The sequence below is a fragment of the Pedobacter sp. genome (assembly GCF_965249885.1).
GTDB lineage: Bacteria > Bacteroidota > Bacteroidia > Sphingobacteriales > Sphingobacteriaceae > Pedobacter.
The window spans coordinates 3,171,929-4,094,674 of record NZ_OZ252254.1 but is presented as its reverse complement, the minus strand read 5'-3'; the positions used below and the strand labels follow the sequence as shown (position 1 = coordinate 4,094,674).

Below are 922,746 nucleotides of genomic sequence, written 5' to 3'. Positions count from 1 at the left end.
ACTTTTCTATCCTAAACCAATCGAAATCAGCATAACCGCTATCGTTGGTTTGTTGATCACGAATGGCGAACAAACCTAGTTTTGCTCCTATCCACTTACCTGGCGCAGCGTCAAAAATTTCATTTACCGAAGTAAAGTCTATTCCGTTTGTGCTGTAAGCAAATTGACATTTTGCCCCAAGCTTTACACTAACACGTAAGTAAACTGTAGTGCTTGTCAATTTGGTCAGTACTTGTTCTTTCTCTTCGTTCCCTTTGTCGGCATTTTTACACGTAGCATAAATCAAGTGAAGACCATCTCTTTTAGATCTAACAGCTAAATAGGCATAACTTAAGCCATAAATCGTTAAGCCAATTTTTTCGTTTTCCAACTTTGGATTACCTGCAAAAGTCAATTTGGTAGTTGCAGTAAATTGCTCTGTTGGGAACTTCTGAAGCAATATGTTAGGTACGTCCCATAAGTTATTTGAACTATCTGGAACTTTGACGGTGTATAATCTTAAACTTCCTTTACTCGGATTCATAAAATACCAAGTAGCTACAGGGTTAGCTTGCCATTGCCATTGCAAACCTAATGTCATTCCGTTAAACTCATCACTTTCAGCAGGCGTGGCAATTTGGCTTGATTTTGTATGTGGCTTTTGATAAATTAACACCGGTTCTCCTATACCATCACCATCTTTATCAATGCCGATAACTGGCCAATTATCACGCCACACCATGGGTTGTAAATGTACCACTCGACCATAAGCATCTTTATCCTGAAAATGTAAAAACCAGTCTTCTCCTGACGTTGTAGTTATCCAAGCACCTTGATGCGGACCATTAATTGGCGACTTGCCTTGATCCATCACTATTTTTCGCTCGTAAGGACCGTAGATATTTTTAGAACGAAGCACTAACTGCCAACCTGTTGCAACACCACCAGCTGGAGCAAAAATGTAGTAATAACCGTTCCTCTTGTACAATTTAGGTCCTTCTAGTGTTGGATCTTGTTCGTGACCGTCAAATACAATCTTGCCTTCGTCAATAGTTTTATCTCCTGCAGCATTCAGTTGTTTAATTACTAGAATACTTTTAATACCAGCTCTACTCCCAGCGTACGCATGTACCAAATACACTTTTCCATCCTCATCCCAAAGCGGGCAAGGATCAATTAATCCTTTGCCGGCCTCTACTAAAACTGGGGCAGTCCAAGGACCGTGAATATTTTTAGCTTTAATCACGTAAATCCCAAAATCCGGATCGGGATAGTAAATATAAAAGTGCTGATTGTGGTACCTTATTGCAGGCGCCCAAACACCATTACCGTGCTGTGTTTTAGAAAAATGTGCTACAGGAACCTGTCTATGTAGTGCATGACCTATTAATTGCCAGTTTACTAAATCTGTAGATTCTAAAATAGGAATGCCGGGCACAGCATCAAAGCTCGACGCAATCATGTAGAACCTATCTCCTACTCTAATTGCATCTGGGTCGGAGTAGTCCGCATCAATTACTGGATTTTTATACTTCCCATTACCCAGATCAGCAACCCAAACTTTTGAAACATAAGGTAATACTTGCTGTGCAATAGCTGTACTACCTAATGCAATGAACACAAGTACACACCGAACGAAGCAAAAAAGTGGATTTATCTTCCTACAAAACATACCGTTTAAAGTTTGTATTGCGCTTCGGTAATTGATTTAATCAAACTGTTGATATAAACTTCGATGTTATCGTAAGCCGAGCTTAGGTCCCTCCCGTTTGCATTTGCTTTGTTTGGATCAAGCTTATTAGCTATTTCCCAATCATCAGGCATTCCATCGCCATCCGTATCTTTTAAAACTGCAGTTTGACTAAGCAATGGCCAGCCTCCAACATTTTTTTGCGTATCAATGATCCCCCACAAACCAGAGATAGACCCTTTGTAAGTAGCCGTTCCTGTTCGCACTTCGTTAGCTATTCTTGTATCTACCGCATCTCTTTTATAGGAAGCACCTGCATAATTTAATACTGCTTCATAAGCCTGGACCGCTGTATGTACGGTAAGTTCTGAATTTGCAAATGGCACTGTTTTACGCACCATTGTTTCCGTAATTCCAGAGTCGTAGTCTACGCCGCCATTCCAGTTGTTAGCAGTAACTGTAGGGTTACCATCCACATAATTACCATCAATGTAAAAAGTGCCGTAGCCAACACCATAAGTAGCGGGATTAGAAGCTCCTGTAGTCACATCTTTTGTAACCTGCATTATTCTTTTGTTTTTACTTGAAGGAGTTGAAGGCCCAGCTTTGTAGTAGTTGTTAACCATGTTATATTCGCCGTTTTCACCACCGTAAGCACTGTTACTGCTCCAATTATAAATCACATTGTTGCGGTAATCTACTTTATCAGGACCAAAAGGACCCACACCTGTACCACTGCCGTTGCTGTATCTTAAACCACCGTCGAACCTTGGGTTACGACTGGTATGGTGTGCCAATAAATTATGATGAAAAGTTGCAGGAGAACCACCCCAAATGCCACCGTAACCATGCGCTCCTTTAGAGTGACCTGAGTTATTCATGCTTTCAGTGATCATGCACCACTGCATCGTGAAGTTCTTGTTGTGATAAAAAGAAGCACATTCGTCAATAGACCAACTCATAGAGCAATGATCAATCATGATATTTTCCATTCCACGTCCCCAAAACGAGTCGCTTTCAATAGTAGCAACGTTTACATCACCTAACCTAAAGCGCATGTAGCGTACAATTACATTACTAGCGTTGATGTTCAACTCATAGTTTTGAATGCAGATGCCGTCACCAGGCGCAGTTTGTCCCGCTATGGTTACATTTCCATTATTGATGACTAATCTGCTATTAAGCACAATATTCCCAGAAACTTCAAAAACGATGATCCTAGCGCCAGTTGCGCTAAGTGCCTCTCTTAGACTTCCAGTTCCAGAATCGTTCAAATTAGTAACTTTAATTACCCTGCCACCACGACCGCCAGTGGTATTTTTGCCAAATCCCTCTGCACCAGGAAAAGCATATGCTGTTTCCTGAACTTGAACAGGTTTATCAACATTAGTACTTCCACCGTTATCGGTACTGGTTGGCGTAGTACTTTTTTTAGAGCACGCCAACAATGCGAAGGCTGCAAGAAGCAAATATTTCTGATTTATTTTCATCTGTATATTATAGATTAGTTGGGAAGCCATTGGCCTTTTCCCGAAAAAATGTTCTTTACGTTGTATTTTTTTAGCTCTTTTTTAGTGAGCTGATGAGACCACTCAATACGCTGTTCTTTGACAAAGCCAGGTCCAAAAGAACCATATTCGGCATAGTAGGTTTGTTTATGGTTTTCTGTTTTATTCCACGGGCTCCAACCTTGCGGCAAAATATGATCGCCCATTTCCGTATTGATGAAAACCGTTTTAGCGAAAGGTCTCCACGGTCTTCCGAGATATACTTTTTTAAATGCGGTATCGGCAGTGAGTTTACAGTTGAAGAATACAAAACCAAATGCCTGATATGGCGTAGTTGATGCAGCAGTGATATACGAGTTCTTTTTGCTGTGAATGTGACACGTTTCGAAAACTACTGTAGCTGCGCCAAATATAAAGTCTGTAGTGCCTTCAATATAACAGTTGACATAGTATTGTCGGCTGGTGTCTGCTGAAAGAAATAAGGTGTCTTGATTTCCAATAATATTACAGTTACGGATGACCACACGATCAGCTTCAACATGCAAAGCCACAGCTTGTCCAACTGGTCCTGCCGAGTTTTGAAAGGTTAAATTTTCTGCCACAAAGTCATTTCCTTGAACTAAAACTGAATGTGAAGTGTAGGTATTTATAGCTCCTTTTCCAGAATAATCATCGTAGGTAATGATCGTATTTTCCTTGTCTTCTCCAAGCAATTTTATCCTTATCTTTTGGGCTGGGATGATTAGCTTCTCTTTATAAATCCCTTTTTTGATATGGATGATCACCTGTTCCTCGCTATAATCTCTTACGGCCATTACCGCTTCCTGTATCGTTTTATAGTTGCCTGAACCGTCTTGCGCTACGGTCAGTTCTTTTGGATATTCCTGAGCGAAACAGAACCCGAAAACCGACAAAAAGTATATCAATAAGGTTATCTTTTTCATTTTAAACGAGATTCTCAATTCAAATAATTAATCGATAGGTTTCCAGCCATTAAATATTTTCTCTAATGTAAACTGATCTTTTACTTCCTTTTCAGTAAGTTGGTGCGACCATTTCACACGAGCTTTATCATTTGCACCGATGCCTCTACTTCTATATTCAGCATAAAATGACGTTTTTTCGGCATCTGGCTTGTTCCAATTGTGCCATCCTTCTGGCTTTACTTGCTTACCAAGGTCACAGTTGATCAACACCGTTTTAGCGAATGGCCTCCAAGGTCTGCCTAAGTAAAAAGAATCTTGTGGCGCACTTCCCGAAAACTTAGTATTGATAAAAACGTAACCATATTTGATGCTATCAGGTGTAGATGCAGCAGTGAAATAACCCGCTGTTTTTCCAAAAATTTCGCATTGATCGAATACTGCTGTAGATGAGCCGAATATGAAATCGACAGTACCCTCAACATAGCATTTGTAGTAATACTGCCTGCTGCCATAACCATAGGTATAAAGTGTGTCTTGAAATCCTAACATTCTACAGTTGATGAAGCGAGCTTTATCTCCAGCAACAAAAAGAGCTACAGCCTGTCCAACCGGTCCCGCTGAATTTTGGAAAGTAATATTTTGAGCTGTGAATTGTGGGCCGTACACGTAAAAGCTAGATGAGCCAGAAGTCCCTTTTTCTTCGCCGAAAATGTTCTTCTTTTGCGCCCAATCGTCATACGTTAGAATCGTTTTTTCGACGCTCTCTCCAATAAGCGTAACCATTTGTTTGGAATTTGAAAGATTCAACTTTTCCTTATAAACTCCATTTTTAATAAAGATAGTTGTGGTTACTTTTCTGAAATCAGGCACAGCATTTAAAGCTTCCTGAACCGTATTAAAATTTCCGGAACCGTCTTTCGCTACTACAAAATCATAAGTACCAGCCGTTTGTGCCTTTTGCTGTTCTTGAGCAATAGCAAAGTTCCACAGCACTGAAATCAAACAAATGAGCAACTTGGTTCGCATTACTTTTTCACAATTGGTTTTATGATATTTTGAGCCAAGGGCAAGTTTAGGTTTTTAATCTCTTGAAGCACAATTTGTGCTATTTTTCGGGCACCAAATTCACTAAAATGAGTATTATCTACTTTGCCGTCTGGATAATTTGGGTGTTCATTAGCTTGAAGTTGTAGAAACAACAATTTCGAATTTTCCTCACCAAACTGCTGATATAACGCTCGGCTTTTTTCATCCAAATCAATCAAAGGCACATTAAGTTTAGCAGCTATCTCCTTAACCAATGGTGTATACTCCTTGTGTGTTTCTAAAGCATTTGCATCCTTATCAAATTTCCTTCTAGAAACTGGCGTAATTAAAATTGGCGTTGCTTGTTTTGCCCTGGTCTCGTTTACGAACTTAACTAGGTTTTCCTTGTATTGTTCTGGTGTAGTATAACGATCTGTTTTCTCTTTGCTTTCATCGTTATGCCCAAATTGAATCAATACGTAATCTCCATTTTTCATTGTGGACAAAGCTGTAGTCCACAAGCCTTCACTCAGAAAAGTACGCGTACTACGACCGTTTTTAGCTAAGTTGTTTACTGCAACGGTTTGATCAAAGAAATAAGAAAATGGCATTCCCCAACCAGTTTCCGGATAAGCAGTAGTAAGCTTATTGGCAGCAGTGGAATCGCCTATAATAAATACCGTTGTTTTATTTTGGGAAACTTGAAAAAATGTAGCTGCTAAAATGAAAGAAAATAATAGAAAATGACGTATCATAAAAAAGCTTTAAAAAAAGATGGGGCTTTATCGGCCCCATCTCATTATGTTAAACTATAACCTCCACCTTGGATCTCCTGCGCTAGATTTCCCTGCGAAAGTATCATCTTTAATTTTAAAATTACCAGTAGCAGGAGCAGTAAATAACGTAGTCGAGGTACCTGTATATGCATTGATACCTGGAATAGCGTTGCTTGAAAATATCACATCGGAAGCTTGATAATTATTTTCTAATGTGGCTGTAGTACCACCACGCAAGCCTCGAGACGTGTTAGCTGGAGAATAACTTTTAGCAATAATATTATTCTTAAAAGTATATGATGAAGATACTATTTGAGCATTATAATCGATAAGGTATCTCGCATCGCCTACAATATTATAAAACGTATTATTTTCAACGGCAACAGTAACAGAAGGCGCTAAATTATGCAAGATTAGGCCATAACCGATATTTGAAAATGTATTATTTGTTAAAGTAATATTATTGATTTTTCCCGTCGCAACGTTAGTATTAATGAATGCGTAAGCTCCATTACTTCCGTTATTGCTAATATCTTCTATAGTACACTTGTTAACAATCACTTTATTTATTGTAATTGGATTAGTGCCTTGCAAGCGCAAAGCGGTATTAACTAAATTCCTTATCGTACAATTTTCAAAAGACACCTGTTCCATTGTTGAAGTAGTACTTTGATTAATTAGATATTGACGCTTGCTTGTAGTTGCGTCTCCATTTGCGTATCCGGTTATATCTACATTTTCGAAATGAAGTTTACCACCAGTTGTAGGTAACGTGATCAAAGAAAAAGAAATAATAGGTTTTACAGGTCCCGCTTCTCCAATAATACTAATGTCCAAACCTGCTGGTAAAACAACCGTTAAATCAGAGTTATACTTAGTTCCTTGCAATACTACAAATCTTGTACTTGCTGTAGCGGCTTGTATTTTTGCTGCCAAGTCATCCGTTGCCGTCACATAAACTACATCAGCACCTGTCGGCAGGTTAGGCAAAGTGGTAAAATTCTTGGTTCCTCTTACAGCAGTATTATTTAAAATAGTTGCGGTGTATGTAGTTAATGGAGACAAACCTGTAATGGTAGTCTGCCCTGCGCTAATTTCCGTCGCAGTTAAAGTTTTGGTTATATCACCTGGCATTACTTTAACTGTGGTGACACTAGATGCAGCAGGCCAGTTTAAAGTTACCGAATTAGGAGTCAACTTGTCTGAAGTGATATCTTGAAAAATCTGCTCCGGCTCCGTTTTAAATGAAATATTTACCCATTGAGAATCTGCAGCGCCATTTGTACCAACAGACTTCATTCTAGCATAGTATTGGGTATCGCCATTTAAGCCAGTAACTGTATAACTCAATAAAGTGTTTGAAATATCAGTAATTACCCTGGACGGAGTACCGCTATAATCAGCTGTTTGAAATATTTCAATAGTGTAAGATTTCGTATTTTTAATTTTTTCCCAACTAAAAATTGCGTTGACTTTACCTGATATTACTACTTTAAGCCCACTAACAGCGAACGATCGGGCAAAGCTTGCCTCTATTTCCTTAAGTTCAGTTTCTTTACAACCTAAAAATAAAGTTGAAAAAGTTAAGATCGTTAAAATAATCTTATTAAAATTTAATTTCATCGCAGTTCGATTAAAGTCCCAAATAACTATTATTAAGCTTACCATCAGAAGCGTCCAAGAACACCTGCCAAATAGGCCAGTGAGGTTGTTTGCTCGGCTGTTTTACGTAAATTGCATTCCAAGTCTCTACAGATGTACCAGAAACTGTAGATGAAAGTCTCCAGTCTACTGCCGTATAGCCGGTTTTAGCAGCACCAATCGCGTCAGTATCACCTTTCTCCAATCCATAAATATCCAAAGTTTCGTTATCAGCATTTAACTTCCAATACACTTTAGTGGGTAGTTGTGCATAATCATTCGCTCTATTATGTAAGTCTTGCAACTTGGCACGATTTAATGACAAAACATCATCTAGCTTATTCCAACGGATTAAATCTTGTTTTCTAATCATTTCTCCTACAAACTCTAAAGCTCTCTGTTTCATGATTACATTTTCTAAAAACTGTTGCTTATCTGAGAAACTAGAAGCATAAGTCATGTAAGCAGCTGCCTTTGCTGTATTTGTGCCGTAAGCTCTATCAACTATTTTCTTAACTTGAGGAAGTGCAGCTGCAGGCCCATCCAATTCATTAATCGCCTCAGCGGCCATCAATATTACATCAGAAAATCGCATTACCATCCAATTGATACCATCATCATTAGTTGATGTAACTCGCCTAGTCATCCATTCGTAGCGATATTTACCTAGGTACATTGTGCTTAGTGTGGAGATTCTTTGAACTGCGGTTGTCGCAGTTGCCGGTCCCCATCCGTAAGGTGTTACACTTACATTTCTACGAGTATCCTCTTTATCAAATTCATACCAAACTGTAGGATTTGCTAAAACAGAACCGCCTCTAGCTTGACCAGTATATTTATCGATTGTAGCATGCGCTACACCCAAATCAAATATTACTCTTCCTCTGCCTTCTGCAAAAGGAATTTCCCACATAGACTCCTGCCCAGCAGTTGTAATTTCTTTACATAAATTTTGAAATACAGTTTGGAAACTTGGCATCAAGACTCCTCTGTTCTCATTAATTAAGGCTAAACATTCATCTTTTACAATCTGATACATTTTTGACTTAGAAAGATCAGGATCATTACTCAAGCGAGTTACACCGTCCAGGTGCATATTATAGCCACCTGCCATCAACGCAATACGTGCCCTCAAACCTTTAGCGAAAGCTTTGTTTATGTTCTCAACTGTAGAAGTTCTTGCGGTTGCATTTGGCCAAGCTAGGTAATTTTGAGCTTCTGCTAAATCTGCAAGAATTTTTTTATAGATGACATCCATATCTGATCTCGGCAAATTTAGCGTAGCATTTGTTACAGGTTCAAATCTAGCAGGCACATTCCCCCATCCCTTAATTAAATCCATGTACATAAATGCCCTTAACGTAAGTACTTCACCATACAACTGGGCTAATTGGGCATTATTGTCAATATTTCCGTATTCTTTAAATCCCCTAATAGCCAAATTTGCACGTTCAATACCAGAATACAACATCGCAAACACATTTGTACTTGCGTTCATCTGAGTATTATTAACGTTGGTATTATAGTTACCCATGCGAGACTTTTCGGTAGTGAACGACGTAATACCTGATAAAATTTCGGTATCATTATTAGTTCCATAAAGTGCGATATACCTACCTCTATATGAGTTAGTTTCAGCAAATGTTTGCAAAATACCTGTTATTACACCCTCTGCTAACCTAACAGTCGAATACAATTCTTTATCTTCTATTGCAGACTTAAGTGGAGCATCTAGTACGTTTTTACAGCCGCCTAACAGTATTAAAACTGCGGTAAAAAACGATATATAGTTAATTTTTTTCATCACTTTTTGTATTAAAAGTTAACGTTTAAACCGAATATAATTGATCTACTTCTTGGATAGGCAGAATAATCCACACCAGGCGTTAATCCAGTACCTCTTCTGGTAGAAACTTCAGGATCGTAACCTGAATAATTGGTTAAAACAAATACATTATTCCCAGAAACATACAATCTCATTTTTTTAACTTTCATCTTGGCTGATAAATCTTGAGGTAATGTATAACCTAAAGTCACTGTCGAAAGCCTTAAAAAAGAGCCATCTTCAACTGCCCAATCTGATAAAACATAGTTAGTATAAGGAGACCACAACGTTGTATTAGCATTCAGTGCAGTTAATTCAGCTGGGTTGTTACTAATTGTACCATCTGCACGAAGATTTGTCCACCTTTTGCCTGTGGCCATCTCACTAATTAGGTTCCTGTAACTTGTGTTTCCCGTTGAAGTGTACTCGATTTTATTTGCATTATACACATCATTACCATAACTCCAATTAAAATAAGCTCCAAAGTCAAAATCAAATACACGGCCGTTTAGCGCAAAACCACCAGTATGTTTGGGAAGTGCATTACCAATAACGGTTCTATCGCTATTATTAACAACACCATCACCGTTAATATCAACTAGCTTGTGTTGTCCTGGTCTGATGTTACCGACTACGCTACTTGCACTAGGCACCCCTGTAGCAAGTGTCCATGTTGAGCCGTTTACACCCGAGAAATCTGAAACCTCATATCGCCCAGCACTTCTATAGCCATAAATTTGACCCAACGAACTACCCACTAAAACCTTATAATCCTCGCCTATAGCAGTAGATGCCCATCCTGATGTTCCGTTGATGTTTTCTATCGCACCTAACGAAACTACTTTGTTTCTGTTAAAAGAGATATTAGCATTAAAACCAAGATCGAAGTTCTTTTTCTGAATTGCTTTGTAGTTTAAACTAAATTCCAATCCTTTATTTTGAGTTTCACCAATATTTCTGTATTGGTTTTCGTAGCCAATACCAGTAATCGGATATAGAATCAATAAATCTTTTGTATTATTAAGATACGCATCAGCAGTAGCAGACAATTTAGAATTAAAGAAACTGAAATCTAAACCAATATTACGAGAAACTGTAGTTTCCCATTTCAAGTCAGGGTTGAATAATATTTTACCAGTAGACCAAAAATTGGTTGCTCCATTAATCCAACTTGTGGTACCATTAGTGTAAGCCTGTTGAATCTGACCAGGTAGAATGTTGTTATTTCCCGACTCGCCATAACTAGCCCTCAGTTTTAAATCTGACAACCAAGATTTAGTCCTTGACATGAAGTCTTCCTGAATGATTCGCCATGCACCAGATACTGATGGGAAATAACCCCATTTGTTTCCATCGCCAAACTTAGATGAACCGTCCGCTCTAAAAGCAACGCTCAATAAATACTTACCTTTGTAGTCATAATTTGCTCTACCAAAAAAAGAAAGAAGTTTATCATCTGGAGAAAAAGCATTATCTATTGAAAAAGGGACACCTTGAGTGGTAAATAAACGAGTTTGGTTAAAATTGAAATTTACAGGATAGCCATGAATAACATTATTCAAAACGGAATTTTCAACTTTTAAATATTCTTGACCGAGTAGCGCTGTAAGATTATGATTTTTTGACAACACCTTTCTGAAGTTGTAATTAATTGTATTTGTGTTTCTTAACGAAATACGATTAGAATTTGCAATAGTTAAAGCAGGCATATTTTGATTCAATACACCCGGTACATTTCTGACATAGTATGTAGTTAATCCGTAAAACCTATCATTTGTATTATTTCCAACTTCGTAGCCTAAATCTGATCTGAACTTAAGATCATCTATAATGTCGTAGGTAGCTGCAGCAGTAAATGTATATTGTTTACGTGTAATCAGCTGATCATTGTCTGTTACAGCAGTGGTTGGGTTATATAAATTAAAATCATCTTCGATGTTGTCATTGGTAGTTAAACCAGGCACAGAAAATGGCGGATATAACACGGCATATTTCAACCGAGAATCTGCAGATGAAATCTCTTTTGTTTCGTTTGCACCACCACCGTTTGTTCTGGTATCCGAGTAACGCAAACCAACATCAATAGATAACGATTTATAAAGCTTATGATTTAATTTGAAGTTGATATTTTGACGTTGAAATCCTGACAATAACATAATCGCCCTGTCTTTCACAAAATTGTGACTTAAGCTATATTTGGTTTTATCACTTCCCCCCATAATGCTTAAGTTACTATTTATCGTATTTCCTCTGCGACCGAAGACAATGTTTTGCCAATCATTAGTGGCGATGTTGTTATACAAGTCCATATCACCAAATGCACCAAAATAATCAGTATATCCAGGTAGCGAACTTGCTCCAGGAGCTAATAGTCTTTCGTGTTCGTATTGCCATAGAACATAGTCAGATGGAGTTAAAACGTCTAAAGTATTGGCTATCTTTCTAAAACCGCCAAATAAATTGTACGAAATACTAGTTTTACTATCTTTTGAACTTTTGGTGGTAACTAGAATAACCCCATTTGCTCCACGAGAACCATAAATTGCGGTAGAGGAAGCATCTTTAAGAATGTCAATGCTTTCGATATCCTGAGGTGCAATATCAGCTATAGTATTTACTGGAAATCCGTCAACAATATACAGCGGCTCATTGCTTTGTGTAATCGACGACCCGCCCCTCACTCGAACGTTTATTTCAGCATCGGGAGATCCTTCTGTTGTAGCAATATTAACACCTGCCACCCTACCCTGTATAGCTTCTAAAGCAGAAGAAACAGGAGCAGCAGCAATGGTAGCTGCACTAACAGAAGAAACAGCACCAGTTATTGCTTCACGTTTAACAGTGCCGTAGCCTATGTTTACGATTTTAACTTCGTTAAGTGTTGTTGAACTTTCTTCCATTGAAGCGTTAACCTGAGATTTTGCGCCTACGGCAATCTCCTGGTTATCAAATCCTATGGAATTAAAAACTAAAATAGTGTTGCCGGAACTTGGCACACTGATTTTATAAATACCGTTGGCATCGGTAGATACCGCATTTTTTGTTCCTTTAATGGTAACGGCTACACCAGGAATCGGAGATCCGGTAGCTTTTTCAGTTACCTTTCCTGTTACTGGCCTTGTTTGTGCCTGCACTAGCTGAACGCCAATAGCCAAAACACAAAAAAACAGCAAGAATTTTTTCATACAATATGGTTAAAAATTTGGTTATACGCAGATAGGCCCTAGAGCCTTCCTAAAACAATTCTACAACGTTTTTTTAAGATATACCGTGAAACACTAGTTATAAATTTATGCAATCGTTCCCGACAACGTTGCCAAATACAAGTAAAAATTATATCTTTAATAGTATAGATAAATAGTGCTATTTTTGAAACACACTTTCAAGCTAGCCACTTACGTAAAAACACACTGCAAACATGTTTGAGCCCGTTACCATAAAAGATATTGCTAAAGCACTTGGACTATCCACTTCTACGGTTTCCAGAGCCCTGAGGGACACCTATGAAATTAGTCCGGCCACAAAAAAATTAGTGACCGATTATGCCAAGCAAATAGGTTACAAACCCAATCCTATTGCTTTAAGTTTAAAAGAGCGCAGGAGCAAATCTATTGGTGTAGTAGTAAGCGAGGTGGCAAATAGCTATTTTTCTCAAGCTATCGACGGTATTGAATCTATTGCTTACGATAAAGGCTATCACGTTATCATTTCTCAGACACATGAATCATATGACAGAGAAGTTATTAACGTTAACCATTTGGCATCAAGGTCGGTAGATGGACTACTAGTTTCATTGTCCTCTCAAACTTCAGACATTTCCCATTTAAAGAATTTGCATGATAAGGGTTTGCCAATCGTGTTTTTCGATAGAGTTGCCGATGAAATCATCACTCACAAAGTGATAGCCGACAATGAGAAGGGAGCCTATGAAGCTACAAAATATCTAATCAAATCTGGATACAAAAAAATAGCGCATCTAACCAGTTCTAGCTACCTTTCTATTAGTATTGAACGGTTAAGCGGCTATAAAAAAGCGCTGGCCGATAGTGGCATTTCATTCAATGAAAGTTATGTAAAATACTGTCCGCATGGTGGAATGCTTTATGACGAAACGGAAAATGCAATTAAAGAATTGCTGGCTTTAAAAGATAAGCCAGATGCAATATTTGTTGCCGGCGATAGGCTGAGTACAGGTTGCCTAAGTGTTTTCAAGAACTTGAAAGTAGATGTACCAAAAGATATGGCAATTGCCGGTTTTAGCAATTCTGATGCCTTGGACTTATTCAATCCTTCACTTACTTCAGTTAGGCAGCCAGCCTACGAAATTGGACGATTAGCCACCGAAATGTTGCTTAAAATAATAGAATCGAAGTATCCAATTGAAGACTTTGAAAAGAAAGTATTGGACACTTCGCTATTTATTAGATAGTTAGGGTAATTTATAAGCTTGTCTAGCTAATAATTTCCATTCTTTACCGTCTTTAATCCAAACGAGCATTATTCCTAGGCTAACTTCGCCGGGCTTGCCTCCGTCGTTTGTTTTAGCAAACAGTTGATGTCTAACAATAGCGGTTTTACCCGTTATTTTATAGGTCTGATTTTTTAATTCAATACTTACAAAATCAGATCTGCCACTGGCTATACTTTCTACAAATGCCGCCTTATCCTCTACTTTACCACTTGAATGTCCATAGTTCAAATCAGCAGCGGCAATGGATTCTAAAGCATTTCGATCACCACTAACCATTGCTTCCTTTAGCTTTTCTACAGCGTTTAAAAGTGCTAGATCTTTTTTACCTTGACCGTACGTGCCAAAAGCAACTAAAGAAAGTACTACAAATAATAATTTTCTCATTAATTAACGTTTGTTCTATGAAATAAAAAAACCGACGCATTGTAATCCGTCGGCCAAAGAGTTCATGTTATTGTTTATTTTTCAATAAATCTCTAATTTCTGTAAGCAACACTTGTTCTTTTGAAGGTGCTGGAGGTGCGGATGGTGCAGCTTCTTCTTTACGTTTCAATGAGTTTATACCTTTAACCATTATAAAAATCACTAACGCTAGTAAGAAAAAGTTGATAGCAACGGTGATAAAATTTCCGTAGGCGAAAATAGCTGTTTCCGGTAATTTTCTAGCTTCCTCTAAAGGCATGTTCGCCGGCACATCTCCTTTTATTACCAAATAAAGTTGACTGAAATCTGGTTGACCTATTATCGCAGAAACAATGGGCATCACTAAATCTTTTACCACACTGTCTATTATTTTACCAAATGCACCTCCAATAATTACCCCTACCGCGAGGTCCATTACGTTGCCTTTTACGGCGAATTCTTTAAATTCTTTAACAAATCCCATAAATATTTGCTTATTCTACAAAAAATATAACTATGTAAACTTAGCGAAAAGAACATTAATTAATCAAATAAACCAACAAAATTATAAAGCATTTGTTTATTTTTGAAAACTCTTTTATTCCCATTTATGCTAAAACAACATCTTCAGCAAAAGTTATTACAGAAATTATCACCACAGCAAATCCAATTTATCAAGTTGTTGCAGGTACCTACCGTAGCACTAGATACTCGTATAAAGGAAGAATTGGAGGAAAATCCTGCTTTGGAAGATTCAAGTTTGATTTCTTTGGATGAACCTAAAGGTGAGTATGACGATTTAAATGACGAAAAAGAAGATTTTGACAGTGATGCCGGAGAGGATAATAGTCTAGATGAATTCAATGTAGACGATTATTTACAAGAAGACAACACTAACGATTACAGTACTTCCTACAACAATGGTGATGATGACGAAGAGAAAAAAGAAACACCTATTGCGATAGAAACCACTTTTTTTGAAAGTTTACAACAACAATTAGATTTAATTCCGCTCTCTGATCAAGATTTCGTGATTGGAAAGCAAATTATTGGTAGCCTTGATGATGACGGTTACCTGCGTAGGCCTATCACCTCTATGATCGACGATTTGGCCTTTTCCCAAAATGTAATTGTTGAAGAGGAAGATGTGCTTGAAATGTTAAAGCTTATACAAAGTTTTGATCCTCCAGGTATTGCCGCTAGAGATTTGCAGGAATGTTTAACGTTGCAACTTAAGAGAAAAGATGTAAGCAATCCGTTAATCAAAAAAGCAATTGACATCGTTGAGCACCACTTGGATGAATTCACTAGAAAACACTACGATAAATTAGAGCGTGCTGTAGGCTTAAATAGTGAAGAACTCAAAGAAGTAGTAGCTGAAATCTTACGCTTAAATCCAAAACCAGGAGACTCTAATCAAGTTACTACCAAGCAAATGCAAATCATTCCTGATTTTCATATTAGCAATAATGATGGCGTATTGATATTGACGTTGAATGCTAGAAATGCTCCTGAATTACGTGTGAGCCGTTCATACATGGATATGTTTGAGCACTATGAAAAAGCTTCCCAAAAAGATAAAAAAATGAAAGAAGCAGTGCAGTTTGTTAAACAAAAATTGGATTCGGCAAAGTGGTTTATTGATGCAATTAGACAGCGCCAGCAAACTTTGTTGAAAACAATGAATGCCATTATGCACTATCAATACGATTATTTTTTAACTGGCGATGAGCGCAAGCTGCGTCCTATGATTTTAAAGGATATCGCAGATAAAATAGATATGGACATATCAACCGTATCCAGGGTAGCAAATTCTAAATATGTACAAACAGAGTTCGGTACGTTCCTGTTAAAATCTTTTTTCTCTGAGGCCATACAAACTGAAAGTGGCGAAGAGGTATCCAATAAAGAAGTTAAAAAAATATTGGAAGATTGCATTGGCAAAGAAGATAAACGTAAACCACTTGCTGACGAGCGTTTAACAGAGATTTTGAAAGAACATGGTTACAACATTGCAAGAAGAACGGTCGCTAAATATCGCGAGCAAATGAATATACCGGTGGCAAGGCTTAGAAAAGAACTGTAGCAATCCTTTTCAATTATTGAATTCGAAAGGCAGCTACCGCCATGTCCTACCCCCGCTAAACACTTGGTAAGCACCATCTATTTGGATACCTAGCACTATTTCATGCGTGCCGTTTGATACTCTGTTAAGAGTGGACGTTGTTTGATCGTAGGCGTAAGTGAGGTTAGCAAATCGTTTTAAATTGAAACCAACCATCCCCGAAAATGAGTCTGATTTACGGTAGCTACCACCTATCCATATTTGGTCTTTATAAGAAAGCTTAACATTTAAATCTACTGAAAGCGGAAGATTGGAAACTCCTTTCAGCATGAACGACGGAATGAGAGAAATTTCCTCATCTAAGAATAATTTATATCCGGAAGTTGCAAAAAAATGTGGTACCGTTTTACCTTGCTTATAATTTGAACTCTTCGTAAAAGCAAGCACCTGTGGTATAACCTGTTGCACTGAAAGCCCAGCAAAAAACCTAGCTCCATATAACCAGACGCCAATAGATGCATCAGGCTTAAATTGTGTTGCTAGTACATCTGAAAGTGCTGGATCTCCATCAGTTTCTAAATCTAATGCATTCTCATCTAGCGAGATTCTACTTAATCCTATATAAGTACCGACAGATAAATTGTTAGTGCCGCTGAGTTGCAGGTGATAAGCATAACTCATACCCGCATCAATCCTTGATATGGGCCCTGTCCTATCCGACACTGCCATTACTCCGACACCATAGTGAGCGGGCGAGGATGTATAATGCCGCATATAACTCTTGCTCATCGGGTTGTCGCTTTCTCTTGGTAAGGATAATGGATTTTGCCATAGGTAATCTGATCCTAAGCTCCAATGTGCAGATACAAATGAGGTCTGCGGCGCATCCTTCAAACCGCTCCATTGCATTCGGTGACCTAATTTAACATCTACACTATTTTCTGTACCACTTAATGCAGGATTCAGTAAATAATTATTGAAAACATACTGAGTGTATTGAGGGCGCTGTTGCCCATTCGATTCGTTGGCACCAACAATAATCAAACTTAACAGACAATACGTATGACGTAGATACTTCATTTGATTATAGTTAAAGTGCCTGTTATGGGCTTATCATAGCCAGATAAAATAATAACATAGTAATACACTCCTACAGGCAGCGGCTTCCCGTTATAAGTACCATCAAACGGAACTTTATAGCCACTACTCTCGAAAATACGTTCGCCAGCTCTGTCGTAAATGCTGACTTTTACAAAAGTGTATTTTTCTAGCTGTTTGATGTTCCAAACATCATTTATAGCATCTCCATTGGGACTAATTGCAGATGGAATAGACGGATGGCCCAACACTTTTACATAAACATCATCAGATTTGAGACAACCTTTATCGCTCTGCACGGTGAGCGTATAAATCATATCTTCGGTAGCTTTTACCAGGGGATTTAGCACATCGTCTCTATCCAAACCGGTAGACGGCGACCATTTGTAAATCAAATTTTGTGCTCCGCTAGCAGTTGCATTAAACCTGAATTGCTCTCCCTCAAAAATGACTTTATCTTGGCCAGCATTAACGACTGGTGTTGGCTGCACCGTGACTTGGATTGTTTTTTGCGCTACACAACCAGCTTGTGAAGTGAAAGTGTAGGTAAGATCATGTAATCCTGGACCAGCCACTGATGGGCTGAACATACCGCTAGAACTTAAACCTGGCCCTGTAAAAACTCCAAAACCAGGAATTTCGTTTATTTCTTGTGCAAATAACTGTACATCTGGCGCTTCGGAGCATATTTCGTTAATTGACGGAAATTCTATTACTGGTGTGGCATTAATGGTGATGCTTTTTTCGACCGATGAAACGCAAGTGTTGCCCACATAAGCCACCATTTTAATAACAAATATTTTAGTGGACGGAAAACTAAAGCTAGGGTACTGATGGGTGTAGCGCTTACGATTAATTCCACTACCCGGCGAGTAATCTACCTCCACTACGCTCGGATCATTATCAAAATCATAATATAACTCTAACTTCGTTACCTCGCCAAAAGCTAAAGTTGTTTTATCTAATATCGTTACAGCAGATTGAGCACACAACGCACTTGGATTTAAAATTTCAAAATCAGCAATTGGTTGTGCGCCATCTATGGTAATTTCTTTGTTCAGTACTAATTGGCAGCCCGCAGGGTTAGTAACGACTAACTTTACATTGTACTTGCCTGCAACAGTATATCTATGGTCGGGATCCTTTAAATTTGAGACGTTTGGATTTTGTTCAGTGGCATTTAAATCGCCAAAATCCCACAAATAGGCCAAATTAGCATCAGGTAGCGCATAAGTAGAAAACTTGGCCACTCCATCCGTTAAACAAGACGATTGCAATGAAAAGTCGGCGACCGGAGTTCCGTAGACTGTGATGGTCTTTACTTGCTCATCGGCACATGATTGTCCAGAATAAACCTTCATTTTAACGATATAGGTTTTACTTTCTACATCATTAAATGTTGGATATTTAAAACTGTAAATCTTCGGTAGTCCATCCCTACTTGTTGGGTTTACATCAACAACATCTGGCGTATTTTTGTTAGCAAAATCGAAATACCATTCAATTTTTGTTACTTCCCCGAAATCTACCGTCGCCTCATCTTTAAATTCAACCATGTTATAACTACACAGTTTATTCTGATCCAAGACCTCAAAGCCGGCTTTAGGCAAATCTCCATTTACCCTAAACTGCTTTTTTAAAGTAACAACAGATCCATCGTCAGACGTAACTGTTAATGTTACTTCATAAACACCAATAAAATGGTATACGTGCTTGCCATCTATCTCCGTTGAAGTATTTGGATCTTGTGATCCAGCTAAGTTATCACCAAAATTCCATAGATAAGTTAAGTTACCGCCCCCGCTATTTATCGTTTTATTCGAAAAAACAGCAATACCATCTGAAACGCAGTAATCTGGTGTTTCAAAATCAACATTTATTAAAGCTGCCGCTGCTGAGGGTGCTTTGTCATGGTTAGATCGACTGGGACCAACATGACTATCCCCTCCATTTAAACTAAAAAAAACAGTTCTATTATCAACTGAATAGCAGCTGTTTACGCGTAAATAATTTTGCGTATTAGCTGTAAAAAATACGTCCAAAGGCAGAGAACTACACAATGGAAATTGCAACCTCGAATTGTTTGCACTATATTTTAGCCAAAAATTTGTGCCCCTAGTAGATGCAGGTAAGGCACTAATTTGAGTTAAAAAGCTAAAATACAATAGTGCAGAAAACAGGTATATTTTCATAGGCACTAATGGTAAGTACTACAACAAAACTCTCAGTGTCAATTCATGTGATCCAGTTGAAACTGTGTTTAAGTTCGAAGTAGTATAATCATAAGTGTAGCCCAATACAACGATATTAGCTACACTAAAACCAAAAGTACCAAAAAAAGCATCGTCTTTCCTATAGCCACCGCCAATCCACAACTTGTTGTTGTACGAAAATTTCAAATTCAAGTCAAATGCCTTTGGCAGGGGGTTAACTACCTTAAGCATAACGGATGGCGTAACCGAAAAATTATTATTTATCCAAAACTGATTACCTACGGTTACAAAGTAGTGTGCCACCTCTTTACCAACGTTGAAGTTGCCATCAAAAGCTACGCTATTTTTAATGATTTGCTGCATAGAAGCCCCAACATAAAATGTGGGACCATAAAAATAGATCCCTGCATTTAAGTCGGGAAGATATTTATTGATTTCACCTCCACCACCAACGGTAGGATCACCTTCTTCTTCAAATAACAAAGCAGATGAATTTAGTCCTAGCCTACTTGCTCCTAAACCAACACCGATAGATAGATTTGCCCTTTCTCCTACTGCCAGATGGTAGGCGTAAGTTAAATTACCGGTAACCCTATTTAAAGGGCCTGTTTTATCGTTTAAAAATAGAACTCCAAAAGCATGGTGAGGCATAGATGCGGTGTAGTCGTACATGTCATCTTTGGTAACTGGCTCGGAAACACCTAAGTCACTTGATCGATAATTTGCCATATCGCCACCAAAGGAAATCGGCGTACTAAACGTAACATAGCCAGTTTTAGGAGCGTCTTTTAACCCTTGCCATTGGCTTCGGACACCCAATCTCAAATCCATTCCCTTATTCAATCCAGTTACTGCCGGATTTAAAACAGACATGTTTTGTAGATATTGAGAATAATGAGGGCGCTGCTGTGCCTGGGTAGTTGTGCACCATAAAAGCAGTCCAATGATAAAACCTATTCGTATCATCTTAAAATTGTAAGCGAACCTGTGTATTTCTTCTTTCCATTATTGGGTTCGATAATGTAATAATAAACGCCAATAGGTAAATCTGAACCGTTATAACGCCCGTCCCATGGCTTTAAATAAGGCGATGCACTAAATACATTTTGCCCATAACGGTTAAAAATGGTAATACTTCCGTTAGGTAAAGTTTCGAAGTACTTGACATTCCAAGTATCGTTTTTCCCATCTGCGTTAGGGCTAAATACATTTGGAATGATCGGTTCTTCATGAACTGTAACTACATAATCGTATACTAAATCGCAACTATTAGACGTAACAGTTAAGGTATACTTCGTTGTTTTAGTGGGCTTAGCGATTGGATTAAAAACATCGTCGGCGCTCAGTCCATCCGCTGGCAACCATTTAAATTTTAAATTATCGCCAGTGGCAACCACATTTATTTGTTTTTCGCCACCTACCAAAATATCTGCATTTGGCGGCATAGTTACCACAGGTAGTTTATCAACGGTAATGTTTATATTTTTTTCGGCGGTACAACCATTAGCATTATAAACGCATTTGATGTTGAAATTTCCAGGTCCGGCGATGCGTGGACTAAATACGCCAGATGGTGTAACTGCAGTTCCTGAAAACACAAAACTACCGGCTAAACTGTTCTCATCTACCGCTACCAACTGCACTGGATTGTCATTTTCACAAAGTGATGTGATGGCATTAAATTTTAAAATTGGTGCTGGATAAATTGTCACATTTACCGGAGCTGATTCACTAACACATAGCTGACCAGAATAAGCTCTAAGTACCACTTTATAGGTTACTATACTGGTGGCGTTCGGGTATTTGTGCGTGTATATTTTTCCGAATGTAGGGGCATTATCTACTACAGGGACATTCGGCCCGCCTACTTTATAGTCAAATATCCATTCTAACTTTGTGATGTTACCAAAGCCTATTGTACTTTTATTTTCAAAACTGACATCAATATCTGCGCAGAATTTAGTATTTGCATTTTTTACTTCGAAGATCGGATTCGGATTACTTCCACTAATTGAAATCTGTCGCGTAAAAACCACCGGACAGCCCTTATCAGAGCTAGCGGTTAATTTTACCAAATATGTTCCAGGGGCGGTGTATTTATGCTTAGGATTTTGTAATGTCTTTTGCGACACGTCATTGGATCCATCACCAAAATCCCACAACCAAGTTGTAATGGTGCCTTTAACGGCCACCCCTTCATACGCCACCAAATCGTTCACGCAAGAACCTGGATCATTAAATGTCACTTCTGGCGTTTCATAAATAGTTATCGTTTTAATAATAGTATCAGCGCATCCGCTAGATGAAGTAGAGATCAGTTTTACATTATAATTTCCAGCCAAGGGATAAACTGCTGTAGGCGAAACTGCAGTTGACGTAGGTGCTCCATTTCCAAAATCCCAAACTCTGCTTACAATATTGGAGTTAACAAAGGTACTTTCATTATTAAATTGAATTGTAGCATTTGGGCAAAAAGGTCCTATGGCAGTGAAAGCCGACTTTGGCGCCGCTAATATATTTATGGTTTTGGTTACGGTTAGATTACAGCCCAAATCCGTAGTAACAGTTAACCTCACTGTCTTTGTACCAGTGGTTAGAAATTTATGTTTAGGATTTTGGTTGCTACTAATTACCCCATCGCCAAAATCCCAAGCCCATGTTTTAATATTACCTCCAGTACGTGGCGAAGTATCCGTAAATTGAACATCTGTATTTACACAAGCTTCAGCAGGATTGGTGAAATTTGGAGAAAACACATCGAAGGTGGTGAAAATCTCCTCATCGTTAGCACAAATGGCGGCCGCTGGTTTCTGAATTAATGCCTTTAGCACATAATTTCCAGAGTTCGAAAAAAACGCCGAAGACAATGAGTAATTGTAGAGATAATAAGTTTGGCCATCTTCTACTTTAGTGGTGTAAGGCGGAGTATTGACTACTTCAACCTTGGCTCCGTTATTCAGTGTCCAAGTTATTTTATCCGTTATATACGGAAGTTTTAATATAAAATCAAAGTTAGTTCCAAGGCAAAAATTAGTTGAAGCAACGGTACTTCCGCTGTTGAAAGCCTGGATATTACTCTTTAGATTCTTCAAATCTGTTCCCGCCAAATAGGCATAGGACTCTACCTGTCCATAGCCGTAAGCAATAGCTACAAATCCTCCGCTTGCAATTAAACGGTGTTGATCGCCAGAGTTAGTAACGTCCACTACAGCATAACTGTATTCGCCATCTGCAATAGGTTTAAACTGACTTGAAATAGCAGCACCGTCAAGTGTAAATCCTGGGATATCGACTGTCTTGATAATAATGTTCAGGAAATATTTTGAAATATTGGTATTCACACCAGGAACACTATTCAACTTCGAATAAACCGCTATATCTTTTAATGTCTGCTCAATAGGATTTAAAATTGTCATCTCCGGATCGCCGAGATAAGGGCCTCCTTGACCCGACGACGCTGCATTATTTAAGTTACAGTTCTGGGAAGTCTGAAATTGTGCCACTGCTATTGGCAAAGTAGCTTTAATTACATTAGGTGTATTACTGTAAAAGGTAATAACGCTTCCTTTACGGTATGGATTAGTTAAAGGTATACCGTTTGCCAGTGTAGTGCTCCCATTTACCGAAACGGTAGTATTATCTTCGGAAACAATAATCTTAATGATGTCAGTGTTGCCGTTAAGCGTGTTATAGAAAGGTGCAGAAACAAAATTACGGCCCCAAGCAGTGACTGGAAATAACTGTTGAAATAAGTTATCCCCACCATTTGGGCTAAAGTTGGTAGTTCCTACCCGAGAATTACCCAGTTCACAATATGCAGACCAAGTGGTACCGGAAAAAACGGCTATTGGGGCGCATCCACTTACTGATTTGACTTGTGAACCGGTCAAATCATTTATAGCCTGGTATTGGTAGATATCACCTTTATTTAAGGTAATGGTAAACGTCACATTGGCTAATCTTGTACCGTTTCTATTACTTTGCGTAGGCGTTATTTCTACTTTGGTACCGTCTTTAGTACCCACAATAGTGAACTCAGAGTTAGCTGAACCATTGGTTGCGCCGGTATTCTGTTGAGAAAAAACGTAATATTCTTGCTCCAGTGCCGATGTTGGTAGCACTAGCGTTGACCCTGTGCGTGCATTATTGGAAATAACACAATATAATGAAATTGCATTTGCTGCAGTAACGTTAATTCCTTTGTTAATTTCCAACACGTCCGAACTTCCAATGTAAACATTATAGGTGTTGGGATCAATGAACACAGGCTTTACCACATTCGCCGTTATTGTACCACTTGAAATTACTACGTTGCCAAATTTAACCTGATAGGTAGTATTCACTTCTGACGACAAAAAAAGCGTCATCCGCGATCCCAATCCATCAATATGCCCAGCATAAGCAACCCAAAAATCGGTTCCCTTATTAGAAGTTGTTTGCGCAAAAAGAAGCACATTAAACCCAAAAAACAAGCTCAAAAAGATAAGCAGAAATCTGTTTTTCATTTCAAATTGAAAACATATTAAGGTGGAAACCTACGAACAGTGTGAATCTAACAAGATATTAAGCTTAAATTATTGAAGTATCGGTAAAATAATAAAATGTATCGGCAAAGTTAAGCACATCTAAACAAAGCTAAGATAACAGGTTTTGACGAGCGATAAACTCAAGTTGTTGGTTAGCAACTAAGAGCTTTTCTGTTAGTTCCCTATTTTCTTTTCGTAGCGTGTAAATTTCTATGGCCTTATCAATATTAATACGAAGGTCTTCCTCCATCCACGGCTTTTGAATGTATCTGTAAACTTGTCCTTTATTGATTGCATCAATTACTGCGTCAATATCTGTATAGCCTGTCAGAATCATCCTAATTGGATCAGGGTGGTTTTCTAAAATAGAAGCCAAAAATTCAACACCTGTAGTTTTAGGCATGCGTTGGTCGGTAATCACAACCTGGATATTTTCATTATCCAGAATCTTTCGCCCCTCATCAGCGGACTCAGCAGTAAAAACTTTGTACAATCTGCGGAAAGTTGCCGCAAATGCACTTAAATTATGTGGTTCATCATCAACGTAAAGGATATTAGCTGTCATTTTTCAAGTAATAAAAAGTTAAAAATACTTTTTTAATGTAATTCTAAAAAACTAATTTAGTGTTTTAACTATGGAAAACCACTTTTTATGCCGAAAATTCATCTTTAAAATACGACAATGTATATTAATGACGCTGTTCCCTCTGTTTTAAAAATGCTTGTAGAACAAGCAAAAGAAAACAAAGATTTATACAAGCCACTGATACTAAGACTTTCCAAAAACGAAGACAAAGCTAAGTTTTATCAAATTCTTTCCGAGAGTAACGGGTTACAAGTTTTCAACACTATCGAAGCGCAAGTAATTGAGCTTTTAAAGTGCATCAATCCGTTAAATGGTATGCTCCCTAAAAGCGAGCTCGAAAAAATGGCGATTGAAAGGCTTGGAAATAGTGACGAGTATGGAGTGTGGGTACATTATCCTTGGTCTAACAAACTTGTGCACATTTTAGACGAACAAGAATTTGTTACCGTTAGGACTAACCGGAACAAGCACAAAATCACAGAAAAAGAGCAGCAAATATTATCCACTAAAAAGATTGGAGTTATTGGCCTGTCGGTAGGGCAATCTGTCTCGTTAACACTGGCAATGGAAAGAGGTTTCGGTGAACTGCGCATTGCGGATTTTGATGAGCTGGATTTAAGTAACATCAACAGAATCAGAACAGGTGTACAAAACATAGGCATCAAGAAAACGGTAATTGTTGCGAGAGAAATAGCAGAAATTGACCCCTATTTAAATGTAGTTTGTTTTGATAGCGGTATTACCGATGAAAACATCTTAAATTTTTTAACCGACAATGGACAACTTGATCTCCTCATAGATGAATGTGACAGCTTCGATATTAAAATTAGTGTTAGAGAAGTAGCTAAACAACTACAAATACCGGTTTTGATGGAGGGCAGCGACAGGGGAACTATCGACATTGAGCGTTTTGACTTGGAGCCTGATCGAGCGATTTTACATGGAATGGTTGATCACTTGGACATGAAGAAGTTCAGGCACTTGAAAACCTTCGATGAAAAAGTTCCTTACATTGCTGCAGTAACAGGTTTCGAAACACTGTCGCCGAGGATGAAGGCCTCAGCTGTGGAACTAATGAGCTCCATATCTACCTGGCCTCAGCTAGCAAGTGCGGTGACTTTTGGTGGTGGGGTTAGCGCCGATCTTTCTCGCAAAATATTACTGAATTCACTTCGCGTATCTGGAAGGTATTTTTTGGATTTAGATGAGATGATTGTTAATCCGACAGAGAAAGAAAGTACTGTAAAAGAAAACGTTAATAACAAACCACTTACTACCGAAGACCTTGTTGACTTTATAAATGAAAATCAACTGGATCGCTTTGCGAAAGATGGTGCAAAGGAACTAAGTGATGAGGAAATAATTTATTTAATAGAAGCTGTAAAAAAGGCGCCTTCAGGCGGCAATAGTCAACCGTGGCGCTGGCACTACCAAAATAAAAAATTACATTTATTTATGGACGTAGGTACTGCCGCCGCGTACTTGGATCCTCAGTTCGTATCATCTTACACCTCTATCGGTTCGGCCATTGAAAATTTGCTATTAGCAGCAAGTGCTAAAAAGCTGACTGTAAATTGGAGCTTAACTCCAGAACTTGCTCCTAAACACTTGGCTATTTTCAGTTTCGCCAACGGCGCTGAGGCTACAGAAGAGCAACAAATTTTAGAACAACAAATTCCGTTTAGACATACGAATAGAAAAAGTCCCGAACGCACACCGCTTTCTAATGACCACAAGAAGTACCTAAGCAGTTTAGTGCAACAAACTAATGGTGCTTCGTTAACTTTTATAGAGGATGCAACGAAAATCAAAAGACTTTCGGAAATAGCAACCACAACTGATTTGTTTAGAATGTTTATCCCTGAAGCACATGAAGATTTCATTGTTAAAGAGATGCGTTGGACCCCTGAAGAAGTAAAACAAACCGAAGATGGTATAGGTATACATACGCTAGATTTGGGAATAAATGACCAATACGGTATCAGATTGTTAAGAGACCGCCGGATGATTAACTTCCTAGAGGAAATAAACGGCGGCGGAGCTTTCGGAAGGCTACTTACACAGCAGTTTATGAGTTCTTCTGCTATAGGATTAATTTCAATGCCTAACAACGCGGTTGAATCTTGGATAAATTGCGGCATAGCAGCCGAAAAGATGTGGCTAGGTGCAACTGCACTTGGTTTGCAAATACATCCCGTTAATGTACCCCTATTGTTTTTCTATAAAAATTCAGTGGAGAAAAGTATAACTTTATCAGATGAAAGAAAGTTGTATTTAACGCAGGCAGAAAAGGAGTTTAATACTATCTTTGAAAAGTCTCAAGATTCAACTTCAATGTTTATGTTTAGAATTTTTAAGACTAGCGCATCTCCAGAAAAAACCATCAGAAAGTCAAACGAAAAAATTTTCTCCATTGGAAGGGCATAACTCAGAAATAAAGCGCATCAATTTTACAGCCTTTAGAGCTATTGATGATAGAGAAGCTTGTATTAATTTTATGGATGGCCACCGAAGGGTACTGGAAATTTTTGGGATTACCCAAATTACCTCAGCAAAAGCCGACTGGATATTAAACCCCGATGTTTATGTGATGTTAGTAACCGATGGCGATACTGGCAAAGCTGTTGGAGGAGGAAGAATACATAGAGCAAACCGAATAAATAAACTTCCTGTTGAGGATGCAGTTGGCTATATGGATGATAAAATTTACAAAATGGTTGATGACTACACCGATGTAGGTACCGGCGAAGTAGCAGGTGTTTGGAACTCGTTTGAAGTTGCAGGCTTAGGCGTAGGAAGTAATCACCTGAGTACCGCTTGTGTGGCATGCGCCGAGTTTATTAACCTTAAAACATTATTTGGATTAGCTGCACCAGCAACCTATAGAAACGTGGTTCGCGGAGGGTTTGAGCCCGTAAAAGAGTTAGGAAACAATGGAAAATTCTATTATCCTAAAGACGATATGACAGCAACAGTAATGTTTAACCACGATATCGTAAATTTACCGTTGGCCCTGGAACCAGAAAAAACAAACATTCTTACCATGAGAAAAGATATTGTACATACCAAACAGGTAATGTCAAAAATTGGTACTGAGGTTACATTAGTGTTTGATTTGTCAAGAGTATGAAACAGCTGAAAGTCATCTTCTTTTTTTTCAGCATAGTAACGTTATGGTACAACACATGCTATGCCGAACAAGGTACTGGAGAGTTGTTCAAAACGTATTATCTGGAAGACAAAACTAACTCGAAAACCTTGGATCAAGTAGAGAAAATGACCTTTACTGAAACCAATGCCAATATTTTAAACTTTGGAACTAGCGACCACACTTTTTGGATCAAACTAGTTTCTAAAGATGCAACCCGTTTTAAAAATGAGCTACTAAGTATAGATCAAGCTCGTTTTCAGCTAGCAAACCTTTTTTTGAAACGAACTGCGCAGCGTGATTCCTTAATCAAGTCATTTGATTTATATAATAAAGGCAAAGCTAAAAATAGCCAAGGCTTTTCTTTCATGTTGCCTACAACGCTGAAGAAAGGTGATATTTTATATCTCAAACTGAGACCGCATGAGGTTTTCATCACCAAAATTTCCGTAAAAAAAGAATACGAACTCCTTGAAAAACACGCACTGAGAGACATTATTTTTGGTATTTATACCGGTATAATGCTCATTATGTTCGTATACAACTTATTCTTATTCGTTGTTGTACGTGATAGAAGTTATATATTTTATGTTTTTTATATCCTCTTTACGTGGTTGGCACAAATATCAATACAAGGCTATGGACTTCGATATATTTGGGATGCAGATTCTTTTATGAATCAAAACTCCGTAGTGCTATATTCTCTCTTAGGACTCGCTTCTGCATGTTTATTTACGATATCTTTCCTCAACACTAAGTTATTTTCCCCTTTATCACATAAGCTATTCAAAATTTATCTTTGCTTGGTGATGATGTGCTTGGGAACTCTTTTGATAATTGGAAGTTCATCAACCTTTATTTTAATGCAGATTTTAACGTTGTTAGGGGCAGCTATCGCTATGTATGCTTCTTACTACGTTTATTTTAAAAAACATTTTAAACCTGCTGGTTTTTATCTTTTAGCTTGGTCGATATTACTGGTTGGAGCGATACTTTTTGTTTTGAAAGACTACGGTGTGCTTCCTTACAATACGTTAACTACTTATTTATTACAGTTATCATCTGCCATAGAGGTAATGTTGCTGTCATTTGCCCTTGCCGATAAAATCAACTATTTCAAGAAAGAAAACGAGACCGCACAAGTACAGGCTTTAAACGCTTCTTTAGAAAACCAAAAACTGATTAAGGAACAAAACATCATTTTGGAGAAAAAAGTAAGGGAACGTACAGAAGAACTTGAAAGTGCAAATACAATCCTAAATGAAACGCTAAACAACCTAAAATCTACTCAATCTCAATTGGTTGATGCCGAGAAGATGGCAGCATTAGGACAACTTACCGCTGGTATTGCCCACGAAATCAACAATCCGATCAACTTCGTGACCTCAAATGTGAAGCCGTTACAATTGGATATTGATGATTTGAAAGACATCATTAATAGGTACGAAAAAATTGATTTTGAAAAAGATATTAAACCTCAGTTTGAAGAAATTGAAGCTTATAAAAAACAAATTGACCTAGGTTTTATCAATAACGAGATCACATCCTTACTGTCTGGAATTAGTGAGGGAGCTAAGCGAACCGCCGAAATTATTAGAAGCTTAAGAAATTTTAGTCGCGTGGATGAAACAGATATGAAAGCCATTGATATTAACGAGGGCCTTTTATCCACATTGGTTTTAATTAGAAACACTTTGCCTGACAATCTTGTTGTAATTAAAGAATTGGGCAACTTACCTAAAGTAGAGTGCATGCCGGGCAAAATAAACCAAGTATTTATGAACTTGGTGTCCAATGCAGTGCAGGCTATCAAAAGTAAAGATGTACAAGCTAACGAAGAATTTTTAACTATCAAGAGTTGGTATGATAGTCAGCAAGTATTTGTGAGCATAAAAGATAGCGGCACCGGCATGAGTGAAGAGGTGAAGCATCGTATTTTTGAACCATTTTTTACTACGAAAGATATTGGCGAAGGAACTGGATTAGGATTGTCTATTGTGTTCAGTATCATTGAAAAACACAAAGGGCATATAGAAGTTGTTTCAGAAGTTGGAAAAGGTACTGAATTTATTATTACATTGCATGTAAATATACCATAACTTACATTATGATGAGCACTCCTACCGTACGCGTTTTATATATCGATGACGAGGAAAATAATCTCCAGGCTTTCCGTGCCAGTTTTAGGCGCATGTACGAAATCTACACGGCAATATCTGCTGCAGAAGGTTTGCTCATACTTCAGAACATTGATGTACATGTCATCATAGCCGACCAAAAAATGCCGAATACCACGGGAGTTGAATTTTTTAGGAGCATTGTAAACACTCACCCCGATCCTATTCGTATTTTATTAACTGGTTATACTGATATAGAAGCTTTAGCTGATGCTATTAATCACGGCGATATTTATAGGTACATCACTAAGCCTTGGAACGACTTAGAACTTCACAATTCAATTAAAAATGCCTATGATGCCTACAAGGCAAAAATTGATTTGAGAAATAAAATGATTGAGCTTCAAAAAACTAACGATGAACTCAACCGATTTATATATAGCATATCCCATGAGTTAAGAGCCCCTTTAGTTTCGGTAATTGGAATTATCAATTTAGTTAAAATGGAAGGCCTGTACGATTCCAGTGGCGAATATTGGGGATTGATTGAAACCTGTTCCAACAAACTTGACTACTACATTCAAAAACGCTACAGTACTATAAAAATGCTAAAGACGTACCTGACCACAGCGAAATAGACTTTAAAACTATCGTGAATGAATTGGTTGAATTACATGGGTTTTCGGATAGAGATATGCATTTCAATGTAAGTGTCAACCAAAATACGACGTTTATTGGCGATGCTTTTAGGATTGAAGTCATACTAAGCAACTTAATTTCGAACGCGATAAAGTATCAAAAAACTAACGAATCCAATAAAACCGTTAATATCAATATTGAAGTTGACGACCTTGAAGCTCAAATTGAAATCAACGATAACGGAATGGGTATCCTTAAAGAACATCTTGAAAAAATATTCACTCAATTTTTCAAAAGCAAAATGCATCATGGAAGCGGTTTAGGCCTATTCATTGTGAAAGAAGCATTAAATAAAATTAACGGTAATATTAACGTAAGCTCAAACATAGAAAATGGTACAACCTTTAAAATAACCATACCAAATGCCAAATAGAACAGGAAAAGTGCTGCTGATTGACGACAATGAGATCGATTTAAAAATACATTATCGAATCATCAATTTGTCTGGTTTTTTCGATGAGATTATCTCTTGCCAATCTGGCGAAGAAGGATTGAACTACATCAACAAAAATCTTAACAATCCCGAACAATGGCCTGATTTTATCCTTTTAGACATTCAGATGCCGGAGATGGACGGATTTGAATTTTTAGAGATTTACAAGACGTTCCCAAAACCGTTTCTTGATCGTTGTAAATTAGCGATTCTTTCGTCGACACTTGACTTTGGAGATATCAAAAAAGCAGAAGCTAATCCATTGGTGATCAAACTGCTTAAAAAACCGCTATACCCTAACGAATTGAAAGAGCTGCTCAATAAATATGCTGTTTCTTTCGGAACAAAAAATTAGCTAGCAATTGGCCGGTAGATGCTACTCACGACCACCAGAATTAGTTTTCTGACAAATTGAAATTTTGGAAGACACATTCTTTGTCCAACATCTCAAATTCCATCGTAGTAATCAAATCGTTGTCTTTTGTTTTCAATTCAATTTTGTGTTCGCCTTTTGCTATATTTTTAACAACATATACATTGGTGAGCGCCTCTGGATTTTTTAGGTCGCTACATTCAGTAGTCGAGCTAGGGATAACATTAGGCACTGGAAAGAAAGAACCAGATAACTCGCCGTCAACGTAAACCAGTAATTCTAAATGTTGGCTACCTGCGTAATTAAAGGTAATTGCGTATTGCCCGTGCTCTTTGTTAATGTTTTCTTTATCACAAGAAGACAACATTACAAAAGTGAACAACAGTGAGAGTATAAATTTATTTTTACGAAACATATGAGCAAATATGCTAAATATGTACTAAAAGAAAAATACCTACTAAGTGGTATTAATACTAAAATAAATACTTAAAAATTAGTTGCAGTTCATGGTATTTCCGTAAACTGTATGTGTTTGCGGAGATAAAAATGGAACGTTTAAATTAGCTGCACGTAAAATAAAGAGCGCTCCTAAAAACGCTGCAAACCAAGGGATCAATCGCTGACTATTGAACTTAAAATACCTTTTTAAGTAAATACCACCTAAGGAAATTGTTAACATTAATGGCGTAGTTCCCAATCCAAACAATAGCATAAAATAAGCTCCGCCCTGCGAACTTGAAGAGTTAAGTGCTGTAACTAATGCTAAATACACCATGCCACAGGGAATTAATCCGTTAAGCATACCTGCGAAAAACCCCCACAGTGGTAAATTGAAAATTTTCCCCATCAATTTACTTATTGGCAATAGCATTTTTGCTTGCATTTTTTGTAGATGGCTATTTTTGGTCCCTTTCCACTGCAACAAGGTGATGGAAATAAGTAATATACCAATGAGCAAACTTATCGCTTCCTGTTTAATAAAAACATGAAATACGTTCCCCACCAAACCCACTATCAATCCAAGCAAAGTATATACTGTAATTCGGCCTAGTTGATAAAGCAGTACCTGGAAAATGCCGTGCCAATTACTTCTTTTATTTAACGGTAAAGCTAACACTATTGGGCCACACATTACAGCGCAGTGCAAACTACCCAAAAACCCCATTAAAAAAGCAAGCGGCGTAAAGCTCATAATGTAATTTCCTTGGTAAACAAGTAGTCTTTACCGTTGTTAGTCCATGATAATTTTAACTGCCAAAGCCCTTTTCCCATCCCAGTTAAATCAATTAATATCAAATTTGATTCTCCGATGGTATGACCTTTACTTTTAACATCTGCTGATTTTGATGATGGTCTAATCAAAGCTAAATCATAATTTACGCTATCTTTTAGCTTGATAATTAATTGACTTTTAGTAATATCTAACGTAGGCGTTGCTTCATCATTAAGCATATTGGTTTTAGCATTAAACTCCTTGTTATAGTTGATGCCTTTTTCGTAATAGTCATCTTCCACAAGCGCATCTTTACCATAATTATTGAACATATAAATGGCCATACCCACAATGAACGACATGAAAGCCGCCATCCCCAAAACTATTTTTGTTCCCCAGTTCATGTTTTTACTTTTTATGCCGAAGCTATTTGAGTTATTAAGGTTGTGAAAAAAATGTGGTACCTGCCTTACTGATGGTGATGTTATTTTCTTGCACTTCAAATGCTACCTTACTTTTAAACTCCTTGATATTTTTTGGTTTTTTGATCAGAAAAAATGTCAATCTCGCCGTCCCCTCTTTCGGCAGCAAAGTATCAGCTTGAATCAATTCAATACGATCATTTTTATCCGCCGATTTAAGTGTAAACTTGATGTCTTTGTTAGTTTTGTTAATCAATTCGGCATTATACAAGTTAGCGATGCTACCATCGTTACGTTTCTGAAAAAGTGTTCCACTAGCTCGCAGTACGGTAGTTTGTACCTCTTCCCTTCTGTATACTAATGAAGAAAAAACCATCAGAACTACAAACAGTACCGCAGCGTATCCAATCCCTCTAGCTCCAATTTTAAAGCGTGTTCTGTGGGTGATAAAATCGTGCGTATAAAATCCGATTAATTTTTTAGGCTTATTGATTTTGAGCATTACTTCATCGCAGGCATCGATACACGCCGTACAGTTTACGCACTCCAGCTGTGTACCTTTTCTAATATCTATGCCAGTAGGGCAAACTTGCACGCAAAGACCACAGTCAATACAGTCGCCTTTTAAAGGTTGAGTTGCATTTTTTTGAAGATGCCCTCTTGGTTCGCCACGAACTTCATCATAAGCAACAATCAAGCTCTTATTATCTAACAGCACCCCTTGTAAGCGGCCATAAGGACAAATTACCGTACAAACTACTTCTCGCAAATAAGAGAACACGCCATAAAAAACCAAGGTAAAAATCCAAATGGATACAAAACCACTTGCATGCTTACCGATAGGCTCTGTAATAATGAGATACAGCTTGTCTGAACCAATAATATAGGCCAAAAAAGTATTCGCTATTAAAAATGAGATCAGTAGGAACAATGCATGCTTCAGCCCTTTTTTCCAAATCTTTTCCGCATTCCATGGTTGCGCATCCAACTTACGCTGCTGATTGGCGTCGCCTTCAATCCAGTATTCAATCCGGCGGAAAATCATCTCCATAAAAATGGTTTGAGGGCAGGCCCAACCGCACCACAACCTGCCCAAAACCACCGTAAAACATACTATGAAGAGCATAAAAATAAGCATTGCCAGAGCGAAGAGATAAAAATCCTGGGGCGTGAAAATTAACCCAAAAAAAACGAACTTTCTTTCTAACAGGTTGAGTAATATCAGTTGCTCGCCATTTAGTTTTACAAACGGACTAGCAAATAGCAACAGCAACAAACTATAACTGAACCACTTTCTTTTATTATACAAGTTACCTTGCGGTTTCTTTGGATACAGAAATGTTCTACCTAAAATCTTCCGACTTTCGTTACTGTTATGTTGAGCTTTTGCCATCACCTTGTTTATTACTCGATTTCAATCAGTTAGCTAATTATTTAGCAGGAGTTTCGGCTGCCGCAGGATCATATTTTTCACCTTGTGGCGCCTTAGCATTAGCCGGCTTTGAGCCCTGTAAAGACAAAATGTAATTTGCTACTGCACTAATATTGGATGAACTCATATTTTTCTCCCAACTTACCATACCTTTAGCCGGAACGCCATACTTAATGGTTTTAAAAACATCTTTCACACTTCCACCGTGTAACCAAAATTCGTCCGTTAAGTTAGGTCCAACCAGTCCTTCGCCATGTTGCCCGTGACAAGCGACACAATTGGCATCAAAAACGCCTTTACCGGTAGCAATCTGCGATGGGTCAACTTTAACTGAATTTTCATCAACTGACGACGCGGATTTTGCCAAAAACTGTTGCTTTTCAATATCAGCTTTTGCCATTTCAGTTTGATATTCATCATCTTGGCGCTGCCCACGATCGCTAAAATGATAGTAGTATAAATAAATCGCTCCAAATATAATTGTACCATAAAAAAGTACATTAAACCACGTAGGAACTGGGTTATTAAGTTCTTTGATGCCATCGTAAGTATGAGGAATTTCTAAATCTTTTTCAGCCGACAATGGTTTTAAGCTTAACAACTTGGTCCATAAATTAGGGCGACTAACGTCTTGTTTTTTCCAATCTTCATATTCCAACAATTTTTGCTCTGCTGTTTTGAAAGGCGTTGGATTAAGTCGCTCCTGATAAATCACTTTAAAACTATTGTAAAGCGTGATGGCAACAAATAGCAGGATAATAGAGAACACCAACAAAGTGATGATCAATAATTCTGTAGTGCTTACACCTAAAGATGGTTCTGGGATCACCGGCCTGGCCTCGGCTGTTGTAGCAACCGCTGTATTTCCTTGAGCAAAACCAATTAAAGTTAGCAGCCCGAAAAATATGATTAAACTAAACTTCTTCATAACCATTACTTTGAGGTTCGCTAATAGGGAGATTACTCATTTCAATTAAATGTTGTTTGTTCATTTTCAATAGATATACCGTTACCAAAATGAAGAAAGCCATGAATAAGAGTAGAGATAAGATGAGATAAAACTCACCTCCGGCTAGGTCTTTTATTTGCTTGAACATAATTTTACTGATTAGAAGGAATAGTTGTTTTATTTGCTTTGATATCGGTACCCATACGTTGCAGATAGGCAATTAGCGCAATGATTTCTCTGTCGCTTTTTACCTCAATATTGTTCTGCTTTAGGTCTGCCGCAATAGTTTCAGCCTGAGCGTTTAACTTAGCTACTGCCACTGCGTCGAAATTTTCTCTGTAAGGAACACCCAAGGTTTGCATAGCTCTTATTTTAGCAGGCGTTTGACTGACATCTAATTTTTGGGTAATTAACCAAGGATAAGGTGGCATGATACTACCTGGAGACATTGAAGTTGGATCCATCATGTGATTGTAGTGCCAAGCGTTAGAGTATTTACCACCAATACGATGCAAATCGGGTCCGGTACGTTTACTTCCCCATAAAAATGGATGGTCGTATACAAACTCACCTGCTTTGCTGTATTCGCCGTAACGCTCCGTTTCTGATCTGAACGGACGAATGGTTTGTGAGTGACAGTTCACACAGCCTTCTCTGATGTATAAATCTCTGCCTTCCAGTTCCAATGGCGTGTAAGGTTTAATACTAGCAATAGTTGGCACATTACTTTCAATGGTGAAAGTTGGCATCATTTCGACCATACCACCAATTAAGATTACAATTAATGATAACACCATAAATTGCATTGGTTTGCGCTCCAAAATTCGGTGCCATTTTTTATCAGTTGCGTCTTCATTGCTTACCACTTTTTCCAAAGCCATAGCCTCTGCTTCCTCGTTGGCAACTAATTTTCCTTGTAACATTGTTTTCGCAAGGTTGTAAGTCATTGCAATTGCGCCAATTAAATAAAGCGCTCCGCCAATAGAGCGTAAAATATGCATCGGGATAATTTGCAATGTCGTAGTTAAGAAGTTAGCATATTTCAGCAAACCTTCTGAAGTGAACTCCTTCCACATTAAGCCTTGCGTAAAACCTGCCCAATACATTGGAATAGCGTAAAATAAAATTCCAAGCGTGCCGATCCAGAAGTGGAATCCCGCTAATTTTTTGGAGTAAAGTTCTGTTTTGTAAATACGTGGAATCAACCAATACAAAATCCCGAAGGTTAAAAATCCGTTCCAACCAAGCGCACCAACGTGTACGTGTGCAACAATCCAATCGGTAAAGTGTGCAATACCATTAATTTGTTTAAGCGATAGCATTGGACCCTCGAAAGTAGCCATACCGTAGGCAGTAAGCGCCACTACCATAAATTTCAAGGTAACATCTTCACGCACTTTATCCCAAGCTCCACGTAAGGTCAGCAAGCCGTTGATCATCCCGCCCCAACTTGGTGCAATTAACATAATGGAGAAAACTACACCTAATGATTGCGCCCATCCTGGTAAGGAAGTGTATAGCAAGTGGTGTGGCCCTGCCCAGATGTAGATAAAAATTAACGACCAGAAGTGAAGGATACTCAATTTGTAAGAATATACCGGACGGTTTGCCATTTTAGGAAGGAAATAGTACATCATCCCCAAATACGGTGTCGTTAAAAAGAAGGCCACAGCGTTGTGACCGTACCACCATTGTACCAACGCATCTTGTACACCTGCAAATACATAGTAGCTTTTTAAAAAAGATATTGGCAGCTGGAAAGAATTTACGATATGCAGCACCGCGATGGTTACAAACGTGGCAATGTAAAACCAAATAGCAACGTACAAATGTCTCTCGCGACGTTTGATGATGGTACCAAACATGTTAATGCCAAATACCACCCAAATTAGTGTAATTGCGATATCGATAGGCCATTCCAACTCTGCATACTCGTGTGACGAAGTGATGCCTAAAGGCAAAGTAATTACTGCAGAAACGATGATCAATTGCCATCCCCAAAAATGGATATTGCTAAGAACGTTGCTGAACATCCTTGCCTTCAGTAAACGCTGTAAAGAGTAGTAAACTCCCATAAAAATAGCATTACCCACAAAAGCAAAAATTACTGCGTTAGTGTGTAGCGGCCTGATACGGCCAAAGGTAGTGTACTGGTTACCCATGTTAAGTTCGGGCTTGTACAACTGCATGGCAACAATTAATCCCACTAACATCCCGATAATGCCCCATACTACGGAAGCAATACCGAAATTTCGTACAATCTTGTTGTCGTAAGTAAATTTTTCTAGCTGCATAATGATTAGAAATAGATTTGTAATGTTGGCAACAAAGTTATCCTAGCGCTATAGCAAAGCTGATGATAAGCGTTAGTCGGAAATATGATCTTTATCACTTTCTGGAGTAACTGTTTCGTCATCAAAAAGTATGCGTACGCTTGGTGTATACACATCATCATGTTGGCCACTTTTTAATGCCCAAAAAAATGCTCCTAAGAATATAAGTGCTACTGTAACACTACATCCAATTAAAAAATAAAGTATGTTCATGTTTTTTGGTTGTATTGTGATTGGTTTGTTAGTTTTTTAGTTTGGCGGTTGGAAAGTCGATAAGTTTGAGGTTAGATGGACGGAGCGGGGTCAGTTTTTCGGATGGTGTTTGTAGTTCATTAGTTCATTTGGTTCGTTTGGTTCATTAGTTCATTAGTTCATTTGGTAACTAACTACTAATTCCTGATCTCTGACCACTGATACCTGATCCCTAATCCCTAACCCCTAGTCCCTAGTCCCTAACCCCTAACAACTACCTCAACCCATTCTTTCTTGCAAAATATCGTGTAGCAATACTTGTGAAACTAATAATGGTAATGGTGCTTACAGGCATTAATACCGCAGCAACTAAAGGATAAAGCGTACCCTGCACCGCATAGTAAACCCCAATCAAATTATAAGCTGTGGCTATAGCAAAGCTGATTTTTATCGTTTTCAAACCATCTTTACTTAACTTAATGAACCTTGGCAGTAAACCAATGTTAGCGCCGCTTAGAATGGCATCGCAACCTGGTGTGAAATTGTTGATATTATCTGTAATCGCTACGCCAAAATTCGCTTGTTTTAATGCTCCCGCATCATTCAATCCGTCTCCCAACATCATTACTTTTGAACCTTGCTCTTGCAATAGCTTGATGGCTTCCAATTTCTGATGAGGACTTTGATTAAATACAATTTCTGCATTAGCACTAAAAACTGATTTGAGCATCTGCTCATCTTTATTAGTATCTCCGGAAAGCACCTTTAGCTGATAATGATTTCCTAAGTTATTAATGAGTACATCAATGCCATCTCGCCATTGTTGCTCTAAAGAAAAACAGCCTTTATAGCATCCATTAATTGAGATATGAACGCCAGCTTCCTCTTTACTTTCTATTTCATGTGATAAACCTCGGGCACTACCAGCGTAAACTACGCAGCCATCAATAACTCCAGTAATGCCTCTACCAACTAGCTCGTTGTACCTAGCAATAGGATAGATTTTATCGGGATTTAAACTTTTGAATACTTGCCTACTCAATGGATGCGAAGAATTGTACAATAGCGAAGCAACCATCAATTGTTCTTTCTCTGTTAAATCTCCACTAAAAACGATAGCGGATTGATGCGTACTTGTCAATGTACCAGTCTTATCAAAAACAATGGTATCCAAATCGGCCAACTGCTCAACGGCATCGGTGTTTTTAACGTAAAAGCCTTTTTTATCAAAAACAGATAGAATTGCCGACAAAGTAAAAGGTGTACTTAACGCCAAAACACAGGGACAAGCTACTATTATTACAGCTGTAAATGCCGACCATGCTTTGGTGCTATCAGCTTGCCAAAGCCAATAAGCAGTAGATGCAAAGGCTATGATAAAAACACCTATACTAAAATATTTCGCTATGCGATCATTGAAACTCTTTTTCTTGAAACCCGATTTGTAGAAATCTTTGTTCCATAATCCAGTTAAGTAACTTTGCGAAGCCGGCTTCACTACTTCCAACTCAATGGCCTCTCCCATCTGCCTACCGCCAGCATATACCATCTCACCCAAAACTTTCTGCTGAGGTGCGGCTTCGCCAGTTACAAAACTCATGTCCAACCATGCATCACCCTTCATCAATATGGCATCAGCTGGAACTAATTCGCCATTGCGTATCAATAGCCGATCCCCTACGGCTATATCGCCAATGGCTACCGGTTTTTCCCGGTTATCTTTCAATGTAGTAATGGCTATAGGAAAATAGGAACGATAGTCTCTATCGAAAGAAATGTGCTGATAGGTGCGCTGTTTTACCCATTTTCCCATTAGCAGCAAAAACACCAATCCTGTTAAGGTATCAGCAAAACCCGGCCCCGTATGAAACACTGTTGAAATAGCAGTACGGATAAAAAGTACTGCTATGATGAAAGCGAGCGGTGTATCTAAATTAACATAGCGTTGCTTCAAGCTGGCAAAAGCCGATATGAAGTAGTCTTTAGCACAATAAAATGTCACTGGGATACAAAACGCTAAATTAAGCCACGCAAAAAGTTGCTGAAATTCTTTTTCGATGCTTGACAAGCCGAAATATTCAGGAAAACTAAATAGCATGACATTACCCATGCTAAATCCAGCAATGGCAATTTTCCATATCAACTGTTTATTTACCGAATTACTTTTCTCTTTGACTACATCTTGCAAACTTATTAAGGGCTCGTAGCCAATCCTACTTAATATCTGTACTAATTCACGTAAAGAAACTTGATGATGCTTGTAGCTGATCGTTACTTCTCTTTTCAAGAAATCGATACGGGAGCTAAAAATGGCAGCATTGATTTTGTAAAGATGCTCTAACAACCAAATACAGGAGCTGCAATGGATGGCTGGAATGTAAAACGTTACAATGGTATTGTCTTCATCCTTATAATTAACCAACTGTGTAATGATATTCGGTTCGTCTAGATATTCGAAATGTCCTTCATCTGCTATTCGCTGACCTGGATTATCATTATATGCGTAGTAGTTACACATGTTATTTTCCGAAAGCAGCTGATAAACGCTTCGACAGCCTACGCAACAAAAGTCCTTATCGTCGTAGCTCAATTTAATGCTAGGCAACTGATCTCCGCAATGATAACAAACTGAACTTTGGTGGGTAATAATTGAATTGTTCATGTGATTAACTCCTTTCTGTAACTTGGAAGTGCATAATTGCGAATTGATGATCTGATAGCGATAGTTAAATTGCAGCGCTAAATAGTTGCGTTTGTGGTTGCCTTTGCCAAAGCCGAGCGTCAAAAGCCATACAAACATTTCTGAGATAGGACTTCCCAAGTGCTTTGATAGTGACGTTTCCAGCGTTAACACTTACCAAACCATCATCAATCATCGGCTGTAGGCGACTAAGTACTGGTGTATCAACGACTGCTCCAAAATCCGTCTGATTTCGACACATTAAATTGGAGATATGCCTGCGTATTTGAATATCTTCTAAATTTAGCAAATGTCCTTTCTGTACTGCCAATTCATCTGATGCGATAACCTGCTTGTATTCCTCTACTGTTTTAGCATTTTGTGCAAAAGCAGTTCCGCAATCGCTGATAGAAGAAACGCCCAAACCTAATAATATGGGTGTATGCTGATCCGTATAACCCATAAAATTGCGGTGTAGCTTACCTTCTTTACTGGCAATGTATAAGCTATCGGTTTTTAAAGCGAAGTGATCCATTCCTATTTCCTCATAGCCTGCATTAACCAACATTTGCCTACCGGTTTCATATAATGCAAATTTTTCATCGCCTTGCGGGATATCATTTTCGGTAAAATGGCGCTGACCAGCTTTTATCCAAGGCACATGGGCATAGCTATAAAATGCAATTCTGTCGGGTCTAAGTGCAATCACTTCCTCAACAGTATTTTTCAAACCTTCCTTATACTGGCCGGGAAGGCCATATATTAAATCGTAATTAACAGACTGGTAACCTATTGATCTAGCTAAATCAGTAATTGCTTTAACTTGTTGAGGCGTTTGATAGCGGTTAATCATGAATTGCACTTTCGGATCAAAATCTTGAATTCCCAAACTCAACCTTTTAAAACCTAGCTCGTATAAAACCTGCAAGTGCTCAGCAGTAGTGTTATCTGGGTGCCCTTCAAAGGAACAAGTGGCTTGCTCATCAAATCGGTTACCGCCTGCAATGGTTGCTAATAAATGCTTTAAATTTTCAGCACTAAAAAACGTAGGTGTACCCCCTCCCAAATGTATTTCTTTAATTTTCGGCTGTTCACCTAATAATTCGCAATACATTTTCCATTCCTTCAATAGTGCTGAAATATAGGGGGTTTCAACACCGTGATTTTTAGTAATTCGAGTATTACAACCACAATACGTACATAAACTTTCGCAAAACGGCAAGTGAATATAAACACTAATTCCCTCCAACTTGTGTAAGCTATAGGCAGTAATTAATCGTTGTTTCCATTGTGCTGCATTGAACTGATCGTTATCCCAATAAGGCACAGTTGGATAGCTAGTATAGCGTGGAGCGGCTACATTATACTTCCTTAACAATTCATTGATTGCCATCTTCCTCTCCTTTCCTCATTGCTACGCCGCAGTCATTTGGACAACAACAAGCCTTTCCAACACATTTACCAGCTGCCCAGTTATCCAAGTTTTTAATTACCTGTTGCATCCTGTCAATAGCCAAATTTGCACCATCTCTAACTAACGGTACATTGGCAATCTTAAAACCAGCCAAGCCAGCTGCATTTAAATCAATATGCTTGGTTTCAAAGGACGATGTAGCGATATATTTTATTCCTAAAGTTCTTAAGCCTAAAATCAAATCAGCGTCTAGCACATCATCATTAAAAACAATTAAAACTTCCTTACCTTGTGCAAAAGGTAAAGTTTCTTTACTTAAGCTATTGGCTATGATAGTGATATCATGTTTCTTGTGGTTAGCCAACACCAAGCATTCTTTTTCTTCAGGTTTAATATTATATGCAATAGCCTTCATGAAATCCTTTTATGTTTCACAAAACTACCTAGGCTTTTAACTTTAGCTCTTGAGCGTAATTATCCTAAAAAATGATTTTCGTCACGAATTATCAGCGTTGCTTATGGAAAAGTTCAGAAGCTATTTGATTTTTTACGGGTCAAATCTTTGAAAATATTAGATTTGAGGAGCTGAATTATCGCATGAATTTTATAATGAAAAAAATATTACTGTGCCTTTTAAGTGTATTTGCATTTGCACCAATGAGTGAAGCGCAAAATGCCATTAGCAATTATACCGTTTGCATTGGGAAGGCATCATATGCCAATACCGATTTTATTTTGTTGAGGAAATTTAAGCAGCGAAACAAAACTAAATTCTTAGCAGTAGCTGTTTATTCGCTTAATACATCAATTTTAGATTCGGCTGAGGTTAAATTCAATTTAAGTTACTGGCAGCAATTGAAATCTACCTATTCAAATACACCTTTCATAAAAGCATTGATTGATGTTGAGGCAAAATCATTTTTGATACAAGATGCGGGCGTTACACACGGTTATCCATCTGAAAAAGGCATTACGTTAACTGTAGATTTATGTCCATCGCATAAACCTTTGGACAGAAGCATTTTCAATTCGGTGATTAACGCATTTGCGGGCATTGAAAAACCAGTTCCCTTAGGGCTATCAATTTCCGGCAGGTTTTTACTCAACCACGAAGACGACATCCAGTGGATCAATAAACTACAGCGAGACAATCTCATTAAGGTAACGTGGATTAACCATACTTACAGCCACTACTACGATCCTAAAGTTCCATTGACGGAAAATTTCCTGCTGAAGCCCGGCACAAACATCCATAGCGAAGTTTTGAAACTGGAGCAATTGATGTTGGAGAAAGACATGCTGCCTTCTGTATTTTTTAGATTTCCCGGCTTAGTTTCAGACAGTGCTATCGTAAAACAAATCATCACCTTAGGCTTAATACCGATTGGAAGCGATGCATGGTTGGCCAAAGGTAATCAGGCCAAAAATGGGAGTATTGTGCTAATACATGGTAACGGGAACGAGCCTGTTGGCGTTAAAGACTTTATCAGCTTAATCAAAAACAAAAGCCAGCTTGTAAAAAGCCGGCAGTGGTTAATGTTCGATTTAAGTAATAGTGTGAAAGGCGATTTTTAAACTTGCCTTATTCTTCGCCCGACGTGATGTACTTACTTACTACCAATAAAAGTGAAGTGCGATTGGCCTTTGCCTCTTCGTAATTTTCTTTCAACAAAGTAACTACTTGCCTATTCTTAAGCTTTATCGCGGCCATCTGTAGTGTTTGAAAAGTAGCCATCTCTAAACTTTCCAAATTCTGTAAGTAAAAGAGAATGGATAAGTCCCGCAACTCATTGTCTTGTCCTTGCTCCGCAATTGTTGCAAATGTATCTGCGATGTAGCCTTTCACTCCTTTAGCATTGGCCTCGGTATAGGAAGAATCCAATAACGCATAAATCACTTCCATTTTAGACATCTCTGTTTGTACGTTGTCTAATGTCTGTAAAATAGACGTCTTAAGTTCGTGGTAATGTGCTTTTTCTAATAACTCTGGTAAATGTACTATTAAGTGAGATTTTGTACAGTAAATCATATCTAGATGCGTTATAAAAAAACGCTCTATTTTTTCATAATCCACGTTCATATTTAAATGATATTCTAATTTAAATGGTATTGTAAATTTTTAAGTTGATGGCTAATACTTAACACCGCTACTAATTTTTAACTAACTGCTTTGCTGTAAGTAGCAACTGCTCTATATCAAATGGTTTATTCACCATGGCATCAGCATGAGCTTCTTCCGCAAGTCTGTGCAAGTCTCTTTCGGCAGATAGTAACACTACGGGCATGTCTTTTGTTTGAGGCAAAGATTTTAGCTCCCAACAAAGTTGAGCACCGGTCATCTGAAAACCGCTGATCCTAACATCGAGTAAAATTAAATCGGGATTTATTACGGCTATTTCATCTGCCAGCATGCCAGTAGCATTGGTAATTACTTCGTAACCGTCTTCTACAAAGATAATATCCAAAATATCTAATATATCTGGATCATCTTCAATAATCAATATTCGCTTCTGCTTCATAAGTATCTGGCACTACAACATTTAAGTTGCAGCATTGTTTTAGAAATTCTCTTCCAAAACTTCATTGAGCAATGTACGATATATAAATTGAATTTCAATCGAGGGTTTTTCAACATCATTCGCTATTGTCATTTTTAGGCAACAATTCAAAAGTATATACTCAAAAAAAGAGTATCTGACTTACCTTTGTAAGGTAAAATCAAATCCCCTTAGCCTATAGCCAAACTTATTACCTAATCATTATAAAGGAACAACGTGAAAAAATCACTTTCAAGATTAGGCTTATTAGGCATTACAATTTTCTTTTTTTTATCAGCAACTAGCAAACCTGAAACTGCACCTTACGCAAAAGTGGTAAGCAAAGTTATTTCGGTAGATAGCGTTTACAACTCGCACATAACTAGCTTATACAGCGATCTTCATTTGCAGGAAAAAGGATTGGCATTGCCGGTTTTCGAGAAAGCGTTAACTGGTTTTTACAACCTGAGGCAGTTGGGCTTAGTACCGCACAAGTCAATTTTAACGATTGCAGATTTTGACCAGTTAAGCACAAAAAAACGATTGTATATTATTGATTTACAACAAAAAGCATTGTTACTAAATACTTGGGTGGCTCACGGACAAAATAGTGGTGGTGATGAAGCCAATATGTTTTCTAACATTAACAACTCTTTTTCCAGTAGCTTAGGATTTTACTTAACAGGAGAGGTTTACCATGGTGTACATGGCAAATCATTAAAATTAGATGGTTTAGATGAAGGCTTTAACTCCAACGCTCGTAGCCGTTCAATTGTGGTACATGGTGCAGCGTACGTAAGCGAGGGAACGATTAAAGCTTTAGGCAGATTAGGTCGTAGCCAGGGCTGCCCCGCCGTAGCTCCAGAAGTAGCTGACAAAGTGATTCAAACCATTGAAGATAAAACGGTACTTTTCATCAACAAATCGGATGAAAAATACCATTCTAAATATTTAAATGAAACTTTGGCCGCTAGTTTCGCCAGCGATCAAATGCAGGTTAATCATTTTGATTGATTGGATAAACATTTTAACCCAATCGCTGTAAATGTGTGTATAACACAATATCTAAACCGTAAACATCTTTGCGATATTGTAGTTTTCCACTTTCATCCAGCCAACAAGTATTGTAAGTTAAATAAACGGGAACCTTACTCGGAAGCCCCATGTCTTTAGCTTGTGGCTGACCAGTTTGCATCGCATTTTGGATAGTTTGATACTGATTTCCGTTGCCGAAAAGTGCTTGTGCTAATTTCATTGGCTCTTCCACACGAACGCAACCGTGACTAACTGCCCGTACCTGCAAATCGAAAGCTTTTTTAGCTGGGGTATCATGCAAATAAACGCTACTTTGGTTATTGAAAAGGAATTTAATTTTTCCCAATGAATTATCATCGCCAGGGCGTTGTTTGAAACTGTATTTCTTTGCGGCACCATCTTCTGACCAATCAATAGTTTCCGGATCCTCAACTATTTTTCCATTTTGATAAACATCGATGTTATTATTGGAAAGGTAATATGGATCTGCCGCGGCATACTTAGATATCTCATTAGATGCAATACTTTGAGGAATATTCCACACTGGATTTACCTGAACGCTGTGAATCAAACTATTCAATTGGGGTGTCTCTCGGTTAAACGGTCTGTCTTTTTTTACACCGCTTTCATCATACTCTACCAATTTATCTGCGTAATCTTTATTTCTTCCCTCTCCTACGCAAACTTTCATCTTTAAGGCCGATTTTCCGTTTTCAATCACATCAAGTGTAAAATCAGGGATGTTAACCAATACGTATTTATCGCCGTTTGGCTTATTTTGCCAGCGCATACGCTCCAGATTTACCATTAAAATCCTTATTGCTTCCTCGTTATTTGTTCCGCCAAATGCCGATAATCGTTTTAATTCACGCTGCATTGTCAAATACGCTTTATCCTTAGGTTGAATACTATCCAAATATTCCTTAGGATTTTCAGCATTCAATGAAGTAGTGAAACTTTTCTCATCAGGACGTTTCGTTTCGGTGTAATACTGTGCATAAATTCTTCTCGGACTTACAGCGCCAAATTGCATAACATCACCGTAGTCGGTTATTGCTGCCGCTAGCAAAAGTTCCAGTTCTGTTAGCGAATCATAAGCCTGCTCTACCGAATTCAACTTTTTTTGGTCTTTCATATCGGTATATAAGGTGCGAATTTTAGCTGCGTTGAACATATTGGCCGACAAGCCGTGGTTACCAACACTATCCAGTATCGCCATTACACTATCCATCTGCTTTTCAGAAAATATTTTTTGCAGCACTACGGGTTGATATTCCTGCTGCTCGTAATAGGCCGCCATAAACTTAGGATTGCGAAAGCGTTTAGTCATAGCTTGCTGTTTCGCTTTAAGCTTTTCCGCAAGGACCTCAGGATCCATTTGCTTGAATACCTTATTGCCGGTAGACTTAGCAGCTAACTTTGAAAACTCAGCGTTTTTGTTTCCGCAAGAACTAATAAAAGATAATAGCACTACACATAAAAGTGATAATACCAAAGCGTGGTGATGTTTTTTCATGTTTATAATAATGAAAACCATCAATTTTTGTTTTAAAATTTTGCTTTTTGGGATTTTCTAAATAAAAGTTCAGTTTTTCTCAACTAAAAGCGATTTAATTGGTTATAAGCATAAGTAATAAATGATAGCGGTTATGAAATATTTTAGCAGATTTACAGTAATGGCACTTACAGGTTGCCTTACAATAGCTTCCTGCACTCCTGCAGAGAGATCATATGACCATTCTTCAACAGAAGCATCAGACTCTGTTATTGATGCTAGTACGAAAGCAAAAGTAAACACAGCAGAAGTTGACATGGATGGGCGAGAAAAGTCTTTCATCTTATCAAGCTATTCGCATAGTTTATATATGGTTGATTTAGCTGCTATCACCGCCCAAAGTAAAAATAGCGAACTAAGAAAATTTGGAAACCAGTTAGGAACAACTTATCAGGAGATTGTTGTTAGCGTGGAGAAATTGGCCAAAAACGATGGTTTATTAATGCAACGACAACTATCAGCAGCGCAGCAAAAAGAATTAAGCGCTTTGAAAGAGCTTTCCTCACCTACTTTAGACCAGCAATCTCTTCAGAAAATCAATCAGATGTTGGCAACGTTTACTACCGTGTTTAAAGAAGGCTCGCATCTACAGAAGGCGGAATTAAAGAATTTTGCAGACACTAAATTGCCATTAGTGCAGCAACAACAAGCAATGGCAGCCAAACTTATTGCAGCTTCGACAGATAGCGGCACGCAAAGTACTCGCCCTGGTGAAGTATCGACAGGAAATTAATTAGCCAGCGCTCTTATTTGTTAACAATAAATTGGAGCGCTTCTTATTTTAAACAGCATGAAAATCTCAATGATATCGGTACAAAGGAAGACTGAACTTCCGGACTTTTAACCCTTAATCCTGTCTTAAAAACTCACAACTTACAAATCGCTTTAAGATTGCTTCGTCGTTCCTCCTCGCAATGACGGGATGTTTAACCCTCTCTGCCTTCGGACTTCCGGACTAAACTAACAACTACTGCTTCACTTTACTAAGCTTATCAATTGATACGATATGAATAGCGTTACCATGCTTTTCTATCAACTTTTCCTCTTTAAAATCAGCGAGCATTCTACTCACCGTTTCGCTTGCAGTACCTACAAATGCTGCTAAATCATCCCTCGAAATCCTCAATGTACAGCTGTCCTCTCCATTTTTTGCGAACTTCATTGCCAACTGAACCAAAGCCTCCGCTACTCTTTTACGTACCGAAAAGTAGGCCAACTTCAGCATCTGATCCTCTTTGAACCTAATATTTCCAGATAGTAATTCGATGAATGCAGTAGCCATTTCCTGATGGTTAAATAATGCATCCATAAAATCTGCCTTTGGAATGAGCAACAAGTCTGTATCCGACAAAGTCGCTGCATTATCTGCATAAGCTACCCCACAACACAAACTCTCATAACCAAAAAAGTCACCATCTTTAAAAATATTGGAAGACAGCTCCCTACCATCTTTAAACCTACGGTAAGTTTTCACCTGACCGCTCTTAATGAAATACAGGTAGTTAGGTTCATCATTTTCAACGTAAATGACCTGTTTGTTAGCAAATTGTCGTTGTTTGCCTTTCTGTTTTAGTTCTGCAAAAATGCTTTGTATATCTTTGGGAGTTGCTTTAAAGCCTACGGTCTGATTTTTCTTTTTAAGTCTACTTTCTATCGCATTGAAGAGTTCTAAGTCATCGAAAGGTTTTGTCAAATAATCATCAGCACCCATTTCCATTCCCTTACGCATATCGGCCCGTTCAGCCTTAGCTGTCATAAATATAAACGGAATGCTAGCCAGTTTTGGATTTTTACTCAATAGGTAAAGTACACCATAACCGTCCAATTCGGGCATCATAATATCGCACAAAATGATATCTGGAGACGAGCTGAGTGCAAGCTCAACGCCAATTTTTCCATTTTTTGCGGCTACAGCCTCATAGCCAGCCAATTCGAGGACTTCAACAGTCCCTTCTCTGATATCGTCATTATCTTCGATGACTAAAACCTTTTTCATGCGTTAACTGCTAATGATTAAAACTAAAATTCAAGGTAAATGTAGTTCCTTTATTTTGCTCAGTTTCACAACTTACCGTGCCATTCATCAACCCTACATAACGCTTTACAATATTCAAACCAAGTCCAGTACCGGGAATGTCGCCAGTATTATGTGCCCTAAAAAAGGGTTCAAATAAGTTCGCTTTATCTATTTCAGGTATGCCAATCCCATTGTCCTTAACTTCGATAGTGAGGTCATGAGCCGTTAAAATGCTATTAAACTGAATCATGGTATTTTCCCCAGAATATTTAATGGCATTAGAGATGAGATTGATAATACAGTTTTTCAACAGATTGTGGTCCAAAAATACTTGTGCACTTGTACCTTTATGCTCGTACACGATCAACTGATTTTGCTTGCTGATCAACTGCATTTCCTCTACAATTTCTTCTGCGAAGGAAATCATATCAAACCAGTTTGCCGCAGGTTCAACCTTACCCGCTTCCAATTTTTCCAAAGAAAGGAAATCGTTGAGAATTGTAGTGAGGTTATTAATTGCATTTTTGATTTTTGAGGTATGTTTAATTACTCCCGCTTCATCGTTTTTTGAACTATACTTATCGATAAGCGAGGCAGAAAGTTGTATAGAACTCAAAGGTGTCCTAAACTCATGCGAAGCCATAGATACGAACCTCGTTTTCAACTGATTAAGCTCCTTTTCTTTTTCGAATAAAGCACTCACATGCTCTTTAGCAGTTTCCAGCTCATTAATTGATCTGATCAGGTCCTGTGTACGTTCTTTGATCTTTTGCTCCAGTTCTTCAGTATAACTTTTGATCTTCAGTTCGTCTTCTTTCTGCCTACTCAAATCATGAATAAATCCGGTAAATATCCGCCTGTCAGAAAATTTAACTTCGCTTACGCCCAATCTAAATGGGAAAATAGAGCCGTCCTTTCTTTGCCCTTGCACTTCTCTGCCTATGCCGATAATGTGCGCATTTCCACTTTGCCTATAGTTCGCAATGTACTGATCATGCCTTTGCTGATCAGGTTGTGGCATTAGCATCGACACATTTTTACCTGTTAACTCCTCCCTATCATATCCGAACAATGCCAATGCTGATGGATTGATATGCTCAATGACACCAAACTCATCAATAGTGATAATTCCGTCTATTGCGTTTTCGATAATAGCATTTAGTAGCTTGGCTCTTTCCATCAATCAGAATAAATTTAATCGGCAAGTTTTTTCAATTTGGTAATTGAATTCCAGTTAAAACTTAACGGTGTACAAATACAGAGGCAAGTTAAGTAATTTAAAAAAGCCCGTGCAAAAAAACCTTAAATCTTTATACTTAAAAGTCGTTGTTCAGCGCCAAATAACTGCGTTAAAAAATCAGCGTTTGGCCAGTCGTTAAACAAATTTTTGTAATAACTCACACCTTGTTCTAACTGTAATTTAAAAGAATTCAAATATTTAATTTTCTTATCGTTAACTTCTTTTAAATAAAGTTTAACTTGAGTATTTAAATAGTCGATATATAAATTAAGTTCATTGATAAAAACGTGAGGACGATCAATTTGCGCCAACAAATCAGCATTACCGTAAATATGGTTGACCATCTCATCCAATGAATACACACTATTGAAGAACGCCAAGTTTGGCCCTGGACAAATAGCTACCGCGGTACTTTCTTTTGGTTTAAGCTGCTGAGTTTTGATGTAGGTAGAAGTACATAAACCTTCACATAAGCAAACTTTCTCGGTAATTTGCGCAAACCTTTCGTTATATGCTGTAGGCGTTAGGCTTGCTGCATTTAACTCCTTAATTTTTAACTGCTGATACTTTTTGGATGCAGTGCAAATAGGTTCTGCGGTGAATTCTGTATTATTACATAGATACTTTTTGGTACACGGACTGCCCGGCTTACCATCAGCTATGCGTTTTAGTCTCAATTTTTCGATACTGGCATGCCTAAAATTATTGAAAAGTACACCCAGAGGAGAGGAATTACTCAAATAGTAGTCGTCTTGATTTGCACCAGCAAGTTGATTTAAAGTTTGCTCATCCACATTGGTAACTTCAGGCACCAATAAAAACGGACTTCCCCATCCAGTGGCATCCAATTGATAATGCTTAAGTAAAAATTGATTTTCATCCGCTGTACCTATCCCACCTTGCACTGTGATTTTCTGTTGAGGGAGCTTGTTTACTGCCAGCTGTTTTTGTTGTAATGCATTCTCATATAAACTAAAAAGTTCTGCCTGCATTGCCGAACGATTAAATTTGAAATCCTCCAATATTGGCCCAAGTAAAAAACCATCGGTGGCAAACGCATGGCCGCCGCAGTTTAAACCTGATTCTATACGAAATTCGGACACCCAAAGTCCTTTTTTAGCAAGAAATTTAGATTGAATCAATGCAGATCTAAAATCACTGACTTTAAGAATGATACGCTTATTAAATTCACCTTTTTCATTAGGAAAAAACTCCTTAAATCTTTCGATGAAACTATATAATTTTGGATTCATTCCTGCGGATAACACTACGGCGCCTTCGAGCTTACTTTCCGCAAATCCCTTTAACGCTGCAAGTGCATCTGTTTGATCGTCGCCAAGATATTTCCCTTTAACAAAATTTAGTTTATCAACCTTCGCCATGATATTAACATCAATACTTCCCTTAATCATCTTTGACCGTAACAATTGCCGAAATATCTTTTTGCTTTCACCTTCGGGATACTCCATCATCAATTCATAACCTTGCCTTAACTGTGATGTGTGTGGTAAAAGTTCGAAATACCTACATAAATCACTGCCTGGAACAAAATCTTGCCGTTTCAAATTTTCGAACTGCTGATCAACCAAATCATGTAAAAGGTTTAGATATGCCGTAATTCGCTTAGTCCTAAAGCGTTCCTCTGTTTTAGCGATTGGATGAAAGGAAATTCCATTTAGTTGTGAGTGATACTTACGCATCCTTTCAGTCAGGTCGTCATCAACAATAGAAACAACAGATGAAATACCGTAACGTGCAACTTTTAATGGCGTATCTATTGAAAAGCCTAAGCCTAAAACTGGAATGTGAAATTTGTGCGGCATAAATGAATGATAGTTTTTGCCAAAATTATCTAAACAACCTACCTTTCTTCTTTGATGTAGTCACATTAAAAAGTGATTTAAGTCATTATTTGTAGGATTGCTAAGCAGTGGGTAATTGGAATTTAGCTATGATCATTGGCTACATCAATTTTATGTTAATAGTATAAGTTAACGTTAACAAAATGATAATATACACTTAACGCAATAATGCCCTAGTTTTGCTGCAAAAGTAATTTTCATGAAGAAAAATAAACAAAAAGCACAGCTTAAAGCTAATCGTAAACAATCACTTAAAGCTGTAAAAACCACACTAGTTAACGATTTAACCAACTTAATTTCAACTTATGCTGAACCTAACAAAAAGCTTAAAAAATTAGTTGAAAAAGCAGCGGCTACCTTTGCTAAAGAAATTGAGAAAACTGCTAAACCTGTAAATGAAGTTCAAATTGCGGCAAATAATGTGGAAGCAAAAGAACAGGATGCGAAAACAACTAAGCCACGCATCGCTAAAAAATCAGTGAAATCCGAGCAAAAGTAAGGTTTTCCAAAGTCGCAATTTAAAGAATAGCAACTGCGTTTTATACACCTGTCGATTGACCGATATTACTTCTCCCCTAATTTCAAATAGCGTTGATAAAGCTGTTGATATACCCCAACTTTATCAGCCTGCGGCGAATAGACTTGATCAAAACCCGAGCCCATGGCATCTTGCGCTTCGTTGATATTGCTATAGCTTCCACCCACTACTGCTGCATACATTGCAGCACCAAGTGCACAGGCTTGCTCACTTGCAGCAACTTTAATTGGCACATTTAGCACGTTAGCCAATGTTTGCATCACATAAGCTGATTTTTTCGAGATTCCGCCGAGGGCAATTACCTGCTTTATCTCCACTCCCTGATCAATAAACCTATCCATAATCGCTTTGGAACCGAAAGCTGTAGCTTCTACCAAAGCTTTAAAAATGTGCGCTGCACTGGTGCCTAGGGTTAAACCAAACAACGCTCCTTTTTTGTTAAGGTCTACATCTGGAGTTCTGCGACCATTGATCCAATCTAACGCCACCAAGTCATCTTTTGTAACTGGAATCTCAGCTGCTTTGGCAGATAGTTGCGGCAAAATAGCGTCGTTAACCTGACTTATTTGCTCTTCTGTAAGTACATCGGTTAAAATTTCCTTTATAGGAAACGCCAAGATTTGCCTGAACCAGCTGTATACATCACCAAAAGCGGATTGGCCAGCCTCCATTCCTAACATATCGGGAATGATAGAACCGTCAACCTGTCCACAGATACCATTCACCAAACCATCAAATTCTTGGGTTGGCACCACAACCATATCGCAGGTTGAAGTACCCATTACCTTAACAAGACTATAAGCCACTATACCGGTACCCACAGCGCCTAAATGCGCATCTAAAGCACCAACACCTACTTTAACCGTAATAGGCAAACCCAGTTTCGTTGCCCATTCTTGAGATAAATTCCCAACGGATTGGTCAGCAGTGTAAGTTTCTTCATACAACCTATCCCTAAGTTGAGCTAATGCTGGATGCAGTTTCAAAAGAAATTCCTTACTTGGCAAACCATTAAAATCAGCATGCCACATGGCTTTATGTCCCGCAGCACAACGGCTTCTTTTTACATTGAGCACATGCTTGTTTCCGGTCAGTAAAGCCGGCATCCAATCGCAGTGCTCCATCCAAGAAAACGCCTTTGCAGCTACCTTTGCATTTTTTTTGGTGATGTGCAGTATTTTAGACCAAAACCATTCTGAAGAATACATACCTCCAGAATATTTGGTGTAATCTACTTCCCAGTGTTTAGCTAAAGCATTGATTTCATCGGCCTCCTTTAGTGCAGTATGATCTTTCCAAAGGACAAACATTGCGTCTGGATCAGTTTCGAAATCAGGTAACAACGCCAAAGGTGTACCGGATTCATCTACCGCACATGGTGTTGAACCTGTAGTATCGATAGTTATAGCTATAATTTTGTTTACCAAAGATTTATCCACTCGAGAAATTACTCCAGTTACAGCTTCTTGCATTGCCTCTATATAATCTAAAGGGTGCTGCCTAAATTGGGATTGCTGAGCGATACAAAATTGGCCACGAGCCCATCTTGGATACATGCTAACGGCGCAAGCTATTTCAGCACCATTAGCTGTATCTACCAATAAAGCCCTTACAGAATCAGTACCAAAATCAAGCCCGATTACATATTTTTCAGCACTCATTTAATTAAATTTTGATCCATCAACATCTACGGTGCCACAGAAGTGGGTTGTAATTCCGAGTTCTTCCATCGCGGCAGCCTTAATTCTACAAGCTTGGTGTGCGCTTGCCTCATCGTTTGCGTACACCACTTGTATGTGATTCGCTTTGTGTCTTGCCATCATTTGGTCGCGAGATACGCCGTCTAACGTAGCATGCATTATGGGCCATTGATAGTTTGTTTCGTTCCATCTTCTCTGCGTTTCTTCCTCAGGTAACGCTACTGCTTTGCCTACCCCTAAATCGCAATGCAACTGATTGTTGATTACGTACACCCTACTCCAAACCAAATTGCCTTGCTTTGCAATACCTCGTAGTGAACCGCCGCCGCGTTTAAAAAACATTGCCGGCTGTCGGATACTGTCAGAACCTGCATATCCACCAATATGATGTGCGGGCGGAGCTGCGCCAGAAATTTCAAAAACCCACACGAAATCATCAATTTGATCATTTTTGAAATTTTCGCCCCAACGCAAATCGTGTAAAGTATTTTCTGCTGCCATACCTAGCTGGCGCCACAATTTGTAAGTAAGCAAACCATCTATTCCAGCACATTCGTCTACTTCGTTAAAATGCGGGAGCGCTTCGCCGGCATAAAGTTCATTTCCATTATCATCAAAAACCGGTGGTCTATCTTGGTTATTGAGCAAGCCCTCCACTAAGTCGCTGGCAGGCACCAAATCTTTCAAACCTTGCTGATACTGAATTCCAATGGTGTCACAGCCAAATTCAGCGGCCAAACGTAGGGCAGCAATGTACATTTTACACTGCGTTAAAGTTTGCTCCCTAGTTAGTTCCGTAGCCTCATCTGTTCCCCAATCAAACTTCATCCCCTTCTCCAATAGCCAATTCAGTACTTTTTGAGCGTCAGCATCAGTTACAGTAAGCATTTTAGCATACAGTGTAGATTGACTTAAGCGTTCCTTGAAAATTCCAGTGCTGTGTAATAGATCATCAGGTACGATGGCATTAAACATCCCCATACAGCCTTCATCAAAAACACCCATAATTGCCTTCTCATTCTTCAGTTTTGCCGCAAAATCACGACCTAACTGTTCATCTGCTGAAGGGATTTTTACTGACGAAAAAGAAACGACATGGCTTTCCGGATGTTTAATTTCTCCGGTGTTTAGCCAGTTTTGTAAATTATTCAAGAAGAATTCGTCCTTAAAATCAACACTCCAAAGACTACTATACTTTACGTTAGCTTTAGTTAAAGAGCCATTTAAATTCAGCATGCCAACCAAGCCAGGCCATTGTCCACTAAAATTGGCTAATGTTAAAATTGGTCCACGGTGCGTAGTTAAGCCCGCTAAAACATGGTGGCTGTATTGCCAAACACTCTCTGCAACTATAAGTGGGGCATCTTTGTCTATACCTTTAAACACTTCAATCCCCATGCGCTGAGAATCGATAAAACCGTGTTTTTTTATAGGATCATACGCATGTGCCCTTTTAACGATATAACCGAAGTTAGCAAGTACATCTGTTAGCGTAAGTTCCATTTGGTGCTGGGTTTCCCAACAATTTTGATTAGCGGCAATTCTTAAGTCGCCACTGGCCACCAGAAAAATTTCTTTATTCATTTGTTTATTGTTAATAGTTATCGGCTGCTAATGAGCTTTTATGCCTACTTAAAGCTGAAACTTTATTTAAACCAAAGCGAGATATGGCTTAGATTTTTGGTTGAAACCATCACGAAATATATTTGGCTTTAATAAGTTTACTTTACAAATATGCTGCTTGAGCTAAGACGTTTGTTCTGTGTTATTGCCAATTTATTATAGGATGTTACCATGATAAACATTGTTTTTGGCATTATCCGAAAATATTTAGCTATAATTAAGGAATATTTAACCAAATATCTTGAACAGTTATGAAACCTCATTTTCATAAAGTACCTGTAGGCTTACAAAATTCTTTCAGTATCAGACATGATATTCAAGAAAATTTCGGGAAAATTTGGCACTACCATCCAGAGTTGGAACTACATTACGTAATCCGTGGAGAAGGCGTTAGGTTTATTGGAAATAATATCAGCAATTTCGCTTCGGGAGAGATCATTCTGCTAGGAGAAAATCTACCGCATACTTGGCGTTGCAGCGATGAATATTTTCAAAACAACCCTAATCAAGAGGTAGAAGCGATAGTGATCCATTTTTTGCCCGACTGTTTAGGGAAAGATATCTTAAACCTACCTGAAGCTTACTTGATCCCTAAGCTTTTTGATAAAGCAAAAAAAGGAATGCTTTTAAAGGGTGAAAATCGGGATAAATTGGCGAAACTAATGCTTCAAGCTAAAGATACAGAGAACTTAGATAGGTTAATTGTCCTACTCTCTATCTTAAAACTTTTGGCAGAAGCAGATGATTATACGGTTTTGAATCCCGGGCACGTGCAATACCAATCAGACGAATCGGATGTGATTAGACTGAATAAGGTTTACAACTACACACTTACCAATTTTAAAAAGGAAATTAATTTACATGAGGTAGCTTCGATAAGCAACCTAAGTGTAACATCATTTTGTAGGTATTTTAAACAGATGACCAAGAAAACCTACTATGATTTTTTAATCGAAATTAGGGTAAGTCATGCTTGCCGTTTACTAGTTGAGGATAAGCATCCTACAAATATGATCTGCTATCAATGCGGATTTAACAATGTCTCTAACTTTTACAGGCATTTTAAAAAGGTGACCGGGATTACACCGCTGGAATATAAACGTAAGTATTTAGCTGAATGATATAGCTAACAACAACACATTATATGGCAGGGAAAGAAACAAAAAAAGTAGTGCCTTTACCTAGTTCACTTTCAAACCATATTTTGCCATTTTGTAAAGCGATAAAATCGGCACACAACACCAGTCCTAAACCAACGCCCAATTCGTTGGCAGTACCTGGAATGCTCTGTGCCTGATGCTTGAAAATAAAAGCCTGTTTATCTTTGGCTATCCCCACTCCGAAATCCTGCACAGATAAAATAAAATTTTTCTTGTCCTGCCAACTCTTAATCGTTACCTCGCTATCCGTTTTACTGTACTTGATGGCGTTAGTGAGCAAATTACGTAACACAATTCTCGTCATCTCCAAATCTGCAAAAAGTTGATCAGTTAAAATCTCCTTTTTAATTTGGACTTGCTTTTTCGTAGCAAGCGGACAAACAGAGGAAAGTACGCCATCTAAAAGTGTGTTAAAATCGATAGTTACCAAATTGACTTTTGTGCCTTCCAGCTGCGATTTTGACCAAGCCAACAAATTTCCCAAAAATTCCGACGTACCATTAGTCAATTCCAGCAACTGCCCTTCCAACATGGACTTATCCATTTCTTTAAGTGAATGATTTCTGAGCAGTTCCAAATAACCTTGTATACTGTTAAGAGGTGTTCGCAAATCATGAGAAATGATGGAAAACAGCCTATTATTTTCTTGGTGCAACAGTTGAAGCGCCTCAGCACGTTCGCGGGCCAATCGTCGTTCTTTATTATAGCTTCTTATTACGCCACCAACTAATATGTAGGTGAGAGAAAGCATGATTGCAATAATGCAGGCGATATCTAAAAAGCGTTCAGATTTATTACCATAAACTTTTGGAACTCCGTATCTATACTCAAAGTACAACAAACTACAAATGACTAAGATGTGAAGCAGCAAGTAGATATATCGATGCTTATGATGGATGAAAATGATTACAATTAAGCTCAAGAAAAAGCTGAAAAGTAACGGTCCGTCGATGCCAGCTCCGTAATAATAGTTAACGACCAAAAAAATGTAACTTAAAAAAGTGAAGCCATAACGAGCAATAGCAAAGTTTCTTTTAAAGCGTGATTGATAGTAAAGAAAAAGCTGTAGTAAAAAAGCAATAAATGAAACTATGGCTAGTTCGGGAATTACCACTACATACGAATCATACAGCACAAAAATCAGCAAGGTGCACATAGAAAACAGGCCACCTGAGTTCAATATCCTTTTTTCCAAGGGAAATTCAGCACTAGGTCCTCTTAGGCGTTCCCAAAATTTTAACAACAACAAACTGATTTATTTTAATATTGAGGCCTATAATCACCTGCTCCAATTTGGATGACAATTATTTACTCGACGATAAAGATAGGCAAATCGCAGGCTTTTTTAAACAAATAAGTTGTAAATAGAGCGTCCTGTCATCAGCTGTATCACTGATTGTTAGCTTTTTCTATTGGTTAACATTACTACAGCCATGCCAAGCAACAAGCCAAATCCCAGCGCCTTTTTTGTTGTCCTAGAGGGTGTGGAAATCATGGCATCACCATAAATGCGGTGCGGATATCTAGAGGGCTGAAGTACATTGCCTCCATTTGGATCCGCATTTTTGAGCTTCATCATCAACCGCATTCCTGCCGAAGCAGTATTAACAACTATTTTAGGGAACAAATCATGTATTGTTTTAATTGCCCACGAACTGAAATCAGGAAACTTATCTTTTTTAGGAAATACCGCCAATTTTAGTAATTGATGTGCGGTATCTTTTGGATCTGCAGCCAATGGAGGAACTTTAAAATCAAGTCCCGAATATTTGGCAGAGTGCATGTTACCAGTGGAGCGCTGTATTTGGGGATAAAGGTTACAGATATGGATATTTTCTTCAGCAGAAATTTCGCCTTGCAGACATTCCATCATTCCTTTAATACCAAATTTAGTGGCAGAGTAAACAGCGCTATACGGCGCAGGCATAAATCCGCCGATAGAAACATTATTTACCAATACACCAAATTTTTGCTGCTTAAAAACTGGAAGCACCGCGTGAGCGCAGTTTAAGTAGCCAATCAAGTTAGTTTTTACAACCTGATGGCTCACCTCTATAGGAATTTCTTCAAAACGGCCGCTAGCCATTACTCCGGCATTATTTATCCAATAATCCACCTTACCTCCAAAAGCTATAGCCTGGGCAAGCAACTGCTGCACAGCCGCATATTCAGAAACATCCGTTGAAACTTGCAAAACCGAAGCCCCTAAAGCAGCACATCGTTGCGCAGCGATTTTTAAACCTTCCTCTCCCCTTGCAGCTAACACTACTTTACATCCGTAGGTTGAGAATGCCTCTGCCGTAGCCAAGCCTACACCACTAGAAGCGCCAGTTATTACTACTGTTTTTCCCTTTAATGCCAATAATAAATTTGTTTCTTCCATCACACTATTTTATTGTTGAACATCCATCACTTAGAAAAGTTTGATTATAGAAATGAGATTAAGGTTTATCAAACCAAAACCAATTACGGGTGTTAACAAATAAAAAGAATTGATATGGGAATTATAAGAACAGCACTCATTGGTGCCGCGGTATACGGCGCAGTGAAATATCTAACAAAGAAAGATATGTTTGGAAGAACAAAGTTGGATGAGATCAAAGAAAAAGCTCCGGAGTGGATGGAAAAAGCGAGATCAGCAGCTAACGATTTCAAAACCAGAACGGTTTAACAAACGACATTAAACATTAAGGAGATGGGTTGACCGTCTCCTTATTTACACGCAAAACTACTTCCTAGTCATCGATATATCTCCGCAACGCATATCCTCTCAACATTGAGCAACCAAAACGCATTAAACTATTTCTTTCTCATTGATCGAAAACACACTGCATTAAAACCGTTACAACTACAACCTATAGCTCTATTTAGGGAAATTAAGTCTATATTTACCTCTTTAGGAAAAAGATGAATTTACTTGCAGCCGAATCGACCGAACAGTTCCTCTCTGGCGGGGGGGAAATGGGGAAATTGATCCGAACGATGGACTGGTCGAAAACTCCACTGGGACCTATAGAAAGCTGGCCCCAGAGTTTAAGAACTTCGGTGAGCCTCTGTCTTTCCTCTACCTTCCCTATTTTAATTGCTTGGGGACCAGAAACCATCCAAATTTACAACGATAGTTACAGACCGATATGCGGAGCAATGCATCCCGCGTCAATGGGAATGAACTTTCGTGTTTGTTGGGAATCAGCATTAGAAGTAGTTGGCGATAAATTTACCCGCGGCCAGCAAGGTGAGGGAACTTACATTCACGATCAGCGGATGTTTTTACAGCGCTATGGCTATTTGGAAGAAGCATTTATGACTTTTTCTTTTGCTCCTATTAGAGATGAAAGCGGCGGCGTTGGCGGCATATTTCATCCAATTACGGAAACAACTGATAAGATGCTCAGTGCCCGTCGCACTCAAGTGCTTAGGGAACTTGGAGCAGCAATTGGTAAGGCAAAAAGCATCGAAGACATTGCTTCGGAAACTCAAGATAAATATCAAGAGTTTTTGATTGACTTACCTTTTATTCTTCTCTATAAATATGAAGCAACTGAAGAGAGCGCCAGATTAATTGGCAGCGCCGGTACGGAACAGGCTTGTCAATTAGCAGTATCATCAATAGATTTATCTCAAAACAATAATGGCGATTGGCCGCTTAAGCAACTAATCGGTAAGAAGGAGGCGCTTGTTGTTACCGACTTAGAGGATAGATTTGGGGAGTTTTCTTGCGAACCCTATCCAGAAACACCACACTCAGCCGTACTTGTTCCTATCCATATTCCGGGCCAAGAAACACCTTTTGGTTTTTTGGTAGCCGGAGTTAGCGCAAGACGTGCACTTGATCAAGCTTATTTAGGTTTTTACGATTTGCTTGGCAACACCTACAATACAGCAGTTTCCAATGTGTATGCCTACGAACAAGAACAAAAGCGAGCGGAAGCGCTAGCAGCAATAGATCGATCTAAAACAGCATTTTTCAGTAATGTAAGTCATGAATTCCGCACTCCTTTAACGCTAATGTTGGGACCTTTGGAAGATTTGCAAGCTGCACAATCTTTGCCCGATTCCATGCGTGATTCAGTTGATTCTGCTCACCGAAATGCTATTCGCCTGCTAAAATTGGTAAATAACTTATTGGATTATAGCAGAGTTGAAGCGGGACGCATCCAAGCCAGTTATCAGCCTTTAAATTTAACGGAGCTTACCACAGATTTAGCTAGTAGTTTCAGATCGATCATTGAAAAAGCAGAGATGAAGCTGGTGGTTGATTGCCAGTGTATTGACGGCCAAGCTTATGTTGACAGACAAATGTGGGAAAAGATTGTACTGAATCTTTTGTCTAACGCTTTTAAATATACTTTGCAAGGTAGTATCGAAGTCAAATTGTTCCAAAGGGACCAAAAATTGATCTTACAAATAGCCGACACAGGTGTAGGTATTCCAGAAAAAGAGCTCCCGCACATGTTCGAACGATTTCATAGGGTACAAAACTCTGCCGGACGTACACACGAGGGTACCGGCATTGGACTATCACTGGTTAACGAGTTAGTGCAATTACACGGTGGTAAAATCAGTGTAGAGAGCACAAAAGATATCGGAAGCACCTTTACCGTTGAAATACCTCTGGGTAAGGCACATCTTCCACAAGAACAAGTTTTAGAAACAATTGATATCGCTGGTTCTGCCGACCTAAGAGGTGCGTTTTTAAATGAGGCGACAAGTTTATTACACAATAGCTCAAGTGAACAGCACGAAAGCATATCCAAAATTGAGCACGAAAAAACTGAAGATTCCGAAGAACTTAAATTATTAGTAGTTGATGACAACCGTGACATGCGGGAATATCTGGTACGTTTGCTATCTCCTCATTTCACTGTGTTTACTGCAGAAAACGGTGAGCAAGCCCTTGAACGGGTAACTGAGCTAAAACCACATTTGGTATTGAGCGATGTGATGATGCCGGTAATGGATGGCAAGCAGTTCTTACGCGAGCTTAGGTCAAGAGAAGAAATTTTTAGCACACCGGTAATATTGCTATCAGCCAGAGCTGGTGAAGAATCCAAAATTGATGGATTTGAATCAGGTGCCGACGACTATTTAGTAAAACCTTTCTCTGCCGTTGAGCTAATCACTAAAATTAAAGCTCAGTTAAAAATTAGCGCTACGAGGGGCAAAACCGAAGCACATTTACGTAGTGTATTTATCGAAGCTCCGGTAGCCATTGCTATCTATCGCGGTCCCGAACATATCATTGAACTAGCTAATGCTAGGATGCTTGAATATTGGGGTCGTACTGCTGTAGAAGTGACCAATAAAAGTCTTTTTAAAGCCTTGCCAGAACTTGATCGGCAGGGCTTTAGAGAAATCATGGACAAGGTATATTCCACTGGAGAACGTTTCATATCTGGAGAATTAGCAGTTCAGCTGCTGCGCTACGGCCAGATGGAAACCATTTACATTAATTTAACGGTAGAACCCCTTAGAGATGAACAAGGCAGAATCAACGGAATGATGGCTGTTGCTTCCGACATTAGTTCGCAAGTGAATGCCCGTAAGACGCTAGAGAAAGTCACTGGCACCTTGCAACTCGCAGTAGATACCGCTGGAATGGGTATTTGGAGGGCAAAAATCGATACTAACGAGCTTCATATATCCGATAACGCAAAACGTATACACGGCATACCTGATGATTTAGAGTTTAGCTACTACGAGGCCGCTGAGTTAATTGTGCCGGAAGATAAAGAACGTGTATTGGAAGCAATTGAAAAGGCAAATCAAACTAAAGGTTTTTTTAACGAAGATTACCGAATAAAAGTTTGGGGTACAGACCAATACAAGTGGTTGAACACTACCGGCAAGGTAGAGCTGGATGAAGCCGGCGAAGTTACTGGAACTATCGGAACCATACTTGATATCTCCGAACAGAAAGAGGATGACCAACGTAAAAACGACTTTATTGCGATGGTTAGCCACGAATTGAAAACCCCGCTTACTTCTATGAAAGGCTATGCGCAGCTCATGAAGCTTAAAGCGGATAAAAATGAAGACGATTTTACCGCAACAACTTCAACTAAGCTACTTGACCAAGTTGGTAAAATGAGTACACTTATCAATGGCTTCCTAAATGTATCGCGATTAGATTCAGGTAAAATACATTTGCAGCAAAGTACTTTTGACGCTAATGATTTAATGAGCGAAATTATTAGAGAAGTGAGTGCCTACGGACAACAGGGACATCAATTTGTATTTGAGCCTACTGATAAAGTTTTTCTAATTGCCGATCGTGATAAAATTGGAACAGTGTTGACCAATTTATTAGGAAATGCAGTGAAGTATTCTCCTGCTGGCTCAACAATAACCATGAGTTGTTTTCAAGCTGATGGAAATGTTTATTTCGGCGTTGCCGATCAAGGAAAAGGAATTGCAAAGGACGAATTAGCGAAGTTATTTGACAGATTTTTCAGGGTAGACAACAAAGACAACAAGCAGATCTCTGGTTTCGGAATTGGCCTTTATCTTTCTGCTGAAATTATCAAAAGACATGATGGAAAAATATGGGCCGAAAGCGAATTGGGCATTGGTTCAACCTTTCACGTATCTCTTCCATTAGCTAAGGAAGTTGAATTAAACTTACAGGTTTAATAAGCGACTTAAAACTATCTCAATTAGCCAATTCAAACTAAAAAAGCGCATCTAGTATAAAAACTTGATGCGCTTTAACTATCAAAATTGAAACGGTGTCGAATGGAAACTTAGATGTTGAACTTCAACCAGTCAGTGAAAAAGCAATACTGTAACACTCCTACGTAAAGTCAATTCATTTTCAATAATTTATCGTAACACTCGCGATAACCTGACAACTCCTTAGTCGTACTTTCATACATAAAAGGTCCTTGGTACTGAATAGCTTTTAAAGCATTAAAAATAGCTTTCCAATCGTTCTGTCCTTTACCATCGCATGGAAAGTAATGTCTTTCCGCCTGACCATCACCATCGGCTACGTGAAGTGTTTTAACTCTTTTACCTAATGCTAGCAACAGTGTTTCGGGCTCGGCAATATGATTTAAATCCACCGCAGCATAAACATCATCGGGTAATAACTTGAAAATAGCTAGACACTCTTCTACCGATCTCATTAGAGGTCGTTCTTGATTTCCCTTAGCTACCAAAAGCGCTGGACCCAACATATTTTCAACTACCATGGTGGATTTTATAGCTTTCACATCTTTATTCAATTCCCCCACAGATTTTATCAGCTGTTGGATATGTGCATCTCTTTGATTCAATGACAAATAGTAGCTAGGATGAAACAAGATAATTTTCGGTTTTAATACCGCCACGTACTTTAGCACCTGCTGATGAAAAGCAACAACTTTTTGTCTGCGAGCTTCATCTACAAACGAAATATCTATTTCTTTCCCGTAAGGCATATGAATCGACCATATTTCCACTCCAGTTTCAGTAGCAGCCTGCTTTAATTCACGCATTTTCTTCATCATTTCGGCATCATCCAAAGTGAAGGTCAACGAGTCTTTGTTGATGTATGGTGTAAGTCCAGTTTCAACACAATCAATGCCAGCATCGCTAAGCTGCTGTAATTTCTTTTTAGTTAATGAATTAGCGCCAATTGAAATACCAACTTTATACTTTTGCGCATACGCTGTAGTCACAAATAAAAGAACCGTAAATGGTATTAAAATTAACTTTCGAAGTTTGAACATGTGTTTTTGCTTAGCTATAATCATTTAATAAATAAAGCAGTTTCCACTTTACGCTGCCCATAGTGATCAAATTTCTTGTTATCCGTTGGATAGTTAACAATTCCGTTAGGCACCTGACCATTGATCCACATCATGGTAGAACCTCCACCATCTATATTCATGGCAGATTTTGGATTGAAGTAGCGCACCAAAAAGCTCGTTAATTCCTTTGCAGACATTCCCTTAGCCGAAGCATTTCTGCCGTCGACGGTAATGAGAAGTAATTTTCCATCTTTAGTGACCGCAACGGCTGTACGTGGATGGCGTACACCTTGGTGCTTCAGGTAATGTTCGTAATGCAGTTTTTTAAGATCCAATTTTAAGCCAGTAGTATCTGCAAATGTTAAACCAACAGGTTGATAATTATCAATTAGCATAGGCGCTCCAGTAATGATATTTTCCGACTTTACTTTGGCAAAATCTGTTGGGGAAAATTGTATATCGAATTGCGTTCCTTCGTTATTAAAAGTCATCATACCTTGGTGTTTCCACCAGTAAATGCTGGTTCTGGGCACTTTCACCTGCTGGATATCCACTCCTTTTAAACGCAAATGCATGTAGTCGGCTGAATCCTTCTTTTCAATAAAATAAGTGGCATTTATACCTGCAACTGCACCAGAAATCTTGTTAGCAAAATCAGAAAGCGAATCCTTTTCTTTGTTATAAACCAGTACCGCTTTGCCTAATTTGGCTTTGGGATCGAAGCTTACTACATTTACGTTTTGGTTGGCAAATTCCGAATCAGTTGCGGAATTGAAATGGTACCAGATCACATCCCTTCTAAGCGTATCAATTTTCCAATCCTTCCGATCCAAAAGTTCAGCAGTATTTGAACTCGCTTGCCTTTTTTGAGCTGTACAACCGAGAGCCAATGCACTTAAACAAATCAACAGCCCACTTTTAATATTCCTCATTTTATTATTTATTTATCTAATGGTAATTAACTCATTACTTTAAAACTGTCCGTAAAATAAAAGAGCTACCCTTCGTGTAAGGGTAGTCTTCTGCCTGAGAACGTGTTAACATCGTTAACCAATTATTTCCACTTTTAATTCCGAACTAGCAATTTAACGGCTTCTTTTGAAACGCCAGTGTTCATCATTAAAACATATATTCCATTTTGTAAATTAACAGGGATTGAAATGCTATTGCTACCATTTACTAAAGTGTGCTGTAGAGTAACCATTTTCTTTCCACCAATATCGTACAAAGCAAGATTTGCATTTCCTTTGGTTGCAGCTTGAACACTTATCGTCAATAATGATGAGCTATAGTTTGCCGAGAGCTTTGTAAATTCATCTACTTTAAAATCAACTACTTTCATCTCCGAAGATGAGCTACCTCCATCAAAATCAACTTGTTTAAGCTGGTAATAATTAATTCCGGCATAAGGCATTTTATCTACTGCATTATAGTGATTTAACTGATTGCTATTTCCTGCCCCATTCACACTAGCCACAGCTTTCCAATTTTTTCCATCGGCAGATTTTATCACTTCGAAATGTGAATTGTCTTTTTCAGTGGCCGTTGACCAATTGATTAGCACCGAATTAAAGCTTTTTTTCGCTTCAAATTTTGTGAGTACCACAGGTAATGGAGCAACGTAAGTTGAAGTTCCAGTAATAAACAAGGCGTCATCATAACCATTTTTAGACCTGCCAATGGCAAAAGTGCCCGTTCCCACCCCAGCGGTAAAACCCCAAACGTATAGTCTGAAAGTAACTTCTTGATTGCTTTGCAACTGCTGTAATGCGGTAACGCCCGACAAGCTCACGCTTGGCTGATCCAATCCTTCGGTGTAATTATTCACGAATTCATCGTCAGCACTGCCTAGTGGAGTAAAATTAGTTCCATCTAAACTGTACATCCATCTGAATGAAGATTTCGCTCCACCGTTAGAACTTCTTCTCATTTTAGCATATAAGTTAGTTAAGGCCAAAGTGTAATTTGCTTTGGGTTTCACTTTAAATTCGAGGTAGCTGTTGCCGTCAATAGCTGCCTGTTTGTCTGGCGTTAATACTTGTGGAATTGAAGAAAAACCTCTTACTAATTCGTATTCTTTTAAACCTGCTCCCCTCGCTATGGATGTACTTTCCATGCCAATAGTGGTAGTAGCATCATAGCTTAGCTCGTTACCGGCTGCATTGCCGCCGCTGTTAGAAGTTGCAAACTGCCAGCCCAACAATACTTTCTCATTACTTAGTTCGTCTTCTAATACATCGCCATTTAGTACAACACTATTGCTATTATTCACACCGTAAGGCCCTAAGCCAAAAGTTGATGTTACTGTGGTTGCTCCCCAGAAATACAGACGTAAATACACTTTCTTACTAAATCCTATATTTTGTAGTGCTGCAATCTGCGACAAATCAATTGGTGCTTGTTGAAATCCATTACTTAATGTTGGTCCGTTGGTAAAAGTAATATCTGTTGTAGTGATTGCCACTGGCGCACCTTTAACTCCATTTTCTTCCACTACATACATCCATGCTCCTGTTTTTGGCGCCGCAGTTGATGATCTTCTAACTACATATTCTAGACTGTTTAATGCCACCTTTTTGCCAGGCTTAGTGTTTACCTCAAATTCGAAATAATCTTCGTTTGAAATAGCCATAGCTTTAGTAGTGCTCATAGTGGGATTTTTAACTTGGTCTTTCACAGCGCCCAAGCCTTTTGATAAACCATTGGCTTTAAATCCTGTTCCTCTCAGTAAAGTAGCATTAAATAAACCACCAGTGGTAGTTGTAGATAGGAAACTTGCCTCGGATCCCGTAGTGTTTAAGGTATTGAAATTCCAAGCAAGCAATTGCAGCGTTGGCGTAACGGTATTGAAAGCACTGAAGTAAGTATCATACGCACTAAACAGCGGTGAATTAATCAAGGTTACTAAAACTTCATTGTTGGTTTTTAATGCACCATCGGTATAGTTATGTGTTCCAGTTATGATAACCTTCGCATTCGATTGCCCATTCCAAGTACCTTCAATTAGCATCATTTTAGCGTGGATGTTAAACACCGCCTGACCATCGATAGAAAGATTAAAAATACGAACTGTAGCTCCTAAAGCTTTCAGTTGGTTGAGCTTGGCTTTTGTTTGTGTACCAGCAGCATCTTTAGCAAAAACTTCGATAGTTGCACCTTGGTTACGCAGAGCGATTAATTTATCAACGATAGCTGGGCGGGAATCTGTCCAATCCGACATGGCTACTCTAATTTTTGCATTGGCAACATCCGTAATAGCATTCAAGCTTTCCAAAATATTGTCATTGCCATCATGTACGCCAGCAACTATCCGAGGAAAAAATGCCAATTTGGTATTGATACTAGGAAAATCATGTGCAGTGTAGGTAAAATTTAGACGCATTCCCGAGGCTGCATACTGTTTCATCACATTCCAATTACTTAAAAAAGCTTGGTAAATATCAGCTTCATTAAAGATAAGCGCATCTTGAATTTTACCCATATCTGAAGTAGTGAAATTATGGGAAGTTTGAAAAGTAACATTAGCAACCAATCCAGTTGTTGTAGTTATCCCCGAAAATAACACATGTTTATGGTGATTGATTGCATTTGAACTTACGTCGTTGGTTGTGACTACGATCTCTGAGTTGGTGAGATTAGCTTGGAGCCAAGGCAAAGAAGTAGCATTGGTTGTCTGCGGATCTGATCTACTCATATCTACGATGATATGTAGATTAACACCCCTAGTTTCAGCATTTTTTAAAGCATCCATTAGAGGCTGATAGGTAATCATATAAATAGACATGTGAATACTTTGACCGGCAGGCGTATTATCTACCAAGGCAATCAACCTATTCATAATTGTTGGCGATGATCCACCTTTGGCAATGGTTGGCACATCGGTAAATACTGCTTCCGGGAAAGAGATGCTCACCTGTGCCGTACTTTCTATACCAAAGAGTATAAGTACCGCTAAGAGCAAAAACCCGTTAATTCTTAGTAAAAGTTTTTTCATATAACGTTTGTTTAACTATGCATGACCTTTGCACTTACGAAGCGGCAAAAAGCCATGCAATTGGTTTTAGTTTTGTTTTTTTAAAAGTTTTTTAGGCAAAGCAGTCCCAGTTTTCCGAGTAGGGAAACATCAACTTACGTGAATTAGCGGTGTTAATTCCCTTTAACGACCTCGAAATAAATTAAATGTGTTACGGGCGGTTCGTCATGCTGATTCATTTCAACATCAGTTTGTAGGTCGCTTTTTTAAAATCATATCTTACGACAAATTTTCTAACTCACTTTAATTCACTTATAATTCAGTAGTGGATTGATTACTGGGAGTCTACTTCATCAGCTCCCAGTAATTTGGTAGCATTAAGGTTTCTTCACTTTTACAATTTTCCTAATGCGATTGTTGCTCATGTCAGCAATGAAGATATTGCCATCGTCATCTACCGTAACATCTGTTGGATTGTTGAATTGTGAAACTCCCGGTTTACCTTCCGCAAAGCCAACAACACCATTACCGGCAATAGTAATTACACTTCCTTGTGGTGTGATCATTCTCACAGAACTATTGTTCAACTCGGTAACATAAATATTGTTATGCTTATCTGCATGTATGCCAAACGGATGGTTAAATGTCGCTTTTAATGCCTCATCATCTTTAAATCCAGCGGCACCTGTACCTGCAATAGTGGTGGTTTTACCTGTATTTGGATTTATTTTTCGAATAGCATTGTTATACCTATCGGCCACTAACAACATCCCATCTCTGTCTAAACAGATGCCCGAAGGTCTATTTAACCTTACATTTGGCCAAAAACCATCGATTAGCGCATTTTGGGAAGGACCAGCGCCTACTAACGTAGTTACGGTACCGTCAGGCTTGATTTTTCTGATGGCACTGTTATTGGCATCTGCCACGTACACGTTACCGCTGTTATCCACTACTGCATCAATTGGCACGTTAAATCTGGCAGCAGTACTGGCTCCGTCAAGAAATCCGGTAGTTACCGTAGCGCCTGTTGGGCCTGCAAACGTAGAAACCAAGTTTGCTGCTACGTCAATTTTTCTAATTCTTGCCCCACCGTTATCTACCGCGTAAATGATGCCTACTTTATCAACCGCAACTTTGTACGGATTGTTAAACTTAGCGACGTCCAAGGTCCCATTTACGGTACCAGCTCCCTTAATTCCAGAAACCAACTCTACCTGCGTGCCGTTTTTCTTAATTCTTTTGATGATTTGATTTCCCCTATCCGCCAGAATTAAATCTCCAGTACTTTCATCAAGGGCTACTCCTTCCAAGGTACTAAACTGTGCATCTAACAATGGTCCTAAGGTATTACCAGAAATACCCGAACCTGCGTAAGTTGAGGTGACGTATTCGAAATCAGCGGCGGCATCTGCTGCTCCGTAGGTAAATATTGGCCCTTTAGAGGTTTTACCATTCACGGTAATAGTTACATTTCCAGTACTGCCATTTGCTGGCACTACTACCGTCAGTTCACTGTCGGTTGCCGAAACTATTTCAGCGGTAACGCCAGAAAACTTAATAATGTTTTCCGCTGGTGTTGTTGAAAAACGTTTACCCTTGATCGTTACATTTTGATTGGCCATTGCCACCGCAGGCACAATACTTGAAATAGAAGGATTAGTAGGTGCGCTATCCGATTCGCTTTTTTTACAGGCAGCAATTACCAAGGCAAAGGCCAGCAAAATATATAATATCTTTTTCATGTGTAAAGAATTAATAGTGTTAATCGACATTTTGATAAACTTTAAAATCATCTATGTTTAGTAAACCATTTTTCACCACTGCGCCATTAGGTCCTAAGCCTAGCTTATTAATTCTAAACCTAACTGCTCCGCGAAGATTTAATGCAAACGATGCTTCCTTTGCAAGCACTGCATCGCTAGTAAGGGTTTCGCCAGTTTGCAACCAAGTGAGACCACCATCCTGAGAATACTCTAGTTTAAAACTACTTGCTACTGCAGTTCCAGATTGAGGTGTGGCCGCGGCATAAGAAAATGTCAATTGCGACGCACCGTTAGGTAAATCAAAATCCATTTCTAAATAAGCAGCCTCGGTTAGTTGCTCTTGCAGCCTAATTGCCTGTTTACCTAAAGGATTGAATTTATCGAGATTAACCCGATCGCCAATTACAGCTTGATAAAGTCGCCAAGTTCCAGTTTTAAACGTTACTTTGTTATTTATTGCCGGCATCAAAAATTGTGATTTAGCACTTGCTGGTGCCAATTCAAAATCTTCTGGAAAATTTAAATACACCGATCCAGTTTGATTAAATACTGCTTTTTCATTAGGCATTTTAAAAAGCAATTTTGCCGTATTGTAATAATTGGAGGTAGCGTTGTAATACGTGGGAATCCCGATAAAAGAAGCTACCATTGGCACAAAACTTTGAGCAAAATTGGCATTGGCGCTTGTACTTAAGAACAAAGAGATGCTAAGATTTTCACTTAACCTGTATTCACCTCCAAAAACCTCGCCTCCAACTAAGTCAGGAATGGTAACATTATTTAACTGAATTAACGTACTTTCTCTTGTATAAAACTGCGAAAACAATTGTGTTGGCGTTAACACGATAGGCTTAAGCGTATGATTTGAAGAAACCTTGGTTACTTTTGATAGATTTAAATTGCCTCCTTTAATCTTCATCACACCACTTTCCCTTGTTAATACGCAGTTTTCAATTTCAACTTTTACAGAATCTCCATAGTTGATTGTGGTGTTTGCATCGTTAAGTTTAATTACTAAACCAGCTGTAACGCCCTTGTTAGTGTTTTGTAAGACAAACTCTTTGGGATCGAAATTACCACTGTTTCTATCCGAAATTACTATACCCGCTATTTGGGTAGCATTCATGAGTTTTTCTTTAACAAGGTTGATGTCATCGCCATTGTGCAATGCCTTAACGAAACCAATACCCACTACTGGACTTACCGTACCAACAGCTTCGTTTTCGTTCTTTTTACACGATGCCATAAACAGCGTTGCTAAGGCTATTGCTAAATATATTTTTATGTTATTTTTCATTTTCAATTTAACCTATTTGTTCCACCACACTTTAGTTTTCATATCGTCGGCACCCATATTTGCTACCGCCGCCAGATAATTTTGCTGGTTTACCCTTTGTACATTTACTGGATATTTTAAGCGAGTTGGCATGATACGATCATTTTGTAATCCAAAACCTTGCGGTAATTTCGGGAAGCCAGTTCTGCGATGTTCTATCCAAGATTGGAAATCAGTAAAGAATAGCGTATAGTACTTCTGCAGCATGATCTTTTGCAGTTTCAAATCATTATCATCGTTGCTATACCATTGAGCGCTGGAATCGGTTAAGTAACCAGTAGGCACCGTAAGCCCCCACATAGTTATGGCAGCGGTTACACCTGCTTCGTAATACGCTTTGGGGTCGCCAGCAGGAATGTAACCTTTTAAAGCACATTCGGCCAAAATGAACTGCAGCTCTGGGTAATTAATGATGTTACCCAAAAGTGGCTCTGTCATCAAACTCTTATTATACTGCGATTGCGGTGCAGGAATTTGTCCCACTGGATAGCCGCTTTGTATACCCACAAATGCATTGTCTTTTTTAGTGGCCCATTTGTCGCGGCGTGGATCGTTCCACTCGTTAAGGTTATCAATAAAAAATTCGCCCAAACTATTGTTCACCCAAAAATCTAAATCGCGGTACTCCGCAAATTCCGATAAGTAAGGCGCCGTAGTTTGAAATTTTAAAATGGCAGAGTCGCTATTGCTTGTGAAAATCGGATAATTAGTTTTTTTAGTATCCACTACTTCCGCAATTTTGTTAGCAATATTAAGTTCGCCAGTGCCTGAAGCCCTTAATAACAATCTTAAATAAAGACTATTACCGAACTTTCTCCATTTTGCTAAATCGCCGGCGTAAATCGGATCTAATTTAGCTTCGGTTTCTGTCAGTGACGCTACTTTGAACAATTCATTAGCTTGCTCCAACTTTTTAAACAAGTCTTCGTAAATGTCCCTCTGCTTATCAAAACGAGGTTGTAAAATGCCTTCTCTTCCTTTGGTGGCGTCAAAATAAGGTACATCGCCATACACATCGGTAATTAAAGAAGATACCCAGGCATCTAACACCAAAGAAATACCCATAAAAGCATTGCTATTGATGGCATCTCCGCCTTTATAAATATCTCTGATGTTGGTTAGTTGCAAGTACCAGTTGTTCCACATGTAATCAGATTCCAGTGGTCTTATCACGTAACGATGGATCTCGTCGCCGTCGTTTAGGGTAACATGCACCTGCATCAATTCGTGTGTTAACCTTAAACATCGGTTGAGATTCCTCTTCAGTACATCGTGTACTGCCGGTCCCAATAAAGTTTCTGGAGTGGTAAATTTTGCGCCATCTTTGCTTGTATTTAGTTCACTAAAATCTTTGGTACAAGAAACTAAACTTGCGGTAATGGCTAATGCTGCTATAATTTTTTTCATCACTAATGCTCGTTAAAAGGTAAATGAAAGGTTTACGCCAAAATTTCTGGTAGAAGGAAACTGCCCTACCTCAAAGCCCCTTTGGATATCACTATTGCCCAAGGTTCCAAACTCTGGATCATAAGCTGGCCAATCGCTCCAAACGAAAAGATCCCGACCGTAAACACCGACTACAGCCTTTTGAAATTTGATTTTCTTCAAGAATTTGGGATTGAAGGTATAATCCAACCTCAGCTCTCTCAATTTGATAAAATCGGTACTGAAGGTATTAGCTTCTACGTTATCCGCCTTAAAATGCTCGTTATAATAAGTCCCTATCTCTTCTGCTACTACATCGTTTGGTCTAAAAGTTCCATCGGCATTACGTTGTACGCCTTTACCAATAATACCCGTGTATCTTCCGGGTAAGCTGTTGGTTAATTTACCCGCCACCGAGGCCGCCGCATGGGTGTGCGAATAGGCAACAGCACCGTATTGACCATCAACCAAAACTTTTAAGCGCCACTGCTTGTAGCGGAAATTATTCACCACACCCCAGTTAAAATCTGGCGTAGCTCTACCTAAATAAAATGCTTCTTCGGTTAACACCGGATAACCTTGGGAGTTGTAGATGATTTGTCCGTCGGGACTACGAGAATAGCCTAAGCCGTACAAATCGCCCATGCGGCCACCAACCCTAGCTTCCATTGAACCTCGTGGTCCAGTTTGCATCACGTAATTGTCAACGCTGTCTGCAAGGGAAACAATTTTATTTCTGTTGGCAGCAAAGGTTACCGACACGTCCCAATTCAAACCTTTTACTGATTTAAGCGGCACGCCGTTTAAGGCAACCTCTACTCCTTTATTTTGCACCAAACCAGAATTCATTACACTATAATTGTAACCTGTAGCTCTATCTAGTGGCACATTTAAAATCTGATTTTTGATGTTACTTCTGTAATAAGTTACATCTAAGCCTAACCTACTTTTAAACAAGCGAATGTCCGTACCAAACTCCAAGGTGCTTGATAATTCATTTTGCAAATCTTCGTTAGCAATAAAAGTTGGGTTAGCCATACCTGATGAGTAAGCTGCCTTTGAGATATAATTATATCCTGTTAAGTAAGGGGTTACTCCACCACCGCCAACCTGCGACCAAGATGCTCTTAATTTAAAGAACGAAATCGCTTTTGGCAGGCTAAACATTTCCGACACCAAACCACTTAAATTAACTGAAGGATAAAAAAACGAAACGTTTTCTGTAGAAAATTCTGAGGCTAGTACCGATGCCCAGTCATTACGGCCCGTGATATCTAAAAAGAGATAGTTTTTATAGGCAAACTGCGCTAAACCATATAAACTATTTACGGCATACTCGGTAGTTTTCGAATTGGCTTCTACCCTATCTTGTACGTTGGCAAAAGTATAGATACCTGGATACCTTAGCCTGTCGGCACTTAACGATACCATTTTGTATTTATTGATCATCAAAGATCCGCCTCCCGAATAAGAAGCTTCAATATCTCTTCCGATCTTATGTTTGTAGTTCAGCAAGAAATCTGTATTGGTCTCCTTTTGATCGATATCTTGTGTGCGGAACATGCCTTCTGGAAATCTGGCGGCATCTTTCGGCTTTTGTTGGGCTCTACTGTCTGCTGCCCAATCTATCGAACTTCTAACCATCAGGTTGAGGTTTTTCGTAAACTCATAATTAGCGCTAATGGTACCAATCAGTTGGTTTCTGTTGCTTTTGTTCAACATTTCGTAAACAGCCAAATACACATTATCTAAGCCATTAGCAAAAGGTCTGATTTGCTTTAGTCCTTCGCTACCAGGAATCCAATATTGTTTGTACCAATTGATGTCTGCATTTGGCACTAAACCAATCATACTGTACATTACTGTCTGATTATTGTAACCGGTAGAAGGTAAATTATCGCTGTATTTGTTATTGTAGCTCAACTTTGTTGATATCATCAACTTATCGTTTACTTTTTGCGATACATTTAAAGCAATGGTGTTTCTATTGTAACCTGTGTTAGGCACAATCCACTTGTTATTTAAGTTGGTGAAACTTAAGCGTGCTGTTGTTTTGGCATTGCCGCCACTTACCGACAAACTATTGGTATAAGTTTGAGACACTTCGAAATAATCTTTCCTGTTGTTTTTGTAAGGCACCCAAGGCGTTCTTTCCGTACCCCTATTTAACAAATTTGGATCCCACTGATAATACTCTTGACCATCGAACTTTGGCCCCCAAGCGCCACCGGTGTTTTTAGTATTTGCACCGTCTTCTGTAGCTCCCCATGAATAATATGCATCGCTACCAATGGCGCCTTGACCGTATTCGTACTGAAAATCTGGCCAACGGTTTATTGTACCAAAAACTGCGTTTGAATTAAAGGAAATACCTAGCCCCTTTTGACTTTCTTTTCCCGACTTGGTAGTGATGATGATAGCCCCGTTTGATCCTCTTGAACCATATAACGCAGCTGCGCCCGGTCCCTTTAGTACTGATACACTTTCAATATCTTCCGGGTTCAGATCACTTATTCCATTACCATGATCCACTGGATTTTCACTCCCTAAATAAGCGCCGTTACCTTCCGAAATTTTAGAACTCACCACCACACCATCAACAACAATAAGTGCAGAGTTATCGCCACTTAGCGAACTTTCTCCCCTTAAAATAATTTTGTTGGAACCAGCTGGGCCACCTCCAGATTTGATCATATTCAAACCTGCTACTTTTCCAATTAGGGCATCTGTCCAGTTGTTTGACAAAGCATCTGTCAGCTCCTCTCCTTTAACCTGCGTAACCGAATAACCTAAGGATTTTTCCTCTCTTTTAATACCTAATGCGGTCACCACCACCTCATTCAAAGCCTCTACATTTTCCTTTAGCTGCACTTTTAGGGTAGTTTGATTACCCACAGTTACTTCCGTGGTTTGAAAACCTAAGAAAGTAAATACCAAAACTGCATTTCCATTTGGCACATTAATGCTAAATTTTCCATCCATATTGGTGAGCTCTACTACCTTTGTACCTTTTATAGTGACAGAAACATTCGGAATACCTAAATTATCCTTATCAACTACGGTTCCTGTTATGCGTATTTGCTTTTGATTTTGTTTTCTTTCTACGATAACTACCGTATTTCCGTTTAATGTAAAGCTTAACGGCTGGTTCTCTAAAGCTTTATTTAAAGCCTCAATCAAACTGACATTTTTTACCGATACATTAATGTTATTAATCTTGGAGATCATACCAGAATTATAAATGAAATTATAACCTGTTTGCTTTTCTAACTCGGCGAGTATTACTTCTAGTTTAGTGTTGGTTTTGTTTAGGGTTATTTGTGCAAATGAATTTGCACTGGCCAATTGTAAGCCAATGGCAGTCAATAAAACAAGTAGGAGTTTCATTACGAGCAATATTTTTTTGGGCACGTAGAAAACTCTACGTAGTAAAGAAGTATAATTTTTATACATTTGAAATACGGGTTTAATTAATCTGTCTCTTCTCGTTTCAGTTTAGTTACCTCGAAGCATTTGCTTCACAATCGGGAGAGGGTCCAAGCTCTCTCGATTTTTTTTGTAACCGTTTTTAATGATTATTGCATTACGGTTACCCTCCTTCCTTCCATTTTAAATTTCACCGTTCCCGTTAATTCTAAGCTGCTCAACAATTCTTTAAGCGAGCTACTTTTCAGATATTTCCCACCAAATTCTTCTTTGGTTAAGTCCCCTTGATAATCCACTTCTATGTGGTACCAACGGCTTATTTCTTTCATAATTTCTTGAATAGGTTCATTCCTAAAGATAAAATAGCCGCTTCTCCAAGCCATCACATCGTCTTCGTTAAAGCCATTTTGGCTCAATTTACTTTCACTTAACACAGCCTGCTGCCCAGGTAGAAGTAATAAACTTTTAGCTTGATGATTTGCTTTGATCGACCCTTCTAGCAAACTAGCTTTAACTAACTGGTCATCGTTATAAGCGGAAACGTTAAAGTGCGTACCTAACACTTGCACGGTCATGCCTTTCGCCGTTAACAGAAATGGTTGTTTCTCGTTATGTGCAACTTCAAAATAAGCTTCGCCGGAAAGTTCAACCTGCCTATTTGCGCCCTTAAAAACCGCTGGAAATTTCAGTGTAGTTTTAGCATTAAGCCAAACCTTTGTACCATCGGATAACACGACTTGATAATTACTACCAACAGGAGTTGAAATGGTGTTATAGGCCAATGCGCCATCATCAATAGCTTTGCTGAGGTCATAAACTAATTGTCCTTCTTTATTTTTAGTTATGATGATGTTGTCGTCTGTACCAACTTTCCCCAACGCAACTTCCTCTAAAGCAACCTTCTTACCGCTGGAAAGCGTTAATGTAACGTGATTATCTATTTGTGCAGTTGGAGCAACTTGATTTGCAAGCTGAATTTGAGGCTTATTAGCATTTGAAAACAGATAAATGGCCAAGCCAATACCACAGCTTAACAATACTGTAGCGGCAACGTAATACCATTTATTATGTAAACGAATATTTCTTGTATTTACCGAACCATCGGCTATTGATTTTTTAAAACGCGGATGATTAGTAATGTTATGATATGAAGTATCGTCTATTTTTGCCGACGAACTAACATTTTCCCAAGTATTCTTTAACTCGGCATCAATTATTTCGTCATTGTCAGGTTGCTGCATTAAACTTGCGAGTTCTTCAAGTTCTCGTTCGTTAATTTTATTATCAACCAGCAATTGTAAAAGAAATTGCAGTCTATTATTTTTCAAGTTTGATTTGGTTTTTACGTTGCAAATTGCAGCGTCATACAAGGAATACGTTTATAGGGAAGCTTAGGACTAGTCTAATTTCTATTTTTTTAATAAAAAATCGCAAAACACTGATAAACAGATAAATAATTTAATAAAAAAACATACTGAAGATATATAGCAAAAAAATAATCTCTTGATTATCAAAACAAGTCTTTAATTTTTTAACTGCTACAATAAGATGATTTTTTACTGTATTTCTGGACAGGCCCAGACGTTCTGCGATTTCATCGTATGAAAGACCTTCGACACGACTTAATTTAAAAACGAGTTGTTGCTGCTTGGGCAATTCGCTGATTGCTTTATCCGCAAATGATAACATATCGGCAAAAATGACCTCATTTTCTGTATCATTATGTTGAGCTGCTATGCTGGTCAACAAGTTTTCTCTAAGTTTTTTCGAACTTACAACTTTCCTTAATTGATCTACAATTTGACGTTTCGCAATTGTAAAAAGATAGGGTTCTAAAGCTCTGTCGCCATCAAATTTTCGTCGATTTTCCCAGAGCGAAAGAAACGTTTCCTGAACAATCTCCTCGCACTGCATGTGATCCTTCAAAAAACTATATGCAAAAGCGTAAATCTTTGAACTGTATAGCACATAAATTTCTTTAAAAGCAGCTTCATTTCCTTCACGAAATTCGCTTAGCTGTGCTGCACTTAATTTAAGAAATGGATGCATCTGATGACAACAACATTATTTACTCGGTATTTCGTTTGCTTTCATTAAAACACAAAACCGACTTAGTAAAAGTAACAAAAAGAAACAAGGTTACAAATCAATCATCGTCTAAAATAATATGATTACGAAAAATTTGAATTCCTGATCGCAAAAGAGCAAATGAGATATTAAGAAAACGTTAAATACATATTATGGTACAAAGTTCTTTACAGCATTGTAGGCAAAACGCACAGGCAACCTTCCATAAAGATGCGTATGAATTTAGATAGACATACCTATCAAATGAAACGCGATCCAATTTCTAACAGCAGCGTGTTGTTTGTTTACAATTAAGGCTCGAAAGAGAAAAGGTAGTGAAGTTATGCAAAATGACTTGGTTGCGGTTTAGCAGCAAAGACAGCATGCTAATGCGCACGTGGAATATTGAATAAGCTAGGTTCTGGTGATTGACCCTTGGCTCACACTGCAAGATATTTAATCGGCGTTATCAATATCCCAAAATAAAAAAACCCTTCTGAAAAAATTCCGAAGGGTTCTTACTTTATTAGTCGGGGTGGCAGGATTCGAACCTACGACCTCCACATCCCAAATGTGGCGCGATACCGGGCTACGCTACACCCCGATGGTGGTATCACCTTTGTTTTGCGGAGAGGGCGGGATTCGAACCCGCGGTACCGTTACCAGTACGACAGTTTAGCAAACTGTTCCTTTCGGCCTCTCAGGCACCTCTCCTTTCGATCAGCATTGCTGCGTTTCGAGGTTGCAAATATAGCAATTCATTGATGTTTGCAAAAAAAAATTACACTGTTTTTGGATAATCTATTCGAACGTGATAAATACTCATCAGCATCGTCTTGAATATCAACTTGATAGTTTCTAAATCTTTTAGCGTTAAATCGCAATTATCTAACTGATTTTGTTCTAATTTATAATCAATGATGCGTTCAACAAGGTCATTTATGCTTTGAGCATCCGGATTTTTTAAGCTTCTTGATGCCGCTTCAACGGAATCCGCCAACATTAAAACGCCAGTTTCTTTAGAAAAAGGTATAGGCCCAGGATAACGAAAAATATTTTCATCAATGAACTTTTCGGGAGAATTCTTAAGGAAAGATTGATAGAAATAATCTACCCTGGTGTTACCGTGGTGCGTTCTTATAAAATCGATCACCGACTCTGGAAGCTTGTTTTTTCTTGTGATTTCAATGCCTTTATGTACATGGCGGATAATGACCTGTGCACTTTGTTCGTAAGGCATTTTATCGTGGGGACTAACCCCAGTTTGATTTTCGATGAAGTACTGCGGGTTTTCCATCTTCCCAATATCATGATACAAAGCACCCGCCCTTACCAATAATGCATTTCCACCTATCTTGAAAATTGCAGCCTCAGCCAAATTAGCCACCTGAAGGGAATGCTGAAAAGTACCTGGCGCTTTAAATGCCAACTCTCTAAGCAATTTGTTGTTCGTATTCGTTAGCTCTATAAGTGCAACATCTGAAGTAATGCCAAATACTCTCTCAAAAGCATAAATTAAAGGATAAGCCAACAACGAAAGCAACACGCTGAAAACAAAAGGTAAAAAGTTGATCCATTCTATATCCGTTAAGGATCCTTCCCTTAATAAGGTGATACCTAAGAAAGAAATAAAATAAGCGCTTAAAATAAACGCTGCAGAGATCAACAGCTGCTCTCGCTTAACCAAATTTTTAATGCTATAAATGGCAACCATACCCGCTGTGGTTTGATAAAACACAAATTCGAAACTATTAGGCACAAAAAAGCCAGCAATTAAAATCACCAACAAATGTAGATTCAGCGCCAAGCGGGTGTCAAATAAAATGCGGATAATAATTGGAACGATACAAAACGGAATGAGATATAAGTTTGAAAGATTGAACTTAATTGCCCAAGTAAGCACCAGCAACATGGAAGTAATCACCAAAATAAGTAGCGACAGCTGTCGGTTATCTGCGTAAATATCCTTCCTAAAAAGAAATAAGAATACCATTAATAACGTAACAATAAACCCAACCAACAAAACTTGACCAAAAAACACCAGCTTATCATCTCCCACGGTTTTGGTTTGCGCATCATACGTTTCCCTAAATGACACTAACTTTTGGTACACTTCCTCGTCAATCACCGTTTCGTTAGCCACAATAAGCTCTCCTTTTTGCACCATACCTTTCGTTGTTGAGATACTTTTTAAGGCATTGGTTTGCACAGTGGCAGTTAGCGCTTCATCAAATTTGATATTGGGCTTAATGTGGCTCTCAGCTAGGTCGAACACTGTTTTCTTTATTCCTTCGTTATCGGATTTAAAATTCTCCTTCAGAAAAGTCAGCGCACTTTGCACCGTAAAAACATCTTGCGAATTTACTTTGGTAGAAACGTTATTCTTTAACAGAGAAAAATCATAATATCTTTCTTTCTTTTGATGCTTAGGATTTACATCAATGATACCTTTACTATAAACTATTTTAAGGATGTCTAACGAACGTTGACGGTTGGCTTCCTTTTCGGCATCATTTAACGTATTCGACTTCCATTTTACATCAAATTCACTTAAATACGCCTCGCTCTGATCTTTAAAAACATCCTCATTATATTGATAGATCGGAAGAATATTGTCTATGACTAGCTTTTTATCAGCAGCAATTTGTTGTGGTGTTTTTAAAATGGCAAAACTAAAAGGAGAAACCAAATCTTTATTTAACCAAGTTTTGCCTTTTTCAAATTCGTAGCGGAACCGCGGCTGCTTTGGTAAATAAAGTGTAATGACTAGTACGCAAACTACCATCATCACATATTTAAAGTTCGATGAATATTTGCGATACAGTATCTTGTGTGAGTTCTTTTTAATCTTTGCCAATTGTAATCTACATTAGTTTCTTTCAAAATTAACATTTATTTCGGCAATAGCCTAGAAGCTGAAATTTGCCAGTTAAAATTTATCCTACAAACTATTGGATATCTAAAAATTTCTTCTTAAAATTGATATCAAAATAATATCATTATGCAAACAGAAAAAATTATCAAACCGCCTTCAGGCTATCTAACATTAGCCATTACCATTGTATTGCTTATCGCAGGCATATATCTTTTGGCAATCAAACAATTTGCTATTGGTTCCATCCTACTAACACTTGATTTTGTACTCGTTTTGCCGGGGTTGATTATCGTAAATCCAAATGAATCGAAAGTATTGACCTTGTTTGGAAAATACGTTGGAACAGTTAAATCAGATGGTTTCTTTTGGGTGAACCCGCTTACTACAAAGAAAAAATTATCGCTACGAGCAAGAAACTTGAACGGCCAGCAGCTTAAAGTGAACGATAAGATGGGCAACCCGATAGAAATTGCTGCTGTTATTGTTTGGCAGGTTAACGAAACTGCAAAGGCCAGCTTTGCTGTAGAAGATTACTTACAATACGTGAATGTACAAAGTGAAGCTGCCGTTAGGCATTTAGCCAACAGCTTTGCCTATGATAGTTTGGAGGATGAAAATGCCCAAATTACATTAAAAGATGGTGCTGAAAAAGTAAATTCACTATTGGAGGAAGAACTTAACGAACGTCTTTCGAGAGCTGGAATTGATGTGATAGAAGCGAGAATTTCTCATTTGGCTTATGCGCAGGAAATTGCCAGCGCAATGCTTCAACGTCAGCAAGCAGCAGCGGTTATTGCAGCTAGAAAGCTAATTGTAGAAGGTGCAGTTGGCATGGTAGAAATGGCATTGGAGCGTTTATCGGAAAAGGAAATTGTACAGCTTGACGAAGAAAGAAAGGCCGCTATGGTAAGTAACTTGTTGGTAGTTCTATGTGGCGATAGAAATGCGCAGCCAGTGGTTAACGCCGGAACTTTATACAACTAATGATATTCGAAGAGAAACAAAAACTCAACTTGTGGTGGCTGTATATCCTATTTGGTATACAGGCCATCATTATTTTAAGTACTAGTTTTTTGGGCGATACTGGCATGAGCTTATCGGAACTCCAACAAATCTATTATCTACCTATTATTGTAGTTGTTTTTATATTCCTTTTGGTTTATTTCATTAACCAGAATTACTTGCTGCTCTACATCGATAACAACGGTATTATTTACAAATATTGGCCTTTCTCTAGAACTAAAAAAATTGCTTGGGATGATATTGAAAAGGCCTATTTAAGAAGTTATGATGCTTTGGGAGAATATGGCGGATGGGGATTCCGTTATCGCCTTTGGTTTAAATGGAACGACAAGGCCTTCCTATTTGATGGAGACTCAGGCCTTCAAATTGTGCTTACCAATGGAAAAAAATTGCTTTTTAGCACGGCAAAAAAAGAACAACTTCACCAATCTTTAGAAACGCTAAAGCAAAAACATCAACTATTAATGATTGAGACTGATGTCAGATAAAGATAAAAAAGCATTTGCACTTAGAATTAATCCAGTTTTACTGAAAGAAATTGAACAGTGGGCGGCAGATGAATTCAGGAGTACCAATGGTCAAATTGAATATTTACTTAACGAAGCTTTAAAAGCCAGAAAAAGAAAAGCAGGCAAAAAAGAAGCTTAATGCTTTGCTTATTCAATTGCAATAATCACTCAAGAAAGTGGTTTAATTTGCACAAATATCCTAAATTGCGGCCAACCAAATATATTTTAAACATTACAAATGAGAGAAGTAGTTATCGTATCGGCGGTTAGGACGCCTATTGGCAGCTTTGGCGGCTCGTTATCAGGATTTTCGGCCACACAACTAGGTGGTATCGCTATCAAAGGCGCTTTAGAGAAAGCAGGCGTTGAGCCAAATCAGGTTCAGGAAGTTTACATGGGCAATGTTTTATCGGCAAACCTAGGACAAGCGCCGGCAACACAGGCTGCTAAATTTGCTGGATTGCCAGATTTACCTGCAACAACCATCAATAAAGTTTGTGCTTCGGGAACAAAGGCGATCATGTTAGCAGCTCAAAGTATTGCTTTGGGGCAAAATGATATCGCAGTTGCTGGTGGTATGGAAAGCATGAGCAATGTGCCTTATTATCTTGATAAAGCCAGAAATGGTTACCGACTTGGGCACGGACAAATTACAGATGGCTTAGTAAAAGATGGACTTTGGGACGTTTACAACGACTATCATATGGGATCGGCAGCAGAATTATGTGCAGAAACATGCCATATTACCCGTGAAGACCAAGATAATTTCGCAATTGAATCCTACAAAAGAGCGCAAAATGCACAAAGTAATGGGAAATTTAAAGCGGAGATTGTTCCAGTAGAAATTAAAGATAGAAAAGGCAACGTCACTTTATTGGATACCGACGAAGAGCCTGCGGCTGTAAAGTTCGACAAGATACCGACATTAAAACCTGTATTTAAAAAAGACGGTACAGTTACTGCCGCCAATGCTTCAACTTTAAATGATGGCGCAGCGGCACTGGTACTAATGAGCGCTGAAAAAGCTGCGGAACTGGGCTTAACTCCACTAGCAAAAATATTGGCCTACGCCGATGCGCAACAGGCACCAGAATGGTTTACAACTGCGCCATCAAAGGCAATTCCTTTGGCTTTACAAAGAGCTAACATCAGCAAGGAACAGGTAGATTACTTTGAAATTAATGAGGCATTCTCGGTAGTATCTTTAGCCAATAACCAAGCACTTGGCTTAGATGGAGAAAAAGTGAATGTTAATGGCGGCGCTGTAGCCATTGGTCACCCGCTAGGTGCTTCTGGAGCTAGAATTGTAGTTACACTACTTGCAGTACTACAACAAAACAACGGTAAAATAGGTGTTGCTGGCATTTGCAACGGCGGTGGCGGCGCAAGCGCAATAGTAATCGAAAATCTTCGTTAACGATTTTAAATGCGTACAATCTTTTCGAAATTTATTTTTTTACTGATTATCTCTTTAAATGCTCCGTTGCTTGGTTTACGGGCGCAAACTACCCTTACTGCGGCTAATATTGAGAAACTGAACTTACTGCAAGACAGTTTGTCTGCATATAGCGATTCGACAATGAGCGTAAAGGACGACATAGACCGAACGGCCTATAATACCATGTTTGTGAAAAAACTGATTGGAGGTTTGAAAACACCACATTCTTTCCAGTACAAATTTGATTCGCTTGTAAACAACGTTTCTATCTTAACCGCACCCAATCAATCTTTCAGGATCATTACATGGTCGGTACCTTTTACCGATGGCACTTATAAGTTTTATGGCACGATACAAATGGCCACTAAAGATGGTTCGTTGAAGCTGATTCCGTTAAATGATGATGGAAAGAATTTTAGTGACGATAATTTAGTTACGAATCAAAAAAAATGGTTTGGCGCACGTTATTACGAAATGATTCCTGTTACTTATCCGGGAAAAAATCCTTACTACATTTTACTGGGCTGGAAAGGAAACGATGAAAAAACCACGAAGAAAGTGATTGAGGTGCTATCCTTTGAGAAAGAGGACGCTGTATTCGGCAAAAACATATTTGAGGTAAAGAAAAAAGCGGCTAACAAGAACAGAATTGTATTCGAATACAACAGGCAAAATTCGATGACACTCACTTTCGACAAGCAGGTCAACATGATAGTTTTCGATCATCTTGCTCCTTATGAAGCAAACATGGAAGGCAACGCTGCTTATTATGTATCGGATTCGAGTTTCGACGGTTATACCATCAGTTACCAACGATTATATTTCAAAGAGAACGTAGAACTGCGAAACGATGCATCAAGTTTAGACGAATTGTATAGCACACCACGAAAAGCAACTACCTTAATTCAAAAAAGCCGACATTAATTTTTTAAGGAAATATGAATGTATTAGGCTATATTGCACTCAATTTTTTTTTATAAAAAACTAAGACTAACTTATTAAATAACTTTATGCAAACAACTACTGCAGAAAATCGTAATGATTTTTTCAAAAGTAAAGTACTTGGGCATCCATCGGGGCTTTTTGTACTATTTTTCACAGAAATGTGGGAACGCTTTTCCTATTATGGTATGCGGGCCTTATTGGTTTTGTTCTTTAGTGCCTCAGTATTAGATAGCGGTTGGGGATGGCCCAAAGAGCACGCTTTAGCTATTTTCGGTACCTATACTGCCCTGGTTTACCTTTCAACTATGTTGGGTGGCTATTTTGCCGATAAAGTAATTGGAATTAGATGGGCGGTAGTTGTTGGCGCATTGCTTATGACTATGGGACACGCCTGTATGGCTTTGGAAACCTCCTTTTTCATTTACTTAGGTCTTGTACTTTTAGTTTTCGGAAGTGGTTTTTTCAAGCCTAACATGACCTCTATTGTATCTGAAATGTACAAAGATTTTCCAGAGAAAAAAGATGGAGCTTATACTATATTTTACATGGGTGTAAATGCTGGTGCGTTTTTCGGCATCATGCTTTGCGGTTATTTAGGAGAAAAAATTGGTTGGAGTTGGGGTTTTGGTGTGGCTGGTATTTTCATGCTATTTGGACTATTACAATTTTGGTTTGCACAAGGCATATTTGGAAACATCGGTCTTAAGCCAGTAAAAGCAACCGCGGAAGAAAAAGCTGCCGCTGCTGCTGATACCAATTTAGAAGGCGGAAAACTAAACCCATTCACTAGTTTCCACATGGTACTTATTGTACTGTGTATTGGTTTAGGTTTAGCTTGGATATTGAACGATCCTGTGAATAAAATATCAGAAGGAACTACAAATTTATTTGATTTTAAAGTAGCTGGAATTGATGGAAGCAATTTGGTTATTTTAACTGGACTTGTCTTGTTTTTGATTTTACTGATAGTAAGGATCGCTAGATATGACAAAATATTAAAAGATAGAATGATTGCAATTGTTTTCTTTGCTATCATCACGATGATATTTTGGTCAATTTTTGAGCAAGCACCAGGTTCTCTGACTTTATTCGCTAAAGATTATACACAACGTATTTTAGAGGGTACATCTGGCACTATTTTTAAGATCGTCAACTCTTTGATTACTGTTGGTCCGCTAGCGATTATTACTTGGGTACTATTCAAGCTTTTCGGGCAAACTTTTGACAAATACAAACTTTCTAATTTAATATTAGGTACTAGTTTCCTTATTATCTGGGGAATAGCGATCTGGATGGTAGTAAACGAATACAAATCTACTTCGTATAACGTTCAATACAAAAATGCTAATGGCGTTGTAAATAACGGCAAAGTAGTGTCGTCAGAATCATACAAGAACAACGAGGAAGTAGCAATTATCGACGTAGAAAGTACATCGTTTTATACGGCTAAAGAAAACGCAACCATTGCAAATAATGCTTTAGTTGATAAAGAAAACAACTACATTGGAGATGTTTTCAGTGGTAAAATCATCAATATTGTTGACAAAGAAAAGCCAGGAGCGTTTGGCACTATGGTAAGTTACGCAGAGGTAGAATTTACTACTACAGCGGGAGCAACTATTAAAAGAGAAATCAGACTGGCTAAAGGTGAAAAAGCTGGACTGAAAGTAGGTGATGCCAAAGATATTTTGGTGACGCACAACATCAAATATGATAATAATCAAACCTCCCCTACTAAAGCCATCATTACTTCAAAAGAAGCTGCTACAGAAATTAATGCCAGCTGGTTTAACATATTGAATTCATTATTCATCATCACATTAGCCCCACTGTTCTCTAAATGGTGGAGCAGCAGATACAATCCTTCAGCTAACAACAAGTATGCTATCGGTATGTTATTTTTAGGGATAGGAATGGCATTTGTTGCAGTTGGTGCAGCATCAATTCCAGCGGGTTCAAAATCAGCTTCGGTGAGCATGATGTGGCTAGTATTTGTTTATTTGTTCCATACCATGGCAGAGCTTTGCGTATCGCCGGTTGCGTTATCCTATGTAAGTAAACTTGTACCAGGAAGAATGATTGCGGTGATGTTTGGCGTTTGGTATCTGGCTGTTGCCATCGGTAATAAATTAGCTGGTATATTCGGCGAGGTTTCTGAAAGTGTTGCAGGAGAGAAAGGCTATAGCTATTTCTTCTGGATGTTAACAGGAGTTTCTCTTGCTGCGTCGCTATTGGCATTTGTACTGGGACCAATTGTTAAAAAACTAATGCACGGAGTGAGATAAGTTTAAACAATCCACAAAAAAGCCGATTGAAATATCTTCAATCGGCTTTTTTATTGGTGAAGACTACAACGTCTTAAATCAACTCTTTGAAAACAACAGTACTGTTATGACCGCCGAAACCGAAAGCGTTGCTCATAGCCGTTTTGACTTCTTTGCGCAGTGCTTGATTGAAAACCAATTGCATACCAGCTGGAATTTCAGGATCAGGATTGCTTACGTTAATTGTTGGCGGAACGATGTTATCATTGATACTTTTGATGGCAATAATAGCCTCAATTGCCGCTGCTGCACCCAACAGGTGGCCAGTCATCGACTTTGTTGAGCTGATATGCAAGTTTTCAGCTGCTCCAAAGACCAAATAAGCTGCGTTAAGCTCAGCCAAATCTCCCACAGGGGTCGATGTTGCGTGTAGATTTAAATAATCTAGTTCTTCAGGTTTGATACCTGCTTCTTCTAAAGCTAAATTCATCGCTTTAGCGGCACCAATACCTTCAGGATGTGGTGAGGTAATGTGATAAGCATCGGCGGTCATTGCAGCACCTACTACTTCAGCATAGATTTTTGCACCTCTTGCTTTCGCATGTTCGTATTCTTCCAATATCAACGCTCCCGCTCCTTCGCCCATTACAAAACCGTCTCTATCTTGGTCAAACGGTCTGCTTGCAGTTTGTGGATCATCGTTTCTGTGCGACATCGCTTTTAGCGCCGCAAAACCACCAAACGAAGCAGGTGTAATTCCGGCCTCTGAACCGCCAGTAACAAACATTTTAGCCTTACCCATACGGATGTAATTGAAAGCGTCCATAATGGCGTTGTTTCCGGTGGCGCAAGCAGAAACTGGTGTATAGTTAATTCCTTGCAAGCCAAACTTCATCGATATCAATCCTGAAGCCATATTAACCAATAACTTTGGTATAAAAAATGGATTGAACCTCGGGTTATAATCGCCAGTGACGTAATTTTCCACTTCCGTTTCGAAGGTTTGCATACCACCCTGACCACTGCCCCAAATCACTCCAAAATCGAATGGATCTATGGTGGTTAAATCAATGCCACAATCTTCAATTGCCTGTGCGGCTGCGTATAATGCGTATTGCGTAAACAAATCTGTACGCTTAATTTCATTTCTATCTAGGTGATCCGCTGGATTAAAGTCTTTTACTTCACAAGCCATTTGCGAACGAAAACGCGAAGCATCAAATCTTGTCACTGTAGTGCAAGCACTTTTGCCGTTAACAATGTTCTCCCAAAAATCGGCAATGTTATGCCCTAGTGGATTGATAGTTCCCAAACCTGTAACTACAACTCTTTTCATTTTGTGTTATGTTTTATTAAGGGCGCAAAGTTCGCATTTAGCTGCAATTAAATGCTCGAATTTTGTAATTATTTCGTGTGTATCTGTTTTTGCTTTGTGGCATACACCCTCTCTGCCCTATGGGCATCTCTCCCTTAGAGGGAGGGAATAGCAAAGATGGATATCAATAGAAAACTTGATTTTTTTTTAATGTAAAGCCAATTACAAGGGATTTTGTTATTGCTAGGCACCGCTACAAAATGACGGCCATTTTCAATCGAGCTGATTACCATAAACTGATGATCAATTAAAAACAACCGTAGCTCAGTTATTCATCAACTAAATGTAACTAAACTCTTTTAGGAGAGAATAGCAATCGACGATAGAAATGCTTTTATGATGCGCCGACTAATGAGCACCTAAAAGCCGATGCTGAAATAAATTCAGCATGACGGAGTGTGAATTAACCGACATTCTTAATTCAAGGAGTCACATCAAAAATTGGTGTATTATCTATCTGGCGACGAAAAATTGTAACGATTAAACTTAGGTTTTGAAGGGCTGTTTATGGAAAAGCGATTTGATAAGATCTTTACGTGCTTTTGTGATAAAAGCTTCACTAAATTCCTTTCTAACGTTCAACCTTCGGACATTTCTTACTTCAACCAATCGCTGGTAAGCAAATCCCTAATGAACAAGTGAACAAATGAACTGATCCCTAATGAACAAGTCAGTCAGTGAACAAATGACCTATTTAAAATTGAACTTACCGTTGTATCTTAAAAGCGCTTCCAAATAATAGTAATCAGCATAATTAATTGGCACGTCAATTTCCGAGTTATTTGGCCTGTGTCCGGTGCTGTGCTCCAAAATAAAACCGTAGTTATCACCAATTTTACTGGTGTAAGCCGTACTTAGCGAGTAAAGGATTTTATCAGCCGCTGCTTTGTAAGTTTTAGCATTTTTGCTGTACTTCATTAGTTCGTAAAGTGCTGACGCTGTGATGGCTGCTGCCGAAGCATCTCTAGAAACGTTAGGAATTTGAGGATCATTATAGTCCCAGTAAGGAATGCCATCAGCTGGTGTGCTTTTATTGTTCAAGATGTACTTAGCAATTGCATCAGCTTGCGCCAAATAAACCGGGTTTTTAGTATATCTGTAACATAGCGTGAAACCATAAAGTCCCCAAGCTTGTCCCCTAGCCCACGAAGATTCATTGGCATAGCCCTGAGCGGTGGTTTTCTGCAACACGCCGCCGTTCTCCGTATCGTAATCAACGACGTGATAAGAACTGAAATCTGGGCGGTAATGGTTTTTAATTGTATTGTTGGCATGGGTTACTGCAATTTTATAGAAAGATGAATCGCCGGTAAATTTGCTCGCTTCAAAAAGCAATTCCAAATTCATCATGTTATCGATGATCACAGGATATTTCCATTTAGCGCCACTGTGGTCCCAAGAGCGAATTACGCCAGCTTTTTTATTAAATCTGGTAGATAAAGATTTTGCCGCTTGTATGATCACTGAACGATAGGCAGTATCCTTAGTTAAACGGTAACCCGCACCAAAAGGACAGTAAATCATAAAACCTAAATCGTGCGTGGTAGTGGTAAATTGCTCCTTTTTAATATCTTCCGTATATTTTTTTGCTAGCTCAAGCCACTTTGAGTCTTTATTGTATTCGTAGAAATACCAAAGCTCCCCTGGAAAAAAACCACTTGTCCAATCTCTAGAAACTACCATTTTCAACTTGCCATTTTCAACAGTTCGTGGAGACACTAAGTTCGGCTTCTCTTTTCTTGCAGAGTCTACATTCTTTACCAAAACATCAGTTTGTATTGCTGCATTTTTAAAAGATTTAGATACATCAACTTTTTGTGCTTGAGCAGCTAAAACGGTTAAAAGTAATGCGGTAGTGATTTTAAATTTCATGATTAAATTCTATTTGGTTAACTCTAGCTTTTATTAGTTCGTTAATTAAGGTTGTATTTTTTTACCCGCCTCAGTCATTTGTTTTTCAAAAAGCGATTTGGGTGTTATTGTTCCACTTTGATTTAGACCTTCCCAAACGCCGTCAGGTCGACCAGTTAAGCGGCCATTTGTTTTTTGTGCTGTAACGCCAATAGCGTAATTTTTACCACTTACATACGGGCTTTGTACAGTTACTTTTGCGGCGACACAGTTCCAAAGCACTTGATTTACACCAGCCCAACCGTGGCCGGTACCCCAATTACCGCGATCTTGAATGTTAATTTCACCGTCAGTCGTAATATTGTCGTAGAGTGTGCCTGCAGCCCAGCGATGATGTGGGCCAATATCTGCTTTTGCCCGAGTTGATTTGCAATTGTAAAACACGTTGGGACCCATTACTTTTGCACCGGTAACATAATCGTGCCTACCTTCATCGGCAGTGCAATTCATTACTAAATTTAGCTGCCCATCATTATTAAAGGAATATCTCCTACCACCCTCAATTTTTGATTTTGGAGATAAAGAAGTACAATGCTTAACGGTAACCTGCTTACTCAAACTTCCCAAATTAACACAGGAGTATCCAAAATATTTGCTGCTGACATTGCTAACCCAAGCGTTTTCCACTCTATTCATCGAAATCGCGTCCCAACCATGGTCTTCATCAGTGTCGCTTTGATATTCAGATTCTATCATCATATCTTCAATTCCAACCTCACTAATCCTTCCATCAAACGTAAATTTATAAACTTCGCCGCCGCCGTACTGCGTTTCCATCGCCATTACTACAGGATTATCTAAAAATACCTCATTCCCTTTAATAGCAGTAATTTTTCGTTCAAAAAACAGATTGTAATCAGCAGCCTTCCATTGTACCGTACCTTCTCTAAGATCAATTTGATCCATTTTCAAATCTTTAATCCATTGATCGGTTCCAGGCCTGTAAATCATTAGTGCATCACCTACTTTAAAGTTGCTTGGTTTTTCGACATGAAAAGATTTAGCTCCTACAGGAACGTAATTATCCGTTATTTTTGTTCGTGTATTGGGTATTTCTTTTGATTTTCCAGCGCCATTTACATTAATCAACTTACGCTGACCTGCACCTATGGCTATTAATTTCGTGGATGAGCCCTCGCCCCTTAAAATGATACCCGAAGCAGTTATATTAATAGTTCCCGGAATTTGATAAGTTCCTTTTTTCACAAGAATTGCACCTCTTACACCATTTTGATCTAGGGGATACTTCGCTACGCGATCAATTGCATCTTGTATTTGCTGTTGATGATTATTTCCCGACGGACTAACTTCCATTACTACTTTCACCACAGGGATTGGTTTTGCGCCTTGATGGTAACCCACTGCACTAAAATCAGGAATGATATCGCCTTTACTGTCAGCAACGTAAGTAAGCTTACCATTTGCATCAAGCTTTACCAAACTCGATTGCCACTGTTGCGCAGCAAGTTGGCCATGTATAAGCATGGACAAGTAAGCGATAAAAACAGATTTTAACTTCATCTTATAGCCAAATTATGGGATGTCTAATTGGTAGGTTTCTTACTACCTCTTCATTGGTAGGTTTTAAATCGAGGCTTTTCCAAGTATTGAACCAAGATTGATGCCCAAAATAGTTAGCTCCAAAAAATAAAAATGGTTGTGCTACCGGCCAATATCCCCAATACATTACATCAGGTTTTAATGGCCATTTCGATTTATCTGCAATATACGGATATAGGTAATCGATCCCTTTTTTAATTGATTTTCCATCAGCTGTTTGGTAAGTCCACAGGTTATCGCTTGGCGTAGATAATAATTGACATAACATCACCATGGCATCAAGGTTGAAGATGGCATAACCATAAGGCTTTGTTCTTGCCAACTCCAGCGGGAAACTACCATCTGCAGCCATCTGATTGGGCAAATAAACTGTTTTGTAACGCATCCTTAATGAATCGAGCATGGGTTGGTCATTCACCAACTTTGCAAACGAAGCAACTTGCATTCCCCAGGTAGTACCATGATTATTTTTTGCATTTTTTTCTGCCATTCCATTTTTACTGGTGTTGAGCCAAAGAATATAGTCGGCAAACCATTTTTTAATTACTTGAAGGTCATTTTTATCAAAAGATTTCGCTTTTTGCATGACCACTACGCCCTGTGCTACTTCCATTAAATGGATGGAATCAATAATTCCCCAGCTTCTGCCTGTATATAAATTTCGCACAGCTTGAGCGTATGCCAGATTTGGGTTCATCAGTGTTTCTTGGTTTACGAACCAAGCTTTTAAATGCGCTAATGCGTGCTTCACATATTTTTCGTCGCCAGTAATTTGATAAGCAGAAGCTAAAGCACCTATAATTTCACTAAAGCGGATCATCGCCTTGCGGTGTGCAACGAAGTTACTTGGGTTGGTCTCACCATCTCTAGTGACGTAAGGTCCGTTTGGATTTTGAGGATTTGGCCACCAATAATCACCTTCCGAAAAAAAATCATGCTTACCACCACTGCTGTAGGGCGAGGTACTTGCGGTAACTGTAATTGGTTCCTGTTTCAAAGCCCAGTTGGCCTCTGTCAATATTTGGCCCTTAAGTGCCGTAACTGCCTGCGCTTTGAAGTATTGCTGCGCAAAAGCATTACAAACTGTTGTCAGCAAAATTCCTAATAGTAAACATTGTTTTTTCATGCCATTTATCTTCTTTGTCTCGACTTATTTTTCTACTACTAAAAACTGAGTATTTAAACCTACAGCGCTAACTGAAACTACGTTCTTTGCAGCATTAGTTTTCAACTTAATTATAGCTCTACCATTATAAAGCTGCACTTTAGCTGAAGCAGTTGATGTACCTTGATTTTTAATTAATTCACCATCGCCAACTGAATCAAATTTTACCTCATTAGCCGCGTCTAAACATAGCACTCCGTTGGCATCATAAGCTTTTACTTCGATGGTTGCCAATCCGTTTTCATCAGCTATTTTTTGCAGCACTAATTTTGATGGTTTCCCCCATTTTTCAGTTTGATATTCCTGTGTAATTTCATCGGTAACCACTACCTTGCCTTTTTTCGCCACCACTTTGATTTGATAGGTACCTTTTTGCATAGGCACCGCCCAACGTAGACCCGCAGCGGGGAAATCTTGGCTATTTCGCTTCTTCACTCCGTAGCTTTTACCGTTCACAAATAGTTCAGCTTCATCACAATTAGAATATACCTTTACCATTTTTTCTTCGCCATCAGCTCCCCAACGCACTGGCCAACTATGACCGTAAATATGTGCCATAGGCTGAGTGGTCCAATACGATTGAAAAATATAGTAAGACTCCTTTTTGGTGAAATCACGTTCCACCACGCCTTTTTGATTTACATAAGGCACTGGATTTTCTGGACGAATTGGCGTACTAAAATCTTTAAATGGCCAATAAGCTGTGCCACTTAGCCAAGGCATGGTTTCTTGCTCTTTGAGGTGCCAATCAATCAAATTAGCGATGTAACTTTCACTCCAGTCGCCATCCTTACTCACCCTTGCACCGCCACCATAAAGCGAGGCATCCCCTGCTCTTTCATCGGCGCCGCCACCGGCTTTTACTTTCATCAAAGCATTATCCGGATTTTCAGAATGTCTACGGGCGTGACTGTCTCCTCCCCACTCCACATGTAAAAACCTATCCGATTTATCAAATTCGGCTTTCGAAACATCTTTATATTCTGTATAAACTCCACGATACCAGCCTGCCCAAATGGATGGAGAATACACGTCGACAATATCTCTACAAAAATCACAACGTCTTATTGCTGTACTTCTTGATGGATCTAACTGATGTGAAAGATTGTTCAATTCCTTCATGTAAGTTCTAATTTTTTCCTTATCGAACTCACTAAAATCTCCAGGCCAATCATTTTCGTTCCCTAAACCCCAAATAATTATGGATGGATGATTGTAATGCTGTTCAATCATATTTGTCAGCATTCTTTTGCCCTGTTCCTGATAAATTTCCCCACCTAATCCGCCCCTGCACCAAGGAATTTCTTCCCATACTAAAATCCCTAGACTATCGCATAAATCAAGTATAATTCGAGATTGTTGGTAATGGCCCAAGCGAATAAAGTTGACGCCCATTTCCTTCATCATTTTCATTTCAGTCACCATCATTTCTTCGGTCATCGCCGCGGCCACTCCAGCATGATCTTCATGGCGATGTGTGCCACGCAATAAAAGTCGCTTCCCATTAAGCATAAAAGGCCCTTTTTTAACAAACTCAAAGTTTCGGAAACCGATTTTTTGAGTAGCATTAAAGGTTTGGCCATTAGCATTAACGCTTAAATGTAATTCGTACTGCTGAGGTAAATCTGTAGACCAAAGTTTCGGAGATTTGATTGCGATTTCGTCTAAATTGATATCGCCACTAAAGTTGTTGATGGTTTTGTTAGCACTAAAAACAGATTTTCCCTGAGGATCTACTAAGCTAATTTTAACCGCAGCATTCCCAGTAATATCAGTTGGAAAAAAACGAGCTTTTAAACTCACTTTACCTTGCTTTCCCTGAGCATCAACGGTGGCGTGAGCAAATATTTTGTCAATAGCCAACTGAGGGTTGTAAACCAAATTCAAGTAACGATAAATACCGCCATACACGTTAAAATCAGAAAGACTAGACGGCATCATTTCCAAATCACGAGAGTTATCGCAGCGGATAATTACTGGGATTTTACCTTTAAATTGAGTTTTAAACAGTGGTGATTTTTTGAACGCTGCTACCGCATCGGTAATGTCGGCAGTCCATTCATCGTAGCCGCCTACATGGGTAGCTATCTTGGTGGTATAAATGTACACTTCTGTTTTTTGTCCAGCACCCTCAAAATGGAGTAAAGTACGACCATTAGCATAAGGGTTATCAATATCGATAGTAGTGCGGTACCACCCTGGCCCTTGATAATAGTTCACATCAGGATCAACTGCATCAATTGCATTAAAACAGTGCGGTAAATTCACCGCTTGCCAAAATGGAAGTTCCTCCGGATTACCTTTCCCAACAGGCCTAACCGCCTCCCAAATTCCTCCTAAATCTTGCCTTACAAATTCCCAACCAGTGTTTATGCGTTTGGTTGTTTGTGCCGATAAACTAAAAGTTATAGCAAACAAGAATAGCAATACTACTTTGACCCCTCTGAACATAAAAATATATTTGGTTAACCAATTAAAACTATGAAGCTACAAAACTCAGTTGGCTTAGCAAACAGTTGCATTTTAAATAATCACGGAAACGTTTGCGCAAGCTATCTCAACTAACATTCTTCCTCATCTCAATCTTCTATTAACTAAGTAGTTAAAAACTTTACAATTGACATTTCCTTATCTAATGCGGAAATATTCTTCATCAGAGTTTTCTCACTTGCAAGGCATTCAGCACAGGCTGACCCGCAATAGCTTTGAAAGTCAGTCTTAAACCTTTATCATCACTAACAATACACTCAAATTTCATTTTTACACTGCGAGCCACACCATATTTCGCAGCTAAATTTAAACCTTTAATAATGGGCTTATCATTTAAGTAAACATCGAAAATGCGTTGCGGCGGTACTTCTTTTCCTTCAGCAACTAAGCTATCTAAATTGTAAGGCAATACGGTTTGTATGCCATTGCCCATCAGTTCTGCAAAATGCAAGGTTACTTCGTACTTACCTTTAGGCGCACTGATTTGATACGCGTTTATGCCAACTAATTGTGTCTGATAAATGGGATCATTCTGAGTGCCTCTAATGTCTTTATCTGATCCGTATTGTTGCCTTCCACTGTTTTTTATTTTAAATACTTCGCCGCCAATACTGCCCCATCCGGCTTTTTCATAAATCTCGTTCGGTAGCCAAACCAGATTTTTATCATCAATAAACTGACGTTGAGAACCCATTAGGAGGTTGAGCGAACTTAATCCTTTATAGAAACTTTGTGGCTGCAAGATGAAATTGATTTCCGACTGATCATTAAAAATTCGACCGTTTTGATTGGCGATAGCTTCAATCTTATTTTTTCCGGTATTTAATTCCACTTGCCAATTAGCTATGTGATCAACAACGGGATTTTTAGACAACCTTTTTCCGTTTACCACTAATGTGACACTATCTAGGTTACTGAATACAGCTATATTTTGTATACTGGTTGTCGCACTTCTAATTTTCCATGAGCCATCACCAATTTTTAAGTAGGGATTTTTACTGAAATTAGCCACATAAAGAAAGTAAGTGTTCTTTGGCTTTCTGTCTAAGGTCAAAAGTCCTTTGTTATTGATGCTAGGCATCGTTTCTGCTCGAGTTTCCGAATTAAAATCGGATAAATTCCAAGCAGCGGCACCAGCAACGAAAGGTCTTTTTAAAATATCTTTAATGTAACCTTGATGATACTTGATGCCATAAGCTAAACTTTTATCAAAACGGATGGGATTATCGGCATGTATTCTAGGGTCTACGTCAGCACCATATTCCGTAACAATCATCGGCTTATTTGGCATCGCCGCATGTATTTTATCTAAACCTAGGCCAAAATCTTCAATTTTACCGCCATACCAACCTTGATACAAATTCCAACCAACGATCATCGGTATTTTGGTTAAACCTGCATTGGTGTAACCGGCAACATCACCATGGTTAGCAATCATGGTGTAACGAGTAGGATCAGCCTCTCTAGTTAAATCCTCCAGTTGCTGCGCTAAGTTTTCGATATTTTTCAGGTAGATTTTTTTCCTTTCAGGCTCTTTGCCAAAGTGCATTTTTAAAAGTACCTCGTTCATATACGCCCAAATGATCACACTTGGATGATTAAAATTTTGCTTGATCATTTCCAACTGCATGTGTTTACAGTTGTCGTAAAAAGCTTGATTTTCCGTAATTTCATTTACAACTGGGATTTCTACAGAAGTCAATATTCCCAATTTATCGCAGGCATTTAGCACCGCTTGATCTTGCGGATAGTGTGCAACACGTAGAAAGTTCCCTCCCATTTGCTTCAGCAATTCTACATCTTTAACCTGAAGTTCAGCTGGCACAGCGTTACCCATTTTTGCAAAATCCTGATGTCTACTTGCTCCAATTAACTTCACAGATTTTCCGTTTAGAAAAAAACCTTTTTCAGCATCAAAATTGAAGTAACGGAAGCCAATATTGGTCTTTACTTCATCTAAGAGCTCTCCTGTTTGCGCATCCGTTACTTTTGTAATTACTTGATACAGATAAGGATTTTCTGGCGACCACAAATTTGGCCTTTTTACAGTGATTGGAGGAAGCTCAAAATCAATTTGTTGACTTGTATTTGCATTATTAGTCCATTTGCTATGAGCAATATGCTTTCCTCTTGCATCCAAGATATCGGAAGTGACTGTCAGTAATTTTTTATATGCCAAGTTTTTGATTCGTCCTTTGACATTTACTGTAGCTTCGGCATCATTCACATTAGTTGTAGCTATGTAAACGCCATTGCTACCATATTGCTCATCTACAAAATGAGTTTTGTTTACTGCTATCAGATTCACATTCCGGTAAATTCCTCCAAAAAACGTGAAATCGCCAGTTAGCGGCGGAATATTTTCATCGTGGCTGTTATCCACCTTTACTATCAATTCATCGTTACCATCGAACTTTAAATTGTTTAATGGCACTAAAAAACCTGTATATCCGCCTTTATGGCCTCCCGCTACCTTTCCATTTATTAATACCGTTGTTTCTTGATTAGCTGCGCCAAAGTCCAAATAAATTTGTTTGTTTTTCCAGCTGGCCGCCAGTGTTAATTTCTTTTTATAATAACCAACGCCACGATAGTAACCAGGTACATCGTCAAGTACATCGAAAGCATTCCAGGTGTGAGGAATATTTACCGTAGCATATTTCAATTGTGCACTGCCTTTTGCAATTGGATCTTTTGCGAACTGCCATTCTTTATTGACTGATATTAAGATACGTGGTTCTTTCTCAACTTTTTGCTGAGAAAATAATGGAGTAAAACTAACGAAGAAAAGAAAGACGAAGAGATTTGTTTTCAAGAATTTGGCTTTATCGTATTAAAAAATTGTTTTAAGGATGATGTATGTTTAAAAAGGAGCATCCTTACGGATGCCCCATAAAACAACTAACCGAGGTATGAAATCAATTAATTGCTCTGTTTAACCAAACAATCGTGATGTGTTTTTTGCAGACGTTAATTTAAACAACCCGTCTCAAAATCTTGCTAATGAAACGGGATAAATGTGCTATCTAACCTCAAGAAAACGTTTGAATGCTTGCGAAAAAGTGCCAACCTTATACTGGCTATTTTCGTTTTGCACTAAATTAATTTCTATTCTCCTCGTGCCTGGAACAGTGCTATTTAACATTTTAAGATATATCGTATCTATTTTTGCCTTTGCTTGTGGAAAATTGATGCTATACACGCCATTTGATGCCTGTAACACGTTACCACTTTTATCTACAACTGCAAAATCTTGACCTACAATGGCCGGATTGGTGATACCAGTAGTTACCAATGTGAAATTTGCAACTGCATCATAATCACGTACAAATGCTGAATGAAACTGTACTGGAAACTTAACCAAATCAGTTTGTGTCCTATTTACTGTTGCTGTTGCTGTGTTGTTCCAAGGTAAAAACCCTGCGTAATAAAAATTTTCGTAACCTTCAGCGCCAACTGGTCCATCTGGATCATCCTTTTCGCATGCAAAAAACGTTGTTAAACAAGCAAGAGACAATATCAAAATTTTATATTTTTTCATTTTATTTTCAATTAAAGTTATTACTGCCAGCCTTTATTTTGAGTTACATTATTATCGCTCAATGCAATTTCATTTAATGGTACTGGATACAAATAATCTCGAAGCGGGTTCCATTTACGTTTAGTTGCATCCTCTACAACCAGCACGCCATCGGCATTAAGCACCAAGGATGATGCATTGGTACCAACCCATTCAGCCGCAACATATTTGCCACCTAAAATTGGTTTTGCCATTACGGTTTCCGCAGTTTTCCAACGTATCAAATCACCATATCTAAAACCTTCTAAAGCTAGCTCCACAGTTCTCTCTCTTCTAATCTCTTCTCTCATGCTTAGGTTATTGGCAGTTACAAAAGCGTTAGTAAGCCTTGGTGCAAAACCTGCTCTTGTACGCAGTGCATTCACTGTTAAATTCAAATCAGCGTCGGAAATACTTTCGTTTAGTTCATATTTAGCTTCGGCGTAAATCAACAACACTTCGGCATAACGGATTAAGTTTTTTTGCACTGTAGCATTATTATTAGTTGCCCAATCCGCAGCATCAAATCCTTTTTTTCCTGCATAAGCCGTTCTAGACCCTAAAGCTGTTTGCGGAACCCAAGGACGTTGGTACGATTGTTCCCCTGAACGATACAACAAAGTATTTATCCGAGGATCTCTGTTATCTAAAATCGTGTTATAACTTGTTTCATTTGCTTCTTGAACAAATAAAGGAGATCTGGTAGCTGTTGGTGTTTGATCTGAATTCCAAGCTGGCAAACCGTCAGTGTACAAATACTGACGAATTAAGTTTCTGGTTGGCGCAATCCTACCGTTTTCTAAATCCCGAGAAGTATTGTGCGTTAAAATCGTCAACGCATATTGCTTCATCAAGATGTTTTCGGTATTATTCATACCATCTCCATTATGGGTAAATTCACCTAAATAACTATTAAATAAAGTATGGCCTTGTCCCATTACTGATGTTGCAGCAGCTACTGCAATATTCAAATGATCTTGCCATCCAGCTACATTGTTGAATTTTGCGGTTGTTCCTTCCATTAAGCCTACTCTAGCTTTTAGCGCCCATGCACTACTTTTTGTGATACGACCATACTGTGCCGCAGGTAACGCCGCCCTAGTAGGCAGCCAAGCCGCTGCGAAATCAAGGTCATCGTAAATCGCTTTTGCTACGGTAGCTCTTGCAGTACGTGGCATTTTTAAATCTGGATCGTTTATACCCAGAGTTTTAAGCACCAACGGAACATCTCCGTACTTTTCTATCAGCATAGCATAGGCAAATGCTCTAAAAAACCTCGCTTCTGCGAAATAACGATTTTTTATGGCATCCGTAACTTTTGCGCTACCTCCTTTTTCTAGGATATTATTGGCAGTGAAAATCATTTGATAAGGGTTGCTCCAATCTCCTGAAGTTGCCGGCACACCTCTGTTTCCTGTACTTACAGCATCGATATTTTGTCCTGTGTTGTCATCAGCTCTATTATCAATAGCGTGGCCAGGCATTTGCTGATATAACCTATTTGCCGCATTTTGCAAATCTGTTTCAGTATTCCAGTAACCCGTATCAGCAAAGTTGGTTTCCGGAACTCTATCTAATTTAGCGCAGCTTGCTAATACCGCAACTGCTAGTAGTATTGTGAATATTTTATTTCTGTTCATGATTGGCTGAATTAAAAAGTAACATTTAAACCAAATGCATAAGCTCTGTAAAACGGATAAGCCTGCGAGTTTACTCCGTTGGGAACTTCTGGATCAAATACACTCAACACCTTTGTGCTTTCCCATAAATCTTGTCCCGAAAAATACACCCGTACATTTTGAACATATTTTCTGTTTAACGGAATTTTGTAACCTAACTGCAGGTTTTTTAATCGGATGTAACTTCCATTTTGCACCCATCTGTCAGATGGTCTATAGTTATGATCGCTGGTTTGATACATTCTTGGAAAAAAAGCATCTGGATTATCTGGCGTCCACCTGTCCATGTGGATTGACCAAGGCATATTAGCTGTTCCATTCAATGGCGAAAGCGTTTCCGTAGCAATCAGGAATGATCTTTTTAGAGTACCTTGAAAAGCAACAGAGAAATCAAACCCTTTCCAATTCATACCCAAATCGAAGCCATAAGAATATCTTGCACTCGTATTTCCAAGGTAAACCAAATCACCAGGATCTTCAGGGGTACCTTTGCCCGAGTTAATTACACCATCGCCATTCACATCAAGATATTTGATATCTCCTGCTTTTGGAGTTGGAAAAAACGGAATATTTACTTTTGACGCATAACTTGCCGCTTCTGCATCTGTTTGGAAAATACCTCCCGTTCTATAGCCCCACACAGAATTTAAAGGATAGCCCTCAATACCCTGTTGTACGCCACCATTACCTGGGATAATTTTGACACCATTAAAACTAATTAGCTTATTTTGATTGTCTGAAAAGTTTAAGCCTACATTGTAACCAAACGCTCCAACCTTATCTCTCCACCTTAAGTTAGTTTCCCAACCCCAGCTTTTTAAGGTGCCACCATTTACTTGTGGTACGCCAACGCCGATAATTGAAGGACGGTTAACGTTAATAAACATATTGATGTTACGATTTTCGTAAACTTCAAAAGCACCACTAAGCTTTTCCTTAAAGAATCCGAAATCTAAACCTAAATTGGCAGATTGTACAGTTTCCCAAGTTTTACCAATAGATGGCACTTGCGATTGATAGAAGTAGTTAGCTCTAGCTCCGTTCAACACCAAGGCGTTGCCACTAAGAAGAACTGGTATATAATCATAGTTTCCATTACCGCCTCCTACTGCATTACCCATGCGTCCCCATGAAGCTCTGATTTTCAAATTTGAAATGGCTTTGATATTATTTTTGATGAAGTTTTCCTCACTCACTCTCCATCCAGCGGATACCGATGGAAAGAAAGTCCACCTAACTGTTGGATCTAACCTTGAGCTACCATCGTAACGAAACGTTGCTTCTACTAAATATTTCTCTAAATAATTGTAATTAAATCTTCCAAAAAGCGAAGCAAATGCATATGTTTCAACATTGTCACTCGCAGTTTTATTTAAAGGATCAGCAAAGTTTAAGCTAAAAGTGTCGTTACTATACAGAGCTGTTGCGCCCGCAGTTGCCTCGTCTTTACGGTATTGCTCATAAGAAGCACCGCCCATCACTTTAAAATTATGATTTTTTGCTATTTGAAGATCATAATCAACCGTGGTTTGCAAGTTATCGTAGTAACCTCTGTTTTTAGTAATGGTAATTCCATTAGGAACATTTGCCGTAAAACGTGGTGCTTCAGCATTGCTCCTACCATACCAGTATAAGCTCCTTCTATCTTGCTCGTAGTTGTAAGCATCCTGATTGCGCCAAGCTATGGTATTAATTTGTAAGCCTTTGATAAAATTCCTAAACTTTAAATCTACCTTACCAGTGAAGCTCTCGTACATCTCTCTGGTGAAGCCTGCATTTTTTTCAATATCTACGGGATTAATCTGCAAATCGCCATTATACGGTTGACCGGTAGTATCTTCCGCAGGCGTATATAACGATTGGCGTGTCCTTACACGGTAAAGTGCATTCACAATCTGCCCGGTTGAAAATGAATTTGAGTTGGTAATTTGACCTATATAGCCAACAATAAAGCTAGCGTCAATGTATTTATTGATGGAACTATTTAGATTCAACTTAATATTATACCTAGAGTTATCATCAGGTCCATATCGTAATACACCATCGCTATTTTGAAAACCTGTAGACAATAGGTAATTCAACTCTTTGGTGCCACCGCCCACTGAAATAGAATGGTTTTGAGAATGATTCACTGTGCTCATCCCTGCTTTAATCCAATCTGTGTTATCAAAATATTCCCAACGATTGGAAGTTAAATTAGGTCGGTAGTTAAAATTTGGATTTTTTAACCATTCAATTTGCTCAGGTGTAAATTCCCTTGCACCAGTAGCATTAAAACGGGCTTCATCTATCAAAGTCTGTTCATCCCAAGAGTTTAGGCGCTCTGGTTGGCGTGCCGTAATGTTAAAGCTATAAAAGGAATTGACATTAATTTTCGTTTTGCCGCTCGTACTAGATTTTGTAGTTACCAAAACCACTCCACCTGCGGCTCTAGCACCATAAATAGCAGCAGCTGCAGCATCTTTTAAAAATGAAATGCTTTCGATATCATCCGGATTGATCAAGTTCAGATCCATCTGTATACCATCAACCAAAACTAATGCTCCAGTTCCATTGATTGAATTTGTACCTCTGATCCTTAAATTGTAGCCCTCTTTACCTGGCTGCCCACTGCCTCTAGTAATCACAACGCCCGGTACTTGCCCTTGTAGTGCAGCTGTGGCATTAGGCACTGGCCGATTTCGTAAATCATCTCCACTAATGGCGGTTACGGCACCAGTTAAATTTACTTTCTTTTGCGTTCCATAACCTACAACCACTACCTCATTCAGCCCCTTCGCATCTTCTTCTAGACTTACATTTAAAACGGTTTTACCATCAAGATTGATCTCTCTTTCTTTAAAACCAATACTTGTAAATACGATGACTGCATTTGCAGGTACATTTTTTAAAACAAATCGTCCGTCCGCATCTGTGCTAGTTGCTTGTTGAGTGCCCTTAACTCTTACACCCACACCTGGTAGTGGAATCCCTTTATCATCTTTAACTACCCCTGAAACATCCGCTCTGGATGCAAATACCTTGCTTGAATTTGTTGATAATTCTTTGCCGTTAGTAAAGGCTAAAACATCTAATTGCAGAATGATACACCAGAACAGTGTAAACATTATCTTCTGCAAAATCCTTTTTGATAGAATTTTACTCATACAGTTAATTTGGCTTTTATTGGTTATATGTCAATTTGTTTGACATTGTAAATATAGAGGAGTTATCTCGTTATTTGCAAGAAATAAAAACACGTAAATAACTGATAATTAAGTAATTATTTAAATTTTAATACGCTTTAATCACAAAAGTAAAAATGGATAACTAACTGATTTTATGCAATATATAACCGCATTGAAATTTATATTCAATACGCTTTAAACACATTAAAATTTTGATTAAAAAATTTACGAAAACGTTTGCGAAAAGTGGAGTTTTAAGGCTTATTTACACATTTTTCTCAAGCACCAACTTACTCCAACCTGATTTTCCGGAACCTTTAAGGCTTTTTTTCCTTTCGTCCATCACTTTTTTAACCTTAACTGCGTAGGCCCAACATGTACTTTGTCGAATTCCTAGTTTTTCGGATAGTTTATGGGAAGAAATAGCTCCTTTTGAATTGTACATTAAGTACACCAAATAAAAGGCCTTATTAATTGGAATACGGTTATTTTCGAAAATGGTAGCGTGTAACACTGATTCCTCGTAGGCGCATTTGGTGCAACGTCTGTTATAAGGTGCTTTACCATTACAATAGTTGGTATTTCCGCATTTTAGGCACGAATAACCTAACTCCCACTTCATCTCTGCTAGGAATTTATAACAAGATTCCTTATCCGGATATTTCTGACTGAACTCATCAAAATCCAACTCTGTGGCGTTCACGCGGTCGTTGGTAACTTTCTCAATATTGGTTTTGAGGTTGATATTATCCTTTTCCAACAACAGGTTCATTCTAGATATTTCTTCCGCTTGTTGTTGTAAAAGCTCATTTTTGTGTAACAGTTCATCGTTTTGCTGCTCAATGGTTACGTTCTGCTCCATTAAAGCCACCGCTTGCTGCTTAACTTCTCTGGTGCGCTGTTCCACCTTCGCTTCTAACTGCCGATTTAAATTGTCCTTCATTTCGGCATTTAGCTGCATTTGTTTGATAATTTGTTTTTGGGCATTTTCCTTTTTCCTTTTTAAAATGCGCACCTGATCGCCGATGGCAAATGAGAGGAAGATCATCTCCAAAAGAAAACCAAAACTTAAACTATAATAACCTAAAGCACCCGGAATATGCCGGGCATACCCTAAAATGTGTATAATCTTTATAATGAATCCTAAAAACAGAAATGAATAGCCCACCACAAAAAAACGAGCGGGTCTGTATTTCTTCTTCCATAAAATGTGAATACCTGTAATAAACCCAACAGAAAGTGGAATAAACTCTATAAACTTATATTTAAACCAATCAGGATTGTAAAATAAGCATACTAAAAAATACAATAGCCTCAATATCAAAATGAGGTTAATCAACTTGAAAAAAGTTGGTGCCTTTTGTTTTACATGTAGTAGTTCTTTCGTGAAAATCATCGCAAACGAACTGATACAAAACAAAGCTATACCATAGGCATATTCATTCCATACAGGATGTTGCGGCCACAAATATTGGTAGGCTATACCATCGATAGATACCTCGTAAAGTCCAACGCTCAAAATATAAAGGATGTAGTAAAGATACTGTCGGCGCCGAACTGCCAAATACATTAGTAAGTTGTGAAAACTAAAGATGAAGATCATCCCATAAAAAAGACCATAAGTAAGGTACTCCGTTAATCCATACTGGATAAATCGTTCTACGGTTCTAAATACGATGATGACGTTAACTTTGTCTTTAGATTTGACCTTAAAATAGTAATAGTACTCTCCCTTTTGAGTATTCTTAATTAAAAACTCGAAGTTTTTATGCTGAAACAAACGCTCCTTAAATGGTAGATCAGCTCCTGATTTGGCATGTACATAATTGCCATTGGTATCAGGAAAATAAGCGTCAATGTAATCGGTAACCTGATCAAAAAACTCAATAATGCTTGATTTATCTACATCATCTTCAAACTTTACCTTAATCCTGTACCAGTAGGTGGCATTTCTATTATAATTCTTCGGATAGTAATCGATGTTTGGAATAAATTTGTTTTGGTATGCCTTACTGGAAATGACATCAAAACTCAACTTGCCAGTGCTGTCCTCTAAAGCAACTACTTCTTTCGACTTAAAAATATGCTCATAACTATTTTTATTGAGCACAACTGTAGTTTGGCTATGTGCTGAAAAAAAACATAGTACGCAAACTAAGCTAGCTATATATCGGAACTGCATGAGTAAATTTCAATTGGTGAAGCAAGCACAAGCCTGCGTTTATTTGGCAAGGTTAAATATAAAAAAAATAGCCGATAGAAATCTATCAGCTATATCTTCGTATTTGAAAGTTTCTTTTAATTCTGGAAATGATAGAGAAACAGTACGTCGCCAGTAAATGCGGGTTTTGCTTCACCATCAATTTCAAGTACCATTGCAATACAAGCTTTGGTAACGCCCCTTAAGTTCAATATTGTTTTTAGGGTAGCCTTTAAACGTATTTGGCTATCTACCGTAACTGCTTGTCCAAACTTAAGTCCGTCGATGCCATAATTAATTTCCATCTTCAGATTACTGATCTGAGCAATTTGTTGCCACAAGTAAGGCACCAATGATAAAGTAAGGTAACCGTGGGCAATTGTTTTTTTAAACGGACTATCAACTGCGGCTTTTTCAGGGTTGGTATGAATCCATTGATGATCCAAGGTGGCATCAGCAAATTTATTGATTTGGTCTTGCCCAATTTTATACCATGGCGATATGCCTAGTTCCTTACCCAAGTAAGCGGCAAACTCATCATGACTACTAATCTTAATCATATATATTTGGTTATAATGTTACAATAAGCTCTTTATATCTGCAGGCGAGTAATTAATTGATTTAAGGGTTTTATCATCACCCTTGCGATAAACTAAAAACAGACCTTCAATTTCTTTATAATAAGCGTCAACATTATCTTTTTGTTTATAAAAGGCAATAGTTTCTTCTGCCTCCGCAACGGTTTTACAAGCTTTGCTCATATTCGAACGGTGTACCTCGTCAAATAGCGCCTTAAACTTACCGCCTAATCCAAATTCCAACACAGCTCCAGCTAAAACATACTGCAGATCGCAAAGTGCGTCCGCTACCTCTACCAAGTCATCATTATCTACAGCCTCTTGCAATTCCTTCAACTCTTCTGCAATTAAATCTATCCTTAATTTACTTCTTAGTTTAGATGGAATAGCTGCATCAGCTACTATGGGATGCTTAAAAGTTTGATGAAATTCCGCTACTTGACTTAGTGCATTTAAATCTTCCATAATTTGTAATATGATGCGAAGTTTTAACAAATTATGCTGATTTACAAATTTTATTATCAACACCAAACATCTGCTAAAATCTACTACTAACCAATAAGCGTTGAAGTGGTTTATTTTTTATCTTACCCACAACAAAACAGATTAATCAACTGATGTACAAGTATCTAAATTTCAATTTTTTAACCGAAATAAATTAATAAATCTAGAATTTTATTAAACAAAAGATTCGTAATTTTATATCCATAACTAAACCAAACTATACCATTGAAACACCATCTCAAACCTCAAGTCGTTAAACTCCTAAAATTTACTCGTCAAAAAACTTTATTTCTACTTACTATCACGTTTATTTTAACATTTTTTTGTTGTAAATCCCAAAAAGATGGAGAAGAAAGTGAACCATTAAATCCAAAGTTTCAGTCTTTGGATAGCCTAAATTTTCTAGGAAAATGGAAAGAAATAAATAAAATTTTAGATACGATTAAACCTACGCTCAAAAAGGGAGACATCAGAAATCTTACCTACTACTATTATTACAGAGGGTTAACTATAGACGATGATAGAGGCCGAAATCTTTATGCTGATTCTGCTTTAAATTTTTTCAAGCACATTGAGACACAAAAAAAATATCCAAACGCCTACATCAAAATCTTACTAATTAAAGGGTACGTATTCAAAAACATAAAACGTTACGATGAAGCCTTGGATTACTATCTCAAAATAAAATCCATTGTAGAAGCAATAGATCATAAGAACGAAATACGCAGCAAAGCCGAATATGGTGAATACATTCAAAATATTGCTAATATTTATTTTTATCAACGCCATTATAATGAGGCTGCAAGGTATTACAAAATGGCTTTTGAGATTTATAGCGCAGTAAAAGATTATAAGGTGCTTAATATTTTTTACCTCAAACAAGGCTCATTAAATAACGTGGGATATGCCTACGAAAAGGTAAATAGACTTGATGATGCCGAAGCTATTTATAGAAAAGGTTTGGCTTTATTGGAAGAAGAAAAAAAATTAGGTTTAGCAAAAATTTCGCAGATAAGCCAATCGCAAATAATGTATTTAGATAATCTTGGAGGTATACTTACCAAAAAGGGACAATTAACTACTGCACGCAAGTTATTAGAAAATGCATTACAAATTAATGCCTATAAACATGAACGAAGCAAAGTTACTGTGCATGAAAAATTGGCTATCGTTTATACTAAACTAAAGCTATACGATAAAGCTGAAAAGGCATTAAAAAATACAGAAAAGTTGATCATTGAATACCCTGTTAACAACTATTTTGTGAAGCCAAGGCTGGAAATGGCCAAAAGCAATTTTTTTCTGGCCAAAAAGGATTATCTGAATTCAAATAAACATCTCAACCGCTATGTTAAGTTGATTGATAGTATAAATAATGAAGAGGATGAAATGGCGAGAATAGATTTAGATTCCAAATACCAGATTATACAGGTAAAACAAGATATGGAATTTCTTGAGCAGTCCAATGAGCATAAAAGCATGTATTTGATTTTTGCGAGTATTTTTATTGTGATGCTTATACCTATCATATTACTAGCTCAAAAAAGTGCCAAACAGGCAAAAAAAGCAAAGCTTGAGGCTGACAAGCATAGTAAAGAACTGGAAAAAGTAATCGCAAAACTCGAAGACAAAAACAAGGATTATGCTAAAATGATGAAAGTGATGGCGCATGACCTAAAAAACCCACTTAGTGGTATGGTAGTTATTGCGCATCTATTATTGACAGAGGATCATTTCAACGATGAAGAAAGAGAAATGCTAGAATTAATTGTCACCTCAGGAGAAAACATGGTTGAGATGATTGACCAACTACTTAAATCTGGACTTGCAATTGAAAATGAAGTAATAACTAAAGAAAAAATCGATATCAGACAACTTCTTAGGCAATGTACCGAGCTGCTACATTACAAGGCCAACGATAAAGATCAACGACTGTCTTTCGTAAGTCACGGTAATGCAGAAATTATGGCAAGCAGGGAAAAAATATGGAGAGTATTCAATAACCTCATTGTGAACTCAATTAAGTTTAGTCCCGAAGGAACACAAATTAAAGTGGTATTAGAGAAACTTGGCAGCGCTATAAGGGTATCCGTAGCCGACCAAGGCATCGGTGTTGATGAAAAAGACCGTGAAAAAATATTTGAAATGTTTACCGAAGCTAAAAGACCAGGCACTGCTGGTGAGCAGCCATTTGGCATTGGCCTGTCAATTTCAAAGCAAATTATCGAAAGCCATAATGGCAAAATATGGCTTAAAGATAATCCCGGCGGCGGAACAATTTTTTACGTAGAATTGCCTATTTAGCTTAAATAGTCAGCTTGTTGGTTTAATAAATCACGATACTTATTGAATATCGCAGTTTTAGACACCATGCCAACGTAGGAACCGTAGGCATCAACCACGGGCAGTAGCCAAACATTTTCCCGTTCCATTTGCTGCAAAACCGATTTCAAATCAGCACTCACCACTATTGGGCTTACCTGCTGAATCAAATCTTTCAGCTGTAGCTCTTCTCGTTGCCGTTGTAACAAATGTTCAAGCACCATTTCGATGTAAATGATGCCTTTTAATTTACCATCACTAGCCACAACGGGTATCACATTACGTTTGGATTTTAGCACAGCCGATAAGCTATCCTGCAATAATTCATCTTCACTTAAAACTAAGTAGTTTCGTTCTACCAAGTGCTTTAGCTTCATCATGTTAAGCACGGTAGTATCTTTATCCGAATGATGCGAAAGTTCCCCCCTCTCAGCCAAAGCTTTGGTGTATATCGAATACTTACTCACACTTCTGTTGATCAAATAGGCAATTGCCGTAGTGATCATCAAGGGTACCATCAGCACATATCCACCGGTAATTTCGGCAATTAGGAATATTCCCGTTAGCGGCGCATGCATCAGCGACCCTAAAGCGGCAGCCATTCCAGCTACAATAAAATTGGAAGTATTTACCTGAGCTAAGCCAGATACATTGATGCAATAAGCCACAATAAAGCCTAACAATCCACCAATAATCAAACTCGGCGCAAATGTACCTCCATTGCCCCCGGCCGAAAGTGTGATCAATGTTGCTACCGATTTAAGCATAACTGTAGCAATGGTAAAACCAATAACCACCAACGGAATATGACTAAATTCCGAAAAAATACTATTGTTAATTACCGAATTGTAATCGCCTTTAAGCAAATTGTTAATTGTAATGTAGCCCTCGCCGTACAACGTAGGAAATAGGAAAATCAATAACCCCAGCAACAAACCCCCAACAGCAATTTTATGATAAGGATTTTTGATTTTATAGAATGCTCCTTTGATGCCATTATTTACCTTCCCAAAGTAAATAGAGTACAATCCTACCAATATTGCAAGTATGATATAAAAACCTAAAGCCTTAATTTGCCAGCCTTCCGTTACTAAAAAGAAAAGCTGCTCATTGTAAAACAAACGGGCCACCACAGCAGCTGTAGCGGTTGATAACAATAATGGAATAAAAGCTGGAATAGTGAACTCTGGCAAAAGAATTTCAATGGCAAATACGATGCCCGCTATTGGACTATTAAACGCTCCAGCAATACCCGATGCCGCTCCGCAGGCCAACAACAAGGTGGTCTCTCTGTAATTTAACCCCAAAAACCGCCCTAAGGTTGATCCAATTGACGCACCGCTTGTTGCAATTGGTGCTTCTAAGCCGGTTGAACCGCCGAAACCCACTGTAATGGCGGCAGTAATAATTTGCGAATAACTGTTATGAGGCTCTACTTTACTGGATTTTTTGGAGATAGTATAAAGTAAAGGCGTTAAACCTGTTTCGAATTTGCCTTTTTTAATGAAACGACGTACATAAATTACAGAGAGTAAAATACCAATAGCAGGAAAAAGCAAATACAGATAATACTTGTATTGCCACTGTAAATCGGTTTGTAAAAAATGTTCAATTTTGTGGGTGATACCTTTTAATAACGAGGCTGCCAAACCGGCTAACACACCAACAATAATCGCCGCAATGATCAGGAAATTCTTGTTCGAAATTTTGCTTTGCCTGTACTGATTAATCTGGTCAACAAAATTTACGAACTTGATATACATAAGGCTTAAAGAATTTTTAAAGATTACTTATCGAATTTCTCCAACAACTTAAGCAGCGTTGCGAAATCTTTGGGATAAGGCGCTTCAACTAAGATCTCATTTCCATCAACCCCTTTAAACGTAATTTGTTTGGCGTGCAGTGCAAAACGTTTCATTATAGGCTGTTCTTCTTCGTCAGTTAAACGATAACCACGCTTAATTTTCGATAGAAACACCGGTTTTCCCCTATACATGGTATCGCCACAAATAGCGGCACGTTGTGTAGCCAAGTGTATCCTAATTTGGTGCATTCTGCCAGTAACCGGCTTGCATTCCACTAAAGTATAATGCTTAAAGTAGCTAATAGAATTGAAATAAGTTTCTGCTCTTTTACCTTCCTGCCTATCAATAGTCACGTTTTTATTGCCATCATTCAAAATTGGCAAGTCCACAAATAAATCGTCAAACTGAAACTGCCCATCAACAATTGCATGGTAAATCTTACTCACTTTTCTTTTTTCAAATTGAATGGACAGGTTCCTGTACGCTTCTGGATTTTTAGCAATTACGATAGCTCCGGACGTTTCCTTATCCAACCTGTGACAAATTTGCGCATCATCAGTATATTGCCTCGCTAAGCGCAAAATATTAATTTCTCCAGCGCCCGCTGCACCACGTTCATCCAACGAAGCCACAAATGGCGGTTTGTTAACTACAATATAATCGTCGTTTTCAAAAAGTATGAGGTCTTTAAAATTAGGATATTTCAACTGCGGTAAGAATTTAAAGCTGCAAAAATACAAATACATTTACAAAATCGACTGTATAATTGCCAATTGATAAGTCTTTGTAGCGCAATATTTGCTTCACTTCGCAAAATGCAGTCCTGCTATCCGCCTTTACTCCCCTAGTCCAACCGCCAATTCCAACGCTCGGGGCGGTACCGGCTACTATCAGGGCTATTTAACGAAGCGCTGTTTCTTATCGCTTTCAAATTAGCGATACCTACAATAATGCTAATTCTCTTCCAGCAGTGCTTGTTTAGTAGCTTTTAGCTTGCCCTTTTCATCATCGCTCAACACTGGAAACTTCAAGTTCATCTGCTCTAGTGTCTCTGCAATCACCTGGCTCACAGCCAATCTAGCGTACCACTTTTTATCAGCAGGAATCACATACCAAGGCGCATAATCGGTTGAAGTTTCATTAATCGCATCTTCATAAGCGTTCATGTACTTGTCCCAAAAAGCTCGCTCATTAACATCGTTAGACGAAAATTTCCAATTCTTAGCCGGGTTTTCTATCCTTTTTAAAAATCTCTTCTTTTGCTCATCTTTAGAAACATGCAAAAAAAACTTCAATATTGTAATACCATTTTCGGACAAATGTTGCTCAAAATTGCGGATACTTTCATATCTACGCTTCCAAAACTGCTTGTCAATTTTATCTATCTGATCGTAATTCGGCAAACGTTCGTTTAACACATATTCTGGATGCACTTTGCACACCAATACACTTTCGTAATGCGAACGATTATGTATTCCTATTCTACCTCTTTCGGGTAAAGCTTTGTAATGTCGCCATAAAAAGTCGTGGTCATACTCTTCGGTAGTTGGTGTTTTAAAACTAAAAACTTGGCACCCCTGCGGATTCAGCCCCGACATTACATGCTCAATGGTGCTATCCTTTCCAGCAGCATCCATCGCTTGAAAAATAATCAACAAAGCATTAGAATTTGCTGCATAAAAAACTTCCTGAAATTGATCTAAGTTCTCTTTTACTATGGCAAGTTCCACCTTACCAGTCTGTTTTTCCAAATGTCCTTTATAAGCGGTATCGAAATTTTTGAGCTTAATTTTTTCACCAGTTTTAACGCGGTATTTAATAGTATTTGTTTTCATTTAAGATGTATTTAAAGCATAAGGCTATAGTTTCGCCAACTTTTAGCATCAAAGGTGAGGCACCAACTACAGATGAAAATGAAAACACCAGTGTCACCACTTTGTTTCGTCCACCATTTAAACACCTTTATGATGTAGCGTAGCTTGAAATAAACCAATAACAACTTACTCCTGCTTGGCATTATCGCCTTATGGCTAATTTGACTTATAAGTTTAACCACACCTTGTAATAAAATACCCAATTGGCTAAAATTTTAAAGTTATCACTAAAATTAAGTAAATTAAATACGTTAATTTGTAGTGTTTGTTTTAACACAATTTAACAGATATTTTTTTATCGTTTTTTACATCTTTATACCATGTTTAAAGAAATCAAGAATAAGTACCTGCGATTTACCATTATCTTCATATATTTCATTATCATCTTCTTTTGCGCACTTCAAATTAACTTTTTGTGGTTATTTGGCTACTCCCCCTCTTACTCTGATATCAAGAAGCCTTCGCAACGGGTAGGATCTGAGTTATACACCGCCGATGGCAAGCTCATTGGAAGATACTTCAAGGAAAACAGAACTCCTGTAAGTTTTAACGACATCTCAAAAAATGTAGTTAATGCGTTGGTAGCCACCGAAGATGTTCGTTTTTACAAACATACGGGTATTGACGTTCAAGCCGTGGGACGTGCCGTTGTAGGAATGGGAAAGGAAGGTGGAGCGAGTACAATTACCCAACAGTTGGCAAAAAATCTTTACCGTACACGCTACAACAAGTCGTTTGGTTTAGCTGGCCGAGTTCCTGTAGTACGAACCGTAGTAGCCAAATTAAAGGAATGGATGACTGCATTAAAGTTGGAATCCAACTATTCTAAAAACGACATTATCACCATGTACCTTAACACGGTCTCATTTGGCAATAATACTTACGGCATTAAAACGGCATCTAGGATCTACTTCAACAAAGAAGCGAGTCAATTGAGCGTTCCTCAAGCAGCCTTACTTGTGGGCATGTTAAAGGCAACTACCTCCTACAACCCTATCAAAAATCCTGAGAAATCTCTAGATCGCCGTAATGTGGTCTTATCGCAAATGAACAAATACAATTATTTGTCAAAAGCAGATTTGGCAAACTACAAAACGGCGCCAATCGGAATTGAGGTTGGAGCTGAAGATGAAGGAAGCGAAAATGATTCTTATTTGAGAACTGCTGTTGACAAGTACCTCGAAAAATGGTGCGAAGACAATAATTACAACTTATATGAAGATGGGTTAAAAATTTACACCACCATTGATTCTAAACTACAAGGTTATGCAGAAGAAGCCGTAAAAGATCAAATGCGAATCCTTCAACGTAGATTCTATAGTGTATGGGGAAATGAAGATCCGTGGGAAGATAGCGAAAGAAAAAAAGTGGACTATCCAGACAGGGCAAAAAAATCGTTACCTATCTATGCTTTGCTACAAAAAAAATTCCCTAACCAACCCGATTCTGTTGAAGCTTATTTCAACAAAAAAAAGAAGATGAAGATCTTCACTTACAAAGGTGATAGGGATACCTTGTTTTCAACCATGGACTCTATTCGTTATTACGGCAAAATTTTAAACACCGGGATGATGACTTTGGAGCCTCGTACCGGAAAAATTAAGGTTTGGATTGGCGGTATAGACCATAAGTTTTTCAAATACGACCACGTTAATCAGTCGAAAAGACAAGCTGGCTCAACTTTTAAACCATTTGCTTACTTGGCTGCGTTAGAAAGCGGCATGAGCCCTTGCGATAAATTTACAGATAAGCCAGTTAGGATTGCTTATCAAGATAAAGGAGAAACCAAATATTGGGAACCTAAAAATGCTGACTGGAGCTATTCTTACCAAGATATGTCTTTACGTTGGGCAATGGGCCGCTCGGTAAATACGGTAACTGCGCAAGTAACAGAAAAAGTGGGCTGGGACAACGTAGTGAAATGGGCACACGAATGTGGTATTGATAGTAAACTGGAATCTGTGCCTTCAGTAAGTTTGGGTTCAAATGACGTTACCGTTTACGAGATGGTGAAAGCTTATGGCACTTTTTTAAACGAAGGAAATAAAGTAGAACCAATATTAGTTGAAAAAATCACCGATCAAAATGACAATATCATCGAAGAATTTGCACCTAAATTTAAACGTGCATTAACGGAAGAAATTGCTTGGTTGATGCTTTACATGTTCAGAGGTAGTATTGAAGAGCCAAGAGGAACGTCTCAAGCTTTATGGGAATGGAATGATTTGTTCAAAAAGAACAACCAAATTGGCGGTAAAACAGGTACTTCATCAGATTATGTAGATGCTTGGTACATGGGAATTACTAAAGATTTGGTTACCGGCGTTTGGGTAGGTTGCGACGAAAGAACGGCGCACTTCAAAAATGGCGAACAAGGAGAAGGATCAAGAACGGCACTACCAATTTTTGCTAAGTTCATGGTAAAGGTGTACGATGACCCTAACAGCGGCTATACTTATGGACAGTTCGCAAAACCAAAAACTGAGATTACACGTACCTATAACTGCCCTACCCCACGCCAGCAGGTAGATACGGTTTCAACTGATTCTACGTTAGTTGATTCGCTTGATATAGGCGATCCAACCATTGAGCCAGAACCAATAAAAATAGAACAACAGCCGGCAACTAAAGTAGAAGAAAAAAAACCTACGGAAAATGCTCCTAAACAAGAACCCGTAGCAGCTGTTCCATTAACAAAAAAGGAAGAACGCGAACTGAAAAGAAAACAACGTAAAGAGGAAAAAGAAAAAGAGAAGGAAAAGAAAAAAAACGATAATTAAAGCTTTCAGCAAATTTACACGACTAGTCTCAATCATCATCAGATATGAATAGAATCCTAAAACAGTCTATCTTAATCGCCATTGTTACATTAGTGGGTTTAGCTAATGCCAAAGCTCAATATTTCGGACAAAACAAAGTTCGCTATAAAAACGAGAAGTTTAAGGTATTGCAAACTCCGCATTTTGAGATCTACTACTATCTAAAAAACGAGAAGCTTTTAAATAAATTTGCTCAGGATGCCGAGACTTGGTACAAAATGCACCAAGAGGTTTTCAGAGATACTTTTTTTAAGAAGAATCCTATTATTCTGTACAACAATCACCCTGATTTCCAGCAAACCACCGCACTACAAGGTGAAATTGGTATAGGAACAGGCGGTGTTACCGAAGCTTTCAAAAACAGGGTAATTATGCCGATAATGGAACTCGGAAGCCAAACAAGACACGTATTAGGACACGAGTTGGTACACGCTTTTCAGTACCATTTATTGTTAGAGAAGGATTCTATCCCTTTGGAAGCGGTTGGACAAACACCACTCTGGATGGTGGAAGGTATGGCCGAATACCTTTCTGTTGGAAAAAAGGATGCCTTTACCTCGATGTGGATGAGAGATGCGTTGTTAAATAGAGACATTCCATCTTTAAAAGACCTCACCAATTCCAATAAATACTTTCCGTATCGTTATGGTCAGGCTTTCTGGACGTTCATCGGCTCAGTTTACGGAGATACTACGATTGTACCTTTATTTAAGGCTACTGCAAGATTTGGTTACGAAAACGGTTTAAGGTACACATTCGGTTACGATGATAAAACTATCTCGGGCTTATGGAAAAATGCCATAGAAAAGCACTATCGACCGATGCTAAGAGCGGATAGTTCCCAAATTAAAATTTCCGGAGCCAAAATCGTTGATAATAAAAATGCAGGAAACATGAACGTGGCACCGGCAATAAGTCCAGATGGTAAATATCTTGCATTTCTATCTGAAAAGGATTTATTTGGGATTGATCTGTTCCTAGCTGATGCTAAAACGGGAAAAATCATTCGTAAATTGAGTAGTCAAATTTCCAACTCCCATATCGATGATTTTAATTTCCTCGAATCCGCTGGAGCTTGGTCACCTGATGGAAAGCAATTTGCCTTTAGTATTTTCAGCAAGGGACGTAATCAACTTTTGATTATCAACGTGGAAAATGGAAGTACTGTATTACGTACAGGAATGGAACAAGTAGAACAATTTGGCAACTTAACATGGTCGTCTAATGGTAAAGATCTTGCCTTTTCCGGGATGGTTGAAGGACAAAGTGATATCTTTTCGTACAATTTAGAAACGAAAAAAGTAACACAAATTACTAACGATGAGTATTCCGACTACGCTCCTAGTTATTCTCCAGATGGAAAGAAAATTGTTTTCTCTTCTGATAGAGCAGCTATTCAATCTGGGAATTTCAATGCGGTAAACCCAATCAATTTAACCATTTACGATATCGAAAGTAAATCGTTAACCAACGTACCTGTTTTCCCTGGTGCAAATAACCTGAATGCACAGTTCTCAGGTGACAGCAAGCGTCTATTCTTCTTATCTAACAGAGATGGCTTTAGAAACTTATATGAGTACAACTTAGAGAACAGCAAGTTAAAGCAACTTACTGACTATTTCACTGGCATAAGTGGAATCACAGAATTCTCTCCTGCCATTACCGTATCAAGAAACGATGAAATCATTTATAGTTACTACCGCTATCAACGTTATACCCTTTACAACTCAGCCTACAGTAATTTTAGAGCTAAAGATGTAGAAGCAAATGATGTAAACTTCAATGCTGCAATTTTACCTCCACAAGAAACCTTGGGTGTAAATATCGTTAATTCCAACCTTAACAATTTTAGCAGGTTTGAGCGTACATCCACTGATTCGCTTAAAATTATACCTTATAAGCCTAAATTCCGTTTAGATTACTTAGCTAATAGCGGTGGTGTAGGCGTAAGCACAAGCCGTTTTGGCACTGGTTTGCAAGGCGGTGTAATGGGAATGTTTAGTGATATCCTTGGCCAAAACCAAATTGTGGCTAATTTAGCTATCAACGGCGAAATTCAAGATTTTGGTGGCATGGCCGCCTACATCAACCAAGCAAGCCGCATTAACTGGGGAGGAGCGATATCTCATATCCCTTACGTAACTGGTTTTTTAACCAGAGATGTTATTAAGCAAAACGGCGATGATTATTTGGTAGATAGAACCAATATACTTAGAACCTTCGAAGATCAAATACAAGGTTTTGCAGCCTACCCATTTAACAAAGTTCATCGTTTTGAACTAGGTGGGGCTGTTTCAAGATACAGTTACCGTGTTGATCGTTTCAACAACTATTATTTGCTAAATGGATCTACCGTAGTAGGATTTGCTGGTTCAGACAGAGAAAAAGTAAGTACCGAAGAAATAGAAAGTGCGTTAGGCACTCCGCTGAGACCTTTTAGCATATTTCAAACTAATGCCTATTTTGTAGGTGATAATTCGATATTTGGAGTTACTGCGCCTTTAGATGGGTTCAGGTACCGTGTGGGCGCAGAAAAATATTTTGGCGATTTTAATTTTACGGCGCTTGCTGTAGATTTAAGAAAATACTTTAGGTTTAAGCCAGTTACTTTAGCCTTGCGTTCTTATAACTACTTGCGCTTGGGCCGAGATGGCGAAAACTTATACCCACTCTTTGCCGGTTACAATTATTTAATTAGAGGATACGAGCCTAATTCATTCTATAACAATCAAACCGTAAATAATGGCAGCTTCGACATCAACCAACTTTCGGGAAGCAAATTAGCTATCTTCAATTTCGAACTTCGCTTGCCTTTTACCGGACCTAAAAAATTAGCTCAAATCCCATCCAACCTCTTATTTACGGATTTGAACCTCTTCTTTGATGCAGGTGTAGCTTGGACGGAAGATACAGAAGTGAAATTCAAAAGTTCCCCGTCTTCTACTAGGATTGGCTATTATCCAAATGGAGAACCATATTTGATTGAGCGTGTACCTGCTTTAAGTGCTGGTGTATCAGTTAGAATAAATGTATTCGGCGCAATGATTTTGGAACCTTATTATGCATTTCCATTTACCAGAAAAGATGTGAAAGGTGGTGTATTTGGGTTAACGTTTGCTCCTGGTTGGTAACCGTTAGTCGAAAGCAAAAAGTTGCAAGTAGAAAGTTTAAGCTAAAAAAAGTTGATAGCTAAGTTCTTTAAGAAGCTAATGAAAAGCTGAAACTTGAAGCATAAACAATAAATACTTAAACTTCAATGTTAAAAAGGAGCGCTGATGATGATCAGCGCTCCTTTTTGCTTTATACTGCCAAAGGCAACAAGGATTGGTTATTTACCTTTCTCATGTACATATTTTCGTAATCGAGGCCAGCAGTCAGATCAATCCAATCTGGGTTGCAAGAGCGCACTAAGCGTTCTTTTTGAGCTCTAGTAAATCTACTTACTATCTTAAACCTAGACAAAGCCTGAGCTTCAGTTTTAAATTCTTCGAAATAAACCAAACGAGTAAGTTGCTGTGCACTATCAAAAAATAAGTTTGGCATCTTCTTGTAGAAATCCAAAGTCTTGATCAAATCGGCACTCATACCAACATGCAAAGTTGTACGATTTCTGTCTGTTACGATATAAACTATTTTTCTCATGACTACAACATTTAATGGTTAAAAACTAATTATATTAGATATTATTTTGCGATTCAAATTATAATTACTAATTTTATTGGCACAATAATACTAACAATTTTAGTAAAAACAAATTTATTTTAAATTATTTTGTATGTCTAATATCTCTAGCAATCTAAAATACCTTCGCAAAAAGAAAGGTTTAACGCAGCAGCAGTTCGCTGATAATATGGAAATTAAGCGATCTTTAATTGGCGCTTACGAAGAAGACAGAGCAGAACCCAAATATGATTTACTAAAAAAAATAGCAGAATACTTTGAACTAACTATCGACGAGTTTATCAACGAAAAAATTAACGATAACTGGAAGCCTAAGCCAAAAAGTCAAGGCTCTAATTTGAGGGTGCTTAGCATTTCTGTAGATAAAGATGACAACGAAAATATTGAATTGGTTCCCGTAAAGGCAAGCGCAGGTTACCTCAATGGATTCTCAGACCCACAATATATTCAAGACCTACCTAAATTCCAATTACCCATCCCCTCTCTAAAGCAAGGCACCTATAGAGCATTCGAAATTAAAGGAGATTCGATGTTACCTATACAACCGGGAAGCATCATTATTGGAGAATATCTGGATAACTGGAATGATGTTAAGGTTGGAGACACTTATGTAATTATTAGCAAAAACGAAGGTGTAGTTTATAAGAGAGCAGGCAATAAATTTAAGGAAGACAGGGAATTGAAACTCGTCTCTGACAATAAAATCTACGACGCTTATTCGGTTCCTGCAGATGATATTCTAGAGATCTGGAAAGCAAAGGCCTATTTATCGACTTCCCTTCCTGAACCTACACCTGAGCCAACGATAGAAACCTTATCAAACATGATGGCGCAAATGCAGAAGTCTATCTCTCAGTTAAATAAAAACTAAAAGCTTTTTAAACCTATATACCAATTAAGACTAGCGAAGTTCCAAAAACTTCGCTAGTCTAGCCCTAATCATTTTATTTTTTTGAGGAGCCTTGTTTATCAGTTTTCATTAAAATAAACCGAACTGTTGAAATGCGAATATTAAAGTACTTTATTGCAGTTGCTATAGTATTTGCGATAGCGTGCACCCCTTTTCAAGGCAAGAAAAAAATTTTTGGTAAATCATATGCTGAAGAACAACTTAAATTGACCCTTAGCGACACACTCAGCCAAAATCTAGTTAACAATGGTTCATTAATAATCAAAGACAGTACAACTGCAATAAAAGTTAGTGAACCAATCTTATTTGATATTTACGGGAGAAAAAACATCATCAAACAACGGCCATACGAAGTTTATTTAATTGGAAATTATTGGGTATTGTCAGGCACCTCACTCGAAGGCTATGACGGCGGGACTTTTCTCATGATTATCGACGCTCGTAACAGCAAAATCATAAAAATTTCTCACGGAAAATAAATTACTGTCGGCATCAACGGAATTAAATTTGAGGTTTTCCAACATTAAGCACATTAACATTTTTTAACACGCTCCTTTTTAAACCTCTTCCAAGTTTCTACATCTCATCAATATAAACAATGAAACCTTCGAGAGCATGTCTTTCGTTAAATTAAATTTTTAAAAGATGAGAAAATTATTGTTCACTTTAGCTTTTGCTGTATTAGGAATCACAGCTAGCTATGCACAGAAAAATGACAGAGCAAAACTTAGTCCGGAAGAAAAAGCTGAAAAAATAGCTACAGCGATGCAAACTAAGTTAAGTTTAAATGATGATCAAAAATCAAAGATTAAACAAATTGAACTAGATCGAATTAAGCAGCAAGGCGAATTACGTAAAACTGATGCTACAGCGATGAAAGGTAAATTTGAGGAAAGAAAAGCAGCAATGAAAGCTCATGATGAAAAAATCAACGCTGTTTTAACTGCCGACCAACAAAAAACCTACGCTGCATCGAAAGAGGAAATGAAAGGCAAGCTTAAAGAAAGAATGAGAGATCGTAAGGGCAGAGCTAACAAAGCTCCTAAAGCGGAAGAAAACAACAACTAGTATATTTTCTATTTAGGTTTATAACTAAAAAATCCCACAAATTGTGGGATTTTTTAGTTTACAATAGGGTTACTTCAGGTAACCACCTTTAATCAAAACATCTTTCCAAACTTCATAACCAGCAGGTATCAAATGCAGACCATCTTTAGTAAGTTCCGCTTTTAGCTTTTTATCAGCATCTAAAAAGTGAGGATATAAATCTATTACAGTTACATTTTTAGCGGTAAACTTCCTAATCTCATCATTCAAGTAGAGAATGTGCTCATCTTTACCATAGTGATTTTTAAATTTCTCGAATGATGCGTTTACTGGAAGCAAGGTATAAAAATAGATCTGAGTTTTTTTAGATCCTTCTCTAATACGCTTGATGATTGTTTTATAGTTTCTTAAAATCAAGCTGTCCGGGATGTTCCTAGAAACATCATTGATACCAATTAAAACAAAAACTTTAGCAGGCTTGCGGTCAATAACTTCTTGCAATCGCTCCAACACACCAAAAGTGATATCACCAGAAATACCCCTATTTTTCGCTTGTGGTAAATTAAGCAGCTTAGACCAATCGGTTCCAGCAGTGATACTGTTTCCTAAAAAGATATAGTCCTTTTTGCTTTTTGGATCAGCATTAAATTTTTCGACCAACTCCTTGTACTTCGCTGGGCGGTAGGTAGTATCATAAGGTTTTGTTTGAGCATAAACTCCGAAGCTTAATGTTAGGAAGCTAAGGCAAAGAATTAAATTCTTGATCGTTACTTTCATCATTTTTCAAATTATCTATTTGCTAAATTTCGTTTCTCTCTATTCCAGGTGAAGGCAGTAAAAATAATAGCCAATACACAAGCCAGCAACAACACAATAAATGAGGCATCCCATCCAAAATTGGTGATGAGCTTACCTACGCCTACGTTTGCAAAAAGCGCTGTACCTAAAAAGTATCCAAATAAGCCCGTGAAACCTGCAGAAGTTCCTGCAGCTTTTTTTGGAGCTAAATCCAACGCCTGCACACCAATTAGCATTACTGGACCATAAATTAAAAATCCGATAGCTATCAAAGCGCCATTGATCAACAGGTGACTGTCATTTGGTGCCTTCCAGTATAATAGCAACGCTACGCCGATTATCAGCATAAATAAAATGGTTGCTGGAGCTCTGCGGCCTTTAAAAACTTTATCACTCAACCAACCACACAACAAAGTCCCCGGAATACCGGCCAACTCGAAGTAAGAAACCCCAAAACTCGCCTCCGACTCAGAGAAACCCCTTACATTTTTTAGGTAAGTAGGTGCCCAATCGCCAACACCGTATCTTACTAAATACACAAAAGCATTGGCAATAGCGATGTACCAAAGCATTTTGTTATTAAGTACGTACTTCACAAAAATCTCTTTAGCAGACAACTCCTTTTCATGCTCTTTGCTGTAATTAGCAGGATAATCATCTTTGTATTCCTCAATAGATGGCAAGCCAACTGACTGTGGCGTATCTCTAATAAAGATAAAAGCTACTACTGCGATTAAAAGTGAAGCCACACCCGGTAAAAACAATTTACTTTGCCAAGTACCGAATAAAAACACCGCTAGCAATGTAATTTGCGGTGCCAAAGCGCCACCTACGTTATGTGCTAAATTCCAGATAGACATCCATCTGCCTCGTTCTTTGATAGAGAACCAATGCACCATTACTCGGCCCGAAGGCGGCCAGCCCATGCCCTGAAACCATCCGTTTAAGAATAGCAGAATAAACATTACTGCGATGGACGAAGTTGCGATAGGAAGCGTTCCCATAGCAATCATGGTAAGTGCAGAAAGCACCAAACCCGCCACCATAAAATATCTGGCATTGCTCCTATCGGATAAATTACCCATTAAAAACTTACTTAAACCGTAAGCAATGGACACACCCGAAAGCGCCAAACCCAAATCAGACTCATCAAAACCCTGCTCCTTCAAATTAGGCATGGCTAGGGAAAAATTTTTACGTACGAAGTAATATCCAGCGTAGCCTAAAAAAATCCCCATAAAAACCTGCAAACGCATTTTCTTGTACACAGGATCAATTTTATCCTTCTCAATTAGCGGTTGATGCGCTGGAGGTTGAAATAATTTAAAACTCATTATTTTGGTTAGTTGACAGCTCTTATTTTCTCACAAGAACTGGTATAAGTAAAGTTAGTTATAGTAAGTTAGTATAATCGGTTATGATGCCATCAACACCGAATGATTTCAAGCGGGCAACTTCTTCAGGTGTATTCGCCGTCCAAGGCACAACCTTTACACCATCAGCATGTGCTTTTTTAACTAAACTGGCATCTACCATATTGTAAGCCGGACTTAAAATAAATGGTTTGAAACCTAGATCAGCCATATTTTCTTCGTAAGATTTTTTATTGCTCACTAAAAACGAAGTTTTGATATGCGGATACTCTTTATGCAAAATTTGTATGGTACGCTTATCAAATGATTGGATTACCACATAGTTTTCTATCTTCTTCGATTTAATTACTTCCATTAACAACTTTACAAAAACTTCAGGTGTTGGATTGGTTACGCCATCACCTTTTGCGCTACATTTAGTTTCGATATTGTAAAAGTATTGCTTTTTGCCTTTAGTTTTAACTTCTGTTTGTACACTATCGATGAGTTCTGCAAGCAATGGAATGTATGTTTTCACTTTGCGCTGCTGAGGAAATTCTTTATGTGGCTTGGTTCCGATATCAAATTTCCTTAGCTCACTATAGTCCATCTTAAAAACGTTATACTTTTTAGCATCTGACGCAGGTATTTCCTTACCATCAGGTGTTAACATAAAGCCAGGACTAAGGTAATCATCATGGGTAACTACCACTTTGCCATCTTTAGTGATGTGCGTATCCATTTCCAAAGTGGTAACCGCTGGATAACTCATGGCATCTTTCATTGCGATAATGGTATTTTCGGGAACTAAGCCTCTGCCCCCTCTATGTGCTTCAGCACTGAAACTTGGAAATTTTACCTCATCCATTTTAACGGTTTTATTAACAGAACAGGCACTTAACCCTATGATCAATATCCCTAAAGGATAGAAAAGTCTTTTCATTTTATGTTTTTAAATATTTATAATGTTCAGCAAACTAATTTACCTTTTTCTCGGCTGTAAATTTTTCACCGAACCTATCTGTTGCTACTACTTTTACCACTTTAACCGAAGAACTACAATGCGCCATAAACAAATGTTCAGTTCTAGTAGGTTCGGCAAAAGTTCTACCTTGTGGCAATTTATCCCCCTTGTAAAGCCTAACTGACTCAGGATCGTAACCTTTCATCATTTCCATAGCTATTGGCTGCCCGTCTAAAAAGCATTCTACTTTCCATTCAGGATCGTAGTTCCACACGTTTGCAATGATACGGTTATTACCAGTTAGAGGTTCAATATCGATGGTTAGCTGATACTTCCTATCCATATCAGTTCCCTTGTAGTACCATTTCAACTGATTGCCTGTTACTTCGTAAACTCCATAGCCGCGAGGTGTACCGTCGCTACAAATTGGCCCAGTCCACCATGCGCCGCAAACAGCTCCATGATTATGCTCAAACACGCCTTCCTTAATCACATTCACATTGTAATGCGTGTGACCAGACATCACGTGAACATTTTTAAATTCTTTCAACAAGGCATAAAACGCACTGTTATTTTTAACACCATTGTGGATAGGAATATGCGCATTGATAATAACTAGGGCATCTTTTGAAATATACTGAAGATCCTTTTCCATCCAAGCCAGCTGCTCCTCAGTAATGTAACCATCATATTTTCTATCCTCACCTAAATATCTCACATCATCCAACACAATGTAATGCGCCTTTCCTCTGTTAAAAGAGTAATAAGTTGGTCCATAATATTTCTTAAAGGTCCTGTCAGAAGTTTCATCTCCGCCTTGGCGATAATCCATATCGTGATTTCCTAAGCATTGGAAAAACGGAATTCCCATTTGCTCCACCGCTTTGTTATAATCATCAAACAAAGGCAAGGCATCCCAAACTAAATCTCCTACGCCAATACCGTGTACCAGCGCTTTGCTACCTAAGTCTTTTAACAACCGCTTGACATCAGGTACCGAAGTTTCCATCATTTGGGCAACATCTTTTTTATTTTTTACCTGAGGATCGGCCCAAATAATAAAATGGTGTTTATTATCGTCCTGTTTTAATTTTTTGAGCGTAAAATTTAGTTCGTTTCGAGCGCCCAAAGTTTCATACTGACGGTTGATGCTTCCCGTATCAGTCTTAAAATCGTAACCCGACGGAGTGCTTAAAAAAACAAACTCAGATTTTTCGCCTAAAGTGATTGAATAGCGACCGCTAGCATCAGTTTTTACTACGGCGAAACCATCAGATATCACAGCATTTGCAATTGGATTTTTACCGTCGGTTACTTGTCCGGTGATAACATTACCGTGTTTAAGTTGGTTAAAGGCATTAGATTTAAGACTAACCACCATACCTGTGGCTAAAAGTCCAAATCGTTCAAGGAAAATTCTACGGTTCATGAGTTTTAACGTACTAATTTTTTACGAATTTATTAACGATGATATCGGCTTGAGTTGTTAATTTAAGAAGATAAACCCCTGTAGGGATATTCACAGGAATGGAAAAAGCGTTAACACCTTCGTGGAGCTTTACGCTGGTATTATTTATTTTCTGACCACTCACATTGTACAATGCAAGTTCACCATTAGCTTGTTGGTTGAAGTTTACTTTCACTTCAAGGGTGTTTAATGAAGCATAAGTGGTAACGGCATTTTTTGTAGCCAGTCCAACTTTTGCTGTAACTGGACCATAAACTTGCTGTTTTCCATCCAAATCAGTTTGTATTAACTTGTAATAATTTGTTCCGTTTAACGGATTTAAATCATCGAATTGGTAAGTTGTAGCTGTTGATTTGGTATCTTGACCTGATGTCAAATAAATTTGATTATAGTTCTTAGTAGGTTCATCCGACCTCAGCAAAGTAAAACTAGCATTATGTTTTTCGGATAAGGTTTGCCATTCCACTTTTACCTTACTATTCTGTGCTTTAGCAGTAAATGTATAAAGTTGAACCGGAAGGATATTATAGCTCACTCCGCTTACGTCTAACGTGGCTTCGGTACTTGTAGCTGAACGACCGAACGCAAAAGAGCCGCCAGATGTGGTTGCTCCCCAGCCGTACAATCTGAAATAAACTTTTGTGCCGCCAGCAAGCGCTTGTAGAGCTGCAATGCTACGCAAATCTACCGTTGGCCTGAAAATTCCGGCGTCATCGCTATCAGTAAAGGTTGTTGCAGAGGATGGTATATCTGTATAAACATTCCCATCCAAGCTGTACGCCCAAAGCAAATTGTTATTGCCATTGCCGCTTCTTCTTAAGCGTGCATCAATCGCATATAAAGACAATACGTTATCGCCTGTTAAATTCACGCTCAGTGCAAATTGGAAAAACTCATTATTGGTTTTGGCTTTTGCTAATGATGAGGTAGAAAACGATGTAACTGCGGAACTGAAACCATTAGCTAGCGTATTACTGGTGTTATAGCCACTCCCCCTCGTAACCGGATCGGTAGTAATACCACTTGCGGTTGCCGCAGCAGCAACACTTGCCTCATTTCCTACCAAGCCCCTGAAATTCCAACGTGCTACAGAAACGGGAGGATCAATGTACTTGATATTATCAAAGTAAGTAGCATAAGCACTAAATAATGGCGAGTTGGTGAGTACCATTAAAATTTCATTGTTGTAGCGTAATGCATTTGTAGTGAAATTATGAGAGCCCGTTACAACCATTTGCGTATTGGCCGCTCCATTTATTGTTCCTTCAATTACCATAAATTTTGCATGTATGTTTACTGTCGGATCATCGTCATTCACTAAGTTGTACATTTTTAAATAACCACCAGTATTGTTGAGCTTCGCCAGCTCAGTTTGAATTTCTGGATCTATTTTGTTTTTAACTACTACTTCAACACGTGCGCCAGCTGCACTCAATTGAGTTAATTTCTGAGCAACGTTTAATCTACTCACCACCCAATCAGACATGCCCACTCTTATTTTTGCTGTAGACACGTTGCTAATGCTATTTAAAATGTCAATAATATTATCTGGCTGACTTGTTCCTCTTCGAGGCAAGAAGCAGGCTTTAATTCCAGCGGCGGCATCGGTATATTCGGTATAAGTGTAACCCGCCATTCCGCTTGGTGTACGTGTTTTTATCTCATTAAAGTATTTCCAAAAGGAATTGTATAAACCAACATGGTTAAATATAATGGCGTCTTGAAGTTTTTTTGAATCGGAGCTGGTAAAGTTGTGGGAACTTTGCACCAAGATCTTCGATTGTAAACCACTTGTGGTATTTACCCTTGAAAAAAGTACAAATTTAGTGTGATTGATGGAGCTGGTACTCGCATCGCTATTAAAAGAAACGACTTCAGCATTTGATGATAATGTAGAGAGCTTAGTAAAAGTACTTGCATTTACATCCTGACTATCAGTTCTGCTATTATCAATAATTAAACGCAAAATTACGCCTCTTGTATCCGCATTCTTAATTGCAGTAATTAAGGGATCGTAATTAAACATGTATATCGACATCGAAATGGTATCATTAGCGGGTGTATTATCAACCAATTCGATAATCTTGTTTAAAATAATTGGCGATGAATTACCTTTGGCTACCGCCCCTGGAGCAGTAAATAATACCTGTGGTAAACTTTGTAAACTAGCTTGACTGAATGCAGTTAAGCTGGTAAATACGAGCAACAAACTATATAAAAATCTTCTCATTACATTTTTAAACAAACAAGGGAGATGTGTGATCTCCCTTGCAAACGGATAAATGTTACCTTTTAAAACTTAACAGAAATGCTCTCTGTTCCTTGTGTTACTTTTAATATGTGCAAAGAATTGCCTAATGCTACCGGCAAAGTAATTTGATTGCTTCCAGCAGTAACAGGCTGTTCAACACTTGTTACTTTAGCACCTGCAACCGTATACACAGCGAAAGTTGCCTTTCCGTTAACGGAAGCATTATAATTTGCCGTTAACGAAGTTCTATTCGATGACATACCTACCGTTAAATCGTTAGTTCCCAAGCCAACTTTCGCAAAAGTAACTTTAGAAACAGCTGAGGTTCCATCAAAATCTACTTGTTTAAGTTGATAGTAGTTTACGCCTGCAATTGGATTTGCATCGGTATAGCTATAGTTTTTACCTGTTGCAGTGTTATTTGAGCCAGCAACCTGACCAATTTTATTAAATGTTTTACCGTCAGCTGAACGAGTAATCTCGAAATGAGAGTTATTTTGCTCTGAAGCTGTTGACCAAGCTAAGTTAATGGTACCTTGCTTGTTGGCTTTGGCAGTGAAGTTAGTTAAGGAAACAGGAAGAGTGGTGATACCGGTTTCAATTGCGGCTACCGTAAAAGCATCAGCATCTGCCTGAGTACCGTTAGGAAACAAAACCAAAGTAGTTGAACTTCTTGGCACATTCCAAGTATTAGAATTTGTATCATAATCTCCACCTAACTTGAGAAAGCCACCGTTATTTACCGCACTACCTGTACCCATTGGATAAACGAAAGTTTTTGTATTTGAACCCTTTCCAAAAAAGGTATCGGTTGTGCTGTAAAAATCATTGTTAGGCACAAGATAGCCCCACTGACTGGTACTGTTATAAACCGAAGTTACAGAAGTTATAGGATTGGCGCTAGAGAAAAAAGCAACATCTAAAGGAACGGTTGTACTAGTAACAGTAGTTCCCACAAATACAGCTACGCCTCCAGGATTTCCGCTATTGGGCAATAATGCTGTTGTTGCAGTTCCGATTCCACCATCTCCAGAATTAGTGGCATAATCAACTGCTTTTATCCATTTCGAGGTACTCATGTCTGCAGTCAAATAAGTTACTCCGCTTATGGTTACATAGCCAGCAAGTCTTTTATCTAAGCCGCCTACATAAAAAACGTCTCCTTTTTGTACAACACCGCTTGTTAAGTCCATCTTGTACGTACGATCTCCACCAGCTGCCCAACCATTTTGCAAACTAGTAGTAGTTGCCGCGGGGTTCCTACAAAAGACTACTGAATATGGAGTTACAGAAAAATCAATATTTTGAGTAGCCCTAAACTGAGCGTATTCAAAACCACCTTTCGACGTGTAGTCGCCAATTGCCGTTCCTGCGGTAAATGCATCTGTGCCCCTAGGGTCGTACATAATACCGGTAATCACAATTTGTGCTTTAGCAGACAACAACATTGCAGCTAAAGAAAAAGTAAGTAAAAGTTTTTTCATATATTTTAATTTTTGGTTTGTTTAATGATGTAGTACTTAAAAGAATAGCCAACGAGTATTTCTCGTTGGCTATTCTTTTTATTAATTCTCTAGCGTCGTAGCACCTCCAGTTTCTATATCAGCTAATTGAGATGTAAGTTTCATTGTAACATTGAACAATGCTCTTCCTGTTTTCCATCTTCCGCTAGTGGCATCATAAATCCCACCCAATCTGATGAAACTGCCTCCAGTAGGATTAGCTTGCGTAATTTGAAATCCTAACCTGTTGGTGTTGGTTCCAGCTGCGAAGAAATTTTGAACTCTTCTGGTTGATGGGTTAATAGTAGTATAATAATCTGTGTTAGTTATTCTGTAACCAACTTCAGGAGGACCTGCCGAATATACGTTACCGGAATTGGCATTGCTACCTCCATACATGATCACATCCAAAGGTACTGTAGAAGCATTTACCGTAGTTCCACTAAACACAGCCATTCCAGCTACGTTTCCACTATTTGCTAGCAAGTTGGTGGTAACAGCCCCGAAATCAGCGCCTGCTACAGCTGTATAATCAACTGAACTTATCCATTTTGCTGAAGAAATATTGGTTGAGTTTGCTCCCCAAATTAATTTAGTAGTACCGCCAACATAAAAGAACTGTCCTTTAGACACCGTACCACTAGTAAGGTTAAATTTGTAACTACGTGCACCACCAATAGCCCATCCATTCACTGGAAAAGGATTAGTTGATCCTGCGTTATTAGTAGTTACAACCGAATAAGGTGTTTGGCTAAAATCAATATCCTTAGTGGCTAACAGCTGAATGTATTCGTAATTAGCATCGCTACCTTGTGGGTCAGGTAAATATCCAGTAATAATTACCGCAGATGGTTTTATTAAAGGAAGTTCAAATGCATCGTCGAGTTTGCGGATCCACAACTGAGGTGTTGACACGCTACCTTGTTGCTTAAAATACACCACTCCTGTAAAGTTAGCACTTGGAGGTAGTTTCTCATTGGCAAATACAGCTGTAGCTTCGGTATGTAAGCTTGCCCTTCCAAATCCATCGTTGATTACTTTATCACCTGCAAAGGTTTCACTTGGACCCGGTTCAGGCTCAACCACCGTGTTACTAATAGTTATCAAAGTACTTTCGTAAGTTTTTGGAGAAGCTAATAATTGCCCCGCATTTACCACTGGGATTTTCACCGCTTTTCCTGAGGATACTTTGGTAATAGATGATGTTGGAACTCCGATAATTTGTAGAACTCCATCCATGCGTTTCATGGTAGCTCCTTCAATTTTAATATGCACTGAATCTCCAAAGGCATATTTCGTCGCATCAGCGCCGATGTTAATCGCTACGCCCCTCACAGAGTCAATACCGTTACCCACCATGCGTGAATTTTGTACAACAAGCAGTCCGGAAGGCGAGTTTCCACCTGTGAAATCTGAAACTACTACTCCCTTAATTGAATTTGCACCTTTTAATATATCTCCTGTTAAAGATAAATCTGTTTCTTTAAAAGATTTCTTCAGGTCGAAGTTAGAGATAAACGGACTTGGTGTACTTTGAACGTAATCCGTATCTCTCTTACAACCTACTACCGCCGCAACCGTGGTAGCGATAAAACAAATGTTAATTAATGTCTTTTTCATCATCATTAAATATTATGGTTTTTGCCACCAAACTAAAGTATTGATGTCATCTGCACCTTGCGCTGCTACGGCATCTTTATAACTACTTGGGTTAGTTGATTGTGTAACTAATGGATAATTTAAACGAGCTGGCATGCGGCCACCATTGACTAATCCCGCTCCTTTAGGTATAATTGGATACGAAGTTCTTCTGTATTCGAACCACTGTTGAAAGTCGACTAAAAACAAAGCGTAGTACTTTTGCAAATGAATTAACGACATTTTACTAACCGAACCAGGAGTTTGATTAGATAATGGCAAGGCATTATTCCATTCAATATCCGCAGCATCAACGTAATTTAATACCATTGGATCTGTTGCGCCACCGTTCATGATGGTTGGAATCCAGTAGTTGATGGCATCGGCAATACCTTTATAATAGTAGTTTTGAGCCGAACCGCTAATCCAACCTTTTGCAGCAGCTTCCGCTAAAATAAAGTCAACTTCAGCGCAGTTCATAATAATACCTGTATTTGGATCTGTTTGAAGCGTTAATGGGTTATTAGTTTCTCCTTCAGAGTAGAACCTAGATTCAACGTTTATCGGAGTACCAGCAGCATAACCACTTGGAATACCAACAAAGCCGCTAGTTCCTGCACGAATACCAAAACGGTTAACACCACTACGACCATAAGCCGCCTGGATACGTGGATCATTCCACACCACCAAGTTATTTATAAAAAACTCTGCAATACCTGGGCTTCTAAAATCCACTGGTCTAACTCCTGACATTAACGGCGAAGAAAAAGCAGCTGTTGTACTATTGGTACCATTCCAGAGTATTCTTGCTGTATGGGTGTTATTCTCCATTATTGGATAGTTTGCTGGATTAGTATCCACCATCTCCTTAATTTTAGCAATTGCTGTGCTTGCTACTTCCGCTTTACCAGAAACACGAAGCAATAAGCGTAGATAAAGAGAGTTTCCTAACCTTCTCCACTTAGCTACATCTCCTTTAAACACAGGATCACTTGTTGGAAGAATAACTGTACCATCTTTAAGCAAGTTGTTTGCAGCTTCCAATTTCTGGAAGATATCTAAATAAATATCCCTCTGTCTATCGAATTTTGGTTGATAGTTTCCTCCCTTCCCATCATTCGCCTCAATGTAAGGTACATCACCGTATGTATCTGTCAATAACGAATAAACCCAACTTTGAGTAATCAACGAAATTCCTTGATATGATTTGTTTAACAACGGCACTCCTTGATATGATTTATTCGCCTTTGCTGGATCGCTGGCAACGTTGTACATATCTTTTAAATCTGTTAAGTTCACATACCAGGCGTTCCAAGTCAAGTCAGCCCAAGTTCGTCTTACATCATATCTAAAAACCCTTCCCTCCGCATCATTCCTATCTACAGTAACCTGCATCAACTCATTATTGAAGTTACGGTTACGAATCAAATTTGCATTTAATACATTCACCAGTGGAAATGTCATCAATTGATAGGCTTCCACCTGTGATTTACCTATTGGATCGGTATTTACTTCATTAAAATCTTTAGTACATGAAGTATTAAAACCAATGATCGCTAATAAGGCATATATCGTTATTTTATTATTCTTTTTCATATCCTTAATATTAGATACCTACAACTAAACGAACTCCCATTGTCCTTGTGGAAGGCAATTGACCTGTTTCAAAACCTTGCTGAATATCAGAACCTGCTAAGGTACCGAACTCAGGATCGAAAGCTGGCCAAGGTGACCAGATGAACAAGTCACGACCGAAGGCCCCTAATGTTAATTTAGTGAAACCAATTCTTTTCAAAAACTTCTTATTGAAGGTGTAAGTAATATTTGCTTCTCTAAACTTTAAATAATCTGTTCTGAAAATACTTCCTTCCGCTTGGTCAGACCCATAAAGTGCAGTGTAGTAACTTTCCAAGTTAGTAGCTACAACATCGTTAGGACGATAGCTACCATCAGCATTTTGTATTACACCCTGACCAATTACGCCATTGTATCGCCCTGGCAAGGTCAACTTAAGTTTACCCAATGATGCCATACGCGAGAATGTAAGCGAATGACCAACCGCACCAAATTGCGCATCGAACAACACATTCATACTAACTTGTTTGTAGCTCATACCAGTACCAAAACTGAATCTAAATTGAGGAATAGTATTACCCAAATAGATAAGGTCAGCAGTTGGCCTTGCGTAGCCGGTAGTTGCATCAAAAACGATTTGTCCGTCTGGAGATCTTAAGAAACCTCTACCATACATATCGCCCATGCTACCTCCAACAGTGGCAACTACTTGTCCACCGCCCAATGCTCCTGTTCTTAATACTACAGAAGTATCTGCGAGCTCTTTAATCTTATTTCTGTTTGCAGTGAACGTACCATTTAACGTCCAAGAGAAGTTTTTGCTTTTGATTGGAGTTCCGTTTACCGCTAACTCTATACCCTTGTTATCAACCCTACCAACGTTAAACACACCTACGTTATAACCAGTAGAACGATCAATGATTCGATTTAAAATTTGGTTTTTTGTGTTACCAGCATACATCGCAAAATCGAAATTCAACCTGTTTTTAAATAACTTCAAATCTAAACCTACTTCTACGGTTGTTGTAATCAAAGGTTTTAAATTTGGATTAGGCAGAACGGTAGGATTCGTCATTGCACCATCAGGATAAACACCATCGGCAGCAATCAAATAATTGTATACTGTACGATAAGGAGTTGAACTTCCGCTTCCAACCTGAGCCCATGAAGCTCTCAGCTTAGCAAAGCTGATACTTTTTGGAAGTTTCCAATAATCAGAAGCTACAAATGCCAAACTTGCCGAAGGATAGAAGAAGCCTACATTATCAGTTCTGGTTAAAGTAGCTAGCGTACTATTCCAATCCTGACGTGCAGTTAAGTCTAAAAATAGGTAGTTTTTAAATGCTATCGATGCGAGGGCATAGAAGCTATTCAAGCGATATCTAGAAGTATCGGGTACATTTATTAACGGATTTTGGTTGTTGTTTAGCATATAAACTCCAGGCTCAACCAATCCATCAGCCCTCACTTCTAACCTATCATATTCATTGCGCATTTGACTTCCGCCAACGCTTGCTGTCACATTAAAATCCTTTGAAACTTTCTTTTCATATCTCAACATGAAATCGGCATTGATTTCGTAAGAACGAATGTTGTTTACACGATATGAACCTTGGGCAAATCTGTTACCCGAAGCATCCCAAGGACGTCTGGTTTCACGAACGTCTTTATTGAAGTCGCCGGAAGCCCTCACCATTAAACTCAACTCTTTGGTGAATTTATAGTTTGCTTGGATGCTACCTAACCAGCCATTTCTACGTTGGCCATTTAAGTAAAGCTCAGAGATCGCATAAGGACTTTCAGGGTTAGTAGTGGTAATATTCACTAACCTTCTTAATTCTTGGCCTCTCACCCAGTAATCTCTATACCAATCAGTATTTACGTTTGGTTGAGCAAACATGAACCAGTACATTAATGATTGGTTACCATAACCCGTTGCTGGTAAGTTATCACTATTTCTATTATTGTACTGTACTTTAATATTGATATTTAATTTCTTAGTTATGTCAGTATTAGCATTAAAAGCTACGGTAGTTCTCTCTAAACCAGTATTAGGTACAATCCACTCGTTGCTTCCGTGACTTGCCGATAACCTCATGGCCACTTTTTTATAGGTACCATCTAAACTCACTGAATTACTTGATTGAAATCCAGTAACAAAGAAAGCATCAATAGGATCTCCGTAAGCTACCCAAGGGGTTCTTTCCAAACCTCTAGCTTGTGTAGCTGGATCATATTGGTAAAACATTGCACCTGGCGTAAAAGGCGCTCCCCACGATGCACTTGTAGCATTTGTACTAGCACCGTCGGCCGTTGCACCATACGAAAAGTAAGATACACCAAACTGACCTTGTCCATATTCGCTCTGTCTATCTGGTCTACGGTTAATATCTTCCCAAGTACTGTTAGAAGTAAAAGTTATCCCTAAAACTTTTTTGTTCTTACTAGCTGATTTTGTAGTGATAATGATAGCTCCATTTGCACCACGTTGGCCATAAAGCGCTGACGCAGCAGGGCCTTTCAAAACGCTAACGCTCTCAATATCATCCGGATTTAAATCGTTTAAACCACTACCAAAATCCGCAGGCATAATATCACCAGAGGTACCATAAACACCACCACCTGTTGCAGCTGTACGTTTAGAACTGCTACTAGCCACTACACCATCTATAACAACCAGCGCCTCATTATCAGCTCCAGTCAAGTTATTCTCACCACGTAATATGATTTTGTTAGAGCCTGCAGGACCTCCGTTACGTACTAAGTTCAAACCAGCAACCTTACCAGAAAGCGCATCTGTCCAGTTACTTGCTACCGCATTGGTAATTTGAGTACTATCAACCGTTGTTACTGCGTATCCAAGGGCTTTTTGCTCCCTTTTAATACCTAATGCTGTAACTACAACCGTGTTTAATTCGTTAGTTGAGGATTTGAACCTGATGCTTACATCGCTTTGGGCAGTAGCAAATGTTCTGCTAACCACGGTATAACCAATCATAGTAAAGTTAACAGTAGTTCCTTTAGCAATAGTAATCGTAAAACCACCGTTCACATCGGTAAGGCCTAATACCTTTTTGTTGTTATCGGCAATACTTACCCCTGGCACACCGCTGTTATCACTATCATCTACTACCTTACCTTTAACTGTAATGTTTTGTGATTGCGTTTGAGCAACTACATCTTGCAATGGCAAAAACTGCAGGAACAACGCTAATAGAAATGCAATACTTCCTACATTTCTCAGCGCTAGCCTTTTCAGATTACTCATTACAGAAAGTTGCGGTTTCGGAATGCTGGCACACTCCGTAGCGTATTGAAACACGCCTGCCCTTTTAGTAATTGTTTTGTTCATAATTAATTTATATCGGGTTATTTACTAGTTTCTGATTATAATTTTCCCGAATTGTCGCAAAAGTACCCTGCTCGTGTTAAATAAATATTAACTAAGCATTAACTATATGAAACAATTCGCAATTACAATTCATTTAATTTTGCATCATTAAATGAATTACAAGTATAATACAAAACAAAGTGAAACTAAAAATAATTTCACATTTATCAAAATAAACCTTTAATTATTTGCACTAAAAGGGTATTTAACACGGTTTGAGGCGTTAAAAATAAAATACATTACTGGAAAAATATTGTAACACAAAACGAAACGAAACAAAAAAGGCACGAAAACTCGTGCCTTATATTTCTTTATTGCAAAAAAGCTATACTACAGTAACCGTAATACCAAGACCCTCCAAGTGGTTAATCATTTGTTGCGATATACCTTTATCTGTAATGATTTGATCTACATCTTCAAAACCGCAGATTTTGCCGAAACCCCGTTTACCAAACTTAGTTGAATCTGCAAGCACCACCACTTTCTGCGAAACTTTAATCATGTGGCGATTCAGATGTGCCTCCATTGCATTAGTGGTCGTAAAACCATGTTCTAAGTCTATGCCATCAACCCCTAAAAATAGTGTATTAAAGTAAAAATCCGAAAGCACCTGTTCTGCGTAAGAACCCATCACAGACGAAGAACTTTTTCTTAACAACCCACCCAACTGAATCACTTCTACCTCTGGCGCCCTTAAAAATTCCATCGATATAATAAGAGATGAAGTCACCACAGTGAGGTTCAAACCCGAAGGAACATTCTTTGCAAAATATAACAAGGTAGTACCTGATGCCACTACAATAGAATCATTGGCTTTCAATAATTTAGCAGCAGCCATACCAATCTTATTCTTTTCTGTGGATTGGATTTTTTCCTTCTCATTAACAGGACGATCTACAGTATACGGATTATTCAATGTAGCTCCACCGTGAGTCCTAAAAAGCAAATGTTTATCTTCCAGAAGCTTTAAGTCCTTCCTAATGGTTACGGAAGACACCTTCAGCTCTTTACATAGTTCAACAACGTTGATATATTGATCTTGCTGTATGCGATTAAGAATAAATTGATGCCTCTCGGCAAGTGTCATACTCATAGCCTTCATATTTAATCGCAAGTTAACAATTAATACAAAAACGCAATCCATATTTATCTAATTAAAATATTTCTAATAAATTTTAACTATTTCGAATTGTATTACGTATAATTGCTTATTGTTTCGTTTTATTACATTTAATTATGCAGAGAATTCATAATCATAACTTAATAGATAGGTCCGAGTGGGATATGATAATTATTGGAGGTGGGGCGACTGGATTGGGCACCGCTTTAGATGCAGCAAGCAGAGGACTGAAAACTTTATTAATAGAACAAGCTGATTTTGCTAAGGGAACTTCTAGCAGAAGTACAAAACTAGTTCATGGCGGCGTAAGGTATTTAGCTCAGGGTGATATTGCCCTAGTAAAGCACGCCTTGAAAGAACGTGGATTGATGCAAAAAAACGCAGCACATTTAGTACACAAAGAGGAATTTATTATTCCTTGCTACGATTGGTTTTCAGTAGCGAAATACCTTATTGGCTTAAAACTTTACGACTGGCTAGCTGGACGTTTCAGCTTCGGAACATCGAAATATTTCTCTAAAAAAGAAACGTTGAATATCATGCCCGGAATTAAAGAGAAAGGCTTAAAAGGCGCTATTAGATATTTCGACGGCCGATTTGATGATGCACGCTTAGCCATCAATATTGCCCAAACAGCAGCAGAACAAGGTGCCAAGTTGGTGAACTACATGAAAGTAACCAACCTAATTAAAGATGGCAATACAGTTAAGGGCATTAGCGCAACCGATTGCATCACCAATGAAAGTTATAGCTTTTATGGAAAGGTAATCATTAATGCTACCGGCGTTTTTGTTGACGACATTTTAAAAATGAACGATTCGAAAGCGAAGACAACCGTACGTCCTAGTCAGGGTGTTCACATTGTGCTTAAAAAGGAGTTCCTAAACAGCAACTCGGCACTGATGATCCCAAAAACATCGGATGGCAGGGTACTTTTTGCAGTGCAATGGCATGATCATCTATTAGTTGGAACTACTGACACCCCTTTAAACGAACACAGCCTGGAACCAAGAGCTTTAAAAGAAGAAACCAATTTTATCTTAAATACTGCTGGTACCTACTTCAAAACAAAACCAACAGAGACGGATATCCTAAGCGTTTTCTCAGGATTAAGGCCTTTAGCAGCACCGAGCGATAGCAATCCAAACAGTACAAAGGAAATTAGTAGAGATCATAAATTAATGGTATCAGCCAAAGGTTTAATTACCATTACTGGCGGAAAGTGGACAACGTATCGCCGCATGGCCGAAGAAACAGTTGACTTAGCCATTAAAGAAGGTGGATTGAACTTTACGGCCTGCCCTACCGAGAAATTACCGATACATGGCTGTCAAAATAATACTGGCGATAGTTATCTTAACATTTACGGATCAGATAGAAATGCAATTGAAAAGCTAATGCTGGAAAATCCGCAATTGAAAGAAAAACTACATCCTAATTTCCCTCATACACAGGCAGAAGTGGTTTGGAGTGTTAGAAATGAAATGGCCGAAACAGTAGAGGATATTTTGAGCAGACGCATGAGGATACTAATTATTGATGCAGTAGCCGCCATTGAAATGAGCAGCACCGTAGCTGCAATTATGGCGAAAGAAACAGGCGCTACCAAACAGTGGGAAGAAGAACAAGTGAAATCTTTTACTAAATTAGCGGAAGGTTACACTTACAAAACGAAAAGCAAAGTAGAAGAACAAGCTGCACTTGCAGTTTAGTAGCTTCGGCCAAATATAAACAGCTATGAGCAAGTACATTTTATCTCTGGATCAAGGGACTACAAGTTCGCGAGCTATTATTTTCGACCACTCGGGGGAAATAGTAGCAATAGCGCAGAAAGAGTTTACGCAGATTTATCCGCAAGCTGGCTGGGTTGAGCACAATCCGAACGAAATTTGGTCGACACAACTGGCCGTAGCTACAGAGGTAATTGCAAAGGCAGGCTTAAACGCTAAAGATATTGATGCGATAGGAATTACCAACCAACGCGAAACTACCGTGGTTTGGGATCGTAATACTGGAAAACCTATCTACAATGCGATAGTTTGGCAAGATAGAAGAACATCAGTTTATTGCAACGAAATTAAAAAGCAAGGCTTATCGGATAAAATCCAAAAGAAAACCGGACTGATCATCGACTCCTATTTTTCTGCAACCAAAGTAAAATGGATTCTGGAAAATGTAGACGGAGCAAAGGAAAAAGCCGATAACGGCGAGCTTGCTTTTGGAACCATAGATAGCTGGTTAATTTGGAATTTAACCGCTGGAAAAGTTCACATAACTGATGTCACTAACGCATCCAGAACCATGATCTACAATATTCATGATTTGACGTGGGACCAGGAGCTTTTAAATTTGTTCGGCATTCCAAGTTCGATGTTACCTGAAGTGAAATCGTCAAGTGAAGTTTATGGGCACACAGCAGGTAACATTCTTGCGGCGCAGCTTCCAATTGCAGGTATAGCTGGAGATCAGCAGTCGGCATTGTTTGGACAAATGTGTACCGAACCCGGCATGGTAAAAAATACCTACGGCACTGGCTGCTTCATGCTAATGAATATTGGAGAAGAAGCTAAAACATCATCGAATAATTTGTTGACCACCATCGCATGGCAAATCGATGGAAAGGTGAACTATGCTTTGGAAGGCAGCATCTTTATAGCTGGTGCAATTGTGCAATGGCTTAGAGATGAGCTTGGCATTATTCAAAAATCAGCCGATGTGGAGAAATTAGCTACACAGGTAGAAGATACGCAAGGTGTTTACATTGTACCTGCATTCGCGGGATTGGGCGCTCCCTACTGGAATCAGGAGGCGAGAGGAACCATAACCGGCATAACCAGAGGAACTAATAAAGCGCATATTGCCCGGGCAGCTATAGAAAGTATCGCTTACCAAACCATGGATGTGTTAAATGCCATGCAAGCTGATGCCGATACAGAAATCGCTGAACTGAGGGTTGATGGCGGCGCAACTGCCAATAACTTGTTAATGCAGTTTCAAGCTGATTTATTGAAAAGTAAAGTGATTAGGCCAGTTGTAACCGAAGTGACGGCTATTGGCGCAGCATATTTGGCTGGTTTGGCTACTGGTTTTTGGAAAGATATCGAGGAAATCAAATCTCAATGGAAGATTGACCAAACCTTTGTGGCCGATCAAGGTATAGACAATAGTAAACGCATAGATGGCTGGAAAAAAGCTGTTAAAGCAGCTATCGCAAATGCGGAATAATTAGGTATCTAATCGTTAAATTAGCTGACGATACGCTACAATATTGCAAATCAACCAAAAAACAACCAAACTAAAATGAACAGTTATATTGCAGAATTTATAGCCACCGCTATCATGATCTTTTTAGGTAATGGCGTTGTGGCCAATGTAGTTTTAACAGGCACTAAAGGCCAAAACAGTGGCTGGATCGTAATTACAACGGCCTGGGCTTTAGCAGTTTTCGTTGCGGTGGTAGTAGCTGGACCGCATAGTGGTGCCCACCTTAACCCAGCGGTAACCTTAGCATTGGCAATAGCAAATATGTTTGAATGGGCAAAAGTCCCTTTTTACATTTTGGCGCAATTAGGTGGTGCAATGACTGGATCGTTCCTAGTGTGGATTTTCTACAAAGATCACTTTGATGCAACACCAGATGCCGGATTGAAGGCTGCTCCATTTGCTACTGCACCTGCAATTTTGAATAAAAAATCGAACCTATTTTCAGAAATCCTGGGAACTTTTGTACTGATCTTCGTAATTTTTTACATCACAGGTGCTGAATTTGGAACCGAAAAAACACCAATTGGATTAGGATCGGTGGGTGCGCTTCCAGTAACATTTTTAGTTTGGGTAATTGGATTAAGTTTGGGCGGTACCACAGGATATGCAATCAATCCTGCTAGAGATTTAGGACCACGCATAGTGCACAGCATCATCCCAATGAAAGGTAAAGGCAGTAGCAATTGGCCTTACGCTTGGATTCCAGTTATAGGACCAATTATCGGCGCATCAATCGCGGCCTTGCTTCATCTTTATCTAAAAATTGGATAACTAATTTGCCACATACTTTTTTATTTCGGCAAACAAATCGTCTGGATGAAAAGGTTTAGAAAGATAGGCGTTCATACCGGCTTTCATCACTTCGTCAATTACTTGATTATTTACAGTGGCAGTTAAGGCAATTATCGGTGTGCTTGCCTTTGTCAGATTTGTCATACCTCTAATCATTTTAGCGGTTTCATATCCATCTAAAACAGGCATATAAAGATCCATCAAAATCAAATCATAACTATTTTTCTCTATCAATTTGATTGCTTCACTTCCATTGTCTGCCACCTCCGGATTGATATGCAAACGACTTAGTATCTTTCTCACCACCATAACATTTACCGAGTTGTCCTCCACTACCAATACATTAAATTCTGATAGATTCGGCAAAGCCAGCTTATCAGAAGCAATATCACTTTCATGTAAAACGGTTGTGTAAGAAAAAGTAATGCAGAAGCTAAAATTGGCCCCTCCTCCTACGGTACTATCAACAAAAATTTCTGACTGATGAAGCTTCAGCACTTTCTTAACAATTGGTAAGCCTAAGCCTGTTCCGCCGTAATTTCTTGTAATGCTTTTGGAAGCTTGCACAAATTCATTAAAAATTCCTTCCTGACTTTCTTTATCTATGCCAATGCCTGTATCAGCCACTATAAATTTAACTTTTACAGTATCACCGTTAAACATTAAACTGTCACAGGTTAAGCTTACGCTACCTTTTTCGGTAAACTTGATGGCGTTGTTTATCAAATTCAACAACACCTGGGTTAAACGTGTAGGATCGCCGATCAAAGAGATATGCTTGAGTTCTTCTGCGATGTCAACTTTAAAATTCAACTGTTTTTCTGCAGCTTTCAGTTTGGTGGCAGCATAAATATTAGCTACCAAACCAGAGAGGCTAAACGGAATGCGTTCCAACTCTACTACATCCGAATCCAATTTGTTGAAATCTAAAATGTCATTCACTAAGGTCAATAAGTTTTCGGCGGAGAATTTCAATACAGCGAGTGTTTCTTCTTGATCTGCTCTTGGATGCTGATGAATCAATACATTAGTAAGGCCCACCACACCGTTTAACGGCGTACGCAATTCGTGCGACATTGTAGACAAAAAATTCATTCGCACATTAGAAAGCTCCTTAATTTCGTCAACTGTAATTTTTAGCTTCTCATTAATCGCATTTAACTGATCTTTAGTTTCCATTAACTGCACAATATTGCCATTAAAAGACTTGAAAAAATAGTAGTGCAAAAACGAAATTACTACAAAATCAAAGGTTAAAACCAGTACATAAATAGGTTTTGCCACAACCTGAGGTCCTTGGCTGAAAAAGAAATAATCCAGTTGATTAAAAGATGCATCAATCAAAATTGGAATAATATTTAAACCAGCATAGAATAAACCCCAACGCGATCCGTGCATATAAAACCCCAACGCTGATGCCAACCAAACATATTGTAAAGTTGCTGCGTTGACACCATGAACATAAATAAACAAATTTGCCCATACGCCCAACAATGTAATTAGCATTAGAATGAAATGCGATACAATACGCCAAGAATTGGAAAAATACAAGACAATTAAGAGCGTTACTGTTGAAACACAGACTAAACAAGCTCTGATAAATTGCGGCATTTGGTTGGTATACAAATAACATACCGCTAACAAAATGCCAAGTAAAAAATAACCCAAAAGAAAATAAGGAAGTACTAAAGCTCTTGCTTGATTAATTGGGTCGGTTTCTCTTTCCTTGATTTTAGAAGTAAAGTTGCTTATTATAAACATAGTGCGTGTGGCACTAATTTAAGCATAGCTTTTATTAATGACACAATTATATTGTAAAAAACGAGGTGTCCGACGTTAGAAGGAGATAGCAAATATTGCTGAAGATGAGATGGATCTAAACTAAAATCCAATCAAATTTTATTTACAAACTTAACGATTGATCTTTTCTACCCGTCTAATTCAGTCTCATTTAGAAGCTTTGGATCACAAATTTCAACTTGTCCCCAGCTATTTCTTACAACTAACCAAATCATCCAAAAAACCAATAAGGCAGTGGTATAAAGCGAACCTTCCAAACCAAAACTGCCGCCAGAAAGATAGCTCAATCCTTGAGGACTTGCTTGTAAAACTCCTGGAACTACTATCCCACTTACGTGGTAACCAAAAATTAACCCTTGCGTTAAATTCCATCCAAAGTGAATGCCTACTGCCCAAAATATACTTTGTTGCTGTAACGTATAAATGCTGAGTAATATGCCCACTAAAAAGATGTTGGTTACCCCAACTGCACTCAAATCTGGATTAGCACCGTGAACCAAAACAAACAAGAAGCCATTAACTAAACAAGCAATCCATAATGCATACCGTTCGGCGAATGCCAACAACACAAAACTTCTAAATAGAAATTCTTCAGCAAGGGCGATGAGCAAATAATAAAAAACGTACAGTGCAAACGTAGAAAGCAAAATATGGGAAGGCTTAAATACGACAAAACCACTAAAATAAAGTACTGCCGAACATGCGGCTATCGCCAAAAAACCGATTACTGACCCTTTCAAAACATTTTGCAACGCCGCTTCTTTCCTTATAAATACCGAATAAAAATCAAGAAATGGAAACAATTTGAACATCATCAGCAGGCCACCTAATGTCGCTAGAAAGATGCTTAACTCTGATGACATATCGGCCAACAAGTCGTTCGGAGCCAACGGCAGCACATGCATATCCGCCAGCCAAACAAAAGGCACAAGACACAACACACAAAGGAAAAAAAACAGCAAAACTCTGAATATAGGTGTAAAGTGCTCCATGAGATTAGTGATTACTAAATGTTGCTTTCAATAAATCAACTACGGTTTTTTCGGTTCTAAAAGTAACATGATCAGCAGTTAGTTCATCAATTTTAATCCACCTGAAACTTTGCTCCTTACCTTCGTCAAAATCGAACGCTGTCGTTTTAAAGCTGAGGTTTAAAGGACTTACGGCTTTTACTAAGTAGTATATGCTGAGCACTTGACTATCGTTAAAAGATGATTTTTCAAAAAAATCCGTAGTGTAAAAATGGCTTAACACTTCTATTTCCGCTTCACATTCCTCCATAAACTCTCGCTTCAAACCGTCAATCAACCCCTCTCCAAGCTCTAAGCCGCCGCCAGGAAATTTGGTAAAACTAATCCCAGCAGCAAATTCATCGCTAAGTAGCAATTCATTTTTGTCGTTAATTAACAATCCGTATACTCTGACATTAAAATAACTCACTGGCTAAAATGTTTTTGGTTCTTGGTGACGTTTTCCATATCCCATTTAATTTCACCGTTAAATGCTTCGGCACGCACTGGACAATTGGCCATTTTGCAATAGTGACAACAAGCTGGCAAACAAGGGTCAGCATGAATAAACAATTCCGTTCGGTGTTCCAAAGATTGGTTGATCAATCGATCGATATCCGAAATTTCTTTATGCACAGCGTTCAAATCAAAGTAATAAGGCAGTGTAACATGGCAATCAATGTGCAAATCTGCGCCATATTGCTGCGCTCTCAAGTTGTGTATGTCTATCCAGCTCGGCTGGCGATTTTCCTGCAGCACTTCAACCACCCCTTTCACCAATTCCAGGTTGCTCTCGTCCATCAATCCGCCCACCGAGCGCCTGGTAAGTTTATACCCGTTAAAAATGATATAGATGCCAAGCCCGATAGAGATCACACTGTCTAACCATAAAATCTGGGTAAGCTGAATGATGATAATACCTGCAACTAAACCAGCACTACTCACCGCATCAGTTAGTAAATGCTTACCATCGGCTTCCAATGTTAAAGATTTGTTAGCTTTACCCGTTTTAATGAGGTACATGCCTACAATCATATTAACCAGCCCGGTGGCACCAATAATCAAAGCTCCATTATATAAATCAGATACTTCGTTGCCATAAAACAAACTGTAAATGGATTTCGCTAAAATTACAAAGCCAGCAATTCCAATGAGCACACCCTCCACAAATGCGGAAAAAAACTCAACTTTGCCGTGTCCATACGGGTGATTTTCATCTTTAGGCAGCGTAGCTAAATAAATACTGTAAAACGCAAAGCCACTCGCTAATACATTTACAATACTTTCGGCGGCATCCGTTAAAATCGCATTTGAGTTGGTGATGAAATACGCTACAAACTTTGCAAGCATCAGTAAAATGCTCACGCAAAGCGACAATAAAATGGCCTTTTTATTACTTGTCAAAACGATAGAATTTAAACCGCAAAGCTACGCTTTAATGCCTGATTTTTGCGAATTGTTTAAAAAACGATAGGATGAGAAAAAGATTGTAAAAATTCCAACAAAAGCTATTTAAACTTGCACAATTAATATAAAAAGACATCTTTTATTAGGGCTTTATAAATAAGGTTTTTATATTTGCTATCTCACAAAAAAATCATGAGCATTTTATCAGACAGAATAAACAACCTATCGGAATCAGCTACGCTAAAAATGACCAAATTGGGTCGCGAGCTAGCTGCAAAAGGCGTAAATGTAATCAGTTTAAGTGTTGGCGAGCCAGACTTTAACACACCAGACCATGTTAAAGAAGCTGCAAAAAAGGCTTTGGACGATAACTTTACACGCTACTCGCCAGTACCGGGATACCCAGAACTGCGCCAAGCGATTGTAAACAAGCTTAAAACTGAAAACAATTTGGATTATGATGCTTCGCAAATTGTGGTTTCAACAGGCGCTAAGCAATCACTTTCTAACGTGATACTAACCTTAATTAATCCCGGCGATGAAGTAATTATTCCTACGCCATACTGGGTTTCGTATTCAGAAATGGTGACCTTGGCCGAAGGTAAATCTGTTTTTATCAATACTTCTATTGAGAGTGATTTTAAAATTACCCCTGAACAGTTAGAGGCGGCAATTACGCCAAAAAGTAAGTTGTTCATGTTCTCTTCGCCAAATAACCCAACAGGTACGGTTTACAGCAAAGATGAACTAGCTGCTTTGGCAAAAGTTTTCGAAAAGCACCCTAATATCTTCATCCTATCAGATGAAATTTACGAGCACATCAATTTTGTGGATAAACACGAATCTATTGCTCAGTTCCCTAGCGTTAAGGATCGCGTAATCATTGTAAATGGTTTCTCTAAAGCCTTCGCTATGACTGGATGGCGCTTGGGTTACATCGCTGCAAGTAAAGAAATTGCCGCTGCTAACGATAAGCTACAAGGTCAAACTACCTCTGGTACTTGTTCTATTGCACAACGTGCTGGTATCGTAGCTTATGAGCAGGGCTTAGATTCGGTAAATGAAATGAAAAAAGCATTTGCCCGCCGCAGACAACTGGTTTACGACTTATTGAAAGATATTCCAGGTGTAAAAACCAACTTACCGGAAGGTGCCTTTTATTTCTTTCCAGAGATCAGTTCTTTCTTTGGTAAAAAAGACGCTGACGGTAATGTAATCAAAAACTCTAGCGATTTAGCGTTGTATCTTTTAAACGTTGGACACGTAGCTACTGTAGGAGGCGACAGCTTTGGTAACGACAACTACATCCGCTTATCTTACGCCGCTTCTGACGAAAGTTTAGTAGAGGCTTTAAGAAGAATTAAAGAAGCTTTGGGTAAGTTGAGCTAAACAACACCCAATAAAAATAGCAAAGCGCTCTGATTTATTATCAGGGCGCTTTTTTATTTGAAAAGCATATCTAATGCTTCTATTTACAGCCAGCCGGGCTATTCGTTTTTAGTCCTCATTACGCTACGCTGCACTGCGGGCTAACCACTTCTATCCCGTTTAAATACTTAGGCTTAGTTACCAATGGGTAAAACGCTAACTTCTAATGGCTTCTACGGGATCTAACCTTGACGCTGAAAAGGCGGGCCAAAAGCCAGAAATAATGCCAATAGCAACTGACACGCCAACACCCAACATTACATTACTGAAATATAGTGCGGCTTTAAAATCGGTAGTATTAGAAACCAAAAGCACGCCTAGATAAACCAGCAACAAGCCACATAAACCACCCATTAAGCATAAGGCAATAGCCTCAAAAATAAATTGGAACAAAATGAAATAGTTTTTAGCCCCTAGAGACTTTTGTATACCGATGATATTAGTCCTTTCTTTAACTGATACAAACATGATATTGGCAATACCGAAACCACCTACCAATATGGAAAATAAACCAATCACCCATCCGCCTACGTTAATTGCTGAAAACATGATATCTAATTGATTGGAGAGCATGGTGGTTTTGTTTAATGAAAAATCATCTTCCTGCCCTGGACTAATCCTTCTAATGGCCCGCATCTGTCCTTGCAATTCGCCTTCTACTTCTTCAAAACTTACGTTTTCTTTGCCTCTAACCGTTACCTGAGGGTTATATCTTTCGCTGCTTACGTCAAAAATCCCTCTAGCTAATACCATCGGAATCAGTACGTTCTTATCCTGCGACATGCCCAGCATATCCTCACCTTCTTTTTTGAAAACGCCAATGACCGTTACTCTTCGGCCCATCAATTTGATCTGCTTTCCAACTGGATCAGCCTCACCAAATAATCCTTCTGCTACTTCCGCCCCCATAATACATACGGGACTTCCAGATTGACTTTCGTTTTCGGTAAAATACCTACCCGAGGCAAATTCTAAATTCCAAGTTTTATCGTACTCGAAGGTGGCGGCATTTAAATTCACACCTTCTACAGAACTGCTGCCGTACTTTATCGTACGATTGCTAGCTGAAATTTCAAAACAAACACCTTGTGCAGTTTCCATCCTTTCTTTCAAAGCCAAGTAATCGCGGTAAGAAGGCTCAGGACGATTAATGTATTTCCACCAAGGGTAGCTATCGCCGAAAATCCAAGGCCATTTTTGCACAAATAAAGTATTTGATCCCAATTTATCTACGCTAGACTGTATTTGATTTCTCATGGTATCAACCGCTGTAAACACAGCGATGATAATGAAAATACCAATAGTAATTCCAAGTAAAGAAAGCGATGTACGCAATTTATTTTGGCGAAGCGCATCCCAGGCAAATCTGAAACTCTCTCCAATAAGTCTAAAAACTAGCAGCATAACGGTTAGACCAAATGTAATGAAAAAGGTTACAGCATAGTTCAGTTAAAGTAAAAATTATAGAATGTCCGTAATTTCTAATAAGCCTTTTTTTAAGCGCTATGTCATTCCAACTTTAGAAAGAATCTATACTTTGGCAATTACAGGAATAGATTTTTGAAATTCTCAGGAATGATAAATGCGAGATTAGCCTGACAACTACAATCCAAAATTATAACCATTGCATGTAAGGATGCTAAGCTAAGCGCAAAGCATTTTTTCCTTATTTATAACTACTATGAAACAATGCACAACTAAATGTGGTTGAGCTTATATATTCTTACATCTATTTGACTGATATTTAATTACCAAAACCAAATATTATTTCCTAAATTTGCGCCCTAATTTAGTATATCCGAAAATATGAAGTTATCTCAATTCAAATTCAATTTACCTGATTCGCTATTAGCAAACGATCCTGCTGAAGAAAGAGACGAAGCTCGTTTAATGGTGGTTCACAAGGACACCGGCAAGATTGAACACAAAATCTTTAAAGACGTGTTAGGTTATTTTGATGATAAAGACGTAATGATACTTAATAACACCAAAGTTTTTCCAGCACGCTTGTACGGCAACAAAGAAAAAACTGGTGCTACCATTGAGGTGTTTTTATTACGCGAATTGAATAAAGAATTACGTTTATGGGATGTATTGGTTGATCCAGCTCGTAAAATTCGTGTTGGCAACAAGCTTTATTTCGGAGACAATGATTTATTAGTTGCTGAAGTTGTAGATAACACTACTTCTCGTGGTCGTACCATTCGTTTCTTATTTGATGGAACTGACGAAGAATTCAGAAGAAACGTGGAAATTTTAGGTGAAACTCCACTCCCTAAGTATATCAAGCGCAAAGCTACTGAAAAGGATAAAGAGCGTTACCAAACCATTTTCGCAAAACACGAAGGTGCTGTAGCGGCTCCTACTGCTGGTTTACACTTCAGTAGAGAGTTAATGAAACGCTTAGAACTAAAAGGTGTAGAATTTGCTGAAGTAACCTTACACGTTGGTTTAGGTACGTTCCGCCCGGTTGAAGTAGAAGATTTAACTAAGCACAAAATGGATTCTGAGCAATTCATTATTGAACAAAAAGATGCTGATATCGTAAACAAAGGCATTGAAGATAAAAGAAAAATTTGCGCTGTTGGAACTACTTCAATGCGTGCCATCGAATCTGCAGTATCTGCAAATAAAACGTTAAAGGCTGCTAATGATTGGACAAGCAAGTTCATCTTCCCTCCTTACGATTTTAGTATTGCAAATTCAATGATCACCAACTTCCACACACCTGAATCTACTTTATTGATGATGGTATCAGCGTTTGGTGGTTACGAAAACATCATGAACGCTTACGAAGTAGCTGTAAAAGAGAAATATCGTTTCTACAGCTACGGAGATGCGATGTTGATTATATAGTTTAGTAAACAAGTATTTAGTAGTTAGTATTTAGAACGCTTTCTTATACTAAAAACCATAGAAACAAGTTATCATTACAACTGTTCTAATTACTGAATACTAATAGCTAAATACCAATAAATATGAAATTTTACGCAATAATTGTCGCTGGTGGATCGGGTAAAAGGATGCAAACTGCGGTAGCCAAACAATTTTTATTGCTTAACGAGAAGCCTGTGATGATGCATACATTACAGGCTTTTCATTTTTCAGAAGTTCAGCCAGAAATTATCGTAGTACTTTCAAAAGACGATCACGACTACTGGAGAGAACTTTGTCAAAAATACAATTTCAATATTCCGCATACTTTAGTTGAAGGAGGAAAAGAACGCTTTCATTCAGTAAGAAACGGCTTGATGTCCATCAAAGAAGATGGCGTGGTTGCCATACATGATGCTGTGAGGCCAGTAGTAAATACTAGCTTAATTACTTCAACCTTCAAACACGCGTTAGAAGTTGGCAATGCCATTCCTGTGGTAAGGCCAAGCGACTCTGTTCGGGAAATTGAATCTACTGGAAGTAAAATTTTAAATCGCGACAAGCTGGTGCTTATTCAAACACCGCAGACTTTCGATTTAGGACAGCTTCGTATTGCGTACCAACAATCCTTCTCTCCTATTTTCACTGATGATGCCTCCGTAGTTGAGGCGGCTGGTTTTCCTATCAACCTAGTGGAAGGAAACAGAAACAACATCAAAATCACTTATCCTGAAGATTTGGAATTGGCGAGTTTTTTAATGAAGAATAATATTCCTGGATAAGTAATTTACAAGATATTTGTAAGTATATTTCTTTGAAGCCGTAGAACCTAGGCTGCAGCACCTCCGCTACGAAAAATACATAAACTTTCAAAAGTACTTCGCTACTTACCCTCTCTGCCCTTTGGGCATCTCTCCCTAAAAGGGAGAGAACAGTGCATGGGAAAGTAATAGGAAAAGGTACGGCGAGGCTGCAAGAGTCTGGATCGCAGTGCCTCTGCCAAAAAAGCACAAACTTTCAAAAGTACTTCTTTCGTCCCTACGGGGAGAGATGCCGATAGGCAGAGAGGGGCTGGAAACATACAGACACTGTTTAAGCTACTTACCCTCTCTGCCCTTTGGGCATCTCTCCCTAAAAGGGAGAGAGCAGCATATGGGAAAGTAATAGGAAAAGGTACGGCGGAGCTGCAAGAGTCTGGATCGCAGCACCTCTGCCAAAAAAGCACAAACTTTCAAAAGTACTTCTCTCGCCCCTACGGGGAGAGATGCCGATAGGCAGAGAGGGGCTGGAAACATACAGACACTGTTTACGCTACTTACCCTCTCTACCCTTTGGGCATCTCTCCCTAAAAGGGAGAGAACAGCATATGGGAAAGTAACAGGAAAAGCTACTTTAGGGCTGCACGAGTCTGCATTGCAGCGCCTCTGCCAAAAAAAGCACAAACTTTTAAAAGTACTTCTTTCGTCCCTACGGGGAGAGAACAGCATATGGGAAAGCAATAGGAAAAGGTACGGCGGAGCTGCAAGAGTCTGGATCGCAGCACCTCTGCCAAAAAAGCACAAACTTTCAAAAGTACTTCTCTCGCCCCTACGGGGAGAGATGCCGATAGGCAGAGAGGGGCTGGAAACATACAGACACTGTTTACGCTACTTACCCTCTCTGCCCTTTGGGCATCTCTTCCTAAAAGGGAGAGAACAGCATATGGGAAAGTAACAGGAAAAGCTACTTTGGGGCTGCACGAGTCTGCATTGCAGCGCCTCTGCCAAAAAAAGCACAAACTTTTAAAAGTACTTCTTTCGTCCCTACGGGGAGAGAACAGCATATGGGAAAGCAATAGGAAAAAGGTACGGCGGAGCTGCAAGAGTCTGGATTGCAGCGCCTCTGCCAAAAAAGCACAAACTTTCAAAAGTACTTCTCTCGCCCCCACGGGGAGAGATGCCGATAGGCAGAGCGGGGAATAATTAATTAAAAAAAGGCCCAAACGAAATTCGCCTGGACCTTGGTTTGTAAAAGTATAAAAGCAAATTCTTTAGGCGTACGCTACGGCATCTTTGGAAGGCAACTTGCTAAAACCCATCAAGTATTCGTCTACCTTTCTAGCAGTTTCTCTACCTTCGGATATAGCCCATACTACCAATGATTGTCCTCTACGCATATCGCCAGCGGCAAAAATTTTAGGTATGTTGGTTTGATACTGACCTTCGATAGCTTTAACATTACCTCTTTCATCTAAATCAACGCCTAACTTTTCGACTAAGCCTTGTTTTTGAGGATGCAAGAAACCCATAGCCAATAGCACTAGCTCGCAAGGATATTCCTTTTCAGTTCCTTCAACTTCTTTGAAACCTAAGGGACGACCAGTAGCAGCATCAATATCCCACTCCACGTCAATCACTTTCAATGCTTTTAAATTGCCATTTTCATCCTTTATAAACTCTTTGGTATTTACCGACCAAGCTCTTTGCGCACCTTCCTCATGCGAGGTAGTTACTTTCAACAACATTGGATAGCTTGGCCAAGGCATGTGCGCAGTACGCATTTGAGGCGGCATAGGCATAATTTCAAACTGCGTAACCGATTTCGCACCATGGCGATTGGAAGTACCGATACAATCAGAACCTGTATCACCACCACCAATTACAATCACGTTTTTACCTGTGGCTAAAATCTCTTCAACTTCCACTTTACGACCACCAACACGTTTATTTTGCTGTTTTAGGAAATCCATTGCAAAATGAACACCCTTAGCTTCACGACCCGGCAAAGGCAAGTCACGAGGAATGGTAGAACCACCCGCCAGCACAATAGCTTGGTAATCGCGTAGCAACGTACTTATTTCTACATTTTCACCCACATTGGCATTACACTGAAACGTAACTCCCTCTTCTTCCATTAATTTGATCCTTCTTTCCACTACATCTTTCTGCAACTTAAAATCTGGAATACCATAACGCAGTAAGCCTCCAGGAACATCATCACGCTCAAAAACGACCACTTCGTGGCCAGCTTTGTTCAATTGTGCAGCTGCTGCTAATCCGGCCGGACCAGAACCTACCACAGCGACTTTTTTTCCGGTACGAATCAATGGCGCATCGGCTTTGATATAGCCCTTTTCAAAAGCAATTTCAATGATATGCTTTTCAATTTCTTCAATAGAAACTGGAGATTTATTGATACCCAATACACAAGCACTTTCACAAGGAGCCGGACAAATCCGTCCTGTAAACTCTGGAAAATTATTTGTGCTTAGCAAAATCTCCGCTGCTTGCAACCATTTCCCTTGGTAAACGGCGTCATTAAATTCTGGAATTACATTACCCAACGGGCAACCCGACTGGCAAAAAGGCACTCCACAATCCATACAACGTCCTGATTGCTTATTCAACTCATCAGATGGCAACAAGGAAACAAATTCATCGTAATGTTTTAAACGCTCTTGAGGCGCTTGTTTTGAAGGCGAAACTCTTTCGTATTCAAAAAATCCTGTCACTTTTCCCATCTTAGTTAATTTTTACTTGTTGACGTTGTAATAAAACCGCTTTATATTCTCTAGGGAAAACCTTCACAAAATGTCTAGATTGATTTTCCCAATCACTTAGGATAAATTCCGCCACTTTACTGTTGGTTAACCTCAAATGGTTCTTCAACAAAGTGGTGATTCTTGCTTCATCTTCTGCTTGCAGCGGATCTAAGTCCACCATTTCAGGATTACATTTGTTAGCGAAGGTCTTACTTGTATCGTAGATCCATGCAATACCACCGCTCATTCCAGCAGCGAAATTACTTCCAGTATCTCCCAACACCAATACCTCGCCTCCAGTCATGTACTCGCAGCCGTGGTCGCCCACACCTTCAACTACTGCTGTTGCTCCCGAATTACGTACCGCAAAACGCTCACCAGCCTTACCTCTCACATACAATTCGCCAGATGTCGCACCGTAAAGCGCTACGTTCCCAATCAATATATTTTGCTCTGGCACGTAAGTAATCTTAGCGAATGGATAAACCACCAGTTTTGCTCCGGACAGTCCCTTACCAACATAGTCGTTACCTTCGCCCTCCAAAGTAAGTGTTAAACCTTTGGTAGAAAATGCACCGAAACTTTGGCCTGCAGACCCTAAACATTTGAAGTTGATGGTATCTGGTGGCAATCCGGCACTTTTGTGCACTTTAGAAATTTCGTTAGACAGCATTGTACCAATAGACCTGTCCGTATTTTTAACGTTGAAGTTAGCAAAAACAGGTTCATTGTTCTGAATTGCAGGTTGTGCAGCGGCAATCAACTGATGATCCAGCACTTTATCTAAACCATGATCTTGCGATTCAGTATTATATAATGGAAGTCCATTTGCAGGCTCTTTATATAAAATTGGCGATAAATCCACATATTTCAATTTCCAATCCTCTTCTGCAAAATCTCTCACCTTTAGCAAATCAGACTGTCCAATCATCTCATTTACAGTTCTGAAACCTAATTCAGCCATTAATTCTCTTACTTCTTGAGCCAAGAAATAAAATAAATTAACTACGTGGTCGGCTTCGCCAGTAAATAGTTTTCTCAAGTTAGGATCTTGAGTAGCTACACCTACAGGACAAGTATTCAAATGACACTTACGCATCATAATACATCCCGTGGTTACCAATGCAGCAGTAGCTACACCCCATTCTTCTGCGCCTAATAATGCTGCAATAACAATGTCTCTTCCTGTTTTTAACTGACCATCGGCTTGCAGTACTACCCTGCTTCTCAAACGATTTTTCACTAATGTTTGATGCGCTTCTGCCAAGCCTAGTTCCCAAGGCAAGCCGGCGTGCTGTATAGAGGTAAGTGGCGAAGCGCCCGTACCGCCATCATAACCCGATACTAAAATGACATCCGCATGCGCTTTAGCAACACCAGCTGCAATAGTTCCAACACCAGCTTTAGAGACCAACTTCACGTTAATTCTAGCAGCACGATTGGCATTTTTCAAATCGTAAATCAGCTGTGCTAAATCTTCGATAGAATAAATATCATGATGTGGTGGCGGCGAAATTAAACCAACACCTGGCGTAGAGTGACGAACTTTTGCAATCCAATCATCCACTTTGTGACCAGGCAGCTGACCGCCTTCCCCAGGTTTTGCACCTTGAGCCATCTTGATTTGCAGCTCGTCCGCATTGGTTAAATAATAACTGGTTACGCCAAAACGAGCAGAAGCAATTTGTTTAATTGCCGAACGCATTGAGTCGCCATTGGCTAAAGTTTGGTAACGAATTTCATCCTCACCACCTTCGCCAGTGTTACTTTTACCACCAATCCTATTCATCGCGATAGCTAACGTAGAGTGCGCCTCGTGAGATATTGATCCAAAAGACATTGCTCCTGTAGCGAATCTTTTGAAGATATTCTCGATTGGTTCCACCTCATCAATGCTAATGGATGGGCGACTGTAATTGAAATCAAACAACCCTCTAATGGTATAAGCTTGCGTAGTTTGTTCGTTTACTAGCTTAGAATATTTTTTAAATGTAGCAAAGTCTTTTCTACGGGTAGCATTCTGTAATAAGTGGATGGTTTCTGGGTTAAACAAATGTTTTTCCCCGCGTCTTCTCCATTTATAAGTACCACCAGCAGTTAAAATATGCTCTGTTTGCGTATGCTTTCCGAAAATGCGGTTATGCTTAATTAAAGCCTCTTGCGCAATTTCATCTAGGCCTAAGCCACCAATACGCGATACTGCTCCTGTAAAGTAAGTATTAACTACTTGTTGGTTCAATCCAAGAATTTCGAAAATCTGCGCACCGTGGTACGACTGTAACGTAGAAATCCCCATTTTAGAGAAGATCTTCAGCAATCCATCTTTAACAGATTTGATATAGTTATAGTTCAACTTGTCTTGTGTTAAACCACTCTCCTTCTGGAACGTATTAATGGTTTCAAGCGCCAAATACGGATTTACCGCCGTTGCGCCAAAACCAATTAGCGTAGCAAAATGATGAACTTCCCAAACATCTCCAGCTTCTACTACAATTCCTACCGCACCTCTGTAACCTTTTCTAATTAAGTGGTGATGAACTGCAGAAACTGCTAATAAAGAAGGAATTGCAGCATGGGTGGAATCTAGAGCTCTATCACTCAAAATGATCACTTGAAAGCCATCCTCTACAGCATCCACTGCATAACGGCACAAACGATCTAAAGCTTTTTGTAGTGAACCCGCCTTACCATCAGCTCTAAAATACATCTGCAAAGTTTTCGATTGGAAAAGTCCAGTATCGATACTTCTCAGCTTTTCCAGCTCTGGATTGGTTAAAATTGGATGCGGTATACCTACACAATGGCATTGCATCTGATTTTCTTCCAATAGGTTTCCGTTGTTTCCCATAAATCCAGCCAAGCTCATTACCACCCTTTCACGAATAGGATCAATTGGCGGATTGGTTACCTGAGCAAACAACTGCTTGAAATAGGACGACAAATGTTGAGGTTGTTTAGATAGCACCGCCAAAGGCGTATCGGTTCCCATTGAGCCAATAGCCTCTTTACCTTCAATGGCCATTGGTTTGATTAACAAGTCGATATCTTCTCTGGTATAACCGAAAACTTGCTGATAATTAAATATCGATTCTTCTGATAAATTGGTAAACATTACCCTTGGTTCAGGCAATTCTTCCAATTTAATTTGATATTGATTGATCCAATCTGCATATGGTCGGCGACCGCAAATTTGTTTTTTAATCTCTTCATCACTAATGATGCGCCCCTGTTCCATGTCAACTACAAACATTTTACCAGGGGTTAGCCTACCCTTTTCAATAACCGTGCTTTGGTCAATCTCAACCGCTCCCGATTCAGATGCCATAATTACACGATCATCGCTAGTTAACGCATAACGCGAAGGACGTAAGCCGTTTCTATCCAAGGTTGCTCCAATTAAGTTGCCATCGGTAAATGCAATGGCAGCAGGACCATCCCAAGGTTCCATTAACGAAGCGTGGAACTGATAGAATGCCCGTTTTAAAGGATCCATATCTTTGTTTCCATCCCAAGCTTCAGGAATCAACATCATCAACACATGTGGCAACGAGCGGCCAGCATGCAATAATAATTCAACTACATTATCTAAACATCCCGAATCTGACTGGGTTTCATCAATCACCGGCAAAATCATGTTCAACTCCTCCGGAGTAAAATATGGTGATGCAAATGATTTCACACTAGAGCGAAACCAGTTCAAATTTCCTTGTAACGTATTGATTTCACCATTATGGGCAATATGCCTGAAAGGTTGCGCCAAACGCCAAGAAGGGAAGGTATTAGTGGCAAAACGAGAATGCACCAAACCGAAAGCCGAAACCATGCGCTTATCGCTAAGCTCGGTGTAATAGGTGCGCACCTGCAAAGAAGTAAGCTGTCCTTTATACACAATGGTTCGCGACGAGAATGACGCTATGTAAAAATCTTGCTTGCTATCCTTTACAGCACTGTAAATAGTTTTCGTAACGTAAGTTTTTAGCACAAACAACTTACGTTCAAAATCAGCACCAGCAGCAACATGATAAGGCCTTGAAACAAATACTTGTTCAATTTCAGGCTCTACAGATAAAGCCATCTGACCAATATCAGTAGTATCTACCTGAACTTTTCTGAAACCAAGCACTTCAAAGCCCAATTTTTCAGCTGTGCGATAAATAATTTCTCGACATTCCTCTCTAGCCCTAATTTCTTTAGGCATAAAAAGCATGCCTACGCCGTAGTCGCCATATGCCGGCAAACTAAAACCCGTACGTAAACATTCGTCAAATAAAAATTCGTGGGGAACCTGTATCATGATACCGGCACCATCTCCGGTATTAGGCTCAGCACCACATGCGCCACGGTGATCCAAATTCTCCAAAATGGTCAGCGCATCTGAAATGTTCTGATGTGATTTTCTCCCTTTCACATGGGCAACAAAACCTATACCGCAAGCGTCGTGCTCAAAACTACTGCGGTACAAACCTTGCTGTACATTTAAATTTTCCATTTATTAGTTGGTTGTAGTTAGTGTGTATTGAACACTAAGATACAAAAAAATAACCACTAATTACATAAATGATAAAATTTTTATTAAAAAAGTATATTATAAGCAAAAATTAATTTTAAAATTATCAATATGATAAAAGAAAACGATACCAATTAAAATATTAGCAATTCATTAATAGCATACATGATGCGTTTAAGTGATTTAAAACAACATTTCACAACAAATAGCAAACATCGTACAAAATGTAACTAACTGACTTTAAATTGCTTGCAAAAACTTTAAATTTTAGCTAATTTATATTTTGTAAAACCACTCCTTTTACTACCTTTGTGCCGGGCAAGTCTTTTACGACCAGCTCCCTTTGAACTCCCCCAGGTTGGGAACAAAGCAAGGGTAGAAGGTTGTAGCGGTGCGATAAAAGTTGCTTGCCCTTTTTTTTCATTTCCTTTCAGGTTAGCATAATTATGGAAATGGATAATTCTCAAATTCCCTCGAAACCTTTAACCAATTATAGCATTATATAGCATGAAATTTTTTATTGATACTGCCAACTTAGATCAAATTAAGGAAGCACAGGATTTAGGCGTTTTAGACGGCGTTACTACCAACCCTAGTTTAATGGCTAAGGAAGGCATTACGGGTGATGAAAACGTAATCAATCATTACAAAGCAATTTGCGATATTGTTGACGACAACGTAAGCGCAGAAGTAATTTCTACGGATTACGAAGGCATAGTTAAAGAAGGTGAAGCTTTAGCAGCACTCAATCCAAAAATCGTTGTTAAAGTACCAATGATCAAAGAAGGGCTTAAAGCAATCAAATATTTCAGCAGCAAAGGAATTAGAACCAACTGTACATTAATCTTCTCCCCTGCGCAAGCATTGTTGGCAGCAAAAGCTGGAGCTACTTATGTTTCTCCATTCTTGGGAAGACTAGACGACATCTCTACTGATGGACTAACGTTAATTGAAGATATCAGGTTGATATTTGATAACTACGGTTTTGAAACTCAAATTTTAGCAGCTTCTATCCGTGGACCATTACATATTGTTAGCTGTGCTAAAATCGGTGCCGATGTAATTACAGCTCCTTTAGCTGCTATCACAGGCTTATTGAAGCATCCACTTACAGATAGTGGACTAGCAACATTCTTAGCGGATCACGCTAAGGCGGCAGGAAAATAACGAAAGCAGTATCTAGCAAAAAGCCCTTAATTTATCAAATTAAGGGCTTTATATTTATAAGTATATTTTGTTATCTAGCTTCGAAACCTGCTGCGAGTTCCTCTAATTGATCAGATGAAATTTGGCTAGGATCTCGATATTGCTTCTCCAACCACTCTTGCGCCACGGCAATTTTGCCGCTAGTGGTATCAATAAAACAAATACCATTCTCTATGGTGCTAGAAATATACCTACCAACTTTACGGTTGATATACGAAACGCGTAGCACTAACTCATGAAAAATAAATACTGGATAGTTCATAGGTTAAAGCTAGCAACCCAATGTTAATTTAATGTTAAGCAAACATCAATAAAAAGTTACGCATTACAGCTCTTGCCAACGTTGCTCTATTGTCAAAATAAAACTCAACTTTTTCTAAACAACTCGTAGATGGTACATTTGCCCTAAATTCAAATTAAATTCTATGTCTTCACTACATCTTTTCAGAAAAGTTGCCATGGCCGAGGGTATCTCCTACATCGTATTACTTTTAATAGCTATGCCGCTTAAATATTTGGCCAATTTTCCTTTAGCAGTAAAATATGTGGGATGGGCCCACGGACTTTTATTTGTACTTTATATTGCTTGTTTGATAATGGCATGGCAGGAAAGAAAATGGAGCTTCTGGAAAGTAGTCGCATTATTTGTTGCGTCTTTATTACCTTTTGTACCGTTTTACATAGAAAAGAAATTGAAACATGAAGAGAACCTAAAAAATTAATTGGCTGACTGTCTGCAACAAACAGCTAACAAGAGAAAAAAATTCAGAATAGTTCAAATAAAACTTGCGTAATCTGAAGTCTTTTTATAGATTTGCGCTCCCGCTGACAAGCAAATGCCCAGGTGGCGGAATTGGTAGACGCGCTAGTCTCAAACACTAGTGGGAGACCGTGCCGGTTCGATCCCGGCCCTGGGTACTAAAAAGGACAGATCTTAAACGATACTGTCCTTTTTCTTTTATGAGGAAAAATCATTTTCCATTTAACATCCATACATAGTGCATATACCTACCTGTAGTTTCATTTCTTGAATTAAAACTTCCGGTTGTAAATCAAGCTGATAGGAAATATCATAAGTTTTTTAAAGAAATTCTTTGGAACTAACTTCAACTATTTCTATATTTGCACCTCCTTAGAACAAAGGAAGATTCCGTAGCTCAGCTGGTAGAGCATTACACTTTTAATGTAGTGGTCCTGGGTTCGAATCCCAGCGGGATCACAAAAGGCGCAAGAGATTGCGCCTTTTCTGTTTAAATAGCAGTTTAAACGGCCATCGGTAAAGAATAACAGGTTATTTCGGATCAAGTCAAAAAGTTGTGGACTCGGGAATAAATTTTAGATATTCGTGCGTTAAAATTTCGAATAATGCACGACTCGTTTAAAGCTCTACTTCCAATGATCATACCTGACGGTGTGTCTGATTACTTTGCACTTTCTGACCATAAAAAAGACACCACCGGTATCCATATCTATCTTGAGGAGCTGAACTCAATTCCCTCTGAATATCAGAACAATAAGCTGCTTTCCAAAGGTTTCTTTGACGAGGTGATCCTGCAGGACTTCCCCATCCGTGGCCAGGAGGTCTATCTTCATGTTAGACGGCGCAGGTGGTTGAACCAGGATACGGGTCTTGTCGTTTTTCGGGATTGGAGCCTTGTAGCAAAGGGAACGCGTATCACCAAGGATTTTGCGGCTTTTTTAAAAGCAATCAGCCGATACCCAAGCCCATAGCCTCCAGACCATCGGTTCATTTTACGGTGTAAACCCCAGAAAGCTAAGGAGATATTATAGGGACAAGCTAAGTGGCTTCCAAGATTGGGAACACAACAAAAGTGCGCGTGAGGGTTTGGTTTTTGCCCAGAATGTGCATACCCATCTTTCCATTGATGAAACCAGTCTTTCCCATGGAGAACTCTATACAGTGGTCACCAACAAGCAGGCACGCGGTAAAAAAGGCACTATTGTGGCCATCTTGAACGGTACCAAATCTGAAGAGATTATCCCCGTACTGCTGAAAATACCCGCACGCATACGTAACAGGGTACTGGAAATTACATTGGACCTAGCGGGTAACATGGCACTGATTGCCAAAAGATGTTTTCCAAACGCTGTGCAGGTCATCGACCGTTTCCACGTACAGCAATTGGCCACCGAAGCCCTGCAAGAGATCAGGATCAAGCATCGATGGCAGGCCATAGACGATGAGAATCTAGCCCTGGAACAAGCCAGGACAGAGAAATCGACCTACCTTCCCGAAGTATTATCCAATGGAGATACGGTTAAAAAATTATTGGCAAGAAGCCGTTATCTGCTCTACTCCAAGCAGGAGAACTGGACTAAAGACCAGCAACTTAGGGCAGCATTGTTGTTTGATAGATACCCCGATATTGAAAAAGCATACGGGCTAAACCAACAACTCTCTTGGATATTCACCAACACGGCAGATAAACTCTATGCATTTGCCAGATTGGCAAAATGGAACGAAAAGGTAGAACAATCGGGTTTCAAATCATTCAACACCGTGTCTAGAACAATTATCCTGCACCACAAGAAAATACTCAATTACTTTGACAACAAAAGTACCAATGCTTCCGCAGAATCTTTCAATGCCAAAATCAAAGCTTTCAGATCACAGTTCAGAGGTGTGGGAGACATCAACTTTTTCCTGTTCAGGCTAACCAAATTATTTGCTTAGTCCACAGGTTTTGGTTCTGATCCGTTATTTCTAGCCATAATCATTCAGCCACTACCAATATCCATTCTGGCGTATGAAATCGGTCGGTAAATTTGGTGATTGATACCAAACAGATATAATAAGATAATCAGCCATGGATCTCCTCAGAAGTAAACTCTTCTGCTAACTGGCCACCCAACCCTCAGGATATACGACTTCATAAATCCATAGAATTTCGAACAGCTGATCTTCCCAAATTTTGATACGCAAAAGTCCGCATCTACTCAATTCAAACATACAATCTTTCCCAAAAATACCATGATATCAGATCATACAATGCTGTTCCGATTTTACGTAAGCTTGCGAAGTTAAAAAGCATGTTAAAACAAACAGCTATAAATAGCAAAACGACAATTCGCTATCTAAACCTAGTAAAATCAGCCATTTGGCGCTCCATCTCTCCTACTTTTTACACTAAGCGCCGTATCTATCGATGGCATGCTAAAATTTCGCCCGTTATTGCGCAAAGAGCAAAATTTAAATCATGACGGTCAAGTGCGGTTTTTTACGTTATTCGTTAATGTAAAACCGCATTAACTTGCAGTTTTAATTTATTATTCTTACACTTACACTATCAGACAGTTATCTATGAAATCAAGTGTTCTCTTTTGTGCATTCATTTTCCATTAAAATTCTTCATTAAAACATATTCAATATGAGACGAAAAATACCTTTTATTTTAAAAACTGTTGTTTTAATTTTCGCAGTGTCATGTAGCGCCATGGCACAAGTCAAAAGAACCAACGAAGACTTGATCAAATTGGTGGACAAAAATTTAAGCTCGCCGATAAAAAAAAGTGTCTATAAAAACGGTGATGTGTTTTTGCAAAGACAAATGAACGACTTTCTTTCAAATACCGAGCGCAACCGACAAGCCGCAATACAAAAACAAAATCAATCAACCGCGCTACAAGGAGTTGTTATTGAATATGATCATGGCAGCGAAGACCATGAACACCTTGCCGATGTTTTAAATCGTCCGCATCCATCTGTAGCAACAACAGAAAAATATATCAATGACGCTGCTGCTGAATTTCGTGTACCTGCAATCATATTGAAAGCTGCCGCTCAAGTACAAAGTAATTGGGCGCAAACAGGCCCCTCTTTTTATGGCTCTTACGGAATGATGGGTTTGATCGAATCGGATAATATTAAACAAATTACACTTGCCGAAAGTTTGACGGGTTTAAATGCTGACGATATAAAAAATCAGGCCAAGGCAAATATCAGAGCGGCAGCCGCACTGTTAGCCTATTATCAAAAAGGCAAACCTAAATCAGCTGATTTAGCGGATTGGTTTGAGGCAACAAGAGATTTGACGGGTTTAAGTAATGAAGAAATGAAGACTTCACTGGCAACAAGTTTTTACAATGTAATCAAAAACGGAAGTAAAACGGTATCACTTTGGAGAGAAATTATTCAAATTGATGCTCAACCAGTTACTATTCCGGAATATAAAACCCGATCTGAAAGAAAAAATGAGAGTGTTGGAAATGTTACTCAAGCAGGCACCGACTACCCAAATGCAATAAATAGAATGACCACGTGTAATTTTGCTACAGGGCGAAACGGTTACGGGATAGATTACTATTTTGTGCATTATATGGCAACCGGAACTTATGCTGGTGCGATCTCTTGGTTTAGTGATTGCACACGTACTTCACCATCAAGCGCTAACTATTGCATTCGAAATTCTGATGGCGAAATATCGCAGGTAGTGAGAGAAAAAGACAGAGCTTACGCACAGGGTGTAACTGGTTTTCCACAATGGAACGGCGCAGGCGTAAGTACAGAACATGAAGTTTTAGCTACTAACTTGGCCATGTGGGACAGCGAACCCATGCTTGTTGCTGCAGCGAACTTAGCTATTGACGTATGCAATAGAAATAATATTCCAAGGATAAGAAGAGGGGTTAATGGCGACCGTGGCATATACGGTCACAGTGATGTTAAATCTACCGACTGCCCTAATCTGACTGCCGGACGTTGGACAAATTTATTGAACAGAATTGCTGGCGGCGTTGTAATTCCATCAGTTTCATTACCGACGCTGTATTACATAACCGGCACTGGCGGTTCGAACGTAGTAAATGCTGCGTGGCGAGCTAATACCGAGCCTACATTGAAAGGATATCGATTATATTACGCCCTAGACGACGATTTTAGTGGCTGGGCGTTAGCTGCTGATGAATCTACGTTGACCGCCGCTACAACAAGTATCAGCTTAAACCCAAGTCAGTTTTTAGTAGTACCAACAACAAGCGCAGTTCATTTTAAACTTACTGCGGTGGTAACAAACGGCGTTAATCCCGATGTTGAAAGCGCACCAAGTGATGTTTATAGTAGAACTGTAAATACGACAACAGGGCCAAGAGTGCTTATTGTTGACGGATTTGATCGAATTAAAGATTACAAATCAGGATCGCACAATTTTTCGGCAATTTATTTTGAAACGCTGAAAGATAACGCTACCATGCGGATTAATTGTGCTGCCGACGAGATGATAGACGCAGGAACCATTTTATTAAGTGATTATGATATTGTGTTATGGTTTAGCGGTGATGAATCTAGCGCTGATAGAATTTTTAACGGAACAAATAAAACAAAAGTTAAAGCTTTCTTGGATAATGGCGGAAAACTGTTAATTACAGGATCGGAAATTGCGTACAACTTAGGACGGTCTGGCGCAACTGAGTACGATTTAAGTTTTATGAACAACTATTTAAAGGCAAATTATGTTAGTGATGGCGTGATCACGGACACGCCAGTTTCAGGCGTAGTAGGGAGTCCATTTGAGGGCGTGTTACTAAATCTTGGAGAAAATTATCTAGCAAGTTATCCTGATAATATTAGCCCATTTGGCACTGCAAGAACAATTTTAAATTACAATACCGCAGGACGTTTTGCAGGAACTGCCTATAAAGGCACATTTGGATCGGGAACAACCCCGGGTGGAGTTATTTATCTTGGCTTTCCGCTAGAAACTGCGCCTCAGGAACAGATTACTACTTTTATGGCAAAAGCTTTGGCCTATTTTGACGTAACTTTACCAGTTACGCTAATTAATTATAATGCGACACTGCAAAGCACAGGCACTGTTAAATTACAGTGGCAAACTACGTCAGAAACTGACAACAAAGAATTTATCATCTCCAGATCAACGGATGGACAGCAATTTGATGTTGTTGGTAAAGTTGTAAGCTTTGGAAACACAACAACCGGAAATAATTACGTGTTTTATGATAAAAAGCCATTTAATGGTGTTAATCATTACCGATTAGAGCAACAAGATTTAAATGGTAAAATAACAGATTTAGGAGTAAAAGCGGTTAATGTGTCCTTAACTGATAATAAAGTGGAAATTTATCCAAACCCAACGCATGACATCGTTAACGTAGCGTTTGCTGCAGGCGTTTATAATCAAATACAGTTGATAGATAACAACGGTAAAATATTAAAACAAATTTCATTAGACAGCTCAATGACGAAGACCGCTATCAGTTTAGATAATGTAGCTTCGGGCATTTACTTACTAAAATTGAACGGTAATATACCTCTAGTAAAGAAGATCGTAAAAAACTAGAATCAATGATTTTCAAAAATACCGTAGGATAACTCCTACGGTATTTTGTTTAATTGCGGCATTAACTTTAAAACATCGCCGGCGTAAAACAAACCGGTGAGTGATTCAGTAAGTAGGCAGTTAAAACCTTCGCAGATAGTCATCAAGTGCTTGAAACAGAACTTGGCTTCCATGCCATCGTGATTACAATTTAAGATAGAAATACATCAAAAGGTGCGCTTTTTTTCGTTTATCAAATTCATCCTCGGTGTAGGTATTCCTTAAAAATTACTCCGATTCAATTAGTGCACAAGTCGTCTGTCTACGAATTTAGTTCTTCTATCTACTAAACAGCGGATACAACTCGTATAAACAATTAAAATTAAATCAGTTCATTATCTTTATCGTTTACGCAACAAATTTTGATTTATTCGCATAAGCTATCATGTCAATTAAAAACTGGTTCGGTCAAATCAACATTCTTCGGCATTTGTTGTTTTGGGGCATCTGTACCACACTACTGACCTTTCTTTTTGCGGTTGGGCTTCCTAGCTACCTCTTGGCATTTCAACTGGTACTGATGTTGCTTCCTGTACACATCGCCTATTATTACATGGTCAGCTTGATCCTTATCCCGAAATTCCTTTACAAAAGAAACTTTGCCGCACTAGCCTTATCATTTATCTTAGTTTGTAGCTTTTTTACCTGTTGCTACCGCCTAATTGAGATCCTATTTGCCGACCCCTACCTTTTCAACCAGCTGAAGCCGCTTAACCCATCCTTCAAGTGGAAAAAAATTGAAGGAAGTATATCTCAACAGTTCTTCAATCCACAATACATGGTGCATGCGCTGGAGCAGAGCAACGCTATTGTTTGGGGAGGATTACTAATAAAGTTTGTTGGGATGTGGTACGACCGAAAGCAGATGGCGCTGAACTCTGAGCTTAATTTCCTGAAAGCACAGATCCATCCCCATTTTTTGTTCAACACGCTAAATAACCTCTACTCGCTCACGCTCAATAATTCGCCTGCCGCTTCAGAGGTAGTTATGGACCTGTCGCAAATACTACGTTACATGCTTTATGAATGCAACACCGATTACGTCCCCCTAAAAAAGGATATCGAAATTATTCGTCATTACATTGGTTTGGAAAGGCTGCGACACGGCGACAGGCTCGATCTTAACCTCAGAATTAAGGGCGAAATCCAAAACCAACAGATTGCTCCTTTGCTGATGATTCCGTTGATTGAAAATGCCTTTAAGCACGGTGCAAGTGAAATGATAGCAGATGCTTGGATTAATATCGTTATTGAAATAGCGTCCCATTCGATTAAACTAAAGGTCTCGAACAGCAAACCCTTGGAAGCGCAATCAGACAGTCGGGCGCATTTCGGCAAAATTGGGCTTGAAAATGTGAGCAAACGACTGAAGCTAATTTATCCAGAAAAGCACAGTTTCTCCATACACGATGAAGAGGATATGTTCGTTGTGATCCTTTATATCGAGCTTATGCCAAGTAAACTACCACATGAAATAAAAATAAACAATCCAAGTTTTAAACCAACTACGGTAATGAAGGTAGAAAAATAAAGGTTATGAAGATAAAAATCCTTATTGTAGATGATGAGCCGCATGCGTTAGATGTCATTAAAAAGTACATTAGCGAGTTCCCCCAAATAGAATTTGTAGGAACTTGTAGCAATGCTGTACACGCTTTCCAAATTTTGCAGGAGCAGGAGATAGACTTGATTTTTCTGGATATCAAAATGCCAGGCCTGTTGGGCACAGATTTGGTTAGGACCTTAAAAAATCCACCGAGGGTGATTTTTACCACCGCTTATCAGGATTATGCCCTAGACGGTTTTGATCTCAACGCAGTGGATTACCTACTAAAGCCCATTCCATTTGAACGCTTCTTAAAAGCAATGCACAAGGTATTTGATATCTTTAAGCTGCAACATCAGAAGCGTGAATTTCTAGCACCAAGCGTAGAACAAAAGGCTGACGATTTTCTCTACCTGCGCATTGACCGAAAGAGGGTAAAAATCAATGTTAACGATATTTATTGGATGGAAAGCTTGAAAGACTACATTAGGATTACGCTGAAGGATAGGGTTTTAGTGACAAAGCAAAAAATTGGCGTACTAGAGGATTTGCTCCCACAGGAGAAGTTTATCAGAATACATCGCTCTTTTATGGTTTCGATCGAAAAGATTGAGAGTTATCATTCCTACGCTATCGAAATACTCGGCAAAGAGTTGCCGATTGGAAGAAACTACAAGGCAGAGTGCAAAAGACGTTTGGTGACTGGCAGTTGAAGTATTAGTTATCCATGTGTACAAACCGGCTTCTCATCTAATTATATGCAATTGAACGTTATTTTTTAAACTTCCATCTACCTACACAGGCTATCTGTCGACAAAATATGTCCTTTATAAAGACAATGCGGATTTTAGCAGTTTAAATAAATTATAGATGAAGATATTGAAAATTTTAGGCTTTGTTTTAGCCATTGTACTGTTCGTTATTTTAGGTGCTGGACTTTACGTAAATTTTACTCAACCGAGTGTGGGGCCGGCTCCTACCCTAACTGTCGCCAAAGACAGTCTTACAATAGCTCGGGGCAAGTATTTGGCCAATCACGTTTCTGTATGTATTGACTGCCATAGCACGCGTGATTGGAGCTTATTTAGCGGCCCGGTTGTGAGTGGAACTGAAGGTGGCGGCGGCGAGGTATTTGACCATAATGCTGGATTTCCGGGAAAGATTTATTCCTCCAATCTAACTCCTGCGGCGCTGTCTGAATGGTCGGATGGGGAACTGTACAGGGCTATCACTGCAGGAGTTAACAAGAATGGAGATGCCCTATTTCCACTGATGGCATACAACCGTTTTGGAAAGATGAGCAGAGATGATATTTCTAGTATTATTGCTTACCTGCGCAGCCTGAAGCCTATTCAACGCAGCATACCGAAAACGACACTTGACTTCCCAGTTAGCATTATAAACAAGCTATCTCCAAAATTAGCTGATCATCAACCACTCCCAAAAGCAAGTGATACCATTAAATATGGCGCCTACCTAGTCAATGCAGCAGGATGTGTTGACTGCCATAGTAAGCAGGACAAAGGTAAAATTGTTGCCGGTACAGAATTTGGCGGTGGCATGGAATTTCGGCAGCCAAGTGGAATTATCAGGGCGCCAAACATCACCAAGCACCAGACTGCCGGTATTGGAAGTTGGACCAAGGAACTGTTCGTCGCAAGATTTAAGTCCTATGAAATAGCTGAGCTAACTAAGGTTGGGAAGAATGAGTTGAACAGTCCAATGCCATGGAAAATGTATAGCGGGATGACAGCACAAGATCTTTCTGCTATCTATACTTATTTGCGCACGCTTCCGCCTCAATCCAACCAAGTGGAGTTAAAAAGCTACAATAAATAAGAGCCCAATAAAGTGTCTGACTTTTTGGGACACTGCAATCATTTTTTTTGGCCTATCCGTGGCAATCGCCAGGTTCGTCGGATTTTACGGTAGATTTTTGCTTCACTCATCGACGAAAACACGCTGTCGGTCGCTAATTGTAGCGACCTCGTTGGTATTGCCGTAATAACCGTATCTGTTGAAATCTACAGACAATTGACCACCAAAAAAATTAAAATGAAAAAACAACTTTTTTATGGCGCCACCTGTATGATGGGCCTATTTTTCGGATGTCAGGAAGATATCCAAAATCCCGCTGCTAGCCTTACCACTGTACCACAGCTAAAACGTATGGAATGGCCGACACTGGGACAGACTGCTACGTTCGGTTACGCTACCGACGGGACATTGCGTACAGCCAAATACCAACATGCTGCTGGAACTATTGACAGGGACTACACTTACGGCGCAAACGGAGTTATCGGAATCTCCTCCTCCCAATCCCTAGCAGGCAACTCCTTTGAGTACATTGGCGGCCGACTGTCAAAAATGAATCGCTACGTTAAGGATGGTAGCGCCTATAGGACATACCAAACCTTGACATACACCTTCAACGCCCATATGCAGTTGACAGCGTTGAAATTCTACAAAAATAATACCTCAGGTACCGAGCTGGTCTACACGTCAACCTATGACTACATTTCGGGATTGCCCGCGGAGATTGAAACAACCAGCCAAACTGGGCGCAGAATGCTGATCAGAATCAAGCAATATTCAGACGAGGTGATTTATAACCCACTCCATTTTTTGGATCCGGAAATCACCCAGCTTTATCCACTTTACAACTTGCCTTTACTGCAGCACATGGCGAACTGGAATAAACTACCGGCAGTATTCAAGCTCTATAGATATGAACAAAACCAGCCAGTATTGGAAAAGACTTATGAATTCGATTATACCATAGTTAACAGGAAACTGCTCAAGCAACGCTGCAAGATCACCGATATCGAGATTTCCGCCGTTACAGTGCTAGAGACTACTTTCCATTATTAGATTCAGTTTCCGATGCCTGAGCTCGATCAGTTCGGGCATCATATTTTTAAGACTACTTTATCTTGCGGAAGCAACTTCTATCTACGAAACTAGGCATTACGACTACTATATTTCGCAATCCTACTTGCATCGGTTAGATTGCGGGCTACTATCAAAATTAACTTCAAATGATCAACGACGACAACATTTATCAGCAAGCGTCCCAAAGAGGAACGGGTAATCGAAAACTCGCGACTGCGGCCAACAACTACCAAATCATCACCGAACTAGATGACAGCCTCAAGAAGATGGTTGCAGAATGGTACAACGAAGAGTGGCAAATCCCGTTAGTAAACACATTGGCACTACTAGACAAGATAACAGGTGATGCCTCACAGGTACACGTTGTACTTATGGTGGACGATAGGCCGGTAGCTACCGCTGGATTACATAACAGCATTGGCATCATGGCGCATTATCCAGAACTGAGCGAACTAAAAAACTGGCTAGCATTGGTTTACACTGTACCCTGCGAAAGGAAAAAAGGTTACGCCACATTGTTGTGTGAATATTTAGAGGCAGTTGCCCGACAAAAAAGATTGCCCAGCCTTCATTTGTTTACACATACCGCAGAAGACCTCTACCGCTCATTGCAATGGACAACCACACGCCATTTGCACCACGGAACAAAAAAGATTGCATTAATGCAAAAGCGGTTGGATCAAGCAAGCTCATCGTGAGTTGGTAAAAAACGATGAACTAACTCAACTGACTATCTGATCAAATCTCTTTTCAATGTTTTTGGCATCTCCTGTGGTTTAAAATCCGGCAGGTAGTGTTTCAATATATGGCCGGCAATATATGGATACATATCCGCAAAATTACTAAGCACGATGACCGTAAGCTTTTCAGACGGAACCCTTAACACATCGGCTAAGCCTGGTCCACCACTATGACCTACGACATGATAGCCATTATTCATCTGGGTGGTCCATCCAAGTTGGGTAAAGCCACTTTTCAGCGGTGTCTGTTTAACAAGCTCCTGTTGCATGGCCGTGCCAATTAGTTTGGCCGAATCTAATGAAGCAGCCCATTTAATGGCGTCCGATATCGACAAAAACATCCCTCCGGCATTATAACTTGTTGGCGCATAAAAGCCTTTAAAAATTAAGGGACCGTTTTTACCAGCAGTAAAATTTTGTGATTTATACTTTAAAGGAAACATCGTTAGCACCCTTGGATCCCGCTGTTCAAGGTCGTAGCCACTATTGACCATCCCAATCTCATCTAAAACTTCTCTCTTGAGTACCCGCTCATAGGTATCGGCACCAATCTTTTCGATGATGTACTGTAGTAGGAAATAATCGCCGTTTACGTATGCGCTTTTTGACCCAGTTTCAAACTTAAGCGGTCGTGATTTAAGCTTTTCTATTAGCAGATCCATACTATCCACCTTAAAAGGTTCGGGCGCTTCAATCCCGATGGATCCTCCCAGTGAAGCTGGCCAGGGCACACCACTTTCATGGGCAAGCAAATGTCCAACTGTTATTTTATTCCATGCTTCAGGCGCATTTGAAATATATTTGGCCACTTTATCCTCCATTGATATCTTTTGCTGTTGAAACCATTTCATGATGAGGGTAGAATTAAATAGCTTGGACACCGAAGCAATTTGAAATGCGGTGTTCAATGATACTGGAATATCATATTCGATATTGGCTACTCCATAAGTATTGCAATGCAACACCTTTCCATCTTTGACTACAGCGACAGCTATCCCCGGTATGCCGATCGCCTTCATTTCACTATTGATATAGGAATCGATAAAGGGTTCGCTAGCCAATGGCTTTTGGCTCCATGCCGTCATCGCTGTGCCACAGGTAAAAAAAAGCAACAGCATCAAGTTTCTTTTCATCATACGTTTATCTAATTAATTTAAAACCGCTATTGTACGGAATGATGTAATTCTTGTATAAAAAAAGAAAATCAAGAGCGTGACTGCAAAAAAGGTCGACAAACGGCATGCAATTATCGATAGACTACAAAAATAACCTTAGCCCATGTTTATCGTAAAAGTAAAAAACGGAGGGGCCATCCAACCTTCCTCCGTTTAGCTTATTAACTACCTAAACATTAATTTCTATTTGCTTTTTGGGGCCGAAACTTCTTCCATTAGATATTTGGCGAAATAGGCCCTCAAACGTTTTTGAAAATAGGATTTGGCGGCACCCTCATAACTGTGACTTTCCCCCGGCAGCACCATCAGGTCAAAATCTTTATCAGCTTTGATGAGTGCATCCACCATCCTATAAGTATTTGCTGGGTTAACATTTTCATCTACCTCGCCTGTAACTAACATTAAATGCCCCTTTAAACCGCTTGCTAAATCCTGATTAACAGGCATCTTTTGCGCTAAGCCTTGGTAGGTTTCACCCCAGGTACGATTGTAAATTCGGTTATCGTGATTACCTGATGAAGCCACGCCAACTTTATAGAAATCAGGATATTTACACATGGCAGCAACGGTCATCATCCCTCCTCCTGAATGTCCAAATATGCCCACTTTGGTAAGATCGATGAATGAATAGCGTTGCGCTAATTGTTCCAAAGCATATTTGTCATCGTCAATGGCGTAATCGCGAAGGTTGCCGTAACCGTATTTATAGTATGCAGCGTTGCGAATAGGCGAATTGCCCCTATGCCCAACAGCTACCACAATGAAACCTAACTGCGCCAAAGCAGCATTATTATACTTATCTAATACAGTAAAATCGTTCCAAACGGTTTCTATTTGCGGACCTGGATAAACTTGCGATATGACGGGATATTTCTTATTTGGATCGAAATCGAAAGGCTTCCAAATCAACCCGTATAAATCAGTTACACCATCCTTAGCTTTTACCGTAAACGATTCTGCATTTTTCCAACCATAAGCATATAATTGACTAACATTTGGCTTTAGCACTTCGACAATTTGTTTGCCGTCAATTTTACCTAGCACGGAAACTGGCGCCATATCAATACGAGAGTAGTTATCTACGAAATATTTTCTATCGGGTGATATAAAAACCTGATGCGTTGCATTTTCTGGAGTTAACAGTTGTTCACTTTTACCATCCAATGTAACCTTATAAACCATGGAATAATAAGGATTAATACCAGCTTTTTTACCGAAAGCATACAGGTACATTTCTCCTCGTTGAACATCCATTGAAATGATTTTTCCCGCTGTAAAATCGCCGTTGGTGATTCTGTTCAGTAATTTCCCATTAGCATCGTAACGGTAATACTGCCCCCATCCACTTCTATCGCTCCACCAAATGATTTCGTTTCCAGCTTTAATGATAGCAACATTGAAAAAATCTTCGTTAATGAATGGTTTGCTGATTTCGTGAATGATAGAACGGACGTTTCCAGTAGCAAGATCAACGGCACAAAGTTCCATCTCGTCCCTTGTGCGTTTACGACGGATCACGTAAACATCCTTTGTATTGCCTTCTGTTGTTACCACCTCCAATTGCTGATCTGGCCAACGTGTTAAGTCTACTTTTTTGAATGTGTTATCATCAGCATTGCCAATATAAAGCTCATATTGGGCTACATCTTTATCGCCCGGCAACTCATATTTATAAGTTGACACTCGAGGCCTTGGAGTTATAGCGGAAGCGATTACTGACATGGTAGCAACTTTTCTAGTATCTCGCCTAACCACGTAAAAGTACTTTGAACCTATCCATTTTGTATTGGACGGGTAGGCTTTATCTTTCGTATAGTCCCCTTTTTCATCTACGCAAAACGAAAAATAAGGTTCGGCATCAAAACTCAGCTGGCGCTCCTCTTTTTTATTTGCAGTTGGAGCGATATACAAATTATGCGCCTTGCTATACACCTCCCATTTGCCATCAGAAGAAACATTGAAACTAGCAATCTTTTTAAGCGGCGCTCTATTAAGTTGTACAGTCAGCTTTTTGGTTTCGAAATTATAGTCGTAAGTTTTCGTACCATATTTTACTTGAACGCATTTTTCATCTTCTGAGAAAGTTGCCCAATACATCACTTGTTTTTCCTTAACTTCTTCCCCAGTTAACACCTTTAACTCACTCACTATTTGTTGCTTATCAAACAATGGCTGCTTTTTACCTGTAGCAAGGTTAACGATGTAATGTGTACTAATTTTATTGCCTATAGAATCAGCAGTTGAATTCGATTGCGATGTGTTATTATTCGGCTCATCAGCTACGAACCAAAAATATTTACCGTTTTTGAGAAAGAAAGGAATCACCTTGGTAGTACCGATGAGCTTGCTCAAATTTGGCGCATCGAATTTTTGCGCAGCCTTGTAATTAGGAGCCTGCGCAAAAATCGAAACTGAGACGAAAAGGGATAAAACCGCACTAATTATCTTTTTTCGCATATCTTTCTTTCATGCTTTTAAACTGTCTGATCAAAAATGGATTGGAAGATGTTCTAGTGATCTCATCCGAAAGGGCGGCAATTTTTGGATAATCGTAACCTTTGATTTTAGAGCAGTAGCTTACATAGTCGAACAAAATATGTCGATTATCTTCCGAAAAAGAACCTAAGTGATCTAGAAATAGCTGAGTTACTTTTGGTTCATTGTTCTCCGCAGCTGCGATAGCAATATCCATCATTACCAACAACTGATTTTTATCGGGCATTTCTGTATTTTGAATTTGCTTTTTATACATTTCAAACGTAGCCCTGTCGTAAGGTTTTGCCTTTACATAAAATCCATTTAATGTCCACGATGCGATTTGTCTGTATACCGAAGACAATTTTTTATCGACCGTATCTTTGGTGTTTTTAGCAACAAAATCTCTCCAATGTTCAGCTAAATATTTAAAATTAGGGCTCGACAAATCCGACAAATACATGGTATATCGGTTTTGCCCAAATAAAAACCAATTTTCCGGACTGGCTTTTTGCTGTGGTGTAAGCAGGCTCATCAATTCTACATTTAATTGTTTGGCTTTGCTGATCTCCATCACTTTCACTTTATGTTTGATGTAAGCCCTCATCAATTCAGGCGAACGATCACCACTTTCATATCGAGCATTTAAGTTAGCTTCGTCATTGTTAGCATTGATGCTTTTTCTTGCATTGGCAATAAAAGCTCCCGCAGACATCCCACCAACAAACTTGTTTCTGGTTTTGCCTTCAGCATCTAATACTAAATAAGATGGATAAGCTTCAACGGTGTAAGTTTTTTTTACCGCCGGTCCCTCACCCTTTTCCATATCAACTTTGATATTGATAAAGTTTTTATTGTAAAAATCGGCTACGCTATCTACAGTAAACACATCAGCTTCCATGCGTTTACAAGGGACACACCAAGTGGTAAAACAATCTACAAACACCGATTTATTTTCAATTTTAGCTTTAGCTAACGCTTCTTTTAAGCTCAACTTTTCAAAGTGAATTTCTCTATTCTGGGCATTCAGCGACAAGCTTATGAAAAGCAATGACGCTGCAATAAGGATTTTTCTCATATTATTTAGCATTAGGTTCGTTATTCATTAACATCTTCATTAATTGAAAATGCGCTTTGGTTGTAGGATCTTTATGGGTATTTGCAACTTGGCTAATTTTGTTGCTCAACGAAGTATTGTAGGTATTTAAAACAATGCTGATATCACTTAAACCCGATCCGAGTTTGTTTTTTGAAGTTAGCGTGAGTATGTTTTTAATGTAGTTGTACTGAATGTTTCGTTTGTAAGCGCTTAACGCAACATTTGGGTTAAAATCTAAAAATATGCAGCGATCTACTTGATTGAACAATTCTTTCGTTCCAAAAACATCTTTTTCACCAGAGTTTTCAGCATCGATTAAGTTTTTGATCAACTCTGGTGTAGTTAAGTAATTTACTACTTTGATGGCTGTTTTAGACACTAAGGTTTCGGTATTCGAACCATCGGTTGATTGCGCTCTGTCGTTTCTTGTCCATGCTGGCACTCCTTTTAATACGTTGTTGTATAAAAAGTCGAACGTGGCCAGCTGCCTTGCTTTTGAAATATATACCGAAGGAACACTGTTGTAGCCTTTCATTGTAGCAAAACGTTGTTTACCGCCGATGTTTGGCAATACGCTAGTGGCATACTGATCATAAGACATGATAAAGTTGGCTGCTAGTAACATGTAAGTATCCCAAGTATCATCATCCATTTTTGCTGCAATACCATCCAGTTTTGGATAAAAAGCAATTAATCGGTTGATGCCTATTTGCGCCGCTTCGATATTTTGTGAGGATAGATCCTTAGCTTGCGCATTTGGGTCATTTTTATCTTCGGCGGCATAATACAATTCAGGATTTATCTTCCCATCTTTCAAAAACGCAGCGCTTTTCACCGAATCGCTAAATTGACGATATGCCCAATTGATTGCAAAATGGTCGTATGCACCAATGCTTGGTAAAAACAATTTGTTATTGAAGCCTTTAGCACCAGGTGTCATTAAATAGTTGAACTCCAAGTTATCAGTGATTGATGAGGTAAAACCATGTTGCGCTACCCATTTTGGATCACTTACCTGTTGTACGTTGTAAGCAGCACTTCCCGCATAGTTTGGCAACATGCCAAATACTTCAGCCATTGCCTGACTTACTTTGAACTTTAAGATATCTTGACGAACAGCTGGCGAACCTGCATCTTTTTGTATGCGTGAATCATAAGGACCGCACTGGATAAAATACTTCTGCATTAAGTCATCGATCACAAAATCGCAAATTGTTACTTTAGCGGTCTTTATTTCGGCTGTACGCGGATCGTCGATCATTTCAACCGCAGGTTTTGAAGCTACACCACCCCAAGCAATTAAAATACTACCTTCTTCCATCAGCGACTGCTGGCCATTTTCTGGTAATATTACTTTCAATGCGTTTTTGAAACCAGCAGTTTTAAAGCACTTGTTCCAAGCCAAAACACCTTCTTTTACTGATCCCATAAAAAACTGGGGAATTGACGGATGTAGATAAACTAATATTTGCTTTTGCGGTTCAACCAAACTACCTGCTTTGTATTTAGCAACATCTTGAGGTTTTACTGCTAAATTCCATTTTTTGATCACATTCACCTTTTTTGCGGCGTAGCCCTGCACTCCAAAATCAGTAAATTGACGAGTATCAAATCCAATTCGTTTGTCGCTCAACTTAATTGGCATTGAAACTTCTGCAAGCTGTTGTAGCACTAACCCTAGTTGCTGCGTGTTAGGCTGCTCAATAGGTTTGCCGTTGTAGTCTCTACCCGCCCCGGTTTGTGTCCTAAATACAGTAAAGAACACGCCATTGCTGATGGCTTCCACTTTTTCTACACCTGACCTACCTGCATCAGGATTAGCTAAAGGAGTATAGTTTTTGAAGGAAAAGAGTTCGCCCCCGTCAATCAGCTGTTTGGTAATATCGATGATATAACTGCCTGTATCTTTACCTAAAGCTTCAATTTTAAATGTAAAACTGATGGGTTCTAACGTAGAACCGTCAAGCAAAGCAGCCATGGCATTATTGTTTACTGCTTGTTCGCTATAATTATTTCTGGTGACATATAAACTTTCCCCAATACCTTTAACAAATCTTAAAATGCCTGATGATTTAGAGATCGCCGAAGCTCCAAATCGGATATCTCCAGCTACTAAAATATCTTTGTTGAGTTGGTTAGGCCCAATCTGTAAATAGTATTTTTCCTCTGTTTGGTAAATAGGAAATGTACCAGAAACTACTTGTTTTTTATCTTTAATAAATTTCTCGAAACTAGATAATCCGCCCTGCTTTGGTTGCTGACTATTTACTTGATAAGCGGCAGTGATACAGATTAGTACTACGAATAATATTTTCTTCATTATTTATGTATTTTTTGATGAAATTGTTGGTGGTTGATTCTTAAAGAGTCATCACCCAAAATCATTCATTTTTCAATTCATTCAACTTAACTCGTTGGTTTGTTTTCTCGCCATTGTTTAATCAATTCAGACATTGCTTTCAGGTGATCTTTTGATGATTGATCAATTTTTTTCAGCATTGCGATATCACAATCTGCCTTGATTTTTTCCAACTGTTGCATTATCAAAACGGCTTCACCACCGCCAAAACTTGCTGGATTGTATACTGAGGTGAGTAGCTTATTGACATAATTTCGCTGTAACATTCTGCGATAATCGGAGATAGGCGATATTGAATTTACATCACCAAAAATACCTTGATACATATCGTCAAAAAATTCGCTGACTGTATACGGAGTTTGCCCTACCATCCGTTCATTTTTTGAGATAGATGAGAATTTGAAGAAAACTTTCGCTAAAAACGTCTCATAGTCTGCTTGCACTTCACCAGCAAATAGGAACTTTGTTTTATCGGTGATATGCTTAGGGAATAACCAAGTTGGCTCTTGAAAATAGTAAGTGTTGATAAACGCCATCGCTTCTTTTTGCGTAGCCCTGCTTACTGATACAAAATTGGGTTTATCTTCCTCTTTCAGCGCTTGATCAGCATATCTGCCGCCTACATTTTTTAATACGTGAGCTAAATATTCATTGTATCTGCTGGCTATTGAAGCATGCATTCTTCTCATCATGCTGTAATTTTCATCATCATCTGCTTCTAACCAGTCTTCTAAATGTTTCATATTAAATTGAAGATTTTTAATCCCCAAAGCACCAGCCTGCATGGCATTGCTACCCATGTCTTCTGATTGCACTCTGGGATCGGAAAAATCGCCTTCAGGAAAATAAAATAACCTTACATCCTTACGTTTTTCGGTCACCCATTTTTTCAAAAAATCGGCCTCTTTGTACGCATCATTTAGTTCAGGAAAATATCTGTATCCCCACTCAATGGCAAAATCATCATATATGCCAATTTTTGGAGAAAGTTCTTCAGCAGTAAAGCCATCCTCAGGTTGAGCAACATAATTGAAACGCAAGTAATCCATAATAGATGCTCCAAAACCATTTTTGGCCACATAATCACGTTTGCGCACACTGTCTACGTTGTAACTATGGCTGCCAGCAAAATCATGGCGAAGACCAAGGGTATGCCCAACTTCGTGAGTGATCACTGTTTGCGCCAAGCGTCCCATGATATCTTTATCCAAAGGCAGTTTCCTAGCTCTTGGATCGTTAGCGGCGCACATCACAAAATACCAGCGCTGCAATAAATCCGTGATGTTATGAAACACTGCGACGTGTGAACTCAAGATTTGTCCTGAACGCGGATCAACTACCATGGGCCCATAAGCATTTGCCGTAGTTGATGGTTTATAAGAAATCACCGAATAGTTGATGTTGTCCATCGCAAAATCAGGATTTTCTGCTGCTGTGGGTTCCATTTTCGCTGCAATGGCATTTTTGAATCCGATTTTTTCGAAAACTTTTTGCCAAGCGTTAACACCTGCTATAAAGTAAGGTTGTAGGTATTGTGGTGTATTTTTATCTACATAAAACACGATGGGTTGTGCAGGTTCAACCAGCTCCCCTCTTTTATACCTCTCCAGATCTTGTGGTTTCGGTTCAATTTTCCAACGGGTTGCTAATCCTCTATCTTCCATTTTAAGTGGATTGCTTGCATAATCTTTTAAGCCTCTTGCAAAATAGCCAACCCGCTTATCGGCAAAGCGTTGGCGCATTGGCGTTGCTGGCAGTAAATACCAACTTGCACCAACTTCCCAAACTGTTGGTCCATTTAGTACTGCGCCTTGGTTTTCTTGAGGCTGTTGCGGCTCGGTAGGTGTACCTGCAGAATTTGGCTTTTGTGCTAATGTCCCTGGTGAGTAATTGCGCAACGAACGGAAAACGAGGTTGTTTTTGTAAACAGCAACATTTAGCAATTTGGATAGATTTGCCTGATAGGTACCTAATCCCAGTTCCTCTTTTGCGCCACTTAAAGATAAAACTGGCATATCGGCATTAATGGCAGCGGTGATATCAATCAATACTGCATCAGCATCTTTGGCAACTGGCGTAAACGACATGATTATTTGTGCCGGTTTGTTCACAATTCCCGCGTAAAAGATGCTATTAGTTTTTGGAGCATTATAGAACTGCGACTGTTCCATATTTACTGCTCCTTTAGTGCTTTTATTAAATTTAAAAACTGCTTCGTGTACCACGTCACCAGCAAAGCCGAAACGCTTTCTCGAGTCCCTGGCTAGTTGTGCTGAACCTTTGTTAATTACAATCATCGCTAAAACGTCACGGTTTAACAATGAATCTTGTAGTTCGAGGAAGTATTTATCATCTTGTTGATAGATATTAAATACACCCTTGTAGGCTACAGCATTAGGTTTTATAAATGTTTTGATAGATGGAATTGACTGAGTAGCTGTTTGCGCCATGAGGCCCGTGCTTAAGCAAAGGTTAGCCCATAGCAACAACTTTTTAAGTAGTTTCATTCAAGTTTAGTAAAAGTATTTGCCTGCTGTGTGTTACAGGCAAATACTTAGTGAAAAGATAATTTAACTTGTTTCTAAAGTCCTCTGGCTTTATTTCCAATAGCCTGAAGATCAACTTGGAAATTGTTAATGAAATAGTTGCGAACGATAGCATATCGCTTTTTGATGATGCCATTGCTGTCTTTAGTTACGTTTAAAATACCCACAGCACTTTTATCAGTATTTATCACAGAACGGTTAAGGTCTGCTTCAGACAACGTAACCATCGCCATCACATAAGCATTCCAATCTGCAGTTGGTGTGATGGTATTGTTAGTATTAGCAATTAAACCTTTGCTGTACGCTACCGCCTGTGTTGAATTGGTTGAAGCGTAATCAGCGGAGTTGATAAATTCCATAGAAGGCAATATCATCGCTCTTTCGTTAATGCTCTGGAAAAACACCTGATTTAATCGAGCTAAAAAAGCTAACTTCTCAGCCGCTGTTAATTGTCCAACTGTACTATTTCCGTAATTGATATAGATGTTATCGTAACTATAAAATGCGGGAATCTTTTTGATATTTTTAGTCGTAACGTACGTTGGTGTAAAAACGCCAGTGGTGTAGATAGAATCTACCTTATTGCACAGCAACAATTTCGCAGGTAAATACTTCTTTAAGAAGGCTGCCGGATAAAGCGTAAACAAGCTTTTATTGATAAGATCAATCTGAGCTTCAACAGCACTAGTTTCAGCAGGAGCTACATCAATTCCAGACCAATTTCCTGCGACATCATTCAAAATTGGTCGTTTCCAACCGGTTGGCGTCCAGTATGCATCACGCTCAGTGAACTGATACAACATATAACTACCGTAAGTTTTGTAGTAATTTACAATAGTTTGGTCAAAGGCATTATTTCCTTGAGGCAACTTGTAAGTTAAATTGATGTTAGAAGGGGTAAGCGTTTCTTCCTTTTTAGCACATGAACTAATGATAGCCATAGCTGCTGATAGTATGATGAGTTTAGAATAAATTTTCATGATTTTAATGTTTTAATAAGAATAATTTATCTAGGATTTTGAATAAGTCCAGTGTTGGCCAACATCACATCATAAGGGATGGGTAAGGCAAATAGTGGACTATTTGGTGGCAGAGTAAACGTACTGGTTACATTATCTGGTCCGGTGTAAATGTGAGTAACACCCATACCCCATCTTTTTAAATCAATAAAACGATGGCAGTCTTCTAAAGCCAACTCTCTTCTGCGCTCCTCTTTACAAAAGGTATAAAGTGCTTGTGCATCGGTGATATTTACAGGCGTATAAGCTGTATTTCTAGTATCGTACCTACTTTGTCTTAAGGTGTTCAAATCAGCTAATGCCGCTGTTCTGTCGGCAGTGTTTCCGCTTGCGATAAATTTGCGAGCATAGGCTTCGGCACGGTTTAAATACACTTCAGCCACCCTAAATCCTTTAGTTCCGTAAGTAACGTTTAAAGTATTTTTCGCAGTGCGATACGGAAATTTAGTCCCAGTAGCTGTGGTGAAAAATTGGAAATAATACTGATAACGCAAGTCACCGTAATTAGAAGTTCCCGTTCCTTTATCGTATTGGTTACTCAAATCTGCCGATACCGTAAACGGCGGTAATGACCTACTATCGAAGTTAACCGTATTGGCATCAGAATAAGTGCCCGCATAAACCCAAAGTATCTCCGGACTAGCTGCATTATAAATCCCATTAGGAGAGATTGTGTTATTGCTTCCTACTAAGCTAGCTAAAGAAGTAAGGATAAATTTATTTTGTAAGGTCGCAGTGGCATACTGGATGGTTTTGTCCATATCTTCATTTCTACCTTTATATAGATAAAAACGAGATAGCAAAGCATTACATAAATCAGCGCTAACCCTAAACACGGTGGTTGGTGTAAAGTTAGCCCTCAGTAGTGGCTCTGCTTGTAGCAGATCTTTTTCAATCTGATCATAAACTTCTTTGAGGGAGTTACGAGGTAAGCCACCATCTTTTACCTGACTACTCAGCACCAGTGGTACACCTAATGCAGTTTCAGGATTTACACCTGCACCATTGTACATTTGACCGTAAAGAGTTACCAACCTTAAATAGTAGTAAGCCCTTAAAAATAGACATTGACCTAGAATGGCATTTTTTTCCTTTGCAGTGCCCGATACGTTATTCAAATAATCAATTATTACATTACATCCTTTAATTTTAGTATAAAGTCTGGTGTACACATTAGCTGATGTACTCACAGTGTTATTTTGATCAAACATAGTCGGATTAAAAGTGAACATAGGCGTACCTGCTTGCAAGCTTGCTAAGTAAGTAGGTATAGGCGCACCGTTAACTTGTACCAAGGCATTATTTTGGATATCATCCGTTAATACATCAAAAGTTTCTATAGATATGCCGTTAGGATAAGCGTCACCGTTCATCAATGAAGTTAAGTCACCCGTAGATCCCGGTCGCATTTCGTCCTGACTATATTCTTCCAAAAACTTTTTGCAGGAAATGGAGAGTGTCATGATCAGCACTAGGCTGCATAAAAATATTTTTTTCATCACTTAAAAGCTTAGGTTTAGGTTTAAAGTATAGGTTCTGGTACGTGGTTGTCCACCGTAGGCCACTTCAGGATCAACTCCATTAAAATCATGGCTATTGATTACAAAAGGGTTGGATACACCGCCGCCTAAAAACACATTTTTACACTTTATTTTTTTAACTACAGACTCTGGCAGAGCATAACTTACGTTGATGTTATTACAGCGAAAACTGGTGGCACTAACCACCCTATCAGTACTATAGTTATAGAACATGTAGAGGTTTTTATAAGTCTGATCGTTATTAGGTAAAGCCACACTAGGCAAACTACCGTTAGGCAAAGCTGGAACTGATGCGCCAGTATTAGATGGTGTCCATCTATCTAATATTAGTCTCGATAGATTTTCATATTCAGTAGGCAATCCGCTATTGTTAGACGCATAATTGTACAAAGGCGCTAAAAATCTCTTTCCACCCACCTGTAAATAAAATGAACTACTGAAGCTCAACATTTTGTACCTAAAATTCATTCCTAAGCCAGAGGTAAAATCAGGATCAAGCTTACCCATGTATTGCATAAATGAAGTAGGACTCTTAGGATCGGCACCTGGTGCAACACTTAAGTCAAAAGTCGGCTCGCCATTAGCGGGATTAATACCCGTGAACTTAAAAGCGTAAAATGCTGAAACTGGTTGACCTTCTACGTTGAGCTGACCGGAAGCAGCTGTACGCCAGCTTACCACTTGTGCCCCAGTTTTAGTAATGAGGTTACGATTTTTAGAGGTATTTAAACTCACCGACCAAGTAAAATTTCTAGTGCGTACTGGTACGAAATTAGCACTTACTTCATAGCCCTCATTTTTCATTGAACCGCCATTTACGTACATGTTAGGTACGCCGTATTCTAAAGGCACCGGTAATGTAGTGATCAAATCTCTACCTCTTTTTGTATAATATTCGATGGATCCGTTTACTTTATTTTGAAATAGATTCCAATCTAATCCTAAGTTTAAACTGGTTGTTTGCTCCCATCTTAAATCGCCGTAAGGTAAGTTACCTACGGTAAGTAGTGCCTCGCCAGTTAATGCATCGGTTGAATTAGCTGCTGCGCCTGTAGGAAGTTTGATAATTAAATCAGGGCTTATATTGGAAGCAATGTTACGTTGGAAACCGAACGAACTACGTAATGCTAAACCACTTAACCAGTTAGTACCTTCAAACCATTTTTCGTTAGCGATATTCCAACGGAAACCACCGGCCCAAACAGGATTAAATCTCTCATTGGTAAATTGCCCGAAACGGTTAGATCTATCATTTCTTACACTAATGTTAAACACATACCTACTAGCGTAAGAATAAGAAGAAGTTAAGTAAAGGCCCATGGTATTAACTCTCCTATCCGTAATACGAGGGATTGATACTAACAAAGAGTTTACTGTTTTTGCAGACGTTACAGTTAAGGGAAGTGTTGCAAACGACTTTCCTCTATCATGCAAATAACCATAAGCAGTAGCTTGATAGCCTTCGTAATTTGTGCTGTTGGTTTCTACACCAAGCATTGCACCTACTGTATGTTTTTGACCAAAAGTTTTATTAAACGACAAATTGTTACGCCAGCCAAAAGTTCTATTGGTACTAGTTACCTCGTTAAACTCGCCACCAACAGGCAATTTAGAGTTAATGTAGGCTGGATCTGCAGGGGTAATGCCATATTCTGCAAATCTTAACGTCTTAGATACGTACTCTGTTTTTTCAGTGGCATATGTTGATCCGTTAGTAGCAGATGAGTTGTAACTAAAAAGCGTTTGGAAACGAAAGTTATTGGAAATTTGATAGTTTAAATCCATACTTCCATTGGCAGTTAAAACATTGTTAACGTTTCCGGTTTCATTTATCTCATTGATGATATTGAACATGTAACCAGATACGTTTCTGTAAAAACTCAGTTCGCCATTAGGGTTGTAAGCTGCAATTGCTCTGTTTACTTTCGTAGCATAATCGTAAGGACTTACTTGGTAAAAGCCATTGGTAGTGTTTTTAGACGCTGCCAAACGAATACTTAGCGACAGATTTTTAAAAACCTGCGAAGTCATAGCCAAACTACCAGTAATGCCTTTGGTGTCGTTACCTGTAGCTGTACCATTAGTTGTGTTATAGCCAAATGACGAATAATATCTGGTATTAGAATTACCGCCCGAAATACCTAAGTTATGATTGTTACTAACAGGCGCCCGGAACAAAATGTCAAACCAGTTGGTATTCACCGTTTCCATGGCTGCCACCCTTGCGTTAAATTCGTCTTCGGTAATTGTTTTTAAGTAAAGATATTCATTTAAAGCACCTGCGTAACCAATGTTATTATTCACAAATGGCGAGGTTAAGCCTCTTTCAAAAATCTCCCTTGAAACGGCAACACGCTCTTTAGAGTTCATCAGGTTGAGCTTCTCATAGGTTACTTTATCAGTAATACTGAAATTGGTAGAGTAGTTAATAGATGGAGGACCAACTTGCCCTTTTTTAGTAGTGATTACAATTACACCATTAGCGGCCCTAACACCATAAATTGCTGTGGCTGAGGCATCCTTTAATACGGTAATATCTTGAATATCGTTTGGATTTAACCATCGGATTGAGTTACCAACAAAAGTTCTCAAATAGTCGAAGTTATCCGAATTGATATTACCTGCGGTGTTTAACTCTTGTGCTTTAAAAGGCAGTGGATCTTCCTGGATGATACCATCTACTACCCAAATAGGCTCCTGCGAACCTACCAAAGTAGAGGTACCCCTTACTCTCACGTTTTGTTTAGTGCCCAACATACCACTGGTATTGGTTACCACTACCCCTGCAAGTTTACCTTGCAAAGCTTGTTCTAACGTATTGATACCATTTAGGTTTAGGTCTTTGGCCTGTATCGTAGCCACCGAACCTACAACATCAGCTTTCTTAAGGATTTGGTAACCTGTTACTACCATTTCTTCCATTTCTTTAACGGCAGCATTAAGCGTAACGTCAACTGTAGCACGGTTACCAACGCCAACTTCTTTGGTCTCCATGCCTATGTAGGAAAAAATCAAGGTCGCATTATCTTGATCAATCACGTCAATTTTATATCTGCCATCCTTATCGGTAGCCGTGCGTACATTAAGCTCTTTTGATAGCACATTTACTCCGGGTATCGGCTTGCTATCCGTACTTACAACCCTACCAAGTACGGTACGGTACTTTATTGGAGCTGAACTTGACGAGCGATTTTCAACTGAAGTTTTTTCTTTAACTACAATAGTTTTGTTTTTAATAGTATAATTTAAAGGTTGATTTTTAAAACAAGCAGCCAAGGCATCGTCTAAAGAAACCTTCTGAACGTTGATACTTACTGGTTTTGCTTCGCTAATTTGCGACGAAGTATAAACGAAATCAAAACCTGTTTGCTTCCTGATTTCCTTAAAAATATCTACAATTTTTGCGTTGGTTTTAACAATAGAAACTGTTTGAGCATAGCTTGCCCTAACTTGAAAGGCGAAAACAGTAAGTAAGACTAAAGCTAGTCGTATGATTCGCCCCATAGATTGACCGGAGAAACAGGCGCAAAGCCCTCCCTCCAATGAAATGGTTTTTTTCATATATTTGAAGTGAATACCAAATGTTGCTGCATCGGGTATCCTAGTTTGTTTGGTTATAAGGTTAGTTGATTAAGTCAATTTTATCCGAACCGTTCCGAACTTTTAGCCGGGAGTGCTTCGAACCACTTCCGGTTTATTTTTTTATGAACGGTGTGATATTATACTACGGCATAACGATCACCCTCCTTCCTTCGATTTTGAAATGTACCGCACCAGTTTCTTCTAATGATGCCAACACTTCGGTGATTGGTTTATTTCGAGAGATTGTACCTCCAAAGCTCTCCTTTGTAATTGGCGACTGGTACACAACTTCCACATTGTACCAACGTCCAATCTCTTGCATTATGGTTTGAATTTTCTCATCAGCAAACTGAAAATTACCATTTTTCCAAGCTACTACCTCTTCAATATCTACATTGGCAGTAGCAATGTTTTGATCAGTAGCAAACGCCTGTTGACCCGGTACTATTACTTTTTGCTGCTTACCCGCAACCATTTTAACGCTTCCTTCTAACAAAGTGGTTTTAACACCAGGTTCATCTTCATAGTATTTTACGTTAAAGTGTGTACCTAAAACCTCCACAGTTTTATCGCCAACGGCAACAATAAAAGGTCTACGTTTTTTCTTGCCATCAACAACAGTTTCTGATTTCGCGATTTCAAAATAGGCCTCTCCCTTTAATTGTACATGTCTATCAACCGAGTTTGCAAAGTTGCTTGGCAAGGTTAAACTGCTCAATGCATTTAACCATACTTTTGAACCATCTGGTAATACCACTTGATAAGTACCACCTTTTGGTGTGCTTAATACCATGGCTTCGGCAGTTGAAATTTGATTTTTCGACAAAGCGATATCTGTGCCATCAGTGTAGGTTAAACTTTCAGCATCAATTACAATTCCTTCTTCATTTTCCTTTAACTGAATTACCTTGCCATTAGCAAGTTTCAAGGTTGCAGTACGCTTACCGGGAACAATTGGCTGATGCTTTGCAGCGTAATTGCCCATTATGGCATCGCTCCAACCTAAATTATAGGCTAAATAACCTAGTGTTACCAACAATACTGCCGCCGCTGAAGCAACCCAGCGTACATTAAGTTTAAGCCAAGAAGGTTTGCGGTTCTCTCTGTCTATTTTGGTCATCAGCTTAGCGTAAAGCTGTGCACCTAATAAATCTTGCTGAGCGATATTTGTATTTTCAAGCTCAATTTCACTATCGTCAAAAGAGGCGTACCATTTGTCGTAAATCGCTATCTCTTGTGGCGTAGCTGTTCCATTAAGCCTTTTATAGGCAATTTCTATAATAAAGTCAGGTTGAGTTTTCTTATTCAATTTTGATGCGTTTTAACATATAGTCGCATAACCAAAACCAAACCCTACATGTAATCGAAAAAAAAAATTATTTATTTAATAGATATAGCATTAGAGGAAGTCCGATATGCAGTTTATTCCTCAAAATTTTTAATGCCCTGGTGATATGAGCTTCCACCGTTTTTTCAGAAACGCCTAGTTCGGCAGCAATCTCAGCATAGGATTTAAATTCTTCCCTACTCATTTTAAAAACGATACGACATTTTTCTGGAAGCTGCTCTACATGATAGTCAAGTTGTTGCTTTAGCTCCCGTTCCGAAAACCATAACTGCGTGCTATCTACTCCATTATCACTAATGTGAATTTGGCTATCTGTCGTTTGTTGCTTCAAATACTGCTTCCTTTGTATGCTGATAATTTGATATTTGGCAGCCATGCTTAGATAAGTATTTAAACTGTATTGGATTTCTAAGCTTTCTCGTCTTTTCCATAAACTGAAAAATACATCCTGCACTACTTCTTCTGCTTCGAGTTGATTGTTTAAGCGATGAAAAGCTACCGCAAACACTTTATCCCAGAATCGCCTGTATATTTCCGTAAAAGCAGCCTGATCATCATAGCGTAAACGAGCAATTAATTCTGCATCGGTACAAGATTCAAGAGTAGACATTCTAGAGATAAACAATTTGTTAACACAATATTAAAAAATATTAACGAATTAAAAATCGTACTTAAGGTGCCTTTTTTAAAAAAGTTACCATAAATGGCGTTAACGATTGATCATATTCGTAGAAGCGTCAATTAAATCTAACTAAAATGCTTGATAAAATCAATTCCTTATAGTTTTAAAAATAAAAAGAGTGCAATAATGATTCGCCTGGACCTAAATTTGGCAGTCTAACTCGGAAAAGTTCACTGTAATGAGGTGATTAAGTTAACGTTTTTGGTTTTGCCGCTATATAAACTATTGTATTTGGGAGGCAACGAAGCAATCTTAATTCGTAAACCAGTCGCCCGGCAATAGTAGAAGGATTGCTTTGTGCCTAGCAACGACGGGGCGCTGTATCCAAAAGTTAATTAAATAGATACGATTATTAAAACTGATGCAAAAATCTATATATCAATCATTTAAATCAAATTCACCAAAAATTTATTTATATGGATATAGTACATTTACCACTGATGCGCCACGTTAAGATAGCATTCCAAATCCTCCACAAAATGACGAACTTTTTTAAAATCAGCCTGCAAAATACCTGAAGGAAAATTTGGTTTCAGCCGTACTTCAGAGCGATGAAAGCGAATATCGATCGTAAAATCGGTACCATTTAAAAGCTTAACTTCCAATTCAATTATCCCATTTTGCTCCTTAACATCTCCCGGTACATAATCAACAGCATCTGAAAACAAATCAATAAGATAGTTCGCTGCTGCTGTAGCCTTTTGATGGTAACTTTTAGATTTGTCTTTTGCGGAAGTACCGCCTCCTGATAAACGGCTTAATTGTAATTGCTGCATTTAAATGATATTGTTGCTTTGTAACAAGCCTACACATAAAATGTTTTGGATGCATTCAGATAATTATTAAAAATATTCGCTAAAGAACAAATTTCAAACCTAAGTAAGATAAATTCAGCAATAGTTTACGGTGAGCTTGTGGTATCGGGTCGATTAACCAAGGTAGAAAAGGCACTTTTTTTTTTGAAGATCAGGACAATTTTATTGCTCACATTGCCTGTGTCCGTAATCCGCATATCAAGCGCCTAGAGAGGGCTACCCTTGATGTTATGAAATATTTCAGTTGATAACTTGCTGACATAACTTCAATTCAAATTCTAAAAAGTGAACTGATCTGATTTTCAAACAAGAGGTAGATACATGCACAGCGTAATCAATTCTAAAGCGGTTACACTTCACTAATCATTAAAACTATGCAGGAATCTAACTCATTATTTATATGTCTGCCTCTATTGAAAAATCAATTTACAACCTATAGCAGGTTTACCAAAAATAGGCATAAAGTGCTGTTAAAATTGCCACAACAATACCCGCACCAAGTGCAAATGCATTATCTACCTTAAACATGTTACTATCAACCTCCAGTCCACGTTTTTGTTTATTGCGCTCAGCGTTACTGATAAACACCATACCCACCACGGCTATCAAGAATACAAAACCCATTCTGTCTAAAAAAGGAATTTCATACAGTACATTTCCATCATCCTGTTTAATAGGGTAAGAAAATCCTGACGCCGCCAAAAACTGCAAATCAACAAAGCGAGGTAAAAACTTGAACAAAACAGATAAGGCAAAACCTCCTACCGTTGCGAACATAGCGGCGTTTGAACTGGTTCTTTTCCAAAAGAAACCTAAAATAAACATCGCAAATATACCTGGACTAACGAAGCCAGTGTATTCTTGTATAAATTCGAATCCGCCTTTTTTATCGATACCCAAAAACGGAGCTAGTAATACGGCAACTAACATTGCTACCACTACAACTACCCTACCAACCATTACTAATTTAACTTCATTGGCATCAACATCAATTTTCTTTTTAAAGATATCTAGGGTAAAAATGGTAGCAATACTGTTCACCTTACCTGCCAAAGAAGCCACTACCGCAGCCGTTAAAGCGGCAAAAGCTAGGCCCTTAAGACCAACAGGTAGCAAATTTAACAACACTGGGTAAGCTTTATCAGGATTTAAGGTGCCATTTTGAAGCATCTCTGTTTGCAAACCTCCTTTCTGGTAAATTACATAGGCAGCGATTCCGGGTAAAACAACAATTACTGGCATTAACAATTTTAAAAAAGCGGCAAATAAAATCCCCTTGCGAGCTGTTTTCAAATCTGCACCTAAAGCACGTTGTGTGATATACTGATTGCATCCCCAATAATTTAAGTTCACTATCCACATCCCTCCTATAAGTACGGTGAGTCCCGGTAGGCTGGGATAATTGGTATTTTCTTTAGTGAAGATCATATGGAAATGGCTATCGGCATGTGTAGTCATATATTTAAAACCACTAACTATGCCCTGCTGTCCGTTAAGTTCAGCTACTCGATCAAGCGCCAAATAAGTAGTGACTAAACCCCCAAGTATGAGGAAAAACACTTGGATTACATCAGTATATCCAATAACTTTCATCCCTCCGAGCGCAATTACTATTGCAAAAGCGGCCAAGGCGTACATACAAAGTTTTGTATCTATTCCCGAAATACCGTTAATTGCTAGCGCACCCAAATACAAAATGGACGTTAAATTTACTACCACGTACAAGGCTAACCAGAACACCGCCATAATCATAGCTACTGTACCATTATAGCGTTCCTGTAAAAACTGCGGCATGGTGTAAATTTTGTTCTTCAGATATACAGGAATGAAAAAGATGGCTACGATGAGCAATGTTCCAGCGGCCATCCACTCGTATGTAGCAATGGCCAAGCCCATTTTAAATCCATTTCCGCTCATGGCGATAAATTGCTCTGAGGAAATATTGGAAGCTATTAACGATGTTCCAATAGCCCACCAAGTGAGTGAGCCTTCTGCTAAGAAATAATCATGAGATGCAGATACGGCTTTTTTCTTTTTACGGTAAATCCACCAGCCGTAGGTAGCAACTATTAAAAAATACACGAGAAAGACAATGTAGTCTTTCAAATCTAAACTGTTCATTTGGTTTGGTTTTATGGTTAGTTTTATAGCATTAGATGTATCTATTGATAATGTTTTCTAGGTATTCTTGTTTACCACTGATTGTTTTAGGTTCGCCGTTAGCCAACGCAAAATTGCGTAGATCATTTAATGTCAATTTACCGTTTTCAAAATCGGCACCCGCACCTTGATCAAAGGAAGCATATCTATTTTTTCTTACATCCAAATAATCAGATTTTTGAAGAATTAGATCAGCGGTTAATAAGGCCCTTGCAAACATATCCATACCTCCAATGTGTGCATAAAAAAGATCAGCCTGATCAGTAGAATTACGTCTAATTTTCGCATCGAAATTAATGCCTCCACCCTGTAAACCACCACTTTCCAAGATGATCAGCATGGCTTCGGTGAGTTCGTTGATGTCGTTAGGAAACTGATCAGTATCCCAACCATTTTGGTAATCACCTCGATTTGCATCAATAGAACCTAATAAATTGTGATTTGCCGCCACCTGCAGTTCATGTTGAAAGGTATGTCCGGCCAAAGTAGCGTGATTAACTTCAATATTCAGCTTAAAATCGTCCAACAAACCAAATTCCTGCAAAAATCCTTTTACAGTAGCCGCATCGTAATCGTATTGATGTTTTGAGGGCTCGCAGGGTTTAGGCTCGATGAAAAAAGTGCCAGTAAAGCCCTGCTGGCGAGCATAATCTTTGGCCATGTGTAAAAATTTTGCCAAATGTTCCTGTTCACGCTTCATATTCGTATTCAGTAAGCTCATGTAACCTTCTCTGCCGCCCCAGAAAACATAATTTTCACCGTTGAGCGCAATAGTTGCATCTAAAGCGGCCTTTACTTGTGCGCCGGCATGTGCCAATACGTGAAAATCGGGGTTGGTAGCCGCTCCGTTCATATAACGGGAATGACTAAATAAATTTGCCGTTCCCCAAAGTAGTTTCACGCCGCTCTCTTGTTGCTTTTGCTTGGCATATTCTACCATGGCCTGCAGCCTACGATCGTTCTCTGCAATATCATTCGTATAATCCACCACGTCCACATCGTGGAAACAATAGTAGGGCATTTGCATTTTGGTTATAAACTCGAAAGCGGCATCCATTTTGTCTTTTGCTCGTGCTATGGGATCCGTTTTTTTATCCCATTCAAAAACATGAGTTGACCCACCGAAGGGATCTGCACCGGTTCCGTTGAATGAATGCCAATAAGCACAGGCAAATCGCAAATGATCTTTCATGGTTTTCCCAGCGACCATTTTCCCTTCATCGTACCATCTAAATGCCAAGGGATTGTCGCTCTCCAACCCTTCATATTTAATTTGATCTATTCCTTTAAAAAATGTGGTTTCACCGGTGATAACTTTTCTCATGTTGTATTAATTAAATTCGTTTAGTTTATTGGTTAAAATATTTTTCCATTCCTGATATACTGGCTCGTAATCCCTGCTATTTCTCGGCTCAATGGTTTTTATCGGTTTCAGATTTTCGAAAGCTTCCTGCTCATTTTTATAAATACCCGCTCCAATACCGGCTCCCAAAGCAGCGCCCACACTGCCATCATTATCGAATAACTCCACCGGCGTTGCGGTAACGTCAACAAAAGTTTGAGCAAAAACCTCGCTTAGAAATAAGTTGGCTAAGCCCGCTCTAATAATACTGGGATCGAGCCCGTTTGAACGCATGATATCCAAACCATACCTAAAAGCAAAAGCAATTCCTTCCTGTACTGCCCTAAAAACATCAGCATTGGTATGTGTATTCAAGGAGATATTAAGCATTTGAGCACCAGTATATTTATTAGTAAGCATCCGCTCAGCACCATTTCCAAACGGTAAAACTTTTAACCCTTTGCTACCTATAGGTGATGTTTGAGATAGTTGATTAAGCTGTTGATAGCTCAACTGAGGCGCCCATTGCTGCTTTGCCCAACGGTACATGCTCCCTACACCATTGATGCAGAGTAGCACACCTGTATATGATTTGTTTTCGGAGTAATTGACGTGTGCAAAAGTATTTACTCTCGATTGGCTGTCGGCTTTCAACTGATCGCTAACGCCATATATTACCCCAGAAGTTCCTGCTGTTGCGGCCACCTCCCCAGGACGCATTACATTTAGCGAAAGCGCATTGTTCAACTGATCGCCGGCTTTATAGGTTACTGGAATGCCCGTTGATAGTCCAAGCAAAGTTGCTACATCCTTAGTTAGCTCTCCATGTACCGAAAAAAGAGGTTGTAGCTCCGGAATATGCTTCAGATCCAATTGATAATGCGCTAATACCTCATCTGCCAGCTGCTGTTTTTGAAAGTCCCAAAGTATGGCTTCGGAAAGCGCAGATACCGTGGTAGTAACTGCTCCGGTGAGCTTCATTGCTATAAAATCACCAGGAAGCATTGCCTTATCAATTAGGCTGTAAATTTCAGGTTCATGCTGTTTTACCCAAGCTAGTTTTGAAGCGGTGAAGTTTCCGGGAGAGTTGAGTAGACTAGCCAAACACTTGTCTTTTCCAATTTGCTCAAATGCATCTTCTCCTAATTCTACAGCCCTGCTATCGCACCAAATGATACTGTTACGCAATGTTTTCTGATGCTGATCTACCACCACTAAGCCATGCATTTGATAAGCAATGCCTATCGCCTTTACATTTGCTGCTTCTTCTTTATATCGTGAAGTTATTTTAAGGATGGCTTGCTGTACGCAATACCACCAATCATTGGGATCCTGCTCGGCCCATCCTGGTTTTACGGAAATGATATCAGCCTCCTTTTCCGGATACTGTGCCGTTGCAATGATTCGTTGATCGCCAGCGGCGACTAAGGCAACTTTTACTGATGATGTTCCAACATCAATCCCTAATAAATACATTTTATAATTTGGTTATAAAGAGGAAAGTTAAGATAGCTATTTTTTTGATACTTTGACAGTTAACGGAGCAGCCAAATCTCTTTTATAGTTTTTAAGGTAATTGAACCACTGCTCTTTATTGGTGATTTCGCCCGCCTTGTTCCAGGCTGCACCTGCATAGTAAATAAAAGGCTGATTGTTTTTAGCTGTGCTTATTGCCAACAGTTGTTTCTTTTGTTTAACATAACTGGTGGGTTTGGAAGGCAATATAGCACCTACTCCTGTGATACCATCTTCCCCATGTGCGGGTTCCCAGTAACCAACAACTCCATCGGGATCTGTCAATGTAAGTTTATCTGGTTCATTTCGAAAAATAAAACCAACGGCAACCGGGATTTCGGTGCGATTGTTAAAGGTGTAAACATGTGCTATTTTGTTCATTTGGCTGCCAGCATCAATGGTAATTGTTTTGACTGCGCTGATGGCCAATCCGTTTGCATTTGCTGCGGGATAAACCAACTGGAAGGTAGAACGCAGTGGTCCATTATCCAATACTTTGTAAGCGGTAAAATTTCCCAAATACCACACACTATCTGCGACATAAGGTGCGATATTTCCGGCTCCCAGCGTCTTTCCTACGTGATAATAATCCAAACCATCACCGTGGTCGATGTGATACTTATCTAATTTGTACCTATCGTTAATTACCATTTTGGCAGTTCGTTTTGCCCAAACATCAATGCCATGCGCATTTTCTTTGGTATTTTCCAGCGCTTTACCATACATCCTAAAAGCGATTTTATTGTTCTCCCAGGCAAAATCGTCTTTGCGCTCAGGTACGAAACGAGCATAGGTTTTTGTATCGTAAGGCGATGGTTTGCCTTTTTTTACTTGCAACATTACCTGCTCATCTGCTCCTACAGTTAACTGCACTAATAAATTCTGAACAGTCCTTAAGCCTTTATATTCCAGCTGATGCGCCACTTCCTGCCCATTTAATTGCTGAACTACAATGAAGTTAGCGGTGTCAATTGTAGGTGCAAGCTTAACAATTTCACTCCAAGGTACTTCTACTACTGCGTCCTTTCGCAGCGATGTACTTTTATTGTTTATTACTATTTTGGCAAGAATTTGAGCAAAAGCATGCAAATTACCTACAAACAACAATGCGAAAGTCAGGGTTAAAATTCTTTTCATGATTGGTTATTAAACGCCACTATTTACAAAAAAACCACCATCAACATTGATGATACTGCCGGTAACAAATGCCGAAGCATCACTTAAGAGCCACTGCAAAGCACCAATAAGTTCATCAGTATGCCCGAATCTTTTGAAAGGGGTTTGTTGAATCACCAAATTTCCCCGCTCTGTGTAGCTACCATCTGTATTGGTAAGTAAAGTTCTATTTTGTTCAGTAAGGAAAAATCCTGGTGCAATAGCATTGATCCGCAATTGATCGCCGTACCTATTAGCTAACTCCACCGCAAACCATTGGGTGTAGCAATCGATGGCAGCTTTACCCATACTGTAACCTAAAACTCTAGTAATTACACGTTTGGCACTCATGGAGGAAATATTTACTATACTGCCCCCATTTTGCACCATTGCGCTTCCAAAAACTTGTGAAGGCAGCAAGGTGCCCCATAAATTTAAATCGAGCGCTTTTTTCATGCCATCCATGTTCATCCCAAAAATATCATCTTCTTTTTGAAGAATTGCTTCAGGCATGTTACCACCTGCGGCATTTACCAAGCCATCAATCCTACCAAATTCATTAAGTATCTGTTCTTTTGCTTTTTGTAGGGAGTTTTCGTCGAGCACATCAGCTACTAGCGCCAATGCGCTACCTCCATTATGGATCACTTCGTTGGCCCGCTGGTGGGCCACATCTTTATTTCGGCCTAAAATACATACGGCTCCACCCGCATCTACTATTCCTTTGATAAACGATTTTCCTATAATTCCTGTGCCTCCGGTAAGCACAATCACTTTACCGGTTAACGAAAAGTTTTTATTCATTCCTTTATTTATTCATCTAAAAAAACACATTTAGCCATTGCCATTGCAACACCATAAAATAACGCCATGTCAAAAAGTATCATACAGGACTAAAGTTGCAATACTACATGGCAAATGAAAAATATCGTTCAAAACTATCTCCGAGGCAAAAGGCATCGGATAAATTATTATATATTTAACTAACCAAATCAATAATTTCCATGTATAAACTGAGAGGGCTTTTTGTAGGCTTAATTGTGTTGTTTTTAAACTGTTTAACCCTTGTGGTGGCGCAAGGACAAAAACAACTCAATTTTAAACGAATTACCATTAACGACGGACTCTCTCAAAATACTGTTTTTTGTATTGCACAAGATAAAACTGGCTTTATTTGGATTGGCACAGAAGATGGATTGAATAAGTATGATGGTTATGAATTTACGGTATACAAACATCAAAACAACAATCCTAAAAGTTTAAGCCATAGTCAGATTAATGCGCTTTTGGAAGACAAAAAAGGAAACTTTTGGATAGGAACTTCAGATGGTTTAAACTTATTTAATAAACATACTGAAACCTTTTCAAAAATTGGCTACCACACTCCAACAGAGGGAAATGCTGGCGATTTCATTAGCGCTATATATCAGGATAGCAATGGAAATCTTTGGATTGGAACTTATAACGGATTAAAGTACTACGATTATACATCAAAAAAGCTTCGCTCCTATAACGTTGGCTTTTTAAGCGAAAACCCAGCGGCAAGCAACCGCGTACAAACCATTTTCGAAGATAGCAACCATCACATTTGGGTGAGCATTGGAAAAAGTTTAAAGTGCATTGATGCTAAAACCAAGAAACTAGTTGAACTTCCATCGAAAATCGCCAACGATAATATCTTGAACGCGGCAAATATCAGAGCGATCAACCAAACGCCTAATGGCGACATGTGGTTTGCTACAGAGGGTTTAGGTTTGGTGAAATTTACAGTAGCCAGCAATGAAATTACACGATATAGTCATCAGATTGGAAACTCATTTAGTATTCCAACGAATATTATCCGTACGCTGTTTAACAACAATGAACATGAACTTTGGATAGGCACCCGCGACGGTTTAAGCGTTTTAAATACGCAAAGCAATCAATTTTTGAATTACAGGTATATCACTTATGATCCGCAATCCTTAAGCCATAATTCCATCAGATGTATCCTAAAAGATAGAGCCGGAAATATTTGGCTTGGCACTTACGCTGGCGGCATTAACTTTTACGGTGCCGGCGGCAATAACTTTGGCTATATCGGACAAAAAAGTAACGGCAGCATAGGCTTAACACATCGTGTGGTGAGCTCTGTTCTTGCTGATGGAAACGGGCTTTGGATTGGTACCGAGGGAGGTGGACTTAATTATATCGACAGGAAAAATAACATCACCAAAAGTTATGTGATTAACAGCACACAACAGAATATTGTTAAATCATTAGCTAAACAAGGGAACAAGCTTTGGATAGGAACTTACGACGGATTGAGCTGCCTCAATACCGAAACCAACCAACTTACCAATTATGAAATCACTAAAAACGATGGAAAGCCCGAAAACAAACAGGTTTATACCATAGCACTGGCCAGCAATGGAGTTTGGTTAGGTACAGATGGACGTGGCCTAAAGTTCAGAAATGCTAATGGAGAAATCACTAATTATTTGAACGACAAAAGAAACCCCAACACTTTAAGTGGCAACGTCGTATTATCATTATTAAAAAATACTGATGATAAAATTTGGGTAGGCACCGAGCATGGTCTTAATTACTTTGATGCGAACACTGGAAAATTTAAACGCTATCAGCATCAAAACAACAACCCATTTAGTTTACAGCACAATACGATATTAACATTATTTTACGATAGCAGGCATAGGCTTTGGGTTGGAACCGAGGGCGGCGGGTTGAGTTTCTTTGATAGCAGCAATCAAAAATTTTATACCATTAATGAAACCTTTGGGCTGGCCAATGCAGTGATTCATGCTGTTCGGGAAGATAAACAAGGAAATCTGTGGGTAAGTACCAATAAAGGCTTGTCGAAAATTACGTTTAAAAAATTTATTTTACCATTTAACGCAAAGGATATTGATGTATTAAATTATACGGTACAAGATGGATTACAGAGCAATCAATTTACTTCTGGAGCGGCGGAAACGAATGAACAAGGCGAGGTCTTTTTTGGTGGCATCAACGGTGTAACTTACTTCTATCCAGAAAAAATCGTTTACAACAAGATCAAACCTAAAGTGGTCATCACGGATTTTTTGATCAAGAACAATCCAGTTAAAATCGAAGAAGATTCGCCTCTTAAAAAGAGTATCAATGAAACTGAAGTAATTACGTTAAACTATGATCAAGCATTTATTACGTTTAAATTCGCCGCACTTAACTACATCAATCCTGAGAAAAACAAATACGCCTATAAGCTCAAAGGTTTTAATGATGATGATTGGCATTTTATCGGCAATCAAAGGCAAGCTACTTACACTAATTTAGATGCTGGAACTTACAATTTCGAGGTTAAAGCAGCTAACAATGACGGTTTGTGGACCGATAAAATCAAAAGCGTAAAGATTGTAGTTTTACCTCCGTGGTGGAAAACGTGGTGGGCTTATCTGTTATACGCAGCAATAATTGGAGCGCTGCTTTATGCTTTCAACAGTTATTCGGTAAAAACCACTAAGCTCAAGCACGAATTAGAGCTACAGCACGTAAGCCATGAAAAAGATCAGGAATTAGCTAAACGCAAACTCAGTTTTTTCACTAACATCTCTCACGAAATTAAGACCCCACTTACGTTGATCCTCGGTCCTATTGATAAACTTATCAACCAAAATGAGGGAAATAACAAAACGCTAAATCAGCTCCGTTTGATACAGCGTAACGGTGAAAGACTAGTCAGATTGATCAACCAGCTATTGGATTTTAGAAAGTTTGAAGAAGATAGCATGGTGTTACAAACTGCAGAAGGTAACATTGTCAGGTTTGTACGTGAAATTGTTATAGCATTTGAACCTTACGCACAACATCGCCATATTAAATTAAAATTCGTTAGCGAACAACAAAGCCTCCGTTTATGGTTTGACAGAGACAAATTGGAAAAAGTAATTTATAATTTGATTTCTAATGCACTGAAATTCACCAATGAGGGTGGTCAAGTTTTGGTATCCGTTAACCAATTACAGGTTGATGGTAAAATAATGGCATCCATTGCGGTGGAAGATAACGGAATAGGCATTCCACCCGATCAAATTGGCAGAATCTTCGAAAAATTCAAGCATTTTGACAACGAGGGTGTAAATAGCTCTGGCACGGGAATAGGCTTGGCATTTTCAAAAGGCTTGGTACAGTTGCATAAGGGCAATATCAATGTGGAGAGTATATTGGCTAGTCCGAGCACCAATGGAAAAACCATATTTACCATACTTCTACCAACCGGTAAGGAACATCTTTCAGACAGCGAAATGATTCAGAACTACAAAAGTACTGAAGACATTTCCAGCTATAAAGGAACAGAATTATCTAGCACTTCAAAGTTGGCGTTAGAAAAACGTAAGCAACAGGTATTAACCGCTGCTGGAAAAGAGAAATTGATTATGTTGGTTGTAGAAGATAATAGCGAAGTAAGAGAATTTGTGTCCAGTCATTTCGAAAGTAATTTTGAAATACACGAAGCTGAAAACGGCAAAGAAGGAATGGAACAAGCTTTGAAATTGATTCCTGATATTATCATTAGTGATGTAATGATGCCCATTACAGATGGAATTACGCTATGCAAAAACTTGAAAACCGACACCAAAACAAGTCATATACCTGTGGTATTGCTTACCGCCCGCACGCCAATTATTTTCAATATAGAAGGTTTAGAGACTGGCGCAGATGATTATATCACCAAACCTTTCAATTTAAATATGCTGGAAGCTAGGGTTTGGAATTTATTGGATAATCGCCAAAAACTGAGGGAAAGGTATAGTAAAGAAGTGACGCTACAACCTACCAATGTGGCTATTACATCACCAGATGAGAAGTTTTTGGAGAAGATAATGGCATTTATTGAAAAAAATATTGCTGAACCTGAATTAAGTGTAGAAGAACTTGGAAATGTGGCAGGTATGAGCCGAGTGACTTTATACAGAAAGATCAAAGCTTTGACTAACCAAACGGCGATTGAGTTTATACGTAGCGTAAGACTTAAAAGAGCCGCCCAGCTTTTGCAGCAAAATAAATTTAACGTTAATGAGGTTGCTTATATGGTGGGATTTTCTGACGTAGATTATTTTAGGCGTTGTTTCAAAGAAGAATTTAAGTTAACGCCAAAGGAATATGCGAATAGTTCGCTTTGAGGTTAAATAGATGTCTCGTAGCCTCGACATGATAAGAGGGTGTTGTTCCCCTCTCTGCCTGCGGCATCTCTCCCCGGAGGGGAGAGAATAGCGATTCGGAAAGGGTTGTGAGTTATGGAAATTTCGCCATAATCGCACTTAGTTATGGTAAGAACGCTAAATAAAAAAGTTTAATTGATAGCAGCTAATCGCACTTAGGTGAATAAATGCCTGCTTCAAGTCCGTGGGACTGATATGATTAAAGCCACAAGGTTTCATTCCCATCAACCACGTAGTGGTGAAATTATTTAGAAGTTAAGGTTTTAACAGATGTCTCGTAGCCTCGACATGATAAGGGGCGTTGTTCCCCTCTCTGCCTGCGGCATCTCTTCCCAAAAGGGAGAGAATAGCGATTGGGAAAAGCGCTGCTCTGTGGGAATGTTGCTCGTCTTAAACTCCATTATCTTTAAAGTCCGTAGGACGGATATGATTAAAGCCACAAGGTTTCATTCTCATCAACCAAGTAGTGATGAAATTATTTAGAAGTTAAGGTTTTAACAGATGTCTCGTAGCCTCGACATGACAAGGCGATGTTGTTCCCCTCTCTGCCTGCGGTATCTCTCCCCAAAAGGGAGAGAATAGCGATTGGGAAAGGGTTGTGAGTTATTGTCGTTTTAAATTTGAAGCATTATTCAAAAAACATTCTGCGGATACCCATTTCCAAACCGCGGAGCTCGGCTAAACCTTTTAAGCGCCCTATTATCGAGTAACCTGGATAAGTATTGCGATTAAAATCATCGAGTATTTTATGTCCATGGTCTGGCCGCATTGGAATAGCTACATCGTTACGGCCAGCCTTTAATCGTTTGTATTGTTCCCTGATTACCGCTTTCATCACTGCAAACATATCGGTACTGCCGCCCAAATGCTCTCCCTCATGAAAGCTCCCATCTGCTTCATGCTGCACATTTCTTAAATGTAAAAAATGAATGTGCTCGCCTAAGCGCTCGATCATTCCTGGTAAATCATTACTTAAATTGGCACCTAAAGAGCCAGTACAAAACGTAATGCCGTTACTTGGCGACGGAACCGCATTGACAAGTTCCAATAAATCAGCTTCTGTTGAAACTACTCTTGGCAAGCCCAATATCGGAAACGGTGGATCATCAGGATGAATACACATCTTTATACCGGCCTTTTCAGCTTCTGGAATAATTGCACCTAAAAAATAATACAGATTCTGCTTTAATTTATTGGCATCAACATCGGCATATCTTTCTAAATAACCTCTAAATTCTGTTACGGTGAATACTTCATCAGTACCCGGCAAACCTGCCATAATGGTATTACATAACAGGTTTTTCTCTTCAAGAGAAATACTTTCCAAATAAGCTAGTGCCTTTTGTTGCATAGCCGATGAAAAATCGGCTTTTGCCCCTTCCCTTTCCAAGATAAACAGATCAAAAGCAGCAAGTGCGATAGCGTCGTAACGTAAAGAGCTGGCACCATTTGGCAAACGATAATCTAAGTGTGTTCTTGTCCAATCCAATACGGGCATAAAGTTATAACAAACCGTTTTTATACCGGTGGCAGCAAGGTTTTTTAATGAATTGATGTATCGTTCGATATATTCATCGCGGTTGGCTTCACCAATTTTGATACTTTCATGAATATTGACGCTTTCTACTACGCTCCATTTCAAACCTGCGTTTTCAATTAGCGTTTTCCTTGCTTTAATTTCTTCATCCGTCCAAACGTCGCCGCATGGAATATGATATAGTGCGGTAACGATACCAGTGGCGCCAGTTTGTTTGATATCGTTGAGCGTAACTTCATCGTTAGGCCCAAACCATCTAAATGTTTGTTCTAAATTCTCAATCATCATAGCTATCTATTAAAGACTTGGGTTAAGGATTGAGCACAATTAATGCTACCGAATTTCCTTCCAAGCTTAAAGGCACAGATAATGAAGCAGAATAATTATAAGCCTGCTCCGTAGTGGATTTTAAAGATGTTTGCGAAGGGTTATTGTAAACGTTATTATTTTTAGAATCTACATAATAGATTTTCGCATTTATTTTATCGTTAAACAGGGCCTTTGGAATGTTATTAATTTTTACTTCGATATTTTGATCGGCAACATAGTTTGTATAGTTGTAGTTCCAAACCAATATTGCTATTCCTTTTCCATTTCCTGCTGAAGCTAAAGCATTGATCCCCAGACCAGCGTTACTAAGTTTTGTAGAAGTCACTTTTACCCTTGTTCCCCTGTCAGATACTTCTTTAGCAAACATCAAAGCATAACCATACGGATTAGGATAAGCATTATTAGTGACATCAGTTAACTCGCTTTTATGTAAAATTTCCCCGTGACTAATTGACCAGTTAAACACCCTATCAACTCCGCCTTCATATAGGTAAAATGCTTTTGCCAATTGCCCTGGAGCCCAAGCCGTCATGGTTTGTGCTTGTGTCCAAGCTGCAGGGATAAATGTACCGCCAACCAAACCATATTCAGTTGCAAAAACTTGTCGTGCACCCAAACCTTTACTACTTAAAGCCGCAGTAATTTGTGCTTTAGCAGTTTCAAACAATTTCGGGTTAGTTTGCTCTGTATAACAGTTCATGCTAAAAAAATCCAGTCGCTTTGCGGGATCAGTATCTGCCGCGTAAAGTGCAAAAAACTGCGATGAATAACTCACCAATGCCGAAAAATTTGTGGTGCTAGTGAAAGCTCCGTTACTCAACATGATGCGATTATTGCCTGCCAATCCCATCTCGGCGTTAGCGGCATTTACAGCCTTGTAGTAATCTTTATAAACTTCGTAATATTCAACCGCTGTTTCTCCGTTATAATCAGGTTCGTTACCTGCTTGTATGTATTTAATTTTAGGATATTTGGTTTTATAGTAAATCAACGTTTGTTTGATGAAATTTTGAAAGAGTACGCCTTTGCCGTCACCCGGTAGTGGACTGGCAGCGGAAGGTTTGTAGGCCGTTAAAGCTACCAGCAAAGAATCTGCGCAAGTTGAATAAAAATCTAAAGAGGGCTCCACACGAACACTACCTTGATAATTATAGTTGTACCCTTGATTGTAAATGGTGCGCAAAGCAAGCCAAGTACGTATTGTTTTATGGTTCATGGATTGTAACCAGGTTCTAGCTTTTTCTCCTGGCATGGCCGATGTTGAGGAATGCACATTAGATTGCTCCAAACGCATCACATTACCCTGCTGTTGCGAACAGTCGACGGTAATAGCTGAAGTAGTAGTAATTGGTGGTAAAGTAGGCATTGCTGGCACTAAAGGCTGAGCTGATTTTTTAGTGCATGCTGAAAGGCCAAAAAAGGCGGCACCAAGTAGGGCAATTTCAAAATATCTTTTCATCATTCTTTATTAAATGGAAGTACTTTAACTATTTTTTAATTTCGAAAAGCGCTTTTTGCACCCCGTAATAGGCGGGTTTACGCTTGTAATTTTCATCGTACAGCAACGGACTTTGACCAAATTTCCAAGAGGCATCATTGTTATCTCTTGCGCCCCAAATAGAAATTAAGCGAATGCCCGCATCATAAGCTGTCTTTATCAAATTATAATAATCGTTCTTTTGTTGATCAGCTAGTGCGGCAGTCCACGGCGTTATGACATTGTTAACTTTTGGCAGCGCAATATCCAATTCGGTGATATAAACTTTCACACCTAAATCAGTAAATTTTTTAACTGTTTGCTTGAACAAATCGTTCCCGCCAGCAAAACCTACTCCGATAGTATAATGCGCTTGTATACCTACCGCATCTATCGGATATCCCTTCACTTTCATGTGTTTAACCAGCTGATAAAATGCCTTATGCTTGTGATAATAAGGAGAAGCGCTAGTATTGAACTCGAAATTATAATCACGTAATTCGAGCATCGCATTGGTATATTGTCTTGCATACTGAAACAACTTACCGATAAATACGGGATGTTTTGTGTTAACCTTATCGGCTCCAGTTAAACCAGAAGCGTCATCTTCCCAACCCATATCATTCCACTTCATCGTTTCATAAAGTCCGTTAGTATCAAATAACTCATTAGCTACGTTCCAATAATCTACTTTGGTTTTATTGTCGTTTGTAGTCATCACCTCCGTCACTAAGTTCTTCAACATCACATCCATTTCGGTGGGCGTAAAAGTACCGGTGGTAAACCAAGTTGGCATATAAGCGTCCCTTCCAGCAATTAAGTGCAAAAACACTTTCCCATAATTGGTTTTACTCCAATTAATTACGGCATTAGCATCATTAAAATCGGAACCACCTTCGCGTTTCCAACGTGATGGCCCCCACGCTGCCTGACCAAAATTGAACATGTTTTGGCAAATATTTTTGTAGATGCCATTGGGCGAAGGGTCGTTAATCACACCGTGAGTTGCGGCAAAATTGCCATAGCTAATTAAGCTACCGAATGACAAATCTTTAGCAGAAGCCAATGCTTTTAAGCTTCCAGTAATTACGGTCTGCTCCTTAGGTGCGGCATAAAAAGTATCGATACAGTTAGTTGGCAGATAAGCCGTTTTATAACTGATGTTTACCGATAGCTCACCCGGCTTAAGTTTCACCAACTGAGTGGTATCTGCTGTTGATGGCCTTACCACCTTGCGCAACACATCTGATTGGTCGGTATAGTTCAGCTGCATCTCCAGTGCCTGCCCTGCGGCTTCCCAGCTGATTACCGCTGTACCGTTCTCATCGTAGTACAAATCTTTAATGCCCCTGTTGGACAATGTTGCCTCGAAGCTGGCTCCAAGAGCTGCTCCAGAAAGTTTGTACGGAACCGAAGCATTGCCAGCGGCATCGTAGCCAATCAGTTCAAAGTTGTAACTGCCCTCGGTCAACGGAGAAATAATGGTACTTAAATTACCCGTTCCTGTAACCTGTACCTCTTTAACATTCTGGCGGTTGTTCCAGTAAATCTTCACCAATTTGACAGCACTATTCGGAACAGCAAAATTGATCTTCACCCTATTGCGGCCAGATAGCACTGAACTGCTAGCGCTCCCTTGGATATACTCACGCTTGCCGTCCAGTTCAAAAAGATCATGCTCTTTACAAGCAGATAAAAATGTCATCACCAGCAATAAGGCGCAACTAATTTGAGTCAAATGCTTATTCATCAGTACTTATTTCTTAAATTCAAACAATGCTTTTTGAACCCCGTAATATGCGGGCTTACGTTTAAAATCGGCATCAAACAATAAAGGAAACTGCCCAACCTTCCAAGTAGGATCGTTATCATCCCTAACTCCCCAAAGCGAGATATGAGTTACTCCTGCATCCAAAGCAGACTTAATAATGTTATAGTAATCTGTTCTTTGCTGACTAGCGAGGTTATTGTTCCATGGTTGCAGTACGTTATTCACTTTAGCTGCCGCCACATCCAATTCGGTAATCATTACCTGCACCCCTAATGCTTTAAACTTGGCTACAGCTTCCTTAAATTTATCATATCCGCCAGGTATACCTTCGCCTAAGGTGTAATGCGCTTGTATGCCTACTGCATCAATTGGATAACCTCTCGCCTTTAAATGCTTCACTAGTTGAAATAATGCTTTTTGTTTATGATAGTAAGGTTGCGTAGGTAGGATTTGTTCAAAGTTGTAGTCACGCAACTCGAGTATGGCTTTCGTTTTTTCTCTGCAATACTGAAAGGCTTTTCCTACAAATGCTGGATGTTTGAGGTTGATTTTATCAGTGCCGCTCAAGGCAGATGCATCATCTTCCCAACCCATATCATTCCAACGCATATTTGTACGATAAGTACCATCGTTGTTGAACAACTCATTAGCGACGTTGATAATGTCTATTTTGTTCTTATTGTCGTTGCTTTCCATCATCTCATTTACGAGGTTACGCAACATCACATCCATTTCAGATGGCGTAAAAGAGCCGTTTACAAACCAATCTGGCATGTAGTTATCGGGACCGGTTAGCAATGTCACCCAAGCTTTACCGTTATTGGCTTTAAACCAATTGATGCAGGTATTGAGCTGACTAAAATCTGAACCACCAGCTCTAACCCAACGTGTAGCACCCCAGTAAGCTTGCCCCATATTGTATTCCTTTTTACTTAAGGCAGTATAAATTCCATTGGGTGAACCATCTACAGCAATACCGTAATTAGTGCCTCCATAACCGTAAAAGATGCGATTACCCAAGTCAATTCCTTTTGCCGTGGCCAATGCTTTTAAGCTTCCGGTAATTACGGTCTGCTCCTTAGGTGCGGCATAAAAAGTATCAATGCAGTTTACTGGCAGATACGCCGTTTTGTAACTGATGTTGACCGATAGCTCACCCGGCTTAAGTTTCACCAACTGAGTGGTATCTGCTGTTGATGGCCTTACCACCTTGCGCAATACATCCGATTGGTCGGTATAGTTCAGCTGCATCTCCAGTGCTTGCCCAGCTGCTTCCCAGCTGATTACCGCTGTACCATTTTCATCGTAGTACAAATCTTTAATGACCCTGTTGGACAATGTTGCCTCAAAGCTGGCTCCAAGAGCTGCTCCAGAAAGTTTGTACGGAACCGAAGCATTGCCAGCAGCATCGTAGCCGATCAGTTCAAAGTTGTAACTGCCCTCGGTCAACGGAGAAATAATAGTGCTTAAGTTACCCGTTCCTGTTACCTGCACCTCTTTAACATTCTGGCGATTGTTCCAGTAGATCTTCACCAATTTGACAGCACTATTCGGAACAGCAAAATTGATCTTCACCCTATTGCGGCCAGAAAGCACTGAACTGCTAGCACTTCCCTGTATATAATCACGCTTGCCCTCCAGTTCAAAAAGATCATGTTCTTTACAGGCAGATAATAGTGCCAGCAGGACAACCGTGATATGTAAAACCTTCTTCAATGTCTTCATTAGTTAGTTAATCCTAAAACACCTTTCCAAGTGGTGGCTATTCTTATTCCGTCAACGGTACCTGAAAGTTCGCCGTCAGCCTGACGGATGATAATATCGTTTAAGCTGGTTGGAGAAGTACCCGTTGCAGCCGAAGCGACTGTTGCTGTACTTGGTTCTGTAGCTGGAATTGTGCCGTCTAAAATGTACATACTTGATATTTTGGTGGCAAAATCATGCTTAATCACGAGTAGGTAGCTGGTATTGTACTTGTAATTAGCTGCGCCGTAAACCGCCGTCGAATTTTTACCCATGCCTAAAATCAAATTGCCTTTTCCATCATCTTTAGCATATAGCCTATTAAAAAAAGCGCCGGCACCATCTCTCAAAGCACAATAGAAATCTCCCGCTCCTGCGGTTTTTAAGTTGATCATCATAGCGGTATAAACGGTGCCACTAGTTTGCGGCGTAAAGGCCGACATGACATCTTCCCTAGAGAAATCACCGTGTTGGAAAGTTAATGCTCCTCCAATGCCTGAATTGACATAACCAGCAAATGACAGGCCTTGCGGCACATAATAAACTGGTATAGAACCCGCCGCAGAATAGGCAGTCCAAGTGTTGGTCACACGAGCGAGGAAATCTTCAGCATTACCATAGGAGAAATTTTCATTCATCAATGGAACCTCAGCCACTGGGGCAACGTTGCCTATCTCGGTACCGCTTACATTTACCGTGATATTTTGCAAACCAGCAATACTATGGGTAATGGTGCCTGATAAATCTTTATTTTGCTTAGATGATGGTGCAAATTTGACGTAAATGGTAGCTGTTTTGTTGTTCGCATCAACAGATAGTGAAGAACTAAACGATGTGTTGTTTGTAGAAATCTTGAAATAGTCAGAAGCTGTGATGGTTACGTTCCCACTCAAATTGGCACCAGTAATAGTGTACGACTGTGAGGGTGTTTCGGTACTAGTTGTGGTATTTCCGAAAGTTGGAAGTGCAGCTAACGAGGCAACTAAACTAGGTTCAATCCAATTTCTACCTCTTAAAGTTAAGCTAGTAGCCAAAACACTTTCACCCAAAACAGCGCCGCCACTGGCACTCACAATCTTTAAGCTAACCGTTTTATTGTCATCAAAATTTTTACCTGAGGTAATGTTAAAAGACGCCGTGGTTGCTCCTTTAGGCAAGTCTAACGTAAATTTATCTCCCGAAAGCTGAGGATTGATACTATACTCAGTGTTTAAAGCTGTAGTTCCACTACTCTGCACTTGGATGGTCACTTTTCCATCTTTTTCTAAAGGGCGGGCTAGTTTCAATTGTACTGGAAAAGATGTAGCATCTTTTGGAATGTTGTAAGTAGTTGCATTGAAACTTACTTTAGTTGGAATTACCATTTCTGGCCATTCCTTATCTTTTTTACAAGCACTGCACACCAAGGTCAATAGCAAAATGATGTACCCCAATGCGTTGTAATTAATTTGTTTATTTAAGTTCTTCATCATTAACTAAAATCAAAAAATAACTATAAGCCTACGGCCTCTTTCCACGAAGTAGCCACTCTTAATCCATCAAATGTGCCCAATAACGGTGTTTCAGTGTTTTGCCTTAAGCCGATGCCCAATAAAGTGGTAGCACCTGTCCCTGCAGAATTAGTGATATCAGCTGTGGCTGGCTCTACAGCCGAAACTGCCCCTGGAGATAAGATGTACATGTAAGATGCACCAGAGAAATCATATCTGGTAATTACCAAATAAGTAGTACCAAAACTATAATTTGTAGGAGCATAAATGGTACTGGTACTTGTTCTACCTAAGCCAAAATTTAGCGAACCGCCATTATCTTTCATGAACACCCTGTTATAAAATGTGGGCGATGCTGTTGCGTTTACCAAAGAGAGGAAAAAGCCTCCACCTGTAGGCGCAGAAGCCATATTAACTAATTGTGCAACATATACACTACCAGAGTTTTGCGAGGTAAAAGTACGTACCATGTCTTCTCTAGAGCCCGAGCCATTCTCTACAACTATAGACCCGCCTACTGCAGAGCCAGCGTAGCCAGAAAATGATAGTCCAGAAACTGCATATTTAATAGGATTCACCGTACCAGAATAGACTGACCAGTTTGTAGTTACCGATTTCAAATCGCCGGCAGTACTTCCATAACTAAAATCATCTTTCATCAACAATACTCCGGATGCCGCATTACCATACTCTACACCGCTTACTGCTAAGTTTACGTCACTAGCCCCGGCAGAAGTATGCGTAATGTTTCCAGTGATAGTTTGGTTGGCTCCCGTATTGGCTAAGAATCTCACATAAACCGTTACTCCACCAGCATTTGCATCAGCAAAAGGAACAGTTAAACTATTACCAAAACTTACATTATCTAAAGAAATTTGAAAGTTTGCGCTCACAGTTAGATTAATGTTTGATGTTAACTTAGTTCCAGTTACCGAATAAGAAGTAGCCGAAGTGGTTGTTCCAGCGATAACATTGCCAAATGCAATTCCTGTTTCAGAAAGCCTGATTTCTGGCAGAATAATAGGATTTCCTTTGATAGTAACTACCGTAGATGCATTTGTATTTGATACTGTTAAGCCGCCGGTAGCACTTGTTATTTTAAGCACCAATGTTCGCTCTCCTTCAAAATTATTGAGTGAACTTAAATCAAAGGATGCTTCAGTGGCACCTTTAGCCAATTTCACCACTAAACCCGTATTTGGAATCCCAGGGTTAGCTGTGTACTCCGTAGATTGGATGGTACTTTGGCCGTCAACCATGATTACCGCCGTTGCATCTTCCTCCAAAGGCAAAGACAATGGCAGCACAATTTTCAAGGGATCTTGTGTGTTATTTTCTATCGTATAGTTATTAGCGGCAAAACGTATAGTACCTACATTATTAGGCTTAAACAAATCACCTTTTTTACATGAAACAAATAATATCCCGATGGCGAAAAACAGCCATACAAAACATTTAAGTACTCGGGAAAAATCAATAGTCAAATTCTTCATATTGGATCTATTTTTATTACCAACCTGGATTTTGTTGTAAGTCAAGCGATTTATTTACTTCGCCCTGCGGGATAGGCCACAAATACCATTTTGGTGCAGTGAACACCGGTGTACGCACCGTTACTAGTTCGTAAGTGTACGTATTTCCAACCTTAGTAATCTTCATACCATGCAACGGTTTATTAGAGATATTTTCAGCGATTTTCCATCGTCTAACGTCCCAATACCTGTGTTCTTCAATGGCAAGTTCTACCCTACGCTCGTTTTGGATTACAATCCTCATTTGGTCTTTGCTCATATTATCTGCCAAGCCATAGTTACCATCGTTTCCAGCAACTATTCCTGCTCGTTTCCTTATGGCTTTAAGCTGTTCGTACGCAGTAGCTATGTCGCCAGCCTCATTACTTGCTTCGGCATAGTTCAATAATATTTCCGCATAGCGAATTAATGGGAAACAGCGCTCAGTTGCCGATGAAGTTGTACTGGCGATTGTATTATCATCGCACATTTTACGCAAATAGTAGCCTGTACGTGTTCCAGCGTTTGGCGCATAACCATCTTGTGGCGCTCCTACGTAGGTAAACACCTGACTCACCGTTCTGCTCACATTTAGCCTTGTACCCTCGTTAAATAATACAGTATAAGCTAGGCGTGGATCGCGGTTAACGTATGGATTTGCTGCATCATAACCTGTTGGATTGCTACCCGACTTTACATCCTCACTAATTGGCTTGCCGTTCACGGTCCCAAAAGCATCTACCAATTCTTGATAAGGCAAGGAGTTACCAGAACCTGTGCGACTAGGTGGATCCCACATTGATTCTAATGTTCGATTATTTCCAGCCATGGAAGCTAAAATATATTCGTTGTTCTTTCTGGTAACAAACACTTTTTGAAACCCATAACCCGGTTGCGTTGGAAGGTCAAACAGCGTATATAAATTCAGGTCAATCACATCTTTAGCGGCTTTTGCTGCCTTAGTCCATCTTGTAGCATCAAAGCTCGGGTAACCTAATACACCATCCATATTATCGGCCCTGCCATTAAACAATGGGCTAGCTGCATATAACAACAACCTCGCTTTTAAAGCTAAAGCTGCACCTCTAGTTACCCTACCATAATCTAAACCACTATAGCTAGGAGGCAAAAGTGTAGCTACGGCGTTGCATTCATTTTCAATGTAGGTTACACATTCAGCATAGGTATTTCTTTTTCCCGAGATTTCATCTGTTGGCCCGTAAACTACGTCGCCGATCAAGGGTACGCCAGCGTAGTGTTTAATTAAAATGAAATAGTACCAAGCTCTTAAAAACCTAGCTTCTCCTTCCATTCTGCTGCGTAATTTTGCAGAAAGCGGCGTAGTTGGAAGATGTTTGAGCAGCACATTTACTCTTCGAATGTTAGCGTAGGTTTTTACCCAAGCATCATCTGGAATGTTAAGTGCGCTTACTGCACCCGATTGGAAAATAATGTTGTATGCCGATGCACTTTGTAAGGTACTTTCTACTTCGTCACCGATGGAATATATTCCTATACTACTTCCGTCACCGAAACGCTTAGGCTCCGCACTAAAGCCTATATCAGTATAAATACGAGTTAAAAATTGTAAAGTGCGGGCACTGTCGGCAAAAGTGGTTTCTTCATTCAAATCAGTAGTTTTAACCTGATCTAAAACTCCACCCTTTTTACAGGCAGCCGTTGCTAATATTGCCACGCCAATTATTAAAAATATTATTCTTTTCATCATGGTCTTCCTCTTAAAATCCTATTTGTAAACCTAGATTATAAACTCTTTGAACTGGGTAAACTCCACCGCTACCGCCGCTGGCAATCTCTGGATCTTGCGGATACAAATCGAAGTTTGCCCAGGTGTGCAAATCGTAGCCGCTTAGATAAATACGAGCTGTACTAACTTTTACCCTACTTAACCATTTCTTTGGCAACGTGTACCCCATTTCAACCGATTTCAATCGGATATAATAGGCATTTAACATCCAAAAACTTGATAAATTAGAGGGGCTACTTGGCCCAGAAAGTACGCTGCTCAACCTCGGGAAAGTTGCGGTTGAAGCAGTTTCTGGCGTCCATCTTCCCAAAGCAGATTGTTGAAGGTTACCCCAGAAAGGTACTACACTTTGATCGGCAAGGCGATAGCTATAATCGAAACTTCCTTGAAAAAGCACACCCAAACTAAAACCTTTGTAAGCAAATGTAAAGTTTGATCCCAAAACGGTTTGTGGCAAATTAGGCTTTCCAATCGCCCTGTAATCTTGCTGGTCAATCACCCCATCACCGTTCATATCTTCATATTTTAAATCGCCAGCTTGTGCATTTGCCAAGTGCGGATAATTATCCACTTCTTCCTGCGTTTGGAAAAAGCCCAACACATTGTAACCGAAACCTTGGCCAATTGGCTGTCCGGTCCTCGCTAAGTACGGATAACGCGGTGCAGCCTCTCCTTGGTAAATCACCTTGTTTTTTGCTTTGGAGAATGTAAATGCAACAGAATAAGAAAAATCCTTTATCGTATTGCGATGACTAATTTGTCCGTCGAATCCTTTGTTTTCAGTAATGGCCGAGTTGGTGAAAGGTAAATCAACACCTAATATCTTTAATACGTCGTTCTTTACAAAAAGCTGGTCGTAGCGGTAATCGTAAAAATAGTCGACCGTAAAATTCAATTTGCTTTTGAAAAATTGCGCATCAACACCAATATTGGTTTTCTTTGATTTTTCCCAGGTAATATCTAGGTTTCCTAAAGTGCCCTCTTGGATACTACTGAATGTGTTAGTGGTTTCCCCAAAATTGTAAGTAGGCCCTACTGTATAAAGCTGTTCCGTTTTATAGGTATTGCCTCTGGTTACATCTGAACCGGTAATACCCCACGAACCTCTAAGCTTAAATAGATCTACAAATTTAAACCTGTTCTTTACGAATGGTTCCTCACCAATGTTCCAACCGGCAGAAACAGCAGGGAAAAATCCTTTAGTTTTATTACCCACAAATTGACTCGTACCATTGTATGCGCCACTAAAATCAATTAAATAACGCTGCTTGAAGTTGTACTCTAACCTGAAAGTATAACCTTGCGATTTAACCGGCGCATATTCCTGTACCGCAGTTACGCCAGTTGCAGAATTGTAACTACCCAAAGTAGCATCGTTTAAATTATAAAGTACAAAGCCACTTACGCTATGATTTCCAAATTGCCTTGAGTAACCCAGTTTAGCTAAAGTATTTACGGTTTTTCTGGAGATTGTATTAGCCGAACTACTGGCCAAGGTTAGCGGCTCTAATCGGTATAAACCATTGCTGTGAACGGTATAACTGCCATCCGCTGGGTTATAATAAAATGCAGGAATGTTGTTTCTGTACAATCCTCTGTCGTAACTTAAATCGCCGGCGTAGGCAACCCTAGCCATTACCGATAATCCTTTAGTAATGAAATCTAGTTTTTGATCACCACTGAATAGTACATTAAACTCGTTTCTAAAGGTTTTATCGTAACCCAACAACGCTAACCTGCCTATCAAACTGGTTTCTAAATAGATATCTCTTGAACGCTTTGCCCACGGATAACTTCCGTCCGGATTGAGTACCGGAGAAGCAAATGGCGGAAGACGCTGATAACTATACACGTTACCCAATGGTGCATTATAACCGCTAGGCACGTGAGGCTCGGTAATTGTACCAATCCTACCTGTCATATCTAAACGCAAGCTAAGCGTTTTAGTAGCCTGCATATCCAAGTTGGAGCGGAAAGTATAACGTTGATAATCGTAATTGTTTTCAGGTGCTTCGTAATTTCCTTTTGAAAAATCTCGTAGCATACCATTTTGATAAACTTGCCCTGCAGATACGAAATACCTGATTTTTTCACTTCCTCCAGAAATATCTACATTGTTACGCACTTGATAAGCGTAATCCTTAAATACTTCTTTATACCAATCAACATCAGGGTGACCATAAGGATCGTCCTTTTTACGCCAGTGCTCCAAGTCGTCATCCGTAAATTCTAACGGTAGCCCGTCATTTCTCAAGGCTTCGTTACGCAGTGAAGCTACGGTGTAGGCATCCAGAAAGTTTGGTTTATTTACTGGAGTTTGCAAACCTGATTCCGTATTGAAATTCACCATCGGTTTGCCAATTTTCCCCCTGCGTGTTGTAATTACAAGTACACCGTTGGCACCTTTGATACCGTAAACAGCTGTAGTTGAAGCATCTTTAAGTATAGAAAAACTTTCAATTTCATTGGCATCTATCTGTGCTACCTGATCGTAGGTGTATTCTACATCATCCACAATAATTAATGGCTTTTGTGATTCCGCAGATAAGGAGTTTACCCCGCGAATGTAGAAATCTGAGCCTGTACGTCCAGGTTGTCCTGAGCGTTGTTGAGAGATAAAACCTGGTGCCCTGCCAGCCAAAGTATTTTGAATGTTTGGCGTTGGGGTAGCTCTAATTTCACTTGCCGAAATTGCGGTAACCGCACCCGTGTTGGTGATTTTTTTCGTAGTTCCAAAGCCCACAATCATTACTTCATCAAGTCCCTTAGCATCTTCTTTTAAATTAACATTTACGTTAGTCTGTGCCGCCACGTTAATTTCCTGTTTTACATAGCCAATAGAACCAACAATAATTGTGTTAGATGTTCCCTTCAACACCAATTGAAACTCTCCTTTTTCGTTAGTTGTGGATCCATTTCCCGGCATGCCTTTCTCTTGCACACTTACACCTGGCAGCGGGCCTGAGGCATCCTTTACTGTACCACGAATTATTTTTTGTGCGAAGGCGATAGACGGTATTAACCATCCTATAAGTAACAGAAGCTGTATTAATTTCTTCATCATTAGTTTCTTTTGTTTAGTATCCTTCGTTCTGTTTTAAATTGGTGTTCTTCACGATTTCGCTGTTTGGAATGGCATATCTGTACATTCGAGGTGCAACAAACTGGAACGGCACACCCAGCGTTTCAACTTGATAAGTCAAATTATTACCCGTTTTAGTGATTCTTATGCCATGCAATGGTTTGTTGTATACGTTTTCGGCAATTTTCCAACGGCGCAAGTCCCAAAAGCGTTGCTCTTCAAATGCCATTTCAACCCGGCGTTCGTTTCTAATGAGTTCTCTCATCTGTGTTTGCGATAAGCCATCGGTGACGCCATAAGTGTTTGGTGCTGTACCAGCAGCAATTCCAGCACGTTGTCTAATTGCTCTCAGGTAAGTATAAACCGAGTCGGTATTTGCTCCAGGGCCGTCCACTTCATTTTTAGCTTCCGCAAACATGAGCAGCACATCGGCATATCTAAATATTGGAAAGTTGTGTGTTTGATTAGAATAAGCGGTACTTGCTGCAAAATTGCCCAAGAATTTGTTCATATAATAGCCAGTTTTAGTTTGTACGGCAACACCGCCCGGCCTGTCTCTACCGCCTGTAAAAGTTTCTACGCCTCTACTTAACCAAGCTACACCATTATAAAACACGGTATATCCTAAACGTGGGTCACGGTTGGCATAAGGATTATTAGCATCATAGCCAGTTGGATTAGTAGCCGATTTCACATCTGTACTGATTGGCAAACCTTTGCTCGTAGGGAAGGCGTCAACCAATTCCTGTGTAGGACTTGTGCGTCCCCTACTTGCCGTACTGCCACTTAAATACCCAATAGGCGCATTATTGGTTTCCAAATCGGTAGTTACCGGGCGCTGATAAGCTAGAATAATTTCGCTGTTTCTACGCGTTAAAAACACATCTGTAAAGGATGGATTAAGGGAAAATTGGCCTACCGCAGCTTGAGCAATAGCATCAGCTAATGCATTTTTAGCTTGCAACCATTTGTTTCTGTCGTTGGTTGGATTATTTAATGCACTGGCAGCATAAATTAAGGCTTTAGCCTTTAAAGTTAACGCTACCATTTTAGTGATACGACCAAAGTCTGCGGGTAAGGCAAGTGGATCTGGTCTTAGTTGATCTTTTACCGCATCACACTCACTTGCGATATAATTAATCGTTTCATCATAGGTGTTTCTTGGCAACCGTAAGTCATCTTGTAAGGTAAGCACCCTATCGCCTATAATAGGCACGCCTCCGTAGCGTTTAGCTAATTCAAAGTAGAACATTGCCCTTAAAAAGCGAGCTTCAGCCATCCAGTATTTGCCTTCCTGCTTTAAGCTTTGCTTCATATTTACTTTCGGGAAATTCTGTAGAAAAAGATTACACTGCCTGATACTGGCGTAATTGTCTACCCATGAATTATCGGCATTGCTAAAAGCCGAGTAGCCGCCATTGGTGAAGGTAGAAATCAAAGTATTATCCGCCGAGGCCACAGCATCATCAGTAGCGGCATCCAACAAATTCCCATCGATACGGTTAAAACCTGTAGGTAAATTACCATAAATATTGTTCAAAAAATATCCGGCATTGGTTCCTAGCGAATCCTTGCTATCCCAAAGATATTCTTCGGTAATTTTCTCCATTGGACGATCCTCCAACTTTTGGCATGCTGCTAACAAACTGCCTGCTGCAAGTATCCCCAACATGTATTTCATTGCTTTAGTCTTCATGGATTACAGTTTTATATTTACGCCTAGGTTAAATGTTCTTCTCAAAGGATATATCGAGTTGTAACCCTCTGGATCGAGATATCTTAAAGTATCAAATGAATACAGATTAAAGCCGTTTACAAAAACCCTTAATCCGTTCAGTTTAATGCGACTTACCCATTTTTGCGGTAGCGAATAGCCAAGGTCAACATTTTGAATACGCAGATAGTCTGCTCGGCGAACCCAAAAACTAGAAGCTCGTTGGTTATTTACGTTAGCACCTATCGAAAGACGTGGGTAAGTAGCGTTGGCGGCATTGGCTGGTGTCCACCGATTAAGATGTTGCTCAAACGCCTGCCCATTTACCCCTTGAAATTCAGTTTCCAACGTACTGCTAACCGAATTATAAGCTGATGAAGTAACAATATCTCTATTAGCAACACCTTGTATAGCAATACTCAAATCGAAACCTTTGAAACTAAAACCTGTGGTTAGGCCGTAGTAAATCAATGGTTTCTGTGTGCCAATCGCTGTTTCGTCTAATTGGTTAATTACGCCGTCATCATTCAAATCTCGGTACTTAATATCACCTGGCTTAGGCAAGTAACCATCTACCTTAGGACTTACATTAATTTCGTTTTGAGATTGATAAAATCCCTCAGCGATGTATCCGAAAGGCTGCCCTACTGGCAAACCTGTACGTTTTTGATAAGCGTTTTCTCTAAATACCTCATCTTGATAAAGTACTTTAGAATTCATTAATGATACATTGCCCGAAATTCGATACTGCGCTTTTCCTAGTTTAGCGGTCCAACTCAAATTGTTCTCTACACCAAAATATCTGTTGCGGCCAATATTTTCAGCTGGGTAACTTTGACCCAACAATGCGATGGAATTACCACGCACCTGCATTAAATCAAAATAAGTTTCGTTGAAATATTCGGTGGTGATTTTCAATCTATTAGCGAATAATACTGCATCAACCCCAACATTTAACTTTTTTGCTTTCTCCCAGGTGGCGTTTGGATTAGCCAAAGCCTGTTCGGCAAAGTAACGGGCACTTGTAGGTGTTGCACCGAAGTAATATGCAGCGGTGGTACCTCCGTAGGTATAGTATTGATCGTAAATGTAATAACCTACGTTTGCGTTCCCAGTAAGTCCGTAGCTTACACGCGGTTTAAGTTGGTTAATCCACTTCGCATCTTTCAGAAAATTTTCTTTTGACAAATCCCAGCCTAGGGCGCCAGCATAAAACCATCCAAATCTGTCGCCTGGCTTGTAGCGATTATAACCACCATAACTTAAAGCGGCTTCCGCAAAATATTTACTGTTGTAATTATAGGTTACATTTCCAGCGATATTGGTATACGTAGCGGGTAAATTCAAATTAATCGTGGTCGACTGGTTATCTGCCAGTAACAGCACATTTAAATTATTACCACCGAAACTTCTATCGTAACCTAAACTCAATTTACCATAAGTATAAGTGCGCCTAGCAGATAATGACAAGGTGTTTGGTTGATTTGTATTAGTACCAAACTGAGCATATACTGGTGCACCGCTGTTGATATTCAAGCTGTATACTGCAAAGTTTTTTGAGCGGTTTACTGATTGATCGACCGTGTTATTGTAAGACACATTTGCCTTTGCCCAAAGACCATCTATCCAGTTGTCCAATTTTTTGGTTAGCGCAATATCAGCAGCTAAATCCCTAGAGGTCGATTTGTAATAACCGGCATTGTTTAGCATACCGTAAATATTGCTGGTAAAAGAAGTATTTCCTCCTAACGAACCATTTGGATTAAAAATGGTATAAGCGTTGCTTGGTGTGAAGGTGATGGCGTTAAATATTGATGAAGTGGTACCACCTGGTTGATTTGCATTCTGAATACGTCCGAAAATATTCAAACCTACATTTAAAGTAGGGTTTAGATCAACGCTTACGTTTGAACGTACAATGTAACGATTTACCCCAGAGTTGGTACTGTAAGAATTTAAATCTGCGGTATTGAAAAATCCACCTTCATTTTGGTAATCTACCGCGGTGTAAAACTTAGCATTTTTAGTTCCACTTTGAATATTGAGATTGAAACGATCGATGCTAGCCTGCTTGTTTAAAAAATAAGCACTGTAGTCGTTATTTGGATGGAATACAGGATCACTTCCGTTGCGGTACGCCAAGATATCTGCCGCAGTATAAACAGGATCTAAACCATCATTATTACGAGCCTCATTATACAATATGGCGTAATCTGCCGCCGAAACAGGTTTTGTTCTATTCAGCAGTTGTTGAGCACCGTGCTGTGCAGTAAATGATAACTGGAATGGTCCCTCTTTTGGTCGTTTGGTAGTCACTAAAATCAAATTTCCCGATGAGCGTTGGCCGAACATAACCGTAGCCATTGCATCTTTTAATACCGTAACACTTTCAATAGATTCAGGTTCGATAGACGAAAAATCACGTGGTACACCATCTATGAGTATCAAAGGTATTTGTCCTCTAATTTTAAAATCTACCACCGAAATTGGATCATCAGTATCTTGTACACCGCTGCGTTGCCTAGTGTACAAACCTGCTAATCGACCAGGCAATGCCTGCAGAAATGATGGTGCAGGTGTAGTAACCATCTGATTGTTATATATAGTAGCGGTTGATTGCAGCAGGCCAACTTTTGCTTGTGTTTTGTGCAACAGTACCAAGGTGTTTTCATTGCCAGCACTATCGGGCATTTTAAGTTTTTTTACCTCCTGACTACGAACTAAAGTAGCGCAAGAAACAATACTCAACAGCACCAATCCACCAACTACCTGTCTTTTGAAGTAACAATTAAACATAAATATCTTTTAAAAATGATGATATAGCTATCTCGTGAATGACACGATAATTTTAACTCCTCCAATTTGGAGCGGAATTAATTAAAAGAAATGGGTAAACAGGATGCCGTTTTTGATTTCATAGCTCATACAGTTTATTTGGTTATAATTAGTTTTTATTTGGTTGTTCAATTTTTGATGCTGGCTTGGTTAGTTTCATTCTTCAACCTTATCAGTTCCAAAAACATGATTCAATATTACTTGATATTTAAAGTTTTATAACATGATTAATCGTTCAGATATACATGTTACACGATAAAAAAACAGGGTTTTTGAGGTAAAAAACGCAATTATCTATTTTTTTTGAGCATCACGAATACAATTTCGTTTTCGTTTAATTGCACTTCATATTTAAACTTACCATTAATCACTTTTACCGTTTGTTTTACAGTGGCTTTACCTGCTGCCGCTTGTTTCAATTTTGCCTCTTGAGCCTTAGTAATTTGGTTAGGTTTACCCATTTCAAGATATAGCGTATACGGATCGTTTTGCTGGCAACCTACTTTGTAAATTTCCAAGGTATATGCCCCATTTTGCACGTTACTTGCATTCAGCTGTACTAAGTTTTTAGCCACTGATGGGTGTGCGGTATTGAAATAGTCTTGGTTATAGCTGTAGTTTTTGTAAGGATGAGTGTAATCCCACACTAAGAATTGTAATCCATCTTTTGATTTACAAGCATAAGAAGATTCATCAGTATTGTTAAGCTCCGTGCTACCTAGCTGATTTAAAAATTGATAAGCGTAGTAGCTAGGTTTTTTGATATCCTGCAGATTAATCAACCCGAAACCACCATGAAATGGCGTTTGCCCAGGACCAGCTTCTTCAAAAATATCTGTGAATGTCCAGTACGACATAGAATTGGCATTAGATGAAGCCTTCTTTAACACATGCAAAATATAAGCTGCGTTTTGGTAAGTGTCATGAATAGGATCTCTGGATGAAGGCGACGTATTCCATTCTGTAAAATGAAGTTCGGCGGCTTTAAATGCAGATTGATTAATTAAACTCCTCACAGTTTTAACATCCTTCGCAATAGTGTCTCTAATGGATTTCAACTGCTGTTTTTTGGTACCAAATTCGTCTAACACCGATGTTGTACCATAATCGTGTGTACTTACGAAATCTACAGGTACTTTATTCTTGTCGCAATAGCTTAAAAAATCCGCAACCCATTTGGTGGCAGAAGTAGCCGGACCGCCCACTCGATAAGCAGCAGATACACTTTTTACTGATTTAACGGTATTGGCGTAAAGTTCAAAGTAATCGTCCTGAGTACCATCAAAGAAACCTTTCAAATCTGGTTCATTCCAAACTTCAAAGTACCATTTACTTACTTCTTCTTCGCCATAACGTTCTTTCCAGTGCTGCACCAAATTGGTGATTAAAGCATTCCATTTCTCATAGCTTTTTGGTTTACTCACGTTGCCTTTCCACCAAAAAATAGTTTTCGTACCCGCTGCCAAATCAGAAGGCATAAAGCCAAATTCTACAAATGGTCTAATTTTAACGCTCAATAGAAAATCATACAGCCTATCAATATATTGCCAGTTGTAAATAGGTTCGCCAGTTTTTTTATCTTCCGTATATACCCTCATGTCATCATGTAGCAAACCATGAAAGCGGATATACTTGAAATTCACATCCTTCTGCAGCGTCGTAAGCTGCTGTTGCCAATCGGCACGCAAGCCTTCATTTGCCCTACCTGCGCCAATGCATTCATTAAAAACAGTACTTTTTTTGCCTTTTACACTATTTACATTGATGCTAATGGTGCGCTTTTGTAGCTGCTGTGCGTACGAAGTTCCTGAGAAAAGCAGGCAGAGCAAAGCAATGCCAACTTTAGCTAGTTGATTGCTTGTTACCATTTTTTACCCAGTCTTTTATATCTCAACATTGCTTCCACATAATAATAATCGGCATAGGTTAAAGGCACATCAATCATTGCACCTTTAGGCAAGTGAGCCACACTATGTTCCAACACAAAACCACCATTTCCGCCATATTTTGCGGTGTATTTATCGCTTGATAGCGCTTTTAAAATTGTCTCTGCAGCAGTTACATATTTTGCAGCTAAGGTATTATCTACATATCCCGCTAACTCTAGCAAAGCCGATGCATAAATCGCCCCAGCCGATGCATCTCTAAATGCATTGGGGATGCCCGGCGAGTTGAAGTCCCAATATGGCACTTTATCTGCTGGCAAGTTTGGATGACTTAGAATAAATTGAGCTATTTTTTTAGCTTGTGCTAAATATTTTTGGTCTTTCGTTTCCCTGTACATCATGGTAAAACCGTATAAGCCCCAACCTTGTCCCCTAGCCCAAGCAGATTGGTCTGCATAACCTTGAACCGTTTGTTTCACATTGATACCTCCGGTAGATGGATTGTAGTTGACCAAATGATAAGAGCTGCCATCAGGACGGAAGTGATTTTTCAACGTAGTGTTGGCATGCGTAATAGCTACTTTAGCATAGGTTGAATCACCGGTAACCTTTGTGGCCCACATTAGCAACTCTAAGTTCATCATGTTATCGATAATTACCCTGAACTCGCCAGCTTTTGAGCCCCACGACATGGTACAACCTACTGTTGGATTAAAGCGTTTGATCAAGCTTTGTGCACTTGTGATTAGGATATCTTTATATTCCGGCTTCGGCTCCAATCTGTTGATATTACCAAAGCTGCAATACATCATAAAACCGATGTCATGAGAATCAATGGTTTTCATTGGCTCCATTACAGGAAGTTTATTGATCCCTGCATCGTGTATTGCTTTGTCGCCAGTAGCCTCATAGAGATAAAAAAGTGTGCCAGGGTAAAAACCACTCACCCAGTTTTTTGCCGGGATACTGCGTGACTTACCATTTTCGAAAGTTTCGGGCAAACTGTCGCCAGGTACTTTTTTAACCAACACTTTATATTGTGCCGCAGCAAAATCCAGCTGTTTATCTATTAATTTTACCAATTCGGCTTTAGGTGCCAATATCTTTTTTGCCTGTTGGGCGAAGGTATTTGTGCCTGCTAGTAACAGCGTTGCAGTAAATAATGTGCTTAGTTTCATACGAATAGTTTATGGTTCAAAATGTTAGTTTTCTTCTTTAAGTGCGTGGTCTATTGGAAAATCCTCTCCTTTCCAAGCTCGCTTTGCAGTCCAGTCGGCATAAGGAGCCTGCCAAAAATCGTCAGTAGCCGGTAAGCCAAGCATTAAAAAGGCCTGCGAACATAGGTACAGACTACCAGTGGAAATATAAGTTTCGCCTATTTCAGGTTGGTGACCAGCAAAGCCAATCTTCAGCCATCCTTTATCATCAAAAGTATTTGGCATTTCTACCTGACGTTTGATGACAGCATACAAAGCCGAGCGAACTTGAGCTGGTTTAATATGCGCCGGCAGTTGTTTTAATAAGGCCACTTGAGACAGCAGCTGGAATGCACCAAAACGGTAAGCAATGGAGCGTCCTACTGGCGGAAAAGTACCTTCCGGAGAAATTAGACGTTCTTGGATATCAGCGTATCTTTTTGCTCTTTCCAACACTGTTTCATAATACTTTTTAGGATCCAATTTTTCGTCCTTAAGTACTTTAGTTACGCCCAGCAACATTGGCTGAATTACAAAGCTATTGTAGTAATCAAAGTGAAAATCAGGCCCATCGCCGTACATCCCATCACCTTTATACCATTGCATGTGCTGCTTTAGCGCATAATCCAAACGCATTTTATCGCCAGATTTATCGAACTTTTGCAAAGCCGCCTCTACGGTGGCACTAAACATCAACCAATTAGAAAATGAAGGCAAAATATCCCTACTCGACTTTAAAGCGGCAATGGTATTTTTTTTGGTTTGATCATCCAAATTGCCCCAAAGCTGTTGGGGAGCACGCAATAGCGCATCCGCAAAAAAGGCCGCATCAACCAAGGGCTGTCTTCCTTTGTTAAAGTTTAAAAAATCGGCAGCGTTAGGATTAGTGGCGTTTTTAATGCACTGCACTGAAAGATCGATATATTTTTTTCTGAGCTTACCTTCAGGTGTTTCATCCGGACCAAGCTCTAGCCAAGGCGCCATTCCACCAAGTAATCTTCCAAAAGCTTCCAGATGCGAACTATACACCCTATCTTTTGTTACTTTAGCCTCAATTGGCATCGTCTCCTTCAATTTATTTTGGCTTAATGCAACCAATACAGGATCCGCAATGCGCACTAAGGTTTTCACCAAATACTCTCGTTCAGCTAATCCATTTGCCTGATTTACCTTTTGCGCCGCCAATAAATTGGGCAATAGGCAAAATAACACGAGTGCTATTTGTATCGTTTTTTTTGTCTTCATCAGTTCTATTTTTTACTAAAAGAAGTTTCTAATATGACCAAACGCCTATCTCCGGTATAATTTACCCCTACGGTAGTGGCGTCCACTTTAGCATCAACTATTTGGCGCATACCAGGCGCAATGGAAAAAGTAGTTTCAGGTTGATCATTGATTTTAATTTTGATGGTTAGTGGCTCGGCAGAAGGGTTCCAAACCAGTGAGGACATGTTATTTTGCCCAGCTGGAATGCGGCACCAAAACTTGGCTGTTCCTTCGGTACCTTTAGGTGTTCGTGGTTGGCCGCCAAATGTTTGTACAAAAGTACCCCAAGGCCTACGTCCGTTGGTTACATACTGCAATCCCGGACGGGTATTGAAAAGCCCCCTGTTACCGCCTGCAAGTTGGTATCCTTCCTTTGTAACTACAATGCCGCCTTTGGCATAAGCTGGTGTGATACGCGGTGTTGAATTGGAGATGAACCCGCTAGAATTATCGTTTAAGATACCTCTCTCTGTTTCATATTCGCCCCAAATAATTGGCGCTGTAATTAATTGGTATGCTAAATGATCGCTGGTACTTGAATAACTCAACATATTCAACAACAAGCGACTAGCGATAGGGTCAATTCCGGCTCTGTTAGCCAAATCAAGTCCCGATAATAAAATGCTTCCACTCCCAACAAACTGCTCAGCAAGGGCTATACTTTGCAAACCAGAACTATAGTTTGCCAGCACTGCAGTGTTAGCAATGCCATCCCAATTTTCCAGTTGAAAACCATCCGTTACTGGATAAATCATCGGAAAACCGCTTTTAGTTGGGTTCCAGTTGGTGTAGTCAGACCAAACTTTCAAGTTTTCTCTTTTAATCCCTGAAAAAATCGGATGTTCGGGGCGTTCTGGATTGAGGTAAAAACCATTTCGTGGTGGCGTTGCTGGTAAAGGATAAGCGGGATTATCAATGTCGGCAGCGGTGTTGGTCAATTTGAAATCTAGGATGCTGTTCAAATCTTTTCGATGTAAACTATCTTGTCGCAAAGCGATAATTCTACCGCCTTTCTTCATAAAATCCTTCAACATCGTTGCGGCGCTGGCTAGCGTAGGATCCGCTGCATTTTCCCCGATGATGAGCACAGCATTTGATGGTATTGAAGTAAACGAAGAAATTTCTTTAAAAGGAACATTAAGCTTACTTAGTGCTTTTTTGCTATCGCCCTTATTGTCATAAACTATAACCTGAGAGCTAATATTGGGGATGGCTTGTGTAAAAGTATTTGCAGCAATAAATAGGTTGAAGAAATTCTTTGACACTTCCTTTCCATTTGCAAATACTTTTCCAAAAAGTGTATAATCACCGGTTGATAAATTAGCAGGGATTGGAATACTCAATTTGGTTTGCTGTGTTGCGTAATATGGAATGTCTTTCAATTGCAGGCTATCCGAGTAAACTGCTGTTTTAGCTCTGTCTAATATTTGATAAACAATTTTCACGTTTTTCAAATCTGCAAAGCCATTATCATCGTTAATTACATGTGCTACGGGGTTGATGGTTGAACCAGCGAATACGTTACTAGTCCAACATTCCCAACTTAACAGTACTGGTTGGTAAGAAAGTTTTGTTTGTTCAGTTACCGGTTTTGGCTTCATGTCAGCAAACTTCTCAATGGTATCCCAGTTGTAGAACAGAATGGTAAATGGAAATAAACCACTTAAATCGGGGTTTATGCTTCGCATCTGCCTAAAAGTTTCCGTCGCCTGTCTAAAAGTGAAGCTCTGATGAACATCAGCTAGTTGCGCCTGCATGTCTTGTTTTTCGTGGCCTGTCCAAGCTAATTGCGAACTTGGATTTTTGTGTGCTGGGGTTTGGTTATATCTGCCATCAGGACCTGTATAATTACCCACGCATTCCGTAAAGGTGATAGGTTGCCCGGATTTCGGAAATGGGATAATGTTAGCATTGGAGCGAATATTCAAAAATGTAAAAGGAGAACTATAATACCAGCCCCAGTAACGGTGCAAGTCGCAGATATCTCCTGTAAGGCCGTAACCATAGCCAGCATTGGCAATGTAAACACGAGTTTCATCCCACTTCTTTAAATTATTATAGGCATAGCTTAAAAATGCATTCCATTCTTCGAAACGTTTACCGGTAAAGGGCGTTTCATTAGTCATGGCATATACCATTAAACTAGGATGATGGGCAATTAATCCCAATTTTTCATGTTCGTACCAAGCTAAACCAACGTTATGGTCTTTCGGAAATCCACCATCACCTTCATCGCCAACCTGTTCTTGTTTTTCTACCTTAGCACCTTTGGCAACTTTCCCATCATAGTTTCCGCCAAAAACCATCATTCCAAGCTCATCACACGCGTCATACCATGTTTCTACATCCTGTACCCTAATGATGTTTACGTTAATGCTTTTCATGAATTTAACGTACTCCAAGGCAAACTCCCGACTACGCTCTAACTTAGTTGGAATGCCCCTACCCGGTGGGTTAATTGCTATTCCTCTTAGAAAAATAGGTTTGCCGTTGAGGAATAAATTTCCGCCCTTGCGTTCAAAAAAACGGAAACCGCTACGTTCGGTAATGGTACTCACTACTTTGCCTGCAACCAATTGCTGTAAGGTGAAATTGTACAGGTAAGGATTATTTGGCTCCCATAAAATCGGTTTCAAGTTTTTAATGGTGAAAGTCAATTGTTTTACGCCGGCATTGTCCACCTCGGTGGCATTTACCTTGCCTTGATAAAGGACTTTGTTATCTGTTACGGACTTAATTACAACATTAAACGAGGCATTATCTTTCTTCGAGTTAGCATCTATTACTAATCGCACATAATCCGTCCCAGTAAAAGGTGTTAATGTAGGTTTGTAAGTTTTTTCTTGTTCGTCTTGGGCAAGTAATGTACCAGCGGCACATATACTAAGCATCAAACTTAGCAGTAACTTTCTCATCATGTCAAGTCTCTTGGTTTATAATTGGTTAGTTTAAATTTAATACTTTAAAGAATAATTTCACCACCATATCAATAGCGGTTTTTGTTGTTCATTTGGCTTCACAAGTTCCACTCGTCTGCCTTTGTCTTCGTCGTCGCCCATTTGTCGCGTTTCCCGCACCAACACAAATGCTAGCTTTGCATTAGAGTGCTTTTTAACGATATCAGATACATCCAAATAGTGATAGCTTTTATTAAGGTTAAATGCTATTTCTCCTGCTACAAAAACTGATTGCCCTACCTCCTTGATCAGCGCTTCTTTATCATCTAAAAAGGGCGCATTTTTCCAATTAAGGCTTTGTAACGATAACATTTTTTCGTGAGGAAAGGCATACACATGTAAGCGATATGGTCTGTCTCCTTCGTTTACCTTTCCAGCAATAGCCAGTACCGCTTTTTTAACCTGACCTGATCGAAGTGCACTAATATCAAAATCTACATAAGCCACTTCATTGTTGTTAGGATTTCCGGCATCCAATTGTACGCCAAAATCGCTAAAAGAATTACTCGCATTTTCGCCACCTTTAACGGCAGTTACACTGTTACTAATGATACTTTTTGAAGCAGCACCAGTTGGAGTTACCGTGATTAATACCACGCTTTGAGGTGAAAGTTCATAGTTGATTTGGCCATCAGTTGGCAGCTGGATCAATTGCGTTAACTCGCCATAATAAGCATGATCAACCTTTTCTACTCCCAACACGGTATTTTTTGGCAAGTTCAGTGCGGCTAAATTTATGGTAGTCTTACAGCTTTCCGTGTATCGATTAACCATCCAGATATAGTAATTGCCGCTTTGTTTGTCGAAACTGGTGTAACAGTCTAAATCATGATCTACATTGCTCATTTCCGTTTTTAACAGTGGTCTTTCGTCTTTAAACCCCTTGGCAAATAACCTCACCACTTCTCCAGTACGCTGTATGCCTGAAACATTGAAATCTAAACTTGGTGCGGGAACATCGCCTTTGGCAAAAAGCTTTATTTCACGAACCTTTACCATAGCATCTGTACTTACGAACCGTATCTTATTGGTTTTAATTGACTGCTGAAATTCAATAAATACTTGTGCGTACTTATTATTTTTTTCTTCCGTTGAGGCAATATCCAACCACTTACCACCATTTTGGTATTGCAGCTTAAAATGACGTACCCGATCAGGAGCCGTATAAACACCACCAGAAGAACCAGTGTAAATGAAAGCTCCGCCCAAATCGGTAATCACACCTAAATCTATCTCTAGCCATTTTTCAATTTCTTCTCCTGATACCCAAGCGGCATCGGAAGATTTATCACCATCGGTAACCAAAGAAGCTTTGTCGGTATTTGAACTTGCAGTAACTTTTTTAAGCAAGGCGATATTAGGATAAGCATCTTCAACAATACGTTTGCCTTGCCAAATAAAATGATGCCCAGATTTAATGCCACGAGGATAGGTATTGCTTGCCGTGTTGGCGAATTTGAAAGCCCACATACCGTAGGCGCCGTTTTTCATATTGTTAGAATAAATTCCAGCCCATTCCGTAAATAACGATGGAGAGTCCATGGTTTCTTCTTTATCGATAAGATAGGCATTCATCCACTGACCAATTTCCGTATATATGATAGGGATACTTTTTCCATTTGGATGATTTGCAGTCCATACCTTTCCTATGTTAGCTATTCGAGTTTCATAGCCTGCAGCTGGCGAATTATAGGAATGGGTGGAAAATAGGTCTACCACCTCGGCGCCATTATTTCCATGATAATCAATTTGGTTGGATTTGGCTATTGCAGCCCACCATTCAGTATTATTACCAGCTGTAACTGGCCCCACAAATTTCGGCTGTAAATTTTTGGCATAAAGCTTATTTACGTCGTTAACGGCACAATGCACTGCATCAGAAACTATTTTAGCCCCATCTATCCATTGGTTTAACAACATAGGGCCCGAGTTGCGGTGGTTAGGTTCGTTTTGCATGGCAAACATCGATACATCGCCAACTTTAGCAGAATAAAATGCAATGGCATAATAACGTTGCCATTGTTTCCATTTGTTTTGCCACGTATCATTAAAATCAGTGCTACCAAGCTGTAGCAAAACAGCAATTTTAAGTGTCTTTAATTCACTCAGTGCGTAATTATAAACCATCGCATTGGTTGATGACGAATCAGGTTTGCTGTATAAGGGTAGCAAATTGTTCCATTTGATGAATGCATTACGTTCGGGGCTTTTCCTTAACTCAGCTTTAAGTCGATCAAATTCTTCGACGTTGTTTACCACTGCGTTTGATTGAACAAATTTTTCGGGTACGAACGCGTTTAAGCTAGTCCAAACCCTTAAGCTATTGATATTGGAATATGCTAACCAGCCAGACACGTTACTTCCAGGAAAATAATAGCCTTGGTTGTAACCAACAAATTTCATGGTTTTGCCGATTACCTCTTTCCCTATGTTGATGGTCGCTTTAAATGGCTTCTGTTTCACGGCATTGCTTTGAGAAGTATTGCTAAAGCTTGGCGGCGCTGGCATATTTGGTGTCACCGAACCAAACACCTCAATTTCCATAATATTCACGGCCTCCCCATCATCACAAACTAAGCGGATGCGGTAGGTGCTCACAACGGGCTCGAAATTAAAACGTACCGCAACAAGTCTATTTTCATGTACCTCAGCTTTTGGTAAATCGCTCCAATTGGAATCGTCCCAGTATTGTAACTTAAAATTTTTAAGCGACCAAAATCCAGCGGCCTGCTGCATCTCTTCGGGCTTTTTCTCATTATCTGGAATGCCACTGTAAACTATGATAGACGAAATAGAGCAATACTTTTGCAGGTCAATTTCGACCGTATGCGGCGGCTTATTGTTAGCTGCTTCCCATTTACTATTTCGGCTTACCTTACCGTCAGTGATATTAGTTGCAGGAAAAGCCGCCAACTGCGACGAAACCTTTACAGGCTTATGGAGTGCCAAGTTTTGTTGCGCTTTGAGGCTAACGGTAAAGCAAATCAAAAGAGAGATATAGCAAGTAATTCTAGTAGCGTTCATTAGTTCAGCTTTTTAAGTTTTATGCCGTTTAAGATGCTTTGACCTTTTAATGTCTCAAAATCTACTACAATTCCAGTTTCCTTGTCGGCTTTTACGATGAATCGTTTTTTAACAGCAACGGCACAGCCGTAATCCACCGCAAGATTTAAATTAGAGAGAAGCATTTCACCATTGCAACGTACGTTGAAAACACGCTCATTTTTACTGATTTTTTCCGGTTCCATAAAGTTCAATTCCAACTCATAGCTGCCGTTAGGCACGTCAAAGCGATACTGTTTCAAACCTTCCAAAAAATAGTAGTAAAGCGGTTTATCCTCTGTATTCTTTTTTACTGTTTTAATGCTTAAGGTGCAAGCATTACCGCCGACAAAGCCGAAACTATCTTTCTGATAAGGACGATCTTCTACCCACACCATATTGGTACCATCGAGATATTGAGTTTGCGCACCACAGTTTACCGCAATTTCTTCAAACCCTCCGCTATTGAGTTGTGTGTAATAATTTCTTGCATTGATAGAAAAATGGTCGCTGATTCGCTCATCTCCTGCAACAACCTCATTATCACCTTCTGCCAATAGCACTTTCCAAACACATTTATTGATGTCGTTTGGTTGTTTAGCACCATAGGATTTACCATTAACTGTGAGCGTAACGTTAGGCACATTAGCATAAACTTCAATGGTGGAGCTATCGCCTTTTGCTACTGCACGCTGTGTCCAATCACGTGAAGCAATGTAAACCATTGGCGTCTTATTCCAGTTAGCCTTATATAAATAGTAAGCATCCTTAGGTTTTCTATCCCATGTTACCAAACCTTTTTGGTTAATATGGTTGCTCACTCCTCCAACATTTGGCTGCGAAAAATCAAATTGGTTCCAAATTGCGGTACCCGATAAATAAGGCATCTGGCGGATCTGTCGCAGATACATTTCGTGGTAGTAGCGTTGATATTGCCCAGTAAAGTCCAGTCGTTGGGGGTTTTCTGTATTAACCCTATTATCTGCCTCAGCACCGTACTCACTTATAAACAAAGGCTGCTTCGGATTTTGAAGATGAATGGTATCAATAGTAGTTTTAAATGCGTTTACCGAACCACTATACCACCCTTCGTAAATATTGAATCCAGAAAGCTGTGCGATGTCAAGCAATCCATATTTTGCATAATCATTGCTAATATGCATGGCCATTGTACTGGTACGACTTGCATCTTCTGTGCGGAGGAGTTGATCCAGCTGTTTGGCATAATCTCTTACTTTTTCTAAATAGGGCGAGTTTTCTTGAATCTGAATGCGCTCTGCCCTATCGCTCCATAAAAGTACTTCGTTCATTGAGCCCCAAATTATAATCGAAGGATGGTTATAGTGTTGTCTAACCATTTCACGAATCATGTTTTTGCTGTTGTCCAAAAACTCTGGAACTGGATTCATGTAATTGACCAAGGGAATTTCTTCCCACACCAACAGTCCCATTTTATCAGCTAAATCCAAAACCTCCCTAGCTTGCGGATAATGTGCTAGGCGTAAAAAATTACAGCCCATGTCTTTAATCAGCTTTAAATCACGGTAGTGATCAGCCGCAGTTAACGCATCTCCTTTATCTTTAAAATCTTGATGTCTATTAGTGCCTTTTAATAGATATTTTTCGCCATTTAGTGAAAATCCTTTGTCTGCATCAAACGAAAACCATCTAAAACCAACATTATTTATTTGTTCATCTATCAAATCACCATTTACAACCAATTGACTTTTTAGTTGGTATAAATAAGGATCTTCTGGAGACCATAGGTGTGGATGATTTATTTTAAGATCTTTTGACTTCACCATAGCAGTTGAACCTGCCGCAAGCGATACTTTTGTTAAATCCCTCGCCACTTCGTTACCTTGCTTATCATAAAGAATTTGAAGCAATTGCGCTTGCTGATTTGTATTGCCTTTGTTGGTTAAATTCGCTTTAATGGATACCGTAGCTTTTTCTTTAGCTACCTGTGGAGTGCTAACATATACGCCGCTGCTACCGTAGTCGCTCAAATCGAAATGCAAATTCGAAGTAGCCACCAACCAAACGTCGCGGTAAATACCGCCGTAATAGGCATAGCCGATGGAAAGTGGCGGCAAAAAATCGTTTTGTGCATTGCTCACCTGTACTGCTATTACATTTTCAGTTGCTGCGCCTTCAATTTTAACCAATTTGGTGATATCCAAAGTGAAGGCGGTATACGCCCCCTTATGCTGACCTGCGAAAATACCGTTTACATATACATCCGCTACTTGGCCTACTCCTTCAAAATGAAGATAAATGCGTTTGTTTTTAAAGCCTTGATCCAGAATGAGTTTTTTACGGTACCAGCTTACACCGCGGCGGGAAGTTTCGTCATCATCAAATGGATCTTTAGCATTCCACGTATGCGGAATATTAACTGTAGTCCACTTGCTATCATCAATTTTATTCTTTTGTGCAAAGTCAGTTCCCCGAGATAAAAACTTCCAATGATCATTAATAGACAAAACCATCTTCGACTGCCCCAACAGTAGCGAGGGAAAGAAAAATAAGATTAAAAAAATACAAACCTGTAACTTACTCGTCATTGAAAAAGGATTATAAATGGTTTTGTTTCGAAGCTCAAGGTAGGCAGCTCACACTAAAAACATGCCCGACAGATGAAGCATAATTACGTTGTGAATTGATCGAAAACACGGTTTTTTGGGGTTTGAAGTTATTTTTATGGAGACAGATTAAAATTTAGCCAAACTTTTTTAACGTCCATCAAGTGGATCCGAAATGAACTTTACAGCAACTATATTTTCCAACTAAAAAATGAGGCGCTTTTAAACGTTTTAATGTTTGACCTGAACTTGAAAAAAGTGCTAAAACTTCATAAAACGTTGTTGTAAAGTTTCTCCAACATTACTTCTTTGTACTTTTAAAATGTACAGACCAGTTTTTAAATTAGTTACATCAATTGGTTCAGTTTGGTAATTTCTTACTTGCTTATCCAGTACTTTTTTCCCTTGCATATCATATATCGATAAGTTAAAATCACCTTCAAAATCTACCTTTAAGTAATTCCCTACCGGATTTGGAAAAACCACAAGTCGTTTTTCATTTTCCAATTTAAAGTTAATGACTTCAATGTCGCTGTAGGTATACTTGCCATCAACATCAATTTGCTTTAAACGGTAATAATATGTACCCGAAACCACGGTTTTATCTTCATAGCGATAAGTAGTAACACTGCTTGAATTGCCTTTTCCATCGAATGAAGCTATTTTACTAAAAAGCAATCCATCGGTAGCTCGTTCCAGCTCAAAGTATTTGTTGTTCCTTTCTGCTGCAGTTGCCCAAGTGATAATGCCAGCAGCCACAGTTTTACCTACTTTAAAGTACATTAAATCAATTGGTAAAACGTTAGTGCCTAGTCCGCTATAAGCGCCAATATTAGTCGCTCCACTAGCGGCTACAGCATTTCCATAGTAATCTCTCCCGCCGTTTGAAGCGATGTTCATGCCTGTATTTAATGCTGGTGAACCGGGTTTTAGTTTAAAACCTTCTACACCATTTACTGGTCCAAGTAAAAGCGGATCGGCGGTACGCTTATTGGGATCGGAAGGTTCCGAAGCTGAGCCTAACGTGTAAAAGATATTGTTATTAAAGCTATAAGTTGAACCGCTAGCAAAACTATAAGTTGTGTTACTGCCTCTTAAATAAAAAATATTGTTTTTAAAGCTGATATTTTTTGGGGCTACAGACCATATTGCCAAACGCACCGCAAGTACATTATTTACTGTAGCATCAGTATAAATGGTGTTGTTATAAACTTCCGCACTTTTCATTCCTCCGGAAAACGATATGGCCTGCCGTTCGTTATTTTCCAAAATATTATATCGGATTACCGTGTTGACGTTAAATCTTTCAGGAATACTAGGCGGACTCACATTATGATCTCCGCCTGTAGCTACTACCCCACCTAAACCATTGTGATGTAGATAATTGTATTGGATATAGGTATCTTTCGTTCTAAAGTCGCTATCAATTCCCCTGGCATCAGTATCTCCATCATTGTAAACTGTTCTAGTCGCCTCATTGAACTGAAAAATGGCACCATCAGTATTGAAATTGAATGCGGCGTTGCCTGATATAGTTTCTCCACAATATTCAAAATAATTATACTCGATAAGAGGATTTACTGCCACCCGAACCACCAAACCATTACCTGCGATATGGCTGAAGGTGTTGCCTCTAAGTACAACATTAGTGCTTGGAACCCAATTATCGGTGCGCCCGTCGCCTAAGTTATCTCCAAAAGAAGTGGTGGAGTTTCTGAGTTCCCAGGTAGATTCGAAATTGATTCCTGTACGACTTAAATTTTCAAAAGTACAGTTAGTGACACGTAGATCGTCCCACTTACTTACCACGCTAGTACCTAAAATATCAAAAAACACACCTCCATGATTTTTAGTGCCAGGCGCATCAGCAACGTCAGAACTGTTGACATTAAATATCCGTAGACCATCTAGATAAATATGGCTCAGTGTGCCTGCATTTTCGTTAATCAAAAGCATAGCGTGAAACAAATCTTCATCGGTAATCGTGCCGTTTCTATAATTGGTAAAAGCCAGATTTTTAATTTCTATATAGGATTTGTTGTAAGCATAAGCAGCCGTTTTGGTTCCCTGAGCATCTATAATTGCCGGAGTTGTACCGCCATATGTTTCGTAACTGGTAATATTACTAGCATTTCCACTTCCATTAATCAAGAGCGTTCCGTAAAAAGTTTGCCCAGACTTGAACAAAATTTTACTTCCCGGTTGGAACGTTTTGGAATTTACCATATTTAAAGTTTTCCAAGGAGCTAAAGCTGAAGTACCCGCATTCAAATCATTACCGTCAACAGCATCTACATAAAAAGTACCGCTAGCTAGAGGAGAGCTATATGCTTCGTAAATAACTAATTGAGGCTTATTAGAAGTTGCATCCTTCGAGTTAAAAGTAAGCAGGGCTTCAGAACCCGCTGCATCTTGCAATGCTAGTGATACCAAAGTGCTATTTCCAGCGGTCAGATTTAAGCTTCGTAGGTATTCGCTCACGTCCCATTCGTAATACATCCCAACAGCATTCAATTGTGCTGTAGCTATGCTACCTGCTGGTATTGGCTTATTGTTCCAATTTAATCCCGTTTCAGTCCAAGTATTGTCGTTTACATTCATCGCTTCCACAATCACCGGAATTTGGAAATTTTCATGCTTATTGAGATATACCCTTAGCACTGCTTTACCAGTTTGAGCAAGTGAGTAAGCTGATAAATCAAACTTTAAATAGCTGATACGAGAATTGGGACTCTCAGGAATTTTTTTCAGTTGTAGATTGATACTGGTACCGTAATTATTGGTTTTACTGCCTTCGTAAACTTGTGCATCTGCAATGGCGGTAAAGGTTTGACTTTGAGCTTTAGCAAAAAAAGGAATAATAAGCAAAAGACTATAAAAAGCTACTCTCATAAATATAAAGGATAAAGGGCGAAGTGCGGACTGCAACAAATTGGAAGTTGAGATTTAAAAAATGCCCCCTGCAGTATATCCATACCACAAAAGGGGCACCAAACCAAAAATAGTATCAAATACTAACGAATGAATTTAATGGCGTGCTTGCTCCCATCGATTACTACAGTAGCAATGTAAACACCCGCATTAAATTTTGATATATCAATCGACTTTTGAGTATAACCGGCGCTCAACTGTATCGAAGTATCAAATATCTTTTGACCCGAAACATTACTGATATAAAACTGCGCTTTAGCAGCATCATAAGCGTGTATGTTTACTTCAAGTTGCTCAGCATTTTGTCGGATACTTAGTGTCTTATCTTTTATGTCCGTTTTTACCACAACTACTTCAGATTTTTCCGAGTTTCCATTGAAATCTACCTGCTGTAATTGGTAATAGTTGTTACCAGCAAAAGGGTTGGCGTCAACAAATGCATATTTTTGTAGCGTATTGGAGTTACCATTTCCTTCTACTTTTCCAATAGCTTGAAATTGCTTGCTATCATTAGCTCGCAGCACATTAAAGTGCGAATTATTGCTTTCAGAGGCAGTTGCCCAATCTAATCTAACACTTTGTGACTGCTGGCGACCATCGAAAGATTTAAGGTCTACAGGTAACACCGTTTGGGTTGTTCCTGGTGTAAAGGTTACGCCTTTAAACGCCGCTCCAGCAGGTGCAGTCAACAAATCCGTTCTTGTAGCCGAAATTGAAGATGTAAATCCGCCGTTGTCAACTATTGAAACCAATTTATTTCCAACATTTGCACCAATGATACCAAATATGGTCACATTGGTTTGGCCAGTTACGATGAATCCTGTAATTCCTTTTAATACACTACCCGCACCTGTCGAAAACAAGCCATCATCAACCCATGTGCCAGCATTTAAATGATATTTTTGTAGACCATCATCTGTACCTAAGTATAGCAAATCAGGACCTGCAATATTATCAGTGTCAAACAAAACAAAAGCATGGGGTACAATAGTAGTTGTAGGTAAGCCCGGCAAAGAAATGTAAGTAGTTGCAGCAGTTGGTAAGGCTCCAGATACTTTCCCCATACGAACATCAGGATTTGGGCTACCACTATTAGTGGTAGAGAAATATAGCTCATTATTAAATATCCCTACCGATCTGTAGCCTGAAGGAGCTGAAAAAAGCGAGGTAGTCGTGCTTAAATCAGCTGTGGTTCCGTATCTCATACCGTTACTTCCTCCACCCATCCAAAAATCGGTACCATTATTTGTAACAACTGTACGTGGAGATTGGCCGCTAAAGACACTGAATTTTGCTAGCGTGTAGGTTCCATCAGCTTTAAATGTGACAACGGTACGTTTAACTGTAGTGGTAGAACTTCCCGACAAGCCGCTAGTTCCTGCCGTGGCATTGTAACCCATAAAGGTTAGAAATTGTCTATCTGCCGACAGTGTAGGTAAACCCTCGGTTGTTGCACCTGGTGTACCAAACACAACAGCATCGGCACCCGTACTTGCAACACTAATTTTTTGTACAAAGTTGCCCGCCTTTGTCAATTCCTTCAGGTGTATGGTCATGCCATTGGTTTCTGTGGTAGCATCGTCTCCAGCCTGCAACACCAATAAATTACCTGGTGTAAATTGTGCGAAACTTGTAAAGCCAAAAGCCAACAAGCCAAAAGTGAGTAAATGTTTTTTCATACTTAATACGTTTAAATTGGTTATTTATTTAAGTCCTGATTATTAGATCAGCTTTCGTAAAATTAAACTTAGCGCCTAAACGTATCGGCAGACAAATGGTACAGATCAACAGGACATATGTTGCATCGCTATTATTCCATTTTGTTTTAAAATAAATTACCACCTTTCCTTAAAATACCTATATTGAGCATCATTTATAAAACTAACTTAACGTGGCTAAAGCCACATGATACCGCAAAATGAAGGATATAAAAAGACGCTACACTTCTTACCGAAAACGTGTAGATACTATCCTCGAAAGTTTTACCGATGGTTTTTTTGAAGTTTACGACAATTGGACTGTGACCTACTGGAACCGTACAGCAGAAAAACTACTACAAATCCCGAAGGATGAAATTATAGGCAAAAATCTTTGGGATGTTTTTCCGGAAGCTGTTGAACTAAAATTTCATACGGAATACCAGAAAGCAATGTCGTTACAAATTGCGGTTAGATTTGAAGAATATTTTCAACCAAAACAAATGTGGTTTGAGGTGTCAGTATTCCCTAATGGCGAGGGATTGTCGATATATTTCAAAGATATCACCGAAAGAAAAAATACTGCTCAGGAACTTGAAAATGAACGCAAGAAATATCGGGATATATTCGATCATAACCCGCTTCCACAGTGGGTTTATGATACAGAAACTTTCATGTTTTTAGATGTAAACGAGGCCGCAATAATGCACTACGGCTATTCAAGGGAGGAGTTTCTGAACACCTCCATCCTGTCAATTAGACCCGAGGAAGACATTTCAGAAATGAAACGAATTTTGAGCGACATCAGTGCTTGTAAAACACCTAGAACCAGTTCGGTGAAACACTGTAAAAAAAATGGCGATATTATTTACGCCGATGTAAAAGGAACAGCAATTAGTTTCAATGGTAGAGCGGCACGGATGGTGGTAGTTGTAGACAAAACCGCTGAAATAAGTGCTGAAATGGCCAAGCAACAAAGTTTGGCTAAATTACACGAAATCACTTGGATACAAGCTCATGAAGTTAGAAGGCCGCTTTCCAATATCTTAGGTTTGGTTTCGTTACTAGAAGCCGACCACGACGCTACACAGCATACAGTTTTAATCCAAAAATTAATGGATCAAGCAAAAGAATTGGATCAGGTTATTATAAAAACCGCAAAGGACAACAATTTAAAATAACCTACTACTAGGATAGCAAAGTTTGAAATCTCAAAATTCATTACTTAAAGCATCCCAAAATATCACTTTCACAAAGTAAAACTTACATTCCGCAAGGTAAATGAAACCATACACCAAAATTTTGCTATGCCTGAAATTTTAATTATTTAAGGCGTAGTACTTTGAAATTTTTATCGCAAACTATCTTTGAGAATTTAGCAAGAAATCATTAATTTAAGCGATAGTGTTTCATTTAAAACAAATTTCGTGTGAATATAAGCTGTGTAATTGTAGACGATGACCAAGATGCCGTAAATGGATTGGTTACCTATCTCGAAACTTTTCCGCAAATTATCGTAGAGAATACCTTTACTGATCCAGTAGCAGCTATGGCTTATCTACTCAATAATAAAGTAGAGCTATTGCTATTAGATGTGGACATGCCTAAAATAAACGGTATAGAGTTAACTGCTGCCGTTAGAGCACAGGTAGGTAAATTAGTTTTTACTACTGGCCACACCAAATATGCATTTGACGCTTTCGAGCACCAAGCTGATGCGTATCTGTTGAAGCCGTTTTCGTTAGCAAAATTTGTCGCTACACTACATCGTCTTTATCCTCAAACTAAAGAAAAAGAAGTTGAAAGGGTAACGCCGGAAATTATCGCCGATGAGGATTTCATATTCGTAAAAGCCAAACAAGACTCGAAGTTGGTTAAAGTAAAACTTAAAGAGCTGATAGTCATCGAAAGCAAGAACAACTATGTAGAGCTACAAGCATTAGACAGGCAGGTAATTACCTACATGACGTTGAGCGAATTAGCTAAAAAGCTTAACGGACAACCAGATTTTATACAGGTCCAAAGGAGCTTTATCATTAACAAACATTATATAGAATATGTGGATGGAAACACCCTAGTTATGGCCAGCGGCGCTAAAATCACTGTTGGAGAGATGTACCGACCTACTTTTCAGTCGTTTTTAGATGAACGCATTATAAAAATGGGAAAGAAGCGCTAACCTCTTTCCCATGAGAGCTGTTTAACGAACTCTAGGGAAACCTGATGTTCCCATGGTCGTTTGGGTGGTGGTTAATTCAGACGTGGGTTCGCCGGTAAACAGTACGGCACTTGTGGCCTGAGACTTTTTGAAAGTTCCAACTTTCCTAATCTCTAATTTGATCTTTTTATTTTCCATAATCGTACGGTTAACAATTTGAAATTAGCATTAGCAATTGCCGCTAAAAAATCTGTTATTTGGAAACCTTATTTTTCGATGTAGAATGGCAAAAAATCTAGACAAGAAAGTTTTAAGACTACATATTTTGATATGGGCGCTTTTTATCACTTGGGAAACGATCATCATCAATATCCTTTATGATATGGACGTTGCTCCTATTATTTACATTGTACATTATATAATTAATATCGCTTTATTCTACTTCCAATCGGATGTAGTACTTCCGCGGTTGAGCAAAAACCGATGGCGATGGCTTTGGATACCGCTTTTCTGTATCATTTTTTTATTACTTTACATATTAGCTCACTGGCTTGGCGAGATTTTTTTAATCCATTTATTGAAAAAACCAATAAAGCCTTGGTACGGAATGAACTTGCAAAGTTTTCTGAAGAATGGGTACAGGGCACTTTTTTTTATTGGTTTTTCTGCTGGATATTATTATTTGCGCAGTTATTTAATTCAACGAGATCATTCGCAACGCTTAGAAACAGAGCGCTTAAAGGCCATAATTGAACAACAGAATACACAACGAGACTTAGATTTGATGCAAAATGCTTTCCTTAAAGCGCAGATCAATCCGCACTTTTTATTTAACATACTTAATTATATCCATTTACAAACTATAAAATCTGCGCCGCAAATAAGCGAAGCGGTAACGACATTGGCTAATGTGATGAGATTCGCATTTGACATTGAAAATACTGGCGATAGCATAAGAATAGGCGACGAATTAGAACAAGTAGCGGATATCAGTTATTTATACGGACTGAAAAAGGGACAACATACTCTTAAACTGAATTATGAACTTGCCGTATGCGATCTACAGTTAATCCCACTGGTGCTGTTAACTTTAGCCGAAAATTGTTATAAGCACGGCGATCTATCAGAACATGACGCATTGATGTCACTCTCTCTGGAAAATGATCAACTTTATATTTCAACTTGGAACAAAGCATCGAACCAAAAGCCAATCACTTCAACAAAAACGGGATTAACCAACCTTAAAAAAAGATTAGCGACTGCATACGGCGAGGCGCATTCTTTCACCTATGGCTTGGATGAAGAAAGTGGATTTAACGTGCAAATATTCGTTCGTTTGAATCAAATCGTGAAGCCTTCCGAAAATAAAGCAGCTGATACTGATATAGCTGAGCTTCCCTAAGTCTGGCGTGGTTAAAAAAGCGGCGATTTACATGCATGTGGATAAGATCAGCAAACAACTGCTGTAGCTTATCAACAGGAACAATAGCAGAAATACAGTTCCACAAAGCTATTGCACGGTCGCTAATCACAACTTCAATTTCAGGTAGTGTTTTCCAAGCTTGATTAATTACCTTAAATTGGGATTGATCCCATCTCATCTCCGCAGCGAAAGCGGAAGCCATTCTTTCTAAAAAATACTTACGATCCTCGACTTCGGGGAAAGCTAAACCAATCATGTTTTTCATCCAAAAGAAACAACTTTGCAATCTTTCCTCCTCGTTACATGCAATCTCGGCTAATGCTTCTTCACTATCTAGGCAAAAAAAATCCTCTACCAGCGTAATACTTGAAATGCCGTAGCGCTGTATTTCAGGCAGGTAAGGAAGAACGGCCATATCTCGAATACCGTTACTACCTAACCAAGCACCAATTTCGCGGCAAACCATCCACCGTTCTGATGGCGTTACACTTGCTTTCCATTTCAGGCGCAATCGGATATGTTGCTCTGGATCTCGATAAAGCACATAAAACCAAGCCTCCAACAAAGCTTCATGACGTTCAATTAACGGCCTGATAAGTTCGAAAAGTACCAAATCCTGCATTGCAGAAGTTACATACAGCGATACGAAAAACCACTCCTCCCCTAAATGCCACGCCTGTGCAGGTAACGGCTTTTCAAAACTGGTAACTGGCTGATAAACCACATCTCGATGTGTTAAATTCAATTGTAGCTGATATGCATAGCATTTACCAGCTTCATCCAACATTCCAACATCATTACCAGATAGCCACGTTGCCACATATTTTAAAGATGGATCGCGTTGCAGTGCATTCAACAGTAAGCTACGATCTGTATCGGACCACGTATCCAAACACAAATACTGATCGGCATGACCCACTTTTATAAATCTAGCAACCTTTGATTGAAGCAGCCAAGTCGACAAAGTTTCGGCAGACTGCGTAGCTTCGCCAGGTACACGCCACATGGCAGCTTGAATCACCAATTTCCCAAATCGAACTTCTGGATAGTAGTTCATATTAGGAAAGCGTTGTACAAGTTCTGGTAAAAACTGACAATGTAATTCCTGATATTGTAAATCGGCGAGCATACGGAGCAAAGGATGACTAGAACGTAAGGTATTATATGCGGAGGCTATTCTTGGAACTACTCTACAGCGATGCCTCCAGCTATACAGAACAACCTGTCCATTAATCACGTTTATAAATATATCAGCAAGCTGTAGTTGACAAGGATGTGTAGACCAGCCGCCTAACGCCAGTTCCAATTCGTAAAGCTGTGGTCGGCGGTTGATATTATCTGTACGTTGGCCGGTTTGGTAAGCGACATCAAAAAAAAGTACATTCGGATTGGCATCCTGTTCTATTTTAGCGAGTGATTTAGCAACCTCCCCAATGTTTTCATCCAAAGCAAATCTACCCAATAACCCATTAGCGGTAGCGCCACCCATGTGGTCCAACAGCCAGCAATCACCATCAACCTTTTGAACAAGTACACTCATTGTGTTGGGCAATAGAGCTGGAGCATCAGATTTTTCACTAAATTTTTTCAGATCTATCGTGTTTCCACTAGTAATTTCTGCCAATAGGAAGCTGTTAAAGCTATCCATTTCTAACACGGGAAAGCGTTTTTGTGATTTCGACAACAGCTTTTCTACCGCTGTATCATCAGCATTAGCTAATCCACCATAACCTATACCTTTTATTGGATCCAATACTGACGCCAGCGCTTGCCATTGATTCTCGTAGCGCTGAGAAAAGTTATTTTTGAACTCTGTTAAATCGCTAAGTTGTGGATTAGGCAGATATTCTATAGCAAATTTTGCATAGTTGAGCAGTTCTTTTTGTAATAACTGGTCTAGCTCTATTCCGTTCCCATGACGAAAACAAATCTCATAACGATCTGCAAAAGGCATTGTATCTGCCGAATTAATTCTGTCGAAATAATCTTGACCAGTAACATTAGGCATCCCGCTATGAACTAATACCTGTAGCTCAGCAAGTTGACCAAGCATACCATTATAAAAGTCCCAATCCTGTTTAGCAAATGTTTTTATTTCGGCTGTTGTCCGCCCCAGTTCGCAAAACTCCAACAGGTTGTTTAACTCGGTAAAACCCTCTAAGCAAAATAGTTCAGTTTGCCCTTCGGTAGATTGAAAAAAGTAATGGCTTCCTTTTTCGGTATAAAGCGTTGACTGTACACGCCACAACCAATCTTCCGCTAACGATTTACTAGTATCAATCAATTTCTCAGATTTAGACCAATCAGGAAAGGAACTGATGGTTATCCTTTCACTAAGCATAAAATGTTCGTTTGATTTATTGGGCAAAAGCATACCTACACTTGCAAATTTCCCGTAAGGTATCGGTCTAAACTTGGCCCTATTAAAGTACCTAAGCACACTAAATTGCGTACGCAGATCAAGTTTGTCTAAATCTGAAGGCGACACACCTTTTAATTTCTCCCAAAGCATTGGAGATGAACTAGATATCATATCTAGCAATGAACCCCAATAATCAGCCAATTCTGCTACCCTTGGCAGCAAACAGGCCCTACAAATGATTTGTTTAGCGATTTCCATGCCGACAAATCTATCGTCGCAATAGGTTGATGAAGAAAGCCAAAAAAACAGCAAATTGCCTTCGAAATTTAATGGCAATTATTGCTTTTGACACAACATATAATGCACTACATCAAGTAAAACTATAAGTTGTCAAAAAAACAAAACACTTTATATTGGAAAAAGATATTGCTTAGTACGACGGTGGCTTTGTGGAAACCACCAACTGCATGGCATAAAGTTGCTATAAAAGAAGAGTGGGAACATCCCGAAGGACATCCCCACATCTAAATTAACGCTCTCACCACAAATGTATAAAAATATGCTTATAACTGAAAAGAAAAATCAGGCAGTAAAATAAACTTAAAAATTGATCGAAACTTTTGATTCCCCCAACTTGTTAGGCAGCGGTACACTTATCAATAAACTAATGAAAATTGCATTTCACGGCGCTGCCAGAGCGGTAACAGGTAGCAAACACTTAATTAAGCTCGACGACGGCACACAAATACTTTTAGATTGCGGAATGTTCCAAGGCATGGGAAACGTCACAGAAAAACTCAATGGCTACTTCGGATTTAAACCATCTGAGGTAACTATGATGATACTTTCCCACGCACATATTGATCACTGCGGTTTATTGCCCAGACTGGTTGCGGAAGGTTTTTCGGGCACCATATATGCTACCCCGGGCACCATGGATTTAGCTCGAATTTTATTACTCGACTCGGCAAAAATACATGAGCAAGATGCAGAATTTAGCAATGCAAATCGAAATATTGACCAGCCAGAAGAGCTTCCTTTATACACCGAAGAGGATGTGATTAAAACAATGGGACAGTTTAAAATTGTTGAATATGGGCAACCATACCAAATCAACGAACAAATCAGTTTGCTACTCACTGATGCCGGACATGTGGTGGGTAGCGCAGCGGTGCATTTAACCATTGAAGAACATGGCGAAAAAACTCAGCTAACATTTAGCGGAGATATTGGAAGGTATTCTGACTTACTTTTACGAAGTCCGCAAACATTTCCGCAGGCCGACTACATCATCATGGAGTCAACCTATGGCAATTCGCTTCATAAAGATCAAGAGCCAATAGACCAACTTTTGTTGGAAATTATTCGTGATACTTGCGTTAGAAAAAAGGGAAAAGTAATCATTCCGGCATTTAGCGTTGGCCGTACCCAAGAAATATTATTTGCCTTAAACTCTCTAGAACTTGAAGGCAAACTGCCCGATTTGAATTACTACGTAGATAGTCCGTTGGCTATGCAAGCTACACAAGTATTGAAGAACCACCCCGAGGTATACAACAACGGCACTAAACAGCTTTTAAAAATTGATGACGATATTTTTGCGTTTAAGGGACTTCGTTTCATCGAAAGTGCTACGGAATCAATGGCTTTAAATCAAGATAACCGACCATGTGTAATAATTTCATCATCTGGCATGGCCGAGGGCGGAAGGGTGAGACATCACATCAAAAACAACATTGAAAACGACAAAAATACCATTTTGCTGGTTGGCTACTGTGATCCACACTCTTTAGGAGGTCAATTAATGGCGGGTAATAAATCAGTGGATATTTTTAGGGAGCGATTACAGGTACTAGCGGAAGTTAAAATGATAAAATCGATGAGTGCCCACGGTGATTACGAAGATTTACTCCACTTTTTATCGTGTCAAGATCCCAAGGCCAATAAACAAATATTTTTAGTTCACGGCGAGTACGAGGTGCAGCAACACTTTGCAGATCATTTGCGAGATAAAGGCTTTAAGCACATTGCAATACCGAGCTATCATCAAGAGTATGAACTTTAGCTTTTAGCAATTAGCCGCAGTACATCGAGGTATACTGTGGCTAAATTGCTTTTTAATTCGTTACAGTTCGTCAATTCTCCCACCTCCTGCCCTACTGTCGGTGTTATCTGGTGCATCTCCTCCGAATTGCTCATCAGCACCTTCGTCATTGTTTCGCTCATCATGAGCATCAATAATTTCTTTGCTAGTATCTTCTTCAGCGGGCTTTTTCGTAGTTCCGTCAGCATAAGTGTTATGCATACGATCTGAATCTTCCCTATCGTTGCCTGTCTTTAATCGCTTATTTTTGTCAGTCATGATGATGAAATCTTTAAACTATAAATGTGAATTGGCAGCAAATAGTTTTAAATAAAATATTGGCATTAGACTTATCGGATGGTGCCCAGCAAACTAACGCGTATTTCTCTCCCAAAATCAGGTATTTACATCAAAATCAAAATTCATTTTAAAAGGTTTTTAGTGGAGACTTTATTATGGATCCAAAAGAATCATCTCCACTTCTAGCGCTGTCTTGTTTAATTGAAGATTTACGCATAACCGCAATATTGTGCAAAAAAACATATGACACCATACGCAAATATGCCGATGCTCCGGAATTGGCTAAAGCTGTACACCCAGAGCAAACCAATATCACATTGCACGTTAAACGACTAAAGTTAATCCAGATGGAGATTAACGAAGTTGCGGAGAAAAGGAATGCCTCAGCTGTTCCATTTGGTTTACCAAGAAAACTCAAAAAAGGTAGTGAGCGAGATTTATGGTTAATTGCAAAAGCTCAACAAGTTATTTACCAAAAGTTACCGATGTACAAAGTAGCTCTTGAAATTGCCACGCATTTAAACTTAACGCAATCAACCTCACTCATTTCTCAAACAATAGAAGAAAACGAAGCAACTTGTACATGGCTTCGAAGAATTCTATCCAGAATTTTAAATGGGGAAACAATTATTCCCATTGACAACAATGTTTAAAACACAGCTCAATAAATAGTAACAAACATGGAAAATAACAAGAAAAATCAAAACGAAAAAAATAGCGAAACAAGTGAGCAAGCTATGGGAAAATCAACTAGCGACAAACAAAATAAAACGAAGAAAAATGAGTATACCGCTCAAGAAAACAAGTTTGCTGACGGTAAAGGTTCGAATTTAGCAGAAGCATTTAATAAAGATAGCGGAACAGATCAATAAACGTACTTTCACAATGAGTTGGTAAAACTTTTGAGCCATATTATAAACTTAAAAGCTGTAATTACTTAAGTGCATTGGAACGTATTTTTTTGCATACAACCCAAATTAGACATGAAAAATAAGGTAATCAAGCAGTATTCATTTTTTAGAAGAAATGGACTTTCACTCGTATTTCTAGCTTTTTTTATTTTATCAATTGGTGCGCAAGCTATTGCCGGCTGGAAAGAGCATAATAAAGAGCTAAATGAAGACCACGCTCCAGCGCTCGATTTGCCTAACTATTTAAGTAGTGGGCATTTTATGTCGGCAACATTCGAAAACTTCGAGAGTGAGTTTCTACAGATGTCTTTATACGTAATGCTAACTATCGGCTTGCGGCAAATTGGATCGGCCGAATCAAAATCTTTAGATGAAAAGGAGGACGTAGATCGGATGCCTCAACCCTTACCAAATGCGCCTTGGCCAGTACGTAGAGGTGGAATATGGTTAAAACTTTATGCCAACTCATTATCTATTGCATTTGTTTCTTTGTTTATTTTAAGTTGGTTGTTTCATTTTTATGGGAGCTTTAGAGACGAAAATGCCGCATTACTGATTAAACAGAAACCTTCAATTTCAGTGATGGAATTTTTAAGTGAGCCCAGATTTTGGTTTGAAACTTTTCAAAACTGGCAAAGCGAATTTTTATCCGTGCTAGCTATCGTTGTACTTTCCATCTATCTCAGACAAAAAGGTTCTCCCGAATCAAAGCCTGTGGATGCTCCTCACATGGAAACTGGCAAGTAACGTTCGAAACATTCGGCTTCAAAATGATTGATGTTCTTTAGCTATTAGCAATCCAACATGCGCCTATGGTAATTCACTTGCCCCAAATGGTAACTTAAATGCATAGCTAAGTGCACTAAGAAAAACTCGGTCGACATCTTACCCGTTAACACTTCCAATGGATATTCACTTTCGACACGATCCGCTGTAAGCCCAGCAAGTGTGTTTTCAATTATCGTTATCGTCTGTTCAATTTGCTCTACAAGTTGGCTTCTTGGCACGTCTTTTTTCGAAAACTCTTCGGGCCTATTTCTAGTATAGTTAATACCGCCTAATTCTGCACCAATATAAGTTTTAAGATTTCCGATCAAGTGTAGGCACAGGTTTCCTGCAGAGTTGAGGATATTCTTATCAATTCTCCAGATGTTTTCTTCATTTTGATAGGATTCCAACTCCTCCCGAAGTTTATTTAAATCTCTACTGAAAAGTGTTTTTAAGGTTTCGCTAAGCATTCGACGGTCGTTTTCTGTAAATTAATAATTTTATGTAGCAAACACGCCAGGAGATTGAATTTTCTTAAACCAAATCGCCTACAAAATTCATTAACAAAATATAACTACGTAGCTGTTATCAGAGAGGATAAAATACCGGCATAAGGTCAATTGAAAAGACCTATGATTAAGAAGAGAAGAAGGACTGTCCCTAAAGCGTTGCGCTGTAAGTTCTTTATTAATGAGGCTTTTAGATAAGAAATACGCTCATATAAAAGGCATTAAATACTTTAGAGACAGTCGTTTGTAATTGTTCAGTTGCAAGTACTAGGCGTGGGCATCCCTTAGTGCTTTGATTGCATCGTGGCTAGCGTTGATACCTTCTTGTTGCGCTAAAAGCACGCTCCTTACTTGCTCACCCAAATCATTCTCTTGCAATGCATCTTTGTAAGCCTTTTTGATTGCATCTTCACCTCGCTCACATTCTGCTAAAATACTGTGTCTGCTGTCGCCGCCAAACGTTGCTTTAATATCAATCCAAGCCCGGTGCAAAGTTCCCAACACAGTATTTCCTGTATCTGGATTTTCATGATGTCTTCCTACTAAACCAGCAAGTTCGGTAACGTTAGTTCTGCTACCAGAAGATAACTTTTCGAAAGTCGCTTTTAAGTCTATATTTTCGTCCGAAAGATCAGCAGCTGCTCGCTCAAAGCCGTCTGCTCTATCATTATTAATTTGGATAAGATCGTTTAAAATCTCTACTGTTTTTTCTGAATTTTCCATTTTTCTAAAATTTTAAATGTCCAATGTAAACATCACAAAACGAGAATATGTTTGCAGAAATTCGCTACTGTTGTGATTGCCAACTTTATTTAGCTAGCATAATCACATGGTGAAAACGATGAATAAACTGTTTATTTTTCATTTGTCGTCATATGTTAGATTATCTAATGAAAATGCATCGACTAATTGTTACAACACTTAGGAAAGCACCAGATCACAACTGTATTTGCAGCAAAAGAAAATTTAAAACAGTTCTTAAAAATGATATCAAAACTATTTTAAAGATTTTGGGTTTGATAAGATGCAAACGGTACAATTCCGTCCCGAGCGCACTAATTTCCATATGCAACCAAAATTACGTATTGCCATTATCGGCGGAGGCCCAACCGGACTATTAATGTTTAGGAGGCTTACCGAAACGGGCCATACCAACTTCACCGTAGATATTTTTGAACGCAAACAACAACTGGGTGCCGGCATGCCTTACAGCTCCGAAGGTGCCCTTGAGGAACACGTAACCAATGTTTCGGGAAATGAAATTCCAGAGATGGTTTCCTCAGTTGACGATTGGATAGTTGGGCAGCGAAGTTTTGCAGCAGAACAGTTCGATGTTGATGTCGATCATTTCAATCAATACAAGGTACTTCCACGTTTACTTTTCGGAAAATACTTATCTGATCAATTCGGCATATTGTTATCTATTGCTCAGCAGAAAGGATTGGAAGTTAATGTGCATTATGGACAGGAGGTAACAAACATCATTGACGACGCAGACATGCGGAAAACGATGGTAAGCACAGCTAATCGAACGGATTTCTTCGACAAAGTGATTATCTGTACTGGTCACCTGTGGCCAAAAAAACTGGAGGGTAAATTCAAAAACTGTTTTGACTCTCCCTACCCGCCCAGCAAAATCGCACATCGAACCAATCATCCTGTCGCATTGCGGGGCTCTTCGCTTACGGCAATAGATGCCATAAGAACTTTGGCAAGGCATAACGGCATTTTTGTGAAAGATGAGGCGGGAAACCTGAGATATCAACTTGATGATGAAAGTGTGCAATTTAGGATCATTATGCATTCCAGAAACGGGCTGCTACCAGCAGTAAGGTTTCATTTAGAAGATTCGCATCTTTCAAAGGACACGATACTGCCTGCAGAAGAAATAGCGCACGTAAGAGCGCAAAACCAAGGTTTCCTACCGCTGGATTATGTGTACCAACGAAATTTTTTGGATGGCATAAAATCCAGACATCCGATGTTTTACGAACTGATTAAGGAGCTGTCGATGGAAAGATTCGTGGAAATGATGATGTTTCAGCGTGAACGCACCTCAGCATTTGAACTTTTGGAAGAGGAAATGGAACAGGCATCACAATCGATAGCCAATCGCGAACCAATCCATTGGAAGGAGATGCTGGCCGTACTTAGCTTTGCCATGAACTATCCTGCTAAGTACTTTTCTGCTGAAGATATGGAACGCCTAAAGAAAACGTTAATGCCGTTGATATCGGTAATTATTGCTTTTGCCCCGCAAAGTTCGGTTAGGGAAATGCTGGCACTGTACCGTTCAGGCATTTTACGTATCGTGTCAGTTGGCGAAGACAGCTACATCAGCCCTTTAGAGGAGGGTGGAATCGAATACCATTTCAAAAATACGGATGGTAAATGGGAGAAACAAAAGTACGAAACCTTTATAGATTGCATAGGCCAGCCGCATTTGAAGTTTGAGGACTTGCCCTATCCGGGCCTCTTGAATGGCAAGACGCTAACCCGTGCAACATTAAACTTTAGCGACAGTGCAATTGCAAAAAGCAGGGTAGCACAGGGCGACGAGCAAATCATTAAGGTAAATGAAGATGAATATCGATTGATTGTACCAGGCGTAGCAATTAACGATCACTTTCAGGTTATTGGCACCAATGGCTTTGCCAACGACAGAATTTACATGCTTGCAGTTCCGTTTATAGGCGGTTACAATCCAGATTTCTCAGGGCTCGACTTTGGAGAAGAAGCCTCTAAAAGAGTTGCTGAAAAACTATTTGATTGAGATTGTTGCCAACCACCTCGTTCGTCGTGTGAAATCAAATTGAGATATCGTAATTCACCTTAACTTGTTATTCCCTCTAACGGACACTGAACTTATAAACTGCAGATTCTGATGAATTTCCTTTCCAATCAATGGTAACCACTTTCCAATAATAAACGGTATTGCTATTGACAGGGATATCTTTGGAAATATTGTCTGTAAAATTATCCTTGTACAATGCCGGATCTGGTTGCGTGCCAAAGTAAAGGCGATAACTTTTAATATCATTATCAAGATCCAAGGCAGTCCATTGTAGCGTTACAAGATTATTGGTTGGCGTTACAGTCTCGCCCATTTTTGGCGCAACCGCTTCTGCCGGATACGGGATATAATTGCTTTCCCCAGGACCTGAATTATAGAACTTCCAAGTGTCACTAACTGCTTTTATATCACTCTTTGTATTTTTAGAAACCACATACCAAGCGTAAGGCGTACTTTTTTCAAGTGTGGCTGTTTTGGCGTTGTCAAGCACGTCGAAACTCACCGTTTTATTGGTTAGTAAATTTTTAACAACAAGTTCATATGAATCAGTATGATCGGCCTTCTCCCAAGAAAAATCAATCGTATTTTGGCGGTCAGATACAGACTTACCAGACAAGCAGGCTTCATCTTTTGCAGGAAAAACCAACTTTGCCTTTGCCGGCGGGAGCAATTCAGGTTCCGTTTTACTTTTACCGCAACCAACTAGGCCGAGTATAGATAGGAATATGATTATTTTTCTCATTGCTTGATAATTTTTTGAACGTTTTCCGATGTTGCTGAAACTACCTTCAACAAATATACTCCAGCATTTAGCCCGCTTAGTTGTAAATCAATTAGCTCCACTCCTGTTTGAACTTCATCCTTGTAAACAATTTTTCCCTGTGTGTCGGTAATTGAAATGATCACCTTGCCGGTGTAAGATCTAGGAAGCTGTACACTCAATTTATCTCGGAAAGGATTAGGATAGACTAATACAGTAGAATTATAAAAAATGGTTTTATCAAAAGTACCTTGACAAGACTGGTCCGTAGTTACCTTAAGCGTATTTGCCCCAGCTCTCAATGGCAATTCTATCTCGGTCTGGTCAGTGCGTACTACATTACCATTAAGTTCGATAATGTAACTAGTTGCACCGGCAAGCTGCAACCTCAATTTATCGGCACCTGCCGTAACCGATGCGTATACCGCTAACTTTTCAGGTTCAGGAATTACGATAGTGAAGCACTGCCTAAAATCTGCCTGTCCTTCCACTGTTACACAGGCACTATAAGTTCCAGCAGGAAGCTGCTTCACATCCAGTAGATTCGTAAAGTTCAGCTTTCTACTTACACCATTTCCCTCAACTGCAACACTGTAGCGCTGAGAGCTTACCGTGGTTATCGTAAAATATCCGTCATTAACACCTATACAACTTGTACCAAAGCGCTGTATCTTAAAATTATTAACAGGTAACATAAAATAGGCATCAACGAATACAGCTTCGGATGTGGTGGTGTAATTCCCGTTGACGATACTCACCGTATAACTTCCTTTTTGACTGATCTCTATTTCATCTCCTACACTGCCATTGAGGGTTTGCCCGTCCCTCTTCCATACATAACTAAAAGCTTTACCGGTATTTGCCCGCAATATCGCCTTGGCATCATTAATTAACGGCGTAGTGCCTACTATGGTGATGGTTGGCTTAGGAACGAAGATAAATCCGTTGTAAAAAGCGCTCTCCCCTTTGGCGTTGGCCACCATAATTTGCCCGGAAGCCCCCTGAGCAACTACAGCTATTATTTTTGTAGGTGATTCTATCGTAAAGGAAGCTGCCGCCGTGCCACCGAAAGTAACCGCGGTAACAGCTGATAAGTTGGTTCCACTGATGATAATTTGAGATCCACTGCCGCCCACTAGTTCGTTTACTGCACTAATTGATGGTTGTGTAGAAAAAATAAAGCCTAATTTGGTCGCCACACCCGCACTGGTTGTTATTTTGACTGCTCCAGAGGCACCGCTGGCCACTATTGCTTCAATAGTAGTTGCTGAGGTAACCTTGAACGATGCAGCGGCAACATCACCGAAACTTACGCCAGTTACATTCACAAAGTTACTTCCAGTAATTGTTACCAATTGACCTGCAATAGCTGTAGTTGGAGAAAAAGAATTAACTATTGGTGATGGAAGATAGCTGAAACCATTTAACTTGGCGGTTCCACCCGTAGAAACTACCTCAACCTGCCCACTAGCACCATTAGCTACTACTGCTGTGATGGTTGTTGGCGATACCACTGTAAATGAAGTGGCAGCTACGTTACCAAATTTAACAGCGGATACGGCGTTGAAATTATTGCCGCTGATGGTCACCATCTGATTTGTGGCTGCCGAAGTAGGCGAAAAAGTTGTTATTACTGGAGGCGGAAGATAGGTGAAGCCTGATATTTTAGCCGAGCCGATAGAAGTGTTTACCACAACATCGCCACTAGCCCCATTACCTACTACAGCCGTTATTTTAGTAGCATTATTGCGTGTGTACGACTGCGCCGCTACGCCGCCAAAAGTGACGCCGGCTACATTGTCAAAGTTCGTACCTGTAATCTCTACAATACCTCCTGTGGCAGCACTATAGGTGCTTAACGCTGATATGGTTGGTAAAACATCTGCCAATTTAAATATTGTTGTCCCGCCAGGCGTAGTTACCGATAGGTCGCCAGTAACAGGTACTTGCGACGTCGCTGTTAGCTTATTGGAAGACGTTATCACAAATGACGTTACTGCAACACCTCCAAAGCTCACCGCCGTTGCGCCAGCCAAATCAAAACCATTGATAACAATGCTAAAATTTGGTGCTTCCCCAGTTATCGAATATGAAGTGATTGTTGGTTTGCGCACATAAGTAAAACCATCTATAACCGTAACTCCATTTGGGGTAGTTACTCTGATCTCTTGCGGATTGACTGGCCCCAAATTTTGGGCTACCACTGCCTCTATGGTGTTAGTTGACAGCACGGTAAAGCTTTTAGCTTCGATACCGCCGAAGCTTACTGATGTAGCATTTTCAAAAAAATTACCTGTGAGGGTCACTTTCGTATTTTCGCCACCGAGAGCAGGGCTAAATTTGGTGATCTCCGGTGTAGACAAACCCGTTTGATTGAGCAGGATGGACAACCACTGTCCGCTCTTAACCGCCAAATCTGGTTTACCGTCTAGGTTCCAATCTCCCACAACGACATCCCTTGCTATTTGCCCCATGATTATTGGCTTTGCGGAAGGTCCGCTCAAACTCAAGATGGTCGAAGTACTCTTATTTGAATAAATCACTATATTTTCACTAGTTTGATCAACGGCAACCAAATCAGCTTTTCCATCGCCGTCCAAATCAGCTAGCTTGGCATTTAAATGCTGTTCCCTACTATCTTGGAAATAACTTATCCGTGAACTGAACGAAATTGTACCGTTTGAACTTTGATTTTTAAAAATGGAACCATCGCGGGCGCCAGAAAAATATTGAAAGCTAGTAGTAGCCAGTTCTGGCTTACCATCTTCATCAAGATCACCTGCTACAATACTGGTCGTGGCATCGTTAGTTGAGTAATCTTGCTTATTCGCAAAACTAACTACCCCCTTTACACTGGTATTTTTAAGCACTGAAATATTATAAGTAACGAAATTAGCTGTTGCGATATCAAATTTCCCATCGCCATCAAAATCAGCTACGCAGAGGCTCCAAGGTGCCGAGCCTGTAGCATAGTCCTGTTGAGGTGCGAAGTTAAGTTGATCATTAAAGCTAATATTTCTAAGTACAGATATCGTATTTGACTGATTATTTGATGTAATCAGATCGACCTTTCCGTCGCCATCGATATCAGCTGCCACAATATCGGAAGGTGATTGTCCTACGGTAAACAGCTTACCTGTCACAAAAGAGAAATTACCTACGGTACTGGTATTACGGCACACACGAACTCCCCCTGCCTCAATGTTCGCTAGGTCCAATTTTCCGTCGCCATCAAGATCTACAAAAATTACACGGCCTCTGAAAGGAAGATTAATGTAACCAGTCGATGTAAAAGGACGCTTAGGATCTCCGGTATTAAGAAATAACTTATTTGCAGTTAGGAGATCTGGTTTACCATCGCCATCAAGGTCTGCAAAATTCAAATAAGAATCGATATATAATCCGTCTGAGGTGGCAATGTCCTCTTTCGGCGTAAACGAATTTCGTTTTGTAAATACAGTTGCGCCATTATCGTAGGTAACCACAAAAGGTGAACTTGAATAGGCAACAAGCCCGCCGGTTGCTACCGAAATTGGCAGATAGCTTGCTCCTGCAGGAACTTTTACAGACAAGGCTGTAGTGCTTGCACTAAGTACCTCTGCCCTAACCGCTCCAAAGAAAACAATGTTATTTTCTTTTACAGCATCAAAGTTTGCTCCCGACAAAGTTACAACTGTGCCGATTGGGCCCTTCATGGGCGAAAAAGATTGGATAGATGGAATGGGATTCGAAGAAAAACCGTAAAGGCTGCCTGTACCATAAGCTGTTGTGACAGAGACGGTGCCAGAAATACGAGCCGGAAATTGCGCTAATATTTCGGTGTCCGAAGTTACAGAAAAAGTACTTATCTGCAGGCCATCAACAGTGAGCTTCGTTGCTCCTAGTAAGTTAGTACCGGTCAATTTCACTGTATTGTTCACATCAGTAACGGTAACCTCTGCAGCAGTTAGCGTAGGCTGCCGAACTATATTTAGTAATAGATTCGTTTTACTAGGCTGGCCAATCGTTTGGGTGCGATCTACAACTGCCAAGTCCATTTTGCCATCACCGTTGATATCAGCCATAGCTATAGAAGCTATATTATCCCCAACAGCTAACTCCAATATATTACCGAAGGATATTCCGTTATCTGCACCATTGTTTTTAACCAGCGCTAACCTGTTACCAGCGATGGGCATCACCATATCTACTTTTCCATCACCATCCATATCACCAAAAACCGGTAACGAGCCGGAAGATCCGATGGTGTAACTGTTGCCCGCTAAGTAAGAAATTGTACCGTTACTGCTTCTGTTCTCCAAAATTTTTACGTTAGCCGAACTGGCAGTCATGGTAAGAACGATATCTGGAAGGCCATCGTTGTTCAAGTCGGCAATCCTAAAATTGAAATTCGGCAAATTGGTATACTCATATTGTTTAACAAGATTAAAAGTTCCGTTTTCGCTATCATTCTTGAACAACATCAGTCCGTAAGTGCTACCTTTTGATCTGTAAGAGGCTACCAGATCCTCTTTGTGGTCTCCGTCAAGATCAATTAACTGAACACGATCAAAGCTCGCTATATTTAAATCTTCAGGATAAATAGTATGGATGACGTCTCGAAAGGAAGGTTCTCCAGTTGCGCCTATATTCCTAAAAATCGTAATCGGCGAGCTATAACCATACGCCACTAAATCTTCCCTTCCATCGCCATCTATATCACCGCTAAGCATGGTCAAACCTATATTGAACTCTGGCCCAATAATTTCTTTCTTTTCAAATGCCAATGCACCTAGCTTACTTATATTTCTATAAAAGCTTATCGTCGACTTAAAGGCTTGGTTGCCGGTGGTTCTGCTTATAATATCCAATTTTCCATCACCATCTAGATCAGCTAGATAATGACCATCTAAATCTTCCAATTGCAGGCTGTAGCTAGGCCTTGACTTAAATGGTGCGGCAGGGTCCCCAGTATTGTTATACATCTCTAGGTAATCCTGCTTGCCTACCACAAGATCTGTCTTTCCGTCACCGTCCAGATCAGAAAGTGCAACAACTGAAAGTGCGACAGCATTTTTCGAAGTCAGCAGCGTAGTATTTGATTTTGCAAAAGAATTAACGGAGGGAAAAACAGCCGTACCATCGCCGAAACTAACGCTGAAAAATTGACTTGAAACTGTTTTTAGTCCATTTACTACTACCGTCAATCTCGAATAGCTTGCTCCAGCTGGCACAACAGCAGTTAACGAGGTGGAGGTTGCCTCCGTTACTGTACCAACAACACTACCAAAATATACTTTATTTTCTCCCACCACTGAACTAAAGTTCTTTCCAGTAATTGTAACGGTGCTTCCAACGCCACCCAATAGTGGAGAAAATGAAGTAACAGTAGGTGCTTTGTAATTGGAAAATCCACTAAAATTAGCAGTCCCCTTATTACCAACAACCGAAATTACACCTTGCATCTGATTAGGCGAAACCGCAGTAATTTCATTTTCAGATACCACCGTAAAATTTACTGCTGAAGAAACACCAAACTTAACAGCTGTTATCTCCTTAAAATTTTTCCCTTTGATACTCACAAGATCAGTGGAAGGATTGATTTGATACCCCGTAATTGCTGGAGCATTTAGCTGGTTGACCAGGATTGAGGCGGTGGCGCTGGCATGGTTAATTCCCAAATCCAGCCTGCCATCATTGTTCCAATCTGCTATTACTAACCTACCAAGATATGAATTGGAATAACAGATCTCACCAGCAACAAAAGCTATCGTACCACTGGTTGAATTGTTGTCAAACACCTGAAATTTCTTAAGTTCGCTAGAAACTACTAGGTCTGGCTTACCATCTCCATTTAAATCGCCAACCGTAATTTTTCCACTTACAGCTGAAGCTATAGTTTGGGGATCAGCCAGAATAAAGTTCCCTGCGGTGCTTAAATTTTTATAAATGGCCACTCGATCCTGCTCTGAAACCACTACATCAAGTTTATCGTCGCCATCCACATCTGCCAAATTAAAATAAGCAGACTCACTCTTATCAAATGTTACTTCTGTACCGAAGGCAAAAGTGCCAATACTGCTATTGTTTTTAAGAATTCCTAATTTCTTTTGATAAGCGTAAACAATATCTGGTTTTAAATCACCATCCATATCCTGCACCCATACATTGTTATTGGCATAAATAGATAACTTGGTTACTTGAGGAGCTGCGAATGACATTGCGGTAGCTGTACTTGTATTTCTGATCAAGGACAAACCACCATCTACACTCACGCTAATATCCAACTTACCATCTCCATCGATATCAACTAAATTGAGCGCTCCACCGTCTTTACCAATGCTAACAAACACCGCTGAAGACGCAAAATTGAACGAACCCGCATTACTCGTGTTAAGGTAGACACCAACTGAAGAACCGGAAACAAAGACAATATCCAACTTACCATCTCCATTAACATCTCCAGTAGCCATATCAGAAAAAATAACAGGTGGCGTCATTTTAATCGTCGGGCTTGAAAGAAAAGGCTGAATGGCATTACCCGTATTCTTGAACACCAGCGCATTAACTCCATAGGCATTTGATGATACAAGATCTACGTTACCGTCACCGTCAAAATCACCAGTGGCCATAACAGAGCCTTGCAGATAGGCATCGGTACTAGCAGTTACTTCAGACCTAAGCGCAAACGAGTTATTAGTAAATGTCCTGTTATCTGAAGGATAAGTTACACGAAAAGGCTTATTTGAGGTAGCAATCAAGCGATTGACAGTTACACTTATCGGCTTATTGGATGCTCCGCTAGGTACTGTAGCCGTAATCATTGTAGCACTAGCCGCAGTTACAGCGGCCTTTACATCTCCAAAAAAAACAACATTATTAGCAGGCACTGTACTGAAGCGAAGTCCAGTTATGATAACCGAAGTGCCTTCTACACCACTTTGTGGGCTAAAAGAGCTGATTACGGGTTGCGTCTGTCCAAACACATTTGCTATTGCAAGTAGCAGCAACAGCAAAAAGAAAAAGCGTTTATTCATATGTTTGCAAATATAAGTATTTGAAAACAATACGTTTAAAACAAAAATCAAGAAAATCACGTAAAACCCCGTAGGTTGTATAGCTGTTTCGATCTGTTATCGTCGGATCTTATCTAGGAATTGGCTTATAAATGGATAAATCGTCGCGTTTTGTATAAATAGCTTGGAGAGAGCAACTACTTAAATTCTTAACTCCCAACCACGAAATGGATTGAAAGAGCCAAGTGATGGGTTTGGTGACCAATGTTGTGGTTATTTCGGCGAAGTCTAAATGCACTTGACATCGTAACTACAACAAACGAGCTTATTCTACAGATTTGCCGAAAACGGCGATTAGAACAGGCGCATAAGGCGATAGAAGCAGTATGGAATGAATAAATTAAATACTTTACACAAAAAAGAACGAAAGAATGAACTTTACTTTTCATCATTCCGTGTAGTTAACCGACAAGGCTCGAACCAAAACAGTTCTTTATTTGCTTTAATCAAGGCAGAAAAACAAGTTGAATAAAAAACCTCCTTCAATATACCATGAAGGAGCTTTGTGGGCGATACAAGAGAAAACTTGAACCGATTTATGGATGATTTAAGGGTTTGATTGATTTAAGGAGGAATCAGAACGAGGATACTGGGTAGAACTTGAACCAAATTTTAAATCATGCTTAGCGCTACTAATAACTGATAGAAGATTGATAGACTCCGATTTTCAATTATAATGATTTATTTCAATGATGATTCAACTTTCCTACTTTTTTCAACATAAAGATTAAAATAGCGAGACCACCTGCAAAACAGAATACAGGAAAAACCATTTCCAAAACAATGGTTGATGGTTTGAGTTCAACAAAGACTAGCAAACTGCAGGCCACCAGTACTAAGATGATCCATTTGCCAAGCCGCTCTTGTTTACGATATTGCTTACTATAACTGAATTTGCAGCTAGCTACCACAGCATTCATCAATCTCAAAGAGAATCCTTCAGAAGGCACAATTGCCCCATGTTCCTTAAGCAGTTCTTTGAGAATATCTATCTCTTTGTGTTTTGATTTCATAATTCTTTAATTTCACTTTTCAATAATTTCTTCAATTCCCAGTACATCTGTTTACGACTTCTGAGTAAACGCATCTTAATCGCTGATGATTTCATGTCCATGATCTCAGTTATCTCAGCAATGCTTTTGTCTGCAATGTAATGCAGGGTAATGATTAGTTGATCCTCTTTTTTGAGCTTTTCTATAGCCATGCCAAGATATTTCTTTCGGTCGGAGTTAGTTAAACGCTGCAAGGCACTTTCTCCATCACTTACATATTCATTGTCGTCCTCTAATTCAAAAGTCACATTGTTTTTATTTCCTATTTTAGTTAGTGCAGTGTTATAGATGATCCGATATAGCCAAGTTGAAAATTTAGAAGCCCTTTTGAATTGGTCGAGGTATTTAAAAGCTTTCAAGAAACTATCCTGTACTACCTCTTCAGCATCTTCATGGCTACCTACTATCCTAACGGCGATGGTGTATGCCATATCCCGATAGGCGTTAACCAGATATTCAAGCCCTTTTCGCTCTCCACGAAGGGCACTGTCAAGATAATGATCGTCTAGAGTTCTGTTCTTTTTAAATAACATCTGTATGTTAGACTAAGATACAGATGATTTGGTCACAAGTCTTTTAATTGGGTATTTTAAATAAATGTGACCGATGGCTTTGATCGATAGTCTTATGGACAAATAAAAAGTAAGACATGGAAATCACATCAGCAGCATTACTCATTTCAATATCGCTAGTAGTATTCGGAATCACATATTATTTTTTTACAACGCGTCACAAAGAAAGGATGGCTATAATTGAAACTGGGCAATCGCCAGATTTGTTTAAAAGGCAGGGACAATGGCTATATTTTATTTTGACCTCGGGCATGGTGAGCATTGGTATTGCTATAGGAATACTTGTAGGGTCGCTTATACAGACGCTCGTCAATCTAAATGGCTTTTGGGTTATATCCAGTAGCATACTTTTCTTTTTAGGTATCAGTCTAATTCTTTGCTACTTTATCTTAAAGTCAATATTCGAAAAACGTAAAGACTAAATACCATTTTTAATTAATTCAGATTTTTAAATTCCAACAATTGAACAATGAAAACATTATTCAGGCTATTACTATGCCTTTTTTTTAGCGCAGCATTTCAAATTCCATCATATGGACAACCCGAATTAAAAACCTATGATTCGCTACTCAGTACCATTTTTCCAAAAGACGGGCCAGGTGGAACGGTATTGATATCAAAGGCTGGAAAAGTTCTTTTCAACAAGGCCTATGGTAAGGCAAATCTGGAGCTGAATGTACCGATGCGTACAGAACATGTATTCCGACTAGGTTCTATTACCAAACAATTTACTGCGGTATGCATCCTGAAGCTTCTTGAAGAAGGTAAACTTTCTCTAGAAGATGAGTTAATTAAGTTTATCCCTGATTATCCTCTTAATGGCAAAAAAATTACCATTGCAAATCTGCTCACACATACTTCTGGCATAAAAAATTATACCGCTCTATCTACGTTCAATGAAAATCTGAAGCGTCAGGACCGCTCTCCAAAAGAGCTAATCGACTTGTTCAAAGATCAACCGTTGGATTTTGAACCTGGCAGTGATTACAAATACAGCAACTCAGGGTACATTCTCTTAGGTTACATCATTGAAAAGCTGAGTGGGAAAAGCTATGGCGAATATGTGCAAAAAAATATATTCGAGCCACTGCAAATGAGCAATTCTTACTACGACGAGCGTTCGAAGGTAATTTCTGAAAGAATTTCAGGCTATCGGAAAAGAAATGGCAGCTATGAGAATTCAGATTTTTTAAGCATGACTTTGCCTTATGCTGCAGGATCTTTATTATCAACAACTGGTGATCTGTTAAAATGGTACAATGGTCTGGAAGATGGAAAAGTGATCAGCAGAGCTAGTCTTGAATTAGCACATACTTCAGGTCGTTTGGCAAATGGTAAAGAAACTGGTTATGGCTTTGGTTGGGAAATTGGAAATATCCAAGGTAGCAAAGCGATAAAGCACAACGGTATTGTGAATGGCTTTTTTACAGATGTGATTTATCTACCTACTGAGGAAATTTTTGTTTCAATACTAGCTAACTATGAGAATATTGGTGATCTGGATATTGCGGTAGCTAAACTTGCAGCAATTGCTTTAGATAGGCCATACATATTTAATACGAAAGTTATAGAATCCACTGGTTTGCAACAATATCAAGCGGTATACAGTAATCCCTATGAAGGGGAGCGTTTTATCACTAATCAAGATGGCATATTAATGTATTATCATAAAGGTGGCGGCAAGACACGCTTAATCCCATACGGTACAGATATTTTCTTATTAGAGAATAGCCTTAATTCTCTAATGTTTCAAAGAGATGATAAAGGGACAATAAACGGATATCAAATTAAAGGCACTGGTGCTACTTCAATATGGAAAAAAAGCAAGGAAATACCTCTAATCAATCGAATCAACATTTCAAGCCAAGTTCTGAATCGTTATACTGGCAAATATCTTTTTGAACCCAATATGCTTTTTGAAGTTGTTTTAGAAAACGGCAAGCTGTTTGGCCGCGTAGGGAATGATCAAAAAGAGCTCACGCCTTTCGAGGAAAATAAGTTTTATGCCAATGACATTGATGCGACAGTTATCTTTAACCTAGATAAATCTGGTCAAACTATTTCTGTTACAAAAATACAGAATAGTGAAATGAGGGCAAAAAAGCTATAGTGGAGAAAGAATATCAAAACAGTTCGTTTTATTATGGCACTTTTGTGTTCACTAGCTATAATACTTGAGTTCCGATTTTAGGCATTCATATAAAGAACCCGTATTGAGTTCGGATCAAAATCTCCCTGTTAAACGGGCTTTATCCCTATCAAAATTTAGTTATAGCGCAAAATTTTAAAAAATACAAATAATGGTATCTTACGACAAGTAGCAGATATAAAAATCTAAAGAACTTGACCTCGAACCATCAACTTGGATAAATTAACGCTCTTTAATGAAAACCAACTAGGTAAAACGATAAAGTAAGCAATAAACTTTAAGTTCACTTTTGTATAGCTACCCCGACAAGGCTCGAACCAAAGTAGGCCTCCATTTTCCTTTAATCGAACCCTAAGAAACAGGCTAAAAATAAAAACGTCCTTCACAATATGGTGAAGGACGTTTGTGGGCCCAGCTGGTCTAAAATTGCCATTATACTGCGTTATTAATCAAATAGTTATAAAAAGTTTTGCAGCAGCAACCGCAAAAAACATAAAATTTAGTCTAATGTGTATCCATATTTGATACATAAAAACTTAAGGTCTGAGAAAAAATCATTGATGCTGGCAGTAGATTGTTCATCTACATTCACGGATAATCCAACTTTAATCATTGGCTTCCTCATCTCATAGGCTGCCGGCTTCTCATTCTCTTGGTTAGGATCACTGCTCCTGCCATTAGCACTCTTCCATCTATCTAACAAATCAATCTTAAGCTCATCGCCTAACTTGGTGACGGTGTTGAAGTCAGGTGATGACTTTCCGTTACTGATGTTATCTAAAGTTTTGCGGGTAACGTTCAACTTCTGGGCCAACTCCTCCTTTTGCTTAGTGCTTAACCCACTCAAACATTGAGCGATCAACTGATTAATTACATTCATGGAAAAATTTTTCTCTTTGATAATCAAATACTTAATAAATAAATAGAGGTATTTAATGGAAAATAATTTCCATTTGGAAAACTTTTTCCAATCTTTGGAAAGTATTTTCCAAGCCTCATTGAGGTTTGCGCTAAGTCTGACACAAGCACAAAGTAAGGATAAAAATTAATAATAAACAATCACATATAACTGTAATGGTATCATACGAAAATCGTCAGAAACTAAAAGGCAAATTGCCTAAGTCGGTCAGTCACGGATATGATCTGATCAAAGCAAAGCTTCCAAGTTTAACCCGGAAGCAAATCGAACGCGCTTTTAACACAAAAACCGATATGTATTATAACGAAGATGTTATAACTGCAGCTCTACAAGTAGTTAAGGAAGCAAAAGAAAAATCTAATGGACTAGAAGCTGAAATCGAAAAAATCTAAAAACTCATGCAAGCTCTTCCCCCTGGTCTACTTGATGTAAACGGTGAAATATTCGGTGAAAATTTTAAAGTATGGTGCCTATCAAATGGTGAGCGTCTGTGCTTCGATGACTTTCCTCCACAGCTTTTGAGAGCCTTGGAAAAGAAAATGTCTCAAGATATTCAAGCTACCGCTTGCTTAATTGAGTGGAAGGTTCCTGAGGGGGAACGGTTGGAAAGGTTTACTTTCTGTATGTATGCTGGGTTCGACCTAGTTGCAGATTTTAACCATACACATGAGCTGCACGAGCCAGAATACCATAATCAATGCGGCATCAAAGATACATGCCCGTACAAAGGAAAGCTTTGCACAATTCATTTAAAGGTGAAGTTTGGTAAGCTAAGTCCGAGGGAAATAGAAGTAACCAGGTTAATTGGTAAGGAGTACACAGACAGACAAATAGCGATTGAACTTGGTATATCTGTAGATTTCGTCAAAAGTAACCACCATCTTTCGTTCCAAACTGGCCACCAAACCGATTGTTCAGCCTTTGCGAACCTATCCCATCGGTAATACGATATTCATAATCTGGGATCCAGGGAATTTCCAGTAGCTACTCTTTCCAAACCTCTTTTGCTACGCAAAAGGCCACATCTACTCCGTTTATCAACAGAATATAGAACAAGAATTCAACTACATCGGAACAGGCAACAATCTTTCGATTTTAGATAAGTTTAAGAAGCTCTAAAGCATGTAAAACATAGTGACTACACATCAATCCAGAACAACAATCTCAATGCTTAAAACCCTTTAAAATCAGTCAAGTGGTCACTTTTAAGCGAAATCAGGTGGCTACTTTAGAGCGTAATAGGTGGCCACTTTGGAGAAAAAAAAGGTGGCCACTTTTGGAATATCCCCCACTTTAACCACTCATGCACATTTTCTCTGCTTGTGTAGTTGCTGAATTCCCACCTGAACTGTTTCAATGTGAGAACTTTGTTGGTTAATCGGTAACGTGTGAGTATATCATTTACCCTCGCCTTCTCCTTCCCTACAATTAGATTAAGATCTCTAACAATGTCTGGGTGCTCATCGTTGAACTTAAAAGTCTCGGTTCTAGAATCGAAATCGCGGGCGTACCAAATTATATTTATCGGCAACATTCGTGCGTCTCCATTGATCACTATCTGCAAGCCAAAAGGGTGCTTCCCTGTTTTTTTTTGCATTCTGGGATAAGGCTTTATCTGATATGTAATTCTTTGCTGTGGTGAATTCATCGTGCGCATTCTTTTGCAGTACAACAGGCTGTATTAGCCATTCTGTTAAATTTTGCAGCACTTTTGAAGTAGAAAATCCGCCCAGAAATATCATTCAGGGCGGATTTATCTAAAAATTGTGGGCCCAGCTGGGCTCGAACCAGCGACCAAAAGATTATGAGTCTTCTACTCTAACCAACTGAGCTATAGGCCCGGCGAAAACCGATTAGGTTTTGCGAGTGCAATGTTACATATTTGCAGCGAATTTTCGAACACAAAAATGGAAAAAATTAAAAATATTATTTTCGATTACGGCAACGTAATATTCGCTATTGATTTTATTAGAACACAAAATGCTCTTTCACAATTAGGTATACCCAACGTTAACGAATTCTTTGCTCATAAAGGCCACAACCAGTTATTCGACGATTTTGAAACTGGAAGCATCTCCCCGGCTCAATTTAGAGATGGAATCAGAGAGGCCGCCAACCAAATGCAGCTCACCGATCAGCAAATTGATGATGCTTGGAATAGCCTCCTTCTTGGTGTATCTGGTAATAACCACGATGTTTTATTGGAAGTAAAACAAAAATACCGCACATTTTTGCTGAGCAACAACAACAAAATACACTTCGATTGGATCATCGCGTATTTACAAAAAGACTTTGGTTTCAATAACTACGATGATTTTTTTGAACGTGCTTACTTTTCACAAGATACATCCATGCGAAAGCCAAATGTAGAGATATTTGAAATGGTAATTAGAGAGAATAACTTAAATCCTGAAGAGACGCTATTCATCGACGACAGTCCGCAGCATATTGAAGGTGCTAAAAAAGCCGGCCTACATACTTTACTTATGAACGTTCATCCCGAAAAATTGCGTGATTTCTTAGTGCATCACCAATTATTATAGTATATTTAAGGGTAAAACGACAGAAGTATGAGCGTTAAAAAATATCAATCCTTACAGGAGTTCTACCCTTTTTATTTAAGTGAACATCAAAACACCACCAGTCGTGTACTGCACTTCATTGGTACTGCCTTAGTCGTGCTATCTGTTATAGGTGGTGTTTTATTTCATGATTGGCGTTTTCTACTTGCCGTACCTTTTCTAGGTTATGGTTTCGCCTGGATTGGACATTTCTTTTTCGAAAAAAACAAACCAGCCACATTTCAATACCCTGCTTACAGTTTAGCCAGCGACTTCATCCTTTTTTGGGAATTGCTAAATGGCAAACAACCATTCAAGGTCAAATAGTTTTTGCCTATCACCTCATAGATAAAAGCACTTTGATACTTTAGTGCATACCACCTACCTTTATGTTCAATTGAAAATTAACTCAATGCTAACTCAATAATTTTAAAAATGGAAGAAAAAGGTTCAGACATCAGCAAATGCCCATTTCACAATGGCACGATGCATAGCAATGTAGCCGGAAGCGGTACCCGAAATAGAGATTGGTGGCCTAAACAACTTAAGCTGAATATATTACGTCAATATTCTTCTTTATCTAACCCAATGGATAAAGATTTCAACTACGCCGAAGCTTTCAAAAGTTTAGATTATGAGGCGTTGAAAACTGATTTGACGCAGTTAATGACAGATTCGCAAGATTGGTGGCCTGCAGACTTCGGACATTACGGAGGTTTGTTCATCCGTATGGCGTGGCACAGTGCAGGCACTTATCGAGTAAGCGATGGACGTGGCGGCGGCGGACAAGGCCAACAGCGTTTTGCACCACTAAATAGCTGGCCTGATAACGTGAGTTTAGATAAAGCACGCAGGTTACTTTGGCCTATCAAACAGAAATATGGCAACAAAATCTCTTGGGCCGATTTAATGATATTGGCTGGAAACGTTGCATTAGAATCGATGGGTTTTAAAACTTTTGGTTTTGCCGGAGGTAGAGAAGATGTCTTTGAAGCAGCGGAGGATGTATATTGGGGAGCAGAAACTACTTGGTTAGGTAATGATGAACGTTATTCTAGCGGTGCCGAAGGCGTAGCTGCCCGTGGTGTTTTAGTTTCTGATGATGATGCTAATGGCGAAACACATTCTCATGATTTGGAAAAACCTTTGGCGGCTGCTCACATGGGCTTAATTTATGTTAATCCTGAAGGTCCAAATGGTAACCCTGATCCTATTGCAGCAGCGAGGGATATTAGAGAAACCTTTGCCCGTATGGCCATGGATGATGAAGAAACTGTTGCTCTAATTGCAGGTGGTCACACTTTCGGCAAAACACACGGAGCAGCGTCGTCTGATCATGTGGGTAAAGAACCTGAAGCTGGAGGTTTAGAAGACCAAGGTTTTGGCTGGAACAATAGCTTTGGAACTGGAAAAGGTGCCGACACCATCACCAGTGGTTTGGAAGTAACCTGGACCAAAACTCCTACACAGTGGAGCAATAACTTTTTCGAAAACTTATTCGGTTTCGAATGGGAACTTACTAAAAGTCCGGGTGGTGCGCACCAGTGGGTTGCTAAAACTGACGAAGAAATTATTCCAGACGCCTTTGACGCGAATAAAAAGCATAAACCAACCATGCTTACTACTGATCTCTCGTTACGTTTTGACCCTGCTTATGAAAAAATATCAAGGCATTTCCTTGAAAATCCTGATGCTTTTGCTGATGCTTTTGCCCGTGCTTGGTTCAAATTAACACACAGAGACATGGGACCTGTAGCACGTTATCTCGGTCCTGAGGTTCCTAAGGAAGTATTAATTTGGCAAGATCCTGTTCCAGCAGTTGAACATCCATTAGTTGACACTAACGACTTAGCAGCATTAAAATCTAAAATATTAGCTAGTGGCTTAAGTGTTGGGCAATTAGTAAGTACAGCTTGGGCTTCTGCATCTACTTTCCGCGGTGGCGATAAAAGAGGTGGTGCAAATGGAGCCCGTATCAGATTGGCTCCTCAAAGATACTGGCAAGTTAACAATCCATCTCAGCTGGGCACAGTATTAAGTACCTTAGAAAAAATTCAACAGGAATTTAACGCAGCGCAAAGCGATGGCAGGAAAATTTCTCTTGCTGATTTAATTGTATTTGCTGGCGGTGTAGCTATTGAAAGTGCTGCCGAAAAAGCTGGACACACAATCAAAGTGCCTTTTACGCCCGGTCGTACTGATGCAAGCCAGGAGCAAACAGATGTAGCTTCATTTAGCTATATGGAACCAGTGGCCGATGGCTTCCGTAACTATAAAAAAGGAAGAACCAAGGCGTCTACAGAGGAACTTTTAATTGACAAAGCGCAGTTGCTTACCCTAAGCGCTCCAGAATTAACAGTGTTAGTTGGGGGGCTGCGTACGTTAAATGCCAACTATGACGGTTCTTCTTACGGTGTATTAACTCACCGTCCTGAACAACTAAGTAATGATTTTTTCGTTAACTTATTGGATATGAGCACTGCTTGGAAAGCTTCAAGCGACGATAAGGAATTTTACGAAGGTTATGACCGTAAAACTGGCGAAACTAAATGGAAAGCTACCCGTGCCGACTTAGTTTTCGGATCAAACGCAGAGTTGCGTGCCATTGCCGAAGTATACGCCGAAACCGGTGCCGAAACTAAGTTTTTAAATGATTTTGTTACAGCTTGGAACAAAGTGATGAACTTAGATCGGTTTGATTTAGCAAAGTAGTTTCATAATTTTGATTTGTAGGAAGGCTGCACCCTAGGTGCGGTCTTTCTTTGTTTACAACCTTTCATCTACTTTGTAACAAAGTAAGCTATATTTTTGCTTTTCTTATATAAAGTGCCATATTTGCTAAAATGCAACAAACCCAAAATAGCTCAAACTCAGTTTTACCTTCTACACAGGTTATGAAGGCAAGCGCTATTTTGCCGTACGCTTCATCTTTCTCACTAGCTATCAATCCTATTGCTTTAAAACAAAGCAAAGACTTTATTAGCTAAACCCCGATATCCATTCTATCATACTGATTTCGGGGAATAACCAAACCGGATCAATAATTAATGCCTATTGCACTAAAGCAATGAGGTTATCTATTCATTTAATTTCATTATATACATGGAAACTAAGTCAATTTTATTATCTACCAGCGATCACAAATTCTTAAGCGAGCATCTTGATAAAGCCATCATGAGCGATTATAATAGGAAGCGACTGAAGGAAGAAGTGAAAAACGCAAAAGTTTACAACGATATGGAACTACCGGAGGATGTAGTTTCGCTTTATACGGAAGCCAAAATAGAAAGCACAGATAACAATCAACAGTTTGTATTTAAGCTAGTTTTACCGAAAGACGCCAATATAAAACAACAAAAAGTGTCTATCTTTGCACCAATAAGTATTGCGTTGCTAGGCTATCAAACTGGAGATTTAATCCAATGGGAAATGCCCGACGGAATTAAAGCATTTAAGATAATTTCGGTAAGAAAACTACGCGAAGACGAACACTAAAATAAATCAATTGATGCAACCAGAAAGAACAGAAAAATTAAAACGATGGATTATAAAACTTGGTTTTTGGGGTTTTCTGTTCTTTTTAGTTAAAGGTTTGCTGTGGTTAGCATTAGGTTATTTCATTGTAAAGTAACTTAATATGTTAGTAAGTATTAAGTTACTTTACAACCTTAAAACTTTACAACTTTACAACCTCAAAACTTTACAACTTTACAACCTGAAAACATCAAACGCCTTAAATCCCTCTTCTTTTTTTCTCTCTACTGATTAAAGATAGTTCTCGTCCGGTTTGTCCCGCCACTGATGTATTTTCTTGAGCCCGGCGAAACAAGTAAGGCATAACGGCTTTAATTGGCCCATAAGGCACGTACTTAGCAACATTATAACCTGAATTAGAAAGGTTGAAACTTAAATTATCACTCATACCCAACAGTTGGGCAAAATAAACATGAGGATGGCTATGGGCGATACCAGCTTTGTCAATTAACTCGGTCAATAGTTTACTGCTTTCTTCATTATGCGTACCGCAAACAAAGCCAATTCGGTCGATATGATCTACGCAAAAACTTAAAGATTCATTATAATCTCTATCCGTAGCGGCTTTGTCAGGCTGTATCGGCGAAGCGTAACCAAGCTCTTCAGCACGCTTACGTTCCTTTTCCATGTAAGCACCACGAACCAACTTAGCACCTAAAATAAAATCGGCTTCCTTAGCAATTAGGTGATCTGCTTGCAAACTAGCTAATTTATCATGTCGGTAAATCTGGTAAGTATTAAACACGATCAATCTTTCCTTATTGAATTTCATCATCATCTCTATCGCTAACAAATCAATCGTATCTTGTATCCAAGTTTCTTCAGCGTCAATCATCACAGGCACACCTCTTTCAAAGGCTGTGCGACAAATTTTCTCACAGCGCTGCTTTACGCGTTCAAATTCAGCCTGTTCAAGCGCCGTTAGCTCTTGCTTAGCATCTATTTTTTCTAACAATGCAAATCTACCAATACCAGTTACTTTAAAAACGGTGATAGGAATTCGTGGATCGCCGTCAGCACGTACCACTGTCCTGATAATTTCTTCGCAGGTAAAGTCAAAAACATGCTCTTCCTCTTCTCCCTCTACCGAATAATCTAAAATAGTTCCAACTTTACCTTGGTGTAGCTGTTCAATGGTATGCTCACATTCGGCAATGGTTTCACCACCGCAAAACTGTTTAAAGATGGTTGCTTTAATGGCTCCCTGGATAGGAACACCTATATTAAGCATGAAATTGGTAATCGGAGGACCTACTTTTGTTAGGAAGTTACTCCCTATCATTTTGAAAAGCCAGTAAGCTTGTTTTAATTCAGCATTAGATTTTTGCTTAAAAGCAACTTCAGTGTTATTGAAGTCAATTTTTTGCTTTGGAAAAGCATCCATTTTTATATTTTATTTAGTCAGAACGCTGCAAAAATATAAATTACTAGCCATCTTAACACGAAAGACTTTCAAATAATCGTAAATTTGCATCGTCATGATACAATTTAAACTAGAAGGTGAATTCATTCCCCTTATTGCTCTCTTAAAAGCTACTGCGTTGGTTCAAAGCGGCGGCGAAGCTCAATCTATCGTTGAAGAAGGTTTGGTAAAGGTTAACGGTGTAACTGAAGAGCGCAAGCGCTTAAAGGTACGCGTTGGAGATAAAGTGGAGTTCTTAAGTAAAACTATAGAAGTAATTTAATGGAAGCGCTAAAAAACAACAATCATTTGATCCATTTTGAGAGTGGCTTAGCACCGTTGAATGATTTACTTTCTACAAATAAGTACAGCAAGGTATTTGTATTCGCCGATAACAATACTGCAGAAATTTGCATGCCTGTTTTTAGAGATTTCCTTCCAGATTTAGATGATTTTGACATTATAGAAACTGATGCCGGCGAAGAGAATAAAAACATCGATTTTTGTATTGGCATTTGGAAAACGTTACTTGATTTCGAAGCGGATAGGAAATGCTTAATGATCAATTTGGGCGGCGGCGTAATTACCGACATGGGCGGATTTGTAGCTTCGACCTATAAACGCGGTATTGATTTCGTGAATATCCCTACAACTTTACTTTCACAAGTTGACGCATCTGTCGGAGGCAAAACAGGCATCGATATTGACAACGTTAAAAATATGGTAGGCACCTTTAGCCTGCCGCAAGCTGTTTTTATCGAAACTACATTTTTGCAAACGCTTCCTCAAAGAGAATTGCTTTCAGGCTTTGCGGAAATGATTAAGCATGGCCTTATTGCTGATGCGGTTTATTATCAAGAGTTAAAGGATAGTGATTACGAACACATTGGGGCCGAAGCCATCTATCGTTCTGTGGAAATTAAAAATGAAGTAGTGCTGGCCGATCCTTTCGAAAAAGGACTACGTAAAATCTTGAATTACGGGCATACCATTGGCCATGCCGTAGAAGGTTACGCATTAGTTAACGACAAATCTCCACTTACCCACGGTGAAGCCATTGCCATCGGGATGATTTGCGAGGCTTATTTATCTGCCAAGTACTGCAATTTATCGCAAGATGAACTTACCGAAATAGCAAGTTATCTACTCTCCTTATATCCAAAATACGAAATCAAGCCAAAGAGCTTTGATGATTTGATGGCGTTAATGCAGAGTGATAAGAAGAATGAAGATGGATTTATCCTATTCTCTCTTTTAGAGCAAATTGGCAAATGCACCTATAACTGTAAGGTAACCAGAGAAGACATCATCAATAGTTTGTTGTATTACAATAGCTTATAAATCATATGACGTTTACGGGAAGTGATATTTCGGTAGGCACACTTTTTAGTTTCGTAATTGTACTTACCATAGTTGAAATGTATTTCAGCTATTCGCATGATAAAAAACTGTACACGAAAAAGGATACTTGGACTAACGTCTATCTCATGCTTTGTGCGGTGCTGGTAAACTTGACCATGAAGTTTGCAACATTTTATTTGTTAGATTACTGCTACCAATTCAGATGGTTCCAAATACGCAATGCGTGGTTATACTGGGTGGCACTTGTATTAATGCAAGATTTCCTGTATTGGCTTTTGCATACTACTGGCCACTATGTTCGATTTTTTTGGGCTATGCACGTTACCCACCATTCTTCGGAGCATTTCAATTTAACAACTGGTTTCCGTTCTACGGTTTTTGAGCCTTTGTATAGGGTATTTTTTTATCTTCCTTTAGCCTTTATGGGCTTTCACGCAATGGATATCCTTTTTGCTTATCTCATTACGCAAATTTATGGTAATTTAGTACATACCAGAGCCATCGGAAAGCTTCATCCCATCTTCGAATATATCTTCGTTACGCCTTCGCATCATCGTGTTCACCACGCTTGTAATATCCGTTATTTAGATAAAAATATGGGCATGGTATTGATTCTTTGGGACAGAATGTTTGGTACTTTTCAAGAAGAGCTGCCCGAAGACGAGATAAAATACGGGCTGACTACACCACCAACGGATACCGGAGCAATCAATATCATTTTCCATGAATTTATTGCTTTAAGTAAGGATGTGAAAAATGCACCTACATTTTGGAATAAGTTGGGCTATATTTTTAATCCACCGGGTTGGAGCCACGATGGAAGTTCGAAAATTGCCAAACAAATGCAAAAAGAATTGCTGGAAACAGAAAAAGCCACCAGTACGATAGGTAACAGTATTAAGAATTTTGGTTAAAATACCATTTCGTTTTTCGGTTCAAAACCCACAAAATAAAATTATTTTCATTTAGGTATTGACAAATTAAATTTGTTGGTGTACATTTGACACCATAAAGCAAGAAATGAATTTTAATACTACATATTGGTTCGGTTACTTTTACTACTTTAGTAAGAGCCAGGACTAATATGCTTAAAGTATAACAACATATTTTAAAACATACAAAAAGGTCCTGGCTAAAAAGTCAGGACCTTTCTTGTTTACAGCAATTATGAAAACAAAAACAAGGGTAGCCATACAAGGTATCAAAGCATCATTTCACGAAGAAGCAGCCTACAAATTTTTCGGCAGAGACATAGAAACAGTAGAGTGCAATTCGTTTAAACAAACTTGTGATGTATTGGATGATGACAAAGCTGACTATGTGGTAATGGCCATAGAAAACTCTATTGCAGGTAGTCTATTGCCTAACTATACGCTAATTCGCGAATACAATTTTGCTGTAGTTGGCGAAGTTTACCTACCTATCCAGCTGCACTTGCTTGCGTTGCCCGGTGTAAAATTTGAAGATATCAAAATAGCTACCTCCCATCCTATCGCCATCAGGCAATGCGTTGATTTTTTTGAAGAATTTCCACAGATACAAGTTATAGAGGGAAATGACACTGCCGCTTGTGCAAAAAAAATCAGAGATGGCCAACTTAAAGACACCGTAGCCATTGCTAACGCTTTAGCTGCAGAAACTTATGGGCTAGATATCATTGAAAGAAGAATAGAATCGAACAAAAAGAATTTTACCCGTTTTTTAATCCTTCGAAAAGATAAAGCAGAAGTGGAAAAAGGAATCAATAAAGCATCAATCTGCTTTCAGGTTGGTCACCATGTAGGCGCATTGGCCCAAGTATTGCAAATCTTTGCTGAACTAAATGTCAACCTAACAAAAATCCAATCGATGCCGGTCCTTGGCCGTAGAAATGAATACTATTTCTACGTAGATATCGAATGGAAAAATATTGAAAACTATGATACTGCCATCAGAAAAGTACTAAAATACACCGTCAACTTTAACATCATGGGCGAATACGTTAAGAATGATAAGGTGTAAACAGTGGCTAAGTACCAATAAAACAAAATCGTAAATCGTAAATCGTAAATCGTAAATCGTAAATAAAATAATATCCTAAAAAATGAAACTAAATTTGAACATCGAGCCTTTAGAAAATTGGCTAACGGCAAACAACCAACCTTTATTAATTTCAGGCCCTTGCAGTGCAGAAACTGAAGATCAATTATTGACTACCGCACACTTACTAGCAGCAACTGGAAAAGTAAGTGTATTAAGAGCTGGGATTTGGAAACCACGTACCCGTCCGGGAGAATTTGAAGGTATTGGCAGCATTGGTTTAGAATGGTTAAAACGTGCCAAGGCAGAAACCGGACTACCTACTGCAGTTGAAGTAGCTAATGCGAAACACGTAGAAGAAGCTTTAGCTGCTGGTGTTGATATCCTTTGGATTGGCGCACGTTCTACAGTGAATCCTTTCACAGTTCAAGAAATTGCGGACGCTTTGCAAGGACACGATATTCCAGTATTGATCAAAAACCCAGTTAACCCAGATTTACAATTGTGGATAGGTGCAATTGAGCGTATCAACAAAGCTGGTATTACAAAAATTGGCGCTATTCACCGCGGTTTCTCTTCATTTGAAAAATCATCATTCCGTAATGAACCAATGTGGGAAATGGCTATTCAATTGAAAACCCTTTGCCCTGAATTGCCAATTATTAACGACCCTAGCCACATTTGCGGTAACCGTGAATTGATTCCTTACATTTCACAAAAAGCATTAGATTTAGATATGCAAGGGCTGATGATTGAATCGCACTTAGATCCTTCAGTTGCCTGGACTGATGCAAAACAACAGTTAACTCCGGCAGCAGTAAGCGAATTGATGGATCGTTTAACTGTACGTGAGCCGGAATCTAAAAACGAAGCTTTTGTTGACAAATTGGCTGAACTACGTAAACAAATTGATAAAATTGATGATTTGTTATTGCAGAAATTGGGCGAGCGTATGTCGATTGTGGAGAAAATTGGCGAATACAAACGTGACAACCAAGTAACTGTATTGCAAGTTAACCGTTGGGATGAAATCCTTAAAAAAGGAACCGCTTTTGCTAAAGCTTTGAAATTAGATGAGCATTTTACCGAAAAGTTCTTGGAATTGGTACACGGCGAATCTATTCGTAAGCAAACCGAGATTTTAAATGCTGGCAAAGTTACACAAGAAGGAATTGCAGCCGAACAACATGCAGAAGTAAAAGCTTAAAGCGCATTAAGTTTCACTTCATTTTTTAGGATAAATCTGTCAAGGAGATTGCTTCGTCATTCCTCGTCGCGATGCCGACAAAAAATTGCTTCGTTGCGAGGCACGAAGCAATCTCTAAGCAGAATACCTTAAATACCAACCGAATCACAAACCAATCCTATGCATAAAAATGCACTAGTTTCTTTTAAAGGAACACAAAACATACAAGCGGAAATACAATTAACAGGCTCTAAAAGTGAATGTAATAGGGCACTAATTATTAAGTCGCTAAGCAATAACCTGGTAAAAGTAGAAAACTTATCAAATGCTGCCGACACCGTTACTTTAAACGCTATCTTATCTGATTTAGACACTCATGAAAGCGATAGCAATACCGAAAAGACCGTTGACGTTGGCCCAGCGGGCACCGCAATGCGATTTCTTTCCGCCTACCTTTCTGCCAAAAACGGAAATTTCCTACTAACAGGTACAGAGCGTATGAAACAACGCCCTATTGGCATTTTAGCCGAAGCGTTAAAAGACATCGGCGCAGATATCAATTATACTGAAAAAGAAGGATTTCCACCACTTTCTATCAACGGACCGCTAACGCAAACAAGCTCACATATCCAAATTAAAGGTGATGTCAGTAGCCAGTATATCTCAGCTTTGCTGATGTTAGCTCCAACCCTACCACAAGGTTTAACTTTGGAAATTATTGGTGAATTGACTTCAAAACCTTATGTGGAAATGACCTTGGCAATGCTAGCCGAGTGCGGTATTTCTCACGAATGGAATGGAAATTTAATTACCATCAAACATCAAAATTATAAATCGTCAACTCTAATTGTAGAACCAGATTGGAGTGCAGCATCTTATTGGTACAGCATTGTGGCTTTGGCAAAAGACGCCCAAATTAGCTTACCATATTTACGGGATAAAAGCTTACAGGGCGATAGTCAGATCCAAAAAATTATGGAAATTTTTGGTGTGAGCACAACAAAAACGAATAATGGTATTGCTTTCAAAAAAGACCAAGCTATTAAGGGAATCGAAGAAGTTTTAGATTTAAAAACTTGTCCGGACTTAGCGCAAACCATAGTGGTTATTGCAGCTGCTTTGGGATTAAACATGAAATTTACAGGCCTAGAAACCTTAAAAATAAAAGAAACTAATCGCGTTGCCGCATTGCAAAATGAGTTGGCGAAAATTGGCGTCAAGTTAAATGAAGACAATTTAATTTACACTTTGGACTGTTCTGGACTTAATTTCCCGAAGAAAGTGAGCATTGCCACTTACGAAGACCACCGTATGGGGATGGCATTCGCCCCTTTAGCTCTATTAATTGAAGAATTAGAAATTGAGGACTTTAACGTGGTTGAGAAATCTTATCCTTACTTTTGGGAAGACTTGAAGAAAGTGGGATTTCAAGTAGAACCCCTCTCTGCCTTGTAGGCATCTCTCCCCAAAAGGGATAGAAATTAACTAGGAAAGGTCTGAGCAACGTTACAACTTTCAACCTTACAACAATTAAACAATAAAGCAACCTGTATTGTACAAGAGTAACTCAATAGTCAATACAATACTCAATACTATAAAAAATGGCAGGCAACTCATTCGGACAACTTTTTCGCATCACCACCTTTGGCGAATCTCATGGCGTGGCAATTGGTGTAATTTTAGACGGCTGTCCTGCGGGACTAAACATCGATTTAGATTTTATACAGTCGGAACTAGATAAAAGAAAGCCGGGACAATCGAAAATTACCACGCAACGAAAAGAGAGCGATACTGTTCAAATACTTTCCGGAACTTTTGAAGGAAAAAGTACGGGTACACCTATCGCCATGCTGATTCCCAACGAAGACCAGCGTAGTAAAGATTATGGGCACAATGTGGATGTTTATCGTCCTAGCCATGCGGATTATGTTTACGATGCGAAATATGGGATTCGTGACCACCGCGGTGGAGGTCGTTCTTCGGCAAGAGAAACCGCTGCAAGAGTTGCTGCAGGTGCAGTGGCCAAACTGCTATTAAAACATCATGGCATCGATATTTTTGCACATGTTACTGCCGTGGGAAAAATTAACGCTCCTAACTTAGAAAGTGATAATATTGCAGAACTACTAGAACTAAGAGAAGCCAACATTGTACGTTGTGCAGATCCTGCTTCTGCAAACGAAATGATCGAGTTTATCGATAGCATCCGTAAAGATGGAGATACCGTCGGTGGAAAAATTGCTTGTATTGTTAAAGGCTGCCCAGCTGGCTTAGGCGAACCAGTTTTTGACAAACTACATGCAGATTTGGGCAAAGCGATGTTAAGCATTAATGCGGTGCATGGCTTTGAATACGGCTCAGGTTTCGAGGGTACTGAATTGAGAGGATCAGAGCATAATGATATTCCATTACCGAAATCTCAGCAAGAAAATCATTTTAAAACCATTACCAACCATGCTGGTGGTATTTTAGGAGGCATTTCCAACGGAATGGACATTACTTTTAAAGTTGGATTTAAACCTGTGGCAACCATCATGCACAATCAACAAACCATTAACGCCGCTGGCGAAGCTTCAGAAATTAAAGGGAAAGGCCGTCACGATCCATGTGTTGTGCCAAGAGCGGTAGTAATTGTAGAAGCAATGGCTGCTCTGGTTTTAGCCGACCATTTACTGCGAAACAAAATAAGCAGGCTTTAAACATTGCTGAAATTGCAACATAAAAAGAATGGGCGATAATTTATCGCCCATTCTTTTTTATACTCGTTTTGTTTATTAATATATTTTCGGATAACGATCTGGATTAGTTTCGCTCATCATCGCATAGGCAGCCTCTACGATATCATCAACCGAAGGTTTTGAAAAATAATCACCATCTGATCCATAAGGTGGTCGGTGTGCCTTTGCTGATAAAGTTTGTGGTTTGCTATCCAATAAATAGTAGCCTTGTTGCACTTCCAACAGCTGTTGCAGGATAAAAGCACTTGCTCCACCCGGCACGTCTTCGTCAACAACTAGCAATTTATTTGTCTTTTGTAACGATTGTTTACAAAGGTGCGATAAATCAAAAGGCAATAGTGTTTGTATGTCAATCACTTCGATATCAATCCCTAACATTGCTAATTCTTCCGCAGCCTCTTCTACCAAACGTAAAGTAGAGCCATAACTTACCACGGTAATATCACTGCCTTTCTTAACAATTTCTGCTTGCCCAAGCGGAACCGTGAATTCGCCAACATTATCAGGCAATTTTTCCTTTAGTCGGTAGCCATTTAAACACTCAATGACCAACGCCGGTTCGTCAGATCTAAATAGCGTATTATACATCCCAGCGGCTTGAGTCATATTACGAGGTACACAAATATGTATTCCTCTTAAACTTCCTAAAAGCATTCCCATTGGTGATCCAGAATGCCAAATCCCTTCCAAACGATGTCCTCTACTCCTTATAATCAATGGTGCTTTTTGTCCAGCTTTGGTACGATAAGATAAGGTAGCCAAATCATCACTTATTACCGTAATACCATACAGCAAATAATCTAGGTACTGAATTTCAGCTATAGGACGCAATCCTCTCATCGCCAATCCAATCCCTTGACCAATGATAGTTGCTTCTCTAATTCCTGTATCTATAACACGTAATTCGCCATATTTATTTTGTAATCCGGCAAATCCTTGGTTTACGTCACCAATGTAACCTAGGTCCTCGCCAAATGCTACTAAACGAGCATCTCTTGAGAAATTCGCATCGAAACAAGCATTCAACAACTCTCTTCCATCGAGCATTTTGCTTGTCTCACTATATTCAACGGGCACTTGTGTTAACTTAAATGGGCTTTCAACACCATCCGTAAACAATTTTGAATTGTATAACTCGGCATAATATTTCGTTTTATTTTCATACCATTTCACCAATTCTTCACGTTCCGCTGAAGGTTTACCTACACTTAGCCTTATCGCTTTACGAGCAGATGAAACCACCTCACGCCTTAAAGCATCATGTGTAGAGGCTAATTGTGCGGCAATCTTACTTAATTGATGATCACCATTGGCCGAGTTATTGATCATACGAACTACATCAGCCTGTTCTTGCTTAATGGTATCTAAAAATTCATTCCACGCTTCTTTTTGTACCTCTTTAACAAATTTCTTAGCAGTTTCTTCCAACTCAACAAGTTCTTCTTCAGTAGCAATTGCAGATTCTAACATCCATTCTCTCATCTTTTGGATGCAGTCATGCTCCTTTTCCCATTGCAAACGTTCCTTGCTTTTGTAACGCTCATGTGAGCCCGAAGTAGAATGACCTTGAGGCTGCGTAACCTCTGTAACATGAATTAAAACAGGCACATGTTCTGTTCTGCAAATTTCTATCGCCTTAAGGTAGGTTTCACATAAGCCTGGATAATCCCAACCTTTTACCTTAAAAATTTCGTAACCATTGGTTCCTTCACCACGTTGAAAACCTTTTAGCACTTCGGAAATATCTTCTTTAGTGGTTTGATATTTGGCTGGAACAGAAATTCCATAACCATCGTCCCATACGGAAATCGCCATAGGTACTTGCAAAACACCTGCGGCGTTAAAGGCTTCAAAAAACACCCCTTCAGAGGTTGAAGCGTTACCTATAGTACCAAAAGCTACCTCATTGCCATTTACTGAAAAATGTTTAAGGTAGTCAAGTTCTTTATTTTCTTTATATAATTTAGAAGCGTAAGCCAAGCCTAACAATCGAGCCATTTGACCACCTGTTGTCGAAATATCAGAAGAGGTATTTTTAACGGTCGTTTGATCTCTCCAAGTACCGTCATCATTTAGTAGCCTAGTGGAGAAATGGCTATTCATTTGGCGACCAGCTGAAGCTGGATCAGCTTCTACATCGGGATTTGCATAAAGTTGAGCAAAAAATTCCTTAACTGTGGCTATCCCAGTTGCAAAGGCAAAAGTTTGATCTCTGTAATATCCAGCACGCCAATCTCCCTTCTTGAATACCTTAGCCATCGCCAACTGAGGTAGCTCTTTGCCGTCACCAAAAATCCCAAACTTGGCTTTACCTGTAAGTACTTCTTTTCGGCCCAATAAACTTGCTTGACGACTTTCAACGGCAATCCTATAATCGTTGATAACGATAGCTTTAAAATCTTCAAAAGTGAGTTCTGAAGCATCAATTTCATTGGCGATAATTTTCCCTGATGATACCATAAGCTATAAAATTGGTCAAGTGTCAAAGATACGATTCTTTCTAATTCAGCATTAAGGATATGGGCAAATAATATTTGGAATACTTTTTGTTTTAACTTATAAACAGTACATTTGTTATATACTAAACACAAATTAACAGCAATGAAAAAGCTACTTATTTTACTAGTTACCGTAGTTGGTTTAGGCCTTACTGCTAACGCTCAATCAAAACCCGCAGAATTTAAGTTTGATACTGAAACTCACGACTTTGGCAAAATAAAATTAGACCAAGCAGTGAGTTATACTTTCAACTTCACTAATGAAGGAGACGCTCCTTTGATCATTTCCAAAGTGGAGCCAACATGTGGTTGTACAGTTGGTGAGTATACCCAAACTCCGGTTAAAAAAGGAGAAAAAGGTTACATAAAAGTTACAGTAAAAAAATCTGGATCACCTCTTCCATTCAATATGGCTGTTACTGTTACTTCAAATGCTAGAACCAGCACTAAAGTACTTTATCTAAAAGGAGAAACAGTAGCTGGAGCTACTAAATAACAGAAAGCAATACAACATTTTTAATTGAAAACCTCGTTATTACAACGGGGTTTTTATATTTTTGTGCCATGCCAAAAATATCTGAAAAAGGGCTACAGATGCCCGCCTCACCCATTAGAAAACTAACTCCATTTGCTGATAAAGCTAAAGCTGATGGAAAAAAAGTACACCACCTCAATATTGGACAGCCAGATATTGAAACTCCAGAAGGTATGCTAAACGCCATTAAAAACATTGATTTTAATGTTTGGGCCTATACTCCGTCTGAAGGAACGTTGGCTTACAGAAAAAAACTTACAGAATATTATAATAAGCTGGGCTACAATATCGCTCCAGAAAACATATTGGTAACTGTTGGCGGTTCAGAAGCTATCACTATTGCCATGCAAACTTGTGTTAACGAAGGTGACGAAATTATTATTCCCGAGCCTTTTTATGCAAATTATAACGGTTTTGCCTGCATGAGCAACGTGGTGGTTAAGCCTATCTTATCATATATTGAAAATGGTTTTGCCTTACCTCCTATTGCCGAGTTTGAAAAGCTAATTACGGAGAAAACAAAAGCAATTATTATCTGCAACCCAAATAACCCAACCGGTTATTTGTATTCAAAAGAGGAATTAGATGCCTTGAAAGCGCTTTGTTTAAAGTACGATCTTTTCCTATTCTCAGATGAAGCTTATCGTGAGTTTTGTTACGACGGTCGTGAGTTTATTTCTCCAATGCATTTGGACGGATTAGATCAAAACGTAGTGGTAATGGACACCGTCTCTAAACGTTACAGTGCCTGCGGCGCACGTTTAGGCTGCCTAATCACTAAAAATAAAGATATTATTGCTGCTGGGTTAAAATTTGCGCAAGCACGTTTAAGTCCTGGTATGGTTGAGCAGATTGCTGGGGCGGCTGCAGTAGACACTCCGGATAGCTATTTCGAGGCAGTGAATAAAGAATATACGTTACGCCGAGATACCTTAGTAAACAGACTGAACAATATTGAAGGCGTTTATTGCCCTAATCCGGGAGGCGCTTTTTATGTAGTTGCCAAATTTCCTATTGATGATGCGGATAAATTTTGTCAGTGGATTTTAGAAAGTTTTGCGCATAACAATGCTACGGTGATGATGGCTCCGGCAACGGGTTTTTATTCTTCAGCTGGTTCTGGCAAAAACGAAGTTCGCATGGCTTACGTGCTTAATGTTGATGATTTGAATGCAGCCATGGATTGTTTAGAGCTGGCATTACGCCAGTATCCGGGACGTACACTTTAGTAGTTAATCTTCATAAAAAATTAGCCACGCTTGATAAGGTGTGGCTTTTTTTTTGGAGCGCAGTTGCAAGCTATCATCGGCAACGAAAGTCCCGCTTTTTGCTGCTGCCGATAAAAATCGGCATTCGCGTCAATCGGGGCTAATAGGCAATCGCAATGCTACTAAGCTACATGAGGGGCTGCCCAGCCAAAAGCTACTGCACGTTGTAAACTAAACCCGGCTTAGCGAGAAAGCCCGCATTGCGGAGGCCGGAGATGGGGAGCGGACTTGAAGCGATGGCGGGACTGCAGTTTAATAAGGCCCACATCAATTGCTTTTCTCGAAAATCATCTTTAAGCGGACAAACTGGCATTTTTTTTGTACTTTTGCACTTAGTTTGGCAAGTTGAACTGATTACAGTGGAACTTCCAACTTAATTGGGCCCGTTCCTGGATTTGACAGGGTGGCGCTGAATATGTAAGCATGTAGTGCGTTGTACGGAGAGCACTTTAAAGAGAACGTTCAAAACAATAATTGGCGAAAATAACTACGCCTTAGCTGCCTAATTTAGAATTACGCAAGCTTTTGTCTCGTTAGGCTCTGTTTTGCGGCTTAACATCAGAGGCATCGAACTGCAGAACTAGCCTTTACTACGTTGCTAACTAAAGGCGAAATTTAGCAAATACGGAGAACGGTACAGGTACGCGACCCACCTTCCCTCTCCCGACAATTAAAGGGAAGCTACACATGTAGAAAGCATACTTTATCACACAACTGGACAAGGGTTCGACTCCCTTCGGGTCCACTTAAATCGCCTTAACTATTTAATAGTTAAGGCTTTTTCATTTTTATTTCTTTTATAAATTATCTCTCTTAGGTTTTTTACAGAGTTTAAAGCTACTGATTTTCAACTGTTTGTGTTTTTGTTGCGGTTCGATGTTCATTATACCTCTTTTTTTATTGTGTTCACCTTTTCTTCACGGGATGTTTTGCTCTTAAAATTGGAAAGGGATATTTTTACAATCAACTCAGCTATTGTTTCCAGCGCATAGAGTTCCTGTTGGTTGTCGACTGCTAGTGAACGCATCGATATTCTTTTTGCTTTTCTCATGTCTAAAATTTTAAATATCTATACTTTGTTTTCGAGTCATAGAAAATAACTTCATCCTGAGCAATTGTTTTAGGTCGTGGTTGAATGATGCGTCAAAAAAAGAACTGGAAAAGCCTTCTTTGTCCCAGGTAAGTTTGTCCCGAAACAGACAATGCACTAAAACCTGCTTCTGTTCGGTATTACAGCTGGAATATATTCGGTAGAGGCTAGACTTGTCCGAAAGAAGACTGTTGATTTCCAATTGTAGCGAATTTTTTCTGTGCTTGCTTTCCCATAGTTTCTCCTCAAGTTCTGATAATTCTGATCTCAATTTTATATTCCATCTATCATAAACAGGCTTTTCTATGAGATTATCTATAAATTTTTCCTCAAGCTGTAAGATCTTTCTCTCGATCAATCTTCTTTTTCTGCTCCTTTCCATGTCGATTCTCTGTTCTGCAATCCTTGAAGCTTTCAATAATGGTTTGGCAAGTTGGTTGATCAGATGGACCTGATGGGGCAGAAAGTGTATATTCTTGAGTATCGCCTCGAACTTTCGATGTATGATATCGCCCGAAATATTTAGATTATGATGTCCCGTACATTTATAATACAAATAATATTTGGACCTGCCTTTTGACCATGCGGCCGTTAGATGCCTTCCACAATGACAATTGAGCACACCACGTAAAGGAAAATCTGCCGCTAACCTACTTTTTCTTGGCTGCTTTTTTGAAAGCTTCTGTTGGACGTTCAAAAAATCCTCTTCAGATATTATAGGGCTATGGATGGCTTTCACATACCTTTCAGGTATATCTTTATACGAGGGGATTTTGACCAGTCCCGCATAGGTGCAATTTTTTAACACATTATATATTGCATTTTTCCCATGGTTATGGAAGCCGATATCCCTTGCATTTGTATGTATGATAGGTAAGGGAATGTTAAGGAGGTAATCCCTGAATATTTTTCGTACCACTTTTGCTTGTGCGTGATCTATTTTGATATAACTTTCCTTATCGGATTTTATGTTGCGATAACCATAAGGAGCCTTCCCGAGATATCTCCCATGTTCCTTGGCATTTAGGATTCCTTGTCGAACCCTTGTTCTGATGTTAAGAAGTTCATGGTTTGCCATGAGGTAATCAAAAGCTCTTTTCATGAAAACATCAGGATCGGCCGTGTTCATCCCAATTCTTTCGTTAGTTGAAATAACAACTACACCATATTTTTTCTCGAGTTCGGCAATCTTGATCAGCGCTTCTGGTAGATTCCTGCTGAACCTGTCATGATCCAGTACAACCAAGTACTGACATTCCCCCTTGTGCGTCCTGATGAATTCTTCAAGGGCGAGATAATCTGGTCTATCGAAAGTGTAACTATCCTGTCCATTATCGCTAAAAATTTCTAAAATATTAAGACCATTGTTTTCACAATAGTTCCTTATAATATTTTCCTGGTATTCCAAAGATTTGGACTGATCCCTTGTACTCAGTCTCAAATAACCTACAACATTCATATCTTTTTGATTTAATTGGTTAATTTAAAACGAACGTTACTTTGCTGTAATAGTTATCGAACAGACCGTTAAACGGCTCCATATCAACCTACGAACGGGCAATCCGACAGCCAGTGCCTTAAAGGGTGCAAACCAAATCTAAGTTCAAATATTATCAATCAGTTGAGCGGAGAAATAGAGCAGGTTTTCAATCAATGGTCAAAGCTCAAGATTCCCGATAAGCAGGTTAAAAAATTGTTACGGATGGCAATGGCACCGAACAGGGAAATATTAGAGAACAGATTTGGTATGGGTTGATAGTTTATGTTTGTGAACAAGTTGAGATAATGAAAATATTAATCATAATTTTATACAAATTAAATAATGAGCAATCAAGACTTAACTGATTTTCTTTTTGGCGCTTCAAGGGAAATCGAAAATGAATATCATAGGATACAAAAAAGAGCAAAAGAAGACCCTGGTACGGCCGGTGATCAGGGTGAGGAAAACTGGGCTAGCCTTTTAAAGAACTGGTTGCCACCCATTTTTCAGATTGTTACTAAAGGCAGAATCATAGACAGTAAGGGTAAGGCTAGTCCGCAGGTTGATATTATTGTACTGAAGCCTGAGTATCCGAAAGCGTTGATGGATAAAAAACTATACCTTGCTGGTGGTGTTTTAGCTGTATTTGAATGTAAAATAACTTTAAAATCTGCCCATCTTTCCAAATTTTTCCAAACAGTTGCTTCCATTAAGAACATGGAGCCACTTAGGAGCTACCGAAATATATATGAAGAAACCAATAGTCCAATTTTCGTTGGCTTGCTTGCTCATTCCAGCAATTGGAAAAACGAAGAGCTTATTGAGAGTATTGGTCTGTCAATTTATACCAATGATTTAAAACATGTTACCAAGCCTATCGAAATGCCCGATTTGTTTTGTATAGCTGACGCTTGCTGTTGGATTGCGCAGAAGTCATTAACACCCCATGTCAACCATGAGGATTTGGAATCAGGCGAATGCATAATGACCTCATACTGGTCTGATCAGAGAAAAAGTCATTTTAAAGTTGCGGATAGAGATATTGCGATCCCGATCGCAACAGCGTTAAAAACCATGTTGCATCGTCTGAGCAAAGAACATGAGGGATTAAGGAGTTTGGCCTTATATTTTAAAAATGCCATAAGCTCAGGCGGTGGTGGCATTGGACGGTATTGGCCTATAAAAGAGATTTTTTCAGAACATAATGTCACAGAATTCAAAAAGATTGGAAGGCATCCAAACTATTTTTATCCTGAAGATTTCAAATATCTATAAGAATTTATTATTCCAACCAACTTAAACAAGCCCCAGCCAAATTCAGATACATTAAATAATTACAGATTATGAGTTCCAATGTATTTTATGATAATATCCAGAAATACCTGTTTCAATATGTTGACTTGGTAGAACATTCAAATTCGGTGGGTCTTACTGACAGAGCTGTTCATGCTGAGAACTTATTTTCAGTTCTTCTCAATCTGGTATTCGGTTGGAAACTTAAAAATGCAAATGAGGTAAAAGTGAACCAGAAAAGTTTTGACCTCATTTTTGAATCGGAAGGTATATTCGTTCAGGTCACTACAACCAAATCACATCAAACAAAATTCAACAGTACCGTTAAATCATTTAAGACCCGAAGTTCTGGAGACGGTCAATTTATTGTTCTTTTCATCAGTAAAAAAGTAGATGATCAGTTACTTGCCGCAAAAGTAATAGACGGAGTAACTTATGAAGGCTATGATATCCCTAAACTATTAAATAAGATCCTATACAACTGTCCTGCACCCGAGAAATTAGAAGCAATTAACAGTTTATTGCAAAAGTCTGTAAGCCCTGTTTTGCTAAAGGAGCAGTCGACGGGTCTGTCAAACTTGCCTGCTGTCATTCCAAAACAAGCAATAAAAATCTATTCTGAAGGTATTTATGTTAAAAGAACGGGTTTAGTTGAAGATCTGTTTGGTTTTGTGCAAACAGAAAGCGGTCTTTTAATCGGAGGCCCAGGTTTTGGTAAAAGTTATATCATAGAAGAGCTTCAAAGGTATTGTACTGCACGGGAGATTCCATGTTATATTATTAGAATAAATGATCTTACGGAAGGTACGAATGAAGAAATTGGTGACGAATTGAAAATGGGAGACAAATGGCTCGAAATGCTGCTGCAATTAAGTCATGAGACTAATAAGTCAATCCTCATATTTGATGCTTTTGATACGGCAAAGGATGAAAGACTGAAGGCAAATATTCTCAAGTACATCAAAAAATCTTTAGATACGCTAAGCAGCAGTTGGAATCTTTTAGTCAGTGTACGTACCTATGATGCTACAAAATCCAGAAAACTGCTTGAACTTTTTCCTAATAAGGACATTCGCAATTCGGTTTCCTGTCGGAATTTCCAAATACCAGAACTTACGGAATTGGAAATTGATGCTGTTTTTGAGACAGCAGAACGTTTTAGAATTTTGTATAAGAAGTTTAATCCACCATTAAAAAAACTTTTGAGAACACCGTATTTCCTAAAGCTATTCGAAAAATTGCTTGATGATGCGAATATTAAAGGCCTTAAATTTAATAGTATTGAGACTGAAGAGCAGTTATTGGAAATTTTTTGGCTTAATAATATTGAAGATACAGTCGATAAAGAGTTATTCCTGTTCAAATTAACATCACAATTGGCACATAGCGCAAGCTTGGTTTGTGACAGGTTATCTATGCTTACAGAGACAAATTCTAAAACCTACGAAGAGTTGACGAGTTTGGGGGTAATAGAAGCTGTTTCAGTAACTAGGCAAAAAATCTCTTTCTCCCATAATATCCTACTGGACTTTGCGATCTCAAAATATCTGCTGAAACAGGATGTAAAGGATCAAATCGCCTACATCCAGTCGAATGAAAAAATGCCATTTATTTTCAGACAAAGCTTCATTTATTTTTACACCAAGTTATACAAATCTAATAATTCTATCTTCTGGCAACACTACCACATCACAGCGGCAAAAGATGAACCTCTATTCAGGTTGCTACACCAAACGACCCTGAATTATGTACTGATTAGTTTTTATTCCACTCCAGAAGACCTAAACCCAATTTTCTCGGGAAAGGATATAGAACAAAAAGCGCAGATGCTACGCAAAGTTTTAGAAGGGATTAGATTTATAACGAAAGGACATTTACGGAAAAAAGACATTGATCTCATATTGAAAATCTCGATGGATTTACACTGGCTGCCTTTGTGGGAAATTGGATTTTTAATTGAGAAGGGAATCAACCTGTATACAGACAATGTAAATAAATCTTATCTCAGGAAATTATCAGATGCAAGCTGCAACTGTTTGGAATTCGTGTTGAACAACAGGATGGATATGAGGTATAAGGCTCTTTTGGATCGAAACGGAGGTATAAGAGGAATTGGGAATATCACAAAAACTTTCCCTTTGAACTTAAGAAAAGGTAAACAGTTGTTTCTTCAGATTTTACCCATACTGAATGAAGACGACTTTCCAATAGATTATTTTTACCACCTCGGTAATCACATCACCGAAATTTATAAGCATGATAAAAAATTAGCCTCCAGGATATATCAGACTTTATATTTCCATTCCGAGACTAGTGATAAGGAAACTAATATGGGTAATGGTGTTATATTGGCACTTCGGAGCAATAGAAAACAGGACTATGGAATGGTATATTATGTGCTGGAAAAATCTTATAAAGATTTATTGAAAATAGATTTTTATCAGGCGATGAAAATGGGGGTTGAGATCGTAAACAAGGTCAATAGCTTTAGGAGGACAACAAAGAGGGAATCAACTTCATTGAAAATTGGAGAAATTGATGCCAGCATCTATTCTGATTATTCCTTTTACGATACTGACCAGGATGACGGTCCATCTTCCCACATAGTTAGGATATTTGAAGTATTGGAATTAAATCTAGCCAGTGCCAATTATGAAACTGGTTTGGCTCAGCTGAGTATGATGATTCCTGAAATAAAGGCAGCGATGGTATGGAGGAAGCTTATAAAGCTTATGGTGACGCAACCAAAAATTACAAAAGATATAGCTTTTGATCTGCTAGTAAACCCCGAATTCTACATTTTTGATGAAACGGTATATGAGGCAGGAGAACTGATTAAAGTAGTATGGCCATATTTTACTACGGGTAAACGTAAAAAAGTAGAGGAGACTATCCTTGGCTTAAAATCTGCCATTGATGAATTTGGCAGGGATGGATTAGCTGAGAGACGTATTAACAAGTTACTGAATTGTATTCCAATCGGCCAAATTATCCTTCAAGCTTCAAAGGATGTCGTTGAGAGAGAAATAGCCCTTGAAAATACTCCCTTAGTTCATGAGGGAGGACTACTAGCTGCAGACGTACGGTATTCGTCGAGAGATGAATTGATCAAACGTGCAGGCTTCAATAAAGCTGATGATTTAGATATGCTAAATTATTCCCGAATAGAGGAAATTGAAGCTTTCAACGATAAGTTTGAGAACAAAGACAATAAATTAACAAAAAAGGATTTCAAATCTGTAATAAGATTTGTTGAATTAATGTTCATCGATGCCGCAAGTTGGACGGAACGTAAAAAGCGACATGCCGAATATGAAATCGGTCGTTTTGCTAAAGTGATATCGAGTCTAGGAAAAAAGTTAAACATCTATGAGCAGAAATTAGTTAAAGCGATAGCAGTTAAATATACCAGCGATAAGGATTATGATGCAGGAGAATATGAAACGGGTGATTTAAAACGTAGCTGGGGTGGATTCAGTCCATCAGCGAAAACGGCTTCTGTGCAAACAATATTAAACCTTGTATATACTTTCAATGATAAGAGCCTACAAAGCTTACTCATAAAACTAATGGAGGATAATGTTCAAATCGTCCGGTTCAAGGCACTTCATGGGCTTGACTATTTTTGGGAGCAGGATAAGGCAATATATTGGGACAAAATCTGTGAGAGAAGTATTTCAGAGACAGATGCCATGTGTTTACATAAGATTCTGATCGCGGTTTGTTATGATAGGATAATGGAACAGGACAGGGATAAAGTCGAAGAATTGGCTAATACTATCATGCTAAAAATGCGAGATGCCGATGATGAGATTGCCAGAGAGGTTTGGCAGGTGCTAATAGTTGTCATTCTGAAACTCGTTCTTCATCATGAAAGTTCCAGAGCACTGGAGCTCATAACCGCTAATCTGGATATCAAAGAATTTTCAAGAAGTATGATTTTTGAAATCATGAACGTTATCGATCCTCATTCGTTGGAGAACGACTATGTCAGTGAACCCCACAAATACGATGTACTCATCAAAATTATCTTAGAAATATTAAATTACAGGTTCGACCGCATTACTACCAATGGGCTTGCCGCAAAAGGCATTGTTGATGAATTTGAGATTATCGATCATGTAATTCAACATCTTTATTTCACAATTGAGAAGGGACGAAAGGGCAACAAAGGAAATGTGGTCGAAGACGCTAATATGAAGGAATTTTATCTAAAAATAAAACCAATACTTGATTTTATAGTGGAACAATCTACTCACATAGAGTCCGGGTTTATGATCGCTCATACTGGATACTATTTCATGCAAATGCTTAACTTTTTGCTGGACTTAGATCCTGAACATATTTTGTATTTGTCAAATACTATTGTAATCTGTGCTGCAAAAAACGGATTCACATATGATAGTTCTACGCTCAGGGAAATTGTTGAACTTACGGAAAATATTATCGCTGACCACAAGGAAATATTATATAAAGATCAAAATTTTAAAAATCTTTTAGTCGTCTTAGATCAATTTTCAAACTCTGGCTGGCAGGAAGCAATGGAGATGACTTGGCGATTAAAGGAAGCTTTTTAAACGTAATTATTTTCTGCTTTCTCGCATGATATTTTTTACAAATATTTCTATAACATGTTGTTGATGTATAAACTTTTTGTTGCAAAAAAAGATATTGGCAAAGCTTATTAAACAAGTTATAAGCCGGATAGTTGAATACTATCCGGTTTATAACTTGTTATGCTATGGTTTAGGCAAACTAAGAAATTGTTCGAATAGAATTTTAGCATAATTATTTCCATATACTTTGAGTATTACACGACTCAATAATATAGGTATGCTATAAATTATTACAAGGGTAATGCCAATATTGCGCAAAACTACATCCGGAAAAAAGTATGAATACGCTACAATTAGAATTGAGAACAAGATTGCCATCACGCAACCTCCCAAAAAATTTCTAAAGAAGCCATATTCAACATTGTGGTTAAATAGCAATGCGTTATCTCTGAGGTTATTCCTAATTTGAGATACTGCAAATACAATTCTTTTCCTTGACGAAATTTCTTCATTCACCTCATCTATTTCATTATGTAGCTCTATACCATAATGATCTCTTATCTTCATTCGCAATTTTTCCTTGATCGAATGCTCAAACTTGTTGTTGCTCCAAAGCAACAAATTTGTGGTTGGCATATATTCTTCTTCTTTAAAATACCACCTTTGAAAGATTTCTTTTGAAAGAACACGATTGAGCTGCGTAAGTACAAACGTTAATGCCGCAGATAACCCAAACGAAGTAAGCAATGGCAAAATGCTTAATATAGGTGTAAGAGTATTTCCATAATTCTTAAGAATTATGGAATGGACCAAGATGTATAATGGAATACAGGTAAGCCCTGTCGGTAATAAACGTGCACGTATAAAATATGAATTCATAAAATGTCGTCTTAAACTTGAACAATATATTGAAATGGTGCTGGCGTTACTATATTATCCCATCCCGGTCTTGGAGGTGCATTGTGGGAGTAGCGCAAACTGACGCCTTTGGTACGATAAGGAACGATGCTTCTTCTAATTAGGGAATTTATAACAATAGGAGAAGGATGATCCGGTTCCCCATTTGCTGCACAGGAAATAATTCCTAAAGGGGCATAAATTTCGGAAAGGATGCCTTGAGAGAGATTATGCCTACTCCCGTGATGTGGAATTTGCAATAAATCTAACTGTTTTAAATCAATTCCTTGCTGTTTAGCGTAATAGATAGCTTTATATAATGCGTCGCAACCGCTGTCACCAGTTAACAGTATCTTTTTTCCAGCAATAGTGATATACAAAACCAAACTCATATTGTTCTCGGCAGAAGTAGATTCTGATACAGCTGCCAAGTTCTCTGTGCTATAGTCCATCGTTTCATGTTTGGTTACCTTAGTACTAGAAAAGGTTTTAGTAGAAGTGCCTTCCAACATTCTAGGGGTTTTATCAGATTCCTGTATTAGACTTAAGTAAAAATCTTTACCAGGGCCTAACACCTTAATCAAGCTGTTTTGGTCGCCATTATGATAATACGATCCTTGGTGAGGCGGGAAAATTTTTATACCCTTTTCAAGGGCAATATTTTCAATCTGATCGGCGTAATCGTACGCTCTTCTGAGACGTTCGACAAAGCTATTGGTAGTTATTCTGCCATCGTGACAAAAACGTTGTAACTCTTTCCAGTGATTCCACGGTCTGTGCATCCAGATTTTTCCAACTTTAAGCTCCTCAACTACCGTTCTCAGTCCTGATGCGTGGTCTCCATCTGGATGGGTTAGGATCACGCGATCAACCTTGTCTGATTTGTAAATTTGTTGAACATGATTCACCATTGCTTCTCCTGCAGGTTTATCACCCCCATCGATTACAACGATTGTCTGTTCATTCCATCTGTTATTGCTGCAGTTTCCAAACCGCATCGCAATTGCATCGCCGCTTTTTGAGTTTGCTCCAACGGCTAAAAAGTCAATTTCTATAGCATTTATCTCCATAGTTTATTATGTTGTTAATTTTAATCTGCCACGGGATAAGCAGACTTTAATCAACCAATAAGCTGAGGAGTTAAGTGCTATATGTTTTTGCTCTGAAGCATGGTCAAAAGAAATTTGTTAAATTAAAAACTTTTATATCTTTGCGCCGTTATTTACGTAAACAATGCAGGTGGTTCCTCATCTCATTGGTTTTACAAATCTTTGCCTGGTCAGATTTCCGACGTCTGAACAGGCTTTTTTGTAAATCCCAAGTTATCTGTTTCAGATACTGTGCCAATCGAAACTTATTATCTAATAAACTTTGCTTTTAGCTGAAAACCATCTGTTTAGCGTATAAAAAGTGGTTTTGTTGTTTTTAAGAGATTTTGGCAGAATATTGCTTTGTGTCATATTTGTTACCTTTAAAATGGATATAATATGACAAATTGGCTTAAATATGATTATCACATTATTTATCATAATTGTTAAGAATATTGAGGGTTGATATAATTTGAAATTTTTAATTTATATCAAGTCTTAAATTATTCTAAAGGATCGTCCGTTAATTTTTCGACTCTGGACAAATCATAAAGTAGGCTTTTTAAGTAAAATAGAACTTTGGAGGAGGGATATTGAAATATCGGAGGGTTCAATTTCTATAACGTATCGTTACTTTGATTCCCCCTTAAATCAATCAAAACCTTTAAATCGTCAATAAATCGGTTCAAGTTTTCCCTCGTATCGCCCACGAAATCCATTAAAAATCCGCGAAATTTGAAATTTTGCGGATTTCTTTTTTGCCTTAAAAATCTTACAACTCTAATAATATAAAACGTGGCAAAGTTACTTCACTTGAAACTTTTCGAAACCTCATTGTAACCAGACATTACTGAATTGCAATAAAATACCTTAAAATTCAATTCAAATACCTGATTTATATGGTTTAATAAATTTTGGACGGCATTTTGATTACCGTCATCCATATTATGGCACGAAAAGAAATCACAATTTTGGAAGACGACAGGGATATCAGGGAAATTTGCACGTACTTTTTTGCAAGTGAAGGATTTTCTGTAAACGGTTATGGCAGCGCTAAAGAATTTGAAGCTGCCCCTCTAAGTACCAAGATCTTTTTGCTCGACATCAGCTTGCCCGACGGAAACGGGCTCGACATCTGTCAAATGATTAAAAAAGATCAGCGTTTTAAAGAAATACCCGTTATCATTATGTCAGCGCACATGACCGAAGCGGCAATAAAGGCTCAACCATGCCCGGCGGAACATTTTATCTCCAAACCATTTAATCTCGACAACCTATTGGCCGTTGTTGATCGTTTAATGGGATAAACGTTGTTACGCATAAGTTTAGCCTATGGCGCATGCTTAAGGAAAACCTTAAATTCAGCACCCTCTCCTTTTTCACTACTTAGAGAGATATCTCCACCAGAGCCATGAAGTAGCTCCCGTACTAAATAAAGTCCTATGCCGTTGCCTTCTATAGAACTTTTAACTCGTTGGAATTTATTGAAGATGCGTTGTTGATTTTCTTGACTAATTCCAATGCCATTATCTTTAACGCTGATTACGGTAAAATTCTCTTTAACGTAAGTTTTAATGGTAACAACTAATGGCCGATGCGGAGAACGGTACTTTAAAGAATTATTAATTAGGTTATATAGTATGCTCCGCAAGTTACGCCTTGCGAAAAAGACTTCGGATACATCCAATTGATACTTGATGGAGGCACCCGCTTCAGAAATCTGTTGCGCCAGAGTTAACTTTACATCTTCCAAAATATTTTGAAAATCTATCAATTCTGAAACGGCACTGTGAGGATGCTCCGCCCATCTGGACTGCATCAACTCCTGCACCATATTCCTCATTTTTTTCACGCTATTATCTAGGTATCCCATCAACTCTGGGAATTTTCCAAAACGCTCTAAACCAGGAATTTTTTTGAGCATCTGTATCGTTAATTCCATAGCCGTAAGAGGCGTCTTGATATCGTGCGCTAGGGTGTCTATCAGCAGTTCATTTTCTGATATCAAACGTTCAAGCTCTCTTAAATCCCGAACCCTAGGCGTAATATCAACAAAAGTGATAATGACCCCGTTGGTTCTTTTTTCCCTTCTGACGATATACGGTAAGATATTCATTTGGTACCACCGTCTATCGATAGTTTGGATTTCTTTTTCCAGTATCTCTCCGCTTGAAATCACCTCCTTAATATTTTCCACTATCGTTGGGAATCGGAAGTTCTCTTTAACTTGTTCAATCGGTTTACCTATATCATCAGACCTTAGGCTAAATTGTTTCATCGCTGGAGGAGTAAATTTCCTCAGCACTAAATCTGCATCGATGAAGAGCTGGGGAATGATCGTATTATTGAAGTAATTCTCCAGTTCTTCATTGAGATTTGTTAGCTCGCTGATCTGTTCTTTTTTGCTCTGCATAGCTATGTTAATTGGACTAGCTATTTAACACCTAACCAGTAGAAAAAGTTTAGCCATCATTTAAGCAACTTACTACAAATACATTAACTGTTTTAAACAATTTAAAGAATGATTAAATTTTAAGCAAAACTAAAAAGAATAGTACTCGCTAATGTGGCGGAATAAATGATTACAAAAATCCAAATTATTGATATTTTACGTATTTTGAAGATAAATATCAACCGATTTGATACATGTAAGAGAATTTTGGAATTATCGTACTTATATTAAAGGCAGGTTCCGTTAGTTAGTTTTAAAAAAAACAAAATTATTATATCTTTCCAGTCATATTGCATACTAAAAATCAGTAAATATATATTGCTTATTCCGTTATGAAAGAAAATTTTCCCATTCCACAAAACGAGTCCGAGCGACTATTCCACCTTTCTTCCCTCGATGTAGATTATACTAGTCTTAACGACAGCCTGAAAGACCTTAACCGGCTGGCGGCAAAGGTTGCAGGTACAGAAATATCTTTAGTTAATCTCATAGATGCATATACACAATGGACCGTAGGTTCACACGGACTTGATCTACAACAAATGAGTAGAGAAGAATCAGTTTGTCAATATACCATTATGGGTGATCAGGGTTTCGAAGTGCCTGATCTTTCTACAGACGAAAGGTTCAACAAAAACTTTTACGTTGATGATCCGCTAGCGTTGCGTTACTATTTTGGCCTTCCACTACAGGATAACGGTGTTAATATTGGTGCACTTTGCGTAATGGACACCAGCCTTAAAACCTTAAGCCCTGAAAAGGTAGAACTGTTAAAAATTATTGGCGACGAAATTGTAAATCGCATTAAGTTTTACCATCGGCTGGAAAATATGCAGCATCGTTTAAATGATGCCAATCAAAATAGCAAGAAAGTAGCACATGATATTAGAGGACCCCTTGCCGGAATTATTGGGCTATCAGAAATGATTAGCCAGCAAGGCAATTCTGCTAACGTTGCTGAGGTGATGGAGTTTATTAAAATGATCCATAGTGGCAGCAAATCACTGTTGGATTTGGCTGATGAAATCCTTAGTCAAAGCGACCTCGAAAAGCCCATTGGCGAAAATGAGCTAAACTTAATAGCTTTAAAAAACAAGTTACTGCAACTTTACCAGCCGCAAGCTACACATAAGAAAATTTTATTAAGTGTGGTGATTAATGAACAGCAGAAAAATGTCATTTTCTCAAAACACAAAGTGCTTCAGGTGATTGGAAATCTCGTTTCCAATGCCATTAAATTTACTCCAGAAAAAGGTAAGGTTAGCGTGGTTTTAGATCTGATATCGACAACTGACCAAACACTATTAGATATCAGCGTTACCGATACCGGAATAGGCATAGCACCCTACCGAATTGAACAAATACTTTCTGGAAGCGCAGAAAGCACCATTGGAACAGGAGACGAAAAAGGTTACGGATTCGGCTTGCCGCTGGTTAAGCACTTGTGCGAAAGCCTAGGAGGAAAATTGACCATTGAGTCAACGGCTGGAGCTGGAACCACATTTCATGCGCAGCTCATACAGCAACCTATTTAAATATAATTTGTACTGTGGCTAGTTGATGTTATTTCTAAATAAACTAGCCCATCAAACGTATTTTGTTGTGGATGATGCGTTTAAGCAAATTCTACCTCCAAATCATGGCTAGTAGCAAAGTAAAGCCAATGCTCTAACCTCAATAAAGTGAGATATTCAATCATTTCAAATATCTGCTTACTCCTATGCGGTGACGATAATTGACAACTGAGGTTTCCGATTGTAAATACAGGTATTTACCCGACAAAAATGGGTATTTACCAAAAAAGCAAAACCGATATCACGCTGTTATAACCTTACAACAAAAATAGAATGTTATGGAACAAACAGCATTAATTACCGGGGGAACAAGTGGAATCGGTTTGGAGTTAGCAAAGCTATTTGCGGCAGATGGCTACCAATTAATTTTAGTAGCTCGGGATCAGGAAAAACTGGATCAAACGGCAGCAACCTTAAGGAATGAGTATCAAGTAAATGTTATTACAATAGCGAAAGATTTATTTAAACCTGAAAGCGCTTTTGAGCTTTACGAAGAGGTAAAAAGCAACGGAGTTGAAGTTGATGTATTGGTAAACGATGCTGGTCAGGGCGTTTATGGATTATTTACTGAAACAGATTTGCAGAGGCAACTCGATATTATCCAGTTAAATGTAAATAGCGTTGTGGTACTCACCTACCATTGGTTAAAAGATATGGTTGATCGTGGGCATGGCAAGATACTGAACCTATCTTCTATAGCAGGTAAAATACCTGGTCCTTGGCAGGCAGTATATCATGGCACCAAAGCCTTTGTACAATCATTTACCGAAGCAATTAGAAGTGAAGTAAAAGACAAAGGCATTACCGTAACCGCACTGTTACCAGGGGTTACAGCTACCGACTTTTTCAACAAAGCTGACATGACGAGTTCAAAAGCAGTACAGGATAAGGATGACATGGCCGATCCGGCAGATGTAGCTAAGGATGGATACGAAGCACTTGCTCGAGGTGAACACATGGTGATTTCGGGATTGAAGAACAAATTTCAAGTTGCAATGAACGCCGTGGCCTCTGATGAAACTGCAGCAGACAGAATGGGCGAGTTTCAGGGCCCTGTAGAATAAATTTATCAAGCGCTTTACATGAAAAATGCAATTTCCAAATAAGGAAACTGCATTTTTTTTAAATGATGCTTGATGACGGCTTTACATGTATTTCTTTATTGCATCCCACAAAATCGGGTCGTAATCGTAAACGTCAGGTCTAAACTGCACTGTTCCATTACCATCTGCCCAAGCGGTGTAATATGCAATGTAAACGCCAATATTTTTCCTTGGCGAGTACCAAGTAGGTTTTAACTGAAAAACTTTAAGGGTATCAGTTTTCATTGCTAATTTCTTCTTGAAAACCTCATTTTTAGTCGTATCAATTGGCGGCAAATCCACATCCATACGAAGCTTATCATACTGATATTTGTCTTTCACCATTAATTCCGCGAACTTTAGAGGATCCTCTATCCTCACACAACCGTGACTGATAGCCCTATTGGCCAACTTAAAACCGTATTTATTGTTTGTATCGTGTAAGTAAATACTGGAACTGTTATCAAACACGAACTTAAATTTTCCCAGCGCATTACCTTCACCAGAGCCTTGCTTAAACTGAAAAGGTAATTTTTCTCTTGGATATTTGTTCCAATTGATCGTATCGGGATCATTGACCAACTTGCCTTTATAATAAACTTTGATGTTGTTATTGGAAAGATAATAAGGATCTTTTCTTGCCATCCAATAAATTTCGCTTTTGGCTATGCTTACTGGGATATTCCAGATTGGATTGACCTGTATGGCGTTGAAAATGCTAAAAAGCTGTGGGGTTTCGTGGTTTTTAGGCTTATCATCCAGTTTGCCCGATTTCAAAAAAGCCTTCATTTTTTCGGCGTAGGTTGCCTCACGTTTACCGCCAACACATACGTTCATGTGCGCCAGCGTATCCTCGTTTCTAAACCATGTTAAGGTAAAATCAGGAATATTAACCACAACTAACTCATCGGTTTGTTGTGGCAAACGCCAACGCATGCGTTCTAAATTAATTTTTATTGTTTTAATCGCTGGATCTACATCATTCCCTAAACTATCACGATAGTGTGCCAATGCCGTTTTTAACGATAAGTATGCTTTACTTTTAAGCTGAACGTCGTTTAAAACAGCAGTGAGGTTATTTGTATTGAGCACCGAATCCATCAACAAACTATCTGGGCGCTTTATTTTCGCATAAAACCGATTGAAAAAATTACGAGGATTTATACTGCCATAACCCATAAAATTAGTGTATTTATTCAATGAATTAGCGGCGTTAAGCTCTAAATCTGCAATTAGCTCGTAAACCTCTTCAATCTTACCGAACTTGTTCCTATTTAATGTTTGCAACTGTTTTTCAAACACACTTAAATTGAATATCTCGGGATTAAAGCCATCAGCTTTACTTTGCAAAAGATAATTTTTAAGTGTATCTAATTGCCCATTTACATAAAATTGAGTGACCAATTTAGGAAGGTATTCATTCTTTTTGTAGTAGGCTTCAATTACTTTAGGATTTAAGAACGATTGACTTTGTTCCTTTAGTTTAGCTTTAAAAATGGGGATAAATACGGCCGTATCAAACTTATCATACAACTTATTGTCAAAGTGTTTAGTAAGTACTTGTGCAATTTCAGGCTTGTCTTTAAACCAACTACAAGCACTCAACGTAACACCAAATAGCGTTATCAGTAATACTTTTTTAAAATTTCCCGAAATGAGTTTCAACATTAAACTTTAATTAGACAAGCGTTTTAGACAAATTAAATGCCATTTATTTTTGGATTGTATACTAAACTAGTATATATTTGCTTTATATTCCTACAAAATTAAGGAAAAGATATCAGTATAATGATCAAATTTTTAAACCATCACTTGCATTTCCATCATCGCCATTGCGGCGATATGTAATGTTATGTTCTGTACTTCAGAATGGTTTTTAAATAGATTCTATATTTCTTATTCTTAATTCAACAAAGTGAAAACACTTAAAATAGCTATCCAAAAATCGGGTAGATTAAACGAAAAATCAGTCGAAATCCTTAAAAATTGTGGTTTATCTTTCGAAAACTACAAAAGCTCTCTCATCTCAACCGTTACTAACTTTCCTTTGGAAATTCTCTTTTTAAGGGATGACGATATTCCTGAATACGTACAAGATGGCATCGCCGATTTAGGTATAGTTGGGGAAAATGTTATCGTTGAAACGGGGGCAAATGTTTCATACCTACAAAAATTAGGATTTGGCAAGTGCTCGCTCAAAATAGCGGTAAAAAATGATAGCGACATAGATACCGTTGCTAAATTAGACGGTAAAGTAATTGCCACTTCTTACCCAGTAATTCTACAAAAATTCCTTAAAGCAAACCAAGTTAATGCTCAAATAAGAAACATCTCCGGTTCAGTTGAAATTGGCCCAGGCTTAGGTTTAAGTGATGCCATTTTTGACATCGTTTCTACGGGCGGCACATTGAAAAATAACGGACTTAAGCCTTTTACCAGTGTCATGCATTCGGAAGCTGCGCTAATCTCAACGCCGGGTTTAGAACTGAATACCGAAGTGATGGAATTGGTTCAGCGCATCCAATCAGTGTTAAAAGCCAGAAGCACAAAATACGTTGTGTTAAATGTAGCGAAGGAAAACTTACAAGCTGTGGTAGACTTACTGCCTGGAGTGAAAAGTCCTACCGTTGTTCCACTTTTTGAGGAAGGTTGGGTAGCCGTTCACTCTGTAATTGACGAGCAAGATTTCTGGGTTAAGATTAACAGCTTAAAGGCAGCGGGTGCGCAAGGAATAGTAGTAATGCCAATAGAAAAAATCATTGCCTAACTGAATGGTTTGACATCAAATATTGGAGATAATTTATCAACGCGTATCATCCGTTTTTATGTACGTTTTCCATGATTGGTGAGACTGAAAACTACGCTGCTAATTGCTTAAAATATCAACAAAAATCACTAAAATACAAATTAAAGCTATTAACTATTAGTTAATTAAAATTATTAAAACATTGAAAATCTATAATTTAAAAGATTTAACTAAACAAAATATAAAAGAGCTATGTTCTCGCAGCATAGCAGACGATAATTTAGTTAAATCTCGCACCGAAGAGATCATCAGCAATGTTAAAAGCAATGGCGACAACGCCCTACTGAGTTACGCAAAACAGTTTGATGGTATTGAACTTTCGTCATTATACATAGGCGGAGATGAACTTATAGAAATCGCGAAACAAATTCCAGCTGAGGCAAAAGCTGCGATCGATACAGCCTATCAAAACATCCATCGATTTCACTCAGCCCAACTTAAAAATGAGGAAAAGGTGGAAACGATGCCCGGTGTGGTTTGCTGGAGGGAAACCAGAGCTATTGAACGTGTGGGTTTATATATCCCGGGCGGCACTGCAGTACTGCCAAGTACATTCTTAATGCTTGGCATTCCAGCTAAAATTGCTGGCTGTAAAGATATCGTGGTTTGCTCCCCGCCACAAAAAGATGGTAAAGTTAACTGCTACATTGCCTACGTGGCTTCATTATTAGAAATTGAAAAAGTGTACCTTGTTGGTGGTGCACAAGCGATAGCCGCTATGGCATATGGCACCGAGAGCATCCCACAAGTATACAAAATATTTGGACCGGGCAACCGCTACGTAACAGAAGCAAAAAAACAGCTACAACACGTTGCAGCAATAGATATGCCGGCGGGCCCTTCGGAGGTTTTAGTACTTGCTGATGAGACTGCCATTCCGTCATATGTTGCCGCCGACTTACTTGCACAAGCAGAACATGGTATTGATAGTCAGTCTATTTTAGTGATTACTTCAAATAAAGCTGCAGCAAAAGTGTTAAGCGAAGTTGAAAGGCAATTAACTGCATTGCCAAGGAAAGAGATTGCCGCAGCAGCCATGACAAACTCCTACATTATGATGGTAGAGAACCTAGAACAGGGAATGGCATTTAGTAATGAATACGCTCCCGAACATTTGATTTTAGCGACCGAAAAATACCAATCTTTAATCCCATTGATTAGCAATGCGGGCTCCGTGTTTTTAGGGAACCTCACACCCGAAAGCGCTGGTGATTATGCCTCGGGCACCAACCATACCTTACCTACAAGTGGCTTTGCTAAAGCTTATTCCGGAGTGTCAATTGATACGTTTATTAAGAAGATTACGTTTCAATATTTGAACGAAGAAGGATTAAGAAACATTGGAAGCACCGTGGAAACACTTGCAGAAGCGGAAGGATTGCAAGCGCATAAAAATGCAGTAACTATTAGATTACAGGGATTAGCAAAAAACTAACAACTAGTACCCACAAACAACACAAACAAATGGATGTAAGAGAATTACAACGAGAAAATATAAAAAATTTAAAGCCCTACTCTACCGCTAGGGACGAATTTAAAGGCCAGGCAAGTGTTTATTTAGATGCCAACGAAAACAGTTTTGGCTCGCCATTACCTGCCGACTACAACCGCTATCCAGATCCACTACAATTGGATTTGAAGGACGCAATTAGTCAAATTAAAGGTGTGCCTATCGAAAATATGTTTTTAGGCAATGGCAGCGATGAAGCGATAGACCTGCTTTTCAGGGCATTTTGTAACCCGGGCAAGGACAATGTGATCATACTACCTCCAACTTACGGAATGTATGAAGTGTCTGCTAACATCAACGATGTAGAAGTGCGTAAAGTGAACCTCACCGCTGACTTTCAACTGGATTTGGAAAAAATCGCAGAAACGATTGACGGTAATACTAAAATGATTTTCATTTGTTCACCTAACAATCCCACAGGCAATTCTTTAAACAGAAACGATATAGAGACGATTTTAGCCAACTTTAAAGGTCTGGTAGTGATTGATGAAGCTTACATCAATTTCGCTCGGCAGAAGACGTTTATTCAAGAATTAACAGAATATGCAAACTTAGTAGTGCTACAAACATTCTCAAAAGCATGGGGACTTGCTGCATTAAGATTGGGAATGGCTTTCTCTTCCACACATGTAATTGATATCCTCAATAAGGTAAAACCCCCATATAACATCAACCAAGCAACGCAAGATTTGGCATTGGCCGCCTTACAAAACATAGAACAAGTAAACGAGTGGATTAAGGTTACAGTTAGCGAACGAGACAGGTTAGGCAATGCTTTGGGCAGAATGGAAGCCGTAAGAAAGGTTTACCCGTCTGATGCGAACTTTATTTTAGCCCAGATTGACAATGCTCACGACCTCTACAATCAATTGGTTGATCAAGGCATCATTGTAAGGGATAGATCTAAGGTAGTACTTTGCGACGATTGTTTACGAATTACCGTTGGAACAATTGATGAAAACAACCACCTTTTAACTGCGATAGAACAATTAACAACTACGAACGCCTAAACCCATGAACGACCAAAATTTAAAAGTGACAGTGGAAGATCAAAAGATAAAAGTGCTATTTATTGACCGAGATGGCACACTAAATATTGAACCTGAAGACGAACAGGTAGATAGCTTTGCTAAACTTAAGTTTTACCCAAGAGCATTATACTATCTGTCTAAAATTGCCAATGAGTTAGACTACAAATTGGTAATGGTAACTAACCAAGATGGATTAGGAACCGAATCACATCCAGAAGAGAATTTTTGGCCGATACAGAACTTTATTGTAGATACTTATGCTGCAGAAGGTGTAGTATTTGATGAGATTGTAATTGACAAAACTTTTGCTAAAGATAATGCCCCGACTAGAAAACCCGGGACTGCCCTACTTACCAAATATTTTGGCAGCGAGTATGATTTAGCAAATTCATTTGTGATTGGAGATAGACTAAACGACATCGTTTTAGCAAAGAATTTAGGCGCCAAAGGAATTTATATTCGCAACAACGACAGCCTAGGTTCGTTAGAAAACTTGGACAAATATGAAACGTTAAGCGAAATCATTGCTTTAGAAACCAAAAACTGGGAAGACATCTATACTTTCTTACGTGGCGGCGCTAGAACTGTTAAACATCAGCGAAACACTAATGAAACGCAAATTAGCATTCAGTTAGATTTAGATGGAACGGGTAAAGCTCTGATTAAAACCGGCTTGAACTTCTTTGATCACATGTTAGATCAAATTGCAAGACATGGCGGCATGGACTTGGAGATTGTTGCCAATGGCGATTTACATATTGATGAACACCACACCGTTGAAGATACTGGCATTGCTTTAGGCGAAGCTTTTGCAAAAGCTATTGGCAATAAACTGGGCATTGAGCGTTACGGCTTTTGCTTACCAATGGATGATTGCTTAGCGCAGGTAGCAATAGATTTTGGTGGCAGAAATTGGATTGTTTGGGATGCAGATTTTAAACGCGAACGTGTGGGCGATGTGCCTACTGAAATGTTTTTCCACTTTTTTAAGTCGTTTAGTGATGCCGCAAAATGCAACTTAAACATTAAAGCTGAAGGAGAAAACGAGCACCATAAAATTGAAGCTATTTTTAAAGCATTTGCGAAAGCGATTAAAATGGCCGTTAAACGCGACGCAGAAAAAATGGTACTGCCGAGCACAAAGGGAGTGTTGTAGTTAGGGGTTAGGGGTTAGGATTAGGTTTTAGGTTTTAGTGGACAGGAATCAGGGGTCAGAGTTAATGATTAATGGATAATGGATAGGGATTAGTGGACAGGAGTTAATGGATAATGATTAATGGATAATGGTTAATGATTAATGGTTAGGGATTAGAGATAATGGCGGTAGGTTGGAGCGAAAGGAAGAATTAAGAACATCCTTACCTAAGCGCTTCTCTCTCCTCTTTGAGGAGAGATGCCGAATGCAGAGAGGAGCTTACGTTAACAGAAAGCATTAAACCAACAATACAACCTCCTAACCTAACGACTACGAATTTAACTACGAAGCGCAAAACAAAGTAACTAAAACCTACGGAGCGAAAGGAAGAATTAAGAATACCCTGTGCTAAGCGCTTCTCTCTCCTCTTTGAGGAGAGATGCCGAAGGCAGAGAGGAGCTTACGTTAACAGAAAGCATTAAACCAACAATACAACCTCCTAACCTAACGATAACGAACTAAAAACTTGACTACGAAGCGCAAAACAAAGTAACTAAACCCGATAGTAGCGAGCACGAAGTAAAGCGGATAGCGGGACTACAGATCCGATGGAATACTAACATTGGTTTCAAATAAAATAAATGAAATGAGTAATAAACCCACAGAAAAGGCAATAGGCATTGTAAATTATGGTGCTGGCAATATTTTCTCTTTAACTGCGGCTTTGGAACGCCAACAGATCCCTTATGGCATGGTAAACACCGAGGAAGATCTGCAAATGTACAGTCACATTATTATTCCTGGCGTTGGCCATGCAGGTGCTGCAATGGAAAAATTGAAGCAAACGGGCTTGGTTGAGGCCATTAAACAACTTGAAAAACCTGTACTGGGCATTTGTGTAGGCATGCAATTACTTACCGCCCACTCCGAAGAGGGAGATGCAGACTTACTCAACATTGCGCCACTTCAAACTAAACTATTTGATAAAGAGCTGGGTATCAAAATTCCACACATGGGTTGGAACAATGTTAATTTTACAAACAATCCTCTGTTTAAGCATGTTAAAGCTGATACGCAGTTTTATTTTGTACATTCTTATTTTATTGAATATAACCCTATTTTTGATATCGCATCGGTAAATTATGGAAACAAATTTTCGGCTGCAATACAGAAAGATAATTTTTATGGCGTTCAGTTTCATCCAGAAAAATCAGGACAGGCTGGAGAGCAGCTGTTGAAAAACTTTTCGTTAATGTGATGATGTATTAATTGATGATTTGATAACAACACAGTGCAAAACAATATTTTATTTTAAACTTTTGACTTTAAACTTTAAACCTTAATTACGATGTATATTATTCCAGCGATAGATATTTTAGACGGCAAGGTGGTACGCCTACGCGAAGGCGATTACAACCAAAAAACGGAATATAATGTTTCTATCGAAGACATGATTGACCAGTACCAATCTAACGGTACGGACTTTATCCATATCATAGATTTAAATGGTGCCAAAGGTGATTTCAGCAATCAAAAGACGCTTTTCGACATTATTAAAAAAACGGAAATGAAGGTACAATATGGCGGTGGAATCCGTACGATTGAGCAAGTAACCAACCTTCTTGATGCGGGCATCCATCGTGTAATTGTAGGAACGCAAGCCATCAGCAATCCCGATTTTTTACCTCAGCTGAGCGAAGCTTTTGCTAAAAAAGATGATTATGCTAACAGAATTGTAATTGCAATTGATGTACTGGACGAAGTAATCAAGTATTCAGGCTGGATGGAAAGTTCACCAATTAAATTAATGGATTACGTGGATAAGTGCTTGGCCCTAGGGTTCTTCCGCTTTTTATGTACAGATATTAATAAGGATGGGAAATTGGGTGGAACGGCGATTGAGCTTTATCAAAAACTGATGGACCACTCCCCTATGATTAAACTGATTGCATCCGGTGGCGTAAGTTCTATGGCTGATATTGAAGAATTAGCACAACTGCCAATTAGAAGCGTGGTGGTAGGCAAAGCAATTTACGAAAACCGTATTTCCATTGAAGAAGTGAAGAATTGGAATTTGAAACAGTTGAGTAGTATATAAGCAATTGAAATTCAAAATAATCTTTATTATAGGGCTGACAATAATTTTGATAAGCATAGCTATGTTCTTTTGGGGCATACACATGTTTAGCTATCGTGGAGATTTTACCAAACTTATGACGGTAACTGGAGAATATTCCTTTATATTATGTGTTCCTACATTTCTATTAGGAATAATCTTAACGGTTACTGGAGCTGTAAACAAATTAAAAAAATAGACATCATCGTCATTGCGAGGCACGAAGCAATGACGGAACCAGAGAATATGCTGAGTAAAAGAATTATCCCCTGCCTGGATGTAAAAGACGGCAGAACGGTTAAAGGTGTAAATTTTGTTGATTTACGTGATGCTGGAGATCCAGTGGAACTAGCGGCGCAATATGCCCAACAAGGTGCTGATGAATTAGTTTTCCTAGATATTACCGCTACACATGAACGCCGTAAAACGATGATTGAAATGGTGAAAGCAGTGGCCAGACAATTGAATATCCCTTTCACTATTGGCGGTGGAATTACTGAAATTGCAGATGCCGAGGCTTTACTCAATGCCGGTGCCGACAAAATCAGTATCAACTCGGCAGCGGTACGCAACCCTCAGTTAATTGAACAATTGGCTAAGGCGTTTGGCGTTCAATTTGTTGTGGTAGCAGTTGACACCAAGCTTGTAGACGGTAAAAACTGGGTACATCTAAATGGTGGCAGATTAATTACGGAGCTGGAAACCGAAAAATGGATTAAGCAGGCAGAAGAAATGGGTGCAGGAGAGATATTGTTAACCTCAATGGATCATGATGGTACCAAAGCTGGTTTCGACTGTGGTTTGTTAAAGCAAATTAACGATAGCATCAATATCCCAATCATTGCGTCAGGTGGCGCAGGAAGTGTGGACCATTTCACTGAAGTTTTCCAAAAAGCTAATGTTGACGCCGCTTTGGCTGCTTCAGTTTTTCACTACGGAGAAATACTGATTCCAGATTTAAAAAATGAATTGAGCAGGAATGGTATTCCAGTAAGATTATAACGAGATCGTCATTGCAAAATACTAAGCAATCCTAAAGCGATAAAAAGATAAAGTTATTGCTGCGTAAAGTTCAAAAATGACCGCAACTATAAAAACAAACAAATGAGCAACATCAATACCAAACAAATAGATTTTACCAAAACAGATGGTTTAGTACCAGTAGTAGTTCAAGATAACCAAACTTTAGAAGTGTTGATGTTGGGCTACATGAATGCCGAAGCTTTTGAAAAAACACAACAAGAAGGCAAAGTAACCTTCTTTTCGAGGTCTAAAAATCGTTTGTGGACCAAAGGCGAAGAGAGCGGAAACTTCCTTTTTGTGCATTCTATCGATATCGATTGTGATAACGACACTATTTTAATTAAAGCCGATCCAGTAGGCCCCACTTGTCACACTGGATCAAGAAGCTGTTTTAAAACTGCGTACAACCAGAACTTTATTTTTGAGTTGGAGAATATCATCAACGACAGATATGCAAATCCTGTAGAAGGCTCTTACATTAATAAAATGCGTACAAAAGGCCTCAATAAAATTGCGCAAAAAGTTGGAGAAGAAGGTGTAGAAACTGTGATTGCAGCTTTAGCAGAAACTAGAGAGGATTTAATAAATGAAGCATCAGATTTGCTTTTCCATTTGATGTTTTTATTAAGAGAAAAAGAATTGAGCTTAAAGGATATTGCCGAAAACCTAGAAAAACGGCACAAGTAGTAGCTTAGCTTCAATTTGCTAAACGACCGCTGAGATATGCTCAGTCATCATTGCAGCAATACTTATGGCGTCCGCATAAAACACGGCGTCATTGCGAGCGTAGCGAAGCAATCTCAAACAATAAGTTAAGTCAGCTAAAATCGAAAAAGTAACAAAACCGGAGTTTACGGAGCTCATCAGCCTTGCTGATAAACTCTCGGTTGCTTATTTATTCAGCATCATTTTGTTTTCAATTGTTTTCATGCTTGCTTCGCAGGTTTCTTTCAAAGAAAATGCTTTGCTTATTGGTGAAACTCGAAAACTAAGAGACCGAAAATTAGCTGAACGAAGATTTGAAGCGCTATCGCTAGCAAATAGCATAATTCTATTATCCCGAACTCACTTTAGATTACACCAATTTCAGCGAATAAGCGCTTTTTTTCGCCAGCAATCCTTCGTACAGCAATAGGTTAAAGCCTATCAATCCCATACCGTAAAATACATCCTCTACAGGAATGGTTTTAATTCTGAGGCCGATAATCTGTTCGCTGTTATACCACACAATTGGTGCATCCAACCCGGTGCCAGTCAATATTCCATTCACAATTAAAAATGGAATGATCATGATGAGGTAAGTGAAATAAAACTGGCCCAACCATTTAGGCTTAAGCACAAAAGCTAAATAAGCTACTAAAACAGCAAACAAGCTAAAACTTACCATTGGATACATCCTATCGTAGAAAAAACCAGCTAGCGAAACACTTAACAGAATAAGTACTACCGAAATCAGATCAGTTTTATAATTACGTAGATTTTTCTCTTTCCAAACGCCAAAACAGTGGTAAGAAAACAGACAAGAGTAAGGAATGCAAATAAAGAAAAGCACTTCCTCTATTGGCAAATTAAAAAGGTACACGCCAATTAAGTAATCTGGATTGAAACCCCACACTCCCCTATCTGTAAACCATACATCCCATAAAATATAGGCTAATGAAATTACAATATTGGCCGGAAAAAATGCTTTAAAATTTTTCCAAAACATAAGCTTTGGATGGAAAGAAGCGATAAACGGAACAACAACCGTAAAAAAATCTATTAAAAGATACGTGTACTGCTTCATTGCTTCTGTTGTTGCATTTTTTGGTAACGATAAGCTTCCCTGAAGTATTTAAATGGCACCCACAACATGCCGAAACATTCGCCGTCATGTTTGCCTAGATGTTTATGATGCATTTTATGAGCACGTCTTATCGCTTTTAGATACAGGTTATTTGTATTACGGAACCATTTAAAACGCTGGTGGATAAAAATATCATGCACTAAAAAGTAACAGAATCCATAAAGGGTAATGCCGCCAGCTATAGACATCATCACGATGTTGCCATAAACTGTTCCAATTAAAAACAAGATGATAGCCGGAGTGGCAAATAGCAAAAAGAAAAAATCGTTTTTTTCCAATACCTGCCCGTCATCTTTCTTATGGTGATCTTTATGTAAATACCATAAAAATCCATGCATCAAGTATTTATGGGCTAACCAAGCTACAGATTCCATAGCTACGAAAGTGAGTATTATTATCGCAATTGCTGTCCACACCATTACTATTTCTCCTTAAACAATTCGAGTATTTTTGTTGTCCTATAGTTAAATATATGTTCTAATTTGTTACGCACAATAAGTGTATTGGCTATCCTTCCCAAAATTCCAAGTGGAACAGCGTAAATCACCTTGTCTTTCATCAAAACCTTTCCCTCAAACTCTTCGAAGGTATGTTCGTGGTGCCAATAGGCATAAGGTCCCTTTAGTTGTTCGTCGACAAACATATACGGCGCATTCACCGCACTAATTTGGCTTACCCATTTTAAAGGAATACCCGCAAGAGGCTTTACGATGTACTGAATCATTAAGCCATTATGGATTTGCTTTGGCAAATTTTTACTTACCACTTTAAAACCCATATCATTAGGTGTAATTTTAGCCAAATTAAATGGATTACTAAAAAAGTCCCACGCTTCTAGTAAGGATATTGGCAACACTGTTTCTCTGTATAACTCGTAAGTTTTCATTAAACTAGTTCTAAAATTCCTTTGTTGGTTACCTCATTAAAAATGATTTTAAACCAAGGTGTATATTTTTCTGGATCATCGGCCATATCTGCTTTCAGCTCATCAACCGACATGTATTTCCAATCCGCTACTTCTTCTGTATTAGGTTGTGGTTGCTCATTAAATCGACCTAAAAAAACGTGATCCAACTCATGCTCTACCAATCCGTTACCTACATCAGCTTTGTAGATGAAGCTATAAGACCAATCTGTTTTACAACTGATTCCCATTTCTTCCAACAGTCGCCTGTCTACTGCTTTTTGTAATGTTTCGCCTTCCCGAGGATGGCTGCAACAGGTGTTGGTCCACATGCCAGCACAATGATATTTGCTTAATGCCCGCTGCTGCAACAACACCTCATTATTATCATTCAACAAAAACACCGAAAAAGCCCTGTGGAGTTGTGCCTGCTCATGCGCCTGCATTTTTTCCATTAGTCCAATGGCTATGTCGTTGCTGTCAACTAATATTACTTTTTCAGTCATTGAGCGAGATTAGTTAATTGTTGTTTTTCACTAGTAGTTAACTGCTGCTGTTGCAGAAAAGAGATTACAGTTTTAGCAAGTTGATCATCTATTTGTTTATTCGCCAAACTTTTGAAAAGCTGTTGTTTATCGGCCTCTATATGATCATCATATCCCAAAAATGATGGTGCTGAAACCTGATTAGCATACCTCAAAAAAATCAGCTCCGTATTCCCTCTATCTTTCCCTATGGCTGCATTTAGCATTTTCTTCCCAGTATTAAAGTTGCTGATTTTGGTAAATGGATTGAAAGCATGCTTCGCCATCATCATTTTTGCGGCGCCAGTATAGCCAAGTGTAAATGCGTTTTGCTCCTGAACAGCTAACAACTTCAGTAATTGCTGCGTAGTTTGTTTACAGCTATAAGACTTGGCGTACATTTCTCTAATTTGTTGCTTTGTTGATGTTGAAGGTGAGCTTGCGCTCAATGTAAACAATAACAATAGCAGTACTAAATTTTTAGCTAACATCTGTTGACAAAGTTCCGGAACCCTGCGGCACAAAAAAGGTATTTAGCATTAGCAATGCTTTCTGGAAATCGGGCACCCTCACCCTTCTCTCCATAATGTGCTGTGCAGGTATCTCCTTAATTTTTCTAAAAAGTGACCGATAATAAATATAGGCCAAATATACGCCCTTTTTAGCAGTTTTAGGCAATTTCAGTATTCCTTCAAGCGCATCATCAAATTCCGCTTCAATCTCGTCTTCAATATTCAATTTATCTTGTTCAGTGAAATGATTAAAGTTCATATTAGGGAAGTACATCCTTCCTAACTCCACGTGATCTGCTTTGATATCCCTTAAAAAGTTCACCTTTTGGAAAGCAGAACCCAATTTCATTGCAGCTGGACGAAGTTTGTTGTACTCGTTCACATCGCCATTACAAAAAACTTTTAAGCACATCAAACCAACAACTTCTGCCGAACCAAATATATATTTATCATAAAGCTGTTTGGTGTACACCTGCTTATCCAAATCCATCTCCATACTGTCTAAAAATGCATCGATTAACTCTACATCTATACTATATTGGTGTACCGCTTGTTGAAAACTGTTGATGATTGGATTTAAGCTGATCTTATCTTCCAAAGCTGCTGTAGTTTCTTTGCGCAATTGCTCCAAAAGTCCTTTCTGATTGTAGCCGTGGAAAGAATCTACCACTTCGTCGGCAAGCCTAACAAAGCCATAAATTGCAAAAATTGCAGGGCGAATGCTTGGCGATAAAAACTTGATTCCCAACGAAAAAGACGTACTGTACTTCTTCGTAGTGATTTGGCTGCATTTTGCTGAAACTTGATCGAAAAGTGCTTTCATAAATTTATTTTTGATGGTGATGTGCAATGTAATTGGCTACTACCTGGCCTGAAATGATGGCTGGTGGAACGCCAGGGCCCGGTACTGTGAGCTGGCCTGTGTAATACAAGTTTTTTATCTTTTTATTTCTTATAGATGGCTTTAAAACGGCTGTTTGACCCAATGTATTGGCCAAACCGTAGGCGTTTCCTTTAAATGCGTTATAATCATCTACAAAATTTGAGTAAGCATAGGTAGTTTTAGAAACGATATTATCGGCAAATTTTTCTCCGCAAAAATCTTCTAATCTTTTTATTAAATGATTGAAGTATTTCTCCCTAATTTCTTCAGTATCCTGCAACCCTGGCGCAACTGGGATAAGCAAAAACAGATTTTCCATCCCATCCGGAGCAACGGTATCATCAGTTTTTGATGGACAGCACACGTAGTATAACGGATTTTCTGGCCATTCTGGCGATTCGTAAATAGCTTTGGCATGTTGCTCAAAGTTATTCTCGAAAAACAAATTATGGTGCTGCAGTTTTGGTAGTTTCTTATTTACGCCTACATAATACAATAGGCACGAGGGCGCCATTACACGTTTATCCCAATATTTTTCAGTATAATTTCTATAATTTTTAGGTAGAATTTTTTGATCTATGTGATGATAATCGCCTGCTCCCACCACATAATCAGCGTTAAAAACAGCTACATCATTACCCACTTGGTTTACCTTTCCATTTGCTATCTGCATTTGCGTCACCTCAAAGCCGAGCACAAACTCCACTCCTTTTTCTTCCGCTAACTGATGCATTGCCTCTGCCAGCTTTCCAAAACCACCCATTGGGTACCATGTTCCCAGTTTGATATCAGCATAATTCATCATGCTATACAAAGCAGGTATATTTTTGGGAATGGCGCCTAAAAACAATACAGGGAACTCCATTAACTGAAGTAACTTCGGAGATTTAAAGAAACGACGTACGTGTTTGGCAAATGACTGGAGCAAATCTAACTTGGTAGCCGCCTTAAGCACTTTCAAATCCATAAACTCCATCAAACTTAAACCAGGTTTATGAACAAATTCATTGATTCCAACTTCGTACTTATACTGCGCCTCCTTTAAAAATTGATCTAGCTTTTCGGCGCTGCCTTTTTCTATCGCTTCGAAAGCGTTGCGTAACGCTTCGTAATTTGCTGGAACTTCGAATATATCTTGTTTACCGTAAATTACTTGATAGGACGGATCGAGACGCGTAAGATTAAAGTAATCTGCGGTAGACTTGCCAAACTGATTGAAGAAGCCCTCCATTACATCGGGCATCCAGTACCAACTTGGCCCCATATCAAAGGTAAAACCATCTTTTTGGAAAACCCTAGCTCTACCGCCTACGGTATTATTTTTTTCAATTACAGTTACCTTATGCCCTAGCTCAGCTAAAGTAATTGCAGCACTTAAACCTGCAAAACCAGCACCTATTACTATTGTATTTGGAGATATAGCACTCATAATTTTATAACCTAACAAACATAAGCTAAATTTTGTTTAAGTTTTTAAAAAAAAGATTAAACAAAACAAAATGTTACAAAATTATTTCAATTGACATTTTATTAGTGATATAAAAAATGTTGATTAAAATTCTGAAGCTAACGTTTTAAGGTTATTAAATATAAAAAAATTAGGCGGTAAATTCAAATTATATTCCATTAAAGATGCACTAGCGAAATAAAATTTTGCTAAACTGGATACAATTTTCATTCTAGAGATGAACACCGCTGCGTCCGCTTCAGACATGGCGTTAGAAATGTTACAAATGAGGATATCAGGATTACTTACCTGCAAAATTTTAGGCAAATCAGCTATTGGAACTGCTTGTCCTAAATAAATAACCGAGTAGCCCTTGTTCTTCAATAGGTAGTTTAAAAAAAGCATACCTAGTTCATGCAGCTCATTTTCAGGCAAAAACATGGTTACCTTTTTTGCTGTTGGACTCACGACTACGGGCAGATTATCTATAGCCGAAATTAGTTTCTGACGCACCATATTACTCATAAAGTGCTCTTGGGCAGGATTGATAGCATCAATTTGCCACATCACTCCTATCCTACTAAAAAATGGGAAAATAATATTGTGAATTGTAGCCTCGAAGCCTAAACGAGCAACAGCTTTATAAAATACTTGATGAAACAAAGCTTCGTCTAAATCGATCATGCTCAACATTAGTCCATCGAAAATATCCTCATCACCACTTTTCACAAAGCTAAAATCTTTCACTTTTTCGACAATTTCAGCATTGCTCATTTTGGCAATGTGAGAAATCTTAATTCCATTCCGGTTAAGCACATTGATATTGAGCAGTGCCTTTAGATGTACATTATCGTAATATCTGATATTGGTTTGTGTACGAAGAGGCTTAATGACTTGATAGCGTTTTTCCCACATCCTTAATGTAGCTGCCCTGATGCCCGTAAGCACTTCGAGATCTTTGATGGAATATTGGGCCAGCACTGACATACAAACCTTAATTTTGTTGAATATTTATCATACAAATTTAAACAAAAAAAGTTTTCGAATTTCTAAATCATCTCTAATAAGGTATTATTTGACCAGATTAACCGTATTTTTGCCTTATGCTAAAACACCTTCACACCTTCAGTGGGCATCAAAATCCAATCTATGCGTTAACTAAATCGGCTAAAGACGGTATTTTTTTTACCGCCGGAAATGATAAGGGCGTAGTGGAGTGGTCGTTAAACCAAATGGCATTTGTGATGGTTAAAATGCCTGTTCAAAGCTCTGTTTATTACCTTCACAATTTTGAAGATAGGCTGTTTGTTGCCGAAAGAAGTGGCGCTTTTTCTGTTTACGATTTTTTGGCGCAGGAAATAACTTACCGAATAAACGCTCACCCCAAACCCATCTTCGGGATGCAAACCATTAGTTATAAAAATGAATTGTTAACTAGCAGTGAAGATGGAAGCGTTGCAATTTGGTCGTTATCAGATTTTAAGGAGTTATATCGACTTGAAATCTCGACGGATACTGTGCGGTGCATAGCTATTTCTCCAACAGAAAAGGAGATTGCCTTTGGTTGTAAAGATGGGAGCATACACATTTATTACTCAGAAGATTATAGCCTGAAGCAAATTTTGAAAGAGCACAGCATGGGTGTTACCTCTTTGGCTTACCATCCAAATGGAGATTACTTGATATCAGGAAGTAGAGATGCGCAACTGAAAATTTGGAATCCAGAAGATTACACCATGACCAATAACATTCCGGCTCACTTATTTGGGATTTACGATATTGCTTTTCATCCTACACTTCCATTTTTTGCTACTGCCAGTCAGGATAAAAGCATTAAGTTATGGGATGCCAATAATTTTAAGCTGTATAAAATTGCTAGCATTGATAAGATGGGGATAGGCCATAGCCATTCGGTTAACAAATTATGTTGGAGCCACGATGGAAGTAAACTTATTTCTACTGGTGACGATAAAAAAGTGATGGTTTGGGAGCTTGTTATATAATGATCTACGGTATTTTACCAACGGTCGGTTTAACCGAAGCCTTAAACTGATGCAACTTCATTATCCAAAATCCCTATCCAAAAAGGTTTGATGTTAATCGCTAGATAGCTTAAACTTACGATTGCTTTAAGATTCCGAAATGAATTCGGAATGAATAAACGACGAGCAGATACAAACTGCGAAGAACGATGGATTAACCGTTTCTTGCTTAGGAGAAACCGTAAAGCATTAAGTTTTTAAGAAACATGGCTTAAGTCCGCCAAATAAGTCCGGAACAATAGTTACAACAAGCCCCCAAATCCTTTGCCGAAACGGTAGGTTAGACTAAATTCATAAGTGCTGGTACTGAAGACTGGATTTTGCACACTACTGCTGGTTGCAAACTGATATCCGAAGCCAATATTTAGGTTTTTCACAAACAAACTTGCTAATGCGGCCATCTCCCCTTGAGTTCTTAAATCAGCGCCAACGCCAAAGGTTTTTTTCAGATAAATCATGGCTGATAAGTTCGCTTGAAAATCGAGATTTTTAGCATAGCTAAGTAAAGTCGCCGGCTTCAAATCGAAATCACTTCCCAAAGCAAAAATTGCGCCTGCTGTAAAATGGTATAGATTATTCACATCGTAGTTTTGAGCTTTGCTACTTAGTCCCAACTTGGCAAACGTTAAACGAGGCACAGAAACACCTGCATAAAATTTCTCCGGACGGTAATACATTAAACTAGCCGAAAGCATGCCATCGGTTTCCTTTAAATCATTTGCAAAAGAAGGATCTGAAACGGCAAGCCTAGAAAAGTTGCCATTATAATAACTCACACCAGCACCTAAGGAAACTGCCAAATAGTCTTCTGCGGCTAAACGTATCGATTTACCAAAAAAAACAGAGGCCTCTCCGACGTTTTCCACCGCAGCACTTTCATGTTTAAGGTTGATGCCCACACGCAAATCGGACTTGGCTAAAGGTAAACTTGCTGCTAAGCGATAACTTGTTGGCGCACCTTCCAAATTAACCCACTGGTAGCGACCAACCACGTTAACCTGCGGTTGATTAGTTAAAAAACTACCCGCTGTATTTATTGGCATCACTATATTATTGTACTGCGTATAGTTGGTTGTTTGCTGTGCTGCAGCATATAAACAACTTAAACTGAATGATATTATTAGGACAAATTTGAGTTTCATCTCGTTGAGTTTAGGAATACTGATATTTGTATTAAAGCAAAATATTATTTGATGAATGGAACGCTAGAATTTGAGCACGAAATAGCCTTTCTTCTGCAACCATTGTCCATTTTGCTTATAGGCTAAGGCATAATAATAGGTTCCGTTGGGCAACTGATCGCCGTTATTGGTTTTCCCAGTAAACACTACCTTTTCATTATCATAGCCTTTTTGTTCATATACTAAATTCCCACTTCGGCTTACTATCCGTAACTCATTTTCAGGATAAGCATTTATGCCTTCAATTAAAAAAACGTCATTTACACCATCGCCATTTGGAGAAAGTGCCGCAGACACTAAGAGCTGAGCACTGCCTGCAGTATGGATAAGAATATCTCGATCCACATTAGTGGCTGGCAAATAGAATTCGTTACCTGCTTGTGAAGCTGTAATTTTCAACGTACCAAGTGCTTTAACTTGCAACTTATTATCTGCCGTAATTACACCGATAGTGGGATTATTAGCTGTAAAAGTGATAGGTAAACCTGAGGAGCTAGAAGCATTTAATGTTACCGTTCCTGCATAACGACTAAAAGGTCCTTGCTGATTAAATGTGATTGTTTGAGGTGCTTTGTTAATGGTAAAACTAATTTCTATGGGAGGTGCTGCTGTATAACTGGCATTACCCGCTTGTGTTGCTCTTATGGTAGCCAAACCAGTATTTATGATGGTTACTGTTGAGCCATTAATGGTAATATTGCTGGTTAAAGCGGTATAGGTTACTGGCAGTCCGGAACTGGCTGTGGCACTAAGCGCAAATGGCGCTTCTCCGTACACTTTATCGGCAATAGCTGGAAACGTAATGCTCTGACGAGGATCATTCCATTTGGCGTACAAGGTAGTGCTTCCCAAAATGACATCAGTGGCGAAATTCCAAACGGTGGTGAGTGCCGCATCTTTATACCAACCGCCAAAAATCAAATCAGTTTTAGTAGGCGGCGTTGGCGCAGCGAAAGTACTGTTGTAAGCTACCTGAACAGGAGTTACTGCTGTACCACCATCGGTATTAAAGCTTACGGTATAAAGTATAGGATTCCATTTGGCGTACAAAGTGGTAGCGGCGGTTACTACATCAGTAGCGAAATTCCACGGAGTGGTTAAATTGGCATCTTTAAACCAGCCTCCAAAAGTATACCCAGTGCGAGTAGGTGCCGTTGGCGACGCAATAGTTTGATTTTGAGCAACATAAATTTGAGGCACAGCAGAACCGCCGTTAGTGTTGAAAGTTACGAAGAGTGGTAAAGATGACTCATCGTAAATATTAAAATCATCAAAATAGAGCTGTAATATGTTAGTAGTGGTAATATTAGAATGAAAACCTACCCTGAATTGGTTTAACGGAACGGCAGGACCAAAAGCCGCCATATCACTATAGATTTTGGTGCTTCCTATCCACAGGTCCCACTTGTCGTTAGCAAGACTTGCAAAACTACCATCAGGAGCACTATATACGATAGGATTATCTGAATTATTTACGGCAAAGGTAATTTGTTGCTCTCCTGCAAAGAACTGCGTAGAAGATTCGGCCGCCTTATTTTGGGCATTTAAGTTTGAGATAATATTTACTGCAAATGTGTTTCCAGCGATAGAAAAACCAAACTTACTGTGAGCATTACCACCAGCAGCAACATTGTCTGGTAAATTTGCCGAGTTATCGAAACCGTTACCGATAAAAAAATATCCGTGATTAGTTATGGCCGTGGACGGATTATTTGCATTAGTAACTTCAAATTTAAACTTAACGATGGCTACTTTCGGAGTGGTAGCAAAATTCACATTCCTCACCGCTTGTGCCGATCCAGTACCATTTTTATTGATTTTTAATCTACCGTTATCTACCACAAAAGGCGAAGAGCCAAAAGCGCTGAAAAAGGTAAATTGTCCGTTGCTAGGCGTCGTTGCATTGACATAATCTGCCAAATTATTTGAGCTATTGAAGTTTTGCGAAAAGATTTGAGCGTACCCTTGCGCCAAACAAAGCAACATCAATATTGGAAATATGAGTATTTTTTTCATCTAAAGGCTATTAAGGTTCAACAGTAATATCTATTTGTTTTACGGTTTCTTTTCTACCATACACACTGCTATTGGCAATTACAAAAGTGGCTTTATAAGTCCCTGGCTGCGTGTAAACATAGTTGTATGAAGAAGATTCAGGATCGGCTACAGATTTGACAACAATAGGCTTATCAATACCGAGGTTAACGGAATTTCTTCTAAAAATAGGCACTGAAACTGCATAGCCCTGTTTTGCTAAGATATTGACGAATACTCCAGTCCATAAAATCCTAGTGGCGTTAACATTGGGTAAACTTGTACCGCTATCGGTGAATTGCGTGGCGTCGTACACCACTTTAAAGCCCATATCCCCAAAAGTGTAGATATCTCCAGACAAACTCTGATCAGAAATTACATTTCCAAATATCTTGAAACCTTCTACGTAAGCCTGTGTTCGCTGAACACCAGCGGGAGTGTTGAAAAACCAACAAAAAGTTATAGGCGTGCTATCATTTACGAAAAGGCTATTGATGTTGAAGTTACCTGAATTTACACCGTCGGCAGTTGAGGTTCCAATGCTAGTTGGAAAAGTGAAATTAGAAGAGATATCAGTCCAAGTGGCGCTTTCTACAGCTGCAATGGTACCTGCGCCATTGTAATTTGTAGAATATTTCAACTGCGCCACATTAGCGTTCACTCCCGAATATTTTGCAAATCTGAACGAAAGCAGCATCTCGGCATCATAAATCCGCTCCTTTTCAGCAAATTGGTAATCATTCAATTTGTTGCCCGAATAAAAAGTGATGAAATCTGCATCGCCATCGAATTTGAAATTGATGGTGTCACCTACCTTGTAATTTTGTTTAGTTACACTTACCGTAACCGACGGCACTTTTACGTCATATTCTTTTTCGCAGCCAAGCAACGAAATCAATGCTATTGAGCCTAATAAAAACTTTATTTTTTTCATTCTAAGCATATCTTACCATCCAACATTTTGCGTTAACAACCTATTTACCGTCATTTCATAAGTAGGAATTGGCCATATCACATCCCGCGGCTGGGCATTCCCATAATATATTCTTGCAGAAGTGATGTATGACGCTGTGCCAATAGGGATTTGGTTATTGATATTTTGCATGGCACTGTTGAAAATACCCCATCTTATTAGATCATTTTTTCGCAAGCCCTCAAAGCAGAGTTCCCTTGCTCTTTCTTCGATAATCGCATCTTTCAAACCAGTATAGTCGGTGACCGTCAACTCCCTATCTGAGCTTCCCACCGGAATTGCTCTGCGCCGTACGATATTGATTTGTTCCAAGGCAAGCGCTTTATCGCCGCCAGGCATTTCATTTAAAGCCTCAGCATACATTAAAAGCACATCCGAGTAGCGCATTAACGGATAATTTTGTGGCGTGGATGCCGAACTTTTTGGCAAAAGCACTTCACTTTCTCTCCTAAACTTGCCACAATATCTGGCAAAAAAAGTTTGCTGCACCGTCCAATTAGTTTTTACTCTCGGCGTACCTGTGTAATAATAAGGTGCTATGGCCCAATCTTTTCTGGTATCGCCAGAAGTATATAAGTTGTACAGATAAGAAGTGGCCCTTATTGCTCCAATGCTGTAGCCTACATTACTGCTATCCAAAGGATAGGCAATACCATTGTTCCTGCCTACATTACCTCCTGTGCTGGCATAAATCCCGGTTCCGTTTCCATAAAAATCAACCTCAAAAATACTTTCCTTCGGATCCATTACATCTGTTGCATAATTGACGAATACTTTCTCATAAGAAGGATTTAAAAAGTGATAATTTTCATCCTTTACTTTCTTAGCCCATTCTGCCGCTTCCGCATACTTACTTGCATCATTCAGTGGCTGCCCCGCCATATACAAGGAGACCCTGGCCAACATTGCCCAAGCAGCAGATTTAGAAGCTTGTGTTCCTGCATTTACTTCCGACATCGGCTTTAATAAATCAGCAGCAGACTTTAAGTCCTTCAGTACTGCGGCATAAACGTCTTTCAGTGCAGTTCTCGGTTTTTGCAAGTCTTCCGTTTTAACTGCATCGGAACGAGTTGCTTTGAGCATCAGCGGCACCCCACCAAACTTATTAGCCAACATAAAATGGAAATAACCCCTTAAAAATAGCGCCTGTCCTTTGATGTGGTTACGCTCTTTTGCGGTGATGGAAATCGAAGGGTCATCTACACTTTCCAGCAATAAATTTGCCCTATTAATCCCTCGGTAACACACCCTGTAATATCCTAAAATCTTAGCGTCTGCAGCATATACATTGTAGTCGCCAACTGTATTCAAATCAGATGAATAGGACTCATAACCTTCATCGGCCTCTAATCCCATACGACCTAATAAATTGTTACCGAATAGGGAGCCATCAGCTAAGGTAGCATACGCACCACGAAGTGCCGCATTTAACTGTTCCTCGGTTTTATAGTAATCTTCCTCTAAGATGATATATTTCCCCGCATCTATATCAAGTACTTTGCTACAGGCAAAGCAAAACGCAACTGTAGCTAATAGTAAGTATATTTTTATGTGTTTCATTTATCGTCCTCCTATTAAAATGCAATTTTCAATCCCATGGTGAATATTCTATTTCGGGCATAGGCCGAGTAATCAAAACCAGGAGTTAAAATGGAATTTTTGGTAGAAACTTCAGGATCAAGTCCTGTATAGTTGCTCCACGTGATTAAGTTTTGAGCCGAAGCGTAAATTTGTAAACTAGAAAAGTTTTTGATCAGTTTTTTAGGTAACGTATAGGCAAGTTGTACCGTCTTTAAACGAAGAAAAGAACCGTCTTCCATAGTTCTGGTAGAATACACCCCGCCAGGCCCAGATCCATTGATGCGGTGATAGACATTGTTTTGATTTTCGGGTGTCCATCTGTTAGTATATGAAGCAAATTGGTTTAAATTGGGTCTGTTGGCATAATTTCCTTCTAGTACAATCCTATTTGCATTCATGATGTCGTTGCCGTAACTCCACTGCATAAATACACTTAGACTGAAGTTTTTGTAACTAAAGTTATTGTTGAAACCACCGGTATGTATCGGCAAAGCCCTGCCCATCACTACCATGTCCAGATCGTTAACCACGCCATCACCGTTTTGGTCTACATATTTGATATCTCCAGGCTGAATGACATTACGGGCGTTACCATTGGTGGGCACATCTCCTCGTAAAAGATAAGTACCATCGGCACGCTTGATAAAATCTTCGTACTGATAGTTGCCCGCCCAAACTACACCATAGAATGATGCCACTGGCTGACCTACCTTGGCGATGTATAAACTAGTACCGTTAAAAGTTCCGGTAAAGCTCACCGAACTTAGTAAACTAGACTGACCATCGGTTAATTCTAGCACCTTATTTCTGTTAAAGGAGATGTTAAAATCGGTGGTCCACGAAAACTTTTTGTTTCTAACGTTTACGGTAGTCAATGTAAACTCCAATCCCCTATTTTGTATTTTACCAATGTTCTTGTAAAGGGTGTTGTAACCATTGTGCGTTCCAATGTTGGCATTTAATAACAAATCATCTGTCACTTTATGATAAGCATCAATGGTTAAGTTGATTCTATCTTTAAATAAACCAAGCTCTAAGCCAGCATCAAACTGTGAGGTTTTTTCCCAAGTGATATCGGCATTACCTAAATTATCTGGCAAAATTGCATACAAGGGCGCACCGCCGTTGGTGGCGTAGTAATCTAAAATATCCAAGCTTTGCAGCCTCGAAAAATCGTTGATTCGGTTATTTCCCGTAACGCCATAGCTTAATCTTAATTTAGTATTGCTGATGAATTTCAAGTTTTTCATGAACTTCTCCTTGTTCAAGTTCCAGGCAAATGCACCTGAAGGAAAGTAAGCCCAACGGTTGTTTTCACTGAATTTTGAAGAACCATCAGCCCGGAAAGACACCGTAAAAAGATACTTAGATTTGTAGTTGTAATTTGCTCTGCCTAAAAATGAAAGCAGCGTATTTGCCCTTGCGGATGAACTTACTGTTTTCGGAATACCGTACTGCAAAGCCCTAAGCCCTAGTTCTTCTCTCGGTACATTTGTTGAAAAGAAGCCATTTTCGTCAAAATTGTTGCCTTGAACAGTAGCACCAACTAGGATATCAAATGAGTGATCTCTGTTGATCTTCTTTTTGTAGGTTAGCGTGTTCTCATTTACCCAATCGTTTAAGGTTTGGTTGTTAATTGAACCGTTTACTCCATTTAAGTTATTGGCAGTTAATACGCCTCGGTAAGTTTTTGAGTTGTTAAAATTTTCATTGCGTGTTAAGCGAGAGTTGAAACCACCCCTAATATTTAACCTAAAATCCTTCAAAAAATCATAGGTAATGCCACCATTAAAATTGAGCGTATTTCTAGTTTGCTGGCGGATTTCATTTTTAGTAGATACAATTGGATTAATCACCAAGATTGATTCGTTTGAAATATCTTCATCAAAAAGATCTTCAAATAAATCAACCCCTCCCGTATTTAATGGGCGATAGCCCCAAACACGGTACATCAAATAGGTTGCGTAAGCATTAGCGCTATTAGCCTGACTTGCTACTGTTTGCCCATAATTTTTATCTCGGGCGTAGCTTGCGTTGAGTGAAAATTTAAGATTTTTATTGATAGCCTGATCTAAAACTACCCTAAATTGCTGGCGACTTAAACCTGAGTTGATGATCACCCCGTTTTGATCGACAAAATTACCTGAAACCGCATATTTGGTTTGGGCAGTGCCGCCTCTCAGCGAAAGACTGTGGTTTTGTACCCATCCGTTGGTAAATAAATTGTCCTGCCAGTCAATGGGATCGGCATTTTTGTAATCTTCCAAAGTAAGGTTTGGTTTGGTGAGATAAGTAATGCTCATTTCCGTAAAATCCCTTTCTAATTGATATTTTACGAACTCATAAGGATTCATCAAATCCATTTTTTTAGTAGCCTGATGCAGACCTACAAAACCATTGTAAGAAACCTGCGGCTTTCCGATTTTTCCTTTTTTGGTTTCCAAAATGATCACCCCGTTAGCGCCACGAGTACCGTAAATAGCTGTTGCAGAGGCATCTTTCAACACACTGATGGATTCAATTTCATCTGGATTAATGGAATTGGCGTTGAAATCTTCGATTGGAAAACCATCAACCACATAAAGGGGCGCATTACTTTGGGTAATAGAATTACCGCCTCTTATGGTAATGTTGATATCATCGCCGGGTTGGCCCGAATTAGAAGTAACTTGCACACCAGCTACCCTGCCAGCTAACGCCTCCTCAAAGGAAGTAACGGGAGCTTTGGTAATTTCTTCAACCTTCACCTGCCCTACTGAACCAGTAAGGTCTTGTTTGTTAACTTGACCATATCCTATAATCACTACCTCGTTAAGCGATGTTGGATCGGGCTTAAGTTTAACCGGGGCTTTACCTAAGTTTTTTACTAAGATTTGTCGTTGCTGATAGCCAACTAGCGTAAAAATAAGTGTTTCAGTATCTTTTGCTCTGATGGAAAACTTACCATCTTTATCGCTAGCTACACCTCGCTTGTTATCTTCTTTTATGCGTACATACACGCCTACTAATGTTTCTCCCTCTTCATCGGTAACGGTGCCGTTAATTAATGTCAGGCCCTGTTGCGCATGCAATTTGTTTATAGCAAATCCGCATAACAGCAACAAAAGCACAATAGATCGTAACAAATTTCGCATTATTGCTTTAGTTTTAGGTTCATACGTGTATAGTGCTAGGCTTAGCTATTGGCAAAAAAATATACCGCAAAGCCTAACTTTGGTCATGGTTTAAGTAGTTAAATTGAGATAGCGCTTAAGGTTGCTATTTTAAATTTTTAGCGCAACGAAAGAAGTTCTGTTCCTATTCATCATCAATATTGGTTGTTGTACATTAAAGATCTGGAATCTTTAAGTTTGGTTTTTATTTGGTTATTTACTTCAAGTAAAGTTAACGGGTAAAGCAACTTGATAAATTGTGATTATTAGCTAATTATTATAGCATCTTATCATATCACTTATTTACCGCTATTGAGCTTTAGTTGGTTTGTTATTGGTATTGCAACAATAAAACAAAAGTTTGTAAATTACAATCTCACTGTGTAACAAAACCAGTTTGATAACATATTCGATTAATGGCAAATGTTACCAAGACAAGTCTTTTCTATCATAAAACATAAACGTACCGTATTCCGTCCCCACAACTAGGTTCAAGCTTTTTCCATCGCCACCTATGTAACCTGTAGTTGGCGCACACTCGTGAACACCAAGTAAAATGTCCTTTCCTTTAAACTTCATCATTTTTGGAAATTCGAATATCGGATTTGCATCAGTGCCCGCATTACGCATGAAGAGTACAGCTGCGCCCTCATTTTTCTTTTTACGGTTGTACGGCAATCCGTTAATTGGATTGGGAATTGAAGCTCCGCGACCTGTACCCACTAACATGTCTTTCACTCCGTCACCGTCCCAATCTACCAAATGGATTTTGGCCCTACCCACTTGCCCCCCTTTTCTGCGATTCCCGTTGATAAAGGACCCGTCTGTTAATTTAAGCTTACCGCCGTCCGTTATATTATAGGCGTCAATTTTATAATATAGATGAAACTGATTATCTCGATCCAAAATCACGTACGCATCTTTACCTCCCAAATTGCTTACACCAGGCGTGGAACGCCAGCCTCCATGCACATTTAAACCATTAATGAACAATGGTTTCTCTACCGCTAATTCGGGTTTAGTTTTACTGCCTTGATTAATATACACCATAAATTTGCCCCTGCTGTCACCAGTAAGCACATCGGGTAAACCATCAGCATTCCAATCGTAAACCACAGGACAAACGTAACCCCAACGAGCCTCTTGCGGGCCTTGTATATCTTCTCGGTAACCTGGCTGTACATGAATCATCTCGTTACCCGCCTTAATAAATGATGGATCCTGGTAAGCAGGCTTTTGGTTAGTTCCTGCATTTTTAAAGAAAAGCAGGTTACCTGCAGAGTTACCTACAATCATATCTGTTATTCCGTCACCATCCCAATCAGCTAAACTGGGCACTACCAACGAGCCACCATACAACAGTGGATCTTGTTGTTTTACAGGCTTAGGATCGGCGAAGATGAGATTTCCTCTCTGGTCTTTTTGTAAGGTATTTTGGTAGAATGCTATACTGCCCTCTCCGGAAAGTAGTAATCCTTCAACATTTCCCGCTCCTTTAAAGTATCCTGGATATCCATTGACTGAGGGACTGCGTTGGAGCACCTTACGTTGATCAACAATATACTTTACCGGAAGTAACTTCTCACCATCTACTTTATAGGCATGGATATTGCCGAAACGAGTGCCGCAAATTATGTATTGTTCTCCATTGGTTTCGTAACTGGTGTAACCACTAATGCCAAAATAAGTTTGGTCTAGCGAAGTTAGTTGCCTCGCTTCTAACTTACTTAACTCTTCTAAACTATTGGTTACAGCACCATAAATTCCCACTTCATTAAGCTCATTTGGCCAGTATCCCTCTGGTGTATAGTAAGCACTATCGGTAGCTATTTTAACTAATGCTTTATGTTCCTTTTGCACAGTGAACAAAAACAAGTACTTATTTTGTAGGGTTTTAATTACACCATAGGTGGATATACTACCAGGCAAACCGCTAATAGTTATGTCTATAGTAGCGCCAAAGGCGTTGTTCTTTTTATCGAAAATTGCCATTTTAAGCAGCTTACCGCCAAAACGCCAAAATCCATAAATGTCTTGGTTAGCGGTTTGAATTATTGAAGCTTTGTTTTCACCCGTATCTTCAAAGGGCAATTTCAGCCGAATGCGTTGTGAAAAAACAGGCTCACCTGCAATAGTAAACTCCTTGAAATAATACAAGAATGTACCGGGCTGCCTAATATCAGCCTGCATAAACAAATCAGGATAACCGTCATCATTTACTTTAGCCGTACCCATAACAGCCCCTGTTAATGATGGCAACGCTAAGTTTCCAATTCCATTTGGCGCTCCGTTTCTGATGGGCTCACCACTTTTCAAAAATAAAGTTTGCGCATTAACGACAAACATTTTAGCACAAAGTAGTGCTGTTAAAAAAACAATTTTTCTCATTTAATGAACTTATGCACTAATATTGTTTGCCCCTCCACCCATAAACTTCCCAAATATAATCCTCTAGAGAGCACCAATGGAAATGTGAACTGATTGTTGCCGGGTTGAAGCGTAAGTTTTTGTTTGAATATTTTTCTTCCGCCGATATCATGAATTTCCAAAATTGCTGGTCCCTGCAAAGCTTTGGTAAAAACATTTAGTACCTCTGCTTCCTTTGATGTACTTAGTCCAAATTCGGACTGGATTAAACCAACTGTAACTGCAATAACATCAGAATTGGTGGCATTTCCATTAAAATCAACCTGCTTTAAGCGATAATAACTTACTCCGTTCAAAGGCTGTTCATCAATTAAACTGTAGCTACTTTTGGTTTCAGCATTTCCGTTTCCTTTTACCAGACCTATCTGATGAAAAGCAGTGGCGTCCGAACTTCTAGTCAACTCAAAATGTGAATTATTCGTTTCGGAAGCGGTTGTCCAACGTAAACGCACCCTCGTTTTATCCAGCTGAGCGACAAATTTTAAGTCTTTCACTGGAAGCGACTGGACTTCATCTGTCACTGTTCCAGTAATGCTCAGCACTGCTCTTCCAGCGATATTATCTTCTCCTTTTCCAAAACCAAAACCTCGTTCACTGGTGGTAGCAGTTAAATCGGCACCCCAAGCGTACAATCTAAAATATACGGTGGCATTAGCACTTAAACTTTTCAAATTTGCAAGGTGTTTTAAGCTCACTTCTGGCTGATCTTCGCCCTGGGTATTAGTGAAACCAATGCTTGCATTTCCCGAGTTAACCTCATAGTAATTTACATTGTCTAGGCTGTAATACCATTTATAATTTTTAACAGAACCTGCATTTGAAGTTCTCAACCTCGCCTTAATAGTACTTAAGTTCACATTTTTGGAAGTATTTAGGGTTAACGCCGCTTGGAAATAGGCTCCAGAACTTTGTGCTGTGCTAAAATTCGATCCTGCAGCAAAGGTACCTACATAAGACAGCGTTGAATTATTTGCGTACACCACGCCTGGACCTCTACTCAAGGTAGCCTGTTGTACATTGGCGTTCAAGGCATTGGCATTAATTGGCGAGTCGTTCCCTGCCAAGTTGTAATTCCATTTGGCCAGTTCTACACTATTATCAATCACATTTCCACTTAACGCTAAGCTAGGCGTGGCATCTCCAGCGGGATACCTACCTATCCCAAAACCTCCAGAACTGGTAGTTGCACCCCAAGCGTACAGTCGGAAAGTTACCGTCTTAGTTTCATCGATATTTTGCAGTGCTGGAATGGTAGATAAATCCACCGTCGGCTGAATGTCTCCTTCGGCATCTCCAACCATTACATTAGCACTCTTTTGAATTTCGGTGAAGTTAAGTCCATCTAAACTATAGTACCAACTGATCATGGCCGGACCAGCACTATTTTTTCTCAATTTAGCATTTATTGCACTTAGTGATAGCAGCACATCAGTCTTCGGTTTTACCGAAAATGTGTAATAGTTATCGTTTGCCATTGCGGCAGATTTTGAATTGGAACCTGATCCAACGCTACCATAATTGCTTACTACCGAATAATATCCCCTCGATAAGCTTAGTGCCGTAAAGCCAGCGCCTCTGTTCAGGGTAGAGATTTCCAATTTGTTATGATTAACATCGGCATTTACCCCTCCGGAAACCACGCCGCTAACATTACTGAACTGCCACGAAAGCAAATTTGGCGCCACAGTTGGTATAGCGCTTACTTGACCGCCCACAGTCAGACTTGGCGTATCATCAGCGGAAGCATATCTTCCAATAGCAAAACCGCCCGACGAGCTGCTTGCACCCCAAAAAACTAACCTAAAAGTGGCTTTTTGCGGAAATGGAAGGTTTTGTAGCGGCGCCAATCCACCAACATGGATGGTCGATTGTAACACGCCATCCGTATTACTGTCAGAAAAAGGAATGTTGTAATCTCCGATTTCCGAAAAGTTAGTCCCATCTGTACTATATGCCCATTTGTAATAAATTGCTCCGGCCGAATTGCGACGTAGTTTCACATCGACGCTTTGTATAGAAGCCATAAAACCAGATTTGGCCGCTACATCGAACTGTAGAAACTGACCGCTTGACATCGCGGTAGCAAAAGAATTTGCGGGAGATGGGGCCGTAGAATTAAATGAACGCTGTAAACTTGCTGTATTTGTCAAGCCTGCTCCCCTAGTTAATGTAGAAATGTTAAGATTAGCATGGGTAAATGTTGAATTTTGGCTGCTTTCGCTTCCGGTTGCGTCGGGATTACTAAATTTCCAAGATAACATTGCCGGCGATTGCGTAAGTGGCAACAGATCGGCTGGCGAATCACTAAGTTGTTTACTTCTAAAATTTGTAATGCGATGAAATGTAATCAGGTTTGCATTGTGGTATCGCTCACCGTACCATGACGTCCGACTTACGGCCACGATGTCATTACCTTCAAACTGCCAATCGGCATATTGAAAACCGAAGACATCCCATGTTTTTGCTGGATAACCTTCATTCCATTTGATGATGTCGTATTGGTGCTCCCAGTGAATCAAATCTGTAGAGGAATATAGCGCAAGCACATTACGTTGATGAGATGGCAAATTGTAAGTTTCCCAAGTGGAGGTAAAAACGCTGATTTTACTTACAATAGTCCAGTATTTTCCTGAGGTGGCATCGTATCTGATGGTAAATTTCGACTCAGCTCCTGGAAAATGAGCGTATTCCGAGGCGCTGTTGTTGAAGGCAACCGTAGTTCCATCACTACTTACCGAAATTTTTGCTGCCACTTCATAACGTTGCAATCCCGCGGCACCACCCATGGTTATTGGCATTGCCCCTCCTACTTCCTGCCATGTTTCCAAGCGCATAAAATCGATGATATCACCGCTGGGTGTGACCACGATATTGCCCTCAAACCAGTTAGGACGTTTGGCATTCAACCAATTTTCGTTAAAGCGCAAGGTATTAGATTTAGTCCAACTGGAAGCATCGAGTAAATCAGCATTTACAGGAGCCGAAAGTACAAAAGCATGAAAGTCCCTTTCGTTAGCCGGGTCAGGACTTTCTTCATAAGCCCTCCAAATCCTACCGTTATGCACTACTACAGGCACCGGACCAGTATGATATCTCCCAGCAAACAACAAACCCGAAGAAGCATCAACAGCTGAAGTCCAACTGTAACCGCCATCCGTAGATTTGTAGATAACGATATCTCCAAAAGATTTTGAGGTACCCATTAAGTAAAGTGCACCGTTATGCACAAACAAGCCCGCCCAGTGGCAATTAGCTACCTGTGTAGTAAAGCTCCATGTAGCACCTTGGTCGGTTGAGCGATAAATTGAAGCTACGGTACCGCTATAATCATGGGAAACCACGTAGGAGCCGTCAGGCAAGATTACAATACTTGGAGAAGCATAATTTCGGGTTAATGGTGTTGCACTTTGGGCAATCACTGTACCCGGAAAACTGGTTTGCGCCAATGATTTTTGGGCAATATTTGATAAAAACAGAAAAAAGCAAATGACAAAGCATTTGATAACGCCAACGTTGTTCATGCAATAAGGCCTAATATTTGGAAACTATACATCCAAAATTAAGTCAGCCACTATCAGCTATCGTACAACTTGTTAGCCAATTGTTATAGCATATTAGCTTTCAGTTTGATTTTCACCAATGCAAAATTTGGTTACCTTTAACCTCATGAATCCCGAACTACTGAGAGAGCTTGTAACCATGAGAATGCCTTTTGGCAAATACCAAGGCAAGTTACTGTGCGATTTGCCCGAACATTATCTGGTTTGGTACCACAGCAAGGGATTTCCAGCAGGTAAATTAGGGATGTTGCTCCACACGCTTTACGAAATTAAACTAAACGGATTGGAGTATTTATTGCAACCGCTAAAACAGGGAAGGTAAAATTTGATGTCAGGTTGAACTTGCCGAAACCTTTTAAAGATTCCGACAAGACCAATGTGACAATTTAGAATTAGAACTTTAAGTTTAAGCTCAACAAAAAGTTACGTGTTGCCTGCGGATAATAGTAGTTGTAACGATCAACTACGCCACTGTTCATATCAGGGAATGTGTATCCGTTACTTTCATATTTAAGATTAAATATGTTGTTAACGAAGAAATTCAACCCTACATTTTTAATACCCAACAAAGGCGTATTGTAAGTGAATCTCAAATCATTAACAAAAAAAGCATCCAATGATCTGCTATCTGTGTTTGTGTTATCCAGAAACTGCTTGCCCACATATTTGCTGATGAAGCCAAAGCCAACACCATGAATCGTATAACTTAAATCACTTGATAAAATGATATTTGGTGAATAAGCAATGTTGGTGTTGTTGTAATCAAAAGTTTTGGCAGGGAAACCAGACACATTATCATACACATATTCCGTAAATTTTTTAATCTTGCTTTCACTTAATGTAGCAGTAGCTCCCCAAGCGAAATTTTTCAAAATCTGCCAACGAGCGTCCAACTCCACGCCTAATCTATAACTGTTAGGCACATTCTGACGTGTAAAACCACCAACATCATTAATTTGTCCAGTATTAATTAACTGGTTTTTATATAGCATAGCGAAACCGTTAGCACCTATGTTGAAATTAGATTGCTGAGAGCGATAGCCAAACTCAATATCTGTTAACGTTTCATGTTTTGGACGAGTGTTTAAGTTAGAATCAGTAAAATCTCTACGATTTGGCTCTTTGTTGCCCACAGCAACCGAAGCGTATACATTGCTCCTATCTGTAAGGTTATAAGTTAAGCCAAACTTTGGATTAAAAAATTCCAGCCTAGCACTTTGCTGCCCAGGATTACCATTGGCATCAAGCCCATAATAGGAATAAAAAACATTGCGATACTGCAAATCAGCAAAAATGTTCAGCTGATTTAACTGGTAGCTGGCACGTCCAAAAATATTGAAGTCACTTTTAAACGCATCATTATCGTTGTACCTGTGGCGCATAGAAGCTGATCCATTGTAGTTAGCATACTGTGCCCAAATTACCTCGTCAAAATGTTCGCCTTCGTACCTATTGTATGCACCACCTAAAGTAAAGTTCAAATTGCTTTGCGGTGTGTAAGCTAATGAGTACGTACCGCCGTAAAAATCGTTATCCAACCATAACCTGCGCACTAGATCTGTTTTAGTAATGGTGGTAGATCCAACTACAACGTTGCTCAAACCATAATCCGCCAAGGTTCTATTTGCTTTAAACTCTTCGTAATAACCTCTGCCATAAGTGTAATGAAGTGCTGCATTAGCCACCAACTGTCTACCTAAATTACGGGTGTAAAATAATTGATAATGGTCTTGCTGATAGTTATCTGTTTGGTTATCGTAAGTAAACTCGTTAAATGTTCTATCAGTCAACAGCTTTTCTTCCGGAACGCCATTCCAAGCTTGGTAAGTTTTTTCAGTGCCGCTAAATACATTGGCACGCAAAATATCATTCTTACCATAATAGGCTCCAGTCACAAAAAATGATTTTAAGTTAGACGAAGCCCTATCCATGTAGCCATCAGATTTGATTCTTGACAAGCGAGCATCGAAACTAAACTTATTATTGATCAAACCTGTACCGGCGCTAACGGTGTTTCTCCAAGTATCGTAAGAACCGTAAGTATTGTTAAGTTCCGCATAAGCAGAGTCTCTCCTTGTGGTAGTTTGAATATTTAAACTAGCGCCAAAAGCACCTGCGCCGTTGGTTGACGTACCCACACCACGCTGAATTTGAATGTTATCAACTGACGAAGCTAAATCAGGTAAGTTGATAAAAAAACTACCTTGGCTTTCAGCATCGTTCAACGGAATTCCATTTAGTGTAACGTTGATCCTTGTCGCATCACTGCCTCTAATCCTAATTCCGGTGTAGCCAACTCCAGCTCCTGCATCGGAGGTTACTACTACCGAAGGCGTTTGATTGAGCAAGTAAGGCAAATCCTGTCCTTGATTGACCTTATCCAAATCAGCCTTTGTTAAATTCTTGAAAGTAAATGCATCCTTCTTTCCCGCTCTGGTGGCACTAACCACTACTTCATCAGCTACAAAAGATAGTTGTTGCAAACTGAAATTTAGTGTTTGGTTAGCAGTAAGGTTAATCGATTTTTCCTGCGAACCAAAGCCAACGTAGCTTACCACCACGGTGTAATTTCCAGCGGGCAAATTTGCAAACTCATAGGCTCCATCAGCATTAGTAGCCGCAGCGTAATTTTTACCCTTCACTCTCACATTTGCACCAGAAAGTGCGTTTGTACCATTTCCAGAAACTATTCCTGAAATTTTAAACTGAGCTAATGCCCAAAACGGACACAGCAATGCAGCCAATACTGCAAACTTTAATGTTTTCAACTTTTTGTTGTTTTTTAGTTAAACCCATCGGTAAGTAGGGGTTACTCCCGACTTTAGTTAAACTTCATAAACCATCCCTACGCCAGCATTACCTGGATCAGGTGCATTTAGGGCTTAAGTGATTAGGAATTGGGAATTAGGTTTAAAACCTTTCACCTCGTACCTTTTAACTTTCACCTTAAAATGGGTATGATCTCAGCCTTTATTTGTGTTTTATGCAAAACAAGGCACCCCTTATTGATGCTGCAAAGTTATTATTCTTTTTATAAATGCAAAATTTCAGTTTAAAAACGACCAATAAAAGCCGACTTAGGTTAGACAAATAGGCCTTAACAACATCAACGATTTAAAAATATAACCGCAAAGTACACAAAGCACGCAAAGCAAAACTAACTTACTAAAACGCCTTTGCGCTCTCCAAAAGGCTCCTTTTTCCTTTGTGTTAAAATAACCACAAAGCAAAATGACCAACACGATATAAAGAATAATCAGTTTAACTTTTTTTGGCCTTTGTAATTCCGACGCTAGGAGGAATCTATTTTCTAGATTAAACGCCTTTGCGTTCTTAGAGAAACTCCTTTTTCCTCTGCGTTAAAAATATAACCGCAAAGTACACAAAGCACGCAAAGCAAAACTAACTTGCTAAAACGTCTTTGAGTCCTCCAAGAAACTCCTTTTACTCTGCGTAAAAAAAATAACCGCAAAGTAAACAAAGCACGCAAAGCAAAATCTTTTTCGCAAAATCCTAAAACAAGATTTTAAAAACCAAAATCCTCCTATCTTTAGGTAACAAAAACACCGAATCATGAACCTTGATTATCTCGAAAGCACCAAAAAGCAATTTCAATACTATAAAATGCTGGGCGACAAAACCTTTGCACAGCTCAATGAAGACGCATTTTTTTGGCAATTTAATGAGGATAGCAACAGTATTGCGATTATCGTTAACCACCTTTCAGGCAATATGCTATCGCGGTTTACAGATTTTCTTACCTCTGATGGCGAAAAAGAATGGCGCAACCGAGATGCAGAATTTGAGCTGAATGCAACTACCAAACAAGAGGTGCTAGAACAATGGGAGAAAGGTTGGAATTGCTTTCTAGAAGCCATCAATGCCTTAACCGATGAGGATTTGGAAAAAATAGTGTATATCAGAAATCAAGGCCATACCGTTATTGAAGCCTTAAACCGTCAATTAGCGCACTACCCATACCACGTTGGACAAATTGTGATGCTAGGAAAAATGCTTGCACAACAGCAATGGCAATCTTTATCTATACCGAAAGGAGCATCACAAAGCTTTAATAACGAAAAGTTTGCGCAAGCGCAACATAAAGCACATTTTACGGATGAATTTCTAAATCAAAATCCTAATGAACAACGAAATTGAAGCCTACAACAATAAACAGCAAGCAAGCGACAAGGCAATTAGTGATGCATTGGCATCTGCAATTGATATCAATTTGGGCAATGCAGAAAGTAAAATTTGGCATGCCCATCCAGTTTGGTTTTTGGATGGCAACCCAATTGTTGGCTACAGCAAACTAAAGGACAGCGTTCGATTGCTATTTTGGAGCGGGCAATCTTTTGACGAGCCTACCCTTAAAAACGAAGGATCTTTTAAAGCCGCCGAGATTAGGTATACCAGCGCAGCCCAAATAAACATACCCCATTTAAAGCGATGGCTAGAAAAAGCAGTTGCTATCCAATGGGATTACAAAAACTTAGTAAAGCGAAAAGGGCAGCTGGAACGCTTAAAATAACTTAAGGCTTTGCGGCGATAGGTGTAATTTTAGTTAAGGAAAACAGGTATTTACCTAAATCATAACCTTTAAAATCTGCTACGCTGATCAGTTTCACATCTTTTCTGCTGCCTTGTTTGTACAATATGCCTTCCAAATTGTATTTACCATCAACTTTAACCTGCGATAGTTGTTCAGGAGAAAGCACACCATCAATTCTCACTTGAATATAATTTAATATCGAGCCGCTAGGACGCATATTGTCGTTGTAACCAGTAAAGGTACCTATTTTAAATGCAGTGCCATTTAGCGTGGTATCTCTTAATTCTCTCAATTGCAGTGGCATGTCTTTCAAAAAATCTTCTTCATTGCTCCAACGTTTAACTTCATGCTGGAATTTATCGGTTATTTCTTCATTGGTATTGTCGCCGCTAGTCCATTCTGGATGTTGAGCCACGAACTCAGAAACATTTCTTTCAATGAAGATATTGGAAGCAACTGGCGCCTCTTTAGTTTCATTATTGGAACAAGAAACAAGCGCTGCAGCGGCAAAAAGCCAGAAAATTCTTTTCATATGGAGGTATTTTATTTAAAGTTTAAAGAAAAGAAGTTTTAGGCTAAAATTAATGTTTTAGATGTAAAAGCCTTGATACAGGCATAGTTTACTTTACAATGTAATCACCCTCTCTGGCTTCGCCATCTCTCCCTGAGAGGGAGAGAATAGCACAGTTTGATAATGAAACTCTTATATCCTAGTAATTCAAATCAATAATGATTTCATCTCACTTAAAATATAAAACACTTAAACGGCAATTAGGCAATACGCTACTCTCTCCCTCTCAGGGAGAGATGCCCAAAGGGCAGAGAGGGTTTATTGACTTAACAAGAAACAGTCCGTCAATTATAACCTTTAGTACGTAATTACAAAGCCGCTAAACTATCCTGAATAATTGCAATCTTCGATTCTGCATCCGCTTTTTTATTACGTTCATTGGCAATAATCTCAGGTTTTGCATTTTGTACAAAACGCTCATTAGCCAACTTCGCATCTACCGATTTCAAGAAACCTTGCAAATATTCTAGTTCTTTCGTTAAACGTTCGCGTTCCGCATCCACATCCACATTTTGGCTCAAAGGAATAAAAAATTCATCCTTACCTACCATAAATGCAGCAGCACCAATCAATTTATCACTAACAAAATCAGCTTTGCTTACATTAGCCAGCTTATATACATTAGCCAACCAATTGGTATAATTGGTTTCTGAATTCAACTTAATACTCAACTCTAAACTCTCTTTTGGAGAAATTTGTCTGCTGTTCCTCACATTCCTTATTTCCGAAATCAAACCTTTCACCAATTCCGCCTCCTTCAAAAGCATTTCATCAATTGCACCGATTACTGGGTAATCAGCAACAATACAGCAATCCATTGCAGTACGCTCGCCAAAAATCTCATCATGATAAAGTTCTTCAGTAATGAAAGGCATGAATGGATGCAACAACTTCAAAATTTGCTCGAAAAATTTCACGGTAGCAGCTTTAGTTGCAGCGTCAATTGGTTGCTGATATGCAGGTTTCACCATTTCAAGGTACCAAGCACAGAAATCGTCCCAAACCAACTTATAAGTAGCCATCAACGCCTCAGATAAACGGTACTGCTTGAAATTATGTTCTATTTCGGTAAGTGCTTCATTGAAACGGCTTTCGAACCAAGCAATAGCCTGCTCGTTAGGATTAGCCAAACTTGCATCAGCCTCCCACCCTTTCACCAAACGGAACGCATTCCAAATTTTAGAGGCAAAATTTCTGCCCTGCTCACAGTAAGCTTCATCAAACATTAAATCGTTACCTGCAGGCGACGACATTAACATACCGACTCTAACGCCATCAGCACCGTACTGCTCAATCAAACCAATTGGATCAGGCGAATTGCCTAATGATTTTGACATTTTACGGCCCAACTTATCACGAACGATACCGGTTAAGTAAACATTAGTAAAGGGTTTTTTGCCGGTAAACTCACGACCAGCCATGATCATACGAGCTACCCAGAAAAACAAAATTTCAGGAGCTGTAACCAAATCATTGGTTGGATAGTAGTAATTAAAATCTTTATTATCAGGATTTTTAAAGCCATCAAAAACAGAAATTGGCCACAACCACGAGGAGAACCAAGTGTCCATCACGTCTTCATCTTGTTTGATAAACGGCGCCAGCTGCGCTAAAAATCCAGCTTTATCTGTATTGGCATCTTCCAAATGTTTCTTCTTCCAAAACTCTTCCAACGCTTCTTCCTTGGTCTTAGCTACTACCCAATCCCCTTTATCATCGTACCAAGCAGGAATTTGCTGTCCCCACCACAACTGACGAGAAATATTCCAGTCGCGTACATTTTCCATCCAATGGCGGTACGTATTTTCAAACTTATTAGGAATTAAGTTTACCTCACCATTCAACACATCTTCCAAGGCAGGTTGTGCCAATTCTTTCATCTTTACAAACCATTGCATAGAAAGCTTTGGCTCGATGGCAGCATCAGTACGTTCCGAAAATCCAACCTGCGATTTATAGTCTTCCACCTTCTCCAAATGATCAGCTTCCTCTAACATCTTCGCAATTTTCTTACGAGCTACAAACCTGTCCTCTCCTACTAAAATCACTGCCAATTCGTTCAAGGTGCCATCGTCATTCAAAATATCAGTAGCAGGCAATTTATGCTTTACACCAAGTTCGTAATCGTTTAAATCATGAGCTGGTGTCACTTTCAAACAACCTGTACCAAACTCCATATCCACGTACTCATCCTCAATTACCGGAATTTCGTGGTTTACCAAAGGTACATACACCTTTTTCCCTTTCAAGTGCGCAAAACGTTCATCATTAGGGTTGATACAAATCGCCGCATCGGCCATAATCGTTTCAGGACGTGTAGTTGCTACTACAAGGTGGTCAGACTTTCCTGCTTCTGCATTAACGATTTTATATTTAATGTAATATAACTTCTGGTTTACTTCCTTACGAATTACCTCTTCATCGGAAACCGCAGTTTTACCCGCTGGATCCCAGTTTACCATCCTTATACCACGATAAATCCACCCTTTTTTATATAAATGGATGAAGCTATCAATCACCGCTTCCGACAAATCTTCTTCCATGGTGAAACGGGTACGATCCCAGTCGCAACTTGCACCAAGTTTTTTCAACTGCTCTAAAATGATACCGCCATATTTTTCTTTCCACTCCCAAGCGTACTTCAAAAACTCCTCACGGCCGATATCCTTTTTGTTGATGCCCTTTTCTTTCAACATGGCTACCACTTTTGCTTCAGTAGCAATAGAAGCATGGTCGGTGCCGGGGACCCAACACGCATTTTTACCCTGCATACGAGCTTTACGGATCAATACATCCTGAATGGTATTGTTAAGCATGTGTCCCATGTGCAGCACACCAGTTACGTTAGGCGGCGGAATCACGATGGTGTAAGGTTCACGCTCGTCGGGCTCTGAGTGGAAAAATCGCTTTTCCATCCAGTAGCTGTACCATTTGTTTTCTGTTTCTTGCGGATTGTATTTCGTTGATAAACTCATCAGTGTCGGTAAAAAATTATTTGCAAAAATAGAAATTTGCTTGGTTGATTAGTTGGTTTTTTGATTTTTAGTTTGTTGGTTTATTAGTTCATTGGTTCAGTAGCTCATTAGTTAATTAGTTTACTCAACATTGAAGATTATTTATTGTTCCGTTGCCGACGACTACTAGCTTTGGGTATATTTAGGTCTTCATATAAACATCCATCTTTCCAGATGAACATTTGCCACTAAATCGGTGTTGCTAAAAAGTATAAATTGTTATGAAAATGACGAATCAAACCAACATAAAAAATCTAATCACAATTTTACTGATAACCTTAGCTACCACGGCTGCTGCACAGATTAAGCAACGTAATGCTTCGGACTTTTTACCGAAAGGGTTTGTTGTAGTTAACACCATAAAAGGCGACTTAAATAAAGATGGGGCTGAAGATTGCGTACTCATCATAAAAAGCACTGACAAAAGTCAAATTATTACTAATGAAAGTGGGGAAAAGTCAGACCGCAACAGACGAGGTATAATTGTGTTATTCAAGAAAGGCAATCAATTTGAATTGGCGACTAAAAATTACAAGTGCTTTTCTTCTGAAAATGAGGACGGCGGAGTTTATTTTGCACCGGAACTGTCAGTCAACATAAAGAAAGGAAATTTGATAGTTCATTACTCACATGGTCGATACGGATATTGGAGCTATACATTCAGATTTCAAAATTCGGATTTTCAGTTGATAGGTTACGACAGTGCCTACCGGAGTAATTTCGTCTCTGATTGGGTAACCTTTGACGAAGAAAGCATTAACTTTTTGAATAAAAAGAAACTGATACGTGAGGTCATTAAAACAACTAAGGATGGTAAAGAGATATTTAAAGAAACATGGAAATCTGTGGTTGTAAGTAAACTTATCAAACTGTCATCAATAAAAGATTTCGACGAACTTGACATGAGCATCTTTTAACCGATTATTTCCGTAAAATCTTAAAATTGTCGCTATAGAAAGTTCAATTTTAGCACTAACTTTATCCGAAAAACTGACGATGCAAAAAATATTAATAGCTATACTTCTCTTTTCACTAAGCAAATCTTTCGGACAAACTACTCCGCCGAAACTTAAAATCGCTCATCTTACCGACAATTTTTATATCTATACTACGTATAGCAATTATGAAAATAGTCAAGTGCCAGCAAATGGCATGTATTTAGTTACCGACGAGGGAGTGGTTTTATTTGATACGCCCTGGGACACTACACAATTTCAGCCTTTATTGGATAGCATTCAATTTAAGCACCATAAAACGGTTAACATTTGTATTGCTACGCACTGGCACGATGACCGAACTGCAGGATTGGAATACTACAGACAAAAAGGTATTAAAACCTACACCACCAAACTCACAGATGACCTGAGTAAAAAGAACAACAACAAAAGAGCGGAACACATCATCAATAGAGACACAACGTTTCGGGTTGGAAAATATAGTTTCGAAACCTATTATCCAGGACCAGGACACACCATTGATAATATTGTAATTGGCTTTAATAAAGAAAAGATTTTATACGGCGGTTGTTTGATCAAAGGTGTTGACGCTAAAAATTTAGGATTTTTGGGCGATGCTGATACAAAAGCATACTACAACACCTTGAAAAACGTAGAGAAAAAATATCCTGATCCCAAATACATCATTGTTTCGCATAGCGATTGGGATAACGTTAATTCATTAAAACATTCCATCAGTTTAGCGAAAAAATTAAAGGGAAAAAATTAGGCGCAATATTAACGGATAACTTTGCAATATCATGGGATTAGAAATAGAGAGAAAATATCTGGTAAATGAATTGAAGTGGCAGGCATTGCAAAAACCTGAAGGTGAATACTACCGATAAGGTTATTTACTGACTGAGCCAAACAAAACAATCAGAGTGAGACAAACTACCTCTCAAGGCTTTTTAACCATAAAAGGCATTTCCGTTGGTGCCGTACGTACTGAATTTGAATATGAAATCCCTTTTAAAGAAGCAGGTGAATTATTAGATCAGTTTTCAACTGCCGAACTTTCAAAAATTAGATACAAGATAACTTTTGATGGCAAAGTTTGGGAAGTTGACGAATTTTTAGGCGATAATACAGGGTTAATTGTAGCGGAAATAGAACTGCTTACCGAAGATGAAAACTTTAGCATTCCAGAATGGGTTGGAGTTGAAGTAACTGGCGACCGAAAATATTATAATTCAAGTTTGACGAGCCATCCGTATCAAAATTGGAATCATAACGAAAAATGAAAATCAATTTGCAACATATTGGAAAATGCTTGTTCCAATTTTCGATCTTCGTATCTGTCATGTTTTTCTCCATTACAGCTTTTTCACAAGTGGAAAAAGAAAAGCTTTTTTGGAGTGCGACGAGAAAACTCAAAGCAGAAGATTTCGAAATTAAACTTTCTAGCAATGCAACTGGACCCGGTTTTGCCCAATTTTCAATTGATTACAGCGTAAATGGCTTCGATTTTTTAACGAAAAACTTCAATAAAAGAGTTCAAAACTATATGATTCCCGCAGCCTCAACTATTGATACAACGCAAAACAACGATGCTTTTCTTAACTATCAACAGTCATTATTTGATATCAGTGAAATTTATGTCAGAAGGTTTAGAAAAGCGCTGCGAGAAAATCGGAAACAAGCGCTAAAAGGAACCGACTATGCCAAACAATTGAATGCTACGATACTATCGGATTTTTCGAAAAGAAGAGCTGAGTACAGCAACGCAACTAACTTCGGTACAAACTTGGTAGAGCAACAAAATTGGCAAAGGTTAATACACCAAGAATTAGCAGCGTTGGAAAATTACGCTTATGAAAAATAATTTGAGCTGTCAAGTTGTAAGCATCGCATTTAAACTTCGAGAAGAGACTTTTTAACATCTTATTTTTTCTTAAATTAGATTTAAATTATCACCATTAATATAATCTCAACTACCTATATCAGGTAGCTCAAATAAAAAAAGTGAAAGCACCTGGACTTACGATAGAAGAAATATTAGCTAATGTTCCTGAAGATAGATCAGCAGCATTTAATCAGCTACATCAAACCATTGTACAAAATTTACCTGAAGGTTTCGAAGCTGGCATCAGCTATGGAAACTTAGGTTATGTTGTTCCGCATAGCTTGTATCCTGCTGGCTATCATTGCAAGCCTATAGAACCGCTGCCTTTCGCAAGTTTAGCATCACAAAAGAATTCGATTAACTTCTACCACATGGGTATTTATATGGATGATACTCTCTTGAATTGGTTTGTTGCGGAGTTCCCAAATCATAGCAAACAAAAGCTTGATATGGGAAAAAGCTGTATCCGATTTAAAAAATGGGATGACATCCCCTACCAATTGATTGGCGAATTAATGCAGAAAATGAGTATGAAACAATGGGTTGAACTTTACGAAAGCAAGCTTAAAAAGTAGTTGTTCGCAAAACGGATTTTAGATAGCAAAACCCGGTCATAATGAAATTCGATAAATATCTTCCGACGTTGCAATTACGCGATTACATAAAGTATTATGCCATATCGGAAAATGATCTAGCAGGCGAGTACAAAATTTTCCCTTCGTCGGGTTTAGTTATCGGGTTTCAGTACAGTGGAAAGCTAGCGACAATCAGTAATAACACAGAAAAAAAGTTGTCTTCGGCAGGTATTACAGGTGTTAGTGATAGCTATAAAATCTTCAAAAACTCCAATCATATTGGTACGGTTCTCGTTTTTTTCACTGAAATTGGCTTTACTCATTTTGCCTCCCACCCCGCTCACGAGTTGTTTAATTTAAGCATTTCTTTGGAAGATATCTTCGATAAAAATCAAGTAAAAAGCGTTGAAGAGCGCTTACTTTCCGCTACTACTGATGCAAATCGAATTAAGACAGTGGAAAGTTTTTTACTGTCGCAGCTGAAGCAAATTTCAACCGACGAACTAGTAACCGCAGCTGTAAAAATGATTTACGAAAGTAGTGGTGCTATCAGAATTAAAGAGCTTAACCAAAAGCTGTGCATTAGTCAAAGTCCATTTGAAAAACGATTTAGAAAAGTGGTAGGTACATCAGCGAAAAAGTTCGCTTCTATCGTTCGTTTTAATGCTGTATTAGCACAGCTCAACCAGAGTAAAAGTTTGGCGGAAATTTGCTATGAAAACAACTTTTTTGATCAGGCACACTTCACTAAGGATTTCAAACAGTTTACGGGCGATACTCCAGAGAACTTCAAGCGGCTACTGTAAACGTCGAAGGACATTCACTTCATCATGCATCAAAATTAAAAAAACGATTTTTTACAATGGATAATCACTCCCGTGAGGCAATTTTGTGACTACAAATAATAAGTAAAGGATAACAAAAAATGTTTACAGTAGAACAAATCAAAGCTGCACACAGCAAAGTAAAATCAGGAGCTGACTTTCCATCATACATCCGGGAAATCAAACAACTGGGCGTTACACATTACGAAGCCTACGTTAGCGATGGTCACATTGATTACCATGGAGCTGATAACCGCACAGCCAAAGTACCTGAAAAATACGAAACATTGGCTATTGCCGATGAAACAAACATTGATGAATTTAAAGCTGAGTTACTAGCGCATCAACAGGGCAAAACAGATTATTTGACCTTCATTAAAATGTGTGCTTCAACCGGCATTGAAAAATGGATCATCAGCATAAATCAAATGACCTGCACTTATTACGACAAGGCTGGTAAAGAAATCTTAGTAGAAAAAATCCCAGAGTAACGTTCGAAGATTCAGTCTTATATTTTTTGAATGTGCGTAATTTCTAATAAGCCTATTTCTTAAGCATTTTGTCATTCCGACGCTAGGAGGAATCTATACTTGGCAATTAGGGAATAGATTCTTGAAATTTTCAAGAATGACAAAATGCGGATTATGCCTAATAACAGACAATCAAAAATATCTTATTCATTATGTTTTCTTCGGCTATAAAAGCAGAAAAAAGCAAGCGGAATAGCAATTCCGCTTTTAGAAAATGAGTTAGCATCTGTTGGATCAATCATTAATGATGTTTCAACAGATGCTACGTTAGATGACTACCGTCTTTTTATAAATCAAACTTGATATTAGTACCCAAAGCAAACCACCTTTTTGGCAGCGGCACTGCAGCGACTTCAATGTAACTGGCATTGCCAATATTGGTAACATCAGTATATACGTTCCAATTTCTTTTACCATAGGTCAAGCGTAAATCACCAACAAAATATGGATTTTTCAAAGCTCGCTCGATCCACCTTCCACCTGCCATCAGCTGCCAGTTACCATTTTTGTAGGTTAGCCTACCCAAAGCCTGATTTTTTAAATTCTCTACTACATACTTTGAGGTAACGTTATTAGTGTAGCTGATTTCTCCCGCATGTAAATAGTTATAGCTTAGCTGATAAGTTATGGCACTTCTTGTACCAACATTAAACGACTGACCTAGCATTACATTAAAACCTTGAATTTTGTTATTACCAAAGTTTTGTGGTTGATAAGGCACACTGCTTGAACTGCGCACCCAATCAATAAAATCATTAATGTTGCGATAAAAATAGCCAGTTTGAATTTGGAAACTTGACACCTTGTATTGTAAGGAAAACTCATATTGCCAAGCATTTTCGGACGTCAAGTTAGGATTACCAATATTTCCTGGGCGTTGGTTCAAGTACAAATCGGTAAAGGATGGAATGCGTTGACTTGAGCCCACATTAAATGCAAACTTCCATTTCGGCGCAAAAAGATAAGCAACATCCAACCCTGGAAAAGCTTGCCATCCGTACTGCGTGTTGTAGTTAACATAAGTACCTAAATTCAGAAGTAAGTTCTTTATCGCCTCGGTTTTATATTCTAGGTAAGCGCCGTGGTTATATCTTTCTCTATCTCCAATGTTGGTGCTTTCAATATCTTCGGAACGAGATTCCAAACCGAAGCCAAAATCACCAATTGAAGTAGTTAAGCTACTATTCAATTCGGCCGACCACACTTTAGTTTGGTGCAGTGATCTAGCCCGGGTTAAATCGTTACGGAAATAACGGTAATCATCCCAGTTATAGCGGGTGCTTAACCTTGGTCGCAAACTGAATTTTTTGCTCAGTTGATGTGCAGATCCCAAAGCAATCAATCCAGTTTTCACTATTTCAAACGCTTCCTTATCTCCTGGAGCTGCATAATACCCACTTGCGCCAAAGGCATTATTGATATAGCCAGCCATGAAGTTGAACTTGTTTTTATCATCAAGCGCTACATCACCCTGATAAAAAAACCTATAATCATAAGTACTACTGTTGTAACGCTGTCCGTTGTAATCATTGAGGCCAAAAGCTACTAAATGACCGCTATTTTTTCCGGCCATCCTAATTGCAGCTTGTGCCGAGGCACCGCCGTAAATACCGCTACCGTCGCCCATAGCTTTGTCTTCAAAAGAACTTCCGGCTTGCAAATTAATAGCTATGCTTTGGCTTTCAGAAGTTTTTGTAATGATGTTGATAGCGCCTGTTAATGCGTTGATACCGTAAATACGGGCTGCCGGACCTTTTATTATTTCAATACGCTCCACTGCAGATAAGGGCACAGGGATATTCATCGAATGGTGTGCGGTTTGCACATCGGATATTTTAACACCATTGAGTAAAATGAGTGTTTGCTCAAACGTACCGCCGTCAATACTGATATCGGCTTGCGCACCGAAAGGCCCCCTTTGTCTAACGTCAACTCCTGCAATAAAACTCAATGCTTCGTTGATAGATTTTACCGGCATTTCAGCAATTTGCTCTTTAGTGATCAACTGAATGTTTCTAGCTTGCTTGCTAAATGGCATTTGTAACCTATTTTCAGAAATCACAATTTCGTTAAGCTTAGTAGTGTCTTGTTTTACTTGCTGCGCAAATGCGATAGTCGAACTGAGCGTTAATAATGGTAGTAATATCTTGTTCACCTTTAAAAATTTATGTTTGTTGATTCACCGGCTCATTAGTCTTGCAAATCCTAAACTAACAGGTAAGGACTTTCAGACTAACCATTTTCACCTTCCAGACTTCGCCGCAAAACTCGTATCTTTCCGGAACATTACAATAGTCCAGTTTTAATAAAATGAGTAGTCCGGTTAATATTCCTTTTTTAAGTTTCATATCCTTAGATAGAGCAGCAAAAACTCCAATTTATTTGCAGTTGGCGCAACAACTCATCAATGCGATACAAAGGGGTTATTTAGTTGCTGGCGCTAAAATGCCGGGAAGTAGAACGCTAAGCGAATTGTTATCACTACACCGAAAGACGGTGATTGCCGCTTACGAAGACTTGCATTACCAAGGCTGGATTGCCATTGAACCTAACAAAGGTGCTTTTGTAATGGACAACAAAACCAAATTAGTGGAAAGGCCTTATGATGCTTTGGTTTCTTTGGCAAATTATCCTACTAAAACTAGCTACAGCTTTAAACAATCCAATATTTTGGATAACCCTTTCGAAGAAAGTAACTGTACTTACCAATTGAACGATGGTTTGCCGGATGTTAGGTTAACGCAGTTCAACCAACTTTCTAGCTTATACAGCGCTTCTTTAAAAAGAAAAAGTACCGTAAAAAAAATGACCAGCAAGCAAGCTTCTATTTATTTTAAGGAGCAGCTGAGCAATTACCTTAATAGTTCGAGAGGCCTACATATTTCGAAGGATAATTTACTGATTACCAGAAGTACGGAGATGAGCCTTTACATTATCTCCCAGCTAATTATTTCGCCGGGAGATGTGGTGATAGTAGGCGAACTTGGCTTATTTACTGCCAACATGATTTTTCAATCGGCAAAGGCAAACTTACAAACTATACCCGTAGATGGGCATGGGATTGATATGGATGCACTGGAGCTAAAGTTGGCATCGACCAAAATTAGGGCAGTTTATATCACACCGCACCACCACTACCCTACCACGGTTACTTTAAGTGCAAAACGAAGGGTAAAACTTTTACAGTTAGCCCAAGAGCACGGCTTTGTAATTATTGAAGATGATTATGATTACGATTTTCAGTATGAAAAAAGTACCATTATGCCATTAGCTAGTGCAGATTTAAATGGCATGGTGATTTATACCGGCACTTTCGGCAAATCGCTTGCTCCGTCATTTAGCACTGGTTTTGTTGTTGCGCCCCAAAATTTGATCCGTGAAATGCAGAAATATCTTGGCTTGTTAGATAGACATGGCGACGTGAACATGGAACAGGTTTTAGGAGAAATGATTGCCGAGGGAGATATCCACAGACACTTGAAAAAATCCCTGAAAGTTTATATGGGACGAAGAGATAATTGCTGTGAATTGATCACGAAATACTTTAGCGATAATGTAAATTTCAATAAACCTAGCGGTGGTTTAGCGCTTTGGCTCAACTGGCAAAAACCAATCTCCTTGTTGCAATTGGCAAAAAACTGCGAACAAAAAGGTTTATTTATTCCTAAAAACATCTTGTATCAAAACAGGAAAACTACCGCTATGCGAATTGGATTTGGCCATTTAACTATAGAAGAAATGGAAAAGAGTTTGGAGATAGTGGCTGGTTGTTTGAATGGTTAGTTTTTTGGCTGTTTAGACAAGTTTCAGAGCATCAAACGCCGTTATACCCTCTCTGCCTTCGGCATCTCTCCCAAAGTGAAAGAATAGCAGCTAGGTAAGTGTATAACCAAAGGGAGAGAATAGCAGAAATGGCAAGATATAGCTTGCTAGTCTAGACAATACCCAACTTCCGTACAAAACACCACAATTCCACAAATCAACGCTGCTCTCTCCCTCCCAGGGAGAGATGTCCACAGGACAGAGAGTGTAAAAAACATAGTAATAATCAAAACTTTATAAAAGGATAGGAAGGATAAAGCCCTCTCTGCCTTCGGCATCTCTCCCAAAGGGAGAGAATAGCAGCTAGGTAAGTGTATAGCGAAATGGAGAGAAAGAGCAGGATGGCGAAATATAGCTTACTAGCCTAGACAACAGTACCCAACTTCCGTACAAAACACCACAAGTCCACAAATCAACGCTGCTCTCTCCCTCCCAGGGAGAGATGTCCACGGGACAGAGAGGGTAAAAAAACATAGCAGTAATCAAAGCTGTCATAAGAGGACAGAGAGGGTCAACTAAACAACGTTTCCGACTATACCACTCCAATCAAACGAAGTTGTCGCTCCAAATCTGTAATTACCACTTCACTGTAATTCAGTACGGCATCATTTTCGATGCGTATGACAACATATCCCATCTGTTTAAGATTTAGTTCTCGTTGTTCATCATATAGAGATTGTCCTAAATTATCATGAACGGAACCGTCCAACTCTATAATTAAATTAATTTTTGAACAGTAAAAATCAATAGTGTATCTTCCAATGGTGTGTTGACGCCTAAATTTTAAATTTAAAAATTTGTTTGCTCTAACCATTTGCCAAAAAGCATTCTCAGCTAAAGTTTGATTTTTACGAAGTTGTTTTCTGAATAGCTTAGAATCCATAGGGAATATATTGATAGTTTAAAGATAAAATTATTTTAAACCTCTTTAATCAAAACCCTCTCTGCCTTCGGCATCTCTCCCAAAGGGAGAGAATAGCAGCTATGTAAGTGTATAGCCAAAGGGAAAGAATAGCATAATGGCGAGATATAGCTTACTGGCCTAGACAACAGTACCCAACTTCCATACAACACCAAAAGCCCACCAATCAACGCTACTCTCTCCCTCCCAGGGAGAGATGTCCACAGGACAGAGAGGGTAAAAAAACGTAGTAGTAATCAAAACTTTATAAACGGATAGGAAGGATAAAACCCTCTCTGCCTTCGGCATCTCTCGCAAAGGGAGACAAAAGCAGCTAGGTAAGTGTATAGCAAAAAGGAATAGCAAGTACCAAGATGGTTGCAAAGGCTTGGCAGTACCCAACTTCCGTACAAAACACCACAATTCCACAAATCAACGCTGCTCTCTCCCTCCCAGGGAGAGATGTCCACAGGACAGAGAGGGTAAAACAAACCATTGTAGTAATCAAAACTTTATAAACGGATAGGAAGGATTAAACCCTCTCTGCCTTCGGCATCTCTCCCTGGGAGGGAGAGAAAAGCAGCTAGGTAAGTGTATAGCCAAAAGGAATAGCAAGTACCAAGATGGTTGCAAAGGCTTGGCAGTACCCAACTTCCGTACAAAACACCACAAGCCCACAAATCAACGCTCCTCTCTCCCTCCCAGGGAGAGATGTCCACAGGACAGAGAGGGTAAAACAAACCATTGTAGTAATCAAAACTTTATAAACTGATAGGAAGGATGAAACCCTCTCTGCCTTCGGCATCTCTCCCAAAGGGAGAGAAAAGCAGAATGGCAAGATATAGCTTACTAAGCTAGACAATACCCAACTTCCTTGTAAACACCACGTGTCCACAAATCAACGCTGCTCTCTCCCTCCCAGGGAGAGATGTCCAAGGGACAGAGAGGGTAGCAAATTACTTCTTTAAAAGATCTAAAAATTTTAATATGCTCTATCTTCAGACGTAGCCCTTATATCTTTCGGACTTTTCCAAAATAAATGGCATCTTTGCACAAACTAAATTTTAACATGTCAGACGAAAAAATAATCTTTTCAATGGCAGGTGTAAGCAAGATTTACCCGCCACAAAAACAGGTTTTAAAAAATATTTATCTTTCTTTCTTTTACGGTGCCAAAATTGGCGTTGTAGGTTTAAATGGATCCGGTAAATCATCACTATTAAAAATTATCGCTGGTTTAGATAAATCTATCCAAGGTGAAGTGGTGTTTTCCCCAGGTTACTCGGTAGGTTATTTAGCTCAGGAACCAGAACTTGACCCAGAAAAAACGGTTAGAGAAGTAGTTGAAGAAGGAGTTGCGGAAATCACTGCAATTTTGAAAGAGTACGAAGAAATTAATGAAGCGTTTGGATTAGAAGAAAACTACTCTGACGCCGATAAAATGGACAAACTAATGCAGCGCCAAGGCGAACTGCAGGATAAAATAGATGCCTCAAACGCTTGGGAATTGGACAACAAGCTAGAGCGTGCTATGGATGCATTGCGTTGCCCTGATCCTGAAACGAAAATAGCTGTATTATCAGGTGGTGAGCGCCGCCGCGTAGCTTTGTGCCGCTTGTTGCTTCAATCGCCAGATGTATTACTACTAGATGAGCCTACCAACCACTTGGATGCGGAGAGTATCGATTGGTTAGAGCAATTCTTGCAAAACTACGAGGGTACTGTTATTGCGGTAACCCACGATAGGTATTTCTTGGATAATGTAGCAGGCTGGATTTTAGAATTGGATCGTGGTGAAGGTATTCCGTGGAAGGGTAACTACTCTTCGTGGTTGGATCAAAAAGCGAAACGATTAGCACAAGAAGAAAAAACCGAAAGCAAACGTCAGAAAGCGTTAGAGCGTGAGTTGGAATGGGTGCGTATGGCGCCAAAAGCTCGTCACGCGAAATCTAAAGCTCGTTTAAGTAACTACGACAAATTAGCTAGCGAAGACGGTAAGGAACGCGAAGAAAAATTGGAGCTTTTTATTCCTGCTGGACCTCGTTTGGGTAATGTAGTCATTGAAGCTAATCACATTTCCAAAGCTTACGATGGTAAGTTGTTATTTGAAGATCTAAGCTTTTCTTTACCACCAGCGGGTATCGTAGGTATTATTGGACCAAACGGTGCCGGTAAAACCACCTTATTTAGACTAATCACTGGTCAGGAACAACCAGATAGCGGAGATTTTAAAGTTGGCGAAACGGTGAAATTAGGCTATGTCGACCAGATGCACAACGATTTAAACCCCGACAAAACGGTTTATGAAAACATCACCGATGGGTTAGACAACATGTTGTTGGGTAACAAACAAGTAAATTCTAGAGCTTACGTTTCCAAATTTAACTTCAATGGTGCTGATCAGCAGAAGAAAGTTGGCGTATTATCCGGTGGTGAGCGTAATCGTGTTCACTTGGCAATTACTTTAAAAGAGGGTGCTAACGTGTTATTACTGGATGAGCCTACCAACGATATTGACGTAAACACCTTGCGTGCTTTGGAGGAAGCTTTGGAAAACTTTGGAGGCTGTGCAGTAGTGATTAGTCACGACAGATGGTTCTTAGACCGTATTTGTACACACATTTTAGCTTTCGAAGGCGATTCGCAAGTGTACTTCTTTGAAGGCAACTATTCTGATTACGAAGAAAACCGTAAAAAACGTTTAGGCGACGTTACTCCGAAACGAATCAGATATAAAAAATTAGGATAAGGAGAGTTTAAAATTTAGAATTACGATTTTAGATTTCTTCACCATCTTAGGCCCTTCGCACAATTAAGACTACGGTCCCGCAGGTGTCTAAGGTGGTTAACAACGAAAATATAAGCGATTTACATTTTGTGGTCGCTTTTTTTATGCTTGAAAATCAATATGGTTTAATTCACAACTTTAATATTTAAAGCTGTACTTTTGCGTAAATTCAAACGTTATGGAACCACTATTATTCGACTTCAACCAAATTCTATCTACCACAATGATCTTATTTGCGATAATAGATATTTTAGGTTCCATTCCTATTATCATCTCATTACGCAAAAAAGCAGGTCATATCCAATCAGAAAAGGCGACTCTGGTAGCTACAGTAATTATGATTTTGTTCCTTTTTGGTGGAAAGGGAATTTTAAATATCATTGGAGTTGATGTACAGTCTTTTGCAATTGCGGGTTCATTAGTGATATTTTTTATTGCTATGGAAATGGTATTGGGCATCAACTTCTTTAGGGAAGAAGCGCCTGAAACCGTATCAATTGTACCGCTTGCATTTCCGTTAATTGCTGGTGCAGGCTCCTTAACTACGCTTTTATCCTTAAAAACAGAATATCGTACCGAAAACATCTTGATCGGTATTATCTTGAATATGGTGTTCGTTTATTTCGTACTCAAAAACACTTCTAGATTAGAGAAACTGCTGGGCAAAACGGGCTTAAATGTGCTGCGCAAAAGCTTTGGAGTTATCTTACTTGCAATCGCCATTAAATTATTTAGAACAAATACTGGATTGTAACATTAATTGCTTAAATTCATCTAAATAAAAAACCAATTAGATGAACCTATTTGAGCAATTCACTTTGTACATTGGTGCGCTAGCCATACTCCTTGAAGCTATTGCTTATTTGCGTGGGAAAATAAAGGACATAACCAAAAAGCCTGTCGACCCTGAAATAAATTGAGGCTGATAAAAAATGGGCATTTCTTATGCCTAATTCATCTTGAAAGTTAGAAATCTATTGCTTGATTAATCTAGCGACAAACATACTATCTGCTTTATCATTATATCCCTTGATCAATTCCATTTTTTCCAATTTTAATGGAAGTTTTTCGAGCAAATAATCAACCACGTCTTCGTTTTCAGCTTTAAATACAGAGCAGGTCATATAAATCAAAGGCTTGCCCGACTTTAGATATTTCACTACATTCTCGGCGATGGTTTGCTGCAGTTTGGTATAATTGGCAACCTTATACTCTTCGAAAAAATGCAACATTTCTGGTGTACGACCCCAAGTTCCCGAGCCAGAACAAGGTGCATCTAACAAAATCCCATCAAATTCGTAGTGATGCAAGATTTGATCATTATTTTGCAGTAAATCAATCGCTTTTTTCTGGTAATCTTTAATGCCTGCTAATTGAAACCGCTCCTGCAAATTGCCCAAGCTTGTCTCTCTTACATCGCTAACCAGCAATTTCACTTTCGGCTCCAAACTATGTATAAGCAAAGATTTTCCGCCAGATGCAGCACAGCAATCCCACCAATTATCATAAGGTTGCGGTTTAAAATAAGCTCCAGTTTTTTGAGAAGAAAAATCTTGAACCTGATACAGTCTCTGATCGTCTATGACTTGTTCTAATTTAGTTCCATTAGGCAATGCCAAAGTGGTATCTGAACGTGTAGTAACAGCTATACCTGCTGCCTCAATTTTGGCTTTGATAGTGGACTGATGTGTTTCTCTAACCCTAATAAAAAGATCTGGCTGGACAAATAAAGACAATAAAAATTGCGTTTTATCAATACCCGATGATAAGTTATGCTGAAATGGAAAAACATCTTCCAAATTAAACGCTGGATACTGAGACTTTACAAAATCCACCTTTTCAGTAACCGATTTTTCGACATGCGGCACAGCCGATGGAAAGGTATGCTCCGTGATTAAGCTAACGTCGGTATTACAAAGGAAATCAGCAACGGCGAGGCGTTCTAATGCGCTCAATTGTTTCAAAGCCTTACCTAACCTAAAGTAGCTATAAATATACCTGCTTGCCCACCTCCTATCCGACGAACCCATCTGCTTGTTTTGCTTGAAATAAACAACCAAATGCCTATGCAACGGCAACTTTCCATCGTAACTTGCTAAAACCTGCTCAAATGCCCTGATATGGTGATGTACCTTCATTAAGTTAAAAGTAAAAAATCAAAAGTAAAATTACGTTAATTATAGTGGCCTTCGCAAAATCCAACTTCTATTCTTTACGAGAAATGCCGTAGAGAGCGTGCTTTAATCTACTTTCAACAAGGCCGTATCTTTATACTGCAATACAGTCAAATGTCTATTGAAATAACCATATTCGGCATTGTAATCAAACTCGAAATCGTTGTGTAAACCCTTATATTTTTCTTTGAGTAAAAAATCGGCATAATTTGGACCGTATTTAGCTAAAATCTTTCCAAAATAGTAACCAGTATCAAATCCTCTAAAAGCATATTCCGTAGGTTCAATATCGTATTTCGCTCTATATATCCTTACAAAATCAATGATCCTTTTACTTTTATAATCGACATGGTAGGACGAAGTTATGGCCGCTTGCAAATTTTGTAACTGTTCAATATTGTAAGTTTGCTTTGTCCAATTAGGATGGCCAAATACTTGGATTGGATAACCTGCAATGGTTTTAAGACGATACAATTTAGTTAAACTTGGCGCTACAAATGGCGCATCGTCCGAACAAACTATAACCGCATATTTTTTGCTTTTAACCATCTTCGTTTCAAATACATATGTTGATGAAAATTCCTGTACAACCACAGTTGGGTATTTAGCAGCAAACCTGCGTTTAATAGGACTCGCAAATGCTTCATCGCTAGCTTTTTTCGTGTTAATCAACACTACAATCGACTGATCTGCTTTATAGTTTGCAGCAATGTAATCTGCCATTTTAAAACCATGCATATCAATATCTGGCACAACCGAAACCAAAAAGGGATTGTTGAATTCAGCAGGTCTAGAAGCCGCTAAGGGCGATATCATAGGCAATTTATTGGTTTCCGAAAATGCCGACATGTACTTAATTCCATCGGGAAAAACTGGACCTATCAATAAATTGCTCAGCTTAACCGCTTCCTTTTTGCTCAAAGCCGCCAACTGACTGGTATTATCTCTGCTATCAAATACATTCACCTTAAAATTCAGTCCATCGTTAGCAGCAGAATCAATGCCCAACATCAGCCCTTGATAAAAATCTAAAGGCATATCGGCTTTGCCAATTTGCGATTTATTAATGGTTTTTAAGTTGTACTGATTGAGCTGAAAGGGTATAAAAACACTGATATTACCCTGTGTAAACTTCGGTTCTACTTTTTGCTCAACAGGGTTTACAGGTACATTTACTACCGGTTTGGTCACTTTAGGAGAACAACTGTAAACCACAGTAACAACCGCTAACATAACAACACCTACATAAGTTCGGAAAAACCTGTTTTTACTGTACAAATTGATTTTATCGATCCACATTGGCATATCTTTTTTTTGAAAACACATCAAGAAACCTGAAGACACATAAATGCCTACAAATTTCCCGCAACAATTACTTAAAGATAACAGCCCTGCGGCTATGTGGTTTGAACTTTTAAATACTTGCTTCAAGAATTTGTAGGCATCAGTTTTATTCACCTATTCCCACTCGATAGTTGCTGGTGGTTTCGAGCTAATATCGTAAACTACGCGGTTAATTCCTTTTACTTTATTAATGATTTCGTTTGATATTTTCGCTAATACCGGGTAAGGCAAATGGCACCAATCTGCCGTCATTCCATCTAAAGACTCTACCGCTCTCAACGCAATTACGTTTTCGTAAGTACGCTCATCACCCATTACACCTACCGAACGTACCGGTAAGAAAATCGCTCCTGCTTGCCAAATTTGATCATACAAACCAGCATCCTTCAAATTTTGAATATAGATATGATCTGCTTCCTGCAAAATAGCGATTTTTTCTGCCGTAACTTCTCCAATGATACGGATTCCTAAACCAGGTCCCGGGAAAGGGTGTCTGCCTAAAATAAATGATTCTAAGCCTAAAGTGTTTCCAACTCTACGCACCTCATCCTTAAATAAAGTTTTAAGCGGTTCAACTACTTTCAACTTCATAAAATCTGGCAGTCCGCCCACATTATGGTGCGATTTAATAGTTGCCGAAGGACCTTTTACTGAAACTGACTCGATTACATCAGGATAGATAGTGCCTTGCGCTAACCACTTCACATCTTGTATTTGGTGCGCCTCATCATCAAAAACTTCGATAAACACACGACCAATAATTTTACGTTTTTTCTCCGGATCTTCAACGCCAGCAAGCTCGCTCAAGAAACGATCTTTTGCATCCACTCCTTTGATATTCAATCCAAAATCTTTGTATTGCTCTAGCACACTTTCGTACTCATTTTTACGAAGCAAGCCATTATCTACAAAAATACAGTGCAAATTTTTACCGATAGCTTTGTGCAATAAAACCGCAGCCACACTGCTATCTACACCGCCCGAAAGTGCTAAAACTACTTTATCATCACCCAATTGCGCTTTCAAATCTGCAATGGTAGTTTCTGCAAATGCATCCGAAGTCCAATCTTGGCTGCAACCGCAAATACCCACCAAAAAGTTCTGCAATAAGATTTTGCCATCAGTACTGTGTGTTACTTCTGGGTGAAACTGGATTGCGTAAGTATCTTCGCCTTTCACCTGATAGCCAGCAACTCTTACTTCAGAAGTGCTTGCAATAATTTCAAAATGATCAGGAACTTTAGTAATCGAATCCCCGTGGCTCATCCACACTTGCGAATCAACCAAAATGCCTTTAAACAACGGATTTTCGTTATTTACAAAGCTTAAATTAGCTCTGCCGTACTCTCTAGTTGCCGATGCCTCAACATTACCTCCACTTTGTTGCGCTATAAACTGCGCACCGTAACAAACTGCTAATAATGGCTGTCCTTTAAACAAATTCAAATCTACAAACGGAGCATCTTCCTGACGAACAGAAAACGGACTTCCCGAAAGGATTACACCTTTTACAGTGTCATCAAGCGTTGGAATGTTGTTAAATGGATGAATTTCGCAGTATACATTCAGTTCGCGAACACGGCGGGCAATAAGCTGTGTAAATTGCGAACCAAAATCGAGGATAATGATTTTTTCTAGCATCCGCAAAAGTAAGAATTTGAGATGATATTTGTTTAATTGTTTAAAGCTTATTTGATTTTTTTTGAAGAGCAAATGCAGTGCTTATCAATCCCGAAAGTCCTGCTATCCGCTTTATCCCGATATCCTTCGACAAGCTCAGGATGACATCGGGATGCTCGCTTCTATCAGGTCTATTTAAGGTATATAGAATGGTCAAAACACTGTTATCATCAAAACACCACCTAAGACACTTTAAAAACCTAAGAATGTTTATTAGGAAAATCCACTAACGTGTCTAAGGTGGTTAGAAAATAATGATTGTTAAGTTGACAACTACCGCTTTAAGATTGCTTCGTTCCTCGCAATGACGAAGCAACTCTTCACTTTTAAGCAGAAGATTTTAAACAAATACTGCAATCTACTAAGGTGTCTTAGGTGGCTAAAAATAATGATTGTTAAGTTGACAACTGCCGCTTTAAGATTGCTTCGTTCCTCGCAATGACGAAGCAACTCTTCACTTTTAGGAAGAAGATCTTAAACAAATACTGCGATTACTAAGGTGTCTTAGGTGGTTTAAAAATAATGATTGTTAAGTTGACAACTGCCGCTTTAAGATTGCTTCGTTCCTCGCAATGACGAAACAAATCTTCACTTTTAAGAAGAAGATTTTAAACAAATACTGCAATCTACTAAGGTGTCTTAGGTGGCTAAAAATAATGATTGTTAAGTTGACAACTACCGCTTTAAGATTGCTTCGTTCCTCGCAATGACGAAACTACTCTTCACTTTTAGGAAGAAGATTTTAAACAAATACTGCGATTACTAAGGTGTCTTAGGTGGTTAAAAAATAATATCACTTCCTACTCAACAAAGTCGTTCTTACACCAAACCTATTCAAAAAATCCACGCCTTCGTCACTAGCCAAACCTTTGTAAGCCGCATAAGAATCTCTATAAAACACTTCTCTAATACCAGAAGAAAGGATTAACCTAGCACAGGCAATACAAGGCGACAAAGTAGTATACAAGGTAGCTCCTTCTATCTTCGAACCATTTTTTACGGCATATAAAATTGCATTTTCTTCTGCATGCAAAGCCAATGAGCAACTTCCCTTACTGTCTCTGTCACAGCCTGTCTCCGGCCATTCTTCATCGCAGTTATGGGTACCAGGAGGCGGACCATTATAACCAATGGAGATGATCCGTGTGTCTTTGGTAAGCACCGCACCCACCTGAGCCCTCACACAGTGTGAACGCCCAGCCAAATCCGACGCCAGATTCATATAAATTTCGTTGAAACTTGGTTTATCTATTTTTTGCACCTGCTTTATGTCCTTTTGTTGCAAAGTAAACAATATAAAGGTAAGCTGGCAACATTGCGTATAAAAATGCGTGTTGGAAATCTACTTTTAGTTCATCTTTCATGAAACCGTAAACCAAAGGCCAAATGGCACCACCGGCAATACCCATAATCATGATAGCAGAACCTGTTTTAGTATGTTGACCTAAGCCCTTAATACCCAACGGAAATATAGCAGGCCACATTAAAGAATTAGCCAATCCTAACATCGCTACGAACCAGAAAGAAACCACACCCGTGGTAAATACCGACAGTACAGTAAACAATATGCCAACCGTAGTACAAACTCTTAAAGCAGCCTGTTGGCTAATGAACTTCGGGATTGCAACAATGCCGATCAAATATCCTAACAACATAAAACCTAAGGTGAATGCGGTGGCATTATCCCTAAAAATTTGCGGCACTGTACCCAACTGTCTGGCGTAAGTACCGATGATATCACCCGCCATTACCTCTACCGCCACACAAAAGAAGATAGCCAAAGCACCTAAAAACAAATGCGGGTAAGCAAAAATAGAACTGTTTGTTGAATTTTCTTTTTCGGTATCTTCTTCCGCATTCACTTCTGGAAGTTTCACGAATTTGAGCACCAATGCAAAAATTGCCAAAACCACCGCTAATGAAATATAAGGCGCATGAAGTTGGTTCAATAATTCATCCAAAATGGCTTGCTTTTCCACCGCCGAACTAGCCTGAGCCAATTTAGCTTCAGCAGCATTAGCTCCTTTCAATAGTAATGTACTTAACACCAACGGCGCCACCATTCCGGCAGTTTTATTACAAAAGCCTGCAATAGAAATTCGTTGCGCTGCACTTTCAATAGGCCCAATGATACTCAAATAAGGATTTACTGCCGTTTGCAATAATGCCATACCCGAACCTTGCACAAATATGGCAGCTAAGAACAATACATAACTACTTTTCTCGGCCGCTGGAATAAAAAGTAAAGATCCCAGTCCCAAAACCAATAAACTTGCAACCAAGCCATTATGAAACCCTATTTTTTTCAATATCCAAGAACTTGGAATAGCTAAAAAGAAATAAGCAATGTAAGATGCGAAAGTCACCAGGTAAGCTTGCAAATCGGTTTCTAAACTGAATGCTTTCTTAGCAAATGGAATTAGTGAACCATTGGCCCAAGTAACAAAGCCTAAAATAAAGAAAAGGGCACAGCAAATTAGCATTGGCATTAAAGCCGTACGGTTTTTAGCGGAATTGGATATCATTAGTTTGGTTTGTGTTGAAATTTTCACCTAACATAGCCAAAAGCTCTGAATTTTTAAATAAAATTAAAAACTAAAAATTCCGCAAACGTTTGATTGAAACAAAAAACCCCGACATTTCCAAGTCGGGGTTTAAAAAGATTTTCAAGAAGAAGCTTAATGTCCTCCAGATAGCTTTTGATCGAAGTTGATTCCCTGAGCTTTTAAAATGCTACTGGCTCTTAAAGCATAGAACACCAAATAACAGAAGCATAAAATTCCAACGACATAACTGTATTGTATACCGATTACGCCTGCCACTAAACCTTGCAAAGGACTAATGATGGCACCGCCCATAATCATCATAATTAAGAAATTACTACCCTGACTGGTGTTTTTACCCAATCCGCTTACTGCTAAGGTGAAAATACAAGGCCAAAGTGTACTACAGAACAAACCTACACTAGTGAAAGCATAAACGCTTACCATTCCGTCGGTGAACATACCGGTAAGTAATGCCAGGATACCAATTAACGAGAAGATCAATAACATTCTAGCAGGATTTCCTTTGCTTAAAATATCGGCAGCAATTAATACTAAAATGATTAAACCATAAACATAAAACGGTGCTAAATCGTGATTAAATAAAGCGTTTACACCCAAGAAAACACCAAACGCTAAATACGGCGCAACAAATCTTAACACTTGTCTCAAGCTAGGGCTATCTGTAAAAGCTTCCACTGCACCTGTCCATCTACCAATCATCATACTGGCCCAATACAAAGAAATATAAGGAGCAACTTGTGCAGTAGTAAAGCCCAAGTTTTTAATCATGTACTCTGGTAAATTACTCGCGGTTGATACCTCAACACCTACATACACAAAAATGGCGATCATCCCTAAAACCAATTGCGGATATTTTAGCGCCGAGCTTCTACCACTCGCTTCTTCTTTATCAGCTTCTACAATAGCCGGTCTATCAGGTAGCGGAGAGAATTTCAAGAAAATAGCTACCAATAGGAAAGCGGCACCTAAAACCAAATAAGGAATTTTAACACTCTGTATATCTAAGTTATTTGAAGCATGTACTGCTGAACCAAAAATGGCAATATTCACGATTAGCGGTCCAATTGTAGTACCCAAGTTATTGATACCCCCTGCCATTGTTAAACGTTGCGAACCGGTTTTAATAGGACCAAGCGCAATAGCTAATGGATTAGCTACCGTTTGCTGTAATGAAAAACCAAGTGCTACTATAAATAATCCCGAAAGCATTAAAGGAAACGACCCCAAATTTGCTGCCGGATAGAACAATAACGTACCTACTGCAGATATCCCTAAGCCTAATGCTAAACTGTTTTTATAGCCCAGTTTATTAATTAAATCTGTTTTCATAGCTGCTGAAACGCCGATATAGATCAGTGAACCAACCGTGTAAGCGATGTAGAACGCAAATGATACTAGCTGACTTTCGAATTGTGAAAGTGTAAAGGCTTCTTTAAAAACTGGGATGAGAATGTCGTTACTTGCTGCAACGAAGCCCCAAAAGAAAAACACAGTTGCTAACGGGATAAACTGCGCCCAATTGGTTTTAACGTTTTGTTCCATATTTGGTTTATAATTTAAGGTTTGAAAAATTTGCACTAAACATAGTTATTTTTTTCCAAATCAATAGTGTACTTTCTACACTTTAACATGTCGGATATTTAAGAAGCTAATAGTCATGCATATTGCTTCAAATGCACTTGCTTTAAATAGCGCTTTGCCTGTTCACTTTGCTGAGATGATTTGTAAAAACTGAATAAAAATTAAGGTTTTAAAGCTTAAAATTGCATATTAGCAGAAATTACCAAAGTAATACATGTTCGAAGCAATCATTTTAGGTATTGGGGCGGGGCTTATTTCTTCTTTCGTGACGGGGCCTGTATTCTTTGCCATGATTAAAACTAGTATAGAAAAAGGTTTTAAGGCAGGCTTTTCCTTGGCTTCTGGGGTAATCGTTAGCGATTTAATCCTCATCAGCATCATTCTATTTGGCTCTCAGTTTGTCGAATATCAAGAGGAGTTTGATAAATATGTTGGGATAATTGGCGGTATTTTTATTGTCGGGATTGGACTTTATTATTTGTTATCTAACGTTAAAATCAATTATTCGGAAGCCGATAGCATTAAAGTGAGCAAACGTGGCTATGTCATCAAAGGTTTTCTGATGTGTATCCTCACTCCTTCCACGCTAATGTTTTGGGTAATTGTGAGCGGTATTATTTCGGTAAAGCTGCCAACCATGGCCGAGAGGATACTTTGTTTTTTAATTGCGATGGCCACTCAGCTATCTATAGATGCTCTTAAAACATTCTATGCGAGTAAATTAAGGTATCGAATTAAAGAAAATACGCTAAAAAAACTGAACAAAATTGCCGGTCTCGTAATCATCGGCTTTGCCATATGGTTAATTATAAAGACTTATTTCAGGTTTTACGCTTGATAGTAAAGTTAGATTAACTTGGTAAGAAAACTTACTTCAATCGCTTCTTTACCTTAAACTTAAAATTCGGCGATTTGATTACCTCGCCCTGGTCGGTGATCAGCAAATAAGCATATGTGGGAAATTTCTTAATCAAATCTATTCCAGCATCTTTACCCAACACCATGATTGAAGTACTGAATCCATTGGCTTGCTCTGCGCTGGGACCTATCACCGTGGCACTAATTAGCCCCGAAGCTGGATAACCCGTAGTTGGATTGATAATATGCGCATACCTTTTGCCTCCAAACATCACAAACTTTTCGTAGCTTCCAGAAGTCACTACGGCCTCCGTATTTAGTTTCAGCAAACTGATATTTTCCTCTTCAGCAAAGGGATTGGTTAAGCCAACAAGCCAAGGTTTTCCGTTGAGCTGACTTCCCCAAGTCGACATATCTCCAGACGCATTTACAATACCAGCTTTAACCCCTTTAGCCTGCATCAAAGCCCTTCCTTTATCCGCAGCGTATCCTTTACCTGTAGCACCAAATCCAATCTTCATCCCAACTTTGCGGAGAAAAACAGTACAATTGGCACTATCCAACACCACATTTTGATAACCTACATTCGCTACCGATTTTTTAATTTCCTGATCGCTCGGCATCTGTTTCATGCTACCATCAAAGCGCCAAATTTTATCCATGGCAGCGTAGCTGATGTCAAATGCGCCTTTTGTTAATCTAGAGAAGTGAAGCGACCGTTGCGTGAGTTCAAACACTTCTCGATCTACCTTAACCGGCTTCACACCTGCGTTTTTATTTACTTCGGAAATTTGAGAATCAGGCTTCCAATCGGAAATTAAGCGCTCAATTCTGTCGATTTCTGCTATCACTTCATTGATACTTTGGTTGGCATTTGCAGAATCCGTAGCAACAATTGTGATGTCAAAGCGGCTTCCCATCAAAGTAACAGCACGATGCAATTGTACCTGCGCCTGCACGCTAACGCAACAAGTCAGCATCAACAATGATAACAGTGACAGTTTAATTTTCATCAATAACAATCCGTTAGTAATTGTCCTTTTGCCTTGTATTCAGCTAAATTCACACCGTTATTTTCCAAGCAGATTTCATCAAGCACTTTCTCAACATCCTGTTGCATTTGTAGCGAACCACAAATCATAATTACACCGCCCTGCTTTAATAAATCAGCCAAACCTGATGCATCTTTTCTAATCAAATCCATCACATAACATTGGTTTTGCTCACGTGAAAACGCAATTTGAAAATCATTCAATTTTTGCTGTTTCAAATGATGAGCTAAAAATTCGAGGTGCTTTTTAATTAGTGATGTTTCATTACGGAAACCTGCATACAGTTTCATTTCTGCATGTTTGGTGTTTTGACTAATCATCCCTAAAAAAGGCGCAATACCTGTTCCGTTGGCAATTAAAGCAACTCTTTTTGATTTCGGAAAATGAAAAGACGTATTATTGACCAACCGAGCTTTGAACGTTTGGCCTATCTTTAAATCGTTTAAATAAGTAGAGCCCAAACCGTTTGGATGCAGCTTGACTACCAACTGTATATTCCCATTGATTTTGGCGATAGAATACAAACGTTCCTTTGCATCATCCGAAGGATAAATGGCTAGTAAATCTCCCGAAGTAAATCTTAAACCAGTTGGAACTTGTAGGGTTAGCAAAAAGGTATGTTCCTGATCGGTAACCTCCGACTTATCTAGCACCATCATTTTACGCAAGCCTCTTGGTTTTTTAGCGTATAGCGCAGGTGTAGTAGCTAAATCGATTTCAGTTGCGTCATTCCAATTTTTTATCCAATCCACAAACTGTATGGCAGATTTATCATCAACGGTGTGTAGTTGGAGTAAGCGATTTGCCCAAGATTGGCTAGCTAATTTATCGTCAACCTCAATAGCGAATTTGCAAAAATCAGGATAGGCATGTGAACCAAAACCAAGCACCGAAAAATCAACTTTTTGTTGCTGAGGATACTTTTCAAGTAGTGACAAGAATTTATCACCGTTTGAAGGCGCATCTCCTAAACCGTAGGTAGAAGTAAATATCAATAAATGTTTCGCCTTTGGAAAAACTTGATATTGGTTCAGCTGGAGCAGATAAGAGGCTTGTCCCTTTGCCAATAATTGTTGATGAACTGCATTAGCGAAACGCAGGGTGTTACCGTTTTCAGAACCTACTAGCAAAATAATTTCAGCGTCGTTAAGGCCATGCTTATTCTTGATTTTGGTAGACCTGCGCTTGAGTGTAATGGCAAAACCCGAATAAACGAAGAACAAAATATTCAGCGAAGCGATGGCCAAGACAACCGCCCAAACTAGATTTCCCCTACCGGTGTGTAAATCAAGGCTTAAATCCTCCAAAATTACCGTACTCGGATAACGGACTTCGCTTAGCACTTGGCCGCTAAACTGATCCACTACCAGCTCTCGCTCTTCTAATTTAATGGCATAGTGTTCCTCGGGATCTTCAGCAAATGGGAACTCTATTTTCTTAACGTCCCCCAACTTTACCGACTTGAATAATTCAGAATTAACCGCAGAACCTTCTGCATTTGTATTGGAAATGGCCTCTACTTGATGATTTACTTTGAACTCGGGCAACAAATGCAAGTGTACCATTGAAAGATAAGTACCGCTAATGGCGATGAGCAGTACAGGAATTAGCATGATCCTACCCGTGATAACGTGGTAGTACTGCGCAAAATATTCCTTCACTACTTTTTTGAAAAACTTAGCGACACTACGTTGCCGCTGTATCACTAAAGCCATTCCCGATAAAGCGATGAAAATCAGCAGAAACGACACTACTCCAATAATCCACCTGCCTGTTTCCTTTAAAAATAAGGAACGGTGAAACGCTGTTATCCATTGGATGAAGCTACTTTTTTCGATTGGTTTGCCTAAAATTTGTGCTGTTTTAGGATTAACGTAAGCATCTATTTCATTGCCTTCATCATCAAAACCTTTTAAAGTAACGAAGCCATTATGGTCTACGTTGATTTCGGTTATTTCAGGAAATTTCTGTTTTAAAACCGGGATAGACTGCGACAAAGTAACCTCATCAAACCCAGCAGTTTTGAAAGGCAGGGTGTTTTCTTGAGCAGCATCAACAGCCAGTATGACACCAGTAACTGATGCCATAACTATAAAAAGTGACGAAATTAATGCCAGGGCCAAATGGGCATAACGCCAAATGGATAAGGTCATTATAAATTAAGGTTGTACTTTGCTAAAACGAATATATTTAATGTAGCCGCTGCCATCTGCTTTTCCGGCTAGCGCTTCCGTAGTTGCGGGAACTTCAACATCCGTAGCATAATATTTTTGATCTTCTACAGCTGTTTCAAAACGAATCTTATAGCCTTTATCTAAAATAGCATCATTGATTTCGATGTTGACCATCGCCCGATCACCACCAGCTACCGAAGCTCCAGTTTTGGCATTTACATTCTTGGTTTTATTAAAAAACTTGAACCACTCTTTTAAACTATTGTACCATTTTTTGTCTTTTCCCATCACATAAAGCGTTTTTTCGTAATCGCCTTTAGGATTGATCAAAGACACTGAAACGTAAGCTGGTTCGCCGGTATAACCGTTCATTTGCAGCATACATTTATATTTTGAAGTTTGCGCTAGCGCTTGATTAGCCGCACTTAATAGGATACCTAAAATAAAAATTTTAAGAAGTGATTTCATGTTAGTTCTTTAAAAAGTCCAAAGATATATTCTTTTTAGCTAGAAATTCGTTTTCCTTAGCCAAATCATAAGCAGTTTCACCAAACTCAGTTTTTATCGTTTTATCTGCACCTAAACTTAGGAGGTATTTCAACATTTCATCGTTTTTAGCAAGTAGCGCTGCTCGATGCGAAACGGTTAAACCTTCCTTATTTTTTGCGTTGATGTCAATTTTCAAATCGCTCAGCTTTTTGATCAAATTGATATCCAACTTTGCAATGGCAGCATGATACAATGTGCTACCGTCTTTTTGAGGAGCTGTTAAATTTAAGCCCTTATTTTTCAGTAACTCTAATTTTTCGGTCAGTTCATCTTTGCCATTAGGTAAATTGTTGGGACGATAATTTGCTACCGCTAAATAAGCCAAGTTGTGCCCATCTTTATCTAATAAATTAACGTCAGCACCTTTTCCCAATAATAAAGCTACCACTTCAGGACTGCCAGTCGATACCGCGAAGCTTAACGCACTCTCCCCTTTTTCATTAACAGTATTGATATTCTTCACTTTAGGTAACAACAGTTCAATCACTTGAACATTTCTTCCAGCCGCAGCATTCATTAGTGGACTTGCTCCATCGGTATTGATTTTATTAACGTCGACTCCCTTTTCCAGAAAATATTTGATGATTTCGTCTTGGTTTGGCTTACGTACAATGGCATGTAAAACATTATTGCCACTTTTGTTAATGTAAGCAGGTTTAAGTTTCAATTCCTCAACCAAGTATTTATAAGCGTCAATCGTCGCAGCGGTTCCACGTCCACCCTGCGAGGCAAAAATCAAAGCGTTATTAGTTGGTTTTACACCTTTTTCCAACAGCTTCTTTAACAAATCTATGTTACCACTCTTCGCAGCGTAATCAAAGGCTGTACTTCCCTCAGCATCCGCATCATTTAACGACAATCCCTTAGAAACAAAATAGTTGGTAAGACTTAAATCAGCATCATTAGCAACCGCTAAAAGTAATAAGTTTGCACCGCCTTTATATTTTTTCTTCACATCCACACCGGCTTTAAAGAAAGCATCATAAACAGCCAAATTCTTTTGTCCGCCGTTTACCGCAAAAACAATTGGCACATTACCGCCGCTGTCTTCAGTATTTGCATCAGCTCCTTTCGAAAGGAGATACTGTACCACTTCTACATTACCTCTCATGGCCGCCCAGTGCAAATAAATGCGGCTATCGTGTGTTACTTTAGCAACATTATTGCCTTTTTGCTCAACCAAATAAGTTATTACATCAGTAGATGCAGCATTGTTGATGGCCAAAGTAGTGGGATCAAAAGACCTGGCATCCATCTCGGCTGGGTTATTGCCGTTGGCTACTTCAGCCTGAACAGCTTCTAGATTAGGTTTTTGTTTCCAGAAGTCGGCTTGAAGTAAAGTATTTTTATTTTGTGCTTTTGTTATAATAAAAGCGAACATTAGTGCGGTAAAGAAAATTACTCGTTTCATTATGTTGGATAACTAAATCATTAAATTGACTGGTGCAAACTTACTTATTTAGACTAAATCTACATAATAATTTTTTTAATTTTTAAATTTTGCGTTTCACTCTTATAAGCTATTGATTGATAAATATTTGCTTAAAAATCACGCAGAAATTAAAAAAATATTTGCAAGAAGATTTAAAAACCGTACTTTTGTAGCTCTCAAAAACACGGTGGTTTTAGCTCAGTCGGTTAGAGCGCCTGATTGTGGTTCAGGAGGTCGTGGGTTCGAGCCCCATATTCCACCCTTTATGGGGCAAAGACTTTTCAAAAGGTTTTTGCCCCATTTTTTTTGCCCGTAACTCTTTGTTTTCCATATAGATTAACTCAGCAGCCTTGTTGAGTCGACCGGTTCGACAGGCACCATCTGAATAGGTCATTTTTTCTGGAAACAAGAGCCCTACTAGATATCTTTTTGCAGGTGTAGAGGCAATATCATATAGTTTATCAACTTCCAAAAGTGCATTTACAGCTTCCTGAGCAAGTTTTCTGATACTATTCTGGTTCGACCTGTGTACGTTTATCTCATTTAAGCTAATCTCCAAACGTGTTATTTTCGAACCGTTGTCTTCTTTTATCCTTCTGTATTCACTGGATTCAAGTTCTCCTAAGAGCATTAGCTCTCTTGCTACATCCATCTTTCTATTGGCTTCATTGATCTGATTGACCAATAAATCTCTTTCTTCCTTTATGGCTCTATGCTGGTTATCATAAGCCTCCGTAATACCCTCTACAAAAAGTTTTGCATAGCCTGCACGAGGAACAAATTTTGTTAGTTCGTCCATAAATGCACCATTAACGTCCTCGGCACGATAGCGAACCCCACAAGATGATCGACAGTGATAATAGACGCGATAAGTATTCCTACCCTTTGATGCACTTCCCGTAAGCATTCTAGTACATCTATTACACTGGATAAAATTACGCAATGGCAAATCTTTCGGTGTAGCGATCGGAATACCAGTTAGATGCTTAGAGCGTCCGTCAAGTATGTCCTGAACTTTGTAGAAAAGATTTTCTGTTATTAGGGCAGTATGCAATCCCGCCACAAGATGTGCTGGTTCATCTCCATAGGCAGGGACCCTGATCTTCCCACAATAAACTGGATTTCTAATTGTAATTAAGAAAGTATTCTTGTCTATGTTGAGCCCTTTGCTGTTTGCCATCTTCATAACTGATTCAGAAGAATAGACACCTTCGCTCAATTCCTCGAATACCCATTTCATAATACCAGCATCTGGTTCATTAATATCAATATATCTCCTTCCATTTTCGTAAGTCTTATTAATATAACCTCTAGGAGCTTTACCCATATAACGTCCCTCTTTTTTAGCCTGTCTAATTCCAGCCTTGGTATTAAGGCCTCTCCTATCATTTTCGATTTCTGGAGCAGTGAGATAAATGGCTAGCATCATCTTGTTTTCGGGGACAGATAAATCTAATGGTTGTTCGACCGCCTGAGGTTCAACCCCTAAGTTTTTCAGGGTGTTAATCATCTGATAAGCGTCTGAAGTATTACGGCTAAAGCGGTCCCATTTGGTAAATAACAATAAATTTGTATTACCTTTTTGTTTCCGCAGAATTACCATAATCTTCCGCCACTCAGGGCGGTTAAAATGTTTAGCGGTGTAGTCTTCATAGAAGACATTCCGTACGCTGATGTTTCTCAGCTCGCAGTATTGCCTCAATACTGCTTCTTGACTTCTGGGCGAATAGCCTTTAGTCTGCTCGTCAGTACTGACGCGCACATACAAATCTGCTACCTGCATTGTAATAAATTAAAGATTAAACTTTTCCCTTGATTGGGACTTGATTGAGTGGAACGGAAGTATTGTTAAATATTTCGTTCACAGACAATTTACACAATTTCCGTAACAATTCCAACATTTTTTCGGCATCTTCAAGACTTAGTTCCGTACCATGCTGTGCTAATATTCTTTGTGCTTTGACTGGAGTGAGCGTAAACTTCTCGTTTCTGTATTTTGGCAACATTCTCTTAAGTTTTTTCACAAACTTCGAGCATTTAAACAGTTTCGTATCTCTAGTAGAGTACTTTTAAAATATGACTTCTTAGATAAACAGTTGAAACATGGTACCCAATGATATAGTAGACCCGAACCTGCTATTGGCCAGTCTTATAAAGATTTCAAAGCTCGATGAACCCGTTTTCCATAGACACTTAGAGCATCAAAAAATCACTTTAAAGGGCAGAAAGCTCAATTCTAAAAAATAAATCTATGTGAGGTCGGGATGTAAAATCCCGACCATCATGCACACTTCATTTTGCTAAACTAGCAAGAAAAATCAGAAAAATATGCAAAACTTCGCCGCTTGCCATTTTACATCGAACCAACTTAAAATTTTGTCCGGAAAAGTGGTCTTTACTGAACAATTTTCGAAATATTTTATCCCGATTTAGGGAAATTGGCGAATAGCACATAATAATACCCTACTAAGGAAAAATCTAATTTATAATTCTCTAGTAGGATATCTTGCTAAGTTAACCTAATTACCGGCTTCTGTAAAATCTCGACTTACTGGCTTTAGAAAATATAATTGCACTGCGAGTGCCACAAAAACAATTGCCGCCAGCATGGCGAAGTCGCTGCCCAAAGCGCCTTGGTCTGTAGATTTACCCAAGAGGTCGGTAATAAAAGCACCTGCAAATACGCCAACCATATTCATTATTCCGTAGGCAGTGCCTCTAAACCTAGAATCGATAAACTGGGAAAGAATAGGCATAAAATTAGCATCGGCCATGCCGTAGCCAAAACCAAAGCAAAATGCTGCGCCAACAATATGCAAGGTTGAAGTACCAAAACCAATCAACAGAATTGCAGGTATGGTAAGCCCCATGCCAATAGCACTGGTAAATACCCTGCCTTTCACATTCTTCTGCACCCATCTATCCGACAACATTCCCCCGAAAATAACACCGATAAATGAAGATACAGCAATAGTAATGGTGGATAGCGGTCCAGCTTTAGACATATCCAAGCCTAATTTATCTGAGAACATGGTTGGCAGCCAATTTTTTACGGCCCAACCTGGCAAACTCGGTACAGCAAAATAGAACAGTATTACCCAAAAAGCAATATTGGAGAACAAACGAGATAAGATTTTAAAAACTGGTAGCTTAGTATCGGCTCTATTTGCTTGAGATGTTTCTTTTTTAGTATCTCTCAATAGCAAAATTAAAACCACAGCGTACAACATACCAAACATACCGAAACTATGGAATGCTGTTTTCCATGAAAAACTTGCGGCAATAGTTGCCCCAAAACCACCCAAGGCTTGCCCCACGTATAACCCTGTCATGTGTATACCAATAGCTAAAGACCTCGATTTTGAAGAGTGTAAATCTGCAATTAAGGATAAAGCGGCAGGAATATACAGTGCTTCGCTAATGCCCATTACCGCCCTAAGCGCATAAAGCTGACTAAATGTAGTGCAATAGCCCATTGCAAAGGTTACCAAAGACCAAATGAAGAGGCTGCCTACAATCAAGTTTTTTCGGTTAAATTTATCGGCGATGATACCAGAAAGCGGGCTCATTAATCCATAGATCCAAAGAAATACGGCCATCAATCGTCCGAAATTGGTTGCTGTTTGCAGTTCTATGATATCTATCTGCATAGAGGGTCTCATGGTAGACAGCATTTGCCTGTCCATATAATTAAGTAATGCCACTACCCATAATAGCCCCACAGCAATCCATGGGTAGTATTTAGAATTCTTCATGTTTATTTTTCTATTTGTAGTTGATTTCGGCTTTCAAAATTTTTGGTGTTCTTACTCCCGCTCTAACTTCTCCAGTAGGCAGATAAATGAAATTTCCCCATGAAATGGCCTGTGTAGTTACTGGTGGTCTAAATTTTATGGAGCCCATTGTAGTCCAAGTATCTTCGATAAGATGATAACATAGCACCTCGTCGCTGAAACCGGGATGTGTACTTTGAATATCTACTTTAATTTGGTTGAGCACTTCCTTTTTCAAACTATCAGGCTCTAAAGCCATGGCATTGATGATGGTTTCTGCCTTGTGAAAAGTATGTCCTTTATCGCCACCAAAAAGAAAAATATGATCTCCTACCAAAGCTGTAGTACCTGCCGAGAGCGCATAAGGCAATTCGTGTTTTTTCTGCCATTTATCTTCATCAATATCATAAACAAAAGCTGCAGAAGAAAACACACTTAACTGGCCCAGATTGCGCTTTCTTCCTCCCATTACATAAAGATGATTGGCGTTTCCAGTCAGCATAAGGTGCGACAAAGGCTTAGGTAAACGGGCAGCTTGATACCATCCTTTATCAAGTTGGTTTAGATCTAACACGAGCAGCTGATCAGACACCTGTAGCTCTGCAGTTTCGCCGCCAGCCAAATACACTTTATTTTTTATAACTACAGCAGCGGCATTGGCTACAGCAAAAGGTAAGGTGGGCATGTTCTTGAACAGCAATGCGCTTTGGTCTCTATCGAATTGTACTAAAACCACTTTATTCGACAAGCCTTCTTCTGTTTCGCCGCCAATCATAAGCAGCCCCTTATCTGTTGTAACAGATGTACAGTAAGCTACCTTGAAAGGCAACTGCTGTTCACAAGGCAATGACGTTAAAGTACCCCTACTATCTTTTTCGAACAGATAAATATCATTATAAATATGCTTTGCACCACCCAACCAAGGCATTTTGTCGGGAAAATTTGCACCACCAGCAATGAGCAGTCTGTCATTTAAAACTCCAGCAAGTGGTCCCGCTAAACCCAATTGTTCTTTGAGAGGATTGGTACTAGGCAGCTCTCCAGCTATGCGCCAATCTATTTTGTCTATTACATTCTGCTGTGCAGATACAAAGTCTAAACTCATCATAGTTGTTATTTGGCTTAAACAAAAGCAGATAAAAAAAATCCGTCTATAAAAACCTGAAAAAAAAGTTAAAAATCTCATTATTTATCTCCTGGTATCTCTATTTTAAAGGGAGAAGCCGGAATTCCAGCCTCGTTAACCAAGTTGCAATCTGGATAAGGCGCCCAAGCATAGCTGATACGAAAAGGCATGATCTGTTTTGGAAGAACGGCAATGAGTTTATTTCCTACAAGTTTGATATTTTCCAAATCGAATATCTTTTCTTTGCTTCCATTTTGATAGCCGTGTACTACAAATCCCTTCACCGTTTTTTCATCGTTGGTGCGCAGCTGTTTGGCATGCTCAAAATAAATCTCCAAACTATCACCTTTTAGCTCATACGTTTTCATTACCGGGCCCGAACTAATGATAGGCAAGCTATATTTCTTTTCGAGTGCAATAAGTGCCAATCTCTCGCCAACAGTTTTCTTTTCTCGAGGATGTACATCTGTCGAATCGCCCATATCTATAGTTACGGCCATGCCTACATTTGTTAACGACTCACTTAATCTGCGTTGGCTTTCTCTAAAATCTGGCCATCTTCTGCGGTCGGCAATTTTAGGTAACTGCACAAAGTAGAAAGGGAAATCACCTTGTGCCCATTTGTTTCTCCAACTTTCTACCAAGGCCGTAAATAACTCGTCATGTACCTCGGCAAAGGTGGTATTTGATTCTCCCTGATACCAAATTACGCCTGCAATTGCATAAGGGATTAAGGGCTTTACACCTGTTTCATATAGATAAGAAGGTGCAAATGGATGAGGGTAAATCTCTACGCCATCATCTTTAAAATTTTTAAGGTTTTCAGTAATGCGCTCCAACAACCAGGGATGTATTTCTTTAGCTGTGCTAAGCCAAGGTTTGCCATTACTCTGTTTTGTAAACTGAACCAATTGAGGGTGCGACTTTAGGGCTTCATTACTGATAAAGGCCTGCGTAGAGGTACCTCCAATTGCATTACAGATTAACCCAACGGGAACTTTTAGCTGGTTTCTAAGTTGTTTTCCAAAATAATAGGCTACCGCGGAGAAATTACTTGCAGTGGCTGTTTTGGCTTCTACCCACCGTGTTTTCTGGTAAAATTGTTTGGCTTTCATCTGCTCGAGCATTTGAGTCGTGTATGATTTACCACCTACTGGCCTTAATTCTTTTATTGCAGCCATATTAAACAGTCTCATTTCGCTATCGTTTGCAGCAGCTGCAGCTTCCTTACCTCCTGTAGCTTGTCTGAGCATCCACTCCATGTTAGACTGACCAGAACATAGCCAAACTTCGCCAATGAGCACATCTTTTAGCTCTAGCGAACTAAGTTTGTCTTTTATTTTGAGTTTGTATGGCCCTCCTGCTTCCATTGCCGGAAGACGAACCATCCATTCTCCCTTAGCATTGGTTTTGGCTTTAACTTTTGTCTGTGCCAATACTACCTCGAGCTCGCAATTTTTACAATTACTTTGTCCCCATACGGGTATTGGCATTTTACGTTGTAATACCAAGCTGTCGGTAAAAATGGCTGGAAGTGTAAGTTGTGCAAAACCTTTATAGGCCGATAAAAAATAGACTACGCCGATCAGTAATATGTACTTGATCTTTCTCATTTTTTCTTCCAATCTACTACGGTAAACAAAATCTTCGAGTAATAATCTTTTTCGTAAAGCACGCCTATTTTGCTTTTACCCATTTTAACCATGTCTGAATAGGCGGCATTGTCTCTTTTTCCTTCTGCCAACTTATTATCTATGGTTTTAGAGATGGCCCAAGTTTTGCCATGGTCGTAGCTTATTCTTAGGGTAAGATTATCTCTTTTCATGGTATCTGCCGCATTACAGAAAGCTAATATGGCCTTGCCCCTTTTAAATCCTATGTTTAAAATACTAGCCTGACAAACTGGATCAGGCAGGTTTTTATCAATGTAGGCGGTGTCCCAAACTTGACCACCATCAGCACTGTAAGCTACAATTCGGGCCTTTACATCTCTGCGTTGGTTACGGGCATTAAAAATCAGGTGTCCATCGGTCAATTCGGCCGCAGTAGCTTCATTGCTTCCGGGTAATGGAATGTTATCGCTTAGCTTGAAGGTTTTGCCATGGTCATCACTATAAAAACCATGTGCCGCGTACTCTTCGGCATTTGCTTTTGGTGCGCCTTCTGAGTGGTAACCAGCAACGTACAGGCGTCCTTTGAATTTGCCTTGGCTAAACTGCATGGCGTGTCCTGGTGTATTTGCAGATACACGCCAATCTTCTGGTGCTACGTAAGCCGGATTAAACTCAGGTTCGTTGGGCTTATGTACACTGCTGGTAATATTTACCGCTTCGCTCCAAGTTTGCCCGCCATCTACCGAAGTTTTGTACCATGTCTCCCTAACGCCTTTGCCCTCTCTTAGGTCTTTTTCATTACTGGTACCTGTATTATAGAACAAAAAGACACGTCCTTTTGGGAACTGCGGATCAAGTAGGTCTACTACAGGAGCTGCATTACCTGCCTGTTTTTTACCATAATCTACAATGATACTTACTGGTGTCCAAGTTCTGCCACCATCTGTACTTGTTTTAAGCACGATATTTACATCACCATAATCTTTTCCGCTATCTACTCGTCCCTCTGCAAAAGCCAATAGTTTACCATCGGGCAAAGCCACAATTGCGGGTATCCTATAAAAGGTATGGCCTTCGGTTCCAGAGGTAAATACTGTGCTGGTTTGCGCAAAGACTGCATTACTGGTTATAAATAATAAAAGTAAAAAAAGGTTTTTGTTGAATTTTTTCCTGAGTTGCATGGTGATTTTAATAATGGTAATAGCTATGTTATTTGGTAAACCAGTGGTCTTCTAACACTACTTCTTTAGGTAGAATAAGGACATCCAAACGGATCCATCCAGCGGGGCGTGTAGCAGCTTTAGGAAAGGTTGGTGTATCAGCCGATTCGAAAACGATGGCTAGTCTTCCATCCTTTAGTTGTGTGATACAGCTGTAGCTGGCTGCTTTATCATACAATAAAAACTGTTTGGTCCAAGTATCACCTCCGTTGAAGCTGCGATAAATCATCAAGTTACCGCGGTTATCCATGGTTTCGCTCTCGGGGCCACCTACCGGACCAGTATAGAAAAGGACTTTATCAATGCCCAAAATACTACCTTGACACCCACCAGATACGGTTCTTAACTGCGAATCTTCTGTAAATGCAGCCCAAGAAAGTCCTCCATTGGTGCTCTTTGCTTTATAGCGTTTACCATCTCCCCTACGGTTATTGATAAGGGTATTCAATGGAGATTCTGCTATTTGCCATTCGCCACCATCCAAAGCTTCGTTACCTATTTTCCAAGTAGCACCATGGTCATCGCTATATACTGCTCTATTACGGGTTCTGGTAGCATCCGATTGTCTAACAGGCAGGATCAATCTATCTTTATAAGTAGTGCCCTTCATTTGTAGGCCAGAACCAGGAGCAAAACCCGAGTTGTAAAATCCGGGGGCAATAATTTCTGAAGTAACGTTTCTTGGAGCACTCCAAGTGAGTCCATCATCATCTGAAGTAATTACCCAAGCGGTATTACTTGGACCAGTTTGATCAGTTGATGGCACTAGCGTACAGAAAAGGAAAATACGACCAGTAGTATGATCTACCAAAGCTGTTGGATCCATGTAGGCATTGTTTCCTCCAGAAGTTAACAAGGTCATTGCCGACCAATTTTGCCCATTATCTGCACTTCTTTTCACTACAATATCTGTAGGGCTTTTGTCTCTCCACGTTGTTTTTCTGGCTTCGGCAAATAAAAGCAATGAGCCATTTTTAGTGGTTACTAACGTAGGTATTCTATAAGAATGGATACCATTGTCACCAGCGTTAAAAACCATTTTCTTGGTAATTGATGATGAGGGTATGATGGTCGTGATGACATCTTTATCCGTTTCAGTTTTCTTGATGGGATCGTCGCTTCCTTTGCAGGCCTGAAATACCAAACAGGCAAAAAGGAGGAAGAATAGGTTTTTGGTCGAATACATTGCTCTCATTTTATTTATTTGCATTATGTCATACATTAAAGTTATATTTTTATTGCAATTCTTTTCTATCTATGGTAGATTTTTTTACTATTTGATGAACTTACCATTTCGCATTACTGCAGTTACCTTTAAATCATCTAAGGTTAATGCTACAATATCAGCACGCCTTCCTTTTTCTAGCTTCCCGATATTTAGGTTATCCATTGTTAGCGCAGGTACTTGCGACGCCATTTTTAATGCCTTTGGCAATGGTATATCGGCTTTTATTACTGCATTACGAACTGCATCGGCCATGGTGATATTGGACCCTGCCAAATTACCGTTTGCATTTACATACCTTCCGGGTTCATGTATAAATGTGATGCCATCCATTTCTAGGTTTTTTTCTCCTATGAAGGTAGCATCAGATACCAAAAACAGCTTCTCGCCAACTAAACGATGTGCTAACCTTACCGCAGCGTAGTTGCAATGATGTCCATCTACAATGATCCCGGCATAAACACCGTAATTAAATGCTGCACCCAATAACCCGGGCTGTCTGCCAGTAAGCCCAGACATGGCATTGTAAAGATGGGTGACGCCAATAATCCCCTTCTCAAAACTGGCGACGGCAGTCTCGTAAGTGCTATTTGAATGCCCCGCAAAAATCTTCACATCGTAAGAAAGTATCATTTCGATTTGTTGGTCGGTCAAAATTTCTGGAGCAACGGTTAATAGTTTAAGCACACCTCTACCCGCTTCCAATATTTCCTTTAATTGTTCATCGGTTGGGATTTTGATATGCTTAGAATTATGAGCTCCCTTTTTCTCAGGGTTGATGAAAGGGCCTTCCAAGTGCATCCCTAAAATTCCAGTTGCTGGATCAGCCATACATTTTCGAACAACTTTTAGCGCATGGAGTATGTTCTCTTGAGAAGTACTTACTAAAGTGGGCAACAGTGAAGTAGTTCCTCGCGATAAGTGATCTTTGGCCATCTGCAATACTGTTTCTTCAGTAATCGCATTTGTAAAAAATACTTCACTGCCTCCATTTACTTGTAGGTCTACAAATCCGGGTGTAATTAAATTTCCTCCCATATCAACAGTAGGTATGTTTTCTGGTCTGGCTTTAGAAATATCTTGGATAATAGCATCCTTTATTAAAAGACAATGGTTATCAATTAACTTATCTTCATTATTGTAATACTTAAAATTCTCTAACAAAAGCTCCATCATCTTCTTTTTATTGGGCTACATAACCTCCATCTATTACTACCGCTTGCCCCGTTACACCTTTTGCATTTTCTGAGGCAAGAAACATAACATAGTCAGTAATCTCTGCTACTTCTAGTAATCTTTTTTGTGGTACGAGTAAGTAAATTACCTCATTAAGTACTTCTTCTAATGCTACACTTCTTTCCCTTGCCAAATCGGCCAATTGGTTCCTCACTAAAGGTGTATCTACATAACCCGGGCAAAGTGCATTAACGGTGATACCAAAACTGGCTCCTTCTAAAGCAGCAACTTTGGTTAAGCCTATTACGCCATGTTTTGCACTATTATATGCAGCCTTACCAGCAAAACCTACCAAACCATTGATGGAAGCAATATTGATGATCCTACCCCATTTTTGTTGTTTCATTACAGGAAATACATTTTTAGTAATGATAAATGGCGCCACTAACATGATCTTGATTAATTTCTCAAACTTATCGGTGGGGAAAATTTCAATTGGTGCTACATATTGTATCCCTGCACCGTTAATAACAACATCAATTCTTCCAAAGAGCGCTAAGGTTTTTTCAATGGCGTCAATAATATCTGCCTCGCTTGAAACATCGCATCGAAAGCCCGTTACCTTAAGGTTCATTTTTTCCAAACTAGAACATACCTCCTCAATTTTTCCCAAATCTATGTCTGTCAATACCACCTTATGGCCATTTGTGGCAAAGGCTCTTGCTATTTCAAGGCCAATGCCACTGGCCGCCCCGGTGATAAACACAATTTTTTCTCTATCCATACGATGCTCCCCTACGCTATTTCCATTTCTTTAACCTTATCATCAACAACAAGTCTGCCTTGCGTTGCCTTTTTAATCTCTGCAATGCTTACCCCCGGCGCATACTCTAATAATCTAAATCCGCCTTCGCTGTCAATATCCATTACGGCAAGCTCGGTTACAATTCTCTTTACGCAATTTTTTCCTGTAAGTGGTAGCGTGCACTTTTTTAGCAGCTTAGAATCGCCATCTTTATTGACATGCTGCATGGCTACAATAATATTTTTGGCAGAAGCCACTAAATCCATAGCGCCTCCCATGCCTTTTACCCGTTTATTCGGTATTTTCCAATTGGCGATATCTCCATTCTCTGAAACCTCCATGGCACCAAGAATGGTAAGGTCGATGTGCCCTCCTCTGATCATGGCAAAACTGTCGGCAGAATTGAAAAGTGAAGCACCTACCGTCATACTGATGGTTTGTTTGCCGGCATTGATCAGATCTGCATCTACATCACTTTCTTTTGGAAAGGGGCCGATACCCAACAAGCCATTTTCAGACTGAAGCACGACATTAAAACTATCGGGTATATAATTTGCCACCAATGTGGGGATGCCTATACCTAGATTGACATAGCTGCCATCTTTAATTTCTTTGGCAATGCGCTTCGCTATTTGATGTTTATCTAGCATATTAGTTTCCTGATGTGGTTCTTTGTTCTATGAGTTTTTGATAGTTTTTACCCTGAAAAATACGATCTACATAAATACCCGATGTATGTATTTCATTGGGGTCCAAACTTCCAATTGGCAGTAGCTCCTCTACCTCTGCAATAGTTACAGTAGCCGCTGTAGCCATCATTGGGTTAAAGTTTCTTGCTGTACCTTTATAAACTAAGTTTCCAGCGGCGTCACCTTTCCAAGCTTTTATAATCGCAAAATCGGCCTTTAACCAATGTTCTAGTAAATAGTTCTTTCCAAAGAAAGTACGGTCTTCTTTTCCTTCGGCAACTTCGGTACCTACGCCAGCAGGGGTAAAAAACGCAGGAATACCAGCACCTCCTGCCCTGATTCTTTCGGCAAGCGTACCTTGTGGAATGAGTTCAACATCCAGCTCTCCACTGAGCAGCTGACGTTCAAATTCCGCGTTTTCACCAACATAAGAGGAAATCATTTTCACTACTTGTTTGTTCTTGAGCATTTGTCCAATACCGTGTTCATCAGTTCCTGCATTGTTAGAAATACAGATTAGGTTGTTCACATTACTTTTGGCCAATGCAGTGATGCTGTTTTCGGGAATACCACATAATCCAAATCCACCAAGCATGAGTGTTGCTCCGTTTGGAATATCGGCAATCGCCTCGGTAGCATCTTTAACTATTTTGTTTATCATTTAAATTCTTTCTATGATGATGGCGCTTGCGCCACCGCCTCCATTACAGATAGCCGCTAGGCCATATCTGCCTTGTTTAGTTTGTAGCACGTTAATTAATGTGCACAATATCCTAGCTCCCGAGTTTCCAAGTGGGTGCCCTAAGGAAACTGCACCGCCGAAAATGTTAACCTTCTCCGCATCAATATCCATTTCATTAATAAAGAGCAATGGTACCAGTGCAAATGCTTCGTTAATTTCGAAGAAATCAATATCGTTTACCTGTAATCCAGCTTTTTTCATTGCTTTTTCAGCTGCCAGGATCGGGCTAGTGATGAACAGTTCTGGTGATTGCTCTGCTTCGGCATACGCCACTATTCTTGCTAAAGGAGCAATACCATTGCGCTTAAGATAACGTTCTCCGGCCATTGTTAATGCCGTTGCACCATCGCTAAGAGGACTGCTATTTGCGGCAGTTGTTGTACCAGTAGTGGTAAACGCAGGCTTTAAACGAGCTATTTTTTCAAAGTCTACCTTAGAAAATTCTTCATCTACATTAAAAACCTTGTACTCACCTTTGCGTTGCGGCACTGATAAAGGCACAACCTCATTTCCAAAATATCCCATTTGCCAAGCATTGGTACTTCGTTGGTACGAACGTGTTGCAAGTTGGTCTAACGCTGCTCTATTTATCTCGTACTTTGTAGCAATTTGATCTGCCAAAACCCCCATGGTACCAGCACCGTACGCATCTGTAAGTCCATCTAATGCTAATCCGTCTCTCAACACTTTGTCTCCGTATCCCATCCCAAATCTGGCATTTTCGACATAATATGGAACTTGCGACATGCTTTCCATTCCTCCAGCTATTCCTGCAGAAATATCTCCCATTCGTATATCCTGATAGACCATCGCAACTGCTTTTAAACCAGAAGCGCAAACTTTGTTGACTGTTGTAGCACACGTATTTTCTGATAAGCCCGCAAGTTTAGCTACCTGTCTTGCAGGGGCCTGTCCAGAACCTGCCGACAATACCTGGCCCATGACCAAAGTCTGGAAATCGTTTTTCTGCACTATCGACTTATCCAAAGCACCCTTTACTACCGCCGCACCCAATTGCACTGCTGAGAGCGTAGCTATTGCCCCTCCATAACTTCCTATAGCCGTACGAGCCGATGCAACAATGTATACCTGTTCCATTTTTTCGGTTACTTCACTTGGAATTTATGCACTACCGAATTAGACTTGGTGCTACCGTTACGCAGGAAATACAGTCCCGATTTTAGCTTAGAAACATCGACGAATAAACCATCGTCATTAAGCTTAAATGTTACCGTTTGCTTTATACCATTAAGGTCGAAAACATTGAATACTGTTGGATCTGTGCCTACATTCTTTACTAAAATATAGTTGGTTGCAGGATTAGGATAGAGTGATGGCGCATTGTTGCCAAGCACCCGAACCGATACGGGCAAATAAACCGTCGACTTTCCATCGGTATCATATTGTTTTAAACGGTAATAACTGGTGCCTGTTAATGGGCGTTCGTCTATTGCAGTATATGCTCTCTTCTCTTGGCTATTGCCTGCACCATTGATTTTTACGACAGATGAAAACACTTTCCCATCAGTAGAGCGTTCTACTTCGAAAAAGCCATTGTTGGTTTCAGATGCTGTTTCCCATTGTAGCTTTACTTGATTACCTACAACATTGGCATTAAAAGATAGCAGCTCAACAGGTAATGTTACCGGACCAACAATAGTGCCCGTCCTGCCCTTTCCAGATACGTCTGGTACCGAAGTGCCCACTACATTTTCAAAATCCCAAGCTGCTAATAGATTCGCCGTTGCGCTATTCACCACCGTGGTGGTCATATCTGATATGAGTTCTGCTGGCGTAAAAGCCTTGTTCCATACTCTAATATCATCCATCTGTCCCACAAAGTATCTGTTCTGGTCTACGCTACGACCTATGGTCAGATCTACGGCATTCTCAAAGGTCAACGTTCCAATACCCGCATTGTAGGTTGTTCCCTGCAGCACCCCATTGACGTAGGTTTTTGTATTCTGCTCTACGACATCTACTACCATGGCCAAATGGTACCATTGATTTAGGTTCATGTTATAACTTGCTACCGTAGATCCGGTATTGACATTGGTAGTAGACCTCATGTTAATGGCATATGCACCGCCACTTCCTACTGTCATTTCATAGCCTACGCCAGATGGGTCTCGTTTTCTGAAAACAGGCATATTCTTCCATTGACTTGTTCTTATCCAACAGGTAACGGTATAGTTTTCTCCCGCAGCGATATCCAAATCATTATGATCTGAAACCGTAATGTAGTTTGAAGTTCCGTTGAATACCATATTATATCCTGATTGCGATTTCACTTGCGATACATAGCCCAATACAAGACCTAATGCTAATAGTAGTTTTGTTTTCATAATTTTAGTTTTGGTTAATATCTTTTACTCCCTATTACAACGATTTTAAATATTCGCCTAACAATGACCTGCAATACCATTCTTGTCGAGGTAAATGAAATGGTCCTTTGTAGAGATTACCTTTGGCGGTTTGCGCTACCCTACCATCGCGGTGCAAGTAGCCAAACCATTCTCCATTTTTACTGTCGTGGAAATTTTTATAGGCATAATCGTGCACCAGCTTGTGCCATTCTGCGTATTTTTCGTTGCCTGTGATAGTATAGGCCAACAGTGTAGCTACAATGGTTTCATTTTGAGGCCACCAGAACTTCATATCCTGCCAATATTCTTGCACTGGTTTATTGTAAACATCTCTGAAATAGATGATACCACCATATTCCTTGTCCCAGCCTCTCTCCCACATATAATCTATCATTTTACAGCCAAGCACTATTAAGCGGGCATCATTGTTACGCTGTTTAGCTTCGTGGAGGATGAACCAACCACATTCAATGGCGTGTCCGGGATTGAGTGTTCTTCCATCAATATGGTCGATGATCTGTCCATCTGGCGCAACCTGTTCCATCACACAGCGAATATCATCTTTTACAAAATCACGTTCCACTTCTGCAATCCAACCATCAATTAATTCGGTACAGTTAATGTTCCCTATCTCGTTTCCAAAACATGCTCGCATTTGTTGGGTGATATACATCATGATCATCGGAAGCCCGAGTCCTTTTGCTGGTCGCACATCGGTAAACTTTGGCACTACAAGATCAGGAGTTGTAGCGTAGTACACTGTTTTTTGAAAAAGTTCGATGGCATGCTTTTTAGCCTCTTCATCTCCACTTGCCTTAGCATATGCAGAGAAAGCCAATACAGCGAATGTTTCCGAGTAATAGTATCTCCTCATACGTATCGGGCTTCCATCTCTCGCCACATGGAAATACATCTTGCCATTTCCATCAAAACAATGCTTTAATAAAAAGTCGTAGCCTAACTTGGCTCCAGCCAACCATTCGCTACGCTGCTCTACGGTATCATATAATGTAGATAATGTCCAAGTTGCCCTGCCTTGTATCCAAACTGCTTTATCATCGTCTATCAATGTTCCATCTTCATCACGCATCAACAGGAAACCACCATGTTCATGGTCAAATGATCTCGGAAACCAAAAAGGAATAGTGTCTTCTAACAACTGTTTATCGTAGAACCTGTAAAGCTCTTCAAAATACGCTCTGTTCATTTGTAATCTGTGGGTAGGTTTATGCTATTATTTTTTTAGTTGACGACACTTCAGCGGGCATTAGCGATCTAAAACTTTCAAATCCTAGTGCTTCTACATCATTTCTGAATTGTTTGAAACTATCTCCATCCATATTCTTAATTGGTGCACGGAATGTGCCGCAGTCTAAGCCGAGCAGTTTCATATAGGCCTTGCCTACCGATATACCACCGTATTTACCCAATAGGCGAATCATATCTATAGATTTTTGTTGTAATGTGGCAGCGAGTTCGTTGTCTCCCTTTACATAGGCCTCTATTAGTTGATGATAAAGGGGAGCTGCGTAGTTAAAGGTACTTCCAACAGCCCCCTTCGCACCCAACACTAATGCCGAAATCATATTCTCGTCTCTACCCCAAAGCATATCGAAATGTCCGCCTGCAAAGTTCATACAGCTTTGAAAGTCCATAAAATCTTCGTGGGTATACTTTACACCTGCAAAATTTGGGATAGTGTGTTTCACTTCGGCAAGCAAGCTTAGCATCGAAAAATTTGCTCCTGTAAGTACCGGGATGTGGTAGTAATAAAAAGGCATATCTGGTACCGAAGCGGCAATTTCCCTACAAGCATCAGCTAAAGTTTGTACCGAATTGGGCTTGAAATAAAATGGAGCTGTAAACGACACCGCATAAAGTCCTATTTCTCGGGCGTAAACGGCAAGTTCTATGCAATCCCTTAGACATACTCCTCCCAAAAATACCATCACTTTAAAATCGGTATCTGCAACTGTACAATCTGCCCAAGCTTTGTATACTTGTTTCTTTTCTTCTAAAGTCATTGAAACACCTTCGCCTGTTGAACCACAGATGAAAGCGCCCCTTACGCCATTCTTCTTTAATAAAAGATAGTAATCGCTAACGGAATCTGTATTCAAATTGCCATCATTATCCATCGGTGTAAAAGGTGCTGCAATCAGTCCTTCTAGCTTTTCTATATTCATTGTATCTTGATTTTAATATTATTTATATCACTTTACCTCTACCTATAAGTTTCTCAAAAGACAATAGCTATCCCATTAGGCTATTTTTGAGCCTTTCAGATTTTGAAAAATCAAAACCTATTTAACTGATATGGTTAATTTTAATTTGTTTTATTGATTGACATAGGCTTTTAAGATTAAGGCCCAATGCTTATATCCATCAGGGGTTAAATGCAAACCATCATTTGTGTAAGCTTTGTTTAATTGTCCATCTACATCTTTAAAATGATTGTAAGAGTCTATGAGGACTATATTTTCTTCCGCCGCAATTGCACTGATTGCACTATTCAATGGAGGAATACGGCCCGCTCTGCTTAAATGAGTTGGAAAATTGGTAAATGTATTATTTAAAGGTAAAAGCGTATTAAAATAAATTTTAGTTGATGGAGAACATGATTTAATTGTCTTGATGATAAGCTTGTAGTTATTTAGGATTGAATGATCGGGAACATTCCCTGCTAAATCATTGATCCCGATTAATACAAATACCTTCGCTGGCTTTTCTCTTAGTACTTCGTCTAAACGTGCCAAAACACCAAATGTAATATCTCCAGATATACCTCTATTTTTCGCATTGGGGTTAGCTAACAGCTCGCTCCAATCTGTACCAGCTGTAATGCTGTTTCCAACAAATACGATATCTTTTGCAGAACGCATCTCACTCTTAAATAGATTAAGCCTGGCCTGATAGCCAGAGGGTCTATATAAGCTGTCTACAGTAGCCCCAGGAATTTGAGCTAATGATCTGTCGCCTGTAGTCACAGTACCTATGATTGTACCAGTATGTCCATTACCTGAAACATCAGGTACAGTGTTGCCTGTTACTTTTTCGAAATCCCATGCCGCAATTAAGTTAGGTGTTGTATTATTTACAGCAGTTACTTTCATATCTGCTAGAAGTTCATCCTTTGTTAATGCCTTGTTCCAAACCCGTATATCGTCCATAAACCCTAAAAAAAACCTGTTTTGCGCAATGCTGTGACCTATAGTCACATCCACTGCATTTTCAAAACTAAGTGAACCGATTTGTGCATTTTCCGTAGTACCTTGAAGCTCGCCATTGATATAAGTTTTTGTGGTATGACTCTCCTTATCTAAAACCATTGCCAAGTGGTACCAACCATTTAAAACCATTAATATGTCGCTAGTTACAGTGGAACCTGCATTTACACCAGTAGTACTACGCATATTTATGATATATGACCCATTGGAACCCACTGTCATTTCGTAACCCAAGTTGCTGGCATCACGCTTCCTGAAAACGGGCATATTTTTCCAGCTGCTAGACCTTATCCAACAAGTGACCGTAAAACTTTCGTCCTTATCTATGTTTAGCGCATCGTGATTAGCAACATTAATATAATTTGATGAACCATTGAATACCAGGTATTTTGAGTTCTTCGCAACCGAAGGCAGAGAAGGGTATACACAATCGGTACAACAAGGCTTTGTATCAATAATATCTTTTTCTGGCTCTACGCTTGCCTTACTTTTTTTACACGCAATTGCAAGGCATAAAACTATTAGAACATTGCTGACCAATAAGATTATCTTGTATTTCATTTTTTAAATATGATTTTGCAATTGAAACCTATTTTCTTTCTCTTTCTCCAGTTACTACCGTACCCGTAATAGTTCCCGTGTGGCCATTTTCAGAAACATCAGGGACACTGTTGCCAGAAATCTGCTCAAAATCCCAAGCTGCAAGTAGATTAACCGTAGCATTTCCTACAGATTTGGTCGTCATGTCGGTAGTAAGCTCGGTTGTTGAAAGTGCTTTGTTCCAAATTCTAATATCATCTAACTGACCCAGAAGAAACCTACTCTGTGTTGCGCTGTAGCCTATACTAAGGTCAACCGCATTCTCAAAACTAAGCGTACCCATATCTGCGTGTGTAGTAGTATATTGTAAGATACCATTCACATATGTTTTGTGTGTACGGTCGGCAATATTATAAACCATCGCAAAATGATACCATTCATTTACTGCAAGATTGGTTACCGCATTAAGTGTACCTGTATTTACCCCATTGGCACTTCTCATGTTAACGAAAAAGATAGGCGTGGTATTTACCGCTAATTCATAGCCTGTATTTGATGCATCTCTTTTTCTAATCACTGGCATGTTCTTCCATTGACTGGTTCTAATCCAGCAGGTAATGGTGAAGTTCTCACCGGGAACGATATCGAAATCGTTATGATCAGCTACGGTAATGTAATTGGTTGTACCATCAAACACCATTGTCTTGGACGCATTCGCTGCAGGAGGTGGTGGCGGTGGCGGATCTGCGGTAACAGCAACTGCTCCCGTGGTATCTAATACCGGCGGTGGACCACTCACATAAGCTGTTTTCTTACAGGCCGAGATAGCCAAAAAAGTAAGAAGTATTAAAGCAAAAGATTTTGAGATATGACAAACATTCATTGTTCTTATATTTTAGTTGCTAAAAAATCTATCTAATATATCCAGGTGTCTGCGTAAGTTTTGGATCAGACTCCAATTGGGCACGCGTAATTGGCAAAAGGAATTTGTATTTGGTTGCCTCTGTTAAAAACCTAGGTTCAATATATTTAAATACCCATTTATCGCCAGCCCGTCTTAAAGCCCACCAACGTTTTCCCTCACCTATAAACTCTCGTAGTTGTTCTTCTAAAATGGCTTCTATGTTTTGATCTTGTGTGCCATTAACATAAGGTGTATAGCCTGCCCCGTAAGCTCTTTGGCGAATTTTATTAATTTCGGTAGCTGGACTTTGCAACAGTTTAGCCTTGGCCTCGGCCAACATTAAAAGTACATCTGCATAACGATAGATAGGAAAATCGTTATCATAGACTCTTAAACCACTTACTTCCCTACCAATGTATTTAAGTAAAATTACGCCCTTATGAGAAGATGCACCACTAAGGAAAAATGGCCTAAAACTAGCTGCAATTCTTCTATCGGAAGTATTACTACGTAGTTTTTGTAACATGGCAACGCTCATACCTATACGGTTTTGACCCACAGCCAACGGATAGGTACTAGCCACTGTAGGTCCGGTACCATTGTCTAACCTGTCTGATGTCATAGCCACATTGATCAAGAAATGACCATTGAAAACATTGTTTACTACTTGATTCTGCTCATAATTGATTGCAAAAATGATTTCCTTGTTGTTTTCCTTTTTGGTAGCGTCGAAACTATCCGCATAACTGGCGTTTAGCCCAAAATTAGTCCCTTCTAATGCAACCAGTTGCTCCAAAGCCTGTTTGGCCGTATTTAAATCTGCATCTCCACCATTCATTAAAGTTGCAGACCAGAGATAAACATCTCCCTTAAGCGCCAAAGTAGCCAACCTGTTCCACATTACCCTTTTTGTTGGTAATGCATTACTACCACTAAATAAAGAAAGAGACTGCTCTATATCTGCCTTGATCTGCTGCATGATTACTTCAGGAGCCGAGCGTTCTTTATAAAGACTTCCCAAATCGTCAAGACCAGAAACTACTTCTGTGGTAAGTGGCACACCGCCCCAAGTTTTCAAAAGCGTGTAGTAAACAAAAGCCCTTAATCCGTAAGCTTCTGCCATAAATTTGTTTCTTTCTGTTTCTGGAAGATTGGATTGCGAAATGAGGCGTAACTCGTTATTCAATACATAAATTGAACCGTAGAATGCTCCAAAATTACCTACCGGAACATTGTCTACATCAATATTATGGGTATACAAATTGGCCATGGTTGCATCTGCAGTTTCAGGAAAAACACCGTCTGCCCATATCTCTGACCTTATTTCCCCCAATTGCATAAGTGTATTGGTATATCTTCTGAAATGAGAATAGGTACCATAATGCAAAGCTCTTGCAGCATTAGGATCTTCTTTGATCAGCTTTTCGTTGAGTGCAGTTTGTGGTACAACTTCTTCTAGCTTCCCTTCGCAGCCCATTGTCAACAACAAAAAAGCGGCTGCCGTAATTCTCAAAATATTTTTAAAATCTTTCATGATCATTTTGCTTGGTATTAAAGGCTAAGGTTAAGTCCAAAAGTTATCCTTCTTGGCAATGGGAAACGCCCGCTATCATTTCCTCCCATTTCGGGAAAAGTACCGTTGTAACTTGTAAAATAATGTAGGTTAGAACCCGAAACATAAGCTCGTACGCCCTTGATCTTATTTTTGAAAAAAGTTTCGATGATCTTTGATGGGGTGTCATAACTCAAGGTTACTTCCCTTACCGCCAAATAATCGCCTTTTTGGTAATAATTAGCTGCCGCGATGTAATTAGCGCCATAATTACCCAAATAGAAACGAGGTAGCGTACCTTGCTTACTATATTCTGAATAGGTGTACTTTACATCTTCTGGACTGTTTGCCGAACCTTGTGCTTGGGCCATTCCCCTTAGCCAAGTTTGGTCTATGATGACGTGTCCGGCGGCAAAATCAAATTGCGCATACAGGTTAAAGCCTTTATAGCCAATTGAGGTATGAAAACCTCCCATAATGTTAGGAGTGGTTCGTCCCACGTATACCCTATCTAAGGCATTAATGATATTATCTCCGTTCAAATCTCTCCATCTGGCATCACCCAAAAACTTCAAGGTTTTATTTAAGTAAGGCAGATTGGTGTTGGTCAATAACGCATCACGATCTAGCTGTTCTTGAGTAGTGTAAATTCCATCATAAACGAAAGCCCAAACTTCATCTAAACCTACACGTTGACCTTGATAAAGCCCCCCAACATAGCGCTCTGTACCTGTAGCGGGATCCCAAACATAAGAACCATCTCTACGATTGCCATCCAGCCCATTGTCTACCAATTTTTTAGCGTAATTGGTCACCTTTGAAAAATTACCGCCAAAATCTAAAGACAGTCCGCCGGGCACCTTAGGCCTTATGGCGCTGATTTTCAACTCCAGCTCTATACCTTTATTTTGTAATTGTCCCAAGTTTGTAGTATAAGTGCTAAAGCCTGTCCAAGATGGAATAGTTAAGCTGGTAATTTTATCATATACATCACGTATAAAGTAATCTGCCATTAGAGAGATTCTATTCTTAGCAAAGCCTAGATCCACACCTAGATTTAGCGAAGCTACTTTTTCCCATTTCAAGCCAGTATTGATAAATGCTCCTGGCAGAAATCCGGTTACTCCGTTATAAATACCATTGTCGTTATAAGGTGCATCTAGCTGAAATTCGGAAAGTGAAGTTACCCTACCATTTTGACCATAGCTTACACGAGGCTTAACGGTGCTGAGGTATTTATTTGCAAAACTTCCTTTAAAGAAGTTCTCGTTATGCAAGTTCCATCCGGCAGAAAACCCCGGGAATAAATCGAACTTTTCATCTTCTAAACGAGATGAACCATCGTATCTTAAGTTAACATTGAATAGATAGCGCTGATCAAAATTATAATTCACCCTACCAATGATAGACGACAGCCTTTCCCAAGCAGCAAATGAAGATGAAGGCACTCCTACGGTAGTTGTTGCCGCAGAAAGCCATGGAATAAAATCTGAAGGTGCTCCACTAGCTGCAGCTCCAGAAGTATAATACTTACGCTCAAAATATTCGCCACCAGCTAAAGTATTAATGGCATGCTTACCAAACTTTTTATCGTATTGAAGAAAGGCGTTATACGTGTATTGTTGTTCTTTATTTCTAGAAAAACTCGACTCTCTGGTTGAAATCAATGCCCCTGCATTTCCATTTCGATATTCCTTTCTAAATACATCTGCTTCCGAAAATTGCATTAGGCCATTTCCAGACACTAGAAATTTAAGCGCTGGTACGATGGTGTATTCTAAGTTTATCCCTCCGGCAAAACGATAAGAACGTTGATTATTAAAAAACCGATCTTTAAAATACAAGGGATTACCCATAGCCGAAGCATCTCCTCCCGGCAGTACTTCTCCCGTAATTTCATCATTTAGCCTCAATGTTGGCGCCGCAGCCACAAAACGTTGGAACGGTCCTCCGGAAGCCGCAGTTGTCCAGGCTGTAACATAAGTAGGTCTTTCTGTAATATTATAACCAGAGAGATTTAAGCCTACTTTAAGATTCTTATTGACATTTAACCCGCCGTTAAAATTTAGGTTTAAGCGTTTAAATCCTGAAGTTACCACCATTCCTTTGTCATCAATAGCGCCAAGACCTAGCGAAAAGTTACCTTGGTCGTTTGCACCAGAAACATTAAGATAATGATCCTGCAGGGTACTTTCTTGTAGCAAAAGATCTTCAAAATACTCGAAAGAATGTGCTTTATATAAAATAGAATCTTTAACCAAAGGATTGAATGGATTACGATCCACGACTAAACTCCAGCCCGGCTGTCCCAACAAATGACGGTTGGCATTCTGCACCAATTGGGTACTGTAAAGCGAGTTAGAGGAATTAACGTTGTTTGGGTTAGCGGCCCAGCCCCAATTAGCCGTCAAATGGCCAATTGTTGTTGCCAAGCCATTGTTATTATCGGCAATATTTGCAGCATATCTACTTGCCAGCCCTTGTCTGTTCCATCTGATGTAATCCTCTCCGTTAAGATATGGTATGGGATTTCTCCTCACCATGTTGTTCGCCATTTTGAGCTGATAACTGATCAGTGCAGTACCTTTCTTACCTCTCTTTGTAGTAATTAGCACCACACCATTAGATGCCCTTGCACCATAAATTGCGGCAGACGCTGCATCTTTCAACAAATCAACCGATTCTATATCATTAAGATTTACACCGTTAATATTAGGCAACACCACTCCATCTACTACAAAAAGAGGTGTGCCGCTACCGTCCCAATCGGTACCACCTCTAAAAGATATTTCTGGCGCCGACCCGGGAGCCCCAGTGGCTTGCTGCACACGCAAACCGGTAACAGTACCTTGAAGCACCGTAGCCAAATTGGTATTAGGCAAAGATTTAAGTGCTTTTTGATCCAAACTAGAAACAGCACCACTCAAGTTTGCTCTCGACTGTGTTCCGTATCCAACTACCACAACTTCATTTAAACCCGAAACATCTTCTTTAAGCACAATTTTAAGTGTAGTGCTTTTTACTACTGCAATCTCTTGAGGTTCGAAACCTAAATAAAAAAACCTTAGCACATCTTTAGCGGCGGCTCTAATATTAAACCTACCTTGTCGATCTGTTTGCACCGCAACAGCAGACTTGTCTTTTACCTGTACGCTCACTCCTACCATTGGCAACCCATCTTCCCCCACAACCACACCAGAGACGTCTAAGCTCTGTGCCAACACCATGGTAGAGGCAATCAGTATAAAGACCGTACTTGTTAAAAATAATTTACCCAGAAACTTCATAAATTTGATTTGGTTATAATTGTATTATGTATGACATTATAAAGGTATGAATATTATTTACATACCTGCAAATTATTTAACATCTTTTTTTAATTTATTTAACAAACGTATTAAAAGGTTATCGATTTAATTATATTTGTATTAAATCATACATAAAATTGAATAATAGAGAACTAATAGAACAAATCGATACCAGATCTTTGGTAGAGAAGGTAGAAGGTAACCTTGTAAAGTTACTACAGGAGAAAAAGCTTAAAGTTGGCGACCCTATACCAAAGGAATTGGAACTAGCTGACATTTTAGGTGTAAGTAGAACTGTGATTAGGGAGGCATTGGTACGCTTAAGGGTGATGGGCTTAATAGAGACCAAGAAGAAAAAAGGTACTGTGATCACCAGCCCTGATGTTTTGAGTATTCTCGAGAAAAGCTTAAATCCACATATACTTAATGAAGAAACGCTTAGAGAGATGTTTGAATTGAGGCTGGCCTTGGAAATTGGTATGGCCGATTTTATTTTTAGTAAAGTAACTGCCGAAGACATTGCAGAGCTTAGAAAAATTATTGAAAGCGAACCTGAACATACTGACGATTTCGCTTTCCATGCGGAGCAGGAAATAGCATTTCATGGTAAGTTATATGAGATTACTGGAAACTCTACCATGAAGAAGTTTCAAAAGATGTTACTTCCTATCTTCGAATATGTACATAATAGCGGCCTGCTTAATAAAACCAGCCCAGTTAAAAAATTTGTATCTCATAAGGGAATTGTAGATGTGATAGAAAATGGTTCGCCCGAGCTTTTAAGAAATGCGATGCGAAATCATTTGGAAAACCATTTTCAACGGTTGTCTGGCACAGTTTAGTTCTAAAGAAAGATATCTTTTTAGTCCTTTTATAAAAAAATCAATCTCTAGTAGAGATTGATTTTTTTAATTTTCTGATGTGAGAATACCGGATGTCTTCTCCCGATACCTGCGGTCCGCCTTTTCGGAATGGTGTCCCACAAGTATAGGCTGGCCCATCGGGATTTGGCGAGCCATTTCCATCGCCGAACCGTACAGCGAATCTGCTTCCTGCCCATTTTTCTGGGCCCTTTTCCTTGCACTGTCTATGCGCTTTTGCCTGCGCTCTTCAAAATCATGTTTCATCATTAAATGCGCCCTTTGTACGGTTGCGCCTCCGCTCTAGCTTTAAAATCTTCCCCTATCGGGACATGGGTTCACCCCGACCATCTGTCTGCTCTCACGGTGTATCACCATCCCGCAACGTTCACATCGGCAGAATTCAGCGCCAAGCGGACTGATCAGATCGCCCTTTGGGCTACAGGCCATAAAACCTTCGGCCTTCTCAAAATTGCCGAAGGCACATACCCAATAGTCGAAATGTTCGTGATACTTCATCTCCTACGGCTCCTGTGGCACAAAACTGCTGTTTTCCATCACCGTCAAATTAACCTTTGCAAATAACCCTGTTCCCTGATGTTCTTCAACCAGATACCGGCAAACTCCACCTGTCCATGCTGCAGCTCATCATCACACCTTTTCATCACCCCATGATCGAACACGATGCTCTGCTCATAGAAAACAAGGTTTGCCTGTGCAAAATAATAGGGCGTCACCTGTACCTGTTCATAGCCAGGTTTTTCGGATGTCCTGGCATCCACTACCACAAAGCACATCTCGGGATCCTGCATCAGGTCACCGTTCAATTCATAATAATGGCACAGGCTGTATAGGGAGGCTTCCTCACCATAGGCATCATCCATCCTTTCAATGGTCAGGGCCATATAAGGTTCGTTCTCTATTTTCAGATGCTGTTCACCTTTCATCGAGGCCATCAGCAGGCAGAATATTTCTGTACTTTTTAGATCCAATGTTTTCATATCGTTGCGCCCTTTGGACGGTTGCACCTCCGCTTTAGATTAACATTTAACGGGATAGCCAGGGGCGTGCACGTTTTCCACCGATAACCTCGCTCCCATACTTTGCCCTTATCTCATCCAATGATTTTTTGCCACCCCGCGACACCTTGTAATCGGCGGTACGGAAGTACCAGGCCAGTTTCCTGCCGGCAAAGAAATAGCCCGCCGCCTTCAGCTCTGCCCTCAACGGCTTGGTGTTGCCCCTCACCCAGATCCACCAACCAACTACCTCGATGGTAATCCCATCCAGATGCACGATTGCCTCTAGGGCACTTCGGTACACTTCCGAAGACAAAATCTGGTGTTCAGTCTCCTCTTCACTTAGGCCTTCACCCCGGATCACCCTGGCACTTGCAAAGGCATACTCCCTGTTGATCTCCTGCATGGTCAGCGTATCGCCCCCAAGGTCGGGATGATGCTGTTTTGCCAACTTTTTATACAAAGCCTTGACCTGGTCAAGGCTTGTACACTCATTGAACCACTTCATACCGGCATCACCTTTGGGAAACTGTACATTTCAGCGAACTCATTCAGCTGCCTGTAAAAGGCATCGGGATTGTCGTCCCTAAACTCGGCACCATAACCAGGTGTATATAAACCATCCAAAAACTCGATAAATACCTCTTCCATCTCGATAAAATTTTAAATTGAAAAATCGCCTCCCGACCGCTCGGGAGGCATTAAAGATTAAAGGTTCAGTGAAATCTGTGCTTCCACTTCTGCCAGCTTCTCGATGCAGAGGCTTTTGATATTGCCCGCCACCACATTGATGATAAAGGGATTTTTCGTACTGAAATCATTGCCCACATCATCCCTGATGGTCAGCTCACAGCGCTGGAAATGGTTCAGGTTGGTCTCCTCGGCCTCATCCAGCTGTTTGACCTCAAAGCTGTCCAGGTTATCAATGGTCAAGATCAGCTTGTCGCGCTGGTGGGAAAGCCTGCCCAGTTCCTTGATCTTTTTGAGCGTCTGCTCCAGGTTTGCCGCAGGCTGGTTGCCTGCCAACTGTGACCTGAGCTCCTTTTTGGTGGCCTCGGTAGCTGTAGGACCAGCAGGTGCTGGTGTCTTTCCCTCTTCCGACTTTTTGGAATCCACATTTACGGGATTTCCCGCCACATACTTTGGCGCCTTGTCCGTCCCAGCTGCATTCACATTTGGTTTTCCGTTCTCTTTAACTTCGTTTCCCATGACTAAAAAAAATTAAGTGAAAACCGCCGTACTACATTTCTGGCGGAAGCCCTTTCCTGCTTTTTGATAGTCACCCCCAACTGAAGGAAGCGGCAACGGACAAGACTTTGCCAAAAAAAAATACGACCCGAGCAAAGCGAGGCGTGGAGATTTTTTTTGAGCAAACCGCAAGGAAAGTCTTGTCCCGGCAGACGGTTACTTCAGATTTTTGTGCGCAAAAAGTTTGGAAAATCTCCCTATCCACGCCCAGAAACCTTCGAAGGAGAAAAAAGAAAAAGTTAAAAAATCAGCTATAGACAAAGGGCCGATCGTCATCGGGATTACGGATGATATACCGTCTTCAGCTCCGGGCGGGGGCAGTCGTAGATACGGCGTGCCAGTTTCATTGCCGCAAGGAATAAGTCCCTAAATTTGAAATGGAATTTATTTTTTGTAGATTTAGGTATGGAAAAGCAACATATCCTCTTAAAAAATGTAGACTTTCGCAAGGTTAGAGATTTTGTCATCCCTTCTGGCTTCAATTACCGTGTCGAGCTTGGAGCCTGGACCGATACTTCAAACGGTAATCTGCTTTTCGAACACCCGGAATTTAGCGGAGTGGCATCCAAGAAAAAGGATATAGAGATCGGCGAAGACCAAAAATAATGGAACATATTCTGCTCAGAGGTTCAAGTAACCGAAAAATCATTTTCCCTGTCCCCTCCATCTCGTTTTATTATGATGAAATAAATGGTTATTGGCTTTCTAGGGAAAATGGTAATCTACTAGTTTTCGATGCAACATTTCCTGGAATTGGAAGCAAAAAAAGAGATTTAGAAACTGGTGAAGATCAAAAATAAGAATGAAACATATATTATTAACTTCAGCCTCAAGCCTTGAACAAAGGGCACTTATCAATCCTCCAGAGCAATTCAGCTATTGCGACCTTGAAGGATATTGGAAAAATGGTAATGGAGAACTACTGGTCGAAGGCAAAGAGTTTGCTGGTGTAGGTTCAAAGAAATTTGATGTTGAAACAGGAGAAGACAAAAAATATAAATAGATGCGCTCCACTCCAAAGATCCTGATCATATCCAACAAATACGACTTTTCTACCGACCTGATCACCGCCAGACTACATTCGCAGAATGAAAGCTACCTCAGGCTTAATCGTGACCAGCTTGGAGAATACAAAATAAATTTCGATCCAGTTGCTCCAAGCCTAAGGGTACAAATTGGCAATAAAGAGTTTCTTTTCACCGAAGAGAGCCTTAAAAGTATCTATTTCCGTGCACCAACATTCCTGCGCGAAATATTTAAAGACAGCTATACCGAACAGGAGCAGCTTTTCATCACGCAATGGGCCGCCTTTATCCGTGCACTGATCGTATTTGAAAATGTAAAATGGGTCAATCATCCTGCCGACACCTACAAAGCTGAAATTAAGGCTTTCCAGCTAAAATATGCTTTCAAACATGGATTTAAAGTTCCGAATTCCAACATCACAAATTACACTTCAAAAAGCACTGGGCTTTTAGCAATCAAGTCCATCGATGCGGCCATCATAAGCAAGGGGGATAGCGAGGCATTTGTCTACACAAACATCGTGGAAGGGGCAGAACTAGAAGATTGTACTTATGACTCTCCGTTTTTTATCCAACAGGCCTTAACGCCAAAAACAGATCTCCGGATCACCGTTATTGGCAAGAAACTGGTTGCCATAGCTATAAAAAGCGAAAATCCCATCGCCGATGACTGGCGGAAACATGACGGCAAGATTATTTATGAAATCGTCCAACTTCCCTTAGAAATCGAGAATAAATGTTTTGATTTCTGTCGTAGCCTAAATCTTGTTTTCGGAGCGATCGATCTGGTCATACATGATTCCGATTATTACTTTATCGAAGTAAATCCAACGGGCGAATGGTCTTGGCTCCAGAAAAATACAGGTATCGAATTTGATAAAATGATAGTTAAAGTTTTAGTCGATGAAAATCTGGGGCAATAATTTCTTAAGCCAACAGGTACTGCCTGGGCTATACTCAAACTGGGTAGCTAAAAAGTTTATTACCCCAAGGATAGCAGCACTAAAAAAAGTTTCGGATTTTGACCACCCCAAAAAGGAAATTGAAAACTTTACCACTCAGTTGCTTAACGACCTACAGAACCAATTGGACAGGAAAAAAGGGCTGGAAGACAAAATCAAATCGATATTATTTGTCGTTTCGGTTTCCATCACTGCCGTCACCTTCTGCCTAAAAGATGTGAATTCATCTTCGGGTAGCTTGATCGACATCTGTGTATTGGCCTGCCTAGGATTAAGCATCTGTTACTTCGTAGGTGCGGCTGTTCTAGCACTGAAGGCATTGGTTCCTATCGAATTTCACGATTCCACCTCTGAAATTACATTTGATGATGAAACCAATAAAATAAAACTATCAGTTCCAAAGCCACAAAACGACATCAAAGAACTTTTAAGGGCAAAACTGTTGAACGACGCCATCAACCTAAAGGTCCAGAACAGGACCAATGCTGTGCTGGTACTTGTACGCAACGGAATAATCCTTTTTGCAGCTTTCTTTCTGACCGCACTTATCGAAAAACAGATGACGCAAGACCCGATCAAAAAGGACAAAAATTCGGTCGGAAAAGAGATCAAATTAAACAGAAGTCAAGGCCAAAACATCAAACTTGACACTTCGGTTAACAAAAAATCCAAGTCCGAGCAATCAGCCAAGAGAGACTCGATCACAATCCAGCACAAAGATTCAACTGGCCTAGTAAAGAAATAAAAAAGGCGGACAACATGACCGCTTTTTTACCTTAGTTCCTTTGGCACATTAAAGACATCCAACAACAGGCCCGATACGCTCGGAAAGATCTTTTCGAACATCTCCCGGTTATGCTCGGGAATATCCTCCATATCTGTGGCCAACAGATAGATGACCAGTTCGGGTACCCCGAAATAATCACAGATCTTCTTCAGACTACCACTGTTAGGTTTCTTCGCACCCGATTCGATCTGCGATAGCGAAGTCTGGGTCATCCCCACCCTTTCGGCCAGCTCAGATTGGTTCAGCGACTGTTGTTTTCTTAGTTTCTTAATGGCTCTGCCTATATTCATTTTTTAACCTCCGTGCCAACGCAGCAACTGCAACACCAGCGTTGCCCCCTGTACCACCATATCGGCGATTGTCTTCCAATCTGTATTGTTTTTATACTGCTGCTCGGCATCCGAAAGGATTTCCTGTGCCTCCACAATCAGCGCTTTTTGTTGTTTACTTAGTTTTTTAGGTTTATGCTGCAATTCCTCCAACTTGGAGCGCAACTCTACGATATACTTGATGTTCATGATATTGTTTTAATGGTAAATAACCTGCTCGAGCGTTGTCTTGAAAGTTATTTACAGTATCATGTTCATCATCCAAATTCTTAAAGAGCATCCTTACGATCGCACGGAAACATGCCCTTTTGTCCCTGACCAGGCCTTCAAGCTTGCGCTCTTCTTGGCCAATCTGCCTTGAGATAGATCTTAACCTTTTACTGAGATGGGAATAAAGTGCTGCCACTAAGCCCAGAACATCCAGGAAGGTCAGTCTTTGTATCTCCAAAACAGTGCGTTGTTCTGATAACGGAATGTCAACAATGCTGTAGAAACCCTTATCCCAATCCCAAACTACCTTTTTCGTAACAGGCCCTGTGTACCTATTCAGATACTCCCATAGCTTACCAGTAAGCGCTGTAGCATCTATCCATTCCGTGCCTTCGCTGTAAGTTATTTTTTGTCCGGACTTAAAGCTATCCACAAAGATGTTTTCCCACTCCAACAGCGTTGACTCTTGGAACTTTTTCAGTCCATCGATCTTAGATTTAGAGAAAAGAGAATTGCTCATCGACACACAATTATTACCCAAAGTTAATAAAAACAAAAATTAACTACAAATTTATTTCTTTAAACAAATACCAGAAACCAACAAGCAGCCGCCTGATGCTATCAAAGATAGTTGGCAGCAATAGGCTTCAGCGTTGTGACACTAACATGACGGCCATTCAAGACATTCTACATAACTTTATATTGAGAGCGTTAATTTAGATGATGGGGATATGGCTTCGGCTGTATCTCCATTTCTTTTTTTCATCACCCAAACATTTTCCGATATCGCACAAAAAAAGGCCACCGAAAAATCGGTGGCCCCTATAGTTCCCAAATTACTTTTAAAATTATTTGCTTTCCTTATTCTTCAGCTCGGTAACCTCGTTACGTCCAGCAGAAGCCAAGTACTTGATTTCCATGTACGCTTTTCTCAAACGTGTACCGGCAGCCTTGTTGCCCTTGGCATAAAAAGCAGTTGCATCCGCTTCGGTAGCAGCAACCAATTCTTTCAATTTTTCAAATGAGTTCATATAATCCTAATTTTAAGGTTCGAAAATAAAAATCTATCTACAAAAACACAAACAGAAAACTACACGGACATGCCCTGCGACTGTCCCTTGCCCGCCTTTTTCTCCTGTCCCTGTGATTTACCCTTTCCCGTAGCTAAGATCGGCTGTTTTTGGAACTGCTCGCGCTTTTCCATCTTGCCGTCGGCCCTATAGAAATTAAAGTTGCCATACCTCGGCATCGCCTCGATGCGCAGCTGCTGCTCGGTCCCTTCGGCATCCTTCACCGTCACCAATGGCCTATGGCCATCCTTCAGCTGGGCAATGATCTCCGCCTCCTTTTTCGGATCGGCCAGTTCCTTGATGTTGTAACTTCCCAGTTCCTTGATCACATCCACACCATAGTTCTCCCCATATTGCTTGATCTTAAAGTTGCCATACTTATCCTTGGCCTCGTTGAACTCAAAGGTGTTCCAGGCCTTGTAGACCTCATTCGTACCACGGTTCACCAGGTCATCACGATAGATCGCACGCCCCTGCATCAAATTGATGCCCTGCTGTACGTTGATCCCCTTGCCCCTGTCCACATAAAAGGTATTGGTCCTGATCGTGCCATAATAGGCCAGCTTAAAATCCTTGTCCACATAATCCACCTTTACCGCATCACGCGTAGCGAGCGTAAACTTGTCGCCCGGCGTCTTGCCCACGGCAAGCTCCTTCACGCCCGGGGTCGCCTTGAAATACTCCATGGCCTCTGCCGCATTCACAAAGGACTTGTAAACCTGCTCCCCCTTTTCGTTCTTCTCGTTGGAGATCGCAAAATATTGCCTACCCGCCTCTAGTGGCTTGGCACTGGTCATCGAGATCTCATAGCGGTTCATGTAATAGAACTCACTGGAGCCCGACTGCTTGAAATGCAGCGTCAGGTCCATCTGCCCCCTATCGATCAGCACCGCTGCACGCAGCTCGAACAGCGGTCTTCCCCTGCCCATTTCCTTTTCCATGGCAGTAATCAGCTGCTCATCTACCTTCAGCGCACGCATCTCGGCCTGCAGGTTCTCCAAATTCATCTTGTTGATATTCATATTGCTTATTTTAGAAACCGGCCACTCGCCCAGTTTCGGTTCATAAATCTTTCTGATGGCATATTCCAACGGCACCTCCGACCAATAAAAATGTGGCTGGTACAGCAGGTCACGGTAAGCTGGTGTAGCAGAGAGTACCACCGCTTCGGCGGGCCTACCGCCCAGATACCTGCAAAGTAGCCCCTCGGCCACTGCCAAAATCATCCGCTGGTATTCCTCATTTCGCCCGGCATAACCGGCCCCGAAAGCGTCGATGCCAGCAATCGCCGACCAGTGCTTCTCTTCCATCCCCCCAGACCAGTCCAGCTTGGCAAATCGCTGTTCCAATTCGGCACTATCGATGTTATTGTTCACAAAATGCTCAAAGCCGCCCGCCTCCCTAGGCGAGCGCAAATAATAATGGTGCCAGAGCAGGTACTTCCCGTCCTCCTGATAGATATCCAGTTCCACGTTCAGCCGCTGCTCCTGCGTTCCCACGGGAACATCAAAGGTCAGCACGCCATGGTCCTGGCCATTGGCCAAAAGCCCGCCCAGTTTTTCCTCCAGGCCATCGATCTCTAGGCCAGCAGCACCGATCCGCTGCACCATTTCCCCCAGGCTATGCCACATCCCATTAGTGCTTTTCAAGCCTCAACAGTACCTGATAACCATTCTTCAACGGCTGGCGAATGCGCTTCAGCTTTTTGGAAAGCAGCCCCCTTGCCGCATCGATACCGGCCCCGGCCAATTGGGTGGTCAAATCCATCCCCATCATCCCAAAGCTGCCCATCGCGTCAACCCCGCCACCACGGACGGCATCGGACAGCAGCGCCTCGGGAGCATTGATTCCCACCATCGCATCTTTCCTATCAAATACCGTCAGGCGAACGGGAATGATCGAATTGCCCACGCGGATATTGCGTATCTCCAAATTCAGCCGCTGGTTGGAAAAACTCCCCAACCCGTACAAGTTATAGCCCCTTGGAATCAGGTAGCCCCCGATCATCACCGTGTCCAAAAGCTTCAGTTTCACCACCGAGCCCTGCACGGCCTTCTGGTTGCCATCGATGACCGCGGGAATAGCACCGAACACACTATCGATACTGGCCCCATCACCCACAGCAGACTTATACTTCAACCTGGCCAGCTCAGGGTCCCCAATCTCCTGGATACGCTCCAGTATTGAAGACAACTGCTTCATCTCGGCATCTTCACCACTGCTTCCATTCTGCATACCCTGCATCAGCCGCTCCAGTTTTTCCACTTCGGCACCACTTCCATCCCTGAGCGCACGACGACCACTAGCAGGTGGGTTCTGCTCACCCCTGGCCATCTCTGCATTTAGCATGGACAGCCGCTCATTGATTGCAGCTACCTTTGGATCTTCCTCTAGTGCCGAAAAGCCCAGCCTCTCTGCCACCACATCCATACCCGAGAGCGAGCTGTCGGCACCCGATTTTTGCGCCCGGTCATAGACCGACATCTTGCCCTCGAGCGTATCGGCGTTAAACCTGGCCTCTGGCAGAGAGACCTTCAGTCCCGAACCCATCACTATCTTTTCCACTGCCACCTTTCTACCACCACCCAGGGCATAGAATGCCCCTGCCAGCATCGGCAGCACCAGTAGAGGCAATAGCAGCAATACCTGCCTTGTTTCCATTCTCTTTCTTTTCATCCTTTTTGTTTTTTATGGTTCAACCTTCAATTAATTAAATGCGTTCCAAACCAGATAGGCGCAATAGCTCCCAAATCCCGTGCAGCCCAGCACCAGTAAAAAAATCCAAGTACTGCGGCCAAAACCAGCCGTCAGCCTGTTCAGCCTGTCAGAAACCCTGCGCTGCAGGGTACATATCCGATCAGCCATGCGCACAGCAAAAGCCTCCTGTCCCCTGCTCAACTCTTCCTTTTTAGCCTTTCCGAACAACCTCATGGCAGTTCCCCCTTCTCTGTAACATCCTCATTGGAGACCGTCTCCCATTTCTGTATCAATAGTCCATGGGGATTATTGTCCGAGCTGCCCACCTGGCGCAGTTCCCCCTGGGTCACCAGCTTTCGCGTGGCAGAGGAACTGGACCTGATCAGCTTCTGGGTGGCATAGCACCTAAAGCGGTAGGGATGCTCGGAGATATCCAGTTGAATACTGTCCACCTCGATCTTTTGGGAGACATTGGCCGAGATCAGGTTATTATAGAAACCCTGTTCCTTCAAACTCTCATAGTTCCGCCTTGCCGTTTCATCTGCCAGATTCAAGGCCCTAGCGACATTAGCCCTAATTACCTTGTCATCCGGGTCAAGGGTAAAGAACCAATGATGAAAGGTTTTGATATGGTCACGGGCCTCCACGGCCACATTGTCCCTGCGCAGTCCGGCCACCGCCTCCAATACCTTTCCACTGGAAAGGATATAGATCGTCCCCTGTACCTTGCGTACCATGCGATAGCTCATGTAGACCGAAAATCCAGAGACCAGAACGCAGGCCGTGATCAGAAAAAGGCTAAAGCGCTTGATGTGCTGGAAGGCCGTATCGATATTCTTCAATTGTGATAGCATCTTATTTCCCTCCCTGAATTTTATCCTTGAAATAATCATTGCCCGAGGCCTCTGCCATGCCGTGCCCAGTCATGCGCTTGGCATCGCCAAAACGGTCGTAGGCCATGCCCATCCCCGATTTGAGCGCACCCATACCAGAACTGCCACCGGCAGCCACCAGCGTGTTCACCTTCTGCAGGATCGCATTGCCGCCCCCGGCATGGACGATATAATTGGCCACGTTCGGCACGGTAAAATAGCCCACGATACCAATGCACAGAAACACGAGGTACGCAAAATCCGAGGGCGAAAAGAAGGTATCCCCCGCCTGGCCGATCTGGGAGATATCGATGCGCAACATCTGTTCCTGTATCTTGCCCAGGATGCTACCGAAGATATTGGCCACCGGCAGCCACATGAAAATGTTCACGTAGCGGGCTAGCCAGACCGTCAGCGTATGCTGGAAACCATCATAGACCGCAAAACCGAACACCAGCGGTCCCAAAATAGCTAGTACGATCAGATAGAAGGTCCTAATGGTATTGATGCAGAGCGTTGCCGCGGCAAACAGCACCTGTAAGATCTCCGACATCCATTGCTTGATCGAGTTCTTGAAATTATAGAAATTCCTATCCATCCAGAACCTCATGCTATTGCCGATGCCCTCGAACATGCCCTCCTTTTCCCTTCCCGGGTCCTCGGGATGGGTATATTTATACCACTTGTCCTCATTTCCGGAGCCCGTCTCCCCCACGTACATCTGCCAGTGGGCCGAGCGCTTGATCGCCGCCTCCTTCTGCTTGAGCAATGCCTCGATTGCCCTATTGCTATTTTTCACCATCCCTCCGGTAGCCGATGAAACCGGCTCTAGTATCCCGTTCATCACGCTGATCACCATCGGAAAGAGCAGGATGGCCAGCCCCAATCCAAAGGGCCGCAACAACGGATAGAAATCCACCGGCTCGGCAGCAGCAAGGTGCTTCCACACCCGACTGGCAATATACCATAGCGCCCCAAAGCCCGCTAGCCCACGGGCCGCCCCGATCAGTCCCGAGCACAGCGGCATCATCTCCGCATACACCCGTTCCAAAACGGGCTGCAACCCAGCAATACTGCCCGAAAGCCAGCTCTGGGCGTATAACAATTGGGGCAAAAGCAGCCCTGCGGCCACCAGTACGGCGGCCAAAAAAATCCTCTTCATAAAAATCTTACCTTTCTTTTTTATTGCTCCCTGAACATCTCCCGGACAGATCTCATCTCCGCCCCGGCTTTAGACCGCTGCAGTTCGAGCAGCCCCACGTCCCGGTTAAAGGCACGCAGGAATAACAGCTTATCGGACATATCGGCATGGATACGGTCGATGGCCGAAAGCCGCTCACTATCATCCATGCGCAGCTTGGAGGAGGTCACCACCATCAACAGCCTGTCCAAATTCTGCAAACTCCCTTTGTTCAGCCTGCCATAGACCCTTTTCAGATAGTCCCTGTCCGAAGACGAAAATACCTCGGCCACCGAAAACCTTTTTAGGGCAGATTTATAGCCCGAAAGGATATCCACCTGAAAGCGCAGGATCTCTGCCACCTTATGGTATTTCCGCACCTCGGGAGAGACCACCATCAGCCCGTCCAAAAACACCTCGTGTAGGCTGAAATTGCCCTGGGCAATGTTCTTCACCGTATTATATCCGCCGCTTAATATGGTATAGCCACGCTTCATATCCGATAGGATATTTTTCAATTGGCTCAATTTTTCAACATTGAGCATCAGCTGTTGTACCTCGGCACTCTGCGCACTAGCTACAATACTCAAAGCACAGCTAAAAAGTACAGCCAATACACTTACATATAATCTAATCCTTGCCATAAAAACCTCCCAAAGCTTTTAAAGATTTCCCTTCCATTTCCATTTGCTTCAACAGTCCAACAACCTGCCCCGAAAAGCGCTGGGCAAATCCGTGACGCTCGAGCGTCCTCTCGTAGATCCCGTTCAACCTTGCGATCCGCTGGTCATCGGTCATTTCCACCCTGCCAGAAGTAACCACTAGCAGCAGTTCCTCTAGGTCAGCAAGACCATTGGATACCACAGCGGATTTCACTTCCAGCAGGTAGTCCAGATGGTCCACCGAAAGCCCCTCCATCTCCAACAGCCCCTTAAAGGAGCGTAGCACAGACAATTCCAACACCATGATCTCTGCCAACCTAACGTCACCACCAATAACAGGTGACACCTTTTTTAGTCCAGAAATGAACAGTTCGTGCAGTTTGAACTCACCATCGGTGATGTCGCGCACCAGTCCCAAACCGTCCCTAGCAATCCCGTAGCCCTTTTTCACATAGCCCGTATAGACCTTTAGCGCAGCAATCTGCTCGAGCAGGTATTTCTTCTGCGTATGTTTTTGTCGGAACCACTCGCTGAACGTTTGGGCCTGAACTGTAATAGTGGCACAACCAAACACCAAACCAACCAAAAAACCAATAGCCCTCTTACTTGATCTCATACACCTGTTTTAAAGTCTTCACCTCCAGTTCCGATTTGGCCCTTTCGATAGAAAGTCCAATATTCTGCTGGCCAAATTGGCGCAGCTCGTTATAGTTCTGCTCCATCGCCCCTGCGGCAGCATCGATCAGCTCCAAACGGGCCGCATCGCTCATTTGCGTTTTAAACGAATTCACCACCACAAAGAGCTGGTCCAGGTTCTTGATGCTCTGCTCCAACATCCCGCCATAGACCTCTTCGATCTGCGAGAGCTCCGACGCAGAGAAATGGCTGTCCCTGCGGAATTTCCCAATGGCCCATTTATATTCCGATAGGATATCACCCTGCACGCTGGCCATCTCACGGATACGCTGGTAGCTTGCAATTACCGACTTTACCTTGCGCAGTTCCTCATAATAGCCCGCATACAGCTTGCGCTGACGTTCTGTCCAATCGGAAATCTCCCCCAGCTTGAACTTTGAGAGCTGGTTCTCCACCACCTTCTGGGCATTCTGCAGCCATATAGTCTTGTTCTGCAGCCGCTGCACCTTCAGGTCCACCGCTCTGATCACCTTTTTGACCCCGGCCTTGATGACCTCCGCCACGGCCAACTGGGCGCTGGCCCCATCGGGCATCGAAAATAGGATCAGTGCCGCGCTCAGCGGCAGCACGACCCTGTATGTTCTCAATATACTCATACCTCCCTTTCTTAATTATTTATCCATACCCTAGGGCAAACGTTTATACATGGCATTTTCCAGGCGCAGCCCATCTCTCTCCAACCACAACTGACGCCCCTTGCTACGCTCCAACAGCAACCCTTTCTCTACATCCAGCTCCATGTTCCAGATTTCCCTGTCGATAATGGGCTGAGCTTTTTTGCCCTGTCCATCGATCAGGATAATTCCCGTACTGCGGCGCAGCACATACCTCCCCTCATCCGTCTTTTCTATACGCAGCGTATCACAGGCCTCGCTGAACTCCGAACTTGCCGAATGCACAAAAACCCCCTCAAAGCTGGGCTGGAGCTCAGCTCGACAGCCCGTAAAAAACAACACCATTAAAAGCAACATTCCAATACAAAGCCCCACACTATCCATCCAAATAGGCTTCTTCAACATCATTGATCTTTCCATTTTCCTAACATTTAAAAAGTTTACAATACTTCCTCACCACGGACGATCTTAGCCGCAAGTGCGGCGACCCCAAGGGCGTAGTCGCCGTACTTAGCGGCATAAGCCGCTACCTTCAGCTTCTCCCGCTCCTCGGTAGTATAGGTCAAATACTCGGTCAGACTGAGCTCCGTACGGTACACCTTGCTCACCTGTCCGCTCAGAGAGATAAACACCTCCTTATACTTCAGCCCGGGGTCATTGTTCCGGTTCATCGACAGCACCTGCGCCCGCTCCCTATCGGTCAGTCCCAGAAGCTCCTGCACCTGATCAAATTTGTTCTGGTATTTCGACTGGTCCAATAATATCTTACAATCGGCATTGTTGATGATCGCCTGCTTGACGATTGGCGAGGAAATGATATCCTCGATCTCCTGGGTCACCACCACCGCCTCTCCAAAGAACTTGCGCACCGTCTTGAACAGAAACCTCAGGTAATCTGCCATTCCAGCCCCAGAAATCGCCTTCCAGGCCTCCTCGATGCAGATCAGCTTGCGCACGCCCTTTAATTTCCGCATCTTGGAGATGAACAGTTCCATGATGATCAGCGTGACCACCGGAAACAATATCGGATGCGATTTGATGGTATCGATCTCAAAGACAATAAAGCGCTCATGCAACAGGTCCAAATTCTCCGAGGCGTTCAACAGATAATCGAATTCCCCGCCCTTATAATAGGGATTGAGCACATACAGGAAACTCTGCACATTAAAATCCCGCTCCTGCACCTTACCATCCTTTAGTACCTCCAGATAATCCTCCACCAAAAACTCATAAAAGGAATTAAAGCACGGAAATACCGAAGGGTTTTTCTCCAGATAGCCATAGTACAGTGTCAGCGCATTGGAGATGGCCACATATTCCGCCCTGGAATAACTTTCGTCATCCTTCTTCCACAGTGCCAACAGCAAAGTCTTGATACTTTCCTTCTTTTCTGTATCCAGCACGTCCCCAGCCGAAAGGTAAAAGGGATTGAAGCGGATCGGACTTTCCTCCGAGTAGGTGAAATAATAGCCACCCACCAATTCGCAGAGCCCCTTATAGCTATGGCCCACATCGACCACTACCACGTGGGTACCCTGCTCATAATAACTGCGCAGCATATGGTTGGTAAAAAAGCTCTTGCCCGAGCCCGAAGGCCCAATGATGAACTTGTTCCTATTGGTCGTCCAGCCCCTGGCCATCGGCTCGTCCGACAAATCCACGTGTACCGGATAGCCCGCCCCCCTTTCGGCCAGCCGCATTCCAAAGGGCGATAGCGAAGACCTATACGCTGTCTCCACGTTCAGGAAACAGCAGGCCTGCTCTGCAAAGGTGTCAAAGGTATCGTTCATCGGAAAGTCGCCAGCATTGCCCGGAATGCCCGCCCACCAGACCTGCGCTGCTCCATCGGTCTCCTGCTTGCAGACCGCATCCATCGCCGACATGCTAGATGCCACCTTGTTCCTAATCTCCGATACCTCCAGTTCACTATCCCCCCAGCACAGCACGTTAAAGTGCGCCTTTACCGGCAGCTTCTGCGTAGCCACCGCCTCGTTGAGAAAGTCGTTCACCGCATCGCGCGAAATCGCATTCTCCCTGGAATAGGCCGATAGGGACTGAAGGCGCAGTTTCCTGGCCTCCATTTTTTTCATCACCGTCCCGGTATCCTCTACAAAAAGAAACTGCGAGTAGATATGGTTACAGTCCAAAAGACCACTCAGGGGCGATGCAAACCCGATAGAATACTTGCTCTTATCAGTCGAATAGACCGCATGGTCTATCCTAGGCCCGCAATAGGCCGGAAGGTGCTCCACGTCCGAAAGCGTATACAGCTCCACTGCTTTGTCACCTACCCTAAGCCCGCCCGAAACGTGCACGTCACGGATCACCGGCTGCTGCCCTTTGCCCAACAGGAACAGATAACGCTCGATGATACCAGCCGAATTCGCCGTTCCACAGAGCTCGTCATCCGACAACCTGGACAGTCCCACCAACCCACTGTCCACTAGGATACGCTCGAACTGCCCACAAGCAGAGAGGAACGTGGCAAACAATCGCTGATCGGAACTCCTGACAGGCGCAATAGATCTGCGCAGTACACCCGAATACGAAGAGCTGGAGGCCCTGCGTCCGGCAGGCTTCTGCGTCAGAAAAATATAGCACTCATGGGCAAGGAACGGCCTTTCGTTAAAATGCCTTTCCGAGGCCCTGGACAGAACGCCGCGATAGCCATGGCCATCGCCTTCGAGTCCCAAATTAAAATCCGCCTTCACCCTATCGCGCACAAACCAGTCCATCTTATGCAGGATACTTCCAGCCGGCAATACCCTGACCGCCCGCACCAGTGTCTGGTGTAGCGCGTCGAACTGCCCGGCGTCCAGCGTCCCCGTCTCGGGCAATAAAACCCTGAAACCGATGGAAAGATCGCCCATCATCGACACCATTGCCCTGTCCTCGACCTTCCAGATCGGCATGATCTTTTCGATATCAATCATTTCCCCCCTTATATAACCCTTGATGCAAAACAGCACGACTCAATCCGGTAAATACCCGCCTGGAGCGGAAGCATACGTAACTGGGCAATCCCCGTCTGGCCAGGAACTTTTCCATCCCATGTGCCCCGAACCTTTTGGACAGCTGGCCCACCGACCAAAATAATCCACCTCCCAGTGCGAATACCGACGGCAACAAAGCATACACCGATAGTCCGGACACATAGCCCAGCGCAAACCCCACCAACAGCAGTACCAGCCCAATGGCCAGCCAGGCAATATATTGCCCCTGAAGCCCCTGAAATACCATTGGCTTATTGACACCTTTGTTAATCTGAAATACCAAACTCATACCTATAAAATTTAATTTGCAGAAAGCTTAAAGCCTAAAGCCCAAAGCAAGCCACACCTGAACACCATTGTTATATCCCGAAAAAGGACTTCAGCACCGTGGCCACGATCACCAAGAACACACAACTGCCAAACCATGCCGCTGCTACCTTATTGGTATCGGGCTCCCCCGAATTCCATTTTGAAAAGACTTTTACCGCACCGATCAGGCCCAGCACTGCACCGATAGCATACATCAGATTACATCCCGCATCAAAATAACTCCTGACCTGACTGGTCGCCTGATTGATCCCCGAGGCCCCGTCCTGCGCCATCGCCAATACCACCCCAAACTGAAGCATTCCTGCCACCAGCAGCATCTTTTTCCAATATTCCCTACAAATTCCCTTGTTATACAACATCATCCTTGTTTTGATCTTTCCCTTAATTGCGGCATCGGCCGCATTACCATTCGCAAGAAACCCGCCCAAGAAATCAATGCCATAGCCGAGAAGAACTAGCCCCAGAGCCCATCCATTTCATCCTCCGTCACAAAGAACGGCAGGTGTTCACGGATAAATTCCTCCAGCGGCAGCCTGGAGGACAGCGGTACTGGATAGCACTTGAGCACGCTGGAAATCACCGAAAGGAACTCTTCCTTTGCTGCAAGCCTGCTCTCCAGTTCCCTACAGGTCACCCTGAGCTGCTCCTGCACATCGGCCACCACTCCCAGCTGCTCCAACTGATCAGCTCCTGCAAAACCAAAATCATCGGCTCCGACCACCTTTTCCCCTTCGGCCATCACCGGTCTGCCCAGCAGGTTCTCTTCTATCCCATCAAAAACATCAGCACCGCGAGCTCCGCCATTGGCAGGCGCTCCCAAGACACTGGGCCTACCCCTAAAAAGGAATAGCCACAACAGCACATACCACAGCACAGAAAGCAGCGCCGCTGCCAGCAGGAAATCCTGCCAAGAAAAATTCTGAAACAACATATCTAAAGATTTACAATCCCACCGGCTCCATTGCCGGCGGAAGACAGAGACAAAACTGATAAGTAAAAAAAAAAGGATTACTCTAGTAGAGATAAATAAAAATATCACCAACGAAAGTCGATCGTAGCAAGGCGCTGGAAAAACCGTAATCAAAACGAACTCATTCGACAGATTTTTGGTTTCTTTCGATATTTACCTAACTTTGATGTTTTATTTTTTTAATTTGATACAATCACATGATATATCTGACCACGACCTAGTCCTCCTGCTTCGCCAGGGCAACGAAGGGGCATATACCGAGATATACAATCGTTACAAATGGTTATTGCATGCCCATGCGTACAAAAAGCTCGGTGACAGAGATGCTACGAACGATGTGATACAGGAACTTTTTACGAATCTTTGGATCAAGCGCGAAGATATCGTGTTAATGTCTACCCTTTCCGCCTATCTATATACCGCAATTCGCAACCGGGTGCTCAACATTATCGAGCATAGGGAGGTCGAGTCCAAATATATAGACTCCTTGTCCGACTTCGCTACCCAATATACCGGCGGCACCGACCATTTGGTCCGCAAAAACCAACTATCAGCTATTATCGAAAAAGAAATAGCCGCCCTTCCTCCAAAAATGAGAGAAGTATTCGAATTAAGCCGAAAATCCCACCTATCACACAAGGAAATTGCGAAAAAACTACAAATTTCAGAGGAGACGGTAAAAAAACAAATGAAAAATGCCCTAAAAGAACTCAGAAATCGATTAGGACCATTACTTTATCTGATTTTACTATCTAAACTTTAATATTTTTTATTGCAACTATATTTTTTTTGAGAAATATTTTTGTTTCTCCTAACCCCTGCACCCCTGGCTTCCTGTCTTGGTTATATTAGATATGAAAAGATTCATACTTTATGCCGAAACAAGATATAACCAATTTACTGAAGCGATACAACGCCGGAGAATGTACCGATGAGGAAAGAGACCTCATCGAGAGCTGGTATCTTCAGTACCAACCTTTCGAAGGCAGAGACTTGTCGGCGAAGGAACGTGAAAAAGATCTGGAAAACATATGGGCTGTCCTACCGATTAACCGGCGACCGGCAATGCGCCTAAAACTTATTTACCGCATAGCAGCAGCGATTGCTTTTATCTGTCTTTCCGTAGGCATCTACTATTCCGTACATCGACCTGAGGATCAATTGGAAGTGATAGAAATGCTAGGTAATCGCTTGCAGCCGGGCAGTGATAAGGCAGTGCTTACCTTGAGTAATGGAAAGCAGATTGTGCTCACCGGGGCAACTAATGGTAAACTGGCAGATGAGCAACAGTCGGCAGTAGTTAAAACAACCGATGGTACAGTGAGCTATGCGGCCCGAACGGCGGCGATAAAGGCGATGCCCGTATACAATATGCTTTCTACGCCCGCTGGCGGCACCTATCGTATAATCTTATCGGACGGCACGATTGCATGGCTTGATGCGGCATCGTCCATACGCTACCCCGTTGTCTTCCAGGGAGATGAACGAAGGGTAGAAATTACTGGGCAAGTATATTTCGAAGTATCGCACATGGCATCTAAACCATTTAGGGTAAATAGCAAAAACCAAGTAGTTGAGGTATTGGGTACGCACTTCAACATCAATTCATATGAAGACGAAAATACCGTCACAACCACTTTATTACAAGGTAGCGTCAAAGTCTCCAAGGGTGCAAATGCCGCACTACTTAAACCCGGCCAAGAGGCCGCAACAGAAAACGGCAGCAAAACCATTAAGGTAAATCCGGGGGACACGGAAACCGCAGTAGCATGGCAAAAGGGACTTTTTAGGTTCAAAAGGGCTGATCTCCCGACGGTAATGAGGCAGTTTGCACGCTGGTATGACGTCGAAGTTGTCTATGAAGAGGGTATACCACCGGTAGCTATTACCGGCAAATTAGAACGGAGAGCCAATGCGTCCCAAGTACTCAAGATCATCAATGGACTAGGTATAAAGTTTAAAACCGAGGGACGGAAGATCATCATCATAAAGCAATAAAGACAAACAACCGATAAACCATTCACTAAACAAACAAGAAAATGACCTACTATTTACGACAACGATCTTAGCAGCAAGTCGGGTTACCATAAAAAACCGCAACTGTGTTGGAGCACAGCTACGGCAAGTTTTTGGATTAACCCTTCCCGGTAAACGGGATAAACAAATTGGAACTGAGTTTAATGTATTAATCCAAACATCACAAATGTAATGAAATTTCAAGCTAATTTGACAGCCAAGCCATTGGCTGGCTCAAATCTCAAACAATTCTTCAGAATTATGAAGCTGTCAACATTATTCCTTCTCGTTGGGCTGCTGCAGGTCAGTGCAAAAAGTTTCAGCCAGGTGACGCTTTCCGAGAAAAATTCCCCATTGGAAAACGTTTTGCTTAAAATAGAAAAGCAAACAGGATATAATTTTATATACGATGAAGACAAGCTAAAAATCCCCAGTATTACCGTAAAGGTTACCAATGTATCGATTGAAAAAGCGCTTGACGCGTGCTTTGCGGACCTTCCTGCCACCTACTCCATTGTCGGTAACAATATTATTTTGAAACCGGTGCCCCCGTCTGTCCTTCGGGTTATCAAAAGATTTTTCGTATCGACCGTTCAGGTTAGGGGCCTGGTAACAGACACGTTAGGCAACCCACTTAGCCGGGCGACGATATTTTTTGCCAAAAGAGCTGGTGGACGTCCCAATGCGGCAACTTCTGTTACAAACGAGAAGGGACTTTTTAATCTGGATGCTGAGGTCGGTGATGAGATCGGCGTGTCTTTTATAGGATTTAAAACCGTAACATTTACAGTTACAGCCGACATGCCCTTTCAAACAATCGTATTACACAGTGATGTGGCACAATTAGTCGAGGTCAAGATCCAGACAGGCTATCAAACCCTTTCAAAGGAACGCGCCACTGGCTCGTTCTCAAAACCCGACATGAGAGTCATCACCAACAGGTCTAGCACGCTCGACCTAATCAACCGGCTAGAGGGACAGGTGCCAGAGCTTCTGCTCAAGCCAATGGGCATTGGCAATTATACCAATGATAGGACTACAGGAGCTAGAACACGAAGCGCTGTCATACGTGGGGAAAGCAGCATCAATTTAAATACACAGCCACTATATGTGGTTAACGGCGTCATCGTGTCCGATTTCAGTGCGATTAACCTGGACGATATTACTGACATTACGGTATTGAAAGATGCCGCTGCGGCGGCCATCTGGGGGGCGCAGGCATCCAACGGGGTTATAGTTGTTGTAACCAAATCGGGAAGCCGCAATCAGGCGCTAAATATATCATATAATGGCTTTATTAACCTGGACGGTAAACCTGACTTTGATTACGCACGCGGGAGGTATTTGACCAGCGGACAGTATATCGACGTCTCCAAGCAATTGTTCGACCCATTGAACTATCCCTACAGTTCGATCAATAGCCCCTATAATTATACGCCAATTTCTCCGAGTCAGCAGGTGCTATATGACCAGGAACAGGGAACCATATCCCCTGCAATGGCCAAGGCCAAGCTGGACAGCATTGCCTCCATGGACAACACGAACCAGGTAAAAGATTTATGGTTCCGTAACGCCTATACCACCAATCACACCATCTCACTATCAGGGGGAGCCCGTACATACTCCGTATATGGCTCCTTGGGGTACGCTAACGCTATAGCTTCGACGATAGGCGAAAATAGTACATCCTACAAAATCAACCTAACCCAAACATTTAATCCAAATGAACGGTTTTTGTTTTCTTTGAACACGCAGTTGGCAAACAACATCAGATCTTCGAGGGGCAATTTCTCACCAGGAGCGGACGTTCTTCCATATCAGTTGTTCAGGGACCAAAACGGCAACAATATCAACATGCCGTTTCTTTCTGGCTGGACGGCCGATGTGATCAAGAACTATTCTGACCTAAGCCAGATCGACATGGGTACCTACCAGCTGTTTGACGAGTTGAATTACACCAACAGTAAAACAAATTCCTATGCGATAAACCTGGTCGGGAATGCAACGGTTAATATCTGGAAAGGGCTCCAATACTTGGGTACCTATGGGTATGCTGTATCCCCTACCAATATGTTGTTTACACAGGACAATAGATCCTACGCTTACCGCAGACAGCTGCTCAACAATACATTTGCAGGAGATCCACCCAGCTATCTGATACCTGTAGAGGGTGAATTTTACAACTCATCAGACAACAACCAGCGTCGTTGGACTGTCCGCAACCAACTTGCTTATAACTTTTCGGGGCGTGGTGGCAATGACCTGCTCTCTTTACAGATCGGACAGGAGGCGAATGAAAATTTCAGCAAAATAAGTCAGCGTTCCATTTACGGTTATGACCCCCAGTTACAAACCTATCCGTTAATTGATTACCAGACCTTAAACAACGGCGTATTTGGTACCATAGGCGGATACGGTGGATATCTGCAGAGGCCTTTCTCTGAGGAAGAGAACATGTATCGCTACAGTTCCTATTTTGCATTGGCAAGCTACACGCTTAATCAGAAATATAGCATCGATGCAAGTTGGAGAACTGATCATAGCAACCTATTTGGGAGCGATATATCCGCCCAAAACAAACCGGCGTTCAGTGCAGGTATCAAGTGGAACCTTAAAAATGAGGGGTTCATTTCGACTATAAAATGGCTCGATGCATTGGCACTGCGTGCAACATATGGCGTAACCGGCAATTCACCTTATGTTGGTGCGGCAACGTTTTACGATGTTCTATATGCAGAAAGATTGAGCAATTACAGCTACCCGGTCATTGGAGGTCCCGCCTATCAACTGGCGACCGCAAAGAACGCCAAGCTCAGCTGGGAAGCGACCCGTACGACTAACCTTGGCGTTGATTTTGCGATACTTCAATCACGCCTCAATGGCTCTATCGAATACTATCACAAAAACACTACCGACCTGTTGGGCAACTCTCCGGTCAATTATTTCACCGGGGCGACCTCCTCTACGGCCAATATCGGCAAGCTGGTCAACAATGGCATCAGTTTGACCCTCAATAGTGTCAACTTAAAGACCAACGATTTCAGTTGGCAAAGCAGCTTTTTACTGGGCCATAACAAGAATAAAATCGTAGAATACCAAATTCCCTCAAGTTACGAGAATGCTCCTTTTTTCAAATTGAGTGGTTCCAATGTAATAGGATACCCCCGTAATTCGCTTTTTGCATTTAAGTATGCCGGATTGGATAACAGAGGATATCCTCAGGTCTATCTGAAAGATGGCACAATCACCTCAGCGCCAGACAAGCCAACCGGGGACGACCTTGTATACATGGGCACTACCGTTCCAAAAGTAAATGGCGGCATAGTTAATAATTTCAGATACAAACAGTTCCAGCTTTCGGTCAATATGTACTATAGCCTGGGGGCGGTAATGCGTAGAGACGTGAATCAGTTCTATTCTGGCATGATTACGGCAAACAACAATCTTGGAGGGAATCTAAATGTTGAATTTTTGCAAAGATGGCAAACGCCCGGAGATGAAAAAAACACCAATATTCCGGGCTACCTATCCGTAGACGATTATACCAACCGCAGTATACCATTTTATACTTCTGCAGACATCAATGTGGTGAGCGCCTCCTACCTCAAGTTGAACGAAGTTGCCTTAAGTTATGAACTTGCACCCAAATTACTACGATGGCTGAAAATACAAAGCGCTTCCTTGAGGTTACAGGTAAACAATATTATGCTATGGAAGGCAAACAAATATGGTATCAATCCAGAATTTCAGGAGGTAGCCGCTGGTATTCGCTCAATACCTGTTAACCAACGTACCCTTACCATGGGTACTAGCATTAATTTCTAAACATAATATAAAAGACGATGAAATTACATAAATATGTAACAGTAGCTACCATTACATTTCTGTCGGTTGTTTTGTGCGGATGCAAAAAAAGCTTTCTTGAAATAGTTCCAAAAGGAAATATTGTAGCAGTAACGTATGACGACTATGACAAATTAATGAATGGGTCAAACTTTTATGTACTCGGTACTGGCGGTGCAGGTATCTACCAGCCTGCAGCGCTAATGGGTGCAGAAGTTTCGGCCGAACAATACGCCTATAATTTTCTGGGTACAGGCTACCCAGGCGCTCGTGCCTTGTTTCAATGGGAAGCAAATATCTTTCCCGAAACCGATCCGCCAACTGATGCGGATGCCAGCAAACCCCAGTTTATGTCGGTATTGCTGAAAAACATCTATATCCTCAATAAAATCATAAACGATGTTTCGGGTTCAGCGGGGGGAACTGAACAACAAAAATTACGCCTCCGTTCTGAAGCCATGGCCCAGCGGGCATTTACCAATTTTCAGCTGGTAAACTACTTTACAAAACCATATAATCCGGCCTCTGCCAGCACCGACCCTGGCTTCCCTGTAATCAAAACTTCGGATATAACAGTTAAAACGTTCGACCGGGGTACTGTGCAGCAATCTTATGATTTTATGATCAGTGATCTTACCCAGGCCATCGCCAATCTGCCTGTTGACCCTGTAATGAAAACGCGTGTGTCCAGAGGAGCTGCCGAGGCAATCCTTGGAAAGATCTACCTTTTTATGGGCAGATATAACGACGCAATCACCATGCTGAACAGGGCATTTGCCGACATGGCCTCTATGAAGACTCCTCCAAAGTTATATGATTACAATATCGAGTTGGCTCCGGGGGGATCATTTTTACCTATAGATCCACTATATGGGCCTAACTCTCCATTCACCAACGCCAGCGATGTCAAGGAATCAATGTGGGCTGTATTTACCTATGCCGGAACCTATAACGGTTTTCAGTTTCCTACTAATTTTTTAACAATCCCATCGAAAACAATTGCCTTGTTCTCGCCAAACGACTGGCGCTTGAAATTTTACACTGATATCCAGCCTGATATGACCACTCCAATACCAGGTGGCAGATTACAACGTAATAACCTAAAGTACATAAGGATAGGCGTTGAGTTGCCAGATCTGATCCTTTTAAAGGCGGAAGCGGAAGCCCGTAACGGGAACATAAGTGCCGCACTAGCTGATCTTAATATACTTAGGTCTAACAGGATAGTACCTGCTGAGGCTACAGTTCCCGCCAGTGCCCAAGTGGACAATGCCTCACTTGTGAGGTTTATCATTGAAGAAAGGATCCGAGAGTTTGCCGCAGAGGGACATCATTGGTTCGATATGAGGCGACTGTCAACCGATCCAATTTTTTCGGGCCAGCCCGCGGCGCAGCATTTCCTATACACAGATGACACAAATGCAACTACTTACACACTTACTCCCAACAGGCTTACCTTGCGCCTGCCGCCGAGCTACGTAAACCAGAATCCAGGCATGGTAAATAACCCATAGCTTAATTTGACCTTTAATATCCACCGGAATGGCCAGAAAACCATTCCGGATGGAACAACTATACACTAAAATTACAAAAACTTGAAACAGAGCATCGTAAAAATAGAAAACCTTTCGCATCGGTATAGCCGCGACTGGGCCATTCGCGATATTAACTTCGAAATAGACAAAACGGGTATTGTGGGCTTACTGGGATCAAACGGTGCAGGAAAATCAACCACTATGAATATTTTATGCGGCGTGCTTAACCAAACCGAGGGCAGTGTCCATATCGATGGCATCGATATGAGGCAACAGCCCGAAGCCGCTAAAAAATTATTAGGATTTCTGCCGCAAAACGCACCCCTTCATCTGGAGCTAACTGTCCAAGAATACCTCACTTATTGCGCCGAATTACGCGATATAGATAAGTACGCGATAAAGCAGGCTGTCGCCGATGTGATGGCCAAATGCGGAGTTAACCATTTTGCCAACAGGTTGTTGCGTAACCTTTCTGGTGGTTATAGACAACGGGTGGGAATTGCCCAGGCTATCATACACCAACCTAAACTGGTGGTACTAGATGAGCCGACCAACGGACTTGACCCCAACCAGATATTGGAGGTCCGAAAGCTGATCAGGGAGATTGCCGAGGAACGGGCCGTCATATTTTCATCGCACATCCTCTCTGAAGTCCAGGCCATATGCCAGGAAATCAAGATGATCGAGAACGGGCGCATGGTCTTTGCGGACACAATGGACGCCTTTAACAATTACCTCATGCCCGATACGCTGTTGACAGTTATGGACAACCCGCCATCAATGGAGGAACTAAATGCCATACCGGGGATAACCAGTGTAGATGTACTGAACAATGGACGCATGAGGTTCAGATTCAATGCATCAACAGACATTTCAAAAAAAATAGTGGAAATGAGCGTTAAACAGGGATGGGAGTTAAAAGAGATCATGCTGGAGAAAAGCTCCCTCGATGAAGTATTTGCACAATTATCTAACAAACACCAAGAACATAGCAGATGAGAAAAATATTCAAAATAGCAAGGTTAGAACTCAGCATCATGTTTTATTCGCCTGTGGCGTGGCTGGTACTGACCATCTTCATGATTCAATGTGGCATCACATTTTTAGATACCCTGCAGGGTACGCGTACACTAATATCCCTGGGCTATCAGGCCCAACCGATAACCTCCGCACTTTTCATCGGCCAATCGGGTCTGTTTACGACAATGCAGGGTTATCTATACTTGTACCTGCCTATTTTAACAATGGGTCTGATGAGCCGTGAGACCAGTAGCGGATCCATTAAACTTCTGTTGTCGTCGCCGGTGAAGCTCAACGAAATAATCCTGGGAAAGTACCTGGCCATCATAATATATGGTCTTCTCCTTATCGGAGTGTTAACACTATACGCGATAACAGGTAGCATCTTTGTATCACATGCTGATGTAGGGATAATCTGTTCGGGCTTGATTGGTCTATATCTGCTCATCTGTACTTATGCCGCCATAGGACTGTTTATGTCTTGCCTTACCACTTATCAGGTAGTAGCAGCCATCAGCACATTGGCATTGTTCACCATAATGCGCTATGTGGGCACCCTTGGACAGGAGTATGACTTCATACGAGATATTACTTACTTTCTTTCTATATCAGGCCGTACTGAAAACATGCTATCTGGACTGATCACTACCAAGGATGTATTCTATTATCTCATCATCATTTCTTCTTTCCTAATGCTTTGCCTATTGCGCTTAAAAGCAGAACGTGAGCTAAGGTCTGCAACAGTCAAAGCTGGCCGTTACGCCGTACTTGTATTAGTTGCCCTCATGCTGGGATACATTACATCGCGCCCTTCAATTACTGGATACCTAGACGTTACCAGTGGCAAATCCCTTACCATCGCAAAGACAAGCCAGGAAATCGCTAAAAAAATAAAAGGTCCCTTAAAGGTAACCACCTACGCAAATTTGCTTGCACCGAACCTGTGGCACGTATTGCCCCAATCCAGAAACACCGATTTGGCGCGGATGGAAAGCTACAGACGCTTTATACCAGGCATGCAGATGGATTACGTCTATTATTATCAGAAACCTATTGACACGAATTACCATCAATTTAAATATAGTCCTGACCTAAAAGGGGTTAATGATATTGATAAGATTGCAGACCAAGTAGCCAGTTCGCTGGGCGTTCGCCGAGAACTATTTATATCTCCCACAGAATTAAAGAAACGAATCGATCTGACCGACGAGGGCTTTCTGCTGTTGAGAAAACTCGAATACAACGGCAAAAGTACTTATCTACGTTTTTTTGTGCGTGAGCTGGACCCCTATGCAAGCGAGGCTGAAACGAACGCCGCTTTAAAAAGACTTATCTCCCCAGCACCCCGTGTGGTTTTTGTTACCGGGAACGGTGAAAGGGAAACCGATAGCCAGGCAGACGGTAGTTATCAGAATATAAGCACCCTGAAGATACGTCGCAAAGCTTTGGTAAATCAGGGCTTTGATGTCGATACGCTGAACCTGCATAAACAGGCCATTCCCGCTAATACCGATATTTTGGTCATCGGTGATCCCACCGTGCCGTTCAACGAAGACCAGATGAAAAAGATCTTAGCCTACATTAGCAGAGGTGGAAATATGTTGATTACCACCGAACCGGGAAGACAGCAAATTATCAATCCAGTACTGCTTCAGCTTGGTATACAGTTGAAGCAAGGTATCATAGTTGAACCTGGCAAAGCGGTAACACCAGGTTATATCGATGCGCAATTAAGTGAGCAAGCTGCTGCAATAGATCCGAACCTAGCCCGTATGCAAAAAGACAAGCTACCGGTAAGCATACAAAATGCCGCGCCGATTACTCTTATCCCATCGAGTGGATTTCGGGCAACACCACTTTTGATGAGTGCAGCTGGCAGCTGGAACAAGGTGTCTGCTTCAGGTATTAATGAGAAGGGGGTCGGACAGTCCAACCTAGGCCCACTTGACCTTTCGACCGCGAATCTTAGCTTCAATGCAGAGCAGGGGGATGAAAAGGGAGTTTTTCCGATCAGTGTAGCGCTCACCAGGACATTAAAAGGCAAACAGCAGCGCATCGTCGTATCGGGGGATGCCGACTTCATTAGTAATGGCGAATTTTCACGCGAAAGAAGTGTATTTAATGAACTTTATCTGCATGGTATTTTTCGATGGTTCAGCGACGGCACCTATCCGAGCTACGTTAATCGTCCGCCTGCTAAAGACATAGAAATCACTATAACCAAGGAGCAGATAACAGGCCTGATGTGGCTTTATCGGGGCATCATTCCCTCCATTATCATCACCATAGGCGCTACTGTATTGATCAGGAGAAGGAGGAAATGATTCTTTAGATCATAAAAGTGGGCACTTCGAAAACAAAACTGAGAACCAAACAACCAAGACATTATAATCCAAAATTCATGAACATTAAAAAAATTATCGCAACAGCTCTACTGCTGATTGCATTTTACCAAGGCTGGGCTCAGCTGATACCCTTGGACCCAAATGTACGTACTGGGAAGCTGTCCAATGGCTTTACGTATTACATTCGGCATAATGAGGAGCCCAAAAACCGGGTAGTATTTTATCTGGTTAACAAAGTGGGGTCGGTATTAGAGGACGACGACCAGCAGGGCCTCGCCCACTTTATGGAACACATGAGCTTTAACGGGACCAAAAATTTCCCAAAAAACCAATTGGTAGACTATCTTCAAAAAGCGGGAGTTCGTTTTGGTGCCGATCTGAATGCCTCTACCAGTTTTGACGAAACCATTTATCAACTGCCCGTGCCCTCCGATAAGCCGGAGATTGTTCAGCTTGGCTTGCAGATTATGCGCGACTGGGCCCAGGATGCTATCCTCGACTCTACCGAGATTGAAAAGGAACGAGGCATAGTAATGGAAGAAATGCGACTTGGAAAAGGCGCAGCCGATAGGCTTCGAACCAAGTATTTTCCTATTATCGTAAACAAATCGATATATGCTAGCCGGTTACCCATCGGTATACCAAACGTAATAACCAAATTCAAGCCCAGTGCGATACAGCGTTTCTACCATGACTGGTACCGTCCCAACCTTCAGGCCCTAATCGTTGTGGGCGATATCGATGTAGATGCGATCGAAAGGAATATTAAGGATAAGTTCTCTGATCTGAAAAATCCAGATAAGGAAAAACCAAGACCGGCATACGAAATACCGCTTACTGGCATGAATCAATTTATTGCCATGACAGACCCTGAAGTGACCGCAACTTCTGCAGAACTGATCATAAAGCAACCAAAATTGGATCTGCATACCGTTGAAAATTACCGACAATCTATAGCAAGGGAATTAATCAACATCATGATAGGCGACAGGTACTCTGAGGTGCAACGACAGCCCAACCCTCCGTATCTAAACGCAGGTGCTGCAATAGGTGGCTTTATAGCTAACTTAGACAACTATTCTCTAACGGTAACAGCAAAACCAGGCGAGTTGGAAAATGGATTTAAAGCAGCGTGGAGGATAAATGAACAGGCTAGGCGCTATGGCTTTACCGCCACCGAACTTGAACGTGCAAAAACGGTGTACTTTAGCCAGATAAACGCTTCATGGAAAGAGAAAAGCAAAACAAGTTCCGAAGGTTATGTAAATGAATATGTACAGCATTTTCTGAAGGGTACAGCGGCACCAGGCATAGACTTTGAATACGCATTGGTCAAGGACCTGCTCCCAACACTAAGCGTTGATGAGTTAAACACCTCTTTTAAAAAAATGATTAAAACTGGTGACAGGGACATACTAATCACCGCTCCAGAAAAAGACAAAACACTATTGCCGACCCAAAAGGCTTTTATGAGCTGGATAGCAGCTGTTGAAAAAGAGAAATTAACGGCCTACCATGAAGAAGTGTCAACAAAAAACTTACTTGATAAAGCCCCTGTTGCCGGAAAAATCAGTAAAACAGAATATAATAAAGCACTGAATATAACTACTATGATCTTAAGTAATGGCGTTAAAGTATTGCTCAAACCAACTGATTTCAGAAATGACGAGATTATATTTACTGGGGTATCAGAAGGGGGAACCTCGCTTTACAGCGACGCAGATTTCAGGTCGGCCGAAGCGGCCAACCTTATCCCCTCCTTTGGCGCAGGTAATTATGATGATGCAGCCATATCGAAATACCTTGCAGGTAAACAGTTCAGCGTCCGTCCAGTGGTAAACGAGCGGCAGCAGGGCATCAATGGCAGCAGCACCGTGGAAGACCTGGAACAGGCACTGCAACTGATGTATGCCTATTTTACCCAGCCCCGTAAAGACACGGTTCTTTTCAACAATTTTATGGCCCGCTCAAAGGCAGCACTGGCCAATGCGCAGCGCGATCCTACGAAGGCCTTCAATGATACCGTTAGTGCAGTCTTGAGCAACTACAACGTGCGCCGAGCCCCGCAAACTATCGCCACAATTGACCAGATAGACCTGGACAAGGCATTCAAGATCTATCAAGAACGCTTCTCCGATGCCTCCGGTTTTACCTTTGTCTTTACCGGCAGCATCGACACCAATGCCATCAAGCCACTCTTGGAGCGTTATATCGCCAGCCTGCCCGCACTTGATAAAAAAGAACAGGCTAGAGACCTGAACCTAGAAATCCCAGCTGGGAAGATCACCAAGGCCGTTCACAGGGGAACTGAGGATAAGGCTTCCGTCCTATTGGTGCTTTCGGGCCCGTTCGACTATTCCTTCGAGAACGAACTGAAAATGGATGCCCTAAAGGAAAATATCCAGATCCGTCTGTTAGAACGCCTGAGGGAGGACGAAGGCGGAGTTTATTCTCCCAGGGTCGGGGTCGCTACGACCAAACTGCCACACGGACGGTTCAGCCTGACCATCTCGTTCGGCTGCGCCCCGCAGAATGTAGAAAACCTGATCGCATCAGCAATGGACGAAATCAGCAAAATCAGGACATCGGGGCCCTCACAGGTCAACCTGGAAAAGTTCAAGGCGGAGACACAGCGATCCATCGAACTTCAGCTAAAATCGAATAACTTCTGGCACAATTATGTTGTCGAACAGCTTCTGAACAGCGAACCACTTGAAGCTATCGGCCAGTACAACTATATTTTGGGTAAGATGACCGTCGCTGATGTACAAGAAACAGCAAATAAATATTTGAGCGATAAAAACTTTATAAGAATAGTGCTATTGCCTAATGGAAAGGCTCAAAAAGGATCAAAAAAATAACCTTCAAATTTTGGGAGGTCTATAAGTATTACAACAAAAATCTAAATACTGAAAAGGCAAGATATCCAAAAGAGTCTTGCCTTTTTTTAAATTGTTCCAATGAACCTCCCTATCATAATCCACGTAAGGTTTAATTGCTGCATAAAATCCCCAACTTCCTATTACTTTCATACCGCAGCAAATTAAGGCTCACAACAGCAAACGGGAGGATGGTCAACAGCTGCGATATTATTCTTTATTAGTGATATGGCTTTTGTGCTTGGCTCCCCAGTCGGATAAAGCCGTAATGATATCCCTTAAAGATCTGCTATAGTCGGTAGGCATATATTCTATGATCACTGGAATACTTTCGGCAAATACAGTACGTTTTACCAAAAGGTTCTCTTCCAATTTTTTCAGCTCATTGGACAGCACTTTGGCTGAAATCCCTTTGATAGAACGTTGGATATCATTGAAGCGAGTATGTCCGCCCAAAGTAGCAATCATTACACGTATTGTCCACCTGCCCCCAAGAACATATATTGCATCTTCGGTGGCTGACAACCGCTGTGCGCATTGTTGCATTGAAAATTCTAATTTACTTGATGTCATTTTTTGCTTCACTTCCAATTGGTACTTACCCAAAGGTTACTACTTACATTCAGGTAACTACTTACATTTAGAAAGCTAATATAGTTAGTTTTGCACTATAAATTTTAAACTTTTAAAAATGAAACAGAAAAATCAGGAACAAGAAAAAAACAACATCATGAAAGCGGGTAATGCCACAAAAATCATCTATTACGCCACTACCGGAATTATTTCTATGATGATGGTATTTATCGGTTTTCGAACACTGTCAAATCCGGAAGTAAAGGTGGGAATGCAGCAATTAGGTTTTTCGGCAGATTTTTTTAGGGTAGAACTGGGCATTACCAAACTTATCGGTGCGTTATTGCTATGGCTGCCTATCCGTTTGTTGAAAGAATTTGCCTACTTTGGCTTTGCCATCACGTTCGGTTCTGCAGCGTTGGCCCACCTCTGTGCCGGCGACCCTGCAAGCAAAACTATGGTTGCAATCGTTTTCCTGATCATCCTAATTGTATCATACATTAGCAGCTATAAACTTCAAGCCAAAAAGTAATGTAAAACATGGCACAGAAACGATTGCCACTAGTTTCGTCACCCACCAAGCAGCGCATTAGCCAACAGACCATTAGAAACAAACTATTGGCAGGAATACATCTCTACTCCACGGAAGCCCCCAATCAGGGAAGGCTTCCGTGATGGTCAACCCTAAAGAAGGATACAGCCTATCGCTCACTTTTCAAAAAACTGATGGCGACAACAGCAATCGTTTCAGTACGTTTGACCATCCGTTTAAAAAAATCAACCTGCCCGCGCATCTCGTAAATAAGAAAAAACTGGTTTTCAGCTAATTACCTTAAATTAAGAATGCAAATTATTTGGAATCATCAGGAATAAACTCCTATTTTTACTAAACGTTCAAATCAGCTCTCATGAAATTTACAAAAAATACGCTTCACTATCTACTTGTCCTGATCTTAGCGAATGTTCACGGACAAAGAGTTTTCGCACAGCAAACCTACAATATCTATTTCGGTAATGTCCATGCCCACACATCCTATTCAGATGGCACAAAGGACAGTCTGAAAAGCGGCGTCAAGACACCCGCAGATGCCTACAGGTATGCAAAACAAACCAAACATCTGGACTTCTTGGGCATTTCCGAACACAACCATCGCCAGGCAGGAATGAAACTGCCTACCAACTACGCCATGGGGATCCAACAGGCGAGGGAAGCCACCGAAGATGGAAAATTCGTAGCCCTTTACGGCATGGAGTACGGGGTCATCAAAAATGGAGGACACGTGCTGATCTATGGCATCGATAAGCTGATCGGTTGGGAAAAAGGCAACTATGAAATCTACAATCCCCAAACTGATTATAGCTCCCTATTCCAACTCGTCGCATCCAGTCCAAATACATTCGCGACCCTGGCCCATCCAGAACCTACACATTTCAATGACCTTAAAAACAGACCTTATCAGCTTATAGCAGATAAGGCAGTAACAGGGGTTTCCATTGCGACTGGGCAATTTGATTCCAAACTAACGGACTATTCGGTAAGACGCCCACTAACCTTTTACAACTACTACACCACCCTACTTTCCAAAGGCTATATAGTGGGACCGACAATGGATCATGACAACCATAATACTACCTTTGGTAGGCATACATCCTCAAGAACTGCAGTACTTGCGAAGTCATTGACCAAAGAGGACATCATCGACGCCTATAGGGCCAACCGCTTTTATGCCACACAGGATTGGAACACCAAGGTATACTTTACCATCAACGATCAGCCCATGGGCAGTTATCTAAAAGGGGCTTCAAGTCTTAAGATCAGCGTGGCCGTGTCCGATGAAGATCCCAATGACCATATTAAAAGCATAGAAGTTTTCTATGGCGAGGCGGGACAAGGAGTATCTCCAAAAAAACTGGCCGTTTCACAATCGGACACCCTCGAGTATAACTTCACCGTTGCGCCAGGAAAAGCCTACTATTTATTCGTCAAAATCACCCAACAGGACGGCGACCAGATCATCACTTCACCCATTTGGGCAAAAAACTAATTTTAAATGCAAACTATCCCTGCCCTGGACAACTTTGCCATTGGTAAGGTTCCCGAAAACCCACTTGAAAAAATCGCTATCAGCCTCTCTGGTGGAGGCTATCGTGCAGCCAGCTTCCACTTAGGGGGACTGGCCTACCTCCAATATTTACACTACCAGGGAAAGCCGCTGTTGGAAAACGTAGAAATGATCTCTACAGTCTCCGGAGGTACAATCACCGGAGTAGTATATGCACTAATGAAACAGAACGGCAGTTCGTTCGAAACCTGCTATCATTTTCTGATGGACAAACTGGAAACGATTGACCTGGTTGCTACCGGCATTGAAAAACTTAACCCAGACAACCACCTGAAAAACAAATACAAAGCCAAAAACCTGATCAACGCATTTGCCGAGCAGTACGACGAGCACTTCACCCTAGGCGCAACCTTGGCAGACTTTTCCACGATGAAAAGCAATCTGAAGACTGTAGTGTTCAACGCCACCGAATTTACCAACGCCATCAATTTTAGGTTCAGGAACCCCGACCGCTATCTACGTACTGGCAACGACGCCTTCAGAGTAGCCACGGCGGTAGCCAAAGAGATCAAACTGTCGGACATCATTGCCTCTTCCTCCTGTTTTCCCGGAGGATTTGAACCCCTCCTTTGGCCAGACGACTATATCCATGACGATTCACCGTTACTGAAGGCGCTCAAAGATAAAAATGACCAAAAAAATATCCATGTCACAGGTATCATGGATGGAGGCATCTATGACAATCAGGGAGTAGAAAGCATCTTGATGTACAAAAATGGTATGGAACGTCCCTATTTTGATCTGATCATCGTATCTGACGTAGCCTCGCCCGACATGAACGCCTACAGACCACTTGAAGAGCGGCCCAAGAAGAACAACTGGAAATCCCTCACACTTAACCAAATGGCGGACAGAACAAGAAACTTTTTGAGAAAGGTCGACAACATCCTATTAACTACATTTTTTCTTTCTGCGCTGATTCCATCATTCTGGTGCTACGGCAACAACATCTTCACTGGATTTTCCGTGACCCTTTCGATATTAACGGGCCTACTTTTTCTGACTAAAAAGGCTCTGTTCAAAAAAAGCCTACAACAATATGAAAAAATGAAGTCGAATGCCTTTGCCCTTATAGATCCTTTCTATTTCAAGAAACTGTCGAAATTAAAGATAGGAGAACTTTCCTACCACCGGCTTGAACCCCTTGTTGCCAACAGGGCAATGTCACTGCTGACCCTATTATCGGTAGTTTTCCTGAAGGTCGTCCGAAGACTGAATTACAAAAGGCTCTATGAACATCCCAATTATAGCTTCAGACGTTCTACCTCACTAATCGGCGAACTCACCGAAAAGACATGGATATCCCGACATAAAGATGGAGACTACGCCTTTGAGATCGGCGACAAGATTAAAAAAATCGTAGAAACGGCCGCCGGATTTGGTACAACCCTCTGGTTCACCGACGAGGAAAAACTGGAAAAAATGCTCGAAATGCTAGTCATCACCGGACAGGTGACCATGTGTTACAATATCAAAGCCTATCTGGAAGAACTGACCGCCCCAAAAAAACAGGGAAGGGAGCCAAATGGCTTCCAAGATCTTCCCCCTGCCACACAACATGCACTTTTGACAACACTTGCCACTTGCCAACAGCACTGGAATGAATTCAGGGCAAACCCCGACTTCCTATCAACACAATTGAAGTCCAACAAAACGTAGGTGATCTGATCCTATTTAGGCATCCGTACCAAACTAGGTACGGATGCCTTCTATTCTTGAAATACACTACATCCCTTCACTCCTGTCAATATAATCTGAGAGCATTTCCTGCATCAATAAGATAAAATGCAGTTTCTCCATCCGTTTACGTCGTTTGATCTCCCGTAGCCTATTGGCAGGAATGCCAATCTCCAGCCCAAAAGAACTTTCCAACCAGCGAAAAATATCTGCCAGGGAAGCCTTTCCACCTCCGATCTGTCCTGAAACCCATAGCGCATAACCAAGCTCCACCATATTGATCACCTCCCCTGTCCAGTCCAATACCTTGGTAGCACCCGAACTAACAACAGCTCCAGCACCGTCAACAACCGAGGGATTTCTGCTGCCCATATCCAGCTTATCCATTTCCGAAATGATCAAATCCTGCAGACGCTCATACGCTAAAAACTTTGCAAAAAGGTAATCTCCAGAGGTACAGAAATTCCCGTCAAGCTCCGGCACCTCCATCACAAACACCGGGGACACCTCCGCCCCACGCACAAACAGCAGCTCATCCAGTTCGGTCATCCCAGAACGGAAATATTGGTAATGGAAGGCATGCTGCCCAAAGAAGCGGCAGATAAAACGCAGCTCCTCACTATAATACGAGCGAAGCTGCTCAGCGGTCCCCTTCGGCCTCCCATTCATCAGCGTAAACCAGCCCGCCAGATAAATCTTCATCGCATAATACTCCGGCTTTTCGAACTTAAAAAAATAGATCTCCTCCATCCTATCGCCAAAGCCCAACAACAACCTTTCAGACCTGGCAAACTCCAGAAACTCCACCACCAGGGGCATCGCCCCATTAAAACGTTCCACCAGAGACAAACCCTCATTGCCCAACAAACCATCCACTTCATTGCGCAGCTCACGGAAAGCCACCTTTACCGTCTTTCTTCTCATAAAAAAAATTAAAGTAACGCCCGCATGGCACCAGTTGACTGGTCAAGAACTCACACACCAAAGCGGGACACAGGTAAAGCTATCTACATAAGCGATCAGATCTAAGCCCGCAAAATAGAATCAACCGCCCACAAAAAACATGGCGTAAACACGCCATTCTCACAAATGGCGAGCAATCACTACTCTCATATATACATATGTTCTAGAAAAATACAATGATAATTATTACCAGAAAAACGTTCCAAATTATTGAAATGCTTAACTTTGATCACAAGCAAACAATCTAAATGAACCATATCTTTCTCACCATCCTACTTTCCCTACTTTTTGTCATCCTATTATTTATGATTACAAAACTGGAACAGCTAAACAAAAAGCTTGAAGGAAAACTTAATAAAGAAACAGAGCACGCCACGCTCAACAAAATCTCAAACTGGCATATCTATCTGCTGCTTGCACTTGCAGCCATTGCCATAGGATTCGCATTTTATTCGCCTTATTTCTTCACAGATAAAGTTGAAGCCAAAGAATTTGACACAACCACAGGACAGATAGGTGACACTATCGGTGGACTAATGAACCCATATATTGCCCTTGCAGGTGTTATCGTCACCGGCCTCGCCTTCCTCATGCAGTATGAAGCCAACAAGCAACAACGAAAACTTTTCCTGATCGAACAAGAAGAAAACACCAAACAACTCCAACAACAAATCAATAGGCAGGACAAGGAACGCAGAATCCAGCAGTTTGAGTCTCAGTTCTATGAAATGATCCGCCTACACCGTGAAAATGTTTCTGAAATGGAAATATCCGGCTACGACTTTGAAGAACAACCCGGTGGCAAACAACCTATGACAAAATTTTACACAGTTACTAAAGGGAGAAAAGTGTTTGTTACCATGAAAACCGAACTAGAAGCTATCATCACAGGTTATAAAGTGCTACATACTCTAGATTCAACCGGTTATGAGCGTTGCTACGATCTTTTTTTTTCAGGATGGGATCAATACCAGAAAAAATATAGTAAATCTGCTGAATTTGAAAGACATATCAGACTGGCTAGCCTCACACACCAGTCACCACACACATTTAAAATCTATAAGAACTATGAAAGGAAAGATAGGATGGTGGGATTAAAGCTTAACTTCAACTACAAACCATTCTCCGGCCACGCTTCAAGGCTTGGGCACTACTTCCGCCATCTCTATTTAACCGTAAAACTAGTAGTCAATAGTGAAGCACTTAAGAATGATAATCAAAAAATCCATTATTTACGTATCCTACGAGCCCAACTTTCTAACCACGAACAGATTCTACTGTTCTATAACTGGCTATCCGGCCACGGAAAAACTTGGGAGAATGGCTCCCAACACTTCTTTACCAAGTACAACATGATCCATAATCTGTGGTACAACGAACTAATAAAAGATCCTTTTATCGACGCTAAAGTTGACGAAATACGTAAGATTGCCAAATCATTTGGCAACAATGATGTATATGAAATAGATTAATTATCTATCTTTTAGAATAAACGAAAGTCCTCTTCTTTGTAGGATGCGGCTCAATTTTAATCTTACCTTCTTGTCTTTTTAAAGCATTTGATATAGAAGTACCCAAATACTCCCAACCATGTTTCTCGAAAAATAATTTGATTTCATTAATTTCCTTTGGCTTTTCGATGAAATCTGCAACTAACAAAATGTTATTTATAGCATAAGTTAGGTTTGGTCGTTTATTCAATATAATTAGATAGGATGTTTTATTTTTGTGAACTTCCCTAATAATTTCGCTAAAGTTGTGCGGTACTATTAGTTTAGAATCAGCCAAATTATCAATCGAGATATTAAAGAATGATGATATTACTGATAATAAATCAATACTTATATTTGTTGCTCCCGCTTCGATGCTAGCGAGTGTTCTTTTAGAAATGTCTATTAGAGATGAAAAATCATGTTGTGATATTCCTAAAGCCTCTCTCAAACTCTTAACATTTCTTCCAAAAACTGTTCTGTCAAATCGATTCATGAATCAAATTGACGGCAACAAATTATTTACTTTAGTGCAATAACTTTCTTTTTAATAAACAATTATTCTTATATTCGTTTTATAATTAAGGTATTAGTAAGAGTCTCGGCTACCAAATTCTGACAAATAAACAGCCAACGAGACAATAGATTAATGCCTGTGGCAATATTTTGCGTATTTTCGTACGCACTATAGAGTCACGGGCTCTATTGTAAATCCGTTGGCAAGGTCGTCAGAAGCCTGGTAGAGCGGTGTATAGAGCCCGCTATAGTGTACCATATAGTCGTAGACTCGTATCACCAAATACGAGCATGGAACGAACCAAAACATCGGTTTTTACACAACAACATTGCCACCAAGGCACTGCACTACCCGCTGTCTGCAAATTCCATGGCCAAAAACCAAACCAATCCTATCCCTTTGACCGGCTCTATGCCCTAAAACCCAAAAACCCCGTCTAGTTTTCCGATGCCCGCCTGCTGCCCAAAACATTTAGGTAGTTAATTAATTAAGTAACGGCAGCAGGCTATTTCTATTCATACCAAAACTAACTCAAAACAGACATGAAAAAAATAACGATAACCATCGCAATGGCCGTGCTATGCCTCAACTTTTCCTTGTACGCACAAGAAAAAGCCCCGACAAAAACCTACCAGATCGGCGACAAGGTTCCAGACATCCAACTGGAGAACATCCTTAACCATACTACCCACCAAGCCAAGATCAGCGACTTTAAGAACAAAGCTATCCTACTGGACTTCTGGGCTACCTGGTGCGGCAGCTGCATCAAAAGCTTCCCCAAGATCGATAGCCTTCAAAAGCAATTCCCCAAAAACCTGCAAGTGCTGCTCATTGACAACTCCAGTCGGGACAACCTTGAAAAGATAAAAACCTTCCTGGCAAAATTCAAAACTGAATATCCCAGCTTCTCGCTACCGTTAGTCACCGGTAACGCAGCCACCAACACCCTATACCATTCCGGCAGCCTGCCCCACTACATCTGGATCGGCTACGACCGAAAAATCAAGGCGATCACCGGTCCTGGCGAAATCACCCATACCAACATCGAAAGACTGGTAGCCGGACTGCCCCTTGATCTACCATTAAAGGAGGGCTACCATGAGCAATAAACATCTCATCTGCCTATTGGCATTCATACTGGCCACCAACATCTGCCCAGCACAAACTCTACAGCCCGGTTCCAATGAACAGCGCCAAAACAAAGTTGCGGCGCAACAGAGGCTCACAGGCAAAATCACCGGCATAGACGGCGAGGCCGTAAGGGCCACCATCCGTTCCATACGCAACGGAATGAGCCTTTCCCAGCCCGATGGACAGTACAGCCTTGATCTCAAGGCACTGCCAGATACCCTCACCTTTAGCGCCGTTGGCTATATTACACTGAAAAAGATCGTCACCAAGATGGGTAACCTCGACCTTAAAATGACCCCCAACGTGCAGGCACTGAACGAAGTGGTCGTCCAAACGGGCTACCAGACCCTAAAGCCCAATGAGATCAACGGAACGGTGTCGGTCATTTCCGAGCAGGCGCTCCAAAGTACCACCGGCACCAATATCCTAGACCGCATACTCAACCAGAGCAGCGGACTGCTCCTTAACACGGGAAAGACACCAGGAAACCCACAGAACAGGACCAACATCTCGATCCGTGGCCTGGGCACCATCGATGGACCGCTCGACCCGCTGATCGTACTCGACGGCTTCATCTATGAGGGAGACATCAACAACATCAATCCCAATGACATCGAAAACGTCAGCATATTAAAAGATGCCTCCGCTTCCTCCATCTGGGGGGCACGTGCTGGCAATGGCGTTATCGTCATCACTTCCAAAAAAGGCAGGCTCAACCAGCCCCCACAGATCGGTTTCAATGCCAACGCACTGGTAGAAACACTGCCCGACCTTTTTGCCGTCAGCCAGATGGACACCAGGGACTACATCGGTATCGAAAGGATGCTCTTTGACCAAGGTTATTTCAGCGACCAGGCTAGCCGTTTCCCATTCCGTGCGCTTCCGCCAGCGGTAGAGCTTATGCTGCAAAACAGGCTTGGCAACATAACGAATGAACAGCTAACGGCCAAACTCGACTACCTGTTCACCCAGGACAGCAGACAGAACTACCTCGATGCATTTTATACCCACGCCATCACCGAACAGTATGGCCTGAACCTTAAGGGGGGCGGCGGCAACAACAGCTATTATATCTCCGCAGGCTACGATCGGAGCTTGAGCGAGACCTTTGCCAAAAACAACCGACTCAACCTCAAACTCGCCAACGACTTCAGGTTTGGGAATAAACTTGTCCTCAGTACCCTGGCCTCCTATACGGCCAACAACAGCCGTTCGGGCAGGCCCGCATATAATAGCATTACCACCGCTAGCAGAAACCCGATATACCTCAGCTTTCGGGACGAAAATGGCAATGCCATTCCCCTGGACAGGTTCTATAGGGGGGCCTACACCGATACCGCAGCAAGGGGAAAGCTTCTGGACTGGAAATACTATCCACTGGAAAACCACAATTACGAATACCAGACCACCAACAGACAGGAGTTCTTTGCCAGTGGCACGCTGAAATACAAACTCACCAATTTCCTGCAACTTGACCTCGGCTTCCAGCACCAACAGCAACGCCTGGAGAACCTCGCACATGCCGAGCCCGAAAGCTATGCCGCAAGGAACCTGACCAACACCTACAGCCAGTTCAACTACACCACCCAGATCGTGCGCTATATCGTGCCCGTTGGCGGCACCCTATCCACCAGGTTCAGTGATGTTGCCTCATCTACGGCCAGGACACAGCTCAACCTTGATAAAAAACTGGGCGTACATGCCATCAATGCTATCCTAGGCGCAGAGGGCAGGAACGTCAACAATAGCGGCGATGGCAACAACCGTTTCGGTTATTACGAAGACCCTTTGAGTTTTACCGACGTGGATATCGTCACCCGCTATCCCGAATTCCTGACCAAAAGTACCAGCGCTATCGGCGGCAGCGCATCGATGAGCAGTACCCGCCAACGCTTCCTTTCCTTCTATGGGAATCTCAGCTATAGCTACATGGGCAGGTACCACCTTTCGGCAAGTGCCAGAAAGGACGGCTCGAACATCTTTGGCGCCAACACCAACGACCGTTGGAAGCCCCTCTGGTCGGCGGGCCTAGGGTGGAGCGTTTCCAACGAAAGCTTCTACAATCTCGGTTTCCTACCGACACTGAACCTCAAGGCCACCTATGGGTACAGTGGCAATGTCGACCTCTCCCGCACCGCCCTGCCCATTGCCGCCTATGGCAGCAACGCCACTTCGGGCCTCCGCTACACCCGTATCGTGACGATCAACAATCCAGAGCTCAAATGGGAACAACTGTCACAGCTCGACCTTAAACTGGATTTCGCCACCAAGAAAAACCGCATCAGCGGCACGCTTTCCTATTACATCAAAAAAGGGACAGATCTCTATGGTACAGCTCCCTATGACTATACCACCTGGGGACGGAGCGCCGTACTGACCAGAAATGTAGCAGCGATGAAAGGCAGCGGCGTGGACATCGACCTGCGTGGTAAGATCCTCGAGGGCAAGCTCCAATGGAACGCCGAACTCTTTGTCAGCCGAAACGAAAGCAAGACTACCGACTATTACCGCAGCTCCGGAGCGGACCTGCACGGCCTATTGAACGGCGGAAACCGTATCTCTCCCATCATCGGCATGCCGCTATACGGCATCGCTGCCTACCGGTGGGCGGGGCTGGACCCGGGCGGCAACCCGCAGGGGTATGTCAACGGCCAGCCCAGCATCAACTATACCGCCATTACCGCCGAGGCCTCGGCCACTGGCAACAACCTCGTCTTTATCGGCAGGTCTACGCCACTCTATTTCGGAGCACTGATCAACACCTTTAGCTATAAGCAGGTCAGCCTATCGGTCAACATCAATTTCAAGCTCGCCTACTATTTCATGAAAAACTCCATCAACTACAATAACATGATTAGCTCGGGAACGACCCACGCCGATTTTGCCAAACGATGGCAACAGCCTGGAGATGAAACCCGTACCCATGTCCCCTCATTCCTCTACCCTGCCAATGCCGTTCGTGACGGCATCTACAATGCTTCTGAAATCCATGCCGCCCGTGCCGACCACGCCCGATTGAGCTACATTCGATTGGCCTATACCCCCAACATTGCGCCTTGGGGCATTGGGCTTCGAAGACTGGAAATTTTCAGTGGCCTACAGGAGGGGGGAATCCTTTGGCGCAAGAATAGGGACAACCTAGATCCGGACTACAACAACCAAATCCCGCCGGCCAAACAGTTCACCTTCGGCCTACGCGGCTCTTTCTAAAAAACTTATCAGTCCAAAGAAAATCATCAAACAACATCTGAAAAATAAAACAGATCAACATGAACAAACATAAGAACACCATCTCGAAATTCTGTCTCCTGCTCGGTCTGATGGCCAGCAGCTGCCAAAAATTCCTAGCGGTAAAATCCGACCAGAAACTGGTAGTTCCCCAGAACATCACCGATATCCAAGGCCTATTGGACGATGCGGCCACGATGAACCTTCGCACTACCCCGTCCTATGGCGAGACCGCCTCTGACGACTATTTCCTGACCCCAGCAGCCATCGCCCCGCTGGCCGTCTATTCCAATGCCTACATCTGGCAACCAATGGACTATCGATTCCAGAATGATTGGTCTGCAGGCTACCTGGCCATCTATAACGCCAACCTTGCCCTTGAACTGCTGGAAAAGGTCGACAGAACCACCGGCAACGCCCAGGGCTGGGACAATGCCAAAGGCTCCGCCCTATTCTTCCGGGCCTTCTACGAGCTTGCCCTCACCACACAGTTCGGCCTGGCCTACGATATGCAAAGTAGCCAGAACGATCTTGGCATCGTACTGAGGAGGTCTTCGGATTTTAACGTCCGCTCCAAACGTTCCACGGTGGCCGAATGCTACAGCGCCATACTAAAGGACCTCCAGGAAGCAGTCCTGCTACTACCAGACCATCCGCAGCACGTCTTGCGTCCCTCCAAGGCAGCGGCACACGCCCTGCTCGCACGGACGCACCTGTACATGCGGGACTATCCGTCCGCCCTATCTGCGACGGAGAAAGCGCTCCACATCAAATCAGCCCTTATGGACTACAACAGTGATACTGATATCTATTCACTGACCGTGGCCGTCCCGTTTAAACCATTCAACAGGGAAATTATTTTCTACACCGAAATGTTCAGCGGCTTTGGACTGCACATCTCCAACCGTGCCACCATCGTTCCAGAACTCTACAACAGTTACCAAAGCGATGACCTGAGAAGGACTGCCTACTTTCTGGCCACTGGCACCAACCAACGCTTCAAGGGAAGCTATGCCTCCCATGCAACCGCCCTTTTTACGGGACTTGCCACAGACGAGCTCCACCTCAACAAAGCAGAATGCCTCGCCCACGCTGGCCAAGTCAGCGAAGCCATGGAAGTACTCAACACCCTCCTAAAGAAACGGTGGAGAAACACGGTCAGCTATCCCAGTCTTGCGGCCACCGACCGAAACGATGCCCTCCAAAAGGTCAGGGATGAGAGAAGAAAGACCCTAATCATGCGAGGCCTTCGCTGGATGGATCTGAAACGATGGAACAGGGAAGGTGCCGACATCACGCTCAGCCGGACCTATGATGGCACTACCTATACCCTTGCCCCAAACTCTCCAAGATATGCCCTACCCATTCCGGCAGATGTGATTGAACAGTCCGGCATTTCCCAGAACTAAGTTCGAAGTCCTGTACAGAAATTAAACACGAAAGCTCAGGGGCCAAGACAAAAAAATGGAATACAAGAAAGGCAGGGACGCCAACATCCCTGCCTTTTCAACTGGTTTACGACCAATAGGTCTGCATTTCCAATTACTCTAACCTGTTCACGATGGTCGCAGTTCCATCGGCCGAACCCGTTACATAGGCTGCATTTGTTCCGAAAGGGGAAGCTTGAAGTGCTGCCGAACTTTCCAATTTGGGTTGCGAAGGATTGGAGTCGTCCACATACGACTCGTCGATGGTGATCGAGCAGGCCATCTGTAATTCACCACCACATTCTTGCTGACCAGCATCATGCGTCCAATTGTCCTCCTGCTCTACATCGGCTACGGTAGCAGGGTATGGCCCATCGTAATAGAAAGTATACGTATCACGCTTCCCATTTTCAGCCGAGGTAAAGGCGCTCATGCCCAATACCAGTCCAAAAGCCACAACCAGGGCAATCACGCCCAACAAATTTGTTTTCAATGTTTTTAAAGTTTCCATCTTCTTATTTTTTAAGTTTAGTGCTCCAAAGGAGCGGTCGGCGCCAGTACTTCCCGGAGACCTAAAGAACCGGCAAGGTCAATTTTTCATCTATATTTTAATCTGGGCAGGTCTTCTCCCAAAAACGTTACGTTCTATTTTCCAGACCTCCCTTCCCCAAATGAATACCCCTATGAATTAAAGTTCCTTTTCCAGATATCAATAGTCCCCGGAGCCCCAGGGATACAAAAAACAGATTGAACAACAGATGGATCCGATAGTCCATCCTGCCCAAAATGCCGCCACAGCCACAGGGCACTTTTCCAAGTATGCCCAAATTGGCCGCCAGCATGTAGGCGCTAAAAGAAGACATCAATAGGGTCGCCAAAAACAGCCCTAACCATCTTGTACGGACAGACAATAAAAGCCCGGCCACCAATAATTCCGTTACTGGCACCAGCCAGGCCATGACCAGGGCGACCTCATGGGGAAAGACCTGTAACAACATCGCCCTACGGGCCGCCCCATAGTCCATCAGCTTGCTGAAGGCCGCATAGGAAAACAACAGTACAAAAGCTGCCGCGATCCACTGCAGCCCCCGCTCCCTTTTTTTGTCCAAACGCTTATAGTAAAACATACCCATCTCAAACACCGGCACATCGCCGTTTCCGAGACAATAGTATCATCCAAAAAAACCAGAAAAAATAGTGGAAGTACGTCATTTCGCCAAATAGTGGGCATACGCCATGTGTCGACGGACCGGAAAGCCCAGCCATCATTGGAGACCGGACGGTCAACCATTGTGCCCTGGACGCAACTTCGCATACAGATCCATTTTCCGGTTCACCCCCGTCTTGGTAAAAATATGCCTTACGTGGTTGTCTACCGTATGCAGGGAAATGTACAACTGCTCGCCAATCTCCCTGTAGGTCAAGCCTGCGCACAACAACTCGGCTACCTCGGTTTCCCTTTTACTTAGACCATGAGCGGCACACCTGTCCTGAAAAGTCAACTGGTCCTCTGCCGTAGCATGCCTCGACAGGCGCAACTCCACCAATTTTCGCCGGACGTCTCTTGCCACCGTCAGTATCCACGCCAATACGAAGCCCACATTCATCAACAAGACCCTGCACCCGACTTCCACCTCCAGGAAAATGCAGCAGGTCGCCAACACCCATGGCCCTACCGAGATGCAGGACAAGGCCATTTCATCCAGACTTTCCGCCAGATGCATGTGCGACCGTTTTAGCCATTGACGGTACAGCGCCAAGGCCAAGACTACAAAGGAGGACAGTGCACACAAAAACGGCAGTATCATCCCCCAGAAGAGTACGAGTTCCAAGTCCCCGCCCAGTGGCAGTACCGCACAGAAGAAGACCAGAAAAGAAAGTCCATAACAGATAGGCACGCCAAACCTCAAATGAAAAGTGAATTCGGCCATTCCATGTGCCTTATAGAAATACAGCGGTAGACAGCCCCATAAGGCAAACCCGATACCATAGCGGACGATATACTGCAATGGGAGGGAAACCGACAGTTCCTCGTTGGGGATGATGGCTACTACAGTATCATACAACAACAATATGCCCAGCAGCAACAGGCGCCAGATGCGCCAGCCTTGGCCTGCGCTGCACAGGAAAACGGCCAACTGGTAACAGAAGCTGGCGAGCAGGCAGACCAAGATAGCGAGTTGGGCCAATGGAATAACAAACGAAAATAACTGCATGGAGAAGGCGTCAAGGCCACAAAATACGTGGCAGTTGCAATATATCCGCTAATACAATAGCCCAGGGCAAATAGTTTGTCGAACGGGCATATTAACAACGCCAGTGGCAAATGCTACAAGTTTCCTCCAAAATCCGACAAAGCTGCCCTAAATCCCAGCATACGGCTCCTGCTTACCACCAAAGAAACCTCTGGGGACAGTACCACCCCCTCTACCAGAAGTACCAAGGCCTGCGCCCGCCCATATTTCTCAAAACCCGACACCACCGATAGGGAGATCAGCACCGAGCGGTTGATCTGGAAAAACCCCTCCCCGGAAAGCTGTTCCAAAAGCGAAGGCATGGTCATGTCCACATAATAGGTCTTCCCGCTTTTCAGGTGCACGTGTCCAATGTTCTCATGCCTTTCAAAACAGGCTATCTCCGAAAGTGACACCTGCATAACCTTGTTGCCCAAGCGAGCATCGATGCGAATGGGCGATGCGCCCTGACGCGACAACAACCTATCCAGATCCGCTTTTAACTGCCTGTTCCTCTGCAATCCGTGAAAAAAATTTACGTAGAAGAACCAGGCCGTATACAGGGAGTTCATGAAAAGTACCATCCATAGGATGATGAGCAGTTCATGGCTCATGTAGCCACTGTCCCAAAAATCATTATCAAAGACCCAAAAATACAACCTGACTACCGATACATCTGCCAAGATGACCAGCAGCACACAGCACGCCAACTGTAACGAAAGCCTTTTACACCAAGATGCCTGCCATGGCACCAGCCGGTCCAATCGCCAAATGCAGAAATGGATCCACCACATCAGCAGATAGGTAAAGGGCCAACTGAAGGCCATCGCCACATAATAGTTCAACTGCCTTAAAATTATCAAAGTGGGCTTATTCTGCGTTCCGGCCACGATATGGTGGGAAACCACTAGAGCCAAAATCAATAATACCCACCTCGGGAAATAATCCACATTCCTAACCATCGAAAAACGTTAAAATCAAACAAAAAATCATCGCATTCCCGTCCAAGCATGCCAGATATCCAGTCAACAACCAAAACTTGCCCAACACATCATCAATCCCTAACCTTGCCCCGTTAAACAATTAAATTCGATACACATATGGAAAAATTCCCATTCACTGGCCAAGGTGCTAAAGCACTGATGACCGAGCTCTACCAATTGTCCGACCCCGCCCTACAGCTGGAGGCAAATGCCGCGGGAGCAGACTTCCGCCTATGGATCGGCAGCCATTTTGAACTTGACCAGAGCCAGCTCGAGTACTTAGACGGCATCGACGAAACCTGGATCGCAGTGGCCGCCCAGGATACCAAAGCATTCCTAGCAGCGCGCAAGCCGATCAGGCTCCAAAAGATACCCACACCCGCCAGCCGTAACCATAGTGACGACAGGGGCAAACTGCTCGATCTGGACAAGAAAAAGACTGCCAGCTATTCCGAGCACGAAGGCTACCAGCAGAGCGAAGAACTGCTCTACACCATCAGCCATAGCGGACAGCAATAATTTTAGTAACAACTATAGGGATAGTCGGGGACTATCCCTAACAAATTCATCTCCGCACACGAGCATATAGCTAATATGTAAACATCGTAATTTTGACCGGCCCTTTCAGCCCCGAAGCTTCCAAGGGGCTATTGGGTTGATATGGATTGTCGTTGGTCCAGGTCTTCCGCTGTGCCGGCGGCAATACGCTATCCCCTATCAACCGGTTCACCCAAGTGTTGGCCACGCTGATCTCCACCACGTTATTCCCAGGCCTCAAGGCTCGGGTGATTTCCGTTCGCCAGGGAGCCGTCCAGGCCCCTCCCACATCAATACCATTTACTTTTACTTTTGCGATCACATTCACCTCGCCTAAATCCAGATAAATATGCTGTCCGCTGGCGGGCTTGCCGATATCGAAGTTATTGGCATAGACCGCAGTTCCTGCGTAGTATTTGATCTTTTCGTTTGGATGAAGTGTCCAATCGATAAGTTGGTCAAATATTACCGGCTGGGCGGGACCGCCCATCGCTGGATCGAAAGTTACCTTCCAGGGCTTTTCAATCTGGGCCAAGGTCAGTCCGCTTGGGGTATTCGATGATCGGTTGTCCCTATCGTCAACTGCCTGTTTTCTAAAAACGACAAAGGTACTCTGGAATTTGTCCAGTCCCAGCGGAACGGAGGTCATCCCGTTTTTTTGGTCAAACCTTGGCAAAGCTCTGGTGGAGCCATCGATTGGATCCCAAATTTCTGGCTGCTTGCCGCCGACCCTGAATTCGGCAACGAAATCCACCGGCCTATCCTGCTGATTGCTTACGAAATAGATTTCGGCCTCCGGCGATGTACGGTGGATAAAAAGTGTGGCGCCATTATCGGCTGTATAGTCTGGCCCGATGCCCAGCATGCCAAGAGCGGTCGAAATGTCCAGTCCCTGCAACACCATGCCTTTGCCAAATCTACGGGATCTAGTCGTCGTGCCATCGATATCGCCCCAAAGTTCGGTTGCCATCTGCCGTATCTTCTGATCGGCATACGGATAATTTTCCAAACTCGGGGACCTGTTTGGTGGTGGCCCCAGAACGGTCGCCCCTTCCCTAACCAAGTCCCTTATCTTCTCCAATAGTTCCGGCCTCATGGTTTCCAGTTTAGGCAACACCAACAGGCCATAGTTCATTCCGTCGGGCAGAAACAGGCGCCCATTTTTAACCTTCAGCCTATCTCTGATCACCTCTGCGTTAATGTAGTCGAACGCATATCCCTTTGGAACCGGCGGATCGGTGATCCCTGTCATCTTAGGTGCATCTTCACCAATAAAATAGGCGACATCGGCGACGTACCTGCCTTGCTGGAGCATGAAATTGCAGCGTTTCAAATAGGCAGTAAAAAGATCCAGATAGTCGAACCAGGTATTATGCCGATTAAACTCTGTACCGAAGTTTGCGTTCACCCCCGGCAGCCGCTCGTCCGGCTGGTGGATATATACGTGCAATAGCGAGCTGTTGATCCCCTCGGTAAAGAACCGATCGCCCCTTTGCTTGATGTCGGCGGGATATTTTGAATAGGCCTTGCCTCCAGAGGTAAATGACTCTGCCGAAACCCTGTTCTTTCCGTAGATATGTGCCGCCGAAGATGCCGCCCTATTTTCAATATCCCCCAATGCGCCCTTTGCCCAAAATTCACCGGCCACTTCGTCAGACTGGCCACCATACTGTAAAAACTCACCTGGAAAACCCCAATGTCCATAGTTTTCCAGCCAAGTCTTAAGACCATTCTGGTTACTGACCTCCCTTAGGCCGCCCACGTAATCGTAGGCAATCCTATCTGCAATGAAACGCCTTAGATCCCACAAAAAGCGATCGGAAACCGCTGGCGAACCAATCACCTTACCGTGTAACGTGGGCAGGTAGGGCAATGGATCATAACCATACCTCGACTTGAACTTCCCTATCAGTCCATCTGTCCAATTCTGCCCTCCCGTTTCATAACTGTCCTGCACTGCCACCTTCCAGGTCCGCCGATCTGCTGCAGGTATTCGTCTCAAAATCTCGCCAAGGAAGGCATCGAAGTGTGCCCTTACATGTTCCTTGCTCATCTTATCTACCTCCAATCCCGTTCCCTCTTTAGATGCCGGACTGTTGTTCACTCCCGTGGGCACCATGCCCAACCTCATTATTACCCAGTCACCTGCAGGGGCATGCCACTTTAATTTCCCATCGGGAGCCATGTAAGCAGATAGATCCAATACTTCCCGCGGATCAATCAGTAGACTTCCATCGTCCACAATGGGCTGTTGCGGCCACTGGTATTCGTTCCAATACGGAAGTGGCGTTTGGTGCATCTTGGCGAGCGTCTTTTCCACATATCGTTCCACTTTGGGCATGGGAGAAAGAACGAATTCCCTGATCCCGTATTTGGGAAAAGACTGTTTATCAAGTATGCTCTTCTGTAAAACGAGACGGAAATGTTTTGAAGAGATGGCCGGGAATGAAACGATTACCGGTGCATAGGGGTCAAAACCGACATTCAATGCGCTTTTCCGCCTGTCGATCTCAAAAGAAGATATGGTGCGATAACCATCTGCCTCCCTAACCTGGAGCAGCACAGAGGCTGTCATCTGATATCTGGCTGGATAAATGCTAAGGCTGCGAGCGGTAAATTCATTTTCCGTACCGAAATCTATCACTACCTTGCCCGTATCGGTTATGGTAATGCCCGTCAACGTATCCTGATCTACAAGGTCCCTTAAATTGGCGATCTTGGCCGTTGATGTTACGTTCGGCTTTAGATCTCCTAATGTTTTGTTATATTCTTTTGGCGCCCTAAAGGCCAACACACGAACGTCCTGAAATTGTGGGTTTGGTTTGGGCAGTAAAATCCCCACTTCACTTCCGCCCCTGACCAATGTCTCCGAAGAGGCCAGGTATCTCATGGACTGCTCCGGCCTGACCCAAGGGCCGCCGGATTGGCTCCAGCCCGGGCTATTGAAAATACCGATCTCGATATTTAGCTCGCTAGCCGTTTTAAGCGCCGTATGAAGAACTTCCCACCATTGCTCGGAAAACAGCTTGACTTTTCCGTAGACAGTGGAACTGTAACCTATATTGCCGATAAAAGCTCTGTTGATCCCCACCCGCTTCATTGCCTGAAGGTCTTTGACCACCCCCTCCCTTGAAATGTTATCCGACATCCAATACCAATATGTACTGGTCTGAATACTATCCGGAGGTGATTTGAAACCTGCCTCGATATCGGGAGAGCCTTTGTCTGAAACTACATTTATTGGCGGCAGGTTTCTTTTCACTACACATGCTGTCAGCATGGCCAGGGCAAAAAGAGCGCAGCGAAAAGATAGCTTGGGGGTCATTTCCATACGATTTCCTTTCTATTGATAATTGATTCTCAGCTGGTGATCTCCAGCCTGCAGTCCCTTTACAACTATTAGATCATTGACCTTTCCGGCCTTGAGCGGATGCCCGTTCAACAGCACTTTATTCTTTTTTCCACGTTTTAATGGAAGATAAACTTCCGCCGAGGTATTGCCCGGTATAGCAATACTGACTTCGAAATCATTTTCGGATTGTCTATAGTTGGCTTTGATGGCACCTTTTATCGTAGGCACGGTAATAGACGCATAGGCCAGCCCGGCAATCTGTGGCCTGACCACAAAACTCTCCCAGCCCGGACCGATGGGCTCGATGCCCATCAGCTTGCGTGAAATGATATTTGCCGGGGCTGCTCCCCAGGCATGGTTCCAATCCTGGTTAGGTTTGAACCTGTTGTCCCAGGCCTCCATGGTAATGGTACTGCCCGCCCTGATCATGTTGGACCAGCTCCTGTCGGTTTGGGAAGTAAGCAGTGAAAGGCCATACGCCCCGTCGCCGGCCCTGTAGATACCGTCCAATAGAAACTGGCTGCCATAGACACTGCAGGCCATACCCCGCGATCTGATATGGGCCATCACCGCAGGCTGATCCACTTCGTCCACCAGGCCCATCGCCAAGGCAAATGCATTGGCGTGCAAAGAAGCGTGATCCGTACCGACACCGTCCATAAATATTCGTCTTTTGTGATCAAAAAACATTTTATAGAAAGCGCCTTTTGTCCGCTCAGCCGCCTTCTGATATCCCTGTGCATCGGCGGTTTTACCCAGCGCCTTTGCAATCTGCTGCATGACAACAAGCGCCCTGTAGTGGAAGGCATTGACCACGGAATTGTATTTGGTGAATACAAAACCGTCTGTTTCCGTATTCCGTGGCCAGTCGACAATATCCTTGAGGTTGTCATTTTCCAGATGGATCTTCTTTTTAAAATCTGGAGTGACCTTTCCAGTCAAAGTACTGATCAAACCTGTAGAATCGGTCAATCCTATCAGCGTTTTTTCTTGCAGATCTTGGTAGTGACGTGCAATGGAACGGCTGTCACCAGTGTACAGATAATCGTTCCATGCCATCAGCACCGACTGGAGGTGCCATTCGGTGGGCCATGTCGGATGGGTGATCAGGTATTCGTGGGAGTTTCTAGCCATACTGAACTCCCTATCTACCGCATAATGGCTCAACTGATTGATATAGGCATCAGCCTCGTAGGGGATACGTTCGCGGTCGCCATCTACATAGATGCCCAGGAAAGAGGTTGCCTTGATGGAATATTTGCACAGATCCCATACGGCATTCAAAGTACTGTCTGAACTACGAAAAAAAGAAGCCTCATCGTCAAACTTGTAATGGACAAATAGCCTTGTTACCGCCTCACCGGACAATGGATGCCCATAGTTCTCCACTTCCAGATACCGGAACGGTAAAACTTCCCCTATATAGTCGGGCATTTTTATGGCCACCGGTCTTGTGTTATAGGCATCTTTATGGATATTGAGCTGATAGGTATGCCTTCCTTTTTCCAATACCAGGGCGTATTGTGCATAACGTACCTTACCGGGAGGCCTGCGGTTGATATTTCCATTCCCATCCAACATTTCGCCCAAGCGAACCGTCACGGTATCACCGCCTGTTTTCGAGAAAAGCTGAAGTTTCAGCCGAGAGAAGGCATCCCTGCCAAAATCGACCTGATGCACACCTTTTTTTTCCCTGATCGATATAGGGCGCTGCTCTGTAATCTGGAGTGGATAGGATGGGTTTTTGTAATCGACCAACTCATCTGCCGTGATAAACGACGCCACTGATGAGAAGGGACTGAACTGGTTCTGATCGTTCCAGACCTTCACTTTCCAATAATAAACCGTGTTTGGTTTGAGTGCTATCCCTTTAAATAGGATACCTGTGGATTGCTCATCGGTCACCTTACCGGAGTTCCAAACATTACCGATGTCGCCGTCCAGCTGTCTGATGTTATCGGAAACCAGCAATTGATAGGCACTTTGCTTTCGGGAATTAACCGCCGAGGTAAGTTCCCAGCTAAACGCTGGCTGTTTGTTATAAATCAGTACAGATCGGATATTTTTATTGGATGTAGGGATCGGTGGAACATTAGTTAAATATCCATTTACCGAATAAAAGCGATCGGCAGCAACCAAATCGCACATCAGTTCGGCAGGCCGCTGCACCGGACCGGCTACTCCCTGTGACCAACAGTTGGAAGCGGCTAAAACAGTTAATATTAAAATCGACAGTAATCTGTTCTTCATTTCTTGTAATGCTCCTTCTTTATCCATTCGATGCAATCATCTATCCATTGCACTTTAGCCTGATTGTTGTTCACCCCATAACCATGGCGGCCCTTCTCGTAAAGAAACAGTTCCACAGGAACATATTTCTGTCTCAATGCCGTTGCAAAATAAAGACTGTTCTTCACATCTACGGTCTTATCGTCCATCCCGGAGGTGAGATAGGTAGGCGGCGTCTGCTCGGTGACCTGCAACTCGTTGGAATACTTAAAGATATTGTCGTTTGTCAGTTCGGGACCGATCAGGTTCATTCTGGAAGTTTTATGCGTCAGCGAATCTGCAAAACTGATCACCGGATATACCAGGACCATAAAATCTGGACGTAGCGAAGTACCTTTTGGGTTGTCAAGTTCCGATTTTTCAAAATGGGTCCCTACGGTAGATGCCAAGTGACCTCCAGCTGAAAAACCCATGATCCCCAATCTTGAAGCATCTACCTTATATTTTTTTGCATTTTCTCTCACATATTGAATGGCCCGCTGGGCATCAGTTAAAGGAACGATTTCCTTGCGGTCCATCAATTCTGCCTTTGGCAGGCGATAATCTAAAAGAAAGGCCGTTATTCCCGCTTCCATCAGTTTTTTACAGGCGGGAATTCCCTCTACACGGTTGGCACGGCCGCCATACGAGCCGCCCGAGCATACAATCACCGCCGTACCCCTTGCCAGATTTTTCTCCGGCTTAAACACCGTCAACTTGGGCGGCTCTGCACTATTTTTAGCAAAAGGCACCTGTCCTTCTGGATACAGCGCTATGATTTCCTGCCCGAACAGGCGAAACGTAGCAAATAGAAAGAGAGCCAATACATAAAGTAACCTGCGCATCTTATTTTTCATCGTCAATCGTTATTTAAAAGAAATTTGTTGTCTGCCCGCTATCAACAGAACTTTTTTACCGCCGGCAATAAACTCGCCTTTCATCCGCGAGGGCAGATCTACGTTTGCCGTATATGAACCATCCCTTAATTTTTTGTAGCTTACCTTAATCGGACCCAACGGATGTGGCATTTCGCCCGAAGCCTCCTTTAGCTCACCTAGATTTGGTTGTATACTTACCGTTCTGAAGCCCATTTCCCCGGGTGCTATCCCACATACGGTGGCCAAAAAATCATAACATGGACTAGCACTCCAGGCATGGCAGTCTGATCGTACCGTTGGCGATAAGGTCTCAGGAAAGGTACTTAATCCCAGGGACAACATTTCCTTCCAGGGACCTAAGGTCGAAAGGTACTGATTACCCATGCCCGCCTTCTTTAGAGCGGCAGTATAATAGAACCTAAAATAAAGCGTACTTGAGGTAAGAGTGGTATCGTTCATGACCTTTTCCATCACCTGCTTTTGCTGTCCGGATGGAATACAGTCACTCAGTATCCCCCAAATGTTGGCATGTTGACTAAAGGCGGTCTTATCCGGCGAATCTGCCAGAAGACCCTTCTGTCCATCATAACAACTTTTAAAGACGGCCTCTTTTATCTTTTTGGAAAGCGCCGAATAGTAATCGGCCTTTTGTGTCTGTCCCGAATAATTGAAAAGCGTTGCCGCCTGATCCAAGGTATAGGCGTAGTGCAGCGATAGAATGGAAGAATTGCCATCGATACCGCCCGGGGGAATACCACTTGGTGAAAAGGTCCAATCAACGAAGTTCCAATAATCCGTTTTACCCAATAGCCCCAATTTCGGATCCAGGCGATATTCGAACCATTTTAATATGGATTCCATGGGGATCAAATATCGATCGACAAAAACCTTATCGTCACGGTACCAGGCGTAATCATAGATCATCGAGATCCAGAATAGCGAAAATGGGGGTATAAACTTGCCCCCCCCTGCCGGATAGGCATCCCTGGTCAATCCATCTGGCACCCTTGACTGGTGAAACTGCTCAATGGCATTCCTTACCAGCCTATCATCGCCCGAAACATACAGGGAAATCAATGCCTGTATCCTGGTATCTCCGACGTACTGCAGTTGTTCGTAATAGGGACAGTCCATATAGGTTTCGTTGGCGCATAATCGTGCGGTACGCCAACCTACGTTCCAAATTTGCTCCAAACTGGCATCATTGGTACTGAAACGTCCATTCTCCTTTAATGGATAAGCGGTGAACATGGACTGTAGTTTATCGAAGGTCAATGGTTCATCTTTGGTCTCTACATCAAACTGGATGTATCGGAAAGTGCGCATCCATAGTGGCCTGAACAAGCGACTGCTGCCCCCATCGGCCAAAAACACATCGTAATAGCCTTTGATCTGTTTGCCCTCCACCTGGTTACGGTTGCCCTTGAGGTTGTTTTGATCAAATAGCGACTCGGCATAGGTAATTTGGACCTTTGCATTTTCGCCGCGGCTAAAAGTAACCTCTGGATACGCAGTGGTCAGGTTTTTGATATCGAACAGAATGGTGGCCTTGGTATTGGCCGGAATGGTAATGGAACCGTTTTTTTCGAAAGTCCCTATTATTTTCCGAGCATCAAGATTCAGCACACGCACGATGCCATGTATGGGTTCCAGTTTTTCCTCCATCATTGGGATACTCCTGGGAATGAGATTGCGTTTTACGTTAAAATACCTGGGTTTGGGCTCCAGCGCGGGAACAGACCAGGTGCCATCATTATAGGCCGGCTGCTCCCACCCGAATGGATACTTTTTGAAGGCGACACTATCGCAACTGCCAACAATATAAGAGGCCAGCCTCGATGCTGGAAATGGTTCTGGAAAATAGGCTTCATTTTTTATCACTCTCCAACTTTTATCGGTATTTACGAGTTTTTCCCGTTCACCGTTACCCTGGAGTATAAACCCCGTTTGGAAGGACACCTGCGCAGCAGGCGCACCACTGCCCATGTTCCATAACAATACGGCCAGCACATTTTTACCTGCTTTAAGGTTCGGTGCAATGTCAATAGTTTCATAATACCAATTTCTTAAATCTCCCCTTGCCGAACCCAATACAACAGGCACACCATTCACATACAGCCTATAGCGCTGGTCACCGGTAAGATGCACGACAAAGGTTTCGGGCTTGGTGTCCAGCTCGAATGTTTTCCTCAAATGGTACACGCCGTAATCTTTAGGAGCGGCCCCGGGAAAGGAAATCCACTCGGCATTTAGCGATACGGTAGGATAGACGATGGATGGCGATGTGACCTGGGCCTTGGAAAAATCCGCCAAAAGCACCAAAAACACCATCGGCAGCAGTTTCTTAGCCGTATAAAAAATAGTGGAATCGAACATCGTCCGCACCAACTCTTTGAAACTGAAATCTGATCTAATCATTACCACTGTTTTTTTTTAATAGTTTTCTATAATGGGCCAGCGTAGTTGCTATGCCGACTTCCTGTTCGTCCTCGTAATAGGTAGTGAGGTAAACCGAAGCACTTTCTGGATTGTCGGTCACAAATTTTTGCCATTGCGCAAGGGTCTCATCAAAGTATTTCAGATTCGCCCTCAATTCAACCAGGTCAACCTTCCCCTGCTTCTCTTGGGCATAGGCATTTAGCATTACTTTCCATGCCGCATCAAACAATTGAAATTTTAACCTTCCGTAGACTGATGAAATGTAAACAAATCTTTGAGTTTCTTTATCCTTAAAGTGAAGCTCCCCAGCAAGTTTTTCAATTCTTTTCCATATGGACAATGCTTCGGTCTTCTCATCCAGATAAGCCTTGATGCGTTTATCGGCTATAATCTTATCAAAATATGGCCTCAGGAAGTATAGTCCGGAAATGGTATTGTCCCTGGTCCAGTTCATGTACACCCCTCCCATCATGCTATAATGTCCCTTCATGACCCCATCAGCCGAAAGCAGGCATATTTCCCTGAATTTAGGGATATCTTTTTCATCCAAACCATTATTTCTCGCAAAGTCGTTAAAAATCTCTTCTTCGGTCTTATTCGGATGCTTTGCCCATTGCGCCACGACGATGGCGTTCAGTTCGTTCCAAAATTCATTGGTGATATAGGGACCATACCATCCCCCGCCCCTAGACCAAGTCCATACGCCCTTGATCAGCGGGCTATCCTTTATCTGATTTAATGAATAGGGCATTTTTGTTCCAGAAGCCTTTAGCTCCTCAAAACCATCGATGACCCCTTTTCCGATATAATTTGGGTGCGCCCCCTTACCTTCATACTCACGTTGGGCCTGAACTTCCACGATCTGCTGATGTTTTCCGATGCCGATACAGGGATTAAATGGAATCCCGTACTTGGCCGCTTCATCCTGCCAGTAGACATTGAATTTTGAATAATCAGGATCCCCTTGGGTAACAGCAGAACGCCAAAAGTCAACGATGGTGTGTTTTATGGAGAAATACAGGTTTTTATGCGGTTCAACCTGCTCGGTCACTTCCAGATAGTACTTCGGCAGCGAATGGAACCGCCCAAAATCCCACGTACGGTAGAACAACTGTTTATTTCTTTTCTCACACACCTCGTCCCTCAATATATTGATCAGGATGACATGGTCGCTATAACCATTGACCAGTGGGCTGCCCCCTTTGTGATATGGGGCATCATGCAGATAGGTCTCGCCGGTCCGGATGATCAGGCCATCCATCTGCGGATATCTATCAAATATCTGATTTATCAACGAGCGTATCGCCTTTTGCGTGAAAGGTTTACCGATATCAACACGTCCGCTGCCGTTGCACATCTCCGTTTTGTATTTTTGGATCAGTTCCTGGGGAAAAACCAACATATCCAGCATGCAGTAAACATTCAGTCCAGCCTGTTTCGCTTCGGTATATTTCTGCTGCAGCACTACATTCTTATCCTCTACCCACTTGCGCTGATCCGTATTTTCGGGAAAGATATCTTTATCAAAGCTTTGCCAATCGAGCCCAAACTGTGCAGCTTCAAAGAGAAAAAAAACCTTGGCATCGTAACCTGAGGCTTTTAAAAAAGAGGGGTCCAAAAATTTCGATTTTGTCTGGGGCTCTCCGGGATTATGGTGCACCATATCCATCGTCATTAATTGCTGACCAAACAGTGGCTCGAAAAGATAGGTAAGCGTTACGCTCAACGAAAGGATTCGGCTAATTAATCGCATTGGTATCATTGTTACTGGCTATCTGCCAATGTATATTGTTTACTTGTAAAGTTTATAAAGTTCTGATCCGGCGAGCAGGAAAGCGCCCACACCGTACACATCCGTACTGTCATATCCGGCCTTAACGGGCTTGTCGCCTATGGGCTGAACATAGCCCAGCTTACCGTTGGGATGGACCGAGGACAACAATGCTTCCCAGGCCCTTTCTACCACGGGCCGATATTTTCTTTTCGAAAGTAGCCCCTTATTGATGCCCCAGGCCAAACCATAACAGAAAAAAGCGGTACCGCTGGATTCTTTTAGATTGAAGGTTACCGGATCATACAAAGAGGAGTGCCAGCTGCCATCAGGCTGCTGGAGTTTCGCTATTTTCTTGGCCATTTGCTTGAATTGCTCCTGGTATCTGCCCCTACTTTGAAAATCTTTGGGCATATTGTCCATCATCCTCGCCAAACCAGCTAACACCCAGCCGTTGCCCCTAGACCAAAAGACCTTTTTGCCATTAGCCTCCCTACGTTCAAAGAACCTAGAGTCCCGATAGTAGAGCTTTTCCTTTTGATCATATAGGTAGGCGGAGGTTTTCCACCATAAGGTATCCGCCTTCTTAAGGTATTTCAAATCACCTGTTGCCTTGGAAAGCATCGCCATGGACGGGGGGCCCATAAAAAGTGCGTCGCACCATGCCCACTCCCTATGGTTGATTTTTGGTACCACCTTGAGCGGCTCGCTGAACTGTCTCTTCACAATGGTATCGGCCAGTTGTTGCCATTTGGCGATCATCTTCCGCTCCCTGTGTTCCATATACATGGCCACATACATCTGTGCAACAACATAATCATCCGCAAATAGTCTGCTCGGGCCGGTGTTCCAGTCCAGTTCTTCTCCGATATTGTATAGGAACCTGTCATAGGCGGGCTGGTTGTCGATCTGTTTTAGCGCAATAAATCCCGTATACATTGCACCATTTTCCCACTCTGTTTTAGGAAGTTTGATGATACGCCCTTCCTTCCACTCCTTCATCTGCCAATGAGCTACCCTATTCATCACCTTCAATACAGAATCTGGATTACGATTTCCGTCACCGTAGGCTATGGTGTTTGCAAATAGAAAACAGATAAATATCGCTCCTAAAACTTTTTTGATCATATGCTTATTTAATATTTTTTTTGCTTTACGTTTATTTAAAGGCTTATTTACTTTTATAGTAATTGCCCGCACTATTACCCAAACCACCTCCTTTGGGAAACTTGAAAGCGATCGTTGTGCTTCCGTTTTCCTGGACAGCATCGGGACCGTTGAGCAGCTTATTGATAGTGATGTTCGAGCCTTCTTGCTGTTGAATCGGATCTGACAGTAAAAATTGATAGCCGTTATCCTTCTCCTCCAGCATCAGAATTACCGGACCATCGCAGGACAGTTTAAGCCCATTGCCCAAATCAACCCTGCCTTGTTTATACATTACAACAAAATATTTCTCCCCACATTTTACCGCCTGTACATTTTTATCGTTATGGATCACCATGAATTTTTGGTGTAGGGCCTTTTCCCTAAAACCCTCTAAGCTATGCTCCGGACTAACTATATAATAATAACTATCATCCCGAGGTGAAGTACCATGGTTCAACCATAGGCTAAAAACGGGTCTGCTGATCAACTCTTTGCTACCGGATGCATTAATCGAGTTCCAACTACCTGTCTGCACTGCAGTTTTCAGGGTAATGTTTCCGCCATTGGGAAAGCTATAACCTACGCCATCATGATAAATCCACTGTAGCTTGTTGCCCGTAATCGTCTTCAGACTGTCGTTAAGTTTTACTCCCGTTAGATCTGCTTCGCTGCCGTATGTTGTCTCGCCGACCAGGTAACACTGATTGACAGAAGTGGCCACTTGCTGCGTTCTGATAGCGTTAATTGCCGCACCTAGGCACAACATCTTTCCATCGGCAAAAAAATACGCTTTTTTTGCCTGCACACCGTTATAGGAATGTTGATAGGCAATTGCGCCAACCTTACCGTCGCTTATTCCACCGGCAAATTCATTGCTTCCAAAAAGATACCAAGGCAAAACGGCCGCCGACTGGTTCATCACCGCCGTAGACCCTGGAACCCGTGTCCAGTCCCATATCGGAAAGATATCTTTGTACTCCTGCCCTGTTCTTAGTATATTGGTGGTACCAAGTGGAAGATTATACCCTTTTAGGTTCTCCCCGTTGAGCATTTCGGTCCCGTTGGTACGCGTTGAAATGACTTTGGCGGACAAATAATAATCTGGTCCATGATAGGTCATGATATCCGATTTCCAGAAATACCTATTGCCCTGAAACGACGGCGGAAAATCGGCTCCTTCCAGGTGGCCCTTCCATGCTGTGAAGTCATTGGACCGGCTCCTATCATTAATGGCCATCTTTTCCAGAACAACTGGATCTATGGAACGTATAGCCCCCGGACGGGAGATATTACGACCGATCGTACCAAAATCGACAGCATCTTTGTAAGACAACAGCTGGTGGCCGTAAAGCAGCATATCAGAAAAAATCTTCTTGTTTTCGACAGAAAAAGCTTTATTGAATGAGGTATTTGAAGAAAGGGCCATGATTGATGCTATACTTTCGGCAAAACCCATTCCGTACCCTCCGGAATATAGTTGCGGTCGGTGCTGATGAAAACTATTGTCGATTTTGATGCCCTCTATGCCCTGTTCCTCTGCAATAATCAAAGTCGAGGCGACGCTACGGAAACCCTTATCGACTAATTTTTCATTGTTTTCGACACAGCCTTTGGTGATGGTAATTGCAGATACCCAAACCCTATTCATTCCACGATGCGCCGGATTATCCGTAAGGTCATTAACATAGGAAGAATAATAGCGAAGATCCCTTTCGGGGATCTCCGCTTTCATGAGTAATAAACCGACCAGATAATCCTGTGGTGCACCAATTTCGTTGAACCACCAATTTCGGGATTTGGGCTTTTTGCCGAGATAGTAATCGTACGCCAACAAAATCTTTTGTTTCAGCCGATCATTCCTGTAAAAGGCACTGCCACTTTTGGCATAGGCTATGGCGAGCAGTCTCAGCTTTTTCAGGTGTTCGCCTGCCGGAAAATCATTAGACACCGAAGTATAATCCGTGCCTGCCCAGCTACCATCTGCCCTTAGGCTTTCCATTGTCTCTTTGATCCTTATCTCATCCACTCGTTCTCTCAGGTAATCTTCTGCCAGACGTTGGGAAATAATCCCTACATCGTCCCGCACGGTCTGTATTTTTTTCTGTTGTCCAACAACCGTGATACAACTTGTGGTAACCGATTGCCAAATTGAGATAATGATAAAAAGTCTTCTGACCATTCTTTATTTATTAATATTCAATGCATTATGCATATGAAGTTTAAATCAACATCGTATATTTCTATAGTTTAAAGCTTGAGCAATTTTTTAGCTTTGGTTTCCGAATCCCCTTTTAATTTGATGAAATATACTCCCGCCGGGTAGTTCGCCACCGAAAAGGAGGCCTGACCTTCTGTTGCTACCTGCTTAGTTTCCAACACCTTGCCCTGCAGATCAACCAATTCTATCGTGCGGTAAATACCGATGCCAAAGGTTACGTTTACTACCTGTGATGCAGGGTTCGGAAATAGCTTAACCTCTAATTCATCAAGCGTAAAAGAAACGGACCTTAAGCCTGCATCGTTGGTCTTTCCATCCCTGTCAATCTGTTGCAACTTATAGTAGTTTACGCCGTTTGCAGGCTGTCTATCATAAAATGTATAGTTATTCTGGGTAGCACTGTTTCCGGCACCTTTCTTTTCGCCAATTTTAATGTATTCCCCACCATTTGCCGATCTGAAGATATCAAATCTATCGTTATCACTTTCCGACATCGTTGTCCAAGCGAGCTTAGCTGAATTTCCCTGGCGAACGGCGGTATAGTCTGCAAGTGCTACGGGAAGTGTTGAGTCTACATAGGTATTGACAATGCTGCTTCCCCTGTATTCTGCCAATGGCAACGCCACGATAATATCGGTATTGCCCGCAGCATAGCTGGCGTTGGGCCCAGAAAGGTTTTTATTGACAGTCACCCTTATTGTTGTTTCCAGATGCGTAGGGTCAGCTACAGCTACCTTATAGCCTGTCACTTCTTTTTCTAGCAGTACGATAGCTTTCTTATCCGAAGAAATAATGGTGCCATCTCCCATGTCGGCCGTTCCCGGGGCATAGAAAATTACTGCATATTTATTAACCCTATCATTCCTTACGGCCTGTAGGCTACTGTTATTTTGTACGACAACGAAACCGTGATTGTTTACCGAAGCCTCGAAATCGACCAAATTTTTATCGGGAACCACGATATAGCTGTAGCTTGCGTTACTAGGATTGTTTCCATGATCCAGCCACAGACTGAACACATCTTTTTGTTGGGTAGCTGTCGAACCTAAAGAATGGATATCCCTCCATCTGCCGCTCTGCTGTTCGTTCTGTACCGTCACGTTTCCGCCCGAAGGAAAAATATAGCCCACATTTCGGTGATGCACCCATTGTATATTATTTGAGGTAGTGCTATTTCCACTTAATACCTGTGTATTTCCATCGTTCAGGGTAATATTGCCAGAAAGCAGGGCCTGATTTACAGACGTATTGACCGGATTAGAAAAATTGCCATTGATGCCGGTACCGAGGCAAAGCATGGCATCGCCCATCATAAAATAAGCTTTCTTAGCCTGCAAGTTCCTATAGTCGCTTTCAAAAGCAATCGCACCGGACTGACCGCTGCTTACCGCCCCCCCGAACTGGTTAGTTCCAATGAGATAGTCGCTCAGTGCAGTGGCGGATTGGTTTCTTTCTGCAGTCGTTCCCGGCACCCTGGTCCAGTCCCAAACGGCGTAGATGCGGTCATACTCAAATCCATCGGCAAGGATATTGGTTGCGCCCAATGGGAGGTTATAGCCTTTCACATTCTCACCATTGATTGATTCGGTACCATAAGTGCGTTTTGAAATGATCTTTGCCGAAAGATAGTAGTTGGCCCCGCGTTGGGTCATGATATCCGAATTCCAGAAATATTTATTGCCTCGGAAGGCCGTAGGATAGGGTGCTCCAGCAGTATGGGAAATCCATGCATCGTAGTCTGCAGCCTTAGTTGGATCGATAGCTTTCATCCTTTCCAGTACGTTTACCGGAACAGTCGCATAATTTGTCGGCGCCTCAAAAGTTATCCCCCTACCGGATACGCCAAAGTCCATGGTGTGGCGATAAGCGAGCAGCTGATGTCCCTGAAGTAGCAGATCCGACAATACCTGCCTGTTTTGCGAGGTAATGGAATTGATGAAAATCGTGCCTTCTGACAGTTCTATGGCATTTGCAAAATCCGTAAGGATCGACATCCCATAACCTCCAGATTGTATCTGGGCATGGTGTTGATGGAAGCTGTAGTCTCTTTTTACCCCTTCATCTCCCTGCACCGGAACGATGACGAGCACCGAATAAATGGCCTTAAATGCCTGATCTATAAAATTGTAATTATCCTCTATACATCCCTTGTAGATACTGATATTGGCCACCCAAGCGAGGTTTTTGGCATCTCCCAAAAACGAGTTGACCTGATCCCGAAGATAACGTTCGGAATAATTCACCAGTTCACTTTGGGGCATCTTTCCCTTCAGCAGAAGCAGGGGAACCATATAGTTCTGCGGCCCCCCGATATCATTGTACCACCAGTTGCTTGATTTGGGATTCTTGGTCAAGAATCCATCGTAGCCCAACTTGATCTTGGCCAACATATCAGCAGAATCATAGAATGGGTTTCCGGGCATACGATATGCCCTTACCATATCCTTCAACCTGTTCAAATGTACGCCCGGACGAAAATATTGGTCAACGGTTGTATAATCTACGTCGCTCCAGGTGCCATCACTCAGCATAGCATTATAGGCATTGGTCACACTGGTCACATCAAATGCAACAGCGAGTTCCCTTTGTTCCAGACGTTGGGCTATGGTATTTATACTTGCCTGTTGTTGAGGAGTAAGCGGTTCGGGATCCTGCCCGAAAACTTCGAATTCGGCAATACGATACCTTGATGTCATGCCCTGGGGTATGGTGCCACGTCCGTTACCACTAAAGCGTACGTAACGTGCGGTTACTGTACCGGAGGGTGTAATCTCGTCGGTTGTTCTGAATGTAGTTCCACCGCCCCATGTGTAAATGGATGACCATGTGGTAGCATTGTTCGATACCTGCACCTGATATGCATTCGGACAATAGTTATCGGCGTATTTCAGCACGACTTTATTTATTTTATAACCCCTTCCCAGGTCGATATAGATCCATTGCTTGAAGTCGGAACCGTGCGAAGACCATTTGGTGGCCACATTACCGTCGTTGACGTTAGTGGCTGCATATTGCGGTGTGGCGTCCTCTACGCTCTGGGCAACAACGGTTTTATAGAGCGCAACGTTCGTTTGCGCAAAACTCGCTAGCGAGGTCATGTTGCCCAAAACCACCAACGCAAGTGCGGCGATGATATATTTTTTCATAAAATTTAGTTATACTTCTCTAGGGGCGAAAGCCCTAGTGGTTCGAGAAAAAAATGAAACTGATGCGCCCCAGTTCGGGTACGCATCAGCTAACCAAAACGATATTAATTGTATCCGTCGTTCTGAGGGTAGTTTTTTGCTCCTCCTGGCACTCTGTCAATCTGCGCTTGCGGAATTGGACGCAATATATGAAAAGGCTGGATGTTAGGTGCGGCACGTGTGTTATACAGCTTTACCCTTTCGAGCAATTTACCGGTTCTTACTAAATCATACCATCGGTGGCTTTCTGCGTTAAGCTCCCTAGCTCTCTCATCTAAGATGAAGTCTATATTCAGTTGTGCCGGAGTAACTTCCATTGCAAGCCTATTGGCAGCCGTTACCGCTGGATCGGTTGAAACTTTTGCAGCCCTTTTCCTTAGTTCATTTACATAAAAAACAGCCTCTGCCGGTTTACCGTCCATCATTAGTGCCTCTGCAGCAATCAGATAAGTCTCACCCAAGCGGTAGATAATTGCGTCCTTAAATCCGTTCAGGTTGTTGACATCAAGTCTATTGGCATCTAGATGCTTTGAAGACTGAGGAAAAAGGGTACCGTGTTGCTGACTTGGTGATATGATAGTATACCTAGCCGCATTCCTTTCTGCCTGAGTAGGTTCGTAGTCGGTCATTATAAATGCAATATCGCCTAATGCCATCGTTACAGATTTACCACTAATGGTATAAGTACCTGGCTTATTACAATACCACACCGTTTTAAACGATTTGTCAAAACGCGAATCATATTGCTTATTATATAGGCCTAACATATAGTTGGTTGGTCTAAAATGGTTGTAAGGCCTTCCATTAGCAATATCACGCTGCATACCAGGTTGGCTGGTATAATCTGTGGTAAAAAACACATGGTTATTATTACCTTTATTTCCCGCTGTACCGCCAAAAAGCGGATCAGCATCATACTGGCATGAAAAAATCACCTCATCATTTCTTCCATGCAAGAAAATAGATGCAAAATCTGGCAATAACTTATACTTGTTTGACGCGATAACCTCCTTGGCCAATGTGGCCGCTTTGGAATAGTCAGTCGATTCCCTAATCGAGGTACCGGCCTTTGCCAAATATACTTTTGCCAATGCGTGTCTTGCTGCCCACGTTGTTGCCCTTCCATAGTCGGGAGTAGTTTCAGGCAGGTTGGTAACAGCAAAGTTCAAGTCAGCTATAATAGCTGCGTATACTTCTGAAATAGGACTTCTTTTCGCCTCACTGGAAGCACTTTCAGTAGGCGTTAGCGGAAGGGAAATTGGTCCATAGGCCTGCACCAATAAAAAGAAATGATGTGCTCTCAAAAACCTGAGTTCGGCAATTCTTGTGTTCTTTAACTGTGAGGGCATATCTGCTTTTTGTGCTGCTACAATTACCTGATTGCAAGCATTTATTGCAGCGTACAAAGTTGTCCAATATTCTCGAAAAGTTATATGCGACGGATTTAATGTATTGAGATAGTCGTTCATAATACCATCAGCTCCACCATTGGTATATTCGTCCGCATAATTAGTCATCCAGTTAATAGACTGTTTACCGTGAATATTTCTGAGCTGACTATAACATCCCTTAACCCCTTCTTCAACTCCTGCTGGTGTTTCATAGTATAAATTGGATATGTTGTTTCGAACATCTTCTTCCAATAATTTTTCACAAGAAGAAAAGAGCATCAAGCTACCCACAATTACGATATATATCTTTTTCATAATTACTTTAAATTAAAATTTAACATTTAGACCCAATTGATAATTCACTGTAGCCGGATTATCCATTATCTCTGGATCGATACCTTTGTGGTCACGAACGTATGGTGAGAAGACAAATGGGTTGGTGATGTTGAAATAAACTCTAAAGGACTTTGCGCCAATCTTTGAAGATATTTTCTCAGACATATTATATCCAAAGTTGATGTTCCTAATACGTATAAATGAGCCATCAAAATATTTTAGACTACTTACGAATAAAACTGAGTTTACATTTCGACCTCTCTGGGGCTGAGGATAAGCATTCGTTGGATTATTTGGTGTCCAATAGTCAACATCTAACTGGTTATATCTTCCACCTAGGGCAATTGTATTACCCGTAAAAAGCGGACTGCTAATCATTTTATTTTGGACACCTACTACAAATACAGACAGATCAAATCCCTTGTAAGAAAAATTATTATTGAACCCAAAAGTGAATGTTGGATCAGAATGTCCAAGAACTGTCCTATCGTCGGCTGTAATCTTGCCATCTCCATTTTGGTCTTTCACCCTAATCTGACCGACGGCACTCCCAAATTGTGCAGCTTGGGCTTCTTCACCTTTCTGCCAAATGCCAATCTTTTCATAATCATAAAATGAACTAAGTGGTTTGCCAATAAATCGGCCACTGCCAACCTCATCTACCTTACCTAACGATAGCTCTATAATTTTCCCCTTGTTATATGCTCCGGTGATATCCGTGCTCCACTGAAAGCCATTTTTCGAGGAAACATTTTGGGTGGACAAAGAGAACTCCAAACCTCTATTACGGGTAGAACCCACATTGGATACCACCTTGTCGAAGCCAGTAGTGTAAGGTAAAGCATAGTCCATCAACAAATCTGTAGTAGTGGTCTGGTAAGCCTCTATGGTACCAGTGATCTTCTGGTTAAAGAAACCAAAGTCCAATCCAATATTACCCGTAGTTGATGTTTCCCATTTCAGATCCTTGTTAGGTACATTACTTGGGATAAACCCGTAAGCGGCAACTCCATTGAAATCGTATTGCGTACGAGATAGTTGTGCCAGTGTTTCGTAAGGCGAAACTGCTTCATTACCTACGGAACCGTACGATAGTCTTAACTTTAGGTTGCTCAAGTAGGGTACATCTTTCAGGAATTTTTCCTCCGAAATATTATAAGCAAAACCTGCCGTTGGAAAGAAGCTCCATTTATTTCCGGGTGCGAACCTAGTAGAACCGTCAGCCCTGCCCGTAAGGGTAAGGGAATAGCGCCCATCAAAACTATAGTTGATCCTGCCCATATAGGAAAGGATATCCCATCTCGAATAGCCGCTTCCTACCTGATCGATTGTTCCTGCGGATCCAAGGTTAAAATAGGTTGTAGTTTCAACTGGTAGTTTGCTTACGGAAATATTCGAACTTTCGTTCCTCCTCTCTTGAATGCCATATAATGCTGTTACATTTAATTTATGCTTTTTAAAGGTCTTATCATAAGTCAACTGATTGTCCAGCGCGTAAGAAAACCAAAAACTTTCTGAGGTACTCGCCGTCGGCAAAATTCCAACTGGAATTGTAGTAGAGTTAAAGTTGCCACTTCGAGCGTTCCTAAGATCTGGCCCAAAATTAAATCTATATTTAAGACCACGAAGAATTTCCACCTCTGCGAATAAACTTCCCAAGATCCGCATACGCTTCTCCAAATTTATAAACTTATCCTTTTCCTTACCTACTAAGGGATTGGGCATAGTTGAGTCATTAATCGGATAGATTACAAATTTTCCCGCACTATCATAAGGTACCCCCAACGGTGAGCTGATCAGCGATACGCCATACGGATTGTAACCTGCACCGTTATTTTCTGAATATGAAGCAAGAATAGATGCGCCTATCTTTATTCTGCTACCTAAGTTCTGATCTAGATTTACTCTCCCAGTATACCTTGTGTAATCCTGTCCGACGAAATAGCCTTCATCATTAAAATATCCCAATGAAAAGTTATATTTCGTTTTTTCCGTACCTCCTAGTACGCTGAGCTCGTGGTTTTGGGTATGGCCTTTTTTGATAAGAAGATCTTGCCAATCCGTATATCGCCCTTGGGCAATGGAAGCTAGCTCCACTGTCGGGTCGGAATTGAAAATCAGATTGTCACTTGTAATTGGAGGATTTACGTTCAACGCCGCATCTCTCATGTACTTTACATATTCTTCTCCGTTAAATACATCTGCTTTACGCACAACCTGTGTGATTCCGTAGTAAGCATTATAATTAACGCTGGTCTCCCCTGCCTTTCCACGAGCTGTAGTAACCAGAATAACGCCATTTGCACCCCTAGAACCATAAATTGCTGTGGCGGAGGCATCTTTTAGCACCTCTATAGATACTACATCGCTCGGGTTAAAATCCGTGACCGCATCATTTAAAGGAATACCATCTACCACATATAATGGAGCATTACTCGCTCTAAATGATCTGTTACCCCTAATAGTTATACTTGGAGTGGTACCAGGTTTATTTGATCCAGTAGTCACGTACGCCCCAGGTATCCTACCTTCTATCATTTGCGATACATTGGCTACTGGAACATCTCTTAGCCCCTTTTGTTTGATGGAAGAAATAGATCCGGTAACGTCTCTTTTCGATTGTGTACCATAGCCCACTATCATTATCGCATCCAGGCTACTCGCATCCTCATCCAGGGTTACATTGAGTACGTCACGTCCATCAACTGCAACCTCTTTAGGTTTCATTCCTAAAAAACTGAAAACGAGTACAGCGGACTGATTCGGAACATTGATGGAGAAATTACCTTCAGGATTACTTAATGCACCTACTTGGGATCCTTTAACTTTTACGCTTACGCCAACTAGAGGTCCGCCATTGGCGTCGATAACTTTCCCCGTTACCGTAGTGTTCTGGGCATGACCCAAGGTGTAGCAAAGCATGAGAAACAGGAGTAGACCCTGCTTACACCCATCCACAACAAATTGTGTAATTCTTTTTTTCATAATGTTTATACTTGGTTAATTAGGTTATCACCGGAGAAAAATGTTTCGTAGAATCTACTATTTCTTTTCCCAGATGATTTATTGGATGGTTTCAAATTTAGTTAAGCATTTATCTCTTTTATAATACGTTTTTAGCGTTTTGAAGTACGAAAATATCAGTTCGACGCTGCCATTCTCGTGATTAGTTCCAGGCAGGCCCTACCATTGTGGTATGGACATTTCCATAGGCCTACCTTATATTGTCCGGGCATCATCGCATTGTCCTTTTTGACTCCCCAGAACCACTCACCATTCTGATGGTCTATCAAATTATCTTTGACAAATGCCCAGCAGTGGTCAAACTGCTCTTTATATCCCTTTTCACCCGTAAGCTGATAGGCATTGTACAGACCGACCAGTGCCTCTGCCTGAACCCACCAATGTTTCTCTGCGTTTAAATGTCCATTTTCCGTTTCATAATTCATTCCACCTTTCTCATCAAATCCTTTGATTGCCGCATCTACCATTTTTATGGAAATCTTCGCAAAATGATCCACCAGCGAATCATCGCCTATGGTTTCGGCAGCTTCCAACAAAAGCCAGCTTGCTTCGATATCGTGACCAAAAGAAATTGCCTCAGATTTAGATCGCCAATTTTCATCGAAAAAGAGCTTTAGATGATGGGTGTTTTGGTCGATAATTCGGTGGCCAAATATGGCGAGCAGCTTTTCAAGTTGTTTGCGCAGATGATCTTCAGGCCACACATGGTACAAGTTAGTATAGCCTTCCAGCACATGCAGGTGCGTGTTCATCGTTTTTTTCTCATTGGCGTCCTTGTCGCTCAGCCGCTGGTCCTCCAAGGGAGACCAGTCGCTTGAAAATGCTTCAAAATAACCTTGTTTGATAGGATCATAACTAAATTTTTCCAAATCAGCATATAAATTTATAGCTAGGCTCAATGCATTCTTGTCGTGGCTAGCCTTGTAGTATTCGGCCAGTCCATAAATGGCAAAGGCGATGGCATACACTTGTTTTTTAGCATCTTTGGGATTGCCCTGTGCATCGATCGACCAATAGACACCACCGTGCTCCCTATCAATAAAGTGGTGCGAGAAATAGTCGAAACTACGCTTTGCCAACTCCAGATCCTCAGGCAAACGGCTATAGTTGTATGCAGCTGAAAAGAACCATAGGATGCGGGCATTCAATACAGAACCCTTGTCGGCATCCCGCACCACAACGTTATCATTTTCCACTTGACCATAAAACCCACCATTTTCGACGTCTAGCGCCACAGTAGACCAATATTCCAAGATATTGGATAGTTCCTGCTCGAATTCGTTTAATAGCTCCGCGTTCATAACTTCCGATCCTAGCTGTTGACCGATACTGCCTTAGCCTCCCTATTGGAGACCGAGTTCTTATTCTTACCAATCAATGCCATAATTTTTTCCACCGATTTTGCTGAGCTTAAACCATCTTCGGGAGTGTTGACAACATAATCAACCAACTGTTCAACGGTAGAAATGGCTACATGCATGCGAGTGTCGGAAGAAGCGTAATAAATAAACACCTTGCCATCATTGTCGACAATCCAACCATTGCAGAAAACCACATTAGAAACGTCGCCAACTCTTTCTTCTCCCTCTGGTGCCAAAAAGTAACCACCAGGTTTATAGATCACCTTGGTCAAATCCTTTAGGTCGGTCATAAAAGCATAAAGGACATAGCGTAGGCCAGCGGCAGTATTCCTTACGCCATGCGCCAGATGAAGCCATCCCCTTTCTGTTTTAATCGGTGCTGGCCCCTGCCCATTCTTTGCTTCATAAACAGTGTGGTATTCCTTTCTGTAAAGAATATCTTCCTGTTCGACCAACGGATATTCCATATTTTCTGCTAATCCAAATCCTATCCCGCCACCGCTTCCAGCTTCGATAAAACTATCCTGCGGACGAGTGTAAAAGGCATATTTTCCATCCACGAACTCGGGATGCAACACCACGTTACGTTGCTGCAAAGATGTAGTTTTTAAGTCGGGCAAACGATCCCATTGCTTAAGATCTTTGGTCCTAACAATGCCACATTGTGCCACGGCAGCGGTTTGATCTCCATTCGGTGCATTCGGATCTCTTTTTTCGGTACAGAACAGTCCATAAATCCAACCGTCCTGATGCTGCACTAAACGCATATCATATAGATTGGTATCTGCTCCCTGGTAAGTATCGAAAACAACTGGCTGGTCCCAAAATCTGAACCCATCTATTCCATTATCACTTTCTGCAACTGCAAAAAAAGACTTTCTGTCCGCTCCTTCGACCCGAGCCACCAATACATATTTTCCATCGAACTTGATTGCCCCCGCGTTGAATACCGCATTGACTCCGATACGTTCCATGAAATATGGGTTGGACTCCGAATCGAAGTCGTATTTCCATGTTAATGGAATATGATCTGCAGTTAACACTGGATACTTATATCTGCTGAATATTCCGTTGCCCTCGGCTTCGATTTGATTTTCCCTGCTCAACAACGCTTCCTGCGCTTCCTGAAGCTGTTCCATACGGTTTCTAAAAATGGATGTCATGCTCTATTGTATAAAATCGTTATTATTTATCGCGAATAAATTTCTTTGAGGAAATTTACCTCTCATCGCCTCTTCTTCTTAATTGCAATTCCTCTGTGATGGAAAACATCAGAGAATCACTTAGTTTATAAAATGTGATAAACCCGGCAGATAGCAATGCACCTGCTGCAGGTATAAAACTCAACATCATTCTAATCCCAGCCTTCGTTTCAGCGGATTGTACCACGTTAGCTTCAAACCCATAGATTGCCAGCAGCCATCCTGTGAGGGCTCCCCCCAGTGTCCACCCTAATTTCTGAGACATGGAGGATGACGAAAAGATCAATCCGGTAGCCCTACGGCCTGATTTCCATTCAGAATAATCTGCAATATCGGCATACATGGACCATAACAACGGAAAAATACTTCCAGCACAGGTGCTTATCAGAGCCTGGAAAAGAAAGATCAAAGTGAGATCGGTGTCCTTAAATATATAGAACACACAGCTCAGCAACGCTGCTATAAGCATCGCATAAAGAAATGTCCTCTTCTTGCCTATCCTATCAGAGACTGGTTTGGCCAATATTACTCCGACGATATTAGCGCCCTGTCCCAATACCAAATAAAGTGTACTATAATTTATAATGATATTAAAGGGCAACTTGAAAGCCTGCTGATCGGCAAAATAATATTTAAAATAATAGATGGCCGAACCGTCTCTCAGCGAATTGAAAATCAAGGTAGAAACACCTGCGCCCAAAAGAATAAACCAAGGCTTATTAGTAGCCAAATTCTTCAGATCCGTTTTTAAAGAAGTCTTCTGTTCCTTCGGCGGGCTTACCCTTTCACGCGTCCAAGCAAAAGTCAAATAGAATAGTCCAGCTGCAATTATCGCATAGACGACCATGGTGGATGTCCATCCGGTCTGCACATCTGCACCTGTTGCATTTCCAAACCAGTCAACCAGTGGTTCGGCAGTTGCCAAAACCAAGATACTTCCTGCGAAAGCAAAGATGAACCTAAACGTGGATAGCGCCGTGCGCTCTTTGATGTTAGCTGTCATCACCCCCATCAGCGATGCATAGGGAACATTGATCGCCGAATACACCATCATCATCAAAGTATAAGTGACGTACGCGTAGGCGATCTTCCCGCTTGAAGTCAACTCCGGACTTACAAAAGTCGCCACACCTATAATGCCGAACGGTAGGGCCACCCATAATAAATATGGCCTAAACTTCCCCCATTTAGTATTTGTCATATCCGCAATTATCCCAATGATCGGGTCAAGTGCAGTATCCCAAATCCGCGTAACTAAAAACATGGTGCCCACAATCGCTGCCGAAATGCCAAAAACGTCGGTATAATAATAGAGTAGGTAAACCGAAAATATCTTCCAGAACATGGACGAAGCAAAGTCGCCGAACCCATATCCAATCTTTTCTTTAAGTGTTATTTTTTCGTTCATACATTTCGTCTAGTCATTGATCTATTGATGGTTCAAATTCGCCGGGGCACCTGCCAACCACAACGGCTAACGGATTTCAAAAGTAGTCGGATGGGAAAGATTCAGCCAGTAGATTTTTATCAAAGTATAATACAAAAACACTGTTGATCATTCTCCAACGATATCATATAAATACCCTGGTTCCCGAATAATTATCCCGGAATTCCTTCGGGGTCGTATTTTTCTTTCTTTTAAAAACACGGTTAAAATTGGAGATATTATTAAAGCCACAACTGTAGGCAATCTCCGATATTGTGTTCGTCGTATCAATAAGCAGCCTGCTTGCGTGAGCAACCCTTATTTCGTTCAAACTATCTATAAATGTCTTTCCAGTACGCTTTTTAATAAAACGACTAAAGGAAACTTCCGGCATATTGGTGAGTTTAGCCACGTCTGACAGTTTTACTTCCTGGCTATAGTTGAGATTGAGGTAATCGAATACCTTCTCAATCCTTCTACTGTTATAGTTGGAATTTTCGTTATTAAAGGCTGCGTCTGAAAGGGTCAGCATATTCCTAGAAATAGACAGGTCGTGAAGGATCGATAAAAGTTCTAAAATCGAATCGAAACCGCTCTTCTGTGATAAACCAAGTATACGCGGCTTTACCGCCCTGATGGTATCCTCAGAAAATGCAATCCCCTTTTTCGATCTTTCAAAAAAGTTGCGCATAAAACTCAACTGGTTCCTACCCAACATGGTATCATCTAAAAGATCCTTATGAAACTGAATGGTGACTTCCTTGATCTCAGCCGACTTACACTCATGGGTAAACCACGCATGGCTCAGATTAGGCCCCAAAAAAACCAATTCTAGGTCATCGATCACATGGATATGGTTGCCCACAATCCTTTTGGCATTTTTTGCATTTAGGATGAGGTTCAACTCGTATTCATCATGGTAATGCAACGGAAAATCGAACTGTTTTTTTGTCCTAGAAAATAAGGTAAAGCAATCGTACTGGGTCAGTGGCGTAATCTCTCTTTGCGTATTCATAAACTGATCATATCTTATCACCTAAATCAATCTAATTATTTCCGGTAATCCTTAAGGGGGTAAAAAAAGCGGAGAGTCTCGACCCTCCCGCTTCCAACCAAATGAGCTGCATGGTAAATTTTCCAGCAGCTAATCTCATTAAACTGTTATTGTTTATATTAATGCTATGAGATGACGATGTTCCTAAATAGGTAGCTACACACTCCTTGCTTGAAATATCCAACGTGGCGACTTTGCAAATTCCTTTAGTTTCCGTAGCTAGAATCTCTTCATAAAAAAAAGAGCTCAGCCTCCATAAGCAAGGTGGCGTAAGATCCCTGAGCCTTTTTGTCGGAATGCTAAAAAGACTAATATTAATAGACCTGACTAATAGGAAAAAAGCTCGCATACGATATAGATATCCCGTTTATAATTTGGTATACTAAATTAAAGAGATCTGATCGGGCAACTGTCCTGCACTGTCATGGACGATCAAAACATATTTCTACAAGCAGTATCTAATTGAAAATTGAAAACATATAGTTCTATCAACTTTTGTACTTTAGCTTAAATAAGCGCCGTCAATATACCAACTTAGGTAATTCCCAAAACACAACGGTAATTGTAGAGACATTTTTGCAGAACTATGGAATATCAGAAAACGACTTATATCTCTCCTCGTAAAAAGCAGATCGCAGATATATTCTTAAAGGAATTGGATAAACACTTAGCAGCGTTAAATAATAGAAATGTAGAAACGGCTATCAGTATCAGACAGATTGCAGAGTTGATGTTTATAGATCCAAACCACTTAAGTGATACAGTAAGGAAAGTGCTGGGAAAATCACCTTGTAGTATTTTTGAGGCAAAACTTATCGACATATGTAAAAACCTAATTATCAGCTCCGATAAATCGATTGGAGAGATAGCCTATACGTTTGACTATGAACCTTCCAATTTTATCAAACTTTTTAAAAAATACACGGGCACCACACCATTGCGTTTTCGAAAGAATTATTTCTTCAATAAAGGACTGTCTGATCAAATGTAAAAAACATTTAAAACAGAAAACAACACTATTTGCCTTTACAGTTCTAAGCTAGCTTTGCATCATTAATTCATTTAATGGAAACAAACGATGCAAAAAACAGCCATGATTACCGGATCAAGTTCTGGAGTTGGATTTGAAGTTACAAAAAAATTATTAACCGAAGGTTGGGAAATTATCGCTTTGATACGATCTGGTTTTCCCCAGAACGAAATCACTATAGACGAGGCTATAAAAAGGAAAAAACTAAGGATCTACAAGGCAGACATTAGTAACTTTAAAAGTTTAAAACCCGCTTTAGATCGGATAAAGGCAACAGAGAGAAGCATCCATGTGCTGTTCAACAATGCGGGCGTAGGCAATGGTGAACTTAAATATTCGCAACAGGGCAGGGAATTGCATTATGAGGTAAACACCGTCGCACCGTATATTATCGCTATGGAAATGAAAAATCTGTTAAAGAAAGGCGTTGACAAGACCATCATTAACGTCTCCTCAAACGTCATACTAACAGTAAAACATTTTGATCTAGAAGAGCTTGAACATCCTAAAAGTCTAAGGAAGCTATTTGGTGTTTATGCGCTTTCAAAACTGGCTCTAACCTTGTGGACAAAAGAGGTTTCAAAGACAATGAAATTAGAAGGGATAGAAATTAGAAGTGCTTGTCCCGGTGGTAATAGAACACAAATGACTGGTAGCAACGGGATGCCATTATTATTGAAATGGGTAGCAAAATTATTATTTCCTCACCCAAGAAATGGAGCCAAGAAGATATACGATGCCTATCTTGGTCATAAAGGGGAAATATACCCCAACTCAATTTTCTGAGATGAGTAAGTTAATTTTGAATGAGGTTGATAAAATATACAAGCAAGAATACGTACCGTCACGTTAAAATCACTACAACTACGCGTTTTAGTGCCTCATTTGACGACACGGCCACTAAAAGGTCACGCATTTGCATTCCTACTTTATCTGTATCTGGCAACATAATCCTTAGGCCCACCCCCTTTGCTATTCATCTATTTCGAAATTTATGACGGGTTTAAATTTCTTCTTAGCTTCTAAAATCAGTTGATTCTGCAGCTGATTTTTCATATCAATACTTTTATTATCTTCTAAGTTAAACTTTAACTTCTGTGGGTTCTGCTGAAAGTGGCCACCTTTTTCTACTGCAAAGTGGCCACCTGTTACGCTCCAAAATGGCCACCTGATTTCGCTTAAAAGTGACCATTTGACTGATTTTAAAGGGTTTTGAGTGTTGAAAACAGTGTTCTGGATTGATGGTTTGCCCGCATAGTTTTCATGCCTTATAGCGCTTTAAAATTCACTGAAATCAAAAGATTGTGGCCTGTCTGGATGTCGTTGGATTTCTCCGTGAGATTTCGAAGTTGATGGTGGGCAATCATGCCTTTTGCGTAGCAAAAGCAGTTTCGAAACGTTTACTATCGGAACTTCCGTGGATCGGAAAATAGGTGTCTTGAACTATTTGTAAGTTGGGTTCAAAAAAGCTGAGCATTAGGTTAGGTGGTCAGTTTGGAACGAAATGGAGTGGCTACTTTTACCGAAATCTACACTATGAATTCATTAAATAAAAAATTGTCATTTATTTAATAACTTTAACTGCCAAATCGTAACAAACTAACCGAAATACAATTTTGAAACTACCGTTGTGCTTGCTTATCTCGTTTGCGTGGTTGCTAAGCCAAACATCACACGCCCAACAGGCCGTAAGCCTAAATCCTTCAATTAACCAACATATATTTTCCTACAAAGAAATCTATTTGTTTGAAGATAAGACCGGTAAACTCGGCATAGAAGGTGTGTCGTCAAAAAGCGTAAGTGAATCTTTTACCAGTAGCAAAACTTTCGTTCCCAAAGCTACTCACCGGCAGTCAACCTATTGGTATCGTATTAATCTAGATAACGGTGTCGAAAATAATAGCGCTTTTCTATTAGAATTCTACGATCAAACTATTGACAACATACATCTATACGAACCCACTGAAAGTGGAAAATATAACCTTTATGACTTTGGAGCAAAGCTTAATTTTGAACGAAGAGAGTTGCATCATAAAAACTTCACATTCAATATAAACAGGAACTTAAAAGGCACCCATACTTATTATATCGCTATCAAAACCGAACAGCCAGCTGCTGTAATGATTGTACTTAAGAAAATAGACTGGTTTATACAATATGGGCTAAAGGAATACATGTTATTGGGATTGCTGTATGGCATGATCGTAGTGTTTTGTCTATATAATCTTGTTATGTTTTTTGCAGTAAAACAAAAACAGTATTTATATTACGTGGTCTACAATCTAAGCATAGGACTTTATGAGGTTTCGTCCAATGGCACAGGTTTTCAATACTTATGGCCAAGCTATCCAGAATGGAACGAAATAGCATATGGAGTAGCACTATACATGGCGGTTAGTTTCAGTATGCTTTTTACAAGAGAATTTTTACATCTCAAGCAAAAGCGACCTTTAATCGATAAATTAATTATTTACTATCTTATCTTAAGGACGATTTTCTTCTTTTGTTGTCTTTTTATAAACAACCACTTATTTGTTTATAAATTCATTGAAATCATACCTGTTTCATTAGCACTATTGGCAGGAATCTATGTATACCGTAAAGGATATTACCCTGCCAGATTTTTCGTAGCAGGTTATTCGTTTATCTTGTTAGGTATTGTTATCAGGATTATAAAAGTGCTAAATGTGGGCAAAATGCCCTTTGGACCTATTAATTTTTACAGCCTGAGTTTTTGTTTGATCATGGAAATGCTCTTTGTGACTTTCGCTATCGGAGATAACATACGACTATTGAAGAAGAAGAAAGAAAAGGCCCAGCGTCGTATAATTAAAGAACTTGAATCCAAGCAGGAATTAAAGGATAAACTGAATAAAGAGTTAGAACAAATAGTTGCCAGAAGGACTAAAGAAGTACTTGAAAAATCGGAGATTATTGAAGCGCAAAATCAGGAACTGCTGCAACAAGCTGAAGAAATTCAGCAGATGAATAAGCTGCTTTCCGTTGATAACACAAAACTTAAAAAGGACATTACTGAAGTAACAGAAGCTAGGGTAATGTCTAAAATGATGAGTTACGAGGAATTCATTAAAATCTATCCCGACAATGAAACCTGTTTCAAATTTTTAAGCGATTTAAAACTGCAACATGGTTTCAATTGTAAGCGCTGCAAAAACACCACCTTCTATCAAGGTCACCAAAGTTATAGTAAACGATGTACGGCCTGCGATTACGAAGAGTCGGTAATTAACGGAACTATATTCCAGAACAGTCGAATTCCATTAAACAAAGCGTTTTACATGGTGTATATCATATATGTCACCAAAGGCAAAATATCTTCTTATAAGCTTGCCGAAATACTCGGAATTAGACAGGCAACATGTTGGTCGAACTTGAATAAAGTACGCGGTTTAATGACCGAAAGAAAACAAGAGTTTAAAAATGCAGGTCAAGACGGCTGGAGCAAGTTAGTTTTAAATTAAAAAAGCACTTTTTTTCGAAGCGTGTTAAAATTTTTTTAACAAATCATTCATAGGCTATTTTATGCCTTGAAAATCAATATCATAACTCAAAATACCAAATGGTATTTATGCGTATTAAAATCATTTCAACAATTTGATTATCAGTTATTTATGATATTTTTTATTTGTTTTATTGATTAATACTTGGATATATTTGCAATGCATTCCAATTAACCAAGTATAAACCTAAGCAAATAATTTTGTGATCAAGCAGCAGCTACATCTACGATGGGTACTATTAGTCGTATTAACACTTCAACAACTAAGTGTAAACAGTGCACCTTTACTAACCAATATCACCGGACGGAAAACAACAAGTCTTAATGGCAAATGGCAATATATTGTTGACAGTTACGAAACTGGATTTTACGATTACCGATACATAGAAAGAAATGAAAATGACCCAGAAGCTTATTGGAATACGGATAAGCCGGCTCACTCTTTAGATAGAAAAGAACATGGCTACAACGACAAGTATACGCTAAATGTCCCTGGCGATTGGAACTCCCAGGCCGACAAATTCTTATACTACGAAGGAACCGTCTGGTATAAGAAGACTTTCGATTATCAAAAAACCTCGAAAACGAACAAGCTTTACCTCTACTTTGGCGCAGTTAGCTACCGTGCAGATGTTTACCTGAATGGAAAAAAACTAGGCATACATAAAGGCGCCTTTAGTGCCTTCAACTTCGAGATTCCGGACTCGATTTTAAAAGCAAATGGAAACTTCCTAGTGGTTAAGGTTGATAATAGGCGATACGCTAATGAAATACCAACACTAAATACCGATTGGTGGAATTATGGAGGTATCATTAGAGATGTATCGTTAGTTGAAGTCCCAAATAAGTACATCAGCAACTATTTTATTCATTTAGCGAAGCCAAGCAGCACCAGTAATCAAATACAGGGTTGGGTTGAAGTTTCAAATGCAGCTTTAAATGACATTGTGAGCATTGATATTCCAGAATTAAAGATCTCTCAGAAACTGAAGGTTACCTCGGAACGAAGAATTTCGTTTTCTTTTAATGCCCAAAAACTAACCAAATGGAGTGTAGAAAACCCTAAACTATATAATGTGACCTACACTTTAGGTACTGATAAGATTTCAGAGAAAATTGGCTTCCGTAATATTGAAGTTCAGGGAGAGAAAATAATGCTAAATGGAAAGTCGATATTTTTAAGAGGAATTAGCATACATGCAGAAATACCTCAGGAAGCTAGACGGGCACATAGCCAAAAAGATGTCGCTCAATTATTGGGATGGGCTCAAGAACTTGGATGCAACATGGTACGTCTAGCACACTACCCCCACGATGAAAAGATGACAAGATTAGCGGATTCCTTGGGATTATTGGTTTGGTCGGAAATTCCTGTGTATTGGACCATAGACTTCAAAAACCCAGATGTATTTGATAAAGCAAAAGTGCAACTGGATGAAATGATTGATCGAGATAAAAATAGAGCCAGCATCATTATTTGGTCTGTTGGGAATGAAACTCCTGTAAGCGAGACAAGAACGAATTTCATGAAGAACTTGCTGGAAGAAGCTCGAAAAAAAGACCCTACTCGACTCGTTTCGGCAGCACTTGAAGTCAATTACCACTCCGAAGAAAATATGAGATGGATTGATGATCCACTTGGCGCCTATGTAGATATCGTTTCATTTAATCAATACTTGGGTTGGTATGGAGGAACTCCTGAAAGTTGCCGTACTGCAAACTGGGGTACACACTATAAAAAACCCCTATTTATTAGCGAAACAGGTGCCGAAGCTCTCGGTGGTTATCATGCAAACGCAAATCAGCTATGGAGCGAAGAGTTTCAAGAATGGTTTTACCAAGAACAGGTGGCTATGCTGAAAAGAATGCCCTCGAATTTTGTAGGCATATCACCTTGGTTGTTAGCTGATTTCAGGTCACCAAGAAGAAATAATCCAGTTTATCAAGAAGGCTGGAATAACAAAGGTCTTTACGACCAGAAAGGTAACAAAAAAAAGGCCTTCTACGTACTTAAAGCCTATTACGACGAACTAAGCAAAACAAAATAATTTATGAAGAAACTATTTTTTATACTGTTAGTTGGGTTATGTTCCACCTTGCAGGCGAAGGAAAAATTTATCAGTGTTAAAGGAAAAGAGATCGTAGATGCAAACGGAAATCCTTTTCTCATCAAAGGCACCAATTTGGGCAACTGGTTAGTGCCAGAAGGATATATGTTCAAATTCAAAAAAACGAATTCGCCATCTCAAATACATGATATGATTAGCCAACTGGTTGGTCCTGCGGAAGCCGCCGATTTCTGGGCAACTTTTTTGGAGAATTACATTACTGTAGATGACATCAAATTTCTAAAAAACACAGGCGTAAATTCCATTAGGGTACCGTTCAATTATAAACTATTTACAAACGAAAGTTATATGGGCATCAGTGATGCTACGAGAGGTTTCGATTTACTAGATAAAGTTATTGACTGGTGCAAACAAGAAGGACTGTACGTGATTTTAGATATGCATTGCGCTCCTGGTGGACAAACAGGAGATAATATAGATGACAGCTATGGTTATCCGTTTTTATTTGAAAATGAGCGAAACCAAGACTTAGCTATTGAAATTTGGACAAAGATTGCCAAACGTTATGCTAAAGAACCAATGGTGATAGGCTATGATTTGTTGAATGAACCTGTCGCTCACTACTTTGACACTAAGACTTTAAATGGTCTAATTGAGCCATTATACAGAAAATTGACCACTGCGATCAGAAGCGTAGATAAAAACCATATCATTTTTTACGGTGGTGCGCAATGGAATACAAACTTTACCATCTTCTCCGAGCCTTTTGATAGTAAGGCGGTTTATACGTTTCATAAATACGGTGACCAGCCGAATTACGCATCCATCAAACGTTTCATAGAATTTAGAGAGAAGTACAACGTACCAATCTACATTGGCGAAACCGGAGAAAATACCGACGAGTGGGTAACCGAATTTAGAGGCTTGCTGGAAAAGAACAATATAGGCTGGCATTTTTGGCCCTATAAAAAGCTCGATAATCCGAAGAACATTATCTCGGTGCAGTTACCAGAAAACTATCAAACTATAATTGATTACGCCGAAAACAATCGCGGTTCTTATAAGGAAATCAGAGAAATAAAGCTTAATAGAACCGAGATTAAAGCAACGCTAAAGCAATATTTGGAAAACATAAAATTCAAAAACTGCATCCCTAACCAAGGCTACATTAAGGCGCTCGGTCTTAATATAGCAACACCAACCCAGACCAAATAAACCAACACATATATGAACATCAAACTTAAATCAATTCGCTATCTCGTATTGATCCTATGCTGCTATAGCAATATGGCTATTGCGCAGCAAGTATCAGTTAGCGGGAAAGTTAGAGACATCGATGACAATACAACCATCCCCGGTGTTGCTGTAAAAGTGAAAGGCACCAATAACGCCACACTTACAGATAATGACGGAAAATTCACTATTAAAGTCAATGCCACTGCAACCTTGGTGTTTTCTGCAATTGGCATGAAAACAAAAGAGGTCATATTAAAAGACGAAACCGAGTTAAATATCCTTTTATCTAAAGACGTACAAACACTAAATGGCGTGGTTGTGGTAGGCTACGGCGTACAAAAGAAGAGTTTGGTAACAGGTGCGATTTCATCAATTAGTACGAAAGACCTGGAAGTACCCGGAATTATGCGGGCAGATCAAGCACTACAGGGAAAAACACCTGGTGTTACCGTGATGATGAACAGCGGACAACCTGGTTCGGGTGTGAGCATCCGCATCCGCGGTGTGGGAACAAATGGTTCCAATGACCCATTGTTTATAGTCGACGGGTTTCCAAGGGGAGATCTCGAAGCAGTGAACCCGAGAGACATTGAGACTATGGAAGTCCTTAAAGATGCTGCTTCGGCAGCTATTTATGGTGCACGAGGTGCAAACGGAGTAATTATCATCACTACTAAATCTGGCAAGGCTGGAAAAAGCAAATTAGATTACGAATATTATCGGGGATTTCAAAACATCAGAAAATACATTGATGTACTAGATGCTACCCAATATGCACGTATCCAGAATGAACTACATTTCAACTCCAATCTAGCGCTCCCTTTCTCGGAAACCGAGATTAATAAAATGGGAACTGGTACAGACTGGCAAAGGGAGATTTCGTACCGTAATGCGCCGATACAAAACCATCAAGTTTCAATTTCGGGCGGATCAACAAAAAACACCTACAGCTCGTCGTTTTCATATTTTTCGCAGTCGGGCACGCTGGCTAAAGGAAAGTCTGATTTTGACAGGTATACTGGCCGTATCAACACTAAACAAAATGTAATTGAAGGTGTACTTAATACTGGTGTTAATCTTAATGTCACCAATGTAAAACGAGCATCTATTGCTACCAATAGCGGTAACTCTGGTCCAATCTTAAGTGCAATAAATATGGATCCTGTAACACCGGTGATGAATGATGATGGAACATTTGCTATATCACGCTATGTATCTCAAGAAATTGTAAATCCGATAGCACGAATCTACTATACCAATGGCTCGTCAGGCTATACTAGGCTTAATGCGGATGTTTTCGGTGAAGTACAGATCATCAGTGATTTAAAATTCAAAAGCAGCTTAGGTTTGGCCTTACAATACAATGAATCTAGAGGCTACACCCCTATTTATTACCTTAACTCCACTAACAGAACAGTTGCTACAGGAACAAGCAAATCTATGTCTGAAAGTAGGGATTTAAATCTTGAAAACACCTTAACTTACAGTAAGAAAATAAATATCCACTCCTTTTCGGCAATGTTAGGTAACACGCTAAATACGGGAAAAGGAACCAACGTATCGGCCTCTAAAAATGGGCTTTTGTATGACGATCCCAACTACGCGTATCTGGACTTGGCAAAAGATAATACCAGCGCAGCAGCATCTGGCGGAGCATGGCATTCGGGCCTAGTATCTTACTTCGGTAGAATAAATTATGATTTTAATAATAAGTACATGATGACCGCCACTTTCAGAGCGGATGGATCATTTAGGTTTGGAAAAAACAATAAGTTCGGCTACTTCCCATCAGTGTCTGCTGGTTGGAATGTCCATAACGAAAAGTTCTTAGAAAATGTACGGTTTGTAAACTCATTAAAAGTTAGGGCAAGTTGGGGCCGCACCGGTAACGATCAGATAGGTGATTATGCTTTCGTTTCAACCATAAGCACTTACGCCCGCAATTATTATTTTGGAAATGATGTACAACAAATTGGTGCTTCTCCTGCAGGCGTATCCAATCCAGATTTGAAATGGGAAACATCCGAACAAGCAAATATTGGTGTGGATGCGGAATTATTCAAAAATTTCAAAGTTACCTTAGATCTCTATCGTAAAGCAACCAAAGATTTATTGTTAAGGGTACCAATCCCTTATTACGTAGGCAATGGAGCACCATTTGGTAACGCTGGAAATGTACTAAACCGAGGTATAGAACTTTCATTGGGCTACCAAAAGGATTTCGGCAAGCTTTACATTGAAGCCAACATTAACGGTGCTTACAACAATAATAAAGTTACCTATGTAGGCAACACCAACGGATACATCACTGGTGGCAATGCAGGCAATCAAATGGGCGATATTGCCAGAATGGAAGCAGGTTTACCTTTAGGTTACTTTTGGATGTATACTATGGACGGTATCTTCCAAAACCAGTCGCAAATTAATGCATATAGAGGACCAAGTGGGAATTTAGTACAGCCTAACGCCGTACCTGGCGATATCAAGTACAAAGATTTAAACGGCGATGGAATTATAGATAGCAGAGACCGTTCCATGGTTGGCACACCACACCCAAAATTTAACTACGGCTTTAACTTTACGGCTCGTTATGGCAATTTAGATTTCAACGTATTTTTTAATGGACTGGCGGGCAATCAAATCTTTAATAGTTTGCATCGTTGGGATTTACCAACGGCTAATTTCCCTGTAGAAATTATTAACCGCTGGCACGGCGAAGGGACTACAAACAGCTTCCCTAGAATTGCCGCAGGAGATTTGAACGGGAACTTTGCCAATGCATCAACGTTCTTTTTAGAAAATGGCTCCTACCTGCGCTTACGCAATGCATCTATCGGCTACACGTTCCGCAACTTAAAGGTGGCGAAGTTGGACAGGATTAGGGCGTATATTACCGGAAACAACCTTTTTGTACTTACTAAATATACCGGCTTTGATCCAGAAGTATCAGGCGGAGCCCTAGGGTTAGGTATAGATAGAGGTGTTTATCCACAGCCTCGAACCATAATGATCGGTGCAAATGTTGGCTTTTAATTGATATTAGACATGAGAAATCAATACATTAAAATAGTACTTCTTCTCTTGGCATTTAGCCTTGGAGCGTGCAACAAAAATATAGACTTAGATCCAATTACTTCTGATACGGAATCTAACTTCTATCGTGATCAAAAAGATTGCCTACAGGGCTTAGCTGCAGCATATAACGTGCTACTTTGGGATGCGCCGCAAAACCAAAACGCACCTTTTCAGCTGTTAAGCGAAGTGTTGGGCGATAAGTGTTTTACCGGCGGAGCTTCTGCCACTGACTTGCCATCATTGCAAAGAGTAGACAGAGGCGTGATGCGAACAGATGACCTTACTCCTAGGGCAATGTGGTATAAATACTATACTGGAATTTATCGGGCTAATTTGCTTTTGGAAAAATTGCCAAATGCAGCGTTTGATGATGCTGCAGTTAGAGAACGATATGCGGCCGAGGCCAAATTCCTAAGGGCTTACTATTATTTCGACCTGGTACGTCTCTTTGGAAATATCCCGTTGATATTAAAAGTTCTTCCACCGTCAGAATACAACCAAAAGCAGGTATCCCCGGATGAAATCTACAAACAAATTGCAGAGGATTTGACATCAGCGATAAGTGTATTACCACGCTATAGAAGCTTACCCCCTGATGAATACGGACGTGCGAGTGCCGATGCGGCTAGAGGTTTACTGATGCGAATTTGGCTTTATTACACTGGATATTACAAAAAGAATCAATTGGCAAATGTAACCTCACAACAGATATTAGCGATTTCTGAAGAACTGATTAACAATAGCGGACATGATTTACTTCCAAAATTTTCAGATGTTTTTATCAGCGAAGCGCCTTTTAACCATAATAACAAGGAAGCAGTTTTTGAAATCCAATATTCAGCTAAAGCTAGTAGCGGAAATTTCAGTTATAGAGAAGAGGCAAATGGCAATCTATCCGTAATGCTGTGGTCAATGCGAGATCCTAACTCGGCATCACCTTACTCGCCAGGCTGGTCTTTTGCCCCAATTGACGCCGAGTTTTATAATTCTTTCCCAAATGATGACTTAAGAAAAGAGAGTACATTCTTTCTGCCAAGATCACAATCTGTTTCATTTACAGCGGGATACCAAAACACCGATATTTTTCCTAAAAAATGGTTGGCTCTAAAAGCTAATCAAAGCTCTAGGGGCGATTTTAGGTTAAATTTCCCAAACCACTTTGTATCTATCCGCTTTGCTGATGTATTGCTAATGGCTGCAGAATTACAACTACAACACGGCGGCACACAAGCGAAAGCACAAGCTTACTACGACAAAGTGACTAAAAGAGCACATGCAACCAGTTATGTTCCTCCAACCGTGACTTATGAATTGATTTACAGAGAACGTGAACTGGAACTAGCGCTAGAAGGTGTGAGATATTGGGATTTAATGCGTAGAGGATTAGACTACGCTCAATCTAAAATCGACATTAACCGTGGTGAACCATTCATTAGTAAGTTCAACCGCGGCGCAGATGGTTTGTTTCCCATTCCCCAAGAAGAGATCATCAATTCGAAATACGCATTGATACAAAACAAGGGCTACTAAAACTTTAATAAGATGAAGAATTTAAGTTTAATTACATTTTTGCTTTTAGCTCTTATGGCTTGCAAAAAAAACCTCACATTGGAAGACCCAATTGCTGAGGGCGATATCAATATTATTATCCAAGAAATGCCTACTCCAAATGTTTACCGTTTTATCAATGGTCAAATAGGAAACACAGCAAAAGCCAAATGGAACCTAGGTAACGGGGAAGAAGTTGTTGGCGATACCGTTATTGGCAAATATCCTTTTAAAGGTAGTTATAATGTTTCCTTATCTGTTTTTAACGGTATCAAAATAGTGGAAAAATCTGTACAGGTATCTTTTAAAAATGACAACCTGGATCTAGATCCTGTTTATGGGCTTTTAACCGGTGGCACTTCCGCTGCAAATGGCAAAACTTGGGTATTAGATTCATTATTGGATGGGCACGTTAAGCTGATTAACAACGGCTCTACTACGCCATGGAACCGATTGACAAAAACAAACAAAGGCGTTTACGATGATGAAATGACTTTTAAACTCGCTAACAAAGAATGTTTGTATAAAAATAACAGATCATCCTATTGCCACGGCGGAACTATCGACGGCGTAACTCAATTCAGGCTGAAAGAACTTAACGATTTCTGGGGCACCGCAAGCATTTTTGCTGCTGACGGTGGAGATCTAGTCGTTAATTATACGCCAAAAGATGCTACTCAACACTGGGAAATGGAAATTAGAAACGGTAAACATTACCTCCAGCTTAAAGGTGGTGCTTTCTTCTTCTTTTATCGGGGTACCTCTACTGTTATCGAGTATGAAATCACATCAATCAACGAAAATGAAATGGTAGTAACGCATTATGAAACAGCGCCACAATCAAGGTTAAACGCTTTGTGGAGAGACCAATATACATTAATCAGAAAAGGTTACGTAAGACCATAACCACTAAAAATTAGCTTTATGAAAAGTTTATACGTTATAAAAAACATTGTTGTTCCCATGCTTTTTTTGGTGGCACTTGTAGCAAGTTGTAAGAAAGATCAGGATAGGTTTTACAACGTTCAAGATGGTCGTTTTCAGGTTTTCAGTGAGAAATCTCGACTGAACGGCAACGTAGTTGAAAACCTGCCCATGTCGGCCACCAACAAATTCAATTTGGTTTTTGTTAACCCACCGCAAAACGCCGATGCCGTTATCAGCGCCGAGGAAGTAAACGGCATTTATATTGAAGAAACTAAAGTAAAACTTAGTGGTACATCAACCGACATTACCGTAAAAGGAACACCTAAATATGAAGGTACCTTTACCTTAATACTGAAAATTAGAATAGACGGAGAAACTTATGTTTGTAGTACAAAGTTTTTTGTAGATAAGCCTAATGTAACAAGTATCACTTTAGACTTGTCGGAAGATGTTCTATACAATGCAATCAACGAAGTTTCCAGAGAATTTACGGTTTACCCAAGATCCACTGCATTTGACATTACAGCTCCCGCTGGATTGACGGCAAGTATTGAGAACATTGATAATGATAGAAGACGATTAAAACTTGTAGTTTCAGACGACTTTGTTGCTGGAGATGTGGTTATAAAAGCTAGCTTTTTACAAATCCCGCAGGTAACAAAAACAATCAAAGTTACCGCCTTTTCTAATGGAGATGGCACCTTAGCCAAACCTTATGAAGTGTCTGATTTCGGCAGGTTCAACAGAATACGTTACGCTTTGTCTGCTAATTACAAACTGACCAACGACATTACAGGTGGAGCATTCGCAACTATTGCCGGCAGCTTTACAGGCTCATTGGACGGCGATAACAAAAAAATATCAGCCATTGCAATTAACACATCAACAGTTGATAATAAAGCCTTGTTTACAGAGCTCGCTACTACAGGAACTATTAAAAACCTGGAATTAAGTAACCTCGCCATTACTGCGCAAAATAACGTAGCAACCATTGCTGTTACCAACAGAGGCACAATTGATCGCATTAAAATATCAGGTACGGTTACTGGAAAACAATATGTTTCTGGAATTACTGCTAATAACTTCGGAACAGTATCCAATAGCGATGTTACTGCATTAACGATAACTGGTGAAAATTTCGCAGCAAATTACGCCGCAGCTACCAACAGTGGTTCTATTCAATCTAATAATACGATTGTAAGTACTGCCACCAACTTTCCTGCAAATGTGTATGGAGTTACAGCCCCTACCATAAGCAATTTCGCCTTTAATCCTACAGATGGTACAATAGAAGTAAAATCAGCCCCTAACAACTTGACTTCAGTACCCGTTGTTGGGCAGCAGAGAGTTACCTTTACCCCGTCATCAGGTTTTATTTCTGGAGATGTAGTACTTGCATTAAAAAAGGGCAATATATCACTGAATAAAACTGTAAAGGTTTATGCTAAGCAGGAAGGCTCCGTATTTGATGGCGGTGATGGTTCTACTACCAATCCTTATCTCATTTCCTCGGAAGACGGCTTATTCGGCATGGCTAATGGCACCGACAAGCATTATAAAATTATCGCTGATTTCAACCTAACAAGAGCATGGACTCCAATTAGTAGTTTCTCGGGATCGCTAGATGGAAATGGCCACAAAGTGAGCAATTTAACGATAACCACTACCAACGCGAACGATGGTTTCTTTGCAACACTTACTGGAACGGTAAAAAATTTACAACTATTGAATGTGAACTGTACCACTAGTGCTTCTTTTGGTACAATAGCTGGAAGGTTGACTGGAGGAACTTTGCAGAACATCAAAATTACTGGCAACGTTACCTCTACAAATACTGGCGATATACTAGGTGGAGTGGTAGGTGACATGTCAGCTGCTGCAAAGGTTACTCAAATAACAAGTAACTTAACTATCAAAGCTTCTTGTGGAATGGTAGGTGGTTTGGTTGGCCGACTAACGACCAACGCTAGCGGCGTAGCCGAAATTTCCTTCTCAACCGCAGCAGGAAGCATAGAAATTAGTGCTTCAAAGAACAGAATTGCTGGTATTTTAGGAAGAGCAGAAGGTAGTAATGTTGGCGGCGGTGTAGTTAAAAATTGCCGCTCGTCTGTAAACATTTCATCAACTGCAGCCGTTGCCGCCACAGTAAATGGCGTAGGTGGTATTTTTGGTGCCGATCAAAATGCTGGTATTGTACCTATTGATCAATGTATTTTTGATGGTACTATCTCTTGTGGCTTTTCTGTGGGGGGAATTGCCGGCGTAGGGTCTTCTATCACCAATTGTTCGGTAGAAGGTGCTGGTGCAAATCAATCCACCCCTACTATTAGAGCTACAGGTACACCAGCAACGGGGAATATTGGTGGCATTGCAGGCACAAACAAATTTAAACTGGAAAACTGCATCGTTAAAAATGCGACATTTAGATCTACCATTTCAACAGCTTCACTTCCAGTAGCAGGGATTTCCAGCACTTATCAAAATAACGGTTACACCGCAAACTGTTTTATAGCAAACACGTCATTGGAAGGCTCAAATACTTTGCCTAACGGCAACAATGTATTCCGCATATCAGGTACGGCTGCAAATGGAACGGGTGTAAATAAGAAAAATTATGTTGGCATTGGCATTACCATTCCAGTTCGAGAAATTGCTTTCGTAGAAGATCCAGATGGGCTTGACGGAGCAACTACTTCGTCAACCGGTCAAACTTTTTTTGAAAACACACTAGGTTTTAACTTCTCCATATGGCGAATTGGAACAGATGGCTATCCAACGCTAAGAAACGCAGGTTACAACGGAACTTATTAACATCAACACTAAAAAGTATCAACGATGAAGAATTTTAAATTTTTGTTGGCTATGGGAATCCTTTTTATTGGATGCGCCAAAAGTAATGAGTATGAACCCAAAAAAAATACCGTGGTTCAATATCAGGCTCAGGGAAAAAAAGGAGCTGATTTTAGCACTAACACAAAAAATGGCACATGGTGGGGTAACACCATTAACTTACAAAGTCACTGGTTTTATACATGGGGATTAACTATCCCTTTTGAACTAGCACCGCAAAATGCTGAGTATGTACCGATGTTTTGGAGCAAATCATCCGTTACAGAGGCTAATATTGCACAGGCAAAAGCTTTCAAGTTACAAGGCAGGGCAAGATATATTCTCGGTTTTAACGAACCAGATTTAGCAGATCAAGCGAATATGACTGTACAGGAAGCTTTAGATCTTTGGCCACAATTAGAAAGCATTGGCTTGCCTCTGGGTAGTCCTGCCGCCTCTTGGCCAACAAATACTTGGATCTATAACTTTATGGATCAGGCTATAGCTCAAGGCAAACGTGTAGATTTCATCTGTGTGCACATGTACGTAGGCACCGATGAAAATCACTTCATCAAAATATTGCAAGACCTGTACGATAAATATCATAAACCCATTTGGATTACAGAATTCGCTACTGTTCATGATAGGGCTACCACAATGGCAGAAAATCCATACACCCCAGAAATGGTGCTAGCATTTATGCAACGGCTACTACCAAAGTTGGAAGCTTTAGACTTTGTACAACGCTACTCGTGGTTTTCAGGTTCTCCTACCAGTGCCCGTTTATGGCCGTCGGCACTAGTTGATGCCAATGGAAACTTAACCAAACTTGGTAAGTGGTATGCTGAATATAAACCAAATCCAGATATCAAGAGATAATATCAATCTCATTAATGCTCTCCTTATAAATTAACGCTCTTCTTGAACCTTGTTATTAACCAAATAAGACACTTAATGAAAAAAAAAATTACACTTATAATCGCAACATGTTTTATCGCCCAAATTGCTTTGGCTCAAAATTTCACTAAAGGTAATTTGGTGATTGCCCGATTGGGAAATGGCGTTAACACATTAAATTCTGGAGCGCTTCCAGTTTCATTGATAGAGGTAGATCCTACTACTAAAGTGGTAACAAATACCGTGAATATACCTTCTACCACTGCGGGACAGCGCTTACTAATTAATGGCAATCCAGCGGCTGGCGCCAACGAAGGTGGCATCTCACTATCGGCAGATGGCAGATATATCGTGATTGGTGGAGCCGATGTGGTACTATTTGACAATAATACCGGTCCAGATAATAAGAGTTTTGCAAGAATTAACGGCATTGGAAATGTTGAATTATTTACCATCAATGGCACCATCAATAATGGTTTCATCAGAGCTACTACCAGTATAGACGGCAACGGCATATGGCTTACTTCCAACGACAGAATTGGATACGTAGCTTGGGGCGCTACTGGTGCTAGTCTTTTTTCCAACACAGGATCAAGATATGTACAAATAGTAGGCAACCAATTGTATAGCGTAAGTGGCACAAACCCTGCAACTGTCCTTAACTTTGGAATTCCCCAAACAACCACAACAACCAATAATGGTACTGCGTTAACCGGCACATCATCTAGTACCGTACAAAGTGCCTACGGCTTTGCTTTGCTCGACTTAGATAACACTATAACGAATGCCATAGACGGAAACGATGTTTTGTATATAGTTGATCAAACAGCTGCCTCTCCGGGAATCATCAAAATGGCCTACAACTCGGCTTCTAATAACTGGGATTATATTGGTAAATATAGCAGCTCTGTACCATTTTACGGCTTGACTGGAAGAAAAACCAATTCAGGCCAAGTTGAACTATTCACGGTGAGCAATTTTGGCGAAAATAACCAAGTAGTATCCGTTGTTGATGCTAACAGCCGAACCACGTTTAATAGTGGTTCTATTACGCAAACTACGTTAGCTAGTGCCGGCACCAACTACGTGTTCAGAAGTGTAGCATTCTCTCCTTTTGATGCAGTTCTTCCTTTAGATCTACTTTCTTTCCAAGCCAGTGCAAAAGGCAATAATGCGACGATCAGATGGCAAACGAAAAACGAATTGAATTTAGATGAATTCATCATAGAACGAAGCACCGACCAAAATAGATTTGAAACTATTAAAACTGTTAAAGCTAAAAATACAGCGGTTGAAAATAATTATCAAATACAAGACGATAATTTACCATCTTCGAACTATTACTATAGATTAAAAATAACTGATTTGGATGGAAATAAGACCTATAGTGATATTAAGGCAATCTCAGCAAAAGGCTTAATTAGCTTTAACTTATTCCCTAATCCAGCACAAGATGTTATCAATTTAGAACTGCCAATTTCTGAGAAATCTCAAATTGCATATATATATTCTTCTGAAGGCAAATTAACAAAGCAAATCAAGCTTCAAGCAACCTCAAGCAAGCAGCAACTTGATATATCCACCTTAAAGCCAGGAGCTTATATGATTAAGATTGATCACATCAGCCAAATGTTTATTAAAAAATAACCAGTTAAAAAATTTCATGAAATGCTATCTAATTTTCGATTAGATAGCATTTTTTAACGGAATTTCCTGTGGAAAGTCAAAATGCTAGCAATATGTCATCCTAATTTGGCAACTAATTTAAGCGTATTTCGGTTATACTGATCGATATATCGTTATCTAGTCAATTGTATTTTCATTATTCAGTTAAGATTTTTCTAAACTGTAAAGTTATAGGCGGATGAGACCGTTCAACAAAAAACTACAAGTTTTGCCCAAAAGTCAGCAGGTTATGATCGGGATCTAATAGCGAAAACTCACGTTGTCCCCAAGGTTTGTCGGCTAAAGTCCCATTAGGATGTATGATGACACCTTTGTGTTGAAATATGCCATATAGCCCGTCAATTTCATCAGTACGGATATAGACCTGACCGTAGTTGTCCTTTGGGTTAAGACCAGGAAACAAAAAGAAATGGATTTCGATGAGATCCCGTTTCAGCATCAGGTATTCACCATAATCGGCCAACAGGGTAAAACCTAGGAGGTCCAAATAGAACGCTTTGGTAGCCGCCTTGTCCCTCATGGGCAGCTTAGGATGGATCTGTGTCAACATATTATTATATTCAGTTCAAAATCAAAAAGCAGTAATTACTGTATTAATTGTTATTTTGTTACGCTACTTCTCCTTAAGTTCAGTATTGATCATTACTACTGCAGCCAATATTAACCAGCTGGCCATCCCAAATATAAAAACTCCGAACAGGTGAACACTTGTCATATTCGATTTTAACATCAGGGCAACTATACCAAACACCACCACCAGTTGTCCATAATAGCCCAACCATTTCATCGGAGCACCCCTGCCCACCATCAATATTGACCAGATTAGTATAGCCACCGTAATGGAAACCATGAAGATATAGGCCAAGGCGCCATTAAAAGACCTGGCATAGTCCAAAATAGCGTTTAGCATACCTAGTTCCACTTTACCATCTGCAAAATGAGCGACAAATTTTGGCAGTACCAAACCGTTGATTGTACCAGCAAGTGCCGCTGAGCCCAACCCCAACATAGCTATAAAAAAGGCCAACATGGCCAAGCGATTAGGCGTTGCCAACAAACTGCTTACCCCCCAAAGCCCAAAAGCGATCAACGGTACGCATGCAATGGCTAACGAATGTGAGAAGATAAGCATTTCCCTGATCTTTACCATCTGTTGTACATCTCCACCAATTGGATGTAGTACCATTGTTAATACGGCCATCAGCGAGCCAAGCAGCAGATTGATACCTGCCAGTTTCTTCGAGAAAATTTCCATGAGTTATTTTTTTTCAAAACTCATCAACCTCGCTGTAAACCGCACTTGACGAAAGTCAAGAAATCAAAATAATTTACTTTTTTGCACGCAGCCGGCTCAATGTTTCTGGTGCAATCTTGAGGTAGGAAGCAATCATCTTCAATGGAAAAGCTTGCAGCAATGAAGGCTGAGTGGCCGATAGCAGCGCATATTTCCTCACCGGCACTATTGGCCGTTTCCAGATAACGGAGCCTTTCAGTTCCTTTTTGTAGCAGACCGCCCAATTGGAAAAACGCTGGGGAAGCTGCAATCAGCTGATGGATGGCATGCAGCGAGATCTCCCTGACCAACATATCCGAATAGGCCGCAATTATAGTAACAGAAGGCTTTTGGGAAACAAAACTTGAGTTGTTAAAGCACCAATCACCTTCTGTATACAGGCCCAGTATATTTTCCTCTATTCCCTCTCGATCGTAATCAAACTGATAGGCAGCGCCGGAAACCAACAAATAGACGGATTGCGATACCTGCCCTAGAGATAAAAGTTCGCTCCCTTTACGTATCTCCCTTAGCACACACTCGCCCTCAAAACGGGGCGACTTCCTGTTCTGAAAACCTTCCTACCGCAGAAAGTACCTGAGAAAGTGCATTGGAGCCAGCTACCATAAAGAGAATTGTTTTGTTGAATTTGCAAAAATTAGTTGGATAAAAAAAGGCCAATCCATTTTCATCGACTGGCCTTTGCGATAAGCGTAGTTCACCCTATATAAATCACGTTTTAGAGCTCGAATCTATTTCATTTCAGCCTTATATGTATTCTCTTTAAAAAATGATCCACAAATTCGGTCTGCACCGCATGATCACCTATCTGCGCATGATGCTCACTACTTTCGACAGCCCCTGACCTTTAAGGTTCAATAAATAGTTCCCCCTTGAAAAAAGGCTTAAATCAAGCATGAGCGTTGTAGCTTTCTTTGCTATCGGCATCCTAAGCAGTATCTTTCCATTCATATCGGTCAAGGTAGCCAGCTCAAACATCGATGCGGGCAACCTTACGGTTACTTTCCCGAAAGTCGGGTTCGGGTAGACCATCAGATCTCCACTTGCCAGGCCAAATAAGGAAAATTGTTGGCCAAGCTCGCTGACCGTACCATCCAGATCAACCTGAACGAGCTGGTAAAGGTTCGTACCGTCTACAGGATTTACGTCCACATAGCGATAGCTCGAAACACTTGTGCCCGCCACCGAGCCGAAAATTGAGAGTAGTTTCCATTGCTGATCGGCCGTCCACTTATATAGCCTAAACTCCCTATGGTTGACCATCGACTCCACAGACCAGGAGAGTTCAATACCATTGGATAATGGCTTCGCGAAAAAGCCGGCCAGCTTCACAGGCAGCACTGCCGCCACTACAGGTCCCCTAGCGGCACTCTCAACTGCAGTCCCAAAAGCGATGCCGTCCCTTGGAGTGACCTCAAAGCTGATGAACTTGCCCACGTCGGCCGCCGTTAACGTATAGTTTTGAGCAGTGGCAGAAGCGATAGCGCTCCTGTTAAGTCCTAACGCATCATCTGACCTGTACCATTTGAACGTTGTCCCCGATTGGGCATCATTGTCGGGGTCGCTGTAGCTATAGCTGCCCGTCAACTGCTGCCCCACCGTCAGCGTTCCCGTGTTGGAAACAGCACTGGCCACTGGTACGCTGTTGATGGTAAATATCGGATTGGTACCACTGAAAACGCCCGCTCCCGGCGTAAAATTATATTCTGTGGCATCATCGCTAAGCCAGTTGGCACGGTTGCAAATTGCGGCCAAGATCTCCGCCTTCGTTCCCGAGAGCTTGGTACTGTTGTATCTAAAGTTGTCGATGTGCGCAGCGCCGCCGAAGCCGACAGCGGTAGTGCCCTCTGTAAGCCCGGCCGGAAGTTCGCACCCACCATTAGCATTGCTGGAAAGGCCCGTATTCCAACCATTGGTTATTCCCGTACTAGTTAAACCGCTATTGAAACCAAATATAAAGCTTGGATTGGCTTCACTGCCTTGATAAACAAGCATACTGTCCCCATTTTGTCCAAAGGGCGATGTGGTAGCGGTGGTCGAGGTCCAGCCCTCCAGTACCGTACAGCTGCCCACGCTTGGAGTGGTAGCAACACTGGGTACTGCAGCTGATGAGGTAACGGTAAACATCACTACCGTTCCCTTAGCCAGCCCAACACTTGGAATTGTCCAAGAAAAGCGGCCTTCGCTGCCATTGCTCAACAAGCTGCTGAACGAATTGCTGTAATAAGCCTTATCGGAAAAATAGATCACCTCATTGGCCGGAATAGCCCTGAGTGTAACAATAGCAAAAGTTTTACTGAGTGAGGCGCTGGGATCACAGTTCAGCCCAATTACCGCAATATCTCCCGCGGCGAGTTGTCCACGGGCGCCAAATGCGATTACTGAAAAGAAGGCTGCGATAAATGGGATCAAAGACTTAATGGAGTAGATTTTTTTCATATTTTTAGCATTAAAGTATTACAGCACAAACTTTAACCTATTTAATGGATAGCCCCAACCGCAAACTACATTTTTGCTACACTTTTTTGCTCTGGCTCGCCATTTCGTTGCCAACAGTAAAATCATCTGCCCAACAGTTGATATTCGAACAGGCCTATGTACTCAACAACCTCCTACCCTCCAATGAATGCTACCATATATTCAAAGATAGCCAAGGTTATCTTTGGATCGCTACCGAACTGGGACTATGCCGCTATGACGGCAAGTACCTAAAAACGTACGATGATAAAAAGGGGATTCCCGAAAAAGCGATATACGCATTCACCAATATCAAAACGGGCATATGGATGGCCAGCTCAGCGGGAAGGCTTTTTACGCTGACTGATGGCAACATACATGAAAAACGGCTCAGCGTTCCACTGATGCAACAGTTGCGGAAAAAGGATGATTTCCCGTACGAAATGCGGTTCAACAAGAAACTCTTGATCAATTCTAAATGGGCCAGCTATATCCTCGACACCTTAACCGGTAGCGTACAAAGGTTACCGCCCAAGGTCACCACATCAAAGCTGGAACTCACCGACGATGGTTTCCAGATCTTCAACTCGGAGATATCTTCGGTAGTACCCTACATAACGCTGATAGCCAAACTGAGGAACCGGCCCGAAAAAAAATTCAAGATCCCGTTCCGCGGGAAATGGTGCTACCGCTACCTGTCGGCGAAAATGCCCGGAAAGTTCCTGTTTGCCTATAATGACCAACTGGTAGAAGTAGACACTGCGCTGAACATGAAAATACATACGCTGCCGGGCGATGTGAGCGCCATGAAGGTCGACGCAAAGGGCGGACTGCTTATCGGAATGTACAAGACCGGGCTGCTATACTATCCTACCGCGGTAATCGAAAAGCCCATCACTGCACTTCAAAGGCTGTCCATTTCTTCCATATTACAGGATGAGGAAGGCAGTATCTGGTGTACCACGCTGGAAAAGGGAGTGTTCATCTGCCGCAACAACAAAATTATTTCCTACGCCAACCTCCTCGGCGACAGCTATCGCCAGACTATTTTTCATAGCACGCCCAGGCAAACTTTTGCCATGCAGTCCGACAAGTTGGTCAGACTCGACATCAACGGCAAAGATCGGCCAGCCTCCGAACATGAAACCCCTGAACTGATCGAGGAAATGGTAGGTAGGCATGCCAAGTTCTGTTTTCACCAAAATGAACATCTCTTTGATTTAGTACGCTTTGGCCAGAACAGCTTCTTCGGTATATCCTACCCCCACCTGTATCACATTGATGATCAAAAGATATCAACCTACAAGATTCCGATGCCAGGACGATGCCTTGCCGTACTGGACAGCAATCATGTACTGTTCGGTACCGGCGATGCGCTCTATCGATTTTCGGTCAGAAAAAAAAGCTATGAGCGGTTAACCGATATTCCGGCAAGGCCGCTATGTATCCTGGTGACCTCCGATAAGCGGGTGCTTGTAGGTACAAAAGGTAAAGGTATCCTCCAATATGTAAATGGAAAGCTCAGGACATTCCTTTCGTCGGGCATCATCAACGATATGCAACAGGAAGCAAACGGTATCATATGGCTTGCAACCAACGACGGGATAGTCAAACACTTTCCAAATGGAAAACAGATCAGGTACGACGCTTCCAATGGCCTGCCATCCAAATACATCTATCGGCTGAAAATCAGCGGTGAACGAATCTACCTCAACACCTCCGAGGGCGTATGTAGTTTCCCAAAAGATGCCGAGCTGCGAAACCTGAAACAAATGCCCTTCCGCCTGATCTCTTCCACGGCAAATGGAAAATCGATCGATCTTGCGGAGAATCCAGCACTGCCCTTTCCAATCAATAATATCAACCTGAAATTCCATCTGCTATCTTTTGCCAATCAGCACCACAAAGTTCGCTACAGACTTTCTCCCACAGACAATACTTGGAAAGAACAGAGCGCTTCAGAAATCAGCATGGAAAATCTCCATCCCGGCAAGTATCAACTGACGGTCTTCGGCAAAAATAGTGATGGTGTGCTCAGCAAGCCCATAAGCCTTTCGTTCAGCATCGACCCGCCCTACTGGCAGCGTTGGTGGTTCATCTTAACGTCCATCATTTTAGCTGTAGCACTACTTATATGGCTCACTTCGCTTTTTTTCCGTCGACTGCGGAGAAGGGAAAAAGAAAAGAACCGTATCGATCAACTTCTTGCCGAGAGCAGACTTGCCGCATTACAGGCCCAGATGAACCCACACTTTGTCTTCAATTGTATCAACAGTATACAGCATTATATCGTTGCAAAAGAAACAGACAAAGCCTGCGACTATCTTGGACGCTTCAGCAGGTTGATAAGGATGGTACTCCTGTATTCCAGGGAAAGGGAAGTTACGCTTTCGCAGGAAATCGAACTGCTTTCGATCTATGTATCGCTGGAACAATTACGGTTTGCAGAACATTTCGATTATGAACTGAAAGTCGATCCCGACCTGGACTGTGGACAGGTGAAAATTCCAGCCCTACTGCTCCAGCCACACGTCGAAAATGCCATATGGCACGGCCTTCTTCCCCGCACTGAAAAAGGAAGGGGAAAGTTGTCTATAATAATGGAAGGTACGCTTAACGGCATAGAAATTACCATAACCGATAACGGAGTTGGACGGGAAATGGCCAAAAAAAACAACGCAGGAAGCCTACACCGATCCACAGGCCTCAAAATGAATACACAACGCATGGCCATGCTCAACCAGCTGTATAAAACAAAATTTTTCAGTAGTACCATCGAAGATCTTTATGATGCCAATGGACAGTCCAAAGGCACACGGGTAAAGGTCAATATACCAAGCCAGCATGACTGAAACTAACATAAAGCCCATCACCGCATTGATTGTCGATGACGAGAGGGACAGCAGGAGATTGCTTTCCCTTTACCTACGAGAAGATGAAAACATCATCGTAGCCGGAGAGGCCTGTAGTGTACGCGACGCCTACGAACAGATCCTGCGCCTGCGTCCAGACCTGGTCTTTTTGGACATCCACATGCCTTCGGGTGACGGATTCTCATTGTTGAAGATGTTCGCTTCGATCAAGTTCGAAGTTATATTTGTAACAAGTTTCGATCAGTACGCCATCCAGGCGATAAGGAACAACGCCCTTGACTACCTGCTCAAGCCCATTGTCAAAACAGAACTCCAACAGGCCACAGCAAAGGCTCTGGAAAGGATACGGCACAACAGGTCGACGGCCTCCAGCGTGAGTACAATGATGACCGAACGTGAGCAGCAATACCGACACGGCTCAAAACTTACCGTTCATCGTGGAGATCACGTGCATTTAATTGATGTGGAAGACATCATGTACATCACTTCATCTGACCGCTATGTGAAGCTCAAGCTTTGGGATGGATCGGAACATTTCCTAACCAAAACCCTTAAAACGCTACAGGAAGAACTTTCTAGGTTCCCCATGTTCCTGAGAACCAGTAAGACCGAAGTGATCAACGTAGAGGCGGTGATACAATATGGGAAAGGGTTTACCTGTATGATTACCATGGCAGACCATAAAGTATTTGAGGTGTCTAGGAGAAAAAAAACAGAAGTATTGTCGAAGCTGGCTTCCCTGAAGATTTAGCCTTTGGCTTCCATTACGTATTAGCATTCCACTCGTTTATAAAACCTTAAGAAAAAAAATAATTAATGATTCGAAAGTTTAACAACAATCGTTAAACAGCTCACGACCATAGGCAATTTTAACATTGTCATCTACAAATCTCATGCTAATAATAGAAGGCAACGCAATTAATGTTTTTTTTACAGATATAACAATTTCAAGATCCTAAAAAAGATCTTTTTTTAAATGGTGGATGTGTTAAAGTAAATATGAGTAAAATCTCTAGTAGTGAACCTCAACTCACTACCAGAGATAAAATTGTTTGAAGTCACTTAAATTAATGCATGCGGAAAAAACGCATTATATCTTCTCAATTCTCTTTGAAAGCTGAGTGTCTATCTCCATCATTTTCTGCTTTAGCCTCGCCAACAGGCCTAAATCGTACAAAAATTCCGAAGACAATAGCATGTCCTTCCACCCCAAGTTTTAAAGCAGTTCTGAAAAGAGCTGCTTTTTTTCTTCAATAAAAAAAGGCACAAATTTTTGAGTGCTTTTAAAAATTCGAAGCCAACTTCAAACTAACAAATCTAATTTCTGACCAGTGGCATATCTGGAAATACAATGTGCAGTACCAGCTACGGTATCGATATCCTAGAAAACGTAAAGATTAAAATCTATGATCATATTAACCGTTTTACAAGCGCCGAAAGGGATGAGTTACGCCGAACAAATTTTACAAATTCAACGATAAAATGATACTCGTTGGCGAAGTGGTTAACTAATCGGCGGCTATCCACCTGTGCATTATTTATTTGAAATCGCATTATAAAAAGCTTCTCGATAGACTTCTCCCAGTGCGATAGTTCTGCCACCAATACTCACACGATTTCGTTCAATGCTGTCAATCTTATTAATTGCTACAATAAAAGACTTATGAATGCGGATAAACTGATCGATAGGCAACTGGTCCTCCGTCTTCTTCATCGTTTGCAAACTCACGATCTTTTCCGTAGCCGTATAAATCATCACGTAATTTTGTAGTCCCTCCACATAAATGATATCGGAAATATTAACTCTAACCAATCGATATTCGGTTTTCACAAAGATGTGGTTTACCTCTTTAACCTTGGGCAATTCAGTATTCGTCCTTGTGGTACCTACCATGCCCTTTAGCAGTAACTGCACTTTTTCTACTGCCTTATAAAATCGTTCAAAAGACACCGGTTTTAACAAATAATCCACCGCATCATTTTCAAAGCCTTCTAGCGCATATTCTGCATAAGCAGTAGTTAAAACCACTAAACATTTACCACGCACAATTTTCATAAACTGAAGGCCAGTGAGTTCTGGCATTTGTATATCAAGAAAAACCACGTCTACCTCGCCCTCAACCACCTTCGTAATGGCTTCTAGTGGGTCAACCGTGGTAAAAGTTAAAGTAAGCGACGGAACTCTGGCAATGTAATTTTTTAGGACATCAATGGCAAGGGGCTTGTCATCTACAACCATACATCTAATCATAGAGATCAATTTTTAAGTCAACAGTAAAGTTATGGTTTTGCTGGCTAATTAAAAGTTCATGTTTGTTAGGATAGATTAATTCCAAACGCCTTTGCACATTTACCAAACCAATGCCACCGGTTTTATCTTTCTTCGCGGTGTTGATCTTGTTGCTAACATGTAGCCGAAAAGCCTGTCCTTCAATTTTAATCAACACTTGTATAGGTTCATCAGGATTTTTAAAAACGCCGTGCTTAAAAGCGTTCTCTATGAAATTGATGAGGATCAACGGAGCAATTTTTTTTCCTTCGATGTTACCTTCCAATTTAAAATTGGTATACGAGCGTCCTTTTTGTCCAATTTTTTGCAGATCGATCACATTCACCAGATAAGCTATTTCATTAGCTAAGGGCACATATGGATCATCGCTTTCCCTTAGCATATATCGCAACAGTTCCGAAAGTTTAAGCAGCGCTTCGGGTGCCTCGTCTGATTGTTGCTGGGCAAGCGAATAAATGTCATTGATAGTATTGAAAAGGTAGTGTGGGTTGACCTGTGATTTTAAAAAGGCGAGTTCTGTTTTGAGCTGTTCCTTTTCGATAACTTCCTTCTCTGCTCGTACGGTACGCCAATCCATTAGATAACTTAGCAGTAGCCCTAAAAAAATATTCAGAAAATTAGCTCCAAGGGTAACAATAAATGCGGATAAAAGATCGAGATCTGCATCGTAAGTTTTCCAGCCGATCAATGGATACACGATTTGCTCCATCAGGTAATACAACGGGCTAAAGACAAAAATACCAATGAGTAGTGAAATAACATACTTAGAAACATTCCCTTTCTTTAATGCATACGGTACTAATAAAAGATAATTGACATAAAAGAACAAAGCAGAACAACTGGTTTGCAAGGCTTTCACGGGCAACACAATGGTGAGAAATAGTTTCAAATCGAAATGTGTGCCCAAAACACCAGTGCCAAGTGCTACTAGTAAAACCTGCATGAGCACCAATATCCAATAGCCAACATGAAGGTAGATAATTAGTCGTCTGTTCATGGTTTAAAGGTAGCCTAAATTAGTTACGACGATAAAAAGAATAAACAAACTGGCCATTTTTATTGACGAAACCTACAAACACCTACACTAGATCTAAATGAAGTACCCTACAAGCTTGTCAGTTGAATAATGGCTTTGGTCAATCGCTTTTCTATTTGTAAATGTAACTGGAGATTTTTGAAATCATTAAACGATTAAAGAAAGATGAAAAAGATCAAATATAACTTCCTTTTGTTACTCATCCTTGCCGAGTTGTTCAACGCCTCTACGTTACGGGCGAAAGTAAGCGACCCCAAAAAACAAAACCTTCGAATACAACACTTTATACAGATATGGGGGTTGGTGAAATACAAATCTGAGAAAAGTATTGCTGGCAAATTTGATGCCGATAATGAGTTTCTATCATTAATTGATTCTGTTAAAAATGCAGAAGAAAACCAGTTTCAGCAAATGATGTTAAAACTTGTAGGTCCAATTGCTACTACATCAACCAGTTTCAGCTATCGCGACCAAAAAAACAACACCGACTATTTGCTGAAAAATATTGATTACAGCTGGATCAACAACTCAAAGTATATTGTTTCGCTTAAGCAAAAACTGACTGTATTGTCAAATCAAGTGAACGCTAGCGGATCGCATCATTATATTCCAACGGTGTGGTATGAAAACACTTTACCAAATGAACTACCTTACGCAGATTACGCCTTCAATGATGAGAAAATGAACTTGCTGACCTTAGCCAAAGCATGGAACGCCATCGAGTACTTATTTCCTTATAAATACATGACGGATAAAAACTGGAAGCAAGTTTTGGTAGAGATGATACCTGTTTTTAGAAATATAAATGATAGAACTAGCTACGAAAAAGGGCTATTGATGCTAGCTGCGGCTATTAACGACACTCACGGCGGGGAGCTGATGGAAATAGGCAATTTGAAAATGACTAGTACCATTTTTAATGTAAGATATTATCCACCTTTTGATTATAAGGCAGAGGCAAAAGGGATCGTCATTAAGAGATTTTTAACTGATTCCTTAGCAAAACTTAGCGAGCTTAAATCTGGAGACCAGATTGTTGCGATTAATGGCATTGAAATTAAACGTTGGTTAAAAGAGCGTGCAGCCTTGTTACCAGCATCTAACGACGCCGTTAAATATAGGAATCTGAGTACTTCTAACAATAATCGCGGAGATACTTTTGCCTTTAGCAATTTAAGCAGCGGCACGTTAAAAGTAAAAGTTAAAAGAGGTAAACTTAGTTTTAACTTGGTGCTGGAAATGTTGGATCTGGGCAACAAACAACACATTCAACTCATACAGGCAGCTATTATTCAGAAAAGGCTTGGGGAGAAAAAAATTAAGGGGCTGGAGAATATCGATAATGATATTACACTTGTTAGAGCAGGTAACTTTTTTGACAAGGATCTGCCAAATGATAATGATCTGCCAAAACTATCGGCAGCGTTAAAAAGTAAAAAGGCGCTGATTTTTGACATGAGAAAATACCCGCAAGCTCCAGGTCTGTTCAGTTATTACCTGCCCTTGTTATTGGGGAAAGCTCCATTTGCCTTCGCTCGATATTATGCGGCTAATCTTGAAAATCCAGGTTCTTTTGTGCACAGGAAACAAATAGAAAACTATATGTACGTTGCAAAAGATGGCCCAAAGCCGTTTGGAGATTTATATCAAGGTAAAATTGTGATTTTGACAGATGAACATACCCAAAGTATGGGCGAATGGTTTACGATGATGCTAAGTCAGTTCAACGACAATACCACTATAATTGGAAGCCAAACCGCCGGTGCAGATGGGGATGTAAAGAGGCTGACACTTCCTGGGGCCTATCGTTTCAGCTTTACTGGTAATGGTATTTTCTATCCCGATGGAAAGGAAACGCAGCGTGTGGGCATTGTACCCGACATTTATTTTAAGATGTCCCCAGTGGAGTTAAGCGGCGATGAAGACGCTCACCTTAATAGAGCAATAAAATATATCAGGACTGGGCGCTGATGTTTAATTGCTTCGAATTACTGAAATCGTTAAATAAAAAATACCGCTGATTTTGAAAGTGACTTGACGCTATTAACAGCACATCAATCTTAAGAATCTGAATTTTTTTCAGAGCTAATAGGAATATATTATTTAAAACTACATTAAAATTACAACAGTTTATTATCAATTTTATTCATATCATACTCTTTTTACACAAATATAACGGTTAAAGTAAATAAATGGGTTAATTTTGCAGTACTCTTATCTATGCCGATACACTTTTTTATTATGCGAAAGACGTTAGATTATGCGAAAAATTGTTATTGTTGAAGATGATGCCGAGTTAGCCAACAATATAGCAGAATTAGTTACAATACTAGGATATCACGTAGCTGCTATTTTTAACGAAAGTAAGAATTGCCTCTCATTTTTGAATGACAATGCTGTAGACCTTATTATTATCGACATTTCACTTAAGGGAGAAGATTCGGGCATTGAACTTGCCAAGGCTGTTACCGGAAGTTTTGATATTCCTATTATCTTTTGCTCGGCTTATTCCGACGAACAGGTGTTACAGCAGGTAAAAACCATTAAACACAGTGGTTATATCATTAAACCTTTCACCAGACAGGTACTGAAAACCACCATATTTTTGGCATTAAACGACAAGTTTATTGCGCCTACCAGCAGTGGAAAAGATACATTGCATGTTAGAGACAAAGGTTATCTGATTCCTATTGAATTTAGGAACATCCTCATTGCTGAAGCCGATGGTCTTTATACTAAAATTATCACGGCAAAGAAAAGTTACCTGATTAGAGCTATCTTAAAAAATGTAGAAGAACAATTGCCTTCCAATAAGTTTTTAAGAGTGCACAAATCTTACTTAGTAAACGTAGATCATATCTCTTCGTTCAATAGTAAAGGAGTTAAAATAAACGACAGTATTGTACCCGTTAGAAGAGGTTACTACAAGTCGCTTAAAGAATTGTTTAGCAACTAAATACTACGCCTTATCAACTCGAATATAATTGAATCAGCCAAACTTTTTGAGCTGATAACCAACCATTTAAAAGACCTTATTATACTTTTTGATAAGCAGTTTTCTATTATTTACATTTCCCCTTCGGTAAAACGATTACTAGGCTACGAGCTTTTCGAAATTGTTGGGAAGAAAATGGAACACATCTTTGCTATTGATGAGCCGCTGCTTATTGGAGAACCTCAAATTTTAGGCTACCAGCACAAACATAGGGACGAAAAGCTAATGTTGGAATCCTTAATAAAACCAGTTTTTTTAAATGAAAATTTGGAGTGTTACTTGGCAATATTGAGAGATGTGGATATTAGAGAGAGCCTAAGAAAAGAACTAGAAAGGGCGCTCAAAAAAGAAAAATCACTCACAGAACACAAGTCTAAGTTAATTTCAATGGCTTCTCACGAGATGAAAAGCCCCTTAGCTACCATATCAAGTAGTTTAGAACTATTATCTATTTACCTACAGGAAGATGAACATGCGAAGTTTATCAGCTTGGAGCGGCACATCGAAAAAATGCAAACGCAACTGGACCGACTGAATAGTATTGTTGATGAACTGCTTTTAACAGAAAAGAACAACAGCTATCACCAGGCGGTAATTTTAGAACGCTTAGATCTGGTAAAGGTTATTGGAAGCGTCATAAAAGAAAGTTTTTCGGAAGCTGATCAGAAAAAAATCAGTGTGAAGTGCATTGAAGCTGAGATATACATTGATTCCAACAAGATTTTACTACATCATATTTTTAAAAACCTGATTGAAAACGCCCTGAAATATTCAAAACCTGAAAAATCTAAAATACAGGTATTGATTGAGCCTTCTAAATCGCAAGTGGACGTGTCTGTAAAAGACAATGGGATTGGAATTCATCCTCTGGAAAAGGACAAGCTTTTTGATCGATTTTACCGTTCAAATAGAACTACTGAAATCACCGGGTTCGGTATTGGATTATCAGTTGTTAAAGAATGTGCTACCATGCTTGATGCTAGGGTGAGCATAAAAAGTTCAATTGATAAAGGGAGTACTTTTAAAATCAGTTTTCCAAAATAAAAAACCGGTCAAAAAAGATCTTCTCACTAAAAACTACAGTGACTAGCAATTCGATAAAGTTGCTGCAGAAGCTATTATTCCTCTTTTTTAATCAGTTGTAAAAGATAATTGAGGTCCACCGGTTTGTTGAGTAAAAAGTCAAATTTTTCGGAAGATAAAGAGCTGAGGTAACCAGAGAATCCGGAAGTCATTCCTATTATCCTGGTGTTTATTGGGCACTCTTTTCTAACGTACATTAACAGCTCAAGTCCGTTTAGTTTTGGCATTAAAATATCGGCAACAATGGCGTCAAAGGTATAATCGGATTTCAGGTATTTCTCAATGGCCTCTTCGCCATCTTGAGCCCAAAAAACCTCACAAGAGTTTTTGGTTAAAAAATTACGAGTATGTATACCTATTGCGAGGTCATCTTCAACTAGTAAAACCTTAATTTTATCCATTATTATAACTAATGCCTGTTATATAAAGCTGATATATTAAACGGCTGAGTTTTAAAAATTGTTTTTATTATACTAAACTAATAGCTTAAAAATTAACTGCTACTTTTACTTGTGCATGCTTGCTTTTACGAAACAATCCGTCAAATACCTCCGTAATTCTTTGTAAGTCCTCTTGCGTTAAATTACTTCCGCTAGGCAGGCACAATCCGGTATTAAAAATATCATCGGAAACTCCGCTACCAAAATATGGATAGGCTGCATAAAGAGGCTGCAAATGCATAGGTTTCCAAATTGGCCTAGATTCGATATTTTCAGAAGCAAGTGCCGTCATAATATCATCTCTGGTAATTCCCATTGTAAGCTTCGGATTAACACTAATGGTAGTTAACCATCTGTTTGAGAAGTATTTTTCGTTTGGTTCCTGCAATAGGTCAATTCCTTCGATATCTGAAAAATATTTGCTATAGAAATTAAAATTGCTTCTTCTGGCCGCTACCCTATCATCAATAATTTCTAGCTGAGTAATGCCTATACCTGCCAAAATATTACTTAGTCTGTAATTGTAGCCCATTTGTGTATGCTCATAATGTTTCGCTACGTCTTTTGCCTGGGTAGCTAAAAATTTAGCTTGTTTAATCATCTCATCATCGTTGCTCAACAACGCACCTCCAGCACTTGTGGTGATGATTTTATTGCCATTAAAGCTAAGCACACCAAGCTTCCCTATACCACCGCAGGCACGTTTGTCGAAGGTACTTCCTAAAGCTTCAGCGGCATCTTCCAGCACAGGTATACCGTACTCATTAGCGATGCGCATGATTTCCTGCATGTTGGCTGGCATACCATACAAATGAACTGGTATAATCGCTTTCGGTAGTCTAGCTTCGCCCTTTCCAGTTGGTGTAATTACCTCGCCCCTCATGCAGGCAATAATTGCCTTCTCAAGTTGCTTAGGACACATGTTCCAAGTTTCTTTTTCAGAATCAATAAACACCGGCATACCTCCTAAGTATTTGATTGGATTAGCTGAGGCTACGAATGTTAAACTTTGGGTAAGCACATAATCATTTGGCTGTACATCAAGCATTCTTAAGCCTAAATGTATAGCTGCCGTACCTGAACTAAGTGCGGCTGCATGCTTCACTCCATTGTATCTACACAGATCGTTTTCAAAAACATCAACGTGTGGACCAAGCGGAGCGATCCAATTGCAGCGAAAGGCTTCTTCAACGTATGAAAGCTCTTTCCCAGACATGTGAGGTGAACTTAACCAAATCTTGCTTTTTAGCGAGTGTTCCATATCATTTATGATTAAGGCAGTTTTCTAATTCAGTACTAATCCTACTTCTTTTATTGTAGTGTTATTTAAACCTAGTTTTTGCAAACTTTCCATTGCTTTTTGTGCTTGATCCATATTAAGGAACAGCCCGTAAAAGTATTTGCGCATACCATCTTGGCTTCGTTCGCTAAACATGTTCAGCCACCTCAGGTCGAGTGCAGTTGTTTCACTTTCAGCATTCACGCTAGCTACCTGTATGGTGTAATATTTGTCGTTGGCTAACGTAGCCGACACGCCGTTGGAGAAGCTAGCATTGGTGGCTTCCTCTAATGTCAACAACGCTTTAATCTTAGCTTCTAGCTGCGCTCTGTTTTTTACCTCTGGCCCAAATAAACCTTCGTCTAATATCTTCTGAAGATTTACATCATTGAAGCCTTTTAACATCAGTACGCTTCTGCGATTTTTCTCTTGCAAACTATCTATACAAGTTGAGCAACCCACCACTGGTTCACTTTTACCATAAAACGATGTCTCGATATTCGATGGGTTAACGCCCAAAGCAGTAAGGTAAGATTTTACTGATGCGGCCCTACGCTCGCTAAGCTTTTTATTGTAGGCTATACTTGCCCTTAAATCGGTATGTGATTTAACATCCAAGGTTAAGTTTAACCTTTTCATTAAACGGCCAACTTGATTTAGTTTTACCTGAGCATCTGGTCTAATGTTGTATTTATCCAAATCGTAGTAAACGGTGTCGGCAAAAAGCATGGCATCACCCAAATTTGGACTGATAGGCATACGTGGTATATTAACTTTAGCAGGCACTACTTCTACCGGTTTTTTTGCAATTTCAGGCGTGGTTTCTTTAACAATCCTGATTGAATCACAAGGTGGACACAAAGTAACGCCCTTAGGCACTAGCCCTGTCACTTGTTTACGGAAGGTCTCAGTTTGCTTTTTAATGGAAGTCTTTTTACCAAAAGGATAGAAACTTAAACCCAGCTCCAAGTGTGAAACGTTGTAATAATCTTTCAAAATTGGGAATTCATAACTTGCGCTTATACCAACCCTATCCGAAAGATTAACAGTAGCAATACCATAAACCGCTTGCCATGATCTGCTGTAGGCACCCAATGAAACCGTATTGTTTTTGATTTTATGCAACCACGTAAGGCTGTAAGTGGTTTCATGTATACCTGTAGTGTCGCGTTTAGCTTTGTAATCGCGAAGAAAAATTCCTTCTTTCCATGAATAATGCTCAACCCTAACAGCATCTTTTTGACTAAATTGATAATGCAAATTACTCACCGCAGTTACGCGATAGCGTTTCAATAGTGTATTTACCCCTTCATACTGCAAATTGTGATTGGGGTTGGTAATATTATAAGCTGAAAATCCTGTTTCGATACGCAACCTACCTATTTCAATTTTGTATTTTACACCTACACTGTAGTTTAAATATGAGGTTGAAGTTTCATCACCGGTAATTGAAGAAACCAATGGTTTATCTAAGTATCTGAAAGCACCAACATCTAGTAACCTATCGTAGTTTGATTTGGACATATTTGCACCGCCAGTGATGTAGGTAGCCTGAGCCCCCACTCTTAAGGTTTGCAAACCTGCTTTATCCAGATAAAATCTTTTTGCGGCGGATGCACCAAAATATTGGCCACTTACCGGAAATGCCGGCGCTCCTGATCTCATGTAGTTTAGTCCAAAACTCCAGTTTTCGGCCTTTCCCACATTAAAATCTGCAGAGCCGTTGAAGATATAATTGTGCTGGATATCGTTATCTACCTTGGCAGCTAAACCTAGGATACGTAATTTACCTTCAAAATCACCAGTTTGCGCCGGGTTCACCACCAACGGCATAGCATGATATTGCGATACTCTTGCATCTTGAGCTAAAGCACTAAACGCTAACAAGCTAGCTAATAAAAAAAGTTTAGTTGTCTTTAAAATTCTGATATTAAGCATCGTAATTTAATTTGTTCAAAAAAACATTAATCTGTTCCAAGTTGGCGTTTTCATCTTCATTTGCTTGCACATGGAGCACAGGTACATTTAGCATTTTTAATGCAGTTATCTTCTCTTTGTACGCGAATACATCCTTTGCTACATAAGCTTCTAATTCGTTAGCAGAAAGTTGCCCATGACTAAATGTATTGACGCCTTTTGCCTTTCTTTCTATCACTCTTGACATGTGCTCCTCAAAAGGCAAGTCGAAAAAAACTACGCCATCTGGATTTAATATTTCGTCTTGTTCTATTTCATTAAAACTATAATCGGTAGTAATACTACGTCCTAATCCGTGGTGATGGTGAAGCGCCCCTTCGTCGTAAACTACTACATGATTTTGATGCAACGTACTTTTAAGTGCCCCATACAAACAAACCCCCCTATCAAAATTGGACATTCGCTTAGCTACTACTTCACTGCGCTCCTCTGTAGCTAAGTATTTGTTTAGTAAGTCCCACGATATTTTGCAATTCACTTTTTCGTTCCAATTATTGCGGCGATTCATCAAAATCATCCTCGATAATCCATATTTTTTCTTTTCAAAAACTTTACTGCCGAAAAGAATGTTATATAACGTCTGCCTATTAAAACCGAAGGTTATTTCCAAGTTTACCGCTGCCTTAATACACGCTTGGCGTACATTTAAGTATTGGCTAGTGGTATACGTTTCAAATAACTTGCGATACATATACGTTTTTCCAACTCCAGACGAACCTAAAAACTCTACAGATTTCATTCTAAAAGCTTAGTCTTGAAATTTATCAAGGTCAATATTATAGTACGATAATAAATCATTAAAAACCTTATCGTTCTTTCCTCCGTATATATTGTTAAACATTAGCTGTTCTTTACCGAGGCCAGTTAGCGAAATAAATGGCTGGCGGAATAAACCTGCCAACGATACCACTTTGGTATTATTTCGTATGACCATAATTTTAATCCAAATGTCATCGGTTAAGAGCGTTTTAGTTTTCAATAATTCCTTATCAAATAAATCTTTATGCAAAGCGCCCGCTGGATAAATTACCCCACCAACGCCAAGGTTTAACAAACTGTGAGATGGCTCCCTATTTCCTCTTATCACATCCCAGTTCAAATAAGTATCGAACTGGCCATCTTTTGACTTTATCTTCCTTGTTAATACTGCACATATCTTATTGGGATAAAGTGCTGCATATTGACTCAAAGTACTTACCAAATGAGGGGGATAGATTTTATCGTCATCAATTGTGATAATGTTTGCCTTAGGAAACGAAGACATCGCATAAAAATATTTATTATGAGGTCTTAGGTTATCTGCAACAAATACAATCTGCAACCCTCTTTTTTTTAGTTTTAACAACCTTTTAGGTAGCGTATTTTCATTTTGGAACTCATCTAAAGCCAAATAAAGTATAATGGCGTCGGGCTTTTCATACTGCCTTAGGATTGATTCGATTACCATCCAAACTTTATGTACTCTATCTGGCTTGGTAGTGAGAGAAACAATTACCTTATCATCATGATTGAGATCTGTGTTAAGCTGTATCCGAAAGCGTTTTATAAATAACAGGGAAATGCGATATTTTAAACTGTAGGCAAAATTCTTTATTCTCAAAATCATAGTTTAAACAAGCACAGCATGTTACTTCATGCCACTTTCCAACACGTTAGTCGTCAATTAAATTTATTTGTTAATTAGGTGAATTTGTAAGTTTATCTAATATCCTATTGCCCTCACTGTTGGTATACCAGTTTAAGTTGGTAGTTGCTCCTGATGTAGCCCACTGTACAAACCTTGGATAAGCGGCTGTCATAGATTGACCGCTTTTAGGGTAAGGGATTTTTTCAGGAACATCGATAGCCCATGTAATATTTCCAGCACTATTTTTAGTATTACTTAGATAATATCTATTTGCCGCTACCGATGAGTTATCGTCATCAGTACCAAACAAGGCTCTATTAACCTTTACAGATGGCTTTCTGTTAGCAAGGTGTATTTCATAGTTTCTATTTCCTCGAGGGATTAAGAATGGAGATATCTTGTTAAAATCAGCCAAAGGAATAGCTGGGTTAAATTTCACAGTGAACGAGAATGTTTCGGCAGCTCTGGTAATGCTTCCAGCACCAGTATTATTCACATTATTGCCACCTAAAATTGTTGTAGCTCCATCAAAAACTTTAATTACAACGTCATTTGTATGTCCACTTTCAACACTATAGTTTAAAGATTTATTAGAATTGATGTTTGCACCATCAAAGTTGAGGTTAGTAACGATAGCCACCTGCCCAGGCGTAGCATTAGGAACTAATACTGCAAACCCATTGTTTTGTTGTGCTGATATTGAGGCTAAATCAAAAGTAAAGTTAACCTCGCTAATTTTATTTTGCTCTACTTGATCAATTAAACCAGTGTAATTGTGGTGAACAACCATATCATTCATATCAAAATCAGCTAAACGCGGCCAGCAATCTTCAAATAACAACGTGCCTTTTACATTTTTAGCAGGATAAAAAACATAGTCGCTGTCAGTTCTAGGAACCGTAGGTAGTTTTGGGAAATTCCTCACATCGATAGCCTCGTTAGGATTCCAGCTTGCGAAAAACGCAATATCAGAATAGTCGCCATCGGTACCATCTTCAATTGACCAAACAATTTTATTAGTTGCCTCGTCATAAAGTGTTACCATGCGTTCCTTTTTACCTGCCATATAACCTGTAGAGCCCGCAGCGTTCAAAATATAGTCAGAATAATATGTAGTTCTTGTTGTATTAATTGTACCTGGCGTGCCTACGGCAGTTGGAGTAAAACTGTTACTTATCAAGAAAAAGCCAATAGTAGTGTTTGGAGGAAATGAACCATCAGCATTAGGACCGATAAGTTCCACTGTATTTCCAGCAACTAAGCCACTATAATTGGTAGTATTTGTTCTAGAAGTACTAGGAAAGATATAGCCTTTGTTACCTGCTGGTATAGCCGAAGCCGAAGTTGGCTTTGCATTTGTTGGATGCCAGTAGTAACCTAAAGTATTCTTATTTGACGAGTTTGCAAACATGAAAGTGATGCTCACGTTAGCAGTTTGACCAGGCTTTAAATCAAGTACAATATTTCTTGGAATAGAGGAATCAAGGTAATTTGACGCCACTGGAACCGGAACGCCTTTAGGCAATGCAGTTTTAAAACGTTGCAAGAAACTTGGGTTAACGTACACTGGATTTGTCAGATAATCTGGAAAACCAACGTTATTCCAAGATCTCACTGCCTGCACATTTTGTGGACCAGTAGCTTGAAGTGACCTGCTATCGATGAAATTATATACAGAAGAAGTCTTCTTAGTAGGTTGCGAAGGATTATAATTTACCTGATAGCCTTGAGAAGTACGCTCTACTTCAAAATATTCAGGCATACCTACCGATTTAGATAGCAAATAAATTTTGCTGATATGGCTAGGTACTTTTAATTCCGTTTCAAAATGACCATTCTCATCTAATTTTATTGAACGAACTACACGTAATTTATTCAGTTCTGCCGGCTGATCCAAATAGCTATCTGGATTATCCAAACAAACATCAAATTCAGCGCCTTTATAAGGAATGTCGCCTAATAAATGAACGTCGACTTTAAGAGTTTGCGTTAATGTAGTAGAGTAATCAAAACCATCTGCCACTTTCATTGCTCTAAAATCAACTTCTTGAGTTGTTTCTGCTTCGTCCTGCTGATCTTTTTTGCATCCTATTGAAAAAAGTACAACGGATATTAAAACTGGTGAAAGAATTCTGAATTTCATTTTGTTTTTACTGCGTTAACGATTAAAAATTTTGCTATTGTTGTTGTGGTTAAATGAATTGTCAAATAAACTTAGCGCAAGTATTCCATATAGGAATATTTATGGTATTGTTGTGATACTTTATGTAAATAAAGTGTATTTATGAACAACAAAATTTGAGAAGTTACGTTGAGCACGGCCTAGCGAGTTAAATGGCGTTTTATAGTGGCGGGCACACCTACAGCTACTACGTTTTCAGGTAAATTTTGATGTACCAAACATTGTCCACCTACCACCGTTTGGCTACCAATGTTCACACCCTGAAGTGTTGAACATCCTATACCCAACTCTACCGAAAAACCAACAGTGCTATGCCCCCCTAAACTAACAGTTGGCGCTAACGACGAAAACTTGCCTATAGTACAATGATGTCCAACTGCGCAGTTCATATTCATCACTACAAAATCCTGAATTTGTGACCCGTAGTTGATACAAGTACCTGGGTAAATTACTACGCCTTTACCCAAAGTGGTACCATTGGAAATCCAAGCGTTTTTTGCCACTAATGTTGGAAATTCAAGTTCACTGTTAACGGCTAACTTATTTACTATTATCGCTTTCATTCGAGGGAAAGCAATGCCTATAATCACCTCTAAATCGGCTTTATCCATTAACCAAGCTACATCTCCCAAAATAGGAAAACCACAAAAATTGCTACCATGCTTAGACAGGTCATCGTCTACAAAGCCCATTAAACGGTCTTCTATTCCATAAAGTGCTAGATTACTGGCAATATGCCCACCAACGCTTCCAGCACCAACAATTATAATTTTTTTCATCTTTTTCCTGTATTAGGATAACTAATTAGTACCGTCAAAAGGCTGCATGGGTCTTTCAGCCGACTGGTTTATCCCCTCTTTCTTTATTACTTTCAACACCGTAAGCCACAAAATTTTAACATCTAACATGAAACTCACCTGTTGAGCATAATAGGCATCTAACTCGAACTTTTTAGTCCACGAAATTGAGTTTCTACCACTTACCTGTGCCAAACCTGTAATACCTGGACGAACATTGTGGCGTGTGCGCTGCGTTGCAGAGTACAGCGGAATGTATTTAAACAGCAGTGGTCTTGGACCAACTAAACTCATATCTCCTTTTAAAACATTGATCAGTTGGGGTAACTCATCAATAGAAAGTGCTCTTATCTTTTTACCAATGCTAGTTGTTCGCTGTACATCGGGCAATAGATTTCCGTTCTCATCTCTATCATCACTCATAGTTTTAAATTTGATGATGTAGAAAGGTTGCTCCTTATAGCCTGGACGCTCCTGCAGAAAGAAGGCGTTACCACGCTTAGCGTACTTTAACAGTAAAAACGTAATCAATATGACAGGCGAGAGCACCATCAGCGCAACTAAGGAAACGAAAATATCTAATAAGCGCTTAAATGTAGATTTATACATATTTATTGCATTTCATTTTTATAAATGGGGCGTTTTCCCGATGGTTGCGGTTTAATATCATCTACAAATAAATGCTCGATGTTGGCGTTATCACCCAATACATTTTTGAGGTTTTTCGTAATTTGTTCAAGCACAGCTGCAGGTATTTCGCTGGTAGTTTTCCTAATTCGCAACTGATACATCGTTTTTGCGATTTGGGCAAATTGATATTGTGGAAAATAGCCCGAGGTACTAAAAGGCATATGAATTAGCGGACCAAGCGCTAAACCAGCCACTGGTGCGCCATTGGTAGCAAACAATTGCTCAGCAATCCTTCCAGAAATACTGCTAATTGCATACAATTGTCCGTTTCTATACTCGTGGGCAACAGCCAAATCTCCGGTATCATATCTTACTATCGGCACCAAATCTGCAGCTAAATCGGTAACCACCACCTTCCCTACTTCACCCTCTTTAACCGGTTGCAATTGATCATCAAGCAATTCAACCACCACATTGTACCTATTGGTGTAATATGCACTTCCAAATGTTTTTTGCTGCGCAATCAGGCCAACTTCCTCATTGCTATACCTATCAATCACTTCACATTTCAGCGCATCTTTGATGTATTGTTTCTTAACAACTTCTATAGGTTCTGAAGTAAAAATCACCGATTTAATGAAGTGCGGAATTTGATTTTGTTTAATATAGGATGCTAGCTCAAAAATCACGGAAGGGAATCCGATTACCACTGTTAAGCGCTGGTCGACCAAGTGCTTCACCGCTTCGGCCACTTTTGCAGCGGTTAAATTAGTAGGCACCAAACGGTGCTCATTTCTCAAAAACTGCCACCACTTTGGCTTCTGTTTTGCCGCAATAAGCATAAATGCATCACCAATTTGATAGCCCGCCGCTTCGTTAAAATATTTAAATGAGGCAGTTTTGATAAGTGCCCTGTTTTTAGAGTATGGAATTTTAAAAGGTTCGCCGTAAGAACCGCCAGTGTAAGCGTAGCTGTGTATGGCACTTGCATTAACCTTTTCGATTTTTCTTGAGATATCTTTTTTGGTCATTAAAGGTTGTTCCGCCAGTGTTCCTTTAATGTTATGTGATTGAAGATAGGCTTCCACATCTTTTACATCTATCTCTTTTTCAAACTCGTGATGGGCCTTAATTACAAGGTAATTTTTTTCAATTTTCCCTCCGCTGAGTTGATTATAAACAGAAAATACAAATTTGGTGAGGTACTTCATAGCTACAATAAATTAGTAAAATCCTTAGCGCTCATAAAAACAACATCTGGCCACTTTTTGGTAATCGCTGATAATAATCGATCTAACTCACCCAAGCCTTTCGAACGGTTTTTTTCATCCATTCCTCCAACAAAATTGACACGATGTGTTCCGATTACTGCAGCTTTCCCGCAAATAAATGCGCCTTGTATTTGGCTCAAGGCATGTCCCAAACCTGCATACGATTTTTCTGTAGGTTCGAAATTACAATTGCGTACGTATACGGTCATTCCGTGGGGCGTTTTGTCGCCGGTACGAAAAGTTTTAAGTCGATATTGGCCGTTAGCGTCCCTATCCAAACGTTGGCGAGGAACGGCGTTATAACGGATTTGATGCGCCATAAGATGTTGATCGAAGCCATCAATGAACACGCCATTTGGCGCATTAAAAACAGTGGGGTAAAAGCCAAAAGCTTCAAAGAACAGAGAAATTCCATCCAGCATGTCCTGCTTTAAGCTATTCAAATCAGCATCGCTTTCAATGTAAAAATTAGGTCTGAAGTTCTGCGCTACTTTCGGTGTACCTTCAGGCGAGTACGATGCAAAACCATGACCAAATGCAGCGCTCATTTTTTCATCCCTACCCTGCAACGCCCTAAGCCACATTGCCGTAGCAATATGCTCCCTGCCGTGGTACTCAGGCATCCAAATACCAGCATTTATGCCTTCGGACCAAGCTTTGATGACGTCACCTTTGGCTCTTTCCCTAATTGATGTTTGTAGCGGTTCCCTTTCATAATGAGCAAAGCCATTTGCGCTGATTTTCTCATAGTTTGGATTAGCAGTGTTATAAAATGGGCTCATTACTGCGGCATTACCTCTGCTATCCTTGTGGCGTGTAAGCACTTCAAATAGCGCTTCCAAATCGGTAGCCGACTCTAACGTATCGAAACGTGAATACCTACTACTATCCATTGGCAGGCCAGCTTTTTTGAGACTTTGATAAGCTTCAACCGACGGCACACCTATCCCGCCCCAGTCATCGCATTCTATTACAACAACTTTTTTACCCACCCCTTTACCGGGAATGTTTCTAAAAGTAGAAATTAGAGCTCTTTTAATTTGGCTGATCATCTTTTACTTCAATAAAAATTTGTTATATATCTTATCCATTTCAGCTAGCGAATTTTCAATAAAGAACTTTTTGATATGCTCTGCACTACGCCGAGAAAATTCTTTCGCTAAAACTTGATCATGATAAAGTTTTACGACACTTTGTGCAAACTCCAGTTGACTGCCTTGTGGAAACAAAAAGCCATTTACACCATGAGTAATAAGCTCTTTATGTCCTCTGTCCACTGTAGCCACTACCGGCACATTATTGATCATTGCTTCGGCCAAAGCTAAGCCTAAGCCCTCTTGCCTACTGGCAGAGATGCTGATATCGGTTATCGCTAAAAGATCATTAACATCTTTTCTAAAACCTAAAAAGTGTACGGTATCCGTTAAATCCATCTCATTAACCAGCTCCTGCATTGCAGGAAACAAAGTACCTGAACCTGCAAAGAGCACTTTAAGATGAGGAATTTGCCTTTTGATATCGCGTAAACATTCTATAATGAATTGATGATTTTTACGATGAATAAAGTTAGCCGCGTAAAATAGCACGAACGAATCTTTTGGCAAGCCCAACTTCGATTTAATTAGCTCTTTATCAATAGCATCAACTGGTTTAAAGCGTTTAGTATCTACCCCGATACCAGGGATATAAAACGTTTGCCCTGCTTTAAACTTAGTTTTAGCAACATCATAATCTTCATTATTGATAGTTACAATAGCATCAGTAAAACGAGAAAGATATTTTTCGGCAGGATAATAGGTTGCCCAATAGCTAAATGGTGCTCCCTTGTAAAAATGGAAGCCATGCGCAGTGTACATTACTTTAGTTCCTACTTTACGTGCGCCTTTTGCGGCAAGCCTGGTTAAAGCCGCAGGAATTGGGGTATGACAATGTATAAGCTGATAATTTCCTTCTTTTATAATTTGTTTTAGCTTACGGTAGGCAGTAAAAAGTTTGGTGGTGAACAAAGTTCTTTTAAAGGGTAAATCAAATAGTTGATCTATGCCTTCCACTTGTGCATTTCCACGAACTTCAACAGCGGCGTGCAATTCATAACCCTTTGCTTTTAGCATGGCAAAGTAAGGCAAATGGAATACCTGCAAATGGATATCGGAAGTTGCTACAATGAGTATACGTTTAGGCTTTTCCATGGATATCTAGTTTAACACTTACTTGTTTATAGTCTTCCAGTTCCGATGGTGTAGGAATACGTCCGCGTTTTTTTAAGAAAAACCCAACCCCCGTAAAAGGCAACACCAACGCCGTAAAAGCACATTTTCCTATGGTTACGATCATTGCTTTAAGGTTGGGTAAAAAAGCGTGTTTTAATAAGCTACTGTGATGAATGAGCGAGTAATAATAGGTCTTAAGGATTTTTTTTCCTGTAACGGATACAAATTCAGAGTAGTAGTACAATACTTGAGGCATGCTGATGTACTGCTTTCCAACCAGATACCGTTGCATAAAATCGGTATCTTGCGCATGTTTTAGCTTAGCATTGAAAGGTATTGTAGTGGCTAATGCCAGTCTAACAACCGATGTACGTAGTGCACAAGTAAGTTTGGCGCCAAAGTGATAGGTTTTTGGGATTCCATTTCCACATCCCCTTACGGTTTCCAAGTTGAAATTAGCGTCGTAACATGCATTGCCACAGCTCACTAATGCTACCTCTGGAAATTGCTCCAAAAGCGCTATTTGTTCCTTTAACTTTTCAGGATGATAAAAATCGTCAGCATCAAGAAAGGCTAAATACTCGCCTTCGGCGGCGTTAAGCGCTGCTTGCCTGGCCGCTGGGCGTCCCTTATTGGTTTCAAAGTGAATAATCAAGAAACGTGGGTCGGTAAGCTGATCCAAAAATGCCTTGGTGCCATCCGTAGAGCCATCGTTTACGATTACGCACTTCCAGTTTCGATAGCTTTGCTGTACTAACGAGTTTGTAGCTAGTTCCAGCGTTTCGATACCATTAAAAACTGGCATCATAATACTTACAAGAGGATAATTTTGACTCATGAAATATACTCCATAAATTTATTAACGGTACTTTCTATGTTGAACTGCTGCTTGATGTTTGCAGCATTTTTTCCAAGATTTTCACGTAATTGTTCATCAAAAACCAAACGATCGATAGCCTGTGCTAGCGCATCGGAGTTAGCTACTGGCACCTTTAGCCCGTTAAACTCATCCACAATAAAGTCGTCTTGTTTTCTCCAGGGCATACAATCGGTAGCAATGCAAGGCAGCCCTAGAGACATCGCCTCCACTAAAGCCATAGGAAAGTTTTCCGTTAACGAAGGCATTACATAAATACTTGCTTGGTTAAGATAAAACGCAGTGTCTTGTTGCATTCCCAAAAAAACTATTCGATTTGCAACACCCAAGTTTTGTGCTAAAATTTCCAGTTCTTTCCTGCTTGGGCCATCTCCCAAAAACCATAACTTCCAATCGTTTTTTACTTTTGAAAAGGCCTCAATTAAAACATCTTGGCCCTTCTCTGTAGATAGCCTACCCATGCAAATTATTGCTTGTTGTTTTGAGACAATTGCTTGCGCTGGAAACGTAACTGGATTATCTAGCAATAAAATATTTTTTTGGGCGTATTGTTGCGCTACTTTTTGCTTGGCAGCTTCTGATAAAACCAGTACTCCAGTAGCACGTGGGTAAACGAAATTATCTACAAAAGGAAAAGGCGATTGTCCAGAGCGTTGAGGGTTGGAATGATCGGCAAGATATACTTTGTTAACGATGCCTTTCAAACACAGGTAAACAAACGCATTAAGCCATTCGCCATTGACAATTACGGTGCACTCGCCAATACTTTTCACCGCCCGCCGAATGAACAATACCGAACGGAAGATATAACTAATTTTTCCGCCAGATTTACGAGTTGCGTTATTCTCAATCAAATGAATTGATGGATGTAAGGCATATAGCGGCGCCTTCTTGTGCATCACTACTAAGTAAACCTGATGTGTGCCCATTTGTGCAATTTGGTTGGCGAAAGTAGTTACTACTCTAGCGATACCTCCACCGGCAATATTATTGAGCACAAAAACAATTTTGTTGTTCTTTTCCATTATTTACCCTTATAAAGTTGTGCCAATTGATCAGAACTCATGAATTGAACGTCAGGCCATCTGCGTTTAATTTGCGTAAGCAGCTGATCTAACAACATGAGGTTTTCTCTACGATTATTTTCCACTATCGAGCCGATGTAATTCACCCTATGGGTATCAACTACGGCAGGTTTACCCCATTTAAAGGCTACCTCCATTCTCTCCAAGCAATCGGAAACCCATTGGCTTCCCTTTCCTCTGGAAGGCTCAAAAAAGCAATTTCTTACAATATTGATATGTCCAGTTTTAGTATTGAGGCCAGCCTTTCTGATTTTCTTTTGATAGCTTCTTTTTCCATTGCTCAAACCCTGTGGTTCGAAAGAATATAATTTTCCCTGTAAGGTGTCTACTCCTTTTGTTTGTAGATAGCTTACGAGTTGCTGAGGCGCTATATAGCATGGAGGAATAAACGAACGAGGTACGAAATCAAAAAAATCTTGGAAGATCTGCAAGCCGTGATCAATACTCGCTTTCCAAATTTCATGATCTTCAGCAGACGGGTAATCGTAAGCGGCAAGCAGATACTCAGTACCGTCAAAATTGCTTTCAAACCCGTAAGTTCTATTATTGAATGCTTCACGTACGACATTATCTCCGTTAACTAAATGGGTCAACCAACGTTGTTGATGAATGTGATCTCGGCCGTGGAACTGTGGCCGATATAAACCAGCGAAAAATCCATCGTTCCACATTGATAATGCTCCAGGTTGTTCCCGTAAAATAGTTTGATGAAAAGGCTCAACAATAAAACGTTCAAAGTTATGATGTAAAATCTCGTTAAAATCAGGATTGGCTGTAGTTACGTTAAAAGTGAATATGGCAGGATTACCACGACTATCTCTGTGCTTTTGCAACACCTCAAACAACGCCGAAAGATCGTCCGCAGAGGCTAAATTATCGAATTTGCTAAAACGATCATTTTTGATCATCGGCATCTTTTCGGCTAGGATACGGTAGGTCTCTACAGATGGCATGCGTATGCCGCCCCAGTCGTCGGACTCGAACACTACAACCTTTGGCTCTAAACGTTGTCCTAAAAATGCCTGTGCAGTTAATGATAGCTGCCTTTTTAACTTTTGTAACATCTAGCTGTTATTTTTTAAACCAATCTAATAATGCATGCCCCTGTTGCCCAATACTTAATATTGGATTGCTCGTTATTACTAAAACATTAATTGTTTGAAGTCCTATCCGTAGGGTAAAAACGATATAAATGGCTAGCAAAGGACTAGCGATATAAATTGACCTGCGTAGCCATAAAAATGTGCTGGGATAATTCTGCACCAGCAAAAATGCAAAGCAGAACGTTAAGTAATAACTAGGTAAAAGAAAACGACCAAAAGATGGAATTGCCGAAAGGATATTGAAAGCAATAAGCATGTACAATATCATGCAAAAACTATTAAACAATATTGGTTTTGAGCTGATAAAATTTCGGTGCAGAATAAAGGAATAGCAAATGATAAACAAACCAAACCAAGCTACAACTTGTCCTTTCAAAATCACAAACCATTTAGCACCAGATTCGGCTTCTTTCAAGTTATCTGCATAATCCTGATTAACGTAGGTAGTAAGTTTTTTATGTAAAAAATCTGGCGCATGACTTAGTAAGAAATCCTGAAGGCCCTGCAATTTCACAAAACTAAATAAGAACGAGCAAAGAAAAGCGTAGAAAAGTACGGTTAAGTTTTTAGTATAGGTATTAGAAAAGTATACCAAAAATAGCGGTAAGAAATACGAGAAATGGAACAATACTGAAAGGGAAGCAATGATGAGGTATTTGGGTCGCTTCTCCGAAAATAAGTACGGCAGCATTCCGTAGAGAAACACATGCGTAGCTGTCCAAAACCTAAACCCATTGATTGACCAAAACGGCACTAACAGCGCAACCATTGCAAACACGATAAGCGATGCCGGTTTGATCCCTTCTTCCAAATTTTCAAGCAAATACCACAAATTTCTTGAATAGAAGAAGCCAAAAATTAATGCATAAGCACCAAACAAAACAGCGTAGTTTTCTGTAAATCTGGCAATCACAAAAGTAATTACTGGAGCGGCAAAATCCAGATAACTACTTTCCTCATCTGAAAAGAAAAGTCCAACGAAATTTTCGGTATTTACTTCAGTATGATTTAAAACTTTTAGCTTTTCTGCATACCTATTGGCATCCATAAATTCATCATAAATAAAAAAATTGAGACCGTAAAAAACGATAAATGCCCAAACTACATTCTTCACCCACGACTCCCGATAGTTCTTTAAAGAAATTACTATAGAGGCCAGCGGCGATAAAAGGAAGATTGCCCAAATAAAGAAACGTTCTCTGATATTTTTATACATGCTAACTAGCTAATTCAATAAATTTGGCGCATACATTTTGTATACGGTATTGATCTGCATTAGGTATTTGTAATTGTTGCTCATAGTTACCCCCTAAAAATTCTAGAAACGCATCAGGTGTAAAACCAAACGTTTTTACTGAAAGTATGGGCTTTTTAATAATGGCATAGTCAATTAGTTTGCTTGGCGACTGCTTAGGGCCAATGTTTTCAAAATTCACCACAAAATCCATTTGCTGCAACTCAGCTAAAAGCGCAAGCCTTGGTAAAAAAGATCTAATTTCAATTTTACCTTTTGCTATTTCTTGATATTTCTTGACGTGGTCAGGATTGTTGGTATATACCACAAACTTAAAATCTTTATCGAGGGTAGATATGAATTCAAAAAACTCCTTTGGATCTCGAATTTTTGGAATTAAAGTGCCAGCATAAGCGAAGGTAGGAACTTTGTTAGGCTGTAAATCCTTCTTCAATTCCACATCTTCAAACCTAAAACCTTGAGGAACAACTTTAATTTTTTCTCTATAAGGCGGATAGTAAGCTGAAATTGATTCTTCTATCGGAACGGTAATAAAGTCCGCTTTCCGGCAAAACCATTTTTCGAAATACTGAAAATAAAAAAGTCTTTTAAAAGTGTCATTCTCACCACCCATAAATGGATCTCCACAATCTGCTATCCACTTTTTAGCAATGGGATTACGCTTTTTATTTGCCCACGCCGTGCCCCAATGTACCGGATGCGGAGCGGCAATAGAAATCAGCAAATCGTATGTAGATTTTTCTTTCTTTAAGGCATTTTTAACCAAAAACATGGTTTGTATATCTGGATACATGAATAGTAGGTTAAACAACCTTGCCTGCACCCTTTTCAATAATCGCTTTAAACCGCCGCCAGTAACCTTAATTTGATGCCAAGTAGGTTTACCTAAATCTTTAATGGTAATGCCATGTGTTTTTTCAAATTCATCATGTACTTGTCCATCACGTGGGGTAATTACCGTAACCTGATGCCCATTTTTAGCAAATTCTTTAGCTAATTCAGTAGTTCTAAAAGCCCTCGGTTTATTTTCGGGATAAAATGTGCGGCTAACAATAAGTATCTTTTTTAGCTCCATTACAATTCCAATAACTGTTCAACTATCCTCTCTGCAGCTTTACCATCCCATTTTTCGGGAATGGCGCCTGGCTTCCAATTTCCCGCAAACAACTTTTCCATTGCCGGCCCCACTTTCGACGGATCAGTACCAACCAATTCGTTGGTTCCAACGTCACAGGTTTCTGGACGCTCTGTATTGTCTCTTAAAGTCATACAAGGTACACCCATCACCGTAGTTTCTTCGGTAATACCTCCCGAATCCGTTATTACCGCCATGGCATGCTTTACCAAGTAGTTAAACTCTAAATAACCCATCGGACTGGTTAAATGTAAATTTGAAATGCCATCAAGGTTAATGCCGCTATCTTGAATGATATTTTTTGTACGTGGATGAACCGGGAAAATTAATGGTTTACCATTTGATCCGGCAATGATCGCCTCTAACAAAGCTTTAAATTTTGCTTGCTCATCTACATTACCAGGACGATGCAAGGTCATCACGAAGTAGTTGCCCTGACTTAAATTGAGCGTATCCCAAAGCTGAGGTTTAGTGAACCGATCTTCGTTTTTTCTCAATGTATCAATCATTACATTACCAACGAAGAAAATTTTATCATCGGCAACGCCTGTATTTTTCAAATTGTTTCCCGCCCAAACAGAAGTAGTGAAGAAGTAATCGGTAATGCTATCAGTTACCATGCGGTTAATTTCTTCGGGCATGGTTAAATCAAATGAGCGAATACCAGCTTCAACGTGGGCCACTTTAGTATTTAACTTTTTAGCTACTATAGCGCAAGCCATGGTTGAAGTTACATCACCTACTACCAAAACTAAATCAGTAGGATTTGCCATGAGTTCTTTCTCGAAAGCGACCATAATGGCTGCTGTTTGTTCTGCCTGAGTGCCACCACCGCCGCCAAGATGTGCATCTGGTTCAGGTATCTCTAATTCCTGAAAAAAAGTATTACTCATCTTCTCATCGTAATGCTGACCGGTATGAACCAACCTAAAAGTGATTTCTGCTCCGTTATCTGCCGCCTTTTTAATGGCATGGATAATAGGGGCAATTTTCATGAAGTTTGGCCTTGCACCGGCAATAAGTGTAATTTTCATTCTTTAACTTTCTATTTCGTAATTAAGATATAAAGGGCAGCGTAAAACCGATGAAAGAAATAGTTCAACGGATTTTTTTTGTGAGCTATGATGTCGGCAGCATTTTTAAAGGTTCCAAAAATAGATTTCGGCAGCGCCACCCATCCGTTTATCCGGGCATCTATTGCTCCAGTAATGCGATTAAGCCTACTGTCATATTTTGGGATAGCTTTCACGGTGCTTAAATAAGGATGCTGAACAAGATATTCGGGAAAGTATTTAATTTTTAAGCCCGCTTTTACGCAATCATGCATAAAAATCCTCTCTTCTGAGCCTATGAGTAGTTTGCTACCCACGCCGAAACGCTCATCAAAGTTTAAATTCAATTCCTTAAGTCTTGCGGTTCTAAATGCGATTTCGATAGAGCATACCGAAGACAATTCTTTAAATTCAGCAGGTGCTGAAGGATACGCTCTATAATCAGGTTCACCATCTAAAGTCTTTATTTTAAAGATAGCCATGTCTAGCTCTGGATCAGCATTGAATGTGTTTTTTAGCATGTCAATCCATTCATCTTTATACCTAACGTCATCGTCTGCGATTACACTTATTTCAGCAGTGGCAAGCTTAATTGCATTATTTCTAGATTTGGTAACGCCGCTTCCAGGAATGTGACTTACCAGTACATCTTTACGCATCAGGAAATCTGGCGTTGTAAGATATTGCTCGTCGGTATATTGGTGCGAAACGATGTATGACACATCTTCTCGCTGCTTCAAAAAGAGCTGATCTAAATGGCATATGCCTTTATTAATTGTTGAAACCAATATGTTAATCCGGGAGCTCATCTGCTTAACGTTTGTTACTTTTCTTTAATAAATGAATGAGAGCTACAGGCGAAAGCGCCATCAAAAACTGATACAAAAACTGGTTGATAGTTTTCTGTTGATTTAGCTTGGCACCATCAAAAAACCGCTTAACCATAAAATTATGTTGGTAGGATAACTTCTCGTACCAACGAAGGTGCGGATAAATCATTTCCAGCTCAAACGATCTTTTTTTCAGATAGAAGTTATTGAAAATTGACTCCGCATTTTTATGTGAGAAAATGGAAGCCGAATGTAGTCTGTACTTTACCGTATATGCAGGCAAATAGTAAAACTTCTCGCCATTTTCAGTAATTTTCAACCACATCGGATGATCTTCGAGCATTTTATACTCTTCCATGAAGCCGCCTAATTCGAGGATCAATTCACGCTGTAAAAAAACCGATGCTGCGTGAATATAATTGTTCCTTATCAACAAAAAATGTTGTCGTTTAGCATTTGCCTCGTAGAAAGATAACGATTGATCGTTCCTACGCGACACCTCGTTATCAGGAGCAAAATTATCTTGGTAATAAACCACAGATGAGCAAAAGGCTTTTACATTAGGGTTTTTTACCACAAACTGAGCTGCGTTTTCAAATGCATCATCAAAAAATGCATCATCACCAGCAATCACTTTAATCCAATCGCCCTGCGCTACTTTTAAACCTTGGTTGCAGTTAGCAGGTATGCCCTGATTTTGCTTTGGAACCAATATGGAGCTATTGACAAACCTATTGCTGTTTTCTGCTAACCAGTTTTTACAAATTTCAACGGTATTATCCGTTGACCGATCGTCGCTAATGATCAGTTCCAAATGTTGGTAATGCTGCTGTTTAATACTTTCCAGCGTATCTAAAATATATTTTGCAGAATTGTAGGTGATTACAATAACGGAAAAAAGAGGCAGTTTATTCATTTTCACCTCCGTTTTTTTCAAGCTCAGCAGCAGTGTTTTTCTTCTTCTGAAACTTCTGCAACATGGCTTTTATTCCTATTCTCTTATTGATTTCATGAAGTGTATAAAGCACTGATAGCGTAAATAACAAGCCACCTACCAAGTACAAGAATAAACCGCTTAACCAAACTGACGTTAAAAAGCAGCACAGGCCAAGTGTACTTTGAACTGCGAAAATCTTTAAAAAATCTTTATCGAATGAAAAGTTGTACTTCGTTTTAGCTAATAGCAAAACTTGCACGAGGTATACCAAATAAGATATAAAAAACGAAATACCTAAACCGGTTAAACCCCAGAAATAGTATCCTACAAAGTTAAAAACCAGCATGTAAACATTGGTGATCAGTTCGTTCCAAAAGAATACTTTAGAATCACCTTTGGCTAAAATTAGAAAGGCAACTGCCCACGAACTTGCTTTTAGAAACATGCCCAAGGCCAACCAATGCACCATATCATTTACGGCCAAAAACTTGTTTGAATAAAGTACAATGACCAAGGCATTAACAAACACCAAGAAAAAACATAAAATAGGTGCCATGATTAATAAACCTATCTCTGCCTGCTGATTAATTTCTTTTGAAGCTTGACTAGCGTTGTGGGCTACTCCAGCAAGTCGTGGATAGTAATCAGCAGAAAGGGCCGTAAATACTAAACCTACATAAGTATTAATCATGGTAAAACCTGCATTATACAATCCTACGTCGGCTACCGAGCCCAAACGACTAATGAATATCCGGAGCACATAAGTTGCACCCATTGTAATTAAACCGCTTAAGCTTAACATGAACCCCATACGCAGCATATCTTTTCCCTCTTCGAACAATACGTTGCGAGGCACTTCCACTTTCTTAACTTTCACCTTACGGGCATAGTAAGTGGTTAACAATAATGCTGTTACCGCACTTACAAGTATAGCCGGCACAATTCCATCATTCTTAAAAAAATAATACAGCGGAACTGAGGTAAACAGCCCTATAAGCGAGCCCAAAAGGCTTGACTGCGCCATGTATTTTACCTTGCGCATGCCCCGTAATATTACCCCTTGGCCAGCGCTGATTTGAGAAAGCAACAGCGTAATTGATATGATTGCGAAAGCAGCAGTGTAATTATTATTTCCAAAACTAAGTTCGCTAAGTAAGGGAGCGGTTAATAATGCTACGGCGAAACCCAGAAAACCCGTGATCCATACCCAACTTCTGAATACGGCAACCACCTTACCAATTCGCTCTTCGTCGCCAGTTGCATTGGCTTCAGCTATGTTTTTTACAGCACTAGTGGATAAGCCAAAATTAGTTAAACTGGCAACAATACCTGTTGAAGAGGTAAGTAGCGAGTTAATGCCAATACCCACCGGTCCTAAAAAAACAGCAATGAATTTTGAGCGTACAACAGTAATCAGAATATTGATTACCTGTACGCCGCCAAACAAAGCGGTTGTTTTAAAAATACCTTTATATCCCTCACTTTTCATTAAAGAAACTTCTGATTGCCATGCCTACAGCGTTTACTTCGTCAGATGTCATTCCTGGCCACATTGGAATACTTAAACTTGTATCAGCTAATTCTTCAGCAATAGGAAAATCGCCTTTGACATAGCCTAAATGGGCATAAGCTTGTTGCAAATATGGAGGAATTGGATAGTGGATTAACGTGCCGATACCATTTTCATTGAGATGTTTCTGTAAGGCATCTCTATATTTGGTACGAATTACGTATAAGTGATAAACATGACTTGCACCTGAATGCACTTTGGGCAATATCAAATCTCCAACACCTTGCAAAACGCTGTTATACCATTGTGCAATTTGTACACGGTCTTTGGTGAAATTCATCAAATGCTTCAATTTTACCGAAAGAAACGAAGCCTGCAGTTCATCTAGCCTCATATTGTGCCCAATTTCCTCATTCACATATTTAACTTTTGAACCGTAGTTACGTAAGCATTTAATTCTTTCAGCCAATTCAGCACTATTGGTGGTTACAGCACCTGCATCACCTAGTGCACCTAAATTTTTACCGGGATAAAAACTCACTCCATTGATGTGTCCAAAGCTTCCAGTGATCTTACCATTAAATGTAGCACCGTGACTTTGCGCATTATCTTCTACTACAAACAACTGATGTTCATTAGCTATTGCCATGATTTCATCCATTTCACATGCCTGCCCATACAAATGCACTGGCATAATCGCTTTTGTTTTGTTGGTAATGGCCTTCCTTATAGTTGATGGACTGATGTTATATGTGTTTACATCAGGCTCTGCGAAAACTGGGGTTGCACCAGTATATGAAACTGCCAAAACGGTAGCGATATAGGTGTTTGATGGCACAATAACCTCATCACCCTCTCCTACATTTAATGCTTTTAAAGCTAAATAAAGTGCATCCAATCCATTGCTAACACCTATGGCATAATCAACCTGACTAAATTTTGCGTACTCATTTTCAAACTGAGTTAAATACGCTCCCATTATATACCAATTGCTATCGTAAACTTGTTGAAAGGCAGTTAACATTTCGCCTCGTAACAAATCATGCTGTGCTTTAAAATTCAAGAAAGGTATAATCATTGTTTGTTTAATTCGTTGTTTGTTAGTATCCACTTATTGTTCGCCTTATCCAAAAAGGTATGTTCATCTAATGGTGTCATTTTACTTCCATCCGTATCCACCCAGCCAACAATTTTAGCCGGATTGCCCATTACCATAGCGTGTGCAGGTACTGGTTTAGTAACTAGTGAACCTGCAGCAACAAGTGCATATTTACCGATGTTGCTACCACCCAAAATGATAGCACCAGCACCAATTGATGCGCCTTGATGTATGGCCGTATGTTGAAATTCGTCAGGATATTGCTTTGATCGAGGGTATTTATCATTTGTAAAGGTTACATTGGGACCGATAAACACGTTATCAGCGATGCTCAACCCTGTCCATAAATAAACCCCAGATTTAACGGTAACGTTGCTTCCAATTCGCACCCCATTTTCGATAAATGTGTGGCAGTTGATATTGCAATTTTCGCCAATTACCACATCTTCCATGATTATAGCATATTGCCAAACTCGGGTATCCTTTCCGATTTGTTGACTCTTCACATCAGCTAAAGCATGTATCATCATAATCCCCTGAACTTTAAGTAATCATCATAGTCCCTGATGTAGTCGTTTTCGGCATAAGTATGTGAGGCCATCACCAAACAGATTGAACCGCTAGAAAAGTTTATTTCAGAGGCCCAAATACCCGGAGGAATGTGAAGTCCTACGTTTGGTCTATTCAGCATTACTTGCCGCTGCGTTTTGCCGTCGTTCAGTAAAATTTCATAAGCACCACTTGCTGCCACTAAAAATTGGTGACACTCTTTATGTGCATGGGCACCTCTTGATTCGCCCCCTGGAATATCATACAAATAAAACACTCGGTTTACAGCAAAAGGGATAGCTTCATCATTATTTACTGCAGTAATATGTCCATTTCTATCACCAATTTGGTTGAGATAGATGAGCGTGCAATCGAAAACTGTTTTAGCAATCATATGGTAGCTTTGATAAGATCTTGGTTTCTGATATAATCTTCGGCATTAAACTTCATGCTAGATAGATGTAGACTTAAGGAATTGGTAGAGAAATTTTCCATATGCCTCCAGGTAAAAGGCGGCAAATACAAACCATAATATGATCTGTTCATGTGGTATTTGCTTGTAGAACCATCGGGATGGCTAATTACCACATCGAAACTGCCGCTTAATGCAATAATAACCTCTTCTTGCTGCTTATAAGCATGCCCTCCCCTAGTTTCCCCGCCAGGTACGTCATAGGTCCAAAATACCCGTTGGATATCAAAAGGAATAGAGTTTGGATGCTGTAAAAAGGTCAAATTACCCCTGGGATCCATCACCTTTGGGAATTCAATTATCTTAACCATTAATAGTGTTTGTTTAACTTATTGTTTGCAAATCAACCATTTTCTTAAATTCTGGATTATCGTTGCACAAAGTCTGAAAACTTCCAATTTGTACTATTACGCCGTTATTTATATAAATGATTTTATCTGCATTTTTTACTGTCGAAAGTCGGTGAGCAATCCAAATGATTGTGGTGGTACCCTTCAATTTTTCTATGGTTTGCTGTATCTCTTTTTCCGTGAACGAGTCCAAAGCTGAGGTAGCTTCGTCCATGATAAGGAAATCTGTGCTTTTAAATAGTTCTCTGGCCAAGGCTATACGTTGCTTCTGACCGCCACTTAAATTAATGCCATCGGCACCTAAAATTTCATTTTCCTGAAGCGCTCTATTTTTTACGTAGTCCCAAATAGCAGCATCTTTACATACCTTTTCGAAAATACTGCTATTAAGATCATTTTTTTCGGCCCACAAGGTGATGTTATTAAAAATGGTATCGTTAAATATTACCGGATTTTGAGTGATATACCCGAAGCGACTTTGAAAGGTCACTAAATTCCACTCTTTTAAATCCATTGCATCGGCCATGATCCTACCTTTGCTCGGCGTAAGCAAACCGGTGATTAGATTTATCAGGGTTGACTTTCCACTTCCACTTGGACCAACAATAGCTACGGTTTCATTTTTTTCTATGGTGAAGGTAATATCTTGCAGTACTTTCTGACTTCCGTATTGATAAGATACATTTTCAAGCATTAAACTTTGACGTAGATTACTGAATCGAATTCCATCAGTATATTGCTTTTGAGCTTCTAGCGTGTCAATCAACTTCTCGGTGCTTTCTAATGATCCCGCTACACCCAAAAAGGAGTTCCAAGCGGTTTGATATTGCATTAAACACGATAATGCCCTGTAGAAAAACAACAGACTTACCAGTACGGTAGTTAATGGTTCCTTTAAAACAAAAGCTTGTAACGCAATTACGCCGCATAACACTAAAATGCTCATAGGTTCCCTAGAAGCACTCAAAAAAACGGACATCGTTCCTATGCGTTTATTTTTGTCCTCAATTTCAGTGATTTGCGCTTCTAATTTAGATCGGTACTTGGCTGCCGAACCAGTAGCTTTTAAATAGCTGTAAGATGAAAAATAATCAGCGATTAAACCTTGAAATTTTCCACTACCATCAGTTAATTGCCTAGAAACAGCCTTAGTTTTACGGTATATTTTTCCGTACACGAAATCAACTATTAGGCCGCCAGCGCAAACCATTAATGCAAATTTCCAATTGAGAAAAAATGCAAAACCTACGTAAACCAGCACTAATATCAATTGTTGGAAAGCCAAAAAATAAGATTGACAGGCTTTCGCTACGCGTTCGATCTCAGTGGTAATAATGTTATGGATTTTACCCTGATCACATTCAGCAAAATATTCGTATTTAGTTTCATTTAAAGAATTGATGCTGTCCAACCTTACCCTTTTGATAAAATATTGCTGAGTAGCAACCTGGTAAGCTCCCTTAAAATAATAAACAATGCCTTTTAGCGCAAAAAACGTAATTAGCAATAACAGTACATTGGTTAAATTCAATTGAACGCCAAAATATTCTAAATAAGTGTTTATTTGACCCAAATTGGCATTGCTGGCATCTGAACTAAATTTTTCACCAGCGGCGATATAAAGCAGAGGTAAAAACATTGTTAAGCCCAAACCATCCAACATACCCACTACAATGTTAAGCAACACTACAACAAACACTCTTTCTTTTAGGTATTTCCTAAAAAAATTAAAGTAATAAACTCGTTTGTTCAGATTGCTGATCATGCTTTAGTCTTTGGAAAACCAGTTTGACATTTTTTTAGACATAGGTTGTTTCTCAACAGCGGCATGATATCCGTAACCATATTGTTTGTTAAACACAACTTCCATGTCGTTATAAATCACATAAGCTTTTTTCATCAGCCCCTTCTCTATCAAACTATTCAAATAATCTATTGAACTCCATTCCGAGTTCAGGTGCCTGAAAATATAGAAGTTGATGTCCGCTATTTTGAAGATGTCGATTGTTTCAGAAACAAAACCAGCAGGTGGACAATCTAAAATCACCACATCGTAGCGTTCGCGAAGTTCTTTGATCATTTCTACAAACGTTGGACGAACAATCAATTCGGCCGGGTTTGGAGGTAGCGGGCCCGACAGTAAAATATCTAAGTTCGCGTAGCCAGATGGCTTTACAAGATCATCTATTACACCATTTCCAATTAAATAATTGCTAACTCCAACATCGTTAACGAGATTAAAATTCTCGGCAATCTTAGGCATACGCAAGTCCATGCCAACTAAAACTGTTTTCTTTCCACTTAAAGCGTAAATTGATGCAGTATTGATAGAACAAAAGGTTTTGCCTTCGCCAGCCTTACCGCTCGTAAATGAAATAACTAAGCTATCTTGCTGCTCGTGTAAAAATTGTGTACTGGCCCTAATGCTTCTGAAATTTTCACTGATAAAAGATCGGGGTGAATTGAGTACAACAGCACTGCCTTCGCGTCCGAAATTCCTAAAAATCACTCCAACAAGGGGCGCAAACACTCGTTTTTCTAATAATTTAACATCACAGATTTTGTTGTCGAAAGAATTTCTTACGAAGACGATCAACACCGGAATTAAAATCCCTAAGCAAAATGCAATGATGTAATTTCTACTTGATATCGGCGACAGCACCCCGCCTACTTGTCTGGACAAATCCAAAATCTGACTTGAGGGTACGTTACTTGCGCTGGTAATTTCAGCTTCCGAGCGCTTTTGCAATAAGTAGGTGTAAATATTTTCGCTGATGTTAAACTGTCGTTGGATACTCAACAAATTACGTTCAACCTGAGGTAGCTGATCCAATTCACCGCCCAATGCGGCCATTCGGTTGTTGATATCCTTTAACGATAAATTTGCGGCACTTAAAGAGCGTCTTAGGTTCTCTCGTACGGCCGACAGCAAACTATTGTACTTAAATTCGAGATCTTTCAGGGCTTGATTTTCTGGCGACAACACCTGTCTTAGCCTTTCTCGCTTGCTTTGGTTCTCCAGTAACTCAGGAATCAAACTTTCCAATACCGTTTCTTCAATTCCGATAGAAGACGGCACAACGAGCTGACTCACTTTATCTTGCTCTAAGTAAGCTAGCGTACTTTGGTAGTACTTAATTTTTAAGCTAACCGCAGCACTGTTATCCTGCAATGACCCAAGACGTGTGTAAACAGCACTTCCTTGCTCTTTCAAATTAAAGCTCTCGTTTCTAGTTCGATACGATTGTAATTTATCTTCAAAGAACACCATCGAATCAATAATGCTTTTAAGTTGCTCTTTGATAAAAGCCGCCGTATTGATAGAAGTTTGGTTTTTTACCTTTAGCTCCCTTTCTTGATAAACCTGTATTAATTTATTGATGTAGGCTTTATCCTTTTCTACCATCTGACTTTCTAAACCTAAGGATAGGATCGACGACTCTTTCTTGAGTAATTCTACTTTCATCCTTTTACTGTAGGCCTCAGCCAAATCAAAATCGGAACGGAGTCTAAATGAAAAATCCTTAAATTTTTCAGCAGTACCACTTAACCTAACAATCCTGAATTTATAGTTTGTACCGGTAATCCATTCGTTTAAGCGATAATCGCCCTTGAACTCCAGTTTTTTCAAATCTAAAACACCCTTTTTATCGGGGGTTAATGGCACGTATAACGCCATTGATTTATCGTTGATATCTAAAGTGAAATTAGTCGCATCTTTGAAAGTCAACTGGATTTCGTCACCCAGCAACTGTCGATGAGTCCAGTCTACCTCTACCGCATACGGTGCAGAGTGATAAATTTCATAATGTCTCCAAAAATTTTCCTGAAAATACTCAACATTAAAATCAAGCTGCTTTACAGCCGTTAGTGCTAAAGTAAACGAATTCAAGATGGCAATCTCGTTATCTATGCTATTCGGCATTTTAATTCCTATCGTTTGGAACAAATCAACCGATTCTGCATTCTTGTCTTGCTTAATTTCTAAAGTAGCCTTAACCTGATAAGTGGGATTGGTAGTTTTTAATAAAATATAGGCAATACAAAGGTTTACAAAAACAAAAACCAGTATATAAGGCCAAATTTTAATTACATCGGCAAACAGCTTTTTGATATCACTATTCTCGTCTACTCGCTCTTTGGGCTTGGATATCGTATGTATATTTTCTGGCTTCATTTTATTTTGTTAAACCGACAATTACGGCGGCTGCACTCAATATGGTTACTAAGATTTGAATGGTTTGTCCGGTGTTAGTTCCGGCACCTAGCTCCCTAACTCTCATCGGCTCTGCATAAAGCTGGTCGTTAGGTTGTATAAAATAATAAGGAGACTTGATGATATCTCTATTGTTGAGATCAAGTGCATGGATCCTCGTGCCATCAGGATATTGCCTCAATAGCAACACCTTATTTCTTTTCGCTATGGTGGTCATATCGCCAGAGTTGGCTATGGCTTCAAATATTGTGAGTCGCTCCTGCAAAATAACATATCTGCCAGGCTTATTAAACTCTCCAAAAGTACTGAACCTAATTCCTCCCAATTTTACTTTTACATAGAGATTTTCGTCGGTAGCTTTTTTGAAATATACACCTAAGCGTTCGGTAATTTTCTTCTCAGTTTCTTCCAAGGTAAGGCCGCCAATGCCGAGCTTTCCTATAAAAGGCAACTTAATTTCTCCTTGCTGATTTAGAGTATACCCCGTCATGTAATAGGCATCACCCCCCGACTGCATCATTCCACTTTGATTGCCAATCATTGCAGGCTCATCTGGATTTTTAAGACCAAAAACCGCATTCATTTCTGGAATTGAAGTTCTAATTTGGACATCAACAATATCATTATACTGCAACCTGTAAACTGGAATGTTATACTGAATCAGGGTGTCATCATTTAATGACGCATCACTTTTAGCCTTCTGCAAATAAATAATACGCTTATTGGAAATGCAGGAAGACATCATCAAAAAACCAACAAAGCACAAAATGATGCCTAAAGCTTTGGGTTTATTAATACAGTTCATAAAAAAAATGGGAATAGAATAAATACATGTAAACAATCAACTTCACAGGAAAAACATTTCACACATGCAACTAAAGCATATTGTCACAAGGTATTTTGGTGTAAAAAACTGTACGAACGGGGTACAAGGCAAAAACAAAAATTTAACGCTGCTCTTATAGGCGGTTTTAAGAGGTGCAACTACTTGCGTAAATTGCAAAAAAAACAAAACTATAGGTGATAAACATAAAAGCAAAATGACCTTGCCTGCAATTTCATCTATATTTATTAAAACTGACAAAGGCAAATGAAACTTTAACGTATCGAGCATACATCAAAAGTATCGCTTTGGCTAGGCACATTAAGAGTTAAAGATATGCAATGACATTATTTGTAAATGAAAAGCACCATTCAACATACCTCTCATTTCATTTACATTATAAAACATAAGAACTAAGGTCTTTTAAAAGCTAAATTGCAAATACATAAATTAGCACGTTGTAAAGTAATATGCCAATGTTGCCACTTTTCAATTTGGTTAAATTGCTATGGTAATTTTGATTTCAGCTTTATACCAAACAAAAGATAAAACGAAATCCATACTATTTTAAAAGTTGAACGCTTATAACCCAGATTTTGCACAAGCAAAAATCTAATGGCTAACCAGCTAAAAGTGGCAAATTAACAAGCGCATCATAAAACGAACTATTAAAACATATATGCTGACGAGCAAAACTCCAAAAATTGCCATCATAGGCCTAGGCTATGTTGGATTACCCTTAGCCATTGAATTTGCAAAAAAATATGATGTTTTAGGCTTTGATATTGATGAAGACCGAGTAAAAGAACTTCAAACTGGAAAAGATCGTACAAAAGAAGCCGACCTATCTGCCCTTACGGAAGTAATTGAACTTAAAAAAAGAGGCAATACTGGCCTTTCCTTCTCATTTGATCAAACCGAATTAACTGCCTACAATGTATTTATTGTAACGGTTCCCACTCCTATCAACGAGTTTAAAGCGCCAGAGTTGGCACCCTTACTAGGTGCATCTAAAATGATTGGCAGCGTACTTAAAAAAGACGACTTAATTATTTACGAATCAACCGTTTATCCAGGATGTACAGAAGAGGATTGTGTTCCTGTGCTTGAAAAAATGTCTGGTTTAACATTCAATCAGGACTTTTTCTGTGGCTATTCCCCTGAAAGAATCAACCCTGGCGACAAGGTTAATACGTTAACAAAAATCAAGAAAGTTACCTCGGGATCAACACCCGAAATAGCGCAATATGTAGATGAACTTTATGCCTCAATTATCACTGCGGGAACTCACAAAGCTCCAAGTATCAAAGTAGCAGAAGCATCAAAAGCGATTGAAAATGCTCAACGAGATCTTAACATTTCTTTTGTTAACGAATTGGCATTGATATTTGACCGCATGGGCATTGATACCAATGACGTAATTGACGCTGCCGGAACTAAATGGAACTTCCTTAAATATAAACCCGGATTGGTTGGAGGACACTGTATAGGTGTGGATCCGTATTATTTAGCACATAAAGCGCAAGCGTTAGGATATCATCCACAGGTTATTTTGTCAGGCCGACGAGTGAATGATAATATGGGAAACTTCGTAGCGGACAAAGTTGTGAAGTTGATGATTGGCAAAGACCAAAGAATAAAAGGCGCAAAAGCGCTCATTTTAGGCATCACATTTAAAGAAGATTGCCCTGATGTGCGCAACACTCGAATTGTAGATATATATTTTGAATTGAAGAAATTTGGTTTAAATGTAGATGTTTACGATCCAATTGCCGACCCAGAAGAAGTTTCCAGAGAATATGGCATTAACATTATCAGCAAAGTAGACGCCGGCGCAACCTATGATGCCATTATTGTTGCTGTAGCACACAAGGCTTTCTTAAGCATTGATCTGAATCAAATTGCAAGCGAGCAATGCGTAATTTTCGATACCAAAGCCTGCCTTGAACGTAGCTTAGTTGATGCCAGATTGTAAACCCTAGGGTTGTAATAATAGCCAAAGCGAGATTAATCAAGTTTAATTCATAGCTTTATATAAAATGATTTCTTTCTTTAAAAAAAAGCAAATTATAGATAATCTCGCTTGGCTAGGTGTTGATATACACAACCATTTATTACCAGAAATAGATGATGGTGCAAAAGACCTGCAACAATCATTACAGCTCATTAACTCTTTAAAGAACTTGGGGTTAGAAAGCTTTATTTGTACTCCTCACGTTTATCCTGATTTATATCCTAATACACCGGACACTATTGCCGATGCCTTGAGCAAACTAAAAAGTACGGCTGCGCTACCGGTGGAAAACCACAGAATTTCAGCTGCTGCCGAATACTTGGTTGATGATAATTTCCTACCTAACAACCAACTATTATGTATTTCGGACAATTACCTTCTGATAGAAATTCCTTATGCTTCGGAAGTTAAAAACCTAGAACAGATTATTTTTGATTTACAGATAAAAGGTTATAAAGTAATTTTAGCGCATCCAGAACGCTACCTTATGTACTATAAAAACCACGATAGACTAAGTCGATTGAAAGACCGCGATGTTTTGTTTCAACTAAATTTATTGTCCGTGAGTGGTTACTATGGAAAGGATGTTAGGTTATTTGCCGAATTTATACTCAGTAAAAAATGGTATGACTTTGCCGGCACTGATCTTCATCATCAAAAACATGCTGATGAACTCACCAAAATTGTCAATAGCGGCTACTTATACAAGTCGGTAGGTGACTATCCCTTCCAGAATAAACTTTTACTTTAATATCAACTTCATAATAGCCATTTAGGCGAGCATCTTACAATGCAATCTCGTTTCGTAATACAAAATTGTATTTGCGAAAAATTGATATTTCGGGATTTCCGGTGTAAAATATGCCAAAATCACCTTTTTAGGTTTCAGTACGCAAACATCATTATTGTTACTTAGTTGCAGCAAACTATATATTATTTTAGCACTAAATAAACTAATCATTTTATGAAGAAATCCCTGACCTTATCACTAAGCTTTTTGTTGAGCACCCAACTTTTTGCCCAAGAAAAACCTCAGTGGATGCGCTATCCATCCATATCACCAGATGGAACCAGCATTGCATTTACCTACAAAGGCGATTTGTACCGCGTACCAGCAACCGGTGGTACCGCCCAGCAGCTTACCTTTCATGAAGCTCACGATTTTATGCCTCAGTGGAGTAAAGATGGAAAACAAATCGCGTTTGCTTCCGATAGATACGGGAACTTCGACGTATTCGTTATGGATAGCAACGGTGGTTCGGCAAAACGATTAACCTTCCACTCTACCGATGAGTTTCCATTCAGTTTTTCAGCAGATAACCGATCGGTGATATTTGGTGCTTCCAGACAAGATGCCGTTAACCACCGTCAGTTCCCCACTGGTTCGCAACCAGAATTGTACAGCGTTCCAAGTGCTGGTGGTCACATCAATCAAATCTTCACCATCCCCGCAGAAGCGGTTCAGAGCAGTAAAGATGGTTCGAAAATGATCTATCACGATAAAAAAGGCGGTGAAAACGAGTGGAGAAAACATCATCAATCATCAATCGCCAGAAACATTTGGCTTTACGATAAGAAAACAGATAAACATGTTCAGCTTACCAACTTTTACGGCGAAAACCGAAATCCAGTTTTTGCAGATAACGAACAAAGCATTTATTATTTAAGTGAAGAAAGCGGCACTTTCAACATCCATAAAATGCCGTTAAAGGAAAAAGCTAAAAGCGAACAAATCACGAAGTTTAAAGGTTTCCCCGTTAGGTTTTTGAGTGCTTCCAATAATGGCATACTATCTTTCGGTTATGATGGAGAACTCTACACTTTAAAACCTGGTTCAAGTCCACAAAAACTCAATGTAAAAATCAACACCCAAGAAAAATCTAACAACGATGGTTTCGTTAGCGTAAATGGAGGTGTTAGGGAAATGTCGGTATCGCCGGATGGCAAAGAAGTTGCATTTATAGCCAGAGGTGAAGTTTTTGTAACGTCAGTAGATGGAAAAATGACCAAACGCATTACCAATACACCCGAGCAAGAACGTTTTGTAGAATTTGCTCCGGATGGTAAATCAGTAATTTATGCTAGCGAACGCAATGGCAAATGGCGCATTTACGAAAGTAGAAAAGCACGTAAGGAAGAGCCTTACTTTTTTGCCGCAACATTGCTACAAGAGAAACCACTGGTGAGCAATGACAACGACAATTATATGCCTACCCTATCGCCAGATGGCAAAAAAATTGCATATATAGAAAACAGAAGGTCATTAAAAGTGATGGAGATTGGCAATAAAAACACCGTGACTTTACTTAGCCCAGATCAGCTGTTTTACATGCAAGATGGCGACCAATATTTCACTTGGAGTCCTGATAGCAAATGGTTGTTAGCCACCTATCGCCCTACTATGTCAAATGGCGAGGTAGTTTTACTTGATGCTTCTGGAAAACAAGCCATGAGAAACCTAACTAAAAGCGGCTACGGCGATGGTGGCGCTAAGTGGGTGAATGGCGGTAAACAGTTAATTTGGTTCAGTAACCGCGACGGTATGAAAGCTCACGCCAACAGCGGTTCATCTCAAAGAGACGTATATAGTTTATTTTTAACTAAGGATGCGTGGGAACGCTACAACCTCAGTAAAGATGATTTCGCTTTACTAAAGGACATGGAAGCGCTGGAGAAAAAAGCGAAAGATGAAGCCGCAAAAGCAGCAGCCAAAGATCCAAAAGCCAAACCAGCTCCCAAACCAGACTCTACTGTAGTTTTTGAATGGGATGGCTTAGATAGCAGAAAGGCTCGTTTAACCATTCATTCTTCGTCACTAAGTGATGCTGTACTTTCTAAAGATGGCGAAAAACTATATTATCTAGCTAGCTTTGAAAAAGGCAGTAACTTATGGAGTACCAATTTGCGTACTAAAGAAACAAAAATGGAAATTCCGTTGGATGGAATGGGCGGTTCTTTATCTTGGGACAAAGCGCAAAAAAACCTGTATCTGTTAAGCGGTGGCCGCATTTCAAAAATCAATACTGATAATAACAAACGTGAGCAAATTAACATTGAAGGAGAAGTGCAATTTGACGGCGCAGCAGAGAGAAATGCCATGTTTGAACACGTTTGGCTTCGCAACAAAGCGATGTTCTATACGCCAACTATGCACGGTGCAGATTGGGACGCACTAAAACCTGCTTACGCTAAATACATCCCACACATTGGCAACAGTTACGAATTTGCTGAAATGCTGTCGGAATTGCTGGGCGAGCTAAACGTATCACATTCTGGCGCAAGGTACAGCGGCAGCATTCCAAATGCCGATGCAACGGCCTCATTGGGTGTAATAGCAAGTTACAAGCATCAAGGTGATGGAATTTTGATCGACGAAATTATCTCCGGTGGACCATTGGACAGATCAAAGTTTAACGTAAAACCTGGAATGATTATCGAAAAAATTGATGGACAGTTGATTGAGGCTAATCAGGATCAAGCTAAATATCTGAACAGAAAAGCAGACCAATTTACTTTACTAGAAATCTATGATCCTAGCACAAAAGAGCGCCAGCAACTGACCGTAAAGCCCATTAGCTTGGGCGCCGAAAATCAACTACTGTACAGAAGATGGGTGAAAAAGAACCAAGAAGAAGTAGATAGCTTGAGTAAAGGACAACTTGGTTATGTGCATATCCCGGGTATGAGTGATGGTCCATATCGTAGCGTTTACGAAGAAATGATGGGAAAATACGCAGATAAAAAAGCGGTAATCGTAGATACTCGTTTCAATGGCGGGGGTGATTTGGTATCGGATTTAGCGATGTTCTTTACCGGACAAAAATTCCTAGATTATGCCACTGCACAACGTTCTGTTGGCTTTGAGCCTACTTTTAGGTGGACTAAGCCTACATTAGCGATGTTTAACGAAGCAAATTATAGTGACGGACATTGTTTTTCATGTGGCTATAAGGATTTAGGAATCGGAAAAACGGTAGGTATGCCAGTACCGGGAACTTGTAGTTTTGCAGGCTGGGAAGCCCTACCTGATGGTACCAGATGGGGATCAGTTCCAATTAGTGCTAAAAACAAGGCAGGCGAATGGCTAGAGAATAACGAAACAAAACCTGACATCCAAGTTAAAAATATGCCTGGAATGATAGACAAAGGCAAAGATCAACAATTGGAAGTAGCCATTGCGGAGTTGTTAAAAGTGGTGAAATAATACACAAAGCCTCGATTTTTATCGGGGCTTTGCCTTTTTATCTTTCCACAGTGTTCGGCAAAATCCACCATAAAACTTAGCTTTGCTATCAATATGATCGAAATCTTTACAGACGGTGCAGCAAGTGGCAATCCTGGTCCAGGAGGATATGGTGTAATATTACGCTCCGGCAAGCATTACAAAGAGCTAAGCGGAGGTTTTAGACTTACCACCAACAATAGGATGGAGTTACTCGCAGTAATCGTAGCATTAAAGGCTTTGAAAACCCCCGGTCAGCAAGTAATTGTTTATTCCGACAGTAAATATGTAGTAGATGCAGTAGAAAAAGGTTGGGTTTTTGGTTGGTACAAAAAGGGATTTAAGGATAAGAAAAACAAAGACCTGTGGTTGCAATATTTACAGCAGCACCAATTGCACCAAGTTAAATTTCAATGGATTAAAGGGCACAATCAACATCCTGAAAACGAACGTTGCGACAGGTTAGCAGTTGCCGCCTCTCAAGACAAGGCTAATTTAGCAGTAGATACCGTATTTGAAGCCGAAAGAAAAAGCGATAATTCATTTTTTTCTTAGCGCTTAATTAGTACTTTAGGTCAACCTAAATGAGCTTTTATGTTTACCTACTGGAATGACTATTATTACATCGTCATCGCTTTTCAAGCAATTGGCGTAATTCACGCACTTAAAACAGGACGAAATCAGTGGATTTATTTATTGATTTTTCTTCCTTTAATTGGTGCCATCGCCTACTTCTTTATGGAACTTTTACCAGATCTGAGACGCGGCACTAATACGAAAGGTCTTTCTAAAATGGTTTTCCCAAATAACGAAGTCAAGGAATGGGAACGTAAAGTGCAAATGTCCGACAGCGTAACTAACAAGTTAGGCCTTTCAAACGCTTATGCTGCGCAACAGCAATATGACAAAGCCATTGAACTTTCTTTAGAATGCTTAAATGGCTACTACGCCGAAGATCCAGCAATTTTAATGCAGTTGGCACGCCAGTATTTTTTAAGCGGGCAATATCAGGAAAGCATCCAATATTTCAACAAACTTCAGAGCAAAAGTTCAACTAGCCTTAAAACCGTAGAAGATGAGTTGCTTTACGTAAGGGCTTTAGCTGGCGCAGGTGAAACCGAAAATGCCGAAAACGGATTTAAGCGAATAATCAGGATTCATCACTCCTTGGAAGCAAGATATCATTACGGCCTGTTTTTGAAAGCTGGAGGTAGAAACCAAGAGGCAAAAGAGCAATTTCAGTTGATTAGAAGTGAAATAAAACTATTACCTAGATACGCCCGTAATAGAAACGCAAAATGGCAACGCTTGGCCTTAAAAGAAATGCTAGTCAACAAATAGCGCATAAAAAAGGCTGACTCGAAAAACCAAAGTTTCCCAAGTCAGCCTTTTCAAAAAGCAATAAAGCTTATTATTTAATATTCACCGGAACGGATACTTTATCCCAATCCATTGAAAAACCTTTGTTGGTAATTTTATAAACTAATTTTTCTTGTGTTTCTGGTAGTGCTTTTACTTTCACATCAACTCTCAAGGCATCTTTACTTTCATCGTATTTAAATGCACCCCATTGCTTAGGCTCTTTATTGAAAATTGCTGTCCAAGTGCCATTAGCTCTAGGGATTAAAAAGAAACTGTATTTGCCTGCTGGTAAGGCTTTTCCTTCCACTTTAATGTCTTTATCAGTTTCAAATGTGGTAGCATCATTAGCGCCAGCTCTCCAAACTTTATCATAAGCCTCCAAACCGCCCCAAATGGTACGACCTTTTACCGATGGACTTCCGTAGTTAATCGTGATATTAGCACCATTCACTTTGCCACTTGCGCTTTCCGCAGGACTAGCTTTTGGTTTAGCTTGTTGCGCCATCGCACTAAACGATACCACAAGCATAAACATAACCAAAGTAATAGATTTAATTGTTGATTTCATAAAATTTATCTTTTGTACTAAGTTAATACATTGCTTCGTCAAAGTTTGTAAAATTTATAATGCCAACGCAAACGGCAACAATAGCTAGGCCGATTTCGTTTCCACTAATTTTTCGGTAATTTTTTCCACTGGAGAAAATTCAGCCATAAACTCTTCTGCTTTTCTAACCATTTTAGGAGATCCTACGAAAATTGCCACACGTTGGTGCAATTCGGTCGGTTCAATATCTAAAATCCGGTTTAAACCGTCTGATGCTATGCCACCAGCTTGCTCAATAATAAAAGCCATTGGATTGCATTCGTAAAGTAGCCTTAGTTTACCTTTTGGAGAAGCAGCAGTAGTTGGATACATATAAATACCGCCTTTAATTAAGCTACGGTGAATGTCAGCTGCCATTGCACCAATATACCTTGAGGTATAAGGTCTGTTAGTAGCTTTATCTTCGGCCTGCGCATATTTGATATATTTTTTCACACCCTCTGGAAAGTGGACGTAGTTACCTTCGTTAATAGAATAGATAACGCCATCTTCAGGAATTTTCATATCTGGATGTGATAAACAAAACTCTCCTATCGAAGGGTCTAAAGTAAAGCCATTAACGCCTTTTCCCGTACTATAAACCAACATGGTAGATGAACCGTAAATTACATAACCAGCAGCTACCTGCTCAGTTCCTTTTTGCAAAACATCATCCATAGTTGCCGGACCTTCTGTTGATTTCCTCCTGTAAATAGAAAAAATTGTACCAACGGTAACGTTAATATCAATATTTGAAGATCCGTCTAAAGGATCAATACAAACAATGTAACGTGCATTTTTAGAAACTGGAGAATCAATACGTACAAAATCATCTTCCTCTTCGGACGCTACAATGCAGCACTCACCACCACTCGTTAAAGCCGATATAAATTGATCGTTAGCATAAACATCCAGCTTTTTTTGACCCTCCCCTTGTATGTTAATTGTATCTGCATCGCCTAAAATATCAACCAAACCTGCTTTGTTTACTTCGCGGTTCACAATTTTTGCGGCAATACCAATATCTCTTAATAAACGAGAGAGCTCTCCTTTCGCATATGGAAAGTCCGCCTGCTTTTCAATAATAAACTGACCTAATGTTTTTATACCCGACATCATTTTACTTAGTGTACTTTTTACGTTATCTATCTCCTAATTCGATGGCCTCTAAGGTATGGATTTTTTCATCGGAAATGCAAAAACGAATCAAAGTTCTTTTCTTATGCCAGCCGTGTTTTCCAGCTGCACCGGGATTAATATGCAAACATTGTATTTTTTCATCAAACATTACCTTTAAAATGTGCGAGTGTCCAGAAATAAAAAGTTGTGGCGACTTAGTGTAAATTTCTTTTTTTACTTGAGGCGCATATTTTCCGGGGTAACCACCTATATGTGTAATCCAAACATCCACTTCCTCGCACCTAAACTTTAGATGTTCCGGAAATTGCGCCCTTACATCGGCATCATCAATATTGCCGTAAACACCGAACAGAGGCTTAAAAGCCGCCAAAGGCTCAATAACATCTGGTCCAAAATCACCAGCATGCCAAATCTCGTCTCTGTCGTCAAAGTATTTGAAAACCGCATCATCAAGGTAACCGTGAGTATCTGATATTAAACCTATTTTTTTCATTTTAGGGGTTAGGTGTTAGGAACAACTGCAAACCTAGATGTTTGTTTTTTGAAAAGCAATTTCAATGCGGCTAGGCGATATCAGTCGGGCTTTACGCTATATCTCTTCCCTAAACATCTTGTGATCCCGAGTTGAAGAGAAAACGCTCATAATAAACAACTTGTCATCCCTAGTTTCGAGGGATCTAATTCAAATACCGAAGAGGATGCCGCTGCAATCCCGTTTAATTAACGAAGATAGCTTTCAAAACAACCAAATTCAACCCACCTAAGATGTTTTGAAAACTTTCTAAGTGTGAAACAGAGCTTTATTATACATACTTTGAGATTGCTTCGTGCCTCGCAATGACGGAGAAAATGCTCATAATAAACACCTTGTCATCCCGAGTTTCGAGGGATCTAATTCAAATACCGAAGAAGATGCCGCTGCAATCCCGTTTAATTAACGAAGATAGCGCTACAAACTGTACTGACCACAAGTCATTGCGGGGCACTGCTTGCTCTGATAATTCGGAGAAGCAATCTCTTTAGCTTTAAGATTGCTTCGTGCCTCGCAAATGACGAACCTGTTAAAATTAATAAGCTAAAAAGAAATCTTTCAACAAATCCTCATAAGCTTTAGTATATTTCTTTTCGCTTTCGTAAATTATAAAATCTTCTTCTAATAAAGTTGATTTTTGCATTCCTAAACAAACAATCCTTCTAAATTCAGGCTTGACATCATCAGAGCGAAGCTTAACAATTTGCTGTGGAAATAAGCCTAGTTCTTCGCCTTTGGCAACTACATATTCCGATTGCTTTATTGGCAATACAAACCAAAAACAACCATCTTCGCTCAACAAGTCGTTAACCTTAGCCAGCAAATCATCAAAAAAAGTCCGACTAGCATGTCTGGCTATTTCCTTTTTCGGCTCAGCATTTTTATAATCGTTCACGAAAAATGGAGGATTGGTCACGATCAAATCGAATCTTTCGGAATTGCGATACTGTTCTATTGGTATATTTTCATTGGTCAACCTTTCATTAAAAACTGAATTCCGAAAGTTACCTCCCGCAGTGGCGGATGCTTGTTCGTCAATTTCAACGGCATGCACTTGCGCTTTTGGGAAGCGTTGCGCTAACATCAATGCAATTACGCCTGTACCGGTGCCAATATCTAAAATTCGGGCTGGATTTTCGTGAGCTGCAATTGCGCCTAACAACACTCCATCTGTGTTAATTTTCATGGCGCAGTTAATCTGGTCTACTTCAAAATGCTTAAAACGAAAGATGTTTTTCATAATATTGATTTAACCACGATGCAAAGAACACGAATATTTTGTAACACACGCTTAATAAACCAATTAACGTCCATAAATTTCTAAAGGCAATCCATCGGGATCTGCGAAAAATGTAAATGCTTTATTTGTAAACTCATCGATTCTTATCGGCTCTGTATCAATTCCCTTTTCATTTAACATATTAGCTACAGCTTGCACGTCATCAACCTCAAAAGCCAAATGCCGTAAGCCGCAAGCTTCGGGCCTAGATTGTCTCTCCGGTGGATTTTCAAAAGAGAACAATTCAATTTGGTAAAGATCATTCACAGCCAAATCCAATTTCCACGATTTTCTATCCTCCCTAAAAACTTCCGCTAATACTTTTAACCCTAGCTTATTTACGTAAAATTCTTTCGAAAGCTCGTAATTAGAACAAATAATGGCGGTATGATGAATGCGATTGAACATCCTTAATTTACAATTTAGATTGACGAAGTACGATTAAAACGCTCAAATATCGACCAACTTTCCAATATTACAGCTTTCCAATTTTCAACATCCCAAAAACACAGCAAATAAAGCCAAAAACCGTTACCTTTTTCGGCTAAAAAAACCTAAATTTGCGTCTTCAAAAAATAAGCATGATTCATTTCTTTTTAGGCCAATCTGACGAGGTTTTTGTTTTACAAACCAATCAAACTTTATCCCCAACTGATACAGAAAAATTAGAATGGCTTTTCGGCGGAGCGACATTGAGCCCCGAAAGTTCTTTAACCGGTTTTTTTGTTGGTCCACGAGCTGCGATGATTACTCCTTGGAGCACTAACGCTGTGGAAATTACTCAAAACATGACGCTTGATGGCATCATTAGAATTGAGGAATTTAAAAAAGTTGATGACGGATTCACTGCATTTGATCCCATGCTTTCTCAAAAGTACGATGGTTTAAATCAGGAGATTTTCACAATTAATATCAAACCTGAGCCGATTTTAGAAATCACCGACATTGCTGCTTATAATAAGCAAGAAGGTTTATCGCTTAGCGAAGAAGAAGTTGCATATTTAGAAGGATTAGCTGACAAATTAGGCCGTCCACTAACTGATTCAGAGGTTTTTGGATTTTCACAAGTAAACTCTGAGCACTGCCGTCACAAAATTTTCAACGGCAAATTTGTGATTGATGGTGTTGAACAGCCAACTTCACTCTTCAAATTAATTAAGAAAACATCAGAAACACACCCTAACGATATTGTTTCTGCTTATAAAGATAATGTCGCTTTCGTAAAAGGTCCTAAAGTGCAGCAATTTGCACCTTCAAAACCAGATGAACCATCGTTTTACGAAACTAAAGATTTTGACTCGGTAATTTCCCTTAAAGCAGAAACGCATAACTTCCCAACTACAGTTGAGCCTTTTAACGGTGCTGCAACAGGTTCGGGTGGTGAAATTAGAGACCGCCTTGCTGGCGGACAAGGTTCTTTACCTTTAGCAGGGACGGCAGTTTATATGACTGCGCTTTCTCGTTTGGAGGAAAATCGCCCTTGGGAAAAAGGAATGGAAGAACGCCAATGGTTGTACCAAACACCTATGGATATTTTAATTAAAGCCTCAAACGGCGCTTCTGATTTTGGAAACAAATTCGGTCAGCCTTTAATTACTGGTTCTGTGTTGACTTTCGAGCACCAAGAACAAGACCGTAAGTTAGGTTTTGATAAAGTGATTATGCTTGCAGGTGGTATTGGCTATGGTAAATTAGAACAAGCCAAAAAGCAAGAGCCAAAAGCCGGCGATAATATTGTGGTTTTAGGTGGCGAAAACTACAGGATTGGTATGGGTGGCGCTGCTGTTTCTTCAGCAGATACTGGACAGCATGGTTCGGGAATTGAGCTAAACGCAATTCAACGCTCTAATCCAGAAATGCAAAAACGTGCTGCTAATGCGGTTCGTGCTATGGTGGAAAGCGATAATAACCCAATTGTATCTATACACGATCATGGTGCGGGTGGCCACTTAAACTGTCTTTCTGAGCTGGTAGAAGCCACTGGTGGAAAAATCAACTTAGATAAATTGCCTGTTGGCGATCCTACCCTTTCTGCCAAAGAAATTATTGGTAACGAGTCTCAAGAGCGTATGGGCCTAGTAATTGGCGACAAACACTTAGAGACTTTGCAGAAAATTGCTGATCGTGAGCGTTCACCAATGTATACTGTTGGTAAAGTAACTGGTGATCATCGTTTTACCTTCGAATCTGCAACTACTGGCGCCAAACCAATGGATTTGGCACTGAGTGATATGTTCGGCAGCTCGCCAAAAATGATTATGGAAGATAAAACTGTTAACCGTAATTACGAAGCTGTTGCTTACGATCAAAATAAAATAGACGAATATTTAGAGCAGGTACTTCAGCTAGAAGCGGTAGCTTGTAAAGATTGGTTAACGAACAAAGTTGATAGATGTGTTGGAGGTAGAGTAGCGAAACAACAATGCGCTGGTCCGTTGCAATTACCGCTGAACAACGTTGGTGTGATGGCGCTAGATTTCCAAGGTAAAGAAGGGATTGCCACTTCCGTTGGTCATGCTCCTCTTTCTGCTTTGATTGATGCTGGCGCTGGAAGTAGAGTTGCCATTGCAGAATCTTTGTCAAATATTGTTTGGGCTCCGTTAAAAGACGGATTGAAAAGTGTTTCACTTTCTGCAAACTGGATGTGGGCCTGTAAAAACGAAGGTGAAGATGCCCGTTTATACGAAGCTGTTGAAGCTTGTTCAAACTTTGCCATCGAATTAGGCATCAATATCCCAACGGGTAAGGATTCGCTTTCGATGAAACAGAAATACAAAGATGGTGATGTAATTGCGCCAGGAACGGTGATTATTTCTGCTGCAGGTAATTGTAGCGACATTACGCAGGTGGTAGAGCCAGTTTTACAAAAAGATGGTGGCAACATCTACTATATCAACTTAAGTAACGATACTTATAAACTGGGCGGTTCTTCGTTTGCTCAAGTTTTAAATAAAATTGGCAACGAAACGCCCGATGTTAAAGATGCAGCAAAATTTAGCGTTGCTTTTAATGCTGTACAAGATTTAATTAAAGCTGGTAAAATTAAAGCTGGACACGATATTGGCAGCGGTGGCTTAATTACAACGCTTTTAGAATTATGTTTTGCAGACCAAAATTTAGGTGCAAATATTGATTTATCTAGCTTAGGCGAAGCTGATGCCTTGAAAGTGTTATTTGCTGAAAATATTGCTTTGGTTTTCCAAGCTGACGAAAGCATTGAAGCAATTTTAAAAGATAAAGGTGTCGCCTTCCACAAAATTGGCTCGGTAAGTGATACTGCTACTTTAAACGTGACTAATAACGGAACGAATTATGCTTTCGACATCAATCATCTGCGTGATGTTTGGTTTAAAACTTCTTACTTGCTAGACCGTAAACAAAGCGGCAAAGTAAAATCAAAAGAACGTTTCGACAACTATAAAAATCAGCCTTTAAAATTCAACTTCCCTGCTCAATTCGATGGTAAAAAACCAGTAATTGATACAAGCAAACCTCGTCCAAAAGCTGCGATTTTACGTGAAAAAGGAAGTAATTCTGAGCGTGAAGTAGCTAATGCGATGTATTTAGCAGGTTTTGATGTGAAAGATGTTCACATGACGGATTTAATTTCTGGCAGAGAAACTTTAGAAGACATCCAATTTATTGGGGCTGTTGGCGGCTTCTCCAATTCTGATGTTTTAGGATCAGCAAAAGGTTGGGCTGGCGCATTTTTGTATAACGAAAAAGCTAGAGTGGCATTAGAGAATTTCTTCAACAGAGAAGATACTTTATCTGTAGGTATTTGTAATGGTTGTCAGCTTTTTGTAGAGCTTGGTTTAATCAACAAAAACCACGAAGCGAAACCCAAAATGTTGCATAATGACAGCCATAAGCACGAAAGCATTTTTACTTCGTTAAAGATTCAAGAAAATAATTCGGTGATGTTATCCACTTTAGCTGGTAGCACACTAGGTGTTTGGGTATCACATGGCGAAGGCAAATTCCAATTCCCTTACGAGGAAACTAGTTACAACGTGGTAGCTAAATATGGTTACGAACAATATCCCGCCAACCCGAATGGTTCTGGTTTTAACACGGCAATGCTTTGCGATGAAACAGGCAGACATTTAGTGATGATGCCGCACATTGAACGTTCATTATTCCAGTGGCATTGGGCTAATTATCCGGCAGGAAGAAAAGATGAAGTTTCTCCTTGGATGGAAGCTTTTGTTAATGCAAGAAAATGGGTTGAAAAACACCAAAAATAAGAACTAAGCCTCGAGAAATCGGGGCTTAATTGTTAAAGGTCTGCGCCTCCGTTTCGGTAAAAGCTCAAGAATTGTTGAACCACTTTTGATGGATGAAAATGTTGGAATGCGTCAACTTTGATCCTATCCTTATCAAAACTGACCTTATTGGAAATGATCTTTATCATCGCTTCCGCCAATGCCGCTATATCTTTAGGCGCTATTAAAATTCCGTTGCTTTCGTTTACCATTTCAGGAATTCCACCCACTGTAGTCGCAATAACAGGAACTCCCAAGCTTAAAGCTTCTGTAATTACCACTGGCTGATTTTCATAATCGCTAAATAAAATCAATGCCTTTGCATTATACACTGCTTCAACAACATCTTTTCCATACACAAACCCTTTGAAAGTAACGTTGCTTAGTTTAAGATAATCAGCATGTTTTTTAGCTAATTCATAATCTATTCCATCCCCTAAAATTTTTAACGAAAACACGAAGCCCTTCCTATTTAATAAGTTAACTGCTTCTAAAATACCTTTAACATTTTTACAGGCCGCAAAGTTGGAAACATGTACAAACTCAAAACCAGCTGGATGTTGGGTTGGACAACACTCAAAAAAAATGGACTCGGTTACATTAGAAATTACCTGAAAATTAGCATGTTTCAAACCATGCCTAATCATATTTACTTTCAAATTTTCCGAAACAGCACTTACACCGCTAGATTTTTTAACGATCATTTTAGTAAGGAGCTTCCTAATCCACCCACGGTAAGAATTGTCTTGAGGTAAATATCTTGACCAATGCTCTGTAATATAATAATTAGTTCCGCGAACATACTTTAACAAAAAAGGTAAAATAGCCGCTCTTGTTAAAACATGCACATGAAAAAATGTTGGTCGTGGATTGGTTCTACGGTAAAAACGATATCCGTAAAACTGTCCGCAAACATATAAAATGGCCTTCAAAAATTGAAAGACTGGCTTTTTAGATTTTGCTTTTCGAAAATAAACAAAATAGGTATTAACATTATTAATGACTGAATGCTGAACTTCAAATAGTTTCTTTAACGATTCATCACCACACACTACCAACACGTCTACCTTTAATGCTGAATTAACGGTTTCCGCATGATTTCTTACAAAAGACCCCACAGATAAATGAGTTCTATTTGGATACCACGCAGGAAGAAATAAAACTGTTTTCTTCTTAACTATAGACATAAGGTGGTAAAAGTAAAAAAATATAGTGGCTATAGTGAATTGTAACACAAGAATATAATTGGAATTATTTGTATGTTTGGACTTATGTTGCGCATATTCTTATCTGTTGTAATTACTTGTTGCTTTTTAGGTGTTTTTGGTCAAACGCCTTATGGAAATGATTGGATAAACCCCAATCAGTCATACTATAAAATAAAAATTGCTCAAAAAGGAATTTACCGTTTAAATTACACTACGCTGAATCAACAGATACCGTCTTTAAACACTATTAATCCTAAAAATTTTCAGTTGTACAAAAATGGAAAAGAAGTGGCAATTTATGTGGAGGGTGAAAGCGACAACAGTTTCAACACGACCGATTTTATCGAGTTTTATGGTGAGCCAAATGATGGAACGTTAGATAAGGACTTATATGTTTCTGCAAGTGCGCAACCACACAATTACTATAGCTTATTTACTGATACAGCAGCTTATTTCCTAACCTATACAACAACTACAGCTGGCAAGAGGATACAAAATTTTCAGAGTTCTAAAAGTGGCCTTACCGCTGAGAATTACATCTTAAATGAAAGTATAGGTGTTTACCCCGAGACTTTTTACCAAGGCAGATACATTATTGCGCACATGAGCTTATCTGACTATCAAGAAGGTGAAGGCTTTATGGGCGATGCTTACACTTGGGGACAACAAACCAGAACGCTTACCACACCTAACTTATATAACGGGACAGGTGCACCAAGCATTAAGTTTGAAACTTACGTGGCTGGAAGGTCCGATGCACAATCTACAAATCCGCAAGGGAATAATCACCACCTACGCATTAGCATTGGAAACGGCGCAACTAGCGTTGTTAAAAAAGATACCCTGTTTAGGGGATACGCAGTTGCTAAAACCACCTTCGTTATTTCTCCAAATGAACTTGGGCAAAATACACAAATAATTTACGAAGCAATAAATGATATTGGTGCATCTACTGACTATCAAGCAGTTTCTTACGCAAAAATTGTTTACCCAAGGTTACCAAATCTATCCGGCAGCTCGGATATTAGTTTTTCATTAGCTGGAAATAACCAAAACAGATATTTAAATTTTACCAATAATAATAAGACGCAACCGATCGTTTGGGACATTACCTCCAATCAGCGAATACTTGGACAAATCGTAGGAGGCAATGCAGAATTTGTATTGTCAGCCAATACAGAAAATCGAAATCTTTATCTGTACGATGGCAGTGCGAACTTAGCGGCCGCACTTACAAAGGTGGAGATGATCAACTTTTCGCCTAGTACTTTTGATAAGAATTTTATCATCGTCACAAATAAGAAACTATTAAGTAGCGCACAAAACTACGCTAGCTACAGAAACCAAGGCAACTACAAATCGTACCTAATTACTACAGAACAACTTTACGATCAATTTTATTATGGCATACATCACCCCCTAGCCATCAGAAACTTTGCTAAATACCTTTTACAATTTGCTGCTACTAAACCGCAGTACTTATTATTGTTGGGAAAGGGATTGGAAAATAATTTGGTTAGAGCAACTGGTGGTGTTAACGATGACCTTGTGCCTACCTACGGTTCACCTCCATCTGACGACCTCCTGACTGCCAGAATTAACAACACAAGCTTAGCTCCAGCAATTGCTACTGGTAGGGTTGGCGCAAAAACTAATCAAGAGGTAGAGATTTATCTGGAAAAGCTTAAACGCTATGAGCAGTTTCCCAACGAAATTTGGCGTAAGAAATTTATACATATCAGCGGTGGTAACAACCTATCCGAAAATTTATCTTGGGCAGGCTATCAAACTAACATGTATAATCAGGCAAAGGACGAACCTTTTGGTGCTGATACCGTTAACTTTAATAAAAATGTAACTCTTCCAGTTAGCGCTAACCAAAAACAGCAAATAATTAGCGAGATTAATAAGGGAGCTGCTTTACTGTCTTTTCTTGGACATGGCGCACACCAGGCTACAGAGATTGATTTTGGAATTCCAGAAGAACTCAATAATAGAGATCAGCTATTAACTTATTTGGTTAACGGCTGTACTACTGGGAATACCTATATTTCCGCACCTTCCTTAGGCGAAAAACATATTTTCTACCCAGAAAAAGGCGCTATCGGATGGATTGGAACTTCTAGTGAAGGTGTAGCCAGTTACCTGTCAAATTTCAGTTCTATTTTCTATCAAAAAGCATTCACTACCAATTTCGGTGTTTCCATTGCAGAAGCACTTAGGATTGCAAAAGGACAATATCAAAACGTTAACGACCTAATAAACGTGATGCATACCACGCAATATACGTTTCAAGGAGATCCAGCAGTTAAGTTTTATACGCCTTCGAAGCCTGATTTTGCTATAACGAGTCAAGATTTATTCATATCACCATCAAACACCACGGCGCTTAGCACAACCTTTTCCATTGGTATCATCGTAAAGAACATTGGCAAAGCAATAAACCAACCTTTGAAAGTGTCTGTTACGCGTACCATGCCTAACAATACAGTTGTTAATTTAGCTACCCAAACATATACAAAACCCGTTTTTTACCTGGATACGTTATACTTTCAAATTCAGAACAATGACATTAGCTCTGCTGGAATCAACAAATTCACTGTAACATTAGACCCGGAAAATCAATTTGATGAACTATCAAAAACAAATAATACTGCTTCGTTTGATTATTTCTTTGTTGCAAACGGAGTAAATACAATTTATCCGAAAAAGTATGCTATAGTGCCTAAACTTGATGTGGAACTTGTTGCTCAATCTAATGATCTATTAATTAAAGATGCTAGCTATATTTTTGAGATCGATACCGTAAAAACCTTCAACAGCGCTTGGTTAAAAACCACAAATGTTGCAGCGGGCTTTATGCCAAAATGGAAACCTACATTATTAACCAGAGATCAACAAGTATATTACTGGCGAGTACGCTTAAATGTTGATTTCGACAAAGGAGGCGCATGGCGAGAAAGCTCTTTTACTTACATTCAGGATAGTCCAGATGGGTGGAATCAATCTCACTATCAACAGTACCCAAGCGGAACGTTTAACGGTTTAGAAATCAATCCAAGTACTAAAATGCTAGAGTTTGCAAAAACTGCCTTCTTTACGGTGGTTCAAACAAGAGGAGACGAAGGACCGCTTACAGAAGAGAGACGTTACCGGGCAAACCCTGGTGGCGCATTAGGATTCAACAGCGATTCATTTACCGGGTTCACCATACTCTCATTGAATCCTACTACCATGATCTCGTTTAAATATCCTTCCCAGTTTAACTATTTAAATAACGATGGATTAGGACAGCCTAGTTATTACTCTGGACAATTTTATTTTAACATTAACAATCCTTCTGAAGTAGACAGCCTAATCACCTATATCAATAAAATTCCTACTGGCTATCACGTTATTGGTTATAATGGCTACGGAATTAACCTATCTGCATTGCCTCAAGCAGCGAAAGATGCATTTTTAAAGGTGGGTGTAATTAACATTGGCAACATCCCAGCCGGCGAACCATATATGTTTTGGGGAGAAAAAGGCATGTCTCCTGGTCAAGCCATAGAAAAATCTGCGGACTTAGGAAGCAATGTTCCGCCAAGGCAGCAGGTAATCAGATTTGATAAAACTTATTCGTACCCATTAACTAGGGGAAATTTCACTACCGATAAGGCAGGTCCTGCAACAAAATGGAAGAGTGTAAGTTACGATGTCTCAAAAGAAGGCAATGATCAAGCGAATTTTGACCTCATCGGTTACAAATCGGACGGTTCAATGCAAATATTACAAACAGGCTTATCGTCAACCAATATCGATCTTAGCACCTATGACGCAAAGACGTATCCTCAAATGGCAATGAAAGGAAATTTTGTTGATGCAACGGACAGAACCCCACCTAAGATGTTAAAGTGGAAGTTCATTTACGATGAGGTTCCCGAAGCCAGCATCAATCCTGAATTAAAATATAGTTTTTACAAGGATAAAATACAAGAAGGCGACAGCGTAAAGTGGGAAATTGGATTTCAAAATCTTTCGAAATACAAATCGGATTCTGTGCATGTTTATTACACATTAACGAAGCCTGATCGAAGTACTATCAATGTTAAAGTTGGCAAAGTTGAGGAGTTAGCCGCCGGCGGGAGTAATATTTTTAGCTTTAAAATCCCGACGCTTGGTCTAGTAGGCAACAACACATTAAAATTAGATTTTAAACCTATAAACGACAATGATAGCTATGCTTTCAACAATTTCATTCAACAAGGGTTTAACGTTATAAAAGATAATAAAGAACCTATTGTAGACGTAGCTTTTGACGGAAGACACATCATGAACGGCGAAATTGTGGCGCCACAGCCAAATATCATGATTAATTTGAGCGACGAAAATTCCTTTATTCTACTAAAGGATACCACCGTGATGAATATCTACCTTAAATCAGAGAATGGAAATTATAGAAGAATTGCGTTTAGTGGCGGCTTACTAAGTTTTACCCCAGCTAACTCTGGCACTAATAATAAAGCTAGCGTAGCTTACAAACCATCTAAATTAGCAGATGGGATTTACACGCTAATGGTGGAAGCTAAAGATGCAAGCGGAAATATCAATGCGGCAAACAATTATACCGTAGATTTTGAAGTTATCAACGAATCAGCAATTACGCATTTCTACCCGTATCCAAATCCGTTCACTACTAAAATGAAGTTTGTTTTCACCTTAACCGGAGATAAAGTTCCCGATAAAATTAAGGTACAAATTATGACCATAAGCGGAAAAATTGTTAGGGAAATTTTCAAAGAAGAACTAGGAAACATCAAAATTGGAAACAACATTTCCGACTTTACCTGGGACGGCACTGATATGTACGGTGACCGTTTAGCTAATGGAGTTTACTTTTATAAAGTGACTGTCGAAAACAACGACAAATCTGAAATAAAACATCGGAAAACTGCCACTGACAGTTATTTTAAACAAAACACGGGGAAAATTTATTTAATGAGATAATGTGCGGAATTACAGGATTTATTGATTATCAAAAATCAATAAGTGAAAATGATCTTCTCCAAGCTTCGGCAGCTCTTAAACATAGGGGCGGCGATGGCAATGGACACCTTTACGAAACACATGAAAGGTACAACGTTGGCCTAGCTAATGAGCGACTGGCAACTATTGACGTATCTAAAGGTGGCGCACAGCCATTCACTTCGCTTTGTGGAAACTACGTCATCACCTTTAATGGCACAATCTACAATTATCCCGAACTTAGGGCAACCCTCATCAAATACGGTACTACTTTTCAAACACTTTCTGACACTGAAGTATTGCTAGAGTGCTATAAAAAGTGGGGAAGCGCACTGTTTGACAAAATTGATGGAGCATTTGCCTTTGCCATACTAGACAGAAAACAACACCAACTTTTCTTGGCAAGGGACACCATGGGTGTAAAACCGCTATATTTCTATAAGGATAAAAATTTTTTCGCTTTCGCTTCCGAGCTAAAGGCGATGCTGAAATACCCAATCGAAAAAAAAACCAATCCTAACGCTTTAGAGAAATATTTACGCCATGGCTATTTTATCGGCGATGAAACCATATTTCAAAATATCTGGAATTTCAAGAAACAGCACTACTTTATTATTGATTTAAATAGCGGCAATCACTTAGAGAATAGGTTTGAAAATAGCGCAACAGCTACCTCACATTTGGTTAATGAAGCAGAAATCACCTTAAAACTCAACGAACTCATTACCGAATCCATTTTAAGAAGAAACGTTGCAGACGTAAATGTAGGTGTCATGTTGAGCGGAGGATACGACAGCGCTACCGTGGCTGCAATTCTGCAAAAAAATCAGGCAAAAAAAATTAGAACTTTTACACTTGGTTTTAAAGATAGAAAACTAAATGAAGCCCCAGCCGCATTTGCCATTGCACAATATTTGAACACTAACCATCAAGAGTTTTATATAGACGAACAGGATGCTGTACAGGCATTAGAAAGTTTGCCGCAAATTTTTGACGAACCCATGGGCGATAGTGGAGCAATTCCGTTAGCAGTAATTGTTAAACATATTGCTAAAGAAGATATTAAGGTGCTACTTGGTGCAGAAGGCGGCGACGAATTGTTTGCCGGATATCCTAACTATACAAGAACCCTGCTACTTCATCAAAAAATAAAAAAGATACCCGCTTTTCTGAAAAGGGCAATACTTATTTTTTCGAAAGCAAGGCGAGCTAAGTTTGAAGAAATTTTTAAAGCTGAAGATTTATTGAGTACTTACGGCATTGTAAGCTCGCTTTTTACATATTCCGAACTCTCTACCCTACTAAATAAAGACATTAGTTTTTCAACTGCCCACTCCAACAATTTCAACTCTTTGAATGATATACTGAAGTATGATCAAAACAATTATTTACCCAATGATTTATTGCTAAAATCTGATAGGATTACTATGCATTATGGTATTGATAATAGAGATGCGTTATTAAGCACAGAGCTAGTGAATTTTACAAACGCCATAGATGAAAACCTCATTTTAAAAAATGGCAATTTAAAATACTTACTTAAAAATATTACCCATCAATATATTCCTAAAGAACTGATGCAGCGGCCAAAAAAGGGCTTTAATATGCCTATTGTTGAATGGATGAAAACAATTTATAAGCCGTATATTGAAGAGTATCTATCACCAGCACAACTAGATAAACACAAATTTTTCAACATAGTAGAGATTTTTAAAATCAAAAATCGATTTTACAACGCAAACTTAGCATCAGATGCTAGAAAGCTCTGGCTTTTACTACAATTCCAGATGTGGTACAATCGGTATATTGAATAACGACTAACTGCTGTAAGTTTTCTGAAATACCTAAAATTTAGATATTAGCCTTTTGGCGATGTATTTGACTTTTTGGAAATAACCTTTGATACTGCTCTTTTTTTTAGAATAGCTGACTACAAAATGTGGCTTAAGACTTGCATTCATTCGTGCTTTAAAGGCAGCAATACTTTGCATATCGCCCCCTAACAAATCTACTTCAGCAAATCCTCTTTCCTTTAAATCTCTAAAAAAGAAATGATGCAATAAAGAATGAACGTCGTCTTTAATTTCATCGGCCAACTTGTTAAGCAATACAGTATAAGCTATTTTATTTTGAAAATCTAAAAACATAATATTAGATGCTATTAATTCCCCATTTAGGTAGCAGCTATAGCACGAAAATTCATCTTTGGATGATACTCTTTTTAAAAATGCCTCAATGCCTACTATCGTCTTTGGAAAAAACTGTAACACCGTTAGCAATTGCATATTTAATGCTAAATTATGTTCGTTAAGATTTTCTCGTTTACATTCATAACCTTTGTTAGCAGTTTTTCTAATGTTTTTAGCTGTGCTGGGATGATAGCTCTCTTCCTGCAAATCCTTTACGTAGGTGTAAAAGTTCTTAACGGTAAAATTATTCCATAGAAACGGCCTAACATCGTTGATGCTGAGCGGCAATCTAATTTCAACATTATTAAACTTTGCTGTTAGCTCCTTTAAAAAATGCGATACACATGCTGCATACTTCGGATCACTTAAACTTTCATCAACCCAAAAAGCAGAATAGAAAAAATGTATGGGATTAAATATCTTCTTCTTATTGCCAAGTGCGATAAAACTAATAACAGGTTTTTCTTTATCGCTGTAAATAAAATAAGTAGCAGATACCTTAAAAGTGGCAATTAATGCATCTATGACGTACTCTCGCTCATTCAAGTGCAAAGGTCTTAGCCGTTCAATTGCTTCAACCCATTCCTTTCTAGATAAGTTTACTAGCACTCCCAATTTAAAAGTCTCCTTTTTCTAAAACAACAATTCTGGAGTACAACTTACCTTTTGTGTACTTGGTATATATTTTTTTGAGCAAGAAGGAAAGACCGGGTGTAAAGTAAACTATCTTTTTAAGTAAGTTTCTAAAAGTGCTTAACCCTGGAGATAAAAGAAAATTTTTGGAAATTAACTCGTCAGCCAATGGAATGTCGACACGTTCTACCAATTTGAATCTGTACTTTTCTGCAATATATTCCATTGTTCGGTCGCCAACAAAGTGAACGTGTTCCGGTATTTGCCAATCAAAAAGGTTATTTTTTTTAAATCCTTTTTTAAATAATCCTGTTTTTATGATCATCTTACCATTTTCGTTCAACATTATCCTCGATTTTTTAAAAAAGTCATCTAAATTCGGAATATGTGAAAACACATTGATTAATGTGATGATATCGAAGCTTTTCGAGTTGTCTGCATTAAATATGCTATGGTCAAAAATTTCACAATTGGCATAATCTGCCGCAAATTTTGCCCGCTCACTATCTCCTTCACAACCATATCTCCCTATAATCGGGTTGAAATTTGCTACTGTTTTTAACAAGCCCCCGCATCCGCATCCAATATCTAAATAAGATTTGGCCTCTATAAAATATGGAGCTATATATTTAAAATAGCTGTTAACGGAGAGCTGTTCACCCGCTAACTGTTTACCTGGAGACAAAGGATTTCGATCTTCCTCTTTCTGTAAGTATGGGTGAATGAAGTTTAAATCACAAACTTCGCACATGCGTAATTCAAAGCCATTACTGACGAATGCTAGCGCAGACTGATTTTCCTTGCATAGAGGGCAGTGATTATTTTGCATGTTTCACTTAGCTGAACAGTGCCAAATATAAACATTTGCAAGTTGCATGAAACTAAAAAAGCGATGAAATAATTCATCGCTTTAAAAAACAACTTTAATTAAAACTAATTACTTATGGTATAGTTAATTGGCATACTATATCTAACCCTTACTGGTAAATTATTTTGCATACCAGCCTTCCACCTTGGTGATTTTTTGATTACACGCATTGCCTCTTCATCACATCCGTAACCTATGCCTTTTACCAACTTCACATCGCTTATAGTTCCATCTTTCTCTACCACAAAACTTAAAAACACTTTACCGCCAACGCCTTCCTCTTGTGCCATGCTTGGATAACGTAAATTTCTTTGAATATATTTAGACCACGCTTCCATACCTCCCGGAAATTCAGGATAAACATCTACATTATACAAATCTTTTACATCATTCCCACCAGTTCCGTTGCCACCAACACTTATGCCTTCTCCGCCGACTACACCATCCCCTTCTAAATGGGCATTGCCTTTGGCGCCTATTCCTTCCATTGTAGCACTCGCTATTACTGCGTTATCCAACTCAGCTTTTGTAGGCGGTGGCGTACTCACCAACTCATCTTTCACTACCGTTATTTTATCTGAAAAGCCAGTTGCTTTTGCCTGTACCGGGATAGATTTCGGCGTTTCCTGCTTTTGCGGCTCAGCTTCTTCTTTTTTCGGTTCCTCCTTAGGTTTTATTTCGTGCACCAAATCAACTTCAACAACCTTTTTTACTGGATCATCCACAATTTGATCCGGACTTTTAAGCGCCGCAATAACAGATGGGGCAAAAAAAACGCCTACAAATAAAGGAGCGGCGATAAAAAATGCCTTCATCGTATTGCTTGATGATTCTTTTCTTAATTGATAAGCGCCATAATTTTGGTTTCGGTTGGCGAATACGAGAGCAAGCCACTTACTGTCGTACAAATTTGATGAATTATTGAACATAGCTTTTGTTTTTTAGCTATGATGCACCAGAATACAAAAATCCACAACGAAAAATTTAAAAATTATCAGGATGCGAAAAATGGAGAAATAACCGAAACAAATTAAAATTTTGTCACTAAAAAATATTTTTTATGAAATTTTAGACAAAATCTTCACTAAAAATCACAAAAATTAATATTTTTGGATAAAAATTTAAACAAATCAATGAAAAGCTTAAGAACCATAGCGCTAAAGGAGGCTCAAAATAGAGAAATTCCTGAAATTAAAGCACCATCTACTAAAATTTCTGATTTCTACGGCTCGAATGTTTTCGACAAGAAAAAAATGAAAGAATATCTTTCTAAAGATGTTTTTGAAAAATTAATTTCTTCTATCAACCAAGGCGAATTGATTAACCAAGATGACGCAAATCAAATAGCAGCAGCTATGAAAGCTTGGGCAATGAGTAAAGGTGTAACCCACTACACGCACTGGTTTCAGCCATTAACTGGTACAACTGCTGAAAAACACGACTCATTTTTTGAGCCTAGTGGCGATGGTGCCATTGAGAAATTTGCAGGAAGTGCTTTAGTTCAACAAGAGCCTGATGCTTCAAGTTTTCCTAACGGCGGTATCCGTAACACTTTCGAAGCTCGTGGTTATACCGCTTGGGACCCTTCTTCTCCAGCTTTCATTATGGAAAACTCTGCTGGTAAAACACTTTGTATTCCAACTGTATTTGTTGCCTACACCGGCGAAGCGCTTGACTATAAAGCTCCTTTATTAAAGGCATTATCTGCAATTGATAAAGCTGCTGTTGAGGTTTGCCAATATTTCGATAAAAGCGTATCTAAAGTAAATGCTTCTTTAGGTATCGAACAAGAATATTTTTTAGTTGATCTTGCTTTGTTTAATGCTCGTCCTGACTTAGTGTTAACTGGTCGTGCTTTATTTGGCCACATGTCTGCAAAAGGACAGCAATTAGAAGATCATTACTTCGGTTCTATTCCTGAGCGTGTATTTGCTTACATGGTGGATTTCGAAAACGAAGCAATTAAATTAGGTATTCCTTTAAAAACTCGTCATAACGAGGTAGCACCATCTCAATTCGAGTGTGCTCCTATTTACGAAGAAATTAACTTAGCTATCGATCACAACCAATTATTAATGGATTTGATGGAAAAAGTTGCTCGTCGTCACAACTTCAAGGTGTTATTGCATGAAAAACCATATGCAGGTATCAACGGCTCTGGTAAACACAACAACTGGTCGTTAATTACCGATACTGGCAAAAACCTTTTGGCACCAGGCAAAACACCTAAAAACAATTTGATGTTCTTAACTTTCTTCGTTAACACCATCAAAGCTGTTCACGAGCATGCAGATTTATTGAGAGCAAGTATTGCATCAGTAAGCAACGATCACCGTTTAGGTGCTAACGAGGCTCCTCCTGCAATCATCTCTATCTTCTTAGGTCAGCAATTAGACGAGATTTTAGATGAAATCGAGCACTCTCGCTTAAGCAAAAAACTTAAAGAAGATAATTCTCTTTGGTTAGGCATCCCTAAAATTCCTCAAATTTTATTGGATAATACCGATCGTAACCGTACTTCTCCATTTGCATTTACAGGCAACAAGTTCGAGTTAAGAGCGGTAGGTTCTTCGGCTAACTCATCAGCACCAATGACGGTATTAAATGCTATTGTAGCTGACCAATTGACTAAATTTAAAGTTGACGTAGATAAATTGATCAAAAAAGGCGACAAAAAAGATGTTGCTTTAATGACTGTAATCAAACGTTACATCAAAGAATCCAAAGCTATTCGTTTTGAAGGCAATGGTTACAGCGATGAATGGGCTGAAGAAGCAGAAAAACGCGGCTTGTCAAACATCAAAACTACACCTAAGGCGCTTGATGCATACGTGAGCGAAAAAACAACTGAACTTTTCACTAAAACTAACGTATTCAGCAAACGCGAATTACATGCTCGTCACGAAATTTTGTTAGAAAACTTCTACAAAAAACTTCAGATCGAGGCTCGTGTAATGGGCGATGTAGCAAATAGCCAAGTTATTCCTGCAGTTATCGCATACCAAAATTCGTTAATCGAAAACGCAAAAGGATTGAAAGATCTTGGTTTAAGCAAAGATGTAATTGCTACGCCGTTGGCAATTATTGAAAAACTATCTAGTCACCTTTCAATCGTTAAAAATACGATCGATACGATGCTAGAAGAGCGTAAAGAAGTAAACAAAATCGAAGATACTCGCGAAAAAGCAATTGGTTACGATGAGAAAGTTAAATCTCATTTCGATACCATCCGTTACCACGTTGACAAATTAGAACAAATTGTTGATGATAGCGTATGGCCATTGCCTAAGTTCAGAGAATTGTTATTCTTAAAATAAGCAGCAAATTTTCATTATTATAAAGGTGCAAGGTTTACTTTGCACCTTTTTTATTTACATTTTTGCTGTCATTCCGAGGAAAGCGCAGCGACGAGTAATTTGTAACGCTATTTATTAACGTGACTTTGGGCGTTAACTTGTGCCAACAGACCCTAAAATGAATTCAAGGAGACGCTAGATGGGAATTACGTCATACTGAATTTAGTTCAGCATCAGCTTTTTAAAAGTCTTCGCATCGAATTAACCTTAAAATATTGATAACAAGCTGATTAAATCCAAAACTCACTTAATTAGAAAAGCAATGCCACACTTTCAATCAAAGTCAGTCCCGCTTTACACTACCCCCGATGAAAAATCGGGATCCGCTGTAATCGGGTTTATTGCACAAACCATTCATGCTACTATTCTCGGCTTACTTGCACGAGCCTTAGTTAAGTAAACGGGATTGAAGTGGTAATCCTTTTTGTTTTACCTGTCACCCGGAACGCTAGTGAAGGATCTGTTGCCCAAAGCACTTCAGTTATATATTCCTCCCCGAAATATCGGGGCAAGCTGTTCCTCGGAATGACAGAGAAGCCAAAACAAAAAGATTAAAACGTAAAGCCCGACGACCGATAAAAAGCACTACAAAAACTGCTTTTCTAAATAATTAACAACTGCTATTTCTTTGTGCTTTCAGCTTTATGCTTTCGGCATAAAAACTTATCTTTGCAGGCAATTATGAGCGACAATAGGTACAACCAGCGTGGCGTGTCAGCATCAAAAGAAGATGTACACGCAGCCATCAAAAACATCGATAAGGGCATCTTTCCAAAAGCATTTTGTAAAATTATTCCTGACGTTTTAGGTAACGACGCTGATTATTGCAATATCATGCATGCCGATGGAGCTGGCACCAAATCCTCCTTAGCTTATACCTACTGGAAAGAAACTGGAGATTTATCTGTTTGGAAAGGTATTGCACAAGATGCCATCATCATGAACATTGATGATTTGATTTGCGTTGGTGCTACCGACCAAATTTTACTATCATCAACTATTGGTCGCAATAAAAACCTAATTCCTGGTGAAGTAATTGCCGCAATAATTAATGGCACTGAAGAAATTTTAGCTGAATTAAGATCACTGGGCATCTCTATCTACTCTACTGGCGGCGAAACTGCCGATGTGGGCGATTTAGTGCGTACCATTATTGTAGATAGTACTGTTACCTGCCGCATGAAACGCGATGAGGTGATTAGTAACGATAATATTAAGGCAGGCAACGTAGTAGTTGGTTTAGCGTCCTACGGCCAAGCGACTTACGAAAGCGAATATAATGGCGGCATGGGCTCAAATGGATTAACTTCTGCCCGCCACGATGTATTTGAGAAATCAATTGCTACGAAATATCCTGAAAGTTTTGATCCAGGTGTACCTTTTGACTTGGTGTTTTCTGGCGGCAAGCAGCTGACTGATTTAGTTCAAATTAATGAAAACGAAAGTGTAACTGCTGGTAAATTAGTACTATCGCCGACTCGTACTTATGCTCCTGTAATTAAACAGATTTTAGATAAATACCGTAGCCAGATTGATGGAATTGTACATTGCAGTGGTGGCGCACAAACAAAGGTACTGCATTTCGTTAATGACGATGTACATGTGATTAAAGACAATCTATTCCCAATACCTCCGCTATTCCAATTGATTAAAGAGCAATCTGGTACCGCTTGGGAGGAGATGTACAAAGTGTTCAATATGGGTCATCGAATGGAACTATACGTCCCTCAGGAAATTGCTGAGGACATCATTCGCATTTCCAAAAGTTTCCATATCGATGCACAAATTATTGGCCGTGTTGAGGCCAGCGATAAAAAGCAGGTAACGATAAAAAGCGAATTTGGCGAATTCGTTTATAATTGATAAGTTTTAACTTCATACCGTCATGCTGAATTTATTTCAGCATCAGTTAGTAGTGCTGTAGACCCTGAAATAAATTCAGGGTGACGGACTTGAGGTTAATTTACTACCCAAACTTCTTTTTGAACAAATCAATAGTACGTTGCCAAGCTAATTTAGCCGCTGCTTCATTATATCTTGTTGGCGAAGTATCATTATTAAAAGCATGATTAACTCCATCATATACGAATAGCTGATATTCTTTTTTGTTAGCTTTTAAAGCAGCTTCGTAAGCGGGAATACCGGCGTTGATACGCTCATCCAAACCGCCGTAATGCAGCATTAAACTTGCCTTGATATTAGGCACGTCTTCGGACTTAGCTTGCGAACCATAATAAGCTACCGCAGCATTCAACATCGGATCCGCAACCGCCAACTTGTTAGCCATTCCTCCACCCCAACAAAACCCAACTACACCAGTTTTACCGTTACTTAAAGGATAGGCTCTTAAAAAGTCCAGGGCTTTCAAATAATTTCCTAAATTCTTTTCGGCATCAAGCTTTCCGATCAATTCCCGTCCTTTATTTTCATCTTCCGGTGTGCCACCAAATGGAGAAAGCGCATCCACACCTAAAGCGACGAAGCCAGCCAATGCCACTCGCTTTGTAACATCTTTAATGTGTGGTGTAAGGCCTCTGTTTTCGTGAATCACCACCACAGCACCTAATTTTTTCTTATTCCCCTTCGGCATGGCTAGTAGTCCCTTCATATTCCCTTCAACGCCTGGAAAAGCAACCTCTTCCGCATCAACTTCGTCATCTTTTACCGTAGCAGCGTTCGCATAATTGCTTTCCAAACTTGGCAAAACAGTTAAAGCAAGTGCAGTGCTGCCCGTTAGTATCGCTAGCTTTTTCATAAACTCCTTCCGACTGATTTGGCTGTGAGTATAGGAATCGTACAAGTTAATAATCTTTTGATCCATTGTTTTTAGTTTACGGTTTTATCTAAGTTAGGTATAAACAAAAAAATCCCCAAGCATAATGCTTGGGGATTTCAGTTTTGTATTGTCTATTTTACAACTTAGTTGAAGTTATATCTCAAACCAAACTGCATGTAATATGTTGACGAAATACTTGTGTTAACCCTATTTGATTCAGAAATCAATTGATTATTGATAGTATTCAATCTAAAAGTAGGCTTAGTAGTACCGCCTGCTGAATAAGCTGTATTACTTGCTACTGCTAATGGAGCATTGTTATTGATTGTGTATATTCCCCATTTAGCATTGATTAAGTTTCCAACATTAAAGATATCAAAGAACAATTGAAGAGAATTCTTAGAATCTCCAACTTTACCCTGATAAATTTCTTGAGCAAACCTGAAGTCGAATTGGTGTCTCCAAGGAGCTAATGCACCATTTCTCTCAGCATACATGCCTTTTCTAGATTTCAAATATTTATCGCTTTCAATCAATTGGAAAAAGGCATCAGATTGTTGTTGAGGAGTAAAGGTTACCGATCCAACTGTATTGTTTACGAAAGTAATTTCCGAAGGATCTTTAGGAATGTAAATCAAGTCATTATTCTGATTATCTCTATTAAAGTCATTTGAATAAACATAAGAGAACCTGCCTTGTGAACCGCCTTGATAGAATAACGTCATCGTCGTATTCAATCCTTTAATCCAATTAGCTTTGTGCGTCAAACTTCCTACAACACTATGTGGGATAATATTGGAAGTATAACTTAAAGAAGGACTGTTTGAATTTCCTCCACTTTGAGGTGGCAAACTCCAAAGATTAAGAATTTGGTCTCCGCTTTGATCACCAAAGTTTTTAGCATAACTGTAAGTATAAGCTGCTGTCATTTCCCAGTTAGAACTAAATGGCTTCGTTAATTGGAAACTAGTTGAAAAATAACTTCCACCTTTAGCGTTATCCATTACAATAGCATCAAATGCACCTGTTCCAGTAGGGCTAATTAAACCATTCGCTAATTTGTTAATATATCTCGCAGCACCTAAACTTGTAGCAGATGTAGTCGGATAGATCATCCTGTTATCTGGATAACCAGCAACATTTAATGGTTGAGGATCCACTAAGTTTGCGTTTCTAGCATAAACTGCATTGATATCCTTACCGTAAATCATTTCAACAGTACCAATAAAGCCAAACGGTAATTTAGCATCTAAACCTAAACTTGATTTCCATTGTTGAGGAAATTTCAAGTTAGGCGACATCGCCGAAACGCTTGATGGGATAGAAGTACCAGCAGCTGGTAAAGTAGATGGATAAAGATCCCTATAATTAGGATTAAAACTAGGCATATTCGCAGGAACAGTAATCGCACCAGTTGTGGTATTGAACGATCCATTGATTGCCTGGGTAAACTGAAGCATACCCGCATCTCCAGATTGAGAAACAATCCAAACAAAAGGTATACGACCAGTAAAGATACCTGAACCACCTCGTAACTGTAAGCTTCTATCTCCTAAAATATCATAATTAAAGCCAAAACGAGGAGAAGCCATAATACGAGATTTTGGAAGAACACCAGTGTTAATAGTTTCGCCACCGCTAAAAGTTGCAGCAGCAACTAAAGGATGTGTCTTAACTTCGTCAACACCTGGATAAGTAGGTAATTCTAATCTCAAACCAAACGTCAATTTCAATTTATCATTTACATTGATATCATCTTGTCCGTAGATCGAGGCTTGAAAAAAGCTAAAGCTTGGAAAAGCTTGGGATCCATCGGGAGTAAGAGGATAAGTCAACGCAAAGTTAACCGGCTTTTGATTAGTGATAAAATCGTTCCAACTATTGAACACATAATAACCTGTTCCAAAACGTTGGAAACCATTCTTAACTTTACTCCATTCAGCTTGTGCTCCTACAGTAAAGTTATGTTTACCAGCGACCCAAGTTAGGTCATCATTAACAGTATAGGTTAAAACATCTCTTAGATTTCCAAATGTGAATGGCTCATAACCGAAGGAAACTAATGTTGATTTACGCTTAGTAGTTGCAAAATTACCATCTAAGATGTCTACTAATGGAAACTCAGAACCTGGAGATGATCTCGGATCGTTTTGGTGTGCGTAAGAAGCTCTAAGGGAATTATTAAATTTTCCTAATCTAGAGTTTAACTCAGCCGTACCAGAGTATAGGTTAGCTTCTTGGAAATAATTTGAGTTAAAGTAAGACATAGCAAAGATACTTTGTCTATTATCGTCAACGGTAAAATTAGATCCCGAAGTAGACGTGCTAATCTGGGTAGGGCTTTTACTCTCTACTTGAGAATAGCGAATATTGAACTTGTGATTATTATTAATATTCCAGTCTATACGAGCGAATATTTTATCATTGTTACTGTCGTTTGAGTATCCTTGATATGCACCGGTGCTATAACCATAGGTGTTAGCTAAATATGTACTCACTCCATCCATGAAAGTAGCGCTAGGTCTAGCTATGTTTAAAGTGGCATTTTCAACGCCATTTACAGACGCCACTTTAGTTGGGCCAGGCTGAATTGTCTTCTTTCTCTCGAAGTTTCCAAAAAAGAATAATTTATTTTTGATGATCGGTCCACCAAAACTGAAACCATATTGTTTTTCATCTAACTGTTGAATACCAGTAATAACATTATCTACAACACGTACGCCTTGTTGCTTTTCTGAGCGAAAAGTATAAAAAGCATTACCAAAGAAATTATTTTTACCAGAACGTGTAACTGCGTTAATTGATGCTCCAGTAAAACCAGTTTGACGAACATCAAAAGGAGTTACGTTAACAGAAATTTCCTCTAACGCATCAATGGAAATTGGAGAACCACCAGCAGGGATATTTTGACCAATACCGAATTGGTTATTGAAGTTAGCTCCGTCAACTGTAAAGTTGTTTGCACGGTAAGAGCCACCTCCGATAGAAGTTCCGTTTGCTTGTGGCGTTAAACGTGTAATATCATTCACGCTTCTTGTTATTGAAGGCAATTCTTCAATTTTAGCTCTAGAAATAACAGTTGAAGCACCATTCTTTTTTGAGTTCATGATTGGGTCGTTTTTACCCATCACCACTACTTCACTCAATAATGAAGAATTGTCGTCTAGTTTCACTTCTAAATTAAAGGTTTCACCTAATTTCAAGTAAATGTTTTCGAATTTTTGAGTTTTAAAACCCACAAAACTCACTTCCACAACATAAGGACCCCCTACTCTCATGTTACCTATGTTGAAGCGCCCGGCGCTATTGGTAACTACAGTGTAGACTGAACCAGTTGGCGTATGTGTGGCTTTAACACTTGCGCCAGGCAAAGTCTCTTTTGAATCCTTAATTATACCTGTCATAGATGATGTAGTAACCTGTGCGTTCACTGAACTCACAAAACCGACTACAACAAGAATAACCGATACAATTTTCAATAGTAAAGATTTTTTCATGCTTTTTTAATGAATTAATTGTTTTGTTAAGATATGTTAAAAAATACCGATGCAAATCTAGATATTAATTTCCTTACCGCCTCTATTTCAATGTTAAATTATTATTAACTATCTTAAAACTTTTCCACACTTAACATCAAATAAATCAAGCTTAACACTAATTAAATCAACAACTTAAATACTATTTTAGTAATTACAGTGATATAATTTTAAAATATTTTCATCTGTTGCACTACTTTATTACAATTGCTTAATAATGCCTCTTATGGTTTAATCAACATTTTTTTTAATTTTGACCCACAAATTATTACGTTAAATTTCCTTTAAACAAGAATATGAACTACGATTTAATTGTTATAGGCAGCGGACCAGGCGGTTATGTAACTGCTATTAGAGCGTCTCAACTTGGAATGAAAGTTGCCATCGTGGAACGCGAATCATTAGGCGGTATTTGCCTCAATTGGGGTTGTATCCCTACCAAAGCCTTATTGAAAAGTGCACAAGTTTTCGAATACATCAATCACGCAGCTGATTATGGAATTACTACTGCAGAAGCAAAAGCTGATTTTGAAGCTGTTGTGAAACGTAGCCGTGGTGTTGCTGATGGAATGAGCAAAGGTGTTCAGTTCTTAATGAAGAAGAACAAAATTGACGTAATTATGGGTGCCGGTAAAGTTAAGCCAGGCAACAAAGTTGAAGTTAAAGGCGCTGATGGTTCTCAAAAAGAACTGACTGCAAAAAATATAGTAATCGCAACTGGTGCTCGTTCAAGAGAATTGCCTAACTTAAAACAAGATGGCAAGAAAGTAATTGGCTACCGCCAGGCAATGGTTTTACCTCAACAACCAAAATCAATGGTGGTTGTTGGTTCAGGTGCTATTGGAGTTGAATTTGCATATTTTTACGCAACTATGGGTACAAAAGTGACCATCGTTGAATTTATGGAGAACATCGTTCCTGTAGAAGATGAAGACGTATCGAAACAATTGCTGCGTAGTTTGAAAAAAACTGGCATTGAAATCATGACTTCTTCAAGCGTTGAATCTGTTGATACATCGGGCGAAGGTTGCAAAGTGCAGGTTAAAACTGCTAGCGGTGTACAAACTATCGAGTGCGACATCGTACTTTCTGCAGCAGGTGTGGTTGCTAACATCGAAAACATTGGTTTGGAGGAAGTTGGCATTAAAACAGACAAAGGAAAAATTGTGGTTGACGAATACTACAACACTTCTGTAAAAGGTTATTACGCCATTGGCGATGTTGTTCCTGGTCAAGCACTTGCTCACGTTGCATCTGCTGAAGGGATCATCTGCGTTGAAAAAATTGCCGGAATGCATGTAGAGCCTTTGGATTACAACAATATCCCTGGATGTACCTACTGCTCACCGGAAATTGCTTCTGTTGGTTACACTGAAAAAGCCGCAAAAGCAGCTGGTTACGAACTGAAAATAGGAAAATTCCCATTCTCTGCGTCCGGAAAAGCTAGTGCTGCTGGAGCAAAAGATGGTTTTGTGAAATTAATTTTCGATGCCAAATACGGCGAATTGCTAGGTGCACACATGATAGGTGCTAACGTAACAGAAATGATCGCTGAAATTGTAGTAGCTAGAAAACTAGAAACTACCGGTCACGAGATGATCAAATCTGTACATCCACACCCTACCATGAGCGAGGCAATTATGGAAGCCGCCGCTGATGCATACGGAGAAGTGATCCACTTATAGGTTTAATTATTTTAAACTCTAAATTGGTTAATTGTAATATAACAGTTAACCAATTTTTGTTTTTACTCCATTTTTGGAAAAGATTAATCAAATCATCAACAATCAGTTAACCAAATTTACCTTTCTACAGACACGAAGTGACAAAGTGGCAAGCAAATCGTAATTCGTAAATCTAAAATCGTAAATCATGAAACTATACACCATTAATACAGGCAATTTTAAATTAGATGGCGGTGCAATGTTTGGCGTTGTACCTAAATCGATATGGCAAAAAAGCAACCCTGCAGATGAAAACAACATGTGCTCGTGGGCTATGCGCTGCTTGCTTATTGAAGATGGTGGCAGACTGATTTTGATAGACAATGGCTTGGGCAATAAGCAAGATGAGAAGTTTTTCGGACATTACTATTTACACGGCGATGATACCTTAGACAAATCTTTAGCTGCCCACGGATTTCATAGAAGTGACATTACTGACGTGTTTTTAACGCACTTACATTTTGACCATTGCGGCGGCTCAATTGAACGCATAGGCGAGAAATTAGTTCCAGCTTTTGAGAATGCCATCTATTGGAGCAACCAGCAACATTGGGACTGGGCAACTCACCCCAACGCAAGGGAAAAGGCTTCTTTTCTGAAAGAAAATATCCTGCCAATACAAGAAAGTGGACAGCTGAAATTTATCCCTACACAGCAAAATATACACTTTCACGACGGAATCAACATTAGATTTGCCTACGGACATACCGATGCGATGATGCTTCCCCAATTGCAATACAAGGATAAAACCATTGTTTATATGGCTGACCTATTGCCTTCAACTGGACACATTCCACTGCCATATGTGATGTCTTACGACATGTTCCCACTGCAAACCCTGAAAGAGAAACAGGAATTTTTAGACGAGGCTGCCACTAACGAGTATATTCTTTACTTAGAACACGATCCAATACATGCTTGTTGTACTTTGCAGCATACGGAAAAAGGCGTTCGCTTGAAAGATACTTTCTCTTTGGAAGAAATTCTCTAAACAATTAAGCTAATCCAACGTTAAGCTGTGGATGAAAAAAATTACAGCTTACCTATCCATTTGCTTCATTACGCTAATAGGTTGCAATGGTGTTGAATTTAGCCCGAATCAAAAATTTAGAGACGAAACTCCGCAAAACGTTAACAAAACTCAAATTGAGAAATTAAAACCTAAAAACTCTGGAGACCGAATAAGAATTGCGGTTTCGGGCGACACACAAAGAAAGTACCGAGAGGCGGAGCTTTTTGTAGATCAAATCAATGCCAGAAATGATATTGACTTCGTTATTTTAAATGGTGATATCTCAGACTTCGGTCAATTATTGGAATTTGAGGGTATCTATAATATTTACTCAAAACTGAAAGTTCCTTTCATTTCGATTGTAGGAAATCACGACTTAGTAGCCAATGGGCCTTATGTTTTTAAAAGGATGTTTGGAGATTTCAACTTTACCTTTAAATATGGAGAGGTAAAATTCGTTTGCTTCGATTCCAACAGCAGAGAATACAATTTTAATGGCTTAGTGCCCGACATGAATTGGTTAAAAGCTAATATTAAGCTCGAAGCAGATGTGAAAAACATTGTTGCATTTTCACACATTCCACCTGACGATGCCGACTTCGACCCTAAATTAAGGCCAATTTACGAACAACTGGCAATCAATACTCCAGGCTTTATTGGATCCGTTCATGCACACCAACACTCTCCAGACAGAAGCTATCGCCCAATTGGTAGCAATGTCCCCTTCATCGTAACTAATGCAATCGTTAACAGAGCTTATACCATCCTCGACATTTATAATGGAAAAATCGAAACATATCCTGCTAATTTTTAACCTCTTAATCGTTCCAATATTCACATTTGCACAGAAAAGTACATTTTTAAAGCAAATCATTCCAGATTACATCAACCTACAATACGGCGGTAGCATTGGCTATCTGAGCGGTGGCGTAGGTTATTATTTTCTAAATGAGAAAACAACTGTTAGCTTACAATATGGATTTGTACCAAAGAGCGAAGGCGGGCCAATCAATATTTTAACGCCTAAGTTTGCCTACAGACCTTTTGATATTAAAATTACAGATCGCTTAAGGTGGCAGCCAATTAATCCGACCGTTTTTGTTTCCTACACTTTGGGTAGAAACTTCGATAAAGAATTTGACCCCAACCAATATCCGGAAGGTTACTACTGGTGGTCCACAGCACTTAAAGCACATTTGGGATTTAGCACTGAGATTAAAATTTTGGGCGATTCAAAAGCTGCAATCAAAGCGCTTAGTTTATATGCAGAAACAAATACAAACGATTTGTATGCCGTGAGCTGGTTCGAAAACAGAACCACCACCCCTATTACTAGGATATTTTTTATGGGCTATGGCGTGAGGTTAAAATTGTGACGATTGACCGGAAGCTTATTTCATATTTGCTTAACTATCGCTTTCATCGTCCCGATATTCCAATATATCGCCTGGTTGACATTGTAAAGCTTTACAAATTGCATCTAATGTTTCCAGTCTAATTGCTTTGGCTTTTCCATTCTTTAAAATCGAAAGATTAGACAAAGTAATCCCTACCTTATCACTGAGCTCGTTCAATGACATTTTCCTTTTAGCCATCATGACGTCCAAATTTACAATTATAGCCATATCAATAACTTAAAATCATTATTCTATAATTATAAAAACTATTATCAAATTGTATACTCATTTTCTTCCCTCAGCTTCATTCCAACGAAAAATATTTCTGCTATTACGTAAGCAATTAAGCTAGTCAATAGGTAACTTAACGAACTACTTAGTGTAGTAAACAAGAATTTTAATGCCGCACTATTATCCGCTTTTAAAATTAACGCTGGAATACCTACTAACACATTAAATGAAAATAGAATCCCAGTAAGCACCAAGTAAATACCTGCGATCTTTTTCACAAGTTTAGCCTGCTTTAAAGAGAATATTCCATCTTCTATAATTGCGATCAAAACCTTCCTCATGGTAATTAAGACCACTAAAAAAAATACTGTGGGAATGATCATTTTGAAACTAGCCAAAACGGGCAAAATTTTCATCATCGTTCGGAGATGATTAAAGTTTTCTTGCTGAGGCAACCGTTCAGAAAAATCATTGAATTTCACGAACCACGGATTTAATTTAAATACGAAATAGATTGTAAATACAACCAATCCAACAATTGAGATTTCTAGTAGTGATTTTAAGAGTTTTAATTTTTTCATAATGATATCGTAACTTAAATTTAATTTTTATCATCTTCCGAGGACTACATCGGACACTTATTCCCGCCTACATACACTATACATAAGTAATACACTGTGCTCATTTCTAAACGCCAGTTGACTATAGTTTAACTATCGAACTGTGTGTAGCAAAACAAAAACACTTACAACTTATTAGAATGTAGTAGTACATTAAAACAAGACAACTTGAAACTGCCAATTTATGCCAAGCGGTCATGATAAGCGTCTGCAATAATAAATATTTTTTATTACAAAACAAATATTATTTATTGTAAAACAATAAATAAATAATCTAAATCAACAAACACCACTTAGCACACAAATTTAATCTTGGAATGATTTTTGCTATAAACAAACAGTTCAAAAATACGTGACAAAACGTAACATTTTCAGTAATTTAACTTTCTATTCTGCCTAAAAAAACCTTACTTTTGCAGAATCGAAATAACACAACGAGGACCAATACATATAAATGAGACAACTCAAAATAACCCAATCCATTACCAACCGTGAAAGTCAGTCGTTAGATAAGTACTTGCATGAGATTGGTAAAGTAGATTTAATTACAGCTGAAGAAGAAGTAATTTTAGCTCGTAAGATTCGTGAGGGAGATCAAGCCGCTCTAGAAAGATTAACAAAAACCAATTTGCGTTTCGTTGTTTCTGTAGCGAAACAATATCAAAATCAAGGATTGACTCTTGGTGATTTAATTAACGAGGGAAACTTAGGTTTAATTAAAGCCGCTAAGCGTTTTGATGAAACTAAAGGTTTCAAATTCATTTCATACGCTGTATGGTGGATTCGTCAGTCAATTTTGCAAGCTATTGCCGAGCAAAGCCGTATTGTACGTTTGCCGTTAAACCAAGTAGGTTCATTAAGTAAAATTAGCAAAGCTTTCTCTAAATTAGAGCAGGAGTATGAGCGTGAGCCTTCACCTGAAGAGTTGGCAGATATTCTAGAAACTACCGTTGATAAAATCTCTGATACGTTAAGTAACTCTGGCCGCCACGTTTCGATGGATGCGCCATTTGTACAAGGCGAAGAAAATACCTTGTTAGATGTTTTAGAAAACCACGAACCTAATACTGATAGCAACTTAATCAACGAGTCACTTTCGGAAGAGATCAAAAGGTCACTATCTACTTTAACAGAAAGAGAACGTGAAATCATCGTGTTGTTTTTTGGTTTAAGCACAAACCATCCACTTTCGTTAGAAGAAATTGGCGAAAAATTCAATTTAACACGTGAACGTGTACGCCAAATTAAAGATAAAGCGCTGCAAAGATTACGTCACACTTCAAGAAGTAAAATCTTGAAATCGTACTTAGGCTAAGCAGTTTACGGCTTACTTAGTGTAAGTTCAACACGCTGTAAAACAACATTTTACAATAAAATAATATTAAAAAAGATTGGGTACACGCCCAATCTTTTTTTACTTTTGCAGCATTTCTAACCAAAATAAATTTCTTGTATGTCTAATAAATATCAATCAGAGTTTCAAAACTGGATTGAAAAAGAAAAAAAAGCACTTGAACTAATTAAGTGCGTTGGCCATTTGTGGTTCGACAGGTCTATTGAACTGGTGCTTTTCCGTAAACCTTTATTTGATGTAGGCAGTAGCGAAATACTTGCTTATCATCAATATGCTAAAGAAATCAGCGGAAAAGATATCTCTATTTATGAGACCTTGGAACTTGCCAATACCATTGCAAAGTCAAGCCTCGCTCCTTCTCGAATTGATATTGGAAGATTGGCCTCTGAATGGCTTGATGAAAGCAACACGCAATCATCAATGCATGATTTCATCATCAGCAAATTAGGCAGCCACATTGGTAAAGACAAAATCAGCCTAAAACCAAAAGATATAATTTTGTATGGCTTTGGACGAATAGGACGCATAGCCGCTAGGGAGCTAATTGTACAAGCTGGAAAGGGAGAACAATTGCGTTTGCGTGCCATAGTTACACGTAGTTACAGTCCTGAGGAGCTTACCAAAAGAGCAGAATTGTTAAGAACCGATTCCATCCACGGTCCTTTTAATGGAACTATTGTAGAAGACCACGAGAACAACGCACTCATTGTTAACGGACAAACCATTTACTTAATCGCTGTTAAAAATCCGGAGGAAGCAGATTACACCGCTTACGGAATTGATAACGCCTTGGTGATAGACAATACCGGTGTTTACAGGGACAGAGACGGTTTATCTAAACACTTACAAGCAAAAGGTGTAAGTAAGGTGTTGTTAACGGCGCCAGCAAAAGGCGACATTCCAAATATTGTAACTGGAATTAATGACGGTGATTTCGATTTTAAAGAGGAAAATATTTTTTCGAATGCATCATGTACCACCAATGCAATCATCCCTGTACTTAAAGTAGTAGAGCAGAATTTCGGCATAGAAAAAGGCCATATAGAAACGGTCCATTCTTATACCAACGACCAAAACTTGCTAGATAATTATCATAAAAAATACAGAAGAGGCAGAGCCGCAGCATTAAACTTGGTAATTACAGAAACAGGCGCAGATAAAGCTGTGGCAAAGGTTTTGCCTGAATTAGCTGGCAAGTTAACCGGTAATGCGGTACGCGTTCCTACGCCAAATGTTTCTCTAGCCATATTAAATCTTTCATTAAATACGCAAACAAGTAAAGAAAATATCGCAGATGTACTGAAACAGGCTTCATTGTTTGGAGATTTATCTGAACAATTAGAATACTCTGTATCAAACGAATTGGTAAGCAGCGACCTAATTGGGAACAGCCATGCTTCTATCGTTGACGGACCAGCTACCATCTTATCCAAAGACGGCAAGTCTGTAGTGCTTTACGCTTGGTATGATAACGAATACGGCTACACCCGCCAAGTAATTCGATTGGCTAAAAAAATTGCTGGTGTAGTGAGGTTAACTTACTATTAATTCGCAAACCTACCGATGAGACTTATGATAGACCATACAAACTTCATAAGTCTCATTTATCTTCTCACTAGCTTTATCTTGTCCAGAATGAGTTGAGCTTTTTCTGATGAAATTGGAACGGACTGGTGATTGCTAAAAAACAAACTTCCACCATCACTTTTATTATACGAAACCACATGGTCAAGATTGACAATATATGATTTATGTGGCCTGAAGAAAGAGTGACTACCAACAAGAACGTCTTCAAAATTTTTCAAATTTCTACTTACCATGTGCTTGCTGCCATCCAACATGGTAATTTCCGAGTATGCACCCTCGCCCTTTATAAATAAGATTTTCATCGCCTCTAAAAAGATAAGCGAAGTACCTGAAGGAATGGCGATTTTACCTAGGCTAGCCTGGTGCAAATTTTCCTTTAACACCACATAATCTTGTAGCTTGACCTGTTGCTTTTTAACGCGTTGTATGGCGCTTGCCAACTCATCTGGAATAATAGGTTTTAAAAGGTAGTCAACAGCCGAAAACTTAAATGCTTTTACAGCATATTCGTTATAAGCAGTAGTAAATATGATACTGAAATTTATTTCGTGCTCATCAAAAAAATCCAACAGCTCTAAACCGCTATGCCCTGGCATTTCTATATCCAGCAAAACAATTAATGGTTTTAACTTACGAATAGCTTTAACCCCTTGCGATAAATTTTCACACTCGGCGACTATATTTACTTCCGGACAATACTCCTTCAGTATTAACGACAAGTTGATCCTCGCCCTTTTCTCATCATCTATGATTATTGCATCCATACATCAGTTAGTTTAGGGGAAATTTAATGATTACTGTAGTACCCATTGATTGATCATTTGCAGCGATTTTATCTATATATTCTACGGTAATTTTGTGCTTTTTATTTTCGTTAATGAGGTCAATTCTACTTTGGATAGCTTCAGTAGCAAAAGACTTATGCGTGCCCTGCTTAATTTTGTTTAATTCGATACTTTTTTTTCTACCAATACCATTATCATCGATACGCACTATAAGTTGATTATTGGAATTTTCGAATGTAATTTTCAGCTGCTTAGGCCCGGCTTTATGCAGTAGGCCATGTTTTACTGCATTCTCCAGATAAGGTTGCAACAACATTGACGGGATTTTAAGCTCTTCTTTATTTCCAATACCTAATTCAATAATCTGGTATTCGAAATCATTGTCAAACCTAGCTTTTTCAATATCTAGATAAAATCCAATGGTCCTTATCTCCTCAGCCAATGAAACTTCTTCCTTTTCCGACATTTCTAAAATGGTACGGGTAAGGTTGGCGAATTTAGATAGATAGTTTACTGCCTGTTTTTTCTCATTCGCCAAAACAAAGGATTGGATGGTGTTTAACGCATTATAAAAAAAATGAGGATTCATCTGTGATTTGATAGCCTTTAACTTAGACTGGTTCAAATTATTTTCGAGACTGACTCTGTCTAACTTGAGTTGATTGCGCCTATTATTTTGCTCAATCTTGAATTTAGAAATTAAATAACCAGCTATAATCAGCAGCCCACATAGAGATGAAATAAACCAAAACGACAGCCATAAAGGCTTATTTATTGTGAAGCTTACCCTTTCAACCTCCAAACCATCTACCTTAAACACCACTTTGTACTTACCAGGTGAAAGCGAACTCAGCTTTAAGCTGCCACTCTGTGAAGCAAGCGGTAGCCACTTGTCATCATTTAATTTGTAGTAGATATCCGATTTTTCTTTAGGTGTAAACGCTAAAAGGGCGTAGTCAATTTCCACATTATGCTGACGGTACGACAATTGATTTAACTCGGTTTTTGCGACAGCCCGATTGTTAACGGTAACTTCCTCAATTAAAAATTGATTTAGATAATTACTTTTTTGACTCTGTTTGTTATCGATAAGCATACCTTTCGATGTTGCCATTATTAAATGTCCTCCAGCATCGACTACATCTGTCACGTCAAAATCTTGGTACGAATTAGACAACTTATTTAATAATTTAGTCGCCATGTCGTAAGCGTAAAGACCTGAAGTAGCATAAATAATCATCAAGGAGTTAGATTTGCTAATACGATGTGCTCCTTTAATCACATATTTATCAGAAAGTGTAACAGGTACTATCCTTTGCTTATTTGAAATTTGATATAACTTACCATCAGTAGAAAGCGCAAATGTATTTTCACCGTAGCTGACTAAGTTTTTAATGTAGAGTACTTCGTTTTTATATCTGATTTCTCCGGCAGCATTTAAGTTTACGTAATACAACCCCAAATTAGTCGCATAATAAATCGTTTTGTGCACTACATTGTAGGATGTGGATTTTGCATTCACGTTAGACATTAACGCCGCTTGAGAAAAATGATGAATAGTATTTTCTTGCGCTTTAAATAGCGTATCCCAATTGCTTTTAAATGACCTGTCGCCTACTGTGAACAATCCAAACGAACCGCTTGCAGCAAAACTGAAGTACTTACCGTCTACTTTATCAACTTCCTTGATGGCAATTCGTGCATTAATTATTTTTTTCCGTTGCTTAGAAAGCACGTTAAAAGTATTTGATGAGAAAATGATATGACCAGTTTGTCGATCTACAAATAGTTGATTTATGGCATGGTTACTATCGCCTCGATGCAGCAGTTTCACCGAATTTCCCTTTAAATCCATTTGATAAATCGCATCGTCCTCGGTAGATATATACAGTAAATCCTTGTCCAAACGAACTTTTACAGGACGCGATTTCATTTCTATGAGCTTGTTTGTAAAATCGGGAACCAAGAGCACTCCTTTATTCACAGTGGCAAACCAGTAATTGTTCTTTCTATCTTTAAAAACACTGGAGATGTTAAAGCTGCTGAAATAACTTTTATAATGCTCAAACTTATCTACCAAATAAGCTCCTTTAGGATTACAAAGCCACAAGCCGTCAGCGGTTACTGTAACATTTTGAACGAAGTTAATAGCGTTTGGCCGTTTAAACCTCACCAATTTGCCATCAGTATTCAATAGCTGATGAGCGCTCGTATTCTTTGATATGAAAACTAGTCCTTGAGCAATTTTCTGTATAATTACTGGGAAAACACTATTGCCGGCAACCTTGCTTACAAAAGGCAGCTTTCTAACCAACTTACCATCTGAAATTTCATATAAAAAATCGCCCACAACGTAAAACCGATCGTCAATCATGCTGGCAGATGATATTGAACTATCTTTAATTGCAATACATTTTATAAACTGAAGTGTTTCGATATCATAAACAGATACGCCTTTCTCGGCTACGATATACAGGTAGTTGTCATCAATACCATATTTAAAATAACCACTCGGCTTTTTATTGTGCAACGCGTGAAGTCTCCCTGCTTCAACATAGTAGATATAACCATCAAAATTGCTATACCAAATCCTACCGAACCGATCTTGAGCAATACAAGATCCCGCTTTAGATGTCTGCGCATCACCAGAAAACGATGTATATTTTGTACCGTCGTATCTGCATAGTCCTTCATCGGTAGCAAACCAAATGTAACCCGTTTTGTCTTGAAAAATATCGTAAACACTGTTAGAGGGTAAGCCACTCGTTTTATCGATAAGGTAATGATAAGGGTCTTGGCCATATAAGCTATGACCAAAAGCGAAGCAAATAAACAGGAGGGCTTTCAACCGTTTTATCATTATAATTCAAATGTAAGCAACAGGGCTGCACAACAACTAATATAGTTTACAAAACCTCAATAAGCATTAACAAACGCTTATAAAATAGTAAATCGAAAGGCTTTTCAGAATCATTTATATTTCGTTAACCAATATCAGGCTTTAGTAAACTTACACAAAGTATCTCTGAATATTAAGATCAACTTTGCTGACAACCAAACATTTAAATCTATGCTTTATTTAAAATTCGCATTAGGCTTTTTGAAGTTCGTGATAAACCAGTCGCTTAGTTTCAAAAGATAATTACGATGAAACAGAGAATTTGAACTCAACTATTTGCTTAGAGAGGCTATTAAGAATATCAATAATCAATAATCAATAATCAATAATCAATAATCAATAATCAATAATTACAAAAATCAAATGAAAAAAGTAGTACTAATGCTGATGTTTATGATCGGCTCGGCGGTAACATTCACATCGTGCAAAAAAGATGAAGAAAAAACGGAAAAAGAGAAAAACCTTGAGTTACTGGTGAGTGGAAAATGGTATTACCAGTCTTACAAAAATTCTGGATCTAGCAGCGCTTATACCTGCTTTACTGCAACAGACTATTGGGAGTTTAAAAGCGATGGCACGGTTAATGAAACTTGGGACTTTGGAAATGGAACTTACACCATTAGCGAAGATGGAAAAACACTAAGTATTACTACTGGCAACTACACCAACACGTTTACGATCACTTCAATCAGTAGCAGCGAGCTTAAATTGAATTTAGCAGGGTCTAAATCTAGCGCAGATTTATCAATGGCGAAGACTGCATTAAACTGTACAGCGAGATAAAATTAATTGTGTGGGGCTTGAAAAAGAGGAAGTTCGGTTACCGACTTCCTCTGCTTTTTAACTAAAATTGCGGTAATACTGGCTTAGTTTTCACAATTGCTTCAATTTTATCCATCACCTCTGATGTTAAAGCAGGTAACACGTCTAATACTTCCAAATTTTCCTGCAATTGCGGGACTTTTGATGCGCCTAATATTACAGTACTTACATTTGGATTTTTCAAACACCAAGCAATTGAAAGTTTAGCCAGTGAAACATTCAGTTCGTTAGCCAACTGCTGCAATGCATTAGCTTTCTCCATCCTATCGGCAGCCAACGTACGATCTTTAAGCCACTCTAAACCTTTCATCCCTAAACGGGTACCTTCTACTCCACTATTGGTGTATTTACCAGATAAAATACCCGAAGCTAAAGGCGACCAAATGGTGGTACCCAAACCGTGGTTATTGAATAAATGTAAAAACTCATTTTCAAGCTTTTCACGTTCAAACAAGTTGTACTGAGGTTGCTCCATGGTAGGGCCAATTAAGTGATGCTGTTTTGCAATAGCAATAGCTTCCATAATTTCAGCAGCACTCCATTCAGATGTTCCCCAGTATAAAATTTTACCCTGTTGTAGTAAGGTATTCATTGCAAAAACAGTTTCCTCAATGGGAGTGTTCTTGTCTGGACGGTGGCAAAAATATAAATCCAAATAATCAACCTGTAAGCGTTTCAGCGCAGCATTACAAGCCTCAATAATGTGTTTACGTGATAAACCGACCTGATTAGGCCCTTTTCTTTCGGCTCCAAAAAAAACCTTGCTCGACACCACAAAGGTATCTCTCTCCCATTTTTTGCTTTTGATGATATTGCCCATCACAATCTCCGATTTTCCTTCGGCATATCCTTCGGCATTGTCAAAAAAGTTAACGCCGGCATCATAAGCAACGCCCATCAGCTCGTCTGCAACTTTATCGCTAATTTGGTTACCAAAAGTTAACCAGCTACCAAATGAAAGGCTGCTTACCTGCAAGCCCGATTTTCCTAGTCTTCTATATTCCATTTTTAGAAATTTTGAAATGGCAATTTAACTAGTTATTTGCAAAGGCGAAATCGCTCATCAAGATTTTACAAAAACAAAACTTTTTTCTCAGATATTTTTAACTTTAAAGCATAAACTAAGAACATGAGACGATTACTATTTATTTTACCTTTAGCGATACAATTAGGATGTGGATCGGTAAAGGAAGCAAAAACCGCAAATACACAGTTGCTAAAGGATGTGGAGATTCTATCCTCCGATGAATATGAAGGTAGAAAATCAGGAACGAAGGGTAGTGAACTTGCAAGAGCTTACTTAGTAAAACGATTAAAGGAAATCGGTGCAGAGGCACATCCAGCGCTAGGAGCTTACGAGCAGAATTTTGAAATTAAAGGGAGAAATAGCGTTACCAAGGGAGTGAATCTAATTTCTTATGTCAAAGGAAAATCTGATGATGTGATTGTAGTTTCAGCACACTACGACCATATTGGCGTGATTAAAGAGGAAGTTTATAACGGCGCTGATGACAACGCTTCGGGAGTAGGTGCTTTATTAAGCTATGCTAAATATTTTAAAGAGCATCAACCGAACAATACCATTATTTTTGCTTTATTCGATGCGGAAGAGATGGGACTGCAAGGTGCTAAAGCATTTGTTGCAAATCCGCCAGTTGCGCTGGACAAGATCAAATTGAATATCAATATGGATATGATTAGCCACAATGATAAAAGCGAACTCTACGTGGTGGGAACTTTCAAATATCCGCAGCTGAAAAAATATATCATTACTACCAACCCAAATATCAAATTACTCTTGGGTCATGATGATCCTAAACTTGGCCACGATGACTGGACTAATCAAAGCGATCAGGGCGCCTTTAACGCCAAGAATATTCCTTTTTTATATTTTGGAGTAGAAGATCATAAAGATTATCACAAAGCTACAGATGAATTTAAAAACATTAACCAAGCTTTTTATACTGACGCGGTTGGCGTAATTCAAGAAGTGATTATCAATATTGATAAACAGCGAGACCTAACAGCTATTTTCAGAGAAAACCTCCAAATGAAAAAGCAATAGTTATAAAAAAAATCCCAGTTTCAGCTGGGATTTTTTATTAGAAGTCTATATCAACTATTGACCTGATAGGCACGTGCACATTATTCTTTAACTGCAAGTATTTCTCAGTTACCGACCAAACCGTTGTACTCACTTTTTTAATCCCATCCTTAGTGTTAAATGCAATATAGGCTTTAGATTTAAACTCGTTACCTAGGCGTTGCGCATAAGATAACTTACTTAAAATATCTTCCGAAGGCTGTAAGTCTGCAGGTAAAAAATCGTATGTATTTATTTCTTCTTTCTCAATTAAGTCCCCAATCATAAGTATTATATTTTTGTTTAAACAAGCTTAACAATTTTTTAAATGATTAACAAAATTGAAATGCAGTTTTTGAACACTATTTTGTAAAAATTTAATATCAAAAAAGGCCGCTAATGCGGCCTTAATCTTATTTTAATTTCGTTTTAATTCCTTAATCTAAAACGATTTTCAACCATCCCTTTAAATTCCTTATCTGCAAATTCTGCATTGATAACATTTGAAGAAGACACGATATTTTTGGAAGTAGTTTTAACAGAAGACGTTGACATAGTTGTTCTATCATTAGTAACTGTAACTCCTGGTGCTAAAATATCTAATGCTTTTTTTAGATAGGTATCATTCACATCGCCAAAATCAACCATTGTGTAACCAGTTAACGTTCCGGACGGATTTCTAATTTCAGTAAGCTCATATAAACTGAAATCTGGCACCATCCCTGAAAAATAGCCTCCATCTCCTGCAGAATTTTTAGTCTCGAACATAGAGAAATAGATATCATATTTATTTTCGATAGTTACAGGAAAGAAACCAATTGGTTTGCCATAGGTAGTACGACCCACCAGCTTCACGTTCATATGAGGCTTTAAGCTATTAATTACTAGCTCACTTGCTGAAGCAGTGCTACTCGAAACTAAGAATACGATATTTCGGACGCTATTGAGACTGCCTTTTTTGGAGAAATAAGAAGTATTATTTGCTTCAGAATAAGGGTTTGATCTATAATTGTAATAATTTACAATTTGATTATTGAAATATTGAACCTTACCATTTCCATCCAATAACGGTTGATTTTGTAATATTACAGCCTGATTATTTTTCATTGTGCTGTTATAATATTCAGTAAACATCGTACCTGAAGCTGTTGATGGCGCTATCAGATTAATCAAATGTTCTGCTGTACTTATATAACCGCCACCATTGTAGCGTAAATCAATTACCAAGTCGGTAACACCACTGGAAGAAAATGTTGAAAAAGCATTGGATAGTGCAGTTTCTGAATTCTCCTTATTTGAAAATCTAGCGTATGCTAAATAACCGATTTTTTTAGCACCAGCGGTAATCACCTTAGTTTTGTATATAGGGCTGCTCTTAAAAACTCCCTTAGTTACTGATTTGTTAAACGAGGTCGTTCCATCTGCTTTAATTCCTTCCAATGTAACGCTAGTGCCATTAAGTGCGTTATTTAGCGCACCAACTTCACCCGAATAATTTGTGCCAAAACTTTGTCCATTAATTTTTTTCACTAAATCTCCCCTCACAAACCCTTGCGCCTCTGCTGGTGAGTTTTGATAAACCGCCGTTACATAAATGGCATAATCATTTTCACTTCCGTAAAGGCCAAATCTGATACCCAAATCATTCCCATTACCTTCCAAATCAACTGATGAAACTGGATTGATTAAGGCAACGGGATTTTTGTTTACCTTATCGAATATATATGAATACTTTGGTGAAGTAGAAGTTGACGTCCATTCGAACGGATTCGAATATCGTGCTATAGCATTTAGCGCTGCAGTATAGCTCGCTGCATTAGACGCTGCAGAAGTATATTGTCTTGGATTGAACACATCGTAACTTGGCAGCCTATCGTTCCAATAATATATTTCCTTCGCATAAAGGAAAATGGAATCTAAGGTAAGTTGTTGCCTAGTAGCATTAGTAGGCGTTACAGGAGTAGGCGTTACAGGAGTAGGCGTAGGCGTAGGTGTTGGCGTAGGCTGAGTGTTATTTTTTTTACAAGCACTAAGTGCTAAAGTGGATGCAGCGAAAAGCATCAAAACATACTTTATCTTCATTTTCAATAATTAATAAGCACACTAATTAACGAAATATTTTTCACAATATTTCTGTTACAGAAAAACAATCCGCATTTATATTTACGTTTTTTTGCACAAATTGGTTTTCAGACAATATTAATGTTACTTCTTGAGGATCAATATCTTTCGAAACTAGGATAGCAGATATCGTTTTATCTAACGAAAAATCATATTCCGAAATAAAGTAAACCTTCAGGTTTTGCTCCAATCCGTGCCACTCCAATTGTTTAATCTTATTAATAGCTATGTTGGGATCTCCGTCGGCGAGCAAAATAATCTCTTTGCCTTCTTTAACAACCTCCTGTAACAGCGACAAAACATTTTGAAACATTAGTAGCTTTAACGGTAACCTAGCCGTTTCGTGCAATAAATCAAAATTGTGCTCATACTTGTCTTCAATACCAAATTTAACCGCCGTTTTTTTGAAAATGGCTTGCGCCCCACTGCGATCAAATTCTGTTTTCATAAAATCAAGCAACAGCTTAGCATCAAACTGCTCTGTATAGGCCATAAATTCTGAGAAAAGATAATATACTTGAAGCAGATAGTCTTTCTCTGGATAGATGGCATCGTCTAAAGTGATGATTAAAGCCTTTTTTGCTTTAAGATATTTATCGAACGACTTCATCATAGTAAGTAAAGTAAAATAAGTTATTAGGATTTAATGCAGGAAGTTCCGTTAACTAGGATCGGCAATTGTAATAGTAGCGTGCGCTAAACCATCTGGATTGACATAATACGCACCATTCAATGCTGACTGCAAATTTGGATCTAAAAGAACTTCGGTTGTGCTAAAAACCAAATCACCTTTATGAAAAATCGCCCAATTTTTAGAACTAAAACGGTCAATTTCAAAGCCATCCGTCAGCAATACATCAATATTAAACTCTTCGAACAATACTAAAGATTTGGCAACGGCGGCAACTTCAGCCTCATATAAAGGGAGTAGCATATCGACTCCATAATCCAAGCATTTTGTTAATAAATTGTGCGCTAAAACATCTTTATTCCAAACACCCAATTCGGCAAATGTATAAGTGTTTGTAGTGATACGAGGCAAATCTCCGTAGTCTCCTAAAAGGATTTCGAACTGATTAAATGCTTTGGTGATTTTTAAAGCAGTTGCTGTTTTTGCGCCAGTTATTAATATTTTCAAGTTATTTATGACTAATCAATGAATTGTGCGTTCGGTAAAAAAGCCAAAGTGATTTCCTTAAGCAAAACAATCCATCAGTTTAAACGATTAAACAATTAAACCATCTTTCATGGTTACTACCCTATCGCTAATTTGGGCTAAGTCAGCGTTATGCGTCACTATCACAAAAGTTTGCTTAAAATTATCACGCAGGTTAATGAACAACTGGTGTAATGCATCAGCATTGGTCGAGTCAAGATTACCCGAGGGTTCATCGGCCAACACAATTGCTGGATTGTTGACTAAGGCCCTAGCTACCGAAATACGTTGTTGTTCGCCACCAGAAAGTTCGTTAGGTTTATGCAGCGCTCTTTCTTTTAAGCCAAATAAATCTAGTAGTTCGTAGGCTCTCATTTCTGCTTCTTTTTTACTTTTTTTTGCAATAAAAGCTGGAATGCAGATATTTTCCAGGGCATTAAACTCAGGCAATAAATGATGGAATTGAAATACAAACCCAATATTTGAATTTCTGAAAACGCTCAATGCTTCTCCAGAAAGCCTACTCACATCCGTATTTTTTAAGCTTACAAAACCCTGATCTGGACGATCCAAAGTACCTAAAATATGTAAAAGCGTACTTTTACCGGCACCCGAAGCGCCAATGATACTTACAATTTCCCCTTCAGCAACCTCGAAATCCACGCCTTTTAATATTGAAAGACTCCCGTATGCTTTTTTAATCCCTTTGGCTTGTAACATGCAGCAAATGTAGGTTAAATTGTTTAATTGATGAAAGCTTGCTCACCCATAACTTCAAGAGACAGTCCGTTGGATTAAATGTGATATCACCACGAACTTAGATCGGTCATCAATATCAAAAAATTTTCGATAAAAATTTGCAAATCAAAATTTGATTAATAACTTTGAAACACAAAGCACTTTTAAAAAAATGAATCAGCAAGAACAATTAGATACGTTAAATGATATAAGAAATATCATGAACCGCTCATCAAAATTCATTTCTTTGAGTGGGTTATCAGGTATTTTTGCCGGATTAACGGCTTTAGTTGGTGCTTATTTCGCCTACGAAGCACTCAAAACTTATAAGGCAAGTGGTTACGGCTACGGTGTTGATGCCGATTTAAGTATAGAATTTAAATTGTTGAAAATTGCTGTTTTGGTACTTTTTACTGCGCTGGCAGGTGGCGCCTTTTTTACGTATAGGCAAAGCCGAAAAAAGAACTTGCCTATTTGGGACAGTACCGCTAAAAATCTGATCGTTAATTTAGCCATTCCTTTGATAAGCGGCGGAATGTTTGTTATCGCTTTGCTTTTAAATCATAACAATGCGATAGGCTTAATTGCTCCAAGTACGTTGATATTTTACGGATTGGCATTGATTAACGCCAGCAAATACACCTATTCTGATATTAGATTTTTAGGTATCTGTGAAATTATTTTAGGGCTTATCGCCATGTTCAACGTTGGTTTGGGCTTATACTTTTGGGCTATTGGTTTTGGCGTGCTGCACATATTTTACGGTTGCATCATGTATTTTAAATATGAGAAGGGCACAGGAAATTAACGTAGTATAATGTTCAATTTCTTTCAGTTTAAAACGTAGATATACACATGAAAAATCCAATACAGGCACTTAATAAGATTTTCGACAGCAGGATAAGGCTGGGCGTAATGTCGGTGCTTATTGTGAACGACAGTGTAAGTTTCAACGATTTGAAGCAGCTATTAGAACTTACCGATGGTAACCTTGCCTCCCATTTGAACACCTTAGAACAAGCCGAATACATTAAAATGCACAAAGCTTTTGTTGGAAGAAAAACCAACACCACCTACACCATTACCGAACTTGGCAAGCAAGCTTTTAAAGGCCATTTAGATGCGTTAGAAAAGATGATCAAAGGCATTTAATTTTTTTTGAACATTAACTTTGAAAAACAAAGTACTTTATATTAATTTTAAATAAACAACATGAAAACAATGAACACTTTAAAAACAACCAGTAAACAACGCCTAACCATTACTTTTGGAATTATTGCCTTCATTTTATTAATCCCCGCCGTAGCGATGCAGTTTACCAAGGAAGTGAACTGGAACCTCTTCGATTTTATTGTAATGGGTACGCTGCTTAGCCTCACCGGGTTTGCCATTGAACTGGTAGCGAGTAAGGTAACATCAACCAAGTGGCGATTAATCATAACTGGTGTAATTGTGTTGCTCCTATTGCTCACGTGGGCTGAACTTGCGGTTGGTTTATTCGGGACACCATTTGCTGGTAGTTAACGGCTACCTTTTTTTAATATTTAACTTTGAAATTCAAAGCGCTTTTAAAACCATGTTAATTACATCAATAGCTAAAAAGTCGGCAAGGCTGTCATTGGTAATTGGAACCATTTTGTTTTTAGTAGCCAAACTTAGCAACGCATCTGATTTGATAATGATTATTGGTTTGTTCTACGTCATAATAGCATTTATCGTCAATAGCATTATCCTTTTCATTTTATTTCTACATCTAACTATCGCTTCGCCCCATCATCGCCCTGCGCTCATCAAAGCGGCGCTATTACTGCTCTTCAACATTCCTGTAGCCATCTTGTATGCTTGGGTCTTACTAGCTCTAAATCATAAACTTCCCTTATAATGAAACAAAAAATAGATTTTCAATTTTATACCATGCTTGCTGGAGGTTTCATATTTCAGCTGTTATTTTGGAACGAACTCTTTGGGGTGAACTTGCTGTTGTATTCAATTTTTGTACTGTTAGTTACCTTTACAAACAAGCAGTTGCCAGTAAGTAAAGGTCAAGTTTTAGCAGCGACAAGCCACTTAGCCATTGCTTGCTATGTTATTTACAACAACTCAAATTTAGCGATAGTTACTTGGGTGTTGACGTTACTAGTTTTTGTTGGTCAAACGCACTTTCCTTTAATTAAATCAGTAGTTACCTCAACTGTCCTTGGCGTTCTTCAATTGATTAGCGGCCCATACGGAATTATAACGAAATTACAGACCACCAAATTAGGCAAAATCAACTTCAGGCCATTTACTAGGCTACTTAAGTTCGTAATTGTTCCAATGTTGCTTGTGGTCATATTTTGTTCATTGTATGCAAATGCCAATGCCATTTTTGCGAAATACGTTTTTGCAATTACACATCAAATCAACGCTTTATTTAGCAACATCTTTAATTTTCTGTTTGTGGACATCAGCTTTGCTAAATGCTTTATGATTTTGATTGGCATTTTAATTACTGCGGCGCTGTTGATTAGTTTACGACATAAAGAGCTTGCTGAAATTGAAGTTACCGCAACAGACGACCTGATAAGAAAAAGACGAAACCGACAATTATCAGAATTCTTACAGGATTTTAGGACATTGCTAGCTGGGAATCAGACAAATAAATTACTGGGGCTCAAAACTGAAAATATTATAGGAATCGTATCTCTAGTGGCGCTTAATTTGTTATTGCTACTTCTAAACAGCATCGATTTTGTTAACCTATGGCTAACAGACCGAACTATTATCATTAGAGATTTTTCGGCGGAGCTTCACGATGGAACTAACGTACTTATATTCAGTATCGTTATGGCGATGATCATTATCGTCTATTTCTTTAGTGGTAACTTAAATTTTTACAATCGCAATAAATGGATCAAATTACTAGCTTTCATATGGATAGCACAAAATGTGTTTTTGGTAGCATCAGTTTTGCATAGAGATTACGATTACATTTTTTATCATGGCTTAACCTATAAACGGATCGGCGTAGTAGTATTTGCGTTATTGTGCTTGGTAGGTTTGAGTACTGTTTATATCAAAGTAGCCAAGCATAAAACGGTTTTCTATTTATATCGTGTTAATGCTAAAGTTTGGTATGCGTTACTTTTACTCTGTAGTTTCGTGAACTGGGATACTTTAATTGTGAATTACAATTTCTCAAAGGCAGAGAAAATAGGTATTGATGTTGACCACCTGATGAGTTTCTCCGATAAAACACTTCCAATTTTACAAGAAAAAAGAGCGGTTTTAATTGATGAAGTGGTCAAACGCACACAAAAAGATGATTACAGGACAATGCTACCTACCGTAGAAACAGCAAGAACCTCTTTAAATGCAGATACATCAGCAGTTCCAATTGAATTAAGCGATAACGATTTAAATAATTTGGCTATTAAACGAGATAAAGATGAATTTAACCAACGACTTGACGGGAGGATACGAAGCTTTTTGCAAGATCAGAAAAATAGAACTTGGTTGTCATTCAGCTATTTAAATTTCAAAACTAAAGATGACTTACTATGCAGGCAACAGCGCTAAGCGAGTTCGATAAAAGTTTAAAGCATAGCTTGCCTAATCACTGCCATAGTTAGCAAACGTCTAATTCTAATATCGAACTCTATAACCCAGTACCGCCCTACATCCTACCTTGCTCCGTAGTTTTAGCCCTAGCTTTGGCATCCTTTACTTTTTGGTTGCCAAAGTTATATTTCAAGTTGATCATGAAATACTGCGTATCTCGATAATCGGTAAAGTACTGATTTTGGTTAGCGTACCTTGCTGAAACTATGCTGTTATCGGTTTTAAAAATATCATTTACTACTAAACCTATTTCGAACTGTTTGGCAAATAGCTTTTTGTTAAGTACGATATTAGTGTTTTGGGAAGAAGTGATGTTAAAAGATCCTTGGATAGATTTAGAATTATAGACATAGGACAAATTCAAATCCCAAGTTTTGGCTTTATCTAAAGTTATTTGACTGGAGATATTGCCGTAGTAAAAGAAATTTTTGTTTTTGTATAAGTTTTGGTCAACGCCTATGAAATAATCATCATTATACTCGCCCATGGCGTATAAATTTAATTTCCAATTTTTACTCACTGACACACCTTTTGAAAAATTAGCACCCCAGTTATTACTTTTTTCGATGTTGGTATAGTTATAAACCGTTTCGAAAGTGGCAGGATTTTGCACTGAAATTTCCATTGACGGATTTACCCTATGGCTGTAATAAACTTCAAAATTCCAATCCTTAAGTGTGTAGGTTAAGCTCAGGTTGTGGATGATGGTAGCTTTTAAATTGGCATCGCCCTGAAAATAAGAGTAAAAGTTATAATATGATTTTGACGGATTTAAAAAATCGTAATTTGGTCTGGCAATCCGTTTGCCGTAAGAAAAACCTAATTGCTGATCTTTGGTAACGTTGTACATCAAATAAAAGGTGGGAAATAGATTGGTGCTGTTGGTTTTATTCTCCACAAAAGGCTGATTGGAGATGGTGCGAATCAAGGTAGTTTCGGAGCGCAGACCCATTTTTGCTTCCCATTTATCCCATTGATAGTTAGCGGAAAGATAGGCTGCAAAAATTTGCTCACGGTATTTAAATAAATTACTTCTGTTTGGATCAAACATTAAATTTTGCTGATTGCCATCGAAAAAGCTCAAATCATTCTGATTACTTACAAAACTGTATTTGGCCCCGCTTTCGAAAGTGAGTTTATCTTTACTAAACCGATAATCAAGTTGTGAGGCGTAAAGTTTAATTTGCTGTAAACTATTGCTAGCAAAGCGATCATAACGTTCTGGTTCGTTGATGAATCTAAAATAAGTTCCCACTTCTTGATTTTCACGGTGGTGGTTACTGCTAAAGTTGTTGGACCAGGTGAGGTTGTTAGCTCCGAATTTTTTATCGTAAGCAAAGTAAGCATTAAAGCCGCCGTAACGTTGTTTTCGGTAGTTTGACGTAAGATAGTTGGACTGTACTTGATTACTAATTGTACTGTAGATGTTTGTTGGAACTAAGTAATTACCTAAAGAAGAAGGGTTAAAGTTACCGTCAAAACCAAATTGTATATTTTGTAGTGAATCAATATTGTACTGCGAGGCGAAGTTGTAAGCGTGTTGTACTGGTGCTTCGGTTTTACGCACCATATCACTTTCCCAACGGGTTTGACTTTCATCAAAAGTAACCACATCATAGTTTTTCCTCACATATTTACCCGATACAAAGTTATAGTCGCAACTAATTTGCCATTTCTCTGTATTGAGGGATTGCATTAACCCTACCCTACCTTTAGCGTAAATAGATTGGTGGTAGCGACCAGACAAACGTCCTTTGTAACCCGCCAATTTATTTTGCTTCATCTTGATGTTGATTACAGCGCCTCCTTGAGCTTCGTATTTAGCTGGTGGATTGGTAATTACTTCCACCGACTGGATGCTACTTCCCTCGGTATTTTCTAGCAATTGTTTGAGCTGCTCTTGGCTCATCATCACTTTTTTATCGTTAATAGTTACCAAAATTTGGGTATTGCCACGCACCGAAAGCTCATCATTTTTAACCACCACACTTGGTGTATTTTTAAGGATATCCCAACCGTTGAGATTTTGTAATGGAGTTTGGTCGATATTGAATTCCAAGCGATCAGCCTTACGCTTTAACATTGGCTTCTTATAATTCACGTTAACTGCGTTAAGTACAATGGCACTGTCCTTTTTTGACTTGCTCAAGGTGTCTATTGGGTTTTGTGCCGAAGCAAAAAATGGCACTACAAATAGTAAAAAGATATATTTCTTCATAATTCAATTATCCTGCTGCAAAACTGTTTCTAAAACTTGGCAAGCTTGGTTAATGAAAAGTTAATGAAGCGTTAATGCTGTGACGATTTGAATTGACTTTGTATTTTTGGATAATGAATAAAGGAATCGGTACCACTTTACTTTTTCTGAGCTGTTTTTTAGTGCTTATTGCATTACAAAGCTATTATGTGTACAACTCCTATCTCCTCGAAGAAAAAGAGCTAAACAAGCAAGTAAAAATCATTGCAGACGATGTAGTAAAGCAACTGGAAAAATACGAAACAGATGCTAGCGAAGACTCCCTGATTTTAAGCCTGAAAAAACTTTCTTCTAACCAACTATTTATGAACCAAAAGCTTGATGAGCGAAAACAATGGTTCACTTTTAAAAATTTCTATGAGAAGGAAGTAGATTCTATTTTAGATAAAAAAACAGCGAGTACCAATTTTAAAATCGCTTTGCGTAGCGAAATTTATTCCGTTTACGATGAGAACCGAAAGCTTGAATTACTTTCAAAAAAGCATCCTTTAATTTTGTTCAAAACAAAAGCCCCAGTAAGCGCCGGCTTTGTATTTAGTGAAGGCAAATGGAATTCTAATTTTACAGAACGAGATACCGAGCTAAAGGTTGATGCGCACTATCATTACATTATCAGATCAAGGATTTCAGTAGAGTTGATTAACCTCAGTGCCTTAGTTTTTAAAAAAATACTGCCGTTGTCGTTAGTAAGCTTGGCAATCATCGCTTTGCTTACCTATTTGTTTTGGCGCACTACTAAAAATTTAAAACTACAGCAATCCAAATTAGCGCAGCTTTATACATCTATTGATTCCATTTCGCATGAGTTAAGCACGCCAATTGCTACGCTAAAGTTCAGTTTGGCAGGAATGCCCGCTAGCGATAACAAGCAGTTATTCGAACGTCAAATTCAACGATTGGAAAAGGTAGCATCTGCTGTTAGAAATCCTGAGGTGGATAGCGAATTAATTGATGAAGCTGCGATTAAAGCCTACATTGATCAGACTTTAAAAAGATTTAGCGGTGTGAGTATTGATTTTGATTTTGCATTTAAAGCAAATACGCAACTATCGAAACACGATTTTGAACAGTTACTGAATAATTTAATTGAGAACGCCGTAAAATATAGAGCGAACCATATTGAGGTGAAACTAGATTTTTCTAGCCAGATCAACATTGAAGTGGCCGATAATGGAATTGGCATCCCGAAAGATGCGCAAGCTTATATATTTGATAAGTATTATCGCGTTAGCAGACCAGAAAACCTACAAATTACTGGGTTAGGCTTGGGATTGCACATCGTTAAACAAACGATAGATAAATATTTAGGTAGCATTGATGTAAGCACAAACGCTACAAATGGTGTAACTTTTAACATTAGTTTGCCTCATGCCTAGCCGTATTTTACTAGTGGAAGATGACCTTGATTTGGGTTTAGTGATTAAGCAATATCTTGAAGTATCAGGTTTTGAGGTAATGTGGTTCAGCAACCCATTGGAAGTTGTAGAAAGCCTGGATAGTTTAGCTAAGTTAGACTTGGCAATTATTGATGTGATGATGCCACAAATGGACGGATTTGAACTTTCAAAAATCATCAAAAACAAGGCGCCAATTCCTTTCCTATTTTTAACGGCAAAAGCCCAAAGTATTGATAAAATTTTGGGATTGAAGCTTGGTGCGGAAGACTACGTTACCAAACCTTGTGAGCCGGAAGAACTGCTGCTTCGAGTGAAGAACATCCTTCGTAGAAACCAACAGGAAGCCGCCGCAGCCGTAATACCTATTGGCAACTATTTCTTTATACCAGCCCAATATCAACTGACTTTTGATGAGCAAACCTACACCATTACCGAAAAGGAAACCGAATTACTGCTTTTAATTACGCAAAACAATCATAAAGTACTGAGCAGGAAGGAAATTCTAGAAAAGTTATGGGGCGAAAATGATTATTTCTTGGGTAGAAGTTTAGATGTTTTTATGACCAGATTACGCAAGTATTTTAAGGAGGATGACAGGATCAAGTTTGACTCAGTACGTGGTATTGGTTTTAAAGTGGAATTTCCGGAATAATGGCATAAGCTGACGACGTTTTGAGAACTTTGTAAGTATGGCTAGCGGTTTTGTGTATAGACTTAAGTTCAATAAACCCGATTAAAGTGGAGATACTTTTTGTTACTGCTGTCATGCTGAGCATAGGAATTAAACTTACGAAGTTTTCGAAACTTCGTAAGTTTGGTGAGTCACAAAAGAACGAAACAAAAAGATTGCAACGGAAAGCGGGACTGGCGTTTCATAAGCACAACTGATGCTTCATCTGAAGTTGTTGTCAATCGCATATTTCCAGCAATGGCAACATATTCATCTGCATAAGTCACAACAAGACACTCTCTAATTTTCGAGCATTTCTGGATGATCTTTGATCGACCGTACCTGTTTTTAGCGACGATGGTCATTGATTAATCATGGATTGGTTGGAATGCCAGCAATCTGACCAGTGTTCGGCTAAATCTTAACGATAGGGATATTTTGCGAAATGATTTCCATTTACGCAAATTTAAGTAGATAGGAGGTCGTTTCGACCTTTTACTTATTGACAGGAATTTTGAACACTGGCTAATTACAGACGTTTTAAACTAACAGCTTTGTTTTCGTCAGATGTCACTGAGGTAAGAGAATTCATATCGTCCGAAACTTTAAAAATATATAATTCTTCAATTTCTACGGTTTGATATAATTTATTGGCGTCGCCTGCCTGCAATTGTGACGTAATTAAAGCACCTGTTGAATCTATAGATTTCTCCACTAGCGTTTTTATACGTAATTGGAAAGCTATGAGACGTTGCTCAGGATCGGCTAAAAAGGATAGGATTGAACCCGGATCCTTTTGATCAAAAATTATTTCCCGTTCCTCAATTAACCAAAACTCTGATATTTTTTTACTCGTTTTATCAATAACACCCCAACTTCCCAAATAATAGATCATTTGTCCGAATCTCACTTTGCTGTCAATCTTTTCGTGCAAGTCGATGGTCGATTGCTTGAGATTGAGGCTGTTTACCTTCTCGTCATTTAGTTGTTTCCTCAATTTTTCTTGATCTGACAAAACCTTCTGTTGATCATTTATTAGACCAGAAAGCTTCTTCTGTGAAGCCTCTTGGGCTTCTTTCATTGTAATGTAGTTTTCTAGAGAAACAGATGCAATGCCGGTGCTTTTTAAAATGGCAGAATCACTTTTTGCAGTTTGGGTAGCAATGTGCCACTTTATTAATCGTCTTATAAATGGATATCCAAAAGTATATCCTACTGCGCACAAAAAGGGAAACATAAAAAATGAAAAGAAGTTCTGGTGTTTAATGATCAGTTCATATATGAATGTAAACCGGTCTTTTACATTTTCATCGTTGGTAAAAAAAATAGCGAGTAGAATTGGCCAGTTGATCAGACACCAGCTGATTATAAAACTTCCAAAGAAAGGTGAAGTAGCACGTTCTTTAAGCTCTTTAAAAAAATCTTTAAATTCGTTCATGATTGACTATTTAGTTTTTAAACAAGGTTGCGGCATGAAGTTTTTTTCATCAAAATCTACAATCACACGTCTCATATAACCTTTATCGGTAAAATGTCTTCCAAGTTCAATAGTTTTTTCGTGGTAATCGTTTGAACCGTCTGGTCTTTTGTAATGAAAAATCTTTATTGCCTTACAATTTTTATTTTCGAAAATAGACCTGAGCATTGTTCTGTCAGTCAATCCACATGAATGGCCAAGAATATATACTTGAAATAGGTCGCTGCTAACAAATCTCAATAGGTCTTTATTGTTCGGCGTCAAAAAGTACCTGAAGGACTTCACATGCTCAAATAAACAGTTTTCATTGTACTCTTCGAATTCTAAGTATGTTTTATCAAATTCGTCCCCGAAGCCAAATATAGGTTCGTTTTCGACTGAATCCAGTTTTCCATGTATGTAGTTAAGTGTCGTGTTGCCCTGAACGTCGTTTGTTTCATCTAAGTAATGTTCCAATGTTGATGTGTAGTTGAAGTTGACAATCATCGTTTGGATTGGTCTCGGCTTTCTTGCGACGTAATCATTATAGGTCAAAATGGAGTCTTTCCTCATTTCTTCTGGATTGAATGTTGTAGATATGTCATTCCATAAGATGCGTTCGTTGAAGATGTTAAGTAGCCCTGGATCAGGGATTATCTTTTCAATGCTGCTGTTATATATCTTTAAGAAGTCTACCAGCTCTTTTTTGATGTGTTTAAGTTGTTCGTTAATTTCAAGTACATTTTTCACATCAACTATATTGTTTTTTATAGCATTTGAAAGTACTTTAAAATAATCCATCTCAATATCTACCCAGTTTTTCGATAATAGATTTAACCTAGTAAATTGCAATAATGGTGATATAACGACTTTATAATCACTTTTATAGTCTTTGATAAACTCGCCCAGATAAGTATTATAGTCTGAAGTGCTTTCCCTTGGAAAAGAAACCACATAGGGGTGTTTTGATTGAATACTTACAAGTGGATCAGAATAACGGTAGTGTTGTTCCCGAAACCTTTCAAACACGGATTTTAAATAATGATTGATAAAATCTTTGTAACTCGTTTTTAGGCCATGTGCTAGGTCAAATCCGTTTCCGACCAAGATAATTCTATTCATCTAAGAGCTGTTTGGAATTCAATTGTAGATAAATGATTTGTATATTACAAGTTTTATGATGAATTTAAACTTCTATACTAATCAGGCTTCAAATGATTAGCTATCTCGCTTGTCTATCAATGACTTCTCAAATAAAATTCCTTTTTTCATTAATAGTTGTATCAGGTTTGATAGCTGGTATCGTAAACTATTTTATGATAGCAGTAAAAAACTGATTATCCAGTAGGAAGATGGCCAACATGCTGTCCAACCTCAATCGTAAATCTAAAATCGTATATCGTAAATCAATTGCTATCTTTGCGGCATAATGATTTCTATAAATAACCTTAGTTTTTTGATTGGCTCGAGGGCCTTGTACGACGAAGCCGATTGGCACATTAAGCCTGGCGATAAAGTGGGATTGATTGGTGCCAATGGAGCGGGAAAATCTACATTATTGCGATTAATTGTTGGTGAATACACACCAAATTCGGGTAGTATCTCGATGGCTAAGGATCTTCGTTTGGGCTACTTGAACCAGGATTTATTGTCTTACGATAGCCACAATCCTATTTTGCAGGTGGCCATGGAAGCTTTTGATCGTCAGAACAAACTCCACAAGGAAATTGAAGAGCTGCTTAAGGTAATAGAAACAGACTACAGTGAAGAAACGCTGAATAAATTGGCCGAAAAGCAACATGAATTTGATGCTTTAGACGGTTATAACATTGAGTACAGAGCAAATGAGGTACTGGCTGGTTTAGGTTTTAGTGCCGAAGACCAATTGAGGCCACTAAACACTTTCTCGGGTGGATGGCGCATGCGTGTGATGCTGGCTAAAATTCTTTTGCAAGATCCTGATATTTTATTGCTAGATGAGCCAACCAACCACATGGACTTACCTTCAATTAAGTGGTTAGAAAACTATTTGGCTGGATTTGAAGGCGCTATTGTAATCGTGTCACACGATAAATACTTTTTAGATAAAATCACCAATAAAATTGTAGAAAGCCGTAAAGGAAAACTTACGCTTTACGCTGGAAATTATACATTTTACCTAGAAGAAAAGGAACTTAGATCCGAAATACAACGCGGAGAGTTTAAAAATCAGCAGGCTAAAATTAAGCAGGAAGAGCGTTTAATTGAGCGTTTTAAAGCTAAAGCCAGCAAAGCGAAAATGGCGCAAAGCCGCATCAAAGCGCTGGACAGATTGGAACGTGTAGAAGATGTAGATGATGACAACCCAACGGTAAATTTCAGCTTTAAGTTTTCTAAACCTTCGGGAAGGCATGTGGTACGTTTAGAACATGTAACTAAAAACTATCCTAACGTTAAGATTTTAAAAGATGCCGAGGCAGTAATTGAAAAAGGCGATAAAATTGCTTTAATTGGAGCCAATGGTAAAGGAAAATCTACCTTGCTGCGTATCATTGCCGGAACTGAAAACTACGAAGGCACTTGCGAAACGGGACATAATGTGACAGCTACTTTCTTTGCTCAGCACCAATTGGAGTCGTTACATTTAGACAATACCATTTTAGAAGAGCTTCAAGCTTTTGCACCAAAGCACACAGATACGGAATTACGTGGAATTTTAGGTTGCTTCCTATTTACTGGCGATGACGTGTTTAAGAAAATTAAGGTGCTTTCTGGAGGAGAAAAATCGAGGGTGGCATTAGCAAAATCACTTACCGCCGATAGCAATTTCCTGATTTTAGATGAGCCTACCAACCACTTGGATATCCAGTCGGTGAATATTTTGATACAAGCACTGCAACAATACGAAGGTACATTCATTACCGTATCACACGATAGGTACTTTTTGGATAACGTTGCCAACAAAATTTGGTTTATTGAGGAAGAAAAAATCAAGGAATATCCTGGAACGTATGCTGAGTTTGAAGAGTGGGATTCTAAACGGGTAAAACCAGTGCCAAAGGCCATACCAGTAAAACAAGAGGAAAAAAAACCAGTAGTTAAAGATCCTGCACCCGCCAACGTACAACAGCAGTTAAAAAAGCTGAACGATAGATTGAAACGAATTGAGGAGGAAATAGGCATTTTTGAAACTAGCGTTAAGCAATGCGAAGCGGAATTGGCTAAAGAAGAAATTTACAGCGATCCTAAAAAATTAGAAGCTGCCAATAAAAAATATGTGGCTGAAAAAGCATTGTTGGATTCGGCCCAAAATACTTGGGAAGAATTAGCTGCAGAAATTATGGAGTTGGAAGGGTAAGCGTTTTAGTCATTACCAATAGCTCCACCAGAAATCAGTCTTCCAAGGTGATAAACTTTGATATTGCTTCGCAGCGCAGATAACATTTACGGAAAAGCAAAAAACATGAACGAAATTAAATGGGGCATTATTGGTTGCGGCGATGTTACGGAAGTAAAAAGCGGACCTGCATTCAATAAAATTGCAAATTCTAAGCTAGTGGCGGTAATGCGCAGGGATGCCGCAAAGGCGGAAGACTACGCAAAACGACACGGCGTTCCAAAATGGTATAGCAATGCCGCAGACCTGATCAATGATCCTGAAGTAAATGCCGTTTACATTGCCACTCCGCCATTACAGCATGAGGAATATACCATTGCTGCGCTGAGTGCAGGAAAACCTGTTTACGTAGAAAAACCGATGGCATTGGATGGCGCCGCAGCATTGCGAATGGCTGAAGCCGCAAAAAATACGGGCGTAAAATTGGTGGTAGCACATTACCGTAGAGCGCAACCTTTATTTCTAAAAATCAAATCTTTACTAGAAGAGAAAGCTATTGGCGATGTACGTTTTGTAACACTAAAAATGTTGCAGCCCGCGGCGAACAACGTAATTGCTAATTCGGAGGAAAACTGGCGCATCAACCCAGCTATTTCTGGAGGTGGTTTATTTCATGATTTAGCACCGCACCAACTGGATTTGATGCTGTATTATTTTGGAAAAGCATTGAAATTTAACGGAATTGCTAGCAGAAACGACTATTGTTCTCCGGTTGACGATTTAGTATCCGGACAGATTCTTTTTGAAAACGGCATTATATTCAGCGGAACCTGGTGTTTTTCTGTACCTAAAGATGAAACAGCAGATTTGTGCGAAATTATAGGCTCAAAAGGAAAAATAAGCTTCTCAGTATTTGGTCAAAGCATTAAATTGGATGTTGATGGCTTAACAGAAACAATTGACTTTGAACCGTTACAACATGTGGAGCAGCCAATGATTGAAAAAGTGGTGGCCTATTTTAGAAACGAAGACATCAACCCTTGTTCGGCTGAAGTTGCTTTGGAAACGATGAGAATCATGGATAGCTTTACTGCTTCATAATTAACCTTTCACGATTACGTTAATTTCAAGTCAACAATTTGAACTGCCAAACGGTGTGTTGTTAATATTTTGATATATTTAAAACATGATAAAATATATTTCGCTATTGCTGTTTTTTACTTTGAGCATCAACTATCTTCATGCTCAAGAAGATTATCAAAACAAAACATATCGATCTTTCATTAAAACGGTGGAATGTTACAATAGCAGTAAAGAACAATCCCTCCCCGTTATCAACTTAAAAAGTAGCGAAACAATCACCTTTGGATTTGATGATTTACGTGGTGGGCAACATAACTATGGTTACACGATAGAACATTGCACTTGGGATTGGAAATCTTCGAGATTGAATATTTTGGACTACCTCGAAGGCGTGCAACAGGATATTATTTTCAACTATAAGTATTCTTTCAACACCTTAGTGAAGTTTACACATTATCAACTCAACTTCCCTAACGATCAGATGAAAGTAAGAATTGGCGGAAATTATATTCTGAAAGTTTATGAAGACAACAACCCTGAAAAGATCGTAATCACACAGCGTTTTTACGTATTAAACAATTCGATAAATATTGGTGCAGAAGTTGTTCCAGCTACCGAAGTTGCTGATAGAAACTCCAAACAGAAAGTAAACTTTACGTTATTTAATCAAACACCAATCAATAATCCTTTCCAAGAAGTAAAAGCGGTTGTGATGCAGAATTTCATTCCACAAACGGCAATAGTAAACACAAAACCATCATTCGTAAAGCCTGGCGCACTGGTGTATAATGACATCAATACCAACCATTTTTGGGGAGGATATGAATTTAGAAAATTCGATACCAGAAGTTTCAGGTACAAAGCGGAACACGTAGCGGATATTTATAGAGACAGTACCCAAAACGTAATTTTGTCTATAGATTTACCGAATACCAACAGCAGATACAGCAACCAATTTGACGAAAACGGAAATTTCTTCATCAGAAATAACGATGGTAGAGATAATGTAACCGACAGCGATTACGCCTATATTCTATTCACATTGGCAGCTCCACCGCCCACACCAAAAGGCAATGTTTATGTTTTTGGCAGATTTAACAATTATGCTTTAACCGAAGACAACAAATTAACTTTCGAATCATCTAGAAGAAGATTTTACGGCAATATTAAACTTAAACAAGGTTTATATGATTTTAAATATGTTTGGGTTGATGAGAATGGAAAGCTGAACGAAACAGTGTTTGAGAATTCGTATTTCGAAACAGAAAATAGTTATCAGGTTTTTGCTTACCATAGAAGACCAGGCTCTAGATATGATGAACTGGTAGGGTTTAGCAATATCAGCAGTATAAAAAGATAGCTACATTTATCAGGCTTACGAAGTTTCGAAACTTCGTAAGCCTGTCAGATTATTTCAATACCCAAACGCTTACACTACCGGCAGCGCAATAAAAATCCGCAAAACCATCTGCTCCTATTTCTACTTTTTCAGTACGTTTTTGCAAGGCATCAATAAAAATTTGCCCAGCAAAATGTTCACCTACTTCCATACGTTTAAAGCCTTCATCTCCATTACTAACTACAACAGCCAAACCCGAATTTTCGTGTTCAATATCTCCTTCCCTAGTCCAACCAGCGCAATTCGGATGATCAAAGTAATCTCGCTGCAAGCCATAAGCTTTCTCTTTTCTTAGCTTAAGCAACTCGGGTAATTCTTCAACATGGTTCAATTCAATCGGCTGTCCATCTTCTTCGTATTTGGCGCCATAAACATCGGGGTAAAAAACACAAGGAATGCCCTGCTCACGAAGCAAAATGATACTGTAAGCAATTGGCCTAAACCAATAATCAACGTAAGATTCTAATGCCTGCAAAGGTTGTGTATCGTGATTATCCACTAAAGTTACCGCCAAATTTGGACTCAACTGCACCAAAGTGTTGTCAAAAATGGTCTGCAGATCAAAATCATTACCCTGCTTTGAAGCTTCGTGGAAATTTAAATGGAGTAACGAATCAAAAAGTTGCATTCTTCCCTCTGTTCTATCGATATAACTATGCAATTCAGCGGCACTATTTATTTCCCAGTTTTCACCTACAATGAATAAATCGGCGCCAGCGTTGCTCTGCATAAAATCTATCCATTCATTGAAAAAATGGTGAGAAATGTGTTTTACCGCATCTAACCTAAAACCGGCTAAACCACAAGTTTCATGCATCCACTTACCCCAATACTTCAATTCTTCTCTTACAGCAGGATTTCTGAAGTCGATATCAGCATACATTAGATAGTCGTAATTGCCATGTTCTTCTGAAACTACCTTTTCCCATTTATCGCCGTACTGGTTTTGTATAGAAAATATGGCATCTTCCTGGATATCTTCTGCCCAATCTACCCCACTAAAACATTGGTGATCCCAAACGAAGCTTGAGTAGGTATCTCCCCTGCCTGGAAACGAAAATTTAGTCCATGCTTCGATTTCAAACTCGTCGGATATGAACTCGTTCCTATTTTCGGGATCTACTTTGCGTACCTTCACTTTTTCCAGTTCATCTGCACCAGCCTTATGGTTAAACACTACATCGGCCAAGGTACCTACACCATTTTCACGCAAGGCATTAACCGCTTCTAAAAATTCAGCTTTGCTGCCATACTTGGTAGGTACTGATCCTTTTTGATCAAACTCTCCCAAATCGAACAAATCATAGGCATCGTAACCAACTGAATATCCTCCCCCACTTGCCTTATACGCTGGTGGAAGCCATGCTTTAGTGAAGCCCAACTGTCCTAAGTTAGCCGCTTCATTTTTAACTTTAACCCAAAGTGTTTGCTCATCGTTATAATACCAGTGGAAGTATTGGATGAGTGTTTGATTTTGCATATAGATGATTTTACGTTTGCAACAACAAAGGCAACACTAATGTTTTACGATGGTCAAAAAAATGAAACTAAAATCACCGAGCCTTGTTTCAATAGCGCAAGCAAATGGCAATACAAATAGGTAATTTAGCCCGCCAAGGCCAATAGGTTTTACATAAAATTAATACAACAACTGCGTATTTTGACTAATTTAGCGGCCATGAGTTTGAATGTTAAAAGCCCAAAAGAATCGTTTACGGTAATGAACGAATTAGTGTTGCCCAATGATACCAACACGTTAAATAACTTGATGGGTGGTAGGTTATTGCACTGGATGGATATTGCAGCAGCGATTTCAGCACAGAAACATTGCAATAGAATTGTAGTGACTGCTTCGGTAGACAATGTTTCATTTAAGCAGCCAATTAAATTGGGCGATGTAATTACCATCGAAGCAAAAGTGACGCGGGCATTTAACACTTCGGTTGAAGTTAGACTTGACGTTTGGGCAGAAAATATTCCGTCGGGCACTAGAGCTAAATCGAATGAGGCTTATTACACTTTTGTTGCGGTTGACCAAAGTGCCAGAACTATTCCGGTGCCCGAGTTGAAGCCAGAAACTCCAGAAGAGATTGAACTTTATGAAGGAGCTTTACGACGCCGACAATTGAGATTAGTTTTAGCCGGAAAAATGCAACCTAACGATGCCCTTGAACTAAAAGCCTTATTTGCAAAAAATTAAATAGTTTTAACCTAAAGCACAATAAGTATGACCACCTATACCGTACTCATTATCTTAAGTGGACTAGTAATATTTTCATACTTATTTGATTTAGTGGCTAGTAAAACCAAGCTGCCATCGGTATTATTGCTTTTAGTTTTAGGTATTGGCTTAAGGCTTTTGGTCGATAAACTGCAGATTCACACCTATAATTTCCTACAAATACTTCCTACTCTAGGTACGGTTGGTTTAATCTTAATTGTATTTGAAGGCTCACTGGAACTAAAGTATGCCAAGGAAAAAAACAAGATAATTAAGGGCGCTTTTTTATCCGCTTTTATCATTCTAATTGTTACCGTAGCCGTCATTACCTATATCATTCATCAAATTACTGGCGCTGAGCTGTACGTTTGTTTCATGAATGCCATACCTTTTAGCGTCATTAGTTCGGCCATTGCCATTCCATCGGTTGCTAACATTAATAAAAAGAGTAAGGAATTTATTATCTACGAAAGTTCTTTTTCCGATATCTTAGGCATTATTCTATTCAATTTTGCGGTTTCAAATCAACAAATTACCGTTGGCTCCTTTGGCCAATTGGCAATCAATACCATACTCATTTTAATTCTTTCAGTAGTTGCTTGCGTTACGCTCTTGTATTTAATGGGCCGACTAAAACATCATATCAAGTTCTTTTTGATCATATCAATACTCATATTAATGTATGCTATTGGTCAATCTTTTCACTTATCGGCACTGATATTGATTTTATCTTTTGGTTTGTTCTTAAACAATGCGGAGGCCATTAAACATGCTTGGTTTCGTTCGGTATTCATTTATAAGAACCTATCCAATGATTTGACGCAGCTGCATCAGTTATCCGCAGAAACCGCCTTTATTATCCGAACATTTTTCTTCGTGATTTTCGGTTTCACGATGAATATCTATCAGCTGGACAACTTCATTTTAATTGCCAACGGACTGATTATTCTAGGAAGTATTTACGTGATACGCTTCGCCTACTTGTACTTCTTTAAACGAGAAAATACTGTTCCGGAAGGTTTTGTAACGCCAAGGGGCTTGATCAGCATTTTAATTTATTACAATTTGCCGCAACATTTGAAACTGATGGAAATTGGAACACCTTTTCTATTCTTAGTAGTGTTGGGATCCAGTTTGGTAATGAGTATCGGACTAATGTCTACCAAAAAGAAAGAATTAGACACGCTAGTTACCGAAGAAACACATTAATGGCGCTAAGGTGCTGAATTGGCTCAAAATTGTCCACGTATTTTTTTAGAAGGTGATAATGCTGTATAAAGTACTGCGTATCGCCGTTAACCCTCAATGTTAATTTTCCTCTAGTTAAGGTAGATACCGCCCCCACCACAGTGCCGGTTGCTGCTCCGGTTGCCGTTAGTAAAACAGTAAGTTTCGCCATATCTCCGCTATTCTCCCCGCTTTCATCTAACGACCAAATGGCGCCACCTAAACCCAAGCCAAACAGCGCTCCACTACCAATTGCCTCGAAAAATCCTAAGCCACGTTTTTTAATTTTTATTTTTTCAATATCGGCCGTCCTAAAAATGATATAGTTTCCTTTATAGTCTTCAATTGCAATGCCTTCGGCGTTTACTTTCTTGAGATGACCTTTAACTGTTTTGTAATTTTTAGAGGAAACTTTCACCTCATAATCGCCGACATTGCTCAACTGGGCGCACAATAGCATGGGAAAACAAGCTATCAAAAGCGTGAATAAAATTTTCATTTTTGTTGTTTGGTAATTTAGTCGCTAACAGAGCAATTGCAATGCCAAAACAAGTTCAAGTTGTAAACGCAATAATGGGCGGCGGTTTAACTGCCCATTTCCAAAATTTTATCGAATTCCGTAGCTTTCAAAGGCATTACTGATAAACGTCCTTGTCGCACTAAAGAAATGTCTTTTAATGATTCTTCCGTTTTAATCTGTTCTAAACTAACTGGATTTTTCAAAGTTTCTACCGGAGATAAATCGACAACCACCCAATTCGTGTCATCGGTGGTTGGATCTTGATAAAATTCTTTTACTACTTTGGCCACGCCTACGACGTTTTTGCCTTCATTACTGTGGTAAAACAGCACTAAATCGCCTTCTTTCATCGCTTTTAAGTTGTTGCGAGCTTGGTAGTTACGCACTCCATCCCAAAACGTCCTGCCATCTTGGTTAAATTTTTCCCAGCTGTATTTAAAAGGTTCTGATTTGACCAGCCAATAATTCATGTTTTATCTAAGTTTAAAGTTATTCTAGAGCATATTTACAACCTCTAAACCAAGGTTGGCGACAAATGTGGCGACAAAATTCAGGTTTATGAAACAGAACTATGTTTTCTATTTGACAACCACGAATTTCATCTCAAATTTTAGAACCGTTTTCGGATATAAAACCCCACTTTTTTAATACTATAATCTAAGCATCAAAACTAGCAAAAGTATATGAATAAGGAAAATTGATCTACGTAGTTATGTTTCTAAAACGCAATAAGTATCTCTAATTTCTTAGGCAAGGGTATGTTAATCTTTACAGACTTTCTGAAATGGGTTATTAAAAATTATTCTTCTTGCTTATTTATTAAATCATATTGACTTTTGTGGTTCTGCTTCCGTCAAATATAGGCCGTAACAATTTAGTAATAGCAGATAAAAATATGATTGAAGAAAGTAACACGTATTATTTTAAGCAAGCAGGCAAAGTGATGGACCATTACTATGCTAACAAAGGACAGCTTGATGCACTTATTGGAACACGAAAGTATATAAATGATCACTTTGATAAGGAATTGAACCTAGACTTACTTTCTGATGCTCGATTCACCTCAAAATTCCATTTGCTGAGATTATTTAAAAAGTACTACGGACAAACACCCAAGCAATACATCATTAGTAAACGCATTGAACTGGCAAAAGAGTTTTTAAAAAATGGAAAATCAATAACCGAAACATGTTTTGAAGTTGGTTTTGACAGTCCGAGTTCATTTAGTACGTTGTTCAAATGCCGTGTCGGACTAACGCCTACTGAATTTCAAAAAAGAGCAACTTTTACAAAGTTTGACAAATTTTCTTTTTAGAATTTTGAACAGTAAATTTTAAAATCTCAAAAATGAAAGTAAAAGTAACAAGTATTCCGGTTCAAGATCAAGAGAAAGCATTGCGTTTCTACACTGAAAAATTAGGCTTTATAAAAAAAGTGGATGTTCCGTTAAGTGAGGACAGTCGTTGGTTAACTATTGTAAGCAAAGAAGACCAAGAAGGTGTTGAAATATTATTAGAACCTGCACCAAATCATTTTGAGCCATCTAAAATTTATCAAAAAGCACTTTTCGAAGCAGGTATTCCTTACACACAATTCAATTCAGATAACGTACAGCAAGACTATGACAGACTCGTAGATCTTGGAGTTGAATTTAGCGTAAAACCAACGGCAATGGGAACCGTAAAAATTGCTGTCTTTAACGACACTTGCGGCAACAACATTCAAATTGTAGAGATGCTTTAAAAGGAAACTAAAGTTGTTAAACAAGGGGTTGTTTGGAGATAGTTTGAAATTCAGATATCAAATTGATTAAAATAACGCTCTCCCATCGTTAATTTTCTGATGAACTAATTCACGGCATAACTACATTGACTACAATAAAAATATTTCAACTAAAAGAATAATTGCAGCAAACAAATTAGCTTTGCAGAAAAAGAAGCAAATGAAACTCAAAAATATCCCTCCAGTGCCAGCCGTACTGTTAGCCATTGTAAGTGTGCAGGGCGGTGCAGCAATTGCAAAAGGGATATTTCCACTGATGGGTGCAACGGGTACCGCAACGCTGCGTATTGTTTTATCAGCTATTATTTTATTGCTCGCCTATCGGCCTCAACTTAATAAAATTTCTACGTCGCAATGGAAACTCATCATACCCTACGGAATTACCCTCGGAGCGATGAACCTAAGCTTCTACCTATCTTTATCTCGAATTCCGTTGGGATTAGCCGTTACTTTAGAATTTTTAGGCCCATTGGTATTGGCGATATCAAGTTCGAGAAAAGCATTAGATTTTTTATGGGCAATACTTGCAGCCGCTGGTATATTTCTAATTGCGCCTTGGAGCGTTGATAGCAAACTCGACTTATTAGGTACTGGCTTGGCCTTACTTGCAGGAACATTTTGGGCGGCCTACATTGTTATTGGTGGCAAGGTATCCAAAGTTATTGATGGTGGCCAAGCTGTTAGTGTTGGAATGGCGGTGGCCAGCTGTGTGGTTATTCCTTTTGCCCTCGTCGATGGAAGTTTCGCACAACTCAATTTCAAATTACTTGGATTAGGTTTGGCTATAGCACTGTTATCTAGCGCCATACCTTACACGTTAGAAATGAGCGCACTGAAACACATCCCAGCAAAAACTTTTAGTATTTTAATGAGCTTAGAACCTGCTGTGGCTGCAATTTGCGGAATTATATTTTTGAGCGAACACCTTGCAGCAAAGGAATGGGTTTCCATCATTTTAGTAGTCACTGCCAGTTTGGGAGCTACGCTGGTTAAGAGGAAAACAATTGAGGTGGCAGATGAAAAGCATTGAAAATAAAAAAGGAGATACGTTAAGCATCTCCCTATCAAATGATTTTGAGTATTTTTAGACTTAATTTTCTTGGTGCAACCAAGCTTTTTTAGCCAATAATTCTTCTTCTGTTTCACGTACGTCTTCATCATCCACACAGCAGTCAACCGGGCAAACCGCCGCACACTGTGGCTCATCATGAAAACCTTTACACTCAGTACATTTATCGGATACGATATAGTAAACTTCATCTGAAACTGCATCTTGTGCGGCCTCAGCGTCTATTTCCTTACCACCGAAATCAATAATGCCATCTAAACTGGTGCCGTCAGAAAATCTCCATGCGGTACCTGCATCGTAAATTGCGTTATTAGGGCATTCTGGCTCACATGCCCCACAGTTTATACATTCGTCTGTTATTTTAATTGCCATGTTTTCGTCTAATTCTAAATGCTAAGTTTAACTTTGCAGCGCAAATATAATACATAATCCGTTTAAAATAGTTCTAAATATGTCATCACTTGATAAAGCACAATTAATCTCCGCCTTTAAATCCTTAGGAAAATTCATGGCTCAGCCTAACGAAGCTTTTCAAGCTACGATCTATTCGGCCAGTAACGCCAATGCGTGGTTTACCTTAGAAGAAGTGGACAAATCGGTAAAAGCATTAGCGGAGATGCTAAATGAGCAAGATTTAGAGCATTGGTTTAAGGATATCGAAATTAATCCATCACCCAAAAAAGTGGGGTTAATACTAGCAGGAAACATCCCGTTAGTAGGTTTTCATGATGTGATGTGTGTATTAGCAACTGGCAATATCGCTCAAATCAAGTTATCTTCATCGGACAATAAATTACTGCCATTTGTATTAAACCATTTGGTTGAGTTACTGCCAGAATTAAAAAGCAGAATTGTATTTACTGAGCAACTGAAAGATTTTGATGCGGTTATAGCGACAGGAAGTAACAACACGTCCAGATACTTTGAATATTATTTCGGCAAGGTGCCAAATATCATTAGAAAGAACAGAAATAGCGTAGCCGTTTTAACTGGCAATGAAAGCGAAGCAGAAATTAAGCAACTAGGTCACGATATTTTAGATTATTTCGGAATGGGCTGTCGTAGTATTTCTAAAATTTTCATACCAAAAAACTACGATATCAAATTCTTTTTTGAGCCTTTGGAAGATTTTCAACCTATCATCAACCATTTCAAATACAATAACAATTACGATTACAACAAATCCATTTATTTAGTAAACCAACAAAAACATTTTGACAACGGCTTTTTGTTATTGAAGGAAGATGAAGGTCTAGCATCACCGCTGGCTGTACTTTATTATGAAACTTTTGATGCGCTGGAAGAAGTATCGGATAAACTGAACCAACAAAGAGAACATATTCAATGTGTTGTAGGAAATGTAGCTTTGAGCAATTTGACCGTACTTGGGTTTGGCCAAAGTCAGCATCCAAAGCTTTGGGATTATGCAGATAATGTGGATACTATTCAGTTTTTAAATGGGATTAGGGATTAGGGGGAATTTTATTCTGTATAGATTGTTTTTGTTGAACTGCTAAATTGTTTTTTGAACGTTGTTGTCAATCTGCTCTTCTAATTACACTCCTACTTGTCGCGATTATCAATTTACGCTGCACTTTTCACTTTTTACTTTTTACTTTTCACTTCTTAAACCTTACTTTTGGAATTCATGTATATTATCAAAGTTAAAGGCATAGCCAAAATACCAGATTACGTACAACTTAGAGATGACAAGTTTACGCTCCTAGCCTATTTCAGGGTAGATAGACCAGACAAATCATTGGAAAAGTTGGGCTTTGGTGATCATCAGGAAAAAATTATGAACATCATCAATGATCTTCCTTTTGGACAGGTCACTAAATTGGAACTTTAGAACGAAAGAGCAATGGAAAATGTAATTAACCTTAATAATGTCGATGTTTTTCAGCAAAAACATTTAGTGCTATCAAATGTAAATCTTAACGTTGCTAAAGGCGAGTTTGTATTTTTAATCGGCGCAACTGGTTCTGGAAAAAGTAGTTTGCTAAAAATCCTTTATGGTGACTTACATATTGGAAATGGAGAAGGAAGTGTTGCCAATTTTAACCTTAAAACCTTATCTGACAAAGAAGTTCCCTATCTAAGAAGAAAATTAGGAATTGTTTTTCAGGATTTTCAATTGTTGGGTGATAGAACCATTGAGCAAAACTTAGAATTTGTTTTAAAAGCAACTGGCTGGAACGACAAAAACTTGATTAGTGAACGTATTAAAGATGTGTTGGAAAAAGTTGGCTTACGTTCTAAAATCAAAAAAATGCCTCACGAAATGTCGGGCGGCGAGCAGCAACGTATCGTAATTGCAAGAGCTTTACTGAACAATCCAGAAATTATATTAGCTGATGAGCCAACAGGTAACTTAGATCCAGAAACATCAGAAGAAATTGTGCTGCTATTGAAGCAAATTAGCCAAAGTGGAACGGCCGTTTTAATGGCAACACACGATTATCATATCATCAGAACTTTTCCTTCTCGTATCATTAAATGCGAAAACGGATTGATCCATGAAGATGTGCAGATTGCTTAAAAACACCCTCAAGTAACTAAAGATTAAGCACTATTTTTATTATTTTTGATGTTATGGATAGTTTAAAAATAGAAATCATAAATCCTAAGGCTGTCAAATTGTTACAAAACTTGGCAGACTTGAATCTCATCACGATAAAAAAAAATACTTCTAAAAATAGTTTTGCTGCTATTTTGAAAAAACTTAGAGCAAAATCTAAGTCTGCTCCTACTCTTGATGAAATTTCCAAAGAAGTAGATGTAGTTAGAAGCAGGCGTAATGGCAGGTAAAACCACTAGAGTTATTTTAGATACTAACTTGTGGATAAGCTTTTTGATTACGAAAGACTTTTCGAGGCTAGATGAAATCGTATTTTCAAAAAAATGCGTCATAATTTTCAGTGAAGAATTACTCGATGAATTCATAGAAGTTACAAAACGTCCTAAGCTTAGGCGTTTCTTTTCGCCATCAGACGTTGAAGATATTATTGAGGTTTTGCAAGAGTATGCAGAATTTGTTACCGTAAAATCAAATATCAGAGAATGTAGAGATGAGAAAGATAATTTTTTACTCGCTTTAGCGGCAGATGGAAAAGCTGATTATTTACTAACTGGAGACAAGGATCTTTTAGAAATCAAAAAGTTTAGAAAAACAACTATTTCTACTATATCTGATTTCCTTGACACCAAATGATCTGCTGACAAAATTTTAATTTACAGCCATTCTGTTAGTTGTACTTGACGCAAAACTGACAGCATGGCTGTTTTATTTGTGTTGGCAAAACTTTTGTTCAGACCAAAAAAACTATTACACATGTTTAATAAGAAGAAAAAGGAAGAAGAACCTGTAATGGAGACGAACGTAACTGAAGAAAATTTAGAAAATATCCCTACTGAAAATACAGAAGAAAATACCGAAACCGCAGAAGTAAAAGAAGAACTTTCTGTAGAGGAAAAATTAAAAAACGACGTAGCGGAACTGAACGACAAATATTTACGCTTATTTGCCGAGTTTGACAACTTCAAACGTCGTACGCAAAAAGAACGTGTTGATTTGCTACAAACAGCTGGCAAAGATGTGGTAGTTTCTTTGTTACCTGTTTTAGATGACTTTGAGCGTGCCTTAAAATCGACAGAAAATGCAACTGACGTGGCACCTGTTCGCGAAGGTATCCTATTAGTACAAACGAAATTGAAAAGCATTTTAAGCCAAAAAGGGCTAAAAGAAATTCAAAGCATCAATACAGAGTTCAACACAGATATTCACGAAGCAATTACTCAAATTCCATCTCCAACAGAGGAACAAAAAGGAAAGGTGATTGACGAACTGGAAAAAGGTTATACGCTTAACGACAAAGTTGTTCGTTTTGCGAAAGTAGTAGTGGGAGCATAATAAAAATTTTGAATGATTAAGTTTTGAATGATTGAATAACATGACAATCCGAGAGCTAAATCATTAATAAAGAAAATTTGGAATGATTAAGTTTTGAATGATTGAATGATATAACATTTAGTCATTTTCTCATTCAATCATTCAATCATTAATAAAAAATGAGCAAAAGAGATTATTACGACGTGCTTGGCGTTTCCAAAAGCGCATCGGCGGAAGAGATAAAAAAGGCTTACCGTAAGCTGGCAATCAAATATCACCCGGATAAAAATCCTGATGATAAATCTGCTGAAGACAAATTCAAGGAAGCTGCCGAAGCCTATGAGGTTTTAAGTAGCCCGGAGAAAAAACAGCGCTATGATCAATTCGGACACGCAGGTGTAGGCGGCGCTGCTAGCGGAGGCTATGGCGGTGGCGGCATGAACATGGAAGATATCTTCAGTCAGTTTGGGGATATTTTTGGTGGTGGCGGTAGTCCATTTGATAGCTTTTTTGGCGGTGGCGGACAATCAAGAGGCGGCCGTAGGGTAGCTAAAGGATCTAATCTTCGTATTAAAGTAAAGCTAACATTAGAAGAAATTGCCAACGGTGCCGAGAAAAAAATCAAAGTGAACAAACAGGTAGTTTGTAAAACTTGCGATGGCAGCGGAGCAAAAGATAAAGGATCAGTAAGTACTTGTAAAACTTGCGGAGGTAGTGGTTCCGTTCGTAGAGTGACTAATACCATATTAGGACAAATGCAAACTACAGCAACCTGTCCAACCTGCCATGGTAGCGGTCAACAAATTACTTCTAAATGTAACGCTTGCCACGGCGATGGTACGGTTAGAGGTGAAGAAACGATTTCTATTAACATTCCAGCTGGCGTAAGCGAAGGGATGCAGTTGAGCATGGCTGGCAAAGGTAACGCCGCTCCTAACGGTGGTATTCCGGGTGATTTAATCATTTTAATTGAAGAAATCCCTCACGAAACCTTGAAACGCGAAGGAAACAATGTGGTTTATGATTTACATGTGAGTATTCCGGATGCGGCTTTAGGTGCAAGCGTTGAAGTACCAACCATTGATGGAAAAGCGAAAATTAAAATTGAACCTGGTACTCAAAGTGGCAAATTGCTTCGTTTAAAAGGAAAAGGTATTCCAGAAGTGAACTCTTACCACCGAGGTGATCAGATTATCCACGTCAACATTTGGACACCAAAGGCCTTAAATAGTGAAGAAAGAGCCTTATTGGAAAAACTGAGGGAGTCGGCAAACTTTAAGCCGCAGCCCGGTAAAGGCGACAAAAGCTTTTTCGATAAGATGAAAGAATATTTCGAATGATAAAATCCCGCTTAATGCGGGATTTTTTGTTTTTAAGCCATTTTAAACTTTATTTTTTTACACAATGCTGTAATACGGCTAACATTTTTGATTCAATTTTCCTTTTATGAAGGTTAGCTTCATATTTCTTCATTAAAACTTCATGGTTGTGAAATTATTTTTGACCGCAACAAAGAAAACCACTGCAAAATCTCAACAGCAAGTTTTCTTTAATTTTTAACAACTAGGTAAATAATAATAACACAATGAAGAAAAATCTAATGCTCGTAGGTGTATGTACCTCCGTCCTATTTTATTGCAGTTGCTCCGGTAAAAAAGAAGAAGAAAAAGAAGAAAAAACCAACTACACTGCCACAAGTCCTTTAACACTTGACACCTCTTTCACTAAAGAATATGTGTCTCAAATTCGCTCTGTTCGCAACATTGAAATTAGAGCGCAAGAAAAAGGTTTTCTGCAAAACATCTATGTAGATGAAGGTCAGAATGTAAAAGCCGGACAGTTACTTTTTAAAATTATGCCTAAAATGTACGAAGCTGAAGTGCTCAAAGCACAAGCTGAGGTAAAGGCGGCAGAAATTGAATTAGCTAACACTAAATTATTAGCCGATAAAAATGTAGTTGCGCCAAATGAATTGGCCATGTCCAAAGCCAAATTAGCTCAAGCAAAAGCCGAAGAGTCGTTAGCTAAGCTTCATCTATCTTTCACAGAAATCAGAGCGCCTTTTGATGGCAAAATTGATCGCCTACCAAAAAAACTAGGAAGTTTAATTGATGAAGGCGAGTTGCTAACCACGCTTTCTGATAACAGTCAAATGTTTGCGTACTTTAACGTTTCAGAGCCTGAGTATCTTAACTTTCAGCAAGCGAAATCTAAAAACAACACCAATGTGAGCCTAATTTTAGCCAATGGAGAAATCTTGGGGAGCAAAGGCAAAGTAGAAACTATTGAAGGTGAGTTCGATTCTGAAACTGGTAACATCGCTTTCAGGGCAAAATTCCCAAATCCAAATCAGTTACTACGTAATGGCGAAACAGGAAAAGTACAAATGGTAATTCCTTTGAAAAATGCTTTAATCATCCCTCAAAAAGCTACTTACGAATTACAAGATAAAATATACGTATTTGTGATTGATAGCAAAGGTGTGGCCAAATCCAAAGAAATTAAAATTGGTGGAGAGCTTCCAGATTTATATGTAGTAGCAAGTGGCCTACAGCAAGGCGAAAAAATTGTGTTTGACGGCGTTCAAAAAGTGAAGGACGATGAGAAAATCAACTTCAAGTTTATTGAACCTAAACAAGCGCTAAGCCAATTACAATTAAAAGCAGAGTAGTAGCCATTTTCCTTAAAAATTATGTTTAGCAAATTCATCAAACGACCAGTGTTGTCGATAGTGATATCGCTGGTTATCGTATTCATAGGGGTATTGGCGCTCGTTGGCCTACCCGTAACACAGCTTCCTAATATATCGCCTCCTATGGTAAACGTAGTGGCCGAATATCCTGGAGCAAACAACGAACTTTTAATTAAAGCCGTAGTAATTCCGTTGGAAAGAGCCCTTAACGGGATTCCGGGAATGAAATATATGACTTCGGATGCGGGTAACGACGGCGAGTGTTCCATCCAGTTGGTTTTTAACTTAGGTACCAACCCCGATCAAGCTACCTTAAACGTACAAAACCGCGTTGCCGCCGTAACTAACAAGCTTCCTCCCTTGGTAATTAGAGAGGGGATAAAAATTAGTCGTGAGCAGCCTAACATGCTAATGTATGTTAACGTTTTTAGTAAAGATCCGCACATGAACGAAAATTTCTTGTACAACTATGCGGATATCAATTTACTACCAGAGCTAAAACGTGTGGATGGAGTAGGTTTTGCAGACATTTTGGGTAACCGTGAATATGCAATGCGTATTTGGTTAAAACCCGATAAAATGCTGACTTACAAAATATCTTCGGAAGAAGTTTTAGAAGCATTAAACAATCAAAGTTTAGAAGCATCTCCAGGTAAAACAGGTGAAAGTTCGGGTAAACGTTCCGAATCGTTCGAATATGTATTGAAATACCCAGGGCGTTTTACCAACGAGGATGGTTACCGTAATATCATCCTAAGAGCAAGTGCGAACGGCGAAATCCTACGTTTAAAAGATGTTGCCGATGTAGAATTTGGCAGTTCCATGTACGATTTGTATTCGCACATCAATGGTAAACCTTCAGCAGCTATTGTGCTAAAACAATCTTATGGCAGTAATGCACAGCAAGTAATCGAAGATGTGAAAAAGAGGATGGAAGAAATCAAAGCGACTTCTTTCCCTAAAGGCATGGATTATGAGATCAGCTACGACGTATCTAAATTCTTGGATGCATCTATCGAAAAAGTGGTACACACGCTAATTGAAGCATTTATTTTGGTGGGTTTAGTGGTATTCATCTTCCTTGGCGACTGGCGTTCTACTTTAATTCCTGCGATTGCGGTTCCAGTATCATTGATAGGTTCCTTCGTATTCATGCAGTTTTTCGGCATTACGCTAAACCTAATCACCTTATTTGCTTTGGTACTTGCTATTGGTATTGTGGTTGATGATGCCATCGTGGTAATTGAGGCCGTCCACGCCAAGATGGAAGCCGATAAGCGATTGTCTGTGTTAAAAGCAACGCAGTTAGCTATCAGCGAAATTGGTGGTGCTATTGTAGCCATTACCTTTTTGATGGCTTCTGTATTCATTCCGGTTGCATTTATGTCAGGTCCTGTGGGTGTGTTTTACCGACAGTTTTCCATCACCATGGCCACCTCAATTATCCTTTCAGGTATTGTAGCATTAACTTTAACGCCGGCTTTATGTGCCATCATGTTGAAGAAGCATAACGCACATCATCAACATAAAAAATCGATTATTGATAAAGGACTAGACGGCTTTAATAACTGGTTTTACCGATTAACAGGTCGCTATCAAACATTAATGACCAAAGTAGTAACCCGCCGTGTAGCGATATTTGGAGTACTTGGCATTTTCTGCGTGGCTACTTACTTTTTAAGCAGTACCATTCCTTCGGGATTTATTCCTAACGAAGATCAAGGGATGATTTATGCGATTATCCAAACGCCTCCAGGATCAACCTTGGAAAGAACCAATCAAATTTCAGAACGACTGGAGAAAATTTGCGAGGAAATTGAAGGTGTAAAATCTGTATCGGCGCTAGCTGGTTACGAAGTACTTACTGAAGGAACTGGATCCAACTCGGGTACTTGTTTGATCAACCTTAAGGATTGGAAAGATCGTAAAAACAGTGCGCAGGACATCATCAAAGAGTTAGAAGAAAAATCCAAAGATATTCCGGGTGCAATGGTAGAGTTTTTCCAACCTCCTGCCATCCCAGGTTACGGTGCAGCTGGTGGTTTCGAGCTTCGTTTATTGGATAAAGCGGGCAGAAACAACTATGTAGAAATGGAAAAAGTGAGCAAGGACTTTGTTAAGGAATTGAACAAACGCCCTGAATTACAATCGGTATTTACTTTCTACAGTGCCAGTTTCCCTCAATACATGCTTAACATTGATAATGACAAAGCGCAGCAAAAAGGGGTTACTCCTGAAAAGGCACTGGAAACTTTGTCTGATTTAATTGGTAGTAACTACGAAACCAACTTCATCAAATTTGGTAGGCAGTACAAGGTAATCGTGCAGTCACTGCCTCAATACAGGGCTTTACCTGCTGACGTGATGAAACTTTACGTGAAAAACGAAAAGGATGAAATGGTGCCTTTCTCGGCCTTCATGACGATGCAAAAAGTGTACGGTTTGTCGGAAATTACACGTCACAACATGTATAACTCCGCCGAAATCAACGGGTCTGCGGCAGCTGGTTACAGTTCTGGACAAGCATTAAAAGCGGTTGAAGAAGTGGCAAAGAAAACGCTTCCTAGAGGTTATGGCATAGATTGGGCTGGTATTTCAAAAGATGAGAGCAATCGTGGTAATGAGGCAATTTATATCTTCTTGATCTGTTTAGGTTTCGTTTACTTGGTACTTTCTGCACAGTACGAAAGTTTCATTTTACCGTTGGCCGTTATATTTTCATTGCCAGTGGGGATTTTCGGAGCGTTTCTTTTCCTTAAGTTATTCGGCTTAGAGAACAACATTTACGCCCAAGTATCGATGGTAATGCTTATTGGTTTGTTGGGTAAAAATGCGGTGCTAATTGTAGAATTTGCTTCTTTAAAACATGCCGAAGGAAAATCAATACTTGCCTCAGCTATGGAAGGTGCGGTAGTGAGGTTCCGCCCTATCTTGATGACCTCTTTCGCCTTCATCGCTGGTTTAATTCCTTTAGTTTTCGCTAGCGGCCCCGGTGCCATTGGTAACAGAACAATTGGTTCGGCAGCAGCCGGGGGTATGCTCCTAGGAACTGTGTTTGGCGTAATTGTTATCCCAGGATTGTACTACGTATTCGGCACTATTGCCAGTAAACGTAAACTGATCAAAATTGAAGAAGAACATCCGTTAACCGAAGAAATTGAAGGCAATGTATAAAAGAAATCAATATAAAATATGGGGATTTGCGTTGTTATGCATGGCATATTCAAGCTGCAAAATTCCAGCTATTGTTCAAAAAAATGAGAACAAAAGCACACCAAATACTTATGCCAATAGTGGAAGCGATACCACAAACTTGGCTGCAATAAAATGGAAAGATTATTTTAAAGATCAATACCTGACCAACCTGATTGATACCGCTTTAAAAAATAACCAAGAACTGAACATCACTTTACAGGAAATTGAAATAGCGAGAAGTGAAGTAAGGGCAAGAAAAGGCGAATTGTTGCCTTCGGTTGGTATTAGAGCTGGCGCTGGACTTGAAAAAGTGGGGAGATACACCAGCCAGGGAGCGGGCGACGCAACTACTGAAATTGAGCCTGGAAAAGAAATGCCAGATCCCCTACCCGATTTTATGGGCGGATTGTATGCCAACTGGGAAGTTGATGTTTGGCATAAATTGCGTAATGCCAAGAAAGCCGCTTACACTCGTTATCTGTCTTCCGTAGAAGGAAAAAACTTCGTTGTAACTAACTTGGTAGCAGAAATTGCAAATTCTTACTACGAACTTTTGGCATTGGATAATCAATTGGCTATGGTACGTAAAAACATAGAACTACAAAGCAATGCCTTGGAAGTAGTGAAACTGCAAAAGGAAGCGACTAGGGTAACAGAATTGGCAGTACGCAAATTCGAGGCTGAGGTGCTAAGTTCAAAAGGTTTAGAGTACCAAATTGCACAGCAGATTACTGAGAGAGAAAATAAAATCAACTTTTTATTAGGGAGATATCCGCAGCATATTGCTAGAAATGTAAACAGTTTTGATAGTGTAACGGATCAGTTTCCAGTGGGTATTCCTTCACAATTGTTGGCTAACCGACCAGACATCAAACAAGCGGAACTGGATTTAATTGCTTCGAAGTTGGATGTTAAAGCGGCTAAAGCGCAGTTTTATCCTTCCTTCGGGATTACTGGCGCTATTGGTTTTCAAGCGTTCAATCCGTCCTATTTAGTAAAATTCCCAGAATCAATGTTGTATTCTATTGCTGGAGATATAGCAGCGCCGTTAATTAACAAGAATGCTATTAAAGCAAGCTATTTCGCAGCTAACGCTAAACAGACGCAAGCGGTATATCAGTATGAGCGCACTATTTTGAATGCTTACATAGAAGTAGCTAATCAAATGGCGAGCATTGGTAACCTGAAAAAAACTTACGATTTAAAAGATAAACAAGTGCAAGCACTTAACCAATCTATCAACATATCAAACGACCTGTTCAAATCGGCAAGGGCCGACTATTTAGAGGTATTGATGACCCAAAGAGATGCCTTAGAAGCTAAACTGGAGTTGATAGAGACAAAGAAACAGCAACTTAATGCAATGGTAAAAATTTACCAAGCGTTAGGTGGCGGATGGAATTAATTAGTTTAGAGGTTTTACTAATTAATTATTTACTAGTTGAGAGGTCCCGAAAATTTTCGGGACCTTTTTTATTGTACGCTTAGATAGAACAGGTTTGGCACAAAAGCACTTATTTCGCCTGTTTCAGCTGTAGCAGCAGCATGATCTACCGCTAATTGCTGTACCTTATATTTCAATTTTTCATCTAACGTTATTTTTAACTTTAATTGCTTCGCACCTACCTGCAACGTGAAAAGTTGTTGATCGTTTTCAGCAGCTATTTTTAAAATATCCGAAGAATGCAATTGATAAAAGTTAAACATTTGGTTACCGTAAGAAAATGGTGCTCTTAAATAGAAATTCACATTCTTCTCCACTTGAGTAGCATCTGAATAAAAGAGTTTAATATCCTTAGCTAAATAAGCCCCCTGATTGTTGGGATTTAATAAGTCGGATTGATTAGCATCTTTCAATACTAAGGTTAAGGTTGGCAGCTGCACCGGCGAACAGGCGCATATCGGATTGGGATCATCAATCTTTTTACAGGCTAAATTAACTGCAAAAATAAAGCTTAGGGCAAATAAAAACTTCTTCATAAATCTTCTTTAAGTATAGTACCTATACGTTAGCAAAGTAGATATCGCTACAAATGGAAGGCGTAATTAAAAAATATCCTCTTAAAGTAGAATGAACCAGCGAACCAATAAACAATTCAACTAACAAACTGTTAAAATAGCATGAAATGGCGTATTGGATGTTCTGGATTTTACTACAGAGAATGGAAGGAAATATTCTATCCAACCGGATTGCCGCAGAAAGATTGGTTCAAGTTTTACTGCGAGAATTTTAATACGATAGAAATCAACGCTACCTTTTACAAAATGCCAACGGAAAAATCATTGAGCAAATGGTACAATGATAGTCCGGATGATTTTCTATTTACGCTAAAAGCACCAAGGCTAATTACTCATTACCGGCAATTAAAAAATTGTACCGACGATTTAAATCGATTCGTAGAGATTAGCAATAATGCCATTAAAGAAAAATTGGCCTGCATCCTATTTCAATTTCCGCCACTATTCAGTTATACCGAAGAACGCTTGGAATTACTGCTCAACCTACTTCATCAAATTCCACAACCTGTAGTAGAGTTTAGGCATCCATCCTGGTGGGATGCCAATATCTATCAGCAGCTTACAAAAGCTGGAATTGTATTTTCAGGGCAAGATCACCCTAAAAACCTGCCCATTGATGTAGTGGCCAACCTTCAAACCGTTTATTACCGTTTCCATGGCAACCCAGTACTTTACAAAAGCAAATACACCACCGCTGAACTCGAAAAAGTTGTGGAACAAATACCACCTACCAGCGATCAAGTATTCATCTATTTTAACAACACTTGGGGATCAAGCGCTATCCAAAACGCCAAAGAGCTAAAAGAACTGATCCATCATCACAGCTAGAACATTATTGCCAATTTAGATGTTTATGTTGCTGATGGAAAAACTTCAACAAAGCGTTTACGTACTACTGCTATTTTCATTTGGCTTTGCTGGCCTCTACTTTGCAGGTCCGTTTCTAATTCCTGTGGTATTATCGGCGGTGCTGGCAATGCTTTTTATCAGGTTATGCAACTATTTCGAAAGCAAAAAGATCAGCCGGGGAGTGTCGGCTTTACTTTGCATGTTAATTTTTGTGTTTTGCATTGCCTTAATAGCCTTATTACTTTCCATACAACTTTCAAGTTTGGCCGAAAACATTGATGAAATGAAATCGAGGCTTTATGCTTTATTCAATAATTTGAGGGATTGGATCAATCAAACGGTAGGCATCGACAAGAAACAACAAAAGGAAATCATCAGCGGACAAGGAGACAGTGCAGGAAGTATGCTGCTTGTATTTGCTTCTTCAGTGATGAGCCTAGCGGTAAATACAGTGCTGGTTTTGGTGTATATGTATTTGTTCTTACTTTACAGGACGCACATTAAAAAATTCATCCTAAAATTAGTAGCTAGAGATGAAAAAGCAGAAACCGATTTGGTAGTACATAAGGCAGGAAAGGTTTCACAAAAATACCTGAGCGGATTAGCAGCAATGATTGGTTTATTGTGGGTGCTTTATGGCATTGGATTTAGCCTAGTTGGTGTAGAAAATGCAATTTTCTTCGCAGTGCTTTGCGGCTTGCTCGAAATCATCCCCTTTGTGGGCAATTTAACCGGGACGAGCATTACCGTTTTGGCAGTAATAGCACAAGGAAATGGCAACGATAAAATTATTTGGGTACTGCTCACTTATTTTGTGGTTCAATTCATCCAAACCTACATTTTGGAGCCTTTGGTAGTTGGCGAACAAGTAAATATCAACCCGCTGTTTACCATTATGGCTATTGTTTTAGGGGAGATGATTTGGGGAATTGCCGGCATGATACTCGCCATACCATTAATAGGAATGGTAAAAATCATCTGTGATTATCATCCTAATTTACAGCCTTACGGTTTTTTAATTGGACCCGAAAATCCAAAGAAGCAAAAAACTTCGGTGATTGATTATTTTAAGAGATTGTTTGGTAAAAAATAGCAAATAAAAGCACCTGAAAAAGCTATGCGCTATCTCAGGCGCTTTATGATTACTTAAAGCCAACCGCTAAACTTAAGATATTGGCATTTAAGCCGTTGGTTCGTTTGTAGTAACCGTACCTAATTTCAGCTGTTTTAATTCTGCTGACATTGAAAAGTCCTTTGGGCGGAGCAAACCTTAAGCCCGCTCCAAAAAAGTTGCTATCAAATTTCGATAGATCGTAATCACTTGTAAAATAAGTTTGCGCTAAAGTATGCTGCCTAAATGGAGCAAAATACTGCGATTGATTTTGCGCATAAAACCTGTAAAATGGACTAAGCGAGAAAAATGGTGTAATTTTTATCGGCAATTCAAGTTCTGCGCTATGTCCACGAATGCCCCAATTATCGGTGTAAAAACGATAGAATGAACGCACTATAAACTTGTCGCCAAAGAAATAATTGGCTCTCACACTAATCGGTAACTTATATCGACTACCGGGCAAATTTTCAGATTTAAGCGTATTATCCGTAAAATAAACTCGCTGGTACTTTGTAGCTAAAAGCCCCTCTTGATACCCCGGTTCCGTGGCAAATACCATTTGAAAATTCTTACTGATGATTTTACTCAATGACATAAAAACACTGAACGAATTCCTGGGGCTACTTTGATGATTATCCTGTGGAGAATTTCGCAATTCAATAGGCAAAATCACTTTCCAAGTATCTAAAAAAGCTTGTGCTTTGATGTTAAACTCCAAATTTTTATCTGCAGAACTTTTGGTAAAACCGATGGCACCACCGAACGATTGATAATCATATTCTGTCGATGCAGATGCAGTAATGTCAAACCTAGTTCTTTTCGCTTCATTTTCAATGCCCCAAGAAAGCGATGGGTAAATTCTCACATCAGAAGAAGATGCAGACGAAATAGTAGTAGGATCTATTTTATCAGAAGATGCAGAAGTATAAGTATCCACACCTAATTCAAAACCAAAATGATGCTTGATGTTAGGATTTCTGCTGTAGCGGGAAAGCTTAATATTGATGGTATTAGCTAAATCGGTCAGATGCTCTGTACCTATCCCACCAGTCACCGCAGAATTGTTGCCATCTTGCTGGTAATAACCCGATACTAAATTTACTTCATCTACTTTTAACTTTCTTGAACGATAAGCGGAGGTATCAACCTTTGTTTGCGCAAAACTTGCAGCCAGTGCAAAATGCATGGCCACAACCACCAATGGGATAAACTTTTTCATGTCAGTAAATTTGTTTAGTTACAACCACAACCACCACCGCTTTTTCCTCCATTGGCACCAGAAGAACCTTCGCGATAAAGTTGGAAATTTTGTTCGAATTTTTGTGCCTGTCTGGCCGAAAGCTCCATATCAGCATCGTTAAGTTTCGCCTTTTGATAGGATTTAACTGCTGAGCAGCTAGTTAGCGCCATCCCCAATAGAGAGATAGCAGCAATGATAGATAGTTTTTTCATCTGAGTGAAATATTTTTGCTGGTGTGTATTTTTCCCTGCTCATCGATAATGATACAGGCCATATTTTTCATTTGGTTGATTAAATTTAAGCCTACCTCAACGCCCATCACCATTACGGGAGTGGTCATTGCATCGGCTAGTTCGGCAATGGGGCAAATCAAAGTTACGCTGGCAATGCCGCTTGTTGGGTAACCTGTTTTTGGATCAATGGTATGCGAATATTTCTTACCATCAATCATGGCAAATTTTTCATAAGTTCCAGAGGTCGCAATTGCCATATTGCTAATATCCAACCATGAAAAAGGTTTATCTTTAAAAAAAGGATCAGCTATCCCCGCTGTCCATGATTTTCCAGTAGGTTGTGTGCCCCAAGTAATTAAATCGCCGGCAGCGTTAATGATTCCGTTATTAATACCATTAGCCAACATCACTGCCTTTGCCCTGTCGGCCGCATAACCCTTGCCAATGCCACCAAATCCAATGCGCATGCCTTCATTTTTAAGATAAACAGTGCTATCGGCCTCATTTATAATTACGTTACGATAGTTGATATTAGCTACAGCACTTTTCGCCGTTTCCTTATCTGGCAGTCGGGTCATCTGCTGATTAAAATTCCAAAGGTTCTTGTCTAAACCTCCGTAAGTGATGTCAAAGGCACCATCAGTAAGTTCAGCTATGCGTAAGGAGCGTTGTATCAGCGCCAAAACCTCAACATCCACTTTCACAGGTTTTACACCAGCGTTAGCATTAATTTGGTTCACTTGGCTATCAGCGCTAAACGTAGTAAACAGGCGCTCAATTCGCTGCACTTCGGCAATAGCTTTTGCGATACCTACCTCGGCAACAGCTTCAGGTACACTTGCAGCAGTAAATTCAAAACGGTTTCCCATCAATTTTACTACCTCGGTGTGCACTTTATACTGTGTACCCAATTTACTTTCCTTTAACAGCATCGTTTATTTCGGCAATAAATTTATCTACACCTTGCTCCTGAAAACCAACCCATTTTTTAACTACTTTTCCATTAGCGTCAATTAAAACCGTTAAAGGAAACTGACCGTCTTTATTGTAAACATCTGCCAACTCTTCATTTTTTTTCACTTGATCTGCAGGCAATTTATTTTTCTTTAACCTAGGAAAATCCGCCCTAAGCAAAACCAAATTTTTATCGGCATAAGCTACGAACGCCTGTGTATCAAAAACTTCTTCCTTTAACCTGATACAAGGGCCGCACCAATCAGAACCCGCAAAATTCACCAGTATCAACTTATTCTCCAGCTTGGCATTTTGCTTTGCCACATCTAAATCGGTTTGCCATTTTGCCACTGGAGCAAGACCAATGATCAGTAAAAAACTCAAAAGAAGTTTCATAATAACTATTAATTAAGAGTAAACGCGTAAACTAGTTCCTGTTAAGGCGGTATTGTATTGTTTCAAAGCTTTGCTTGCCGGTCCATTAGTTACCGCACCAGCAGTTGAAAATGTGGCGCCATGATTGGCACAGTAAAACCTGTTATTGGCTGATTGGAAAACTACATTATAACTTTCGTGGGTACAGGTTTGCGATACCGCAACGAAATTGCCAGTGGAGGTTCGTGCTACAATGACGCCTCCATAATATACGTAGCCACCATTGTTATTGAGCGCAGTATACGCAGACTGGCTTAGATCAAGGGTGAAATCAACATTTGAAGGCCCATCGGTTGAGGAGGAATCACTGCTTTTTTTGCAACCAGCTAAACAACCAGCAAACATAATAGTTGCTGCGCTTGCTCCCATTAGTGATAAAAATTCTTTTCTATCCATGATTTTAAAGTTTAATGATTAAGGTAGTTTCGTGTGAATCAAAAATTAAAATGAACATCGATAAAATTGCAAGATGTATCGACAATCAAGGAGATCAACAAATTATTTGTAACTATTTTGTTATATAAACGAATTTAATAACTTATTGGATTCAAACAAAAAAATATATTTCTGCAAATAGCCTTTTTAAGTAACAAAATAGCATTTTTGACATCTAATTAACAGAAACTAAACAACACATATGTTAAGCGCAAAAAATATTGTAAAACAGTATGCTACCCACCGAGCCTTAGATGATGTGAGCTTGGAAGTAGAGAAAGGAAAAATCTTTGGTTTATTGGGCCCAAATGGTGCCGGTAAAACTTCCCTCATTAGGATTATTACGCAAATTACAGCGCCTGATAGCGGCGAAGTATTTTTTAACGGCGAACGACTAAGTCCTAAACATATTTCTCAAATTGGCTACCTGCCGGAAGAACGCGGCTTGTACAAAAAAATGGAAATCGGTGAACAGGTGCTTTATCTTTCTAAATTAAAGGGACTGCATAGTGCTGAAGCAACCAAACGAATTAGATATTGGTTTGAAAAGCTGGAGATGAAAGATTGGTGGAACAAAAAAGTGGAAGATTTGAGCAAAGGGATGCAGCAAAAGGTGCAGTTCGTAGCCACTGTTTTACACCAACCGGAATTGATTATCCTCGATGAACCATTTTCAGGGTTCGACCCAGTGAATGCCGACATCATTAAACAGGAAATTTTGGAGTTAAATAAAAACGGTGCAACCTTTATTTTCTCCACGCACAGAATGGAAAGTGTTGAGGAACTTTGCGATAATATTGCACTCATCAACAAATCACATAAAATTTTAGATGGCGCTGTGGACGACATCAAAGCAAGCTACCGCAGCAATACCTATTGGATTAATTTCGAGGGCGACTACCCTATCACTTCCAATGAAATTTACGAGGTGAAGCAAACCGAAAAAGTTAAAAACCAAACTGTAGCAAAATTGCAGTTGAAGGATAACAGAACCGCAAACGAAGCATTGGCACAATTACTTCCACACGTGAATATTCACCGTTTAGATGAAGTGATACCAACCATGAACGATATATTTATTGAAAAAGTGAAAGGGCAAAACCATGAATAAAATTTTACTGATTATCCAAAGGGAATACTTATCTCGAGTAAAGAAAAAAAGTTTCATCATCATGACTTTTTTAACGCCTTTACTTATCGCCGGAGTTTACGGTTTAATGGGCTATTTCACCTATAAAGGAATAAAGGATACCCATAATAATGTTGCTGTGGTTAGCAATAATAAAACCCTTACCGAAAAACTGCAAACAGATAAGAACATCACTTATACTTATTTGACCACCAGTTTGGATGAGGCCAAAAAAACGCTAAAAAAATCGGATTACGACTATATTTTATACTTGCCTGAATTTAGCTTGGAACAACCTAAAGGCGTAGAGCTTTTTGGAGCTAAACAAGCTGGCATGTCTTTAAACAAGCGTATTTCTGGAGATATTGAAGAGCTGATCAAAACCCAAAAATTGAAGCAGTCGGGTATTTCGCAAAGCGATTTGGACAAACTGAAAACCGAAGTAGATATTTCTAACAAGAAAATAGCAGATACAGGGGCTGAAGAAGAATCAAGCGCTGGCGCAAGTACGTTTATCGCCTTTACTGCCGGCATCCTCATGTTCATGTTCATCATGATGTATGGTATCCAAGTTATGCGTGGGGTAATCGAAGAAAAAACAAGCCGTATTATCGAGGTAATGATTTCTTCAGTAAAACCTTTTCAATTAATGATGGGCAAAATTATTGGAATTGCGTTGGTAGGACTAACACAGTTTATGTTGTGGATCGTGTTAACTTTAACCATCAGCACCGTAGCAGTAAGCGTATTTGTAGGTAAAGATCAGGTAAAAGAAATTGCAGCATCTACACAAGCTCAAGGTCAAATTACCAGCGGACAAACTACCGTAAACGCTGCACCTGTAGGACCTATTGGCGATATTCAAAAAAGTTTGGCGGGTTTAGATGTCACTAAAATTGTTGCCGTATTTATTTTCTTCTTCCTTGGCGGATATCTCTTCTACAGCGCACTTTATGCCGCAATTGGCTCAGCAGTAGATAGCGAAACGGAAACCCAGCAATTTATGATGCCGGTGATGTTGCCTTTGTTGTTAGGTTACGCCCTATCATTAAGCGTAGTGACTAACGACCCTTATGGCAGTACCGCTTTTTGGCTTTCGGTAATTCCATTTACATCGCCAATTGCTATGGTAGTGCGTATTCCGTATGGCGTTCCCGCTTGGGAGTTAGCTTTATCCATGGCAGTACTAGTTGGTGGCTTTATTGCCACCGTATGGATTGCCGGACGTATTTACCGCGTTGGTATTTTGATGTACGGAAAGAAAACCACGTTCAAAGAAATGTTCAAATGGTTTACTTATAATAATTAAAGTAAGGAACAAAGACCAAAGATTTTTATGACATTGCTAAAAGCGTCTCTCTCCAATTTAGGGGAGAGATGCGGAAGGCAGAGAAGATTCAGAAAAGCACTTACAGTAATACTATCTAACCTGCAGTCCTGCCAACCGCTCATACTGCACAGGCATTAGCCACAAGGCCGGTATCCGCTCTTGTCAGGTTTATTTAACAAAAGCTTTTGCATACCAACACCAATCCTTTACTAGGATCAAAGCTTCAGCAAATCACCAAAACACAGCATGACCTTAGGCGACTACGTAAAAAAGAGAAATGGTGTTCCAATAGGACATCCAAAGTCACTTAGAAACAATCTCTATCGCTCTCTTAGCGCTAAAAACTTCGCTACATTTTGGACTTTCTGGAATCCAATTTTCGGATATTATTTAGGTTCAAAGATATTCAAACCACTCAAAAAACGATTACCAGTTGGAGTTGCGTTGGTATTTACCTTTATTTTCTGTGGGTTGATACATGATTTAGCGACCACCATAGTGAGAGGAAAACCCTCCTTATTCTTTGCCGTTTGGTTCTTGATTATGGGAACCTTAGTAGCCATTTCCAAAAACTTAACCTACGATTTGTCAGACCAAAAATGGGCATTGCGTACACTAGCAAATTTGTCTATCATCACAATGTGTTTATTTCTTACCATTTATTTTAATACTATCTTAGGCTTTTATTAAAGGTAAATCGCTCGTGATTTCGGGATAATTATTAAAACTTTGAATGGTGACATGATTTCCTTTTGATTGTTAAAATAATTTGAGTTCGGGATAAGAGAATTATGCCATTTGCTGGCGATAGCGCTTCAAATCTTCGTTCAGCTAATTTTCCAGATTGAGAACCTCGAAGAACAGCGTTGAAATAAATTTTAAAAGGATGCCATTAAAACACTTATTCAAAGCTATACTGAATTGGCAAAACAAAGCCGATTCCCAAAAAACACACATAAAAAATCATACAATTAGTTTTGAGGGCAAGTCAGACTTACACGTATCTGCGGCCAAAGCTTTTAAGGGCGACCCCAGTTTACATAACCCTGAAGATTTACTTTTAAGCAGCTTAATGTCCTGCCACATGATGTCTTATCTTTACGTGTGCAGCTTACATCAAATAAATGTGTTAACTTATACCGATAATGCGACAGGCACTTTAGAAACTGACGAAAAAGGTAGCGGTAGATTTATAGAAGTACATTTGCAACCTGTAGTAACCATTGATAATCCAGCGCAAAAAGAGCTAGCAAATGCTTTACATCAAAAGGCAAACGAATTGTGCTTTATTGCTAACTCTTGCAACTTTAAGGTATTGCATACTCCAACTTGCAACGTTGGCTAAATTCTAAATTTAGTTCGCAAAATAAATAAAAGCTAATGAAAATTGCAGCCATTGATTTAGGCACAAATACTTTTCATCTTATCATTGCAGAAACGCTAAACGGTGAGATGAAGATCCTTTACAAAGCTAATCAGCCCGTTAAATTGGGTGAAGATATCACCAAAGAAAATAAAATTATTCCAACGGCTTTTGAAAGAGGCATTACTTGTTTAACCGATTTCAAGTCAAAGCTTGCTGAATACGATGTAGATCAATTGCGTGCCGTTGCCACTTCTGGTGTAAGGAGCGCTTCAAACGGCCAGTCGTTTATCCAACAGGTGAAAATAAATACAGGAATAGAAATAGACGTGATTGGAGGCGAAGAAGAAGCTCATTTAATTTATGATGCTGTGAAATATAGCGGTGCAATAAACGGAAAGTCATTAATCATGGATATTGGCGGAGGAAGCACCGAATTCATTTTTTGTGATGAAAATGGTTTAAATTGGAAAAGAAGTTTTGACATTGGTGCAGCTAGACTAATGCAAAAATTCTTCAAGTCGGACCCCATCCAAGCTGCCGACCAAGCCAATATCAATGCTCATTTAGAAAATACCTTGCAAGAATTGATTACCTACGGCAAGCAATTTGGTGCTGAAACTTTAATTGGGTCAGCAGGAGCCTTTGAAACCTATGCTTCCATTTTACAACCAACGCTCAACATCAACCACATTGCCACAGCTAATATTGATAAAACAGCATATCATGAACTTGCGGCGCAGCTGATGGCGTCCAATCATTTAGAACGTACTCAAATTCCGAACCTAATCCCGTTGAGGGTTGACATGATTGTTATGGCTACGATGATAACAGATTATGTGCTTAAAGCTTTAAATATTAAGCAAATTAAGCTTTCCACTTACGATTTAAAATTTGGCGTGCTGCAGAATTTGGCCCAAAATGCCGGGGCAAAATAGCAGCTTTACACCATGTTGGATGTAAAGAATGACCGGGAAATTTTATTTAAACCTAATGGCCTTTAACGGACTAATTCTACTTACCAGCATTGAAGGTAAGATCAACACCACAGTACAAATCAACAAAGTAGCTAAATTAAGCAATAGCACATCTGAAAAATGTAGCTCAATAGGAACATAATCTAAATAGTAATTAGTTTGTTGGAGTTTAAATATGTGCGTGTATTGTTGAAAATAACAAATTCCTAAGCCAAGAATGTTTCCTAACACCAATCCAATGCCAACCAAATACGTTGCATTGTAAAGGAAAATCTTCATCATACTCCAATTGCGCATCCCCATTGCTTTCAGCATGCCAATCATATTTGCACGTTCTAAAATCATGATAAGCAAAGCAGTAATCATATTAATTACGCCAACTATAAGCATCAGTGCTATGATAACCTGTGTATTCACATCAAGTAAGGAAAGCCACGTAAAAATCTCTGGAGTACTTTCTTCTACAGACCTGGAGCGCAGTTTTAATTCCAATCCTGCATAAACTTCATCGGCAACCGATCTTAACTGTTTAAAGTCTTTAATTTTAACTTCAATACCTCCTGTTTCTTGCGCTTGCCAATTATTCAGCCTCCTAATAAGTGAAAGATCTCCAATAACAAAAGTCTTATCTAAATTTTCGATACCGATATTATAAATTCCTACAATAGTAAGTTTACGCTTACGTGGAGGATTTTGAACGAAATGCATAACGAAGCTATCCCCTACTTTAAGCTTTAGTCTCTTGGCGATATATTCAGAGATCAATAGCTGCTGGGCCGCCTTTGTGCTATCCGCAAAATCAATCACTTTTCCACCAACTAAGTGCTTTTGCAGGTAGGTCCAATCGTAGGTTTTGTCAATTCCCTTATAATTAACTCCCTCCACTTCGCCATTGGCAACAATAATGGCTGGTTTAGTTGCGAAAGGGTAAAAAGAATTGATATTGTTGTTACTTCTTAAATTTCTTAATGTAGTATCGCTAGGTATAAATGGCGATTTCTCAAAAGACCCGTTCAAATCATAGCGGTAAATCTGGATATCGCCAACGAAACCGCGAACCTTATCTTGTATTTCAGTTTTGAAACCTCTAATAATTGCCAACGACAAAATCATTACCGATAAGCTCAGCATTACACCAATAATGGCAATCCGCACAATCAGCTTTGAAAAGGTTCTTTCAGCTTTTAAAGAGATTCGGCTAGCTATGAAATATTCTACATTCAACTTTTTGCAATAAATTGTAACTTAGCAAAAGTGCTAATTCAACATTAGATTAACGCATTAATATCAAAAAAACCCGATAATGAACAAATCAATCGCATTTTTAAAAATTTTTGTCGTTGTTTTCACTTTTGCTGCCTGCGGACAAAGCAGCAAAAAAATGCAAAAAACAAAAACAACCGTCATCTCAAAACAAACCAGTACAGCTTTTAAAACAGGTGCCGAACAAACAGCCTTGTATCTTCCGTTATTAAAAGGAAAACGGGTGGGCATGGTTGTAAATCCCACGTCTGTAATCGGAAAAACAACTACTGTTGACAGTTTGTTGAAACTGGGTGTTAAAATAGTAAAAATATTTGGACCAGAACACGGATTTAGAGGTAACGCTAGTGCGGGCGTACATGTAGATAGTGAAGTAGACACGAAAACGGGAATCAAAGTGGTATCATTATATGGCAAACAAAGCACGCCAAGCAAAGAAAACCTAGCCGATATTGATGTGATGATTTTTGATATACAAGATGTAGGCGTACGGTTTTACACTTACATTAATACGTTGCAACACGTAATGGAGGCATGTGCTGCTAATGGTAAGGAGGTAATGATATTTGACAGACCTAATCCCAATGGGTTCGTTATTGACGGCCCAATCCTAGATCCCAAATTTAAATCAGGAATTGGATTGCAGCCTATTCCAGTAGCACACGGTTTAACTGTTGCCGAATATGCACAAATGCTAAATGGCGAAGGCTGGTTGAAAGATCAGTTAAAGTGCAAAATCACCATCATCAAAAATGCCAACTACAACCACGATATGCCTTATGAGCTGCCGGTGAGTCCTTCTCCAAACTTGAACACACCTCAATCTATCTTGCTTTACCCAAGCACTTGTTTATTTGAAGGTGTTTATGTGAACCACGGCAGAGGCACCAAATTCCCTTTTACTGTTCTGGGCGCTCCTTATTACAAAGGCATATACAACTTCTCATTTACACCTATAGGCATCAAAGGAATGGCAGAAACGCCGATATTTAAGGATGAGATTTGTTACGGAATCGACCTTAGAAATTACGACACTTCAGTATTCAGGAAAACCCGTCAAATTAACATCCAGTGGCTGATGGAACTCTACCAGAAATCGCCTAAAAAGGAAGATTTTTTCAACACCAAGCTGAGCAAAGAAATGGGAACAATTGAAAAATTAATTGGCGTAGCCGATTTCAGGCAGCAAATTATAGACGGCAAAAGTGAAACTGAAATTAGAGCCAGCTGGGAGCCGGGCCTAAGTAAATACAAAGAAATGAGGAAGAAGTATTTGTTATATCCTTAACTATTAGGGGCTAGGGGTTAGGGATCAGCGGTTAGTCTTTAGTGGTTAGTCTTTAGTGGTCAGTAGTCAGTATTAAAGGGTTTAGGGCATTACTAGAAACTTAACTTAAAACTAACACCTAATTCCTGATCCCTAACACCTGTACACTACCAAGCTTGATCGCCAACGAGTGGAACAAACCTAAACGTATCTAGTTCGATCCTATCATATTCGTTCTCACTTACTCTAATTACGGTAATCATCTTTTGTGATTTTTCATCTCCTACCGGAATTACTAAAATACCACCGATTTTTAGTTGCTTTAATAGGATTTCAGGTACAAATGGAGCTCCGGCAGTAACTATAATTTTATCGTAAGGCGCATGATCACTGATTCCCTTAGAACCATCGCCAAGAAAAAAATGCGCATGATAGCCCATTCCAGGCAATACCTTAATAGTTCTGGCATATAAATTCTCCTGACGCTCGATGGTAAAAACTTCAGCACCAAGCTCCATTAAAACACAGGTTTGGTAACCTGATCCTGTACCAATCTCTAAAACCTTATCGCCTTTTTGTATATGTAAAAGCTCGGTTTGGTAAGCTACCGTATAAGGCTGCGAGATGGTTTGTCCATCGCCAATTGGAAAAGCAATATCCCTATATGCCTGATTCCAAAAAGTTTCATCAAAGAAAAAATGGCGTGGCACTTTACCGATTGCCCTCAACACTTTAGCATCAGAGATGCCTCTTTCTTTTAAAGTTTCTACAAGTTTTTTTCTTGCACCTTTTTCGCGATAATTATCTACAAACTTATAAGCCATTTGTGCCAAAAATAGGCTTAAAGTAGCTATGCAACCAAATCATAATTACTAAAAATTACTAACACACTTGCTATTGAACTATGTCATTGGTTATTATTTTTACAACAAACACATATTGGCATACTACTAAAAGTGGTATGCTATCAAATATTTTATATTTTTGCCACATTAACAAAGTTTGCATGAATAGATTTTTACTCATAATCGCATTATTACTAATTAATACTGGTGTATTTGCACAAGTTGATGGCAACTATAACTACAGTATTGGCATTAGGGGCTACAGCTTAATGCAGTTGCCTAAAATTGCACAGCAAACTAATACAGATGATTTTAACAATGTTTGGTTGAGTGGAGGCATGCTTAAATTAAACGATAACCAAATGGCTTTCAGGATAAGCGGTCATTATTTATACAAGCGAGATTATTCATTCAACAATCAGTGTGAAACTTGTGAATCTGCGTTGGGCAACCTTTCAGATTTCAGTGCGAAACTAGGCTTTGAAAAAAACTTCAATTATTCAATACTTCAGCCATATTTTGCTAGTGATTTTGGATTTCGATCAACAAGTTTCAAAGGCACAGTAAAACAAGTAAATACAAGCAGCGTTAAAAAACCTTATTCCCTAAACACATCCAAAAATGGTGGAACCTTTACACCTGTTTTAGGTTTAAAGATTAATTTGACCAAACAAGTCAGTTTTTTTACTGAATCGAGTTTAGATTTCTTTTACTTTTATGAAAGACAAGAAACTGTTTTGGGAGATGCTGCAGAAACAAGAACTTTTGCCAAATACTACAAATTTGAAGCCTTACTGAATCCAATATCAGTTGGCTTACAACTACATCTTGTTCGTAAAAACTAATATGGATCCACGTCGATTTGTGTAATCACACTTCTGAAGTCCTTCTGCGAGTTAAAATCCCTAATGGTGCTTACCAACACTCCTTTCACTTTTTGGATGGCCGCAGTACGCTCAATTTTAAGAATGATCTGCTTGATGTAGTAATTTCTAACCCGCGACACCAAAGGTTGCTCAGGGCCTAAAACACGTTTCCCCAGTTGGCCCCGCAAGTTAGCCGCTAGCGTTTGTGCAGCTAAGTTGAGTATATCAGCGTCCTTATGTTTTACATTGATGAAAATCAAACGTGAGAAAGGTGGATAATTAAACTGACGACGTTCCTCCAATTCATCGGCATACATTTGTTCGTAATCGTTGTTAATCACCTGCTGGATAATACGATGGTCATCGGCATATGCCTGGATACAAACCTTACCTTGTTTATCTCGGCGGCCTGCCCTACCAGCAACTTGCGCTAATAGTTGATAGCTTCTTTCAAAAGCCCTAAAATCAGGATAATTCAGTAAGGTATCTGCGTTGATTACACCAATCAGGCTCACATTTTCAAAATCCAAACCTTTGGCTACCATTTGGGTTCCGATAAGAATATCAGCTTTCTTTTCCTGAAAATCTCTAATGATCTGCTGCATTCCGTTCTTAGAACGGGTGCTGTCCAAATCTAATCGAGCAATTTTAGCTTCCGGAAAAAGCAAGCTCAGCTCCTCTTCAATGCGTTCAGTGCCGAAACCTTTCTGCTCCACATGAACCGAACCACAAGCTGGGCAAACATTAATGCTGCTCTGATAGTAACCGCAGTAGTGGCAATGCAGTTTTCCGCTAGATTTGTGATAGGTTAAGCTTACATCGCAATTAACACATTTGGGCGCATAACCACAGGTAGCACACAGCAATATTGTAGCATATCCCCTACGGTTTTGAAAAAGAATGATCTGCTCTTTTTTCTCTAGCGCTTCAACAATATCATCTACCAATACACTCGTAAAATACGAAGTCATTTTTTTCCGCTTGGTTTCCTCCGCAATACTTACCACTTGCTGTAAAGGGAGCTGAACGCCGCCAAAACGTTGGTTCAATTCAACAAGTCCATACTTATCGGTTTTTGCGTTATAATAGCTTTCAAGCGATGGCGTTGCCGAACCCAGTACCACTTTAGCTTTATGCAAATGCGCTAAAAAAATAGCCGCATCCCTCGCTTGGTAACGCGGCGCTGGATCGTATTGTTTGTAAGAATTTTCATGTTCCTCATCAACTACTACTAAATTAAGTTGTACAAAGGGCAACAATACCGCAGAACGAGCACCGAGAACAATCTGATAAGCGCCTTTTGACACCTTATTCCAAATCTCAACACGCTCGTTATCATTAAATTTGGAGTGATAAACACCAATTTTGTTTCCAAAATAAAACTTAAGCCTTTCAACAATTTGCGTAGTTAAGGCAATTTCAGGAAGTAAAAAGAGTACCTGCCCACCATTTGCAATTGCTTCTTCAATCAATTTAATGTAGAGCTGAGTTTTGCCCGACGCTGTTACTCCGTGCAACAATACCACATCCTTTTCATTGAACTGCTGTTTGATCTGACTTAGCGCTAATTGCTGCTGATCACTCAATTTGAAATCAGCATCAAATACTTCACCGTCATCATTCAACCTACTCACAGATCGCGTTTCTAAATCGAAAATGCCTTTATCCACTAAGCTCTTAAACGCTGATTGGCCACTACCACTCTCTTCAATTAATTGCGCTTTGGAAATAAACCCAGCTCCTTTACTCAACTTTAAATAAGCTAAAAGTGCATCTAACTGCTTTGGGGCCTTCTCTAGTTGTGCAAATAATTGTCTTAAATTTTCATCTTCCTTATAAAAGTCGTTCAACTTTATGAAAGATTTCAACAAAGGCTTATACTTATCAACTACCTCTTCAGCTGCAACAATTACCTCTTTAGCTATTAGCGAATTTACCAGTGGATAAACCGTTTTTTGGCCAAGTAAACCTGCTACCTCATCAATACTAATGCGATGTTGTTTTTGCAGCACTTCAAAAATTAGTTGTTCTTTGTCGTTAAGCTGTAACTCGCTAGGTAACTCATCCCTTAACAAAAGCATTGTTTCACTGGCAAGTTTTAAACCAGTTGGCAAAGCTGCCGACATTACATCGCCTTCGTTGCACAAATAGTAAGAGGTAATCCATTCCCAAAACTCAAATTGTTTTGCGTTAACTACTGGATATTCGTCAACTACATCAATAATATATTTTGCTTCGTAATGTTTGGGAGGGTTATTACCAATACTTTTTACTAGGGCAGTATAAATTTTATGTTTACCAAACTGCACTACCACCCGTTTTCCTACGGCAATAGCTTCGTTCAATTCAAAAGGCACTCTGTAGGTATAATTAATTGCCAACGACAAGGGCAAAACTACCTCAACAAACAAGGTTTCCCTCTCCGTAAAATCCGATGCCAAAAACTGCATTATTTATCTCTAAAAGCGGCTAAAAAAAGAAACACCCATCCTAAAATAAAGCACACACCTCCAATAGGGGTTATTGGCCCTAAGTAATTTGCAAAACTTAACTGGAGGGCTTCTTTGACTGCCAACAAATACAGCGAACCAGAAAAAAGAAAAATACCGAGGCAAAAGAACAAGAACGACAAACCAATTAGTTTGTTCTTATAACGAGCGAAAGTAGATAAATACAGTATGGCAAATGTATGGTAAAATTGGTAATCAACTCCTTTTTGCCAAATATCTAACTGATAGGGCGAAAGTAGACTTTTTAAACCATGGGCCCCGAATGCCCCAAAAACAACAGCTAAGGCTCCGAAAACAGCGGCAGTTAAAATTATTCTTTTGTTCATAGTAAAGCGGCAATATATGTCGCTAAATTAACAAAATGGCTTCATAATCTCTGTAATAGCAAAATTAAATTAAATTTGCATGAGTTAGTTATGAGAAAAATCTATATCACCATTGTACTATTAATATTGGGCGTAGCAGGTATGGCCTATCTGTATTTTTCCAATTTGATGCAAGACAGTAATAATAACGACCATGCACTTTATGCCGTAGTCAACAGCTCCCCTGTAATTTTTACTTTCGAAAACGACAAAGGGTTTTATGATATATTGAGTAAACAAGAGGTAACTAGTCAACTGTTGGGCGAACAAAAAAGTAAGTTGCTTCAAGCGTTAAAAGAAACGATAGTTGACAACAACAGCGTAAATGGAGGGATAGAAGGGAAAAAAGTGATAATTGGTTTTTTACCCGGGCAAAACAACTCGGTTGATTTTATATTAGCGGCACAGCTTTCAACAACTGATTTTAACGAAAACAGCATAAAGAACATTAAAGCTAATATTAAAAAAGAAAGCAATTATTATGAAGTAAAGTTTGGAGACACCGCCATTTGTTATATCGCTTACAAAAATCAATCTGTTTTTGTTTCTAATTCTAAACATGGCATAGCACAAATCAATACATCCAAAAGCACAGAAAACGACTTTGCTGATTATATAAAAAACAACAGCAGATTTGCAAAAAACACTCTTGCCAACGTTTATATCAATTATAAGCAGCTTCCATTGCTATTAAAAAACATCCTTAATTCCACTTTAACTGGTGAACTCAGCATATTTAACAAACAAGATACTTACGCAGCATTAAGCTACAATTTTGGCACTGATCAGCTTTTACTCAATGGCTACACGGAATTAAACGGCGATACAAATTTCTTCAAGTTGTTTACAGAGCAGAAAGAGCAGAAAATTACTATAGACCAGTGCTTTCCTGAGCAAACGGCCAATTATACGTTGTTCGCCATAAATGACTATTTAAAATGGAGCGAGGGTTTAAAAAACCTTCAAAAGAAAGACAAAAAAGATAGCGGGATAGAAAAACAGCTTAAGGAAATAAATGAGAGATATCGCATTAAAATAGAGCAAACCTTCCCTATTTATTTCAACAAACAGCTTGCAGTTTTGCAACTTAAAAGCGGCGAAAAAATAGGCGTTATTGATATTAAAAATGGAGACAAACTAGCGCAACTTTTGTTAGATTTAAGCACCGAATATGCTCCAGAAATCAGAATATTTAAGGAACCTCATTTGTTGGATATTTTTTTCGGGGAACCTTTCAATAAATTTGAAAGACCTTTTTATACGGTTATAGACAATCATTTTATTGTAGCTAACTACGCCAGCACCTTACAAGTTTTTTTAAACAGTTACCGCAACAATCACTTATTGGTTTCTACTGACCATTACACCAACTTTAAAGATCAAATATCCAACTCGGCTACTATCGCTTTTTATATCAACAGGGCAAATAGTATCGATATTTTCAGTAAAAATTTAAAAGCACCTTACTACAAACAATATCAATCAAAAAATGGCGTTAGGGACTACAATGCCTTTGGATACCAGCTATCTGCGGACAATGGCAAATTTTTGAGCAACATACTGCTACTCAAAAACCAAACAACAAAAACAATAGACAGCCTGAAATATTAAATTTAGCGTTTATGAGAGCACGTCTTGTTATACTAATTTTGATCATTAGTTCATTTAGTGCCCATTCGCAGCAATATGCGCTTTTCAACACCAAAACACTTTTCGACTCTTTTGAAAATCCAGCTCAGAAATCCTTTGTACTGGATTCTTCCAGACAATTTGCATCCAATTTTTTAATCCCGTATTTAGATATCAGCAGCTTAAACAAAGGCAACTCTAACGAGGCGATTAGACGTTTGGTTACGAAAAATTATAGCCAAAGCAGGATAGGCAAATTTGAAAACCCTCAAACAGTACGTGAAAACATCAACATTTATCTCGTAAACATAAGGTTGTTTAAGTACCACAAATTCCATAGCGAGATGGGTTTTTCATGGCAAATAAAAGTTGAAAACACAATCGACTACGATGAGAATATAAGCAAAGGGCTGTTTTACGATACCTTTAGCAAGTTTGTAACCATACCGAAAATTAATGTTTTTAACAACAATGGTCGATTACAATCCTATCATCAAATTAGCTTCAATTATAGAGAAAATTACAATAAACGCTGGGCACTGGGCACCAAACTAAGCTTATTGAGTGGAATCGGCTACGCCGAATTTAATGCAGATAGGTCGTCGGTAAACATTGATGGTCCAAACAATATGATGGATATTTCCATGGCTGCAACCTATCGTTTGAACTATCCAGAAGATGGAGTTTTCAATTTCAAAAACGCCTTACCATTTAAAAACTTTGGTGCTGCCATTAGTTTGGGTACCACTTACACTACAAAATCGGGCATTTTTTTAATGGCGAACATAAAAGATTTGGGCTTTATTAGATGGGGAAAAAATTCTTACACTGGATATTTTGATGTTGACAAAACTAATGTGCCAATAACAGGCAACCCGGGAGAGCAGAGCGAAGCAAAATTTCAAAGGACCTTGGAAAGGCTAGCTAAAGAAAATACAGATCAAAAAAGATTTGTTACGCCTATTAACAGCAGAGCCGATTTCCTGATCTCCAAAACATTTGGCCCATACACTCCTAATTTAATTGTTACTAAAAATATATTCAATAAGTTTGGTGAAGCTGCATTTGTAAACACTATTAAATCTGGAAATATTTCTTTTAGCGTTACACCAAGCTACAACACGGATAAAAACTTCAGACTTGGCGCCCAAGGAATGTATCAAACCCCAAATTTTGAAATGTTTTTAGGAACTAATGATTTAATACAAACTTATTACGCTAGTAAAGACATTATACAAGATAACGCGGATGCTGGAACAGGCTACAATCGAGGTTCGATTTATTTGGGAATGGCCTTTAAAATAGGCTATGTAGTAGAACATCCAATGAACATGAGCTGGATGCCCGGAATTAACGATAAAGACCGTAAAAGTTTTTTCAGCAAGATATTTGGCATTTTTAAGAAGAAAAAATAGTAGCTCCCTGCCAGAACTTCCTAACCAACAATTAAACTTTCTTTTTGGGCGTAGTTAACACAAAGTCTTTTAAGTAAAATGGCTCAAAATAAGCTACATCTTCAAATGATTTTGATTGAAAAGCATCATGAGCCAATCCGCTCATTAAAGCGGCGCTATTAAAGTTTTCGTTATAGAAATGTCCATTTGGATGATCGAGTGTTGGCTTACATTTTTCGGCACCATCACCAATAAAAGCCACAAAATGGTTCTGTAGCTCAAGAGCAAAACTTTTTTCGTCGATGATTTTTGCATGCGTATGTTGCACCTCTGCCAAATCATGGCTAAATACCGCGGTAAAAACCTCCATTCTGCGGGCGTCAATCATTGGGCAAATTAAACCACCAAAATTTGGATGGTGGCTCAGGTAACCACTAGCCATCATCTTTAAAGTATTAATGGCAATTAATGGCTTATCCAAAGCAAAGCATAAACCTTTAGCTGTTGAAACCCCAATACGCAAACCAGTATAAGAACCTGGGCCTTTGCTTACTGCAATGGCATCTAGATCGGCATAATTTATACCGGCAGATTTCATCACATCCTCAATAAATAACGTTAAGCTAGAAGCATGAATATTTTGCGCTTTCTCTTCTTTTATCGCAATAGTTTTTCCATCTATTGACAAGGCCACCGAACAAACCGAAGTTGCTGTTTCTATCTGAAGTATCGTTCCCATTAGCCGCAAATATACGTTGATTATTGATTAATCGGATATTGGCTAATTGTTAATTATTAATGGTTAATTGTTGATTTAGTTAATCGGTTAATTGTTAATTGGAATTGACTGAATATAAAATTGCACCCAACCACTAATACCTAATACCTAACCACTAATACCTGACCACTAAAATACCTGATCACTGACACCTGATACCTAATCCCTAACACCTAACACCTAACCACTAATACCTAACCACTAATACCTGACACCTAATCACGGCACAGGATCATGCCCATGTCCTCCCCAAGGGTGACAACGACCAATACGTTTGAGTGTTAACCAACCACCTTTAAACGGACCATATTTTTTAATTGCCTCCACCCCGTATTGCGAGCAAGTTGGCGTATACCTACAACTGGCTCCTAGCAACGGAGAAAGCAATAACTGATAAAGTTTAATGATTCCTAGAAACAACCAAGAAAATAATTGCCTAACTATTTTCATCGCCAATTTGTGTTATTAACTTTTTGAAGAGCTGACCAAGTCTTTTTTCTAAAAAATCATAAGGATGAATTTCCTTTCCTACATATTGCAAACCTAAAAGCAGCAATTGATTGTTACCTTCCAGTTTTTCGTATAACATGGATTGTTTTTGCAAACGATATGCCTCACGAGTACGGCGTTTGATCAAATTACGATCATGAGCACGCTTATAACGTTTTTTAGCAACGTTGATTACTACCTGTGCAGGAAATTGATGCGGCTGGGCGTCCAGTAAAAAAGTGGCCCTATAAGGATATAATAAAAAAGAAGAGCCTTTTTTGAATAGCAAGTCCAAAGACTTTTTGCTACATAAACGCTCTTCTTTAAAAAATTTTTTCATTTTTTTGATTGCTAAACTGCAGAAGTGAATTGATCTGCCTTCACCTAAACGGTGGCAATCAAAAATTATGCTTTATGACGACGCTCGTCAGAAACTGTCAATCTTTTTCTTCCTTTTGAACGGCGAGAAGCTAAAACTCTTCTACCGTTTGCTGTAGCCATTCTTTCGCGGAAGCCATGTTTGTTTCTTCTCTTTCTTTGCGAAGGTTGGAATGTTCTTTTCATAACTATATAATATCTTAACTAGAGTTTTTAATAAGAGGTGCAAATATAAAGCGATATTTTTAAAATTGCAACAGCTAGTTGATTTATTTTAAAATAATCAGAAACTGTTTAAATTTCTGTTGATTAACATACAGGTGTCATGTTGAGCTTATCGAAACATTTTTTAACAAGTAGTCTTCGACAAGCTCAGACTGACAAGTAAAAAAGTTTAACTGAAATTTAAACAGTTTCTCAGAAAATAGCCAGTGTTGAGCAGGCATCCCACAAATATAAAAAAGCCCGATAGGTGACCTAAACCTATCGAGCTCCATTTATTAACTAACTACAAATTTTCCTTCTAAGCGGCCCCTCTAATTACTCTTAATAAGATAGCCACAATTGCAATTACAAGTAAAGCGTGAATAATACCGCCAGTGTAATAACCTCCTAAGAAACTAATTGCCCAAATGATTACTAATATCACTGCAATTACGTATAATAAATTTCCCATAACCTTTGATGTTTAAGTAAGTAAATTGTTAATTGATCTGATTTTAATATCTAAACAGCGAGGTTTTGAAATTGTTCTGAATATTTTGAAGATATTATGACGAAAGTTTAGTTCTGTTTAATAGCAGCTACTTATACCATCCTAAATTCATTCTTAGCTTTTAAGATTGATATCAAATTAAAAAATCAACGGACAAAAGTTCTAAATACTAAAATTTTTACTAATTTTACTAAATATTTTAGTATTTAAATCATGAATAATCCTGCCCAAAAACTCATTATACAACGCCTGCAGCGCCAAATTTTGGATTTGGAAGGCTTTAAAACCAACACTAAGCATGAGCAATCAAAAATAGGCTTCTCCCCTATCGAAAAACATTTTCCCAATCAGGTTTTCCCAACTGGAACCATACATGAATTTATAAGTGAACAACCAGAAAATACGGCCTGCACCAGTGCTTTTATTTTTGGACTGCTATCCAAACTTCATCCACAGCAAGGTATTTATATATGGATTGGCAAGCAAAAAAAATTGTTCGCCCCCGCACTTACTTTCTTTGGTACATCTCCACACCATATCATCTTTATCAACTTAGCTAAGCCTAAAGATATTTTATGGGCTACTGAAGAAGCTTTGAAATGCAAAAGCTTAAGCGGCGTAATTAGCGAAGTAGAAGGAATTAATTTTGCACAATCTCAACGCTTGCAACTCACCGTTGAAAAAAGCAAGGTAACGGGTTTTATTTTACGAACACAACCTGAAAATATTACCGCCACCGCTTGTGCTGCCCGTTGGAAAATTACACCACAGGCAAGTGAAAACACAGAAAATATTCCAGGAGTAGGTTTTGCTAACTGGCAAGTAGAGCTGCTAAAAGTACGCAACGGTAGCACTGCAAATTTTACAGTAGCTTGGCGCAACCAGCAGTTTTATGTTAACGAGCAAGATAAATCAGCACCATTTTTATCACAAGCTATTGGTTCATGAAAAAGCGATATGTTTCTATATGGTTTCCACATTTGGTTTGCGATCAAATGGCAATTAAGCAAAAGGAGTTGAAAACACAAGCCTATGCTTTAGTGGCGCACGAACGCAACAAGCAAATGATTGTAAATGTAAGTCACGAAGCTAAAAAATTAGGCTTACGACCAAACATGCCCTTAGCTGATGCCCGGATTACATTTCCAGCACTACAAGCTTTTAAATTCCAGCCTCAGCGTCAGCAAAAACTACTAAAAAAACTTGCAGAGTGGTTTATCAGGTATAGTCCAAGCGTAGCTTTAGATGAACCAGATGGTTTATTTTTGGATGTTTCGGGATGCACACATTTATGGAAAAACGAAGCATCGTATTTAAAGGAAATTAGCTCGCGACTGGAAAAAGAGTACCATTTCCACATCGCTATTGCTGATACGATTGGTGCCGCTTGGGCACTTTCACATTTTAGTACACAGCAAATTGCAGCACCCGGGCAACAAATGCAAGCCTTACTCAACTTACCTCCTATGGCTTTGCGCTTGCAAGATCCCATTTTACAGCGCCTATCAAAATTGGGTTTTCACCACATTGCTAGTTTTGCACACATAGCCCCCACCACATTACGTAGGCGATTTGGAGACGAGCTTAACCTGCGTATGGGGCAAGCAATGGGACAACAACAAGAAGCTTTTAATGCTATTGAAGAGCCCAATCCATATAGGGAAAGACTGCAATGCCTAGAACCCATACAAACCGCTAAAGGAATTGAAATTGCCATTGAAAATTTGCTGGAAATCATTTGCGAACGTTTAAAGCAAGAAGGTTTAGGAATACGAAATGCCACCCTAAACGCCTATCGCCTTGATGGCAAATTACAGCAAATTAAAATTGGCACTAACCAGCCATCCATCCATATCAAGCATCTTTTTAAATTATTCGAACTTAAGATTAAGCAAATTGAACCTGATTTGGGCATCGAGCTTTTTATATTGGAGATTTTAAAAGTAGAGCATTTAACCCAACATCAAGAAGCGCTATGGCATACCAACACCCAAACCAATTTCACAGAAATTGCTGAATTGCTTGACAGGATCAGCATTAAAGCTGGCAAAAATGCCATAAGGCGATATTTACCTCAAGAACAGCATTGGCCAGAAAATAGCATCAAAGCAGTAACCGATTTGACAATACAACCGCAAACCGACTGGCCCACACACAAACCCAGGCCAACGGTACTATTAAATCAGCCTGAAACTATAAAGGTTACAGCTCCCATTCCTGATTATCCGCCTATGAACTTTACCTACAAAGGGCAAATACATCGTATTATTAAAGCTGATGGACCTGAGCGCATTGAACAAGAATGGTGGATTAACGATGGTAAACATAGGGATTATTACTGCGTAGAAGATGAAAAAGGCCAGCGCTATTGGTTATTTAGGTTAGGTCATTACGATAGCAAAGTGCCTGCACAATGGTTTATTCACGGATTTTTTGCTTAAACCTATGCTTTATACAGAATTACAGGTCACCAGCAATTTCAGCTTTTTAAGAGGAGCCTCGCATCCAGAAGAACTGGTACAGAAAGCGGCACAATTAGGCTATACCAAAATTGCAATTACAGATAGAAATACGTTGGCAGGCATTGTAAGAGCACATGTTGTAGCTAGAAAATATCCTAACATCAAGCTAATTCCGGCCTGCCGACTTGACCTGTTGGATGGACCATCGCTTTTAGCTTACCCCATCAATAAAAATGGCTACAGTAATTTATCGGCTTTGCTAAGCTTAGGTAATAGCAGGGCTGAAAAAGGGAAATGCCACTTATATCAGGAAGATGTTTGGGCACATCAAGAAAACATCCTATTTATCGCGATAGCTCCCAAAAAGCTAACACCCAACTTTGATTTCGAAGCCGATTTTAAAACACATCTACAACACTACAAACAGGTTTTAAAGGCAAACTTGCACCTCGCTATTAACCGAACCTATACCGGCCTGGACCAAAAACGCATGCATCAATTAGCACAGCTAAGCAATCAACTGCAAATCCCTTTGGTGGCAACCAACAATGTGCATTACCACGAAAAAGAACGCAGGCAGTTGCAAGATATCCTCACTTGTGTGAGAGAAAAATGCACTATTTATACTGCTGGCTATAAGTTGCATGAAAATGCCGAACGCCACCTTAAGCCTATTGAGGAAATGCACCGGCTGTTTAGGCTGTATCCTCAAGCCATTGAAAATGCCATCAGTATTGCTGAAAAATGCCAATTTTCGTTAGATGAATTAAAGTATGTATATCCAGAAGAACTGACCAGCGAAGGTAGAACACCACAGGAAGAATTGATTCACTTAACTTGGCTAGGCGCTAAGGAAAAATTCCCCGATGGCATTCCTGAAAAAGTAACCAATAGCCTTAACTACGAGTTAGATTTTGTAGGTCGGAAAAATTATGCTTCCTACTTTTTAACCGTTCATGATTTTGTTCGTTTTGCTCGTAGTCGTGATATTTTATGCCAAGGCAGAGGCTCTGCGGCCAATTCGGTAATTTGCTATTGCTTGGGCATTACCTCGGTAGATCCGATGGAAATCAACTTGCTTTTTGCCCGTTTCATGTCTGACGCCCGTAATGAGCCCCCTGACATTGATGTGGATTTTGAACACGAACGCCGGGAAGAGGTGATGCAGTACATTTATGACAAGTACGGACGGGACAGAGCAGCCATTGTAGCCACCGTAACCCAACTGCACAGCAAAGGCGCAGTACGTGATGTGGGCAAGGCCATGGGCTTATCGGTAGATACTTTGAATATTTTATCCGCCACAGTAAGCAGCCATTACGAAGATGGCTTTGACCGTGATCGGCTGATTGCTTACGGACTTAACCCTGATGATCCGCTGCTAAAAAAAACCTTGGAACTTACGATGCAAATGGTTGGTTTCCCTAGACAGTTGGGTCAGCATACCGGTGGTTTCATTATTACTCAGGGCAAACTTACCGACCTATGCCCTACCCTTAACGCCCGCATGGAAAACCGTACTTGCATTGAGTGGAACAAGGACGATATTGAAGCATTGGGCTTTTTAAAGGTGGATGTATTGGCCTTGGGCATGCTCACTTGCATACGCAAAGCATTTGCTTTAACCAAAAAGCACTATCATAAAGATTATAATTTACACAATGTACCACACAGAGAAGGGAATGAGGTTTATCAAATGATTAGCAGAGCTGATACTCTAGGTGTTTTCCAAATTGAAAGCAGGGCGCAAATGTCAATGCTGCCTAGGCTAAAACCAATGAAGTTTTACGATTTAGTAATTGAAGTAGCCATTGTACGTCCCGGACCTATACAGGGCAACATGGTGCATCCTTATTTGAAAAGAAGAAACGGCGAAGAGACACCTTATTTCCCTAAGGATGAATTGAAAGATATTTTGGGAAAAACCTATGGTGTACCGCTTTTTCAGGAGCAGGCCATGGAAGTAGCCATTGTTGCCGCCGGCTTTACACCTACAGAGGCTGATGAACTGAGAAGAAGTATGGCGACTTTTAAAGCAGTCGGCAAGGTTACCGACTTCAAGAAAAAGCTACTAGATGGCATGCATAAAAGAGGTTATGAACCAGAATTTGCTTTACGCCTTTTTAAACAAATTGAAGGTTTTGGCGGCTATGGTTTCCCCGAAAGTCATGCCGCTAGCTTTGCCTTATTGGTTTATGTTTCTTGCTATTTAAAATGTTATTACCCCGATGTATTTGCTGCTGCCCTACTCAACAGCATGCCAATGGGATTTTACCAACCAGCACAAATTGTAATTGATGCCAAAAACCATGGCGTAACGGTATTGCCTATCGATGTAAATTACTCAGAATGGGATAATATTTTGGAGGATAAAGTTGGCGAATTTTATGCTATCAGACTCGGTTTCAGACAGGCAAAAGGTTTGTCAGAGCCAGAAATGAACTTGTTGGTTGCTCATCGGGAGAGCGGCTACCAAAGTTTAGCAAAGCTGAGAGATATTGGCATTGTCCAAAGCACTTTAGAAAAACTAGCCGATGCTGATGCCTTTAGAAGCATGGGCATGAATAGGCGAAGTGCGCTTTGGCAAATTAGTGCACTACACGATAGGCCAATTGCGCTGTTTGAGGGCAAAGCCGATAATAGCAGCTACGAGGCACAAATTGAATTGCCTTTGATGCCAAAATCAGAACATGTAGTGCATGATTATGCTCATACAGGCTTGTCGTTAAAAGCACATCCGGTGAGTTTTATACGCAACCAATTAGAAGCATTGCATATTTTGAGCACTAAGGATGCCAATCAATTTAAAGATGGACAACGCTTAAAAGTAGCTGGTTTAATTTTAGTTAGGCAAAGACCTGGAACAGCTAGCGGTATTTGTTTTATCACCATCGAGGATGAAACAGGCGTAGCCAATTTGGTGGTTTATCCAAAATTATTCAATGATTTTAGGAAAGAAATTTTAGGATCCAAGCTATTGATGGTAGAAGGAAAAGTGCAACGCGAAGGCGAAGTAGTGCATATTGTGGTGCAACGCTGCCACAACTACAATGGCTTATTGCAACAACTGCACGGAGCAAAAACCAGAAACATTCCAGCAACAATGGGCGAAAAAGCATTTCATGATGGCAGGAATTTCAAATAAGCTAGCACCAAATACAAATCTATTTTTGTGACCCAAATCACAGGTGAAAAACCCGCTTCTTTCAGAATTTTGTATCAGATTTTTGAAAGTATATGGAAAAGATATTTGTAATTAATGGCGGTCAGCATTTCGCCCACTCGGGAGGAAAATTTAACCAAACCATTAGCAATTGGGATAAAGATTTCTTTACCGAAACAAATGGTTTCGAATTGAAATACACTGATATCAACCAAACTTATGATTTACTGGAGGAAGTAGAAAAATTTGTTTGGGCAGATGTAATCATTTACCATACACCTGTTTGGTGGTTTGGCCTACCCTATAAATTTAAGCAGTACATTGATACTGTTTTTACCGCAGGACACCGAAAAGGAATTTATTACAGCGATGGTAGAAAAATTGAAAACCCTGATGTCAATTATGGCACTGGTGGTTCCTTACATGGCAAGCATTATATGCTTACTACCACATGGAATGCTCCGGAAACCGCCTTTACCTTGCCCAATGAATTTTTTAACCAGACAAGTGTGGATGACGGCGTAATGTTCGGTTTTCACAGGATGAATGCATTTACCGGAATGGAAAAACTGCCGGGCTTTCATTTCCATGATTTAGAAAAAAATGCTACAACCGAACGCATAGCCAATTACGAAAAAGCATATAAAGCACATTTAAAAGTAACATTCAATTCAGTAATAATCAAATGAGAAACAATTTTAACAAGTTAGGTTTAACATTAATTATAGCGCTAGCCGTTTTCACATCAGCTAAAGCGCAACAAAAAAATCATAAAAACATGAAAAAGATTCTATTTGTAGTAACCAGCCATGGTACCAAAGGCGATACTGGCGAAAAAACAGGTTATTATTTAGGTGAAGTTTCACATCCTTGGGAAGTTTTGGCAGATGCCGGCTACGAAATTGACTTCGTAAGCCCTAAAGGTGGTAATCCGCCAGTTGATGGTTTCGACCTAAGCGATCCTATCAATAAAAAGTTTTGGGAAAACAAGCAGTACCACGAGAAAATTACCCACACCTTAACACCAGAACAAATAAACCCAGCAGATTATAGCGCAATTTTTTACGCTGGCGGCCACGGTGCCATGTGGGATTTGCCCAATAATACTAAAATAGCCGACATTGCTACTAAAATTTACGAACAAAACGGCATCGTTGCAGCTGTTTGCCATGGGCCAGCAGCGCTACTAAACATCAAATTAAGCAATGGGAAGTATTTAATTGACGGAAAAAAAGTAAACGGATTTTCTAACGAGGAAGAAGAATTAGTAAAACTAACACAGGTGGTTCCGTTCCTATTGGAAGATCAGCTGAAACAACGTGGAGGTATTTATGAAAAATCTGCCCCTTGGCAAAATCATGTTGCTCAAGATAGCCGCTTAATTACCGGACAAAATCCACAGTCGGCTAAAGCAGTTGGCGAAGCGCTTAAAAAAGCATTGCAACAATAGCAGCAAGCACTTTAACATTAAAAGCGTGTTTCATTTTGTAACTTTACCAAATGGAACACGCTTCTTTTTTACGTCAACATATTCAACAAATAGTAGCATTAAGTGATGAGCAATTTGATATTGTTCTGCAACACTTCAAACCTAAAACGGTAGATAAAAAGTCATACCTCATCAAAGCTGGCCAAAAAGTTACTTCAGAATTTTTAGTGGTTGAAGGTTTGTTAAAAACTTTCTTGTTTGACGAGAAAGCGAAGGAACATATCCTACAGTTTGCCATGGAGAATTGGTGGGTATCAGATTATCCGGCTTATGCCAAACAACAAAGCGGCGATATGTGTGTACAAGCATTGGAAAATTGCTTTGTACTGGAATTGAGCTTGGCAGATAAAGCAAGCCTATGCGAAAAAGTACCTCAAATGAATGTGTTCTTTGGAAAAAAATCATTTGGCGGTTATGTTGCCTTACAAAAACGTGTGCTCTCCATGATGAAAAGTTCTCCTAACGAAAAGTATGAACTTTTATTAGAGCAATATCCTCAACTATTTCAACGAGTTTCCAAAACCATGATTGCACACTATTTGGGTGTATCGAGAGAAACACTAAGCAGATTGCATAAGTAAAATGTCATTTCTTAATTGAGCGCCAGCTAAAAACAAAACAATGAATATTTTTGTACTAATTTAATACAAAAATAAACCAATCAGTTTTAACTTAGCAATGGAAGCATTAAGTATAGCCAATAAAGATAGAATTATTGAAATGGCTTGGGAAGATAGAACCCCTTTTGAAGCTATTGAGGCACAATTTAACCTTAAAGAAAGTGAGGTGATCAAATTAATGCGTTCAGAGCTTAAAAGAAGCAGCTTTAATTTATGGCGAAAACGAGTGCATAGTGGAGTGAGTCAAAAGCACCTTCACAAAAGAAATCCAGAAATTGACCGATTCAAATGCAGCTTGCAAAGAAACATTTCTCTCAATAAAATCAGTAAAAGATAGTATGTTCAGCACCAATTACAGCGACGTTCTGGAATTAATCGACAAGATAGATCCCATCGCCTACGGCAAAACAAGAAATTATATTGATGGTGCCGTAACAAAGCTTTCGCCTTACATATCGAGAGGAGTTATTTCTACAAAAATGGTTGCAAAAACTGTACTTCAAAAAGGTTATCATCCTCAACAAATTGAAAGTTTTTTGAAAGAATTGGCATGGAGAGATTATTTCCAACAAGTTTGGATTGCCAAGGGAAACGAAATAAACGAAGACTTGAAACAAAGCCAGCCCGACGTGAACAACAACCAAATTTCGGAGGCAATTGCTACTCACACAACGGGAATTAACGCCATTGATGACGCCATTAAGCTGCTTTACGAATATGGCTATATGCACAATCACGTAAGGATGTATACGGCGAGTGCTTGCTGCAACATCGCAAAAAGTCATTGGAAATTACCTGCAAAGTGGCTTTATTACCATTTATTGGATGCCGACTGGGCTAGCAATGCTTTAAGCTGGCAATGGGTTGCGGGTAGTTTCAGCAGCAAGAAATATTTTGCTAACCAAGAAAACATCAACAGGTATTGCCACACGCAACAACAAAATACTTTTTTGGATGTTCCTTACGAGGCTTTTGAGGATATTGAAACGCCTGTAAACTTACTCCAATTAACGGAACTTACGTTTTCCACCAATTTGCCTCAAGCCACAAGCATACAAATCAATAACGACCTGCCAACCTGCATTTACAACTTTTATAATTTGGATTGTAGTTGGATGCAAGATGTAAAAGCAAATCGTGTTTTATTATTGGAACCTAGCTTTTTCGCTGAATATCCGGCAAGCGAAAAAAGCATTAATTTCATCTTGAAATTGGCAGAAAACATTCAGGGCATTCAAATTTTTGTAGGCGAATTTACGGAGTTAAATAGCTTAATAGATAAGCAACCCATTTACTTCAAAGAACACCCAACTTGCAAGCATTATCAGGGAATTGAACATCAAAGAGACTGGATGTTTGATGAAGTGAAAGGTTATTTCCCCTCATTTTTCAGCTATTGGAAAAAGTGCGTTAAGTACTTAAAACAAGATGATAAATCAACACTAAAAAAGTCATTATCAGTGAAAATTTCACCTTAAAGTGTAAGCTACAAATCTCTCTTTGATCTGTATCTTAACTCGCTCTTTACGGAAACTTGGCGCACTTTGCGGCTTGGCGGTTTACAAAGCTTTTACCGCAAAGATTTTAAGGTTTCGCAAAGAACGCAAAGTCCGCATATCATTTTTCGAAACCTTCATCTTTTAATTAGTTCGTTGCAAATTGCATGGCTTTAAGAAACGCTGTTAAAGTTTGTACATAAAATTTTAACTTAGTGCATTCAACCAGGCAAAAAAATATGAGATCCCTATTTCTAATCCTTTTTTTATTTTTCTCCATCACTGGACATGCCCAGCTAGAAAAAACTGAAGCAAAAATTATCGAGTCGATGCAAAGAAATGAAGTAGTTGGCTTATCAGTTGCGGTAATTAAAGGCAGCGAATTGGTTTATAACCATTCGTTTGGGAAAAAAAGCATTGAAGAAAACACAGACTTAAGGAACGACGATATATTTAGAATTGCTTCCATTTCAAAATCATTTGCAGCAACTGCCATTATGCAGTTGGTTGAAGCCAAAAAACTCTCTCTTGATGATGAGTTTGGGAAATTAGTAGGTTTCGACATTAAAAACCCGAAGTATCCGGAAACTAAAATTACTTTGCGCATGGTGCTTTCTCATACTTCAAGCATCAATGATAGCCAGGGTTATTTTAATTTAGATGCCATTAATCCCACAAAAAATCCCAATTGGGAAAAATGCTATACCGACAAACAGCCTGGAACAACTTACTTATACTGCAACTTGAACTACAATATGGTTGGTGCTGTAATTGAACGCACCACCGGACAGCGGTTTGACAGCTACATTAAACAGCACATTTTAAACCCATTGAACCTGTACGGCGGCCATTGTATTGATTCAATGGACAGCAAAAAGTTCACATCTCTATATGAGTATGAAAATAAGACATTTAAGTTAGCAACGGCGGCTTATGCACCACGCCGAGAAGAACTGGCTACTTACCAGTTAGGTTATAGCACTCCCATTTTATCACCTACAGGAGGAGTGAAGATTTCGGCTGCTGATTTAGCAAAATATATGACTATGCATTTGCACTACGGTAAAGTGAATGGCGTAAAAATCATCTCCAAAAAAAGCTCCAAGTTAATGCAAACACCTGTAAACCAGGAAGCGCAATATGGCTTAGCATTAAGCCTAACTAGTAAGCTCATCAGCGGAAAGCAATTAGTGGGGCATACAGGCTCAGCCTACGGTTTATTTAGCGCTATGTTTTTTGACCCTAAAGAAAAATTTGGCATCGTAATTATTACCAATGGCACAGGGCCAAATAGCACAGACGGTTTTAAATCTATCATTAAAGAAAGTTATAACATTCTATATCAGGATATCATTAAAAATTAAAGTAGGTTAAATGCCTGTGCGAATTTAACGGCCTCATAATTATTTTTGAGACAAAGTTTCTTTCTGATATTTCGCCGATGTGTGTCGACTGTTGCTAACGCGATAAACAATTGGTTAGCTATTTCCGTTGAACTAAGCCCTAAAGCCATTAATTTTAACACTTCTCTTTCCCTAGCAGAAAGTTTAGCGAATACAGATGCATTTTCACGCAAAAACCTGACGTCATCCATCAGTCTATTAATTTTAATAGTGATGTGATGAATGGGCTCCAAAGGGCTTGCAGTTGTGATCAAGTGAGTGACGTTACCTTCTTTATTTTTAAAAAACACTTTGGTATTGCTGGCGTATAAGCTCCAAACTCCATCTTTAGACTTAACTTGCTGAAAGTAAGAAGTATAATCTTCGGAAAAATCGTTTACTCTTTGTTTGATTTTTTCGGAATACTCTTTGTCATCGTCGGCATTAAAATAACGAGCAACATAGGTTCTGGGATCAATGCTTTGCAGCTCATTCAAGTCAACACCTAATATCTCTAAACCAATTTTATTCATATAAACTACACCGTAATTATCTGCCGACTGAACAATAATTGGGACTGGCAAATCATCAGCCACAGCCTTTAGCGCATCTATCTTATTTTCAATACTCATCAGTAAATTTAATCAACTCTTTTTCAAACACATACTACATACATACATTGCTGTGAAAGCAACAAAAGCACCAAATTAAATTAATTTTCAATTTGATGGACGATTATTTTATCAAAAATTTTACAAAACGAGGTACTCTTATTATTTTTAGAGATTGTAAGAATATAATCAACTGAATATTACTGCAATAAAACCAGTATTATTGCAAACCTTTTGTACCGAAATGCCTAATCGACATATCCATCTAATGAAAAACAAGTTAACCAATATTGTACTTATCCTTCTGTTGCAACTCATTGCTACGCATAGCGCTTTCTCACAACAAAGCACCAACCTAAGCCCCGATGAGCTTTTTAACGCAGCGAGAAATATCCCTAAGGAAAAAGAAAATTACCCTAAAATAATCAGCACTTTAAAGCTTGCGCTGCAGAAAAGCCCTGATTATGCAGATGTTAAGATATTTTTAGGAAGAGTTTATACCTGGAACAACAATTTAGATAGTGCTAGATATGAACTGAACCAAGTATTGGCCAAAGAGCCCAAAAATATTGAAGCACATGCTGCATTAGTGGACCTTGAATATTGGAACCAAAATTTCAGGAGGGCGTTGGATCACGCCAATCAGGGATTACTTTACGATCCAAGTTCTACTGATTTAATTGTAAAAAAGGCGAAAATTTTAGCTGCGATGAAAGATGATAGGAAAGCAGTAAATTTTTATAATGATCATAAAGAACTAGATACGCTGAGAGGTTTTTTGGATTTGCTTAAAAGAGACAATACCAAAAATATGGTTAGTGCGGGCTACGAATACATTTACTTCGACAAACGTTTTCCGGATCCTTGGCAATTTGCCTACGCCGACTATAGTAGAAACACGAAAATCGGTTATGTATCAGGAAGATTGTGGTACAGTAACCGCTACAATAAAAATGGTTTACAAGGCGAAATAGATGCCTACCCTGTGCTATCAGATAAAATTTACACTTACATTGGCGTAGGTGCCTCTCCATCAAGTATTTTCCCGAAGTTTAGAGCGGGAGCCTCCATTTATTTTATGCTACCAAAAAAGTTTGATGGAGAGATGGGATTTAGATATTTGAACTTCAATCCTGTAGAATCCTACATTGCCGTGTTAGGTTTGGGAAAATATATTAAAAATTGGTACATCAATATACAATCGTATATCTCTTTGATTAGTCAACAACCTTCACAATCGCATACGCTAAATGTAAGATATTACTTTTCCGACCGCTTCAACTTAATAGGTATGCAAATTGGAACGGGGGTTTCGCCTGATGATAGAATTCGTAATATTGACCAGACAGCAAACCTAAAATCTTATAAGTTTGGCCTGAATTATTCTAGGGATGTGGCTAAAAATTTAGCAGTTGGAGCTTCGGGACTTTGGTATTATGAAGAGTATGCCACCAAAACTTGGGGCAATCAAATTGGCTTAAGTGTAAATGTAAATAAACGATTTTAACTATGAGAAGAGCCCCCATCAACACCCTTCTCTTTTACTTTGTAATTGGCCTTCCACTTTGGATGTTCCTTATCTGGTTAGTATGGCCTAAAACAAAGCTAACTATCGCCATTATCGATAAAACGGTATTATTTAAAACCGGGCAAGAGCATGCATCATTAACTTGGGTGTTAAGAAACAATAAATACAGTAAAACACCGAACGATTTATATAAGGTAGGCAGAGATTATTTTGGTTTTTTCCCTAATAAAAACAAGAAATTTGATTTAAAAGGCCTAGAGTATGTAACCAAGGAGAATTTAGAGAAGCTAAGTAATGATGCCGAAATGGCCTATTTTACCGATACCTATGGCATATATTCTAAAGAATGGTACTTGGCAAAAAATATCACCGAACGCCAACGACTACTTTATGGCGGCTTGTCGGCAAATGATATGCTTTTCCTTAAACATATGAAAAGCAAGAAGAAGCTGATTATTACCGAATTTAACACTTTTGCAACCCCCACTCCTGCCAATGTTGCCCGAGACTTTGAACAGACTTTTAAAATTAAATGGACGGGATGGGTAGGTAAATATTTCGATTCATTTGATACACTTCAAAACAAGGAATTACCTTACTGGTTGGTTAGCAATTACAAAGCTCAGAACAATAACAAATGGCCATTTAAAAAGTCTGGAATTGCTTTTGTGAATAAAGACGATAAGATAGTGGTATTGGAATACCTAACCGATTTGAATGCAGAAGTACCGTATATTTTAACTACGAAGAAAAATCGTGAAAAATACAACATCCCCAAAAGCATGAAATATCCTTTTTGGTTTGATGTAATCCGTACCTCCAGATCGAATAAAATTATTTCGTTTTACGATTTGCAACCTAATGAAAAGGGTGCAGAAATATTGGCTAAAAACAATATTCCGAGGCAATTTCCTGCTATAATAGAGCATTACCAAGACGATTATAAGTTCCTGTATTTTTGCGGCGACTACGCGGATAATCCAATTTCGCAAGGCGGATCTTATTTTAAAGGCATTAGTTACTTCCGCAAACTATTTTACAATAATGACGTAGCCGCAGAGAGGGTGAGTTTTTTCTGGGAGTTTTATCGCCCAATGATTGAAACCATCTTAAAAAGATATAGAGAAGATCTTAACGAAGAAAAGAAAAAACAGAAATGAACTTCAACTCGCTCAAAAAAAATTTAAAAAAGGACTTTTCACCAAAGCACCAGCTCAAGTTGGCGATTTTAGGCGATACCGCTACTCAATTTCTGAGTACGGCAATTGCTGGATATGCGGTGGAAAAAGCAATTAAGTTGGACATTTACGAAGCGCCGTATAATCAAATAGCACTTCAATTTAAAAATCCAATATCCGATTTACATGACTTTAAGCCAAATTACATCCTCATTTTTGAAGCCGAAACGAAGTTAAAAGACGATTTTTATAAAACGGCAGCTAGCGAAAGAACGTCATTTGCGGAGAATAAAATCGAAACCATCAAAGAATACATTGCCACCGCCAAACAACTGGGCTCTAATATTCTATACTTCAACTTTTGTGAAGTTGATGATGGCGTGTATGGCAACTATGCTGCACAATACCCTGAATCGTTCATTTATCAATGCAGGCAATTAAATTTCGAGCTTGGTAAATTAGCTTCTGAAACTAGTGGGTTTTACTTGGTGGATTTACTTAGTCAGCAAAGTAAATACGGCATCAATTTTATTAAGGATAACCAGCTCCTGATACAAGCCGACATGTATTTTACGTTGGATTTCTTGCCAATAATTGCAAAAAACGTTATTGATATTATTAGTGTTAGGCTGGGAGATCTGAAAAAATGCCTCATCTTAGATTTGGATAATACCACTTGGGGCGGCATTATTGGCGATGATGGCATCAATAACATACAAATTGGTGGCTTGGGCATTGGCAAAGCATTTACCAAACTACAATATTGGGCAAAAGAGCTTAAAAACCGAGGAATTATACTTTGCGTTGCAAGTAAAAATACAGAAAACATTGCGCTAGAACCCTTTCAATTACATCAAGAGATGGTTTTAAAAGAAGATGACATTTCTGTTTTTATGGCTAACTGGGACAATAAAGTAACCAATATCCAAAAAATACAAGAGATTTTAAACATAGGCTTTGATTCGATGGTTTTTTTGGACGACAACCCATTTGAACGGGAAATGGTGAAACAAAATTTGCCATTGGTTACCGTACCGGATTTGCCAGAAAATCCAGCTGAATACTTGAACTATATCAATTCGCTGAACTTATTTGAAGCGGCCAACGTTACACAGTTAGATAACAAACGTACCGTCCAATATAAAGAAGAAGCCAATAGAGTTAAAGCAAAAACCTATTTCGAAAATGAAGATGCATTTTTGCAGAGCTTAGCTATGGCTTGCAAAGCTGAGCCTATTACAGCGTTCAGTTTGCCTAGAATCGCTCAGCTGTCGCTAAGATCCAACCAATTTAATCTTCGAACGGTTCGCTTTGATGAAGAGTCGCTAACCAATTACAGCAGCAATCCAAATCACCAGGTAATTTCATTTTCACTGAAAGATAAATATGGTGACTACGGGCTAATTGCAGCTTTATTTTTGGAAAAACGGGCGAAAGAACTTTTTATCGATAACTGGATCATGAGCTGCCGAGTGTTGAAAAGGGGAATGGAGAAGTTTACGCTCAATCATTTAGTTGATTTTGCAAAAACGATGGGCTGCGATAAAATTGTTGGTGAATATTTACCAACACCAAAAAACGCTTTAGTTAAAGATCATTACCAAGATTTAGGTTTTAAACCAAATACCACCAATGATTCACTCTGGATATTGGATATTACAAATTATCAACCTTTTGAAGTACAAATACAAACTATAATATAGCATGAAGACACAACTACAAATTATTGAAGAATTAAACGAAATTTTCACCGAGGTAATTGACGAGGGAGAAGTATCGCTAACGCTAGAAACTACCGCCAACGATGTAGATGGATGGGATTCTCTTAACCACATCCAAATTATTTATGCAGTGGAAAAAAAGTATGGTTTCAAATTCACCTTGCCCGAAATCCAAAACCTAAAAAACGTTGGAGATTTGGTAAATCTAATTATCGAAAAAACTAAGTAATGCTTTTTTCTTCATTTTCCTTTTTCATTTTCTTCCCCATAGTTTTTATACTGTATTGGGCGCTAAAAGCGAATAGAAAATGGCAAAATATGTTGTTGCTAGTCTCTAGCTATATCTTCTACGGATGGTGGGATTGGCGTTTTTGTTTTTTACTGCTTTTCAGTTCAACTTTTGGTTTTTTTGTAACCAAATTACTCAGCGAAACTGATAGTGATAAAAAGCGGCGCCTTTATATGAACTTAAGTATCGTGGTACATATTGGTATATTGTGTTATTACAAATACTTCAATTTTTTCATTTCCTCCTTTACTGACTTCGCTAAAAATTTAGGCTTTAATGTAGATTATACGCCATTACACATTGCTTTACCTTTAGCCATTAGCTTCTTTACTTTCCACATTTTAGGCTATACTTACGATGTATACCAACGGAAATACGCAGCTTCAAATAATTATTTCGAGTTCATTGCGCACATTGCGTTTTTCCCGCAGTTAGTAGCTGGGCCAATTGAAAGGGCAAACCATTTACTTCCTCAATTTGTCAACAAACGCCAGTTTAGCTGGGTTAAAATGGAAGATGGTTTACTACAAATGTTGTGGGGATTCTTCAAAAAAATTGTGATTGCCGATACCCTGGCTACGCAAGTTAATTACGCCTTCGCCCATTACCAAGATCTGCATGCCATTACGTTAATTATTGCAGTAATCATGTTTACATTTCAAATGTACTGTGATTTTTCGGGCTATTCAGACATTGCCCTTGGCTGCGCTCGACTGCTGGGATTCGAACTACTGCAAAACTTCAACTATCCATTTTTCTCCACCAGTGTTTCGGAATTTTGGCGTAAATGGCACATGTCGTTATCCAATTGGATACAAGACTACCTCTTTACTCCTATTTCATTTAACAAAAGAGCTTGGGGCAAAATAGGAATTTTTTATGCGGCGCTGGTGAGTTTTACCATCAGCGGTTTGTGGCACGGCACCAATTGGACCTTTATTATTTGGGGCGCTATACATGGCATTGCTATTGGCTACGAGCTACTCACCAAAAAGAAAAGAAAGAGCTGGTCAAAAAAATACAATCCAGTGGTTTATTCGATATTAAGTGGCCTCTTAGTTTTTATATTTTGGAGCTTTACACAATTGATTTTCAGAGCCACTAGCGTTGAACATGTTTACGGCATCTTGAATCAAATAGTAACTGCCGATTGGGTGCTCAAGCCCGAGGTAAATTCCATTTATCTGCTTTACATTGTTGGCCTACTCATTTTCGAATGGTATCAGCGAAGCAAGCCTTATGCATTACAAATCCTGAATTGGCCCTACTATATCAAATGGGCTATTTGTGCACTAATTATAATCACCATATTCTCTTCAAAGAACTTAAATAACCAAACAGAATTTCTATATTTTCAATTTTAAATCATGAATAAAAACGCAGTAAAAATTTTAACAGCAGTCTTGATACTAGGAGTATTAGGATATTTCTTTTATGAAAAGAGCAAAGACAAGGACAGCGTGGTAAGCTCAGCTGTTAGCACTGGCGAAAAAGCTGGCGATGCTACATCTAGCGGCATCAATCTTAGTGATTACGACAAGATTCCTCGTGAAGAACTTTATGCAGACAACGATCTTGCTAAAAAAACATTGGACGAGTTAAAACAACGTTACAAAGCTGATTTTGAGCAATTAGTAAAAGAAATGAAAGGCACTGGCGCCAAATTGGTATTTTGCTGGATTACCACCGAACCAACCATTCCAATGCAGCGGATTGGAAAGGAATTCATCAGCAATTTATGTAAAGAAAACGGTGTGGATTTTATCGATTTTGTTCCGCTAATAGCCAACAAAAAGGCCGAGGAGATTACATTTATGCCTGTTGACGGTCACTTTAACGAAAATGGCGCCCGCATTTTAACCAACGAAATGGCTAAATATGTTAAGAAGTACGACAACGTAAAAACAACAGCGACTTACACTGAGCGTCCTAAAGTTTTCGGAGATCAAGATCCTAACCAAAACACCATTACCGACGGCGGCAAAAACTTACCTTACAAATTGGTAACTAATAGCCAAGGTTTAAGGATGGATTATGACTTGACTTTCCCTAAAACTAAGCAACGCATCCTTTATATTGGCGACTCAGCATTGTTTTTCCCATTTTTGGATAACAGTAAAACTGGTTCTGGACAACTACAAGCGATGTTCCCTAACAAAGAGGTAATTAACGCTGCAAAAATTGGTTATTCAGTAGATGATTATTTATCGTTATGGAATGACAAATTGAAATACACTGAACCAGATGTCATTTTCCTACAATCAAGCGGTGATGATATTGCGGACTTATATTTCACACATCGAATTAAATACAGCAGAAAAGCTGACGAAATTAAACCTACAGAAACAGAGTTAAGCTTATATAAAACTTTGAAATAAAAGGTTACAAAAAGGGCTGTCCTAAAAAGACAGCCCTAATTTTTTAATCTGTTTATCAAAGACTAATCGAAATAATTCTGATCGTAGATATCTACTACTGGCTCTTTATCAAACAAATCTGAATAAACCTTATCTACAACATAAGCTGACTTGGAAACTTTTATTTTAAAGTTCTCAGTTCCATCATCATTTGGCATCGCCGATATTCCGAAAAATAGCAGAACAATTCCGACAGCAATAATAGAAAGCGCATAAACACTATCAACAAACTCAATTAGCTTTGAAAACTGGACAGCAAACCAAAGTATTATTAAGGCCACAACATTAGCTGCTAACCAATAAATATCTACTGAAAATAGCTTTGGCAATAAGGCGTTGGCACTCGAAAGCACATCACTTCCTAATAATATTTTTGCACTGTAAAAGTACTTAGCCAACACAATTTCAAAACTTAAAAAAAGGGAAAAAACAACATAGTTGCATATCCTAAGTGTAGTTTCTCCGAAGTTGGAGAAGAAACAAATTAAGGCTATTAGAAACAAAAAGGGCAATGCCTTTAAGAAATAAATAGAGGTGTAAATAATTCCTTCTATAATTAATACGATCAAACTTTCTTTAGGTTTCAGCATATGACTCCCAAAACCTATTTCCGCTATTCTAACTAACAACAATACAGCCAATAAACCTAAGGCTTGTTTTACAAAAATTACTGCACATTTTTTAAATCGATCAAGCACAGGATATTCCGGCGCTTCAAAAAAAGTATGTTCCATGGCTATGTTTTAGTTTGATCGGTTACTTTAGATGATTTCATATTACTGAAACCTTTACGCGTCATCACGCCCCACGTATTTTTTCCAGTAAACTTATGTATATTCCCCTTAATAGCCCAGTATACTGTAAGCGGATGGTAGAATAAAGGCTCCAAAAAAGCCGCTAAAAGCAACTTCATTAAATCTTTACCTTTAGTATACTGCTGGTATGACATCTCCTCAAATAAAACGGCAACGGTAGATAATGCCACTGAAAAGAAGTACACCATGCAAATCAAAATAGAAGAAAACTCCCAATTGATGTGTCCAGTTAATGCTAAAATTATAAATATTGAGAGTCCAAGAAATTCGATAATAGGTGCCAACCATTCAAAAAACAGCCAATAGGGATAACTAAGCATTCCTAATATGCCATATCTAGGGTTGAAGAACAAATCTTTGTGTTTTAGCAGAGTTTCAATCGTGCCTCTAGTCCATCTGTTGCGTTGCCGGCCCAAAATTTGTAAATCAGCGGGTGCTTCAGTCCAGCACAAAGGATCTGGAATATATACTACGGCATACCTTCTGTCATTTTCGTGCATATATCTACGCATACGTACCACAAGCTCCATATCTTCGCCAACGGTATTATGATCATACCCTCCCACCTCTATTACTATTTTTTTATCAAAAAGCCCCATCGCTCCTGATATAATCAGCAATCCGTTCAACCTACTCCAAGCCATGCGCCCCATTAAAAAAGCTCTAATATATTCTAGCACCTGAAATCGCGGCCAAATGTTTCTCGGCATATTTACTTCCACTAGCTTGCCATCTTCTACCTTACAAGAGTTGGCAATTCGTACAACGCCACCGGTAGCAATAACCATATGCCGTTCCTCCAAATAAGGCTTTGCAAGCTTTAAAATTGCGTCTTCCTGAACAATGCAATCCACATCGATACACAATATTAAATTTTTGGACGACACATTTATGCCTGCATTTAGCGCATCCGATTTGCCACCATTCACTTTGTCAACTACTGTTAATTTAGCGAAGGACGGAAGCTTTGATTTATAAACCCCTCTTATCTCATTACATGGAATTTGGTAATCTACAGCAAAATCTACCTTTTCCAAATCGTAAAAATCATACATCCGCTGAAAAGTGCCATCCTTGCTGCCATCATTAATAATCACTACCTCATAATTGCCATAATGCAATGAGAGTAACGATCTGATATTTTCTACAATGGTGGCTTCTTCGTTATATGCTGGCGCTAAAATAGATACTGGCGGCGCAAGTGGCGATACCAATATTTCTCGATAGCTTACATAACTGTTTTTTTTCATGTAGCCATTCATTTCCACTGCAGATAACAGTGCCAACGCTACGTAGGAGCCCATCACAAATAACGCATAATAAAAAACGGCGTTATTAAAAAAGGTTTCGAATGTGGCTAAAAACTCATCCATTATGGCTTAATGCGGCTATCTAGTACGTGATTAATTAGTGCTTGGTTTTCTACGGTAGTTTGTTGATATAACTCCCGAAGTTTTTGTTCACCTTCATGCTGATCTCTTTTAATTGCATAAAGTGCCTCCTTTTTTATCTTCACGTTACCAGAATAAATACGCGATATTAGGAAGTTTTCGTAATTGCCCGACGAGATTTTACCAAGCGAGTTTAATATCTCCAATTTAACGTCTTCGGGCTGATCAAAATATATTTCGAACATACTGGTTTCAGCACTTGCTAATTCCAATTTCCCTATAATTTCTACCGATTTTTTAACAATTCGAGGATTGTGGTGCTTCAATAGTCGTTCTACTTCTTCTGCCGCTTCAAACTGCATAAAATGTTCAATCAGCTTTAAGCAGAGCATAACTACCGTATCATTTGGTGAGCGTAGCCATTGGGCGAAAGAGGGAATTTTAAGCGCTTTGTTTTTGGTGATAATCTCAAATAGTACCACTTGGTGCCAGTCTAAAATACGTTCCTGAGCACGATCTAAAAAACGGAAGGGATCGTTTTCCGACAAATTAATGTATGCCGCCTGCGATTCCATACGCAGTAAAGCATTCTCGTCATCAGTATATTTAATAATTTCCGAGGCCATTTCAGAAATACGCATCTCGTTAGCTTCTCTGATTCCTTCTATTTTAACTTCCCTCTTGCGACTATTAATTTTCTTCTTTGATTTTTTATCCAATCCCAGTTTGCGGTACAAAATGGAAAGCACTTCGCCAATTTGGCCAGTAAAACTTTTATGGTAGGTGAGTATTTCGGAGATTAAGACCTTGTTGAGCACTTTGTTGCGCAAGGGCATTTTCTTCATTTTTGGATAAAAGTGAGCTACAATATCCTCAGTTTTATCGGCTTCGTCAAATATGATCAAATTGGCAAGCATATTTGAAACATGCTCATTCCACCTATCTAGTTGCCGTTTTTCGTTAGCTTGGTATAAGCGCCTAAACGAAATATAAACATACATTTCTAGCGTGGCAATTACACAGAAGAGTATAATTAAAAGGGAAGTCTTAACGTTAGACGGAAAATAGTTTAACCTATCCGCATAAGTTTCAGCAATATAATTTGTTATTCCCTCTAAGAAATTCATAGGTATTGAGGTAGGTTAAACAAATTTGTTTTGCTTCACATGCCTTCTTATCCTCACAGATAATTCGTTAAGATTGAAAGGTTTATAAATGAAATCTTCTGCTCCTAATCTAAATCCTTCCAACACTACATCTTCCAATCCAACAGCAGAGATCAGCAAAACTGGGGTAATTTTTTTTATAGGATCGTTTTTAACGTAGCTTAATATTTCCATACCCCCAACAAAAGGCATCATGATATCGGTTAAAATTAGGTCGTATGTATGTTCCTTAATTTTCTCCATTGCTTGTTTACCATCCGAAGCTACGTCCACTTGATAGCCGTCTTTCTTCAATTTAAATTCTAATGCTTTGAGCATTAATACTTCATCTTCTGCAATCAATATCCTAGACATACACGTAACCTTTAATTTAGAGATACAAATACCTTACCACTTTTTGGAATCTCTACAACCATGATGTTTATTCAATTTTAGAGTACTCCTGTATTGCAAATATAATTTAAGTATTCCCTATAAGTGTATTTATTTCTACATTTTGTAGAATATTGAGATCATGGGGTTGTCTCAAGACGGTATACCTGCCCCTTTGCGCCAGCCAATATAACTAGCTGATCAGCAGTTTTTACCGCGTTAAACCCTAAAGGCGAAATGTTTCTCCAAGAACGACCTCCATCGGTGGAGATGTCAGTACCCGAAGTACCAGTTGCAACACAGAAAAATTCGGTAACGTAAACCACACCTGAACGATAGCCCGCTACGCCTCGACGAGGTTTTTTCCATTTCTTACCACCATTTTTTGTGTAAAGCACATTATTGCCCGCTTCAGTATCTTTTAAATAATTTCCACCTACCGCTAAGCCTTTTTTGTAATCAAAAAAATCTATGGAAAATATTCCAGTACTGCTCTCTCCCTGCTGAATAGGACACTTAAACTTTTTCCAAGTGTTACCATAATTGGAAGAGTAATAAATATTTGACTCGGCACCTCCAGTAGCGACCCACACCTTACCATTCCCAAAAGTTTTTATAGTAGTGCCGCTAGCCGCAAAACCAGCTTCACCAATTTGCATTGGAAAGCTCAAACGCTCGGAAATATTTTGCCAAGTAGCACCGGAATCGGTGGTTTTCAATAGTTGTAATTTTTTATCGATAGGATCACCAAACATCATCCCGGTTTTTCCGTCCCAAAAATCCATGCCGTCCAAAAATATAGCACTATCGATATTTTTATAATGCTCAGACCACGTTTTACCACCATCATTAGTGGATAAGATGTACGCCGGAGAACCCGCATTTACCACGATAGCTTTATCAGAACTGAATGCTTGAATATCTCTAAAGTCGAGTTTTTCGTATCCTTTTGGCTGCATCCAATGCCAAGTTTTACCACCATTTAAAGATTTTCCGATGTAGCCATTGCTTCCGCTCACCCAAATAATTTGGTTATCCACTACGGAAAGTCCTCTGAAACTAGATTTGACTCCTTCTTCAACCATTGGTTTTAAAACATACTGTTGAGAAGATACAAATAGTGGTACTAAAAATAAAACCAACGTTAATTTAAACAAACGAGCCATAGCTTTTATTTAACACGCTTCCATACTTCGGTTCTACCAATTAGCGATACGCCAATATAGCCTCTGATATTGAGCAGATTCTGGTCTTTGATGGTCATCTTACAACTATAAGTTTTGCCTGATTTTGGATCATAGATGGTTCCATCCTCCCATTTTCCATCATTAAATTCAAAATTTTTCAAGATTTCCAACCCTAAAATCGGTTTATTTCTAAGGCTTTCGTTTGGATTTTTCTCGTCTGTTTTAGGCTTGCCATTAGCGTTATTAGGCTCTTTAATCCAAGCTAATTTCCCGAAATATTTATCGCCTTTTTTATAGATTTCTATCTGACCTTCACCTGACGGGTTAACCCATTTACCTAAAATATCGTCTTTTTTCTGTGCAAATAATTGGATTGAACCCAATAAGAGAAGTACTAAAAATGTGGATTTCCTTAACATAGCTTACAAATTCTTTGTTTTAAAGTTAAGGATTAAACGCTAAAAAGGTTTTATAAATTATGATAATCTTTAAATGATGGAGCAAAGCAATTGCAAACTAAGCTTCTGTTGTCGCTTTGGAATTTTATCTTCGAACACTTCATCTCGCAATATTTCAGCATTAAAACCAGCCGAATTTACAAGCTCTTCTACTTTTCCCGCCAACTGTTCTAATGGTGAAGTGGAATGCACACGTAGGATACGGTCGCAATCTTCCAAATCAAAATTAGCATCTATAGGAATGGACAGAGATTGCCCTAAGTGATTTATTATCTTGGCAGCTTCGAAAGGTGAGTCGACATTGGTTTTAAATATAAGCATGAATGCATCGGCTAATTAATCATATACGTTTAAAACCTGCAATTCGCTACAAGGGCAAATTGCGGTTGTATTATTGCGGAACGGCAGATATATCCATGTAGCTGAGTTCCCACATATGGCCGTCCAAATCCTCGAAACCATGCCCGTACATCCAACCTAAATCTTGTTTTGGAACATCAGCTCTACCACCTGCCTCAATAGCTAAGGCTACATAACGATCTACTTCTTCCCGACTATCGGCAGAAATACAAATGATTACTGATGTGCTTGTTTTAGTATTAGCTATGGGCTTTGGCGTAAAAGTTTGAAAAAATTCGTTGCTTAGCAGCATCACCATGATATTCTCCGAAATAACCATACACGTTGCTTTTTCGTTAGTAAATTGCTGGTTAAAAGAAAAACCTAAATGCTTATAAAAAGCAATGGCCTTGTCTAAATCGGTTACGGGAATATTTACAAATATCTGCTTTGCCATTTTCTATTTTTTATGGTGGAGTGATGTTTAAGTGTTAAAAAAGAGCTACTTAATGCTTACGTTTGTGTAAGCTTTAAGTAGATCAAATTACCAGGTTATTTTCCGTTTTTGCCGTCTTGTGCTGCGTTGAAACTAATCATCCAGTGAATTTGATATTTGTCCACCAGCATTCCGTAGTAATCGCCCCAAAATTGATCTTCCATCGGCATAATTACCGTACCACCATTGCCTAACGCCGTAAAAATTCGGTCCGCATCAGCCTTACTGTCCACGCTGATACATAGTGATACATTTGTACCTGCAGTTGCTGGAGGCATGTTTGAAGGTACGTCGCTAGCCATCAACATGGTAGTTCCAACAGGCAAGGAAATATGCATTATTCCATTTTGATCTGCTTCAGGAATTCCGTCGCCGGCACAACCTTCACCATCGGCAGCATCACTAGGCATCTCGTTGAAACGCATTACGAAAGGGAACTCTCCCCCGAAAATAGATTTGTAGAAAGTAAAAACTTCTTCGGCATTGCCATTGAAGTTTAAATAAGGATTAATTACCATAGTTTATTGTTTTGATTTGATACATGTTAGCACAAATTTAAAGGTTGACGCTACTTTTATTCATTGCTAAATACGTCAACTTTAGGGGTGTTTTGGGACAGGAGCGGCTTTAATGGTTAATGATTAATTATTAATGGTTAATGAGCAAATTCCAATAATCAAATCCCAATAATCAAATTCCGATGAACAACTGAACTAATGAACAATTGAACTAATGAACAATTGAACCAATGAACAAGTGAACAAATGAACCAATGAACTAATGAACCAATAAACTAATAAACTAATAAGGATTTCCTTGGCCAGTTTCGATGAATTTCTTGAGGCTTTCTGTAAACTGGAGCCAACCTGCTGTACAGATATCAAAACACTCCACAGCATTATGCAAGCCAACATGTTCTAGGTTTAGCCACGTGCGATCGCCATTACCGTCCATTGTCCAGCTAATGGTGGTACCTACCCATTCAGACTTGTTTGTAAGCTGAGGAATATCAATAAGCGCTTCCTTGACTAACCAAACTACTTTGAACGGCTCTACCACGGTAACAACCTCCAGTGTTTTCGCCACGTTTTCGCCAAATTTTATCTTAAATTGATCGCTTGGTGCAGCGGCAGCACCTTGGTAAGCCTTTGTCCACCATTGCGGAATTTGCTGCGTTAACGCATTAAAAACTTGTGCCGGAGTGGCCTTCAATGATAGTGTTATGTTATAGTTTTCCATATTTTTCAATTCGATTTTTGCACTACGCAAACGGGACGGTGACCGATAGGAAAGTTTACTGAATTGGCAATGAAACAAAGTTCGCTAGCCTTCAGGTGCAAATCATTGGCTTTATTCACCATTGCAGCTTCAGTTACAGTGACCTTGGGATTTAACGTTACTTCCGCAAATTTGCCACCACCATTTGCTGTTTCCACCATCTTTCCTGTAGCTTCGTCTGTATAGTCTATCACGACAACACCTGCTTCAGCGCACAAATGCAAATACCAAAGCATGTGACAGGAAGAAAGCGCACTGAGCAACATTTCCTCTGGATTATGTTTGCCCGGATCTCCTCTAAACGCTGGGTCAGATGAACCTTCAATAGTTTGTTTACCGTCGATGATAATATGGTAACTTCTATCGTAAGCCTTGTAATTACTTGTTCCCGAACCCTTGTTTCCAATCCAACTGGTGGTTAATTTATAGTGATGATATTTATCCATAGCGCTTTTAAGCTTAGACTACTTTTAGGCAACTAAATTACGCTGATGTTGCCAACACGTTAACATTTCAGGGCTTTTCGTTTGAGCCGGTTTCTGAGCACAAACTATCAACCAGCACTATACTTCAGCAGAAACCTGTCGTATCGATTGTTGTTCACGCTCGTATCGGTTCATAATAAAATACTATTGAACCGGATGTTAGTGTTTTTGTCTTGATTAGTTTCAGCATAATCTTGTCTTTGATTTCGTCGAACAATCTTAATCCCTTCCCTTCGATGATGGGGTGAACACAAATTTGAAATTCGTCAATAAGATTGCTATTTAATAGTTGAATAATCAAACTTCGACTCCCTACAGAAATATCCTTTCCCGATTGCTTTTTGAGTTCCAAAACTTTTTCATGTAGTGGTTTATCTGACAGTTCTGCTGTGTTCCAGTTTGTATCTTTTAATTTGTGTGAGAAAACGAGTTTAGGAATTCTATCTATTGAAATTGCAAATTCGTCCATCGACTTTTTACCCGAAGGATTTTCCAATACTGATTTCCAAAACTGCATCAGTTCATAGGTTGTCCGTCCATATAAGATAACTCCAGTATTGTCCAATAATTCGGCATAGTGTTGATGTAAATCTTCGCTTGGAACCCCAGTGGTGTGGTCGCAAACACCGTCGAGTGTCATATTAAATGCTGCAATTACTTTTCTCATAGCCCTATTTTATTAATTCAAACTGATGTAGCTACCGCATTAAACATATGATGAAGCTGATGCGTATGGCGTTGCGTATGGAAAATCAAAAAGCTGACAAGTTCCAATCGAGTAACTTGACCCAGCCCTGGAAATTCAAATTCAAGACAGGTTTCACTTAAATCCAAATTGGGCAAAATTGGCAATATCGCATCAACAATTTGCTGTAGTTGCTGCAATTGTTCTTCCTGTTCGTAATGCTGATCTTTCGGCTCAATAAATGGTGGGGAATTGTATTTAGCGTTAAAATCCAGAAGGATGTTTCTAATTGTTTCCACCTTTTGGTCGGCTGCGCCAACTGTTGGTTTGGTATTGCCTAACAGCACTTGATCAATCCCCTTACCCGCTAAAATTAAGTGCTGTACTACCATAGCCGCCGACCAACTTTTATCCGCAGGCTTAGTGTTAAACTGTGTAGGATTAAACCGTTGTACTGATTTTTCCAACTCAGTAAATGCTGTTGCTAGTTCCGTAGCAATTGTGTGATTATTTTCCATAGTTTACATGTATTTCATTGCTTCGTAGCCAAGCAATCGGCGCCAAAGTGCAATTTGACCAATGCAATTTGCTTCTCTGTAAGTGTTGAAACTTAACATTTCAAATAAGGGGAAACTCATCTGTTCCACTTCAAAATGGATCACTTTATCCAATTCTTCGTCAGTCACCGTCATTAACTTCTCCCTTAGTAACGGCGAAATGCTATCCCACTCCTTTTCATAGGTCGCTAACTCCGGATACTGCATGCCCTCTTTAATGCCTTGATGATTTTTGAACAGTTCGTTGCTGCTAGCATTCATTGAAATACCTAGCAGATTGGCTAATTCAAACCTTTCCTGCAATAAACTTCCTGCTAACCAAGCTATGTGATTTGCCTTTGTTTCCAATCGTTTTGTAGCATCAACATCGTTGATCCCATCCAATACATTGTGATAAAATGTGGTGTGCATATCGTACAGCACCAAAAAACCGAACATTCGGTTGCTTACTGGTTTAATTTCCATATCTAGCTATTTAATATTACTAAGTTAGTTTCAATTTTGGGCGATATCGATAGGTATTAAAGGCAAAATTAGGGGGCATTTGAGACAATTTTGTATTTTAGATGAACCAACAAATAAACGATGAAAAAAATAGGGCTTCTTTTAAGTAAAGATTATAAGTTATTGAGCGTTGCTGCCATACTTGAGGTTTTTGAAACCGTAAATAAATTCTACATCGCAGAACACAAATCACCAGTATTTGAATTGATTTTACTAGATGGAGTCGATGCGGAGGGTTCAAATCAGCAAGCTTTAGGGTATCCATTAACCAAATTCAAAGACGCACCTTTAATGGACATGGTTTTTATCCCGGCTTTTACCTCTGACGATATGCGGGCAACTTTAACCGCAAACTACGAGAACATCCCTCATTTAATAAAACAATATCAAAAAGGAGCCTGCTTAGGAAGTTTTTGTACCGGTGCATTCTTACTTGGCGCTACAGGCTTGCTTAACGGCAAAATAGCTACTACACATGTGGATGCCAGTAGCGGATTTGCAAATGCCTTTCCTTTAGTAAAATTAAGATCTGATAAAACAGTAACACAGGATGACCGATTGTACACCAGCGGTGGCGCTACTTCTTCATTTCATTTATTGTTGCATTTGGTACATGAATACTGTGGTAAAGAAATGGCTATTAGAATTGCCAAAGTTTTTGCGATAGATATGGACAGGGACAACCAATCTTATTTCAGTACCTTTCAACCTTCTAAAGATCATGCCGATGAACTTGTAGCCATTGCCCAACAGAAAATTGAGCAAAATTATCAAGATGCTGCAACAATTGAAGAGCTCATTAAGGATATCCCTTCGAGTAGAAGGAATATTGTACGTCGTTTTAAGCAAATAACGGGTATTACTCCCATTGAATATTTACAGCAAACACGTATCGAAGCCGCTAAAAAATTGCTGGAAAAAACCAACCAGCAAATGAATGAAATAATTTACAACTCTGGCTATAATGACCCTAAAGCCTTCCGAAAACTGTTTAAAAAAAGTGTAGGGATGACGCCTACGCAGTATAGGGAGAAGTTTCAAGTGAGGTAAACGACCGTTTGGTTAATCTAAATTTGTAGCGTTTTATTTTGATGTTACGTATAGCATATAAAAGAACGACTATGAAAAGACGACTTACGACGCTAGCGCTGGTTTTGACCTTATTAATAAGCCTATCTTGTAAAAAAGAAAACACACAAAACGGTATTGTGGGTACTTGGCAGCATGTGACTACTATTGGAGGTTTACAACCTACTGTTACAAATTTGAACTTAATCCTAAGATTTACCAACGACAAATTTGAAAGTGAATTAGATGGAAAAATTGTTGACCATGGCACCTACGAAATCACAACTGAAAAATCATGGGATGGCGATCCACGAATTGTTTTTAATGGCAAAGCCGATGATTTTAAGCAATACGTTAAGGTAAGCGGAAATAAACTGATCATTTTCAACAACGTACCGATAGCTGTAGACGGCACCGAAATTCATTACGCTAAAATTAAATGAGTGATTTAACTTTGAAGCAGCAAATAACCCTATCTTATTGCTACTTCAAAGTTTCTTTCACTTCACCACAGTCCAACATGCTTTCGCCGTAATATGGATTTTTAATTTGCTTTTGATTGCTCAACCAAAATGCACCTTTATCGTTCAAAGCCATAGGACAAAATTCCACATAAACCTCACCCGATTTTAATCCCGTTTGCTTCATTTTTGCAATCATTTCATTACTTAACTGAGCAAACAAACTACGCTGAATTTCTAAATCGGTACTGGCTGTAATTTTAGCGGATAACTTAGCCAACAAAGCTCCTCCATTTAATGCTTTTGCTCCAAGTTCCAAAGCCATGCTAGCCTCTTTGGCTGTGGCCATGTCCGAATTCACCAAAGCATCGCTCAGTAAAAGATATTGTTGGTAAGCGGCATTCAAGTGATCATTTTTAACCAACACTTCATTTGACTGAAGTGCTACCTGCTTTTTAACTGCAACAACTTCTTTTTTATCTTCAACTTTTTGATTGGTACATGCCGCAAATACGAGTAGCAACAAACCTAAAACCTGATATCTTTTCATCTGATTTGATATTAATTTTTAATTTTAAAACACTGAAAGAGAATTAATTTATTATTTGAGATAGATTAACCAAGCGGATGCTTCCCTCGTTTCAACACGTACTCGCTGTAAAGTAGATAAGCACCTGTAACTACAACTTCATCGCCTGTGGCAATACCCGATGTGATATTGATACTATTAGCATTGGCTTTACCAGTAACCACAGTTACAGGTTCAAAGCTGTCTTTACCAGTTTTTAGCCAAACATGTTTGCCTTTGCCATCTTGTATCACTGCATCAAGAGGTAAATTGATGCCAGTTTGCTTTGAATTACCAGTTAACAACATCACTTTAACCTGTAAACCAGGCTGCCACCTAGCATTTGGATTTGCAATGCTGCCACGAATTTGGGTAAGCTGCGTGCCAGTTTGTAATGATGGATTAATGAACTTCACCTTCATCAACTGCGGTTCATTTTCCCAACCGCTAACTACTACTTTCAGCTGCTGATTTGGTTTGATATTTTCTAACTCTTTAGGATAAGCATCAGCCTCTACCCACAAACGTTGGTAACCCTCTAACCTCATTACGGGGCTACCTTCGGCAACGTATTGACCTTGCGTAACGTTCAGCTCTGCTACAGTGCCGCTCTGGTTTGCGAACACGGTAACTAGGGGATTTTTCTGTTGTGTTTTGCTCAACTGCTTCAGCTGATTTTCGGTTTGACCGTAAAGCAACAATTTTTGTTTAGCAGAAGCTACCAACTGTTGTTCCAGCTTATCTCCAGCAAATTGCTTTTGTTGCGCCAATGCCATTAAATACTCTTGCTGCAGCGTAGCTAATTGCTCTGAATATAAACGGTACAAAGGCTGTCCTTTGGATATCTTCACTCCTGTTTCCCTTACGTACAACTCCTCAATTCTACCACTCACTTTTGCAGAAATGTAGTTGCTCTGTTGCGGATCAAGCACTAAACGACCATTCAGCACACTTTCATTAGCAATGTTTGTCAAACTTCCACTTTCACCAATTTTTGCGGTGCTAATGTTCGCAAGTAATTGGCGTTGTGCATCAAGCTTGATGCTTTTATCATTGCTATTTTTTTCAAAGGGTACTAAATCCATCGCACAAATTGGACAGGTGCCCATTTCATGTTTGATTACCTGTGGATGCATTGGGCAAGTGTACGTTTGCTGCTTTTTTTCTATTGCTTTCTGGCCACTTTTTTGATCTGCAGTACAACCCATTATTAGGGCAAAAAAGCCAAAAATTAAACTGATGTATTTTATTTTTATCACTTGCATTGATGATGATCTCGCTATCTTTTCCATTTTTTCCTGCTGAGTTTAACCAATGTTATTGTTTAGTTTTAGTGCTGATAAAGCTTTCGCTATCTACCAAGTAAGCTGCTTCTTTGGCAACCTGCCAGCCGTCAATACTTTGCTGTATTTGCACCAAGCCAGCAACTTTAACTCCTGTGTTTATCGGCACTGCTACAAAAACACCATTCTCTTTCCTAAATACCATACTTTCAGCACCAACATTCACTACCGCTGATGCCGGCAGCCAATAGCTTTGCGATACTAAAACGGGAATTTTTGCAGTCAAAACATCACCAACCCTCCATGCACTTTTCTCTATGTAAACTCTTGCCAATGCAAAGTTTTCACCCGATTTTACAACCGGCTCTATTAATCCTATAGCAGCTGTTTGAAATGTAGCTTCTTTGTTAGCGGTTTTGTAAAATGCCAACTTTGTTCCTTTTTTTATCGCCCTGCTTACATCTGGTTTCAAGGTAAATTCTGCCACCAGTTGATCAGCCTTGTAAATAGTGAACAAACTTTGACCAGCACTAACGTATTGGCCTTCCCGTAAAAGTAACGCTGTGTTTTGAACCTGAGTTGTGGTACTCGCACTTGTAGTTTCAGCACTTGACGCACCCATACCCGACATGCCACCGTCCCCGCTGTTGCTCGTAGTTACTTCATTGCTTTGTGGTACATTGGCTACCTGTTGTTCCAAAATGTAACCATCTGCCGGACTATAAATTGGTATACGATAATTCACTTTTTTACTGCGGATAATTTGTTCAACCGTTTGCTGAGTTAGGCCTAGCAACAGTAAACGTTGTTTCGCTTTGGCGATCAATTGCGTATCGCTAGTATTTTGCGATAGGTAAATCAACTCCTGTTGGGCAGCCGCCAAATCTGGTGCGTATATTTCGAAAAGCAACTGACCTTTTTTGATGGGCTGATAATTGTACTTTACATACAGTCGCTCCAAACGGCCAGCAACGCGACTAGCCACATTAACTTTACTTCGGGTATCGTAATTGATCATCCCTTGCGCTTCAACGGTAAAAATTTTCGACTCGTAAGTTGCTGTTACCGCCTGCACTTGCCCTATTGCCTGCTCATTGGACGGCGCTATCAAGGCTCTAAGGCTATCATCTATTTTTATTTTACCAATATCGTGATGGTCTTTCTTAGGCTTACTTTGACAAGAAACAATTAAGAATGCAATTGATAGCAATAATACTTTTTGCCTTATCAAATGTAGCACGTTACGATTCCTGCTTACGCTGGAATGATAGCCAAGCACGTTACTACCTGTATAATTCCTTTTCATAATCGGCAATCATTAAATAAAGTTTCAATTTCTCGTCTAGCACATTGTTTTGCATCATGGTTAGCGCCTCCCAAGATGCAATCACTTCTGGCAACTGCATCTTATTTTCGCGGTAATTCAACACGTTAACATCCAATGTTTTTTGTAGCGTAGGAATGATTTTCTTTTCCATGTTGTTGATTTGCGCTTGCATGGTTTGGATTTGGTATTGCATGCCGTACAACATACCTTGTGATTCTTGCAACATTGCAGCTTTTTGCATTTGCATGGCATCAATTTCGTATTGCATACCCTTTACTTCGGATTTGTACATTTTCGAAGCCCAAGGAGCGATAGGAATACTCACCATTCCCATTACGCTAAAAGCCCTTGGCATGCCGCTACTCAATGGCGACATGTGGTCAAAACGAATTCTGAAATCAGGATTGCGCTGTTTTTTCATTGCGTCGATGTTCAATTGCATAGATTGGATGTTATAGTTCATTTGTTCAATGTCTTTTCTAGCAGTTGCCAAACTCGCCGTATCCAAATTACTGGCAGGCGTAAATTGTGGCACTGTAGTCGTATCAATTACAAAATCTATATTTCCAGCTCTGTTCATCAAACTATTTAACCAAGCTTTCGCTTTTCCAATTTCCCCCTCCTGCATGCGCTTCATGTTTTCTGTTTCTTCCAACTTGGCCGTGGTTTGATAAACACTACCTAGTTTCGATTGGTTAAATGGATATCTGATTTCTTCAATCTTCTTCATCGTTTGCATGATCTGCGTGCTTTTTTGCAACACTAGCAGTTTTTGCTGTGCAACCAACCAACTGTAGTACAACTTTTTAGCTTGTGTTTTAAAATCATTCAAAGTAACTTCCCTGCTGGCTCGTTCCACTTTTGCTTTTGACTCGATGTATTTTTTTTGAGCATTCAACTTGCCGTAGTTGGGAATATCCTGTTCAATTTGAAACATCAACGATCCCTTGTCCCGCTCATCCATCACCATTTGACCCGGGTATGGCGTCATAAAAGTGCCTACGCCAACCATCGGCGCCATCCAAGCGGTAGCCGCTTTTGCAGTGTATTGGTAACTTTCGGCTTTCAAACCATAAGATTTAAGCAACAAATTATTTTGATCTATGCGCTTCAATATCGTGTCCAAATGCAGCACTTGGGTTTGGGCATTAGCGAGGAACGGTAAAAAAAACAATGCAAGAAGTAGTGTTATAAAATGCTTAACTGCTTTCCTATCAGTCGTTTTACGATTAACTTTATTGAGCACTTCGTGGTTCCCAGCTATGCAGGAATGACGCACATAGAGGCTATCTCCCTCTTGGGAAGAGATGCTTAACGGGCTAATGTTGTACATCATGCACCTCCAATTTTCCATATTTTTTCAATTCGTATTCTTTAGACATTAAAAAGATGAGCGGCGTAACCAACAGGATATGCGTGGAAGAAGTAAGCACACCGCCGATCATTGGCAATACAATAGGCTGCATCACATCAACCCCAACTCCTGTTGCCCAAAGCACTGGCACCAAACCGAATAAGGAAACGCAAACGGTCATTAATTTTGGTCGCAAGCGTTTGGCCGCACCGTGGATCACGTAGGTATGTAAATCTTCTTTGGTAATGGTTTCGCTTGAATTGCCTTTAAGTTTGATGAGCTGCTGCATGGCGTCGTTCAAATAAATCACCATTACAATTCCAGTTTCAACGGCGATACCAAACAAAGCAATAAAGCCCACTGCCACCCCTACCGATAGGTTTACACCCCAAAAATAAATCATGTAAGCACCGCCAATCAGCGCAAAAGGAACGGTAATCAAACTTAAAAATGCTTCTCTAACCGACCGAAATGCGAAGTAAAGTGAAAAGAAAATGATGATGAGCACCACCGGAGCAATCCACATTAAAGTTTGCTGCCCCCTAATTAGGTTTTCATACTGACCGCTCCACTCTAAAAAGTAACCTTCTGGCAAAATACCATCTTGCTTATTCAGTTGTTCCATTGCTTCTTTAACGGTGCTGCCTAAATCCCTGTCGCGTACGTTGAACATTACTGCTCCGCGTAAAATAGCATTGTCCGAACTGATCATCGGCGGTCCATCCTCAAACTTTACATCGGCCACTGCCGACAAAGGAATTTCCCCAAAACTTGGCGACTGAAGTGGAATTCGCTCAATTTGCGAAACGCTATTGCGATATTGCTGCGCCAAACGCACACTGATCGAAAAGCGTTGTCGGCCCTCAATGGTATTAGCCACATTAGCGCCACCTAAAGCAGTTTCCACCACTTGATTCACCTCGTCAACACTTAATCCGTAACGGGATAATTCTTCGCGTTTAATGTTGATGGCTAAATATTTACCACCTGTAATGGGTTCTACAAATAAATCACTCACACCAGCAGTACCTTCCAATGCAGCTTTTACTTTCTCAGAAACTGCAGCGATGGTATCCAAATTTTGTCCAAAAACTTTTATACCCACGTCAGTTCGAATACCCGTGGCCAGCATATTGATGCGGTTAATGATTGGCTGTGTCCATCCATTTACTACCCCCGGAATTTGCAGTTTAGCATCAAGTTCGGTAATGATATCTTTTTTGGTCACCCCATCACGCCATTCACTTTTGGGCTTCAGCGTAATAATGGTTTCAATCATGCTAATTGGCGAATTATCCGTAGCCGTACTAGCCCTACCGGCTTTCCCTAGCACTTTATCTACCTCTGGTACAGATTTGATGATTTTATCTTGCACCTGCAAAATCCGTTTCGCCTCAGCGTTTGAAACATCTGGCAGCGTTACTGGCATAAATAAAATGCTTTGCTCATCCAACGGCGGAATAAACTCCGTACCCAAATTTTTAAGTAGCGGAATAGTAATTAGTAGGGCAATTACATTGATAGCAATGGTCGTTTTACGCCAATTCAGTACTTTTTCAATGATAGGCTCGTAAATCCTTTCCAAAAAACGGTTCACAGGGTTGGCGCTATCGGGCTTAAACTTCCCTTTCATAAAAAACGAAATGAGCACCGGCGCCAGCGTAATCACCAGTAAGGCATCTACTATCATGATGAATGTTTTAGTATAGGCTAACGGATGAAACAACTTGCCTTCTTGACCGGTAAGCATAAATACCGGCAAAAAAGATGTGATAATGATAACGGTAGCAAAAAACACCCCTCTCGAAACCTGCTTGCTCGATTTGGTGATAATTGCCAGACGTTCTTCTTCGCTGATCCAACTAGGTTCTTTGCGAAATTTATTTTTTAACCAATTTTTCATTTAGGTTATATGATTTTTTAATGGTCGATTGCTTTTGTAGAGCCGCATAATTGTGCGGCTGTAACTGATCGATTGTTTTCGTAAAGACGCACAATTGTGCGTCTCTACCTTGCCTCTTGTTTTTGTACAGACGCACAATTGTGCGTCTCCGCGATCATGCGGCTCTACTTGCCAACAATCTCTTCGTAACGCTCCGCCAAATGTTTATATGCATTTTCGCTCATGATAATTCCATTATCTACAATTACACCGATAGCCAAGGCAATACCTGTAAGCGACATGATATTTGAACTGATTCCAAAAGCATTGAGCAAAATAAAACTGGCGGCTATGGTAATAGGGATTTGAATGATGATGCTGAGCGCACTACGCCAGTGGAACAAGAAAACAAACACGATCAGGGAAACCACGATCATCTCTTCTATTAATGTATTCTTAATGGAACTCACCGACTCTTTAATCAGCTCCCCACGATCATAAACAATATCAAATTTTACTCCCTTAGGTAAACCTTTGGCAACTTCATCCATTTTCTTCTTGACCTTATCTATCACTTCAGCGGCATTTTCGCCATAGCGCATTACCACGATACCACCCACACGTTCGCCTTCGCCATTTTGGTCAAAAATACCTAGCCTACTTTCACCGGTCATTTGTACAGCAGCCACATCCGAAATACGAATAGGCGTACTACCTTGATTCTTAATGGGAATATTGGCAATTTCCTCCATGGATTTAAGGTAACCCGAGGTTTTAATGATATAACCCATGCCACTCATTTCGAACTTCCGTCCACCAGCTTCATTATTGTTGCTCCGCACCGCAGCAATCACTTGAGGCACCGTCAGCTTGTAAAAGAGTAACTTATTTGGGTCTATTGCAATTTGATATTGCTTTTGGAAACCACCAAACGAAGCAATTTCACTTACGCCGGGTACATTTTGCAAAGCGAATTTCACGTACCAATCCTGTATAGCACGTTGTTCACCCAAATCCATGTTTGGCGCATCCAAGGTATACCAAAGTACGTGTCCTACCCCAGTTCCATCAGGCCCCAATTGGGGCGTAACTCCTTCAGGTAAGGATTTCGAAATTGTACTAATACGCTCCGTAACACGTTCTCTTGCCCAGTAGATATCTACATCATCTTCAAAAATCACATAAATAAAACTCATCCCAAACATGGACGAGCCACGAACATATTTAATTTTAGGTATGCCCTGCAAGTTGGTAACCAATGGATAAGTTACTTGATCTTCCATCAGTTGTGGCGACCTACCCATCCATTCCGTAAATACAATTACTTGGTTCTCCGACAGATCTGGAATAGCATCTATCGGGTTTTTCTTCACTGCAAAAATGCCCCAAACAAACAGCGTTGCAGCCAAAAGCAACACTATAAATCGGTTACGCATTGACCAATCAATAATTTGATGTACCATTTAGTTAACCTTTTCTTTTCCTTTAAACATCATTTCATCACAAGCGCACACAGCAAGTCAACTAGCTGTAGCCTTGCTCCGTGTCTCGCGATGTTGGTATCAATTAATGAGCTTTAGTAGTCTTCCCAGTCCTGTCGTATTTACAGCAGCTAGGTAGTTTATCATACACTTCATTTTTTGCTTTTGCTTTTGGTGTATCGTGACCTAAATCGGCAATTTTTTGCTGAATGTCTTCGTTGTTAAGTTTCGAACTATCGTAGCTTACCGTTAAAAACTTACTGTCTTTATCCCAAGTAGCACTGCTAACGCCAGCTGTTTTCAAACCAGTTTCAATACGTTTTTTGCACATGCCACAGTTACCTAATACTTTAATTTTTTCAGTTTTAGTTTGGGCGAATGCTCCCGTTCCAATCATAGTAAAAGCCAATAAGGCTATCATTTTTAAAGATTTCATGTTTTTTGTTGTTTAGCTGATAGCAATTCACGCAAAGCGAATTAGCTATTGGCTGATTAATAAAATAAGTTTTGGATTGTTGGCTAAAGCCGGTTTGGAATTAGTCCCTGAGATATCGTCATGCTGAACTTATTTGATAATCAGTCAGAAGATCCCGAAATAAATTCAGGATGACGACAGGGCTATTAATGCCAAAAAGGAAAAGAAAAGGTATTATATTCTGTAGGTACAGTTTTTAATGAAAATAGGCAGATTTTGCCCTAAAGGCGGTGCATTGCTCCTGCTTTCCTTTGCAATGGTAGCAACTATGGGTAATAGATAAAATTCCACAGGTTTAAATTGCGGAACTATGAAAACGCCTTGTTCGAACTTGAAAATTTGGGCATTTGCTTTTTGCGCTTGGTCCACCTTTGCTTGGTGCTGCACATCTTTACAGCAAGATTTTTCGGTAGATTTCTTTTTTTCCATACCGCAGAAACTGCAAGCATGCTGGTCAGATTGAACAAGGCTCCAATCTACCAATTCGCCCATGCAATAATGAAAATTAACACCCGCACCACTGGCAACCGCCAAGTAGAAAAATGCTAGAAGTGTTAAAAATATCCTTTTCATTACTCAGCAAATATGAATAAAAAGTGAGATATGTTTTTACATAATTTTAAAAAATTGTTATAGAATTGACAATTGATGATAACCCTCTCTGCCCTTCGGGCGTCTCTCCCAAGGGGAGAGAATAGCATTTGCGTTAAAGTGCTATCGTAAAGCAGTAAGTAAATGAATGATAAACGCTCTAAATCTTCCAGCATGCGAGAAAGGCAAGCACAAATATTTCACCTAAGCTACTCTCTCCCTAGCAGGGAGAGATGTCCAAAGGACAGAGAGGGTAAAAAACTACATTCAATGTCTGTTTTATAAACTAGTAAAAATTAACCCTCTCTGCCTACGGCATCTCTCCCAAGGGAGAGAATAGCGCTTGCTTTAAAGAACTATCGAAATGCGATAGGCAAATGAATGATAAACGCTCTAAATCTTCCAGCATGCGAGAAAGGCAAGCACAAATATTTCACCCAAGCTACTCTCTCCCTAGCAGGGAGAGATGTCCAAAGGACAGAGAGGGTAAAAAACTACATTCAATGTCTGTTTTATAAACTAGTAAAAATTAACCCTCTCTGCCTACGGCATCTCTCCCAAAGGGAGAGAATAGTGCTTGGGAAAGGAAGTACAAACACTCGTACGTTGCTCTCTCTCTCTATCAGGGAGAGAATAGAATTTGCGTTAAAGCTCTATCGTAACGCAATAAGCAGTGACTGCCAAACAGTTTCTTATTTTACACGAGAAAGGCAACCACAAATATTTCACCCCCGCTGCTCTCTCCCTATCAGGGAGAGATGTCCAACGGACAGAGAGGGTAAAAAAACTACATTCAATATATATTTCAGAAGACAAGTAAAAATTAACCCTCTCTGCCTACGGCATCTCTCCCAAAGGGAGAGAATAGCGCTTGGGAAAGGAAGTACAAACATTCGTACCCTGCTCTCTCTATCAGGGAGAGAATAGAATTTGCGTTAAAGCTCTATCGTAACGCAATAAGCAGTGACTGCCAAACAGTTCCTTATTGCATACGAGAAAGACAAGCACAATATATTATCCTTTGCTGCTCTCTCCTTAGCAGGGAGAGATGTCCAACGGACAGAGAGGGTTTAAAAATAGTTTTAGTAAGCGGCGGTAAAGCGTTGACGTGGATGTTTGTTGCTTTCCACTTCATCAGCAATTACTATAGCTAAATCTTCTACAGACAATACACATTTGCCATTTTCATCAAATACTGGATTTTCCAGACCTAGACGATATTTACCAGTGCGGCCAATGGTAATACCCGGATGCATTTCAATTGCCGGACTAAAGAAAGTCCAGTTTAATTCTTCCTCTTGTTTTAAGGTATTTAAGTAATCTCTCGCAGCCGTTGCTCCAGGTTTAATATCTGCTGGAAAATCTGGTCCATCCACCAATTGATTGCCATCAATGTACAAACTTCCAGCACCACCAATTACAACCAAACGTGGTACACCAGCAGCCTTTACCCCTGCTTGGATGGCTTCTGCACCTTTAATAAAATCAGCATAAATATTGGGATTAGTCCAACCGGGATTAAAAGCACTTACGACTACATCAGTACCTGCCAAAACTTTAGCTAGCGCTTTTTGATCATTCACATCAACACTTACGGCATTCACTTGCGATTGTTCCGCTACCTTATCTGCGTTTCTTGCAATTGCTAACACTTCATGTCCGCGATTTGCTAATTCATTTACCAAATTTTTACCTACGAAGCCTGTGGCTCCAATTACTGCTACTTTCATATCTATTATTAATTTTAATTGTAACTATTTTTATTACAGTTTTGTTTAAAAAAATTTAATTCGAAAACTTAGCGCTAAAACTTGCTAAGTTTTGCTGGTTAAGCTGCTCAATCAGTTGGCGCTCGGTATCGTCATAAAGCGAATTCAAATGTTGATTGATCTCCCTGCCTACCTCACATAATGGGTTAGGTTCATTTTTATGACTGCCCAACAAATAATTGCTTCTCACACACTGATAAAGCGTACCAAGCATAATATCTTTTGGAGATTTAGCCAAGGTGGTTCCGCCGTTTTTGCCTTCTTTGGTAATTACAAACCCATTTTCTCGAAGGTTGATTAGCTCTTTACGCACCAATACTGGATTGATGTTGAGACTTCCAGCCATGTAATCAGACGATAGCAATGCCCCTTTCGCTTTATCAAGCAATACCAAAATATGTAAGGAAATGGCAAATCGTCCGTTGTTCATTCTGTAATTTTATTTATTACAGTACAAAGTAAAGGAAATGATTTTGAAAATGCAAATTGTTTTTTTGCGACGGTAGTCGATTTCAGAAAATAGGTTGATACCTTCAGTATCAGATAAACAATATTTTAATACTTCCGTTTTCAAGAGAGTTACAGACGAGTTAAGTTACTACCAGTACTTTTGCGATTTTTACTATTTTCGTGAAAAATAGATTTTATGATAGCACATCACGTATTATTTTGGCTTAAAGCCGATACCACCGATGCACAGAAAGAAGCTTTTTTAGGCGGACTGAAAAGTTTAGAGCAGATTGAAGTAGTAAAAAATTTCCACGTTGGTACACCTGCGCCTATTGAGCGAGCGGTAGTAGACACCACTTACACATTTAGCTTGTTATTATTTTTTGAAGATTTAGCAGCTCACGATGTTTATCAGGTACATCCTATCCACAAAGCATTTTTGGAAGAGTTTAGGATACATTTTGAAAAGATAGTAATTTACGATGCACAGTAAAAAACGAAGTGTTTCCCACTTCGTTTTTTTATTTAATAGTACCTTTTTCAGCAGCAGTTTGAGCTTCATTATCAGGTAGTAAGCCTTTACGTTGTGCTGGAGTAAGCAACTCTGGCGAAGCTTGCTGGTTAAATGGATTGAAGAAATACAAACCTTCGGCGGTAAACAACTTAAAATGGCTTTTTAACCTGCTTTCAAATGCCGTTTGATCTTTTAGCTGACTAGGCGTCCATGCTGCTTCCGCTAAGGCAGCAATACGAGGAAAAATTTTGTAATCAAGCTGTTGAGCATCTACAATTACTTCAGTCCAAACATTGGCCTGTATACCTCTAATTAATGTGTTAGCATTTGGCAGTGCCGTAATTTCTTTCGTTGGAAATTGATACACGCTTTGCCAAGGCACAAAGTTACCGGCCCATTTACGACCAACAACATGTGAATCCTCTTGCACAAAATCAAAATATAAAGGCAACCTAGGACATAAAACCACTTGATAACCTTTCTGCAAGGCATCTTTTAAAATTTCTGGTTTATCATGACGCCACCAAAACACCGTAGTTTTTTCTGGCGATAAAGTGCCTCCAACAATTTCATCCCAAGCTAAAATCTCGTTGTTCAAATTTTTGATGCTGTCAGCCATTCGCTTAACAAAATAAGCTTCAACAGCGGGCAAATCCTTCAAATTTTTCGATTTCATCAAGCTTTGTACAGCTTCATCCTTGTTCCAATGCTGGTTACCAAAATGAACTTCATCGGCACCAATGTGGATCATTTGTGATGGAAAGAGCACATCTACCTCTCTTAAAATTTGCGTAAGGTATTGATAGGTGCTTTCCTTACCCGGGTTAAAAGTAAACTCTGGATATTTGGGCGAACCCCCACCACTAAATTCTGGATAAGCTTTATTGGCCGCCGTAGCATGGCCAGGCATATCAATTTCTGGAATTACATCAATATATCGCTGCGCAGCATAGGCCACAATTTCTTTGATGTCCTCCTGCGTGTAATATTGCGCTTTAGCTAAAGAGTCGCTATGGCTACCAATACCACCAACTAAAGTTAATTTGGGGAAGGCTTTAATTTCTATGCGCCATCCGGGTTGATCAGTTAAATGCCAATGAAATTTGTTGAGCTTATAGAAAGCCATCCAATCCAACAGCTGTTTTACCTTTTCTTTCCCGAAGAAATGCCTCGACTCGTCCAACATTAATCCCCGCCAAGCATAAATTGGTTCATCTTCAATCTCCCAAGAAGCAAGCTCAACCACTTTTTTATTGACTGACTGCTGCCTTACCAATTGTAGCAATGAAGATATGCCAGCAAATAAACCTTCTGGCTGAGTGGCCTTAATTTCTATTTTATTTGAAGAAATAACTAATTGATACCAAGCTGCATTTTTTTTACCGCGGTTGTTTACCAGCGACAAGCTGATGTAGTTTTCCGCGGCTTTATCGGCAGTTCTGATACTCAAACCTTGATAACGCAACAACTCCCCCTGCAGGTATTGTGCCAGCTGCTTCACCTCGTTATTGGCAACAACTTGGGTTTGCTGGCTCAACATAAATGATCCAGTTTGCCTTGTAGCTTTTAATGGTTTAGGAATTAACGGTAAAACCTCCTGTGCATTTGCTTGGCAAGCAAAAAACAAAGCAACTAATAAAATCAAGCTGTTTTTAATCATGTTCATCGAGTAATTACTTCACAGTAAATGTTGCCGTTTGTCTAATATCTTCTGAAGAGGAACCTATCATTATCTTGAAATCTCCCGGTTCTACCACTTGCTTCATTTCTCTATTCCAAAGCATTAAATCGTCAGGAACTAAAGTAAAGTTTACCGTTTTGCTCTCTCCCGGTTTTAGTTTGATACGCTCAAATCCTTTCAGTAATTTTTCGTAAGTAGTTACGGAGCTCAATACATCACGAAGGTATAATTGCACCACTTCGTCGCCTTCTTTTGCTCCTGTATTTTTCACATCGACAGTAACTTCTACCACTCCCTGATCAGCCAATTTGTTATTTACTTTGATGTTGCTGTAACTGAAATTAGTGTAACTTAAACCATGCCCAAATGGATACAACAAACCCTTAATTCTTGCTGTTTCGCCTTCGTCAGTTTGTGCATTAGGTTTAGTTGGAAAATTGAGTGGCAACTGCCCTACCGATTTCGGAAATGTGAGTGTCAATTTTCCGCCCGGATTATAATCTCCAAATAAAACATCGGCTACTGCCAAACCACCTTTAACACCAGGATAACCTGCATACAGAATCGCTGGTGCATATTTGTCGATGTAATTGATAGCCATAGGTTGCGAGCCAATTAACACCACCACATAAGGTTTGCCTGTTTGATGAATAGCCTTTGCTAATGCCAATTGATGGCCCGGCAAATCTAGCGACGTACGACTTTTATTTTCTCCAGCAATTTTGGTATTTCCACCTAAAAACAGAATCGTTACATCTGCTTTTTTTGCCTCTTCTACCGCTTTATCAATCATCGCTTGCTCTTCTGCGGTTGGCTCTATCGGAAAAATCTCACTTTGCGGCCAAGTTTTATCTATTAACTCGCAACCTTGGGCATAGCTCACATTTTGGCTTCCGAGTTTCTGTTTAATGCCTTCTAGCATGTTCACACTTTCTGACATTAGCGGACCGTAGTGCGTATGAGCATAATCTGCATCAGTTGCATTTGGCCCAACTACAGCTACTTTAAGCCCATTTTTAGCTAGAGGAAGTGCATTATTAGTATTTTTAAGCAACACTAAACTTTCATGCGAAGCTCTTAAAGCCACCGCTTGACTCTCTGCATTATTCACCAATTTTTTACTTGCTTCTGCATCTTTTACGTAAGGGCTATCAAATAATCCTAAACGAAATTTAACACTCAGCACATCACGTACGCGACTGTTGATGGTATCTATCGGAATGCGTTTTTCGTTCACTAATTCTCTTAAATAATAGATGATGCTATCTGGTCGGCGGAAAGTGGTACGCACATTCATGCCCGCCATAAAAGCTTGATAAACCGCCTCCTTTAAGTTAGCAGCAACGTGATGCTTGTTGTAAAGGTATTCTAACGCATCGCTATCACTCACCACGTAACCCGTGAACCCCATTTCTTTGCGCAAGCGCTCAATTAACCAATAACTACTTCCAGAAACAGGTACGCCGTTATAGTCGTTATATGAACTCATTACGCCCATGATATTGGCTTCCTTGATTACCTTTTTGAAAGGATAAAGTAGCACATCCTCCACTTCGCGAGGCGAAACTTGCGGATCGGTACGAGCCAAACCTTCCCTAGCGCCTTTATTAGCACTGTAAACTGCAAAATGTTTAGGAGTTGAAGCAGCGCCCATCTCCTGAATACCTTTAGCCATTTCGACACCCAAACGAGCAGTTAAATAAGGATCTTCACCATAAACTTCCTCTAAACGGCCCCAACGCTGATCTCTAGCAACATCTAAAATTGGAGCATAGACATTGGTATAACCCAAGGCCCTGGCTTCTTTGCCAGTAATTCGTCCCATTTCACGTACCAGAAGCTTATTCCAAGTCATGCCCATATTCAGCTGTGTTGGAAAACCCGTAGCCTGATAGGCTTCTATCCCGCGAATACCTTCGTTAGTAAAATCAACTGGGATGCCTAAACGAGTTTGCTCAATAAAGAAGCGCTGGGTTTCGTTCATGGCCCAAACATGGCGTTTGACATCAGTTACTAGATCCAAGTTTTTTTCTACAGTATTCCACTGGATGAAACCATTTAAATGTTCATCAATATTGGCAATACCATCTTTCCAAACTTCATTTTTCCAAGACGGCGTAGGTAATGAATCCTTTAAAATCCTTTTCCATCCATACAGCGTAGCCATTTGCGCAGTTTTTTCATTCAAATTCATCTGCGAAATCAAATCGGCTATTCGTTCGTTGGTGCTACGTGTTGGATCTTCATATACATCCTTACGCCCATTTTTATTCAAATCGATCCAACCTTTTTGATAAATTTTGGCTGGCTTTTGTGCATAGCCGAGACTAGCAATTAAAATTAAGGATAAGGTAAGGAGTAAGTGTCTTTTTTGTGGAAACATGCTAAATAATTGAGTGAAGTTGGATTACATAAACCTAATAAATTGTTGCTTTCGCAGCAAGTTAAAAGACCATTAACCTCTATTTTTAAGTTTTTTGTAACGGAGTAAAGCTTCTAAAAAATAATAGTCGGCGTAAATTAGTGGTACATCAATTTCTGATTGATGAGGATAACTACCCACAGAATGTTTAAGGATAAAACCTGCGTTTGTTCCGGGTTTAGCTAAATATTTATCGCTAGATAGCGACTGCAGCATGGTTTCGGCAGTGGAGAAATACTGCGCTCCCTTTTCACTGCTAAATGTACTCAACTCTAACAATGCAGAAGCTACCAAGGCACCTGCCGAAGCATCCCTAGGAATTTCCGATAATTTTGGTCGGTTGGCTTGGTTCCAATCTGGTTGATAACCTTTTTGTCCAACATTGAAATCCCAGTAGGGAATTTTGTCTTTGGGCAAGTTAGGATGATTAATGAAAAAATCAGCTGCCTTTTGTGCTGCGTTCAGAAAACGTTTGTCGCCAGTTTCACGGTACATCATGGTGAAACCGTAAATTGCCCAACCTTGTCCACGGCTCCAAGTAGAGTTATCCGCATAGCCTTGGTTAGTTTGTTGATGAAGTACTTTGCCAGTTTGTGGATCGTAATCTACCACGTGATAGGTACTAAAATCTGGCCTAAAATGGTTCTTCATGGTATTTAAAGCATGGCTGATGGCCACTTTCTTATAGGTAGAATCGCCAGTGATTTTGGAAACGTAGCACAGCATCTCCAAATTCATCATGTTATCAATGATTACTGGATATTGCCATGTGGTTTTACCGTCCCAAGAAGCCTTAGCATTCCACGATTTGATTAAGCCAACCTTTGGATCAAAGCGGGTTAGAGCAGTTTTTGCCGAATGGATTAAGATATCGTTATAAGCCGCTACCTTTTTAGGATCTTTTTCTAAGCGAGCTGCATTTCCATAAGAGCAGTACATTACAAAACCAATATCGTGGTGTTGATTGAGGTTTTTGCCTTCCTCTAATGCTACTGTCCATTTGTTAGCCAGCGCTTCCCATTTGGGCTGTTGGTTATATTCGTAAATGTACCAAAGCACACCAGGGAAAAAACCGCCAGTCCAGTCCCACACATCTACACCTTTTACACTTCCATCTTTATTGGTGGTGCGAGGAAAGCTTTTTAAATCATTTTGCTTTGCAAGCATCATTTGGTACTGCTTAGCTGCAAGCTCAAAATCTTTTTTAACCATCTGCGCACCAGCACTATAAATAGTTAAAAAGCAAATGGTTAGCAATAAAAATTTAACTTTACTAACCGTTGTATTCATCTCTATCATCATTATTTTTTAAGTAAAAGCATCCTTTCTCAACAATTTCAACTGTTGAATTTTTGATGTGTCAATAAAATTCGCGTTGCGTATTTAGTGGCTTAACTTTAATTAAGGCGTTACTACCACCTGTACTTCTTTCATAGATTTACTTTCGCCATAAACATTAACGTTAGCCGCAATGAAAGTAACCGTATAAGTACCCGCAGCGGTATATCGATAGGTGTAATTATCCAAGCGAGTGCTCATGTTTTTTAAAGCTACACCAGCATCTGGTTTTACTTTGGTGAGCGATAGGCCTCCCGAAATAGCCCATACTTGGTTACTACCTATGGTTGCACCACCACCTTGAAACTTTAGAATTAGATCTGTTCCGAAAGTCCAATTTACTGGGGACGTAGTTAATACTTTTACGGGTGTCCAAGCGGCAGAAGAAATAGAAGCTACTGGCAACACCTGCCCATCAGTGGTGGTGGTTTTAACATCAAATTTATTAACCCACCAACGTGGTTGCGTTGAGCCTGCAACACCGGTATATTTAAAAGCGAAGTATACCGGCTTGCTTTTATCCAAAGTGAAACCTTGGCTACTCAACGCGGTTAAGTTTACCACACCTGACGAAACATAGGCAGCATCTGTAGATTGGATGCCTGATAGTGTAAATGCGCCAGTGATATCCACCCAATCTGCAGGATTAATATTTGCTGCATCGTACTTACCGTTAAAAGTTTGCGAAGCCAATAAGCGGAGCGAGTTTGGTTGCTGTGCATCTAATCCGTAACGTCTGTTGGTGGAGAACTCCAAGGTGATGTTATCGCTTTGCGCTTGCGTCCTATCTTTATAAATGTACTTATGTCCTTCCTCTCCCGAATAAAATAATACTTGATCTGGATTGCCACTGATCAGAAAATTTACGGTTTCGCCAACTTTATAGGATGTTTTTTCAGGCCTTACATCAAAATCTAGTTGTAATACCTCTTTTTTATTACAAGCTGACAAAGCTAAAACCAATAATGGCAAGAGGGCTATTTTGTTTATTTTTTTCATATTACCATCCAATATTTTGAGACATTTCTTTATTAAGTGATAGCTCCAATACAGGAATTGGCAGCACATTATTTCTGCTAGTTACGTTTCTGCCGGCCAAGGCGCCGAAGCTCCATGCGGTACCGGCATCAGCTTGAATGCCTGTGGCTAATTGGTTCATTTCAGAAACGAAAATATCCCATCGGATCAAGTCAAATCTTCGCAGACCTTCAAACGACAGCTCCAAAAATCGTTCTTTGCGGATTGCTGTACGCATATCGTCAGCACTGTTTAACGTAGCACTGATATCTGTGGCGTTAGCTCTTGATCTTACTTCCTGTAAAGCTTGTTTAGCAATTGCCGTTGGGCCGTTTACTTCGTTTTCGGCTTCTGCAAGCATCAACAGCACATCCGCATAGCGCAACAATGGAAAATTTTGAGGCGTATAGTTTTTGTTTTTAGGCTTTAGCTTTTCATAAGCTCTACGGAATTTCCCGCAGTTACGGTTATAAATTTGGCTGGATGTCCAAGCTGTAGAATCTGTAACAGTAACAGTGTTGTTCACCGTGGCGTAAACGTAAGCATAGGGAGCAATTGCCCAATTCCGTCTCACATCTTGCGCTTCGTAGCTATCATATAATTTTTTGGTAGCGTTGATAAAACCATAGCTATAACCATGAGCTTCGTCGTTACATTGTAGTCCTAAAGTGTTGCCAATACGTCCGGCTTCAAAATCGCCGCCGCGGTTTCCGTACAATTCCACCTCCCAAATAGATTCGCCGATATCATATTTATCACCTGCGTAATTGGTGAAAATTTGCTGATAACTTGGCAGCAGTCGGTGTTCTTTCGGACCAGCATCTGGATAAACAATTTTACGAGCCCATTTTAATGCTTCGGCGTATTTAGTTTGATCTTTTAGCGGTGCGCCAGCCATTTTCAGATATACTCTGGCTAATATTCCCCTAACGGTAGATTTTGAAACTTTACCTCCGTAGCCTATCTCCGTGGCGGTTTTAACCATGCCCTCAGCAGCTTCCATTTCTTTAGTAATGAAATCGTAAACCTCACGCTGTGGTGTTCTTTTAATATTTACATCGTTAACTGAAGCCGTTGGTGTAGTTTTTAGAGGTACATCTCCCCAGTTGCTCACCAACATAAAATAGTAGTAGGCTCTTAAAAATTTAACTTCTCCTTTGGCCGCATCTTTTGAAGCTTGCGACATGTTTACGCCATCAATGCGGCTCAAGAAAACATTGGCACGTTCAATACCTTCGTATAAATACTTCCAAACACTGGCTACGCTGGCATCGGCAGCATCAAAATTGTAAACAGCGGGACCAGCCGTGTAAGAACTTCTTGAATAAAAGCCATCGTCAGCTACGGTAAGCATTAACTGATAGTTTCCACCGTAAACTTCTTCCCTACCTAACAAATCATAAACACCTGCCAAGCCTATGTTTACATCGGTTTCGTTGTTGTAATAATTTTCTTTTACGATAAAGGTTGGTTTTTTATCTAAGAACTTTTTACAACTGGCAAAGCCTAATGCCAATACGCCAACTAGCAGCAATAATTGATATGTCGATTTATTATTTTTCATATAATTTCTCATGATTGCCTACTTATAGTGATACATTTAAGCCAAACACAAATGTTTTTGGACGAGGGTAAGATGAATAATCGAACCCTGGAGTTAGCGACGAATAATAAACTGCCACCTCTGGGTCATAACCCGTATAATTGGTAATGGTAAATAAATTTTGGGCAGATACATAAATTCTGGCAGATTTCATTTTGATGCGTTTCACCAAAGCCTCCGGAAGTTTGTAACCTAAATCTACTGTTTTCAATCTCAAATAAGAAGCATCTTCCACTATCCTACTCGAATAAGCATTTGGCCCTTGCCCGTTAACCCTGAACATGGTGGTGTTGGTATTGCTTGGCGTCCATCGATTTTCGAAAGTGGCATATTGGTTCAAATAAGGTTTGTTACCTGCTTCAAACAATAATCTGTTGGCATTCAATACATCGTTACCATAACTCCATTGGAAAAAGATATTCAAATCGAAGTTTTTGTAGCGGAAATTATTGCTGAAACCACCTTGATGAATTGGATAACCTCTACCAATTACGGTACGATCTAGATCATTTATTAAACCATCGCCATTGAGGTCTTTGTATTTGATATCCCCTGGTTGAATTAAACCGCCATGTGTTGCCACCGAACTTTTTAGCTGATAAGCGCCGCTTGGCAATAAATCAAAGTCTTGATACTGATAAACGCCTTCCCAAATGAAACCATAAATTTGTCCTAACGGCTGGCCAACTTTAGCGATGTAAGCTGGTAAATCACGATAGTTTTGATCCCAACCTATGGTGCTTATCAAGCTTTCCTGATTTTGAGTAAGCTCCAACACTTTACTGCGGTTAAAAGCAATGTTGAATGAACTTGTCCAACCGAATTTATCAGTTTTAATATTTTCGGTAGTAAAGCTTAACTCCAAACCTTCATTAGACGTTTTTCCGATGTTTTTAAACGCCGAAGCGTAACCTGACGAATAAGGCAGCTGTGCATTTAGCAATAAATTGGTGGTTTTCTTTTTATAATAATCTGCAGTAATAGTAATGCGCTGTTTGAAAAAGCCCAAGTCTAAACCAATATTACTTTGAGCAGTAGTTTCCCATTTCAAATCCTCGTTAGCTAACGAACTTAAGAAAACACCTTGTGCCAAACTGTTATTGAAAGAGTAATAGCCGTTATAGGTGCCGCTGGTATTATCGAAATTCATTTGAGCATAAGTAGCATAATCCGTTACGCGATTGTTACCCGTTACACCATAACCAGCTCGTAGTTTAGCATCGGAAATGAACTTGTATTTCTTCATGAAATTTTCGTTGATGATGCGCCAAGACAAAGCGGTAGAAGGGAAATACCCCCATTTATTAGCGTCTCTAAACTTAGAAGAACCATCAGCACGAAACGATGCCGTGATGTAATATTTGTACTTGTAGTTGTAGTTGATACGACCCAAATAAGACATCAAAGACCACTCACTTTTAATGGCAGTTACCGGCTGAGGGACACCTTGGCTTAAGCCAGCTAAACCTAAAACTTCATTGGGCAATTGCGTGGCACGCAAACCAAACCTCTCGTAATTGTTTTCCTGGAAAATTAATCCGCCTACGGCGTTTAAGTTATGCTGACCGATTTTTTTAGTATAAGTAAGCAAGTTTTCATTTTGCCAGGTATTACTGTTAGTGTATAAAATAGATCCATTAACTTTATCGGTACTACCCGAATAACCATAGCGAGTTAACGAGTTGTTAAAAGTTTCCTGTTTGTAATTGGCGTTGTTAATGCCGCCAGACACCCTTAATTTCAAACTTTTATTGAAGGCATACTCTGCAAATCCATTAGCAACCAACCTATTTTCGAAGGTTTGACGCAGCTCATTTTTCGCAGATAAAATAGGATTAATTCGGTAATCGTTCCTGGCGTTATCAGCACTTAAATCTGGATCGACCAAAGAGTCTTCCAATTCTGCCCCGCTAAACGACACCGGCCTGTATCCCCAAACGCTATACATCAAATAGTTCATTGCAGAAAAAGCCTGATCTGGTGCAGCTGGATTTGCACCATAAGTTTTTGCTCCGGTGTAAATTAATGAAGTACCCACTTTAAACTTATCGCTAAAGGTTTGATCGAGGGTAAATTTCCCCTGCTTGCGACTAAAACCAGAGTTGATTAAAATTCCATCCTGACCAAATAAGTTGCCCGACACGGAATACTTGGTAGCCTTTGTGCCTCCCATAACAGAAATAGCGTGGTTTTGCATTGGCGCTGTTTGAAACAATTCATCTTGCCAATCAACACTTTCAATATTTCGATAATATTCCAATATCCTACCGTCTTTTAAGTAAGTTTTCACAATATCTGTCGGATCTCTTTCGGCCTGTAATTTAACGTACTCATAAGGCCCCATCAACGGAATTTTATTGATGATTTGCTGCGCTCCAGCATAAGCGTTGTAAGTAATAGTTGGTGCACCTTCTTTGCCGCGTTTGGTCGTAATCATAATTACACCATTTGCTCCTCTTGCGCCATAAATGGCAGTTGCCGACGCATCTTTTAATACTTCTATTGATTCGATCTCCGAAGGATTTAAAATGCTGGCATTAGCATCTTCCATCGGGAAGCCATCGATAACGTATAACGGCGAGTTATCTTGCGTAAGCGAGTTGGCACCCCTTACTACAATATTTACACCAGCGCCAGGTTTTCCACTTTCTGATGAAACCTGCACCCCCGCAACCCTACCGCCAAGTGCCTCAATTGCTGAAGCAACTGGAGCTTTTTGTAAGTCTTCTACTTTTACAGAACCTACAGCGCCGGTCAAATCTTTACGTTGCACCTCGCCGTAGCCGATTACTACAATTTCATTCAATGATTTATTTTCTGAACGTAGCTTAACTTCGATATTGTTTTTTCCGTTTAAAGGAACCTCTAAGGAGGCATAGCTGATATATTTGAAAACTAATATTTCGTTAGCATTGGCCACCTTAATGGTAAATTTTCCGTTTACATCCGTTACCGCTCCCAAGGATTTACCTTTTAGCATTACACTTACACCCACCAAGGTTTCCCCAGTTTCGGCATCTTTCACCGTACCTGTTACGGTACTTTGCGCAAACACCTGAAAGCTCGTTAACAGTGTCAAAAGAAAAATGAAGACTTTTCTCATAGTTTGTTTTAATTTAATATCTGGGCTACACTGAATTTATATCAAATGATTACAGACAGTCAGCTCATTCAAATTTGGGCTTTTGGCTACCCAAACAAGGGGTAATTATCGTTTAAATTAGGGGTAATTTTCAATTTTATTTGGCAAAAACTCTACGAGAAAGCCTATTTCATCATTTTAATTGTTTTATTGAAATAGTTCCCTTTTATTGTTACGATAAGTAACCCAGCAGGTAGTTGGTCAGCGTCTACCGAAAATTGATTTTGTCCAGCTTTCAATTGAAATTTACTTGCTAACACTTTTGTACCTTTCAAATCAAAAACGCTAAGTTCGGCTAAATCTGCAGTAGTGGCAAATGCGGATAAATTTAACTTGCCTTTGGCCGCAAAAGCACCAAGTTCATCATTGGAAATAGCAAAGTCAACACGAATGATTTCTTTATAAAAACTTGAAGTTCCGTCTTTATCCACTTGTTTTAATTGGTAATAGTTGATTCCGCTGGCGGGAGTTCTATCCATTAGTGTGTAATTGCTTACTTCGCTAGTGTTGCCTTTACTGTTTACCCTACCTACTGTTACAAAGTTATTGCCATCGGCAGAACGACTAAGCTCGAAATAATCATTGTTTTGCTCGGAAGCCGTAGCCCAATTTAACGAGATACCGTTAGCTGATTTTTTGCCAGAAAAAGAAATAAACGACACTGGATTAACTGTAACCGAATAAATAAACTTTGGAGACTTTAGCATGATACTACCGGTTGCACCAGCAGCTCCTGCGCCGCTCACTAAAAAGGAATTTAACGCTGATCCGTTGGCAACGGCAATAGAAGTTCCCGAACCTATACCTCCAGTGCCGTTAGTTTCAATTGAACGAGGAAAATCAGCACCAAGTTTAACCCCATCTACCCAAATGTGAAAAGTATTTGTTGGCAGTGTATAAGGAGTTGAGGCTACAGTGTAAGTTTGCGAAATACTTGAATTATTGCAGTAAACTGTTACTTCATATTCGTTGCCTTTTACAAATGAAGTAGAGTTTATTTCGCTGTAGGTAGTTGTTGTAGAAGCATCACTACCAATTCGGTATTCAAATTTAATAGTGGTTGAATTTGCTGTAGCTGTGGGCGTCCATCTTAACGCGGTAAACAATTCGTTGCTTGCCCTGTAAACGCTATTGTTACTAGTTACGTTGAACAAATTACCTTTATGATTGCCGATTGCATAAATGTAATTACCTGCATCAGCAGTGCTAATTGGTGCACTGAACTTAATTTTAAAGGAGTTCATCACCACATCGGTTGCTCCAGCCACACTGTTTACAGAAAATCTCACCATTCCGTTAGCGGTAGCAAGCTTTTCTGTTAAACTTTCATCACCATTTAAAGTAAACGACCCTGACGTTGCGGCGCTATTGATGTAAACACCGGCATTGCCACTTGGCGTAATTGGCAAAAAACCGGCTGTAGTAGCATTTGAAGAAGAATTTGTACCCAATGTGGTAAAAGTTCCTGTACCAGTACCGAAGCTATAATTCCATGCGGCATTATTTGTCCATTGCGCTTTGGCTATACCAGCACTCATTAATAAGCTAGCTGCAAATAATAGTAGTTTTCTATTCATAATTTTATGTTTAGGGGTTTATAATTTGATTATTTTTTTTCTGTATTGATTGATTTCTATGATGTACACACCACTATTAACTGTCGACAAATCCAAGGTAAATTGCTGCTGACCTAAAGACAACGACTGAGTTTGGGAAAGAATCACTCTACCACTTAAATCCACTAATCGCAACGATATCCGTCTATCCGCCGAAGCGGGATATGATAACATTAGTTTGGAAGAAACCGGATTAGGATAGGCCTCGATGACATCGTTACCAACACTAAATTGAACGGGAATTGTATTATCGTAGCTAGTTGCACCGTCCTTATCTTTTAATCGGAGCCTGTAGTATAAAACATTGGTATTGGCAGGCAACGATGCGTCTTTATATTGATAGTTTAATAGACTTGACGAAATTCCTGCGGCTTTGATCTGCGTTAAAAGTCGATAATCTTTACCATCTGTACTTCGTTCCAACTCAAATTGATTGGTATTAACTTCTTTTAGAGTTTGCCATTTTAGTTGTACCGCATTAGTTTCTACATTGCTTTTGAAAGAAACCAATTGAACTGGCAAAACTTGTAGCGAAGCGAAATTAACTTCCATATTAGCAAGGCCAATTGTTGCCGCATTACTGTTTGGCAAGGTGCTGTTGATTCCTTGGAAAAGGAAGCTGTTAATGATTGTTCCCGAGGCCAGTTCTCCAGAAGATGAAAATGAAGTACTGGAATTGTATGCCAATAAGGAAGACTTTACGAGTTGATTAGCTGGCCTAGCCCAAATATGAAACTGCCCAGCCGTTAAACTGTAAGTTACACCACTTCTGGTATAAGTTTGCGCAATGTTACCATTATTACAGTAAACCTCTACATCGTAGCTAGCGCCTTTGTTAAAAAAGGTATTGCTGATTAATTTGTAGGTGCCTCCGCTTGTGTTGGCGCTTTCTCTGAAATTAAAATTGATCCCACTGCTAGTAAACTCCCATTGCAAGGCGGTAAACAGCTCTGGAGTAGCCCTAAAAACACCGCTCGAATTGGAAAACAAATTTGATGTACTAGCATCCTTATTTCCAATGGCACAAATAAAACTTCCATTGTTGGCGGCAGCACTAAAATTAATTCTAAAAAATAGACTTGCTACTGTAGTGGCGTTTGCCAATTCGTAGGCTGAAAACTTATTGACACTTGACAAAGCCGATGCCGACATATTCAACGATCCACCGTTAAGCGTAAAGTTACCGTTGGAATTTAATGTGGTATGATTCACAATTAGCACTTTTGAAACGCCATCTGGCGGATAAGGCAAAAAGCCAGCACTTTGTGCCGAAGAAGTAGATGAGCTATATGTTGCTGCTACCGTTGGACTACCTTGCTGAAATATCGCCGGTGTGCCATAGCTTGTTAAACCTGTTCCTGTTTGTAAGTTATAGAGCCACTGTTTACTTTGGTTAGTCCAAACACCGGGAAGTTCTTCGCTAGTTAACACATCTTTTACCAGTACTAAAGTTTGAGACAGCCCATCTTTTAATGAAAAGGTTGCATTTGTAGTGCTCGAGGTATTAATGATACTGGCTTGGTTATCGTTTGATTCCATTTTCCAACTTCCGTTGATGGATAAAGTAACCTGCTTAACCGATGAAACCCAAGTACTGATAGGATCATCAACAGCATTTAAATCAGGAGAAGCAATTTTTATCGTTAGTGTATCTCCAGCTTCTTTAACACTGAACAACGCACTGCTAGAAACTCCTTTCACTTTGCCGATGTTAAGATCTGGCTTTGCCATAAAAACACTAAATAGCGTGGTATTTACTGGCAGATATTTAACCGCATGTACTGTATCACTTTGTCTTACGATTTGAAATAGCGCTGCATTTTCTATTTTAGTAGTCAGCGCCGCCATTTTTTGCGGTGTAGTTGCGGGAACCACTACAAATGAATATTTAGCAGAATTTGGCGCCATACCATGCGACAACCATACTTTGCTGACGTTTGCGGTAGCGGTGGCCGCAGTATTATCACTAGTGTTAATTGGAGTGCTTTGAGTTCCTCTGAAAATATTGATATCGGCATTGCCCGCTGGAATGTAGTAGCCTGTAGTTTGTGCATTTACCAACCAAGCACTGCTTGCACTTACATTTAAAGCTTGATTGTAGCTTCCCGTAGTTGCCGTTGTAGAATTGATATAGATGCTTGGGTTACTCGTTGCATTTACTGCTTGAAAAAGTGTGGTAATGGTAGCATCACTGGCGTTACTTGAACCAATATCGCTGCCTAAGCAAACCATCAAACTGTCTAATGTAAAAACAGATTTTTTGAACTTAAGGGCACTTGTGTTGTACCTATTGCCTGCACTTTGCACAAAGCTCATCCCAAAAATGCCTTTGCTGCCGTCAGCTAGGGCACCCGCAAAATCACTAGCTTGAAATTCAGAAGCGGTTCCAGCAAGTAATGGCTTCAAGTTATCATAACTTTGCCTCACGGTGGTAGTGCCCGGCATCATGTTCCAATCCCAGCCATTACCTGCACTGATGTATCCAGTGTTGGCTAAACTACCATCGTACATAATTTCCAAAGCGCCATAACTTTGGTACCGACCATACCTGTTGGCACCGGTGTAAATCTCGGCACCAAACATTTTACTGGTAAAGCCACGGGCTACCGCTACCCAGTTATTTTTACGCATAATTCCAGTTTGCGCATAGTTTAGTTGGTAATAGCCATCTAAATTTACGTTGGGTACCGCATAGCGATTGGTTTGAAAAATAGAATTGTAAAAAGCTGCTAAATCTGGTTCGATAGCTGCTCCTTGCAAATCGCCGCCCACTTGCACCAAACGATCGAGTGCTGTGGTATTCACTGGAACACTGTTAGGAAAAGGTGAACGCCCTGACGCTGAATTAGGATAAAAAGCACCTTTAGAAGTTTCTAAAAACAAAGCCTTCACCGCCTTTTTCATGTTTTGGTAGGCGATATTGCCGATCTTGAAAGGCGTTCCCTTCAGTTCAAAAGTCCTACTAATCCAAGTGCCGTAAGCATACTGATAGCTAATGTGTTGAGATTTGTGGTGAAATCCCGTACCATCTGGCTTGATGCCATCACGAGCACCCGCCCCGGTATAAGTGAACTGCTCTAAATACCTGCTGAAGCAGCGCAAATCTCTTGCAATTTCATTGTCGGTATCGCCAAGTAAAGCCAGTTCTACCAAAAAATTTGATTTCACATGTAGGAAATCCATTTCCATGCCGGGCGTTGGATTGGCGTTGTAAATGGTATTAAATTCATGCGACCATTTCAGCATCTTCACTATGGCTTTTTTAACATTAGTATTGGCGATGTAAGGCAGGGCCTCCAAAAAGCCGATTGGAAAGTTTCGTACCGAAGTGTAATCGTTGTAAGGCACTACAATTTCACCACCTTCCGCTAACCCTTGCTCCAAAAGGTAGGGCAAAAATACCTGAAGTTTGGCTAAGGCATCCGCATCATTATTTAAACCATTAGCTCTAGCTAACGACTGCACATGAGTACTAATTTGTAGCAAGGTATCTAAATCGTAAATGCTGGCGATGCCCCTACCTTTAAAAGAGCCATCTGTATTGGTAGTAATTCCGCATTGCGTAACAAAGGTTTTCGCATCGGCTATTTCTTGCGCAGAAGCAGTACCCAGCGTTCTTTTGTAGGTGCCATTTTTTAAAGCAGCAATGGCTGATTGTTCCGCAGCACTTGCGCTAGTAACTGCAGTGGGTTGATTGATCCATGCAAAATAGGCCTTGTAGTATTCTGAACTCAGTGCGAAATGCTGCACATCCAATGCTAAATGTGGACCTGGCGTACGAGCAGAGCTATTACCGATGATAGTAAATTCATCCAGAAAAATGACATTATTGGTAGCTGTGCCAGGCTTGTAAATGATTTCCATTTTATTAAGCGCAAAAGCACTTGACTCTGAACCGTTATTGTAATCGTAGCGGTAGCTCCTATGGTAGCTTCGCCAACCCTGATAGTTGAGCAACATGCGACCCTCCCTTCGCAAAACATTGCCGCTATCGTAAAACTTGAAGACTAAAGTATCGGCACTGATGCTGTTGCTGTAAATGAAAAACTCAGCTGCGCTGGATGAAAAATTGCCAATTTCTGAAGACGGAATTGCTAATGAAGAAGCGGTGATTACTGAACCACTTTGAGGAGTCCATTTAAGTGCGTTTGAACCACCTTTCAAATGCTCATTGCTGCTGGAAATTGTCCCTGCTGCAACCGACCAATTGGCGGGAATACTTGCATCAAAATTAACAAAGCGCTGTTGCCCGTTAGCGATAAAAGCATGAAAAATAAAAGCAATACATAAGTATAGAAATTGCTTCATAAAGGTTTGGTTAGTTGTTTATCCTCAATTTTAATTGAAGAGAGCTACAACGAATTTCAACACTTTAACTGCTTTTAAGGGTGTAATAAACGGTTTGATTAGGGGAATAAATTCGTTTATCCACAATTATATAATTTAACGTGATCGTGATAAGCGTCAATCTTAAACATCTTCTAATTCGCAATCTACGTCTTTTCTCAGGTCGCCCCCGCTGAGCTCCTACTTTTTGACCGCAAAAAGTAGCAAAAACTCTCGGTTGCCTATTTATTCAGCGTTATTTTATTTTCAATTGTTTTCATGCTTGCTTCGCAGGTTTCTTTTAAAGGAAGTGATTTGGCTTATGGGTGCGACCCGAATACCGCAAAGCGCTCTTTAACAGCATTACAAAAAAATAAAACTTGTTAAAAAATAGAAGACCGAAAATTTGCGAAACGGAGGTTTGAGAGGCTATCGCTAGCAAACAGCCTATTTTTCCATTCTCAAACTCATGTTATTTATACAACTATTAATAGTTTTTATTTAAAAGAAAGTTGCACTTCTTTTGACGCTCCTTTGTTGGCACCGTCCGGTAATTGGATTTGTGCAGTAGCGATTTTTCCAGTCTTCACATGTTTAACCTGAACGTTGATATTACCTTGTTGCTGTAGCGGATCGGCTACGTACAATTTCTTATCTTTTAGTAAAAGGATACAAGGTTGGTCGACACTGATGATATACGTATCCGAACTTATGGTTGAAGCTGCATAAAATACCGCCTGAAAAATCTTCAACTGCTGATGGTACACCGCTTGATTTTTGGCATTATTGCTAACGATATCAATGGATTTAGGATCAAAGCTTTTCACGTTTTTTGTAGCAGGCAAAACAATGTATTGATAACTTGCCGTATCTGGTTTTATGCCATGATCAATCCATAACTTGAAAACATTGCCTTTAACTTCCGTTTTGGGATGTGATAGGTTAATTCTATTCCAACTTCCGCTTTGTACTTGGGTGCTAACGCTTAAATTTTGCGCTACCGGAAAATAATAGCCAACATTGTTATGTAGTACCCAACTTGCTACAGGCGCTTTGTGTTGCGACAATTCTCCTTTTTTAATATTGGCAAAGGAACTGGCTACACTGCCCTCTAACCAAGTTTGATTTAGCGTCGTTACAATTGGCTCGCTATTAGTTGAGCTGATATCCGCACCTAGGGCAACGATTTCCTTATCAAAAAAGAACCATGCTTTTTTTGCTTTTACACCATCGTAATTTAATTGGTAGCTGGTGGCTCCGTAAATGCCATCAGACACCCCGCCTGCGAATTCATTTTTACCCTCTTCACCCCAATTTACTTCCATTTTCACATCTTCTGCATGGTCGGTAGACGTAATTCCCGGAATTTTGTCCCACTCCCAAACGGGCATAATGTTATAATATTCGGGACCTGTTATCTGAATATTTGTAGCACCATCTGAAAGGTATTTGCCATATAAATTTTCGTTGTTACCCATCTCCGATCGTTTGGTTCGAGTACTGGTCATTCGTACATTGAACGAATATTCTGGTCGTACATGGATGGTATAATCGCCTTTCCAAAAGTGCTGATGAAACGGCGCAATGTTGAAACTACCCGAACTATCTATCCGAGAACGCTCATTTTCATAAAAGGCATTAAACTCAGGATCGATATTCATCATGGCATTTAAACGATATTTTTCGGAAGTTTTGCGTAGATTATTCGGTCTGGTAACTCCTCTACCTTCGATATTAAAATCAACATACCTAGACCTGAAAGTTTTTAAATAAGTATCTCTATAAAATTTAGAAAGCAGCGTTAGCTTTTCCTTAGTCAAGGCATAAGGTGTACCCGCCACGTAGCCTGCTATTTTAATCACACCACCCAAAAATACATTACCATAACCGCCAATATATAGCTGAGGACCGTGTTGCAAATAGGAAAAATCGTATTGCAAGCCTTCTTCTCCATCCACTAAACTTACCGGCTTAAATAACTCGGTTAACGATTCCGCTAATAAGGTTTTATCTTCTGTAATTAAAGACCTGTAAAAATAGTGCATGGCGATATCCGTTTTGTTGGCACCAGTTTTCGCCACCATATCTCCACGCTTCATGCGCTCAATCAATTTTTGCTGTAAAGCTTCCGGCAGTTTTTTATCTGCAAACTCCATCAACACCAAAATAACACCCAACTTTTGCGGTACGCTTATTTCATTATGCCACCAATTTTTGCTTGTAGGGTCTTTTTCGTACCAAACCTCCAATGCCTTCACAATACTTTTGTAAAGTTGCTCATTAGTTCTAAAACTGCTTCCTTCGGCGGTATAGGCCTGTACCAAATCATCTACTCTTTCCAAATGCGCTACGGGTTTCCAAGCTGTAGGGGATTGGTCGGCGTAATCTACCTCTTTCCACGTTCCATCCACTTGGATACTGCTTAAAGCTGCCTGACCAACCTTTGTTGCATTAGCCAAGTTTTTACCCTGATCTGCATATACTTTTTTAAGGATAGTACCAAAGGGATAAGTGGCCTGTGAAAAACTGAAATACGGAGCGGCTAGTAGTAAAATCAGATAAGCTAGTTTCTTCATTTTTGGTTGTTTGGTTGTTTGGTTGTTTAGTTTTTTGGATGTTTAGTTGATTGATTAATGGTTAATGGTTTATTAATGGTTATTGGGTATCTTTTTAAACTGCTGGTTAACCATTAACCCTTTATCATTAACCATTATTAAGGATATTTCTTTTCCATTTCCCTTCCAACAACTTCCATTTTATGTTTCATGATTTGATTGGTATCACCATAATCGCTGAACCAATGTGGTTGATCCATTTTTTTCTCCCATTGTTGCAATTCGTGTAGCAACGCTTTCACCTTCTGTGGGTTTTTGGATGCCAAGTTGGTAGTTTCGGCAATGTCTGTTTTCAAATTAAATAATAATATCGGATTATCGGCAACCCTGATCAACTTCCAGTCGCCTTGCCTTACTGCCGCAGCAACTCCCCTACGCCAAAATAAAATATCATGCGGTGGCTGCTGTTTGTTCCCATTAACGAATGGAATCAAATTTTTACCATCAGCCTTAAAATTAGGAGTGTACTTTCCTCCAGCTGCCGTTACTGCCGTTGGCAAAATATCCAACGACGAAACCATGTTGTTGTACGTCAATCCAGCGGGAACTTTACCCGGCCAGTTCATTACAAACGCTACCCTGATTCCACCTTCCCATTTAGAGCCTTTCAATCCTCGCAACGGACCATTATCCGCATAATTCCCAGTTGCGGCGCCGTTATCATTAATAAAGCAAATCAACGTGTTATTATTCAAATTTTGTTCTTTAAGCGTCTGCATCAGCTTTCCTATGCCATCATCTAAAGAAGTCATCATTGCTGCATAAGCTCGCCTACCTTCAGGCAAATGAGCAAACCGTTGTACCAAATCTTTCTTAGCGTTCATAGGAACATGCACTGCGTTATAGGCTAAGTACATAAAAAAAGGATGAGCTTTATTTTGTTCGATGAAGTTAGTTGCCTTTGCGGTAAACATATCGGTTAAATAAGTGACCTCACTTTCTGGAACTGCCTTTCGATTGTCGAACAGTGTAAACTCTCTGGCAGGCATTTTATCGTAGCCAAAAAAATTGCGGTGACCGCCAACAAAGCCATAAAATTCATCGAAACCTCGGTTTAGGGGAAAGTAAGGCTCTTCATCACCCTGATGCCACTTGCCTATGGCAATGGTTTTATAGCCATTGGCTTTCATTTGATTGCCAATAGTTGGAATTTTAACATCCATCCCCATATCTTTCATGGTGTAGCCTGGGGCAGGCTTAGCGGAAGTGTTGTGTTCAAACCCAAATCGCTGCTGGTACAAACCCGTAAGTAAGCCCGCCCTTGAAGGCGCACAAACAGAAGCCGTTACATAAGCATTGGTGAACAAAGTGCCATTTTTTGCAAGCAAATCTATATTAGGAGTAGGAATTTCTTTACCACCATAACAGCCAAAATCGGCGTAGCCGGCATCATCTACCACAATAACAATCACATTAGGTTTAGCCGTTTGGGCATCGGTTTTACCTACAGAAAGTAAAAACAAAATAAGCAGTGTGCAATATTTCCCCATGAATACTTTGGTTTTTTGATCAATCAAATTTCTTCAATTAAAAAATAAATAAGGGGTAAAAATTGGTTTAAAAGGGAGTGATTTTAATTTGTAAGGCACGATTTGCTATATATCCCCAGTATTACCCATATAATCTGATGGCACTACGCCAAACTGCTTCTTAAATTCTTTACTGAAATATTTCCTGTCGTTAAAGCCAACTGCATAGGCCACTTCTGTGATGTTGAGGTGCCCTTCTTGTAGCAGCTGTGCCGCTCGTTTTAACCGCACTGATTTCATGAAATCTGATATCGAAAGACCCGTTAGTGCTTTAATTTTTTTATACAATACAGTTTGGCTCATCCCAATCTCATCAACTAAGGTCGTCACATTAAAATCCGTATCCTCCATGTGCCGCTCCATAATTTGCATCAACTTCGCTAAAAACTTTTCCTCCGGCGATTGAGCCTCCACCTTGCTTGGCGTAAGCAACAACTGTTTATGGTACTTGGATCTTAAAATTTCCTTAGCTGCCAGTACATTTTTAATATGTAGCTCCAACAACTGCATACTGAACGGTTTGGTAATGTAAACATCGGCACCTGCCTCTAAGCCTTGCACTTGGTTGCCATGTGATGCCATTGCCGTCAACATCAGCACTGGAATGTGATTAGTGCGTTCTTCGCTTTTAATGCGCTTACAAAATTCGTTTCCATCCATTACAGGCATGGTTACATCACTTACAATTAAATCTGGAATGTGCTCAGTTGCGTAATTTAAAGCCTCCAATCCGTTAATGCATCCTGTTACCAAGTATTGCTGCTGAAGCGATTGCACAATAAAAGCTCTTAATTCATCATTATCTTCTACTACTAAAACATGGTGTTGCTGGCGAGTTTGGTTGGTTGCATCATCGATATTTACTTCATTTGCCGTTAACTCCAAGGTATTATTCCATCCAGAGACTTGTAGTTCCGGAGCTTCGCTTGAACTCGCTAATTCGTTGGCAGAAAAATGCGCATTACCCTTTCTCAATGATACACAAAACTCACTATATCCATTTACATTTTCCCCAGCCTGCTTACTATTCACAGTAATCTGACCTTTATGCATATCTACAATACTTTTCACCAGGCCCAAACCTATTCCCCAACCACTTAATTGTTGACTTTGAGTTTTGATTTGATAGAAATTGGTGAAAATTTCAGATAAGTATTCTGGAGCGATACCAACGCCATCGTCATGTACTTTAATCAATATTTTTTCCGCTTCATCTACCAAAACCAAGTCGATGTTTCCTTTTTCTGGTGTATATTTAAAAGCATTGGAAAGTAAATTGAACAACACCTTTTCCATTTGAGATGGATCAACAAAAGCAGATATCTTAACGTTAGGATGCCTAAAATTAAATGTAATTTGCTTCGTAGTAGCCTGACTTCGGAAAGCCTCGTAAACTTGTTCACAAAATTTAACCATATCCACTTCTGCAGCTGCAAGCTGTAAATTACCTGTTTCAATTTTCCTAAAATCAAGCAATTCTTTAATAAGTCGAAGCAGGCGATCAGTATTGTTTTTTATGCTTTGCAACTGTGTATTTAAAGCAGCGTTGTTTTGCGTTAGGTCGATAAGTTTTTCTAACGGAGCAAAAATCAGCGTCAATGGTGTACGAATTTCGTGTGAAATACGCGTAAAAAAGTCGAGCTTGTTTTGGTAAAGCTCTTGTTGTTGCTGGTAGTTCAAATGCTCATAGTAAAGCTGTGTTTCTAAACGTTCCTGTCGCCTCAAAAACCGATTGATGTAATACAAAATTGCTATAAAGATCACCGCATAAATAAGGTAAGCCCACCAGGTTTTCCATAATGGCGGGAGTATTTTAATCTCCAGTTTAGCAGGCTTAGTGTTCCAATAACCATCGTTGTTACTGCCTTTTACCAAAAGATGGTAGGTTCCTGGAGGCAAATTGGTATACGTAGCAGATGGGTTAGTAACCTCATTCCAGTTATTCTCGAAACCTTCTAATTTGTATGCGTATTTATTTCGCTCAGGCTTGATATAATTTAATGCCGCAAAATCGATGGTAAAAATATTCTGATCTGCGCTAAAAGTTAAAGCAGGTGTAAACGAAATATCTTTTTCTAGAAGATCATCGGCACCGCCAACATTTACCTCTTTGTTAAACAAGCGCAGCGCCGTAAATACAATGGTTGGTGCTTGTTTATTGGTAGCAATGGCGTTAGATTTAAAGGATACCAATCCGTTATAACTTCCAAAATACAAATTACCGTCCGCCGCTTTATAGGCCGCATTGTAGCTGAATTCGTTAGCTGGCAATCCATCGCTTACATAATAATTTTTGAAGTTTTTTTGTTTAATATCAAACTTAGACAGGCCTTTATCGGTACTTATCCAGATATTTCCTTCATCGTCTTGTGATAAGCCCACTACGTTGTCGCTAGCCAATCCGTTTTTAACGGTGTAGTTGACAAATTTTTGCTGCTTAGGTAGATATTTGCTTAAACCGCCTCGATGCGAACCAATCCAAACTTGCTTAAACCGATCTTCTAAAATGCAGTTGATATAGTCTGATTTCAAACCATCTTTTTTATAAAAACGCAGGAACTGATTGGCATTTTTCTTCAACACGCTTAATCCAACCGCGGTACCTACCCACAAATTTCCTTGGCTATCTCCCAACATGGTGCGGATATAATCACTGTTAATTTTCAAGCCCTTAGAACTGCTATTAATCCTTCGGAAACTACGTTTATTGTAGTCGTACAGGTTCAATCCTTTTGATGAAGTTCCAATCCAAAGCCTACCTTGCAAGTCTTGCGTAATGCAGCTGATGTACCCATGACTTACCGTTGTCGTATCTGTTAAGCTAGGTTTGAAATGCCTAAAAGTTCCGCTTTTGCGGTCAAAAAGCTCCAAGCCACCTTCGTACAAACCAATCCAAATTTGCCCTTTGTTATCCTTATAAATAGATTTAACCGTATTTGAACTGATACTAGCTGTATTGGCAGGCTGGTGTTTAAAGTTTTGAAAAATGCCCGTCTTGGTATCTAAAATATCTAAACCAGAACCCTCCGTACCTATCAGCAAATGTGTATCATCCGCCCCCGCAATTACACTGATGATATCGTTACTGATGCTGTTACGGTATTTGCTGTATTTATAAACCTCAAAAGGTACCGCATTTTGGTGCGCCACGTTAATGCCCCCGAAATTGGTTCCAATCCAAACAGAACCTTGGTCATCCTCGAAAATATCTTTGATGGAGTTATCACTAAGACTTTTGCGCTTCTCCGAATCATGCTTATAAACCGTAAAACGATTTGTCTTAGGATCGAAAATATTCAGCCCATTCATGGTTCCGATCCACAACAAACCATCCTTCGCAATTACAATCTTCCTGATAAAGTTATTACTTAAGCCATTGGGCGATTGTTGGATGTGCGAAAAGCTATTTTCCTGAGGATGGTAAATACTTATGCCATTACGTTCAGTACCAATCCAGATTTTGCCAAACTTATCTTCTACAATAGTTTTAACAGAGCTACCAATTAACCCCAAATCTGAATTAGCATAAAAATTTTGAAATTGATATTTACCACTTTTAAGCTGCTTAATACGTGTTAAACCTGTCGTGGTACCTACCCAAATATTCTTCTTGCTGTCTTCAAACACTACATATACCTCATTCCCAGCCAAGCCATCTTTCACATAAAAGTTTTTAAACTTCCTCGAGTTTGGATTTGACAGTAAACTCAATCCAGTATTGGTGCCAAACCAAATGCTGCCATTACTGGTCTCACAAATACTGAGTATTGCATTTCCAGCTATGCTTTGTGGGTTATTCACCTGACGGTAAATCTGTTCAAAAGCATCTAAATCAGGCTGATACAAATTGAGCCCATTTTGGGTGCCAATCCATAAATTGCCATTTTTTTGTTTCGTTATAGCGTAGATATAATCATCAGCGCTTATACTTTTATTATTTTGATCGTTGTGCCGATAAGTTTTGATGGTTCGCCCGTCGTACCTGTTGATGCCGTCTCTTGTGCCAAACCATAAAAATCCCCTTCCATCTTTAGCAATGGATAACACGGTACTTTGTGATAAACCTTGGGACACCGAAAGATGATCGAACGATAACTGCGCAGATAAGCCATTGGCAAAGACCAATAGCAAAAAAAGTAGCATCCAACTTTTAGGGTTGCGCATAAGTTCAGTTTGGGTTATATGGTGATACAATGATACTAAAAACGGCGTTTTAATTCCATAGCTTGTACGAATAAATCGACACAATTTAATCGTTTGTACATAATCAGAGAAGCTCCTCATAAGTTTTTTGACAATTTATCTTCAAAGCCACTATCTTCGTTGCATGAATAGTAAATCGCTACTTATTATAGATGATGAGAAAAGGCTGTGCGATCTTTTAGCTCGGATCTTGGAGCTGGAAGGATATACTGTTCATAAAGCCTACACTGGCAAAGATGGACTTGCAATACTTGAACAACAAGCAGTTTGTGTAGTATTGTGCGATGTAAAATTACCAGATTACAACGGTATTGACTTGGTAGCGCTTATCAAACAATTGAAACCTCATGTGCAGGTGATTAACCTTACGGCTTATGGTACTATTGCTGATAGCGTGGTAGCTATGAGGAACGGAGCATACGATTACATTACCAAAGGCGATGATAACGATAAGATAATTCCGTTAGTAGCGAAGGCTTTTGAAGCCGCAGAAATTGCATCCAAGTTGCCATTAAATAAAAAATTACCGAAGCTAGGTTTTGATAATGTAGTTGGTAAATCTAAAGCTATTTTGGACTTGGTTGCCATGGCCAAGAAAGTGGCAAATACCGAAGCGAATGTTTTATTGTTAGGCGAAACTGGAACTGGCAAGGAAGTTTTTGCCAAGGCGATACATCAAAGTAGCGCTCATGCCAATAGCGAATTTATGGCAATTAATTGTAGTGCCATTAGTGCAGAGCTATTAGAAAGCGAACTTTTCGGATATAAAAAAGGTGCATTTACTGGAGCTTTACAAGATAAAAAAGGGCTTTTGGAACAAGCTGATGGCGGCACTTTATTTTTAGATGAAATTGGCGATATGCCTTTGCATATGCAAGCCAAAATTTTGAGAGTATTGGAAGATGGTACTTTTATTAAATTGGGCGATCTGCAAAGCAGAAAGGTGGCTATCAGAATTATTGCCGCTACGAATAAAAATTTGCTGGATGAGGTGGAAAAGGGCAACTTTAGAGAAGATTTATATTATAGGCTATCTGTTTTTACCTTGGTATTGCCCAGATTAAATGATAGAAATGAAGATATTATTTTGCTGGCAGATCATTTCATTAAACAGTTTGATTCTAGTGTGCCAATGAACGAAACTTTTAAGGCCGCATTGCTCAACCACCGCTGGAGAGGCAACATTAGAGAGTTGAAAAACACCATTGAAAGATCTTTGATCCTCAATGATCAACCGCAACTCAACATTGAACTATTGCCTGCTAACTTTAATACTGAAGCTTCTATTTCTAAGGACAGTCTAGAAATGTCTAGTGTAGAAGAAAAGCACATTAGAAAAGTGCTACAACATACCGCCGGTAACAAATCTGAAACAGCTAGACTGCTTGGAATAGGACTTGCCACGCTTTATCGTAAAATGGAACAGTACGGTATTGCTAAGTATTGATGTTACGTTCAAAATGCTTTGAGTTTATTCTTCTTATTTTTTTAAAGTATCAGTTTGGGATTATACTGTCATTCCAACGAATGGCCTGCCCTGAAACTTCGGAAAGGATCCATTTAACCATTGTTAATTAGATCCTTCGCTACGCCCCGGATGACAAGCGACGCTAACCACCATGCTATACCCCTCGCTGTAGTTCCGACGTACACAATTACTGTCACCGCCAACTACACGGAACGACTCCTAAGAACGTCATTCTGAATTTATTTCAGAATCTTAACACAAGTCACTATTCCGTATCTAACGCCCATCAAGCTAACTTAAACTCATTGCTGTCATTTTGAAGAGCGGCCTGCACCAAAACTTCGGGGAGGAATCTATTGAACCATTGCTAATTAGATCCTTCGCTTCGCTCTTGATGACAAATGACATAAACCCACCACCTTAAACTTCCAAAAATCCTTCGCTACGCTATCGATGACAAGCGAGAGGCTACGCCAACCCTACCAAAATGATAAACAAAGCTTCTCATTTTGATAAACTTCTTCCGCAACACTGAAATCAGATACAACATAAAATACTTACAACCAACAACTTAATCAGTTAAAAAAAGCATTGGCACGACTGTAGTAAATAGGCCAATAAAATTTAACACATGATTACACTCGTCCTTTTCTTAGCCTTACTCATCGGTATTTGGCTGTTATTCAAATCTATTGATTGGTTCGAAAAAATTTAAAACCCATGCTCATTTTATTCATCATTTCCATTGCAGTTTTTGTGTACATGCTATACGTACTGCTACATCCAGAAAAATTTTAAATCATCATGCAAACTGAAATTCTAGGCATTATTGCCACGTTTGTTTTAACCTTAGTTATTGCCATCCCGCTCGGCAGCTATATCGCCAAAGTTTTTGCAGGCCAAAGGGTGTGGACCAATTTTCTTCATCCATTTGAAAACATCACTTATAGGTTCTCGGGAATCAATCCTGCTGCGCAAATGGACTGGAAACAGCACCTCAAAGCCATGCTCACCATCAATGCACTATGGTTAATTTATGGCTTTTTCGTACTGATGTACCAAGGTCACTTGCCGCTCAATCCGGACGGTAACCCTGGTATGTCACCGCATTTGGCCTTCAATACCATCATCAGCTTTGTGGTAAACTGTAATTTACAGCATTACAGCGGCGAAAGCGGACTCACCTATCTTACGCAACAGTTCATCATCATGTTTTTACATTTTGTTTCTGCTGCAACAGGTATCGCGATAGCCATTTCATTTTTCAAAGCTTTCAAAGAGAAAACTACCACAAAATTAGGCAACTTTTGGCAGCACTTCACCTTAGCTATTACCAGAGTTTTATTGCCTATTGCTGCAATTATTGCCATCGTTTTAGCTTTTAATGGTGTTCCCGCCTCTTACGGAGCCAAAGACCAAATCATAGGTTTACAAGGCGATAGCTTAACTGTAAGCAGAGGACCCGCAGCTGCAATGGTGGCCATTAAACACTTGGGAACTAATGGCGGAGGTTGGTTTGGTGCGAACTCAGCTCACCCCTTAGAAAACCCTAGTTACTTCACCAACATGGTTGAAGCGATTTCTCAAATGTTGATTCCTATTGCGATGATTGTTGCATTCGGCATCTTTATTGGCAGAAGAAAACTTGCTTGGACCATTTTTGGCGTAATGACCATAGGTTTTTTACTGCTGCTACTCCCAACATTACAAAGCGAATTAGGCGGAAATCCGAAAATTGAACAGCTGGGCGTAACGCAGCATACTGGAGCCATGGAAGGTAAAGAAGTACGCTTTGGACCTGCAGCAACAGCCTATTGGAGTACCATTACCACAGTGGTAAGTACTGGTTCTGTAAACGGAATGCATGATAGTACTATGCCACTTACCGGGCTTTATCAACTGCTTGCTATGATGGTAAATGCATTTTACGGCGGCTGTGGCGTTGGCTTACTTAACTACTTTATTTACCTGATAATCGCTGTTTTTATAGCAGGATTAATGGTTGGTAGAACACCTGAATTTTTAGGCCATAAATTGGAAGCCAGGGAAGTAAAAATTGCAGCTTTAGTGACGTTAATTAGTCCCTTATTCATCATGTGCGGCACAGCGTTGGCAGCTTACACTTTCACAGCACATGGAAATGCAACTTGGGAAACACCACCGTCTGCATGGCTCAACAACCCCAGTTTTCATGGATTCTCCGAAATGCTATATGAAGTTACTTCCTCTAATGCCAATAACGGTTCTGGCTTTGAAGGGTTAGGCGATAACAATATGTTCTGGAACGTCATGACTGGCGTGATCCTACTATTTGGCAGGTTCATTCCAATCATTGGCCCGCTAGCTATTGCAGGATTGCTTGCAAAGAAAAAATACATTCCGGAAAGTGCAGGCACGCTACAAATCGATACTAAAACCTTCGCTTTAATGACACTAGCCATTATTGTGGTTTTAAATGCACTATCCTATTTCCCTGCACTGGCATTAGGTCCAATTGCAGAATACTTTACTATGATTAAATAACATGGAAAAAACAGCATCAAAATTGTTAAACTCGGCATTGGTAAGTGTTGCCATCAAACAATCTTTCATTAAACTTAACCCTTTAGTGATGATTAAAAACCCAGTGATGTTTACTGTGGAGATAGGCACATTGATCATGGCTGTGGTTACTGCATACAGCCTAACCAATTCGTCCGAAGGAAGTTTTGGATATAACCTCAGCGTATTTATTGTACTATTTCTAACCCTTTTATTTGCCAATTTCGCAGAAGCAATTGCAGAAGCCAGAGGCAAAGCGCAGGCGGATAGCTTAAGAAAAACGAGAGAAGAAACACCGGCTTTATTGCTAATGGAAGATGGCAATACGAAAATAATTTCTAGTAACGCACTACAAAAAGGCGATGTATTCATTTGTAAAGCCGGAGAGTTAATTGCTACTGATGGCGAAATTATTGAAGGAATTGCGACCATTGACGAAAGTGCCATTACCGGCGAATCTGCTCCGGTAATTAGAGAAGCTGGCGGTGACAAATCATCAGTTACTGGCGGCACAAAAGTACTTTCTGATGAGATAAAAGTGAAAGTAACGGCACAGCCTGGCGAAAGCTTCTTGGATAAAATGATTGCATTAGTGGAAGGCGCATCCCGACAAAAAACGCCTAACGAAATTGCTTTAACCATCTTACTAGCCAGCTTTACCTTGATTTTTATTATTGTGTGCGTTACCCTAAAACCTTTTGCCAACTATGCACAAACGCCAATTACCATTGCGGCACTCATCGCATTGTTTGTTTGTCTCATTCCAACTACCATTGGCGGTTTATTATCCGCTATTGGCATTGCGGGAATGGACAGGGCATTAAGAGCTAATGTCATCACCAAATCGGGAAAAGCGGTTGAAACTGCTGGTGATATCGATGTGCTTTTGCTCGACAAAACGGGTACCATTACCATCGGCAACCGAAAAGCAACGGCTTTTTATCCAACTGAACAAATTGAAGCAATTGAGTTCGTTAAACTCGCCTATTTGGCATCACTCGCCGATCAAACACCAGAGGGTAAATCAATTGTGGAATTGGCTCAACAGCAATATCCAAACCTAGTAATTGAAAAACCTGAAAATGCGCAATTTATAGACTTTACGGCTGAAACTAGATCAAGCGGCATTGATACGCCTAATGGATTGAGTATCAGAAAAGGTTCCTTTGATGCGATGAAGTTATTTGCACAAAAAAATGGATTCGAAATACCTTCAGGCTTAATTACTCAGGTAAAATCCATTGCTGAAAACGGTGGAACACCATTGGTAGTCAATAAAAATCATCAGCCTGTTGGCGTAATTGAATTACAAGATATCATTAAGCCGGGTATTAGCGAACGCTTTGAACGACTTAGGAAAATGGGCGTAAAAACAGTGATGGTAACTGGTGATAATCCATTAACTGCTAAATACATTGCGGAGAAAGCTGGAGTAGATGATTTTATTGCGGAAGCCAAGCCAGAGGATAAAATGAATTACATCAAAGCCGAACAGGAACAAGGAAAGTTAGTGGCCATGATGGGCGACGGCACTAACGATGCGCCAGCTTTAGCACAGGCAGATGTAGGCGTAGCCATGAATAGCGGCACACAAGCGGCAAAAGAAGCTGGTAACATGGTAGATTTAGATAATGACCCAACCAAGCTGATCGAAATTGTAGAAATAGGAAAGCAACTTTTAATTACTAGAGGTACGCTCACTACCTTTTCTATCGCTAACGATGTGGCTAAATATTTTGCCATTGTACCTGCGCTTTTTATTGCTGCCATTCCTGCGTTGCAGGGTTTAAACGTCATGCAGTTGCAAAGTCCAGAAAGCGCCATTTTATCCGCAGTGATTTTTAACGCCATCATCATTCCATTGCTTATTCCACTGGCACTAAAAGGCGTAGCGTACAAACCAATAGGCGCTAGTGCTTTGCTTCGCAGAAACTTGTTTATCTACGGCATAGGTGGCGTTGTTGCGCCATTTATCGGCATAAAAATCATCGATTTATGCATCGGGTTCTTCATCTAATCCTCGAATTTAATCTTTTAAAAAAAATGAAAAAATATATTCTTCCATCTATCAAACTGACTATCATATTCACCATCATTTTATGTGTGATTTATCCTTTGTTCATCAGCTTTGCTGCAAAATTGAGCGCTGGAAAAGGTGGCGGCGAAAAAGTAAAGCTTAATGGCAAGGTAGTTGGATACCGCTTGGTCGGACAGGCTTTCAGTCAACCTCAATATTTTTGGGGACGCCCCTCGGCAGTAAATTACAACGCAGCGGGCTCAGCTGGTTCCAATAAAGGGCCAACAAATCCCGCTTACCTTCAAGAAGTAAAAAACCGAATCGACACTTTATTGAAGTATCACCCCGGCTTAAAAAAAAATGAAATTCCAGCGGATTTGGTAACAGCTTCAGGAAGCGGACTGGATCCAAACATATCAATAGAAGCGGCTAAAATTCAGGCTAAAAGAGTGGCTATTTCCCGCCAAGCACCACTCTCAAAAATCATTAAACTGATAGATATTCATACCGAAAAACCTCTATTTGGATTATTCGGCCCATCAAAAATTAATGTACTGGAATTAAATGTTGCTTTGGATCAAACTCGCAAATAACAGCCATTCATTCTAAAAAATCGATGATTACATCTTATATCAAACCAAAAAAAATCATGAAAAAACTTCTTTTCGTTATTGCAAGCATCTTACTGATACAGTACGCTTCCGCTCAAGAAAATAATCCTATTAAAATATCGGGCTACATTGAAACTTACTACAACTATGATTTCAATCAGCCTTCAACTAATACTCGTCCAAATTTCATTTACAGCCACAACCGCAGCAACGAGTTAAATGTCAACCTAGCTTTTATAAAAGGCATGTATCAAACAGATAGGCTTAGAGCCAATTTAGCCATAGCGCTGGGCACTTACATGACAGCCAACTACGCCGCCGAACCAGATGTGATGAAAAATGCCTTCGAAGCTAATGCAGGCGTGAAACTATCTAAATCATCTAATATTTGGCTAGATGCTGGTGTGTTTAGCTCGCATATTGGATTTGAAAGTGCCATTTCGAAAGACTGTTGGGTATTAACTCGGAATATCTCATCAGAAAACACACCTTATTATGAAGCTGGTGCTAAACTGAGTTATGCTAATGATGATCAAACTTTTAGCGCTACCTTACTTTATTTAAATGGATGGCAGCGAATTAAGCGTTTGGATGGCAATACCAAACCTGCTGGTGGTTTACAGCTGAATTGGAAGCCCGCTGAGAACATCACTTTGAACTACAGCAATTATTTAGGTTACGAAGGTGAAAATGCCGTTAGGGTGCGAAGGTTTTATCATAACTTTTATGCTATTGCGCAACTTTCAAGCAGTTTTGGTTTAACAGCTGGTTTCGACTACGGAACGCAACAAGTAGCTAAAGGCAGTTCCGATAAAAAAGAAATCTTGTCGCCGGTTGTAATTGCTAGATATACATTTAACGATCAATGGGCAGTTGCTGGCAGGTACGAATATTACAAGGACAATCAAGCAATGATTGTAAATGCTGTCAATCCAAATTTCGAAGTAAACGGCTACTCGCTTAATATTGACTACAGTCCTTTCAAACAAGCTTTATTTAGGCTTGAAGGCAAGGTCTATCAAGGTGATGATCAATTTATTCTCAACAACGCCACGGTGAATTACAATAGCAGTATCACTGCAAGTTTGGCTTTATCTTTTTAATATGGCAGCTACATCCGGCAATCAATTTTTAGAATTACTACAAAAATCCAAACGTGGACATCTAAAAATATACCTAGGCATGAGCGCCGGTGTAGGAAAAACCTATAGAATGTTGCAGGAGGCACATAGCTTGCTGCAACATCATATTGATGTACAAATTGCATACGTAGAAACCCATAACCGAGCAGAAACCGTAGCACTCACTGCAAATCTCCCCTTCATCCCACGGAAGAAACTTTTCCATAAAGGCAAGGCGCTAGACGAGCTTGACCTTAACGCTGTGTTAATTAGGCACCCAGAAGTAGTGGTGGTAGATGAACTGGCGCACACCAACGTGCCAGGTAGCAAAAACGAAAAACGTTGGCAAGATGTGGTAGATTTACTGGATGCTGGCATTTCGGTAATTACGGCGGTAAACATCCAGCACCTGGAAAGCTTAAACAGCATTATGCAGCAAATTAGCGGAGTAAGCATTGGCGAAAAAATACCCGATCAACTGTTTACCATAGCCGATGAAATTGTAAACATCGATTTAAGTGTTGACGAATTAATTGACAGGTTAAAAGCAGGAAAAATTTACCATGCCGATAAAATTCCGCAAGCGTTAGAAAACTTCTTTAAAAAGGAAATCATCATCCGGCTTCGCGAACAGGCATTAACTACAGTAGCCAATTACCTCGACCATAAAATCAATCAAAATAAGCTCAGTAATGTGAAGCAGGAGCTATTTTTAGCATGTATTTCTTCCAATCATCAAACGGCACAAATGATCATAAGGAAAACTTCAAGACTAGCTAATTACTATCGCTCCACATGGATTGTGCTGTACGTACAAACAGAAAATGAGCATGCCAATAAAATTAGGCTCGATAAACAAAGACATTTGATTAACAACTTCAAGCTGGCTACAGAACTAGGTGCCGAGGTGATGAAGATAAAGCATAACGATATTGCCGCAGCCATTTTAACGCTGGTGGACGAAAGGAAGATCACCACTTTATGTATCGGCCAACCGCATCTCCATTGGTTAAAAATATTGATTGGACATCAGTTTATCAATAAATTATTAAAAAACATCGCCAACCGAGGTATCGATTTGGTAATTTTATCTTAATTAAAAGCCATGAAGCTAAAAACAAAACTCAGATTAGGCATCGGTTTCTTATTCTTGATGCTCATTGCATTTGGCGCCATTTCCTTATTTCAAATTAATCGCATTGCTGAAAGCACAGCTTTAATTTTAAAGGACAATAACCACTCGCTACAATATACCAAAGCAATGCGTTTATTGATGGATAAGGACAGTTTGACTGGCACTGCATCACAAAAAGCATTTGAAAAATTACTGGTGCAAGAGGAGCAGAACATTACTGAAAAGGGCGAAGCAGTAGCAGTTAAAGAACTTGCTAGTGCTTACCAACGCTTTACTGCCACGAAACAAATTAAGGAGCTATCAGCAATCAAATCAGCTATTTATCGGATTGAAGATTTGAATATGCAAGCGATAGTCAGTAAAAGTCAGCGCTCTGAACAAACCGTGGCACAAGCTACATTGTATTTGGGGTTGGCTGCTTTCATCTTTTTCCTTATCCTTTTTACTTTCATCCTGAGCTTTCCAGGTTTTATTGCTAACCCACTGGCGCTATTGTTAGATGGGATCAAAGAAATTGGCAAAAAGAACTACAAGCAAAGACTTCATTTTAAAGGAACAGAAGAATTTTCGACGTTGGCAAATGCATTTAATGACATGGCGAAAAAGCTAGACCAATGGGAAAACAGTAATGTGGCCGAACTGAAATCGGAAAAACAGCGGATAGAAACAATCATCCAGCAAATGCAAGATGCCGTTTTCGGACTTGACGACAAAGGCAGTTTAATTTTCATTAACGATTTAGCAGCTGAGCTGCTCCACTTAAAACCTGAAGCGGTTTTGGGCAAAAACATCGAAGATTTAAGTTCAAAAAATAGCTTGCTCCAAACCATTGTTAAAAAAGAAGATGCTGATTTGCTGGAAATCGTACTTCAACAAAAACCAAATTATTTCAGTGTAACTTCTAATGATATTGAAATACCTGAAATACCTGATGATGAAAATACCATCAGCTTTACTAAGAAAACTGCGGGAAAGGTTTTTATCTTAAAAAACGTTACCGATTTCAAGGAGCTTGACCAAGCAAAAACAAACTTTATGGCTACCATTTCCCATGAATTGAAAACGCCAATTTCATCCATAAAAATGAGTTTAAAACTATTGGAAGATAACAGGATTGGGGATCTCAATACAGAGCAAAAACACATGATTGCACACATTCAGGATGATGCAAATAGGCTATTGAAAATTACTGGAGAGCTTTTGGATTTGGCACAGGTAGAAACAGGAAATATTAAGCTAAACGTACAGCAAAGCAACGCCACGGAGATATTGGACTATGCTACCAATGCCGTAAGTGTACAATTGCAGGAAAAACAAATTGAACTTCGAATTAACAAACCGGCGGTAATCCCTCCTCTCGTTGCAGACCAGGAAAAAACTGCTTGGGTTTTGGTGAATTTGTTGAGCAATGCCATCAGGTATAGTGCTAACCAATCAAAAATAGACATCAATATCACCATAAATAATATGATGCTGTACTTTAGTGTAACGGATTACGGAAAGGGAATTGAAGATCAGTATCAAAATGATTTGTTTAAACGCTACTTTCAGGTACCAACAGATGGGCAGCACAAATCTGGTTCTGGACTAGGACTAAGCATTTCCAAAGATTTTATTGAAGCGCAAGGCGGAAAGATTGAAGTACAAAGTGAGCTAGGTGTTGGTAGCACTTTCAGCTTTTCTTTACCAATCGCACACAGTTAGTTTGCTTTGGCAACCGTGGAAAAAACGTAGTACATTTCCGCAGCTATCTGCAAACTTCTGGCTGTATACACCTCTGCTTGTTGAGGGGTATGATCGGCCAATTTCGGATCTTCAAATGTAACGGCAATTCTTTTTTCTGCTCCCGCGATATAGGGACAACCCTCATCAGCCTGAGAGCAGGTCATTACAGCAGCGTAGTTTGATGAGGGATTGAACGGATGATCAAATCGTTTGGAAAAGCCAATTATTGGAACTCGGTCCGCTGCATATTTAATAGCATAAATGGGATTGCCAGCTCCCGCCAATTTGTAGACCTCAAAGCCTTGTTGCTGCAATGTACTTGCTACAACAGGGAACAACGCCGTTTCCTCTGTACCTCCCGAATAGCAACTGACCTGAAACATATTGAAATGATGAGCAGCTACTTGTGCCCAAACCTGACTCAAATGACTACGCCTTGAATTATGCGTACAGATAAAATTAAGATTTACTGATTCGCCAGTATTGACTTTTCCCTGTACAAAATCAATTAAAGGTTGTAAAACAGATTTGCGCTCCGCACTTAATTGTTGAAGCGCAACGCCATTTAAAGTATTGATAATTTCCTGATACATGTTAATTGATTAGCAACAGCCGCCACCTGGAGTACAGCTATTAGCTGGCTTAGCAACCAAATTACTTAAATTTACCTTTGGCTTTTCAGCTGGAATACCACAAGCATCTTGAGCTAGGCAGGCCGTAGTTTTGTTTTGAAGGATGAACTTTGTTCCATCAAATGCTAAATCATATTTCCCAATAGTGGTAGATTGGTACTCTACTTCAATTTCGGCATCTTCTATCCCCAGTTTTTCTTCTGATAGCTGAATGATATTTAATAACTTCACCGGCTTTAACCTGTGATCGTAGTCGTCGGCATTCCAAAGTTGGAAGTTAACCACCTTCTCACTTCTAATTACACCGCCGCAATCAATAAAGTTTTTAGTGATTTGCCCTACCTCAGTAACGTGAAAATGATGTGGCACTAAAGTTCCGTCTTCTAATTCAAAAACCACTTCATTTAAACGTGGCAAAATTTCTTTGATAGCTGATAATCTCATATCGATTTTTTTAATTGTAATATTACGATGAATTAATCCAAAAAATTTTAGCAACAATTGCTAGGAATTTCAACCTCCTTTAAAAACAAATCCAATTCAAATTTAATTTGGTTCCATTTTTGGTTGTCAATGCAGTAACAAATACTTGTACCTTCAATATTGCCTTTAATGATTCCGATATTTTTAAGTTCTTTCAAATGCTGTGATATGGTGGCTTGAGCCAAGCCTAACTCCTCAACTAAATCACCACAAATGCAAGAATTTTGTTTCACGATATACTGCAAAATGGCTATCCTAGCTGGATGTGCCAAAGCCTTCAGCACACTGGCTAGCCTGTTTTGCTGTTCGTTAAATATTTCTGTTTTAGTCGTTCCCAATTCAAATAATATATCGTAATATTACGATGATATATTTAAAAATCAAAATACATTTCATTTTATGACATTAGCGCTAGCTCAGCATTAAAAACAATTCAACAAATCCGTATTTTTTTCAATGCAAATGATATATTTGCAGCATCAAGATGCCCAGGTGGCGAAATTGGTAGACGCACCATCTTGAGGGGGTGGCGCTGGCAACGGCGTGGCAGTTCGAATCTGCTTCTGGGCACATTAACCTTAAAGCTTCGGTAATGCCGAGGCTTTATTTTTTAAACTTCCAACCTAAAACCTACTGTTTATGGCTATCACGATTAGAAATTTGACGAAGGCTGACAATCCTGTAATTGCAGAATTGATTCGCGAAGTATTTAGAGAATTTAAAATCGATAAACCGGGAACCGTTTACACTGATCCTACAACTGATGCGCTTTATGAGCTCTTTGACGTTGAAGGTGCAATTTATTGGTTAGCAGAAGAGGATGGTGAACTATTAGGTGGTTGTGGCATTTATCCAACTGAAGGCTTACTGAAAGGATGTGTTGAGCTGGTTAAATTCTATCTTTCCTCCAAAGCAAGAGGCAAAGGTTTAGGCAAATTACTGATGGAAAAAAGTATTGAATCGGCTAAAACGATGGGCTATACAAGCGTGTACTTAGAATCTTTTCCTGAGCTTTCTACCGCAGTAGGCATGTATGAAAAAGCTGGCTTTAAAAAACTGGATCACCCGATGGGATGTTCTGGGCACTATGCCTGCACACTTTGGATGGTGCTCAATTTAACTGAACAGGCTTAACTACAAATTGATATTAAGTCCGTCGTAAGCAAGTTGAATGTTAGCGGGCAATTCCTTACTAACTTCTTCGTGTAGCCCCAAGTTGTGGCTAATATGAGTTAAAAAAGTACGTTCGGCACCTACTTTTTGCGCAAATGCTATTGCTTCTGATAGGGTGAAGTGTGAAATGTGGCTCTCCTTCTGCAACGCATTGAGCACTAAAACCTTTGTTCCTTTAATCTTTTCAAATGAAGCCTCACTTATGGTTTTAGCATCAGTAATATAGGTAAAATCACCAATCCGATATCCCAAAATAGGTAACTTGTAATGCATTACTTCAAACGGAACAATTTTAGTTTCACCAACATGGAAAGAACGTTCATCATTAACGGTATGCACATCAATTTGAGGCAAGCCATGATACTTCACATCCGAAAAGATATACTGAAATTCCCGCTTTAACGCTTCTTGAACCCGTTCGGTAGCAAAAATATCAATGCGCTTTTTTAAGATGTAGTTAAAAGGCCTAATATCATCCAAACCCGCTACATGATCTTTATGTTCGTGGGTGTAGAGTATTGCATCTAAGTCTGTAACTCCAGCTCGTAACATTTGGTAACGGAAATCGGGGCCGCTGTCTATAACAATGCTTTTATCGTCCGTTTGTACCCAAACAGAAACCCTCAAACGTTTATCTTTTTTGTCGACAGATTTGCATACCGCACAACCACAACCAATAACTGGTATGCCTTGTGATGTACCCGTACCTAAAAAAGTTAACTTCAAACCAATAGCAATTATGTGATTTTCAAATCTAATAAAAAAGGGCTTAAGCTAAAACTTAAACCCTCTTTTACTATAATTTTATCTGCTATTATCTTAAATCAACTACTTCCACTCCAGGATATTTCTTCGCATCAAAGGCAAACGTAGCTTCAGGAACCTTCACATTTGGTGAAAACGTTTTTACATTGTAAGTGTAAGTATTTCCGTTTTTTTCGAAAATTACAATGTTTGCAATTTGTTTTGCAGCTTTATCAATGCTTAAACGCACCTTAAATACATTCTTTTTAATGTCCGTAGGCGATAAATCAATCATTTGATAAACCTTGTTACCTACCTTTTGCTCTCCTGTGTAGATGTACTTAAATCCTTTTTCGTAGATAGTAAAAATTTTGGCTGGATTTAAAGCTTCACCGCTAGGATCTACATTAGAAACCTGTACTTCTTTGTCTTGTTTAAGGTAAGTCCACTGTACTTTTCCATCGCTAATTAATTCTTGGTTAGTCATGGCTACCTTGTACTTATTAGCATTTGCTTTTACGTATAATGTACCTTGTTGTGTTTCTTTTACTTTAGCCTGTTTGTTATCTAAGGTAAAGGTAAAATCAGTTTTAACTACATCATATGAACGGTATTTCTTACTAACTTCAGCTAAAATAGCTTTCGCCTTAGGATCTGTTTGTGCGTTAACCACAGTGCTAAATAAACCCAAGGTCAATAATGCTACAACTACTTTTTTCATCTTATCTAAACTTCTAATTTCAATTATTTTTGATTCAGGTTGTTCAAGAATTGTTCCAAAGCGTACATATCAGGAATTAAAACTTCTCGAGCCTTACTTCCTTCGAACGGTCCAACAATCCCTGCGCCTTCCAATTGGTCAATAATACGCCCTGCCCTATTGTAACCCAACTTCATTTTACGTTGAATTAAAGAGGTTGATCCTTGTTGATGAGACACTATTAATTGCGCTGCTTCTTCAAAAAGCGGATCTCTGTCATTCGGGTCAAAATCTTTAGTGGATGAACCTTCTCCATTTTCGTCAATATATTCTGGCAATTGATATGCTTCTGAATAACCACGTTGATTACCAATAAAATCTGAAATCCGGTCAACCTCTGGTGTATCTACGAAAGCACATTGTAGTCTAATCAAGTCACTTCCAGTTGCTAACAGCATATCACCTCTACCAATCAGTTGGTCAGCACCTCCACTATCCAAAATGGTACGAGAATCTATTTTTGACAGTACCCTAAACGCCAATCTGGCAGGAAAGTTAGCCTTAATGGTACCCGTAATTACGTTTACCGATGGGCGTTGCGTAGCCAAAACCAAATGGATTCCAATAGCACGAGCTAACTGCGCCAAACGAGCAATTGGTGTTTCCACTTCTTTACCGGCCGTCATAATTAAATCGGCAAACTCATCTACTACTAAAACAATGTAAGGTAAAAAGCGGTGCCCGTTATTTGGGTTTAATTTGCGCTTAATGAACTTCTCGTTGTACTCTTTAAGGTTTCTCACCATCGCATCCTTCAGCAAATCATATCGTTGATCCATCTCAATACAAAGCGAGTTGAGGGTGTTGATTACCTTTTTAGTATCAGTGATAATGGCATCATCTCCGCCAGGTAATTTAGCTAAAAAGTGGCGTTCAATTTTATTGAACAAAGTTAACTCCACCTTTTTCGGATCAACTAAAACCAATTTCAATTGAGAAGGATGCTTCTTGTATAGCAGTGATACCAAAATTGAGTTGATACCCACCGACTTACCTTGTCCAGTAGCACCGGCAACCAACAAATGGGGCATCTTAGCTAAATCGGCAATATAAACCTCATTACTAATTGTTTTACCTAAAGCGATAGGCAAATCCATGTTCGTCTGCTGAAATTTTTCCGTTGCCAACACACTTCTCATCGCCACCATTTCAGGATGAGAGTTGGGCACTTCAATTCCAATTGTGCCCTTACCAGGCATTGGAGCAATAATACGGATGCCTAAAGCCGCCAAGCTCAAGGCAATATCATCTTCCAAGTTTTTAATTTTCGAAATACGAACACCCGGAGCCGGAATAATTTCATAAAGCGTTACCGTTGGACCAATGGTTGCTTTAATTTTGTCAATCTCAATATTGTAGTGATTTAACGTTTCTACAATTTTATTCTTATTGGCTTCCAACTCTTCTGCGTTTACCGCAATTTTGTTAGAGCCGTAATTTTCCATTAAATCTAAGTGAGGATATTTGTAATTCGACAAGTCCAAGGTGGGGTCGTAATTACCAAATTGCTCCACTAAATCCTCAGATTTAACGTCTTCCTCCGTTTTCTCGATCGTAAAAGCGGGTTCCTCTATTTGAACTTCTTCCTTTGGCGTGGGCGTAATTTCCATTGCAGGCATAGCCGATGCAGCGTTCTCTGAAACTGATGCAACCAAGGGAACAGCCGCCGCAGCTGAAACAGTTGGCGATAGCAATACATTCGTTGCTAAGGGTAAACCCGAACGATCATCGTCTTGCTCTTCCTCTTTTTGCTCAAACCGACTCGGCGTAAGTACAATATTTTGTTCCTGCTTTTGCTGATTTTTATATCGATCATTTAAGCTGAACTCCACCGGCTCAGATTTGCTTTCCTCCTCAAGTGCTATATTTTCCGGAACTTCCGGTTCTACAATTCTTCGAGGGTTTGGTGCAGGCTGTTTTTCTGGCAATTTAAAATCGATATTGTAGGCAATGATTAACACCGAAAGTCCTAAGAACACCAATAAACCGCCTACTCCGGTTCTTCCTATTTGTACTTCTAATAGTTTATTGCTCCAATAACCAAATTCACCTTCTAAAAAATGTGGCGTTTTAGCAAAAAATGAATGGCCAAAACCAAAAGCTAAAGAAATGAATAACAGAAAGAAAAAGCTATAAGCCAACACTTTTTCAACAGCGAAAATTTTCACTTTGAAAAGCATCCGATAACCAATCACGAAAAACACAAATACGAAAAGGAAAGACGCTACGCCAAACCATTCGTAGATGAACTGATGTGATAATAAAGCTCCTATTTTACCTAACCAGTTTTGAACGATTGGATCTTCTACACCGCTCTGCTTTAATTCATCTACACTTTTAAATAAGTTACCCCAGCCTCCATTCGCATCAATCACATAGCTTTGATCTTCCTGCCAAGTAAATAAATAAGAAGTAAATGCTACCAAAAAGTAAATGGACAAAATGACAAAAAACAATCCTATGATTTTTACCAATCTGCCATCCTGAAGATTAAATGTTGGAAGATACTCGGCTTTTACCCGGGGTTCCCTAACACTAGATTTCTGCCCACCTTTACCTTGCTCAGCATTTTGTTTGAAAGAATTGGATTTAAATGAATTTCCCCGTACCGACATCGTATCGTTTAATATTAATGAACAAATATAAATAAACTGTTTAAATTTAGTGATGTTTGATGTTTAAACTGCAAGCTTTGCCCTAACCTGCTTATAACGCAGCAAACTTCTAAAACTTATCCTTAAAAAAATCGAATTTATTTTATTAGAAACCCGAATTTGATTATTAATTCACTGGTAATTAGCTTTCAAACCTTATACTAATCCGAACATTCAGGATCAAGGTTAGTTAGCTAGAAAATATGGTATAATGTGGCCAATCAAATAAATAACAATCGAACTCAGGTTGGAAATCATCTTAGTCTGTAGCTATCGAGTTTTAAACCTTTGGCCTCCTGCCAAGTCTTAACCTGCAGAAACAATTATTTTATATAGGTTTTTTATTTTAGTTAATCCTGCGCAGCATTACTGGGTAGGATTTTTTATTTATATCAGTACTCACAAATGCTTTTAAAAACTAATTAATTTGCGCTTTTCTAATATTAATTAAATTTCGTTATTTTAACCTGTCGGCGAAACTAAATTTTAAAAATGGACATTACGCAACTTGAAACCTATATAGAAAACAATCAGCTAGAGGAAATTGTGGCGCTGTTGAGTCAGAAACCGCAGTTAGCTTCACAAGTTACTTCGCACCAGATTTCGCCAATGCTCTTGGCTTGCTATTATAAAAAAATGGACATTGCCAATGCCATTGCCGAATTTATGCCCGAGCTCAACATCTTCGACGCATGTGCAATAGGAAAATTTGATGATGTCACACTATTGGTTTTCAAAAATCCACGTGCTGTTAATGAATATTCAGTAGATGGATTTACACCGCTAGGTTTGGCCTGTTATTTTGGCCACGAAGAAATTGCTCGTTTTTTGGTTCTTAAAGGCGCTGATGTAAACCTGCCAAGCAAAAACGGCTTCAACGTTTTCCCTATCCATTCTGCCGTGGCTGCCAATAATTTTAATGTCACGAAGGTTTTATTAGATGCTGGCGCTTATCCTAACGTTTGCCAGAAATCAGGGGTGGCTCCTTTACACAGTGCCGCACAATTGGGTAATATCGAGCTCATTATTTTATTGCTGGAACACGGTGCAGAAGTAAGTTTGCGTATGGAAGGTGGAAAACTACCTGCCGATTTAGCCGCAGAAAAAGGATTTCACGAAATTGCAGAAATATTAAGAGACGACGACTAAGAAAGTTAAACGGCAAAGGTATAAAGTAAAAAACCAGAACTAGACTTTAAAATTTAAATACAGCAAATCGTAACTCGTAAATCTAAAATCGTAATTTAGTCTATTCCCAAACTTTAGACCTTACCCGCTTCATGTAAGTCCTGATATCTAAAAAAACCGCAGCCAAAACATAAAAAAGGATAGGAAAACCTACAGCCAAAAATGAGGAATAAATAAAGAACAACCTCACTTTTGCAGTACTCATATCAAGTTTGTTGGCCAAATAAGCCGATACCCCAAAACTACGCTGCTCGAAAAAAGTAACTATACGCTGAAACATATTCGACTTGATTTTATATCCTAATTTACAAAATTAACTTTTAAACCAAGAATTATTAAGTTTTTTAAAAATTGCAGCAATGCGATGTCAATATAACGCTTAGTCAAGCTAACATGAAATATGAATCTATCGCTTGTTAGTAGAAAACAGCCGAAGATAATGTTGCAGACAAAAGTCTTTAATCGTATAATTTATGAGCAATACCTTTGTTTTCTATAGGTAAATCAATAGCTTATAAAAACAAACAGCCCGACATGATATGTCGAGCTGCAAAGATTATTAAATAACGTGAGTTGGGGATAAGAGAATTATGCTATTTGCTAGCGATAGCGCTTCAAACCTACGTTCAGCTAATTTTCGGTCTCTTATTTTTCGGCACGCAATAATAAGCCAAAACACTTTCTTTGAAAGAAAAATAAGCAACCGAGAGTTTTTGTTACTTTTTGCGGTCAAAAAGTAAGAGCCCAGCGGCGGCGAGCCAAAAAAATACGCTTAATTGAAATTTTTATAGAATTTCAAAAGTACCTAATCTGGACTCACAATAAATTCAGCACCTATTTCTTCGCATTTAGCGTTAAGCCAATTTCAACATCTTTTGAAATCATCCAGTTTTCAGGACTACCTTCTGTTTTATAATTAATTCCCCAAGCGCTTCTGTCAATTACAAACTTAGCCGAAGCAGTTACCGATGTTGGAGTAACTTGAACTTTGGCAGGGAAAGTAACGTTTAACGTTTTATCCTTAAGCGTCAAATTTCCACTAATTAAGTAATTTGGATCAGCAATTAAACTTGCCTCTGCTGTAGCAACATAAGGTGCTACTTTAGTGATTACGAATTTGGCAGTTGGTGCTTTCTCTACGTCAAAAAAGTCTGCGCTTTTCAAATGACCTTCAAGATCAGCAGCTTTCTTACCCTCTTCCGTTACCGATGCGGGATCAACCTGAAGAGAACCCATATTTACCACAAACTCACCACCATTTACTGAATCTTTATCAACAGAGAGAGTTCCAGAAGTAACCTTAATTTTACCCCAACGCGGTGCTAAGCCTCCCTTGTGAGTACCTTTCCAATCAACAACAGTGGTTGCAGTATCAATAGTATACGTTTCACCTTTTTGTTCAGCAGCAGTTTGCTCGCTGGTTGTTGCCGTATTGCTCGATGATCCTCCGCAAGAAGCCAATAGAAATAGCGCAGGTAGCGCAAAAAGTAGTTTTCTCATTTTTATTTTTTTGATTAAAGGTTAATTTACTTATCAATTTACGATGCAAAATTAAAGACTGAGAAACCTATTTCTATTGATCTATGTTAAGAATTTAGACCACTTTTTTTTAAAAGCTTTAAGCCAATTCCACAATGTAAACATCTTTTTGTATCGCAATATTTTTTACGTAATTGCAGTAAAGCTTGTGTTTGAAAGGCATTTTGCGCCGTTACACCTGCATCAAAGTAACTTGAAATCACATTGTTTTGCTCAGACTGAATGCTTTCTAACAAATAAAAAGCCCTGGTTTGGAAGTTAGCCTGCCCCGTGTATTTCCCATAAGCGAACAGAAATAAGGCAACAGTATTGATTAAGAGGTTATCGATAGAGGACTTCCCTAACTGCGTAGTTACCTTATCCGCCAGTTTATTAAAATGGTAATGGCTTTGCCAAAATGGATGGACAGGCAATGATTCAAAAAGCAAGTGTAGGTCATTTACATTTTTAACTTCGAGCACTTTGGAAAACAGGTGGTTAGATTTCACAATTAGTGCAGCAAACTGCGCTAATCTTAACGTTGGAAAATTCTGCGGCCGCATCCTCAAAAATTTCCAAAGTGAAACATCAATAGGATTTAAACCATATTTCTTACTTAAAAAAGTATATTCAGTTTTTAGCAAATTAGGATACTCCTCTTCGAAGCGTTGGCCTAAAAAACCAGCTTGTCCAAATATCAAAGCTTCAATTTGTAATGATTGATCTTTGTGCTTAGCAAATAAGTTTTGCGGCAAGCTTTGCGCCAACACCTGCATAGGCAAGGCATTCACCTTAAAACCAAAATTTTTGGCCATAAAGTGATAAAATGTTTCGTCCCAGTTACCGTTTAATTGCGCTAATCTCTCGAAAACCTCAGCACATTTTTCTTCCAGTCGCTCTACTAAAACTCTCGACAGAAAATTGCCGATTACGAAACTATCTATCGTACCAATTTGATTTTCGCAGGGGAAGCTGTTGACAGAAGTGATCAAATTTTGATAGTTATCAAACAGCGATGGAGCAATTTTATCTTTTAACTCAAACGTAGGCAAAACGGTTCCGTCCGATCTCTTAATTTCAGTGTCATGTTCCCAAACCACATGCAAAATAACATTATCGTAAGCCATATCATGCTGATGCTGATGAACATGCCAATCCGAAGACTTAAGATGAATTTCTACTTGTCCAGCCCAAGTGGTACTGTCAATTATCACTTTAGCAGTTGAAAAATCAGGACCAGCATTTTTATTAAGGAAACCACAATGCAGTATTTGCAAAGACTTCCCATCAGTAGTTTGGCACTGCTGTTGATCGTAGAGCCTAAATTGCCATACAAAATGTAAAAACTCCTCCGGAAACCGCATACTTGAAATTAGCGATTAATCTCGTTAAATTAGCTTTTGAAAACTTAAAGGAGTATCTATTTTATTTCCTTCTTTTTATAATTGGTAATGAAAACACCCAAAATGATAAGAACAGTAGCGATTAGTAAATCGTAGGTAACTGTTTCATTAAGTACCAACCACCCTAAAAATATGGCGATAATGGTATTGAAGTAAGATAAAATAGAAACCTCAGTAGCGCTCACTTTTTTTAGCGCATAATTGTAGCAGAAAAATCCTACCACCGATCCAAAGACACCTAAATATACTACTGCGCCTAAACTCTGCAACGACCAATCGCTAAAGGACGTATTAGGAGAAACGATATTTGCTATAATGAGCTGTGCAACTGCAGCAAAGGCAAATTGATAGAACAAATCCAAAAAGATGTGATTGCTTTTGTGCGTATATTTTTTGGTGTAAATAGTTCCTGCAGCCCAACCTAAAATAGCCATTGCTAAATAAGTTATTCCTGTTTTATAATTTGGATCCAATATATCGCCTATACCATCTCTAAAAATAAAAGCTACCCCACTAAAACCTATTACTACGCCAATAAATCCCTTTAAGCTAGGTTTTTGCAAACCAAATATCAAACTTCCCAAAAAAACAACGATGGGAGAAAGTGCCGTAAGTAACGACGTTAAACCACTTGGAATGCTTTCCTCGGCTACGGTGGTCATACCATTTGCAACGATGATCATTAAGCTGGCCACCAAAATTTGTCGGCCCAGACTTTTCCAGCCAATCCATTTGAATTGCTTCTGATAAAGTAAAATTGAAAGTAGTATAATTGATGCTACCACCTGGCGCAACCCAGCTACAAACCAGGCTGGTATGGTATGCACTGCAACACGGATTCCCAAGTAGGTAGTTCCCCAAACAATAGCAATGGCAAATAATGCCACTATCAACTTCACATCGCGTTTTGCGCTCATATCAAATTAGCAGATAACAAAATCTGCTCCATCTCTTGTTGTAATAATAAGGCTTCTTCTCGAGCTTTCTCAGCGAAATCTTCGCCATTGCTTGCATAAATGATACTACGTGCAGCATTTACCAATAAGCCACATTCTTTATTCAAACCGAACTCGCAAACTGCACTTAAGCTTCCACCTTGCGCACCTACACCCGGCACTAATAGAAAATGATCTGGTGCTAGCGTTCTGATATTTTTAAATTCCTCAGCCTTGGTTGCCCCAACTACGTACATCATTTGGTTGCTATCTGTCCATTTAGATGAAGTGCTGATTACCTGCTCGTACAATTTCTGATCTTCGCTCTGCTTCACTTGAAAATCCTTAAATCCAGCATTAGAGGTTAACGCTAATAAAATCACCCACTTTTCTGGATAATTCAAAAATGGCGAAACCGAATCCTCGCCCATGTAAGGTGCCACTGTTACCGAATCGAAACTCATCCCCGAACTTTGCTCGTTAAAGAAAGCCTCAGCATACATGGCAGAAGTGTTACCAATATCACCCCTTTTGGCATCTGCTATAGTAAAAACATCTTTTGGAAAATGTTGCCAAGTTTTCACAAGTGTATCCCAACCTTTTACTCCTCTAGTTTCGTAAAATGCAGTATTTGGTTTGTAAGCTACGCACAAATCATGTGTAGCATCAATCAGTTGCTTATTAAACTCAAGTATCGGATCCTCATATTTCAATAAATGCTTAGGCAACTTATCCAAAACTGGATCAAGACCGATGCATAAAAAGGATTTTTTACGTTGAATTTGTTCAAAAAGCTGCTGCTTGTTCATTTTCGAATGGATTTTAAAATGCTGCAAAGATGGGAATAAAAGTTGATTTTGTGACTGAATTTATCAGTAAAAACGAAGTCTCATTATCACAATTAATAGTGTTTAAGGCCAACCATTAGCTATTTGCATTAACAAAACAGCGTTTGCAAGTGTAATATCTTTAGCTACTTATTTAATTTATGATGATAAAGATACAGTAGAAAGAAATGAACTTTTTGAAAAAAAATGTTGCAGATTAGATTCCATTTTCCTACACTTGTGCCATAATTCCCAGAAAGTTTATCTGAATACCTTCCGAAAAAATCCTAGCGAGAAAATTTCTTAAATCTTTTAAGCCCTTTTTTGGTTGTATTATTTGGTAAACCCAAAAATAAAATTCACGACAAAATATAAATGTTTAGCAAAACAGAACTAACTGAAAAGCTTACCGCCGAACTACGTGAGTTAGCGAAAGCGAATGGTGTTGAAAATGCAGGCGATTTACGTAAAAACGACTTAATCGAAGAAATTCTGAAAAAACAAGATACTACCACAGCAACTCCAGTTGCCGTAGAAACTGCTAATGAAGCAGCCGCCCAAGAAAAACCTGCCAGAAAAAGAACACGTATTATAAAAGATAACAATCAAGAAGCAGCACCTGCTGTGGAAGAAAAAAAGGAAAAGGCAGCAAAGCCTACCCTTTTTGACGAACCACAAATTGAACTGCCTACTCCTGATTTTGAAGCAATTGCTTTAGTTACCGGACAAGATCTATCAAAACAAGAGAGCATTGCCGACAAACTAAAAAATCAAAAATCGAAAAGGGAGCGTATTCCAAAAGACAAAGTGAACACGCCACAAGGCGAGGTAATTGTAATTGATGAAGCTCCTTTGAAAGAAGAAAAAACTGCAAAAGAGCGTCCAATTAAAGAAGAGCGCCCTGCTAAAGAGGACAAACCTTCTAAAGACGAAAGACCGCAAAGAGACGATAATCGTCAGCAGAAAAACCACAACAATAACAATAATAACGGCAATAACAACCAAAAGCAAAACGAAACCAGTTATTCTAACTTGGATTTCGATAATACCATCACCAACGAAGGTGTTTTGGAAATTATGCCCGATGGTTATGGCTTTCTAAGGTCTGCTGACTATAACTATTTATCGTCACCTGATGATATATACGTTTCGCAATCTCAAATCAAATTATTTGGTTTAAAAACGGGAGATACGGTAAACGGCAGTATTCGTCCTCCAAAAGAAGGCGAAAAATATTTTCCATTGGTTAAGGTAATCAGCATCAATGGACGTGTACCAGCTGATGTACGTGACCGTGTTCCTTTCGACTATTTAACGCCACTTTTCCCAACTGAAAAATTGGATTTATTCGTAGAAAGTGGTAACCATTCTACCCGAATCATGGATTTATTCACTCCAATTGGTAAAGGTCAGCGTGGCTTAATTGTAGCACAGCCTAAAACAGGTAAAACCAACTTGTTAAAAGAGGTTGCTAATGCAATTGCTAAAAACCATCCAGAAGTTTATTTGATCATTTTATTGATTGATGAGCGTCCTGAAGAGGTAACGGATATGGCTCGTAGCGTAAGAGCTGAGGTAATTTCATCTACATTTGATGAACCTGCCGAAAGACACGTAAAAATCGCCAATATCGTACTTGAAAAATCTAAACGATTGGTTGAGTGTGGCCATGATGTGGTAATCTTACTGGATTCCATCACTCGTTTAGCCAGAGCTTACAACACTACTGCACCTGCTTCGGGCAAGATTTTATCAGGTGGTGTTGATGCTAATGCTTTACACAAGCCTAAGCGTTTCTTCGGTGCTGCCCGTAATATTGAAAAAGGTGGCTCGTTAACCATATTAGCTACTGCTTTAACTGAGACAGGTTCTAAAATGGACGAAGTAATTTTCGAAGAATTTAAAGGTACTGGTAACATGGAGCTTCAGTTAGATCGTAAATTGGCTAACAAACGTATTTTCCCTGCTATCGATATTACAGCATCAAGTACACGTAGAGATGACCTATTGTTAGATAGAGAAACCTTACAACGTATCTGGATTTTACGTAACCACTTGGCAGACATGAACAGTCAAGAGGCTATGGAATTGATCCAAGCTCAAATTAAAGGCACAAAAGATAACGAAGAGTTCCTTTTAGGAATGAACGGATAGTAAAAGTTTTACGTTATACGTTTTAAAGTTGTAAGTTTGAACGGCTCAAAAACGTATAACGTAACACCTATAACTAACACACCAATGTTAAATCTCCCAAATGCTTTAACCTGCGCCAATTTATTTTCGGGCTGTATCGGTATCGTATTTTGTTTCAATGGCGACTTAAAATCTGCTGCATATTTCGTTATCCTATCAGGCATATTTGACTTTTTTGATGGGATGGCAGCAAGAGCCTTAAAAATTAACAATGGCATTGGAAAGGATTTAGATTCTTTAGCAGATGTAGTGAGCTTCGGCTTTTTACCTGGCGCTATCATGTTTCATCTATTTAAAGCTAGTGATGCGCCAAATGCCTACCTGCCGTATGTTGGTTTTGTAATCACACTTTTCTCGGCCTTGAGGTTAGCTAAATTTAATACCGATACTCGACAAACGGTTGATTTTATCGGCTTAAATACACCTATGAATACGCTATTTATCGTATCATTACCTTATGTAGCAGACTACCACCCGCAAATTATTGGAAATTGGATTGTATTAGCAGCCATCACTGCCGTAAGTAGCTATTTGCTTGTAAGTGAAATAAAAATCTTTTCTCTAAAGTTTAGCAATCTGAAATGGAGTGAAAATAAAATCAAATTTGTATTTATGATTTTATCGCTTGCCTTATTTGCTTGGCAACAGTTTGTGGCGCTGCCAATCATTCTTATTTTATATATCGGACTTTCGTTTGCCTATTTTAGGAAAAAATAAGCTTTCAACTTAGCTACAGCAATAGCTCAATGCTGAAAGCTTATCAATTATTAAGACTTATTAGAAACCTGAGTCGATTATTAATTCATTGATAAATAGCTTTCAAAACTGATCCTGATCCCGAACATTCGGGATCAAGGTTAGCTAGCTAGAAAATATTATATATTATGGTAAATCAACCTAAATCATAATCGGACTCAGGTTAGAAAGTAAGCAACCTACAATTGACTTTCCAGCTCTGTACGCGATTTAGCTACCTGACCTAATACAATATTTAATTCTGCCTTTACTTCGGCTAACGAAGCTGGAATTCCTTCTAAGTTGACACCTTCTTTAGCATTACGTTCTATCAATTGCATATAATCTCTCAGGTCATCCCTACCTACGTAATAAAACGTTGGCTTTACCTTATGTGCAAATTCCGACGCTGCCTTCCAATCTTTAGCATCAACCGCATTTTGTAGATCATCTAAATACATTGGAATTTGTTCTACCAAAGTATCCAACATTTCTATCATAAATTCTGCGCTATCTCCCGACATTTCCTTCAAATAGCTTAGGTCTAAATCTGCTTTGCTTTTAATTGGATCAATCATCGTAATATTTGGTTAAATTTTTTGGACTGCTAATTCGTCGTTTAAGTTACTTAAAATGCTCGAAACTTTCTCCTTAAAAACAGGGTGAATATAATCTCCGGCTATTTCATTTAAAGGTTCCAATACAAATCTTCTTTTATGCATCTCTGGATGGGGCAATTTAAGATGTTGTTCATTTAATATGGTATCCTTCCCATAGAAAATCAAATCAATATCTATTAAACGCTCCCCCCACTTTTCTAGTCTTACCCTACCCATTTTTTGCTCAATGTGCAGTAGCGCCTCCAACATAGTTAATGGAGTTAAAGCACTTTTTACACCTAAGGCTTGATTTAAAAAGCCGGGCTGGTCTGTTTTACCCCAGGCCGCTGTCTCATAAACACTTGAACAGATAAATACTTTTCCTACTTCATAATCAATTAGCTCAACAGCTTTACGAAGATTGCCACTTCTATCGCCCAAATTCGTTCCTAGTAACAAGTAAGCTTCTTTTTGCTCTAACATTTATATCGCTTGGTTGTTTGCATTTAAATAATTTAACAGTAGGACAGCTTAAACACAAGATATCACAATGCATTTTTTATCTTTACAAATTAAAGGTTATTTAAACTTATGAAAGAATTTTTCAAATATGTTTTTGCCACGGTAGTTGGCATTGTAATTTCGTCAATCGTACTTGGCATCATAGGCTTTGTCATCTTCATCGGAATGATTGCCTCAGTGGGTAGTGAAAAAGACACTGTGATTAAGAAAAACTCCGTACTATATCTTAACCTCGACCAAGCCATCACGGAGCGTACACCAGAAAGTTCCTTTGGACAACTTTTTGGTGGCTCAAACGACAAGAGTATTGGCTTTAATGACGTAATTAGAGCATTAAAAAAAGCGCAGAACGACGACAATATCCAGGCAGTATATATCAATGTAAGCGCTCCAAATGCTGGTATGGCAACCATGCTTGAAGTGAGAAATGCCATCATAGACTTTAGAAAAAGTAAGAAACCTGTAATTGCTTATAGTGAAACTTACTCTCAAGGAGCTTATTACTTAGCTTCGGCAGCAAGCAAAATATATCTGAACCCTGAAGGTGAGTTGACTTTCAAAGGATTCAGTTCGGAGCTGATGTTCTTTAAAGGTGCTTTGGAAAAACTAGGGATCGAAGCGCAAATTATCCGTGTGGGCAATTATAAAAGTGCTGTTGAGCCATTTATCAACACCAAAATGAGCGATTATAACCGTGAGCAAGTCACGGCGTACGTAAGTAGTTTATACGATACATTTTTAACCGGCATTGCCGAAACACGCAAACTGCAAAAAGATAGTTTGTATCAAATCGCCGACCAATATAAAATTCAATTCCCTAAAGATGCCTTGGCCTATAAAATGGTTGACGGGTTAAAATATAAAGATGAGATTTTAGATGAATTAAGGAATATCACCGGTACGGATAAGAAGAAGGAAATTAACAGCGTAAGTATTAACGACTATATCAAAAATCTTCCAGTACAAGGAGAGAGTGGCGCTAAAGATAAGATTGCTGTAATTTACGCTAACGGCGACATTGTGGGTGGCGAAGGCTCTGACGAACAAATTGGCTCTGAAAGAATTTCGCGTGCTATTAGAAAAGCCAGATTAGATGATGATGTAAAAGCAATTGTCTTGCGTGTAAATTCAGGCGGTGGTAGCGCTTTGGCTTCCGACGTGATTTGGAGAGAGATGATTTTGAGCAAAAAAGTGAAACCTGTAATTGCTTCGTTTGGTGATGTGGCTGCTTCAGGCGGATATTACATTGGCTGTGGCGCAGATAGCATTTTTGTGCAACCTAATACCATTACTGGGTCGATTGGTGTTTTCGGCATCATTCCTAACTTGCAAAACATGTTCAACAACAAATTGGGTATTACTTTTGACGGTGTGAAAACTGGTGAATATGCTGATATCATGAGTGTTAACCGTCCTTTAACTCCTGCTGAAAGAGCCATTATCCAAAAGGGCGTTAACAAAACTTACGATACCTTTATTGGCAAAGTAGCTGATGGAAGAAAGAAAACCAAAGCTCAAGTGGATAGCTTAGGCGGCGGAAGAGTTTGGATTGGTAAGGAAGCGGTGAAAAATGGTTTAGCCGATAAATTAGGCGGCTTCGATTATGCCATCGCATCAGCAGCTAAAAAAGCTAAACTAAGCGATTATAAAGTAGTAGAATATCCAGAAAAAATTGATCCTTGGAAAGAATTTTTGAGCTCGGCTAAAGACAATGTAAGTGCTTACTATGCTAAAAAAGAGTTTGGTGAAAACTACATCCTTTACCAACAAATGAAAAAAGCAATAAGCAACACCGGAATTCAAGCTCGTATGGATTACGATATCCGAATCAAATAACCCGTAAATATTGAAATAAATTAGGAATTAGCTTTGCAGTACTTGTTGCATAACTAATTCCTAATACCTAATCCCTAATACCTTACACCTGATTACTAATACCTGATACCGATACCTGAAATTATTTCATGGAAAATAAACCAATTGCCCGGACGTTAAGATTGCTTTCACAATTAATGGAACTTCACAACGAAAATCCGTTTAAAGTAAAATCTGTTGCTAACGCCGCTTTTAAAATAGATAAACTTCCTTTTGCATTAGCAAGTAAGCCCACAAGTGAAATTGATAAAATAGATGGTGTAGGTAAAAGCATTGCTTCCAAAGTAATTGAACTGCTGGAAACTGGAAGCGTGGCGGAGTTGGAAACTTTGCTAGAGCAAACGCCACCCGGCATTGTTGAGATGCTTACTATTAAAGGAATTGGACCTAAAAAAATAGCCACCATTTGGAATGATCTAAAGATCGAAAGTATAGGCGAACTTTATTATGCGTGTAACGAAAACCGATTGATTGAAGCTAAAGGTTTCGGCTTGAAAACTCAGGAAGAAATCAAGAAAATCATTGAGTTTAAGATGGCGGCTGATGGCAAATTTTTATATGCCAAAGCTCAACCATTGGTTTTACAGTTGCAGGAAAGTTTAGCTACGTGGCTCAACAAAGTAGAAGATGATGCCTTACTGGGTATTGCGGGTGAATTTAGGAGGCTTTGTGAAATTGTTGAGGAAGCAGTTTTCATTATTGGCACCGAAAATCCGGAAGTTATTGCTACCGAATTGACCACCTACGAGCTTGCTTTTGCAGAAACAGCTACCAATTGCTTTGCTGCACAAACTGAAAGCGGGCTTAACATAAAACTCTTTGTTGTCCCGAAATCTAACTTTTACCTTGATTACTTTAGGCTAACAGGGAATCAAAACCACGTCAATAAGGTTTTGGAATTGACGGGCGACCATCTTTTTAGTAGTGAAGAAGACATTTACCAAAAAGCTGGTTTAGACTTCATTTTACCAGAACTAAGGGAAGATTTGGGCGAAATTGAATTGGCAAAACAGCGTCAACTACCTCAGTTAATTGACCATTCAGATTTAAAAGGAAGCTTGCACAACCACTCCGACTGGAGCGATGGCGTACATACCCTAGAAGAGATGGCGCTGTACTGTAAAGACGTATTGAATTTGGAGTACCTAGGTATTTGCGACCACTCTAAATCTGCCTTTTACGCTAACGGGTTGAATGAACAACGAGTTTATGCACAACATCAGTTAATCAATGAATTGAATTTAAAGCTTGCGCCTTTCAAAATTTTCAAAGGTATTGAAAGCGATATTTTATATGACGGATCATTAGATTATGATGAGGCTACCTTAAAAACTTTCGATTTTGTGGTGGCTTCCGTACATAGTCAATTGAAAATGAGTCAGGAAAAAGCTACCGAACGATTGATTAAAGCGATTGAAAACCCATACACTACCATTTTGGGGCATCCAACCGGACGATTATTATTAAGCAGAAAGGGATATGAAATTGATTTCAGAAAAGTGATAGATGCCTGTGCTACAAATAATGTAGTCATCGAAGTAAATGCCAATCCCCTGCGCTTGGATTTAGATTGGCGCTGGCATCGCTATGCTTTGGAAAAAGGTGTATTACTAGCCATCAATCCAGATGCCCACAGAAAGGAAGGATTTTTGGACATGAACTATGGCGTTTTAGTAGCTCGAAAAGGAGGTTTGGTTGCAGAAAAATGTTTGAATGCATTCTCATTAGATCAAATCAGTGCCTTTTTTGAAAGCAAAAAACCTTAATCTTCCAGTAAAAAAATATCTTTGTACATGATTAGTGAATTAGCCAACGAGGTTTTTAACCAAGCTATTATAGATTACCATCAATTTGATGATATTGATTATCCCATTGCCAACCCTTACGAAAGTAACAGCATAGCGCATTTGCTTTACCAAAAAAATTGGATTGATACCGCCCAATGGCACATGGAAGACGTAGTAAGAAACCCTCAAATTGATCCTGCGGAAGGTTTACAATGGAAAAGAAGAATTGATGCGCAAAACCAAATCCGCACCGATATGGTGGAGTACATTGATAGCTATTTTTTAGAGAAGTTTAAAGATGTTGAAGCTAATGCAAACGCAAAAGTAAATACAGAAAGTCCAGCTTGGGCTATAGATAGACTTTCTATTTTAGCACTGAAAATATTTCACATGCAAGAAGAGGTGAATAGACCCTCTGCAACTGAAGCACACAAAGCAACCTGCCAAAATAAATTGGATGTATTGTTAACGCAGCGCAGAGATCTTTCGCAAAGTATCGACGAATTGTTGGAAGATATTGCAGCCGGAAACAAGTACATGAAGGTGTACAAGCAAATGAAAATGTATAACGACCCGACTTTAAACCCGGTGTTGTACAATAAAGCATAGTTTCATATGTCGGCCGCTAAGCAGCTTGTTGTTTTACGCTTTTCCGCCATGGGCGATGTTGCTATGGTAGCTTCGGTGTTAAAGGAGTTAACAGCGCAAAACCCACAGCTGAACGTCTTAATGGTGAGCAGAAAAAATTTCGAGCCATTTTTTAGCGATATTGAACACGTCAGCTTCCATCCTATTTACCCCAAAGAGCAGCACAGAGGTTTTTTAGGTTTATACAGACTGTTTAAGGAGTTAAGATCCAACAAAGTTATTGCAGTGGCCGATTTACATGATAACATTCGAAGTAGAATCTTATCTCTGTTTTTCCGATTAGCCGGGGTAAAAATTAAGCGTATTGATAAGGGGCGTGCTGAGAAAAAAGCACTTACCAGACCTACTAATAAAATACTGCAGCCACTTAAACTTACCGTTGAACGATATGCAGATGTTTTTAGAGCACTGCAGTTGCCGCTTCAATTAAGCCATCAACTACAGAAACAAGAGCATCAGTTGCCACAAAAAGCCCAATCTTTTTTTAAAAATGACGGCAAAAAAATAGGAATTGCTCCTTTTGCACAACATAGCTATAAAATGTACCCGCTTGAAAAAATGGAGAAAGTCATTGAATCACTAATTGATTCAGGACATCGAGTTTTCATTTTTGGCGGTGGCAATAAAGAGTTTGGTATTGCAGCGGGCTGGACAAAACAATTTCCAGCGTTAATCAATACCATCAAACAGTTTAACCTAAATGAAGAACTGGATATCATTTCCCATTTAGATTTGATGCTAAGCATGGATTCTTCTGGAATGCACATGGCATCCCTCGTTGGAACTCCGGTAGTTTCTATTTGGGGACCAACGCATCCTTATGCAGGCTTTTTAGGTTACGGGCAATCGATTAACGATTGTCTGCAAATTGACCATCCTAATCGTCCAAATTCCATTTACGGAAACAAACCTTGCTTATGTGGTGTTGAGGAATGTATAGCAATGATTACTCCAGAAATGGTTGTCGAAAAAATAAATCAAAAATTAAATGGCTAAGCAATTAATCCTAGTAAGGCATGCAAAATCTGATTGGGGAGATTTCACCTTAAAAGATTTTGATCGTCCGCTGAACCCACGTGGACACAAAAATGCACCTGAAATGGTTGAGCGTTTAATTGCGAAAGAATTTCAACCGGAAGCCATTGTTAGTAGTCCTGCCTTAAGAGCAATTACAACGGCGAAATATTTTGCTGCAGGCTGGCAAGTTGATGCCGCTCGGTTAACAACTGAACCAGCAATTTATGAAGCGACCACAAACACTTTACTACGTGTTGTAAATCAATTTGATAATCAATTCGACCGAATCGCGTTGTTTGGCCACAACCCTGGCTTAACTGATTTGCTCAATTATTTAAGTGATGGACAAATTTCCAACATGCCTACGTGTAGTGTAGCTACCATTGATTTCCCGTTCGACGATTGGAGATTAATAAGTGGAGGCACCGGAGATTTGGTCCTGTTTGATTATCCAAAAAGCGGCTTAGACTGACAAACCTCTAGCTTTGTCATTTCGAACGCAGTGAGAAATCTATAACGCTCCATTTGGAAACAGATTCCTCCTAACGTCGGAATGACAGGTGGTCTAAACCAGTGCGTTGGATTGATAAGATTACCGTGAATTTTGTCATTTCGAACGCAGTGAGAAATCCATAAGACTACATTTAGAAGACAGATTCCTCCTAACGTCGGAATGACAGGTGGGCTAAAACAGTGTATTGGGTTGTAAGAATTACCGTGAATTTTGTCATTTCGAACGCAGTGAGAAATCTATAAGGCTCCACTTGGAAACAGATTCCTCTTAACGTCGGAATGACAAGTGATCGCTAAAACTGAAGGTGTTTCACCGTCAATCCATTATTAATTAATTGTTTCAGCGAATCAATTCCTATTCTTAGGTGAGATTCAACGAAGTTCACAGTTACAGAACTATCGCTTTCAGTAGTTTTTACTCCTTCTGGAATCATAGGCTGATCAGATACTAACAAAATTGCACCAGTTGGAATTTTATTAGCAAAACCCGTGGTAAAAATGGTAGCTGTTTCCATATCTACGGCCATAGCACGTAAACTTTTCAAATATTTCTTAAACTCCTTATCATGCTCCCAAACCCTACGGTTGGTGGTGTAACAAGTTCCAGTCCAATAATCTCTAGAGTGATCTCTAATTGTGGTAGAAATTGCCTTTTGTAGCGCAAACGCAGGTAATGCCGGTACTTCAGCAGGTAGATAATCGTTAGACGTTCCCTCGCCTCTGATAGCCGCAATAGGTAAAATTAAGTCGCCAATTTGATTTTTCTTTTTCAAACCGCCACACTTACCTAAAAACAAAACCGCTTTTGGTTGTATCGCTGTCAGTAAATCCATCATTGTTGCCGCTAACGGACTACCCATACCAAAGTTGATGATAGTAATACCATTTGCCGTTACGCTTTGCATTGGCTTATCTAAACCGTAAATAGGTGCGTTATCATTCCACTCAGAAAACAATGCCACATATTTGCTGAAGTTGGTTAACAAAATATATTGGCCAAATTCTTCTAACGGACGACCAGTGTAACGTGGCAACCAATTTTTAACAATGTCCTCTTTAGTCTTTAACCCCTTTCTTACTGGCGTTTCAACCTCTTTAACTTTTTTAGCTTTTTTTACTAACGTTTCATCTTTTTTTACATCTTTTTCTTCATTCATATATTTCTCCTTTTTTTAAATTTAATGTTTTTTCTCGATAGTGTATCATCCAAAAACCTGTGTTTAAAAAAAATCCCGAACAAGTCGGGATTTTCATTTCTTTATGCAGCTTTCAGCTTTTTAAAGTCAGCTTTTTCAAACTTCTCTTTGGCATAATCGAGTGTAATCTCCAACGTTTTCACATCACTTTCTGACGGCGTGTCAAACATGGCGTCTAACATAATCGATTCGCAAATAGACCTTAAGCCCCTAGCACCAAGCTTGTATTCCATTGCCTTATCCACAATGAATTCCAATACCTCATCATCAAACTTTAACTCTACATTCTCGAAGTTAAACAACTTCACGTACTGCTTAATTAAAGAGTTTTTAGGTTCGGTAAGGATATTTCTTAATGCAGTTTTATCTAATGGCTCTAAATGCGTAAGCACTGGCACCCTACCAATCAATTCTGGAATTAAACCAAATGATTTTAAATCCTGCGGAGTGATGTACTTGTAAAGGTTCTTCAAGTCCAAATCAACTTCATCTTTTTTCACCTTGTAACCTACAGCCGTTGTACGCAACCTATTGGCAATTTTTCGCTCAATACCATCAAATGCACCACCGCAAATAAATAAAATGTTATTGGTATTTACGGCAATCATCTTCTGATCAGGATGTTTACGACCACCTTGTGGCGGTACATTAACAACCGTACCTTCTAAAATTTTAAGTAAAGCCTGCTGAACACCTTCACCACTTACATCTCTAGTAATGGAAGGGTTATCACTTTTACGAGCTACTTTATCCACCTCATCAATGTAAACGATTCCTCGCTCAGCTGAAGCCACATCATAGTCAGCTGCTTGAAGTAACCTCGTAAGGATACTTTCCACATCCTCCCCTACATAACCTGCCTCGGTAAGTACCGTGGCATCAACAATGCAGAAAGGAACATGCAATATTTTAGCAATGGTTTTAGCTAGTAAGGTTTTACCCGTACCTGTTTCTCCCACCAACATGATATTCGATTTCTCAATCTCTACCTCATCTTTATCAATTTTCTGACTAAGGCGTTTGTAGTGGTTATAGACCGCTACAGAAAGTACCTTCTTTGCATCGAACTGACCGATTACGTATTGATCTAAGTGCTGTTTAATTTCAGCAGGTTTTAGCAATTTGAACGAATCATCAAAAGCCTTACCTTTTTTATTACCAAGTTCTTGCGCAAGCAAAACGTTGGCCTGATTAACACACTTGTCGCAAATGTAGGCATCCAACCCCTCAATGAGCATCAATGTTTCATTTTTTGGAGTACCACAAAAGGAACAATGCGAATCTCTTACTTGTCTAGCCATTCTTTTTAATTTTCAGTTTTCAATTTGCAGTTTACAAACGCTTACATTGCTAACTGTACACTGCCAACTGATTTATTTTGTACCGCCTAATACCTCATCAATCATTCCAAACTCTTTAGCTTCTGAAGAAGTCATCCAATAATCGCGATCAGATGCTTTTTCTACCCACTCATAAGATTGACCTGAATGTGATGAAATAATGTCGTATAATTCTTTTTTCAACTTAAGCATTTCCCTTAAATTGATTTCCATATCAGATGCTACACCTTGTGCGCCTCCAGATGGCTGGTGAATCATCACCCTTGAATGCTTTAACGCTGCACGTTTGCCTTTAGCGCCCGCAACTAACAACACAGCACCCATTGAAGCTGCCATGCCTGTACAAATTGTTGCCACATCTGGTGAGATGTACTGCATGGTGTCATAAATGCCTAAACCAGCATAAACTGATCCACCTGGTGAATTGATATAGATTTGAATATCTCTGTGCGCATCTACCGATTGCAAAAACAATAGCTGAGCCTGAATGATATTCGCGTTTTGATCATAAACAGCATCTCCTAAAAAGATGATACGATCCATCATCAAACGTGAAAACACGTCCATTTGAGCAACATTTAATTGACGTTCTTCAATGATGTAAGGTGTCATCCCTTTTGGCGAATTGTTAGTTGCACCAATAAATCTATCTACGTTTAATCCGTTAATACGATGATGTTTAACGGCATATTTTCTGAATTCGTCTTTATCTATTTTCATGATAATTTTGAGTTAAGCGCTTGGCATTAGTGTTTGATACGCTAAGCCACACGACATTATTATTTGAGCAATATTTCCTAAAGTTTGTTAATTTTCGTGCCAATTTGTACACTCCGCTAAAATAGCAGATTATGTGACAATAAGAAATAGGCTTGTAGATAAATGCTGATTTTATTTCTCCACCTTCCTGCCACTGAAAAAAACTATTCAATAACCAATAATTCAACTCAATACCAAAATCACTTTGGCTTTTATATAACAAGAGTTCCGATTTTATGTCGGAACTCTTGTAAATTTTGTTACTGACAAACGGTCAGTCTCACTTTAGCTTTGCAACAACGTGATATTTACCACGCCACAGCATTACTTCAATTCAGTAAACTTGTTGTAAGTAATCTCTTTTTCGTTTAAAGTAACCACAGATTTGATGTAATCAAAAACTTTAAGTGCTTTTACTTCTTCAAAAATACGGTTAGCATTTTCTCTTTCTTTCAAGAAGTTAGCGGTGTATTCTGCTAATTGTTCTTCAGGAAGAGGTGTTGGACTATACATTCTGAATTGAGCATCTAAACGTTGTTTAGCCGTTTCAAAAACATCTTTATAGTCAATTTTAATATCGTTGTCTTTGATAATTTTGTTTTCAATCAAAGTCCATTTCAAGTTTTTAGCGAAATCATCATAACCTTGAGCAAGTTCCTCGTCACTTAGTTTTTCGTTAGTAGCTTTTAACCACTTACGTAAAAACTCATCTGGCAATTGCATTTTAGTTTGCTCTGTTAATTGAGTGTAGATGTCGTTTTGCAATTTGCGATCCGCATCTTGTTTGAACATCGATTCAATTTCTTCAGTGATTTTAGCTTTGAAACCAGCTTCATCAGTTACCACACCTGCACCGAAAATTTTATCGAAAAATTCTTGGTTCAAATCAGCTTCTTCCAAACGGTTTACATTTTTAACCGTTACAGCAAATTTCGATTTCAATTCTGCTGCATCTTCTTCGCTGATGTTTAACAATTTAGCAATAGCAGCAGCATCGCCACCAAATGCTTTGTTTACATCAAGTTCCAAAGTATCATCTTTTTTAACGCCTACTAACGTTTTTAAGATTTTTTTATCAGTTACTAAATCCGTACGGATAGAGCCAGTAGCTACAATGCCACCTTCAAACTCTGAACCATCATTAGCTAATTGCTTTAACTCTGCATAAATCACATCACCTTCGGCAGCAACCTCAGGGTTAGTCATTTTGCCATAGCTTTTACGGATGTTGCTAACACGTTCATTTAAGGTTTCATCATCAGCTTTTACGTTGTAAGAAGTAAATTTATCCTTCGAAGAAACTTCGATATCAACCGCAGGCGCTAAACCTAACTCATAAGCGAAGTTAAAGGTATCGTTATAATCCCAGTTGTACTCGTTTTCATCTTCCTGAACAGGTAGCGGCTGACCTAAAATCTCCACATTGTTATCTGTAAGATATTTAGAGATGTTATCGTTCAACATATTGTTGATTTCCTCTACCAAGATGCTTTTGCCATACATTCTTTTAATGTGTGAAGCAGGCACCATTCCTTTACGGAAACCTGGCAAGTTAGCTTTTTTTGCTTGTTCCTTAATTGCTTTGTCTACGTTTGGAGCGTAGTCTTCCGGCGCTAAGGTAATTTTAACTAAAGCATTTAAATCATCAATTTTTTCCTGTGTAATATTCATCTAGATATGAGTATTGAGATACGGATTGAGCTGCTTAAACAGCCAAGCGCATATCGATTTCTATTTAATTCTTTAACAATGTCTTTTTAAAATAAAACCGTCCCGATTTGTATCGGAACGGTTTACCTTTAGTGCGGAAGAAGGGACTCGAACCCCCACGCCGTGAAGCGCCAGATCCTAAGTCTGGTGCGGCTACCAATTACGCCACTTCCGCAGTTAGGATTTATTAAGGACTGCAAAGATAGAAATTACATTGATTATTCCGCAACTTTTGATAAAAATTTTTAATTTTTATAACAACAAAAAGCTAAACTGCTCATATTCAATAAAAATAATTTCTTCAATCAAGCCCTTAAACCAATTGACGTTGAAACTCGAAAAAGTATTGTACTGCTTTTACCAATCTGCTACCATACCAAGAGAACATTTCACCATCAACCAACATCACCTTTGTGTTGGGCATCGCCATCGCTATTTCTTCGATATGTTTTTCTTTAAAAGGATATGGCTCTGACGATAAGAATACAAAATCCGGGCTTAAAGCAACAAGGGAAGCAAGCGCTACGGTTGGATATCTATTCTCGGTAATGACATTGCGCAAACCAATTTTCGTCAACACATCATGGATGAAAGTGTTGCGACCAGCCAACATATAAGGCTCTTTCCAAATGATGTAGGCGGCAGTCTTATCGATCTTCTGTTGCAGTGCCAAAGCTTGCAGGTCTCTAAATCCAGCGGTAATGAGGTGATTCAGGTAATTAGCCTCAGGCTGCCTATCCACCAAAGCACCAATGTCGTCAATTGTTTTGGAGGCATCTTCCAAAGTATAAATATCACTCATCCAAACTGGAAACTCCTGTTGTAACAATTCAATATCTGCCTTGCTATTTTCTTCCTTATTTCCGATGATGAGATCAGGCTTTAACGCCCTTATGACTTCCAAATTTAGTTTTTTAGTACCGCCTACTTTTTGCTTTGCCGCAAATTTTTCAATAGGATGAATACAAAACTTAGTTAAGCCAACAATCTGCTCATCTAAACCCAAATCAAACAGCAACTCGGTTTGCGAAGGCACCAAAGAAACAATCCGTTTTGGCGGAAAATTAATTTGAATTTGATTGCCGAGTTGATCAGTGAAAGATTTTAGCATGCACAAATATAAGATTAGATGCTACTGAAAGAAGATCCGCCGCCCTAATTAGCTATTCAAGTACTTGCTTTTTTTGAATGATACACCCTTTCTAATTAAGATAGCGTGATAGAAACTTGGTACATCGTGTGTCCACTTCTTTAAAATCAGTGTGATTAAAATTACATCTACCTGCGAAATCAAGCCTAGTACGATACAGATAGTCAATATCCATCCGCCGTAGGCGAAACCTAGCATGCTCGTAAAAGCCACCAACAAAGTTATGCCCCACATTTTAGATACAAAGGCATGTGTACACGTTTCTTTTTTAAATTTTATGAAGCTGGTGAGATAGCATAAACCCTCCATTGCCAGCAAAGCTAATACGCCTATCCAGTTTTCCCGAATAATTTGCGGATAAATTATGTAACAGCTCCAAGCAATGCAAAGCCAAAAAATCAAATCAGTTTGGCTGTCCAATCTTCGCATTTTTTCTGTATCGATCTTCATCTTCCTAGCAATGATGCCATCAAAAATATCCGAAAATAGCCCGACATACATTAAAAACAACACGGTATAAGTGGAACGCTCCCCAAAGGTAAAGGATAGTAGCACAACCAAAGGTCCTAAAAGGAACCTTAATAGAATTAATAGGTACGGAACGCTCATAAAATTTAGATTGAATTGAAAACGATTAAGCAACTAATGTAAGAAAAAACAAACAAAATCCGATTTAGGAGGCTTGTATATAGTAAGATACTACAGATATGAGCAGAACAGTTATTATTTCGAACAGACTACCCGTAAAAATTAATTTAGAAGGCGGAAAATACACCTTGAAGCCAAGTGAAGGCGGTTTAGCCACAGGGCTTGGAGATGCCTACCAAAAAGGTGAAATGCTATGGATTGGTTGGCCCGGCGTGGAAGTACCTGAACATAGACAACCTGAGGTTACAGCGTTGTTGGCCAAAAGGAATTTGATTCCGGTATTTTTAACGCAAGAAGAAATTAATCTTTTCTACGAAGGTTTTTCTAATGAGATCTTATGGCCTGTGTTCCATTATTTGGTAACTTATGCACGGTTTGAACAAGTTTATTGGGATGGATATATCGAAGTAAACGAGAAATTTGCGGCGATAACAAAATCCGTTTTTCAAGAAGGTGACAAAATCTGGGTTCAGGATTATCAGCTGTTGTTACTGCCACAGCTTTTACGCGAACAACTGAGCAACACTACCATAGGCTTTTTTCAGCACATCCCCTTCCCCTCCTTCGAGATTTTCAGGCTGATTCCTTGGCGTGACAAGTTGATTCAAGGGATGCTTGGCGCAGATTTAATTGGCTTTCATACCTATGATGATGTGCGTCATTTTTTAAGTGCAGCTTCCAGGTTAACGCCAGCGCAATTTTCATCCAACATTCTTTCATTGGACAACCGACAAATTGTAGTGGAGCCTTTTCCAATGGGAATTGATTATGAGAAATTTGAGAGCTTGCCTACGCAGCGTCAAGTGATTGCGGAAATAGACAACATGAAAACGGAAGGTCAAGGAAGAATTATCCTTTCGATAGACCGACTAGACTACAGCAAAGGCATTCTTGAACGGATAAAAGCTTTCGAACTGCTGCTACAACTTTTTCCAAAATACCGTGGACAAATATCCCTTTTTATGGTAGTGGTGCCATCTAGAGATACGGTGCCACAATACAAAGAGCTGAAGGAGAGAATTGATCAGCTGGTAGGCAACATCAATGCCAAGTACCGTACACTGGATTGGGTACCGATCAATTATTTCTACCGTTCTTTTAGTGTTCAAACCCTTTCGGCAATGTACAGCTCAGCAGATATTTGCTTGGTAACGCCAATGAGAGATGGAATGAACTTGGTGAGCAAGGAATATGTGGCTAGTAGAAGAGATGATACTGGTGTGTTGATTTTAAGCGAAATGGCAGGTGCTTCGAAAGAATTAAACGATGCCATAATTGTAAACCCTAATAACATTGGCGACATTATGAATGCTATTGTTGAAGGATTGGAAATGCCACTTGAGGAACAAAAACAGCGGATGCAAAGCATGCGAAGTTTGGTTAAAAAATTCAACGTCAAACGCTGGACAAATAACTTCTTAGCCAAAATGGACGATGCACGTTTGCTACAACACTCGTTGAAAACTAAATATGCCGTTAACAAGGTAAGCAGCGGAATTATTAGTAGATATGCTGCTACACATAAGAGAGTAATATTTTTAGATTACGATGGAACACTGGTAGGTTTCAAAGCTAATCCAGAGGAAGCGAAACCAGATGATGAGTTGCTTGATTTATTGAAAAAACTAACTCAGGATCCACTAAACAAAGTGGTGATCATTAGTGGCAGAAAACATGAAACACTTGAACAGTGGTTTGGCCATTTAAATATTGGTTTAATTGCTGAACATGGCGCTTGGCAGAAAAAACCGCAGCAAGATTGGCAGGCTTTGCCACTATTGAACGATCAATGGAAAAGTGAGATTAGGACAATTTTGGATGCTTACACCGATAGAACCCCGGGTACTTTCATTGAAGAGAAAACTTACTCACTAGCTTGGCATTACCGCAAAACCGAACGCGGACTTGGCGAACTTCGTGCCAACGAAATTATTAATAACTTGAGGGTACTGGCCGCTGATAAAGGCGTACAAATAATGCCAGGAAATAAAGTGGTTGAATTTAGAAATGTGGAAGTGAACAAAGGGAAGGCGGCGCTAAATTGGCTTTATGAAAATGAAAGTGACTTTATTTTAGCCATGGGCGACGACCATACCGACGAAGATATCTTTAAAGCAATGCCGAGTAATGCCATTACGATAAAAGTTGGCAGCGAACTTTCTGAAGCTAAGTTTTATTTGAACGATTACAAAGAAGCCCGCAGCTTATTAAATACGATTTTAGAAAGCAATCAAGACAAAGCAGATGCACGAGAAAGTTTGCTAGAATCATAAAGCAGCAAAAGCTTTTATACAAAAAATGCGGCTATTTCATGATAGCCGCATTTTTGCTTTTATAGTGTTTTATAAAAATACTGGTCTATCCAATTTAGTAGAAATGCGATAGGCTGCATTCATTAAACCTACATGACTGTAAGCTTGAGGAAAATTACCCCATTGGCTGCCACTTTTCGCATCCACATCTTCACTGAATAAAAGTAAGTGATTACAATATTTAATGATATTCTCGAAGGCTGCTATGGCCTCATCTACCCTACCTACACAAGCTAATGCCTCAACGTACCAAAAAGCACAAATTAAAAAGGTCGTTTTAGGTTTTCCAAAGTCGTCTGCATGAAGGTAGCGATAAAACAAGCCATCCTCCGTTTTAAGTTCTTTTTCTAAGCCGATGAGATGATCTTTTGCTCTTTGAGATGATGGATCTAAATAGTTCATCATGATCAACTGCAAGGTGCTGGCATCCAAGTGCGGACTGCCAACTGCATTCGTATAAACCTTGCGCTCTTCATCATAGCAAGCCTCGATGTGCGCAGCTGCTTTGTCGATTAAAATCTGTGCCCTTTTTTCAAGTACCTGATTTCCTATAGTTTTAGCCATTTTCAACGCTGCCTGAGCACCGGCCCACTGAAATAAATTACTGTAGCAATGCGTGTTGGCAATGTTTCTAAATTCCCAAATACCGGCATCTTTTTCGTCGATGGTCATTTCTATTTTCTTCAAAACGCCATCTATCCACCTTATAGAATCCCCTCTCTCCGAAAAAACGAAACGATGATCGGTGTACAAAGGCAGCATCGAAATTAAGACCTGTCCGTTGATGTCATTTTGAATGTGCTCGTAAGCCTGGTTGCCTACACGAATTGGTTTTTCTCCTCGATAACCGCTCAAATGTTCTAAGGTTTGCTCTACAATATTTCTCTTTCCTGTGATGCCGTATAGTGGCTGGTAACGTTTATCAGAATCGAAGGTGATATCAGAGATGTAATTGAAATACTTCTCCATTTCTTCAAAATGCCCGATGTGATTCAACGATGTAAGCACATAATAGGAATCTCGCAACCAACAATAACGGTAGTCCCAATTACGTGTGCTTCCCGGTGATTCCGGCAAACTGGTGGTACTTGCCGCAATAATGGCTCCGGTATCTTCGTACTGGTGAATTTTCAAAACCAATGCCGAACGGATTACAAATGGCTGGTAAAAACCTGCAATGGAAGAATGCTTGATCCAAACTCGCCAATAGGCAGTAGTTTCACGCAAAAAATGTTCGGCTGTGGCAACAATAGGCGCATCCAAATCATAACCGTAAGTGAATATTAGATATTTGGCATCATTTAGCACGAACTCCTGTTCATTTAAGATGTAGTTCAATGATACATTGGTTGTTAGCCTCATATTCTCTTCACAACCCATATAATCGATATGGTTGCTGCCGATAGCCGTTCGCATTTTATCTTTTCCATAGTTGCAAACAGGTTCGCAAGCCACCCTAATCCGAGGTGTACCTTCCAAAGGTTCAACTTTTCTGATCAGCATTAAAGGTTTGAAATATCGTTCGTGCAAATGAAAACGAGGCGCAAAATCTGTGATGCGATAACGCCCATCTGCCGCGGTAATTTCTGTTCTTAACACATTAGTATTTTCAATATAGTATTGATGCGAAGTGTAATCTGTAGTAGGTAAAACGGTGCACTTACCACCGTTTTGCTCGTCCAGCATGCTGCCAAAAACAAACGAACTATCGAATTTAGGCCAGCATAACCAACTGATATTTGTGTTTTTATGAATGTGAGCAATGTAGGAGCAGTTACCAATAATCCCTGTTTGATATAAGTGTGTAGCTGTCATAAAAAATAAATGTGATTGATGTATCTTTTTATAACAGCGGAAATTTTGGATGGTTCAAAAAAACCTGAAATAACTGCTATCAGTATAAAATTTCAGCATAAATATTACAAAAAAACCGTTGCTATAATCCAGCAACGGTTTCCATATCCTTTTAATTTGTTATCGATTTATATCACTGTTCCATTAGGCACCACGGCACCTTTTTTCACTACTACAATACCATCTTTCACTACATACATGCCGTAATCACCTTCTGCTAAATGAGGTCCGCCGTTAATGCGAACATCACTTCCAATTTTCGAATTCTTGTCGATAATAGCATTATTGATGTAGCACCTGTCGCCAATTCCCAACAAAGGAACGCCCGCTTCAACTGCTTCGTTTATTTCTTCTAGAGTTTGATACCTATCACTTCCCATAACGTAGCAGTTAGCGATAGTGGTTTCCCTACCAATACGAGATCTAATTCCTAAAACTGAGTGTTCTACCCTACTCGCCTGAATGATACAGCCTTCGGCAATAATTGCTTTCTCCAAAGTAGTACCTGATACTTTTGACGGCGGCAACATCCTTGCTCTGGTAAAAATGGTATGTCCCGTATCAAACATATTAAACTGCGGCAAATCATCCGTTAAGCCTAAGTTAGCTTCAAAAAACGAGGAAATATTACCAATATCTGTCCAGTAACCTTCGTACTGATAGCTCAATACGTGGTTATTTTCCAATGCCCTTGGAATAATTTCTTTACCAAAATCTTTATCTTCTGGATGCTCGTTCAACATCTTGATCAGTACCTCTCTGTTGAAAATATAGATCCCCATCGAAGCCAAGAAGTTTTTGCCTTGATGTTGCATTTCTTCGCCGGTATCAGATGTCCAATCAGGCAGTAAATCAGATTTAGGTTTTTCTATAAATGAAGTGATAAAGCTATGTTCATCGGTTTTCATGATCCCGAAATCTGTGGCGTCTTTTGCCGTAACAGGAATGGTAGCGATGGAAATTTCAGCCTCTGCTTGGATATGCGCTTTTAACATATCTTTAAAATCCATTTGATACAACTGATCGCCTGAAAGGATCAAAATGTAATCAAACTCATGATTGACAATGTGGTGCATACATTGGCGTACCGCATCGGCAGTACCTTGAAACCATGCGGGATTATCAGGTGTTTGCTCGGCAGCTAAAATATCTACAAAAGCCTTTGAGAAATGGCTAAAGTGATACGTATTTTTAATATGCTTATTTAGCGAAGCCGAGTTAAACTGCGTAAGTACAAACATACGGTGTATACCTGAATTGATGCAGTTAGATATGGGTATATCTACTAAACGGTATTTGCCCGCAATAGGTACTGCAGGTTTAGATCTTGTTAATGTTAATGGTGCCAATCTTGAACCTTGACCGCCGCCGAGGATTACTCCTAATACTTTGTCCGTCATATTTGATAATGTTTTACATTTGGTATACTGAAATATATTGTTGTGCCGAGTGGTCCCAAGAATGGTCAATCGTCATCATATACTTTCTTATTTCCTTCACTTTTTTCTGATCCTGATACAATTCGTAGGCTCTGCCAATAGCATGACCTACATCCCATACACTACTTTGATCATGGCAAATACCGAAACCGCCATCGCCAATATCAATTACCGTATCCTTTAATCCGCCAATGCGCCTTACTATTGGAATAGTACCATAGCGTAGTGCATACATTTGATTCAGACCGCAAGGCTCAACTCTGGACGGCATCAAAAGAAAATCTGCACCGGCATAAATCTGATGCGACAATGCCTCATTGTAGCCGATAAAGGTATTGTAATTACCTGGGTATTGATGTGTGATTCCATTCAGCCTATCTTCCACGTGACTATCTCCAGAGCCTAACACTAAAATATTGATTTCGCCATTGCTTTGCGCCAAAGCATTGTAAAAGATATCGGGTAATAAATCGGCTCCTTTTTCACCTACCAACCGTCCTATAAATGTGTATAATGGTTTGCTTGCATCGAGGTTAAAAACACGACATAGCTCCTCTTTGTTTGCTTTTTTTCCACTTTCTAGCGTCCTTACTTGGTAGCTTTTGGCTATCATATTGTCTTTCTGTGGATTCCAAACGTCAGTATCAATTCCATTGAGTATACCAACAGATTTGCCACGCTCTTGAAAAAGCAGGCTCTCTAAACCATTAGCAGCATGCGAAATTTCCTCTAAGTAGCTAGGAGACACCGTGGTAATACGCCAAGCGCATTTAATTGCAGCAGCCAGCGGATTGATTGCGCTGGCCCAATCAAGTTTGCTCGTATTCACCAAATCAAAGGAAGGAAAGTAATGTAACTTGTCCCAACCAAACTGACCTTGATATTGCGCATTATGAATAGTAAGTACTGTAGGAACTTGCGCTAAACGAGTATACTGACTGCAATTGCCCATCATGAAAGGAATTAAGCCTGCATGATGGTCATGCACATGCACTACATCAGGTCGGTGTTCCCACTGCGCAATCCAATCTAAAGTAGCAATCTGAAAAGCGATGAACCTTTCCGTGTCATCCGCATAACCATATACCCCATCCCTATCAAATAAACCTGCAATGTGTACCAAAAAAATATCGAAGCCCAATTTATTTGTTTTTTCCCGTAAAATACGAGCTTGGTAATTGGTCGATCCAACTCTTACCCAACCATCATAAACAGTTTCAAATTGATTTTCGGCCAAAAATTTGGTTTGATAAGCAGGCATTACCACTTTCGCAAAATGGCCAAGCTTATTTTGATATTTAGGTAATGCGCCTACCACGTCACCTAAACCGCCAACTTTTGCAACGGGATAGCACTCTGCACTTACATGTATGATCTCCATAAAATGATACTCGGATAGAAATTGCTTCAAATTAGGCAAATGATTGAGCATTGCAAATTTTTAGCCGAATTATTTATAAAAAATACGTTTTTAAAGCAGCAGATAGGAGTTATTTCTAAGTTAAAAATCATTATCCCTATAGCTTATAAACAAAAAGCTGGATCCGAAGATCCAGCTAATCACAACCAAACAAAAATATTACTGTAAGTAATAAATCTTTAATATTCTTCTTGCGCCATAATTGCGTAAAACTCATGTATGGCGTTAAACTGCGGGTGTAACGATACCACGCTTCCAAATACCAGTAACGCTGGCGAACTTAATTTCTTTTCTTCAATCAATTCTTCAATGGTATCTACAATACCTACTACCACATTTTCCTTGGCCGACGAGCCATTCTCAATTACCGCCACCGGCAAATTTGCCTTGCCTTCCGATTTAAAAATAGTAGCAATTTCCTTAATTTTTTCTATCCCCATCAAAACCACAATTGTAGCATTTGATTTTGACGCCACATACAAATCAGGCGATATCTCACCTTTAGCATTGGTGCCCGTAACTACCCAAAAACTTTCACTCATATCGCCATACACCATCGGGATTTTTTGCAAACCAGGTACACCTAACGCACTGGAAACTCCTGGTACAATTTCCGTAGGAATGTTATAGGATTCAGCCACGTGAACTTCTTCGTAACCACGAGCAAATACAAACGGATCGCCACTTTTTAAACGCACCACATGGCCGTAATTCAATGCGTAGTCAATCATCAGTTTATTAACCAGTTGCTGAGAAAACGACTCATCGTCGGAGCTTTTACCAACATAAACCTTGATAGCCGTGTGCGGTGCATAATTCAACAAAGCCTCGTTAACTAAGGCATCATACAATACCACATCTGCCGATGCTAGTGCCTTAACGCCTTTTAATGTCAACAAATCTGGGTCGCCAGGACCAGCACCTACCAATGTTATTTTAGGTTCTATTTCGCTTTTCTCTATTTTCGACAATATCATTTCTGGTTATTTTAATATCAACAACACAAATGTATATAATTTCTACCTATTTAGTAGTTTTTATTTTAAAATATATTTAAACGGTTGATAAATAAAGATTTATTTTTTTGGAGCGCACCGTCAAGTGAATCTTATTAACCGACAGTCCTGCGCTTTGCTTCAAGTCCTCTCCCGATTTGCATCGGGATGCAGGCTTTACGCGTCGCTCAGGGCTATTTAACTTCAGTCAGCGAAATTATTTTCGATTTGGAACAGTGATATTGGCGTGGCCGCTGCAAATATATTGGAGATTGCTTCGTCGTTCCTCCTCGCAATGACGAAAATTGATAAACTTGTGGGCTTTCAGAATTTCCTCAAACAAAAACCAACACATTCAGAGATTGCTTCGTCGTGCCTCCTCGCAATGACGAGAATCGATAGCCATTGTAACCCTACACGTCATTGCGAGTTTACTGCATGCTCCGATAGTTCGGAGAAGCAATCTTAAAGCCACAAGCACTTTAAACTCGTGGGCTTCCAGAATTTCCTCAAACAAAAACCAACACATTCAGAGATTGCTTCGTCGTGCCTCCTCGCAATGACGAAAATCGATAGCCATTGTAACCCAACACGTCATTGCGAGTTTAGTGCCTGCTCCGATCGTTCGGAGAAGCAATCTCAATGATAAAGCACCCGCTAAACTTCAGATAGCCTATAACCACACATCCTAACATTACACCTCATTGCGATTTTACTGCATGCTCCGATAGTTCGGAGAAGCAATCTCAATGATAAAAGCACTTTAAACCCGTGGGCTTCGAGAACTTGCTCAAGCAAAAATCAACTTACTAAGAGATTGCTTCGTCGTTTCTCCTCGCAATGACGAGAATCGATAACCATTGTAACCCAACACGTCTTTGCGGGTTTACTGCCTGCTCCGATCGTTCGGAGAAGCAATCTCAATGATAAAGCACCCGCTAAACTTCAGATAGCCTATAATCACACATCCTAACCTTACACCTCATTGCGATTTTACTGCATACTCCGATAGTTCGGAGAAGCAATCTCAATGATAAAAGCACTTTAAACCCGTGGGCTTCGAGAACTTGCTCAAGCAAAAATCAACTTACTAAGAGATCGCTTCGTCGTCCTCCTCGCAATAACGAAAATCGAATTTGTCCACGATAGCTCTAAGTCAAGTTTCTATCTCTAAACCAAACCTCGTCTGGCGTTGCCGAGAAACCTTGCATTTTGTCAATTAAAATACTGGCATCGCTTTCATTGAATACCAAATCGCGGTTAGTTTGCTTTAAGAAACGATGTTGAACCATCATGTCCATTTGGGCAAAAAGTGGATCATAAAACCGGCCCACATTTAGCACGCCGATAGGTTTAGCATGCAAGCCCAATTGCAACCAAGTAAGTACTTCAAAAAATTCTTCCAGTGTACCAAATCCTCCAGGTAAAATCACAAAACCATCAGATAAATCGGCCATTTTTTGCTTACGCTGATGCATATTTTCAGTAACGATCATTTGGGTAATTCCTTTGTGCCCTACTTCCTTATCCATCAAAAACTGCGGGATCACTCCGGTAACTGTACCACCTAATTTTAACACTTCATCTGCAATAACGCCCATCACACCTACGCTTCCGCCACCATAAACTAAATTAATATTTTCGTTCACCAATTTGCTGGCCAAATCAACAATTGCCTGTTTTAAAACAGCATCCCCGTTAAAATTTGCACCGCAGTATACACAAAGTGATTTTAGTTTTTCCATGAAGCTAAGATAGCAACTCCCTAAAAATAAATCATAAAAAATGGCCGACGTAAATACATCAGCCATTATATAAAAAGTTAGTTAAAGACTTGCACCACTATCATGCATTGCAAGTCTCTGTCCTTTAAAAATTAAACCTTAAAGTTGCTCCGTAAGTTCTAGGATCTCCAAGTACACCAGCATACAATCCTGCGTTCCCCGCAGCAGCTTGCAACTGTTCAAAATAATGGGTATCCCCTATGTTTCTGGCCCAAGCAAAAATCGAGAATTTTTCAGATCTAAATCCTAGTCTAGCATTCACCAAAGTATAGCCATTTACTACCAACACTTTTGATGGCGTTGGGTTTGAAGAATAATCTGATCTGTAAGAAATATCAGAAGCTAGGAAATATCTTCCGGCCTTTTCTGCCAAGCTTCCCACAAAACTAAACTCCGCACCGCCCGAAGTATTCCATTTGGATATACCAGGTAATCTACCTCCAGAAGCATCCTTAAAAGCTACCTGTACACCGTTTTCGGTATGCCCAGTTTCTTCTAACGGCAATGGCGCATTAGTAAAGCTCACATATTTTCCATCTAAATAAGCCACTGCAGCATTAAGCGATAAAAATTTGCCAACTTGGTAGCTCCCATCAATTTCTACACCTTGTACTCTCACTTTTTCAGCATTTGCCAAATATCCTCTATTTACACCCAATTGCGGCGACTGCACGTTGGTTTGGTAATCTTTAATATCACTGCGGAAAGCAGTCACATTTAAAATTGCACCTACGGTCGGCTTAGTTTTCAAACCAATTTCATAATGCTGTACGTACTCTGGTTTTACCACAGCTACCGAAAGATCAGCTGCACCACTTGAAGTAGTTGGTAAACCTCCCACATTTACGCCCACTGGTTTATACGCTGTAGAGTAAGTGACGAAGGTATTCAGCTTATCGCTAGGACGATAGGAAACCGTTAAATTTCCAGACAAGTTGTTATTATTAGTGCTAGTCACAAATTGTTGATTAGCATAAACTGCGGCTTTAAGCGAGAGCAATGTAGCATCGGTAGTTTGTAAGCCGCCATAGGTTTGCCTATCATAATCCACGTCTTTTTTATCGTAGGTGAACCTGATACCCGGCAACACATGAAGCTTTTCTAAAACTTCCCAATCGGCCTGTGCAAAAACTGCCGCACTTAACGATTTGATTGTTGAGTTTGTGCGAATGCCAAAGCCATCCAATAAACCTGGGGTTGCATATTGTGCCTGAGCTCCCGTATTGCTAGTCTGCACAAAGCGCCACTGATCTTTGCCAACTTCTTCAGTTTGGTCCAAGCCTTGCAAGTTCTGACCCAAAATAAAAACGCCAACTACACCACTTAATTTCTCCGTAATATCTCCAGCGTATCTAACCTCTTGGGAGTACTGGTCGTGGCGACTATTGCCCTGTGATTTAGTCAAGGCAGCAAATTGGCTAAAATCCCTGTCATTGGTAGGATCCCAATTCCAAAAGCGCCAAGCTGTAGTAGATGTTAATTTTCCGTTACCGATTTTGTAATCAGCATTTAAAGATATTCCGCCGATAGACTGATTATGTCTCCACGGTGTATTGGTATAAATTTCTCTCGAAAATGGATCTATTTTAGGTAGCGCATAACCTAAATCAGCAACTATCCTAGCATACTGGCGGTAGGCGCTGCGTTCCGTAGTTGTAATTCCGGCAACAACCAAAGGGTAACCTGCCGGATGCTGAATACTTACATCTCCACTTAACAACAGTTCCAATTTTTCATTGGGCTGATATAGCAATTGTCCCTTTGCACCAAGGTTATTTTGACCGCTGTATTTGCGTTCCTCCAAAACGTTCCAAATGGTACCATCGCGTTGCGTACCCGAAATGGATATTTTTGCTGCCAAGTTTTTCGCTAAAGTTCCAGTAACCGAGGTTTTTGCTTGAATAAAATTATAGTTGCCGTAGCTTAACTCCACTTTTGCACTAGGCACAAAACTTGGTTTTTTGGTAGTAATGTTAAAAGCTCCAGCGGTAGTATTTTTGCCGAATAAAGTTCCCTGAGGACCTCTAATTACCTCAATTTGTTCCACATCAATAAAATCGGTAGCCGTAGCTGCTGGACGGGCGTGGTAAACCCCATCCACATAAAATCCAACTCCGGGATCAATCCCATCATTGGTTAAGCCAAAGGTAGAACCCAAACCACGGATATTTAAGGTAGTGTTACGGGCATTAGAAGCATAAAGTTGTACCGAAGGCACCAATTCCTTCAATCGGTTGACGTTAAAAGCGCCAGCATTTTCTGCAGCTTGCCCGCCAATAACGGTAATTGGTATAGGTACTTCTTGCAGCACCTCTGATCGCCTTCTGGAAGTTACTACAATTTGATCCAATTGAGCATCTTCAACCAACGTAAGTACTAAAGGTTCAGGATTAATTTGCAATACTTGAAAGTCTTGTGGTTTAAAACCTACTGCACTAATTTGAAGATAAAAAGGAACGTCAGGTGCAGGACTAATTTTGAACTCGCCTTTTTCATTGGCACTGGTAGCTATTTTAGTACCTCTAATTTTCACTGTAGCGTGGGGCACTTCTGTTCCGTCGGCTCTTTTAACAATACCAGTAAGGGTAACTTGTGCAAATGCGCTAGCAGAAATAGCAATAAGCGCAAAAACTAATAGTAAAGTTTGATAAATATTGATGGGATAAAGTTTGATTTTCATTGTTTTAAATAAATTTTGAGTTACTGTATGGGAATTTTTAAATATTGGAGCGAGTTTTTCATCATACAGCAACACATGGATTGTAAAGATTTTTTCATGTCAAAAATTTTAAATTATATTAAATCTATAGAATTAGTAGATAAATATATTAAAGTTTATCTTATTCAAAATTTATTTTCTAAAAAAATTAGATGATTAGCCCTTTAATAAGCGTAAGTATCAAAACCGCAATCAGCATCACGCAACTTGAAACAAAGATACTATCAATTGATTATCAATATATTAAAGCAAAATTGATTGATAAAACTGTCATCATACTTCTACGAAGGAAAACCCCATCGCTCAAATTAACTTAGCAACATTCGGATTTTAAGAAAGCCCCATTTAAATCAAATTTGCACCAATAACAACATGAAATTATGCAGAGATTTGAAAACAAAGTAGCTTTTATTACCGGTGGCACCAACGGTATGGGAATAGCAACCGCCAAGTGGTATATCAGGGAAGGTGGAAAAGTAATTGTTACTGGCAGGAGCCAAAAAACCATTGACAATGCACTAAAAATTTTAGGAACAAATGCTCAGGGATTTAAAGCTGATGCCGCTAATATGAGCGAAATTCATCAACTACGACAGCGCATCGCCGCTTATACCACTCATGTAAATTTCCTTTTCTTAAATGCAGGTTACGGGAAATTTTCAAGCATTGCCGATGCAGATGAACAGCATTTCGATGAACTTTTTGACCTGCATGTAAAAGGCCCATTTTTTACAGTACAGCAGTTATTGCCGCTCATGCAAAAAGGCGATAGCATTGTATTCAATACTTCCTTCGTTACCGAATTTGGCATCAGTAACTTTTCTGTTTACTCGGCAGCAAAATCGGCGGTAGCATCGTTCATAAAAACTTTTGCTTCAGAACTAGTCGACAAGGGCATTAGAGTTAACGGCGTAAGTCCCGGGCACATTAAAACCAACATCTATAGCAACACAGGCTTAAGTGATGATGCCATCGAGCAGACGATAGAAGGCATTACACCATCTATTCCTTTCAAAAGATTCGGCGATGCAGATGAAATTGCAAAAGCGGTGTTATTCTTAGCTTCTGATGATGCATCCTACATTCATGGTACGAACCTAAAAGTTGATGCTGGAATCTCCGTAGTAAAATAAAAAACGGGGCATCCTAAAAAAGAATGCCCCGTAAATATCAATTAGTTTACCGTATTACTTACTAGTATAATTTGGTGCTTCTTTAGTAATGGTAATATCATGTGGGTGACTTTCACGCATACCAGCCGCCGTAATTTGTACAAATTGCGCTTCTTGCAACTTATCAATTGAAGCAGCTCCTACGTACCCCATACTGGCACGTAAACCGCCAATATACTGGTACATCACTTCTGCCAAAGTTCCTTTGTAAGGTACACGACCAACAATTCCCTCAGGCACCAACTTCTTAATGTCATCTTCTACATCCTGAAAATAGCGGTCTTTAGAACCCTGCTCCATTGCCTCAATAGAACCCATTCCGCGGTACGATTTAAATTTACGTCCTTCGTAAATGATCGTTTCACCTGGACTTTCCTCTACACCGGCAAACAACGAACCAGCCATCACCGTACTTGCGCCAGCAGCAATCGCTTTTGCAATATCACCCGTATGTTTAATACCGCCATCCGCAATTACAGGCACACCAGTACCCCTTAAAGCTTTGGCACATTCAAAAACTGCATACAACTGAGGCACCCCTACCCCTGCAATAATTCTTGTAGTACAAATAGAACCCGGACCAATACCTACTTTCACCGCGTCAGCGCCTGCATCAGCCAAAGCTTTAGCAGCAGCACCAGTAGCAATGTTACCAGCAATCACTTGCAAGTCTGGGTATTTAGCTTTTACTTCTTTCAGCTTATCAATTACACCTTTCGAGTGGCCATGTGCCGTGTCAATCGCAATTACATCCACACCCGCTTTTACCAAAGCATCTACACGTTGCATGGTATCGGCAGTTACGCCAACCGCAGCACCCACACGTAAACGACCTTTCTCGTCTTTACAAGCTACAGGGTAATTTTTAACTTTCTGAATATCTTTAAAAGTAATCAGTCCGCTTAAAAAGCCATTGCCATCAACTACTGGCAACTTCTCAATTTTATGGTTTTGCAGAATTTCTTCCGCCTGTTTCAACGTCGTTCCTTCAGGTGCAGTAATCAGGTTCTCTTTAGTCATTACCTGTGCAATGGGTTTGCTCATGTCTTTTTGGAAACGCAAATCCCTATTGGTAATAATCCCCACCAATTTATTGTCCGAAGTTACCACCGGAATACCTCCTATTTTATGCTCCTTCATAATTTTAAAAGCATCGGCAACTACCGAAGTTTCCAATAAAGTCACCGGATCTTGGATCATTCCACTTTCCGAACGCTTTACCTTGCGCACTTCTTCAGCTTGGCGCTCAATGCTCATGTTTTTATGAAGCATGCCCAAACCACCATTTTGCGCAATAGCAATGGCTAATTCGGCTTCAGTTACGGTATCCATGGCCGCTGAAACCAATGGAACGTTCAATTGAATTTTCTTGGTTAAAAAAGTGCTGGTGTTAACATCTCTAGGCAAAATTTCAGAATACGATGGTACCAAAAGCACATCATCATAAGTTAAACCTAAAGCAATAAATTTTTGGGGGTCGAGTTGCATAGCAAATAAATTACGAATTATTATTTGCCGGGCAAAGATACACTATTTCCGGTTAAAATGAAACTAGTATTGTTATATTTTGGTAAAGCTATTGCTCCATTTCATCGGCTACGGCAGTCCTGCTTTACATTTCAATCTTTTTGTAAACACTGCGCTGCTCATCAAATTTGCCCTGCTTGCCGCAAGCTACCAAAGCATCGGAATCAATTGTTGCAGCCAAAAAGGATTTCCATTTCAATCAGGTTTGTTTTGCAAACTATAGTACAACTATTTCCAGCAACCTGTAGCGTTTCACAAATTAAAATCGTAATGGCATTAAACCTAAAATCAATGAACAACTCCAACCTCAAGTCAATCTGGATTTTGGTATGCTGTAGCATATTGACATTGGCGTGTAAAAAAGACGATCAAGCCAGTGAACAAAAAAAATTGGAAAAAATGTATACAGAAATTAAAGCGATGGCAGAAACCAGCACGTGTAACGGCGACCAAGAGCTGAAATATATAGCAGTTGGTTCAAAAGCTTGCGGCGGGCCAGTTGGTTATTTTGCCTATAGCAGTAGTATTAATATGTATGCCTTTGAACGCTCAGTAGCACAATACAATCAATACCAAGGCGATTATAACAAGAAATGGAATGCAGTTTCCGATTGTACATTTCTTATGCCTCCCAAGGGCATAACTTGCGAAAACGGGAAACCAAAATTAGTTCAATAAATTAAGTGATATGGAAAATCTATTTATCTACGTTAAAATATCAATAGAATTCTTCTATAATAAATATTTGTCTTAACTTCATTTAAATATTAAAATATTTTAAAAATGAAGCTATTCTCTTTTGCAGCGTTATTGCTGTTCGCCACGATTTGCCATGCTCAAAATTTTAAATATGCTTTCGTAACGGACACGCATGTTGGAACTGCAACAGGTGAGGAAGATTTAAGAAGAACGGTAGCAGACATCAACAAATTAAAGGATATTGATTTTGTAGTGGTAACCGGCGACGTTACCGAAATGGGCACCAACGAAGAACTCAAACTGGCAAAAGAAATTCTCTCAGGCTTAAACAAAAAATATTACGTCATCCCTGGCAATCACGATACGGGTTGGTCTGAATCCGGCGGTGTATCCTTTATCAAAGAGTTTGGCAGTGATAAATTCACTTTCGATTACAATGGGTATCGGTTTATCGCTTGCGCTTCTGGCCCTTATGTACGTATGAGCGACGGCCATATTCCACGTGACGCCACCGTTTGGTTGGATAGCCTTCTGAATAAAACGCCAAAATCAATGCCCATTGTTTACATCAACCATTATCCTCTTGATAATAGTTTAGATAATTGGTACGAGGCAGTTGACAAGTTAAAAAGCAAAAATATTCAGTATGCCATTTGTGGACACGGACATGTAAACAAAGCTTACAATTTTGAGGGAATTGCAGGAACCATGGGCCGTTCCAATTTAAGAGCTAAAGACAGCATTGGCGGTTATAACATTGTGAACATGATGAGCGATACCGTTTATTTTACTACAAGAAAACCAAATGGCGAAATGTTGCCAACCTGGAGAAAAATCGCACTTAAAACATTCCAAAAAGACAACAAAGCCTATGAGAGACCTAACTTCGATATCAACAAGAAATATAGTAATGTAAAAGCGATATGGACCTACCATTCAAACGCAAATGTAGTAAACACACCAGCCTACAAGGATAACTTAGTCGTTTTCGGAAACAGTCTTGGTTTAGTTGAGGCGCTGGACCGCAAAACGGGCAAAAAAATCTGGAGCTATCAAACCAAAGGTGCTATTTATTCCTCTCCAGTAATTTCGGAAAGCAAGATGGTAATCTTTGGTTCTGGCGACGGTAACATTTACGCACTCAATCTAAAAGAGGGCAAAATTATTTGGAAAACGGGTTTACAAAAATCAGTGTTGGGCTCGCCCATAATTCAAAACAATATAGTTTTTATCGGTGCCAGCGACAATACTTTTAATGCCTTGGAGCTAAAAACTGGAAAATTAAAATGGCAGTTTAAAGATGTAGAAGGCACTATTGTGGGCAAACCACTAATTTATGGCAATAAAATCATTTTCGGATCCTGGGGACGACACTTGTATGCATTGGATATCGCCACAGGAAGTTTAATTTGGAAATGGAATAATGGAAGTGCCAACAGAATGTTTTCTCCAGCAATGGCCACACCTATTGGCGTAAATAACACGGTCTATATCGCTGCTCCCGATAGAGTGCTAACAGCTATAGACGCCAGCACAGGAACAACACTTTGGCGCAATAACGAAGCCAAGGTAAGAGAATCTATAGGACTATCTGCCGACAGCAGCCTAGTTTATGGCAAAACGATGCAAGATGAAATTGTTGCTTACAAAACAACAAAAACAGACCAAGGCATTGCTTGGAAAATGAACGTAGGTTACGGCTACGAACACACCCCTTCGGATTTAATCGAGAAAAACGGAAAACTATTTTTCGGCACAAAAAATGGAACTATCTACTGCATATCACCTAAAGCCAATGAAATTATTTGGGCTCACAAAGTAGACAACTCGATGGTGAACACTTTTAATGTCATAGATGACAAAACCGTATTGGTTAGCACAATGGACGGAAAGGTGGCATTGCTAAACGCCAGAAATTAAATTTATCCTTAAACCTAAAAAACTATTACATTGCTTTCAAAATACGCTCTAAGCCTAGCCTTAGCAAGATTTATATAGGTTTTTTCAACCTAATAAATATTCTAAATCGTTGTGTTAAAAACACTAATAATCTACCGCAACTATTTTTAAAGCAAAAATTCTTTATTATTATTGCGTAATAAATAAACAAACTATGCTAATTAAACGCTTCACCTATTTGTTGGGCATATTCTGCCTATCTTTCTCAGCCTTTGCCCAAAAAAAAGAGTTTAAATTCGGTAAAATTGCTCCAGAAGAATTCAGTGCTGTACCTTTCGGCCAAGATTCCGCAGCTTCTGCGGTAAAATTATTTGATGTTGGAAATTGCTACTTCGAATTCAATGACAATAATGGTTTCGTATACGTATTTGAAAGACACGTACGCTATAAAGTAATTAACAAAAACAGCTACGACTTAGCAGATTTCAAAATTTCACTCTACAAAGGAAATGTTAAGTACAAAGAGGATTTACTGAGAATGGAAGCCGCGACCTATAATATGGAGGGAGATAAAATGGTAACTTCAAAGCTGGGTAAAGATTCAAAATTCACTGAAGAGTTTAACAAAAACTATCAGATCAAGAAATATACGCTCGGTAATGTTAAAGAAGGTTCAATTATCGAATATAAGTATGCCATCCGTTCAAACTACACATTCAATTTGAGAGGTTGGGCGTTCCAGAGCGAAATACCTACACTATATTCGGAGTACAATGTCAAAATTCCCGAGTATTTGATCTATAAGCCATCATACAACGGTTACTTTAAGATTAATCAAAGTAAAGATGAAATGATCAATGCACATTATGTGCCAGGGGTAACATCAACTGCCAGATATCTGCAGTATGTTATGGAGAAGGTTCCAGCAATTAAAAAAGAACCATTTATCACTACAATGGATGACTATATCACAGCAGTTGAATTTGAACTGATGGCAACAAGTTATCCGAATGACATTTATAGAGATTACACTGGTACCTGGCCAAAAATCATTAAAGGATTGGTTGATGACGAGAATTTTGGGCTTTTTGTAAAGAAAAATTCGGCCGCTAAACAGCTACTTCCTACAATAATCAAAGCCGAAAAAGACAGTTTAAAAATAGTTGAATTGATATTTAACTATGTAAAAAACAACATCAAATGGAACGATAACTATCGTATGTATAGCGCTGAAACTAATCCAAAAAGCATCTTAGATAAAAAATCTGGATCATCAGCTGATATCAACCTGGTGTTAATTAGTTTGTTAAAGGAAGCAAAAATCAATGTAAATCCTTTGTTGATTAGTACACGAGAAAACGGACAGCATCCTGGACATCCTCAAATTACAAAATTCAATAATGTGCTTGCACACGTTACGTTAGGAGGAAAAGATATCATACTTGACGCCACCGACAATGATCATATTTTAGGAATGGTATCGTATCAAAACCTCAATCACCAGGGATTTTCCGTTGATTTACAAGCCCAAACCGGCAGATGGATAGCTACGGAGCCTAATTTTGGCGACGAAAAAACGTACAATTATAACTTGGTACTTAATAATGAAAATAAGCTTAAAGGTACGATGCTCCAGTATTACAGAGGCTACGGCGCTTTGTCTTTAAGAAACCGATATCGTGCTAAACCAAGTGAAAGTGAGTTCATTAAAAGCTTGAAGAAAGATAGGCAAGGATTAGAAATTGATAACTACAAAGTTAATAACCTTAACGACCTAAATGAGATATTAAGCGAAGAAATTAACGTTACTATTGAAGACAATGTGGAGGAAATTGGTGGGAACTTATACGTGAACCCATTGCTCTACGAACGCACAAAAGACAACTTCTTTAAATTAGAAAACAGGCTATTCCCTGTTGATTTTGCCTTCCCGATGAAGGAAAGTATTCGTAGCACTATCACTTTCCCTGATAACTATGAGATTGAAAAACTTCCAAAAGGTGGTGTTTATAAACTTCCAGACAACAAAGGTTCATTCTCTATCAGCTATGTAACACAGGATAAAACAATTCTTGTTAGAAGCGTAATTGAAATCAACAAAGCTTTATTTTCTCCAGAAGAATATTTTGACATCAAAGAACTTTTCAAGGTGATTGTAGAGCGACAAGCAGAGCAGATTGTATTCAAAAAGAAATCATAAAATGTTGAAGCGAATTTATTTGGCGGTTTTCCTACTATTAACAGCAGGTACCGCCTGGTCTCAAAATATTTATGATAGCACTAAAATACCTGATGCGTTAAAACAAGATGCCGTTGCAGTAGTTAGAAACGAAGAGCAATTTTATGACTATAAAGGTGTAGGATCTGGCACCATGAAATACAAAATTGCGATTACTGTACTTAATAAAGCTGGGGATACTTATGCAGAATTTGCTGAGGTTTATGACAAATTTTCCACTTTGTACAACATAAAGGCAACCTTATACGACGCTTTAGGCAAAAAAATAAAAGATTTTAAATCTTCTGATTTTAGGGATCAAAGTGTGGCATCAGACTATACTATATTTCAAGATGATAGGATCAAATTATTAAGTGTAGTTGCCCTAACCTATCCGTATACTTTAGAATATAGTTACAGCCAAGATTATAACGGAATTTTAACCTTGCCCTCATGGAGATCCATGAAGGGCTACCATATTTCTACAGAAAAATCTTCGTATACTTTTCAAAGACCTACCAACCTAAACATCAGATTTTTAGGCAGCAAAGATTTAAAAACAGATTCAGCTGTAGTGAAAGATAAAATGGTTTACACCTGGGCGGCAGACAACTTACCCGCTTATACCAAAGAACCTTTAAGCACGGGATTGGATAAACTCATCAGTTGGGTTAAAATCGCACCGAACCAATTTGAATTCGACTCCTCAAAAGGCGATTTAAGTTCTTGGAATAGCATGGGTGCATGGATTTCAAAACTGAACGAAGAGGGTGATATACTACCTTTGAACAAAAAAAACTTAGTGCAATCTTTAATCAAAGATGCCAAAACAGATAAGGAAAAAATGCAGATCCTTTATAATCACTTACAGCAAAATACCAGATATGTGAGTGTTCAGTTAGGTATTGGTGGTTTTAAACCTATTGTTGCTGAAAAGGTGGCACAGGTAAATTATGGCGACTGCAAAGCCCTATCCAACTATATGAAAGCTTTGCTAAAAGAAGCTGGAATTAAATCAAATTTAGTGGTAATTGGCAATGGTGTGCCAGAGCTTAATAAAAACTATTCGAGCATAGGACAGGCCAATCACATGATTTTGGTAGTGCCAAATGCGAACGACACCACATTTCTAGAATGCACTAGCCAAAATTATCCAATGGGCTATATTGGTTACGACAACTCCGATAGAAATGTACTTATGGTAACTGAAAATGGTGGTCAAATCATCAGAACACCTAAATACCGGAGTCTTGAAAACTATCAGAAAAGTAAAACCGAAATTGATCTTAACGAAGAAGGTTTAGCAAAAATCAATATCAAAATGAGCTATGCTAATGCCCAATATGAAGATTATCTGGGCGCCTTGCTTGCTGAACCTAGCGAGTATAGGAAACGAATTTTAAATCAGCTCCAATTTCCGGATACCGAACTAGATCAACTAAAAATTGCGCAACCTGATAAACAGCATGCAATTATTAATGAAGAAATTTCGTTTAAAACTAAAAATTTACTGAGTAAGGGCGGCGACAAACTTTTCCTCATCGTAAACCAAGTCAATAGAAAAGATCAGGTTCCTGAAAAGGTAGCCAATAGAAAAACTGATTTTGCTATTCCATTTGATTACAATGACGACGACGAGATTGTTTATACCTTGCCAAAAGGCTTAACGATAGAATTTTTACCTAAAGACGTTAAGCTCGTATCAGAATTTGGTGAATATAGTGCATCATTTAGCCAACAGGGCAACAAAATTACCTACAGGCGTTCGCAAACAATGACCTCTAAAAAATTCCCTCCGGAGAAATACAACGAATATGTAGAATTCTACAAAAAGATAGTACAAGCGGATAAATCTAAAGCCGTACTCAACAAAATATAACTTACAGAAACTGTCCAAAAAGTAAAAACCTTCTTGGACAGTTTTGTTTTATTTTTTACCAACAACAACTTTCGTCATTGCATTCCAATCCAAATATTTGATTGCTGTATTTTTGATTTCTTCGGCAGTTATAGTCTTTACTTTTTGAATATAATTGTGGTAGTAGTTATAATCTAACCCTGCAAAATAAATGTTCTTGAATTTATCCGCATGCGAAAAGGCGTTTTCCAAACTGCCTAGTAAGGAGCCCAACATATAATTTCTAACCAAGTCAAGTTCTTCGTCGCTTACCAGTTCAGTACGCAACAGATCAACTTCCTTTTCAATTTCGGCAAGCGCACTACTACAAACATCGGCTCCCACCTCAGTTGCTAAAAAGAAATAACCTGCTTGTTTTAATGAGGCAACTCCCGATCCAATTCCGTAAGTATATCCCTTGTCTTCCCTAATATTGGTCATTAACCTCGAACCGAAATAGCCACCAAAAACACAATTTAAAATCTGCAATGACGGGAAATCTGCATGTGTTCGGTTAATGCTCAAGTTGCCCATCCTAATGGCCGATTGTAGTGCTTCGGACTTCTCGATATAAAGTTCGTGGCCAACTTCCGTAGAAAAATCAAATTGATTAGCGGCAAACTCAGCCTGGTTTGTCCAAACACCACCAAAAATTCGATCCAACACTTCAAAACTCTTATCATCAAATCTTCCTGCAGCTATAATGGTACAGTTGGAGGCCTGATAAGCAGCTTGATAGTAAGCTAACAAATCTTCCCTTGTTAATTTATCGTAGCTTTCCAAACTGATGTCCGAACCATACGGCGTGTCGCCAAAAATAGCATGGGCAAAGTTCTTGCGTGCTAAATAGTCGTTTTTCTGTAAACTAACTTGTAATTTTTGCTTTTGATTTTGCTTGTAGATGGCCAGCTCTTGCTCGGGAAAGATGCTCTCATTTAAGATAGACCAAATTACTGGCAACACCGATGGTAGGTGTTTGGTAAGGCTATACAAGGTAATTGTAGTATAATCTGCACTGTATTCGGTTTGCAAAAATGCGCCATAGTAATCCACAGCTTCGGCAATTAGCTTGGCATTAAATTTTGCGGTGCCAGTGTTAATTAAGCCATTTACGGCAATCGCCTGTAACGGCTTTTGTACATCCCAATTTACATTATTAAAGATAAACTCTATACGTACAAGTTCTTGCTCACCAGCATTTACAATAAAAACTGGCAAACCGTTAGCAAGCTGTTTTTTAACTGGCGGAATAAAATTGATATCGGCTACCTGCTTAAAGTCAGGAGCAACTGTTCTGTTAAGCATTGGCTAAATAATATAAGGTGGATGATTTTTCTTTTTTGAAAGTATCTGCAGCTGCACTTTTAATTTGCTCTGCAGTAATCGAGAGATACTTGTTAATTTCTACGTTTAACAAATCGGCATCACCTAAAAGTTCGTAATAAGCTAAGTTCATTGCTTTATCTAACAAACTCATCTCGGCAAAAACCATAATCGATTCCGATTTATTTTTCACCTTGGTTAACTCCGTTTCACTTACCAGCTCGGTGGCAATTTTATGCAGTTCGCTCCAAATAGCTGCCTCGGCAGTTTCCATGCTTACGCCCTCAACTAATTTGCCATCAACCACAAATAATCCTTCATCTAAACTACTGGTAATGTAAGCGTTAATATCACTAAACAATTGTTGCTCTTTCAACAAACTATTAAACAAACGCGACGATTGCCCTTGCGATAAAATATCCGAAATTAAATCGAATACCTGATAAGCTGAATCAAGACGTGCTGGCATTTTAAAAGCAATATAAATTGCATTCAGCGGCACATTTGCATTAACAGTTAAACTTCTAGCCTGCGTTTGTACCGGTTCTTTAGGTAAGTTCCTCCAATATTTATCACCCGAAGGAATTGGACCAAACCATTTTTCCGCAAGTTCCTTCACTTCGTCGGTTTTTACATTACCTCCAACAACCAAAATTGCATTTTGAGGATTATAATGCTTTTTGAAGAATGCCTTAACATCTTCCATTTTTGCGTTTTCAATCTGCGCCAAATCTTGGCCAATGGTAGCCCATCGGTACGGATGTTGTTCATAAGCCAATGGACGCAATTTCAACCATACATCTCCATAAGGTTGGTTAAGGTAACGTTGTTTAAACTCTTCACAAACAACGTTTCTTTGCGTTTCTAAACTCTTTTCCGAAAACGCTAGGCTCAGCATCCTGTCACTTTCTAGCCAAAAAGCGGTTTCTATATTAGCAGCAGGTAAAGTGATGTAATAATTGGTGATGTCGTTGCTAGTAAAAGCATTATTTTCACCGCCAACTCGTTGCAAAGGCTCGTCGTAACTTGGAATGTTAACAGAGCCGCCAAACATTAAATGTTCAAATAAATGTGCAAATCCCGTTCTTCCCTCCTCTTCATCCCTAGCGCCCACGTCGTAAAGTATATTTAAAACGGCCATTGGCGTAGTTGGATCCTCATGAACCAATACTTTAAGACCATTTGATAATGTAAAGCGATTAAATTTTACCATAGCCACAAATATAGTTTAATTGTTGGATTGCGAAATTGCTATATTGTTGAGCCAGTGTAAAGATGAAGCGAATGCAGATAGCCAAATTACAGCATTTCAAAAAGGCAATACTGTTGAGCTAATTTGAAAATGAAATCTAAAAAATTACATTGACACTCGCTTTGAAAATGTTTGGCAGCTTTAATAGCACTTTTAGCCCCACTATCCGCTTTAGTCCCGGTTACACCGGGCGCTGCCGCTACTATTGGGTTTATTTTACTTAAGCCTTTGCAACAAACAAAAACTAACGCATAAGTAGCCAAATGGTAAAAATTATAATTTGTACTGCCCTACTGAGATTTGGAAAAGTTCCTACGTACTGCATCTTGTAACCAAACCTGATTGAAGTGAAAATCCTTTTTGTTTGTTATGGCTTAGATCCTGAGCGCTAGTGAAGGACGGAAGCTTAAGCCGTTCAGCAATAGATTTATACCAACGTGGAATGACCAGAGCCAAAACAAAAAGATTGTAACGTAAAGCAGGACTAACAGATGATATTGCTGCAAAACTGCTTTTCAAAAAATCAAATATAATTTAGAAGTTAAAATTAGTTAATACGGCTCTAACTGCCATGTTGGTAACCCTAATTATACTTACATTTGTGTTATGAATACGGAAGAATTATTGCAACGTGCCTTAAACTTCGACTTTTTAACCAAAGAAGGGGGTATTTTTTTATATCACAATGCCAGCACAGCCGATTTGGCCTATGTTGCTAACGAACTCAGAAAAATACAAGTCCCAAGCGGGAAGGTTACTTGGCAAATAGACCGGAATGTAAATACAACCAACGTTTGTATTGCCAACTGCAAATTCTGTAATTTTTTTCGTAGACCAGGGCATGCAGAAAGCTACATCACCGATATTGAAACCTACAAAATTAAAATTGAGGAGACGTTCAGGTACGGGGGCGACCAGCTTTTATTACAAGGTGGGCACCACCCGGATTTAGGTTTAGAATTTTATACTACGTTATTTAAAAGATTGAAGGAACTGTATCCAGATCTTAAACTGCATGCTTTAGGTCCGCCGGAAATTGCACACGTAGCCAAACTGGAAGGCTTATCGCATACGGAAGTATTAAAGGCATTAAAGGAGGCTGGACTTGACTCTTTACCTGGAGCTGGAGCTGAAATTTTAAATGATAGGGTTCGCCGCTTGATTTCAAAAGGCAAATGTGGCGGTCAGGAATGGTTAGATGTGATGCGTGCCTGCCACCAATTAGACATCACCACCTCTGCAACAATGATGTTTGGGCATGTGGAAACCATTGAAGAACGTTTTGAACATTTGGTTTGGATCCGAGAGGTTCAAAGTGAAAAACCAGCAGACGCTAACGGATTTTTAGCATTTATACCATGGCCATTTCAAGACGATGGCACTTTGCTGAAACGCTTAAGAGGAATTAGCAACAATGTTACGGGAGATGAATATGTGCGTATGATTGCGCTGAGCCGCATCATGCTGCCTAACGTTAAAAATATACAGGCTAGCTGGCTTACCGTTGGAAAAGCAGTAGCACAACTTTGTTTACATTCAGGTGCAAATGACTTTGGCTCAATTATGATTGAGGAAAATGTAGTTTCAGCCGCTGGTGCACCGCATCGTTTTACCGCTAAAGGCATACAACATGCCATCAAGGAAGCTGGCTTTGAACCTCAATTACGTGGTCAAAAATATAACTATAGAGATTTGCCGGAGCAACTGGAAGAACAAGTAATTAACTACTAAATTTTTGGCATGAAAAAGTTTGCAATCCTATCTTTTCTTTTATTAATAAGCTGTGCTATTTTTGCTCAAAAAAAATGGCATACACAAAAGCTTACGAATAAGTTTACCGCAAACTTCCCATCGGCACCTGCCAAAACAGCTGGTACTACATTTGCATTAAAGGACAGCACTAATACCATTTTTACGGCGACGTATAGTTTTATTGCACAAAATTTAAAAATTGACGAAAGAGCATTTTCTAAATTGGTAACTACCACCGAGTTTGCCAATGAATTTTTAAGCAGTTTACAAACTACGTTGCCTCAATACGAACTAGCTGATATTAGAGTTAAGCAACATAAGAACTATGTTAGCTATCAAACAGAAGGAAAAAGCGACACACAACAAAAATCCATTTTTCTAAATATCATTTTTGTTGATGGCATTTACTACAGCTTATCTTGTGCAATACCTAACGGGCAAAATCAAGATAACAAAGATATCTTCTTACAAAGTTTTAAAGTTTCTAAATAAAAAGTTCGGGCAGCTAACGATAACTACCCGAACAACATTTAAACTACAAACTACAATCTGAAACCAGGTTTAAGAAATAGGTTAGCAATAGTAACCACTTCGGCCTTAGTTAAAAATTCATCAAATGACTCGGCCGCAGCAGCTTTAGTTACCGCAGTACCATTAATTGCAGTAATTTCAATATTAGCCTGCATTGTATTGTTTTCACGAGCATATACAGGGTCAACCGCAGCAATACCAGTATCGTTAGAAACACCGCCAGCGCCTAAGCTAATCCAAGGTTTTAAACCTGTTGCGCCGTTAGCCGCTAACATTTGGCGTAAGTGTGAAGCATGTCGAGCTTCTACCGAATGGATTTGAAGTGCTGTTGTTAATACCGCATTTCCCTTTAACGCAGGAGCTTGACCTTTGTAAGCTCTAACACCTGTATCTTCAAAAGCGGTAGCCACTTTAAGGAAAGTTACATAGTCTGAATAAACAGCACCGAAAGTTCCGCCAGCGGTAAAATCGAAGTTATCGTACACCAACTCTGTTCTTGCGTTAGCACCTAAAGCACCTTTTAACAAATCTACGTGAGCTTTCTCGTGGTTTCTAATGGTAGTAATGGCACCGTTTGGCGCACCGGCTGGTACTAAATTTGGAGTTGCAACCAAAGCATGGTTATAAAAATGATATTCTAAGTACTCAAGCGTTAAAGCAAAGTTAAGCACATCATTTACTGTTGAAGGGGTGGTTTGTCCGTAAGCTTTGTTGAATAAAGAACCTAAAGCTAGAGGCAGTGCAGCTAAAGAGATTTTTTTACCTACTTGGAAAAAATCCTGCATTGCCTTTCTACGCGGACTAATACGCTCGTAAATCTCACCGTCAACTTTTTCAATCTCGTCTAATATGTTTAAGATATTCATAATTTCTAGGTTTTAAAGATTAAAGATTAATCACGTTAATTTTAGTTTTGATGTATTTACTAGCAGCGTTCAATACTTTATCTGGCGTTAATGCGCCATCTAAACCTCCTGCTACGTTAGCACCAAGTGCGGTAAGATCATTCAGGTCAGAGAAGCTTCCATTGCTGATTTGATCACGTACCCAAGCGGCATGGCGTGCTTCTACAGATACAATCTGACCAGCGATTACTAAATAAGCATCAGTTTTTAACCTTACGCCTGCTCCATTATAAGCGGCTACACCTAAATCTTCGAAAGTTTTTGCAGCGGCTAATACACTTGCACCGTCAGAAAAATTGATCGACGAAAAATCCACTTCTAAACTTCCGATTGCTGCAGTACCTAAAGCTTTTTTGAAAAATTCGCGGTGTGCAATTTCATGATACTGCACATCTTGAAAGTAATTTTTTTGAGCGGTAGTAAAACCAGCTGGCGGATTGGCAGCTACTTGGGTGTAAAAAGCAGCTTCAAGTTGCTCCAAAGCGTAGGCGTAGTTCAAAACGCCAAAATCGTCCTTAAAGTCTAGCGTAGCGCCAAACGACAGTATCGGAGATCTATCTTTTTTACATCCAGCGGTGGTAAGGGCTAGTGCGGCTGCTGAGGCTCCAGCATATTGCAAAAAGGCTCGTCGTTGCAATTTACCCGGAAAAACATCAGCTTCATTGGCAGAGGATGATTGGTTCACATTTAAATTTTCCATAATGCAAGTTTTAATTTGAATGAAAAGGTTGTTTGAAGTGATATACGGCAAATGTTTCCATCCGGATTTCAGTACAGATACTTTTTTTTCGATTTAACTACATTTTTGATAAATTGAGCCAAACTAAAACATGGCTACATTAAACACCATTATTGTTGACGACGAGGAATTTGCCCGATCATCGCTATACTTTTTATTGCAAGAAAATTGCCCACAGGTAAACATTTGCGGCATTGCAAAATCAGTTAGCGAGGCACGTACGCTATTACAACAGTATGAAATTGACCTCATATTTTTAGACATTGCCATGCCAGGAGAGAATGGTTTTTCATTAATACCACAAGTGGAAGAAACCAATGCTACCGTGATATTCACCACTGCCTACGACCAATATGCTTTAAAGGCAATTAAAGCCAACGCGATAGATTATTTGTTAAAACCAATTGACATCGATGAACTTGTTGAAGCTGTTGAAAAGGCAGCAAAGTATCATTTTCTTAAGCACAGTGCGTTGGCTAGTAATAAAAGTTTAAAAAACCTCGAAACAGACTTAAGAGAACAAAAAGGAATTAGTCGCCTAACTTTACCCATAGGCCCGGGCTACAGAGTAGTGGAGGTTGATGATATCATTCATATCGAAGCTGACAGTAACTATTCTATATTTCATTTAAAAAACGGAGAAAAAGCCACTGTTTCAAAAGTATTGAAGGATTATGAAGAGATTTTACCAGAAGATCGCTTCGTACGTATACATAAATCAAGTATCGTAAACCTAAAATATGTAAAAGAATACAGCAATAAAACCGGCTTGTTGTTGTTGTTAGTTAATGGAGAACGTATAGCTGTATCAAGAAGACGGGCTAGCGATTTCTTCGATAAACTTAAAATATATGCTATCTCGCAAAACGAAAAACCATAAATGAAATCAGTAAAAACCTTAAGTTTTCTTTTCTGCTTGCTGGTACTGGTTGCTTTAAAAAGCTTGGCTCAAACCGTATTTTTACCACATTACACTACAAAAGACGGCTTACCTAGCAACAATTGCTTTTATACACTACAGGATAAAAAAGGCTTTATTTGGATAGCTACGGATGCAGGTGTAAGCAGATTTGACGGTTCAGTATTTGAAAACTTCTCAGTGGATGATGGATTACCCGACAACCAAGTTTTACAAATTAGAGAAGACAAAAAAGGACGACTGTGGTTTATGGGACTTAATGGTCAGCTCAGTTATTTTCTGGACGGTAAAATACATAACGAAAGTAATGATGCCGCTTTAAAAGCACTTAATTTTAATGGAGTTGTGGTTTCCTTTCTAGAAGATAGCAAAGGAAACCTCTGGTTTGGCACTAACAATAATATTATAGGCTGTTGGGATGGAAAGCAAACGAAAAAGTTCTTATCAAATAATAGCCAGTATAAATTTCAAAATGCTTTCATCTATGAAGACGAAAAAGGCAAAATTAGGGCGATAAATAAGTCGGCAAACTTCGTTCTCGAAAGTGGAAATTTCGTAAAAACAACAAATAAATTTTTCCCCCTTTCTTATAAAACCGTTAATAGTGAGCACAATGCCATCTACTTCTTAGATGAACAGGGATTGCAAGTGTTAAAAGATGGAAAGCAAACGCTCAAATTAAAGCTGAATAAACAAATCCTAAGCTCAGATTTAGGGTATATATTTTTAGGGGAAAAACGCCTTTGGCTTGGCAATGAAAATGGCGTCGCTGGAATTGATATCAATACTGAAAACACCAAAAGATTCCTAGAAAAAATTACGATCAACCAAACCATACGAGACCAGCAAGGCAATTTATGGTTTACTACAAAAAACGGCATTTATAAACTCCCTAAACTTAAAGATCAGCTATATACTTTCGGAAAAACAAACGGACTTCAAAATCCGATGGTAAAAAGTATCATTAAAGACAAAACCAATCGGTTATGGTTAGGAAGTGGCGATGGCACCATTAATATCTTACCCATTGCAACGAAAAAAATTAGCACTATTCAACTCCCAAATACCGACAAGTTTACTGTTATTAAACAACTGGTGAGAGATGATTTGAATAACCGTATCTTCTTTGCGTCAGATTTAGGCTTAGGTTCAGTTAACGCAAATTATCCACTATCCAACAACTTTAAGTTTTTGAAGGAACTGAACAACAACATATTTGTCATCAAAAATTTTACTATCGATTCAACTACTAAACTTACCTTATCGCTTTCTTCCGGCGTAGTTATACTCAATGACAGAAATAAGCTGGAATTTTCTGCCTTCAAGTACAAAGAGCAAAGGGACTTTTTTAAGGATAGGTCATACAGGGTATTTTATGATAAAGACCAAAATTTGTGGTTTTCTAATATTAGTGGGCTTTCTGAGTTCAATCACAACAAGCTCAACAAACATTACGAAAGGTACGGCATTCTTTCTAAGCGCATTAATGATATTAGGCAACTTGCCGATGGAAGCATCGCTATGGCAACCGATGGCTACGGAATTATTATTTTAAACAAAGGTAAAATCAGTCATGTACTTAACCATAAAAAAGGGCTGAGCAGTAACATTATCAATAAACTTTTTGTACGTGACGAATATTTGTGGGCAATTAGTAACACCGGAATAAACCGCATTTCGTTTAAAGGAAAAGTTGCTACAGTGAGCGCATTTGATGATTTAAATGGTATCTTTTCGGATGATCTTAATGACTTATACATCGATAAAGACACTGCTTATTTTGCCACCAACAATGGTTTAGTGTACTTTAAATATAACCATACGTTACAACAATCAGAAACACCGAAAATTTATATCACTTCGGTAGTTAACAATAAAATTTCACTCAGTTTAACCCAAAGCAGTTTCAACATTCCACCAAAGGATCTAAGTATTACGATCAACTATGCCGCTGTTGATTTTAAAAATAGAAACATCACCTACCGCTATCGTTTAAAAGGAAATCAATCGTGGATAGAAACAAAAAATCGCCGAGTTGAACTTTCATCACTAGAGCCCGGACAATATGTTTTTGAAGTGAGCGCTAGAAGTCAAAATAGTGCTTGGAGTGCCCCAACAAAAATTAAACTAAACTTAGAAAAACGGTTTTATCAATCATGGTGGTTTATTGCTATTGCACTAGTATTGGGCGGTTACGTCATTTACCTTAGCAGTGTAAATATCACCAAACGTCAAAAAAATAAAGAACAAGAAAAGCTACTACTTAAAAATAGAATATTAATGTTGGAACAGCAGGCTTTACAAGCTATGATGAATCCTCATTTTGTGTTCAACGTGATGAACTCCATTCAACACTTCATTAACACTAAAAATACAGCTTCTGCCAATAAAATTTTGACCGGCTTTGCCAAGCTGATTAGAAAGAACTTGGAAATATGTACGCAAAGCTACATCTCATTAGAAGAGGAACTAAACTACCTACAGCTATACTTGGCATTGGAAAAAAACCGATTTGGAGACAAACTACAATTTGAAATTAACGTAGCAAGTGAAATTGATAGGGAAGAAACATTAATTCCTTCGATGTTATTACAACCGTATATCGAAAATGCTATATGGCATGGTATAATGCCAAAAGAAGAAGGTGGGCAAATTAGTATTGAAATCAACCTATCACAGCAAACTTTATTAATTAGCATCATTGATAATGGCATTGGTATAGAAAATTCTTTAGCTACTAAAAAACACGGACATAATAGCAAAGGAATGGACTTGACGAAGGAACGTATTAATTTACTGAATAAAATTGAAGCAAAACCTATACACCTTAGCATTAAACAGAACGGAAAAACAGGCACAACGGTCACTTTAGAACTACCGATAAACCTTTAAAATACCGTTCACTCAAATTTTACTACCACTCACTAAATAAGCAAGCAAGTTGATCATTTTTGTATTAAACTTGTTATAAGAAATTAAGCAAACATTAATTGTTTGTTCTGAGAGCGTTCTTATAGGATTGACAAAGATATTTTTTAACCTAACCTAAAATCATATCTCAATTCAGGTTTCATTTGTGTGTTAAAAGCGTCCCGATTTTCGTAATTAGGACGCTTTTTTATTTATACCCAACGGGTTGTCCGAAAGGCTATTTTCATAGTTAAAAAAATCAAAAAAACTTTTCAAAAAGTGGTTTTTATTCTATTTTTGAGCCATTATAAAAAATAAACAAACACAACTATTTTCTATTTCAGAAAACATTTTTGTAACTTTATTTAGAGCATTTAACTTTCGGAACTTAAACAATTTTTTGTGTAATGAAAACGCCAAAAAAACCTATTCAAAACAAGCCTGCAGGCAAGCCAAATTCTAAGAAAGAGGAGATGGACGAGGAATTGGATGACATCCAAGATGAGAAAAACGTAGATGAGGATGAAGATGACTTTGATATGCCTCTTGATGATCTTGATACTTTTGACAGTTTCGATGATGACGACGACGACTTTTAATCAGATAGCAATCATATAAAATACTAAATGCAAAAGCCCCTAATTTATCGGGGCTTTTTGCTATTTTAGCCCCCTATGAAAGCCGTATTAGTTAGCAACAAACAATCGCAACAGAAATTTCTTGATATTGTAGAAAAGCTTTACAAAGCAGATAAAGCTTACATCAGGCCATTAGATCAAGATGTTGAGAAGGTTTTTGACAGTAAACATAATCCATTTTTCAAGCATGGGCAGTGTGTAAGATGGATCTTAGTTGACAATAAAAACAAGACCATAGGAAGAATTGCGGCTTTCATCAATGAAAAGAAAGCTTACGGCTATGAAGTTGCAACCGGAGGAGTTGGATTTTTCGAATGTATCAATGATCAGTCTGCGGCTAATGTTTTGTTTGACACAGCTAAACAGTGGTTAAGCGAAAGAGGCATGAAAGCCATGGAGGGTCCGATTAATTTTGGCGAGAACGATAGTTTTTGGGGTTTGTTAGTAGAGGGATTCACTCCCGCCTCTTACGGTATGAACTATCATTTGCCTTACTACAATAATCTGTTCAAAGCCTACGGATTCGAAACAGCTTACGAACAAATCACCAATATCATCGATCTGACTATCCCATTTCCGGCAAGATTTACCAAAATTGCCAATTGGGTAGCGGCAAAGCCTGGTTATACTTTCGAACACTTCGAAAAAAGCAATGCCGAAAAATACATCAATGATTTAATGGAAATCTACAATGACGGCTGGAAGGATTTCGAAAATTTTGTACCTATAAAAAAAGAAACCTTACAAGAAAGCTTCAAACAAATGGAAGTGATTATGGACGAGAACTTGATATGGTTTGCTTACGTTAACAATGAGCCAGCTTCATTTATCGTACTAATTCCCGATGCCAATCAAATGATTAGCGGTTTTAATGGGAAACTAGGCTTGTTGCAAAAGCTTAAATTCGCTTACAGACGATGGAGAGGCGTAAAACGTATGAGAGCGATAGTGATGGGAACCAAGCAAGCTTTTCAAAAGCATGGTCTGGAGTCGGCTTTATTTATCAAGCTTGGAGAATATGTACTCCCGAAAAACCAATATACAGAATTGGAACTGTCTTGGGTGGGCGATTTTAACGACAAAATGCTATCAATACACGAGGCCACAGGTGCTAAATTTGCTAAGAAACATTTAACGCTACGGAAGATGTTTTAAGAAATATCACTTCCAAACGCTGACTAAAGCCCTAATTTATCGTACAAATCAATTACTTTTTTCTGCAGTTTCACCACTTCAGCTTCCCGCTCAGTGAGTTGTTTTTTTAGCTCGGCTATTTCCTCAACTACTTCTTGAGAAACCAAGGATGTTTCTTGCTTAGAAATAACCGTGTTAATAGCCACGTCAAAATATTTAGCAATTTGCGCTAAACGAGAGATATTGATATCGGTTTGTCCACTTTCAATCTTTGACAGTGCCGCAACTGAAATACCCAAGGCGCCAGCTACTTCAGTTTGCCCTTTTGATTTGGCCAACCGCAACTTTTTAATGTTCTCCCCTATGGATTTGATTAATTTCTGATTGGCCAATTCTTTTTGTTTTAATTTGTCTTTAACTGGTTCGCTAACTGATGTAAATCAAGTCCTGCATAAGTACCAGAACTCATCATCAACAAATTAGTTTGCTTATAATTTAAACTTGTAAGGTAAGCAAGCAACTCTTGCTGATTATCAAAATACAACAATTTGTCATCTTCAAAAGCTTGTTTAATGTCTTGCTTAGTCAAGGGCTGCATTTTCTTTTGTTCAAAAGTTTTTGCATCAATGTAAACAATAGCAATATCGGCATCGTTCATACATCCTTTGTATTCGTTCAAGAAATCTTTGTTTAAGCTACTGAAGGTATGCAATTCCATAAACGCCACCAATTTTCTATCTTTAAATTGAGATTTTACGGCGTTGATAGTCGCTTTCAGCTTTGACGGCGAGTGAGCAAAATCTTTATATACATTAGTTTGATCCTTGGTGCTAATTAACTCTAATCGTTTAGCAGCGCCCGCAAAAGAACTAATTGCAGCATTAAAACCCTCTTCATCTATACCTAACTGAGCACATACATTTTTAGCGGCGTTAAGGTTCATGAGGTTATGATCTCCAAAAACGTTCAAAGCTACATGTTGAGGCAATAAATAAGTGACACCATCTACAACTTCATGTGCTGGTACACCGTAAGGAATTTTAACAACATCGGCGGTAGAAAGCGCTACAGTTTTCCTCAACTCTTCATCCAATTCGCAATAAATCAGTTTACCTTTTGGTGTGATCGTATCAATGAATTTACTAAACTGCGCTACGTAATTTTCAAAGGTTGGGAAAACATTAATGTGATCCCAGGCAATACCACTAATTACGGCAATATTAGCTTGATACAGATGGAACTTAGGCCTTCTATCGATTGGAGATGCTAAATATTCGTCACCTTCAATTACTATGATTGGCGCTGTATCGGTAATTTTCACCATAGTTTCAAAACCAGCAAGTTGCGCCCCTACCAAGTAGTCAAACTCCTTTTGATGATAATGGAGCACATGCAAAATCATGGATGTGATTGTAGTTTTACCATGACTTCCGCCAATTACTACTCTGATTTTTTCTTTAGATTGCTCATAAATATAAGCTGGATACGAGTAAATTTTTAGTCCCAGTTCTTGCGCTTTAAGCAACTCTGGATTATCTACACGGGCATGCATACCTAAAATAATCACATCAATATCCGAAGTGATTCTATTGTCATCCCAACCCATTTCTGTTGGTAAAAGACCATGTTTAGCCAAACGGCTATTAGATGGCTCGTAAATCACATCATCGGAACCAGTTACATTATAGCCTTTCTGATGTAATGCAATGGCTAAGTTGTGCATGGCTGCGCCGCCTACGGCAATCAAATGAACTCTCATAATTAGCAAATTATCCAATTAGCTAATTAGCTAATTTTCTGTTTTAATAAATTTAGCGGCTACCCAATTATCTATTTTCTTATGGTTTTGATAGCTTAAACCAAATTTTTCGCAGTGCGATTGGATCATTTCCAAATCTGGCGTTTCATAAAAGCCGCTGAAAAAAATCAGACCTCCAGTTTTTAAAACTGCAGCGTAGCTTTCGATTTGATCCAGTAGAATATTTCTGTTGATGTTGGCCAAAATCACATCAAACTCTTGCTGAGGAATTACTTCCTTACTGCCATGCAATGATACAAGATTGTCTACGTCGTTAAGCTTTGCATTTTCGATGGCACTCTCGTAGCATACCTCATCATAATCAATTGCTACGATGTTTTTAGCTCCTCTTTTCGCTGCCAAAATCCCTAAAATTGCAGTACCTGCACCCATATCCAGTACGTCAGCACCATTAAAATCTGTCTCCAGAATATACTGCATCATCATGGTAGTAGTTTGATGATGTCCGGTGCCAAAAGACATTTTAGGGTCAATCACAATTTCATATCGATATTGTGGCTGTGCCTCATGGAAAGTTGCCCTAACATAACACTCATCACTTATAATTAAGGGACTGAAATTGCTTTCCCATTCTTTATTCCAATTTTCAGTAACAACTTCTTCAATTTGATATTGCGCTTGAAGTTCCTGATGTTCCGCTAAAAGCGCTTTAAGTTTATTTTCTTCAAATAAACCTTGCTGCACAAAAGCATCAAAACCATTATCAGTGTCTTCAAAAGTTTCAAAATTTATCTCTGCTAAATCGGCAATGAATAAATCTTTCTGATATTCTTCAATTTCACCAAACGCAAAACTCACTTTAAGGTAATCCATATTAAAAAAATAAGGTATGCAAGTTCGTAATTTCCCTGCATACCTTATATAGCTTTTAGTTATATTAAGAATTTAATGCTTTGATGATATCCGTGAAATCACGAGATTTTAATGATGCGCCACCAATTAAGCCACCATCAATATCTGCCTGAGCAAATAATTCAGGCGCATTTTTAGCATTGCAGCTTCCGCCATATAAAATTGTGGTATCATCAGCTACATTCATGCCATATTTAGCTTCAATTTTTGAACGAATAAATGCATGAATGTCCTGTGCTTGCTCAGGTGTGGCTGTTAGGCCAGTTCCAATTGCCCAAACTGGCTCATAGGCTAGTACCACTTTTGCAAAATCTTCAGCGCTTAAATCAAAAACACCTTCTTCCAATTGTGTTTCAATTACGTTAAAATAGCTACCGTTATTCCTTTCATCTAAAGTCTCTCCAATACAAAAAATCGGCGTTAGTTGATTTGTCAATGCAGCTTTGGTTTTATCTGCCAACAATTGATTGCTTTCTGCGAAGTATTGGCGACGCTCCGAGTGACCGATGATGACATAGTCCGAGCCAGTTGATTTAATCATTTTTGCAGAAATCTCGCCAGTATAGGCACCGTTTTCATTTTGATGACAATTTTGCGCACCTATTTTAACAACGCCTGATGACAATTGAGCTAAACTGTTCAAATGTATATAAGGTGCACAGATTACAGCAATTTGATCGCCTTTTTTTTCATCTCTCACCATGTTTACGATTTCCGAAAACAATGATACTCCTTCATTGTAATCGTTATTCATTTTCCAGTTTCCTGCAACTATTTTTTTTCTCATTTCTATATTGGGTTTTATGTTGGAATGTTATAAAGTTTGAAGTTGGAATGTTGGAAAAGAACCTTTAAACATTTCAACTTTCCAACTTTTTCAACTTCATTAAAAGTGCCTATATTGCTCTGTTAGCTCAAAAACATGAGCGATGATTGCTTTCTCCGTTTCGTCCAACACCATGTCTCGGCGTTCATAAACCAAGGCCGCGGTTTCAAGCATTTTATTTAAAGCGTAAATATCAAAACCATGAGCTCCGCCCCAAGCAAAATCGGGGATGAAATTTCGTGGAAAACCGGCACCAAAAACATTGGCGCTCACACCTACAACTGTACCTGTATTAAACATCGTGTTGATGGCGCATTTAGCATGGTCAGCCATAATTAAGCCGCAGAACTGCAACCCGGTTTTTCTAAAGCTCTCCTTTTCATAATCCCATAACCTTACTTCGGCATAATTATTTTTGAGGTTGGAGTTATTACTATCAGCACCTATATTGCACCATTGGCCCATTACTGCGTTGCCCAAATATCCTTCGTGACCTTTAGACGAATAACCCCAAATTACGGCATTGTTTATTTCGCCGCCTACCCTACTAAAAGGACCAATGGTTGTTTTGCCGTAAATCTTAGCACCCATTTTCACTTGCGAATCATGGCATAGCGCAAACGAACCTCGAATGTGACAGCCTTCCCAAACTTGGCTATTTCTACCTAAGTAAACTGGGCCTTGCAATGTATTAAAAGTACTACACTCCGCAACTGCTCCTTCCTCTACAAAAATATTTTCGCCTAAAACGGTATTCGTATTGCTTAATTTAGCTGATGTTCTATTTTTAGTGAGCAACGCGAAATCCTTTTTCAATTCCACGTCATTGTAGCCAAAAACCTGCTCGGGATAATCTACCTTTACGAAACCGGAAAGATAGGCGACTCTCTTTAAGTTGATGAAAGCTTCATGGTAATCACTAATACCTTTTGCTTTGTAAGCAATTACAATATCGGCAGCATGTAACACCTGGCCATCACTTAAAGCAGCAACTGCTTCTAGCAATTCTTCGTCTGGACAAATAGAACCATTAATAAAAAGTGTGGTATCTTTTAGCCCGAATTTTCTTTGAAGGTAATCTTGCGTTTGAAAACCAAAGTCTGTTTGCAGGTGATGCGACCATTTTTCTGCAATGGTAAGAATACCTAGCCGCAAATCGGCCACAGGCCTGGTGAAAGTAAGCGGCCTAAGCGTAAGCCATGATTTGTCATCAAATAGGTTGAATGCCATAAGCAACAAAAATAAAAAAAGTCCCGAACCTTAGGCCCGGGACTTTGAAAAAAATATGTTTTAAGCTAAAATTATTTTTTAGCGTAACGGTTTTTGAATTTATCGATACGACCAGCAGTATCTACCAACTTCATTTTACCAGTATAGAACGGGTGTGAAGTGTGAGAAATCTCTAACTTGTAAAGAGGGTACTCATTACCATCTTCCCATTTAATTGTTTCTTTCGTGTCAACACAAGATTTTGTTAAGAAAGAATAGTCGTTAGACATATCTTTAAATACAACAAATCTGTAGCTTGATGGATGCAAATCTTTTTTCATTTTCTTTATTTTTTGTTTGAAACCTCAACCTCATTGTTGCAATTTGCTGGCAAAAATGTTGATGGATGCTTCTATAAATCTTTAACTCTATAATTTTAGAGGTGCAAATATCAAGATAATTTTTGATACTAACAAGTACGATGCAATATTATTTAAAAATTATACTGCTCCAGTAACATAGCCGATTTAATGTTATGGCAACAACATCATTTTACAATGTTATCGCCACAAACATATAAAAAACCTAAAGAATACTGCGTTAACCTTAACAGGCAGTTTTAATAATTTGACAACTTATGAAGGAAAGATGAAACAAATTACCGCAAATGAATATTATATCCTAAAAAAAATCATGGCACAAGTAACAGCGGGTGAATTAATCACACTCAATATCGACAATCAAAAAGTGACTATTAAAGTAGAGGATGCCTCTAAAAGTGATTTCATTTCTGGCAAAGTGGAAAGCAGCAGTTCGAAAGGCTACAAAGAAGGAAATGTATATGAATTTAATCGCGATTTACTTAACGATTAGCGCATAAAACACGAAGACATCAAGAGGTTAAGTCTTCGAATATTTGTTCCAAATCTCCAGCTTTGCTTTTTGTCGTGCGAGGTAAGCATCAGCAATCACTTGGCCGGCACTGGCATTCTCGGCACTTTCTAAGAGCTGCTTCAACTTATCCTGATCTACATCGGCACGATAGAGAATTTGCACCAACTTTGGAAAATCATCTTCCACCAAATACTCAAAAGCCTTTATTAAAACATCACGCAAATGTTCCTCGCTCATATTTTCTGGCAGTTCAAAATCTTTGCCCACCATTTTAGTTAAAGACATTCCGCTCATTTGATCTCCTGACAAAGTTCTATCAAAACTCCATGCGTATTTTTGGGATGTACAAAACAAATCAACTTGTTATCGGCACCTTTCTTTGGTTCTTCACTTAACAATGTAAATCCTTCCTTCCTCAACCTGTTCATCTCCGTATAAATATCTTCTACATCAAAAGCGATATGATGTATGCCCTCGCCCCTTTTTTCAATAAATTTAGCAATAGCACTGTCCGCAGACGTACTGGCCAATAATTCAATCTTATTTTCTCCGGTTTTGAAAAATGCTGTGTCTACGTTTTCGCTTTCTACTCTCTCTGTTTTATAACAGTTCGTCCCCAAAAGCCGCTCATACAGTATGGTAGATTTTTGCAAATCAGCCACTGCAATACCAATGTGTTCTATTTTATTCATTTTTTTCTGAAAGTTAGATATCCGAGGTCGAAAGTCACAGTCGCTGCTCGGCGAAAACGTCAAACAACAAACGCATATCTATTCTCGTTAACCAAATGTAAAAATGCAGGTTTTATCTATAGGTTCATAGGTATAAATTATAATTGTTCGGAAAGTTTTTTTGTATCTTTGTACTATTATTAAGCAAAGGCGAAAGCCTAAAAGAAAAAGCAATTAAAGATATCAGGCGTTGAGCTTTGGTCTTTTAACTTTCAGCAAACAAAAAATATACAAGAATGGAACTTCCTATTTATTTAGATAACAATGCTACTACGCCACTTGATCCTAGAGTGCTTGAAGCGATGTTGCCTTACTTCACTAACAAATTTGGTAATGCAGCAAGCCGTAACCACGCTTTTGGATGGGTAGCTGAAGAAGGTGTAGACTATGCCCGCGAACAAGTTGCAAAATTGATCGGCTGTTCAGAGAAAGAGATCATCTTTACTTCTGGCGCTACCGAAGCAGATAACTTGGCGATCAAAGGGGTGTTCGAAATGTACGCAGATAAAGGTAATCACATCATTACTGCTACAACAGAGCATAAAGCAGTATTAGACACCTGTAAGCATTTGGAAAAATTAGGTGCTAAAGTAACCTATCTAAATGTAAAAGAAGATGGCTTAATTGACCTTCAAGAGCTTGAGGCAGCAATGACGCCAGAAACAATCTTGGTTGCGATCATGTATGGAAATAATGAGATTGGTGTAATTCAGCCAATCAAAGAAATTTCTGCCATTGCACACAAACATGGTGCTTTGTTCATGACTGATGCTACACAAGCTGTTGGTAAAATCCCTGTAGACGTTAATACTGATGGCATTGACTTAATGGCGTTTAGTGCGCACAAAATGTACGGCCCTAAAGGTGTTGGTGCTTTATATGTACGCAGAAAAGGACCGAGAGTTAAGGTGACTGCTCAAATGGACGGTGGTGGCCACGAACGTGGTATGCGCTCTGGAACTTTAAACGTACCGGGTATTGTTGGTCTAGGTAAAGCTTGCGAGCTTTGTCGTTTAGAAATGGAAGATGAAGCAAAACGTTTATCTGCCTTGCGTGATAAACTAGAAAATGCTTTAACAGAATTGGAAGAAAGTTATGTAAATGGTAACAAAGAACATCGTTTACCTCACGTAGCTAATATTTCTTTCAAATATGTGGAGGGAGAAGGCTTGATGATGGCGATGAAAGATTTAGCTGTTTCTTCTGGATCGGCTTGTACCTCAGCTTCGTTAGAACCATCTTACGTGTTAAAATCTTTAGGTTTATCCGATGATTTGGCACACTCTTCGATACGTTTTGGATTGGGTAGATTTACTACAGAGGAAGAAGTTGATTACGCTATAGAAAATACCAAAAAAGCAGTAAACCATTTGAGAGATCTTTCTCCACTTTGGGAAATGTTTAAAGAAGGTATTGACTTGAGTAAAATTGAGTGGGCAGAACACTAGGTAGAGTTACGATTGTAGATTTACGAATTACGATTTGAAAATCGGCAATCATTAAATAAATTAAGAACATAACAATTTACGATGGCAGGCAATCTAAAATCGTAAATCTAAAATCTAAAATATCATGGCATATTCAGAAAAAGTAATTGATCACTATACCAACCCCAGAAACGTTGGTACTCTAAATAAAGAAGCTAAAAACGTAGGTACAGGTTTAGTAGGTGCACCAGAGTGTGGTGACGTGATGCGTTTACAGATTGAAGTAGACGATAACAACGTTATTACCGATGCTAAATTTAAAACCTTCGGTTGTGGTTCAGCGATCGCTTCTTCGTCTTTAGCTACAGAATGGTTAAAAGGCAAATCTATTGATGAGGCTTTAGCAATCGATAACATGGATTTAGTAGAAGAATTGGCTTTACCTCCAGTAAAAATTCACTGTTCGGTATTAGCTGAAGATGCTATCAAATCTGCGATTAACGATTATCGCGTTAAAAATGGATTGGAAGCATTAGAAATGCCTAAATCGCACCACTAATAGATTTTAGATTTGACGAATTACGATTGTGATTTGTCAAATCTAAAATGAATAAAACTTACGATTGAAGATGCCAAATCTAAAATCGTAAATCTAAAATCGTAAATATCATGATTACCATAACAGATAAAGCAAAAGAAAAAATAGAGCACTTGATGCAAGATTCGCAGCTTGGTGCCGACTATTTTTTACGAGTTTCCGTAAAAGGTGGTGGTTGCTCTGGCTTATCCTATAATTTAGATTTCGACAATGAAGAAAAAGTCGGAGATCAATTTTTTGAGGATAGAGGCATTAAGATTGCTCTGGACATGAAATCATTTTTATACTTAGCTGGTACAGAGCTTGATTTTTCTGATGGCCTAAATGGTAAAGGCTTTAACTTCATCAACCCAAATGCTAGTCGTACTTGTGGTTGTGGAGAAAGTTTTTCAGTATAGTATAAATACCATAAATGTTATTTAGGGCATCGATAATTTCGATGCCCTTTTGTTTTAACGTCTATTTTTTACCAACAATCCTTCTTTCGTTTTGTATTATTAATTACAATGCCTTATCATTGTTGGTTCAAAACATCACCAAAGTAAATGTAACATGGTATCATTCAACGAATTTTCTACCGTACCTTCGCTATTACGTAACGTTGTAAAAAACATTCATCAACCTCAAGAAACTTTTTTGATCCATAAAAAAGGAGCCAATTGGGAAGAAATCTCCTTTGAGGAAACCTTAAACAAAGCCGATGCTGTTTCTGCTTTTTTCTTGGAGAAAGGAATTGTTAAAGGAGATCGCCTAGGCTTGATGATGGAAAATTCGCCAGAATACGTTTACTATGATCAGGGCATCCAACAAATTGGCGTAATTAATGTATCCATCTATCCTACCCTTTCTGAACAGGAGGTGGCTTACATCATCAATGATTCTGGAATTAAAGCAATTTTGGCAGGTAATCCTTTCTTATTTAGGAAGATATTAAAAGTAGCAGATAATTGTCAGGAATTGAGATACATCATTCCTGCATTTGCTGATTTTGGAAAAATTGCTGTTCCAGAAGGTTTAAACATCGAAGTTATCGATTATCAGCACATTTTAAACAGACCTGTTTCTACCGCTGAAATAGCGGAAATTGACAGACGGCGCTCAGAAGTTTTACCTAACGATGTTTCCTCATTGATTTATACTTCTGGAACTACGGGCACACCTAAAGGAGTAATGCTCACCCACTACAACTTCGTCAAAAATGTAGAAGTGTGTTTGCAACAAATTCCCGTAATTGATGAAACGGAAACTTTTTTGTCGTTCCTGCCGTTATCGCATGTATTTGAGCGTACCGCAACTTACCATGTGTGCTGTGCACAAGGGTGTAAAATAGCATTCGCACAAAGTTTGGAGCTACTCGCCAAAAATATGGGCGAAGTTAAACCAACGGTAATGTCTTGCGTTCCACGCTTGTTGGAGCGTATTCACGATAAGGCTATCAAATCCGGAACTGCCGCTGGAGGCATGAAAGCAAAAATATTTACTTGGGCCATTGAAACCGGAAGTGCCTATAGAGAAAAGAAAGAAGCAGGTAAAAACCCCGGCTTCATATTAAGCGGAAAGAAAGCTTTAGCTGAAAAATTAGTATTCAGCAAGATCAAAGAAAAAACCGGTGGACGATTGAAATTCATGATTTCTGGTGGCGCTGCATTGCCTAAAAATGTGGGCGAGTTCTTCGGAAATTTAGGCATCAAGATATTAGAAGGATTTGGCTTGACCGAAACTTCTCCTGTAATGGCAGTTACCGAATATCACAGGCAAGTATATGGCACTGTTGGTCGTGTAATTCCGGGAATTGAAATAGGAATACAAAACGTAGATACTAAGCAGATTATTAACGTTCAAACTCACGATACCTTTGACGAAAACTTCGAATGCGAAGAGGGTGAAATCATTGTTCGCGGGCATTGTGTGATGAAAGGTTACTTTAATAAACCTGCTGAAACTGCCGAAGCGATTGACAAAGACAAGTGGTTTCACACGGGTGATATTGGTCGTTTTTACAAAGGCAACTTACAGATTACTGACCGATTGAAAAACATGATTGTGAATGCTTACGGAAAGAATGTGTATCCTACGCCAGTAGAAAATATCTATTTGAAAAGTCCTAAAATTGACCAACTATTTTTAATTGGCGATAAAAAAGAATACATCACAGCAATCATTATCCCTAATAAAGAAACGCTGCAAGAAACTTTTAATTTAAAAGAGGAGTTTTTCCAACGTGAAGGCGATTTTATTGATGATAAGGAAATCAATGATTGGATAGCTCAGGATATTAAAAAAATCAGTAATGAATTGGCGAAATTTGAGCGCATTAAACATTTTATTATCAAACGCAATCCGTTTAGTATAGAAGAAGGTGAAATTACACCTACCCTTAAAGTAAAGCGTAGAGTGGTGGAGAAAAAATATGCTCCTGCTATTGCGGAAATGTACGCGAAGGATAGTGTTGAATCGGAATAGTTCACTTTATTGGTTTTTTAGATTGCAGTTTAGCGCAGCTAAAATAGGTCTTAGCTGCGCTCTAGATAACCGCGTTGCTAAATTTAACAACAACTTTGATCCCCGCTTGGTTTAGCTAATGGACTAAACGGTTTCTCCTTTTGCCTCCAACGACTTGAATTAGGTTTTTTGGCTAAAGCCATAGAATAACATATTTAATTGCAGCCAGCTAAAGCAGACTGCAATTAAATACCATCAATATCAAATTCCCTTTCTCACTCTTATAGAGCGACTTGCTGTCGATATTTTGTGATATGAACTACTTTTCATGAATTTTAATTGCAGCAACCTAAATTTTAACGAAGCTCAAGGAACGTTAAAAATAGGAACATAGCGTCTGGTTATTATTTCATAAAATACCAATAAAGCCAGTATTTCCACTATTCAAAAATTAGTAAAATAATACACTAATATTACACTTAAAAGCTTCTCCAGTTGTTAAATTAGTACAAAATTACAAGACATGAAAAAGCAGCAGTTGACAAAGGAAACATTAATGGAAAAATACAGCGATTATTTGCTTAGCTACGGAAAGCAGCCCGTTAATGTATACACTTTTGCAAAGGAAAATCAATTCTCAGAATCTAAATTTTACGAACATTTTGCAAGTTTCGAAGCCTTAGAGCAAGCCTATTTGGTTTATTTCTTTGATAAGTCGGTAAGCTTGGCTAAACAGATTGAGAATTTTGAAGCGATGCAGGCGAAGGAGCAACTGCTTAACTTATATTTTATCTTTTTCGAAAATTTAAATTTAAACAGATCTTTAGTGCTTACGCTATTGAAAAATGATTTAAAAGATCGCCTTCATATTTTAAAGCAACTCAAATCAAGTCACCATATATTTGTTAAAGAACTAGATTTTGAACAAGGTAAATTATTTGAAAATGCACCAGAGCGACTTAAAAACTTCACCGAAAAATCAAGAGAAGAGGTGCTGTGGCTACATTTCTTATCTGTGTTAGATTTTTGGAAGAAAGACACCTCCCCTAGCTTCGAAAAAACAGATCTATATATTGAAAAATCAATAGATACAGGCTTCGACATTGTTCAAAATCCGCTAATTGATAAGTTTATTGATTTAGGCAAGTTTCTTTGGAAGGAAAAATTCCAGATGTCGTAACCCCTTAAACTTATAGCATGAAAACTCTAGATAGCATTCCTACTGGTAAAATACAGCGGGCAGGTAGCTTTTTGAAAGCTGGCGCCAAAGTAGGCATCAATTACTTAAAATATTATGGTGATAAAATCATCAAAGACGAAGCGGAGGCAAAGGAAACTTTAAATCGCAACAATGCTGAAGATATCTACGACAGCTTAAAGGAACTGAAAGGATCGGCATTAAAGGTTGCACAAATGTTGAGCATGGAAAAAAACATGCTTCCGGCTGCTTATGTGGAGAAATTTTCGTTGTCGCAGTTTTCAGTCCCGCCTTTATCAGGTGCTTTGGTAAAGAAAACTTTCCGTAAATATTTTGGGAAAAACCCGAGCGAAATTTTTGACGATTTCTCTGAAGAATCTGTGAATGCTGCTAGTATTGGACAAGTGCACAAAGCCGTGAAAGATGGTAAACAACTTGCCGTTAAAATTCAATATCCAGGCGTGAAAGAGAGTATTTCTACCGATCTAAAGTTGGTGAAGCCGATTGCCATTAAGATGTTCAATATCCAAAAGGAAGGATCTGACAAATATTTTCAGGAGGTTGAAGAGAAGCTGTTTGAAGAAACCGATTATACACTAGAGTTAAAACGTAGTCAGCATTTTTCAAAAGCATGCTCTCACCTACCCAATATTAAATTTCCAGCGTATTATGCAGAATTTTCTTGCGAAAAGATCCTGACCATGGATTGGCTGCAGGGCATACATTTTTCGGAATTTACTAGCAAAAAACAAAGCGACGAAGCTAAAAACTTACTTGGGCAAACCCTGTGGGATTTTTACATGTACCAATTACATGTACTTAAACAACTGCATGCCGATCCGCATCCTGGTAACTTTTTAATTTCTCCAAAAAATGAGCTTTTGGTAATTGATTTTGGCTGCATCAAGGAGATACCTGACGATTTTTATATCCCTTATTTTGAGCTTGCGGACCAAAAAAATTTAAATGACAGTTCGTTTTTCGAGCGAAAGCTTTACGAATTGGAAATTTTGCTTCCTAGCGATACGGAAAAAGAAAAGTCATTTTTCACACAGCTTTTCCATGAAATGCTTTCGCTATTCACGAAGCCGTTCAACATGGATGAGTTCGATTTTTCTGATGAAAGCTTCTTCGCTGAAATTGCTGCCTTAGGTCAAAAGTATGCCAAATTAAATGAGATACGCGATTTAAATGTTAACCGCGGATCCAAGCATTTCATTTACATGAACCGTACGTTTTTTGGTCTGTACAACATGATGCATGACATGGGGGCGAAGCGAGTAAAAATTAAAAATTTCGAACAATTTATAAAATAGCAACGTTTGGATTTAACAAGTTAGTCTACTCATGAAAAGCACTGCCATTATTTTTCCAAACCAACTTTTCGAAGCAGTAAAATTTAAAAAAACCACCAACATTTACCTTGTAGAAGAGTGGCTGTTTTTTAAGCAATATGCTTTTCATCAGCAGAAAATAGCTTTCCATAGGGCCACTATGAAATTCTATGAAAGTTACCTCATTGAATTAGGGTTTGAGGTTACCTATATAGCTACCAACGACAAACTGTCTGACATCAGGAAATTGCTGCCGAAACTTAAAAAGGACGGCATCAGTGAAATTGAGGTATTTGAGCCTGTAGATAATTGGTTGGAAAAACGGATCAGGAAATATGAAGGTGATTTCAATTTTTTATGGATAGAAAATCCGCTTTTTATCAATACGCAGGACGACCTCAAGCAATATTTTAAGCCCGACAAAAAACACTTTCATCAAACTGATTTTTATAAGCAACAGCGTAAACAGCTTCAAGTATTAATGAAGGGCGATGAACCTGAGGGCGGCCAATGGACTTACGATGCCGACAATAGGAAGAAGTACCCAAAAGGCAAACAGGCTCCATATATTAAATTTCCAGAAAGCAATGAATATGTAATAGAAGCGATTTCTTACACGCAAAAGCATTTCTCTAAAAACTATGGCAAACTAAGTAAAAACCTGATTTATCCAGTTACTTTTAAAGATGCCGAGGATTGGTTCGAAGAGTTTTTACAAAATAGATTTTTAGAGTTTGGGACTTACGAGGATAGTATTGTAAAAGAAGAGAACATTTTACACCATAGTTTACTTTCGCCATTATTAAATATTGGCTTTTTAAATCCGAAAAAAGTAATTACCCAGGCTACAACGTTTGCCAAAAAGCATAAAATTCCAATTAATTCTACAGAAGGATTTGTAAGGCAAATATTAGGCTGGCGTGAGTTTATAAGAGGTTTATATGAACGTGTTGGCACTAAGCAACGCAATTCAAATTTCTTTAAGCACCACCGTAAAATTCCGGCCAGCTTTTATACGGCAACCACGGGCATTGCACCTATTGACGGCACTATTAGAAAACTGCTAACAACAGGCTATGTTCACCATATTGAGCGGTTAATGTTACTGGCAAATTTTATGAATTTGTGTGGCATTGATCCAAACGAGATTTACCAGTGGTTCATGGAACTTTTCATAGATGCTTACGATTGGGTGATGGTGCCAAATGTTTACGGGATGAGTCTCTTTGCCGACGGCGGCTTGATGAGTACTAAACCTTACATCAGCGGAAGCAATTACGTTACAAAAATGAGCAATTACGATAAGGGCGAGTGGCAAGAGATTTGGGATGGATTGTTTTGGAATTTCATGGATCAACATCGGAGCTTTTTTGCAAAGCAACTACGCTTATCGATGTTGCTCAACAGTTTTGACAAAATGGATACCAAAAAACGTGAAAAGCATTTAACTGCCGCTGATGCTTTTTTGAAGAAGCTCGAAAAGCAATAGCTTAAGAACGTTGGTCAAGAAAACGACAATAGTAGCACAACCGGAGGTTAGCTAAACGGGATAGCAGCGGAAATACTTTTTGTTTTTGTTGTCATCCTGATCCCGAAGTTTCGGGAGAAGGATCTGTAAGTTAATGTAGTGCAGAAACAGATTCCTCGCCCCTCGGAATAATAGGATACCGAAAACAAAAAGATTGCAGCGAATAGCCCGGCTGATTTTTAATAGTAGCAGTCGGTAGCTTTTCAAAAAATTAGCTCTTAAAGATTGGTTTAAACCTTAAGCCTTACAGCCAAAAAACACGAAAAATTTACTACTTTTGCAAAAATTTCTCATAATGAGTATAGGACTATCAGAACAGGAAATACAAAGACGTGATTCGCTAAAACAATTACGCGAATTGGGCATTAACCCCTATCCTGCAGAGGCTTACGAAGTAAATGCCTACGCCGCGGATATTAACGAAAATTACGAAAGAGATAAAACTGCTTATAAGAACATCAGCCTAGCCGGACGTATCATGACCCGTCGTATTATGGGCAATGCTTCTTTTGCTGAATTGCAGGACTCTACCGGTAGAGTGCAACTTTACCTAAAGCGTGATGATTTGTGTCCTGATGAAGATAAGACCTTGTACAACACTGTTTTCAAGAAGTTGCTAGATCTTGGTGATTATGTAGGTATAAAAGGATACGTATTTACTACCCAAACAGGTGAAATATCGGTACATGTAACTTCATTAACGGTATTGGCAAAATCATTAAAACCACTTCCTGTAGTAAAACGTGATGATGAGGGCAACATTTACGACGGCTTTACCGATCCAGAGTTGCGCTACAGAATGCGTTACGTAGATTTAACGGTAAATCCTGATTATAAAAAAATCTTCATCAACCGCAGCAAGGTAATCAACACTATGCGTAGCTATTTCGATAGCCAAGGTTGGATGGAAGTAGAAACGCCAATTTTACAAGCGGTACATGGTGGTGCGGCGGCCCGTCCGTTTGCGACACACCACAACACTTTAGACATGCCTTTATTTTTACGTATTGCCAACGAGCTTTACCTAAAAAGGTTAATTGTTGCTGGTTTTGATGGCGTTTATGAGTTTGGTAAAATGTTCCGTAATGAAGGGATGGACAGAACGCACAATCCTGAATTTACCTCGATGGAGATCTACGTAGCTTACAAAGACTACGTTTGGATGATGGGCATGGTGGAAGAGTGTTTAGAAAAAATCGCGGTGGCAATCCATGGTTCCCCTGTAGTTAAGGTAGGTGCTCATGAAATTGATTTCGCTGGTCCGTACGAGAAATTGACGATGTACGAATCTATTCAAAAGTATACCGGTATTGATGTTTCGGCGATGAGCGAAGAGCAATTGGCTCAAACTTGTAGAGATTTAGGTATTGAGATTGATGATAGCATGGGACGCGGTAAATTGGTGGATGAGCTTTTCAGCGAGAAAGTGGAAGCAAACTTAATTCAGCCAACTTACATTACCGACTACCCTATCGAAATGACACCTTTAGCGAAAAAACACCGCAGCAAAGAAGGTTTGGTAGAGCGTTTCGAGCTTTTTGTAATGGGTAAAGAAATTGGCAATGCTTATTCTGAATTGAACGATCCAATTGACCAAAAAGAGCGTTTCGAAGAGCAATTGAAATTAGCTGCCAGAGGCGATGATGAGGCAATGGCAATGGATGATGATTTCGTTCGTGCTTTGGAATACGGTATGCCTCCTACTTCTGGTTTAGGTATTGGTATTGATAGATTGGTGATGTTGATGACTGACCAGTCGACTATCCAAGAAGTACTATTTTTCCCTCAAATGCGCCCAGAGAAAAAGAAAATTGAGCTTTCAGCTGAGGAAGCTGAATTGTATGCTTTGGTAAAAGAAGGCGAACAACATTTGTTAAGTGATGTAAAAGCACAGTTAGCAGAGTGGAGCAATAAAAAATGGGATACTACCTTGAAAGGTTTAACTGGAAAGAACATCCTTAAGGTGACTAAAACAGACGACGGTTTGTTTTTGAGCCATAAATAGAATAGTAATCACGTCATTGCGAGGCACGAAGCAATCTTAAGCTTTAGTTTAAAACTTAGCAATGACGATATTTGTAATCCTCAGTTTTTAACTGGGGATTTTTTGTTTTGATACTTAGCCGATTACCTAAATTTTGCTAGCTTAGTTTGAAAACTGTTTAACACTATGAATGAAACTAAACTTAAAGATGGTGACTACTGCCAGGTTATAGCAGGAGCACATAAAGGTAAAAAGGGTATTGTAAAGGATTTAAATATTAGTAAAACAGGACATTTGACCATCACAGTAGTGCAAACTAGTGGTATACGCTTTAAAACGCTTGGTAGAAATGTGAAGGTTGACGAATATCATGCAAAATGAATTAACATAAACATAACGGAAACTTAAACGCTTGAAGTAATTACTATAAAAAGCGTTTTTTAATTTAGTGTTGTACTAAAATTTTATTCAAATGAATAGTTCAACAATTGAAATTACGGAAAACGAATACTGCATTAAATTAAGTAAAGATACTTTTGACTTATCTCTAGTTCGTCAGCTGATTAAGCGCATACAAGCCGAAGAATTATTTTTTAGCAGAAAAAGAATGGACGATGATGAGGATTTATTGAGCAGAAGCGACGCTAGCTACGAAGAAAACTTCGACAGATTGTGTGACAAATAAAAAGAGCTAATCGCTTTGCGGCAATTAGCTCTTTTCTATGTATGCTTTACAGTATTATCTGTGGCTGTAACGTACCTGTTGTTGTTTATCTAGCATCCCCAACTGATCTTTCATTTGTTTAATCTGATCAGCTAACAACTTATTTTTGTCAGCTTTTTTAGCTTCTGTCAAATACATTTGCGCTTCACGTTTATTACGTTTTCCCATGGCAATACCCGCTAAACTTAATTTTGCCAAAGCTACATTGTGATCCATGTGCAAACCATAATTCAAAGCGGCTTTAAAATACTTTTCTGATTTCATTGGTGCTTTCCTAGATTCCATCAAACCTAACAAGAGGTTATAGTAACCATATTGCATTTTGTTCAACTGCTTTTCATAATTGGTAATTCTATTCAAAAACACTTCTGCTTTTGCTACGTTATCTTTACGCAAATACCACTGTGCAATCAGCATGTTTTCGTTGTAAAAGTAGGTGATGAATACAAACAGACTTAAAAATACCATCGGAATGCCCCAACCCCAGTGACCAAAAACAAAAAGCGCAACCGCTGCACCTAACAAAGCAAACCCTATAATTAAGCGTACTAAATTTGACATAGTTTTATAATATTTGTGCAAATATCGGTTTTATATAGCATAAAATAAGGATTAAATTTATAATTTCAACAAAAATTAGACTGCTATGAAATATCTATTCACGATTTTGTTTGCTGTAATATATGTATCGGCAAATGCTCAACAAATCAATAAAAAATTGGAAGATCAGATTAAACATAAAGAAATTATGCTAAATGAGTGTTCTAGAGAAGGCTTGGTAGAATTCCCTGAATTTAAAGCGAGCTATGATGCCAACTACGAAAACTACAAAGTTGATTCAACAACAATTGCGAGCATTAGCAAATTGATGAAGGATAAAAAAATTAAAGTAGTATTGGGTACTTGGTGCGGCGATAGCAAATATCAAGTTCCGAATTTCCTTAAAGTAGTAGACGCAGCGAAAATTGATCAAGACAAAGTAACTTTCATCGCTGTTGACGGCGCTAAGAAAGCGGAAAATGGCCTACTAGATGGATTAGATATTCAACGCGTACCAACATTTATCGTTACTGATAAAAAGGGTAAAGAAATTGGGCGCATCATCGAGCATCCTAAAAAAAGCTTAGAGTTGGATTTGATTGATATCTTATCTGTAAAGAAATAAACTGCCTGTGCTTTTGAATTTTAATTTTAAATTTTGAATTGTAAATGGCTGTAGATTTAGAACCTGGTTGGCTGAAGGTATTGGAAGGTGAGTTTGAAAAGCCGTACATGAAATCATTGAAGGCTTTTCTCCAACAGGAAAAACAAGCGGGCCATACGGTTTATCCAAAGGGTACTGATATTTTCAATGCTTTTAAACACACTCCATTCGACGAAGTTAAAGTTGTAATTTTAGGTCAAGACCCTTACCATGGCGTTGGGCAAGCGCATGGCTTGTCGTTTTCTGTGCAAAAAGGTGTAGTTCCCCCGCCATCGCTTAAAAACATTTATAAGGAACTAGCGGATGAATTCCCAGATTTTAAAATCCCGAATCACGGAGAGCTAACCTCTTGGGCTAAGCAAGGTGTACTCCTTTTAAATGCTACGCTAACCGTAAGAGCACATACTGCTGGTTCGCATCAAAACAAAGGTTGGGAGCAATTCACCGACAAGGTAATTACTGAGCTTTCTGAAAAAAGAACGGGCTTAGTGTTTATTTTATGGGGCAATTATGCCAAGCAAAAAGAAGTGTTAATAGATCAAAATAAGCATTTCATCATCAAATCTGCGCATCCTTCACCATTTTCCGCCTATAATGGTTTTTTTGGTTCTAAGCCATTTTCTAAGACCAATGAAATCCTTCGAAAAGAAGGGAAAGATGTGATTAACTGGCAGATCAGTTGATTTGTAGTAAGTCTTAAGTTTCATTTGTAAGTCGGCAGACGCCTCATAAGCTGACAACTCATACTTGACTCCTTACCACTAACTCCTAATACCTGATCCCTAATTAATATTCCAACGGCACTATCGGCTCTTTCTTCGTCGTAGACATGATCATCATCGTCTGAAACGTTTTCACTACAGAAATCTTACTGATTTTATCCATAATTAAACGCTCGTAAGATTTAATATCGCTCACATAAACCTTCAATAGGAAATCCGCCTGACCAGTTACGTGGTGACATTCAGTAACTTCCTTAATTTGGTTAACCTCGTCCAAGAAAATCTGGATGGTATTATTCTTATGAAAATCCAACTGAATTTGGATAAAGGTTTTAATACCCAAACCTAATTTTTCTTCATCAACTAAAGCATGGTAGCTTTTAATATAACCAGACATTTCCAGCTTTCTCACACGCTCCAATGTTGGTGCTGGTGAAAGGCCGATTTCTTGCGATAACAGCAAATTGGTAATCCTACCGTTTTCTTGCAATAATTTTAAAATCTTAAAGTCAATTTTATCTAGTTCTGCTGCCATGTTTTTATCAATGAATTGACCAAAGGTAAAACACAAAGCCAACGTAGCAAAATTTTATTCTAAAATTATTGTAAAAATTTAGCTAAAATTTTATTGATAAATTTTTAGATTTGTCTAAATAATGAATTAGAAAAGCAAAAATGCAATCTTACACCGAAGAGAATTATCTTAAAATAATTTATCACTTATCCGAGATAAGCAATCCCGTTTTAACTAATGCTATTGCTGAGCGCATCCAGACCAAAGCAGCATCAGTAACCGACATGATTAAAAAACTTTCGGAAAAAGAGCTGGTAAACTATGTGAAGTATCAAGGCGTTACACTAACCGAAAAAGGCAAAATCACGGCTATCAATATTGTAAGGAAACACCGTTTATGGGAAGTATTTTTAGTAGACAAGCTCAATTTTAAATGGGACGAAGTGCATGATGTTGCGGAAGAACTGGAGCATATCCAATCTAATTTATTGGTAGAACGTTTGGACGAATTCTTAGATTTCCCTCGTGTTGACCCTCACGGAGATCCCATCCCCGACAAGCATGGCAATTTTGCTGAATTAGCATTTATCAAATTAAGCAAACTAAAACCTGCAGATAAAGGTACTATAACTGGCGTAAGCGAACACTCTTCCTCATTTCTTAAGCACTTGGAAAAATTAGGCTTAACACTGGGCAAAAAAATAGAGATTATCGAAGTGTTGGAGTTCGATGGTTCGGTAGAATTATTAGTGGAGAACCAAAAAACAAACATAAGCAGAGAAGTAGCGAAACATATTTTAATTACAAAAAACTAATGGCAGAGAAACAGTCGTTAAGCGAAGTACACCAAAGTGTAACTACTGGCCAACGCAAGGGCTGGCGAAGAATACTGGCCTTTTTAGGTCCCGCTTATTTGGTTAGCGTTGGCTATATGGACCCGGGGAATTGGGCTACAGATATCGCTGGAGGAAGCAAATTCGGCTATCAGTTGATCTGGGTTTTATTAATGTCCAACCTCATTGCCTTGTTACTGCAATCGCTAAGTGCACGTTTAGGTATTGTTAGAGGACTAGATTTAGCACAAGCTTCCCGGAACACCTATCCAACATGGGTTAATGTTCCGCTATTTGTGCTGGCGCAAACTGCTATCATTGCCTGCGACTTGGCAGAAATCATCGGCATGGCCATTGGGTTAAATCTTTTGTTTGGTCTACCTTTAATTTGGGGTATCTCCATTACCATCTTTGATACCGTATTGCTCCTGTTTTTACTTAATAAGGGCATGCGAAAAATGGAGGCCTTTATCGTTTCTATGGTGTTTATTGTAGGCATCTCATTTCTAGCAGAGATGTTCATTGTACAGCCTTCCATCAAGGAAATTGCCAAAGGTTTTGAACCTTCGATGTTAGGCGGAGAGGCACTTTACATTGCTATTGGCATCATCGGTGCTACGGTAATGCCGCACAACCTCTATTTACATTCTTCGTTAGTACAAACCAGAAAATTCGACCGCGACCGCAAAGGCATTAAAGAGGCACTGAAGTTTAATTTTATTGATACTGCAGTAGCTTTGAATTTGGCCTTTTTAGTTAACGCAGCAATTTTGATTTTGGCAGCAGCGGCGTTTTTTAAAAATGGTTTTCACGAAGTTGCCGAGATACAGGATGCACACGAATTGCTTACCAATATTTTTGGAAATGTTGCTCCTGCATTATTCGCAATCGCACTAATTGCAGCCGGACAAAGTTCCACCGTTACAGGTACTTTAGCTGGACAAATTGTAATGGAAGGCCACCTCAACTTACGCATACAGCCTTGGTTACGACGGTTAATTACCCGTTTATTAGCCATTGTACCTGCATTTTTCACCATTCTTTATTTTGGCGACAAGGCCTTAGGCGGACTACTAATTTTAAGTCAAGTGGTGTTAAGTTTACAATTGGGCTTTGCCATTATTCCGCTAATCCACCTTAATTCCGATAAAAAGGAGATGAAAGAATTCACTATCAAAACTTGGGTGAAAGTGCTAGCTTGGTTAAGCGCCGCGGTAATTGTTGCATTAAATATTAAGCTAGTAATTGAAGAAATTAGTGGTTGGATGGCTGAATCCAATGCCTGGTATATTTACGTTTTCGTTGTTCCAATCGCAATTTTAATAGCATTGCTGTTAGCGTACATTTTCGTATATCCTTTACTGAACAAAAATCAACGTATAGGAAACGTTCCACACGGTGATGCGTTGGCTATTGGTATCGTTGAGAAAATCAATTATGAAAAAATTGGCATAACCGTGGATTTTTCGGAACACGACAGAAAGACGATAAGACATGCGCTGATTCAGGGTGGCAAAGAAGCGCATTACTACCTCATCCATGTTGTGGAAACAGCAGCGGCTCGCTATCACGGCAAAACTGCTATGGATCACGAAACCCAATCGGATATCGACAACCTTAAAAAATATCAGGAGAATTTAGCTGAATTAGGCTACGAGTCCACGCCACAAATTGGCTTTGGAGGTACAGCAAAAGCCATTGCCGAAATTAGCAAATCCAACGGACTAGAACTGTTGGTAATGGGAGCACATGGCCATAAAGGACTTAAGGATTTAATTTTTGGTACCACTGTAGATGCAGTTAGACATAAAGTTGAAATACCTGTACTGATTGTTAGATAAACTTAAAGTCTAAGCTAAAAGCACGTGTAAAAAAACAAAAACAAACACGTGTGATATTTATTTTGTATCTTTATGCAGAAGGTATAAAATTATGAACACAAAACTAACACTGACTATAGAACAGCATACCATAGAAAAAGCTAAGGAATATGCTAGAAAGAGAAAGAGAAGCTTATCAGATTTGATTGAAAATTATTTAAAAGCATTAACAAGCGAAACATCTATTGAGGATGAATTAACTCCAACTGTTAAATCATTAAAAGGCTCTTTTAAATTACCCGCAGATTTCGATTACAAAAAGGAATTAACAGATCGTCTATCTGAAAAATATTTGTAATGGAAAAAATTTTAATCGATACAGATGTGGTTCTCGATTTCTTCTTTGATAGATTACCTTTCTCCGATGATGCATCTAAAATTTTAGCACTATGCGAAAAACGAAAAATTAATGGATTTGTGACCCCAGTAATTATTAGCAATATCTACTATCTCCTAAAAAAAACAGCAACCCATGAAAAAGTAATTGAAAATCTAAGAGCATTATTAGGAATAATAGACGTGGTTGTTATAAGTAAAGAAACGATATTAGACGCAATGAATTCCAAGTTTAAAGATTTTGAAGATGCATTACAAAATTTCGCGGCACAAAGTCACAAAGAAATTAAGGTAGTCATTACCCGAAATATTAAAGATTATAAAACGAGCAAGCTATCTATTATGTCTCCAGAAACCTATCTACAAACAATCCGTTAGGTGAAGCATTGCATCTATCTCAAATTATATCTCAATCCAAAAAATGCCCTTACACCTTGATTTGGTGCATACACATAACTCGGGTCAAATGTTAAACCATATGGATTGGAAGGCGTAGTTATGGCATTGCCGTTATTATCAAACTGTACTTGCTTATCAAATGGATCATTAGCACGAGCGATGATAAAAGGATTATTTCTTGTAGGCTTAAAATTGAGCAGATTTTTTACACCAGCATAAACTTCTAAATTCTTAAAACCTCGATAAGTAAACTGAATGTTTTGCAAACTCCATACCGGCGAATATGGTTGGCGAGGATCCAAATCATTTAACAAAGGCAAACGCATAGGACCATAAATATTTCCTGTGTAATCAATTCCTAAATTCAATTGGTTAATTAAATAAGAAACAGACCAAGTTCCCATCCATTTTTCTGTTAAGATTTGTTGTGATTTCAATCCATTTTCCACTAAAGCAACATCTTGCAAAGTCACACCGGTGTTAATCTTTAAGCCAAAATCTAAAATTACATCCAAATTTCCAGTTAAGCCTTTGCTTACCGCATAGCCCTTCAAATTATCATATCTGATTTGATTCGAATTGGTTTCGTAATCCGCTACTATTCTATTGTTAAAATGGGTATAAAATGCAGAAACATCTAAGGTGAAAGTATGGCCACCGGCATATATCCGTTTGAGAAAATTCAAGTTCGCATTATAGGTTTTTTCCGGCTTCAATGCACTAGCAATTACCACTTCCCTAGCCCCCGTCAACGCAGCGTGATCTTCCGTAAAAATGTTCACCACTCTAAAACCTGTACCGGCATTTAACCTCAAAATACTGTTTTCATCAAAATTTACCTTGTACGCGAAACGTGGTGTAACAATATTTCCATGGTTTGAATTGTAATCGTACCTCATGCCTAGCAACAAAGCATGCTTTTGCGCCAGCTTAATTTCGTCCTGCAAAAAAATAGATGGCAAATAAGTGTTTTCTGTAGCATTAATTTGATTAAGCGACATTGTAGCCGGTGTATTATCGTCGTAAAAAGTATATCTAAACGCTGCGCCTAAAAGGAGATCGTGGTTTCTAAGTTTTTTATCCCAAGTCAGTTGAGCAAAGCTGATATTTTGTTGAGCGATATATGAAGTTGTTCCATATCTGCTATCTTGCTGATGATTTGTTAACGAAAAAGCAAAAAACATGCGTTCTCTAATTGGCAATTGATAATTACCTAGCAATTCCCAACGCTTGGTATAAATACTTTCGCCATACACTTCATCTCCTCCCCTGTTGGCTTTTGTCCAATTCATCTCGCCACCCCACCTGTCTTCGTACAAAAACCTACCCGCCAGTTTAAATAACCTATTCTTGTTTCTACGGAAATTCCATTTTTGGAATATAGAAATACGATCTTGTAAGGTTACATCAGTAAAATTGTCCAAATTATCATCTACTTTGTTGCCATATTTGAAGTAATTTACGCCTAACAATACATCTACTTTAGGATGGATTTTAGCTTTGTAGCCCAAATCGAAATTGTGTTCCAAATAGCTGGTACTCATCCAATCTAAACTTAGCGTTGGCGCTTTAGTCACCTCTTTAGTAATAATATTAATCAATCCTCCTACAGCTTCACTACCATATAAAGACGACGCCGGGCCTTTCACTACCTCTACTCTCTCAATCAAAGCATTTGGAATTCCAGATAAGCCATACACAGTTGATAAGCTACTCACAATAGGCATTCCGTCGATCATTACCATGGTGTAAGGCCCTTCTAACCCGTTGATGTGAATATCCCCCGTGTTGCAAATATTACAATTCAGCTGAGGCCTAACCCCGTTGATATTTTGCAATGCATCAAAAATGCTTGGGGTTGGATTTTTCTGGAAAAACTTAGCACTATAAACCTCTACCGGAACAGGACTTTCTAACCTGTTCACTTCCTTTTGCGTACCAGTAATAACAACTTCCTTTAATTCTTGCTTATCTTCAAGTAGCTCGATATTTAACACCGTATCACCAGTTAATTCCAATTGAATCACCTGAGTCCGATGACCTAAAGCAGAAACTTTCATTTGATATTTTCCTTTAGCCAAAGCTACAAAGCCATAACTCCCGGCGCTATCCGTTTGCGTATAACGCTGAAGCTCAACTAGCCTTAAATTTGCTTTCGGCAAAGCTATACCTTGACTAAGCACGCTACCTTTAAGCACCAAATCCTGCGCATTAACGAGCAAACCGATTAACATAAACCCAACAAAAAATAGAATAAACCTCATATAATTAGCTTCACAAAAATATAAATTTAGACAAATCTAAAAATAATTTTAGAAATACTTATATAGAAATATTGATAATTTAAAATCAATATTTAATGCTGATGTGTTACTTATAACCTATAATTGTTGATATTTGCATTATGCCTAACGACATACAGATAAAAAATAAGCGTGCTTTTTTCGACTACCATATTTTGGATAAATATGTAGCTGGAATAGCTTTACTAGGTACAGAAATTAAGTCGATAAGACAGGGAAAGGCAAACTTAACCGATGCATTTTGCACTTTTATCGGTAGCAATCTTTACGTACGAAATCTTCACATTTCAGAATATAGCCACAGTTCTTTCTATCATCATGATATTAAAAGAGATAGAGTACTGTTATTGCAAAAAAAGGAAATCCGAAAGCTTAGGATGAAAGGTGAAGAAAAAGGTTTCACGATAGTTCCTTTACGTATTTTTATTAACGAACGAGGCTTTGCTAAAATGGAGATAGCCTTAGCGCAAGGTAAAAAGGAGTTTGATAAACGCGATAGCATCAAAGAAAGAGATAGCAAACGGGAGTTGGATAGGGCAATGAAGTTTTAAATGAGTAGGCGAGTAAGTGAATAAATGAGAAAATTATTCGACTACCATATAAATACTTACTCATTTAGTCATTTTACCATTCAAAATTAATTTATGAAAATAGTTTTTATGGGTACGCCCGATTTTGCCGTTGCTTCATTAGATGCGCTAAAAAATGCGGGATTTGATATTGTAGCTGTAGTAACCGCAGCGGATAAACCAGCGGGAAGAGGACAGAAATTAAGTGAAAGTGCTGTTAAAAAATATGCAGTTGAACATGGACTTAAAGTTCTACAGCCATTAAAGCTAAAAGATCCTGATTTCATTAACGAGCTTGAGCAGCTAAAAGCTGATTTACAGGTAGTAGTTGCGTTTAGGATGTTACCAGAAGTGGTTTGGAATATGCCGCCAAAAGGTACTATCAATCTACATGGATCGTTATTACCGCAATACCGTGGAGCTGCTCCAATTAATCATGCTGTTATCAATGGAGAAACAGAAACTGGCGTGACAACATTTTTTCTAAAACACGAAATTGATACTGGTGATGTGATATTTTCTGCAAAAACGGAAATTACAGATGAAGACACCGCCGGCACTTTACATGATAAATTGATGCACATTGGTGCAGATTTGATTGTAAAAACAGTGAAAGCTATTGACGAAAATAACTATACGGAAATGCCACAGCCGATGAATACCGAGTTGAAAGCTGCTCCGAAAATTTTCAAGGATTTTTGTGAGATCAACTGGAACCAAGATCTTCAAACTGTATACAACCACATTAGAGGTTTAAGTCCATATCCTACTGCATTTACCTCATTAAATGGCAAAAGTTTAAAAGTTTTTAAAGTAGAAAAAGATCTTACTACGCCAATTCAAAGTGCCGGAACTTTTGAAACCGATGGAAAAACATTTCTTAAATTCGCGACTGAAAATGGCTACATCAAGCTGCTAGAACTACAATTAGAAGGGAAGAAAAGAATGATGGTTGATGAGTTTTTAAGGGGCGTTAGGTTGGTGGATTAGATAATTGGTTAATGAGATAATTTGATAGTGTATTCCGCTATCTAGACTTTACCGAAATTCTTTTTAAAATGCGATGGTTAGATGATGCAAAGTTGAGATTTCAAAACCGATTAGACATCAACTTAATTGGTTCAACCAATTGCTAAAAGCTCTCGAAACTTCATTAAAATAACGTTTACGACCGTAGCCCATTACCCAACGCACACCACCGATAGCGTTTGTCAAAAACACTTCTTCAGCTTCATTAAGAATTTGCGGATTAATTTGCGCTTCTATCAATGGCAACTGATGCTGTTTCGCTAAGCGCATTACTACGTTACGCATTACGCCACCAACACATCCTTCTGAAAGTGCGGGCGTATAAATTTGATTTTGATAAACCACAAATAAATTGGAGCTGGTACTTTCGCACAAGAACCCATTCTGGTTGAGCAACAACACTTCATCTAAACGATGTTGCTTTTGATAAAGTGCAGCCATCACAAAAGGCAAAGAATTGGATGTCTTAAAATTTGAAAGTTTATTGATCGGCTTTGCAATCTCGTCGTAAACGTCAACTATTAATCCTTTTTTATTGAGTTCGTAGCTTGCACTCTCGAGGGGCTTCACCTCTAGCAAATAACCAACCTTGTTTGTTTCTGGCGTATATAATCCCTCGCCTTCACGGTAAATGCTTAACCTGAACCTTCCATTAGCATGAATTTTATTTTTACGGGCAAGCTCGGTAGTTTTAGTTTTTAAAAAATATTCGTCCAACAAGTTAAAGCCATCCATCTTTAAGGCTTTCATTGTGGCCTTAATCCTATCAGCATGCAGCTCGGGAAACTGTAATTTGCCGTTAGCCATTCTCATAGATTCGAACAGGCCATCACCAAACTTAAAGGCTCTATTACCGACTTTTAAAATCGGCGTTTCTTTTTCAAAAAACTCGTCGTTAAACAGTGTGTAATGCGGCATTTTAAAATTGTGGTTGCGAACCGTAACTACGCCATTTAGCTAAAACTGAATCAAAATCTGCCGGCAATGGTGCTTCAAATTCCATATACTGTTGTGTTGTCGGGTGTATAAAGCCTAAAGTCTGTGCATGTAAAGCCTGGCGGGGCATCAAATCAAAACAGTTGTTTACAAATTGCTTGTATTTAGTAAACGTTGTTCCCTTCAATATCTTATCACCTCCGTAAGTGGCATCGTTAAAAAGCGGATGTCCAATATGTTTCATATGCGCTCTAATTTGATGCGTACGTCCAGTTTCTAACTGGCAACTCACCAAAGTCACATAATTTAAACGTTCCAACACCTTGTAGTTTGTCACCGACCACTTGCCTTTTTCCTCATCCTGATATACATCCTGAATAATTCGGTTCTTTAAACTACGACCAATATAACCCTCAATTCGTCCATCGTTCTCTACATCTCCCCAAGCTAAAGCTAAATATCTACGGGTAATACTATGATCAAAAAACTGCTTCGCTAATTTCGTCATAGTGATTTCGTTCTTACTGATTAAAAGCAATCCTGAGGTGTCCTTATCGATTCGATGCACTAAGCCTGGTCTGCCGTCATTGCCGGGTAAAGTAGGCAATCGCTCAAAGTGAAAAGCCAAAGCATTCACCAGTGTACCAGTATAATTATTAAACCCTGGATGAACCACCATTCCAGCGGGTTTGTTAACCACCAGCAAATCGTCATCTTCGTAAACAATATCCAAAGGAATGTTTTCTGGGTAAACTTCGGTATCACGTGGTGGGTGTGCATATACTATAGATATCTGATCTAAGGGCTTTACTTTATAGCTAGATTTGATGACTTGCTGATTAACCAAAACATTTCCAGCATCTATTGCATTTTGTATCCTATTGCGTGAAGCATTTTCTATACGGTGCATCAAAAACTTGTCAATTCGCAACAATGATTGTCCTTTATCTACGACAATATTAAAATGTTCAAATAAATCTTGTTCTTCCTCCTCCTGCCCAATTGCGAAATTTTCCATGTTGCAAAAGTAAATGAAGAAAATGATATTCTTTACAAACAATTTGGCTTATTTGTTGTAGAGTAAGCATGAAGCAGCAAGGAGACACGAAAATGAAGAACTTTACACAAAATGTTAAGATAGTAATGAATTTTTTTCCATATTTAATTAAAAAGATATATTTTCGACCCTGAAAATCAAACAAATAGATATGGAACGTACATTTAGAGCGCTAAAAAACACCCTTTTGTTTAGCGCTTTTTTATTGCCTGCAACATCAATGGCACAAGATGAAATTGGAGCTGCATTTAAAGGAGCGCCAGCAGACGCTTCGAAGTTAACTCAAGCCTATTTAAAGCCAATTTTTACTGGACTTGGTACAGCAATCAACTCTGGCTGGTATACATCAGCTAAAGCTAAAAACACATTACGTTTTGACTTAAGATTTACCGCTACGGCCGCAATTGTACCAAACAGCGATAAATCATTTGATGTTCGCAGCTTGGGTTTAACAAGCATGGCTCCTGCACCAAACGCAAATCCTATTTCTCCAACTTTTTCTGGAGATGATACGCAGGGAACAAGGATGAGATTAAATCCACCTTCTGGCTTTCCGGCTGACCCAAATAGCGATTTTAATTTGCCTAACGGAACAGATTTTGGCTATATTCCTGCACCGCAATTACAACTAACCGTTGGTATTCCTCAAAATATTGATATTTCTTTGCGATATATTCCAAAGGTAGACTTAAAAGATTATGGTCAAATTGATATGTTTGGCGCAGGCGCTAAGATTGAAGTTTTGCCGCTAATTTTGAGCAAAGCCAAAAAAGTAGTTCCTATTGATGTTGCTGTAGCCTTGGGTTTCACTCAACTTAACTATGGCCTGCCTCTATCAGTTGGATCTAACCCTAATCCAAATCAGCATTTAACTACAAAGATTAAAGGTATGAGTGCTGATGCGATAGTTTCAAAAACGATAGCTGTATTTACGCCATTTGCAAGTGTTGGTTACCAAAAATCGGAAAGCAGCCTAAAAGCGCTAGGAACCTATGAGTTTCAGGTACCGGTTTCTCCAGCTACACCAAGTGGCCGTCAAACTTATAATGACCCGTTTGCTTTTTCACAGACTGATGTAAGCGGAATGAGAGCTTCACTTGGATTTCAATTGCAATTAGCATTTTTCAGAATTTATGCTTCATATACGCAAGCGAAATATGCATATGTTAATGGTGGCATTGGCTTCGGCATAGGAAAATAAAATTTTTAAAAATCATTTTAAAAGCTTCTCTTTGGAGAAGCTTTTTTTATGCAATTACCTAGTCCAATTCATAAGGTGTCATACCGTGGTCTTAACTTTTTTATAAAGAGAGATGACCTCATTGACCCTTTTATATCTGGCAATAAATGGCGTAAGCTCAAATATATCCTACAAAAAGCCAAACAACAAAACAGCTCACATTTGGTCACTTTTGGTGGAGCGTACTCTAATCACCTATTGGCTACCGCAGCTGCCGCAGCAAAACATCGGCTTAGCGCCAGCGCATTTGTTAGAGGAGAAGTGGTAAGCAATGAGATGCTACTGTTATGTAAATTATTTGGGATGCAACTCCACTTTGTCAGTAGAGATGCCTACAAGGACAAACTGCATCTATTTAATCAAAACTACGCAAATACCGATGCCTATTTTATTGACGAGGGCGGTGCCAGCGAAGAAGCAGTACTGGGATGTTCGGAAATCATTAATGAGCTGAAAGAACCATTTGACCATATCTTCTGTGCTGCGGGCACTGGCACAACTGCAGCAGGACTATTGAAAGGCATCAATCAAATGCAGTTAAACACGCATCTTCACGTTGTACCAGTTTTAAAACCAGGTAAATTTATACGTGAAGAAATAGTTTCTTATGAGAACAATACTGATTGCCTAAGTCTACACTACGAATATCATTTTGGTGGTTATGCTAAAACAAATGCTCAACTGATCAATTTTATTAAAGATTTTACCGCACAAACTGGTATACTTTTAGACCCCATTTATACAGGAAAAATGTGCTATGCGCTCATTGATTTGGCAGAGAAAGGAATGCTGTCTTCCGGGGAGAAAATATTGGCAATTCACACCGGTGGCTTGTTCGGAATTCTAGGAAAAAAAGCGGAGTTTGATAAAATTTAACGGAAATATTTTTCCACATTCCAGAAAAAAAATGCAAAAAAAACCTAAAAACTAGGTTTAAACAATTTAAACCTAGTTTTTGAACTGGGAGTCTAAAAACCGCTCAAATTTGATATTTTGGCACATTTTCATAAATTTGAGTTACACCAAAACTAAAATTATGTATCAAATAAGTGTAGCTCCAGACCAAGTTACCGCAACATTAAAAAAGCACATTCTTGCAGATGGTTATGACCTAACCTACGATATTGAAAAAAGCCAGGGTGCTTATATTTACGATGCTAAATACAATAGAAAACTACTAGACTTTTTCACTTGTTTTGCGTCTGTACCATTAGGCTATAATCATCCTAAAATGGTAAATGACGAAAACTTCAAGCATCATTTATTACTTGCCGCCTTAGCTAACCCTTCCAATTCAGATGTTTATACGCAACAATATGCAGAATTTATAAAAACCTTCTCGAGGGTGGGCATTCCTAATTATCTACCACATGCCTTTTTAATTGCCGGTGGTGCCCTAGCAGTCGAAAACGCATTGAAAGTAGCTATGGACTGGAAAGTTCAGAAAAACTTCGCTAAAGGTTATAAGGAAGAAAAAGGATTCAAGGTATTACATTTTGAAAGAGCATTTCACGGTCGCAGCGGATATACATTAAGTCTCACGAATACTTTACCTGATAAAACTAAATGGTTTGCAAAATTTGATTGGCCTAGAGTAAGCACGCCGCAACTGAAATTTCCTTTAAATGATGAAAATTTAAAGACTGTTGAGGAAACGGAAGCCGCATCAATTGCTCAAATTAAACAGGCTTTCGCTGACAACAAGGATGATATTTGCGCTATCATTGTTGAACCAATTCAATCTGAAGGTGGCGACAACCATTTAAGAGAAGAGTTTTTAATTCAACTGAAAAATTTAGCAGATGAAAACGAAGCATTCTTAATTTACGATGAAGTACAAACGGGCGTTGGTTTAACTGGTAAATTTTGGTGCCACCAGCACTTCAGTGAAAAAGCAAGACCAGATATTGTTGTATTTGGCAAGAAAATGCAAATCTGCGGAATTTTAGTTGGAAACAAAGTGGATGAAGTAGAGGGTAATGTGTTTAGGGTACCGTCAAGAATCAATTCAACTTGGGGCGGCAACTTGGTAGATATGGTTCGGTCTACACAAATCTTGAGCATTGTTGAAGAGGATCAACTGTGCGAAAACGCCGCAAATGTAGGTGCTTATTTACAAAGCCAACTACGCGAATTAGCTAAAAAATACGATAAGATGAGTAACGTGCGGGGTCGTGGGCTGCTGTGCTCATTTGATTTTCCGAATAAGGAAATGCGCAACAAATTTGTGGAAAAAGGAATGGAAAACAACGTGATGTTTCTAGGTTGTGGCAATCAAACAATTCGTTTTAGACCAGCATTGTGCATTGAAAAACAACATATCGATGAAGGCGTTGAAGTAATGCACAAAATACTTACAACACTATAATAGTTCATACAAAAAGGCGTTAGATGACAATTTTAACGCCTTTTTTATATCATGACCTCACAAAAACAAAATAAACATCTAGATAATTTAACTTGCGGACATGAAAAAAATCGGGATTGGCTTATTTGTTTTAGGGTTAATTGCATGGATGTTAAAAGATACATTTAAGTCATCTGGAATTGATCAGCTTAAAGGTGGCTTCACCGAAATTGCCAAATACAGGAACGAGAACAATACTGGCCCTGTCCAAAGAATTTATGCGGTAACCGTTAAAGATACTGCACAGGCCGAACTGCTCAAGTATGGAGATGCGATGCCACATACCAAATATGGCAATACGAAAGTCTACTTCTTCCTTAATGCACAGGATGCCCCTAAAAAACTATACCCAGGCAACGTAAATTTCGAACCTCAATTCAATGCTTTGTGCTTTGCCAGATATGAAAAAAGTGCGATGGGCAATGTAGGTTTAGTCAAATGGCCTTACCGTTAAACAAACGCCGAGAATCCAGTAATTGCCCTACCAACTATCAGTGTATTGATTTCTTTGGTGCCTTCATAAGAATAAATTGCTTCAGCGTCAGCAACAAATCGTGCTACGTTATATTCCAATAAAATACCGTTACCGCCCATTACTTCCCTAGCCTTGCTTACCACGTCTCTGGTACGAAGTGAGCAAAATACCTTTGCCAAAGAGGCATGTTCATCCTTAAGCAACCCTTGATCTTGCAATTGCGATAAGCGGAAACACAGTGTTTGCATTGCAGTGAGATTAGAGAGCATCTCTACCAAATGATTTTGTATTAACTGAAACGAGGCGATAGGCTTACCGAACTGTTTACGAGTCCTGGTGTAATCCAATGCATTTTCATAAGCACCTCGAGCACAACCTACTGCCTGCCACGCAACTCCAGCTCTGGTCATTTGCAACACCTTCGCCGTATCTTTAAATGAATTGGCATTTTGCAGTCGATCACTTTCCGCTACTCTACAATTTGTCAATGTAATCAATCCATTTTGAACAATCCGAAGTGCCATTTTATTCTCCATCTTTTCCACCGCAAATCCCGGATTATCTTTTTTAACGATAAACCCTTTAACTTCACCGCTATCTTCGTCCCTAGCCCAAATCACCAAGATATCTGCAAAAGTTGCGTTACCTATCCACTTCTTTTGTCCATTTAACACCCACTCATCTCCTACTTTTTTACAAGTAGTTGTTAAGCCACCAGCAGCCGCCGAACCTACTTCAGGTTCAGTTAAACCAAAAGCTCCAATAATTTCAAACTTTTGCATGCGTGGAAGCCATTGCTGTTTTTGCTCTTCTGAACCACAGATATAGATGGAGCCCATTGCCAAGCCACTTTGAACACCGAAAAAAGTAGATAGAGAAGTATCTATCCTAGCCATTTCCATTGCTAAAATTCCTTCCATTAAATTTGATTTTCCGGGACAGCCATAGCCTTTGTAGGTTAAACCACAAATATTAAGTTCCGCCAGCTTTGGAATAATCTCAAAAGGAAATTCGGCCTTATTCCAATAATGATTTACAATCGGTTTAACTTCCTTTTCTAGAAATGCCCTGACTTTTAATTGCAGCGCTCTATCTTCTTCGTTGAGTGCCTCGTCACCTAAGTGGTAAAAATCTCCTTCGATGGGCGGAAGTTCTTTTTTACGATTACTACCACCCATCATTTTCATCATGCCTTGAAGCTGTTTTTCATCTAAATTAGAAATTGTCTCTACCATTTTAGGCAGGTCAACTTTTTTAGATAAAGCATCAAGTTTCTGAAAATCTACACTTTTAAATAATTGATATGCGTTTTTTAATGAGGAAAATAGGTTAGCCATAGATGGGAATTTAAGTAAAAACTAAAAGTCAACCGCGGACTTTATTCTTTCACTTAAAACACCGAAGCGGCAAAATTGTTGGGAGATGACCTGTGTTCTAGATAATTTCACATCAATATCTATCGATCTAGCTATGTTTATAGATAAATACATTATGACATAATTTTTCGTAAATTTGTTAAAGAAAAAAGCAATGGAACAGATTTTTGATCGCATCTTTATAGATCCTAATATTTGCAATGGCAAACCAATCATCAGAGGTAAAAGAATCACTGTGCAAACTATTATGGAATTTTTGAGCAGCGGTGAAAGCCATAAATCAATATTAGAACAGTATCCTTCATTAGAGGCTGAAGATATTGTAGCCTGTTTGAAGTTCGCTACAGAACTAACAAATCACAGTTTCGTAATCAAAAAAGCAGTAGCTTAAGATGCCTGCTAAGTATTTAATCGATGTAAATCTTCCAAGATTTTTCTCAGTCTGGAATGATGAAGACTATATACATCAATTTGATTTAGGTGATGAGTGGACGGATTTGGAAATTTGGAATTATGCGAAACTAAATCATCCAACAATCATCACGAAAGACAGCGACTTTTCAACAAAAATGATTATGCAAACACCTCCGCCAAAGGTAATCCATGTCCGATTAGGTAATGTTAAAATGCGCCAGTTTCATGACATTCTCTCTAAGCTCTGGCCTCAAGTAATTGAACTAAATTCGAACTACAAGTTAGTTAATATTTTCCATGATCGGTTAGAAGGAATAGAATAGCACTAAATATTACCTTAAATCAAACAAGCTATCTACACCCAATAATTTCCTAGAAGTGAAACCTTCCCCATATTCCGCTCCAATATTTTTGCCCATTTCCCTGGCCCTAGCAATTACCGATTGTAAAAATGCCGGCGTAGATATATAGGTCTGTGGCTCATCTTCACTTGGACTATCAAACTGAGTTTTAAAAGCTCTTATCGCGTCAAGCTTTTGTTCCATCTGTTCAGAAATATCCACAATAATATCTGGCTTAATGTAAGTATCTTGAATGTATTGTAATGTCAATCTTGGTCTCCACGGTTCCTGAACCTTTCCATCGATGGTTGTCTCTATTCTGCGTAAACCCGAAAGAAAAATAGCATCATTCGCTAGTTCAGACGCCCTTCCATGATCAGGATGCCTATCGAATAATGCGTTAGTAAAGATAATTTCAGGTTGATATTTCCTGATCATCTCGATTACTTTTAGTTGGTGAGCTTCATCATTTTTAAAGAATCCATCTTTTATGCCAATGTTCTCCCTGGCATGAATTCCCATAATGGCACTAGCATTTTTGGATTCTTCTGCACGGGTTTCTGCTGTACCTCGGGTTCCTAGTTCTCCTTTAGTAAAATCAACAATTCCTACTTTTTTACCTTGGGCTATATGTTTAATTATCGTACCTGAACAACCTAATTCGGCATCATCTGGATGAACAGCTAGTACCAATAAATCTAATTTCATCAAAAATCAATTTTAAGTGAATAAAGGATTAAATAAGAAAATACTTGCTAACGATGATGTACGCCATTTTCTAATTACTTCAATTAATCATTTACTCATTTTCTTGTAACAACCTTTGTATTTTTTTCTTCACTTTGGAAGAAGTGGGCTTGGTAAAAGGAAAGAAATATTCTACCACCTCCCCTTTTTTATTCACCAAATATTTATGGAAATTCCAACGTGGCGTTGATGTTAACTTGCCATTCAGTTTTTTATCTGCCAAAAATTTAAATAACGGATGAGCTTCCTTGCCCCTAACCATCACTTTATCAAAAATGGGAAATTTAACACCGTAATTCACTTCACAAAACTCATTAATGGCGGTACCATTTAAAGGTTCTTGTTTACCAAAATCGTTGGAAGGAAAGCCAAGCACTTCGAAACCAAGTTCATGAAATTCGTCTTGTAACTGTTGTAGTTCTTTTAACTGTGGAGTAAAACCACAACCTGAAGCAGTATTTACAATCAACAAAACCTTGCCGCTATAATCAGCCAAGTTTTTTTCTGTTCCGTTAATTAAGCGAGCTTTAAACGGATACACTGTTGGATTTACATTCATATTTTTAATATCACTGGTAGTAACCAGAGCCTCTAATAATCGATTCGATATCTCGATCTTCTTGAACACTGTAGGTGCTTTTAAGATTATGTCCTACCACTCTGGCAACTAGTTGATAGGAAAAGGCTGCAAACTTACCTTTTGTTTCCTTAACAATATCGTAAGTCGTTCGTCCAACTTCCCTATCAATTAATTTAGTTAATATTTGTCCCTGTGTAATGGTCAACTCTTTAATTTCAGTGTTGAACATTTTTTTAATCTCGTTATCACACTCTTTTACTAAGCGTTTCTGTTCTTTTTTATCGGCAACTAAAGCTAAATCTCTTTCTAACTTCTCATACCTTCTTTTAGCGAATAACGCATAAGGCATCACCTTCAGCACGTTGTATCTCAATCTGTTATAAGCAGCTTGTTCCTGTGGCGACTTCCAAATCCGTTGACCTAAGATCACTACCTCTCTCAGTCCGATCCACGGGATCATATAACCTCGATCATAAGTTGCAGCAACACGAATGGTATCATTTTTGCCTAATTTCGGCCAAATAGCAGTTGCTAAGCTATCTTGTGCTTTAGCACTTAGCGCAGCAATCATGACAATTGACAGAAAAAAAAGACGATAAAATTTCATAAATTTATGGCTGCTCAAAGTTAAAGCTATTTCATATATTCGTTTTAACTACAAACCTAATATAGCACTTTATAGTTTAAAATTACTATAATTTGACCTAGAAAATACAAATGAAGAACACTTTAGTTATAGATCTGGAAGCGGAGAAAAAAGAGATACTAAAACGGTATAGGGCTTTGCTACGTGCCTGCAAATCAACGTTACAAAAAGGAGATAAGAAGGAGATAAGGAAAGCTTTCGACATGGCGCTGGAAAGCCATAAAGACATGCGCCGTAAATCTGGAGAACCCTATATTTACCATCCTATTGCCGTAGCACAAATTGCTGCTGAAGAGATTGGCCTTGGCACCACCTCAATTGTATGCGCCCTACTCCATGATGTTGTGGAGGATACTGATATTACGTTAGAGGATATCGAAAGAGAATTTGGCAAAAAAACTGCGAAGATTATCGATGGCTTGACCAAAATATCAGGTGTTTTTGACACCAACAGTTCCCTACAAGCTGAAAATTTTAGAAAAATGCTACTCACCCTTGCTGATGATGTAAGGGTAATTTTGATTAAGTTGGCTGATAGGCTACACAACATGCGGACGATGGATTTTATGCCGCGTCATAAGCAGTTAAAAATCGCTTCGGAAACAATCTACCTCTATGCACCTTTAGCACATCGCTTGGGTTTATATGCCATTAAGTCTGAGCTTGAAGATCTTTCGATGAAATATTTGGAGCCAGATACGTATAAATATATCGCCACTCAACTCAACGAGAAAAAAGCCGAACGCAACGCATTTATTAAAAGCTTCGTTGAGCCAATTAACGACATTTTAGCTGAGCAGGGATTGATTGCCAACGTTTATGGCCGTCCAAAATCCATCCATTCTATATGGAACAAAATGAAGAAAAAAAGTATTCCGTTTGAAGAGGTATACGATCTTTTTGCCATTAGAATTATCTTGGACAGTTCGCCCGAAAGTGAAAAAGCTGATTGTTGGAAAGCGTATTCCATCGTAACCGATTTATACCGGCCAAACCCCGATCGTTTACGCGACTGGGTATCATCGCCAAAAGGAAATGGATACGAATCATTGCACACTACTGTAATGGGTCCAAAAGGACAATGGGTAGAAGTACAAATTCGTACGCAACGGATGAACGAAATTGCAGAAAAAGGCTTTGCAGCGCATTGGAAATATAAAGAAAGTAGTAACGACAATGGATTAGACCAGTGGATTCAAAAAGTACGTGAAATGCTGAGCAATCCGGAGTCCAATGCATTGGATTTCTTGGATGATTTCAAGATGAACCTCTTCTCTGACGAGATTTTCATTTTCACTCCAAAAGGCGCTTTGTTACAACTTCCTTTGGGGGCTACAGCTTTAGATTTTGCTTTTGAAATACATACAGATATTGGAGCAAAATGTATTGGCGCAAAGGTTAACCATAAACTGGTTCCTCTCTCTTATAAATTGCAAAACGGCGATCAAGTTGAAATCATCACGTCAAGCAAACAAACACCTAAAGAAGATTGGCTGAATATCGTAGTTACCGCCAAAGCGAAATCCAAAATTAAATCTTCACTAAAAGAAGAGAAACGTAAAATTGCTGAAGAAGGCAAAGAACTTCTTGAGCGAAAGCTTAAGTCCCTAAAAATCACTTACAACACGGACAATCTCAACAAATTGAGCTACTTTTTCAAACTACAGTCTACACAAGATTTATTCGTGGCAATAGCTACAGGAAAAATTGAATTGAAAGACCTGAAAGAGTATGTAGCAAGCGAAAAAGAAATAGAAAATCGTGGCAGCGAAAAAGTAAACGATAACGAGCGGATAGATGCCCTTTTGAAAAAAGTAAAAGGACCAGAATCTGACGTACTTTTAATTGGTGAAGACCTCCAAAAGATTGATTATACTTTAGCCGCTTGCTGTAACCCGATCCCTGGTGATGATGTGTTTGGATTTGTAACAGTAAACGAAGGCATTAAAATACACCGAACTAATTGCCCTAATGCCGCACAGTTAATGGCCAATTATGGCTACCGCGTGGTGAAGGCCAAGTGGAATAGGCAACAAGAATTGAGCTTTTTAACGGGATTAAGAATTGTTGGCATTGATGATGTAGGTTTAATCAACAATTTAACCAAGGTTATTTCGAACGACTTTCACGTTAATATTCGATCAATCACCGTTGATACTAACGACGGAATTTTTGATGGAACCATCAAAGTTTTTGTAAATGATAAAGACCATTTGGATAACCTCATTAAAAACTTATTAGCCGTAAAAGGTGTAACTGGCGTAACGAGGTTTGATGATTAATTTAATTGTGAATGGTTAATTGTTAATGTTGAAGGAAAATGTTATGAAGACTAAAAGCTTCAAGTTTTCTATCCGTATCGTAAACTATATCAATATCTCCAGAGCAATAAAAAAGAATTTGTTTTAAGTAAACAATTACTTCATTCTGGTACAAGTGTGGGTGCAATGGTACGTGAAGCTGAACATGCAGAAACTAAAGCTGATTTTAAACATAAAATGGGTATTGATTAAAAGGAGATTAATGAAACAATTTACTGGCTAGAGCTCTTGAGGGCTACAGATTATCTCGAACAAGATTAATTCGAAAGTATTAATTTAGATGCAGTAGAAATAATTAAACTGATTACTTCCATTTTAAAAACGGCTAAAAACAATGCTTAGCATTACTTTATTAGATTTATAGACTAACCATTAATCATTAATAACTAATCATTAACAATCTATCATTTTATCAACATAAATCTTCGTATTGCTTTAATCTCTGTAATCAATTGACTACCTTTGATTGGAGTTTAAAACTATGTCTGAACAGAACACAAGCGAGTTAGTTAGAAAGATATTTGAAGCCTATCTCGAAAATAAGAACTTAAGAAAAACCCCTGAGCGTTTTGCTATCCTAGAAGAAATCTACTCGAGAGATGATCACTTTGACGTAGAGACCCTTTACATACACATGAAAAATCAAAAATACCGTGTAAGTAGAGCTACGGTTTACAACACTTTGGAGTTGTTGGTTTCTTGCGATTTAGTTACTAAACATCAGTTTGGTAAAAACATGGCGCAGTTCGAAAAATCATATGGTTACCACCAGCATGACCACGTAATCTGTATTGATTGTGGCAAAGTAGTTGAATTTTGTGATCCTAGAGTAGGGCAAATCCAAAGTATGGTTGGCGACTTATTGAAGTTCGACATCAAACACCATTCGTTAAATCTTTATGGCATTTGCTTCGACTGTAGTGCCGCAGCAGCCATCAAAAATAAAGCACATAATTAATTTCACATATCCATTCTTATTCTCTTTTTAATTTAAAATAATGACGCAAGTAGATGTACTACTAGGCCTACAATGGGGCGATGAAGGTAAAGGCAAAATTGTTGATGTTCTTAGCCCAAAATATGATTTAATTGCACGCTTTCAAGGCGGCCCTAATGCTGGACACACTTTGGAGTTCGACGGCAAAAAATTCGTTTTAAATACTATTCCATCAGGTATTTTTAATGAAAAAACCATGAACCTAATTGGTAATGGTGTGGTAATTGACCCAATTATTTTAAAAAGAGAGCTAGATAATTTGAAAGCCGCTGGCCATGATCCAGTTGGTGCAGGAAAATTAGTGTTGGCACGCAAAGCACATTTAATTTTACCTACACATCAATTGTTGGATGCTGCTAATGAGCAAAAAATGGGTGCCGGTAAAATTGGATCTACCCTAAAAGGCATTGGTCCAACTTATATGGACAAAACTGGTCGTAACGGAATACGCGTTGGCGACACTACCTTGCCGGATTTTAAAGAAAGATATCAAAAACTAGTTCAAAAACACAAAGAAATTCTTTCTCACTATGAGTTTGAATATGATTTGACCGAAAAAGAAGCTGCATTTTTCGAAGCCATCGAATTCATCAAATCAATTCCTCACGTAGATAGCGAACATTTTGTGAACGGCTATTTAAAAGAAGGCAAAAAAGTTTTAGCTGAAGGTGCTCAAGGTGCATTGTTAGATGTTGACTTCGGTTCTTATCCTTTCGTGACTTCTTCAAATACAACTACCGCCGGCGCTTGCACGGGCTTAGGAATTGCTCCTAATAAAGTTGGTGAAGTGTATGGTATTTTCAAAGCTTATTGCACCAGAGTTGGTGGCGGCCCTTTCCCTACTGAACTTTTTGACGAAACTGGGGAAACTTTACGTGCGGTTGGTCACGAGTTCGGGGCAACAACTGGCAGAGCTCGCCGTTGCGGATGGATTGATTTGCCTGCTTTGAAATATGCAATTATGCTGAATGGCGTAACCGAACTGATCATGATGAAGGCGGATGTGCTAGATGGATTTGATACCATTTACGCTTGTACACATTATGAGCATGACGGACAAACTATTGACTATATGCCTTATGATATTATTACTGTTGAGCCTAAGCCAGTATTAAAAGCAATTGAAGGCTGGAAAACTGATTTGACTAAAATCACTTCAGTAGATCAAATTCCAGCTCAATTGAATGACTATATCGCATTTTTAGAAAAAGAACTAGAAGTCCCTATAAAGTTCTTATCGGTTGGACCAGATAGAACTCAGACACTGACATTAAAATAAATGAATAAGCCCCGACAAAATCGGGGCTTATTTATTACTCGTCGTCCAACAAAGTAACACATGTTTTGCCCAACGGCTTTATTCTATTAGTGATAGCTTCGGCGGTTTGAGGTTCCTTAATACTTTTATATAAATTTAGGATAATCGCTAAAGTTTGTTCATCGGGTTCACATGCCTGGTATTTTTCCAAATGCGGCAAAGCCTTTTTTACCATTAGCTTATAACTATCGAAAGCTTTGGCATTAGCAGCAGCGTTCTTAGCGGATGATGCTTCGTTCATTTGCTTAACAAAAGGCTTAGTTTTATTAAGATAGATGAAGCCTACGGCCCTGTGAATCACCGTATAATTCGGCTCCCTTTTAAGTGACTCATTATAGTGTGCTAAAGCATTATTATCATCACCAATCTCCTCATACATCCTTCCTAAATGATATTCCGCATTCGCAACCTGGTTAACACTCAGTTCATTCTTTCTACTCAATAAAGCATTGATTTTTTTGATATCATCCTCATTTCCTTTCGTAGTTCGATATACAGTAAAGGCATGATATTCGTCCCTTATAGATTGTTGTGCAATTACTTGACAACAAATAACCAGAGCAGTACAAAAAAGCATTAATTTTTTCTTCATAATTACATTGTTAAGTCTGAAAGATAAAAATATATTTTTATAACTGCTCCATTTCATTTTATAACTTTGTCTTTACAAAATGACGGAAGCGCAAATCTCAGAATTCAAAGAAAAAGCCATCCGATATGCTTCAAATTTCGAAGTATGTTGCTACTTGGATTCGCATCATTACTTAGATAAATACGGCAAATACGACTGTTTAATTGCTTTTGGAAAAGAACGGGAGCTTTCCGTATCTACAGGAGATGCATTCGATTCACTTAAAAAATTTACAGAAACTTATCAAGATTGGCTATTCGGATCATTTGGGTACGATTTAAAAAATGAGATTGAAAACCTACCTTATAAAAAGGAAGATCCGGTGCAATATCCTGATTTATATTTTTTTATTCCACTCCACTTAATTTCAATAAGTAAAAATGAAATTAAAGTATTAAAAGGTTCCGCCACAATTCTTGATGAGATTTGGGCAAGCAACTTTATAAAAAAAGATAATTTTCCAAAAATTGATATACAAAGCAAGTTAACCAAACAAGTATATATTGAAACGATACAGCGCATTCAGCAACATATTAAACGAGGCGATATTTATGAAATGAATTTCTGCCAAGAGTTTTTCGCTGAAAACGCCGTAATCGACCCACTTTCAGTGTACCAACAATTAGCTAAACTCTCTCCAACCCCATTTTCCGGATATTTTAAATTAAAAGATAAATATATTTTATCGGCAACGCCTGAACGTTTTTTAACCAAGCGTGGGACTATACTTACTTCACAACCTATTAAAGGAACTGCTAGAAGAAGTACCGAAGAAACTGAGGATGCAGCAATCAAACAAGCGTTGAGCACTAACAAGAAGGAACAAGCTGAAAATGTGATGATTGTGGATTTGGTAAGAAACGACATGACAAAGAGTGCGGTGAAAGGCTCGGTAAAAGTTGACGAGCTATTTGGAATTTATTCATTCCCTCAAGTACATCAGATGATTTCAAGCATTAGCTGCCAGCTTTCGCCCCAGGTCCATTTTGTGGAAGCTATCAAAAATGCTTTCCCTATGGGCTCCATGACCGGCGCTCCGAAGTTAAGAGCGATGCAGCTTATAGACCAATACGAAAAAAGTAAAAGGGGAATTTATTCTGGCTCAATGGGTTATATCACGCCAGATAGAGACTTCGATTTCAATGTAATCATCAGAAGTATTATTTATAATAGCACTAACAGATATCTTTCATTTCAAGTGGGAAGCGCCATTACTTATCAAGCCGATGCGGAAAATGAATATGATGAGTGCTTATTGAAAGCTTCCGCTATAATGAGCGTATTAAAAAATTAGCTAATTAGCAGATTTGCTAATTAGCTAATTAAAGAATTACTTCGCTTTATAATATTTCATCGCTTCTGGTAAATCTCGCTGTATTTGAGCAATTCTTGATTCATCAGTTGGGTGCGTACTTAAGAACACTGGCGGTTTTGCACTTCCTGCACTCGCTTGGGCCATACGCTGCCAAAAACCTACGGCTGTACTTGGGTTATATCCGGCCATTGCCATAAAAGAAAGTCCCATTTTATCGGCTTCTAATTCTTGTTTTCGGCCGTAACTTAAAATTGTCAGTTGTCCACCCACGCCATAAGCAGCGTTAATATATTGAGCATATTTAGAATCCGCAGTAGCTACACCAACGGCAGCACCTAAGCCTTGTGCCACAGTCATTTGAGATGCCCTTTCGGCCGAATGCTGTGCAATGGCATGCGCTACTTCGTGTCCCATTACAGTAGCTAAACCAGCTTCATCTTTAGTAACTGGTAAAATGCCGGTATAAACTGCAATTTTACCACCTGGCATGCACCAAGCATTGATTTCTTTACTATCAATAAGATTGTATTCCCATTTATAATTTTTGATCTGGTCGCCGTAACCATTCTGATTCATATACTGAGTTACAGCCGCAGCAATGCGCTGTCCAACGCGTTTTACCATAGCCGCATTAGCGTTGTTTGATGAAACTACTTTTGTTTGAGGATCGCTTAATAATTGAGCGTAACCTATCGCCGCTTGTTGTTGCAATTGACTATCATCTACCAAACTTAGCCTGCTACGACCAGTTAATGGCACCGTTGAACATGATGAGATAGCAAGAATAGCGGTTGCCATTCCAAATAATATTGTTTTTTTCATGATTGTAAATTTTTCACACACAACACATAACTCTCCAAACTTACTTTTTGTTTGGGAAATTTATGTTAGGCCTGTTTTTTCTTAAAAAGATAAACTTTGGATTCCTTCCCTTTCAGCAGTCGTTCAATATTCTTCTGGTGCGTGACGAGGATGAGTACACAAACACAGATGCTATAGAGCACTTCCGCTTTAACCGAAGATTGAAAAACAAATACTGTGCCTAATGGAAACGTGAAACCAGCACAGATAGAACTTAAAGAAACATATTTAGAGACAAGCAATACCGTAACAAACACACTAACGCACAACAATGCTGCCCATGGATTTACTGCTAAAACCATCCCAAACAATGTAGCCACACCCTTTCCGCCTCTAAATCCGGCAAATATTGGAAACAAATGTCCCATAACTGCAATAACGCCCAAGGCTAGCTCGTAGTTCACAAATTGTGCTGAATACTTTGGCCCTGTTACAGACAACCCAATTAGATAGGCTAATTTAGTAGCTGTATAGCCCTTAGCAATATCTATTACCATTACAATGATACCTGGTTTTTTTCCTAGTACCCTAAACGTATTAGTTGCTCCTGCGTTTCCGCTTCCATACTCTCGAACATCAATTCCGTAAAAAGCTTGTCCAAGCCATACAGCAGTGGGGATTGATCCAAGAAGATAGGCCGCTATCAGCGCACAAATGGAATAGATTGAAATCATCGGCTACAATGATAGTAAAAAAATAGTTTGTAAATAACAGATTTGGTAAACATCACTAAAATGCTTTCAAACTCAAATCCAAACTTTTTACTGAATGAGTTAACGCTCCCATCGAAATAAAGTCTACACCGCAGGCCGCATATTCCGTAACATTTTCTTCGGTAATACCTCCCGATGCCTCCGTAACAAACCTTCCATTAATCAATTCAATTGCTTCTTTTAATACTGGTATGGGAAAGTTATCGAGCATTATCCTATCTACCTTACCAATTTCTAGCACTTGTTTAAGTTCGGCAATATTCCTTACTTCAATTTCAATTTGCAATTTTTTACCAGTGGCAGATAGATATGCATTGGCCTGATTAATTGCATTAACAATTCCACCTGCATAGTCAACATGATTATCTTTAATTAAAATCATGTCGTATAATCCAATTCGATGATTTACGCCTCCCCCTATTCGCACTGCCCATTTTTCTAAATATCGTAAACCGGGAGTGGTTTTTCGGGTATCAAGAACTTTAGTTTTATAATTTTCCAAACGTTTTACGATGCGATTGGTCTGGGTAGCAATGCCACTCATTCGCTGCATACAATTAAGAACCAGGCGTTCCGCCAGCAATATACTATGTGTATTTCCAGCAACTGTTAAAACAATATCGCCAACACTCACTTCTTGCCCATCATTTATCGAAACATCTACTTTAAGCGAGTCATCGATTTGATTAAATATCTCTAGGGCTAACTCAACACCTGCTAATATGCCGTTTTCCTTTACAATAAGCTTCGCTTGTCCTTTTGTTCCTAACGGAATTGTCGATAACGAAGTGTGATCTCCATCACCCACGTCTTCGGCAATGGCGTTTTGTATAAAGGCATCAATAATTTTCTTGTCCAATGCTAAAATATTTGCCACAAAAATAGCAAAATACGCATCAATTGAGAACTATCTCTCAGGTTCGATTCTTAACTCATTGATTAAAAAAGCATTACCGCTTTTCTTCATCGTTACGGTAATCCTAAACTTGTCTGTTTTTGTCTGTAAGGAAAGAATAGTTAGTCTATAATTTGGGCTATTGCTGAGTTTGTGTACAATGGTTGCTCTTAATGGCGAATTTTTCAGAAAGAAATCTTTTAAAATCTGTTCCGCTTGTGCTCTATTATATACATCTTCCTGATCAATAATGATTAGTTCAATAGACGGGGCGAAGCTTTTTGCAATCTCTTTTGAATTGCCTTGTTTGAAATTTAAAGCTAACTCATCAGCAATATCGCCTTGCGTAACAGCCTGTGGCTGCAAATGCAGAAACATCACCATGAGCGCAAGTAGAGATTTAAACATCATCTTTTAAAACTAAAATCAAGTTACAGCTAAAACTATGCCATTCGCTCGCAATTTAATTGAAATAATTGGCTTAGAGGCTTAATTTTGAAGTATATTTGTAAATATTTAAATCTGTTACAAAAACATCAACAATAAATGGAAACTAAAAAATTGGTTTTACTAATTCTCGATGGTTGGGGATATGGCAAAAAGGATAACTCTGACGCGGCATTTGCGGCAAACACGCCGTTTTTTGACTCTTTACTACGCAATTATCCTAACTCAAAACTAGAAGCATCTGGAGAAGCAGTTGGCCTACCCGCAGGGCAAATGGGAAACTCTGAGGTTGGACATATGAATCTTGGTGCCGGAAGAGTGGTTTATCAAGAATTAGGACGCATCAACAAAGCCATTGCCGACCGGACTTTAAATACCAATGTAACCTTGTTAAATGCTTTTGCCTATGCTAAAGCCAATCATAAGCCAGTTCATTTCATTGGCCTAGTTTCCGATGGTGGCGTACACGCCCATATTAATCATTTAATGGCTTTATGCGACGCCGCAAAAGAAAACGGCCTTAGCGATGTTTTCATTCATGCATTTTTAGACGGTAGAGATACCGATCCAAACGGTGGTTTAAATTACATTAAAACGCTGGATGATCATCTTGCAACATCTACTGGAAAAATAGCGAGCGTTATTGGTAGATATTATGCAATGGATAGAGACAACCGCTGGGAACGCGTTAAATTAGCGTATGATGTGATGGTTAATGGTGTTGGAGAAAAATCAAACAACGCTGAACTTGCCATACAGCGGTCATATGCTGAAGGTGTTACAGATGAATTTGTTAAACCAGTTGTAATTGTAGATGACCAAGGAAATCCAACAGCCACAATCAAAGAAGGCGACGTAGTGATTTGCTTCAATTACAGAACAGATAGGGGAAGAGAAATTACACAAGCGCTTTGCCAAAAAGACTTCCCAGAACAGTGCATGAAAAAGCTGCCACTGTACTACGTTACTATGACTAGCTACGACGAAAGTTTCGAGCATGTAAATGTAGTTTTTACTAAAGATGATTTGAACAATACACTCGGAGAGGTTTTAGCTGCAAATGGAAAAAATCAAATCAGAATTGCCGAAACAGAAAAATATCCGCATGTTACTTTCTTTTTTTCAGGTGGCAGGGAAAAAGAATTTGACAATGAAAAAAGAATTTTAGTTCCATCGCCCAAAGTTGCAACATACGATTTGCAACCTGAAATGAGTGCAGCCGGCATCACCTCTGCAATTGTTAAAGAGCTAGAAAGTAAATGGCCTGATTTTGTTTGCTTGAATTTTGCCAACCCCGATATGGTAGGTCATACCGGTGTATTTGGAGCGGTAGTTAAAGCAGTAGAAACAGTTGATGCTTGCACTCAAATTGTAGTGGAAACTGGTTTGGCCAACGGCTACTCGTTCATCATTTTAGCAGATCACGGAAATGCTGAATTTATGCTAAACCCTGATGGATCTGTAAATACGGCCCATACCACTAACTTGGTTCCTTGTATCTTAATTGATAAAGACTATAAAACCGTTGCAAACGGGAAGCTAGGTGATATTGGCCCTACCGTTCTTAAAATAATGGGCATTAAAGCTCCGGAAATCATGACAGGCAGCTGTTTAGTTTAAACTTGGCATTTAAAGGCACGAAACATTTCACACTGTTTTGTGCCTTCTATATAAAAACACTTTTTTATTGCTATCGAGCTATTGCTATGAAGAAAACCACCTTAGCGGCATTTGCATTACTTTTATTTTCTTGTGGACAATCCAGTGAAGAGCCAAAAAATGTAGACAGGTCAAGCTATTTCGACATTTCGGGATATTTTGGTAAAGAAGCGAGCAGGCTTAAAAAAGCGAATCCCACGGTTAGCAAACAGGTAATCGTGAAAGGTGAAAAAGAAGTTAAGAACATTAAGATAACAGATTGGGACACCGAACTTGCAAGTTATGTCAATGCCGATATCAATAAGACTTCATGGCGTAACCAATTTTCGATTTCTAAAAATGACAGCTTAACCATCTATACTACCAACAACCCTAAAATTCCAGTAAAAAAAGTGGAAGTGCACAGCCTTGGCAATAAAGTTGTTGGCATTAAAATTTTTAAACTAAGCGAAAATGCCCTGTATGATGCGGTTGATACGTTAATATACTTTGCTGACAGTATCTACATCATCAAAAATGAACAACAAATAAAGTTATTGGGCAAAAAAAGATACGAGATTACGGCAACGTTTAAATGAAACAAGAGCTATTTTAAACTTGCTACCTGCGCCTTCACGTATTCGATCATATTAGACACATCTTTTTTTAAGGGCTGCATCGTCAATATCTTCTGAAAATCGGCGATAGAATTATTAAACAAACTCACGCATCCGGCCTTATCGGCTTTTTTCTTGATCAAATAAGATTTGAAAATACCGTAATCCTTATATGCTATTCCCCTATTCTGTAAAATTTGGACATCTTCCTCCCCGCTAATCTCCATAGCTTTCGAAAAATCAGCAATTGCAGCGGTATAAAAATTCTCACGCATTTGAGCCTGACCTTCTTTAGGCATATTAGCAATGTTCAATCGAGCTTTACCGCGATAATAGTAAGCAGAATAATCAGGTTTAAGCGCTATTAACCTGGTATACGCAGCGATAGCTCTTTCAAAATCTCCATTTTGGAAATAAGAATAGCCAAGCATTTTAAGCACATTGGCATTATTAGGATCTTTAGTTTCAGCTTTTTCAAGTTGAGCAACAGCAGTTTTAAAGTCACCTTTCATCCAAGCTTGAGTACCTTGCTTTTCGTAGCTACTTTGTGCAAATGATGAAAAGCTACACAATAGTGCAAATAATACTAGACGGGGTTTTGCAAAAAATTTCATTCAGAAATATTTAAATAAGCTATAAAACCAAAAGTAGGTGCTTAAAGTTTTTAAACTACACATTTTTATATATGCAATTATATCAATAAACGAGCAATTATCACAATTATGATTTGTGCTAAATAATTTGTGACGTTTTTACAGCCATCGTATAAAATAAGGCGTAATGAAAACATTTATTACTTTTGGCACAAGAGTTGAAACTACTGTATTTTATTGATGAAATTTTAAAAGGGCGATAATGCTGTCATATTGTCGCTTGCTTACACTAACAAATAACCGATGAGCAAACAAGATCCGTTTGATTTTATAAATACTTTACCCATTATTAACGAAGACACCGAGTTTTTCCCATTAATGTCGCAACAAGATGAAGATGACATGAATAATGAGGAAACTCCTGAGATATTGTCGATTTTACCTTTGAGAAACACCGTTTTATTTCCTGGTGTAGTAATTCCTATTACTGTAGGCAGAGATAAATCTATCAAATTGATTAAGGAAGCCTATAAAGGTGACAGAGTGATTGGTGTTGTAGCTCAGAAAGATGTTTCTATCGAAGATCCAACTTTTGAACAATTACATGGTGTTGGTACAGTAGCAAATATCATTAAGATGCTGCAAATGCCTGATGGAAATACGACAGTAATTATCCAAGGAAAGCAACGTTTTCAATTAGTTCAGGAAGTACAAACTGAACCCTTTATTAAAGCGGTAGTAGCTAAATTCAATGAAACGAAACACAAAAACGACAAAGAATTTAAAACACTAGTTGCGGCAATTAGGGAAATGTCATCGCAAATTATTCAGTTGTCACCAAACATTCCTAGTGAAGCTGGTATAGCGTTGAAAAATATCGAAAGCACTTCGTTTTTGATCAACTTCATATCATCTAACATGAACGCTGAAATGGCAGAAAAGCAGAAAATGCTAGAAACTGCCAATTTACGTAAGCGTGCCGAAATGGCAATGGATTTATTGACCAAAGAGCTTCAAATGCTGGAGCTTAAAAATCAGATCCAATCGAAAGTTAGAACTGATTTAGACAAGCAACAGCGTGATTATTTTTTAAATCAGCAGCTGAAAACCATACAAGAAGAGTTAGGAAATTCATCAGATCTTGAATTTGAAGCACTTCAGGCTCGTGCAAGGAAAAAGAAATGGAAGCAAGAAGTTAAAGCTCATTTTGATAAGGAGTTAGAGAAGCTTGGGCGAATGAATCCAGCTGCACCAGATTATTCGATACAGATGAATTATTTGGAGTTGTTGTTAGATTTGCCTTGGAATGAATTTACCAAAGATAATTTCGATTTAAAAAGAGCCCAGCGCATTTTGGACAAAGATCACTTTGGCTTAGAAAAGGTAAAGCAACGTATCATCGAATATTTAGCTGTTTTAAAGTTAAAACGTGATATGAAAGCGCCTATTTTGTGTTTGGTTGGCCCTCCTGGAGTTGGAAAAACATCTTTAGGAAAATCAATTGCCAAAGCGTTGAACCGAAAATATGTACGTATGGCGTTAGGTGGCGTTAGAGACGAAGCGGAAATTAGAGGGCACCGTAAAACTTACATCGGTGCAATGCCGGGCCGTATTATCCAATCCATTAAAAAAGCGGGCGCTGATAACCCTGTTTTTGTACTGGATGAAATAGATAAAGTAGGTTCTGATTTTAGAGGTGATCCTTCATCGGCTTTGCTTGAAGTGCTAGATCCGGAACAAAACAATGCTTTTAATGATCATTATGTAGAAGCGGAATACGATTTATCCAACGTTCTGTTTATTGCTACGGCAAATTCACTGAGTACTATTCAGCCAGCCTTGTTAGACAGGATGGAAATCATTGAAGTGAACGGTTACACCATAGAGGAAAAAATTGAAATCGCTAAAAAGTACCTTTTGCCTAAACAAAAAGAGGTGCACGGATTGGACAACAAGCAAATCACGCTTAAAAGTTCACTAATTGAGAAAGTGATTGAAGATTATACCCGCGAAAGTGGTGTGCGTGGATTGGAGAAAAAGATAGGTTCGCTAGTGCGTGGAATTGCCACTAAAATAGCTATGGATTTGCCTTACGAACCAACATTAGATATTCAGGATGTAGAAAAAATATTAGGCGCTCCAATTTTTGACAAGGATGCCTACGAAGGAAATGAAGTAGCTGGTGTAGTGACAGGTTTAGCTTGGACACAAGTTGGCGGCGATATCCTATTTATTGAAGCTAGTTTAAGCCCCGGAAAAGGAAAATTGACGCTTACCGGTAACTTGGGAGATGTAATGAAAGAATCGGCAGTTATTGCTTTAGCTTACATTAGGGCGCATGCCGCACAGTTTGAAATCGACCACGAAATATTTGACAACTACGATATTCATATTCACGTTCCTGCTGGTGCCACACCTAAAGACGGCCCTTCAGCCGGTATCACCATGTTAACTGCGTTAACTTCGGCATTTACGCAACGTAAGGTAAAACAAAACTTAGCCATGACTGGGGAAATTACATTACGTGGAAAAGTGTTGCCTGTGGGTGGAATAAAAGAGAAAATTTTAGCTGCTAAACGTGCTAATATTAAAGAAATCATTTTATGTAAATCTAACAGGAAAGATATTTTAGAAATCAAGGAAGATTACATCAAAGACTTGAATTTTCACTATGTAACTGAAATGCAAGAGGTTATTAATTTAGCACTAACAAAAGACAAGGTTAAAAATCCTATTGATTTAACGATCAAAACAAAATCTGTTGCAAGTTAATATGTATAAAAAACTCGTTCTGGCTACGCTTGCCATTCTAGCTACTTATTATGGTTCTTATGCGCAGGAGTACAAGAACGAGTTCGGTTTTAAAAGCGACAACGATGCCTACCTTTGGTATGGTCAAGATCGATATTACACGAATGGCTTGTTTGTTTACTTTAGGCATGCACTTGATCAGCAGAAACTGAAAGGAGCACTGGAGAAAGTGACTTACGAAATATCAGCCGGACAAAAGATGTACAATCCAATTTCCGGCTACCGTCCAAATCCAGCTACCCACGATAGACCTTTCGCAGGTTATTTGTATGGTGGCCTTCAAGCCAATTTTTTCTACAAAAAAGAAAGTTTATTTAAAGTAGGCTTGCAACTTGGAACTATAGGTCCTGACGCTTTAGGTCAAGAGGCCCAAGACTTATTGCATAGTATTGTAGGATTTTACAAAGTTCAAGGCTGGGAATACCAAATATCCAATGATTTTGCAGCAAACACTAATTTACAGTTTGCCAAACTGTTGCATAGAGATGCTACTAAAAGTTTAGACTTTACTTTGGATAGCTATGCAAATATCGGCACGACTTATAGCGGTGCAGGCATTGGTGTAGTGTTTAGAGCTGGAGATTTGAATCAGCTTTTTAATTCTATACATTACAACGCAAGTATTGCCAATAAAAGTAGAACTGAGAAATTTAAGAAAAAAGAGTTTTATTTTTATACAAAACCACAGCTCAATTACGTGGCCTATGATGCAACTGTTCAAGGAAGTCTATTTAACAACAATAGTCCAATTACTTTTGGAGTAAAGCCTTTAGTTTTTTCGCAAACGTTGGGCTTCAATTACAGTTCGCCGCGTTTCACAATAGATTATAGTTTGATATTTTTATCTAAGGAAATTAAAAGTACGGCAAAGGCGCATCAGTACGGTAGTATATCTATGTATTATCGCTTTAACTAAAAGTGATGAAGAGGTTCTTCGCCATTGTACCTTTTATCTTTTTTGCCACGATTGCAGTTGCATTAATTTACAATTTTTGGCCCGAAACCAGGTTAGCTAAACAGGTCAAAATAGATTATCTTTTAGTGGACAAATCACATAAGACGATGAAAGCCTATAGTGGCAAAAACCTAATCAAAACGTATCAGATTTCTGTTGGGAAAAACCCAACCGGGCACAAGGTTTTTGAAGGCGACAATAAAACCCCGGAAGGCATTTATTTTATTAATGATAGAAATCCAAAAAGTGGATACCATAAAAATTTAGGTGTATCCTATCCAAATGAAACGGATAAAACTGTGGCCAAAAAATTGGGTAAAAGTCCGGGTGGCGATATTAAAATACATGGACTACCTAACGGCGCTTTTGCGTTGCTCAACAAGTTTCACAGATTTTTCGGAACTACAAATGGTTGTATCATGGTTACTAATGCAGAGGTTGATGAACTTTATCAGGCGGTGATTCCCAACGCAAAAATCGAGATTAGACCATAAGAAAATATGAGTTCCGCTTTAATGCGTCATTGCGAGGTACGAAGCAATGACCAAAACACCTCTTAATCAAAACTCGGCTTTCTTCTACCCTCTTTTTTTAATGCATTGGCAGCCTTATTTGCCAAACGTTTCTCCTTAACAAATTTTGGAACTTTAGTTGCCTTTCGAACTTTTTGAACTTGCAAAGCTGTTTTTAAGAGCGAGACAAGTTTGATCACAGCACGTTGTTTGTTCAATAGTTGACTTCTATCCTCTTGTGAAATAACATGCAGTAAACCTTCGCTATCAAGTCTTGTTGCCAGCTTTTCTTTTAAACGAGACTTTTCCTCTTCAGTGAAAAAATAGGCATCATCAATATTAAATATAAGCTCTACCTTGCTAGAAACCTTATTTACATTCTGTCCTCCCTTGCCGCCGCTTCTAGACGTTTTAAAAATTACTATTTTAAGTATTTCAGCTGATTCGGGCAACATAAGACAAATGTAGTTTTAATTTGATTAAGTAAATAGAACTGTGCTATCTTTGCCAAATATGAGAAAAAATTTGGTAGTGGCCATCGACGGTTACTCATCGTGCGGGAAAAGTACTTTAGCAAAAGCTCTGGCAAAAAAACTAGGTTTTATTTATATCGATAGTGGAGCCATGTACCGAGCCGTTACCCTTTATTTCTTAAGAAATCAGATTGACTTAACGGATCATAATGCTATTGTTGATGCGTTAAACCATATCGAGCTTAATTTCCACTCCAGAGATTACCAATCACACATTACGTTAAACGGCGAAGAAGTTTCGGACGAAATCAGGCTTATGCCGGTTTCAGAAGCGGTTAGTCCTGTTTCTGCCATCAAAGAAGTGCGGAAGGAAATGGTGAAACAACAGCAGCGAATGGGAAAATCTAAAAACATCGTGATGGATGGCCGTGATATTGGTACTGCAGTATTCCCAGATGCGCAGGTGAAATTTTTCATGACTGCCGACCCTAAGATTAGAGCGGAAAGAAGATTCAAAGAAATGCAAGCCAAAGGTGATGAAACCGTTACGTTGGAAGAAGTTTTCGAAAATTTAGCACACCGCGACTATGCAGACACCACGAGAGAGGAAAGTCCGCTTACCCGTGCCGATGATGCAATAGTACTAGACAATACAGATATCACAGAAGAGGAGCAATTGGCTTTTGCTTTGGAAAAAGTTCAATCTTTTTTACCGGTGACAGCTTAGTTTATTAGCTCATTTTATACTATCTTTCCAATTGAATTTATAGTATGAAAAAGCTTCTCACTTTACTCCTATTAACAAGCTCGTTTTACGGATTTGCCCAAAATGGCTGGATCAATCTTTTTAATGGCAAGGATTTAAAAGATTGGAACATTAAAATTGCCAAACATAATTATCAGGAGAATTTCGGCAGCACATTCTATGTAAAAGATGGTGTACTGAAAGTAAAGTATGATGAATACACCAATTTTGATCAGCAATACGGGCACCTATTTTACAAAAAGCCTTTTTCATCTTATTTATTGAGGATTGAATATCGTTTTATTGGTGAACAAGCTAGAGGTGGTGAAGGTTGGGCATTGAGAAATAGTGGTGCTATGCTCCATTGTCAAGACCCAGCTACAATGCTGAAGGATCAGGATTTTCCGATTTCCATAGAAGGACAGTTACTTGGCGGCAATGGAAAAGATGAACGTCCAACCGGCAATGTTTGCACACCTGGAACTACCATTGAAATTAAAGAAAACTTATTTACGCCACATTGCTTAAACAGCAGCTCTAAAACCTATCACGGGGAGCAATGGGTCACGGCGGAGTTCTTGGTATTGGGAGATTCGGTGATTAAGCACATTATTAATGGTGATACTGTTTTAACTTACACCCATCCTAAAATTGGCGGCGGCAATGTTTCTAACTTCGACCCAAAGATCAAAGAAGATGGTAAACGCCTAACCAGCGGATACATCGCGTTGCAAAGCGAAAGCCATCCTATTGAATTTAGAGTAGTAAAACTTTTTGATTTACAACCTTATGTCGGTGATCGAAGGAAATTAGGGAAGGTTTTGAAGCGTTTAAGCAATGATTGATTTTCAGATAGTGCTAAAGGCGATCGGAATTATTGCTGTTGTATTGCTCATATTTTTAAGCTACAAAAGTAAAGACCGGCAAATTTTAAAGCAGCTTGCGTTCATCCGTAAAAAATATGCTGAAGATATCATTGCTGAAAAATACAATGTAAAATGTAGTAGCTTCGTTTCTGGAATGAAGAACTACAGATTGCAATTTAAAAAGTGTGATCTGATTTTCCTGAAAAATGCTTTAGTGATTATTAGTTTCAGACAAGTTCTTTCAAGAAAATTGTATAGCAATTTATTTTTTATTGAGCAGAATATTGTATTAGGAGTTGGACCAATCAAAAGTTTCAACGCGAATTCATTTAATGGCGAAGTTTATATCGAATTTGGCGAATCAAGCTTCAATAGCACAAACGTATGCTTGCACTTAAAGCATCTTACTGATGAGGAAAAAAAACTGATACCGCTATCGAGCTAGTGTTCAATGCAATTTTGTAGTGTAATAGATTGGTTTTCCTTTGCAAGAGCGTTTAAACTTTATCAATATCATCATGCACATAGTTAACCGCAACCCGATAGAAGCGGAAATACTTTTTGTGATTAATTTGTAAGTTTAAACTTTGTCAATCTTAACTAAACAGGTTTTATAAAAGATTGACAAAGTGGATGCAAAACTCTCTGCGATCTTTGAGAAAACTTCAAAAAAACTTTGCGGTAAGAATTAATCGCAAAGGAAAACAAAGACCACGCTAAGAACGCAAAGAAAATAGACTTCATGAAAAATACAGGTTGTGTTTTGCAAAAATTTAGGTTGATTAAACGCTAAAACGGAGGAATACTTTTTGTTTAAGCTGCAAAATAGTGCAATCAGGCGTTCGAGAACTGCAATCACATATTTCTAATTAAACTTTGTCAATCTTAACTAAACAGGTTTATAAAAGATTGACAAAGTGGATGCGCAACTCTTTCTGTTCTTTCCAAAAAACTCCAAAAAATTTTGCGGCAAAAATTAACCGCAAAGGAAAACAAAGACCACGCTAAGGACACAAAGGAAATATGCTTATAAAAAATATAAGATAATTTTTTGCACTTTATAAAAGATTGACAAAGTGAATGCACAACTCTTCGCGTTCTTTGCGAAAGCTTCAAAAAAACTTTGCGGTAAGAATTAACCGCAAAGGAAACAAAGACCACGCTAAGGACGCAAAGAAAATAGACTTCATGAAAAATACAGATTGTGTTTTGCAAAAATTTAAGTTAATTAAACCCGATAGAAGCGAATCCCATTTTTATAGGGATAAAGCGGATAGCGGGGCTGATTTTGCGATATGATACAAACGTTCTTTTCCAAAAAAATAAATTTACGACAACTATAGTGAGTTTAAAAGATCATATCTGACAATATATCTATCGCAAGCTCAGGATGACAAATCGCATATGTAAAGGCACACAGATAAAAACTGCAAAACTAAAATTCAACCCGTTAAATATCAGCAACATTTATTTTAAAATAGTTTTGTTTTTTTAATATAATCCGTACCTTTGCCGTCCCTAAACAGGGAAAAAGGAGATAATTAATTAATGGCAAAAAAACAAGTTGCAGAAAAAGAACTAAAGGCTAAAGAAGCCGAATTGCAAGGTGCAGACGCCCGTTTGAACCAAAAAGAAACTATCGAGTCAGAAGCTGATTCGGTATCGATCGAACAGATCAAATCACAATTAGCAACCCCTTCAGCAGATTTTGATTGGGACGCAGATGACAAAGTTTTCGGAAATTACAACGACGAGGACCGTAAAAAGTTCGAAGCAATGTATTCTGATACTTTCAACCAAATCAACCAAGGTGAGATCATCTCTGGTACGGTTGTATCAATGAACAACAAAGACGTAGTGTTAAACGTAGGTTTCAAATCTGACGGTTTAGTATCAGCTTCTGAGTTCCGTGATCTTCCTGATTTGAAAATTGGCGATAAAGTGGACGTGTTTGTAGAAGCACCTGAAGATGCTAATGGCCAGTTAATTTTATCTCGTAAGAGAGCTAAAACCCAACGTTCTTGGGAACTTATCAACGAAGCGCTTGATAACGATACAATCATCAATGGTTTTGTTAAAAGCCGTACTAAAGGTGGTCTTATCGTTGATATCATGGGTGTTGAGGCCTTCTTACCTGGTTCTCAAATCGACATCAAACCAATCCGTGATTACGACGTTTACGTAGGTAAAACTATGGAATTCAAAGTGGTTAAAATTAACCATGAGTTCAAAAATGTGGTAGTATCTCACAAAGTATTGATTGAGGACGATTTAGAGTCACAAAAAGTAGAAATCGTTTCTAAATTAGAAAAAGGACAAGTACTTGAAGGTACTGTTAAAAATATCACTGATTTCGGTGTATTCATCGATCTTGGTGGCGTAGATGGCTTATTGCACATCACTGATATTTCTTGGGGCCGCATAGAGCATCCGAAAGAAGTATTGGCTTTAGACCAAAAAATCAATGTGGTTGTTTTAGACTTTGACGATGAGAAAAAACGTATCGCTTTAGGCTTAAAACAATTAACTGCACATCCTTGGGAAAACTTAGATACAACTATTCAAGTTGGCTCTAAAGTAAAAGGTAAAATTGTAACTGTTGCAGATTACGGTGCATTCCTTGAAATCATCCCTGGTGTTGAAGGTTTAATCCACGTTTCAGAAATGAGCTGGTCGCAAAACTTACGTTCACCTCAAGAATTCTTGAAAGTTGGTGACGAAATCGAAGCTGAAGTTTTAACTTTAGACCGCGATGAGCGCAAAATGAGCTTGGGCATCAAACAATTGACTCAAGATCCATGGCAAAATGTTGCTGAGAAATATCCAGTTGGAAGCAAACACCAAGCTGTTGTTAAAAACATGACTAACTTCGGTGTATTTGTTGAAATTGAAGAAGGAATTGATGGATTGATCCACATTTCTGATCTTTCTTGGAGCAAAAAAGTTAACCACCCTAACGAGTTTACCAAAGTTGGTGATACTTTAGATGTAGTTGTTTTAGAACTTGATGTTGACAACCGCAAATTATCTTTAGGTCACAAACAATTGGAAGAAAACCCTTGGGATACTTTCGAAACTATCTTCACTTTAGATTCAATCCACCAAGGTACTGTAATCAAAGTAACTGACAAAGGCGCTGTAATTGCATTACCTTACGGAGTTGAAGGTTTTGTTCCAACAAAACACATGGCTAAAGAAGATGGTACTACTTTGAAAGCTGAAGAAACAGCTGATTTCAAAATTATCGAGTTTAACAAAGATGCTAAACGTATCGTAGTTTCACACGCTCGTATTTGGGAAGAAGCTAAAGCTGAAGCTGCTAACGAGGAAAAAGCTACTAAGAAAAAAGAAGCTAAAGCTGCTAGCAATGCAGTGAAAAAAGTGAAAGATTCAGTAGAGAAATCAACATTAGGTGATCTTGATGTGTTAGCTCAATTGAAATCTCAAATGGAAAGCAACGAGAAAAAAGGTTAATCCTTAATTCTTATTCCAAATATTTTAGGTCCCGGTAACGCAAGTTATCGGGATTTTTTGTTCATTACAGTTTCATCGATTGCTGTAATTTTGATTAACCATATAAGGCATGTAAGTTCATTGAAGTTTTGCTTAGTCTAGTACTCATTAAGAAGTAGATTTTATCGATTGATGATTTTGATTAACCATATAAGGCATGTAAGTTCATTGAAGTTTTGCTTAGTCTAGTACTCATTAAGAAGTAGATTTTGTCGATTGATGATTTTGATTAGCCATATAAGGCATGTAAGTTCATTGATGTTTTGCTTAGCCTAGTACTCATTACGAAGTAGATTTTATCGATTGATGATTTTGATTACCATATAAGGCATTTAAGTTCATTGAAGTTTTGCTTAGCCTAGTACTCATTACGAAGTAGATTTTATCGATTGATTTTGATTATCATATAAGGCATGTAAGTTCATTGAAGTTTTCCCATATGGAATGACAGTTCTATTTAATTCTTCGTTGAGAAGGAAATTTTCTATTGACTGTTATATTTTTTTTTAGATTTTTATTATAGATGCTTATAGAATTCCTAAACTTACTTTTACTTGTATGTCTTATATGGTTAAAAATAATACTACTGAAAATTGAAAGCTAACGGCAATCGGTAAAGCGCAAAAAACAGCACAAAAACTCAAAAACATTCAATCATATTGTTGTGAGATAGCAAATAAGTCTTATTTTTGATTATGAAAAAACTGGTATTGCTTGCTTTAATAAGCGTGAGAACTTTCTCCTTAAATGCTCAGGTAAACATCATCCCCAAACCTGTAGCTGTAACTGTGGGCAGCAACAACGCCGTATTTACTATTAGCACAGAAACCAAAATCGTCATCCAAAACGATTCACTTCAAAATGCAGCAGTTTATTTCAACAGGTATTTAGAACAATATCTACAATACAAACTTACCGTCACCAAAAATAAACCGCTAAAAAACTATATCACACTTAGTGTCGATTCTAAAATAAATCCAAATACAGACGCCTACATTTTAAACACTTCACAAAATGGCATCACTATAGTCGGCAAATCAGCAAAGGCAGTATTTTATGGCATACAATCTTTGATACAACTACTTCCTTCCGAAAAAGCAAGCACCTTACCTATTGCAGAAGTAGCCATTACAGATTACCCACGTTTCGATTACCGCGGCATGCACTTAGATGTGAGCAGACATTTCTTCGATGTTACATTTATAAAGCAGTACATAGACTACCTGGCCCTGCACAAAATGAACTATTTCCATTGGCACTTAACTGATGACCACGGATGGAGAATTGAAATCAAAAAATATCCGAAGCTAACCGAAATTGGCGCTTGGCGAAATGGAAGCATCATCGGTTTGTGGCCAGGAAAAGGTAACGAGAACATCAAATATCAGGTATTACCTAACGATGTAAAAATAACACCTGCTGACGCCACCATAAAAACAGATGGTGTAAGGCATGGAGGTTTCTACACACAAGATGAGGTTAAAGAGGTTATCAAATATGCGGCTGACCGATACATCACCGTTATCCCAGAAATTGAAATGCCCGCACATAGCATGGCAGCATTGGCAGCTTACCCAGAATTTGGCACCAATCCAAAAAGCGGTTACAAAGTTGCCGAAACTTGGGGAATGATGAACAAATACAACAATGTTTTTCAGCCTACAGAAAAAACGTTTGGCTTCTTAGAAGATGTGTTGACAGAGGTAATGGCCTTATTTCCATCGCAATACATCCATATAGGTGGCGACGAAGCTTCAAAAATTTGGTGGAGGCAGTCGGCAGAAACGCAACAAATCATGAAGGAGAAAGAGATCAAGGATGAAGTGGCGTTGCAAAGTTATTTCATCAACAGAATTGAAAAATTCGTGAACAGCAAAGGAAAAACCATTATTGGTTGGGACGAAATATTAGACGGTGGTTTAGCTCCCAATGCTATTGTGATGAGCTGGCGTGGCGAAAAAGGGGGCATTGCAGCAGCTAAGGTAAAGCAAAAGGTAGTGATGTCGCCAGAGGAAAAGCTGTACCTAAACCATAAACAATTTATGAGCGATGACAGCCTAGCTGCCAACAAGTATCTCCCACTAGAAACTGTTTACAACTATGAGCCTGTACCTGCAGAGTTGAATGCCGAACAGGCCAAATACATTTGGGGTGCACAAGGTAATTTATGGTCGGAGTATATTGCCAATCCAGCTAAAGTGCAGTACATGATTTTCCCACGTATGGACGCCTTAAGCGAAATTCAATGGTCGCAAAAGGGACAAAAAAATTATGCTGACTTTTTGATGAGGTTGAAAGCTCAGTTTAAACGTTATGATTTGATGGGAATTACTTATAGTAAGCGATATTTAACCGCAAACCCCTAGAAAGGCATCGCAGTAAGTTATAATAGTTAGCCACAGATGCAAAGATTTATCCATACAGGTAATCAGCATCTGTGGTTGTTTAAAACTACGCCAACCTCATCATACCCTGCGACTGGAATGCACCAGGCGTAATACCGACAATCTTTTTAAAAGCCCTGATGAAATAATTGGCATCACTGAAGCCTAGCTCGTAGCTTATAGCCGATATTTTCATTCCCGGTTTAAGCAACATTTCTTTTGCTTTCTTCATCTTCTCTGCGAGGATAAAATCATTTGGACTAATGCCAAGTTCCCTTTTAAATAACCGATAAAAGGTAGCCTTACTCATACAAGCCTTATTGCTTAAACTATCTATCGTGATTTTTTCATTGAGGTTGTTTTTGATGTAGCCAATGACGTAGGCAAGTGGATTATTATTGATCGAATCGCCTTGCAGCAGGTTGAGGTTTTGAGTTTGCATAATGCGAACCAATAATTCTTTTAGCGTCAAATCGGCCAATACATCTTTCTCTCTAGACGTATCGGAGCAAACCTTTATAACTTTGTTGATCAAGTATGCAATCTCTTCGTTGTTATAGAAATGATACTCATCGTAATTTAACTTCCACTCGTCATCATTGCTCTCTTTAGGAAAATATTCATTTAAATACTTAATGGTCTGTCTAATTTGCCCATTGTCGATGGCCAAAGCAATGCACTGCGTAGGGTTCATATCCGTTGCTTCAGGAAAATCAATGCGCATCGTTTCCGACGGCGGCACGATTACGGTTTCACCAGGCAAATACTCAAACTCCTTCTTTTCGTTCAAGTGCATTACCTTTTTACCACGCAACATGCTTGTAATTACAAAATCATTAAAAGTTAGGGGCACTTTGTAAGATTCCTTGTAGGTTTCAAACACGCTCAGTTCACATCTTTCCAAAGTATAAGATGTTCTATTTTCTACCAGCGTTTGCAGTTTCGATTCGCTGCTAAGCTTTACTAAATCAAGTTTATAGCTCATATTCGTAGGCTTTGGTTAATAACGTAACGTACACGACTATTGTTAAGTAAATATAGTATTATTTCAAATCTATTACATTGCTTGAAACAATAGTGCTATCAGTTGAAACTATTTTACTACTCCTTTCCTTTAGAGCTTCATAGGTTTGCTATAACCAAATTTTTAAATCATGGAACAAATAGCAAAAAGACCTGAGTTTAAAACTCATTACAACAACTATATCAACGGCCAATTTGTAGCGCCGGTAAATGGAAAGTACTTTGACAATATTTCACCAATTGATGGTAAGCCTTTCACAAAGGCAGCACATTCCAGTCCGGAAGACTTAGAGTTAGCCGTCAATGCCGCAGCAGAGGCATTTAAAACTTGGAGTAAAACCTCTGCCACAGAACGCAGCATTATTCTCAATAAAATTGCACAGCGTATCGAGGATAACTTAGAGTATCTCGCGACAGTAGAAACCATCGATAATGGAAAGGCAATCCGCGAAACACTTAATGCAGATTTACCTCTTGGTGTGGATCACTTTAGGTATTTCGCCTCCGTAATTAGAGCCGAAGAAGGTTCTCATACCGAGCTTGATGAGCACACCGTTTCACTAATTGTTCACGAACCAATTGGTGTGGTAGCGCAAATTATTCCTTGGAATTTCCCATTATTGATGGGCATTTGGAAACTAGCCCCTGCCCTAGCCGCCGGCAACACGGTGGTGTTAAAACCAGCCGAAAGCACACCTACTTCTATCATGGTATTAATGGAGCTCATCGGCGATTTGTTACCAGCTGGAGTTGTTAACGTAGTCAACGGATTTGGAGCAGAATTGGGTAGGCATCTAGTAACCAATCCAAAAGTAGCAAAGGCGGCTTTTACAGGCTCAACACCAACTGGCAGATTGGTGATGCAGTATGCTACAGAAAACATCATCCCAGTTACTTTAGAACTCGGCGGAAAATCGCCTAATATATTTTTCAAATCTGTAATGGATGAGGACGATGCGTTTTTAGACAAAGCTATTGAAGGTGCGGTACTATTTGCATTGAACCAAGGTGAAATTTGCACTTGTCCATCTAGGCTATTGGTGCAGGAAGATATTTACGATAAATTTATTGCAAAAGTAATTGAGCGAACAAATGCCATTAAGGTTGGCAGTCCACTAGATCAAACCGTGATGATGGGCGCACAGGCTTCGAAAATTCAGTTTGAGAAAATCAAATCTTATATTGAACTGGGCAAACAAGAAGGTGCGGAAGTATTGGCTGGCGGCGAAGTAAATCAGTTGGAAGGTGAGCTTAGCGGCGGTTACTACATTAAACCAACCATCTTTAAAGGCCATAACAAAATGCGCATTTTCCAAGAGGAAATTTTCGGTCCGGTATTGGCCGTTACAACATTTAAAACAGTGGAAGAAGCAATTGAAATAGCTAACGACACCTTGTACGGATTAGGTGCTGGCGTTTGGACAAGAGATGCACACGAACTTTACCAAGTACCTCGGGCAATCCAAGCTGGGCGTGTATGGGTAAACCAATATCATGCTTACCCGGCTGGTGCTCCCTTTGGCGGTTATAAGCAATCTGGTGTGGGCCGAGAAAACCATAAAATGATGTTAGGGCATTATCGCCAAACTAAAAACATGTTGATCTCGTACAATAAAAACAAATTGGGATTCTTCTAATCAACTGCCATCATTTAAAATTTTTAATTGGGAATAGGGCGCTATTATAGCCAAATTCCCAATTGATCAACTAAATAAAGGAGAGTGAAATGGTAAAAAGATTGGATAGCACTGAAAGCGCAAAAGAACTCATCAAACAGCTAAAAGAACAACATGGCGAGTTAATGTTTTATCAAGCCGGTGGATGTTGTGAAGGTACACAGCCACAATGCTTTCACAAAGGAGGGTTTTATGTAAGGATGAATGACGTTTGCATCGGATCTGTTGAAGATTGTGAATTTTGGGTAGACAAAGATCTATTCGAATACTGGAAATATGCACATTTTACCCTTGATGTTTTAGATGGATTTGGTGTCGGTGGATTTTCATTGGAAACACCATTGGGTAAAACTTTTAAAATACACTACCGGTTGTTTTCGCAAGCGGAACTGAACGACTTAGAACCCATTACTACTGCAAAATAATTCATAGTTTATATTTTGGTTTGATTTAACCAGCTGGCCAAAAGCTAGCTGGTTTTTTATTAAACTTTATCCGCATCTCAGTTAAAAATGCAATATTTGAGCTCAAATGAATAACCATGGTTCGTAAAATCATTGCATTTTTAGTAAGTATAATCGCTATTTGGGCTATTAAGGAAAGCATCTATATCTTCACCACAAACGATGTTGATATTTCCGCTAAGCGAGATCAATTGAAGTTAGCTAGCTTAAGTATATCCATACCACTAACGATAATCGCCATTTGGCTATGGAGACCTAAACCGAAACAGGATATCTAAAAAATTTAATTAAGAAACCTTTCTGATTCCATTTTGAATCGACTAACGTGAGGGCTGCATTGTCGACAATTGTAAACTTTCCATTTCTTCTAAAAGTTTTTTCTTATGGTAAAGGAACAACTGGTTTAGCAAATCCTGGTAAGCATTTAGCGCATAAAACAATATATCAAGTTCGGCATCAACATAGCTATCAACATTGAAATATAAATGTTTTTCCTTTTCTAAATAGGAAAGTATCTTTTGCTTGGTATCTGGGCTTACTTCCTCCGCTTCCGATAACGACAATAAAGCTCTCATTTTCGCCTTCAGCTCCAATTCCGTACCAGAAAAATCTCTAAAATTTGCTTCTATCTCAGCAAATGGCGTAGTATATTGTATAAATTGAGTTTGAGCAATTGCTTTTGAGTAAATAGCCACCGCTTCATCGTAGGTATGATCAATTTGAATGAAGGCTTCGTACTTTTCCTTAAATAAGTTAGGACGCTCCGTAGAAGGCATGAAACTGAAGTACGCATAGATGTCCTTGTCATTAGCTTCAATAGCAGCTTTAGTCTCTATCAGCTCCTTTTCCAGTATTGGCAACAATTCATAGATATCATTTTTTTGGTATTTAACACCATCATACTCAAACGACTTTATATCTATCTCACCTGACTGGATCTGTTGTAGCGTATTGATATCGGCAGCGATAGAAAATGAACGGTACAATAGCTCAACTTTACCGGCATCGTATAACAAACTGAAATTTTTCTGATCAGCGCAATCAGGCATCGTCTCTATTTTTATTGGATGATGATGATCATAATATCCGTTAAAAACTTTCGGAAGAGGTTTTGCCTTAAAGTTGGCAAGATAATCCGATTTAAACTCATCAAACGTATCGGCTGTCACTTTGGCTTTATAAGTTACGTTGGCAAACAACAAATCAGTTACAACGGCCTGCAGCTTCTCAATGTTTGAAAATAACGTAGTAGCAGGTTGGCCATCGTCTTCGCCTAGTGGATATTGTCCGGACATCACTGCATTAATTCTATCTTCCGTACTTGGGTGACTAGCCCACTGATTTTTAATGACTAACTTGGATTTGTTGTATCGGTACAGGTCATCCGTTGTAACATTGGGCAATCCATCTACGAACTGCATGTTAGCATCCTCCGCTTGCGTGTTCATTACGAATCGATGTTGAGGATAGATATTGACTGGCTTAATATTCTGATCAATTTTACCCTCATAGTAACGAATGGTATTGTCATATGAGTTATTTGCCAAATCCAGCCTCATCATTGAAGTAGTGAACGGCTTAGTTCCCATAATATTCACTGCAATCGCATCAGCATGAAACTCCATCTCCCTCGATAGTTTCAAATGCTGGAGGTTTACAACATTATAAAGTTTTCTTAAAATCCACTGAATTCCTTCTATAATTTTAATACCCAACGACACAAAAAAAGAAAAGTAATTACTTATGCCGGCGAACCAGTTAATAAGGCGTCCATAACTTTCATTATCATACAACATGTTGTAGATAATTTGATTAACGGTATAAACATAACTTCCCACTTTCATAGTGCGCTGCGAAAAGTGGCCAAACTCATGTGCTAAAATTGCTTTTAATTCGTTTTTTGAAACACTATTTACCAATGCCATACCTATTTGTAGGTTCTTTCTAATTGGAAAAATCATGCTCAAAAAAGTGGAATCGTAAAACACCGAAGCATTCACTTCATGAGAAATGTATATTTTCTTCGGAAAATCAGTTTCCACCTGCCGTACAATTTCGTTAATAGACTGATAAAGCAGTGGAGCATCTGCCTCCTTAATTTCAATCAAGTGAGACCTATCAATTTTATGGCGTTTAAAAATGAACTTCACCAGAAAAACAACTACAATTAGTCCCATGCCAATTAAGCCTAACCCCAATACAAGTGTTAGCCAATGCACTTTTATACTAATAAGTAAAACACCTAAAAAACCACAAAGCACCGCCAAGCCAACAGCAAGAATCAAAAGTATGAGGTATGAGATTATAAAAAATATAATCGCGTAAATTGCTTTTCGAGCCGCCTTTTTAAATTCTTGGCTCGTTAAATTTTCCGAAAGTTTTTTCATAGAAAGAGCTTAGTAAGTTTGGTATTGTAAATAAAATAAATAGTTACAAAACTTACAAGTTTTCAATCTAAAAAGCGATTTTTCAAATCTGGAGTAGGGATCCAGCAAGTTTCTTGCTTACCAAACCATTTGTATCGGTTACGAGCAACAAACCTATAAACGGCATTTCGAATAAATGGAGGAATAACGATAAAAATATAAAGCAAAGGCCAAAGACCTCCCAATTTTTTGGCGACTCTTAGGGCCGCAGTGGATTGCTCAAATACCTTTCCGTTTTCAACAAGTACAAAACTATCCCCCTTCTTTACTTTCAGCGTCAACTCAGCCAACGTTGCTTTAGCGAAATCACTTTGCAGGGCGGAAAACTTGAAATATTTTTCTTTATCATGCGTGATAACGAATTGTACAGCACCATTACACAAATTACAAACGCCATCAAAAAATATAACTGCCTGCGCCATCATCCTACGCAAATTAAAAAAAGTATTTAACAAATGAGTAGAATGTAACCGAGCATTTCTATGTTATTTTTTTAATTTTAAACTTTGATTTTAGCGGTCCTTCAACAAATTTTTGCACTCTACATACTTAAATTACAGCAATGGAAAATAAATACACTTACGTTAATGGCCAAATTGTTTTAGATCAAGAAGCTAATTTACTAGTTAGTGACCTGGCTATACAACGTGGCTATGGCATATTTGATTTTTTAAAAACAGTAAATGGCAGAGCTATTTTTATTGAGGACTATTTTAATAGATTCTACAATTCAGCTAAGGAAATGAATTTAGAAATAGAGTTAGATCGAAATGAGCTTCATCAGGCTGTAAATTCACTACTACAAAAAAACAACATCCCAAACTCAGGTTTAAAAATAATACTAACGGGTGGTTATTCTGAAGATGGCTATCAAATTGCAAAGCCCAATTTAGTAATTGTTCAAACTCCTTTTACTTACGATGAGGCTAGCTTTAATAACGGCTTAAAGTTGCTGTCGCACAACTATCAGCGTCAGCTATCCTCGGTGAAAACCATTGATTATTTACAGGCAATTCGCCTACAACCGATTTTAAAACTTAAACAAGCCGATGATTTAATATATCATCACAACGGACAAGTTAGGGAATGTCCAAGAGCAAATATCTTTATAGTAAAGAACCGTGAAGTTATAACTCCAAAAACTGATATTTTAAGAGGGATTACACGCAGCAAAATATTATCAATCCAACTGGAGGATATTACCATTACGGAACGGGATTTTTCTTTGGATGATTTGATTCAGGCCGACGAAGCATTTATTAGCAGTTCAACTAAGAACATATTACCGATAATCAATCTGGATGGCAAACCGATAGGAAATGGCCAACCAGGAAAAATCACCACCGCTTTGAATAAACAACTGATGGCGATGATTAACAATTATTAGAAAATCACAGCCTAAGCTACTAGCTACGTTAGTCCCGCCAATCGCTTTACTTCTCCCAATTGCATTGGGCTACGTGCTCGCTTTTGTCGGGTTTAGGTGGCTAGTGCTGTGCACAGGTTTAAGTTAAATAAACCCGATAGCAGCGAAAATACTTTTTGTTCTTATTCCTTCTATCATCCCGAACTCCGAGGAATCTATATTACATACCGCTCTGAATTAATATTATTCACTGCCGAACAAAAAGATTGCAGCGTATAGCGGGACTGACAAGAATTTTAGCAGATCATTTCTTTTCCAAATTTTGAATGAATTGAGACGTTCTCTTTTAACGGTTTAACTTGACAGTTAAATAGTTAATCAATCAACCATTTAAACATCATTTAAAACATTCCAAATTTCCGGCATTTCAACTTTTCAACCTTAAAACATTTAACTATATTTGCGCAATCAAAGTGCAATGCAAAAGAGAACTCTACTCAGCGGCCAAAAACTTCAAATCACAATTAAGCGACTTTGTCACCAGCTTATTGAGAACCATACCGATTTTAGTAATACTGTTTTAATTGGCATACAGCCAAGGGGAACTTTTTTTGCCGATCGTGTTCATCAAGAATTAGCTGCCATTTTAAAAACAGATACGATAAAAAAAGGGCATCTAGACATCACCTTTTTTAGAGATGACTTTAGACGTAAAGACGGCCTAGTTACCGCTAGCAGCAATACCATTGATTTCGTTATTGAAGGTAAACAGGTGATATTAATTGATGATGTACTTTGGACTGGACGCACCATTAGGGCAGCTATGGATGCACTCCTAGCCTATGGTAGACCGGAAAGCATGGAGCTGATGGTATTGATTGACCGTAGATTCTCTAGACACTTACCTATCGAAGCTAACTACATTGGAATGAGGGTAGACTCTGTTGACTCACAAAAGGTCAAAGTTAGCTGGAAAGAGAACGAAGCAGAAGATAAAGTAATTTTATTATCAGAACCCTCTTCGCCAAAACGACCATAATTACACGAGGTCAAGCGGGGTGGATCTGCAATTAACAACATAAAATAGATAAAAGGCAGTAAAATGGCAGCAGATAAACTATCAACCCGACATCTTTTAGGGATCAAAGACATCAACCTGAACGATATTGAATTGATTTTTGAAACTGCTGACAACTTCAAAGATGTAATTAACAGGCCTATTAAAAAAGTGCCGTCATTAAGAGACATTACCATCGCCAATATCTTTTTCGAAAATTCTACACGTACCAAACTTTCATTTGAGCTTGCCGAAAAAAGGCTTTCAGCAGATGTTGTTAACTTTGCCGCATCTTCATCATCAGTAAGTAAAGGAGAAACCTTAATTGATACCGTAAACAACATTTTGGCGATGAAAGTGGACATGGTTGTGATGCGTCATCCGTATGCGGGAGCAGGTCAATTCTTAAGTAAGCACATCAACGCACAAATTGTAAATGCCGGAGATGGAGCGCATGAACATCCAACGCAAGCCTTACTTGATGCGTTTTCCATTAGAGAAAAACTGGGCGATGTTAGGGGGAAAAAAGTGGTTATAGTTGGTGATATTTTACATTCTAGGGTTGCCATCTCAAACATTTTGTGCTTACAAAAATTAGGTGCCGAAGTAATGGTTTGTGGACCAACCACGCTTATTCCGAAACACATTGCAGCGCTAGGTGTTAAAGTAGAACACAATCTAATAAAAGCGTTGAACTGGTGTGACGTGGCGAATATGTTGCGCATCCAATTAGAACGCATGGACATTAAGTATTTCGCAACGGGCAGGGAATACTCTATGATGTATGGATTAAATAAGCAGATACTTGACAACTTGGACAAAGAAATTGTGGTAATGCATCCCGGTCCAATTAATCGTGGGGTAGAAATTACGAGCGATGTAGCTGATAGTAAGCAATCAATCATACTGAATCAAGTTGAAAATGGTGTAGCTATCAGAATGGCGGTATTGTATCTCTTAGCAAGCCAGAAAGACAGTTAAACATGAATGCTCAAGAGGAAAAATTCGTTAATTATTGGACAGAAAGACGGAAAATCTGGAGCTGGAAAACACATGCAAAAAAAATGTTCCTCAATGTGGTGCTGCCTCTTGCCATATTGATCGATTTAGTCAACTATTTCATTATCGGTGATACTGCTTATGCTTTTTTTACTTTCACACACTTATTCAGCGTAGCATTAAATATTCTTGTACTTGCAATTCTAATCATCTTAGGTACTGGCTTTGCCAGTTGGAATTACAATGAAAGCAAGTACTGGGGTATTCTTAGAAAAAACAATAGAAAGCTGCAGTAATTAGCTTATCTTTAGCTCGACAGCATCACTGTTAAAAACTTTTATACGTCTATACCAAGCTCATACTCATTTCGTTAAATGTGTGTTATCAACAGATGTTAATTTCTTATGTTGATAGCTAAGTTCAATAACTCTATTTTAGTATCAACCCAAATTAAAGTTAGTGCAAAACGGCAGTAATTTGGATTGCTTTTTAAAAGCTATAATAAAGCTACTTAACAGAAAATACACAAATGAAAAAAAGATACTTATTGGTTCCCCTACTTTTGGCCAATAGCTACGGATTTGCACAAATGAGTCCGTTGGTAAAGTTGAACCAAAATTACCAAAGCGGCTTAGAATTGCTGCATAACGAGAAATTTGTGGCAGCTGCGCAACAGTTTAAGATGGTAGAACAATACCGTAATAAAACTAGCACCCAGCAACTCAGCAACGCTGAACTATCCACACTTAAGGAAAATGCTAAATTTTATGCAGCAGTTTGTGCCATCGAATTAGGAAATGATGATGCCGAAGCACTCTTCCAAGAATTTATCAGAGAATATCCCTTAAATCCAAATACCAAACTAGCTTACTTTTACATGGGTAAAGCCTACTTTGGACAAAAAAACTATGTAAAAGCTTTAGAATGGTTCAACCAAGCTGATCCATCTTCGTTATCAGGTAAGCAAAGGTTAGAATACCAGTTTAAACAAGGCTACGCCTATTTCGAACAAAATAACATCGAAAAGGCAGAACCATTATTTGAAGCCGTTAAAAAAGTAGAATCGCCATTTCAGGAAAGTGCTACCTACTATTTCGCATACATCAACTATTTAAATAGAGAATACAAAACTGCGTTAGCAAATTTCGAAAAGCTAAAAGGCTCCCCTACCTACGAAGCTAGCTATCCCTACTACATTACTTCGATGTATTACCTGGATGAGCGTTATGATGATGTAATTGATTACGCTATTCCGGTGATGGAAAAAACCAAGCAAAAATATGAGGCAGAAATGCTAAGCTTGGTAGCAGCTTCTTATTTTGCCAAATCTGAATTCAAAAGTGCAGAAAAGTATTTCAGTCTTTATTATGACAAAGACAAAAACCAGATCAAAAACAATTTATTTATCTACCAATATGGTTATGCCTTGTATCAGAATGGGAAGTACAAAGAGTCGGTAACCATTCTTGAAAAATTAAACACAGATGATGTTTACTTGCAAAATGGTATGTTCACGCTAGCTAAATCAGCTATTAAATTAAACCAAAAAGAAAAAGCAAGAAACGCATTTTTCCGTGCCTCCAGATTAGATTTTGACAAGGTAATGCAAGAGGAAGCTTGGATTAACTATGCAAAGTTAAGTTATGAACTAGAATTTAATCAACAAGCGCTGGAATCAACTCAAAACTTCCTTAAAACGTTTCCAAACTCTAAAAAGATTAATGAGGCAAAAACATTGCTTGGAGAAATTTTGCTAACCAGTAAAAATTATCAAGCGGCCATTGATATTTTGGAGCCTATACCCAACAAAACGCCAGAGGCTAAAGCCGCTTATCAAAAGGTAACCTATTTCAGAGGGTTAGAATTTTATAATGAACGAGCATTTCCTAACGCCTTATCTATGTTTTTAAGGTCTGGCAATTTTCCAGAGGACGGCGAGATTTATGCACTGAGCATTTACTGGAAAGGCGAAGCCGCTTATGAGCTACGTAAATATGGCGAGGCGGTGAAAACATTTGAGACTTTCTTAGCATTACCTGAAGCTAAAAAAACAGAAGTTTACAATTATGCGAATTACGCACTAGGTTATGCCGCCTTCGAGGATGAAAAATATGCGAAATCGGCAACTTATTTTGAAAGGTTTTTAAGGGGTAACGATAAAGATGCTAAAACGGTAAACGACGCTACTTTACGTTTAGCCGACGCTTACTTCGTAAACAAAAATTACGGTGATGCGCTAACCTATTATAATCGGATCATTGCAAATAGACAAACTGGAGAAGATTATGCGCTTTTCCAACGAGGAATGATTCAAGGCTTGCAAAAACAAGATGATGCAAAAATTGCGACGATGCAAAGTTTGCTGCAACAGTTCCCTAATTCCAACTACTCAGATGATGCTGGTTTTGAGATGGCTTACACTTACTTCAATAAAGGTGAGCTAGAAAAATCTAAAACTGATTTGGTAGGCTTGGTAGCAAAATATCCTCGCAGTAGCTACGTGCCAAAAGCATTAATGACTATCGGGCTTGTACAGTACAATCAGGACCAGGATGATGCTGCGCTTGAATCTTTCAAAAAAGTTATCAGAGATTACCCAAGCGCACCGGAAGCGAAGCAGTCGTTAGAATCAATTAAAAACATTTATGTTGATCGCGGTGACGCAAATGGTTTTATCAGCTATGCTGCCACAACGCCTCTAGGAAATTATTCTTTAAGCGAACAAGATAACATCATGTTCCAAGCGGCAAATAATATTTATTTAAGGGGAGATGCTAAAGGCGCCTATGAGGCAATCAATGCTTACCTAGATAAATTTCCAAAACCGATTCACGATAAGGAAGCCAAGTTCATCAGAGCCGAATCTCTAGTAAAACTTGGTCGCTCTTCAGAAGCGATTCAAGATTATGACTACATCCTAAATGACTGGACCAGTGAATATACCGAAAGATCGCTAATGAGTGTATCTAAAGTATTAATGGACGAAAAAAAATACAACGAAGCGATCGTTTACCTAAAACGTTTGGAAACTACAGCGGATTATAAGGCACATTACAGTTATGCCATCAACAATTTAATTAAAGCATACACTGCACTTAACATGCCTGATGATATTTTGAAGTATTCTGAAATCATTAAATCATCGGAAAAATCGTCAGAGGAAGAAAAAAACAGCTCTGATTTATATGCTGGCAAAGCATTTCTGCTAAAAGCTGATACTACGGCAGCAGTAAAATCATTCAATAAAGTGGTAGCTGCAACTAAAACTTTGGCTGCTGCAGAGGCTAAATACAACATTGCTGCCTTACAATATGCCAAAGGCGATTATAAAATGTCTCAAAAAACCTGTTTCGATTTAATTAATAATATGCCTTCCTATGATTATTGGGTGGCTAAATCTTTTATTCTTTTAGCTGATAACTATTTGGCATTGAAAGATAAAATGCAAGCTAAAAGTACGCTGTTGAGTATCATCGACAATTACGAGGGGAATGATGACATTGTCCCTACAGCAAAAGAAAAATTAGCGAAAATTAACTAAGAACATCAACAATGAGATTAATAAAAACCACATATTTTACGCTTTTATTTGCTACTGGTACATTCGCGTTGCAAGCACAAGAAGTGAAACCTCCTGAAAAAACTGTTAGTGAGGAAATTGAGATTATAAGACCGTACAAGCCAGTTTTGGCTGAAGCCGTTAAATTGAGAAGAAGTCCGGATTTGGACAACATCAAAACTTACAAAGCAAAGTTTAACTATCAATTAAGCGATAGAAAGCTGGAGCTAAATACAGATATCCAAAAACTACAAGCCCAAAAGGTTGCTGATGAACGCAAAGCGGAATTATTCAACAACTATGTAAAAGGTGGCATTGGAAATTTAGGAACATTTTTAGCCGAAGCCTATGTTGGCATGGGTCAAGATCCAGCTTTGCAGGCAGGTGCTTTTTTCAGGCATTTCGGTCAGCAGGGCAAACTGAATAAGCAGAACGAAAACAAGCAACAACTCAGCGTATTTGCACGCAGCATTGGTGAAACGGCTACACTTAATGGGAAGGTAAATTACCAGCGCCATGGCTTGTACTTTTATGGCATTAATAACGACCAGCCAGCACTAAATCCTGATCCAGAACGACAGTTGCTTAACTTCTTCGAACTAGAAGGGGAAGCCATCAGTAAGTTCACACCGGATCCAGATGCTTTCAGCTATGCTGCAAAAGTAAACGGCTATTTGTTCAACGACAGATTTAGTGCAAAGGAAAGTGCATTGACTTTAACTGGATATTTGAACAAGAGAATAAGCAAGTTTAATTTGGGATTGGCCACTTCCGCTGAACTTGGTAAAACCAAAGACCTGAATACCGACATTTCTAATAATTTGTTTAAGGTTAACCCCTATGTAAAACTGCAGGCTGGCGGCGTTAAAATTGTTGCGGGCGCTAATTTGGTGCAAGAGTTCGGCACAAAGTCAAGTACCAGAATTTTTCCGGTGGTAACCGCAGATTTTACATTGATACCTGATTTTTTACAAGTTTTCGGAGAGGTTAAAGGTGATGTAAACAGAAACACCTTAAAAGACTTAACGGATGAAAATCCATTTTTAAACAACAACATCACAATTAAAAACAGCGTAGAGAATTTGAGCATTAGTGCTGGTATTAAAGGCACCGGAGGACCAGGATTTGGCTATAAAGCTAGAGTTTACAGCAGAGAGGTTACAGATATGGCACTGTTCGTAAACAATTTTAACGCATTTAATAAGTTTGACGTAATTTACGATTTCGGCAAAACAAAAATACTTGGCCTAGAGGGTGAATTGAGCGTACAAGTTAGCGATAATCTAAAATGGACTGGAAAGCTTAACATGGAGAACTATAAAGCTGGCGCAGAACAAGAAAGTTATTTCAAACCCCAGCTTCGATTAAGCTCCAACTTTAGCTTTGTAATCGACAAAAAATTCACTTTTGACGCTGCAGTCGCTATCCAAGATGATAGTAAAGCAAAGGTATTTTTGGCTAATCCTTTAAATCCAGATGGGAATTACCCTCCAGTGCCTGATTTCGAAAAAGAGCGTGTCGTGAACGTTAAAGGATTTGTAGACCTAGGCGTTGGGGGAACTTACAAAATCAACAATAAATTTTCTGCTTTTGCTAAAGCAAATAATATCTTAAACACCAATTACAGTAAATTTTTATACTATCGTCTGAATGGATTTAATATCTTTGGCGGCTTAACCTATTCGTTTTAAAAGGTTAATTTTTATATTTAATTTTACCCAAATGGATATAGTACAATACCTCATAGAGCTTTTAAAAACCCGCAAACAAGTTGGGATTGAAGGCTTGGGTACATTATATAAAAAGAAAATCCCTGGACGGTATGATGCTGAAACGCATTCGTTTTTACCGCCCAGCTACGATTTAAATTTTACTCAAGATATATTGGAAGAATATAACTTGGTAGAATTTATCCATGGTAAAAGAGGCATTTCACCAGATGCTGCAAAGTACTTTATCAGTCAATTTGTTGCAGATGTGCTTAAAAAGCTGGAAACTGGCGAGTTCCAGCTTGAAAATTTAGGGAAACTTGAAAAAAACGAAGATGGTTCAATCACTTTTTATCAAAATGAAGGAATTGAAACTGGATTCGAATTTTTTGCGCTGCCTTCAGTAGTTGCTGAGGTTAATCAAGAAATTGAAGAGAACGACACTACCGAACAAAAGGAAGATACTTCTCTTCACATGGAACAACCTGAGCAGCCGATTGACGTTAATACTGAAGTAACTGAACCTGAAATAGAGCAAGTTCAAGTACCTGAATTTGAGCAGGAGATGAAAATGGTACCTGCTGAAGAGGAAGAAATTACTGATCCGGAGGAAATAGAATCAGTTGTTGAAAAAGACGAATCAACACTTTTAACTACACAAGTAATTGAAGAAGATAAATTTGACGAAGAGGATGATAACAATACAATTGATCAAACTGAAAATCAACTAAAGGAACTTGAAATTAAGGACACGGAGCCTGAAGAAGAAGAAGTTTTCGAGGAAATTAATGAATTAGATTTCAAATCATTTAAAGCTACTGGTGATGTAGATGAAAAAGAGAATTGGGACTTCGACGGCGATAATGTAATAGTTGAAGAAGATACCCAAGAGGAAAAATTTGATACGGCCGAGGTCCATAATGACATAAGCCCCGTGACAAATCACAATAATGATGCTATTAAACTCACCTCTACCACTAAAGATTGGGATTTTGACGCAGTTCGCGACTATCGTGATGAACAACAAAGTGAAGGAGATCAAGAGTTTGACAGTACTACAACTGATGATAACGAAATTGAGGAAAAAACAAAAACTCCGCTATACCTTAAATTAGCGATTGCGTTGCTCATCATAGTTTTAGCAGCTACAGCGATTTATTTTTTTAAACCTGAGCTATTCTCCAGTTTTTCGAAAAACGATACTGATCCTGATCAAAAAATCGCAATTCCTATAGAACCAAATAACTTGAAAAATCAGCAAGATTCATTAAGCTTTGCTGATAGCATAATGAAAAGCGCCGAAAAAGCTGGATTAAAGGTAGAACCTGCAAAAGATACGCTTGCAGTTACTACAACTAAAACTGAGGTTGCTCCAAAAGTCACCTACGATATTATTTCCGCTGCATTTGCAAAAGAATCGGAAGTACAAGAGTACATTGCTTATATGAAAAGCAAAGGCTTTGAAGCCAAGGTAGCCAACATGCCAGGTAAAATCTATAAAAAAATCAGTATAGCATCTTACAACAATATAGATTCTGCTGAAAAAAACGTTACAAGACTACGTAAGCAGCTTAAAAACCAAAAAATCTACGTACAAAAAATCAAAAACAATTAACACACAATGATATTACTACAAGCCAACTTACAGGACACCGCTCAAAATTTAATTGACACGGCGCAAACTGTTACCACTACCGCTGTAAAAACACAACAGGAAATACATTTCATCGATCTGCTGTTTAGAGGTGGCTGGGTAATGATCCCTCTAGCACTCCTCGCTTTCTTGGGTTTAGTCATATTTATTGAAAGATATTTAACTATCCGCAAAGCGTCAAAAAGCGATACGAACTTATTATTTCAAGTGAAACAAAATGTGCAGGATGGCCGATTGGAAAATGCAATCGCTTTATGCAGAAATACCACTTCTCCCCTCGCCCGTATGTTGGAAAAAGGTTTGAAACGTATCGGCCGACCTATTAAAGATATTGAAGGTGCAATTGAAAACACCGGCAAACTAGAAGTAGCAAAATTGGAGAAAAACATCGGTATCCTAGGAATTATTGCTGGTATTGCGCCAATGTTAGGCTTCGTCGGTACTATTATTGGTGTAATCACTATTTTCCAACGAGTGGCGGCCGAAGGAGCTATTGAAATTGGAACTATTTCCGATGGTCTTTACACCAAGATGATTACTTCAGCTACTGGATTAATTATCGGTATCATGGCTTACGTGCTTTATCATATTTTAAATATGATGGTTGAAAAAATCATCCTTAAAATGGAAACTGAAGCAATTGAATTTATTGATCTATTAGAAGAACCAGGAAAATAATGAATTTAAAAAACAGAAAGAAAGGTAATGTAGAGGTACACACCGCTGCGTTAAACGACATCATGTTTTTCTTGATGCTGTTTTTCCTTTTGGCTTCTGCTGTGGTAAATCCGCAAGTGGTTAAATTACTTTTGCCTCGTTCTTCATCTGGTCAGCAGGCTAACAATCAAAAATCCATCACAGTTAGCATTGATGATAATTTGAATTACTTTGTAGATAAGCAACCGGTAACGCTGGAGGCTATGGAAGCTAAAATTCAAAGCTCAATTCAGGAAAATACTGATTTAACTATTGTTTTATACGTCGCCAGAGGAGTGTCAATTGAAAACACCATGAAGGTTTTTGATGTGGCCAACAAATTGAAATTGAAAGTTGTTTTAGCCGTTGAGCAAAAGAAGTAAAGCATGGCACAAAACCATAAAGAAGATAACAATTATCCAAAAGCTTTGGCGATATCTACCGGCATCATGGCCGCGTTTATCGTTCTCAGCTTCATTTGGATTATTGGAAAATTTGAGCCTAACGAAGAATACGGAATGGGTGGTATGGTTGTGAACTACGGTACCTCTGTAGAAGGAATGGGCACGGATTATACCAACGTAGAAGAAACTTCTATGGCTCCCGATGCTAACGGTAAAAAGCCTGATCAAGTTACTCCGGATCCCACCACTAAAAGCACACAATCACAATTAAGTGATCAAAATCTCACTACCCAAGATAACGAGGATGCAGTAAGTGTCAACACAAAAGCAACCAAGAGCAATGCTAATCCTAGTAATACTCAGGATAGCAAAACTGAACAACCCGCGATTAATCCAAATGCGTTGTACAAAGGCAATAAAAACAATGCCACTGGCGGCGGCGATGGAACAGGTACTACTCCGGGTAATCAAGGTGATCCAGGTGGTGACCCATTAGCGCCATTTTATGGTGATGGTGGTTCAGGGTTTGGTAATAAACCGCTGCCTTTAAGCAACTTCAAAAACCTAGTTGCTCCTGATGATGATGGTCAGGAAAGAGGCACAATAATGGTGAAGATTGAAGTGAATAAATCTGGCAGAATCGTACGAGCTACCGCAGGCGCAAAAGGAACCACATTCAGAAACGCCGCTTTAGAAGATAAATGTGAAAGAGCCATGCTTAACGCTTCATTAAATGCAATCGCTAAAGGACCGGATATTCGTATATTTTACGTGCCTTTTAAATTTATAGTGAAATAGCGTAATATTTAAAGCACCTAATGGAAAGTAGGCCAATTATAATCAGGTTTTACTAAGGTGGTTATATAATTTCTATAAAATGACTTACCCACAAACGGTAGATTATCTCTATAGCCGCCTTCCAATGTTTACTCGCATTGGCGCATCGGCTTTCAAAAAAGATTTAACTAACACCATTGCGTTTTGCAATGCCTTAAACAACCCTCAAAATAAATACAAAACCATTCACGTTGGTGGAACAAATGGAAAAGGTTCAACGTCCCATATGTTGGCTGCCATTTTTCAAAAAGCGGGTTACAAAACTGGCCTATACACCTCGCCACATTTGAAGGATTTTAGGGAACGTATCCGAGTAAATGGAAAAATGGTTTCTAAAAGTTTTGTAACCAAGTTTGTCAAAGAACATCAAACGTTAATAGCATCTATTGAGCCGTCATTTTTCGAAGTTACCGTTGCCATGGCTTTCTCCTACTTTGAGCAACAACAAGTGGATATAGCCATCATTGAAGTAGGTTTAGGTGGCCGTTTGGATTCTACAAACATCATCCAGCCAGACCTATCGGTAATTACCAACATCAGCCTAGACCATACCAATATGCTGGGCAATACTTACGCTGAGATCGCCTTTGAAAAAGCAGGCATCATTAAAAACAACACTCCTGTAATCGTCGGCGAACATCATCCAGAAACAGATGCAGTATTCATTAAAAAAGCAGCCGAACAAAACGCAAATTTGATTTTTGCACAAGATGATTTAATCGTAACCAATATTGCTAAGAATGCAGATAATTTAAAAGTAGATGTTGTACAGAAAGATCAAACCCTTTTCAAAAATTTAGCTCTAGATCTAACTGGCGGGTATCAGTTAAAAAATATAGTAACGGTAATTGAAGCTACATTGCAGCTTAGAAAATTAGGTTATCACTTATCTGACGAAGAAATATTTGATGCCTTAAAAAATGTAAAAAAACTTACTGGACTACAAGGTAGATGGCAAACAATTGCTAAAAAACCGCTTACTATTTGTGACACTGGACATAACAAAGCTGGAATAGCCGAAGTAGTAGAAAACATCAAACAAACGCCACATCAAAATCTACACATGGTGATTGGAATGGTAAAAGATAAAGATATCAGTGCTGTACTGGCCTTATTGCCAGCCAACGCAAATTATTACTTTTGCCAGCCAAATTTAGAAAGGGCCCTACCTGTAGAGGAACTGAAACAGCAAGCCAGTCAATATCAACTCCGAGGTGAAATCTTTAACACTGTGACGGATGCATTAGAAGCTGCAAAAAAATCAGCTGAGGAAAATGACCTCATTTTTATAGGAGGAAGTACATTTGTAGTAGCTGAAATTATATAAAATCTTTACAAAAGGCATCAAATAACTTAACATCGTTTTAATACCTTTACAAAAACATCAATTTTATAAATGAAATTTAAACTTTTCTGCATTTCTTTAGTAGTTTTTTTCCAAAGTAGCGCATCGGCTCAAAAAAAACAGCCTAAAGTTCAACCTTCATCATTTCCCCAAACAGTAGCTCGCCCTAAGTTGGTGGTGGGTATGGTCGTAGACCAAATGCGTTGGGATTATTTGTACCGTTTTTATGCCAGATACGGTAACGGTGGCTTTAAACGCTTAATCAACGAAGGTTTTTCTGCAGAGAACACTTTAATTCCATATACGCCAACTTTAACTGCCTGTGGACACTCTTCAGTTTATACGGGTTCAGTACCAGCTATTAACGGAATTATTGGCAATAACTGGTTTGATCCCCAATTGGGCAGGGATGTTTATTGTGTAGAGGATAAAAGCGTTAAAACCGTTGGAAGTTCCAGTAATGAAGGGTTAATGTCGCCAAAAAACTTACTTGTAACAACAGTAACAGATGAACTTAGGATGGCAACCAACTTCAGAAGTAAAGTAATTAGTGTTTCGATAAAAGACCGGGGCGCAATACTTCCTGGCGGACATACGGCAAATGGTGCTTACTGGTACGATGACATGACTGGAAGTTTTATTTCAAGTACACACTACATGCAACAGTTGCCTGCTTGGGTGAATGATTTTAATGCGCAAAGACTTCCGAATAAATATTTTGAACAAGATTGGAACACGTTATATCCAATTGAAACTTATACGGAAAGTACTGCTGATGCAAAACCTTATGAGCGTACTTTCAAAGGTGAAAAAACCTCAAGCTTTCCTCATTTATTTAAACAATACGCCAATAAAAACTATTCGATGATGGCAAGCATGCCACAGGGCAACAGCTTTACTTTAGAATTTGCCAAAGCTGCCATACCTGCCGAAAAACTCGGACAAACTGGAAATACAGATTTCTTAGCAGTAAGTTTATCTTCAACCGATTATGTAGGTCACCAATTTGGGCCGAATTCTATTGAACTAGAAGATACTTATTTGAGATTAGACAAAGACTTGGAAGATTTTTTCAACTATTTGGACAAAACCATCGGCAAAGGAAACTATTTGTTATTCTTAACTGCAGACCACGGCGCAACTCATGTGCCGGGCTTTTCTAAAGAAAATAAAATGCCAGGCGGAGGTTTAGCTACCAAAAAATTCAAAGCTGATTTGGATAGTTTAATCTACAGTGAATTTAAAGTAAAGGATGTCATCTTCACCATCATTAATAACCAAGTGATTTTTGATACTGACGCGATAAAGGAAGCTAAGGCAGATTATGCTAAAATCAAACAATCCACAATTGATTATCTAGTGAAACAAGATGGTGTGTTAAATGCTGTAGATGTTAAAAATATGGGAGCAGTAACCCTTCCTCAAGAAATTAAAAACAAAATAATTAATGGCTATAACGCTCGCAGAAGTGGCGACGTATACATCATCCTAGATGCTGGCTGGTATCCAACGTTAAGTCCAGGTACCGGGCATGCAGCTTGGAATCCTTATGATAGTCACATCCCAGCACTTTTTATGGGTTGGGGTATTAAGCCCGGCAAAACCAACAAGGAGTATTACATGTCCGATATCGCCCCTACCGTTTCTGCCTTATTGCATATACAGCAACCAAGTGGTAGCATAGGCAAAGTAATAACTGATCTACTTAAATAAGCTTTAAAATTTTAATAATCTAACCCTCATTTCTACACTAAGAATTGAGGGTTTTTTTATTATTAATGCTATTTTGATATCAAATCTTCAAATTTACTACAACATTTTTACTCCCAAATCTTAACGTTTCACCTACCAAAAATCTTACCTTTGGTACGTATCAATTACCAAATATTAGCAAAAAATTATATCGGGATTTATCGTTATGGATAAAATTGAAATCTATCAACCTAAACATAAAATAAGATTTGTAACTGCCGCTGCGCTTTTCGACGGTCACGATGCTACGATCAATATCATGCGTAGAATTTTACAATCTAGCGGTGCAGAAGTTATCCATTTAGGTCATAACCGTTCGGTTGAAGAAGTTGTAAATTGTGCTATACAGGAAGATGTTCAAGGCATTGCGATGACATCTTATCAGGGCGGACACATCGAGTATTTTAAATATATGTTTGATTTATTGCAAGAACGAGGTGCAAATCATATCAAAATATTTGGCGGTGGCGGTGGTGTAATTTTACCAAATGAAATTGAGGAACTGGAAAGTTACGGCATCTCTAAGATCTATTCGCCAGATGACGGAAGAAGGATGGGTTTGCAAGGCATGATTAATGATATGCTTGAGAAAACAGACTTTGCAATTGTAGAAAAAAGTAAATTCGACTTAGAAAATCCATTAAAAAAAGAAGACAACGGAAAGATCGCAAATGCTATCTCTTTAGCAGAAAATAATGCCGAAGCATTTGAAGGCTCGCTAGCAACGCTGAGAAAAAAACAGCCCTCCAATCCCCCAGTTTTGGGCATTACAGGTACGGGAGGTGCCGGAAAGTCATCATTAGTGGATGAGTTAGTAAGAAGATTTCTAATCGAGGTGGATAACAAATCTATTGCAATTATCTCTGTTGATCCTTCAAAAAGAAAAACCGGCGGCGCTTTGCTGGGGGATAGAATTAGAATGAATGCCATCAACAGTCCGAGGGTTTACATGCGTTCGTTGGCTACCAGACAGGCAAACTTGGCCCTATCTAAAAATGTACAAGAAAGCATCGATATCTGTAAAGCAGCCGGATTTGATTTAGTAATTGTTGAAACTTCTGGAATTGGCCAATCAGATACTGAAATTACCGAGCATTGCGATGTTTCCTTATATGTAATGACGCCAGAGTTTGGCGCTGCTACACAATTGGAAAAAATAGATATGCTAGATTTTGCCGATTTAGTAGCCATCAATAAATTCGATAAACGTGGCGCTTTAGATGCACTACGTGACGTGAGGAAGCAATACAAACGAAACCACAATATTTTCGATGCCAAAGATGAAGAAATTCCGGTTTACGGGACAATGGCATCGCAATTTAACGATCCTGGAACCAATAATTTATTTGTTGCTTTAGTTGACAAAATCAAAGAGAAAACTGGAGTAGATTTTTCAGCAAAAATGGAAATGACATCCGAACAATCTGAAAAAATATACATTATACCACCTGACCGAACCAGATATCTATCCGAAATTGCTGAAGCAAGCGAACAATATAATGATTGGGTTGCTCAACAGGTAACTATCGCACGTAAAATGTATCAGTTACAAGGTGTAATCAATCTGTTAAATGAAGGCAATTCCAAAATTCCTACGATCGATGGCAATCTCCAAGAAGTATATACCTACTATGAAGAGCAATTGGACGGAAATTGTAGAAGACTGTTAAGGGAATGGCCTGATACAAAACATCAATATCAGCAAGATAATTTCATTTATAAAGTTAGAGATAAGGAAATTAAGCAACCTTTATTCTATGAATCGCTCTCTAAATTAAGGATACCTAAAGTTGCGCTTCCTAGATATAAAGATTGGGGAGATATCTTGAAATGGCTACTAACCGAAAATTTACCTGGTGAATTCCCCTATGCTGCTGGTGTGTTTCCGTTGAAACGAGATGGTGAAGATCCAACAAGAATGTTCGCTGGGGAAGGTGGACCAGAACGAACCAATAAGCGTTTTCACTACGTTTCTTTAGGTCAACCTGCTCATCGTTTGTCAACTGCATTTGACTCGGTAACTTTATATGGAGAAGATCCACATACCCGACCAGACATCTATGGGAAAATAGGAAATTCAGGGGTGAGCATAGCTACACTCGATGATGCAAAGAAATTATACTCCGGGTTCGATTTATGCGCCCCAAGTACTTCCGTTTCTATGACGATAAATGGGCCTGCTCCTATGTTATTAGGCTTTTTTATGAACGCTGCAATTGACCAACAATGTGAAAAATATATCTTGGAAAATGGAATGCAAGCTGAAGTTGAAGCTAAAATCAATGATATTTTCGCTAAAAAAGGATTGACCAGGCCTAGATACAATGGCAATTTACCGGAAGGAAATAATGGTTTAGGTCTGATGTTGCTTGGAGTAACGGGCGATCAGGTTTTGCCAAACGACATTTATCGGCAGATTAAAGCAAAAGCAATCAGCTCAGTGAGGGGCACAGTACAGGCTGATATTTTAAAAGAAGACCAAGCGCAAAACACTTGCATCTTTTCTACTGAATTCGCACTGAGGATGATGGGCGATATTCAACAGTATTTTATCACTGAAAAGGTTCGAAATTTCTATTCTGTATCTATTTCTGGTTATCATATTGCAGAAGCAGGTGCTAATCCGATTTCTCAGTTAGCATTTACTTTGAGTAATGGTTTTACATTTGTAGAATACTATTTGAGTAGAGGCATGCATATCGATGATTTTGCACCTAATTTATCTTTTTTCTTTAGCAACGGAATTGACCCGGAATACGCCGTTATTGGTCGTGTAGCTCGTAGGATTTGGGCAAAAGCAATCAAAAATAAGTATAAAGGAAACGATCGCTCGCAGAAATTAAAGTATCATATCCAAACTTCAGGACGATCATTGCATGCACAAGAAATCGATTTTAACGATATCCGCACTACTTTACAGGCACTATACGCCATCTACGACAATTGTAATTCGTTGCATACCAACGCCTATGATGAGGCCATAACCACGCCAACGGAAGAATCGGTACGCAGAGCGATGGCCATCCAATTGATCATTAATAGAGAATTAGGCCTTGCCAAAAACGAAAATCCACTGCAGGGCGCTTTTATCATTGAAGAATTAACTGATTTAGTAGAAGAAGCAGTACTTGCGGAGTTTAAACGCATCAACGACCGCGGAGGTGTACTTGGAGCTATGGAAACAATGTACCAACGTGGCAAAATACAGGAAGAAAGTTTGTATTATGAAACATTAAAGCATACTGGTGAATTCCCAATCGTAGGTGTGAATACGTTTTTGAATAAAAATGGCTCACCTACAATTATACCGGGAGAAGTAATAAGAGCGACTGAAGAAGAAAAACAGTTTCAAATTTCAGCGCTAAATGCTTTTCATAAAAGAAACGAAAGTAGTGCTTCGAATATGTTAAGGGAATTGCAGAAGTCTGCTGTCAGCGGAGAGAATATCTTCGAACAATTGATGGAAGTTTGCAAAGTTTGTTCGTTAGGACAAATTAGCAATGCACTTTATCAAGTTGGCGGCCAGTATCGTAGAAATATGTAAGCAAAAAAAGCGGCTTGGGGCCGCTTTTTTTATTTTTGCACTATGCTAATATCCATTTGAACTTGTAATCCAAAGACGGATTTTTCATCCTATCTGCTACTCTAAGCAATCTATTCGGTAAATTCATGATATAATCCCTCGCCTTCTCACCAGCTTCATTAAGTTCTTTAATGCTTTCTAAGTTCCAATCTACAATAAGCTGTTTTAAAATATCAACATAATCTACCGCGGTATAAACGCCTAAACGTTGTGCAGCATCAGTGAAATGACCAAAAACTTGTCCTATAGGCAATCCTACTTCTCTTAAAAAGTGTGCAGGCATTACAATTTTCTTACGCATCATATCCTCAAAAGCTAACATAGCTTCATTGGCATCCACTTTAAATATTTGGGTGATAAAATCTTTGTACGCTTTTGCGTGTCTTGCCTCATCTGATGCTATTACTCCACACATCTTTGATAACAAAGTATCGCCATCCTTCTTAGCCAATGAAGCTACACGTCTGTGTGAAACATTGGTAGCCAATTCTTGAAAAGAGGTATAAATAAAATTTCTATAAGGATCGTGGCCTGTTCCAATGTCAAATCCATCAGCAATTAAATACTGAGTAGAAATTTCCATCTGACGCATATCCACCCGTCCAGATAAATATAAATATTTATTTAATAGATCGCCGTGCCTATTCTCCTCTGCAGTCCAATGCCTATTCCATTTCATCCAGCCACCCTCCTCATCTCTGCTAACTCCATCAACCATGGCTAACCAAGACTCATATGTTGGTAATGCCTCTTCAGTAATAGTGTCACCTATTAATACTGCAACCAAATCATAAGATAGTTCGCTGGCACTCTGTTGTAAGTCTTTAATTTTATCAAAAAAATCATCTCTACTCGAATCCGGCAAAAAGTCTGATGGCTGCCATATCTCATCTATAGGTTTTAGATATTCTGGCATCTTCTCTAACATATACTTCTCTATATGTTGCATTACTTCCCTTCTTCTTTCAACAAAAAAACTCATTTACGTGTACTGATTTTAAAACACAAAGATAGCCAATTTATATGGTTTAGAGGAATTTATTAACTCATTAGACTCTAAATATTAATAAATCTGATAAAAATCATATAAAATATTTGTGTCGAAACTCTTTTAAAATTATTAAAATCCATCATAATTTTTGACCATGATAAAAAGAAAGCAAAAGATCGCATGCTTCCATCAAATTGTTGTAAAACGTAACTATTAAAAAACTAAATGGAATAATCTTCATTTTTCAGGACTTTATAAACTATTTAATAGGTAATTAGTAATGCTTGTTATCTCGGCAAACTTAAACGGTTACAGCCACTGCATTGAGGAAAAATAGTATCAGAAATAGCTATTAACTTTCATCTAAGAAGCACGGCCATGAAATGAAGTTCAAACCGAAGGGCACTATCGACCTATTGCATTACATGTCCCGGGGCGGACGGCGTACAGCTCCAGCGGCAGCATCGGAACTGCCGGTTTTTCGGCGCAGCGTCTGGTGGATGTTTTTTTGGAGGGTGGTGCTTTTTGTTGTTGATCTTTGGTCACAAAAAAGCCCCCGATCATTGCTGAAGGGGGGCTGTAAGGATAGGCACCGACCTACTCTCCCACGTGTTACCGCAGTACCATCGGCTCGGATGGGCTTAACTTCTCTGTTCGGAATGGGAAGAGGTGGACACCATCGATATAGGCACCTGAATATCTTTATGATTATCAGTTGATAATAATGACATATTATTGAAAGAAGTCAATGGGAAGAACAAACAACGTGTGTGCAGCCTTGAAAGCTTCGGGCTATTAGTAATACTCGACTGTGGTGTCGCCACCTTTACATCTGTATCCTATCGACGTAGTAGTCTGCTACGGCCCTGTATGGAATCCTCATCTCGTGGCTAGTTTCGCACTTAGATGCTTTCAGCGCTTATCTATTCCCAGCGTAGCTACTCTGCAATGCCCCTGGCGGAACAACAGATTCACTAGAGGCTGGTCCAACCCGGTCCTCTCGTACTAAGGTCAGCCCCACTCAAGATTCCTACGCCCACAACAGATAGGGACCGAACTGTCTCGCGACGTTCTGAACCCAGCTCGCGTGCCACTTTAATCGGCGAACAGCCGAACCCTTGGGACCTTCTCCAGCCCCAGGATGTGACGAGCCGACATCGAGGTGCCAAACCTCCCCGTCGATATGAGCTCTTGGGGGAGATCAGCCTGTTATCCCCAGCGTACCTTTTATCCTTTGAGCGATGGCCCTTCCATGCAGAACCACCGGATCACTATATCCGTCTTTCGACCCTGATCGGCCTGTATGCCTCACAGTCAAGCAAGCTTATGCTATTGCACTCCCCGTACGGTTACCAAGCGTACTGAGCTTACCTTTGAAAGCCTCCGTTACCTTTTTGGAGGCGACCACCCCAGTCAAACTACCCATCAAACAATGTCCCCCGGATTTCCGGGGTTAGACACCGAATACAGAAAGGGTGGTATTTCAACGTTGGCTCCACGACGCCTGGCGACGCCGCTTCAAAGCCTCCCACCTATCCTACACATCCTGTACCCAATGTCAATGTTAAACTGTAGTGAAGGTGCATGGGGTCTTTCCGTCCCGTTGCGGGTACCCGGCGTCTTCACCGGGACCACAATTTCACCGAGCTCATGGCTGAGACAGCGCCCAGATCGTTACACCATTCGTGCAGGTCGGAACTTACCCGACAAGGAATTTCGCTACCTTAGGACCGTTATAGTTACGGCCGCCGTTTACTGGGGCTTCGATTCAATGCTTCTCATTGCTGATGACATCCCCTCTTAACCTTCCAGCACCGGGCAGGTGTCAGGCCTTATACCTCATCTTTCGATTTTGCAAAGCCATGTGTTTTTGTTAAACAGTCGCCTGGGCCTTTTCACTGCGGCTGACATTGCTGCCAGCGCCCCTTCTCCCGAAGTTACAGGGCCATTTTGCCGAGTTCCTTAGCCATGATTCACTCGAGCACCTTAGAATTCTCATCCCGGATACCTGTGTCGGTTTGCGGTACGAGCTTTTATAACCTGGAGCTTAGCGGTTTTTCTTGGAAGTCTGATTACCTGCGCTATCCACTTGCCCGAAGGCTCGCGGTACTATCGACTTTCGGCACTCACGGCGGATTTGCCTACCGTGCGTATACCTACCGTCTTCAACGGCCTATTCCGTCAGGCCGCGGCAGTTCCACTACTCCGTCCCCACATCGCAATTATAAAAGGTACGGGAATATTAACCCGTTGTCCATCGACTACCCCCTTCGGGTTCGCCTTAGGCCTCGACTAACCCTGATCCGATTAGCGTTGATCAGGAAACCTTATCCTTTCGGTGGGCGGGTTTCTCTCCCGCCTTATCGTTACTTATGCCTACATTTGCTTTTCCGGAAGCTCCACCACAGCTCGCGCTACAGCTTCGCCGCCGCCGGAATGCTCCCCTACCGATATATTTCAATCCCATAGCTTCGGTGTACAGTTTGATGCCCGTTTATTATCCATGCACGATCGCTCGACTAGTGAGCTGTTACGCACTCTTTAAATGAATGGCTGCTTCCAAGCCAACATCCTAGCTGTCTATGCAATCGCACCTCGTTAGTTCAACTTAACCGTAACTTGGGGACCTTAGCTGATGGTCTGGGTTCTTTCCCTCTCGGCCATGGACCTTAGCACCCATAGCCTCACTGCCGGCCATATTATACAGCATTCGGAGTTTGTCTGGATTTGGTAGGATTTGACTCCCCCGCACCCAATCAGTAGCTCTACCTCTGTATAACTCGATGCCGACGCTGTTCCTAAAAACATTTCGGGGAGTACGAGCTATTTCCCAGTTTGATTAGCCTTTCACCCCTACCCTCAGGTCATCCGGAAACTTTTCAACGTTTATCGGTTCGGTCCTCCATTACGTGTTACCGCAACTTCAACCTGCCCAAGGGTAGATCACAAGGTTTCGCGTCTACCTCCACTGACTGTGCGCCCTGTTCAGACTCGCTTTCGCTTCGGATCCGTGCCTGAAGCACTTAACCTTGCCAGTGAAGAGTAACTCGTAGGCTCATTATGCAAAAGGCACGCCGTCACCCCATACAGGGCTCCGACCGCTTGTAAGTACACGGTTTCAGGTTCTATTTCACTCCCCTGTTCGGGGTTCTTTTCACCTTTCCCTCACGGTACTGGTCCACTATCGGTCTCTCGGGAGTATTTAGCCTTACCGGATGGTGCCGGCAGATTCCCACAAGGCGTCTCCGACCTCGCGGTACTCAGGATGCTGTTAGGCTAATGGTGCTTACGTGTACGGGGCTATCACCCTATCTTGCCAGGCTTCCCATCCTGTTCCACTTCGCTGCATTATAACCACGTCACAGTCCTACAACCCCACCCATGCCGTAACATGGATGGTTTGGGCTCTTTCCCTTTCGCTCGCCACTACTCAGGAAATCATTGTTATTTTCTCTTCCTCTGCTTACTTAGATGTTTCAGTTCGGCAGGTTCGCTCTTATTGTGCCATGTCTTCAACATGGCGGGTTTCCCCATTCGGAAATCGCCGGATCGAGTCTCATTTGCAGATCCCCGGCGCTTATCGCAGCTTATCACGTCCTTCATCGCCTCCGAGAGCCAAGGCATCCCCCGTGTACTCTTTCTTACTTTCTTCCACTCGTGCGCCTTTTGCGCCGCACGGTGTGCTTTTTTGCTCTTGTCATGATGTCTCATCCCCGATGCAAGACCGGGAGAGCACAAACACAACAGTCGCCTATTGTTGTTTGCTCTTCTTTTTTAACTTCTTCCAATATGTCAAAGAACTTCCTGAAGTATAGGGTTAAAAGCTGAAAGTTGAAAGTATTGCTACCTTTTACCTTTGACCTTTGACTTTTCACTTCCAAGTGGAGAATAACGGAGTCGAACCGTTGACCTCCTGCGTGCAAGGCAGGCGCTCTAGCCAGCTGAGCTAATCCCCCAAAAAAACTTGTCCGTAGTCCCGTCCAGATTTGAACTGGAGACCCCTACATTATCAGTGTAGTGCTCTAACCAGGCTGAGCTACGGGACTATATCGATGTGCCATCTTTACTTCCCTGCCCAGTGGCCGGTAAGACCTGCGGCTTTCATCTTCTTGGTGTTTCTTTTTTCCTTTTTCGAGATATACATTATCATTTTGTGCGCAGCGGGTGGCCGGGACCACTCCAGAAAGGAGGTATTCCAGCCGCACCTTCCGGTACGGCTACCTTGTTACGACTTAGCCCCAGTTACCGGTTTTACCCTAGGCCGCTCCTTGCGGTTACGGACTTTAGGTACCCCCAGCTTCCATGGCTTGACGGGCGGTGTGTACAAGGCCCGGGAACGTATTCACCGCGTCATTGCTGATACGCGATTACTAGCGAATCCAACTTCACGGGGTCGAGTTGCAGACCCCGATCCGAACTGTGAACGGCTTTTTGAGATTGGCATTACATTGCTGTATAGCTGCCCTCTGTACCGTCCATTGTAGCACGTGTGTAGCCCCGGACGTAAGGGCCATGATGACTTGACGTCGTCCCCTCCTTCCTCTCTGTTTGCACAGGCAGTCTGAATAGAGTCCCCACCATTACATGCTGGCAACTATTCATAGGGGTTGCGCTCGTTGCGGGACTTAACCCAACACCTCACGGCACGAGCTGACGACAGCCATGCAGCACCTAGTTTCGTGCCCCGAAGGGCGCATCCATCTCTGGATACTTCACTAACTTTCAAGCCCGGGTAAGGTTCCTCGCGTATCATCGAATTAAACCACATGCTCCTCCGCTTGTGCGGGCCCCCGTCAATTCCTTTGAGTTTCACCCTTGCGGGCGTACTCCCCAGGTGGAACACTTAACGCTTTCGCTTAGCCGCTGACCGTTTATCGCCAACAGCGAGTGTTCATCGTTTAGGGCGTGGACTACCAGGGTATCTAATCCTGTTCGATCCCCACGCTTTCGTGCCTCAGCGTCAATAAAACCATAGTAAGCTGCCTTCGCAATCGGTGTTCTGTGACATATCTATGCATTTCACCGCTACTTGTCACATTCCGCCTACCTCTAGTCCATTCAAGCCCATCAGTATCAAGGGCACTGCGATGGTTGAGCCACCGTCTTTCACCCCTGACTTAACAGGCCGCCTACGCACCCTTTAAACCCAATAAATCCGGATAACGCTTGGATCCTCCGTATTACCGCGGCTGCTGGCACGGAGTTAGCCGATCCTTATTCTTACGGTACATTCAGCTCGCTACACGTAGCGAGGTTTATTCCCGTACAAAAGCAGTTTACAACCCGGAGGGCCGTCTTCCTGCACGCGGCATGGCTGGTTCAGGCTTGCGCCCATTGACCAATATTCCTTACTGCTGCCTCCCGTAGGAGTCTGGTCCGTGTCTCAGTACCAGTGTGGGGGGCCATCCTCTCAGATCCCCTAGCCATCGTCGCCTTGGTGGGCCGTTACCCCGCCAACTAGCTAATGGCACGCATGCCCATCCTTCTCCCATAAATGTTTGACCCCTCGATGATGCCATCGTGTGGTCTTATGCGGTATTAATCCGGATTTCTCCGGGCTATCCCCCAGAAAAGGGTAGGTTGCATACGCGTTACGCACCCGTGCGCCGGTCTCAGGGAAGCAAGCTTCCCATACCCCTCGACTTGCATGTATTAGGCCTGCCGCTAGCGTTCATCCTGAGCCAGGATCAAACTCTCCATTGTAAAATGTGAATTCGAACGCTGACACATCTATTAACTAAAATTGATTTGTCTGTTCTTTATTATGTTGTCTGTAAGAACCGACCTAAGAAAACAGCTGGCTGTATGTACTTTACAGTAGCATCTTCGCCCCGCTGCGCTTTTAAAAATGATATCTCTTTAATGAACTTCCCGGCACGCATCACTGCGGCCTGTATATGTTGCAAACCCGTGCCGTGTTTCGGCGGCCTTAATGCTCCGCGTCAGTTCTGCACATCGTTGTTCCAGTCTTTTCTTTATCGTTATCAAACTCCGTCTGGTAACTCCCGTTTCGTTTGGGACTGCAAAGGTAGGAAACTTTTTCTATTCCGCAAATAAAAAATAAATTATTTTTTCTTGCCTTTCTTCACCTCATCTCCCCCCATTTCCCTCTTCTTTCAAATTCCCCACTTCCTTCCGAAGCGGAGTGCAAAGGTAGCAAAACTTTTCTTACTGACAAGAAAAATTTTAAATTTTTAAAACTTTTTCTTTTTAGTCTTGTTTGCTGCTTTTCATCACTCTCACATCTTCTCTTACACATCCTTTCTTCCTCCGAAGCGGAGTGCAAAGGTAGCAAATATCCTTTCTTGCGCAATACTGAAATGGGTATTTTTTGATTCACGTAATACAACTCACTGGAATACAGTTAAAAAAATTTCAGTATCAATCGAACAATATGCGTTAAAAAGTGTTTACACGCTCAATTCAGATACAAACTTGGATTGCTGCAAATGAAAACGGCGTGTTTTGCAAGGGTTAGCGTATAATAAACCCGATGGAAACGAAAAGCCCGCATCCCGAGAATTCGGGAGCGGACTTGTAGTGTACAGCGGGGCTGTACTATAATATATGTAATGCTATTGCTTTTCTATAATCAATATTGTCCTGTTGCCAAAAGAACCAATGTACACGCCTCAGTGTAATCGATGTCATTTGCATCTAATACCCTTTGTAATTCCCTATTTTTAGTGCCCGGATTAAAAACAACTCGCTTAGGCTTGGTTGCTACTATATAATCAAAGTACTGCGGTTGAGTTGCGGGCCCTATATATAAAGTAATGGTATCAATATCCGGATGAATATGTTCGGGCTTTTCGATAGCCACTCCAGCCACGTCACCCGTTTTAACTCCAACATTTACGATTTGATGACCACGACCGGTAAGCATATGGGCTGCTTTATAGGAATATCTGCTAGGATCAGGACTTGCGCCGATGATGAGTGTTTTTTTCATTTTGATAATTTGGTTATGCGTGCTCTTTGATTAAACGATTTTACTAGCCTAATGTTTATGCAGATTTAGAATTGCGTTGGCACAATTAATTCCATCGATAGCTGCCGAGACGATTCCACCTGCATAGCCAGCCCCTTCGGCACAAGGATACAAGCCTTTGACCTGCGGGTGTTGAAAGGTTTCCTTATCACGTGGTATGCGTACTGGCGATGAAGTTCGGCTTTCTACTCCGACCAAAATTGCATCATTGGTATAGTAGCCTTTCATTTTTTTGCCGAATAAAGGAAGTGCGCCCTTTAAACTTTGCGAAACAAAATCTGGAAGTATATTATCTAACATTACACTTTTGGTGCCTGGCAAATAAGAATTTTTAGGCAAATCGATGGATAATCGATTCTCCACAAAATCGACCATACGTTGTGCCGGAGCAACCAAATTGCCACCGCCCGCTTCGAATGCCCTCTGCTCGATGGCAGATTGGAAATTTAACATTCGCAAAGGATCATAGCCTTGTACATCATCGAGCGTGATTTGCACTACTGTACCCGAATTGGCGAAAGGGTTGTTGCGCTTTGAAGGAGACCAACCGTTAACTACTATTTCATTTAAATCTGTTGCACAAGGAGCGATGATTCCTCCTGGACACATACAAAACGAAAATACGCCGCGGCTTTTCACCTGTTCAACCAAACTATAATAAGCAGGTGGCAGGTACTCGCTACGGATATCGCAATGGTACTGCGCCTGATCAATTACGTTTTGAGGATGCTCTATACGAACTCCAAGGGCAAAGGGCTTGGCTTCAATTAGGATATTCTTGCTATGTAAAAGTTCATAAATATCTCTGGCCGAATGCCCAGTTGCTAAAATCACAGCATCAGCGTTGATTTCCTGATGGTGATTAACGATGATACCCTTTACTTTACCGTTTTCAATAATGAGATCTGTTAGCTTGGCATCAAAAATTACTTCACCACCATTTTCTAATATGGTTTGGCGGATAGCGGTGATGATATGCGGTAGTTTATTTGTACCAATGTGTGGACGGGCATCGACCATGATATCAGGGTGGGCGCCGTGTTGCACAAATATTTGTAATACCTTATTGATATCGCCACGTTTATTGGAACGCGTGTACAACTTACCATCAGAGTAAGTACCTGCCCCACCTTCGCCATAGCAGTAGTTTGATTCGGTATTTACTAAACCTTGTTTATTGATAGCCGCCAAATCCCTACGTCGTTGCTTAACATCTTTACCACGCTCTATCACAATAGGCTTCAACCCAATTTCAATACATTGCAATGCCGCAAACAAACCAGCGGGCCCTGCCCCTACTATGATGACCTTTTTATCATCGCTTACTTTATTATATGTTAAAGTTTGCGGTTCAGGTACAAAATTCTCATCAATATATGCTCGAATTTGCATACGATACACCACTTTTCTAGAGCGAGCATCTATAGACCTCTTTAATATATTGAAATGATTGATTCGGCTTTGATGAATATTTAGCGAATTAGCAAGGCGATCTAGAATGGCCTTGTCGTTATCAACGTTGTTTGGTTCAACGGTTATTTCGATGTCTTTTTGCATATGATTAGTCAAGTTTTTATCTTGAACGATACAAAATTAGTAAATTGAGCTTATTGTTTAGCGATTTGATACAATATATATAAGGTATGGCACTTTGTCAGTTTTTTGTATGTTTAAGTAACAAGGTATGAATATTGCTATCTAACTAACAAAATAAAAACCTAATAAGAATTAACATGAAAAAAGTTTTAATTGGCATTGTTGCAGTTTTAGCGATAATAGCTTTGTTTAGTGGCTGTGGATATAATAGTTTAGTTAAACTAGATGAAGATGTTAAAACAAAATGGGGCGCTGTTGAAGCTCAATATCAAAGAAGAGCTGATTTGATTCCTAATTTAGTAAGTACTGTTAAAGGTGCTGCGAAATTTGAACAATCTACATTGACCGCCGTAATTGAAGCCCGCAGTAAGGCAAGCCAAATTACAGTTGATCCAAACAAATTGACCGAAGAGAATATTCAAAAATATCAGGCTGCTCAAGGTCAGATTACACAAGCATTGGGAAGGCTGATGGTACTTACCGAAAACTATCCACAGTTAAAAGCTACGGATCAGTTCAGAGATTTGTCGGCACAGCTTGAAGGCACCGAAAATAGAATTACAGTTGCAAGAACTGACTACAACGCTGCTGTTCAAACTTACAACACTAAAGTAAGATCATTTCCGAATAACTTAACTGCTGGAATGTTTGGTTTTAGTCAGAAAGCAGCTTTTAAAGCTGATGCGGGTTCGCAAAATGCTCCTAAAGTAGAATTTTAGTTATAAAGCAGTATTAATTAAGGGTAATGTATAACTTACAGCACGTTGGAGTTTACGTTACCCTTTAATTTTAATTTGAGTTAGCATGTCTATTTTTAGTACCAAAGAACAAGAGCAGATTGCACAAGCAATAACGGAAGCTGAAAAAGCAACTTCAGGCGAAATACGAATTGCTGTAGAAAAATATTGTAAAGGCGACGCTTATGAAAGAGCAACTGGCTACTTCCACGAATTGGGTATGGATAAAACGGCATTACACAATGGTGTATTGATTTATCTGGCAACCGAAGATCACAAATTTGCCATTATTGGAGATAAAGGAATTAATAATTTAGTGCCTTCTGATTTCTGGGAAACTACAAAAACTGCCATGAAGGCTCATTTCATGTCAGGAAATTTATGCGACGGCATTATTGCTGGAATAGCATTGGCTGCAGAAAAGCTTTCTATATTTTTTCCTTACCAAAAAGATGATGTGAATGAACTTCCTAACGACATCGTTTTTCTAGATCCGCAGCAATAATTGAACTACATTTAACGATGTAGCACCTTAACACATATCACCCTACAATGAAAAGGCTATCACTATTATTATATATTTTATTTATCACGGTTGGCGGCTTTGCACAGGAATTTCCTGCAAAGCCAAATCGCTTAGTAAATGATTATACGAACACATTATCTTCTACTCAGATTGCAAGCTTAGAAAGTAAATTGGTTGCTTTCGATGACTCGACATCTAATCAGATTGCAGTTGTAGTTATTAAATCCGTTGGTGACTATGATATTAACGAATACGCTTATAAATTAGGAAGAGCTTGGGGCGTTGGTGGTAAAGAAAAAAGTAACGGTGTTGTATTGTTAGTTGCACTTGGCGACCGCAAGCTTTCTATACAAACTGGCTACGGTTTAGAAGGCGCACTACCGGATATCTACACCAAACGCATTATTGAGAATGACATAAAGCCGTATTTTAAAGACGGCAACTATTACGAAGGAATTAATTCAGGGGTGGATTCCATTATTAAGTTAACTAAAGGCGAGTATAAAAATGACAAACCTAGAGGAAGGAAAGGTCCCGGTGGAGCTGGCTCTGGCTTAATCATCTTAATTATCGTTATCATCATTATCATCTTAATTAAAAGAGGAGGCGGCGGAGGCGGAGGCCAAGTTATTGGTGGACGCGGCGTTTCGGACGCAATTTTTTGGGGATTGCTTTTTGGCAGCGGACGTAACTCTGGAGGAGGCGGCTTTGGCGGCGGTAGCAGCGGAGGAGGTTTCGGCGGCTTTGGCGGCGGAAGTTTTGGCGGCGGTGGCAGTAGCGGAAGTTGGTAGTTAGTGGTTAGTAGTTAGTGGTTAGTGGTTAGTGGTTAGTGTTGTGATTGCCGCACGATTGAAGGTTTAGTCTTTTAAAAATTTGTTTTCTATGTACAGGAGAGATTTGATTACTGCAGAAATAGAACGTTTAGCACAGGTGTTAGCGAGAATAATGGGCCTAAAGCTTGATGGTGATTTTGCAAAAGCTAGCGATTTGTTTAACGAAACAATGGCTCAGTCTTTCCTATTGCCAAGCACTATTTTGGATAACCAAAACTTGGATGCTTTTAAAAACTGGCTAACCAAAAGCAATTTATCAGCTGAAAAGCTTGACTCGTTAAGTGAATTTTTGTTCTATGAATTAGGAACAAACGCAGAACGCAATCAAATCATTGCGCCTAAGCTCAACCTCATCTATCAAGTGCTTGCAGAACAACACAAAATTGTTCATCTTGTTAACTTCCACCGACAAGAGATTATACAACAATACCTTTAATAAAAAATTAGACTGAATAAGATTTCCTTAGAATGGCCAAGCTATTTTAAATTTTTACTTTTGCCCTTGAATTGATAAGCATGGAAATAAAAAAATGGCAAAAACTTGCCTCCAAATATTTAGTTAGGGAAAAATGGGCTACATTAAGGGTAGATACTTGTAAACTTCAGAACGGTACAATTAAGGATGATTATTACGTACTGGAATATCCTAACTGGGTTAACGCTATTGCCCTAACCACGGAAAATCAAATCATCATGGTGCGCCAATACCGATTTGCGGGTGATATTATTTCTCTCGAAATTCCGGGCGGAGTTATTGATGATGGCGAAGCGCCAGAAATAGCCGTAAAACGAGAACTACTGGAAGAAACAGGCTACACTTTTGACACCTGTGAGCTAATCGCAACGCTTTATCCCAACCCAGCTACGGCTAACAATCAAACTTTTACCTATTTACTAACTGGTGGCGTAAAAACCCACGAACAACATTTAGATGAACATGAAATTTTAAATGTGGAATTGTACACCATTGAGGAGGTTAAAAATTTACTAAATGAAAATAAGATAGACCAAGCCTTACATGTAGCCGGTTTATTTTACGGCTTGAATAGACTTCAGGATAACAAAAATTAATTAACCGTGAGCAGCAACATCATCATTTTTACTGGAGGAACATTTGGTATATTAGCAATTGTACTTGGTGCGTTTGGCGCACATGCACTAAAGAAAGTGCTGTCTACAGAAAAACTTGCATCTTTCGAGGTGGGTGTACGGTATCAAATGTACAATGCTTTATTTTTATTGTTATTAGGTTTTAACACCAACGTATTCATTAGCAATGTGAAGTGGGCTTTCTATTTAGCTACCATAGGCACCATCCTATTCTCTTTCAGCATTTATCTTCTCGCATTGGCTGATCCATTGAAAAGGAACTTCAAATTTTTAGGCCCAGTTACACCAATTGGAGGATTGTTGATGATTTTAGGATGGGGCAGCTTACTTATTGCAATGCTTTAAATATAATAGCTAAAGTGCAGCTTTTACCAAATAAGGAAGGATTTCCTTTTGGAACGCCACGAAGTTTTTGCGTACATCGGCATCACTTACAGAGGTAAATGCAAACGAAAACACAATACTTTTACTAGCCTTTAATAAAAAAGCTAGCCCTCCCCTACGTGCTGGGTTATTTTTAAAGTGATCCAATTCTAGATATGCAGATAGCAATAAGGCTTCAAGTTGGTCAGAAAGGTGTTTCAGAAATTCCTGTGAATTGGCATTCTCACGTACAAAATCCCAGCCAATAAACTCATTACATACCGTAAAAGATAGTCTGCAAGTTTTCATTACCAGTGCTTTCAAATGTTCTTCCTCATCAGCAAATTGTGCTTTATTAGACAATATGCCGTGCAAATTCACATCTAAATAATCCATTAGGATAAAATCTAAAATCTGCTCCTTACTTTCGAAATACTTATAGATGGTTGCTTTTGCAATACGAGCCTTTTTGGCAATTTCGTTTACACTAGTTTTATGATAACCGTATTTCCTAAATAATTCCTTTGCGGCTCTTAGGATGCTATTTTTTATTTTCTCTGGTTCCATTAATTTTTTACGTAAAGCGTATTGCCAGCAACGTATGCGTTATAGCGTTTTAATGATGTTTTAGCAGGTGCTTTAACCGGACTGCCGTCATATAGTGAATATTTTGCACCTGATACAGGATCAGTAGCCGTTAACGACGGATCATCTAAAACCACTGCATTTTTTTGTTCCGGATTTACTGTACTGCACCTATCGTAAGCTACATACTGGTTATCCGCCCTGCGATAGATGATGATACCAGCTACGCCATGATTATTAAAACTAACCGCTCCGCCAGGTGTACTTAGCCTACTAATATTGGGATCAGTTAGTGGGGCACTAAAATTGACAGGGAAATCGGGCACAAAGTTCTGCTCTTTTCCACAAGCCGTGAAAAGTAGAAAAACCGATAATAAGCCCAAAATCCTTTTCATATTAAATTGTTGCCGACTGGTATTGTTTCAAGAAACGAACGTCGTTCTCTGAGAATAAACGCAAGTCTTTTATTTCAAATTTAAGGTTAGCTATACGTTCGATACCCATTCCAAAGGCAAAACCACTGTATTTTTTACTATCGATTCCACAGTTTTCCAACACATTTGGATCAACCATACCGCAGCCTAAAATCTCTACCCAGCCACTTCCTTTACACATTTGGCAACCGGCACCTTTACAGATGCTACAAGAAATATCCATTTCTGCACTAGGTTCAGTGAAAGGAAAATAAGATGGGCGGAAACGAACTTTAGTTCCCTCGCCGTATAGTTCCTGCACAAAGTAGAATAATGTTTGTTTCAAATCAGCGAATGAAACTTTCTCATCTACATACAAACCTTCTACTTGGTGGAAAAAGCAATGCGCTCTAGCAGAGATTGCTTCGTTACGATAAACGCGACCGGGCATTAGCGCTCTAAATGGCGGCTGACCAGCTTCCATCATTCTCACTTGCACCGAAGAGGTATGTGTACGCAAAGCGATATCACCATTTTCACCTCCTTTTTTGATGAAGAAAGTATCCTGCATATCACGAGCGGGATGCTCTTCAGGGAAATTTAAAGCAGAGAAATTATGCCAATCGTCTTCAATTTCTGGTCCTTCCGCAACGCTAAATCCCAATTTGTTAAAGATTTCGATGATTTCTCTACGAACGATGGCTAAAGGATGGCGTGTGCCAATTTCAAAACCTTCTCCAGGAAGAGTCAAATCCAAATCATCCCCTTCTACCGAATCCTGAGAAGCGCTAATGGTTTCATTTAATGTTTGATATTTAGCTTCGGCCAATTGCTTAAATTGATTCAGCACTTTTCCCAGTGTTCTTTTTTCTTCTGGAGAAACTGCTTTAAATTCGTCAAAAATATCTTTGATAATACCTTTGGTTCCTAAAAAGCGTATCCTGAATTGCTCTAGCTCAACAGCATTGTTGGTATCAAACGCATTGATCTCTTCTGTGTATTGCGTTATTTGGTCTTGTAACATGCGCCAAATATACATGTTTTTATCTCATTTTTTTGTCAGACCGAGTTCAAAAACTAACATGTAAACGTAATAAATACATAAAATGAACCGAACTAAGCTTTTGGTCGAACGAGATCAATTAAATTTAAAAACCGCTACTTAAAAATGATAACAATTCTATAAACACAAGTTGTATACTCCCTGCCGTGGTGAAACTGTGGTCGGCTCCGGGAATTTGCACAAACTTATGCGGAACGCCAAGCTGATTCAGTTTGCTTCCAAAAGCATCAAAAGTAGCCCTGTTTTGCTTAGGAAATGCGCCAACGGCGTTATTTTCTGGAAATATAGTTAGGGTATTAACTTTTTGGCTAGCGTTAGCCACATAAAGAGGGCTAATTGCTTTATAAAATCCTTCATTGGCCGGACTTGCATCATAACCTGTGTACCTGTAACCCAACTCCAGTACTTGAGCAGGCAAAGCACTATAATTAGGGATGTCAGTAAATGTTTGATCTAGCGCACCTGCCAAATTAGCAACCGCTTTAACTTTACTTGTATTTTTGTTTCCGTAAGTGTAAAGAAGACCTAAAGTTGCTCCGGCACTATGTCCTACTATAGCAATCTTTGAACTACTAATTTGCCAATCTTCTGCTTTTGAAATTACAAAATCAACAGCAGCAGAAACATCAGTCACTTGATCCGCCATCAAAATACTACTCTTTTTGTGAGTTATGGGATTTGTTTCTAAACCGCTTCCATCCACTAAGCGATAGTTGATATTTACTACGGCAAAGTCTCTCTTGTACAATTCTTCTACTAAACTAGCATAATCTGATTTATCGCCACCAATAAAACTTCCACCATGTATGAAAACGACTACTTTTGTGGCTGCACTCCTTTTAGCGGGCAAATAAACATCCATTTTTTGCAGACTATTGCTCCCATAACTAACATTTGAAAAGGTTTCTGCTTCTAAACTGGTGCTACTGGACTTTTTACAAGCGGCAGCTGATAACAATAAAAAAATTACACTCACAAATTTCATTCTCATATCTTATTTATTAGTTGCCGCTTGAAACCCTGTAAACTTTATGACCTATTTAATTACGCCTAAGTTTTTACCGACTTTAGTAAATGCAGCAATAGCTTTGTCCAAATGGTGTTGCTCATGTGCTGCTGAAAGTTGTACTCTTATACGTGCTTTACCTTGTGGCACTACTGGATAGAAAAATCCAATAACGTAAATGCCTTCCTCTAACATCTTCGCTGCAAATTCCTGAGCCACTTTAGCGTCGTACAACATCACTGGTACTATCGGGTGAAATCCGGGCTTGATATCAAATCCTGCCTCAGTCATCTTTTCTCGAAAGTATTTAGTATTGTATTCCAATTTATCTCTCAGTTCGGTAGTTTCGCTCAACATATCTAATACCGCCACAGAAGCTCCCGCTATTGAAGGTGCTAAGGTGTTAGAAAAAAGATACGGACGGGAGCGTTGGCGTAGCATCTCCACAATTTCCTTACGTCCTGAGGTAAATCCTCCAGAGGCTCCGCCCAAAGCCTTGCCCAAAGTCCCTGTGATGATATCAATGCGACCCATTACATCAAAATGTTCATGTGTACCGCGTCCGGTTTTTCCAATGAAACCCGAGCAGTGAGATTCGTCAATCATTACCAGTGCCTCATACTTATCTGCTAAATCACAAATTTTATCTAGCGGCGCAACTGATCCATCCATTGAAAATGCGCCATCAGTTACAATCATTCTATGTCTACAATCCTTTGCAGCAATCAATTGCTTCTCTAAGTCTTCCATGTCACAATTTTTGTAACGGAAGCGTTGAGCTTTACATAATCTTACGCCGTCAATAATTGAGGCATGATTAAGTTCATCGGAAATGATGGCATCTTCTGGTCCAAGCAAAGGTTCGAAAACCCCGCCGTTAGCATCAAATGCTGCTGCATATAAAATCGTATCTTCTGTTCCTAAAAACTTTGAAATTTTAGCCTCTAATTCTTTATGGATATCCTGGGTACCACATATAAAACGAACCGAAGACATGCCGTATCCATAATGATCTATTGCTTTTTTTGCTGCCTCAATCACTTTTGGATGCGACGACAGGCCTAAATAATTATTGGCACAGAAATTAACTACTTCATCGCCGGTACTAACTTTGATGTCTGCGCCTTGCGGAGTAGTAATAATTCTTTCGCGTTTATATAAGCCTGCTTGTTCAATTTCAGCAAGTTCTTTTTGTAAAACTGGTTGTAAGGTTTTATACATGGTTTAATCGTTTTTTTTGATTAAAAAAATCTGTACAAAGATAGTATTTTGGCGCTTAACAAACTTTAACAAGCGAAATATGTTTATGTAACCAATTACAGCTATATTTAACCTTATGAAGAATATATACCTCTTATTATTAAGTGCTCTCACCTTAATTAACGTTGCTTTTGCGCAACAGTTTGAAGTAAAAGGAAAAATTACCGATGTCGATGGCAACAGCATTCCATTTGTATCAGTTTTCATCAAGGGAACTACAAAAGGAGTATCTGCAAATACCGACGGACAATACGTAATTAATGTCGATAGAGGCATAGTAACCTTATCCTTTACCGCAGTAGGATACAAAACTGCCTACCAAACCATCGATGTATTTGCCAATACAACACTCAACAAAGCCCTAGATACCGAACACTACACCTTAAATAGCGTAGTAATAAAGGCTAACGGCGAAGATCCAGCATACAAAATCGTGAGAAATGCCATTAAAAATAGAAAAGCCTATCTGGAAGAAATATTTGCTTATAGCAACGACGTATATATTAAAGGCATGCAGAAGTTGGTAGGAGCGCCTAAGAAATTTTTTGGCAGAGATATTCAGAAAACACTCAATTTAGACACGAACAGGAATGGTATTTTATATCTGTCGGAATCTCAATCCAAATTTTCGTACATGAAACCTGATCGGATTAAAGAAGAGATGATCTCCTCTAAAACTTCTGGAAGCAATAATGCCTTTAGTTTCAACAAAGCTTCAGATATGAGGATCAACTTTTATGAGAACTTATTGCTTGCCAACACGGGATTAAGTGCTAGAAGTTTCGTATCACCAATTGCAGACAATGCGCTATTTTATTACAAATACAAATTACTCGGCAAAAGCGAAGAGAATGGTTTGGTGATTAACAAAATAGAGGTAACACCGAAAAGGAAAAACGATCCAGCTTTTAGAGGTGTAATCTACATTGCTGATGCAACTTGGCGTTTAATGGGAACCGATTTAAATTTAACCAAAGACGCCGGCGTTAACCTAATAGACACTTTAAATATTGCACAGCATTTTATTAAGATAGATAAATATTTTATGCCGGGCAATTTGAAATTTGAGTTTAATGGAAACGTACTTGGCTTCAAATTTAAAGGATACTTTGTCAGCTTCTACAGTAATTATAATATCAATCCTAAATTTGAAAAGGGATATTTTACACCAGAAATATTAAAGATTACCAAACAGGTTAACAAAAAAGATTCTACATACTGGGCTAATAACAGGCCCATCCCCCTTACTGAAGAAGAACGCAAGGACTATATCAAGAAAGATAGTATTGCTTTGCGCAAACAAAGTAAAGCTTATCTCGACTCATTAGAAAAGGCAAACAACAATTTTACCCCTGGAAAAATTATAATGACGAGTTATACTATTAACGACAGGTACAATAAGCGGAGCTACACCTTTGACCCCTTGATTAAATCGGTTTTTTATAATACGGTAGAAGGACTTGCAATTAAATACGGCGTTACTTACAGGAAAAGGTATGAGAATAATAAATTTTTAACTATTAGACCTGAAGCTAGATATGGTTTTAAAAACGAAATTTTCACCGCCAATTTGAATACTTATTATTACTATGATGCAATTAAACGGGCTGGAGTTGGACTTAATTTTGGCAGTGAAATCGCTGATTTAAATAATTATGGCACGATGACCTTACTGTCGAATACCATTAACAGTTTGTTGTTCGAAAGAAACTTCCCGAAATTCTATAAAAGGGAGTTCATCAATTTAAATACCCAGAGAGAACTAGCCAACGGACTACAGGCAATTTTATCAGTAGATTACTCGAGCAATACTGCACTAACTAACAGCACTTTATATAAATTTAAAGATTATGATGATCGGGCATTCACGTCAAACAATCCTTTAAATCCTACTGACGATGCTCCTTTTTTCCCTACTTATCAAACCGCAGCTGTAACCGCAGGAATTATTTACACATTTGGGCAAAAATATATCACCCGGCCAGATTCTAAAATATACACCGAATCAAAATATCCCAGGTTAACTTTAAGATATAAAAAAGCAATAGACGGGATTTTTGGATCAGATACGGATTATGATCTAATTACCTTCGAAGCCTATCAAGAGCGAATAGGGTTAGGCTTATTTGGCTACACCTCTTTTGTGTTAGGAGCTGGAAAATTCTTAAACAATAACAAAATTTACTACCCCGACTTTAAGCATTTTAGAGGTAACAATGCGCAGTTCTTCCCTCCTAACCTACGCAAATTTAGATTTTTGGACTTTTATCAATATAGCACCAATCAGCATTATTTGGAGGCACACCTGGAACATAACTTCTCTGGCTTTATCCTTAATAAAGTACCACTACTAAGAAAGTTAAAGTTAGAGGAAATAGTAGGTTTCAGCTATTTGACGCAGCCTCAAAAGAAGAACTATACGGAGTATTACTTCGGCATCCAACGTTTATTATTTGGTGTTAGCTACGGCATTGCCTACGATAATGGCAAAAAAGTTAATCAAGGATTCAGGTTCGCCTATGATTTTTAAATGGTGTTAAAGCCCCTCATACTTTTAGCAAGTAAGCATCGTTAAATGGCTACAACTAATTTCTTGTTGATATTAATAAGCTTTTTATTATTTTAAACAAAAAACGTTTAATGGTTTACTTTTTCCGGTATTTCTTATTGGGCTTGCTGTGCTTTGAGTCGGTGTTTTCATTAGCACAACAATATACGCTATCCGGGAAAATTACCGAAGCTAAAGGTACTGCGATTCCTTTCTCCTCAGTTTATGTGCATACCACTACTCAGGGAACTTCATCAAACATTGACGGTCAATATAAACTTAGCCTTCCTAAGGGAGAAATCGAACTATTATTTAGCGCCGTAGGCTATGAAGACCGTAAAATTAACCTCAAGATAAACGAGAACACGACTTTAGATATCGTATTGGCTCCAAAAATCTTCACTTTAAACGATGTAATTATCAAATCATCAGGCGAAAAACGTGCTGAGGAAATCATCAAAAAGGTAATTGCCAAACGCAGCACTTTACTTAATGAAGTGCAGGCATTTTCGGCTGAAGTTTATACTAAGGCCATGCAAAAATTACATAAAGCTCCGCGTCGATTTTTTGGCAGAGATGTAGCCACCATACTAGAGTTAGATAGTAACAGACAAGGAATTATTTACCTTTCGGAAACCGAATCTAAACTAGATTTTAAACAGTACCACAAAGTTAAAGAAGTAATGGTATCGTCTAAAATTGCGGGGGATGACAAAGGCTTTAGTTTTAATAAGGCTTCAGACTTGATGGTTAATTTCTACGAAAACATTCTGTTTGAAGATAAACTTTGCGTTAGGGGTTTTGTATCGCCAGTGGCGGATAATGCCCTCTCTTACTACCAATACAAATTGCTAGGCACTAACGAAGAAAATGGCAAAGTCATTAGTAAAATACAAGTTATCCCCAAACGTAAACATTCGCCAACGTTTAATGGGACTATTTATGTAGTCAACAATGATTGGCGCTTAAGTGCTGTTGACCTTTCAATTACCAAAGAAAACGGGATGGAGTTGATTGATTCCTTAAATGTAACACAGCAATTATTAGAGGTATCAGGCATTTACGTTCCGCAGTCTATCCAATTTAGCATCGCTGGCAAATTATTAGGATTTCAGTTTTCAGGCTATGTACTTGGCGTATTTAAAAACTACAATGTACGGCCTAACTTTAATAAAAACTTTTTTACCAAGGAGATATTAAAAGTTGAAAAATCATCCAACAGGAAAGATCCATTGTATTGGGAAAAACATCGTTCGGTGCCACTTACAGAGGAAGAATTTAACAACTACTTGAAAAAAGATAGTGTCAGCAAACTGAAAGCTTCTCAAAAATATCTCGATTCAATTGATCAAGTAAAAAATCGCTTTAATCCGTTACAAGTACTTGTAACACCCTATATTTATTACCGGAGCTACAATAAAAAAAGCATCACTTTTGATCCTGTGGCTACTTCGGTTTTTTTCAATACGATAGAAGGCCTGGGACTAAAATATGCAGCAACTTGGCGGCAAGGTTTTGATGATGGAAAGTATTACAGCATTAAACCAGAGGTTCGCTATGGCTTTGCAAACGAACATTTCAATCCTAATATAAAAGCGAAATATCTTTACGACCCGATAAAGAACGCAACAGTGGCCATAGGATTTGGTTCTGAAATTGCCAATTTAAACGCTCAAGAACAAACTAATTTACTCCAAAATACCATCAACACATTGGTATTTGGAAAAAATGTGGCTAAATTTTACGAACGTAAATTTTTCAATATTGAAGCCTCAAGAGAATTTGCCCCTAGTTTTGAGCTAAAACTATATGCAGAGTACGCTAACAGAAGTGCTTTAACAAATAGTAACTTTACCAACTTTGGGAAAAACTCTGAATTCACTTCAAACAATCCATTTAAACCCGACGATGAGAACAGTTTGCTTTTCCCAAATCACAAAGCTTTTATAGTAAGTGGAACCTTGGCTTATACTGTTGCACAAAAATACATCACTCGCCCTGACGGCCGATTTTACATGGAAAGCAATTATCCAAGGATAGAATTCAATTATAAACGAGGTATTAAAGGTGTTTTCGGTTCGGAAGTAGATTACGACTTTATTTCGGTGGAACTTTATCAAAAAAAGCTACAATTGGGTATGCTTGGTAAATCGTCGCTACTGTTGGGCGCAGGAAAATTCCTTACGTCGGAAAAGTTAAATTATCCCGACTGGAAGCACTTCAGAGCTAACCAAAGTATTGTGTTTAACCCTGATGAGCGTTATTTTCAATTCTTAGATTTTTACGTTTTTAATACAACTAAGCAGTATTTTGAAGCGCATTTCCAACACAATTTTGGTTCTTTTTTCCTCAACCGAATACCGCTGTTAAGAAAATTGAAACTTGAAGAAATTATTGGTGCCGCTTATTTATCGTCGCCAGAGAAAAGAAACTACAATGAATTCTATTTTGGGATCAAGCGTTTAAATTTCAGAATTCACTATGGTTACGCTTACGACAGAGATATGCTAATTAAGAAAGGATTTAAGTTTTCTTATGGGTTTAATCTCTAGTTTTAGTCATTAAATACAGTTTTCTAATATTAAAGATGCAAAATATGATTCGAGCAATGTGACGAAAATCAGCTTTGCCAAACCATAATTAAGCACTATCTTTGCAACGTTAAACGCCGTTTGCAACGGTATCAATAATTATGAAATACAACACCTTACTTTATTACTGCTATTCTCCAATAGCAGATGCAGAACAATTTGCTGCAGATCACTTAGCTTTTTGTAAATCTTTAGGATTAGTAGGCCGAATTATCGTTGCAGATGAGGGCTTGAATGGAACTGTTTCAGGTACAGTGGAAGCTTGCGAAGCATATATGAAACATATTCACTCGGATGAACGTTTCGCTAAAACCGAGTTTAAAATCGATGAAGTTGATGAGCCTTCCTTTATCAAAATGCACTGTAGGTACAAAGCTGAAATTGTACACTCGGGATTGAGGGACAAAACGATCATTGACCCTAACAAACGCACTGGAAAGCATTTGGAGCCTAAAGAGTTTAGCGAAATGATTGATAGAGACGATGTAGTAATTCTGGACGTTCGCTCGAATTACGAACATAATTTAGGTAAATTCAAAAATGCAGTTACGCTAGATATCGATAATTTTAGAGATTTCCCTGAGCAAATAGAAGCATTGGCTCAATACAAGGATAAGAAAGTACTTACCTATTGTACCGGCGGCATAAAGTGCGAAAAAGCTTCAGCTTTACTTTTGCATCACGGCTTTAATGATGTTTATCAGTTACATGGAGGCATTATCAAATATGGTAAAGAAGCTGGTGGAAAAGATTTCGAAGGTAAATGTTATGTTTTTGATAACAGAATTGCTGTAGACGTAAACTCTGTAAATCCAACAGTAGTTAGCAAGTGTTTTAATTGTGGAACTACCACACCTAAAATGATCAATTGTGCTAACCCCGAATGCAATGAGCATTTTACGCAGTGCGACGCTTGCGGAGAAGAATTACAGGGATGTTGTTCAACCGCTTGCATGGAACACCCAAGAAAACGACCTTACGACGGCACGGGATATTACGTAAAAGTACCACAGCAAGTATTAGCAAAATAGTTTTACTGGCTTCAAACCCCTTATTTTCTTTAATTTAACTATATCGGTAATTACACCAAATTGCCAGTGCCTTACTATGTAACATGCGATCATAGCGATAAGCTGTAACTTTCAACGCTTTTCCATTAATTTTTCTAATTTGCATTGTCTACAAAAAAGAAATCTGCTATGAGAGTTGGCAAATTATATTATTTCATTTTTTTAACGTTCATGTTAACGGGCATCACCAGCTCCCACGCTAGTGATATTCCAAGAATAGGTGTACCGTACATCCAAAATTTTAGCAAAGCGCTGTACCTAGCGGGCAACCAAAATTGGTCTGTTGCAAAAAATAGCAAAGGCGTAATGTTCTTTGCTAATTCTAACGGATTACTAAGTTACAATGGAAAATACTGGCAAAAACATGAGCTACCTAATAAGCAAATTGTACGATCTGTGGCCATTGGCAACGAAGGATTTGTATACACCGGCGGATTTGGTGAATTTGGCTATTGGAAACATGAAAATAAAGAACTAAGATATCACTCCCTTACAAAATTACTACCCAAATCGGTTAAGCTTACAGGCGAAGTTTGGAAAATCTATGTCCTAGGAAAAAAAATTTACTTTCAAACCTTTTCTGAAATTTTCATTTATCATGATCAAAAAATAGAAGTAATCAAAGCAGTCAACAACTTGCTTTTTACACATCAGGTAAACAACCGCTTGTTTGTGGAAGTGATCGATAATGGACTGTTTGAAATTAAAGGCAAGCAATTGGTTAAGCTAATGGGAAGTGAAATATTAGGAAAGACCGGAGTGCTTTCTATTTTGCCTTTCAAGAACAATCAATTGTTAATTGGCACCGGTAAAAACGGCCTTTTTACATACGATGGTACACTTTTTACCCCATTCTACAGTCAAGCTAACAGTTTCCTAAAAACTTTCCAGCTTAATAATGGCACTAGGGTGTTTAATAATTATTATGCGTTCGGTACTATCTTAAACGGAGTAATCATTATTGATGATATTGGCAACATCGTTCAAACGATTAACAAAACGAGCGGCTTACAAAACAATACGGTATTAAGTATTTTTAATGATGCTGAAAGTAATTTATGGGTTGGTTTGGATAATGGCATAGACCGCATAGAATTGAATTCGCCCTTATCATTCTACTTTGATAAAACAGGCAGGTTTGGCACAGTGTATTCAAGTTTAATACATCAAGATAAAATTTACTTGGGAACTAATCAGGGTCTATTTTATAGCAATTGGAATAGTGGCTTAAAAAACGTAAGCAACAACTTTGATTTTAAGCTCATACCAAATTCGCAGGGTCAGGTCTGGGATCTCAGCAAAATAGATAACCAATTAATCTGCGGTCATAACAACGGTACATTTACTGTAACTGGCGATAAAATTGAAAAGATATCTCACATTAACGGCGGCTGGACACTTAAAAAGCTGACTTCAAATCCTAACGTTTTAATACAAGGAACTTATACCGGACTGTGTATTTTTATAAAAAACGCAACTGGAAGATGGAGTTTTAGCCATCGCGTAGAGGGATTTGGAGAGCCTTCTAGGTATGTTGAGCAAGATTATAAAGGAAATATCTGGGTAAGTCATGCGTATAAGGGCTTGTATAGAATTAATCTGAGTGATGACTTAAGAAAAGCAGTAAAAGTTAAATATTTTGATGAAGCAAATGGACTGCCTAATAGTTTCAACATCAACACTTTCAACCTAGAAAACCGAATAGTATTTTCGTCAGATTCAGGTTTCTATATCTACGATGATATCGCTAATAAGTTCAGCAAATACCAAGAACTAAATCAAAAATTAGGAAGCTTCAGTACATCTAACAAAATTATCAAAGCTGGCAATGGCAAGTATTGGTTCATTAACCGGGGACGGATGGGACTAAGTAATTTCTTAGAACCTGGAAATATCAAAATTGACTCTAACAGATTCAACATATTGGATTCGCGTATGGTTCAATATTATGAAAACATTAGCCAGATTAGCAATAACATATATCTAATTAGTGTTGATGACGGCTTTGCAATTTATAATGATGCATTAGCCACATCCATTAAGCTCAATAAAAAACTACCTAAAGTTATTATAGGAAAAATTGAGGACATTACCGATAAGTATAGTCTCATTACAGAAAGTGGTGATGCTGAAAATGAATTAGACATACCTTTCTCTAGAAATAGCATTCGAATTTCATTCGCTTTACCCTACTATCGCTTAGCAAAAATAAAGTTCCAATATTACTTAGATGGTTATTCGAAACAATGGTCTGACTGGAATACAGCAACGCAAAAAGATTTCACCAATTTAAGTAATGGCACATACACATTTAAGGTACGAGCGAAAATTGACGAGAATACAATTAGTGAAGTAAGTGAAATCAAAGTGATCATCCTCCCACCTTGGTATGCCAGCAATTGGGCTTGGGTGTGTTACTTCATCATTGCAGTTGCTGGGTTGGTTATCGGAAAAAAAATATACGAAACCAAATTACAACGAGACCAGCAAAAAATTGCCGAAAAACTTCAAAGGGAAAAAGAAGAATATTTGAAGAAGAAAGCAGAAGCAACAGAAAAGCAAATTAGCAAACTACAAACAGAAAAGCTACAAACTGAATTGGCGGGCAAAAGTAGAGAGTTGGCCAATTCAGCAATGAGTTTAGTTTACAAAAATGAGCTACTCCAAAAGATTAGTCAAGAGTTGAATAAACTTCGTGAAAACAAAGAACATAAATCGCCAGAAGATCAATTGAGAAAAATTCAAAAAATTATTGATGACGGCATGAACGACGAAAGAGACTGGAATCTTTTTGAAAAAAGCTTTAACGAAGCGCATGAGAGTTTCTTCAAAAAGCTCAAAGTTAATCATCCCGACTTGGTACCCAATGATCTTAAACTTTGCGCATATTTGAGAATGAACATGAGCAGCAAGGAGATGGCTTCATTATTAAATATATCAGTTAGGGGGGTTGAAATCCGCCGATATCGTTTGCGTAAAAAACTTGCAGTACCGCATGATAAAAATCTGACTGAGTTTTTGATCGAGATTTAACACTACATCATTACCTCTCACTTCTGAAAAAACTTAAACACAAAGGAAGTGATTAATGACCACAATGTAGTAGTATTTTTTTGATAGTAGAATTATAAAAAAGTGCCTTTATAGCTATTTTATAGCGCTATCACTCACTTTTTGAGATACCCTTTAAACCTTGCATGATGTAGTGATGTGCAAGTGCAAATATTTGCTTAATAGATACAAAAGTTGAACATTCGAGTATTCAAATAATCAAATATTAATAACGGTATGAAAAAAATCTTTACAGAATTCTCTGTTATTGCCTGCTTTTTATTACTACTATTTTCAGACGTTGCCTATGCCCAAAATGTTACAGTTAAGGGTACGGTAAAAGATGAACAAAATCTTCCTATACCGGGAGTTAGCATTGTAGTTAAAGGCACGAGCAACGGCGTACAAACAGACGCCACTGGAAGTTACACAATTAGTGCCCCTGGAAACGGCATGTTGGTGTTTTCATCTATTGGTTTCGCAAACCAAGAAATTCCAGTTAACAACAAAACTATTTTAAATGTTAAGCTGACTTCATCAGCAAGCGATCTTCAACAAGTAGTCGTAGTAGGATATGGCACGCAACGAAAAATTGACGTTACCGGTGCTGTAGCGTCAGTAAAAGGAGAAGATATATCGAAGCAAGCATCAGTTAATGCTGTTAGCGCCTTACAAGGAAAAGTTGCGGGTGTTAGTATAACAAATTCGGGTGCTCCTGGCTCATCACCTCAAATTTCCATTAGAGGTACAGGCACTATTTTCGGAAACCTCGGAGTATTATATGTAGTAGACGGTGTTTGGTATGACGATATTAGTTTCTTAAATCCAGCTGACATCGCCGATATGAGTATTTTAAAGGATGCTTCTTCACAATCAATTTATGGTATTAGGGCTGCAAACGGCGTTATTCTTGTAACTACCAACAAAGGTAAATCTGGAAATCCAATAATTAGCTATAATGGCTCAGTTGGCTATAAAAAAGTCACTAATCAAATTGAAATGGCTAATGCAACCGAATACGCTACAATAATAAATGAGCTATCAGCTGCTAATTCATCGCCACTGCTTTTTGCCAATCCATCTAGTTTTGGTGAAGGCACTAACTGGTATAATCAAGCATTTCAAAATGCATTACAAACTAATCACCAAATCTCAATTAACGGAGGCACCGAAAAAACAAACTATAACTTCTCTTTGGGTTATACCGATGAAGACGGAATAGTTAAGACCCAAAATTGGAAACGCTACACTTCGAAATTCTCAAACGACTTCCAAGTTTCTAAAGCGATTAAGTTAGGTTATTCATTATCTGGTACTGCAATTAATTCTAATGATATTAATGGAGGTATTTTTAGGCAACTATATGCTGCAGGTCCAGTAGTTCCTGTTTATTATGCTGATGGTACATACGGAGACGCAAATGATTTCAGTCTTGGCGGTGGCAATAACTTCAACCCACAGGTGACTTTAGATTTCTTTAACCAAAAATCTAAAAACTACCGAATTAACGGAAACGTATTTGCCGAAGTAAACTTTGCTAAAAATTTTACGTTTAGAACCAGTGCAGGTGGTGAATTTGGACAAAATGAGGTTAGAGGTTACACACCAGTTTATCAAGCCACTCAAGGTCAACGAAATGATATCAGCAAATTGACTGTGAACAGAGCGGAGAACAGAAACTGGATATTGGAAAATACTCTAACCTACAAAAACACTTTTGGAGACCATAATTTAACTGTTTTAGCTGGAACAACTGCTCAACGTAGGAAAAGCTATTACATCAACTCAAGTGCATTAAATGTGCCATATTCAAGCGAAGGCGACTTATATCTTGCCTTAGGTACAGCATCTAACCGTGAGGTAGTAGACGGAGGTAGTTTATCCACATACCTATCTTATTTCGGTAGAGCAAACTATTCTTTTAAAAATAGATACTTATTAAACGCTACTTTACGTGCTGACGCGGCATCACAATTTTTTGGCGGCGGTGATCTCTGGGGCTATTTCCCTGCCGTTGGAGCAGGCTGGATAATTTCAAATGAAAGCTTCATGAAAGATCAAAAAGTATTTAGCAACTTAAAATTAAAGGGATCTTGGGGCAAAGTTGGTAATGCAGGTGTTCCAGTTAATCCTACTACACTTACCGTTACCCAAAGTCCAGGTTATGTAGCCATATTTAATGGTGTAGCTTACACTGGTGCAAGTGTAGCATCGCTAGTGCCATCCTTCTTAAACTGGGAACGTACAACTGGTACCGACATTGGTTTAGAAGCATCGATGCTTAACAATAGACTGAGCATTGAGGCAGGTTACTATAATAAGAAAACAGAGCAAGCGATTTTCGAAATTCCAATATTAAGTTCAATAGGTACCTCATCTAGCAATATGATCGGTAACCAAGCTGATTTCAGAAACAGAGGTTTCGAGTTTTTAGGAACTTGGAAAGATCAAACTAAAAATGGGTTGACATATTCAATCAGTGGAAACATTGGTATCAACAACAACAAAGTAATATCGGTAATCACAGGTCTAAATCCAATTTATGGTGGTGGACAAGGTATCGCAAATGGGGCTTTAGCTACTAGGACAGTACAAGGAGGTGCAATAGGCGAATTTTTCGGATATAGAGTGAATGGAATATTCCAAAATACTCAAGAAATAACTAGTTCTGCTCAACCAAATGCGAAACCGGGCGACTTTCGTTATGTAGATCAAAACGGTGATGGAGTTATCGATGGTAAGGACAGAGTGGTATTAGGTAATCCGAATCCGAAATATAGTTATGGCATTAACACTTCATTTGCATATAAAGGATGGGATTTAACTTTAGATATCCAAGGCGTTGCGGATGTAGATGTTTACAATGCTAACATTGCCTACAGATTCGGTAACGAGAATTTCAGCAAAGATTTTTACAACAATAGATGGCACGGCCAGGGAACTTCGAACACCTATCCTTCTGCAAATGTTGGTTCAACTGTAAATGCAGCACCTAATTCATTCTATGTCGAGGATGGATCATATATCCGTTTAAGGACTGTTCAGCTAGGTTACGTACTTCCAACCAGTTTAACTAGCAAATGGACCATGAAAAAAGTAAGAGTATTTCTTGATGCACAAAATGCTATCAACATATTTGGATACAAAGGATTTACGCCTGAAATCGGTTATGATGCTGGAGCTGGTCCAATTTCAAGAGGAATTGACGCTAATGTGTATCCTTTATCAGCAATCTACAGATTCGGTCTTCAAGTTCAATTTTAATAGATACTAAGATGAAATTTATTCAAAACACAGATATTCAAAAGTTTGGAGTTATCGCATTGTGCGTTGGAACATTAGCGTTTCCAGCGTGTAAAAGGGATTTTTTAAATATCGATCCCCAAGCCAAACAACAAGCAGTTACATTTTGGAAAACACAAGAGGATGCTACCAAGGCAGTTAATGCAATTTACGCCAACCTGAGATCTTGGGGCAATACAGCATTTCCCGCTTTAGCGGTGGAAAGTATTCCTGGTGACGATGCAGAAAAAGGAAGTGACCCAAATGATGCTAGTTATCTAAACAATTTTGACAATTATACCGCCTCTTCAACAGAAGGTCAATTTCAAGGATTTTGGGAAGCACAATATCAAAATATAAATCTTTGCAACCAAGTACTAGATAACGTTCCAGCAATTAGCATGGATGCCAACTTAAAAGCTCGTTATTTGGCTGAAGCAAAATTTGTTCGTGCTTATTCCTATTTTAGGTTGGTACGTGCATTTGGCGATGTCCCTCTTCGCCTGAACGTACCAAAAGACGCATCGGAATTTAACATCCCTAGAACTCCAAAAGCTCAGGTTTACGCTGCGATTGAGAAAGATTTAGATGATGCCGCGGCTGTTCTACCTCCAAACTATACATCAGTTGATTTAGGTAGAGCTACCAAAGGTGCTGCCTTAGGTTTACATGCAAAAGTAGCCATGTATTTAGGGAAATGGGATCAGGTATTGGCATATACGAATACGGTGATGACAATGGGTTACGATCTCTATCCGAATTTCCAAGAAAGCTTCCGTACTAATAGAGAAAATAACATCGAATCAATATTTGAAATTCAATGTGAGCTCTTATTAAACAACAAGGACGCATCTAACTCGCAGTATAGTCAGGTACAAGGTGTTAGAGGTACAGTTGGAGGTTGGGGATTTAATGTTCCAACAACAACGTTAGCTGCAGCCTTTGAGACGGGTGATGTTAGAAGGGATGCAACGATTATATTTAGGGGAGAAACTACTCCGCAGGGAGATGCTATACCTACCAGCGTCCCTAATCCTATGTACAATGAGAAATCTTACGTGCCGTTTAGCCAGATCGTTTCAGGATATACAGAAGGATCTCAGCAAAATGTTCGTGTTTTACGGTATGCCGATATCCTACTTATGAATGCAGAGGCCGCTAACGAACTGAATAATCCAACTTTGGCAAAAACATCACTCAACAAAGTTCGTGCTCGTGCTCGCGGCGGCGTAGTTGGTGTACTACCTGATGTTACAACGAATGATAAAACTGAATTGAGAAATGCTATTTGGAAAGAAAGACAAGTAGAACTGGCAATGGAATCTGACCGCTATTTCGATGTAATTAGACAAGGACGCGGTACGGCAGTATTCGGTCCAAAAGGTTGGAAGGCAGGTAAAAATGAAGTTTGGCCAATACCTTTAACGGAGATAGATAAAAGTGCGGGAACGCTTACTCAAAATCCTGGATATTAACCGATAATCTAAATTAGAAATGAAAACAAAATATTTTTTATTAATAGCAATTGTAGGCCTAGGTTTGTCTTCATGTCAAAAGAAATTCGATCCTACTAGCTACGCACCTCCATTAAATATTGGAGGCTATACAAGTGCAAAACAAATTGCGCCAAGTAATCTAGTTGCTTATTGGGCATTTGATGGTAGCTTAATTGATAGCGTATCTAATGTAACAGGCACAAATACAGGAACTTCATTTGCTGGAGGCATAAAAAGACAGTCATTACAAGGCGCACTAAATAGTTATGTCGTTACGCAATCATCGGCAAAAGTAAAAAACTTGCAAAGTTTCACACTAACGGAGTGGGTCAACACACCTCCTCCATCAACTGGAATTCTTGGCCTTTTCAGCCTTTCAAATACTAATCAATTCTGGGGAAACTTAGAAGTTTTCATCGAAAACGGAAGTAGTAACGAAAACGGAAAGCTAAGAATTCACATTAACAAAAATGGCGACAAAACATATTCTTTAGATAATGTTGCTAATCTATTCAACAAATGGATTGCTCTTGCGGTGTCGTACGATGCTGCCACCAATATGGTTAAAGTCTATGTGAACGGATCCAGAGTAGGCTCTGGGACTGTAACTGGACTAACAGGACCATTATCATGGACAGATACGGGAAACATCGTTTTTGGCACAGTGCAGTTTCAAACTAATCCAAGTCAAACTAGTAGTACTGGTGCACAAGGATGGGCAAGTTTCCTAACTGGAAGAATTGACGAGGTTAGAATCTATGATAAAGCTTTATCTGATGCAGACATCGGCTCTTTAGCTAAGTTAGAAGGAAGAGGAAAGTAATTTCCTAAGTTAAAACATTAAAGGGCTGTTAACACAGCCCTTTAAAAATTTAAAAGCATGAATAGGTTAAATTATTTATCAATTGCATTATTTATATTTTTCGTTAGTTCTTGTAAAAAAAACGAAACATCTACATCCCCCGATCCCGTTACTCCACCATCAACCTATTCATTTTCGGATCTAAAAGTAAACGACACTTTCAACGGATTTACCTATTACGGCGTAAATAACTCGCCAATAGTAAAAATAACATTCTCTACAGCAATCAATCCCAGCACCGTTAATTCAAATATTACGATGAATGATGGCAGCGGCGCATCGATTGCATTTGTTACCTCTTTTGAAAACAATAATAACACCCTTGTTATACAACCCCAATTACAACCTATTACAAAATACGTTTTAAATGTTGGTACGGGTTTACTAAATACAAAGGGCGAAAAATTACAGACTGGTATTACTGTTACTTTACTCACCGCAGTTAGCGACACGGATAAGTTTCCACGGATAGCTGATGAGGACTTGCTCACCTTAGTGCAACAACAAACATTTAAATACTTTTGGGACTTCGGGCACCCAACGAGTGGCATGGCCCGGGAAAGAAACACATCCGGAAACACAGTTACCTCTGGTGGCACTGGCTTTGGCGTAATGGCGATGATCGCTGGTATCCATCGTAACTTTATTACCAGAACAGATGGAATAGCTAGAATACAGCAGATAGTAAACTTTTTAAAAACTGCAGACCGTTACCACGGGGCATATGCTCACTGGCTAGACGGAAACACTGGGAAAACCATTGCTTTTAGTACTAAAGACAACGGTGGCGACTTAGTTGAAACTTCCTTTTTGATGGCAGGTTTACTTAGCGCCCGCCAATACTTCAACGGCACCACAGCTGCCGAAACTACCTTAAGAAACGACATCACTCAATTATATAACCAGGTAGAATGGAGTTGGTACCGCAACGGGACCAATTCGCTTTACTGGCATTGGAGTCCCAACTACAACTGGGATATGAACTTAAAGATCCAAGGATGGAATGAATGCTTAATCACTTATATCTTAGCGGCTTCCTCCCCTACCTACGCCATATCAAAGGCTGTTTATGACGAAGGTTTTGCCAAAAACGGCACGATGAAAAATGGCAATTCTTATTATGGTGTGCAATTACCATTAGGAAGTGCCGGCGGAGGACCTTTATTTTTTTCTCATTATTCGTTCCTTGGAATTAATCCTAACGGATTGACTGACACCTATGCTAACTATGAAACACAAAACAAAGCCCACGCAATGATTAACTACAATTATTGCGTGGCAAATCCGGCTAAAAACTATGGCTATGGTGCCAATTGTTGGGGATTAACCGCTAGCGATATCCCAGGAGGTTATACGGCCAGTTCGCCCACCAACGACAGAGGCGTAATCGCACCTACTGCTGCACTATCCTCATTCCCGTATACGCCAGAACAGTCAATGGCAGCATTAAAATTCTTCTATTATAAATTGGGAGATAAAATTTGGAAGGAGTATGGATTTGTAGATGCTTTTAATTTGAACGAACCTTGGTTTGCTACTTCTCACTTAGCAATTGACCAAGGACCAATCATTGTCATGATAGAAAATTATCGTAGCAAGCTGCTATGGAACTTACTTATGAGCGCACCTGAAATTAAAACAGGAATGACTAACCTCGGTTTTTCAAGCCCAAACTTATAACAACACACACAAATGAAAACTAAGTATTTATTAATTCCTTTCCTTGCCCTTTTTGGAAGCTGTTCAGTCAGTAAAAAAACTACAGGTATAAAATTAACAGATGATCAATTGCTTACAGAGGTCCAAAAACAAACCTATAAGTACTTTTACGAAGGTGCCGAGCCGATTTCCGGTTTAGCAAGAGAACGGTATCATGAGGATAATATTTATCCAGACAACGATAAAAACATCGTCGCTACTGGAGCAAGCGGCTTCGGTATAATGGGAACTTTAGTAGCCATGGAACGCCAATTCATTACCAAAGAGCAAGGATTTCAGCACCTGAAAAAAGGACTGGATTTTTTAGGGAAAGCGGACAGATTCCATGGTGCTTGGGCGCATTGGATGTTTCCGAACGGAAAGGCAAAACCATTTGGAAAGAATGATGATGCGGGCGATTTAGTAGAGACATCTTTCTTGGCTCAGGCTTTAATATGTGTAAGGCAATATTATGCCAACGGAAATGCAAGCGAGAAAGCATTAGCTCAAAAAGCGGATGAACTTTGGAAAGGTATAGATTGGAATTTCTACAGGAGAAATGACGAAAACGTTCTGTATTGGCACTGGTCGCCAACGGTAGCTTGGGAAATGAATTTTGCCATCACAGGTTATAACGAATGCTTAATTACCTACGTTTTAGCGGCCAGCTCTCCAACACACGGCGTTCCTGCAGAAGTATACCACCAAGGTTGGGCTAAGAATGGTGCAATTAATACTGATATTTCTCTTTATGGTCATCCAATAAAATTGAAACACAATGTAGTTGGCGAAAGTATAGGCCCGCTTTTTTGGGCACATTATTCATACTTGGGGTTAAATCCGAAGGGGTTAAAGGATAAATATGCTGACTATTGGCAAGAAAATAGGAATCAAACGTTAATCAATTATGATTATGCAATTGCCAACCCAAAAAAGTATAAAGGCTATGGAAAAGCCTCTTGGGGCTTAACCGCTAGTTACTCCGTAAAAGGCTATGCCGCACATATGCCAGATGAAGATTTCGGCGTAATAACTCCCACCGCAGCCCTTTCGTCTTATCCATATGCACCAAAGCAAAGTATGCAGGTAATCAGAAATCTATACGAAAACATGAAGGATAAAGTGTGGGGAGAATTTGGATTTTATGATGCTTATAGTGAAACAGCAGACTGGTATCCAAAACGGTATCTAGGCATTGACCAAGGTCCAATTGTAGTGATGATTGAAAACGGTCGAAGTGGCTTAATTTGGAATCTATTTATGAGCGCTCCAGAAATTCAGCAAGGGTTAACAAAACTAGGTTTCACGTATTCAAAATAGATTTTAATGAAGATAATTATTATAAAATTAGCTTTCATTTTTACCACACTAAGCTGCTTTGGACAAGCTAAAACCTATTGTAATCCGGTGAATCTAGATTACGGATATACACCGTTCCCTGAATTCGCAGCTTGGGGTAAACATCGTGCCACTGCCGACCCTGTTATTGTGAACTATAAAGGTGACTTTCTTCTGTTTAGCACTAACCAATGGGGATATTGGGAAAGTTCAGATATGCTAAATTGGAAATTCCATGAGAGAAAGTTTTTACGCCCTTGGAACAATGTGTTAGATGAACTGTGTGCACCAGGTGTTGGGATTATTGGCGATACCGTAGTGGTGTTTGGCAGTACATACTCAAAAAACTTTACGCTCTGGGGAAGCACGGATCCGAAAAACAACAAATGGTTTCCCCTTGTTGATTCCTTGGATATTGGCGGCTGGGACCCAGCCTTTTTTACAGACGATGACGGCAGATTTTATATGTACAATGGAAGCAGTAATAAATATCCAGTTTACGGTGTAGAACTAGATAGAAAAACCTTTAAACCAAAAAGTTCCCGTGTTCCTATGTATGTATTAGAAGATTGGCGCTACGGATGGCAACGATTTGGCGAGCATATGGACAACACTTTCCTGGATCCGTTTATTGAAGGAGCATGGATGACCAAGCATAACGGAAAATACTATTTTCAATATGGAGCGCCCGGAACGGAGTTTAGTGGCTATGCAGATGGCGTGGTGGTTGGCGACAGGCCATTGTTCGAAAACTTTCCAACCGTTCCACAATCAGATCCACTAAGTTTTAAACCCGGCGGATTTAGTAGAGGGGCAGGCCACGGAGCCACCTTTCAAGACAATAATGCTAATTATTGGCATGTTTCTACCAGTATAGTTTGTGTAAAAAGCACTTGGGAAAGAAGAATAGGAATTTGGCCAGCAGGTTTTGATAACGATGACGCAATGTGGTGCAATACTGCATTTGGTGATTACCCACTTTATCTTCCGTCTGAACGTAAACCTAATGGCCCTGCGGGTCCGGGATGGATGCTCATCAATTATAAAACGCCTGTCACTGTTTCTTCTACTTTAGGCAACTTTAATGCAAATAACGCAGTCGACGAAAATATCAAAACTTACTGGAGTGCAAAAACTGCTAACAGCGGAGAATGGATACAGACAGATTTAGGTCAAATCTCTACCGTGAATGCCGTGCAACTTAACTACGCTGATCAGGATGTAGAATTTTTAGGAAAGCGGACAAATATATTTCATCAGTACCAATTGCTATATTCAATCGATGGAAAAAAATGGACAATCCTCGCTGATAAAAGTAACAATAAAACTGATGTTCCACATGATTACATTGAACTTTCCCAACCAGTTCAAGCCAGATTTTTGAAGTTGGTTAATATCCACATGCCAACAGGAAAATTTGCTATCAGCGGATTTAGGGTATTCGGTAACGGTAATGGCGCCGTCCCAAGTAAGGTAAATGAACTTATAATATTGAGAACCGAAAAAGACAAGCGGAGTGCCTACATCAAATGGTCCCCAGTTGATAATGCATTTGCATACAATTTATACTATGGAACTTCGCCAAACAAACTCTACAACTGCATCATGATTCATGATTTTAATGAATACTGGTTTAAAGCTATGGATAGTGAAAAAACCTATTATTTCTCGATAGAAGCCATAAATCAAAATGGAGTATCTCAAAAAAGTGAGATAAAAAAAATTGACTAACAGATTAGAACGAATTATAATATAACCAAAATGAATAAATTCAAGTGTTTTTTAGCATTAATAGTAATAAGTAATTTCTACGCGATAGCTCAAAAAAAAACGCAAATTACTGAAAAACAAAAAATGGATACTTTCATCAGTGGTCTAATGTCAAAGATGACTATTGATGAAAAGATTGGTCAGCTTAACTTAGTAACTGGTGGCGAGGCTACAACGGGCGCTGCTGTAAGCACCGGTGTAGAATCGAAAATTGCCAAAGGAAATGTTGGTGGAATTTTTAGTTTAACTACACCACAAAAAATTAGAAAAGCTCAGGAAATCGCTATGCGCAGCCGTCTAAAAATACCATTGATTTTTGGGCAAGATGTGATACACGGTTACAAAACTACATTCCCTATACCATTAGCGTTAGCTGCAAGTTGGGATTTACCCATGATCCAAAAAACAGCAAGAGTAGCGGCTACTGAAGCAACTGCCGACGGTCTAAACTGGACTTTTTCTCCTATGGTTGACTTAGCACGGGATCCACGTTGGGGGCGTGCAGCTGAAGGAAGTGGCGAGGATCCTTATTTAGGATCCGAAATTGCCAAAGTGATGGTTAAAGGTTATCAAGGAAACGACCTGAAAGCTGTAAATACCATGATGGCTTGCGTAAAACACTTAGCACTTTATGGCGCAGCCGAAGCTGGTAGAGACTACAATACTACCGACATGAGTTTTGACAGGATGTACAATGAATATCTGCCACCATATAAAGCTGCTATCGATGCGGGCGCTGGTAGTGTAATGGTTTCGTTCAATGATATCAACGGTGTTCCGGCTACGGCCAACAAGTGGCTTCTAACCGATTTACTGCGTAAAGAGTGGGGATTCAAAGGATTTGTAGCGTCTGATTACACTGGTGTAAGCGAGTTAATGGCACATGGTTTAGGAGATCTGAAAACTGTATCAGGCTTGGCTTTAAAAGCTGGCACCGATATGGATATGGTGAGTGAAGGCTTTCTTACTACCTTGAAGCAGAACTTGAATGAAGGGAAAGTTACAATTGCCCAAATCAACATGGCTTGCCGACTAATTTTAGAAGCAAAATATAAATTAGGTTTGTTTGATGATCCATTCAAGTATTGTAATGAAGAGCGTGCAGCAAAAGAAATTCTAAACGCTGAGAATTTAAGATTCGCTCGTGAAGCTGCTACAAAAACCTTCGTGTTGCTAAAAAACGATAAACAAACTTTACCACTACAGCGCAAAGGCACTATCGCTTTAGTTGGACCGTTAGCAAATACTGCATCTAATATGCCTGGCACTTGGAGCGTAAATGCAGATATGTCAAAAGTTCCAACATTACTACAAGGCTTAACCGAAGTAGCTGGCAATAATGTTAAAATCACCTATGCCTTAGGCTCCAACCTAATCGGCGATCCTAACCAACAGATTTGGGGTACCGCTCACGGCCGCGACATTCCTCGTGATAACCGACCTGAAAGCGAAATTATAGCGGAAGCGGTAAAAGTAGCTGAAAAAGCCGACGTTATAGTGGCGGCTTTGGGCGAAGCTTCCGAAATGAGTGGTGAAAGCTCCAGCCGTACTGACATCGGCATTCCTGATACACAACGACGTTTGTTAGCAGCGTTATTGCAAACTGGCAAACCGGTAGTTTTGGTATTGTTTGCTGGCCGTCCTATGACTTTAACCTGGGAGCAACAAAATGTTCCTGCTATCCTGAATGTTTGGTTTGGTGGTGTTGAAGCGGCTAGAGCTATCGGAGATGTATTGTTTGGCGATGTAAATCCTTCAGGGAAAATTACTATGACTTTTCCTCAAAACGTTGGGCAAATTCCTTTATACTATGCCCATAAAAACACTGGCCGGCCACTTGGCGACAAGAAATGGTTTACCAGATTTTGGTCTAATTACTTAGATGTAAGTAACGATCCTCTATATCCTTTTGGCTACGGGCTAAGCTACACTACATTTACCTACGGCGATATAAAACTTAGCGGTAATACGCTAAAGCCAGGACAGCAAATTAGTGTAAGCACCACTGTTTCCAATAGTGGTAAATATGCCGGTGAAGAAGTAGTGCAACTTTACATTAGAGATTTAGTAGGTACAAGTACCAGACCTGTAAAAGAGTTGAAAGGCTTTCAAAAAATCAGCTTAAAACCTGGTGAATCAAAAAACGTTACTTTTCAAATTAGTGAAGAAATGTTGAGGTTTTACAACAGTCAATTGAAATATGTTTCTGAGCCGGGAGACTTCAAAGCGTTTATTGGCACTAATTCAAGTGACGTAAAAGAAGTTGATTTTAAATTGATGAAGTAGACCATCACATAATTTGATAGCACTTCTCATAGTCTAGACGAAATTTGCTACCATTTTTAAAGACTTACGAAGTTTTTGAAACTCGTAAGTCTTTTTTTATATTTCGTTGTTGCAAATAGGCAGAAAAAGCAATTTCAAACAATTATGAAAACTATAAAAGTATTCCTAATCATCACCCTAGTCAGTTTTAGCGCTTTCGCACAGGACTTTTCGTTATACAAAAAAGAAGTTCTCGTTACCAACGGAGATACGCTAAGATATCGCATCCTTTATCCGAAGAATTTCGATGCCGCAAAAAAATATCCAGTGGTACTATTTTTACACGGCCGTGGGGAGAGCGGTAACGACAATCAGAAACAGTTGACACATGGGGCAAAAATGTTCCTTGACGAAAACTTTAGAAACCAAAATGAGATAATTACGATTTTTCCGCAATGTTCAGAAGAAAGCTATTGGGCAAATGTTGAAATTGAGTCAGTTCAAAATAAACGCTTTTTCACTTTTGTAAAGGGCGGAAAGCCAACAGAAGCAATGTCACTGTTATTGTCATTTACAGATAAGTATTTCAAAAATAGCTTTGTTGATCCTACGAAAATTTACGTGGGCGGCCTATCAATGGGCGGCATGGGCACCTTCGAAATTTTAAGAAGAAAACCGAACACCTTTGCTGCTGCCTTTGCCATCTGCGGTGGAGACAACGTAGAGAATGTAAAGAAATATAAAAATGTACCGCTTTGGATTTTTCATGGTGGGTTGGATGACGTGGTAACGCCACAATTTTCTTACAACATATATCGCGAATTAAAAAAACTGGGACACGAGCCTAAATTTACCGTTTATTTAAAAGCGAACCATAACAGTTGGGACAGTGCGTTTGCAGAGCCGGAATTATTTCCTTGGTTATTTTCGCACCATAAATAATCTTATCTTTAACGTGAGTTAGGGATACGAGAATTATGTTATTTGCTAGCGATAGCACCTCAAATCTTCGTTCAGCTAATTTTCGGTCTTTTATTTTTTAACAAGTTTTATTTTGTTTTAATGGTGTTAAAGAGCGCTTTGCGGTATTCGGGATGCACTAGTAAGCCAAAGCACTTTCTTTTAAAGAAACCTGCGAAGCAAGCATGAAAACAATTGAAAATAAAATTACGCTGAATAAATAAGCAACCGAGAGTTTTTGTTACTTTTTGCGATCAAACCTGAGCATAGCGAAAGCTTGAATACCAAAAAAATAAACAAATCATGAAAAAAGTAAGAGCCTAGCGGCGAGCTAAAAAAAAAGTTTAGTGCGGAGTTGTAAAAGTAAACCCGACTCATGTTATCTTCAATTAATTTTGGCGTAATGATATGCACATTAAATTGTTAAAATATGGATTTACCTAACATTTTTACCAAAACTGTAGCAGAGGCAGTTATTGAAAGAATTAACCAACTATCCGCTAACTCACAACCTTTATGGGGTACCATGAACGCAGCCCAAATGCTTGCTCATTGTTGCGTAACATACGAAATGGTTTATACGGATAAACATCCGAAGCCAAGCTTCGGGATGGGTTTGATACTCAAATGGTTTGTTAAGCAACAAGTGGTTACTGATAAACCTTTCCCAAAAAGTTCGAAGACTGCGCCTGCTTTTTTGATTACAGAGCAGAAAGAATTTGAAGCAGAAAAAATAAGGTTGATTGATTACATTAAACAAACGCAAGTTTTAGGAGCTTCAGCTTTTGATGGCAAAGTTTCACACTCTTTCGGTGCGCTTGACGCTAACGAATGGAACAACATGTTCTACAAACATTTGGATCATCATTTGAAGCAGTTTGGTGTTTAACAGCCTGAAACACAGGCCTGGCTAACACTCAAAAATATTACTAACCCCGTAGCGCTTTTAGCCTGCGGGTTTTTATTTTCTAAGACGACCTTTGTAAACGAGAGTCGGGTTAAATGCTTTTACAGCTCTTGAAAAATTTACGTCAACCCAAGTTCGATTATCATTTATCTGAATTACAATAATATACCATATTTCTAGCTAACTGATACTGATCCCGAACATTATCAGTTTGAAAGCTAATTAGCTGCACAGGAGGTATTGCTCTTAAAAAGATCGACACAAAAAAAGCCCGAAGAAACCTTCAAGCTTTTTTTAAGTTTGTCTTATTCAAATTCTATTCAGCCATGTTATGATAAACCGCTTGAACGTCGTCGTCCTCTTCCAATTTATCAATTAACTTCATTACGTCCACAGCCTGTTCTTCTGTAACTTCATGATGTGATAATGCAATACGTTCCAATTTGGAGCTCTTCAACTCAATGCCTTTCTCCTCAATTGCCTTCTGCAAGCGACCAAAATCTTCGAAAGCTCCCTGCGCAACAACAATATCATTTCCTTCTTCATCAGCTTCAACGTAAAGTTCTTCTAAACCTGCGTCAATTAGTTCAAACTCTAACTCTTCCAAATCTAAATCGTCGGTAGGCGCAAACCTAAAAATTGATTTGCGGCTGAAAACGAAATCTAAAGAACCGGTTTTACCTAAAGAGCCGTTGGTTTTATTGAAATAACTGCGCACATTAGCAACTGTTCTGTTAGTATTATCTGTAGCAGTTTCAATCAACACGGCTACGCCATGCGGGGCGTAGCCTTCGTAAACAATTTCCTCATAGTTGGCCATTGATTTGTCCGAAGCACGTTTAATTGCTGCGTCCACTCTGTCCTTTGGCATATTTACAGCCTTAGCATTTTGTATAGCTGTACGTAAACGAGAGTTAGTTTCTGGATGAGGACCACCATCTTTAACGGCAATTACAATATCTTTACCGATACGGGTAAATTGTACCGCCATTTTGGCCCAACGCTTAAATTTTCTTTCTTTTCTAAATTCGAATGCTCTTCCCATTGTTGTAGTATTTAGTAGTGAGTATTTAGCATTTAGACGAAGGTCGAACCTAAGACCTAAATCCTTATACCTGATACTTTTTTATTTCTTTAAATTCATTAACATGTCTGCCGTCATTTTAGCCAAATCAAAATCTGGTTTCCAGCCCCATTCCTTATTGGCATAACTGTCATCAATAGATTTCGGCCAGCTGTCGGCAATTTCTTGCCTAGGGTCATTTTCCGAGTAATTTAGTTTAAAATCGGGAATGTGTTTTTTAATTTCCGCAGCTAAAATTTCTGGAGTAAAACTTACCCCTGCAAAATTATAGCTCGATCTAATTGTAAGTTTTTCTGCCGGCGCATCCATCAATTGTATCGTTCCCCTAATTGCGTCGTCCATGTACATCATAGGCAGCTCTGTTTCTGCCGATAAAAATGAAGAATAACTTCCCTTTTTAAGTGCTTCATGAAAAATATGAACGGCATAATCTGTGGTACCGCCACCAGGTGCCGCTTTCCAGCTAATCAATCCTGGATATCTGATACTTCTTACATCTAAGCCATATTTTTGATGGTAATATTCGCACCAACGTTCACCTGCGAGTTTACTTATGCCATAAACCGTATTTGGATCCATCGTACAAAATTGCGGGGTATTAACTTTTGGAGAATTAGGCCCAAAAACAGCAATAGAACTTGGCCAATAAACTTTGGCAGTTTTATAAACCAACGCTAAATCTAGTACATTCAACAGGCCGTTCATGTTTAAATCCCAAGCCAGTTTCGGATTTTGCTCGCCAGTTGCAGAGAGTAAAGCAGCGAGCAAGTATACTTGAGTTGGCTTATACTTTTCAAAAACGGCTTTTAAAATATCTTTATCTAAAACGTTTACAAATTCAAAAGGACCGGCATTTTTAATTTCGTAATCTGGTCGGCGGATATCACAAGCGATTACATTATCGCTTCCGTAACCCTCCCTTAAAGCGGTTACTAGTTCGGTGCCTATTTGTCCGTTTGAACCTAAAACAAGTATCTTATCACTCATGTGTAAATCGAAATTTGACAAAGGTAAAAAAACGAATGCAATCTAGAAATTCCTGCAAATTTATATCAGACAGTTAAAATTGATTTCACCGTAACGTTGAAAGGAACTTAATTCTTATAGACTTACGTTGAATAAATTAACCAGATAGAGCACCATACTGAGCAATCGAAAAAGATTAGACCCCAGCTTTCTTCTTTTAACAGCAAATGACGTGCAAGTTATACCAATTTGACAAACCGGAAGAAGTTGTAGTGGCGATGGATTAGCTTATTTATCGATGCTCAGAAGTGCGCCATCATTTACTCACTACGACCACTTACTATACAAGTGAGTACGATAATACCTCAAGTTAAAATATAAATCACATCAAAGCTAAGTCCTAAAAAACTTAAAAAAAATCGAAATTTCAATATAACTAAATGTAATTCAAAATCTTACATAGATTACCAAGAAAGAATCGGAAATAATTAAATAACCACCAACAGATAACGAAAGACATAATCGCACCAAACGAAACATAATGAAATAAAAAAATATTTCGAATAGTTATATTTGAATTTAAAAATAGCTAATTTTAGTTTTTTGATATTTAGCAACTAGGTCAAGTTTGAATAATGGGAGATTTTTTTAATCGCAGACATTCTCTGTAAATTGAACTGATTTTATAGCTAGAAAACTTAAGCAAAATCGATGAGTGAGTCGTTAGCTAGGTGTTAAAATCATTAATTAAAAAAATATTGTACCAAGTTTGTAACACACATTGATAAGTAATTTTTAATTGTTATTATTACGTTAAATTACATCGTGTAAAAATAACACTTACAAAACCAATATAAACCAAAAATATGGACAGAAGAGAAGCACTGAGAAGTGTAGCAATACTTTTGGGAACGGCGATATCGGCTAGCACTACCGATATGTTGTTCAGCAGCTACACGATACCGGAAGGTGAAAAAAATGCTGTTACTTTTACGGCAGAACAACTTAAAACGTTAACCGAAATTGCAGATGTAATTATCCCTACCACTAAGTCATCAGCAGGTGCTAAAGCTGCAGGTGTAGGAAAATTCATTCCTATGATGATCAACGATTGTTACACCGCTAAACAACAACAATCTTTCTACAACGGCTTGAATGCATTTGAAGCTCGTGCTAAAAAAACTTACAAGAAGAGTTTTGCACTGATCCCACTAGCTGAACGTAAGAAAATGCTAACAGTACTTAGACAAGAAACCTTAGATCAGAAGTCGAATAAGGTTCCTGAAATGGTAGATATCACTTATTTTTTCACAGTAGTGCGTGATCTCACCTCATTAGGCTATTTCTCCTCGGAAATTGGTTGTACCAAAGCCCGCGAATATGTAGCAATTCCGGGAAGCTATGATGGCGCTTATCCGTTAAAACCAGGCCAGAAATCTTGGGCTACCTAAAAATACATCTACCATATATAAAAACCGAAATAAAATGAACTTAAACATAAACCTAAAAGCCGAAAATACTTACGATGCTATCGTAGTAGGTTCGGGCATAAGTGGTGGTTGGGCTGCCAAAGAACTCACAGAAAAGGGCTTAAAAGTACTGATGTTAGAAAGAGGGATGAACATTGAGCACATCAAAGATTATGATGGGGCCATGAAAAACCCTTGGGACATCAAACACGCAGGCAGGTTAACCGAAGAAATGAAGCGTACCCACCCTGTTCAAAAGCGTGATTATCCGTACAATGAAGTAACCGAAAAATGGTGGGTAAACGACTTGGAGTGCCCTTACACGGAGGTAAAACGATTTGACTGGTATCGTGGCTTCCATGTTGGTGGAAAATCCTTAATGTGGGGACGTCAGAGCTATCGTTTTGGCGACTTAAACTTTGAAGAGAACGCAAAAGATGGCTACGGAAGCGACTGGCCAATTAGATATAAAGATATATCGCCATGGTACGATTATGTGGAGAAATTTGCTGGAATCAGTGGCCAAAATGAGGGCCTGCAAGAGGTTTTACCAGATGGACATTTCCTGCCCCCTATGGATTTGAACATCGTTGAAAAATCTGTAAAAGAAAGCATCAAGCAAAAATGGGGAAATGAAAGATTGTTGACCATCGGTAGGGTTGCGAACTTAACTGTTCCACACAATGGTAGAGGCAACTGCCAATACCGCAACTTGTGTAGCCGTGGCTGTCCTTTCGGAGCATATTTCAGCACCCAGTCTTCTACCCTACCAGCGGCAGTTGAAACTGGAAATCTTACCTTAAGACCATACTCTATTGTAAACCACATTATTTACGATAAGGACACTAAAAAAGCGAAAGGCGTAGCAGTAATTGACGCGTTAACGAATAAGACAATGGAGTTTTATGCGAAAATTGTTTTCGTAAATGGTTCTACATTAGGAACTACTTTCATTCTATTGAACTCTACTTCTGAAGCTCATCCAAACGGTTTAGGTAATGGCAGCGGACAACTTGGCCACAATTTAATGGATCACCATTTCCGTTGTGGAGCCGATGGTGATTTTGATGGCTTCGAAAAATATTACACCTATGGTCGTAGAGCTAACGGGATTTACGTTCCTCGCTTTAGAAATGTTGGCAAAGATAAACGCGACTACTTGAGAGGTTTTGGCTACCAAGGTGGTGCATCGAGACAAAATTGGCAAAAAGATGTGGCCGAATTAGCTTTCGGTGCGGAGTTTAAACAAAAGATGACTACTCCTGGAGCTTGGCGCATGGGGATGGGTGGCTTCGGCGAAATGCTACCTTACTACGAAAATCGAGTTTACATTGATCAAACCAAAAAAGATAAATGGGGACAACCGGTGCTAGCTATTGACTGCGAGTACAAGGATAATGAGAAAAAGATGCGTCAGGATATGATGAACGACGCTGCCGAAATGTTAGAAGCTGCCGGTGCAAAAAACATCAGAACTTACGACAATGGCTGTTATCCAGGTATGGCAATCCACGAAATGGGTACAGCAAGGATGGGCAAAGATCCTAAAACTTCGGTACTTAACGAATGGAACCAAATGCATGAAGTGAAAAATGTTTTTGTTACTGATGGTGCTTGTATGCCTTCAATTGGCTGCCAAAACCCTTCGTTAACATTTATGGCATTAACAGCTCGTGCCGCAGACCACGCCGTAAACGAATTAAAAAAAGGTAACCTTTAAGTCTTACGTGGTAGGTAATAAGTTCTAGGTTTTACTAGTGACGTAAAACTTAAAACTTATTACCTACAACCTTCAAATATGAAACAAAAAATAAGAATGGGGATGGTTGGCGGTGGTAAAAATGCCTTTATTGGTGCTGTACACCGCATCGCCGCTAATATTGACGGATTAATCGAGTTCTGCTGTGGTGCATTGAGTTCAAATCCTGACAATGCAAAAATCTCCGGAAAGGAACTTTTTCTCCCAGAAGACCGTGTGTACACCTCATATAAGCAAATGTTTGAGGCCGAAAGCAAGCTACCAGCAGAGGTAAGAATGCAATTTGTTAGCATAGTTACACCAAACCATTTACACTTTGAGCCGGCAATGATGGCCTTAGAAAATGGTTTTAACGTTCTGATAGATAAACCCATAACATTCACCTTGGCTGAAGCGAAAGCATTGCAACAAAAAGTGGAGGAAACGGGTTTAACTTTAGCACTAACCCACACCTACTCGGCCTATCCTATGGTGAAACAAGCTAAAGCAATGGTAAAAGAAGGTGTTTTCGGAAAGATAAGGAAGGTATGTGTTAACTATCCGCAAGGATGGCTGAGTAACGCCACTGGTGATGATAACAAGCAAGCCGCTTGGCGTACAGACCCTTCCAGAAGCGGCATCAGCGGCTGCATGGGTGATATTGGAACACATGCTGCACAACTGGCGGAATATATCACAGGACTGCAGATTTCAAAAATTTGTGCCGATTTAAACATTGTTGTGAATGGCAGAGCTATAGACGACGATGGCAATGTGCTTCTAAAATTTGATAATGGAGCCAACGGTTTGCTAATGGCTAGTCAAATTGCCGCAGGCGAAGAAAATGCTTTGCGTATTAACGTGTATGGCGAAAAAGGCAGTTTAGAATGGCATCAAATGGAGCCAAACACTTTGTTGGTGAAATGGCTAGATCAACCAGCACAAATTTACCGAGCGGGAAATGGCTACTTATCGGCGGCAGCAAGCCATAACAGCAGAACACCTTCTGGTCACCCTGAGGGATATTTGGAAGCTTTCGCAAATATTTACAGAAACTTTGCACTTACATTAAGCGCAAAGCTAAATGGTGAAACGCCTACGGCTGAAATGTTAGATTTTCCTACCGCAAAAGATGGCGTAAGGGGAATGGCATTTATAGAAAATGTAGTAGCTTCAAGTAAGTCTACTCAAAAATGGCTTGATTTTACAGTTTAAAACATCGAAAACTAATGACAACAATAAAGGGACCTGCAGTATTTTTAGCTCAATTCATCAGCGACGAAGCGCCGTTCAACTCTTTAGATAATATTTGTAGGTGGGCAGCTGATTTAGGATTTAAAGGCATACAAATGCCGACGTTGGACAGCAGATTTATTGATTTAAAGCTGGCTGCTGAAAGTAAGACCTACGCCGATGAGCTTACTGGCAAAGTAGCTGCTCACGGTTTAAAAATCACAGAATTATCTACTCACTTACAAGGTCAATTAGTGGCGGTACATCCTGCTTACAACGAACTTTTTGATGCATTTGCAGCTCCTGAAGTAAAAAACAATCCTAAAGCACGTACCGAGTGGGCTATTCAACAGTTAAAATATGCTGCTAAAGCTTCTCAAAACCTTGGTTTAAATGCACATGCTACTTTCAGTGGCTCCCTGCTATGGCAATTTTTCCATCCTTGGCCTCAACGTCCAGATGGTTTGGTTGATGAAGCTTTCACAGAACTTGCAAAACGATGGTTGCCTATTTTAAATGAATTCGAACAATGTGGCGTAGATGTGTGCTATGAAATTCATCCAGGTGAAGATTTATTTGATGGCATTACCTACGAAATGTTTCTTGACAAAGTAAATCAGCATCCTAGAGCATGCTTATTGTACGATCCATCGCATTTTGTACTGCAACAATTGGATTATATTCAATACATTGATTTATATCACGAACGTATCAAGGCTTTCCATGTAAAAGATTCGGAATTTAATCCAACTGGCAGACAAGGCACCTTTGGTGGCTATCAAAGTTGGGCAAACCGTGCCGGGCGATATCGTTCTCCTGGAGACGGGCAAGTAGACTTTAAAACCATTTTTAGCAAATTAGCACAATACGATTACAAAGGTTGGGCCGTTATGGAATGGGAGTGCTGCATTAAAAATCAACAGGATGGCGCTAGAGAAGGTGCCGAATTCATTAAAAAGCATATCATTAATGTAACGGATAAAGCTTTTGATGATTTTGCCGCAGCTGGAAGTGATGCAGATTTTAACAAAAAAATATTAGGCTTATAGCTAGATCATACTTTTTACTTTACATTATCTCAAATATAATACACACATGAAACGAACTTTTTTAATCCTTGGAATTACATCGGTTTTTGTAGCTACTTTGTCAGCGTTTAAACCTGAGCCAAAAGCGGAACCAGCAGTGAATATTACTACTTCTGCCCTACCTAAAATTGCTAGTACAACCATCCAAATGAGCGGCGGCGAGTTGTTGATCAACAAGTCAGATTGTATCGGCTGTCATCACAAAGTGAATAAATTAATTGGCCCATCCTATACTGATGTAGCTAAGAAATATCCTAGCAACGAAAAAAACATTGCTTACTTGGCAGATAAAATCATCAAAGGTGGTTCGGGCGTATGGGGCAAAATCCCTATGACACCGCATCCTAAAGTGTCTGAAAATGATGCAAAACTGATGGCAAAATATATCCTTTCATTAAAGAAATAACACCCTCCTCTATCTCTCCTGAGGAGCAGGGTTGCGCTGTGCATCTCCTACTTTTCGGGAAGGTAAAGACGGGCTTCTAAACCAAACATATGAACCAAGATAACAACCAAAGCAGACGTAACTTCCTAAAAATGGGAGCTGTTGCTGCAACAGCATTCACTATTGTTCCACGCCACGTATTAGGTGGTAAAGGTTATTTGGCACCTAGCGACAGGCTAATTGTTGCTGGTGTGGGTGTTGGTGGAAAAGGCGATAGCGATTTGCGACTAATTCACGAAAGTGGAAAGGCTGAAATTGCCTACCTATGTGATGTTGATACGCGACGAGCAGCCAACAGTGTAAAACGTTTCCCTAAAGCCAAATTTTATAAAGATTGGCGAGAGATGTACGACAAAGAGCATAAGAACTTTGATGCAGTAACTGTTTCTACTCCCGATCATAACCATGCTATACAAGCATTGGCGGCAATGCAACTGCGCAAACACGTTTACGTACAAAAACCGCTAACTCACGATATTTACGAAGCAAGAATACTTACTGCGGCGGCAAAAAAATACAAGGTAGTTACTCAAATGGGTAACCAAGGCGCTAGTAATGATGGCCCTCGTTTATTGAAAGAATGGTACGATGCTGGTTTAATTGGCGATGTACATACCATTTACGCTTGGACCGACAGACCGGTGTGGCCACAGGGTATTCCGTGGTCAAAAAATAAAGCTGAAGTTCCAAAGGAGCTAGATTGGGATTTGTGGTTAGGTACTGCACCAGCTAAGGATTACGTTGAAAAATTGGTTCCGTTTAACTGGCGTGGCTGGTGGGATTACGGCACTGGTGCTTTGGGTGATATGGGCTGCCACTTACTAGAAGCTCCTTTTAGCGTGCTTGATTTGAAATATGCTACAGAAGTGGAAGCAAGTGTTGGTTCAGTGTATGTAGATGAGTTTAAACGTGGTTATTTCCCAGAAAGCTGCCCTCCTTCAAGTCATGTGACGCTTAAATTCCCTAAAACAAATAAAACGCAGGGCGAAGTTACAGTACATTGGATGGACGGTGGTATCCAACCTACCAGACCAGAAGAACTAGGTGCAGATGAGGTATTTGGTGATGGTGGAAATGGTACCTTATTTATCGGTACTAAAGGTAAAATGATGGCCAACACTTATGGTGATAAAGCAAGGTTATTGCCATTATCAAGAAATGAAAACTTAAACGTAGCACAAAAACTTGCTCGTGTACCTGGACAGGCCAATGGACACTACGGACAATGGGTTGAAGGTTGTATTGCCGGATATGGCAAAAAAGAATTAAGTTCTCCTTTTGAAATTGCTGGCCCGTTAACAGAGTGTTTACTAATGGCTAACTTAGCGATTAGAGCGGCTGACGTGCAAAAAATTAACGATAAAGGAAAGGTAACTTACCCTGGTAGATACAGAAAACTACTGTGGGATAATGATCAAATGAAAGTAACTAACTTCGATGATGTGAATCAATTTGTAAAAAGAGATTACCGCGAAGGCTGGAAACTAGGGGAGAAATAAACATACAGAAAATAACTCCGACAGTCTCTGCAGGTTGTTGGAGTTTTAAATATAACAGATGAAAAAAATATTAATAGCAGCACTGATGGTTGCTTCAATTGGTGCTAACGCACAAAAGAAAAACGGAGGTTTTACCCCATTATTTGATGAAAAAACAACTTCAGGTTGGCATACCTACGGCAAAGATGTTGTTGGCAAAGCTTGGAATGCAGAAGATGGTGTTCTTCACTTCGATCCGAAATTGAAAAACAAGGACGGCGGCGATTTGGTAACGGATAAAGAGTATGGCAATTTTCACTTGAAACTAGAATGGAAAGTGGCGCCAAACGCTAATAGCGGCATCATCTTTTTCGTACACGAGGATCCAGCCAAGTATAAACAAACCTATCTAACCGGTCCAGAAATGCAAATATTGGATAACGATGGTCATCCAGATGGTAAAATAACTAAGCACCGTGCAGGAGATTTGTATGATATGATTCAAAGCAAATCAGAACCTGTAAAACCAGTGGGCGAATGGAACTTGGCTGAAATTATTAGCGATAAAGGAAAATTAACGTTAAAGCTAAATGGCGTTAAAGTGGTAGAAACCACCATGTGGGATGAAAATTGGAAGAATTTAATTGCTGGAAGCAAATTTGCTAAATGGGAAGGCTTTGGCACTTATCAAACAGGAAAAATCGCATTACAAGATCACGGTAATGAGGTTTGGTTCCGTAATATCATGATTAAAGAACTATAACAGGGAAAAGGTGTTAGTGGTCAGGTATCAGTACTATTTTAAAAACCAAAAAACCAACCAAAAACTAAAAAACTGTTTAACTTTCTGTTGATTAACATACGGGGTGTCATGTTGAGCTTGTCGAAACATTCTTTAACAAGCAGTCTTCGACAAGCTCAGACTGACAAGTAAAAAGTTTAACTGAAATTTAAACAGTTTATAAAAAACCAAAACTAAATATGAACTCAACAACTCGCTTTAAGCTATCCTTTATGATGTTCCTCGAATTTTTCATTTGGGGAGGATGGTTTGTAACAATGGGAACTTACCTTACCAAGAATCTGTCAGCCGATGGCGTACAAATTGGTTCGGCCTATAGCACGCAATCACTTGGCGCTATCATTGCGCCGTTTATCATTGGGCTAATTGCGGATAGGTTTTTCGCAGCTCAAAAAATATTAGGCTTTTTGCACATCTGCGGAGGTGTCTTGCTTTGGATGGCTTCAACGTCAATTAATTTCGAAAGCTTCTTCCCCTTCGTATTAGGATATATGATTGCTTACATGCCAACCCTGGCTTTAGTAAATTCTATCTCTTTTCGTCAAATGAAGGATCCAGGAAAAGAATTCCCATCAGTAAGAGTTTTTGGAACTATCGGATGGATTGTAGCCGGTTTAGTAATTGGATGGTTAAATTGGGAACAAGATGGCAACTTAATCCTAACGTTTAAAATGGCTTCGGTAGCTTCGGTATTATTGGGCTTATTCAGCTTTGCATTACCACATACCCCTCCTGCAAAAAAAGGAGAGAAAACTTCATTCGGTGATATCATCGGATTAGATGCTATCGGCTTGTTAAAAAACAAATCCTATCTATTATTTTTCATTGCTTCAGTAGCTATCTGTATACCGCTTGCATTTTACTACAATTTTACCAATCCATTTCTTAACGAAGTTGGAATGAAAGCTGCCGCTGGAAAACAATCATTAGGCCAAGTTTCCGAAACGCTTTTTATGTTGCTAATGCCGTTGTTTTTTGTTCGACTGGGAGTTAAAAAGATGTTAGCCATAGGCATGATTGCTTGGGTTGTAAGATATCTGCTTTTTGCATTTGGCAACGCCGACACCAACTATTGGATGTTGATTGGAGGCATTGTACTACATGGTATATGTTACGACTTTTTCTTTGTTACAGGTCAAATTTATACGGATAGATTAGCTGGAGATAAATTTAAAAGTGCTGCGCAAGGCTTCATCACCTTAGCAACCTACGGCGTTGGGATGCTTTTTGGTTCAATCATTTCAGGCGTAGTAGTAGATAAGTATGTAGTTGATGGAGGCCATAATTGGTATAACATTTGGATTATCCCAGCGGCTATTTCAGCCGTTGTGGCCCTACTCTTTATATTATTTTTTAGAGATGACAATAAAACCGCGGCAGTTGAAGAAAATTAATCATCATGAGCACTAGAAGAAATTTCATCAAAGAAACGGGACTGCTAGCGGCTAGCTTAGCTGTGGCACCGTCGCTTACAAAAGCATTTGCGAAGCAAGGCCAAGCAATTGGTATACAGCTATACAGCTTACGCGATATCATTGGAGCAGATGTAAAAGGTGTCATCCAAAAAGTGGCAAAAGCTGGCTTTAAGGAAGTGGAAACTTACGGATATGCACCAAAGGACGGCAGTTTTTGGGGGCTTACACCGAAGCAGTTCAAAGCCTTATTAGATGCTAACGGTTTATACTCACCTAGCGGTCACTTTGGTTTCGATGACTATGTAACTACGGGAAATTCGGACGATATTAAGGCTTACATAGAGGCTTCTACCATACTTGGAAGCAAATATGTAGTAGCGCCGTGGCTTGGAGAAAATTTGCGCAAAACAGCTGATGATTACAAGAAAGTGGCTGACAGACTAAACACTGCCGGCGAACTTTGCAAAAAGGCAGGTATGCATATGGGCTACCACAATCACGGTTTTGAATTCGAAAAGCATGGTAACCAAACTGGTCTAGATCTATTGCTTAGTAACACCGATCCGAGTTTAGTGCACTTTGAACTCGATTTATATTGGGCAGCATATGCTGGTCAAAACCCGGTTGAGCTATTCAAAAAATATCCTAAGCGATTTAAAATGTGGCACGTGAAGGATATGGATAAAACCAATCGCGATTGGAATACAGAAATAGGTAAAGGCAGCATTGATTTCAAAAGTATATTTGCCGCTGCAGCTACCTCTGGGGTAAAGCATATTTATCTCGAGCAAGAAACCAATTACAAACCCGATTATATTGGTTCTATCAATACCAGCATCAAATATATCAAAGGAAATTTGTTGTAATATCACTGCTTCTTTCATTCCAATTGAAGCACATCTGAACTTACGAAGCTTTAAAAACTTCGTAAGTTTTTTTTATGTAATTCCTAATTTCGCCACTACATACCCAACCCATTCTTTTAGTAATAACTCCCAAGCGTACATCGCCCCTGCCTGTGGCAGTAGATAGTCTTCTACCGTAAAATTATCAGTTATAGAATTAGTTGGATAAAAGGTAACATTAGTAAGTCCTTGTTGCTCGGCCAATAACTTTGTACGTGGAATATGCCAAGCGCTAGTAATCACCAAAATACGGGCGTTGGAGTAATTCATTTTTTTGAACAGCTTAATGGTATATTGAAAGTTTTCTTTGGTATTCCTACTCTCCTTTTCAATAATCACGGCGCTATCAGGAATATGTATGGCCCTGAAGTATTCTTGAGTGTAAAGTGCCTCAGGAGGATCATCATTTAGTAAACCACCACTTCCACCACTCATTAAAATTTTATCGATCGTACCATTGTGGTACAATTTAATCGTCTGTATTAATCTATCAGAAGAGAATTCGGCTTTCAATGCCTTTGTCTCTTCGTTATAACTTGAAAATCCACCCAATAAAATCCCGACGTCGTAATGAGATAACTTTGGTGCTTTAGGCTCATAAACACTTGCAACCGTACCCAAAATAAACTTGTTAGTGAAAAAGAACAACAATAATATGGCGGTGATTAAAGCTTTCTTTTTAAATCGCTTATTCTTCGAAAAAACAGCGTAAACACCCAACACCAAAATCCAAACCAAAGGCCTGATGACGAATAAAAGAAACTTGGACAGGAAAAAAGACACCTTTTAGTTCAGTTTAGATGCCAGCACACAGGTTTGCTTGAAGCTATCTG

723 protein-coding genes, 10 tRNA genes, 3 rRNA genes, 2 other RNA genes and 1 pseudogene (2 of these 739 only partly in view) are annotated in these 922,746 nt (G+C 39.4%); 325 read left to right on the top strand and 414 right to left on the bottom strand.

From position 1 onward, the window contains the following. The 8 genes in view from ACY2A0_RS17195 to ACY2A0_RS17160 are tightly spaced (at most 56 nt apart) and all read right to left on the bottom strand, a layout consistent with a single transcriptional unit that may run on beyond the window. Nucleotides 1-1,600 carry the 5' portion of a glycoside hydrolase family 43 protein gene (locus ACY2A0_RS17195; RefSeq protein ID WP_461790611.1) on the bottom strand. Its footprint begins 2 nt before the window's first position, so only the first 1,600 of its 1,602 coding nucleotides appear in the window; the start codon lies at nt 1,598-1,600; the stop codon is cut by the window's left edge — 1 of its three bases falls inside, at nt 1. A 56-nt stretch (nt 1,601-1,656) separates the two neighbouring features. After that, nucleotides 1,657-3,159: a pectate lyase gene (locus ACY2A0_RS17190; RefSeq protein WP_461790610.1), complete on the bottom strand. Its 1,503-nt coding sequence runs from the start codon at nt 3,157-3,159 to the stop codon at nt 1,657-1,659. A 14-nt stretch (nt 3,160-3,173) separates the two neighbouring features. Further along, nucleotides 3,174-4,121 carry a pectinesterase family protein gene (locus tag ACY2A0_RS17185; RefSeq protein WP_461790609.1) on the bottom strand — a complete coding sequence of 316 codons (948 nt, stop codon included), beginning with the start codon at nt 4,119-4,121 and terminating at the stop codon, nt 3,174-3,176. Nucleotides 4,122-4,148: 27 nt separating this feature from the next. Next, entirely contained in the window at nt 4,149-5,129 is a 981-nt protein-coding gene (locus ACY2A0_RS17180) for a pectinesterase family protein (protein ID WP_461790608.1), read from the bottom strand. Continuing rightward, nucleotides 5,129-5,884: a rhamnogalacturonan acetylesterase gene (locus ACY2A0_RS17175; protein ID WP_461790607.1), complete on the bottom strand. Its 756-nt coding sequence runs from the start codon at nt 5,882-5,884 to the stop codon at nt 5,129-5,131. The genes ACY2A0_RS17180 and ACY2A0_RS17175 overlap by 1 nt, the downstream gene beginning before the upstream one ends. Before the next feature lie 54 nt (nt 5,885-5,938). After that, nucleotides 5,939-7,528: a DUF5123 domain-containing protein gene (locus ACY2A0_RS17170; RefSeq protein ID WP_461790606.1), complete on the bottom strand. Its 1,590-nt coding sequence runs from the start codon at nt 7,526-7,528 to the stop codon at nt 5,939-5,941. A gap of 10 nt (nt 7,529-7,538) precedes the next feature. Continuing rightward, a complete protein-coding gene (locus ACY2A0_RS17165) occupies nt 7,539-9,350 on the bottom strand; it encodes a RagB/SusD family nutrient uptake outer membrane protein (RefSeq protein ID WP_461790605.1) in 1,812 nt (603 codons plus the stop codon). 11 nt (nt 9,351-9,361) lie between these two features. Further along, nucleotides 9,362-12,556, bottom strand: a complete 3,195-nt coding sequence (locus ACY2A0_RS17160; RefSeq protein WP_461790604.1) for a SusC/RagA family TonB-linked outer membrane protein — start codon at nt 12,554-12,556, stop codon at nt 9,362-9,364. 233 nt (nt 12,557-12,789) lie between these two features. On the opposite strand from ACY2A0_RS17160, the gene ACY2A0_RS17155 reads away from it, so the two are divergent. Then, on the top strand, nt 12,790-13,800 hold the full coding sequence (locus ACY2A0_RS17155; protein ID WP_461790603.1) for a LacI family DNA-binding transcriptional regulator: 1,011 nt from the start codon (nt 12,790-12,792) through the stop codon (nt 13,798-13,800). Here the strand turns inward: ACY2A0_RS17155 and ACY2A0_RS17150 are convergent, their stop codons facing one another. Together ACY2A0_RS17150 and mscL are read right to left on the bottom strand one after the other, a co-directional pair. After that, a complete protein-coding gene (locus tag ACY2A0_RS17150) occupies nt 13,801-14,226 on the bottom strand; it encodes a nuclear transport factor 2 family protein (RefSeq protein WP_461790602.1) in 426 nt (141 codons plus the stop codon). Between the two features lie 67 nt (nt 14,227-14,293). Beyond that, nucleotides 14,294-14,728, bottom strand: coding sequence for a large conductance mechanosensitive channel protein MscL (mscL, locus tag ACY2A0_RS17145; RefSeq protein WP_461790601.1), 435 nt, complete (start codon nt 14,726-14,728; stop codon nt 14,294-14,296). A gap of 126 nt (nt 14,729-14,854) precedes the next feature. Here mscL and rpoN point away from each other — a divergent pair, with 126 nt between their 5' ends. After that, nucleotides 14,855-16,330, top strand: a complete 1,476-nt coding sequence (gene rpoN, locus ACY2A0_RS17140) for an RNA polymerase factor sigma-54 (RefSeq protein WP_461790600.1) — start codon at nt 14,855-14,857, stop codon at nt 16,328-16,330. Nucleotides 16,331-16,363: 33 nt separating this feature from the next. Here the strand turns inward: rpoN and ACY2A0_RS17135 are convergent, their stop codons facing one another. From ACY2A0_RS17135 to ACY2A0_RS17115, 5 genes are all read right to left on the bottom strand, one after another. Then, entirely contained in the window at nt 16,364-17,389 is a 1,026-nt protein-coding gene (locus ACY2A0_RS17135) for a PorP/SprF family type IX secretion system membrane protein (protein ID WP_461790599.1), read from the bottom strand. Continuing rightward, complete coding sequence (locus tag ACY2A0_RS17130) at nt 17,386-19,599, bottom strand: PKD domain-containing protein (protein WP_461791716.1); 2,214 nt, start codon at nt 19,597-19,599, stop codon at nt 17,386-17,388. Before ACY2A0_RS17130 ends, ACY2A0_RS17135 begins: the two co-directional genes overlap by 4 nt. Nucleotides 19,600-19,617: 18 nt before the next feature. Next, the gene (locus tag ACY2A0_RS17125; protein ID WP_461790597.1) at nt 19,618-20,586 is read right to left on the bottom strand and encodes a PorP/SprF family type IX secretion system membrane protein; all 969 of its coding nucleotides are present in this window, start codon (nt 20,584-20,586) and stop codon (nt 19,618-19,620) included. Further along, nucleotides 20,583-24,125, bottom strand: coding sequence for a PKD domain-containing protein (locus ACY2A0_RS17120; protein WP_461790596.1), 3,543 nt, complete (start codon nt 24,123-24,125; stop codon nt 20,583-20,585). Before ACY2A0_RS17120 ends, ACY2A0_RS17125 begins: the two co-directional genes overlap by 4 nt. A 130-nt stretch (nt 24,126-24,255) precedes the next feature. Next, on the bottom strand, nt 24,256-24,711 hold the full coding sequence (locus ACY2A0_RS17115; RefSeq protein ID WP_461790595.1) for a response regulator: 456 nt from the start codon (nt 24,709-24,711) through the stop codon (nt 24,256-24,258). Between the two features lie 153 nt (nt 24,712-24,864). On the opposite strand from ACY2A0_RS17115, the gene ACY2A0_RS17110 reads away from it, so the two are divergent. Genes ACY2A0_RS17110 through ACY2A0_RS17085 form a run of 6 tightly spaced genes read left to right on the top strand, consistent with a single transcriptional unit; the run spans nt 24,865 to nt 31,484 of the window. Beyond that, on the top strand, nt 24,865-27,159 hold the full coding sequence (locus tag ACY2A0_RS17110; protein ID WP_461791715.1) for an Rv1355c family protein: 2,295 nt from the start codon (nt 24,865-24,867) through the stop codon (nt 27,157-27,159). Continuing rightward, on the top strand, nt 27,146-27,862 hold the full coding sequence (locus tag ACY2A0_RS17105; RefSeq protein WP_461790593.1) for a hypothetical protein: 717 nt from the start codon (nt 27,146-27,148) through the stop codon (nt 27,860-27,862). The genes ACY2A0_RS17110 and ACY2A0_RS17105 overlap by 14 nt, the downstream gene beginning before the upstream one ends. Next, entirely contained in the window at nt 27,859-29,979 is a 2,121-nt protein-coding gene (locus tag ACY2A0_RS17100) for a sensor histidine kinase (protein ID WP_461791714.1), read from the top strand. The genes ACY2A0_RS17105 and ACY2A0_RS17100 overlap by 4 nt, the downstream gene beginning before the upstream one ends. An 8-nt stretch (nt 29,980-29,987) precedes the next feature. Continuing rightward, complete coding sequence (locus ACY2A0_RS17095) at nt 29,988-30,635, top strand: response regulator (RefSeq protein WP_461791713.1); 648 nt, start codon at nt 29,988-29,990, stop codon at nt 30,633-30,635. 14 nt (nt 30,636-30,649) lie between these two features. Then, on the top strand, nt 30,650-31,069 hold the full coding sequence (locus ACY2A0_RS17090) for a sensor histidine kinase (RefSeq protein WP_461791712.1): 420 nt from the start codon (nt 30,650-30,652) through the stop codon (nt 31,067-31,069). Beyond that, nucleotides 31,059-31,484 carry a response regulator gene (locus ACY2A0_RS17085; protein WP_461790590.1) on the top strand — a complete coding sequence of 142 codons (426 nt, stop codon included), beginning with the start codon at nt 31,059-31,061 and terminating at the stop codon, nt 31,482-31,484. Before ACY2A0_RS17090 ends, ACY2A0_RS17085 begins: the two co-directional genes overlap by 11 nt. A gap of 40 nt (nt 31,485-31,524) precedes the next feature. Here the strand turns inward: ACY2A0_RS17085 and ACY2A0_RS17080 are convergent, their stop codons facing one another. The 11 genes from ACY2A0_RS17080 to ACY2A0_RS17030 all read right to left on the bottom strand — a co-directional run bounded on the left by ACY2A0_RS17080 (nt 31,525) and on the right by ACY2A0_RS17030 (nt 42,552). Beyond that, the gene (locus tag ACY2A0_RS17080) at nt 31,525-31,917 is read right to left on the bottom strand and encodes a hypothetical protein (protein WP_461790589.1); all 393 of its coding nucleotides are present in this window, start codon (nt 31,915-31,917) and stop codon (nt 31,525-31,527) included. Nucleotides 31,918-31,995: 78 nt separating this feature from the next. After that, nucleotides 31,996-32,694 carry a sulfite exporter TauE/SafE family protein gene (locus tag ACY2A0_RS17075; protein WP_461790588.1) on the bottom strand — a complete coding sequence of 233 codons (699 nt, stop codon included), beginning with the start codon at nt 32,692-32,694 and terminating at the stop codon, nt 31,996-31,998. Then, complete coding sequence (locus ACY2A0_RS17070) at nt 32,691-33,119, bottom strand: FixH family protein (protein WP_461790587.1); 429 nt, start codon at nt 33,117-33,119, stop codon at nt 32,691-32,693. Before ACY2A0_RS17070 ends, ACY2A0_RS17075 begins: the two co-directional genes overlap by 4 nt. 34 nt (nt 33,120-33,153) lie before the next feature. Further along, nucleotides 33,154-34,530 carry a cytochrome c oxidase accessory protein CcoG gene (ccoG, locus tag ACY2A0_RS17065; protein WP_461790586.1) on the bottom strand — a complete coding sequence of 459 codons (1,377 nt, stop codon included), beginning with the start codon at nt 34,528-34,530 and terminating at the stop codon, nt 33,154-33,156. Nucleotides 34,531-34,567: 37 nt separating this feature from the next. Then, a complete protein-coding gene (locus ACY2A0_RS17060) occupies nt 34,568-35,497 on the bottom strand; it encodes a cbb3-type cytochrome c oxidase N-terminal domain-containing protein (protein WP_461790585.1) in 930 nt (309 codons plus the stop codon). Continuing rightward, nucleotides 35,484-35,666, bottom strand: coding sequence for a hypothetical protein (locus ACY2A0_RS17055; RefSeq protein WP_461790584.1), 183 nt, complete (start codon nt 35,664-35,666; stop codon nt 35,484-35,486). The genes ACY2A0_RS17060 and ACY2A0_RS17055 overlap by 14 nt, the downstream gene beginning before the upstream one ends. 4 nt (nt 35,667-35,670) lie before the next feature. Next, complete coding sequence (gene ccoN, locus ACY2A0_RS17050; RefSeq protein ID WP_461790583.1) at nt 35,671-37,812, bottom strand: cytochrome-c oxidase, cbb3-type subunit I; 2,142 nt, start codon at nt 37,810-37,812, stop codon at nt 35,671-35,673. A 72-nt stretch (nt 37,813-37,884) separates the two neighbouring features. Further along, a complete protein-coding gene (ccoS, locus tag ACY2A0_RS17045) occupies nt 37,885-38,064 on the bottom strand; it encodes a cbb3-type cytochrome oxidase assembly protein CcoS (RefSeq protein ID WP_461790582.1) in 180 nt (59 codons plus the stop codon). Between the two features lie 253 nt (nt 38,065-38,317). Continuing rightward, nucleotides 38,318-40,705 (bottom strand): heavy metal translocating P-type ATPase, encoded by a 2,388-nt coding sequence (locus ACY2A0_RS17040; protein WP_461790581.1) that lies wholly within the window; start codon nt 40,703-40,705, stop codon nt 38,318-38,320. Nucleotides 40,706-40,769: 64 nt separating this feature from the next. Beyond that, entirely contained in the window at nt 40,770-42,116 is a 1,347-nt protein-coding gene (gene hemN / locus ACY2A0_RS17035) for an oxygen-independent coproporphyrinogen III oxidase (protein ID WP_461790580.1), read from the bottom strand. Then, entirely contained in the window at nt 42,103-42,552 is a 450-nt protein-coding gene (locus ACY2A0_RS17030) for a lactate dehydrogenase (protein WP_461790579.1), read from the bottom strand. The genes hemN and ACY2A0_RS17030 overlap by 14 nt, the downstream gene beginning before the upstream one ends. Nucleotides 42,553-42,746: 194 nt before the next feature. Between ACY2A0_RS17030 and ACY2A0_RS17025 the strand changes: the two genes are divergently transcribed. Next, nucleotides 42,747-43,712: a polysaccharide deacetylase family protein gene (locus ACY2A0_RS17025; RefSeq protein ID WP_461790578.1), complete on the top strand. Its 966-nt coding sequence runs from the start codon at nt 42,747-42,749 to the stop codon at nt 43,710-43,712. A gap of 7 nt (nt 43,713-43,719) precedes the next feature. On the opposite strand, the gene ACY2A0_RS17020 is transcribed toward ACY2A0_RS17025, so the two are convergent. Both ACY2A0_RS17020 and ACY2A0_RS17015 read right to left on the bottom strand, forming a co-directional pair. After that, complete coding sequence (locus tag ACY2A0_RS17020) at nt 43,720-44,217, bottom strand: DUF892 family protein (protein ID WP_461790577.1); 498 nt, start codon at nt 44,215-44,217, stop codon at nt 43,720-43,722. Nucleotides 44,218-44,287: 70 nt separating this feature from the next. Continuing rightward, nucleotides 44,288-44,656, bottom strand: coding sequence for a response regulator (locus ACY2A0_RS17015; RefSeq protein WP_461790576.1), 369 nt, complete (start codon nt 44,654-44,656; stop codon nt 44,288-44,290). Nucleotides 44,657-44,911: 255 nt separating this feature from the next. Here ACY2A0_RS17015 and ACY2A0_RS17010 point away from each other — a divergent pair, with 255 nt between their 5' ends. Next, complete coding sequence (locus tag ACY2A0_RS17010) at nt 44,912-45,688, top strand: murein L,D-transpeptidase catalytic domain family protein (protein ID WP_461790575.1); 777 nt, start codon at nt 44,912-44,914, stop codon at nt 45,686-45,688. Between the two features lie 13 nt (nt 45,689-45,701). On the opposite strand, the gene ACY2A0_RS17005 is transcribed toward ACY2A0_RS17010, so the two are convergent. Beyond that, on the bottom strand, nt 45,702-47,225 hold the full coding sequence (locus ACY2A0_RS17005) for a L,D-transpeptidase family protein (protein WP_461790574.1): 1,524 nt from the start codon (nt 47,223-47,225) through the stop codon (nt 45,702-45,704). A 133-nt stretch (nt 47,226-47,358) separates the two neighbouring features. On the opposite strand from ACY2A0_RS17005, the gene ACY2A0_RS17000 reads away from it, so the two are divergent. Further along, nucleotides 47,359-47,997 (top strand): DUF4142 domain-containing protein, encoded by a 639-nt coding sequence (locus tag ACY2A0_RS17000; RefSeq protein ID WP_461790573.1) that lies wholly within the window; start codon nt 47,359-47,361, stop codon nt 47,995-47,997. A 234-nt stretch (nt 47,998-48,231) separates the two neighbouring features. On the opposite strand, the gene ACY2A0_RS16995 is transcribed toward ACY2A0_RS17000, so the two are convergent. The 3 genes from ACY2A0_RS16995 to ACY2A0_RS16985 all read right to left on the bottom strand — a co-directional run bounded on the left by ACY2A0_RS16995 (nt 48,232) and on the right by ACY2A0_RS16985 (nt 52,344). Next, entirely contained in the window at nt 48,232-49,260 is a 1,029-nt protein-coding gene (locus ACY2A0_RS16995) for a response regulator (protein WP_461790572.1), read from the bottom strand. Between the two features lie 10 nt (nt 49,261-49,270). Continuing rightward, a complete protein-coding gene (locus ACY2A0_RS16990; protein ID WP_461790571.1) occupies nt 49,271-50,461 on the bottom strand; it encodes a PAS domain-containing sensor histidine kinase in 1,191 nt (396 codons plus the stop codon). A 122-nt stretch (nt 50,462-50,583) separates the two neighbouring features. Next, nucleotides 50,584-52,344, bottom strand: a complete 1,761-nt coding sequence (locus ACY2A0_RS16985) for a hypothetical protein (RefSeq protein WP_461790570.1) — start codon at nt 52,342-52,344, stop codon at nt 50,584-50,586. Between the two features lie 238 nt (nt 52,345-52,582). Here ACY2A0_RS16985 and ACY2A0_RS16980 point away from each other — a divergent pair, with 238 nt between their 5' ends. After that, entirely contained in the window at nt 52,583-52,882 is a 300-nt protein-coding gene (locus tag ACY2A0_RS16980) for a hypothetical protein (protein WP_461790569.1), read from the top strand. Between the two features lie 65 nt (nt 52,883-52,947). On the opposite strand, the gene ACY2A0_RS16975 is transcribed toward ACY2A0_RS16980, so the two are convergent. Further along, nucleotides 52,948-54,582, bottom strand: coding sequence for a ribulokinase (locus ACY2A0_RS16975; protein ID WP_461790568.1), 1,635 nt, complete (start codon nt 54,580-54,582; stop codon nt 52,948-52,950). After that, the gene (locus tag ACY2A0_RS16970; protein WP_461790567.1) at nt 54,583-56,205 is read right to left on the bottom strand and encodes a fucose isomerase; all 1,623 of its coding nucleotides are present in this window, start codon (nt 56,203-56,205) and stop codon (nt 54,583-54,585) included. A 290-nt stretch (nt 56,206-56,495) separates the two neighbouring features. Here ACY2A0_RS16970 and ACY2A0_RS16965 point away from each other — a divergent pair, with 290 nt between their 5' ends. Further along, nucleotides 56,496-57,365, top strand: coding sequence for an AraC family transcriptional regulator (locus tag ACY2A0_RS16965; protein ID WP_461790566.1), 870 nt, complete (start codon nt 56,496-56,498; stop codon nt 57,363-57,365). 19 nt (nt 57,366-57,384) lie between these two features. On the opposite strand, the gene ACY2A0_RS16960 is transcribed toward ACY2A0_RS16965, so the two are convergent. Then, a complete protein-coding gene (locus tag ACY2A0_RS16960) occupies nt 57,385-58,653 on the bottom strand; it encodes a sensor histidine kinase (RefSeq protein WP_461790565.1) in 1,269 nt (422 codons plus the stop codon). 150 nt (nt 58,654-58,803) lie between these two features. After that, complete coding sequence (locus ACY2A0_RS16955; RefSeq protein WP_461790564.1) at nt 58,804-59,787, bottom strand: SDR family NAD(P)-dependent oxidoreductase; 984 nt, start codon at nt 59,785-59,787, stop codon at nt 58,804-58,806. A 114-nt stretch (nt 59,788-59,901) separates the two neighbouring features. On the opposite strand from ACY2A0_RS16955, the gene ACY2A0_RS16950 reads away from it, so the two are divergent. Both ACY2A0_RS16950 and ACY2A0_RS16945 read left to right on the top strand, forming a co-directional pair. Further along, complete coding sequence (locus tag ACY2A0_RS16950; protein ID WP_461790563.1) at nt 59,902-60,075, top strand: YtxH domain-containing protein; 174 nt, start codon at nt 59,902-59,904, stop codon at nt 60,073-60,075. 236 nt (nt 60,076-60,311) lie between these two features. Next, the gene (locus ACY2A0_RS16945; protein ID WP_461790562.1) at nt 60,312-64,037 is read left to right on the top strand and encodes an ATP-binding protein; all 3,726 of its coding nucleotides are present in this window, start codon (nt 60,312-60,314) and stop codon (nt 64,035-64,037) included. Nucleotides 64,038-64,207: 170 nt separating this feature from the next. Here the strand turns inward: ACY2A0_RS16945 and ACY2A0_RS16940 are convergent, their stop codons facing one another. The 12 genes from ACY2A0_RS16940 to ACY2A0_RS16885 all read right to left on the bottom strand — a co-directional run bounded on the left by ACY2A0_RS16940 (nt 64,208) and on the right by ACY2A0_RS16885 (nt 81,987). Further along, the gene (locus tag ACY2A0_RS16940) at nt 64,208-65,116 is read right to left on the bottom strand and encodes a sugar phosphate isomerase/epimerase family protein (RefSeq protein WP_461790561.1); all 909 of its coding nucleotides are present in this window, start codon (nt 65,114-65,116) and stop codon (nt 64,208-64,210) included. Between the two features lie 20 nt (nt 65,117-65,136). Next, nucleotides 65,137-66,069: a phosphodiester glycosidase family protein gene (locus ACY2A0_RS16935; RefSeq protein WP_461791711.1), complete on the bottom strand. Its 933-nt coding sequence runs from the start codon at nt 66,067-66,069 to the stop codon at nt 65,137-65,139. A gap of 134 nt (nt 66,070-66,203) precedes the next feature. Then, entirely contained in the window at nt 66,204-69,131 is a 2,928-nt protein-coding gene (locus tag ACY2A0_RS16930; protein ID WP_461790559.1) for a phospholipase D-like domain-containing protein, read from the bottom strand. Between the two features lie 356 nt (nt 69,132-69,487). Then, nucleotides 69,488-70,855, bottom strand: a complete 1,368-nt coding sequence (locus ACY2A0_RS16925; RefSeq protein ID WP_461790558.1) for an IPT/TIG domain-containing protein — start codon at nt 70,853-70,855, stop codon at nt 69,488-69,490. A gap of 19 nt (nt 70,856-70,874) precedes the next feature. Continuing rightward, nucleotides 70,875-72,173, bottom strand: coding sequence for a DUF5689 domain-containing protein (locus tag ACY2A0_RS16920; RefSeq protein ID WP_461790557.1), 1,299 nt, complete (start codon nt 72,171-72,173; stop codon nt 70,875-70,877). Between the two features lie 12 nt (nt 72,174-72,185). After that, a complete protein-coding gene (locus tag ACY2A0_RS16915; protein WP_461790556.1) occupies nt 72,186-73,619 on the bottom strand; it encodes a SusD/RagB family nutrient-binding outer membrane lipoprotein in 1,434 nt (477 codons plus the stop codon). Nucleotides 73,620-73,631: 12 nt separating this feature from the next. After that, nucleotides 73,632-77,024, bottom strand: coding sequence for a SusC/RagA family TonB-linked outer membrane protein (locus tag ACY2A0_RS16910; RefSeq protein WP_461790555.1), 3,393 nt, complete (start codon nt 77,022-77,024; stop codon nt 73,632-73,634). Nucleotides 77,025-77,212: 188 nt separating this feature from the next. After that, complete coding sequence (locus ACY2A0_RS16905) at nt 77,213-78,391, bottom strand: FecR family protein (RefSeq protein WP_461790554.1); 1,179 nt, start codon at nt 78,389-78,391, stop codon at nt 77,213-77,215. A gap of 130 nt (nt 78,392-78,521) precedes the next feature. Beyond that, entirely contained in the window at nt 78,522-79,112 is a 591-nt protein-coding gene (locus ACY2A0_RS16900) for an RNA polymerase sigma factor (RefSeq protein ID WP_461790553.1), read from the bottom strand. A 548-nt stretch (nt 79,113-79,660) separates the two neighbouring features. Next, nucleotides 79,661-79,734, bottom strand: a tRNA-Pro gene (locus ACY2A0_RS16895). A 23-nt stretch (nt 79,735-79,757) separates the two neighbouring features. Beyond that, nucleotides 79,758-79,844: transfer RNA gene (locus ACY2A0_RS16890), tRNA-Ser, on the bottom strand. A gap of 67 nt (nt 79,845-79,911) precedes the next feature. After that, nucleotides 79,912-81,987 carry an HD family phosphohydrolase gene (locus tag ACY2A0_RS16885; RefSeq protein ID WP_461790552.1) on the bottom strand — a complete coding sequence of 692 codons (2,076 nt, stop codon included), beginning with the start codon at nt 81,985-81,987 and terminating at the stop codon, nt 79,912-79,914. A 144-nt stretch (nt 81,988-82,131) separates the two neighbouring features. On the opposite strand from ACY2A0_RS16885, the gene ACY2A0_RS16880 reads away from it, so the two are divergent. From ACY2A0_RS16880 to ACY2A0_RS16855, 6 genes are all read left to right on the top strand, one after another. Next, nucleotides 82,132-82,989, top strand: coding sequence for an SPFH domain-containing protein (locus ACY2A0_RS16880; protein WP_461790551.1), 858 nt, complete (start codon nt 82,132-82,134; stop codon nt 82,987-82,989). Further along, nucleotides 82,989-83,516, top strand: a complete 528-nt coding sequence (locus ACY2A0_RS16875; RefSeq protein WP_461790550.1) for a hypothetical protein — start codon at nt 82,989-82,991, stop codon at nt 83,514-83,516. The genes ACY2A0_RS16880 and ACY2A0_RS16875 overlap by 1 nt, the downstream gene beginning before the upstream one ends. After that, nucleotides 83,506-83,676: a type II toxin-antitoxin system antitoxin gene (locus tag ACY2A0_RS16870; RefSeq protein ID WP_461790549.1), complete on the top strand. Its 171-nt coding sequence runs from the start codon at nt 83,506-83,508 to the stop codon at nt 83,674-83,676. The genes ACY2A0_RS16875 and ACY2A0_RS16870 overlap by 11 nt, the downstream gene beginning before the upstream one ends. 99 nt (nt 83,677-83,775) lie before the next feature. Next, nucleotides 83,776-84,954, top strand: coding sequence for an acetyl-CoA C-acyltransferase (locus ACY2A0_RS16865; RefSeq protein ID WP_461790548.1), 1,179 nt, complete (start codon nt 83,776-83,778; stop codon nt 84,952-84,954). Nucleotides 84,955-84,963: 9 nt separating this feature from the next. Further along, the gene (locus tag ACY2A0_RS16860) at nt 84,964-85,899 is read left to right on the top strand and encodes a hypothetical protein (protein ID WP_461790547.1); all 936 of its coding nucleotides are present in this window, start codon (nt 84,964-84,966) and stop codon (nt 85,897-85,899) included. Between the two features lie 86 nt (nt 85,900-85,985). After that, nucleotides 85,986-88,205 (top strand): peptide MFS transporter, encoded by a 2,220-nt coding sequence (locus ACY2A0_RS16855; RefSeq protein WP_461790546.1) that lies wholly within the window; start codon nt 85,986-85,988, stop codon nt 88,203-88,205. A gap of 73 nt (nt 88,206-88,278) precedes the next feature. Here the strand turns inward: ACY2A0_RS16855 and fabF are convergent, their stop codons facing one another. The 12 genes from fabF to ACY2A0_RS16795 all read right to left on the bottom strand — a co-directional run bounded on the left by fabF (nt 88,279) and on the right by ACY2A0_RS16795 (nt 108,333). Further along, nucleotides 88,279-89,520 (bottom strand): beta-ketoacyl-ACP synthase II, encoded by a 1,242-nt coding sequence (gene fabF, locus ACY2A0_RS16850; RefSeq protein ID WP_461790545.1) that lies wholly within the window; start codon nt 89,518-89,520, stop codon nt 88,279-88,281. Between the two features lie 729 nt (nt 89,521-90,249). Continuing rightward, on the bottom strand, nt 90,250-91,431 hold the full coding sequence (locus tag ACY2A0_RS16845; RefSeq protein WP_461790544.1) for a glycoside hydrolase family 88 protein: 1,182 nt from the start codon (nt 91,429-91,431) through the stop codon (nt 90,250-90,252). Nucleotides 91,432-91,476: 45 nt separating this feature from the next. Further along, entirely contained in the window at nt 91,477-92,991 is a 1,515-nt protein-coding gene (locus ACY2A0_RS16840) for a hypothetical protein (protein WP_461790543.1), read from the bottom strand. A gap of 1 nt (nt 92,992) precedes the next feature. Beyond that, complete coding sequence (locus ACY2A0_RS16835; protein WP_461790542.1) at nt 92,993-94,156, bottom strand: alginate lyase family protein; 1,164 nt, start codon at nt 94,154-94,156, stop codon at nt 92,993-92,995. Nucleotides 94,157-94,180: 24 nt separating this feature from the next. Further along, nucleotides 94,181-96,646 (bottom strand): glycoside hydrolase family 2 TIM barrel-domain containing protein, encoded by a 2,466-nt coding sequence (locus ACY2A0_RS16830; RefSeq protein WP_461790541.1) that lies wholly within the window; start codon nt 96,644-96,646, stop codon nt 94,181-94,183. Nucleotides 96,647-96,848: 202 nt separating this feature from the next. Next, nucleotides 96,849-99,500, bottom strand: coding sequence for a glycoside hydrolase family 2 TIM barrel-domain containing protein (locus ACY2A0_RS16825; RefSeq protein WP_461790540.1), 2,652 nt, complete (start codon nt 99,498-99,500; stop codon nt 96,849-96,851). Nucleotides 99,501-99,707: 207 nt separating this feature from the next. Further along, nucleotides 99,708-100,226 carry a hypothetical protein gene (locus ACY2A0_RS16820; RefSeq protein ID WP_461790539.1) on the bottom strand — a complete coding sequence of 173 codons (519 nt, stop codon included), beginning with the start codon at nt 100,224-100,226 and terminating at the stop codon, nt 99,708-99,710. Between the two features lie 20 nt (nt 100,227-100,246). After that, the gene (locus tag ACY2A0_RS16815; RefSeq protein WP_461790538.1) at nt 100,247-101,884 is read right to left on the bottom strand and encodes a RagB/SusD family nutrient uptake outer membrane protein; all 1,638 of its coding nucleotides are present in this window, start codon (nt 101,882-101,884) and stop codon (nt 100,247-100,249) included. Between the two features lie 11 nt (nt 101,885-101,895). Then, nucleotides 101,896-105,069, bottom strand: coding sequence for a SusC/RagA family TonB-linked outer membrane protein (locus tag ACY2A0_RS16810; RefSeq protein ID WP_461790537.1), 3,174 nt, complete (start codon nt 105,067-105,069; stop codon nt 101,896-101,898). Nucleotides 105,070-105,355: 286 nt separating this feature from the next. Further along, a complete protein-coding gene (locus tag ACY2A0_RS16805; protein ID WP_461791710.1) occupies nt 105,356-107,200 on the bottom strand; it encodes a 7TM diverse intracellular signaling domain-containing protein in 1,845 nt (614 codons plus the stop codon). A 188-nt stretch (nt 107,201-107,388) separates the two neighbouring features. Continuing rightward, nucleotides 107,389-107,850, bottom strand: a complete 462-nt coding sequence (locus ACY2A0_RS16800; RefSeq protein WP_461790535.1) for a MaoC family dehydratase — start codon at nt 107,848-107,850, stop codon at nt 107,389-107,391. 18 nt (nt 107,851-107,868) lie between these two features. Then, the gene (locus tag ACY2A0_RS16795; protein WP_461790534.1) at nt 107,869-108,333 is read right to left on the bottom strand and encodes a pyrophosphohydrolase domain-containing protein; all 465 of its coding nucleotides are present in this window, start codon (nt 108,331-108,333) and stop codon (nt 107,869-107,871) included. 423 nt (nt 108,334-108,756) lie between these two features. Here ACY2A0_RS16795 and ACY2A0_RS16790 point away from each other — a divergent pair, with 423 nt between their 5' ends. Then, nucleotides 108,757-110,676, top strand: a complete 1,920-nt coding sequence (locus ACY2A0_RS16790) for a tetratricopeptide repeat-containing sensor histidine kinase (RefSeq protein ID WP_461790533.1) — start codon at nt 108,757-108,759, stop codon at nt 110,674-110,676. On the opposite strand, the gene ACY2A0_RS16785 is transcribed toward ACY2A0_RS16790, so the two are convergent. The 3 genes from ACY2A0_RS16785 to ACY2A0_RS16775 form a co-directional block, all read right to left on the bottom strand. Next, nucleotides 110,673-112,457, bottom strand: a complete 1,785-nt coding sequence (locus ACY2A0_RS16785; protein WP_461790532.1) for a chloride channel protein — start codon at nt 112,455-112,457, stop codon at nt 110,673-110,675. The genes ACY2A0_RS16790 and ACY2A0_RS16785 overlap by 4 nt on opposite strands. 23 nt (nt 112,458-112,480) lie before the next feature. Continuing rightward, nucleotides 112,481-113,206, bottom strand: a complete 726-nt coding sequence (locus tag ACY2A0_RS16780; protein ID WP_461790531.1) for an RluA family pseudouridine synthase — start codon at nt 113,204-113,206, stop codon at nt 112,481-112,483. Nucleotides 113,207-113,452: 246 nt separating this feature from the next. Beyond that, complete coding sequence (locus ACY2A0_RS16775; RefSeq protein ID WP_461790530.1) at nt 113,453-114,334, bottom strand: polyphosphate kinase 2 family protein; 882 nt, start codon at nt 114,332-114,334, stop codon at nt 113,453-113,455. Nucleotides 114,335-114,693: 359 nt separating this feature from the next. Between ACY2A0_RS16775 and ACY2A0_RS16770 the strand changes: the two genes are divergently transcribed. Beyond that, a complete protein-coding gene (locus ACY2A0_RS16770) occupies nt 114,694-117,153 on the top strand; it encodes a transglycosylase domain-containing protein (protein ID WP_461790528.1) in 2,460 nt (819 codons plus the stop codon). A 44-nt stretch (nt 117,154-117,197) separates the two neighbouring features. After that, complete coding sequence (locus tag ACY2A0_RS16765; protein WP_461790527.1) at nt 117,198-120,323, top strand: basic secretory protein-like protein; 3,126 nt, start codon at nt 117,198-117,200, stop codon at nt 120,321-120,323. Between the two features lie 169 nt (nt 120,324-120,492). Here ACY2A0_RS16765 and ACY2A0_RS16760 read toward each other — a convergent pair whose 3' ends face one another. Further along, entirely contained in the window at nt 120,493-120,834 is a 342-nt protein-coding gene (locus ACY2A0_RS16760; protein WP_461790526.1) for a GIY-YIG nuclease family protein, read from the bottom strand. A gap of 133 nt (nt 120,835-120,967) precedes the next feature. Here ACY2A0_RS16760 and ACY2A0_RS16755 point away from each other — a divergent pair, with 133 nt between their 5' ends. The 3 genes from ACY2A0_RS16755 to ACY2A0_RS16745 all read left to right on the top strand — a co-directional run bounded on the left by ACY2A0_RS16755 (nt 120,968) and on the right by ACY2A0_RS16745 (nt 122,851). Continuing rightward, a complete protein-coding gene (locus tag ACY2A0_RS16755; RefSeq protein WP_113634748.1) occupies nt 120,968-121,744 on the top strand; it encodes an XRE family transcriptional regulator in 777 nt (258 codons plus the stop codon). Nucleotides 121,745-121,875: 131 nt separating this feature from the next. After that, complete coding sequence (locus ACY2A0_RS16750; RefSeq protein WP_461790525.1) at nt 121,876-122,262, top strand: NTF2 fold immunity protein; 387 nt, start codon at nt 121,876-121,878, stop codon at nt 122,260-122,262. A 166-nt stretch (nt 122,263-122,428) separates the two neighbouring features. Then, complete coding sequence (locus ACY2A0_RS16745; protein ID WP_461790524.1) at nt 122,429-122,851, top strand: hypothetical protein; 423 nt, start codon at nt 122,429-122,431, stop codon at nt 122,849-122,851. 69 nt (nt 122,852-122,920) lie between these two features. On the opposite strand, the gene ACY2A0_RS16740 is transcribed toward ACY2A0_RS16745, so the two are convergent. The 10 genes from ACY2A0_RS16740 to ACY2A0_RS16695 form a co-directional block, all read right to left on the bottom strand. Further along, nucleotides 122,921-123,610 (bottom strand): GDSL-type esterase/lipase family protein, encoded by a 690-nt coding sequence (locus ACY2A0_RS16740; RefSeq protein WP_461790523.1) that lies wholly within the window; start codon nt 123,608-123,610, stop codon nt 122,921-122,923. Nucleotides 123,611-123,618: 8 nt separating this feature from the next. Beyond that, complete coding sequence (glpT, locus tag ACY2A0_RS16735; protein WP_461790522.1) at nt 123,619-124,962, bottom strand: glycerol-3-phosphate transporter; 1,344 nt, start codon at nt 124,960-124,962, stop codon at nt 123,619-123,621. Nucleotides 124,963-125,020: 58 nt separating this feature from the next. Beyond that, a complete protein-coding gene (locus ACY2A0_RS16730) occupies nt 125,021-125,923 on the bottom strand; it encodes a glycerophosphodiester phosphodiesterase family protein (RefSeq protein ID WP_461790521.1) in 903 nt (300 codons plus the stop codon). A gap of 34 nt (nt 125,924-125,957) precedes the next feature. Further along, a complete protein-coding gene (locus ACY2A0_RS16725) occupies nt 125,958-127,373 on the bottom strand; it encodes a calcineurin-like phosphoesterase C-terminal domain-containing protein (RefSeq protein WP_461790520.1) in 1,416 nt (471 codons plus the stop codon). 13 nt (nt 127,374-127,386) lie between these two features. After that, nucleotides 127,387-129,642, bottom strand: coding sequence for a phospholipase D-like domain-containing protein (locus ACY2A0_RS16720; RefSeq protein WP_461790519.1), 2,256 nt, complete (start codon nt 129,640-129,642; stop codon nt 127,387-127,389). A 62-nt stretch (nt 129,643-129,704) separates the two neighbouring features. Next, entirely contained in the window at nt 129,705-131,147 is a 1,443-nt protein-coding gene (locus tag ACY2A0_RS16715; protein ID WP_461790518.1) for a hypothetical protein, read from the bottom strand. 81 nt (nt 131,148-131,228) lie between these two features. Continuing rightward, the gene (locus ACY2A0_RS16710) at nt 131,229-132,791 is read right to left on the bottom strand and encodes a DUF5689 domain-containing protein (RefSeq protein WP_461790517.1); all 1,563 of its coding nucleotides are present in this window, start codon (nt 132,789-132,791) and stop codon (nt 131,229-131,231) included. A 6-nt stretch (nt 132,792-132,797) separates the two neighbouring features. After that, nucleotides 132,798-134,399, bottom strand: coding sequence for a SusD/RagB family nutrient-binding outer membrane lipoprotein (locus tag ACY2A0_RS16705; protein ID WP_461790516.1), 1,602 nt, complete (start codon nt 134,397-134,399; stop codon nt 132,798-132,800). A gap of 10 nt (nt 134,400-134,409) precedes the next feature. Next, nucleotides 134,410-137,730: a SusC/RagA family TonB-linked outer membrane protein gene (locus tag ACY2A0_RS16700; protein ID WP_461790515.1), complete on the bottom strand. Its 3,321-nt coding sequence runs from the start codon at nt 137,728-137,730 to the stop codon at nt 134,410-134,412. 364 nt (nt 137,731-138,094) lie between these two features. After that, the gene (locus tag ACY2A0_RS16695) at nt 138,095-138,856 is read right to left on the bottom strand and encodes a DeoR/GlpR family DNA-binding transcription regulator (RefSeq protein WP_461791073.1); all 762 of its coding nucleotides are present in this window, start codon (nt 138,854-138,856) and stop codon (nt 138,095-138,097) included. 149 nt (nt 138,857-139,005) lie between these two features. Here ACY2A0_RS16695 and ACY2A0_RS16690 point away from each other — a divergent pair, with 149 nt between their 5' ends. From ACY2A0_RS16690 to ACY2A0_RS16680, 3 genes are all read left to right on the top strand, one after another. Then, nucleotides 139,006-140,601 (top strand): glycerol-3-phosphate dehydrogenase/oxidase, encoded by a 1,596-nt coding sequence (locus tag ACY2A0_RS16690; protein ID WP_461790514.1) that lies wholly within the window; start codon nt 139,006-139,008, stop codon nt 140,599-140,601. 25 nt (nt 140,602-140,626) lie between these two features. Further along, the gene (gene glpK / locus ACY2A0_RS16685) at nt 140,627-142,114 is read left to right on the top strand and encodes a glycerol kinase GlpK (RefSeq protein WP_461790513.1); all 1,488 of its coding nucleotides are present in this window, start codon (nt 140,627-140,629) and stop codon (nt 142,112-142,114) included. A 75-nt stretch (nt 142,115-142,189) separates the two neighbouring features. Then, on the top strand, nt 142,190-142,924 hold the full coding sequence (locus ACY2A0_RS16680; protein ID WP_461790512.1) for an MIP/aquaporin family protein: 735 nt from the start codon (nt 142,190-142,192) through the stop codon (nt 142,922-142,924). Here the strand turns inward: ACY2A0_RS16680 and ACY2A0_RS16675 are convergent, their stop codons facing one another. The 4 genes from ACY2A0_RS16675 to ACY2A0_RS16660 form a co-directional block, all read right to left on the bottom strand. Further along, nucleotides 142,925-144,706, bottom strand: a complete 1,782-nt coding sequence (locus tag ACY2A0_RS16675) for a response regulator (RefSeq protein ID WP_461790511.1) — start codon at nt 144,704-144,706, stop codon at nt 142,925-142,927. A gap of 167 nt (nt 144,707-144,873) precedes the next feature. Further along, entirely contained in the window at nt 144,874-145,737 is an 864-nt protein-coding gene (locus tag ACY2A0_RS16670) for a lysostaphin resistance A-like protein (protein ID WP_461790510.1), read from the bottom strand. Between the two features lie 4 nt (nt 145,738-145,741). Beyond that, entirely contained in the window at nt 145,742-146,185 is a 444-nt protein-coding gene (locus ACY2A0_RS16665; RefSeq protein ID WP_461790509.1) for an NUDIX domain-containing protein, read from the bottom strand. Continuing rightward, the gene (locus tag ACY2A0_RS16660) at nt 146,182-147,159 is read right to left on the bottom strand and encodes a cation diffusion facilitator family transporter (RefSeq protein WP_461790508.1); all 978 of its coding nucleotides are present in this window, start codon (nt 147,157-147,159) and stop codon (nt 146,182-146,184) included. The genes ACY2A0_RS16665 and ACY2A0_RS16660 overlap by 4 nt, the downstream gene beginning before the upstream one ends. 195 nt (nt 147,160-147,354) lie before the next feature. On the opposite strand from ACY2A0_RS16660, the gene ACY2A0_RS16655 reads away from it, so the two are divergent. Next, nucleotides 147,355-148,551, top strand: coding sequence for a pyridoxal phosphate-dependent aminotransferase (locus ACY2A0_RS16655; protein WP_427528445.1), 1,197 nt, complete (start codon nt 147,355-147,357; stop codon nt 148,549-148,551). A gap of 195 nt (nt 148,552-148,746) precedes the next feature. Here the strand turns inward: ACY2A0_RS16655 and ACY2A0_RS16650 are convergent, their stop codons facing one another. Further along, a complete protein-coding gene (locus tag ACY2A0_RS16650) occupies nt 148,747-149,991 on the bottom strand; it encodes an ABC transporter permease (RefSeq protein ID WP_461791072.1) in 1,245 nt (414 codons plus the stop codon). A 405-nt stretch (nt 149,992-150,396) separates the two neighbouring features. Here ACY2A0_RS16650 and queA point away from each other — a divergent pair, with 405 nt between their 5' ends. Further along, nucleotides 150,397-151,446, top strand: coding sequence for a tRNA preQ1(34) S-adenosylmethionine ribosyltransferase-isomerase QueA (queA, locus tag ACY2A0_RS16645; protein ID WP_113634716.1), 1,050 nt, complete (start codon nt 150,397-150,399; stop codon nt 151,444-151,446). A 122-nt stretch (nt 151,447-151,568) separates the two neighbouring features. Further along, nucleotides 151,569-152,246, top strand: coding sequence for a 2-C-methyl-D-erythritol 4-phosphate cytidylyltransferase (locus ACY2A0_RS16640; RefSeq protein ID WP_461790507.1), 678 nt, complete (start codon nt 151,569-151,571; stop codon nt 152,244-152,246). A 1,247-nt stretch (nt 152,247-153,493) separates the two neighbouring features. On the opposite strand, the gene ACY2A0_RS16635 is transcribed toward ACY2A0_RS16640, so the two are convergent. Both ACY2A0_RS16635 and gltB read right to left on the bottom strand, forming a co-directional pair. Further along, the gene (locus ACY2A0_RS16635; RefSeq protein WP_461790506.1) at nt 153,494-154,963 is read right to left on the bottom strand and encodes a glutamate synthase subunit beta; all 1,470 of its coding nucleotides are present in this window, start codon (nt 154,961-154,963) and stop codon (nt 153,494-153,496) included. Between the two features lies 1 nt (nt 154,964). Next, complete coding sequence (gene gltB / locus ACY2A0_RS16630) at nt 154,965-159,473, bottom strand: glutamate synthase large subunit (protein WP_461791709.1); 4,509 nt, start codon at nt 159,471-159,473, stop codon at nt 154,965-154,967. Between the two features lie 334 nt (nt 159,474-159,807). On the opposite strand from gltB, the gene ffs reads away from it, so the two are divergent. Both ffs and fsa read left to right on the top strand, forming a co-directional pair. Continuing rightward, nucleotides 159,808-159,907: signal recognition particle sRNA small type (ffs, locus tag ACY2A0_RS16625), an RNA gene on the top strand. A gap of 91 nt (nt 159,908-159,998) precedes the next feature. Next, nucleotides 159,999-160,658, top strand: a complete 660-nt coding sequence (gene fsa, locus ACY2A0_RS16620; RefSeq protein ID WP_461790504.1) for a fructose-6-phosphate aldolase — start codon at nt 159,999-160,001, stop codon at nt 160,656-160,658. Nucleotides 160,659-160,728: 70 nt separating this feature from the next. On the opposite strand, the gene ACY2A0_RS16615 is transcribed toward fsa, so the two are convergent. Continuing rightward, on the bottom strand, nt 160,729-160,959 hold the full coding sequence (locus ACY2A0_RS16615; RefSeq protein ID WP_461790503.1) for a hypothetical protein: 231 nt from the start codon (nt 160,957-160,959) through the stop codon (nt 160,729-160,731). Between the two features lie 163 nt (nt 160,960-161,122). On the opposite strand from ACY2A0_RS16615, the gene ACY2A0_RS16610 reads away from it, so the two are divergent. From ACY2A0_RS16610 to ACY2A0_RS16560, 11 genes are all read left to right on the top strand, one after another. Beyond that, nucleotides 161,123-161,419 carry a DUF3817 domain-containing protein gene (locus ACY2A0_RS16610; RefSeq protein WP_461790502.1) on the top strand — a complete coding sequence of 99 codons (297 nt, stop codon included), beginning with the start codon at nt 161,123-161,125 and terminating at the stop codon, nt 161,417-161,419. Between the two features lie 116 nt (nt 161,420-161,535). After that, nucleotides 161,536-161,615: transfer RNA gene (locus ACY2A0_RS16605), tRNA-Leu, on the top strand. 228 nt (nt 161,616-161,843) lie between these two features. Beyond that, a tRNA-Lys gene (locus ACY2A0_RS16600) sits at nt 161,844-161,916 on the top strand. 176 nt (nt 161,917-162,092) lie between these two features. After that, a complete protein-coding gene (locus ACY2A0_RS16595) occupies nt 162,093-162,428 on the top strand; it encodes an ISAon1 family transposase N-terminal region protein (RefSeq protein WP_461790485.1) in 336 nt (111 codons plus the stop codon). Between the two features lie 10 nt (nt 162,429-162,438). Then, complete coding sequence (locus ACY2A0_RS16590) at nt 162,439-163,392, top strand: ISAon1 family transposase (RefSeq protein ID WP_461791071.1); 954 nt, start codon at nt 162,439-162,441, stop codon at nt 163,390-163,392. A 694-nt stretch (nt 163,393-164,086) separates the two neighbouring features. Next, entirely contained in the window at nt 164,087-167,014 is a 2,928-nt protein-coding gene (locus ACY2A0_RS16585; protein WP_461790484.1) for an N-acetylmuramoyl-L-alanine amidase, read from the top strand. 424 nt (nt 167,015-167,438) lie between these two features. Next, the gene (locus ACY2A0_RS16580) at nt 167,439-168,584 is read left to right on the top strand and encodes a sensor histidine kinase (RefSeq protein WP_461790483.1); all 1,146 of its coding nucleotides are present in this window, start codon (nt 167,439-167,441) and stop codon (nt 168,582-168,584) included. 5 nt (nt 168,585-168,589) lie between these two features. Continuing rightward, on the top strand, nt 168,590-169,312 hold the full coding sequence (locus ACY2A0_RS16575) for a LytR/AlgR family response regulator transcription factor (RefSeq protein ID WP_461790482.1): 723 nt from the start codon (nt 168,590-168,592) through the stop codon (nt 169,310-169,312). A gap of 157 nt (nt 169,313-169,469) precedes the next feature. After that, the gene (locus ACY2A0_RS16570) at nt 169,470-170,438 is read left to right on the top strand and encodes a c-type cytochrome (protein WP_461790481.1); all 969 of its coding nucleotides are present in this window, start codon (nt 169,470-169,472) and stop codon (nt 170,436-170,438) included. Nucleotides 170,439-170,654: 216 nt separating this feature from the next. Then, a complete protein-coding gene (locus ACY2A0_RS16565; RefSeq protein WP_461790480.1) occupies nt 170,655-171,470 on the top strand; it encodes a hypothetical protein in 816 nt (271 codons plus the stop codon). Between the two features lie 167 nt (nt 171,471-171,637). After that, nucleotides 171,638-172,189 carry a GNAT family N-acetyltransferase gene (locus ACY2A0_RS16560; RefSeq protein ID WP_461790479.1) on the top strand — a complete coding sequence of 184 codons (552 nt, stop codon included), beginning with the start codon at nt 171,638-171,640 and terminating at the stop codon, nt 172,187-172,189. A gap of 32 nt (nt 172,190-172,221) precedes the next feature. Here ACY2A0_RS16560 and ACY2A0_RS16555 read toward each other — a convergent pair whose 3' ends face one another. From ACY2A0_RS16555 to ACY2A0_RS16480, 16 genes are all read right to left on the bottom strand, one after another. After that, a complete protein-coding gene (locus tag ACY2A0_RS16555) occupies nt 172,222-173,367 on the bottom strand; it encodes a serine hydrolase domain-containing protein (protein ID WP_461790478.1) in 1,146 nt (381 codons plus the stop codon). Between the two features lie 222 nt (nt 173,368-173,589). Then, complete coding sequence (locus ACY2A0_RS16550) at nt 173,590-175,863, bottom strand: S9 family peptidase (protein WP_461790477.1); 2,274 nt, start codon at nt 175,861-175,863, stop codon at nt 173,590-173,592. After that, nucleotides 175,844-176,959, bottom strand: coding sequence for a thioredoxin family protein (locus ACY2A0_RS16545; protein ID WP_461790476.1), 1,116 nt, complete (start codon nt 176,957-176,959; stop codon nt 175,844-175,846). The genes ACY2A0_RS16550 and ACY2A0_RS16545 overlap by 20 nt, the downstream gene beginning before the upstream one ends. A gap of 1 nt (nt 176,960) precedes the next feature. Continuing rightward, the gene (locus ACY2A0_RS16540; RefSeq protein WP_461790475.1) at nt 176,961-179,300 is read right to left on the bottom strand and encodes a DUF5117 and DUF5118 domain-containing protein; all 2,340 of its coding nucleotides are present in this window, start codon (nt 179,298-179,300) and stop codon (nt 176,961-176,963) included. An 86-nt stretch (nt 179,301-179,386) separates the two neighbouring features. Next, entirely contained in the window at nt 179,387-181,846 is a 2,460-nt protein-coding gene (locus ACY2A0_RS16535) for a zinc-dependent metalloprotease (protein WP_461790474.1), read from the bottom strand. A 74-nt stretch (nt 181,847-181,920) separates the two neighbouring features. Beyond that, nucleotides 181,921-182,865: a putative zinc-binding metallopeptidase gene (locus tag ACY2A0_RS16530; protein WP_461790473.1), complete on the bottom strand. Its 945-nt coding sequence runs from the start codon at nt 182,863-182,865 to the stop codon at nt 181,921-181,923. A gap of 26 nt (nt 182,866-182,891) precedes the next feature. Further along, complete coding sequence (locus ACY2A0_RS16525; RefSeq protein ID WP_461791708.1) at nt 182,892-184,403, bottom strand: RagB/SusD family nutrient uptake outer membrane protein; 1,512 nt, start codon at nt 184,401-184,403, stop codon at nt 182,892-182,894. Between the two features lie 3 nt (nt 184,404-184,406). After that, nucleotides 184,407-188,006, bottom strand: a complete 3,600-nt coding sequence (locus ACY2A0_RS16520; protein ID WP_461790470.1) for a SusC/RagA family TonB-linked outer membrane protein — start codon at nt 188,004-188,006, stop codon at nt 184,407-184,409. A 163-nt stretch (nt 188,007-188,169) separates the two neighbouring features. Beyond that, nucleotides 188,170-189,336 (bottom strand): FecR family protein, encoded by a 1,167-nt coding sequence (locus ACY2A0_RS16515; protein WP_461790469.1) that lies wholly within the window; start codon nt 189,334-189,336, stop codon nt 188,170-188,172. Nucleotides 189,337-189,403: 67 nt separating this feature from the next. Then, nucleotides 189,404-189,985 carry an RNA polymerase sigma-70 factor gene (locus tag ACY2A0_RS16510; protein ID WP_461790468.1) on the bottom strand — a complete coding sequence of 194 codons (582 nt, stop codon included), beginning with the start codon at nt 189,983-189,985 and terminating at the stop codon, nt 189,404-189,406. Between the two features lie 503 nt (nt 189,986-190,488). Continuing rightward, nucleotides 190,489-190,833 carry a hypothetical protein gene (locus tag ACY2A0_RS16505; RefSeq protein ID WP_461790467.1) on the bottom strand — a complete coding sequence of 115 codons (345 nt, stop codon included), beginning with the start codon at nt 190,831-190,833 and terminating at the stop codon, nt 190,489-190,491. Between the two features lie 483 nt (nt 190,834-191,316). Beyond that, on the bottom strand, nt 191,317-192,993 hold the full coding sequence (locus tag ACY2A0_RS16500) for a sodium:solute symporter family transporter (RefSeq protein WP_461790466.1): 1,677 nt from the start codon (nt 192,991-192,993) through the stop codon (nt 191,317-191,319). Between the two features lie 31 nt (nt 192,994-193,024). After that, nucleotides 193,025-194,356: a xylose isomerase gene (gene xylA / locus ACY2A0_RS16495; protein WP_461790465.1), complete on the bottom strand. Its 1,332-nt coding sequence runs from the start codon at nt 194,354-194,356 to the stop codon at nt 193,025-193,027. Between the two features lie 6 nt (nt 194,357-194,362). Beyond that, complete coding sequence (locus tag ACY2A0_RS16490) at nt 194,363-195,850, bottom strand: xylulokinase (protein ID WP_461790464.1); 1,488 nt, start codon at nt 195,848-195,850, stop codon at nt 194,363-194,365. 36 nt (nt 195,851-195,886) lie between these two features. After that, nucleotides 195,887-197,026, bottom strand: a complete 1,140-nt coding sequence (locus tag ACY2A0_RS16485) for a DUF4861 family protein (RefSeq protein ID WP_461790463.1) — start codon at nt 197,024-197,026, stop codon at nt 195,887-195,889. A gap of 9 nt (nt 197,027-197,035) precedes the next feature. Continuing rightward, the gene (locus ACY2A0_RS16480; RefSeq protein ID WP_461790462.1) at nt 197,036-197,848 is read right to left on the bottom strand and encodes an SDR family oxidoreductase; all 813 of its coding nucleotides are present in this window, start codon (nt 197,846-197,848) and stop codon (nt 197,036-197,038) included. 200 nt (nt 197,849-198,048) lie between these two features. On the opposite strand from ACY2A0_RS16480, the gene ACY2A0_RS16475 reads away from it, so the two are divergent. Further along, the gene (locus ACY2A0_RS16475; RefSeq protein WP_461791707.1) at nt 198,049-202,206 is read left to right on the top strand and encodes a hybrid sensor histidine kinase/response regulator; all 4,158 of its coding nucleotides are present in this window, start codon (nt 198,049-198,051) and stop codon (nt 202,204-202,206) included. 667 nt (nt 202,207-202,873) lie between these two features. Here ACY2A0_RS16475 and uxuA read toward each other — a convergent pair. The 18 genes from uxuA to ACY2A0_RS16385 form a co-directional block, all read right to left on the bottom strand. After that, a complete protein-coding gene (gene uxuA / locus ACY2A0_RS16470; protein ID WP_461791758.1) occupies nt 202,874-204,067 on the bottom strand; it encodes a mannonate dehydratase in 1,194 nt (397 codons plus the stop codon). Nucleotides 204,068-204,092: 25 nt separating this feature from the next. After that, entirely contained in the window at nt 204,093-205,574 is a 1,482-nt protein-coding gene (locus ACY2A0_RS16465) for a hypothetical protein (protein ID WP_461791706.1), read from the bottom strand. A 25-nt stretch (nt 205,575-205,599) separates the two neighbouring features. Next, the gene (locus tag ACY2A0_RS16460; RefSeq protein WP_461790459.1) at nt 205,600-207,339 is read right to left on the bottom strand and encodes an endo-1,4-beta-xylanase; all 1,740 of its coding nucleotides are present in this window, start codon (nt 207,337-207,339) and stop codon (nt 205,600-205,602) included. 6 nt (nt 207,340-207,345) lie between these two features. Beyond that, the gene (locus ACY2A0_RS16455) at nt 207,346-209,085 is read right to left on the bottom strand and encodes an endo-1,4-beta-xylanase (RefSeq protein WP_461790458.1); all 1,740 of its coding nucleotides are present in this window, start codon (nt 209,083-209,085) and stop codon (nt 207,346-207,348) included. After that, nucleotides 209,085-210,575 (bottom strand): hypothetical protein, encoded by a 1,491-nt coding sequence (locus ACY2A0_RS16450; RefSeq protein ID WP_461790457.1) that lies wholly within the window; start codon nt 210,573-210,575, stop codon nt 209,085-209,087. The genes ACY2A0_RS16455 and ACY2A0_RS16450 overlap by 1 nt, the downstream gene beginning before the upstream one ends. Before the next feature lie 20 nt (nt 210,576-210,595). Further along, the gene (locus tag ACY2A0_RS16445) at nt 210,596-212,086 is read right to left on the bottom strand and encodes a hypothetical protein (RefSeq protein WP_461790456.1); all 1,491 of its coding nucleotides are present in this window, start codon (nt 212,084-212,086) and stop codon (nt 210,596-210,598) included. A 16-nt stretch (nt 212,087-212,102) separates the two neighbouring features. Further along, nucleotides 212,103-213,833 carry a RagB/SusD family nutrient uptake outer membrane protein gene (locus tag ACY2A0_RS16440; RefSeq protein WP_461790455.1) on the bottom strand — a complete coding sequence of 577 codons (1,731 nt, stop codon included), beginning with the start codon at nt 213,831-213,833 and terminating at the stop codon, nt 212,103-212,105. Between the two features lie 10 nt (nt 213,834-213,843). After that, nucleotides 213,844-216,936, bottom strand: a complete 3,093-nt coding sequence (locus ACY2A0_RS16435) for a SusC/RagA family TonB-linked outer membrane protein (protein WP_461790454.1) — start codon at nt 216,934-216,936, stop codon at nt 213,844-213,846. A gap of 13 nt (nt 216,937-216,949) precedes the next feature. Then, nucleotides 216,950-218,650, bottom strand: a complete 1,701-nt coding sequence (locus ACY2A0_RS16430; RefSeq protein ID WP_461790453.1) for a RagB/SusD family nutrient uptake outer membrane protein — start codon at nt 218,648-218,650, stop codon at nt 216,950-216,952. A gap of 3 nt (nt 218,651-218,653) precedes the next feature. Next, nucleotides 218,654-221,464: a SusC/RagA family TonB-linked outer membrane protein gene (locus ACY2A0_RS16425; protein ID WP_461790452.1), complete on the bottom strand. Its 2,811-nt coding sequence runs from the start codon at nt 221,462-221,464 to the stop codon at nt 218,654-218,656. Nucleotides 221,465-221,793: 329 nt separating this feature from the next. Next, on the bottom strand, nt 221,794-223,371 hold the full coding sequence (locus ACY2A0_RS16420) for a GH39 family glycosyl hydrolase (protein ID WP_461790451.1): 1,578 nt from the start codon (nt 223,369-223,371) through the stop codon (nt 221,794-221,796). After that, nucleotides 223,365-224,567 carry a glycoside hydrolase family 88 protein gene (locus ACY2A0_RS16415; RefSeq protein WP_461790450.1) on the bottom strand — a complete coding sequence of 401 codons (1,203 nt, stop codon included), beginning with the start codon at nt 224,565-224,567 and terminating at the stop codon, nt 223,365-223,367. Before ACY2A0_RS16415 ends, ACY2A0_RS16420 begins: the two co-directional genes overlap by 7 nt. 24 nt (nt 224,568-224,591) lie before the next feature. Beyond that, the gene (locus tag ACY2A0_RS16410; protein ID WP_461790449.1) at nt 224,592-225,830 is read right to left on the bottom strand and encodes a DUF2264 domain-containing protein; all 1,239 of its coding nucleotides are present in this window, start codon (nt 225,828-225,830) and stop codon (nt 224,592-224,594) included. A 5-nt stretch (nt 225,831-225,835) separates the two neighbouring features. Continuing rightward, nucleotides 225,836-228,769 carry a glycoside hydrolase family 2 protein gene (locus ACY2A0_RS16405; protein WP_461791705.1) on the bottom strand — a complete coding sequence of 978 codons (2,934 nt, stop codon included), beginning with the start codon at nt 228,767-228,769 and terminating at the stop codon, nt 225,836-225,838. A 57-nt stretch (nt 228,770-228,826) separates the two neighbouring features. After that, nucleotides 228,827-231,832: a discoidin domain-containing protein gene (locus ACY2A0_RS16400; RefSeq protein ID WP_461790447.1), complete on the bottom strand. Its 3,006-nt coding sequence runs from the start codon at nt 231,830-231,832 to the stop codon at nt 228,827-228,829. Beyond that, nucleotides 231,832-234,417, bottom strand: a complete 2,586-nt coding sequence (locus ACY2A0_RS16395) for a glycoside hydrolase family 2 TIM barrel-domain containing protein (RefSeq protein WP_461790446.1) — start codon at nt 234,415-234,417, stop codon at nt 231,832-231,834. Before ACY2A0_RS16395 ends, ACY2A0_RS16400 begins: the two co-directional genes overlap by 1 nt. A gap of 279 nt (nt 234,418-234,696) precedes the next feature. Beyond that, on the bottom strand, nt 234,697-237,327 hold the full coding sequence (locus ACY2A0_RS16390) for a CBM96 family carbohydrate-binding protein (protein ID WP_461790445.1): 2,631 nt from the start codon (nt 237,325-237,327) through the stop codon (nt 234,697-234,699). A 122-nt stretch (nt 237,328-237,449) separates the two neighbouring features. Beyond that, entirely contained in the window at nt 237,450-239,045 is a 1,596-nt protein-coding gene (locus ACY2A0_RS16385) for a T9SS type A sorting domain-containing protein (protein WP_461790444.1), read from the bottom strand. Between the two features lie 239 nt (nt 239,046-239,284). Here ACY2A0_RS16385 and ACY2A0_RS16380 point away from each other — a divergent pair, with 239 nt between their 5' ends. Continuing rightward, nucleotides 239,285-240,244: a PAS domain S-box protein gene (locus ACY2A0_RS16380; protein WP_461790443.1), complete on the top strand. Its 960-nt coding sequence runs from the start codon at nt 239,285-239,287 to the stop codon at nt 240,242-240,244. A 248-nt stretch (nt 240,245-240,492) separates the two neighbouring features. Beyond that, nucleotides 240,493-241,242, top strand: coding sequence for a LytR/AlgR family response regulator transcription factor (locus ACY2A0_RS16375; protein WP_461790442.1), 750 nt, complete (start codon nt 240,493-240,495; stop codon nt 241,240-241,242). A 21-nt stretch (nt 241,243-241,263) separates the two neighbouring features. Here ACY2A0_RS16375 and ACY2A0_RS16370 read toward each other — a convergent pair whose 3' ends face one another. Further along, complete coding sequence (locus ACY2A0_RS16370; RefSeq protein WP_461790441.1) at nt 241,264-241,419, bottom strand: hypothetical protein; 156 nt, start codon at nt 241,417-241,419, stop codon at nt 241,264-241,266. A gap of 85 nt (nt 241,420-241,504) precedes the next feature. Between ACY2A0_RS16370 and ACY2A0_RS16365 the strand changes: the two genes are divergently transcribed. After that, complete coding sequence (locus ACY2A0_RS16365; RefSeq protein WP_461790440.1) at nt 241,505-242,623, top strand: sensor histidine kinase; 1,119 nt, start codon at nt 241,505-241,507, stop codon at nt 242,621-242,623. On the opposite strand, the gene ACY2A0_RS16360 is transcribed toward ACY2A0_RS16365, so the two are convergent. Continuing rightward, the gene (locus tag ACY2A0_RS16360) at nt 242,535-245,264 is read right to left on the bottom strand and encodes a thiopeptide-type bacteriocin biosynthesis protein (RefSeq protein WP_461790439.1); all 2,730 of its coding nucleotides are present in this window, start codon (nt 245,262-245,264) and stop codon (nt 242,535-242,537) included. The genes ACY2A0_RS16365 and ACY2A0_RS16360 overlap by 89 nt on opposite strands. Before the next feature lie 409 nt (nt 245,265-245,673). Here ACY2A0_RS16360 and ACY2A0_RS16355 point away from each other — a divergent pair, with 409 nt between their 5' ends. Continuing rightward, nucleotides 245,674-247,071 carry an MBL fold metallo-hydrolase RNA specificity domain-containing protein gene (locus ACY2A0_RS16355; protein WP_461790438.1) on the top strand — a complete coding sequence of 466 codons (1,398 nt, stop codon included), beginning with the start codon at nt 245,674-245,676 and terminating at the stop codon, nt 247,069-247,071. A 60-nt stretch (nt 247,072-247,131) separates the two neighbouring features. On the opposite strand, the gene ACY2A0_RS16350 is transcribed toward ACY2A0_RS16355, so the two are convergent. Next, complete coding sequence (locus ACY2A0_RS16350; RefSeq protein ID WP_461790437.1) at nt 247,132-247,368, bottom strand: hypothetical protein; 237 nt, start codon at nt 247,366-247,368, stop codon at nt 247,132-247,134. Nucleotides 247,369-247,544: 176 nt separating this feature from the next. Between ACY2A0_RS16350 and ACY2A0_RS16345 the strand changes: the two genes are divergently transcribed. From ACY2A0_RS16345 to ACY2A0_RS16335, 3 genes are all read left to right on the top strand, one after another. Next, nucleotides 247,545-248,042, top strand: a complete 498-nt coding sequence (locus ACY2A0_RS16345; RefSeq protein ID WP_461790436.1) for a DUF892 family protein — start codon at nt 247,545-247,547, stop codon at nt 248,040-248,042. Between the two features lie 27 nt (nt 248,043-248,069). Then, on the top strand, nt 248,070-248,261 hold the full coding sequence (locus tag ACY2A0_RS16340) for a hypothetical protein (RefSeq protein WP_461790435.1): 192 nt from the start codon (nt 248,070-248,072) through the stop codon (nt 248,259-248,261). 111 nt (nt 248,262-248,372) lie between these two features. Beyond that, nucleotides 248,373-249,047 carry a DUF6766 family protein gene (locus ACY2A0_RS16335; RefSeq protein ID WP_461790434.1) on the top strand — a complete coding sequence of 225 codons (675 nt, stop codon included), beginning with the start codon at nt 248,373-248,375 and terminating at the stop codon, nt 249,045-249,047. 44 nt (nt 249,048-249,091) lie between these two features. On the opposite strand, the gene ACY2A0_RS16330 is transcribed toward ACY2A0_RS16335, so the two are convergent. Together ACY2A0_RS16330 and ACY2A0_RS16325 are read right to left on the bottom strand one after the other, a co-directional pair. Then, entirely contained in the window at nt 249,092-249,538 is a 447-nt protein-coding gene (locus tag ACY2A0_RS16330; protein ID WP_461791704.1) for a DUF1572 family protein, read from the bottom strand. Nucleotides 249,539-249,844: 306 nt separating this feature from the next. After that, a complete protein-coding gene (locus ACY2A0_RS16325) occupies nt 249,845-250,300 on the bottom strand; it encodes a PA2169 family four-helix-bundle protein (protein WP_461790432.1) in 456 nt (151 codons plus the stop codon). A 343-nt stretch (nt 250,301-250,643) separates the two neighbouring features. Here ACY2A0_RS16325 and ACY2A0_RS16320 point away from each other — a divergent pair, with 343 nt between their 5' ends. Next, complete coding sequence (locus tag ACY2A0_RS16320) at nt 250,644-252,350, top strand: FAD/NAD(P)-binding protein (protein ID WP_461790431.1); 1,707 nt, start codon at nt 250,644-250,646, stop codon at nt 252,348-252,350. Between the two features lie 76 nt (nt 252,351-252,426). On the opposite strand, the gene ACY2A0_RS16315 is transcribed toward ACY2A0_RS16320, so the two are convergent. The 4 genes from ACY2A0_RS16315 to ACY2A0_RS16300 all read right to left on the bottom strand — a co-directional run bounded on the left by ACY2A0_RS16315 (nt 252,427) and on the right by ACY2A0_RS16300 (nt 261,771). After that, entirely contained in the window at nt 252,427-253,113 is a 687-nt protein-coding gene (locus ACY2A0_RS16315; protein WP_461790430.1) for a hypothetical protein, read from the bottom strand. Beyond that, nucleotides 253,110-260,147, bottom strand: coding sequence for an FG-GAP-like repeat-containing protein (locus ACY2A0_RS16310; RefSeq protein ID WP_461790429.1), 7,038 nt, complete (start codon nt 260,145-260,147; stop codon nt 253,110-253,112). The genes ACY2A0_RS16315 and ACY2A0_RS16310 overlap by 4 nt, the downstream gene beginning before the upstream one ends. Before the next feature lie 725 nt (nt 260,148-260,872). Then, nucleotides 260,873-261,199, bottom strand: coding sequence for a hypothetical protein (locus ACY2A0_RS16305; RefSeq protein ID WP_461790428.1), 327 nt, complete (start codon nt 261,197-261,199; stop codon nt 260,873-260,875). Next, complete coding sequence (locus tag ACY2A0_RS16300; RefSeq protein ID WP_461790427.1) at nt 261,196-261,771, bottom strand: RNA polymerase sigma factor; 576 nt, start codon at nt 261,769-261,771, stop codon at nt 261,196-261,198. Before ACY2A0_RS16300 ends, ACY2A0_RS16305 begins: the two co-directional genes overlap by 4 nt. Nucleotides 261,772-261,887: 116 nt before the next feature. On the opposite strand from ACY2A0_RS16300, the gene ACY2A0_RS16295 reads away from it, so the two are divergent. Continuing rightward, the gene (locus tag ACY2A0_RS16295) at nt 261,888-262,232 is read left to right on the top strand and encodes a DUF6249 domain-containing protein (protein WP_461790426.1); all 345 of its coding nucleotides are present in this window, start codon (nt 261,888-261,890) and stop codon (nt 262,230-262,232) included. A 47-nt stretch (nt 262,233-262,279) separates the two neighbouring features. Then, on the top strand, nt 262,280-263,920 hold the full coding sequence (locus tag ACY2A0_RS16290; RefSeq protein WP_461790425.1) for a serine hydrolase: 1,641 nt from the start codon (nt 262,280-262,282) through the stop codon (nt 263,918-263,920). Between the two features lie 538 nt (nt 263,921-264,458). On the opposite strand, the gene ACY2A0_RS16285 is transcribed toward ACY2A0_RS16290, so the two are convergent. Next, a complete protein-coding gene (locus ACY2A0_RS16285) occupies nt 264,459-264,839 on the bottom strand; it encodes a helix-turn-helix domain-containing protein (protein WP_461791703.1) in 381 nt (126 codons plus the stop codon). A gap of 194 nt (nt 264,840-265,033) precedes the next feature. Here ACY2A0_RS16285 and ACY2A0_RS16280 point away from each other — a divergent pair, with 194 nt between their 5' ends. Then, on the top strand, nt 265,034-265,270 hold the full coding sequence (locus ACY2A0_RS16280) for a hypothetical protein (RefSeq protein WP_461791702.1): 237 nt from the start codon (nt 265,034-265,036) through the stop codon (nt 265,268-265,270). 6 nt (nt 265,271-265,276) lie between these two features. Beyond that, the gene (locus tag ACY2A0_RS16275; RefSeq protein ID WP_461791701.1) at nt 265,277-265,822 is read left to right on the top strand and encodes a hypothetical protein; all 546 of its coding nucleotides are present in this window, start codon (nt 265,277-265,279) and stop codon (nt 265,820-265,822) included. 284 nt (nt 265,823-266,106) lie between these two features. On the opposite strand, the gene ACY2A0_RS16270 is transcribed toward ACY2A0_RS16275, so the two are convergent. Both ACY2A0_RS16270 and ACY2A0_RS16265 read right to left on the bottom strand, forming a co-directional pair. Continuing rightward, nucleotides 266,107-266,475 (bottom strand): Arm DNA-binding domain-containing protein, encoded by a 369-nt coding sequence (locus tag ACY2A0_RS16270; protein ID WP_461791700.1) that lies wholly within the window; start codon nt 266,473-266,475, stop codon nt 266,107-266,109. A gap of 170 nt (nt 266,476-266,645) precedes the next feature. Next, a tRNA-Ile gene (locus ACY2A0_RS16265) sits at nt 266,646-266,719 on the bottom strand. A gap of 66 nt (nt 266,720-266,785) precedes the next feature. Between ACY2A0_RS16265 and ACY2A0_RS16260 the strand changes: the two genes are divergently transcribed. The 4 genes from ACY2A0_RS16260 (at nt 266,786) to ACY2A0_RS16245 (ending at nt 270,934) form a co-directional block, all read left to right on the top strand. Beyond that, nucleotides 266,786-267,421, top strand: a complete 636-nt coding sequence (locus ACY2A0_RS16260) for an HAD family hydrolase (RefSeq protein ID WP_461790424.1) — start codon at nt 266,786-266,788, stop codon at nt 267,419-267,421. A gap of 27 nt (nt 267,422-267,448) precedes the next feature. After that, entirely contained in the window at nt 267,449-267,766 is a 318-nt protein-coding gene (locus tag ACY2A0_RS16255) for an Mpo1-like protein (RefSeq protein ID WP_461790423.1), read from the top strand. A gap of 108 nt (nt 267,767-267,874) precedes the next feature. Next, the gene (gene katG / locus ACY2A0_RS16250) at nt 267,875-270,151 is read left to right on the top strand and encodes a catalase/peroxidase HPI (RefSeq protein ID WP_461790422.1); all 2,277 of its coding nucleotides are present in this window, start codon (nt 267,875-267,877) and stop codon (nt 270,149-270,151) included. 390 nt (nt 270,152-270,541) lie between these two features. Next, a complete protein-coding gene (locus tag ACY2A0_RS16245; protein ID WP_461790421.1) occupies nt 270,542-270,934 on the top strand; it encodes a GreA/GreB family elongation factor in 393 nt (130 codons plus the stop codon). 238 nt (nt 270,935-271,172) lie between these two features. On the opposite strand, the gene ACY2A0_RS16240 is transcribed toward ACY2A0_RS16245, so the two are convergent. Continuing rightward, nucleotides 271,173-272,357, bottom strand: a complete 1,185-nt coding sequence (locus ACY2A0_RS16240) for a proline dehydrogenase family protein (protein WP_461790420.1) — start codon at nt 272,355-272,357, stop codon at nt 271,173-271,175. A 94-nt stretch (nt 272,358-272,451) separates the two neighbouring features. On the opposite strand from ACY2A0_RS16240, the gene ACY2A0_RS16235 reads away from it, so the two are divergent. From ACY2A0_RS16235 to aroC, 7 genes are all read left to right on the top strand, one after another. Beyond that, complete coding sequence (locus tag ACY2A0_RS16235) at nt 272,452-272,658, top strand: RNA-binding S4 domain-containing protein (protein ID WP_461790419.1); 207 nt, start codon at nt 272,452-272,454, stop codon at nt 272,656-272,658. Next, nucleotides 272,658-273,716, top strand: coding sequence for a 3-dehydroquinate synthase (aroB, locus tag ACY2A0_RS16230; RefSeq protein WP_461790418.1), 1,059 nt, complete (start codon nt 272,658-272,660; stop codon nt 273,714-273,716). The genes ACY2A0_RS16235 and aroB overlap by 1 nt, the downstream gene beginning before the upstream one ends. Nucleotides 273,717-273,721: 5 nt before the next feature. Then, nucleotides 273,722-274,651 carry a sterol desaturase family protein gene (locus ACY2A0_RS16225; RefSeq protein WP_461790417.1) on the top strand — a complete coding sequence of 310 codons (930 nt, stop codon included), beginning with the start codon at nt 273,722-273,724 and terminating at the stop codon, nt 274,649-274,651. Nucleotides 274,652-274,904: 253 nt separating this feature from the next. Further along, nucleotides 274,905-275,738 (top strand): prephenate dehydratase, encoded by an 834-nt coding sequence (locus ACY2A0_RS16220; protein WP_461790416.1) that lies wholly within the window; start codon nt 274,905-274,907, stop codon nt 275,736-275,738. A gap of 82 nt (nt 275,739-275,820) precedes the next feature. Continuing rightward, nucleotides 275,821-276,963: a chorismate mutase gene (locus ACY2A0_RS16215; protein ID WP_461790415.1), complete on the top strand. Its 1,143-nt coding sequence runs from the start codon at nt 275,821-275,823 to the stop codon at nt 276,961-276,963. Between the two features lie 159 nt (nt 276,964-277,122). Then, nucleotides 277,123-278,397: a 3-phosphoshikimate 1-carboxyvinyltransferase gene (aroA, locus tag ACY2A0_RS16210; protein ID WP_461790414.1), complete on the top strand. Its 1,275-nt coding sequence runs from the start codon at nt 277,123-277,125 to the stop codon at nt 278,395-278,397. A 146-nt stretch (nt 278,398-278,543) separates the two neighbouring features. Continuing rightward, nucleotides 278,544-279,641, top strand: coding sequence for a chorismate synthase (gene aroC / locus ACY2A0_RS16205; RefSeq protein WP_461790413.1), 1,098 nt, complete (start codon nt 278,544-278,546; stop codon nt 279,639-279,641). A gap of 75 nt (nt 279,642-279,716) precedes the next feature. Here the strand turns inward: aroC and ACY2A0_RS16200 are convergent, their stop codons facing one another. Then, a complete protein-coding gene (locus ACY2A0_RS16200) occupies nt 279,717-282,140 on the bottom strand; it encodes an alpha-ketoacid dehydrogenase subunit alpha/beta (protein WP_461790412.1) in 2,424 nt (807 codons plus the stop codon). A gap of 141 nt (nt 282,141-282,281) precedes the next feature. Between ACY2A0_RS16200 and ACY2A0_RS16195 the strand changes: the two genes are divergently transcribed. The 3 genes from ACY2A0_RS16195 (at nt 282,282) to ssrA (ending at nt 284,729) form a co-directional block, all read left to right on the top strand. Then, nucleotides 282,282-282,674 carry a DUF1573 domain-containing protein gene (locus ACY2A0_RS16195; RefSeq protein WP_461790411.1) on the top strand — a complete coding sequence of 131 codons (393 nt, stop codon included), beginning with the start codon at nt 282,282-282,284 and terminating at the stop codon, nt 282,672-282,674. A gap of 68 nt (nt 282,675-282,742) precedes the next feature. After that, the gene (locus tag ACY2A0_RS16190; RefSeq protein ID WP_461791699.1) at nt 282,743-283,942 is read left to right on the top strand and encodes a pyridoxal phosphate-dependent aminotransferase; all 1,200 of its coding nucleotides are present in this window, start codon (nt 282,743-282,745) and stop codon (nt 283,940-283,942) included. A gap of 418 nt (nt 283,943-284,360) precedes the next feature. Then, nucleotides 284,361-284,729, top strand: a transfer-messenger RNA (tmRNA) gene (gene ssrA / locus ACY2A0_RS16185). A 135-nt stretch (nt 284,730-284,864) separates the two neighbouring features. Here ssrA and ACY2A0_RS16180 read toward each other — a convergent pair. Beyond that, nucleotides 284,865-285,032, bottom strand: a complete 168-nt coding sequence (locus ACY2A0_RS16180; RefSeq protein ID WP_461790409.1) for a hypothetical protein — start codon at nt 285,030-285,032, stop codon at nt 284,865-284,867. A gap of 10 nt (nt 285,033-285,042) precedes the next feature. Next, on the bottom strand, nt 285,043-286,530 hold the full coding sequence (locus ACY2A0_RS16175; protein WP_461790408.1) for a recombinase family protein: 1,488 nt from the start codon (nt 286,528-286,530) through the stop codon (nt 285,043-285,045). A 363-nt stretch (nt 286,531-286,893) separates the two neighbouring features. Here ACY2A0_RS16175 and ACY2A0_RS16170 point away from each other — a divergent pair, with 363 nt between their 5' ends. Together ACY2A0_RS16170 and ACY2A0_RS16165 are read left to right on the top strand one after the other, a co-directional pair. Beyond that, nucleotides 286,894-287,826, top strand: coding sequence for a DUF6602 domain-containing protein (locus ACY2A0_RS16170; protein WP_461790407.1), 933 nt, complete (start codon nt 286,894-286,896; stop codon nt 287,824-287,826). 68 nt (nt 287,827-287,894) lie between these two features. Next, nucleotides 287,895-292,421: an SMEK domain-containing protein gene (locus ACY2A0_RS16165; RefSeq protein ID WP_461790406.1), complete on the top strand. Its 4,527-nt coding sequence runs from the start codon at nt 287,895-287,897 to the stop codon at nt 292,419-292,421. 162 nt (nt 292,422-292,583) lie between these two features. Here ACY2A0_RS16165 and ACY2A0_RS16160 read toward each other — a convergent pair whose 3' ends face one another. Beyond that, the gene (locus tag ACY2A0_RS16160; protein ID WP_461791698.1) at nt 292,584-293,279 is read right to left on the bottom strand and encodes a hypothetical protein; all 696 of its coding nucleotides are present in this window, start codon (nt 293,277-293,279) and stop codon (nt 292,584-292,586) included. A gap of 11 nt (nt 293,280-293,290) precedes the next feature. Next, nucleotides 293,291-294,367: a ComEC/Rec2 family competence protein gene (locus tag ACY2A0_RS16155; RefSeq protein ID WP_461790404.1), complete on the bottom strand. Its 1,077-nt coding sequence runs from the start codon at nt 294,365-294,367 to the stop codon at nt 293,291-293,293. 965 nt (nt 294,368-295,332) lie between these two features. Here ACY2A0_RS16155 and ACY2A0_RS16150 point away from each other — a divergent pair. Further along, nucleotides 295,333-295,692: a response regulator transcription factor gene (locus tag ACY2A0_RS16150; RefSeq protein ID WP_461790403.1), complete on the top strand. Its 360-nt coding sequence runs from the start codon at nt 295,333-295,335 to the stop codon at nt 295,690-295,692. 23 nt (nt 295,693-295,715) lie between these two features. On the opposite strand, the gene ACY2A0_RS16145 is transcribed toward ACY2A0_RS16150, so the two are convergent. Further along, complete coding sequence (locus ACY2A0_RS16145; RefSeq protein WP_461790402.1) at nt 295,716-296,798, bottom strand: sensor histidine kinase; 1,083 nt, start codon at nt 296,796-296,798, stop codon at nt 295,716-295,718. A gap of 371 nt (nt 296,799-297,169) precedes the next feature. On the opposite strand from ACY2A0_RS16145, the gene ACY2A0_RS16140 reads away from it, so the two are divergent. Both ACY2A0_RS16140 and ACY2A0_RS16135 read left to right on the top strand, forming a co-directional pair. Then, nucleotides 297,170-298,372: a GAF domain-containing sensor histidine kinase gene (locus ACY2A0_RS16140; RefSeq protein WP_461790401.1), complete on the top strand. Its 1,203-nt coding sequence runs from the start codon at nt 297,170-297,172 to the stop codon at nt 298,370-298,372. 317 nt (nt 298,373-298,689) lie between these two features. Beyond that, entirely contained in the window at nt 298,690-299,475 is a 786-nt protein-coding gene (locus ACY2A0_RS16135; protein ID WP_461790400.1) for an SDR family NAD(P)-dependent oxidoreductase, read from the top strand. An 81-nt stretch (nt 299,476-299,556) separates the two neighbouring features. Here the strand turns inward: ACY2A0_RS16135 and ACY2A0_RS16130 are convergent, their stop codons facing one another. After that, on the bottom strand, nt 299,557-301,161 hold the full coding sequence (locus ACY2A0_RS16130) for a L,D-transpeptidase family protein (RefSeq protein WP_461790399.1): 1,605 nt from the start codon (nt 301,159-301,161) through the stop codon (nt 299,557-299,559). Between the two features lie 247 nt (nt 301,162-301,408). Here ACY2A0_RS16130 and hisG point away from each other — a divergent pair, with 247 nt between their 5' ends. The 8 genes from hisG to hisIE all read left to right on the top strand — a co-directional run bounded on the left by hisG (nt 301,409) and on the right by hisIE (nt 309,801). Continuing rightward, the gene (gene hisG, locus ACY2A0_RS16125) at nt 301,409-302,260 is read left to right on the top strand and encodes an ATP phosphoribosyltransferase (RefSeq protein ID WP_461790398.1); all 852 of its coding nucleotides are present in this window, start codon (nt 301,409-301,411) and stop codon (nt 302,258-302,260) included. Nucleotides 302,261-302,441: 181 nt separating this feature from the next. After that, nucleotides 302,442-303,734, top strand: coding sequence for a histidinol dehydrogenase (gene hisD, locus ACY2A0_RS16120; protein ID WP_461790397.1), 1,293 nt, complete (start codon nt 302,442-302,444; stop codon nt 303,732-303,734). A 29-nt stretch (nt 303,735-303,763) separates the two neighbouring features. Next, nucleotides 303,764-304,819: a histidinol-phosphate transaminase gene (gene hisC / locus ACY2A0_RS16115; protein WP_461790396.1), complete on the top strand. Its 1,056-nt coding sequence runs from the start codon at nt 303,764-303,766 to the stop codon at nt 304,817-304,819. A gap of 4 nt (nt 304,820-304,823) precedes the next feature. After that, entirely contained in the window at nt 304,824-305,996 is a 1,173-nt protein-coding gene (gene hisB, locus ACY2A0_RS16110; RefSeq protein WP_461790395.1) for a bifunctional histidinol-phosphatase/imidazoleglycerol-phosphate dehydratase HisB, read from the top strand. 625 nt (nt 305,997-306,621) lie between these two features. Next, nucleotides 306,622-307,233, top strand: a complete 612-nt coding sequence (gene hisH, locus ACY2A0_RS16105) for an imidazole glycerol phosphate synthase subunit HisH (protein ID WP_461790394.1) — start codon at nt 306,622-306,624, stop codon at nt 307,231-307,233. 90 nt (nt 307,234-307,323) lie between these two features. After that, nucleotides 307,324-308,073 carry a 1-(5-phosphoribosyl)-5-[(5-phosphoribosylamino)methylideneamino]imidazole-4-carboxamide isomerase gene (gene hisA, locus ACY2A0_RS16100; RefSeq protein ID WP_113636200.1) on the top strand — a complete coding sequence of 250 codons (750 nt, stop codon included), beginning with the start codon at nt 307,324-307,326 and terminating at the stop codon, nt 308,071-308,073. Between the two features lie 264 nt (nt 308,074-308,337). Next, on the top strand, nt 308,338-309,093 hold the full coding sequence (gene hisF, locus ACY2A0_RS16095) for an imidazole glycerol phosphate synthase subunit HisF (protein WP_461791069.1): 756 nt from the start codon (nt 308,338-308,340) through the stop codon (nt 309,091-309,093). A 102-nt stretch (nt 309,094-309,195) separates the two neighbouring features. After that, nucleotides 309,196-309,801 (top strand): bifunctional phosphoribosyl-AMP cyclohydrolase/phosphoribosyl-ATP diphosphatase HisIE, encoded by a 606-nt coding sequence (hisIE, locus tag ACY2A0_RS16090; protein ID WP_461790393.1) that lies wholly within the window; start codon nt 309,196-309,198, stop codon nt 309,799-309,801. A 388-nt stretch (nt 309,802-310,189) separates the two neighbouring features. Here the strand turns inward: hisIE and ACY2A0_RS16085 are convergent, their stop codons facing one another. From ACY2A0_RS16085 to ACY2A0_RS16050, 8 genes are all read right to left on the bottom strand, one after another. After that, the gene (locus ACY2A0_RS16085; RefSeq protein WP_461790392.1) at nt 310,190-310,900 is read right to left on the bottom strand and encodes a lycopene cyclase domain-containing protein; all 711 of its coding nucleotides are present in this window, start codon (nt 310,898-310,900) and stop codon (nt 310,190-310,192) included. Further along, complete coding sequence (locus tag ACY2A0_RS16080; RefSeq protein ID WP_461790391.1) at nt 310,897-311,379, bottom strand: sterol desaturase family protein; 483 nt, start codon at nt 311,377-311,379, stop codon at nt 310,897-310,899. Before ACY2A0_RS16080 ends, ACY2A0_RS16085 begins: the two co-directional genes overlap by 4 nt. A 2-nt stretch (nt 311,380-311,381) precedes the next feature. Next, entirely contained in the window at nt 311,382-311,846 is a 465-nt protein-coding gene (locus tag ACY2A0_RS16075; RefSeq protein WP_113636192.1) for an SRPBCC family protein, read from the bottom strand. Further along, a complete protein-coding gene (gene idi / locus ACY2A0_RS16070) occupies nt 311,846-312,370 on the bottom strand; it encodes an isopentenyl-diphosphate Delta-isomerase (RefSeq protein WP_461790390.1) in 525 nt (174 codons plus the stop codon). The genes ACY2A0_RS16075 and idi overlap by 1 nt, the downstream gene beginning before the upstream one ends. Further along, nucleotides 312,367-312,879, bottom strand: coding sequence for a hypothetical protein (locus ACY2A0_RS16065; protein WP_461790389.1), 513 nt, complete (start codon nt 312,877-312,879; stop codon nt 312,367-312,369). Before ACY2A0_RS16065 ends, idi begins: the two co-directional genes overlap by 4 nt. Then, nucleotides 312,869-313,723, bottom strand: coding sequence for a phytoene/squalene synthase family protein (locus tag ACY2A0_RS16060; protein ID WP_461790388.1), 855 nt, complete (start codon nt 313,721-313,723; stop codon nt 312,869-312,871). Before ACY2A0_RS16060 ends, ACY2A0_RS16065 begins: the two co-directional genes overlap by 11 nt. Nucleotides 313,724-313,727: 4 nt before the next feature. After that, entirely contained in the window at nt 313,728-315,212 is a 1,485-nt protein-coding gene (locus tag ACY2A0_RS16055) for a phytoene desaturase family protein (RefSeq protein ID WP_461790387.1), read from the bottom strand. A 123-nt stretch (nt 315,213-315,335) separates the two neighbouring features. Continuing rightward, nucleotides 315,336-316,217 carry a MerR family transcriptional regulator gene (locus ACY2A0_RS16050; protein ID WP_461790386.1) on the bottom strand — a complete coding sequence of 294 codons (882 nt, stop codon included), beginning with the start codon at nt 316,215-316,217 and terminating at the stop codon, nt 315,336-315,338. A 116-nt stretch (nt 316,218-316,333) separates the two neighbouring features. On the opposite strand from ACY2A0_RS16050, the gene ACY2A0_RS16045 reads away from it, so the two are divergent. Beyond that, on the top strand, nt 316,334-317,233 hold the full coding sequence (locus tag ACY2A0_RS16045) for a WD40 repeat domain-containing protein (protein WP_461790385.1): 900 nt from the start codon (nt 316,334-316,336) through the stop codon (nt 317,231-317,233). A 281-nt stretch (nt 317,234-317,514) separates the two neighbouring features. On the opposite strand, the gene ACY2A0_RS16040 is transcribed toward ACY2A0_RS16045, so the two are convergent. The 7 genes from ACY2A0_RS16040 to ACY2A0_RS16010 form a co-directional block, all read right to left on the bottom strand. After that, complete coding sequence (locus ACY2A0_RS16040) at nt 317,515-318,414, bottom strand: PorP/SprF family type IX secretion system membrane protein (protein ID WP_461790384.1); 900 nt, start codon at nt 318,412-318,414, stop codon at nt 317,515-317,517. A gap of 63 nt (nt 318,415-318,477) precedes the next feature. Beyond that, on the bottom strand, nt 318,478-320,469 hold the full coding sequence (locus ACY2A0_RS16035) for an InlB B-repeat-containing protein (protein WP_461790383.1): 1,992 nt from the start codon (nt 320,467-320,469) through the stop codon (nt 318,478-318,480). A gap of 10 nt (nt 320,470-320,479) precedes the next feature. After that, nucleotides 320,480-321,421 carry a DUF5017 domain-containing protein gene (locus ACY2A0_RS16030; RefSeq protein ID WP_461790382.1) on the bottom strand — a complete coding sequence of 314 codons (942 nt, stop codon included), beginning with the start codon at nt 321,419-321,421 and terminating at the stop codon, nt 320,480-320,482. A gap of 12 nt (nt 321,422-321,433) precedes the next feature. Next, complete coding sequence (locus ACY2A0_RS16025; RefSeq protein WP_461790381.1) at nt 321,434-323,020, bottom strand: RagB/SusD family nutrient uptake outer membrane protein; 1,587 nt, start codon at nt 323,018-323,020, stop codon at nt 321,434-321,436. A gap of 14 nt (nt 323,021-323,034) precedes the next feature. After that, nucleotides 323,035-326,175 (bottom strand): SusC/RagA family TonB-linked outer membrane protein, encoded by a 3,141-nt coding sequence (locus ACY2A0_RS16020; RefSeq protein WP_461790380.1) that lies wholly within the window; start codon nt 326,173-326,175, stop codon nt 323,035-323,037. A gap of 444 nt (nt 326,176-326,619) precedes the next feature. Further along, entirely contained in the window at nt 326,620-328,581 is a 1,962-nt protein-coding gene (locus tag ACY2A0_RS16015) for an FG-GAP repeat domain-containing protein (protein ID WP_461790379.1), read from the bottom strand. Beyond that, nucleotides 328,578-332,141, bottom strand: coding sequence for a sialidase family protein (locus tag ACY2A0_RS16010; RefSeq protein ID WP_461790378.1), 3,564 nt, complete (start codon nt 332,139-332,141; stop codon nt 328,578-328,580). Before ACY2A0_RS16010 ends, ACY2A0_RS16015 begins: the two co-directional genes overlap by 4 nt. 145 nt (nt 332,142-332,286) lie before the next feature. Between ACY2A0_RS16010 and ACY2A0_RS16005 the strand changes: the two genes are divergently transcribed. Next, on the top strand, nt 332,287-332,502 hold the full coding sequence (locus ACY2A0_RS16005; protein ID WP_461790377.1) for a DUF3820 family protein: 216 nt from the start codon (nt 332,287-332,289) through the stop codon (nt 332,500-332,502). 70 nt (nt 332,503-332,572) lie between these two features. On the opposite strand, the gene ACY2A0_RS16000 is transcribed toward ACY2A0_RS16005, so the two are convergent. Next, nucleotides 332,573-334,948 (bottom strand): TonB-dependent receptor, encoded by a 2,376-nt coding sequence (locus ACY2A0_RS16000; protein ID WP_461790376.1) that lies wholly within the window; start codon nt 334,946-334,948, stop codon nt 332,573-332,575. 805 nt (nt 334,949-335,753) lie between these two features. Between ACY2A0_RS16000 and ACY2A0_RS15995 the strand changes: the two genes are divergently transcribed. Next, entirely contained in the window at nt 335,754-336,338 is a 585-nt protein-coding gene (locus ACY2A0_RS15995) for a DUF1572 family protein (RefSeq protein WP_461790375.1), read from the top strand. Then, the gene (locus tag ACY2A0_RS15990) at nt 336,322-336,711 is read left to right on the top strand and encodes a DUF1801 domain-containing protein (protein WP_461790374.1); all 390 of its coding nucleotides are present in this window, start codon (nt 336,322-336,324) and stop codon (nt 336,709-336,711) included. Before ACY2A0_RS15995 ends, ACY2A0_RS15990 begins: the two co-directional genes overlap by 17 nt. 1 nt (nt 336,712) lies before the next feature. Here ACY2A0_RS15990 and ACY2A0_RS15985 read toward each other — a convergent pair whose 3' ends face one another. Continuing rightward, on the bottom strand, nt 336,713-337,264 hold the full coding sequence (locus ACY2A0_RS15985) for a hypothetical protein (protein WP_461790373.1): 552 nt from the start codon (nt 337,262-337,264) through the stop codon (nt 336,713-336,715). Between the two features lie 347 nt (nt 337,265-337,611). Beyond that, on the bottom strand, nt 337,612-340,278 hold the full coding sequence (locus tag ACY2A0_RS15980) for a valine--tRNA ligase (RefSeq protein WP_461790372.1): 2,667 nt from the start codon (nt 340,276-340,278) through the stop codon (nt 337,612-337,614). Between the two features lie 260 nt (nt 340,279-340,538). On the opposite strand from ACY2A0_RS15980, the gene ACY2A0_RS15975 reads away from it, so the two are divergent. From ACY2A0_RS15975 to ACY2A0_RS15945, 7 genes are all read left to right on the top strand, one after another. Then, nucleotides 340,539-341,234: a hypothetical protein gene (locus tag ACY2A0_RS15975; protein ID WP_461790371.1), complete on the top strand. Its 696-nt coding sequence runs from the start codon at nt 340,539-340,541 to the stop codon at nt 341,232-341,234. A 79-nt stretch (nt 341,235-341,313) separates the two neighbouring features. Next, nucleotides 341,314-342,042 (top strand): BlaB/IND/MUS family subclass B1 metallo-beta-lactamase, encoded by a 729-nt coding sequence (gene bla / locus ACY2A0_RS15970; protein ID WP_461790370.1) that lies wholly within the window; start codon nt 341,314-341,316, stop codon nt 342,040-342,042. A 154-nt stretch (nt 342,043-342,196) separates the two neighbouring features. Beyond that, nucleotides 342,197-342,556 (top strand): CYTH domain-containing protein, encoded by a 360-nt coding sequence (locus tag ACY2A0_RS15965; RefSeq protein WP_461790369.1) that lies wholly within the window; start codon nt 342,197-342,199, stop codon nt 342,554-342,556. After that, nucleotides 342,553-343,137, top strand: a complete 585-nt coding sequence (locus ACY2A0_RS15960; RefSeq protein WP_461790368.1) for a hypothetical protein — start codon at nt 342,553-342,555, stop codon at nt 343,135-343,137. The genes ACY2A0_RS15965 and ACY2A0_RS15960 overlap by 4 nt, the downstream gene beginning before the upstream one ends. 140 nt (nt 343,138-343,277) lie before the next feature. Next, complete coding sequence (locus ACY2A0_RS15955; protein ID WP_461790367.1) at nt 343,278-343,733, top strand: DUF1801 domain-containing protein; 456 nt, start codon at nt 343,278-343,280, stop codon at nt 343,731-343,733. A gap of 41 nt (nt 343,734-343,774) precedes the next feature. Further along, nucleotides 343,775-344,539 carry a helix-turn-helix domain-containing protein gene (locus ACY2A0_RS15950; protein ID WP_461790366.1) on the top strand — a complete coding sequence of 255 codons (765 nt, stop codon included), beginning with the start codon at nt 343,775-343,777 and terminating at the stop codon, nt 344,537-344,539. A 119-nt stretch (nt 344,540-344,658) separates the two neighbouring features. Continuing rightward, complete coding sequence (locus ACY2A0_RS15945; RefSeq protein ID WP_461790365.1) at nt 344,659-345,048, top strand: DUF1398 domain-containing protein; 390 nt, start codon at nt 344,659-344,661, stop codon at nt 345,046-345,048. 325 nt (nt 345,049-345,373) lie between these two features. On the opposite strand, the gene ACY2A0_RS15940 is transcribed toward ACY2A0_RS15945, so the two are convergent. Then, a complete protein-coding gene (locus ACY2A0_RS15940; protein ID WP_461790364.1) occupies nt 345,374-347,242 on the bottom strand; it encodes a TonB-dependent receptor plug domain-containing protein in 1,869 nt (622 codons plus the stop codon). A gap of 155 nt (nt 347,243-347,397) precedes the next feature. On the opposite strand from ACY2A0_RS15940, the gene pdxR reads away from it, so the two are divergent. After that, nucleotides 347,398-348,870 (top strand): MocR-like pyridoxine biosynthesis transcription factor PdxR, encoded by a 1,473-nt coding sequence (gene pdxR / locus ACY2A0_RS15935; RefSeq protein WP_461790363.1) that lies wholly within the window; start codon nt 347,398-347,400, stop codon nt 348,868-348,870. Between the two features lie 571 nt (nt 348,871-349,441). On the opposite strand, the gene ACY2A0_RS15930 is transcribed toward pdxR, so the two are convergent. Beyond that, nucleotides 349,442-349,792 carry an endonuclease domain-containing protein gene (locus tag ACY2A0_RS15930; RefSeq protein WP_461790362.1) on the bottom strand — a complete coding sequence of 117 codons (351 nt, stop codon included), beginning with the start codon at nt 349,790-349,792 and terminating at the stop codon, nt 349,442-349,444. Between the two features lie 1,087 nt (nt 349,793-350,879). Here ACY2A0_RS15930 and ettA point away from each other — a divergent pair. Both ettA and ACY2A0_RS15920 read left to right on the top strand, forming a co-directional pair. Then, nucleotides 350,880-352,559 carry an energy-dependent translational throttle protein EttA gene (ettA, locus tag ACY2A0_RS15925; RefSeq protein ID WP_461790361.1) on the top strand — a complete coding sequence of 560 codons (1,680 nt, stop codon included), beginning with the start codon at nt 350,880-350,882 and terminating at the stop codon, nt 352,557-352,559. A 217-nt stretch (nt 352,560-352,776) separates the two neighbouring features. After that, on the top strand, nt 352,777-353,352 hold the full coding sequence (locus tag ACY2A0_RS15920) for a MarC family protein (protein ID WP_461790360.1): 576 nt from the start codon (nt 352,777-352,779) through the stop codon (nt 353,350-353,352). A gap of 220 nt (nt 353,353-353,572) precedes the next feature. Here the strand turns inward: ACY2A0_RS15920 and ACY2A0_RS15915 are convergent, their stop codons facing one another. The 6 genes from ACY2A0_RS15915 to ACY2A0_RS15890 form a co-directional block, all read right to left on the bottom strand. Next, complete coding sequence (locus tag ACY2A0_RS15915; protein WP_461790359.1) at nt 353,573-354,736, bottom strand: RsmB/NOP family class I SAM-dependent RNA methyltransferase; 1,164 nt, start codon at nt 354,734-354,736, stop codon at nt 353,573-353,575. A 102-nt stretch (nt 354,737-354,838) separates the two neighbouring features. Next, the gene (locus ACY2A0_RS15910; protein ID WP_461791697.1) at nt 354,839-356,203 is read right to left on the bottom strand and encodes an ABC transporter substrate-binding protein; all 1,365 of its coding nucleotides are present in this window, start codon (nt 356,201-356,203) and stop codon (nt 354,839-354,841) included. Between the two features lie 27 nt (nt 356,204-356,230). Further along, nucleotides 356,231-357,757 (bottom strand): glutamine-hydrolyzing GMP synthase, encoded by a 1,527-nt coding sequence (gene guaA, locus ACY2A0_RS15905; RefSeq protein ID WP_461790357.1) that lies wholly within the window; start codon nt 357,755-357,757, stop codon nt 356,231-356,233. An 832-nt stretch (nt 357,758-358,589) separates the two neighbouring features. Next, on the bottom strand, nt 358,590-359,018 hold the full coding sequence (locus tag ACY2A0_RS15900; RefSeq protein ID WP_113636318.1) for a deoxycytidylate deaminase: 429 nt from the start codon (nt 359,016-359,018) through the stop codon (nt 358,590-358,592). 22 nt (nt 359,019-359,040) lie between these two features. Further along, nucleotides 359,041-360,321 carry a sugar MFS transporter gene (locus ACY2A0_RS15895; RefSeq protein WP_461790356.1) on the bottom strand — a complete coding sequence of 427 codons (1,281 nt, stop codon included), beginning with the start codon at nt 360,319-360,321 and terminating at the stop codon, nt 359,041-359,043. Between the two features lie 153 nt (nt 360,322-360,474). Further along, the gene (locus ACY2A0_RS15890) at nt 360,475-361,905 is read right to left on the bottom strand and encodes a sugar MFS transporter (protein ID WP_461790355.1); all 1,431 of its coding nucleotides are present in this window, start codon (nt 361,903-361,905) and stop codon (nt 360,475-360,477) included. A gap of 253 nt (nt 361,906-362,158) precedes the next feature. On the opposite strand from ACY2A0_RS15890, the gene ACY2A0_RS15885 reads away from it, so the two are divergent. After that, nucleotides 362,159-362,782, top strand: coding sequence for a LysE family translocator (locus ACY2A0_RS15885; RefSeq protein ID WP_461790354.1), 624 nt, complete (start codon nt 362,159-362,161; stop codon nt 362,780-362,782). A 31-nt stretch (nt 362,783-362,813) separates the two neighbouring features. Here ACY2A0_RS15885 and ACY2A0_RS15880 read toward each other — a convergent pair whose 3' ends face one another. The 4 genes from ACY2A0_RS15880 to ACY2A0_RS15865 are packed head-to-tail and all read right to left on the bottom strand — an operon-like array spanning nt 362,814 to nt 367,988. Further along, nucleotides 362,814-363,815, bottom strand: a complete 1,002-nt coding sequence (locus ACY2A0_RS15880; protein ID WP_461790353.1) for an FAD:protein FMN transferase — start codon at nt 363,813-363,815, stop codon at nt 362,814-362,816. Continuing rightward, entirely contained in the window at nt 363,815-366,007 is a 2,193-nt protein-coding gene (locus ACY2A0_RS15875; RefSeq protein WP_461791696.1) for a PepSY domain-containing protein, read from the bottom strand. The genes ACY2A0_RS15880 and ACY2A0_RS15875 overlap by 1 nt, the downstream gene beginning before the upstream one ends. A 6-nt stretch (nt 366,008-366,013) precedes the next feature. Further along, nucleotides 366,014-366,496: a DUF2271 domain-containing protein gene (locus ACY2A0_RS15870; RefSeq protein ID WP_461790351.1), complete on the bottom strand. Its 483-nt coding sequence runs from the start codon at nt 366,494-366,496 to the stop codon at nt 366,014-366,016. A 1-nt stretch (nt 366,497) separates the two neighbouring features. Further along, entirely contained in the window at nt 366,498-367,988 is a 1,491-nt protein-coding gene (locus tag ACY2A0_RS15865; protein WP_461791695.1) for an ankyrin repeat domain-containing protein, read from the bottom strand. A 207-nt stretch (nt 367,989-368,195) separates the two neighbouring features. Here ACY2A0_RS15865 and ACY2A0_RS15860 point away from each other — a divergent pair. Further along, nucleotides 368,196-368,271, top strand: a tRNA-His gene (locus ACY2A0_RS15860). Here ACY2A0_RS15860 and ACY2A0_RS15855 read toward each other — a convergent pair. From ACY2A0_RS15855 to ACY2A0_RS15770, 18 genes are all read right to left on the bottom strand, one after another. After that, nucleotides 368,236-369,792: a recombinase family protein gene (locus ACY2A0_RS15855; protein ID WP_461791694.1), complete on the bottom strand. Its 1,557-nt coding sequence runs from the start codon at nt 369,790-369,792 to the stop codon at nt 368,236-368,238. The two genes, ACY2A0_RS15860 and ACY2A0_RS15855, sit on opposite strands and share 36 nt — an antisense overlap. A gap of 736 nt (nt 369,793-370,528) precedes the next feature. Beyond that, complete coding sequence (locus ACY2A0_RS15850) at nt 370,529-371,764, bottom strand: MFS transporter (RefSeq protein ID WP_461791693.1); 1,236 nt, start codon at nt 371,762-371,764, stop codon at nt 370,529-370,531. A 10-nt stretch (nt 371,765-371,774) separates the two neighbouring features. Continuing rightward, nucleotides 371,775-372,887, bottom strand: coding sequence for a Kelch repeat-containing protein (locus ACY2A0_RS15845; protein WP_461791757.1), 1,113 nt, complete (start codon nt 372,885-372,887; stop codon nt 371,775-371,777). Between the two features lie 80 nt (nt 372,888-372,967). Further along, nucleotides 372,968-374,521: a sialate O-acetylesterase gene (locus ACY2A0_RS15840; protein ID WP_461791692.1), complete on the bottom strand. Its 1,554-nt coding sequence runs from the start codon at nt 374,519-374,521 to the stop codon at nt 372,968-372,970. Next, a complete protein-coding gene (locus ACY2A0_RS15835; protein ID WP_461791691.1) occupies nt 374,518-375,702 on the bottom strand; it encodes a sialidase family protein in 1,185 nt (394 codons plus the stop codon). The genes ACY2A0_RS15840 and ACY2A0_RS15835 overlap by 4 nt, the downstream gene beginning before the upstream one ends. 28 nt (nt 375,703-375,730) lie before the next feature. Then, on the bottom strand, nt 375,731-376,951 hold the full coding sequence (locus ACY2A0_RS15830) for a sialidase family protein (protein WP_461791690.1): 1,221 nt from the start codon (nt 376,949-376,951) through the stop codon (nt 375,731-375,733). A 63-nt stretch (nt 376,952-377,014) separates the two neighbouring features. Then, entirely contained in the window at nt 377,015-378,142 is a 1,128-nt protein-coding gene (nagA, locus tag ACY2A0_RS15825; RefSeq protein WP_461791689.1) for an N-acetylglucosamine-6-phosphate deacetylase, read from the bottom strand. Nucleotides 378,143-378,149: 7 nt separating this feature from the next. After that, nucleotides 378,150-378,926, bottom strand: coding sequence for a 3-hydroxybutyrate dehydrogenase (locus tag ACY2A0_RS15820; protein ID WP_461791688.1), 777 nt, complete (start codon nt 378,924-378,926; stop codon nt 378,150-378,152). 11 nt (nt 378,927-378,937) lie between these two features. After that, a complete protein-coding gene (locus ACY2A0_RS15815; RefSeq protein WP_461791687.1) occupies nt 378,938-379,597 on the bottom strand; it encodes a 3-oxoacid CoA-transferase subunit B in 660 nt (219 codons plus the stop codon). 1 nt (nt 379,598) lies between these two features. Next, nucleotides 379,599-380,297, bottom strand: a complete 699-nt coding sequence (locus ACY2A0_RS15810) for a CoA transferase subunit A (protein WP_461791686.1) — start codon at nt 380,295-380,297, stop codon at nt 379,599-379,601. Then, nucleotides 380,298-381,476 carry a thiolase family protein gene (locus tag ACY2A0_RS15805; protein WP_461791685.1) on the bottom strand — a complete coding sequence of 393 codons (1,179 nt, stop codon included), beginning with the start codon at nt 381,474-381,476 and terminating at the stop codon, nt 380,298-380,300. Nucleotides 381,477-381,484: 8 nt separating this feature from the next. Next, nucleotides 381,485-382,723, bottom strand: coding sequence for a LamG-like jellyroll fold domain-containing protein (locus tag ACY2A0_RS15800; protein ID WP_461791684.1), 1,239 nt, complete (start codon nt 382,721-382,723; stop codon nt 381,485-381,487). A 34-nt stretch (nt 382,724-382,757) separates the two neighbouring features. Further along, a complete protein-coding gene (locus ACY2A0_RS15795; RefSeq protein WP_461791683.1) occupies nt 382,758-383,951 on the bottom strand; it encodes an AGE family epimerase/isomerase in 1,194 nt (397 codons plus the stop codon). 19 nt (nt 383,952-383,970) lie between these two features. Then, nucleotides 383,971-384,930, bottom strand: a complete 960-nt coding sequence (locus ACY2A0_RS15790; RefSeq protein ID WP_461791682.1) for a dihydrodipicolinate synthase family protein — start codon at nt 384,928-384,930, stop codon at nt 383,971-383,973. 150 nt (nt 384,931-385,080) lie between these two features. Beyond that, a complete protein-coding gene (locus ACY2A0_RS15785) occupies nt 385,081-386,532 on the bottom strand; it encodes a GDSL-type esterase/lipase family protein (RefSeq protein WP_461791681.1) in 1,452 nt (483 codons plus the stop codon). Between the two features lie 28 nt (nt 386,533-386,560). Further along, a complete protein-coding gene (locus ACY2A0_RS15780) occupies nt 386,561-387,394 on the bottom strand; it encodes a LamG domain-containing protein (RefSeq protein WP_461791680.1) in 834 nt (277 codons plus the stop codon). A gap of 28 nt (nt 387,395-387,422) precedes the next feature. Beyond that, the gene (locus ACY2A0_RS15775) at nt 387,423-388,949 is read right to left on the bottom strand and encodes a RagB/SusD family nutrient uptake outer membrane protein (RefSeq protein WP_461791679.1); all 1,527 of its coding nucleotides are present in this window, start codon (nt 388,947-388,949) and stop codon (nt 387,423-387,425) included. A gap of 17 nt (nt 388,950-388,966) precedes the next feature. Beyond that, nucleotides 388,967-392,254 carry a SusC/RagA family TonB-linked outer membrane protein gene (locus ACY2A0_RS15770; RefSeq protein ID WP_461791678.1) on the bottom strand — a complete coding sequence of 1,096 codons (3,288 nt, stop codon included), beginning with the start codon at nt 392,252-392,254 and terminating at the stop codon, nt 388,967-388,969. A 158-nt stretch (nt 392,255-392,412) separates the two neighbouring features. Between ACY2A0_RS15770 and ACY2A0_RS15765 the strand changes: the two genes are divergently transcribed. Next, entirely contained in the window at nt 392,413-393,117 is a 705-nt protein-coding gene (locus ACY2A0_RS15765; RefSeq protein WP_461791677.1) for a FadR/GntR family transcriptional regulator, read from the top strand. Between the two features lie 66 nt (nt 393,118-393,183). On the opposite strand, the gene ACY2A0_RS15760 is transcribed toward ACY2A0_RS15765, so the two are convergent. The 5 genes from ACY2A0_RS15760 to ACY2A0_RS15740 all read right to left on the bottom strand — a co-directional run bounded on the left by ACY2A0_RS15760 (nt 393,184) and on the right by ACY2A0_RS15740 (nt 395,363). Further along, complete coding sequence (locus ACY2A0_RS15760; RefSeq protein WP_461791676.1) at nt 393,184-393,405, bottom strand: DUF3560 domain-containing protein; 222 nt, start codon at nt 393,403-393,405, stop codon at nt 393,184-393,186. 293 nt (nt 393,406-393,698) lie between these two features. Next, nucleotides 393,699-394,136, bottom strand: a complete 438-nt coding sequence (locus ACY2A0_RS15755) for a DUF6908 domain-containing protein (RefSeq protein ID WP_461791675.1) — start codon at nt 394,134-394,136, stop codon at nt 393,699-393,701. Nucleotides 394,137-394,182: 46 nt separating this feature from the next. Beyond that, nucleotides 394,183-394,662, bottom strand: a complete 480-nt coding sequence (locus ACY2A0_RS15750; protein ID WP_461791674.1) for a J domain-containing protein — start codon at nt 394,660-394,662, stop codon at nt 394,183-394,185. After that, nucleotides 394,659-394,805, bottom strand: a complete 147-nt coding sequence (locus tag ACY2A0_RS15745; RefSeq protein ID WP_461791673.1) for a hypothetical protein — start codon at nt 394,803-394,805, stop codon at nt 394,659-394,661. The genes ACY2A0_RS15750 and ACY2A0_RS15745 overlap by 4 nt, the downstream gene beginning before the upstream one ends. A 57-nt stretch (nt 394,806-394,862) precedes the next feature. Further along, entirely contained in the window at nt 394,863-395,363 is a 501-nt protein-coding gene (locus ACY2A0_RS15740) for a hypothetical protein (protein ID WP_461791672.1), read from the bottom strand. A 411-nt stretch (nt 395,364-395,774) separates the two neighbouring features. Between ACY2A0_RS15740 and ACY2A0_RS15735 the strand changes: the two genes are divergently transcribed. The 5 genes from ACY2A0_RS15735 to ACY2A0_RS15715 are packed head-to-tail and all read left to right on the top strand — an operon-like array spanning nt 395,775 to nt 398,134. Continuing rightward, on the top strand, nt 395,775-396,008 hold the full coding sequence (locus ACY2A0_RS15735; protein WP_461791671.1) for a hypothetical protein: 234 nt from the start codon (nt 395,775-395,777) through the stop codon (nt 396,006-396,008). Further along, nucleotides 396,008-396,202, top strand: a complete 195-nt coding sequence (locus ACY2A0_RS15730; protein ID WP_461791670.1) for a hypothetical protein — start codon at nt 396,008-396,010, stop codon at nt 396,200-396,202. The genes ACY2A0_RS15735 and ACY2A0_RS15730 overlap by 1 nt, the downstream gene beginning before the upstream one ends. Before the next feature lie 2 nt (nt 396,203-396,204). Continuing rightward, the gene (locus ACY2A0_RS15725; RefSeq protein WP_461791669.1) at nt 396,205-396,405 is read left to right on the top strand and encodes a hypothetical protein; all 201 of its coding nucleotides are present in this window, start codon (nt 396,205-396,207) and stop codon (nt 396,403-396,405) included. Beyond that, nucleotides 396,406-397,350 carry a hypothetical protein gene (locus tag ACY2A0_RS15720; protein WP_461791668.1) on the top strand — a complete coding sequence of 315 codons (945 nt, stop codon included), beginning with the start codon at nt 396,406-396,408 and terminating at the stop codon, nt 397,348-397,350. Then, a complete protein-coding gene (locus ACY2A0_RS15715; RefSeq protein ID WP_461791667.1) occupies nt 397,331-398,134 on the top strand; it encodes a hypothetical protein in 804 nt (267 codons plus the stop codon). The genes ACY2A0_RS15720 and ACY2A0_RS15715 overlap by 20 nt, the downstream gene beginning before the upstream one ends. A gap of 26 nt (nt 398,135-398,160) precedes the next feature. Here the strand turns inward: ACY2A0_RS15715 and ACY2A0_RS15710 are convergent, their stop codons facing one another. From ACY2A0_RS15710 to ACY2A0_RS15630, 17 genes are all read right to left on the bottom strand, one after another. Further along, a complete protein-coding gene (locus tag ACY2A0_RS15710; RefSeq protein WP_461791666.1) occupies nt 398,161-398,466 on the bottom strand; it encodes a helix-turn-helix domain-containing protein in 306 nt (101 codons plus the stop codon). A gap of 3 nt (nt 398,467-398,469) precedes the next feature. After that, complete coding sequence (locus ACY2A0_RS15705) at nt 398,470-398,694, bottom strand: hypothetical protein (protein ID WP_461791665.1); 225 nt, start codon at nt 398,692-398,694, stop codon at nt 398,470-398,472. Next, entirely contained in the window at nt 398,639-399,235 is a 597-nt protein-coding gene (locus tag ACY2A0_RS15700; protein ID WP_461791664.1) for a hypothetical protein, read from the bottom strand. The genes ACY2A0_RS15705 and ACY2A0_RS15700 overlap by 56 nt, the downstream gene beginning before the upstream one ends. Nucleotides 399,236-399,563: 328 nt before the next feature. Next, complete coding sequence (locus ACY2A0_RS15695) at nt 399,564-399,746, bottom strand: histone H1 (RefSeq protein ID WP_461791663.1); 183 nt, start codon at nt 399,744-399,746, stop codon at nt 399,564-399,566. Between the two features lie 59 nt (nt 399,747-399,805). Further along, nucleotides 399,806-401,395 carry a hypothetical protein gene (locus ACY2A0_RS15690; RefSeq protein WP_461791662.1) on the bottom strand — a complete coding sequence of 530 codons (1,590 nt, stop codon included), beginning with the start codon at nt 401,393-401,395 and terminating at the stop codon, nt 399,806-399,808. A 25-nt stretch (nt 401,396-401,420) separates the two neighbouring features. After that, complete coding sequence (traM, locus tag ACY2A0_RS15685) at nt 401,421-402,461, bottom strand: conjugative transposon protein TraM (protein WP_461791661.1); 1,041 nt, start codon at nt 402,459-402,461, stop codon at nt 401,421-401,423. Between the two features lie 30 nt (nt 402,462-402,491). Beyond that, entirely contained in the window at nt 402,492-402,716 is a 225-nt protein-coding gene (locus tag ACY2A0_RS15680) for a hypothetical protein (protein ID WP_461791660.1), read from the bottom strand. Next, nucleotides 402,713-403,324 carry a conjugative transposon protein TraK gene (traK, locus tag ACY2A0_RS15675; RefSeq protein ID WP_461791659.1) on the bottom strand — a complete coding sequence of 204 codons (612 nt, stop codon included), beginning with the start codon at nt 403,322-403,324 and terminating at the stop codon, nt 402,713-402,715. The genes ACY2A0_RS15680 and traK overlap by 4 nt, the downstream gene beginning before the upstream one ends. 13 nt (nt 403,325-403,337) lie before the next feature. Further along, a complete protein-coding gene (traJ, locus tag ACY2A0_RS15670) occupies nt 403,338-404,516 on the bottom strand; it encodes a conjugative transposon protein TraJ (protein WP_461791658.1) in 1,179 nt (392 codons plus the stop codon). 20 nt (nt 404,517-404,536) lie between these two features. Next, on the bottom strand, nt 404,537-405,178 hold the full coding sequence (locus ACY2A0_RS15665; protein ID WP_461791657.1) for a TerB family tellurite resistance protein: 642 nt from the start codon (nt 405,176-405,178) through the stop codon (nt 404,537-404,539). Beyond that, nucleotides 405,165-405,812 (bottom strand): hypothetical protein, encoded by a 648-nt coding sequence (locus ACY2A0_RS15660; protein ID WP_461791656.1) that lies wholly within the window; start codon nt 405,810-405,812, stop codon nt 405,165-405,167. The genes ACY2A0_RS15665 and ACY2A0_RS15660 overlap by 14 nt, the downstream gene beginning before the upstream one ends. Beyond that, nucleotides 405,799-406,488 carry a conjugal transfer protein TraI gene (locus ACY2A0_RS15655; protein ID WP_461791655.1) on the bottom strand — a complete coding sequence of 230 codons (690 nt, stop codon included), beginning with the start codon at nt 406,486-406,488 and terminating at the stop codon, nt 405,799-405,801. Before ACY2A0_RS15655 ends, ACY2A0_RS15660 begins: the two co-directional genes overlap by 14 nt. Before the next feature lie 30 nt (nt 406,489-406,518). After that, on the bottom strand, nt 406,519-406,926 hold the full coding sequence (locus ACY2A0_RS15650) for a hypothetical protein (RefSeq protein ID WP_461791654.1): 408 nt from the start codon (nt 406,924-406,926) through the stop codon (nt 406,519-406,521). 20 nt (nt 406,927-406,946) lie between these two features. After that, nucleotides 406,947-409,439 (bottom strand): TraG family conjugative transposon ATPase, encoded by a 2,493-nt coding sequence (locus ACY2A0_RS15645; RefSeq protein ID WP_461791653.1) that lies wholly within the window; start codon nt 409,437-409,439, stop codon nt 406,947-406,949. Then, nucleotides 409,432-409,788 (bottom strand): DUF4133 domain-containing protein, encoded by a 357-nt coding sequence (locus tag ACY2A0_RS15640; RefSeq protein ID WP_461791652.1) that lies wholly within the window; start codon nt 409,786-409,788, stop codon nt 409,432-409,434. Before ACY2A0_RS15640 ends, ACY2A0_RS15645 begins: the two co-directional genes overlap by 8 nt. A 70-nt stretch (nt 409,789-409,858) precedes the next feature. Beyond that, the gene (locus tag ACY2A0_RS15635; protein ID WP_461791756.1) at nt 409,859-410,146 is read right to left on the bottom strand and encodes a DUF4134 domain-containing protein; all 288 of its coding nucleotides are present in this window, start codon (nt 410,144-410,146) and stop codon (nt 409,859-409,861) included. Between the two features lie 137 nt (nt 410,147-410,283). Beyond that, nucleotides 410,284-410,760 carry a hypothetical protein gene (locus ACY2A0_RS15630; protein ID WP_461791651.1) on the bottom strand — a complete coding sequence of 159 codons (477 nt, stop codon included), beginning with the start codon at nt 410,758-410,760 and terminating at the stop codon, nt 410,284-410,286. A gap of 205 nt (nt 410,761-410,965) precedes the next feature. On the opposite strand from ACY2A0_RS15630, the gene ACY2A0_RS15625 reads away from it, so the two are divergent. The 7 genes from ACY2A0_RS15625 to ACY2A0_RS15595 all read left to right on the top strand — a co-directional run bounded on the left by ACY2A0_RS15625 (nt 410,966) and on the right by ACY2A0_RS15595 (nt 424,419). After that, nucleotides 410,966-411,562: an RNA polymerase sigma factor gene (locus ACY2A0_RS15625; RefSeq protein ID WP_461791650.1), complete on the top strand. Its 597-nt coding sequence runs from the start codon at nt 410,966-410,968 to the stop codon at nt 411,560-411,562. Between the two features lie 110 nt (nt 411,563-411,672). Beyond that, on the top strand, nt 411,673-412,797 hold the full coding sequence (locus ACY2A0_RS15620; protein WP_461791649.1) for a FecR family protein: 1,125 nt from the start codon (nt 411,673-411,675) through the stop codon (nt 412,795-412,797). A 372-nt stretch (nt 412,798-413,169) separates the two neighbouring features. After that, the gene (locus ACY2A0_RS15615) at nt 413,170-416,640 is read left to right on the top strand and encodes a SusC/RagA family TonB-linked outer membrane protein (protein WP_461791648.1); all 3,471 of its coding nucleotides are present in this window, start codon (nt 413,170-413,172) and stop codon (nt 416,638-416,640) included. Between the two features lie 17 nt (nt 416,641-416,657). Beyond that, the gene (locus ACY2A0_RS15610) at nt 416,658-418,172 is read left to right on the top strand and encodes a RagB/SusD family nutrient uptake outer membrane protein (RefSeq protein WP_461791647.1); all 1,515 of its coding nucleotides are present in this window, start codon (nt 416,658-416,660) and stop codon (nt 418,170-418,172) included. A gap of 81 nt (nt 418,173-418,253) precedes the next feature. Next, nucleotides 418,254-419,192, top strand: coding sequence for an ABC transporter ATP-binding protein (locus ACY2A0_RS15605; protein ID WP_461791646.1), 939 nt, complete (start codon nt 418,254-418,256; stop codon nt 419,190-419,192). Further along, nucleotides 419,189-421,537 carry a Gldg family protein gene (locus ACY2A0_RS15600; RefSeq protein ID WP_461791645.1) on the top strand — a complete coding sequence of 783 codons (2,349 nt, stop codon included), beginning with the start codon at nt 419,189-419,191 and terminating at the stop codon, nt 421,535-421,537. The genes ACY2A0_RS15605 and ACY2A0_RS15600 overlap by 4 nt, the downstream gene beginning before the upstream one ends. Before the next feature lie 77 nt (nt 421,538-421,614). Continuing rightward, on the top strand, nt 421,615-424,419 hold the full coding sequence (locus tag ACY2A0_RS15595; protein WP_461791644.1) for a M16 family metallopeptidase: 2,805 nt from the start codon (nt 421,615-421,617) through the stop codon (nt 424,417-424,419). A 228-nt stretch (nt 424,420-424,647) separates the two neighbouring features. Here the strand turns inward: ACY2A0_RS15595 and ACY2A0_RS15590 are convergent, their stop codons facing one another. Then, entirely contained in the window at nt 424,648-425,010 is a 363-nt protein-coding gene (locus ACY2A0_RS15590) for a winged helix-turn-helix transcriptional regulator (protein WP_461791643.1), read from the bottom strand. Between the two features lie 118 nt (nt 425,011-425,128). On the opposite strand from ACY2A0_RS15590, the gene ACY2A0_RS15585 reads away from it, so the two are divergent. From ACY2A0_RS15585 to ACY2A0_RS15575, 3 genes are all read left to right on the top strand, one after another. Beyond that, a complete protein-coding gene (locus ACY2A0_RS15585) occupies nt 425,129-425,542 on the top strand; it encodes a DoxX family protein (RefSeq protein ID WP_461791642.1) in 414 nt (137 codons plus the stop codon). Between the two features lie 376 nt (nt 425,543-425,918). Next, the gene (locus tag ACY2A0_RS15580) at nt 425,919-427,055 is read left to right on the top strand and encodes a CehA/McbA family metallohydrolase (RefSeq protein WP_461791641.1); all 1,137 of its coding nucleotides are present in this window, start codon (nt 425,919-425,921) and stop codon (nt 427,053-427,055) included. A gap of 6 nt (nt 427,056-427,061) precedes the next feature. Then, on the top strand, nt 427,062-428,792 hold the full coding sequence (locus ACY2A0_RS15575) for a patatin-like phospholipase family protein (RefSeq protein WP_461791640.1): 1,731 nt from the start codon (nt 427,062-427,064) through the stop codon (nt 428,790-428,792). Nucleotides 428,793-428,858: 66 nt separating this feature from the next. Here the strand turns inward: ACY2A0_RS15575 and ACY2A0_RS15570 are convergent, their stop codons facing one another. Next, nucleotides 428,859-429,734: an RteC domain-containing protein gene (locus ACY2A0_RS15570; protein WP_461791639.1), complete on the bottom strand. Its 876-nt coding sequence runs from the start codon at nt 429,732-429,734 to the stop codon at nt 428,859-428,861. Nucleotides 429,735-430,078: 344 nt separating this feature from the next. Here ACY2A0_RS15570 and ACY2A0_RS15565 point away from each other — a divergent pair, with 344 nt between their 5' ends. After that, nucleotides 430,079-431,245: a putative phage abortive infection protein gene (locus tag ACY2A0_RS15565; RefSeq protein WP_461791638.1), complete on the top strand. Its 1,167-nt coding sequence runs from the start codon at nt 430,079-430,081 to the stop codon at nt 431,243-431,245. A gap of 4 nt (nt 431,246-431,249) precedes the next feature. On the opposite strand, the gene ACY2A0_RS15560 is transcribed toward ACY2A0_RS15565, so the two are convergent. Further along, complete coding sequence (locus ACY2A0_RS15560) at nt 431,250-431,759, bottom strand: helix-turn-helix domain-containing protein (RefSeq protein ID WP_461791637.1); 510 nt, start codon at nt 431,757-431,759, stop codon at nt 431,250-431,252. A gap of 563 nt (nt 431,760-432,322) precedes the next feature. Between ACY2A0_RS15560 and ACY2A0_RS15555 the strand changes: the two genes are divergently transcribed. Genes ACY2A0_RS15555 through ACY2A0_RS15545 form a run of 3 tightly spaced genes read left to right on the top strand, consistent with a single transcriptional unit; the run spans nt 432,323 to nt 437,548 of the window. Further along, nucleotides 432,323-432,889 (top strand): TlpA family protein disulfide reductase, encoded by a 567-nt coding sequence (locus ACY2A0_RS15555; protein ID WP_461791636.1) that lies wholly within the window; start codon nt 432,323-432,325, stop codon nt 432,887-432,889. Beyond that, nucleotides 432,879-436,121, top strand: coding sequence for a SusC/RagA family TonB-linked outer membrane protein (locus ACY2A0_RS15550; protein WP_461791635.1), 3,243 nt, complete (start codon nt 432,879-432,881; stop codon nt 436,119-436,121). Before ACY2A0_RS15555 ends, ACY2A0_RS15550 begins: the two co-directional genes overlap by 11 nt. Nucleotides 436,122-436,180: 59 nt before the next feature. Continuing rightward, on the top strand, nt 436,181-437,548 hold the full coding sequence (locus tag ACY2A0_RS15545; protein WP_461791634.1) for a RagB/SusD family nutrient uptake outer membrane protein: 1,368 nt from the start codon (nt 436,181-436,183) through the stop codon (nt 437,546-437,548). Nucleotides 437,549-437,681: 133 nt separating this feature from the next. Here the strand turns inward: ACY2A0_RS15545 and ACY2A0_RS15540 are convergent, their stop codons facing one another. From ACY2A0_RS15540 to ACY2A0_RS15525, 4 genes are all read right to left on the bottom strand, one after another. After that, nucleotides 437,682-438,077, bottom strand: coding sequence for a hypothetical protein (locus tag ACY2A0_RS15540; protein ID WP_461791633.1), 396 nt, complete (start codon nt 438,075-438,077; stop codon nt 437,682-437,684). A gap of 127 nt (nt 438,078-438,204) precedes the next feature. Next, nucleotides 438,205-438,675 (bottom strand): MauE/DoxX family redox-associated membrane protein, encoded by a 471-nt coding sequence (locus tag ACY2A0_RS15535; RefSeq protein WP_461791632.1) that lies wholly within the window; start codon nt 438,673-438,675, stop codon nt 438,205-438,207. A gap of 174 nt (nt 438,676-438,849) precedes the next feature. Further along, on the bottom strand, nt 438,850-439,782 hold the full coding sequence (locus ACY2A0_RS15530; protein ID WP_461791631.1) for a helix-turn-helix transcriptional regulator: 933 nt from the start codon (nt 439,780-439,782) through the stop codon (nt 438,850-438,852). A 113-nt stretch (nt 439,783-439,895) separates the two neighbouring features. Further along, nucleotides 439,896-440,762: a LytR/AlgR family response regulator transcription factor gene (locus ACY2A0_RS15525; RefSeq protein ID WP_461791630.1), complete on the bottom strand. Its 867-nt coding sequence runs from the start codon at nt 440,760-440,762 to the stop codon at nt 439,896-439,898. Nucleotides 440,763-440,900: 138 nt separating this feature from the next. On the opposite strand from ACY2A0_RS15525, the gene ACY2A0_RS15520 reads away from it, so the two are divergent. Then, nucleotides 440,901-441,302 carry a hypothetical protein gene (locus ACY2A0_RS15520; protein WP_461791629.1) on the top strand — a complete coding sequence of 134 codons (402 nt, stop codon included), beginning with the start codon at nt 440,901-440,903 and terminating at the stop codon, nt 441,300-441,302. A 70-nt stretch (nt 441,303-441,372) separates the two neighbouring features. Here ACY2A0_RS15520 and ACY2A0_RS15515 read toward each other — a convergent pair whose 3' ends face one another. The 14 genes from ACY2A0_RS15515 to ACY2A0_RS15450 form a co-directional block, all read right to left on the bottom strand. Further along, nucleotides 441,373-444,651, bottom strand: coding sequence for a glycosyl hydrolase (locus ACY2A0_RS15515; RefSeq protein ID WP_461791628.1), 3,279 nt, complete (start codon nt 444,649-444,651; stop codon nt 441,373-441,375). 12 nt (nt 444,652-444,663) lie between these two features. Next, nucleotides 444,664-446,949, bottom strand: coding sequence for a family 78 glycoside hydrolase catalytic domain (locus ACY2A0_RS15510; RefSeq protein WP_461791627.1), 2,286 nt, complete (start codon nt 446,947-446,949; stop codon nt 444,664-444,666). Continuing rightward, nucleotides 446,919-447,797 (bottom strand): alpha/beta hydrolase, encoded by an 879-nt coding sequence (locus ACY2A0_RS15505; protein WP_461791626.1) that lies wholly within the window; start codon nt 447,795-447,797, stop codon nt 446,919-446,921. Before ACY2A0_RS15505 ends, ACY2A0_RS15510 begins: the two co-directional genes overlap by 31 nt. A gap of 9 nt (nt 447,798-447,806) precedes the next feature. Further along, nucleotides 447,807-450,236, bottom strand: a complete 2,430-nt coding sequence (locus ACY2A0_RS15500; RefSeq protein ID WP_461791625.1) for an alpha-L-rhamnosidase-related protein — start codon at nt 450,234-450,236, stop codon at nt 447,807-447,809. Beyond that, entirely contained in the window at nt 450,229-451,983 is a 1,755-nt protein-coding gene (locus tag ACY2A0_RS15495; protein ID WP_461791624.1) for a hypothetical protein, read from the bottom strand. Before ACY2A0_RS15495 ends, ACY2A0_RS15500 begins: the two co-directional genes overlap by 8 nt. Before the next feature lie 66 nt (nt 451,984-452,049). Beyond that, nucleotides 452,050-453,228 (bottom strand): glycoside hydrolase family 88/105 protein, encoded by a 1,179-nt coding sequence (locus tag ACY2A0_RS15490; protein WP_461791623.1) that lies wholly within the window; start codon nt 453,226-453,228, stop codon nt 452,050-452,052. Beyond that, nucleotides 453,200-455,356: a polysaccharide lyase family 8 super-sandwich domain-containing protein gene (locus ACY2A0_RS15485; protein WP_461791622.1), complete on the bottom strand. Its 2,157-nt coding sequence runs from the start codon at nt 455,354-455,356 to the stop codon at nt 453,200-453,202. Before ACY2A0_RS15485 ends, ACY2A0_RS15490 begins: the two co-directional genes overlap by 29 nt. A gap of 68 nt (nt 455,357-455,424) precedes the next feature. Then, on the bottom strand, nt 455,425-458,541 hold the full coding sequence (locus ACY2A0_RS15480; protein ID WP_461791621.1) for a polysaccharide lyase family 8 super-sandwich domain-containing protein: 3,117 nt from the start codon (nt 458,539-458,541) through the stop codon (nt 455,425-455,427). A 104-nt stretch (nt 458,542-458,645) separates the two neighbouring features. Next, complete coding sequence (locus ACY2A0_RS15475) at nt 458,646-460,286, bottom strand: RagB/SusD family nutrient uptake outer membrane protein (protein WP_461791620.1); 1,641 nt, start codon at nt 460,284-460,286, stop codon at nt 458,646-458,648. A gap of 12 nt (nt 460,287-460,298) precedes the next feature. Continuing rightward, nucleotides 460,299-463,292, bottom strand: coding sequence for a SusC/RagA family TonB-linked outer membrane protein (locus ACY2A0_RS15470; protein WP_461791619.1), 2,994 nt, complete (start codon nt 463,290-463,292; stop codon nt 460,299-460,301). A 155-nt stretch (nt 463,293-463,447) separates the two neighbouring features. After that, a complete protein-coding gene (locus ACY2A0_RS15465; protein WP_461791618.1) occupies nt 463,448-464,632 on the bottom strand; it encodes an AGE family epimerase/isomerase in 1,185 nt (394 codons plus the stop codon). A gap of 11 nt (nt 464,633-464,643) precedes the next feature. Further along, nucleotides 464,644-465,855 carry a glycoside hydrolase family 130 protein gene (locus tag ACY2A0_RS15460; RefSeq protein ID WP_461791617.1) on the bottom strand — a complete coding sequence of 404 codons (1,212 nt, stop codon included), beginning with the start codon at nt 465,853-465,855 and terminating at the stop codon, nt 464,644-464,646. A gap of 55 nt (nt 465,856-465,910) precedes the next feature. Further along, complete coding sequence (locus tag ACY2A0_RS15455; RefSeq protein ID WP_461791616.1) at nt 465,911-467,302, bottom strand: MFS transporter; 1,392 nt, start codon at nt 467,300-467,302, stop codon at nt 465,911-465,913. A 163-nt stretch (nt 467,303-467,465) separates the two neighbouring features. After that, nucleotides 467,466-468,335: an AraC family transcriptional regulator gene (locus tag ACY2A0_RS15450; protein WP_461791615.1), complete on the bottom strand. Its 870-nt coding sequence runs from the start codon at nt 468,333-468,335 to the stop codon at nt 467,466-467,468. A gap of 625 nt (nt 468,336-468,960) precedes the next feature. Here ACY2A0_RS15450 and ACY2A0_RS15445 point away from each other — a divergent pair. From ACY2A0_RS15445 to ACY2A0_RS15395, 11 genes are all read left to right on the top strand, one after another. Further along, nucleotides 468,961-469,365, top strand: a complete 405-nt coding sequence (locus tag ACY2A0_RS15445; protein ID WP_461791614.1) for a helix-turn-helix domain-containing protein — start codon at nt 468,961-468,963, stop codon at nt 469,363-469,365. An 87-nt stretch (nt 469,366-469,452) separates the two neighbouring features. Then, nucleotides 469,453-470,190, top strand: coding sequence for an SDR family NAD(P)-dependent oxidoreductase (locus ACY2A0_RS15440; RefSeq protein ID WP_461791613.1), 738 nt, complete (start codon nt 469,453-469,455; stop codon nt 470,188-470,190). Nucleotides 470,191-471,020: 830 nt separating this feature from the next. Continuing rightward, a complete protein-coding gene (locus tag ACY2A0_RS15435) occupies nt 471,021-472,886 on the top strand; it encodes a 7TM diverse intracellular signaling domain-containing protein (protein ID WP_461791612.1) in 1,866 nt (621 codons plus the stop codon). Nucleotides 472,887-473,127: 241 nt separating this feature from the next. Then, nucleotides 473,128-474,972 (top strand): glycoside hydrolase family 2 protein, encoded by a 1,845-nt coding sequence (locus tag ACY2A0_RS15430; RefSeq protein ID WP_461791611.1) that lies wholly within the window; start codon nt 473,128-473,130, stop codon nt 474,970-474,972. A gap of 3 nt (nt 474,973-474,975) precedes the next feature. Beyond that, on the top strand, nt 474,976-476,208 hold the full coding sequence (locus ACY2A0_RS15425) for a glycoside hydrolase family 5 protein (RefSeq protein WP_461791610.1): 1,233 nt from the start codon (nt 474,976-474,978) through the stop codon (nt 476,206-476,208). Nucleotides 476,209-476,220: 12 nt separating this feature from the next. Beyond that, nucleotides 476,221-479,262 carry a SusC/RagA family TonB-linked outer membrane protein gene (locus ACY2A0_RS15420; RefSeq protein WP_461791609.1) on the top strand — a complete coding sequence of 1,014 codons (3,042 nt, stop codon included), beginning with the start codon at nt 476,221-476,223 and terminating at the stop codon, nt 479,260-479,262. Nucleotides 479,263-479,274: 12 nt separating this feature from the next. Then, nucleotides 479,275-480,834, top strand: a complete 1,560-nt coding sequence (locus ACY2A0_RS15415) for a RagB/SusD family nutrient uptake outer membrane protein (RefSeq protein ID WP_461791608.1) — start codon at nt 479,275-479,277, stop codon at nt 480,832-480,834. 12 nt (nt 480,835-480,846) lie between these two features. Beyond that, the gene (locus ACY2A0_RS15410) at nt 480,847-481,758 is read left to right on the top strand and encodes a hypothetical protein (RefSeq protein ID WP_461791607.1); all 912 of its coding nucleotides are present in this window, start codon (nt 480,847-480,849) and stop codon (nt 481,756-481,758) included. Between the two features lie 18 nt (nt 481,759-481,776). Next, complete coding sequence (locus ACY2A0_RS15405) at nt 481,777-484,590, top strand: beta strand repeat-containing protein (RefSeq protein WP_461791606.1); 2,814 nt, start codon at nt 481,777-481,779, stop codon at nt 484,588-484,590. A 24-nt stretch (nt 484,591-484,614) separates the two neighbouring features. Beyond that, nucleotides 484,615-485,487, top strand: a complete 873-nt coding sequence (locus ACY2A0_RS15400) for a glycosyl hydrolase (RefSeq protein ID WP_461791605.1) — start codon at nt 484,615-484,617, stop codon at nt 485,485-485,487. Between the two features lie 75 nt (nt 485,488-485,562). Next, on the top strand, nt 485,563-487,152 hold the full coding sequence (locus ACY2A0_RS15395; RefSeq protein ID WP_461791604.1) for a T9SS type A sorting domain-containing protein: 1,590 nt from the start codon (nt 485,563-485,565) through the stop codon (nt 487,150-487,152). Between the two features lie 238 nt (nt 487,153-487,390). Here ACY2A0_RS15395 and ACY2A0_RS15390 read toward each other — a convergent pair whose 3' ends face one another. The 4 genes from ACY2A0_RS15390 to ACY2A0_RS15375 all read right to left on the bottom strand — a co-directional run bounded on the left by ACY2A0_RS15390 (nt 487,391) and on the right by ACY2A0_RS15375 (nt 490,735). Further along, nucleotides 487,391-487,741 carry a bleomycin resistance protein gene (locus ACY2A0_RS15390; RefSeq protein ID WP_461791603.1) on the bottom strand — a complete coding sequence of 117 codons (351 nt, stop codon included), beginning with the start codon at nt 487,739-487,741 and terminating at the stop codon, nt 487,391-487,393. A 63-nt stretch (nt 487,742-487,804) separates the two neighbouring features. Then, nucleotides 487,805-488,446 (bottom strand): hypothetical protein, encoded by a 642-nt coding sequence (locus ACY2A0_RS15385; protein ID WP_461791602.1) that lies wholly within the window; start codon nt 488,444-488,446, stop codon nt 487,805-487,807. A 23-nt stretch (nt 488,447-488,469) separates the two neighbouring features. After that, nucleotides 488,470-489,000 (bottom strand): Crp/Fnr family transcriptional regulator, encoded by a 531-nt coding sequence (locus ACY2A0_RS15380; RefSeq protein ID WP_461791601.1) that lies wholly within the window; start codon nt 488,998-489,000, stop codon nt 488,470-488,472. Between the two features lie 289 nt (nt 489,001-489,289). After that, nucleotides 489,290-490,735, bottom strand: a complete 1,446-nt coding sequence (locus tag ACY2A0_RS15375) for a T9SS type A sorting domain-containing protein (RefSeq protein WP_461791600.1) — start codon at nt 490,733-490,735, stop codon at nt 489,290-489,292. Between the two features lie 233 nt (nt 490,736-490,968). Here ACY2A0_RS15375 and ACY2A0_RS15370 point away from each other — a divergent pair, with 233 nt between their 5' ends. Together ACY2A0_RS15370 and ACY2A0_RS15365 are read left to right on the top strand one after the other, a co-directional pair. Then, complete coding sequence (locus ACY2A0_RS15370) at nt 490,969-493,794, top strand: sensor histidine kinase (protein WP_461791599.1); 2,826 nt, start codon at nt 490,969-490,971, stop codon at nt 493,792-493,794. Further along, nucleotides 493,787-494,566, top strand: a complete 780-nt coding sequence (locus ACY2A0_RS15365) for a LytR/AlgR family response regulator transcription factor (RefSeq protein ID WP_461791598.1) — start codon at nt 493,787-493,789, stop codon at nt 494,564-494,566. The genes ACY2A0_RS15370 and ACY2A0_RS15365 overlap by 8 nt, the downstream gene beginning before the upstream one ends. Before the next feature lie 783 nt (nt 494,567-495,349). On the opposite strand, the gene ACY2A0_RS15360 is transcribed toward ACY2A0_RS15365, so the two are convergent. Both ACY2A0_RS15360 and ACY2A0_RS15355 read right to left on the bottom strand, forming a co-directional pair. Further along, nucleotides 495,350-496,066 (bottom strand): LytR/AlgR family response regulator transcription factor, encoded by a 717-nt coding sequence (locus tag ACY2A0_RS15360; protein ID WP_461790349.1) that lies wholly within the window; start codon nt 496,064-496,066, stop codon nt 495,350-495,352. After that, complete coding sequence (locus ACY2A0_RS15355; RefSeq protein WP_461790348.1) at nt 496,059-497,102, bottom strand: sensor histidine kinase; 1,044 nt, start codon at nt 497,100-497,102, stop codon at nt 496,059-496,061. Before ACY2A0_RS15355 ends, ACY2A0_RS15360 begins: the two co-directional genes overlap by 8 nt. Nucleotides 497,103-497,306: 204 nt before the next feature. Here ACY2A0_RS15355 and ACY2A0_RS15350 point away from each other — a divergent pair, with 204 nt between their 5' ends. From ACY2A0_RS15350 to ACY2A0_RS15340, 3 genes are all read left to right on the top strand, one after another. Further along, complete coding sequence (locus tag ACY2A0_RS15350) at nt 497,307-499,112, top strand: S41 family peptidase (protein WP_461790347.1); 1,806 nt, start codon at nt 497,307-497,309, stop codon at nt 499,110-499,112. Nucleotides 499,113-499,401: 289 nt separating this feature from the next. Further along, nucleotides 499,402-500,097 (top strand): LytR/AlgR family response regulator transcription factor, encoded by a 696-nt coding sequence (locus ACY2A0_RS15345; protein WP_461791597.1) that lies wholly within the window; start codon nt 499,402-499,404, stop codon nt 500,095-500,097. Beyond that, nucleotides 500,098-501,180 carry a sensor histidine kinase gene (locus tag ACY2A0_RS15340; RefSeq protein ID WP_461791068.1) on the top strand — a complete coding sequence of 361 codons (1,083 nt, stop codon included), beginning with the start codon at nt 500,098-500,100 and terminating at the stop codon, nt 501,178-501,180. A gap of 74 nt (nt 501,181-501,254) precedes the next feature. Here ACY2A0_RS15340 and ACY2A0_RS15335 read toward each other — a convergent pair whose 3' ends face one another. The 27 genes from ACY2A0_RS15335 to ACY2A0_RS15205 form a co-directional block, all read right to left on the bottom strand. After that, nucleotides 501,255-501,620, bottom strand: a complete 366-nt coding sequence (locus ACY2A0_RS15335) for a response regulator (RefSeq protein WP_461790345.1) — start codon at nt 501,618-501,620, stop codon at nt 501,255-501,257. An 85-nt stretch (nt 501,621-501,705) separates the two neighbouring features. Continuing rightward, nucleotides 501,706-502,920 carry a DegT/DnrJ/EryC1/StrS family aminotransferase gene (locus ACY2A0_RS15330; RefSeq protein ID WP_461790344.1) on the bottom strand — a complete coding sequence of 405 codons (1,215 nt, stop codon included), beginning with the start codon at nt 502,918-502,920 and terminating at the stop codon, nt 501,706-501,708. A gap of 24 nt (nt 502,921-502,944) precedes the next feature. Next, complete coding sequence (locus ACY2A0_RS15325; RefSeq protein WP_461790343.1) at nt 502,945-504,876, bottom strand: OmpA family protein; 1,932 nt, start codon at nt 504,874-504,876, stop codon at nt 502,945-502,947. Beyond that, on the bottom strand, nt 504,869-505,654 hold the full coding sequence (locus tag ACY2A0_RS15320; protein ID WP_461790342.1) for a hypothetical protein: 786 nt from the start codon (nt 505,652-505,654) through the stop codon (nt 504,869-504,871). Before ACY2A0_RS15320 ends, ACY2A0_RS15325 begins: the two co-directional genes overlap by 8 nt. 9 nt (nt 505,655-505,663) lie before the next feature. Continuing rightward, nucleotides 505,664-506,521: a hypothetical protein gene (locus tag ACY2A0_RS15315; RefSeq protein WP_461791596.1), complete on the bottom strand. Its 858-nt coding sequence runs from the start codon at nt 506,519-506,521 to the stop codon at nt 505,664-505,666. A 70-nt stretch (nt 506,522-506,591) separates the two neighbouring features. Beyond that, nucleotides 506,592-508,685 carry an LruC domain-containing protein gene (locus tag ACY2A0_RS15310; protein WP_461791595.1) on the bottom strand — a complete coding sequence of 698 codons (2,094 nt, stop codon included), beginning with the start codon at nt 508,683-508,685 and terminating at the stop codon, nt 506,592-506,594. A gap of 179 nt (nt 508,686-508,864) precedes the next feature. After that, complete coding sequence (locus ACY2A0_RS15305) at nt 508,865-509,503, bottom strand: PglD-related sugar-binding protein (RefSeq protein WP_461790339.1); 639 nt, start codon at nt 509,501-509,503, stop codon at nt 508,865-508,867. Between the two features lie 21 nt (nt 509,504-509,524). Beyond that, nucleotides 509,525-510,130: a sugar transferase gene (locus tag ACY2A0_RS15300; protein ID WP_461790338.1), complete on the bottom strand. Its 606-nt coding sequence runs from the start codon at nt 510,128-510,130 to the stop codon at nt 509,525-509,527. Between the two features lie 2 nt (nt 510,131-510,132). Beyond that, entirely contained in the window at nt 510,133-511,362 is a 1,230-nt protein-coding gene (locus ACY2A0_RS15295; RefSeq protein ID WP_461790337.1) for a hypothetical protein, read from the bottom strand. 2 nt (nt 511,363-511,364) lie between these two features. Beyond that, the gene (locus ACY2A0_RS15290; RefSeq protein WP_461790336.1) at nt 511,365-512,474 is read right to left on the bottom strand and encodes a hypothetical protein; all 1,110 of its coding nucleotides are present in this window, start codon (nt 512,472-512,474) and stop codon (nt 511,365-511,367) included. A gap of 3 nt (nt 512,475-512,477) precedes the next feature. After that, nucleotides 512,478-513,611, bottom strand: a complete 1,134-nt coding sequence (locus ACY2A0_RS15285) for a glycosyltransferase family 4 protein (protein WP_461790335.1) — start codon at nt 513,609-513,611, stop codon at nt 512,478-512,480. Beyond that, nucleotides 513,598-514,440, bottom strand: a complete 843-nt coding sequence (locus ACY2A0_RS15280; protein ID WP_461790334.1) for a glycosyltransferase family 2 protein — start codon at nt 514,438-514,440, stop codon at nt 513,598-513,600. Before ACY2A0_RS15280 ends, ACY2A0_RS15285 begins: the two co-directional genes overlap by 14 nt. A 26-nt stretch (nt 514,441-514,466) precedes the next feature. Then, the gene (locus ACY2A0_RS15275) at nt 514,467-515,534 is read right to left on the bottom strand and encodes a glycosyltransferase (RefSeq protein ID WP_461790333.1); all 1,068 of its coding nucleotides are present in this window, start codon (nt 515,532-515,534) and stop codon (nt 514,467-514,469) included. After that, entirely contained in the window at nt 515,534-516,658 is a 1,125-nt protein-coding gene (locus ACY2A0_RS15270; RefSeq protein ID WP_461790332.1) for a hypothetical protein, read from the bottom strand. The genes ACY2A0_RS15275 and ACY2A0_RS15270 overlap by 1 nt, the downstream gene beginning before the upstream one ends. 7 nt (nt 516,659-516,665) lie before the next feature. Continuing rightward, complete coding sequence (locus ACY2A0_RS15265; RefSeq protein WP_461790331.1) at nt 516,666-517,913, bottom strand: EpsG family protein; 1,248 nt, start codon at nt 517,911-517,913, stop codon at nt 516,666-516,668. Between the two features lies 1 nt (nt 517,914). Then, nucleotides 517,915-519,027: a glycosyltransferase gene (locus ACY2A0_RS15260; protein ID WP_461791594.1), complete on the bottom strand. Its 1,113-nt coding sequence runs from the start codon at nt 519,025-519,027 to the stop codon at nt 517,915-517,917. Next, nucleotides 519,027-520,121 carry a non-hydrolyzing UDP-N-acetylglucosamine 2-epimerase gene (gene wecB, locus ACY2A0_RS15255; protein WP_461790329.1) on the bottom strand — a complete coding sequence of 365 codons (1,095 nt, stop codon included), beginning with the start codon at nt 520,119-520,121 and terminating at the stop codon, nt 519,027-519,029. Before wecB ends, ACY2A0_RS15260 begins: the two co-directional genes overlap by 1 nt. An 11-nt stretch (nt 520,122-520,132) precedes the next feature. Continuing rightward, a complete protein-coding gene (locus ACY2A0_RS15250; protein WP_461790328.1) occupies nt 520,133-520,948 on the bottom strand; it encodes a glycosyltransferase in 816 nt (271 codons plus the stop codon). Nucleotides 520,949-520,952: 4 nt separating this feature from the next. Then, nucleotides 520,953-521,885, bottom strand: coding sequence for a glycosyltransferase family 2 protein (locus ACY2A0_RS15245; RefSeq protein ID WP_461790327.1), 933 nt, complete (start codon nt 521,883-521,885; stop codon nt 520,953-520,955). After that, nucleotides 521,878-523,395 (bottom strand): O-antigen translocase, encoded by a 1,518-nt coding sequence (locus ACY2A0_RS15240; protein ID WP_461790326.1) that lies wholly within the window; start codon nt 523,393-523,395, stop codon nt 521,878-521,880. The genes ACY2A0_RS15245 and ACY2A0_RS15240 overlap by 8 nt, the downstream gene beginning before the upstream one ends. Then, the gene (locus tag ACY2A0_RS15235; RefSeq protein ID WP_461790325.1) at nt 523,385-524,494 is read right to left on the bottom strand and encodes a DegT/DnrJ/EryC1/StrS family aminotransferase; all 1,110 of its coding nucleotides are present in this window, start codon (nt 524,492-524,494) and stop codon (nt 523,385-523,387) included. Before ACY2A0_RS15235 ends, ACY2A0_RS15240 begins: the two co-directional genes overlap by 11 nt. Beyond that, nucleotides 524,491-525,045, bottom strand: coding sequence for an acyltransferase (locus ACY2A0_RS15230; RefSeq protein ID WP_461790324.1), 555 nt, complete (start codon nt 525,043-525,045; stop codon nt 524,491-524,493). Before ACY2A0_RS15230 ends, ACY2A0_RS15235 begins: the two co-directional genes overlap by 4 nt. Further along, nucleotides 525,042-525,458, bottom strand: a complete 417-nt coding sequence (locus ACY2A0_RS15225) for a sugar 3,4-ketoisomerase (protein WP_461790323.1) — start codon at nt 525,456-525,458, stop codon at nt 525,042-525,044. Before ACY2A0_RS15225 ends, ACY2A0_RS15230 begins: the two co-directional genes overlap by 4 nt. Continuing rightward, complete coding sequence (locus tag ACY2A0_RS15220) at nt 525,455-525,847, bottom strand: sugar 3,4-ketoisomerase (protein ID WP_461790322.1); 393 nt, start codon at nt 525,845-525,847, stop codon at nt 525,455-525,457. The genes ACY2A0_RS15225 and ACY2A0_RS15220 overlap by 4 nt, the downstream gene beginning before the upstream one ends. Before the next feature lie 13 nt (nt 525,848-525,860). Next, the gene (locus ACY2A0_RS15215) at nt 525,861-527,651 is read right to left on the bottom strand and encodes an ABC transporter ATP-binding protein (RefSeq protein ID WP_461790321.1); all 1,791 of its coding nucleotides are present in this window, start codon (nt 527,649-527,651) and stop codon (nt 525,861-525,863) included. 3 nt (nt 527,652-527,654) lie between these two features. Continuing rightward, nucleotides 527,655-530,063 (bottom strand): GumC family protein, encoded by a 2,409-nt coding sequence (locus ACY2A0_RS15210; RefSeq protein WP_461791593.1) that lies wholly within the window; start codon nt 530,061-530,063, stop codon nt 527,655-527,657. 1 nt (nt 530,064) lies between these two features. Beyond that, a complete protein-coding gene (locus ACY2A0_RS15205) occupies nt 530,065-530,907 on the bottom strand; it encodes a polysaccharide biosynthesis/export family protein (RefSeq protein ID WP_461790319.1) in 843 nt (280 codons plus the stop codon). A 697-nt stretch (nt 530,908-531,604) separates the two neighbouring features. Between ACY2A0_RS15205 and ACY2A0_RS15200 the strand changes: the two genes are divergently transcribed. The 5 genes from ACY2A0_RS15200 to ACY2A0_RS15180 all read left to right on the top strand — a co-directional run bounded on the left by ACY2A0_RS15200 (nt 531,605) and on the right by ACY2A0_RS15180 (nt 538,502). Then, on the top strand, nt 531,605-532,900 hold the full coding sequence (locus ACY2A0_RS15200) for a nucleotide sugar dehydrogenase (protein WP_461790318.1): 1,296 nt from the start codon (nt 531,605-531,607) through the stop codon (nt 532,898-532,900). A gap of 64 nt (nt 532,901-532,964) precedes the next feature. After that, on the top strand, nt 532,965-533,690 hold the full coding sequence (locus ACY2A0_RS15195; RefSeq protein ID WP_461790317.1) for a tyrosine-protein phosphatase: 726 nt from the start codon (nt 532,965-532,967) through the stop codon (nt 533,688-533,690). Nucleotides 533,691-533,903: 213 nt separating this feature from the next. Further along, nucleotides 533,904-537,143, top strand: a complete 3,240-nt coding sequence (locus ACY2A0_RS15190) for a S41 family peptidase (RefSeq protein WP_461790316.1) — start codon at nt 533,904-533,906, stop codon at nt 537,141-537,143. A 93-nt stretch (nt 537,144-537,236) separates the two neighbouring features. Next, entirely contained in the window at nt 537,237-537,716 is a 480-nt protein-coding gene (rnhA, locus tag ACY2A0_RS15185) for a ribonuclease HI (protein ID WP_461790315.1), read from the top strand. Between the two features lie 39 nt (nt 537,717-537,755). After that, nucleotides 537,756-538,502, top strand: a complete 747-nt coding sequence (locus tag ACY2A0_RS15180) for a tetratricopeptide repeat protein (RefSeq protein WP_461790314.1) — start codon at nt 537,756-537,758, stop codon at nt 538,500-538,502. Between the two features lie 70 nt (nt 538,503-538,572). On the opposite strand, the gene ACY2A0_RS15175 is transcribed toward ACY2A0_RS15180, so the two are convergent. The 5 genes from ACY2A0_RS15175 to gloA2 all read right to left on the bottom strand — a co-directional run bounded on the left by ACY2A0_RS15175 (nt 538,573) and on the right by gloA2 (nt 542,468). Continuing rightward, complete coding sequence (locus ACY2A0_RS15175) at nt 538,573-539,091, bottom strand: DUF2911 domain-containing protein (protein ID WP_461790313.1); 519 nt, start codon at nt 539,089-539,091, stop codon at nt 538,573-538,575. 84 nt (nt 539,092-539,175) lie between these two features. Continuing rightward, complete coding sequence (fbp, locus tag ACY2A0_RS15170) at nt 539,176-540,225, bottom strand: class 1 fructose-bisphosphatase (protein WP_461790312.1); 1,050 nt, start codon at nt 540,223-540,225, stop codon at nt 539,176-539,178. 25 nt (nt 540,226-540,250) lie between these two features. After that, entirely contained in the window at nt 540,251-540,742 is a 492-nt protein-coding gene (locus ACY2A0_RS15165) for a metallophosphoesterase family protein (protein WP_461790311.1), read from the bottom strand. Nucleotides 540,743-541,316: 574 nt separating this feature from the next. After that, nucleotides 541,317-542,021, bottom strand: coding sequence for a tRNA1(Val) (adenine(37)-N6)-methyltransferase (locus tag ACY2A0_RS15160; RefSeq protein WP_461790310.1), 705 nt, complete (start codon nt 542,019-542,021; stop codon nt 541,317-541,319). Between the two features lie 63 nt (nt 542,022-542,084). Further along, the gene (gene gloA2, locus ACY2A0_RS15155) at nt 542,085-542,468 is read right to left on the bottom strand and encodes an SMU1112c/YaeR family gloxylase I-like metalloprotein (RefSeq protein WP_461790309.1); all 384 of its coding nucleotides are present in this window, start codon (nt 542,466-542,468) and stop codon (nt 542,085-542,087) included. Nucleotides 542,469-542,641: 173 nt separating this feature from the next. Here gloA2 and purL point away from each other — a divergent pair, with 173 nt between their 5' ends. Further along, nucleotides 542,642-546,307 (top strand): phosphoribosylformylglycinamidine synthase, encoded by a 3,666-nt coding sequence (gene purL, locus ACY2A0_RS15150; RefSeq protein WP_461790308.1) that lies wholly within the window; start codon nt 542,642-542,644, stop codon nt 546,305-546,307. Between the two features lie 32 nt (nt 546,308-546,339). Here the strand turns inward: purL and ACY2A0_RS15145 are convergent, their stop codons facing one another. Then, entirely contained in the window at nt 546,340-547,512 is a 1,173-nt protein-coding gene (locus ACY2A0_RS15145) for a glycosyltransferase (RefSeq protein ID WP_461790307.1), read from the bottom strand. Nucleotides 547,513-547,584: 72 nt separating this feature from the next. Here ACY2A0_RS15145 and porU2 point away from each other — a divergent pair, with 72 nt between their 5' ends. Next, the gene (gene porU2, locus ACY2A0_RS15140) at nt 547,585-552,522 is read left to right on the top strand and encodes a putative type IX secretion system sortase PorU2 (RefSeq protein ID WP_461790306.1); all 4,938 of its coding nucleotides are present in this window, start codon (nt 547,585-547,587) and stop codon (nt 552,520-552,522) included. Continuing rightward, nucleotides 552,522-554,354: an asparagine synthase (glutamine-hydrolyzing) gene (asnB, locus tag ACY2A0_RS15135; protein ID WP_461790305.1), complete on the top strand. Its 1,833-nt coding sequence runs from the start codon at nt 552,522-552,524 to the stop codon at nt 554,352-554,354. Before porU2 ends, asnB begins: the two co-directional genes overlap by 1 nt. 30 nt (nt 554,355-554,384) lie before the next feature. Here asnB and ACY2A0_RS15130 read toward each other — a convergent pair whose 3' ends face one another. The 3 genes from ACY2A0_RS15130 to ACY2A0_RS15120 form a co-directional block, all read right to left on the bottom strand. Beyond that, a complete protein-coding gene (locus tag ACY2A0_RS15130; protein WP_461791067.1) occupies nt 554,385-555,338 on the bottom strand; it encodes a GNAT family N-acetyltransferase in 954 nt (317 codons plus the stop codon). A 7-nt stretch (nt 555,339-555,345) separates the two neighbouring features. Further along, nucleotides 555,346-556,191 carry a class I SAM-dependent methyltransferase gene (locus ACY2A0_RS15125; RefSeq protein ID WP_461790304.1) on the bottom strand — a complete coding sequence of 282 codons (846 nt, stop codon included), beginning with the start codon at nt 556,189-556,191 and terminating at the stop codon, nt 555,346-555,348. A 104-nt stretch (nt 556,192-556,295) separates the two neighbouring features. Next, nucleotides 556,296-557,159 (bottom strand): energy transducer TonB, encoded by an 864-nt coding sequence (locus ACY2A0_RS15120; protein ID WP_461790303.1) that lies wholly within the window; start codon nt 557,157-557,159, stop codon nt 556,296-556,298. A 204-nt stretch (nt 557,160-557,363) separates the two neighbouring features. Here ACY2A0_RS15120 and ACY2A0_RS15115 point away from each other — a divergent pair, with 204 nt between their 5' ends. After that, a complete protein-coding gene (locus tag ACY2A0_RS15115; RefSeq protein ID WP_113635961.1) occupies nt 557,364-559,547 on the top strand; it encodes a glutamine synthetase III family protein in 2,184 nt (727 codons plus the stop codon). Between the two features lie 720 nt (nt 559,548-560,267). Next, the gene (locus ACY2A0_RS15110; RefSeq protein ID WP_461790302.1) at nt 560,268-561,449 is read left to right on the top strand and encodes an AIR synthase related protein; all 1,182 of its coding nucleotides are present in this window, start codon (nt 560,268-560,270) and stop codon (nt 561,447-561,449) included. A 103-nt stretch (nt 561,450-561,552) separates the two neighbouring features. On the opposite strand, the gene ACY2A0_RS15105 is transcribed toward ACY2A0_RS15110, so the two are convergent. Both ACY2A0_RS15105 and ACY2A0_RS15100 read right to left on the bottom strand, forming a co-directional pair. After that, the gene (locus ACY2A0_RS15105; RefSeq protein WP_461790301.1) at nt 561,553-562,407 is read right to left on the bottom strand and encodes a dienelactone hydrolase family protein; all 855 of its coding nucleotides are present in this window, start codon (nt 562,405-562,407) and stop codon (nt 561,553-561,555) included. Between the two features lie 98 nt (nt 562,408-562,505). Further along, nucleotides 562,506-565,859, bottom strand: coding sequence for a TonB-dependent receptor (locus ACY2A0_RS15100; RefSeq protein ID WP_461790300.1), 3,354 nt, complete (start codon nt 565,857-565,859; stop codon nt 562,506-562,508). Between the two features lie 335 nt (nt 565,860-566,194). Here ACY2A0_RS15100 and lpdA point away from each other — a divergent pair, with 335 nt between their 5' ends. The 4 genes from lpdA (at nt 566,195) to ACY2A0_RS15080 (ending at nt 570,010) form a co-directional block, all read left to right on the top strand. Beyond that, nucleotides 566,195-567,583, top strand: a complete 1,389-nt coding sequence (lpdA, locus tag ACY2A0_RS15095) for a dihydrolipoyl dehydrogenase (RefSeq protein ID WP_461790299.1) — start codon at nt 566,195-566,197, stop codon at nt 567,581-567,583. A 187-nt stretch (nt 567,584-567,770) separates the two neighbouring features. Beyond that, the gene (locus tag ACY2A0_RS15090; RefSeq protein ID WP_461790298.1) at nt 567,771-568,613 is read left to right on the top strand and encodes an MBL fold metallo-hydrolase; all 843 of its coding nucleotides are present in this window, start codon (nt 567,771-567,773) and stop codon (nt 568,611-568,613) included. 31 nt (nt 568,614-568,644) lie between these two features. Continuing rightward, nucleotides 568,645-569,448: a metallophosphoesterase family protein gene (locus ACY2A0_RS15085; protein WP_461790297.1), complete on the top strand. Its 804-nt coding sequence runs from the start codon at nt 568,645-568,647 to the stop codon at nt 569,446-569,448. Continuing rightward, nucleotides 569,414-570,010: a hypothetical protein gene (locus tag ACY2A0_RS15080; protein WP_461790296.1), complete on the top strand. Its 597-nt coding sequence runs from the start codon at nt 569,414-569,416 to the stop codon at nt 570,008-570,010. The genes ACY2A0_RS15085 and ACY2A0_RS15080 overlap by 35 nt, the downstream gene beginning before the upstream one ends. Nucleotides 570,011-570,040: 30 nt before the next feature. Here ACY2A0_RS15080 and ACY2A0_RS15075 read toward each other — a convergent pair whose 3' ends face one another. Then, a complete protein-coding gene (locus ACY2A0_RS15075) occupies nt 570,041-570,259 on the bottom strand; it encodes a helix-turn-helix domain-containing protein (RefSeq protein WP_461790295.1) in 219 nt (72 codons plus the stop codon). A gap of 44 nt (nt 570,260-570,303) precedes the next feature. Continuing rightward, nucleotides 570,304-570,681 (bottom strand): DUF2975 domain-containing protein, encoded by a 378-nt coding sequence (locus tag ACY2A0_RS15070; protein ID WP_461791592.1) that lies wholly within the window; start codon nt 570,679-570,681, stop codon nt 570,304-570,306. A 655-nt stretch (nt 570,682-571,336) separates the two neighbouring features. Here ACY2A0_RS15070 and ACY2A0_RS15065 point away from each other — a divergent pair. Together ACY2A0_RS15065 and ACY2A0_RS15060 are read left to right on the top strand one after the other, a co-directional pair. Continuing rightward, on the top strand, nt 571,337-572,197 hold the full coding sequence (locus ACY2A0_RS15065) for a sigma-70 family RNA polymerase sigma factor (protein WP_055130013.1): 861 nt from the start codon (nt 571,337-571,339) through the stop codon (nt 572,195-572,197). A gap of 138 nt (nt 572,198-572,335) precedes the next feature. Further along, a complete protein-coding gene (locus tag ACY2A0_RS15060; RefSeq protein WP_461790293.1) occupies nt 572,336-573,784 on the top strand; it encodes a glyceraldehyde-3-phosphate dehydrogenase in 1,449 nt (482 codons plus the stop codon). 56 nt (nt 573,785-573,840) lie between these two features. On the opposite strand, the gene ACY2A0_RS15055 is transcribed toward ACY2A0_RS15060, so the two are convergent. Together ACY2A0_RS15055 and ACY2A0_RS15050 are read right to left on the bottom strand one after the other, a co-directional pair. Continuing rightward, entirely contained in the window at nt 573,841-574,587 is a 747-nt protein-coding gene (locus tag ACY2A0_RS15055; protein WP_461790292.1) for a LytR/AlgR family response regulator transcription factor, read from the bottom strand. Between the two features lie 7 nt (nt 574,588-574,594). Beyond that, nucleotides 574,595-577,468 (bottom strand): sensor histidine kinase, encoded by a 2,874-nt coding sequence (locus ACY2A0_RS15050; RefSeq protein WP_461791591.1) that lies wholly within the window; start codon nt 577,466-577,468, stop codon nt 574,595-574,597. Nucleotides 577,469-577,870: 402 nt separating this feature from the next. On the opposite strand from ACY2A0_RS15050, the gene ACY2A0_RS15045 reads away from it, so the two are divergent. Further along, the gene (locus ACY2A0_RS15045) at nt 577,871-578,290 is read left to right on the top strand and encodes a lipocalin-like domain-containing protein (RefSeq protein WP_461790290.1); all 420 of its coding nucleotides are present in this window, start codon (nt 577,871-577,873) and stop codon (nt 578,288-578,290) included. A gap of 61 nt (nt 578,291-578,351) precedes the next feature. On the opposite strand, the gene ACY2A0_RS15040 is transcribed toward ACY2A0_RS15045, so the two are convergent. Then, nucleotides 578,352-579,335, bottom strand: a complete 984-nt coding sequence (locus ACY2A0_RS15040; RefSeq protein WP_461790289.1) for a potassium channel beta subunit family protein — start codon at nt 579,333-579,335, stop codon at nt 578,352-578,354. Between the two features lie 123 nt (nt 579,336-579,458). On the opposite strand from ACY2A0_RS15040, the gene ACY2A0_RS15035 reads away from it, so the two are divergent. Continuing rightward, complete coding sequence (locus ACY2A0_RS15035; protein ID WP_461790288.1) at nt 579,459-580,394, top strand: M28 family peptidase; 936 nt, start codon at nt 579,459-579,461, stop codon at nt 580,392-580,394. Between the two features lie 37 nt (nt 580,395-580,431). Here ACY2A0_RS15035 and ACY2A0_RS15030 read toward each other — a convergent pair whose 3' ends face one another. The 5 genes from ACY2A0_RS15030 to ACY2A0_RS15010 all read right to left on the bottom strand — a co-directional run bounded on the left by ACY2A0_RS15030 (nt 580,432) and on the right by ACY2A0_RS15010 (nt 584,409). Further along, nucleotides 580,432-580,698 carry a hypothetical protein gene (locus ACY2A0_RS15030; protein WP_461790287.1) on the bottom strand — a complete coding sequence of 89 codons (267 nt, stop codon included), beginning with the start codon at nt 580,696-580,698 and terminating at the stop codon, nt 580,432-580,434. Nucleotides 580,699-580,841: 143 nt separating this feature from the next. Then, complete coding sequence (locus ACY2A0_RS15025; RefSeq protein ID WP_461790286.1) at nt 580,842-582,494, bottom strand: S41 family peptidase; 1,653 nt, start codon at nt 582,492-582,494, stop codon at nt 580,842-580,844. A 40-nt stretch (nt 582,495-582,534) separates the two neighbouring features. Beyond that, complete coding sequence (locus ACY2A0_RS15020) at nt 582,535-583,146, bottom strand: haloacid dehalogenase (protein WP_461790285.1); 612 nt, start codon at nt 583,144-583,146, stop codon at nt 582,535-582,537. Nucleotides 583,147-583,194: 48 nt separating this feature from the next. Beyond that, nucleotides 583,195-583,671 carry a hypothetical protein gene (locus ACY2A0_RS15015; protein WP_461790284.1) on the bottom strand — a complete coding sequence of 159 codons (477 nt, stop codon included), beginning with the start codon at nt 583,669-583,671 and terminating at the stop codon, nt 583,195-583,197. Between the two features lie 87 nt (nt 583,672-583,758). Then, on the bottom strand, nt 583,759-584,409 hold the full coding sequence (locus tag ACY2A0_RS15010; RefSeq protein ID WP_461790283.1) for an ABC transporter ATP-binding protein: 651 nt from the start codon (nt 584,407-584,409) through the stop codon (nt 583,759-583,761). A 190-nt stretch (nt 584,410-584,599) separates the two neighbouring features. Between ACY2A0_RS15010 and ACY2A0_RS15005 the strand changes: the two genes are divergently transcribed. From ACY2A0_RS15005 to ACY2A0_RS14985, 5 genes are read left to right on the top strand one after another with little or no spacing between them, the layout of a single operon-like run. Next, entirely contained in the window at nt 584,600-585,235 is a 636-nt protein-coding gene (locus tag ACY2A0_RS15005; RefSeq protein WP_461790282.1) for a hypothetical protein, read from the top strand. A gap of 47 nt (nt 585,236-585,282) precedes the next feature. Next, a complete protein-coding gene (locus ACY2A0_RS15000; protein ID WP_461790281.1) occupies nt 585,283-585,579 on the top strand; it encodes a winged helix-turn-helix domain-containing protein in 297 nt (98 codons plus the stop codon). 60 nt (nt 585,580-585,639) lie between these two features. After that, nucleotides 585,640-585,951, top strand: a complete 312-nt coding sequence (locus ACY2A0_RS14995) for a hypothetical protein (protein WP_461790280.1) — start codon at nt 585,640-585,642, stop codon at nt 585,949-585,951. A 52-nt stretch (nt 585,952-586,003) separates the two neighbouring features. Next, complete coding sequence (locus tag ACY2A0_RS14990) at nt 586,004-586,309, top strand: hypothetical protein (protein WP_461790279.1); 306 nt, start codon at nt 586,004-586,006, stop codon at nt 586,307-586,309. Then, the gene (locus tag ACY2A0_RS14985) at nt 586,309-587,985 is read left to right on the top strand and encodes a DUF4153 domain-containing protein (protein WP_461790278.1); all 1,677 of its coding nucleotides are present in this window, start codon (nt 586,309-586,311) and stop codon (nt 587,983-587,985) included. The genes ACY2A0_RS14990 and ACY2A0_RS14985 overlap by 1 nt, the downstream gene beginning before the upstream one ends. Before the next feature lie 97 nt (nt 587,986-588,082). Here ACY2A0_RS14985 and ACY2A0_RS14980 read toward each other — a convergent pair whose 3' ends face one another. Further along, nucleotides 588,083-590,245 (bottom strand): outer membrane beta-barrel family protein, encoded by a 2,163-nt coding sequence (locus tag ACY2A0_RS14980; protein ID WP_461790277.1) that lies wholly within the window; start codon nt 590,243-590,245, stop codon nt 588,083-588,085. A 113-nt stretch (nt 590,246-590,358) separates the two neighbouring features. Between ACY2A0_RS14980 and ACY2A0_RS14975 the strand changes: the two genes are divergently transcribed. Continuing rightward, nucleotides 590,359-591,660, top strand: coding sequence for a sensor histidine kinase (locus tag ACY2A0_RS14975; protein ID WP_461790276.1), 1,302 nt, complete (start codon nt 590,359-590,361; stop codon nt 591,658-591,660). Next, a complete protein-coding gene (locus ACY2A0_RS14970) occupies nt 591,653-592,333 on the top strand; it encodes a response regulator transcription factor (RefSeq protein ID WP_461790275.1) in 681 nt (226 codons plus the stop codon). The genes ACY2A0_RS14975 and ACY2A0_RS14970 overlap by 8 nt, the downstream gene beginning before the upstream one ends. Before the next feature lie 547 nt (nt 592,334-592,880). Here ACY2A0_RS14970 and ACY2A0_RS14965 read toward each other — a convergent pair. Beyond that, nucleotides 592,881-593,789, bottom strand: a complete 909-nt coding sequence (locus ACY2A0_RS14965; protein WP_461790274.1) for a hypothetical protein — start codon at nt 593,787-593,789, stop codon at nt 592,881-592,883. A 6-nt stretch (nt 593,790-593,795) separates the two neighbouring features. Next, nucleotides 593,796-594,929 (bottom strand): AbiH family protein, encoded by a 1,134-nt coding sequence (locus ACY2A0_RS14960; RefSeq protein ID WP_461790273.1) that lies wholly within the window; start codon nt 594,927-594,929, stop codon nt 593,796-593,798. A gap of 307 nt (nt 594,930-595,236) precedes the next feature. Between ACY2A0_RS14960 and ACY2A0_RS14955 the strand changes: the two genes are divergently transcribed. The 3 genes from ACY2A0_RS14955 (at nt 595,237) to ACY2A0_RS14945 (ending at nt 599,566) form a co-directional block, all read left to right on the top strand. Beyond that, the gene (locus tag ACY2A0_RS14955; RefSeq protein WP_461790272.1) at nt 595,237-597,144 is read left to right on the top strand and encodes an ABC-F family ATP-binding cassette domain-containing protein; all 1,908 of its coding nucleotides are present in this window, start codon (nt 595,237-595,239) and stop codon (nt 597,142-597,144) included. Nucleotides 597,145-597,249: 105 nt separating this feature from the next. After that, nucleotides 597,250-598,224, top strand: coding sequence for a Gfo/Idh/MocA family protein (locus ACY2A0_RS14950; RefSeq protein WP_461790271.1), 975 nt, complete (start codon nt 597,250-597,252; stop codon nt 598,222-598,224). An 85-nt stretch (nt 598,225-598,309) separates the two neighbouring features. Continuing rightward, nucleotides 598,310-599,566 carry a type IX secretion system plug protein gene (locus ACY2A0_RS14945; RefSeq protein ID WP_461790270.1) on the top strand — a complete coding sequence of 419 codons (1,257 nt, stop codon included), beginning with the start codon at nt 598,310-598,312 and terminating at the stop codon, nt 599,564-599,566. A gap of 49 nt (nt 599,567-599,615) precedes the next feature. Here ACY2A0_RS14945 and ACY2A0_RS14940 read toward each other — a convergent pair whose 3' ends face one another. After that, on the bottom strand, nt 599,616-601,085 hold the full coding sequence (locus ACY2A0_RS14940; RefSeq protein WP_461790269.1) for an alpha-amylase: 1,470 nt from the start codon (nt 601,083-601,085) through the stop codon (nt 599,616-599,618). Nucleotides 601,086-601,283: 198 nt separating this feature from the next. On the opposite strand from ACY2A0_RS14940, the gene ACY2A0_RS14935 reads away from it, so the two are divergent. Beyond that, nucleotides 601,284-601,805 (top strand): acyl-CoA thioesterase, encoded by a 522-nt coding sequence (locus ACY2A0_RS14935; protein WP_113635906.1) that lies wholly within the window; start codon nt 601,284-601,286, stop codon nt 601,803-601,805. 27 nt (nt 601,806-601,832) lie between these two features. After that, nucleotides 601,833-603,035 (top strand): cation:proton antiporter, encoded by a 1,203-nt coding sequence (locus ACY2A0_RS14930; protein ID WP_461790268.1) that lies wholly within the window; start codon nt 601,833-601,835, stop codon nt 603,033-603,035. Here ACY2A0_RS14930 and ACY2A0_RS14925 read toward each other — a convergent pair. Both ACY2A0_RS14925 and ACY2A0_RS14920 read right to left on the bottom strand, forming a co-directional pair. Continuing rightward, entirely contained in the window at nt 603,016-603,552 is a 537-nt protein-coding gene (locus tag ACY2A0_RS14925) for a hypothetical protein (RefSeq protein WP_461790267.1), read from the bottom strand. The two genes, ACY2A0_RS14930 and ACY2A0_RS14925, sit on opposite strands and share 20 nt — an antisense overlap. Nucleotides 603,553-603,638: 86 nt before the next feature. Further along, a complete protein-coding gene (locus ACY2A0_RS14920) occupies nt 603,639-604,043 on the bottom strand; it encodes an EVE domain-containing protein (protein WP_461790266.1) in 405 nt (134 codons plus the stop codon). 425 nt (nt 604,044-604,468) lie between these two features. Between ACY2A0_RS14920 and ACY2A0_RS14915 the strand changes: the two genes are divergently transcribed. From ACY2A0_RS14915 to ACY2A0_RS14905, 3 genes are all read left to right on the top strand, one after another. After that, nucleotides 604,469-604,888 carry a helix-turn-helix domain-containing protein gene (locus tag ACY2A0_RS14915; RefSeq protein ID WP_461790265.1) on the top strand — a complete coding sequence of 140 codons (420 nt, stop codon included), beginning with the start codon at nt 604,469-604,471 and terminating at the stop codon, nt 604,886-604,888. Between the two features lie 32 nt (nt 604,889-604,920). After that, on the top strand, nt 604,921-605,316 hold the full coding sequence (locus ACY2A0_RS14910) for a VOC family protein (protein ID WP_461790264.1): 396 nt from the start codon (nt 604,921-604,923) through the stop codon (nt 605,314-605,316). Nucleotides 605,317-605,515: 199 nt separating this feature from the next. Continuing rightward, nucleotides 605,516-606,385, top strand: coding sequence for an EamA family transporter (locus ACY2A0_RS14905; RefSeq protein WP_461790263.1), 870 nt, complete (start codon nt 605,516-605,518; stop codon nt 606,383-606,385). Between the two features lie 60 nt (nt 606,386-606,445). On the opposite strand, the gene ACY2A0_RS14900 is transcribed toward ACY2A0_RS14905, so the two are convergent. Next, nucleotides 606,446-606,796: a 4Fe-4S dicluster domain-containing protein gene (locus tag ACY2A0_RS14900; protein WP_461790262.1), complete on the bottom strand. Its 351-nt coding sequence runs from the start codon at nt 606,794-606,796 to the stop codon at nt 606,446-606,448. A gap of 79 nt (nt 606,797-606,875) precedes the next feature. Between ACY2A0_RS14900 and ACY2A0_RS14895 the strand changes: the two genes are divergently transcribed. The 10 genes from ACY2A0_RS14895 to ACY2A0_RS14850 all read left to right on the top strand — a co-directional run bounded on the left by ACY2A0_RS14895 (nt 606,876) and on the right by ACY2A0_RS14850 (nt 617,608). After that, nucleotides 606,876-607,898 (top strand): acyl-CoA reductase, encoded by a 1,023-nt coding sequence (locus ACY2A0_RS14895; protein ID WP_461790261.1) that lies wholly within the window; start codon nt 606,876-606,878, stop codon nt 607,896-607,898. 174 nt (nt 607,899-608,072) lie between these two features. After that, on the top strand, nt 608,073-608,276 hold the full coding sequence (locus ACY2A0_RS14890; RefSeq protein ID WP_461790260.1) for a fructose-6-phosphate aldolase: 204 nt from the start codon (nt 608,073-608,075) through the stop codon (nt 608,274-608,276). Between the two features lie 12 nt (nt 608,277-608,288). Further along, nucleotides 608,289-608,966 carry a cell division ATP-binding protein FtsE gene (locus ACY2A0_RS14885; protein ID WP_461790259.1) on the top strand — a complete coding sequence of 226 codons (678 nt, stop codon included), beginning with the start codon at nt 608,289-608,291 and terminating at the stop codon, nt 608,964-608,966. A gap of 53 nt (nt 608,967-609,019) precedes the next feature. Then, on the top strand, nt 609,020-609,235 hold the full coding sequence (locus tag ACY2A0_RS14880) for a hypothetical protein (RefSeq protein WP_461790258.1): 216 nt from the start codon (nt 609,020-609,022) through the stop codon (nt 609,233-609,235). Further along, nucleotides 609,225-609,638, top strand: coding sequence for a putative toxin-antitoxin system toxin component, PIN family (locus ACY2A0_RS14875; protein WP_461790257.1), 414 nt, complete (start codon nt 609,225-609,227; stop codon nt 609,636-609,638). Before ACY2A0_RS14880 ends, ACY2A0_RS14875 begins: the two co-directional genes overlap by 11 nt. A 63-nt stretch (nt 609,639-609,701) precedes the next feature. After that, nucleotides 609,702-610,337 (top strand): nucleotide exchange factor GrpE, encoded by a 636-nt coding sequence (locus tag ACY2A0_RS14870; protein WP_461790256.1) that lies wholly within the window; start codon nt 609,702-609,704, stop codon nt 610,335-610,337. Nucleotides 610,338-610,495: 158 nt separating this feature from the next. After that, nucleotides 610,496-611,656: a molecular chaperone DnaJ gene (gene dnaJ / locus ACY2A0_RS14865; protein WP_461790255.1), complete on the top strand. Its 1,161-nt coding sequence runs from the start codon at nt 610,496-610,498 to the stop codon at nt 611,654-611,656. Between the two features lie 245 nt (nt 611,657-611,901). Then, nucleotides 611,902-612,987: an efflux RND transporter periplasmic adaptor subunit gene (locus ACY2A0_RS14860; protein ID WP_461790254.1), complete on the top strand. Its 1,086-nt coding sequence runs from the start codon at nt 611,902-611,904 to the stop codon at nt 612,985-612,987. Nucleotides 612,988-613,008: 21 nt separating this feature from the next. Beyond that, nucleotides 613,009-616,182, top strand: coding sequence for an efflux RND transporter permease subunit (locus ACY2A0_RS14855; protein WP_461790253.1), 3,174 nt, complete (start codon nt 613,009-613,011; stop codon nt 616,180-616,182). Next, nucleotides 616,175-617,608, top strand: coding sequence for a TolC family protein (locus ACY2A0_RS14850; RefSeq protein ID WP_461790252.1), 1,434 nt, complete (start codon nt 616,175-616,177; stop codon nt 617,606-617,608). Before ACY2A0_RS14855 ends, ACY2A0_RS14850 begins: the two co-directional genes overlap by 8 nt. A 68-nt stretch (nt 617,609-617,676) precedes the next feature. Here ACY2A0_RS14850 and ACY2A0_RS14845 read toward each other — a convergent pair whose 3' ends face one another. Then, nucleotides 617,677-618,183 (bottom strand): hypothetical protein, encoded by a 507-nt coding sequence (locus ACY2A0_RS14845; RefSeq protein ID WP_461790251.1) that lies wholly within the window; start codon nt 618,181-618,183, stop codon nt 617,677-617,679. A gap of 141 nt (nt 618,184-618,324) precedes the next feature. Here ACY2A0_RS14845 and ACY2A0_RS14840 point away from each other — a divergent pair, with 141 nt between their 5' ends. Both ACY2A0_RS14840 and ACY2A0_RS14835 read left to right on the top strand, forming a co-directional pair. Then, on the top strand, nt 618,325-619,050 hold the full coding sequence (locus ACY2A0_RS14840; RefSeq protein ID WP_461790250.1) for a DUF72 domain-containing protein: 726 nt from the start codon (nt 618,325-618,327) through the stop codon (nt 619,048-619,050). Nucleotides 619,051-619,084: 34 nt separating this feature from the next. Then, a complete protein-coding gene (locus ACY2A0_RS14835) occupies nt 619,085-620,164 on the top strand; it encodes an AI-2E family transporter (protein ID WP_461790249.1) in 1,080 nt (359 codons plus the stop codon). Nucleotides 620,165-620,213: 49 nt separating this feature from the next. Here the strand turns inward: ACY2A0_RS14835 and ACY2A0_RS14830 are convergent, their stop codons facing one another. Genes ACY2A0_RS14830 through ACY2A0_RS14810 form a run of 5 tightly spaced genes read right to left on the bottom strand, consistent with a single transcriptional unit; the run spans nt 620,214 to nt 623,443 of the window. Next, nucleotides 620,214-621,404: a DUF3570 domain-containing protein gene (locus ACY2A0_RS14830; RefSeq protein ID WP_461791590.1), complete on the bottom strand. Its 1,191-nt coding sequence runs from the start codon at nt 621,402-621,404 to the stop codon at nt 620,214-620,216. Between the two features lie 14 nt (nt 621,405-621,418). Then, complete coding sequence (locus tag ACY2A0_RS14825) at nt 621,419-621,637, bottom strand: DUF4266 domain-containing protein (RefSeq protein ID WP_113635880.1); 219 nt, start codon at nt 621,635-621,637, stop codon at nt 621,419-621,421. Continuing rightward, nucleotides 621,634-622,590: an FAD:protein FMN transferase gene (locus tag ACY2A0_RS14820; RefSeq protein WP_461790247.1), complete on the bottom strand. Its 957-nt coding sequence runs from the start codon at nt 622,588-622,590 to the stop codon at nt 621,634-621,636. Before ACY2A0_RS14820 ends, ACY2A0_RS14825 begins: the two co-directional genes overlap by 4 nt. Next, nucleotides 622,571-623,008, bottom strand: a complete 438-nt coding sequence (locus ACY2A0_RS14815) for a thioredoxin family protein (protein WP_461790246.1) — start codon at nt 623,006-623,008, stop codon at nt 622,571-622,573. The genes ACY2A0_RS14820 and ACY2A0_RS14815 overlap by 20 nt, the downstream gene beginning before the upstream one ends. 12 nt (nt 623,009-623,020) lie before the next feature. Beyond that, nucleotides 623,021-623,443 (bottom strand): QcrA and Rieske domain-containing protein, encoded by a 423-nt coding sequence (locus ACY2A0_RS14810; RefSeq protein ID WP_461790245.1) that lies wholly within the window; start codon nt 623,441-623,443, stop codon nt 623,021-623,023. Between the two features lie 241 nt (nt 623,444-623,684). Between ACY2A0_RS14810 and ACY2A0_RS14805 the strand changes: the two genes are divergently transcribed. The 5 genes from ACY2A0_RS14805 (at nt 623,685) to ACY2A0_RS14785 (ending at nt 628,242) form a co-directional block, all read left to right on the top strand. Then, on the top strand, nt 623,685-624,593 hold the full coding sequence (locus tag ACY2A0_RS14805) for an ABC transporter ATP-binding protein (RefSeq protein ID WP_461790244.1): 909 nt from the start codon (nt 623,685-623,687) through the stop codon (nt 624,591-624,593). Then, nucleotides 624,586-625,920, top strand: a complete 1,335-nt coding sequence (locus tag ACY2A0_RS14800) for an ABC transporter permease (protein WP_461790243.1) — start codon at nt 624,586-624,588, stop codon at nt 625,918-625,920. Before ACY2A0_RS14805 ends, ACY2A0_RS14800 begins: the two co-directional genes overlap by 8 nt. Before the next feature lie 267 nt (nt 625,921-626,187). After that, nucleotides 626,188-626,631 carry a hypothetical protein gene (locus ACY2A0_RS14795; RefSeq protein WP_461790242.1) on the top strand — a complete coding sequence of 148 codons (444 nt, stop codon included), beginning with the start codon at nt 626,188-626,190 and terminating at the stop codon, nt 626,629-626,631. Between the two features lie 196 nt (nt 626,632-626,827). After that, complete coding sequence (locus ACY2A0_RS14790; RefSeq protein ID WP_461790241.1) at nt 626,828-627,286, top strand: OsmC family protein; 459 nt, start codon at nt 626,828-626,830, stop codon at nt 627,284-627,286. Nucleotides 627,287-627,321: 35 nt separating this feature from the next. Beyond that, nucleotides 627,322-628,242: a Ppx/GppA phosphatase family protein gene (locus ACY2A0_RS14785; RefSeq protein WP_461790240.1), complete on the top strand. Its 921-nt coding sequence runs from the start codon at nt 627,322-627,324 to the stop codon at nt 628,240-628,242. Nucleotides 628,243-628,284: 42 nt separating this feature from the next. On the opposite strand, the gene ACY2A0_RS14780 is transcribed toward ACY2A0_RS14785, so the two are convergent. Beyond that, the gene (locus ACY2A0_RS14780; protein ID WP_461790239.1) at nt 628,285-629,505 is read right to left on the bottom strand and encodes an ABC transporter permease; all 1,221 of its coding nucleotides are present in this window, start codon (nt 629,503-629,505) and stop codon (nt 628,285-628,287) included. Between the two features lie 157 nt (nt 629,506-629,662). Between ACY2A0_RS14780 and ACY2A0_RS14775 the strand changes: the two genes are divergently transcribed. Further along, nucleotides 629,663-630,832 (top strand): exo-beta-N-acetylmuramidase NamZ family protein, encoded by a 1,170-nt coding sequence (locus tag ACY2A0_RS14775; protein WP_461791066.1) that lies wholly within the window; start codon nt 629,663-629,665, stop codon nt 630,830-630,832. 146 nt (nt 630,833-630,978) lie between these two features. Here the strand turns inward: ACY2A0_RS14775 and ACY2A0_RS14770 are convergent, their stop codons facing one another. Further along, on the bottom strand, nt 630,979-631,635 hold the full coding sequence (locus tag ACY2A0_RS14770; protein WP_461790238.1) for a protein-L-isoaspartate(D-aspartate) O-methyltransferase: 657 nt from the start codon (nt 631,633-631,635) through the stop codon (nt 630,979-630,981). A gap of 182 nt (nt 631,636-631,817) precedes the next feature. Here ACY2A0_RS14770 and ACY2A0_RS14765 point away from each other — a divergent pair, with 182 nt between their 5' ends. Beyond that, entirely contained in the window at nt 631,818-632,501 is a 684-nt protein-coding gene (locus ACY2A0_RS14765; RefSeq protein ID WP_461791589.1) for a hypothetical protein, read from the top strand. On the opposite strand, the gene priA is transcribed toward ACY2A0_RS14765, so the two are convergent. Then, a complete protein-coding gene (priA, locus tag ACY2A0_RS14760; RefSeq protein ID WP_461790236.1) occupies nt 632,498-634,972 on the bottom strand; it encodes a replication restart helicase PriA in 2,475 nt (824 codons plus the stop codon). The genes ACY2A0_RS14765 and priA overlap by 4 nt on opposite strands. Further along, nucleotides 634,972-635,358: a DUF423 domain-containing protein gene (locus tag ACY2A0_RS14755; RefSeq protein WP_461790235.1), complete on the bottom strand. Its 387-nt coding sequence runs from the start codon at nt 635,356-635,358 to the stop codon at nt 634,972-634,974. Before ACY2A0_RS14755 ends, priA begins: the two co-directional genes overlap by 1 nt. A gap of 90 nt (nt 635,359-635,448) precedes the next feature. Between ACY2A0_RS14755 and ACY2A0_RS14750 the strand changes: the two genes are divergently transcribed. Beyond that, the gene (locus tag ACY2A0_RS14750) at nt 635,449-637,008 is read left to right on the top strand and encodes a hypothetical protein (protein WP_461790234.1); all 1,560 of its coding nucleotides are present in this window, start codon (nt 635,449-635,451) and stop codon (nt 637,006-637,008) included. Nucleotides 637,009-637,019: 11 nt separating this feature from the next. Further along, nucleotides 637,020-638,441: a DUF5723 family protein gene (locus ACY2A0_RS14745; protein ID WP_461790233.1), complete on the top strand. Its 1,422-nt coding sequence runs from the start codon at nt 637,020-637,022 to the stop codon at nt 638,439-638,441. Nucleotides 638,442-638,472: 31 nt separating this feature from the next. Here ACY2A0_RS14745 and tsaB read toward each other — a convergent pair whose 3' ends face one another. The 5 genes from tsaB to ACY2A0_RS14720 form a co-directional block, all read right to left on the bottom strand. Then, a complete protein-coding gene (tsaB, locus tag ACY2A0_RS14740) occupies nt 638,473-639,159 on the bottom strand; it encodes a tRNA (adenosine(37)-N6)-threonylcarbamoyltransferase complex dimerization subunit type 1 TsaB (protein ID WP_461790232.1) in 687 nt (228 codons plus the stop codon). Between the two features lie 258 nt (nt 639,160-639,417). Continuing rightward, nucleotides 639,418-639,648 carry a membrane protein insertion efficiency factor YidD gene (gene yidD, locus ACY2A0_RS14735; RefSeq protein WP_461790231.1) on the bottom strand — a complete coding sequence of 77 codons (231 nt, stop codon included), beginning with the start codon at nt 639,646-639,648 and terminating at the stop codon, nt 639,418-639,420. Further along, entirely contained in the window at nt 639,635-640,027 is a 393-nt protein-coding gene (locus ACY2A0_RS14730; RefSeq protein ID WP_461790230.1) for a ribonuclease P protein component, read from the bottom strand. The genes yidD and ACY2A0_RS14730 overlap by 14 nt, the downstream gene beginning before the upstream one ends. A 65-nt stretch (nt 640,028-640,092) precedes the next feature. Next, complete coding sequence (rpmH, locus tag ACY2A0_RS14725; protein ID WP_113635860.1) at nt 640,093-640,251, bottom strand: 50S ribosomal protein L34; 159 nt, start codon at nt 640,249-640,251, stop codon at nt 640,093-640,095. Nucleotides 640,252-640,588: 337 nt separating this feature from the next. Then, complete coding sequence (locus ACY2A0_RS14720; protein WP_113635858.1) at nt 640,589-640,741, bottom strand: lmo0937 family membrane protein; 153 nt, start codon at nt 640,739-640,741, stop codon at nt 640,589-640,591. Nucleotides 640,742-640,993: 252 nt separating this feature from the next. Between ACY2A0_RS14720 and ACY2A0_RS14715 the strand changes: the two genes are divergently transcribed. From ACY2A0_RS14715 to ACY2A0_RS14675, 9 genes are all read left to right on the top strand, one after another. Next, complete coding sequence (locus tag ACY2A0_RS14715; RefSeq protein ID WP_461790229.1) at nt 640,994-641,728, top strand: ImuA family protein; 735 nt, start codon at nt 640,994-640,996, stop codon at nt 641,726-641,728. After that, nucleotides 641,725-643,221 (top strand): Y-family DNA polymerase, encoded by a 1,497-nt coding sequence (locus tag ACY2A0_RS14710; protein ID WP_461790228.1) that lies wholly within the window; start codon nt 641,725-641,727, stop codon nt 643,219-643,221. The genes ACY2A0_RS14715 and ACY2A0_RS14710 overlap by 4 nt, the downstream gene beginning before the upstream one ends. Nucleotides 643,222-643,225: 4 nt before the next feature. Beyond that, the gene (locus tag ACY2A0_RS14705; RefSeq protein WP_461790227.1) at nt 643,226-646,387 is read left to right on the top strand and encodes an error-prone DNA polymerase; all 3,162 of its coding nucleotides are present in this window, start codon (nt 643,226-643,228) and stop codon (nt 646,385-646,387) included. Between the two features lie 92 nt (nt 646,388-646,479). Continuing rightward, nucleotides 646,480-647,094, top strand: coding sequence for an NAD(P)H-dependent oxidoreductase (locus ACY2A0_RS14700; RefSeq protein WP_461790226.1), 615 nt, complete (start codon nt 646,480-646,482; stop codon nt 647,092-647,094). Nucleotides 647,095-647,183: 89 nt separating this feature from the next. After that, complete coding sequence (locus tag ACY2A0_RS14695; protein ID WP_461790225.1) at nt 647,184-647,855, top strand: type 1 glutamine amidotransferase domain-containing protein; 672 nt, start codon at nt 647,184-647,186, stop codon at nt 647,853-647,855. Between the two features lie 50 nt (nt 647,856-647,905). Beyond that, nucleotides 647,906-648,475 carry a Crp/Fnr family transcriptional regulator gene (locus ACY2A0_RS14690; protein WP_461790224.1) on the top strand — a complete coding sequence of 190 codons (570 nt, stop codon included), beginning with the start codon at nt 647,906-647,908 and terminating at the stop codon, nt 648,473-648,475. Between the two features lie 97 nt (nt 648,476-648,572). Continuing rightward, the gene (locus ACY2A0_RS14685) at nt 648,573-648,851 is read left to right on the top strand and encodes a TIGR03643 family protein (protein WP_461790223.1); all 279 of its coding nucleotides are present in this window, start codon (nt 648,573-648,575) and stop codon (nt 648,849-648,851) included. A gap of 1 nt (nt 648,852) precedes the next feature. Continuing rightward, the gene (locus ACY2A0_RS14680) at nt 648,853-649,992 is read left to right on the top strand and encodes an FAD-binding domain-containing protein (RefSeq protein WP_461790222.1); all 1,140 of its coding nucleotides are present in this window, start codon (nt 648,853-648,855) and stop codon (nt 649,990-649,992) included. A 257-nt stretch (nt 649,993-650,249) separates the two neighbouring features. Next, nucleotides 650,250-651,374 (top strand): serine hydrolase domain-containing protein, encoded by a 1,125-nt coding sequence (locus ACY2A0_RS14675; protein WP_461790221.1) that lies wholly within the window; start codon nt 650,250-650,252, stop codon nt 651,372-651,374. On the opposite strand, the gene ACY2A0_RS14670 is transcribed toward ACY2A0_RS14675, so the two are convergent. Beyond that, nucleotides 651,371-652,024, bottom strand: coding sequence for a response regulator transcription factor (locus tag ACY2A0_RS14670; protein ID WP_461790220.1), 654 nt, complete (start codon nt 652,022-652,024; stop codon nt 651,371-651,373). The two genes, ACY2A0_RS14675 and ACY2A0_RS14670, sit on opposite strands and share 4 nt — an antisense overlap. Nucleotides 652,025-652,271: 247 nt before the next feature. Between ACY2A0_RS14670 and ACY2A0_RS14665 the strand changes: the two genes are divergently transcribed. From ACY2A0_RS14665 to ACY2A0_RS14640, 6 genes are all read left to right on the top strand, one after another. Next, complete coding sequence (locus ACY2A0_RS14665; protein WP_461790219.1) at nt 652,272-653,510, top strand: YaiO family outer membrane beta-barrel protein; 1,239 nt, start codon at nt 652,272-652,274, stop codon at nt 653,508-653,510. A 2-nt stretch (nt 653,511-653,512) separates the two neighbouring features. Beyond that, complete coding sequence (locus ACY2A0_RS14660) at nt 653,513-654,691, top strand: hypothetical protein (RefSeq protein ID WP_461790218.1); 1,179 nt, start codon at nt 653,513-653,515, stop codon at nt 654,689-654,691. Further along, complete coding sequence (locus ACY2A0_RS14655) at nt 654,688-656,412, top strand: HAD-IIIC family phosphatase (RefSeq protein WP_461790217.1); 1,725 nt, start codon at nt 654,688-654,690, stop codon at nt 656,410-656,412. The genes ACY2A0_RS14660 and ACY2A0_RS14655 overlap by 4 nt, the downstream gene beginning before the upstream one ends. Nucleotide 656,413: 1 nt before the next feature. Then, on the top strand, nt 656,414-656,659 hold the full coding sequence (locus ACY2A0_RS14650; protein ID WP_461790216.1) for an acyl carrier protein: 246 nt from the start codon (nt 656,414-656,416) through the stop codon (nt 656,657-656,659). A 233-nt stretch (nt 656,660-656,892) separates the two neighbouring features. Next, a complete protein-coding gene (locus ACY2A0_RS14645) occupies nt 656,893-658,083 on the top strand; it encodes an MBOAT family O-acyltransferase (RefSeq protein WP_461790215.1) in 1,191 nt (396 codons plus the stop codon). 3 nt (nt 658,084-658,086) lie between these two features. After that, nucleotides 658,087-659,097, top strand: coding sequence for a hypothetical protein (locus tag ACY2A0_RS14640; protein ID WP_461790214.1), 1,011 nt, complete (start codon nt 658,087-658,089; stop codon nt 659,095-659,097). 62 nt (nt 659,098-659,159) lie between these two features. Here the strand turns inward: ACY2A0_RS14640 and ACY2A0_RS14635 are convergent, their stop codons facing one another. The 14 genes from ACY2A0_RS14635 to ACY2A0_RS14570 form a co-directional block, all read right to left on the bottom strand. After that, on the bottom strand, nt 659,160-659,870 hold the full coding sequence (locus tag ACY2A0_RS14635; RefSeq protein WP_461790213.1) for a hypothetical protein: 711 nt from the start codon (nt 659,868-659,870) through the stop codon (nt 659,160-659,162). A 2-nt stretch (nt 659,871-659,872) separates the two neighbouring features. Further along, nucleotides 659,873-661,324 (bottom strand): glycosyltransferase family 2 protein, encoded by a 1,452-nt coding sequence (locus ACY2A0_RS14630; RefSeq protein ID WP_461790212.1) that lies wholly within the window; start codon nt 661,322-661,324, stop codon nt 659,873-659,875. Continuing rightward, entirely contained in the window at nt 661,324-662,469 is a 1,146-nt protein-coding gene (locus ACY2A0_RS14625; RefSeq protein ID WP_461791588.1) for a HEAT repeat domain-containing protein, read from the bottom strand. The genes ACY2A0_RS14630 and ACY2A0_RS14625 overlap by 1 nt, the downstream gene beginning before the upstream one ends. A 15-nt stretch (nt 662,470-662,484) precedes the next feature. Continuing rightward, entirely contained in the window at nt 662,485-662,862 is a 378-nt protein-coding gene (locus tag ACY2A0_RS14620; protein ID WP_461790210.1) for a response regulator transcription factor, read from the bottom strand. A 158-nt stretch (nt 662,863-663,020) separates the two neighbouring features. Then, nucleotides 663,021-664,046 carry a WD40/YVTN/BNR-like repeat-containing protein gene (locus ACY2A0_RS14615; RefSeq protein ID WP_461790209.1) on the bottom strand — a complete coding sequence of 342 codons (1,026 nt, stop codon included), beginning with the start codon at nt 664,044-664,046 and terminating at the stop codon, nt 663,021-663,023. Nucleotides 664,047-664,051: 5 nt separating this feature from the next. Continuing rightward, a complete protein-coding gene (locus ACY2A0_RS14610; protein ID WP_461790208.1) occupies nt 664,052-664,486 on the bottom strand; it encodes a DUF2147 domain-containing protein in 435 nt (144 codons plus the stop codon). A 69-nt stretch (nt 664,487-664,555) separates the two neighbouring features. Further along, nucleotides 664,556-664,846 (bottom strand): hypothetical protein, encoded by a 291-nt coding sequence (locus ACY2A0_RS14605; protein WP_461790207.1) that lies wholly within the window; start codon nt 664,844-664,846, stop codon nt 664,556-664,558. Nucleotides 664,847-664,916: 70 nt separating this feature from the next. After that, on the bottom strand, nt 664,917-665,321 hold the full coding sequence (locus ACY2A0_RS14600; RefSeq protein ID WP_461790206.1) for a VOC family protein: 405 nt from the start codon (nt 665,319-665,321) through the stop codon (nt 664,917-664,919). Nucleotides 665,322-665,416: 95 nt separating this feature from the next. Beyond that, nucleotides 665,417-665,878, bottom strand: coding sequence for a VOC family protein (locus ACY2A0_RS14595; protein ID WP_461790205.1), 462 nt, complete (start codon nt 665,876-665,878; stop codon nt 665,417-665,419). A gap of 283 nt (nt 665,879-666,161) precedes the next feature. Next, nucleotides 666,162-666,599: an SRPBCC family protein gene (locus ACY2A0_RS14590; RefSeq protein ID WP_461790204.1), complete on the bottom strand. Its 438-nt coding sequence runs from the start codon at nt 666,597-666,599 to the stop codon at nt 666,162-666,164. A gap of 5 nt (nt 666,600-666,604) precedes the next feature. Next, nucleotides 666,605-667,084 carry an OsmC family protein gene (locus ACY2A0_RS14585; RefSeq protein WP_461790203.1) on the bottom strand — a complete coding sequence of 160 codons (480 nt, stop codon included), beginning with the start codon at nt 667,082-667,084 and terminating at the stop codon, nt 666,605-666,607. A gap of 154 nt (nt 667,085-667,238) precedes the next feature. Beyond that, nucleotides 667,239-667,790: a dihydrofolate reductase family protein gene (locus tag ACY2A0_RS14580; protein ID WP_461790202.1), complete on the bottom strand. Its 552-nt coding sequence runs from the start codon at nt 667,788-667,790 to the stop codon at nt 667,239-667,241. A 17-nt stretch (nt 667,791-667,807) separates the two neighbouring features. Further along, nucleotides 667,808-668,326: a DinB family protein gene (locus ACY2A0_RS14575; RefSeq protein ID WP_461790201.1), complete on the bottom strand. Its 519-nt coding sequence runs from the start codon at nt 668,324-668,326 to the stop codon at nt 667,808-667,810. A gap of 3 nt (nt 668,327-668,329) precedes the next feature. Further along, nucleotides 668,330-668,830 (bottom strand): DinB family protein, encoded by a 501-nt coding sequence (locus ACY2A0_RS14570; protein WP_461790200.1) that lies wholly within the window; start codon nt 668,828-668,830, stop codon nt 668,330-668,332. 120 nt (nt 668,831-668,950) lie between these two features. Between ACY2A0_RS14570 and ACY2A0_RS14565 the strand changes: the two genes are divergently transcribed. Together ACY2A0_RS14565 and ACY2A0_RS14560 are read left to right on the top strand one after the other, a co-directional pair. After that, the gene (locus tag ACY2A0_RS14565; protein WP_461790199.1) at nt 668,951-669,919 is read left to right on the top strand and encodes a GlxA family transcriptional regulator; all 969 of its coding nucleotides are present in this window, start codon (nt 668,951-668,953) and stop codon (nt 669,917-669,919) included. Nucleotides 669,920-669,990: 71 nt separating this feature from the next. Further along, nucleotides 669,991-670,380 carry a hypothetical protein gene (locus tag ACY2A0_RS14560; protein ID WP_461790198.1) on the top strand — a complete coding sequence of 130 codons (390 nt, stop codon included), beginning with the start codon at nt 669,991-669,993 and terminating at the stop codon, nt 670,378-670,380. Between the two features lie 40 nt (nt 670,381-670,420). Here ACY2A0_RS14560 and ACY2A0_RS14555 read toward each other — a convergent pair whose 3' ends face one another. From ACY2A0_RS14555 to ACY2A0_RS14510, 10 genes are all read right to left on the bottom strand, one after another. Then, a complete protein-coding gene (locus ACY2A0_RS14555; RefSeq protein WP_461790197.1) occupies nt 670,421-670,948 on the bottom strand; it encodes a DUF3347 domain-containing protein in 528 nt (175 codons plus the stop codon). A gap of 65 nt (nt 670,949-671,013) precedes the next feature. Continuing rightward, nucleotides 671,014-672,258: an efflux RND transporter periplasmic adaptor subunit gene (locus ACY2A0_RS14550; protein ID WP_461790196.1), complete on the bottom strand. Its 1,245-nt coding sequence runs from the start codon at nt 672,256-672,258 to the stop codon at nt 671,014-671,016. Nucleotides 672,259-672,283: 25 nt separating this feature from the next. Next, nucleotides 672,284-673,555, bottom strand: a complete 1,272-nt coding sequence (locus tag ACY2A0_RS14545) for an efflux RND transporter periplasmic adaptor subunit (protein ID WP_461790195.1) — start codon at nt 673,553-673,555, stop codon at nt 672,284-672,286. Then, nucleotides 673,533-674,912, bottom strand: coding sequence for a TolC family protein (locus tag ACY2A0_RS14540; protein WP_461791587.1), 1,380 nt, complete (start codon nt 674,910-674,912; stop codon nt 673,533-673,535). Before ACY2A0_RS14540 ends, ACY2A0_RS14545 begins: the two co-directional genes overlap by 23 nt. Beyond that, complete coding sequence (locus ACY2A0_RS14535; RefSeq protein WP_461790193.1) at nt 674,896-676,833, bottom strand: efflux RND transporter permease subunit; 1,938 nt, start codon at nt 676,831-676,833, stop codon at nt 674,896-674,898. The genes ACY2A0_RS14540 and ACY2A0_RS14535 overlap by 17 nt, the downstream gene beginning before the upstream one ends. A gap of 164 nt (nt 676,834-676,997) precedes the next feature. After that, nucleotides 676,998-678,275, bottom strand: a complete 1,278-nt coding sequence (locus ACY2A0_RS14530) for an efflux RND transporter permease subunit (protein WP_461790192.1) — start codon at nt 678,273-678,275, stop codon at nt 676,998-677,000. Between the two features lie 103 nt (nt 678,276-678,378). Beyond that, nucleotides 678,379-678,729, bottom strand: a complete 351-nt coding sequence (locus ACY2A0_RS14525) for a heavy-metal-associated domain-containing protein (RefSeq protein ID WP_461790191.1) — start codon at nt 678,727-678,729, stop codon at nt 678,379-678,381. Nucleotides 678,730-678,942: 213 nt separating this feature from the next. Continuing rightward, on the bottom strand, nt 678,943-679,341 hold the full coding sequence (locus ACY2A0_RS14520; RefSeq protein WP_461790190.1) for an HYC_CC_PP family protein: 399 nt from the start codon (nt 679,339-679,341) through the stop codon (nt 678,943-678,945). A 1,100-nt stretch (nt 679,342-680,441) separates the two neighbouring features. Beyond that, nucleotides 680,442-681,089, bottom strand: coding sequence for an NAD(P)-dependent oxidoreductase (locus ACY2A0_RS14515; protein WP_461790189.1), 648 nt, complete (start codon nt 681,087-681,089; stop codon nt 680,442-680,444). Nucleotides 681,090-681,144: 55 nt separating this feature from the next. Further along, a complete protein-coding gene (locus ACY2A0_RS14510; protein ID WP_461790188.1) occupies nt 681,145-681,558 on the bottom strand; it encodes an Rrf2 family transcriptional regulator in 414 nt (137 codons plus the stop codon). 216 nt (nt 681,559-681,774) lie between these two features. Here ACY2A0_RS14510 and ACY2A0_RS14505 point away from each other — a divergent pair, with 216 nt between their 5' ends. After that, on the top strand, nt 681,775-682,071 hold the full coding sequence (locus tag ACY2A0_RS14505) for a Dabb family protein (protein ID WP_461790187.1): 297 nt from the start codon (nt 681,775-681,777) through the stop codon (nt 682,069-682,071). Nucleotides 682,072-682,099: 28 nt separating this feature from the next. On the opposite strand, the gene ACY2A0_RS14500 is transcribed toward ACY2A0_RS14505, so the two are convergent. From ACY2A0_RS14500 to ACY2A0_RS14450, 11 genes are all read right to left on the bottom strand, one after another. After that, on the bottom strand, nt 682,100-683,758 hold the full coding sequence (locus tag ACY2A0_RS14500; protein ID WP_461790186.1) for a beta-N-acetylhexosaminidase: 1,659 nt from the start codon (nt 683,756-683,758) through the stop codon (nt 682,100-682,102). A 7-nt stretch (nt 683,759-683,765) separates the two neighbouring features. After that, nucleotides 683,766-686,156 (bottom strand): glycoside hydrolase family 3 N-terminal domain-containing protein, encoded by a 2,391-nt coding sequence (locus tag ACY2A0_RS14495; protein ID WP_461790185.1) that lies wholly within the window; start codon nt 686,154-686,156, stop codon nt 683,766-683,768. Between the two features lie 72 nt (nt 686,157-686,228). Beyond that, complete coding sequence (locus ACY2A0_RS14490) at nt 686,229-687,497, bottom strand: glycoside hydrolase family 88 protein (protein ID WP_461790184.1); 1,269 nt, start codon at nt 687,495-687,497, stop codon at nt 686,229-686,231. 99 nt (nt 687,498-687,596) lie between these two features. Then, nucleotides 687,597-688,532: a DUF5017 domain-containing protein gene (locus tag ACY2A0_RS14485; RefSeq protein WP_461790183.1), complete on the bottom strand. Its 936-nt coding sequence runs from the start codon at nt 688,530-688,532 to the stop codon at nt 687,597-687,599. A 1-nt stretch (nt 688,533) separates the two neighbouring features. After that, nucleotides 688,534-690,114, bottom strand: a complete 1,581-nt coding sequence (locus ACY2A0_RS14480) for a RagB/SusD family nutrient uptake outer membrane protein (RefSeq protein WP_461791586.1) — start codon at nt 690,112-690,114, stop codon at nt 688,534-688,536. 22 nt (nt 690,115-690,136) lie between these two features. Further along, complete coding sequence (locus ACY2A0_RS14475) at nt 690,137-693,256, bottom strand: SusC/RagA family TonB-linked outer membrane protein (protein ID WP_461790181.1); 3,120 nt, start codon at nt 693,254-693,256, stop codon at nt 690,137-690,139. A gap of 164 nt (nt 693,257-693,420) precedes the next feature. Continuing rightward, the gene (locus ACY2A0_RS14470) at nt 693,421-694,872 is read right to left on the bottom strand and encodes a hypothetical protein (protein WP_461790180.1); all 1,452 of its coding nucleotides are present in this window, start codon (nt 694,870-694,872) and stop codon (nt 693,421-693,423) included. 18 nt (nt 694,873-694,890) lie between these two features. Then, a complete protein-coding gene (locus ACY2A0_RS14465; protein ID WP_461790179.1) occupies nt 694,891-699,219 on the bottom strand; it encodes a polysaccharide lyase family 8 super-sandwich domain-containing protein in 4,329 nt (1,442 codons plus the stop codon). Between the two features lie 515 nt (nt 699,220-699,734). Next, on the bottom strand, nt 699,735-701,813 hold the full coding sequence (locus tag ACY2A0_RS14460; RefSeq protein WP_461791585.1) for a polysaccharide lyase 8 family protein: 2,079 nt from the start codon (nt 701,811-701,813) through the stop codon (nt 699,735-699,737). A 137-nt stretch (nt 701,814-701,950) separates the two neighbouring features. Next, nucleotides 701,951-703,369, bottom strand: a complete 1,419-nt coding sequence (locus ACY2A0_RS14455; RefSeq protein ID WP_461790177.1) for a sulfatase — start codon at nt 703,367-703,369, stop codon at nt 701,951-701,953. A gap of 78 nt (nt 703,370-703,447) precedes the next feature. Beyond that, the gene (locus ACY2A0_RS14450; RefSeq protein WP_461791584.1) at nt 703,448-707,545 is read right to left on the bottom strand and encodes a hybrid sensor histidine kinase/response regulator transcription factor; all 4,098 of its coding nucleotides are present in this window, start codon (nt 707,543-707,545) and stop codon (nt 703,448-703,450) included. A gap of 163 nt (nt 707,546-707,708) precedes the next feature. Here ACY2A0_RS14450 and ACY2A0_RS14445 point away from each other — a divergent pair, with 163 nt between their 5' ends. The 8 genes from ACY2A0_RS14445 (at nt 707,709) to ACY2A0_RS14410 (ending at nt 718,181) form a co-directional block, all read left to right on the top strand. Beyond that, the gene (locus ACY2A0_RS14445) at nt 707,709-709,031 is read left to right on the top strand and encodes a sigma-54-dependent transcriptional regulator (protein ID WP_461790175.1); all 1,323 of its coding nucleotides are present in this window, start codon (nt 707,709-707,711) and stop codon (nt 709,029-709,031) included. 741 nt (nt 709,032-709,772) lie between these two features. Beyond that, a complete protein-coding gene (locus tag ACY2A0_RS14440; protein ID WP_461791065.1) occupies nt 709,773-709,850 on the top strand; it encodes a potassium-transporting ATPase subunit F in 78 nt (25 codons plus the stop codon). A 6-nt stretch (nt 709,851-709,856) separates the two neighbouring features. Next, on the top strand, nt 709,857-711,575 hold the full coding sequence (gene kdpA / locus ACY2A0_RS14435) for a potassium-transporting ATPase subunit KdpA (protein ID WP_461790174.1): 1,719 nt from the start codon (nt 709,857-709,859) through the stop codon (nt 711,573-711,575). 1 nt (nt 711,576) lies between these two features. Further along, nucleotides 711,577-713,610, top strand: a complete 2,034-nt coding sequence (gene kdpB / locus ACY2A0_RS14430; RefSeq protein WP_461790173.1) for a potassium-transporting ATPase subunit KdpB — start codon at nt 711,577-711,579, stop codon at nt 713,608-713,610. Nucleotides 713,611-713,636: 26 nt separating this feature from the next. Then, a complete protein-coding gene (gene kdpC, locus ACY2A0_RS14425) occupies nt 713,637-714,203 on the top strand; it encodes a potassium-transporting ATPase subunit KdpC (RefSeq protein WP_461790172.1) in 567 nt (188 codons plus the stop codon). A 56-nt stretch (nt 714,204-714,259) separates the two neighbouring features. After that, the gene (locus tag ACY2A0_RS14420) at nt 714,260-715,324 is read left to right on the top strand and encodes a porin (protein ID WP_461790171.1); all 1,065 of its coding nucleotides are present in this window, start codon (nt 714,260-714,262) and stop codon (nt 715,322-715,324) included. 1 nt (nt 715,325) lies between these two features. Then, nucleotides 715,326-716,438, top strand: a complete 1,113-nt coding sequence (locus ACY2A0_RS14415; RefSeq protein WP_461790170.1) for a sensor protein KdpD — start codon at nt 715,326-715,328, stop codon at nt 716,436-716,438. A gap of 9 nt (nt 716,439-716,447) precedes the next feature. Next, nucleotides 716,448-718,181 (top strand): HAMP domain-containing sensor histidine kinase, encoded by a 1,734-nt coding sequence (locus ACY2A0_RS14410; RefSeq protein WP_461790169.1) that lies wholly within the window; start codon nt 716,448-716,450, stop codon nt 718,179-718,181. Here ACY2A0_RS14410 and ACY2A0_RS14405 read toward each other — a convergent pair. The 3 genes from ACY2A0_RS14405 to ACY2A0_RS14395 are packed head-to-tail and all read right to left on the bottom strand — an operon-like array spanning nt 718,178 to nt 719,655. Continuing rightward, entirely contained in the window at nt 718,178-718,795 is a 618-nt protein-coding gene (locus ACY2A0_RS14405; RefSeq protein WP_461790168.1) for an arsenate-mycothiol transferase ArsC, read from the bottom strand. The genes ACY2A0_RS14410 and ACY2A0_RS14405 overlap by 4 nt on opposite strands. 9 nt (nt 718,796-718,804) lie before the next feature. Beyond that, nucleotides 718,805-719,278 (bottom strand): DUF6428 family protein, encoded by a 474-nt coding sequence (locus ACY2A0_RS14400; RefSeq protein WP_461790167.1) that lies wholly within the window; start codon nt 719,276-719,278, stop codon nt 718,805-718,807. A 47-nt stretch (nt 719,279-719,325) separates the two neighbouring features. Further along, entirely contained in the window at nt 719,326-719,655 is a 330-nt protein-coding gene (locus ACY2A0_RS14395; RefSeq protein WP_461790166.1) for an ArsR/SmtB family transcription factor, read from the bottom strand. Nucleotides 719,656-719,803: 148 nt separating this feature from the next. On the opposite strand from ACY2A0_RS14395, the gene ACY2A0_RS14390 reads away from it, so the two are divergent. Beyond that, a tRNA-Leu gene (locus ACY2A0_RS14390) sits at nt 719,804-719,887 on the top strand. Nucleotides 719,888-719,956: 69 nt separating this feature from the next. Then, complete coding sequence (locus ACY2A0_RS14385) at nt 719,957-720,451, top strand: GNAT family N-acetyltransferase (RefSeq protein ID WP_461790165.1); 495 nt, start codon at nt 719,957-719,959, stop codon at nt 720,449-720,451. On the opposite strand, the gene ACY2A0_RS14380 is transcribed toward ACY2A0_RS14385, so the two are convergent. The 3 genes from ACY2A0_RS14380 to ACY2A0_RS14370 all read right to left on the bottom strand — a co-directional run bounded on the left by ACY2A0_RS14380 (nt 720,452) and on the right by ACY2A0_RS14370 (nt 724,609). Further along, nucleotides 720,452-721,216, bottom strand: a complete 765-nt coding sequence (locus ACY2A0_RS14380; RefSeq protein WP_461790164.1) for an MBL fold metallo-hydrolase — start codon at nt 721,214-721,216, stop codon at nt 720,452-720,454. A gap of 88 nt (nt 721,217-721,304) precedes the next feature. Next, on the bottom strand, nt 721,305-721,955 hold the full coding sequence (locus ACY2A0_RS14375) for a LolA family protein (protein WP_461790163.1): 651 nt from the start codon (nt 721,953-721,955) through the stop codon (nt 721,305-721,307). A 23-nt stretch (nt 721,956-721,978) separates the two neighbouring features. Next, the gene (locus ACY2A0_RS14370) at nt 721,979-724,609 is read right to left on the bottom strand and encodes an FtsK/SpoIIIE family DNA translocase (RefSeq protein ID WP_461790162.1); all 2,631 of its coding nucleotides are present in this window, start codon (nt 724,607-724,609) and stop codon (nt 721,979-721,981) included. A gap of 531 nt (nt 724,610-725,140) precedes the next feature. On the opposite strand from ACY2A0_RS14370, the gene ACY2A0_RS14365 reads away from it, so the two are divergent. Further along, nucleotides 725,141-725,797 carry an ankyrin repeat domain-containing protein gene (locus ACY2A0_RS14365; RefSeq protein WP_461790161.1) on the top strand — a complete coding sequence of 219 codons (657 nt, stop codon included), beginning with the start codon at nt 725,141-725,143 and terminating at the stop codon, nt 725,795-725,797. Nucleotides 725,798-725,897: 100 nt separating this feature from the next. Here the strand turns inward: ACY2A0_RS14365 and ACY2A0_RS14360 are convergent, their stop codons facing one another. The 5 genes from ACY2A0_RS14360 to pyrF all read right to left on the bottom strand — a co-directional run bounded on the left by ACY2A0_RS14360 (nt 725,898) and on the right by pyrF (nt 730,501). Next, nucleotides 725,898-726,116 carry a PspC domain-containing protein gene (locus tag ACY2A0_RS14360; protein WP_113635730.1) on the bottom strand — a complete coding sequence of 73 codons (219 nt, stop codon included), beginning with the start codon at nt 726,114-726,116 and terminating at the stop codon, nt 725,898-725,900. Between the two features lie 554 nt (nt 726,117-726,670). Continuing rightward, nucleotides 726,671-727,336, bottom strand: a complete 666-nt coding sequence (locus tag ACY2A0_RS14355; RefSeq protein WP_461790160.1) for a YceI family protein — start codon at nt 727,334-727,336, stop codon at nt 726,671-726,673. 86 nt (nt 727,337-727,422) lie between these two features. Beyond that, nucleotides 727,423-728,718: a DUF2851 family protein gene (locus ACY2A0_RS14350; RefSeq protein WP_461790159.1), complete on the bottom strand. Its 1,296-nt coding sequence runs from the start codon at nt 728,716-728,718 to the stop codon at nt 727,423-727,425. A 56-nt stretch (nt 728,719-728,774) separates the two neighbouring features. Continuing rightward, nucleotides 728,775-729,674, bottom strand: a complete 900-nt coding sequence (locus ACY2A0_RS14345; RefSeq protein ID WP_461790158.1) for a DMT family transporter — start codon at nt 729,672-729,674, stop codon at nt 728,775-728,777. Further along, the gene (gene pyrF / locus ACY2A0_RS14340; protein ID WP_461790157.1) at nt 729,671-730,501 is read right to left on the bottom strand and encodes an orotidine-5'-phosphate decarboxylase; all 831 of its coding nucleotides are present in this window, start codon (nt 730,499-730,501) and stop codon (nt 729,671-729,673) included. The genes ACY2A0_RS14345 and pyrF overlap by 4 nt, the downstream gene beginning before the upstream one ends. Before the next feature lie 393 nt (nt 730,502-730,894). Between pyrF and rho the strand changes: the two genes are divergently transcribed. Together rho and pssA are read left to right on the top strand one after the other, a co-directional pair. After that, nucleotides 730,895-732,673 carry a transcription termination factor Rho gene (gene rho / locus ACY2A0_RS14335; RefSeq protein WP_461790156.1) on the top strand — a complete coding sequence of 593 codons (1,779 nt, stop codon included), beginning with the start codon at nt 730,895-730,897 and terminating at the stop codon, nt 732,671-732,673. A gap of 84 nt (nt 732,674-732,757) precedes the next feature. Continuing rightward, nucleotides 732,758-733,429: a CDP-diacylglycerol--serine O-phosphatidyltransferase gene (gene pssA / locus ACY2A0_RS14330; protein ID WP_461790155.1), complete on the top strand. Its 672-nt coding sequence runs from the start codon at nt 732,758-732,760 to the stop codon at nt 733,427-733,429. A gap of 218 nt (nt 733,430-733,647) precedes the next feature. Here pssA and ACY2A0_RS14325 read toward each other — a convergent pair whose 3' ends face one another. Both ACY2A0_RS14325 and folK read right to left on the bottom strand, forming a co-directional pair. Next, nucleotides 733,648-734,025 (bottom strand): Hpt domain-containing protein, encoded by a 378-nt coding sequence (locus ACY2A0_RS14325; protein ID WP_461791583.1) that lies wholly within the window; start codon nt 734,023-734,025, stop codon nt 733,648-733,650. A 12-nt stretch (nt 734,026-734,037) separates the two neighbouring features. Further along, entirely contained in the window at nt 734,038-734,529 is a 492-nt protein-coding gene (gene folK / locus ACY2A0_RS14320) for a 2-amino-4-hydroxy-6-hydroxymethyldihydropteridine diphosphokinase (RefSeq protein ID WP_461790153.1), read from the bottom strand. A 108-nt stretch (nt 734,530-734,637) separates the two neighbouring features. Between folK and sppA the strand changes: the two genes are divergently transcribed. The 5 genes from sppA to ACY2A0_RS14295 all read left to right on the top strand — a co-directional run bounded on the left by sppA (nt 734,638) and on the right by ACY2A0_RS14295 (nt 740,367). After that, nucleotides 734,638-736,404 carry a signal peptide peptidase SppA gene (gene sppA / locus ACY2A0_RS14315; RefSeq protein ID WP_461790152.1) on the top strand — a complete coding sequence of 589 codons (1,767 nt, stop codon included), beginning with the start codon at nt 734,638-734,640 and terminating at the stop codon, nt 736,402-736,404. 128 nt (nt 736,405-736,532) lie between these two features. Continuing rightward, a complete protein-coding gene (locus ACY2A0_RS14310) occupies nt 736,533-738,209 on the top strand; it encodes a helix-hairpin-helix domain-containing protein (protein WP_461790151.1) in 1,677 nt (558 codons plus the stop codon). Nucleotides 738,210-738,236: 27 nt separating this feature from the next. Further along, entirely contained in the window at nt 738,237-738,839 is a 603-nt protein-coding gene (locus tag ACY2A0_RS14305) for a DUF4254 domain-containing protein (RefSeq protein ID WP_461790150.1), read from the top strand. A gap of 6 nt (nt 738,840-738,845) precedes the next feature. Then, complete coding sequence (locus ACY2A0_RS14300; RefSeq protein ID WP_461790149.1) at nt 738,846-739,874, top strand: glycosyltransferase family 9 protein; 1,029 nt, start codon at nt 738,846-738,848, stop codon at nt 739,872-739,874. Further along, nucleotides 739,867-740,367: a SixA phosphatase family protein gene (locus tag ACY2A0_RS14295; RefSeq protein ID WP_461790148.1), complete on the top strand. Its 501-nt coding sequence runs from the start codon at nt 739,867-739,869 to the stop codon at nt 740,365-740,367. Before ACY2A0_RS14300 ends, ACY2A0_RS14295 begins: the two co-directional genes overlap by 8 nt. Nucleotides 740,368-740,701: 334 nt before the next feature. Here the strand turns inward: ACY2A0_RS14295 and ACY2A0_RS14290 are convergent, their stop codons facing one another. The 7 genes from ACY2A0_RS14290 to ACY2A0_RS14260 form a co-directional block, all read right to left on the bottom strand. Beyond that, nucleotides 740,702-741,565, bottom strand: coding sequence for an AMP nucleosidase (locus ACY2A0_RS14290; protein ID WP_198659523.1), 864 nt, complete (start codon nt 741,563-741,565; stop codon nt 740,702-740,704). 101 nt (nt 741,566-741,666) lie between these two features. Further along, nucleotides 741,667-742,905 carry an ATP-dependent Clp protease ATP-binding subunit ClpX gene (gene clpX / locus ACY2A0_RS14285; protein ID WP_113635702.1) on the bottom strand — a complete coding sequence of 413 codons (1,239 nt, stop codon included), beginning with the start codon at nt 742,903-742,905 and terminating at the stop codon, nt 741,667-741,669. A 72-nt stretch (nt 742,906-742,977) separates the two neighbouring features. Beyond that, nucleotides 742,978-743,664: an ATP-dependent Clp endopeptidase proteolytic subunit ClpP gene (clpP, locus tag ACY2A0_RS14280; RefSeq protein ID WP_113635700.1), complete on the bottom strand. Its 687-nt coding sequence runs from the start codon at nt 743,662-743,664 to the stop codon at nt 742,978-742,980. Between the two features lie 363 nt (nt 743,665-744,027). Next, nucleotides 744,028-745,374: a trigger factor gene (gene tig / locus ACY2A0_RS14275; protein WP_461790147.1), complete on the bottom strand. Its 1,347-nt coding sequence runs from the start codon at nt 745,372-745,374 to the stop codon at nt 744,028-744,030. A 132-nt stretch (nt 745,375-745,506) separates the two neighbouring features. Continuing rightward, nucleotides 745,507-745,588: transfer RNA gene (locus ACY2A0_RS14270), tRNA-Leu, on the bottom strand. 138 nt (nt 745,589-745,726) lie between these two features. Continuing rightward, complete coding sequence (locus ACY2A0_RS14265) at nt 745,727-746,524, bottom strand: ABC transporter substrate-binding protein (RefSeq protein ID WP_461790146.1); 798 nt, start codon at nt 746,522-746,524, stop codon at nt 745,727-745,729. Between the two features lie 48 nt (nt 746,525-746,572). Further along, entirely contained in the window at nt 746,573-747,172 is a 600-nt protein-coding gene (locus ACY2A0_RS14260; RefSeq protein WP_461790145.1) for a CDP-alcohol phosphatidyltransferase family protein, read from the bottom strand. Between the two features lie 98 nt (nt 747,173-747,270). On the opposite strand from ACY2A0_RS14260, the gene ACY2A0_RS14255 reads away from it, so the two are divergent. Then, on the top strand, nt 747,271-749,484 hold the full coding sequence (locus ACY2A0_RS14255; RefSeq protein ID WP_461790144.1) for a bifunctional alpha,alpha-trehalose-phosphate synthase (UDP-forming)/trehalose-phosphatase: 2,214 nt from the start codon (nt 747,271-747,273) through the stop codon (nt 749,482-749,484). Between the two features lie 69 nt (nt 749,485-749,553). Here ACY2A0_RS14255 and ACY2A0_RS14250 read toward each other — a convergent pair whose 3' ends face one another. The 6 genes from ACY2A0_RS14250 to ACY2A0_RS14225 form a co-directional block, all read right to left on the bottom strand. Continuing rightward, a complete protein-coding gene (locus tag ACY2A0_RS14250; protein WP_461790143.1) occupies nt 749,554-751,338 on the bottom strand; it encodes a glycoside hydrolase family 15 protein in 1,785 nt (594 codons plus the stop codon). A gap of 167 nt (nt 751,339-751,505) precedes the next feature. Then, complete coding sequence (locus ACY2A0_RS14245) at nt 751,506-752,777, bottom strand: glucose-1-phosphate adenylyltransferase (RefSeq protein ID WP_461790142.1); 1,272 nt, start codon at nt 752,775-752,777, stop codon at nt 751,506-751,508. Between the two features lie 13 nt (nt 752,778-752,790). Then, entirely contained in the window at nt 752,791-754,197 is a 1,407-nt protein-coding gene (locus ACY2A0_RS14240; protein ID WP_461791064.1) for a glycogen synthase, read from the bottom strand. A 218-nt stretch (nt 754,198-754,415) separates the two neighbouring features. After that, nucleotides 754,416-755,213, bottom strand: coding sequence for a uroporphyrinogen-III C-methyltransferase (gene cobA, locus ACY2A0_RS14235; RefSeq protein ID WP_461790141.1), 798 nt, complete (start codon nt 755,211-755,213; stop codon nt 754,416-754,418). Nucleotides 755,214-756,382: 1,169 nt separating this feature from the next. After that, entirely contained in the window at nt 756,383-756,976 is a 594-nt protein-coding gene (locus tag ACY2A0_RS14230) for an LOG family protein (RefSeq protein ID WP_461790140.1), read from the bottom strand. Nucleotides 756,977-757,100: 124 nt separating this feature from the next. Further along, nucleotides 757,101-759,695, bottom strand: coding sequence for a TonB-dependent receptor (locus ACY2A0_RS14225; protein WP_461790139.1), 2,595 nt, complete (start codon nt 759,693-759,695; stop codon nt 757,101-757,103). Between the two features lie 419 nt (nt 759,696-760,114). On the opposite strand from ACY2A0_RS14225, the gene ACY2A0_RS14220 reads away from it, so the two are divergent. Further along, nucleotides 760,115-760,867 (top strand): SDR family oxidoreductase, encoded by a 753-nt coding sequence (locus ACY2A0_RS14220; RefSeq protein ID WP_461790138.1) that lies wholly within the window; start codon nt 760,115-760,117, stop codon nt 760,865-760,867. A 54-nt stretch (nt 760,868-760,921) separates the two neighbouring features. Here the strand turns inward: ACY2A0_RS14220 and guaB are convergent, their stop codons facing one another. Then, a complete protein-coding gene (gene guaB / locus ACY2A0_RS14215; protein ID WP_113635676.1) occupies nt 760,922-762,394 on the bottom strand; it encodes an IMP dehydrogenase in 1,473 nt (490 codons plus the stop codon). Nucleotides 762,395-762,724: 330 nt separating this feature from the next. On the opposite strand from guaB, the gene ACY2A0_RS14210 reads away from it, so the two are divergent. The 4 genes from ACY2A0_RS14210 to ACY2A0_RS14195 all read left to right on the top strand — a co-directional run bounded on the left by ACY2A0_RS14210 (nt 762,725) and on the right by ACY2A0_RS14195 (nt 769,128). Further along, nucleotides 762,725-763,111, top strand: coding sequence for a hypothetical protein (locus ACY2A0_RS14210; RefSeq protein ID WP_461791582.1), 387 nt, complete (start codon nt 762,725-762,727; stop codon nt 763,109-763,111). A gap of 105 nt (nt 763,112-763,216) precedes the next feature. Continuing rightward, nucleotides 763,217-765,052, top strand: a complete 1,836-nt coding sequence (locus ACY2A0_RS14205) for an outer membrane protein assembly factor BamB family protein (RefSeq protein ID WP_461790136.1) — start codon at nt 763,217-763,219, stop codon at nt 765,050-765,052. Between the two features lie 193 nt (nt 765,053-765,245). Further along, nucleotides 765,246-767,231: a DUF3858 domain-containing protein gene (locus ACY2A0_RS14200; protein ID WP_461790135.1), complete on the top strand. Its 1,986-nt coding sequence runs from the start codon at nt 765,246-765,248 to the stop codon at nt 767,229-767,231. A 1-nt stretch (nt 767,232) separates the two neighbouring features. Further along, nucleotides 767,233-769,128 carry a DUF3857 domain-containing protein gene (locus tag ACY2A0_RS14195; protein WP_461790134.1) on the top strand — a complete coding sequence of 632 codons (1,896 nt, stop codon included), beginning with the start codon at nt 767,233-767,235 and terminating at the stop codon, nt 769,126-769,128. A gap of 48 nt (nt 769,129-769,176) precedes the next feature. On the opposite strand, the gene ACY2A0_RS14190 is transcribed toward ACY2A0_RS14195, so the two are convergent. Both ACY2A0_RS14190 and ACY2A0_RS14185 read right to left on the bottom strand, forming a co-directional pair. Then, on the bottom strand, nt 769,177-770,451 hold the full coding sequence (locus ACY2A0_RS14190; protein ID WP_461790133.1) for a M16 family metallopeptidase: 1,275 nt from the start codon (nt 770,449-770,451) through the stop codon (nt 769,177-769,179). Further along, the gene (locus ACY2A0_RS14185) at nt 770,444-771,682 is read right to left on the bottom strand and encodes a M16 family metallopeptidase (protein WP_461790132.1); all 1,239 of its coding nucleotides are present in this window, start codon (nt 771,680-771,682) and stop codon (nt 770,444-770,446) included. Before ACY2A0_RS14185 ends, ACY2A0_RS14190 begins: the two co-directional genes overlap by 8 nt. Before the next feature lie 645 nt (nt 771,683-772,327). On the opposite strand from ACY2A0_RS14185, the gene ACY2A0_RS14180 reads away from it, so the two are divergent. Both ACY2A0_RS14180 and ACY2A0_RS14175 read left to right on the top strand, forming a co-directional pair. Next, nucleotides 772,328-773,452, top strand: a complete 1,125-nt coding sequence (locus ACY2A0_RS14180; protein WP_461790131.1) for a CofH family radical SAM protein — start codon at nt 772,328-772,330, stop codon at nt 773,450-773,452. Between the two features lie 9 nt (nt 773,453-773,461). Then, nucleotides 773,462-773,965 (top strand): hypothetical protein, encoded by a 504-nt coding sequence (locus ACY2A0_RS14175; RefSeq protein WP_461790130.1) that lies wholly within the window; start codon nt 773,462-773,464, stop codon nt 773,963-773,965. Nucleotides 773,966-774,015: 50 nt separating this feature from the next. On the opposite strand, the gene ACY2A0_RS14170 is transcribed toward ACY2A0_RS14175, so the two are convergent. After that, nucleotides 774,016-774,870, bottom strand: a complete 855-nt coding sequence (locus ACY2A0_RS14170; RefSeq protein ID WP_461790129.1) for a ferritin-like domain-containing protein — start codon at nt 774,868-774,870, stop codon at nt 774,016-774,018. Nucleotides 774,871-774,889: 19 nt separating this feature from the next. Next, entirely contained in the window at nt 774,890-775,609 is a 720-nt protein-coding gene (locus ACY2A0_RS14165; protein WP_461790128.1) for a ferritin-like domain-containing protein, read from the bottom strand. Nucleotides 775,610-775,739: 130 nt separating this feature from the next. Between ACY2A0_RS14165 and ACY2A0_RS14160 the strand changes: the two genes are divergently transcribed. From ACY2A0_RS14160 to ACY2A0_RS14145, 4 genes are all read left to right on the top strand, one after another. Beyond that, nucleotides 775,740-776,528 carry a LytR/AlgR family response regulator transcription factor gene (locus tag ACY2A0_RS14160; RefSeq protein WP_461790127.1) on the top strand — a complete coding sequence of 263 codons (789 nt, stop codon included), beginning with the start codon at nt 775,740-775,742 and terminating at the stop codon, nt 776,526-776,528. Next, on the top strand, nt 776,529-779,459 hold the full coding sequence (locus ACY2A0_RS14155) for a sensor histidine kinase (RefSeq protein WP_461790126.1): 2,931 nt from the start codon (nt 776,529-776,531) through the stop codon (nt 779,457-779,459). A 425-nt stretch (nt 779,460-779,884) separates the two neighbouring features. Then, entirely contained in the window at nt 779,885-780,076 is a 192-nt protein-coding gene (locus ACY2A0_RS14150) for a hypothetical protein (protein WP_461790125.1), read from the top strand. A 75-nt stretch (nt 780,077-780,151) separates the two neighbouring features. Continuing rightward, a complete protein-coding gene (locus ACY2A0_RS14145; RefSeq protein ID WP_461790124.1) occupies nt 780,152-781,270 on the top strand; it encodes a GNAT family N-acetyltransferase in 1,119 nt (372 codons plus the stop codon). 23 nt (nt 781,271-781,293) lie between these two features. On the opposite strand, the gene ACY2A0_RS14140 is transcribed toward ACY2A0_RS14145, so the two are convergent. The 6 genes from ACY2A0_RS14140 to ACY2A0_RS14115 form a co-directional block, all read right to left on the bottom strand. Next, nucleotides 781,294-781,641 (bottom strand): helix-turn-helix domain-containing protein, encoded by a 348-nt coding sequence (locus ACY2A0_RS14140; RefSeq protein ID WP_461790123.1) that lies wholly within the window; start codon nt 781,639-781,641, stop codon nt 781,294-781,296. A gap of 11 nt (nt 781,642-781,652) precedes the next feature. Next, nucleotides 781,653-783,008 carry a UDP-N-acetylmuramate--L-alanine ligase gene (locus ACY2A0_RS14135; RefSeq protein ID WP_461790122.1) on the bottom strand — a complete coding sequence of 452 codons (1,356 nt, stop codon included), beginning with the start codon at nt 783,006-783,008 and terminating at the stop codon, nt 781,653-781,655. Nucleotides 783,009-783,038: 30 nt separating this feature from the next. After that, entirely contained in the window at nt 783,039-783,881 is an 843-nt protein-coding gene (gene prmA, locus ACY2A0_RS14130) for a 50S ribosomal protein L11 methyltransferase (RefSeq protein WP_461790121.1), read from the bottom strand. A gap of 64 nt (nt 783,882-783,945) precedes the next feature. Further along, nucleotides 783,946-784,707, bottom strand: coding sequence for a triose-phosphate isomerase (tpiA, locus tag ACY2A0_RS14125; protein ID WP_461790120.1), 762 nt, complete (start codon nt 784,705-784,707; stop codon nt 783,946-783,948). Nucleotides 784,708-784,806: 99 nt separating this feature from the next. Then, nucleotides 784,807-785,976, bottom strand: coding sequence for a putative sugar nucleotidyl transferase (locus ACY2A0_RS14120; protein WP_461790119.1), 1,170 nt, complete (start codon nt 785,974-785,976; stop codon nt 784,807-784,809). A gap of 71 nt (nt 785,977-786,047) precedes the next feature. Then, a complete protein-coding gene (locus tag ACY2A0_RS14115) occupies nt 786,048-786,296 on the bottom strand; it encodes a type B 50S ribosomal protein L31 (protein ID WP_113635639.1) in 249 nt (82 codons plus the stop codon). A 307-nt stretch (nt 786,297-786,603) separates the two neighbouring features. Between ACY2A0_RS14115 and ACY2A0_RS14110 the strand changes: the two genes are divergently transcribed. Continuing rightward, nucleotides 786,604-786,828, top strand: a complete 225-nt coding sequence (locus ACY2A0_RS14110; protein ID WP_461790118.1) for a hypothetical protein — start codon at nt 786,604-786,606, stop codon at nt 786,826-786,828. 27 nt (nt 786,829-786,855) lie between these two features. Here the strand turns inward: ACY2A0_RS14110 and ACY2A0_RS14105 are convergent, their stop codons facing one another. Then, complete coding sequence (locus tag ACY2A0_RS14105; protein ID WP_461791581.1) at nt 786,856-787,134, bottom strand: hypothetical protein; 279 nt, start codon at nt 787,132-787,134, stop codon at nt 786,856-786,858. Between the two features lie 5 nt (nt 787,135-787,139). Beyond that, entirely contained in the window at nt 787,140-787,541 is a 402-nt protein-coding gene (gene mce / locus ACY2A0_RS14100) for a methylmalonyl-CoA epimerase (RefSeq protein WP_461790116.1), read from the bottom strand. A 275-nt stretch (nt 787,542-787,816) separates the two neighbouring features. On the opposite strand from mce, the gene ACY2A0_RS14095 reads away from it, so the two are divergent. The 10 genes from ACY2A0_RS14095 (at nt 787,817) to ACY2A0_RS14050 (ending at nt 798,776) form a co-directional block, all read left to right on the top strand. Further along, nucleotides 787,817-789,028, top strand: coding sequence for an IscS subfamily cysteine desulfurase (locus tag ACY2A0_RS14095; protein WP_461790115.1), 1,212 nt, complete (start codon nt 787,817-787,819; stop codon nt 789,026-789,028). A gap of 124 nt (nt 789,029-789,152) precedes the next feature. Beyond that, nucleotides 789,153-789,566: a Fe-S cluster assembly scaffold IscU gene (gene iscU, locus ACY2A0_RS14090; RefSeq protein WP_461790114.1), complete on the top strand. Its 414-nt coding sequence runs from the start codon at nt 789,153-789,155 to the stop codon at nt 789,564-789,566. Nucleotides 789,567-789,676: 110 nt separating this feature from the next. Further along, nucleotides 789,677-790,003, top strand: coding sequence for a HesB/IscA family protein (locus ACY2A0_RS14085; protein WP_461790113.1), 327 nt, complete (start codon nt 789,677-789,679; stop codon nt 790,001-790,003). Nucleotides 790,004-790,157: 154 nt separating this feature from the next. Further along, on the top strand, nt 790,158-792,068 hold the full coding sequence (locus ACY2A0_RS14080; protein ID WP_461790112.1) for an AMP-dependent synthetase/ligase: 1,911 nt from the start codon (nt 790,158-790,160) through the stop codon (nt 792,066-792,068). Between the two features lie 502 nt (nt 792,069-792,570). Beyond that, nucleotides 792,571-793,227: a hypothetical protein gene (locus ACY2A0_RS14075; protein WP_461790111.1), complete on the top strand. Its 657-nt coding sequence runs from the start codon at nt 792,571-792,573 to the stop codon at nt 793,225-793,227. 17 nt (nt 793,228-793,244) lie between these two features. Next, the gene (locus ACY2A0_RS14070; protein WP_461790110.1) at nt 793,245-794,561 is read left to right on the top strand and encodes an ABC1 kinase family protein; all 1,317 of its coding nucleotides are present in this window, start codon (nt 793,245-793,247) and stop codon (nt 794,559-794,561) included. Nucleotides 794,562-794,592: 31 nt separating this feature from the next. Further along, entirely contained in the window at nt 794,593-796,068 is a 1,476-nt protein-coding gene (locus tag ACY2A0_RS14065) for a cryptochrome/photolyase family protein (RefSeq protein ID WP_461790109.1), read from the top strand. A gap of 334 nt (nt 796,069-796,402) precedes the next feature. Beyond that, the gene (gene lysS, locus ACY2A0_RS14060; RefSeq protein ID WP_461790108.1) at nt 796,403-798,112 is read left to right on the top strand and encodes a lysine--tRNA ligase; all 1,710 of its coding nucleotides are present in this window, start codon (nt 796,403-796,405) and stop codon (nt 798,110-798,112) included. 165 nt (nt 798,113-798,277) lie between these two features. Further along, nucleotides 798,278-798,472 carry a KOW motif-containing protein gene (locus tag ACY2A0_RS14055; RefSeq protein ID WP_461790107.1) on the top strand — a complete coding sequence of 65 codons (195 nt, stop codon included), beginning with the start codon at nt 798,278-798,280 and terminating at the stop codon, nt 798,470-798,472. A gap of 91 nt (nt 798,473-798,563) precedes the next feature. Further along, nucleotides 798,564-798,776, top strand: a complete 213-nt coding sequence (locus ACY2A0_RS14050; protein WP_461790106.1) for a hypothetical protein — start codon at nt 798,564-798,566, stop codon at nt 798,774-798,776. Nucleotides 798,777-798,830: 54 nt separating this feature from the next. Here the strand turns inward: ACY2A0_RS14050 and ACY2A0_RS14045 are convergent, their stop codons facing one another. Continuing rightward, entirely contained in the window at nt 798,831-799,376 is a 546-nt protein-coding gene (locus tag ACY2A0_RS14045; RefSeq protein ID WP_461790105.1) for a DUF2892 domain-containing protein, read from the bottom strand. Nucleotides 799,377-799,461: 85 nt separating this feature from the next. Here ACY2A0_RS14045 and ACY2A0_RS14040 point away from each other — a divergent pair, with 85 nt between their 5' ends. Together ACY2A0_RS14040 and ung are read left to right on the top strand one after the other, a co-directional pair. Beyond that, nucleotides 799,462-799,980, top strand: coding sequence for a thioredoxin family protein (locus tag ACY2A0_RS14040; RefSeq protein WP_461790104.1), 519 nt, complete (start codon nt 799,462-799,464; stop codon nt 799,978-799,980). 44 nt (nt 799,981-800,024) lie between these two features. Continuing rightward, nucleotides 800,025-800,702 (top strand): uracil-DNA glycosylase, encoded by a 678-nt coding sequence (gene ung, locus ACY2A0_RS14035; RefSeq protein WP_461790103.1) that lies wholly within the window; start codon nt 800,025-800,027, stop codon nt 800,700-800,702. A gap of 103 nt (nt 800,703-800,805) precedes the next feature. Here the strand turns inward: ung and ACY2A0_RS14030 are convergent, their stop codons facing one another. Next, nucleotides 800,806-801,276: an Lrp/AsnC family transcriptional regulator gene (locus tag ACY2A0_RS14030; protein ID WP_113635607.1), complete on the bottom strand. Its 471-nt coding sequence runs from the start codon at nt 801,274-801,276 to the stop codon at nt 800,806-800,808. A gap of 140 nt (nt 801,277-801,416) precedes the next feature. Between ACY2A0_RS14030 and ACY2A0_RS14025 the strand changes: the two genes are divergently transcribed. From ACY2A0_RS14025 to ACY2A0_RS14010, 4 genes are all read left to right on the top strand, one after another. Next, nucleotides 801,417-802,070 carry a metal-dependent transcriptional regulator gene (locus ACY2A0_RS14025; protein ID WP_461790102.1) on the top strand — a complete coding sequence of 218 codons (654 nt, stop codon included), beginning with the start codon at nt 801,417-801,419 and terminating at the stop codon, nt 802,068-802,070. Next, nucleotides 802,070-803,929 (top strand): Nramp family divalent metal transporter, encoded by a 1,860-nt coding sequence (locus tag ACY2A0_RS14020; RefSeq protein WP_461790101.1) that lies wholly within the window; start codon nt 802,070-802,072, stop codon nt 803,927-803,929. Before ACY2A0_RS14025 ends, ACY2A0_RS14020 begins: the two co-directional genes overlap by 1 nt. 91 nt (nt 803,930-804,020) lie before the next feature. Further along, nucleotides 804,021-804,266 carry a DUF6364 family protein gene (locus tag ACY2A0_RS14015; RefSeq protein WP_461790100.1) on the top strand — a complete coding sequence of 82 codons (246 nt, stop codon included), beginning with the start codon at nt 804,021-804,023 and terminating at the stop codon, nt 804,264-804,266. Further along, complete coding sequence (locus ACY2A0_RS14010) at nt 804,266-804,682, top strand: type II toxin-antitoxin system VapC family toxin (protein ID WP_461790099.1); 417 nt, start codon at nt 804,266-804,268, stop codon at nt 804,680-804,682. The genes ACY2A0_RS14015 and ACY2A0_RS14010 overlap by 1 nt, the downstream gene beginning before the upstream one ends. A 14-nt stretch (nt 804,683-804,696) precedes the next feature. On the opposite strand, the gene ACY2A0_RS14005 is transcribed toward ACY2A0_RS14010, so the two are convergent. Then, the gene (locus tag ACY2A0_RS14005; protein WP_461790098.1) at nt 804,697-806,967 is read right to left on the bottom strand and encodes a TonB-dependent receptor; all 2,271 of its coding nucleotides are present in this window, start codon (nt 806,965-806,967) and stop codon (nt 804,697-804,699) included. Between the two features lie 140 nt (nt 806,968-807,107). On the opposite strand from ACY2A0_RS14005, the gene smpB reads away from it, so the two are divergent. Both smpB and fmt read left to right on the top strand, forming a co-directional pair. Beyond that, on the top strand, nt 807,108-807,557 hold the full coding sequence (smpB, locus tag ACY2A0_RS14000; RefSeq protein ID WP_461790097.1) for an SsrA-binding protein SmpB: 450 nt from the start codon (nt 807,108-807,110) through the stop codon (nt 807,555-807,557). 93 nt (nt 807,558-807,650) lie between these two features. Continuing rightward, nucleotides 807,651-808,565, top strand: a complete 915-nt coding sequence (fmt, locus tag ACY2A0_RS13995; protein ID WP_461790096.1) for a methionyl-tRNA formyltransferase — start codon at nt 807,651-807,653, stop codon at nt 808,563-808,565. Between the two features lie 117 nt (nt 808,566-808,682). Here fmt and ACY2A0_RS13990 read toward each other — a convergent pair whose 3' ends face one another. Both ACY2A0_RS13990 and ACY2A0_RS13985 read right to left on the bottom strand, forming a co-directional pair. Beyond that, complete coding sequence (locus tag ACY2A0_RS13990) at nt 808,683-809,522, bottom strand: aminotransferase class IV (protein ID WP_461790095.1); 840 nt, start codon at nt 809,520-809,522, stop codon at nt 808,683-808,685. A gap of 1 nt (nt 809,523) precedes the next feature. Next, nucleotides 809,524-810,558, bottom strand: coding sequence for an RluA family pseudouridine synthase (locus tag ACY2A0_RS13985; protein ID WP_461790094.1), 1,035 nt, complete (start codon nt 810,556-810,558; stop codon nt 809,524-809,526). A 190-nt stretch (nt 810,559-810,748) separates the two neighbouring features. Here ACY2A0_RS13985 and ACY2A0_RS13980 point away from each other — a divergent pair, with 190 nt between their 5' ends. From ACY2A0_RS13980 to ACY2A0_RS13965, 4 genes are all read left to right on the top strand, one after another. Beyond that, nucleotides 810,749-811,798 carry a DUF6588 family protein gene (locus tag ACY2A0_RS13980; RefSeq protein ID WP_461790093.1) on the top strand — a complete coding sequence of 350 codons (1,050 nt, stop codon included), beginning with the start codon at nt 810,749-810,751 and terminating at the stop codon, nt 811,796-811,798. Between the two features lie 48 nt (nt 811,799-811,846). Beyond that, nucleotides 811,847-812,713, top strand: coding sequence for a 1-aminocyclopropane-1-carboxylate deaminase/D-cysteine desulfhydrase (locus tag ACY2A0_RS13975; protein WP_461791580.1), 867 nt, complete (start codon nt 811,847-811,849; stop codon nt 812,711-812,713). Between the two features lie 160 nt (nt 812,714-812,873). After that, complete coding sequence (gene lat / locus ACY2A0_RS13970; RefSeq protein ID WP_461790091.1) at nt 812,874-814,205, top strand: L-lysine 6-transaminase; 1,332 nt, start codon at nt 812,874-812,876, stop codon at nt 814,203-814,205. A gap of 100 nt (nt 814,206-814,305) precedes the next feature. Further along, complete coding sequence (locus ACY2A0_RS13965) at nt 814,306-814,698, top strand: hypothetical protein (protein WP_461790090.1); 393 nt, start codon at nt 814,306-814,308, stop codon at nt 814,696-814,698. Here the strand turns inward: ACY2A0_RS13965 and ACY2A0_RS13960 are convergent. After that, nucleotides 814,695-816,056, bottom strand: coding sequence for an acyl-CoA dehydrogenase family protein (locus ACY2A0_RS13960; RefSeq protein ID WP_461790089.1), 1,362 nt, complete (start codon nt 816,054-816,056; stop codon nt 814,695-814,697). The two genes, ACY2A0_RS13965 and ACY2A0_RS13960, sit on opposite strands and share 4 nt — an antisense overlap. A gap of 193 nt (nt 816,057-816,249) precedes the next feature. Here ACY2A0_RS13960 and ACY2A0_RS13955 point away from each other — a divergent pair, with 193 nt between their 5' ends. Further along, complete coding sequence (locus ACY2A0_RS13955) at nt 816,250-816,486, top strand: DUF433 domain-containing protein (protein WP_461790088.1); 237 nt, start codon at nt 816,250-816,252, stop codon at nt 816,484-816,486. 1 nt (nt 816,487) lies between these two features. Then, a complete protein-coding gene (locus tag ACY2A0_RS13950) occupies nt 816,488-816,832 on the top strand; it encodes a DUF5615 family PIN-like protein (protein WP_461790087.1) in 345 nt (114 codons plus the stop codon). Between the two features lie 9 nt (nt 816,833-816,841). On the opposite strand, the gene bshB1 is transcribed toward ACY2A0_RS13950, so the two are convergent. The 3 genes from bshB1 to ACY2A0_RS13935 form a co-directional block, all read right to left on the bottom strand. After that, on the bottom strand, nt 816,842-817,558 hold the full coding sequence (gene bshB1 / locus ACY2A0_RS13945) for a bacillithiol biosynthesis deacetylase BshB1 (protein WP_461790086.1): 717 nt from the start codon (nt 817,556-817,558) through the stop codon (nt 816,842-816,844). A gap of 91 nt (nt 817,559-817,649) precedes the next feature. Then, the gene (locus ACY2A0_RS13940; RefSeq protein ID WP_461790085.1) at nt 817,650-818,156 is read right to left on the bottom strand and encodes a glutathione peroxidase; all 507 of its coding nucleotides are present in this window, start codon (nt 818,154-818,156) and stop codon (nt 817,650-817,652) included. Nucleotides 818,157-818,166: 10 nt separating this feature from the next. Then, on the bottom strand, nt 818,167-818,784 hold the full coding sequence (locus ACY2A0_RS13935) for a DUF4294 domain-containing protein (protein WP_461790084.1): 618 nt from the start codon (nt 818,782-818,784) through the stop codon (nt 818,167-818,169). 110 nt (nt 818,785-818,894) lie between these two features. On the opposite strand from ACY2A0_RS13935, the gene ACY2A0_RS13930 reads away from it, so the two are divergent. The 4 genes and pseudogenes from ACY2A0_RS13930 (at nt 818,895) to ACY2A0_RS13915 (ending at nt 823,420) form a co-directional block, all read left to right on the top strand. Further along, the gene (locus ACY2A0_RS13930) at nt 818,895-821,105 is read left to right on the top strand and encodes a RelA/SpoT family protein (protein ID WP_461790083.1); all 2,211 of its coding nucleotides are present in this window, start codon (nt 818,895-818,897) and stop codon (nt 821,103-821,105) included. A 141-nt stretch (nt 821,106-821,246) separates the two neighbouring features. After that, nucleotides 821,247-821,336 (top strand): annotated as a pseudogene (locus tag ACY2A0_RS13925) (four helix bundle protein); the annotation flags it as partial. A 289-nt stretch (nt 821,337-821,625) separates the two neighbouring features. Beyond that, nucleotides 821,626-822,102: a Fur family transcriptional regulator gene (locus ACY2A0_RS13920; protein WP_113635567.1), complete on the top strand. Its 477-nt coding sequence runs from the start codon at nt 821,626-821,628 to the stop codon at nt 822,100-822,102. A gap of 40 nt (nt 822,103-822,142) precedes the next feature. Next, a complete protein-coding gene (locus tag ACY2A0_RS13915; RefSeq protein WP_461790082.1) occupies nt 822,143-823,420 on the top strand; it encodes an adenylosuccinate synthase in 1,278 nt (425 codons plus the stop codon). 34 nt (nt 823,421-823,454) lie between these two features. Here the strand turns inward: ACY2A0_RS13915 and ACY2A0_RS13910 are convergent, their stop codons facing one another. After that, nucleotides 823,455-824,051 carry a tetratricopeptide repeat protein gene (locus ACY2A0_RS13910; RefSeq protein ID WP_461790081.1) on the bottom strand — a complete coding sequence of 199 codons (597 nt, stop codon included), beginning with the start codon at nt 824,049-824,051 and terminating at the stop codon, nt 823,455-823,457. A gap of 79 nt (nt 824,052-824,130) precedes the next feature. Here ACY2A0_RS13910 and ACY2A0_RS13905 point away from each other — a divergent pair, with 79 nt between their 5' ends. Next, nucleotides 824,131-825,384 carry an anthranilate synthase component I family protein gene (locus ACY2A0_RS13905; protein ID WP_461790080.1) on the top strand — a complete coding sequence of 418 codons (1,254 nt, stop codon included), beginning with the start codon at nt 824,131-824,133 and terminating at the stop codon, nt 825,382-825,384. 36 nt (nt 825,385-825,420) lie between these two features. Here the strand turns inward: ACY2A0_RS13905 and ACY2A0_RS13900 are convergent, their stop codons facing one another. From ACY2A0_RS13900 to ACY2A0_RS13885, 4 genes are all read right to left on the bottom strand, one after another. Continuing rightward, complete coding sequence (locus ACY2A0_RS13900) at nt 825,421-826,227, bottom strand: M48 family metallopeptidase (protein ID WP_461790079.1); 807 nt, start codon at nt 826,225-826,227, stop codon at nt 825,421-825,423. Between the two features lie 65 nt (nt 826,228-826,292). After that, entirely contained in the window at nt 826,293-826,940 is a 648-nt protein-coding gene (gene plsY / locus ACY2A0_RS13895) for a glycerol-3-phosphate 1-O-acyltransferase PlsY (protein ID WP_461790078.1), read from the bottom strand. 55 nt (nt 826,941-826,995) lie between these two features. Then, on the bottom strand, nt 826,996-827,838 hold the full coding sequence (gene nadC, locus ACY2A0_RS13890; protein ID WP_461790077.1) for a carboxylating nicotinate-nucleotide diphosphorylase: 843 nt from the start codon (nt 827,836-827,838) through the stop codon (nt 826,996-826,998). 48 nt (nt 827,839-827,886) lie between these two features. Next, nucleotides 827,887-828,285 carry a DUF4783 domain-containing protein gene (locus ACY2A0_RS13885; protein WP_461790076.1) on the bottom strand — a complete coding sequence of 133 codons (399 nt, stop codon included), beginning with the start codon at nt 828,283-828,285 and terminating at the stop codon, nt 827,887-827,889. A gap of 135 nt (nt 828,286-828,420) precedes the next feature. On the opposite strand from ACY2A0_RS13885, the gene gpmI reads away from it, so the two are divergent. Further along, a complete protein-coding gene (gene gpmI, locus ACY2A0_RS13880) occupies nt 828,421-829,941 on the top strand; it encodes a 2,3-bisphosphoglycerate-independent phosphoglycerate mutase (RefSeq protein WP_461790075.1) in 1,521 nt (506 codons plus the stop codon). A gap of 86 nt (nt 829,942-830,027) precedes the next feature. Then, nucleotides 830,028-830,558: a hypothetical protein gene (locus tag ACY2A0_RS13875; RefSeq protein ID WP_461790074.1), complete on the top strand. Its 531-nt coding sequence runs from the start codon at nt 830,028-830,030 to the stop codon at nt 830,556-830,558. An 8-nt stretch (nt 830,559-830,566) separates the two neighbouring features. Here the strand turns inward: ACY2A0_RS13875 and ACY2A0_RS13870 are convergent, their stop codons facing one another. Further along, nucleotides 830,567-831,190 (bottom strand): tetratricopeptide repeat protein, encoded by a 624-nt coding sequence (locus tag ACY2A0_RS13870; protein WP_461790073.1) that lies wholly within the window; start codon nt 831,188-831,190, stop codon nt 830,567-830,569. Between the two features lie 282 nt (nt 831,191-831,472). Between ACY2A0_RS13870 and lon the strand changes: the two genes are divergently transcribed. The 3 genes from lon to ACY2A0_RS13855 are packed head-to-tail and all read left to right on the top strand — an operon-like array spanning nt 831,473 to nt 835,429. Then, nucleotides 831,473-833,941 (top strand): endopeptidase La, encoded by a 2,469-nt coding sequence (gene lon, locus ACY2A0_RS13865; protein WP_461790072.1) that lies wholly within the window; start codon nt 831,473-831,475, stop codon nt 833,939-833,941. Nucleotide 833,942: 1 nt separating this feature from the next. Beyond that, nucleotides 833,943-834,896, top strand: coding sequence for a lipid A deacylase LpxR family protein (locus ACY2A0_RS13860; protein WP_461790071.1), 954 nt, complete (start codon nt 833,943-833,945; stop codon nt 834,894-834,896). Between the two features lie 5 nt (nt 834,897-834,901). After that, nucleotides 834,902-835,429, top strand: a complete 528-nt coding sequence (locus tag ACY2A0_RS13855; RefSeq protein ID WP_461790070.1) for a L,D-transpeptidase family protein — start codon at nt 834,902-834,904, stop codon at nt 835,427-835,429. Nucleotides 835,430-835,491: 62 nt separating this feature from the next. Here ACY2A0_RS13855 and arfB read toward each other — a convergent pair whose 3' ends face one another. Beyond that, nucleotides 835,492-835,902, bottom strand: coding sequence for an alternative ribosome rescue aminoacyl-tRNA hydrolase ArfB (gene arfB / locus ACY2A0_RS13850; RefSeq protein WP_461790069.1), 411 nt, complete (start codon nt 835,900-835,902; stop codon nt 835,492-835,494). A gap of 58 nt (nt 835,903-835,960) precedes the next feature. Between arfB and cmk the strand changes: the two genes are divergently transcribed. The 5 genes from cmk to ACY2A0_RS13825 all read left to right on the top strand — a co-directional run bounded on the left by cmk (nt 835,961) and on the right by ACY2A0_RS13825 (nt 843,410). Beyond that, nucleotides 835,961-836,647 (top strand): (d)CMP kinase, encoded by a 687-nt coding sequence (gene cmk / locus ACY2A0_RS13845; protein WP_461790068.1) that lies wholly within the window; start codon nt 835,961-835,963, stop codon nt 836,645-836,647. A gap of 44 nt (nt 836,648-836,691) precedes the next feature. Further along, entirely contained in the window at nt 836,692-837,510 is an 819-nt protein-coding gene (locus tag ACY2A0_RS13840) for a 3-keto-disaccharide hydrolase (RefSeq protein ID WP_461790067.1), read from the top strand. Then, nucleotides 837,503-837,976, top strand: a complete 474-nt coding sequence (locus ACY2A0_RS13835) for a hypothetical protein (RefSeq protein ID WP_461790066.1) — start codon at nt 837,503-837,505, stop codon at nt 837,974-837,976. Before ACY2A0_RS13840 ends, ACY2A0_RS13835 begins: the two co-directional genes overlap by 8 nt. A gap of 1,103 nt (nt 837,977-839,079) precedes the next feature. Continuing rightward, nucleotides 839,080-841,005 carry a 30S ribosomal protein S1 gene (rpsA, locus tag ACY2A0_RS13830; RefSeq protein WP_461791579.1) on the top strand — a complete coding sequence of 642 codons (1,926 nt, stop codon included), beginning with the start codon at nt 839,080-839,082 and terminating at the stop codon, nt 841,003-841,005. Nucleotides 841,006-841,739: 734 nt separating this feature from the next. Beyond that, the gene (locus tag ACY2A0_RS13825; RefSeq protein ID WP_461790064.1) at nt 841,740-843,410 is read left to right on the top strand and encodes a beta-N-acetylhexosaminidase; all 1,671 of its coding nucleotides are present in this window, start codon (nt 841,740-841,742) and stop codon (nt 843,408-843,410) included. A gap of 85 nt (nt 843,411-843,495) precedes the next feature. Here the strand turns inward: ACY2A0_RS13825 and ACY2A0_RS13820 are convergent, their stop codons facing one another. Beyond that, a complete protein-coding gene (locus ACY2A0_RS13820; protein WP_461790063.1) occupies nt 843,496-844,413 on the bottom strand; it encodes an AraC family transcriptional regulator in 918 nt (305 codons plus the stop codon). A 169-nt stretch (nt 844,414-844,582) separates the two neighbouring features. On the opposite strand from ACY2A0_RS13820, the gene ACY2A0_RS13815 reads away from it, so the two are divergent. From ACY2A0_RS13815 to ACY2A0_RS13805, 3 genes are all read left to right on the top strand, one after another. After that, nucleotides 844,583-846,088, top strand: a complete 1,506-nt coding sequence (locus tag ACY2A0_RS13815; RefSeq protein ID WP_461791578.1) for an aldehyde dehydrogenase family protein — start codon at nt 844,583-844,585, stop codon at nt 846,086-846,088. Nucleotides 846,089-846,177: 89 nt separating this feature from the next. Beyond that, nucleotides 846,178-846,552, top strand: a complete 375-nt coding sequence (locus tag ACY2A0_RS13810) for a DUF779 domain-containing protein (protein ID WP_461790061.1) — start codon at nt 846,178-846,180, stop codon at nt 846,550-846,552. Between the two features lie 116 nt (nt 846,553-846,668). Further along, on the top strand, nt 846,669-846,869 hold the full coding sequence (locus ACY2A0_RS13805; protein WP_461790060.1) for a hypothetical protein: 201 nt from the start codon (nt 846,669-846,671) through the stop codon (nt 846,867-846,869). Between the two features lie 42 nt (nt 846,870-846,911). On the opposite strand, the gene ACY2A0_RS13800 is transcribed toward ACY2A0_RS13805, so the two are convergent. Further along, nucleotides 846,912-848,978, bottom strand: a complete 2,067-nt coding sequence (locus ACY2A0_RS13800; RefSeq protein WP_461790059.1) for a M48 family metalloprotease — start codon at nt 848,976-848,978, stop codon at nt 846,912-846,914. 62 nt (nt 848,979-849,040) lie between these two features. Then, nucleotides 849,041-849,442, bottom strand: coding sequence for a thiol-disulfide oxidoreductase DCC family protein (locus ACY2A0_RS13795; RefSeq protein WP_461791577.1), 402 nt, complete (start codon nt 849,440-849,442; stop codon nt 849,041-849,043). A gap of 137 nt (nt 849,443-849,579) precedes the next feature. On the opposite strand from ACY2A0_RS13795, the gene ACY2A0_RS13790 reads away from it, so the two are divergent. The 13 genes from ACY2A0_RS13790 to ACY2A0_RS13730 all read left to right on the top strand — a co-directional run bounded on the left by ACY2A0_RS13790 (nt 849,580) and on the right by ACY2A0_RS13730 (nt 867,939). Continuing rightward, nucleotides 849,580-850,404 carry an aminotransferase class IV gene (locus tag ACY2A0_RS13790; protein WP_461790057.1) on the top strand — a complete coding sequence of 275 codons (825 nt, stop codon included), beginning with the start codon at nt 849,580-849,582 and terminating at the stop codon, nt 850,402-850,404. 457 nt (nt 850,405-850,861) lie between these two features. Further along, nucleotides 850,862-851,422, top strand: coding sequence for a bifunctional pyr operon transcriptional regulator/uracil phosphoribosyltransferase PyrR (gene pyrR / locus ACY2A0_RS13785; RefSeq protein ID WP_461790056.1), 561 nt, complete (start codon nt 850,862-850,864; stop codon nt 851,420-851,422). A 63-nt stretch (nt 851,423-851,485) separates the two neighbouring features. Continuing rightward, on the top strand, nt 851,486-852,421 hold the full coding sequence (locus ACY2A0_RS13780) for an aspartate carbamoyltransferase catalytic subunit (protein WP_461790055.1): 936 nt from the start codon (nt 851,486-851,488) through the stop codon (nt 852,419-852,421). A gap of 2 nt (nt 852,422-852,423) precedes the next feature. Then, nucleotides 852,424-852,735 (top strand): hypothetical protein, encoded by a 312-nt coding sequence (locus ACY2A0_RS13775; protein WP_461790054.1) that lies wholly within the window; start codon nt 852,424-852,426, stop codon nt 852,733-852,735. A gap of 233 nt (nt 852,736-852,968) precedes the next feature. Further along, complete coding sequence (locus ACY2A0_RS13770) at nt 852,969-855,980, top strand: tetratricopeptide repeat protein (RefSeq protein ID WP_461790053.1); 3,012 nt, start codon at nt 852,969-852,971, stop codon at nt 855,978-855,980. 11 nt (nt 855,981-855,991) lie between these two features. Next, nucleotides 855,992-857,689 carry a TonB-dependent receptor gene (locus ACY2A0_RS13765; RefSeq protein ID WP_461790052.1) on the top strand — a complete coding sequence of 566 codons (1,698 nt, stop codon included), beginning with the start codon at nt 855,992-855,994 and terminating at the stop codon, nt 857,687-857,689. A gap of 31 nt (nt 857,690-857,720) precedes the next feature. Continuing rightward, nucleotides 857,721-859,322: a hypothetical protein gene (locus ACY2A0_RS13760; RefSeq protein WP_461790051.1), complete on the top strand. Its 1,602-nt coding sequence runs from the start codon at nt 857,721-857,723 to the stop codon at nt 859,320-859,322. Between the two features lie 6 nt (nt 859,323-859,328). Beyond that, nucleotides 859,329-860,039 (top strand): MotA/TolQ/ExbB proton channel family protein, encoded by a 711-nt coding sequence (locus tag ACY2A0_RS13755; RefSeq protein WP_461790050.1) that lies wholly within the window; start codon nt 859,329-859,331, stop codon nt 860,037-860,039. Then, complete coding sequence (locus ACY2A0_RS13750) at nt 860,039-860,440, top strand: ExbD/TolR family protein (RefSeq protein WP_461790049.1); 402 nt, start codon at nt 860,039-860,041, stop codon at nt 860,438-860,440. Before ACY2A0_RS13755 ends, ACY2A0_RS13750 begins: the two co-directional genes overlap by 1 nt. A 3-nt stretch (nt 860,441-860,443) precedes the next feature. After that, nucleotides 860,444-861,259: an energy transducer TonB gene (locus ACY2A0_RS13745; protein WP_461790048.1), complete on the top strand. Its 816-nt coding sequence runs from the start codon at nt 860,444-860,446 to the stop codon at nt 861,257-861,259. A 79-nt stretch (nt 861,260-861,338) separates the two neighbouring features. Further along, the gene (locus tag ACY2A0_RS13740; protein ID WP_461790047.1) at nt 861,339-862,625 is read left to right on the top strand and encodes a bifunctional folylpolyglutamate synthase/dihydrofolate synthase; all 1,287 of its coding nucleotides are present in this window, start codon (nt 861,339-861,341) and stop codon (nt 862,623-862,625) included. 69 nt (nt 862,626-862,694) lie between these two features. Continuing rightward, nucleotides 862,695-864,356, top strand: coding sequence for an alkaline phosphatase PafA (pafA, locus tag ACY2A0_RS13735; RefSeq protein WP_461790046.1), 1,662 nt, complete (start codon nt 862,695-862,697; stop codon nt 864,354-864,356). A gap of 205 nt (nt 864,357-864,561) precedes the next feature. Next, nucleotides 864,562-867,939, top strand: a complete 3,378-nt coding sequence (locus ACY2A0_RS13730; RefSeq protein WP_461790045.1) for a methylmalonyl-CoA mutase family protein — start codon at nt 864,562-864,564, stop codon at nt 867,937-867,939. 40 nt (nt 867,940-867,979) lie between these two features. On the opposite strand, the gene ACY2A0_RS13725 is transcribed toward ACY2A0_RS13730, so the two are convergent. The 8 genes from ACY2A0_RS13725 to ACY2A0_RS13690 form a co-directional block, all read right to left on the bottom strand. Continuing rightward, nucleotides 867,980-868,960, bottom strand: coding sequence for an acyl-ACP desaturase (locus tag ACY2A0_RS13725; RefSeq protein ID WP_461790044.1), 981 nt, complete (start codon nt 868,958-868,960; stop codon nt 867,980-867,982). A 593-nt stretch (nt 868,961-869,553) separates the two neighbouring features. Next, nucleotides 869,554-869,665: ribosomal RNA gene (gene rrf, locus ACY2A0_RS13720) — 5S ribosomal RNA — on the bottom strand. 80 nt (nt 869,666-869,745) lie between these two features. After that, nucleotides 869,746-872,620, bottom strand: a 23S ribosomal RNA gene (locus tag ACY2A0_RS13715). Between the two features lie 231 nt (nt 872,621-872,851). Next, a tRNA-Ala gene (locus tag ACY2A0_RS13710) sits at nt 872,852-872,925 on the bottom strand. 15 nt (nt 872,926-872,940) lie between these two features. Then, nucleotides 872,941-873,015: transfer RNA gene (locus tag ACY2A0_RS13705), tRNA-Ile, on the bottom strand. Between the two features lie 137 nt (nt 873,016-873,152). Continuing rightward, nucleotides 873,153-874,672 (bottom strand): 16S ribosomal RNA (locus tag ACY2A0_RS13700). Together the 16S, 23S and 5S rRNA genes with 2 tRNA genes alongside form the textbook arrangement of a ribosomal RNA operon. An 889-nt stretch (nt 874,673-875,561) precedes the next feature. Next, a complete protein-coding gene (locus ACY2A0_RS13695; RefSeq protein ID WP_461790043.1) occupies nt 875,562-875,921 on the bottom strand; it encodes a CoA-binding protein in 360 nt (119 codons plus the stop codon). Nucleotides 875,922-875,969: 48 nt separating this feature from the next. Continuing rightward, complete coding sequence (locus ACY2A0_RS13690; RefSeq protein ID WP_461790042.1) at nt 875,970-877,517, bottom strand: NAD(P)/FAD-dependent oxidoreductase; 1,548 nt, start codon at nt 877,515-877,517, stop codon at nt 875,970-875,972. A gap of 176 nt (nt 877,518-877,693) precedes the next feature. Between ACY2A0_RS13690 and ACY2A0_RS13685 the strand changes: the two genes are divergently transcribed. From ACY2A0_RS13685 to ACY2A0_RS13660, 6 genes are all read left to right on the top strand, one after another. Beyond that, complete coding sequence (locus tag ACY2A0_RS13685; protein ID WP_461790041.1) at nt 877,694-878,275, top strand: LemA family protein; 582 nt, start codon at nt 877,694-877,696, stop codon at nt 878,273-878,275. A gap of 85 nt (nt 878,276-878,360) precedes the next feature. Next, the gene (locus ACY2A0_RS13680) at nt 878,361-878,798 is read left to right on the top strand and encodes a TPM domain-containing protein (protein ID WP_461790040.1); all 438 of its coding nucleotides are present in this window, start codon (nt 878,361-878,363) and stop codon (nt 878,796-878,798) included. A 47-nt stretch (nt 878,799-878,845) separates the two neighbouring features. After that, nucleotides 878,846-879,610 carry a TPM domain-containing protein gene (locus ACY2A0_RS13675; protein ID WP_461790039.1) on the top strand — a complete coding sequence of 255 codons (765 nt, stop codon included), beginning with the start codon at nt 878,846-878,848 and terminating at the stop codon, nt 879,608-879,610. A gap of 91 nt (nt 879,611-879,701) precedes the next feature. Beyond that, nucleotides 879,702-880,088: a hypothetical protein gene (locus ACY2A0_RS13670; RefSeq protein ID WP_461790038.1), complete on the top strand. Its 387-nt coding sequence runs from the start codon at nt 879,702-879,704 to the stop codon at nt 880,086-880,088. Nucleotides 880,089-880,168: 80 nt separating this feature from the next. Further along, nucleotides 880,169-880,723 carry an NUDIX hydrolase gene (locus tag ACY2A0_RS13665; RefSeq protein WP_461790037.1) on the top strand — a complete coding sequence of 185 codons (555 nt, stop codon included), beginning with the start codon at nt 880,169-880,171 and terminating at the stop codon, nt 880,721-880,723. Between the two features lie 6 nt (nt 880,724-880,729). Continuing rightward, on the top strand, nt 880,730-881,107 hold the full coding sequence (locus ACY2A0_RS13660; RefSeq protein WP_461790036.1) for a DUF423 domain-containing protein: 378 nt from the start codon (nt 880,730-880,732) through the stop codon (nt 881,105-881,107). 9 nt (nt 881,108-881,116) lie between these two features. Here ACY2A0_RS13660 and ACY2A0_RS13655 read toward each other — a convergent pair whose 3' ends face one another. The 5 genes from ACY2A0_RS13655 to kbl all read right to left on the bottom strand — a co-directional run bounded on the left by ACY2A0_RS13655 (nt 881,117) and on the right by kbl (nt 885,413). Beyond that, on the bottom strand, nt 881,117-881,692 hold the full coding sequence (locus ACY2A0_RS13655; RefSeq protein ID WP_113637635.1) for a TetR/AcrR family transcriptional regulator: 576 nt from the start codon (nt 881,690-881,692) through the stop codon (nt 881,117-881,119). After that, nucleotides 881,692-882,105, bottom strand: coding sequence for a Rieske (2Fe-2S) protein (locus ACY2A0_RS13650; RefSeq protein WP_461790035.1), 414 nt, complete (start codon nt 882,103-882,105; stop codon nt 881,692-881,694). Before ACY2A0_RS13650 ends, ACY2A0_RS13655 begins: the two co-directional genes overlap by 1 nt. A gap of 1 nt (nt 882,106) precedes the next feature. Next, a complete protein-coding gene (gene pheS, locus ACY2A0_RS13645; protein WP_461790034.1) occupies nt 882,107-883,147 on the bottom strand; it encodes a phenylalanine--tRNA ligase subunit alpha in 1,041 nt (346 codons plus the stop codon). A 124-nt stretch (nt 883,148-883,271) separates the two neighbouring features. Then, nucleotides 883,272-884,177 carry an alpha/beta hydrolase gene (locus ACY2A0_RS13640; RefSeq protein WP_461790033.1) on the bottom strand — a complete coding sequence of 302 codons (906 nt, stop codon included), beginning with the start codon at nt 884,175-884,177 and terminating at the stop codon, nt 883,272-883,274. 45 nt (nt 884,178-884,222) lie between these two features. Further along, a complete protein-coding gene (kbl, locus tag ACY2A0_RS13635; RefSeq protein ID WP_461790032.1) occupies nt 884,223-885,413 on the bottom strand; it encodes a glycine C-acetyltransferase in 1,191 nt (396 codons plus the stop codon). Nucleotides 885,414-885,528: 115 nt separating this feature from the next. Between kbl and ACY2A0_RS13630 the strand changes: the two genes are divergently transcribed. From ACY2A0_RS13630 to ACY2A0_RS13570, 13 genes are all read left to right on the top strand, one after another. Then, entirely contained in the window at nt 885,529-887,982 is a 2,454-nt protein-coding gene (locus ACY2A0_RS13630) for a DUF5686 and carboxypeptidase regulatory-like domain-containing protein (protein ID WP_461790031.1), read from the top strand. A gap of 110 nt (nt 887,983-888,092) precedes the next feature. Then, nucleotides 888,093-890,552, top strand: coding sequence for a DUF5686 and carboxypeptidase regulatory-like domain-containing protein (locus tag ACY2A0_RS13625; protein WP_461790030.1), 2,460 nt, complete (start codon nt 888,093-888,095; stop codon nt 890,550-890,552). A 137-nt stretch (nt 890,553-890,689) separates the two neighbouring features. Continuing rightward, on the top strand, nt 890,690-891,622 hold the full coding sequence (gene trhO, locus ACY2A0_RS13620) for an oxygen-dependent tRNA uridine(34) hydroxylase TrhO (protein WP_461791063.1): 933 nt from the start codon (nt 890,690-890,692) through the stop codon (nt 891,620-891,622). Nucleotides 891,623-891,790: 168 nt separating this feature from the next. After that, the gene (locus ACY2A0_RS13615; protein ID WP_461790029.1) at nt 891,791-894,694 is read left to right on the top strand and encodes a triple tyrosine motif-containing protein; all 2,904 of its coding nucleotides are present in this window, start codon (nt 891,791-891,793) and stop codon (nt 894,692-894,694) included. A 255-nt stretch (nt 894,695-894,949) separates the two neighbouring features. Next, complete coding sequence (locus tag ACY2A0_RS13610; RefSeq protein WP_461790028.1) at nt 894,950-897,976, top strand: SusC/RagA family TonB-linked outer membrane protein; 3,027 nt, start codon at nt 894,950-894,952, stop codon at nt 897,974-897,976. An 11-nt stretch (nt 897,977-897,987) separates the two neighbouring features. Then, nucleotides 897,988-899,469 (top strand): RagB/SusD family nutrient uptake outer membrane protein, encoded by a 1,482-nt coding sequence (locus tag ACY2A0_RS13605; RefSeq protein ID WP_461790027.1) that lies wholly within the window; start codon nt 897,988-897,990, stop codon nt 899,467-899,469. Between the two features lie 19 nt (nt 899,470-899,488). Continuing rightward, nucleotides 899,489-900,313 (top strand): LamG domain-containing protein, encoded by an 825-nt coding sequence (locus ACY2A0_RS13600; RefSeq protein WP_461790026.1) that lies wholly within the window; start codon nt 899,489-899,491, stop codon nt 900,311-900,313. Between the two features lie 57 nt (nt 900,314-900,370). After that, nucleotides 900,371-902,032: a glucoamylase family protein gene (locus ACY2A0_RS13595; RefSeq protein WP_461790025.1), complete on the top strand. Its 1,662-nt coding sequence runs from the start codon at nt 900,371-900,373 to the stop codon at nt 902,030-902,032. A 12-nt stretch (nt 902,033-902,044) separates the two neighbouring features. Continuing rightward, a complete protein-coding gene (locus tag ACY2A0_RS13590) occupies nt 902,045-903,370 on the top strand; it encodes a glucoamylase family protein (RefSeq protein WP_461791576.1) in 1,326 nt (441 codons plus the stop codon). 6 nt (nt 903,371-903,376) lie between these two features. Then, complete coding sequence (locus ACY2A0_RS13585; protein ID WP_461790023.1) at nt 903,377-905,119, top strand: discoidin domain-containing protein; 1,743 nt, start codon at nt 903,377-903,379, stop codon at nt 905,117-905,119. Between the two features lie 123 nt (nt 905,120-905,242). Beyond that, a complete protein-coding gene (gene bglX / locus ACY2A0_RS13580; RefSeq protein ID WP_461791575.1) occupies nt 905,243-907,444 on the top strand; it encodes a beta-glucosidase BglX in 2,202 nt (733 codons plus the stop codon). A gap of 144 nt (nt 907,445-907,588) precedes the next feature. Beyond that, nucleotides 907,589-908,365: a carboxylesterase family protein gene (locus ACY2A0_RS13575; protein ID WP_461790021.1), complete on the top strand. Its 777-nt coding sequence runs from the start codon at nt 907,589-907,591 to the stop codon at nt 908,363-908,365. 448 nt (nt 908,366-908,813) lie between these two features. Continuing rightward, nucleotides 908,814-909,272, top strand: coding sequence for a DUF1569 domain-containing protein (locus tag ACY2A0_RS13570; protein WP_461790020.1), 459 nt, complete (start codon nt 908,814-908,816; stop codon nt 909,270-909,272). A gap of 334 nt (nt 909,273-909,606) precedes the next feature. Here the strand turns inward: ACY2A0_RS13570 and ACY2A0_RS13565 are convergent, their stop codons facing one another. Continuing rightward, complete coding sequence (locus ACY2A0_RS13565) at nt 909,607-910,335, bottom strand: YebC/PmpR family DNA-binding transcriptional regulator (RefSeq protein WP_461790019.1); 729 nt, start codon at nt 910,333-910,335, stop codon at nt 909,607-909,609. Between the two features lie 81 nt (nt 910,336-910,416). Continuing rightward, complete coding sequence (locus ACY2A0_RS13560) at nt 910,417-911,361, bottom strand: NAD-dependent epimerase/dehydratase family protein (RefSeq protein WP_461790018.1); 945 nt, start codon at nt 911,359-911,361, stop codon at nt 910,417-910,419. A gap of 845 nt (nt 911,362-912,206) precedes the next feature. Between ACY2A0_RS13560 and ACY2A0_RS13555 the strand changes: the two genes are divergently transcribed. The 9 genes from ACY2A0_RS13555 (at nt 912,207) to ACY2A0_RS13515 (ending at nt 921,874) form a co-directional block, all read left to right on the top strand. Beyond that, on the top strand, nt 912,207-912,791 hold the full coding sequence (locus ACY2A0_RS13555; RefSeq protein WP_461790017.1) for a gluconate 2-dehydrogenase subunit 3 family protein: 585 nt from the start codon (nt 912,207-912,209) through the stop codon (nt 912,789-912,791). Nucleotides 912,792-912,825: 34 nt separating this feature from the next. Then, on the top strand, nt 912,826-914,529 hold the full coding sequence (locus ACY2A0_RS13550; RefSeq protein WP_461790016.1) for a GMC oxidoreductase: 1,704 nt from the start codon (nt 912,826-912,828) through the stop codon (nt 914,527-914,529). 78 nt (nt 914,530-914,607) lie between these two features. Continuing rightward, nucleotides 914,608-915,762: a Gfo/Idh/MocA family protein gene (locus ACY2A0_RS13545; RefSeq protein ID WP_461790015.1), complete on the top strand. Its 1,155-nt coding sequence runs from the start codon at nt 914,608-914,610 to the stop codon at nt 915,760-915,762. A 14-nt stretch (nt 915,763-915,776) separates the two neighbouring features. Further along, on the top strand, nt 915,777-916,829 hold the full coding sequence (locus ACY2A0_RS13540; RefSeq protein ID WP_461790014.1) for a sugar phosphate isomerase/epimerase family protein: 1,053 nt from the start codon (nt 915,777-915,779) through the stop codon (nt 916,827-916,829). A 46-nt stretch (nt 916,830-916,875) separates the two neighbouring features. Beyond that, entirely contained in the window at nt 916,876-917,274 is a 399-nt protein-coding gene (locus ACY2A0_RS13535; protein ID WP_461790013.1) for a c-type cytochrome, read from the top strand. Between the two features lie 89 nt (nt 917,275-917,363). Then, entirely contained in the window at nt 917,364-918,812 is a 1,449-nt protein-coding gene (locus tag ACY2A0_RS13530; protein WP_461790012.1) for a Gfo/Idh/MocA family protein, read from the top strand. A gap of 58 nt (nt 918,813-918,870) precedes the next feature. Next, on the top strand, nt 918,871-919,554 hold the full coding sequence (locus tag ACY2A0_RS13525) for a 3-keto-disaccharide hydrolase (protein WP_461790011.1): 684 nt from the start codon (nt 918,871-918,873) through the stop codon (nt 919,552-919,554). A 218-nt stretch (nt 919,555-919,772) separates the two neighbouring features. Then, nucleotides 919,773-920,987, top strand: coding sequence for a nucleoside permease (locus tag ACY2A0_RS13520; RefSeq protein WP_461790010.1), 1,215 nt, complete (start codon nt 919,773-919,775; stop codon nt 920,985-920,987). Between the two features lie 5 nt (nt 920,988-920,992). Next, nucleotides 920,993-921,874 (top strand): sugar phosphate isomerase/epimerase family protein, encoded by an 882-nt coding sequence (locus ACY2A0_RS13515; protein WP_461790009.1) that lies wholly within the window; start codon nt 920,993-920,995, stop codon nt 921,872-921,874. 72 nt (nt 921,875-921,946) lie between these two features. On the opposite strand, the gene ACY2A0_RS13510 is transcribed toward ACY2A0_RS13515, so the two are convergent. Next, nucleotides 921,947-922,696, bottom strand: a complete 750-nt coding sequence (locus tag ACY2A0_RS13510) for a YdcF family protein (protein ID WP_461790008.1) — start codon at nt 922,694-922,696, stop codon at nt 921,947-921,949. 3 nt (nt 922,697-922,699) lie between these two features. Further along, nucleotides 922,700-922,746 carry the end of a lamin tail domain-containing protein gene (locus ACY2A0_RS13505; protein ID WP_461790007.1) on the bottom strand. Its footprint extends 2,566 nt past the window's final position, so 47 of the gene's 2,613 nt are visible here — the last part of the coding sequence; the start codon falls outside the window, past its right edge — the gene reads right to left on this strand; the stop codon is at nt 922,700-922,702.

Coding starts and splice junctions, on each gene's coding strand:
- ACY2A0_RS17190 (WP_461790610.1), bottom strand. CDS start 3,159: ATGAAAATAAATCAGAAATATTTGCTTCTTGCAGCCTTCGCATTGTTG.
- ACY2A0_RS17185 (WP_461790609.1), bottom strand. CDS start 4,121: ATGAAAAAGATAACCTTATTGATATACTTTTTGTCGGTTTTCGGGTTC.
- ACY2A0_RS17180 (WP_461790608.1), bottom strand. CDS start 5,129: ATGCGAACCAAGTTGCTCATTTGTTTGATTTCAGTGCTGTGGAACTTT.
- ACY2A0_RS17175 (WP_461790607.1), bottom strand. CDS start 5,884: ATGATACGTCATTTTCTATTATTTTCTTTCATTTTAGCAGCTACATTT.
- ACY2A0_RS17170 (WP_461790606.1), bottom strand. CDS start 7,528: ATGAAATTAAATTTTAATAAGATTATTTTAACGATCTTAACTTTTTCA.
- ACY2A0_RS17165 (WP_461790605.1), bottom strand. CDS start 9,350: ATGAAAAAAATTAACTATATATCGTTTTTTACCGCAGTTTTAATACTG.
- ACY2A0_RS17160 (WP_461790604.1), bottom strand. CDS start 12,556: ATGAAAAAATTCTTGCTGTTTTTTTGTGTTTTGGCTATTGGCGTTCAG.
- ACY2A0_RS17155 (WP_461790603.1), top strand. CDS start 12,790: ATGTTTGAGCCCGTTACCATAAAAGATATTGCTAAAGCACTTGGACTA.
- ACY2A0_RS17150 (WP_461790602.1), bottom strand. CDS start 14,226: ATGAGAAAATTATTATTTGTAGTACTTTCTTTAGTTGCTTTTGGCACG.
- mscL (WP_461790601.1), bottom strand. CDS start 14,728: ATGGGATTTGTTAAAGAATTTAAAGAATTCGCCGTAAAAGGCAACGTA.
- rpoN (WP_461790600.1), top strand. CDS start 14,855: ATGCTAAAACAACATCTTCAGCAAAAGTTATTACAGAAATTATCACCA.
- ACY2A0_RS17135 (WP_461790599.1), bottom strand. CDS start 17,389: ATGAAGTATCTACGTCATACGTATTGTCTGTTAAGTTTGATTATTGTT.
- ACY2A0_RS17130 (WP_461791716.1), bottom strand. CDS start 19,599: ATGAAAATATACCTGTTTTCTGCACTATTGTATTTTAGCTTTTTAACT.
- ACY2A0_RS17125 (WP_461790597.1), bottom strand. CDS start 20,586: ATGATACGAATAGGTTTTATCATTGGACTGCTTTTATGGTGCACAACT.
- ACY2A0_RS17120 (WP_461790596.1), bottom strand. CDS start 24,125: ATGAAAAACAGATTTCTGCTTATCTTTTTGAGCTTGTTTTTTGGGTTT.
- ACY2A0_RS17115 (WP_461790595.1), bottom strand. CDS start 24,711: ATGACAGCTAATATCCTTTACGTTGATGATGAACCACATAATTTAAGT.
- ACY2A0_RS17110 (WP_461791715.1), top strand. CDS start 24,865: ATGCTTGTAGAACAAGCAAAAGAAAACAAAGATTTATACAAGCCACTG.
- ACY2A0_RS17100 (WP_461791714.1), top strand. CDS start 27,859: ATGAAACAGCTGAAAGTCATCTTCTTTTTTTTCAGCATAGTAACGTTA.
- ACY2A0_RS17095 (WP_461791713.1), top strand. CDS start 29,988: ATGATGAGCACTCCTACCGTACGCGTTTTATATATCGATGACGAGGAA.
- ACY2A0_RS17085 (WP_461790590.1), top strand. CDS start 31,059: ATGCCAAATAGAACAGGAAAAGTGCTGCTGATTGACGACAATGAGATC.
- ACY2A0_RS17080 (WP_461790589.1), bottom strand. CDS start 31,917: ATGTTTCGTAAAAATAAATTTATACTCTCACTGTTGTTCACTTTTGTA.
- ACY2A0_RS17075 (WP_461790588.1), bottom strand. CDS start 32,694: ATGAGCTTTACGCCGCTTGCTTTTTTAATGGGGTTTTTGGGTAGTTTG.
- ACY2A0_RS17070 (WP_461790587.1), bottom strand. CDS start 33,119: ATGAACTGGGGAACAAAAATAGTTTTGGGGATGGCGGCTTTCATGTCG.
- ccoG (WP_461790586.1), bottom strand. CDS start 34,530: ATGGCAAAAGCTCAACATAACAGTAACGAAAGTCGGAAGATTTTAGGT.
- ACY2A0_RS17060 (WP_461790585.1), bottom strand. CDS start 35,497: ATGAAGAAGTTTAGTTTAATCATATTTTTCGGGCTGCTAACTTTAATT.
- ACY2A0_RS17055 (WP_461790584.1), bottom strand. CDS start 35,666: ATGTTCAAGCAAATAAAAGACCTAGCCGGAGGTGAGTTTTATCTCATC.
- ccoN (WP_461790583.1), bottom strand. CDS start 37,812: ATGCAGCTAGAAAAATTTACTTACGACAACAAGATTGTACGAAATTTC.
- ccoS (WP_461790582.1), bottom strand. CDS start 38,064: ATGAACATACTTTATTTTTTAATTGGATGTAGTGTTACAGTAGCACTT.
- ACY2A0_RS17040 (WP_461790581.1), bottom strand. CDS start 40,705: ATGAACAATTCAATTATTACCCACCAAAGTTCAGTTTGTTATCATTGC.
- hemN (WP_461790580.1), bottom strand. CDS start 42,116: ATGGCAATCAATGAATTGTTAAGGAAGTATAATGTAGCCGCTCCACGC.
- ACY2A0_RS17030 (WP_461790579.1), bottom strand. CDS start 42,552: ATGAAGGCTATTGCATATAATATTAAACCTGAAGAAAAAGAATGCTTG.
- ACY2A0_RS17025 (WP_461790578.1), top strand. CDS start 42,747: ATGAAAAAAATATTACTGTGCCTTTTAAGTGTATTTGCATTTGCACCA.
- ACY2A0_RS17020 (WP_461790577.1), bottom strand. CDS start 44,217: ATGAACGTGGATTATGAAAAAATAGAGCGTTTTTTTATAACGCATCTA.
- ACY2A0_RS17015 (WP_461790576.1), bottom strand. CDS start 44,656: ATGAAGCAGAAGCGAATATTGATTATTGAAGATGATCCAGATATATTA.
- ACY2A0_RS17005 (WP_461790574.1), bottom strand. CDS start 47,225: ATGAAAAAACATCACCACGCTTTGGTATTATCACTTTTATGTGTAGTG.
- ACY2A0_RS17000 (WP_461790573.1), top strand. CDS start 47,359: ATGAAATATTTTAGCAGATTTACAGTAATGGCACTTACAGGTTGCCTT.
- ACY2A0_RS16995 (WP_461790572.1), bottom strand. CDS start 49,260: ATGAAAAAGGTTTTAGTCATCGAAGATAATGACGATATCAGAGAAGGG.
- ACY2A0_RS16990 (WP_461790571.1), bottom strand. CDS start 50,461: ATGGAAAGAGCCAAGCTACTAAATGCTATTATCGAAAACGCAATAGAC.
- ACY2A0_RS16985 (WP_461790570.1), bottom strand. CDS start 52,344: ATGCCGCACAAATTTCACATTCCAGTTTTAGGCTTAGGCTTTTCAATA.
- ACY2A0_RS16980 (WP_461790569.1), top strand. CDS start 52,583: ATGAAGAAAAATAAACAAAAAGCACAGCTTAAAGCTAATCGTAAACAA.
- ACY2A0_RS16975 (WP_461790568.1), bottom strand. CDS start 54,582: ATGAGTGCTGAAAAATATGTAATCGGGCTTGATTTTGGTACTGATTCT.
- ACY2A0_RS16970 (WP_461790567.1), bottom strand. CDS start 56,205: ATGAATAAAGAAATTTTTCTGGTGGCCAGTGGCGACTTAAGAATTGCC.
- ACY2A0_RS16965 (WP_461790566.1), top strand. CDS start 56,496: ATGAAACCTCATTTTCATAAAGTACCTGTAGGCTTACAAAATTCTTTC.
- ACY2A0_RS16955 (WP_461790564.1), bottom strand. CDS start 59,787: ATGGAAGAAACAAATTTATTATTGGCATTAAAGGGAAAAACAGTAGTA.
- ACY2A0_RS16950 (WP_461790563.1), top strand. CDS start 59,902: ATGGGAATTATAAGAACAGCACTCATTGGTGCCGCGGTATACGGCGCA.
- ACY2A0_RS16945 (WP_461790562.1), top strand. CDS start 60,312: ATGAATTTACTTGCAGCCGAATCGACCGAACAGTTCCTCTCTGGCGGG.
- ACY2A0_RS16940 (WP_461790561.1), bottom strand. CDS start 65,116: ATGTTCAAACTTCGAAAGTTAATTTTAATACCATTTACGGTTCTTTTA.
- ACY2A0_RS16935 (WP_461791711.1), bottom strand. CDS start 66,069: ATGAGGAATATTAAAAGTGGGCTGTTGATTTGTTTAAGTGCATTGGCT.
- ACY2A0_RS16930 (WP_461790559.1), bottom strand. CDS start 69,131: ATGAAAAAACTTTTACTAAGAATTAACGGGTTTTTGCTCTTAGCGGTA.
- ACY2A0_RS16925 (WP_461790558.1), bottom strand. CDS start 70,855: ATGAAAAAGATATTATATATTTTGCTGGCCTTTGCCTTGGTAATTGCT.
- ACY2A0_RS16920 (WP_461790557.1), bottom strand. CDS start 72,173: ATGAAAAATAACATAAAAATATATTTAGCAATAGCCTTAGCAACGCTG.
- ACY2A0_RS16915 (WP_461790556.1), bottom strand. CDS start 73,619: ATGAAAAAAATTATAGCAGCATTAGCCATTACCGCAAGTTTAGTTTCT.
- ACY2A0_RS16910 (WP_461790555.1), bottom strand. CDS start 77,024: ATGAAACTCCTACTTGTTTTATTGACTGCCATTGGCTTACAATTGGCC.
- ACY2A0_RS16900 (WP_461790553.1), bottom strand. CDS start 79,112: ATGCATCCATTTCTTAAATTAAGTGCAGCACAGCTAAGCGAATTTCGT.
- ACY2A0_RS16880 (WP_461790551.1), top strand. CDS start 82,132: ATGCAAACAGAAAAAATTATCAAACCGCCTTCAGGCTATCTAACATTA.
- ACY2A0_RS16875 (WP_461790550.1), top strand. CDS start 82,989: ATGATATTCGAAGAGAAACAAAAACTCAACTTGTGGTGGCTGTATATC.
- ACY2A0_RS16870 (WP_461790549.1), top strand. CDS start 83,506: ATGTCAGATAAAGATAAAAAAGCATTTGCACTTAGAATTAATCCAGTT.
- ACY2A0_RS16865 (WP_461790548.1), top strand. CDS start 83,776: ATGAGAGAAGTAGTTATCGTATCGGCGGTTAGGACGCCTATTGGCAGC.
- ACY2A0_RS16860 (WP_461790547.1), top strand. CDS start 84,964: ATGCGTACAATCTTTTCGAAATTTATTTTTTTACTGATTATCTCTTTA.
- ACY2A0_RS16855 (WP_461790546.1), top strand. CDS start 85,986: ATGCAAACAACTACTGCAGAAAATCGTAATGATTTTTTCAAAAGTAAA.
- fabF (WP_461790545.1), bottom strand. CDS start 89,520: ATGAAAAGAGTTGTAGTTACAGGTTTGGGAACTATCAATCCACTAGGG.
- ACY2A0_RS16845 (WP_461790544.1), bottom strand. CDS start 91,431: ATGAAATTTAAAATCACTACCGCATTACTTTTAACCGTTTTAGCTGCT.
- ACY2A0_RS16840 (WP_461790543.1), bottom strand. CDS start 92,991: ATGAAGTTAAAATCTGTTTTTATCGCTTACTTGTCCATGCTTATACAT.
- ACY2A0_RS16835 (WP_461790542.1), bottom strand. CDS start 94,156: ATGAAAAAACAATGTTTACTATTAGGAATTTTGCTGACAACAGTTTGT.
- ACY2A0_RS16830 (WP_461790541.1), bottom strand. CDS start 96,646: ATGTTCAGAGGGGTCAAAGTAGTATTGCTATTCTTGTTTGCTATAACT.
- ACY2A0_RS16820 (WP_461790539.1), bottom strand. CDS start 100,226: ATGAAAAAATATAAAATTTTGATATTGTCTCTTGCTTGTTTAACAACG.
- ACY2A0_RS16815 (WP_461790538.1), bottom strand. CDS start 101,884: ATGAACAGAAATAAAATATTCACAATACTACTAGCAGTTGCGGTATTA.
- ACY2A0_RS16810 (WP_461790537.1), bottom strand. CDS start 105,069: ATGAGTAAAATTCTATCAAAAAGGATTTTGCAGAAGATAATGTTTACA.
- ACY2A0_RS16800 (WP_461790535.1), bottom strand. CDS start 107,850: ATGATTAAGATTAGTAGTCATGATGAGTTTGCCGCTTACTTGGGTAAG.
- ACY2A0_RS16795 (WP_461790534.1), bottom strand. CDS start 108,333: ATGGAAGATTTAAATGCACTAAGTCAAGTAGCGGAATTTCATCAAACT.
- ACY2A0_RS16785 (WP_461790532.1), bottom strand. CDS start 112,457: ATGTATATCAAGTTCGTAAATTTTGTTGACCAGATTAATCAGTACAGG.
- ACY2A0_RS16775 (WP_461790530.1), bottom strand. CDS start 114,334: ATGAAAACAAATACTATTAAATACCGCGTTAAAACTGGTGAAAAAATT.
- ACY2A0_RS16770 (WP_461790528.1), top strand. CDS start 114,694: ATGTTTAAAGAAATCAAGAATAAGTACCTGCGATTTACCATTATCTTC.
- ACY2A0_RS16765 (WP_461790527.1), top strand. CDS start 117,198: ATGAATAGAATCCTAAAACAGTCTATCTTAATCGCCATTGTTACATTA.
- ACY2A0_RS16760 (WP_461790526.1), bottom strand. CDS start 120,834: ATGAGAAAAATAGTTTATATCGTAACAGACAGAAATCGTACAACTTTG.
- ACY2A0_RS16755 (WP_113634748.1), top strand. CDS start 120,968: ATGTCTAATATCTCTAGCAATCTAAAATACCTTCGCAAAAAGAAAGGT.
- ACY2A0_RS16750 (WP_461790525.1), top strand. CDS start 121,876: ATGCGAATATTAAAGTACTTTATTGCAGTTGCTATAGTATTTGCGATA.
- ACY2A0_RS16745 (WP_461790524.1), top strand. CDS start 122,429: ATGAGAAAATTATTGTTCACTTTAGCTTTTGCTGTATTAGGAATCACA.
- ACY2A0_RS16740 (WP_461790523.1), bottom strand. CDS start 123,610: ATGATGAAAGTAACGATCAAGAATTTAATTCTTTGCCTTAGCTTCCTA.
- glpT (WP_461790522.1), bottom strand. CDS start 124,962: ATGAGTTTTAAATTATTTCAACCTCCAGCGCATCAACCGCTAATTGAG.
- ACY2A0_RS16730 (WP_461790521.1), bottom strand. CDS start 125,923: ATGAAAAGACTTTTCTATCCTTTAGGGATATTGATCATAGGGTTAAGT.
- ACY2A0_RS16725 (WP_461790520.1), bottom strand. CDS start 127,373: ATGAACCGTAGAATTTTCCTTGAACGATTTGGACTTTTAGCCACAGGT.
- ACY2A0_RS16720 (WP_461790519.1), bottom strand. CDS start 129,642: ATGAGAAGATTTTTATATAGTTTGTTGCTCGTATTTACCAGCTTAACT.
- ACY2A0_RS16715 (WP_461790518.1), bottom strand. CDS start 131,147: ATGAAAAAACTTTTACTTACTTTTTCTTTAGCTGCAATGTTGTTGTCT.
- ACY2A0_RS16710 (WP_461790517.1), bottom strand. CDS start 132,791: ATGATGATGAAAAAGACATTAATTAACATTTGTTTTATCGCTACCACG.
- ACY2A0_RS16705 (WP_461790516.1), bottom strand. CDS start 134,399: ATGAAAAAGAATAATAAAATAACGATATATGCCTTATTAGCGATCATT.
- ACY2A0_RS16700 (WP_461790515.1), bottom strand. CDS start 137,730: ATGAACAAAACAATTACTAAAAGGGCAGGCGTGTTTCAATACGCTACG.
- ACY2A0_RS16695 (WP_461791073.1), bottom strand. CDS start 138,856: ATGACACTTGCCGAGAGGCATCAATTTATTCTTAATCGCATACAGCAA.
- ACY2A0_RS16690 (WP_461790514.1), top strand. CDS start 139,006: ATGCAGAGAATTCATAATCATAACTTAATAGATAGGTCCGAGTGGGAT.
- glpK (WP_461790513.1), top strand. CDS start 140,627: ATGAGCAAGTACATTTTATCTCTGGATCAAGGGACTACAAGTTCGCGA.
- ACY2A0_RS16680 (WP_461790512.1), top strand. CDS start 142,190: ATGAACAGTTATATTGCAGAATTTATAGCCACCGCTATCATGATCTTT.
- ACY2A0_RS16675 (WP_461790511.1), bottom strand. CDS start 144,706: ATGTTTATAATAAGCAACTTTACTTCTAAAATCAAGGAAAGAGAAACC.
- ACY2A0_RS16670 (WP_461790510.1), bottom strand. CDS start 145,737: ATGGAGCACTTTACACCTATATTCAGAGTTTTGCTGTTTTTTTTCCTT.
- ACY2A0_RS16655 (WP_427528445.1), top strand. CDS start 147,355: ATGAGCATTTTATCAGACAGAATAAACAACCTATCGGAATCAGCTACG.
- queA (WP_113634716.1), top strand. CDS start 150,397: ATGAAGTTATCTCAATTCAAATTCAATTTACCTGATTCGCTATTAGCA.
- ACY2A0_RS16640 (WP_461790507.1), top strand. CDS start 151,569: ATGAAATTTTACGCAATAATTGTCGCTGGTGGATCGGGTAAAAGGATG.
- ACY2A0_RS16635 (WP_461790506.1), bottom strand. CDS start 154,963: ATGGGAAAAGTGACAGGATTTTTTGAATACGAAAGAGTTTCGCCTTCA.
- gltB (WP_461791709.1), bottom strand. CDS start 159,473: ATGGAAAATTTAAATGTACAGCAAGGTTTGTACCGCAGTAGTTTTGAG.
- fsa (WP_461790504.1), top strand. CDS start 159,999: ATGAAATTTTTTATTGATACTGCCAACTTAGATCAAATTAAGGAAGCA.
- ACY2A0_RS16615 (WP_461790503.1), bottom strand. CDS start 160,959: ATGAACTATCCAGTATTTATTTTTCATGAGTTAGTGCTACGCGTTTCG.
- ACY2A0_RS16610 (WP_461790502.1), top strand. CDS start 161,123: ATGTCTTCACTACATCTTTTCAGAAAAGTTGCCATGGCCGAGGGTATC.
- ACY2A0_RS16595 (WP_461790485.1), top strand. CDS start 162,093: ATGATCATACCTGACGGTGTGTCTGATTACTTTGCACTTTCTGACCAT.
- ACY2A0_RS16585 (WP_461790484.1), top strand. CDS start 164,087: ATGAGACGAAAAATACCTTTTATTTTAAAAACTGTTGTTTTAATTTTC.
- ACY2A0_RS16580 (WP_461790483.1), top strand. CDS start 167,439: ATGTCAATTAAAAACTGGTTCGGTCAAATCAACATTCTTCGGCATTTG.
- ACY2A0_RS16575 (WP_461790482.1), top strand. CDS start 168,590: ATGAAGATAAAAATCCTTATTGTAGATGATGAGCCGCATGCGTTAGAT.
- ACY2A0_RS16570 (WP_461790481.1), top strand. CDS start 169,470: ATGAAGATATTGAAAATTTTAGGCTTTGTTTTAGCCATTGTACTGTTC.
- ACY2A0_RS16565 (WP_461790480.1), top strand. CDS start 170,655: ATGAAAAAACAACTTTTTTATGGCGCCACCTGTATGATGGGCCTATTT.
- ACY2A0_RS16560 (WP_461790479.1), top strand. CDS start 171,638: ATGATCAACGACGACAACATTTATCAGCAAGCGTCCCAAAGAGGAACG.
- ACY2A0_RS16555 (WP_461790478.1), bottom strand. CDS start 173,367: ATGATGAAAAGAAACTTGATGCTGTTGCTTTTTTTTACCTGTGGCACA.
- ACY2A0_RS16550 (WP_461790477.1), bottom strand. CDS start 175,863: ATGCGAAAAAAGATAATTAGTGCGGTTTTATCCCTTTTCGTCTCAGTT.
- ACY2A0_RS16545 (WP_461790476.1), bottom strand. CDS start 176,959: ATGAGAAAAATCCTTATTGCAGCGTCATTGCTTTTCATAAGCTTGTCG.
- ACY2A0_RS16540 (WP_461790475.1), bottom strand. CDS start 179,300: ATGAAGAAAATATTATTCGTAGTACTAATCTGTATCACTGCCGCTTAT.
- ACY2A0_RS16535 (WP_461790474.1), bottom strand. CDS start 181,846: ATGAAACTACTTAAAAAGTTGTTGCTATGGGCTAACCTTTGCTTAAGC.
- ACY2A0_RS16530 (WP_461790473.1), bottom strand. CDS start 182,865: ATGAAAATTTATTCTAAACTCATCATACTATCAGCAGCTATGGCTATC.
- ACY2A0_RS16525 (WP_461791708.1), bottom strand. CDS start 184,403: ATGAAAAAAATATTTTTATGCAGCCTAGTGCTGATCATGACACTCTCC.
- ACY2A0_RS16520 (WP_461790470.1), bottom strand. CDS start 188,006: ATGAAAAAAACCATTTCATTGGAGGGAGGGCTTTGCGCCTGTTTCTCC.
- ACY2A0_RS16510 (WP_461790468.1), bottom strand. CDS start 189,985: ATGTCTACTCTTGAATCTTGTACCGATGCAGAATTAATTGCTCGTTTA.
- ACY2A0_RS16505 (WP_461790467.1), bottom strand. CDS start 190,833: ATGCAGCAATTACAATTAAGCCGTTTATCAGGAGGCGGTACTTCCGCA.
- ACY2A0_RS16500 (WP_461790466.1), bottom strand. CDS start 192,993: ATGAACAGTTTAGATTTGAAAGACTACATTGTCTTTCTCGTGTATTTT.
- xylA (WP_461790465.1), bottom strand. CDS start 194,356: ATGAGAAAAGTTATCACCGGTGAAACCACATTTTTTAAAGGAATAGAT.
- ACY2A0_RS16490 (WP_461790464.1), bottom strand. CDS start 195,850: ATGTATTTATTAGGGATTGATGTTGGAACATCATCAGTAAAAGTTGCC.
- ACY2A0_RS16485 (WP_461790463.1), bottom strand. CDS start 197,026: ATGAAAAGAATTTTAACCCTGACTTTCGCATTGTTGTTTGTAGGTAAT.
- ACY2A0_RS16480 (WP_461790462.1), bottom strand. CDS start 197,848: ATGAATAAAAACTTTTCGTTAACCGGTAAAGTGATTGTGCTTACCGGA.
- ACY2A0_RS16475 (WP_461791707.1), top strand. CDS start 198,049: ATGTATAAACTGAGAGGGCTTTTTGTAGGCTTAATTGTGTTGTTTTTA.
- uxuA (WP_461791758.1), bottom strand. CDS start 204,067: ATGATTGAGAATTTAGAACAAACATTTAGATGGTTTGGGCCTAACGAT.
- ACY2A0_RS16465 (WP_461791706.1), bottom strand. CDS start 205,574: ATGATGAAAAGATATTTTGAAATTGCCCTACTTGGTGCCGCCTTTTTT.
- ACY2A0_RS16460 (WP_461790459.1), bottom strand. CDS start 207,339: ATGAATAAGCATTTGACTCAAATTAGTTGCGCCTTATTGCTGGTGATG.
- ACY2A0_RS16455 (WP_461790458.1), bottom strand. CDS start 209,085: ATGAAGACATTGAAGAAGGTTTTACATATCACGGTTGTCCTGCTGGCA.
- ACY2A0_RS16450 (WP_461790457.1), bottom strand. CDS start 210,575: ATGATGAAGAACTTAAATAAACAAATTAATTACAACGCATTGGGGTAC.
- ACY2A0_RS16445 (WP_461790456.1), bottom strand. CDS start 212,086: ATGAAGAATTTGACTATTGATTTTTCCCGAGTACTTAAATGTTTTGTA.
- ACY2A0_RS16440 (WP_461790455.1), bottom strand. CDS start 213,833: ATGATGAAAAGAATAATATTTTTAATAATTGGCGTGGCAATATTAGCA.
- ACY2A0_RS16435 (WP_461790454.1), bottom strand. CDS start 216,936: ATGATGAAGAAATTAATACAGCTTCTGTTACTTATAGGATGGTTAATA.
- ACY2A0_RS16430 (WP_461790453.1), bottom strand. CDS start 218,650: ATGAAGACTAAAGCAATGAAATACATGTTGGGGATACTTGCAGCAGGC.
- ACY2A0_RS16425 (WP_461790452.1), bottom strand. CDS start 221,464: ATGTTTAATTGTTACTTCAAAAGACAGGTAGTTGGTGGATTGGTGCTG.
- ACY2A0_RS16420 (WP_461790451.1), bottom strand. CDS start 223,371: ATGGTAACAAGCAATCAACTAGCTAAAGTTGGCATTGCTTTGCTCTGC.
- ACY2A0_RS16415 (WP_461790450.1), bottom strand. CDS start 224,567: ATGAAACTAAGCACATTATTTACTGCAACGCTGTTACTAGCAGGCACA.
- ACY2A0_RS16410 (WP_461790449.1), bottom strand. CDS start 225,830: ATGAAGACAAAAAAAACGATACAAATAGCACTCGTGTTATTTTGCCTA.
- ACY2A0_RS16405 (WP_461791705.1), bottom strand. CDS start 228,769: ATGATGAGAAAGTTACTGCTAAGTTTGATGCTTAGTATATGTGCCGCT.
- ACY2A0_RS16400 (WP_461790447.1), bottom strand. CDS start 231,832: ATGAACGCTACTAGAATTACTTGCTATATCTCTCTTTTGATTTGCTTT.
- ACY2A0_RS16395 (WP_461790446.1), bottom strand. CDS start 234,417: ATGACGAGTAAGTTACAGGTTTGTATTTTTTTAATCTTATTTTTCTTT.
- ACY2A0_RS16390 (WP_461790445.1), bottom strand. CDS start 237,327: ATGAGAGTAGCTTTTTATAGTCTTTTGCTTATTATTCCTTTTTTTGCT.
- ACY2A0_RS16385 (WP_461790444.1), bottom strand. CDS start 239,045: ATGAAAAAACATTTACTCACTTTTGGCTTGTTGGCTTTTGGCTTTACA.
- ACY2A0_RS16380 (WP_461790443.1), top strand. CDS start 239,285: ATGAAGGATATAAAAAGACGCTACACTTCTTACCGAAAACGTGTAGAT.
- ACY2A0_RS16370 (WP_461790441.1), bottom strand. CDS start 241,419: ATGGAAAATAAAAAGATCAAATTAGAGATTAGGAAAGTTGGAACTTTC.
- ACY2A0_RS16365 (WP_461790440.1), top strand. CDS start 241,505: ATGGCAAAAAATCTAGACAAGAAAGTTTTAAGACTACATATTTTGATA.
- ACY2A0_RS16360 (WP_461790439.1), bottom strand. CDS start 245,264: ATGGAAATCGCTAAACAAATCATTTGTAGGGCCTGTTTGCTGCCAAGG.
- ACY2A0_RS16355 (WP_461790438.1), top strand. CDS start 245,674: ATGAAAATTGCATTTCACGGCGCTGCCAGAGCGGTAACAGGTAGCAAA.
- ACY2A0_RS16350 (WP_461790437.1), bottom strand. CDS start 247,368: ATGACTGACAAAAATAAGCGATTAAAGACAGGCAACGATAGGGAAGAT.
- ACY2A0_RS16345 (WP_461790436.1), top strand. CDS start 247,545: ATGGATCCAAAAGAATCATCTCCACTTCTAGCGCTGTCTTGTTTAATT.
- ACY2A0_RS16340 (WP_461790435.1), top strand. CDS start 248,070: ATGGAAAATAACAAGAAAAATCAAAACGAAAAAAATAGCGAAACAAGT.
- ACY2A0_RS16335 (WP_461790434.1), top strand. CDS start 248,373: ATGAAAAATAAGGTAATCAAGCAGTATTCATTTTTTAGAAGAAATGGA.
- ACY2A0_RS16330 (WP_461791704.1), bottom strand. CDS start 249,538: ATGCTTAGCGAAACCTTAAAAACACTTTTCAGTAGAGATTTAAATAAA.
- ACY2A0_RS16325 (WP_461790432.1), bottom strand. CDS start 250,300: ATGGAAAATTCAGAAAAAACAGTAGAGATTTTAAACGATCTTATCCAA.
- ACY2A0_RS16320 (WP_461790431.1), top strand. CDS start 250,644: ATGCAACCAAAATTACGTATTGCCATTATCGGCGGAGGCCCAACCGGA.
- ACY2A0_RS16315 (WP_461790430.1), bottom strand. CDS start 253,113: ATGAGAAAAATAATCATATTCCTATCTATACTCGGCCTAGTTGGTTGC.
- ACY2A0_RS16310 (WP_461790429.1), bottom strand. CDS start 260,147: ATGAATAAACGCTTTTTCTTTTTGCTGTTGCTGCTACTTGCAATAGCA.
- ACY2A0_RS16305 (WP_461790428.1), bottom strand. CDS start 261,199: ATGAAATCAAAACACAAAGAGATAGATATTCTCAAAGAACTGCTTAAG.
- ACY2A0_RS16300 (WP_461790427.1), bottom strand. CDS start 261,771: ATGTTATTTAAAAAGAACAGAACTCTAGACGATCATTATCTTGACAGT.
- ACY2A0_RS16295 (WP_461790426.1), top strand. CDS start 261,888: ATGGAAATCACATCAGCAGCATTACTCATTTCAATATCGCTAGTAGTA.
- ACY2A0_RS16290 (WP_461790425.1), top strand. CDS start 262,280: ATGAAAACATTATTCAGGCTATTACTATGCCTTTTTTTTAGCGCAGCA.
- ACY2A0_RS16285 (WP_461791703.1), bottom strand. CDS start 264,839: ATGAATGTAATTAATCAGTTGATCGCTCAATGTTTGAGTGGGTTAAGC.
- ACY2A0_RS16280 (WP_461791702.1), top strand. CDS start 265,034: ATGGTATCATACGAAAATCGTCAGAAACTAAAAGGCAAATTGCCTAAG.
- ACY2A0_RS16275 (WP_461791701.1), top strand. CDS start 265,277: ATGCAAGCTCTTCCCCCTGGTCTACTTGATGTAAACGGTGAAATATTC.
- ACY2A0_RS16270 (WP_461791700.1), bottom strand. CDS start 266,475: ATGCAAAAAAAAACAGGGAAGCACCCTTTTGGCTTGCAGATAGTGATC.
- ACY2A0_RS16260 (WP_461790424.1), top strand. CDS start 266,786: ATGGAAAAAATTAAAAATATTATTTTCGATTACGGCAACGTAATATTC.
- ACY2A0_RS16255 (WP_461790423.1), top strand. CDS start 267,449: ATGAGCGTTAAAAAATATCAATCCTTACAGGAGTTCTACCCTTTTTAT.
- katG (WP_461790422.1), top strand. CDS start 267,875: ATGGAAGAAAAAGGTTCAGACATCAGCAAATGCCCATTTCACAATGGC.
- ACY2A0_RS16245 (WP_461790421.1), top strand. CDS start 270,542: ATGGAAACTAAGTCAATTTTATTATCTACCAGCGATCACAAATTCTTA.
- ACY2A0_RS16240 (WP_461790420.1), bottom strand. CDS start 272,357: ATGGATGCTTTTCCAAAGCAAAAAATTGACTTCAATAACACTGAAGTT.
- ACY2A0_RS16235 (WP_461790419.1), top strand. CDS start 272,452: ATGATACAATTTAAACTAGAAGGTGAATTCATTCCCCTTATTGCTCTC.
- aroB (WP_461790418.1), top strand. CDS start 272,658: ATGGAAGCGCTAAAAAACAACAATCATTTGATCCATTTTGAGAGTGGC.
- ACY2A0_RS16225 (WP_461790417.1), top strand. CDS start 273,722: ATGACGTTTACGGGAAGTGATATTTCGGTAGGCACACTTTTTAGTTTC.
- ACY2A0_RS16220 (WP_461790416.1), top strand. CDS start 274,905: ATGAAAACAAAAACAAGGGTAGCCATACAAGGTATCAAAGCATCATTT.
- ACY2A0_RS16215 (WP_461790415.1), top strand. CDS start 275,821: ATGAAACTAAATTTGAACATCGAGCCTTTAGAAAATTGGCTAACGGCA.
- aroA (WP_461790414.1), top strand. CDS start 277,123: ATGCATAAAAATGCACTAGTTTCTTTTAAAGGAACACAAAACATACAA.
- aroC (WP_461790413.1), top strand. CDS start 278,544: ATGGCAGGCAACTCATTCGGACAACTTTTTCGCATCACCACCTTTGGC.
- ACY2A0_RS16200 (WP_461790412.1), bottom strand. CDS start 282,140: ATGGTATCATCAGGGAAAATTATCGCCAATGAAATTGATGCTTCAGAA.
- ACY2A0_RS16195 (WP_461790411.1), top strand. CDS start 282,282: ATGAAAAAGCTACTTATTTTACTAGTTACCGTAGTTGGTTTAGGCCTT.
- ACY2A0_RS16190 (WP_461791699.1), top strand. CDS start 282,743: ATGCCAAAAATATCTGAAAAAGGGCTACAGATGCCCGCCTCACCCATT.
- ACY2A0_RS16180 (WP_461790409.1), bottom strand. CDS start 285,032: ATGAGAAAAGCAAAAAGAATATCGATGCGTTCACTAGCAGTCGACAAC.
- ACY2A0_RS16175 (WP_461790408.1), bottom strand. CDS start 286,530: ATGAATGTTGTAGGTTATTTGAGACTGAGTACAAGGGATCAGTCCAAA.
- ACY2A0_RS16170 (WP_461790407.1), top strand. CDS start 286,894: ATGAGCAATCAAGACTTAACTGATTTTCTTTTTGGCGCTTCAAGGGAA.
- ACY2A0_RS16165 (WP_461790406.1), top strand. CDS start 287,895: ATGAGTTCCAATGTATTTTATGATAATATCCAGAAATACCTGTTTCAA.
- ACY2A0_RS16160 (WP_461791698.1), bottom strand. CDS start 293,279: ATGAATTCATATTTTATACGTGCACGTTTATTACCGACAGGGCTTACC.
- ACY2A0_RS16155 (WP_461790404.1), bottom strand. CDS start 294,367: ATGGAGATAAATGCTATAGAAATTGACTTTTTAGCCGTTGGAGCAAAC.
- ACY2A0_RS16150 (WP_461790403.1), top strand. CDS start 295,333: ATGGCACGAAAAGAAATCACAATTTTGGAAGACGACAGGGATATCAGG.
- ACY2A0_RS16145 (WP_461790402.1), bottom strand. CDS start 296,798: ATGCAGAGCAAAAAAGAACAGATCAGCGAGCTAACAAATCTCAATGAA.
- ACY2A0_RS16140 (WP_461790401.1), top strand. CDS start 297,170: ATGAAAGAAAATTTTCCCATTCCACAAAACGAGTCCGAGCGACTATTC.
- ACY2A0_RS16135 (WP_461790400.1), top strand. CDS start 298,690: ATGGAACAAACAGCATTAATTACCGGGGGAACAAGTGGAATCGGTTTG.
- ACY2A0_RS16130 (WP_461790399.1), bottom strand. CDS start 301,161: ATGTTGAAACTCATTTCGGGAAATTTTAAAAAAGTATTACTGATAACG.
- hisC (WP_461790396.1), top strand. CDS start 303,764: ATGGATGTAAGAGAATTACAACGAGAAAATATAAAAAATTTAAAGCCC.
- hisB (WP_461790395.1), top strand. CDS start 304,824: ATGAACGACCAAAATTTAAAAGTGACAGTGGAAGATCAAAAGATAAAA.
- hisH (WP_461790394.1), top strand. CDS start 306,622: ATGAGTAATAAACCCACAGAAAAGGCAATAGGCATTGTAAATTATGGT.
- hisA (WP_113636200.1), top strand. CDS start 307,324: ATGTATATTATTCCAGCGATAGATATTTTAGACGGCAAGGTGGTACGC.
- hisF (WP_461791069.1), top strand. CDS start 308,338: ATGCTGAGTAAAAGAATTATCCCCTGCCTGGATGTAAAAGACGGCAGA.
- hisIE (WP_461790393.1), top strand. CDS start 309,196: ATGAGCAACATCAATACCAAACAAATAGATTTTACCAAAACAGATGGT.
- ACY2A0_RS16085 (WP_461790392.1), bottom strand. CDS start 310,900: ATGAAGCAGTACACGTATCTTTTAATAGATTTTTTTACGGTTGTTGTT.
- ACY2A0_RS16080 (WP_461790391.1), bottom strand. CDS start 311,379: ATGGTGTGGACAGCAATTGCGATAATAATACTCACTTTCGTAGCTATG.
- ACY2A0_RS16075 (WP_113636192.1), bottom strand. CDS start 311,846: ATGAAAACTTACGAGTTATACAGAGAAACAGTGTTGCCAATATCCTTA.
- idi (WP_461790390.1), bottom strand. CDS start 312,370: ATGACTGAAAAAGTAATATTAGTTGACAGCAACGACATAGCCATTGGA.
- ACY2A0_RS16065 (WP_461790389.1), bottom strand. CDS start 312,879: ATGTTAGCTAAAAATTTAGTACTGCTATTGTTATTGTTTACATTGAGC.
- ACY2A0_RS16060 (WP_461790388.1), bottom strand. CDS start 313,723: ATGAAAGCACTTTTCGATCAAGTTTCAGCAAAATGCAGCCAAATCACT.
- ACY2A0_RS16055 (WP_461790387.1), bottom strand. CDS start 315,212: ATGAGTGCTATATCTCCAAATACAATAGTAATAGGTGCTGGTTTTGCA.
- ACY2A0_RS16050 (WP_461790386.1), bottom strand. CDS start 316,217: ATGTCAGTGCTGGCCCAATATTCCATCAAAGATCTCGAAGTGCTTACG.
- ACY2A0_RS16045 (WP_461790385.1), top strand. CDS start 316,334: ATGCTAAAACACCTTCACACCTTCAGTGGGCATCAAAATCCAATCTAT.
- ACY2A0_RS16040 (WP_461790384.1), bottom strand. CDS start 318,414: ATGAAACTCAAATTTGTCCTAATAATATCATTCAGTTTAAGTTGTTTA.
- ACY2A0_RS16035 (WP_461790383.1), bottom strand. CDS start 320,469: ATGAAAAAAATACTCATATTTCCAATATTGATGTTGCTTTGTTTGGCG.
- ACY2A0_RS16030 (WP_461790382.1), bottom strand. CDS start 321,421: ATGAAAAAAATAAAGTTTTTATTAGGCTCAATAGCATTGATTTCGTTG.
- ACY2A0_RS16025 (WP_461790381.1), bottom strand. CDS start 323,020: ATGAAACACATAAAAATATACTTACTATTAGCTACAGTTGCGTTTTGC.
- ACY2A0_RS16020 (WP_461790380.1), bottom strand. CDS start 326,175: ATGCGAAATTTGTTACGATCTATTGTGCTTTTGTTGCTGTTATGCGGA.
- ACY2A0_RS16015 (WP_461790379.1), bottom strand. CDS start 328,581: ATGAGAAAAATTGTTTTTTTAACAGCACTACTTTGTGCTAAAATGTTT.
- ACY2A0_RS16010 (WP_461790378.1), bottom strand. CDS start 332,141: ATGAACAACGTTGGCGTTATCAAATGCTTTGTCATTTGCTTTTTTCTG.
- ACY2A0_RS16005 (WP_461790377.1), top strand. CDS start 332,287: ATGAATCCCGAACTACTGAGAGAGCTTGTAACCATGAGAATGCCTTTT.
- ACY2A0_RS15995 (WP_461790375.1), top strand. CDS start 335,754: ATGAACCTTGATTATCTCGAAAGCACCAAAAAGCAATTTCAATACTAT.
- ACY2A0_RS15990 (WP_461790374.1), top strand. CDS start 336,322: ATGAACAACGAAATTGAAGCCTACAACAATAAACAGCAAGCAAGCGAC.
- ACY2A0_RS15985 (WP_461790373.1), bottom strand. CDS start 337,264: ATGAAAAGAATTTTCTGGCTTTTTGCCGCTGCAGCGCTTGTTTCTTGT.
- ACY2A0_RS15980 (WP_461790372.1), bottom strand. CDS start 340,278: ATGAGTTTATCAACGAAATACAATCCGCAAGAAACAGAAAACAAATGG.
- ACY2A0_RS15975 (WP_461790371.1), top strand. CDS start 340,539: ATGAAAATGACGAATCAAACCAACATAAAAAATCTAATCACAATTTTA.
- bla (WP_461790370.1), top strand. CDS start 341,314: ATGCAAAAAATATTAATAGCTATACTTCTCTTTTCACTAAGCAAATCT.
- ACY2A0_RS15960 (WP_461790368.1), top strand. CDS start 342,553: ATGAAAATCAATTTGCAACATATTGGAAAATGCTTGTTCCAATTTTCG.
- ACY2A0_RS15950 (WP_461790366.1), top strand. CDS start 343,775: ATGAAATTCGATAAATATCTTCCGACGTTGCAATTACGCGATTACATA.
- ACY2A0_RS15945 (WP_461790365.1), top strand. CDS start 344,659: ATGTTTACAGTAGAACAAATCAAAGCTGCACACAGCAAAGTAAAATCA.
- pdxR (WP_461790363.1), top strand. CDS start 347,398: ATGAGTAGTCCGGTTAATATTCCTTTTTTAAGTTTCATATCCTTAGAT.
- ACY2A0_RS15930 (WP_461790362.1), bottom strand. CDS start 349,792: ATGGATTCTAAGCTATTCAGAAAACAACTTCGTAAAAATCAAACTTTA.
- ettA (WP_461790361.1), top strand. CDS start 350,880: ATGTCAGACGAAAAAATAATCTTTTCAATGGCAGGTGTAAGCAAGATT.
- ACY2A0_RS15920 (WP_461790360.1), top strand. CDS start 352,777: ATGGAACCACTATTATTCGACTTCAACCAAATTCTATCTACCACAATG.
- ACY2A0_RS15915 (WP_461790359.1), bottom strand. CDS start 354,736: ATGAAGGTACATCACCATATCAGGGCATTTGAGCAGGTTTTAGCAAGT.
- guaA (WP_461790357.1), bottom strand. CDS start 357,757: ATGCTAGAAAAAATCATTATCCTCGATTTTGGTTCGCAATTTACACAG.
- ACY2A0_RS15900 (WP_113636318.1), bottom strand. CDS start 359,018: ATGAATCTGGCGTCGGATTTGGCTGGGCGTTCACACTGTGTGAGGGCT.
- ACY2A0_RS15895 (WP_461790356.1), bottom strand. CDS start 360,321: ATGATATCCAATTCCGCTAAAAACCGTACGGCTTTAATGCCAATGCTA.
- ACY2A0_RS15890 (WP_461790355.1), bottom strand. CDS start 361,905: ATGGAACAAAACGTTAAAACCAATTGGGCGCAGTTTATCCCGTTAGCA.
- ACY2A0_RS15885 (WP_461790354.1), top strand. CDS start 362,159: ATGTTCGAAGCAATCATTTTAGGTATTGGGGCGGGGCTTATTTCTTCT.
- ACY2A0_RS15880 (WP_461790353.1), bottom strand. CDS start 363,815: ATGAAAATTAAACTGTCACTGTTATCATTGTTGATGCTGACTTGTTGC.
- ACY2A0_RS15875 (WP_461791696.1), bottom strand. CDS start 366,007: ATGACCTTATCCATTTGGCGTTATGCCCATTTGGCCCTGGCATTAATT.
- ACY2A0_RS15870 (WP_461790351.1), bottom strand. CDS start 366,496: ATGAAATCACTTCTTAAAATTTTTATTTTAGGTATCCTATTAAGTGCG.
- ACY2A0_RS15865 (WP_461791695.1), bottom strand. CDS start 367,988: ATGAAACGAGTAATTTTCTTTACCGCACTAATGTTCGCTTTTATTATA.
- ACY2A0_RS15855 (WP_461791694.1), bottom strand. CDS start 369,792: ATGCAGGTAGCAGATTTGTATGTGCGCGTCAGTACTGACGAGCAGACT.
- ACY2A0_RS15850 (WP_461791693.1), bottom strand. CDS start 371,764: ATGAAGAATTCTAAATACTACCCATGGATTGCTGTGGGGCTATTATGG.
- ACY2A0_RS15845 (WP_461791757.1), bottom strand. CDS start 372,887: ATGAGTTTAGACTTTGTATCTGCACAGCAGAATGTAATAGACAAAATA.
- ACY2A0_RS15840 (WP_461791692.1), bottom strand. CDS start 374,521: ATGAGAAAGATCAAGTACATATTACTGATCGGCGTAGTCTATTTTTTA.
- ACY2A0_RS15835 (WP_461791691.1), bottom strand. CDS start 375,702: ATGCAACTCAGGAAAAAATTCAACAAAAACCTTTTTTTACTTTTATTA.
- ACY2A0_RS15830 (WP_461791690.1), bottom strand. CDS start 376,951: ATGCAAATAAATAAAATGAGAGCAATGTATTCGACCAAAAACCTATTC.
- nagA (WP_461791689.1), bottom strand. CDS start 378,142: ATGATGGAGCTTTTGTTAGAGAATTTTAAGTATTACAATAATGAAGAT.
- ACY2A0_RS15820 (WP_461791688.1), bottom strand. CDS start 378,926: ATGGATAGAGAAAAAATTGTGTTTATCACCGGGGCGGCCAGTGGCATT.
- ACY2A0_RS15815 (WP_461791687.1), bottom strand. CDS start 379,597: ATGCTAGATAAACATCAAATAGCGAAGCGCATTGCCAAAGAAATTAAA.
- ACY2A0_RS15810 (WP_461791686.1), bottom strand. CDS start 380,297: ATGATAAACAAAATAGTTAAAGATGCTACCGAGGCGATTGCCGATATT.
- ACY2A0_RS15805 (WP_461791685.1), bottom strand. CDS start 381,476: ATGGAACAGGTATACATTGTTGCATCGGCTCGTACGGCTATAGGAAGT.
- ACY2A0_RS15800 (WP_461791684.1), bottom strand. CDS start 382,723: ATGAAAACAAAACTACTATTAGCATTAGGTCTTGTATTGGGCTATGTA.
- ACY2A0_RS15795 (WP_461791683.1), bottom strand. CDS start 383,951: ATGAACAGAGCGTATTTTGAAGAGCTTTACAGGTTCTACGATAAACAG.
- ACY2A0_RS15790 (WP_461791682.1), bottom strand. CDS start 384,930: ATGAATATAGAAAAGCTAGAAGGACTGATTGCAGCACCTTTTACACCG.
- ACY2A0_RS15785 (WP_461791681.1), bottom strand. CDS start 386,532: ATGAAATACAAGATAATCTTATTGGTCAGCAATGTTCTAATAGTTTTA.
- ACY2A0_RS15780 (WP_461791680.1), bottom strand. CDS start 387,394: ATGAATGTTTGTCATATCTCAAAATCTTTTGCTTTAATACTTCTTACT.
- ACY2A0_RS15775 (WP_461791679.1), bottom strand. CDS start 388,949: ATGAAAGATTTTAAAAATATTTTGAGAATTACGGCAGCCGCTTTTTTG.
- ACY2A0_RS15770 (WP_461791678.1), bottom strand. CDS start 392,254: ATGAAGTTTCTGGGTAAATTATTTTTAACAAGTACGGTCTTTATACTG.
- ACY2A0_RS15760 (WP_461791676.1), bottom strand. CDS start 393,405: ATGATGAAACATGATTTTGAAGAGCGCAGGCAAAAGCGCATAGACAGT.
- ACY2A0_RS15755 (WP_461791675.1), bottom strand. CDS start 394,136: ATGAAAACATTGGATCTAAAAAGTACAGAAATATTCTGCCTGCTGATG.
- ACY2A0_RS15750 (WP_461791674.1), bottom strand. CDS start 394,662: ATGAAGTGGTTCAATGAGTGTACAAGCCTTGACCAGGTCAAGGCTTTG.
- ACY2A0_RS15745 (WP_461791673.1), bottom strand. CDS start 394,805: ATGGAAGAGGTATTTATCGAGTTTTTGGATGGTTTATATACACCTGGT.
- ACY2A0_RS15740 (WP_461791672.1), bottom strand. CDS start 395,363: ATGGGAAACGAAGTTAAAGAGAACGGAAAACCAAATGTGAATGCAGCT.
- ACY2A0_RS15730 (WP_461791670.1), top strand. CDS start 396,008: ATGGAACATATTCTGCTCAGAGGTTCAAGTAACCGAAAAATCATTTTC.
- ACY2A0_RS15725 (WP_461791669.1), top strand. CDS start 396,205: ATGAAACATATATTATTAACTTCAGCCTCAAGCCTTGAACAAAGGGCA.
- ACY2A0_RS15720 (WP_461791668.1), top strand. CDS start 396,406: ATGCGCTCCACTCCAAAGATCCTGATCATATCCAACAAATACGACTTT.
- ACY2A0_RS15715 (WP_461791667.1), top strand. CDS start 397,331: ATGAAAATCTGGGGCAATAATTTCTTAAGCCAACAGGTACTGCCTGGG.
- ACY2A0_RS15710 (WP_461791666.1), bottom strand. CDS start 398,466: ATGAATATAGGCAGAGCCATTAAGAAACTAAGAAAACAACAGTCGCTG.
- ACY2A0_RS15705 (WP_461791665.1), bottom strand. CDS start 398,694: ATGAACATCAAGTATATCGTAGAGTTGCGCTCCAAGTTGGAGGAATTG.
- ACY2A0_RS15700 (WP_461791664.1), bottom strand. CDS start 399,235: ATGAGCAATTCTCTTTTCTCTAAATCTAAGATCGATGGACTGAAAAAG.
- ACY2A0_RS15695 (WP_461791663.1), bottom strand. CDS start 399,746: ATGAACTCATTTGAAAAATTGAAAGAATTGGTTGCTGCTACCGAAGCG.
- ACY2A0_RS15690 (WP_461791662.1), bottom strand. CDS start 401,395: ATGGTGCAGCGGATCGGTGCTGCTGGCCTAGAGATCGATGGCCTGGAG.
- traM (WP_461791661.1), bottom strand. CDS start 402,461: ATGAAAAGAAAGAGAATGGAAACAAGGCAGGTATTGCTGCTATTGCCT.
- ACY2A0_RS15680 (WP_461791660.1), bottom strand. CDS start 402,716: ATGAGGTTGTTCGGAAAGGCTAAAAAGGAAGAGTTGAGCAGGGGACAG.
- traJ (WP_461791658.1), bottom strand. CDS start 404,516: ATGAAGAGGATTTTTTTGGCCGCCGTACTGGTGGCCGCAGGGCTGCTT.
- ACY2A0_RS15665 (WP_461791657.1), bottom strand. CDS start 405,178: ATGGCAAGGATTAGATTATATGTAAGTGTATTGGCTGTACTTTTTAGC.
- ACY2A0_RS15660 (WP_461791656.1), bottom strand. CDS start 405,812: ATGAGATCAAGTAAGAGGGCTATTGGTTTTTTGGTTGGTTTGGTGTTT.
- ACY2A0_RS15655 (WP_461791655.1), bottom strand. CDS start 406,488: ATGAGTATATTGAGAACATACAGGGTCGTGCTGCCGCTGAGCGCGGCA.
- ACY2A0_RS15650 (WP_461791654.1), bottom strand. CDS start 406,926: ATGGAAAGATCAATGATGTTGAAGAAGCCTATTTGGATGGATAGTGTG.
- ACY2A0_RS15645 (WP_461791653.1), bottom strand. CDS start 409,439: ATGATTGATATCGAAAAGATCATGCCGATCTGGAAGGTCGAGGACAGG.
- ACY2A0_RS15640 (WP_461791652.1), bottom strand. CDS start 409,788: ATGAGTTTGGTATTTCAGATTAACAAAGGTGTCAATAAGCCAATGGTA.
- ACY2A0_RS15635 (WP_461791756.1), bottom strand. CDS start 410,146: ATGCTGCTGGTGGCAGGAATGCTTCAGTTTGGGGTGGTATTGGCGATG.
- ACY2A0_RS15630 (WP_461791651.1), bottom strand. CDS start 410,760: ATGTTGTTTCAGAATTTTTCTTGGCAGGATTTCCTGCTGGCAGCGGCG.
- ACY2A0_RS15625 (WP_461791650.1), top strand. CDS start 410,966: ATGTTTTATTTTTTTAATTTGATACAATCACATGATATATCTGACCAC.
- ACY2A0_RS15620 (WP_461791649.1), top strand. CDS start 411,673: ATGCCGAAACAAGATATAACCAATTTACTGAAGCGATACAACGCCGGA.
- ACY2A0_RS15610 (WP_461791647.1), top strand. CDS start 416,658: ATGAAATTACATAAATATGTAACAGTAGCTACCATTACATTTCTGTCG.
- ACY2A0_RS15600 (WP_461791645.1), top strand. CDS start 419,189: ATGAGAAAAATATTCAAAATAGCAAGGTTAGAACTCAGCATCATGTTT.
- ACY2A0_RS15595 (WP_461791644.1), top strand. CDS start 421,615: ATGAACATTAAAAAAATTATCGCAACAGCTCTACTGCTGATTGCATTT.
- ACY2A0_RS15590 (WP_461791643.1), bottom strand. CDS start 425,010: ATGACATCAAGTAAATTAGAATTTTCAATGCAACAATGCGCACAGCGG.
- ACY2A0_RS15585 (WP_461791642.1), top strand. CDS start 425,129: ATGAAACAGAAAAATCAGGAACAAGAAAAAAACAACATCATGAAAGCG.
- ACY2A0_RS15580 (WP_461791641.1), top strand. CDS start 425,919: ATGAAATTTACAAAAAATACGCTTCACTATCTACTTGTCCTGATCTTA.
- ACY2A0_RS15575 (WP_461791640.1), top strand. CDS start 427,062: ATGCAAACTATCCCTGCCCTGGACAACTTTGCCATTGGTAAGGTTCCC.
- ACY2A0_RS15570 (WP_461791639.1), bottom strand. CDS start 429,734: ATGAGAAGAAAGACGGTAAAGGTGGCTTTCCGTGAGCTGCGCAATGAA.
- ACY2A0_RS15565 (WP_461791638.1), top strand. CDS start 430,079: ATGATTACAAAACTGGAACAGCTAAACAAAAAGCTTGAAGGAAAACTT.
- ACY2A0_RS15560 (WP_461791637.1), bottom strand. CDS start 431,759: ATGAATCGATTTGACAGAACAGTTTTTGGAAGAAATGTTAAGAGTTTG.
- ACY2A0_RS15555 (WP_461791636.1), top strand. CDS start 432,323: ATGAAAAAAATAACGATAACCATCGCAATGGCCGTGCTATGCCTCAAC.
- ACY2A0_RS15550 (WP_461791635.1), top strand. CDS start 432,879: ATGAGCAATAAACATCTCATCTGCCTATTGGCATTCATACTGGCCACC.
- ACY2A0_RS15545 (WP_461791634.1), top strand. CDS start 436,181: ATGAACAAACATAAGAACACCATCTCGAAATTCTGTCTCCTGCTCGGT.
- ACY2A0_RS15540 (WP_461791633.1), bottom strand. CDS start 438,077: ATGGAAACTTTAAAAACATTGAAAACAAATTTGTTGGGCGTGATTGCC.
- ACY2A0_RS15530 (WP_461791631.1), bottom strand. CDS start 439,782: ATGCAGTTATTTTCGTTTGTTATTCCATTGGCCCAACTCGCTATCTTG.
- ACY2A0_RS15525 (WP_461791630.1), bottom strand. CDS start 440,762: ATGGTTAGGAATGTGGATTATTTCCCGAGGTGGGTATTATTGATTTTG.
- ACY2A0_RS15520 (WP_461791629.1), top strand. CDS start 440,901: ATGGAAAAATTCCCATTCACTGGCCAAGGTGCTAAAGCACTGATGACC.
- ACY2A0_RS15515 (WP_461791628.1), bottom strand. CDS start 444,651: ATGGAAATGACCCCCAAGCTATCTTTTCGCTGCGCTCTTTTTGCCCTG.
- ACY2A0_RS15510 (WP_461791627.1), bottom strand. CDS start 446,949: ATGGATAAAGAAGGAGCATTACAAGAAATGAAGAACAGATTACTGTCG.
- ACY2A0_RS15505 (WP_461791626.1), bottom strand. CDS start 447,797: ATGAAAAATAAGATGCGCAGGTTACTTTATGTATTGGCTCTCTTTCTA.
- ACY2A0_RS15500 (WP_461791625.1), bottom strand. CDS start 450,236: ATGATTAGATCAGATTTCAGTTTCAAAGAGTTGGTGCGGACGATGTTC.
- ACY2A0_RS15485 (WP_461791622.1), bottom strand. CDS start 455,356: ATGGTCAGAAGACTTTTTATCATTATCTCAATTTGGCAATCGGTTACC.
- ACY2A0_RS15480 (WP_461791621.1), bottom strand. CDS start 458,541: ATGAAAAAATATATCATCGCCGCACTTGCGTTGGTGGTTTTGGGCAAC.
- ACY2A0_RS15475 (WP_461791620.1), bottom strand. CDS start 460,286: ATGAAAAAGATATATATCGTAATTGTGGGTAGCTTGATGCTCTTTTCT.
- ACY2A0_RS15470 (WP_461791619.1), bottom strand. CDS start 463,292: ATGAAAAAAAGAATTACACAATTTGTTGTGGATGGGTGTAAGCAGGGT.
- ACY2A0_RS15465 (WP_461791618.1), bottom strand. CDS start 464,632: ATGAACGCGGAGCTATTAAACGAATTCGAGCAGGAACTATCCAATATC.
- ACY2A0_RS15460 (WP_461791617.1), bottom strand. CDS start 465,855: ATGACATCCATTTTTAGAAACCGTATGGAACAGCTTCAGGAAGCGCAG.
- ACY2A0_RS15455 (WP_461791616.1), bottom strand. CDS start 467,302: ATGAACGAAAAAATAACACTTAAAGAAAAGATTGGATATGGGTTCGGC.
- ACY2A0_RS15450 (WP_461791615.1), bottom strand. CDS start 468,335: ATGAATACGCAAAGAGAGATTACGCCACTGACCCAGTACGATTGCTTT.
- ACY2A0_RS15445 (WP_461791614.1), top strand. CDS start 468,961: ATGGAATATCAGAAAACGACTTATATCTCTCCTCGTAAAAAGCAGATC.
- ACY2A0_RS15440 (WP_461791613.1), top strand. CDS start 469,453: ATGCAAAAAACAGCCATGATTACCGGATCAAGTTCTGGAGTTGGATTT.
- ACY2A0_RS15425 (WP_461791610.1), top strand. CDS start 474,976: ATGAAGAAACTATTTTTTATACTGTTAGTTGGGTTATGTTCCACCTTG.
- ACY2A0_RS15420 (WP_461791609.1), top strand. CDS start 476,221: ATGAACATCAAACTTAAATCAATTCGCTATCTCGTATTGATCCTATGC.
- ACY2A0_RS15415 (WP_461791608.1), top strand. CDS start 479,275: ATGAGAAATCAATACATTAAAATAGTACTTCTTCTCTTGGCATTTAGC.
- ACY2A0_RS15410 (WP_461791607.1), top strand. CDS start 480,847: ATGAAGAATTTAAGTTTAATTACATTTTTGCTTTTAGCTCTTATGGCT.
- ACY2A0_RS15405 (WP_461791606.1), top strand. CDS start 481,777: ATGAAAAGTTTATACGTTATAAAAAACATTGTTGTTCCCATGCTTTTT.
- ACY2A0_RS15400 (WP_461791605.1), top strand. CDS start 484,615: ATGAAGAATTTTAAATTTTTGTTGGCTATGGGAATCCTTTTTATTGGA.
- ACY2A0_RS15395 (WP_461791604.1), top strand. CDS start 485,563: ATGAAAAAAAAAATTACACTTATAATCGCAACATGTTTTATCGCCCAA.
- ACY2A0_RS15390 (WP_461791603.1), bottom strand. CDS start 487,741: ATGTTGACACAGATCCATCCTAAGCTGCCCATGAGGGACAAGGCGGCT.
- ACY2A0_RS15385 (WP_461791602.1), bottom strand. CDS start 488,446: ATGGAAATTTTCTCGAAGAAACTGGCAGGTATCAATCTGCTGCTTGGC.
- ACY2A0_RS15370 (WP_461791599.1), top strand. CDS start 490,969: ATGGATAGCCCCAACCGCAAACTACATTTTTGCTACACTTTTTTGCTC.
- ACY2A0_RS15365 (WP_461791598.1), top strand. CDS start 493,787: ATGACTGAAACTAACATAAAGCCCATCACCGCATTGATTGTCGATGAC.
- ACY2A0_RS15360 (WP_461790349.1), bottom strand. CDS start 496,066: ATGATTAGATGTATGGTTGTAGATGACAAGCCCCTTGCCATTGATGTC.
- ACY2A0_RS15355 (WP_461790348.1), bottom strand. CDS start 497,102: ATGAACAGACGACTAATTATCTACCTTCATGTTGGCTATTGGATATTG.
- ACY2A0_RS15350 (WP_461790347.1), top strand. CDS start 497,307: ATGAAAAAGATCAAATATAACTTCCTTTTGTTACTCATCCTTGCCGAG.
- ACY2A0_RS15345 (WP_461791597.1), top strand. CDS start 499,402: ATGCGAAAAATTGTTATTGTTGAAGATGATGCCGAGTTAGCCAACAAT.
- ACY2A0_RS15335 (WP_461790345.1), bottom strand. CDS start 501,620: ATGGATAAAATTAAGGTTTTACTAGTTGAAGATGACCTCGCAATAGGT.
- ACY2A0_RS15330 (WP_461790344.1), bottom strand. CDS start 502,920: ATGGAACACTCGCTAAAAAGCAAGATTTGGTTAAGTTCACCTCACATG.
- ACY2A0_RS15325 (WP_461790343.1), bottom strand. CDS start 504,876: ATGCTTAATATCAGAATTTTAAAGACAACTAAACTTTTTTTATTAGCT.
- ACY2A0_RS15320 (WP_461790342.1), bottom strand. CDS start 505,654: ATGAAATCTGTAGAGTTTTTAGGTTCGTCTGGAGTTGGAAAAACGTAT.
- ACY2A0_RS15315 (WP_461791596.1), bottom strand. CDS start 506,521: ATGATTTTGAGAATAAAGAATTTTGCCTACAGTTTAAAATATCGCATT.
- ACY2A0_RS15310 (WP_461791595.1), bottom strand. CDS start 508,685: ATGAAATTCAGAATTCTTTCACCAGTTTTAATATCCGTTGTACTTTTT.
- ACY2A0_RS15305 (WP_461790339.1), bottom strand. CDS start 509,503: ATGAAAAAAATTATAATTGTTGGTGCTGGAAGCGTTGGTGGGCATATT.
- ACY2A0_RS15300 (WP_461790338.1), bottom strand. CDS start 510,130: ATGTATAAATCTACATTTAAGCGCTTATTAGATATTTTCGTTTCCTTA.
- ACY2A0_RS15295 (WP_461790337.1), bottom strand. CDS start 511,362: ATGAAGTACCTCACCAAATTTGTATTTTCTGTTTATAATCAACTCAGC.
- ACY2A0_RS15290 (WP_461790336.1), bottom strand. CDS start 512,474: ATGATCAGCCAAATTAAAAGAGCTCTAATTTCTACTTTTAGAAACATT.
- ACY2A0_RS15285 (WP_461790335.1), bottom strand. CDS start 513,611: ATGGAAAAGCCTAAACGTATACTCATTGTAGCAACTTCCGATATCCAT.
- ACY2A0_RS15280 (WP_461790334.1), bottom strand. CDS start 514,440: ATGATGCCAGTTTTTAATGGTATCGAAACGCTGGAACTAGCTACAAAC.
- ACY2A0_RS15275 (WP_461790333.1), bottom strand. CDS start 515,534: ATGGAAAAGAACAACAAAATTGTTTTTGTGCTCAATAATATTGCCGGT.
- ACY2A0_RS15270 (WP_461790332.1), bottom strand. CDS start 516,658: ATGTTACAAAAGTTAAAAAGGCAGCTATCATTAACTGCACAGGCATTT.
- ACY2A0_RS15265 (WP_461790331.1), bottom strand. CDS start 517,913: ATGTATAAAAATATCAGAGAACGTTTCTTTATTTGGGCAATCTTCCTT.
- ACY2A0_RS15260 (WP_461791594.1), bottom strand. CDS start 519,027: ATGGAGCTAAAAAAGATACTTATTGTTAGCCGCACATTTTATCCCGAA.
- wecB (WP_461790329.1), bottom strand. CDS start 520,121: ATGAAAATTACACTTATTGCCGGTGCAAGGCCAAACTTCATGAAAATT.
- ACY2A0_RS15250 (WP_461790328.1), bottom strand. CDS start 520,948: ATGAGCTCCCGGATTAACATATTGGTTTCAACAATTAATAAAGGCATA.
- ACY2A0_RS15245 (WP_461790327.1), bottom strand. CDS start 521,885: ATGAATAAACTGCCTCTTTTTTCCGTTATTGTAATCACCTACAATTCT.
- ACY2A0_RS15240 (WP_461790326.1), bottom strand. CDS start 523,395: ATGAAAAGTGAGGGATATAAAGGTATTTTTAAAACAACCGCTTTGTTT.
- ACY2A0_RS15235 (WP_461790325.1), bottom strand. CDS start 524,494: ATGATTATACCTTTCTTGAATTTTAAAGCACAGCATGATTTGTTACGA.
- ACY2A0_RS15230 (WP_461790324.1), bottom strand. CDS start 525,045: ATGATGATACATGCTTTAGCTGATGTGAAGAGTCAACAAATCGGAAAG.
- ACY2A0_RS15225 (WP_461790323.1), bottom strand. CDS start 525,458: ATGATTGCTAAAACAGTTTTCGATTGCACGCTCATCTATCTCAACCAA.
- ACY2A0_RS15220 (WP_461790322.1), bottom strand. CDS start 525,847: ATGGTTAAGATAATTGAATTCCCAAAGGTGATGGATCCCAGGGGTAAT.
- ACY2A0_RS15215 (WP_461790321.1), bottom strand. CDS start 527,651: ATGATCAGCAATCTGAACAAACGAGTTTATTACTTTAATTTTTTTAGG.
- ACY2A0_RS15210 (WP_461791593.1), bottom strand. CDS start 530,063: ATGAAGCCAGAAAATATACATACGATATCCAAGCCCAAAGAGCGAGTA.
- ACY2A0_RS15205 (WP_461790319.1), bottom strand. CDS start 530,907: ATGAACTGTATTAATAAACCCAAAGCTTTAGGCATCATTTTGTGCTTT.
- ACY2A0_RS15200 (WP_461790318.1), top strand. CDS start 531,605: ATGCTGACGAGCAAAACTCCAAAAATTGCCATCATAGGCCTAGGCTAT.
- ACY2A0_RS15195 (WP_461790317.1), top strand. CDS start 532,965: ATGATTTCTTTCTTTAAAAAAAAGCAAATTATAGATAATCTCGCTTGG.
- ACY2A0_RS15190 (WP_461790316.1), top strand. CDS start 533,904: ATGAAGAAATCCCTGACCTTATCACTAAGCTTTTTGTTGAGCACCCAA.
- rnhA (WP_461790315.1), top strand. CDS start 537,237: ATGATCGAAATCTTTACAGACGGTGCAGCAAGTGGCAATCCTGGTCCA.
- ACY2A0_RS15180 (WP_461790314.1), top strand. CDS start 537,756: ATGTTTACCTACTGGAATGACTATTATTACATCGTCATCGCTTTTCAA.
- ACY2A0_RS15175 (WP_461790313.1), bottom strand. CDS start 539,091: ATGAAATCAACAATTAAATCTATTACTTTGGTTATGTTTATGCTTGTG.
- fbp (WP_461790312.1), bottom strand. CDS start 540,225: ATGTCGGGTATAAAAACATTAGGTCAGTTTATTATTGAAAAGCAGGCG.
- ACY2A0_RS15165 (WP_461790311.1), bottom strand. CDS start 540,742: ATGAAAAAAATAGGTTTAATATCAGATACTCACGGTTACCTTGATGAT.
- ACY2A0_RS15160 (WP_461790310.1), bottom strand. CDS start 542,021: ATGAAAAACATCTTTCGTTTTAAGCATTTTGAAGTAGACCAGATTAAC.
- gloA2 (WP_461790309.1), bottom strand. CDS start 542,468: ATGTTCAATCGCATTCATCATACCGCCATTATTTGTTCTAATTACGAG.
- purL (WP_461790308.1), top strand. CDS start 542,642: ATGATTCATTTCTTTTTAGGCCAATCTGACGAGGTTTTTGTTTTACAA.
- ACY2A0_RS15145 (WP_461790307.1), bottom strand. CDS start 547,512: ATGTCTATAGTTAAGAAGAAAACAGTTTTATTTCTTCCTGCGTGGTAT.
- porU2 (WP_461790306.1), top strand. CDS start 547,585: ATGTTTGGACTTATGTTGCGCATATTCTTATCTGTTGTAATTACTTGT.
- asnB (WP_461790305.1), top strand. CDS start 552,522: ATGTGCGGAATTACAGGATTTATTGATTATCAAAAATCAATAAGTGAA.
- ACY2A0_RS15125 (WP_461790304.1), bottom strand. CDS start 556,191: ATGCAAAATAATCACTGCCCTCTATGCAAGGAAAATCAGTCTGCGCTA.
- ACY2A0_RS15120 (WP_461790303.1), bottom strand. CDS start 557,159: ATGTTCAATAATTCATCAAATTTGTACGACAGTAAGTGGCTTGCTCTC.
- ACY2A0_RS15115 (WP_113635961.1), top strand. CDS start 557,364: ATGAAAAGCTTAAGAACCATAGCGCTAAAGGAGGCTCAAAATAGAGAA.
- ACY2A0_RS15110 (WP_461790302.1), top strand. CDS start 560,268: ATGAGCGACAATAGGTACAACCAGCGTGGCGTGTCAGCATCAAAAGAA.
- ACY2A0_RS15105 (WP_461790301.1), bottom strand. CDS start 562,407: ATGGATCAAAAGATTATTAACTTGTACGATTCCTATACTCACAGCCAA.
- ACY2A0_RS15100 (WP_461790300.1), bottom strand. CDS start 565,859: ATGAAAAAATCTTTACTATTGAAAATTGTATCGGTTATTCTTGTTGTA.
- lpdA (WP_461790299.1), top strand. CDS start 566,195: ATGAACTACGATTTAATTGTTATAGGCAGCGGACCAGGCGGTTATGTA.
- ACY2A0_RS15090 (WP_461790298.1), top strand. CDS start 567,771: ATGAAACTATACACCATTAATACAGGCAATTTTAAATTAGATGGCGGT.
- ACY2A0_RS15085 (WP_461790297.1), top strand. CDS start 568,645: ATGAAAAAAATTACAGCTTACCTATCCATTTGCTTCATTACGCTAATA.
- ACY2A0_RS15080 (WP_461790296.1), top strand. CDS start 569,414: ATGGAAAAATCGAAACATATCCTGCTAATTTTTAACCTCTTAATCGTT.
- ACY2A0_RS15075 (WP_461790295.1), bottom strand. CDS start 570,259: ATGGCTATAATTGTAAATTTGGACGTCATGATGGCTAAAAGGAAAATG.
- ACY2A0_RS15070 (WP_461791592.1), bottom strand. CDS start 570,681: ATGATGAAAATTTTGCCCGTTTTGGCTAGTTTCAAAATGATCATTCCC.
- ACY2A0_RS15065 (WP_055130013.1), top strand. CDS start 571,337: ATGAGACAACTCAAAATAACCCAATCCATTACCAACCGTGAAAGTCAG.
- ACY2A0_RS15060 (WP_461790293.1), top strand. CDS start 572,336: ATGTCTAATAAATATCAATCAGAGTTTCAAAACTGGATTGAAAAAGAA.
- ACY2A0_RS15055 (WP_461790292.1), bottom strand. CDS start 574,587: ATGGATGCAATAATCATAGATGATGAGAAAAGGGCGAGGATCAACTTG.
- ACY2A0_RS15050 (WP_461791591.1), bottom strand. CDS start 577,468: ATGATAAAACGGTTGAAAGCCCTCCTGTTTATTTGCTTCGCTTTTGGT.
- ACY2A0_RS15045 (WP_461790290.1), top strand. CDS start 577,871: ATGAAAAAAGTAGTACTAATGCTGATGTTTATGATCGGCTCGGCGGTA.
- ACY2A0_RS15040 (WP_461790289.1), bottom strand. CDS start 579,335: ATGGAATATAGAAGACTAGGAAAATCGGGCTTGCAGGTAAGCAGCCTT.
- ACY2A0_RS15035 (WP_461790288.1), top strand. CDS start 579,459: ATGAGACGATTACTATTTATTTTACCTTTAGCGATACAATTAGGATGT.
- ACY2A0_RS15030 (WP_461790287.1), bottom strand. CDS start 580,698: ATGATTGGGGACTTAATTGAGAAAGAAGAAATAAATACATACGATTTT.
- ACY2A0_RS15025 (WP_461790286.1), bottom strand. CDS start 582,494: ATGAAGATAAAGTATGTTTTGATGCTTTTCGCTGCATCCACTTTAGCA.
- ACY2A0_RS15020 (WP_461790285.1), bottom strand. CDS start 583,146: ATGATGAAGTCGTTCGATAAATATCTTAAAGCAAAAAAGGCTTTAATC.
- ACY2A0_RS15010 (WP_461790283.1), bottom strand. CDS start 584,409: ATGTTACAAGCCAAAGGGATTAAAAAAGCATACGGGAGTCTTTCAATA.
- ACY2A0_RS15005 (WP_461790282.1), top strand. CDS start 584,600: ATGAATCAGCAAGAACAATTAGATACGTTAAATGATATAAGAAATATC.
- ACY2A0_RS15000 (WP_461790281.1), top strand. CDS start 585,283: ATGAAAAATCCAATACAGGCACTTAATAAGATTTTCGACAGCAGGATA.
- ACY2A0_RS14995 (WP_461790280.1), top strand. CDS start 585,640: ATGAAAACAATGAACACTTTAAAAACAACCAGTAAACAACGCCTAACC.
- ACY2A0_RS14990 (WP_461790279.1), top strand. CDS start 586,004: ATGTTAATTACATCAATAGCTAAAAAGTCGGCAAGGCTGTCATTGGTA.
- ACY2A0_RS14985 (WP_461790278.1), top strand. CDS start 586,309: ATGAAACAAAAAATAGATTTTCAATTTTATACCATGCTTGCTGGAGGT.
- ACY2A0_RS14980 (WP_461790277.1), bottom strand. CDS start 590,245: ATGAAGAAATATATCTTTTTACTATTTGTAGTGCCATTTTTTGCTTCG.
- ACY2A0_RS14975 (WP_461790276.1), top strand. CDS start 590,359: ATGAATAAAGGAATCGGTACCACTTTACTTTTTCTGAGCTGTTTTTTA.
- ACY2A0_RS14970 (WP_461790275.1), top strand. CDS start 591,653: ATGCCTAGCCGTATTTTACTAGTGGAAGATGACCTTGATTTGGGTTTA.
- ACY2A0_RS14965 (WP_461790274.1), bottom strand. CDS start 593,789: ATGAACGAATTTAAAGATTTTTTTAAAGAGCTTAAAGAACGTGCTACT.
- ACY2A0_RS14960 (WP_461790273.1), bottom strand. CDS start 594,929: ATGAATAGAATTATCTTGGTCGGAAACGGATTTGACCTAGCACATGGC.
- ACY2A0_RS14955 (WP_461790272.1), top strand. CDS start 595,237: ATGATTTCTATAAATAACCTTAGTTTTTTGATTGGCTCGAGGGCCTTG.
- ACY2A0_RS14950 (WP_461790271.1), top strand. CDS start 597,250: ATGAACGAAATTAAATGGGGCATTATTGGTTGCGGCGATGTTACGGAA.
- ACY2A0_RS14945 (WP_461790270.1), top strand. CDS start 598,310: ATGATAAAATATATTTCGCTATTGCTGTTTTTTACTTTGAGCATCAAC.
- ACY2A0_RS14940 (WP_461790269.1), bottom strand. CDS start 601,085: ATGCAAAATCAAACACTCATCCAATACTTCCACTGGTATTATAACGAT.
- ACY2A0_RS14935 (WP_113635906.1), top strand. CDS start 601,284: ATGAGTTTGAATGTTAAAAGCCCAAAAGAATCGTTTACGGTAATGAAC.
- ACY2A0_RS14930 (WP_461790268.1), top strand. CDS start 601,833: ATGACCACCTATACCGTACTCATTATCTTAAGTGGACTAGTAATATTT.
- ACY2A0_RS14925 (WP_461790267.1), bottom strand. CDS start 603,552: ATGAAAATTTTATTCACGCTTTTGATAGCTTGTTTTCCCATGCTATTG.
- ACY2A0_RS14920 (WP_461790266.1), bottom strand. CDS start 604,043: ATGAATTATTGGCTGGTCAAATCAGAACCTTTTAAATACAGCTGGGAA.
- ACY2A0_RS14915 (WP_461790265.1), top strand. CDS start 604,469: ATGATTGAAGAAAGTAACACGTATTATTTTAAGCAAGCAGGCAAAGTG.
- ACY2A0_RS14910 (WP_461790264.1), top strand. CDS start 604,921: ATGAAAGTAAAAGTAACAAGTATTCCGGTTCAAGATCAAGAGAAAGCA.
- ACY2A0_RS14905 (WP_461790263.1), top strand. CDS start 605,516: ATGAAACTCAAAAATATCCCTCCAGTGCCAGCCGTACTGTTAGCCATT.
- ACY2A0_RS14900 (WP_461790262.1), bottom strand. CDS start 606,796: ATGGCAATTAAAATAACAGACGAATGTATAAACTGTGGGGCATGTGAG.
- ACY2A0_RS14895 (WP_461790261.1), top strand. CDS start 606,876: ATGTCATCACTTGATAAAGCACAATTAATCTCCGCCTTTAAATCCTTA.
- ACY2A0_RS14890 (WP_461790260.1), top strand. CDS start 608,073: ATGTATATTATCAAAGTTAAAGGCATAGCCAAAATACCAGATTACGTA.
- ACY2A0_RS14885 (WP_461790259.1), top strand. CDS start 608,289: ATGGAAAATGTAATTAACCTTAATAATGTCGATGTTTTTCAGCAAAAA.
- ACY2A0_RS14880 (WP_461790258.1), top strand. CDS start 609,020: ATGGATAGTTTAAAAATAGAAATCATAAATCCTAAGGCTGTCAAATTG.
- ACY2A0_RS14875 (WP_461790257.1), top strand. CDS start 609,225: ATGGCAGGTAAAACCACTAGAGTTATTTTAGATACTAACTTGTGGATA.
- ACY2A0_RS14870 (WP_461790256.1), top strand. CDS start 609,702: ATGGCTGTTTTATTTGTGTTGGCAAAACTTTTGTTCAGACCAAAAAAA.
- dnaJ (WP_461790255.1), top strand. CDS start 610,496: ATGAGCAAAAGAGATTATTACGACGTGCTTGGCGTTTCCAAAAGCGCA.
- ACY2A0_RS14860 (WP_461790254.1), top strand. CDS start 611,902: ATGAAGAAAAATCTAATGCTCGTAGGTGTATGTACCTCCGTCCTATTT.
- ACY2A0_RS14855 (WP_461790253.1), top strand. CDS start 613,009: ATGTTTAGCAAATTCATCAAACGACCAGTGTTGTCGATAGTGATATCG.
- ACY2A0_RS14850 (WP_461790252.1), top strand. CDS start 616,175: ATGTATAAAAGAAATCAATATAAAATATGGGGATTTGCGTTGTTATGC.
- ACY2A0_RS14845 (WP_461790251.1), bottom strand. CDS start 618,183: ATGAAGAAGTTTTTATTTGCCCTAAGCTTTATTTTTGCAGTTAATTTA.
- ACY2A0_RS14840 (WP_461790250.1), top strand. CDS start 618,325: ATGAAATGGCGTATTGGATGTTCTGGATTTTACTACAGAGAATGGAAG.
- ACY2A0_RS14835 (WP_461790249.1), top strand. CDS start 619,085: ATGGAAAAACTTCAACAAAGCGTTTACGTACTACTGCTATTTTCATTT.
- ACY2A0_RS14830 (WP_461791590.1), bottom strand. CDS start 621,404: ATGAAAAAGTTTATCCCATTGGTGGTTGTGGCCATGCATTTTGCACTG.
- ACY2A0_RS14825 (WP_113635880.1), bottom strand. CDS start 621,637: ATGAAAAAACTATCTATCATTGCTGCTATCTCTCTATTGGGGATGGCG.
- ACY2A0_RS14820 (WP_461790247.1), bottom strand. CDS start 622,590: ATGCTGTTAAAGGAAAGTAAATTGGGTACACAGTATAAAGTGCACACC.
- ACY2A0_RS14815 (WP_461790246.1), bottom strand. CDS start 623,008: ATGAAACTTCTTTTGAGTTTTTTACTGATCATTGGTCTTGCTCCAGTG.
- ACY2A0_RS14810 (WP_461790245.1), bottom strand. CDS start 623,443: ATGGATAGAAAAGAATTTTTATCACTAATGGGAGCAAGCGCAGCAACT.
- ACY2A0_RS14805 (WP_461790244.1), top strand. CDS start 623,685: ATGTTAAGCGCAAAAAATATTGTAAAACAGTATGCTACCCACCGAGCC.
- ACY2A0_RS14800 (WP_461790243.1), top strand. CDS start 624,586: ATGAATAAAATTTTACTGATTATCCAAAGGGAATACTTATCTCGAGTA.
- ACY2A0_RS14795 (WP_461790242.1), top strand. CDS start 626,188: ATGACCTTAGGCGACTACGTAAAAAAGAGAAATGGTGTTCCAATAGGA.
- ACY2A0_RS14790 (WP_461790241.1), top strand. CDS start 626,828: ATGCCATTAAAACACTTATTCAAAGCTATACTGAATTGGCAAAACAAA.
- ACY2A0_RS14785 (WP_461790240.1), top strand. CDS start 627,322: ATGAAAATTGCAGCCATTGATTTAGGCACAAATACTTTTCATCTTATC.
- ACY2A0_RS14775 (WP_461791066.1), top strand. CDS start 629,663: ATGCAAAAAACAAAAACAACCGTCATCTCAAAACAAACCAGTACAGCT.
- ACY2A0_RS14770 (WP_461790238.1), bottom strand. CDS start 631,635: ATGGCTTATAAGTTTGTAGATAATTATCGCGAAAAAGGTGCAAGAAAA.
- ACY2A0_RS14765 (WP_461791589.1), top strand. CDS start 631,818: ATGAATAGATTTTTACTCATAATCGCATTATTACTAATTAATACTGGT.
- priA (WP_461790236.1), bottom strand. CDS start 634,972: ATGCAGTTTTTGGCATCGGATTTTACGGAGAGGGAAACCTTGTTTGTT.
- ACY2A0_RS14755 (WP_461790235.1), bottom strand. CDS start 635,358: ATGAACAAAAGAATAATTTTAACTGCCGCTGTTTTCGGAGCCTTAGCT.
- ACY2A0_RS14750 (WP_461790234.1), top strand. CDS start 635,449: ATGAGAAAAATCTATATCACCATTGTACTATTAATATTGGGCGTAGCA.
- ACY2A0_RS14745 (WP_461790233.1), top strand. CDS start 637,020: ATGAGAGCACGTCTTGTTATACTAATTTTGATCATTAGTTCATTTAGT.
- tsaB (WP_461790232.1), bottom strand. CDS start 639,159: ATGGGAACGATACTTCAGATAGAAACAGCAACTTCGGTTTGTTCGGTG.
- yidD (WP_461790231.1), bottom strand. CDS start 639,648: ATGAAAATAGTTAGGCAATTATTTTCTTGGTTGTTTCTAGGAATCATT.
- ACY2A0_RS14730 (WP_461790230.1), bottom strand. CDS start 640,027: ATGAAAAAATTTTTTAAAGAAGAGCGTTTATGTAGCAAAAAGTCTTTG.
- rpmH (WP_113635860.1), bottom strand. CDS start 640,251: ATGAAAAGAACATTCCAACCTTCGCAAAGAAAGAGAAGAAACAAACAT.
- ACY2A0_RS14720 (WP_113635858.1), bottom strand. CDS start 640,741: ATGGGAAATTTATTATACGTAATTGCAGTGATATTAGTAATCATTTGG.
- ACY2A0_RS14715 (WP_461790229.1), top strand. CDS start 640,994: ATGAATAATCCTGCCCAAAAACTCATTATACAACGCCTGCAGCGCCAA.
- ACY2A0_RS14710 (WP_461790228.1), top strand. CDS start 641,725: ATGAAAAAGCGATATGTTTCTATATGGTTTCCACATTTGGTTTGCGAT.
- ACY2A0_RS14705 (WP_461790227.1), top strand. CDS start 643,226: ATGCTTTATACAGAATTACAGGTCACCAGCAATTTCAGCTTTTTAAGA.
- ACY2A0_RS14700 (WP_461790226.1), top strand. CDS start 646,480: ATGGAAAAGATATTTGTAATTAATGGCGGTCAGCATTTCGCCCACTCG.
- ACY2A0_RS14695 (WP_461790225.1), top strand. CDS start 647,184: ATGAAAAAGATTCTATTTGTAGTAACCAGCCATGGTACCAAAGGCGAT.
- ACY2A0_RS14690 (WP_461790224.1), top strand. CDS start 647,906: ATGGAACACGCTTCTTTTTTACGTCAACATATTCAACAAATAGTAGCA.
- ACY2A0_RS14685 (WP_461790223.1), top strand. CDS start 648,573: ATGGAAGCATTAAGTATAGCCAATAAAGATAGAATTATTGAAATGGCT.
- ACY2A0_RS14680 (WP_461790222.1), top strand. CDS start 648,853: ATGTTCAGCACCAATTACAGCGACGTTCTGGAATTAATCGACAAGATA.
- ACY2A0_RS14675 (WP_461790221.1), top strand. CDS start 650,250: ATGAGATCCCTATTTCTAATCCTTTTTTTATTTTTCTCCATCACTGGA.
- ACY2A0_RS14670 (WP_461790220.1), bottom strand. CDS start 652,024: ATGAGTATTGAAAATAAGATAGATGCGCTAAAGGCTGTGGCTGATGAT.
- ACY2A0_RS14665 (WP_461790219.1), top strand. CDS start 652,272: ATGAAAAACAAGTTAACCAATATTGTACTTATCCTTCTGTTGCAACTC.
- ACY2A0_RS14660 (WP_461790218.1), top strand. CDS start 653,513: ATGAGAAGAGCCCCCATCAACACCCTTCTCTTTTACTTTGTAATTGGC.
- ACY2A0_RS14655 (WP_461790217.1), top strand. CDS start 654,688: ATGAACTTCAACTCGCTCAAAAAAAATTTAAAAAAGGACTTTTCACCA.
- ACY2A0_RS14650 (WP_461790216.1), top strand. CDS start 656,414: ATGAAGACACAACTACAAATTATTGAAGAATTAAACGAAATTTTCACC.
- ACY2A0_RS14645 (WP_461790215.1), top strand. CDS start 656,893: ATGAACTTAAGTATCGTGGTACATATTGGTATATTGTGTTATTACAAA.
- ACY2A0_RS14640 (WP_461790214.1), top strand. CDS start 658,087: ATGAATAAAAACGCAGTAAAAATTTTAACAGCAGTCTTGATACTAGGA.
- ACY2A0_RS14635 (WP_461790213.1), bottom strand. CDS start 659,870: ATGGAACATACTTTTTTTGAAGCGCCGGAATATCCTGTGCTTGATCGA.
- ACY2A0_RS14630 (WP_461790212.1), bottom strand. CDS start 661,324: ATGGATGAGTTTTTAGCCACATTCGAAACCTTTTTTAATAACGCCGTT.
- ACY2A0_RS14625 (WP_461791588.1), bottom strand. CDS start 662,469: ATGAATTTCTTAGAGGGAATAACAAATTATATTGCTGAAACTTATGCG.
- ACY2A0_RS14620 (WP_461790210.1), bottom strand. CDS start 662,862: ATGTCTAGGATATTGATTGCAGAAGATGAAGTATTAATGCTCAAAGCA.
- ACY2A0_RS14615 (WP_461790209.1), bottom strand. CDS start 664,046: ATGGCTCGTTTGTTTAAATTAACGTTGGTTTTATTTTTAGTACCACTA.
- ACY2A0_RS14610 (WP_461790208.1), bottom strand. CDS start 664,486: ATGTTAAGGAAATCCACATTTTTAGTACTTCTCTTATTGGGTTCAATC.
- ACY2A0_RS14605 (WP_461790207.1), bottom strand. CDS start 664,846: ATGCTTATATTTAAAACCAATGTCGACTCACCTTTCGAAGCTGCCAAG.
- ACY2A0_RS14600 (WP_461790206.1), bottom strand. CDS start 665,321: ATGGCAAAGCAGATATTTGTAAATATTCCCGTAACCGATTTAGACAAG.
- ACY2A0_RS14595 (WP_461790205.1), bottom strand. CDS start 665,878: ATGGTAATTAATCCTTATTTAAACTTCAATGGCAATGCCGAAGAAGTT.
- ACY2A0_RS14590 (WP_461790204.1), bottom strand. CDS start 666,599: ATGGAAAACTATAACATAACACTATCATTGAAGGCCACTCCGGCACAA.
- ACY2A0_RS14585 (WP_461790203.1), bottom strand. CDS start 667,084: ATGGATAAATATCATCACTATAAATTAACCACCAGTTGGATTGGAAAC.
- ACY2A0_RS14580 (WP_461790202.1), bottom strand. CDS start 667,790: ATGAGAAAAGTAATTGCAGCATTTAATATGACACTCGACGGTGTTTGC.
- ACY2A0_RS14575 (WP_461790201.1), bottom strand. CDS start 668,326: ATGGAAAATAATCACACAATTGCTACGGAACTAGCAACAGCATTTACT.
- ACY2A0_RS14570 (WP_461790200.1), bottom strand. CDS start 668,830: ATGGAAATTAAACCAGTAAGCAACCGAATGTTCGGTTTTTTGGTGCTG.
- ACY2A0_RS14565 (WP_461790199.1), top strand. CDS start 668,951: ATGAAAAAAATAGGGCTTCTTTTAAGTAAAGATTATAAGTTATTGAGC.
- ACY2A0_RS14560 (WP_461790198.1), top strand. CDS start 669,991: ATGAAAAGACGACTTACGACGCTAGCGCTGGTTTTGACCTTATTAATA.
- ACY2A0_RS14555 (WP_461790197.1), bottom strand. CDS start 670,948: ATGAAAAGATATCAGGTTTTAGGTTTGTTGCTACTCGTATTTGCGGCA.
- ACY2A0_RS14550 (WP_461790196.1), bottom strand. CDS start 672,258: ATGGAAAAGATAGCGAGATCATCATCAATGCAAGTGATAAAAATAAAA.
- ACY2A0_RS14545 (WP_461790195.1), bottom strand. CDS start 673,555: ATGAAAAGGAATTATACAGGTAGTAACGTGCTTGGCTATCATTCCAGC.
- ACY2A0_RS14540 (WP_461791587.1), bottom strand. CDS start 674,912: ATGATGTACAACATTAGCCCGTTAAGCATCTCTTCCCAAGAGGGAGAT.
- ACY2A0_RS14535 (WP_461790193.1), bottom strand. CDS start 676,833: ATGAAAAATTGGTTAAAAAATAAATTTCGCAAAGAACCTAGTTGGATC.
- ACY2A0_RS14530 (WP_461790192.1), bottom strand. CDS start 678,275: ATGGTACATCAAATTATTGATTGGTCAATGCGTAACCGATTTATAGTG.
- ACY2A0_RS14525 (WP_461790191.1), bottom strand. CDS start 678,729: ATGAAATCTTTAAAAATGATAGCCTTATTGGCTTTTACTATGATTGGA.
- ACY2A0_RS14520 (WP_461790190.1), bottom strand. CDS start 679,341: ATGAAAAGGATATTTTTAACACTTCTAGCATTTTTCTACTTGGCGGTT.
- ACY2A0_RS14515 (WP_461790189.1), bottom strand. CDS start 681,089: ATGAAAGTAGCAGTAATTGGAGCCACAGGCTTCGTAGGTAAAAATTTG.
- ACY2A0_RS14510 (WP_461790188.1), bottom strand. CDS start 681,558: ATGAACAACGGACGATTTGCCATTTCCTTACATATTTTGGTATTGCTT.
- ACY2A0_RS14505 (WP_461790187.1), top strand. CDS start 681,775: ATGATAGCACATCACGTATTATTTTGGCTTAAAGCCGATACCACCGAT.
- ACY2A0_RS14500 (WP_461790186.1), bottom strand. CDS start 683,758: ATGAACATGATTAAAAACAGCTTGATTTTATTAGTTGCTTTGTTTTTT.
- ACY2A0_RS14495 (WP_461790185.1), bottom strand. CDS start 686,156: ATGTTTCCACAAAAAAGACACTTACTCCTTACCTTATCCTTAATTTTA.
- ACY2A0_RS14490 (WP_461790184.1), bottom strand. CDS start 687,497: ATGATGATAGAGATGAATACAACGGTTAGTAAAGTTAAATTTTTATTG.
- ACY2A0_RS14485 (WP_461790183.1), bottom strand. CDS start 688,532: ATGAAAAAAATAAACAAAATAGCCCTCTTGCCATTATTGGTTTTAGCT.
- ACY2A0_RS14480 (WP_461791586.1), bottom strand. CDS start 690,114: ATGAAAAATAATAAATCGACATATCAATTATTGCTGCTAGTTGGCGTA.
- ACY2A0_RS14475 (WP_461790181.1), bottom strand. CDS start 693,256: ATGAGAAAAGTCTTCATTTTTCTTTTGACACTGTTAACGAGCTTTCAG.
- ACY2A0_RS14470 (WP_461790180.1), bottom strand. CDS start 694,872: ATGAATAGAAAACTACTATTATTTGCAGCTAGCTTATTAATGAGTGCT.
- ACY2A0_RS14465 (WP_461790179.1), bottom strand. CDS start 699,219: ATGAAGCAATTTCTATACTTATGTATTGCTTTTATTTTTCATGCTTTT.
- ACY2A0_RS14460 (WP_461791585.1), bottom strand. CDS start 701,813: ATGAAGAAACTAGCTTATCTGATTTTACTACTAGCCGCTCCGTATTTC.
- ACY2A0_RS14450 (WP_461791584.1), bottom strand. CDS start 707,545: ATGCGCAACCCTAAAAGTTGGATGCTACTTTTTTTGCTATTGGTCTTT.
- ACY2A0_RS14445 (WP_461790175.1), top strand. CDS start 707,709: ATGAATAGTAAATCGCTACTTATTATAGATGATGAGAAAAGGCTGTGC.
- ACY2A0_RS14440 (WP_461791065.1), top strand. CDS start 709,773: ATGCTCATTTTATTCATCATTTCCATTGCAGTTTTTGTGTACATGCTA.
- kdpA (WP_461790174.1), top strand. CDS start 709,857: ATGCAAACTGAAATTCTAGGCATTATTGCCACGTTTGTTTTAACCTTA.
- kdpB (WP_461790173.1), top strand. CDS start 711,577: ATGGAAAAAACAGCATCAAAATTGTTAAACTCGGCATTGGTAAGTGTT.
- kdpC (WP_461790172.1), top strand. CDS start 713,637: ATGAAAAAATATATTCTTCCATCTATCAAACTGACTATCATATTCACC.
- ACY2A0_RS14420 (WP_461790171.1), top strand. CDS start 714,260: ATGAAAAAACTTCTTTTCGTTATTGCAAGCATCTTACTGATACAGTAC.
- ACY2A0_RS14415 (WP_461790170.1), top strand. CDS start 715,326: ATGGCAGCTACATCCGGCAATCAATTTTTAGAATTACTACAAAAATCC.
- ACY2A0_RS14410 (WP_461790169.1), top strand. CDS start 716,448: ATGAAGCTAAAAACAAAACTCAGATTAGGCATCGGTTTCTTATTCTTG.
- ACY2A0_RS14405 (WP_461790168.1), bottom strand. CDS start 718,795: ATGTATCAGGAAATTATCAATACTTTAAATGGCGTTGCGCTTCAACAA.
- ACY2A0_RS14400 (WP_461790167.1), bottom strand. CDS start 719,278: ATGAGATTATCAGCTATCAAAGAAATTTTGCCACGTTTAAATGAAGTG.
- ACY2A0_RS14385 (WP_461790165.1), top strand. CDS start 719,957: ATGGCTATCACGATTAGAAATTTGACGAAGGCTGACAATCCTGTAATT.
- ACY2A0_RS14375 (WP_461790163.1), bottom strand. CDS start 721,955: ATGAAAAAAGTAGTTGTAGCATTATTGACCTTGGGTTTATTTAGCACT.
- ACY2A0_RS14370 (WP_461790162.1), bottom strand. CDS start 724,609: ATGTCGGTACGGGGAAATTCATTTAAATCCAATTCTTTCAAACAAAAT.
- ACY2A0_RS14365 (WP_461790161.1), top strand. CDS start 725,141: ATGGACATTACGCAACTTGAAACCTATATAGAAAACAATCAGCTAGAG.
- ACY2A0_RS14360 (WP_113635730.1), bottom strand. CDS start 726,116: ATGTTTCAGCGTATAGTTACTTTTTTCGAGCAGCGTAGTTTTGGGGTA.
- ACY2A0_RS14355 (WP_461790160.1), bottom strand. CDS start 727,336: ATGAGAAAACTACTTTTTGCGCTACCTGCGCTATTTCTATTGGCTTCT.
- ACY2A0_RS14350 (WP_461790159.1), bottom strand. CDS start 728,718: ATGCGGTTTCCGGAGGAGTTTTTACATTTTGTATGGCAATTTAGGCTC.
- ACY2A0_RS14345 (WP_461790158.1), bottom strand. CDS start 729,674: ATGAGCGCAAAACGCGATGTGAAGTTGATAGTGGCATTATTTGCCATT.
- pyrF (WP_461790157.1), bottom strand. CDS start 730,501: ATGAACAAGCAGCAGCTTTTTGAACAAATTCAACGTAAAAAATCCTTT.
- rho (WP_461790156.1), top strand. CDS start 730,895: ATGTTTAGCAAAACAGAACTAACTGAAAAGCTTACCGCCGAACTACGT.
- pssA (WP_461790155.1), top strand. CDS start 732,758: ATGTTAAATCTCCCAAATGCTTTAACCTGCGCCAATTTATTTTCGGGC.
- ACY2A0_RS14325 (WP_461791583.1), bottom strand. CDS start 734,025: ATGATTGATCCAATTAAAAGCAAAGCAGATTTAGACCTAAGCTATTTG.
- folK (WP_461790153.1), bottom strand. CDS start 734,529: ATGTTAGAGCAAAAAGAAGCTTACTTGTTACTAGGAACGAATTTGGGC.
- sppA (WP_461790152.1), top strand. CDS start 734,638: ATGAAAGAATTTTTCAAATATGTTTTTGCCACGGTAGTTGGCATTGTA.
- ACY2A0_RS14310 (WP_461790151.1), top strand. CDS start 736,533: ATGGAAAATAAACCAATTGCCCGGACGTTAAGATTGCTTTCACAATTA.
- ACY2A0_RS14305 (WP_461790150.1), top strand. CDS start 738,237: ATGATTAGTGAATTAGCCAACGAGGTTTTTAACCAAGCTATTATAGAT.
- ACY2A0_RS14300 (WP_461790149.1), top strand. CDS start 738,846: ATGTCGGCCGCTAAGCAGCTTGTTGTTTTACGCTTTTCCGCCATGGGC.
- ACY2A0_RS14295 (WP_461790148.1), top strand. CDS start 739,867: ATGGCTAAGCAATTAATCCTAGTAAGGCATGCAAAATCTGATTGGGGA.
- ACY2A0_RS14290 (WP_198659523.1), bottom strand. CDS start 741,565: ATGAATGAAGAAAAAGATGTAAAAAAAGATGAAACGTTAGTAAAAAAA.
- clpX (WP_113635702.1), bottom strand. CDS start 742,905: ATGGCTAGACAAGTAAGAGATTCGCATTGTTCCTTTTGTGGTACTCCA.
- clpP (WP_113635700.1), bottom strand. CDS start 743,664: ATGAAAATAGATAAAGACGAATTCAGAAAATATGCCGTTAAACATCAT.
- tig (WP_461790147.1), bottom strand. CDS start 745,374: ATGAATATTACACAGGAAAAAATTGATGATTTAAATGCTTTAGTTAAA.
- ACY2A0_RS14265 (WP_461790146.1), bottom strand. CDS start 746,524: ATGCTAAAATCTTTCACTGATCAACTCGGCAATCAAATTCAAATTAAT.
- ACY2A0_RS14260 (WP_461790145.1), bottom strand. CDS start 747,172: ATGAGCGTTCCGTACCTATTAATTCTATTAAGGTTCCTTTTAGGACCT.
- ACY2A0_RS14255 (WP_461790144.1), top strand. CDS start 747,271: ATGAGCAGAACAGTTATTATTTCGAACAGACTACCCGTAAAAATTAAT.
- ACY2A0_RS14250 (WP_461790143.1), bottom strand. CDS start 751,338: ATGACAGCTACACACTTATATCAAACAGGGATTATTGGTAACTGCTCC.
- ACY2A0_RS14245 (WP_461790142.1), bottom strand. CDS start 752,777: ATGACGGACAAAGTATTAGGAGTAATCCTCGGCGGCGGTCAAGGTTCA.
- ACY2A0_RS14240 (WP_461791064.1), bottom strand. CDS start 754,197: ATGGAGATCATACATGTAAGTGCAGAGTGCTATCCCGTTGCAAAAGTT.
- cobA (WP_461790141.1), bottom strand. CDS start 755,213: ATGATATTGTCGAAAATAGAGAAAAGCGAAATAGAACCTAAAATAACA.
- ACY2A0_RS14230 (WP_461790140.1), bottom strand. CDS start 756,976: ATGGAAAAACTAAAATCACTTTGTGTATACTGCGGTGCAAATTTTAAC.
- ACY2A0_RS14225 (WP_461790139.1), bottom strand. CDS start 759,695: ATGAAAATCAAACTTTATCCCATCAATATTTATCAAACTTTACTATTA.
- ACY2A0_RS14220 (WP_461790138.1), top strand. CDS start 760,115: ATGCAGAGATTTGAAAACAAAGTAGCTTTTATTACCGGTGGCACCAAC.
- guaB (WP_113635676.1), bottom strand. CDS start 762,394: ATGCAACTCGACCCCCAAAAATTTATTGCTTTAGGTTTAACTTATGAT.
- ACY2A0_RS14210 (WP_461791582.1), top strand. CDS start 762,725: ATGAACAACTCCAACCTCAAGTCAATCTGGATTTTGGTATGCTGTAGC.
- ACY2A0_RS14205 (WP_461790136.1), top strand. CDS start 763,217: ATGAAGCTATTCTCTTTTGCAGCGTTATTGCTGTTCGCCACGATTTGC.
- ACY2A0_RS14200 (WP_461790135.1), top strand. CDS start 765,246: ATGCTAATTAAACGCTTCACCTATTTGTTGGGCATATTCTGCCTATCT.
- ACY2A0_RS14195 (WP_461790134.1), top strand. CDS start 767,233: ATGTTGAAGCGAATTTATTTGGCGGTTTTCCTACTATTAACAGCAGGT.
- ACY2A0_RS14190 (WP_461790133.1), bottom strand. CDS start 770,451: ATGCTTAACAGAACAGTTGCTCCTGACTTTAAGCAGGTAGCCGATATC.
- ACY2A0_RS14185 (WP_461790132.1), bottom strand. CDS start 771,682: ATGGTAAAATTTAATCGCTTTACATTATCAAATGGTCTTAAAGTATTG.
- ACY2A0_RS14180 (WP_461790131.1), top strand. CDS start 772,328: ATGAATACGGAAGAATTATTGCAACGTGCCTTAAACTTCGACTTTTTA.
- ACY2A0_RS14175 (WP_461790130.1), top strand. CDS start 773,462: ATGAAAAAGTTTGCAATCCTATCTTTTCTTTTATTAATAAGCTGTGCT.
- ACY2A0_RS14170 (WP_461790129.1), bottom strand. CDS start 774,870: ATGAATATCTTAAACATATTAGACGAGATTGAAAAAGTTGACGGTGAG.
- ACY2A0_RS14165 (WP_461790128.1), bottom strand. CDS start 775,609: ATGGAAAATTTAAATGTGAACCAATCATCCTCTGCCAATGAAGCTGAT.
- ACY2A0_RS14160 (WP_461790127.1), top strand. CDS start 775,740: ATGGCTACATTAAACACCATTATTGTTGACGACGAGGAATTTGCCCGA.
- ACY2A0_RS14155 (WP_461790126.1), top strand. CDS start 776,529: ATGAAATCAGTAAAAACCTTAAGTTTTCTTTTCTGCTTGCTGGTACTG.
- ACY2A0_RS14150 (WP_461790125.1), top strand. CDS start 779,885: ATGAAAACGCCAAAAAAACCTATTCAAAACAAGCCTGCAGGCAAGCCA.
- ACY2A0_RS14145 (WP_461790124.1), top strand. CDS start 780,152: ATGAAAGCCGTATTAGTTAGCAACAAACAATCGCAACAGAAATTTCTT.
- ACY2A0_RS14135 (WP_461790122.1), bottom strand. CDS start 783,008: ATGAGAGTTCATTTGATTGCCGTAGGCGGCGCAGCCATGCACAACTTA.
- prmA (WP_461790121.1), bottom strand. CDS start 783,881: ATGGATTACCTTAAAGTGAGTTTTGCGTTTGGTGAAATTGAAGAATAT.
- tpiA (WP_461790120.1), bottom strand. CDS start 784,707: ATGAGAAAAAAAATAGTTGCAGGAAACTGGAAAATGAATAACGATTAC.
- ACY2A0_RS14120 (WP_461790119.1), bottom strand. CDS start 785,976: ATGGCATTCAACCTATTTGATGACAAATCATGGCTTACGCTTAGGCCG.
- ACY2A0_RS14115 (WP_113635639.1), bottom strand. CDS start 786,296: ATGAAAAAAGATTTGCATCCATCAAGCTACAGATTTGTTGTATTTAAA.
- ACY2A0_RS14110 (WP_461790118.1), top strand. CDS start 786,604: ATGAAACAAATTACCGCAAATGAATATTATATCCTAAAAAAAATCATG.
- ACY2A0_RS14105 (WP_461791581.1), bottom strand. CDS start 787,134: ATGTCTTTAACTAAAATGGTGGGCAAAGATTTTGAACTGCCAGAAAAT.
- mce (WP_461790116.1), bottom strand. CDS start 787,541: ATGAATAAAATAGAACACATTGGTATTGCAGTGGCTGATTTGCAAAAA.
- ACY2A0_RS14095 (WP_461790115.1), top strand. CDS start 787,817: ATGGAACTTCCTATTTATTTAGATAACAATGCTACTACGCCACTTGAT.
- iscU (WP_461790114.1), top strand. CDS start 789,153: ATGGCATATTCAGAAAAAGTAATTGATCACTATACCAACCCCAGAAAC.
- ACY2A0_RS14085 (WP_461790113.1), top strand. CDS start 789,677: ATGATTACCATAACAGATAAAGCAAAAGAAAAAATAGAGCACTTGATG.
- ACY2A0_RS14080 (WP_461790112.1), top strand. CDS start 790,158: ATGGTATCATTCAACGAATTTTCTACCGTACCTTCGCTATTACGTAAC.
- ACY2A0_RS14075 (WP_461790111.1), top strand. CDS start 792,571: ATGAAAAAGCAGCAGTTGACAAAGGAAACATTAATGGAAAAATACAGC.
- ACY2A0_RS14070 (WP_461790110.1), top strand. CDS start 793,245: ATGAAAACTCTAGATAGCATTCCTACTGGTAAAATACAGCGGGCAGGT.
- ACY2A0_RS14065 (WP_461790109.1), top strand. CDS start 794,593: ATGAAAAGCACTGCCATTATTTTTCCAAACCAACTTTTCGAAGCAGTA.
- lysS (WP_461790108.1), top strand. CDS start 796,403: ATGAGTATAGGACTATCAGAACAGGAAATACAAAGACGTGATTCGCTA.
- ACY2A0_RS14055 (WP_461790107.1), top strand. CDS start 798,278: ATGAATGAAACTAAACTTAAAGATGGTGACTACTGCCAGGTTATAGCA.
- ACY2A0_RS14050 (WP_461790106.1), top strand. CDS start 798,564: ATGAATAGTTCAACAATTGAAATTACGGAAAACGAATACTGCATTAAA.
- ACY2A0_RS14045 (WP_461790105.1), bottom strand. CDS start 799,376: ATGTCAAATTTAGTACGCTTAATTATAGGGTTTGCTTTGTTAGGTGCA.
- ACY2A0_RS14040 (WP_461790104.1), top strand. CDS start 799,462: ATGAAATATCTATTCACGATTTTGTTTGCTGTAATATATGTATCGGCA.
- ung (WP_461790103.1), top strand. CDS start 800,025: ATGGCTGTAGATTTAGAACCTGGTTGGCTGAAGGTATTGGAAGGTGAG.
- ACY2A0_RS14030 (WP_113635607.1), bottom strand. CDS start 801,276: ATGGCAGCAGAACTAGATAAAATTGACTTTAAGATTTTAAAATTATTG.
- ACY2A0_RS14025 (WP_461790102.1), top strand. CDS start 801,417: ATGCAATCTTACACCGAAGAGAATTATCTTAAAATAATTTATCACTTA.
- ACY2A0_RS14020 (WP_461790101.1), top strand. CDS start 802,070: ATGGCAGAGAAACAGTCGTTAAGCGAAGTACACCAAAGTGTAACTACT.
- ACY2A0_RS14015 (WP_461790100.1), top strand. CDS start 804,021: ATGAACACAAAACTAACACTGACTATAGAACAGCATACCATAGAAAAA.
- ACY2A0_RS14010 (WP_461790099.1), top strand. CDS start 804,266: ATGGAAAAAATTTTAATCGATACAGATGTGGTTCTCGATTTCTTCTTT.
- ACY2A0_RS14005 (WP_461790098.1), bottom strand. CDS start 806,967: ATGAGGTTTATTCTATTTTTTGTTGGGTTTATGTTAATCGGTTTGCTC.
- smpB (WP_461790097.1), top strand. CDS start 807,108: ATGCCTAACGACATACAGATAAAAAATAAGCGTGCTTTTTTCGACTAC.
- fmt (WP_461790096.1), top strand. CDS start 807,651: ATGAAAATAGTTTTTATGGGTACGCCCGATTTTGCCGTTGCTTCATTA.
- ACY2A0_RS13990 (WP_461790095.1), bottom strand. CDS start 809,522: ATGCCGCATTACACACTGTTTAACGACGAGTTTTTTGAAAAAGAAACG.
- ACY2A0_RS13985 (WP_461790094.1), bottom strand. CDS start 810,558: ATGGAAAATTTCGCAATTGGGCAGGAGGAGGAAGAACAAGATTTATTT.
- ACY2A0_RS13980 (WP_461790093.1), top strand. CDS start 810,749: ATGGAACGTACATTTAGAGCGCTAAAAAACACCCTTTTGTTTAGCGCT.
- ACY2A0_RS13975 (WP_461791580.1), top strand. CDS start 811,847: ATGCAATTACCTAGTCCAATTCATAAGGTGTCATACCGTGGTCTTAAC.
- lat (WP_461790091.1), top strand. CDS start 812,874: ATGTATCAAATAAGTGTAGCTCCAGACCAAGTTACCGCAACATTAAAA.
- ACY2A0_RS13965 (WP_461790090.1), top strand. CDS start 814,306: ATGAAAAAAATCGGGATTGGCTTATTTGTTTTAGGGTTAATTGCATGG.
- ACY2A0_RS13960 (WP_461790089.1), bottom strand. CDS start 816,056: ATGGCTAACCTATTTTCCTCATTAAAAAACGCATATCAATTATTTAAA.
- ACY2A0_RS13955 (WP_461790088.1), top strand. CDS start 816,250: ATGGAACAGATTTTTGATCGCATCTTTATAGATCCTAATATTTGCAAT.
- ACY2A0_RS13950 (WP_461790087.1), top strand. CDS start 816,488: ATGCCTGCTAAGTATTTAATCGATGTAAATCTTCCAAGATTTTTCTCA.
- bshB1 (WP_461790086.1), bottom strand. CDS start 817,558: ATGAAATTAGATTTATTGGTACTAGCTGTTCATCCAGATGATGCCGAA.
- ACY2A0_RS13940 (WP_461790085.1), bottom strand. CDS start 818,156: ATGAATGTAAATCCAACAGTGTATCCGTTTAAAGCTCGCTTAATTAAC.
- ACY2A0_RS13935 (WP_461790084.1), bottom strand. CDS start 818,784: ATGAAATTTTATCGTCTTTTTTTTCTGTCAATTGTCATGATTGCTGCG.
- ACY2A0_RS13930 (WP_461790083.1), top strand. CDS start 818,895: ATGAAGAACACTTTAGTTATAGATCTGGAAGCGGAGAAAAAAGAGATA.
- ACY2A0_RS13920 (WP_113635567.1), top strand. CDS start 821,626: ATGTCTGAACAGAACACAAGCGAGTTAGTTAGAAAGATATTTGAAGCC.
- ACY2A0_RS13915 (WP_461790082.1), top strand. CDS start 822,143: ATGACGCAAGTAGATGTACTACTAGGCCTACAATGGGGCGATGAAGGT.
- ACY2A0_RS13910 (WP_461790081.1), bottom strand. CDS start 824,051: ATGAAGAAAAAATTAATGCTTTTTTGTACTGCTCTGGTTATTTGTTGT.
- ACY2A0_RS13905 (WP_461790080.1), top strand. CDS start 824,131: ATGACGGAAGCGCAAATCTCAGAATTCAAAGAAAAAGCCATCCGATAT.
- ACY2A0_RS13900 (WP_461790079.1), bottom strand. CDS start 826,227: ATGAAAAAAACAATATTATTTGGAATGGCAACCGCTATTCTTGCTATC.
- plsY (WP_461790078.1), bottom strand. CDS start 826,940: ATGATTTCAATCTATTCCATTTGTGCGCTGATAGCGGCCTATCTTCTT.
- ACY2A0_RS13885 (WP_461790076.1), bottom strand. CDS start 828,285: ATGATGTTTAAATCTCTACTTGCGCTCATGGTGATGTTTCTGCATTTG.
- gpmI (WP_461790075.1), top strand. CDS start 828,421: ATGGAAACTAAAAAATTGGTTTTACTAATTCTCGATGGTTGGGGATAT.
- ACY2A0_RS13875 (WP_461790074.1), top strand. CDS start 830,028: ATGAAGAAAACCACCTTAGCGGCATTTGCATTACTTTTATTTTCTTGT.
- ACY2A0_RS13870 (WP_461790073.1), bottom strand. CDS start 831,190: ATGAAATTTTTTGCAAAACCCCGTCTAGTATTATTTGCACTATTGTGT.
- lon (WP_461790072.1), top strand. CDS start 831,473: ATGAGCAAACAAGATCCGTTTGATTTTATAAATACTTTACCCATTATT.
- ACY2A0_RS13860 (WP_461790071.1), top strand. CDS start 833,943: ATGTATAAAAAACTCGTTCTGGCTACGCTTGCCATTCTAGCTACTTAT.
- ACY2A0_RS13855 (WP_461790070.1), top strand. CDS start 834,902: ATGAAGAGGTTCTTCGCCATTGTACCTTTTATCTTTTTTGCCACGATT.
- arfB (WP_461790069.1), bottom strand. CDS start 835,902: ATGTTGCCCGAATCAGCTGAAATACTTAAAATAGTAATTTTTAAAACG.
- cmk (WP_461790068.1), top strand. CDS start 835,961: ATGAGAAAAAATTTGGTAGTGGCCATCGACGGTTACTCATCGTGCGGG.
- ACY2A0_RS13840 (WP_461790067.1), top strand. CDS start 836,692: ATGAAAAAGCTTCTCACTTTACTCCTATTAACAAGCTCGTTTTACGGA.
- ACY2A0_RS13835 (WP_461790066.1), top strand. CDS start 837,503: ATGATTGATTTTCAGATAGTGCTAAAGGCGATCGGAATTATTGCTGTT.
- rpsA (WP_461791579.1), top strand. CDS start 839,080: ATGGCAAAAAAACAAGTTGCAGAAAAAGAACTAAAGGCTAAAGAAGCC.
- ACY2A0_RS13825 (WP_461790064.1), top strand. CDS start 841,740: ATGAAAAAACTGGTATTGCTTGCTTTAATAAGCGTGAGAACTTTCTCC.
- ACY2A0_RS13820 (WP_461790063.1), bottom strand. CDS start 844,413: ATGAGCTATAAACTTGATTTAGTAAAGCTTAGCAGCGAATCGAAACTG.
- ACY2A0_RS13815 (WP_461791578.1), top strand. CDS start 844,583: ATGGAACAAATAGCAAAAAGACCTGAGTTTAAAACTCATTACAACAAC.
- ACY2A0_RS13810 (WP_461790061.1), top strand. CDS start 846,178: ATGGTAAAAAGATTGGATAGCACTGAAAGCGCAAAAGAACTCATCAAA.
- ACY2A0_RS13805 (WP_461790060.1), top strand. CDS start 846,669: ATGGTTCGTAAAATCATTGCATTTTTAGTAAGTATAATCGCTATTTGG.
- ACY2A0_RS13800 (WP_461790059.1), bottom strand. CDS start 848,978: ATGAAAAAACTTTCGGAAAATTTAACGAGCCAAGAATTTAAAAAGGCG.
- ACY2A0_RS13795 (WP_461791577.1), bottom strand. CDS start 849,442: ATGATGGCGCAGGCAGTTATATTTTTTGATGGCGTTTGTAATTTGTGT.
- ACY2A0_RS13790 (WP_461790057.1), top strand. CDS start 849,580: ATGGAAAATAAATACACTTACGTTAATGGCCAAATTGTTTTAGATCAA.
- pyrR (WP_461790056.1), top strand. CDS start 850,862: ATGCAAAAGAGAACTCTACTCAGCGGCCAAAAACTTCAAATCACAATT.
- ACY2A0_RS13780 (WP_461790055.1), top strand. CDS start 851,486: ATGGCAGCAGATAAACTATCAACCCGACATCTTTTAGGGATCAAAGAC.
- ACY2A0_RS13775 (WP_461790054.1), top strand. CDS start 852,424: ATGAATGCTCAAGAGGAAAAATTCGTTAATTATTGGACAGAAAGACGG.
- ACY2A0_RS13770 (WP_461790053.1), top strand. CDS start 852,969: ATGAAAAAAAGATACTTATTGGTTCCCCTACTTTTGGCCAATAGCTAC.
- ACY2A0_RS13765 (WP_461790052.1), top strand. CDS start 855,992: ATGAGATTAATAAAAACCACATATTTTACGCTTTTATTTGCTACTGGT.
- ACY2A0_RS13760 (WP_461790051.1), top strand. CDS start 857,721: ATGGATATAGTACAATACCTCATAGAGCTTTTAAAAACCCGCAAACAA.
- ACY2A0_RS13755 (WP_461790050.1), top strand. CDS start 859,329: ATGATATTACTACAAGCCAACTTACAGGACACCGCTCAAAATTTAATT.
- ACY2A0_RS13750 (WP_461790049.1), top strand. CDS start 860,039: ATGAATTTAAAAAACAGAAAGAAAGGTAATGTAGAGGTACACACCGCT.
- ACY2A0_RS13745 (WP_461790048.1), top strand. CDS start 860,444: ATGGCACAAAACCATAAAGAAGATAACAATTATCCAAAAGCTTTGGCG.
- ACY2A0_RS13740 (WP_461790047.1), top strand. CDS start 861,339: ATGACTTACCCACAAACGGTAGATTATCTCTATAGCCGCCTTCCAATG.
- pafA (WP_461790046.1), top strand. CDS start 862,695: ATGAAATTTAAACTTTTCTGCATTTCTTTAGTAGTTTTTTTCCAAAGT.
- ACY2A0_RS13730 (WP_461790045.1), top strand. CDS start 864,562: ATGGATAAAATTGAAATCTATCAACCTAAACATAAAATAAGATTTGTA.
- ACY2A0_RS13725 (WP_461790044.1), bottom strand. CDS start 868,960: ATGAGTTTTTTTGTTGAAAGAAGAAGGGAAGTAATGCAACATATAGAG.
- ACY2A0_RS13695 (WP_461790043.1), bottom strand. CDS start 875,921: ATGAAAAAAACACTCATCATCGGCGCAAGTCCTGATCCTAGCAGATAT.
- ACY2A0_RS13690 (WP_461790042.1), bottom strand. CDS start 877,517: ATGCAAAAAGACATCGAAATAACCGTTGAACCAAACAACGTTGATAAC.
- ACY2A0_RS13685 (WP_461790041.1), top strand. CDS start 877,694: ATGAAAAAAGTTTTAATTGGCATTGTTGCAGTTTTAGCGATAATAGCT.
- ACY2A0_RS13680 (WP_461790040.1), top strand. CDS start 878,361: ATGTCTATTTTTAGTACCAAAGAACAAGAGCAGATTGCACAAGCAATA.
- ACY2A0_RS13675 (WP_461790039.1), top strand. CDS start 878,846: ATGAAAAGGCTATCACTATTATTATATATTTTATTTATCACGGTTGGC.
- ACY2A0_RS13670 (WP_461790038.1), top strand. CDS start 879,702: ATGTACAGGAGAGATTTGATTACTGCAGAAATAGAACGTTTAGCACAG.
- ACY2A0_RS13665 (WP_461790037.1), top strand. CDS start 880,169: ATGGAAATAAAAAAATGGCAAAAACTTGCCTCCAAATATTTAGTTAGG.
- ACY2A0_RS13655 (WP_113637635.1), bottom strand. CDS start 881,692: ATGGAACCAGAGAAAATAAAAAATAGCATCCTAAGAGCCGCAAAGGAA.
- ACY2A0_RS13650 (WP_461790035.1), bottom strand. CDS start 882,105: ATGAAAAGGATTTTGGGCTTATTATCGGTTTTTCTACTTTTCACGGCT.
- pheS (WP_461790034.1), bottom strand. CDS start 883,147: ATGTTACAAGACCAAATAACGCAATACACAGAAGAGATCAATGCGTTT.
- ACY2A0_RS13640 (WP_461790033.1), bottom strand. CDS start 884,177: ATGAGAATGAAATTTGTGAGTGTAATTTTTTTATTGTTATCAGCTGCC.
- kbl (WP_461790032.1), bottom strand. CDS start 885,413: ATGTATAAAACCTTACAACCAGTTTTACAAAAAGAACTTGCTGAAATT.
- ACY2A0_RS13630 (WP_461790031.1), top strand. CDS start 885,529: ATGAAGAATATATACCTCTTATTATTAAGTGCTCTCACCTTAATTAAC.
- ACY2A0_RS13625 (WP_461790030.1), top strand. CDS start 888,093: ATGGTTTACTTTTTCCGGTATTTCTTATTGGGCTTGCTGTGCTTTGAG.
- ACY2A0_RS13615 (WP_461790029.1), top strand. CDS start 891,791: ATGAGAGTTGGCAAATTATATTATTTCATTTTTTTAACGTTCATGTTA.
- ACY2A0_RS13610 (WP_461790028.1), top strand. CDS start 894,950: ATGAAAAAAATCTTTACAGAATTCTCTGTTATTGCCTGCTTTTTATTA.
- ACY2A0_RS13605 (WP_461790027.1), top strand. CDS start 897,988: ATGAAATTTATTCAAAACACAGATATTCAAAAGTTTGGAGTTATCGCA.
- ACY2A0_RS13600 (WP_461790026.1), top strand. CDS start 899,489: ATGAAAACAAAATATTTTTTATTAATAGCAATTGTAGGCCTAGGTTTG.
- ACY2A0_RS13595 (WP_461790025.1), top strand. CDS start 900,371: ATGAATAGGTTAAATTATTTATCAATTGCATTATTTATATTTTTCGTT.
- ACY2A0_RS13590 (WP_461791576.1), top strand. CDS start 902,045: ATGAAAACTAAGTATTTATTAATTCCTTTCCTTGCCCTTTTTGGAAGC.
- ACY2A0_RS13585 (WP_461790023.1), top strand. CDS start 903,377: ATGAAGATAATTATTATAAAATTAGCTTTCATTTTTACCACACTAAGC.
- bglX (WP_461791575.1), top strand. CDS start 905,243: ATGGATACTTTCATCAGTGGTCTAATGTCAAAGATGACTATTGATGAA.
- ACY2A0_RS13575 (WP_461790021.1), top strand. CDS start 907,589: ATGAAAACTATAAAAGTATTCCTAATCATCACCCTAGTCAGTTTTAGC.
- ACY2A0_RS13570 (WP_461790020.1), top strand. CDS start 908,814: ATGGATTTACCTAACATTTTTACCAAAACTGTAGCAGAGGCAGTTATT.
- ACY2A0_RS13565 (WP_461790019.1), bottom strand. CDS start 910,335: ATGGGAAGAGCATTCGAATTTAGAAAAGAAAGAAAATTTAAGCGTTGG.
- ACY2A0_RS13560 (WP_461790018.1), bottom strand. CDS start 911,361: ATGAGTGATAAGATACTTGTTTTAGGTTCAAACGGACAAATAGGCACC.
- ACY2A0_RS13555 (WP_461790017.1), top strand. CDS start 912,207: ATGGACAGAAGAGAAGCACTGAGAAGTGTAGCAATACTTTTGGGAACG.
- ACY2A0_RS13550 (WP_461790016.1), top strand. CDS start 912,826: ATGAACTTAAACATAAACCTAAAAGCCGAAAATACTTACGATGCTATC.
- ACY2A0_RS13545 (WP_461790015.1), top strand. CDS start 914,608: ATGAAACAAAAAATAAGAATGGGGATGGTTGGCGGTGGTAAAAATGCC.
- ACY2A0_RS13540 (WP_461790014.1), top strand. CDS start 915,777: ATGACAACAATAAAGGGACCTGCAGTATTTTTAGCTCAATTCATCAGC.
- ACY2A0_RS13535 (WP_461790013.1), top strand. CDS start 916,876: ATGAAACGAACTTTTTTAATCCTTGGAATTACATCGGTTTTTGTAGCT.
- ACY2A0_RS13530 (WP_461790012.1), top strand. CDS start 917,364: ATGAACCAAGATAACAACCAAAGCAGACGTAACTTCCTAAAAATGGGA.
- ACY2A0_RS13525 (WP_461790011.1), top strand. CDS start 918,871: ATGAAAAAAATATTAATAGCAGCACTGATGGTTGCTTCAATTGGTGCT.
- ACY2A0_RS13520 (WP_461790010.1), top strand. CDS start 919,773: ATGAACTCAACAACTCGCTTTAAGCTATCCTTTATGATGTTCCTCGAA.
- ACY2A0_RS13515 (WP_461790009.1), top strand. CDS start 920,993: ATGAGCACTAGAAGAAATTTCATCAAAGAAACGGGACTGCTAGCGGCT.